The following is a 904536-nucleotide window of genomic DNA, read 5'->3' as shown; positions in this document are numbered from 1 at the left end:
CGCAGGGCGGCGCCGAAGGCGAAGCATTGTCGCCGACGCAGCCGTTCCCAACGCATGTTCCGCCGCTGACGTCGCAAACGATCTCGACCGATGATGCGCTCTCGCTCTTGCCCGGGCTGGGCCGCTCGTCTTGCGAACGGCAGTTCGCAGAGGCGCGCAACGAGGGACTGTTCACGCCGCCTTCGGTGCAGGGTACGCTGGAATTTCCATTCACCGGCGGCGGTGTGAACTGGGGCAGCGCGGCGTTCGATCCGGCTGGTCAGATCCTCTATGTCAACACCAGCCGCGCCGTGCATCTCATCAAGCTGATCCCGCGCGCTGAGGCGGCCGGATTCAATCCGCCGCCCGGACATGATTTCGGCCAGCAGCGCGGTGCGCCATTCGCGATGTCACGTGCGATGGTGACGTCGCCGCTCGGCATGCTCTGCAACAAGCCGCCATGGGGCGAGATGGTCGCGGTCGATCTGAAGGGCGGAAAAATCCTCTGGCGCTCGACGGTCGGTACCACCGAGGATCTTGCGCCATTGGGCGTGCCGCTGCCTTGGGGCGCGCCGCTCCTCAACGGGCCCGCGGTCACCGCCGGCGGTGTCGTCTTCACCGGCGCGATGGATGCTTATCTGCGTGCCTTCGATGCGCGCAGCGGCAGGGAGCTCTGGCAGGGCCGGCTGCGGGTGCCCGGCGTCGCCAATCCCATGACCTATCTCTGGAAGGGCGAGCAATATGTCGCGATCGGCGCCGGCGGCCATTCCGAAGCGGGCACCTCGATCGGCGACAGCGTCGTTGCGTTTCGCCTGGCGCGGCCCGGCGAGGCGCCATCGTTATGGTCGCGCACGATCGATCGTCCGGGCGGACGATTTGTTGCGGCATCGACGACGATCGCTCTCGCGATCATCGCGCTTGTGATCGCAGCTCTGCGCTGGCGACGCCGTCGTCGTATCACGCCCTCTTAATCGCGATGTGGATGCGATGCGAACGCTCGTTCACATCGCGCGAATTATTGTACGAAAGCGAGGCCGACGCGCCGCTCGCTGCGCCATACGGGGCGGCAATTCCGCACGAAATTGTCGCGCGCGATCGAGAGCGTGAATGATTGCGGCAGTGTGACGGGTGAATCGAGGTCGATCGCCGCGCCGCCTTCGGACATGTTTCGCACGGTGCACGCTACACCGCTGTTTTCAAAGGTGATCGTCCCACCCTTGAAAACACGGTGACGCTGCGCTGCACGTTTCTCGATCATCGGCATTAATCCATAACGACGATTGTGAAATAGTGCATAGAAATTGCGTTGATCTAAACTCAATACTGGCGCTACTTGCACAGCGCTTCAGACTTCGTTTACGACGTTGGAGCGGTGACTCACTCCGCCGACTTTCCTCACAAGCCTTTCCTTTATGGCGTTACGCGCCGATGGAGATTCCGATGAAGACCACGCTTTCGATCTTGTTCGCCGCAGCATTCTCGCTGTCATCGATGCCCGCCCACGCCGTCAAGTGGGACCTCTCGACCATGACCTGTAAGCAATTCCTCGAGAGCGGCGAGGACAACATCGCTGTCGTGCTGACCTGGATGGACGGCTGGTACAAGGGCGACGAGGACAACGCGATCATCGACACCGAAGTGTTCATCGAGAACGCCAAGAAGTTCGGTGCCTATTGCGGAAAGAATCCGACCGTCAGCGTCGTCACCGCGGCCGACGAGATCCTCGGCAAGTAGTTCTTGAAGTGTGCCGACCGTAGCGCGGATGCAATCGCGCTTCGGCGGACGCGAACGTGATGGAGAGCCGCGGCGCGCTTTTGCGCTCTCGCGGCTCTCTTCTTTTTCGGCGGATGCTCAGCCCGGCAGCATCGCGAAGGCGCTCGAAACCATCGCGACCTGCTTGTTGTCGGCGGCCGAGAGCAGCGTGACGCGACCAAAGCTCATGGTGCGCCCGAGACGCACCACGCGCGCGTCTGCGAGCACGTCCGAGGAGGAGACCGCGCGCATGAAATGCGTGGTCTGGTCGACCGTCGTCATCGGACGGTAGCCGCGATTGGCGGCGAGGTTCGCGATCACCATCGCGGTGTCGGCGAGCGCCATCAGCGCCTGGCCGCAGACCACGCCGCCGTTGCGGCACAGCCGCTCCGAGAACGGCATGCGCAGCAGCGCGCCGGGCTGCCAGTCCGGCGCGTCCGCCGGCTGGATGTGCTCGATGCGCTCGACGGCGAGGTTGAGATCCTGGACCCAGGGCGCAAAGACCTCGCCGAGGATGCGTCTCGCATCAGCGATGCCGAACCCGGCTTCTGGCTGCGTTTGCATTGCTGTCGTGTCCTCCATTGTTGCCGGATGTTTCGGCCATTCTGCGCGGATCGGCGCGGCAAAGTCACCCGGTCCAGCGCTGGCCCGTCGGCTTGAAAATGCCCGACTTCGCCCGATATGATAGCTCGCTTGGGAGCGGGTGGACGATGTTGCGTCGGTGTGTCCTCGTGTTTTCGTTGATAGCGCTTGGCCTCGTGCTGGACGGCTGCACCAGATGCGGCCCGATCTGGGACGATTGGCTGAACGCGCCGAAATCTTGCCGGTCGGACCGGCTCTAGCGCGCCATTCGGCCGCGAGCGGGCTGTTGACAGGGATGACGAGGCGCGGTTGATCCGCCCCTGATTGAATGATCGAGGAGTGAGTGATGAAGCTTTTCCGTATGGCGGCGGTGCTGCTGGCCGTGGTGGCGGGACCGGCCTACGCGCAAATGCCCAATCTCAACCTGCTGCAGGAAGGCCCGGGCAAGACCCCCGAGGAGAAGGCCGCGGATGCCGAGCGTGAAAAGGCCTACAAGGAAACGCTGAAGAAGATTCCGGACGCCAAGTCGTCCAGTGATCCCTGGGGCGGCATGCGCTCCGATCCCCCGAAGCAGCCGGCGGCGCCGAAGGCCTCGGCCGCAACCAGCGCGCCGAAGAAGAGCAAGACCGGCACCGCTGCCAACTGATCGCCCCCGTCGGAGGCCGCAATGACGCCTCCGGAACAGGACTCCTCTTCAGGCGGCCCGCTTCCTACATTGAGCCGGTCAGTATTGCGTAGAGGAGGGCCGACATGGCCGACCGGCCGCGGGATCTCGCCGAGCGGATGGCGCGCCGTCGCAAGACCGGTGGCAGGCCGGGCGCGACCACCGGCGACGGCTATCTGCGCGAGACCTTCACCCTGCCGCGCCCGGCGGCACGGGCGCGGGCGGAGGCCTTCTTCGCCCGCTACCCCAAGGCCGGCTATATGAGCGCCGTCGAGACCTGGCGCGAGCTGCCCGGCGGCGACATCGAATTCACCATGCGGCGGCTGCCCAGCGCGGATTAGGAGCGGGCCCTATTCGAGGGTTTCTGCGACGATGCGGATCCGGAACACCGGCTCCTTGGCCTCGTCGAGCAGCTCCATGTGCCATTCGGAGTCTTGCTGCAGCTTGCGGGCGATGCCGGCCGCCATATCGGCGCAGACGCTGGTCATCTCCCTCCAGGCCGAATCGCGATCGGCAAATTCCGTCGCTTGGTCCGCACAGCCGGAATAACGGCCGTTCCGGATTCGAAAGAAGTAAAGCGGCATTGGCTGGCACCGATCACGCGTGACGGCCCCGCCCCCAAGGCCATGGGCGCGCAGTGCAGTCCCAAACCATCCCCAGATCAATTCCGGGCGGCTACGGAATAGGCCCCGCATGGCATGCTGTGGGGCGAACGACTCGCGCCGCCTTGCCTGCTCAAGCGGTCTTGCGCCCGATCGCCTTCAGCTCCCGATCAATGCGCAGCTGCACCCGCCGGATCGCCAGCAGATCGATCTTGGTCTCGGTCTTGCCGGTCTTGACCTGCTCGCCGATCCGGAACTGCCACTGCCAGACCCCGGGGATTGCCGTCTTGGCGACGGTGAACTCGACGCCCCTGTGATTCATGGCCACCTCCCACGATTCACCTTCATCAGATGCCAAACATGTTGGGCGTCTTAATATTCCCGCGACAAGCGAAATCTGACGATAAGCCCCGGAGGGTTCACGGCTATCCCGAGAACGCGCGCGCTCCGCAACAAGCGAAATCGAATTCCGAAAGATACCCTGCACGAGCGCCGGTACTCCGTGGTTCTCCGACCATGAACAGAGTTCCGCGCGCGACACTGATCGACGCCAGCGCGCGGTAGCGCGCATCTATTATGCGACTCACGGCACGTGCCTTGCTTCGCCTCATGACGGCAGCAGCAAGCAAGGACATAGGCACTCATGCTCGGCATTCCCCGCCGCTACAGTCATTTCGTCTTCGGTGTCATCCAGTCCGGCCTGACCTCGCTGATCGCGGCGGGGATCGCCAGCTTTCCGGCGACAAGCGCAATGCTCTTCCTGCGGCACTGGACGCTGTCGTGGCTGGTCGCATGGGCCGCGATGCTGCCGATCGTGCTCGTGGCCGCGCCCGCGATCCGCGCCTTCTCGCTAAGGCTGACGCGGGAGGAGACCGCCCCGCGAACCGGCGGGCAGGCATGAAAAAACCCGCTTGGGGAGAGCCAAGCGGGTGAGAGGTTATTGGAGGCTGAGGTGCTGGGCTGCAACACCATAGCCCGATGACCCTAGCGGCCTCAGCTTACGGCAGCCTGACACGTCGGCAGATCGCGGTCGCTCCGGTGTTGCCCCCGCAAACAGAAAACCCCGCTCGGGGCCGAGCGGGGTCATCGACTGGGTATGGAGGCCCGGTGTTGGTCCACCGGGCGAAATGAAACTAGGGGAGTCGGCTTACAGGCGCCTGACGGAGGCAGCTAAAGCTTGCGCGGCACGAGGCCGCAGACTGGCCCCGCACAGGTCCCAATTTGGCCATCCGATCGCACAACTGGAGCCACACCCGCGGGCGAGATTCACTGCTTCGACGATGCCATGGGGGAAACGTGGCGCGCCGAGAACGGGGTGGCATCATGGATAACGTAGAGCGGTCATTTGCCGCCGCGACGGCGGCTGGCTTCGTGGTGCTGGTGATCGGCATCGCGCTATTGATGCTGCTGTAGGGCGGCGTCGGGCGCGCGGAAAGCGGGTCCGAGGCATCGGGCCCGGCACGATGGCGGCTTTCAAAAGCTGAAAACAACCCCATGCACAGTAGGGCGCTGGGCAATTTCGCTGTGCAATCAATGGCTTAATATAGGTGTTTCGATACCTTCAGTGCGGTTTCGCCGCCGCGTGCGAAGCGGTCCCCTGGCGGGCACGCGCGCGCGATCAGCCGCGCCGGGAGGGCCGGTCAGCTCCGAAGCCGGTTGCCAAACAGGGCCGGTCCAAACAGGTCCAAGCGCGGCCTAATGGACCTTGATCTCGCCCACGGGCAGGCGCAGCTCGGCGGCGCGCTCCTCGCGGTCCTTCTTGCGGAACTCGTTTTCCTTGCGCTCGAACTTCGCCATCTCCTCGAGCGCCGCCTCGAGGAAATGATTGCGCCTCGCCGCATCGTGGTGCGTGTCTTCCGCCATGACAGAGCTCCCCGTTAGAGCGGCCCCGTCCCGACAAAGCCGGTAACCGCGCAAAGGTTCGGTGCCGCAGGATTGCGGATTTATGACGGCGGCCGGCGGCTGCGTCTTTGCTGCGCGTCAGCTTCAATGGAAGAGGGGGCACGGCAAGATTGAATCTTCCGTCAGGCCCAAAGAAAGGTTGCCAGCCGGCTAACCTCGCGATGAGATCCGCTCGAATGCCCTAAAGCGCGATGAGATCAGGATGAGTGATCATCGCGCTTTGGCTTGTTGTTTGCGCATGATCTCTTCGAAAAACCGCTACGCACTTTTCCGGATCATGCTTTAGCGAGAGGCGCACATGAGCGAGCAGAAGGATGTCGAGCACAACTGCCCCGAATGCGACGGGACGGGCCGGGACAGCGGCATGAAGCCGATGCACCTTGGTGAGAAGGTCGAGTTTCGTCCCTGCACCAGATGCGGCGGATCGGGAAAAATCAAAGAGGCCGACAGCTGAGGCGGCCTCTCGCCGTCTTTGAGCCTCTCGCGCGTTAAAGCATGATCCGGAAAAGTACGAAGCGGTTTTCCGGAAAGATCATGCGTGAACAACAAGCCAATCCAAATCTCATCGCGCTTTAGTGGCAGGGCTTGCCCAGCATCTGCGCGTAGCGGCTGTGACAGCCGTCGTGCAGCTGCCACCGCTTCGTGATTTTCATGCCGACCTTCGGAGCGCCCGACGACATCGGACCGCACGATGTGTGGGCGTAAGCCGCCGCCGAGCCGGCGAACACGGCCAGCACGAGCGCGATCTTGATCATCGACTTCATGTCTCCTCCTGAAATTGTCTACGTCTCGTAGCGCTACAAATATAAGCGTTACAATTTGTAGCATTTAAATACAAGCTCCCACCGCTTGATGGCCGGCGCTTCAGCCAGAGGAGCACGGCACCTCAAAATTCAATTTCAGGAGGCTCGAAAGGCCGCGATCTGCGGTGCGCTCCTATTAGGACACCCGGCAAATCGAATTAGGACAGTGGAAGATTTCACGGGCGAAGCAAAAACGCCGCCCGCTTAAATTGAGCGCGGGCGGCGGCTTTCCAGCCCCGGGTGGGAATGAGCAATTCCCCGGTGACGGTTAGTCTGCACAACCTATGCCAAGGTTTTGTGTCATCTGACGGGACACCCGCGCCAAGCCGACAAGGCTACCGCTGAACGTTCCTGTCGCAATTTGGATGAGGACCGAAAGAGGTCTCCAACTCAGGCGGTCTTACTCCTCATTCTCTTCTTCTGGCGGCGGATTGAGTCTGTTTCCAAGGAATGTGCTCGGAAGCGGAAGCCGGAGCAGTTCCATCGAGCGTCTGCAAATCTGCTGGGTTCGCTCGATTTCTGCGGCGATTAGAGCGGTCTGAACGGCGATTCGGTGAGAATAGTCCGGCATAGCGGCGCTCCCTGGTAGCAGGCGGGAGCGCTCTCGGTCTCTCAGCCACCGACGCCTACGGGCAGAGCCGAAGCCGGTGATGCGGCCTCAACTACCACCGGCCGCATTGGTTCAAAATTGAACTTAGGACACTCGCTAGAACAAACTGGGACACCGAGGGTCAAATACGGACAGCACCCGAATTCGCGAAAGAACATATTGCGAACATAGAACAGATAGGGTACATACTTTTATCGACGACCCGCCGCCCAATCGTTTGTCCCACACGCGAATCCTCGCCATAAGGAGCACGACCCAATGTCCGCCACTGCCCTGCGTATCGTCGAAGGATCTTCCATGGACAAGAGTAAAGCCCTGGCTGCCGCGCTCTCCCAGATCGAGCGCCAGTTCGGCAAGGGATCGGTGATGAAGCTCGGCAAGAGCGACCGGTCCATGGACATCGAGGCGGTGTCCTCCGGCTCGCTCGGGCTCGATATCGCGCTCGGCATCGGCGGTCTGCCGAAGGGGCGCATCGTCGAGATATACGGGCCGGAATCCTCGGGCAAGACCACGCTGGCGCTGCACACGGTGGCGGAAGCACAGAAGAAGGGCGGCATCTGCGCCTTCATCGACGCCGAGCACGCGCTCGACCCGGTCTATGCCCGCAAGCTGGGCGTCAACATCGACGAGCTCCTGATCTCGCAGCCCGACACCGGCGAGCAGGCGCTGGAAATTTGCGACACGCTGGTGCGTTCGGGCGCGGTGGACGTGCTGGTGGTCGATTCGGTTGCGGCGCTGGTGCCGAAGGCCGAGCTCGAAGGCGAGATGGGCGATGCGCTGCCGGGCCTGCAGGCACGTCTGATGAGCCAGGCGCTGCGCAAGCTGACGGCCTCCATCAACAAGTCCAACACCATGGTGATCTTCATCAACCAGATCCGCATGAAGATCGGTGTGATGTACGGCTCGCCGGAAACCACGACCGGCGGTAACGCGCTGAAGTTCTATGCCTCCGTCCGTCTCGACATCCGTCGCATCGGCGCGATCAAGGAGCGCGACGAAGTGGTCGGCAACACCACGCGCGTGAAGGTGGTGAAGAACAAGCTGGCGCCGCCCTTCAAGCAGGTCGAGTTCGACATCATGTACGGCGAGGGCGTCTCCAAGATGGGCGAGATCCTCGACCTCGGCGTCAAGGCCGGCATCGTCGAGAAGTCGGGCGCCTGGTTCTCCTATGACAGCCAGCGTCTCGGCCAGGGCCGCGAGAACGCCAAGGCGTTTTTGAAGGGCAACCCCGACATCACCGCCAAGATCGAGACCTCGATCCGCCAGAACTCCGGCCTGATCTCCGAGCAGATTTTGGCCGGCACGCCCGAGAGCGACGCCGACGGCGAGGAGCCGGCGGAGGAGTAAGCCTTAACGCGAAGAGTTTTCGCGAGGAGCGGGCGCTGAGGACGTTGAGTTGCCGACGTCTTCAGTGCCCGTTTCGTTTTGGGCGTGACAGTGGGGTGGCACGCACCTCACCAACGAACGGCTCTGCGATGGGATCGCGAAAGCCGGTCGCTGGTTGTGCCCTCGAGGTGCTTTCGCAGCCGTAGGGTGGGCAAAGGCACGTAAGCGCCGTGCCCACCATCTTTCACCGCATGCAAAGGTGGTGGGCACGCTCCGCTTTGCCCACCCTACGAAACTGGTTGTCCCCTAAATCGGACCGTAGGGTGGGCAAAGGCGCGTAGCGCCGTGCCCACCATATTCCAACGTGCCGAAAGGTGGTGGGCACGCTTGCGCTTTGCCCACCCTACGAAACCTCCGTTGCGTCTTACTCCGCGGCTTCCGCGTAATCGCTCACCGGCGGGCACGAGCACACCAGGTTGCGATCGCCATAGACGTTGTCGACGCGACCGACCGGGCACCAGTATTTGTCAGTACGCGAGACGCCGTCGGGGAAGCAGCCCTCAGCGCGGGTGTAGGCGCGCTTCCAGTCGTCGTCCGCGATGTCGTGCACGGTGTGCGGGGCGTGGCGCAGCGGCGATGCTTCGATCTTGAAGCGGCCGGCCTCGACCTCGGCGATTTCTTTCCGGATCGCGATCATGGCGTCGCAGAAGCGATCGAGCTCCGCCTTCGATTCCGATTCGGTCGGCTCGATCATCAGCGTGCCCGGCACCGGGAAGCTCATGGTCGGGGCGTGGAAGCCGTAGTCGATCAGGCGTTTTGCGATGTCGTCGACGGTGACGCCGCTCGTCGTCTTCAGCGGACGGGGATCGACGATGCACTCATGCGCGACGCGGCCCCTCGCGTTCTTGTAGAGCACCGGGAAGTGCGGATCGAGGCGCGCTGCGATGTAGTTGGCATTGAGGATCGCGATCTCGGTGGCGCGCTTCAGGCCGTCGCCGCCCATCATCAGGATGTAGATGTAGGAGATGGTCAGGATCGAGGCCGAGCCGAACGGCGCGGCCGAGACCGGGCCGACCGGGGCATCCGCCTGCGTCGCCGGATGGCCGGGGAGGAATGGCGCCAGATGCGCCTTCACGCCGATCGGGCCCATGCCGGGGCCGCCGCCGCCATGCGGGATGCAGAAGGTCTTGTGCAGATTGAGATGGCTGACGTCGGCGCCGTAATCGCCGGGCCTGCTCAGGCCGACCTGCGCGTTGAGGTTGGCACCGTCCAGATACACCTGGCCGCCATGGCCGTGCACGATGTCGCAGATCTCGCGAATATGCTCCTCGAACACGCCATGGGTCGAGGGATAGGTGATCATGACGGCGGCGAGGTCGTTCGAATGCTTTTCCGCCTTGGCGCGGAGATCATTGACGTCGACGTCGCCGTTCTTCTCGCAGGCGACCACCACCACGTCCATGCCGACCATCGCGGCCGATGCCGGGTTGGTGCCGTGGGCGGAGGAGGGGATCAGGCAGATCTTGCGGTGGCTCTCACCGCGTGCGGCGTGATAGCCGCGGATCGCAAGCAGGCCGGCATATTCGCCCTGCGCACCGGAATTGGGCTGGAGTGAGATCGCGTCATAGCCGGTGATGTCGCACAGCCACTTCTCCAGCCGGGCGAACAGCGCATGATAGCCGGCCGCCTGCTCGCGCGGCACGAACGGGTGCAGCGAGCCGAATTCCGGCCAGGTCAGCGGCATCATCTCGGTGGTCGCGTTCAGCTTCATGGTGCAGGAGCCCAGCGGGATCATGGCGCGGTCGAGCGCGAGGTCGCGATCCGAGAGCTTGCGCATGTAGCGCAGCATCTCGGTCTCCGAGCGATGCGCGTGGAAGACGGGATGGGTGAGGAAGTCGGTCGTGCGCTTCAGCGCCTCCGGCAGCGCCTCTCGCGTGGTCGCGTCGATCTCGGCATAGGAGAGCTGGCCGCCGAAGGCACGCCACACGGCTTCCACGGTCGCAGGCGTCGTCGTCTCGTCGAGCGCGATGCGCAAATTGGTCTCGCTGACGCCGAGATTGATCTTCTCGGCCGCTGCGCGCGCGATGATCTCGGCGCGTTTGGCGCCGGCATCGACGCTGAGCGTGTCGAAGAAGCTTTCTGATTGCAGCGCAAAGCCGAGCTTGCGCAGGCCCGCCGCGAGCACGGCGGCGCGGCGATGCACGTTGCGCGCGATCTGCGTCAGCCCCTCGGGGCCGTGATAGACCGCATACATCGAGGCGATCACGGCGAGCAGCACCTGCGCGGTGCAGATGTTGGAGGTCGCCTTCTCGCGGCGGATGTGCTGCTCGCGGGTCTGCAGCGCGAGGCGATAGGCGGGAGCCCCGCGCGAATCCACCGATAGCCCGACGATGCGGCCAGGCAGCGAGCGCTTCAACGCATCGCGCACCGCCATATAGGCCGCGTGCGGTCCGCCATAGCCCATCGGAACGCCAAAACGCTGCGCCGAGCCGATCGCGATGTCGGCCCCGAGCTCGCCCGGCGAGGCGAGCAGCGTGAGTGCGAGCAGATCGGCGGCAACGATCGCGAGCGCGCCCTTGGCCTTCAGCGCCGCGATCGCGGGCCTGAGGTCGCGCACCGCGCCCGAAGTTCCAGGATATTGCAGCAGCGCGCCGAGCACGTCCGCCTTGTCGAGATCGGTGAGGGGATCGCCGACGACCAGATTCCAGCCGAGCGGCTCGGCGCGGGTGCGCATCACAGCCAGCGTCTGCGGATGTACGTCCTTGTCGACGAAGAAGGCCTTGGCCTTGACCTGCGAGTGCCGCTCGGCGAGTGCCATCGCTTCGGCCGCGGCGGTCGCCTCATCCAGCAGTGAAGCGTTGGCGACGTCGAGCCCGGTGAGGTCGCAGATCATGGTCTGGAAGTTGAGCAGCGCCTCCAGCCGGCCCTGGCTGATCTCGGGCTGATAGGGCGTGTAAGCCGTGTACCAGGCCGGATTCTCCAGGATGTTGCGCTGGATCACCGCGGGCAGGATCGTGCCGGAATAGCCTTGGCCGATCAGCGAGGTGAAGACCTGGTTCTGCCGGCCAAGCTCGGTCATGTGTGCGATCGCCTCGGTCTCGCTGAGCGGCTTGCCGAGATCGAGCGGGGCGGCCTGCCGGATCGAGGCCGGCAGCGTCTCCCCCATCAGCGCATCGATGCTTTTGGCGCTGACGGCTTCGAGCATGGCGGTGACGTCGCGTGCGGAGGGGCCGATGTGGCGGCGAACGAAGGTGGCGGTGTCGCCGTTGGATTTGCGGTGCGCGGTCATCATGGGTCCTCGCTAGGAGTTGCTGTCGTCGCCCGCGAAGGCGGGCGATCCAGTACGCCGCGGCCTCTCGGGTCTAGCCGAACCGGCTGCGTTTACTGGATGCCCCGCCTTCGCGGGGCATGACAGTGAGTGTGGGGCGGCGGCTCGGCTCATGATCTTCACGCCGTATGTGCCTTGTAGGCGGCTTCATCCATGAGGCCGCCGAGCTCGCTTTTGTCGGCAATCTTGATCTTGAAGAACCACGCCTTGCCTTGCGCGTCCGAGTTCACCAGCGCCGGCTCGGCGGCGAGGGCATCGTTGGTCTCGAGCACTTCGCCCGTAACAGGCGCATAGACGTCGGAGGCGGCTTTCACGGATTCCACGACGGCGGCGGCTTCGGCCTTCTTCAACGCGCGGCCGACCTTGGGCAATTCGACGAACACGACGTCGCCGAGCTGCTGCTGCGCATAATCGGTGATGCCGACGGTGGCGACATCGCCGTCGATGGCGAGCCATTCGTGGTCGGAAGTGTACAGCGTCGTGGTCATTGTCTTGTCCTCAGCGTTTGTAGGTGTTTTTCACGAAGGGCATGGCGGCGACGGTGAGCGGCAAACGTTGCCCGCGCACCTCGGCGAAGATTTTTGTGTCAAGCGCGCTCAGGGCCGCGGGCACATAGCCCATCGCGACCGGCGCATTCAGGCTCGGGCCGAAGCCGCCCGAGGTGACTTTTCCGATCGGCTCGCCGCCCGCGCTATCGGCAAACAGCAGCGCGCCCTCGCGCACCGGCGCGCGGCCCTCGGCGCGCAAGCCGACGCGGCGGCGGGATGCGCCGTTGTCGAAATGCGCGAGGATCTTGTCCGCGCCAGGAAAGCTGCCGGCGCGTGCGCCGCCGCTGCGACGGCTCTTCTGCACCGACCATTCCAGCGCAGCTTCGACCGGCGTCGTCGCGGTGTCGATGTCGTGGCCGTAGAGGCAGAGCCCGGCTTCGAGCCGCAGGCTGTCGCGAGCCCCCAAGCCGATCGGCATTACGTCCGGGTTTTCCAGGAGTGTTTTGGCGAGACGTTCAGCGTCGGCCGCGGGGACTGAAATCTCAAAACCGTCCTCGCCGGTGTAGCCGGAACGCGAGACGAAGCAGTCGAGCCCGGCAACCGTGTGCGGGCCGGCGTCCATGAACTTCATGGCGGGCGCCTCTGCACATAATTTCGCCAGTGCTGACTCCGCCTTCGGGCCCTGCAGCGCGATCAGCGCGCGGTCTTCAAGCGAATCGATGATGCAGTCGTCCGAGAGATGCGCGCGCAGATGCGCCTCGTCAGCGTCCTTGCAGGCGGCATTGACGACCAGGAACAGGTGGTCGCCGAAATTGGCAACCATCAGATCGTCGAGAATCCCGCCGTCTTCATTGGTGAACTGGGCGTAGCGTTGCCGGCTAGGTGCAATCGCCACGATATCCTGCGGCACCAGCCGTTCCAGCGCGCGGGCGGCATCCTCGATCTTGCCGGATTTCGGCCGGAGCGCGAGCTGGCCCATATGGGAGACGTCGAACAGGCCGGCTTGGGTGCGGGTCTGGAGGTGCTCCTTCAGCACGCCAGCGGGGTACTGCACGGGCATGTCATAGCCCGCGAACGGCACCATCTTGCCGCCGAGCGACACGTGAAGGTCGTAAAGGGGGGTACGTTTCAGGGAGTTCTTGTCGTCTGGCGCAACCATCACAGGGGTCCTCGGCGGTTCCCCGGGGACGATTCCCCGAGACAAACCAGTCGAAGCCCCATCTGTCGCTGTGCCTGAGAGTATTATCCCGTCGGCGGACGCTATCCGGGCCTTACGCCCGCCAGCGCCTCTTTCCAGATGTCGTCAAAGCCACGCGGTCCTTTTGCCTGAGAGTTTCCGGGGCGGTTGCTCCTTCGGCGCCGGCAATGAAGCCGGTCTCTCCCGACGTGGCCGTACGATATAGATGGGTACAGACCACAGGCCGGCCAAGCCTGTCAACGCAGACCTTGCGGCTTTCAACGGGATTGAGCGCCTGCGGCAACCCACTGATCTCTCTGCACAGTTTCTGGACAGCGAAGCTTGCCTTGTCTAAAAGCGCTTTGGCCCGCAGATAACAGCCCAAATCGACAGGTTTGGATGGCAAATCAGCGGGTCCAAGCACACCCGATTGGATGAACATGAGCGGCGTCAACGAGATCAGGTCGACCTTTCTGAACTTCTTTGCCGAGAACGGCCACGAGATCGTGTCGTCCTCGCCATTGGTGCCGCGCAACGATCCGACGTTGATGTTCACCAATGCCGGCATGGTGCAGTTCAAGAACGTCTTCACCGGGGTGGAGAAGCGGCCCTACCAGCGCGCCACCACGTCGCAGAAATGCGTGCGCGCCGGCGGCAAGCACAACGACCTCGACAATGTCGGCTACACCGCGCGCCATCTCACCTTCTTCGAGATGCTCGGCAACTTCTCGTTCGGCGACTATTTCAAGGAGCGCGCGATCGAGCTTGCCTGGAAGCTCATCACGAAGGACTTCGGGCTGAAGAAGGACAAGCTGCTCGTCACCGTCTACCACACCGACGACGAGGCGCACGGGCTCTGGAAGAAGATCGCCGGCTTCTCCGACGACCGCATCATCCGCATCCCGACTTCCGACAATTTCTGGGCAATGGGCGACACCGGCCCGTGCGGCCCGTGCTCGGAGATCTTCATCGATCGCGGCGACCATATCTGGGGTGGCCCTCCCGGTTCTCCTGAGGAGGACGGCGACCGCTTCCTCGAATTCTGGAATCTCGTGTTCATGCAATACGAGCAGGTGACGAAGGAGGAGCGCGTTGACCTGCCGCGTCCCTCGATCGACACCGGCATGGGCCTCGAGCGCATGGCCTGCATCATGCAGGGCGTCGACAGCGTGTTCGAGACCGATCTGTTCCGTCATCTGATCGACGCGACATCGTCGGCGCTCGGTACCGGGCCGAACGAGCAGACCGTCGCCTCGTTCCGCGTCATCGCCGACCATTTGCGCTCCTCGGCGTTCCTGGTCGCGGACGGCGTGCTGCCCTCGAACGAGGGCCGCGGCTACGTGCTGCGCCGGATCATGCGCCGCGCGATGCGCCATGCGCAGCTTCTGGGCGCCAAGGAGCCGCTGATGCATCGCCTGGTCTGGGCGCTGGTCCGCGAGATGGGCCAGGCCTATCCCGACCTGATGCGCGCGGAGAATCTGATCGAGGAAACGCTGCGTCTCGAAGAGACCCGCTTCCGCAAGACTCTTTCACGCGGCTTGGCCATCCTTGATGAGAAGAGTGCGTCCCTGAAAAAGGGCGACATGTTCGACGGCGACGTCGCCTTCACGCTGTACGACACCTACGGCTTCCCGCTGGACCTGACGCAGGATGCGCTGAAGTCGCGCGGCATCGGCGTCGACCAGGCTGCGTTCACCGACGCGATGGAGCGCCAGAAGGCCAAGGCGCGCGAGTCCTGGAAGGGCTCTGGCGAAGCGGCCTCCGAGGCGATCTGGTTCCCGCTGCGCGAGAAGCTCGGTGCGACGGAATTCCTGGGCTATGAGACAGAAAGCGCTGAAGGCGTGGTCTCCGCGCTGGTGAAGGACGGCGCGGAGGTTGCCAGCCTCAAGGTCGGCGAGACGGGTTCGATCGTGCTGAACCAGACGCCGTTCTATGCGGAGTCCGGCGGCCAGGTCGGCGACACCGGCGTTTTGACCGGTGAAGGGGGCCTCAAATTCCGCGTCACCGACACGCAGAAGAAGCTCGGCGATTTCTTCGTGCATGTCGGCACCGTCGAGAGCGGCGAAGTGAAGGTTGGCACCGCGCTGCAGCTCGAGGTCGATCACGGCAGGCGCTCCTCGATCCGCGCGCATCACTCGGCGACGCATCTCATCCACGAGGCGCTGCGCCAGGTGCTCGGCGATCACATCGCCCAGCGCGGCTCGATGGTCGCGCCGGACCGGCTGCGCTTCGACTTCGTGCATCCGAAGCCGATCACGGCGGAGGAGCTTGCCCGCGTCGAGGACATCGCCAACGACGTGGTGCTGGAGAATGACGAGGTCACCACCCGCGTCATGGGCGTGGACGAGGCCCGCGAGGCCGGCGCCCGTGCGCTGTTCGGCGAGAAATATGGCGACGAGGTCCGCGTCGTCTCGATGGGCAGGACCGCGCGCGAGCGCGGCGCCAATGCGCTCGGCTGGTCGGTCGAGCTCTGCGGCGGCACGCATGTCAAGCGCACCGGCGACATCGGCCTGATCACGCTGACCAGCGAGAGCGCGGTCGCCTCCGGCGTGCGCCGCATCGAAGCGCTGACCGGCAATTATGCGCGCAAGCACGCCAACGACACCATGGCGCTGGCCAAGACTGCGGCGAACGAGCTGCGCACGTCGCTCGACGATGTGCCGGCCCGCATCGCTGCGCTGATGGAGGAGCGCAAGAAGCTCGAGCGCGAGCTCTCCGACGCCCGCAAGAAGCTCGCGATGGGCGGCGGCGCGTCGAGCGGCGATGGCGCAGCGGCCAGCGTGCGCGAGGCCGGCGGCGTCAAGCTGATGGCGCGCGCGGTCGAAGGCATCGAGATGAAGGATCTCAAGAGCCTTGCCGACGACGGCAAGAAGCAGATCGGCTCGGGCGTCGTCGCCATCGTCGGCGTCACCGAGGACGGCAAGGCCGGTGTCGTGGTCGGCGTCACCGCCGACCTCACCGCGCGCTTCAACGCCGTGAATCTCGTCCGCGTCGCCTCCGAAGCGCTCGGCGGCAAGGGCGGCGGCGGCCGGCCCGACATGGCGCAGGCCGGCGGCCCCGACGGCGCCAAGGCGACCGAGGCGCTGGCGGCGATCGAAAAAGCGATGGCGAGCGCGTAGAGGCCGATGCGCCTCGTTCCGCGAGGAATTGGGCTTTCCGATCCCGATTTGAGGGATCGCCTCTACGAATTGCTGGAGCACGATCCGCTGGCCTATTCGGTCGGATCGCGCTTCATCCAGCTGATCATCGGCGTCATCGTGCTGAACGTCGCCGCGATGGTCCTCGCCTCGGTGCCGGAGCTGGACGCGCGGTTCGACACGCTGTTCGGCGCGATCGCCGTCTTCGCCGTCATCGTGTTCGCGCTCGAATATCTGGCGCGGCTGTGGACGGTGGCGGGGCACACCCAGCGCAACGGCTCGGCGCTGTCCGACCGGCTCTCTTATGCCTTCTCCGCGCTCGGAATCATCGACCTCATGGCATTCCTCCCCGCAGCGGTCGTGCTCGCCACCGGCCGGCACGCGACCCTGGCCGGGCTCGGCGTGCTGCCCTTCTTCAAGCTGATCCGCTATTCGCCGGCGATGCGCTCGCTGCTGGCGGCCGTGCATGCCGAGCGGCGCGCGCTGATCGGCTGCGTCGTCATCCTGTTCGGCGTGGTGCTGACCTTCGCCTCGCTGCTCTATGCCGTCGAGCGCGACGTGCAGCCCGGCAAGCTCGGCACCATTCCGGATGCGATGTGGTGGGCGATCGTGACGCTCGGCACCGTCGGCTATGGCGACGTCGTGCCGGTGACGCCGCTCGGAAAATTCATCTCGGTGTTCGCGATCATCTCGGGCTTTGCCATGATCGCGCTGCCGGTCGCGATCATCTCCTCGGCGTTCGCGGAGGAGGTGAGGCGGCGCGACTTCGTCGTGACCTGGGGCATGCTGGCGCGGGTGCCGCTATTCTCGCATCTGTCCGCCGCGGAGATCGCCGACATCATGCGCCTGTTGCGGGCGCGCACCATCGAGCAGGGCGAGGTGCTGGTGCGGCGGGGCGATGCCGCCTCGTCGATGTATTTCATCACCGCCGGCGAGGTCGAGATATCGCTGCCGAGCCAGCAGGTGCGGCTCGGCGACGGCACCTTCTTCGGCGAGATCGCGCTGCTGCACAAGACAAAACGCAGCGGCACCGTGACGGCGACGCGCAAGACCCGGCTGCTCTTGCTCGATGCCCAGGATTTTCACGCCCTGATCGCGCGCATGCCGACGCTCGCCGCCCATGTCCACGAAACCGCAAAAGCGCGGCTGGAGGAGACCGGCGATCTTGCCGCGGCAGAGCTGGCGCAGGCGGAGCGCGAGGATACCGACCGCTGAGCGGTCAGCCTTTCTTCAGGAAGATATAGTCGGCCGAATAGGGCGCGCTCCTGAAATCGCCGGTCTTGTCGCAAGAACCCTCGAGCTTGCCGCCGTGGGTGTTGATGCGCTGGACGGTGGTGACGGGCGTCAGGGTGCCGCTGCCGCGACGGGAGGCGACCTCCAGCTTCAGCCAGGGGATATCGGCAGGCGTGGTGCCCGGCGCGTTGCCGATGGCCTTGCCGACCACCGCGCTGCCGTCGGCGAGCTCCCAGCTCGGGCCGGCATAGTGGCGGCCGATGGTCTTGCCCTCGGATAGCAGCGTCGCGATCGGCTCGCGGAAGGCCCAGGCGAGCTTGCCGTCGGCGGCCGCCTTGCACTCATAGACCTGCGCGCCCTCGGCGTGGACGCTGAGCACGACGCTCTCGCCTGATACGGCGATGGCTTCGGGGAGCGCCTCTGCCGCGACAGCCGGCCCGGCCATGGCGGTGAGCAGTAGCAGGCAGGGGACGACAGACTTGATCGACATGGTCGCATCTCCGCGAAAGGTCTCTAAAAAAAGACGGGCCGCGCTTTTGGCGCGGCCCGTGATGATGTCTGACCCAGTCGGGCGAAATTGCGGATGGCAGCTTAGGCCGCCAGCGCCTTCGTCAGGTTTTCCGCGACCTTGTCGAGGAAGCCCGTGGTCGAGAGCCAGCGCTGGTCGGCGCCGACCAGCAGCGCGAGGTCCTTGGTCATGTAGCCGGCCTCGACGGTGTCGACGCAGACCTTCTCGAGGGTCGCGGCGAACTTGGCGAGCTCGGCATTGTTGTCGAGCTTGGCGCGGTGCGACAGGCCACGGGTCCAGGCGAAGATCGACGCGATCGAGTTGGTCGAGGTCTCCTTGCCCTTCTGGTGCTCGCGGTAGTGGCGGGTCACCGTGCCGTGGGCGGCTTCCGCCTCGACGGTCTTGCCGTCGGGGGTGAGCAGCACCGAGGTCATCAGGCCGAGCGAGCCGTAGCCCTGCGCCACCGTGTCGGACTGCACGTCGCCGTCATAGTTCTTACAGGCCCAGACATAACCGCCGGACCACTTCAGCGCCGAGGCCACCATGTCGTCGATCAGGCGGTGCTCGTAGGTCAGGCCCTTGGCGTCGAACTCCTTCTTGAACTCCTTGTCGAAGATCTCCTGGAAGATGTCCTTGAAGCGGCCGTCATAGACCTTGAGGATCGTGTTCTTGGTCGACAGATACACCGGGTAGCCGCGCAGCAGGCCGTAGTTGAAGGAGGCGCGGGCGAAGTCGATGATGGAATCGTCGAGATTGTACATCTCCATGGCGACGCCGGCGCCCGGAGCCTTGAACACTTCCTTCTCGATCACGGTGCCGTCCTCGCCGACGAACTTCAGCGAGAGGGTGCCCTTGCCCGGGAACTTGATGTCGGTGGCGCGGTACTGGTCGCCATAGGCGTGGCGGCCGATGATGATCGGCTTGGTCCAGCCGGGAACGAGGCGCGGCACGTTCTTGCAGATGATCGGCTCGCGGAAGATCACGCCGCCGAGGATGTTGCGGATGGTGCCGTTCGGCGACTTCCACATCTGCTTGAGGTTGAACTCCTTCACCCGGGCCTCGTCCGGCGTGATGGTGGCGCACTTGACGCCGACGCCGACCTTCTTGATCGCCTCGGCGGCGTCGATGGTGACCTGATCGTTGGTGTGGTCGCGGTATTCCATGCCCAGGTCGAAATACAGCAGCTCGACGTCAAGGTACGGGTTGATCAGCTTGTCCTTGATGTACTGCCAGATGATCCGGGTCATCTCGTCGCCATCGAGTTCGACGACGGGATTGGATACCTTGATTTTTGCCATGATCGGGGAAGCCCTCTTGGGAACGGCGCCAGAAGCGCGCCAACGTGAATATCCGCCGCCTCTTAGCACCGGACCGCGGCGGGCGAAAGCCAAGGGATTATGCACTTTTAGCTCATCCAGCTTGCCCAGATGGGGGGCGGGGAGCGGCCCTGGCGCGGGGGCGGGCCTCAGCCTTCAGAGGAGATTCAAAAGTCGATTCTAACCCCGTTATTTCCCTTGAGAATTTTGTCAGGACAGGCAAACGACAGGCTGACGGCCATGGCCGGCCCTGCGGCCGGCCTTTGAATCAATTCCTGAGAGCGCCCTGCCAAGGCCTTGAGAGACAGTGTGAAAGCGAAGCGAGATGTCGGGGACTGACAAGAGCAAGGCGGGCCTCTCCCTCGACGGTCCCATCGTCATCCTGGTCGAGCCGCAGCTCGGCGAGAACATCGGCATGTGCGCGCGCGCCATGGGCAATTTTGCGCTTGGCGCCCTGCGCATCGTCAATCCCAGGGACGGCTGGCCCAACATCGCGGCCCAGCGCGCGGCGGCCGGCGCCGACCACATTCTGGAAAAGGTCGAATTGTTCGACACGGTGGAGCAGGCGGTCGCCGACCTCGACCTCCTGTTTGCCACCACCGCGCGTCCCCACGATCAGGCCAAGCCCGTGGTCGGGCCGGAGGCCGCAGCGAGCGAAATCGCCGGTCACGTCGCGACCGGCGGCAGGTGCGGCATCCTGTTCGGCCGCGAGCGCTGGGGGCTGACCAATGAGGAGGTCGGGCTCTCCAACCGCATCATCACCTTCCCGGTCAATCCGGGCTTCGCCTCGCTCAACCTCGCCCAGGCCGTGCTGCTGGTCGGCTATGAATGGTTCAAGCGGGCGACAGCCGGCGCGCTGCCGCATGCCATGCCCGAGCGGTCCGAGCGCGCCTCGCAGCACCAGATCCAGGCCTTCTTCGAGAACCTGGTCCGCGAGCTCGACAAGGTCGAATTCCTGCGGCCGGCCGAGAAGCGCGACACCATGCTGGTGAACCTGCGCAACATCTTCACCCGCATGGACCCGACCAAGCAGGACATGCACACCCTTCATGGGGTCGTCATGGCGATCGCCGAGGGACGCAAGGGCCCGGCCAAGGGCGGCGTGCTCGACGGCGAGCAGGCGACGCGCCTGCGCGCGCTGCTCGCCGAGCATGGGCAGGCGGGCGGCGCGCCCGACAGCGGCTCGACCGTGCGCGGTCTCGCGCGCCTGCTCCGCCGCAACCCCACCGATGCCGAGCGCCTGCTCTGGCAGGCCCTGACCCGCGACCGCCGCTTCGCAGGTGGGTTCAAGCGCCAGACCCCGGTCGGCCGCCACATCCCCGACTTCGTCTCGTTCCCGCACCGGATCGCGATCGAGCTGGTCAACCCGGGCGAGGGCGAGGCCATCGCCGCCGACCGCGCGTCGCGGCGGGCATGGCTGGAGGCGCGCGACTATCGGGTGATCGACATTCGCGCGGCGGATGTGGAGCGGGATCTCGAGGCAGAGCTGGTGCGGCTGCAGGAGATGGTGGAGCAGGGCGCGTAAGGCCGGGGAGATCTCGTAGGGTGGGCAAAGCGGAGCGTGCCCACCATGTCTATCGATGACGCTGAGAGAGAAGTCGTGGGCACGGCGCTGCGCGCCTTTGCCCACCCTACGAGACCTTTACCCGCGCCCGAGCAGCACGTCGCGCTCCACCGCGATCCATGTCGTCTTCGCCACGGCCAGCAGCGTCCCGGCTTCATCATGGAGCGCGGCCTCCGCCGTGCGCTTGCGGCCGTCGCGGCCGGTTGGCCAGGCGGTGATGATGCAGGGGGCGCCGGGGCGCGGGCGGGCCTCGATCCGCGCCGACATCCGTCCGAGCAGGAGCGGCGTCTTGTCGTAGCTGCCGCTCTGCGGATTGCAATTGCTGGCAAAGCCGGTGGGACAATCGAGCGCCGACCAGACAAATTCCGGCGCGACCAGGCCGCCCTCGGCGGCGAGGTTCGGATCGGGCGTCCAGGTTGCGGCGAGAACGGCGTTCTGCGCACGACGCTTGAGCGGCCCGGTGAAGATGCGCAGGCCATCGCCCTGCGCTCGCGCGGGACCGCAGACGAAACAGTTCGGCAGCGGATGCTCGTGCGGCTCGAACAGCGCCAGCAGTTCGGCGGCGCGTGCTTCCTGCAAGCTGGCCGTCTCGAGCTGCGCGAGCTCGACGCTCGCCGCGCGCCCGGTCGCAACGACCTTGGCGCCATCGCGAAGCTCCCAAGCACCATCCTCGGCGGCGACCGCATCGAGCGGCGTGTCCAGGGGAGGCGGCGCGCGCAGCGTCACCTCGGCGCCGCCGGGAATGTGCCGGGCGAGCCGGCCGCAGACATAGCCGCCATTGCCGGAGTTCGGAGGGCCGCAGAAGCGCCTGGCGATGATGATCTCGGTCACGTCCTGCCCTCCTCTGTTGCCGTTCGCCGCGCATTCTACCTGATCTTGAGCACAATTCTTCCCTGAACCGTCCGGTTGGCCACGGCGCGCATGGCGTTGCCGGCCTCCTCCAAAGGGAGGACGCGGTCGATGTGCGGACGGATTTGTCCCTCGGCCAGCAAGTGCATCAGCGTGTCGTTCACGCGCGCGGCCTCATGGGGGAATTTCTCGGCCCAGGCGCCGGCGAAAACGCCGATGATGGAATAGTTCTTCAGCAGCGGCAGGTTCATCGGGACCTGTGGTATCACCCCGCCGGTGAAGCCGATCGGCATCAGCCGGCCGCCCCATTTCATCAGGCGGGCCATCTGCTCGAAGATTGCACCGCCGACATTGTCGAAGCCGACATCGATGCCGTCTCCTGATGTGATCGACTTGAGCCGGTCGCGCAGATCCTCGCTGCGATAGTTGATCACATCGCTGGCGCCGTAACCGCGCACCAGGGCCGCCTTGTCATCGGAGCCGACACCGGCGATGACGCGCAGCCCGAGATGGCGAGCGAGGTCGACGGCGGCAAGTCCGACCCCGCCGGCCGCGCCGGTAACGAAAACGGTTTCGCCGCGCCGTGCCTGCGCGCGCTCGACCAGCGCATAATGGGCCGTGCCGTAATTGTGCAGCACCGTCGCCGCGGTTTCGAACGCGACGCCATCGGGCAAGCGCACCGTCTTCGATTCCTTCGCTGTCATCCGTTCGGCGTAGCCGCCGGTCCAGCTACTGCACGCCACGCGATCGCCCGGTGCGAATGTCGTGACCTTGGCGCCGACTGCGACGACGACACCGGATGCCTCCGTGCCCGGCACGAACGGCGTTGGTGGCCGCATCTGGTAAAGGCCTGAGACCATCAACTGGTCCATGAAGCTGACGGAGGCGGCGTGGACGTCGATCAGGACCTCGTCGCCGGCCGGCTTCGGCTCGTCGATCTCACCGACGCGCAAATCCTGCGGGCCGGTGAAGGAGCTGCAGAGAACGGCTTTCATTGCGGTGCTCCGACAGGCCAGGATGACTGGCGATCGTCGGTCCGGCGGCGCGCGAACAGGCGCGGCACCAGCATGGGAACGCGCCGGCGATATTGCTGATAGGTCTCTCCGAACTCAGCGATCAGGTCCCGCTCCTCGAACTGCAGTGCGACCAGGATGTAGACGGTGTTGGCGATCGCGAACAGCAGATGGCCTGCGGTCATCGCGGGCGTGGCCCAGAACGCGAGCAGGAAGCCGAGCATCAGCGGATGCCGGACGATCTTGTAGAGCAGGGGCGTCTTGAAGGTTTGACCCGATATCTCGGAGCCCTTTAGTGCGGAGAAAGCCTGACGCAGGCCGAACAGATCGAAATGATCGATCATGTAGCTCGAGGCGAACACGATCAGCCAGCCGAGCCAATGCACGCCGGTCAGCAGCCAGGCTGCAACTCCGCTGGCCTGCCAGACCGGTGCCGGGATCGGGCGCCACTGCCAGAACAGCAGCAGCAGGATCAGGCTCGAGAGCAGCACATAGGTGCTGCGCTGGCAGGCCGCGGGAAGGAATTTGACCAACCATCGCTTGAAGGCCGGCCGCGCCATGACGCTGTGCTGGATCGCAAACAGGCTCATCAGCAGCAGATTGACGACGATGGCTTCGCTCAGATGGATGGGGCTGCCGACGTCGATTGGCTCGTCGATCGATTTGGGCACGACATAATTGCCGACGAAACCGGGGGCGTAGAGAAATGAAACCGTGAATATTCCATAGCTCACGATGGCGTAGAGCAGGATTGCGAGGCGTGCGAACATGGTTTTTCCTGTTGTGCCGATGGCAGCGCTGCCGCATGCAGGAGCCTGAACCACTCGCGGGCGGTCAGGCTCGATCTGTCCTGACTGCTATCGCCGGACCGTCCCCTGCGCGTCCCCCGGGGACGCCGGCCGGGGAAAGAGGTTTTCCAATGACGGCCTTCTCGCTGGGGACGTTCGGGTTCCCTGGGGTTCACGCCGATGGTCGCCCGATCAAGCTCGCCTTGCGCAAGGGGCTTGCGCTGCTGGTCTTTCTCGCCGAGGCCAAGGGCGCCGTCGCGCGCGACGTCGTGGCGACGCTGCTGTGGCCGGAGACGCCCCGTGAGACAGGCCTTGCGCGATTGCGGCGCCTGCTTCACCGCATCGAGCTCACACTTGGCCAACCGGTGTTCGAGACCGACCGCACCAGCGTGCGTTTGTCCCCAGACGTCGAGCTCGAGCTGGATTCGCAATTGTTCGAAAGCGCCTGCGACCGCGGTGACTTCGAAGAGGCGTGCCGGATTTATCGCGGCGATTTCCTCGCAGGTTTCTCTCCGGACGATTCGCCTGAATTCGACGATTGGGCGTTCTATCGCCGGGAGGCGCTGCGAGGACGGCTGGTGCATGCGCTGGAGCGCCTGGTGCAGGACAAGAATGCCGGCGGCGACCATTCTGCCGCGACGGCGTTTGCAGGACGCCTGGTCGAGCTTGATCCGCTCAGCGAAGTCTACGGTCGGCATCTGATCCGCAGCCTGCTGCTGGCCGGTGACCGCAGCGCCGCGGAACGGCATCATGCGGCGCTGATACAGCGGCTGCACGACGAACTCGGGGTCGCACCGGAAGCAGAGACCGAGGCGCTTCTCATCCCGGCTACGGCGCCGCATGCCGTTCCGACGACACGCTATGTCAAGGGCGCCGGCGTGCATCTGGCGTATCAGACCTACGGAAGCGGTCCGCTCGATATCCTGGTCATGCCCGGCTTCGTGTCGCATGTGGAGCGCGTCTGGGAGCATCCCGCGAGCCGGGCGTTTCTGGCATCATTGATGAGGCTCGGGCGGCTCATCATTCTCGATCGTCGCGGCATCGGACTGTCCGACCGGGTCGGATCGGCCCCCGGCATCGACGTCACGGCGGAGGATATCGGCACCGTGCTGCGGGCGGCGGACTCGCGTCGCGTGGTGCTGTTTGGCGCATCCGAATGCGGGCCGGCCTGCATCAAATTCGCGGTCGATGAACCGCGGCTCGTGGCCGGCCTCATCCTGTTCGGCGCGCTGGCCAAGGGCTGCTGGTCACAGGACTATCCGCACGCGCTCCGCGCCAGCCAGTATGATGCCTGGAGCAAGCACCTCATCGCGCAATGGGGCGGCCCGGTCGGAATCGAAACCTTCGCGCCGAGCCTTGCCGGCGATCCCCAGGCGCGCGCCTGGTGGGCCGGGCTGCTGCGCGCGGCCTCCAGCCCCGGCGGCATCTCGGCGGTGCTGGATGCGTTTCGCGACGCCGATGTGCGGCATCTTCTGGCGCAAATTGCCGTGCCGACATTGGTGCTGCATCGGCGGGACGACAAGGCCGTGCGGATCGCTGCCGGGCGCGATATCGCGAGCCGGATCAAGAGCGCGCAATTCGTCGAGCTCGAGGGAAGCGATCACTGGTTCTTTGCCGGCGATCAGCGGCCGGTGCTGGAGGCGATCAAGCGGTTTACGGAGGATTTGGCGAAGCGAGGCGAGGGCGCCGGTGTGAGGCGCTAGCCTGATTTATTGGCACGTTTCGTGCCTCCGAAGGCGGCAGGCGGCACAGTGCCTGGCCAGGGGACCCTGACATGAAACGCGAAGACCTCACCGAAAAGCTGCTCGACATCAAGCGCGAGAAGGGCTGGAGCTGGAAACACATCTGCGAGAAGATCGGCGGCTACTCCGAAGTTCTGATCGTTGGCGCGATCCTCGGCCAGATGAAACTGACAAAGCCGCAGGCGGCGAATGCCGGTGAGCTGTTCGGGCTGTCGAAAGCGGAAGTTGCGATGCTCAACGAGGTGCCGATGCGCGGCACCGGCACGCCGATGCCGCCGACCGATCCCTTGATCTACCGCTTCTACGAGATGGTGATGGTGAACGGCCCGGCCTGGAAGGCGCTGATCGAGGAAGAATTCGGCGACGGCATCATGTCGGCGATCGACTTCGACATGGCCATGGAGCGCGTCGCCAATCCCAAGGGCGACCGCGTCAAGATCACGATGTCAGGCAAATTCCTGCCGTACAAATATTACGGCGCCAGCGGCAACGTGCCGGAATACGGATTTAAAGAGGGCGAATAGCGAATCGCGAGTAGCGAATGGACCTTCTTCTCCATTCGCTACTCGCTACTCACCATTCGCCTACAAAATCGCGCCCGGCGCGTAGCTCGCCGCTTCAGGCTTCGCCTTCGCCAGTGCGTCGACCTGCTCGGCGAAGTGATCGACCTGCGCGCCGGCATCGCCGGAATTGGCACGGCCGTGATCGAGCACGCGCTGCAGTTCGGCTTCGCTCAGGCCAAGACGTTGGTCGGCAGCGAGACGCTGCAAGAGGTCGTTCTGCACGATCTTGCCGGTGCGCAAGTCGCGGATGGCCGCGACCGCGTGCTCCTTGATCGCTTCGTGCGCGCCTTCGCGCCCCGCGCCCTTCTTCACCGCTTCCATCATCACCGTGGTGGTCAGCAGGAAGGGCAGATAACGGTTGAGCTCGGTCGCGACGACAGCGTCGAAGATCTCCATCTGGTCGAGCACCGAGAGCAGGGTCTCGAGCAGGCCGTCCATCGCGAGGAATGCATCGGGCAGCATGACGCGGCGGACCACGGAGCAGGAGACGTCGCCCTCGTTCCACTGGTCGCCGGAAAGGCCTGCGGCCATCGCGAGATAGCCCTTCAGCACCACGTGCAGGCCGTTGATGCGCTCGCAGGAGCGGCTGTTCATCTTGTGCGGCATCGCGGAGGAGCCGACCTGGCCCTTGGCAAACCCTTCGCTGGCGAGCTCGTGGCCGGCCATCAGGCGCAGCGTCTTGGCGAAGCTGCCCGGACCGCTGGCGAGATCGACCAGCACGCTGACCGCCCGGAAGTCGAGGCTGCGCGGATAGACCTGGCCGACGGCATCAAAGCTCTTGGGCAGTCCGAGATGCTTGAGGATCTGCTGCTCGAGCGCGCGGGCCTTGCCGGCATCGCCGTTGAACAAAGTGATCTGGTCGAGACGCGTGCCGACTGCGCCCTTCAGGCCACGCGCGGGATAGGTGTTGAGCACATTGACCAGGCTCTGATGCGCCAGCAGCATCTCCTCGCCGAACATGGCGATGCGCTTGCCGAGCGTCGTGACCTGCGCGGCGACGTTGTGCGTGCGTGCCGTGAACGGCATGTCGCGAAACTGCTTTGCGTGTCTCGCAAAGCGAATGAGGGCGGCGATGCTCTTGGTCTCGATCAGCTGCAGCCCGCGATAGACCTGGAGCTGCTCGACGTTCTCGGTGAGGTCGCGGCTGGTCATGCCCTTGTGCAGGTGCTCGTGACCGGCGAGATCGCAGAACTCCTCGATGCGCGCCTTGACGTCGTGGCGGGTGATACGCTCGCGGCGCATGATGGAGGCGAGGTCGACCTGGTCCTTGACGCGCTCGTAGGCTTCGATCACGCCATCCGGCACCGGGATGCCGAGATCGCGCTGACCCTTCAGCACGGCGATCCAATAGTCGCGTTCGAGGCGAACCTTGCCTTCTCCGCTCCAGATGGCGCGCATGGCGGGCGAGGCATAGCGTTCGGCGAGGACGTTCGAGATTTGATCCTGAGGCATGCCGCTCATTTGGCACTGCCGGGGGCCGACTGCAAGTCGCGAGCCGGCCCCGGGACGCCAGCATGGCACATCCATCCACATTCCCCGCCGGACCGAGGCGACGCGGCTGTTCCGCGCCGGCCGGGGGCGGTCAGCCAAATGCGGCCCGCACCTCCTTCATCGGGGCCATTTCGCGGACATAGGTAAACGCGCCCCGATCCTTCATTTCGCGGGCGCAATTGAGGAACGCTGCCAGCGCAACGCGGGCCATGGCGCCGCCCACGCTGATGCGCTTGACGCCGGCGGCGGCAATCTGCTCGACGGTCAGCGTGGGATCGGCAAAGCCCATCACCAGGTTGAAGGGCTTTTTGACCGACGAGGCCACGGTGCGGATGGTCTCGATGTCGTGGACCCCCGGCGAATACAGCACGTCGGCACCGGCGGCCTCGAAGGCCTGTAGCCGCCGGATCGTGTCGTCGAGATCGCTGCTGCCCTTCAGCAGGTTCTCGGCGCGGGCCGTCAGCGTGAATGGGAAGGGGAGCGCGCGCGCAGCCTCGACGGCGGCCTGCACGCGTTCGACCGCGAGGTGGAAATCGTAGATCGGCTTGCGCGGATCGCCGGTAAAATCCTCGATCGAGCCGCCGACGCACCCGGCCTCCGCCGCGCGCGTGATGGCCTTTGCCGCGGTCTTCGGATCGTCGGCGCCACAGTTTTCGAGGTCGGCATTGACGGGAAGATCGGTCGCCTCGGCGATGATCCGGCAGTTTTCAAGGATGGCGTCGAGGCTGACGGTCGTGGTGCCGAGGGTATTGGCAAGGCCAAGGCTCGTCGTCGCCAGCGCCTCGAACCCCATCGACGCCAGCAGTTTTGCGGTGCCGGCATCCCAGGGGTTCGGGATGACGAAGGCGCCGGGGCGCTGATGCAATTCGCGAAATCGTGCTGCCTTGTCGGCCTGGGTGCGCATGGGGGCTCCTGTCGGTCTCGTGTCGCACAGCAGCGATAGGACGGTTTCGTCCATCAGCCAAATTTGTTATTCCTCTCGATATCATCAGCTTTTTGCATGAGGTCCGGCATGGACAGCGACGCGCTGAACACGTTCCTGGTGGTGCACCGGCGCGGCGGCATCTCGAACGCTGCAAAGGCGCTGCATCGCTCGCAGCCGGCGATCTCGCGGCGCATCGCACTTCTCGAGCAGGAGCTCGGCGTGCCGCTGTTCGAGCGGGTCGCGGGCAAGACGCGGCTCAGCGATGCCGGCCGCGTCATGGTGCCCTATGCCGAACGGGCGGTGGCAGCGGCGCAGGACGCCGAGAACGCGGTACGTGCGCTGCTGCGCGACAGTGCCGGGCCGGTGTCGCTGGCGGTGACCGGTACGCTCGCGGGCGGCAGGCTCTCCCGGGTGCTCAAGCGCTTCGTCGCCCGGCATCCGGATGTGGCGCTGACGCTGCGCACGGCGACCAGCGCCGAGGTCTCTGATCTGATCCGGCGCGGGGAGGCGACCATCGGCCTGCGCTACGACCGCGACCGCTCGGCCGATCTTGATTGCGAGTTGCTGTTTGCCGAGCCGCTGCAGGTGGTGTGCGCGCCGGATCATCCGCTGGCGGGCAAGCGGGTGGCGAAGCTCGCCGATCTCGGCGACGAGAAATGGATCGCCTTTCCGGAAGTGCCGGGCCGCCGTGAGATCACGGCCTCGCACGTCTTTGCGCTGTTCCAGAGCGCAGGGCTCGGCGAGATCGAATGGACCGCTGTCGACAGCCTCACCGCGCAGAAGCGCCTGGTCGAAGCCGGGTTCGGGATCGCGTTGCTGTCACAGAGCAACGCGGCGGAAGAATTGGGCTCGGGCGCGATCGCGACGATTCGCGTCGGCAATCTCACCGCAAGTCATGACGTCGTCGCGGTTGTCAGACGCGGCGGCTTCCTCAGTGCCGCCTCGCGGCGTCTGCTGGAGATCATCCGGCGGGAGTTTTCGAGCAAGCGCGTGGCGAGGTAGCGAAGAGAGCTGCTGTCTTCGCCACGCGTCGTTGGTCGATCTCAAGCGCGATGCGATCAGGATGAATCGTCATCGCGCTTTAGCTTGTGGTTTGCGCATGATCTCCGCGCAAACGCGTTACGCGTTTGTCGCGAGGGAAAACCGCTACGCACTTTTCCGGATCATGCTTTCGGGGGCTATGTCCCGGCTTTCACCTCGGCGGCCGCGACCGCGAGCAGCTCGCTCATCTTGGTCCGAATCGCCTGCTCGGTGACGGCCACGTTCTTGGCGGCGAAATCGCCCATGACCTTGCGCAGGACGTCGCCATCGCCGGCCTCCTCGAAATCGGCCGCGACGACCTCCTTGGCATAGGCGGTGGCGGCCTCGCCGGTGATTCCGAGCTTTTCGGCCGCCCACAGCCCGAGCAGCCGGTTGCGGCGGGCTTCCGCCTTGAATTTCTGCTCCTCGTCGAGGGCGAACTTCTTCTCAAAGCCTTCCTGGCGCTTGTTGATTTCGCTCATGCCTCTTCCAATTCCTTAGCTTTCCGGGCCCGGTCAGCCTCGTTGCGGGGGCCCATGCGCATGCCTAGATAGAGGGCAGGAATCGGCAAAACAACGAGCCGTTAAGCCGCAGGCAAGGCGGTATAAGTCAGCCTCGGACAAGCCGGATCGATTGTGCTGCGACAGCCAATCGGATAGGTTGCCTGAAGGCTTAGTTCCCGTTCTGTTTCCTCAGGTTTTCCTTGGGTTTCAGATGGGTTCCGGGCCGTTCACGGCAGCTCCGCTGTGGGTCGTAACCTGGTAACCGGAGCACACCAAATACATGGATTTCAACAAAACACGGTACATCCCCATGAGCCGTCGGCGTCGCATTTATGAAGGCAAGGCAAAGGTACTCTATGAAGGTCCCGAGCCCGGCACCCTGATCCAGCACTTCAAGGACGACGCCACCGCGTTCAATGCCAAGAAGCACCAGGTGATCGAGGGCAAGGGTGTCCTCAACAACCGGATCTCGGAGTACCTGTTTCAGCACCTCAACGACATCGGGGTGCCGACCCATTTCATCCGCCGCCTCAACATGCGCGAGCAGCTGATTCGCGAGGTCGAGATCGTGCCGCTGGAGGTGGTGGTGCGGAACGTCGCCGCCGGCTCGCTGTCGCAGCGCCTCGGCATCGAGGAGGGCACGCAGCTGCCGCGCTCGATCATCGAGTTCTATTACAAGAACGACCAGCTCAACGACCCCATGGTGTCGGAAGAGCACATCACCGCGTTCGGCTGGGCGACGCCGCAGGAGATCGACGACATCATGGCGCTCGCCATTCGCGTCAACGACTTCCTCACCGGCCTCTTCCTCGGCATCGGCATCCGCCTCGTCGACTTCAAGATGGAGTGCGGCCGGCTGTTCGAGAACGAGATGATGCGCATCATCGTCGCCGACGAGATCTCGCCGGACAGCTGCCGTCTGTGGGACATCAAGTCGAACGAGAAGCTCGACAAGGACCGTTTCCGCCGCGACCTCGGTGGCCTGCTCGAGGCCTACACGGAAGTCGCCAAGCGCCTCGGCATCCTCATGGAGAACGAGCGTCCGCAGGGCACGGGTCCCGTGCTGGTGAAGAGCTGAAGAGGATTTTGACGTGAAGGCACGTGTTACCGTTACCCTGAAGACGGGCATCCTCGACCCGCAAGGCAAGGCCATCGAAGGCGCGCTGAAGTCGCTCGGCGTCGATGGCGTCGCCAGCGTCCGCCAGGGCAAGGTGTTCGACATCGAGCTCGCCGGCGCCGACAAGGCCAAGGCGGAAGCGGTGCTGAAGGACGCCGCCGACAAGCTCTTGGCGAACACCGTGATCGAGAATTATCGGGTCGAGATCGTATAAGTCTACCGAGGAGCCTGGTCGCGATGTCGACCAGGCGGCCTCGCCTCACAGCCAGCCGACGCGGCGGAAGCGCCAGTACAGGCCGACGCAGGCGAGCGCCATTAGCCCCATGACGACAAAGTAGCTGTATTCCCACTGCAGCTCGGGGATGTATTTGAAGTTCATCCCATAGATGCCGGCGACGGCGGTCGGGACGGCAAGGATCGCGAGCCAAGAGGCGAGCCTCTTCGAGACCGCCGTCTCCTGCGCCTGGCCGACCAGGAGGCTCGCCTCGAAGGCGAAGGCCAGCACCTCGCGCATGGAATCGATGCGCTCCTGGATGTTCCTGACGTGGTCGGTAACGTCGCGGAACAGGGGCTGCATCGTCGCGCGCACCATCGACAGCTCGTCGTGCTCGAGCCGGCGGCAGACCTCCACCAGCGGTCCGATCGCGTTGCGGAGCCGTAGCAGGTCACGGCGCAGCATGTAGAGCCGCTCGATCTGCGCATTGGTGATCGCGTGGGCGAGCACGTCGTCCTCGATGCCCTCGACCTCTTCGTGGATGCTCTCCAGCACGGGCGAGTAATTATCGACGATGAAATCGAGAATGGCATAGAGGATGTAGTCCTCGCCGCGGGCGAGCGCCCGCGGGCAGCTTTCGCAGCGTTCGCGCACCGGCGTGTAGGATGTCGAGGCGCCGTGGCGCACCGAGACCAGATAGCCGTCGCCGACGAAGATGTGGGTCTCGCCGAAGGCGATGCGGCCTTCGATCAGTTGCGCGGTGCGCGCCACGATGAACAGGGCCTCGCCATATTGCTCGATCTTGGGCCGCTGATGGGCGTGGTTGGCGTCCTCGATCGCGAGCTCGTGCAGGTCGAACTGCTTCTGCACGGCGCCGAGCAGCGCCATGTCGGGCTCATGCAGGCCGATCCAGACCACGTGGCCGGGCTTGGCCCGCCAGCTCGACGCTTCGCTGATGGCGATGTTGGCAACGCGCCTTCCGTCGACATAGGCGCCGGCAGCGACGACGCCTTCGGTGGACACCGGCTCGGAGGGGAATGCGGGCCGCGACGGGACGTTCATGGCTTCAATCCCGGGCAAGATCGTCGGGCAAAGTGCCGTGGCTATGGCCTGTGTACAAGGCCGCCCGGCAAGGCTAGCACTGGTAAAATCCCCGTCAAATGGCTATGTCTCTTCGCGAATTGGCCCTTCGGCCAGCCCGATTCCCAGCACCGCCGGAACCCGAACATGAAAGCCGCCATCCTCGTCTTTCCCGGAATCAACCGCGAGCGCGACATGGCGCGCGCGCTGAGGCTGATCTCGGGCCATGAGCCGGCGATGGTCTGGCACGCCGAGACGTCGCTGCCGTCGGGCACCGACCTCGTCGTCGTGCCGGGCGGCTTTTCCTACGGCGACTATCTTCGCTGCGGGGCGATCGCGGCGCGCTCGCCGGTGATGGACGCGGTGCGCGACTATGCGGCCAAGGGCGGGCTCGTGCTCGGCGTCTGCAACGGCTTCCAGATCCTCTGCGAGTCCGGCCTGCTGCCGGGCATCCTGATGCGCAATGCGCGGCTGAAATTCATCTGCAAGGACGTGCATCTGCGCGTCGAGCGCTCCGACACGCCGTTCACGCGCGGCTACAATGCCGGTCAGGTGATCCGTGTGCCCGTCGCCCATGGCGAGGGCAATTACGCGGCGGACGAAGAGACCATCAGGCGGCTCGAAGGCGAGGGCAGGGTGCTCTATCGCTACTGCGCGGCTGACGGCAGCATCGACGACATCAGCAACATCAACGGCGCCGCGCAGTCGATCGCCGGGATCGTCAACGACAGGGGCAACGTGCTCGGCATGATGCCGCATCCGGAAAACCACGTCGAAGCCATCATGGGCTGCACCGACGGCCGCGGCCTGTTCGCCGGCCTCACCGCACATCTGGAAAAGGCCGCGTGATCTCGTTCGTGGTGAAGCGGCTGTCAGCCGCCATTGCCGTCGTTGCGTTTGCAACGGCCGCATTCGCGCAGGATTTCCCCAAGCGTCCGATCACCATGATCGTGCCGTTCGCGGCCGGCGGCACCTCGGACGTGATCGCGCGCACGGTCGCCGAGCAGATGGGCATCGCGCTCGGCCAGACCATCGTGATCGAGAACGTTGCGGGCGCCGGCGGCTCGACCGCGCTGGCTCGCGCCTCCCGCGCCGAGCCTGATGGCTACACCATCGCGATCGGCAATGCCGGCACCAATGCCGCGACCTACACGATCTATCCAAAACTGCCGTTCACGCCCGACTCCTTCGTGCCGATCGCCATGGTGGCGAAGACGTTTGGCATCATCGCGCTGCGCAAGGATTTTCCGGCGAAGAATTTGAACGAGTTCATCGCTTACGCCAAGGCCAATCCGGGCAAGATCAATCTCGGCCATGCCGGCGTCGGCTCCTCGAATTACCTGATCTGCAAGAGCTTCGTCACCGCGGCGGGAATCGACGCGACACTGGTCGGCTATCGCGGCGCCGCGCCCGCGCTCACCGATGCGGTCGGCAGCCAGATCGACGGCGTCTGCGACGCCGCGGCTTCCGTCTCGCAGTCGATCAACGAGAAGCTGGTGAAGGGGCTGGTCGTCGGCTCAACGGTGCGGCTCGCGACGCTGCCGGATCTGCCGACGTCGGCTGAAGCCGGTCTGCCTGATTTCGAAGCGCAAGGCTGGAACGGCCTGTTCGCGCCCAAGGGCACGCCGCCGGCCATCATCGCCAAGCTGAATGCTGCCGCGCGCACCGCGGTCGAGACCGAAGCGGTGAAGAAGCGGTTTGCGGACCTCTCGACGGTTGCGCCCGATCCCGATGAGCATACGCCCGAGGTCTTGCAAAAGCTCGTGACGCGCGATGTCGAGAAGTATCGCAAGATGCTGGCTGATGACGCCAAGCCGTAGGCGGCTCCCGCATAGGCGGGAGACGGCTTTACGCGGCTGAAGGAATCCGGGCGACGACCTTGATCTCGAAGTCGAACCCGGCAAGCCAATTCACGCCAACAGCTGTCCAGTTCGGATACGGGGCATCACCGATTTCCGCGCTGCGGACGGCCATCACGGTCTCGATCTGCTTTTCAGGGTCGGTGTGAAACGTGGTGACATCCACCACATCGTCCAGGGTGCATCCTGCAGCTGCGAGCACGGCGCGCAAATTGGCAAAGGCACGCCGGACCTGGTCCTCGAACACCGGCTCGGGTGAGCCGTCGTCACGACTGCCGACCTGCCCCGAAACGAAGAGCAGGTCGCCGGAGCGGATCGCTGGGGAATACCGATGCGCTTGGTAAAGCGCATGGCGGTTGGCGGGGAAGATTGCCTCGCGTTGGAGCATGTTTTGAGCCTTTCGAAAGAATAGAGGGCAGGCGGCCGAATTGCCTTGCGGTGCCGGCCGCGACATCGTTCATATACGCTTCGTATGTGAGCTTCTTTCTCACATACGCGACGTATGTCAATAGGAAAACGGAGCGAGCATGGTCGAGGGAAAGCGGGCCGCAGCCATGGCGGAAAATCGGGCCAAGCTCATCCGCGCCGCGCGCAGGGCGTTCGCCACGCAGGGTTATGCAGACGCGTCGATGGATGAGCTGACGGCCTCGGTCGGGCTGACGCGGGGCGCGCTCTATCACAATTTCGAAGACAAGAAGGGGCTGCTCTGGGCCGTGGTCGAGCAGATCGATGGCGAAATGGCGGAACGGCTGCGGGCGATCCGCGAGCAAGCGCCCACCTTGTGGCAAGGCCTGCTCGCAGAGGGCAGTGCCTATATCGAAATGGCGCTCGATCCTGAAATTCAGCGCATCATGCTTCTGGATGGGCCTGCCGTACTCGGCGATCCATCCAAGTGGCCCGGCGAGAATGCCTGCCTGGATATCACCATGCGAACGATCCGGTCACTGATCGAGGAGAAGGTGGTGAAGCCCGTGGATGTTGAAGCGGCGGGGCGATTGCTGAACGGCGCCGCGCTCAGTGCCGCTTTATGGGTCGCCGCAGCCGACGATCCGAGAACCGTGCTGAACAAGGCCGTGGACGCGTTTCGACAATTGGCGAGCGGATTGCTGCTCGATGCAGTTTGCCGCGCATGATGCCGATTCCCTCGTGAACCTCCATCGCGTTCAGGACGACTGAATCCTCGTCGCCATCAAGGCGCATGCATCGGATGTCGCGGATTTCAGCACAGGGCAGCAACTCTAAGTTGTCTCAACGCGGCGGTTGCGATATCAGGAGGCCTGCGCTGTCGTTGTGCTCGTGGATGTCACATGCCCGTCGCTTTGATCGTTCTGCTGCTCGATCTCACGCTGATCTATCACGCCTCGCGTACCGGGCGGTTGCGGCCCTGGGCTTTCATCATCCTGCTGGTGCCGATGATGGGCGCGCTCGCCTATATCGCGGTCGAGCTCATCCCGGAATGGTTTTCGAGCCCCGGCGCACGGCAGGCGCGCCAGCGCGTCGCCAACCGGCTCGATCCCGAGAAGCGTTATCGCGAGCTGTCTGACCGGCTGGCTGTCACCGATACCATCGCCAACCGTGCGGCGCTCGCGGAAGAGTGCACGAAGATCGGCCGCTATGGTGAAGCCGAGCAGCACTACGATCACATCCTGGCGCTGCCGATGGGCCACGATCCCGCCTATGCGCTCGGCAAGGCGCAGGCCGAGTTTTCAGCCAAGCGCCCGGCCGATGCGCTGGCGACGCTGGACGATCTGCAGAAGCAATGGCCTGATTTCGACTCCGCCGACGCGCATCTGCTCTATGCCCGCGCGCTTGCGGAGGTCGGCCGGCTCGACGAGGCGCTGGAGGAATATCACGCCGTCGCCGGCTATTTCCCCGGCGCCGAAGCGCGGGTGCGCTACGGCATGCTGCTGCAGATGGTCGGCCGCACCCAGGAGGCGCGCGTCGTCTTCAACGAGCTCCTGATCCAGATGCGCCGCGCGCCAAAATATCTGCGCGACGCGCAGGCCGAATGGCTGAACATCGCAGAGAAGCAGATTTCGGCTTGACGGAAGGTGCCGCGCGGAACGGCCTCACTTGCGAGCCTCATAGAAACACCAGCGATATCCAGGGCACGAAGGTGATCAGCAGCAGGCCGAGGAACAGCCAGGCGAGATAGAACCAGATCCTGCGCATGCCTGCGTCAGGCGGAACGTTGCCGATGATGCAGGCGGCGTAGTAGCAAAGGCCGAATGGCGGTGCGAACAGGCCGAGGCCCATCGCCAAAATCACCACCATGGCATAATGCACCTCGTGGATGCCGAACTGCGCAGCCACCGGAAACAGCAGCGGGCCGAACAGCACGATCGCCGGGATGCCCTCCAGCACGCTGCCGAGCACGATGAAGGCCACCACCGAGATCAGCAGGAAGCCCCAGGCGCCGCCGGGCACGCCGGCCATGCGCGCGGCCAGATCATGCGAGAAGCCGGATTGCGCCAGCGCCCAGGCCATCGCGCTCGCAGCCCCCACGATGAACAGGATCGAGCCGGACAGCGAGGCGGTCTGCACCAGCATCGGCAGCACATTCTTCCAGGTCAGGCTGCCGCGATAGACGATCAGGCCGAGCACGAGGCAATAGGCGATGCCGATGGTCGAAACTTCGGTAGCGGTCGCATAGCCCTCCACCACCGCGCTGCGGATCAGGAACGGCAAGGCCAGGGCCGGGAGCGCGGCCCACAACGTCTTTGCCACGACCGACATGGGTGCCCGCGCGACCCTGATCGCTGCATTCTCCTCCGCGCCCGCCCGATAGCGCGCGACGAAGCCGAGCACGATCGCCAGCACGATCCCCGGCAGGATGCCAGCGGTGAACAGCGCCGCGATCGACACGCCGGTGACGGAGGCGATCGCGATTAGCACGATCGACGGCGGAATGGTCTCGCTCATCGCGCCCGACGCCGCAAGCAGCGAGACCAGCTCTCCATCCTTCATGCCTCGCTTGCGCATCTCGGGAAACAGCACCGGCGCGATCGCAGCCATGTCGGCGGTCTTGGAGCCGGAGATGCCCGAGACCAGCAGCATGGCACCGAGCATCACGTAGGACAGTCCGCCGCGGACATGGCCGAGCACGGAGGCGAGGAACGCGACCATGACGCGCGCCATGCCGGTCTGCTCGACCAGCTGTCCCAGCAGCACGAACAGCGGCACCGCGAGCAGGATCAATGAGCTCATGCCCTCGTCGATCCGTCCGACGACGACCAGGAGCGGCGTCCGTGTCGTGGTCAGCAGGAAGGCGACGGTCGCAAGACAGAAGGAAAACGCGATCGGCACGCCCGCCATCACGGCGCATCCGAGCAGGCCGACGAAGAAGATCAGCAAATTCCAGTTGCCGAGTGACTTCAGCGAGGGACCTGCGAGATAGAGCACGCCGGCCATCGCCGCGAACAGGACGGCGACGCCGAGCAGGTCCTTCGCCGACCGCTTGACCAGGGTGAGGCAGATGCTGGCGAGCGCGATGATGCAGCCGGCCGGGATGGCCGCAGCGCGGACCATGCCTGACCAGCCGAGCGCCGGCGTCTCGACGAAGGCCTGGTCCTCCACATAGTCCAGCGCGGGATGCAGGATGATCGCGAGAAACAGCGCTACCCCGCCGGCCGCGAGCGTCGAGGCCCAGGCCTCGGCGCGCGGCGACAGGTACGAGGTGAAGAAGGTCAGGCGCATGTGCGCCGAGCGCTGCACCGCGATCGCGCTGCCCAGCATCGCCAGCCACAGGAACAGGATGGAGGCGAGCTCGTCCGACCAGATGATCGGCCGGTGGAAGACTCCGCGCGCGACGATGCCGGCGAACAGGATGATGACCTCGGCGACAACGGCGATCGCGGCCGGAACTTCCACCAGCCAGCGCAGCGACTGCTCCAGCCAGCGTCCGGGCAACGGCTCCGCTTTGCCGAGCCTCGCCGTTTCCTGCATGTCGATCACGGCGCTCATGCCAGTGCTCCGGCCGCGGCCTCCAGCGTCTTCCAATTGTCCTCGCCGAACTTCCCGCGCCATTCCTTGTAGAAGCCGGCCGTCGACAGCCCCTTGCGGAACGCCTCCTTGTCGGAGGCCTCGAAGGTGATGCCCTTGGCGACCAGCTGGTCCTTCAGTGTCATATTGAGCTTGGCGGTGTCGGCGCGCTGCTCCATTGCGGCCTGGTCGAATTCACGCCGGACGATCCCCTGCAACTCGTCGGGCAGCGCCTTCACCGAGCGGCGGTTGCCGAGGATGAAGAAGGGATCCCAGATGTGGTTGGTCTCGGAGATGTATTTCTGCACCTCGTAGATCTTGCCGGCCTCGATGGTAACGAGGCCGTTCTCCTGGCCGTCCACGAGATGGGTTTGAAGTGCCGTGTACAATTCGTTGAAGTTGATCGAGGTCGGGTTGGCGCCCAGCGATTTGAACAGCGAGGTGAAGATCGGCGATACCGGCACGCGGATGCGGTAGCCGGCGAGATCGGCCGGCGTCTTGATCGGCTTGGTGAACGAGGAAATCTGCCGGAACGTGTTGTCGGCGGGCTTGGCCATCACCAGCGCGCCGGTTTTCTCGATCTGGCTTGCGATCAGCTTGCCGAGGTCGCCGTCCATCGCATTCCAGACCTGACCGTAGTCCGAGAATGCGAAGCCGACATTGGCGATGCCGGCGATCGGCGCCACCGTCGACAGCACGGAGCCGGCGATGTTGAGGAAATCGACGCCGCCGCTGCGGATCTGGGTCAACAGGTCGGTGTCCGAGCCGAGCTGCGAGGCCGGAAAGAATTTGATCTCCAGCCGGCCGCCACTCGCCTCCCTGATCCGCTTTGCGGCCTGATCGAGGCGGGTGTTGATCGGCTGTGTCAGCGACTGGCCGGTGGCGAGCTTGTATTCGAACTCCGCGGCCTGCGCCGGCCTGGTGCGAATGGCGACCAGTGGAACGGCGGCAGCCGCCACCATGAAGTTGCGGCGTGAGATCCTGTGGCGCTTGCCCGACATCGTTGGTCCTCCCTGATGGTCTCGTGTGGCGCCTTTGCCGGCGCACGTGCTCGTTGCCGCGCGCAGGCCTGGCTGCGCCGGTGCCGTCAAAATCGCTTGTCTGGTGAAAGGGCTGGTCTTGCGTTCCTTCCCCCGGGGCGAGCCGGCGCTCGGCGCCGTCCTGTTTCCTCGATGGCACCCGTCTGTCGCGGATTGCCTTGAGCCAAGCCTAGATCGCTGGCCATGGGCGACAATTGAATTATATTCGCCGTCACTTTAGCTGGCCTAAAAGGTTTTCTGATGCAGATACCGTTCCGCGCCATCATCGTCTTCCACGCGGTGGCGCGCGCGGGCAGCATTTCCCGTGCGGCGGACGAATTGCGGGTGACGCCGTCGGCCGTCAGCCAGCAGATCCAGGCGCTGGAGCTGCATCTCGGCACGGCGCTGACTTCGCGCGTCGGGCGCAACATCACGCTGACCGAGGCCGGCGAGCGCTATTTCGAGATGATCAGCCGCGAGATCGAGCACGTCACCGACGTGACACGGCATGTCCGTGGCATCCGCTCCGCCACCACGCTGACGGTGCGCGCAGCGCCGAGTGTATCGAGTAAATGGCTGCTGCCGCGGCTTGCCAGCTTCGTCGACGCCAATCCGGACATCGAATTGCGACTCGACGGCACCAACGAGCCGACCGATTTTCGCAAGGAGAATGTCGACCTGGAGATCCGCCACGGCGAAGGCGGCTGGCCCGGCCTGTTCGTCGAAAGCCTCGGCAAGGAGCGCTTCTTTCCGTTGTGCGCACCCTCGTTCTTCGCGGCGGGCAGCCTCGCAGCCCGGGACCTGCTCGAGCACCGGCTGATCCATTCGGTGAAATCGCAGATGCAATGGCCCCGCTGGTTTACGGAGGCCGGCATCGAGCCTGCGGAACGCTGGAAGCGCGTGCTGTTCGACCGCAGCCACATGGCGATCGACGCCGCCGTCGACGGCCTCGGCATCGGGCTGGAAAGCGAGCTGCTGGCCTGGCGCGAATTACGCGACGGGCGGCTGGTCTGCCCCGTGAAGAATCCGCCGGAGGTCGCGCTGACCACGCAGTGGATCGTCTGCCCGCACGGTCATCTGCGCCACCGCAAGACCCGGACCTTCCTCGACTGGCTGCGCGGGGAACGCGACGCCTGGAGCGCGCAGCAGGGCACGTCGATTGTTTAGCGTGCCTACATCGTCGCCGCAGATAATCTGAATTGCCCTCGGATTCGCCGCTGCCTAACGTTTCCGTACAAGGCGAGCGCGGCCGGACGTCACGGCTGCAACAACGCCGTCACCCGAGGAAACATTTCAAGGAAATCCAGATGAATCTCCATCGCATGCTGCTGGAACGCAAGGCAGCCGGCAAGCCTGTTACCATTGGCCTGATCGGAGCCGGAAAATTCGGGCTGATGTTCCTGTCCCAGGTGCGCCAGACCGACGGCATGCATCTCGTCGGTGTCGCCGATTTGAACACTGCCCGCGCCCGCGCTCAACTCAAGCTTGGTTGCTGGCCGGAAGAGCAATACGCGGCAACCTCCATCGACGACGCGCTCAAGCACGGTGGCACCGTCGTCACCGACAACGCCGACGCGCTGATCACCCATCCGGCGATCGAGGTGATCATCGAGGCGACCGGCGATCCTGGTGCCGGCATCCGCTTCGCGATGAAGGCGATCGAGAACGGCAAGCACATCGTGATGGTCAATGTCGAGGCGGACGCGGTCGCGGGCCCCATTCTGGCGCGCAAGGCAAAGCAGGCCGGCGTCGTCTATTCACTCGCCTGGGGCGATCAGCCGGCGCTAATCGCAGATCATGTCGATTGGGCGCGCGCGGCCGGCTTCAAGGTCGTCGCGGCCGGCAAGGGCACGCGCTACCACCCGACCTATCACCAGTCGACGCCGGATACGGTCTGGGACATCCTCGACAAATACATGAAGATCAAGGATCGCAACTCGATCAACCCGAAGATGTTCAACTCCTTCGTCGACGGCACCAAGTCGGGCATCGAGATGACGGCCGTGTGTAATGCGACCGGGCTGCATGCGCAGAGCGAGGGCCTGTCGTTCCCGCCGGCGACACGGTTCGAGCACGCCGAGATCTGCAAGCCGAAAGCCGACGGCGGCATGCTGGAGAAGTCGGGCGTCACCGAGGTCACGTCCTCGGTCTATCGTGACGGCTCCGACGTGCCGCAGAGCCTCGTGATGGGGACCTATGTCGTATTCGAGACCGACAGCGCCTATTCCGAGGAATGCTTCCGCGAATACAGCATGCTGCCGGACAAGACCGGCAAATATGCCTCGCTGTACCGCCCGATCCACATGATCGGGCTGGAGCTCGGAATCTCCGTCGCCTCCGCGGCGTTGCGCAAGGAGCCGACGGGTGCGCCGATCGTATTCAATTCGGACGTCGTCGCGACCGCCAAGCGCAAGCTGAAGGCCGGCGAGATGCTCGATGGCGAGGGCGGCTTCTGCGTCTGGGGCAAGCAGACCCCTGCCGACGCTTCACTGAAGCAGGGTTACTTGCCGCTCGGCCTCGCCCACCATGTCAAGCTCAAGACCAATATCGAGCAAGGTCAGCGCCTGAAATGGGAGGACGTGGAGTACGATCCCGACAGTCTTGCCGTGCGGGTGCGCCGCGAGATGGAAGCGGCGTTCCGGCAACCGAACATGGCTGCTTGATAGGCGTATCTGACCCGAAGGAAACCGGCGGCGACCGGGACTGCGCCCATGTCATGGACAGTGGCGCGGCCTCGGCCCGCGCCATGCAGGCGGGTGAAGCCAGGCACGGCCTTTTACGCTACCGCCCCTTCAGCCGCTCCGCCGGCACCGTCATCGCGGCGACGCCGGCCATCACCAGCAATAGCCCCAGCGCCAGGTTCGACGGCACGCTCTCGCCGAGCAGCAGAACGGAAAGTCCGACGCCGATCGGGATGCGCAAATAGCCTTGCGCGTTTGTCGTCAGCGTGCCGAGCCGGCCGAGGCAGACGTAGAACAGCATCAATCCGAGCGCGCTGGAGACGAGCCCCATGACGATGGTGGCCACGATCGCGGTCGGCGTCGGATGCAGCGTCCAGGGCTGATCGATGATCACCGCGGGCGGCAACAGCACGAGACCGCCGAACAAGAGCGAGCCGGCGGCCACCACCATCGGGTCGTATTCGGACAGCCGCAGGCCGAAGATCGTGGCGCAGGCAAAGGAGATGGTAGCGAGCAGGATCGCGATCTCGGCGATGATGTCACTTCCAAAGCCGCGGAGCGCGTCGAGCCCAATGATGGCGATTGTGCCGGCGAGTCCCAAAATCGCGCCCGCGAGCTTGAGCAGCGTCGCCGGCTCGTGGCGTGTGATCAGGAAAGCGAAGATCGGCGTGGTCGAGGCCAGCACCACCGTGTTCGAGGCCGGCACATATTGCTGCGCCCAGGTGATGATCAGAAACGGGAAGGTCGAATTGATCAACTGCTGGGTCGCGAACAGCTTCCAGGCTTTTGCGTCGGTGGGAATCCTCGTGCCGCGCATCCACAGGATCGCGAACAGGAACGCGGCCGCGATCAGCGAGCGTGCCGAGATGAAGGTGATGGGCGGGATGGTGGGAAGCGCCAGCTTGGCCAGCGGATAGGTCGAGCTCCAGCAGCAGGCCAGCGCGAGCAGCAGCGCGTAGTCGCGCCAGCTGCGCGCGCCGGCGGCGGGCTTGGACGGCAATACCGAGGCCGCTGCGCGCCCCGTCGGCGATGTGCTCTGCGGCACCTTGTTCTGGCTCCCCGGCGCGACCGCGCGAGCCGAAGTCTGGGCGAGGGGGCGCCGGAAGGGAAGGCGTGAGCTATGCGTTTGGCGGAGGTGCCGACTTCCACTTCGCCCGCTTGATCGTGCCGGAGAAGGTGAACAGGAGGCGCTCGCCGCTCCGCATCTGCCCGCGCAGGAAGATCAGCGAATTGCCGGCGCGGGTGACCTCGCCGGTGCACTCGATCAGCTCGCCCTCGTGGCCCGCATCGAGGAATTCACAGCCGAAATTGACGGTCACGCCTTTGCCGTTCAGGGCGTGGCGGCCGATCGCGAACAGGCAATAGTCGGCGAAGGCCATGAAGCAGCCGCCATGGACGTTGCCGGAGCCGTTCAGGTGCTTCTTTTCGACCCGGAAGGCGCAGCGGACGCTGCCGTCCGCCTCCAGGCGGTGCCAGAAGGGGCCGACATGGGTCTCAAAGCTGTCGCGGATCCAGGTTTGCCAGCCCGCAAATTCCCCTTCCGTGGCGACATGCAGGTCGGGGCGGGGGGAAGCGGCCGTTTTGGTCAATTCGTGCAAGGAAATGGGCCTTCAATTACGGGTCTTTAGCCCTTAAATCCGATCCGATCCCGCAGTGCAATTCCTGTTCCCGCAAGGCCACCGGCCGCAAAACGTGGGACAGCGGGAAAATGCGTCATAAAGGGCTTTTCGAAGCCATCCGATGTTCCTAAGAACGGCCAAACCGCCGCCGAAAGCCCCGAATCCATGAAGAACGAACCCAAGATCACCCCTGAACTGGTTGCCGCCCACGGGCTCAAGCCCGACGAATATGAGCGCATCCTGAAGCTGATCGGGCGGGAGCCGACCTTCACCGAGCTCGGCATCTTCTCGGCGATGTGGAACGAGCACTGCTCGTACAAATCCTCGCGCATCCATCTGCGCGGCCTGCCGACCAAGGCGCCCTGGGTGATCCAGGGCCCCGGCGAGAATGCCGGCGTGATCGACATCGGCGACGGCCAGGCCGTGGTCTTCAAGATGGAGAGCCACAACCACCCGAGCTACATCGAGCCCTATCAGGGCGCGACCACCGGCGTCGGCGGCATCTTGCGCGACGTCTTCACCATGGGGGCACGCCCGATCGCCTGCCTCAATGCGCTGAGCTTCGGTGCGCCCGAGCATGCCAAGACGCGGCATCTGGTCTCCGGCGTCGTCGCCGGTGTCGGCGGCTACGGCAATTCCTTCGGCGTGCCGACGGTGGGCGGCCAGGTGCGCTTCCACACCCGCTATGACGGCAACATCCTCGTCAACGCGATGGCGGTGGGCCTCGCCGATGCCGACAAGATCTTCTATGCGGCCGCCTCCGGCGTGAACATGCCGATCGTCTATCTCGGCTCCAAAACGGGGCGCGACGGCATCCACGGCGCCTCGATGGCCTCGGCCGAGTTCGACGACAAGTCCGAGGAGAAGCGCCCGACCGTGCAGGTCGGCGATCCCTTCGCCGAGAAGCTGCTGCTCGAAGCCTGCCTCGAGATCATGGAGAAGGGCTGCGTCATCGCGATCCAGGACATGGGTGCGGCCGGCCTGACCTGCTCGGCGGTCGAGATGGGTGCCAAGGGCGACCTCGGCGTCGATCTCGATCTCGACGCGGTGCCGACCCGCGAGACCGGCATGAGCGCCTACGAGATGATGCTCTCGGAGAGCCAGGAGCGCATGCTCATGGTGCTCAAGCCCGAGAAGGAAAAGGAAGCCGAGGAGATCTTCACGAAGTGGGGGCTCGATTTTGCGATCGTCGGCTACACGACGCCGAGCAAGCGCTTCGTCGTCAAGCATGGCGGCGACGTCATGGCCGACCTTCCGATCAAGGAGCTCGGCGACGAGGCGCCGGTCTATGACCGCCCGCACATCCCGTCAGCCGCGCTGCCGATCGTGCATGCGCGCGAAGTGCCGGCGCCAATGGCCGTCGGCGCTGCCCTGGAGAAGCTGATCGGCACGCCGGATATGTGCTCTAAGCGCTGGGTCTGGGAGCAGTACGACCACGTCATCCTCGGCAACACCATGCAGCGCCCGGGCGGCGATGCCGCCGTGGTGCGCGTGCAGGACGGGCCGAAGGGGCTGGCGCTCGCCGTCGACGTCACGCCGCGCTATTGCGAGGCGGACCCGTTCGAGGGCGGCAAGCAGGCGGTGGCGGAAGCCTGGCGCAACATCACCGCGGTCGGCGGCAAGCCGCTCGCGATCACCGACAACCTCAACTTCGGCAATCCGGAGCGGCCCGAAATCATGGGCCAGTTCGTCGGCTGCCTGAAGGGCATCTCGGAAGCCTGCCGCACGCTCGACTTCCCGGTCGTCTCCGGCAACGTCTCGCTCTACAACGAGACCAATGGCCGCGCGATCCTGCCGACACCCTCGATCGGCGGCGTCGGCCTGCTCGACGACTTCACCAAGTCGGCCTCGCTCGCCTTCAAGGCCGAAGGCGAGGCGATCCTCTTGATCGGCGAAACCCACGGCTGGCTCGGCCAGTCCGTCTATCTGCGCGACATCTGCGGTCGTGAGGAAGGCGCGCCGCCGCCGGTCGATCTCGCCGCCGAGAAGCGCAATGGCGATTGCGTGCGCGGCATGATCCATGCGGGCACCGCGACCGCGGTGCACGACCTCTCCGACGGCGGTCTTCTGATCGCACTCGCCGAGATGGCGATGGCGGGCGGCATCGGCGCAAAGCTGCTGGCGGCGCCGACTTCGCTGGTCTCGCAGGCCTATTGGTTCGGTGAGGACCAGGCGCGCTATCTCGTCACCGTGCCGGAAACCGAAGCCGGCCGCGTGCTTGCCAAGATGCGCGGCTGCGAGGTGCCCTGCGTACGCATCGGCACCACCGGCGGCGACGCCATCGCGATCGCGGGCGAGGCGCCGGTTACGATCGAGGCGCTGCGGAAGTCATTCGAGCGCTGGCTGCCGGAGTATATGGGCGGCAAGGCGGCCTGATAGTCAATCCGGGGCGATGCGTAGCATCGAACTCCGGTGCGCCCTTGCGCACCTGAGAATCTCGAGATTCCGGGTCCGCGCTCTCGAGCGCCCCGGAATGACGTCGGTCACAACACGTGCGAGGCGCCTGGAATCTTCCGTAAGCCCGCCGTCAGGCCCCAGCTCAGGATCACCGTGAGCACGAAGCCGATCGCGGCCTTGACGATCGCGGGCAGCCCGTAGTCGTACAGCGCGTACTGGATCCACAGCGCGATCGGGTAGTGCACCAGGAACATGCCGTAGGCATCCGCCTGCATGCGGTCGAGCAGGGTCGGGCCCGGCGCCTTCGAATGCAGGAAGAAGGCGAGGATCGCGAGCAGGATCGAGGCCGAGAACAATACGAAGAACGTGCCGTAGAACACATGGTACCAGTGCGGCAGGTGACCGGGATTACCGAGGATCTCCCGCTTGATGTAGATCATGCACCACATCAGGCAGTAGGGGATCAGCGTAATGATCACCCATAGCCAGCGGCTCTTCGGCAGTTGCCCCTCGGCGCTCAGGATGCCGCGATCGAAATTCGCCGCGCCGACGCTGGCGCCGATGAAGAAATAGGCGAAGTAGAGCAGGATGCGGCTCGCCTGCACCGAGAACGGCCCGAACTCGAACCATTTGTTGGTACCGAAATAGACCAGCGCGGGCAGATAGACGATGACGCTCACGGCGGCGAGCATCAGCCAGAACACGGCGGGCTGCTCAAATCCGCGCAGCGAGACGCGGTTGCCGGGATCGACCAGATGCGCCGAGACCCGGTAGAGCAGGCTCGCGGTCAGGTCGAACGCCAGCAGCACCCACACGAACCAGATCGGGCCGCTCGGCCAGGGACCCACCGTGACCGTCTTCCACCAGAACGAAGCGAAGCTCAGCTCCGGATCCTGCCGCAGCGCGATCGCGTAATAGGCGAGCGGGATGACGGTGAGAGCCGCGATCACGAACGGCAGCCCGAGCCGCAGCAGGCGGTCGCGCAGGAAGACCGACGGCGCCTTGCGCGCAATGCCCGGCCAGGTGAACAGGCCGGACAGGAAGAAGAACATCGCCATGAAGAAGCTGTCGGTGGCGAGCACGACGACGTCGAAACCGATCCAGGACGCCGGATCGGTGTGACCAAAATGGGTGTAAGGAATGACGGCGTGGTGCAGCAGCACCACCAGCGTCAGGAAGGTGCGGGCGCGGTCGAGCGACAGGTTGCGCACCTTGGCCTTCGGCGCGGCATGCGCCTCTGCGCCGATCGTCGCGGAATGTGACATCGTGATCATGGCCGCCCTGCGTTCCTACCCCCCGACGACTGTGCCGCCGGGAACCCGATTCAGCAAGCGCCGTTTGTGCCGGGCCGCGGCAGTGCCAAGCCGTCAGGAACCAGTTCCGCACAGCGAAGTTAGGGTTGCCGGAAGCGTTGAGGGCCGCGAGCAAACGGCACCAGAGTTGGAGCTGCCGATGACGATCCTGAAATGGGCGCTGATCTTCTTACTTGTCTCGATCGTAGCCGGCGTGCTCGGCTTCACCGGCATCTCGGCCGCCTCCGCCGATATCGCCCGCTTCCTGTTCTATATCTTCGTCGTGATCTTCCTGGTGCTGCTGATCCTCGGGCTCACGATCTTCAGGGCGCAGCCGGGCTGACGCGACACCTGACAGGACGTGCCGGCCCTCAGGCCGGCCGTTCAATTTGGCACGAGAGGTCTGACGTAGGCGACCAGTTCCGCCAAGAACTCGTCGGGACGATCGAATGGAATGAAATGACCCCCGCCGCGCACCCGGACGAATTCCTTATGCGGAGCGATGATCTGATTGAAGAGCTGTTCGGCCGGCCCGCTCGGCGTGTTGTAGTCCGCATCGCCCTCAATGAAGACCACCGGGATCGGAAATGCGAGCCCCAGTGCGGCGACGTCGCGCTTGAACATGGGGCCTTCTCGTCCGCGCAGATATTTTGCGGAGAAGGTCATGCCTTTGCGCCAGTTGTACCAGTCGAGCAGCGAGAAATCCGGCATAAATGGGGGTGGGACGGGGCCCGCCAACTGGAAGCTCTCGATCGAGGGCAGCCCCAGTGACTTGCTCCATTTGTCTGCAACCAGTCGGTTCTGTGGCGTAATCTGAGGTCGCGCAACGATTGGCGCCAACTCCGCCAGGGCCTCGCTGTTGCTTGCGGACTGCGCCAACTCTTGCAGATGCGTGATCGCAAGTTCGAATGACTTCTCGAATGTCACCCTGCCGACCACCTGTCCCGTGCCGACATAGGCATAAAACAGATCCGGGCGCTGCTTGACGATGTGAATGCCCAGGAACGAGCCCCAGGAATGCCCGACCAGGACAATCTTGTCCTTGTGTAGATGGTTTCGCAGATACTCGACCAGCTCGATGCCGTCCTGCGTCATTCGCTCCAACGTCATGGTTGGCGCAAGCGCATCTCCAGCGGCGCCATAGGTGCGGCCGGCGCCGCGCTGGTCCCATTGGACAACGGTGAAATGCTTTTCCCAGGGGCGCCACCCCGACGAGATCGGCAAAGTGGAGCCTCCAGGCCCGCCGTGGACGAACAGGAGAACCGGGTTGTCCCGATCCTCGCCGCGGATCTGGATCCATTGCTTGATGCCGCCGATGTCGACGTATGCACCCTCCTGCACGCCGTTCGGCGAGCGGATCGCGAGAGTTTCGGCAGCAAGATGCTGACGATAGGCACGAACACCCAGCCCGGCAGCGGCCACGATAACGAGGACGCCGGCCAATCCCAGCAACGAGACCCCAATCAGTCTTGCGGCCTTGCGCGGCATCGCGTGCCTTGAGTCGACGCGGGGAGGCGATCCGTGTCGTCCCCCGGGGTCACAGCACCTATGAGCTTACCCCACTTCCTCGATCTTCACCTTGTCCGGATAGAAGGCGAGATGGCCGGAAATCTCGGTCATCGCGGGGTAGGGCGTCTCATAGGTCCAGATCGCGTTGTCCAGCGTCTCGCCGTTGGCCTTGACGCTGTAATAGCTCGCATCGCCCTTGTAGGGACAGTGCGTGACGCGGTTAGTGCGCTCCAGGAGCGCCATGTTGGCGTCCTCCCGCGGCACATATTGCACTGCCGGATATTTGGCCTCCTTCAGGGTCAGCGCCCTGCTGGTCTCGGCGATCACGATGTCGCCCGCCGTGACGCGGACGCGCCGGGGGTTTTGGGTGATGGTGATGGGGTGGTCGGGCCCTGGAAGCTTCATGATTTCACGCCTTTTCGATCAATCTGCCGCGCGCGGCACTTTGTCGTGCCTTTATCCTGATGGGATGAGGGATATAGTGCCGGAAAGCGTGACGCAGAAGCCCGTTCACGCTAAGTTTGTCCCTGCCGGCGAGGGGACCCCGGCAGCGATTCGACGGTGAGGCTTGATCCAAGCCGAGATTAAGGAGCTAGACCCGAATGCCCATGGACGCCCACGATATCGAGGCGATGATCAAGGCAGCAATCCCCGATGCCGAGGTGACCATCCGAGACCTCGCCGGCGATGGCGACCACTACGCCGCGACCGTGATCTCGGAATCTTTCCGCGGCAAGTCCCGCGTCCAGCAGCACCAGATCGTCTATCAGTCCCTGCGCGGCCAGATGGGCGGCGTGCTGCATGCGCTGGCGCTGCAGACCGGGGTGCCGGGGACTTGACCCGACTGGGCCTGATTGACGAGCACCTGATCTGACCAGCGCGACGGGGGACGACGATGGCTGCGGACAATCCGCGCGGCGCGATGTTTCGCGTCATCGTGCCGAACCAGCACAGCCGCGTCACCAATGCCGAGCTGTTCTTCGACCTCGTCTTCGTGTTTGCGATCACGCAGGTGTCGCACACGCTGCTGCACCATTTCACGCCGCTCGGCGCGGTCGAGGTCACGCTGCTGTTCCTCGCGGTGTGGTGGGTGTGGGTCTACACCGCCTGGGTCACCAACTGGCTCAATCCCGAGCTGACGCCGGTCCGCATCCTGCTCTTCCTGATGATGCTTGGCGGGCTCGTGCTGTCGACGACGATCCCGACCGCCTTCGAGGGGCGGGGCCTGTGGTTCGCGATCGCCTACGCGACCATGCAGGTCGGGCGCACCGCGTTCTGGATGTTCGCAACCCCGCGCCACCGCACTGCGGTGCGGCACAACGCGATCCGCATCCTGGTCTGGCTCTGCGGCTCCGCGGTCTTCTGGATCCTCGGTGGCCTCGCGCATGGGGAGCAGCGGCTGTGGTTCTGGATCGTGGCGCTCACGATCGAGTACGTCTCGCCGGCGGTCCGCTTCTGGGTGCCGAAGCTGGGCTTTTCGTCGGTCGAGGCCTGGGCCGTCGAGGGCGGCCACATGGCCGAACGCTGCGCCGGCTTCATCATCATCGCGCTCGGTGAAGCCATCGTCGTCAACGGCGCGACCTTTGCCGAGCTGGAGTGGACCGCGGACAATATCCTGGCCTTCGTTGCGGCGCTGGTCGGCAGCATCGCGATGTGGTGGGTCTATTTCCACAAGGGCGCCGAAGCCGGCTCAGAGCGCATCTCGAAATCTGCCGAATCCGGCCGCTTGGCGCGACTCGCCTATACCTATCTGCACATGCCGATCGTCGCCGGCATCATCCTGACCGCAGTCTCGGACGAGCTGGTGCTGAAGCATCCGACCGGCCATTCCGATCTGCGCACCATCGTGAGCACGATCGGCGGTCCCCTGCTGTTCCTGATCGGCACCATCCTGTTCAAGCACTCGATCCGCGGCTTCCTCCAGCTCTCGCACGGCATCGGCATCATCCTGCTGCTGGCGCTGTGGTGGTTCGCCGCCGACCTCTCGCCGCTCTGGCTGTCGGTCGCGACCAGCGTGATCATGATCGTGGTCGCGGTGTGGGAGTCGGTGTCGCTGGGGTCGACGGCGGAGGAGGCTGAGGAGCGTTAGAGCGCGGGCGGCCGGAGCGCACGCCTCGTCCTTCGAGACGACCGCTGCGCGGTCTCCTCAGGACGAGGCTAATCAGCATAGGTACCCGTTGAACCTGCTGCCCCGCACTCCGTCCTCATCCTGAGGAGCCCGCCGAAGGCGGGCGTCTCGAAGGATGCGCCGCAAGTGACGGCCGAAGCGTTTACTCCGCGACCTCGAGCGCGTGCACCGAGAACATCTTGGCCGCATCGGTCCAGCTCTCGCGCACGCGCCAGCCGGCGCCGTGCGCCAGCGCCGCGAAGCGCTCGATGCTGTATTTATAACTGTTCTCGGTGTGGATGCTCTCGCCCGGGCGGAAGGAGAAGCTGGTGCCGAGCAGGCGCACGGTCTGGCTCTTCTTGCTGATCAGGTGCATCTCGATGCGGTGCCGCTCGCGATTGTAGATCGCGCGGTGGGTGAAGGCGGAGAGATCGAAATTGCCGCCGAGCTCGCGGTTGATGCGCACGAGCACATTGAGGTTGAAACGCGCGGTGACACCAGCGGCGTCATTATAGGCATCGAAGAGCACGCGCTCGTCCTTCTCGAGATCGGCGCCGATGATCATCTGCGCACCCTTGCCCAGGATCTGGCGGGCACTCTTCAGGAAGGCCTGCGCCTCTTGCGGCTCGAAATTGCCGATGGTCGAGCCCGGGAAGAAGCCGACCTTGGGCATCGACGCGACAGCCTTGGGCAGTTCGAACGGCGTGGTGAAGTCGGCCGCGACGGGATAGATGCCGAGCGCTGGAAAATCCCGCTTCAAGCCGTTGGCCTGCGCCGTCAGGAAGTCGCCGGAGATGTCGACGGGGACATAGGCCGAGAACTTGCAATGGTTGAGCAGCAGGCGGACCTTCGTGGTCGCGCCGGCACCGAACTCGACCAGCGCCGCGTGCTCCGGAATGATTTTTGCGATCTCGCTGCCGCGCTCCCTCAGGATCGATAGCTCGGTGCGGGTCGGGTAATATTCCGGAAGCTTCGTGATCGCCTCGAACAGCTCCGAGCCGGTCGCGTCATAGAAATATTTCGGCGACAGCTTTTTCGGCTGCTGCGAGAGGTCCTCGATGGCCTCGCGAGCGAAAGCGGTGGTCTGTTCGTCGGGCAGATGGGCTTCAGCCAAAGCGCTGGCGTGCACATTCATGATACTCTCCTGAACGCGCTGTCCGGCGCGCATTGTCGTCGGATAAGAACTAGTCGTACTGGGCGAGCCGCAGGCCCGTGAACTGCCAGCGGTGGTGCGGATAGAAGAAGTTGCGATAGGTGATACGGCTGTGGCCCTCGGGAGTTGCAAGCGAGGAGCCGCGCAGCACCAGCTGATTGACCATGAACTTGCCGTTATATTCTCCGAGCGCGCCTTCGATGGCGCGGTAGCCGGGATAGGGCGAGTACGAAGAACGCGACCACTGCCAGACGATGCCGAAGGCGTCGTTGAGCTGGCCCGTGCGAGCCGCGACTTCCCATTCCATCTCGGTCGGCAGGTGCTTGCCGGCCCAGCGCGCGAAGGCATCGGCTTCGTAGTAGCTGATGTGGCAGACCGGCGCGTCCGGATCGACCGGCTTGAGCCCGGCGAGCGTCATCACCTGCCATCCGCCATCGACCTCGCGCCAATGGCCGGGCGCCTGCCAGTCTTCCTTGCTGGCCGCGGCAAAGCCGTCCATGAGCCACAGCGTTGCTTTCGCGTAGCCGCCGTCGCGCATGAAGGCGAGCCATTCGGCATTGGTGACGAGATTGCGGGCGATCCTGACCGGTCCGACGAGGGCCCGATGCGCCGGCTTCTCGTTGTCGAAATGAAAACTGTCGTGGACGTGGCCGACGGTGTGGATGCCTTCGTTCAGCGTCAGCCAGTCCTCGCTGCTGCCGGTCGCGGACGGGAAGCGCCAGTCCGGATCATAGGCCGGGTAGACGGGGTTCTGCGCGAAGGCGTGCAGGATGTCGGTGAACATCAATTCCTGATGCTGCTGCTCGTGGTTGAGCCCGACCTCGACCAGCGGCGCGACGGAGCGAAGCTTGTCCTCAGCGGCCTCGCGGAAGAATTTGACGACCGCCGCATCGACATAGCGGCGATAGGCGCCGACCTCGTCCGCGCTGGGACGTGTGATGTCGCCGCGATGATTACGGGCATGACGCGGGCCGGCGCTGACGTAATAGGAATTGAACAGGAAGGCGAAGTCGGGGTGGAAGGGCCGGTAGCCGGGGGCGTGCTCGCCGAGCAGAAACTGCTCCCAGAACCAGGTGGTATGAGCCCGGTGCCATTTCGCCGGGCTCGCATCCGGCATGGACTGGATCTGCTGGTCCTCAGGCGACAGCGGGGCGGCCCGGCGCTCGGTCTCGTTGCGGACGGCAAGATACGCGTCCTGGAGCCGCTGGGCGAGGTTGCCGGGGGCGGAGGACAGTGACGAAAGCGGGGCGGTGGCCGTGGCGGAGGCTGTTTTCGTCACGTTTTTCTCCAGACAGAACAAGAGAACGTTGTTGGCGTTGCCCGGTTCCAAAACCGAGGTTCGTCCTAGATGGGGCCTCCGTTACGGGATAAAAGTCCTCCCCGCCGTTAATATTAGTGTCATCAGCCTATCGGCCCGGGGCGGTCCCGGCCGGCCGTCGCCGCCATTTTACTTTGGATGCACAACGGTTTGGGCTACATATATAGGCAAGGATCGGGTTAGATCGGCTGAGCCGGCCCGAGGGAATCGTTGAGGGCTCCGCCCCAGAAGGACACGGATATGAGCATCGAGGAATTCATCGCCAACGAAGTGAAGTCGAACGACGTGGTTCTGTTCATGAAGGGCACGCCGCAATTTCCGCAGTGCGGTTTCTCCGGCCAGGTCGTCCAGATCCTCGACCACATCGGCGTCGGCTATAAGGGCCTCAACGTTCTCGAATCCGCCGAGCTGCGCAACGGCATCAAGGAATATTCGAACTGGCCGACCATCCCGCAGCTCTATGTGAAGGGCGAGTTCATCGGCGGCTGCGACATCGTCCGCGAGATGTTCCAGGCCGGCGAATTGCAGCAGCTCTTCACCGAAAAGGGCGTCGCTGTCGCGGCCTGAGGCGTGACCGCGCTGACGCGCCGGATTGGCGGCGCGGAGCTCGAGGTCATCGTTGCCGACATCACCACACTCGGCGTTGACGCCATCGTCAACGCCGCAAATTCGTCGCTCCTTGGCGGGGGCGGCGTCGATGGTGCGATCCATCGGGCGGCCGGGCCCGAGCTCGTCGCCGAATGCCGCATGCTCCACGGCTGCAAGACCGGCGATGCCAAGATCACCAAGGGCTACCGCCTCAAGGCCGCGCATGTGATCCACACCGTCGGGCCGGTCTGGAATGGCGGCACAATCGGCGAGGATGATTTGCTCGCCTCCTGCTATCGCCGTTCGATGGAGCTGTGCGGCAAGCACGAGCTGACCTCGGTGGCATTCCCCGCGATTTCGACTGGTATTTACCGCTTTCCGGCCGACCGGGCCGCGAAGATCGCGGTCCATACGACCATTGACGCCCTGCCGGCCGCGCCGCTGGTCGGCCGCGTCATATTCTGCTGTTTCTCGGAGGCGAGCGCCGCCCTCCATACGGACGTTTTGGCGCGCTACGCCAGCCCTTGTGCCTGATGGCGCGGCCGGTACACTCCGGCTGGCCATGTTCCGGGGAGGGGATATGATTTCAAAATCTGGATTGCGTGCGCTGGTTTGCAGCGCGCTGGTGTCGTTGAGTGCGACGTCGTTCGCGCGCGCCGAGGGCACTTACGAGATTCCGGCCGGCGCGCACTTCAACCAGGAGAAGCTCGGCAAGATCAGCGACTTCTTCAAGAACGAAGTTGCGACCGGCAAGATCGCCGGCGCAACCGTGCTGATCAAGCAGCACGGCAAGCCGGTCTATCACGAAGCCTTCGGCGTGCAGGATGTGGTCAGCAAAGCGCCGATCACCGACAAGACGATCTTCCGCCTGTTCTCGATGAGCAAGGCGATCACTTCGGTGGTCGCGATGAAAATGCTCGAGGACGGCAAGATCAAGCTTGACGATCCCGTCTCCAAGTACATCCCGTCCTTCGCCAATGTGAAGGTCGGCGTCGAGAAGAAGGCTGACGACGGTACCAAGTCGCTCGAGCTGGTGCCACCGAACCGCCCCATGACGGTGAAGGATCTGATGACGCATACTTCGGGCGTCACCTACGGATTCTATGGTGACAGCCTGGTCCGCAAGGCCTATCGCGATGCCAAGATCTATGACGGCGATTTCGACCTCGCCGAGTTCGCCGAGCGCATCGCCAAGCTGCCGCTGCACAATCAACCCGGCGCGCTCTGGCAATACGGCCATTCCACCGACATTCTGGCGCGCGTGATGGAAGTCGCGGCAGGCAAGCCGCTGCTCGATATCGAGCAGGAGACGCTGCTCGGTCCGCTCGGCATGGTCGATACCGGCTTTTTCGTCACCGCTCCCGAGAAGCAGAAGCTGCTGGCGCAGCCGGTGCCGAACGACAGCGATTTCCGGGTTGGCCGGATCAACGATCCGACCGTCGTCAAGAAGATCCTGTTCGCCAGCGGCGGCATGGTCACGACCATGGCCGATTATGAGCGCTTTGCGCGGATGCTGCTCAACGGCGGCAGTCTCGACGGCAAGACCATCCTCAAGCCCGAGACGTTCAAGCTGATGGTGACCGACCAGATCGGGCCGAAATCAGGCGTCGATCGCGACTATTTCTACTTCCCCGGCGATGGTTTCGGCTTCGGCCTTGGGCTCGCGGTCCGCACCGATCCCGGCAACGCAAAGCCGCCGCCGCCCGGCGATCTCGGGGAATTGAAGTGGGACGGCGCCTCCGGCTGCTATTTCGTGATCGACCCCAAGCAGGACATGTTCTTCGTCCTGCTCGAACAGACCCCCACCGAGCGCCAGCGCGTGCAGCGGACATTGAAGCAGTTGGTCTATGAAGCCATGGAGAATTGACAGGTTCGGGCGCCGCACGCTGATTGCGGCGCTCGTCCTTTTGTTGGGTGCAGTCGGTGCGCAGGCGGGCTCGGAGGGGCGCGGCGCGCACAATCTCTCGCCCGAACGTTTGGCAAAGGTCTCGGATTACATCCGGAGCGAGATCGCCGCCGGCACGTTTCCAGGCGCGATCCTGCTGCTCCAGCAGCATGGCAAGCCGGTCTATTACGAGAATTTCGGCGTCCGCGACGTTGCGACCGAGCTTTCGATGAGCGCGGACACGATCTTCCGTCTCTACTCGATGTCGAAGCCGATCACATCGGTTATGGCGATGATGCTGGTCGAGGAGGGCAAGCTCTCGCTCGATGATCCCGTCGCCAAGTACATTCCGGCCTTCGGCACGATGAAGGTCGGCGTCGAGACAAAGGCCGAGGACGGCAAGGTCTCGCTGGTGCTGGAGCCGGTGAATCGTCCGGTCACGATCAAGGATTTGATGCGCCACACCTCCGGGCTGCCTTACGGCTATGTCGGCGGCGGCATGGTGCGCGAGCTCTATGCCGAGGCCAATCTCTTCAACAGCAATCTCAGCAATGCCGAGTTCGCCGCGAAGATCGCCACGCTGCCGCTGGTCGAGCAGCCCGGCACGATGTGGGACTACGGCTATTCCACCGACGTGCTCGGCCGCGTCGTCGAGGTGGCGTCGGGGAAGACGCTGCTCCAGTTCGAGAAGGAGCGGCTGCTCGATCCGCTCGGCATGAGCGAGACCGCGTTCTTCGTCGCCGATCCCAAAAAGTTCGCGCGCATTGCCGAGCCGATGCCGGCGGATCGCAACATCAATCCGACGACGCAGGTGCGCGACATCAGGCTGCCGCTGAAATGGGAGTCGGGCGGCGGCGGCATGGTCGGCACGATCGGCGACTACGCCCGTTTCGCGCAGATGCTGCTGAACGGCGGCACGTATGACGGCCGCCGCTATCTCAAGCCAGAGACCATCGCGCTGATGGCGTCGGACCATATCGGGCCCGAGACCAGGATCGGGCACGACCGGAACTATTATCCCGGTGGGACGAGCGGCTTCGGCCTCGGCTTCGCCGTCCGTACTTCGGTGCCATCAGGCACCTCATGGCCGCTCGGCGAATATCGCTGGGACGGCGTCGGCGGCACGTTCTTCTTCATCGATCCCGAGGACGATCTGTTCGGGATCTTCATGGTGCAGACGCCGTCGCAGCGCGGCCGGATTCAGCTGGCGCTGAAGACGCTGATCTATCAGGCGATGGGGCGGTGAGCGCGAGGGTGCTGCCTTGTAGCCCCGGATAGAGCGAAGCGTAATCCGGGATTAGCGCCGACAGAAAGACTGCCCCGGATTTCGCTGCGCTCCATCCGGGCTACGGGACTCATGCACCGCGCACGATCTCGCGCACATACCCGATCGTCTCCTCGACCTGGCTCGCATTGACGTCGAGATGGGTGCAGGCGCGGATGCGGCCGTCCATCATCGCGAGCGTGACGCCGCGCTGGCGCAGCGCCGCGACCATCTTGTCGCCGGCAACGCCGGCGCCGTCCGGCCTGAAGAACACGAGATTGGTCTCGGGCTCCTGCACCTCGATGCCTGATATCTGCGACAGACCGCGGGCAAGCGCGCGCGCATTGGCGTGGTCGTCGGCGAGGCGGTCGACGTGATGGTCGAGCGCGTAGATGCAGGCGGCGGCGCAAACGCCGGCCTGCCGCATCGAGCCGCCGAGGCGCTGCTTCCACTGCCAGACCGCGTCGATGAAGGCGCGCGTGCCTGCGAGCACGCCGCCGATCGGCGCACCGAGGCCCTTGGAGAAATCGATCCAGGCCGAATCCCAGCCCGCGGTCATGTCGCGCGGGGAGATGCCGCTCGCGACGGTGGCGTTGAGGAGGCGCGCGCCGTCCATGTGGGTGACGAGGCCGTGCTGTTTCGCGATCGCGACGATCTCGTCGAGCGCGGCCTTCTTCCAGATCGTGCCGCCGCCGATATTGGCGGTCTGCTCGACGCTGACGACGGTCTGTGGCGGCTGGTAGCGTGTGCGCGGATGCAGCGCCTTGCGAAAGGTCTCCGGCGTGAACTGGCCGTCGGGCCCCTTGAGCTGCGTCACTTGAAAACCGCCGATCGCGGCATGCGCGCCGCCTTCGCGGGCGATGATGTGCGCGGTCTCATGCGCCAGAATCTCGTCGCCGGGACGGCAATGCACCAGCGTCGCGGTGACGTTGCACATTGTGCCCGAGGGCATGTAGACCGCCGCTTCCTTGCCGAGCAGATCCGCAACGCGCTCGCACAGCGCATTCACGGTCGGATCGTCGCCGACCTGCTCGTCACCGACCTCCGCCCGCGCCATCGCCTCGCGCATCGCAGCCGTCGGCTTGGTCTGCGTATCCGAGAGCAGATTGATGCGCACCGGCGGCGCCTTGGGATCGATCGGGGGAGGGGTGTAGAGCATGCGACGCCTCCTGAAGGCATAACGGCCACTGAAGTGTGGCTCTTAAGCAAAAAGGCCCCGGCGAACCGGGGCCTTTCGATATTCAGATCTTAGCGCGAATAGAATTCGACGACCAGATGCGGCTCCATCTGCACCGGGAACGGCACGTCGGAGAGGCCGGGGATGCGCACATACTTGGCGGTCATCTTGCCGTGGTCGACTTCGAGATAGTCGGGGACCTCGCGCTCGGGCAGCTGGCTGGCTTCGAGCACGTGGGTGAGCTGCTTTGAGGCTTCCTTGACCTCGATCACGTCGCCGACCTTGAGCTGGTAGCTCGAGATGTTGACCTTGCGGCCGTTCACCTTGACGTGGCCGTGGTTGATGAACTGGCGGGCAGCGAAGATCGTGGAGACGAACTTGGCGCGGTACACGACCGCGTCGAGACGACGCTCGAGGAGGCCGATCAGGTTCTCGCCGGTGTCACCCTTGAGGCGGCTCGCCTCGACATAGATGCCGTGGAACTGACGCTCGCTGATGTTGGCGTAGTAGCCCTTCAGCTTCTGCTTGGCGCGCAGCTGCACGCCGAAGTCCGAGAGCTTGCCCTTGCGGCGCTGGCCGTGCTGGCCGGGGCCGTATTCGCGGCGGTTAACGGGGCTCTTCGGGCGGCCCCAGATGTTCTGGCCCATACGGCGATCGATCTTGTACTTCGCCTCACTGCGCTTAGTCATCGCGTCCTCTTCGGTTGCATGGTTTGAGGAAACGCGCCCTCCTGTGTGACGGGATGATCCCGGCACCGACAGGTCCGATCCCCAAAGCTAGAGGGAGCCGACCACGGGTCGCGAAACGCTTCGCGGGCCGAAATCGGCCCGCGAGCAGGCGGCTTTTAGGGGAGTTCGGGGTTCGCTGTCAATTCTTTAGCCCGTCATTCCGGGGCGCTCGTAGAGCGAACTATGGTGCGCAATTGCGCACCTGGGAATCTCGAGGTTCCGGGTTCGGCTCTGCGAGCCGCCCCGGAACGACGTACCTATGTCCCGACCGCCCGGATCGGCTTTGGCCCGGCCGTCCGTAATTCGGCAGCGATTTCAGTGTTCAGGACCTGTTCCAGCCGGGTCAGGACCCGGGCGACGGGGGCCGCGTCGGTCACCCGGTGGTCCCAGCGGATCACGACATGGATGGTCTGGTCGCCCTCGACCACCCCATAGCTGACGATGAAGGGGCCGGGCGTGATCGGGTGGAGCTCGCCGCCGCCATAGGCGGCCACCGAGCTCACGGCGAAGCTGCCGAACCAGTTGCCGCGCTGCCGGCCGAAATTGAGGCCCACGGCCCAGCACAGCCGCCGCAATGGCAGCGGCAGGCGGGTGGCGCGCATGATCTTGCGGAACATCGGAACATCGTCGACCGGGGCCGTCTTGGCGCGCCGGATCTCGGCATCGACCGCCGCCAGCGTCATGGCCTCGGGAGCCGCGATCCGCTGCGGCATCACGCATTCCTCGCCGTCATCGGCCCGGGCGATCGCGACCGACGCTACGCTATGGGGGAGCTCGTAGAGCGTCGGCCAGGGCCATTTGGCGTAGACCGTGCGCAGGACCGGCTCGTCCCTGGCGACCACGGCAAAGGCTTTCACGAACATCGCGGCCCAGCCGGCGGGCGCCATCGCCCCCGCGCGGGCCTCCAGCAGCGGGCGGACATTGAGTGAACGGGAGAGCGAGACGAACGGCACGTCCATCGAGGCGTGCATGAGGTCGCAAATCAGGCGGCGGCGCAGCGAAATGGTCTTGGGCGTCCCGCGCATCGGCTCTTTCGGTTCCTGTGGATGAAAATTTGGGCAGCGAGCGGGGTCCCGCTCGCCGCCTGCTCTAGCACGAACCAACCCGCTCGGGAGCAGTCGGTTCGCCGCATCAGGGCGCCGGCGAGGCCAACGGCTTGGTCTTGTCGACGACGTAAACTCCAAGCACTTTCATGGACTTATCGCCATGAGCCTTGGCGTCGTGCACGACGCCGGCCGGGATCTGGTAGGAATCGCCGGCTTTCAGGGTCTTGTCCGGCTGACCATCGATGAGGAGGGTCAACTCGCCTTCGAGCACGTAGCCGGTCTCGATCCCCGGATGGGTATGGCGTCCGGCCGCGCCGCCCGCCGGGACTTCCGCGATCGCGGTGATGGTGTTGTAGCCGTCTGGAAATTCGACCTTCTGGAGCGGGGTGCGCTTGATGCCGGGCTGCTGGGCGAAGGCCGCAAAGGCAAGGCCTGCGAAGGACAGAGCGAGCAAAGTCTTCTTGAGCATGGTTGTTTTTCCTCCCTGGAGCCGCCGACCCTAGCAGCGCGGCAGTTCCCGGCAAGGTGGTAATCGGCTGCTCAGCGCCTGATCCCGTCGAACGCCGCCATGATGCCGCGCTGGAAGAGAGACCAGTCGAAGCCGAGCGCGATCGCGCGGTAGCCGCGGTCGATCAGCTCGTTGGCCTGGTCGGCGGTGCGGGCGACGCCGCCGATCGGCACGCCGCTTCTGAGGATGCCAGCTTCCGCGCGGGCGACCAGCTCCAGCAATTCTGGATCGTCCATCCGGCCGCGCTTGTTGATGGAGGTGGCGAGATCGCCGGGCCCGATCACGGCGACGTCGATGCCGGGCGTCGCCATGATCTCGTCGATGCGGTTGACGGCATCGACATGCTCGATGGTGACCATGCAGATCATCTCGTCGTCGGCAGAAGCCATATAATCAGGCATCGACTGGCCCCAGCGGAACGGTGCGTGGAATGGACCCCAGAGCCGATCGCCGCGCGGCGGGTAGCGTACGCTACGCACCGCCTTCTCGGCCTCGTCGCGATTGGTGATCATCGGGAAATTGATGCCGAAGGCGCCGATGTCCATCGGCGCTTTCGCAAGCCACGGCTCGTTCGCCGCAATCCGCACCAGGGGCGTGCACGGCGTGCCTGTCGTCGCCGCGATCATCGCATGCGCTTCGGTGAGGCCGATCGGGCCGTGCTCGAGATCGACGATGATCCAGTCGAGCGAGCGCGCCATGATCTGCACCATCTGCACACTGGGGATGGTCGCGATCGCGCCGAAGGCGGGACGGCCCTCGCTCCACAATTGGCGGAGGCGATTGAGCGGCTTTGCGGGGACCGGCATGGGATGACCTGCGCAGAGATGACGACGGCAAAGCCTAGCAGCGCGCCGTGTCTGCGAAAAGTCAGGCCACCGCGCGCCCGCCGAAGAACGGCGTCAAGGTTGCGGAAAGGCCATGCACGCGGTTCGAGGTGAAGATCATCTCGGCGCCGGACTGCGCGATGCCGCTGACGCTCGCGCCGAGAAGGTCGGAGACTCGGCGGGCAATGGCGGGGGCCGGGTCGATCCAGTCGACGGGCCAGGGCGCGAGCTTCTTCAGCCGGTCGAGCAACAGCGGGTAATGGGTGCATGCGAGCACGACCGTATCGGTGCGCGCGCCCGCCTCCGCGCCGACGAAGCAGGGCGCGAGCTCGGCGCGGATGGCGTCGTCACTGATCGGATGACCGCTCAGCTCGGCTTCGGCGAGCGAAGCGAGTTCGGGCGAGCCGACCAGCGTCACCTCGCAGCCTTGCGCGAAATCGCGGATCAGCGCCTTGGTGTATTCGCGCTTCACGGTGCCCTTGGTGCCGAGCACCGAGACGCGGCGGGTCTTCGACTGCGCGCAGGCCGGCTTGATCGCCGGCACGGTGCCGACGAAGGGCAGGGAATAAGCGGCGCGCAAATGCGATAGGACCAGGGTGGACGCCGTGTTGCAGGCGATGACGACGAGGTCAGGATCATGGGTGCCGATCAGCTCCCCCATCAGCGGCACGACGCGGGCGACGAGCTCGTCCTCGCTGTGGTGGCCGTAGGGGAAGAAGGCGTCGTCGGCGACGTAGACGTAATGCGCGTCCGGGCGCGCGGCCACGACCTCACGCAGCACCGTGAGCCCGCCAAGGCCGGAATCGAACACCAGGATCGTCGAGGAATTGGTCACAGCTTTACCCTAGCTCGCCATGGTTACCATTCGGTTTTTGGGGCGGTTTTGCGGCGGGCCGGCCCCGCCGGCAATTTGGAACGATTCAATTTCGCGTTTGCCGCATTGTCCCGCTATCAGGCAGCGATATTGCACTGCGGATCGGGGGCATATCCGCAAAATTCCGGGGGCTGACATGATCAGAAACACAAATGCCGGCTGGGGCAGCGTTTCCCGGTGGCTGCACTGGATCCTGGCGCTGGCCATCGTCGGCATGATCGGCTTCGGCTGGTGGATGAACCACATCCCGGCGCGGCCGGACCGCTTCTTCTATCGCTCGATCCATGCCGACATCGGCTATGTGATCCTGCTGCTCACGCTGCTGCGCCTGGTCTGGCGCGTCATCAACCCGACGCCGACACTGCCGGCCGACAGCCAGCCCTGGCAGAAGCTCGCCGCCCGCATCAGCCACGGCGCGCTCTATCTCGCCGTGATCGTCGTCATCATGCTCGGCTGGGCGCATTCCGGCGCGCACTCGCCGGACTATTCGGACTTCTTCGGCCTGTTTCACGTGCCGCAATTCACCACGCCGGATCGTACGGCGGCGAACGCCTATGAGGACCGCCACATCCTGTTTGCCTATGTGCTGCTCGCGCTGATCACGCTTCACGTGGTCGCCGCCCTCTGGCACCACTTCATCCGCCGCGACCGCGTCGTAGCGCGGATGGTGGCGGACGAGGCGAGGTAGGGCGGGCATAGTGTGTGCTCAATCCGTCATCCCTGCGCAACCGCGAAGCGGATGTCGCTGGAGGTGCGAGACGTGGGACGCAGAGCGTCCCATGGGGAGCCTCGAAGGATGAGCGGCCACCGCTGCAGCCGCGCAGAGAGAGCCGGGCCGTCGCCCTTCGAGGGCCGCTGAAGAAGCGGCCACCTCAGGGTGACGGTGATGCTATGATGTCGCGTCACGACTGATCCAACAGTCTCAGGAAGACCCCATGCTCACCGTCCATCATCTCGGCAAGTCGCAGTCCGAGCGCATCGTGTGGCTCTGCGAGGAGCTCGAACTTGCCTACGAGCTGAAGCGCTACACCCGCGATTCCGTCACCATGCTCGCGCCACCTGATTACAAGGCGCTGCACCCGATCGGAGCGGCGCCGGTCATTCATGATGGCGATCTCGTGCTCGCCGAATCCGGCGCCATCGTCGATTACATCATGGCCAAGCATGGCAACGGCCGTCTCGCGCTCCGCCCTGACGATCCCGACTTCGCGCAGTTCCTGTACTGGTTTCACTTCGCCAACGGCACGCTGCAGGCCGGCATGGGCCGGCTGATGATGCTGAACCGGCTCAAGCTTGCCGACGACAATCCGATGCTGGCCGCGACCAGGGCGCGGGTCGATCGCGCGTTCGATCTGGTCGATGCGCGCGTGCGCGATGCCGAATATCTGGCGGGCAAGGCCTTCACCGCCGCCGACATCATGATCGGCTTCTCGCTCACCACGATGCGCTACTTCCAGCCTTATGATCTCCAGCGCTGCCCGAACGTGGTCAAATATCTCGGCCGGGTCAGTGCGAGGCCGGCCTACCGGCGCGCGATGGAGAAGGGCGATCCGGGCATGGCGCTGCTCCTGAGCTGAGCGGCGGGTCAGGCGATCCTGTTGGTGGTGGTCGCCCGCGCGCTGGCCAGCTGCTTCTGCAAGCGATCGATGTTCTGCAGCAGGCGCTGGCTGGTCAGCACCAGGAAATAGTAGCCGAACTGCGGGTCCTGGAAATAGATCTCGAGCAGGCGGTCATAGGTGATCGTCAGCACCTGGCCGTCCTCGATGCATTCGATCGTTCCGGTGCGGCGGTTGTCCGGCGTGAGGAAGCCGAGCTCGCCCATCAGCGCGCCTGGCCCGATCTCGACGCTAATCTCCTTGACCAGGAACTTGCCGGTGACGGTGAGGAGCATCTCCTTGGCCGGATCGCCCAGCTTGAACAGCGTGTCGCCGCGGCGATATTTGCGCTCGGTCATGAACGGCTTCAGCCACTCGATCGACATGTCGCCTTCGGCGGCATGACGCGCTTTCTTGACCAGCTTGAGCATCTGCCGCAGGCGCAGGGCGTTGATCGGAAGCAGCAGCAGATACAGCAGGAACGTCGAGACGTTGGCGGAGAGCGCACCGAAAATGGCAAAGAACGCGCAGCCGATCATGTTGGCGACTCGCAGGGGCACCATCGTCCGCATCAAGAGGGTGGCGACGAAGAAGCCGGCGCCGACCGCGGCAAACAGATTGGCGAGCGTGATGTTGTGGACGAAGATCTCCAGCAGCCGGTTGAAGATCGCGTCGTAGGTGACGTTGTTGGGATCGAGGCCCATCTGGACCAGGATCTTCGCGATCCTGAGGTTATCCGTCGCCGCGTCGAGGATGCGGTCGAGGATCGACGAAATGTCTGCGCTGCCGGACGGCATGGTACTAACCCCGCGTAAGGCCTTCAGTCCTGGTCGGTATTCGCGACAGCTATAGCCGAAATCGAATGACGACCGCTTGAAATGAAGCCTTCGGTCGCCCTGCCGCAAGAGGCAAATTTTAGCCTGATCGGGCGTTTCGGCAATTGCCCCTTGGTTGGGCGTATTTGAAGTGCCCGTGATTCGGGAGCCGGAACGGGCGCCGGCGTGGTCGATCCTGGGCGCCTCGGCGAGGCGGGCGCGAGGCGATCTTGGCGTTACGGCTTGGCGGCGGGCTGCACGACCTGCTGCCCGACCAGGGCAAGGTGCCCCGGCAGCGCGCCGGCGCGCAGCAGCATGGCGACGCTGCTCGCTTCCTCCAGCGTGAAATTGCCGGAGATCTGGCCCGAGCCGCCGGTGATGGGCTCGCGGATCACGGGGGCGGAGATCACCTTGCCGTCGAGCACGATGGCGAAGGGCTTTCCGATGTTCTCCTCGGTGACGTGTGCGAAGCGGCGCGTGCCGCGGCCGTTGAAGCGGAACGAGGCGATCGGGTCCTTCGTGCCGCTGGCAAATCCCGGGCCGGCATAGCTGATGTCGTCGCCGTCAATCGCGCTGTCCTTGGCAACCAGATAGGGGCGCTTGTCCTTGAAACCGAGCAGGACTTCCGTGCCCGCCGGCGGCGTGCCCGATTGCGCCTGCTCTGCCGACATCGAGATGTCGACCATGCGGAAGCTGACCTTGACCTTCGTCGCGAAGATCGCGGTCACGTGCTCCGGTTCCATCATTCCCGGGATGAAGATGCGGATGCGGTCGGTCCCGTCGGGCTGGACGCTCGCGAGCGTGATGTCGGCGTCCTTGAGGCGCTGCTCGATCATGGCGACGGAATCCTCGACCAGCTCGCGCAGCCGTGCGGCGGAGGCGGCATCGGTCGGCGCGAGCCTGATCAGCCCGTCGCCGGCGTCGGTCACGGCGAGTGCATGCGACGGCAATCCTTCCGCGGCTGCGGCGAGCTTGCGCTTCAGCTCGTCGCGGCCCTTGGCATCGGCAATCTTCGCCTCGACCCCGCCATCGCGGATCGCGAGGCCGGAGAACGCGATCTTGCCCTCGCGCAGGATCTTGTAGACGTCGTCGCGCAAGTCCGTGACCACGCTCTCGCGCAGGCCGTCGGTGTCGACCTTGTAGACGATGCGCGAGCCGCCGAGCTTCTGCATCTTGTCGCCGACGAACGCGGCGATCCTGGTGCGCATCTTGTCGAACTGGCTGTCCTCGGCGAGCGCCGCGCGGGGCAGGGCGATCGCCGACGCCGTGATCATCGATGTCATGGCGAGCGCAGCGAACAGCCGGGCGATGCGGTCCCGCAGGGGCGTGGTCATGATCACCTCGAGTCTTGCGGCAGGACGCTGACAGACGAATCCAATGCTTGTTCTTGGTGCCCCGATCGGCAGCGAAGGTTCAAACGCCGTGAACCCGAGTGCTACGACCGTAGCCGCTAAGCCATGGACGAACGCCAAATCATCCATCATTCTGTCCGCGCTCGACCGGCCATCGGTCGAGGCTCCGCCTGAACCAAACGTCAAAAGACAGCGGGCGGGGACATGCATCTGAGGGAGGACGGAATTCCATGGCGGGCATCCACGCGCTCGATCGATTCATCGGCGACGACTACCCCGACTTTTTCACGGACGCAGAGGTTCGGGCTTTCGAGCAGGTCCCTTATGCCGATCGCGTCGCCGCCGCGAGCACCTATGATGCCGTCAGGCTCGGCGCGGCGCTCAATCCCGACGGTGCGGCGATCCAGTTCCTGCAAAATGCCGATCCGGCCGATACGCCGGTGGTGGTCACGTATCGCGATCTGATCGCACGCGTGACCCAGGCGGCCAACATGTTTCACGCGCTCGGCGTCGAAAAAGACGACGTCGTCAGCTTCATGCTGCCGCTGGTGCCCGATGCCTTCGTGACGCTGCTCGGTGCCGAGGCGGCCGGCATCGCCAATCCCGTCAATCCGCTGCTCGAGCCGCATCAGATCGCGGAAATCCTGGAAGCTGCGAACACCAAAGTCCTCGTGGCGCTCGGGCCGATGCCGGGCACCGACATCTGGCAGAAGGTCGAGCAGATCCGCCCGCAGCTCAAGCACCTCAAGGCGATCGTGCAGGTGTTCGGCGGCGGCGATCCCGACAAGGGCATCTTTGCGTTCAACGATCTGATCAAGCAGCAGCCCTCCGACCGGCTTGTCAGCGGGCGCAAGATTTCGGGCACCGACATCGCCGCCTATTTCCACACCGGCGGCACCACCGGCACGCCGAAGCTGGTGCGGCACACTCACGCCAACCAGGTCTATCAGGCCTGGGCGCTTAATCTTCTGCTGAAGGGGAAGCCCGGCGCCAATCTGCTGTTCGGCATGCCGCTGTTTCACGTCGGAGGATCGTTGACGCAGGTGCTGCTGATGCTGTCGAGCGGCGGCTCGCTGGTCGTGCTGTCGCCGAGCGGCTGGCGCAATCCGAATTCGGTCAAGAACATCTGGGGGCTGGTCGAGCGCTATAGGCCGGAGGCGCTGTCGAGCGTGCCGACGGTGCTCGCGGCAGCGCTCGGGGTGCCACCTGGCAATGCCGACATCTCCAGCCTGAAATATGCCGCCGGCGGCGGCTCCGCGATCCCCGTCGCGGTGGGCTCTGCGATCCAGGACAAGCTCAAGCTGCCGGTTGTCGAGGTCTACGGCATGACCGAGACCTCGAGCGTGCACACGCTCGCTTATCCGTCACGGCCGATCCGGCTCGGCTCGGTCGGCCTTCCCATGCCTTACGCGCGCGTGCGCATCGTGCAGCTGGATGCTGACGGCCACCTGATCCGCGACTGCAAGCCCGACGAGATCGGCGTCGTCATCATGGCCGGGCCCGGCGTGTTCGGCGGCTATCTCAACGACGAGCACAACAAGGGCGCCTTCGTCGACGAGGTCTGGGTCAATTCGGGCGATCTCGGGCGGCTCGATGCCGACGGCTATCTCTGGATCACCGGCCGCGCCAAGGATCTCGTGATCCGCGGCGGGCATAACATCGATCCGGCGCCGATCGAGGAGATCATGTTCCGCCATCCCGCCGTCGGCTTCGCCGCGGTGGTCGGACAGCCCGACGCCTATGCCGGCGAGCTTCCGGTGGGTTATGTGCAGCTGAAGCCGGGCGCGAGCGTCGAGCCGGGTGAGCTCGAGACTTGGGTGCGCGAGCGCACGCCTGAGCGTGCTGCCGTTCCGGTGCAGGTCATCCCGATCGATCCGATGCCGGTCACCGGCGTCGGCAAGGTGTTCAAGCCGCAGCTGCGCTGGGACGCGGCGCAACGCGTGTTCACCAAGGTGCTGACGCCGCTCACCGAGCGCGGCATCGACTGCAAGGTGAAGGTCGGCGCGCACGGCAGCCACGGCTCGATCGCGACCGTGACGCTCGCCGGGCTGCCGGCCGGCCAGCGCGAAATCGTCGCCGGCGAGGTGCACACGCTGCTCGCCCCATTCGTGATGCGGCACGAGGTGGTGCATACCTAGGTGAGGGCGCGCGCGGCGAGGCTTGCGCGCCTCGCCGCAAGCGCGCATCATCCCCAAAAAATTGGGGGGAAAACGATGCCTCAACTCTCGCGCCGCCGGCACCTTCAGCAATTGTCGGCCGTGGTCGGATCCGCCGTGCTGCCCACATGGTCGAGGCCGGCATGGGCTTCAGAGCCGGACATCCCGCCCGAGGGCATCGGCAAGGGCATCAAGCACATCTCCTACAGCGACATTGGCGGGCGGCCCGATAGCGTGCAGGTGATGTTCAACCGCCAGCACGTCTATGTCGGGCACATGTTCAGCGACGGTGTGACCATCCTGGATGCGTCCGATCCGCGTGCGCTCAAGCCGGTCAATTTCTTCACCGCCGGACAATACACCCGCACCCACCATCTCCAGGTGGCGGAAGACATGTTGCTGCTTGCGAACGGCGCCAACATCGTCGCGATGCAGTCCTATGACAACATGCGCGGCTATTTCGAGAACACGCTGGCCGACAGCATCACCAAGGCCAAGAAATTCCGCTCCGGCCTCTCGATCCACGACATCTCGAAGCCGGGCGAGATGCGCGAGATCGCGTTCCTGGAAATGCCGGGCTTCGGCATCAACCGGCTGTGGTGGCCGGGCGGCCGCTATGCCTATGTGTCGGCGCATTTCGACGGCTTCACCGACCACATCCTGTGCATCGTCGATCTCAAGACCATCACGAAGCCGGAGATCATCGCAAAATGGTGGCTGCCGGGCATGAACCGCGCGGCCGGCGAGCCGGCGACGCCGAAGGGCAAGCGCTTTGCGCTGCATCACATGATCACGGCAGGCGATCGCGGCTATGCTGCCTGGCGCGATGGCGGCTTCACCATCCATGACATCAGCGATCCCGCGGGTCCCAAATTGCTGTCGCACATCAACTGGTCGCCGCCCTTTGCCGGCGGCACGCATACGCCACTGCCGCTGCCGAAGCGTCAGCTCGCGGTCGTCGCGGACGAAGCCAATGCGGACCAGTGTGCCAAGGGCTTGTTCCACACCTTCGTGCTCGACGTGCGCGCGCCCCAAAATCCGGTGCCGATCGCGACCCTGCCGACGCCGCGCGACCGCGACTTCTGCAGCAACGGCACCTTCGGCCCGCATAATCTGCACGAGAACCGCCCGGGCTCGTTCCAGAGCGAGGAGACGATCTTCGCGACCTACAACAATGCCGGCGTCAGGGTGTTCGACATCAAGGACGCTTTCGCGCCGAAGGAGATCGCCTACTGGGTGCCGCCGACGCCGAAGAAGCTGGTCGATCCGCGCCCGAACGTCGCGCTCGCAGCCAAGACCTGTGATGCCTATGTCCGGCCCGACGGGCTGATGTTCGTCTCCGACTGGAACGCCGGCATGCACGTGCTGCAATATCAGGGATGAACACCGCACAAGGTGGGTTGGCGGCTTTTCTGCCGTGGCCAGCTCTTCCGATTGGACAACGCCTCGCCGCTACCCTCGGATCGCCGCATTGGCCCTTTCGGCTGCGCCCGTCATCGCATCCTTCGCCGATTTCTCACCGTTGACCACTTCATTGACGCCGATCATGAAGGCGTCGAGGATCGGTCTCGATTGCGGATGGAAAAGAATAGCCTTGGCACGATCGACGTCGGCATTCTGCAAGTTGGTCAGCGCGGCCTCGGCGGCTTGCGAGCCGAACGCCTTCTTGAAGCCGTCGCTCGACCATGCCGACACGCGTGTCGTCGCCAGCCCCGCTGCAGCAGTCTGCAGCGAGGTTGCCTTGCTCGTCGCCCAGATCAGGAACAGGAAAGCCGCCCGTTTGTTTCGTGATTTGGAATTGATGCAGGCCTGCCAGTGCGACATGAAGGGCACGGGTGTGCGACCAGGGACACGCGGAAAGACCGCAAACTGGGCCTGCTTCGTGACGCGACTCCTGGCTGGATTGGAGATGTCGGTCGCGAAATTGCTGCTGTCGATCGCGAGTGCAGCCCGCCCCTGCAGGAAGTCGTCCAGCACGTGGTACCATTCGTAGCTGCCGACGCCGACAGGTCCGGCCTGGCTGAGCAGCTGTCCGTACATCTCGACGGCCGCGATCGCCTCGGAGCTTGCGAAAACGGCCTTGTTGTCCTTGACCATGGCGCCGCCGTAAGAGAATACGAAGCCCATCGCCGGCGGGGAAGAATTGCCGCCGGCTTGGGCTCGCATAGCGATCCCCGACATCTCGCTGGACTTGACCGCCTTGGCAGTCACAAGCAGCTCTTCGAACGTCTGTGGAACCGGCAGATTCTTGGCTGCCAGCGCGTCCCCGTTGATGAACATGGTCATCGCTTCGGAGGTGATCGGGAAGGCGTACCGTTCGCCGTCAGACCACAGCGGGAAGGCCCGGGCCGTCTTGAGCAGGTCGTTCTCGTCGTACCATCCGAGATCGGTCAGCGATCTGTTGGAATAATAGCCGTTCAGCGGCTCGAGCCATCCTCCTGAGATGCCCTGGCCATAGGTCGTGAACATGAAGACGTCGGGCGTTGTGCTGCCGCGGGCGAGCCTGATCGGTAAGGCGCCGAGATATGTGGTTTCGAGTTGGAAATCGATGGTGACGCTGATGCCGGTGAGTCTGGTGAACTCCGGCAGCAGCGGCGTGATCGCATTCGACCAGGGATGGATCGCGCCCGCCAGGGTGATCGTCTGTCCCGCAAACTGCTTCCAATCGATGTTCGCGTTGGCGTACGTCGCAGCGCGATCCTCGGCAAAGCTCCACCGCGGCAGCGCGGCCAGGGCCGGCAAGACTGCGCCCGCGGCCCCCAGTCCCTTGACGAAGTTGCGACGGCTGGTCGGCGTTCGACCGCTCTGTGCGTACGTCATGCTCTCCTCGCGAAGGGCAATCATTCGCAACACGCGAGCTAGCCTTACCGGTGATGTTGCGGCCCTCGCGCGACGACTGATGGGCTCCCAAACCGGTGTAACCTTGGGGTCGAGAATGTCGGGTTCGCGACCCACCTAACCATGCTATTATTCTATCATGCTCTGGCGTCGACACCAGAAGACGCGCGGTCACACGGACACCGAAGACCCAAGGCCAATGTCAGTCCGTGCTCGGGTCCCGTCTTTGCGATGGCTTGCTCGTCCGCTGATCGTGGCGGTCGTGGCGCTGTTGACGCTGTTTGCCGCGACCGCGTTTCTCGGCCTGCAATATCGGCAGGAGCGGCAGGCGGCCCATGACCTGCTCGGGCATAGCCGCCAGGTGCTCGAAACGCTCGATCGGTTGCGCGCGCTCACCGCCGAGCTGGAGACCGAACGGCGCGGGTATCTAATGACCCTCGACCCCACCTACCTCAAGGCCTACGGCATCTCCGACGAAGGTGTGCGGCGCGAGGCGCAGGCGCTGCAGGTGCTGGTTGCGGACGATCCGTTGCAGAGTCTGCGCGCTCAACATCTGGCGCTGACCGTTTCGGCCAAGCTGCGCGAGATCGACGAGATGGTGAGGACCGCCGGCACGTCCGGGCAGGCGGCGCTGGCGATGATCCGCAGCATGGATGAGATCCGCTCGCAGATCGACCAGATGGTGGATCACGAGCGCTTTCGGCTCGCCGACCGGGAGACGCACGCCGAAGCATTCGAGCAGCGCTGGACCTGGCTGATCGCGGGCGCCGTCGTCCTCGTCGTCGCGCTGGCCGGAGCGGCGTTGGCGCTCGCGCGGCTCGAAGCGAAGCGGCGCAGACAGGCGACCGAGGAGAACATTCAACTCCAAAGCGATCTTGCAGCGCGGGATATCAAGATCCGACGCCTGTTCGACGCCAACATCATCGGCATCATCATCTGGGAAGTCGAAGGGCGCATTCTCGAGGCCAATGATGCATTCCTGCGCATCGTGGGATACGACCGGGATGATCTCACCTCTGGGCGCCTGCATCGGTTCGACCTCACGCCGCCGGAATGGCGCAACCGCGACGTACAAACCGTGGCGGAATTGAAGCGGGTCGGGACGGCCCACCCATTCGAGAAGGAGTATGTGCGGAAGGACGGAAGCCGTGTGCCTGTGCTGATCGGCGGGACGATGTTTGCAGAAGGCGGGGATCAAGGGGTCGGCTTTGTCCTCGATCTGACGGCTCTCAAGCGGGCGGAGGCCGAAGGCCGCGAGCACGAGCGGCGCTACCGTGAAGTCCTGATGGAGCTAGCGCACACCAGTCGCGTCACCACGATGGGGCAACTCACCGCTTCGATAGCCCATGAAGTCAACCAGCCGATTGGCGCGATCGTGGCGAACGCCGAGGCCGGGTTGAATTGGCTGCAGGCTCAACCGCCAAATCTGGAGCGGGTTCGACAGACGTTCGACCGCATCGCCGGCGACGGCATGCGCGCCGGCGACATCATCGGCCGGATCCGGGCGATGATCAGGAACGCGCCCCCGCAAAAGGAGAATATGGAGATCAACCAGGCGGTACTTGAGGTCATCGCGCTGACACGCAGCGAGGCGTTCAAGCACGAAGTCTCGGTGCGAACGCAGCTTGCCGAAGGCTTGCCGCCTATTCAGGCAGATCGGGTTCAACTTCAGCAAGTGTTGCTCAACCTGATTGTCAACGCGATCGAGGCGATGGCTGCAGTCGGCGAGGGAGGACGCGAGTTGCTGATCAGCACCGAAAGGGATGCATCGAACGGCGTTCACGTCGCGTTGCGGGATTCTGGTCCGGGACTGGATCCGAAGAATGTCGAGTCCCTGTTCGATGCCTTCTACACCACCAAGCCAACGGGCATGGGGATGGGCCTCGCCATCTGCCGCTCGATCATCGAGGCGCATGGCGGGCGGATGTGGGCCGGCGCAAACGAGCCTCGGGGCGCCATCTTTCAGTTCACCCTGCCTCTCGCGTCAGACGAAACCACATCGCGCCTGTTGGAGGCGGACGAGCCAACGGGCCTGCGCTCTGTGGCCCGCTGACGGGGGCCGCGTAACGTATTTTCTTTTGCGGTTACCCGGCCACGCTGCACGCGCCCTTTGGTGATCCGGCCCTGGTGCAACCGCAGGAGATGAGGCGGCATCAGAGCTCGGCCCGGCCGGACTGGAGAGAGCGACGCTTCGCCGCACGATCGGCAAGCCGTCCGAACACCTTGTGTGATGACTGTCACATAGGGAAGAATTGGCATTCGGCCATACTCCGAATAGTCTCATGGAATTGCATCCGGGGGGACGCAAGTGATTCCGGTTCGGCTATTTGCTTTTGTGATTTTTGCGATGAGCCTTGCCTGCGGACCGGCGCATGCCGACCGGCGGGTCGCGCTCATCATCGGCAATTCCGCCTACAAGAGCGCGCCCAAGCTCGGCAATCCCGTGAACGATGCCACGCTGGTCGGCGGCATGTTCAAGAAGGCCGGCTTCGATTCCGTCGACGTCAGGCTGGATCTCAGCGCCAGCGAGATGCGGCGCATGTTGCGCGAGTTTGCCGGCAGGACGCGCGATGCGGACATGGCGGTGATCTATTACGCCGGTCACGGCATCGAGCTCGACGGCAACAACTATCTCATTCCGATCGACGCCACGCTGGAGACCGACGGCGACGTTCTCGACGAGACCATTCCGGTCGAGCGTGCGCTGTTCGCAGTCGAGCCGGCCAAGCAGCTGCGCTTGATCATCCTGGACGCCTGCCGCGACAACCCATTCGCGAAGACGATGAAGCGCACGCTGGCTTCGCGCGCGATCGGACGCGGCCTCGCCAAGGTCGAGCCGACCAGCCCGAACACCATGATTGCCTTCGCCGCCAAGGCGGGATCGACCGCGTCGGACGGCGATGCCAGAAACAGCCCGTTCGCAGCTGCGCTGGTCGAGCACCTGCCGAAACCCGGACTCGATCTGCGCAAGGCCTTCGGCTTCGTGCGCGACGACGTGCTCAAGGCGACCAGCTACAAGCAGGAGCCCTATGTCTACGGCTCGCTCGGCGGCGACGACGTGCCCCTCGTCGTGAAACCAGCGGCAACCGGTCCACAGGCCAACCCGCAGGAGGCCATTCGCCGGGACTATGAGCTCGCGCTCCAACTTGCCACGCGCGACGGCTGGGAAGCGTTTCTGGCGGCCTACCCGGATGGGTTCTACGCCAACCTCGCCAAGGGCCAGTTGAACAAGATCGGCGCCGAAGAAACGCGCGTGACGGCGGAGCAAAAGGCCAGGGCGGCCGAGCAGGAAAAGACAAGGCTCATTGCCGAGCGCGCCCAGAAGGCGGAGCAGGAGAAGGCGGCCGCCGCGGCCAAGGCGGCCGAGGACGCCCGGATCGCGGCTGAAAGGAAGAAGGAGATCGAACAGGCGAAGGCTGAAGCGGCCGAACGTGAGCGCAAGGCGGCGGAGGCGGCGGCTGCGAAAGCGCTGGCCGAGAAGCAGGCGGCGGAGAAGGCCAGGGCCGAGCTTGCCGCAAAGCAGGCGGCCGAGAAAGCGGAGCAGGCTGCAAAGCCGGCAGCCGACCGGCAGATGCCCGAGGTCGAGCAAAAAGTCGCGGCGCTGGCGCCCGGATCGACATCGCCATTGCCCGCGGCCGACCTTGCGAAATCCGTGCAGAGCGAGTTGCGCCGTGTCGGCTGCCTCACCTCGGCTGCGGAAGGCGAGTGGACCTCGGCCGCGCAACGTTCGCTGACGCTGTTCAACAAATATGCCGGCACCCAGTTCGACGTGAAGCTTGCCAGCGTCGACGCACTCGATGCGCTGAAGGCGAAGCCGGGACGGGTCTGCCCGCTGGTGTGCAATTTCGGCTTCAAGGCCGACGGCGATCAATGCGTGAAGATCACCTGCCGCGCCGGCTATCACGTCGGTGACGACAACGAGTGCGAGAAGGCTCCCGAGAGAAAGCCCGCTGCCACGCGCGAGGATTCGCGGAGGCGTGACACCGATCGAAAACAAACGGAGGCCGCGCCATCAGCGCCGCAGGCGTCGGGGCAGGTGATCTGCAACAGCGCCGGTTGCAGGCCGATCGCCAAGGGGTGCCGGCTCGGAACAGCCAATCATCCCTCCAATCCCGCGGCTAAAATACCAGCCGAAATATGCAACTGAAGACGAAGCTTGCAGGGTGGGCAAAGGCGCAAAGCGCCGTGCCCACCTTTTCCAGTCGAGATCGTTGTGGTGGGCACGCTTCGCTTTGCCCACCCTACGAGATCGAGGCTGACGCTAACCCGCCGGCATCCGCGTCTCGACCAGGCGGGCCCAGAACGATGCGCCGTGGCCCAGAATGTTGTCGTTGAAGACATAGGCCGGGTGGTGGCACTCGTTGCCGTCGCCCATGCCGACCAGCACCATCGCGCCGGGGCGCGCTTCCAGCATGAACGAGAAGTCCTCTGCGCCCATCATGGGGACGAACCTGTCGTTGACGCGCTCGGCGCCGACGATGTCGCGGGCGACGTCGGCGGCGAGGCCGGCCTCGCGCGGATGGTTCATCGTCACCGGATACATCCGCATGTATTTCGTCTCCGCCGAGCCGCCATAGGCGCGCGCGACGCTGTCGGCGACCTCGCTGATGCGGCGCTCGACGAGATCGCGCACCTCGGGGTCGAGCGTGCGCACGGTGCCCTTCAGCTCGGCGGTCTCAGGGATGATGTTGGTCGCGGTGCCGGCATTGAACATGGTGATCGAGATCACCGCCGATTTGAGCGGATCGATGTTGCGCGCGACGATCGATTGCAGCGCGCCGACGATCTGCGCGCCGATCAGCACGCTGTCGACCGCCTTGTGCGGACCCGCACCGGCGTGGCCGCCCTTGCCGTGAACCGTGATCTGGATGTTGTCGGAGGAGGCGAGCATCGCGCCCGCCGTCGTGGCGAAATGGCCTTCGGGCAGGCCGGGCATGTTGTGCATGCCGTAGACCTCCTCGATGTTCCAGCGCGTCATCAGCCCGTCCTCGACCATGGCCTTGCCGCCGCCGCCGCCTTCCTCGGCCGGCTGGAAGATCAGAACCGCGGTGCCGTCGAAATTGCGCGTCTCGGTGAGATATTTGGCGGCGCCGAGCAGCATCGCGGTGTGGCCGTCATGGCCGCAGGCGTGCATCTTGCCGGGGACTTTCGATGCGTAAGGCACGCCCGACGTCTCCATGATCGGCAGCGCGTCCATGTCGGCGCGAAGGCCAATGGTCTTGCCGGAGGCGGATTTGCGGCCGCGGATCACGCCGACGACGCCAGTGCGGCCGACGCCCGTCACCACCTCGTCGCAGCCGAACTCGCGCAGCTTGTCCGCGACGATGCCGGCGGTGCGGTGGACTTCGTAGAGCAGCTCGGGGTTCTCGTGGAAGTCATGGCGCCAGGCGGCCATGTCGTCGGTGAGGGCGGCAACGCGGTTGACGATGGGCATGGGAGGGGTCCGTTTCTGTGGTCTTGGCGCCCGGATGAGCGAAGCGGCTTTCTACGCCCGGATTTGGCGGAGGGGGAGGGCGAAACGGATGGCGGGACGAGGTTTGCCGGGGATGCGTGGGCCGGCGGGCCGACCTGCCAGTCCCGGCCATGGCCACGGCGCCGGCAAAAATTAACTGTCAATCACGGATCATTGACTGACAGATATTGAAATCTGTCAGCGAGACGTGTATATCCGTTCTCGGACGCTCCGATTGGGCGTCCCGTGGTTATCCCGTCCCGGGGGCCCGAGGTCCAAAATACCGGATCGAGGGGCGTAATTTGGGGGTGGGGACCGCGGACGAATGGAGACTTAAGAAAATGACGACCGAAATCCTCAATTTCACTGGCACGATTGGGCATTGGCTCAATTTGCTGGTGGCGCGCCAGATCGCGGCGCAGGCTGCAAAACTGCCTCATTAAGGCGAGAGCTTTCCGAAACGACCGGCACGGGCGCTTCGGAAGCAGCCCTATCGCCGGACGAACCCTGAACGGGAACAAGGTGCTGGCATGAATGAAGCCGTTGTCTTGACGCCGGAGCGGATCCTCGAAGTCACCGAGGATGTCTTGCGGCGCTACGGACTTGCCAAGGCCACCGTGGTCGACGTTGCTCGTGCGCTCGATGTGAGCCACGGCAGCGTCTATCGCCATTTCCCGAGCAAGGCCTCGCTGCGCGAGGCCGTTGCCAAACGCTGGCTCGATCGCATCGACGCGCCGCTGCTGGCGATCGCCAGGGAGCAGGGCCCTGCGCCCGATAGGCTCGACCGCTGGCTGCGCACGCTGTTCGCCGCCAAGCGTTCGCGCGTGCTCGACGACCCCGAGATGTTCGAGACCTACCTGACGCTGGCGCGCGAGGCCTGCGCGGCCGTCAAGTGCCACAAGGACACCATGATCGACCAGATCGCGGCGATCCTGTCCGACGGCGTCAAGCGGGGCGAGTTTGCCGTGGACGACGTCAAGACGACGGCACGCGCGCTGTTCGATGCGACCTGCCGCTTCCACCATCCGGCCCATGCCGACGAGTGGAAGGACGCCGAACTGCCTGCGCGCGTCGATGCGACGCTCGCGCTGCTGCTCCGCGGGTTGAAGGCCTGCTAGATTGCGACTCCTGACTTACCCTCTTGCCTTGTGAAGAAGCGCGCTCTCCGGAATGGTGGGCGAGGCAGTCGCGTGCCTGCGCGGGTGCATCCCGCCGTTGGCCGCCGGTACGACCGGCGGGCTCTCCGGATATACATTGACCGCGATCTCGACGGCATCCTTTGATCGCTTCCGAAGGCGGTAGAATGTCAGCTCCTGCTCGAGCATGGGGCAGCGAAAGTGGACGACGGCCGTATCGGGCAGGCGGCAAAGTTCGTCGATGAGCTCGCCTACAGTGATGATCGGGGGATGGTCGATTGCCTTGTGATGAGCCTTCCGCATGGCGATTTACTCCTCCACTCCACTACTAACAGGAGCTGGATGGCCTGCGTTCCATCCCGCTCGGCAGATTCCAGATCTTCAAGCGAGCGGGGAAAGCGGCAGCCCCGCTGCTAGATTTTCGTCAGCCCGCAACTTGCCGCCAGCCGCACGAGCTGCGCATCCGTGCGCGCGCCGGTCTTGGTCTTGATCAAATAGTGATAGTTCTGGACCGTCTTCACACTGAGATTGAGATGCGCCGCGATCTGCTCGGTGGTGGCGCCGCCGGCGAATTGACGCAGGATCTCGATCTCGCGCTCCCCTAACTGATCGAGCACCGAGCCTGACGACAGGCTGTCTTCGGCGAGGATGTGCGCGATGTCGTCGCTCATGGCGCGCTCGCCGCGGGCGACGCTGCGAATTGCGGTGACGACCGCCGACGGCTCGCTGCTCTTGGTGACGAAGCCGCTCGCGCCGGCGGCAAAGGCGGCTTTGACCAGCACGGCCTCGTTATGCATGGTGAAGACGAGGATGCGCGCGCGCGGATTGCGGGCGCGGATGTTGCGGATGGCTTCGAGGCCGCTCGCGCCGGGCATCGAGATGTCGAGCACGATGACGTCGGGGTCGTGCGCCTTGAAGGCGCCGTAGGCATCTGCGGCGTTGTCGGCCTCCGCCACGACATGCAGGTCCCCCTGGCTCTCCAGCACCCGCCGGTAGCCTTGCCGCACGATCGGATGATCGTCGACCAGCAGCACGGAGATTCCTGTTGCCGCGACTTCGCTCATGCCGGCCTCATGCGGCGAGCGGGATCGTCGCGGCGACGCTGAGGCCGCCGCGCGCAGGCAGGATCGACAGCGATCCGCCGGCCGCCGTGACGCGCTCACGGATGCCGGTGAGGCCGAAGCCGGCCGACTGCGCGACGCGCTCCGCATCGCCGCCGCCATCGTCCTCGACCCGGATCAGCAGTGCGTCGTCCTCGCCGGCGCGGCGCTCGACACGCAAGGAGATCTCGCGCGCCGAGCTATGACGCAGCGCGTTGGTCAGGCATTCCTGGGCGACGCGATAGGCGGTGGTGGCGGCCGGGCCGCTGATGTCGGTGAGATCGCCTTTGACATCGAGCTGGATCGTCGGCCGCGCCGCGCTCTGCGAGCGCCAGCTGTCGACGAGATTGACGAGGCTTGCTTCCAGCCCAAGCTCCTCGGGCAGGGGATTGCGCAGCCGCTTCAAGGCATCGCGCAATGATGCCATCAGATGATGGGTGGCCTGCGAGATCATGCGCGCGTCCTGCGCGATGCTGTTGTCCTTGCTGTCCTTTGCGCTGGCCGTTTCGATGGTGTTGGCGAAGGCGAGGATCGCGGACAGGTTCTGCCCGAACTCGTCATGCAGCTCGCGGGCAAGCGCCCGGCGCTCGTCGTCGCGGATCTCGATCAGGCGCCGCGTCAGCGCCGCGCGCTGTTCGGTGGCCTCCTCCAGCCGGCCGCCGAGCTCGCCGACGGCGCTGCCGATCATCGCCAGCTCCATCGAGCGGAAGCGCGGCAGCCTGGTGCGATATTGGCCGCGTGCCATGCGCTGGAGCGCGGTGACGATTGCACGCGCCGGCGCCAGCGCATGCGCGATCGCAAGCGAGGCCAGGATCGCGATCGCCGCCGCCATCAGCAGCGCGACGTCGATCACGTTGAGGATGTACTCCCAGGCCAGCGAGATCGCCGCCGCAGCGTCGGGCGTCGCGACGACCGTGCCGGCCGACGCGGCGCGGGGGCTGACCGGCCGCACCACCTCGGCATGGCTGCCGAGGAAGGTCGGCACGATCGAGGCGAACCAGCGCGGCGGCGTCTTACCGATGCCCTGACTCTGGCCGCAGAGCGGCTTTTCGAATGCGATGGCCGGCTGGAACTCGACGCAGACGCCGGGCGAGATCAACTTCATCGTCTCCAGCGTGCGCCACTCCGGAACCGGCAGAAGCTGCTCGCGAGTTCTGCTGCTACGCAACAAGAACTCGTGCCAGTACAGTGCCTGCAGCGCCTGCGCGACCCGCTGGGCGGATGCCGCAGTCGCCCGGTCGACGCTGCGATAGGCATCGAACGTGGCCCACACGGTCGCCGCTCCCAGGCACAGCACCACGATGAGAAGCAGACGGGCGACAAGCTGAAGCACGAGGCGCATGCGATCATCCCCGACGTTTGGTAAGCTCAGCCTAACAATGCCGCCGCGCCTTGCCAATTGCAGGGTTTGGACCGGATCGTAGCTCGGGCAAATTTCCCAATCCTGATTGGGCATGGCTCTTTGGACCGGGCGCGGCGGCTTTGATCTAATCGGGATGGAATCTTTGCAGCCCGTCGTTGCGGGCGAGGAGCGGTGCAGCATGAGTTCGATGACGATTGGACCGATTGCAGGGTCTGCTGCCGACCCGTCCGAACGCAGCGCGCTGCTGTTCTGGATGATCTTCACCGGGCTTTCGGTCTTCGCGGTCGTGCTGCTGTGGCGGTTCGGCCTGATCCATCTGATGCTGACCTCGGACCGCACCTACATTTCCAGCGTCATCGCGGTGCTCTATGTCCTGACCTGCGGCCATTGCTTCCTGCGCACACGGGCGATCGCGCGGGAGGGCGCGGCGGCCCGGCGCTGCCGGGCGGCGCTCGCAGCGCCTGACGGCAGCAAGGTGCTCGATGCGCGCGCGGCGGCGCTGCCGCGCGGGCTGGTGCGCGATCACATCGAAAGCCTCGTCACAAAGGCCGCGGCACAGGACTACCGTCCGGTCGACCAGACGCTCTTGCTGCGGACGCTCGCCGACCGGCTGCGCGGCTCCAACGGGTTCGGCGCCTTCGTCTCGGACACGCTGATGAAGCTCGGCCTGCTCGGCACCATCATCGGCTTCATCATCATGCTGGCGCCGATCGCGGGATTGGATGCCGCCGACAAGGTCGCGATGCGCTCCTCCATGGGGCTGATGAGCGACGGCATGGCGGTCGCGATGTACACGACGCTTGCCGGCCTGGTCGGCTCGATCCTGGTCCGCATCCAGTACTACATGCTGGATGCCGCGACCCAGCGGGTGTTCTCGGACGCGGTTGTGCTGACCGAGACCTATGTGACGCCGGTGCTCGAGCGCCAAGGCGCCGGAATCAGAGGCGCTGGAACCTCGTCATGATGGATGACTTTGGTCTCTATCCGCGCGAGGAGCCGTTCGATCCGCTCGGCGTGATGCTGTTCAAGGCGCTCCAGGTGATCGCGTTCCTGTTCTTTCTGGCGCTGCTCGCGATCTCGCCCGATGCCAAGGACGGCAAGATCGACTCCAAGGCCGAGTTCATGATCACGCTGGACTGGCCGGACAACCACCCCGACGATCTCGACCTGTTCGTGCAGGATCCCGCCGGCAACATCGCCTGGTATCGCCACCGCGAGGCCGGCTTCCTCACGCTCGACCGCGACGACCGCGGCGGCGCCAACGACTTCATCATGGTCGCCGGCAAGAAGATCGCTTCGCCGATCCGCGAGGAGATCGTCACCGTGCGCGGCATCCTCGCCGGCGAATATACGGTGAATGTCTCGCATTTCGTCGCCACGACCGGTGAGCCTGTCACCGCTAATGTGAAGGTGCAGAAGCTCAATCCGACCGCGCAGGTGATCTTCGACAACAAGTTCACGCTCGACCACACCGGCGACGAGAAGACCGCGGTGCGGTTCCGGCTCGACTCCGAGGGCAAGGTCGTCAATGTGGACCAGCGGCCGAAATCGCTGCTGGAGACGTTCCGCAGCAGCTGGCGCAACGGCGCCGATGTCGATCCGAAGACCCGGGTGAGGGTGCGCCGTGAGTGATCTGCAGACGGTGATCCTGACGCTGTCGATCGCCTACGCCGTCATCGGGGCGCTGCTGCTGGTCGTGCTGGTCTATGCGCGGCTGCACTGGTCGTTCAAGGCGGTCGCGGTGGTCGTGACCAGCGCGTTCTATGTCGTCAGCTTCACCGAGATGCGCGGGCTGCTCGGCTGGGCCAGCACGGACCGGCTGCCCGCCACTTTCAAGCTGCTGAAGGCGCGCATTGTCGAGCCGCATTCGCTGGAAGGCGATCCCGGTTCGATCTACCTCTGGGTCGAGCAGCTCGATGAGGACAATCGCCCGAGCGGCATCCCGCGCGCCTTTCGCGTGCCCTACAATGACCGGCTCGCCGACAAGACCCACGCGGCGGAGAACGAGATCGCGGCTGGGCATCCGCAGGGCGGCCGCGCCGCCGATTTCGGCGGCGGCGATGGCAGCCTGATCGACATGGTTCGGGAATATGTGACGCCCAAGACCATCATGGAGACCAGCGGCGGCGATTCCTCGACCGGCGAGTTCAATGCCCCGCCGGCCGGCGCGCAAGGCGCCGTGTTCACCCCGATTCCGCCGCCCCGGATGCCGCCGAAAGACGAGCAATAGGTCCTTCACCATCGCGTCACGGCCGCCCTGGAAAACCGCACCCAGCTGGCGCATCCTGTTGACCTCCCTCAATTTGGCCTTATCGGCTACCAATAAGGTTTGAGGCTGGAGGGTGCGTGCTTCTCGCTGTCTTCTCGGATATCCACGGCAACAGGCAGGCGTTCGAGGCCTGCCTGAAAGCGGCCCGTGCGCGGGGCGCGGAGCGGTTCGTGCTGCTCGGCGATTTCGTCGGCTATGGCGCCGATCCGGAATGGGTCGTGGAAACCGCGATGGCGCTGGTCGCGGAGGGCGCCATCGCCGTCCGCGGCAATCATGACGAGGCCGTCAACACCAAGACCGAGACCATGAATGCCGAGGCGCAGATCGCGATCGAATGGACACGCGGCCGCCTCGACGTGGTGCAGCGGCGGTTCCTGGCCGGGCTGCCGATGGCGGTCGACGAGAAGGAGCGCCTTTACGTCCACTCGGAAGCCTCCAGCCCGCAGCGCTGGCACTATGTCCGCTCGACGGCGGATGCGGCCAAGAGCCTGATCGCGACGCCCGCCCATGTCACGTTCTGCGGCCACATCCACCGTCCGGCGCTCTATTCGATGTCGGTAACGGCGAAGATGACGAGCCTCGTGCCCAAGACCGATGTCCCCGTGCCGCTGCTGCGCGGACGGCAATGGCTCGCCGTGATCGGCTCGGTTGGCCAGCCCCGCGACGGCGATCCCTCCGCGGCCTTCGTGCTGTTCGACACGGTCTCCTGCGTGATCACCTATTGCCGCGCGCCTTACGACATCGAGGCGGCCGCGAGCCGGATCCGCGACAACGGCCTGCCGCACTGGCTGGCCGACCGGCTGTCGCAGGGGCGCTAGCGGCCGATGCCCCAACCCCTGGTCAAGTCAGGCGCCGTCATCGACGGCTACACCATCGGCGAATGCGTCCATGCCGGCGGCATGGCGACGCTGTGGACGGTCACCCATCCCGATATCGACGTGCCGCTGCTGATGAAGATCCCGCGGGTGTCGGAGGGCGAGGACCCCGCCGCGATCGTCTCCTTCGAGATGGAGATGATGATCCTGCCGCGGCTCGCGGGCCCGCACGTGCCCTCGTGCTTCGGCACCGGCGATTTCGCGCATCAGGCCTATGTCGTGATCGAGCGCATCGCCGGCACCACGCTCTACAAGCGGTTGCCCGATTTGCCGCTGCCCTACGATGAGGCGCGGCAGCTCGTCGCCAAGGTCGCGACCGCACTCGCCGACCTGCACCGGCAGAACGTGATCCATCACGACATCAAGCCGAGCAGCATCATGTTCCGCGAGAGCGGCGAGGCGGTGCTGATCGACTACGGCCTGTCGCACCATGACCATCTGCCTGACCTGTTGCAGGAGGAGTTCCGCCTGCCTTACGGCACTGCGCCCTATATGGCGCCGGAGCGGCTGTTGGGTGTGCGCGACGATCCGCGCAGTGATCTGTTCTCGCTCGGCGTGCTGCTCTATTTCTTCACCACGGGCGAGCGTCCGTTCGGCGAGGGCGAGACGCTGCGCGCGATGCGGCGCAGGCTGTGGCGCGATCCGCATCCGCCGCGGGCACTGCGCGCCGACTATCCGCCCTGGCTCCAGGAGGTGGTGCTGCGGTGTCTGGAGATCGAGCCGGTGTGGCGCTATCCGACCGCGTCCCAGCTCGCCTTCGATCTCGCTCATCCGGACCAGGTCAAGCTCACCGCGCGCTCGGAGCGGTTGAAGCGCGATCCGCTCAGCGTCGCCTGGCGGCGCCGCTTCAATCAGGGCGTGATGCGGCCGCGCGCCAAATCCGACGTCGCGGAACAGATCGCATCGAGCCCGATCCTTGCGGTCGCGCTCGATACCGTCGAAGGCGCCCCCGAGCTGAACGAGGCGCTGCGCATTACCACAGAGCGCATTCTGGCCACGTTACCTTCGGCGCGACTTGCCTGCGTCAATGTCCTCAAGCTCAACCGCATCGCCATTGACAAGACGCTGGACGAGCAGGGCTCCAACAAGCACATCGACCGCCTGGTTGCGCTCCGGCATTGGGCCACGCCGCTGAAGCTCGACGAGAGCCGACTGTCGGTTCACGTGCTGGAGGCGGTCGACCCTGCTACCGCGCTGCTGGAATTCGCCGAGGTGAATTCGGTCGACCATCTCATCATCGGGGCGCGGCAGAATTCGTTCAGGCGTACCTGGCTCGGCAGCGTCTCGGCCAAGGTGGCTGCGGAGGCGACCTGTACGGTGACCGTGGTGCGGCCGCCGCGGATGGCCGCGGCGAAACCAGAGGCCGGCGTGGTGTGGGGCTAGATCACGCCGCGTGTGCGGTGTGGGCGGCGCGCTTGCGGCGGATCGGCCACGAGAAATGCGGGCCCGGTTCGCCGTGATCTGCGCTGCCGCCAAAATACTGGATGATCTCGCGGCAGGGCTCGCAATTGAACAGGTTACGCGACGCGGACGCCTTGGTCATTTCCTTCAGGCAGTTCGGGCAGTGCGGCTTCATGGTGGCGTTCCGGAAGAGGAAGTCTCAGTGGCGGCGTTGGTCCAGATCCGGATTGTCGAGCCCGGCATCGTCATCCAGCGTGGCATCGGTGCGTTCGAGGCGGCCGAAGAAATAGTCGAGGCCCGGATGCGGGCGACGTGGGATCCGGCACCTGCGCTTCGGCTGGCGTTTCACGAGTGCGATCTGCATGGCGCTCAGCCCCGGCGACGATGAAGGTGGATGATGCGGGCGGAAGCCGCGACCTTCACCGGTCGCGTCACGTAGATGCAGCGAGCCGCAATCGCAGCATTGAACCCGAGCCACAACGCCACGCCAGTCCAAACCAGGGTCGTCGTCATGATGTGCTCCCGTCAAAAGCAGACAGAAGTCACTTGCGGTGATTTGCGCGAATCAGGGAAGTCCGGAGGAGTACGGAATTTGGTTGTAATTTGACGAATTGCGCGCTGCACTGCGGCAAGAGCCGCAACGTTTGCACTGTCGCGTCAAGCTTTTGAGTGCAGCTCAGATCGCTTCGCCGCGGGCCCCGAGCGCGGCGTTGCGGATCGCGGCGATGTTGGTCTTGTAGGTGTCCTGCGTGCCGCCCTTGAACACGGAGGTGCCGGCGACGAAGGCGTTGGCACCGGCTGCTGCCAGCGCGCCCGCAACGTCCGGGCCGACGCCGCCATCGACCTCGATGTCGATCGGACGGCCCGCCGTCATCGCGCGGATGTCGCGGATCTTGCCGATCGCGGAGGGGATGAAGGCCTGACCGCCGAAGCCGGGATTGACCGACATCACCAGCACGAGGTCGACGAGGTCGAGGACGTATTCGAGCACCCCGATCGGCGTGCCCGGATTCAGCGAGACGCCGGCCTTCTTGCCGAGCGCGCGGATCGCCTGGAGCGAACGGTGCAGATGGGGACCGGCCTCCGCATGCACGGTGATGTGGTCGCAGCCGGCCTTCGCAAAGGCCTCGAGATAGGGATCGCAGGGCGAGATCATCAGATGAGCGTCGAACACCTTCTTGGTGTGCGGGCGCATCGCCTTGATGACGTCGGGGCCGTAGGAGATGTTGGGAACGAAGTGCCCGTCCATCACGTCGAGATGGATCCAGTCGGCGCCGGCAGCGTCCACCGCGCGCACCTCTTCGCCGAGCCTGGAGAAATCCGAAGCCAGGATCGAGGGCGCGATGGCCAGGGGGCGGGGGGCGAAAGCTTGGGTCATGGCGCGGTTTCCGTGGCGGCCGTAGGAAGATCAGGCCCCGCCTAACATGGGCATCTCGGCCGGGCAATGCAGGGGAGGCGTGCTTCCTGTGGGCGGAAATTTCTGCCTCGACCGGCATGAATTGCCGGTGTTCCCGCCCCCCGCCAGGCGCGGCGAGGGCGGATTTCATTGAGCTTTTCGCGCTGGCACGACGCTTGCTGACTTCACGTCCAGAACATTGGCCGCGGCATGCCGCATCGGTTGGAGTTGTGCAATGTTGTTCGCCCTTGGTGCCGTATCGAGCGCGCTCGACGCGATCCAATCGCTGACGAACTCGAAATCGTCCTCCTCGACGCAGAAGACCGGATCTTCGCAAGGCGCAGCGACCAATCCGTTCGCAATCGACAGCGGCAACAGCACGAGCAGCGGCGCGACCTCGTCGGTCAATGCGGGCAATTGCGCGCAGATCTCGCCGGAGACGATGAGCGCGCTGATCGCGGCGCAGAGCCAGTCGTCGGACACGACCGGCAGCGCGACCAGCTCGACCTCGTCGAGCTCGACCTCCTCGACGTCGACGAGCCGGGACGCGGCGCTGAAGGACCTGTTCTCGCAGATCGATGCGGACGGCGATGGCAACATCACCCAGTCGGAATTCGAGAACGCGCTCGGAGCCGGCGGCACCAATCTGGCGCAGGCCGACGACGTCTTCTCGAAGATGGATACGAATTCCGACGGCAGCGTCAGCCTGGACGAGATGTCGAAGGCGCTCAAGAGCAGCCATCACGGCCACCATGCGCATGGGGCGAGTGGCTCAGGCGATGCCTCCGGCAGCGGCTCGGATTCCTCGTCCTCGTCGAGCGGCGGATCGACCTCGACCACGACGACCAATGCCGACGGCTCGACCACTACCACCGTCACCTATGCCGACGGCTTCAAGATGTCGACCACGGTGCCGGGCGCCTCCAGCTCGTCCAATGCGAACGGCGGCGGCAACTCGCCCTATGACTGGTTCGGACAGATGATGCAGCGCCAGGCGCAGTCGGCGGCGGGGTCCGCAGCTTCGTCAATGTCGATGAGCGTGTGAGCTTCTTACCACGTCCCGCTTGCGGGGAGAGGTCGGAATTCAAGCGGAGCTTGAATTCCGGGTGAGGGGGATTCTCCACGGGTTCAACTCTCACCTTCCTCGCGGAGAGTCCCCCTCACCCCAACCCTCTCCCCGCAAGCGGGGCGAGGGAGCGCACCGACGTCGCGGCCACGGCGGTTAGCCGAACCGATCCTTCCACGCCGGCTGCGCGCCCGGGAACGGCAGTGCGGTCGCGCTGTAGACGCCACGGGCGATCGCGCGCGCGACCACGTTGGCGGCGACCATGCCGAGCTCGGTGAGGCCGACGAGCGGCTCGACCGGCTTCTCGCAGGTCGCGGCTGCGAACAGCACGTCGCCGTCGTTCGGCGCATGCACCGGATAGATCGCGCGGGCAAAACCGGTGTGCGCGATCATGGCAAGGCGCTTGGCCTGGGGTTTGGTCAGCGTGGCGTCGGTGACGACGACCCCGATCGTGGTGTTCTCGCGCTCGGCTGCGGCGGGGCCGCCCTTGATGCGCATCCGGAGCATGTCCTCCGTGAACTTGTTTGGTAGGCCGCGTCCGCCGAACTCGCCCGTCACCTCGAACGGCGCCGCCCAGAACCATGGGCCGTCGCCGACGGTGACGCTGCCGACCGCATTGACGGCGATGATGGCCGCCACCCTGGCGCCGCTGCTCGTGACGGCGGACGCCGAGCCGAGCCCGCCCTTGAGGGTCGCCGTCGTGGCGCCAAAACCGGCGCCAACGCTGCCGAGCGCAAAATCGGATGCGGCGGCCGAAGCTGCCGCGGCGTAGCCAAGGTCGCGATAGGGCGCAAAGCGCCCCCAGGCCTTGTCGCCGCCATTGAGCAGATCGAACAGGATTGCGCCCGGCACAATCGGGATCAGCGCCTCGCGGACGCGGAAACCGCGGCCCTGCTCGGCGAGCCAGGCCTGGACGCCCCCGCCGGTCTCCAGTCCGAAGGCCGAGCCGCCCGACAGCGCGATTGCATCGACGCGCTCGACCGTGTTGGCGAGGTCGAGCAGGGCATCCTCGCGGGTGCCGGGGCCGCCGCCGCGCACGTCGATCGCCGCAACGGCCGGCTGGTCGAACACGACCGCCGTCACGCCCGAGGCGATTTTCGCATCTTCGGCATGGCCGACGCGGACGCCGGCGATGTCGGTCAGAAGGTTGTTCACGATGGCGATTCCCTCACGTTCGATTTTGCGATGCGAAGGGCGGCATTATCCGCCGGCGGACGAACCCGTCAATCGCGGTGGCGCGGCGAACGCGCGCGGCTTGACGGTGCAGCCGCGCTCGAACAATCTAGGGATGTCGCGAGATGACTGCGCCAACCGTCCATCGAATGGGAGATTGGAGATGCTGAGCTGTCTGGCCGATGCGCTCCGCTACGTCTTGCCCGCGGTCAGTTTCATCGCCCTCATCGTCGGGGGTATCGCCTACGTCACGAACCAGCCTTATCGCGACGAGATCGACCATGCTCTCAAACCCGATCTGAAAGCTCCGGAGCGAATGCTGCCGAGGGGCTACAATGCGGATCAGGTCCGGCAGGTGAAACAGCGCCTCCACGGCGAGCTCGTCGACGATCGGCGGACGCTGCTCGATGTCTATGTCAGCCCGGTCCTGTACTGGAACGACATCGTATTCGCGGTGGCGATAGCTGTGTTCTCTGCCTCGCTGTGGCTGTGGGTCCTGCTTCAGTTCGAGCCCACCGGCATTGCGCGCCTGCTCGTCATCATCTTCGCCGCCAGCAGCGTGCTTTACGGCATCGCCGATGTCACGGAGGATGTCATGCTCGCCCGGCTCTTCACGGCAAATAGGATCTCCACCGGCGAGGTGCGTATCGCGAGCGTACTGACGCAGATCAAGATGGTGAGCATCACCGCTTCAGTCGCCGGTGTGATGGTCTTCTTCGTGCTGAGCCTGTTGACGCCGCACAAGACGTTCGCGCCGGTCAACTCACCAGCGCCGTCCTGAGCATCTTGGCGAGCTCGGACTTGCGGTAGGGCTTGGCCAACAGCAGCACGCCGGAATCGAGCCGGCCGTGGTGGACGATGGCGTTCTCGGTATAGCCCGAGGTGAACAGCGTCTTCAGGTCGGGTCGCCGCCGCGCCGCCTCGTCGGCGAGCTGCCGCCCGTTCATGTTGCCGGGCATGATGACGTCGGTGAACAGCAGGTCGATGTTGTCGTCGGCGTCGATGATGGTGAGGGCTTCGGCCGCATTGCCGGCTTCGAGCGCGGTATAGCCGAGGCTCTTGATCTGGGTCACGACATACTGCCGCACCAAGGCGTCGTCCTCGACGATCAGGATCTTCTCGTCGCCGCCGGCGATGGGCACGTTCTGCAGCGCCTCGTACTCGGTCTCCTGCACGCCGCTCGATCGCGGCAGGTAGATCTTCACGCTGGTGCCGTGGCCTTCCTCGCTGTAGATCTTGATGTGGCCGCCGGACTGCTTGACGAAGCCGAACACCATGCTGAGCCCGAGGCCCGTGCCCTTGCCGACCTCCTTGGTGGTGAAGAACGGATCGAACACGCGGTCGATCAGTTCAGCCGGAATTCCGCTGCCGGTGTCGCTGACCGCGATCATCACGTAATTGCCGGCGGCGACGTCGGGATTCATGCTGGCATAGCCGTCGTCGAGGAAGACGTTGCGGGTCTCCAGCACCAGGGTGCCGCCGTCGGGCATGGCGTCGCGCGCGTTCAACGCGAGATTGAGGATCGCGGTGGAGAGCTGGCCCGGATCGACCAGCGTCGGCCAGGCATCCTCGGTCAGCTGCGGCATGATCGTGATCTGCTCGCCCAGTGTCGGATGCAGCAGCTTGGCCGCCTCGAGCGCCAGCGCGTTGACGTCGATCTCGCGCGGCTGGAGCGGCTGTTTGCGGGCGAAGGCGAGCAGATGCTTGGTCAGTTGCGCGCCGCGCTCGGCGGCATCGTCGATCAGCTTGGTGATGGCGGCAAGCTCGGGTCGGTCGGCGACGGCGTCGGCCAGGATTCCGATCGTGCCGGTGATGACCGTCAGCACGTTGTTGAAGTCGTGGGCGACGCCGCCGGTCAATTGGCCGATGGAGTCCATCTTCTGGACCTGCCTGAGCTGGGCCTCGGCGGCCTGCTTTTCGGTGAGGTCGCGGCCGATGAAGAAATGGCGTTTCACCGGCTCGGACCAGGTGCCCATCCAGTTCAGCGTCACCTCGTGGCCGTCATAGTGATAGTAGCGCGCCTCGAAGCTGCGCTTGACTGCGCCGCGCCGGGCCGCCCGCATCTCGTTCCGGGTGTTCTCGAGGTCATCGGGGTGGATGAACTCGACGGCGCTGTGCCCGACCATGTCCTCCGGGCTGAAGCCCAGGATGGCCTTCACGCTGGGGCTGACCTGGATGAAATTGCCAAAACCGTCGGTGACCAGGATGAGGTCCTGGGAGGTCTCGAAGATGCGCTGGCGCTCCTCGATCTCGCGGTTGAGCGCTGTCTCGGTCCGCTTCCGCTCGGTGATGTCGCGGGCCACCTTGGAGGCGCCGATGATCTTGCCGTCGGTCGATCGCAGCGGGACCTGGCTCAGCACCACGTCGATCGGCTGGCCGCTCTTGTGCAGCCGCACCGTCTCCTGCTGGTCGATGACCTCGCCGTTGCGCGTGCGGGCCAGGTTCTCGGCGACGTCGTCGCGCTGATCCTCCGGCATAATGATGTCGATGGGACGGCCGATCGCCTCGTTGGCGGAGTAGCCGAAGACGCGCTCGGCCGCGTTGTTCCAGGTCGTGATAGTGCCGTCGAGCGACTTGGTGATGATGGCGTCGTTGGAGGATGCGACGACGGCGGTGAACAACCGCTCGCGCTCGACATGATAATTGCGCTCCTCATCCGATTGGCGCTTCAATGCGTCGACCATGCCCGCGGTCTGCGCCTGGAGACGGACATTCTCAACCAGCAGCACGGCCAGAACGAAGGTCGCCGAGCAGAGGCCGTAGAGGCGGCCGGCGTAGAAGCCGAGATCGAAGCGGGCGACGTTGACGATCGCCGAGAGCGCGATGTCGAACAGCCAGGCGCACATGACCACCATGAGCCAGACGTCGATCACCGAATGCGGCCTGCGGAACCAGAGCGAGACGAGCGCAGCGAAGCTCAAGGACCACACGAAGGACACGACGCCGATCATGGTCGGCGTGTAGCGGCCATCGCGCAGCAGGACCGGCAACAGATCGTGCTGAGTGGTGACGATCCAGGCGAACACGCCCATCGCGGCGATGACGCCGAAGACGGAGGCGTAGATCGCTGCACTCATCGTGCCCTGGATCCTGGGGCCGCCGTCCTTTTCCTTCAGCCAGGCATAGCCCAGCACGAACAGCGGGAAGCCGCCGTGCCAGATCATGTAGAGCCAGACCGTGGTCTGGCTGCCTGCGCCGAAAAGCCCGGCCGGGGCGAACAGGCCCGGGAAGGTGAGGGCATGGACCAGCGCGGCTGCGGCGGTGAACAGGTAGCCGGTCGCGAGCCATTGCAGCGCGCGGGTCCGCAAGACCGCAAACTGCGACAGCAGCAGCACGGCCGTGACGATATCGCTGACGGCGAGGGCGGATTGGTAACTCGCCACGAAAGCCGGGACCGGCAGCAGCGGGATACCCGCGAAAGGAACAGCCAGCGCGAACAGGACCGAGGACACGCCGACGATCCACAATGCTGCGCTGCGGTCAGTCGAGGTGGCCGGCAGGGTCGAAAGGAATGTGCTTCGGTCTATCGTTGCGGGCACGTCCACCTCTCGCCGACCGGTCTTCGCCATCTTCGCCGACTTCATCCGGAGTCCCGCAGCCTTGCTCCATGGTAGCGGGTTCTGGGCTCGAATCCCGAGCCTTTGCGACCGCGACTCAACCGAAGGTTAGAGCTTACTTAATGGGGATGGGAACACGGAATGGGCAGCGGGTAAGATGCGCTTTACTGAACGGTGTCATAATGCCCCTCCGCTGCGGCGGGTTCCAGGTTTAAATCAGACGATTTCGATCTTGCTGTCGGGAGTCGGTCCCCATGCCCCGCGTTCTCATCATCGACGACCAGAAGGATGTCCGCGCGATGATCGCGATCGTGCTGCGGGTCAATCGTTTCGAGGTCGTGGAGGCGGAGAGCGGCGCTGCGGGGCTGAAAGCCTTTGCGGACGAGCCGTTCGACGCGGCGATCGTGGACATCTTCCTTGGTGACACCAGCGGCGTCGAGGTGATCGCGACCCTGCGCGAGCGTGCGCCGGGGCTCCCCGTCATCGCAGCGTCCGGGATGACGGCACTCGACTTCATGGAACAATCGTCCCACCTCGCCAACGTGGTCTGCCTGCAAAAGCCGTTTCGGCCGAACGATCTGCTGCAAGCGCTGCGGAAGGCCCAGGCCGCGGCCGGCGGCGAGCTGCCCGCGGCCGTCTGAGCTTGCCGCAAGGCCGTCTGAGCTTGCCGCAAGAAGAAACGCCCCGGGCGAGCCGGGGCGCTTTGATGATCGTGATGGCGGCCTTGAGGCCCGGCAAGCGCGCTTACGTGCCCTGGCCGCTGACCTCGGCGTAGCCGCCCTTGGCGTCCCATTTGTAGACGACATAATCGATCTGCTTGATGTCGCCCTTGGCGTCATACTCGATCGGGCCGATCACGGTGTCCCACTTGCCGGCCTTCATCGCTTCCATGACCTTCTTGGCGTCGGTGGTGCCGGCCTTCTTGGCCGCCTGCGACCAGACCTGCATCGCCGCATAGGTGTAGAGCGTGTAGCCTTCGGGATCGATGCCCTTGGCCTTGAAGGCTTCGACGATCTTCTTGGCGGTCGGCTTGTTGCGCGGGTCGGGGCCGAAGGTGAACAGCGTGCCTTCGCCGGCCGGGCCGGTGATGGAGGCGTACTCCTTGTCGGCGAGCGCGTCGCCGGCCATCAGGATCGTCTTGAGGCCCTGGTCGCGCATCTGACGCAAGATCAGGCCGCTCTCCTGATGATAGCCGCCGACATAGACGAGATCGATGTTGTCGCGCTTCAGGCGCGAGACGATCGCGTTGAAGTCCTTGTCGCCCTTGTTGTAGGACTCGTACATCTTCTCGGTGATGCCGGCCTTGTTGAGCGCCTTCTTGGTCTCGTCGGCAAGACCCTTGCCGTAGGTGGTCTTGTCGTTGAGGATGGCGATGTTCTTGCCCTTGAAATTCTTGGCGATGTACTGCGCCGCGATCAGGCCCTGCTGATCGTCGCGGCCGCAGACGCGCGCCACGTTCCAGAGCTTGCGCTCGGTGAAGGTCGGGTTGGTCGAGGCAGGGGTGATCTGGAGCACGTTGCCGTCGGCATAGGCTTCCGAGGCCGGGATCGACGACGAGGAGCAGTAATGCCCGGCGACGAACGGCATCTTGGCGCTGGCGATCTTCTCGGCGACGGAGCGCGCCTGCTTCGGATCGCAGGCGTCGTCCTCGACGTCGAGCGCGAGCTTCTTGCCGTTGACGCCGCCGGCGGCGTTGATATCGGCCACGGCCATCTCGGCGCCGTTCTTCATCTGGCGGCCGAAGGCGGACTCGCCGCCGGTCATCGGGCCTGCGACTGCGACGGTGACATCCTGCGCGAATGCCGCGCTCGACAGCGCGAGCGATGCGCCGAATGCCAGACCGATGAGCTTCAGTGATTTCATGAGATACCTCGCGGGTGGTCGCCTGTGGAAGTTGCCGGGGCATGCCCGGTCCAAACCGGCGCCATTCTTGAATGAATTCGAGGAGAAGTCACCGGCAAAATACGGGCATGTGTGGAGATATCTCGCCACATTCCGCCGCACGCGGTCGCATTCCGGACCCGTCAGCCGTGCCGGCCGCCTTCGAGGTAGGCGGCGCGGATCTCGGGGCGCTGCAACAATTCGGCGCCGCTGCCAGCCAGCGTGATCAGGCCATTGACCATGACATAGCCGCGATGGGCGAGCTTGAGCGCATGGTTGGCGTTCTGCTCGACGATCAGCACGGTCAGCCCGTCCTGCCGGTTCAGGGTGCGGATCGCATCGAAAATCTGGCGGGCGATCAGCGGCGCCAGCCCCAGCGAGGGCTCGTCGAGCAGCAGCAGGCGCGGCCGGCTCATCAAGGCGCGGCCGATCGCCAGCATCTGCTGCTCGCCGCCGGACAGGGTTCCGCCGCGCTGGGCGTAGCGTTCCTTCAGCCGCGGGAACAGCGTGAAGACGCGTTGCAGTGTCGTCTCGCGTTCGGCGTCCGTGCATCCGGTGGCGTCCGCGCCCATCTGGAGGTTCTCGGCGACGCTCATGCGCGGGAAAATGCGGCGTCCTTCCGGCGACTGTGCGATGCGCAAATGCGCGATCTCGTGGGTGGGAACGCCGGTGATGTCGCGGCCTTCGTACAGGATCTGGCCTGAGCGGGCGCGCGGCTTGCCGAAGATCGTCATCATCAGCGTCGACTTGCCGGCTCCGTTGGCGCCGATCAGCGCCACGATCTCGCCGGCATTGATCTCGACATCGACGCCCTTCAGCGCCTCGATCTTGCCGTAGGCGGCGCGCAAGGACCGGATCGCGAGCAGGGGAGTGGACGACGTCACGACCCGCTCTCCATCACCGCCGCGGCCTCGTCCTCGTCGGTGCCGAGATAGGCGGCGATCACCTTGGGATCGTCGCGGACCTCGCGGGGCGAGCCTTCGGCGATCTTGACGCCGTGATCCATCACCACGATGTGGTCGGAGATCTCCATCACCACCGACATGTCGTGCTCGATCAGCAGGATCGAGGTGCCATCGTTGCGGATCGAGAGCAGCAGCTCGCTGAGAGCGGCGCTCTCGCGCGCGTTGAGGCCGGCGGCGGGCTCGTCCAGGCACAATAGCGCGGGCTCGGTGCACATCGCGCGCGCGATCTCGAGCCGGCGCTGGTCGCCATAGGCGAGATTTCCGGCAGCGTCATCGGCGCGGTCGAGCAGGTTGACGCGCCTCAGCCAGTCGGTGGCGAGGTCGATCGCCTGCTTTTCGGCCTCCCGGTAGACCGGAGCGCCGACGAGGCCGAGCAAGGTGAAGCCGGAGGCGCGCATCAAGGCGTTGTGCTGCGCCACCATCAGGTTCTCCAGCGCGGTCATGCCGGGAAACAGGCGGATGTTCTGGAAGGTGCGGGCCACCTTGGCCTGCTTGGCGATGCGAAAATCGTTCAGCCGCTCCAGCGCGATCACCCTGCCGTCGTCATGGGTGAGACGGATGGCGCCGCCGCTCGGCTTGTAGAAGCCGGTGATGCAGTTGAACACGGTGGTCTTGCCGGCGCCGTTCGGCCCGATCAAAGCGGTGATCCTCTTGCGCTCGGCGGCGAAAGAGAGGTCCTGCACGGCGACGATGCCGCCGAAGCGCATGGTGAGCCGGTCGACACTGAGGATCTTGTCGCCGCTCATCCGTGCCCTTCCTTGACGAGGTCGGAGGAGATCGCCTGCGCCTTGGTCAGGTACACGGTCGGGGCGCGATGGCCGATCAGCCCGCGCGGCCGCCAGATCATGATCAGCACCATGGCCATGCCGAACACCAGCATGCGGTAGCCCTCGAGGCTCCGGAACAGCTCGAAGCCGCCGATCATGGCAAGCGCCGCGAGCGCAACGCCGAGCTGCGAGCCCATGCCGCCGAGCACGACGATGGCGAGCACCAGCGCCGATTCCTGGAAGGTGAAGGATTCTGGGCTGATGAAGCCCTGGCGCGTGGCAAAGAACGCGCCGGCAAAGCCGCCGAACATTGCGCCGGTCGCGAACGCCGTGAGCTTGGTGGTCGTGGTGTTGATGCCGAGCGCGCGGCAGGCGACCTCGTCCTCGCGCAATGCTTCCCAGGCCCGGCCGATCGGCAGGCGGCGCAGGCGGATCGTCACCCAGTTGGTGAGCAGGGCCAGCGCCAGGATCAGATAGAACAGGAAGACGATGCGGTGGGTCGGCGAGTACTCGATGCCGAGCTTGGCCGCCAAGCCGTCGTCGCTGTTGTCGAGCGGGATTCCGAAAAAGGAGGGACGCGGAATGCCGGAGACGCCGTTGGGGCCGCCGGTCAGCTCCTGCCAGTTGATGATGACGAGACGGATGATCTCGCCGAAGGCGAGCGTCACGATGGCGAGATAGTCGCCACGCAGCCGCAGTACGGGGAAGCCCAGCAGCACGCCCCAGAACGCGGCGAGGATGCCGGCGAGCGGCAGGCAGATCCAGAACGACCAGCCGAAATTGGTGGCGAGCAGCCCGTAGGAATAGGCGCCGACCGCATAGAAGGCGACGTAGCCGAGGTCGAGCAGGCCGGCGAGGCCGACCACGACGTTCAATCCCCAGCCCAGCATGACATAGGTGAGCACGAGGATGGCAAGGTCGAGGATGTAGCGCTGGTTATAGAAGATGACAGGCACCAGCAGCGTGAAGATCAAGAGCGCGGGCGCCAGATAGCGGCCGATGAACGACATTCCGCTCTGCACGGCTGGCGGCACCAGCTTCTCGGCGCCGGTCGGACCGATCCATTGCCGCAGCAGCTCGATCACGATCGAGCCGCCGAACACCGCGGCAACGAGGGATGCAAGCTCGCCGAAGCGTGTCCAGTAGGTGAGCTGGCCGTCGGAGCCCGCCTCGGTGCGGATGCCGACCATCAGCGAGAACAGAACCAGCGCGACCAGCGCATTGACGAAGGCTGTCTTCAGAAGGGGGAGGATGCCGGCGGAGCGACTTGCGGATGCGGTTGCTGGCGAGAGGGCTGTCACGCGCGGACCGTCAGACTTTTTCGACTTCGGGACGGCCGAGCAGGCCGGTCGGCATGAAGATCAGCACGACGATCAGGATCGAGAACGCCGCGACGTCCTTGTATCCGACCGAGAAATAGGCCGACCAGAACGTCTCGATCAGGCCGATCGCGAGGCCGCCGAGCATGGCGCCGGGCAGCGATCCGATGCCGCCGAGCACGGCTGCGGTGAACGCCTTGATGCCGGCGACGAAGCCCATGAAGAAATCGACCGTCCCGTAATAGAGCAGGTACATCAGGCCGGCGACCGCGGCGAGCGCGGCACCGATCACGAAGGTCATGGAGATGGTGCGGTCGACGTCGACGCCGAGCAGCGCCGCCATGGTCTGGTCCTGCTCGCAGGCGCGCATGTCGCGCCCGAGCCTCGTGCGCGAGACCAGCCAGGTGAAGATCGCCAGCAGCACGATGGTGGTGACGACCACCATGATCTGGATGTTGGAGAGCTGGATGACGAAGCCGTCCGCGCTCTCATGCAGGGTGTAGCCGCCGGTGATGAAGGGCGGGATCGGCTTGACGCGCGCGCCTTGCGCAACTTGCGAATAGTTGGTCAGCACGAACGACATGCCGATCGCCGACAGCATCGGGGCGAGGCGGAACGAATGCCGCAGCGGCCGGTAGGCGATGCGCTCGATGGTCCAGCCATAGAGCGCCGTGATCGCCATCGAGACCAGCAGCACCACGAGCAGGATGACCGGGATCGCGGTCAGGCCGAGCGAGACCAGAATCAGGAAGGTGATGAGGGCGATGAAGCCGCCGATCATGAAGATATCGCCATGGGCGAAATTGATCATGCCGACGATGCCGTAGACCATCGTGTAGCCGATCGCGATCAGGCCGTAGATCGAACCGAGCACGAGGCCGTTGATGAGCTGCTGGGCGAAATAATCCATGGACTGCCGTACCAACCTGAGGCGGCTCAAAGGGAGCTCTTTGAGAGAGAGTTCTTGGGCCCCGGCAGCCCTTGAGCGTTCGTCTCGTTTTCTAACAGGAGGGAACTGGCCGCCGCAACAGCCCAGGGCTCGGCATAAAGGCTTGTACAGAGGTCATTTCGGTTACGGACGTCATTTCGGCGGTTCCGCAGGTGCGAGGAACCGGGTTCCGCAGGGCAACCAAAATGCGGGCGGCCCGTTATCTCCGCTCTGACGTCCAACAAGGGAGTTTCCCCGAATGACGAAGCAGCAGAACCAGAATCCGGGCCAGCAGAGTCAGAACCCCGGCCAGCGCAACCCGCAACAGCAGCAGGGCGGCGGTCAGAAACCCGGACAGCAGCAGCAGGATCCGATGCGGCAGGGCGAGCGCCCCGGCCAGCAGAGCGGCCAGCGCGATCAGGAATAAATTTTGGGAGCCCAAGGGAGTCCACTTAGGGAGTCCAGGAGCGAAGAGCAGTAAGAGAGGTCCCGCCGAAAGGCGGGGCCTTTTTTCTTTTGGCAGGCGGTGCGCCGGGCCGGTTAAGGTAAACAAAGGGTTTAAATTGCCGCCACAGTCTGATGCGAGTTAGCTCCCGGCAGCGCCTTCCCAATGAAGGCGCGTGGCAGGCGAAGCGGGAAGCGGCATGTTCAGGAACTGGCGGATCGGCTCGGTCAACGGCGCGCTGCTGGCGGCCTATTTCATTCCGGCCTGGGCCCTCGTCGCCTTCAACATCATGCTGGCGCCGGTGCACGGCCTCTACGAGCGGCCGAGTGTCGCGGTCGCCCTGTTCCTCAGCGACCATCTCCAGATGGCGGGGATGGACACGGTGCGCGCCGCCTGGCTGCTGGCGCTCGGCCGGGCGACCGTGGTGGCGTTCTTCGCGATCTATCTCGTGCTGCTGAGCATTCCACGCACCCGCAAGAGCGGCAGCAGCGACGAGGCGCTCGGGATCGCGCTTGCGATCGGCAGCCTGATCTCGTTCGCCAGCATGGTGATGGCCTCCAAGGTCGGCGAGATGGCCGCGCTGCGGCTGCACGCCACCGAGCTCCTGCTCCTGCTCGGCGCCGCCATCGTGGTGGTGATCGAGAAGCCGGCGGAAGCGCCCAAGATGGTTCAGAAGGCCGCCGAGGCCCCCGCGCCGCTAGCTCTTGAGCAGGCCGAGCTCCTGCACAATCGCTGAGGCTTCCTTGACGGCGTGGTTCGCCGCCGGCACGCCGCAATAGATCGCCTGCTGCAACAGGATTTCCTTGATGTCGTCGGGCGCGAAGCCGCCCTCCGCGAGCGCCGCGCGCACATGCAGGCGGAATTCGTCCCATTGCCCAAGCGCGACCATGGTGCCGATCACGAGCACCCGCCGCGTCCGCTCGTCGAAATGCGGCCGCGTCCAGATCTCGCCCCAGGCATAGCGCGTGATCATGTCCTGGAAGTCGGTGTTGAACGCGTTGCGGTTGGCGATCGACTTGTCGACCCAGGCATCGCCCAGCACCTTGCGGCGCACGTTCATGCCGGCATCGCGGCGCTTCTGGTCGTCCATGGTGTTTCCTCCGGATCAGTCATTCCGGGTTCGCCTCTTCGAGGCGCCCCGGGATGACGGGGGGCAGCTAGCGCTGGGTCAAAAAGCCCACCACCGCATCGGTGAACGCGTGCGGCTGCTCGACATTGGAAATGTGCGCGGCGTCGATGATGGTCATGCTGGCGCCGGGAATGCTGGAGCGGATCAATTCGCCTGCGGAGATCGGCGTCGCCATGTCGTGGCGGCCGGCGATCACCAGTGTCGGGCTCTTGATCTTCGGCAGCAGCGCGCGCTGGTCGAGCGTCGACAGCGCCTCGCAGCAGGCCAGATATCCCTCGACAGGGGTGGCGAGCAGCATCGACTTCATCTTCGCGGTGATCTCAGGCTCGCGCTCGCGAAAATCCGCCGTGAGCCAGCCCGCGACCACGGCATCGGCGACCGCCGCGATGCCGCCCTTCTTCACGGCATCGATGCGCTCCAGCCATTTGGTCGGCTCGGCATAATAGCAGGAGGTGTTGGCGAGGATAAGCTTGCCGAAGCGCTCCGGCGCATTCGCGCCCAGCCATTGCCCGACCATGCCGCCCATCGACAGGCCGCACCAATGCACCTTCTCGATGTTGAGGTCGTCGAGGATTGCGAGCACGTCGCGGCCGAAGCGCTCCATCGTGTAGGGGCCGGGCGGAACGTTGGACTTGCCGTGGCCGCGGCGATCGTAGCGGATGACGCGGAACACCTGCGTCAGCGCCTTCATCTGCGGCTCCCACATCTGCAGCGTGCAGCCGAGCGAATTGGAGAGCATCAGGGTCGGCCCGCCGTCGCGGCCCTCGACGGAGACGTTGATCAGGCAACCGTCGGCATCGATCATGGGCATGATATGTTCCTCGTCATGCGCGGGCTTGACCCGCGCATCCATCTCGAATGCATGTTTCTCCGATGATGGATTGCCGGGTCAAGCCCGGCAATGACATCAGGAGAGATCCAACGAAGCTAGCAGCCGGTCGATCAGGGCCTGCGAGGCGCCTTGATAGGCCATCGGCTCGAACAATGCCGCAATTTTTTCCGGCGCCAGATGCGCAGTGACCTGCGAATCGGCCGACAGCACCTCGCGCAGATGCTTCTTCTCCGCAACTGCGCGCTTGCTGGCGGCCTCGATCAGATGATGTGCGTCGCTCTTGCCGATCTTGTCGGCGAGCGCGAAGGTGACGGCCTCGGCCATGATCAGTCCATGCGTCGCATCGAGATTGCTGCGCATGCGCGCGGCATCGACGTCGAGGCCTTCGGCGATGTCGACGACGGCGGCAAGCGCGCCAGAGGCGACCAGCATCAGTTGCGGCAGCGTCGGCCATTCCGCGTGCCAGGGACCGGCGCTGCGCTCATGGTCCTGCACCTGGGCTGCAAAAATCGTCGCGGCGAGTTGCGGCGCCATGGTGGCGGCGCCCAGCGCGCTTGCGGCGGCGACCGGGTTGCGCTTGTGCGGCATGGTCGAGGAGCCGCCGCGGCCTTCGCCGGCGGGCTCGAACGCTTCGCCGACATCGGTCTGCATCAGCAGCGAGACGTCGCGCGCAATCTTGCCGCAGCTGCCGGCGAGAATCGCAAAGCTGGAAGCCGCCTCGGCGATCCGGTCGCGATGGGTGTGCCAGGGCGCTTCCGGCAGCGGCAGGTTCAGCTCCTGCGCCAATCGCTCCGCAACGACGAGCCCCTTGTCGCCGAGCGCGGCGAGCGTGCCGGCGGCACCACCAAATTGCAGTGCGAGGCCCTCGCGGGCGAGCCGCCGCAGCCGGCAGCGCGCGCGGGCAACGCTTGATGCGTATTCTGCGGCCTTCAGTCCGAACGGCATCGGGAGCGCGTGTTGCAGCCAGGTCCGCGCCACCATCGCGGTGTTGCGGTGCTTGCGCGCCAGCGCGGCAAAGCCCTTGATGGCGCGGCTGAGGTCGGCATCCAGCGCGTCGATGCCGGCGCGCAAGCCGAGCATGGTCGCGGTGTCGATGACGTCCTGGCTGGTCGCGCCCCAATGGACGTAGCGGGCGGCCTCCGCATCGGCCTTGCCGACATTGGCGGTCAGCGCCTTGACCAGGGGAATCGCGAGATTGCCGGATCGTGTCGCGGCCTCGGCCAGCGCGGCCATATCGAAGGTATCAGCCTTGCACGCCGCCTCGATCGGTCTCACCGCGGATGCGGGGATCACGCCTGTCGCGGCCTCGGCGCGTGCCAGGGCTGCCTCGAAATCGAGCATGTTCTGGAGGGTCGACCGGTCGTCGCAGATCGCGCGCATGGCCGGGCTCGACAGCATCGGCGCGAGCAGGGGGGAGAGGGAGGTGCTCATATTATGCGGGACCTAACCACCATGACCCGCCTGTGCCAATCCCCAACCATCAGCGCAAGCCTTTTGCAGTTGCGAATATGCATTGCACGTGACCGGGGGACCACCCTTTCCTTTGCGGCCTCCGTGCGTTACTTGAGCAATATTATTCTGATGCAATCCAAGTCTGATATCCCGGGAGGCGCCCCATGGCCATGACGATGAACGGCGAAGTCCAGCTTGCGGCGCCGCGCGAGGCCGTCTGGGAGAAGCTCAACGATCCCGAGGTGCTCAAGGCCTGCATCCCCGGCTGCGAGGAGCTGGAGAAGACCGAGGACGGCGGCTTCCGTGCAACGGCCAAAATGAAGGTCGGGCCGGTGTCGGCGCGCTTCAAGGGCAAGGTCATGCTGAGCGATCTCGACCCGCCGAACGGCTACAAGATATCAGGTGAAGGCGAGGGCGGCGTGGCCGGATTCGCCAAGGGCGGTGCGGCGGTCAAGCTCGCGGAGAAGGACGGCGGCACGCTGCTCTCCTACGACGTCGAGGCGCAGATCGGCGGCAAGTTGGCGCAGCTCGGCCAGCGCCTGATCAACGGCACCGCCAAGAAACTGGCCGACGAGTTTTTCGCGAATTTCGCCAAGGCGGTACAGGGCTGAAACCTATCGCCTTTCGGCATGGCGGCTTGCGTCCGGGGCGATGTTGCCCCAGGGGACAATGGCCCATATGATGGGTTGGAATAATTATAAGAACGCTTCGACGGGACCCGTCGGGGTGCTGATAGAGAGTGCTTATGGCAAAAATCTCCCTCATCGTGAACGGCAATCCTGTAACGGCCAATGTCGATCCCCGCACGCTCCTGGTGCAGTTTCTGCGCGAGAATCTGCGGCTGACCGGCACCCATGTCGGCTGCGACACCTCGCAGTGCGGCGCCTGCGTCGTGCATCTCGACGGCAAGGCCGTGAAGTCCTGCACCACGCTTGCGGTGATGGCCGACGGCCATGAGGTCAAGACGATCGAGGGGCTCGCTGCCGACGGCGCGCCGCTGCATCCGATGCAGGAGGCCTTCCGCGAGCACCATGGCCTGCAGTGCGGCTTCTGCACGCCCGGCATGATCATGACCGCGATCGACATCGTCCATCGCAAGGGCCATGAGCTCGACGACCATACGATCCGGGAAGAACTAGAAGGCAATCTCTGCCGCTGCACCGGCTACCAGAACATCGTCGCCTCGATCTCCGCCGGCGCCAAGGCGATGGCGAAATCCGATCTCGCCTAACCCGCGCATCCCGCGATCAGGACATTCAGATGTACGAATTCAAATATCATCGCCCCGGGACCGTGCGGCAGGCCGCCAACCTCCTGGTGAAGAACGAGGACGCCAAGGTGATCGCCGGCGGCCATACGCTGATTCCCGTCATGAAGCAGCGTCTCGCCAGCCCCCCGCATCTGGTCGACCTCTCCCATATCGAGGGGCTCAACACGATCGAGATGAAGGGCCGGTCGCTGGTGATCGGCGCCACCGCCAAGCATGCCGAGGTCGCGACCTCCGCCATCGTCGGCGAGGCCATTCCGGCGCTGGCGGATCTCGCCGGCCAGATCGGCGATCCCGCCGTGCGCCACCGGGGCACGATCGGCGGCTCGCTCGCCAACAACGATCCGACCGCCGACTATCCCGCCGCGGTGCTCGCGCTGGGCGCGACCATCGTCACCAACAAGCGCCGCCTCAAGGCGGAAGAGTATTTCCAGGGCCTGTTCTCGACCGCGCTGGAAGCCGACGAGATCATCACCAAGGTGATGTTCCCGCTGCCGAAGAAGGCGGCCTACGTCAAATTCCGCAACCAGGCCTCGCGCTATGCGCTCGTCGGCGTGTTCGTGGCCCGGCGTCCGTCGGACGTGCGGGTCGCCGTCACCGGCGCCGGCTCCGAGGGCGTGTTCCGCGTCACCGCGTTCGAGGAAGCCCTGAAGAAGCGCTTCGCGTCGAAGGCGATCGAAGGCATCGAGGTGCCGGCGGACGGCCTCAACAGCGACATCCACGGCAGCGCCGAATATCGCGCGCATCTCATCGGAGTGCTGACGAGGCGTGCCCTCGACGCCGCCAACGCCAAGGCGTGAGTGAACCTCACGCCTCGGCCAAACTTGTCCCTGGTGGGGCGTAGCGAGACTGGCTTTTTCATGAATTCAGCGGCCAATTCTTCCGGTGCTTTGCCGGCATCGGTCGATGCGATGCTCGAACTCTTGACCTCGCGCGGCTATCTCGCCGAGCGGTCGCTGGCGACGGTGACCTACCTGTCGCTGCGCATGGGCCGGCCGCTGTTCCTCGAAGGCGAGGCCGGCGTCGGCAAGACCGAGATCGCAAAGGTGCTCTCGGCGGCGCTGGGGCGGAAGCTGATCCGTCTGCAGTGCTACGAGGGCCTCGACGTTTCCTCCGCGGTCTATGAGTGGAACAGCGCCGCGCAGATGATCGCGATCCGGATGGCGGAAGCCGCCGGCGATACCGATCGCGATCAGCTCTCGAGCGACATCTTCGCCGACCGCTACATGATCAAGCGGCCGCTGCTCCAGGCGCTGGAGCCTGATGTGGCCGGTCCGCCGGTGCTCTTGATCGACGAGCTCGACCGCGCCGACGAGGCGTTCGAGGCCTACCTGCTCGAGATCCTCAGTGACTTCCAGGTGACCATCCCCGAATTCGGCACCGTGAAGGCGCCGCATCCGCCAATCGTCATCATCACCTCCAATCGCACCCGCGAGATCCACGACGCGCTGAAGCGGCGCTGCCTCTACCACTGGGTCGATTATCCCGCCGCCGAGCGCGAGCTCGCGATCGTCAAGACGCGCGTACCCGGCATCTCGGCAAAACTCTCGCAGCAGGTCGTGCGCTTCGTGCAGGCCCTGCGCAACCAGGATTTCTACAAGTCGCCTGGTGTCGCCGAGACCATCGACTGGGCCACCGCTTTGTCGGAGCTCGATGCCCGCTCGCTGACCCCGCAAGTGGTCGGCGACACGCTGGGCGCGCTGCTCAAGTACCAGGACGACATCACACGGATGCAGGGCGATGCCTTGCAGAAGGTGCTGAAGGACGCGACGAGCGAGAATTGATCTCGCGCCATAACTGCTCCCGTCATTCCGGGGCGCGACGAAGTCGCGAGCCCGGAATCCATAACCGCGATCGGGAGTATGGATTCCGGGCTCGCGCCTAAGAAAGCGCGCCCCGGAATGACGAGGGGATGGATACGAAACCATGGCCATCAACCACCTTGCTCCGGAGCAAACCGAGCAGTTCGCCGACAACATCGTCGGCTTCGCCCGCGCGCTGCGTGCGGCCGGAATGCCGGTCGGGCCGGGCGCCGTCATCGATGCCATGAGCGCGCTGCAGGTGATCGACATCGGCAACCGGTCCGACGTCTTCACCACGCTGGAGGCGATCTTCGTCAAGCGCCACGAGCATGCGCAGATCTTCAGGCAGGCCTTCAACCTGTTCTTCCGTGCCTCCGAGGAATGGAAGCACATGCTGGATTCGGTACCGCTGCCCGAGCAGGCCAAGAAGAAGCCGCAGGCCGGCGCCCGCCGCGTGCAGGAGGCGATGTCGCAGCCGCGCATGACCGAGACGCCGCAGCACCAGGAGCAGGATTTGCGCCTGTCGGTCTCCGACAAGGAGATCCTTCAGAAGAAGGATTTTGCGCAGATGAGCGCGGCGGAGATCAGCGAGGCGCTGCGCGCGGTCGAGCGGATGCACCTGCCGCAGGCCGAGCTCCTGACGCGCCGGCACCAGCGCGATCCGCGTGGGCTGCGCCTCGACCTGCGCCGCACGCTGCGCGCGTCCTTACGCACCGGCGGCGACATCATCGACATCCATCGCCTCGGGCGGATCGAGAAGCCGGCGCCGATCGTCGCGCTGCTCGATATCTCGGGCTCGATGAGCGAGTACACTCGCCTGTTCCTGCACTTCCTCCACGCCATCACTGACGCGCGCAAGCGCGTGTCGGTGTTTCTGTTCGGCACCCGTCTCACCAATGTCACACGGGCGCTGCGCCAGCGCGATCCGGACGAGGCGCTGGCGAGCTGCTCGGCCTCGGTCGAGGACTGGGCCGGCGGCACGAGGATCTCGGCCTCGCTGCACAACTTCAACAAATTGTGGGCGCGGCGGGTGCTGAGCCAGGGCGCCATCGTGCTGCTGATCTCCGACGGGCTGGAGCGCGAGGCCGATTCCAGGCTCGCCTTCGAGATGGACCGGCTGCACCGCTCCTGCCGGCGGCTGATCTGGCTGAACCCCCTGTTGCGCTTCGGGGGCTTCGAAGCCAAGGCCCAGGGCATCAAAATGATGCTCCCGCACGTTGACGAATTCCGCCCGGTACATAATTTGAGTTCGATCCAGGAGCTGATCACCACGCTCTCCCAGCCGCTGCCGCCGCATCACCGCAGCCTGATCCGCTCCGCAGCTTGAGAGGCCACCCATGCTCGATCGCGACGAGGATATCCTGAAGGCGGCGGAGGACTGGCAGAAGGCCGGCCGTGGCGTCGCGCTGGCGACCGTGGTGGAGACCTGGGGCTCGGCCCCGCGCCCGGCGGGCTCGAGCCTCGTCATCAACGACGAGGGCACGTTCCTGGGCTCAGTCTCCGGCGGCTGCGTCGAGGGCGCCGTGGTGACCGAGGCCATGGACGTGATCGAGAGCGGCAAGCCCAAGATGCTGGAATTCGGCGTTGCCGACGAGACCGCCTGGAATGTCGGTCTGTCCTGCGGCGGCACCATCCGCGTCTTTGTCGAGAAGGTCGGCTAGCCGTGAAGCTCGCGATCCTGCACGAACTCAATGCCGAGCGCGCCGCGCGCCGGCCCGTCATTCTGGTGACGGACACAGAGAGCGGCGAGCAGCGCCTGGTGAAGGCTGCGGACTTCGCAAAAGACCCGCTGCGCGCTGAGCTGGACAAGCAGCTTCGCATGGGCAAGAGCGCCAATGTCGAGGCCGGCGGCAAGAAGCTGTTCCTGAATGTCTACGCGCCGACCGCAAAGCTCGTGATCATCGGTGCGGTCCATATCAGCCAGGCGCTGGCGCCGCTGGCGCGCTCGCTCGGTTACGACGTCACGGTCGTTGATCCCCGTACCGCCTTCGCCAGCCCCGAGCGTTTCCCGGACATTCCGCTCGTCGCCGAATGGCCGGACACGGCGCTGCCGCCGCTCAATGTCGATGCCTACACCGCCTTCGTCGCGGTGACGCACGATCCCAAGATCGACGATCCCGCGTTGCTGCACGCCTTCGAGCGCAACTGCTTCTATATCGGCGCGCTCGGCTCACGGAAGACGCACGCCAAGCGCGGCGACCGGCTGCGGGCGCAGGGCGCCAAGGACAGCGACATCGCGCGCATCCACGCGCCCATTGGTCTTGCGATCGGCGCGGTCTCGCCGTCCGAGATCGCGGTAGCGATCATGGCCGAGATCACGGCGGTGCTCCGCCTGCCACCCAAAGAAAAAGAAGAAGCGGCATGAAGTTCGGACCGGCGAGCCCCAAGGATGCGATCGGCGGGGTGACCGTCCACACCCTGCGCCAGGGACCGCTGGTGCTGAAGAAGGGCACGACGATCGGGCCTGCCGAGGTCGAGTCGCTCACGCGCGCCGGCATCAAGGACATCGTCGTGGTGCGGATGGAGGCGGGCGACGTCTCCGAGGACGTCGCGGCCGCCAGCATCGCGCTTGCGGTCGGCGGCGAGGGCATCCATGTCGAGCGCGCCTTCACCGGCCGCGCTAATCTGTTCGCCGCCCAGCCCGGCGTGCTGGTGATCGACCGCGCCGCGGTCGACCGCATCAACAATATCGACGAGGCCATCACCTTCGCGACGCTCACCGCCTACAAGCCCGTGGTCGAGGGCGAGATGGTCGGCACCGTCAAGATCATCCCGTTCGGTGTCGAGGGGACCTTGCGCGATGCCGCGGTGAAGGCGGCCGGCAAGGACGTGCTGAAGGTCGCGCCGTACGTCATCAAGCGCGTCGGCGTGGTCTCGACGCTGCTGCCGGGCCTGTCGTCGAAGGTCGTCGACAAGACCCTGCGCGTCACCGCCGAGCGCCTCGCGCCGGCCGGCGCCAGCATCATCGCCGAGCGGCGGGTCCAGCACGACGAACACGCGCTGTCGGCGGCGATCAAGGAATTGCTTGGATTAGGGGCCGAGCTCGTCATCGTGTTCGGCGCGTCCGCGATCGCCGATCGTCGCGACGTCATTCCGGCGGCCGTGACCGGCATCGGCGGCGAAATCGAGCATTTCGGCATGCCGGTCGATCCCGGCAATTTGCTGCTGATCGCGCGGGCAGGCGGCGTGCCGGTGCTGGGCGCGCCGGGCTGCGCCCGCTCGCCGGTCGAGAACGGTTTTGACTGGGTGCTGATGCGACTGCTTGCCGGCATCAAGGTGACGCGCTCCGAGCTGATGGGCATGGGCGTCGGCGGCCTCCTGATGGAGATCGTGACGCGGCCGCAGCCGCGCGCAAAGCCGGAGACCGAGGGCAACAGCCAGGTCGCGGCCATCGTGCTCGCGGCGGGCCGCTCGACCCGTATGGGCGGGCCGAACAAGCTGCTCGCCGAACTCGACGGCAAGAAGCTGGTGCGGACCGCCACCGAGCAGGCGCTGGCGTCCAAGGCATCCGAGGTGATCGTCGTCACCGGCCATCAGACCGAGCTGGTCGAGCAGGCGCTCGCGGGCCTGAAGGTGCGCTTCGTCAAGAACCCGGATTTCGCCGGCGGCATCGCAAGCTCGGTCAAGGCCGGCATCGCGGCCGTGCCCGACACCTGCGACGGCGCGATCGTCTGTCTCGGCGACATGCCGCTGATCGACGCCAGCCTGATCGACCGCCTGATCGACGGCTTTGCGCCCGACCGCGGCAACCTGATCGTCGTGCCCGTCAGCGAAGGCCGCCGCGGCAATCCCGTGCTGTGGTCGCGCCGTTTCTTCAAGGAATTGATGACGCTCGACGGCGATGTCGGCGCGCGGCATCTGATCGCCAAGCACACCGAGGCGGTCGCCGAAGTGCCTGTCGATGGCGAGAGCGCCTTCCTCGACATCGACACGCCGCAGGCCCTGGAAGCCGCACGCCGCGGATGACGCTGCCGTAGGGTGGGCAAAGCGACTTGTCCGCCATAGCTCGAGGAGCGACGGCGGAAGCGTGCCCACCGATCTTGAATGACGATGTGGATGGTGGGCACGGCGCTTCGCGCCTTTGCCTACCCTACGGCACCTCCAAAGTGGCGGATTTCAACCACTCGTTCACCAAGTGGAAACGACCGCCGCTTAGAGTCCCCTCCACCTGCCTTGGGGGGAGGGGCTTTCCATGACTTCGAATGCCGTCGCGCGCCGTTGCGCGATGTTTTTCTTTGCGCTGTCGGTGTGTGTCGCTGGGGCGCGCCACATTACGGATGCGCACGCGGCCGGCGCCATTGCGGTCGGCAAGTGTGGCGCCTATGGCCAGGCCTATGATTACGGCGCCGAGCACGAGGCGCGCGCCGCGGCGCAGAAGCAGTGCAAGGGTGAATGCACGACGGTCACGATGAAGCGCGCCTGCGCCGCGATGTCGGTCGATCTCGCCAACCCCTGCGGCGCTTATGGCTACGCCGTCAAGCCGAAGATCTCCGCCTCGCTCAATGCCGCCACGCGCGAATGCTACAAATATGGCGGCAAGGAATGCGTGATCCGCGCCTGGGCCTGCGACGCCAAGGGGTAATCCTCTCGCTGTCATTCCGGGGCGCGCGTAGCGCGAACCCGGAATCTCGTGCAACAATCTCCAGATTCCGGGTCTGCGCCTGACGGCGCATCCCGGAATGACATTTTGTGGAGACATGCATGCAATTCGACACCAAGATCGCCGTCGTGATCCGCACCGATCTTCAGGCCTGGCAGAAGCTCAACGTCGCGTCCTTTCTCACCAGCGGCATCGCCGCTGCATTTCCCGAATGCATCGGTGAGCCCTACGAGGACGCCTCTGGTACAAAATATCAGTCGCTGATCGGCCAGCCGATTCTGATCTACGCCGCCGACGGCCCCGCGCTGTCGCGGGCGCTCGACCGCGCGCTGACGCGCAACGTGAAGCCGGCGGTCTATACCGAGGATATGTTCAAGACCACGCACGATGCCGCCAATCGGGAGGCGGTGAGGGCCGTGGCGCGCACCGATCTCAACCTCGTCGGGATCGCGATGCGCGCCGAGCGCAAGGTGATCGACAAGATCGTCGATGGATTGAAGTTCCATAGCTGACGCGGTGTCCACTTAGCCTGCGCCATCACGTCCCTGTCATCATGCTGCCCGCGGCGCATAAATTTGCGCCGTTTGACTCCAATCAAGGGCACGCCGCGCGGCATCGCTAGTCTGCTCCAATCCTTGCAACGGAGCAGACCCATGCCGACCATGAAAGCCGCCATCGTCAAACAATTCGGCAAGCCGCTGGTGATCGAGGACGTGCCGGTGCCGCAGCCCGGCCCCGGCGAGGTCTTGGTCAAGGTGAAAGCGTGCGGCGTCTGCCACACCGACTTGCACGCCGCCGCCGGCGACTGGCCGGTGAAGCCGGCGCCGCCCTTCATTCCCGGCCATGAGGCCGCCGGCATCGTGGCCGCGCTCGGGCCCGGCGTGAAAAATCTCAAGGTCGGCGATGCCGTCGGCGTCGCCTGGCTGCACGATGCGTGCATGGCTTGCGAATATTGCCAGACCGGCTGGGAGACGCTGTGCGAGCACCAGCACAACACCGGCTACAGCGTGAATGGCGGCTTCGCCGAATACGTCATCGCCTCGGCCGCCTTCGCCGCCAAGCTGCCGGCGACGATCGACTTCGCCGCCATCGCGCCGATCCTCTGCGCCGGCGTCACCACCTACAAGGGACTGAAGGAGACCGACGCGCGGCCCGGCGAGTGGGTCGCGATCTCAGGCGTCGGCGGGCTTGGTCATGTCGCGGTCCAGTACGCCAAGGCGATGGGGTTCAAGATCGCCGCCATCGATATTGCCGAGGACAAGCTTGCGCTCGCACGCGAGACCGGCGCCGATCTCGCGGTCAACGCGCTTGAAGCCGATGCCGTGGACAAGGTGCTGACGGCAACCGGCGGAGGGGCCCACGGTGTGCTGGTGACCGCGGTCTCGACCGCCGCGTTCGCGCAGGCCCTGAAGATGGTGCGCCGCAAGGGCACCGTGAGCCTGGTCGGCCTGCCGCCGGGTGAATTCCCGACGCCGATCTTCGACGTCGTGCTCAAGCGCATCACCGTGCGCGGCTCCATCGTCGGCACGAGGCGCGATCTCGACGAAGCCATCGCCTTCGCCGCCGACGGCAAGGTCAAGGCCGAGGTGGCGAAGGTGCCGCTTGCGCAAATCAACGACGTTTTCGATCGGATGAAGGCCGGCAAGATCGACGGCCGCATGGTGCTGGATTTTGCTTGAAGCGTTTTCGAGCGAATTGGATACCGGTTCGCATAAAGAAAACGCGTCGAAACGGGAATCTGGCGCCTCAGCCCGGCGGCATGCCTGCGAATGTCGGCAAGTTGGGGTCGAGGCGATCCCAATCGTGGGCGCGCGCGGCGTAAGTCACGGCTTGCGGCTTGTAGCGGGCGGGCTCGTCGAGGCTGGCGGCACGGATGGTGAAGATCTCGGGCATGGCGGCGAAGGTCATATAGACCGGCAGGCCGCACTGCGGACAGAAGCCGCGCGTCTTCACATTGCCGCTGTCGCCGACCATGTCCCAGTGCTTCGCCTCGCCGGTCAGTGTGACGCCGGCGCGCGCGAAGGTCGCGTACGAGCCGTGTCCGCTGCCGCTTTCCCGCTGGCAGTCCCGGCACTGGCAGTGATTGCTGAACAGCGGCTCGCCAAGAATCGAATAGCGGATGGCGCCGCAGGCGCAGCCGCCGGTAAAGAGCTTTGTCATCGAAAAATCTCCCGCTCACTCTTCGCCGCTGATCTCATCGAGCTGTTTGACGACCTTCTTCCAGCCGCCGCTCATGACCGTGTAGGCCGACTCGTTCCTCGGCAGGACGAAGCCGGCATGAACGAGCCGGATCCGCGTGCCGGCCTCGACCGGGGTGAGGGACCAGGTCACGACGGTGTCGAGCGGCGCGCCGTAGCCGGTGTTGCGCGCATCGCCGCCCTTCCAGGCGTAGACGAGGCGCCTGAAAGCCACGACTTCGAGAACGCGGCAATGAATGACGCCGTCCCAATTGCCGCCCGGTGTGGTCTGGAACGTAAAGGCCTTGCCTTCGACCGCTTCGAAGCCGGTCGGCTGCATCAGCCAGCGCGCGATCAGCTGCGCGCTGGTCAGCACCTTCCAGACCGTCTCCGGCGCATGAGGGAGCACCTCGTCGATGACGATGTCTTTTGTCTCGGCTTGCAACGCGGCTGCACTCACGGGTCGATCTCCTTCAAGAGGTCACGCAGGTTCTGGAAGCGCTCGCGCCAGAACACGCCGTAATGGTCCATCCAGGTGACCAGCGGCGCGAGGCCTTGCGGCGCGGCGCGGTAATAGACGTTGCGGCCTTCGGCGCGCTCGGCGACGAGGCCGGCCTGTTTCAACGATTTCAGGTGCTGCGAGATCGCCCCCTGCGTGACGCCGCTGCCACGGGTCAGCTCAGCGACGCTGATCTCCTTGCTCTCGAACACACGCTCGAACACCGCGCGGCGGGTCGGATCGGCGAGGGCGCGCATCACGGTGGTGACGGGATTTGGGGCGGGCTCAATCATGCGAGTTCAATTAGCGAATGCTAATGAATTAGTCAACACTAATTCGTTGGCCGAATTGCGTTGCGTTCCTGGCTTGACTATGACTGACTAGTCAGTCATAAATTGAGGATGCCAAAGAAGTCGACCAAAGCCGCCATGTCCCCCGCAGCTCGCACCAGCGCGAACGTCCCCGCAGCTAGCGAGGAGGGACCTGCCTCGAACCGTGCCACACGCGCAGCGGAGCGGCGTGCGGCGATCGTGGAGGCCGCGATGGAGGAGTTCATCGCGCGTGGCTTCGCGGCGACGCGGCTCGACGACATCGCCAAGCGCGCCGGTGTCGCCAAGGGCACGATCTACCTGCACTTCAAGGACAAGGAATCGATGTTCGAGGAGCTGGTGCGGATCGTCATCGTGCCCGTGGTGGCGCGGTTGACGGAGTTGCCGCCGCCAGCGGGCTCGGTGCGCGATCTCGTCGAGGCCTTCGCCCGCAATTTCCTGAAGGAAGTGATCGGCACCAGGCGCGGCGATCTGGTGCGCCTGATCGTGGCGGAGGGGCCGCGCTTTCCCTCCGTCGCCGACTTCTACTACCGCGAGGTCGTCTCGCGCGGCATCGCCACGATGCGCACCCTGATCGAGCTCGGCATCGCCCGTGGCGAGATCCAGGAGAAGGACCTCGCGCGCTATCCGCAGATCCTGGTCGCGCCCGCGATGATCGCGGTGATCTGGCAGAGCCTGTTTGCGCGGCACGCGCCGCTCGATGCGCAGGACATGCTGCGCGTCCATCTCGATTTGATTTTTGGCGAACGGAGGACGACATGAGGTCGTCGCGAACCATCTCTCACCTCATCCTGAGGAGCGCGGAACGCGCGTCTCGAAGGATGAAGGCCCGGCTGTGGCTCCTCGCCCTTCGAGACGCTGCTTCGCAGCTCCTCAGGGTGAGGGATCGACAGCAGTATCTGCCGCGCTTCTGTTCGATCGCGGCCCTCGTGCTCGCAACCGGCCTCGCCGGCTGCCAGGAGAAGCGCGATCCCGGCTTCCAGGGCTGGGTCGAGGCCGACATGATCTTCGTCAGCCCGGATGAAGCGGGCCGGGTGACGAAACTGAACGTGCGCGAGGGCGACGAGGTCAAGGTCGGCGATCACCTCTATTCGGTCGACGACGACCTCCAGTTCGCCGACCTCAACCAGAACAAGGCGACGCTGGCGAACGCCCAGCAGACCTATGACCGCGCGGCCTCGCTGAGCAAGACCGGATCGGGCACGCAGGCCAATCTCGACTCCGCGGTGTCGGCCTTGCGCGTTGCCGAAGCGCGGGTGGCGACGTCGGAGACGCGGATGGCGCGGCGCAAGGGCTTTGCGCCGGTCGCCGGCACCATCCAGCAGATCTATTTCCGTGAGGGCGAGATGGTGGCGGCACAGCGGCCGGTGCTGTCGATCATGCCGCCCGGCAACATGAAGCTGCGCTTCTTCGTGCCGGAGACCGAGCTGCCGAAGCTTACGATCGGCGACACGGTGCGGATCGCCTGCGACAATTGCGCCGCCGACCTCACCGCCAAGATCTATTTCATCGCGACCTCGGCGGAGTACACCCCGCCCGTCATCTACAGCCTCGAGGAGCGCAACAAGCTGGTCTACCTGATCCAGGCGCGGCCCTCGCGCCCCGACGCCCTGCGCGTCGGCCAGCCGATCAACGTCTATCTCAACCCCAAGACGCCGGTGGCGGACAAGCGATGAATGGCCGCAACGACATCGCGATCGACGTCAAGGGCCTGACCAAATCGTTCGGCGGGCGCGAGGTCGTGCACGATCTGTCGATGCAGGTGAAGCGCGGCTCGATCTACGGCTTCCTCGGGCCGAACGGGTCGGGCAAGACCACGACCATCCGCATCCTCTGCGGCCTGTTGACGCCCGACAGCGGCGAGGGCACCTGCCTCGGCTACGACATCCTGAAGGACGCCGAGAAGATCAAGCGCCAGGTCGGCTACATGACCCAGCGCTTCAGCCTGTATCAGGACCTTTCGGTGCGCGAGAACCTCGAATTCGTCGCGCGGCTCTATGGCCTCACCGATGCGCGCGGCGCCGCGCGCGACATGATCAAGCGGCTCGGGCTCTCGGGCCGCGAGGAGCAGCTCGCAGGCGAGCTCTCTGGCGGATGGAAACAGCGGCTGGCGCTGGGCGCCTGCACGCTGCCCAATCCAAAGCTGCTGCTGCTGGACGAGCCGACCGCCGGCGTCGATCCCAAGGCGCGGCGCGATTTCTGGAACGAGATCCACGCGCTCGCGGCTGAAGGGCTGACCGTGCTGGTCTCGACCCACTACATGGATGAAGCCGAGCGCTGCCACGAGATCGCTTATATCGCCTATGGCCATTTGCTGACCCATGGCACGGTCGAGGAGGTGATCGCGGGATCCGCGCTCTCGACCTACACCGTCACGGGCGAAGACCTGAACGGCCTCACGGCCGAGCTCACCGGCAAGCCCGGGATCGACATGGTGGCCCCGTTCGGAACCTCGCTGCACGTCTCGGGGCGCGACGTTACCGCGTTAGAGGCCAGCATCGCGCCCTGGCGCGAAAAGAGCGGCCTGCACTGGCACAAATCCTCGCCCTCGCTCGAAGACGTCTTCATCGAGCTGATGAGCCGCTCCAAGGACAATTTCCAATGAGCGCTGTCGATCAAGCCACACCACGGCACGAAATCCGCGAACGCTTCGGCTTCTGGAAGCGCTCCTATGCGATGCTGATCAAGGAGTTCATTCAGCTGAGGCGCGACCGCGTCTCGTTCGCGATGATCGTGATGCTGCCGGTGATGCAGCTTCTGCTGTTCGGCTATGCCATCAACACCACGCCGCACCACCTGCCCAGTGCCGTGCTGCTTCAGGAGGATTCCGATCTTGCCCGCTCGATCCTGAAGGCGCTGGAGAACACCGCCTATTTCCGCTTCATCTACGAGGTGCACGACGTCGACGATTTCGACAATCTGCTGAAATCCGGCAAGGTGCTGTTCGGCGTCGAGATCCCGCGCGGCTTCGAGCGGGCGGTGCGGCGCGGCGACAAGCCGGCGCTGCTGGTCGCGGCCGACGCGACCGACCCGGTGGCCGCGAGCTCCGCGCTCGGCTCGCTCGGCATGGTGGTGCAGACCGCGCTCGCGCACGATCTCTATATCGGCGATCCCCCGGAGATGCCGTTCGAGATCCGGGCGCATGCCCGCTACAATCCGGCGGCGGCCTCCAGCCTCAACATCGTGCCGGGCCTGGTCGGCACCATCCTCACCATGACCATGCTGATCTTCACCGCGCTGTCGGTCACGCGCGAGGTCGAGCGCGGCACCATGGAGAGCCTGCTGTCGATGCCGATCAAGCCGGTCGAGGTGATGTTCGGCAAGATCATCCCTTACGTGCTGGTCGGCTTCGTCCAGGCTTTCCTCATCATCGGCATCGGCGTGTTCCTGTTCGGCGTGCCCGTGCTCGGCAATCTGTTTCTGCTGGCGCTGCTCTCGACACTGTTTATCACCACCAATCTCGCGATCGGCTACACCATCTCAACCGTGGTGCAGAATCAGCTTCAGGCCATGCAGATGTCGATGATGTTCTTCCTGCCGAGCATTCTGCTGTCCGGCTTCATGTTCCCGTTCGCAGGCATGCCGGCCTGGGCGCAATATCTCGGCGAAGGCCTGCCGCTGACGCATTATTTGCGCATCGTCCGCGCAATCATGCTGAAGGGCGCGACCATGCAGAATCTGCGGTTCGACGCCCTGGCGCTGGCGGCCTTGATGCTGCTTGCCATGGTCATCGCCGTGACGCGCTTCCGCCGCACGCTGGATTGAGGCAAACTGCCCCTTGAGAGTCATTCCGGGGCGAAGCGAAAGCATTGAACCCGGAATCTCGAGATTCCGGGTTCACGCTTGCGCGTGCCCCGGAATGAGTAGGGGGTGGAATGGCCAGGTTTGCGAGCAGGAAGGCGCGGCAGCATGCCGTGCTCTCGGAGGATTACGAGCGCGAGCTGACGCGGGAGGTGCTGCGCACCGAGCTGTTGCGGGTGCGGGCGCTGATCATGACCGGATGCGTCATCATCATCCTCCTCACCACGATGTATTTGATCGACCCTGCCGTCGTGAACCGGGTCTGGCGTGGTACGGGCGGGCTCGTCAAGGAATACGGCCTTCTGATCGGCTTCATCCTGCTCGAGGTGTGGATTTACGCCCAGATCAGGCGGAACCTCAGGCTCAATCGCGATCTGCCGGTGGCCCGGCGCTACATCGGTGCGCTCATCGAGACGTCGCTGCCCACGCTCATCCTCCTTCTGCAAATCCGGACCATGGGCGCGAGCCAGGCGCTCGGCTTCGCGGTGCCGCTGGTCTACTTCATCTTCGTCATCCTCTCGACCCTGCGGCTCGATTTCTGGCTGTCCACCTTCACTGGCTTTGTCGCGGCGTCGCAGCTGTTCGCCGTCGCGCTGATTTATGATCCTGACAGCGGCGTCGGCGAGCCACAGACCTATTTCCACGCGGTGCGCAGCGTCATCCTCCTGATCTGCGGCGTGCTGGCGGGAGCCGTCGGCGCGCGGTTGCGGCGGCAATTTGCCGCGAGCATCGCGGCGGCCACCGCGCGCGACCGCGTCACCAACCTGTTCGGCCAGCACGTCTCGCCGCAGGTCGTCGAACGGCTGATGGCGGAGGGCACCAGCGCCAGCGGCGATATCCGACGCGTCGCCGTGATGTTCGTCGATTTCCGCGGCTTCACCGCCGGGGCGCAGTCGCGCACGCCGCAGGAGGTGGTCGACCGGCTCGACGGCGCCTTCGCTGTGCTGGTCGACATCCTCGATCGCGAGGGCGGCATCGTGAACAAGTTTCTCGGTGACGGCTTTCTCGCCCTGTTCGGCGCGCCGCTGGAGGCCTCGGATGCCGCGCATCGCGCGGTCGCGGCCGGCCGCGAGATGCTGACCGCGATGGACCGCATCAATGCAGAGACGAGCTGGCCGCTGCGGATCGGCATCGGCATCCATTTTGGCGAGGTCGTCGCCGGCAATATCGGCTCGCCCCGGCGCAAGGAATACACTGTCATCGGCGACACCGTGAACTTCGCCTCGCGGCTGGAAGCTTTGAACAAGGAGTTCGGCTCGCAGCTGTTGATCTCCGCGTCGGTGCGCGAGGCCCTCGGCGATGACGGCAAGGATGCCGTCGCGCTCGGCGAAGTCGAGGTGCGCGGCTACGAGCGGCCGGTGCCGGTGTTTCAACTGGGATAGACTGCTCGCATTTCGTTGAATTCGCGTGATGAAATATCCCGCCTCGTTTTCCGCTCTCGCACTCAGGAAGTCGAAAGCTCTCGGCTTCCGTTTGCCATGCGGAGAAGATCCATGTCCCGATTGACCCTTGTCTCAGCCATCCTCATCGCTGCGGCCGTCTGCCAGATGCAGGCCGCTGCCGCCCGCGACGTGATCCCGCGCCACGCCCAGCCTTCGGCAACTGCGGATTGCGTGAGAGCGCCAGCGGCAGGGGCGTTTGCCTCGGCGCCTTACAAGCAGCCGCCCTGCATGCCCAAGGCAACAAACTGACGCGAGCGGCGTCGGGCCGGCAGGTCTGCCGGCCCGACATCGCTTTCCACCTTCTCCCCGTGCGCGGTATTTTCGTAGTGCTTGACTCCCATCTCATCTAGTCATCTATATGACTAGATGAATGCAGCCCCGCACGACGACCGCCTGCCGCGCTACCAGCGCCTGCGCGACGACCTCGCCGCGCGGATCAACCGCAATGAGTGGCGGCCGGGCGAGCCGATCCCGTCGGAGGCCGAGCTCGGTGCGCATTACGGCGTCGCCATCGGCACCGTGCGCAAGGCGATCGACCAGCTCGTCAGCGATGCCGTGCTGGAGCGCCAGCAGGGCCGCGGCACCTTCGTGCGCCGCGCGCGCTTCAACTCCTCGCTGTTCCGCTTCTTCCGTTTCCAGTCCGAGAGCGGCGAGCGGCGCGTGCCTAAAAGCCGCATCATCCGCCGCAAAAGCGTGCCGGCGAATTCGGCCGTCGCCTCCGCGCTGCGCATTCCCGTCGGCGAGCCCGTGATCAGCCTGTCGCGCCTGCGTCTGATCGACGACGTGCCGCTGCTCGCCGAAGAGATCTGGCTCCAGCAGTCGCGCTTCGCAAAGATCCTCGACATCGACACCGCCGAGTTCGGCGACTTGCTGTACCCGCTCTACGAGGAGCGCTGCGGCGAGGTGGTGGTCTCCGCCGAGGAAATCCTGACGGTCGAGACCGCCAATGAGATGCAGGCGCGCCTGCTCAGGCTCGAGACCGGCGCGCCGCTGATCGTGATCGAACGCCTTGCGCTCGACCTCGAGCGGCGGCCGATCGAATGGCGCCGCTCGCGTGGCCCGGCGGATCGCTTCCGCTACCACGCGGAGATCCGCTGACGCGGCCTTTCAACGACATCAAGCAACAACGAGTACAGGGGTGGAAACATGTCGAACTGGTACAGTGAAAGCTCGCCGCTGGAGCGGCGCACGTTCTGGGCAAGCTTTGTCGGCTGGGCGCTGGATGCGCTCGACGTGCAGATGTTCGGCCTCGCCATCCCCGCGCTGATCGCGGCCTTCGGCATCAGCAAGGCCGATGCCGGCCTGCTCGGTTCGATCACGCTGTTCTTCGGCGCGTTCGGCGGCTGGATCGGCGGCGCGCTCGGCGACCGCTTCGGCCGCGTCAAGGCGCTTCAGATCACGGTCGCGACCTTCGCGCTCGCGACCTTCGCCTGCGCCTTCGCGATGACCTACACCCAGCTCCTGATCCTCAAGGCGATCCAGGGCCTCGGCTTCGGCGCCGAATGGGCCTGCGGCGCGGTGCTGATGGCCGAGATCATCCGGCCCGAGCATCGCGGCAAGGCACTCGGCTCTGTGCAGAGCGCCTGGGCGGTGGGCTGGGGCGCCGCCGTGCTGCTCTCGGCGCTCGTGTTCACCTATGCGCCGGCAGACATCGCCTGGCGACTCCTGTTCGCGCTCGGGCTGTTGCCGGCGCTCCTCATCATCTTCATCCGGCGCGGCCTGAAGGAGCCACCGCGATCTGTGGCCGCCGATAAGACGCCGTTCTTCGCCACGCTCTCCGGCATCTTCCATCGCGACGTGCTGCGCTCGACGCTGATCGGCGGCCTGTTCGGCATCGGCGCCCATGGCGGGTATGCCGCGCTCACCACCTTCCTGCCGACATACTTGCGCGAGGTGCGGCACCTGTCGGTGCTGGGTTCCAGCGGCTATCTCGCCGTCATCATCGTCGCCTTCTTCTGCGGCTGCGTCGCGAGCGGCATCATCAGCGACCGCATCGGCCGCCGGGCCAATGTCGCCTTGTTCGCCAGCGCCTGCATCATCACGGTGCTGATCTACATCTTCGCGCCGCTGACCAATGGCGAGATGCTGGTGCTCGGCTTTCCGCTCGGCTTCTTCTCGGCCGGCATCCCGGCCAGCATGGCGGCGCTGTTCAGCGAGCTCTATCCCGCCGGCGTGCGCGGCACCGGCGTCGGCTTCTGCTACAATTTCGGCCGCGTCGTCTCTGCGGCATTCCCCTTCCTGGTCGGCTTCCTCAGCGATCACATCGGGCTTGGACCGGCGATCGGCATCGATGCGGCGTTTGCTTATTCGCTGGTGCTGATCGCGGTGCTGATGCTCCCCGAGACCCGCGGCAAGGTTTTTGAGCAGACCGCCGCGACGCGCGCCTGACGACAGATGGGGAGTAGCCACCATGACATTCGCCCAGCGCGGCCTCACGCGTCGCCAGTTCGGCGCGGGCCTTGCGTCGCTCGCCACGGTGGTTGCGACCACAGCCAGGAGTGAGGCGGCCTTGCCCGATATCGACACCCACGCCCATGTCTTCCACCGCGGCCTCAAGCTCGCTCCGGGCCGGCGCTATGCGCCGGACTACGACGCGCCGCTGCCGCTGTATCTGGAGCAGCTCGATCGCAACGGCATGACGAATGGCGTGCTGGTGCAGCCGAGCTTTCTCGGCACCGACAATTCCTATCTGGTCGAATGCCTGAAGCAGGCGGCTGGGCGCCTGCGCGGCATTGCCGTGGTCGATCCCACCATCACCGCGGACGAGCTGCGCGCGCTCGACCGCGCCGGCGCGGTCGGCATTCGTCTCAATCTCGTCGGCCAGCCCTTGCCTGATCTCGCCGCCCGCGAATGGACGGCGCTGCTCGCAAACGTGAAAGCCATGGGCTGGCAGGTCGAGGTCCAGCGCAATGCGTCCGATCTCGCGGTGCTCGCGCCGCAGCTGCTCGATCACGGTGTTACCGTCGTGCTCGATCACTACGCGCTGCCGGATCCGAAGCTCGGTATCGCCGATCCCGGCTTCCGGTCTGTGCTGAAACTCGGCGCGACGAAGAACGTCTGGGTCAAGATCTCCGCGCCGTATCGCAACGGCGCGATCGGCGAAGATTTTGCGAAGGCGGCCTATCCGCTGCTGCGCGACGCCTACGGCGTGGATCGCCTGTTGTGGGGCAGCGATTGGCCGCACACGCAGTTCGAGGCTTCGCAGAGCTACCAGAAGAACCGGCAATTTCTCGACACGCTGATTTCTGAAGCGAGCGAGCGGGCGCAAGTGTTGGCGTCACCACGGTCGCTCTTCCGCTTCTGACTCCCCCTTGCGCCATTGCTCCGATTGCACTCAATTTTGGGGCATGACGGACGATGTCGCCGGCCTGTAGACTGCCGCGCGATGCGGCCGGTCGTGGCCGCGACTTGCATGGGGAAGTGACGATGCAGCGCCGCTACATCACCGTCGACGTGTTCACCGACCGCGCCTTCGGCGGCAATCAGCTCGCCGTGGTGCTCGATGCCGGCGGCTTGTCGACCACGCAGATGCAGGCGATCGCGACCGAGTTCAACTATTCCGAGACGACCTTCGTACTGCCGCCGCGCGACAAGGCCAATGACGCCGAGGTTCGCATCTTCACGCCGGTGCTGGAGATCGCCTTTGCCGGCCATCCCAATGTCGGCACTGCCTTCGTGCTGGCCTCGATGGCGAAAGAGCCGAAACCGCGCCTGCTGTTCGAGGAGAAGGCTGGCCTCGTGCCGGTCGAGATCGTGCGAGAGCAGGGCCGGGTGATCAGGACCGAGCTCACCGCACCGCAGCCGTTGGTGCGGCATGTGCCGCTGTCGCCTGCTGAAGCCGCAAGCTGCATCTCGCTGAGTGCGGATGACGTCAAGACCGACAACCACGCACCACATGTCGTTACCGTCGGAAACGCGTTCGTGGTGATGGAGCTGCATTCGCGCGAGGCGCTGAAGCGGGCGCGGCCCGACGCTCTAGCCTACGGCAAGGTCTTGCCGCGCGACGGTGCCCGCTCGGTGTGGTTCTATACGCGCGACGTGCCGCCGGCGGAGGCGCCTTGCGAGCGGCAGGCGCGGATGTTCATGCGCGGCGCCAGCGGTCTCGTCGAGGACCCCGCCACCGGCAGCGCCACGGTCGCCGCCGCGGCGCTGTTTGCCGATCTCGATCCCACGCGTGACGGTGAATTGAAGCTCACCATCGGCCAGGGCTTCGACATGGGCCGGCCCAGCATCCTCCAGACGCGCGTGCGCAAGCAGGGCGGCAAGATCGTGTCCGCGCATGTCGGCGGCAGCTGCGTGCAGATGATGGAAGGGACGTTCAAGCTGGCGGGGGAGGGGTGAGCTCTTTCCGCTCGTCATTCCGGGGCAGCGCGAAGCGCTGAGCCCGGAATCCATCGGGCGGCAGAGTTGGTGGATGAATGGATTCCGGGCTCGCGCTGCGCGCGCCCCGGAATGACGGCGGAGGTGGCTACACCTGCCGCCCCGCCAGATTCTTCACCGCCACCCCATCGCGCTCCTCGATGATCTCCGCGATCATCTGGCGGTGGCAGTGGGTGTGATCGCGCTCGTAGCAGAGCAGGCACACGGGCCCCGCCTTTTTCACCAGCGCCGAGAGCTCGTCCATCGCCTCTTTGGCCTCGGGCGCCTTCAGGTGCTTCGAGAAGATCTTCTCCAGCACGTCGTATTGCCCGCTACGCGCGGCAAGCCGGCCTTCCTTCGGCGTACCGAGGGCTGCGAGATGGACATAGGCGATGCCGCGCTCGTCCAAGCCCGCGGCGAGCTGCTTCTTGGAAAAGCCCGGCCGGCGCGACGACGTCACCGCGCGCACGTCGACCACGAGCTTGACGCCGGCGTGTTCCAGCTCGTCCAGCACGGCCTTGGGCGGCGTCTGCTCATAGCCGATGGTGAAGAGCTTCTTCGCCTTTGCCATCGATCACCTCAGCTCACCCGCGCGATCAGTTCCATGGCGCCGTGCGGCGCGCGCACCTTGCCCTCGTGGATGACATAAGCGAACACGTCGCGTGGCTCCTTCTTCGGCTTGGCCTTGTCAACCTTTGGCAGGTCATCCGGTTCACTGCCGGAGGCCCAGGCCTGAAAGCGCTCGGCCCAGGCATCGAGCTGCTTCGGCGGATAGCAGGTCTTCAGCTCGTCGTTACCCTTCTGCAATCGCGCGTAAACAAAATCGCTGGCGACATCGGCGATCGCCGGATATTTGCCGTGCTCGGCGAACACCACCGGCGTCTCGAACTCGCGGATCAGCGCGATGAAATCCGGCGTGCAGAAGCTGTCGTGGCGGACCTCGACGACGTGGCGCAGCGCGCGACCGTCGAGCTTGCGCGGCAGCAGCTCCAGGAACTTGCCGAAATCGGCGCCGTCGAACTTCTTGGTCGGCGCGAACTGCCAGAGCACTGGCCCGAGCCGGTCGCCGAGCTCCAGCACACCGGAATCGTAGAACCGCTTGATGGAATCGCCGGCCTCGGCGAGCACGCGGCGATTGGTGGCGAAGCGCGGCCCCTTCACGGAGAATACGAATCCGTCAGGGACTTCGCTCGCCCATTTGCGAAAGCTCTCCGGCTTCTGCGAGCCGTAATAAGTACCGTTGATCTCGATCGAGGTCAGCTTCGAAGCGGCATAGGACAGCTCCTTCGCTTGCGTCAGCTTCTCCGGATAGAACACGCCGCGCCAGGGCTCGAAGGTCCAGCCGCCGATGCCGATGAAGATGTTGCCGGATTTTTTGGACGCGGTTTTTGCTTTGGCCACGGGAGGAATCTCGCATCGACGGGGAGGGACCTCATCCTAATCAAACCAGATGTGATTGGCCAGTTGCCGCCCCCGGTCTAAGCTTGCGAGGTGACCCGCGAAAAAGGAGAACAAGATGCGGATGCTGGTGGTGGGAGCGGCGCTCGTCATGATGACATCTGCTGCCATGATATCTTCGGCCATGGCGGATGACGATGACGCAAAGAGCGCACAGAAGCTCGCCCAGCAGGGCCGCGACGATTACTGGCATTGCCTGGCGCGGGAATATTCGCGCGACAGCAATCAGGGTCTGTCGGAACAGGATTTCGGCCGCTCGGTCGCCGGCGCCTGTCCGTCGGAACGGCAGTATTACCGGGTGGCGCTGCTTGACTATCTCACCACGCAATACCCGAACATCGATTCCGGCGCGCATCTCGCCACCGCGAACAGGGCGGTCGAGTCGGCGCAGAAGGACATCGTCACGGCCTTCGTCAAGCGCCGCGCGCCGGCGAAGTAGGCGAGTGGCGAATGGCCCATGGCGAATAGGGCAAAAAGGGCAGGCCTTCCTCATTCGCTCCGCGCCATTTGCCCGGGGCCTTCCGGTGCAGCGCGCATCCGTGGTATCACTCGCCGCATCTGGAACACGGAAGGGTTTCCATGTCGTCTGAGTCGGTGGGGGGCATTCTGGGCGCGATCGTCGCGGCGATCGTGCTTGCGGTCGCCGTGGTCCTCGGGCCGATCGGCCAGTACGGCAAGCCGCCCAAGCCGAAGGTCGAGCCTGCCCCGGCTGCGGCACCCGCAGCCCCCGCCGCGCCCGCGCCGCGTGGCCCGGTGATCAAGGAAGTCCCCAACCAATAGGGCCGAAAATCGACCCTTTCGCCCCTTGCGAAGCGGGTTTGTCGTTCCTATCTAGCTTTTAACGGCGACGTTGAGCGAAAACTCCGGCGCTGGGACGACCTTGGAATAGCTTGGGCCTGCGCCGGATGTACGCGCGGTCCGCCGTTCCGGGGTCGTTGGCATTTTAGGGCCCCTTTGGTCCATTCCCCAGAAAAAACCCCGGCTTGGCAGCGCAGGACGTGGCGGATATACGCTGCCGTCATGAATGAAGCGATCAGACCGGGCGCCGACAGCCCGCCGCAGGCCCACGAAGGCCCGGAACTGTCGGTCATCGTCCCGACCTTCAACGAGCGCGACAACGTCACGGTGCTGTACCGACGGCTGGAGGCGACCCTCGCCAACGTCGTCTGGGAGGTCGTGTTCGTCGACGACAATTCGCCCGACGGCACCTGGGACGTCGTGCGCGCGCTGGCCCAGCGCGACAGCCGCGTGCGCTGCGTCCGGCGCATCGGCCGCCGCGGCCTGTCCGGCGCCTGCATCGAGGGCATCCTGGCCTCCAGCGCGCCCTATGTGGCCGTGATCGACGCCGACCTCCAGCACGACGAGACGCAGCTGCCCAAGATGCTGCTGCTGCTCGCAAGCGAGCAGGCCGAGCTCGTCGTCGGCAGCCGCTACATCGAGGGCTACAAGAGCGAAGGTTTCAACAAGCAGCGCGCCGGCGCCAGCGCGTTGGCGACCGAGCTCGCCAGGAAGATGCTGCGGGTCGAGATCGCCGATCCCATGAGCGGCTTCTTCATGATGCGCCGCGACCGTTTCGAGCAGCTCGCGCCGAAACTGTCGGTGCACGGCTTCAAGATCCTGCTCGACGTCGTCGCGAGCGCGCATGGCGGCTTGCGCACGGTCGAGGTTCCCTACACCTTTGGCGCCCGCCAGCATGGCGAGAGCAAGCTGGACTCCATGGTCGCACTCGACTTCCTCGGCCTGCTGCTGGCCAAGCTCACCAACGACATCGTCTCGCTGCGCTTTATCCTGTTCGCGATGGTCGGCGGCATAGGCCTCGTGGTGCATCTCACCACGCTGTTCATCGCCCTTGAACTGGTCAAGGTGCCGTTTGCGGAGGCGCAGGCCGCGGGCGCCATCGTCGCCATGACCAGCAACTTCGTCCTCAACAACTTCCTCACTTATCGCGACCAGCGGCTGAAGGGCTTTGCGCTGCTGCGCGGCCTGATCGCGTTCTACATCGTGTGCAGCGTCGGGCTGCTCGCCAATGTCGGCGTCGCCTTCTCGGTCTACGACCAGGAGCCGATCTGGTGGCTGGCCGGCATGGCCGGTGCGCTGATGGGCGTGGTGTGGAATTACGCGATGTCCGGGCTGTTCGTCTGGCGCAAGAAATAGCTGAGGATGGGCGGGGCTGACGCGCGGATCGTCCGCAACACCGCGCTGGTGATCGTCGCGCTGGTGGCCTTGCGCCTCGTCGCGGCCGCGTTCACGCCGATCACCTTCGACGAAGCCTATTACTGGATGTGGTCGAAGAGCCTGGCAGGCGGCTATTACGACCACCCGCCGATGGTCGCCTTTGTCATCCGTGCCGGTACCATGATCGCCGGCGACACCGAGCTCGGCGTCCGCTTGGTGTCGATCCTGCTCGCGCTGCCGATGAGCTACGCGATCTATCGTTCCGCCGCGATCCTGTTCGGCGGGGCGCGGGTGGCGGCGACCAGCGCCATCCTGCTCAACGTGACCATGATGGCCTCCGTGGGCACGCTGATCGTGACGCCGGATGCGCCGTTGCTGGTGGCCTCCAGCTTCGTGCTGTTCTTCCTCGCAAAAGTGCTGGAGACCGGGCGCGGCGTCTGGTGGTTAGCCGTCGGCGCCGCGGTCGGCGCGGCGCTGCTGTCGAAGTACACTGCGATGTTCTTTGGTGCGGCGATCCTGATCTGGCTCGCCGCGGTGCCGAAACTGCGACGCTGGTTTCTCTCGCCCTGGCCCTATCTCGGCGGGCTCGTTGCGCTGGCGCTGTTCTCGCCGGTGATCCTGTGGAACGCCGACCATCAATGGGTCTCGTTCGCAAAGCAGCTCGGCCGCGCCAAAATCGAGGACTTCCGCCCGGTCTTCATCGCCGAGCTGATCCCGACCCAGATCGCATTCGCTACCCCGCTGGTCTTCCTCCTCGGCGCGATGGGGCTGCACGCGCTGACCTGGCACCGAGCCGGCGCGCTGGCCTCACGCGTGCTGATCGAGACGATGTTCTGGACCATCGTCGTCTATTTCGTCTGGCACTCGCTGCACGCCCGCGTCGAGGCCAACTGGTTCGCGCCGGTCTATCCGCCCTTCGTCGTCGCTGCGGCGGCCGCTGCCAATCTCGTGCCGTGGCAGCCGCGCCAGCGGCGCCTCGCCGATTTCTGCCTGCGCTGGGCCGCGCCGGTCGGCACCGTGATGTTCGCCGCGCTGATCGTGCAGGCCAACACCGGCTGGCTGTCGGGGTATCGCCGCGATGCGACCGTGCGCAGCGTCGGCGTCGGCTGGCGCGAGCTTGCGGCCGAGATCGAGGCGGTGCGCATCCGCACCGGCGCGAGCTGCGTGCTTGCGCCCGACTACGGCACGACCGGCTGGCTCGCCTTCTACCTGCCCCGCGGCACCTGCGTAGCGCAGCAGAACCAGCGCATCCGCTGGGTCAACATGCCTGAGCCGGATCCCAAATTGCTGGCGGGCAAGCTGATCTATGTCGACGAGCTGCGCGAGGGCGGCCATCCCGTCCTCGAGGACTTCTTCACGCAGGTGACGCAGGTCGCGCAGTTGCAGCGCAAGCGCGGGCCGCTCGTCGTCGAAACCTACGGCATCGATCTGCTCGAAGGCGCGAGGGGCGATGTGCTGGACCGCTCGCCGCCGCCTGAACTCGTGCCTTGAGCGGTCATGTCCGGGGTGGTGTCGATTTCTCTTCGTGCTTAAGGCTTGCTCGCGCCACGCGACGATTGGTGCACGTACTGCAGGGCGGCGACGATGAGATCGCACTCGTCATCGGTCATGTCGTTATAAACGGGTAGTGCAATCACGTTGTAGGCAGTTCGCTCCGTCACGTCCAATTTCACGTCGTTCTGAGTCTTGTAAGCCGTCATGTGGTGGCATGGCGGGCTGTAATACTTCCGGACAAAGACGTTACATTTCTCGAGCGCTGATGCCAGCGCTTCACGGTCGAGTCCAAACTGCTCGGCGTCGACAACGACCGGCAGGAATAGCCAGTTCGCCTCGACACCTGCGGGTTCTCGCCCCACCTGCAGACCGGGAATTTCGGAAAGCCCGCTGCGCATGCGCTCGACGGCCCGACGGCGCGTCGCAACGGCGAGCTCGAACGTCTTGAGCTGCTCGATGCCGATGAGGGCCGATATTTCCAGCATCTTGCCGTTCAGGCCCGGCTCACCACAATCGGAACTGTCGACTTGCCCGAAGTTGCGTATCGCTTTGACGCGGGCGAGCAATTCCGGATCGTGGCTGCAGACGCATCCGCCCTCCATCGTCGAGAAGGTCTTGGTGGCGTGGAAGCTGAACATCTGCGCGTCCGCGAAGCTCCCGACCGGCTGGCCATTAACGCGGGTACCGAACGAGGGCGCGCTATCGACGAGAAATTTGAGCCTGTGGCGCCTGGCGATGTCGGCGAGCGAGGCGTAGTCGCTGGCTACTCCGTAAGCGTCGACGGCAAGGATGGCGATGGTGCGATCCGTGATCCTGCGCTCCACGTCCTCCGGATCGAGGCGCATGGTCAGGTCGTCAAGGATATCCGCGAAGACCGGTTCGGCGCCCACCCATTCCACAGCATGAGGTGTGGCGCAGAACGTGAACGACGGCACGATCACTTCGCCAGAGGTGACTCCAGCGGCCCGTAGCATGGCCATCAACCCGATCTGGCCATTGCAGAAGACGAGGGACGGGACACCGAGATATTCGCTCAAACGTCGCTCAAATTCGACAACCCAACGGGAATTGTTCGCGACCTGGCCGGTTTCCAGTGCCGTCTCAAAGGCGGCCAGGAACTGCTCTGTTTTTGGAAAGCTTGGACGCACGATATTGAGAGGATTTTGTGCCCGCGGCATCGGAAGTTCAGGCGCCACCGCGTCAGTCCTCTCGAGTCTACGACGAATACCGATATAGTCCTGCAACTTTGGCTCCATGGTGATGTGGCATGCCCACGCCACGGGTACTCGCGACTGACATCAGCTCGCGGCAACCATGCACATCTTGAGCTGCTGCGGACTTGATGCACAAGCAGCTTGCGCGCGTCACCTGACAAACGACGTCGAATAGGGAAGCAGGTCGACTAGTGATACTCTTTCTTTCCGGACGCCGACGTGATCGGGATTCTCCGCAGCCAAAGCTGTCGCGACCAGCGCTCGGTATTTTCGCGATACCAATCGATCGTCCGGCTGAGGCCATCCTGCCAGGAGAAGCTTGGTTTCCAGCCGAGCACGCGATTGATCTTCGACCAATCACCGGTATGTCTCACGACCTGTCCGGGCCGGTCGCCGACAAATTCGATCTTGGCGGGCGAATAATTCATCTTGGATATGATGTCGTGGGCGATCTCGTTGATCGTGCGGTGTTGGCCGGTCGCGACATTGAAGACTTCGCCATGGACGAGCTCGCCGGGGGCCTGAAGGACAAGATCGATCGCGCGGCAGGTATCCTCAACGTAGACGAAATCGCGGGCGGCCACGCCACCGCCGTGAACCGTCAGCGGCTCGTCGAGCATCGCGCTGGTTATGAAGCGCGGGACGAGCTTTTCGAGATGCTGCATCGGGCCGAAATTGTTGAAAGGCCGAACGATCACGACGGGAATATTGTAGGTCGCCCAATAAGAATAGATCAGCCGGTCGGCACCGCATTTGGCGCTTGCGTAAGGGCTCATCGGATTCAGCGGATGGTTTTCATCCATCATGTCCGAAACCGCATTTCCATACACCTCGGATGTCGAGACGTGGATAAAGCGTTTGATGTTGCGCCCGAACCTGGCAACAGCATTCGCCAGCGTCTGAGTCCCCAGCACGTCAGTTTGGAAGAACTGGAGGCTATCGTGAATCGAGCGCGTGACGTGGGTCTCTGCCGCCAGATGGATCACCACGTCGGCTTCTGCCACAAGCGTGTCGACCAGTGCGGCGTTGCAAACATCGCCGTACCAGAGTGACCCGCGAGAATCGTGCAAGCGAACCATATCGTGCGGAAGATTTTCGACGGCGCCCGCATAGGTCAGCGCGTCGAGGACCACGACCCTATCGAGAGGATACTTCTCCATGAGGTAGTGAACCAGGTTTGCACCGATAAACCCTGCACCCCCGGTAACCAGAATAGTGCGCATTCGAAATCCTGTTCGCAACGCGTTGCAAGGCCATGGAGGCCCGAGTTCTAGGCTGAACTCCGCGTCGCCGAATTTCATGCGTGGCGGCCGCGTCAGTCATCTCGAGTCCACGATGTCTATTGGTTATCGATATCGTCCCTAGCTTGCGCGAAGCATGCCGCGTCGCGGGGATTTTCCGAAATCACGCACATTTGGAATGGTGCGGGTATGGCGAATCAGGATCGATTGCTGGCTAATGGATCGCATCGGCATCCGTCGCCTTAACGCCATTGTTGGAAAAACATGAAGAACTTCGTCGTTAATCTCGATCGCCAGCCGGAGAAATTCGAAAGATTCCTGAAGCGGAATGAAGGCTGCGGAATCGCCTTCGAACGTTTCCCAGCTGTTGACGGATTGAAATTGACCGATGAGGAAGTCATGGCGATGGGGATTGTCGCTCCCGGTTCGCGGTTCGCCCCGGGCGCGGTCGGCGGTACCGCCTCGATGTCGCGGATATGGAAGATGGTTGCCGAGCAGGATCAGCCGGCCCTCGTGTTTGAGGACGATTGCACGATCCGTCACGACATTCTCGCGCGCCTGAAGACGCTTCTGCCGTCGCTTGGCGACTGGGATATCCTGGTACTCGGCTGCAATATAGATTCGGTACTCGATATTGAGCTGGCGCCAGGCATGAAGTCGATGATGGTCTTTCGGCCTCAGCGCCCGGATGACGTGAGCGACGCCGCTTTCCAGCGAGCGACGTCCCAGGTTGCGGCCTTCAGGCTGAACTGCTGTTTTGGCCCGGGCGGGTACGTACTATCCCCTGCAGGAGCGCGGAGAATGTATCCGTATTGGCTCCCGATGGACAACCGGCTGGTGACCATCGAGGCGCTTGGCAACCGCGCAATGACGACGTACGGGGCCGATATGATGGGGAACAGCATCTATCGCTTCGTCAAGGCGTATACTTGTCTCGCACCGCTTGTGGTGCCCCGCAACGATAATGCGACCTCAACGACTCAAAGTCATATCCCGAGTGCGGCGCGGGTTTGGGGTTAGGATCTGGGGCCGGATGCACATCAGCTTTACGGAGGTGCGGAGCTGATGAACGCAGGTCGAGAGTCGGTCGTCATCGCCTGAGTGCGTTTTCCGCGGGTTGGACGGGCGGCTTGTCTGCCGGTTTACCCCAATATGGATTCGGCGGGGGCGGGCGAAGTTTGCGAATGAGCTTCTTCACGGTAGCAGGGCGTTGCACGAAATGAAACTCGCGATCATGCAGCCGTATTTTCTTCCCTACATCGGCTACTATCAGCTCATTGCTGCGGTCGATGTTTTTGTCGTCTACGACAACATCAAATATACCAAGAAGGGATGGATCAACCGCAACCGGATGCTGGTCAACGGAAAGGATGTCCTGTTTTCACTTTCGTTGAAGAAGGATTCCGATGCCCTGGATATTCGTCACAGGGAATTGGCGGCCGATTTCGATCGTGCAAAGCTGCTCAATCAGTGGCGGGGAGCCTATCGCACCGCGCCTTTCTTCAAGGAGACCTTTCCGCTCCTGGAAGAGATTGTCGGTTTTCAGGACCCCAATCTATTTCGCTATATCTTCAATTCGCTGCGCATGACCTGCGAGCATCTGGGCTTAAAGACCGCCCTCAAGATCTCGTCCGAGATTCCCATCGACCATTCGCTCAAGTTTCAGGACAAGGTCCTTGCATTGTGCGAAGCGATGGGGGCGCGAAAGTATATCAACGCGATTGGCGGCCTGGAGCTCTATGATCCCAACGCTTTTGGAGCCCGTGGAGTCGAATTTAGAGCTCTCCGAACAAGGCCGTTTCCCTACGAACAATTCGGCCAGGCTCAGGTGCCGTATCTTTCGATTGTCGATCTGCTGATGTTCAATTCGGTGGCCAAGCTCAGGGAAGTCATAGCCGGCAACTATGACCTGGTTGGAGGCGCTTGCTCCGAACCGCCGGATTTGCTCCCCCAGGTGTAGAAGGTCGGTTGGCTGAGCCCGTGCGTGCAGCACAGATCGGCGGTCGTCGCGCGGAGATCGCTCTCGCATGAAAGAGCCCGCCATTGGCTAAATGGCGGGAGCTGGTCCTCGCACGAAAACAGTGCGCGGCGCAGAGATCCTCGCACCGGAAACATAGGCGGATTAGCCCAAACCCGCCAAAGCTCCGAAAGAAAATCGCCGGGTCAGGCTTTTGATCGTCCAGGTTCGCAAACCAAGAAAATGCTCGAGCATAGATCCGGATACTGCTGGCCCAATTTGTAGGCGCCCTCGAGATAGGCTTCGGAAATGATGTCCGTCTGCAGCAAGCGATCCCACTGGAAGTTGGCCAGGGCCTTGAAAAACACCCCGGAGCGATGGATCACATTGAGCCCCGCCGCAACCGCATCACGCTCCAACGTATCCAACGAATAGGTGATGCGGTGCCCGTGCTCAGCTTCCGCAGGAGTAATGGCGGAGTTGTGCGAGATCAGTCCCATCTTGACCGCAATCTGTCTCGATGGGGCATGCGCATTCGGGCATGCCAAGAACAATCTCCCATTTTCTGAAAGCCACTTTTCGTTGATCAAGCGCAAGACGAGTTGGGGATCGTCAAGATGCTCGAGAACGTGGGTCATCACGATATTGTCGTATCGCCTCGGCAATTGCACGGTTTCGAATGTCGAGTTGATGAACTCGATCCTGGAGCCGAAACGGCTCTTGGCTTCCGCAATCGCGACATCCGATGCTTCGACGCAGGTTATATCCTTGAAGAAAGGCAGAAACCTCTTGGTGAATTCGCCGGTGTAGCTTCCCAGCTCGAGAAGACTTTCGCCTCTGAAGAAGGGCGCAAAGGACCGGATCATGAATGGCTGCATCACATCGAAATCGAACTGGTACGCGTATTTCTGATTGTCCACGTTACCAGTGTCGTTCAGCTCGCGATTGTAGTCTCTCATTTGCGACATAAGGGTCTCTCAAAGATTCTGCGGTTATACCAATTCGGCCAATCCAAAGCCGAATTTGCCAAACTCGTTCCCATTGTAGAGCATGTAGATTCTGTCATCGCAGGCGAAAACATGCGGATAGCATTGCATCTGCGAATCCCAGCCATCCTGCGAAAGGTCGATGCCGCCCTTCGAGTCGTCTCGCGTCCAGCTGATCAGGTCCTGCGAATAGGCGTATCCGAGACGATAGCTATTTCTGCCTTTTTCCCGGAAGCCGTGGCAGGGACGGAAGCAGAAGTACATGTGATAGACGTCATCCCGGCTGAATACCGTCGGCAAAGCCTGGCATTCATCGTCGCCGATGCAATCAGCGATGATTTGCGTGGCATTCCTTTGCCAGTTGATCGCATCCGTGGATGTGGCGCAGGCGATCTTGTAGACTCTGTCGGGTGGGTCGGTTTCGGAGAACGATTTCCATCTCGTTCCGAAAATGTACCACATGTAGTAAATGCCACCGATCGACATCACGAATGAATCGGCGATCAAAAAGGGTTCGTGCAGAGAGGCGGTCATGACCGGACCCGTTCCGTGCTTCTGAAACGTCCGTCCGCCGTCCGTGCTTACGGCAAGGCCAATCGATGAATCCGCGCTGACCGAGGCCTTTCGATTCCATCCCGTGGTGAATCCAAGAACTCTGTCGCCGTCATCAAAAACATGCATGGGGAAAATGCCATGCTCGTCGAAGGCCCCGAGCTCTCCCAGCTCTATGACCGTGTGCTCGCAGACATCGAGGATCTCGCCCATGTTCCTGGTGAAATCCACGTAGGCGACGTGGCTTAGATATTTCCCGACCTCGTCTCGTCTGCGAGTTGAGAAATAAACCCGCACACGATCCTTCAGAACCAGCGCTTGCGGCGACTGGGCAAACTCCAAACAATCGTTTGGCAGCTTATGTTCGGTGGGGTCGAAGATCTTCCCGAGCTTCCTCCACTTCATGGCTTGAACCAATCCGGGGAGTTTTGCAGGCGAGCCAAACCGATGCCTGCGCGGCCCATCTCATTTCCCTGATAGATCATGTACGTCTCGCCGTCCAAACCGAACACGTGGCCATAGTTCACCATTTCAGAATCCCAGCCCTCGGCGGAAACTTCCATTCCCGCGACCGCGTCATTTCTCTTCCAGTTCACGAGATCCTCGGAAACAGCGTAGCCAATGCGATATCCGCCTTCCCGGCCCTTGTAGTTCTGGCTTTGCCGATAGGAATAGAACATGTGAAAACGGCCGGCCCGTTCGATGACGTCGGCGCCCGCCTGGCATTCGTTTTCACCCAGCCTGTCTTCGATCAGGTCGACGCCCGCCTTTCGCCAGCTCAATCCGTCGGAGGAGGTGGCCATGCGAATTTTGTAGACCGGCTCGGGCCTGCCCGAAGTCTTCAGCCACCGCTTGCCCGCGACGTACCAGAGGTACCATTGGCCGTTGAATCTTCGAATCCGCGGGCTTCCCAGGAGAAACGGTTCATCCGGGGTGTATGAAAGGACCGGTCCTTGGCCAACCCTCTCAAAGGATTCGCCATTGTCGTTGCTGATGGCGATGCCGATCGCGGCGTTAAAGGGGACCGACTCGCATCGCGTCCACCCCGCATAATACGCACGGATCTGGTTGTCGTGCCGGATCACCGAGACCGGATTCGTTCCGAATTCGTCGAAGGTTCCGCACCCGCCGAGCCTCATCACCGGTTCGTTGCAAATCCGAACCACCCGCGTCGGCGTTCTTCGGTCCAACTCGATGAACGCAATGTAGCTCTTGTATTGGCCGAGCTCGTCCGGCGCAGGCCTCGAGCAAAAATAGACTCTGATGACATCGTCGAGAATCAGGACGCTCGGAGATTGCGCGAATTCGCGCATCCAAGGATGATCCTTGTGGTCGCGGGGGTCAAAGAGCTTTCCAAGCTTTTCCCATTGCAGCATGGTCTGATCTCAATCCTCGAGCCGTCGAAGCCGGTTCGCGCCGGTCTTCAGTCCGCCGTAGTAGTAGTCATTGAAGCCTGCAGCTTCCATCAGCTCGAATACCTTTGGCATGTTGTACTCGACCCGATGCAGTTCGAAGCTCTTGCCGTCGAAAGTCGCGAACGCCGCCCGTGGATCACCGTCGCGCGGTTGTCCGACCGATCCGGGGTTGCAATAGCTCTTGCCGCCGAAGTGATGCACACTTTGCACGTGGGTATGGCCGCTGACAAAGATGCTGCCGGACAGGCGCGCAAAATAGGCTTCGTCGGGCTCCCTTAGGTATTCATCGATCGGGTCCGACCATCCGCCATGTACGGCTTGAGCGTCCCCCACCTGCATGTGCACCCGAAACGTCCTTAGCCAGTTCAGATTCTCGGGCGTGATCACCTTCCGCTGATAGACCAGACATTCGTTGACGCTCTTGGATCGAATGCAAAAGCCCCCAAAGCCCAGGTACCAGTCATGGTTGCCAAGAAGGCTTTTGATGTCGCGCCTTTTCAGCTCGTCGCAGCATTCGTTCACCTGGGAATAGTATCCGACCACGTCGCCGACGCAGAAGATCTCGGTGACGCGCATGCGGTCGAGCTCGGCGAGAACCGCCGTCAGCGCCTCGAAATTCCCATGGATGTCAGAGATGAACGCTATTTTCATAGAAGATATGATCCTCCGTATAGCGGACGGCTCGACCGCGCCTGATGTCCGGCTGGACCGGCATCTGGTTGTCGATGGCCATGTCGACCGCCATCAGTGCTTCGTTGTATCCAAAGGCGGCGCGTATCGACGTGGACGAAGATATCCTCGGATTGATCTCGAGCAGCTTCAGGCCGTGGTTGGTCCTGCGAAATTGAAAATTGGTCGGTCCGACCGGAGAGAACGCCTGACATAGATCCCGAACCGCTTCGGAAAACTCCGCCTCGTCGACAACCTCGGCCTTTTCCGTGAACCCGTCCTTGGAGAGCTTCCGTCGAAGCGCCATGATCGCCGAATAGCGTCCACGGCCATCGCAAAACGCGGACACCGTGAATTCCTCGTCGTCGCGTCCGACGATGGGCTGGGCCATCAAGGTCGGCTTTGTCGCGGGATCGATCCCGGCAAATTGCTCCGCAGTTGCGACCACCACGATTCCCTTGGAGCCAAAACCCCGGCGAGGTTTCAGCAGAAACGGCAGGCCGCATTTCTCCTTGAGAAAATCGAAGTCCATTTCCAGATGGCTCGGGATCGCATAGGGCAGCTTCAGTTCGAGCTGGCGCTGGTAAAATGCCCATTTGTCGGAGCATCTGGAGATTAGATCGGGTGAATTCAGGACGACCCTGGTCCCGGTCGATTCAATCTCGGCCAGTCGGTCCGCCCATTTGTACATGTCTGCATCGATGCCGGGGATCGCCACGTCGACGCGATGCTTGCGCAGCAGCGCGAGAAGGCAATCGAGGTAGTCCGGCGCATCCGTCCTGGGCACCCGTTCAAAGACGTCGCAGAACCCTGATGCCACCGAGTCGGTATAGATCGAGGTGCCGATCAGCTTCATCGGGCTGTTCGATCTTTTCAGGGAGCGCAAGATTCCGTAGCCGACGATTCCCGCGGCGCCGGAAACCAATATCGTTCTCATGACGCCTGCCTTCGATGAGCCGCTTCCATCTGCATTCCCTGCGCCGTGGAGATGCGGGGAAAATAGTCGAGCAGTCGGAACAGCGTCTCGTCACAAGCAAAGCCATTGCTCGGGATGTCAGGCTTGTCTTTCAGGAAGGCGACCTTGCTTTTGCTCTCGAAAGCGGAAATGGCCGCCGCCGCAATTTGCGAGTAGGTGACATTGTCGGGGTGCACGCAAGGGTAGGTGCCTTCAATCTTCTTCGCAATGACGGCCGAGATGATTTTGGCTACGTCCTGCGCGTGAATGAAGTTCCGCAAAGGGTCAATCGAGCCAAACAGATTGATGTCTTCATGGCCCTGGGCCTTGTCCATGATGGTGTACAGGAATGGCTGATGCCTTCGAAACCCTGGTCCCACACCATAAATCTGGGACGGCTTCAGGACCGCGACCGGCAGGTGGAATTCCCGGCCGCAAAACTGCGCGACGTCTTCCGAATGCCTCTTTGAGAGTGAGTAAGCGCCGAAGAAGGGAGACGCGCTCCCGAGATCCGAAAAAATGCTGGAGATGTGCACAAGGTGCTTTGCGCCCGCCTTCGAGCTGGCATGGCAGAGCTTCATCACACCAAGCACGTTGACATCCATCGTTTGCAGGATGTCGGTCGGTTCCTTGCCGCCGAAAGCCGCGGCCAGATTCACGACGCAGTCGATTCCGTCAGGAATTTGAATGTCGCGCGAACACAAGTCCAATTCGACATCGCAGCCCTTGCGCCCAGCCGTCAACAGCTCGCACCGTTCACGAAGAAGCGGGATGAGCGTCTGAGCCAGCGAAGAGGTCCCCCCAACGAGCAGGACTCTCATGATCGCGCCGGATCGACTGGAGTGAGCTGGGCCAGCATCCCGCAGGACAGTTCCGGGTAGTCAATTCCGATCTCGCACAGGGCCTGAATGATGTTGTCCGCGAGATTCAGCGCCAGGATCTGACTGGTCGCGAGGGGTTTTAGATAGATACCTTCCAGTTTTTCGATCTTGTAACCGGCATCGCTCACCAGCTTGGTGAGTGAGCTGACCGTAAAGTAGCGCTGATGCCCGAGGAGGAGATCGTTCTCCGAGAGAGCCTCCATGTCGGGCAGCATCCCCGCCAGATGTCCCAGCCTCCGGTTCATGACCTCGGCGTTCGGGACCGCGACAAAGAGCTTACCTGTAGGTGTCAGGAACTTTCTGAAACGCTTCAAGATCACAAGGGGGTCGTCGACATGCTCGAGGATGAACCCCATGACAATGAGGTCGAATCGTTCCTTGGTATCGAACTCCTCGAAGTAGGTTTCGATGACTTCGCTTCTGTTGTCCGGAAATTTCAGCTTGAAGTTCTGGATGACGGCGGGAGAGCCTTCAAGAACGACATGGCGCGCGCATCGGTCCGAAAAAATCTCGGTGGCAAAACCATGCCCCAGTCCCAGATCCAGAACGGAGCGCGGATCCTTGACGACGTGAGCAATCCGTTTCGGATACCAGGTCAGCACAATTTCGTTGTCGAAATCGTAGATGTTCTTGCCTTGATAGGCCGCGACATGGACGTCCAGTTGATTGCTCGTGGCCAAATGACCGTCCTCTCCACCGAAGAGCAGATCGAAAGACCGGACAAGGTGCGCCGGTCGCTATTTGCTGCCATATCAGCGCCCCCTTTGATTCGCCACGCGGCGGAGCGGTGAGGCGAAAGCGGTGTCAAGCTTCGTGCAAGCTACAGGCGGGATAGTTGAATGGCGGCGAGCTTCCCGAAGAATCGGGAGGTGGGTTGCTGTCTGCTGTCCCATGATCTGGAAGGTCTCCGATGAATTATCACGACGGCACTCTCGCAAGCGCAACCCAGATCTCGGCAGAGCCGCCGTCGCTGACGCGGGATGAATATTATCAGATCTGCCTGCGGCACCTGAAGACAGGCGAGCTTGCACAGGCCGAAGCGCGTTGCCGGGAAGGGCTGGCCGCAGACGCAAATCATGCCGGCTTGCTGCATCTGATGGCCGGTGTGTCGCTGCTCAACGGCGACTACGATGCCGCGATCCAGTGGGCCGGCCGTGCTCTCACCAACGAGATGAAGGCGACCTATCTCGCAACGTTCGGGACCGCCTTGCAGGGCAAGGGGATGCAGGAGCAGGCGCTGGAGGCGTTTCAGCGCGCGGTGGAGCTCGATCCCGTCGATCCGTCAATCTGGGAGAACTATGGCCACGCCTTGAGCAGAACGGGGCACGGCAACCAGGCGAACCTTTGCTTCGTGATCGCACGGGCCTATCAAAGAATGCCGTTCCTGGCGGAATGCGATTCTGCTCCTCGCAGCGGCTGGAATGCCCTGACGGAGCAATTCAATCCTCACCTTCGCAACCTCGCGCGGTCGGATGCGGCCCGCGATCCCATCCATTGCTTCTGGTCGGACACGCTGCTGAACGACATGTCGTATCTCTCGCTTCAGTCGATGATCCGCCAGGGCCATCCGGTCAAGCTGTACACTTACGACGACGTAGCTACCATGCAGGCGCTCGTGCCGCCTGGAGTCATGGTGGCCGACGCCGAAAGCGTCGTGCCGAAGTCGACCTACCATCATGCCCTCGTTCATAGCGAGGTCCGCTACTTCAGCGACATCTTCCGCTATGCTGTCCTTCAAGAGTTCGGCGGGTGGTGGCTCGACGCGGACATCGTCCTCGTCAAGCCGTTGGATTTCGCATCGGAGCACGTGTTTTCCACGCAATGGTCGGGAGTCGAGAACGGCCATGTCTGCGTCGGCGGCGTGATGCGCGCGCCCAAGGGCTCGCTGCATATGGCCAATCTGTATGCGCTGTCGCTCCAGCGGCTTTTCAACGAGCGGCGCGTCGAATACGGCGCGGTGGGGCCGTTGCTGCTCAGCGAATATCTGCTTCTGTCAGACGACGAGAAGCTCCGGTCGTCGATCCTGCCGCCGACGGCCTTCAATGCGATCGACGACTGCGAAGTCGACTTGCTGGTCTCCGAAGGCCGGGACGGCTTCGAGATCTTGAGCGACCCCCGTGTTACGGGCGTCCATCTCTGGGGAAAAATGTGGGCCGAGCAGGGGCTGCGCCTCGATGCTGTTCCCGACCAGAGCGTGGCGGCCCATCTCAAGAGGCTCGTTCTCGAGCCGAATTAGTCGGTAGAGCTCGCGGCGCTTGGGTGCTGAGGCGCAAGGCGCAGCGGCGCTAAAGCATGATCCGGACCCGGAGGGCCGCGTTAGCGCAAAATGCGCAGCGGTTTTCCGAAAAGATCCTGCGCAAACAACAAGCTAAAGCGCGATGACGGTTCATCCTGATCTCATCGTGCTTTAATCGATCATCTCGGCCTTGGTGCTGGCCTGGTTCGGCCCGTTCCGGTCGCGCCAGAACCAGACGGTCACGACGCCGGAGCGGCCGCGCACCTGGGTGAGCAGGGGGCCCGACAGGATGCCGTCTGGAGAGCCCTGGAAGTCGGCTGCATCCAGCAGCGTGTCGGTGAGCGCGAGCCGCGCACAGTTCTGGGCGGCAACCTCCATCAGGCGGCTCGCGACGTTGACGGTGTCGCCGTTGGCCGTGATGTGCTGATGGCTTTCGCCGAGACGGGAGGCGACGATCGGGCCGTAATGCGCGCCGATCTTGAAACCAAGCTGACTGCGGATTGCGGGCGGCAACGAAGCGATCCAGCGATCGACGCTGCGATAGAGCTCGATCGAACATTTCAGCGCGCGCGCGGCGTCGTCCGGCATCGCGCGTGGCAGGCCGAACAGGATCATTGCGCCGTCGCCGAGAAAGCTGGTGATCATGCCGCCGCAATCGACCGCAGTCTTGTCGATCAACACATGAAATGCCTCGAGAACGTCCTGGAGCTCGTCCGGATCAATCCGTTCGGTCAATGTCGTGAAGCCGGAGAGATCAATGAAGACGGCGGCACCGTCCTGCCGGACGGGCTTGGACAGGAAGTCCGGATCGCGTGCCAGCCACTCCTGCAGGGCGGGGGCCTGGAATCGCGCGAGCGAGCGGCTCTTGGCGGCGAGATATTGCGTGCGGCGGCCGCCCGCCCATAGCTGCACGCCGGCAAAGACGGCAACTGGCGGCACCGCGGCCGCGAGTGTGGTTGCGGCATTCAGCCAGATGCCGTGCGTGAACGCGAACAGATTGAGCCCGGCCCAGGCGATCATCACGATCGCCGCCGCCATGATGCCGAGCGCGCTGCGCCGCCAGGCGAGCAGGCCGACCAGCAGCATCGGCAGCAGGATCGCGGTGAGCGCGTCGATGATGTGCACCTTGCGGTCGCGCACAATGCCGTCGCCGGCGACGAGATGGGTGATCGCGGTCGAGACCACCTCGACGCCAGGCATCAGGGAATCGAACGGGGTCGGATAGAAGTCGCCGCCGCCGGCGACCGCGGCGCCGATCACGACGATGCGGTTCTCGATCGCGGCGCGGTCGAGCGTGCCGTCGAAGATGCTCTGCGCGCTGACAGTGCGGATGGTGCGGCGCGGGCCGTAATAGGTGATCGGCAGCGCGAAGTCGGTGTCGGTCGGCACCGCGCGGTCACCGAGCATGAGATGATCCGGCGCGATCGTCAGCGGCTTGTCGAGCGCGCGCGTCGCCACGCGAAGCGGAAACGACAGCTCGACCTTGTCGCGCGTCCGGAACAGCATCGGCACCGAGAGCGGCGAGCCGGATTGTCCCGTCGCGACGTTGACGACGCCGACCTCGGCATGGTCGGCGAACGCCGGCAGCGGCAGCAGGAAGCGCTCGGCCTGCGGCAGAACGGCGAGCGGGCCTTCGCTGGCGGGCGCCACGGTCTCGCTGGCGGACGGGAAGATCGCGGCCGCGGCGAGCACCATGGGCCCGGTGGCGAGCGTATTCGCCAACGTGGCATCGCCGATCGCGGCGCTGCGGTCAACCAGCAGCAAATCAATCGCAACGACCTTCGGCTTGAACTGCACGATGGTGTCGACGACGCGGGCGAGATCGGCGCGCGGCAGCGGATAGCTGCCGCCGCGTTTGATCACGGTGTCGTCGATCGCGACGATGGTGACGAGATCGGGCGGATGCTGCACGCCGCGGACCTGGGTCCGCAGATCGGTCAGCGTTGCTTCGATCCGGTCGAGAAACTGCAGATGGCCGTTGGCGCGTGCGGCAAAGATGCCCGCGCCCCACAGCGCGGTGAGAACGAGTGCCATCAGGATCTGAACGCGTCGGCTACTCATGCGGTCGTTTTTGCGCTCGTTCTGCAATCTTCCAGTGTCCAAATCTCATTGGCCGGGTCCGACTGACTCGGCTTATCGTGCGAACCTTATTGTCCGAGCCTCGCCATCAGCGCGTCGACGCGCGGCTGGCCCCATGTCTTGACGGTCAGCGGACCGGTTGCCTCGACGTCGACGCCTTCGCCGGGGCCCAATACGACGCCGCGCCCGCGTGTCCTGCGGCTCACGCCGACACGGCCGCCGGCGACGAACACGGAGGTCTTGGCCTCGGCGACATCGACTACCCATTTGGTGCCGCGCACGGCGGCGATCGCCTGCGGCGTCAGAACCTTGAAGGGATTGCCGCCGGGCTTCTTGGGCACCTCGACCAGCAGCGCCTTGCTGCTCAACTCCACGGAGTCAATATGTCCGTCGCGGTTGGCGTCCTTAAGTTCAAATCTGGCGCCATTTTCCGCAACGATGGTGATGCCGTTGTCGCAGCGCCAGAGTTGCGTGCCGGCGGCCGCTGGCGATGCGGTGCAGCCCGCATTGGCGGCAGGCTGTGCAGTCGCAGATCCAATCAACAGAAACGACCACGCCAGAGCGAAAAACCCGGCGCGCGAAAACCTTCTCATGCCAGCCTCCGTTTGCGTGCGTGGCACAGTTCAAGGCGATGTTGATACGGTACCGTATCACACGCAGAGGCTGCTGAAAAGTGCCGCTCTCGCAGCTATTTTCTCGCCGCGGTATTTTCCAGTGCGGCACGATCAACTTTCAGTCAGGGCGCCGTGTTGCGTGAGCATCTGTGCGCGCTTTGTGAGGTGCGTGAGCTACCGCCGTGCTGCTGACACCGACGCCCCGGAGAGGCACAGCACGCACCAGCCTCGCGCAACGCTTCCCCGCTATCTTCCGGGCATTGAAGACCACGAAAAGGACTTGGTTGGTGCGTTTAGAGAGGCGGCCGGAACGCCTCCGCTGACCCCGCCAATCCGGCCGAGAATTATGGTTAACAGTTGCGCCTAAGTCCGTAATTCTGCGGTCTTTTTTCTCGAAATGGCACAGCGTTGGCGAGCTGCCCTACATCTGCCCGAACTTAATCCGCATTTAACTAAAAGTCGCCTTAATGACGCTCCGACCTCCTGCGAGATGCTGTTCCCGGATCGTGACCAGCGGCACTTCGAAGGGGGACTGAGTGACACCGTCCTGGACGCAAGGCGAATGAGTACGAGTATCGCTGCGCAGAGTAACGCGGCACGGAAGTCCAACAATCCTGGCAAGCATTCACATCGGAAGCCTTCCCGGAAAATGACCACCCAAAACGTGCTTGGCGCGGCTGTGATCGGCTGCGTCGTGCTTGCCGGCTGGACCGTCTACAACAACATCTTCGCCGCCAGCGTCTACCCGTCCGTCGGCAGCGCCGGTTACGACGAGCCCGTGATTAAGCGTGCGCCCAAGGTCGCGCTGCGCGAGGCGGGCGATGCCATCAAGGAAGCCTTTGCGCTGCTGCCCGACCGCTTGCAGGTCGCAGCCCCGATCTCGCGCGAGATGTTCAACGAGCGCTTCGCCGCGGCTGCCACGCAGGGCGTGGAGTCGAAGGCGGCCAGCGCCGCGCCTGCGACCAAGGTCGCCGACGCCCCGAAGCAGAGCGTGATCGCGAAGGTCGCTGAAGTGCTGAAGCCGGCGGCCCCGGCCAAGACCGCGGATGCCGCGAAGGCCAAGCGCGCACCGGATGCACAGGTGCAGCTGGCTTCGGCTGATCCGGCCGAGATCGTGCCGGCGCCCGAGGCCAAGCCGAAATCGTTCGCCGACCGCGCCAAGGCCGCGGTGATGTCGATCACCGGCCCGCGGCAGTCGATGGTGGAAAAGCTCTGGGGCAAGCGTGAGCCGTCCGGCGGGCTGCTCGCCTATGCCTCCGCCGATGCCAGCGTGACCGCGTCCATCGCGCCGAAGGACCAGAACCCGATGTTCGGCGGCGCGCCGCCCTATGAGCGCGACACCGCCGTCTACGACATCACCGCCAGGACGGTTTACCTGCCCGACGGCACCAAGCTCGAGGCGCATTCCGGCCTCGGCTCCAATCTCGACGATCCGCGCTCCTCGAAGGTCCGCATGCGCGGCGTGACGCCGCCGCACATCTACACGCTGAAGCCGCGCGAGGCGCTGTTCCACGGCGTGCCGGCGCTGCGCCTGACCCCGATCGGCGGTGAGAACGCGATCTACGGCCGCGACGGCCTGCTCGCGCACACCTTCATGCTCGGGCCGAACGGCGACTCCAACGGCTGCGTGTCGTTCAAGGACTATTACGCGTTCCTCGACGCCTACCGCAACAAGGGCATCCGCAAGCTCGCGGTGCTGGCGCGGGTCGACTAGGGACGTTTAAGCCGTCATCGTCTTGCGCAGCGCCATCTCGATGGCGATCGCCTCTTTCACCGCGGGGCGCGCCTGCATGCGCGCGAGATAGGCCGAGAGCGGCGGCCATTGCGCGATGTCGATTCCGGCAGGGCGGAGCAGCAGCAAGGCCCAGGCGAGATGCGCGTCGGCGATGGTGAAGCGGTTGCCGACGAGGAATTCGCGGTCCGCCAAATGCGCTGATGGCACCTGCAACGTCTGCACGATCCTTGCTCGCGGCTTCGCCAGCGAGCCGTCGTCCTGGTACCAGAAGGTCGGAAACAGGAACGCCTTGTGGATCTCGGCGCCGGTGAAGCTCAGCCATTCCTGGAGGCGGTAGCGGTCGGGCTCACTGGGGCGGGGTGCAAGACCCGCCTCCGGTTTCAGATCGGCAATGTATTGCAGCACCGCAGCGCTCTCGGTCAGCCGCTCGCCGTTCTCCAGCACCAGCACCGGCACCGCGGCCTTCGGCGAAATCCCGTGGAAATCGCCGTCGTCGTCGACGATCTTCTTGGTGCGGAGCTGCACCAGATGGTAGCGCGCCTCGAGGCCCGCTTCCATCAGCGCGATGCGGCTCGCAAGCGAGCAGGCCATCGGCGCGAAATAGAGTTGCAGCATCGCGTTGCTCCGTTATCTCAGCGCATCGCCGCGCGCGATGATCGCGAAGCGGTCGGATAGCTCGGCGAGCGCGACCTCATGGATGGTCCGGGCGTTGAGCGTGCCGCCGTGTCCGTCGGGCAGGTCCCGCGTGGCACAGGCGTCGGCATCGATCGTGGTGCGAAAGCCGAGGTCGAGCGCGGCACGGGCGGTGGAGGACACGCACATATGCGTCATGAAGCCGGCCAGCACGATGTTCTTCCTGTCGGTCGCGGCAAGTCGCGCCTGCAGATCGGTGCCGGCAAACGCGTTCGGCAGCTGCTTCTCGATCACCAGCTCGCCGGCACGGGGGCTCAGCTCGGCGACGATGGCGCCGCGGTCGGCGCTGCGGTCGAACAGGCTGCCCGCCTTGCCGCGATGGGCGATGTGGATGATGGCGGAGCCGGCCTCGCGTGCGCGCGCCAGCAGGGCGGCTGCGCGCGCGATCGCGGGCTTGGCGTCGGGCAAAGCGAGGGGGCCCGCGAGATATTCGTTCTGGATGTCGATCAGCACCAGTGCGGCGTCGCCAAGACGCGGCGGGTTGAGGTCGGCGCCGGCGAGCTGCAGCAGGGTCTTTGCGGTCGTCATGATCTCTGAAATCTCCGGAGCGAAATGCTGGCCGACCATAGCCCCGGGCGTGCCTGCCGATATGCAGGGATATTGCAGCGGGTGGCTGCGATATTGCAGGTGAGCGCGGCGCGATATAGCCTCAGGCCATGAACTGGGACGATCTTCGCATCATCGCCGCCGTCAGGGACGAGGGCACTTATGCCGGCGCCAGCGCGCGGCTGCGCATCGACGAGACCACGGTCGGGCGCAGGCTGTCGCGCATCGAGCGTGCACTCGGTTTGCGTCTGTTCGAAGCCGCCGACGGCGTCCGCAGGCCGACGCGCAGTTGCGAGGCGGTGCTGGCGCATGTCGAGGCGATGGCCGGACATGCCGCCGAGATCGGCCGCCTCAGCGAGAGCCTTGAAGGTCCGGTGGGACGCCTGCGCATCGCTTCGACCAACACGGTCGGCGAGGAGGTGCTGTCGCCGCGCGCGAGCGATTTCCTGCGCGCCAATCCCGGCCTGACGCTGCAATTCCTCACCTCGAGCGAGAACGTCAGGTTCTCGCGCTGGGAGGCCGATCTCGCCATCCGCCTGCGCAAGCCCGACAAGGGCGACTTCGCGATCTCGAAGCTCGGCGACATCAAGCTCTATTATTTCGAGCCTGTCACGATCGAGGGCGAGCCGATGCTGTGCGTCTATCCGGACGAACTCGGCACCATTCCCGAGATGCAATTCCTGCGCACCAGGACAGCCCGCACGCGCTGCGTCACCGACAACGTCCGCGTCATCCGCAACCTGATCCGCGCGCATCAGGCCGCCGGCGTGCTACCGGAATATGTCTGCGCGGACTTGCTTGGCGATCGCCGGCTGCGCGCCACGCTGCTGCCGAAGCGGCGCGACGTCTGGCTGCTCGTGCAAAATCATCTCAAGCGCGACGCCGCGACACGCGTCACCATCGATTGGGTGAGGGCGTGCTTCCAGGATACGTCACGCAAGTGACGTCGCGCCGCGCTGTCCGCGAAGGCGGCATCGAGGCCCTCGTCGCCAGCGGCATGGAGGTCGATGCGGCCGACCTTCTCGCCCTCCTGACCCGGCTCGTACGCCTGAAGGCGCCCGAGAGCGCATGACAAACGAGAAGGGCCGCCTACGGGCGGCCCTTCACATCTTCGTCGTCATCGCCGGCGATGAACGCGCGAGCGCGCCGCTGCGACCAAGATACCGAGCGGGGATTGCGTGCGCGCGAAGGTTGCGTAAGCTCGCAACGTCAGCAGTCTCGACCAGGAAGGGCGCATGACCACTCTCGAGCAAACCATCCGCCCCTCGGCCAAATCCGGGGAATGGAAGGCGATCGTCGTGCTGATCCTGCTGATCCCGGTGCTGTGGTCGCCGCCGTTCCTGTTTCGCTTCTTCCTCTATCAGCCGTTCAACATCCCCTCGGGCTCGATGATGCCGACACTGGTGGTCGGCGACTACGTCTTCGCCGCCAAATATGCCTATGGCTATGGCCGCTATTCCTTCCCATTTGCGCCGTCATGGATCTCAGGCCGTTTCCGCGCCGCTGATCCCGAATACGGCGATGTCGTTGTGTTCCGTGCGCCGAAGGACACTGCGGTCGACTACGTCAAGCGCGTGATCGGGCTGCCCGGCGACCGCATCCAGATGCGGGGAGGGCAGCTCTTTCTCAATGACCGTGCGGTGACGCGCGTTGCTCTGAAGGAGACTGTCGCAGGCTCCGCCTGCGGGACCGACGATGCCGCGAAAGTCAGGCGCTGGCGCGAGACACTGCCGAACGGCGCGTCCTACGCCACCTATGACTGCATCGACAACGGCTATCTCGACAACACCAACGTCTTCACGGTGCCGCCGGGCCATTTCTTCGTGCTTGGTGATAACCGCGACAACTCCACCGACAGCCGCATGGCAGCGATGGGCTTCATCCCCTTGGACAATCTCGTCGGCAAGGTGACGCGGATCTTCTGGTCGCTCGACGAAGACGGCGAGCCGCACATGGAGCGGCTCGGCAAGGTGTGGTGAGAAGGCCTCTCCACCCGTCATTCCGAGGCGCGCCCTCTTGGGCGCGAGCCCGGAATCCATAACCACAGGCGGATGGAATGGCCTACTATGTCCTCGCAAGTAAGAAGCACGGCACACTCTACATCGGCGTGACCAGCGATCTCGTGCGCCGTGTGTACGAGCATAAGACGAAGGCCGTCCCCGGCTTCACCACGAAGTACGGCGTCGATAAGCTCGTCTTGTTCGAGATCTACGACGATGCAGTTACCGCCATCGCCCGCGAGAAAGAACTCAAGAAGTGGCGTCGCGACTGGAAGACGCGCCTGATCGAGGAGCAGAACCCAAATTGGGATGATCTCTATCCCGGGATAACCAACTAGCATTCGTGGTTATGGATTCCGGGCTCGCGCCCAGGAGGGCGCGCCCCGGAATGATGTGCCCCAAAACAAAAACCCCGGCATTGCTGCCGGGGTTTCGCATTTCTCGACTTTGCTTGAGATGACCGGACCTTAGAAGTCCATGCCGCCCATGCCGCCGCCGGGGGGCATCGCCGGGCCGGCGCCGCCCTTCTTGGGCAGCTCGGCGACCATGGCTTCCGTGGTGATCAGGAGCGCGGCAACCGAGGCTGCGTTCTGGATCGCGGTACGGACCACCTTGGTCGGGTCGATGATGCCCTTCTTGACGAGGTCGGCGTATTCGCCGGTCTGGGAGTCGAAGCCGTAATTGTAGGCCTTGTTCTCCAGGATCTTGCCAACGATCACCGAGCCGTCTTCACCGGCGTTGATCGCGATCTGGCGAGCGGGTGCCGACAGCGCCTTGCGCACGATCTCGACGCCGGTCTTCTGGTCGTCGTTCTTGGTGCGCAGGCCCTTGAGCTGCTCGGAGGCACGGAGCAGGGCGACGCCGCCGCCCGGGACGATGCCTTCCTCGACCGCAGCGCGGGTCGCATGCATCGCGTCATCAACGCGATCCTTGCGCTCCTTCACCTCGACCTCGGTCGCGCCGCCGACGCGGATCACCGCGACGCCGCCCGCGAGCTTGGCGAGACGCTCCTGGAGCTTCTCGCGGTCGTAGTCCGAGGTGGTCTCCTCGATCTGCGCCTTGATCTGGGCCACGCGCGCCTCGATGTCGGCCTTCTTGCCGGCGCCGTTGACGATCGTGGTGTTCTCCTTGTCGATCATCACCTTCTTGGCGCGACCGAGCATGTTGAGCGTGACGTTCTCGAGCTTGATGCCGAGATCTTCCGAGATCGCCTGGCCGCCGGTCAGGATCGCGATGTCCTGCAGCATGGCCTTGCGACGATCGCCGAAGCCCGGAGCCTTGACGGCCGCGACCTTCAGGCCGCCACGCAGGCGGTTCACGACCAGGGTCGCGAGCGCTTCACCCTCGACGTCCTCGGCGACGATGACCAGCGGCTTGCCGGTCTGCACCACGGCCTCGAGCAGCGGCAGCAGCTCGTTCAGCGAGGAGAGCTTCTTCTCGTTGATGAGGATGTAGGCGTCGTCCATCTCAACGCGCATCTTGTCGGCGTTGGTGACGAAGTAGGGCGAGATGTAGCCGCGGTCGAACTGCATGCCCTCGACGACGTCGAGCTCGGTCTCGAGCGACTTGGCTTCCTCGACGGTGATGACACCCTCGTTGCCGACCTTCTTCATGGCGTCGGAGAGGAACTTGCCGATCTCCTGGTCGCCGTTGGCCGAGATGGTGCCGACCTGGGCGATCTCCTCGTTCGAGGTGACCTTCTTGGAGTTCTTCTGGAGGTCCGCAACGACGGCCTCGACCGCGAGGTCGATACCACGCTTGAGGTCCATCGGGTTCATGCCGGCGGCGACCGACTTGGCGCCTTCCTTCACGATCGCCTGGGCCAGCACGGTGGCGGTGGTGGTGCCGTCGCCGGCCGCGTCAGCGGACTTGGAGGCGACTTCGCGCACCATCTGGGCGCCCATGTTCTCGAACTTGTCGTCGAGCTCGATCTCCTTGGCGACGGTGACGCCGTCCTTGGTGATGCGGGGAGCGCCGAACGACTTGTCGAGCACGACGTTGCGGCCCTTCGGACCGAGCGTGACCTTCACCGCGTTGGCGAGAACGTCGACGCCGCGCAGCATCTTGTCGCGCGCTTCAACCGAGAATTTGACTTCTTTGGCTGCCATCTGGAATTTTCCTTGAGGATGTTGACTGGAGGGAGAGAGGGGCTCTTAGGCCGCCTTCTTCTTGGAAGCGGGGACGTCGAGGACGCCCATGATGTCGCTTTCCTTCATGATCAGCAGGTCTTCGCCGTCGATCTTGACTTCGGTGCCGGACCACTTGCCGAACAGCACGCGGTCGCCGACCTTCAGGTCGATCGGGATCAGCTTGCCGGCTTCGTCGCGGCCACCCGGGCCAACGGCGACGACTTCGCCCTGGGAGGGTTTTTCCTTGGCAGTGTCGGGAATGATGATGCCGCCTGCGGTCTTCTCTTCTGCGTCGATGCGCTTGACCACGACGCGGTCGTGAAGCGGACGGAATTTCATGCAGTCCTCCTAAACATTTGCACGAGTTGAGGATTTTGAGATTGTTAGCAATCGTTGCCCGCGAGTGCTAGCACGGGCGAGGCTGAAATAGGACAGGAATTTTGCGGGGGCAAGGGCTTCTAGCAGAAAAATCGGCACTCAGAAGGCCCAAGTGCCAGAATCTCTTTACCATCGTTAACGAACGCGAGGGCCTCGTGGAGGCCGTATTAGCACGGGGGCGCATCTGCTGCTAACGCTTTGAATTTCAACAGCTTGTTAAACTTTTGGGCTTGAGATGGATTGTCAGTTTGCGTCACATTTCTCTCATGTGAGCGCATCGTTTCCGGGTGGCTCCCGGGGCACCGATCAAGCCACTCCCCGAATGCGCTCCTGCAAAGGAGGTTTGGCATGGGACTGCGCGTTGGGGGCGTTTCCGAGGATTTCCGGAAACAGATGCTGGGTTACGGGCTGACGACGGCACAAATTCTCTACCGGATGCCGGATCACCCGTCGCTGCTGCAGACCTATGTCTGGCAGAACTACGACATGTTTCCGAAATTTCCGGCGCTGACCGACTTCCTGGCCTTCTGGCAGGAGAAGCTCGATGGCCCGCTGCATTCGGTCACGGTCGCCCATTCCAAGCTGATCAAGCCCGCCGAGCTGCGCGCCGTGGACGGCGTGTTCCGGCTGCATTGAGGCGAACACCGGTCGCGTAGGGTGGGCAAAGGCGCGCTCTTCGCGCGCCGTGCCCACCATCTCTCTCCGAACGCGCGCGGAACGTGGGCACGCTTCCGCCGTCGCTCTTCGAGCTATGGCGGACAAGTCGCTTTGCCCACCCTACGATATTCGCGTTGGAGCTGCGTAGGATGGGTAGAGCGAAGCGAAACCCATCGCCTTGGCAGGCCGAGAGATCATGGGTTTCGCAAGAGCTCTACCCATCCTACGGACCTTCGTTCTGTGCTAGCCTCCGCCCATAACAACAACGGGAGGCGGCCCATGGCCAAGAAATCAAGCAAGAAAGCAAAATCGCGCAGCGCTGCGCAGACCGCGATCAAGAAGCGGAGCGGCACCAAGGCCGCAGCGCGATCCACGGCGCGCAAGGCAGTGAAGGCGAAGGCCCGCACGGCGGCTCCGAAAAAGCCTGCCCGCCCCAAGCAGCGCATCGCCATCAGCCATCACCGCGAGGAGGATTTCAAAGCCGACGGCCTGCGCACCTACGCCAAATACCGTGACCTCGGCATTTCAGATGCGACCCACGGCCTCGCGCAGGCCCATGTGATCCGCCTGCAGGGTCCCTGCAATCCGGATGAGGTCTCAAAGCTGCACTTCCACGACGTCGAATTCCAGATGGTCTACGTGCTCAAGGGCTGGGTGAAGACCTACATGGACGGCCAGGGCGAGAGCCTGATGAAGGAAGGCAGCGCCTGGACCCAGCCGCCGAAGATCAAGCACATGATCCTGGATTATTCGGACGATGTGGAGCTGCTGGAGGTGATCTTGCCGGCAGAGTTCAAGACGGTGGAGCTGAAGGCGTAGGCACGCTCTCTCAGCCGTCATTCCGGGGCGCGCGCAGCGCGAGAATCCATTTCACCGCGTGTGCTGCCGCCTGATGGATTCCGGGCTCGCGACTTCGTCGCGCCCCGGAATGACAGCGCGCGATAATCCCTAAAATCCACGCGATCCGAGAAACCGGACCGTTACTAGTTGAAAGGTTCCAGCCACCTGCAGCGCTGGTGGTAACCAGTCGAGAATATTCCTCGCGTCAACTCAGGGCTGTGAACATGCAGGACATGCTTTCATGGCGACCAACACTTTTGGCCGACGCGGCGTCGTGGCGCCACCACCAAGTGGATCGTTTCAACGCGCATCGCTTCAACCCGTGGCCGCGCCGATCGCGCCTCGGCCATTGCCCAGCGAGGGGACGTTCTTTGCCGACAACAAGCTGCTGGCCGATATCCCCTTCCTCACCATTGGCCTGATCTTCGGTCTGCTGCTGATCTTCGCCCTGCAACGCAGTCTGGCCATCGACGTTGCGCGCGACGGCTCACTCGATGTCCGCTCGCTGATCGCTTACGGCGCGACCAGCTACGATCTGGTTGTCGGAAGGGGAGAGTGGTGGCGGATCGGCCTCGCGCCGCTTCTGCATGGCAGCGATTGGCACCTCATCGGCAACTGCATTGCGCTGTTCATCGTCGGCGTCAGGCTGGAGCCTCTGATCGGCCGTGGCTGGTTTGCGCTGATCTTTGTTGCCAGTGCGCTGGTCGGCGAGGCGGGGTCGCTCCTCGGCAATGCGCCCGGCCAGCCAGGCGTCGGTGCGTCCGGCGCCATTACCGGGCTCATCGCCGCGCTGTTCGTCTCGAGCTTCGATCCGGAAGCGGACGCCGATCAGACGATATCGCGACTGAAGACGTCGCTCTTCTTCGGCGTTCCTGCGCTGCTGCCGCTTGCCTTTGGCGCCTCCGGCAATGTCGACTATTTTGCCCATGCAGGTGGTGCGCTGGCCGGCGGTGTGCTGGCCATCATGCCGTGGCTTCTCTTCCGTTCCTATGACAGCCTGCCACGGAGCGCGAGCATGACGTTGCTCGCCGGATGCGTCGGATCTCTGATCTGCGCCGGCTTCGCCGCTGCCCATTATGCGTCCTACATGGCCGACGCCAGGCAGTATGTCCGGATTTCGGAATACCCCGACAAGGGTACCAAGGTGGCTGACCGGTCCTTCGATCTGGTCACGCGCTACCCGAAAGACCCGCGGGCTCATTTTTTCCGTGCGGTCTACTTCCTGGAGCAGGAGAATCTCGGTGCCGCCGAGGCGGAAGTGCGGGCCGCCATGTCGCTCGCGACCTCGGATGTGGCGGGCGGACCGGTGCGCTCCGGGGCGCAGGGCTTGATGGCGGTGTTGCTGTTGGTGCAGGGACGGACCAGCGAGGCGAAAGCCATGGCGGCCGAGCCGTGCGGGGCCAAGATGGCCGACGTGCGTCGCATCTTGCAGAAGCACAAATTGTGCGGTTGAGCGGGAGTTTGCTGTCATTCCGGGGCGCGACGAAGTCGCGAGCCCGGAATCCATCAGGCGGCAATGCGTGTCGCGAGATGGATTCCGGGCTCGCGCTATGCGCGCCCCGGAATGACGAGTGGAGAGAGCTAGCTCAGCACCCCCACCACCGCCCCCATCAGACACGTCGTCAGCGTGCCTGATACGATCGATTTCAGTCCGAGCGCATTGATCTCCTCGCGCCGCTCCGGCGCCATCACGCCCAAGCCGCCGATCATGATGCCGAGACTGGCGAAATTGGCAAAGCCGCACATCGCGTAGAGCATGATCAGGCGCGAGCGCGGATCGAGCGCATCGGCTGGCAGTTTTGACAGATCGACATAGGCGATCAGTTCGTTGAGCACGGTTTTGGTGCCCATCAGGCTGCCGGCGGTGATCGCCTGGTCCCACGGCAGCCCCATCAGCCAGCACACCGGCGCCATCACGAGGCCCAGCAGACGCTGCAGCGAGATCGCGGCGCCGCCGATATCAGGCAGCAATCCGAGCGCGGCGTTGACGAGATAGACCAGCGCCACCAGTACCAGCAGCATCGCGACGATGTTGAGCAGCAGCTCGAGGCCGGCGGTGGTGCCCTTCACGATCGCGTCCATCGTGCTGGCGACGTCCATATCAGGATCCTCCAGCGCGCCGCCGGTGCGCCTGTCACTCGTCTCCGGCACCATGATCAGGCTGACGAGGATCGCGGCGGGTGCGCCCAGCACCGAGGCGATGACGAAATGGGCGGCTGCGTCGGGGATGAGCGGCGCCAGCAGCGTCGCATAGAGCACCAGCACCGTGCCGGCGATCCCGGCCATGCCGCCGGTCATCACCAGGAACAATTCGCTGCGCGTCATCTGCTTCAGGTACGGCCGCACGAACAGCGGCGCCTCGACCATGCCGAGGAAGATGTTGGCGGCGGTCGACAGGCCTACCGCGCCGCCGACCCCTAACGTGCGCTCCAGCAGCCAGGCCATGCCGCGCACGACCGGAGGCAGCACGCGCCAATAGAACAGCAGCGTCGTCAGCGCGCTCATCACCAGCACGATCGGCAGCGCCTGGAAAGCCAGGATGAAATCGGCCCCCGGGACCTTGAGGTCGAAGGGCAGGGTGCCGCCGCCGACATAGCCGAACACGAAGGCGGAGCCGGCGCGCGAGGCCGCCGAGATCGCGCCGACCGCGTCGTTGATGGCGCCGAAGGCGTGCGCGACGACAGGCAGCTTCAACAGCACGAGCGCGGTGAAGAAGGTCACGACAAGGCTGATCGCGGCCTGCCGCAGCGAGACGGCGCGCCGATTCTCCGCCAACGCATAGGCGAGCAGCAGCAATGCGAAAATGCCGAGTGCCGATTGCAGCCGCAGCATGATGTCCCCAAACCCTCAATGATTATGGCCGCGCTTGCGTTGCAAACGCAATGCCGGAAGGACACCGGAGCCGCCCGCTGTTGACAAGCCCGTCCGCGTCAGCCACGCGGGGCATCGTCAATATCAGGCGCGGATGGTCCGGAAGGTGAGCCAAAAGGCAAGTGAAGCGCTTAGCGAAGCGCAGCCGGTGACGGCCAGTCCGCCGGTGACGGCCGGCCAGCTCCTCGCCCACCGCGCCTTCCTGTTCTTCCTGCTGTCGCGCAGCCTGTCGCGATTCTCCAGCCAGATCGCGGCGGTCGCGATCGGCTGGCAGATCTACGATCTCACCGGCTCGGCGTTCGATCTCGGCATGGTCGGCCTGGTGCAGTTCCTCCCCACAGCCCTGCTGGTGTTCGTCGCCGGCCACGCCGCCGACCGTTTCGAGCGCAAGCGCGTGGTCCAGCTCTGCCAGCTGGTGGAAGCTGCCACCGCGCTCTATCTCGCAATCATCACTTATCTCGGCGCGGTCGGCGAGGTGCAGATCTTCGTTGCGACCTTCGTGCTCGGCATCGCCGGCGCCTTCGAGAGCCCGACCACCGCGGCGCTGCTGCCGCTGATCGCGCCACAGGGCTCGCTCCAGCGTGCCACCGCCGTGTCCAGCGGCGCGGCGCAGGTCGCGACCATCACCGGTCCCGCGCTCGGCGGCTTTGCCTACGCCATCGCGCCGCATCTGGCCTATGCCGTCATGGTGCTGTTCTGGATTCTCGGGATGATCCTGACCGGCTTCATCCGGCCGCGTCCGCAGGCGATCGCCAAGGACATGGACGATGCCGACAATATCTTCGCCGGCGTCCGCTTCATCCGCAGCAATCCGGCGATCCTCGGCACCATCTCGCTCGATCTGTTCGCGGTGCTGTTCGGCGGCGTTGTCGCGCTGCTGCCGATCTATGCCCGCGACATCCTCCAGACCGGCCCAGTGGGGTTAGGGGTGCTGCGCGCCGCGCCCGCGGTCGGCGCGCTGTTGATGACGGTGGTGCTGGCGCGTCACGCCATCTCGCGGCATGTGGGCCTGCGCATGTTCCAGGCCGTGATCGTGTTCGGCCTCGCCACTATCGTGTTCGCGCTGTCGTCCTGGATGTGGCTGTCGGTGCTCTCGCTCGCCGTCTTGGGCGCGGCCGACACGATCAGCGTCGTGATCCGCTTCTCGCTGGTGCAGCTCGCCACCCCCGACGAGATGCGCGGCCGCGTCGGTGCGGTGAATTTCCTGTTCATCAACGCCTCGAACCAGCTCGGCCAGTTCGAGAGCGGCCTGACGGCGGCTCTGTTCGGCGCCATGCCCGCGGCCGTGCTGGGCGGCGTCTGCACCGTCGCGGTCGCGCTGCTGTGGATGAAGCTGTTCCCCAGCCTCCGTCAGGTGGAGAGCCTGGAGTAGGGCCACCGCTCTCTCCGCGTCATTGCGAGGAGCGAAGCGACGAAGCAATCCAGAATCCCTCCGCGGAAAGACCCTGGATTGCTTCGCTGCGCTCGCAATGACGATTGCGGAGGCGGCGCGGAGCTTTAGTCGACGTCACCCCCACAGTAAGCGCCCCTTGACGCCTACTGTGCATGGGGTTGTTTTCTCAGCTCTTACTTCAGCCCCGCCCCACGAACGGCATCTTCGTCGCCATCACAGTCATGGTCAGCACGTTGGCGTCGAGCGGCAGGCCGGCCATGTAGGCGACGGCGTCGCCGACCGCCTTCGCATCCATGCGCGGCTCGTGCTTGGTGGTGCCGTCGGGCTGCAGCACGCCGGGGCCGTTGACCATGCGGTCGGTCATCGGCGTTGCGGCATTGCCGATGTCGACCTGGCCGACCGCGATGTCATACATGCGGCCGTCGAGGTTGCTGGCCTTGGTCAGGCCGGTGATGGCGTGCTTGGTCGAGGTGTAGGCCGCCGAGAACGGCCGCGGCGCGTGCGCCGAGATCGAGCCGTTGTTGATGATGCGGCCGCCGCGCGGGTTCTGGTCCTTCATGATGCGGAAGGCGTGCTGGGTGCACAGGAACGGGCCGGTGAGGTTGGTGTTCACCACGGCCTGCCACTGCTCGAGGCTGAGGTCCTCGAAGTTGACGGCCGGCGCGCCCATGCCGGCATTGTTGAACAGCACGTCGAGGCGGCCATAGGTCGCCTTCACCTTGTCGAACAGCGCGGCAATGGAATCCGGCTTGGTCATGTCGGCGGTGACGCACAGGCTCTTGCCCGCGGGGCCGAGCTTGGCGGTCTCCTCGAGCATGTCGAGCCGACGGCCGACGAGCACCACGGTGAAGCCGGCGTTCATCAGCGCCAGCGACGCGGCGCGCCCGACGCCGGTGCCGGCGCCCGTCACCAATGCGATCTTTTTCGCTTCACTCATCGTTTCCTGCCTTTTCTCTTGCTGTCAGGTTTTGGGTTCTTTGTCGTTCTTGTAGGGCGGCCGCGGGATGTTCTGATGCGCCGCGCGCAAGGCCGCCGACCAGCGCGAGCGCAGGTCGTGGAAATAGGGCTCGCCCGCCTCGATGCGGTGGTTGAGATCGGCATCGCAGGCGTCCGAGCGCACCACCAGCACGTCGATCGGAAGTCCGACGCCGAGATTGGAGCGCATGGTGGAGTCCATCGAGATCAGGCCGGTCTTCAGCGCCTCGTAGAGCTCGACGTCGTAATGCATGGCGCGGTCGAGCACCGGCTTGCCGTATTTGTGCTCGCCGATCTGCAAGTAGGGCGTGTCGGTGGTGCACTCGATGAAATTGCCGGCGGTGTAGACCATGAACAGGCGCATCCGCGCGCCCTTGATCTGGCCGCCGAACAGGAAGGAGACGTCGAAGGACACGTCCTCGGATTTCAGCGCCGGGCCTTCGGTGGCGTGCACCGCGCGGATCGCCCGGCCGATGCGCTGGGCAGCCTGGAACATGGTCGGCGCATTCATCAGCGTCTCGACCTCGCCGGTGGTGGGGTCCTCCAGGCCTTCGGTCAGGGTGGACAGCACCGACTGGCTGATGGCGAGGTTGCCGGCGCTGGCGATCGCCATGATGCGCTCGCCGGGTTTTGAGAAGATGTGCAGCTTGCGGAAGGTCGAGACGTTGTCGAGGCCGGCATTGGTGCGGGTATCGGCGATCATCACCAGACCGTCCCGAACCAGGATTCCGCAGCAATAGGTCATTTCCAGTCCCCGAACGCGTTTGCGCGGAATTACTAGCCAATTTCGGGGAGGCATGAAACCCCCCGATTCCCGGGGGGATAGGCCGTCATTCCGGGGCGCGCGTCAGCGCGAGCCCGGAATCCATTCGTCCACTAACCTGTGCCGCCTGATGGATTCCGGGCTCGCGCTGCGCGCGCCCCGGAATGACAGCTAGCTCAATCCGCCGCATCCACCAGAAACGCCGCATCGACGGGCACGCCGAGCGCCGTGACCAGCCGGTTCGTCTCGGCGGCCATGCCGACGATGGCGAGCAGCTCGCCATATTCGGCTTCGGTCATGCCCTTGGCCCTTGCGGCGGCGGTGTGGGAATGGATGCAGTAGCTGCAGCCGAAACTCCCCGTGCGCTTCCGTGCATTCCATTGCATAACTATCGAAAACTCAGCTATTTAGCCTGAAATCCGACCAAACTTTCCCGTGCGCTCCCGTGCGCGTCCATGCAACAAATCGCGTTGTTTTTGGCATATAAGTTGGTTTACAAAGGTCATCGCTACGATCGACGCAACGACCATCGGGGGTTCGGAAATGCCTAAGATTGCAAAAGAGCTGACGGCTTTAGCCGTGTCCAAACTGAAACATCCCAAGCCGGCCAAGCCCGACGTGCCGGGCAGCGGCGGCGATTTCAACGCGTATTTCGCGGTCGGAGGAGTTGCCGGGCTCATGTTGCAGATCACTCCCAACGGTGGCCGGTCATGGGTGCTACGAACGACCATGGGTGGTAAGCGCCGCAACATGGGATTGGGGAGCTACCCAGAGGTCACTTTGGAATACGCGCGCAACGAAGCTCGCAAAGCCAAGGCATCTGTTCGCGATGGACGTGACCCCATCGTTGAGAAAAAGAAAAACAAAGCCGCTCTTATCGCCGAACAGAAACGCGAAATGACGTTTGATCAAGCGATGAAACAATGGTTGCTGAAACGACTACCAGAGTTAGGAAGTCAGAAAAACAAAGATGCATTGGAATCGATGCTCAACACATATGCGACTCCTGAACTTGGACGGCTGCTTGTCAACGATATCGCCGTGCAAGACGTTTTGCGCGTGCTGACGCCGATATGGGACACCAAAACGCGAACAGCAACGCGGCTTCGCTCCGAAATCGAAAGAGTGCTAGATTGGGCATTCGTCAACGGTCATCGATCAGGCGACAATCCCGCGCGTTGGAGAGGCAATCTTAAAGAGGTGCTGGCGAAGCCGTCCCAAATCAGCGAAGTTGAACACCATCCGGCAGTCGCCATTGATGAGGCACCACTATGGTTTGACACGCTGCGCAAACAAAACGGCGCCGCTGCAAAGGCGCTGATGTTCATCACGCTTAACGCATCCCGATCGGGCGAAGTGCGCGGAATGAAATGGTCAGAATACGACGCCAAAACGGAGATATGGACCGTTCCAGCCGATCGCATCAAAATGGAGAAAGAACACCGCATTCTGTTGAGTGAAGAAGCGATTGCGATCCTCGAAAATCAACCGCGACTGGACGGCGTCGAATACGTGTTTCCATCACCGTCGAATGGGATGCTCACCGATATGGCAGTCAGCCAATTGATGAAGCGAATGACGAAACCGGACGGCAGTCAATTTTGCGATAAACGATCAAAACAGTCCGCTGTTCCGCATGGCTTGCGATCGACTTTCCGCGATTGGGTTGGCGATCGCACCAACTATCCCCGCGAGATGGGTGAAGTGGCGCTTGCGCACAAAGTCGGCAATGAGACCGAAAGAGCCTATAGCCGTAGCGACATGCTCGAAAAGCGCCGACACATGATGCAGGATTGGGCCAACTTTCTGTACGGCAAACGCGCGCAATCCGACAACGTAATTGACATGACCACCGCAACGAAGAAACGAGTGAAGCGCTAGGGGCCCTACAAATGAGAGAAATGGATACTACCGCCTATGTGACGGTCATCGTTCTAACCATCGGCCTAATTTGGCTGGCAGTCGAAATGATCGCGCCGAATGTCAACGCGTGGATATTCAAACGGCTATTCAGTTTCCTGCTTTTGGCGGCCATCCTCGTATTGTGCGGCGTTGCGTTGGTCGCGGTCTACGGTGCTCTATCCGGTGCCCCTCCGATCATAATCGCGGCCCTCATTGTCGCATGGGCGATTACAGCAAACAGTCGATCAGCAAATTGATCAACGCGATAGTCACAGCAAACAATTTGTATTTCAGCAGCCCGCTACGTTACCAGCGTAGCGGGCATATTCTTGCCACTATAGATGCGTCTTGCGGCATGGATGCGCACGGATGCGCAGTAACAGAAGGACGCCCGATGATTTCAACCCGACTGTCCGCCGCCCTATTGCACAAGCCGATCACCCTGGCTGCATTCGCCAACAGCGAACCGCCCGGCCCGGAGCGGTTCATTACTGATCTACAGCTTGCCGCGCGCTGGCACGTCCACCCCTCCACCATTTGGCGCAATGCGAAGAAGACGCCCACGTATCCGCAGCCCGTGAAATTGTCGGCTCGTGTGACGCGGTTTCGATTGAGCGACGTTGAACGCTTCGAACGGAAGGAGTATCTCCAATCTAAAGCTGGGGAGCGGTAATGTCTAACGAGAAAGCGCACGAAACCATTCGCAGTCTGATCGAACAGGGTGGACCATTCGATGAGGAAGACCTCGCGGCTATTCGCGAAATAGAGCAGACGAGGGCGGAGATCGCCCAGACCGATCGGGAGGTTCAAAAATCACTGCATACAGCGATTGGGTTTGCGATCACGACGTGGTCGTCTTTAGAGGGAATAGTTGTCGAGATCGCTTCGGCGATTATTGACGCGGAGAGTGAAGTTGGAGGCGTGATCTTCTACAATTTTCCTTTTGCAAAGATGTTGGAGGTTATCGGCGAGATCGTCCGCGTAGATGAGCGGTTTCAAAATCTCGGCCAAGACTGGGATAAAATAAGCAGGCGGTTGTTCGCCTTGAATGATATTCGAGTTCGGCTTGCACACCACGGGCTTAGCTCAGGAAAGGATATCTTGGATTTCCCATTGGACATCACCGAGTTTAACTCAGATGACTTTTTGCCAAGTCTGGAGCCCTACAAAGCAGATTCACGGAAAAAGTGGGTAAAGAAGAAACGGATGAGCTTTTCCGAAACGGTCAGCTTCGGGGAGAGCATTGTTGACGCTGTCGAACCACTCACGGAGTTCCTGAAAAAGGTTCACGAAATCCGTATTGCACCCAAGAGGCGGCTTATCGCGCGAGTGAAAGAGCTACAACAAAAGGTGCGCGAATACGAAAGTCGCGAGACCGCGCAACCAACTGACAAGGGTGAAGACTAGTTGCGTTGATTGATGCGATGATAGATAAGGCCGGACGCGATGAACGACCGGCCTGTTTTTCACGGTGATTTCGTAGTTGTTCGGCTGCTAACGTGTTAGCTGCGAGGGTAGTCCCGGCCAAACGCAACGCTCTTAGGAAACAATTCTGCCGCTCCAACGTCATAGTGAAGGATTGGCAATGAAGCCAATCTCCCGCGCCAATGCGGAGCGTCCCTATGTGCGAAAAGTGCAAGCCCCTTGACGAGCGGATCGCTCACTACCACGACTTGAGCCAACGCGTCACCGATCCGCAAACCCTTGAAGGCATCAAGCGGCTGATCGGGGACTTGGAAGCACAAAAGAAAATCCTACACCCCGGAGAGTAGGACGGTTGGCATGGCAGAGTCATTCGGCGACGAATTAACAATCGTTGAAGTGGCTTCGGACGACCCGGAACCGAAGAAGGAATTGTGGCTGGCTCTGGCTAAGCCGGATCAAGCGTTGACCTTGGTTCTTACCGCTGTGCCGGAAGGGTGGACAGCGCAAGTGTTGCCCGCCAATTTGACGGAAAGGCAGCGACGCCTGTTTCGAGAGGTAAAACTCAAGCCCGGCGACGTCTACAAGCTTGCCGACTAGGTCGCCTCAGTTGGCGGCCTCTTTCATTTCAGATGTCGCTTTCTGGCCCGTAGCCGACCATCCCCTGGAGCACCCCGATGTCTGCTGCTAGGCGGTGCACGGACAAAGCTCCTGCAACATGCGGAGGTCAGCTTTTGAGCCGAACCGGACGTGGGGCCGCCAGATTCACAAGCGGCTAGCTGGAAGAATCGAATGGTCCATGCTGGTGCGGAAGCTAGGCCAGAGAGGCGCAACGTCGGGAATGTATAGCTTACTTTTCCTTTTCGGCACGCTTCCTCAAGTGAGGACTGTCGTGCAAGACCACGTTCAGCAGGGAATTATGGACCTCCAGTGATCCGTTGTATTTGATAAACCCAAGCTTGCGGAACTTGTTCATGAACATGCTGACGCGCGACCTTGTGGTCCCGACCATCTCCGCAAGTGTCTCTTGGCTTATCTTCGTTATGACCGGCTCGGGCTTACTCTCCTTGCCGAAGTTGGCCATCAGGAGCAGCACTCTCGCCAGACGCTTCTCACTGGAATTAAAAAGTTGGTCGACCAAGTCCTCCTCGACTCGGGCGTTCCTAGACAACAGGTGAGCCATAAACATCTCAGAGAACTTCGGCTCGTCGCGGAGCACACGCACGATGGCTGCCTTCTCGAGCCGCATGATGACGCACTCCGTCACCGTCACGACCGTCGCCACCCGCAGCGGATGCCCATTTAGGCAGCTCTCTCCGAAGAAGTCCCCATTTCCGTGGAGCGCGACGACCGCCTCCTTGCCCTGCTCGGAGACGACGCAGACCTTGACCTTGCCCTCCTGAATGTAGAAGACCGCATCACCGGGGTCTCCCTGAGAGAAGACCTTCCGATTCTTCCGATAGTTTGAAACGGTCCTCCCCGAGGCCACGGTGTGGAGGAACTCCTGGACGTCGAAGGGCTGCTTCTTCGTTACCTTGGCCACGCTTCCCGCCTTTAATTATCAACTGGCTTCATTCTAGGGCAAACCGAACATCAGGGAAACCCGGCCCGGATGTCGGTGGCAGTGTCGTGGCACGTGTCCCCGGCGGCCAAGTGAGCACTAAAGCTCAGACTTCGGCTCCAAATGTGCGCAGACTCGTTCGTTATGGAGATGCCGAACCAAGAGGCGTCCCAGTAACAGAGGAGCTGAATTATGGGTGTCATCCTTCCGTTCGTATCAGCCGGCGCGTTCGAGCCTGACGATATTGAGGCGATGTCCCTGGCTTGTGAGGAAGTCTGCCATCGTCTTCGTATCAATGGCGACGCGCGGGCTCGCGAGATCATCGCTGTGAGAGTCATCGAGCTAGCCCAGCGCGGCGAACGTCGCCCCATGGTCTTACGCGACCAGGTGCTTGCGGAAGCGAACGCGGGCCCCGGACAATAGCTGATGAGACTCGGCGTTGCCTCACTAACACCCGCTAATGATGACCTTAGGCTGTCCCCTTCTGGCCCCACCGCGACATATTGCGCTGCCGCACGAAGTCGGTCGCTATAGGGGCAAAGCAGACATTGCGGATTTATGAGACGCACCCTAGACAATCAGGACCGTCTGCTTGGCCCCTTCGACTTCGATTTGGATGCTTTCTTTGTTGCCTTTTGTGCGCGTCGCTTTCGTTGTTTGGGTACGGGCAATGGAAGCCCGGGTTGTTGGGACGCAGATGTGAATTCCAACACTTCAACTATTTTATAGTGAACTTCGCCGTTTGGCGTCGCCGGAGGCGTCACCTCCATTCGTACTCGATAGCGATCATCCCTGAACGAACCACCGCGAGTCCAAGCATCTACTCCGATCGACGTTTCGCTGATGTCGGCATAGATGTGCTTGTCCCCATACACAAATCGCCAACGCTCCGCCTTTTCGTCGAAAACGGGTGAATATACAAAGAGCGTTGCAACGATCGTCTCCGGGGGTGGCTCTTCGGGGGGGTCCTCTATGTTCTTGGGCGCGTCAGCTGCAAGGACGATATCGCGAACATCAGTTTCATCGATGCTCGAAACAAGCTTAGCATCATCACGAAATTCAAGGCGTGACGCCTCATGCATCTCAATAGGCGCAAGAGTGTCTTTAACCGCGCTTAGAACACGATGGTTTTCCGCTAGCTTCAAAACATCGGGGTGAACGTTGATCGTATTGCGCTCACCGCCAACAATTTGAATGGTAACGTGGGTTTGCCGTCCATCGGCAGGTCTTGCCGCTTCGGACGGCTTAGTCGTTTCAACTTGATTGTTCTTCTTCCATTTCAAATAGTCGAGCAACGAAGTAGTACCGGCCACGCTGCGAATTACGCCAATTACTTGAAGGATGTCCTTCGCAGTCTTGACGTAATCATCTTGCAAAAATGTCTTCGTCACCTCGATCGCGTGCTGGATAACATCGAAGTTGATATGGAAGCATTTGTGCTCGAAGTCTGAGGCGACAACCACCCGCATTCGCGACCGATCGCCGTTGAGAATTGCGTTCGATTCCCGGACAAGCCGATCGAATCCCCTCAACGCTGGGACCAGCGCCTCAACACCGATCGTATGGTCGTCCGGGTCGTCCCCGTGATAGGCAACTTGGAATGCTTGGCGAGTGCCCTTGGCACTCGCGTCCTTGGCCTCGTCCATTTCCCCGCCTCAAATCCAAAAAGGCGACTATACAACCTACCGATGCGTTGGCCAGCACCCCTTTCGTTGAACAGGCCATCCGATAAACCTGTCGCCGCGCTACTCGCAACGCCGGGACGGCGCGCGGATTGGCAGGTACGACGCAAGCGCAAGCTCGCAAGCTCTATAATTCACGGGAATTTCTGCGATCCTTGGCTGACATGGGATCAGCCGTCATCGCCGATCGAACGGCGCTGTGGAAAGTTTTCGTCTGATCCGTGCAGGACCGTGCGGGACAGTGCAGCGCACGTTTTCGCCGCCTTGCGCGCTGTGCACGAAGCACTGATGACTGTTGTCACCGTGACCTAACACCAACGGAGGCGGCATGTCAGAAAACAGGAACGCATATTTTCGAGAGTATCAAGCGCGTCGGCGCATCGAACGGCAGGCAAGCAAGAAAGTCGCCCTGGCTGCCATTGATACGATGCTGGAGCGCGCCAGCGTGGCCGGGCCGGAAGTCTTCCGGGGCGTGCTTGAAGCCGCCCACACCGCGCGCAAAGCCCTTGAGGCTGCCTGAAACGAAGAGGCCGAGCGGTGTCGCGAACCGCTCGGCCTTTAACCACTTCCGATGCCTTCCGATCAAGAAAGACTGAGCATGTCTACACCACGGCAGAACTACGATCAAGCCTTCGCGTTTATCAGCGCCTTGTGTCAAGGCGATCCCAACACAACCTTGATTGATGCACGCGCGATCCATGATCGCGACGATACCGTTGCAGCGATCCCGAGACGCGGGACGCTTCCTGACCTCTTTCCAGAGTTGTGCGCGTGGAACGATCTTGGCTACGGCATCTTCGCGAACATCTCGGAAATGGACGGTCGCGGGCGTGAGATCGCCAACGTCAAAACAATTCGTTGTCAGGCCATAGACCTAGATAATCTGAGCGCGCAACAGAATTACGAACGCGCAACGCAATTCAACCCGGCGCCCTCGTTCGCCGTCCAAACGTCGCCCGGCAAGCTGCATGTATACTGGCAAACGCATCAACACCTTGATCGCGACCGCTTCACGCTATTGCAGCGGAAATTGATCCAGTATTTCGACAGCGACAAACGCGTAACCGATCCGTCGCGCGTGCTGCGATTGCCCGGCTTCTTTCATCGCAAGGCTGAACCGCACCTAGTTACGTGTTGGGCGTTGAGCAACTATGGAAAACCGATCGACCCCGGTATTCTCGAAATCGCATTGGCAACCGTTGATGTCACGAACACAAGCGGCGACAGGCATGAGCTAGGTGAACCATCGTTGACCGCACCGGGCAGGGATTGGATCGCTTATGCACTCAGCTTGCATGATCCGAATGCAATGGATCGCGGCCAATGGATTTCGTTCATGGCCGCGATCAAACAAGCCGCTTGGAACTGGTTTGCTGATAAGAACGAATTGCGAAACGTATTCCTGAAATGGTGCGAGCGATACGATCGCAACAATCCCGCCGAAAACGTGAAACACTGGGATAGTCTCCGCCACACCCAAATAGGGTGGCCCTCAATCGAACGCCGTAACGGACATTTGCACGCTTTGCGACTGTTCGGTGAACGAAATCCAATGCCGTCGCTTCCCCATATCGGATTGCCGGTGCCAAAACTCGGGTCATTGCTAACCGCGCAAGAGCAAGCCGTATATTTCGCCGACTGCGTTCTGATCGAAAGTCGTGGCGAAATCCTCACGCCTACCGGGCGGTTCATGAACCAAACGAAATTCAACGCCAAATACAAAGGCAAGAAATTCATCATTGATGAAATTGGCAAGACCGGCAGCGATCCATGGGAAGCGGCGATCGGCTCAACCAACTCAACCATTCCAAAGGTTGATCACACGCGCTTTGTGCCGTCAAAGCCGCATGGCGCGATCATTCAGGACGGGCGCGGGCGTGACGGTTACAACACCTATAAGCCGGTCATCGTTCATGCCGTTCCCGGCGACGTTGCGCCGTGGCTCAACCACCTCGCCGCTTTGTTTCCGAATGCGAACGACCGAAAATTGTTGCTCGATTACCTCGCACACAACGTGAAATACCCCGGCTACAAAATCCCATGGGCACCGCTAATCCAATCGACGCCCGGCGCGGGTAAGAATTCGGTCAAATGGGTGATGGAATACGCGATCGGCGATCACTACACCTGTCAACCAAAAGCTGACCAATTGGCAGATAGCGGCGCAAAGTTCAACGCGTGGATGAGCGAAAAGCTTTTCATCGTCGTCGATGAGATTGATACGCGCGACAAGCGCGGCCTAACCGAAAAACTCAAGCCGATGATTACCGAAATAAAAATCGAGATTGAAGGCAAAGGCGCCAATCAAATTATAGACGACAACTTTGCGAACTGGATTTTCTTCACCAACTACAAAGAGGCCATACCGTTCACGCAGGATGAACGGCGCTACGCGCCATTCTTTTCCGCGCTCCAAAGACCGGAAGACAAGATGCTTCGTGGAATGAACGATGCATATTTCAAATGGTTTTACGGTCACTATCTATTGGGTGCTGGTAATGGATTGGCGCACGTCACCGATTGGTTGATGACGTACCCGATCGAACGCGGCGACATTCCGATGCAAGCACCGAAAACATCTAGCACAGCGGAAGCGATCTTGATCAGCGCTGATCCTTTAGAAGGGAGCGTTCGCGAAGCCTATGGAAAGATGACCTTGCAGAACAAACCGATCACCATGCAAAACGTGTGTGATGAGTTGGGCATCGCCTTCAATCCGCTGGATACCCGCACAAATCGACGCATTGGAAACGCGCTAAAAAAGATCGGATTGAAACCGGATCACACGCGAACCGGCAATGTATGGGTGCTCATGCACTAGCATCAACGCGATCGATCATCGCAAAGCCCGGTGTAACAGCCGGGCTTTTTGCTGCGCGCGTTCAGGCGTCCCTTCTATAATTTAGCGCTAGCGATCAGTAATTTTGGAATTCGTTCTTTCGGACGGGCTGATGGTTCACATGGCTCACTGATGGTTCACGCAAAACCCCTTATACTTCAGTGCCTGTGAACCATGTGAACCATGTGAACCATGTAAGGCCGCAGCACGTCCAATTTTCCCTAGCGGTACAGACCATGGGTCACCTGGGTCACGACCACCGCCCATAATTTCCATAATTATGAGATCGACAAATTAGCCGCCCGTCCGATCAGCGCGGCTGTACTCCCCTCAGCCACACGCTGAATCATTTCAATTCATTAGCGATGGTCCGCGCGACCAATCTACCAACCTAGATAGCGATGATCGTTGCGTTGATGTCGCCGTGGTCAAGCGATGATCATGCAGAAATACTTCGTGATTATTTGCGGCTTACATTTAGATCAGTATTGCGATGGTCTAGTTTGGTTTAGCTGTGAATATCGCGAGTAATTACAACACCTTAATACTTGCCAGAATACTACGAAGCATCTAGTCATTGAGCACCGCGCGACGCGCTTTGAACGTTGGACGCGAACCGGACACCCGAAAGGATTTTGAAATGGCTGCACTTCGATCTGGATCAACCGAGACCCCGCGCGGTCCCATGCTTTCGATGACGAATGCCGATACCAATCAGACACAGTTGCTGTTCATTCCCGAAGATTTGCCGCCCGGTGTCGATCAGCCCGCCGCTAGGTTGCTTGCCGCCTACACGCTGCTCAACGGCGAGGCCGCACGCGCTTCCTCCACTCTGCTGCCGGAACTCATTGGGCCGCACATGATGAAAGCCGTTCCTGGCCTGCTCGGGAGCCCATATGCGGGCTTCGTTGATGCGGTTGGCGCGGCGGCACGGGAAAATAAGAAAGTCGTTGCAGACCTTGGCGCGGTCCCGGCAAGCACAGTTGCCACAGCGGCAATTCGGCAGCGGGCCGTTCAGATGTTCGATACCGCGCCAACGATCGCTGACCAGATCAGGTTTGCATCGAATGCCACCCTTCCACAGTTGCAAGGCCTCGTCGAAGTGGACGCACTTTCGATCCTGCCCGACAACGCGCAATCGGCAATCATGGATCGTTATCTGATGCTGTCCTACGCCAGCAAATACGGGATTGCATCAAAGTATCCCGCAATCGCCAAGCCAGATAATCCGATCCCGAGCGGCATCAACAACGATGCCGTTGAAAGCGAGGCAAAAGCGATGATTGCCGCTGTCCGCGCTCTAACGAAGAAAATCGAGAACTGCTCGCAAATTGCACGCGACTGCATCGCTTATGTTTCGATCGCGTGTCAGTGCCCGGTCGGACAGGCATTCGATCTGATCACGCGGCAGGCCTAATCACCATGGCGAACGCGCGCGGCCCTGTGAAACTTCCTAGCTCGATTTGCTTACGGCCGGTCGACGCTATGGACGCCGCACAGGTCCGCGCCGCGTTGAACGCCAGCCGTTCCAATATCTGTTGGTGGCGCAAGCACGATCGCTTTCCGCAAGGCTTTCGCACCGGCAACGCTGTGATGACCCGCACCGCTGAAATTGCAGGCTGGTGCGCGTCGCGCGGAATTTCAATCGAATGGCTGTAGACCGATGACCACACCGCCCAACCTCTCCGTTATCCACGGTAAATCAACGGCCGCGAAGGACGAACGGGGCCGCTTCGTATCCGGCCCGGCCAACACCGGGAGGCCGGTTGGTGCTCGCAACAAGCAATCCGCCGAATTGATGAAGATTGTTCGCGCGATGGGCAATCGCGCCGTCGCCAATTTATCCGATGCCTTGGACGCTAAAGAGCAATGGGCAACGATCTTGGTGCTTCGTTACTGCCTTCCGAGCGCGCGAACGCAGGAAATGCACGGCGCGGACCCGGAAGATATCAAGGAAGCATTTGTCGCTGGCGACATTTCAGCGGATGAAATGAAAGCAATCGCAACCGCAATTGAGAAACTGAAATCAGTTGCGGATATCGACGACTTGCGCAACCGCCTCAGTGAACTGGAACAACTGCTCAATGCCGGTAAGTGATCGCGACCGCAACAGGCTTGCTGCACTTATTGCAATCGTGAAGCCCGCTAACTCGCTTGCTGCACGCTTCGAAACACTCACCGATGAACAACGCGACTACTACTGGTATTGGCACCAACGATACGGTGATTGGCTCAGGCGATGTTTGGTGCTCGATGACGACAACGAGCCGGACGCACGTCCTTATGCTCGCATGCTTGAACACGATACGTCACCGCGATTGCGCCGCGATATCGATGAAGCGCTATTCGGAAAGGCACCCCGGATACCGACCGCGATGAGCGACGTTGAGGCAGCACAAATCTGGTTTGGTGAGGCGCAGAAATGATTACGATTTATGTTGAACAAGCTAATTTGACTTTCGAAGTTGAGGACGGATTTATTCTCGGCATCGCGAAAGGTCGCCGTCCAACACCCGACATCGAATGCGAATTTATTGACGCGACGTTTGAGCGCCTGCACGTCACGCGCGCGCCAAAGACACTACAACTCGATTGGCTTGCGCTGACCGATTTGGCTGCATGGCTCTACCGTAAGTATCCGAGCGCGACAGAAAAGGGATACATGAACCGGTTGCTTGATCTCTTTCCCGGTTCGATGAACGTCAACGACGTGATGTGCGCATTGATGCGATGCATCAGCAATAACGAACATCTGGCATATGGCGAGGATGCGCATTTTTGCGGACGCGTTCGTCGCACGCACAAGCATGAATTTGAAGAAATCCGCGCAGCATGGCTCGCGCAGATGCGGCAATCCGGACGGCCGTCTAACAACGTCCAATAGGATAACACCCATGGCAACGAAACTCAGCGACAACGATCACCGCGAAATTGGAGCACACATTTTCGAGTACATGCAGGAATTGCTTGCACAGGACGGCGACAAAGCCATCATCATCTTGCACGCCGACCACATGCGCAGTCTCGATAGGTTCGTTATTTCCAAAATTGAATGCACCGGCAAAGGTTAGTCGCTTCTCCATTGCTGGTTCATGCACCCCGCTTGCAGGCCGGAAGTACGCTTGCAAGCGGGGTTTGTATTTCCGAGAAAAGACCACAATGACCGGACGTAACGAAGGAACGCTTGCATTCTTCAACCGCGTTCAAGAGCAATGCGCGAAAATCGCTTCGCTACCACCATCACAACACGGCACGGAAATTCTCAAAATCAGCAGAGATACCGGGCTGACACCGATAACCCTCGCACCGATCATTGAGCGCTACGCCCATCAGCGCGTTCCAGACTATCCATCGCTGGCAAAGCAATTCTGTGAACGAATGGGACGCGAAAAGGTCCGCGCCATGCTGGCAACGAACCACGGTATGCGCGATCTAAAGCACAACGTCCAAACCGCGCTTACCGACGAACGATTGAGCCTCACAGGCCCGCGCGTCGCGCTGTTTATCGAAGCGATCAAGGCGACGGCGATCGACTGACCGGCCTATGGTTTTTGGCATATAGATCGGCGGTAAAACCGACGTTTTGGATAAAACAGCTATTTTTATAGTGTTTGGGGAAGCAGTAGCTGCAGCCGTGCGCGATCGACACCGCGACATAGAGCATCTCCTTGACCTTGGGATCGAGCGCGCCCGGACCCATCACCTCCTTGATGCTCTCCCAGGTCCGCCGCAGCGTCTTCGGATCATGTGCCAGCGCGCGCCAGAAATTGTTGACGAAGTCCGACTTCCGCACCTTGCGGATATCGTCGAAAACGGCGCGCGCCTCGGTGGAGAGTTCATCGTCCGACAGCAGCTTCACGGTCGCCATGGGGGTCCTCGCGGGGTCAGGTCTGATCCCGCGAGTGTAGCACGGCTCGCACGGTCAGCCGGCATGCGCGGTCGAACGACGCAAGGCCAGCTTGCCGATGTCGACATACTGCCTCTGCTGCGCGTGAGCGTGCTGAGCTGCGACATGGAGGTCGCGCAGACGCCGCTGCAACGGCGAAGTGTCGTAGACCGCGCTGCTTCCGGCCAGCGCAAAGCAGGCATCGGCGATGCGGACGCAGGTCGTGGCGAGCCAGGTCGCGGATCGAGCCCCTTCGATGACGAGGTCTTCGTCGTTCAGCGTTCCCGACACCGCGTGACGCCAGTGGCTGGCGGCCTGGGCCTCTTGAAACGCCCGCGCGGCAGCGAGGTCAGCGGAAATCCGGCCGAGCTCGTAATGGAAGGTCTCGGACTCCCGCATCGGCACGGCCGCATACAATTGCTGCCTTCCGGTATCGGCAAGCGCGAGCAGTTCATCGACGGCGCCCTCCGCCATGCCTACCGTGACTGCGCCGTGCACCAGGGGCAGCCATTGCCGCACCGCCTGATAGAGCGGACCCGGCTGCTGCGGGCCTGCTTCGAGATCGATGAAATCCGCCTCGGGAACCAGCGTCTCCTTCAGCGTGACGTGATGGCTGGCGGTGCCCTTGAGCCCCGCCGCGTGCCAGGTGTCCTCGATCTCCCAGTCGCGCGCCGGCAGCGCCACGACGCGAACCTGCGGCTTGCCCTGCGCGCCCGGGATCGGTTTGCCATTCTCGGTGACGATGCAGAACCCGCCGATCCATTCGGCATGCGTGCAACCGCTGACAAACGGCCAGCGGCCCTTGACGCGATAGCCGCCGTCCACGCGCTCTGCCGTTCCACCGGGTTGGGACGAGCCGCAGATCGCCGTATCAGGCCCGTCCTGATAGATGCGCTTGTACAATTCCGGGCGTGACGCGGCGACGAACAGGCTGCTGGCTCCGGCGACGACCGTGATCCAGCCGATCGAGCCGTCGAGACGGGCAAGTGCCCTGATGACCTCCATTCCGGCCGGAAAATCCAGCTCCAGCCCACCATGGCTTCGCGGCACGAACATGCGAAAGATCCCGATCGCCTTCAGCCGCTCCACGATATCAGGCGAGACGCAGCGCGCGGCTTCCATCTCGGCGGCGCGAGCCTTGATCGACGGCGCCAGTTTCTGGATGCCCGCAAGCATGTCCTTGTGGGGATCGCGCAGTTGCACGGAATGTGTTTTGGTCTTTTCTTGAAGCCGCATCTGTCTCAACCTCTGTTGCGGAAACGGATCGCAACGAAGGTTGAACGGATGGCGCTACGGCGCGGTTTCAGCGCGACGGTCGTCGATTACAGCTGTAACGCTGCGCCTAGCCCTGCCGCTGGGACTGCGATTGCGACTGGCCGCCGCGGCCGGCCTGGTCGACCTTGACCGCCACCGTCAGCGTCTCCATGCCGCCGCCGTAGCGGGTGCCGCGCACGGGCGCTGCGCCGAGATAATCGAGCCCAATGGCGACGCGGACATGGGCGTCGGTGGCGCAGATGCTGTTGGCGGGATCGAAGCCGACCCAGCCGAGGTCAGGCACGTAGGCCTCCGCCCAGGCGTGGCCGGCGTCCTGGTGCACCGTGCCGTCGGCCCGGAGGAAATGGCCGGAGACGAAGCGGGCCGGCACGCCGCCGGTGCGGGCGCAGGCGATGAAGATGTGCGCATAGTCCTGGCAGACGCCGCGCTTGAGCGTGAAGGCTTCGGCCGCCGAGGTGCCGCTGTTGGTCGGGTCCTCGTCGAAGGTCATGTGGTCGCTGATCTCAGTCATCAGCGTGTGCAGGAAGCCGAGCGTGTCGTTCTCGGCCTCGCTGCGCAGCTGGCGCGCCACCGCCATCATCGCCGGATTGACGGAGGTGAGGTCGGTCGTGCGCAGGAACATGCCGGCCGGAAAACGCTCGTCGGCGCCGCGCAGCACGCCACCGGTATCGTGGGTCTCGATCAGGCCCTCGGCGGTGATCCTGATGTCGCCGACGGGGCCGCAGGACAGCACATGGATGACGTTGCCGAATGCGTCCTCATGGGGGTCGAGCTTGGTGTCGGTGGAGACGTCGATCTGCCATTCCGCCACATATTGCCCGTCATGGCTGCCGGGCGTCATGCGCAGGATCTGGATCACGCTGGTCGCTGCCGGCTCGTAGCGATAGGTCGTGGTGTGCTGGATTCGCAGGCGCATGGTGGACCGTTGTTCTGGCGTCGTCATTCCGGGGCGATGCGCCAGCATCGAACCCGGAATCTCGAGATTCCGGGTTCGGTCCTTCGGACCGCCCCGGAATGACGGCGTGTATCAGATCAAATACTGCTTCGTGATGATTTCGCCCAGCCTGGAATTATCCGCGATGAATTCCTGAATGAATTCATGCACGCCGTGCTGGAAAATGTCGTTCATGTTGCTGTGTTCCAGCCGGTTGCGGATGCCGCGGGCGTGGCGCTGGGCCGGGCCCTGGCGGCCATAGGCGACGCCGATCTGGTCGAGGTTGCGCACGAGATTGCCGTAGCAGCTGGCAAGCGAGCGCGGCAGCGTGTCGTTGAGGATGAGCAGGTCCGCGATCAGCCAGGGCTTCAGCGTCTCGCGGTAGACCCAGTGATAGGCCGTCAGCGCCGAGACCGAGCGCAGGATCGAGCTCCACTGGTAGAAGTCGAGCGGGCCCCCGACATGCTCCTCCTCGGGTAGCAGCACGTGATACTTCACGTCGAGGATGCGCGCGGTGTTGTCGGCGCGTTCCAGATGCACGCCCATCCGCGAGAACCAGTACGCGTCGTTGCGCAGCATGGTCCGGTAGGCCGAGCCGTCGAAGCGCAGCGAGGTCTCCTGCACGAAGCGCAGGAACTTTGCGAGGTCCTCGCGCGTCGAGGTGCCCTTGCTCCAGACCGCCTGCAGCTCGATCCAGGCCGAGTTGATGGTGTCCCACATCTCGCTGGTCAACGCGGTGCGCACCGAGCGCGAGTTCAGCCGCGCCGCCTCGATGCAGTTCCGGATTGAGGACGGGTTGTCCGCGGAGAACGAGAGATAGTCGACGACGTTGTGCTCGTTGGCTTCCTCATAGGTCTGGTAGAAGCTGGCGGCGACGCCGGCGGTGAGCAGCGCGGAGTCCCATTCATTGGTCTTGCCGATATAGGCGGCCGGCAGGGCTGTGACGCGCAAGGTCGCATCGATGGTGCGCGCGAGATACTCGGCCCGTTCGACGTAGCGGGCGAGCCAGTAGAGGTTTTCGGCGGTACGCGACAGCATTCTCTCTACTCGTCCAGAATCCAGGTGTCTTTGGTGCCGCCGCCCTGGCTCGAATTCACCACGAGCGAACCTTCCTTCAGCGCGACGCGCGTCAGCCCGCCCGGCACGATCGTGGTGCGCTTGCTGCCGGTGAGCACGAAGGGCCTGAGGTCGACGTGGCGCGGCGCAAGGCCACTTGCGGTGCAGGTCGGGCAGGTCGAGAGCGCCAGCGTCGGCTGGGCGATAAAGCCTTCCGGCTCGCGCTTGAGCTTTTCGCGGAACGCCTCGATCGTCGCTTTCGTCGCGGCGGGGCCGATCAGCATGCCGTAGCCGCCGGAGCCGTGCACCTCCTTGACGACGAGCTCGCCGAGATTGTCCAGCACGTAAGCCAGATCCTTCGGCTCACGGCAGCGCCAGGTCTGCACGTTCTTCAGGATCGGCTCCTCGCCGAGATAGAATTTCACGATGTCAGGCATGTAGGAGTAGATCGCCTTGTCGTCGGCGATGCCGGTGCCGACAGCGTTGGCGAGCGTGATATTGCCGGCCGCATAGGCCGACATCAGCCCGGGCACGCCGAGCACGGAGTCGGGGCGGAAGGTGAGGGGATCGAGGAAATCGTCGTCGACGCGGCGATAGATCACGTCGACCCGCTTCAGCCCTTCCGTCGTCCGCATGAACACTTCGTTGTTCTTGACGATGAGGTCGCGGCCCTCGACCAGCTCGATACCGAGCTTGTCGGCGAGGAAGGAGTGCTCGTAATAGGCGGAATTGTAGACGCCCGGCGTCAGCAGCGCGACGGTCGGCTCTCCGGAGGCGCTTTGCGGCGCGACCGAGCGCAAGGCCGCGAGCAGCTCGTCCGGATAGCGTTCGACCGGCGCCACCTTGTGGCGAGCGAACAGATCCGGAAACAGCCGCATCATGATCTCGCGGTTTTCCAGCATGTAGGACACGCCCGACGGCGTGCGCGCATTGTCCTCCAGCACGATGAAGTCCTCGGCGTCGACCCGGACGATGTCGATGCCGGCGATGTGCACGTAGACGTCGTGGGGCACCTGCTGGCCGTTCATCTCGGGGCGGAAGACCGGGTTCTGGAAGATCAGATCGTCAGGCACGACCTCCGCGCGCAGGATGTCGCGGCCGTGATAGATGTCGCGCAGGAACATGTTGAGCGCGCGCACGCGCTGCTTCAGGCCCTTCTCCAGCAGCGCCCATTCCTTGCCGGACATGATCCTGGGAATCACGTCGAAAGGGATCAGGCGCTCGGTGGACTCGGCCTCGCCATAGACCGCGAAGGTGATGCCGATGCGGCGAAACAGGAGCTCGGCTTCCTGGCGGCGATATTCGAGCGCCTCGGGCGGCGTCTCTTTGAGCCAGCGTGCCAGCTCCTGATAGGCGGGGCGAAGGTCCCCGCCGGGAATATTCATTTCGTCAAACGCGATTGCCATAGATCCCGACTTGTCTCCGCAAGGCGTTGCGCCAATGGTCAGGTCGGTGAGGTCCAGGTGCAGACCGCAACGTCCTGTGGCCATGCGGCAAGAGTGCATGACTTTCATGTGGTAGCAAGGGCCGGGCCAGCGCGATAAGCATGGTGGAGGGGCATTTGCCGGGGACGACTGGCGGCTTGCCTGAAAAAATGGCTGAGGACTGCTTATTTCGGCAGCAAAACCGCGTGACTTCAACGCGTTACCTCGGCAAAGTCGAGACGACAGGTGAGGGACTGAAGGCAATGAGCGAGATCGTCACGGCGGGCATTCTGGTCATCGGGGATGAAATCCTGTCCGGCCGGACCAAAGACAAGAATATCGGCTTCATCGCCGAATACCTGACCAATATCGGCATCGACCTGAAGGAAGTCCGGGTCGTCTCCGACGACGAGGCCGACATCATCGCCGCGTTGGATGCGCTGCGGCATCGCTACACCTATGTCTTCACCACCGGCGGCATCGGGCCGACCCATGACGACATCACCGCCGACAGCGTCGCCAAGGCCTTTGGCGTCGGCATCGACCATCACCCGGAGGTGGTCGCCCGTTTCCGCGAGCGCTGGAGCGAGCAGGATCTCAACGAGGCCCGCCTGCGCATGGCCCGCATCCCCAACGGCGCCGAGCTGATCCAGAGTGCGACCATCCTCGCGCCCGGATTCAAGATCGGCAATGTCATCGTCATGGCCGGCGTGCCCTCGATCATGCAGGCGATGATGGACATCGTCTCGCCCAAGCTGAAATCCGGCGTGCGCATGCTGTCCGAATCGGTCCGCGCCAATGCGCGGGAAGGCGACATCGGCAGCCCGCTGCGGGCGATCGCGGAGGCTCACCCGGACACCATCATCGGCAGCTATCCGTTCATGGACGAAGAGCAGAAGCCCAATACCAATCTGGTGGTACGCTCGCGCGATGCGGATAAGCTGGCGGCAGCGATGGCGGCGGTGAAGGACATGCTGGCGGGATTGAACATCACCCGCTAAAGCGCCGGGCGCGGCGCTTTAGCGTTTTATTCGAGCATGATCATGTCGGAAAACCGCTGCACACTTTTCCGGATCATGCTTTCGCGCCCGGCTTGCCGGACGTGTGACGAAGCAGGAGACGACAATGGCTGGTGAAGCACCGGAACTGAATGCGCAGGAGAAGGCCGGCAAGGCCTTCCCGGTGTCCTGGGACCAGTTCCACAGGGATTGCCGGGCGCTGACCTGGCGCCTCAACGAGGTCGGCCCGTTCCACGCGGTGATCGCGATCACCCGCGGCGGTCTGGTGCCGGCTGCGATCGTGGCCCGTGAGCTCGGCGTGCGCGTGATCGATACGGTCTGCATCGCCAGCTACGATCACAACAAGCAGGGCGAGCTTCAGGTGCTCAAGGGCATTTCCGAGGCGGCCATGAAGCTCGGCAACGGCACCGGCAAGGGGCTTTTGATCGTCGACGACCTCGTCGACACCGGCAAGACCGGCAGAATGGTGCGCGAGATGCTGCCGGATGCGCATTTCGCCACGGTCTATGCCAAGCCGATGGGACGTCCGCTGGTCGACACCTTCATCACCGAAGTGTCGCAGGACACGTGGATATTCTTCCCGTGGGACACCGCGCTGTCGTACCATCCACCGCTGCGCGACGGGGCGGCGTAGTTTTTCTTCGCCTCTCCCCGCGTGCGGGGAGAGGCCGCGCCGTAGGCGCGGGTGAGGGGGACTCTCCGCGAGTCCAGCTCTCACCGAGTTTGCGGAGGCTCCCCCTCATCCCGACCTTCTCCCCGCACGCGGGGAGAAGGAGAAGAGCCGCACCATGCCCCTGCAAAACCGCGTCACCCCCACCGGCGACATCATCGCCACCCCGCATCGCGGCATGTTCACCGGCAATCGGGGCATCATCCATGATCCCGCCACCAAGACGCTTCTGAAGAAGCGCTGGTCGACGCCAGCCTGGCTCACCTGCACCTGCGAATTCCGCGGCCGCCATCGCGAAGTGATGGCGCAGCGAAGCTGGACCGAGCTGTTCTTCCTGGACGAGGCCACCGCGCTCGCCGCCGGCCATCGCCCCTGCTTCTACTGCCGCCGCGACGATGCCAATCGATTCCGCAGCGCATGGGAGAAGGGCAATCGCGTGCACAATGTGCGCATGCACGACATCGACACGGTGTTGCACCACGAGCGGCTCGATCAGGGCAGGAAGCGGCTGCACGCGCTGCTGGTGCCGCTCGACCAGCTCCCTGACGGCGCGATGGTGCAGCAGGGCGAGGAGAGTTTTCTGGTGGTGCAGGGCAGGGCGTTGCTGTGGTCGCCGGCGGGTTATGTTGCCGATGCCCGCGAATTTGAAGGCGCGCAACTGCTGACGCCGCCTTCGACGCTGCGCGCCATGAATGCCGGCTACGAGATCACGATGCATCCTAGTGCACAGAACGCCGCGTAGCTACTTCAGCGGCCGTCCCTGTTCGTCGACCGTCGTGCGCGCGTCGCGCAGGGCCCATTCGCGGATGATCTGCCGGCAACGGGTGAGTTCGGCCTCGCTGACACTGCCGGCCGCCTTCTCGGCGCGTTCCACCATCGTCTTGCAGTTGAGCAGCACGGAGCGATCCTCCGCATGCATAGGCGAGGTGATCGCCGCAAAGACTGCGGCGACGAGCAGCGTCCGGACGTCCACCATCAGCCGAGCTTCTCGCGCGCCAGCGCGGCGCCGGCGCCAAGCGCCATCAGCTTGGCTTCGGCGATCTCGCGCCGCATCGGCGCCATGCCGCAATTGGTGGTGGCGATGATGTTGCTCTTCGGCACGAACTTCGAGACGGCGTCGATCACCTGCACGACGTCCTCGGCGGTCTCGACCGTGTCGCTGGCGACATCGATCACACCGGCCTGCACGATCTTGTTCTTGAGCAGCGCGAGCAGGTCGAGCGGCACTTTCGAATTGCGGCACTCGATCGCGACCTGCTGGATCGGACTGGCGTCGATCGCCGGAAAGATCTGCTCGTATTGCCGCCATTGGCTGCCTAACGTCTCCTTCCAGTCGGTGTTGGCCTTGATGCCGTAGCCGTAGCAGATGTGCACGGCGGTGGTGCAGGTCAGGCTCTGCGCGGCGCGCTCCAGCGCCTTGATGCCCCAGTCGTTGACCTCGTCCATGTAGACGTTGAAGGCGGGCTCGTCGAACTGCACGAGATCGACGCCGTCGGCCTGCAAGGCCTTGGCCTCCTCGTTGAGCAGCTCGGCGAAGGCGAACGCCATCTTGACGCGGTCGCCGTAATAACGGTCGGCGATCGTGTCGATGATCGTCATCGGGCCCGGCAGGGTGAATTTCAGCTTCTTCTTCGTATGCGTGCGTGCCACTTGCGCCTCAAAGGCGTGGACGCGGCCCTTGAGCCGGAGCGGGGCGACCACCTGCGGCACCATCGCCTTGTAGCGATCTTTCCGGATGCCCATCTCGACCTTGTGGGCGAAATCGATGCCCTCGATCTTCTCCAGAAAACCGTGCACGAAGTGCTGGCGGGCCTGCTCGCCCTCGGTGACGATGTCGATGCCGGCGTCCTCCTGGACCTTAAGCCAGATCAGCGTCGCGTCGCGCTTGGCGCGGAGCAACTCGTCGCCTTGGGACTTCCAGGGCGCCCAGAGCATGTTGGGCTCGGCGAGCCATTCGGGCTTCGGCAAGGAGCCGGCGATCGTGGTTGGAAACAGCATGGCGGCCCTCCCGGCAGGTTGAGTTGCGCCCCTTCCTGCCATGTCCTAACGTCGAGGTACAGAACAACGAAAGTCGCTCTCTATTCCAGCGGCGACGCCAGGGAAGGCCGAAGGGAAAGGCCCAAAGGAAAGGCCAGAGGACAGGTCATGATCGACCTCTATTATGCGCCGACGCCGAACGGCTGGAAAATCTCGATCATGCTGGAGGAACTCGGGCTTCCCTACACCGTGAAGCCGGTCAATATCCGCGCCGGCGAGCAGTTCAGCCCCGAGTTTCTGGCGATCTCCCCCAACAACCGCATTCCCGCGATCGTCGATCATGACCCGGCCGATGGCGGTGCGCCGTTCTCGGCGTTCGAGACCGGCGCAATCCTGATCTATCTGGCGGAGAAGACCGGCCGTTTCCTACCCACCGATCTGCGCGGCCGCTCCACCACCATCCAATGGGTGATGTGGCAAATGGGAGGGCTGGGGCCGATGCTCGGCCAGCACGGTCATTTCGCGCTCTATGCGGCAGAGAAAATTCCCTACGCGATCGAGCGCTACCGCGACGAGGCGGCGCGGCTCTATGGCGTGCTCGACCGGCAGCTCGGCAAGACCGGCGCCTATCTCGCCGGCGACTATTCCATCGCCGACATCGCCTGCTTTCCCTGGACCATGACCCACAAGGCGCAGGGTTTTACCCTCGACGACTATCCGAGCGTGAGGCGCTGGTACGCTGAGGTGCGCGCCCGGCCGCAGGTGCAGGCAGGGCTTGCGATTGGAAAATTCGTGAAGGAGCCGTTCGACGAGGAATCACGCAAGATCATGTTCGGGCAACGGGCTAAGGAAGTGCTGGGAAGGAAGTAGCCGTCATTCCGGGGCGCGCGAAGCGCGAGCTACGGTGCGCAATTGCGCACCTGAGAATCCATCGGGCCGCAGAACAACAGGCGAAATGGATTCCGGGCCTGCGCCTTGCGGCGCATCCCGGAATGACAGACAGACAAAGGAAACGCCATGATCGAATTCTTCTTCGACTGCTCCAGCCCCTGGACTTATCTCGCCTTCCACAACATCCAGCCGCTGGCAAAGGAGCTTGGCGCCGAGATCGTCTGGCGGCCGATCCTGGTCGGCGGCATCTTCAACACGGTCAACCCAAGCGTCTACGCGCAGCGCGAGACGCCGGTGCCGCTGAAGGCGCGCTATATGAAGAAGGACCTCTCCGACTGGGCGCGCTCGGCGGGCCTCGCCATCAAGATGCCGCCGACGGTGTTTCCGGTGAACAGCGTCAAGGCGATGCGCGGCTGCATCTGGCTCGGTAAGGAGATGGTGCCGTTCGCGACATCAGTGTTCGAGACCTATTGGGGCGGCGACAAGGACATCTCGCAGGACGCGGTGCTGGCTGAGATATGCAAGAAGGTCGGGATTGACGAGCAAAAGTTCTTCGCCGGCATTTCCGAGCAGGGCATCAAGGATCAGCTCAAGGCCAATACGGAGGAGGTCGTGGCGCGCGGCGGCTTCGGCTCGCCGACCATCTTCGTGAACAAGATCGACATGTATTTCGGCAATGATCGCCTGCCGTTGATCCGCGAGGCTCTGCTGCGCAGCAAGGCGAGCGCGGCCTGATGGTGCGCGCTGTTGTCTGCCGCGCGCTCGGCGCGCCCGAAACCTTGCGGCTGGAGGAGTTTCCGTCGCGCGTCCTGAAGCCGGGCGAGGTGCGCGTTGCGATCCGTGCCGCTGGTTTGAATTTCCCTGATGTGCTGATGGCGGCCGGCGAATACCAGCTCAAGCCCGAGCTGCCGTTCACGCCGGGCATGGAAGCCGCCGGCGACGTCACCGAGGTCGGTGCGGAGGCGAGGGGCGTTGCCGTCGGCGACAAGGTCATCGTGAAAATGCGCCACGGCGCCTTCACCGATGAGGCCGTGGTGACGCCGGCGCAGCTCACGCCGATGCCGTCGACGTTCGATTATGCGGAGGCTGCGACCTATCTTGCCGGCCACGGCACCGCCTATCACGCGCTGATCGATCGCGGCCGGGTCGAGCCGGGCGAGGTGCTGCTGGTGCATGGCGCCGGCGGCGGCGTCGGTCTTGCCGCCGTCGAGATCGGCAAGATGCTCGGCGCGACCGTGATCGCGACCGCCTCCAGCGACGAGAAGCTCGCGATCGCGAAATCGCGCGGCGCCGACCATCTCGTGCGCTACGACCGCGAGCCGTTCCGCGATGCGGTCAAGCGCATCACCGACGGCCGCGGCGCGGACGTGGTGTTCGATCCCGTCGGCGGCGAGGTCTTCGAGAACTCGATGCGCTGCATCGCCTGGGGCGCCCGGCTCCTGGTGATCGGTTTTACCGGCGGCATCGGTTCGGCCAAGACCAACCTGCTGCTGATCAAGGGCGCCAGCGTGCTAGGGGTGCGCGCCGGCGAAGCCGTGCGGAAAAACCCCGCGCTGGGCGAGGTGCGCCTGAAGGCGCTCTTGCAGTGGGCGGAGGAGGGCAAGCTCCGTCCCAACGTCTCGCACCGCCTGCCGCTGGAGGATTACGCGAAGGCGATGCGGCTGTTGATCGATCGCAAGGCGATCGGGCGTGTGGCGCTGGTGATGCAGTGACGGTGCCGTGGTGACGGTGCCGTAGGGTGGGCAAAGGCGCTCTTGCGCCGTGCCCACCATCTCTCAATGATAACGAAAGAACGTGGGCACGCTTCGCTTTGCTCACCCTACGAGAAGTCGCGAAAGCCTCACTTATACTCCCGCTCCGTCCACCACGGGAAATAGTCCGGCATATCGCTCGACACCTTGTTCTTGAACTGCGCCGGGCGCTTCTCCAGGAACGAGACCACGCCTTCCTTCACATCGTCCGAGCGGCCGCGGGTGTAGATGCCGCGGCTGTCGACCTTATGGGCCTCCATAGGATCGTCGGCGCCCATCATGCGCCACATCATCTGGCGGATCAGCGCCACCGAGACCGGGGCGGTCTTGGCGGCGAACTCCTTGGCGAGCGCGCGGGCGGTGGGCAGCAGATCATCGGGAGCTACGACCTTGCTGACGAGGCGTCCGGCGAGGGCTTCCTGCGCGGGGAAGACGCGGCCCGAATAGCACCATTCCAGCGCCTGCGAGATGCCGACGATGCGCGGCAGGAACCAGCTCGAGGCCGCCTCCGGCACGATGCCGCGCTGGGAGAACACGAAGCCGAACCGCGCGGCTTCGGATGCAATGCGGATGTCCATCGCGAGCTGCATGGTGACGCCGATGCCGACCGCAGGTCCGTTCACCGCGGCGATCACGGGCTTGAGGCATTTGAAGATGCGCAAGGTCACCTGGCCGCCGCCGTCGCGCACCTGCGGATCGCTGTAATCGACCTTGCCGTCGGCGAAACGTTTCACCGGCCCGCGCCGCGCGTCGCGATCGAACGTGTCGGCGCCTGACGACAGATCGGCGCCCGCGCAAAAGCCGCGGCCGGCGCCGGTGACGATGATGGCGCGGACATTGTCGTCCTTGTCGGCGGCGTCGAACGCGTCGATCAGCTCGGCTTGCATCTGAGCGTTGAAGGCGTTGAGCTTGTCGGGCCGGTTCAGCGTGATGGTGAGGATCTGCTCGGCGACCTCGTATTTGATCGTCTCATACGCCATGGGGGGTCCTTCCCTTGTCTCTTTGTCGTTTTCTCTAGCACGTCATTCCGGGGCGCGCGAAGCGCGAGCCCGGAATCCATCTCTCCGCGCCAGTAGCGCCCATGAATGGATTCCGGGCTTGCGCCAAGAGGGCGCAACCCGGAATGACGGTGCGTTTAATGAGCCGGCGGCTTCGGCCAGGGCCGCTGCGTTCCGCGCAGGCCCTCAAAGGCCTTGGCCATGCCGAGCACGCCGATATCGTCGAAGCGGCGTCCGACGATCTGCACGCCGATGGGAAAACCCTTGGCATCGAAGCCGCCATTGATGGAGACGGCCGGGTTCTCCGACATATTCCACGGCACGGTATAGGCGATGTGCTCGAACGGCTTCATGGGATCGTTGATCGGTGAGGCCCATTCCGCCGGAAAATTCACGTTCGGCGCGGTCGGCGAGATCACGTAGTCGAGCTCGCAGAACAGCTTTGACGCCGCAGCGCGGATCGCCATGGTCTGGTTGAAGCCACGGATGACGTCGACGCCCGACAATTTCGCGCCGGACTCGCCCCATTTGAAGATGTAGGGCAGCACTTTTGCCTGTTCGGCCGGCGTCAACTTGGCGAGGTCGTCCCACATCCGCGCGCGCCAGAAATTGTCGAGGCCGTCGAGCATCTCGCGGGTGAGGATGCCGTCGACTTCGGTGACGACGCTGCCTGCGGACTCGAATGCCTTCGCGGCCTTCACCGCGACCTCGCGCACCGGCTTCTCCAGCGCCATGCCGCATCCGGGATCGAGCATCAGGCCGATGCGCAGTTTTCGCGGCGACTTCTCCAGTCCCTTCCAGTTGAGCGGCTCGGCGGGCAGGCTCATGCCGTCGCGCCGGTCGGGCTTTGCGATCACGCTCATCATCAGCGCGCAATCATCGACCGTGCGGGTCATCGGACCGGCGACGCGGCCGACATAGGTGGGATCGATCGGCACGCGGCCAAAGCTCGGCTTCAGGCCGACGAGGCCACACCAGCCCGCGGGCAGGCGCACCGAGCCGCCGATATCTGTGCCGAGATGCAAGGGGCCGTAGCCGGCCGCCGCAGCAGAGCCCGCGCCCGCGCTGGAGCCGCCGGGATTCTTGGAGAGGTCCCAAGGATTGCGCGCGAGCGCATGGAAAGAGGAGAGCCCCGAGGACAGCATACCGTAATCGGGCATGGTGGTCTTGGCGAAGATCACCGCGCCTGCCTCGCGCAACCGCGCGGCGGGCGGGGCGTCCTTCTCGGCTGGCACAAGCTTGACGGAGGCCGCGCCCAGCGGCACCGGCACGCCCTTGGTGGCGATGTTGTCCTTCACCGTGACGGGCACGCCGTCGAGCGGGCCCGAGGGTTCGCCGCCGGTCCAGCGCGCGGTCGAGGCCTTGGCGACCTCGCGCGCGCTGTCGGGATCGAATGCATAGAGCGCCTTCAGGTGCGGCTCCCACGCAGCGACATGCGCGAGCACGTCCTCCAGCACCTCGCTCGGCGAGAATTGTTTTGCGCGATAGCCCGCGATCAGGTCGACCGCGGACAGATCGTGCAGCGAGGTGATGGCTTCGTCGACGCTCTTGTGCATTGCTAGCTCACCGGCATGCGCGTTTCGATGATCCGGGCGAACATGCTGGCGCCGATCGGCAGGATCTTGTCGTCGAGCACGAAGCCGGGATTGTGCACCGGCACCGAGCCGTCATGGCCGACCCAGAAATAGGCGCCGGGAATGGTCTGCAGCATGTCGGCGAAATCCTCGCTGCCCATCTTCGGCTGGGCGCGGGTGATCACGTTGGCCGGATCGACCACGGTGCGCGCGACCTCCTCGACCACCTTGGACTGCTCGACCTGGTTGACCAGCACGCCGAAGGTGTCGCGGATGTCGGCCTCGATCTCGCACTGATAAGCGGCCGCAACGCCGGCGCAGATCGTGCGGATGCGTTCGGCGATCAGGGCGCGGACTTCATTGGAGAAGGTCCGGATCGTGCCGCACAGATGCGCATCGCCGGGAATGACGTTGTAGGCCGAGCCGGCATGAATCTGGGTGATCGAGATGACGGCGGCCTGCAGCGGGTCGACGTTGCGGCTGACGATGGTCTGGATCGCCTGCGCCAGCGTGGTGGCGATGATCACCGCGTCCTTGGAGCGCTCGGGCATCGCGCCATGCGCGCCATAGCCGGTGATGCGGAGATCGATGAAGTCGGCGCCGGCCATCGCGGGGCCGGGCAGGATCGCGATCTCGCCATGGTTGAGGTCGGGCGCGTTGTGCAGGCCGTAGAGTTCGTCGCACGGAAACTTCTCGAACAGCCCGTCCTTGATCATCGCGCGGGCGCCGCCGAGGCCTTCCTCGGCCGGCTGGAAGATCAGATGCACGGTGCCGTCGAAATTCCGGGTCTCGGCGAGATAGCGCGCGGTGCCGAGCAGAATGGTGGTGTGGCCGTCATGGCCGCAACCGTGGAAGCGGCCAGGGATCTTCGAGCTCCATTTCAGATTGGTGTTCTCTTCCATCGGCAGCGCGTCCATGTCGGCGCGCAGGCCGATGCGCTTGCTGCCCGAACCGTTGCCCTTGATGACGCCGATCACGCCGGTGCCGCCGAGACCGCGATGCACCTCGATGCCCCAGCTCGTGAGCTTGTCGGCGACGATGCCGGACGTCCGCACTTCCTCGAAGCCGATCTCGGGATGGGCGTGGAGGTCGCGCCTGATGGCGGTGAGTTCGTCGGCGTAGCCGTCGATGCGGTCGATCGTGGGCATGGGTTCCTGTCCGGTTAGCGTGAAGGAGGATTGAAGACGGGGCCGTTCGGCTTGATGCGGATGCCCGGACGCAGGCGCGTCCAGGGCAGCGAGGCGGTATCGGCCGGCATCGCGCCGGGCGCGGCGCAGATCATCAGCTTTTCCGCGATCGGCTCGAAGTCGGCGCGGAAATGCACCGAGCTCTTGTTGACCAAAATCTTCTCCTGCGTCGGCTCGATGCCGACATAGCGGTACATCGCCTGGTCCGCGAGCTGGGCCTTGTGCGAGGAGACGACGACGCGGACGTCGCCGATGCGCAAGGCTGCGGAGGGGCCCATCTCCATCTCGCGGCCGCCATAATAGGGGCCGGGCGCGATGAAGCGGCCGTCGGAGAGCTTTTCGACGACGAACGTCTCGCGATAGGGCTCGTCGCCGGGAATGCCGGACTTGCCGCCGAGCGCCAGCGTCACAGTGGCGCCGACGCCGGCCGCATGCGCGGCCCTGGCCGATTCCGGATCGTAGATCGCCCCGGTCGCGGCGCTTGCCTTGTTGCGCACCAGCGCGCGCAGCATGCCCGTGGTGTCGGAATCGCCGCCGGCGCCGGGATTGTCCTGGGTGTCGGCGATGATGATCGGCTTGCTCGCGGTCTTCGAAAGTTCCATGGCGTGGCGCACGCCGTCGTCGGGCGACCAGATCTTGCCGTCGAAATCGTCCTCGTGGCTTTCGATCAGCTTGACGATCGTGTCCGCCGCGCGGTCGGCGTCCGCTTGCGTCCTGCCATAGGCGAACACGCTCGGGCCGCAGTCGCGGAAATCGGCGGCGGGGAAGCCCGGCGCAAAGGAAAGGGTCGGAACCGCATCGCTCTCGAGGCTAGCGAGCTTCTGGTAGATGCCCCTGGTCGGCTGGTCGTTGGTGCACTGCCAGCTGATCGGGATCAGGAACGGCAATTGCCGGAACGCCTTGGCAAAGCGCTGCTTCGTCTTCAGCAGCAGCGCGAGATGGTGCGCGGCGGCGCGGCCGGTGTCGGCCATGTCGACATGGGGATAGGTGCGGTAGGCGATCAGCGCGTCGGCATGCTCCATCATCTCGGGCGTGACGTTGGCGTGCAGGTCGAGGCTTGCGACCAGCGGAACATCCTTGCCGATGACGCGGCGCACGCGCGCCAGGATTTCACCTTCGCCGTCGTCGAGATGCTCGGTCACCATGGCGCCGTGCAGGTCCAGATAGACGGCGTCGATCGGGCCGGCGGCTTTGATGCCGTCGACCATGACCTTCACGATGCGCTCGAAGGCGTCCTTGGTAACGTGGGCGGACGGGCTCGCGCCGCAGGCGATGGTCGGAATGAGTTCCCAGCCATTGGCCTCGGTGCTGTCGGCGAAGCCGGCAAGGCCGACATTGATGCGCCGCATCACCTTCAGCACGTCGGCGCCTTCGGTCATCGCGGGCCAGCCGCCGCCATGCTGGAAGTCGGCGAACGTCGCCTTGGTCGGGGCGAAGGTGTTGGTCTCGTGCAGGAAGCCGCCGACGGCGATACGTGTCATCAATTCAGGTCCAGTCGATCAAGAAGGCGCGACGTTAGCCTTGGCCTTGAGGAGAGAGCAAGGCGGGAAGCAATCGCGCCATGCATAGGGTCAAGCTGTTTTGGGAATGCTGCTCCGCCGTCATTCCGGGGCGCGCCACTTGGCGCGAGCCCGGAATCCATCAGGCGGCAGACTCTGCCGCGCGATGGATTCCGGGCTCATCGCTTCGCGATGCCCCGGAATGACAGTGGAGAGATTACACGCTGGCCGCCACGCCCTCCGACACCGGCCGGAAGTTCGCAAAATCCCAGTTGCGGCCGGGGGCGGCGTCGAGGAGCGCCTTGGTATAAGCCTCCTTTGGATGCGTCAGCACCTCGGCGGCGGGGCCCTGTTCGACCACGCGGCCGTGCTGCATCACTACGACCTCGTCGCAGATTTGCGCGGCGACGCGCAAGTCGTGGGTGATGAACAGGATGGCGATGCCGAGCCGCTTCTGGATCTCGTCCAGCAGTTCCAGCACCTGCGCCTGCACCGAGACGTCGAGCGCGGAGACCGCTTCGTCCGCGACCAGCACGTCCGGATCAAGCGCGAGCGCGCGCGCAATGGCGATGCGCTGGCGCTGGCCGCCGGAGAACTGGTGCGGATAGCGCGACACCGCGTCGGCCGGCAGGCCGACCAGCTCGAGCAATTCGCGGGCGCGCTTCATCGCATCCGCGTGCGAGACGCCGTAATTGATCGGCCCTTCCGCGATGCTCTCGCCGACGGTGACGCGCGGGTTGAGCGAGCGGTAGGGATCCTGGAACACGATCTGGATCTTCTGCCGGTGCGGCTGGAGCAGGCGGCGCGAGATGTCCGAAATCTCGCGGCCGGCAAGTCGCACGCCGCCGGAGGTCGGATCGATCAGGCGCACGATGCAGCGCGCCACGGTCGACTTGCCCGAGCCGCTCTCGCCGACGATGCCGAGCGTGCGGCCCTTGCGCAGCGTCAGCGTCACCTTGTCGGCGGCGACGACCTCGCGGCCTTTGCCGAAGAAGGCGCGCTCCTTGTAGATCTTGCTGAGGTCGTTGGTCTCGAGCACGACGGGCTCGCGGCTCTCCTCGCGCGGCGACCGCGGCACCAGGCTCGGCACCGACGCCAGCAAATTGCGGGTGTAGTCCATCGATGGTTTGCGCAGCACGGTCTCGAGCGGGCCGGTCTCGACCAGCCGTCCCTGCCGCATCACCGCGACGCGGTCGGCGATCTCGGCGACCACGCCCATGTCATGGGTGATGAACAAGACGGCGGTGCCGTGATCGCGCTGGAGGTCGCGGATCAATGTCAGGATCTGCTTCTGCGTGGTGACGTCGAGCGCGGTGGTCGGCTCGTCCGCGATCAGCAGCTTCGGCTCCAGCACGAGGGCCATCGCGATCATGATGCGCTGGCGCTGGCCGCCGGAGAGGCGGTGCGGGTAGGAGGCGAAGATGCGCTCGACCTGGGGCAGGCGGACCTGCTCCATCATGTCGAGGATGCGCTTCTTGCGCGCCCTGGCGTCGAGATCGGTGTGGGCGCGCAGCACCTCGTCGATCTGGCGGCCGACCGGCACGACCGGATTGAGCGCGGTCATCGGCTCCTGGAAGATCATCGCCATCTGCGTCGCGCGTAGCTGGCGCAGGCGGCGGTCGGTCGCGGTGAGCAGCTCCTCGCCGACCAGCTTGATGCTGCCGGAGGTCGGCACCAGCGTGCCCTTCGGCAACAGGCCCATGGTGGTGAGCGAGGTCACCGACTTGCCCGAGCCGCTTTCGCCGACGAGGCACAGCGTCTCGCGCTCGCGCACCTGGATCGAGATGCCGTCGATGATCTTCGCGCCGCCCGGCCTCTTGCCGACGGAGACGACGAGGTTGTTGATGTCGAGGACGGTGTTGGTCACTTCAATTCTCTCCGCCGTCATTGGGCGCGCGCAGCGCGAACTACGGTGCGCAATTGCGCACCTGAGAATCCATCGGGCCGCAGTGTTGGTGGTGAAATGGATTCCGGGCTCGCGACTTCGTCGCGCCCCGGAATGACAGCGGTATTGGTTTCACTTCCCCTCCCGCTGCTTCATGCGGGGATCGAGAGCGTCGCGGGCGGCGTCGCCGATCAGGTTGATGCTGAGGATCGCGATCGAGAGCAAAAGGCCCGGCCAGAAGATCAGCGATGGCTTGATCTGGAAGTACTGGCGGCCCTCGGCCATGATGTTGCCCCAGGTCGGCGTCTCCGGCGAGATGCCGGCGCCGAGGAAGGACAGGATGGCCTCGGTCAGGATCGCGGAGGCGCAGACATAGGTGCCCTGGACGATCAGCGGTGCGATCGTGTTCGGCATCAGATGCCGCCACATGATCTTCGGCAAGGACGAGCCGACCGAGATCGCCGCCTCGACATAAGGCTCTTCGCGTGCCGACAGCACGACCGAGCGCACCAGGCGCGCCACCCGCGGAATTTCGGGGATGGTGATCGCGACCAGCACGGTCCAGATGCTGGCGCCGGACAGCGACACCACGGCGATCGCGAGCAAAATGCTCGGCATCGCCATCAGGCCGTCCATGATGCGCATCATGACGGCGTCGACCAGCTTGAAGAAGCCGGAGACGAGGCCGATCGAAAGGCCGATGGCGATCGACAGGATCGCCGAGCCGATGCCAATCAGCAGCGAGACCCGGCCGCCATAGATGACGCGCGACAACAGGTCACGGCCATAGGCGTCGGTGCCGAGCAGGTACTGCGCCGAGGACGGCTTCAGCCGCTGCGAGGGCGCAAGCTGGATCGGGTCGTGCGGCGCGATCAGCGGCGCCACGATCGAGATCAGCACGATCAGGGCGAGCAGCACCGTGGCCGCCGCGATGATCGGCGTCGAGGTGAGGAATCCGAACCGTGGCCGCAGCGGCGAGGTGATCGGAATGGAGGACCGGGGAAGGCTATCGACAGACATCGTTGTTGTTATCCTTAAGCCCTAGTACCGGATCCGGGGATCGAGCAGCGTGTAGGCGACGTCGATCAGGAGGTTGACGACGACATAGATCAGCGAGGTCAACAGGATCATCGCCTGGATCACCGGATAGTCGCGCGCCAGCACCGCATCGACGGTGAGGCGGCCGATGCCGGGGATGTTGAACACGCTCTCGGTGACGACGACGCCGGAGATCAGCAGCGCAAAGCCGGTGCCGATCACGGTGATCACGGGCACGGCGGCGTTGCGCAGCGCGTGCCGCATCATCACGGCGACCTCGTTGATGCCCTTCGCGCGTGCGGTGCGGACGTAGTCCTCACCGAGCACGTCGAGCATCGCCGCCCGCGTCATGCGCGCGATCAGCGCGATGTAGATGAAGGACAGCGCGCAGGTCGGCAGGATGATGCGCTCGAAGAACGGACCGAAGCCGTTCGAGATGCTCTTGAAGCCCTGCACCGGCACCCAGCGCAGGTCGATCGCGAAGACCTCGATCAGGATGTAGCCGACCACGAACACCGGCACCGAGAAGCCGAGCACCGACAGGCCCATCACGAAACGGTCGATCCAGGTGCCGTGCTTCCACGCCGCGATCACGCCCAGGGGCACGGCGACGATGACGGCGAGGATGATCGTCGACAGCGCGATCGAGATCGACGGCTCGACGCGCTGGCCGATCATCTTCAGGACCGGCAGGTTGGAGATCAGCGATGTGCCGAGGTCGCCGTGCAAGAGCTTGTTCACCCAGGTGATGAACTGCACGATCAGCGGCTCGTTGAGGCCGAGCGAGGCGCGGATGCGCTCCAGCCGTTCCGGCGTCGCGTTGTCACCGGCGAGAATCGCGGCGGGATCGCCGGGGGTGAGGCGGAGCAGGAGGAAGACGAACAGCGCCACGACGCCCATCACGGGCACGGCGGCGAAAATTCGGCGAACGAGATATCCCAGCAAGTTGGATCCGTCAGATTAGAGACAAATTGCGGCAGGGCCTTCGGCAGGTTGCCATCAGCCTAACATTTCAGCAATTCCCGTGCCATCCGGGCCACAGGTTTTGCAGGGCCGGTCTTCTCAGCGGTCTTCGTAGGGTGGGCAAAGCGAAGCGTGCCCACCGGACGGAAATGGTGGGCACGGCGCAAGAGCGCCTTTTCCCACCCTACGAACCAACGCATCGCCCCGGAATGACGACCCCCATCACTCCAGCGTCGCCAGCAGCCCCGCCATCAGCCGGCCGCGCTCGACCAGGCTCTCGACCTCGATATACTCCTCCAGCGTGTGGCCGTTGCCGCCACGCACGCCCAGGCCGTCGAGCGTCGGAATCCCCATCGCGCCGGTGAAGTTGCCGTCGGAACCGCCGCCGGCGCTCGCATGCGGCAGCTCGGCGCCGAGCGACTTGGCGATGCCGCGCGCCTTTTCATAGAGCGCCATGGTGCCGGCATCCGGTTCCCACACCGGACGCGTCACGCCGCGCGTGACCTTGAAGGCGACATCGTTGGTGGTGCCCGATAGCGCCAGCATCCGCTCGACGCCGCGATCGAGATCGGCCTGGCGCTTGGCCATGGAGAGCGCTTCGCCGGTCGCGGTCGTGGCAACGCAATTGACCCATTGTCCGCCATGCACGACGCCGACCGAGAAGGTGCAGTCCTCCGTCGTCATCGCGTCGATGGCGAGGATCTGCCGGGCCATCTCGCGGATCGCCGAGCGTCCTGCCGACAATGTCGCACCGGCATGGCTCGGCCGGCCCGTCGCCTCGAGATTGAATCGTGCGATTGCGTAACGTCCGGTGGTAACGCCGTTGTCGGCGCGGCCGGGCTCGGGCACCAGCACGTATTTGTTGCGCGCGGCTTCCGCCTCGATGATGTCGCGCGTCGAGGGTGTGCCGACCTCCTCGTCCGGCGTGAACAGCACGGTGATCGGAAGTGGCGTGGTGAAGGCGGCGCGCGCCAGCTGCCGGATCGCTTCAAGCGAGAGGTAGTTGCCGCCCTTCATGTCGTAGATGCCGGGGCCGTAGCACCTTTTGCCCTCGCGCCGCCATTTCAGCTTCTCGATGGTGCCGACAGGGTGGACGGTATCCATGTGGCCGGCGATCAGGATGCCCGGCTCGCCCTGCTTCGGGTGCGGGAAGCGCGCGCGGATGACGCCGCCGAAACCCTGGCGGCCGGCGATGCGTTCGATCGTCGCACCCATGATCGCCATATCCCGCGCTGCGATATCGAGCATGCGGTTCACCGCGTTCGCGTCCCAGGTCGGGCTCTCGCATTCCACCCAGGTACGCAGGCCTTCGAGCATGGCCTCGGAATCGAAGGGAAGATTGGCTGGATTCATCTCAATGTCTCTCAGGCTTCGAAAGATGGAACGTACATTGCATCGGTGCAGTGGGACGAGCGGAGAGAGTTGTAGAGCCAAACCGATCCTTGTGGAGCCCGTGCGCGCGCCGCCAGGGCTTGCAGTGAAACCGGATTGACGCGCTCAAGACTGTCTGCAAGTCTCGAAAAGATAAAGGCATTGCATGAGGTTGGTTCGCCCAAAGAACGGACCGGATGCTCAACCAATAACCTGCCTTTGAACAGTTTCACGTCAGGAGAAACTTTCCATGTTCCACTTCATGCGCCGGAGGCCTCGCGCGTTCGCCTCCAAACTTGCGCTGTCGGTCGTCGCGCTTTCGGTCGGCCTGGCGTCGCCGGTGCTTGCGGCCGACAAGACCATCACGGCCGTGATGCATTCGGACCTGCGCATCATCGATCCGATCTTCACCACGGCCTATATCACGCGCGACCATGGCTACATGGTCTACGACACGCTGGTGGCCACCGATTCGAACTTCAAGGTCCAGCCGCAGATGGCGGACTGGAAGGTCTCCGACGACAAGCTCACCTACACCTTCACCTTGCGCGACGGCCTGAAGTGGCATGACGGCGCGCCGGTGACGGCGGAAGACTGCGTCGCCTCGCTCAAGCGCTGGGCAGCCGTCGACGGCATGGGCCAGAAGCTGATGGACTTCACCGCGAGCCTCGAGGCGACCGACGTCAAGACCATCACGCTGAAGCTGAAGGAGCCCTACGGCCTCGTGCTGGACTCCATTGGAAAGCCCTCGTCGCGCGTCGCCTTCATGATGCCGAAGCGTCTTGCCGAGACGCCGCCGGACAAGCAGATCCCCGAGCAGATCGGCTCCGGCCCCTTCAAGTTCGTGCAGTCGGAATTCCAGCCGGGTGTGAAGGCGGTCTACGTCAAGAACACCGACTACGTGCCGCGCAAGGAGCCGTCGAGCTGGACCTCGGGCGGCAAGGTGGTGAAGGTCGACCGCGTTGAGTGGATCACGATGCCGGACTCGCAGACGGCCGTGAACGCGTTGCAGTCGGGCGACATCGATTTCATGGAAAATCTGCCCTACGACATGCTGCCGGTGCTGGAGGCGAACAAGGAGCTCACGATCGACGTCTCCAACAAGTTCGGATACCAGACGCTCGGGCGCATGAACTTCCTCTATCCGCCCTTCGACAACGTCAAGGTGCGCCGCGCCGCCTTCCTGGCGATGAACCAGAAGGACGTGCTCGACGCGCTGATCGGCAACGCCAAATATCAGAAGGTCTGCGGCGCGTTCTTCGTCTGCGACACGCCGCTCGCGACCGATGTCGGCGCCGAGACCCTGATCAAGGGCAACGGCATGGCGGAGGCCAAGAAGGCGCTCGCCGAATCCGGCTATGACGGCACGCCAGTTGTGGTCATGGCGCCCGGCGATGTCACCACGCTGAAGGCGCAGCCGATCGTGGCGGCCCAGCTCCTGCGCGAAGCCGGCTTCAAGGTCGACCTGCAGGCGACCGACTGGCAGACCGTTGTGAGCCGCCGCGCCAGCCAGAAGCCGCCGAAGGAGGGCGGCTGGAACATGTTCTTCACCAACTGGGTCGCGGCCGACGTCGCCAATCCGATCGCCAATCTCTCGATCGGCGGCCAGGGCAAGAAGGGCTGGTTCGGCTGGGCGGAAAACGCCAAGATCGAGCAGCTCAAGGACGCCTTCGTCCGCGCCGCCTCGCTCGACGAGCAGAAGAAGATCGCGACCGAGATCCAGAAGGAAGCCTATGACCAGGTGATCTACATTCCGCTCGGTCAATATCTTCTGCCGAGCGGCTGGCGCAAGTCGCTGACCGGCGTGCTCGATGGCCCGGCCACCCCGGTGTTCTGGAACATCGACAAGTCCGAGTGAGGCGAGGGCACGCTCCCGCACCCTTCGTACCGATCGTCACGCGGCGCCGCTGTCACCAGCGGCGCCGCTCGCCAGACGAGCTTCCAGGAGAACTTCCCAAGAGACCCACCCAAGAAAACTTGCCAGGAGAATTTCAGTGCTCCAACTCATGCGCCGGCGGCGTCGGGCGTTCGTCTCCCTACTTGCGATTTCAGTCGTGGCGCTTTCGGCACTGGCCTCGCCGGCTCTTGCCGCAGGCAAGACCATCACCGCCGTGATGCATTCGGATCTGCGCGTCCTCGATCCGATTTTCACCAGCGCCTATATCTCGCGTGATCATGGCTACATGATCTACGACACGCTGATCGCGACGGATTCGAACTTCAAGATCCAGCCGCAGATGGCGGACTGGAAGATCTCCGACGACAAGCTGACCTACACCTTCACGCTGCGCGACGGTTTGAAGTGGCACGACGGTACGCCGGTCACCGCGGAAGATTGCGTTGCCTCCCTGAAGCGCTGGGCCGTTGTCGATAGCATGGGTCAGCAGATGATGCTGTTCACCGCGAGCATCGAGGCGACCGACCCCAAGACCATCACGCTGGAGCTGAAGGAGCCGTACGCGCTCGTGCTGGAAGCGATCGGCAAGCCGTCCTCGCGGGTGGCTTTCATGATGCCGAAGCGTCTCGCCGAGACGCCGGCGGACAAGCAGATATCCGAGCAGATCGGCTCCGGCCCCTTCAAGTTCGTGCAGTCGGAATTCCAGCCCGGGGTGAAGTCGGTCTACGTCAAGAACACCGATTACGTGCCGCGCAAAGAGCCGGCGAGCTGGACCGCCGGCGGCAAGGTCGCGAAGGTCGATCGCGTCGAATGGATTACGATGCCGGACCCGCAGACCGCGCTGAACGCGCTGCAGTCGGGCGACATCGATTTCATGGAAAATCCCGCCATCGAAATGTTGCCCACCATTGAAGCCGACAAAGAGCTCAAGCTCGAGATCCTGAACAAGTTCGGCTACCAGACGGGCGCCCGGATGAACTTCCTTCATCCGCCATTCGACAACGTCAAGGTCCGCCGTGCGGCACTTATGGCGGTCAACCAGAAGGACGTGCTCGACGCGCTGATCGGCAATCCCAAGTACTACAAGGCTTGCGCCGCGGTCTTCATCTGCGACACGCCGTTCGCGACGGAGGTTGGCGGGGAGACTCTCGCCAAGGGCGGCGACATGGCTGCGGCCAAAAAGGCGCTCGCCGAGTCCGGTTACGATGGGACGCCGGTCGTGCTCATGGCGCCGGGCGACGTGCTGACACTGAAGGCCCAACCGATTGTGGTGGCCCAGCAACTGCGCGAAGCCGGCTTCAAGGTCGACTTGCAGGCCACCGATTGGCAGACGGTGGTGAGCCGGCGCGCCAGCCAGAAGCCCCCGAAAGAGGGCGGCTGGAACATGTTCATCACCAACTGGGTCAGCGCCGACGTGTCGAACCCGATCTCCAACATCGCTGTCGGCGGGCAAGGCAAGAAGGGCGGCTGGTTCGGCTGGGCGGAGGATGCCAAGGTCGAGCAACTCAAGGACGCTTTCGTTCGCGCGGCTTCGCTCGACGATCAGAAGAAGATCGCGACCGAGATCCAGAAGGAGACCTATGACCAGGTGCTCTACGTTCCGCTCGGCCAGTATCAGGCGCCGAGCGCGTGGCGGAAGTCGCTCTCCGGCGTGATCGACGGTCCGGCAACGCCGGTGTTCTGGAACATCGACAAATCCGAGTAGGACGTGGACTGATAAGGCGTAGCCATAGCCTGATCGAGGCAAGCTGAACGAAAGCGAGGTAGTTCGCTGCCAGCTTGTCGTAGCGTGTTGTCTAATTCAGTCGGCGATCATAGCCACGATCGGCATCAGCCGTTTCGCGCCAGGAAAACTGCAGAAGGCTCCACCTCGATGAGGAACTCATCCTTGGCCAGGCTTGGCACTCCAATCCAGGTTGTACACGGCGGATTATCGCCGAACGCCGCTTTGAGGGCGCCGCTAATCGCTTTGCCTTCGTGTAGATGGCTCTGCTTGATGTAGAGCCGCAACGCACCCACCTGATCGAGTTTCGCACCAACCGATGCCAGCGCAACGCTAAGATTTTCTAGGCTCTTGCTGAGTTGACGGCCGATGTCGCCAGTGCCAACGACGTTCTGGTCTGCGTCCCAAGCAACCTGGCCGGACACATATACAACGTCGCCAAACGGTGTGGGGACAGTAGCAACCTGCGCGAAACCGTAGCGTAAGCTATCGAAGATTCCGACAGGAACATGCACCGATCGGCTCATGAAGGCTCCCTTGGCCAGAGCGCCAGTCGGCGGCGCCACCACTAGGCCGTGTATCTTATGAACCCAGCGGCGTCACGTAACTGGTGACGAGGTCCGCTTTGTTCCAATAGCCACCAAGTACGTGCGGTAGCGCAGATCGAGGCAGCCAACGGTCGATATAATGCAGGAAGCTACCGATCCGCAAACGCATCGGATACAAGAAGCGACGCATCAGTTCGGGACATTGAGCCGGAAAGCATGTCATCTCCGGGAGCAAGTGCGTCTCCGAGCGCGGCTGCCCGATCGCCGATGGTCGCGCGTCAAACCAGACCCATATTTCACGCGCTCACCGATCGGCGGGAAGCAGGAAAATTGCTGCAAGAACTCCCAAGACTGCTGTTGACGCTGCGGTAGCAAAGATGCCCTCGAAGGCTTGCCCGCCACCAACTGCGGCCAGCGCAGCGATCCCAAGCGCGAAGCCACCCTGTCGCGCCACGATCGTCATGGCAGAGGCCATGCCGGAACGGTCTGGCGGGGCGAGCGCAAGCAGGGCACCCGAAAGTTGCGGGTGGGCGAGCGCCGCGCCGCTGCCGATCGCTGCCATGCCCGCGAGCATAAGGACGAGGGTCTCGGCCGTATCGGTCCGCCAGAGGGATGCAAGTAAAAGGAGATTGCCGACCGCGAGTATCGCGAGAGAATGCGCGAAGTGCCAGCGCCAACCGATGCGCATCACGAGGTGGCCGCCAATTGGCGGCACGATGAGCATCGGCGCCGTTGCAGCGAGCAGCGCGAGGCCAGTACGATTGGCGTGCCACCCGAATGCGCTCTGCATCGCTGGCGGCAGATAAACAAGGATGGCCCAGTAGCTGACGGAGACCGCAATCAGCAGCAGGCCGACACCGATCATCGCGGGTGTCCCGAACACGGCCGCGTCGAGGAGTGGCACAGCGCGCCGACGCTGTTGAAGCGCGAAGCCTGCCAACAGCAGAAGCGCTGCGCCGCCGAGGCTCGCGGCACCGATCATGTCGGCACGCAGGCGCAACGTCGCGTCAATCAGTAGCGCGAGTGCCGTCGTCAACAGGGCAACGCCGACAATATCGAGCGGGCGCTTCTCCGCGGCCTGGCTCTCGGCGACGAACCGCGGCACCGCAATGGCCAGAGCCACGCAGAACGGCACGTTGATGAAGAAGATCCAGCGCCACCCGGTCCAAGCCGTGATCACGCCACCGAGCGTCGGCCCCACGGCCATCCCAACACCGGAGACGACGCCCATCAAGGCGAACACACGCGCTCTGACGGCGGCATCCGGGAACGCGCCGGCGACGAGCGCCAAGGCGCCTGTGACGACGAACGCTGCGCCAACGCCTTGCAGACCGCGGGCGAGCCACAACGACGGACCGTCCCAGGCGAGGCCGCAGCCAAGGGAAGCGACAAGGAAGATCACATTGCCGGTCAGCAAAGCGCGGCGGCGACCGAAGCGATCGGCGATTGCCCCAGCCGCGAGCAGCATTCCCGTGAAAGCGAGCGAATACGCATCGATCACCCACGCCGTCGCGTCCATGCCGAAGCTGAGGGTACGCGCCATCGCAGGCAGCGCGACGACGACGGCGGTGACGTCGAGATTCGTGAAGAACGCACCGAGTCCGAGTGTCAGGGCAACGGAAAGATCACAAGCGCATAGGGCGGGTGCCGTCTTCACAAATCCTCTGCCGAACTGGGAAAGTGCCGCGCAGAAGCGCTGCGATGCCCGCTTGGTATCATCGGTTTGCGCTCGCGGCGTATGCGGAGTGTTCAACTCGGCATGAATCTCCTTCATAATGCCGGCATGACCGCCCAACCTCCATTCGATGCCCTGATTGCCTTCGAAGCCGTGCACCGTCTAGGCAGCGTCACCGCCGCAGCAAGCGACCTCGGCGTGACGCAGAGCGCAGTGAGCCACCGGTTGCGCCGTCTGGAAGACTTTATGGGTTTGCCGCTGCTGACGCGGACTTCGGGCGGCATGCGGCCGACGCCCGCGGGTGAAGCGCTTGCATCCGGCCTCGCGGAGCTCCTCACCGGCCTCGGAGAGCTACGCGCGCGATGCCGCGCTGCGGCCAACAATGGCCCACTGCGCGTGGGCGTCAGCGCGGCGCTAGCGGACTATTGGCTCGTCGCACGCCTGCCGATGTTCAAGGCCCCATCGACGCCGATCGAACTGATCATCGTCGACAGCACGGCGCAAGCGATCCGCCTCGATCTCGACATCACGATCCATTGGCTCCTCGAGGGCGAGGCACGCGAGACCTCGACGCAGCGCGTGTTGTTCCGCGAGCAGGTCTTCCCCGTTTGCCACGCGCGACTATTGCCGTCCGCGCCGCTCGACGACCCGATGCGCATCGCCGCGCTGCCGCTGATCCATAAGGGGGCTGGCGAAGACGCGAACGCGGGAACCGAGTGGTCCTGGTCGACGTGGTTCGCGCGACTTGGCCTCAACGCGCCGCCGCCGGTTGGACTACGTTACGCCAACATGGCGACGGCGATCGGTGCCGCACTTCAAGGCAGCGGCGTCGTGCTAACGCGCTCACTCCTCGCGCGCGACGCGCTCGTCGACGGCCGCCTTGTGCGCGTGCTGCCTGAGACCTGGGACATGCCGTCGACGAAGGTACACCTCGTGCGCTGGCCCGCGGTCTTGGCAAGTGATGCTCGGGTGAAGGCATTCGTTGCATGGCTTTTGGATGAGGCCGACGAACGCGTCCAATAGGGGCCCGCCGGAAGCGTTGCAGCGCGCTTTGGCTTGTCAGCTTCGTGTCAGCTTTTAACCCTTCCAGTTTCCAATCATTGCTATTTGTTTCTGAATTGAAATAGATGTGCGCAGCTCGCACATCACTTTCCTTCATCAGATTCCCGTGCCGATCGATTTTGCATTCCAGGCGATGGCCGAACAGTCCGATCGCGCGCCAGCGCGATGGCGCCGGCCATTCCTGCGCTGGCTCGACGCCGTCGAGGCGGGCTGGGCCGTGCCGCTTCTCATTGCGTGCTTCGTTGCGGTCTGGACGCTCTATCTTGCGATCGCCTATGCCGGCGGCGGGCTGCACCCCGATACACTCGAGGCCTGGACGCTGGGCCGGAATTTCGCGTTCGGCTATCACAAGCATCCGCCGCTGATGGGCTGGGTTGCCGCGAGCTGGACCTCGGTCTTTCCGCTGAGCGACTGGTCGCTGCAATTGATGTCGATGGCCAATGCGGGGCTCGCGCTGTTCTGCGTCGATCTGGTCGCGCGGCAGTTCGTGACCGGGCACAAGCGCATCCTGGTGCTGCTGCTGTTGATGCTGACGCCGGCCTATCAATTCCACGCACAGCGCTTCAATGCCAATTCGGTGCTGCTCGCGGTCTGGCCGCTCGCGACTTATTGCTTCCTGCGCGCGTTCGAGACGCGCACCGCGCTGTGGGCGCTTGCCGCGGGATGCACGACGGCGCTGGCGATGGTCGGCAAGTATTATTCGATCTTCCTGGTCGCGAGTTTCGCGTTTGCGGCGCTGGCTCATCCGGCGCGGCGTGCCTATTTCAGCTCGGCTTCGCCCTGGATATCGGCCGTGACCGGGCTCGCCGTGCTGTCGCCGCACATCTACTGGCTGGCGACGACGGGGGCGTCGACCTTCACCTATGCAATGGCCCACGCCAACGGCAATGCCGCAAGCTCGCTCATCGAGGTGAAGAACTTCGTGCTGGGGCTGACGGCGGCCATGGGCGTGTCCGCGGTGCTCTGGGTGTTGATCGCGGGGACGCGGCTCAAGCAGTTTCCGGCTGATTTCGCGGCCATGAGTCCGGGCCTGCGGCTTCTGTTCTATGTCGCGATCGGCACGATCGTGCTGCCGGTGCTGACGTCGGTCGCGATGGGAACGGATCTGCCCTCGCTATGGGCGCTGCAGGGCTTGTTCCTGTTCGTCGTGCTCATCGTCTGCGGCGCGCGCTATCCGATCGAGCGCTTCTACACCGTCAATGTCACGGTGATCGTCATCGGCGTTGCGCTCGCCGCCGTCCTCGTCGCAGCGCCGATCCACGCTGTCTATCGCAACAATCACGGCTACGAAGAGGGGCGGAATTTCTACGAGCAGGCGGCAAACGAGCTGACGCGGCAATGGCGGGAGCTGACCGGCGAGCCATTGAGTGCCGTGAGCGGCGACGATTCGCTGGCCTTTGCCACCGCGTTCTACAGCCCTGACCATCCCCGTTACGCGCGGCCGTTCGAGTACCAATACAAATGGGGCCTGCCGCGCAAGACGACGCTCGATCGCGGCTGGGCCGCGCTGTGTTTCCACGGCCAGGATCATTGCGGCAGGTGGATGGAATCAGTGTCCGGGCGAGCCGGGCACTTCGTCCGGCGCGAGTTCACCGTGCAGGCAACGCTGTGGGGGAGGCCCGGCGTGATGCGTGACGTCGTGGTGCTGATGGTGCCGCCGCGCGACAGCGGCGCGGCGCCCGAGAGCGCGGCCGACGAGTTCGGTGCCAGCAGGCGTCCTGCGCCTTAAGCTTTAGCAGTGGCTGTCGCGCACCTGCTCGAGGCCCTCGCTCGCGAAGGGCGGAGTGAATGCCGTTCGATCGGCATTCGGCACGGATGGCTTCGCCGCCTGCGCATCCCTGTCGGTACGGTCTTCGCGATGTTCCAGTTCCATAGAGGCAGCCTTTCGAAATTGCTGCAGTACAACATCGCCGTCGCCGGGAAGTTCCTCAACCGATGGGACGATGATGCGGCCGAAACAGCCGTCCCTTTTCCACCACCAGCACGATCGCGAGCGCGGCGAGCGTCGACAGGAAGAAGCCGATCGAGAACGGCAGCAGCGTGCCGTCAAAGCTCTGGCCGATCGCCATGCCGACCACGATGCCGATCAGCGTCGTGATCGAGCCGTAGAGCGAGGACGCAGTGCCGGCGATGTGGCCCTGCGGCTCCATCGCGAGCGCAGTGAAGTTGGCGACCATCATGCCGAACGAGAACATCATCAGCGCAGAGAGCACCATGAACAGCGAGAGCGGCAGCACGCCGAGAATTTCCGTCAGCAGCATGATGCCGGCCACCGCGGCATAGAGGCTCAGTGCGCCATGCGAGATCACGCGCATGCCGAGCCGTCCGACCAGTTGCGAATTGAGGAAGCCGGCCACCGCCGTGCCCGCCGCGATCGCGGCGAAGGCGAGCGGGAAGTAATGGCCGAGGTGATAGACGCCGGTGAACACCTGCTGGGCGCAGAACACGTAGGCGAACAGCGCGCCGATGACGCTTCCGGCGGCCGTCGCATAGCCGATGGTCTGGCGATTGGTCACGGTCTGCCGGAACGCCGAGAGCACGTCGGCCGGCGCCAGCGACCTGCGCTCCGACTCGGGGAGGGTTTCGGGCAGCCGCAGCACGCACCATGCGAGCGCGAGCAGGCCGTAGAGCATCAGCACGACGAAGATGCCGCGCCACGCCGTCACCAGCAGCACCGCCTGTCCGAACGAGGGCGCGATCACGGGCACCGCGATGAACACCATCATGGCGAGCGACATCACGCTTGCCATGCGGCGGCCGACATAGCAGTCGCGCACGATCGAGGTCGCGATCACGCGCGTTGCCGAGGTGCCGAGCCCTTGCAGCGCGCGCGCCAGCAGCAGCGTCTCGAACGAGGGCGCGGCAACCGCCAGCACGCTCGCCACCGCATAGACCGCCATGCCGCCGAGCAGCACCGGGCGGCGGCCGAAGCGATCCGACAACGGCCCCATCACGAACTGGCCCGCGCCGAAGCCGATCAGGAAGGTCGACAGCACGAGCTGGAGATGGTTGGCGACGGGTATCTGGAAGGCTGCCCCGATATTGGGCAGCGCCGGCAGCATCATGTCCATCGCAAGCGGATTCAGCGCCATGATGGACGCGATCACGATGACGAATTCGGGAAAACCCATGGGGCGGTGTCCGGAGGACACCCAATCGTCGGCATTGACGTCGGACAAGCAGCTCACCTCTGAAAATCAGGAGCTTTCTGAGCGGTTATGCTGCGTCGCACAACCCATGTTTCGGGATGGCAGGCCGGCGGAACCGCGGCGGACACGACTTGGTGAAGCGGCTCTAGGCGCGAGCTGTCTTCCGGGCCGCCTCGACCAGGCCGAGCGCCAATTGCCCCGCCGTCTCGACATAGGCGAGATCGCGGTGGATCAGCATCACCGTGGTGGCGCCATCGAGCAGGATCAGGAGCTGGCGCGCGAGCGCCGCCGCGCCGGGAACGCCATGTTGCTTCAGCTCCGCCTCCAGCCAGGCTTCGAAGCGCTTCTTGTGCGCCGCGCCGGCCTTCACGGCCGGATGGGCCGGCGTATTGGCGAGCTCGGCGATGGTGCGCAGGAAGCCGCAGCCGCGCCAGCGCGGCGTGTCGACGGAGCGTCCGAGCTTTGTGAAGAGGCCGCGGACCTTGTCGGCGACGGTGCCGTCGGTCTCGGCGAACCAGCGCTTGTAGAGCTCCAGCGTCGGCTGATCCCTGGCCGCAATGGTTGCGGCGACGAGCTCGTCCTTGCTGGTGAAGTGATAGTAGAGCGTCTTCTTGGTGACGCCGGCCTTCTCGGCGACGGCGTCCATGCTCACCGCGCGGATCCCCTCGCCATAGAACAGCCGCGTCGCCGCAGTGACGATCTGCTCACGTGTGCTGTCACCCTTCTCGGACATCGGCAATGTATACTGCCTAGTGAGTATACACGACAAGGCCGCTGTGGCTGACTTCCGGACCCTGATCGACCTGGAAGGAGCGGCCACTTGTCCGACTTGATACTCTGCGAAACGCGCGGCGCCGTCGCGCTGCTGACGTTGAACCGTCCGAGCAAGCTCAATGCGCTGAGCTACGCGCTGATCGACCGCCTGATGGCGATCCTCGACCGCATCGAGGACGATGCAAACATCCGCGCCGTCATCCTGACCGGCGCGGGCGAGCGCGCCTTCTCGGCCGGCGCGGACATTGCCGAGTTCTCGGAGAGCGTGAAGTGTGGGCCCGACGCTGCGGTGAAGGCCTTCGTGCGGCGCGGGCAGGGCATGACGGCGCGCATGGAGGCATTTCCGAAGCCGATCATCGCCGCCGTCAACGGCATCGCCTTCGGCGGCGGCTGCGAGATCACGGAAGCGGTGCATCTCGCAATCGCCAGCGAGCGGGCGAGTTTTGCCAAGCCCGAGATCGCCATCGGCATCACGCCGACCTTCGGCGGCACGCAGCGCCTGCCGCGGCTCGCAGGCCGCAAGCGCGCGCTGGAATATCTTCTGACCGGCGATGCCTTTTCACCGCAGCGAGCCCAGGAGATGGGATTGGTCAACCGCATCGTGCCGCATGAGCAGCTGCTGGACGTAGCCTTCGCGCTGGCGGACCGCATCACGCGGCACTCGCATCTCGCGGTCGCCCGCATCATCACGGCCGCGACGCGGGGTCTCAACAGCTCGATCACGGAAGGCCTCGCCATCGAGAGCGAGCAGTTCGCGCGCATGGCGGCGACGCAGGACACAAGCGAGGCGCTCGACGCCTGGCTCGCCGCCCGCGGCTCGCGCTAGAGCATGATCCGGACCCGAAGGGCCGCGTTAGCGCAAAGTGCGTAGCGGTTTTCCCTCGCGACAAACGCGGAACGCGTTTGCGCGGAGATCATGCTCGAACAGTAACCTAAAGCGCGATGGTGATTCATCTTCATGCTATCGCGCTTTAGGCGCAGTCTGGAAACCAGGGATTCACCATAACAGCGAGGACGGCCCATCGGGGAGATGAATCCGCAACGCATCCTGTCCAGTGTGGCCTGACCGGACGCCGGTCAGGCGCCGAGGGAACTCGAGCCACAGGCAGGATTGGACGTGTCTGACGTTACCGGGACAGCACGATGGGTGGGGCCGGCGGGCATGGCCGGGAAGCGCAATGTCTGGCACGACTGCCTGGTCGCGCTGGTGGCGCTGCTGGTGCTCGGCAATCTCGTCAGCGACCTCACGCTCGATGTGAATTTCGGCTGGGACGTGCGCGTCAATTGCGCGGCTGTCGATGCGCATGTCGATGGGCTCGATCCCTACTTCGTGAAAAATCTGAAGGGTACGAAATTCTCCTATCCTTATCTGCCGGTGACGCTCGACGCGTTCCGTCCGCTCTGCGCGGGAGGCTTTCTCCTCGGACATCACCGCGGCGTGTTTCTCCTGCTGGCCATGCTCTGCGGCCTGCTGCTACCGGGGCTCGGCCGCGACCGCGGCGGCTCGCGCGATATTGCGCTCAGGCTGCTCTGGGCGCTCGGCGCCTTCCTCGGCTTCGAGTGGGTCTTGGCGTCGGGCAATTTTACCATCATGAGCGGCACGCTGAGCGCGGCTGCGCTGGCACTGCTGCTGCGTTTCCCTTCGCCGGACGCGGACGATGATCGAAGCTTCGGCCTGCGCATCGTCGGCGCTGCGCTGCTCGGCCTCGTTGCCTCGTTCAAGCTGGTGTACAGCCCGGTGCTGGCCGCGCTGTATTTCCTGCCGCTGCCGCGTCGGCAGAAGATCGGCTTGATCGCAGCCGCGGCCGCAGGGCTTGGGCTGCCGGTTCTGCTCTCGATGGTCCTCTATCCCGATCTGTTTGCGAGCTGGCTGCTCGCGATCAAGGGTCAAATTCCCGACCAGCATACGGTCTATGTGATGGACACCACGCCGTCGCTGCTGCTGCTGGCGCAGGGCGCGCTGGACCAATTCGGGCTCGGCGGCAGCAAGCCGGTCGTGTTCGTGGCTTACGCGGTCGTGGCATTCGCGCTGGTGCTGGCGCCGTTTGCTCTGGTCGTGCTGCGCATGGCCGGTGGCCTCGCGCGCATTGAAGCCTCTTTCCTTGCCCGGCTCGATCGCTGGCTGATCGACCATCCGCACGAGGCCCTGCGGATCACCGTGCTGGCGATGTATGGGCTCTATCTCTGCGCGCCGCGCCTGAAGGAATATGCCTTCTTCGAGCTGGCGCTCTATGGCGCCATCCTCATCGTCGATCTTCCTGGCGCAGCCCTTGTCGCCGTGCTGACCATCGGCGTTGCCGTCCCAACACTGGTCTCGCAGTCGGGCATGCCGATCGAAGGCAGCTTCGTCCAGATCGCGGCCGCGTTGGTGTGCTTCTGGATCATGCTGCGGGCGCAGGCGGCGTCGTCAGCTGAGGTGGTGCGGGCAGCCGGGGTCGAACCGGCACAGCGCTTGCGCACCGAGGGATTTTAAGTCCCTTGCGTCTACCAATTCCGCCATGCCCGCTTGATCCAACGAGATCAAACACTTAAGTCCACCTCCGGCGGTCTGGAATCGGCGCTTGCGCAGCCGGAGGGGCGGTTCTTCCTTAAGCGAGCCGGGCGCACAAGGCAAAGCCTCAATCCGGACATCTGTTGCTGCTTTAGGCATTCTCAATCCACGGGGACTATTCATCCGGCATGGCTGCTTCGTTTTCCCACCGCCTGCGCTGCTGCGGCGCGCTTGTTGTGCTGCTCGCGGCGGGCGCCGCGCTGTCCGGCTGCGCCAGCATGAGCGAGACGGTCGCGCCGGCCTTTGCCGATCCCGGCAAGTACGAATTGTACGATTGCAAGCAGCTCGAGGCCGAGCGGAAGGGGCTCGCGGCCCGCACCGCCGATCTGCAGAGGCTGATGGACAAGGCGGAGACGGGGACCGGCGGCGCCGTGGTGTCCGAGCTCGCCTATCGCAACGACTACGTCGCAGTGCGCGGCTCGGCGCAGCTTGCCGACGACGCCTGGCGCCGCAACAGGTGCCGGGAGACGCCGCCGAATGCGCCGCCATCGCCCTCGACGCCGCAGCGGCCGGACATCAAGCCCGCGCCGAAACCCGGCAGCGCCGCTCGCTGAGCCGGCGCAATCGAGCCTGCGTCAGGGCCGCCAGCCGTAGATCCAGTCCTGCCGCGCCAGCATGCGGTCCGGGCCGAGCGCGCGGATGGCAATATCGCGCGCGAGCGCGAGCGGCCCGCCCAAATGGTAGATGCGGCCCTGCTGCCGCGCGGTCCGCTGCACCCGCTGCACGCGCGCCGCCCGCGCGCGGCCATATTGCTTCAGCACCGCCGTGATGCCGGCTGCGCTCTCGGCAGCTTCCGGACTGAGATGCTGCGCCAGCACGGCGGCATCCTCGATCGCCATGCCGGCGCCTTGGGCTGCAAACGGCAGCATCGCATGCACGGCATCGCCGAGCAGCGCGACCGGACCCTTGCTCCAGGGGCAGCCGTCGGGCACGCCGAACAGCGCCCATTTGCGCCAGCTGTCGACCGCGGCCAGCATCATCCGCGCCGCCGGCGGCCAACGCGGCGCGGCGAAGGCGTCCATCACCTCGAGGGGATCGCCGGGCGTGCTCCAGCCCGGCCTGTTCCAGGTGCCCGGCAGCACCGCGACCACGTTGATCTGGCGCCCGCCCGCGATCGGATAGGCGACAAGATGGGCATTCCGGCCCATCCAGAGCTGCACCCGGCGGGCGGTGTAGTCCTTCGGCAGCTGCGTGGCGTCCAGCGTGCCGCGCCAGGCGATCAGCCCGGAGAAGCGTGGCTGCACCTCGGGAAAAAGATGCTGGCGTACAGTCGACCAGATGCCGTCGGCGCCGATCAGCGCGCTCGCAAGATCGCTGCGGCGGATCGTGCCGCTGCGATGGACCACCGTCAGCCCCTTGGCGTGCGGCGCGACGTCCTCGAAGGTCGCACCCAATTTCAGGTCGATGTCAGGATGATCGGCAACAGCGCCCGCCAGCGCCGATTGCAGGTCGGCACGATGCACCACCCAATAGGGGGCGCCGGCGCGCGCGGACGCCGCCTCGCCGAGCGGCATGCGCAAGAGCTCGCCGCCGGCGCGCGCGCTCATGATCGAGACCGCTTCCGGCGTCACGGCGCGCAGCTTGAGGCGCTCGGTGAGGCCGAGCTCGACCAGCACGCGGCTGGCATTGGGGGAGAGTTGCAGGCCGGCGCCGACTTCCTCGAGCCGCTCGGTCTTTTCCAGCACGACGATGCGGAAGCCGCGGGCCGCGAGCGCCAGCGCGGCCGTCAGGCCACCGATACCGGCACCGGTGATGACAATCGTTCGGGAGAGCGCCACCCCTGACCGATGGGAACGGTCAGGCCACCTTGTCCTTCAAGACGCATTCCGGCGGGCGGGCTTCGCCCGCCTTCAGGTCCGCCGCGAAGCGGTACAGCGTCGAGCAGTAGGGGCAGATGATCTCGTTGTCGTTGCCGAGGTCCAGGAAGACATGCGGATGATCGAACGGCGGATTAGCGCCCACGCACATGAACTCTTGCGAGCCGATCTCGATGACGGGAACACCGGCATCGTTATGGAAGTGCGGGACGACATGGTCGGACATCGTAATTCATCCTGGAGTGGCAATGGCGGCAGACACAATCAAAAACTGACGCGGCATCTTTAAGGCGCCGCGGACCATAATGGTGGGTGCTGATGATTGCTAGTCCAGCGGAACCGAAAGGTTCGCATTGCCCCATGCTCATTTGCTCATGCAAATTCGACACAATCTTGCGGCCTGAGAGAAGCCCTTCTTTCGTCGGGGACGTTGTGTCGCAATTTTGGCATACTATGTCTGGGGCAAGCGCAAGTTGCGACGAAAGACGAACCATCAGGCGCAAGACGATTTCAAGACGATTTCAGGACCGTCCAGGCTTTCCGCATGAAGTGGCTGCGAATCACCACAGCGTTGACCGGGATCGCGGCGTGCAGCTTCATGCTCGTGCAGGTAGCGCCGCATGCCCGCGAGGCCGGCGCGATTCTCACCGCCCAGGATGATCCGGCCGCGCTCTCCGAGCTCAAGCTGGATGCGCTGCTCCGGCAGAACGACCGTCTGGTTCAGGACAATATCGAGGCCGCGCTCGCCGCAGGCGATGCCGATCTCGCCGACAGTTTCGTTGCGCTCGCGCGTGACCGCAACCTCGCGCTGCCCGATGACCTCATCAATCGCGTGAGCGATGCGGTCAAGGCCGAGAATTCCACCTCGCACTTCGCCAAACGGTTCGCAACCGGCCTCATCACCGGCAACGCCGACGATGTCGCGAGTCTGTCCGGAACCGTCGCCGGCGATCTCTTCGTGATCGGTGACATCAGGGACGTCGTGCGCGAGGGCAAGCATCTGGCGATGGGCGAGGACACCGACCGTCTGGTGCTGGGCCTTGCGACCGCGGGCCTTGCGGTCACTGCCGTGACCTATGTCTCCGTTGGCGGTGCTGCGCCGGTTCGCGCCGGGCTGACGCTGGTGAAGGATGCCCGCAAGGTCGGGCGGCTCGGCGAGGGGCTCGCTGCATGGGCCGGCCGGTCCGCCCGCGAGGTGGTCGATGCGCCGATGCTCCAGAACGCCGTCGCCAAGGGTTCGGTGTTCCGCCCCGGCGAGACCGTCAGCGCGATCAGGGCGGCGTTCCGGGCCGAGAAGGCCGGCGCGCTGGTCCGGCTCGGCAAGGATGTCACGCGCGTCGCCGAAAAGACCGGCACGCGCGGCGCCATGGATAGCTTGCGGATCGCCGAGGGTCCGAAGGATGTCGCGCGCGCGGCACGGCTTGCGGAAGCGCAGGGCGGCAAGACCCGCGCGATCATGAAGCTGCTCGGTCGCGGCGCGCTGCTGCTGATCGGCGGCGCGTTCGATCTTGCGCTCTGGCTGCTCAGTGCGGCACTGACGCTGTTCGGCCTTCTGTCCTCGATCAAGGCGACCACCGAGCGCCTGACGCAGGCGTGGTGCGATCGCAGACGGGCGCGGCGCCTCCGCCGTGCCCAGATTGCAGCCCAGGCTGCTCTTGCGAACACGGCCGTCACGGCCTGAAGCGGAACGCGCTATTCTTTGAGCATGATCTTGCCGGAAAACCGCTGCACACTTTTCCGGATCATGCTCTAAGATCACCCATTCCCCCTCAAGACTTGCGGAACTGATGATGCCGAGCTTTCATAACGGCGCCGTTGAAATTGCCTATCTCGACGAAGGCGAGGGCGATCCGATCATCCTCGTGCACGGCTTTGCCTCCAGCAAGAACGTGAACTGGGTCTATCCGACCTGGGTCTCGGAGCTGCGCAAGAACGGCCGCCGTGTGATCGCGCTCGACAATCGCGGCCATGGCGAGAGCGCAAAACTTTACGATCCCGCGCAATACTCGATCCCCACAATGGCCGGCGACGTGCTCGCGCTGATGGATCATCTCGCCATCCCGCAGGCCGACATGATGGGCTATTCGATGGGCGGACGGATGACGGCCTGGCTCGCCCTCAACGAGCCGCAGCGGCTGCGCTCGGCGATCCTCGGCGGCATCGGCATTGGCGGCCTGATCGAAGGCACCGGGCCCGGCGAGAACGTCGCCAAGGCGCTGGAGGCGCCTTCGCTCGACGACGTCAGCGATCCCGTCGGCCGCACCTTTCGTGCATTCGCAGACCAAACCCGCTCTGACCGCCGTGCGCTCGCCGCCTGCCTGCGCGGGACGCGAGATCTCATGACGAAGGGCGAAGCCGCACGCATCGACGTGCCCGTGCTGATCGCGGTCGGCTCGACCGACGACGTCGCGGGCTCGGCCAGCGCGCTCGGCGCCATCATCCCTGGTTCGGAAGTGCTCGATATTCCGGGCCGCGACCACATGCGCGCGGTCGGCGACAAGGTCTACAAGACCGGCGTGCTGGATTTCCTGTCACGCCGCGGCTGAGGTCTCGTCCCGAGCGCATGACCCGGAAATGTGCGCAACGGTTTTCCGAAAAGATCATGCCTAAACAAACAACGTAAAGCGCAATGACGATTCATCCTAGCTAAGGAGCGTACTCATAAAGGCAACGTCGGCTGCTGACGGCCAAGCGGAAAGCATCTGCTCGGGTTGAGCTTTACTGGTTTTGACCCGTTGCCGACATTAGCTGCTTCGGCGGCCGCCTTTCCGCGCAAAGAGTATCAGTAGGGGATATGCCAGCGCGAGAATGAAAATCGCGTCGAACAGGTAGACCGCTAATCCGCGCCCGAACGACGCTCCCGCCCCGAACGTAAACTCTCGCGCGTCAGAGAACAGTATCGGCAGGTTGAGAGCGGTCGAGATGAAGTTACCGACCCAGCCACCTCCGCAAGTGAAGCTTTGCTGTTCCTCGCTCAAGCTGCACCCGATGGATTTCAGTATAGGGTAAGCGACAAGCTCCAAGGGGGCTACAACGACGGCAACCCCCACGATGCATAAGCAAAACAGGCCAACACCTCTGAAAACCTTTAGGATTATCGACCGGGCCATTCAGCTCATCGATAGTCTGCAAGCAAAAGAGCGAGTTTCGCGCCTTCGGCATAGGTCAAATTGGGATCTATCCTGATGGCATAACTTCTAACTTCATCGATCACGGCGCGTACACGAGCTTCGTCGTTGCAGCCGACAGTCTCTCGAAACCTTTTCATTAGGGAGGCATTGGCTGCGACGAGCCTAACGAGCGGATCGAGTTCGGCGCTGCTACACATCGTCTCGTGAGCGACTATCGGCCCCGGGTCGTGCGAGGGCCCAGGCTTCTCGCTAACGAGCTTAAGAACTCCCCTTGGCTTTTCATCTCTCATGGAGTGGGTCTCGACTTGAGCCAGAACGCATCCCGCGTAACATTACCATAATAGCGCGCTACCTAGCGAGGTCTGCTAATGGCCCACCTGCGAACTTGCGTCGTGTTCGACGGAGGTCCGCTCATCAAGCCAGAGCGGACCAGATTTGCTCAACCTGAGTTCTTCGCAGTTTGACCTAAAACAGGCCTGATTGAATCGTCGGCATTGCGAGCCACGCTTGCACTTGGCCTCGGCCCTGCTTCCGGTCGGGCGGCTCCGCCCCGTGTCACGGATCGAGCGAAGCAAGATAGGCAACGATCGCCAGCGTGTCGTCCTGGTCGAGGTTGCTCACCACCTGCGTCATTAGCGGGCTCCACTCGCCGTTCCGCGCGCCATGCCCGAAGTCGTAGAGCTGGCGAAACATATAGCTCGGTGAGCGGCCGGCGATGCTCGGCACTGGCCCGAGCCCCTTGAGCTCCGGCCCGTGGCACGGTGCGCATACGACCGTCTTTCCCGACCCGCTTTTCACCAGTGCCTCGCCTTTCGCCAGGCTACCGACCGGCACATAGGCGGTGAAGGTCGAGCGCGGATCGCGGCTCTCGAAACGGTGCAGGTCGTCGGGAATTTCGAGAATGCGCTGCCCAAGCGGATCACGTTCACCGTCCTCCACCGCTGCCCAGAGCAACGCCGCGATGTAACTTTTCGGCGCGGTGTCGCTCTCGACCACCTTGATGCGCTTGCGCGGCTGGAGGCCAGAAAAATAGGTCGCAGCTGCTTCCACTTCGGCATCGGTGATCGGCTTGGAAAGGGCGATCATCAAGCTCGGCGGCAAACGGCCAGCGACAGCGGTGCCGCGCAGGCCGCTCTTATATTCGGCCATTTGTCGGATGATGTAGCTCTTCGGAAGACCTGCGAGGTCGGCGTTTTCCGGACCCCCAGGTCCGTCAGCGCGGTGACAAAACCCGCAGGCGAATACGTCGGGCTTGCGGCCGTTGGCTACGATGTCCGGCAGTGGCCGATGGTCGTCCGGGTGCCAGATCGGCGCGATGAATCGGTCCCGGAGCTGGCTCCAGGTATAACCGGCCGTGCTGTTCGGCACACGCACAACGTTACCGTCATCGACCGGCGGCTTGTAGTTGGGATTGTTCTCCGGATAAGCCCATCGTGGCGGTGAGTCGCCCGCCGTGGCTGTGGTGATGGGTAGCGCTACGCAAATTGCTGCCGACGCAAGGACAGCTCTAGCGATTTTCATCGCGCCCTCGAACCTATTCATGATTGAGCCCTCGTGCTTCTCCGGTGGTGTTCCGCGGCGGAACACACACTTGGCGTGAGATGACGGCGCTGCAAAAAATGCGATCAGTAGAGAACGCGATGCCCGCCGACGGCACAATTGCTGCTCATCACAATAGACGGAGACTTCGGCACATCCCGTTGAGCAGCTCCGTAGTTAGGCTACATCAATCACAGGGCGGGGCGAAAGGGGGCTTGACTGCACATGGCCCCAAGCGGCAGTTGAGGGATGTCCGCTATTCCGCCGCTGTCGGGGGTAGAGCAGACATCGAGGCGCTGATCCTCGGCAAGTGTTTATGAGTACACGCCCTAATCTCGTCGGGTCTTAGGCTCGTCGTCATCACCGAACGCGCGCGCCAGCGCCATCAGCACCACGAAGGTCGCGACCCACACCATCCGCGCACCGTAGCGGTCATGCGGGCCCGAGATCACGCCGCAGATGAAGGCGTTGCCGAGCAGCGCCAGCATCACGGTCGCAGCCAGCAGCGTCAGATCGTCGAGCCGGCGGTTTGCGAGCGCATGGGCGAGGAGTGCGACCAGCGCCAGCATCGAGACCAGCGCGACGGGGACGTGCAGCCAGTTGACATAGTCGAAATCGAGGCCCCAGTTCTGCTGGCGCGCCGCGCGCATCTGCGCGACCTGTGCCGGGATGTAGCGCTCAATGATGCCCCAGGTGTGCCCGAGCCAGACACTGGCGCCTTCGCCGGTCGCCACGTGCAGCAATTGCTGGCCCATCGCTCGGAGCGCTGCGCCGGCCTGCCAGGCCGGATAGTCTGCGAGCGAATGCACCACGATGGTGCCCATCTCGTCATTCATGCCTTCGAAGCGGCCGAGCGTGTTGAACATGCTCTTGCCCCACAGGAACTCGTCGGCAGTTGCAGGCAGCTCGTTGCGATAGGGACAAAGCTTGTAGTGCTCATGCGGGCAATGGTCGTTGAGATAATGTGCGACGATGCCGTCCTGCATCATGCGGCCGAAGGCGACGCCGTAGCCGCCGGGGGTCCAGGCCCATTTGCCCGACAGCGCGTGGTTCGCCGACACCAGCATCAAGGCGCCCACGACGATGGTCAGGCTCGCCTGCGCCAATCCGGCCAGCGGAAGTCGGCTGCCCAGCAGCGGCCGCGCCGTCCAGCCGACGACACAGAGGCCGAGCAGCACGCCGAGCGTGGCACTGTGGGTCGCGGCGGCAAAGGCGGTGAAGACGAACAGCGAGATCTTTTCGAGCAGCGATGTGCGCTCTCCGCCGACGACCAGCAGGAACAGTGACAATATCGAGAGGCCGGCAAAGATGTCGGTGAGCAGCATGCTGGCGAGCCAGGGCAGTGCGGTCGACAGGATCAGGAGCAGGCTGATCGCGACGAAGCGGAAGGTCTGCATCAGGCCGAGCACGCGCAGCGTGAGCTGAAGCAGCCACAGCGTTGCCAGCGACTGGACCGCGAGGTTGATCCAGAAGCTGAAGCTCTCGCCATAGTGCAGGTAGAGGCCGAACACGGTGGAGCGGCTCGGGACCAGATAGCCCTCGTACCAGCGCGCCAGATAGCCGCCGGTGTCCCATTGCAATAGCGGATAGCCGTTCCAGAACGCCGGCGCGATCAGCAGGAGGGGCAGGGTTGCCGCCGCCAGCCGCAGCCAAAACGAGCCCGCGGCGCGCGCGCGCAATTGATCGGTGGTGATGCTCAAGATTGCTCCGTCGTCCCCCGGGGACCATGCCCGCAATAACCGTCGAGACGGAATTCACCAATAGTTTGACGCCGCCCGGCTTGAATTTGGCCAAAGCCTGACCATTTTGAGCCCACCTTGCCGCTTGGGGGCGTCAAAAGAAACCGTTGTGTTTCAACGCGTTGGCTGCTTTCGCGGGGCAAGGCGCTGTTCACTCTCAGGCAAGCCCGTCAGGACTTTGTCGCCTAGACTGTGTTATAGAGCCAACAAAACCAGCCCATTCGAAAGAGCAGATCCCATGGCAGTGCATCAGGTCAATCCGGGAGGAAAGCTCGCATCGCTCGATCCGATCTGGGACCGGATCCGGGGCGAGGCGGAGGACATCGTCCATCGCGAGCCCGAGCTTGCGACCTTCATCTATTCGACGGTGCTGCATCACAGCCGCCTGGAAGATTCGGTGATCCATCGTCTCGCCGACCGGCTCGATCACTCCGCGCTGTCGGGCGATCTGGTGCGCCAGACCTACGACGAGGCGCTCCGCGACGATCCCGATCTCGGCAACGCGTTCCGTGCCGATCTCGTCGCCGTCTACGACCGCGATCCCGCCACTGCGCGCTTCATCGATCCCTTGCTCTACTTCAAGGGTTTTCACGCGATCCAGACCCATCGCCTCGCGCACTGGCTCTACCTGAAGGGCCGCAAGGATTTTGCGTATTATCTCCAGAGCCGCGCCTCCGCGGTGTTCCAGACCGACATCAATCCGGCCGCGCGCATCGGCCGCGGCATCTTCCTCGACCACGCCACCGGTTTTGTCTGCGGCGAGACCGCTGTGATCGAGGACGACGTCTCGATCCTGCACGGCGTCACGCTCGGTGGCACCGGCAAGGAGAACGAGGACCGTCATCCGAAAATCCGTCACGGCGTGTTGATCGGCGCCGGCGCAAAGATTCTCGGCAACATCGAGATCGGCCATTGCGCGCGCATCGCTGCCGGCTCGGTCGTGGTCAAGCCCGTGCCGCATAACGTCACGGTCGCGGGCGTGCCCGCCAAGATCGTCGGTGAGGCCGGCTGCGCCGAGCCGTCACGCACCATGGATCAGATGATCAACGCGATGGGGCTTTGAGCGCGCGAGCAAGCGCCGGATTTTCCGGCGCTTGTCGTCCCCAAATTCTTTGGCAATTCATGCTGGCGGTTCGTCGCGTCTCGTCCTAAAACCCGCCGACCAATTTCGATCGGAGACTTGCCGTGGACGTCAAAGAAGTCAGAAAGCTGGACGCGTATCTGAAGCGCGTATTCGGCAATCCCAAGATCCGCGTCGTGCCGCGGCCGAAGAAGGATGATTCCGCCGAGGTCTATATCGGCGAGGAATTCATCGGCGTGCTCTTCGTCGACGACGAGGACGACGATCGCTCGTTCCAGTTCCAGATGGCGATCCTCGAGGACGATCTCGTCGATCAGGAATAGTTTTCGACGCCGTCATTGCGAGCGAAGCGGCGTTTTCGCTGGGCTCGCAATGAAGCCGTGTGGGCTCCGCGAGGCGTCTTCTCGTGTCCCGGACGCGCTGCAACGCTCTTAGCGTTGCTGCGCAGAGCCGGGACCCAGAAGCTACACAGCGCATCTCTGCAACATGGGCCCCCGGCTCTGCAGCGCACCGTCGAAGTGACGCTGCGCTGCTTCCGGGGCACGCATCGGAGATCGGGGCGCGCTCTCTCCACAATGACGAGCATCAGCGCTACGGCTCGATAGCTCTATTTCCTCGCGAGAATGCGCAGCCGCGCCGTGGCATCGGCGGCGATGATGCCGCTCGTATCGACGAGCTCGGCGTGCACGACCATGTCGCGCTCCGTCTGTTCGACAATGCGCGCACGTGCCGTGATCGGCCCGACCGATGCGGGCTTCAGGAAGCGCGTATCGAGATTTCTTGTGACGACGGTCAGTTCGGATGAGGGCGCCGCCAGCGCGCAAATTCCGGTAGCGGAGTCCAGCATGGCCGCGAGAAATCCGCCCTGGATCGTCCCGTGCCTGTTGGTGAATGCCTGCTGAGCCCTAAAGCGGATCAGCGCACGCCCGCTCTCGTCGAAGCCAAGCCATTCGCGTCCGAGCAGCTGGGCGCCGGGTGGGAGAGGTGTTGCCGCATCGTTCATGTCGATCGCCCCATGCTGACATCATGCCACTGTTTTGCCCGACGGGTCAAGCGCGATTTCGAAAAAGACGAATTTTGAAAATGCGAAAGCCGTGACAAGACGCTTGGCTACTGTGCATGGGGTTGTTTTCGATTTTTTGTCGGGAGGCTCCGGGTGCGTCCCTGCAAGCCGATCCCGCAGCGGAGAGGGCGCTCAGCCCTTCGGCCCGCGGAGCTGCGCGGTCAGCCGGTCCATCGCCTCGGCCACGTCGCGCCATTGTGACAGCCAGCTGCGCGGGAAGCGGAAGGTGAGGTCGGCGCCGCCGACGCGGCGTTCGGAGAGGCACATGCCGGGGGTGGACGCATCGCGGGTGCAGCGCGCGGTCAGCGCCGGGCTTGCGGCAGAGTAGAGATCCTCGCTGCCGTAAGGCGTGTCAGCGCGGAACATCCGCATCGTCAGCCCGTCCTCCGGCTGGGTTGCAGCCTGGTCGAGATAGCGCGGATAGATCGTGGCGGTGCGCTGCTCGGGCGAGAGCGCATCGTGATGGGCTGCGATCGACAGGAAGATCCGGTCGATCGAGTGCACCGCCACTTCCACGGTGTCGGCTGTGACGTGCTTCGGCGCGCCGGGCGGCTCAAGTGAGGGATAGAGGAAGTCGAGATCGATGCGCTCCTGCGGCCCGGTGTGCCGCTGGATCTTCATGCGGATCGCCGCCGCCGGCAGATTGAACAGCGTGCCGCCGACGCTCACCGGCAGCTTGTCCGGCGCGTTGGCGCCGGTCACGCCCCAGGTCGGCCACAGAAGATAGGCCACCAGCGCGACCGCGCACGCCGCCGCGGCGCCGCCGAGCACGATCGGGACGACATGCGCCCGGGGGCGCGTCCGGGGGGACCTGAGGGAAGCTGCCGAAAACATCGTCATGGGTTGCGCGAGCCGGAGGTCGGCCGCTGGCCGACGAATCAGCGGCGAATATGCCACGCGGCGGCGATTTCGCGCAGCGTCCCGCACCTGCGGGGAACGGGAAGGGCCCTGCGCGGGCCGGCCGGCGGCGTTAACCTTCCCTTAAGGATAATGTAGCGCTAACCAGCACTTTTTGTCACAGGAAGGCTCCTCGCGTTGCGTAAGGGCGGACTGTTCCGATGACACCTGAAGCTCTCAATACCTTCTTCTCGATCTGCATCGGTTTCGCCCTCGCCGGCGCCCTCGTGAACGGATACCAGGCCGCCACGCAGCGGCCCGCCGGGTTCGGCCTGTTGCAGGCCGGCGTCGCGCCGACGACCTTCGCGGCCGTGCCGTTCCTGGTGTTCGCGGCGCCCTTCATCATCATGCGCAACACCTTGCGCGGCATGCGGCTGGAAAGCCGCCGCTTCGAGTTCGTGATGATGGCGACCCTCATCGCCGGCTTCTGGAGCATGATGAGCGGCACCTTCTTCCTGATGACGCTGCGCGCGGCCGGCGTGCTGGTCTGACGCCGTTCTGCAGGGCTGCGCGGCGGCCCTTTGCCTCCGCGCCGCCGTTTCGCTATGCCTGAGGTCAACGCGACAGGAGACCTCCATGGCGATCTACGAGCTCGACGGGCAGGCGCCCGATCTTCCGGCTGACGGCAATTACTTCATCGCGGAGACCGCGACCGTGATCGGCCGCGTGCGCCTGAAGCCGGGCGCCAGCGTCTGGTTCGGCGCGGTGCTGCGCGGCGACAATGAGTGGATCGAGATCGGCGAGGGCGCCAATGTGCAGGACGGCTCGACCTGCCATACCGATCTTGGTTTTCCCATGGTGATCGGCCGAAACTGCACCGTCGGCCACAACGTCATCCTGCACGGCTGCACGATCGAGGAGGGCGCGCTGATCGGCATGGGCTCGATCGTGATGAACGGTGCGAAGATCGGCCGCAACAGCATCGTCGGCGCCGGCTCGGTCATCACCGAGGGCAAGGAATTTCCGGAACGCTCGCTGATCATCGGCTCGCCGGCGCGCGTGATCCGCACGCTCGACGACGCCCAGGTCCAGAAGATGGGAAGCGCGGCCAGGTTCTACGTCGCCAACGGTCCGCGCTTCAAGAAAGGCCTGAAGCGGATCGGCTAGCTGCCTTCGGACTCGCGGGCCTCCATGGCGCTTGCGACTTTCTCGTGTCCCGCCGACCACAGCGCATGCTCGTCGCTGCCGTCTGAATAAGGATTGGCTTCAGGTGGAATGTTGTCGCGCGCGGCGCGTTCGCCTTCTGCAAAAGGATCGCGATCGGTCATCGTGAACTTTGCCTTCCCATGATTGCGAGGTCGCGGTCATCAGCTCGCGCATGAGCGCGTCTGTCTGCCCGGTTCAAGCTGGTGGGGCTACATTTGTTCCGGAACCGGTCTTTGCCGGGGCGGTTGGTCAACCAAAGGAGCATGTCCGATGGCTAGATCGCCAACCGTTTCAATGAAGAGCTTGATCGTGATCCTCAGTCTTGCGGTGATGCCCGCTGCATCGTTCGCGCAAGCAACCGGCGGCGCGGGTTCTGCCGGATCGACCGGATCAAGCGGATCGACCGGCGGTGTCGCCAATTCTCCAGCTCCGCCGCCCGGGACCAATAGTTTGGGGACGGCTCAATCATCCGGCCCGGGCTCGGGAGCCACCACCGGCACCGGCAACGGTGGGTCGACCGATGCCGCCGTGAACGCCGAGAACCGCATGCTGGACAAGAAGCTCAAGAGCATCTGCCGCGGCTGCTGATGCTCGCGCGGAAGTGAGACAGTGTGGCTGTCGGGAATGCGGAAGGGACGCTAGCTTGATCCCGCTTTGAAGCGTGGAGCGTGTCCACGCGGAGGATCAAGTGAATGTTACGCAAGATGATCATGGCGGCGCTGGCCGTCGCGGCAGTCGGGCTGTCGGCGCCGCAGGCAGCTGAGGCGAGGGGCGGTTTCGGACATGGCGGCGGCTTCCACGGCGGTGGCGGCTGGCACGGTGGCGGCGGCTGGGGCCATGGCGGCCACTGGCATGGCGGCGGCTTCTGGCCCGGCGTCGCCATCGGGGCGGGAATTGCCGGCGCCGGCCTTTACGGCGGCTACTATGGCTACGGCTACGGATCCCCCTATTACGGCGACCCCTACTATTATGGGACCGGTTACGACGACGGTGGCTATGGCGGCTGCTACGTCGTGCGCAAGCGCGTGATGACGCCCGCGGGATGGCGATACCGCCGCGTCGACGTCTGCGAATAGCCGGGTGACCGGCCGGACCCTGAAAAAACAAGGCCGTTGACGCAGTATACCGTCAACGACCTTGCCAGCCCCGGATATTGAAATCGGCTCACGCCATCCGGTGACGGTCAGCATGGCGCGGAATCATACGGGGGAATGTGATCCAGTTCACAAGTGCCGAAAATAAAGTCGCGCCGTGGTTGCTCAGCCGCGCGAGCGTTTGCGGCCGCTGGCGTGCACGCGGTACCGTGCCGGTTTCCTGCGGGTAACCGAGGGCGTCTCCGCCTCTGTCGCCCGCGCGCTGGCGAAGGATTGCCGCAAACCGTCGATCGACTCGTTGAGCGTTGCGACCTGCTCGGAGAGGCGCTTGGTGTCGGCCTGCTGCGCCGCCATCAGCCGCTTCATGGTCTGGAGCTGGTCCTGCACGACCTGGAGCTGGTCGATCGATTCCTGCTGGGTAGCCTCCAGCCCCTTGGTCTTCTCGACCAGCTGCTCGGACGCCTGGGCCGTGCGGACCTGGAGTTGCCGCGACGCCACCACCCGGTCGGTCTCGGGTGCTGCGCCGGTATAGGCGCGCCACATCGCAATCGAGGTCACGCCGACGATGAGCAGGAGGAGGGCGGCGGCGGTCAGCGCGATAGGCTGGGCGCCGAGCCGAAGGAGAGGGTTTGATGATGTGTTCTCTGCGAGATCGATCATCGCTGACAAAACCCAAATTGAAACTTGGTGAGTGGCGAAGACCGGCAACCCAAGAACGCAGAACAAGAGGCGGCCGGGGATGTCCCGAAAACGTTACGTTTCCGCAAGGAATGGGACCAAAAAGAGGCCGTGTGCCGGAAAACGTAATTATCACAAGCCCGGCGGCTTCCCGTGACCGGGATCGGTGTGCCCAAAAAATACCCGCCCACGCCGAATTCGGCATGAGCGGGTATTGAGGTACGATGAGCGATCCGGGGACGGCCCCGTGTTCATGCAACGAATCCGCTAGGGACGGGCAGCCTTCATCGAAGGCTGAATCGTCATGCGATAGGCGATGAACGCGCTGCCGTCGAAGGTCTCCACGACCTCGTCACAGGCGGGACAGCGGTACTCGCCCTTGTTGGCCGGCGGTGTCGACAGTTCCAGTCGCCGAAAGCCGGCCCCGCACGCGGAACACGTCACGTCGTTCTTTTTCATAGTAGCCCCGTAGAAATACTGGTGCGGCTTCCTATGGGGTTGGCGCGAAAACAGTGCGCTCTATGACAGAAACATAAAAGTTGATCGGGATTGCCGGTCGCCGGTTAGGGCTCATGGCTGGAACGGCGCAAACGGACCGGAATAGGTCTTCGATCGCGGCGCGGCGTAGGGCCCGAGCCGCGACGTCTGCAGTCCGAGCCGCACCAATCCTTCCGCCAGCGTCACGGCCGCTGCGACGCCGTCGATCACGGGGAGGCCGTGCGTGGCGGCGAGTTCAGCGGCGAAGTCGGCCATGCCGGCACAGCCGAGCACGATGGCCTCGGCACGATCGTCGCGGATCGCGGCGGTGATCTCCGCGGAGATTTTTCCAAGCGCATCAGTGTTGCGCTCCTCGAGTGCGAGCACCGGCACCTCGGCTGCGCGGACGCGGGCGCAGCGCTCGGCGAGGCCGTATTTCCGTAAGTTATGCTCGATCGGAACGATGGAGACACCGAGCGTCGTCACCACGGCAAAGCGCGCTGCGATCAGGCTCGCCATGTGGAAGCCGGCTTCGCCGATGCCGATCACCGGCGTCTTTGCGGCCGCACGCGCAGCGTCGATGCCGGTGTCATCGAAGCAGGCGATGATGTGCGCATCCGCACCGTCGCGGTCGGCCTCGCGGATGCAGCCGAGCATGCCGGGCACCGCAAATGCCTCGTCGTAAAAGCCTTCGATCGAGACCGGGCCCATCGACGGCTGGCGCGCATCGATCACGGTGTCGGGCAGCGCAACGCTGCGCGCCGCAGCGGCGATCTTCGCCGTCATCGACGCGGTCGTGTTGGGATTGACGATGTGCAGCCGCATCGCGATCAGACGAGCCCTTTGCCGGCGTCCGAGCCCATGGCCGCCTGCCGCTTGTTGAGCATGTGGATGGTGCCGAGCGCAAGCGCGATCACCGCGAACGACACCGCCGAGATCACGGTGCCGAGCGCGTAGATGTCGGGCTTGGTCACGGTGGTGGTGAGGCCCTGCAGATCGAGCGGCAGCGTATTCACCGGGCCGATCGCCTGGCTGGAGCGGGCGAGCTCGTCCCAGGACAGCGTGAAGCCAAACAGGCCGATGCCGATCACCGACGGCAGGATGATCGGCAGCACGACGTAGCGGAAGGTCTGCCACGGCGTCGCGCCGAGGTCGCGCGCGGCTTCCTCGAGGCGCGGGTCGAAGCGGTTGAAGATCGCGAACATGATGAGCAGGCCGAACGGCAACGTCCAGGTCAGGTGCGCGCCGAGACCCGAGGTGAGTAGGCCCATCGAGGTCTCGAAATTCTCGTTCCAATGCGCCTTGATCAGATCGTCGATGATGCGGAATTCCAGGGAGATGCCGAGCGAGGTGATGATCGAGGGCACGATGAGGCTCGCGATCGCCGAGTAGAACAGGATGCTTTGCGCCCTGAATTTCCTGCGGAACGCCATGCCGGCGGCAACCGACAGCACGACGGTGACGGCCATCACCACGAGGCCGAGCAGCAGCGAGCGGCGGAAGGCGGCGCCGAGATCGACGATGCCGGTGCCCTCGAACAGCTTTGCAAGCCAGAAGGTCGAGACGCCGTTCATCGGAAAGGTGAGGCCGCCCTGCGGCCCCTGGAACGACAGCACGTAGATCGCGATCATCGGCCCGTAGAGGAACAGCACATATGCCGCGAAGAAGATCGCGAGCACGTAGAAAGAGCGCGGGCGTCCTTCCTTCATCACAGCTCCTTCCGGATGTCGACGATGCGCGACATCATGGTGATGATCAGGAAAGTGATTGCGAGCAGGATTACGGCATTCGCCGCCGCTGCCGGGAATTGCAGCGCGTTCAGCCGCGTCTCGATGATCTTGCCGGCGGCGGCGATCTGCTGGCCGCCCATCACGCCGATGGTGATGAAGTCGCCCATCACGATGGTGATGACGAAGATCGAGCCGATCACGATGCCGGGTTTTGCAAGGGGAATGATGACATTGACCAGCGTCTGGAGGCCGGTGGCGCCGGCGTCATAGGCGGCCTCGATCAGCGACTTGTCGATGCGGATCATCGAATTGAAGATCGGCACCACCATGAAGAAGGTGAAGAGGTGGACGAGCGCGAGCACGACGGAGAATTCGGAGAACAGCAGCCATTCCACGGGGTGGTTGATCAAGCCGGTCTTGATCAGGCCGGAGTTGACGAGGCCGTTGCGGCCGAGCAGCGGGATCCAGGCGATCATGCGGATGACGTTGGAGGTCCAGAACGGGATCGTGCAGAGCAACGACAATCCCATCTGCCAGGTCTTGGACTTCACGTGGAAGGCGAGGAAGTAGGCGACCCAGAAGCCGATGAAGAGCGTGATCGCCCACACCAGGAAGCACAACTTCAGCGTCTTCAGATAGGTCTTGCCGATGGTGCAGAGATCGGGGAGCTGCGCGATGCAGCCCTCGAACGTGTCGGTGTAGCCGCGGCCCGAGAAGGCCGGGAGCAGCTGGTATTCGTTATAGTCCCAGAAGGAGACGATGACGACGAAGACGAGTGGAATGAGGAAGAAGGCAAGAAACACCAGCATCATCGGCCCGGCCTGGAGCCAGGAGATGAAGGAGGGCGACAGCCGCGTCGCTTTTGCGGCGCGCGCTGTGCCCGACCCCGGGATCAAGCCCGGGGTTGCCTGTTGCAAAACCTCTTCCGACATGTCCGTCACGCCGCGATGAACTCGTTCCACTTGCGGACCATGTAGTCGTTCTCGTCCATCACCGCGTTCCAGCACGCGACCGCGCCCATGCGATCTTCATAGGAGCCACCGTCGCGCACCGCGCCGGCCTTTTCGAGCAGAGAGCCGTCGGGCGCCTTGATGTCCTTCTCGGCCGGCTTGCCTTCCATCCAGTACGCCCACTCATACGGCTCCATGTGCGCCTTCGCGGTGGAGAGCACGGCGGAGTAGTAGCCCTGGCGGTTGAGATAGGCGCCGGCATAGCCGGACAGGAACCAGTTCACGAACTCATAGGCCCAGTCGAGCTTCGCGCCCGACACGCCCTTCGACACGCAGAAGCCCGAGGCCCAGGAGCGATAGCCTTCCTTCAGCGGCTGGAAGGTGCAGGCGATCCCCATCGAGCGCACCTTCGTCACCGCTGGCGACCACATCGACTGGATGACCGTTTCACCTGATGCCATCAGGTTGACGCTCTCGTTGAAATCTTTCCAGAAGGCGCGGAACTGGCCGGCCCTCTTCGCCTCGGTCATCACCTTCATGGTGAGATCGATCTCTTCCTTGGTCATGTTGCCCTTGTCGGCATATTTGTATTTGCCGCTGGCTTCGACGACCATCGCGGCGTCCATGATGCCGATCGAGGGAATGTTGAGGATCGAGGCCTTGCCCTTGAACTCGGGGTTGAGCAGCTCGGCCCAGGTGCTGATCGGACGCTTGATCAAATCGGGGCGGATGCCGAGGGTGTCGGCATTGTAGACGGTCGGGATCAGCGTGACGAATTCGGTCGCCGACGTCGCGAACTTCTTGGAGTCCTTGCCTTCGAGATAGAGCACCTTCCACGGCGCGGTGCCCTGGCCACCGATCTTCTTACCGCCGGGCGTCTCGCCCTTGGTGAAGACCGGCGTGATGTTGTCGAATTCCTTGATCTTCTTGGCGTCGAGGGCAAGGATGTTGCCCGACGGCACGATCTTCTTCAGCGAGAAATATTCGGTGTCCAGCACGTCGAAGGAGTTCGGCTGGGTCATCACGCGCTTGGTGACGTCGTCGGTGGTCGCGGTGATGTATTCGATCTTGATGCCGGTGTCCTTCAGGCACTGCTTGGAGATGTCGTCGCCCTCGTTCACGGCGGTGCCGAGATAGCGCAGCACCTTCGGCTCGGCCGAATGCACATAGGGAAAGCCGGTGATCGCGCCGGAGCCGGCGGCAAGGCCGGCGAGACCCGCGCTGCCCTTGAGCAGGGTGCGGCGGCTAAAACCCTTCTTGGTCGTCTCGGTCATATCAGTCACTCCTCTGTTGCGCATTCCACTGATTGATCGGCGCTATTGCAGGCGCTGCGCCTTGGCGGGATCCCAGGTGGCCAGCACGCGATCGCCCGGACGGAACGGGTGAACGTCGAAGGTGGCTTCCGGAACGTGGGAGAACAGGGCGGTGCCGTCGTCGAGCGTGAGCGAGACGGCGATGTAGGAGCCCTGGTACTCGGTCTGGGTCAGCAGCGCCGGCGCGCCGAACGCGCCGTCGGCGAACGGCACGATGCCGAGCTGATCGGCGCGCACGGCGATGAGGTTGCCGGCGTCGCTGAGGACGTTGTGGCCGCCGATGAAGCGCGCCACGAATTCGGTGCGGGGATGGTGGAAGATGTCGCGGGCCGGGCCCTGCTGCTCGATCCTGCCGTGGTTCATCACCACGATGTGGTCGGCGAGCGCCATCGCCTCCTCCTGGCCGTGGGTGACCTGGATGAAGCTGATGCCGAGCTCGCGCTGGAGGCGCCTGAGCTCGCCACGCATCTTGACCCGCAGGAACGGGTCGAGCGCTGAGAGCGGCTCGTCGAGCAGCAGGATCTGCGGCTCGGTGATCAGCGCGCGGGCGAGCGCCACGCGCTGCTGCTGGCCGCCGGAGAGCTGCGCCGGCAGCCGGCCGGCATAGGGGCTCATGGCCACGAGCTCGAGCAGCTCGCCTGCGCGCTTGTGCCGCGTCGCGCGATCGACGCCGCGCATTTTCAGGGCAAACGCCACGTTGTCGAGCACGGTCAGGTGCGGAAACAGCGCGTAGGACTGGAACATCATCGCCGTGCCGCGCTTGGCGGGCTCGAGATCAGTGACGTTCTGCGCGCCGAGAATGATGTCGCCCGCGCTGACCGCCTCATGGCCTGCGATCATGCGCAAGGTCGAGGTCTTGCCGCAGCCGGAGGGGCCGAGCAGGCAGCAATAGGTGCCGGCCGGGATCTTCAGGTTGACGTTGTCGACCGCCAGCGTCGTGTCGTAGCGCTTGGTGACGGCGACCAGTTCGAGAGCGGCGGGAGTGGCCATGGCGTGTCCAGGGGGAGGGCGATGCTTTCCGCCTCTCTCCGCAAGGTCCGTGCCAACAGGCTTCGGTCCGTCAAATCCCAGAAAGTGTGCTGCGGAGTCAGATCGTTAGATCGAATTCGGCGCATCCGGGCTGCCCGGCGCGCGCGCAGCCACCTGCACACAAAACAGGCGCAAATTGTATAAAGTTTCGCCTGTGATTGGATACAGCTCGTCGACTAACATTTGGCCCGATATTCGCCGATCGAGCCCTCAACCCCATGGCTGCCAAGACCCGCCAGAAATCCGACGCGCCAGATGCGAGCGATCGCGTCAGCCGGATCAGGGAAGGCGTGACCGCCGCGATCCTCGAGCATCGCCTGCTGCCGGGCACGAAGCTCGGCGAAGACGAGATCGGCGAGATCTACGGCGCGAGCCGCACGCTGGTGCGCACCGCGCTGCAACAGCTTGCACATGAGGGAATCGTCAACATCGAGAAGAACCGCGGCGCCTTCGTCGCGCGGCCGACGCCGGCCGATGCTCGCGAAGTGTTCGAGGCGCGCCGCCTGATCGAACCGACGATCGTCGATCATGCGATCGATGCGGCGTCACCGGTCTGGATCGATCGTCTCCAGCAACATCTCGCCGAAGAGCGCGAGGCCGAGCTGCGCGGCGATGCCCGCGCCTCCGTGCGGCTCTCCGGCGAGTTTCACCGGCTTGTTGCCGAGATGAGCGGCCACAGCATCTATCTCGGCTTCCTCAAGGAGCTGATCGCGCGCTCCTCGCTGATCATCCTGCTCTATCGCCGCCACGACACGCCGGCCTGCGGCACCGATCATCACGCCGGCATCGTCGCCGCAATCCGCAAGCGCGACCGGGAGGCCGCGCGGGCGCAGATGCTGTCGCATCTGCGAGAGATCGAGGCCGAGCTGTTCCTGAAGGATCCCGCGGCCGACGAGCTGCGGCTCGCGGACGTGCTTGGCGCCTGAGCGGGACGCGGCCGGACGTCACGCGCGACCTCTTTGATTCAATTGCGGCTGATCGCGCCGATCCCCGTCATCGCAGATAGCAGGGCTGCATCTTGCCGCCATGGTTGTACGTTGACGGAAGCTAAACGTCGGGGTCAACTGCCGACCAGACGTTGCGTGCCTGCCATCGCCCCTCGCGTAGCCCTAAGACCTCAGTGGAAGGCTGGATATGTCGGGTTTGAGGATGTCGGCCAAAGTTTTCGCGTTCGCAGCATGGCTTGTCGGCACTGCAATGGGGCTCGGCGGCCCCTCGTCAGCAGCGGCCGAGGACTCCGCGGTGCTGTTCCGCAATGTCCGGATCTTCGACGGCAAGGCCAGCGCGCTCTCGGCGCCATCCAGCGTCCTCGTCAGGAACGGTGCCATCGAGAAGATTGCGACGGGAGACGCGACGGTAGCCGCACAAATCATCGACGGAGGCGGACGCGTTCTGATGCCGGGGCTGATCGACGCGCACTGGCACGCGATGCTGGTGCGTCCGACGCCGATGGCGGCGCTCGCGGGCGACATTGGCTACAACAATCTGGTTGCCGCGAGCGAAGCGACCGCGACGCTGATGCGCGGCTTCACCACCATTCGCGACATGGGCGGGCCGACCTTCGGCCTCAAGCAGGCCATCGACGAGGACCTCGTTGCTGGCCCGCGCATCTATCCATCCGGTGCCATCATCACCATCACTGGCGGACACGGCGATTTCCGCCAGCTCTCCGACCTGCCGCGGACCATCGGCGGCATGCTCAGCCGTATGGAGCAGATCGGCGGCAGCATGGTCGCCGACAGTCCCGACGAGGTGCGCGTCCGCGCCCGCGAGCAGCTGATGCAGGGCGCCTCGCAAGTCAAGCTCACCGCCGGCGGCGGCGTCGCTTCGCCGTTCAGCCCGCTCGACGTCTCCACCTTCACCGAGCCCGAGTTGCGCGCGGCAGTCGAAGCCGCCGACAATTGGGGCACTTACGTTGCGACGCACGCCTACACGCCGGTCGCGATCCAGCGCTCGATCGCGGCCGGCGTGAGATGCATCGAGCACGGTCATCTCATGGACGAGGCGAATGCGAAACTGATCGCAGAGAAGGGCATCTGGCTCAGCACGCAGCCGTTCCTCGATCTGTCCGGTGCCGCTGCGCTCGGGCCTGCGGAGCAGGACAAGATGCGGCAAGTGGTCGCCGGCACCGATCGCGTCTACGCGCTGGCGAAGAAGTACAAGATCAAGACCGCGTTCGGCACCGACGTGCTGTTCTCGCAGGCACTGGCGGAGAAGCAGGGCTCGATGCTGGCTGCGCTGACGCGCTGGTACACGCCGGCCGAAGCACTGGCCATGGCGACCTCGGCCAATGCGGAACTGTTGAGCCTCTCGGGCCTGCGCAATCCCTATCCCGGCAAGCTCGGCGTGGTGGAGGAGGGCGCACTCGCCGATCTCCTGCTCGTCGACGGCAATCCGCTCGACAACATCGCGCTCGTCGAAGATCCCGCGAAGAGTTTTGTCGTGATCATGAAGGGCGGCAGGATCTACAAGAACAGTCTTGCACATTGACGCGTATGGCGCGTCGCGCGGCCTTGCGACATTGGAACGCTTCTAGTTGCGATCGTCAGATGCCGGCTTCTTGCGCGGCGAGGTGGATGCAATCTCCGGGATCGCAGGCGGCCTCGCAGGACTTGTCACAATTTCGGGCCGGTCATCGGATGCGTGACTTCTAAGCGTTTCCAGAACCAGGAAGAATTTCTCGGCTAGCATTGAGTCAAGCTCGCTGACGCGTTCATCTCGCTTTCGAGAGCGACGAGATTCGCTGTCAATTCGATCACTTGCCGGGCCCCGCGGCAATTTAATTCGTCGGCGTCAAGCCGATTGTGACAAGCTTTGCCTGACTTTTGCGCCTGAACGTCGTGTGGACGATCATGCGCCGCAGCGTAACGTTACTATTCCTCGCGCACCGCACCCGCTATATGCTGACGTTCTGTCATCGAACTGTCATGTCATCGTAAAATGCTAAAGTCAGACGCAACGCCGGCCCGCAAGACTCCGGGCGCGCCGGATGGGAATCCTGTCCCAAAGGACAACAAGAGAACGCAAGTCGCCGCCGGCTTCCTCAGGCAGATTGATCTGGCCGAGGCCGGCGCGGAACCAAAGACCGTCGAGGGCGCTGTGAGTGATCAGACGCCGTCGCAAGATGCGACGCCCGCGCCGGAGCCAACCCAATCGACTGTCGCCGCGCGCGTCTCGGCCGAGATCGAGCTCAAGCTTCTCGTCGATGCCGAGCGCATGGCGCATTTCAATGCCGCGCCGATCATCGCGAGCAACGCGCGCAACAAGGGGGCACGCAAGCATCTCAAATCGGTCTACTACGACACGCCCGAGCGCGCGCTTCGGAAGAGCGGCCTCAGCTTGCGCGTGCGCCAGAACGGCGCGCGCTTCGTGCAGACCGTGAAGACCGACGCCGCGGACGATCCGCTGCGCCGTGGCGAGTTGGAGGCGAGCGTTCCCTCGCTCGCGCCGGATCTCGCTCTGGCGATGCCTTTCATTCCGGAGAAGCTCCGCGAGCAGCTCGAGACGCAGCCGCTTGAACCCGTCTTCACCGCCGACATCCATCGCCACGCGCGAATGATCGACCTGCCGTCCGGCACCGTCGAGATCGCCTTCGATCAGGGCGAGCTGATTGCCGGCGAGCGGTCGCTGCCGGTGAGCGAGATCGAGCTTGAGCTGAAGAGCGGCAGCGCCAGCACGATCTACGAGATCGCGCTGCGTCTTGCCGAGCACGGCGCGGTGAAGCCGTCGATCCGCAGCAAGTCGGCGCGCGGCTTCGATCTTGCCGCCGACAAGCCGCCGGCGGCGCGCCGGCCGCGCAAGCTTCAGCTCGATCCGTCAGTCACGCTCGACGAGGCCTTCGAGACCATCCTGCGGTCCTGCTTCCACCATTTGCTGCAATCGCTGCCGGCGGCCGAGGACGGTCGCAATCCGGAAGGCGTGCATCAGCTGCGCGTCTCGCTGCGGAGGCTTCGCTCGGCGCTCGATCTGATGGCGTCGGTCGGCGCGCTCAGCAATCTCGATGCGCTGCGGGCTGAAACCAAATGGCTGGCGCAGGACCTTTCGGCTGCGCGCGACTGGGATGTGTTCCAGCTCGACACCTTGCCGACGATCGCCTCGGCCTGTCCTGCGGTCGCTGGCTTCGATACGCTCGGCCGAGCCGCGGCCAGGCGCCAGTCCGAGGCTTATCGCAAAGCGCATCGCGCGCTCGGCGATCGCCGCTGCGCGCTGTTCCTGATCGGCCTCGGCGGCTGGATCGAGACGCGCGGCTGGCGCAACGACGTCGCCGCCGAAGACCTCGGCCAGCTCGCCGAGCCGGCGGTCAATTTCGCGCAGCGCATCCTGTCGGAGCAGCACGCCAAGGTGCTCAAGCGCGGGCGCCGGTTCAAGTCGCTGTCGCCTGAGCAGGTGCACCGGGTGCGGCTCGCGGCCAAGCGGCTGCGCTATCTCAGCGAGTTCCTGCTGCCGCTGTTTGCCGATCGCAAATCCGCCAGGCGCTACTCGCGCCGGCTCGCCGGCCTGCAGGAGGAGCTCGGCGCCTTCAACGACATGGCGGTCACGGCCTCGCTGCTCGATAGGCTCGGTGGCGAGTCCTCCGACAGCGCCATCGCGGCTGCCGCGATCGCCGGCTGGCAGGCGCGCGCCTCGGTCGGCGTGCAGCCCGCCCTGCAAAGCACGTGGCGCGATTTCACCACCGCGCGCGTGCCGTGGGTGTCGCAGAACTGATCGCATCCCAAAAAAGTTGCGGCCAGCCATTGGGGGATGGCTGGCCGCGCGCGAACCGGTCTGGGACGGGGAGGGGTGGGGATGTGACCGGGTCGCGTAACTCGTTGTCTCGTTCCTAATCTCGCGCGCTGGCGGTGGAGACCGCCGGCTTGGTGTCGCCCAGCGAGACCCAGACGTTGGGATCGCTCTGCGACTGGCGCTTGACGAAGCGGTAGCCGGTCTCCGTCCAGGCCACGACGTTCTCGTTCTGATTGTCGAGAACGAACTCGCCCTTGTCGGTCTTCACCGTCAGCACCGCGTGTCCTTCGCCCTTCTTGTCGCGCACGACGGTGATGAGCAGGGCCTCGCGCGGCCATCCGGCATCCATCAGCATCTTGCGCTTCAGCAGCACGTAGTCTTCACAGTCGCCGTAGCCGTCGGTCGGCAGCGACCACTTCTCGATCACGCCCCAGTGCTCCTGGTCGGTCAAAGGCTTGACGGTCTCGTTGACCCAGCGATTGACCTTGACGAGGTCGCGCCAAGCCGTCTGCGACATCACGATGTCGCGCGGCTGCGTCGGCCCGCTCTGGCACTGCGCGGCATTGTCCGCACAGAACTCGACCCAGCCGATCGGCGCACGCGTGGTGTCGCCGAGGCTCGCGTAGAGCAGACGGCCTTCGCCGGCCTGCGCTGTCGCGCTGATCCCGAAGAGCATGGCGGCGATCGCCAAGCCTTTCCCCTGTCCCCTGAAGTCCAACATTGCGGCCCCCGTTTCTTGTTGGGACCACGTTTCGCATGGAGCTTTTGAGTTGCCGCTAAGTCGGCCAAGTCAAGTCGAGACGAATGCAAGTAAAACTGGCGGAGAATTCGATCTATACTTGAGCCAAATTCGAATAAAATTTGAGAATACTGCAATTGATTCAAATTTTAGGGATTAACGCGGAAACGCTGGCGGAACCGCCGTTTCCGCGCGCAAGCGCGCCGGCGTTAACCCGCGCTAGGCTGTCAGGCCGCATGAAAAAGGCGGCGTCCGCATCGCGGAGGCCGCCTCTTGGTCTGGAAAAACAGTGGTTTTGGTGCGGTTGCGCTTTACCGCGCGGTAACGCTCTCTTCGAGTGTCTCGGCCGGCTGCTCGTGCATGAACTCCAGCGCGAAGCCGTCTTCGAGGTTGCGGACCACGCGGCCCTGGACCCGGCCGAGGAAAACCGTCGATTTCAGCGGCGGCCGGTTCTCCGCGGCGATCGCCGCGCCGGACAGTGACAGGTCGATGATGCGGCAGGTCATCTTGGTGCCGTCCTCGAGCGTCAGCACCGCGATCGGGTTGCGCGGCACGATACGGTCGTGGCGGCGATCCTCGGGCAGATTGAGAATGTCGCGGTTGGCGAGCCAGGTCAGCTGCGCCGCGAGCTTGTCGCGCTTGCGCGGCGTCGCGCCGATCGTCATGGCAAAGCCATTGTCGATGATGCGGGTGATCTTGCCCTCGACGCGGCCGATATGGTCGAGATAGGCGACCACGCGGTCACCGACATTGCCGATGCCGGGCGCGAGCAGCGCAAGACCCCCCGGCGACATGTTGATCACCTGGCAGGGGAATTCACGGCGGTCCGGCAGCATGTAGCGACCGAGCAGGTGAACCTTCACCCGCTGAAAACGCCGACGTTCCTCGGCGGCCGGAAGAAATTTTTTGTTCGCCAACGCCATTTTCACAACCCGACCCCCCGCCTGGCGGAGTCCGGGACGACCCTAAGGTGCATAGGGTTAATGCCGCGTTAGGATTGCGCGCGGCGATGACGGACAGAAACAATGCGCTCGAAAAGCCACATCAGGGGCGGGCAGGCCAATACTGCGAGCGCGCCGAGGTCGAGCGCGACCGCGGCGGTGCCGGCCGATTTGGCGAGCCGGCCTGCAATGGCCGGCCCCAGCATCATCGCGGCATAGAAGAGCGTGTAGAACACGCCCATCCCGATCGCCCTGGTCTCGGGGGCGAGCACGCGCGCGGCCAGGCTCATGATCGGGCCGGCCGGATGGCCGCCGATCAGGCCAATCAGAACGAGGATGGTGATGACGGCGTCCGATCTCGGTAGCCAGGCCAGCAGCAGGGCCACGACGAGGCTCGCCGCGATCGCCAGTATAAAGGGTCGCTTGAAGCGATCGGCGAGATAGCCGCCGGCCGGCACCGAGATCACCGAGAGCCACATCACGACGCTGATCGCCGAGCCTGCGGCGGCGATGCTCCAGCCGCGCTCGGCGAGGAGGGACGGGCCGAACGAGAAGATCATGGCGAAGCCGACATTATAGAGGCCCCAGATCGCGCCCGCGACGATCACCGCCAGCAGCGCCAGGGGATCGAGGCGGCCCGAGCCCGCCGGGCCGGCTATTGCTGCGGGCGGCGGCTGGTAGAATGCGATCAGCACAACGCCGATCGCGGTAAGCGCGGCTGCGGCAAGGAATACGCTGCTTGCGCCATAGGCGGTGCCGAGCGCCGGCAATAGCAGCAGCGAGATCCCAACGCCGGCCGGCCAGGAATTGACGAAGATCGCCATGGCGGTCGCGATCTCCTTTCCTGCGAACCAGTCGGCGGCCATCTTGGTGAGCTGCACTGTGAGCAGCACGCCGCCGGCGCCGGAGGTAAGCCGGCCCGCCATCTGCCAGCCCCAGACATCGGTGGCCGCCATGACGAGGCTGCCCACTGTCATCAGCAGCAGCGCGGCAATCGTCGTCGGCTTGTCGCCGAGAAATCGGCCGATCGCGCCGCCCGGCAGCGCCAGGACGATACCGGGGGTGAAATAGAGTCCGATCAGGATGCCGATATCGGCGATGCCGACGCCAAAGCTCTGTTGCAGCAGCGGCGCTACCGCGGCCACGCTTTGGAATTGGAACGCGATGGTGAGGCGCACCAGGAACAGGATCGCAAGAATGCCCCAGCGATTGCGCAACGGCTCATCTCCCCATGCCCCTCAGCCGAGGGTGCGGTCGGGAGAGGCCGGAGTCAACCGGTTGGCTTCGTCGTCGCGCGCCCGTAGAGCAGGCATAGTAATGCCAGCAGCACGGCGGCCGAGAGGCCGAGCGACCAGTGAATGCCGATCGCAGCGCCGAATACGCCGACGGTGATGCCGCTGAAGGCCCGCATGCCGAGCCCAGCCATATTGTAGAGGCCGACGACGCGGCCGCGGATGTCGTGCGGCGCGTTCAGCTGCACCAGTGCCTGCGCCATGGTGTTGAACGACAATTCGAAGAAGCCGGCAAAGAACAGCAGCACGATCGCGAGCGGATAGATCCGCACCGCGGCGAAGCCGAGCAGTGCAACGCTCCAGAGCATCGCGAGCGTGATCGCCGTGCGCGGTGTGCCCTTGAGGCGTCCCCAGGATTCCAGCGCGATGCCGGCGAGCAGCGCGCCGGCGGCATCGGCGGCGAGCAGCACGCTGTAGGAGACGCCGGGATCGCTGTGGCCGAGATCGCCGGCAAAGCCCGGCATCTGCGCGTGATAGGCGTTGCCGATCATGAAGGAGGTGAGGCCGGCAAGCCATGTCATCGCCGTCAGCACCGGCTGGGTGCCGATGGCGCGGATGGTGAGCAGGATGTCGGCGAAGCCGCGCACGGCGAAGCGTCGCACCGCCACGCTGCTGTCGCGGACCGGCGCCCAGAACAGCCACAGCAGCATCGGCAGGTAGAACAGCGTGTTGAAGATGATGCCGTGCGAGGTGCCGAGCGTCAGCATGATGATTCCGCCGACGGCGGGCCCGACCAGGATGCCGAGATAGCGCGCCATCGCGTTCAGCCGTACTGCGCTCGGCAGGTCGGCGGGGCCGACGAGGTCGTAGAGCAACAGCTGGTTCGGTGTTTGCCAAAGGACTCCGGCGCAGCCGTGGATCACCAGCAGCAGCATCGCGTGCCACATCTGGATCGTGTCGGTGATGAAGAAGAAGCCCCAGCCGGCGGAGGCCGCGATGAACAGCAGCATGCCGCACTGGATGATGCGGCGCGGATCGAACCGGTCGGCGAGCCCGCCGACCGCGACCGAGAACAGCAGGAATGGCAGCCAGTGCGACAGCACCGCAAAGCCGCCCAGCGTTGGCGAGTGGAATTTCTGGAACACCACCCAATAGCTGATCACATGCTCGATATTGTCGGCCATCATCGCCAGCACGTAGGCGATGAACTGGAGCCGGTACGGCACGGACTTCATCGCCGCGAACGATCCGGACGCAGCGACGGGATTTTGGGGCAGGGGGTTCAAGCGATCACCAGGATGGGACTGCTCGGGCCTTACACGTTCGCTGGCGGCCGCTCAAGACAATTGGGTGTGTGGGACATCCACCGTCTCCAGAAACGACCTGACCACCGCCGCAAACTCATCCGGCCTGTCGTAGGGCAGCCCATGGCCCGCGTTCGCGATCACCTCATGGCGAAGGCGTGGATTGAGCTCCTGCAGCTCCCGCGCCGTCTCGACGGAGACAACGCCATTGTCTCCGATGACAAGCAGGCTCGGGGCCGCAATCGCTTTGACCAACTCGCGATAGTCCGGGTTCGGCGGCGTGAGAACCTCGAAGGCACGCGTCTCGGTCCGCAGCCGCGCGTCGATGATCAGTTCGAGCAATTCGCCCGACCGGTGCGGTTGCCGCTGCCGCGCTTCGGCCAGCACCGCATCCCTGTCCCGACCGAGCAGCCGCCGATGCTGCTCGGCAACGTCGCTTTCGTAGACTTCGCGCTGGCGCTCGGCGCTGAGGAAGGTCGGGTCGGCAAGGACGACGCCGCGAATGGCCGCGCCCATTCTGCTCGCAACGACTGCCGCCGTCATGCCGCCCATGGAATGGCCGAGCAGCACCGGTGCTTCGAGCCCGAGCATCGCGATGAGCCCAATGACATCGTCTGCGAGGTCGCGGTACAGATATCCGAGCCGAGGCGCGCTCGATGCGCCGTGGCCCCGCGCGTCCGGCATGATGAGGTCGTAGCGATCCTGGAGCGCGCGGGCCAGTAGCGTGCAGCAGGCGCGCTTCCGGTCAGTCCATGCAGCGCAATCAGGGCGGGCTTGTTGCCGCCGGTTCGCAGATAATGGATGTCGATGCCATTTGCTGCGCAGGTTCTGCTAGTCCAGCTTGTCATTCAACCGACTGTCAAAGAATCGATCCCGACATCATCTTACGCCAGCGTCTTGACATAGACTGCATAGGGCACGCCCAGAATATCCGGTGCCTCGCCGGTCTTCACAAATCCCATGCGCAGATACATCGGCAGCGCGACGGTCATGATCGGCGTCGTGTGCAGGGCGATGACCTGAGCCTGGTCGCGCTCGGCGCGGCGCAGGCACTCTTCCGTCAGTTGGCGGCCGACGCCCTTGCCGCGCGCGGCGGGATCGACCACCAGCATGCGGATGACCGGCCACGCCGGATCGAAGAACGCAGGCTTCTTCGCTTTCGGCCCGATGTAGGCGACGGCACCGACGATGCGTCCGTCATCTTCGGCGACGATGATCTCGCCGGTCTGGGCAAGCCCCGGCATCTTCGCGACATTGGCGTTAAACAGCGGCCAGTCGGAAAAGTGCGGCTCGAATTCCGCGAATGCGGCGAGCGCGACGCGCACGATCGCTTCGGCATCCGTTGCCTGATAGTCACGCAGCATCGGCGACCCCGTCGCGCAACGTCGCGCCCGCCAGCCGCCACAGGCCGGGCCGCTCCGGGAGATTGTGCGGCGTCCGGACGTTCCAGACCAATCCGATAGCTTCGAGCAATCGGATCAGCCACCAGCCCGGATCGACCTGTCCCGGCAACAGTCCCATCTTCGCCGAGCCGGGATAGGCGTGATGGTTGTTGTGCCAGTTCTCGCCCATGCTGATCAGCGCCGCGAGGCGGACATTGTAGCCCTGCGCGCCGACGCCATCGATGATCCAGACCTGCTCGCCCCTGGTGTGGGAGAAATGGCCGACCAGCCAGTGCCCGGTCACGCAGACGCTGACCCGCACGCAAATGCCGCACACCAGCCAGTCCATCCCGCCAATCGCGAAGAACAGTGCGGCCCATGGCAGTTGCTGCAACATCCAGGTGCGCTCGACGAAGGCGTAGAAGCGGTCATTGGCCAGTCGCGGCTCCAGCCTGAAGCGAGGGGGATGGCGCAACACCAGCCGGCAATGCAATTGCCACCACGCGTCGCGCCAGAAGCCGGCGCGGTGGCAGGAATAGTCGTGGCACGCCGCCTGGCGTTGCGCCCAGTCGCGGAAATCGTGCAGGCGGATCATGCCATAAGGGCCGGCCATGCCGACAAGCGTGCCGAGATAGACGAGAAGGCGTTCGAGCCAGAACGGACAGTCGAAGCTTGCATGGATCAGCTTGCGATGCATGCCGACGGAATGTCCACAGCACAGCGTGACGGCGCTGGTCGCGAGGAAGAGCACGAACGCCGACCCCGAGAAACAAACCGGTCCGAGGACGATTGCGGCGGCCGTCATGCCCGCGAGCCACAGCGACTTTGCCGGCGCCCATTGCACGTGTCCGTCCAGCGGATCGGTGTCCGGTGTGACGAAGATGCGTTCGGAGCCCGGTCGCACGTCCATGGTCTGATCCCAGCCGAAGCAGGCCGCGCTCCGGCACAAACAGCCTGCGGACACAACTGAGGCGTGTCAACGCCTATCTCGGTGGAGACCGTAGCCCGGATGGAGCGTAGCGCAATCCTGCGGAGCCGGCCCCGCATTCCGTGTTGCTCCATGCGGACTACGAGATCAATAGCTTCGCATGCCTATTTGCGGTTGCTCATGCTGTCACTATTGACACCTTGCGTTCGGCGCGCCACCTTTCTCTCCGGTAGATACGACCTGCCGCTTGCACCCTTCGGGGACGGTGAACGTATCGCACGCATCGTCTTGGCCCCTTTGTTGAACAACGGGCCAGCAACGCAAGCACTGGCTTTTCCGAATTGTTCAAGCAAAGGAGTAAGCCATGCGCGACTTCCGCGATGCCAAAGCCATGGCGCAAACGCTGCGCGCCTCTCTCGTCTCCAAAGGCCTCAAGATTTCGGTTGCCGAAAGCCTCGAACTGACTGCCGAGCTGTTCGGCTTGGCTGATTGGAACACGCTTGCTGCCGCCATTCGACGCGGATCGTCAGCGTCCGAGCCAGCGTCGGTGCAGCCGCCGCGTGCAAGCATCAAATGGCCTTCGGAATTTACGCGCGAGCTCGAGCAGACTCTGGACAGGGCTATCACTTACGCCACTGCGCGAAAGCACGAGTTCGCGACGCTGGAACACCTCCTGCTGGCGCTGCTGGACGATCCGGATGCCTCGGGGGTGATGAAGGCCAACGACGTCGATCTCGAAGCCCTGAGGCGAACCACAACCGCCTATGTCGACGACAAATTGAGCACTTGGGTGATGATCAAGGATGGGCGCGATACGACGCCGACGGTCGCATTTCGACGCGTGGTGCATCGTGCCCAGGTCCGCGGCCTGAAACGAGAAACGAGCGGATTGGATGTGCTGACCACCATGTTCGGTGAAAGTGCAAGCCCTGCGGTCTGGCTCCTGAGCGAGCAGGGCATGACCGTCGAACGTCTTGAGAGCGCGCCTCCACGCACAAATTGAGCGGAGCACGACCTGCTCGGGCGCTTTGAGGGGCGCGTTCGCGTATTTCCAAGATCGCATGGCTGTCATAGGCTGATCACAGACCCGCACCAGCAATCATAACAAGCGGGCAGCGAGGAAACCGCCATGGACCAGATCCGCGTCTGCACCCACGCAGGCCCCGGCAGCGAGCCCGTCATCAAAACAGTGCCGTGGCCGCAAGTCGGTCGCAAGGCCGCGCTGATCAAGGTCGGCGCCTGCGGCGTCTGCGGCACCGATCTGCATATCCTGAAAGGGCATTGGCCGAAGCCACTGCCCTGGCCGTTCACGCTCGGCCACGAGCTCGGCGGAATCATCGTCGAATGCGGCGACGAGTTCACCGAGGACTTCATGAGCAAGCCGCTCAAGGTCGGATCAAAGGTGATGATCCCGCCGCTGATGCCGTGCGGACGCTGCTACTACTGCATTCACTACCCGCAGACGGCCAACAAGTGCCTGACACCGGTCTATTACGGCCGCTATCTCGGCTTCGACAAGGCGCCGCACATGTGGGGCGGCTGGGCGGAGTATGTCTATGTCGATCTCGACATGCTGCCGGGCACCAAGATCTACAAGCTGCCCGACGACATGTCGCTGCGGCTCGGCGCGCTGTCCGAGCCGCTCACCTCCTGCATCCGCGCCTTCAACCGCGCGACCCGTGCCGGTGGTTTTTCCTGGGGCGACACGGTGGTGATCCAGGGCTCCGGGCCGATCGGCATTCTGGCGGTCGCGGCCGCCAGGGAGATGGGGGCAGGGCGCGTCATCTGCGTCGGTGCGCCGGAGGAGCCGCGGCTCAAGCTCGCGCGCGAGTTCGGCGCCGAGGCGACGGTGAACATCGAGGAGATCAAATTGCCCGAGGCGCGCATCGCGCGTGTGCGCGAGATTGTCGGCGGCTTCGGCGCCGATCTCGTGATGGATTGCTCGGGCCATCCGACCGCCGGCCCGGAAGGCATCGAGATGCTGCGCGACGGCGGCACCTATGTCGAGATGGGTCAGTTCACCGATGCCGGCTCGATCGATACGTCCTGGCACCGGATCTGCACCAAGGACCTCAACGTGCTGGGATCCTGGGGCTTTACCGGCAACGATCTGCCGCTCGGCGTCGACATGCTCTATCGCACGGCGGGCAAATATCCCTGGCTGAAGATGCAGACGATCTATCCATTCACGGAAGACGGCGTCGCACAGGCGGTGAGGGACGCGATGGCGATGAAGACGGTGAAGTCGACCATCGTGCCGTGGCCGGAGCTGGTGGAATAGGATCTGTAGCCCGGATCGAGCGCAGCGTATTCCGGGGCGCCGGTCCCGCATTCCGCGGAGCCTGTCATCGGGCGGTGCTTTGCGCCGACCCGTTAGCTTCATGCGAGCTACAAGTCAGAGTTTCGAATGAAGAACGAGATGACAGCCGAACCCACTCCACCCGCCAGCTCGCCCTTCCGTGCCATCCGCGCGATCGACTACACCGTCATCTTCGTGCGCGACATGGCGGCGATGCGGCGCTTCTACGAGGGTGTCCTGGCCTTGTCCCTGCTGCGCGAGCTCTCGCCGAACTGGATCGAATACGGCCTCGGCAGCAACACACTGGCTCTGGCACGATCGAGCCGGACCGCGGCCGATGCGCCGGTGCCGGCGGGGACTGCCTCGCTGCAACTGGCTTTCAAGGTGTCCGCGGCCGAGGTCGATCAATGCGCCGACGAACTCGTGCGTCAGGGCGTGGTATTGCTGTCGCCGCCGACGGATCAGTCCTTCGGACATCGCACGCTGTTCTTCCGCGATCCCGATGGTAATCTGTTGGAGGTCTATGCGGAGATCTGAGCGGAAGCGGATGCCCAGAAAGTTCCATGCAATATCCGCGACTTATCCGCGCAGCTGTGAAACTTAGGCCCAAGTTCCGGCTTTCACTTCGCGGGAGAGGTCCAGTGAAGCGAATCCTGAAACCCGTCACTTACATCCTGGCCGCCATCTACTTCCTGGTGGATGCGGTCTTCATCGCCGTGGCGAGGCCGATCGCGCGCTGGATCGGGCGTCATTTCGAATTCAGGCGGTTGCGTGAGTGGATCAGATCGTTGCCGCCTTACCCGTCGCTGGCCTTGTTTTCCGTGCCGGTGATCATCCTCGAGCCGATCAAGCCGGTGGCGGCTTACCTCGCGGCGACCGGCCAGATCGTGAGCGGTGCTGTGACGTTCATCATCGGCGAGCTGCTCAAGCTCGTGCTGGTCGAGCGTCTGTTCCATCTTACCCGTGACAAGCTGATGCGGATTCCGGCGTTCGCCTGGGCCTATGGCAAGTTCGCCGAGGTGAGGGCGTGGCTGAAAGCGACCGAAGCCTGGCGCATGGTCCGCGCCTTGAGCCGGGCGGCAAAAGACTATGTCGTGCGGGCACGGGCAAGGCTGGTCGGCAGCTTCAACAGACTGGTGACGTCCAAAGATTAGGGCGGCGACGGACGGTGCTCTCTAGGCGAGCTTGCGCGCGGCGGCGGTCGCCTTGTCGCCCGTGTTCGGCGTGCCGGTCGGCTCGATCAGCATCAGGTGAACCTCCTCGCGCGCTACCGGGCGATGCTCGACACCTTTTGGCACGACGTAGAGCTCGCCCGGCCCGAGCGTCACGGTGCGATCGCGTAATTCGATGTCCAGCTGGCCTTTCAGGACGAGAAAGAAATCGTCGGTGTCGTCGTGCTTGTGCCAGGTGAACTCGCCCTTCACCTTCACCACCATCACGTCGCAATCGTTGAAGGTCGTGACCGTGCGCGGCGACCAGAAATCCTCGAAGGTCGCGAGCTTGTCGGCAAGCGATATGCTGTCAGCCATGTTTCCCTGTTGCTCTCTCATGAGACACGATTTGAGATCGAATGGACGGTGCGGCAAGGCCGGCTATTTGACATGTCCGGTCAACATGGCTTGCGCCCAGTCCGGACGGCCGTTGGCGAGCGCCTGTGCGGAGGCGGCTTCCCAGTCGTATTCCAGCGCTAGTAGTTCGACTTGCCAGCCTCTTGTTCGCTTCGTGAGGATCGCGTAACGGGCGTGGGGCGAGCGGTGTTCCAGGTTTGCGGCAAAGGGAATGTCCGCGAACACGGGGCAACCAACACTCCCGGGATTAAGAACCAGACAGTCGCCCGGCCCTTGAACGGCCGCCTGGCGGTGGCTGTGACCGCAAAGGACCACGCGCGCCGTTGGCTCGCTCGAAAGACGCGCGGTTAGCACGTCGCAACGTGCCGGCACGAAACGGCCGTCCTCGAGTGCTTCTTCCAACAGGCAGGTCATGTCGTCGTTGGGCGTGCCGTGGCAGGCCAGGATCCCGTCATCCAGCCATATTCGGGAGGGGAGGCTGTGGAGTGCGCGACGCTGCTCCGCAGTCAATGCGTTGCGCGCAAACAGACCTGCCGGCGAGAGCTTGTTGTCTGGAAACTCCTCGATCCAGCGATCATGGTTTCCGCGCACGGTCGGCACCGATAGCGACTGGAACGCTTCGAAAGTTTCCCTTGGCCACAACGGGCTGGTGACGCAATCGCCGAGGTTGACCGTACGATCGACACCGCGCGCCTTGATGTCGGCCAGCACCGCTTCCAACGCAGCAAGATTGCCGTGGATATCGGAAATGACTGCCAATCGCATCGTCGTGCTCCCCATGCCGTGTTGCCTGAATTCAACTGCGCCAGGTCACCGGACTTATCTAGCATCGGCTGATAGGACATTCACTAATTAGCCACGGCTGATCGCGATCATCCCGGCTTTCGTGCGGTACGATTTGGGATCGAATGGCGGATGTGGCAAGGCCGGCCGCCGGCGTGTCCGCTCCAGCCCGAACGTGAGGCCGGGCGCCTGCGGCCGTCTTGCCTATGCGCGCGACACGTGAGCGGAGACGCACTGCCAACGTCCGTCCCGGAATTGCCAATCATCCGTGTACCGGCCGGCTCCTTCGCTGCCGTCAGGCTTACGATAGCTGGTGCGAGCGTGAATGATGGCGAAGTCTCCAAGAACACGGATGATCACGTCGTGCTCGCGAATGTCGCGCACCGTCGAGCCGCGGCCGATCTGCACCAGGAATGTCGACCGGTCGATCAGCGTGCCGTCCGGATTGGTGTTACGAAAGTCCGACGCGAGATTGGCGTCGAACCAGGCGACGTCGGCCTCGTCAACGGCGCGGACGTAGTTGCGATTGAGGTCGGCCAAAATGGCCTCTGCTGTCTTGTTGTCGGACATTATTTGGTCACCTGTTTTGCCTGCTCGAGTGCAAGCCAACTGTTCCAGGCCTGCTGGTCACCTCGATCGTGTCCGGAGCCTAACGCAATGCGCCGAGCCGACGGTTCGCTCTCGGCCGAACCGTGCCCACTCGCTGCCGCGCTGCTCACCGTCACGCCCACCCTCCAGCTCGCGCACGATGCGATCATCCGGCCCGACGCTGCCGAGATCGAACTCGCGCTCCGGCGTGACGAGGATCACGCGCTGGCCGGCGATCACGACCACCGTCATGTCGTTGCGCTCGCCTTCTACAGCCCAGGCGCGGATCTCGCTGGCGTAGGGCTCCCTGCGCCAGGCGTTCGGAGAGCCGGGGTCGCAGCGGACTTCGATGCCGTCCTCGGACGTGGTCAGGACCAATTTTGACCGGCTCGGCTTCCAGCGCTCGTCGAGGAGGTCGTTGACGAGCCAGAGGCAGCTGAAGCTCGCGCATTCGGCCGGGTGTTCGGCGTAGATCGCGCAGCCCTGGCCGGGCTTGCAGTGCCGGCACCAGCTTCCCGCCGGTTTAGCCAGCGCCTCGATGGCCATCACCTTGCAGCAAAGCGTGCAATCGCCGCAGGCGCGTTTGATGGAAGGCGTCACGCGGTCGTTCCCTTGGGAGCTGGTTGGCTTCAGGTTAATCGAGGTGGCCGCGAAAGTCCGCTGCAACCTTCAGGCGCGGCTCTTGTCGAAAAGCCATGCATCACAGGCATGGTGATTTCCCTGCGCTTGGCGTAAAGAGCCCTCAATCACATCGCCAGCGTGCGGCCGGGCCGATTGCCGCGCACGCCAGCTCAGGTCCGCCGGCTCACCATTCCGCGCCTGAATCAACCAAGGTTTCCTATCTCGTGTCTCTTCCGGCCCTGACCCCGCCGCTCGCCCGAGCTTTGGCCGAGCGGAACTATGATTCACTGACCCCCGTCCAGCTCGCGGTGCTCGCCCACGAAGCCACCGGCCGCGACCTTCTGGTCTCGGCCCAGACCGGCTCCGGCAAGACGGTCGCCTATGGATTGGCGATCGCCAAAAATCTCCTCGATGACGCCGAGCAGTTCGCACCCGCGGCCGCACCGCTCGCGCTGATCGTGGCGCCGACCCGTGAGCTCGCGCTTCAGGTCCAGCGCGAGCTGGCCTGGCTCTACGGTCATGCCGGCGGACGCGTCGTCTCCTGCGTCGGCGGCATGGATCCGCGGCGTGAGCAGCGCGAGCTCGCCGCCGGCGCGCACATCGTGGTCGGCACGCCCGGCCGTCTCTGCGATCATTTGCGCCGCGGCCGCCTCGACATCTCCGAACTCGCCGCGGTCGTGCTCGACGAGGCCGACGAGATGCTCAATCTCGGCTTTCGCGAGGACATGGAGTTCATCCTCGAAACCACGCCGGAGACGCGCCGGACGCTGCTGTTCTCGGCGACCTTTCCGCGCGGCATCGTTGCGCTGGCGCGGCAATATCAGCGCGACGCCTTTCGGATCGAGGTCGCCGGCGACGAAGGCGGCCACGCCGACATCGATTACCGCGCGATCCGGATCGCGCCCGGCGATGTCGAGCACGCGGTCGTCAACGTTCTGCGTTTCTTCGAGGCGCCGAGCGCGCTGGTGTTTTGCAGCACGCGCGATGCCGTGAGGCACTTGCAGGCGGCGCTGCTGGAGCGCGGCTTCGCCGTGGTCGCGCTGTCGGGCGAACTGACGCAGAACGAGCGCACGCTGGCGCTGCAGTCGCTGCGGGACGGACGCGCGCGCGTCTGCGTGGCGACCGACGTTGCCGCCCGCGGCATCGACTTGCCGAGCCTCGACCTCGTCATCCATGCCGACCTGCCCAACGACGCCGAGGTCATGCAGCATCGCTCGGGCCGCACCGGGCGCGCCGGGCGCAAGGGGACCAGCGTGCTCTTGGTGCCGCCGGCACGGCGGCGGCGCGCCGAGCTGCTGCTCAATCTCTCCGGCATCGATGCAGCCTGGGGCACCGCGCCGCAGGCGGAGGAGATCCGCAAGCTCGATCACGAGCGCATGAAGGACGTGCTGTTCACCGAGGAGACAACCGCCGACGATCTCGCGCTGGCTCAGGCGCTGCTCGCCGAGCGGTCGGCTGAGGATATCGCAGCTGCACTGGCGCGGCTCTATCGCGCGCGGCTGCCGTCGCCCGAGGACATCATCGATCCCGGCGAGCGAACAGGCCGGCCGGATCGCGGGCGCGACAGATTTGAAGGCGGCGAGGATCGCGCCAAGCCGCGATCGAAGTCCGGCAAATCGTCGTCGAAGCACGGCATGGCGGAGGCCAGCGTCTGGTTCCGTGCCGCGATCGGGCGGCGCAAGAATGCAGAGGCGCGCTGGCTGCTGCCGATGATCTGCCGCCGCGGCGGCATCGACAAGCGCGACATCGGCGCGATCAAGATCATGGACACCACCACCGAGTTCGAGATCTCCGAGCGGGTCGCGGACGCCTTCGCCGCGAAGATCAAGCGTCCGGACAAGGAGGACAGCATCCGCATCGAGCCGATGGCGGATGCGCCGGCGCGGCAGGCGCCGTCGGAGGAGCGATCACACGCGCCGCGGCGAGAGAGGGAGGACGGTGATCACCGCGAACGTCAAGGCGATCGCCCGCGCGATGCACGTGAGTTCAAGCCGCGCGGCAAAGCGCTCGGCGAGCGCGGGCCGCAATTCGACGCTGCGCCTTCGTTCGGAAAGAAAAAGAAGCACAAGAACAAGCCGGGGCACGCAGAGCCGTCAGTCACGCCGTGGCCCATGAAGGGCGCGCCGGGCAAGAAGGCGAGGAAGAAGCGCCGCGGCTGATCGGACACCGTTCGGCGTGAATGATGCCGCCGGATCGTGCCGGCGACATCATCTGAAAAGTTGGTGAGAGCTCAACGGCCGCCGCCGCCACCGCCACCACCCCCGCCGCCACCACCTCCGCCGCCGGCATCACGCAGCGAGGTGTTGTAACGCGGATCGGTCTGCCGCATGTAGATGGGGGAGATGTCGTTGGTGATGCGAACCACGCGGCGTCCGCCCTGCTGCGGCGCTTCAACGAAGCCCGTGCAGCCTTCGAAGAAGGCGGTATCGCAGCCATAAGTCCGGTACTGCGCGGCGTTGGCGCTGGTCGCGCTGAATGCGGCCGTTGCAGCGAAAGCAATCAAAGCAACTTTCGACAATGTGAGTTTCATGGACATTCTCCAGTCTCGGTTCGGCGAGACCGGAACGGTCCGCACAGCCTTTCGACGGGAGCTGATCGAAGCCGGTTCGAGCGAGGCGCTTCACGCCCGCGTGAGCCGGGCCGGAGGGGAGAGGCGTTACGTCGCAGCGAGGTCGCGCAGCATGTAGGTCGCGGCTTCGCCGTAGGATGTGAGCTTGATGCGCAATTGCTCATCTGCGGCGACGGGGTGAAAGCCGAGCCGTTCCCATAGCGGACGCGTGGCATAGACCGAGACCAGCGCGAGCGTCGTGAGGCCTGAGGCGCGTGCCAGCGCTTCGATCGTCGTGACGTAGTCGCGCGCAGCGCCGCCGCGAAAGTCGGGCAGCACGGCGACATCGTGCACGTAGAGACAGTCCGCACCGTCAGGCAATGTTTGCAGGAAGCCGTCAAGCGGCGGAATGTGGTGCTGCGTCCAGGGATGCGCGAGTCCGTAGCCGACGATCGCATCGCCGGCGATCAGCACGCGGCAGCCGTCGGGATAGAGCCGCATCTTCTCGGCGAGCACCTCGGGGCGTTCGGGCAGATCAGGATGGATGCGCGCTGCGATCGTGCTGATCGCGGGCAGATCCGATGCACGTGCGGGACGCCAATGCGGCTTGCTCATCTCGGTCCGTCGTTCCATCTCGATCATCCCAATTTATTCCTCCGCGACGATGCGCGCAGCGAAAAATATCCTTGCAGCGCTCTCAGGAATAGGTGGCGTCGCGTGGCGTCCTACTCATGCAAGCCAATTGCATGACAGGAGACATCATGACGACACCATCGATCCGCTTCGCGCTCGCGCTCGCAGCTTCGCTCGCAATCATCCCCGCGGCCTTCGCTGCGCCGCCGACCAAGACCGGCAAGACCGACAAGGGCACCGTGCTCACCGACGCCAAGGGCATGACGCTCTACACCTTCGACAAGGATATGGACGGCAAGTCGGCCTGCAATGGTCCCTGTGCGACCAACTGGCCGGTGCTGAAGGCCGAGGCCAGCGATGCTGCCGGCAACGGCTATACTATCATCACGCGCGACGACGGCTCGAAGCAGTGGGCCTACAAGGGCAAGCCGCTCTACACCTTCGCCAAGGACACAAAGCCCGGCGACGTCACCGGCGACGGCTTTCTGAACGGTGCCTGGCATCTGGCGATGCCCTGACCAATCGCGCGCTGCGTCGCTTTTTGCGAGAGCGCCGGGCCGCGTGCGGCCCGGTTATCTCGGATATTCGAGCTGCATCGCCACGAAATCGGCTGTACGCGGCCCGTAGCGCGCGTCGATGGCGCGCAACGCGTGGTCCAGCGCCTGCACCGGCGGCAATCCGGTTGCGGCCGGCGGGGTCTGCGCCGCCGGCCAGTCGGCCGCGATCCTGTCGGGCAGGATGCCGAGGCCGCTGCGGCTCGTCTGCGCCTGCTCCGCGGCGGCGAAGGTGAGGGCGCGGGAGCGATAGGTCCGCGACCACGCATCGGCGATCAACGCGAGCGACACCTCGTCGATGCCTGGTGTCAGCGCGATCCCGAGCTGCTCTCGGCGCCAGAATGCGAGCGTGTTTGCGATCGCCGTCAGCGCGAAAGGACGCGTGAACTGGAACGCGTCACTGCGGTGGCGTGCATCCCATGCCGCAAGACCGATCTCGCTGGCGACCGCTTCGGCCCTGGCGCGGCCGGCGATGGCCTCGATCAGGGTGAGCGCCATCGGCATGGATGCCGTGATGCCGGTCGTCGTCGCGACGCCGCGGTCGACCACGAGCCTGCGGTCGGCCGCATAGCGGATCGCGGAATGCTTCTTCAGATCGCCCACGGAATACCAGTGCGTCGTGGCTCGCTTGCCGTCGAGCAGCCCGGTATTGGCAACGACCATGGCGCCGACGCAGACGGCGATGACAGTTGCGCCCTTGCCGGCCTGGCTCCGGATCCACTGCAAGGCGGCCGCGTCGTCTTCCGGCGTCATTGCCGGCACGATGACATAGTCGGCGCCGTCGGGATGGGCGGCGTCGAACGCGGCGATGGTCGCGTGCGGCTGCACCTTCAGCGCGGGATAGAGGGTCACGGGACCCGGCTGCGTTGCCAGCGTCACGACGTCGGCGACATCGGCGCGCGCGAGGATGCCGTAGGGCATCAGATAATCGGTCGTCTCGCTCTTGTCGTTGATGCCGATGATGGCGATGAGGGGACGCCTTCGCTTCGGCGGTTTCAATGCGGCGAGCGTCGCCTCGGACTCCTCGCTCGATATGGCGGGTGCGGCTCCCCGTGCCGGCGCGCCGGGCAGCAGCAACAACCAGGTTCCGCCGATCGCCGCGAGCGCCGCCAGGCCTCCGAGGGCGCTCCATGCCAGAATGCGCCAGATCATGATTTCACCCGATCGCGGTTGCCTCATACGGCGCGGAAGCTATCGGCTGGCGACGGCATCGGGAATGACGCAAATCCGGCAAAAAAGGTCATGCCGCAAGCGCGATCGTTTACTTCATGACGGGAATTGCTGCGCTAATCTCAAGTTGGCGCATGCGATCGCAACAACTTCAAAGATGCAGGACGCGGTCTGCGCCGTCTTCGTCGCACGAAGTGAATAAATTCACGCGGAGAGTCTGAAAGCGAACCGAACCTGCGACTTTCGTCTGGCATAGTTGGCTTCGTAAAGGGGGGCGGGGGCGGTTATCCGCAGCAATCCACCGCATTGAAAATCGGAGTACTGGTGTCCCGGTGCGGCATGCACCGCGACCCCATCGGGGAGTCTTCAATCCATTATCTAGTTTCGCTTGAAAGGATGAAAGCCCGTGAATGATGCCAATGTGAAAGTCGAAACGAATGCCACGCCGCAAGACGTGGGGGCCAACGGAAGCGCAAAGCTCCGGTTCGACGTACCCTTCTTCAACATGCAGACGATCTTCGGCGGTCTCGCCGATCAGGGCGCCACGCGGGCCCAGGCCAACTTTGCCAAGATGAGGGCGACGTCGGAGGAGATCACCGCAGCCGTCTGCGATGCCTGTTCGACCAACGCCAAGCGAGCCTCCGACTACGGCATCAAGCTGATCGAAATTTCCCATATCAATACTAGCTCCACGCTGGATTTCATTTCCCAGCTCGTCGATGCGAGGTCGTTTGCCGATCTCGTAAACCTCTCCACGGCCCACAGCCGCAAGACCTTGGAAGCAACGTCGGCACAGAACCGCGAACTCTGGGACCTCGCCCAGAAGGTCGCGACCGAAACGGCCGAGCCGATCAAGCAGAGCTTCAACCGGGTCCTGCGTAGGGCTGCTTGAATCGAAGCGGTTGGCCGCGCGGATCGGCTGGACGAGCGTCTTCGCAAGAAGAGACGCCGTCCAGCCGATTGCGGCCCCCTCATTGCCGAGGTGATGCCAAGCTGGAGGAAATCAGGATGGGTATGGTGATGATCAAGTGCCCGGAAACGGGAGATGCCATTCCGACGGGCATCGAGATGGATCGTGAAAGGTTTCGGTGCAGTGCGGTGTTTTTTTCGCGCACCTATTGCCGGATATGCGCCGCGACGCACGAATGGTTCGCCAGAGAGGCTTGGGTCTACGAGTCGGTCTCGGCGAAGGGCGGGTCTGGGGGGAGGCAGCCAATCCGCGCCGGCGCGGCGTGAAGGACCCTTGGCGCATCCTGCAAGACGATCCGATCGATCCTGCGGCTCATCACCTTGTAGCACTCACAGGCGATGACCTCGAGCCGGCGCCTGTCGATCTCGAGCTGGCCGCGCCGGTTGGATTTGATTGCCCGTGATGTGCGCAACGCGCTCACCACATGCGTGACCGTGGTGCGCCGGACGCCGAGCAATTCCGACAGCGTCTCCTGTGTCAGGGGCAGGATGTCACCACCATCCGTCCGGTCGTGGATGTGCAGCAGCCAGCGGGCGAGGCGCGCTTCGACGGAATGCAACGCATTGCAGGCCGCGACGTGCTGGACCTGCGTCAGCATCGCCCTGGTGAGAAGCTGTACCGAACTTGCGATGGCGGGACTGCGTTCGAGCGCGACGTGAAATCGCGCGGGCGAGATCTGCAGCGCCGTCCCGGCAACGCGGACGATTGCGGTCATGGGTGATCGGGTCGGGCCGAACGCGGTCATGATCCCGATGCCGCCGTCGTTGCCGATCACGGCGGTTGCTGCCGTCTGTCCGTTCGGCAGCTCCATGATGAGGGCGATCGCGCCGCTGCAGGGAAACCAGAGATGCTCGATCTTGTCGCCTGATCGCACCAGGACCTGGTCGTGCTCGAGTGGCACTTTTCGCAAATGAGGGGCAAGCAAAGCGAAATCGGCCGGCGGTAGCGCAGCTAACAATCGATTACCAACTCTGGTCGCGTGCTCCATCACGGGAATCGTCCCTCGACGGAGGCCCGGCAGACGCATCTTCACCAACCGAGCCGCGTTGTTGCTTGCCACGGCAATGGCCAAACGCATCCTCAAAGCTAAGGTTCCCGTGATGGATTGGCAAGCTCGCGGTCGCGTCTGCGCGATCAGACTTTCCAGGATCGGCCGCGGACTGTGCGAAGCTACGCGTCAGACGCGAAGGCTGCTCCTAGCGCAGCCCCTCATACACCATCAGCCCGCGGGCGATCTGCAATTTGCGGATGGCGCGCGGCAGCAATTTCTCGGGCTGGTGCAGATAGCGCCAGGAGGTGAGGGTGAAGGGGCCGAGCGCGCCGCATTCGTCGTCGAACGGCGCGAGCACGCCGGTGACGCTCACCGGCGTGTGCGGACGGGCGTTGAACGGCAGCAGCAAGAGCTCGAGATGGGCCTTGCTGCCGTCCTCGCGCGCGGCGGTGACGCCGGCGATCGCGCCCAGCGTCTCGTCGGCGACGACGGTCGTGATCTCCTCGATCTCGCCGCGGCTGGCCTCGCCAAACAGCGCCGAAAAGCTCGCGTCCTTGAGGTCCGCTCCCGCCAGCGCGCAGACCCGCGTGCCGGCGACGCGGAAGGGGAAGCCGAGCTTGGGCTCGCAGGACAGCACGAAGATGTCGCCGAGCAGACCGCGGACGGCGGCCGGATCGATGTTGGCCCGGTCAGGGGCCCGCGCAGCGCCGCGCTTCTTGTCCCAATACGCGAAGAATGCGCGGCTCGACGGATGTTTCATGACTGAACGCTTACCCCGGGGCGCCACCTCGCGGGACAGTCCTGTCCCGCTTCAGTGCACCCGCGATCCCTTTCGTTGTTGTGCAGGAGGGGATTTGCAGCGTCCATGCCGGAGCGGCGTTTTCGCCGCTCTTCAGCCGGCCTTTGCGGCGTTAACGTTAAGTTAACTATGCACTTTGCGCCGCCTGCTCGCCTGCTATGGTGATCGCGGTCGCAAGCCTCGCCGCTTTCATCCAGGTTCTCGGCGAGGCCTGTACACAGGCGTCAAACAGTTTGGCCACGGGCCGGGGAGGGGTGGGGATACACCTTCATTCCCCCGGTATCGGAAGGTCGACACGGACAGGCAGGGCTTTCCTAGGGCCCTGCCTTTTCCTTTTGTGCACTTGCGCAAGGCCGGCAAAGGCGACTATCTCCAAGCGTAACGCTCCGATCGCGCCCGAAAGCGAAGCTGCCTTGGATTCCCCGCCAAATTCTCCGCAAGACTCTCAGCCGGCCGTACCGAACGCCGCTGGGGAAGCTTCGCGTGAGCCGATCCTGACGCTGCCGGTGGCGCTGACCGCCTATATCGTTCTGCTCGCGGTGATCCATCTGCGGGTGCTGCTGCCGCCGGAGCTTGAGAACTGGACCATCGACGTCTTCGGCTTCATCCCCAAGCGCTACGATGCCTCGCTGCTGAACCTGCAAATTCCGGGCGGCGCTGGCGCCAAGGTCTGGACCTTCGTCACCTATTCGCTGCTGCACGCCAATTTGACCCATCTCGGCTTCAACGTGCTGTGGCTGCTGCCGTTTGGCAGCGCGCTGGCGCGGCGCTTCGGCGCGGTCAGGTTCTTCGTGTTCATGGCGGTGACGGCGGCGGCCGGCGCGCTCGCCCACCTCGTCACCCATGAGCATGCGGTGGCGCCGATGATCGGCGCCTCGGCCTCGGTGTCCGGCGCGATGGCCGCCGCCATCCGCTTCGCCTTCGTCCGTGGCAGCTTCCTGTCGTTCAGCCGATCGGACGCCGATACCGCCGCGAAGGTTCCGGCGCTGCCGCTGTCGCGCGCGCTGCGCGACGGGCGGGTGCTCGGCTTCCTCGCGGTGTGGTTCGGCGTGAACATCATCTTTGGCGTCGGCGCGATCGGCGTCGATGCCGAAACCACGAGCGTCGCCTGGCAGGCGCATATCGGCGGCTTCTTCGCCGGCCTGCTCTTGTTCACGCTGTTCGATCCCGTGCCGCGCGTGCGAAGCGATGCTGCGGATGCGTCATCACAGGACGTTTCAGACCGTATTTGAAGCAGCGCTTGCGGCGCGGCCCGAATTCATCCATCATTTGCGCGAAGAATGTTCCGAAGCGACAAGCCCATAGCGGCAACGCTTCGACAAGCGCGCGAGCGTGAAACCCGCGCCAAAACTGTTAGTTGAAGACTCGCGAACAAGTCCGGACCGCGCAAAGCGGAGGGCTCCGATTCAGGGAGGCAGCAATGACGGTACGTTCCATTCTCAACACCAAGGGCCACCAGATCATGAGCGTCGAGCCCGACGCCAAGCTGTCGGCCGCGATCAAGCTGCTCGGCGAGAAGAAGATCGGCGCAGTGCTGGTGATGAACCAGAGCCGACTCGAGGGCATCCTGTCGGAACGCGACATCGTCCGCGTGCTCGGCGATCGCGGCGCCGCCGTGCTGGAGGCGCCGGTCTCGGAGGTCATGACCCGCAAGGTCGTGACCTGCAAGGAGACCGACACCGTCGCCGAGCTCATGGAGATGATGACGACAGGCAAGTTCCGCCATCTGCCCGTGATCGACAACGGCAAGGTGGTCGGCCTGATCTCGATCGGCGACATCGTCAAGCGGCGCGTCCAGGAATACGAGAACGAGCAGGAAGCCCTGCGCGACTACATCAAGACGGCCTGATCTGGACTCGAAGGACCGCGTTGGCGCAAAGCGCGTCGCGGTCTTCCGGAAAGATCATGCTCAACAACAAGATGAAGCGCGATGAGGATTTGGCCTCGTCGCGCCTTACTCGCCCGCTTTGGGTGCGTTGCCCGCGGGCGCCGGCGCCAGCACCTCGATCGCCTCCTGGATCGACTCCAGCGCGCGCTCGGTGGCGCGCGTGCCGTGCGCGATCAGATCTTCGGCGCGATGGAAGTCGAACCAGCCGAACTGACCGACCCGCGGCGTGATCAGCATGTCCGGCGGATCGCCGGCGAGGCGCGCGCGGGTGATGCGGTCCTGCATGATGTTGAAGGCGTCAACCATCACCGAGGAGATGCCCGGCCGTCCGCCGCCGCCGAAGAACTCCCGCTTCATGGTCTTCTCGGGCGAGAAGAAGCGCGGGAAGCGCCGCTTGGCGGCCGGCTCCTCGGCAACGGGCGCGATCGGCTCCGGCATCGCGCCGTGCGCATAGATCGTCGTGGAATGGGTGAAGATGTCGCTGGAAAGATTTGCAGCGATGACGACTTCGGCGCCGAGCGCGCGGGCGGCCGAGACCGGCACCGGATTGACCAGCGCGCCGTCGACCAGCCAGCGGTCGCCGATCAGCACGGGCGAGAAGATGCCGGGTAGCGCATAGGAGGCGCGCATCGCATCGACCACGCGGCCGCGCGTCAGCCAGATCTCGTGGCCGGTTCGGACCTCGGTCGCGACGGTCGCGAACTTGATCGGCAGGTCCTCGATCAGGGTCTGGCCGATCGCCTCCTCGAGCCGGGTCGCCAGCTTCTCGCCGCCGATCAGGCCGGAGCCGTTGAGGCGGATGTCGAGATAGCCGAGGATGGTGCGCACCCCTTGCAGGCTGCGCCCCCAATCTTCCAGCGTGTCGAGCTGGCCGGCCGCATAGGCACCGCCGACGACGGCGCCGATCGAGGTGCCGACCACGACATCAGGCACGATGCCGTTGGCGATAAGGGTTCTCAGGATTCCGATATGGGCAAAGCCGCGCGCCGCGCCGCCGCCGAGAGCAAGGCCGACAACTGGCCGGCGGATGCTACCGAGGCCGACCTTCTCGCCATTGGAGCCGTTCGCGCCGCGGCCCTTCAAGATCTCAAGCACCGAAACTCTCCTACCCGGGCCAGCCCCCACAACCAGAGTAGGCGCCGTATATCCGCTCCGCCAGAACGAGGGCCAAGCATGGTTTATACCGTTCGGGAAGCAGGGGGCAGGAGTGTGGCGAGGGCCGGCTGCCTTTGGTCTAATCACGCAGGCGTCAGCCCGGTTCCAAAGTCCGTATTTCCCAGGCGTTCCAAGGCTTGAATTTGCCGCGTTTTCGGTGAAAAGCAGGTGACATGACACGCGGGGGTGACGGCATCATCGGATGGCGGCGCAGCGGCAGGCTGCTGCCGGCGCTGATCCTTGCCGCGTTCGTCGTCACTTCAAGCCAAAACGCCGCGCAGGCGCAGCTTTTCTCCGATCGTCCGCCCCCGGTGCCGCCCGCGTCGGTCCCCGACCCCGGTAACGCCATCCAGCTGGCGCCGTCCGGACAGGGCGCCGGCCCCCCGAGCCTGCCGCCGACCCTGACCCAGCCGGTGACGCCCAGCATGCCACCGCCCGCGGTCGCAACCGTGCCGCCGGCCGCGCCGCTCAACGCGGCCGTGCCCGGCCAGGGCGTGCTGTCGCTGACCGCAAAATACGGCAAGGACTCGGCCGCGATCACCAGCGGCCTGGTCTGGCGGGTGTTTGCCGACCGTCCCGACGAGAACGGCACCTTCAAACTGATCAAGGAAGATCGCAACGCCACGCCTAACATCGTGCTGCCGCCCGGCAACTACGTCGTGCACGTCGCCTTCGGCCTCGTCAGCGCGGTGCGCACCGTCAGCCTGAAGGCCGAGACCGACCGCGAATCCTTCGTGCTGCCCGCCGGGGGCCTGCGCATCGAGGGCCGCGTCGGCACCAGCCGCATTCCGCAGAACCAGATCTCGTTCGCGATCTACAAGGGCAGCCAGTTCGAATCCGGCGAGCGCGCCTCGCTGGTGCCGAACGTCGCCGCCGGCGACGTCGTGCTGCTGCCGGAGGGCACCTACTACATCATCTCCAATTATGGCGACGCCAATTCGGTGGTGCGCTCGGACATCCGCGTCCAGGCCGGCAAGCTCACCGACGTCACCATCACCCACCGCGCCGCCGTCATCACGCTGAAGCTCGTCAGCGACCGGGGCGGCGAGGCGCTCGCCAACACCGCCTGGTCGGTGCTGACCCCCGGCGGCGACGTCATCAAGGAATCGATCGGCGCCTTCCCCCGCGTCGTGCTCTCCGAGGGCGAATACCGCGCCATCGCCAAGAACGAGGGCAAGGTCTACGAGCGCGGCTTCAACGTCGTGAACGGCGTCGACGGCGAAGTCGAAGTCGTGGCGCGCTGAGGCGCTTTTGCGGCGATGCCGCATGGTCCGTATGCGATCTGCCGTTGGGCTTCGGATCCGGCACAATATTTCTCACTTGGCGCATCAATGCTCTATCTCCCGTTACCTTTCTGCGCTTGTGTGCACAAGTGAGCAGAAGCAGATCGTAGCCGCTTGCTTGTGTTCGGCGCTGAATATTGCTGTCAGCGCTACCAAGCTGCGGTTCGGGGGTTAAGAAAACACCACTGCCAAAGGCTTATTCCAGACGTGTCGCGACTTCGTTACGGCCAGCGCAAGTGCCGGTGGAAGATGCGTATTTCCGATAATCAAACTTATTCTCTTTCCATCCTGCTGCGTGATATGTCGGGCATCCGTCCAATGGGGGAGGCCGGCGCAGGTTGATGAACCTGCAGGACCGGCAGGAGCAGGGGACCAAGCCCGTCGGCATGTTCGAAGTGATCCTCACCAGGCGCAAACGGTTCGGTTGGCGGTGGCAGGTGTGCGACCAGTCCGGCAAGATATTTGCCGACGGGTTCGACCGCACCCGGCCGGCCGCCAAATATCATGGTGAGCGCGCATTGTTCTTCCTGCTGTCGCAGGCTCATTTGCGCAACCGCTCCGCGGCCTCGAGCGAGGATTAGCGGCGCAGGCCGCGAACTCGATCTCAGATATCCACGACTAGCTTGCCCTTCGTCGCGTGATCCCTGATCAGTGCATAGGCCTCGTCAACGCTCTCCAGCGTGAAATGCCTGGGATCGACCAGCGGCACGAGCTTGCCGGCCTCAACCAGGCGCGTCGCCTCCGCCATGATCGCTCCGTGATGCGCGCGGCCTTCGCCTGACAGCAGCGGGAGCAACGTGAACACGCCGGAATAGGTGGCGGCGCGGAACGACAGCGGCGCCAGCGCATGCGTGCCCCAGCCGAGCGCGCTCACGACATGACCGAAACGGCGCACGGCTTCGAAGGAGGCATCGAGCACCTTGCCGCCGACAGTGTCGTAGACGATGTCGAACCCGCCGCCGCCGGTGTGCTTCGCGACGTAGACGTCGACAGCGGTGCTGCGGTCGATGAAGACCGCGCCAAAGCCTTCGATGGTGGCGCGCTGCGACGCCGAGCCCGTCGCGTACACGTCTGCTCCGAACGCACGCGCGATCTGGATCGCGACATGGCCGACACCGCCTGCGCCGCCATGGACCAACACCTTCTGGCCGGCCTTCAGCGCCGCGCGGTCGATCAGGCCTTCCCACGCCGTGATGAAGATCAGGGGCAGGGCGGCCGCTTCGCGCATGCTCAGATTGGCCGGCTTCAATGCCAGCAAGTCTGCATCGACGGCGGCGAATTCGGCCAGCGAGCCCTGCACGCCGCCGACGCCTCCGGTCATGCCATAGACTTCGTCGCCCGGCTTGAACCGCGAGACCTCGCGCCCGGTCTGTTCGACCACGCCGGCGAGATCGAGTCCGAGGATCGCCGGGACAGGATGGCGCGCATGTGCGGCTGCGCCGGAATGGATCTTGGTGTCGAGCGGATTGACCCCGCTCGCGTGCACCCGCACCAGCACCTCGCGCGAGCCGATGGCGGGCGTGGAGATCGTTGAGAGGCGTAAGGGCGCGTTGTGGGTCTCCAGCACGGCCGCGCGCATCGTCGAAGGTCTCGTCATGATCGTCTTGCTCCGTTGTCGACCTTCAATAGGCCCATGAATCTTTGCATGGAAAGCAACAAGGATGTACGATGATCGTGCGTTTTTGTATGATGGGTTCTTGGATGGACTGGAGCGATCTGCGCATCTTCCTGGCGATTGCACGTGAAGGCACGCTAGGTGCTGCCGCGCGAAAGATCGGCCAGACCCAGCCGACGATGGGCCGGCGGCTGCGCGCGCTCGAAACGGCGTTGGGGCAGGTGCTGTTTCAGCGCACCGCGGACGGTTTCGTGCTGACCGACGAAGGCACGGCCGTGCTGCGCCATGCCGAGCGGATCGAGGAAGAGGCGCTCGCGCTCGAGCGGCACGCTTCCGGCGCGGAGACGCAGCTCGACGGCATGCTGCGCCTGTCGTCGTCGGACTGGTTCGGCACGGTGATGCTGTCGCCGGTGATCGCTGCCTTTGGCAAGCGCCACCCGAAGGTGATCGTCGAGCTTCTGACCGATGCGCGTCTCTACAGCCTGCCGCGGCGCGAGGCCGATCTCGTCTTCCGCATCAAGCCGTTCAGCGAGCCCGAGGTGATCTCGCGAAAGCTGCTGCACATTCCCTACGCGCTCTACGGCAGGAAGGGCAGCAAGCCGCCGCACGCGAGCGACGGCAGTGGTGTCCGCGTCGTGACCATGAATACCGAATTCGCCGATATGCCCGATGCCGTCTGGCTGAAGCGCACACTGCCGAAGGCGGAAGTCGCCGCGCGCAGCAACAACAGGCAGGCGCAGGCCGAGCTCTGCGCCGGCGGTAGCGGGCTCGCGGTGCTGCCGCGCCCGCTCGGCGACCGCGATCGAAGGCTCGTCGCGTTCGATATCGGCGTGAGCCCGCCCGGCCGCGACACCTATGTCGGCTATCACCGCGACTTGCGGCGGCTGGCCCGCCTGCGCGCGCTGCTGGATGTGGTGATTGAGCGGCTGGCATGACGGTCCGTAGGTGGGAAAGGCGCGCACTTTGCGCGCCATGCCCACCATTTCTCAGCGATCACATCTGGCAATGGTGGGCACGCTTCGCTTTGCCCACCCTACGAGCTGTCGATCCACACTCCGTCATTGCAAGCACCGCATTTCAAACGCCCGTCATAGTCTCTAACACCCACTAACCAACACCTGACTTAAAACTGTCATAATCACTAAATCGGAACCCGCATCTGCGTCCTTTTTACACGCCATTAAGCGCCGCTGCATTGGATGCGCGGGGAATGTGCGTTGGGGACTACAATGACTGCCGCGAAGAAAGCGTCGGGGAAACCGGCCGCCGAAATGTTTGACGACATCCCGGTGCTTCAACGCAAATGGCGTGCCGCGTTGAAGCCGGGGGACCGGCTGCCGCGCTACGAGGACGTGATGCTGGGCAGCCTGGGACGGCTCGCCGACCACATTGCGCTGCTGAGGAATGACGGCGCGCTCGAGCTGTCGCGCAGCGGACGTTACGTGCAGAAATGGCTCGGCGAGGAGCGCTGGGACATCCCGGTCGCCGAACTGTCGCCCGATTGCGCCACGGCGCTGTCGGAAGCGGTGGCGAGTGCGCTCGCGAACGGCCGGCCTCACCAGGCGAGCGCGCATTGCGTGCGCGACGGCATGGTCCGGACCTACGACGTGCTCGCGCTGCCGACCGCCTCGCGCTGGGGCGCGACCCTGATCGGCGCCTATGTCAACGAACGCGGCGCGCAATACAATCTCCTCGACGCGATCTTCTCCTCGACCGACGATGCGGTGGTTTCGCTGGCGACGCTGCGCGATGCCGAAGGCAAGCCGTTCGATCTCCAGGTCGTGCACCACAACAAGAGCGCGGGCGCGCTGCTGAAGCTCGCGACCGGAAGCCTGTTGTGGCGGCGGATCGGCGAAGGCAGCACGCTGCTGGCCGCCCCCGAGATCATGGAATTCCTGCTCAAGGCCGTCTCGGGCGGCCGCGGCGAGCAGCTCGAGATCGAGAACGAGGGGCGATACCTCCGCCTCAGCGCCACCGCCTTTGCCGACGTGGTCTCGCTGACGATCTCCGACGTCACCGCCTTGAAGCGGCGCGACGCCTCGTTCCGCCTGCTGTTCGACAACAACCCGATGCCTATGTGGGTGTTCGACGCCGAGACCAAGCAGTTCCTTGGCGTCAACGACGCCGCGGTCCAGCATTACGGCTACAGCCGCGCCACCTTCCTGCGCATGAAGCTGCACGAGATCTGGCCGCAGGACGAATGGGAGAGCCATGCCGAGGCGCTCGAACGCGTCGGCGACACTTATCACTCCTCGCGCAACTGGCGACATCTGCGCGCCGACGGCAGCGAGATCGAGGTGCTTACGTTCGGCCGTCTCGTCACCTTCGACGACCGCGACGGCTATCTCGTCGCAGTGGTCGACATCACCGAGCGGCGCAAGGCCGAGGCGCGGATCGCCCACATGGCGCACCATGACGGGCTCACCGATCTGCCGAACCGCGAATATTTCCAGGAGCGCCTGAAGCAGGCGCTCGACCAGGCCGGCGGCAAGCGCGTCGGCGTGCTCTATATCGATCTCGACCTGTTCAAGAACATCAACGACTCCTTCGGCCATCCGTCGGGCGACCGCCTGCTCAAAGAGGTTGCCGAGCGGCTCACCACCGCCGTCCGCGGCGGCAATCTTGCGGCCCGGCTCGGCGGCGACGAGTTCGCGGTGATCCTGGCCGCCGACGTCTCGCCGAACGAGGCCAGCGCCTGCGCGACCTTGCTGATCGACATGCTGCGCGCACCCTATGAGATCGACGGCCAGGAGATGGTGATCGGCGCCAGCATCGGCATCGCGCTGTCGCCGGGCGACGGGACGACGTCGGAAGAATTGATGCGCAACGCCGACATGGCGCTGTACCGGGCGAAGTCCGACGGTGGCGGCGTGCACCATTTCTTCGAGCGCGAGATGGATCTCCAGGCGCAGAAGCGCCGCGACATGGAGGTCGATCTGCGCCGCGCATTCGCCAATGGCGAGTTCGAGCTGCACTACCAGCCGCTGGTGTCGATCGCTTCCGACCGCATCTCAGGCTTCGAGTCGCTGCTGCGCTGGCGTCATCCCGACAAGGGCATGATCTCGCCGGCGGAGTTCATCCCCGTTGCCGAAGACATCGGCCTCATCACCCAGCTCGGCGAGTGGGTGCTGCGCGAAGCCTGCGCCGAAGCCGTGAAATGGCCGAGCGACGTCAAGGTCGCCGTCAATCTCTCGCCGGCGCAGTTTCGCAGCCGCAATCTGGTTCAGGTCGTGATCTCGGCGCTGGCGCAGTCCGGCCTGTCACCCAAGCGGCTCGAGCTCGAGATCACCGAATCGATCTTCCTCGCTGAGACCGACGCCAATCTCGCGATCCTGCATCAGCTGCGCGAGCTCGGCGTCGGCATCTCCATGGATGATTTCGGCACCGGCTATTCCAGCCTCAGCTATCTCCGCAGCTTCCCGTTCGACAAGATCAAGATCGACCGCTCCTTCGTCAAGGATCTGGCGCAGCGGCCCGATTGTGGCGCGATCGTGCGCGCGATCTCGGGCCTTGGCCGCAGCCTCAACATCACGACGACCGCGGAAGGCGTCGAGACCGAGGATCAGCTCGACTGGCTCCGTGCGGAGGGCTGCAACGAGGTGCAGGGCTTCCTGTTCAGCGCGGCGCGGCCTGCCGCGGAGATCGCAAAGCTGCTCGCAGATTTCGGCCAGCGCGCCTCACGGGCGGCGTAGCCCCTCCGGATAGCAGTCGTAGACCAGCGCCTTGAACGCGGGCGTGATGCGGCTGCGCTCGTTCTGGGTCTGCTGCATCATGAGGTAGACCATGTCGAGCTTGGGATCGACGCCGAAATAGGTGCCGCTGCCTGAGTCCCATTTCAATTCGCCGAGCGAGCCCGGCGGCGGCGGCTTCGCATTGCCGGGATCGGTGCGCACGGCAAGGCCGTAGCCATAGCCGAAACCATCGCCCGGAAAATAGAAATAGTCGCGGCCGACGCCGGAGCCGGGCCCGACATGATCGGTCGTCATCGCCTTGAAAGCCGCAGGGCTTAAGTAACGCTTGCCCTCGAACTCGCCGCCGTTGAGCAGCATCTGCGAAAAGCGCTGATAATCGGTGATGGTCGATAGCAGCCCGCCGCCGCCGGACTGCCATTCGGGATGGTCGAGACGGTCGCGCTCGCCGGCGAGCAGGATGAAATCGTTCGGCAGTGGTCGCGCCATCCTCGCCAATTCACCTTCCGTCGCCAGCGCGAATTTGGTGCTGTTCATGCCGAGCGGATCGAGGATGCGCTGTTTCAAAAATTCGTACAGCGTCTGGCCCGAGATGATCTCGATGACGGCGCCGAGCACGTCGGTGGAATGGCCGTAGCGCCACAGCGTGCCCGGCTGGCGCGCCAGCGGCAGCCTGGCGATGCGGTCGGCGAATTCCCTGTTGTTGAATTGACCCTCGAAGATGTTGGCGGCCTTGTAGGCCTGCTCGACCCATTTGCCGCCGATATAGTCGTAGCTGATCCCGGAGGTGTGCCGCAGCAGATCCTCGATGTTGACGGGGCGGACCGGCGGCACCAGATCGAGCTTCAGCTTGCCGTCCGGCTCGGTGACCTCGATGCCCACCTTGGTGTCGGCAAAGAGGGGGACGTATTTCGAGACGGGGTCGGTGAGGGCGAGCTTGCCCTCGTCGATCAGCATCATGGCGCCGAGGCACGTGATCGGCTTGGTCATGGAGTGGATGGCGAAGATCGTGTCCGGCGTCATCGCAAGGCCGGTCCTGGTGTCGCGCACGCCGAACGTCTTGAGATACACCGGCTTGCCGTGCTGCTGCACCAGGATCACGGCGCCCGGCAGCCGGCCGCTCGTGACCTCGTTGTCGAAATACGCGGTGATGCGGTCGAGCCCCTCGGGCGAGGGAGCGGGGATGTCAGCGGCGCGGCCTCGCGCCATCGTGCCGGCCAGCAGCGCGGCCCCGACCAGAAATTCACGGCGTTTCATCCGGGCCTCCTCCCTCGCGGAAGGGATCAAAGCCGCAAGATGTCGAAGCCGTCAACAAGCCTTCGATTAAAATCGCGTCACGATTTCCGAAAGGAACGGTCGCGGGCGGTCCTCGCTCGGCCTGGTCGGCTTGCCGATATGGATGAAGCCGGCGAGCTTCTCGTCCGGCTTGAGGCCGAGTCCGTCGAGCACGTCGCGGTCGAACGAGAACCAGCCGGTCAGCCAGCAGGCGCCGTAGCCGAGCGCGGTCGCGGCCGTGACGATGTTCATGGCGCTCGCGCCCGCCGATAATTCCTGCTCGAACGCCGGCACCTTGGGATGCGGCCTTGTGAAGCTGACGATGCCGATCACCAGCGGGGCGTCCATCAGGCGATTGCGCTCGGTCTCGACGTCAGCCGCCGGCGCGCCGGGATTCTTCCGCGCAAAGACCTTGGCAATCACCTCGCCGGCGCGCTGGCGCGCGTCGCCCTCGAAGACGATGAAGCGCCAGGGCGCGAGCTTGCCATGATCAGGCACCCGCGCGCCGATGGTGAGGATCGTCTCGAGCTCGGCCGCGGAGGGACCCGGGCCGGTCATCTCGCGCGGCTTGACCGAGCGGCGGGTCTTCAGGAGTTCAATGGCATCGGGCACAGCGGGTTTCCTCATCGGCTGGTCGTCTTCGGGCGTGCAATCCCCAGATAGGGATGCACGCCCGCAACCGAAAGCGAGTTTAGATCGATTTCAGGGATCAGACGGCGCCGCGGGCCCGCCTGACATCCGGCGGGGTCGCCTCGTCGACCAGCGCGGCGATGGCCTCCTCAGTGGTCATCACCTTCTGGCCGTCGCTGCCGAGCCGGCGGACCGAAACCGAATGCGTCTCGGCCTCCTTCTTGCCGACCACGAGCAATGCCGGAATCTTGGCCAGCGAGTGCTCGCGGACCTTGTAGTTGATCTTCTCGTTGCGCAGGTCGAGCTCGACCCGCAGCCCGGCGCGCCGCGCCTGTTCCAGCACCTGCTTGGCGTATTCGTCGCCTTCCGAGGTGATGGTCGTGACCACCGCCTGCACCGGCGAGAGCCAGAGCGGGAAGTTGCCGGCAAAGTGCTCGATCAGGATGCCGATATAGCGTTCCATCGAGCCGCAGATCGCGCGGTGCACCATCACCGGCGGCTTCTTGCTGCCGTCATGGTCGATGTAGAACGCGCCGAACCGCTCCGGCAGGTTGAAGTCGACCTGCGTGGTGCCGCACTGCCAGTCGCGGCCGATGGCGTCGCGCAGCACATATTCAAACTTCGGCCCGTAGAAGGCACCTTCGCCCGGATTGATCTCGGTTTTGATGTGGTTGTTCTGCGTCTGGATTTCGCGCAGCACTGTCGCCATCACGCGCTCGGCGTGATCCCACATCGCATCGGTGCCGACGCGCTTTTCCGGCCGCGTCGACAGCTTCACCGTCAAATCGCCGGTAAAGCCGAAGTCGGCGTAAGTCGACAGGATGAGATCGTTGATCTTCAGACACTCGTCCGCAAGCTGGTCCTCGGTGCAGAAGATGTGTGCGTCGTCCTGGGTGAAGCCGCGCACGCGCATCAAGCCGTGCATGGCGCCGGACGGCTCATAGCGATGCACCACGCCGAACTCGGCGAGGCGCAGCGGCAGGTCGCGGTAGCTCTTCAGGCCGTGCTTGAAGATCTGCACGTGGCCGGGGCAGTTCATCGGCTTCAGCGCAAACCAGCGCTTGTCCTCGGCCTCGTCGCCGGCCGATTGCGCCGCGAACATGTTCTCGCGGTACCAGCCCCAATGGCCCGAGGTCTCCCACAGCACCTTGTCGAGGATCTGCGGTGCGTTGACCTCGTTGTAGTCGCCGGAGAGGCGGCGGCGCATATAGGCGATCAGCTGCTGGAAGATGGTCCAGCCCTTCGGATGCCAGAACACCACGCCCGGACCTTCCTCCTGGAAATGGAAGAGGTCGAGCTCGCGCCCGAGCTTGCGATGGTCGCGCTTCTCGGCTTCCTCGATCTGCTTGAGATAGGCGTCGAGGTCCTCCTGCTTGGCGAAGGCCGTGCCGTAGATGCGGGTCAGCATCGGATTGTTGCTGTCGCCGCGCCAATAGGCGCCGGCCACCTTCATCAGCTTGAAGGCGTTGCCGACCTTGCCGGTCGAGGTCATATGCGGGCCGCGGCACAGATCGAACCAGTCGCCCTGGTAGTAGATCTTGATCGGCTCGTTGCCGGGAATGGCGTCGACCAGTTCGACCTTGAAGGCCTCGCCCTTGTCGCGGAACACCTGCTTGGTCTTCTCGCGGTCCCAGACCTCCTTGGTGAAGGGTTTGTCGCGCGCGATGATCTCGCGCATCTTCTTCTCGATCGCGGCGAAGTCTTCCGGCGTGAACGGCTCGTTGCGGAAGAAGTCGTAATAGAAGCCGTTCTCGATCACGGGGCCGATGGTGACCTGGGTGCCGGGCCACAGCGTCTGCACGGCCTCTGCCAGCACGTGGGCGCAGTCGTGGCGGATCAATTCGAGCGCACGCGGATCGTCGCGGTTGATCAGCTCGATCTTGGCGTCGGCCTCGATGGGATCGTCGAGGTCGGCGACGACGCCGTCGAGCGCCATCGCCACCGTGCGCTTGGCCAGCGACGGCGAGATGCCCTTGGCGATCTCGAGCCCGGTGATGCTCTTGTCATATTGGCGCTGGGCGCCGTCGGGGAAGGTGAGGGTGACTTTGGCGGCGGGGGTCACGGGCTTCAGATTGGAGAGGCTGTACTGGAAGCCAGACTCGGATTTGGGCTGGTCGGACATTGCTTTTCTCCTGAGGCTCACTCCTGCGAACGAGCGCAGGTAAGCGGGAACGAGCGATATATCAGGCGATTCGGCCTGCGCAATCCGGCAATTCCAAGAAAGTGGCGCGCAAAAGCGGGGCCTTGCACCAACTATTTGGCTCAGCGCCCTTTAACTCGTCACAAGCCGCCGCTACATGCGTTTGCATGGAAAATGCCCCCGCCGCCCGGCGCTTTGCGCCGACCGCCCTGATGCTCGGCAATCTCGTCACCGGCTGCTCGGTGCTGGCGCCTGCGGGCATGCTGCCGGAATTGGCGAGCGGGCTCGACGTCACCATCCATGCGGCCGGGCTACTGATCACATTCGGCGCGATCACGCTGTGCATCGGCTCGCCGCTGACGGCGTGGCTGACCAGCCGGATCGAGCGGCGGACGCTGCTCACCACGACGCTCGCCGTGCTCGCCTTTGGCAATCTCGCCTCGGCCTTTGCGCCGGACTACACCAGCCTTCTGGTGATCCGTCTCGTCATGCTCGCGATCGGCGCGCTCTACACGCCGCAGGCAGCCGGCACCGCGGCGATGATCGTGCCGGTGAAGCGGCGTGGCAGCACCATCGCCTATATCTTTCTCGGCTGGTCGCTCGCGGCCGCCGTCGGCCTGCCGCTGATCACCTTCATCGCGAGCCGCTATGGCTGGCGTGCGGCCTATGGCGAGATCGGCGTGCTCGGCTGCGTCAGCTTCGTGCTGTTGCTGATGCGCCTGCCGGGCGGCTTGAAGGGCGTGCCCGTCGACCTGAAGACCTGGGTTGCGGTCGGCCGCAGCAAGGCGATCCTGCTTCTGCTTGCGATCACCATGCTGCAAATGTCCGGGCAGTTCGTGGTGTTCACCTTCATGGGGCCGCTGCTGAAGAAGCTGACCGGGGCAAGCCCCGATGCGATCGGCATGGTGTTCGCCGTCTATGGCGTCTGTGGTTTCCTCGGCGTCGTGATTGCAACCCGCATCGTCGATACCTGGGGACCGTTCCGAACCTCGCTGCTGTTCACCTGCCTGCTGCTTGCGGGGATAACCGGCTGGGCGCTCGGTGCGGGTAGCCTCGTGCTGATGGCGGTCGCGGTGGCGGTCTGGGGTCTCGGCTTCGCCTCGACCAATTCGATGCAGCAGGTCCGCCTGGTCGCGGCCGCGCCGCCGCTGGCATCGGCGACCGTCGCGCTCAACACCTCTGTTCTCTATATCGGCCAGGCGGTCGGCTCCGCCACCGGCGGGCTGCTGTTCGCCCGCGAGCTATTGCACACACTCGGCTTCGTCGCGGTCGGTTTCGTCGTGCTGGCGCTGATCCTGGTGGTCCTGACCCGGCCGGCGGCGGCCGCCACCGCCTGAATTCCAGCGTTTTCCTGTGCGCAAGGTGCTTGGCAAACCGCGCGCCGGAGCGCTAGAAGGCCGGTCATGGGGACCAAAGAGAGTTGACTGAGATGAGGATGATTCTGGCGGTTGCCGCGGTGCTCTATTCAGCCTCCGCGTTTGCGCAGACCGACAAGCCACCCATGGTGGGGGATAAGCCGCTGGTGCAGGTCAAGCCCAAAGGGACCAAGACGGCGGCCGCCACGGCCGCGCCGGCGCCGAAGGGCAAGCCGCAATCGGTCGCGGCGCGGCTCCAGGCCTGCCTCGACATCGACGACGGCACCAAGGACCGCCTCAACTGCTACGACGCGGTGATCCCGCCGGCGCCGAAGCCAAAGCCGGCGAAGGCCAAGGGCTACGCCGATTGCCGTTTCTTCAAGGAAGAGGACGAGCGGCTGGCCTGCTTCAACGGTTTTGCCGAGAGCATTCCGAAGCTGCCCAAGAACTAAGTCCGCAAGCTGGACGGCTAATCGCTGATGCGGCTCAAGACGGCCCTGAAGGCAACGCCCGGCACTTGCAGCGCGGTGCCTTCGAACTCCGCCGTGTTGCCGTCTTCGCGGCCGGCGAGCGTCAGGGTGATCCGGTCGATGCCGAACAGCGGCCTGAAGGCCGGGTCGTCGTTGTGGCGCTGGGTCGCGATCTTGAACCTTGATGCTGTCGCCTTCGCCCGTATAGGTGCCGATGAAGGCGAAGGCGGAATTGCCGCCGCGCATCTTGCCATCCACCACATAGACGACGCCGCAGCCGGTTCCGTGAACGGTGTGGAAGTCGACCTTGTACAATCCCTGACGCACGGCTCGTCCCCACAAGAGTCCAATCGCAGCTCGGCCGGCAAATTATGGTCGTCGCCAGCGGAAGCAATCCGGTGACCCCCGGGAATTGTCGGCCGTCAACATCACATTTTGATCAGGCTTGAGACAATTGCAGGCAGCGCAGCCAAATGCCGGCTGGCGCAATATCTCCACCTTTCTCAATTTGACGCGTTTTGTTGACGCGAACCGGTATCGACTTCGCTCGAAAACGCTGCCCTAGCGGCTCGGTGCCGGATTGGTGGAGGCCACCCGCGTGAGCGAGAGCGCCGGCGTCGCCGACATCTTCACCAGCACGTCCTTGAGCGGATCGCGCGTCCAGGCGCGCGTCACATAGTCACGATGTGTGATGCCTTCGCCGGTCTCCACGAACACCACGCTGCCGGGACGCAAGGGGCCATCCATGTCTTCGGAGACGCTGATGCCCTTCTGCCTGAGCATGCTCATCAGCTCGCGGTCGCGTCGTGCGGTGTAGTGCGTGTAGGAGCTGACGAAGAAGCCGGAGCGGTGGCTCTCGATCCATGAGGCGAACTTGTCCATTTCGCCATAGACGGCGTCGAGCAGCACGACGCCACGGACGCGGTCGCTGATGCCGCCGACCTCGAGGCTCCAGGCCGTCGGCAGGAAACCGCCGCTATAGCCGACGATCACGATCGGCATGTTGGCAAAGGCGCGCGCGCTGTTGGGATCGCCGGTGAGGCGGGCGAGGTGGTTCGCCGATTCCTCCATGAAGCGCTTAAAGCCGCCGGCCTGCCAGAACTTGCCGGCACTGGAATCGGCGGCATCGACCGCCATCTGCGGAGCAAGGAGGATCGCGTTGGCGCCGGAATCGGTGATCTGCTGCGGCACCAGCTGCCTGTTGCGCACGTCGCGCTCCAACGTTGCGCCATTTCCGTGGAAGAACACCACGATCACGCCCGGCTTGTGCACGTCGAAATGCTCGGGCACGTGCACCAGCACGCGGCTGTCGCTGTAGGTCTCGTCCTGCCAGTAGACGCGCCCCGAATAGCTGCGGTGGCCGCGGCGGTCGCCCTTGGAGATGTTGAGGAACGGCGCATCGGAGGCGGGATTGTTGCCGAAATAGGGGAACGCCGACGATTTCATGCTGACAAGCGTCGTCAGGTCGTCACGTGCGGGGCGCTTGAACGGGACCTGAGGCTCGAGCGAGGCGACCTTGTAGGGAGCTTGCTCCGGCTGTTGCTGCACCGCGCGCTTTGGCGAGAAGTCCGACATCTGCCGTTGCAGAAAACTCTCGCTCGCCGACGGGAAGCGCTCCGTGAACTGCGGGGCAGGGAAGCGATCCTCGAAGCTGTCGCCGCTCGCAACCTGCCGGTTGGAGGCCTGTGGATTGGTCTTGGCGACGACCTGATTGGCTTGGACGTTGGTTTGGACGTTGGCCTGCGAGTTCGCCGCGAGCGCTGCCGGATTGGACGCCTTGCCGCATTGAACCAGCGCGAGCGCGAGGGGCACCAAGGCTGAGACCAGACCGATCCGGAGCGCACGGCCGTGCCGACCGGAATTCGTCCGATCGGCACGCGTGTCAGCTCTCACGTTCGGAACGGCCCCGACCATCCACCCATGACCCCAAGGCACTTCAAGTCAATCGGCAAGCTTGAGACAATTGAGCCGACCGGCGTTTAGGTAACGTTAAGCGTCCGGAGAAACTTCCCCACATCCGGAACGCTCAAAAGGACCATGCAATCGTGTCCTGATTGTGGGGGAGGAAAACGGGATTTCCCGGTGTTTGGGCGGATTTATTGCCCAAGACCATGCATGAAAGGTGTTAATTTACCTATTGCGTTCGCCTCATTTAACCCTTGTTAACCCTGCTTGAATTGACTGGACCAATCTGCACGATGCCTCCGAGGAGGCGCGACGCCTGAGGTTTAAGGACCCCGATGACGGCATCAGATGCGGGTACTGCGCCTTGGACTGGCCGGCTGACCGGACGCGGGTCGGGGGTCTCCGCTCTGGTCGCAACCGCCATCGTCGTTGCCGACATGATCGGGGTCGGCGTGTTCACCAGCCTCGGCTTCCAGGTCAAGGACATCCCGTCCGGCTTCTCGATCCTGCTGCTGTGGACAGTCGGCGGCGTCGTCGCGTTGTGCGGCGTATTCTCCTACAGCGAGCTCGGGGCGATGTTTCCGCGCTCGAGCGGCGAGTACAATTTCCTCGGCCGCGCCTATCATCCCGCCTTCGGCTTTCTCGCCGGCTGGGTCTCGGCGACGGTGGGCTTTGCGGCGCCCGTCGCGCTCGCGGCGATGGCGTTCGGCGAATACGCCAAATCGGTCATCCCCGATCTGCAGCCGATCCCGCTCGCCATCGGCGTGGTGTGGCTGGTCTCGCTCGTGCAGCTGACCGGCGTCAGGCACTCCTCGACCTTCCAGCTGATCTCGACCATTTTGAAGGTCGTGCTGATCGTCGCCTTCCTCGTTGCCGGCTTCATCATCGGCGTGCCGCAGCCGATTGCCTTCACGCCGCAGCCGGGCGATCTCGTGCATATCGTCAGCGCTCCCTTCGCGATCGGGCTCGTGTTCGTGATGTACTCGTTCTCGGGCTGGAACGCCGCGACCTACATCATCGGCGAGATGAACACGCCGCAGCAGAGCCTGCCGCGCGCGCTGCTCGCGGGCACGCTGATCGTGCTGGTGCTGTATGTCGCGCTCAACGCCGTATTCCTCTACTCAACGCCCGTCAGCGCGCTCGCCGGCCAGCTCGACGTCGCCAGCGTCGCCGGCACAGCGATCTTCGGCAGCCTCGGCGGCCGCATCGTCGGTGCCATGATCTGCGTCGGCCTGATCTCCTCGATCAGCGCGATGATGTGGATCGGCCCGCGCGTGATGATGACGATGGGGGAGGACATTCCGGCGCTGCGCGTGTTCTCGAAGCGGTCGGTCAGCGGCGCGCCGGCCTATGCCATCCTGTTTCAGCTCGCGGTGGCCAACCTGCTGCTGTTCACGCGCAGCTTCGAGGCTGTCCTCGACTTCATCCAGTTCGCGCTGTTGTTCTGCTCGTTCTTCACGGTTGCCGGCGTCATCAAGCTGCGCATCACCAATCCCGAGCTGCCGCGGCCCTATCGCACCTGGGGATACCCGTTCACGCCGCTCGTTTTCCTGCTCGTGACCGCCTTCATGATGTACTACCTGTTGACCGAGCGGCCTATTCAGTCGCTCGCCGGGATGCTCGTCATGGTCTCGGGCTTGTTGATTTATGCTATTTTCCGCAGGCGGCCGGTCGCCGCTGGCACGTCACACAATCGCGAATAGACATGTTTCGACCCATGAGAGTTGCGGCCGTCGCTCTTGCCCTCCTGGCTGCGGCCATCGCGTCGGCGCGTGCGGCCGAGGTCACCTTCGACGACACCGCGCGCTTCCTTGCGGGCATGCAGCCTTCGGCGGATTCGCCGCTGGTGCCGCTCACGAGGGACCCAGGCTGGCAACGCCACGCCAAATTCTTCGACGGCGCCTTCGCCCAGCTCGAGCAGCGCCAGCTCGCGAAGATCCGGAGCTGGGCCGACGTCAATCTGACCGCGCCCAGGCCGACCATGTTCTATTTGTTCAGCGGACCTGACTTCCTCTACGCTGATGCCTTCTATTCCAAGGCCAGCACCTATGTGCTCGGCGCCCTGGAGCCGGTCGGCACCGTGCCGGATTTGACGCGGTTGCCGCGCGGTTCGGTCGGCGCCGCGCTCTACAACGTCGAGCGCTCGCTCGGCTCGATCCTGAGCTTCTCCTTCTTCATCACCAAGCAGATGAAGGTCGACCTGCACACCAACCAGGTCAGCGGCACCTTGCCGATCCTCTATGTCTTCCTCGCGCGCTCCGGCAAGACCATCCGCAACGTCGAGATGGTCGCGCTCGACAACAAGGGCGGGATGCATGTCGGCAACGACAATCCGGGACCGAGCGCGACGCGCGGCGTCCGCATCACCTTTGCAGGCCCCGATGGGGAAGCCCGCACGCTGTATTATTTCTCCGCCGATCTCTCCAACGCGAGCGCGCGCGCAGCGGGCTTCCTGAGGTTCTGCGAGACGCTCGGGCCCGGCAACAGCCTGCTCAAGAGCGCGTCGTATCTGCTGCACTCCGGCAACTTCACCGTCGCGCGCGACTGGCTGCTCGCCAACAGCGCGACCATCATCCAGGACGATTCCGGCATTCCGCTTGCGAACTACAGCGCGCGGCAGTGGCGGTTCTTCCCGTTCGGCCGCTATCTCGGACCGATCGACGAATTCCCCGGGCGCTATCAGGAGCGCTACGCCGAATTGTTCACGCGCGCCCAGCCGATCGACTTCGGCGTCGGCTATCGCTGGCGCATGAATGAATCGAATCTGCTGCTGTCGGTGAAGGTGCCGGGCAGCGAGATCGTGCCGGCCGCGGAGGCCACCTCGTCCGCCGAGCCGCCGCCGAGACCACCGCGCCCGAAGCGACCGCGTCCGCCCGAGCCGATCCCGCCGCCGCCCGGGCGCTTCTTCTGGTTCCGCTAAAGCATGATCCGGAAAAGTGCGAAGCGGTTTTCCGGAAAGATCATGCGTAAACAACAAGCTAAAGCGCGATGACGGTTCATCCAAACCTCATCGCGCTTTGGGCTGTTTGCTGAAATCAGGCGTCAGGGCGTCTGGGCCACGACGACGAGCACTTCCGCTTTCTGTCGGCCGAGGCTCCTGACCTCGTGCGGGGTCTCTCCTGAAAAATACAGGCAATCGCCCTTGCCAAGCGTCAGCTCCTCGCCGTCGAGCTTGATCGCGATCTTGCCGTTGATGACGAACAGTAGTTCCTCGCCGGCATGCGAGGCGCGCGTTGCCGCCTTGTGCGGCGGGCTCAGCAGGAACGGCTCCATCATCTTGCGGGTGCGGCCGGTCGCCAGCGGCACGACACCAAACGTGTCCTGAAACAGCGGGACGTTGCCGCCTTCGCGGCGGAACAGCGTATAGCGCGGCGCGGGCTCGGCGTTCGGATCGAAGAAGTTCGCGACATTGACCTCGAGCGCAGCGGCCATCCGCAGCAGCGCGGCGAGGGAAGGGATCTTCAGGTTGCGCTCGACCAGGGAGATGTAGCCGCGGGTGAGATCGCTCTGCTTGGCAAGCTGGTCCAGTGTCAAGCCCTTGGCAATCCGCGCCTGGCGGATATTGGCCCCGACCGCTGTCGCTTTGCTGACGTCAAGCACGCATGAATCTCCCGAACTGCTGGGGCTTCTTTTGCAACAGATGCCGCCCAACTGCCAGCCCGATGGCGCGGATCGGCCGGTCCGGCTGCCCGCAAGCGTATTCCAATAGAAAACTCTTGCGCAGAAATTTCAGGCAATGACGCGGATAATGTGAGCAGGCTTGCTGGTATATCGCAGAAATCAGCCGAAAATTAGTGCATTTCATGCCCTTTGCCGTGATCGACGGCAGTTGCCGCGTTCCGTGGCGTTGATTTCCAATAGTAAACATGATCGATTTTTACCGTCCTGGCTGCCGATGGGCTCCACGGACCGAACCAACTGCTTTTCCCAGGCGCCGGTACCTTTTGGAGAGATCGATGACCGTAGCAGACGACGTAACCCTGAACGTAGCGCCGGACGAGGCGGCGAGCTTGCGACGGATCGTGTGGTCGAGCGTGATCGGCACCGCGGTCGAATGGTACGACTTCCTCATCTACGGCACGGCGACCGCGCTGGTGTTCAACAAGGTCTTCTTCGCCGCCGGCAATCCCACGCTCGCCACCATCGCGGCCTTCGGCACCTATGCGGTCGGCTTCCTGGCGCGGCCGCTGGGTGCTGCGATCTTCGGTCATTACGGCGACAGGGTCGGCCGCAAGGCGATGCTCGCGATCACCATCATGGTGATGGGTATCGGCACCTTCCTGATCGGCCTGCTGCCGACCTACCAACAGATCGGCATCGCCGCGCCGCTGCTGCTGATCGGCCTGCGTTTTCTCCAGGGCATCGGTCTCGGCGGTGAGTGGGGCGGGGCCGTGCTGATGGTGGTCGAGAACTGTCCGACACATCGTCGCGGACTACTCGGCAGCATGGTGCAGGTCGGCAATCCCATCGGCAATCTGGCCGCGATCGGCATGTTCGCGCTGGTGGCGAGCCTGCCGGAAAGCGACTTCATGACTTACGGCTGGCGCATTCCGTTCCTGATCTCGATCCTCCTGGTCGGCGTCGGTCTCTACATCCGTCTCAACATGGAGGAGACCGCCGCCTTCCGTCAGGTCCAGGCCAAGAGGGAAGTCGCAAGCATGCCTCTAGTCGAGATCTTCAGGCATCACCGCAGGCCGTTCTTCACCGCGGTCGGTCTGAAGATCTCCGAGATCGCCTATGCCAGCATCGGCGGCGTGTTCGTGATGTCCTACGCCACGGCCAATCTGGGGCTGCCGCGCGCGGTGGTCCTGAACCGTGCGTTCGCCGCATCGCTGGTTGCGCTGTTTGCCATTCCGCTGTTCGGTTGGCTGTCGGACCTCGTCGGCCGCAAGACGATGTTCTATGCGAGTTGCGCCTTCTCGGCGCTGTTTGCCTTCCCGCTGTTCTGGTTGCTCGACACCCGCGATCCCGCCATCGTCGTCTGCACCATCGTGGTCGCGATCACGTTCGGTCAGATGGTGATGTTCGGCATCGGTGCGCCCTGGTATTCCGAGTTGTTCTCCGCGCGGCTGCGCTACAGCGGCGCATCGCTCGGCTTCCAGGTCGGTGCGGCCCTGAGCGGCGGGTTGACGCCGCTGATTGCGGCGTCTCTGATGGCCTGGAGTGGGGGCGCAACCTGGCCGGTCTCGCTCTTGCTCATTGCCTGCGCCGCCATCACCGCGACTGCAACCAGTTTCGCGCCGGAGATGGCGAACAAGGAACTGACCTGATCCCGCGGCGCGTCGCTGCCGGCGGCGCGCCATCGTTCACCCAAGGGGAATTGTCATGCTCGATACCGTCAGTGCCGGCTCGGCGCACAACGCAACGCAGCTCGGCTGGACCGGCGTGGTGCGTTTCCTTCATTTCACCCCGCGTGCGTTCCTGCCGATGCGCGCGGCGGAGCAAATCAATCTCGTCGCCGGCCGGGGCATTGAAGGCGATCGCTATATGATCGGCAACGAAGAGGGGTTTTACTCGCACAAGCCGGAGGAGGGCCGGCAGGTCACCCTGTTCGAGCTCGAAACGTTGGTCGCGCTCAAGCGCGACGCCGGCATCGAGCTCAGACCGGAGGAACACCGGCGCAACGTCACGGTCGAGGGCGTGCCGTTGAACCATCTGGTCGGCCGCCGCTTCTGGCTGGGCGAGACCTTGCTGGAGGCGACGCGGCTGTCGGTGCCGTGCCGACACATCGAGGAGATCACCGGCAAGGCGATCTTCGATCCCCTGATCAACCGCTCGGGCCTTAATTGCAAAATCCTGCAAGGCGGCCTCGTGAAGGTCGGCGACATCGTGCGGAACGCGGCATGAAGGTGCGTCCGATCACGACGGTCAAGACGGTCGTCGCCGACATCGAGGAGGCAGGCCGCGGGATCAAGCTGTTCACCCTGGTCGATCCCGATCGCTGGGAACTACCGCCGTTCAAGCCCGGCGCGCATATCGATCTGCATCTGCCGAACGGGCTCGTGCGTACCTATTCGTTGTGCAACGAGCCCGCCGACAATACGCGCTATGTCATCGCCGTGAAGCGCGAGGCGGAGGGGCGCGGCGGCTCGCGCGTGCTGCACGACGAGGTCAGGCCCGGCGACGTCATCGGCGTCTCGCTGCCGCGCGGCGGCATGACGCCCGATGCGCGCATCGCACGCTATGTGTTCGTGGCCGGCGGCATCGGCGTGACGCCGTTCCTGTCCATGGCACGGCATCTCGAGCGAACGGAGCAGGCCGGCTTCACACTGCATCTGATCGTGCGCGAGGAGGTGCCGCTGGCCGCGCATCTCGGCGCGCTGATCGAAGAGGGGCGCGTGGTCGTGCATCGAACGTCCCGGACCGGGCGTCCTGATCTCGCAGCGCTCGTAGGGGAGGGGGGATCGGACACGCTGGTCGCCTGTTGCGGCCCGGAAGGCATGACCGATGATTTCGAGCGGCAAACGGCAGCGTGGCCCGCGGCGAATGTTCATGTCGAGCGCTTCGTCGCGCCGCCACCTGTGATCGATCCGGATGCAAAGCCCTTTACGCTGTTGCTGGCGCGCTCCGGCATGGAGATCGAGGTGCGGGCCGGCCAGACCATGCTGGCCGCGTTGCAGGAAGGCGGCGTCGACGTCGCCACCTCGTGCTGCGGCGGCATCTGCGGCGCCTGCAAAGTCGGCTGGATCGAGGGCAAGCCCGTGCACCGCGACCGCATCCTGTCGCCTTACGAGCGCGAGCGCTATCTCATGGTCTGCGTCGTAGGATCGGACGCCGATCGGCTGGTGCTTGATCTCTGATCTACCAGTGCACGCTCTGGCTCGGCACGATGAAGGCCGTGGAGCTCGGCGGCGTGGCGAAGCTCGTTGCCAGGTACCAGCCGGAGCCGGCCGCGAGCACCAGCAGGGCGATGATAGCGAGCATGTCGAGGGTTCTGGGATCGTGATTATGATGATGCCCGCCGGGACCGGAACGGGGACCAGGCTTGAAGTGAAAATGAGGGCTGATTTTCCAGCGCATTGTTGTCTCCTCCCGGGGGAGCATCACAACAACGCGAGGCGAAAGTTCCGGTTCCGCTCGGGGCAGCGATGCGCAGAGCACCGCAGCAAACGCCGGCGTGATCGGGAAAATGCGCACGCTTTACTGGGCGTTGACGCCGCGCCAGCGGCCGTAGCGCCAGGGCAGATACCAGTGCGCGCCCTGCGGTGCGTTGAGCGGCACGTTGTCGATGCCTGACGTGCCGAACGGGTTGCAGCGGAGCAGGCGCGCCAGCGTCATCCAGCCGCCGGCCCAAAGCCCGAACCGCCCGATTGCTTCGTCGCCGTAGACGGAGCAGGTCGGCAGGTGCCGGCAATTGTAGCCGACCAGCGGCGAGAGCGTGTGGCGGTAGAGCCAGATCAGCGCGCGGCCGAATCTGCGTGGGAGCCGGAGTGCGCCCTCGACTGGATTGGAACAATGTTCGCAGGCTGAATGCTTCATGTGCGCTTTGCCGCGACGTTGAGCGAGGTGCTGCACGGTTCCGGTGCAGGGAACCGCAAGCTGTTGTTTGCGCGCCATATTTTACGTGCTTTTTGGGAGCAGTGCAGCAAGTACCTATGGACGATCTGTATTCCCCCGGATACCATTTTTATGACGTCCGTGTGTAGACTCATGGAACGCAAAACGGGGCTTGCCTGAATCGCTTTGGGGCTTGGGGAAGGGACCAGTTTGAAACTTCTGACGTCGCTCAATCTTCGCGGCTGGTTGCTTGTGGGAACCGCCGTCTGTGGTATCGCGCTGGCGGGGGCCATCGCGACGTTTGGATCGTCTGCCCGGGCTGGCGCTGCGCTTGAAGAGCGCAAGCTGCCGATGAAGTTCAACTGGGTCGCCTGCGAGCCCAACTGCCGTGGGTGGGTCAGCGCGGTCGGGATCATCACGTCCGATACCCCCAAGGATTTCGAGGAATTCGCGCGCGCGCGTCAGCTTGGCGGCGCCACCGTCGTGCTCGACTCCAGCGGCGGCTCCGTCAACGATGCGATCACGCTCGGCCGGCGCTTCCGCAATCTTGGCCTTCTGACCACGGTCGGGATCAGCGTTCAGAACCGCGGCGGGCAGTCGGCCCGTCCGGCGGTGGCGCCTGAAGCCTATTGCGAATCCATGTGCGTGTTCCTGCTGCTGGCCGGCAAGAAGCGCTACGTGCCCGATGCGGCCCATGTCCGGGTTCACCAGATCTGGATGGGCGACCGGGCCGACGATGCCAAGGCGGCAAGCTACAGCGCGCAGGACCTGATGATCGTGGAACGCGACATCGGCCGGCTCGCCAAATACACCTTTGACATGGGCGGTGCCGGCGATCTGTTGTCGCTCGCGCTTAGCGTGCCGCCGTGGGAAGACCTGCACGAACTCGACGCAGGCGAGCTCAAGCTCACCAATCTCGTGACGACCGATCTCGTGGCCGACGTGCTGCCGCATGTCGACGTCTCCGCGCCGGCAATGGCTGAGCTGGCGCCGAAAACGCAGGCGAGGTTCGGCGCCGAACCGGAGCAGGCGCCACAGGCCGCCAAGTCGACCAAGACGGCGGAAGCCCTGGTGCCGACCGGCAGCGTGGCCACGCCGGCTGCGGCGGTGCAGAAGTAAGCTCCTAAATCCTGGCAGATCATTCCGGGGCGCGCGCAGCGCGAACCCGGAATCTCGATCGGCAAGCTCTGGATTCCGGGTTCGTCGCTTGGCGACGCCCCGGAATGACACCGATGGAATTAACCCTGCGCCGCGGCCGGCTGCTTGGCCTTCGCCTCGATCTGGTCGATCGCATCGACCACGGCATCGAAGGTCAGCAGCGTCGAGGCATGCCGCGCCTTGTAGTCGCGGACCGGCTCGAGGAACTTGATCTCTTCCCATTTGCCTTCAGGAGGCGCGCCATTCTCCTTCAGCATCTTGCGAACGGTTTCGCGTAACGCACGGAGTTCGCTCGCGGTCGAGCCGACCACGTGACTTGCCATGATGGATGAAGAGGCTTGGCCGAGCGCGCAGGCCTTCACGTCATGGGCGAAGTCGGTGACGATGTCGCCCTCCATCTTGAGATCGACCTTCACGGTCGAGCCGCACAGCTTGGAGTGGGCGGTGGCGGTGGCATCGGCGTCGGACAACCGCCCGAGGCGCGGAATATTCCCGGCCAGCTCGATGATCCGCTTGTTATAGATGTCGTTCAGCATGTGATGGAGTCCAGCACTTACCTACCGGATCGGCCTTGGCGGCCGCCGCCCAGGGTCCTATATAGGGACGGAACTGGCGGAAAAACAGTCCAGCGGTGCGGTGGGGATGATCCAGACCTGCGCTGCCAGCGTGATGACGCAGGAGCCTTTTTCGTCAAAACTGTTCTCTTCAGGCGTCCGGCGGCTTGCCGCCCCGTCTGCCGGTGACACTCCGGCCGTTGAGGCCGTCGAACGGAGTAGACATGGACGCTACCATCAAATCCATCCGCCCCAACAAGCCCGCTGACCGGCAGCCCGAGAGCCGCCCGGCCGAGCTTGACCCTGCCGAATTCCTCGCGGTCGCCGTCCGCGCCGACCAGCCGCGCCCCGCGCGCGCCGAGGCGGAAGCAGCGGTGAAGACGCTGCTCGCCTATATCGGCGAGAACACCGAGCGCGAGGGGCTGTTGGACACGCCGCGCCGCGTGGTCGAGGCCTTCGACGAGCTCTATCAGGGCTATCACCAGTGCCCGGCCGAGGTGCTCGACCGCACCTTCGGCGAGACCGCCGGCTATGACGACTTCGTGCTGGTGCGCGACATCGAGTTCACCTCGCAGTGCGAGCATCACATGATGCCGTTCTACGGCAAGGCTCACATCGCCTACACGCCGGTGGAACGCGTGGTCGGCCTGTCGAAGCTTGCCCGCCTCACCGACATCTTCGCCCGCCGGCTCCAGACCCAGGAGCATCTGACGGCGCAGATCGCGGCGGCGATCGACGAGATCCTGAAACCCCGCGGCGTTGCAGTGCTGATCGAGGCCGAGCATACCTGCATGTCGGTGCGCGGTGTCGCCAAGCACGGCGCCTCCACCTTCACCAGCCGCTTCACCGGCATGTTCCGCGACAATCCGGCGGAGCAGGCCCGTTTCCTGTCCCTGGTGCGAGGCCTGCAGCGCTGACCTCGCGAATAACTGGCGAGGGTTGCTGTGTCCGCTCACTCCCATGAGATCGAGGAAGGCCTCGCCTTCCTCCCCAAGTTCGACGCAGCCGGCCTCGTGACGGTCGTCGCGACCGACATCGTCAGCGGCGACGTGCTCATGGTCGCGCACATGAACGATGAAGCGCTGCGCAAGACGATCGCGACGGGCGAGGCCTGGTACTTCAGCCGCTCGCGCAATGCCTTGTGGCGAAAAGGTGAGACCTCAGGTCAGACCCAACACGTCGTCGAGATGCGCACCGATTGCGATCAGGATGCGGTGTGGATCAAGGTCGAGCAGGTGGGCGCGGCTTGCCACACCGGGCGACGGTCGTGCTTCTATCGCAAGGTCGAAGGCGAGGGCGGTGGCGCCAGGCTGGTCTTCGTAGATGCTGACAGGCTGTTCGATCCAAGCGACGTCTATAAGAAGTAGCCGCCATCATTCCGGGGCGCGCACAGCGCGAGCCTGGAATCCATCGTACGGCATAACGTGCGGTGGAATGGATTCCGGGCTCATCGCTTCGCGATGCCCGGGAATGACTCGGGGGCCGACGGGCGAAGCCCAATTAACCCCGCATTAACCATACCTGTCCCACGGTGAGACGATAGGGCGCCGAATTGCCGGCGCCGCTCAACGCCGCGCGGGGCGGGCACTTCATCATGTCGCTCGACAATTCCAGTGCCACGCAGACGGTCGCTCTCGACCCGACGCGGGCGCGCGTCGCCGGTGCGATCAAGGACGTCTCCAACCGGACCGGCGTCAGCTTCCAGTACATGCTGACCACCGCCAAGATGGAGTCGGATTTCGATCCGACGGCGGGCGCCACCACATCGTCGGCGCACGGGCTCTACCAGTTCATCGACCAGACCTGGCTCGGCACCGTGAAGGAGGCGGGCGCCCAGCTCGGCTATGGCAACTACGCCAACGCCATCACCAGGACCTCGTCCGGCGGCTACACCGTCGACGATCCCTTCATGAAGCGGTCGATCATGAAGCTGCGGGACGATCCGGAAGCCGCATCCAGCATGGCGGCGGCGCTGACGCAGTCGAACAGTTTCAAGCTGACCGGTCTGCTCGGCCGCAGGCCGTCCGACAGCGAGCTCTACATGGCCCATTTCATGGGCGTCGGCGGAGCGGCAAAACTGATCGCCAATGCCGAGGACAACCCGCAGGCCGTCGGCGCGCGGCTGTTTCCCAATGCGGCCTCCGCCAACCGCTCGATCTTCTACGCCGGAGACGGCCGCGCCCGCAGCGTCTCGGAAGTCTATTCGGTGCTCGACGCGCGCTACGCCAGCGCGGCGAATTCGAAACTCACTCGCAGCGCGATGGCGATGTATGGCGACACGCCGTCGACCACGCAGGTCGCAAGCGCCAATGGCATGCAGCCGACCGCGCCCGTCATCGACAACGCCGCTTATCTCCAGACTTTTCCCGATGCACGCGGTGTCACGCCAGTGAGCACGATATCGTCGACGACGGTTGCGGATAACACGCCGGTCACCCCCGCATTCCGCTCGATCTATCAGCCAGGCGACATCACGCAGCCGGTCTCGACCACGGTGCAGAAATTGTGGGGCAACAACGCCTCGGTCGCTTCCGTGACGCCTGACGTGCGTCCGCCGCAACCGCTCGATCTCTTCAGCGATCGCAGCGGCACCTTCTCGAGCTAGTCAGCGCACCTCTACGTGCTGCGCAGCGTGCGGCCGCCGTCTTTGTTCCCTTAACAAAACGTCAATGAAACCAGCCAGTTATGGTGAACGCTTTGTTAAGCGTCGTGGTTTATTTTGTGTTGCAGGTGACGAGCCGTCACCATTTTTGTTTGTTGTGTAAGCCGGAAGCAGCATGATCGTTCGGCAGTTCATCAATTGGATCAGGACCGCGCCCGCTGGCGAGCGGGCGGAGGCGACGCGGGCGTTGGCCCGGGCCTGGCTGATCTCAGACCTTTCGACAGACGACCGCGTCGCCGCCGAAGGCGCGCTGCTGATGCAGCTCGACGATCCCTCGCCGCTGGTGCGGCAGGCGATGGCCGAGGCGTTTGCGCGCAGTCTCGATGCGCCGGCCGCGATCGTGCGGGCGCTGTCGGCAGACCAGCCGACCGTCGCGCTGCCCGTGCTCGAACATTCACCGCTGCTGATCGACGCCGATCTCGTCGACATCGTTGCCACCGGCAATGACGAGGTGCAGTGCGCGGTCGCCCGCCGCATCGCGCTGCCGGTGTCGGTCTGCGCGGCGATCGCCGAAGTCGGCTGCGCGGCGTCGGCGCTCGAACTGATCGAAAATCCCCATGCCGAGCTGGCGCCGTTCTCGTGGAATCGCATCGTCGAGCGTCACGGCCATCTCGCCGCGATCCGCGAGGCGATGCTGGTGCTGGAGGATCTGCCGGCGGCAACGCGTGCCGCGCTGGTGGCAAAGCTGTCCGAGACGCTGGCGCAATTCGTCGTCGCCCGGAACTGGCTGAGCGCCGACCGCGCCGAGCGCGTGACGATCGAGGCGCGCGACCGCTCCACCATGAACATCGCGGCGCGCTCGCGCGGCGAGGACATGCAGGGTCTGGTGCATCACCTCCGTGTCACCGGCCAGCTGACCGCCGGTCTCATTCTGCGCGCGCTGCTGTCGAGCAATCTCGATTTGTTCGACGCGGCGCTGGCCGAGCTCGCCGATCTGCCGCTGGCGCGTGTCTCCGCGCTGCTGCACGACCGCGGCGGCAACAGCCTGCATGCGCTGCTCCGCCGCGCCGGCTTGCCCGAGGCGACGTTCGCCGCGTTCCAGGTGGCGCTCGATGCCTGCCACGAGCAGGGCTTTGTCGACAGCGACGACGGTGCGGCGCGGCTGCGCCGGCGCATGGTCGAGCGCGTGCTGACCCATTGCGAGACCGACCGCGGCGCCGCCGAGCCGCTGATGGTGCTGCTCCGCCGCTTCGCGACGGAATCGGCGCGCGAGGAGGCGCGGCTGTTCTGCGACGAGATCGTCGCGGACGATGCGATCGATCCGGTGTACGATGATCTGATTGCCGCCTAGCGAGATGCCGTAGGGTGGGCAAAGGCGCAAAGCGCCGTGCCCACCACCTATCTGTACAATTCGAGCTGATTGGTGGGCACGCTTCGCTTTGCCCACCCTACGATACGGATCGTGCAGATAGAGACGAGTCTTACTCCACCGGCACGATGCTCGGCGCGAGGATTGCCTCGAGATGCTCGGGGCGGTCGCGGTTGACCTGGGCGAGATAATCGTCGGCGACCTTGCGCAGACGGCGGCTGAGCTCGGCGGAGACGCTGATCCTGTCGAGCTGGGTGTTCTCGTGCACGATGGCGAGAATCGCGTTGATGTGGTGGGTGAACAGTTCGGCCGGCACCTTTTCCAGATCGGGCGCGTGCTCGATGACGCGGCACAGGCTCTCGGCGACTCCCGCGGCCGCCGGAAATCCGAACGTCGCGGCATCGCCCTTGATGTCATGCGCGGCGCGGAACAGCTCGTCGCGCCGCTCCTTGGTGAAGCTGTCATGGCGGATGGCGACGTAGGCGGCCGACAGGCGGTTGACCTCGGTCGTCATCCAGTCCTTGAACTCGCCGGACAGACCCGCGAGCGCCTGCTCGGCGCGACCGATCGGATCGTCCATGTCCTGGTCTTCGACACGGCGCAGAACCTTGCGCAGCGGATTGGGCTGCGTGATGATTTGATGCGTGGCGAAGGCCGTGACCTCGATGTCCTTTGCGCTGTTCTTCGCCATGATGCCGGCCCCGTGTGAGACGTTGCGCTAGATGGAGGACCGGGCCTTGTCGAGCAGCGAGGGCTGCTGGAGCACCTCGTGTTTTTCGCCGACGCGGCGCTCGGGGCCCATATAGGCGGAGTTGGTGTTGCGACGCCGGTCCGGACCGAAATAGGTCTTGGTCTTGATGAAGGGCCGGGGATTGGCGACGACGTTGAGGATGCGCTGGTAGAGGCCTTTCGCCGAGATCGGCTTGGCCAGGAATTCGGTGACACCGGCATCGCGCGCGACGGTGACGCGGCGCTTCTCGGAGTGGCCGGTCAGCATGATGATCGGCGCGTAAGGATTGCCCTTGGACTCCGGCTGCCGGATCATCTGCGCGAGCTCGAGCCCGTCGAAGATCGGCATCGCCCAGTCGGTGATGACGATATCGGGCACGTAATGGCTGTACATTTCCAGCGCCGTGGCGCCGTCCTCGGCCTCGTAAACTTCGCGCGCGCCGAACGAATGCAGCAGCGTCCGCAGGATGCGGCGCATGTGCGGATTGTCGTCGCAGACGAGGAAGCGCAGTTTGTTGAAATCGATGCGGAACATGACGCCCGGGCCAAAGCGGTCAACCTTCGTTAACCATATCGCGTCGGGGGTTAATGAACGGTTGCGCTTGCATCTCGCGGCGGATCGGAAGAAGGGCTGTGTGATATCGTAATTCTGACATTTTTTATCGTAAAACAATAAAAATACTTAATCGAGCGGGAGCATCGTCCAATGAGCGTGATCGCGTTTCCCTATCCCGTGCCGGCCGAGCCGCGATTGCGGCGGATCGGACGGATCGTCGCCGTCGGCGCGCTCGTCTGCGTCGCGGGCGCGGTGATTGCGGTGCCGCTGCTCTGGTCGAGCGACGAGGTGCTTCGGCACTGGATCGCCACCCAGTCCCCGCTGGGGGCGCAGCCCTTCACCCTCAATCCCGGCACGCGCTTCGCCGGTGCGCTGATCAGCCTGATCGGCCTTGCGCCTGTTCTCTACGCCTTGTTGCAGCTCTCGATGCTGTTCTCCCGTTTCGCGCGCGGCGAGGTCTTCGTGACCGAGAACGCCTGGCGCATCCGCCGGATGGGCCTTGCGCTGATCGTGGGCGCGCTGATCTCGCCGCTGGTGCAGATGCTCACGACGGTCAATCTGACGCGGGCCAACCAGCCCGGCCAGATCGTGGTGATGTTCGGCATCGATCAGTCGCATGCGCTGTCGGTGCTGAGCGGGCTTGCGCTCATCGCCTTCGCGACCGTGATGGTGGATGCTGTTCGCTTGTGGCACGAGAACAGCGAGATCATCTGACCATGCCGATCGTCGTCAATCTCGACGTCATGCTCGCCAGGCGCAAAATCAGGTCCCGTGAGCTTGCGGCCCGCATCGAGCTCACGGAAGCGAACGTCTCCCTGCTGAAATCGGGCAAGGTGCGTGGCATCCGCTTCGATACGCTCGAGCGGATCTGCGCCGTGCTCGACTGCCAGCCCGGCGATATCCTGGAATACGTCCCTGACAATGCGGACGATGCGTTGGAGCCTCGCACGGCCGGCCGGAAATCGGCCTAGCCAACTCGTTAATCCAGACCGGAGAAGCCTGCGATGAACGGCCTTGCGCGCGTTCTTGCGAGCGCGGCTGCGCTCATGCTTGGCGGATGCGGCTCGGTGCCGCTGACGTCGATCCCGCCGCTCGCCCGCATCGATGCCAGGACGACGGATCTGTCGATGCTGCGCGTCGCCGTGCAATTGCCCGACGCGCTGCGGCCGCGTTCGGGCGGGGTCAAGCTCGACGTCGTCACCAAGCTGGCGGGGGAGGCTGAGGCCAAGACGAGCTTCGCCATGATGGAGCTGAGCGCACGCGAGCGGGGCGGCTTGCCTGCCCAGCCACAGAACTCCTCCATCTACGCCTTTCGCTTGTCGCCGGAAGATGCCGCGCGCTTCGAGGCGTTGCGCGCCTCGATGGTCGAGCAGGGGAGGAACGGTAAGCGCGGATCGATGGGACTTGGCGTCGCCGCCAAGGAATTCTGCCGCACGAATGCGGGCCCGCAGGCCTCGCTGCTGGTGACGATCTATCTGATGACATCGGAGACGAAGAGCTTCGTTCCGGTCGTCAGGGATTTTGACCTGCTGAGCGATCCCGCCATGGCGGGAGGCCTGGACGCGGTTCAGCCCTGCGGCCAGTGAGCTGGGGATCAGTAGCCGAACTGCTCGCGCAGGATGCGCTCTTCCAGGCTATGGCCGGGATCGAACAGCATGCGCATCGAGATGGACCTGTCCGAGAGCACCTCGACGCGGCGGACCCTCCGGACCTCTTCATGGTCGGCGACGGCCGCGACCGGGCGCTTGTCGTCCTCCAGCACCTCGATCACGACATAGGCGCTGTTGGGCAGCAGGGCGCCGCGCCAGCGCCGCGGCCGGAAGGCGCTGATCGGTGTCAGTGCAAGGAGCGCCGCGTTGATCGGCAGGATCGGGCCTTGCGCCGACAGATTGTAGGCAGTCGAACCTGCGGGCGTCGCGACAATGATGCCATCGGCGATCAACTCGGGCATGCGCTCGCGCTCGTCGATCAGGATGCGCAGGCGTGCGGCCTGGTAGGTCTGCCGGAACAGGTAGACCTCGTTGATGGCGTGATGCAGGTGCACGCGGTCGTTGGCGTCCGTCGCGCGCATCAGGAGCGGGTTGATCTCGGTCTCATGCGCCGCCGCGAGTCTCGCGCGCAGATCGTGCGTCGAATACTCGTTCATCAGGAAGCCGACGGTGCCGCGGTGCATGCCGTAGATCGGCTTTCCCGTGCGCATGTTCCGGTGCAGCGTCTGAAGCATCAGCCCGTCGCCGCCGAGCGCGACCACGACGTCGGCATCTTGCGGATCGCAATTGCCATAGTCCTTGGTGAGCTGGTTGAAGGCGGTCTGCGCCTCGTTACTTGGGCTCGCCACGAAGGCGATCCGGTCATATCGCATGGGCTTGGTCATGGCTTCCGGCAAGGCCGCTGGCTGGAGAAAGTTCCGCCCGGCTCGTCTATACGACCTGGGCCTGCATTGTCGAGGAGGACCGCTCGTCAAGGCAAACGGACGATTGTCCATCTCGATTTGCGGACAAACCGGCTCGATTTGAGCCCGGCCGGCTTCCTCGGGCGTTGCTGAACCGGCGGTCCCCCAAACCGTCGCATTTGCTCGCTAGCCTTCGGAGGTGCACCGGCTCTCATAGCCGGGCAGGGAGAACGCTCATGGTTACGACCTTGCGGGACCCGCGCCGCGCGATCCTGGTGCTGGCGGTGTCGATCTTCGCGGTCGCGGGCGTTGCGCGTGCGGACGATCCGCCGCAGCCGCGCGCCGAGACGGCCGCGCCAGCCGGTCAGAAGGGCGGACGCGGCAGCGGCCCGCAAAGCGCGTCACAGAATTCGTCGTCGCCTGCCGAACTGCATCGTCTCCCGCCGGACTCCACCACGCAGCAGACCCTCGATTTGCCCGGCCGCACCCTCAGCTTCGCCGCGACCGCCGGTTCGATCCGCGTGTTCGACGGCAAGGGCGAGCCGCTGGCCGACATCGCTTACACTTCCTACGAGCTCGGCGGTGCCGACCGCGCGACGCGCCCCGTGACCTTCCTGTTCAACGGTGGACCCGGCGCATCGTCGGCCTGGCTCCAGTTCGGTGCGGCCGGGCCGTGGCGGCTGCCGCTTCACGGCGAAGCTCTCTCACCGTCGGCCTCGCCGGAGGTGAAGCCGAACGCGGACACCTGGCTCGACTTCACCGATCTCGTCTTCATCGACCCCGTCAGCACCGGCTACAGCCGCTTCGTCGCCAGCGGCGAAGATGCGCGAAAATCGTTCTACTCGGTCGACGGCGACGCCAATGCGATCGCGCTGGTGATCCGCCGCTGGCTCGAGAAGCACGACCGGCTAACCTCGCCGAAATATGTCGCGGGCGAGAGCTATGGCGGCATCCGCGGGCCGAAGGTCGTGCGCCAGTTGCAGCTCCAGCATGGCGTCGGCGTCAGGGGATTGATCCTGGTGTCGCCGCTGCTCGACTTCCGCGAGTTCACCGGCACCAGCCTCCTGCAATATGTCGCGACCTTGCCGAGCTACGTGGCGGTCGCGCGCGAGGCCAAAGGACCGGTCACGCGCACCGATCTCGCCGACGTCGAGGCTTATGCGCGCGGCGAATTCCTGACCGACCTCGTCAAGGGCGAGGCGGACAGGGAGGCCGCCAACAGGCTCGCCGACAAGGTCGCCGAGCTCACCGGCATCGACCAGGCGGTCAGCCGCAGGCTCGCCGGCCGCTTCGACGTCGGCGAATTCCGCCGCGAGTTGGACCGCAAGAACGGCAAGGTGACCGGGCGCTATGACGGTTCGGTGCGCGGCCTCGATCCCTATCCGGATTCGAGCAGCTCGCGCTTCGGCGATCCCTCGGGCGACTCCCTCCAGGCGCCGCTGACGAGCGCCGCGGTCGACGTGCTCACACGCAAGCTGAACTGGCGGCCCGATGGCTCCTACGAAGTCCTGAACGGCGCCGTCGAGGGCCATTGGGACTTCGGCCGCGGCATCAACCCGCCGCAGTCGGTGTCGGAGCTGCGCCAGATCCTTGCCACCGACACGAGGCTGAACGTGCTGGTCGGACACGGCCTGTTCGATCTCGCCACGCCCTATTTCGGAACCAGGCGGGTGCTCGACCAGCTCCCGGCCTTCGCGACCCAGCGCGTCAAGTTCGTGGTCTATCCCGGCGGCCACATGTTCTATTCGCGCGACGGCTCACGGCAGGCGTTCCGCAGCGAGGTCGAGGCTCTGATCAGGGAGTAGGCCGCCGCTTGCGCGGGGGATAGCGGCGTGCGATCTCGCGTGCCACGACGTTCGCTGGCTTCACATTGGCACCCGCGATCCAGATGTCGCTCACCTTGCCGCGCTTGTCGCGGGCGCGGCGCACCAGCTCGCCGTGGCTGGAATAGCCGGCGGCCCAGGCGAGCTTGCCGGTGTCGCGCCCGGTGACCTCGATCTCGGCGGCGTCCATGAACGGGTTGTTGAATTGCGGATTGGCGATCAGCACGCGGTTGCCCGCAGGCACGAAGTCGTTCGCGCCCCAGATCGTCCACCAGCGGCCGGTCCAGTCTCGCACACGTCGGTCGGGTGCGCCGCGGCTCCTGAAGACGCGCAGGATCTGCATCGCACCGTCCATCCAGAACGGCGCCGCTCCGTCGATGGAGTTGCTGAGGATGCTGATCGACAGCTCGCAGGCAGGGATCGAGCAGGTCCGCGAGATGTAGCCCTGGAAACCGCCGCCATGGCCGAACCAGTCCCAGCCGTCGGTCTTGCCGGCGTTGACACCGAGGCCGTAATAGGCCTCGAAACTCTGCGGAACGCGCCAATGCTGTCGCGTCATCTCCCGGCGGCTGGCAACCGACAGCACGCTCTTTTTGGCATTGGGTGCGAGCTGCGCGAAGAAGCGGGCAGTGTCGGCGGCGGTGGCGACGAAACCCGCGGCCGATGCCATCGCATGCGCGGGATTGTCCCCCGGGATCACGCAGCGCTCGCCGAACGGCAGCTTCCGCGTATGGCCGCGCGCGAATGCGGCGCCCTTCGGCGGCGGCGCGTCCGGTTCGGTTTCGCGCAGGCCCGCCGGCGCAATGATCTCGCGCTTGATCCAGGTGGAGTAGGGCTCTTTCGTCACGGCTTCGATTACGAGGCCCATCAGGCCAAAGCCGTGATTGGAATATTTGAAGCGCGTGCCGGGCTCGATCGCGGTCGGCAGTTTCAATTCCGCGAGCAGCTCTTTCACGTTGAGATAGGGCCGGCTGTCGATGAACTGGCCGGAATCGGCACCATCGCGCGTCAGCCCCGCGCTGTGCGAGAGCACCTGCGCAATCGTCGTCTCGGCAATGCGCGGATTGAGGCCGCCGACATATTGGCCGACCGGATCGTCGAGCCGCAGCCTCTTCTGCTCGCGCAGCTTCATGATGCCGGCTGAGGTAAAGCTCTTCGAATGCGAGGCAATGCGGAAGCGGTGGCGCGGGGTGAGTTTTTCGCCGGTGTCAAGATTGGCAAGGCCGAACGCATGCTCGGCGACGATTTCGCCCCGATGGACGAATGCGATGATGGCGCCGGGTTGCTGGAATGTCGTCTGCTGAAATTCGATCCAGGAGCTAATGTAGTCGATCGCGGATCGCAGCCACGTGTCCATTGCGCACCAATTTGCGAGGGGAGGATTGGTACGCAAGGCTAGCCGAGAAAGCGGAACGGGCACAACCGAAAGGTTGTGCCCGTTCGCGAAGTTGCAAGATGCGATTGTCTTAGTAGACGAGCGTCGCGCCGGTCGGCTTGTCGAGCGCTGCGGCCAGCGAGCGATATTCGGAGCTGTCGGTGCCCGCGAGCGAGGCGATCTTGTTGAGGTGATATTGCGCCTGTTCGCGGTTGCCCTGCTCGAGCTGCCAGAGGCCGTAATACTGCCAGGTGCGGACGTGGTTCGGATCGTCCTTCAGCGCGATCTCGTAATAGACCTTCGACGACTGGTAATCGCCGAGCTTGCGATAGGAGTAGCCGATCAGGTTCGCAACGTCGGCGACGTCGTCGCGCTTGAGCGACTTCAGCTGGCCGATCGCGCCAGTGTAGTCGTGGTTGTCGTAGATGGCGGTATAGGCGGTGCGATAGGCCGCGAGGAATTTGGGATCGCTGACGGAGGAGCTCTTCTTCTTGCCCTTCTTGGACGAGGAGTCCGACTTCGGCGGCGAGGAGGGCTCGTCACTGCCCGCGGCATAGGCGCTGGACAGCACCGGTGCGGCCGCCAGCGTTATGGCGACTAGTCCCGGCACAAGAAGCATTGAGAGTTTGCGCATCTAAGTTCTCCCGTATGGAACGTGGCGATCCTACACGATTGCCCGAAGACCGGAACACCCATTGGGCAGAAACATTCCCGCTTCGCACGATCTATTCTCCCCAAGCCAGATGACAAACTTGTCATCGAGATGAACGGAAGCCTGCAACCGGCTTCAGACTGGGTTCAGTGCGTGGCGCCTAGCCTCCCACCTACGATCGAAGGGTCGGCGAGAGGGCGCCGCCTCAAGATCCTTCCAAGAGGAGACCACCATGCTGAAGACCATTTCCGCAGCCTTGCTCGCCGCTTCCGTCATCGCAGCCCCGGCCTTCGCGGCTGAGGCCGGCAAGACCACCACGACCGCCCCGGTGATCAAGGCGGACCAGAGCCAGACCAAGACGTCGACGACGGTCGCGAAACCGGACGCCGGCGTCAAGGCCGACAGCAAGGCCGCCGACGTCAAGGCGGATGCCAAGGCCGACACCAAGTCGAAGGCGATGAATGCCAACGCGGCCGTGACGCCCGACGAGCACAAGACCGTGCGTACCCATCGCCATCACCACAAGCACCTGTCGTCGAAGAAGTCGCTGAAGACGCAGCCGGATGTCACCAAGCCGGTGACGACCGAGAAGCGCAGCTAACGACTGATCCCGCGCGGCGGCATCCCTGGCATTGCCCTGTCGCCGCGTGCGGAATTCAGGCCCGGCCCGTTCGTCATGCCCCGCGCGGTAGCACGGGTGCTGGCCGGCGGGCCGGTGCGCCGTGCTGGCTGGATTGCGAAGCGAATTCCCTTTGCGCAACCTTGGAGCGAGAGCGTTTTCAAGCGAAGTGGACGCCGGTTCGTGTGAAGAAAACGCGTCAAGACAAGAATCTAGAGCTTCGGTTCTGATTCAATCAGAACCGAAAATGCTCTAGAACATTGTCCGAGTCTGACTGGCCGGAGAATGTAGTCCTTGGGGCGATTGACGAAACGTGCGGCGATCCTGGTGCTGCCGCTGGCGCTCGCGGCCTGTTTCGGCAGCGAGGGTGACCGTCCAACCCTGATGGGCGGGGCCCAGGCCGGAGGGCCGCAGCCGTTTCCCGACAATTTCCGCAGCGACACGCTCGCCTTGATGCGCACCTACCTCAACAATCCGGTCGGTGTGCGCGAGGCCAGCATGGCCGAGCCGGTGCAGCGTGAGGTTGGCGGTCGGCAGTTCTATATCAGCTGCTTGCATTTCACCCCGCGCGAGAGCGACGGCAGCTACAAGGCCATGCGCGAGCGCGCCGTCATCTTCGTCAACGGCCGGGCGGACCGCGTCGTCGACCGGACTACCGAGCTCTGCGCTGGCGCGGTTTACGCAGCCTTTCCGGAACTGGAAAAGATGACACGGTAGCGCAAAGCCGGCCTTCATCACCGCGTGCTAGAGCGGACGCTGCCGGAGCTGCTGGATCACATTTCGGCGAGCTTTGAACGGGGTGGTTTCGCCTTGCGACAAATGGTGACGGCGGGTCTCGCGCCGACGACAGAATCTGTCGGCGCCAGCAGATGCGACGGAACAAAATCGCGTTGTTGCCACCCCGTCACAGTCGCGAACGATCAACGTTCCGGCATCGCCGCGAAGCAACCCAATTCACGCCACGTTGTTTCCAGAGTGTCGTATGAAAGAACGGGGATGACCATGAAGACGATTTTGCTGGGCGCTGTTGCCCTGCTTGCGCTGGCCGCGCCGGCCGCAGCGGCCGACATGCAGCCGCGCACCTACACCAAGGCGCCGGCCTATACGCCGCCGCAGGTGATCTACAACTGGACCGGGTTCTACATCGGCGGCCATGTCGGCGGCGCGTTCGCCGGCGACAGCAGCTTTCAGTCCAGCGACGCCCGCTTCCTGGGCGGCGTGCAGGGCGGCTTCGACTACCAGTTCGCGCCCAACTGGGTGGTGGGTGTCGAGGCCCAGTACTCCTGGCTCCCGACCAACAACAACGGCGTGACGTTCCCGCTGGGCACGCAGGTGACGTCCAACACCGACCAGCTCGGCTCGGTGACCGGCCGCATCGGCTACACCTGGGGCCCGACGCTGCTGTACGCCAAGGGCGGTTACGCCTGGCGCAATGGCGGCCTCGGCGTCAACATCGCCGGCGTGCCGCAGGGCTTCACCGCGACCGGCAACAACAAGGACGGCTACACCGTCGGTGCCGGCCTCGAATACATGTTCGCCCCGAACTGGTCGGCCAAGGCCGAGTACCAGTACTATAATTTCGGCAGCACGACCTTCACCTCCGGCCCGGCCGACATCGTCGGGGTTCGCGGCCGGGAGGACGAGCATACCGTCAAGGTCGGTGTGAACTACCGCTTCGGCTGGGGCGGGCCGGCGGGCTCGCGCTACTGAGCCCGGCCACCGCCATCCAGGATCTGACAAAGGCCGGCCTCGCGCCGGCCTTTCGTTTGCCGGCCGCCGATGTTTGCTTTGCGTGAACCATCTGGCGCGTCATTTGCAAGCAAACATTCGGGCGCGCGCCTTCTCACGCGCGTCATGGGACTGGGGTAAAGCAAAAATAATTTTTGCCGCTTACGGAACTCGCACTCCGGGGCGCGTTATATGAGAATTACCGGGCTGGTGGGACGACGGACATGCGTATCTTTGTGTCGGCAGTAGTGCTCTCATGCTTCACCTGCCTGCCGTGCTCTGCACAGACAATCCTCAAATCGGAGCCTCTGATGCTGGCACCCTATGAGGTGGCCTTCGTCAAGGACGCGTCCTGCCCGTCGGGCAAGGTGCTGAAGGTGACGGGCGCCATCCGCGGGCTGCATCGGCGCAAGGCCTGTGTCGCCCTGGCGGGCGAGCAGGCATCCCTGGCGACCGCGACACCCTGATCTCTTCTTGAGATCCTCTGGGCTTCCGGCCGCATCCTAGGAATTCAGTTCAAGCTCCAGGCGCGAGTCCCGTTCGGCCTCAGCCTTGTTCCTGGCGGGGTCCTCGCCCTGGGCTGCCCGGCACGGCTTGATCTCATAGTCGTTGTCGAGCACCCGGCGCGGGCCGTGTCGCTCCTCGTCGGTCGTGATATCGACGACCAGGCCGCTCCGCTGTGCGATCTTCCAGACGTCGGACTCATCAGGATAGGCTTTGCTGATCTGAGCGTCGTTGCAGAACAGGGCGTAGGGCATTCTTTCCGCTCCGGGAAAGCCCGTTAACGATTGCGCTGGGGGAGGGTTCCGGCCGACCGTACGATCACGGCGCCGTGATCGGGGCGGCCAAGCCTTGAGTCGTAAACGAGTCCTGAATCCCAAAAAAAAGAATCCCTGGGACTCTCCAGCCGGAATCAGCGGATGTTTTGGTCATGACGAGCGACCTCAAAACCTGCTGCGGGCACATGCTCCTGCCGTTGACGCTGGCACTGTTTGGCGCGTGCGCAACCAATCTCTTGCTGGTTTGGTCCTGGCTGTAAGGTCCCAATCGCGGAGCCGGCCTTATTCTTCGGCCGGCGGACGGGTAGAGCCGTCGCGAATGGCGGCGCGCAATTTGGTCAGGGTTGCCGCACAGTAATCCTCACGCTCGCGCTCGAACCGCTCCTGATGTTTGCGGAAATTCGCGATCCGGACCTGCATCTCGGTGCGGAAATCGCCACTCATGCGGGGTGGCGGGACCTGCAGGGTCCGAGGTGGCTCCGGCGGAGGAGATGCGGCTTGCGGCTCGGCTTCGATCGTGACCGCCTTGATGGTCGCGTCCGGAGTCACCTCGAAAGCAGCAGTCGGGCGCTCCGGCGGATGGAATTCATCCTTCTTGCCGGTTACGGATTGGACGAAGGCCAGTGTCTGCGCGATCAGTGCGTCGCGCTCTCTGATCCACTTCATGGGCCACCCCATCCTTGCTGCGACCATTCCACCAAAGCGCGAGGGATGAATCAAGAAGGTATCCCGCAAGGGATTGCATATTTTTCCCGTGCGCCCGACAGTGCGGGAATGGATGCCGGACAAGAAAAAGAAGAGTTGGACGAAGTGGAAGGCTTGAGGCTGGTCCGCGCCTTCCTCTTGCTGCCGCCCCACAAGCGGGCGGAGGTGATCGCGTTCGTCGAGGAGCTGGTCCGTCTTCATGCCCAGGCCGGCGAAGGTGACGGCGCGCCGGCGAGGTGAGTGCTACCGCTCGCGCGGATTGACGTTCGGCACGAAGGGCGCACCGATCACCCGGACCGTCCCCGGCGCTGCCGTATCGATCGGTCCTCTGTCAGCGACCTGCCGCTCCGGCGGCGGTCCGAAGACCGGCTCCAGCAGCGCAAGCGTGCCGGCGATGAGGGCGCAACAAAGCGCCACGGTCCCCAGCAGAAGCATGTTTCGATTTTCTTCCCAGATCCGCATGGGCCGAAAACGATCGACGCGCGCAATTCGTTCCGCGGGCTGGATTGTTCGAGATGCCGACAAAATGCGCTGAAGCTTACGCCGAGCTTACGGGTGCGCAGCAGAAGGTTATTTTTCCGTATGACTACTCGGGCCATTTGGCATCAATTCTTAACGATACCGGGTTCCAATGCACGTTGCTGGGCTTACGCCTGGGCGGAACATCATTGGACGGCTGAGATGAGCTTTTTGAACAATCTGAAGATCGTGTGGAAGGTCGCGCTGATCGTGGCCGTGATGGGCTGCGCGATGGTCGCGGTCGCAGGCTTTGGCGCACGCGAACTCTCGGCGACCGTGGACGGGTTCGCCGAGCTCTCCGCCGCACAATCCTCGGCGCTCAATCTGACCCGGGCCCAGCGCCGCGCCGAGACCTACCATGCGGCGCTCTATGCGGTCTTCACCGAGGCGACCGAAGCCGGCAACGCCGCCCGCCTCAAAACCGCAAACCAGAACCGCAACGAAATCGGCCAATACCTCGATGCCGCCGTGCAAGACGACCCCGCTCGCGCCAGCCAGGTCAAGAGCATCGGCGATCAGCTCAAGGCCGCGTTCACCAGCTGCGATCCGGTGCTCCAGGCCGGCGCGCAGGCAAGCAGCATGGAGGACAATGCCAAGGCTGCCGACCGCGCGCACAAGGAGTGCGATCCGGTGCTGGACGCGGCTCTCTCGCGCATCGTCACGTTCGTGACCGAGACCGCGCAGGCGACGAGCAAGCGCAAAGAAGCCATCACCCGCGACGCCAGGTCCGCGACGTGGACCGTGATGGGTGTCAGCGCCGGCGGCCTGGTCTTCGGTATCGCGATCGCGCTGTTCATCGGCTTCAACGCGATGTCGCGGCCGATCGCCCGCCTCAAGCTCGCCATGGAAGGCCTCGCCCGCAACGATCTCAAGACCGAGGTGCCCGAGAAGGACCGCCACGACGAGATCGGCGAGATGGCCAAGACCGTCGAAGTGTTCAAGACCAACGGGCTCGAGGTCGAGCGGCTCAAGGCGGCGCAGGCCGAAGCCGAGAAGCAGGCGGCTGAGCAGCGCCGCCGCGACATGATCAACCTTGCCGATGGCTTCGAGCGGGCGGTCGGCGAGATCATCGAGACGGTCGGATCGGCGTCCACCGAGCTCGAGGCGTCGTCCTCGACGCTGGCCACCACCGCGCATCGCGCGCAGGAGCTGACCTCGGTCGTCGTCGCCGCGTCGGGCGAGGCCACCGGCAATGTGCAATCGGTTGCGACCGCGACGGAAGAGCTGTCCTCCTCGGTCAACGAGATCAGCCGCCAGGTGCAGGAATCGGCGCGGATGGCGGGCGAAGCCGTCACCCAGGCCCGCACCACGACCGAGCGCGTCAGCGAGCTGTCGGTTGCGGCCACGCGCATCGGCGACGTCGTCGAGCTGATCAACACCATTGCCGGCCAGACCAACCTCTTGGCGCTGAACGCCACGATCGAGGCGGCGCGCGCCGGCGAGGCTGGCCGCGGCTTTGCGGTCGTCGCTTCCGAGGTCAAGACGCTGGCCGAGCAGACCGCGAAGGCCACCGGCGAGATCAGCCAGCAGATTTCCAGCATCCAGACCGCGACGCAGGAATCGGTGAACGCGATCCGCGACATCTCCGCGACGATCGAGCGGCTGTCGGAAGTGTCCTCGACCATCGCAGCCGCCGTCGAGGAGCAAGGCGCCGCGACCCAGGAGATCTCCCGCAACGTCCAGCAGGCCGCCCACGGCACCCAGCAGGTCTCCTCGAACATCACCGACGTGCAGCGCGGCGCGGCCGAGACCGGCTCGGCCTCCTCGCAGGTGCTCTCGACCGCAAAGATGCTGGCGACCGACAGCAACCGCCTCAAGGACGAAGTCGGAAAATTCCTGCGCACCGTGCGCGCGGCGTAAGGGCGCGCGGCGGCACCCGTCCGCCGCGCTGACCACCTCTATCGTGCCAGCAGAAATGCAAGCGCGATGACAAACAGGACGGCCGTCATGATGACGGCCGTCACGGCGCCGGCGATAATCCTGGCGTTCTGTTTTGTGGTGCTGGGGCGCATGGCGCCGGATGCTAGCGCATGTTGAACCGAGGTCCAATCCGTGGACGGCAGCCGGCCACGACGCGATCAGGCGGCGAGCCTGCTGTGGAAGAAACGAGTGACGCGACCGATCGCGTCAAAAGTCGCCGGGTTGGTATCAGACAAATCAAAGCCGTGGGCCTTGTCAGGATAGGGCACGAATTCGGCTTCCGCGCCGACGGACCTCGCCAGCGCGATCAGCTTCTTGCCGTTTGCGATCGGTACGTTCCGGTCGGCTTCACCGTGTAGCTCGATCATCGGCGGCAAATGCCTGATCTTGCTGGCCATCGCGTCGGGCAAGCCGGCATAGAGTACGGCGAGCGCGGCAACGCGCTCGTCACGGGCAGCAGTATTGGCGGCGATGAAGCCACCGAGTGAAAAGCCCAGCAGGCCGATATGTCCGGAGCTGTCGGGGCGGCCGAGAATGGTCGTGATGGCGGCGGAGACCGTGTCCGACCAGCCGTCGAAGCGCCCCGTGTCATAGGCCTTGCGGTTCGCTTGCGTGCTCGTCTTGGGATCGAGCGCGGCCGTGTCGGTGGTGGTCATGTAGTGGAGGAGATAGGCGTCGATGCCTCCGGCCGACAGCGCATCGGCATAGCGCTCATAGGCGCGTCGTCTGAGCTCGATGCCGCGCGAGCCGTGCAGCAAGATGACCGCGGGGCGCTTTCCGGTGACCTTCGCCGCATAGCGCAAGACGGGCAGGCTCTCGTTGCCGGCCGCGACGCTGAACTGCTCGTTTGGCGCGCTACGCGCCGTGGCAGGCAACAGCAGCGCGGCGAGACTGGCCATGGCCATTCGTCGGGTGATCATCGGCAGGCTCGCTTCAAGGAGATTTCAGGCGCGGCACACCGGCTGTATAGTGGCCTTGCGACGGAAGTTTGACTCGTGCAGGTCCGATGATCCCCGAACGTCCACCCGTGCTGGCCCATGAGCGGTTCGTCGCCGACCGCGACAGTTTCGCGGGCCTCGATCTCGCCGCGCGGTTCGAGCGGATCGAGCGGACCAACCTGTGGGGCGCGGCCACGTCAGTGTCGGGCCTCGGCTCGGAGGACCGCGCCACCGCCGCGATCCGGGACGCGCTTCCGCCGTTGTTGCAACGACTCGGCGCGCGCGCGCTGCTCGATGCGCCCTGCGGCGATGCGGGCTGGATTGGCAGCATGAAGCTAAACGTGGGCTACACCGGCATCGATATCGTGCCGTCGTTGATCGCGGCCAACAGCGAGCGCGCGGCCCGTGGTGAACTTCCCGGTCGCTTCCAAGTCGCCGACATCACCCGCGATGCGGTGCCGTCTGCCGATCTGATCCTGTGCCGCGACTGCCTGGTGCATTTGAGTTTCGCCAACATCGCTCGCGCTGTCGCGAACTTCCGCGCGAGCGGCGCGCGCTTCCTGCTTCTCACGACGTTTCCCGAATGGGACGACAATAGGGATTGCGAGGACGGCGACTGGCGCGCGCTGAACATGGTGAAGGCGCCGTTCAACTGGCCCGCGCCGCGCGAGTTGATCAACGAGCGCTGCGAGGAGGGCGGAGGCGGCTGGCGCGACAAGAGCCTTGGGCTGTGGCGGCTGGAGGATGTCCGATGATCGATGCCAGATGCAGTTGCGGCGCTGTTTCACTTTCGCTTCCGGGACCGACCAAGCTGGTCGCGGCCTGTCATTGCATCGACTGCCAGCGGCGAACCGGGGCACCGTTCGGTGTCGCTGCGTTCTATCCGATCGAAGCCGTCACGATCTCCGGCGCACCGAAGGAATACGTTCGCGCCGCCGCAAGCGGGGGCGAGGTCCGCTTCTATTTTTGCTCCGATTGCGGCTCGACGGTCTGTTGGAAGGCCGACAATCTGCCGGCGATGATCGGCGTTGCCGTCGGCGCCATCGCGGACCCGGATTTTCCGGCGCCGGTCAGATCCGTGTTCGAGCAGTCGAAACATGCCTGGGTCGAGATCGCCGGCACGGGTGTCGAGCACTTCGAACAGAGCAGCGCGCGCAAGGGTTCAGGCTGAGGCCGACGTTCGCTCAGGGACGCTGCCGAACACTTCCGTTAGACGGCGCTCCTGTCGTCTGTATCGGTTCGCCGGGCGCACGGTCCAGCGGCGGGTGAGGCCGAGCGAGGCCTACCGTTCCGGGAGGCGAGTCGTTGCCGGCGGTGCGGGTATTGACGCGCTCCAACGTGACTGTCGTTGCAACCACAAGGGCGATGGCCAAGGCGACAGCGGATAGGGCCAAGGCTGTCCGATCATTCGGGTCCATCGCTAGACCTCCGCGAGACGGCTCTAGAGCCCAAGGATAACGCCGACCTGAAGATTTGGTTCTCGCTTCAGGCCAGGACGCGGTGGCGACTAAACCAATGGTGCGGCTGAGGGGATGAACTATTGGTGTTAATTAGTTGAGATTATTGTATCTTTTGCATGGCAACTCAGCCGCATGCCAATGCGGATACCAACAGATCGCGAAGGCAGGCGAAGTTTCGCTGAGGAAAACGCCGGCAACCCGCGGCCCCTGTCCACTGACGCCACCTATATGGTGATTGGTCAAATTTCCGGGGTAGCGAGATGCGAAGTTCCGGCAAACCGAAACTCAACGAGCCGTGTTACTGCGGCAACGGCAAGAAATACAAACACTGTCACTTCCTGCGAAGTCGGAGTGCTGAGGCTGATCCGCTTGGCTGGGCTGATGTCTCGCTTGCAAAGCGAACCCGGTGCGAATGATGGTGGTGTGCGGCAGAACCAACTGCTGCCGGGCTGGATCAATCCGAACGGTGTGTCTTCAGTTTGCGGCGAACATCAATACGGCGAGGGCCAGGCCGAGCAGTAGCAGGGAGATGCCTGCCGCGGCCCATTGACGAAGAATACTATCGGCTTTGTCGACCAGGTCGCCGAATCGAAAGCAGATGCGCCGTAGCGGCTCGAGCACCTTGCCCATCGCTTTCCAACCGGACGAGGCAGCCAGCGGATGCCGCCAGGGATTTAGCAGGATCGCGAGCGTCGCACCTCCCAGCACAGACAGGAGCAATTTTGCGAGCCCATCGCGACTGAACAATTTCGGCATCACATCATGTGAGATCGGCAGGTATGGTTCCCAGGGTACTAAGCCAAGCAGCAGCGAACAGGTCGCCAGGGCGAGCGCGGCTAGGTCGCGGCGTGGCAGCGCCGTCTGGATGGGCGCGATCGGTTGATCGGAAGGCGCGAGCGCAAAGGCCAGAACCAACAGGACATAGGCGGTCGTGAACATTCCACCGGCATGCAGCACCGCGGCCCACCACCACTGTCCTGTCCTCATTGCCTCCTGCAGCAGAAGCTCTTTCGCAAAGGCTGCGCCGCTGGGTTGAACGCCCATCAGCGCGAGGCCACCCACTGCGAAGGTCAGTACGCTGAGAGGTAGGACACGTGCGGCACCGCCCAGCCCGGTGATGCGGTCGTGCCCCAGCTCGGTGTAGATCGATCCGACGGCCAGGAACATCGCCGCCTTGGCAGTGGCGTGAGAGATCGTCTGCAGCAATCCCGCCGCAAGGGCCTGCCCGGTCTCGAGTTGACCCACGGCATTGACGGCGAGCGGAAACATCAAGAAGAGATACCCGATCTGAGCCAACGTCGAATATGCTACGAGCAGCTTGAGGCGCTCCTGCCGCAAGGCGACCACGCTTCCGATCACGATCGCGCCGGTCCCCAGTGCCGCCAGGAATTGCGCGGCAGCGAAGCTGGGCAAGCCGGGTATCACGTCGAACCAAAGCCGCAAAAGAATGAAAAACGATCCCTTCACGACCAAGCCGGATAAAATTGCGCTCGCCGCGGCCGGCGCGCCGGCGTGAGCGGACGGCAGCCAAAGGTGCAACGGGAAGAGCGCGGTCTTTGCGAGGAGGCCGATCGTCATCAATGCGACGGCAATGAGCACGCCCGGCTGCGCTGAGACGACACGCGACATGAGCACCATGTCGAGCGTCCCATAAAAGCCGTAGAGCAGGGCCGCGCCCAGCAGGTAGAGAACCGAGCCGAGCAACGCAAAGACAAGATAGCGTAACGCGGCCTGAAGCGTCTCCGCGCGGCCATCGAGGGAGACCAGCGGGACTGCGGCGAATGTCAGCAACTCCAGCGCGACATACAGGGTGAAGAGATCGCCGCCAACGAAGATCATGTTCAGCGCTGCCCAAACGGCAAGCAACAGGATCCAGAACGCGAAGGATGTGCGTGCGTCCGATGCTGGACGAAAGTCAGTCGTGGCAAAGACGGCGACCACGCAGATCACAATCGCGGTGGTCGCGAGCATCACCGCCGACAGTCCGTCCGCGCGCAAGGCCACTCCTAGCGGGGGCGACCATGCACCAAGTAGATAGACTATGAGGCCGCCGCCCTGCGGCACGGCCAGGAGAATGGCCCCCGCAATCGCCAACCCCAACGGTACAACCGCGAGGGCTACCTGCCGGACGTAACGGTCGCCGAGAGTGAACGCCAGCAGGATGCCAGCGACCGGTATGGCGATCGACAGGACTAGCAGGAAGCCGGACGTCGTCGTCGCCAGCGCTGAGGCAGGAGGCAACATTAGTCACCGGATGGATCTGACCGCGGGCCCGGCGGCGCGCGACTGCCGAGCGTCAAGGGGCCGCCGGTCTGGAACAATCGGAGCAGCAAGGCAATCGCCAGGGCCGTTGCGGAAAACGCCACCACGATTCCCGTGATCACCAGGGCTTGTGGGACCGGATCATTGCCAACGCCCGCCGCGGTGCCCCTTCGTCCGACGATGCCAAACAGCAGAAAGACGCCGCTGCCGACCAGATTGAATGCGATGATCTTGCGAAGCGGTCGCGGATTGGTAATCAGGCCGTAGAGCCCAAGTCCAATCGCCGCAGCTGCGAATGATCCAAACACCGTGACGCCGCTCATGGCTCGACACTCCTTTCCGGCGCGCCGGCGAGCAGGAGGGCGAGTGTCGCTGCAATCGTCAGGGTCATCGCGACCTCGATGCCAAGGATCAGAGGTTTAGCGATTGCAACCGGGTAGGCGAGGAACGCCGCTCCGAAGCAAAGTCCACCGAAGCCGACGGCCAGAAACAGGCCGGGCCCGGCCACTAGGACCAGCCGCAGCCGTGGACTGCTCACGGGTGGCGTATCCGCCAAACCAGCCATGATGACCAAGAGCCACATCGACGCGAGAACCGCGCCGCCCTGAAATGCTCCGCCGGGGTGATCGGCCCCCGTCCACAGCATGTAAATGCCGACGACAATGCCCGCGGGAGGAAGGAGGCGCGCGAGAAAGGCGAGAACGCCCTTGGGGTCAGCCTCGTGGCGCGGTCCCTGACGACCGCCCCAATTGCGGTCCGCCGCGAGCGACCACACACCGACGATGGCAAGTAGGAGCACGACCTTCTCGAGCATGGTGTCCATCCCGCGGAAGGCCATGAGCACGTTGGTGACGGGATTGGCCATTCCGGTTGCTCCCGCATTCGAGACGGCCGCCGGTGCCAACGTTGGTGGCGGATTCGGCAGGAGCAAGATTGCGAAAGCCAGCATCGCCGCCGTCGATGCAGACAATATGGCGGCGCTGAGACGCACGGTTGGGCTGCAACGTCCGGCCGTTGCCACCTCGCTACCGCGCAGTCTGGCGGCCGCCCCTAACAGCATCACGCCGCCGAGACCTCCGCCAATGGCGGCCTCCGTTAGTGCGACATCGACCGCGTCGAGACGCACCCATATCAGCGCAACCAGGAGGCCGTAGGCGACGAACCCGACGGTCGCCGAATAGGTATCGGGGACGGCGATGGTCCAGATGGCGAGGCCCAGCACCACGGCGGCGAGTGCGATCTCGAAGACTGTTGCAGTACTCATTTGGCCGCTCCGCTCTGGCGCGCCGTGCGCGCGATCAACTGGGAAACGGTGGCGCCGGCAAGCAGTGCGAACATCCAGATGCAGATCAGCTTCAACCCGTCGCGCAGGCTTCCTGCCTGTGGGAGCAAGCCAAGCACGACGAAGCCCAGGCCGAGATTGTCTGCCTTGGTCAGCGCGTGTAGGCGGGTCAGGGTGTCGGGAAAGCGAAGAAGGCCGACGGTGCCGGCGAGGAAGAAGAACGCTCCCGCCGACACGCAGGCAATCGTCACGACGTCGCGTGCGAGGTTCATCTGTCCCCCGTTGAATCAAGCCCGTCGGTTTCGAGGCGGGAAAGCCCCTTCTTGACGAACGCGATGGACGCGAAGGTGGCGAGCAACGCCAGGATCAATGCCACGTCGATGGCCGCCGGGACGCCCGTCACGGTACCGAGAAGGAGCAACACGGCAATGCCTGCGGTGCCGATCAATTGCGCCGCCATCATACGGTCCGCATCGCCCGGACCACGCAATATCGACACCAGCCCGAGTGCCAGCAGGGCCAGGATCAAGCCGACTGCGGCGGTCAGGAACTCAGTCATTGTATAGGGCTTGAACCAGCGCCAATTCCTCGGCGGCAAGATCGGTCACGACCGGCTGCCGGATGTCGAGGCAATGATAGACAATCTCTCCGTCCTCCTCGCCCGCCGGCACCGTCCCGGGCAGCAGGCTGGTGAGCGTCGTGAACACGTTCTGCCGCAGCCCGGGCGAAAGCCGACTCGGATAGGTCACAAATCCCGGGTGCAGCGGCAATCGGGGATTAAGTGCGCGCCCTGCAACGTCTGCTCCGGCGACCACCGAGTGATACAGGAAAAGAAGGATCAGGCGGGCGATGGCGCGAACCGATCGCCGCGCGCGGCTCGGCTCGAGCAGGTGCAGGCTCGTCCAAGTTGCCGCGGCAATCGCGGCCGCGGCGGCGGGAAGATCGGCAACATCGACACCGGCAAGCACCAGCCACAGGCAAAAGAACAATGCCGCTCGGTACGTCGCGACCGGCCACAATCGACCAGCGGCGGCGGCGCATGCATCTGGATCAGCCGAGGGACCTTTCATGGCCGCTTCCTGGCTCGTTTCCGACTTGCGTCAGCGTCTGCGCTGCGGCGATCAACGGCGCCGATCCGAGTGAAGCGCGAGTAGCGCGCGACGGCTCCGCCGCGCGCCATGCTCCATCTCACGCTCTCATCATGTGTTGGCAGCAGAACTGGCGATATCGGGTGAAGGCCTGATCACCTCTCAGGATATTCCCTACGAACTCACCTCGGCAAACCACGATTATATCCAGCTGCACCGAGTAGATTTACCGATTTTAACGCTGGAGCCGTTCGGCAAAATACCCAGGGCGACAGCCTTGGAACGCAAGACAGCCTTGGAACGCAAGACAGCCTTGGAACGCAAGACAGCCTTGGAACGCAAGAGGTGATGTCTATGAGCGGCAGCCGTTGCACGTTCCGATACATGGTCACGTCGACGTTCGTGGCGGCATTCTCGCTGAGCCTGGGGGCTTGCGGCAGAGAACAGGCAACGAATGACACGCCGGTTCCGCGAATCGTGCGCACGTCGACTGTGGAAAAGCGCAAGGTCACAACACCCCTGACATTTACAGGGCGGATCGAGGCCGAAGATGAAGTGAATATTGCGTTCCGGATATCCGGGCGACTGCTGAGCAACGACGCCAAGATTGGCGACAGGGTCAAAGCCGGCCAAGTGCTGGCGCGATTGGAGTCACAGAACGAACTGAATGGACTGCGTCAGGCGCAGGCATCCCTCGCTGCGGCGCAGGGACAGTTGACGCAGGCGCGCAATCACTTCGACCGTCAGGAGACGCTCTTGGCGCAGGGATGGACAACGCGCGCCAATTTCGATGCTGCCACCCAGGCCCGGCAAACCGCGCAGTCGCAGGTCGACGCGGCTGAGGCGCAACTGAGTGCCGCACATGACCTCGTCGGTTTCACCGAACTGACGGCCGATGCGCCCGGCGTGATAACCGCCACCGGCCCGGGAGCCGGCGAAGTGGTCCAGGTCGGGCAGATGATTGCGAGGATCGCGCGACAAGACGGCCGCGATGCCGTCTTCGACGTTCCCTCTCAATTGGTCAGGTCGGCTTCCTCGGATCCGGAGGTCGAAGTCAGCCTAGCCGATGATCAGACAATAAAGGCGAGGGGGCGCGTTCGCGAGGTCGCCGCGCAGGCCAGCGCCGTGACGAGGACCTTCGAGGTCAGAGTCGGTCTGACCGATCCCCCGCCGGCGATGCGGCTGGGCGCGACGGTCGTCGGACGGGTGAACACGAGCGCCGGGCCGATGATCGATATTCCTTCTTCCGCCCTGACCAGGATGAACCAGCGCCCCGCCGTGTGGGTCGTCGATCCCGCCAACAACACTGTCTCAGTTCGCAATGTGGATGTGCTACGGTTCGACGAAGCTCAAGCGGTGATCTCGCAAGGACTAGACACCGGTGAAGTCATCGTCACCGCCGGCGTCCAGGCGCTTCACCCGGGTCAGACAGTCCGCGTTCTCGGATCAGGGCTATGAGCGGAATCAATCTTTCCGATTGGGCGCTGAAACACCGCTCGCTGGTCGTCTACATGATGATCATTGCGGTCATTGCCGGCGTACTGTCCTATTTCCGCTTGGGGCGCAACGAAGATCCAGCCTTCATTATCAAGACCATGGTCGTTCAGGCCGCCTGGCCCGGCGCATCCGTTGAGGAAACGGTGAAGCAGGTGACGGAGCGCCTCGAACGTCGACTGCAGGAGACGCCGCATCTCGACTTCCTGCGAAGTTTCACGACGGCCGGCGTCTCGACCGTCTTCGTGAATCTGAAGGGCAGCGCAAACGCAAGAGAGGTTGCCGATACATGGTACCACGTGCGCAAGTCGATCGGCGACATGCGCCATACGCTGCCCGACGGCGTGATTGGACCGGGGTTCAATGACGAATTCGGCGATACGTTCGGGATCATTTACGGCTTCACCAGCGACGGCTTCAGCCAGCGTGAGTTGCGCGATCGGGTCGAGGAGATCCGCTCGAGGCTGCTTCTCGTGCCCGACGTGTCGAAGATCGAGCTGTTGGGCGAGCAGGATGAAGTGATCTTCGTCGAATTTTCTACCAAGGAGCTCGCGGCCCTCGGGGTTGATCGATCCGCCCTGATTGCAGCGCTCCAGTCGCAAAACATCGTGCGTCCGGCCGGAACGATACAGACAAGCTCGGAAACCATTTCCATTCGGGTGTCGGGAAGCTTCCAGTCGGAGCAGGACATCGCCAACATCAACTTCTCGGCCGGCGGCCGCATGTTGCGCTTGAGCGATATAGCCCGCGTACGGCGCGGTTACACCGACCCGCCCCACCCGATGTTTCGTGTCAACGGCCAGCCGGCAATAGGACTTGCAATCGCCATGCGGGATGGCGGCGACATCCTCGCGCTCGGCGCCAACCTCAGTAAGGCGATGGCCCGGATCAAGGCGGAACTTCCGATCGGAATTGAGCCCAGCTTGGTCGCGGACCAGCCCGTTGTTGTCGAGCACGCGATCCGGGAGTTCATGGTCTCGCTGATGCAGGCGATCGCCATCATCATGGTGGTGAGCTTCATCAGCCTCGGCGTACGACCAGGCCTGATCATCGCGCTTGCGATACCGTTCACGCTGGCGATCGTGTTTCCGATCATGGCGCTACTCGGCATCGACATGCAGCGCATATCGCTTGGCGCACTGATCATTGCGCTCGCGTTGCTGGTCGACGACGCGATGACCACGACCGATGCGACGCTCAGCAAATTGGCGGAGGGCGCCAGCAAGGTCGAAGCGGCAACTTTCGCATACCGGACCCATGCGATGGCGATGCTCGCGGGCACGTTGGTGACGATCGCGGGTTTTATCCCGGTGGGGTTTGCGGCGAGCTCGGCCGGCGAATACACGTTCTCGCTGTTCGCCGTGGTCACGATCGCGCTGCTGGTATCGTGGTTCGTGGCGGTCATTTTTACGCCACTGCTCGGCGCTGCGATCCTGGTCCCGCCGCGGCAACGCGACTCCGCGGATCCGGGCAGGATTTTCCGGATGTACCGGAGCTTCCTGACATTCGCCATGCGCGGGAAATGGCTGACGATCGCGATCTCGGTGGCGCTCCTAGTAGCCGCGGTCCTTGCGATGCCGTTGATCCCGCGGCAGTTCTTTCCGTCGTCGGATCGTCCGGAATTGCTGGTAGACATCAGTTTGTCGCAGAACGGGTCAATCTATGCGAGCGAGGCGGCGGCGAAGCGTCTGGATGCAGCTCTTGGGGTGGATTCCGATGTCGCAAGATGGAGCACCTATGTTGGACGCGGCGCCATCCGCTTCTACTTGCCGCTCAATGTGCAACTACCGAATGACTTCTTCACCCAGAGCGTCGTGGTCGCCAAGGACGTCGCGGCCCGCGAACGGCTGCATGCCAAGCTTGAAAAGCTCCTGGCTCAGGAATTTCCCAAAGCGATTTCGTTCGTTTCTCCGCTCGAGCTTGGACCTCCGGTTGGATGGCCAGTACAGTTCCGCGTCAGCGGGCCTGACGTAGAACGGGTACGAGAGATTGCGCTCGATGTTGGACGGATCGTTGGTTCGAGTCTGGAGACCAAGCAGGTCAATTTCGACTGGATGGAGCCCGATCGACAGGTGCGCATCCGCATCGATCAGAGTGAAGCCCGCCTTCTCGGCCTCAGCTCGCAGGCGATCGCAACCGCGTTGAACGCGGTGATGACCGGCATACCGATAACCCAGGTTCGCGACGATATCTACCTGGTCAACGTGGTCGCGCGTGCGACCGACGCGCAGAGAGTTTCGCTCGACAGCCTGCGCAATCTGCAGGTGGCCTTGCCGAGCGGGCAAACCGTTCCTCTCAGCCAGTTTGCATCCTTCGAATATGATCAAGAATTTCCACTCATCTGGAGACGCGATCGCGTTCCGACCTTGACCGTCCAGGCGGCTATCGTCGGCAACACGTTGCCGGCAAGCGTGGTCACGTCGCTGTGGCCGGCGATCGAGAGCTTCAGAAAGACGCTTCCGCCGTCGTACGACGTGGTCGTGGGTGGCACGGTGGAAGAGAGCCAGAAGTCCCAGGCATCTGTGCTGGCCGTGGTTCCGGTGATGCTGTTCGTCATGTTCACTATCCTTATGGCGCAACTCCAGAGCTTTCCGAAACTTTTCATGGTCCTCAGCGTGGCGCCGCTTGGTCTGATCGGTGTCGTTGCCGCCTTGATGCTCTCAGGAAGGCCGCTCGGCTTCGTCGCCATTCTTGGTGTGCTGGCGCTTCTCGGCATGATCAGCAAGAACGTGGTCATTCTGATTGGTCAGATTGACGCCGAACGCGCCCTAGGGAAGACGCCCTGGGAAGCCGCGGTCGACGGCAGCGGCTCCCGATTTCGCCCGATCATGTTGACCGCTGTGTCAACTGTCCTTGGAATGATCCCTATCGCACCAACAGTCTTCTGGGGGCCAATGGCCTTCGCGATCATGGGTGGCTTGCTGGTTGGCACGGTTCTTACGCTCGTCTTCCTCCCGACGCTCTATATCACCTGGTTCGGCGCCTCGGAGTCGGCCAAAGGTCCCGCGCTGCGTAAGCCGCTAATACGCGGAGGGCAAAGCTCCGAAGGGGAATCTTCGCCTACGACGATGTAGCAAGCTCAAAGCCGCTCATCCCCCTTAAAGAAAGCGGCCGCTATCGCTCAACTTGTACGGCTTTCGGCCTTCTTGGCGGCTCGACAGGGGGCGTCCGTCAAAGCCATCATCCCCCCTCTGTTTTTGTTTTCCCCGAACAGTTGTTGGTATCTCCTCGGCTTCAAAAGCGCGCATACCAACACGGATACCAACAAAACGCGCGGCAGCTCGCGGACGATAGCGAACGTCTACGAAGGGAAAATCACCTATGTTTCAGCAATTTCTGTCACTGAAACGAAGTCTGGCGAAGGCTGGGAATAGTCGAATGGTGCCGGCTGAGGGGATTGAACCCCGACCTTCGGTTTACAAAACAGGAGCTTTATAAGAATTATCGTCGATATTTCAGTTGGATAGGTCTATGAAATATTTCTAGGGTAATCAGTGGGGTAAATTGATCGGCGCGCGCCTCCGTGCGCGCTCAGTCCTTCGCGGGAGCGCGGTTGCCGCAGTCGTCGCGATTTTGTATGAGCAGGCGACGGCCGGCGTAGCACAGCGGTAGTGCAGTGGTTTTGTAAACCAAAGGTCGGGAGTTCGATCCTCTCCGCCGGCACCACTAACTGCGCTTCAGCTCCCATAATTTCTTTTTATACCGGCGTTGGCCGGGCGGGTAATATCCGATGTCGCCGGCGCGCAAGCGCATGCGCCAGATCACAATTCAAGACCTGCCACTTTTCGCGGATGAGCGATCGTTGAGCGAGGCGGTCCTTGGGCGCGGCAGCTACTCGCATTGGCGCGCAGTGGTCACCTTACTCGAAGCCCGGGGCTTCCGAAGATCGATGGACTGATGGTCGGGCGGTACGTGCCGGCCGTCAAGGCGTTCTTTGATCGGGAATATAAGGTCCACGGCAAGGGGCAGGTTTCGAAGCCACATTCGCCCTAAGTTGGGGCCGTGGAAGAAGGCAACGCAGGAATGTCGACCCGCCTTTACGTATCCGCGCAAAGCGCTAAATAGGAAAGTGATCGCAGAGGGAGAATACGTTGGCCGATTACTACCCATTGGTCAAACGCGCTATCGAGGCCTTAGACCCTAACACTCCGGGTGAGAGCCGTCGCGCGCTGTACGAACGCGCACGGAATGCTCTAATTGCACAACTCAGAAGCGTGCAGCCACCACTGTCTGAGAGCGAGAGAACACGCGAACGCCTTTCCCTGGAAGAGGCCGTCCGCAAAGTTGAGGGCGAGGCCGCGCAACGTGCAAGGGAGGCGGCTCAGCGAACAAGGCAACGGCTCGCCGCGACTGAAGCGAATAGCGAGCGACCCTCTCGAAGAAATCGCTCGATCGATGGCGGAGTTCGATCCTTATGCGACCAAGGGGAGCGCGCAAGAGCGCTCGGGCACTCCGCAGCGGCTATCATTTCCACCTATCACGGCAATCCCTGATCAGAACGAAAAGGCTATCACGTTTCGTCCATCGCGCCGTGGACCTCTGGAATTGCTGCCTGATCCTCCTCGCGACCCGCACGACCCCGAGCAATCCCAACTCTACGTGCGCATTCGTCAGCAGCTGAGCAAGCTCAAGGAGGATGTTCCCAGTCAAGAGCGCGCTCAAATAAACGACGCACTGGACCACTTTTCTTGAGCAGCCGGCCACTTGGCCGCAGGTCGAATTCAAAAAGGTCCTCTGGTTGTGCGGCAACTCACTACGGAATGTCGTGGCCCAACACGACGCCGTCAAAAGCAGCACCGAGCCGTATTACGCGAAGCTCCCCCCGTCCGTCGCTGAAGCATTGCGGCGTCCCGTCGAGGCATGGAATGTCTTTGTTCTCGGCAATCCGGATTTGGTTGAGCTGGACGCAACAAGGGTGGGACCTCAGGAGCATACTTCAGTCCTGAACAACATCGGCGCAGCCAAACCAATCGTCGAAAGCGCCGCTGTCGATCGGGGTATCACGACTGAGCAAACTGGCAAGGTTCTAAGCGCTTCCTTGCAGGCGGCGGCCGCAACAGCCGACAATATCAACGCGAAGCAAGCCCAGGACTTGGTCGCAGGAACGTCCAAAAATCTGATCGTCCAGCTTGTCCGCCGTGCTTACTTGACCTGTCAATCGCTTGCCGATGCGCGCAGCGATGAGGATCGGGCACTGGTTGCCGAGTACCAGAAGGGAGTGGCGCGCGGAGCCGGAACGGCCACGGTAGGTGGAATGATAGCTGCCACGACATATGCTGCGCCGTATGCAGCATCATTCATCGATTTCGTGGCCCACAACGCTCCCGCACTAAGAGAGTATGTAGTTGTTGCTTTCCAGAACCAGCAACTCACGCAGGTGATCGATGCTATCGAGCACATGCGGGCCACGCTGACCAACGACAAGCCATGACCGATGCATCTGAGGTGCATGGACGGGCCTCGCTTGCGCCGGCAATGGCGCCTCGCAGCGAAGGAAGGAAGCAGGCACGCGAGACGTGAACGCCCGCGCGGTTGCATCATAGCATCGATCGTTGCCTTCAGCTGCAACACGATCTGATCGTCGAGGAAAGATGGGCCAACGTCCGGGCGGAGGTGTGGGTTCAGCTTGATTTGGTCCGTGCGCAAATCTCTTTGACCTTTGTCAGCGTTCTTTCGAACTCCGATCGGAGATACTCCTCGTGCGCGAGGTCCGTTGGCTCGGTCAGAAATGCCACCTTCACAAGAAAGCGGTTCAACAGCGATGCGATCCGAAGATCATCAGAATGTTGCGAGCGCAAAGCTCTGATCTGGCGCCGCATCTCAATGAGGTCGAGGGGTTCATTGTCGGGCTTATTTGTCAAAATGAAGCTCACACCGTTGCGGCGGATAAAGGAAGCCGCCGCGCCGAGTATCTTGGCGCGACGACCTCGCCATGCCGAACCCGGACGGGGCAATGTCCGGTGCAGACAAACCTATCGGCGCCAAAAGACTTCGCAATCGAAGTCGCGAAGTAAGCTTGATGTCCGTGAAAACAGTTAATTCTGGAACCTACGGCTCAGGATTGCCGATATCGAACGCGCCTAGGTAGTAGTCCTCAGCAACGGATTGTTGCGTCGCCGGCCGCGCCATCAACGTGAACGTTGCGTCGGGGTATCGTCTCCAAACCTGAATGTCTTCGGCGGTTACGGTCAGGTACCCGAAGAAGCACTGGTAACGGCCCGGCTCTGTCGCTCTGCCGATTTTATCCCACGTGATTTTATTTACGCGCATTCCTGATCAACCCAAAAAAAACCCGCTCACCTTTCGGGAGCGGGCTCCTCCTGCCCATGCGTAACGCCTTGTCCGATAACGGGCGCTGACATGCAGCCTAGCTGAGATTGGTTTCCAACCGGTTACAAACGCGAGATGAACCGGCCAAACTGAGGCGATCTCACTGGCTCCACTCGTTGTCAGGCAGTGAGCCGGGCGGTGGCTTGAGTTCTTCGAGGCCAGCTTCGATCAGCGTTAGCTCTTCTTGGATCGCTTTGACCGCGTTTTCCGGATTGATGCCTGACACGCCTTGCAGCTGACCTAGGACGTTACGGCGATGAGCCAGCAAGTTCTTCAAGGCGCGTCGGTCGCGCACCTTCAGTTAGCCGGCGACAATAAGTTCCATAGCCTTCGACACCTTCGCTTTCCCATCAAGCCGCTTCTATTCAGGCGCTCCTCTAAGCAGGGGTGACCAGTGCGTAACCTTGCTTCAACGCCGCCTCGAAGACCTGCTTCAGGTTAGGGTTCTCTAAAACCTCATCGGCCGGGCTAAAACCAGTGATCGGTCGCCAATCGAGCCCTTTAGTCGCCTCGGGCAAATTCGAGGCGTTGAAGGCGTACGCTGTTCGGCCGGTCCTCTCACCGGATCCGCCTTGCTCAACGAATTTCTGAAGCCGGTTCATTGACCTTTTCCCCTTGGTACCTACGAGTGTATCGAAACGTAATCGGGCGTGGGGTGCAAGGTGGTCAGTGCGCTGATTGCACGGTCCATATTCCTCACATCATCCTTTGGTTGTATAGTTGATGAGTAGCAGCAATCATTCGCGATGGAACGGGGCCACGATGGAAAAAGAGACCTTGTCTGCGATCGTCACGGTTGGCCGCCAAACTTGTCTAGCCGAAGAGACAAGTTACCATTGCGCTGATTCCTTGGTCGTTGCGGCTGGCTATGACGAAATCATCGAAACTGGTTGCTGCGAAGCGTGGTAAGGTGCTCCTCGTGAGGCGTCGATCGGACGGTCTCTGGATGTTTCCGGGCGGCCGCCGTCGCCCGAACGAATCCGAAAAGGACTGCTTGCGCCGAGAAATCAAAGAGGAGCTACCAAAACTCAGGCTTGGACGCATAAGCCTCTGGAAGGAGATCACCGCGAAAAACAAGCGCTCGGGGCGGAAAATGAGCGATGCGATCTTCGTCGCCAAAAACGCCAAAGGCAAGCTGATCATCGGCGATCCGAAGGAGATCGACCGGGCTGTATGGCGGAAGCCGAGCGGCATCCGGCTGACGGCCACCTCGCGTTATATTCGCGACAAGCTGTTTCCCAAGTAGGCCGGAGGTCACGTCAGCGGAGCGATCGACCGGCATCGATCCAGAGTGAAGGTAGTGCTTTCGGGCTGCCGGTGCGTCGAACCCCGAATGCAAATGACTTGCCGCGATCTACTAGACAGTTGAGCTTGACAGCTGGCTAACCCGTTTCTCAGCATCAGCGCGATCGCCTTAGTCGTGTCAATCGTCTTTGAGCCCATTGCGCAGCTGCTGCGCCCATCTCGCCAGAGAGGCGTCCCGCTGTGATGTCCGGTCCGGTGCGTGGTTGTCGATCGCGATCAAATGAAATTGGTCTCAGAGAAACCCGCTCCTCAGGGGACACGGTCGAGAATAGGGGCTTCGATTCAGGCGTCGTCAGATTCCGTCGCCCGCCAAATGGGAGGCAAAACGGCAACGGTATCAAAGGGAGCCAGCGCAGACCCCGCCAAAAGTGAGCGGAACCGCAGAAGCGTCTAGTTTCCCAGACTAGATTCACGCTTTCGCGCCTGTAATGCCTATCTCCGCTACATCCGAATTCCCCAATTTCCCTTCCACCGCCTACCAAAAGAAGTTCCCTGCTGCGCGGACCAGACGACGACCGGCTCTTACGCGAGTTCTGTTCGTGCTACGGTTGCTAACCCCCAACCATCCTACCAGTACAAACCCGGTGGGAGTTCGGAGGAGTTCTCTAGGGAGGTAACAATGAACAGACGCAATTTTTTGGCGACAACGGCGGCTGCCGCGGCAGCTGCGACCATCAAGGCTGCTTCTGGGGCGACCGTAACGCCATTCGGCCAAACGGGTGCGCCAACCTTGCAAACCCCGCTTCCCCTGGGACCACTCCCCGGAGCCCGTTATCCGGATTCCCGTCTGGAGTCTATGAAAAAGCCCAAGGTCTCATTCGGGCCTACCGGTTTCCCGGCCTTCGCCGGCACCATGGCAGTTGAGCGTGTCGCGACCGGTTTTCGCTGGGCCGAGGGCCCCGTCTATATCCCGGCTTGGCGCTGCGTGATGTTCAGTGACATTCCCAACAACCGCATTATGCGCTTTTCGGAGGATGACGGCCACGTCAGCGTATTCCGCCAACCGTCGATGAACTCGAACGGCAACACGATCGATCGGGAAGGACGCCTTTTGACCTGCGAGCATAGCGGCCGGCGAGTCACCCGAACCGAACTCGACGGCTCCATCACGATCATCGCCGACACATACGATGGAAAAAAACTTAACTCGCCTAACGACCTGGTCGTCGCCTCTGATGGTTCGATTTGGTTCGTCGATCCTGGCTATGGCATCGGCGGCTATTATGAGGGAATCAAAGCCGAGAAGGAGCAGGCTAAGAACAATGTCTACCGCGTCGATCCGAAATCCGGTGACATCAAGGTTGTCGTCGATGACTTCGTGGAGCCTAACGGCATTACCTTCTCAGCCGACGAGAAGAAGCTCTATGTCATCGACACCGGTTTTACGGACGGGCCAGACAATCCATCTCATATCCGCGTATTCGACGTGGACATAGGCTCCGGCAAAGTTTCGAACAGCAAGGTCTTTGCGGAAATGCCCAAACCCAGCATTACCGACGGCATGCGTTGCGACCGCGACGGCCGTATCTGGTGCTCCGTGGGTTGGGGCGATCCGAACGAGGACGGCGTGCGCTGCTACGCTTCCGACGGCGACTTGCTCGGCAAGATCCACATACCAGAAACCGTCGCAAATGTTTGCTTCGGCGGTCAGCAACGAAATAGGCTTTACATCTGCGGCTCGTCCTCGCTCTACGCCGTCTATACTAGTGCGCAGGGCGCTATGAAGCCATGACGTTCCGAGGGTGATCATGCTGCGGCAGAAAAAAGAGAGGCCCGGGAAGCTATGTGCCTCCCGGACCATTTCGATCGCAGCATCATCTGCATCGGCTTGGGATATGGCGGTAGCCCGGCCAAGCGAAGTGCTAGGACAAACCGGGGCCTTGTTCGCTGCTAGCAAGGTGAGCAGTTTCACGCGCGATTCTGCCGCATATTTCGAAGAATTCCATTCGAGGCCGCTTCAGAAACAGCACCGAATGATGTGAGAGGTCGCCGAGGGAGGTTTGCTGGCAGCAAGCGGCAAATGATCCATACCGGCTTTTGCCTCTTTGAACGTTCGAGTGCTTTGACAGTTAAGCGGAACGATCGGTGTTCAGCGCCCGGACATTGCGTTGCGGGCGGATTGCTGCCCTTCTTGTACCAGCCAATCGCAAAATACGGCGGTCGGGGAGCCGTTTTCGCTCTCCACGGGCAAGTAGGCGAAGTAGCTCCTTGCTGGAAGACTGACACCGGGAAATGGCGCGATCAGGCGGCCGGCCGCGACGTCGTCGCCAATCAGGGCGGTCGGTCCCATCGCCACACCCAATCCATCGATCGCGGCCTGAATGGTCAGAAAGAAGTGATCGAATGTCAGCGTCGCCGCCGGAGTGACGCGAGGCTGTCCGGCTTGTAGCAGCCAATCATGCCAAAGCCGCGGCATCGAAGTGACGTGTAGCAAAGTGTGCCGAGCGAAATCAGAAATGTCATCCAGCGGCTGCGTCGCGGCGAGTGCAGGGCTGCAGACCGGCAAACGGCGCTCCGTAAGAAAAAGCCGGATGTAAAGCCGTAAAACGAATCCGGGCCGCCGCGAATGACCACGTCGAACGTATCGGCAAGCGCGTCGATCGGGTCGTTGGACGTGGTGAGGCGAACCTCGATGTCGGGTCGCTCGTCCCGAAAACGTCTCAACCGGGGAAGAAGCCAGCGCATGCTGAATGTGGCCAATGCGTTAACGCGCAGCACAGCGGCAGGCACTTCGCCGCGCGTGGCGCGATGGCGCTGGACAGCCGAGGCAATGCGGTCGAGCGCTGGGCCGACCTCGTCGAGCAACGCCGTGCCGGCGGGTGTGAGCGTGACTCGCCGCGTCGCTCGCCGGAACAGCTCGGGCGCTCCTAGCCGGTCCTCAAGGAGACGCACCTGCTGGCTGATTGCGCCATGCGTTACGCCCAATTCGACTGCGGCGTCCTTGAAGCTGCCAAGGCGAGCTGCCGCCTCGAAAGCGCGAACGGCGTTGAGCGGCGGCAAGGTCCTGCGCTGAACCATTGTTAGAAATCCTAACTCATACGACGATTATTACTGGTTTGCGCCAGTCCTTTCAATGGTTCATCGTATTGAAGGCGCATTGAGGAAGCCGAAATGCGTCATGATGTAGATTTTCTGAGCCGAGTCTCGCTTCGTGAAGCCGAGGAAATTGACATGAACGATGCGGCAACGGCGGCAACGAGCCACTCGCGCGAAACTGCACTAGGATTAACGGGCAAGGGGAATTTGCGAAGTCTGCTGGCCGCGTGCCTCGCCCATGCGCTCCATGACGGCTATACCGACGGTCTTTATGCCTTCATGCCAGTCTGGCAGGCGCAATTCGGCCTGTCCTATGCGGTGCTCGCCGTAGTGCGCGCACTGTATTTCGGAACAATGGGGGGCCTGCAGATCCCAGCCGACCGGGTTCTTCGCGGATTGTCGCCGCGTGCAGCGCTGAGCCTGTCTACTGTTGTTGCCACGGCGGGCTTGCTGATTATGGCGCTGCCGTTCGGCTTTTCGGGTCTTTGCGTCGGACTCGTCGTGGCCGGCATAGGTTCAAGCATCCAGGATCCACGCGGCTCGAAGCTCGTCTCCGACAGCTATGGTACGGCCTCCCGACGGCCGCTCGGGATATATAACTTTTCCGGCGATCTAGGAAAAGCCGCCTTGCCGGCGCTTGTCGCAGTCCTGTTGCCGGTCTGCGCCTGGCAATCGGTGCTGGGTTTGATGGCGGCGCTTGGGATGGTGCTGGTGGTCGCACTGGCATTGCTGACACCGGCTGCTTCTGTTCGTAGAAATGTCGTTGGAGATGCCGCGATCGGCCGCGGTCGCGGCGGCTTTCGCATACTCACGACGATCGGTGCGCTGGATACGGCGACGCGTATGGGGTATCTGCTCTTTCTGCCCTTTCTTATCCATGGACAGGGGGGCGACTTGCCGGTTGTTGGTGTCGCGCTCGCCCTGCTTTTCATCGGTGGCGCGTTCGGCAAGGCGACATGCGCCTGGCTCGGCGAGCGGTTTGGTGTCATTGGCACCGTTGTAATCACCGAGGCAGCGACCGCCTTGCTCATTGCGGCAACGCTGTTCACGACTCTGACGCCAACGCTAATCCTGCTCCCGTTGCTCGGCATCGTGTTGAATGGCACCTCTTCGGTGCTCTATGGCACTGTGCCGGAGCTTTCCGACGGCGATACCGGGCGAGCTTTCGCAGTTTTTTATACAAGCGTCATCGGCGCAGGAGGTTTCGCGCCCATCGTCTATGGCACGATTGCCGATCACAGCAGCCGAACGATTGGGCTGCTGGCCTCGTCGGCAACTGCCGCCCTGATCGTCCCACTCGTACTAGCGTTGCGACCCTATCTGCGCAGCTCCGAGAAAGCCGTTTGATGAGTTGCGGGCAGGCGACGGACGGCCGAAGTGGCCGCACCGTCCCGATTCCGGGCGGCCAAGGTCCGATCATCATCATGCCAACATGGAGGTTCGCTCAATGGAAACCGTTTCTCAAGCGCCGGTGATGCTTGTAACGGGTGGTAGCCGTGGCATCGGTGCGGCAACCGCTCGGCTTGCTGCCGCACAGGGCTACGACGTCGCGATCAGCTTCGTCTCCAACAAGGCTGCCGCCCTTGCAGTAGCGGCAGATGTGGAAGCCGCGGGGCGCCGGGCGTTGCCCATATGTGCGGATAGTGCGGATCCCGAGCAGGTGGCGCAACTCTTTGCAGCGATCGACCAAAAGTTCGGCCGAATTGATGTGTTGGTGAACAACGCGGCTGTCCTCGCGCGACAGTCGCGGCTGGAGGATCTCGGTTTCGATCGGATGCAACGGATCTTCGCCGTGAACGCGATCGGGCCCATTCTCTGCGCACAGCAAGCCGCGAAGCGGATGTCTTACCGACACAACGGGCCGGGCGGCTCGGTCATCAATCTCTCATCGGCCTCAGCTCGGCTCGGCAGTCCCGGCGAATATGTCGACTACGCCGCATCGAAGGGGGCCCTGGAAACGTTCACCATCGGTTTCGCCAAGGAGGTCGCGCGCGATGGAATCCGCGTCAACTGCATTCGCCCCGGACACATCTACACCGAAATGCATGCGAGCGGCGGAGAGCCGGGACGGGTAGATCGTGTCAAGGAGTCAATCCCGATGGGAAGAGGAGGGCGGCCTGAAGAGGTTGCGAGTGCGATCCTGTGGTTGGCCAGCACCGAAGCTTCGTTCGTTACTGGCACGTTTCTCGATGTTACTGGAGGCAAGTGACGGCTATATCTCGCGGAGGCTTTGCTCGGCGACTTCGAAATACCCATGTGAGCTCCTAGACTATAGCGATGGGCGCAGCGACACGCCCGGTAGTGGAGACCCATCGGATAAACTTTTGTGATTACCCTTCGCGGGCCGCTTGACCTCAGACTACGAGCGAGGGTGCCGAAAGGTCGTTGTAATCGATCACAATGGTAGCCTTCGCTTCCGGTTGGCAGTTCAGAAGATAGAGCCGCTGTCCCTCAACGTAGCGTCGGTTCGATGGAGCTGCAGGGTCCAGCGACCAGCCATCGCGCGAAGCGCACCGCGCAACGGATACAGCGAAGTCTGTTCGGAGGAAAATCGAAACGTCCCAGTAGGTGAGCAGTTCTGGCCGATGCAGAAAGATGCCGTCTATCAGCAAAATGGAAGACGGCAGTGCCTCCAGATCATCGGCAGGTACACTGTCATCGGTCACATGATCGAAGATCGCTCGACGATACATGCGAGAACCACCGGGGCTCAGCGGGTCCAGCAGGTATTGCTTCAATGCCGTGTAATTGTACGAATCCTCAAAAAAGCCTTCCGGTGAATGTCGCCCACGCCGATACCTGACCGTTTTTGGATTATGAAATCCGTCTACCGACGCTCGAATGACAGGCCGCCCCTTAGTCGCAACTAGGGTTCCGAGTTCATCAGCGAATGTGGTCTTTCCTGCCCCGTCGACGCCGTCGATAGCGACGCGGGCCGTTCGATCTGGCGAGGTTGCGACAAGGCGATCAGCCAAGTCGGATAGAAACTTCTTTCTATATTGCATCTGGATAGATGTACGCAGAGCGGAAGTCACCTAACCTACAATGAAGCTGCTCACTTTTGCAATTGGCCCGTGATTGACTTAGGCTCCGAAGATTGCGGCGTCTGTCGTCGTGGGGCGTGATTGGAGACGCACACCTTTCAAGCACGCGCAATTTACGAATGGCTTGGCTGAAGCGCCCGCGTGGTCAGCATCGATCTTTTCCGCACAAATCGCTTGCGGGCTAATTGACCCTTACCTAGTAGCTCCGACCGTCACCGATCATGGATTGTTGAATGACCGACGCCATTATCCGTTCTGCCACGCAAGACGATTTGCACCAGATGTTGCGACTTTACCGATACCTTCATCCGAATGAGCCCCAACTGGAGGCCGCTACGGCCGAGCGCATCTGGATGACGTTGCTCACATCCAACTTCATGACCGTGATTGTGGCGCAAGCAGCAGAACTGCTCGTATCTTCATGCACTCTCGCCATTGTGCCTAACCTATCTCGCGGCGGACGATCGTATGGAGTGATCGAAAATGTAGTCACCCATGCCGAGTACCGAAAATTAGGACTTGGCCGACGGGTTCTTGCTCACGCTATCGATATCGCGGTTCGGGCCGATTGCTACAAAGTCCATTTGGCGACAGGTTCAAAACAGGAGGCAACGCTAGGCTTCTACGAGAGGGCAGGGTTCCAGCGTGGTGCCAAAACCTACTTCGAGGTGCGCCGCCCCTAGCGTGCCATGTCGCGGAGTCTCGTTCGCCTTGCTCCCGCTCCGCTCGCCCGATAGGTTTCGCAAGGCACATTACCGCAAATAGTGTCCGTGCGCGAGTAAGACGAACAATCTGATCAAGGCTCCCGCAGTCATTCAGAGGATGACCGCAATGAAGCTCGCCACAGTTCTCGTGTCGGTGCTTTCGCTGTTGGTTCGGCAGCGCGAGCTGATCAGCCGGGTCCGGGTTGGATGCCGATGGACCAAGTTAAGGCGAAGATTATGGAATCGGGCTGCACTCAAGTTACCAAGCTCGAAGCCGACGATGGCCGATGGGAGAGAAAAGGCATCAAGAACGGCAAAAGATGGAATTCCATGCGGACCCCAAAACAGGGGTCATAGTGCAAGAGAAGTTAGACGACTAAGTCTGTGAGATGCGAGGCCATCCGGGTGCTTACCGTGCTTACCAAGGAAAAGTGACGGTCGCTGGGCCTTCTCGACAGCTCCTCCAGTAAGAGGCAGCTGATTGAGAGTCTCGAAGGTTTCCAAGGATCGGGCGGATGGTGGTCCCGAACCAACAATGATGCTAATCAAGGTGGCGAGGATACCCGCAACGGTGTCCTCCCGATCAACTAAGAAACGCCCGATCCCACGGCTTTGAGGTGTGTGGAATCGGGCGTCTTTTTTCTGCTGGGCCTATTCGCCTCGCCTCGGGAAAAAGCCTTTTCGAATAGCGGGAGGTCGGCGTGAGCTCGATGCCGCGAGCCGGCCGAGCGCAGTCTTTGCATCGCAGCGACGAGGTTCGCGCACTGCTGTGCAAGTGCGAAATGATCTCCTGTATGGCTCACACATGACTTCGGCTTCAAGTATACTCTTGGCGTTTTCGGTCGGTGTGTTAGCCTTTTTTCAAGGGAGGTTAGCGACACCTCCCTGTGACTTTGACTTGCCGCCTCTAAGTTTCCTTAGGAGGCGGGTTGTTTTCCAATTCGAACGTCGGCGACAGGCTATCGGTGAAAACACGCAGGCCAGAATGGGAGGCGACAAAGTCCGCCGCGCTTTACATGCTCAGAAATGGCCTTGCCAGTTACAAGGAAATTGCGGAGCTTTCCGGTTGTTCGAAGCAGGTGGTCAGGATTTGGGGGATCAAAGTTGATGCGCCTAAAGCCCGAAAGCGGCATCTCCAACAAGCCTGGACTCGCGCTAAACAGTCGCGCGGCTGACCGCCCATTCCCGTAGAGCATGTCCTGAAATGACCTAGGTTGGCGCGGTTTGCGACGGACCGCGTCACGGAGCTGGTGAGCCATGGGGCATGATGAATTGGTGATTATTGTTAGAGTTGCGGGTGCTCTCGCTATTGGCGCCATGATCGGGTTCGAGCGTAGCTTTCATGGACGCCCTGCGGGTTTTAGAACGCATTCCCTCGTCTGCATTGCCTCAGCCATTCTAATGATCGTCACGGTTTATCAGCACCAGTGGATGACCTTGCTTGAACACGACGCCATCCGGACTGACCCAACCCGCATGGCCCAGGGAATTATGACCGGCATCGGCTTTTTAGGCGCTGGCGTCATCTTCAAAGAGGGACTGACTGTCCGGGGACTGACAACTGCCGCGTCCATCTGGGTCACCGCAGCTATTGGTATTCTGGTTGGAATTGGATTCTGGTTTGCGGCGTTCGTTGGCGCCGTTGCGACCCTGATGGTGCTCGCGTTATTCAGAGTCATCGAGGCGCGATTGCCGAGTGAGTTCTACGCCCACCACATGCTGCGCTTCGCCCGCGACAACGTTATGGGCGAAAGTGAGATCCACAAGCTGATCGGGGCTCACGGCTTTACGATCGCCAACCTGTCATCCCGCCTCAGCGAGGGCGGGCAGCAGTTCGAATACCGGATGACCATCAAGAGCCGGGACAGGGCTAATGCGGAAAGGCTGGCCAAGCATTTGCGCAGCTTGCCCGAGGTAGTTGAGTTTCGCATTACTCCAACCGGCGATTAGGCCCCTTGAGCCCTTCCGGCACGGCCTGGGTATGTCAGCTATTGGCCCATCAGCGGAGTGACGACACCGCTCATTGAGGTGCGCTTAGCAGGGCTTAGCGGACTGGATTTGCTCGCGCTGAGTTCTTCGCATTCTGAGCCCAAGCGGACGTTCAGTTGTGCTAGGACCCACCTGTTGCTGCATCGATTGCGCCCCTGAGAGCGTGGCCTACGTCTATGATCAGACGGTTCTCGGCCTCGAATTTGTCGTGGGCCTGAGCGACGAAGGAGACCTTTGAGCAACTCACCGCCGGCAGCTAACCGTTCGGCCAAGGTGTTTCGGAACCCACTTCCCTTCCGTCGGTAGTCGTGCAACACTTCGGTTAGGGGTATGCGCTGGCCAGCACGTACTCCCGGAGGCCCGCCTCGTTTCAGGTTTCCCCCTGGAGGCGGGCTTTTCTTGTGCTCGCGCGTGCCGCGCGCGCCTTCTCCGCGCGGTTCCGTTTGGTCAGCGCGACACTACGCCTACTTCCACGAACAACCGACTTGCCTTTCGGTTAAGGCGTTCAACCACGGGAGGCCCGCGATGAAGGCAGCCGCAATCACGGTAATCGGATTCCTCACCGTCAGCTCGATGGCAAATGCCGACCAACCTGGACCTGACTGGATGCCGATTGAACAGGTGAAGGCGAAGGTCATGGAGTCCGGCTACACGGTGGTCACCCGAATTGAAGCCGACGAGGGCCGGTGGGAGGGCAAAGGCATCAAGAACGGACAGAAGATGGAATTCCATGCAGACCCCAAGACCGGGGTGATAACCCGTGAGAAGCCGGACGATTAATCTATCAAGGAATGACCTTGAGGCACGAAAGGTCGTTGTAGTCGATCACAAGCCCACTGCAATCCGTTCATGAATAGGTCGAGGCATTTCTCCCTTCGGAACGGCTTTTGCGACGTCAGGCATCGGCGGCATGCTCGGGCGACCGGACCTCAATCGGGATTTTGCGACTTTCTGCTCGAAGCGCGGCCCAGGCTGCGGTAACGTTCGCTCGCGCATAAGCGCCAATGATGCGACGAAAAGGAGGAAGCACATGGCCAGATACGATGCGGTATCACGCCGTAACTTGCTGATCGGAGCCTCTGCAGTTGGAACGATGGGCGCTCTCGGCTCGCTCAGCCCAGCATTCGCCACGGCCCCGAAGCTCGGCACCCAGGTTGCCCCGTTCTATCGCTTCAAGATCGGCGATTTTGAAGCAACGATCGTGACCGACGGGCCGCTGCCCCTCGGCGACCCCCACAAGAACTTCAATGGTCTTAGCGCTGCCGAGATGGACAAGCAGCTTACCGACAACTTCCTGCCGCTCAGCAACGCGGTGCTGCAGCAGAACGCGCTGGTGGTCAATACCGGCGACAAGCTCATCGTGTTCGATACTGGGATGGGAAGCCTGACGCTATTCGGTCCGACGACTGGCCGGCTGATGAGCAGCCTCAAGCTGGCGGGAATCGATCCGAAAGACGTCGACGCGGTGGTGATGACGCACGCGCACATCGACCATTGCGGCGGCTGCATGGCGGACGACGGATCGCGTCACTTCCCGAACGCCGAATATTTCATCACGCAGGCGGACTACGATTTCTGGACTGACGAGACCAAGGTGCCGTCCGAGTTCAAGGTCTTTCTCGATACGGCGCGCAAGAATCTGCAGCCGAACAAGGACCGGATGCATTTCATCAAGGACGGCGAGGAAATCCTGCCCGGTGTTCATGCGATCTTGGCGCCGGGCCACACGGTCGGTCACACGGTCTTCATGATCAATTCGGGCATGGACTCGCTGTGCTACATCGGCGACCTCGCTCACCACCCGGTCCTGCTTCTGGAGAAACCGCTGACCGAGTTCATGTACGATACCGACGCCAAACAGTCGGCGAAGAGCCGGGTGCGTGTGCTCAACATGCTGGCGGAGGGCAGGACGCGCCTGCTCGCCTATCATTTTGCTTGGCCGGGGATCGGCCACGTGGCGAAGCAGGGCGATGGCTTCCGCTATTATCCAGAGGAAATGACGCTGATCCCCTTGAGCCCAACCTGATCTGTCGGGATTTTGCCAGCCAGCGAGGGGTCCCGCGCAGCCGGGGCCCTGGCGTTGCAGGCAAAATGGCCGCGGTTTATCGACTGCGCTCCCTGGCTCTCCCGCAAGCCATCTACCCGCGTCTTGCTTCCCCTGAATACGTTATCCGGAACGCCACCGTCGGCTTTTGGGGCCTTGTCCGTTGGCGCATCGACATCTGTTGTTTGCTGCGGTGCATGAGTCCGGTCATTGCCCTTAGCGGTCCTCAGTCTTCGACGACGTGATGTCTGCTTTCAGAGGTCGACCAGACTCGCGCTGGAACTATGGGTACACACCCGAGGACTCAGCGAGCGACTTAAGATGGTCACGGTGGGGTTGGTCCTCTACGTTACCTACAAGCTGTCGCCTCACTGCTACCTGACCAACTTCAAGGGTCCCGTTCGCGACAGCCGAAGGTGGGAGCCCAATGCCGAGACTCGATGTCTCAACTCAATGCGCTCGGTTGGTGTTCGATGCGTCTCAATGGCGCATCCGACAAGATCATTGACCGGTTCAAACAACTATTGGTGAGGTGATACTTTGTCGCACCGCAGACGATCCAGTTCGGCCGACACATAGACACGCGTGTGGAGGCAACGTGGAGGTTATCATGCGCAGATGCCGAAATGCCATTTCGATAGTTGTTCTCTCGTTAGTCACCTGTACTCCCGCGCTTTCTTGCGGCGGCCCGTGGGACGTTGCCTGCAACGTTGGCAAAACCCTTGAGAAGGCCGGGCAGGATGTCGGTCGCGAGACAGGCCGCACCTTCAATCAGGCACGTACTGATCTTAGCAACGGCCTCGACCGCATCGATCCAAGGATTACTCAGTTCGGGCGCGACATAGACCGCATGCGACTAGAATTTCAGTCGTCCGTGTTTACAGGTCCAGCGCTGGAGCAATGGATCATCCAGTCGCGCAATGATGCAACGAATGGCGCGATGCCGATGCCACCTGAAATCAGGCAGAGTCTGCAAGGTTGGTACGATGATGGCTTGATGGTACGCATCCGGCGTAGGCCGCAGGCTGATTGGATCATTCCCGTTGCCAGCGCGTGAGCAGCTTGGGGTTTTCTTTGTAGAACCTGACGAGCTCGATCAGGTTTTCGATGCCAAAGTCGGTGAACGCCTGAACACCATCTTCGCCGACGCCATAGACCCAGATCAGGCCGTCCTCGATCTCCATTTCGATGGCAATGTCGCCCAGCCAGTCTTCGTCTTCACCGAGGTCCTTTGCGACCTGGGTGATGGTGGTGACGTGATGAACCTTGTTGACGTGCGTGGTCATGCCGCTCGAGCGGAGAACGCTGATGCCGGCGTCCAATTCCAGGGCAGAAGCTCGTCCAGCCGGTGAGCTGGGTGGGCGGCGATGCGGGCAAGGATATCCGTGAGCCAGGCCTGTGGATCGACGCCATTCATTTTGGCCGTGATGATCAAGCTATACATGGAAGCCGCGCGCCGTCCGCCGCGATCAGAGCCGCAGAACAACCAGGATTTTCGTCCAAGGGCGATGCCTCGCAAGCCTCTTTCGGCGGCATTGTTCGAGAGACAGACTCGGCCGTCCTCCAGGAACCGCGTGAAGCTCGCCCACCGCTTCAGGATGTAGTTGAACGCCTTGGCCAGGTCGTGCCCACGGGACAGCTTGGCGAGCTGCTCCCGCATATAGACCTGCAGGTCCTCGACCAGGGGCCGGCTCAGCGTCTGTCGCATCTCCAGACGCTCTTCGGGGCTCCTGCCATTGATGGAGCGCTCGATCTCGAACAGCGCATCGATCCGCCGCACGACCTCGACCGCGATGGGCGAGAGCGGGATCTCCTTCTTGCCGGTGGCCTTGCGACGCGCATTCTCTTCGATATCGGCCATGGCGAAGAATGGGCGCCGCGCATGGACCCAACACGCCGCTTCCCGGATCGGTCCAGGGTGGCGTCCCGCCAGATAGAGCTGGTTGTACCCGTCATAGGCGTCGGCCTGCAGGATGCCGGCATACCCCGCCAGATGCGCCTGGGGATGCTCGCCCCTACGGTCGCGGGAGTAGTAGAACATCGCCGCCGGCGGCCCGGCGCCGCCAAACGGCCGATCGTCCCGGAGGTAGATCCAGCACCGTGCCGTATCGGTCTTGCCCTTGGCCAGCACCGGCACCGTCGTATCATCGGCATGCAGGCGCTCGGCCGCCATGACATGGGCTTCGACCAGGCGCAGCAGGGGATCCAGCGACGCACTGACCGATCCCACGGCGTCCGCCATGGTCGACAGCGCGATCGGCACGCCTTCCAGGGCGTAGCGCTCAGCCTGGCGGTTTAAGGGCTGATGTTGGCCGAACTTCTCGAACATGATCATGGCCAACAGGCTCGGGCCGGCCCATCCCCGTGCGACGGCATGGAATGGCGCCGGGGCCTGGCTGATCTTCTCGCAGTCGCGGCAGGAGAACTTCTCCCGCACCGTCTCGATCACCTTCCACTGGCGTGGTACCACTTCCAGTGTCCTCGTCACGTCCTCGCCGAGCTTGCGCAGACGATTGCCGCCACAGCACTCGCAAGCCGTCGGCGGTTCGATCACCACTCGTTCGCGCGGTAAATGCTCAGGGAACGTCTGGCGTTCGCCGCGCTGGCGCGTAAATCCGCGCACCGTCGTCGCCTTGGCCACAGCGCGCTCCGCCGCCAGCTCGTCTTCAGTGGCGTCACTTTCCAACTCTTCGAACGTCAAGGCCAACTGCTCGATCAGGCGCGACGAACGCTCCGACCGCTGGCCGTAGATCTGATGCTTTAGCTTGGCAATTTGCAGCTTCTGCTGGGCAATCAGCGCTTCGTCCTCAGACGCTTTCGCACGGGCGACCGCAAGTTCAGCTGCGATCTCCAAACCCTTCGCGCGCTCGGCTGCCAGCGCCGCTTTCAGGGCGGCAATGTCATCCGGAACAGCGTCGCGCTCAGCATCCATGCGACATAGTGAATCACAAATTGGAAGCGTTGGGACTCCCCAAAAATGCAAAATCTGCTGGATTTTGTGCTCAACCAGCGCTTCTCGGTCGCCAGCTCAGTTGTGGATTCCGCCAGTCGATCCCTTCCAGCATATAGGCCATCTGCGCCGCTGAGATCGATACCGCGCCGTCCGACGCCGAAGGCCAGATAAACTTGCCTCGGTCCAGGCGCTTGGCATAGAGCGACATACCCAACCCATCATGCCAAAGAATCTTGACCAGATCGCCGCTGCGGCCCCGGAAGATGTAGAGATCGCCGGCATGGGGATCGCGCTTCAGGCTCTCCTGAACCGTAAGAGCCAGGCTTCGCATGCCGCGACGCATATCGGTGTGGCCGGTCGCGATCCAGACTCTGACGCCGCTCGGAATCGGAATCATCGTCGTCGCAACAGCTCAAGAACCTGCTGCAGCGCCTCAACGTCCACGTCACGGTCAACGCGAACACGACAACCGCCCCCGAGATCAATCTCGATGATTCCAGCCCTTGCACGCTGCGCAGGCGGTGAAGACGCCAGTTGTGGTGCGCCGCTCGAGATCGGAGCCGCTACAGGTGTGATCTCGACGGGAATAAGAGCAGGCGCAGCATCTCCGCCCAATCGCCCCTGGCGCGCTTGTCGACGCCAGGTGAACAGCAGGCTATGAGCCACCCCGTGCCGGCGTGCCACCCCGCAGACCGTCTCGCCGGGCTGCAAGGTCTCTTCGACAAGGCGGACCTTCTCGTCGTAACTCCATCGCCGCCGACGCTCGGCGCCCAACACATTGACCTGCATTCCCGGCGTGACCTTAAAGCTAGACTTAAGGTCAAATCCTCAGGCCGCCTCGCAAACTACACAAGGCGGCCTTCGCCGGAGAGATACGCTTGATGAGCCTAGTGCGGTTTAAGGTGAGGGACGGCGGGGAACTCAACCTCGCCAACAATTCAATGCGTTTTGGAGATGCGCTCGCAGTCACCCTGATTGACGTGATTGTATTTAGAGGTCCGAGCGAGGCCAGCAACCACGCACTTTGGGCCCATGAAATGATGCACGTGCAACAATAGCCCAATGGGGTGTGCACAGTTTCGCCGTCCAATACATGCGGAGCTGGAGCGGCGTTGAAGACCCGGCTTACGAGGTCGAGAATAGGTTTGCCGAAGCCTTGCGACAACAGAATAGTACCGCGTTTGCGGCCGGTCCAGTCCAACCGGGGACCGGTATGCAAGCGCCTGGGGCGCAGCAACCGCGAGCGAGTAACGTCTGCGTCGTCGGGCCACAGCCTCACGAGCGATGCGCGTTAGGGGCGTTCCTCCCCATCATGACGATATGCAGTTGTGGACCCATGATGGGCAGAACTTTTTGAAGCTGGCGCGTAGGAGCAAGTGGTCACTGCTCGGTCGGAATGACCAAGACCCACAGCGGACAGCCGTCCTATCCGCCTTCCGGTGGCGGGATATACTCTGGTGACATCCACTTCTACGACGCCGAGACCTGGAGCGTGGCGCGTCCCGTTCCCGAAGGCAGCTTCGATCTCGTTAACACGGCAGCCCATGAGACTCGGGCACGCACTGGGACTTGACCATAGCAACGTGTCGGAGCCCTCATGTGGGCTGCATATACCGTGCAGCGCTTTCTGCACTTTGACGATATCGCAGGGATTCGCTCACTTTATGGGACGCGCACTGTCGCCAGCGACCACTTCTACACCACTTCCACCGTCGAACGCGATAACGCAGTCAGCGAGATCGGCTATGTTAGCGAGGGCGTCGCCTGCTACGTCTACAACAACAAGCAGGCGGGAACCACAGAACTCTATCGACTGCTGAACCCCGCCAACGGCGATCACTCATACACTACGTCGGTCGCCGAAGACGACAACACATTTAACAATCTCGGACATACCAGAGAGGGCGTGGCGTGCTATGTTTACGGCACTAAGCAGGCGGCAACAACGGAGCTTTGTCGCGTGCTGAAGACCACTTGAGCGGCCCCGCAATGATCGACGTGGTTATCAGTTTTCGCATCTCAGTCTTGAGTACCACAGATGTGTTAGGTCGGAAGCGAGAGCAAAGTAATACCCCCGAATTATTCCATCTCCGAGCGCGGCGGCGTTTAGCAAATCGAAGTAGCGTCCGATGCTTTTAAGACTTTGCGGGCAAGCTGACGATGTCGGATCGTCGAGGCAAATCGGGCTTCGCAACTGATCGCGCCTAGGTCCGAAATCATCAAGTTCTTAGCTAGGCATACACCTACTATCAAAAGGAGAAGACCAAATGCCCATAGACTTCACAGTGATCCAACCGGTACGGCAACAATTTGGAGACAGGAACCGGGTGACTGCGTTCGAAACCAAAGTCGAGCTAGAGGCACCATTCGTTGGTATAGCAAAGGACTTTCCGTTCTCCTGCCCCAACGTTGATCCAAGTCAGATGGCGGTGCTTCAATTCGAGTCTCTCGGCGTTACGGCGGGCGGCCGGACGAACGATCGAGACCGGAATATTCTACAAATCAATGGTGTAAGCATTCCAGGCGGCATAACTCCTGGACCGGCAATTGCTTCTATCCAAATTGGTTCTGTCCCCGCTCCCATAACAATCCCCGCCTGGAAAAGTCATTCACTCGTCGTAGATGCCAATGTGCTGAGGGAAAACAATGTCCTGCACATTGAATCGGTCATAATCCATCTCGGCAACGAAGAGTCGCGCGACACGTTCATCATAGATAATATCGTTGTGTTCTTTAAGGCCCGCGTGAGTGGAGGCGTCGTCAGCCAACCGACTGCGACGGCGTCACGATCAACATAAGTCGTCGGAATCCATTCGCCCGCCGCGCGGCGGGCCAACGACAACGACCTTGCTCTGACGCGGCGGATCGACGAGCTGTTCGCCGCCTGGCCGGTTCCTGGGCTCGCGGCGAATGACCGCGATGCTGAATCGCAAGCGCGTGCAGCGGTTGATGCGCAAGATGGGTATCGCGGCGCTGGGACCGAAGGCGAACAGACCAAGCCAGCGTCGGGCCACAAGATCTATCTGCTGCGCAACATGACGATCGTTGTGCCGAACCAGGTGTGGGCGGCCGACATCGCCTATCTGCCCATCGGCCGCGGCTTTCTTTATCTCGTCGCCGTCAGCGACTGGGCGAGCGATGCGGTTCTGGCGTGGCGGTTGTCGAACACGCGCGGCGGGTCTGGAAGAGGCGCTGGCGAAGTACGGCACGCCGGAGGTTTTCAACACCGACCAGGGCAGCCAGTTCACCGGTGCGACCTTCACCGGCGCGTTGGCGGGCGCAGGAATTAAGATCTCCCATGGGTGGCCGCGGTCGTAGGATGGACAACGTCTTTATCGACGCGACTGTCGCGGTCGCTCAAGGATGAGGACATCTATCTTGGAAGTATGCCGACCGCTGCGAGGCCAAATCAGGAATCGCAAACTGGATCGCATGCTGCAACGGTCGTCGCCTTCATCAGGCACTCGGCTATCCGCACCGATGCCGGTCTGGCGCGAACGTAGCAGGCCGCCAAGGCTGGACACGATGGACAACGCTGACGCTCGACCACAAGCCCACAGCAACAGCAACAGACAGAGAGTCTCTGGCAGCATGATAGAAAGGGATCAAGAGCGGCCAGCTAACAAACCGATTCAAGCGGCCCCGGCTCCGCGGGTCATCTCGGTCGTCGCCGGTCGGGGGAGAGGACCGTGCCCAGCGAAAATCTATTTTGGCTGTCAATCAGGATCGCATTGGTGACTAAAATCCACTACACGGCGTGCGGACGTCTGCAACACCCGAAACCTTGGTTTCGACTCGAGTGCGCCGTCTGTGGGCGAGGGCGCCAGTCGGGCGACCAATTTGGCAAGCTCCGCAGTTGTCTTGGGCGAAGTGGGAACTCGTCTTGAGCACCATACGTGCCCACGCGCAGTAGAAGTCGAGCAAGGTTCGCGATGCCCTTCAAGTGGGAAGAGCATCCCAAAAAGTTGAGCGGCGACGAAACGATCGCGCCATTGAAAACTTGCATTCTCACCCTGGTTGTGGAATCGTTTTCGTTCTCCGCATTGACGCGAAATGTCTTTAAGGAGGAACCCCAAATGGTTGACAACGTATTTCCGCCAGCTGGACAAGGTGGTCAATCTGCAGCCTTGGGGGGCTGGTCTTGGTCGAGTGATCTCCCTGTGAGTAGTATGCGAGCGCCGCAAGGCCCTCAGGGTCAGGCCGCAGCCGGGGGCGGTTGGTGTTGGGGGTGGGATGTTGCTGTGAGTAGTATGCGAGCGCCTCAACGCCCTCAGGGTCAGGCCGCAGCCGGGGGCGGTTGGTGTTGGGGGTGGGATGTTGCTGTGAGTAGTATGCGGGCGCCTCAAGGCCCTCAGGGTCAGGCCGCAGCCGGGGGCGGTTGGTGTTGGGGGTGGGATGTTGCTGTGAGTAGTATGCGGGCGCCTCAAGGCCCTCAAGGTCAGGCCGCAGCCGGGGGCGGTTGGTGTTGGGGGTGGGATCTTGCTGTGAGTGGTATGCGAGGGCCTCAAGGAGCCGGCGGTCAGTCCTAATGGTCGAGTGGACCCTTCGCGGTCAAGAGCATGTCCGCACCAACAGCACGCGGTGACAGGGCAGCTGCCGCGGGCGGTTGATGCATGGGCGGCTAACCTGTCGGCAAGGAGTGGCGGTCCGGTTATTAGGTCTGCTCTACAAACACGTCGAGCGGCTCAGTTTGCTCGGGACGGTGTTATCTCTGAAGGCACGGTCACCGTCGAAGGCGTTTGAGCCAGCTCAGGTTGAGCCCGCTCAGGTAGGGCTAATTGTATGTCGATGAAGCAACCGTCTTGCGCAGAGGACTGTGCGTATTTGGCCGTCGCGCAGGGGCTCGATGTAGTTGTCCTTGGCGCCGATGAAGTGCTCATTCAATTTGGATCGCGCTCCAAACCTGCGGAACTACTCCGTGACGCCGGACTTACAGGTGTCCTTGGCCGCCTTCTCGACTCGATCTCCGAATCTCCTAAGACAATGGAACACTTAGGAGAATCGTTGGGTGTTCCGTTAGAAAAGGTGCGCCGGATTGTAGTGGATCTCGTAGCGAAGGGGCTGCTCACAGCCGCAACTGAATCGCCGGTGCAGCAGTACTTGAAGTACACCTACGGGGACCAATCCTCTCTTCAAAATAAGAAGGTCAGCATAGTAGGTTTAGGACCGGTAGGCATTCGCATATCCCACGGATTGGCTGAAAGTGGTGTCCCTCAGCTCAATCTATTAGATGACCGAAAGGTGGACGAAGTGTGGAGAGCTTCTCTCCCGCTTTTTGGACTAGGCCACCAAATTGTTGATGGAAAGGCTCACGATACCGCAGCTGCCCTACTCGCCGCGGCAGGTAGCGGTGGAGTTGCGGCTATCGACGCGAAATTGGATGTCGATGGGGTACAACAGGCGATCCTGGCTGCCGATCTGACGATAGTTGCATTGGAGCAGACCGACTTGCGGCTCCTACATTTGATCAATCGGGTTTGCGTCAAAAACCGTCGACCGTGGATGATGGCGATGGTGGATGGTAATATCGGGTTAGTAGGCCCCGCGTTTCTGCCCCCTTACACAGCATGTTACAACTGTCTGCGCACGCTGAGCGAGGCGCCTGTAATCAGTCAGCAAATGTCGCGTAGGTATAGGCAACACATTATCCGGCGCGGAGCTTGCTCGTACTTTCCGGGGCTACCAGCGTTTGCTGAGGTCGTCGGAGGATATGCTTCCTTTGCCGCTTTACAATTTCTTTTGCAGAACAAGTCGTTTGTACTGGGGCGAGTGCAGTCGATCTACTTTGATCGCATGTTGGTGGACGTTGAAGACGTTCTAAGATTGCCGCGGTGCCCGGTGTGTTCCCGCGACAGACCCGAGTATACGGCCGCGCTGCCTCTCGACCTTCTAGATATAGATAGTCCGGAACCGCTTGAGTTGTTTCATCAAGGAAAACATCAGGCGCAGAATGGTGTTAGAAGCAACAAATCTTAACGAGCGAATTGAACTTTTCGACTCGTTCTATGACGAGAATCGGCGCTTGCAATATGAAGTTGTGCCGCGGCTTTACAATCAATCTATTGGCCCGGTAACAGCCGTCAGCATCCACCGTCCGAAACTCCTTGACCTCTCAATGTACGGCACCTCTTGCCGCCACTCACCTGTTGGTCGCCTGCTCGGCGATCTTGTCGGCAAGAGTCCACTCTGGGATTCAGTGGCTATACCAATTGGTGGCAAGGGCCCTACAATGAAGCAGGCTTTCCTCGGAAATATGGGGGAGGCTTGTGAACGTATCTTGGCAGCCCTTCAAACTCGACTACTACGAGACCGCGCCGAGTTCGGTACATACGACGAACTAAAAGCGCGTGGGCTTCCGGCGCTTCCACCAGGAGAGCTTCCTTTATTCGCGGTGGAACAGTATGCCAAGGAAGAATTTCCGTTTGCTCCGTTTACAGAAGATACTCCGGTCGCATGGTTACAGGGCAAGCGCCTCTTTGCCGCCCAAGATGTGTATGTTCCTGCCCAGCTCGTTGCCTTTCATTGGTGCGCATTTCCTCAAGAGGCGCGCATCGGCTACGCGACGAGCGGGGGATTGGTCTTTCATACGAACTTTCGTCAAGCGGTTTTACACGGGATCTACGAGAACGTGGAAAGGGACGCGATAAATCTGTCCTGGTACTGCAAACTGCCGCCCGCAGTTGTTGACATTGATCTGGTTGAATTTTTAAAAAATAACACTGAGCAAAGCGCTCCTCGGATGATGACCCCGTATATTCAGAAGGCCCGAGTACTCCTGAACACGCTTGATATTCCCCTTCCGGTCTTCACAGTGATGACTTTTGATAAGTCGCGGGACGGAAGGGCCCTTTTAGCGGGCGGGGGCGGATGGGGAAAACCCGATCGCGCCTTGATACAGGCTGTCTTTGAGATCGGTCAGGCGCAGATTGGCTACGCGCTGACGCCGCACGCGTGGGACCACATTAGGCCCGACAGCCAACTTTCAGATCTAACAGATTTTTACTATGCATTGATATATTATGGCTTCAAGGAGAATCTGTCCTTGCTGTCATGGTATGCGGATGGTCCAGCCCGGGTGGCCTGGGATCAAGTGCCGTCGATCTCGGGCAGTGATCTGAATGGAGAGTATGACGCGGTCAGAGAATTGCTTTTGCAACGCAATATAGACCCGATCCTCTTTGACTTTAGCGATTCATGTTGGCCTGACGCGCACTTGATAAAAGTTTTCATGCCACAATTGACCCACGCGCACTTACCCTCACATGGATATTTCGGACATCCAAGATATTACGATGTCCCCATGCAATTGGGCCTAAAACACGGCAGACTAACTTACGACGAACTGAATCGACTTCCGCTTCCATTCCCTTAGGGACCTGCGAGGCGGAAAGTATAGGATCCCGGTGTTCTTTCTGCGAAGGGAAGGGCGTCCAATGCGTGAGTTGGGTGAGCGATCGAGGACCCCAAAGGATCTTTACGAAGAGCTTCTTTTATCTCCGATCGAATGGCCTTTGAAGACAACACGGATTCAGAAGCATAGCGTGTCCGATTACAGACAGCGTTCCTTGTCCCCGAATGTTTCGGTCGCGGAACTCTATCACGCAAATAGCAAGTATTTTCCGTCCATGGCAAGTGAAGTAGGTGCCGCATCAATCGATCCGGCTTCACTCCGAGCAGACTTCACGAGGCGCCGATCGGCCATCCTTCGACGATCAGAATACACGATGCTCAAGGTCGACCCGCCGTGGCAAGCACTGTTGTCGAGCCTGGCTCATCCGGCGCTACTCCAATTTTACTACACCTGCGAGGTTCGGGTGGTTGTAAATGCGACCATTGGTATCTTAGAGCCGGTTTCCGGAGTAGTTTACATAGCCAAGCAGATAGATGAAATTCACCTGGACAGTCTGAAGAGATCGACGGCGGTTTTGGGAAATACTCCTAGTGAAGACTTATCATTCCCGCTGATTGCGGTAGTCGCAAGCTTCGCCAGAAATGATCTCTTGTTTGGAGCCCGAGGGTATCGGCACGCCCTCATGGAAGCTGGCCAGCTCTGCCGCGAAATTACTAGAGCAGCAGCGGCCGGTGGGATCGACTTGGACTGCTATTTGGAGTTCATAGACGCGGATGTCGACCAGACTATGGAGTGCGACGGTTTAGAAGAGTGCGTTGTTGCGCTTCTTTGCTCTCGACGTTGAAGGGAAAAGTCGATGATAAGCTAAGTTCGTTTGGGTATATGGTGTCAGGTGAGGAAACTCCATGGCTAAAACGGCAAACAGAAACCGGATAGCTAAAACAGCAAATAAAAGCCGGATAGCTAAAACGGCAAGCAGAAAGCGGGCTTCGTCAAGACAGCAAATAATGCGGCGTTTCGCTGAGGAGTTCGGAATAAAAATAGATCAACTTTCTCAGTGGATGTCAGAAAGCCATCGCATCGATAGCGGCAAGGGGAACGCAGCTACACCTGAATACGGTATCGAGACGCCAGTTGATTCGGGTCATGTGGAGAGTTCTGTTGCTTACAAGAGCATGCGTGTTTCCGCTCAAAAAGAACTTTGTAGCCTAGTAGAGTTGCTCTCGGAGCCAGAAGCGCTACGGCTTCTGCCAACAATAAAAGACGTCGCGTCCGGGGAACGGTTTTGGGAAGAGGACGTAGGTCTATTTTACAACGAGTATGTAAAGACACGACACTTGAGCGTGGATCGCGGCCATACTGGACTTGTTAGCGCTGAGTTGGAGAATAATGGGAGTTACTACGCCCCCGTTTCGGTCCCCAACTTTGAACGCGACCCCCGATGGATACAGCTGCCGACCCCTCAGCCGATTCTGACTAGCTTGACACAATTGCTTCGTGACAGGCGTTCGCGACGAGACTATGCGGAGAGTGCCGTTCGGCTCGTGGAGCTTGCAACGTTGTTGGAGCACGCATGTGGCGTAACTGGTACGGCGCCGGCATATGGATACCAGAATTTGGCTCTTCGCACCTTTCCCTCGACTGGAGGGCTGCAGTCACCCGACGTATACCTATTCGCGCGAAGCGTTGAGCGATTGGCGATGGGACTCTACCGATATCATTCGCTGAGTCGCTCACTGGAGCTGATTGAGGGTGGTGACTATTCATCTCTATTGGCTTCGATTTTTTTTCAAAATCGAGCGGTTGATCGCGCAGCAGTCGTCATCGTACTTGTGGGTAACTACGCGCGGGTGAAATGGAAGTATGGTGCTAGATCCTATCGCTATATGTGTATGGATATTGGATTCCTCGGGCAGAATTTGCAATTGGCCGCAGAGGGATTAGGACTGGGATCATGTCCAATTGCCGCGTTCGTGGAAGACGGACTAGAGCAAGTATTGCGCATTGATGGCAAAGAGCAGTTTGCACTTCTTGGTTGCACACTTGGGCGCCCTATTGAAGCAGCCTCTTGAATGACCCGCGGGAAAAACCCTTGCTCGCCGGTTCGATCGTCGGCCAGGGTTGAGCCGGACTGCCATCGCTCCACATTTTTTCGCTCCAGCTTTGGCAAGCACACCGCTGTTTCATGCTTACCAATCTGACCGTGCCGCAAGGGCTTAATCCAGTTTGAAGTTCGCTCTGGCCCACCACGAAGACCAGAGCATGAAGTGTATTCGTTTTACGGAAGAGCAGATCATCGGGAGCTTGAAGGAGTGCGCGGCCGGGGTTTCGGTAGCCGATCTTTGCCGCAAGCACGGCGTCAGCGACGCCAGCATCCACAAATGGAAGGCTAAGTTTGGCGTGATGGACGAGGCCATCCTCTGTTGTTTCGGATTGGAAAATACTACGGTTCGTCTGATAAACCGTATCGCTGTTTCCACTCAATCATTTCATGCAAAATCGTCAAAAAGGCGAGCGCGCGGTCGCGTGGAGTAATCGTTTTGAGCCAGTCGAGAGCATCGTTTTTCTGGTTGGTGTACTCTTCGAACAATAGTGCAAGCTCACGAGCTTTGAATGCGCCGCCCGGATTGTTTTTGCGCATAGAGTGAAACGTAACGATCTTGAGCAACGTTTCAGCGTTGACCAACAGATTGTCATGCCCAAGAGCATCTTTAGCGATGCGAAATGGTTCGGCCATCCCGCTCAATATCAACGCCGTTACATGTTGAATGTTTGGTCGCCTGTTTGCTTCATGCTGACCGTGCTTGCGGTTGAATTGCTTTGCCGTTACGAAAAATCTAAACGTTGATGGTGACGACTGCCATGTATACGGATCGACTTCAGCGCCGAAAGTGTAGATGATCGGCGTAGGATGCTCTACGCGGATCATGTGCCAACCTTCGGGAAGTCTATCAACGTTGTTCATCGCAATAATCCTTGTAAATCCGCTCAGCTTCTTCCTCGGTTGCATTGGCCCAAATGAACTTGTCTAGACCATACAGAGCAATTCTCACATCGCGTCGAAGCTTTGGTTCGTAATTTTCGCGGGGTAGCGTTGGCCCATAATCTTCATCTTCAAGAGATCGGCAATAAAGACACGCATCCGGGTCATCATCTTCCGGGCATTGCGCCCTGCATCTTTCGATCCACTTCTCATAACTTGCTCGCCATTCGGCGTAACAACTGCGTTGTTCATTGGTTAACTCATCCAGTCGCGCGGCGAGACTATGAGCAGGCTTTACAATTGCAATGATCGCCGCAAGCTGTCTCTTGTCCCGCTCCGTGATCATCGCTTTGGCAACTTCTCCAAAATCTCTTTCATCATTGCGCGGTGTTCATCGAGTTCGTTGATTGCCTTGCCGTCCCTCTTGTTTGCAATCAGCGCCTTCGCTTGCTCGAATGAGATATCTCCGTCGGCCGTTGCGGTCTCGATATCTTCAATGGTGGTCCCGTGCATTTCCATCGTGAGACCGTGTGGAAGACTAAGTTTGAAATAGAGTTCGATTGCCCAACGCTCTCTCTTGTCGATCGCCCCTGCCAGGGCTTCATAAGCACGATTTGAAAGGGCTCTTACGAGTGCAGATAGATCTCGGGCATGTCGCGATTTCGCGCCACGGGGCCTTCCGATATTGCCGGAGCCGCTGGCAAACCTACCCTTGCCATCGCGGCCGTTAACATCGGTTGGCATCGGCATGACGTTGCTCATGATCCTAAACCCAAATCACCTTGATCTGCTTACGGTCGCAGAACTGTGCAACCTCCGATACAGATGTCCACCACACATTGCCGCGACGCGTCGCAACCGGGAAGTTTTCCACCACTCTCCATCGCGACAAGACCGCGCGCGACCGCACGAAGGAATTTTGAAGCGTCGCGGCGTCCATCTCCGGCGTCGCTGGCAGCACCACCCCGCGCGGAAAATCTGGACGGCGCTCGCTTCTCATTGCAAAACCTTCACGTTGATCACTGATGACGGTGCCCGGGCAATGCTTTTTGCCCGGCCATTGCGCTGTTATTTGCGATCGAGCGTTTTGTAGATATCGTGCGGTGACAAATTCGTCGCGGTCGATAGAACATCGCACACACTCGCAACAGGCATCGGCGGTTGCGCTCAATTTATCGAGTTCGCGCGTGGCGGCTTCGCGCGCGGCACGGTGGTCCGGTCCGGTTGCGAGAGGGCGTCCATAAGTGGGCGCGATCTGGTGCGCTGCGGTTGATCCAGATTTTGCGATTAGACGTTGAGCCATATAGCGTGTGGTCGCGGCATCGCGTGCACGATCGCTCACGGCCGCCAGTGCACCGGATTCGATCAATGCGGCCGTTGTCTCATACGGCGTGTTGTCGTCAATCGCGATGGCTTGCCGGCCGGTCAGCGCTGTCACATAATGCCATTGCGCGCGCCCTCAGATGGGCATTTGCGCTTGTTGCCGGATCGACGGCCATCAGCGCGGCGTGCGAAGCGGCAACGTCTTGGGCTCGTTAATGCCTCTGTTGACCTGAGTTTTGCGGTGAATATTGCGATGTACTTGCGATGGTCAAGCGGTGTTTATTGCGGTGGTGATGGTGGTGACGCGCTAGGAAAGGAGCATCGGTTCAGCAATCTGAGAGCGCGACCACGCAAAGCACTTCAGTCGCAGCGTTTGCGTGATGACGGGCTTACGCGGGTAACGAATGGGGGATGTTTATCGACGCAACCGACCGTCGCGTGATCGGACGGGCATTTGTGCTCAACACCGCCTTTGGACGGCGGTGGTATAGGTGGTGAACTGCAATGCGCTGTTTTTGCAGCCTCTCCACTACCTCCACCACCTATTAGTTAGGAGAGTAAAGAGAGCAGGAGGAATTATGTAATTCCATAATTTTACCTATAGCGCTTGGGTACTCTATAGGAACTGGTGGTGGGGTGGTGTTTGGCGGTGGGGTGGGTGGAGAAATGGAAATTATCGGCTAGCGAGCGAAGCCCCGTCCCGTCCGAACGGGGGCGTCTGTTTCACCTCCGAAAGCAGACATCGCGGTTTCGAAGCCGGAGGCCCGCCAAGGGCCAACTGCGGACGTGACTTGATCTTGCCTACAATTAACGAGCGAAGCGGAAACACCACGCCTTTTTGATGCGCAGCCCGACAAGAAGTTGCGCAGAATTTCGATCAGGCAATTTGGCTCAATTGAGCTTCTTGCGAAGTCTCTCGATGATCGCCCGCAGATCGTTCACGTAGACCTCAAGGTTCTGCCGAATCTCTTCGAGACGCGGCGGCTTGGTTTCCGTTTCTTTCTTAGGCTGGCGGGGCTCTTCGTCAATCATGGCGCAAGAAATCAACTAGCCAATCGGGGACCCTTGATTCAAATCAACGGAAATGTTGCGCCTAAAGGGTGAATTGCTCAAATCGGCGCCAAGAGCCGCCGCGCGGGAGGCGCTTGAATCGCGCGGCAGGCGAACGGTGTGGCAATGGTCCACCCAGGGCAGACGTCGCCTTACTTCATCGACAGCGGTCAAGGCTATTGCCCCAAGGGGGCAATACACCATACTAAGGTAGCGTGTCACAATCGCCGCCACCTGCGGTTCATACCGCACCAGTATGGGATTGGGGATCTTTATGTTTATAAACCTCAGTACCGACCCCAATATAAAGCCTCGACTTGTTGGCGAGCTCGGTGACCTGTCTCATGCACAAGTCAGTTCAGGCGAGTTCAAATATGGCCGGGGTACCGAGATTTTCGGAGAAGCGGAGCCTGCGGACTATATCTATCAGGTGATTGAAGGCGCGGTTCGGACCTACAAGCTGTTATCTGACGGTCGCCGCCAGATTGGGGCGTTTCACTTGCCTGGCGATATCTTCGGTCTCGACAACGGCGATTTCCATCGGTTCACAGCCGAAGCCATCGTCGACACTACAGTTCGCCTTGTTAAACGCCAAAGCCTGGAACGGGTGGCCAAGTCCGACCCTGGACTGATTCTGAGCCTCCTGACCATGACGACGGCCAATCTTCGGCACGTCGAGAATCACATACTCCTTTTGGGGTGCACCACTGCGCGAGAACGCGTGGCAGCGTTTCTTCTCGAGATGAATGGCCGCCTGACATCAGCAGGTGTCATCGCCCTTCCAATGGGCCGCCGTGACATTGCGGACTATCTTGGCCTCACCTTGGAGACGGTGTCACGTATGTTTGGCGCATTGGAGCGGAAGGGTCACCTGAAGTTCTTGGATGACTCAAGGCAACGCCAAATCGTCATTCTGAATGCCGCTGGCCTGACAGAACTAGATGCCCCGCGCAAGCACAGGCGGTTAAAACGGAAACATACCCCTTCCGTCGGCTAAGCGCTTTACCACGAACCGCGCCAATGACGCGTTGTGCTCAAGTGGCGACGTCCGTTAATGGGATGGTCCGGCCGTGCTCCGGCCCTGCCAGCACGAGAAGCTGGCAAGGGGCGCTCAAGACAAGGAGCACGCCATGTCTCAGAAACTCAACGCGGCGATCGCCGTGATCGGCATCGACATCGGCAAAAACTCGTTCCACATCGTGGGTCAGGATCACCGCGGTGCCATCGTGCTGCGGCAGAAGTGGTCGCGCGGCCAGGTGGAAACGCGGCTCGCCAACCTGCCGCCGTGCTTGATCGGTATGGAGGCCTGCGTAGGCGCCCATCATCTCAGCCGCAAACTCCAAGTACTTGGCCACGACGCCCGCCTGATGCCAGCGAAATACGTGCGCCCGTATTCGAAGGGACAGAAGAATGACTTCCGAGATGCGGAAGCCATCGCCGAGGCTGTCCAACGCCCGACCATGAAGTTCGTCGCGACCAAGACCGCCGATCAGCTCGACCTTCAGGCACTGCACCGCGTCCGCGATCGATTGGTCGGTCAGCGTACCGGCGCGATCAATCAGATCCGTGCGTTCCTGCTGGAACGGGGCATCGCCGTGCGGCAAGGCCCGCATTCCCTGCGGTTCGAGTTGCCAGGTATCTTGGCAACACGCACTGATGTGCTCTCGCCTCGCATGTTGCCCATCATCGAGGGTCTGGCGGAAGACTGGCGCCGGCTGGATGAGCGTATCGAGGGTCTATCTGGCGAGATCGAAACACTAGCCCGTCAAGATAGGGCCTGCCAGCGACTGATGACGGTGCCTGGCATTGGCCCAATCATCTCGAGCGCAATGGTGGCTGCGATCGGCACCGGAGACGTGTTCTCGAAAGGCCGCGACTTCGGCGCCTGGCTTGGACTTGTTCCGAAGCAGATATCGACCGGCGACCGCACGATCCTCGGCAGTATATCAAGGCGCGGTAATCGCTACCTGCGCGCGCTGTTCGTGCAAGCCGCGTGGGTTGTTCTGGTAAAGGTCAAGTGCTGGGAGCGCTATGGCCTCAACTCTTGGATCGAAGCCGCCAAGAAGCGATTGCACCACAACGTGCTGGCGATTGCGCTCGCCAACAAGCTCGCCCGGATCGCCTGGGCGGTCCTCAACAAGGGACGCGCCTTCGCGTGCGTCAAGATGGAGGAGACGGTGTCCCGACCTGCTTGATCCTCGCGCCGTGCGCGGGGCCGTCAAGGCGCAGCCTGGCAGCAGGAGAGCAAGACGTCAGGACAGCACGACGGCCGGCTTTGACGGCCCCTTGCGCGCGGCGCGTCTGCGCGCGCAGGCCGGGACGAAGGAACGGCCGCCAGGCACGAACGAAGGAACAGCGCGAAGTGAGGAGCTATCGATGACGTAACAACCCTTACCCGCCGAGGTCTGCGAGAGGATGAGACGACGATGGAGAATCGGTCTTCCCGGCACATGTGAACCCTGGTGACCCAAATGGCCCGGTCGAGGCCTGTCCGCTAACCAGATCACATGCGCGCTGATATCCATGATGGCCCGGAGCACTGCGCTCCAAACAGAGGCCGGATACATTGATGCAAGACCGCATCTACCGGATCGTCGAAATCTTCTTGCACCCCACGGCCGGACCATACATTAGGGTCAAAAAGCGAAGAACTCGGATTGAGCATAATAGGTCCGCTTTCGGTCACTGACCGACCATCGGCATTGGTGCAATTCGTTTCCAACATCGTTTGCGGTTGTGATCTTCCCCTCGTTTGAACTGCTTAGTCGAGCGGATGATCTTCGCGACTTCCATTTCGCTGCTCTTGGTTTGCTTATCGGTGCTGAGTTTCAGGATGTCGGAAAGAATTCTGTCAACGTAGACGATGTTCTTGAACTCAAGATGCGCGGTAACGACGTTGTGCCACGGGTGCATGTCTTCCTGACGTTGGGATGTCTCGTGCTTGGCAATTTCGTATTCTGCATCGTTAAGCCAATGCGGTTCGCCTTGTCGATATCGGCTGACCGCTTCTGCAAAGAGTTGATCGCGATCACGCCGCAAGCCGTCCAGATTGATCGTGTTGCCTACAGCGATCGGCCAAAACCGCCGTGCGCCGGTAGGGTCTTTTAGATAGGCATCCGCATTGGTCGTTGCGGCAAAGACGCTTGTCCGTGGGCTTTCGATCGTGTGCCGTCCATATGAGGGGCGAAATTTATCAATGCGTGTTGTAAGGAAGCGGTTCACATCCGCGATGTCAGAGCGTTTGACGGCAGCCATTTCGCCGATCTCGACAAGCCATAGGCCTTGCAAATGGTCGGCGGCATCTTTGTGGTGGATGTCCGGCAATCCATCGCTAAAATATTCGTCGCCAGCGAGAACGTTTAGCGCGGTCGATTTTAGTTTGCCTTGTTCGCCTTCAAAAATGACAACAGTATCGACCTTGCAACCGGGATTGCATGCGCGTGCAACCATGCTGATCAGAAATTTTGATCCGACGATGCGCGCGAATGCTTCGTTTGTCGCATTGAAGTACGTCACGAACAAATCGTTGATGCGGGAAACGCCGTCCCATTGCAGCGAGTTCAGATAATCCACCACAGGATTGAATTTGTTGCGATGGGCTGCAATGGTCGAGGCGTTGCGGACCGCTTCCGTTGTCGGTTTGAGCGCAAGATGGTGAAACCAACTCTGCAAATACGCGTCATCCACATCGCCCCAAAGCGCGGGGTATTTCTTGGTTGGTTCGTTGTCCCACGGCATCGCTTGGCGTTTGACCATGCGGTGTTTGAACGTGTCGAAAGCGATCGGAAGATGCTGCCTGATGTACGTGGCGAGCGCTGTTGAAACAGCGGACGATGCCAAGGGGCCATTATAGGACTGATCAAAGATTGAGAGTTGCGATGTTTCCGGCGTAGGTGGCGCGGTGAGCAATGGTGATGGACCGCCAAGCGTCATTCGGGCGCGCTGATCGTCAGTAAGGTTTCCGCTTTTGATTGCTTGATGTCGGAGGTAGGACCAACCAAAATTCGTTCCGTTGTCAGCGGATCGCCATTGCTTATCGTTTGCGCCCGGTTCGTTCGGTTTGGAAAAGCCTGTATTCCATACGTCCCAAACTAGACGAGCGGCCTTGTCATGAACGAGGCCGGTTACGGCGTGACGAAAAGCAAAGCTTATGTCGCGCCATTCATTGCGGTCACAATTTACATCAAGGCTGTTTAAAGCGATCGTTGCCAGTTGGAAATCCGGCGCGCGATCTGTGCCGAGCGGTTTGCGTCCGGTCGATCCGTTAGCTTTCGCTGGCGCGATCATCACGCAGTCAACCGTGTCGATATAGCGGGTTCCGTTCACGCGGAAGCATTGAATGGGCTGGCCGTTGATTAGCCGTCCGACATAGTAGGATTGGCTATCCGTAAAGCTTTCGTGGGCGAGAACACCGCTTAAAATGCCGTTGATCCGTCCAACTAAATTATGTCGATCGGATACGCCGCGCGGTTTCGATGTTGGTGCAATTACACGCCACCTAGGCTTTTCCGGTGTGTGTGACGGGCTGGTGTAGATAAACGCGATGATGTTTGCCGCAGTCAATCGGAATTGGGCCTCTTGTGGCTGCATCAATTCTGCATCGTAATCGCATTCAATTCCGTAGATCGCTTCAATGCTGGCATTGCTACGATAGTTGTTCGCGAATGTTGCAAGCTTGATTAGCGGAAGCTCGTCTTTAGTCGTTGCGGTTGGTGCGCTCTGTTCTATCCAAGCGCAAAGCGCGGGCCAGTCATTGTGATATCTCGTGCCTTGAGCATCGTTGTTACGCGCAAAGTAGGTAAAAGAGACCTGAGGTAGTGGCCCGCTGTCAAAGACACGGATCGGCGACGGGCGACGCTTGATCAATTCGGCGGGCGAGCTTATAAGCATAGTGCCTGTTCTTTCTTCAGCGGAAGTTCGGGGATTGGTCAGAAGGCTAGGCCCGCGTGGTTCGCGACACCACGCGGGCCTCTTTCGTTTTCAGGCGGCGCTGGCGCGGTCGTTGATGAATTTTTCAAGATCGGACCTACGCCAGTAGCGCCGACCGCTGATCATGACTGGGGCGGGGAAGTCCGCCAGCGGGGGGATGATCCTGTTGCGCGTGCGATGGTGTAGACCGTGCTGCCAGCAATGCAGCGTCGCGTGCGAGATGTTCCCGAGCATTGTCCTGGCTGCCTTGGAATTAACGAGAATGTCGCTGGGCGCGAAGGTCGCGTGCGTGCTCGCGTCAACGAGCAAGACCGTTGATGTCATGGCGGGTGACCTGATGATGGTGTTGAGGGGATTTGCAGCCATCCGGCCGCCGCGCGCCGCTTTCGTCCTGCGGCTAAGGCCATCCGGCCCGTACGCCTCAACGCATCCGCGTCGTGACTAATCGAAAATGATTCAATGAGTATGGTTCGTCAAGCGCGAGGTGCGAAAAATCAACAACGCGCGAAGACTGAATTACCCGTTGCGTTCCCCGTCAGTTCGCCGCCGCGCCGAACAGCAATGACTTCAACGCGGTGATTCCGAGCGCTGCCAAATTCTATAACTGATGCTCAGATAGCTCGTTAGATCTTTCGATCTAAAGCGATATTGGCCGCTGCCCGTTCCGGCCCTTGCTGCCTCTCTGGTTTTGCGCTCCCGCGTCGGCTTGGGCGCATGAACAGACATAGGAGGAATGTGGTCGCGACGCCCACATGTGACCCAACGCCGACATTTAGGGGCTGTGTTTGGGACAGGCGCTTTTTCGTTTAGGAACGAAGCAGAACGCCGTGCTTTTCAGTCCGATGCAAGATGATCCGCTTTTTCGGCGAGCTGACAAAGCCATCCGCGAGTGCCAAGTTACGCGGAAACAGGCTCGCGAAAATCTAGAGAGAGCATACAGGGCCGCCCGGCGCGTTAGGGCCACGCTGAGGGTGCTACGCGCTATGCCGGACTATCGGTTTCGCTTGGAAATGGCTGATAGGGCAGCTTCAGTTCGGGAAAGTCCAGTGGCGAATAGAATGTCAGGCTCCGGGGATGAAAGCACGTCCGAGTAGCCATGCGCCGTAGATTGTAGAGAAGTTCGGTCTGCCATCTGCTGTTTTCAGCCGCTAGCCGTCTAGCCTCCTCAATCGCTGCGGAAGCACGCGCGAACATTTCGGCATTCATTGCGTGGGCATGCCTGTTTAACCAACATAGGTTAATCTAGGTTCCACCTCCTTTACAATTTTTGGAACAGAAGTTGCTGTTACAGATTTCCCGCATCACCGGCCGGGGCTCTGACCGTAGGCGTCGGTGGCTGAGAGACGCGGCGCGCTCCCGCCTGCGTTGGGAGTGCCGAATGGGCCTCTATTTCTTCGACTTCCGCGATGGGGAAAACCTCATCCTCGATGAAGAAGGGCTGGACTTGCGCGACATGATCGCAGTGCAAAGAGAGGCGGCCCGCGCTCTGGCGGGACTTGCATGGGATAGCATGGCAAGTTTCAACAGCTCGCAAATCCATCAAATGGCAATCGCCGTCCGCGATAAAAGCGGCCCTGTGATGGAAGTCGAGTTCGCCTTTAAGATCGTCCGCAGACCGTAAGGCCGCCTCAGTCGGCGGCATCTAATGTCGCCTGTTGGCCCATCGGCGAAGTATGCGCCTCGGCGGTCGGTAGTCCGTTCGTTGACCCGGAGCGGACCAGATTTGCTCAACCTGAGTTCTTCGCAGGTTGACCCAAAGTCGACCTCCGATCCCAAGGGCTCCTTGTTTCCGACCGCAGTGGCCTAATTTGGTTTGGGGAGTGGCCTAGTCTGCTTTGTTGATGCGCTGGTCAATTTTGCTCAGACCCTGGCTTGCCACAGGTGTTAACAAAAACCATCACCGCGTGGCCCACGGCTTTTATCGGTGATGAGAACGCCATCACGCGCTCCCGCCTTCTCAGGAATGGAGCAGCGCCATGCAGCGACGCGGTCTCACACACATCGCATCCCTTGAAGAACGTCTCGCCGAAGAGGCGAAGAGCCTGCACGAACAAGCCGAAATGCTTCCGCATGGTCATCTACGCTCTGTCGTGGAAAGAGAAGCGCGGCTGGCTGAGATCGGCGCTCACCTAAGCGAATGGCTAAACTCGCCCGGGCTACAGCCCTCAGAGTGAGCAATTTTGCTCAGACCCCACGATGGGGATATGCTATTCGTGACGCACCGGGGTTTTGCAAACCCACCCGGGGCTGGAAGCCGCCGCCTGCGATACATTAAGCGGGCGGCGTTTTTTCATCTCTACTTTGGAGGTCGCCAATGCGTCGCATTTCGCTCCTGTCTATTCTTGCGGTACTCCTGGTTGGTCCGCTGATCGCGCTCAGCATCGCGCAGAACATCGGCGCTTCTGATGATGAGGAAGCCATAAAGAACCTCATGGCCGAAATGACCAATGGCTTTAACAATCACGATGCGAAGGCAGCTACTCGAATGTATGCGCCGGACGGCGATTTTGTGAGCGTCCGCGGAGAGGCGGCAAACGGCGCAACCGATGTTGAGGCCAAGCTCGCAGCTATCCTCGCAACAAGAGCCAGGAACGCTTCGCTCAAAACCCTGAAAATGAAAATACGTTTCGTCCGGCCCGACGTCGCACTTGTTCATGTTACCAACGAGCTTGGCGGCCTTGTAAATGCAAACGGGCAAACGCTGCCGGCACACCAAGAACTGAGTCTGCGAGTGCTGTCGAAGGAAAGCGACGGTGCGTGGCGACTCATAGCGTTTCAGAACACGCTGGTTGCGCCGTTTGATGGTTCCACGCCGCCAAAGTAAAGAACGGACAATCTAATGACGGGGGTCATTGGAGGCTGGCGAGATTGTTTCCCGCGAGCTGGAAGGTTCGGACGTGCAGCAAGTTCCGCAAATGGCCCTTCAACGACCTCGGGAGATGTCCGCTTTTCCGCCGCTGTTGGGGGCTGAGCGGACATCAGGCGGCCAGCCGGTTAATAAGTAGACGGCCCAGTTCATCCTTGAGACACAACAAGCCTTGGGCGTGGACGATCGATGAGGATTTCCTGCAAGCGATCTGCCCATAGGTTCAAGGCTTCGCGCTTTTCATCGGCGTATTCATAGCGATTGTAGATCGCTGCTACGCCGCTGACTTTGCCCGTTTTATGGTTCAGAATCGCTTCAGTCACTTCCTGTGTTACGCGTAGTTTTGCGAGTTCGGTTGAAACCGTCCGACGCAAATCATGGAGGTGCCAATCCGGCAATGCCGGTTTGTAGTGCTTTTCGAGGGCAATCTTTCCGTTAGAGAAGCCGCTGAATGGTGTGGTGCCGATCGTTGTGAAAACGTAATCGGACATTTTGTCGGGTGATATTGCCACTCGCGGCAGCGTCTTGATAATCGCGCTTGCCAGTTGCGGAAGCGGCACAATATGAGCGCGTCCGTTCTTAGTGCGCGATCCTTCGAACGTGATTGTATCGAACGTGTCAGACAGTTCGGACCATTTCAGGTTCGCGATTTCGTCGCGTCGCTGACCGGTCAACAAGAGCAGTTTGACCAATGCCCCGAATGGATAGTCACAGGCTGTTGCGGCGTTCCACACAGCTTTGATTTCATCGTGTGAAAGAACACGGTCGCGGCTTTGCGGTTTAGGAGGCGAGTGGGCAAGTTCGATCACGTTGCGGCCGATGATGCGAATGACGGCTTTCCAACGGAAGAATGTAGACAAGAGCGCAAACGCGTTTCGTCGCGCACCGGGATCAAGTTTGTCGATCAGCTTTTCAACGTCGCGATAGTCGAGTGCTCGAATGTCCGTGACGTGCTTCCAATGCGGCTTGATGTCCGTTTTGATGATGCGGTCATATTCGTCCGCTGTGGATGCTTTGACCGGGCGGCCTTTGAACCCGGTTGAGCGGGCGGCTTTCAAGAATTCATCAAACCAGTATTCGAGGCTAAAGCGCTCGGTTTTCGATTGGCGTGGATCATGCCCGCGTTTTGCATCAGCCTTCACGCGTTCGGCCAATGCCCGCGCTTCGGTGACGTTTAGAACTTGCTTGCTGGACGGTCGGTCGATCCGCTCTAGGCCTGAGCCTTCTTCGTCATAGCGGCCTAGGGTGACTTTGGCGGCCTTGCCGTCCAGCTTGGTCCGAACCGCCCAGGACAACGCTCCAGAGGGCTGCACAATGAGGTAGAGGCCGCTCACAGCGTCGTCAGGTAGTTCCTGACGGGCATCGGTAGCTTTCAAATTCTTGATGAATGCAGCGGCGCGCTTGTGTTGTGCGGGGAGCATCGGTTTGTCCGGGTAACCGGCCGGGTAATTCCGGCGGCCTTATAGAGGCATACCGAACCATACACGAGCCGATGCTCAACGGAACTATAAACTACTGAATCAACAGCAATTTCACCGCTAAAATCATTGCGATAAGATCGAGCCAAACAGCGCCAAATTCGCCGAATTCTAATTACAAAACCGCTGCTCTACCGCTGAGCTAAGCCGGCGACGCCGAGGAACCGGGGCGGGGCCCGGCATGGGCCGGAGCGTTCGCCCGCCCGCGCGCCGCATTACCAGACTTGCTCGGGAAGTGCCAGAACCCGCAACGCGCATCGCGGATAGGAAACAGGCGGCCTTTCGGCCGCCTGCTCTGTCGCGCGCGATTGAGACGCCTTACTGGCAGATGTGTTACTGGCAGATGTGCCGGCGGCCGTCCTCGCCCTTCACCCAGGTGCCGGGCCGGCAAACGATGCCGTTGCGGGCCGCGTAGGTATCCCAGTTGCCGTACCAGCCCATCTCGCCGCGATTGTAGTTGCCGTTATAGCCGCCGGAAGTGTCATAGGCATAGGAGTTGCCCCAGCCGCGGAACGGCGCCGTAGCTACGGCTGCAGCGGTGCCGACGGCAGCGCCCGCAACTGCGCCTGCGGTGTCGACCGGCCAGAAGCCGCTGTCGTTGCGGTTCTGCTGCCGATAGGCCGTCCTCCGATATTGCCGCTCCTGGCGACTGGTGGCATAGGGGCTGCCGGCGCCCGCATTCAGGCAATTGGCGCTGGCGAACATGGATTCGCAGGCGGCGGGATTGGTGATGGATGATTGACCCATTGCAGGGCCTGCAAGTGTGGATGCGGCTATCGCGGCCGCGCCGATCAGTTTCAGGCTCGTCATGGCATTGACTCCATGTTGGTTGCAACGGTTGCTAAGCGTGCCGGTGATGGGGTGGTTCCGCAGTTTCGTGTGGGTTGCGTCACATCGACGTGAACCCGCAGAGGATGTGCAGTTCGTGCCAGCAATCCGCATGGTCTCGGCGTTCGTCGTTGGGGCGGCCGGTGGATCGCCGTTAACGCTTCGCTAGCCCGCTTTGCAGCATTTGAGCGGCGCACAATCCTTACACATTAGGCTTACCGGAATTTGGTGAGCGGGCCTTAACCCTCTCGGTGTCACGATCGGTTAGGTTGTGTTCCGGATAACCGGGACCTCCTCATGCGCGCCATGGCGCTCGCCGCCTTTCTGATCGGACTGCCCGCGACGGCGTTGGCCGGCGGCGGCTTCGACATCGTCGTGCCCGGCCGTCCCGGCGTGCCGATCATCATCAACAATATCGACGCGTCCTACAGCGTCGTCGAAGGTGTCTGGGGCCTCGGCAAGAACGTCCAGGTGCAGCCGACCATCTATGGCGGGCGCTATATCGCCGAGCGGCAGCCCGACGACGTCGGTCATTATTATCCGACGCTGGGCCTGCGCCCGGGCTATGGCCGGCTCGAGGTCGAGCCGCCCGCGAACCGCAAATTGCCAAAACCCGCCGAGAGCTATCACCAGAGCTGGGGCGCGCAATCGGCGCCGCTGCCGGCGCAGATGGACGTGCCGGTCGATCCGCCGCCGGTGATCTACGCGCCCGAGTTCAACGGCCATCCGCGGCCTCATCGGCCGCGGCCGCGTGCAAACATTCCCGGCAGGCCGCCGGGTTAAGAAACGTCAAAATCCAAAAGACGGAATTCAACAGGAGAGAGTAATGCGTCAAATGATTTCGGGACTGGTCGCGGCGGCTGCCGTGATGTTCGTCGCGACCGCGCCTGCCGCGGCCTGCGGCTTCACCACCTGCGCGCCGGTCGCACCGGTCTATTCCGGCTGCAACACCGGCTGCGGTGGTTATGGATACGGTTATGGCGCCTTTGAGCGCCTCGCCGAGCCGACCACGCAGTACTATTACGTCAACCAGGGCCCGACCTATACCGGCCCGGGCGCCTTCGCGCCGTATCCGACCTATCGTGAGGACGCGGTCGTTGCGCCCGCCAATTACGGCTATGGCTATGGCTATCGCGCCGCCGCCTATCCCTATCACCGCCCGTACTACCGTCCGTATCGCTACGGCTACGGCCCGCGCTACGGCTACCTGCCGCGCACGCATTACGGCTATGGTCCGCGCTACGGCTACGCCCATCGCTACGCGCCGTACTACTACGGCGGCCATCGCGTGCTGCGCCGCTATTACTGATCTCTGATCGGTCGAGTTGACGAGGCGCCTGTCCGCGCGATGCGGGCAGGCGTTTTGTTTTTGCGCGTGAACCGTACAGCGTTGTGATGGCCCGCCTACGCCTGTCGGCTGCGGCGCGTCAGCCTTCGTTCACTTCGCTTTATGTTGAGCTGGGATGGCTTGCCTGGCCGAAGCTCGCGAAGCGAGCGAAGGCTGGTGGGGGAGGCAGGACTCGAACCTGCGAAGCCATGAGGCGGCTGATTTACAGTCAGCTCCCTTTGCCACTCGGGACACTCCCCCGCTCGACGGCAGCACAATCGGGCCGGACCTTGCCGGCGGACCGAAGACGGCCATGGAACGTGAAGGCCGCGACAGCCCGGATGGGGGCGCGACCGGGCGCGTTTATGGGCGAAGCGGTGGGGCAAAGTCAACCGAGGCGAACAGCTAAAATCGCCTCCATTCGCACCCAAATTGCCATATTCCGGGACCCGTGACACAAGCGAGCCCATGAAGGATCGAAAATTTGCACCGAAAGGCCCGCGTGGCGGGGCTAAGCCCTTCAACCGGCCCGGAAAATCGGCCAGCCGCCCGTCCTGGCGCGACCGCGATTCGGGACCCGACGGGCCCGTCATCCTGTACGGCTGGCACACCGTCACCATGGCGCTGGCTAATCCGGCGCGGCGGATCCGTAAGCTGACGCTGACCGAGAACGCCGCCCGGCGGCTCGCGGAAGACAACATCGAGACCCGTGTTGCGCCCGAGATCGTCCGGCCCCAGGAGATCGACCGTCTGCTGTCGCCCGATGCCGTGCATCAGGGCCTGCTCGCGGAAGCCGATCCGCTGCCTTCGCCTGATATCGAGACCCTGAAGCAGGAAGGCATGGTGCTGGTGCTCGACCAGATCACCGATCCGCACAATGTGGGCGCCATCCTGCGCTCGGCCGCGGCCTTCGCGGTCAAGGCGATCGTCACCACCGCGCGCCACAGTCCGGAGGCGACCGGCGTGCTGGCGAAAGCCGCCTCGGGCGCGCTGGAGCTGGTTCCGATGGTGACGGTGCAAAACCTCGCCCGTGCGCTGACCGCGCTGAACGAACGCGGCTTCCAGACTGTCGGCCTCGACAGCGAGGGCACCGAGAACCTTTCGGACGTCGCACTGCGCGAGCCGCTTGCGCTGGTGCTGGGCGCCGAAGGCAAGGGCCTCAGGCAATTGACCCGCGAGACCTGCAGCGTGGTGGCGCGGCTCGACATGCCCGGCGAGATCAAGAGCCTCAACGTCTCGAATGCCGCGGTGCTCTCGCTCTATGTCGGCGCGAGCCGGCTCGGGCTGATGAAGTAGCGGCTGCCTCGATCGCTACTCCATCATCTCCCGCACCATCGGCACCACCTTCCGCCCATAGAGCTCGATGCTCTTCATCAGCTTCTCGTGCGGCAATGGCCCCGCGGAATATTTCAGCTGGAAGCGCGAGATACGAAGCGCCTTGGCAGTCTTCGCGATCTTCCGCGCCACCGTCTCCGGTGAGCCGACATAGAGCGAGCCGTGCTCGGCCTCGCTGACGAACTCGTCGCGGCCCATTGGCGGCCAGCCGCGCTCCTTGCCGATGCGGTCGCGCATCGCCTTGTAGTCGGGCCACAGCTCCTCGCGCGCCTGCGCGTCGGTTTCGGCGACGTAGCCGGGCGAGTGCACCCCGATCGGCTGCGCGGGGCGGCCGAACTCCTTGAAGGCGCGGTGATAGAGATCGACGTAAGGCGCAAAGCGCGCGGGATCGCCGCCGATGATGGCGAGCATCAAGGGCAGGTCGTAATGGGCGGCGCGCACCACCGATTCCGGGCTGCCGCCGACGCCGATCCAGGTCTTGAGCCGGCCGTTCTGGACCGGCGGATAGACCAGCTGATCCTTCAGCGGCGGACGCAGCTTGCCCTGCCAGGTCACCGGCTGCTGCGGCAGCAGCGCGGCGAACAGGTCGAGCTTCTCCTCGAACAGCTCCTCGTATTTGCGTAAGTCGAAGCCGAACAGCGGGAAGGATTCGGTGAACGAGCCGCGCCCGAGGATCACCTCGGCGCGTCCGTTCGAGAGCGCATCCAGCGTCGCAAAGCGCTGGAACACGCGGATCGGATCGTCCGAGCTCAGCACCGTCACGGCCGAGCCGAGATGGATGCGCTTCGTGCGCGATGCGATCGCAGCCAGCACGGTCTCGGGCGAGGAGACCGCAAAATCTGAGCGGTGATGCTCGCCGAGCCCAATGAAATCGAGGCCGAGCTCGTCCGCCAGCACCGCTTCGTCGACGACGTTGCGGATCACCTGTGAATGCGCAAGCGTGGCGCCGGAGGCGTCCCTGGTGACGTCGCCAAAAGTATCCAGTCCGAATTCGAGCGGTGCGGTCATCGATGAGGTCTCTATGGGCGCAGCTTGCGCGTGTCACGGTGGAAGGGATTGTTTGGGGTGGAGCTAGGCCGCGGCGGCCCGTGCGACAATGTTGCCGCGAGAAACGCACCGTTTCCTCTTTGGAGCGCATTGGGCCCCGCGCGCGTGCTCAGCCGGACTCGGCGAACATCTCGACGAGGGTCTCGCGCAGCCAGCGCTGGGCCGGCACCGTGTCGTTGCGCTGGTGCCAGAACAGGCTGACGATGCGCGGCGGCGCCTTGAGCGGAAGCGGCATGGCATGCAGGAATGGCGCATGGCGGGATTGCGAGCGCAGGTCGCTCGGCAGCACGGCGATCAGGTCGGACTGGCGTACGACCTCGTAGGCGGCGCTGTAGTGATTGACGGTCGCGACCAGGTTGCGCGACAGGCCGCGCGAGGCGAGGAAGAGGTCGTAGGACGGCATGGTCTTGCCCGCGAGGCTCACGTCGACATGGCCCGCGTTCAGGAAGGTCCGCGTGCTCAGCCGTTTCTGGGCGGCGAGCGGATGACCGCGCCGCATGAAGCAGGCATACTCGACGGTCCATAGCAAGCGCGAGCGAATGGCGGCCGGTTGCTGCGCCTCGTTGACATAGACGCTGAGCACGCAATCGACCCTGTTGTCCTCGAGCTGGTCGGCGATTTCGATGACGGTATTGGGCACGGTGTGGACGCGCGACTTCGGCGCAATCTTGCCGAGATGGCCGAGCAGGTTCGGCATCACCAGCGAAGACACGTAGTCCGACATCGACAGGCTGAATTCGGTCTGCGCACGTGCGGGATCGAACACCTGCACGTCAAGCGCGCCGCGCACGCTTTCCAGCGCCTCGCCGATCGGCTCCCACAGCACCACGGCGCGCTGGGTCGGGCGGATGCCGGTGCCGGATCTCACGAACAGGGGATCGCCGAGTGCGTCCCGCAGCCGCGTCAGCGCGTTGCTCACCGCCGGCTGGGTCATTCGCAGCGCATTCGCCGCGCGCGTGACGCTGCCCTCTGTCATCAGCGCCTCGAAGACTTTCAGGAGATTGAGGTCGAGTGCGCGGAACGACACGAACATTCACCACAGTGATATATCAGATCATGATTATAAATTATGACGATAATATTGCTTTGTCTATGGTTCGCACCCGAGCGGCGCGCCGGGCCCGTGACAATCAGGGGGACTTTCATGTCGATGATATCGGCGCGCATTGAGCGCCTTCCGTTCGCACGCTTCCACACGCATCTGCTGCTGATGGGCGGGCTCGGCTACATGTTCGACGCGATGGACGCGGCGGTGCTGGCTTTCATCCTGCCGGTGCTGCGCACGGCCTGGAATCTGTCGAGCGTCCAGATCGGCGTGCTCGGCAGCAGCACCTATATCGGTTTCCTGTTCGGCGCGTTGCTGGCGGGCACGTTGGGCGACCTGATCGGCCGGCGCGCGGTGATGATGTCTGCGCTGGCGCTGTATTGCGCGGCCTCCATCGTCAGCGCGGCGGTCGACACATGGCCTTCCTTCTTCGCCGCCCGTGTCGTGGCGGGCATGGGCACCGGCGCGGAAAGCGCGATCATCGCGCCTTATCTCGCGGAATTCGTGGCGCGGCGTTACCGCGGCAGCTTCACCGGGGCTCTGGCCGGCTTCTTCTCCTTCGGCTTCGTTGCCGCGGCCTTGCTCGGCTACTTCATCGTGCCGACCTCCGACAACGGCTGGCGTATCGTGCTGGTGATCACCGCAGTCCCGGTCGTCATGCTGCTGTGGTGGCGCCGGTCGCTGCCGGAATCGCCGCGCTGGCTCGAAAGCCGGGGCAGGGGCAAGGAAGCCGAAGCCTTGCTGGACAGGATCGAGGCGGGCTTTGCGCGCGAGGGTCATGTCCTGCCGCAGCCGGTCGTCGAAGCAACAGTGCCGGCCGCCGGCGGGACGTTGCTCGCCAATTTCGCCGCGCTGCTCGCTGGCCGGCAGGCGCGCATCACCATCATGACCTGGATCATGTGGCTTGCGATCACCTTCAGCTACTATTCCTTCTTCGTCTGGATCCCCGGCCTGCTGGTCCAGAACGGCATGAGCATCACCAAGAGCTTTGCCTATTCCATCGCGATCTATTGTGCGCAGATCCCCGGCTATTTCAGCGCCGCGTATTTCAACGAGCGCATTGGCCGGCAGGCGACGATCGCGACCTACATGGTGCTGGGCGGCGTCAGTGCGCTCGGGCTCGCCTTCGCGCAGAGCGACCAGCAGATCATGGCGGCGGGAATCTTCCTGTCGCTGTTCATGAACGGTACCTATGCGGGCGTCTATGCCTACACCGCCGAGGTGTTCCCGACGCCGGTCAGGACCACGGGCGCAGGCCTTGCGTCGGCGATCGGCCGTATCGGCGCGATCGTCTCGCCGATTCTGGTTGGCTATCTCTATCCGAACTTCGGCTTTGGCGGCGTGTTCGGCGTCACCACCACCGTGCTGCTGCTCGGAGCTGTCACCGTCGTGCTGATGGGCGTGCCGACGCGCGGCCGCTCGCTGGAAGAGATCGCGGCGGGTGAGGTGGCATGACGCGGACGAGATCCAAGGCCGATCCGCTCCTCTGCGCCGTCGCGGCGGCGCAGGGCAGGGCGGACCAGCCGGATGCGCTGTTCGCGGCGCTGGACCAGGCCGTGAAGTCGGCGATCGGGCACAAGCTGTTCACGATCCTGACCTATGATGGCAACAGCGGCGAAGCGGCGCGGATCTATTCCAATCTCCCCGGACCTTACCCGACCGGCGGGCGCAAGCGCCTCGCGCCGGGGCCGTGGACCGAAGCCGTGCTCGACCGCGGCGAGGCCTATATCGGCCGCACGCGGGATGATCTGCGCAGCGTCTTCTCCGATCACGAGCTGATCGCTTCGCTCGGCTGCGAGAGTGTGCTCAACATGCCCGTGCGCTGGCGCGGGCGCACGCTCGGCTCGCTGAATCTGCTTCACGAGGCGCGCTGGTACGGCGAAGATGATGTCGCCGCGTGCCTTCCCTTTGCCCAGCTCACCTTGCCGGCGCTGCTTGCGCCGGCCGATCTCTGACAGGACTGTCGCGATGCCAAGCATCCTCTTCAAGAACGCCGCACTGCTCGATCCGCTTCAGCCGGACTTGCTGGAGGGGCACCATGTGCTGGTCGAAGACAGCCTGATCAAGGAGGTCTCGGACCGCCCGATCCAGGCCGCTGCGGATCGCACCATCGATCTGAAGGGCAAGACGCTGATGCCCGGCCTGATCGATCTTCACGTGCATGCCATCGCCGTCGAGCTCAACCTGGCGCAGCAGGTGCACATGCCCAACGTCCTGGTGACGCTGCGCTCGACCCTGCTGCTGCGCGGGATGCTGCGGCGAGGCTTCACCACCGTCCGCGATGCCGGCGGCGCCGGCCATGCGCTGAAGCAGGCGATCGACACCGGCCTGACTGATGGCCCCCGCCTGTTCGTCTCCGGCCGCGCACTCAGCCAGACCGGCGGCCACGGCGACATGCGGGCGCGCTCGGATTATCTGGCGAGCGACGCGCCGTGTCCGTGCTGCGTGCGCGTCGGCGCGCTGGCGCGCGTCGCCGACGGCGTCGACGGCGTGCGCAGGGCGGCGCGCGAAGAACTGCAGATGGGGGCCGACCAGATCAAGATCATGGCCTCCGGCGGCGTGGCGTCGCCGACCGACCCGGTGGGTGCCTTCGGCTACTCCGAGGACGAGATCCGCGCCATCGTCGAGGAAGCGCGGGGCCGGCAGACCTACGTGCTCGCGCATGCCTATACCGCTGCCGCCATCGAACGCGCGGTTCGCTGCGGCGTCCGCACCATCGAGCACGGCAATCTGGTCGATCCTCCGACCGCCCGCCTGATGGCCGAGAAGGGCGCCTATGTGGTGCCGACCCTCGTCACCTACGAGGCGCTGGCCAACGAAGGCGCCCAATACGGCCTGCCACCGGAGAGCGTGGCCAAGATCGCCGATGTTCGCGACGCCGGCCTGCGCTCGCTCGCGATCTATCGCGACGCCGGCGTGAAGATGGGGTTCGGCAGCGATCTGCTCGGACCGTCCCAGCGCCTGCAGAGCGATGAGTTTCGCATTCGTGCCGAGATCCTCGGCCCGCGCGCCGTCATTGCCAGCGCGACATTGATCGGCGCCGAGGTGCTCGGCATGGAGGGCAAGCTCGGCTGCATCGCGCCCGAAGCCATCGCGGACCTGCTGGTGGTCGACGGCAATCCGCTGCGCGATGTCGCCTGCCTGCTCGGCCAGGGCGAGCACATCCCAATGGTGATGAAGGCGGGCAAGGTCCAGTTCGACAGGCTGAACGCCTAGAGCGTTTTCAAGCGAAGTGGATACCGGTTCGCGTAAAGAAAACGCGTCAAAAAAGCGTAACTACCGCCACATCCCGCGCATCTTTGCCCCGATGTCGATCTTCGGTCCCTGCGCCGCGGTGCGCGCCGCGCCCGCGGCGGCCTTCGGCCAGGCGGTGCGCTCGAACAGATAGACCAGCTGCTCCGGGATGAAGCGGGTGCGCGAGGCGTAGACGTGGCGGTCGCCCTTGGCCTGCTGGCCGTGGGTGAAGAAGCGCTGCGGCACCACGAGATGCAAATCGTCCTTGGCGCGCGTCATCGCGACATAGAGCAGGCGGCGCTCCTCCTCGATCTCGGCGCTGGTGCCGGCGCCGAGATCGGACGGCATGCAGCCGTCGACGACGTTGAGCACGAACACCGACTTCCACTCCTGGCCCTTGGCCGAATGGATGGTGGAGAGGATCAGATAATCCTCGTCGCGGAGCGGCGGACCTGATTTGTCGCTGGTCGCATCCGGCGGATCGAGCGTCAGCTCGGTCAGGAATTTCTCGCGTGAAGCATAGCCGCTCGCGATCTGCTCGAGCTGCATCAGGTCGGCGCGGCGGGTCTCGGAATCCTCGTGGATGCGGTCGAGATGCGGCTCGTACCAGAGCCGCACGCGCTCGAGATCGGCCGGCCATTCCGAATAGCGCAGATTCTGGGTCGTGCGGACGAAGTCGGTCCAGTCCGCGCCCGTGCGCGGCGGCACCGGAAGCTGGCTGAGTGAGTGCAGCGGGTCGGTGCTCTCCGCCATCTGGTCGAGCACGCGCTGCGCGGTCGCAGGCCCGATGCCCGGCAAGAGGTGCAGGATGCGGAAACCGGCGACGCGGTCGCGCGGATTTTCGGCAAAGCGCAGCAAGGCCAGCACGTCCTTGACGTGCGCGGCGTCGAGGAATTTCAGCCCGCCGAACTTCACGAACGGGATGTTGCGGCGGGTGAGCTCGATTTCCAGAGGGCCCGAATGCGAGGAGGTCCGGAACAGCACCGCCTGGTGCTTGAGCAGCGCGCCTTGCTCGCGATTGGCCAGCACCTGTTCGACGATGTAGCGGGCCTGGTCGGCCTCGTCGTGAACCGTGACGAGCTGCGGCTTCTGCCCGGCGCTGCGGTCGGTCCAGAGATTCTTGGTGAAGCGTTCGCGCGCCAGACCAATGACGCCGTTGGCCGCCGCCAGCACGGCTTGCGTCGAGCGATAATTGCGGTCGAGCGTGATCATCTCCGCGCGGGGCGAGAAGCTCTGCGGAAACTCCAGGATGTTGCGCACGGTCGCGGCGCGGAACGAGTAGATCGACTGCGCGTCGTCGCCGACCACGGTGAGCCCGCGCCCGTCGGGCTTGAGCGCCAGGAGGATCGAGGATTGCAGGCGGTTGGTGTCCTGATATTCGTCGACCAGGACGTGATCGAAGCGGCCGCCGATCTCCTCGGCGATCAGCGCATCGCCCATCATCTGCGACCAGTAGAGCAGGAGGTCGTCGTAATCGAGCACGTGCTGGGCCTGCTTGGCCTCGACGTAAGCGGCGAACAGGCCCTTCAGCTCCGCGGCCCAGCCGGCGCACCAGGGATAATGCTGCCCCAGCACCTTCTCGATCTCCATCTCGGCATTGACGCAGCGCGAGTAGATCGACAGGCAGGTGCCCTTGGCCGGAAAACGGCTCTCGGTCTTCGACAGGCCGCGCTCGTGCCGCACCAGGTTCATCAGGTCGGCGGAATCCTCGCGGTCGTGGATGGTGAAGGCGGGATCGACGCCGATCCGCTCGGCATATTCGCGCAAGAGCCGCGCGCCGATGCCGTGAAACGTACCGGCCCAGGTCAGGGCATCGCGCATGATCGCGGCGTTGTTCTCGCCAAGCACCTTGCGCGCGATGCGCTCGACCCGGCCGGCCATCTCGGCCGCGGCGCGGCGGGAGAACGTCATCAGGAGGATGCGGCGCGGATCGGCGCCCGCGACAATCAGATGCGCGACACGATGGGCCAGCGTGTTGGTCTTGCCGGAGCCCGCGCCGGCGATGACGAGCAGGGGGGCGCCCACGGTCGCGCCGTCGGCCACGCCATGCTCGACGGCGCGGCGCTGCTCCGCATTGAGCGTGTCCAGATATGTCGCCACGAATCGCCCCGGTGAAAGGCGACAGAGTCGGCGATCCCAACGCGAATCGCAATGCGGCTGGACGGAACCGGTGTTAAGTCCTAGGGACAACGCAGCCCAAGGTTCCAGCCCCAAAAGCACGCACCGGCATGACCGAGCTCAAGCCCGACCAGTTCGAGATGCGGCGGCTGGAATCGCTCAGCAATACCATCTTCGGCGTCGCCATGACGCTGCTCGCTTATGACCTGCCCAGGGCCACGGTGTTCACCAGCGCGCCCGGCTGGAGCGATCTCGCCCAGGCCTATTCCGGCAAGCTCGCGGGCTTTGCGCTCAGCTTCATCATCGCCGGCCTGTTCTGGATCAGCCATCACCGCCGGCTGGCGCGCCAGGCGGTCGGCACCCGCGGGGCGGTGATCCTCAATCTGTTCTTCCTGCTCTCGATCGTGCTGTTGCCGGTGACCAACGGCCTCTACACCAATTACGCCATGAGCAGCGCGGTGGCGGTGCTCTACGGCCTGCATTTGACCGCGATCGCCGGCCTCAATGCCTGGCTGTGGTGGACGATCCTGGGCGGCTGGCGGCGTGAAACGATGGCCTCGCTGTTTCCGCTGCTCGTGTTCATTCCGGGCACGATCGTGGCGGCGTTCGCGCCGCACATCGCACCCTTCCTCTGGTTCATCGCTTTCGGCGGGATTTTGATCCGGCGCTTCTATGCCGCGCCGGCGGACCAGGCTTCGTAAGGCGCGCGCGGGTCACCCCGACGTCGCGCCGAACCCGTCGGCTGGGACGTAAAGCATGACCGGGCGGATTTCGTAGACCGCGGTCGGATTGACCTCACGCAGCTTCCGTGCCGCCGCGACGGCCTCGTCATCCCCGGCGCAGTTGACGAGGTGGAAGCCCAGGAGCTGCTCCTTGGTCTCGGCAAACGGACCGTCCAGCACCATGCCGGCGCCGGGGCCGCGCAAGGTGCGGGCCTTTCGGGTCTCGTCGAGGCGCGCGGCCGGACCAAGCAGTCCGCTGGCCCTCATGGGTTCCTGCACCGCGATGACCTTGGCCACGACCGCAGCGTCCTGCTCCGGCGACCAGGACAGGACCTCGTCTTCCACATGGTAGGCCAGGATGGCGTAAAGCATCGTCACCTCGTTGATTTCTACTGCGCGCGCGCCGTCCAAAGGACGTATCACCACAGCCTGCGCCGACAATGGCGCTGGGGAAAATATTGCATCGCGGGGCCGGCGACGAAACCGTCCGGAAACCCGATTGCCGCTCGGAGGTGTGAACGCCGCCCGGAACCGGCGCGACTGATGGCCACCAAGAACACTTCGGAGGCGGCCATGTCGACCATCAAGATCATCTGCGACGCGCGCCGGGCGGGGAAGGCCGAGCCGGCGGATCTGCACGACCAGAGCGGCCATCACCGCTATTACGGCAGCTCCGCCGAGAACGGCGGCGAGCGCATCGTCGAAAGCCGCCGCGGCAAGCAGCCGCGCGCCCTGAACGTCTGCGGCTTCTAAGCCCGACGCCACGACTGGCGCGCGCCAATGAACCTCTTGCAGATATCGATCGCCGCAATGCCGTTCCTGCTCTCGCTCGCGAGCCGGACCAGCAAGGCGATCGCCCCGTGCCTGCTCGCGGGCGTCTTCACCGTGCTGCTCGGCGACGAGCCGCACCGGGCGGTGATGGCCTGGTGCGTCGGCATCCTGATCGCCGCCGTGGCGGTGCGCGAGCGGCTCCGCGCCATCTGAGCCGGCCCTCCCGAGGCAAAGACTCAAAAGAAAAGGCGCGGCGGGAAAGCCCCGTCGCGCCCGATTTCTTGCTCGCTGGTCCAGGGCTGAGAGCGCCCCGATGCCAAGCCTTAGAGCTTAGCGGGCGATCCCAGCGAGGTGACAGCGCTTGAGATAAGACACTGGATCACCTCCTTTCGTTGGTTTCGGGACCCTCAATATAGGGCGAAACCGCTTTGTCGTTAAGGGGCAGGGCCAGGAGAGGGGAACATGCCCGGTCGAGAGGCGGGAAAGACCGGCCAGCGGCAGTTGAGACCGCCAACCGGCCGTGTTAGGTGATCGACCGATGCGGGTGTAGCTCAATGGTAGAGCAGCAGCCTTCCAAGCTGAATACGAGGGTTCGATTCCCTTCACCCGCTCCAGTCCTCCTTATGACGCTCCAGTCCAATTTCAATGCACGGTTGCCGCATGCATTCCGGTCATCGTGGCCGTGCGGCAACAGCCTTCGGTTCCCGAGGCGGGTATGATCCTGCCGATACTTGAACCGAGGTTGAAATGAAAAAGCTTTGCTTTGGTCTCGTTGCGGCGCTTGCGGTCGCGAGCGCTCCTGCTCTGGCCGCGGACATGGCCGCCAAGGCACCGATCTACAAGGCACCAGTGCCGGTCCCCTTTGTCTGGACGGGCTGCTATGTCGGCGGCAATGTCGGCGGCGGCTGGGCGCACACCGGCTATCGGGTCGACGACCCCACGCAAGGAGCTTTCAACGGCAGCAGCCTCGGTTCTAACAATGGCTCGGGCGTTGTGGGCGGCGGACAGGTCGGCTGCGATTACCAGACCGGAAACTGGGTGTTTGGCGCCCAGGCGATGTTCGACGCCGCCGACATCAAGGGCAGCCATCTCGACCCCATCAACGCATTCCCGCTGGTTTGGACGAGCAAGATCTCGTGGCTCGCGACGGCGACCGGCCGGGTCGGCTACACCGTCGCCCCGCAGGCTCTGCTTTATCTCAAGGGCGGTGCCGCGTGGGTGCGGACGCATGATGACCGCACCGGTCCCGCGCTCGGAATCATCCTGTCCTACACCACGCCCGATCGCAGCGACTTCGGCTGGACCGTCGGCGCCGGCTTCGAATATCTCCTCACGCGCAACTGGTCGGTGTTCGCGGAATACAATTACATCGATGTCGGTGCCCACCGCGCGAGTTACACGCGCAACACCGACGGCGCCTCGTTCTTCGTCGATGCCAGCCGCCAGGTCCATATGGCGACGGTCGGCGTGAACTTCCGGTTCGGACAGCCCTGATCGGCCGGGGCTGGCGGGCCGCATTCGCCGCGCTCGGCGCATCCCCAAGTTCTATGCGGACGATGGTCTGCCTGGTCGAACAAATGTCCCCTTCTTTCCCCGGCCGAAGCGCTTTAAGTTGCCGTGGATGGAGACATGATGGACCGCAGGAACAATTTTGATCTGTTGCGACTTTTCGCGGCCTGTCAGGTCGTATTCATGCACAGTTCGGGGCATCTGCTCCTGCCGAAAGCCGGACTGTTCGAGGTGCTGCTACAATTTCCGGGAGTTGCAGTATTCTTCGTGATCAGCGGCTTTCTGGTCTCGGATTCATATTTGCGCAGCACCAGCGTGACGTCTTTCGCCTGGAAGCGAGCCGTGCGGATTTACCCCGCGCTCATCGTGAATCTCCTCGTCCTCGAACTCGTCTTTGGTGCGACAGGCGGCATCAGCACGACCGCCTGGGCCTACGCGAAACATCTCATCGTCTACCTGCCGACCGCCTCGATTCATTTCGCCGGGACGGTGTTTCCCGACGCGATCTACGCCCAGTCGTGGCTTTTCCAGGGGTACCCGAGCGGGGTGCTCTGGACACTGACGGTGGAGCTATCGTTCTACGTAGTTCTACCATTTGTCCTCAGCCTTGCAGCGGTATCCAAGAAAGCGGGATCGCTTTTCATTGCAATCTTGATGATTGGATCGTTTTCGATCGCGCATGTGACTGACGATGCATTTTCCCAGGCGCACCCCGCGTTGAACGAACTCGTGACTCCATACTTTTGGATCTTCGGCATCGGCGTTCTCATTCGCCTGTGGTGGGAGCACATCAGCCGATGGTTTGAAGGGCGCGCTCTGTTCTGGCTGGCGGGGTATCTCTTCCTGATTGTCGTTTCCGTCGTAGCTCTCGGGGAGCCCATCAAGCTTGAATACAAAATGGAGCCGAACATCATCACCCTGGTGCGGGTCGTCGTAATGGGCGCAACTGTCATTTCTCTCGCATATACCGCGAAGAGCTGTGCCACGCTTCTTCACGGGAACGATCTGTCGTACGGCCTTTACCTGTGGCACATGCTCGGCGTATCCGTGTTCCTTGGTCTCGGCATCAAAGGACATTGGTGGCTTTACCCGGCCTGTTACGGAATCGGTCTCTCCTTTGCCGCGGCATCTTGGTTCCTGATCGAGAAGCCCGCCCTTGCTCTTAAGCAAAGCAAGATGCGTCGCTTTGCGGCGATCGTGCCAGTTCTCGATGAGGTTAAGTGACTGTTTTTGCCCTCGGAAATGCCTGTCCTCCAGGCTGGATACGAGGGCTCGAGTCCCTTCGCCCGTTCCAAATCCCCCTTTGGTCCCATACGAGTTGACGCTGACGGCCGTTCTGTCCAAGAAGGGCGTCAAATCGACGGATGCCACGTACGCGCGGACCGCCCGTGTCGGGTGGCCGCCGGGAGCTTAAGGGCCATATGACCGAGCGGATCGCTCTCATCACCGGTGTGACCGGCCAGGACGGCGCCTATCTCGCCGAATATCTGCTGTCGCTCGGCTATGTCGTGCACGGCATCAAGCGCCGCTCGTCCTCGTTCAACACCGCGCGCGTCGATCACCTCTACCAGGACCCGCATGTCGGCAATGTGCCGTTCCTGATGCACTATGGCGACATGACGGATTCGACCAATCTGATCCGCCTGATGCAGCAGATCCGCCCCACCGAGATCTACAATCTCGCTGCCCAGAGCCACGTCGCCGTCAGCTTCGAGAGCCCGGAATACACCGCCAATGCCGACGCCATCGGCGTGCTGCGCCTCCTGGAGGCCATCCGCATCCTCGGCATGGAGAAGGAGACGCGGTTCTACCAGGCCTCGACCTCCGAGCTTTACGGCCTCGTGCAGGAGATCCCGCAGAAGGAGACCACGCCGTTCTATCCGCGCTCGCCTTACGGCGTCGCCAAACTCTACGGCTACTGGATCACGGTGAACTACCGCGAAGCCTACGGCATGTTCGCGAGCAACGGCATCCTGTTCAACCATGAGAGCCCGATCCGCGGCGAGACCTTCGTCACCCGCAAGATCACCCGCGCCGTCGCCCGCATCGAAGTCGGCCTCGAGGACACGCTCTATCTCGGCAATCTCGAAGCCAAGCGCGACTGGGGCCATGCCAGGGACTACGTCGAAGGCATGCACATGATCCTCCAGGCCGACAAGCCTGATGACTTCGTGCTCGCCACCGGCGAGACGCGCTCGGTGCGCGAGATGGTCGAACTGGCCTTTGCGCAGGTCGGCCGCCGCATCGCGTGGCAAGGGCAGGGCGTCGACGAAACCGGCGTCGACGAGACGAGCGGCAAGGCCGTGGTGAGAATCGATCCCACCTATTTCCGCCCGACCGAGGTCGATCTCCTGGTCGGTGACGCCAGCAAGGCGCGCCAGGTGCTCGGCTGGAAGCCGAAGCGGACGTTTGCACAACTCGTCGAGGAGATGGTAGCGAGCGATCTGGCGGACGCGAAACGGGACGCCGGCCGTGGCAAGCACAGCGTTTGAGCTGAAAGGCAAAAGCGTCTACGTCGCCGGCCATCGCGGCATGGTCGGAGCCGCGCTGGTGCGCCGGCTCGAACGGGAGGATGCGAGGCTCGTCACGGTGGACCGCCGCGAGCTCGATCTCTGCAACCAGGCCGCCGTGTTCGACTGGTTCGCGCGCGTGCGGCCGCAGGTGATCTTCCTTGCCGCCGCCAAGGTTGGCGGCATCGTCGCCAACAACACGCTGCGCGCCGAGTTCATCTACGACAACATCGCGATCGCGGCCAACGTGATCCACGCCGCGCACCAGAACGGTGCCGAGAAGCTGATGTTTCTGGGCTCGTCCTGCATCTATCCGAAGCTGGCGCCTCAGCCGCTGCGCGAGGATTCCGTGCTGACCGGCCCGCTGGAGCCGACCAACGAGCCCTATGCGATTGCCAAGATCGCGGGCATCAAGATGGTGGAGGCCTATCGCAGCCAGTATGGCAGCGATTTCATCAGCGTGATGCCGACCAATCTCTACGGCCCCGGCGACAACTATCATCCTGAGATGAGCCACGTGGTCGCCGCCCTGATCCGCCGCTTCCACGAGGCGAAGGTGTCCGGCGCGACGAATGTCGTAGTCTGGGGCACCGGCACGCCGCGGCGCGAGTTCCTCTATGTCGACGACATGGCGGATGCCTGCGTGTACCTCATGAAGACCTATTCGAGGCCTGAGCTCATCAACATCGGCACCGGCGAGGATATCGCCATCGCCGAATTCGCGCGTGTCGTGGCCGAGATCGTCGGCTACAGCGGCGAGATCAGCTTCGACACCTCGCGTCCCGATGGCACGCCGCGCAAGCTGCTCGACGTCGGCCGCCTCAATGGGCTCGGCTGGCGCGCGACCACCTCGCTTCACGATGGCTTGAAGCGCGCCTATGCGGCCTATCTGGCCGGCCTGGCATGACTGCGCAGGTGTAGGAACCTTCGCTGCAAGCACGAGTTGGCCGGTCGGGCAGGGCGAAAGCCACATGAGGCCAACCGTGCAAGAAGCTGTGCGCGTGCGCTCCACCGCGCAAATCGCAGGCCATCCAATTCATCCAATGCTGGTGCCGATCCCGATTGCGTGCTTCATCGGCGCGCTCTTGACCGACATCGCCTATGTCGTCAGCGCCGAGATCATGTGGGCGAATTTTTCCGCCTGGCTCCTGGTCGTCGGCGTCATCTTCGGCGTGCTCGCGGCGATCGCGGGCCTGACCGATTTCCTTGGCAACCGCCTGGTGCGGGCACAGCCGCCGGCCTGGCCGCATCTGATCGGCAACGCCGTGGCACTGATCCTGGCGATTTTCAACCTGCTGATCCACACGCGCGATGCCTGGACCTCGGTGTGGCCGACCGGGCTCATCCTCTCGGCGATCACCGTGCTGATCCTGCCCGTCACTGGTTGGCTCGGCTGGGCCATGGTGTACCGCCACGGCGTAGGAGTTGCGCGATGAAATTCTCAATTGCCCACGCGCTTGTATGCTCGTCGCTGCTGTGCCTCGCGGGGTGCAATGACGGCAGCGGCGATCCCAAGGCGCAGATCGGCGCCAACCCGAAGCTGCCCGACATCCAGCAATATCTGCTGCCGCCGATGCATATCGCGCGCATCGTCGGCTGGAAGAAGGACGAGACGCCGACTGTTGCGCAGGGGCTCCAGGCCAAGGCCTTTGCTACCGGCCTGCAGCATCCGCGCTTCCTCTACGTGCTTCCGAACGGCGACGTGCTGGTGGTGGAATCCAAGGCGCCGAAATCCGCGCCGATCAAGCGGCCCAAGGAAATCGTGATGGGTTATGTCGAGTCCTGGGCGACATCGGGCGGCGATACCGGATCGAGCAATCGCATCACGCTGTTGCGCGACAGCAACGGCGACGGCGTGCCTGATGCGCAGAGCGTCTTCCTCGATCACCTCAATTCGCCCTTCGGCGTCGCGCTGGTCGGCAACGACCTCTACGTCGCCAACACCGACGCGATCGTCAGATATCCCTACACGGAAGGCGATACCAAGATCACCGCGCCGGGCACGGTGTTGACGGAGCTGCCGGGCGGTCCGATCGATCACCACTGGACCAAGAGTCTGGTCGCGAGCCCCGATGGCTCGAAGCTCTATGCCGGCGTCGGCTCCAACAGCAACATCACCGAGAACGGCATGGAAGCCGAGCACAATCGCGCCGCCATCCTCGAGGTCGACCGCGCCAGCGGGCGCTGGCGGATCTTTGCAAGCGGCCTGCGCAATCCGAACGGCCTCAGCTTCGAGCCGCAGACCGGCGTGCTCTGGACGGTGGTGAACGAGCGCGACGAACTCGGTCCCGATCTCGTGCCCGATTACATGACGTCGGTGAAGGACGGCGGTTTCTACGGCTGGCCCTACAGCTATTACGGCCAGCACGTCGATCCCCGCGTCAAGCCGGAGCGACCGGATCTCGTCGCCAAGGCGATCGTGCCTGATTACGCGCTGAGCTCGCATGTCGCGCCGCTCGGAATGGCTTTCACCACCGGCACCAGCCTGCCGAGCGCCTATCGGGGCGGTGCCTTTGTCGGCGAGCACGGCAGCTGGAACAGGCAGAATCTGAACGGCTACAAGGTCGTGTTCGTGCCGTTCGCGGACGGCAAGCCGAGCGGCCCGGCGCAGGACGTCGTGACCGGCTTCGTCGACAACGACAACCACGCGCGTGGCCGCCCGGTCGGCGTCGCCATCGACAAATCAGGTGCGCTGCTGGTCGCGGATGACAGCGGCAACACGGTGTGGCGCGTGACTGCCGCGCACCCGCAGCTCACGCAGCGATAGACACGGATTGGAAAGAGCTGGAGGAGGAGACCATGGGCCTTGCTCAATACGCGATTGTGCCGGTGCAGGACGAATGGGGCGTGCTGCACGACGGCGACGTCAAGAGCAGATATGCCACCAAGGAAGCCGCATTCGAGTCGGCGGTCGCGGCAGCGTCCCTGGCGCTGCGTGAGGGCCACGAAGTCCATGTCAGCGTGCCCGGCCGCGACGCCGGCGAGAACGCGCTGGGAATTTGAGGCGTCCGACAGCGGACCCGCAAAAAACAAGGAGCTCATGATGAGCAAGCCTCGTGAGCCGAACGGCGTCGAACCTTCACGGTCCGAAGACGACATCCAGCGTGATCAGTTGGGCCCCCGAGGTGTGCCCAACGCACCTGACCCGGCGAAGATGACGCCTCAGCGTGACAAGAAGACGCCGAAGCAGGTCGATCCCGGCCACACTGCCTGACTGCGCGTTTGCTGGTCCTGTGTGACTGGAAGCCGCGGATGGCGTGCACTGCACGACGACAGTCAACCGGCCGGTGCCGCGCCGGGGCCGCCGCGGAAATGGCGATGAATGGGTGTGCTGATAGCCGAGCTGAGTCTGATCGGCGTCTTTCGCCATACCTTCAATCAGCCTGAGTTGATCTCTCTGTAACAGCTTGTTGGGTCGGTCCGCGCCCATGCTGTGGGGGGTGAGCCTTCGCGTGCAAATAACATCATGTTAGGTTTCTCGCATAACTGGGTAATTGTGTTAGCCCAGCGATAGCCTATTGTCGCGACCAATCAGACACCTATCGGCAGTGACAAGCGCTCGCGAAGCTTTCGCAGAGCGGGCGGAGAGTGCTGCCCAATTGCTCCAAGAAGCCCGGCAGCGGGACGTCAGAAAAACCCAGTGGAGGAATTTTGAGATGACCGCGACCCGTCAGACGAGTCAGTCCAGGAAGGCTGCTGCCAGCGGCTGGATCGGTTCGGCTCTCGAATATTATGACTTCTTCATCTACGCCACCGCCGCCTCGCTGATCTTCCCGCAAATCTTCTTCCCGTCGGACAATCCCACGGTTGCCATCGTCGCATCGCTGGCGACCTATGGCGTCGGCTACGTGGCCCGGCCGATCGGCGCCTTCGTGCTCGGACATTGGGGCGACACCCATGGCCGCAAGACCGTGCTCATCGTCTGCATGTTCCTGATGGGCATCTCGACCATGGCGGTGGGGCTTCTACCGACTTATCAGCAGGTCGGCATCTTGGCGCCGATCCTGCTCGTCATCCTCCGCCTCGTGCAGGGTTTTGCCGTGGCCGGTGAAATCTCCGGCGCCAGCTCGATGATCCTGGAGCACGCACCGTTCGGACGGCGCGGCTTCTATGCGAGCTTCGCGCTCCAGGGCGTGCAGGCCGGACAGATCCTGGCGGCGGCCGTGTTCCTGCCGCTGGCGGCCTATATGCCGACCGAAGCCTTCAACAGCTGGGGCTGGCGGATCCCGTTCCTGCTCAGCTTCTTCGTCATCGTCGCCGGCTACATCATTCGCCGCGAAGTCGACGAGACCCCGGCCTTTGCCCGCGAGGGCGAGCGGGGGGAAACGCCGCGGGCGCCCATCGTCCAGGCCATCAAGCTGAGCTGGCGCGACATGCTCAGGGTGATCTGCATGGCGCTGATGAACGTCATCCCCGTCGTTGCGACCATCTTCGGTGCGGCCTACGCGGTGCAGCCCGCCTACGGCATCGGTTTCGCCAAGGACGTCTATCTCTGGATCCCGGTGCTCGGAAACATGCTGGCCGTGTTCGTCATTCCCTTCGTCGGCCATCTCTCCGACAAGGTCGGCCGCAAGCCTCCGATCATCGTGGGCGCGCTGCTCTCCGGTCTGCTCGCGTTCGGCTACCTCTATGCCATCAGCATCCGAAACGTGCCGCTCGCGATCCTGCTGTCGCTGTTGATGTGGGGCGTCGTCTACCAGGGCTACAACGCGATCTTCCCGAGCTTCTACCCGGAGCTGTTTCCGACCCGCACCCGCGTGTCGGCAATGGCGATCTCGCAGAACATCGGCACGACCATCACCGCGTTGCTCCCGGCCTTGTTCGCGACCGTGGCGCCTCCCGGCTCGGCCAACATTCCCTTGACGGTCGGGGCGATCGCTTTCGGCATCACCGTCATCGCGGCGCTGGCGGCGGTCACCGCGCGGGAAACCTACCGGATCAGCATCGACGATCTCGGCAATCCCAAGGCCGTGCCGATGCCGCGGGCCGATTATGAGCGGCAGCGCGCGGAGGCGGCGGGCGGTGCGGCCGCAATTCCGACCTGAAGAGTGTAAGGAGCCATGCCGCTGCGAGCGATGATGTTTGCAGCGGCAGGCTCGACGCATTACGTAATTGCTAATTGCCCACTCGAACCTTCTGCGCGCGAGCGCGATCATCATGAGGTCAAGGGATGAACCCCGTCGTCGTTGCTGTCGCTATCACCGGCTCCGTTCCGCGCAAGAAAGACAATCCGGCGGTGCCCATCCTGCCGTCGGAACAGATCGAATCGACGCAACAAGCCTTCGAGGCCGGCGCTACGCTGGCCCACATCCATGTTCGCAACGATGACGAGACGCCGTCCTCCGACCCCGAGCGCTTTGCCCTCGTGCAGGAGGGCATCAAAAAGCATTGCCCGGGAATGATCGTTCAGTTCTCGACCGGCGGGCGAGGCCGCGATCCCTCGGCGCGCGGATCGTCGCTCTATCTGAAGCCCGACATGGCTTCGCTGTCCACGGGCTCGGTGAACTTTCCGACGATCGTCTACGAGAACAGCGCCGCCCTGGTCGAGACCCTCGCCACCGGCATGAAGACGAATGGCATCCGGCCGGAGATCGAGATCTTCGATCTGTCGCATCTGCATGGAGCTCGCCGCCTGATCGAGGCGGGGCTGATGGAGCAGCGTCCGCATGTGCAGTTCGTCATGGGCGTCAAGAACGCCATGCCGGCTGACGAGCACGTGCTCGACATCCTTCTGGAAGAGTTGAAACGGCTGATCCCGAAGGCGACCTGGACCGCGGCCGGGATCGGGCGCCACCAGGCCGAGGTCATGGGCTGGGCGCTCGCGCGAGGCGCTGATGCGGTCCGTACCGGGCTCGAGGACAATATCAGGATCGACAAGACGCGCCTGGCCGCCAGCAACGCCGAGCTCGTGACCGTCGCCTGTGAGGCTGTCGCACGCCACGGCCGGCGCGTCGCAACCTCGGCCGAGGCGCGATCCCTGCTCGGGCTCGCGGGGTAGGGGCTACTGCCTCCTGCTGACATGCTCCCGGCTGCATTCTGCCATTCGGCGGCTGGCGTTCCCCCGCGCTGAGTCTCCGGGTAAGACGGGCGTCACAGGCGTGATCGGCGCCTGCCGGGCAGGCGACGGTTGGAATGCGGTTCTTGAAATCTGACAGCAGGCTCATCGGCGTCCTGCTGGTGCTGGCGATCACCCAACTCATTGGATGGGGGACGATCGGGCTTCCCGCCATCGTCGGGCGCGATCTTGCGGCTGACCTCGGCATGAGCCTGCCGGCGGTGTTCGGCGGCACCTCCGTTCTCTATGTCACGATGGGCCTGTGCGCGCCCTGGCTTGCCAAGGCATTCGCGCGGCATGGCGCGCGCAAGGTCATGATGGTCGGGACGGTCCTCACCGTGCCCGGATTCGTGCTGCTGTCCTTCGCGCGCGAGCCGGTGCTCTATTTCGCCGCCTGGACCATCTTCGGCGTCGCCGGCAGCGCCACGCTCTCGACCGGCGCCTATATCATGCTGAACGAGATCGCCGGGCGGCAGGCCAAGAGCGCGATCGGCGCGCTTATGCTGGTGACGGGCCTCTCGAGCAGCATCTTCTGGCCGGCCACGTCGTTCCTCAGCGGCCATCTCGGGTGGCGCGGGACCTGCCTCGTCTATGCCGCGATGCTGATCCTCGTGTCGCTGCCGCTCTATGCGTTCGCAGCACCGCGCCGGACCGTCGCGAAGGACGACGGTGCTGCGCCGGCGAAGCGCGCGGAGGCGCCGCGGATTGCGCGGAGCACGTTCGGCCTCGTCGTCTCTGCGATCACCCTCAATGCCTTCGTCAATTTCGGCCTCAGCGCCGTGTTCATCGAGCTGCTGCGGGCGGAGGGACTGGCGCCGGCGCAGGCGATCGCGTTCGGCTCCATGCTCGGCGTGATCCAGGTCAGCGCCCGCGGGCTCGACTTCCTCGGCGGCGGACGCTGGGACGGCATCACGACCGGGCTCGTCGCCGGTACGGCGCTGCCCGTCGCCATGCTGCTCCTAATGCTGAGCGAGGGGGCGACCTGGGCGGTCGCGGTCTTCATCCTGCTCTATGGCGCCGGCAGCGGCGCCATGGCGGTGGCGCGGGCGACGATCCCGCTGGTGTTCTACGACCAGGCCGAGTTCGCCAAGGCGATGTCGATGATCGCGCTGCCGCTCAATCTCGCCTCGGCGATCTCGCCGCCGCTGCTCGCCGGCCTGCTCACCGAGTTCGGCAGCCGCGGCGCGCTCGGTCTCACCTTCGTGTTCTCCTGCGCCACGGTGCTGATCCTGGTGCTGCTCGGCCGGCGAAGGCCGCAGGTGGCTGCGGCGGTCGCGACCTGAGGCTATCTTCGCGGCGCGGAAATTCGCTGCCGCCGGGGCGGGGATGGCCGTATGCCTGGAGCGCAGTGCTCGGGGAACGAAAATGGTGTATCCGCAGGGAGCGCGGCCTGGCTCGAGCCGCCGCGCCAACACCAGTTCCCGGAGGAAACTTACATGTCGGCCTTGCCGCTCTCAGGCATCAAGATCCTTGACCTCACCCGCGTGCTTGCCGGCCCCCTGTCGGCCCAGATGCTGGGCGATCTCGGCGCGGAGGTGATCAAGATCGAGCGGCCGGGCACCGGCGACGACGCGCGCGCCTTCGGCCCGCCTTACCTGACCGATCCCGAGGGCAAGGCCAACAACAACAACTCGTTCTACCTTTGCGCCAACCGCAACAAGAAATCGGTGACCGTCAACATCGCCAAGCCGGAAGGGCAGGCGATCATCCGCGAGCTTGCCAAGGACGCTGACGTCTTCATGGAGAACTACAAGGTCGGCGATCTCAAGCGCTACGGCCTCGACTATGAGACGATCAAGGCGATCAACCCAAAGATCATCTACTGCTCGGTGACCGGCTTCGGCCAGACCGGCCCTTACGCGCCGCGCGCCGGCTATGACGCGATCCTCCAGGCGATGGGCGGTCTGATGAGCGTCACCGGCCATATCGACGGCGAGCCGGGCGAGGGCCCGATGAAGGTCGGCCCCTCCATCGTCGACTACATGACCGGCATGAACACCTCGATCGGCATCCTCTCGGCGCTCTACCATCGCGACGTCAATGGCGGGCAGGGGCAGCACATCGACGTCTGCCTGTTCGACACCGTCATCGCCTCACTGTCGCACTGGCTGCAGATCTACCTCGTCAACGGCAAGATGCCGCCGCGCCGCGGCACCTGGGGCAATGGCGGCATGCCGGCCGGCGTGTTCCGCTGCACCGACGGCGAACTGATGCTGGTGGTCGGCAATGACGGCCAGTTCCAGCGCACATGCGCCGTGCTCGGCGAGCCCGGGCTCGCCACCGATCCGCGCTTCATCAAGAACAACGACCGCGTCGTGCACAGCAAGGAGATCATGGCGATCTTCGCCGGCCTGTTCCTGAAAAAGCCGGTGGCGTACTGGCTGGAGAAGCTGGAGGAGGCCGGCGTGCCGTCAGGCCCGATCAACAATTTCGAGCAGGTGTTCTCCGATCCGCACGTGCAGTCGCGCGGCATGCGCGTGAAGGTCGACCATCCCTTCGAGCCCGATCTGTCGCTGATCCGCAACGCGCTGACCCTCTCGGAGACCCCGATCGAGACCTACCGCGCCCCGCCGCTGCTCGGCGAGCACACCCAGGAAATCCTCGGTGGCAAGCTCGGCTATGATGCGGGGAAGATCGAGGAGCTGAAGAAGCAGGGGATCATCTGATTTTATGACCGGCAAAACCATCATCACCTGCGCCATCACCGGCAACCTGACAAAGCCCGAGCAGTCGCCGTACCTGCCGATCACGCCCGAGCAGATCGCGACCTCGGCGCTGGAAGCCGCCGACGCCGGCGCCGCCATCGCGCACATTCATGTGCGCGATCCCGCGACGGGGCGGCCATCGATGGAGATCGATCTCTACCGCGATGTCGTGGATCGCATCCGCGCCCGCAACAAGAGCCTCATCATCAACCTCACCACTGGTCCCGGCGGCCGTTTCGTGCCCTCGGTCGAGGATCCTCGTGTCGCCGCCCCCGGCACCACGCTGCTTCAACCTGAAAAGCGCGTCGCGCATATCGAGCTCATCAAGCCCGACATCTGCACGCTCGACCTCAACACCATGAATTCCGGCGGCGAGGTCGTGATCAACACGCCGCGCAACGTCCGGATCATGGCCGAGCGGATGAAGGCGGCGGGCGTGCTGCCGGAGATCGAGTTGTTCGATTCCGGCGACTGTCATCTGGCGCGCGACATGCTCGCTGATGGCTCGCTGAAGGGGCCGGGCCTGTTCTCGCTCGTGCTCGGTGTCAAATACGGCTTCTCCGCGACGCCGGAGACGATGTTCTACGCCCGCAGCCTGCTGCCGCCGGGCGCGATCTGGTCCGGCTTCGGTATCGGCCGCGCCGAGTTCCCGATGGTTGCGCAGGCCTATTTGCTCGGCGGCCATGTCCGCGTCGGCATGGAGGACAATCTTTATATGTCCAAGGGCGTGCTTGCGAAGACCAATGCCGAGCTGGTCGCGCACGCCGCCGGCATTCTAAAAAGCCTCGGCGCGAGCGTTGCGACCGCGCAGGACGCGCGCGCGATGCTGGGCCTAGCGTAGCACGACGCCGGCGCCGGAATGTTGAGCATGGATTGGTGACCTCAGTGTGGCGCAGACCGGGCCTTGCGTAGAGCTTGCGCGCAATCCCCAGATAAACCCGGTCCGTAGTCGCACAGGCTTCCGCTTCGCGCGCGAGTCTGATCTCCTCCCGTAAGTCGGGAGGGAAGCGCATGTCCTATACGATCGGGTTCCAGGCCAAGGACCAGAAGGCAATTCTGGCGACCGAGGCGGCCACCGCCAATCAGGCCGTCGCCATCATCGCCGCGCTGCGACAGAGCGCCGACGAGATCAAGTTCATCCGCTCGCCGCAGGAAGGCGAGATGGGCATCGAGATGCTGCTGCTGCTCGCCAAGGAAGAGGCCGAGGAGATGCCGCAGCGGGGCTGACCCGCCGCCACACTTCGATCAGAAGCGAAACATGCTGGCTGCAGAATAATGTAGTCAGGCGCTAGTATCGCTCGAACCGAAGGTGGTCCATGAAACGCGAAGCGCTCCGCGTCGAACCGATCTCGTCCTTTCTCGATCGCTGGAAGGCGCCGACCTCGCCGGTGACGCGCGCCGGCAACATGATCTTCGTCGCCGGCCTGCCGCCGTTCGATCCCGAGACCGGCGAGCTTGCGGAGATGCCGATCGAGCGGCAGAGCGAGATCATCATGGAGCAGATGAAGCTGTGCCTCGAGACGGCCGGCGCCTCGCTCGACAACGTCATGAAGTGCAACGTCTACTGCACCTCGACCAAACACTTCGCCGCGTTCAACGCGGTCTATGCCCGCTATTTCCCCAATGATCCGCCGGCGCGGATCTTCGTCTGCACGCCGGAATGGTTCGGCCCCTTCGACGTCGAGATCGACTGCATCGCGATGATGTGAGGATCAATGCGTTTTCGAGCGAAGTGGATGCCGGTTCGCGTAAAGAAAACGCGTCAAACGAGAGTTTAGCGCGCAGCGATCTTCGCCGGCGCCTTCGCCTCCGTCCGTCCCGCCGTCAGCGCCATCGTCGCGACGCTGACGACCCGCTCCACCACGTCCTCGACGTCGTCGAGATCGCATTTACCTTCCGACAGCTTCGTCAGCCGCTCGCTCTCGCGGATGGTGTGGTGCGCCATCGCGAGTGCGAAGTTCAGGCCCCAATAGATCTCGACCTCGCTGCGGTCGGGCAGGGAGCGGCGCATCGCGCCGGCGAATTTGCGCAAATGGTCGATCTCGCGGTTCTTGATGCGGCGGATCGGCGGCACGGATTCGATCGAGGCGCGGATCATGAAGCGCGCCGCGGTGGAGCGCTGGTTCTCGGGTCCGAGGCAGCCGCGCAAGGTCGGGCCGACCAGCGCATGCAGGATCACCTCGATCGGTGCGCGGCCGCCGCCTTGCTCTTCCGCCGCCTTCAGTTCGCGCAGACGCTCGCGGTTGGTCGCGATCGAGCGGGTGACGAACAGCTCCGCGATCAGCTCGTCCTTCGAGCCGAAATGATAGTTCACCGCGGCGAGGTTGACCCCGGCCTCCGCGACGATGTCGCGCAATGTGACGTCGCCAAAACCGCGGTCGGCATAAAGCCGTTCGGCGGCGGCGAGAATGGCGGACCTGGTGTGATCGCTGGCCATGGCTTGGACCTCGTCATTCCGGGGCGCGGCGCAGTCGCGAACCCGGAATCCCGCGCCGCAATCTCTGGATTCCCGGTTCGACGCTTCGCGTCGCCCCGGAATGACGTGCGAGACACGAGGCGTCGGGAGTTGCAATTCAAACAGTTGTATGAAACTATCGTTTGAAGGCCGGGAAAAGTCAATCCGCAATCGGGACTCGTTCGCAACTCGCGGGCCGGTTCCACTGAAACGCCCGCAAGTCGCGCTTGCGGGCCGTGCGCGGCGGGAGGACAGTCCGGCGCAAAACGACCAGTGAGAGAAAAACGAGGAGCGTCCCATGGATTTCGATCTGTCGCCGAAGCAGAAGGAATGGCTCGACCGCGTGCGGTCCTTCATGGCCAAGCACGTGCGTCCGGCGGTGCCGATCTATGACGAACAGGATCGCAGCGGCGAGCGCTGGAAGGTGATCCCCATCCTCGAGGACCTCAAGAAGAAGGCGAAGGCCGAAGGCCTCTGGAACATGTTCATGCCGCCGAGCGAGCATGAGGACGACGAATTCCGCGGCGCGGGATTGACCAATCTCGAATACGCGCTGCTGTCGGAAGAGATGGGCCGCATCACCTGGGCTTCCGAGGTGTTCAACTGTTCCGCGCCCGACACCGGCAACATGGAAGTGTTCATCCGCTACGCCACCAAGGAACAGAAGCGCAAATGGCTGCGCCCGCTGATGGACGGCGAGATCCGCTCGGCCTTCCTGATGACGGAACCGGCGGTCGCATCGTCGGACGCGACCAACATCGAGACCCGGATCGAAAAGGATGGCGACCACTACGTCATCAACGGCCGCAAGTGGTGGTCGTCCGGCGTCGGCGATCCCCGCTGCAAGATCGCGATCCTGATGGGCAAGACCGATCCGTCGGCCGCCAAGCACCAGCAGCAGTCGCAGATCCTGGTTCCGCTCGACACGCCCGGCATCAAGGTTGAGAAGATGCTGCCGGTGTTCGGTTTCGATGACGCGCCGCACGGCCATGCCCAGGTGCTGCTCCAGAACGTGCGGGTGCCGAAGGAGAACATCCTGCTCGGCGAAGGCCGCGGCTTCGAGATCGCGCAGGGCCGCCTCGGCCCCGGCCGCATCCATCACTGCATGCGCACCATCGGCAAGGCCGAGGAGGCGCTGGAGAAGATGGTGAAGCGGCTCGCCTCGCGCACCGCGTTCGGCAAGAGGATCATCGAGCACAGTGTGTGGGAGCAGCGCATCGGCGAGGCCCGCACCGACATCGAGATGAACCGCCTGTTGTGCCTCAAGGCCGCCGACATGATGGACAAGGTCGGCAACAAGACCGCGCAGCTCGAGATCGCCATGATCAAGGTCGCAGGTCCCAACATGGCCTTGAAGATCATCGACCAGGCGATCCAGGCCTTTGGCGGTGCCGGCGTCTCGGATGAAGCGGGCCTTGCCAAGGACTACGCCCATATCCGCACGCTCCGTCTCGCCGACGGTCCGGACGAGGTGCACAATCGCGCCATTGCCAGACTTGAACTTCGGAAGTATGCAAACTCTCCCAGTCATTAAGAGGGAGAGCCAAAGCGGCGCTCCCGACTTGAAGAAACGACAGGGCACGATCGAGGTGACCGCTTGACGCAAGTGCGTCAGCGGTTACCGATTAGGATCATGTCCCGACTGAAGAGGGAGCGTCACCGTGGCTGACGGCGTCAGGAAAGACGAAGAGTTCTCGGGCACCAAGCCGGTCGAGGAGCGGCATCGTTTCGACGAGCTGCGCCTCGAGGCGTGGATGCGCGAGAACGTCGAGGGTTTTGAAGGCCCGCTGGTCGTGCTCCAGTTCAAGGGCGGCCAGTCCAACCCGACGTATCGCCTCAACACGCCGATGCGTTCCTACGTGATGCGCAGAAAGCCGTTTGGCAAATTGCTGCCGTCGGCGCACGCGGTCGATCGCGAATATCGCGTGATCGCGGCCCTTGGAAAGCAGGGATTTCCGGTCGCACACGCCTACGCGCTGTGCCAGGACGACGGCGTGATCGGCGCTGCCTTCTACATCATGTCGATGGAGGAGGGGCGGGTGTTCTGGGATCCGACGCTGCCGAGCCAGGACGCCGATGCGCGGCGAAAGATCTTCACCAGCAAGATCGAGACGCTGGCCAAGCTGCACATGTTCGATCCCGTCGCGATCGGGCTCGGCGACTTCGGCAAGCCCGGCAATTATTTTGCGCGGCAGATCGACCGCTGGACCAAGCAGTATCGGGCGTCCGAGACGCAGCACATTCCGGAGTTCGAGAAGGTCGCCGAATGGCTGCCCAAGACCGTGCCGGAGCAGGCGCGCGTCTCGATCGTCCATGGCGACTATCGCCTCGACAACATGATTTTCCACGCGACGGAACCGCGCGTGCAGGCCGTGCTGGATTGGGAGCTGTCGACGCTGGGCGATCCCATGGCCGATTTCACCTATCTGCTCATGCAGTGGATCATGCCGGGCTTGCAGGGCGTCGACATCGAGGCGCTCAACATCCCGAGCCTGGAAGAGGCGGCGCAGATCTATTGCAACGTCACCAGGATGAGCGTGCCCGATCTCAACTGGTATTTTTCGTACAATCTCTTCCGCCTCGCAGGGATCACGCAAGGTATCGCCGGCCGCATCCGCGACGGCACCGCCGCCAACGCCAAGGCGCTCGAATCTGCCAAGCGCACCGTGCCGCTGTCGAAAGCGTCATGGGAGTACGCGCAGAAGGCGGGCGCGGTTTAGGAACGACAAAGGCGCGGCTGATGGCCGCGCCTTTTGCTTTGGTGCGCTGCTGTTTCCACAAGCTCAGTGTCATTGCCCGCGAAAGCGGGCAATCCAGTATGCCAGAGGCAGCAGTGCTTGAGCCGAAAAGCCGCGGCGTACTGGATGCCCCGCTTTCGCGGAGCATGACATCGGCTTCGTAGGGACACTCGCGAAAGAAATGCTGATCACATGATCGACCACGCGACCCTCATCACCTACATCCTCATCGTGCTCGGCTTCGTCTTCATCCCGGGCCCGGCGACGCTGCTCACCATGGCGCGGGCGGCAAGCTCGGGAACGAAGGTCGGCATCGCGACGGGGGCGGGCATTGCGGCCGGCGATCTGATCCACACCTCGATGGCGATCGTCGGGCTGTCGGCGATCATCGCGACCTCCGCGCTGCTGTTCAGCATCGTCAAATATGCCGGCGCGGCGTTCCTGGTCTATCTCGGCATTCGCGCCATGCTCGACAAGGCGCCGATCGAGCTGAACGGAGGCGCGCCGGCGATCGGCGCGGGCCGCGCCTTCCGGCAGGCCGTCCTGACCGAAGTGCTCAATCCCAAGACCGCGCTGTTCTTCCTGGCGTTCCTGCCGCAATTCGTGAAGCCGGAGCACGGCGCGACCGCGCTTCAGCTTGCCATCCTCGGCGTCGTCTTCGTGCTGCTCGGCCTGCTCAGCACCGTCGTGTTCGCCGTCGGTGCCGGCCGTCTCGGCAATCTCCTGCGCCGTCATCCCGCGGTGGTGAAATGGCAGGGCAAGGTGGTCGGCACCATCTACTGCGCCGTCGGCATCAGGCTGGCCTTGCAGGAGCGCTGAGGCGCGTCGCTCTTGTAGGGGGCAAAAGCGCGCAGCGCCGTGCCCACGGTTTCCTCGCGATGATAGTAGAGTCGTGGGCACGCTTCGCTTTGCCCACCCTACGGCAGGGTCGCTTGCGGCTACCCCTTCGCACAATGCGCGATCAATCTCTCGACGAAGCCTGCGCATTTCTCCAGCTCCGCCATCTCCACGAACTCATCCGGCGTGTGTGCCTGCGCGATCGAGCCCGGGCCGATCACCACCGACGGGATATCGGCCATGCTGGCGAACAGGCTCGCCTCGGTGCCGAAGGCGACTTTGGCGTGGTCGTTGCGCCCCGCAAGGCTCTTGGCGAGCGTGACGATGCCGGCGTCGGCGGCGGTGTCGAGCGCGGGATAGTCGAGGATCTCCTCGAAATCGATGCCGCACTCGGGATTCCTCGCCTTCATCGCCGGCTCGAGCTCGGCCTTGGCCCAGGCGACGATCGCATCCGTCACCTCGCGCGACTCGGTGATGCCGATGCCGCGGCATTCGAAATCCACCGTGCAGGTGTCGGGCACGATGTTCAGCGCGGCGCCGCCATGCACGATGCTGGTGAGCAGCGTCGAATGCGGAACGTCGTAGAGGCTGTCCGACGACCGCGCGGCCGCGAGCTTCTCTGCGCGGCGGCGGATCTCGACGATCAGCTCGGCGGCATATTCGATCGCGTTGACGCCGTCGGGCGCGATCGAGGAGTGGCGGGCGAGGCCATGGAACGTGGCGCGCACGCCGTGCTTGCCCTTGTGGCCGATGATGACCTGCATGTGGGTCGGCTCGCCGATGAAGGCACCGAGCGGCCTGACCTTCTTCTTTGCCACCTCGCGCAGCATCGGCCGCACGCCGACGCAGCCGATCTCCTCGTCATAGGAGATCGCGAGATGAATCGGCGTGTTCAGTTTGGCTTCCAGCATCTCCGGCACCATGGCAAGGCACACCGCCACAAAGCCCTTCATGTCGGTGGTGCCGCGGCCAAAGAGCTTGCCGTCGCGCTCGACCAGCTTGAACGGATCGTGGCTCCAGTCCTGGCCGATAACAGGCACGACGTCGGTATGGCCGGACAGCACGAGGCCGGGGCGATCCTCCGGCCCGATCGTGACCCACAGCGAAGCCTTCTGCCCGGTCTCGTCGACAATGCGCTCGCCCTTGACGCCGAGGAAGGCGAGATAGCTCTCGATGTGGGCGATCAAAGGCAAATTGGTGCGATCGCTGATCGTGTCGAAGTCGACGAGGTCGGCGAGGAGGTGGCGGATGCGATCGGCTCTGGAGCTCGGGAAGATCGGGTTCGGCATTGTCTTTTCTTGTCGGGGATTGGAGAGGCTGAAGTTGCTTGCATGAACCATACCAACGTGAAGGTCCAATGAGCAAATCAACACGGAGGTTCCGTAGCGCGGATGGAGCCAACGGGTCGCGCGAATGCGCGCCCGATGACAGGCTCCGCGCAATCCGGGCTACAAGGCCTCGGGCTACGAGATCTTGCGTTGCCCGTCGGGCAAAACACCCAAACCATCGGTCAACGCCGCGCGCCAAAAATATTCCACTTTACCGAAATTCGGAAATCGCGTATGTGTCGCCGCAACCCGGCCCAAGGAAGAGGGGCGTATCGCGATCGTCACGAACGTGGACCGGGCGGCGGTGGGCGTGGGCCACATCGGCGCGAAAAGCTTCGCAGGGCGGGCAACCGTGAGCGAAGACCTCGCGCCTGCGACAGATGTGGTTCACGTACGGCAAAATCGTGTGGTCCTGGCGCCCGGGGTCTGTGCGCCAAGTCTTGCGGTGATGTGGCGGCCCGACCGGGCACGCGCATCAGTCATCTGCACGGCGACGGGGGCAATAGTGCATCGCTCCCCGGGGAGCGCACGACATAAGCCGTTCCAACCACTGCGCAGGGAAGGCCGGATGTTTGGCTTCACCTGTATGCCGCTGTGCAAATTCTTTGTTGCCACCTTTCGCACAGTGGACCGTGGGTGCCCGGCCGGCACCTGGTCTTCCCTGCGCCCTCTTTCAATCGAGGGTGAGGTATCGAGGCAAAGCTCGGGCGAAATGCGCCGCGAGGATGCGAAGGTGTGTCTGCAATTGAAGATCGAAATGCTAACGTTGCGGCGAGCACCACCCCGTGACCGTCACCCTGAGGTGCCGAAGCGAAGCGGAGGCCTCGAAGGGCGACAGCCCAGCTGCACCTAGGCCGTTCATCCTTCGAGGCTCGCTACGCTCGCACCTCAGGATGCCGGAATGGATACTGCCAGTGCGGAATAATTCTGGATTGCTTCGCTGCGCTCGCAATGACGATGTTGGAACAAGGTGTGGACGAAAACTCAGGTCTCGTGCCCCGGACGCAGCGCAGCGCTTCTTCAGCGGTGCGCTGCAGAGCCGGGGCCCATGCTTGTGGCACTTTGGGTCCCGGCTCTGCGGAGCGGCACCATAGCGCGTCGAAGACGCGCGTGAACGCGCTTATGGCGCCGCACCGCGTCAGGGACACGAGACTGTCCTTGTTAAACCGGCTTACCCGTATACGGCATCGACGCCGTCAGACCGCCGTCCACCGGGAATGCCTGCCCATTCACATACGAGGCCTCGTCGCTCGCCAAGAAGAGCCCCATCGCGGCGAGCTCATGCGGTTGGCCCGGACGCTTCAGCGGATTGAGCTGGCCGATCTTGTCTTGAGTCCCCCGCTCCTTGGCGCGATCGAAGATCGGCTTGGTCATGCCGGTTTCGATCAGGCCGGGGCACACCGCGTTGATGCGCACGCCGGTGCCGGTGAGCGAATAGGCGGTGGTCTGCACCAGCGAGATCACGCCGGCCTTGCTCGCCGCATAGGGATGACCGCTGGCGCCGGCCTTGAGGCCCGCGACGGACGCCGTGAGCACGATCGCGCCGGACTGCTGCTTCACCATGTGCGGCATCGCGTACTTCACCGCGAGGAACGGCCCGATCAGGTTGATGCGCAAGATCTCCTGCCAGTGCTCGACGGTCTGCTCGGCAAGCGGAACGAGCCCGCCGGAGACTCCGGCATTGGCCCAGATCACGTCGAGCCTTCCATGCGTCTTCACGGCCTTGTCGATCACCGCGATGACGTCCTTTTCGGAGCCGGCATCCGCGACCATCGCTTCCGCGACACCGCCGGCCTTCTTCACCTCGTCGACGGTCTCCTTCACCGCCTCGGTGCGATCGACTGCGATCAGCCTTGCGCCTTCCTTGGTGAAGAGGAGTGCGGCGGCGCGGCCGATGCCGCTGCCGGCGCCGGTGATGATGACGGATTTGCCTTGCAGGCGGCCCATGCGCTTCTCCCTGGGTTCGTGCACGACGCTTGCCGCGCGACGGAATTTCAAACAGAATTTGAAACGGTAAAGTGTCTTGAGACACGTTCGCTACTGACGTACAGCGACATCACACGGGATGGAAGGGTTTCGATGATGTCCGGCTCCGGCAAGAAGGTCGTCACGACGCGGTGGTGGTGGGTTCGTCATGCGCCGGTGCGCAATGACGGCGGCAACATCTACGGGCAGAGCGATATCGCCTGCGACACCAGCGACACCTATGTGTTCAACGCTGTTGCCAAGGTGTTGCCACGTCACGCGGTCTGGTATTCGAGCAATCTGATGCGGACGCACCAGACCGCCGAAGCGATCTGGGCGGCGGGCTTCCCGAAGCCGGCGTCGATGAAGTGGGAGGCGGATCTCGCCGAGCAAAATCTCGGGAAATGGCAGGGCATGAACCGCGCCGAGTTCGTCGCCAGCCGCCCGGTCGGCACGAGCTGGTTCGCCGACATCAACGAGCCGGCACCCGGCGGCGAAAGTTTCATGGATCTCTACAACCGCACGCGCCGCACCATCGAGCGGATCAACAATGAGGCGGCTGGCCAGGATATCATCGCGGTCGCCCATGGCGGCACCATCAAGGCGGCGGTCGGCCTTGCGCTCGGCGACCTGCCGGAGCAAGGGCTCGCATTCGATATCGACAACGTCTCGGTGACGCGGCTCGATTATTTCGCCAGCCCCGAGCGCAGCGTCTGGCGCTTGCCGATGGTGAACCAGCAGCCGTGGATCGCGGACGATGCGCACGCGGCGATGCATCAGCCGGCGGGACCGGAAGTCAAGAAGCTCGCCTGAGACCGCTGTCCGCGCAAGCGGACGCGGCGTAGACTTCAGGCCAAATCAAATCGTACCTTGGGAGGAAAGCATGACCTTGTTCGACATGAAGGGGAAAGTCGCCGTCATCACGGGATCGACGCGCGGCATCGGGCTTGCGATCGCCGAGCGCATGGCCGAGCACGGCGCCAAGGTCGTGATCTCCTCGCGCAAGGCCGACGTCTGCGAGCAGGTCGCCAAAGACATCAACGACAAGTACGGCAAGGGCACCGCGGTCGCGATCGCCGCCAACATCTCATCGAAAGAGAATCTGCAAAACCTCGTCGACGAGAGCAACCGCGCCTTCGGCAAGATCGACGTGCTGGTCTGCAACGCCGCGTCGAATCCGTATTACGGTCCGCTCGCCGGCATCTCCGACGATCAGTTCAGAAAAATTCTCGACAACAACATCGTCGCCAACAACTGGCTGATCTCGATGGTGGTGCCGCAGATGATCGAGCGCAAGGACGGCTCGGTGATCATCGTCTCCTCGATCGGCGGCTTGAAAGGCTCGACCATCCTCGGCGCCTACGCGATCTCGAAAGCCGCAGACATGCAGCTCGCGCGCAACCTCGCTTGCGAATACGGCAAGCACAACATCCGCGTGAACTGCATCGCGCCCGGCCTGATCAAGACCGATTTCGCCAAGGCGCTGTGGGACAATCCGGAGAATTTGAAGGCCTCGACCTCGCGCTCGCCGCTGCTCCGCATCGGCATCCCCGACGAGATCGCGGGCGCCGCCGTGTTCCTGGGCTCAAAGGCCGGCGACTTCATGACCGGCCAGACCATGGTGATCGACGGCGGTGCGACGATCAGTTGACGCGATAGAGCGGGAAGGGCCACGCAGTTGACCCAACAACAGGTGTCATCGCCCGCGAAGGCGGGCGATCCAGTACTCCGCAGCGGAAATGGTGTGAACGAACTGCTGCCGCGGAGTACTGGATGCCCCGCCTTCGCGGGGCATGACAGTGAGGGTGGAGATGCGGCGCCCCTTCACTCCACCGCCGCGTAAACCAGATCGCGCACCAAGGTCCGCGTAAAATCACGCTGTCCCGGGCCCTGGCTCATGAACACCGCTAACAGATCCTCCTTCGGATCGATCCAGAAGAACGTGCCCGCAATGCCGCTCCAGAAATAGGTGCCGACGCTACCGGGGAAGGGCGCGATGCCGGCCTCGCGGCGGACGGCGAAGCCGAGGCCGAAGCCGTGGCCGGGCGAGAGCAGAGTGCCGTTGGTAACGACATCAGGCCCGAGATGATCTGATGCCATCAGCTCCAGCGTCTTGCGGCCGATGATCCTGTTGCCGTCGAGTGTGCCGCCATTGCGCAGCATCAGCGCGAAGCGGGCATAATCCATCGTGGTCGAGACCAGACCGCCGCCGCCGGATTCCATCACCGGCTGCTCGAGCATGTTGAACAGCGCGACCTTGTCGCCGGTCCAGGGATCGGATGCGAAAGCCTCGGCGAGCCTGTTGGCATTGGTCTCAGCGGTCGAGAAGCCGGTCTCGGTCATCTGAAGCGGCGCGAGGATGCGTTCGGCGAGGTACGCGCCGAGCGACTTGCCGCTGATGACTTCGATGATGCGGCCGAGGATGTCGGTGGAGCGGCTGTAGTTGAACTCGTCGCCGGGCTGACAGACGAGGGGGAAGCTCGCCACCAGCGCGGCGTGCTCGGCATTGGTGATCTTGCGGCTGCGGACGCGGGATTCCTGGTAGAGCTTGTGCACGGGGCCGTCGCCCTGGTGCTCGTAGGTCAGGCCCGAGGTGTGGCGAAGCAGATCCTGCACCGTCATCGGCCGCCGGGCCGGAACCAGTTCCAGCTTGCCACCGCTGACGACGGCGACCTTCTGATCGGCGAACTCCGGGATGAACTTGGCAACGGGATCGCCGAGCAGCAGATGGCCGTCCTCGACCAGCGCCATGATGCCGACCGAGACGATCGGCTTGGTCATCGAGAAGATGCGGAAGATCGAATCAAGCGCCATCGGCGCGGACCCCGCCGGACTCTGCTTGCCGAGCGCCTCGAACCAGCCTACCTGGCCGCCCCTCGCCACCAGCACAGTCACGCCGGGCACGGTTCCCTTGTCGATCTCGCGCTTGAACGCATCCGACATCGCCTGGAGACGGGGCCGCGACAGGCCCAGCGTCTCGGGCTTGGCCTCGGGCAGAGGCGGGGTTTTCGGCGCGGTCGAGGGGCGGGCGGCGGCAGTCGCGGTCATGGTCACTCCCGGGGGACATTATTATCGGGAACGGACTGTGACCCAGAAGGCGCGGCACAAACAAGCGAAGCCAGCGCGCTTCACCCTTGCAAACCAGCCGCCCCCTGTGCTTGAAAGCGCCCCTGATCCGCGTGGCGACGCGAGGGTCCGTAGGAGTGTAGCTCAATTGGTAGAGCACCGGTCTCCAAAACCGGGGGTCGCAGGTTCGAGCCCTGCCACTCCTGCCAGTCCATCCAGCCAATCAGGATAGAGGCAGGTCGGGTAACCCATTGATCCGGATCAGGTCCGCGCGCGGTTGCCGCGGGCATCCGGGCTCGGCCACACCTTGACCTTTGGCCCCATCCGCAGTATCTACCCGGCACTCGCAGCCGGCCCGTTGAGATGCGGATATCCGGCGCGGCTTTAAATCCCCGAACAATCGAGCCCGGTTTCCGGCTCATCCTTCGCGACAGAGGGCTGGGCCAACGGCGGCTGTTCGGGTCCCCGAAATTCATGCGCGTCTGGCGACGGACGTTGGACATTCAAGCGATGGCAGTCAGCCCGTTCAAGTTCTTGCAGGAAGTGCGCTCGGAGACCGCCAAGGTCACCTGGCCGACCCGTCGTGAGACCACGATCACCACCATCATGGTGTTCGTGATGGTCGCCGTGGCTTCGGTCTTCTTCTTCGCCGCCGACCAGATCATCCGCTATCTCATCACCTTCCTCTTGGGCATTCACTGATGGCAACAGCAACCGCTCAATTGACCGACAAGCGCTGGTACATCGTCCACGCCTATTCGAACTTCGAGAAGAAGGTCGCCGAATCGATCCGCGAGCAGGCCAAGCAGCGCGGGCTCGAGGAGCTGTTCGAGCTGGTGCTGGTTCCGACCGAGAAGGTCACGGAAGTGCGCCGCGGCCGCAAGATCGACGCCGAGCGCAAGTTCTTCCCGGGCTACGTGCTGGTGAAGATGAAGCTGACCGACGAGGCGTTTCATCTGATCAAGAACACCCCGAAGGTCACGGGCTTCCTCGGCGCGGAAAACAAGCCGATGCCGATCTCGGAAGCCGAGGCCATGCGCATCCTGCACCAGGTGCAGGAGGGCGTGGAACGGCCGAAGGCGTCGGTGTCGTTCGAGATCGGCGAGAACGTGCGCGTGGCCGACGGCCCGTTCGCCTCGTTCTCGGGTGTGGTCGAGGAAATCGACGAGGCGCGCTCGCGCGTGAAGGTCGCAGTGTCGATCTTCGGCCGCGCAACGCCGGTCGAACTGGAATTCGGTCAGGTCGAGAAGGTCTGATCGGGTAGCGCGCAAAGCCGTAAGGTCTTGCGCAAAGAGAGGCCGTGGGAGGGAGAGGGCGGTTGCCAGCCGCATCCGACCCAGACCACGAACCTGAAACCGCCGGCCTAGCCGGCACAACAGGAGTGATACATGGCAAAGAAAGTGACCGGATACCTGAAGCTTCAGGTCCCGGCCGGTGCGGCGAATCCTTCGCCCCCGATCGGTCCCGCGCTCGGTCAGCGCGGTCTCAACATCATGGAGTTCTGCAAGGCGTTCAACGCCCAGACCCAGAAGGAAGAGAAGAACACCCCGATCCCGGTGATCATCACCATCTATGCGGACCGTTCCTTCACCTTCGAGATGAAGACGCCGCCGATGTCCTACTTCCTCAAGCAGGCCGCCAAGATCCAGTCCGGCTCGAAGGCGCCGGGCCGTGACAAGGCCGGCAAGGTGACCAAGGCGCAGGTGCGCGAGATCGCCGAGAAGAAGATGAAGGACTTGAATTGCGACACCATCGAATCGGCCATGAAGATGGTCGAGGGCTCCGCCCGTTCGATGGGTCTGGAAGTTGCGGGGTAAGCGGTCATGGCAATCGGAAAGCGTTTGAACAAAGCCCGCGAAGGCATTGACCGCGAAAAGCTTTACCCGCTCGCGGACGCCATCAAGATGGTCAAGGAGCGCGCGAAAGCGAAGTTCGACGAGACCATCGAGGTTTCGATCAATCTCGGCGTCGATCCGCGTCACGCCGACCAGATGGTCCGCGGCGTCGTGACCCTGCCGAACGGCACCGGCCGTACGCTCCGCGTCGGCGTGTTCGCCCGCGGCGCCAAGGCCGATGAAGCCAAGGCCGCCGGTGCCGACGTCGTCGGCGCCGAGGACCTGGTCGAGAAGGTGCAGAACGGCTCGATCGATTTCGACCGCTGCATCGCCACCCCGGACATGATGCCGCTGGTCGGCCGTCTCGGTAAGGTGCTCGGCCCGCGCGGCCTGATGCCGAACCCGAAGATCGGCACCGTGACCATGGACGTCACCGGTGCGGTGAAGGGTGCCAAGGGCGGCTCGGTCGAGTTCCGTGTCGAGAAGGCCGGCATCCTGCAGGCCGGCGTCGGCAAGGCCTCGTTCTCCGAGGAGAAGCTGGTCGAGAACATCAAGGCTCTGGCCGATGCTGTCTCGAAGGCGAAGCCGGCCGGCTCCAAGGGCACCTACATCCAGCGCGTTGCGGTGTCCTCGACGATGGGCCCGGGCGTGAAGGTCGAGCCGGGCACCATTCTCGGCTGAGGTTTGGAAATTGCATGAGGCGAGGGGCGGAATTGGGCAACCGATTCCGCCCCTTTCGTTTGTCTGCGGGATTCATTGGAAACAAGAACAATGGCTGACAAGGTCCTGATCTATTCGCGCTTTCCCAAGACGATGATGGCGCGCTTCGCCGAGCAGTTCGAGCTGCTCGACACCGGTGGCAAGCCGGCGCATGAGGTGTTTCCGGCCGACGAGCTCGGCGGCATCCGTGCGATGCTGACCGCTGGCGGCTCGCCGCTTGGCGCGGAGGCGATGGACCTGTTTTCGAAGCTCGGCGCCATCGTCTGCTACGGTACCGGCTATGACGGTGTCGATCTGAAGGCGGCAGCTAGCCGCAACATCGCGGTCGGTCACAGCCCGGGCGCCAATGCCGCCTCGGTCGCCGACATCGCGATGACCCTGATGCTGGCGACGACGCGGCGGATCTTGGTGGCCGACCAATATGTCCGCAGCGGCGACTGGGCCGCGTCAAAACAGTCGCCGATGATGCGGCCGCAGGCCGGCATGCCCGGCCGCCGCATCGGCGTCTATGGCATGGGCGAGATCGGCCGCAAGATCGCCGCGCGCTGCGCCGCCTTCGAGAGCGAGGTCGGTTATTTCAGCCGCACCCAATACGATCTGCCGTATCAGTATTTCCCGTCGCTGGAGGCGCTGGCCGACTGGTGCAGCGTGCTGATGATCGCGGTCCGGGCAGGGGCCGAGACCCAGCACGTCGTCAACGCCGATATCCTGAAGCGCCTCGGCGCGGATGGCTATGTCGTCAATATTTCCCGCGGCTCTGTCATCGACGAGAAGGCCCTGGTCGCGGCGCTCACCGACAAGACCATCGCCGGCGCCGGCCTCGACGTCTTCGAGAAGGAACCGCACGCCCCCGACGCGCTGACCGCGCTGCCCAACGTCGTGTTCGCCCCGCATATCGGCGGCCATACCCTGGACTCGCACGTCGCCATGCAGAACTGCGTGCTGGCGAACCTCACCGCATTCTTCGCGGGCAAGCCGCTGCCTTACGCGGTCAAGACCTAGCTGGCGCGATCGAGGCGGAATCTCTCCTGGAGATCGCGCCTGAGCTTGTCGTCTGTCACCGCCGCGATGCGGGCCGCGGCGCGTTCGCGCAGCATCCGGGTCGTAACCGTCGCGTTCGGCTCATGCGGGCTGCGATGCCAGCCGGTCGCGATCAGGAACTGTTCGAGCATCGCATCAGGAACGCGATCGAGCTGGTCGGCGTAGAATTCGCGCTGCTCGTCATTGCCCAGAAAGTAGACGCGCTTGAACGCCAGCGCGCGGCTGCTGAATGCGTCGCTGGAATCGTCCCGGATCAAGCCAAAGCGCTGGCGCTGCTCGGCAGCATATTGATCCGATCCGAAGGCGGCCTTGGCCGCGAGCCGCAGCGCCAGCTCATATTGCCAGGTCTTCAGGTCGCGTCGTTCCTCAAAGACGAGCAGCGCCTGATCCGGGATGCCGGGGAATTTCGCGGCATCCCAGTGGAACGGCAGCTCGGCGCGATTGTAGTCGAAGCCTATGGCCGGGTCCTTCATGCGCGCCACGATCAGGTCGATGAACTGGCGCTGCCGGCCGGGATCAAGCTTGAACCAGAATTTCTGGATCGATTGATAGGCGGGGCTGTGGCTGCTCGACAGTTCGATGAAGGAGGCCATCATGCGGAGCAGCTCGTCATTGACGCCGCCCTTGGCCTGCACGGCCAGCGCGATGTCGAGGGCGGCGGTGCGGGTGGGGCCCTTGGAAATCTCGACCGCGCGGCGGATCAGCTCGGCGATGCTGACGTCGGGTGTCTTCGGCGGTGCAGCCCAGTCGATGCCGTAGGCCGCGGCCGCGAGGTCCTCGGCGGTGAAGGTGGGACCGCCGATCCAGACCATCTGCGATGGACCGCCCGCGAATCCCGACCACACCGACACGGTCGGATCGGGTGCGTTCGGCCTCCCGAATAGCGGGGCGTAGCTGCGCACGACGCGCCGGCCGGAGTGCCAGGTCGCCGCGACGCGCTCCTCGCCGTTCTGCCGGACATTGAGCGTGCCGACGGTGCAGCAACCGACCATGGGATAGTAGGGCCTGGGCTGCATCCTAACTACGAGCCCGTCGGGAATGCTGTCGATCGTCGTTGTCTTCAGGCATTCGCCGATCCGGCCGGCGCGTTGCAGCAGTTCGGACCGGCGGAGCTCCTCAGCGGTGCAATCCTTGGCCGCGGCAAGCTCGGTCATCTGGATCGGTCCGATATGGCCTTTCTCGTCGTCGGCGGCATGGACATAGCGATCGACCAGATGATCGGCCAGCAGCGAGACCTGTCCGCAGCAGCCCCGGACCCCGCGGGTGACCAGGGTGACGGTGCGGATGTCCTTCAGTTCCGCCGGTATGGTCCGGACGGCAAGGGACGGATCGGTCTCCGCCTCGGCCTTGTAGCGGTCCACGACGGAGACGCCGAACCAGGCCGCGAAGAACAGCAGCGGCGCCGCGACGAGCCCGGGATGTCTTCGGGTCGCGCCAAAAGCCATCATTCCGACGATGACGGCCAACCAGAGGACGTTGAGGCCGCCAGCGACATCCCGCACGAGGAAGAAGAAGACCAGCGCGATGATCGGCCAGCTTGCCAGCACCCAATAGGCCGCCGCGAGGATCGCCAGTCCGAGGAGCAGGGTGACGGTGTGCCGGATCATTGATCCCTGTCGATTTGCGCTTCAGAGGGAACTTGGAGGAGAAGAGGGTGCGAAGCTCAACCCATAGCTGAGAAGCCTTGCCTGATCCGTAAGGCGTGCATTCCGATGCGGCATTGTGCGAAAAGACTTCGCTAACCCTCGGCGGGACCACGCCTTTGGCGCGGGGTTCCAGTCCCACCGGCATCGGATCGGAACTGGTGCGAATTTTGCTCTTGGCAAGCCGGCAGAGAGCGGTTAAAGAACCGCTTCCGGACGTGCCGGCCTCGGCTGGCGCGTTCGTGCACGCATTCCGAAAACCCGACACGGCAGGAGCTCATTCCTTTTCAGGACGTCCGCGAGGATTTGCCCGAAAAGGAAGGAAAGACTGTCGGCCGGAAGGGATGCGGGCAGAGGTCGGGCGGTTCGCCGGCTGACCTTGTCCTGTCCAAGACTGCAGGCGCCCGCGGGGAATTTCGATTTCTCAACGGCTTAATCGCATGGCCTGCATAGACGGGTGAAGACCGGATTTCACTTCGCACTCAGCTTTAAGGGCTGGCTTTGCGAAACGGGTCTGGTTCGGACCTCGACACGCCGTGGACCTCTAAGGGGTTCCCGGAGGGCAGGCTTTGAATTGTCGTCTTGCCCGGCGCGTCCGAAGGGTTTTGGCCCGGAGGTTCAGGTTTGGGCGGGACGATGGGTGCAACCCGGCGGTCCCGCTTTTCGCGATGACCGCCAACCGGAGAGAGCTTGCTGTGGAACGAGCGGCAAAAAAGGAAGCGGTCGAACAGCTCAATGAGGTCTTCAAGACCACGAGCGTCGCGGTCGTTGCTCAATATTCCGGCCTCACCGTCGCCCAGATGCAGAAGCTGCGCCAGCAGATGAAGCAGGCGGGCGCTGCGGTGAAGGTCTCGAAGAACCGTCTCGCCAAAATTGCTCTTGAAGGCACTGACGTCGTTGCCATCGGCCCCATGCTGAAGGGGCCGACCGTGATCGCCACCTCGAACGATCCGGTAGCGGCGCCAAAGGTCGCCATTGAATTCGCCAAGGCGAACGAAAAGTTCGTCATCGTCGGCGGATCGATGGGGAAGACCGTCCTGAATGTCGACGGCGTGAAGGCACTTGCCTCGCTGCCGTCGCTTGATGAACTGCGCGGCAAGATCGTCGGCCTGCTTGTGGCCCCGGCGACCAAGCTGGCTCAGCTCGCCAACGCGCCCGCGGGCAAGCTCGCGCGCGTCATCCAGGCTCATGCCTCAAAGGGCGAAGCGGCCTGACGCCCTTCGCAAAACTCAAACCCGAACCAGACATACACGTAAGGAAACTGAACAATGGCTGACTTGCAGAAGATCGTTGACGACCTCTCGAGCCTCACCGTGCTCGAAGCCGCTGAACTGGCGAAGCTCCTCGAAGAGAAGTGGGGCGTTTCGGCTGCCGCGGCTGTCGCCGTGGCCGGCCCGGCTGGTGGTGGCGCTGCCGCCGCTCCGGCGGAAGAGAAGACCGAGTTCACGGTCGTTCTCGCCTCTGCCGGCGAGAAGAAGATCGAGGTCATCAAGGAAGTCCGCGCCATCACCGGTCTCGGCCTCAAGGAAGCAAAGGACCTCGTCGAGGGTGCTCCGAAGCCGCTGAAGGAAGGCGTGAACAAGGAAGAAGCCGAGAAGATCAAGGCCCAGATCGAGAAGGCTGGCGCCAAGGTCGAGCTCAAGTAAGCACGGCTTACTGGTACGGGATCCCGGGCGAGCATCGGCTCAGCCCGGGATCTTGGTCCACCCTCCAAGGGGGCGGGCCGGATGCAAAAGGCGTGCGACGGAACGCCCCGACGTAGGCCGAACACGAAAAAGTGTGGGGATTTGCGGGTTTAACCCTCGAATCTACACTATTGTCGCCCCATATCGGGTCGACAGCACGAAAGCGCGGTGGGCAGGGAGGCCGGATTTCCCTGTAAGCCGTTGGGAGAGCAGGCTATTTCGGGCTTTTGCAGTCCGTGAAGACGATCGTTGTGACGGGCGGGCGCGCAGCAGCGCCCCGCGCGTCGTTTTGCGTTTTGAAGGTCTGAAGAACAGATTCAGGACATTCCCGCCTGAAACTGAGTTTCCGACCCCCAAAACGGGTTCGAAAAATTCAACCCGGGAAGCGGTGGCAGCCGCGTTCCGGACGGCGCGCCCAGAGCGGGCGACGAAATGAGAGGCCACGATGGCGCAGCAGACATTCACCGGTCGCAAACGCGTTCGCAAGTTCTTCGGACACATCAAGGAAGTCGCCGAGATGCCGAACCTCATCGAGGTTCAGAAGGCGTCCTATGACCAGTTCCTGATGGTCGATGAACCCACTGGCGGCCGCCTCGACGAGGGTCTGCAGGCGGTGTTCCGCTCGGTGTTCCCGATCTCCGACTTCTCGGGCACCTCGATGCTGGAATTCGTCCGCTACGAGTTCGAGCAGCCGAAATACGACGTCGACGAGTGCCGCCAGCGCGGCATGACCTTCGCGGCTCCCCTCAAGGTGACGCTGCGCCTCATCGTGTTCGATATCGACGAGGAAACCGGTGCGAAGTCGGTCAAGGACATCAAGGAGCAGGACGTCTACATGGGCGATATCCCGCTCATGACGATGAACGGCACCTTCATCGTCAACGGCACCGAGCGCGTCATCGTCTCGCAGATGCACCGTTCGCCCGGCGTGTTCTTCGACCACGACAAGGGCAAGACCCATTCCTCGGGCAAGCTGCTGTTCGCCGCCCGCGTGATCCCGTATCGCGGCTCCTGGCTCGACATCGAGTTCGACGCCAAGGACATCGTCTATGCGCGTATCGACCGTCGCCGCAAGATTCCGGTGACGTCGCTGATGTTCGCCCTCGGCCTCGACGGCGAAGCGATCCTGTCCACGTTCTACAAGAAGATCCTCTACAAGCGGACCAAGGAAGGCTGGCGCGTTCCGTTCGACGCCAACCGTTTCCGCGGCTACTCGACCGTCAACGACCTGATCGACGCCGACACCGGCAAGGTCGTGCTCGAGGCCGGCAAGAAGCTCACCGTCCGTGCCGCCCGCCAGCTCCAGGAGAAGGGGCTAAAGGCGCTGCGCATGGCGGATGAGGAACTGGTCGGCAACTACGTCGCCGAGGACCTCGTCAACCCGAAGACGGGTGAGATCCACGCCGAAGCCGGTGAGGAAATCACCGACAAGCTGATGAAGGCGCTCAACGAGCAGGGCTACAAGGAGCTGCCGCTGCTCGACATCGACCACGTCAATGTCGGCCCCTACATCCGCAACACGCTCTCGGCCGACAAGAACATGACGCGCGAGGACGCGCTGTTCGACATCTACCGCGTGATGCGTCCGGGCGAGCCGCCGACGCTGGAATCGGCGCAGGCCATGTTCCAGTCGCTGTTCTTCGACGCCGAGCGTTACGACCTTTCCGCGGTCGGCCGCGTCAAGATGAACATGCGCCTCGACCTCGATGCGCCCGACACCCAGCGCACGCTGCGCAAGGAAGACATCCTCTCGGTCATCAAGACTCTGGTGGACCTGCGCGACGGCAAGGGCGAGATCGACGACATCGACCATCTCGGCAACCGCCGTGTGCGCTCGGTCGGCGAGCTCATGGAGAACCAATACCGCATCGGCCTCCTGCGTATGGAGCGCGCGATCAAGGAGCGCATGTCCTCGGTCGACATCGACACGGTCATGCCGCAGGACCTGATCAACGCGAAGCCCGCGGCTGCCGCCGTGCGCGAGTTCTTCGGCTCTTCGCAGCTCTCGCAGTTCATGGACCAGACCAACCCGCTCTCGGAGATCACCCACAAGCGTCGTCTCTCGGCGCTTGGACCGGGCGGTCTGACCCGCGAGCGCGCCGGCTTCGAAGTCCGCGACGTGCATCCGACCCATTACGGCCGTATCTGCCCGATCGAGACGCCGGAAGGTCCGAACATCGGCCTGATCAACTCGCTCGCGACCTTCGCGCGCGTGAACAAGTACGGCTTCGTGGAAACGCCTTACCGCAAGGTCAAGGACGGCCGCGTCACCGACGAGGTCGTGTACCTCTCGGCGATGGAAGAGGGCCGCTACACGGTCGCGCAGGCGAACGTGCCGCTCGACCCGAAGGGCCGCTTCACCGAAGACCTCGTGGTCTGCCGTCACGCCGGCGAAGTTCTGCCGGTGACGCCGGACAAGGTCGACTACATGGACGTGTCGCCGAAGCAGCTCGTCTCGGTCGCCGCGGCGCTGATCCCGTTCCTAGAGAACGACGACGCCAACCGCGCGCTGATGGGCTCGAACATGCAGCGCCAGGCGGTGCCGCTGGTTCGCGCCGAGGCGCCGTTCGTCGGCACCGGCATGGAAGGCGTCGTTGCCCGTGACTCGGGTGCCGCGATCGCGGCGCGCCGTTCCGGCGTGATCGACCAGATCGACGCGACCCGCGTCGTCATCCGCGCCACGGAAGATCTCGATCCGACCAAGTCGGGCGTCGATATCTACCGCCTGATGAAGTACCAGCGCTCCAACCAGTCGACCTGCATCAACCAGCGTCCGCTGGTGAAGGTCGGCGACATCGTCAAGAAGGGCGACATCATCGCCGACGGTCCGTCGACCGATCTCGGCGAGCTCGCGCTCGGCCGGAACGTGCTCGTCGCGTTCATGCCGTGGAACGGCTACAACTTCGAAGACTCGATCCTGCTCTCCGAGCGGATCGTGAAGGAAGACGTCTTCACCTCGATCCACATCGAGGAGTTCGAGGTGATGGCCCGCGACACCAAGCTCGGACCTGAGGAAATCACCCGCGACATTCCGAACGTCTCGGAAGAAGCGCTGAAGAACCTCGACGAAGCCGGTATCGTCTACATCGGCGCGGAAGTGCGTGCCGGCGACATCCTGGTCGGCAAGATCACGCCGAAGGGCGAAAGCCCGATGACGCCGGAAGAGAAGCTCCTGCGCGCCATCTTCGGCGAGAAGGCCTCCGACGTTCGCGACACCTCGCTGCGCGTTCCTCCGGGCGTGCAGGGCACGATCGTGGAAGTGCGCGTGTTCAACCGTCACGGCGTCGACAAGGACGAGCGTGCGCTGGCGATCGAGCGGGAAGAGATCGAGCGTCTGGCCAAGGACCGCGACGACGAGCAGGCGATCCTGGACCGCAACGTCTACAACCGTCTTGCCGAGCTCCTCGAGGGGCGGCAGGGCATTGCCGGTCCGAAGGGCTTCAAGAAGGACACCAAGATCACCCGTGCGGTGCTCGAGGAGTACCCGAAGTCGCAGTGGTGGCTGTTCGCTTCGCCGAACGACAAGCTGATGGCCGAGATCGAGGCCATGCGGAAGCAGTACGACGAGTCGAAGAAGGGGCTTGAACAGCGCTTCCTCGACAAGGTCGAGAAGCTCCAGCGCGGCGACGAATTGCCGCCCGGCGTGATGAAGATGGTCAAGGTCTTCGTCGCGGTGAAGCGCAAGATCCAGCCCGGCGACAAGATGGCCGGCCGCCACGGCAACAAGGGCGTGGTGTCGAAGATCGTGCCGATCGAGGACATGCCGTTCCTCGAAGACGGTACGCACGCCGACATCGTGCTCAACCCGCTGGGCGTGCCCTCGCGCATGAACGTCGGACAGATCCTCGAGACCCATCTCGGCTGGGCCTGCGCCGGCCTCGGCAAGCGTATCGGCCAGACGGTCGATGCCTATTTGTCGAAGCAGGACATCAAGCCGCTGAAGGAAACCTTGAAGAAGGTCTACGGCGAGGACGAGACCATCAAGACGCTCAACGACAACGAGCTGCTTGAGCTCGGCCATAACCTCAGCCGCGGCGTGCCGATCGCAACACCGGTGTTCGACGGCGCCAAGGAAGCCGACATCGAGGAGATGCTGAAGCTGGCCGGTCTGGACGCTTCGGGCCAGTCGACCGTCTATGACGGCCGCACCGGCGATGCCTTCGATCGCAAGGTGACGGTGGGCTACATCTACATGCTCAAGCTGCACCATCTGGTCGACGACAAGATCCATGCGCGTTCGATCGGTCCGTACTCGCTCGTCACCCAGCAGCCGCTGGGCGGCAAGGCGCAGTTCGGTGGCCAGCGCTTCGGCGAAATGGAGGTGTGGGCGCTCGAGGCTTACGGCGCGGCGTACACGCTCCAGGAGATGCTGACGGTGAAGTCGGACGACGTCGCCGGACGCACCAAGGTGTACGAGGCGATCGTGCGCGGCGACGACACGTTCGAGGCCGGTATTCCGGAATCGTTCAACGTGCTGGTCAAGGAAATGCGCTCGCTCGGCCTCAACGTCGACCTGCACAACTCCAAGATGGGACCGGCGCCGACGTCGGAAGCGGCCGAGTAATTCGACCTTTCATGCCCGGCCTTCGACGGCCGGGCATCGGCGCCCGGCCTGAGGCCTTGAGGGCAGGGCGCCCTGCTCGAGTGATTTTCGAATTTGCGGCCGGAGGCGACCGGCACGCGAGGAGAAGACGATGAACCAAGAAATTATGAATCTCTTCAACCCGACGACGCCGGCTCAGGTCTTCGACCAGATCCGGATCTCGATCGCGTCCCCAGAGAAGATTCTGTCCTGGTCCTACGGCGAGATCAAGAAGCCGGAGACCATCAACTACCGTACCTTCAAGCCCGAGCGCGACGGCCTGTTCTGCGCCCGCATCTTCGGGCCGATCAAGGACTACGAGTGCTTGTGCGGCAAGTACAAGCGCATGAAGTACAAGGGCATCATCTGCGAGAAGTGCTCGGTCGAGGTCACGCTGTCGCGCGTCCGGCGCGAGCGCATGGGCCATATCGAGCTCGCCGCTCCGGTCGCTCACATCTGGTTCCTGAAGTCGCTGCCCTCGCGCATCGGCCTGCTGCTGGACATGACGCTGAAGGATCTCGAGCGGATCCTCTACTTCGAATACTACGTCGTGCTCGAGCCGGGTCTCACCGCGCTCAAGGACCGTCAGCTGCTGTCGGAAGACGAGTATCTGAAGGCGCAGGACGAGTACGGCCAGGACAGCTTCACCGCCATGATCGGCGCCGAAGCGATCCGCGAGCTGCTCAAGGGCATGGACCTCGAGAAGCTCGAGGCTACGCTGCGCGTCGAGATGCAGGAGACCGACTCCGACATCAAGCACAAGAAGCTCGCCAAGCGCCTCAAGATCGTCGAAGCGTTCCGCCACTCCGGCAACAAGCCGGAATGGATGATCATGACCGTGGTTCCGGTGATCCCGCCGGACTTGCGTCCGTTGGTGCCGCTCGACGGCGGCCGCTTCGCGACCTCTGACCTCAACGACCTTTACCGCCGCGTCATCAACCGCAACAACCGCTTGAAGCGGCTGATGGAGCTGCGCGCGCCCGACATCATCATCCGCAACGAGAAGCGCATGCTTCAGGAAGCGGTCGATGCGCTGTTCGACAACGGCCGCCGCGGCCGCGTCATCACCGGCGCCAACAAGCGTCCGCTGAAGTCGCTCGCCGACATGCTCAAGGGCAAGCAGGGACGCTTCCGTCAGAACCTGCTCGGCAAGCGCGTCGACTATTCGGGCCGTTCGGTGATCGTGGTCGGTCCCGAGCTGCGCCTGCATCAGTGCGGCCTGCCGAAGAAGATGGCGCTCGAGCTGTTCAAGCCGTTCATCTATTCGCGGCTTGACGCCAAGGGCCTGTCCACCACCGTGAAGCAGGCCAAGAAGCTGGTCGAGAAGGAGCGGCCCGAGGTCTGGGACATCCTGGACGAGGTGATCCGCGAGCATCCGGTGCTGCTCAACCGCGCCCCGACGCTGCATCGTCTCGGCATCCAGGCGTTCGAGCCCGTGCTGATCGAGGGCAAGGCGATCCAGCTTCACCCGCTGGTCTGCTCGGCCTTCAACGCCGACTTCGACGGTGACCAGATGGCCGTGCACGTCCCGCTGTCGCTCGAAGCGCAGCTGGAAGCGCGCGTCCTGATGATGTCGACCAACAACATCCTGCATCCGGCGAACGGTCAGCCGATCATCGTGCCGTCGCAGGACATCGTGCTCGGTCTCTACTACGTCTCGATCATGCGCGAAGGCCTGCCCGGCGAGGGCAAGGTGTTCGGCGACATGGCCGAGCTCGAGCACGCGCTGCATGCGAAGGTCATCCACCTCCACACCAAGATCAAGTACCGGTGGGAAGGCATGGACGAGACCGGCAAGATCTCCAAGCGCTGGATCGAGACCACCGCCGGCCGCGTCATGCTCGGCAACCTGCTGCCGAAGAACCCGCGCGTCACCTACGAGATCATCAACAAGCTGATGACCAAGCGCGAGATCTCTGGCGTCATCGACCAGGTCTACCGCCACTGCGGCCAGAAGGAGACGGTGATCTTCTGCGACCGCATCATGGCGCTCGGCTTCTACAACGCGTTCAAGGCCGGCATCTCGTTCGGCAAGGACGACATGGTCGTGCCGCACGGCAAGTGGAAGATCGTCGACACCACCCGTACGCTGGCGAAGGATTTCGAGCAGCAGTACAACGACGGCCTGATCACCCACGGCGAGAAGTACAACAAGGTCGTCGACGCCTGGTCGAAGGCCACGGAAGAAATCGCCAAGGCGATGATGAAGGAGATCTCCGCCACCAAGAAGACGGCGAGCGGAGCCGATGCCGACATCAACTCGATCTACATGATGGCCCACTCCGGTGCCCGCGGTTCGCCGGCCCAGATGCGCCAGCTCGCCGGCATGCGCGGCCTGATGGCCAAGCCGTCGGGTGAGATCATCGAGACGCCGATCATCTCGAACTTCAAGGAAGGCCTCTCGGTGCTCGAGTACTTCAACTCGACCCACGGCGCCCGCAAGGGCCTCGCGGACACCGCGTTGAAGACCGCGAACTCGGGCTACCTGACCCGTCGTCTCGTCGACGTCGCGCAGGACTGCATCATCACGCAGTCCGACTGCGGCACCAAGCTCGGCATCAAGATGCGCGCCATCGTCGATGCCGGCACCGTGGTCGCTTCGCTCGGCTCGCGCATCCTCGGACGCACGGCCTGCGAGGATATCCGTGACAGCTCGGGCAAGGTGATCATCAAGCGCGACACGCTGATGGAAGAGAGCCATCTGGAAGCCATCCAGCAGGGTGGTGTGCAGGAGGTGAAGATCCGCTCGGCGCTGACCTGCGAGCTCGTCAACGGCATCTGCGGCAAGTGCTACGGCCGCGACCTCGCCCGCGGCACGCCGGTCAACCACGGTGAAGCCGTCGGCGTCATCGCGGCGCAGTCGATCGGCGAGCCGGGCACCCAGCTCACCATGCGCACGTTCCACATCGGCGGTGCGGCGCAGCTCAACGAGCAGTCCTTCGTCGAAGCCAGCTTCGACGGCAAGATCGTGATCAGGAACAAGGCCATCGCCCGCAACAGCGAAGGTCACCTGATCGCGATGGTGCGCAACATGGTGGTGGCGATCGTCGATGCCGACGGCACCGAGCGTGCGACGCACCGCGTCCAGTACGGCTCGCGCCTGCACGTCGACGAGGGCGACATGGTCAAGCGCGGCCAGCGCGTCGTCGAGTGGGATCCCTACACTCGTCCGCTCCTCACCGAAGTCGAAGGTACGATCGGCTTCGAGGACCTGGTCGAGGGGCAGTCGATCTCGGAAACGCTCGACGAGGCCACCGGCATCGCCAAGCGCGTGGTCATCGACTGGCGCTCGACCCGCGGCGGCTCGGACCTGCGTCCGGCCATCGTGGTCAAGGGCAAGGACGGCAAGGTGCTCAAGCTCGCCCGTGGCGGCGATGCCCGCTACATGCTGTCGGTCGACGCCATTCTCTCGGTCGACGTCGGAGCCAAGGTCAATCCGGGCGACATCCTCGCCCGTGTCTCGACCGAAAGCGCCAAGACGCGTGACATCACCGGCGGTCTGCCGCGGGTGGCGGAACTGTTCGAGGCACGGCGTCCGAAGGATGCGGCGATCATCGCCGAGATCGCGGGCACCATCCGGTTCGGGCGCGACTACAAGAACAAGCGTCGCATCTCGATCGAGCCGATGGACAAGACCGAGGAGCCGCGCGAGTACCTGATCCCGAAGGGCAAGCACATCCACCTTCAGGACGGCGACGTCGTCGAAAAGGGCGACTTCATCGTGGAAGGCAACCCGGCGCCGCACGACATCCTTGCGGTCAAGGGCATCGAGGAGCTCGCGGCCTATCTGGTCAACGAGATCCAGGAGGTCTACCGGCTCCAGGGCGTGCTCATCAACGACAAGCACATCGAGGTGATTGTCCGTCAGATGCTCCAGAAGGTGGAAGTCACCGACCAGGGCGATACGGACATGATCTCCGGCGAGCAGGTCGACAAGATCGAGTTCGACGCGCTGAACGAGAAGGCCAAGGAAGAGGGCAAGAAGCCCGCCACGGGTACGCCGGTTCTGCTCGGCATCACCAAGGCGAGCCTCCAGACCCGCTCCTTCTTCTCGGCGGCATCGTTCCAGGAGACCACCCGCGTCCTCACCGAAGCGGCGGTCAACGGCAAGATCGATCCGCTCGAAGGCCTCAAGGAGAACGTCATCGTCGGCCGGCTGATCCCGGCGGGCACCGGCGCCTCCATGGCCAAGATCCGCGAAGTCGCGATGAAGCGCGACAAGCTGATCCTGGATGAGCGCGAGAAGCAGGCGGCCGTCGTGTCGCCGGCGCCGGAAGCGGAGCTTCCTGCGCTGCCGCCCGCGGAATGATCGTTCATCCGTAAGAATACCGAGGACAATGAAAAGGCCGGCGCAAGCCGGCCTTTTTGCTGCTTTGTTTCCCTGTTGCGGTGCGGGATCAACCTTTGTTCATCTTTCCTTCAGGCGCAAAAGCGCTTCTGCTAGGGCAGCTTAGACCGGTGGATCCCGTGACGGGGGCAGGGCCGGAGACCACGGAACTGACATGCTTGATCTCGCAATCGTAGGCGGCGGCCCCGGCGGGCTGATGAGTGCCTGGTATCTAAAGCGTAAGCTCGGCGACCTCTGCCGCATCACCATCTTCGAGGCGTCCGATCGGCTCGGCGGCAAGATCGTCACGCGCAAATTCGATTCCGCGCCCGCGATGTACGAGGCCGGCGTTGCCGAGATCTACGACTACTCGATGACGGGCCCGGACCCGCTGCGCGAGCTGATCCAGCATTTCGGACTTCAGACCATCCCGATGGACGCCGAGCAGGTGCAGTTCGGCGGCGAGCTGCTCGACGACGTGCCCGGCATGCGCCGCAAATACGGTGCGAAGACCGCCGCTGCGATCGAGGCGTTCCGCAACCGTTGCGCCGAAATGATGTCGCCGATCGAATATTACGAGGGCGTCGGCGCGCACGACAACGAGAACCCCTGGGCCTACAAGACCGCCGAGCAGGTGCTCGACGAGGAGGTCGAGGACGAGACCGCAAAGCGCTTCTTCAAGGTGATGGCGCGCTCGGACATCGCGACCGAAAGCCACAACACCAACGGCCTCAACGCGCTCAAGAACTACCTGATGGATGTCGACGGCTATATCGGCCTCTACTCCATCCAGAACGGCAACGAGCAGCTGATCGAGTGCCTGCAGTCGGAGGTCAACGCCGACATCCAGCTCAATCACCGCGTGCTCACCGTCGGCAAGGCGCCGACCGGCCGCTATCAGCTCAAGATGATGAATGGCAAGGGTCCGGAGACGCGCGACTTCGACCTCGTGCTGGTCTGCCTGCCGCATTCCTGGCTCGCTACGATGGGGTGGGAAGGCGAGCAGCTGCGCAAGTCGATGGTCAAGCACGTCTCCTATTTCGACCGTCCCGCGCACTATCTGCGTGTCTCGATCCTGTTCGACGCCCCGTTCTGGGGCGAGAAGATTCCCGGCGCCTGGTTCATGTCGGAGGCCTTCGGCGGCTGCTGCGTCTACAACGAGGGCGCGCGCCACGACGTCGGCAAGCACGGCGTGTTGAACTGGCTCATTCCCGGCTCCGATGCGCTGGCCTTCGCCAACCTCTCGGACCAGGAGCTGATCGACGCCGCGCTGAAATCGCTGCCCGCCTCGCTCGGCGATGCCCGCGCGCATTTCCTGGAAGGCAAGATCCACCGCTGGCTGTCGTCGGTGAACGCGCTGCCGGGCGGTCTGCCGGTGCGCGACGTCATGACCAACCATCGCCCCGAGCCGAAGGAACATCCCGGCATCGTGGTGGTCGGCGACTATCTGTTCGACTCCACGCTGAACGGCCTGCTCGATTCCTCGGATGCCGCGACCGACATCATCCTGACCGAGATGATGCGCCTGCGCCGCGAGCGCGCGCAGGGCGAGGCGCAGGTCTCCGACAAGATCGATCGCGACTATTTCGAGAACTATCGCGGCCTCGGTCCCTATCACGAAGCCTGGAAGCACTTCACCGATCCCGATTACCTGTCCAAGCTGATCGGCATCGTCTGGGGCAAGGCCAAGGGCTCAAAGCTCCTGGTCGCGGGCTCGGCCAGCGGCGAGCTGGTCGGCGCGCTGCGCGAGCGCGGCATCGATGCCTGGGGCATCGAAAGCAACCGCGCCATCCATGCGAAAACGCCGAAGGCGCTGAAGAAGTACAACAAGCTCGGCTCGATCACCGACATGCCGTTCAAGGATGGCAGCTTCGACTTCGTGTTCGAGACCAGCCTCTGCCACGTGTCCCCGAAGCAGGTGGTCCGCGCGATCCGCGAGCTCAACCGCGTGGTCAAGACCGGACTCGTGTTCGGCTCGATCACCTCGGACATGGCCTCGGTGGTGATCGACCGCTACGACCTCCTGCGCGGGGTCAAGAAGCTCGGCACCTGGTGGGAATGGTCCGAGCTGTTCTTCGGCAACGGCTTCGACCTGTCGATGCACCGCAAGGACTGCACCGACGCGCTCTGGGAGGCGACGCTCGCCGCGGGCAAGGGCCCGGGCCAGTGGTACGCCGACGCCGACAGCTTGCGTTATTCGTTCTTCGACAAGGTCGAGGACGAGGACGACGACTAGCGCTCAAGGATCGGGTGAATTCGCCAATTGTTTTGCCGAATTCATTTTGATCGCATAGAATCGGTGCAATAGCGGCTCTCCGCTATTTCCTGCTTTCTCTGCGGTCATGCCGGCCGTCAGCATCGGTTGGTATCATGGCGTCCAAGCCTCTCTCGCCCGACAAACAGAAGCTCGCCGCCGAAGAGGCGACCGAGCTCGACGACAAGCTCGCCGCCGCCGCCAAGCCGGACCTCGAAGGCGACGAGGACGATGAAGACGAGGAGGATGACGAGCTGGAGCTCGATGACGACGATGAGGACGAGGACCTCGTCGTCTTTACCGCGCGCGAGGCGGCCGGCGCGCTCGCGACCATCCTGGGTTTCATCAAGCCCTTCCTCGCCAACTACAAGCGGATGCTGTCGTTCGTGGCGTTCGGCGTCGTCGTCGAGACGCTGTTCAACGTCATCATGCCGCTCAGCCTGAAATACCTGATCGACGACGCGCTCGGCGAGGAGGATTTCCAGGCGCTGTACAAGATCCTCGGCGTGCTCGCGGCCGCCGGCATCTTCACCTCTATCGTCGCGGTCTGGTACGAGCGCTGGGACGCGCGGCTGGCCGCCTGCATCATCTCCGACGTCCGCAAGCGCCTGTTCGAGCACGTCCAGGACCTGCCGGCGGCCTATTTCGGCCGCTCCAAGCGCGGCGAGATCCTGTCGCGCTTCTCGGTCGACCTCTCGGCCTTCGAAGGCTCGGTCAAGACCTTCGCCAACAGCGCGGCGCTGCCGTTTCTGGAATTGGTCGCCGGCATTGTCCTAATGGTGTTCCTGAACTGGCAGCTCGCCGTCGTCGCGCTGCTGGTGTTCCCGATCACGCTGATCGGCCCGCGCATCCTCACCCCGAAGGCGGTGCAGGCCAATTACGAGCAGAAGCTCAACGAGAGTGCGCTGCTCGGCATGGTGCAGGAGAACGTGGCGGCGCAGGCCGTGATCAAGGCGTTCAGCCTGCAGCGCAAGATGTTCGGCTTCTTCCGCTTCCGCAACGACGAGACCCGCAACAAGATCGCCTCCGCGGCGTTCCTGTCGACCATGGTGGAGCGAACGGTCACCATCTCGGTGCTGATGCTGCATCTCGTGGTGCTCGCGATCGGCGCCTATCTGGCGACCAAGGGCCAGATCACCATCGGCACCTTCGTCACCTTCGAGAGCGCGTTCTGGGAGGTCTCCTACAACATCGCCCATGTGATGCACTTCATCCCGGTGTCGATCTCCTCGGCCGCCGCGATCCGCCACATCCAGGAGCTGCTCGACGAGCCGACCCGCGGCGCCGATCGGCCGGGCGCGCCCGACCTGCCGCGCATCACCAACGACATCACCTTCGACCACGTCACCTTCCAGTACGAAGGCAGCCAGACGCCGGTGCTGGACAATCTCAGCCTCAAGCTAAACGTCGGCAAGAGCATCGCCATCGTCGGGCCCTCGGGCTCGGGCAAGAGCACGCTGCTCAATTTGATCCTGCGGCTCTACGTGCCCGATGAGGGGCGCGTCACCATCGACGGCGTCGACGTCCGCAAGGTGACGCTGGATTCGCTGCGCCGGAGCATGGCGGTCGTGTTCCAGGAGAACATGCTGTTCAACATGTCGATCCGCGAGAACATCCGGCTCGGCAAGGAGGGCGCGACCGACGAGGAGGTGGAGGAGGCGGCGAAGAAGGCCGAGATCCATCGCTACATCATGAGCCTGCCGCAGCGTTACGACACCCCGGTCGGCGAGCGCGGCGACACCTTGTCGGGCGGCCAGCGCCAACGCATCGCGATCGCGCGCGCGATCATCCGCAATCCCTCGGTGCTGCTGCTCGACGAGGCCACCTCGGCGCTGGACCAGACCACGGAAGCGGCGATCAATCGCACTCTGCTGAAGGTCGCCAAGGGCCGCACCATGATCTGGTCGACGCATCGCCTGACCTCGGTGGTCGAGATGGACGAGATCATCGTCATTTCAGGGGGCAGGGCGATCGAGCGCGGCCCGCATGCCGAGCTGCTCGCGAAGAACGGCACCTATCGCAAGCTGTGGAACGACCAGATGCACCAGCCGCACAGCGCTGCGGCTCAGGCCGATGACGACAGCGAGGATGACGACGAGGAAGACGACGACCTTGAGGATGATGAGGACGAGGACGACGAGGAGGAGTGACCGAGGAAGTTCGGCTCCAGATCGAAGGCACCTCCGAGCGGCCGCAAGAGCCCCTGAACCGACCAGGCCATGAAGCGCGCCCAGCGCTGTGCCGTCCAATAGGGGCCTGTCGCGGTCGAGACCAAGCGGAAATCGAACGCCTTCGCCGCCGACCATTCGTCGCAGGCCCGCTTGACGGGATCGGCATAGAACGCGGCGACCTTCGCCGCATCCATCCCGTCGGAGGCGAGCCACTGCGGGATGTAGACATTGCAGAGCCGCTCGACGTCCGTGAAGACCTTGTCGCAGCCGGTGCCTGCGGCGGGGCAGGAGGTCGCGAAGGCATCGCCCACCAATACGAGGCCGGGCTGGCCGCTTGCATCGTTCACATAGAGATCGACCGGGCGGATCTTGATCTCGCCGGGAATGTCGAATGGGCCGGTGATGTGTTTGAGCCGGGGTAGGGCGGCGTTCAGCGTCCCGGCTGGCCTGCGACGCAGCTCGCCGAGCCAGGGATCGTCGAAGCTGCGGTAGACGAACAGATTGGCGCGCATCCGCGGGCCGATCGGAAACAGCGTGATGTAGGGAATGCGGTCGCTCGGCCGCTCCGAGAAATAGGTCAATGCGGGGAAATCGAACGAATTCCGCCCCGCCGGCACCACGTCGAATCCGATCGAGATCGAATGGCAGGCGCTGACGACCTTCCGCGCAATGCCGAGCTGGTGGCGCAGGCCGACATTGAGGCCATTGGCGAGCACGACGAGGCGGGCCGAGATCGTCTCGTCATTGGAGAGCGAGACCCGCTGCCGCTCCGGGCTGGTCTCGACCGCAACGGCCTTGGCGCAGATGCGCTCGACGCTCGCAGGGATCTCGTCGCGGACGGCGCCAACCAGGGAATCGTAGAGGATGTTGAACTGCCGGCTCGGCGCCTTGTCGAGCAGACGGCCGAAACGCGCGATCCAGTTCTCGCCGGCAAAGGTGGCGCGGCGCAGCACCGATTCTCCGATTCCGGTCTTCAGGAATCGCTCGACCTGGACATGGCCGCTGAGTTTCTCGACGCGAAAATCCGCCGGATAGCTCTCATGCGGATCGATCAGGGCTGTCGAAATGCCGGCGCGGCCGAGCATCGCAGCGGTGGTCGAGCCGGACAAACCCCCGCCGATGATGGCAATGTCGGTGTACCGCATGGCGTAAATCTCTGCCGAAGGCGGCAGATTGCCGCATCAACAGGAAAAAAAGCCTTAGCAAGAGATATAAAAGTATATTTCGCCCGGATGTAAATGGGTCGCTGGGGTAGCGGAACAGGAAACCCATGCCCATATCCGGATGACGCGGTGAGTGCGACAAACAGCGATTTCGACAGTCGCGAGAAGCGTTTTCTGACTGTCGTTTCACCTTGACTTGAGCGATTCTCACTTATAGAAAGCGCCTCACTTAACGACAGGCGGTGAGCATCGCCAACGTCGGAACGGGCCACCCGTTGATCGCCAGGGACCATATCTCGGGGATCGATTAAGCGGGCACCAACCTCGACGAATGCCGCTCAAACGCTGTCGATCATAGCTAGGCAATGCCAGTGCGATTTTAGTTCTCTTGAGCTCGTTCTCTTGAGATCGAATTCGGATGCATGACCTCGGTGCGCAGGCCGCAGCTTTACGCTGATCGGCCTCAATATCGCGGTCCTCTGTGGCGTCGAAGCGCTTTCCGCTCGTTGATGGAGCGGTTGGCGCAATTTCGCTTTGTGCGGATTGTTCCGCAAAAGGCGGCCTCGTCGGGCAGGTGGCCCGAGAAGAATTTGCGGTTCCGGCGACGGACCGCGCCAAGACAGCGGGCCCGGAAGGGGCCGCGACAGAACAAAGGGTAAGGCCAGGATGCCGACGATCAACCAGCTGATCGCTCAACCGCGTGAAGTGCAGAAGTCGCGCAAGAAGGTGCCGGCGCTGCAGCAGTCGCCGCAGAAGCGCGGTGTTTGCACGCGCGTCTACACCACGACCCCGAAGAAGCCGAACTCGGCGCTTCGTAAGGTCGCCAAGGTGCGCCTGACCAACGGCTTCGAGGTGATCGGCTACATCCCCGGCGAGGGCCATAACCTCCAGGAGCACTCGGTGGTCATGATCCGCGGCGGCCGCGTCAAGGACTTGCCCGGCGTGCGCTACCACATCCTCCGCGGCGTTCTGGATACCCAGGGCGTCAAGAACCGTAAGCAGCGTCGTTCGAAGTACGGCGCCAAGCGTCCGAAGTAAGCGGGAACCAGCTCAATGTCTCGTCGCCACTCAGCGGAAAAGCGCGAAGTTCTCCCGGATCCGAAGTTCGGGAACATCATCGTCACGAAGTTCATGAACTCGGTGATGTACGCCGGCAAGAAGTCGGTCGCCGAAGGCATCGTCTATGGTGCGTTTGGTATCATCGAGAGCAAGACCAAGCAGAACCCGCTCGGCGTGTTCGAGCAGGCGCTCGAGAACGTCATGCCGACGATCGAGGTTCGCTCCCGCCGCGTCGGCGGCGCGACCTACCAGGTTCCGGTCGAGGTTCGCTCGACCCGCCGGCAGGCGCTTGGCATTCGCTGGCTGATCGCGGCTGCGCGCGAGCGCAACGAGAAGACGATGACCGAGCGGCTCTCGGCGGAGCTCTTGGACGCATCGAATAACCGGGGGAACGCCGTCAAGAAGCGTGAAGACGTGCACCGGATGGCGGAAGCCAACCGCGCCTTCTCGCACTATCGCTGGTAACGGCGAAACAAACGGACTCGCAAGGAACACCCCATGCCCCGCCAACATGCCATCGAGGACTACCGTAACTTCGGTATCATGGCGCATATCGACGCCGGCAAGACCACGACGACCGAGCGCATCCTCTATTACACCGGCAAGAGCCACAAGATCGGCGAAGTGCACGAAGGTGCCGCGACGATGGACTGGATGGAGCAGGAGCAGGAGCGTGGCATCACGATCACCTCGGCTGCGACCACCGCGTTCTGGGCCGGCAAGCGCCTGAACATCATCGACACGCCCGGCCACGTCGACTTCACCATCGAGGTCGAGCGTTCGCTGCGCGTGCTCGACGGCGCCGTCTGCGTGCTCGACTCCAACCAGGGCGTCGAGCCCCAGACCGAGACCGTCTGGCGCCAGGGCGACAAGTACAAGGTTCCGCGCATCGTCTTCGCCAACAAGATGGACAAGATCGGCGCCGACTTCTTCAAGTGTCTGGCCGACATCGTCGACCGTCTGGGCGCCAAGCCCGTCGCGATCCAGCTGCCGATCGGTGCCGAGAACAACTTCAAGGGTCTCGTCGACCTCGTGAAGATGAAGGGCGTCGTCTGGAACGATGAATCGCTCGGCGCGAAGTTCGACTATGTCGACATTCCGGAAGACCTCGTCGACCAGGCCAAGGAATACCGCGAGAAGATGGTGGAAGCCGCCGTCGAGCTCGACGACGACGCCATGGCCGCCTATCTCGACGGCAAGGAGCCGGACGAGGCGACCCTGAAGCGCCTGATCCGCAAGGCGGTGCTGACCGGCGCGTTCTATCCCGTGCTGTGCGGCTCGGCCTTCAAGAACAAGGGCGTGCAGCCGCTGCTCGACGCCGTCGTCGACTATCTGCCGTCGCCGCTCGACGTGCCCGCGATCAAGGGTACCGACGACAAGGGCAACGAAGTCGTGCGCAAGGCGGACGACAAGGAGCCGCTGGCGCTGCTCGCGTTCAAGATCATGGACGACCCGTTCGTCGGCACCATCACCTTCTGCCGCATCTACTCCGGTATCCTGCAGAGCGGCACCGGCGTCGTGAACTCGACCCGCGAGAAGAAGGAGCGCATCGGGCGCATGCTGCTCATGCATGCGAACAACCGCGAGGACATCAAGGAAGCCTATGCCGGCGACATCGTCGCGCTGGCCGGCCTGAAGGAAGCGCGCACCGGTGACACGCTGTGCGATCCCGACAAGCAGGTGATCCTGGAGAAGATGGAATTCCCCGAGCCGGTCATCGAGATCGCGATCGAGCCGAAGTCCAAGGCCGACCAGGAGAAGCTGGGCGTGGCACTGGCCAAGCTCGCCGCGGAGGATCCGTCCTTCCGCGTGTCGACCGACCACGAGTCCGGCCAGACCATCCTCAAGGGCATGGGCGAACTCCATCTCGACATCAAGGTCGACATCCTCAAGCGCACCTACAAGGTCGACGCCAACATCGGCGCGCCGCAGGTTGCGTTCCGTGAGCGCGTCACCAAGCGGGTCGAGCACAGCTACACCCACAAGAAGCAGACCGGCGGTACCGGCCAGTTCGCGGCCGTGTCGTTCATTGTCGAGCCGAACGAAGCCGGCAAGGGCTACGAGTTCGAGTCGAAGATCGTCGGCGGCGCGGTGCCGAAGGAATACATCCCCGGCGTCGAAAAGGGCCTGGAGAGCGTGCTCTCGTCCGGCGTGGTCGCGGGCTTCCCCGTGGTCGACGTCAAGGTGCAGCTCGTCGACGGCAAGTATCACGACGTCGACTCGTCGGCGCTCGCCTTCGAAATCGCTTCGCGCGCCTGCTTCCGCGAAGCGCTGCAGATGGGCAAGTCCGTCCTGCTCGAGCCGATCATGAAGGTCGAAGTGGTGACCCCGGAAGACTACACCGGCTCGGTCATCGGCGACCTGAATTCCCGGCGCGGTCAGATCCAGGGGCAGGACATGCGCGGCAACGCCAACGTCATCAACGCGATGGTGCCGCTCATGAACATGTTCGGTTACGTGAATAACCTACGCTCGATGAGCCAGGGTCGCGCGACCTTCACCATGCAGTTCGACCACTACGCAGAAGCGCCGGCCAACGTGTCGGCAGAAGTCCAGAAGAAGTTTGCCTGATTGTCGTCGGTCTGAAAGCTGACGATTGAACGGAGAGTCAAATGGCCAAAGCAAAGTTTGAACGTAACAAGCCGCACTGCAACATCGGCACCATCGGTCACGTCGACCATGGCAAGACGTCGCTGACCGCGGCGATCACCAAGGTTCTCGCCGAAGCCGGCGGTGCGACGTTCACCGCGTACGACCAGATCGACAAGGCGCCGGAAGAGAAGGCGCGCGGCATCACCATCTCGACCGCGCACGTCGAGTACGAGACGCCGAACCGCCACTACGCCCACGTCGACTGCCCCGGCCACGCCGACTACGTGAAGAACATGATCACCGGCGCCGCCCAGATGGACGGTGCGATCCTGGTCGTGTCGGCCGCTGACGGCCCGATGCCGCAGACCCGCGAGCACATCCTGCTCGCCCGCCAGGTCGGCGTGCCCGCGCTCGTCGTGTTCCTCAACAAGTGCGACATGGTCGACGATCCGGAGCTGCTCGAGCTCGTCGAGCTCGAAGTCCGCGAGCTGCTCTCGAAGTACGAATTCCCGGGCGACACGATCCCGATCATCAAGGGCTCGGCGCTGGCCGCTCTGGAGGACTCCAACAAGGCGCTCGGCCACGACGCCATCCTCGAGCTGATGAAGAACGTCGACTCGTACATCCCGCAGCCGGAGCGTCCGATCGACCAGCCGTTCCTGATGCCGGTTGAAGACGTGTTCTCGATCTCGGGCCGCGGCACCGTCGTGACCGGCCGTGTCGAGCGCGGCATCGTCAAGGTCGGCGAGGAAATCGAGATCGTTGGTCTCCGCGCCACCCAGAAGACCACCGTCACCGGCGTCGAAATGTTCCGCAAGCTGCTCGATCAGGGTCAGGCCGGCGACAACATCGGCGCTCTGCTCCGCGGTACCAAGCGCGAAGACGTCGAGCGCGGTCAGGTGCTGTGCAAGCCGGGTTCGGTCAAGCCGCACACCAAGTTCAAGGCTGAGGCTTACATCCTCACCAAGGAAGAGGGCGGTCGCCACACCCCGTTCTTCACCAACTACCGTCCGCAGTTCTACTTCCGCACCACCGACGTGACCGGTGTCGTGCACCTGCCGGAAGGCACCGAGATGGTGATGCCGGGCGACAACATCGCGATGGAAGTGCACCTGATCGTGCCGATCGCGATGGAAGAGAAGCTCCGTTTCGCGATCCGCGAAGGTGGCCGCACCGTCGGCGCCGGCGTCGTCGCCTCGATCATCGAGTAACCACGCGAATAGGGAATGGCGAGTGGCGAATAGTTTCTATTCGCTATTCGCTACTCGCCACTCACTAAGAAAGAATCGGCAATGAACGGCCAAAACATTCGTATCCGTCTCAAGGCGTTCGACCATCGTATCCTCGATACGTCGACCCGCGAGATCGTGAACACGGCGAAGCGCACCGGCGCGCAGGTCCGCGGACCCATTCCGCTGCCCACCCGCATCGAGAAGTTCACCGTCAACCGTTCGCCCCACGTCGACAAGAAGAGCCGCGAGCAGTTCGAGATGCGCACGCACAAGCGCCTGCTCGACATCGTCGATCCGACCCCGCAGACCGTCGATGCTTTGATGAAGCTCGACCTGGCCGCCGGTGTCGACGTCGAGATCAAGCTCTAAGATTTTGGATCCCGTTCGCGTAAGCGGACAGAAAGAACAGGAAGCAAGCCGATGCGCTCCGGAGTGATCGCACAAAAGGTCGGGATGACGCGGGTCTTCACGGAGGCCGGCGAACATATCCCCGTGACCGTGCTGAAGCTCGGCAATTGCCAGGTCGTAGGCCACCGCACCGAAGAGAAGAACGGTTACGTCGCGCTCCAGCTCGGTTCTGGTGCCCGCAAGACCGTTTACATGCCCAAGGCCGAACGCGGCCAGTTCGCGGTCGCCAAGGTCGAGCCGAAGCGCCGGGTCGAGGAATTCCGCGTCACCGCGGATGCCATGATCCCGGTCGGCGCCGAGATCCAGGCCGATCACTTCGTCGTCGGCCAGTTCGTCGACGTCACCGGCACCTCGGTCGGTAAGGGCTTTGCCGGCGGTATGAAGCGCTGGAACTTCGGCGGTCTGCGCGCCACGCACGGTGTGTCGATCTCGCACCGCTCGATCGGTTCGACCGGTGGTCGTCAGGACCCCGGCAAGACCTGGAAGAACAAGAAGATGCCCGGCCACATGGGTGTCGACCGCATCACCACGCTCAACCTCCGCGTCGTCCAGACCGATGTCGAGCGCGGCCTGATCCTCGTCGAAGGCGCCGTTCCCGGCTCCAAGGGCGGCTGGATCCGCGTGCGCGACGCCGTCAAGAAGCCGTTGCCGAAGGAAGCTCCGAAGCCCGGCAAGTTCAAGGTCGCTGGCGACGCGGAAGCCGCTCCGGCTGCGCAGGAGGCGTGAGATGGAACTGAAGGTCACCACCCTCGAAGGTAAGGAAGCCGGCTCCGTCCAGCTGTCCGACGCCATCTTCGGTCTCGAGCCGCGCGAGGACATCATCGCGCGCTGCGTGCAGTGGCAGCTCAACAAGCGCCAGGCCGGCACGCACAAGGCCAAGGGCCGCGCCGAGATCTGGCGCACCGGCAAGAAGATGTACAAGCAGAAGGGCACCGGCGGTGCTCGTCACGGCTCGGCCCGCGTGCCGCAGTTCCGCGGCGGTGGCCGTGCCTTCGGTCCGGTGGTGCGTTCGCACGCCACGGACCTGCCGAAGAAGGTCCGCGCGCTCGCGCTCAAGCATGCGCTCTCGGCCAAGGCCAAGGACGGCGATCTCGTCGTGATCGAGAAGGCCGCGCTGGAAGCCGCCAAGACCAAGGCGCTGCTCGGTCACTTCTCGGGCCTGGGGCTCACCAACGCGCTGATCATCGACGGCGCCGAGCTCAACAACGGCTTTGCCGCTGCGGCCCGCAATATCCCGAACATGGACGTGCTGCCGATCCAGGGCATCAACGTCTATGACATCCTGCGCCGTCAGAAGCTCGTTCTGACCAAGGCCGCCATCGATGCGCTGGAGGCGCGCTTCAAATGAGCAAGAACATCGAGCCTCGCCACTACGACGTGATCCTGTCGCCGGTCGTGACCGAAAAGGCCACGATCGCCTCGGAGCACAACAAGGTGCTGTTCAAGGTGGCCGCGAAGGCGACCAAGCCGCAGATCAAGGAAGCGATCGAGAAGCTGTTCGACGTCAAGGTCAAGAGCGTCAACACGCTGGTCCGCAAGGGCAAGACCAAGGTCTTCCGCGGCAATCTCGGTTCGCAGTCGAACTCCAAGCGCGCGATCGTGACCCTCGAAGAGGGCCATCGGATCGACGTGACCACCGGTCTGTAAGGTCGTACGACGATGGCACTGAAGACATTCAATCCCACGACGCCGGGCCAGCGCCAGCTGGTCATGGTCGATCGTTCGGCCCTCTACAAGGGCAAGCCGGTCAAGGCGCTCACCGAAGGCAAGCACTCCTCGGGCGGTCGCAACAACACCGGTCGCATCACCGTGCGTTTCCGCGGCGGCGGTCACAAGCAGACGCTGCGCATCGTCGACTTCAAGCGTGACAAGGTCGATGCGCCCGCGACGGTCGAGCGGCTGGAGTACGATCCCAACCGCACTGCGTTCATCGCGCTGATCAAGTATCAGGACGGCGAGCAGGCCTACATCCTGGCGCCGCAGCGCCTGGCCGTGGGCGACACCATCGTCGCCGGCAACTATGTCGACGTGAAGCCGGGCAACGTCATGCCGCTCGGCAACATGCCGGTCGGCACGATCATCCACAACATCGAGGTCAAGATCGGGAAGGGCGGCCAGCTCGCTCGTTCGGCGGGCACCTACGCCCAGCTCGTCGGCCGCGACCAGGACTACGTCATCATCCGCCTGAACTCGGGCGAGCAGCGTCTGGTGCACGGCCGTTGCCGCGGCACGATCGGCGCGGTGTCGAACCCGGATCACATGAACACCTCGATCGGCAAGGCCGGCCGCAACCGTTGGCTGGGCCGCAAGCCGCATAATCGCGGCGTTTCGATGAACCCGATCGACCATCCGCACGGCGGTGGCGAAGGTCGTACCTCGGGCGGCCGCCACCCGGTCACCCCGTGGGGCAAGCCGACCAAGGGCAAGAAGACCCGCTCCAACAAGTCGACCAACAAATTCATTCTCCTAAGCCGCCACAAGCGGAAGAAGTAAGGAACGCCGGACATGGTTCGTTCAGTCTGGAAAGGCCCGTTCGTCGAGGGTTCTCTGCTCAAGAAGGCAGATGCCGCCCGTTCGTCCGGCCGTCACGACGTCATCAAGATCTGGAGCCGTCGCTCGACGATCCTGCCGCAATTCGTCGGCCTGACCTTCGGCGTCTACAACGGTCAGAAGCACGTGCCGGTGGCCGTCAACGAGGAAATGGTCGGTCACAAGTTCGGCGAGTTCTCGCCGACCCGGACCTTCCATGGCCACTCCGGCGACAAGAAAGCCAAGAAGGCTTGAGGATTAAACGATGAGCAAACCTAAGCGCGAACGGAGCCTCGCCGACAACGAGGCCAAGGCGGTCGCCCGGATGCTGCGGGTGAGTCCGCAGAAGCTCAACCTGGTCGCCCAGCTCATTCGCGGCCGGAAGGCGGCTGCTGCGCTCGCCGACCTGCAGTTCTCGCGCAAGCGGATCGCGGTCGACGTGAAGAAGTGCCTGGAATCGGCGATCGCCAATGCCGAGAACAACCACGACCTCGACGTCGACGATCTCGTCGTGGCGCAGGCCTTCGTCGGCAACGGCCTCGTGATGAAGCGCTTCGCAGCCCGCGGCCGTGGCCGTTCGGGCCGCGTCTACAAACCATTTTCGCAGCTGACGATCATCGTTCGTCAGGTCGAAGCCGAAGCAGCGGCTTAAGGGCGCAGGAGAACACGATGGGTCAAAAGATCAATCCGATCGGTCTGCGTCTCGGCATCAACCGGACCTGGGATTCCCGCTGGTTCGCCGGCAAGCAGGAATACGGCAAGCTGCTGCACGAGGACGTCAAGATCCGCGAGATCCTGCACAAGGAGCTCAAGCAGGCGGCCGTCGCCCGCATCGTGATCGAGCGTCCGCACAAGAAGTGCCGCGTCACCATCCACTCGGCCCGTCCGGGCGTGGTGATCGGCAAGAAGGGCGCCGACATCGACAAGCTGCGCAAGAAGGTCGCGGACATCACCTCGTCCGACGTCGTCATCAACATCGTCGAGATCCGCAAGCCGGAGCTCGATGCGACGCTGGTGGCGGAATCGATCGCGCAGCAGCTGGAGCGCCGCGTGGCGTTCCGCCGCGCCATGAAGCGCGCCGTGCAGTCGGCGATGCGTCTCGGCGCGGAAGGCATCCGCATCAACTGCTCGGGTCGTCTGGGCGGTGCGGAAATCGCGCGCATGGAGTGGTACCGCGAAGGCCGCGTGCCGCTGCACACGCTGCGCGCCGACATCGACTACGGCGTTGCGACCGCGTTCACGACCTTCGGCACCTGCGGCGTCAAGGTCTGGATCTTCAAGGGCGAGATCCTCGAGCACGATCCGATGGCCCAGGACAAGAGAATGGCCGAAGGCGAGACCGGCGGCAGCAGCGATCGTGGTGGCCGTCAGCGCCGCGAAACGGCTGCAGCCTAAAGCCAGACAGGAATTTGAGGGCTTAAAGCCATGATGCAACCTAAGAAAACGAAGTTCCGGAAGGCGCATAAGGGCCGCATCCACGGCGTTGCGTCTTCGGGCGCGACGTTGGCGTTCGGCCAGTTCGGCCTGAAGGCGACCGAGCCTGAGCGCGTTACCGCGCGCCAGATCGAAGCCGCTCGCCGCGCGCTGACCCGCCACATGAAGCGCGCCGGCCGCGTCTGGATCCGCGTGTTCCCCGACGTTCCGGTGTCGAAGAAGCCGGCCGAAGTCCGCATGGGCTCCGGCAAGGGTTCGCCGGAATTGTGGGTGGCGCGCGTCAAGCCGGGCCGGGTGCTGTTCGAGATCGACGGCGTCAACACCCAGACGGCGCGTGAGGCGCTGACCCTGGCGGCCGCCAAGCTGCCGATCAAGACGCGCTTCGTCGAGCGCATTGCGGAGTAATGGCCATGGCACAGATGAAGATCGAAGACATCCGCGCGATGAGCCCCGACCAGCAGGATGACGCCATCCTGAACCTGAAGAAGGAGCGCTTCAACCTGCGCTTCCAGCGCGCCACCGGGCAGCTCGAGAACACCTCGCGCCTGCGCGAGGCCCGCCGTGACATCGCCCGGATCAAGACCGTCGCCGCGCAGACGCGCGCGAAGAAGAAGTAAGAGGCTTACGAAGATGCCGAAACGTACTTTGCAGGGCGTGGTCGTCAGCGACAAGCAGGCCAAGACCATCGTGGTGCGCGTCGATCGCCGCTTCACGCACCCGATCTACAAGAAGACGATCCGCCGTTCGAAGAACTACCACGCGCACGACGAGAGCAACGAGTTCAAGCCGGGCGACATGGTGTGGATCGAGGAATCGAAGCCGATTTCGAAGCTGAAGCGCTGGGTCGTGATCCGGGGCGAGCACAAGAAAAGCGCCTGATCTGTTGGCTTTAGCCGACTGACTTCAGGGAAATGTTGAGCGCCGGCTGGGCTGGCGCAATTAGAAAGAGGACGAGGTGCATCAATGATTCAGATGCAGACCAACCTCGACGTGGCCGACAATTCTGGCGCACGCCGTGTCATGTGTATCAAGGTGCTCGGAGGCTCCAAGCGCCGCTACGCCACGATCGGCGACATCATTGTCGTCTCGATCAAGGAAGCGATTCCGCGTGGCAAGGTGAAGAAGGGCGACGTGATGAAGGCCGTCGTGGTGCGCGTCCGCAAGGACATCCGCCGCGCCGACGGTTCGGTCATCCGCTTCGACCGCAACGCCGCCGTGCTGATCAACAACCAGTCCGAGCCGGTCGGCACCCGTATCTTCGGGCCCGTGCCGCGCGAGCTGCGCGCCAAGAACCACATGAAGATCATCTCGCTCGCGCCGGAGGTGCTGTGATGGCTGCGAAGATCCGCAAGGGCGACAAGGTCGTCGTGCTGACCGGCCGCGACAAGGGCCGCACCGGCGAAGTGTTCGAGGTTCGTCCCGACGCCGGCACCGCGCTCGTGCGCGGCGTCAACATGGTCAAGCGTCACCAGAAGCAGACGCAGGCCCAGGAGGGCGGCATCATCTCGAAAGAGGCGCCGATCCAACTGTCCAACATCGCGTATGTCGGCAAGGACGGAAAGCCGACCCGCATCGGATTCAAGATTCTGGCGGACGGCAAGAAGGTCCGCATCGCCAAGAGCTCGGGAGCTGAGATCGATGGCTGAGGCCGCTTACACCCCGCGCCTGCGCGCGGAATACGACGCGAAGATCCGCACCGCCCTGACCGAGAAGTTCGGTTATGAGAACGTGATGCAGGTTCCGCGCCTGGACAAGGTCGTGCTGAACATGGGCGTTGGCGATTCCGTCAACGACCGCAAGAAGGCCGAGACCGCCGCCGCCGAGCTGACCCAGATCGCCGGCCAGAAGGCGATCGTGACCTATTCGCGTATCGCGATCGCGACCTTCAAGCTGCGTGAGAACCAGCCGATCGGCTGCAAGGTCACGCTGCGCAAGGCCCGCATGTACGAGTTCATCGATCGCCTGGTGACGGTCGCGCTGCCGCGCGTCCGCGACTTCCGCGGCCTGAACCCGAAGAGCTTTGACGGCCGCGGCAACTACTCGCTCGGCATCAAGGAGCACATCATTTTCCCCGAGATCGACTTCGACAAGGTCACGGAAGCCCGCGGTATGGACATCACCGTCTGCACCACGGCCAAGACCGACGAAGAGGCGAGGGCCTTGTTGACCGCTTTCAATTTCCCGTTCCGGCAGTGAGACGCTGACCTAAAGCCTCTCAAACGCGGATACCCAGGAGCCAAGCATGGCAAAGAAGAGTTCAGTCGAGAAGAACAACCGGCGCAAGCGGATGGTGAAGAACGCCGCCGCCAAGCGCGAGCGGTTGAAGGCGATCATCGCCGACAAGAAGCTGCCGATGGAAGAGCGTTTCGCTGCGACGTTGAAGCTGGCGGAAATGCCGCGCAACTCGTCGGCCACCCGCATCCGCCTGCGCTGCGAGCTGTCGGGCCGCCCGCGCTCGAACTATCGCAAGAACAAGCTGTCCCGTATCGCGCTGCGCGAACTTGGCTCCAAGGGCATGGTCCCGGGCCTCGTCAAGTCGAGCTGGTAAGGAGGGTCGTTTAGATGTCTACGCACGATCCAATCAGCGATCTGATCACCCGCATCCGCAACGCGCAGATGCGCTCCAAGACCAAGGTCTCGACGCCCGGCTCGAAGATGCGCGAGAACGTGCTCGAGGTGCTCAAGTCCGAGGGCTACATCCGCGGTTACGCCACGCTCGAGCATTCCTCGGGCCGCAGCGAAATCGAGATCGAGCTGAAGTATTTCGACGGCGAGCCCGTCATCCGCGAGATCGAACGTGTCTCCAAGCCCGGGCGTCGCGTTTACGCCTCGGTGAAGAACCTGCCGCGGGTCAACAACGGGCTCGGCATTTCGGTGTTGTCGACGCCGAAGGGGATCATGGCCGACCACAGCGCGCGCGACGCGAATGTGGGCGGTGAAGTCCTCTTCACGGTGTTCTGAGAAGGATTTTTGATCCATGTCACGAGTTGGCAAAAGGCCTGTGGCGGTTCCGTCGGGTGTGACCGCGACCGTCGATGGGCAGACCGTCAAGATGAAGGGGCCGAAGGGCCAGCTTCAGTTCGTCGTCCATGACGACGTCGAGGTGAAGCTCGAGAGCGGCCAGATCAAGGTCAAGCCGCGGGCCGAGACCAACCGCGCTCGCGCGCTGTACGGTACCGCTCGCGCCCAGGTCGCGAACCTAGTCGAAGGCGTCACCAAGGGCTTCGAGAAGAAGCTCGAGATCACCGGCGTCGGCTACCGCGCCGCGATGCAGGGCAAGAACCTGCAGCTCGCGCTCGGCTACAGCCATGACGTGATCTATCCGATCCCGGAAGGGATCACGATCGCCGTGCCGAAGCCGACCGAGATCACGGTGTCGGGCAGCGACGTCCAGCGCGTCGGCCAGGTCGCCGCCGAGATCCGCAGCTATCGCCCGCCGGAGCCCTACAAGGGCAAGGGCGTGAAGTATGTTGGCGAATTCATCTTCCGCAAGGAAGGCAAGAAGAAGTAACGGAGCCGGTCATGTCCAAAGCCAAGGTTACGAATGCCCGGCGCAAGCGGAGTGTGCGGCTGAAGCTGCGCCGCTCCGGTGGCGGCCGTCCGCGTCTGTCGGTGTTCCGCTCGTCCAAGCACATCTACGCCCAGGTCATCGACGACCTGAAGGGCGAGACGCTGGCCTCTGCCTCTTCGCTCGAGAAGTCGATGCGCGACGGCGGCAAGACCGGCGCCGACATCGATGCGGCGAAGGCGGTCGGCAAGCTGCTGGCCGAGCGCGCCGCCGAGAAGGGCGTCAAGGAAGTCGTGTTCGATCGCGGCAGCTATCTCTATCACGGGCGCGTCAAGGCTCTCGCCGACGCGGCGCGTGAGAGCGGGCTGAGCTTCTAACGGAATTTGAGGATTGAGGCGTAAGCCTCTGAAGGATTGGAAAAATGGCAGAACGCGAACAACGTGGTGGACGCGATCAACGCGGCGGCGGACGTGAACGCAAGGAGCGCGAGGAGCGCGACAGCGAGTTCGTCGACAAGCTGGTCCACATCAACCGCGTGGCCAAGGTCGTCAAGGGCGGCAAGCGCTTCGGTTTCGCCGCGCTGGTCGTGATCGGCGACCAGAAGGGCCGCGCCGGCTTCGGTCACGGCAAGGCACGCGAAGTGCCCGAGGCGATCCGCAAGGCGACTGAATCCGCCAAGCGCAATCTGACCCGGGTCTCGCTGCGCGAGGGCCGCACGCTCCATCACGACATCGCCGGCCGTCATGGCGCGGGCCGTGTCTACCTGCGTGCAGCTCCGGCCGGTACCGGCATCATCGCCGGCGGCCCGATGCGCGCCGTGTTCGAGACGCTCGGCGTCCAGGACGTGGTGGCCAAGTCGATCGGCTCGTCGAACCCGTACAACATGGTTCGCGCGACCTTCGACGCGCTGAAGCATCAGGATTCGCCGCGTTCGGTCGCAGCCCGCCGCAACATCAAGGTGTCCACTCTGCAGTCCCGCCGTATCGGCGGCGATGCCGAGGCGGCTGCCGACTAACGGAAGCTTTCGGAGTAGACTCCCATGGCCAAGGACGCCGCTAAGTCCAGCAAGACGATCAAGCTCGAGCAGACCGGCAGCGCGATCCGCCGCCATCACTCGCAGCGGTCGACCCTGATCGGGCTCAAGCTCAACAAGATCGGCCGCACCAGCGAACTGCCGGATACCCCGGCCGTGCGCGGCATGATCGACAAGGTTCACCATCTCGTCCGCATCGTCGACGAGAAGTAAGCAGGGCGCATGATCCCGAAACCGGGTGCCGGTCTTCGGTGACGATCATGCGCAAGACACAAGGAGAAGGGCGATGAAGCTCAGCGATATCGCCGACAACGCCGGCTCGCGCAAGAAGCGCATGCGCGTCGGCCGCGGCATTGGTTCGGGCAAGGGCAAGCAGTCCGGCCGCGGCGGCAAGGGCCAGACCGCGCGTTCGGGCGTGCGCATCAAGGGTTTCGAAGGCGGCCAGATGCCGATGCATCGCCGTCTGCCCAAGCGCGGCTTCAACAACATCTTCCGCGTCGAGTTCGCCGAGATCAATCTCGACCGGCTCCAGGAAGCGGTCGATGCCAAGAAGATCGACGCCGGCAGCGTCGTGAACGTCGAGGCCCTGGTGAAGGGCGGCGTGCTGCGCCGCGCCAAGGGCGGCCTGCGGCTGCTCGGCCGTGGCGAACTCAAGTCCAAGCTCAACATCGAGGTGCATGGCGCCACCAAGACCGCGATCGCGGCGGTCGAGAAGGCCGGCGGCTCGGTGAAGATCCTCGCCCCTGCCAAGGAAGAAGGCGAGGCGGCGTAACAACTGCGTCATTGGCCCGCGCCTCGCGGGCCTTTACGCATGCGGGACGATGGACTTATCGAAGCCGAGCCCCAGATAATGTCCGGCGTCCGCTCTAATGTAGCCCGGCCGCGGGCATGACGGCGCAACAGGCGGCGGGAGAAAGTCCAAGATGGTCTCTGCAGCGGAACAACTGGCAGCCAATCTCAATTTCGGCGCGTTCGCCAAGGCCGACGAACTGAAGAAGCGCATCTGGTTCACCCTGGGTGCGCTGCTCGTTTATCGGCTCGGAACCTACATCCCGCTGCCGGGCATCGATCCCAACATCTGGGAGCAGGTGTTCAGGTCCCAGGCGGGCGGCATCCTCGGCATGTTCAACATGTTCGCCGGCGGCGGCATCCACCGCATGGCGATCTTCGCGCTGAACATCATGCCGTACATCTCGGCCTCGATCATCATCCAGCTCCTGACCACCGTCTCGCCGCAGCTCGAGGCGCTGAAGAAGGAGGGTGAGGCGGGGCGCAAGACGCTGAACCAGTACACCCGCTATCTGACGGTGATCCTGGCCGCGTTCCAGTCCTACGGCATCGCGGTGGGCCTCGAAGGCGCCGGCAACGTCGTCAGCGACCCCGGCATGTTCTTCCGCCTGTCGACCGCGATCACGCTGACCGGCGGCACCATGTTCCTGATGTGGCTGGGCGAGCAGATCACCTCGCGCGGCATCGGCAACGGCATCTCGCTGATCATTCTCTCCGGCATCGTCGCCGAGCTGCCCGCGGCGCTCGCCAACATGCTCGAGCTCGGCCGTCAGGGCGCGATGTCGACCGGCCTGATCCTGGTCGTTATCATCATGGCCGTCGCCGTGATCGCCTTCATCGTGTTCATGGAGCGCGCCCAGCGCCGGCTGCTGATCCAGTATCCGAAGCGCCAGGTCGGCAACAAGATGTTCGAGGGCCAGTCTTCGCATCTGCCGCTGAAGCTCAACACCTCGGGCGTGATCCCGCCGATCTTCGCGTCTTCGCTGCTGCTGCTCCCGACCACGGTCGCGAACTTCAATGCCGGCAGCGGGCCGGAATGGTTCCAGTGGATCACCACCCAGCTCGGCCACGGCCGTCCGCTGTTCCTGGTGCTCTATCTCGCGCTGATCGTGTTCTTCGCGTTCTTCTACACCGCCATCGTGTTCAACCCGACCGAGACCGCGGACAATCTGAAGAAGCACGGCGGCTTCATCCCGGGCATCCGTCCGGGCGAGCGCACCGCGGAATATATCGACTACGTGCTGTCGCGCATCACCGTGCTGGGTGCGATCTATCTCGCGATCGTCTGCTTGATCCCGGAGATCCTGATCTCCTACGCCTCGGTGCCGTTCTACTTCGGCGGCACCTCGCTGCTGATCGTCGTCAGCGTCACCATGGATACGGTGGCGCAGGTGCAGGGCTATCTGCTGGCCCATCAGTACGAAGGCCTGATCCGCAAGTCGAAGCTGCGCGGCCGCCGCCGCTGAGCGCTGTGTCCTGCGAAGGCGGCGCAACAGCGCCGCCGATTCGCCGCGCGAGCAACGCGCGGCGCTGACGGAAGTGACCAGCCGGACGTTCGGTCGCATCGACAGAGCAGCTCTCACCGCGACGCAATCACTGATTTCAAAGGCCTTCTTGGCGTCCAGGCATTCGCTCCCCTATGATATGGGTAGCGGTGCAGCGCCGATTATGGTTTGCACTGTTATCGAACTTTCAAACACGGGTGCGCGACGTATCGCTCACCAATCCGGGGGGCGTACGCCGATGAGAATTATACTTCTGGGACCGCCGGGGTCGGGCAAGGGGACCCAGGCGCAGCTCTTGGTGCAGCGCTATGGCATCGTCCAGCTCTCGACCGGCGAGATGCTGCGCGCGGCTGTGGCGGCTGGTACGCCGGTCGGGCTGAAGGCCAAGGAGATCATGGCCGGCGGCGGCCTCGTCCCCGACGACGTCGTGGTTGGAATCATCTCCGATCGCATCGACCAGCCGGATGCCAAGGGCGGCTTCATCCTCGACGGCTTCCCGCGCACCGTGCCGCAGGCCGAGGCGCTGGACGATCTCTTGAAGCACAAGCATCTCAAGCTCGACGCCGTCATCGAGCTCCGCGTCAACGAGAGCGCGCTGCTGAGCCGCGTCGAGACCCGCGTCGCCCAGATGCGGGAGCGCGGGGAGGAGGTCCGGGTCGACGACACCCCGGAGGTCCTGACCAAGCGCCTGGCCAGCTACCGCAGCCAGACCGAGCCGCTGATTCACTACTATTCCGAGCGGCGGAAGCTCTCGACCATCGACGGCATGATGGCCATCGACGAGGTCACCCGTGCCATCCACCGCCAGCTGCTGGCGCTTGGGGCGGTGGAACCCAAGACCCATGCCCGCAGCGCGGCCAAGGCGGGTCCGGCCAAGAAGGCCAAGGCAGCCAAGAAGGCGGCTAAAAAGCCGGCCAAAGCGGCTAAAAAGGCCGCCAAATCGGCCAAAACCGCCAAAAAGGCGGCCAAGAAGGCCGTGAAGGGCGCCAAGAAGACAGCCAAGAAAACGGTCAAAAAGACCACCAAAAAGGCCGTCAAAAAAGGTTCGAAGAAGGGACCAAAAAAGGTCACGAAAAAGCGAGCCAAGCGCTAGCAGCGGTTGACGAAAGCCCCTGGAATCCCCTAATAAGCCCCGCATCCAAGTCGGATAGTTTCAGACGATGCCGGGCCCCAGGAAGACCGGGGGTGGGCGTCGTGTTCGCGTTTGTGAACACCTGCCCGAGAAAGCAAGCACTTAAAGCCCGATCTCTGACGAGGGATCGGCAACAGGAGAGAAGGCCGTGGCCCGTATTGCCGGCGTGAACATTCCCACCAACAAGCGCGTGCTGATCGCGCTTCAGTACATCCATGGCATCGGCCCGAAGATCGCCGGTGACATCATCGAGAAGGTGAAGATCCCCTCGGATCGTCGCGTCAATCAGCTCAGCGACGCCGAAGTGCTCCAGATCCGCGAAGTGATCGACCGCGACTATCTCGTCGAGGGCGACCTACGTCGCGAGGTCGGCATCAACATCAAGCGTCTGATGGACCTCGGCTGCTATCGCGGCCTGCGTCATCGTCGCGGTCTGCCGGTGCGCGGTCAGCGGACCCACACCAATGCGCGTACGCGCAAGGGTCCGGCCAAGGCCATCGCCGGCAAGAAGAAGTAATTCGACGCGAATGGCGAATCGGGAGTGGCGAATGGATTTCATTCGCTACTCGCCATTCGCCACTCGCATTTTCACAGGTGTAGCCGCTGGCATTACGGCGGCGTTTGAGATCTCCAGGAAAGGTCATCAATGGGCAAGGAAGCCACCCGCGTTCGCCGTCGTGAGCGCAAGAACATCGCCTCCGGCGTTGCGCATGTGAACTCGTCGTTCAACAACACGACCATCACCATCACCGACGCACAGGGCAACACGATTGCCTGGTCCTCCGCCGGCACGATGGGCTTCAAGGGCTCGCGCAAGTCGACCCCGTACGCCGCGCAGGTGGCCGCCGAGGACGTGTCCAAGAAGGCGCAGGAGCACGGCATGCGCACGCTGGAAGTCGAAGTCGCCGGTCCCGGTTCGGGCCGCGAGTCGGCGCTCCGTGCACTGCAGGCCGCGGGCTTCACCGTCACCTCGATCCGTGACGTGACCACCATCCCGCACAACGGTTGCCGTCCCCGCAAGCGTCGGCGCGTTTGATACCAAGTTGCGGGTGCATCGGCGCCCGCAATGACTTTTGTACGAAGCCGCGGGTGCAGCCTGCGGCCTTTCTCCAACGCCAGTGTCTGCAACGGCAGTTCGACTGGCCTGTATGGGTGAAACAGTGACGATCCAGAAAAATTGGCAAGAACTGATTCGGCCGAACAAGCTCCAGGTCACGCCCGGCAGTGACCCCACGCGTTTCGCGACCATCGTCGCCGAGCCGCTCGAGCGCGGCTTCGGCCAGACCCTCGGCAACGCGCTGCGCCGCATCCTGCTCTCCTCGCTCCAGGGCGCGGCGGTGCAGTCGGTGCACATCGACGGCGTGCTGCACGAGTTCTCCTCGATCGCTGGCGTCCGTGAGGACGTCACCGACATCGTGCTCAACATCAAGGACATCTCGATCAAGATGCAGGGCGAAGGCCCCAAGCGCATGGTCGTGAAGAAGCAGGGCCCGGGCGTCGTCACCGCCGGCGACATCCAGACCGTCGGCGACGTCACCGTGCTCAACCCGGACCTCCAGATCTGCACCCTCGACGAGGGCGCCGAGATCCGCATGGAGTTCACGGTCTCGACCGGCAAGGGCTACGTGCCCGCCGAGCGCAACCGTCCCGAGGACGCGCCGATCGGCCTGATCCCGGTCGACAGCCTGTATTCGCCGGTCCGCAAGGTCTCCTACAAGGTCGAGAACACCCGCGAGGGCCAGATCCTCGACTACGACAAGCTGACCATGACGATCGAGACCAACGGCGCGATCTCGCCGGATGACTCCGTGGCTTACGCCGCGCGCATCCTGCAGGATCAGCTCAACGTGTTCGTCAACTTCGAAGAGCCGCGCAAGGAAGTCGCCCAGGAGATCATCCCGGACCTCGCCTTCAACCCGGCCTTCCTCAAGAAGGTGGACGAGCTCGAGCTGTCGGTACGTTCGGCCAACTGCCTGAAGAACGACAACATCGTCTACATCGGCGACCTCGTGCAGAAGAGCGAAGCGGAAATGCTCCGCACCCCGAACTTCGGCCGCAAGTCGCTGAACGAGATCAAGGAAGTGCTGGCCCAGATGGGTCTGCACCTCGGCATGGAAGTGCCGGGCTGGCCGCCGGAGAACATCGACGAGCTGGCCAAGCGCTTCGAGGATCATTACTGATCGAATGGGGAGTGGCGAATGGCGAATAGTAATTCTATTCGCTACTCGCCATTCGCTATTCATCACCCAGGGCGAACGCAGGCAGCCCACCTGAGCAACATGTCCGACGAACCGTCGCGGCAGTTTTAACGTAAGGACTACACACATGCGTCACGGCAAGGTTCATCGGAAGCTCAATCGTACGGCCGAGCACCGCAAGGCGATGTTCGCCAACATGGCGGCCGCGCTGATCAAGCACGAGCAGATCGTCACCACGCTGCCCAAGGCCAAGGAGCTCCGCCCGATCGTCGAGAAGCTCGTCACTCTCGGCAAGAAGGGCGGCCTGTCGCTGCGCCGCCAGGCGATCTCCGAGCTGCGCGACGTCGACATGGTCAAGAAGCTCTTCGACACGCTCGCGACCCGCTACAAGGATCGCCAGGGCGGCTACACCCGCATCATCAAGGCCGGCTTCCGCTACGGCGACAACGTCGCGATGGCCGTGATCGAGTTCGTCGATCGCGACGTCGATGCCAAGGGCCAGGATTCCGGTCCGGTGCAGGAGAAGGAAGCCGAGGCGGCGTAAGCCGACCGGTATGGAAGTTTCAGAAAGCGGCGCCCCTGGGCGCCGCTTTTTTGTATGGCGCAGCAATTTCTCATGCTGTGCACGATGATTTTGCAGAATTGATTTCGTTTGGGGGATTCCATGAGAGCTGCGGTTTCCATTGCGCTCGCGCTGCTGATGGCGCCGGCCATGGGCGAGACGCTGACCGAGCGCGGCGCCTATCTCGTTGGTAGCGTGATGGTCTGCCACAACTGCCACACGCCGCGCGGCCCGCAAGGGCTTGATCTCTCGCACGCACTCTCGGGCGGCCAGACGTTCGACGAGCCGGCCTTCAAGGTCACCGGCTCCAACATCACGCCGGACAAGGACACCGGCGTCGGAAACTGGACCGATGCCGAGCTGAAGCGGTTTCTCGTGAGCGGTATCAAGCCGAACGGAACCAAGGCCGCGCCGATCATGCCGACCGAGTTCTACACGGTGCTAACGGCCCGCGATCTCGACGCGCTCGCGGCGTACTTGCGCTCCGTGCCGCCGGTGCGCCACGAAACGCCGGCGCCGGAATACAGGATCGCCTTGAAGCCGGAAGTGCCGACCTATGCCGGCAGGCAGGCGAGCGAGGCCGAGCTCTCCGACAAGCTCGCGCGCGGCCGCTATCTCCTGACCATCGCCCATTGCCTCGAATGCCACACGCCGGAAGGCCCGTCCGCCGTGCACGATTTCACCGCGGCGAGCGGCAAGGGCGGTCGCACCTTTAGGGGTCCGTGGGGTGAATCCGTATCTCCCAACATCACCGCGGATCCCGCGACCGGTCTCGGCAACTGGAGCGACGACGAAATCAAACGTGCGATTACGCAAGGCATCGCGCGTGACGGTCGCAAGCTCAAGCCGCCGATGGCGTATGCTGCCTATGCCAGCATGACGCCACAGGATCTCGATGCCATCGTCGCGTTTGTCAGGACGCTGCCGCCGAAGAAATAGGTGCCATTGGGGGGCAAAGGCGCGCGCTCGTCGCGCGCCGTGCACACCAATCGGCGCTTGCTGTTGTGGCGATCGATCCTCACGCGTCGGTGAGAGATGATTGCATCCGTCTGTGCTGCGCACGATATCCGCACCAACCGCAATGGAGACGACGCATGAAGATCGACTTGTCCGGAAAGACCGCCCTCGTGACTGGCTCGACCGCCGGCATCGGCCACGCCATCGCCAAGGGCCTTGCTGCGTCCGGCGCCAGCGTCGTGATCAACGGCCGTGGTCAGGACAAGGTCGATGCGGCCGTGCGTAAGCTGGAAGGGACCGGCGCCAAGGTGCGCGGCATCGCCGCCGATGTCTCGACCGCTGCGGGCTGCAAGGCCCTGGTCGCGGCGCTTCCCGACGTCGACATCCTCATCAACAATGCCGGCATCTTCGAGCCGAAGGATTTCTTCGACATTCCGGATGAGGACTGGAACCGCTTCTTCGAGGTCAACGTCATGAGCGGCGTGCGGCTGTCGCGCGCCTACATGAAGGGCATGCTCAAGCGCAACTGGGGCCGCGTCGTCTTCATCTCCTCGGAATCCGGGCTCAACATTCCCGTCGAGATGATCCATTACGGCATGACCAAGACGGCCCAGCTCTCGGTCGCGCGCGGCCTTGCGCAGCTCACCCGCGGCACCGGCGTCACCGTCAATTCCGTGCTGCCCGGGCCGACCATGTCGGAAGGCGTCGAGACTTTCGTGAAGGACCTTGCCAGGCAGAACGGTCAGTCGGTGGACGAGGCCGCCGCCAACTTCGTCAAGCAGCATCGCCCGAGCTCGCTGATCCAGCGCTTTGCCAGCGTCGATGAGATCGCCAATATGGTGGTCTACGTCGCCTCGAAGGAAGCGTCCGCGACCAACGGCGCCGCGCTGCGCGCGGAAGGCGGTATCGTCAATACGATCGCCTGAGGCCGAGCATGACAGCCTACGTCATCTCTGAGGTCGAGGTGCGTGATCCCGATGGGTTCGAAGCCTATCGCTCGCTCGCCGCAAAGACGATCGCGCAGTACGGCGGACGTTATCTCGTTCGCGGCGGCAAGGCCGAGCTTGCGGAAGGCAATCTTCCGCCGAAGGCTATCGTCATCGTCGAATTCGCCTCGATGGCGAGGCTGAAGGAGTGGTACGCCTCGCCGGAATATGCCGAGGCGCTGAAGATCCGCGCCGGTGCACTGGAACGGCGGCTGCTGTTCGTCGAGGGCGTGGCGCCGTAACGGCATTCGTCATGGCCGGGCTTGTCCGGCCATCCACGTGTCGCCCAAGGCGACAACGTCCGTGGATGCCCGGGACAAGCCCGGGCATGACGGGGTATGCGGCGTCTACCACCCCTCCAGCACGATCTTGCCGCGCGACTTGCCGCTCTCGAGCAGCGCGTGCGCCCGCTTGAGGTTGGTCGCATTGATCGTGCCAAAGGTCTGGTCGAGCGTGGTGCGGAGCACGCCCTTGTCGATGAGGTCGGCGACGTCGTTCAGCAGATGATGCTGCGCGATCATGTCTGATGTCTGGAACGAGGAGCGCGTGAACATCGATTCCCAGTGCACCGAGATCGCCTTGCCCTTGAACGTGCTCATGGTGAACTCCGGCGGATCGTCGATCAGGCCGAACCGGCCCTGCGGCGCCATGAACTCGACAATGCTCTTGTAGTGCTGGTCGGTATAGGTGAGGCTCGCCACCAACGCGACCGGCGGCAGCTTAAGCTTCTCGATCTGCTCCTTCATCGGCTTGCCGTGATCGATCACCGCATGGGCGCCGAGGTCGAGGCACCATTTTTGCGACTCCGGCCGCGTCGCGGTCGAGAGCACCGTGAGGCCGGTGAGGCGGCGCGCCAGCTGGATCAGGATCGAGCCGACGCCGCCGGCGCCGCCCGTAATCAGCAGCGTGCGCGGATCGACGCTCTTGCCGGGTACCGCGCCGAGGCGGTCGAACAGCAATTCCCAGGCGGTGATGGAGGTGAGGGGAAGGGCGGCGGCCTGCGCGAACGACAGGCTCTTCGGCTTGTTGCCGACGATGCGCTCGTCGACCAGATGGAATTCGGCATTGGTGCCCTGGCGCAGGATCGAGCCGGCGTAGAACACTTCGTCACCCGGCTTGAACAGCGTGACCTCGGGCCCGACGGCATCGACTACGCCGGCCGCGTCGTAACCCAAGATCTTCGTCTCGCCCTCGGGCGGGGCGGTGCGCTTGCGCACCTTGTAATCGACCGGATTGGCCGAGATCGCCTTCACGGCGACGCGGATGTCGCGTCCCTTGGGCTCCGGCTTTGCGGTCTCGAAGTCGATCAGTGAATCCGCGTCCTCGATCGGAAGCGACTTTTTGTAGCCGACGGCCTTCATGGCTTGTCTCCATCAGTTGGCGCCCAGCCTGTGACGTGCGCCCGGCTTGCTAACTGTCCCGCTGGCCTCCATTTGGCAAGTACTGTAAATTCAGGGATATAGTCCCTGTTTGGATACTATTGGGAAAACACGCATGAAACGGCGCGATTTTGCCCGCCGGCCGGGCTGCTCGGTCGAGGCGACGCTGGACCTGATCGACGGCAAGTGGAAGGGCGTGATCCTCTATCACCTGCAAAGCGGCACCCAGCGCTTCGGCGAACTGCGCCGCCGGATGCCCGGCATCACCCAGCGCATGCTGACCAAGCAGCTTCGCGCGCTGGAGGAGGACAAGCTCGTCATCCGCAAGGTCTATGCCGAGGTGCCGCCGCGCGTGGAGTACTGCCTCTCCGAGCTAGGCGAGAGCCTTAAGCCGGTGATCGATATTTTGAAGGCGTGGGGCGAGAGCCACCAGCAGCGGCTGTCCTGCGCCCCGCCGCCGGTGGTCGTGAAGAAGCCGAAGCGGGCGGCGTGATTTTGCTGCGAAGTTGTTGCGCCACCCTCGGTGTCGTCCCCGAAGGCGGGGACCCATAACCCCAGGAAGAAGTTTTGGCGCGAGCCGGCAACTCCGAGTCCTCGCCAAACTCCAGCTTGTGGCTATGGGTCCCGGGTTCGCGCTGGTGCGCGCCCCGGGACGACAGCGAGCCTCAGAACGCAAACTGCGTGCGCAACGCGACCGCGTCGAACTTCGAGCCCGTGTCCGCCGCCGACACCGCCGAGGCCTGCTTCGACACCGTGCCGTGCAGGTAGTCGAGCATGAAGCGCACATTGCCGTTGACGTACCAGTTGAGCGCCAGCGTGTAGACGGTTTGCCGCCCGCCGGCGATGCCGGCAGCGGTCGCGAGCTGATCGTTCAGATCCACGGTCGAGTATCGACCGGCGATCTCCCAGGCACCCCAGCCGCCGCCGCTGAGCGAGAACGGATTGTTCGGCTTGACGCCGCCATAGGCCGCGTTGCCCGGATTGTACTTGCGGCTTTCACCGGTCAGGACATAGGCCGCCTGCGCGTAGCCGCCCTGGAATTTCAGGCTCGACGTACCGATGGGTGGCACGGCTGTGTTCGCATCGCGATCGATGTTGAACCAGTAGTATTCGCCCTGGACCCAGAGCGGTCCGTAGGTGGCTGCGGCTTCCACGCCATAGACCTGTGCGCCCGACACATTCGCAATCGCTCCGGTCGAGATCAGCGTCGTGGGATCGATGCGCAGCTCGGGACGATCGCTGAGCGTGAGCGTTTGCGTGTTCGCGACCAGATTGCGCGGCGGCTGGATCAGCCACTGGGCGTCGGCGCCGAGATGCACCGAGTAGTCGTTGCCGCTCACGACCTGGCCCGCAACGCGGGCGGTTGCGCCGTATTGCTCGCTGGTGCCGGGAGGTGAAACGCTCGAGGCCGAGTGAATGGCACCCGTGGTCGGACCAGTCACATAAGCGCCGGCGTAGAACACGTCGTTGTACCAGCGGGCACCGGCGGCAGAGCGGAAATCGCCGGCGGCGATATTCTGCGCGATGATGCCGACCGAGGCGCGCTCCATGAACGCGATGTCGTTGGAGCTCGTGGATTCATCCATGGTCCAGGCGATATCCATGATGCCGGCTTCGATCGCCATCTTGCCGCCGAACGGCTTCAGTCCCGTGTAGCTCACAAACGCGTTTTCGATGCCGGATGTGCCGCCGCCGGGCAGGAAGCCGACGGGGGTCGCGCCGGCGGCTCCCGTGCCGCCAAATCCGTCCGACGAGCCGCCGAAGTCGTAGATCAGCGCGAAATTCCAGTCTTCGAGGAATTTGCCGACGACACCGATGCGCGCGCGACGCACGTTTTCGCCGCTGTCGAGCTTTTGCGGCACAGTTGCCGCCGTGTTGGGGCGGAAGTCGTAGCCGCCGACGTCCCAATGCACGCGGCTCGTGATGGCGACGCAGTTCGCCCCGTCGGCGGTGCAGATGGTCGGCCGGTTGTTCGGCATCGTCACCACGACACCGGACGCAGGCGGCGGGGTCTTGAGCGGGATCGCCGCATTGGCATTGGCGACGACCGCCTTCGCCTCCGAGCGTGCCTCGGCCTTCGCTTCGGCTTTCGCCTCGGCCTTTGCTTTCGCCGTGGCCGCGGTGTTCGCCGCGGTCTGGCTCTGGAGCTTGTCGAGCTTCTGCTCCAGCATCTTCAACTGCTGCTTCAGCAGCGCGATCTCCTGTTCGCTGCTGCTGGCCGATTGGGCCTGGGCCTGCGAGGCCGCCAGCGCGCCGGCGAAACCAATCGCCGCGGCTGCAATTCTTGTCCTGCTCACGTCATCACTCCATCGGTTGACGAACTTCCCCAAGTCGCAGGCGAGAGCCTAGGAATGGTCGATGACTGCCCCGCGACGGCGCGCCTCGGTTGCGCGGGTTCCCACTGATGTAATTTCGCCGCAACCGAATCCGCCACCGGGTAGCATGCTGGATGATGCGCATCATGCCAATCCACCACCCCAGGCGGATTGTCATTTCGCACGCCGTGCTTGCAGGCCGGACACACCTGAGGAGGGCGCAATATTGCCCCGGCGCCCTTCTATTGCACGGCGAACGCGCCTATATTCCGTCGTCTTTTCCGAGAGGTAGGAATGTTTCGATCGATCCGTCCCGCAGCTATCATCACGGCGTTGTGCATAGCGTTTTCAGCCCACTTCAATCCGGCCGCCGCACAGGACCGCCGCGTTCCGTCCTCGCAGGCCGAGCTACGGCTGTCCTATGCGCCGATCGTGCAGCGGGTGCAGCCGGCGGTCGTCAACGTCTATGCCGCCAAGGTGGTGCAGAACCGCAATCCGCTGCTCGATGACCCGATCTTCCGCCGCTTCTTCGGCGTGCCGGGCCAGCAGCAGGAGCAGGTGCAGCGCTCGCTCGGCTCGGGCGTCATCGTCGATGCGGCCGGGCTGGTCGTCACCAACGTCCATGTCATCGAAGGCGCCGACCAGGTCAAGGTGTCGCTGTCGGACAAGCGCGAGTTCGAGGCCGAGATCGTGCTGAAGGATTCCCGCAGCGATCTCGCCGTGCTGCGCCTGAAGGACACCAAGGAGAAGTTTCCCGCGCTCGAACTCACCAATTCGGACGAGCTGATGGTCGGCGACGTCGTGATGGCGATCGGCAACCCCTTCGGCGTCGGCCAGACCGTGACCCACGGCATCATCTCGGCGCTGGCGCGCACGCAGGTCGGCATCACCGACTACCAGTTCTTCATCCAGACCGATGCGGCGATCAACCCCGGCAATTCCGGCGGCGCGCTGGTTGACATGAACGGCCGGCTCGCCGGCATCAACACCGCGATCTATTCGCGCTCCGGCGGCTCGCAGGGCATCGGCTTTGCGATCCCGTCAAATATGGTGCGCGTCGTCGTCGCCTCCGCAAAGAGCGGCGGCAAGGCGGTGAAGCGGCCGTGGCTGGGCGCCAAGCTGCAGGCGGTGACGCCCGAGATCGCCGAGAGCCTCGGCCTGCGCTCGCCGACCGGCGCGCTGGTCGCAAGCGTGGTCGCGAGCGGCCCGGCGGCGAAGGCCGGTCTGAAATCCTCCGACCTCATCACCGGGATTGACGGCCAGACCGTGGACGATCCCAACGCCTTCGACTACCGTTTCGCCACCCGTCCGCTCGGCGGCACCGCGCAGCTCGACGTGCAGCGCGGCGGCAAGCCGCTCAAGCTGACGGTGGCGCTGGAGACCGCGCCCGACTCCGGCCGCAACGAGCTCGTCATCACCGCGCGTTCGCCGTTCCAGGGCGCCAAGGTCTCGACTATCACCCCGGCGGTGGCCGACGAGCTGCATCTGGACGCCGACACCGAAGGCGTCGTGGTCACCGATCTCGGCGGCGACAGCGCGGCTGCGAGTGTCGGCTTCCAGAAGGGCGACATTATCCTGGCGGTCAACAACCAGAAGATCAGCAAGACCGGCGACCTCGAAAAGGCCGCGGGCGAGCGGCCGCGGATCTGGCGCATCACGGTGGTGCGCGGCGGCCAGCAGATCAACGTCACGCTGGGCGGATGAGTCCGAAGCGACCACAGGAGACGCCGACCCTCTTTGCCGCGGCGGGGCTCGACCACGAGGCGCCGCATCCGCTGCCGGACCGGCTGCGCCCGCGTGCGCTGTCGGAGGTCGTCGGCCAGGATCACATCCTCGGGCCCGACGGCGCGCTGACGCGCATGCTGGAGACGCGCACGCTGGGCTCGCTGGTGTTCTGGGGCCCGCCCGGCACCGGCAAGACCACGGTGGCGCGGCTGCTCGCGGACGCCACCGATCTGCATTTCGAGCAGATCTCCGCGGTGTTCTCCGGCGTCGCGGACCTGAAGAAGGCGTTCGACGCCGCGCGGGCCCGCCGCGAGATGGGCAAGGGCACGCTGCTGTTCGTCGACGAGGTGCACAGATTCAATCGCGCCCAGCAGGACTCGTTTCTGCCCGTGATGGAGGACGGCACGGTGGTGATGGTCGGCGCCACCACCGAGAACCCGTCCTTCGAGCTCAACGCGGCGCTGTTGTCCCGCGCGCGCGTGCTGGTGTTTCGCTCGCTCGATGCCGCCGCGATCGAGAAGCTGTTCGCGCATGCCGAGGCGGTCGAGGGCAGGAAGCTGCCGCTCGATGCCGAGGCGAGGGCGGTGCTGGTGCGCATGGCCGACGGCGACGGCCGCGCCTCGCTGACGCTTGCCGAAGAGGTCTGGCGTTCGGCGCGGGCGGACGAGATCTTCAATGCCGCGCAATTGCAGGACATCCTGCAGCGCCGCGCGCCGATCTACGACAAGTCGGCCGACGGCCATTACAACCTGATCTCGGCGCTGCATAAATCGGTGCGCGGCTCCGATCCCGACGCCGCGCTGTATTATCTCGCGCGCATGCTGGACGCCGGCGAGGACCCGCTGTTCCTGGCCCGCCGCGTGGTGCGCATGGCGGTGGAGGACATCGGCTTGGCCGACCCGCAGGCGCTGGTCATCGCCAATGCCGCCAAGGACGCTTTCGACTTCCTCGGCCATCCCGAAGGCGAGCTCGCGATCGCGCAGGCCGTCGTCTATCTCGCCACCGCGCCGAAATCGAACGCGGTCTACACCGCCTTCGGCACGGCGATGCAGGTTGCCAAACAGGCCGGCTCGCTGCTGCCGCCAAAGCACATCCTCAATTCGCCGACCAAGCTGATGAAGTCGGAAGGCTATGGCGCAGCTTACGAATACGACCACGACGCCCCCGACGCCTTCTCCGGTCAGGATTACTTCCCGGAGGCCCTCGGCCGGCAGACCTTCTACGACCCGCCCGAGCGCGGCTTCGAGCGCGAGATCAGGAAGCGACTGGATTACTGGGCCAAGCTGCGCAAGGAGCGGGGCGGCTCGCGCTAGAGGTGGCCATTTCGTCGTGACGGAAGGCCGCTTTTAGGGTACGCAGGCAAGCATGAGCCGCCGCATCAAGAGAATGAATCCAAAGCCCCGTTCGCGTGACGAGCGCGACGACTCACGTCCGCATCAGGCGCGCGGCGCGAAGAAGGCCGGGCCGCGGCCGGGCGGTAAGCCCGGCAGCAAGCCGCCGCGCTTTGCCGGAGAGCGTCCCGAGCGGCGTGGCCCCGAGCGTGCAGAGCGGCGTCCGCCAAAAGCTGCGCCGGAAAGGCCTGCGCCCGAAAAGCCCGTCGAGGCGCTGCTGCCGACCAAGGTGCAGACCGTCACCGTGACGGCTGACGAGAACAACATGCGCGTCGATCGTTTCCTCGAAGCGCGCTTTCCCGGCCTGTCGTTCTCCCACATCCAGCGCGTCGTCCGCAAAGGCGAGCTGCGCGTCGACGGCAAGCGCGTCGACAGCAAGGACCGCCTGGAGGAGGGCCAGAGCGTCCGCATTCCGCCGCTGAAGCTCGACGCGCCGAAGGTCGTCGGCGAGCTCTCCGAGGCCGCGCAGAAGACGCTCAAGGCGCTGAAGGAGATGACGATCTATGAGGACGACGACGTCCTTGTCCTGAACAAGCCCGCCGGCCTTGCCGTGCAGGGCGGCTCGGGCATGACGCGGCACATCGACCAGATGCTGGAGGTGATGCGCGATTCGAAGGGCCAGAAGCCGCGCCTCGTGCACCGCATCGACCGCGAGACGTCGGGCTGCCTCCTGATCGCCAAGACGCGCTTTGCCGCCTCGCATCTGACCGGCGCGTTTCGCTCGCGGTCGGCACGAAAGGTCTACTGGGCGCTGGTGCCGGGCCTGCCGAAGCCGAAGCAGGGCCGCATCTCGACCTTCCTCGCCAAGGAGGAGGGTGAGGACGACACCATCATGCGCATCGCCCAGCATGGCGATGAGGGCGCCAGCCACGCCGTGACGTATTACGCGGTGGTCGAGACCGCCGGCAACAAGCTGACCTGGGTGTCGCTGAAGCCGGTGACGGGACGCACCCATCAGCTGCGCGCCCATATGGAGCATATCGGCCACCCCATCGTCGGCGATCCCAAATATTTCAACATCGAGAACTGGCAGCTGCCGGGCGGCCTGCAAAACCGGCTGCATCTCTTGGCACGCCGTATCGTCATCCCGCATCCGCGCGGCGGCGTGATCGACGCCACCGCGCCGCTGCCGCCGCACATGCAGCAGTCGTGGAATCTGCTCGGGCTGGATGCGAGCCGGTTCGATCCGATCGAGAACGCGCCGGAGGAGTAGGGGCGCTCTCCGGTGTCGTCGCCCGGCTTGACCGGGCGACCCAGTATTCCAGAGACAGTCATTGTTGAATCGAGACGCCGCGGCGTACTGGATGCCCCGCCTTCGCGGGGCATGACGGCGGGGCTCAATTCCGAAACTGCTCCAGAAACATCCGCAAGCTGTCATGCGGGCTTTCGACATCCGTGATCAGCCAGCCCTCGGGACCGTTGACCAGGATGAAGTTCAGCGTCACCGGCCGGCCGCGATTGTCGAAATTCGCCGCGACATAGGTCTTGTCGTATTGCCTGCGGATGATAGCGATCGCGACCGGACCGAGCTTCCAGCTTTGGCTCTGCACCAGGAAGTCATAGGGCTCCGCCCGCGGCGCGCTCCAGGCCTTGCGCAGGGGAGGATCGAAGAACTGCCGGGCAGTGGCGGCATCGCGCGGCAGGCCTTTGGACAGCTCCGGCGCGCCCTGGCCGTAATGGGCATAGACGTTGCGGACCAGCGATTCCGGGGTGCGAAAGCCGGCCTCCGCCGCGGCCAGCCAAAGCGCGGCGAACAGGGCCACAATGCCCGCAAGTTCCCTCATGCCTGCCGCTCGCTTTATCGGCTGCAAGTACTGGCCTAAACGCTTATCTTGAAAGCCTAGCATCCAGCGACCGGGACCGAAAACTCACATGCGCGAATTGTTCGAAGAAGCAGCAAGCCAGCCTCCGCCGGATCCGCGGGACTCGGCGCGTGCCTCCGCGCGCACGCCGCTGCGCAAGCGCTTCTACAAGGAGGCCGGCGTCACCGAGGCCGAGGGCGGTTTTGCCATCACGCTCGACGGCAAGCCGATCCGCACGCCGTCCGGCCGCCAGGTGGTGATCCCCTCGCGATCGCTGGCCGATGCCGTGGCCGGCGAATGGGCGGCCCAGGGCGAGGCGATCGATCCCGTGACCATGCCGCTGACCCGGATCGCCAACAGCGTGGTCGAGGGCGTCGTCGACCGCGTCGAGCTCGTCAGCGACGACCTCGCAAAATACTTCGAGTCCGATTTGCTGTTCTATCGCGCCGGCCACCCGGAAGGGCTGGTCGCCCGCGAGGCCGCGCATTGGGATCCCGTGCTGTTCTGGGTCTCGGAAACGCTGGGCGCGCATTTCATCCTGTCCGAGGGCATCATGCATGTGAAGCAGCCGGACGAGGCGCTGAAGGCGGCCCGCGATGCGCTGCCAAGCGATCCCTGGTCGGTCGCAGCCCTCCATGTGGTGACGACCCTGACCGGCTCAGCGCTGCTGGCGCTGGCGCTGGCCCATGGCGCGCGCGATGCCGGCCAGGTCTGGGCCGCTGCCCATGTCGACGAGGACTGGAATATCGATCAGTGGGGCGTGGACGAGGAGGCGGCCGCCCGCCGCGCTACCCGCCTCAGGGATTTCGAGGCCGCCGTGGCGGTTCTGACCGCCTTGAAGCCGCCAGCGGCCACAGGTCCTTAACGAGAGGTTTACGACGGGGCCCTAGGGTGGGAAGCGCATTCCCTGGGCCGCAAAATGCCGACACCGATAAGCTCGATCGTACCGGTCAGTGCCGCCAGCCCTGTGGCTGATGCGGCGACGCCCGATCTCGTGCTTCAGGCCGGTAGCGTCGTCGACGCCAAAGTCGTCAGCGTGCTCGCCGACAATCTGGTGCGGATCGCGATCGCCAACCTTTCGATGGACGTGATGTCCGAGGTGTCGCTGACACCGGGGCAAAACCTCCAGCTCGCGGTGTCGCAGAACGACGGCACCATCCGTCTTGCCGTCATGAACGGGGCAGGCGAGGCGAGCGCCGATCAGCTCACCCTGACGCCGGCTGCGGCCTCGCTGGTGGACAGCCCGTCGCTGGCGCCGTCCACGACCGCGGCGCGCAATACGCTCACGCCGTTGGAGCAGGTCGCCGTCACCGCCGCTTCGGCCGAAGCGGTCACAAAACAGGGCAGCCAGGCGCCGCTGTTCGCCAATCTCGCCTCCGTCGTCACCGGCAGCGATCTGCCTGTCGGCCTGAAGCAGGCGGTGCTCGACGTGCTGGCGCAGCAGACGCCGCTCAACACCGCCCTCGACGGCGGCGATATCGAATCCGCGTTCCAGAAGTCCGGGCTGTTTCTCGAAGCTTCGCTCGCCGCTGGTACAACGCCGTCGTCAGGCAATGTGCCGGACCTGAAGGCCGCGCTGCTGGTGTTGCGCCAGACGCTGGCGACGCTCGAGAGCGCCGCGCCGCAGGCGCAGGGCGGAACGATCCCGACGAACGCCGCGGCGACACCGCGGGTCGCCGCAGCGCCGGCACCGGCGGCAGGCGAGACGCCGCAGGCCACATTGCTGGTGGCCGAGCCTGAGATCGCGCAGCCGCATCAGATGCCGCGCGGCGCCAGTCTTGCGGCGGCGGTCCTGACTGACATAGCCCCCGGCGCGTCGCAGGCGGCGATGCCGCGCATCATGTCGGCCGGCCTCGCCGCGAGCCTGCTGCAAGAGGCCGCGCAGAATCTGCCGCGCCTGACCGGCAATGTGCCGGGCTCGAACAAGGCCGTGCCCGACGGCCGCACCTTCGAGGCCGCGGGGCGCACGACGCCGCCGCCGTTCCGCGGTGCGCTGCCGGCAGCGCAGGCGGTCGCTTCGCCGTCGCTCGCGCCTGACACGCCGCTTTCCGCAACAGTGCATCGCCTGCTCGACGACACCGATGCCGCGATCGCGCGGCAGACATTGCTGCAGGTCGCTTCGCTTCCCGACCGCACCGATGCATCCGGCCATCGCATCGACCCGACCGTGCCGCAGTGGAATTTCGAGATCCCGTTTGCGACGCCGCAGGGCACCGCGATGGCGCAGTTCGAGATCTCGCGCGACGGCGGCAATGAGTCCGCCGATCCCGCCAACCGCGCCTGGCGCGCGCGCTTCACGCTCAACGTCGAGCCGGCCGGTCCCGTCCACGCGCTGATCACGCTGAACGGCGACAAGACCTTCGTGCGGATGTGGGCGGAGCGGCCGGCGACCGCGCAGCAGCTCCGCGCCGGCGTCAGTGAGCTCAATCAGGCCTTGATGCGGGCCGAGCTCAAGCCCGGCGACATCCTGGTCCGCGACGGCACGCCGCCGCAGCCGGCGCCGGCCCGCGCCGGCCATTTCCTGGATCGCGCCACATGAGCGATCCATCCAAGCTCGCAATCGCTCTGCATTACGAGAAGGGCTCTGGCGCGCCCGTCGTCGTCGCCAAGGGCAGGGGCACGATCGGCGAAAAGATCGTCGAGATCGCGAAAGCCAACGACATCCCGATCGAGGAGAACGAAATCCTCGCGGGCGCGCTCTCCAAGGTCGAGCTCGGCGAGGAGATCCCGCCCGACCTCTACAAGGCCGTCGCTGAAGTGCTGGTGTTCGTGCTGCGGCTGTCGGGGCGAGGGCGGTAGAAGCCACCTGTCATCGTTTCACCACGTAGCGGCGGCATGGTCGCGCCTGTCTTCATTGCTTAACGGATACCGCCCTTGCTCTCCCGCCGTTCCACCCTCGGCCTTCTTGCCGCAGCCACGATCCTGCCGCAGCGCGCGTTTGCCCATGTTGCACCACCGCGCAACGAGATCCGCGACAGCCTGGCAAAACGCTTCACCGATCTCGGCACGTCAGGCACCTTCGTCGGCTACAAGGTCGAGGACTATCTGATCGTCGCCAGCGACAAGGAACGTTCGGGCGAGGGGAAGTTGCCGGCCTCGACCTTCAAGATCCCGAACTCGCTGATCGCGCTCGAGACCGGCGTTGTCGCCGATCCCGACAAGGACGTCTTCCCGTGGGACGGCGTGAAGCGGCCGATCGAGGCCTGGAACAAGGATCACACGCTGCGCAGCGCGATCGCGGTGAGTGCGGTGCCGGTCTATCAGGAGATCGCGCGCCGCATCGGGCAGGAGCGGATGCAGAAATATGTCGACGAGTTCGACTACGGCAATCGCGACATCGGCGGTGGCATCGACCAGTTCTGGCTCACCGGCAATTTGCGCATCGATCCGATCGAGCAGATCGATTTTGTCGACCGGCTGCGCCGCCGCGCGCTGCCGATCGGCAAGCGCAGCCAGGATCTCGTCGCCGACATCCTGCCGGTGACGAAGGTCGGCGACAGCGTCATCCGCGCCAAGTCGGGCCTCCTGGGCGCCGAGCGCGGCGAGCCGTCGCTGGGCTGGATGGTCGGCTGGGCCGAAAAGGGCGAGGCGCACACGGTGTTCGCGCTCAACATCGATTGCAAGGAGCCGCGCCACATCGAGGCCCGCATGAGCCTGACGCAAGCCTGCCTTGCCGAGATCGGCGCGATCTAGCTGGCGTCCTCGAACCTGCTAGCATCATCCCGACCAAGCAAAAACAAAGGTCGGGAGGATAACAATGAACTCAACGCCACTCTGGCTGTCGTCGCTCGCGTTGGCCGCAGCGGGCGGCTGGCTCGCTGCCACGACGTTTACCGCACCCGCCACCAGCAAGGAGCCGCGCTTTCCGCAGCTCACCATGGACCAGCTCGACCCCAAGCAGAAGCCGCTCGGCGAGCAGATCATGAAGGTGTCGAGCGTCGGCATCGGTGGGCCCTACAATCCGATGATCCGCAGCCCCGTGCTCGGCCAGCGCCTGTTCGACCTGTTCTACTATCTGCGTTGGGAGACCTCGGTCCCGACCAAGCTCAACGAGTTCGCGATCCTGATCATCGGACGGCAGTGGCGCTCGCAGGTGGAATGGTTCGCGCACGCGCCGCTCGCCGCGAAGGCGGGCTTGTCGCCCGACATCATCGCGGAGTTGAAGGCCAACAAGCGGCCGTCGAAGATGGCCGAGGATGAGGCCGTGGTCTACGATTTCGTCACCGAGATCACCACGACCAAGAGGGTCACGGACGAGACCTATGCGCGCGCGAAGAAGGTCTTCAGCGATCAGCAGATCGTCGACCTCACCGCAGTATCAGGCAATTACGTGATGGTGGCGATGCTGCTGGCGATGGCGGAGGAAACGGTGCCGCCGGACAAGCAGGAGCCGTTCAGGCCGGGTGAGCCGTAAGAGGCGCGAGAACCCGCGACAAAATTGCGATGCCGTAGGGTGGGCAAAGGCGCATCGCGCCGTGCCCACCATCTCTCTATGTGCTACCGCGATTGGTGGGCACGCTTCCGCCTTCGCTCTTCGAGCTACGGCGGACAAGCCGCTTTGCCCACCTGCGGCATCGGTGCAAGCCGAGCTGCTTCCGCACCTAACCCAGCTTGAACAGCGCCTGCAAAACCGTGTTGACGCCGAGTAGGCCGCTGTCCCGGGTATGACGGCTCCAAATGTTTCAGGCCTTGTCGGTCTTCTTCGCCGTCAGCGCCTGGTCGATGGCAAAGCCGCCGATCTCGCTCATCGCCTGCGAGATCACGTCGCCGCGCCTGGCAAAGCCGCTGGAGAGATAGTCGAACTGGGTCCGCGCCAGCCGCAGCACCTCGATCGGCACCGAGACGACGGTGTCGTTGAAACTGTCGACCGAGGCGCGCAAGCTCTCCAGCTCGGCAGTGAGCTTGCGGATGTGGCTCTCCGCATCCTGCATCAGGCCGAGCAGCTTGACGCGCTCGGCATTGAAGGCGGTGCGCTCGGCGGCAGCCGCCGCGGTCACCTCGACAAGCTGCGCGCGCATCGCCTCGATCTGGCCGACCATGGAGTCGGAGGCGAGCTCGGCGGCCTCGCGCAGCTCGACATGGCGCGTGTTCTCTTCTTGCGTCTCGTGATAGAGCCGCTCGGCCGACATCGCCCGCTGCGCCAGCGACTCGATCAGCGCGGCCGCACGCAGCAGCATGGCGCCGTTCCGGCCCGACACCATGCTGGCCATGCGCCGCAGGAAATCGACGGTTTCGGACGATGAGTTCGGCGGCAGTGGGACGACCGTCGCGGACATGGGGGATGCCAGGGCGTAATGACCGCCGCCGTACCGACTGGGCTCACGCAACATTCGGCGCCTGATCGAGGACCCGAGCAAGCCTGAATCGGCCGGCCCGGTCAACCGGCGAGGCCCGCCAAATTTGGGGTCAGGCGTCCTTCTGCCGGCCGATCCGCCCTAAATGGGTGAAGCCGAACCCGGCCGAATATTTCAGGCCATAGCCGAGCGCCCGGTCGATGCCGATATGGGCGAGCCAGATCAAGGCGATGGAGAGGGTGAGGGGCGAGGCGAAGCCGAAGCCCAGCGTCATCAGCGTCACCGGCGCCATGTAGCTGTGGGCGGCGTTGTAGACCATCGCGCCGAATTTTGCGTCGGCGAGGTAGGCCAGGAAGCTCAGGTCAGGCACGAAGAACAGCACGGCAAACACGAGCCAGGAGCCGCCCCAGGCCGCGTACAGCATCACCATGCCGACGAACAGGGTCAGACCTTCTAGGCGGAGCAGGATGTTGACGCCACCTGTCGCAGCCCCGGTCTCGGCAGCTTGTTCGTCCATCGTCGCCTCCCAGGCAAAACTCTGTAATTCCTTGCGCTTTCACGCTGTGGCAGGGCAGCCCTGCGGCGCCGAAAGCCGCTTCCCGCTCCGCAAAATGCCGTGTTAGAACCCCCGGCAAGCGTGGCTTAGTTAAGAACTGGCGGGAGCAAATGAAACATATCCTGGACGCCCTTGAAGATCGTCGTGCCGGCGCAAAGCTCGGCGGCGGGGAGAAGCGCATCGAGGCGCAGCACGCCCGCGGCAAGCTGACCGCACGCGAGCGCATCGAGCTGTTGCTCGACAAGGGATCGTTCGAGGAGTTCGACATGTTCGTCGAGCACCGCTCCACAGAGTTCGGCATGGAGAAGACCAAGGTGCCGGGCGACGGCGTCGTCACCGGCTGGGGCACCGTCAACGGCCGCAAGACGTTTGTCTTCGCCAAGGACTTCACGGTGTTCGGCGGCTCGCTGTCCGAGACCCACGCACTGAAAATCACGAAGCTCCAGGACATGGCGATGAAGGCGCGTTCGCCCATCATCGGCCTCTACGACGCGGGCGGCGCCCGCATCCAGGAAGGCGTCGCCGCGCTCGCCGGCTATTCCTACGTGTTCCGCCGCAACGTGCTCGCCTCCGGCGTGATCCCGCAGATCTCCGTCATCATGGGCCCCTGCGCCGGCGGCGACGTCTATTCGCCTGCCATGACCGACTTCATCTTCATGGTGAAGAACACCAGCTACATGTTCGTCACCGGCCCCGACGTGGTGAAAACAGTGACCAACGAGGTCGTCACCGCCGAAGAGCTCGGCGGCGCCTCGGTGCACGCGACGCGCTCCTCGATCGCCGACGGTGCGTTCGAGAACGACGTCGAGACGCTCTTGCAGATGCGGCGCCTGATCGACTTCCTGCCGTCCAACAACACCGACGGCGTGCCGGAATGGCCGAGCTTCGATTCCATTGAGCGCCTCGACGATTCCCTGGACACGCTGATTCCCGACAATCCGAACAAGCCCTACGACATGAAGGAGCTGATCCTGAAGGTCGTGGACGAGGGCGACTTCTTCGAGATCGCGGATGCCTTCGCCAAGAACATCGTCACCGGCTTTGGCCGCATCGCCGGCCGTACCGTCGGCTTCGTCGCCAACCAGCCCATGGTGCTGGCCGGCGTGCTCGACAGCGATGCCTCGCGGAAAGCGGCGCGCTTCGTCCGCTTCTGCGATGCCTTCAACATCCCGATCGTCACCTTCGTCGACGTGCCGGGCTTCCTGCCGGGCACCGCGCAGGAATATGGCGGCCTGATCAAGCACGGCGCAAAGCTGCTGTTCGCCTATTCGCAGTGCACCGTGCCGCTGGTGACGATCATCACCCGCAAGGCCTATGGCGGCGCCTTCGACGTCATGGCCTCCAAGGAAATCGGCGCCGACATGAACTACGCCTGGCCGACCGCCCAGATCGCGGTGATGGGCGCCAAGGGCGCCGTCGAGATCATCTTCCGCAGCGACATCGGCGACCCCGACAAGATCGCCGCCCGCACCAAAGAATACGAAGACCGCTTCCTGTCGCCCTTCATCGCGGCCGAGCGCGGCTACATCGACGACGTCATCATGCCGCACTCGACGCGGAAACGGATCGCAAGGGCGCTGGCGATGCTGAAGGACAAGAAGGTGGAAGCGCCGGCCAAGAAGCACGACAATTTGCCATTGTGAGGTGGACGTAGCCCGGATGGAGCGTAGCGAAATCCGGGTTCTCGTTCAGCAGTTGCTGTACGCGCTTCGCTCATGCGGGCTACCAGGTTCGTTTCTGATCCGGCATCCTTGATCAAAACCCAATGACCGAAGACGATCCGACCGACGAAATCTCCGACATCGAAGACCGGATCGAGCGGCTAGCCGAGATCGCCGAGCGATGCCGGAAGTATATCCTGGCCTCCAAGATCGCCATCGGCAGCGGTGCTGCGCTGCTGCTGATCACGATCCTCGGGCTGTTCGGGACTGGCCAAACCGCCGCGCTCGGATCGATCGCGCTGGTGCTGGGCGGGATCGTGTCGCTCGGCTCGAACATCAGCACGTTGCGGCAGACGGACGAGGCGATCAGTGCTGCGGAGGCGCGGCGCGCGGCGCTGATTGGAACGATCGATCTGCGCCTGGTCGCCGATGCACCGCTGAAGCTGATGTGACGCACCGCGTCACGCTGCAGGGCGCAGCGTCAGCACCATCAATTCCGCGCGGCATTCGGCGGCGAAGGTTTGCAGCCGCTCCACGGTTTCCTGGTCGAGGATGGTCTTCGCCAGGCGTTCGGCGCGTGCAACCTGCTCTTTGAGATAGTCGATGCGGGCCATGTGTCACCTCTGGCAGGAATAATTTGAAGCAAATTGCTTCGTTCCGGCGGTGGTGGGGACATGGATAACAACGGGTTAATGGTGCGCTGAATGTCTCGCGCGCAACGCATCACCGCAGCGAGGACGTCAGCAGCCAAACGCCCGCGGCCACACATGCAATGCCAGCAGCGCGCGCGATCCATCGTCCGGCCGGCGTCAGCTTCTCCAATAGAACGAGCAGCGCCAACAGCGCGATCCAGAGCACGTTCATCACGCCGCCGATGAACAGGAGTGCCATCAAGAGCCAGCAGCAGCCGACACAATAGCTTCCGTGCCGAAGTCCCAGCAGCAGGCAGCCTCGCGGCGTGTCGCGAAAGCCGCCGTGGCGCATCAGGAACAGGAACGGCGACTGGCATTGGACGAGGCAGACGTCCTTGAATGGCGTCCATTGATAGATGCCGACCACGATCAGCACGATTGCGCCGACGAGGTTGCTGGCGAGCGTCATCCGGGAGTCGAGAAGGGCTGCGCGATCGATCACCCACTGCAGAAGGGTTGCGACAAGTGAAAAGCCGGTCCAGGCGAGGAGATAACCGGCGGCAAACCACCCGGTTGCCGCGAACGGTTTGGCCTGTGCCTTCGCCCGCCGGCCGACGCTGGCGTACATGAGGATCATGGGCGCGGCCGAGGGCGCCATCATTCCGACCATCATCACCGCCCACATCAGGAACACGTAGGCGAACTCGATCGTTCGCCACGGCTCGCTGGCGGGCAACATGATGCCGATCCCCGCCGGAATCATGCGGAAGCCGGTCATGTCCATGCCGCCCATGTCCATGTCGTTGGCGAGCCAGAGCACATAGGCCCATGCCAGCACGACGATGATCAGGATCGCGCTGCCGACGATCCAGCGGTCGTGGCGCAGCACAGTTTCGAGAGCGCTGTCGGTCATTTGTGATGCGTGTTGCCGGCCTTCCCGCAGACCGTCACATCAGGAGCGGCATCAAGCCTGGTTCGACCACTGGATCGGCGCATAGAGGCCGTTCCTGCCGGAATTGTCCCAGCGCATGCCATGATCGCTGTAGGTATTGCCGGCGGCGCCGACCGCCATCACCATCCTGTCGGGACTGACGGGGTGACCGATGTTGGCCCACATTTCGCCGCTCGGGTGCATGGTCGGCAACGGCTCGACGGACATCTGGAGAATGCCCGGGATTTCCGCGGACCGCGTCTTGCCGTCGATCCGGAATGAGATCGGGACCTTCTTCACGCCGAGGTTCTTGCTGATCAGCGGTACGAACGCGGCCATGGGACCACCGGCCGCGCCGCTGAAGATCGCAGCCAGCGCCTCGGTCTGCTGGTCGTCGGCGCTCTGATCGACATAGGTGGCCTGCGACCAGTCCCCGTCAGCCATGACTCCGGGCGCATGGAGAATGACTAGGACGTTCAGTCCGTCGAGTGCGACGTCGCCGTAACGGCCGGTCTCGATGTGGAAGATCAGCGGCACGTTGCAGAAGCCCTCGGTCGGTCGCGCGGTCAGCGGGGCAGCCGCGGACACGAGGCACGGGCACACAATGCTGCAACTGCAATTTTCGAAATAGTCACCGGAAAGCTGCCACGAGACCTGAGATGAGACCTGAGATGAGACCTGGTCCACCATCGCTTCCTCCTGCTAGGCCGAACCCGACAGATCACTTTCGAACGAGCTACCTGTGGTGGAAGGCTACGCCGCGTGCGCGGGAACCGCAAGGCGATGCGCCAATGAAGTTGGTGTGAAGCGGCGAGGCGTAGAGGTGCGCAGAGCATGATCCGGAAAAGTGCGTAGCGGTTTTCCGAAAAGATCGTGCTCAAACAATAACCTAAAGCGCGATGGTGATTCATCTTCATGCCATCGCGCTTTAGGGTGGGTTAGCGCCAGCGTAACCCACCACGTCTCCATTCGTTCGGGCAGACCCAGGTGGGTTACGGCTTCGCTTCACCCATCCTGAGAGCTACGAGCTGTTCCGTTCTATCGTCGCGCCGCATCGGCCGCGGCAAAATGCGCCAGCTGGTCGGCGTGGGCTTTGGCGAACGCCGGGCGAGCCGTGGCGCGCGCGACGTAGTCGCGGCAGGCCGGGTGCTCCGACAAGCCGCCGAACTTATCGACGACGCGCAGCACGTCCGACATCAGGATGTCGGCGACGGAAAAGGACCCCGCCAGCCATTCGCGCGTCGCAAGCACCGTCTCCATGTGCTTGAGGCGGAGTTTCAGGAAGTCGTCGACGAACTTCACGGCAGGCGAGCCATCGAAACTGCCGGTGAACTTGAACATCGTCCAGGGCAGGGCCGGCATCTCCACCGAATTAAGCGCGGCGAACACCCACTCCATCGCTTCGTTACGGCCGCGGGGATCGGTCGGCATCAGTTCGGGGTTGCGCTGACCCAGATGCAGCAGGATCGCGCCGCTCTCGAAGATCGAGAGGTCGCCGTCGGTCAGCCACGGCACCTGGCCGAACGGCTGATGCGCGAAGTGCGCGGCATCGCGCGGGTTGAACGGCACGCTCGCGACGCGGTAGGGCAGGGCTGCTTCTTCCAGCGCCCAGCGTACACGAAGGTCGCGCACGAAGCCGCGGGGCATCTCGGGAACCCAGTCGAAGGTGGTGAGGATGAGATTGGGCATGTGGGGGCTCCGTGTTGTCTGGGCATAGGACGGATGAGGAGCGGACGTTCCGACAGCGGGGACAGAAAAAAAGGCGATCTCGTAGGATGGGTAGAGCGAAGCGAAACCCATCAACGCTATTCCCGCGGGTGGAATGATGGGTTTCGCTGCGCTCTACCCATCCTACGGGCCGGTGCTCATGGCCCAAGCTTCGCCAGCTTGCCTTGCTTCGCGGCCTCCACCGCGCGTTCGGCATCCTCCGGCAGCAAAATCCGCTCCGCCACCTGCCGCGCTGCCTCGCGCTTCACCGCGGCGACATACGCGCCGTCGTCGGCATAGCGCTCCGCAATCGACAGCCTGGGATCATGCACTTCCTTCCGCGCGGCTTCCGTCGGCGCGAACGGCACCACCGCGCCTTGCAATGGATAGAGCGCTGTCGGCCCAAACCCCTGCGCGCGCGGATTCCATGCCGTGTAGGTCGCACGCGGGACGGCGAGAGCGAGCTGGCGGATGCCTGCGATGGCCATGCCGTCATCATCCGCCTTCGGCACGAACACGGGATAGCGGCTGATCTCCTTCGGCGGCAGCACGCTCTGGTCGGAGAAGGCGGCGAGCGTGTGGATGCCGGCATAGGGCAGGCCGGGGATATCGGTGGGCACGGCGCCTTGCGCCGGCACGAGCGTGCCGTGGGCGCGCATGGGGACGCGGCTTGCCGGCGGCCTGACGCCGTCGCTGATCCAGGCATTGAGGTCGGTGAGCAGCGCGCGCATCGGCATGCCCGCATGAACAGGGTTCTGCGGCAGCGACATCGCCGGCACGCCCTTCTTCATCACGTCGGCGGCTTCCGCAAAATGCGGCGTGCCCGAGATCATGTAGGCGCGGACATTGTCGGGAAGATCGAGATGGTTGCCGGCGAGATCGGTGACCAGGAGCGAAGCGTGCGAGGCCCACCATTCGTGCTCGCTGTCGGTCTGCATCACCTTCGGGCAGGTCGCCGAGAGCGAGCAGCGGCGGAGCAGGCCGTCGGTCTTGCCCGAATAGGGATCGCTGAGGCTCGCATAGGTGAACGGGAAGAGATCGGCCTGCCAGGCCGGGTCCTGGAGATGGCGCGGGTTGCGGCCGGGCTGGCCGAAGCGGACGTTGGTCGCCATCCGCCGCGTGCCCGCGACATGCGGCATCAATCCGTCGAACACGGTGCGGCCCGATAGGTCCTCGTTGAAGCCGAGATAGAGGAAGTCGCGCAGGAAGCGGCCGGATTGCGAGACGCCGAAGCCGATCGCGCGGCTCACCGATGGATGCAAACCATTGAGCAGCGGGTTGGCCTGCGTCTCGTCATGGCGGAGGAAGCTGACGACGTCGCGCACCGCGGCATAGCCCATGCCGAGCGGCACCGGATCGCGCGCGGTGTAGGTGATCTCGTAGAGCGCGCCGGCATCAAAGCCATCAGGGCGCGTGATCTCCACCGCAGTGGGATCGACGAGTTTTGCCGAAAGGCCTGATGGCGTCTGCCGCGCATCGGCCCAGGCGGCGCGCACGGTGACGTGGAGGTTGGCGGCCTCAGCCGCCGGCCAGGTCAGCGTGGCACGCGCGGGATTGGTCGTGTTGTCGAAGACGAATTCTTCGCGCGCGGGACCACTGATGTTCTTGATCACCGGTGCGGCCAGCGCCATCTGGCCGGGCTTGGAGGGAATGTCGCCCTGCCAGCCGACCCAGACCATCGTAAAACCTTGGCGATGCAGGAAGCCGATGCCGGCATCCTCGGCCTTGTCGGCATTGTTGGCGCCGGGCTGGGCGGAATCGTCGAACAGTTGGGGCGCCAGCTTGCGGCCGCGATTGGGCACCTCCAGCAGCAGCGTGCCGTTGCCATGCGTGGGATCGCTGGGCCTGAGGATCACGACGTCGGCGGTGGCCTCGACCTTGCCGTCGGCATTGCGCGGCGCGAGCGCAAGGTCGGTGATGACGGCATTGCGATCGTCGGCCGGGTTGAGCGCGAAGGTCGCGCGCGCGGTGATGCGTTCATAGGTGCCGACATTGCCAAAGCTGCGCCCGTCAAAGGCGGGCACGCGTTCCAGAACATCGAAGCGTACGATTTCGGCGACTGATACCGCCGGCCACAGGCAGGTGATCGCAACGAGACCCGAGATGATCCTGCGCATGGCCGTTCCTTCCCTTAGGTAGGCGCAGCGTAAAATCCGCCGCGCGGGCTTTTTGTTGCCGCCACTATAACCGTCTATGCTGAGGCCAAACAACAGGAGGAAACCCGATGCCCGCTGCCTACTTCGTCGTCCGCGCCATCGTCGCCGATGCCGACAAGCGCGCCGCCTTCGACCGGTGGTACGAGACCGAGCATGTGCCCGACGCGGTGAAGGCGTTCGGCGTGAGCAAAGCCTGGCGGTTCTGGAGCCTGGACGATCCCTCGCTGCACCAGGCCATGTATCAGTTCGACGACGAAGCAGCGCTCGCGGCGATGCTGAAGGGCGATGCTCTGAAGCAGCTCGTCGCCGATTTCAAGCGGGACTGGCCCGATGTGAAGCGCTCGCGCGAGACGCTGGTGCTGGCGCAGGAGTTTGTGAAGTAGGTCTGCAAATCCTGTCACGTTCGCAACGAACCTGAATGCGCGATTCAGCTCTGGTTCATGTCGTGACCGCGACACTTCCTCTGCATCACTTGCGCGAAAGACCAGAGGATATGTCATGGAGCGTCGGAACTTTTTGAAACTTGCATTGGGTGTGACGGCGGGCGCCGCTGCCTTCGCAGCGACCGCGCATGCCGCGCCATTGTCGCCGCAGCCGGTTGGCCCGGCGCGCATGCCGGAAGGCAATCCCGACGCCCATCCCGCCGTCACCACCAGCGATGAAGCCGCGCAGCTCAAGCCCGAGCAGGTTCGCTGGGGCCATGGTCACGGCCATTGGCATCACCGCCATTGGGGCTGGCGTCACCGTCACTGGGGCTGGCGTCGCCGACACTGGCGTCGTCATCATTGGTAAGCTTCGCGCAAGCCAGGCCTTGAACGGGGATCGCGGTTCGCGGTCCCCGTTTTGATTCGACGCCGTGGTGAGATGATGGGTCGAAGGGCCTTCAAAAACAAAGTGGCCGCGCAGGCTGTCCTGCGCGGCCACTTCGCAGTGCGAAAAGACGAGATCAGATCGGACGGCAGCGGCCACCCCACCAGCGGAAGCCATAGGGGCAAACGCGCGGGCGCACCACGACGACGGGTGCGGGCGCCGGCACGACGACGACCGGCCCACGTGCGGCCATCGGACGGCAGCCGCCATAGGGGCCGCGATACCAGCCGGGGCCGCAGCCGCCAGCAGCGCTGGCCGCCTCGCTGAAACCAACGACCGCGCTGGCGAGCATGACGGCGGCGAAGAGATATTTCATTTGGTCTTCCTTCTCGTCCTTGGGGCAGGGCTTTGGGGGGGCGAATCTTCAGGGCTTGGCGCTTGCGGCGCACAATGAATCAAAAGACACGATTCGACACGTTAAATCGGGGAAGCAACGTGCATCGCGATGCAAACCTGCCAATCATGACCTGAATGCGGCATGAACGTTCCCTGCATGCTGCTTGAGGCGACACTCATCTGTCGCTAAGCGCGATGAGATCTGGATGAATCGTCATCGCGCTTTAGGTTGTTGTTTACGCATGATCTTTCCGGAAAACCGCTTCGCACTTTTCCGGATCATGCTTTAGCGGCCGAGAAAGCCCAACACCAGCTCCCTGTACTTCTCGGGCGCCTCCAGGAAGACGAGGTGGCCGGTGTCCGGGATCACCTCGGCCCGCGCATTCGGCATCTTCGTGGCGAGCTGCTTGGCGAGCTCGGCGTTCTGCCCCATCTTGGCGCGCAACGCCTCGGGCGCGAGTGGCCGGCCCGGCGCGTTGTGGTCGTCGGCGCCCATGATGAACAGCGTCGGCGCGGTGATGAGCGGGATCTCGTGCGCCACCGGCTCGCGATAGATCATCTGGCCGGACGAGACGAAGGCGCGCAGCCAGCGCGGATAATCCGGGCTGCCCTTGATGTTGAAGCGGGCGTCGATGAACGGCGTGATCGCGTCCGGCGGCAGCTTGATCGCGTAGTTGGTCTGGAGCTGCTTGCGGTAGCCGTCGGCGGTGAGCTTGTCCTCGGTCTCGATGATCTTCTCGGTCGGCGTCGGCGGCACGTAGAGGCGGTAGTCCTCGAGCCCGATCGGCGCGGTCAGCACCAGATGGGCGACGCGGTCCGGATAGGCGCGGGCGATGCGCACGCCGAGCATGCCGCCGAGCGAATGGGCGACGACATCTGCCTTGTCGATCTTGAGATGATCGAGCAGCGCGATCGTGTTGCGCGCCAGATTGTCGAAATGCAGCTCGCCCGTCGGCTTGGAGGACTTGCCGAAGCCGATCTGGTCCGGCACCACGACACGATAGCCGGCCTCGCTCAACATCTTGACGACAGGCGCCCAGTAGCTCGACGGGAAATTGCGCCCGTGTAGCAGCACGACGGTGCGGCCATTTGCTTGCGCGGGTGCGACGTCCATATAGGCCATGCTGAGCTGCTCGCCGTCGTTGACGACGGGGAGCAGGTGCACGGGGTAGGGATAGGCAAAGCCTTCGAGCGCGACGCCGTAGGGTTCGCGTTGGGGCGTGTCGGCGGCTGAGGCAAAGGAGAGTGGGACGAGGAGGGCAGCGGCGAGCGCGGCCGGGAAGAGGAGGCGGGTCATTGGGGTCTCGTGTTTGACAATGTCGTTCCGGGGCGATGCGAAGCGTCGAACCCGGAACCTCGAGATTCCGGGTTCGGCTCTGATGAGCCGCCCCGGAATGACCGTGCCCATAAACGCGTGGATGGCCGGGTCAAGCCCGGCCATGATGGAAGTGAGAGTTCACACGCGAACGTGTGATTTCACGACGGTTGCGTGACTAGTCCTTCCCATTCCCGAACAGCGCCGCGAACTGCTTCTCGCCGGTGCGAGTGAAATTCACGACGCGGCTGCCGGGCGTGGGATCGCGCGCGGCCCATTTCAATTCCGCGAACCGCTGCATCATTGCCGCGCCCAGCGTGCCAGCGAGATGGTGGCGCCGCTCGCTCCAGTCGAGGCAGGCCTTGCAGACCGGACGGCGCGGATGGCTGAGCATGTCGGGCGAGATCTGCAAATTCTTGGCGAGGAAGCGCTCGCCGTCGGCCGTCAGCTCGATCTCCTGCTTCTTCTGCCTGACCAGATTTCGCTCGCGCATGGTGTCGAGCATCTGCACGCCGAGATCGCCGGCAAGGTGATCGTAGCAGATCCGCGCACGCCGCAGCGCCGGATCCTTCGGACCGGTGCGCACGCGCATATGGCCGGTGCGCGCGGCAAGGCCCGCAAGGCCCTCGAGCACGCCGGCGACGTCGTCGTCGGTGAGACGGTAGTAGCGGTGCCGGCCCTGCTTCTCCGGCTCGACGAGGCCGCCGGCCTCGAGCTTTGCCAGATGCGAGCTCGCAGTCTGCGGCGTGATGCCGGCCTCCTGCGCGAGCTCGCTTGCGGTGAGCGCGCGGCCGTTCATCAGCGCCGTGAGCATGTTGGCGCGGGCGGGATCGCCGACCAGCGAGGCGACCATGGCGATGTCGGGACCTGATTTCATGCTTCGATGGTAGCCGAAGCATTGTGGTCGGGCAAGGGCGTAGCTTCTCACTACGTCGTCATTGCGAGCGAAGCAATCCAGCGCCGTAGGGTGGGCAAAGGAGCGTAGCGACGTGCCCACCAATCGTCGTTGCGGACAAAGGACGTGGGCACGCTTCGCTTTGCCCACCCTACGAGACCAGCGCTCGCAATGACGAAGACAAATCAGGAGACCACCATGTCCGTCACCGTCTTCATCCGTTACCAGCTCGATCCGTTCAAGCGCGCGCAGTTCGAGGAATATTCAAAGCGCTGGCTCACCATCATCCCGAAATGCGGCGGCGACCTCATTGGCTATTTCATGCCGCATGAGGGCACCAACAACACCGCGTTCGCGCTGATCACCTTCGAGAGCCTTGCCGCCTACGAGGCCTATCGCGCGCGGCTGCGGCAGGATGCGGAGGGAATGGCGAACTTCCATTTCGCCGAGGAGAACAAATTCATCCTCGCGGAGGAGCGCACGTTCCTGCGCAAGGTGGTAGTGTAGGCCACCAACGCTAAGGAGACGCCCATGATCGCCGTGATTTTCGAGGTCTGGCCCAAGCCGGAACATCGCCAGGACTATTTCGATCTCGCCGCCGATCTGAAGCCGCTCCTGCAAACCATCGACGGCTTCATCTCGGTCGAGCGCTTCGAGAGCCTGACCGAGAAGGGCAAGATCCTGTCGGTCTCGTTCTGGCGGGACGAGGCCGCCGTCCAGGCCTGGCGCAACACGATGGAGCATCGCCGCACCCAGGCCAAGGGCAGGGCGCAGATCTTCGCCGACTATCACCTGCGCATCGCCAGCGTCATCCGCGACTACGGCATGAATGATCGCGAGCAGGCGCCGAAGGACAGCCGCGCGGTGCACGACGCGCACTAGCGCCGGCCGCGACGCATCCCCATGTCTGCGCGGCCAACAAGGGAGAGAAACATGCATGTGACGACCGCTGACAAGCGCGCGACGTTCAGGAAGCTGCACGAGAGCGGCTGCTTCATCCTGCCCAATCCGGTCGATGTCGGCAGCGCGAAAGCCTTGCAGCATCTCGGTTTCAAGGCGATCGCGTCATCGAGCGCGGGCTTTGCCTGGACCATCGGCAAGGCCGACAATCACGTCACCGTCGAGGACGTCTGTCAACATCTGGCAGCATTGAGCTCGGCGGTCGACATTCCCGTCAATGCGGATTTCGAGGGCGGCTTCGCCGTCGAGCCGGACAAGGTCGCCGACAACGTCGAGCGCGGTGTGCGCACCGGCGTCGCGGGCCTGTCGATCGAGGATTCCACCGGCGACAAGGACAAGCCGATCTACGAGCGCGCGCTCGCGGTCGAGCGCATCAAGGCCTCGCGCAAGGCGATCGGCGACAGCGGCACGCTGCTGGTCGGCCGCTGCGAGGCCTATTTGTGGGGCGTGACCGACCTCAAGCTCGTCATCGACCGGCTGACCGCCTATGCGGACGCCGGCGCGGATTGCCTCTACGCGCCGGGCCTGAAGACACGCGAGGACATCGCCGCGGTGGTGAAGGCTGTCGCACCGAAGCCGTTCAACCTCCTGATCGGCGGTCCCGGCCTGTCGCTCAAGGAAGCCGAAGATCTCGGCGTGCGCCGCATCAGCGTCGGCGGCTCGCTCGCCCGCGCCGCCTGGGGCGGCTTCATGCGCGCCGCAAAGGAGATGGCGGAAAAGGGGACTTTTGCAGAGCTCGGCAGCGGCTATTCCGGCGGCGAGCTCAACAAGATGTTCAGCTGAAGGCAAACGAAAGCGGCGGGATGTTGAGTCCCGCCGCTCTCTCATCCTCTCGTGTCATGCTCCGCGAAGGCGGGGCATCCAGTACGCCGAGGCTTCTCGGCTCTATCACAACCGTCTCGTAGTACTGGGTCGCCCGGTCGAGCCGGGCGACGACAGCTATCGTGTTACGTCTTACTTCGCGCCGTCAGACGGAGTCTGCGTATCCGGCGCTGGCTTTGCCGCAGGCGTATCTGCCGGCGCGGCCGGCTTGCTCGGCGCGGCGCCCGTGGTCACGCCCGGCGCGGCGTTGTTGCGCGGCGTCACGTCGCGCATGCCGGGAGGTGCAGCCGGATTGGCGGGCTGCGACTGCTGCGCAGTCTGTGTCGCCGGCGTGTTGCTCGCCTGGTTGCCCGTGGTCGTGTTGTTCAAGCCATAGAACACGGCGCCCAGCACCAGGGCGATCGCCACCGCGAACAGCGCGACCTTGCCGCTGGAGGCGGGGCCTTCGCCAAGCTCGGGATCCGCCTGAAGGTCGGCATCCCGGCGCGCCGCGCGAAGATACTCATCGTCGGCGAGGTTCGGGCGGTACGGATCGTTGGGAAAACGGTCGTCAGCCATCGATTGGTCTCCTCGGTTATGACGCCGGGACAACCCTCAGCTGCGAGATTCCGTTCCGCCTCCTTTATGCTTTCGTCGCATGTTGCCCCGGCTGCGGGAATCGGGAACCTGTTCGCCTGGGGAACCGAAAGCGTGAGTTCCACCAGTGGAGGAAGGGAACAAGATCATGTGGAGCCTGCCGCCGAGCGATAGCGTGCTGCATTTCCTGTCGCTGGTCGCGGTCGCAGCGCAAGGCATGACGGCCGCGCTCGCTGCCGGCCGCCGCAGCATGGACTGGCTGGGGGTCTGCTTCCTTGGCTGCATCACCGCGCTCGGTGGCGGCACGCTGCGCGATCTCTTCCTCGGGCATTATCCGCTGGTCTGGGTGCAGCACCCGATCTATCTCGCGCTCGCCGGCGGCGCTGCCTTCCTCACCATCCTGACCGCCCGCCTCGTGCACCGGCTCAAGGTCGCCTTCATCGTGCTCGATGCCATCGGCCTTGTCGTCTTCACCATGGCCGGTTGCGACGTCGCCTGGCAGATGGATGCCTCGCTGCCGATCGTCATTGTCTCCGGCATGGTAACGGGCTGTGCCGGCGGCATCTTGCGCGACGTGCTGTGCAACGATGTGCCGCTGCTGTTCCGCTCCGAGCTCTATGCCAGCGTCTCGGTGGTGACCGGTCTGTTCTATGCCACCGCCTTCGGCCTCAAGCTCAACGCCGAGCTCTGGACCATCCTGACCTTCGTCCTCGGCATCAGCTTCCGCCTGCTGGCGGTGCGCTACAAATGGGAGATGCCGAAATTCGTCTTCACGGAGGACGAGGGGAGGTAAGCGCTGTCGCGCGCGAATGGCGAATGGCGAATAGATCTGGCCATTCGCCACTCACTACTCCCCATTCGCCCCTCACTTCCTTGCCTTCGCGACCTGCGCCGGCGTCACCAGCGGTGCCGCGTTGCCCCAGGAATTGCGGATATGGTTGGTCACCGCCGCGATCTCTTCGTCCGACAGCTGCTTGGCATAGGCCGGCATCTCGCCGGTATTGGGCGCGCGCGGTGTCGTCACGGTATGGGCGCCGTCGAGGATGAGGCGCAAGGTCGAGGACGGGTTGACCGATTGCAGCAGCGCATTGCCCGGCAGCGGCGGATAGATCCGCGGCGCGCCGGAGCCGTCGGCTTCGTGACAGGCGATGCAGAGCTTTGCGTAGACGGCCTGGCCGGCCTTCATCTCGGCATCCTCAGGCGGCGTCACGATGGTCTCGCGCCGCGACGGCGGCAGGCTCTTCAAATAGACCGCGATCGCCGTCACGTCGGCATCGCTCATCTTCGAGGTCGAGTTGACGACCACCTCGGCCATCAGCCCATCGGCATGACTCCTGGCGTTACGTCCGCTCTGGAGATACTCGGTGATGTCCTCGACGCTCCACGATTTCAGCCCGGTGCGCGCGGCGCCGTCGAGCCGTGGCGCGTACCAGCCGCCGACCTCGTTGCCGGAGAGGACCTGAGCCTGCTTGTCCGCGCCGAAGTAATTCTTCGGCGTATGGCAGGCGCCGCAATGAGCGATCCCGGTGACGAGATAGCCGCCTCTGTTCCACGCCGCGCTTTGGCTCTGGTCCGGCTCGAACAGGCCGGGCTTGAAATAGAAGGCGTTCCAGACCCGCATCAGGCGGCGATAGCCGAACGGCCAGCGCAGCTCCGGCGGCTTGTTGCGGTTCACCACCGGTGCCAGCGTTCCGAGATAGGCACGGATCGCCAGCGTGTCGTCCTTCGTCATCTTCGTGAAGTAGGGATAGGGGAACGCCGGATAATAGTTCGAGCCGTCAGGCGCGATGCCGGTGCGGAGCGCGCGGGTGAAATCGGCATCCGCCCAGGCGCCGATCCCGGTGTCGCGGTCGGGCGTCAGGTTCGGCGCATAGACCGCGCCGAAGGGCGTGTCGATGCGCTTGCCGCCCGCAAACGGCTTCGCCGGATCGGCGGTGTGGCAGCCCCCGCAGCCGCCGGCCTCGACCAGCGCCTTGCCATAGGCGATCAGCTCCGGCGATGGATCGGCGGCGAAAGCCGCGCTCGCAACTGCACTGCACAACGCGATCACAGCCAGAATCGTCCGCATGCCCGGTCTCTCCTGCGACCAATGGCCCGCATCCCGTAGGATCGGGCATCGATTCATTTCGCGACGACGGGGGTATGGTGACACAAATTGAAAATCCCCGGTGTGCTTCCGGCCACGAAATTGCGATTTTTACCCGGCGCTCCCTTTGGTCCAGATTTGTGATGCGGAGCGTGAAATATCCGACATAGAGTGGCGAAGGTGGTCGGCGCGCCCTAGCTAAAAACAACGGGCAAGCAACGGCTTAAGCGACCTAAAGCAACAAGGGCCTGAACAGGGCGGCAAAACGAGGACAGCATGGGAATCAACCAGGGTCCGATCAGTCTTGACCAAAAATACACCCAGCAAACCGGACATGTCTTCACCACGGGCATCCAGGCCCTGGTCCGCCTTCCCATGGCCCAGATCCGGCGCGACCGCGCTAACGGCCTCAACACAGCGGGCTTCATCTCCGGCTATCGCGGCTCGCCGCTCGGCGGCTACGACCAGCAGCTCTTCGCCGCCCGCAAGCATCTCGAAGAGTACAACATCAAGTTCCAGCCTGGCGTGAACGAGGACCTGGCGGCGACTGCCGTCTGGGGCTCGCAGCAACTCAACCTCTCGCCAGGCGCCAAGTACGACGGTGTGGTCGGCATCTGGTACGGCAAGGGCCCCGGCGTGGATCGCTGCGGTGACGTGTTCCGCCACGGCAATGCCGCCGGCTCCGCCAAGAACGGCGGCGTGCTGTGCCTGGCCGGCGACGACCACGGCGCAAAGTCTTCTACCGTCCCGCATCAGTCCGACCATGCCTTCATTTCGGCGCTGATGCCGTATCTCTATCCCTCGAGCATCCACGAGATGATCGAGATGGGCCTGCTCGGCATCGCGATGTCGCGCTACTCCGGCTGCTGGGTCGGCATGAAGGTGATCACCGAGACGGTGGAGACCACCGCCGAGATCGATCTCACCGACGAGATGAAGCCCTTCATCATTCCGACCGATTTCGAGCTGCCGCCCGGCGGGCTCAATCTGCGCTGGCCCGACGACCGCTTCGAGCAGGACCGCCGCCTGCAGGACTACAAGGGCTTTGCCGCGATCGCCTTTGCGCGCGCCAACAAGGTCAACCGCATCACCATGGACTCGCCGAACGCCCGCTTCGGCATCATGGCCTCGGGCAAGAGCTACGAGGACGTCCGACAGGCACTGCGCGAGCTGGGGATCACCGAGGAGGTTGCCGCAAAAATCGGCCTTCGCCTCTACAAGATCGGCATGCCCTGGCCGCTGGAGCCGGAGGGCGTGCGCAACTTCGCCGTCGGCCTCGAAGAGATCTTCATCGTCGAGGAGCGCCGCGAGATCGTCGAGAACCAGGTCAAGCAGGAGCTGTTCAACTGGCGCGACGACGTGCGCCCGCGCATCGTCGGCAAGATGGACGAGCACGACAAGCGCTTCCTCACTTTCGCCGCCGAGCTCAGCGTCGCCTCGCTTGCGACCTCACTGACCGAACGCCTGCTTCGACTTAATCTCAACCCCGAGATCGCGGAGATGCTCCGCGCCAAGGCCGATTGGTTCAACGGCCGCCAGGCCACCCAGATGCAGGCGGTCGCGCCGGTCTCCCGCACCCCGTATTTCTGCTCCGGCTGCCCCCACAACACATCGACAAAGGTCCCCGAAGGCAGCCGCGCGCTCGCCGGTATCGGCTGCCACTTCATGGCGCTGTGGATGGACCGCTCGACCGAGACCTTCACGCATATGGGCGGCGAGGGCGTGCCGTGGGTCGGCATCGCGCCCTTCACCAACGAGAACCACATCTTCGCCAACCTCGGCGACGGCACCTATTTCCACTCCGGCATTCTCGCCATCCGCCAGGCGGTCGCCTCCAAGGCCAACATCACCTACAAGATCCTCTACAACGACGCCGTCGCCATGACCGGCGGCCAGCGTCACGACGGTGATCTATCGCCCGAGAAGATCATGGCCCAGCTCCACGCCGAGGGCATCCGCGAGATCTATCTCGTCTCGGAAAACCCCGACGCCTATCCCGCCGACACCATCGCGCCCGGCGTGAAGAAATATCACCGCGACGAGCTCCAGAACGTCATGAAGATGTGCCGCGAGTTCAAGGGCACGTCCGCGATCGTCTTCGTGCAAACCTGCGCCGCCGAGAAGCGCCGCCGCCGCAAGCGCGGCCTGATGGAGGATCCGGCGCGCCGCGTCATGATCAATCCGGCGGTCTGCGAGGGCTGCGGCGACTGCTCGGTGCAGTCGAACTGCATTTCGGTCGAGCCGCTGGAGACCGAGTTCGGCCGCAAGCGCGCCATCAACCAGTCCTCCTGCAACAAGGACTATTCCTGCCTCAAGGGTTTCTGCCCGTCCTTCGTGACCATCGATGGCGGGGCGCCGCGCCATCGCGCGCCGGCCGAGCTCGCCGATATCGGTGCGCTGCCCGAGCCGGCTTCGCGCCCGACGCTTGAAAAACCCTACAACATCGCGGTCGGCGGTGTCGGCGGCACCGGCGTGCTGACGATCGGCGCGCTGCTTGGCATGGCCGCTCATATCGAGGGCAAGGCCTCGATGATCCTCGACATGTCGGGCCTCGCGCAAAAGGGCGGGGCGGTGCTCAGCCACGTGCGTCTGTCGGACCATCCGGCCGAGGTGACCTGCTCGCGCATCGTCACCGGCACTGCCGATCTCGTGCTCGCCGCCGACGAGGTGGTCGCGGTCGCCAAGGACACGATCTCGCTGTGTGATACCAGCCGCACCCGCGGCATCATCAACAGCCACGTCATTCCCACCGCTGACTTCATCCTCAACCGCGACTTCAATTTCCAAACCCGCAAGCTGACCGGCTTGCTCGAGACGGCGCTGCATAAGGACTCGGCGTTCTTCGACTTCACCAAGCCCGCCGAGCAGCTGCTCGGCGACAGCATCGCCACCAACATGATGATGATGGGCTACGCCTATCAGAAGGGCTTGCTGCCGCTGTCGGCTGAAGCGATCGAGCAGGCGATCGAGGTCAACGGCGTCTCGATCAAGATGAACAAGGAGGCCTTCCGCCTCGGCCGCCTCGCAGTCGCCGATCCCGCGCGCCTTGCCGAGATGCTGAAGGGCACGGACGAGGTGGTCGCGCCGAAGACGCTCGATGCCATGACACTCGACGAAGTCATCGAGCATCGCGCCAAGCACCTGACCGCCTACCAGAACGGCCGCCTTGCCAAACGCTATCGCAAGCTGATCGACCAGGTTCGCGATGCCGCCAAGCAGGGCGGCTATGACGAAGCGCTGCCGCGCGCGGTTGCGGTGAACTACGCCAAGCTGCTGGCCTACAAGGACGAGTACGAAGTCGCGCGCCTGTTCACCGACGGTGCTTTCGAGCAGCAGCTGCGCGACCAGTTCGAGGGCGACTTCAAGTTCAGCTTCAACCTGGCCCCGCCGATCCTGGCATCCGGGGTCGATGCGCTCGGCCGCCCGAAAAAGCGCGCCTTCGGCCCGTGGATGCTGAAGGCCTTCCGCGTGCTGGCAAAGTTCAAATTCCTGCGCGGCACCCCGCTCGACATCTTCGGCCGCAGCGCCGACCGCAAGCTCGAGCGCGACCTGATCGCCGGCTACGAGAAGGACGTCGCCACCGTGCTCGGCCTGCTGTCGCCGGTCACGATCGATACAGCGGTTGAACTCTTGTCACTGCCCGACCGCATCCGCGGCTACGGTCCGGTGAAGGAGAAGGCGGTGGCAGACGCCAAGGCCCGCTATGCCCAGCTCGCAGCGGATCTGGCGAGCCCGCCGCCGGCACCAAGGCAGATTGCAGCCGAGTAGGGCAGTCCCGTAGGGTGGGTTAGCGTGAGCGTAACCCACCCTTCTGCATGCCTAGCGACTGAGGAGGTGGGTTACGCCTTCGGCTAGCCCACCCTACAATTTCCTCTTTGAAATCAACCACCGTTCTACTGTGCATGGGGTTGTTTTCAAAAGAAGGCCTCTTCTGATAAAAAGAAAGGCGCTTGCGCCGTCGGGCAAAACACCTTTAGGACTTTGCTGTCGCTCGTCATTGCTTCGCTGAATTCGCAATGGCGGTGCCGAGGCAAACGGGCAATGGGTCACCGTCATCCTGAGGTGCGAGCCTCTTCGGCGAGCCTCGAAGGACGACGGCCCGGCTCTCGCGGCGCGAGTGTCGATGCAGCTCGGCCGTGCATCCTTCGAGGCTCGCGGCGCGATGCTTTGCGTCGCGCCGCTCGCACCTCAGGATGACGGGGCGGGAGAGTTGCGCCAAGCCGCTGCCCTCTCGTCCGACGGAATATTTCCGCGCTTGCCAATCAGGCCGGTGCGGTTCAGAAAAAAGAGCCAAGAAGAAACGCGAGCGGAGACCTCTGTTTTGACCATCAAGGGCAAGGCCTACATTGCCGGGATCTACGAACACCCGACCCGGCATGCGCCGGACAAATCCACCGCCCAGCTCCATGCCGAGGTCGCCAAGGGCGCGATCGAGGATGCCGGGATCAGCAAGGACGATGTCGACGGCTATTTCTGCGCGGGCGACGCGCCCGGTGGCGCCTGGCCGATGGTCGATTATCTCGGCCTGAACACCAAAAAGCTCCGCCACGTTGATTCCACCGAGACCGGCGGCTGTTCCTACATCATTCATCTCGGCCACGCCGCCGAAGCCATTGCCGCCGGCAAGTGCTCGATCGCGTTGATCACGCTCGCCGGCAAGCCGCGTACCGGTGTGATGCCGCCGCGTGCGGCCGGCGCGGAGGTCGATTTCGAGTCCGCGTATGGCGCGACCACGCACAATGCCTATGGCATGTGTGCCATGCGCCACATGCACGACTATGGCACCACCAGCGAGCAGCTCGCGTGGATCAAGGTCGCGGCCTCGCATCACGCGCAATACAATCCGCATGCGATGCTCAAGGACGTCGTCACCGTCGAGGATGTGCTGAACTCGCCGATGATCTCCGATCCGCTGCATCGCATGGATTGCTGCGTCGTCTCCGACGGCGGCGGCGCGCTGATCGTGACGACGCCGGAAATCGCCAAGAGCCTGAAGAAGCCGCTGGTCCGCCTGATCGGCCATGGCGAGGCCATGAAGGGCCCGCGCGGCGGCAAGGATCTCGACCTCACATACTCCGCCGGCGTCTGGTCCGGCCCGCGCGCGTTCGAGGAAGCCGGCATTACGCCGAAGGACATCAAATACGCCTCGATCTATGACAGCTTCACCATCACCGTCTTGATGCAGCTCGAGGACCTCGGCTTCTGCAAGAAGGGCGACGGCGGCAAGTTCGTCGCCGACGGCAATCTGATCTCGGGTGTCGGCAAGCTGCCGTTCAACACCGATGGCGGCGGCCTCTGCAGCAACCATCCCGTCAACCGCGGCGGCATGACCAAGATCATCGAGGCCGTCAGGCAGCTGCGCGGCGAAGCGCATCCGAAGGTGCAGGTCAAGAATTGCGATCTCGCCATCGCCCACGGCACCGGCGGCCTTCTGGGTGTTCGCCACGCCGCCTCGACGGCCATTCTGGAGCGCGTGTGATGAGCGAAGCGAAAAAGTATCCGGCCCCGGTGACGAACCCCGAGACCGCCGCATTCTGGGATGCGGCCAAGCAGGGCAAGTTCATGATCAAGCGCTGCACCGCCTGCGGCGAAGCGCATTACTTCCCACGCTCGATCTGCCCGTTCTGCTACTCCGACAAGACGGTGTGGGAAGAGGCGTCGGGCGAGGGGACGATCTACACCTGGAGCCTGATGCGGAAGTCACCGACCGGTCCTTACGCCATCGGCTACGTCACGCTGAAGGAAGGACCGTCGGTGCAGACCAATTTCGTCGACTGCGATCTCGAGAAGCTGAGGATCGGCCAGAAGGTGAAGGTGGTGTTCAAGCCGACCGACGGCGCCCCGCTGCCGTTCTTCACGCCGGCCTGATGTGATGCAAGACGTAACCCTCTCCCCTTGCGGGAGAGGGTGGCAGCCGAAGGCTGCCGGGTGAGGGGTCTCTCTCCACACGAGAAGTGTCATTGCGGAGGCAACCCCTCACCCGAGTGAGTTTGTTGCAAGGGCGGTGCTGCCCTCTCCCGCAAGGGGAGAGGGCACATTCTCAACCGCCGTTGCTCGCTGAGAGGAATACCGGGAGGAAACCAGAAAAATGTCCGCCAGATACGAAGAACTCAAAGGCCTGAAAAACCTCGGTCAGAAATACGCCTACGGCGATCGCGAGGTCATGCTCTACGCCTACGGCATTGGCCTGGGTGCAGACCCCATGGACGAGAACGAGCTCGCCTTCGTCAACGAGGGCACGTTCACGCCGCGGCCGCTGAAGGTGGTGCCGACCTTTGCCTCCGTTGCGGCCTGGGGTTCGGGTCCCGGCGAGATGAACCTCAACCGGGTGATGGTGGTGGACGGTGAGCGCGACATCACCTTCCATCAGCCGCTGCCGGTGGCAGCCAACATCACCGCAGAATCCTCCGTGCTCGAGGTCTACGACAAGGGCAAGGATAAGGGCGTCGTCATCAGCCACCAGACCGTGCTAAAGAACGAGAAGGGCGAGAAGCTGGCAACGCTGGTTGCCTCGCGCTTCGCGCGCGGCGACGGCGGCTTCGGCGGGCCAAACCTGACCCAGCCCGATCCGCACAAGATCCCGACGCGTTCGCCCGACAAGACCATCGACATCGTCACGCGTCCGGACCAGGCGCTGGTCTATCGCCTCTGCGGCGACCGCAATCCGCTGCACTCTGATCCCGAATTCGCCAGGAAGGCCGGCTTCCCGCGCCCGATCCTGCACGGCATGTGCACCTACGGCATCACCTGCCGCGGCGTGCTCCAGACCTATGCCGACTACGACGCCAGCGCGTTCCGCCAGCACGTCGCGCGATTCTCTTCGCCCGTCTATCCCGGTGAGACCGTGACCATGGACCTCTGGAAGGACGGCAACGTGATCTCGTTCGAGGCCAAGGTGAAGTCGCGCGGCGTCACCGTGATCAAGAACGGCAAGACGGTGCTGGGTTAGGCGGGCGCCGATGTCTCGCTCCCTCGCCCCGTTCTTACGGGGAGAGGGCGGGGTGAGGGGCTCTCACCACGAACCGAGACTGTAGTGAGACCTGTACCCCTCACCCGATCGCTACGCGATCGACCTCTCCCCGCAAGCGGGGAGAGGTGAAGAAAAAAACAAACAGGGAGAAGCCACCATGGGACTACTCGACGGCAAGGTCGCGCTGATCACCGGCGCGGGAGGCGGGCTCGGTGGGGCCTACGCCAAGCTGTTCGCGAGGGAAGGGGCCTCGGTCGTCGTCAACGATCTCGGCGGCCCCCGCGACGGCTCAGGCGCCGACAAGTCGATGGCGCAGCAGGTGGTGGATGCGATCAAGGCCGAGGGCGGCAAGGCGGTCGCCAACGGTGCGGACATCTCCACCATGGAAGGCGGCCAGTCGGTGTTCGACGACGCCATCAAGCACTTTGGCCGCGCCGACATCCTCGTCAACAACGCGGGTATCCTCCGCGACCAGACCTTTCACAAGGCCAGCGAGGCCGACTGGGACAAGGTCATCAAGGTGCATCTGAAGGGCACCTTTTGTTGCACCATGCCGGTGTTTCGCTGGATGCGGGAAAACGGTGGCGGCGTCATCGTCAACACCTCCTCGACCTCGGGCCTGATCGGCAATTTCGGCCAGACCAATTACGGCGCGGCCAAGGGCGGCATCTGGGGCCTCTCCAACGTGCTGGCGATCGAGGGCCGCAAGTACAACATCCGGATCTGGACGCTCGCCCCGGGCGCGCTGACCCGCATGACCGCAGACCTGCCCCGCTATAAGGAGAACCCCGGCGCGGCGCTGGGGCCGGACGGCATCGCGCCGGCCGTGCTATACATGGTTAGCGATTTGTCGGGCGACCAGACCGGCAAGGTGCTGGGCGTGTCCGGGCCCCGCGGCGTGCGCGAAATGCGGATGATGGAGATGGAAGGCTGGAAACCGCCGCACTCGGGCTGGAACGCCCAGGACATCGTCGATCACGCCAAGGAGATCTTCTTCTCCGAGGAGCAGATCAAGATGGGCGCGCGGAGGTTTTAGCTGTTGTTGTCGTTCCGGGGCGATGCGAAGCATCGAACCCGGAACCTCGAGATTCCGGGTTCGCGCTGCGCGCGCCCCGGAATGACGGAGAAAGAGAGAGAGACTGATGAAACTCACCGCCGACGCCAAGGGCACCTTCGCAATCGCGCCGACGCCGTTCCACGACGACGGCCGGATCGACGAGCGCTCGATCGACCGCCTGACCGATTTCTACGAGGAGGTCGGCTGCGACGGCGTCACGGTGCTCGGCATCCTCGGTGAGGCTCCCAAGCTCGATGCCACTGAAGCCGAGCAGGTGGCGGTGCGCTACGTCAAGCGCGCCAAGAAGATGCAGGTGATCGTCGGCGTCTCCGCACCGGGCTTTGCCACCATGCGCTCGCTGGCGAAAGCCTCGATGGACGCCGGCGCGGCCGGCGTGATGATCGCGCCGCCGCCCTCGCTTCGCACCGACGACCAGATCGTCGGCTATTTCAAGCAGGCGGCCGAGGCGATCGGCCCCGACATTCCCTGGGTGCTCCAGGACTACCCGCTGACCCTCTCGGTCGTGTTCACTCCCGCTGTGATCCGCAAGATCGTCATGGACAATGCGAACTGCGTGATGCTCAAGCACGAGGACTGGCCGGGCCTGGAGAAGATTTCGACCCTGCGCGGCTTCCAGAAGGACGGCTCGCTGCGTCCGCTCTCGATCCTCTGCGGCAATGGCGGCACATTCCTCGATTTCGAGATGGAGCGCGGTGCCGACGGCGCCATGACCGGTTACGCGTTCCCCGAGCTGCTGATCGACGTCGTGAACCTCTCCAAGGCCGGCAAGCGCGACGCCGCGCATGACATCTTCGACGCGCATCTGCCGCTGATCCGCTATGAGCAGCAGCCCGGCGTCGGCCTCACCGTACGCAAATACGTGCTGCAGAAGCGCGGCATCATCGCCTCCAGCGCGCAGCGTAAGCCCGGCGCGACCATGACGGCGACGGCAAAGGCGGAGGTCGACTACCTCTTGTCGCGCGTCGCCCGTTTCGACAAGCGCGCCAATCTCGGCCCGCAATCCAGCGCTGCAGGTTAGTTGAATGCCCGAGACATCAGCATCACGCCCGGCCTCGACGATCCTCCTGCTGCGCGATGGCGTCAAGGAAATCGAAGTCTTCATGATGGTCCGCCATCATCAGATCGAGTTCAACTCGGGCGCGCTGGTGTTTCCGGGCGGCAGCGTCGATGCCGGCGACAACGAGATCGTCGCCCGCGCCGACCTCTATTCAGGCGGCGAGGGCTTGAGCGAAGCGGGCCGCGGTTTTCGGATCGCCGCGATCCGCGAGACCTTCGAGGAGAGCGGCATCCTGCTGGCGCGGTCGAAGGACACAGGCGCGCCAATCGATGCCAAGCGTGCTGGCGAGATCGCAGACGCGCACCGCATTGCGCTCAACGAGCACAAGATCAGCTTCCTCAGCATTCTCGCCGACAACGGCCTCCAGCTCGCGCTCGATACGCTCGTGCCCTATGCGCACTGGATCACGCCGGAGGGCATGCCGAAGCGGTTCGACACCTGGTTCTTCCTCGCAGCAGCGCCGCCCGACCAGCTCGGCGCGCATGACGGCCGTGAGTCCACCGACTCCATCTGGGTCTCGCCGCGCGAGGCGGTGGAGGGCGGCGAGAGCGGCCGTTTCAAGCTGCCGTTCCCGACCACGCGCAATCTGATCCGGCTCGCCAAGCAGCCAAACGTGAACGCTGCGATGGAGCACGCCCGCGGCATGTCCATCATCACGGTGATGCCTGTGATGACCAAGACCGAAACCGGGCGCCAGCTCCGCATCCCTCGCGAGGCAGGTTATGACGGCGAGGTGTTCGAGGTCGGCGCGGTCGGCTGATACACTTCGACACACAACGAAGTATTAGCGAGCGGGGACGCGCTAGGTTCCGTCTATTGCGAAATGGACGGGACGGACGATGGATATCAGGCAGGACACCAACATCGCCGTCGAGCTGGCGCTGCTGGTCGCGCTCGCAACGCTCTGGGGCGGCTCCTACACCTTCATCAAGCTCGGCGTCGCCACCATCCCGCCGATCACGCTGATCGCGGCGCGCACGGCGATCGCGGGGCTGCTGCTGCTCCTCGTGATGTGGGTGAGGGGCATCAGGATGCCGACGGATGCCGCGACCTGGCAGCGCTTCGCGTTCCAGGCCGTGCTCAACAGCGTCATTCCCTGGACGCTGATCGCATGGGGCGAGCGCCACGTCGATGCCGCGCTTGCCACCATCCTCAACTCGGCCGGACCGATCTTCACCTTCCTGCTCACCGCAATCGTCACCCGCCACGAGGCGACGACGCCGCGAAAGCTGTTCGGCGTGGTCGCAGGCATGGCCGGCATCCTGCTGATCGTCGGCGTCGATGCGGTTCATGACATCGGCGGCGGCATCGTTGCGGAGGCCGCGATCGTCGCCGCCACCATCTGCTATGCCTGCGCCGCGATCTTCGGCCGCAGCTTCAAGGGCCTCGATCCCATGGCGCCGGCGGCCGGCTCGCTGCTGACGGGGGCGGCGGTGCTGATCCCGGCCTCGCTGGTCGTCGAGCAGCCCTGGATGGTAACGCCCTCGCTGAGCTCGGTGCTGGCCCTGCTTGCGCTCGCCGTATTCTCGACCGCGGCGGCGTTCGCGATCTACTTCCGCCTGATCCAGACCCTGGGCTCGGTCGGAACCACCGCGCAGGCGTACTTGCGTGTTCCCATCGGGGTCGCCATCAGCGTCGCCTTCCTTGGCGAGACCCTGAGCCGGACCGCCTGGATCGGGCTCGCCTGCGTCGTCCTCGGCGTCGCCGCCATGACGATCCCGGCTGGCCGGCGGGCCAGCGCCAGGGCGTCATAAAGTCGAGACGGAGGAGGGCGGTAGGCCGGAATATTTAAGGATATTGGACGTCCCGAGGCATGTTCCCCCGGGCCTGCAATACGTCGTATATTGGGCTACCAGTAGCCCGGTCCTCAAAACACCAATGTCCGCCGAATTGACGCCGACCCCTGAGAAAAAGCGAACATTCTCGCTCTCCATCGGCCAGCTCACCTTCGGCAGCTTCCTCCTGGTGCTGGCGGTGATCCTCGTCACCTCGACCGCGAGCGTTATCGCGATCCGGCACATCGACACGACCTTCGCCGAGCTCCAGCGGCTCCAGAGCGTCGGCGACCTCGCCGAGGACATCGACCGCCGCATGAACGAGCTGCGGCTCGCCGCGCGCGACTTCGTCACTGATCCCGGCGCCGGCATCCAGTTCAAGCAGGTGGGCGAGGCGGCCTCGACCCTCAGCGACATCCTGAAGAAGACCCGCATCGAGCTCGCGCCCGAGCAGCAGGACATGATCGACGGGGTCACCGAGCGGCTGGCGACCTATCGCAGCGGCCTGGAGCGGATCTCGACCCTGATCGACCGACGCGCCCAGCTGCTCGCCGGCCTGCCGCCGCTGCGCGACCGGTTCGACGCAGCGGTCTCCGGCACCGCGGACCGCGAGCTGGCCTCCCGCCTGTCCGAGGCGCAGAGCCGGATCGCGCTCGGCCTGCTGGCGCGCAATCCCTCCGCGGCCGAGCAGGCGGCGCAGGGCATGCGGACGATGGACATCGCCGATAGCGGGTTGAAGACGGCCGTTAACGACTACGCCGAGGCCATCATCGCGGTCGCCGTCCGGGAGCGGCAGATCGCCGACATCGACCGCGAGGTGCTGGGCACCGAAGGCCGGCTGATCGGCCGCGTCACCGAGCTGCTACGCGATGTCAGCGACCGCCGCGGCCACGTGCTGTCGCGCGACTTCGCCCGCACGCTTGCGGAGGCGCGGTGGCAGAGCATCGTGCTCGGCAGCGTCGGCGTGCTGATCGGCATGGTCGCGGCCGCCTTCGTGGTACGGCGGACCGTCCGGCCGCTGGCAAAGATCGCGCGATCCATTCGCGCGCTCGCGGCCGGCGAGAAGAACACCTCGATTCCCTCGGCCGACCTCGACAACGAGATCGGCGACATCGCGCGCGCAGCCGAAGTGTTCCGCCGCGCGCTGGAGGAGGCCGACACCGCGCGCGAGGCGGCGGTGCGCGCGCTCACCGAGCAGCGCCTTGCGGAAGAGAGCTATCGGAAGCTGTTCGAGGGCTCGGTCGACGGCATCTACGTGACGACGCCGGCCGGCGACCTCCTCAACGCCAATCCGGCGCTGGCGCGGATGATGGGCTATGACAGCCCGCAGCACCTGATCGACAGCATCAACGACATTGCCCACACCATCTACGTCCTTCCCGAGGCGCGCGACGAGTATCAACGGCTGATGGCGCGCGACGGCATGGTGCGCGAGTTCGAGTACCAGGTGCGCCAGCGCAGCGGCAACATCCTGTGGCTCTCCGATAGCGCCACCGGCGTGCGGGACGAGCAGGGCAACATCGTCCGCTACGAGGGCACGCTGCGCGACATCACCGACCAGAAGCGGGCGGAAGACGCCATCGCCGAAGGCCGGCGCCTGCTCCAGCAGGTTATCGATACCGTGCCGGCGGTCATCAACGTCAAGGACCGCGACCTGCGCTACGTGCTGATGAACCGCTACATGGCCGGCATCTTCGGCATCGAGCCCGGTGACGCGCTTGGCCGCACCACCGCGGACCTGATGTCGCGCTACGGCGCGGCCAAGACCGACGAGAACGACAAGCGCGTGCTCAGGCTGCGCAAGGGGCTCGGCTTCTACGAGGAGGAGTACAAGGACGCCGCCGGCAACATGCGGCAATGGCTGGTCAACAAGCTGCCGCTGCTCGACGCCGACGGCGAGATCGAGCGGATCGTCACCGTCGCGCTCGACATCGGCGAGCGCAAGCGCGGCGAGCAGGAGATGCGCAAAGCCAAGGAATCCGCCGAGACCGCGCTGCGCAATCTGCGCGAGACCCAGGCCTCGCTGATCGAGGCGGAGAAGCTCGCGGCGCTCGGACGCCTCGTCGCCGGCGTCGCGCATGAGGTCAACAATCCCGTCGGCATCAGCCTGACGGTTGCCTCCGCGCTGGAGCGCAAGACCGCGACGTTCACCTCCGAGGTCGAGCGCGGCGAGCTTCGCCGCTCCACGCTCAACGACTTCCTCAACACCAGCCGCGATGCCTCCTCGCAGCTCGTCTCCAACCTCAACCGCGCCGCCGAGCTGATCCAGTCGTTCAAGCAGGTCGCGGCCGACCGCAACTATTCGGACCAGCGCAATTTCGATCTCGGCGACCTCACCGAGCAGGTGGTGATGAGTTTGCGGCCGGGCCTGCGCAAGCACAATCTGACGCTCAACGTCGAGTGCCAGCCGGATCTCACCATGAACAGCTATCCCGGTCCCTACGGCCAGGTGCTGACCAACCTGTTTCTCAATTCGGTGGCACACGCCTTCCCGGACGGCCGTCCCGGGACCATCGACATCCAGGTGCGCGAGTCCGGCAAGGACAATGTCGAGATCATCTTCTCGGACAATGGCTGCGGCATGTCGCTCGACGTTCGCCGCCGCGCGTTCGATCCGTTTTTCACGACCCGGCGCGACCAGGGCGGCACCGGCCTCGGCCTGCACATCGTCTACAGCATCGTCACCAATCGCCTCGGCGGGCGGCTCGATCTCGATTCCGAGCCCGGCGGCGGCACGCGTATCCAGATGATCCTGCCGCGCACCGCGCCGCTTGAGCAGGCCGCGGAATAGCTAATCGGCGTCAGCGAGCCGGTGCAGGGTGGCGCCGAAGATCTGGCTGGCCTTGCCGACGAGAGCCGTGCCGGTCATCTCCGCGCGAGTGTCTGTGAAGGTGCCGCTGACGCCGATGCCGACTGGGGCAGGGCCTCCGAACAACGGATTGTCATCGCCCCGCGGCGAGGTGTGGCGCTGCACCAGCACCTCGCCCTTGAAGGTGTTGTCCTTCACGGTGTAGCTGCCGGTGTAAAACAGGTAGGCGTCTCCGCCAAGAATCCTGCCGTCGCGAAACAGAATCACGCCGCTGCCCTTGCCGACTCGACCATCGAGCAGACTCACGTGAATCGAATAGAGGCCGTTCTTCATAACGTCCCGTAGGCCGGCCGCCATCGCCCAATGGCGCAACCGGTAAAGCTTTTATGCCAAAGCGCAATCCCGCGCGCAACGCGGCAGTTTGCCGGCCGCCAAGCTGTCCCCGCAACGCGCACCGTAATTGTCCCGACTTGTCTGTGACACCGATATGACGGTCTCATCATGAGGCGAGGCCAGTCGTTGCGAATCAAGTTGGCCCGCGAAATGCATAACCATTGTTGCACTGGCCGCGGGGTGCTGGAGCAAGACAAACGTGAGCAACTGGATCGATTCCGGCGGCGATGAGCCGCGTCTATACAGTGCGCGTCCCACGATTTGCAAAAACGAACGATGGCGGATTGGCAGCGCGGCACGCTGGCGAGGTGTGACGAAGCTGGCCTGCGCAATCGCGCTGATCGCGCTCGCTGCCCCGTTCGGGCACGCGCGCGACCGCGGCCAGTTCGTCAACACCAACGCCGATCTGAAGGCCTGGTTCGACGGCCTGCGCAGCGGCAAGGGGCCGTGTTGCTCCGATGCCGACGGCTCGGCGCTCTCGGATACCGACTGGGAGAGCAAGGACGGGCACTATCGCGTCCGCATCCCGCGTTCGGGCTCCATGCTCGATCGCCAGCAGCAGCAGGAGATGGTCTGGGTCGACGTGCCCGAGGAGGCCGTGATCTCGGAGCCGAACCGGGTGGGGCGCACCATGGTGTGGCCGATCTACGGCTACATGGGCGTGACCATCCGCTGCTTCATGCCCGGTAGCATGACGTAGCGCCACCGCACGGTGCTCGCGCGGCGGCTGATGCCTGATGCGGCTTGCGTCAGGTGTATTTCTTGTCGCGCTCGAGCAGCTCGATGGAGATGCCTTCCGGGCCGCGGATGAAGCATATGCGCACGCCGGGGCGGATCGTGGTCGGCTCGCGCGTGAAGGTGACGCCCTTGGCCTTGATCTCGGCCGCGACGGCATCGATGTCCTTCACCGTGAGGCCGAAATGGTCGAGGCCTTGATGCGGGTGCGGGGGCGGCGGGTTGACGGCGTTGTCGCCCTCAAGCGGCGCGATGAAGATTTTTGCGCCGCCGAGGTTCACGTCGATCCGCCCGGGAGCGTGCACGATCTCACCACCCAAGACGTCCCGCAGCCAGGTCGCCGTGGCCTCCGGATCGGGGCTGCGCAGATGGACGTGATCCCAGGTGACGACGAATGGCATGTCTTGTTCTCCCGACAGGGTCTTTCGATGTTGCAGTGCATGTTAGCGGCCCAGGAGGATGATCGCCACCGCCCTTGCCGACTCGGCTGAAGCGCGGGAACCTTAGTTCGTCTGCCGGATTAAGGTAAACAGCGGCCAGATCTGTCGTCCAACGGGCTGTGGTCGCTATCGGTGCAACGATGAACGCCAGGCTTGACCGTATCGGTTTGGGACGTTTCGCCGGGAGCGGCGAGCGGCTGGCGCGGAGCGTGACGATCGCGAGCGTCTCATTCGGCCGCAGTCTTTTATGGTTGCTGGCGGCCATCATCGTCGGCTGCGGTGTCTGGATGCTGCTGCCTCTTTCCAAGGGCAACAGCGCCGAGCCGGCGAAGCCTGAGCTTGCATCCGTCGAGACGACGCCTTCGGGCGATGCATCAGCAGCGGTCACGCCGGCTTCTGAAGCCCAGGCGCCGTCGGCAATGGCCGAACTCGGTCATCTCAGGATTTCATCACAGACCTGGCGCCGCGGCGGCCTCGGCTCGAAGGCACTGGTGACGTTCACGCTGCGAAACGACAACGACTATGCCGTAAAGGATATCGAGATCGTTTGCGCATTCGCACGACGCGACGGCAGCCATCTCACCGATCGCACCCGCGTGCTGGCCGAGCCCGTCAACATGAAGAGCCGCAAGACGTTTGCGCGCGTCTCCGTCGGCTTCGTCAACGTGAACGCGGATCAAGCGAAATGTTCGCTGGTCGCAGCACGGCGCACCTGAAAGACGGCGTCCTCCGGTAGCGGAAAAGTTACCGTCCGCAGCCCTCCGCACCCCTTGGCCAAAAATCTTGGCGTTGCCAATTGAACCAAAGGGCCGGGCTAGGAACCAATTAGAGTATCGCCTGTTAAGGCGGAGAGCCCACGCGGGGATGCGGGGGGCGGAGTGCGGCCAATGCCCATCTTTCGGTATTTCGTCTATGTCGGTGGAGCTTTGCTCGCACTGTTGTTCGCGGTCAGCTACCTGGTGCCGGCGGCACCCGTGGCACAGGCTGTTGCCACCGCAAGCAATGATCAACCGCTGATCCGGATCAGGTCCGATCGCCACCTGCCTGAGCGTGTCGTGCTCGACACCACCCAGCCGACGATTGCGGCGCCTGTGGTGAAAACAGCCGTGGCGGCGCCTCAGCCGCCGGACGCCGCGTCGGCAGCCGCCCTTGCGGAGATGTCGGCCAAGGCACGGGTACGCGAGACGTTCGCCCAGTTCACCCCAGGCTCAAAGGCTGATGCTACCAAGAAAGCCGACCTCAAGCCGCAGGCCCCGGTCAAGCGCAAGGTCGCCCGGGCGCATCCGGCTCCGCAGCGCGGTCAGCCTATGATGGTGATGGCGCAGCGGCCGCAGTTCGGCTTCTTCAACAGCACCTGGTAAGAACGGCTCTGACCCGGCTGGCTCGAAACGAGACCGGGAGGGCTTTTTATTGGCCAGTCTCTCTGCTAATTCGAAGCCGTCCGAACGCCGCCCGCCTTGCTGGCTCGCCAGTCGCGGTCCCCGGCGCTTCTCGGTTGCGGCCCTACGGACGGGCCAGGGCGCTCGTAGCTCAGCTGGATAGAGCATCGGATTTCGATTCCGAGGGTCGGAGGTTCGAATCCTTCCGAGCGCGCCACGCCTTTGCTTTGTCCTGCCCGCGTGCCGGGTTCCGGGTCATCGCCGCAAGGCCTGCCGGTCAGTCCGCCGAAAACCTGGTCTGCCGGCCCCGCGCCAGCGTGTCGGAGGGCGCCTCGTGGAACGTCGCGCGATAGGCCGCGGCGAACTCGCCGAGATGATGGAAACCCTGGGCGCGCGCGCATGTGGCGACGGTGGCACCGCCGCCTTTCAGGAGCCGGGCGCGGGTGGCCCATAGCCTTTTGAGACGGATGTACTGGTGCAGGCTCATGCCGCGCACTTGGCTGACCGCGCCGCCGAGCGTGCGGATCGAGACGCCGAACTCGCCGGCGAGATCGGCGGTGTAAATCGGGGCGGTCGGATAGGCTGCGACGTAGTCGTCGATCCGTTGCACCAGTTTGGCCGACCGGTCGGCCTGAACCGAGGCGCTCCGATGCGAGGGCGGCTCGATCCGGAACAAGTCATCGAGCGCGAGCAGCAGGCCCTCCTGGAGATGGGCGGCGGCCTCGGTGGTTTCGAACAGGAACGGCTGCACCGATGCGGTTCGCAGAATGTCGAGCAGCAGCTGCCGCGTGTGCAGCAGCGCGGGCCTGTTGGCGACATAGGCCCGCAGATCGTCGGCATGGTCGAACCAACCCCGGTCTTTCAGGCCGGGAGAGAAGATGATCATCGCATAATGATTGGTCTGCGGTTCGACGAAATGGCACTCTTCGTTGCCGCGGAGCGCAACGAAGAAGCGCGCGTCGAGATCCATTCCGTTGGCATTGACCTGAAGGTCGTCGGTCATGGACAGGATCACCATCCCGCCCGGCATCCGATAGGCAGCGTCGAGGATGCGCGCGAATGACTTCATCACGATGATGCGGCATGCCGGCAGCGAAACGACGGCGCGGGCTGCGGCGAAGTTCGAGACGTCGAGCGGAATGCTTCTCGCGTCCTCCATCGACTCGATCGGCCGAAACGCATCGACGTCGGCAAAGCCGATCAGTTGAAGCGCGGAGGACGGGACAAGGGCGTCGAACAACATACGTCAGGCCGGCTGCTGCAATGTGACAATGAAATGAATGTCGGCACTTTGCCATCAATGGCGAAACATCCGGCTTCAGTAAACCGGATTCCGGGCCGTAGTATTGCGGACATCATGCCAAGGGTGGTCAGGCCAATGTCACCGTCAACGTTCCCGGCTCATCGGCTGGCCGGAGGCGAGGTCGATGAAATGCAGCCGCGTGCAGGCGGGACAGGCGAAGGACGCAAAGCTGCGTCCCTCCTGTCTCTGCTGCCTTTCCAGATGCGTCTGCACATTCATGCCCGTCTGCGGGCATCGAAAAACGATCAAATCGGCCATCGTCGCAGAATGACGGCTTGGCGGATTTCCACTTTGATCTAGATCAGTTTTGTAAGCGCTCCAGGCGATCGCGCCGGTACGCATAGGCAGTTTTCGATTCCGCAAAAGCGAAGGGGCCTCGAGGGCCCCTTCGAATGTCACCAGCGGCGATAGCCGCCGTAATAACCATAGTAGCGCGGACCGTAATAGCGGGGCCCATAATACTGTGGGCCGTAATATGGCCGTGGCCCGTAATATCCATAGTAGTTCGGGCGCCACCAGCACCGTCCCCAGGCGTTGCAGACCATGCGGACCTGCTCGACGCCGGAGACCTGCGGTGCCGCAGGCGCGGGCGCAATGGGCATGGCGGACGCCGCCGGCGATGCCGCGAGAGCACCGAACAGGGACGCGGCGACGAGGCCAATCTTGAGATTCATGATGTCTTTCTCTGCTTACGCGATGCAGGATATCGAAGTTGTTCTGATCAAATTGTGGCGGAACCGAAATGTAATACTGATGAACAAATCTTCAGCCGTTCGCCCCAAGTCTGAACTTGTTTAGTCTCGCCAGACTATCCCAGGTTCGCACACATGACCAATGCTGCATCTGCCCTGCTGTTGGCCCGCAGAACATCGCGGTCATGCTTGATCTTGCGCAATTCATCTATGCGGCTTCATCCCTAGTCTTGTCGCGGTGACCAGTCTTTCGAGAAACGCGAAGGACGGGCCCGCAAGATGCTTGGAGCTGTGCAAATGGATAAAATGAGATTGGACAAGGGTAATTGGCTGGTCGTGTGCGACGGGCGCAAGGCGCTCATTCTGGAAAACCGCGGCGACGAGATGTTTCCGAACCTCCACACCAGGGAGGTGCACGAGCAGCCCAATCCGGCGACCAGCGCGCAAGGAAGCGATGCGCCGGGTCGATTGCATGGGGCGGCCGGTGGCGCTCGCAGTTCGGTCGAGCAGACCGACTGGCACGATGAGGCCGAGCGCGCCTTCCTGCGGAGCCTTGCTGGCCGGCTCGATGCCGCCGTCAGTACGGGCGAGACCTCGGCCCTGACCATGGTAGCCTCACCACGCGCGCTCGGCATGATCCGCGCCGACTATTCGGACGTCCTGCGCAAGGCGCTGCAAGGCGAGGTCGGCAAGGACCTCGTCAAGCCGCCGGTCTACGAGATCGAGAAGCAGCTGCTGCGGTCGGGCGCCGGCCGATAGCGATGCCCGCGCTGGCGCCCCTCAGAAGCAGGGGTGCCGGCGGCGGTCCTGACCGACATAGGCGGCGGCGCTGCGGTAGCAGTGGTTGGTCGACGGGCCGTCGTAAAAGGCGAAGGTGCCGGGCGTGATGCCGGGGCCGTAATTGTGCAGATAGCTGATCGGGTAGGGCAGCGGGTTGGCGTGATAGCGGTGGTACCGGTGATGTCCCCGCGCTTCTGCAAGGCCAGGGACCAGGATTGCGGCCGACAGGGCAGCAACTGCGGCTACAAGCGTCAACTTGCTCATCTCGATTCTCCGGAACCCGCGCGAATAGGTCGCTCATCTATAGCCATTTCGGGCCGCCGGGGCACCCGTCCGAAGGTCCGAAAACGAGGCCAATCCTGCAGATTCCGGGGAGGGTGTGACAGAATTGCCGGAAATGGCCTCCAGGGCTGCCCATTTTTGGCCTTTTCGGGATGCTTAACGAATTCCCCACACAAGTATGACCAAAGAGAATTCGATCAAGAATCCTGCCGCCGGCCTTATGGGGCTCCTTTGAGGCCGGTCCATTCCTGAAGGCTGTCGCCGTCACGCCGCCATGCGCATCACGCTTCTGAGCTTGCTGTTGCTCTCCGTCGCCGCCGCCACGCCGGCGCGAGCCGAGTTGCACATCACCCGTGATCACGGCGGCTATGTCGAGGAGTACAAGGTCAAGTACAAGCGCGTCCGCGACAAGGGCGAGCGCGTCATCATCGACGGCATCTGCAACTCGGCCTGCACCCTGGTGCTCGGCATCGTGCCGATGAACAAGATCTGCGTGACGCCGAAGGCGAGCCTCGGCTTCCACCAGGCCTATTACGACAAGGCCTTCACCTTCGGCATCAAGGTCACCAGCGCGGAGGGGACGTCCGACCTGATGTCCTACTACCCTGATTCAGTGAAGGACTGGATTCGCCGTAATGGCGGGCTCACGACCGATATGAAGAAGATCAAAAACGGCGTCGATCTCTGGAAGATCATCGACCCCTGTCCGGAAGAATGGTGAGCGGCTGAGCTGAGCCGCCTGCCGCAGCGCAACACCGCTCAGGTACAAATTCGCATTGCCGCATAGGCCCCCATGAGGCATGAGGGCGGCAATGAACCATAATCAAGAAGCCCTGACCGCCCGCGCCGCGCCGATCCTGTTCGTCGTGCTCTGGAGCACCGGATTCATCGGCACCAAATACGTCATCAACAACGCCGATCCCTTGACCTATCTCGCCATCCGCATGGCGATCGTGGTCGGCCTGATGGCGATCATCGCCGGCATCGCGCGGCCGAAATGGCCGGATCGTGCCGGCATTGCGCATAGCGCAGTTGCCGGGATCCTCGTTCATGGCTTCTATCTCGGCGGCACCGCGATCGCGATCGCGCATTCGATCCCGGCCGGACTCTCGGCGCTGATTCCGGGTCTGCAGCCTATCCTGACCTCGACCATCGCCAACCGCTGGCTCGGCGAGAAGGTGACGCCGGTGCAATGGGGCGGGCTCGTGCTGGGTCTCGGCGGCGTGGTGATGATCCTGCACAACCGCCCGATGACCGGCGAAGCCGGGCTCGGCTGGCTCGCCTCGGTGGTCTCTCTGATCAGCATCACGCTCGGCACGCTCTATCAGCGCCGCTACTGCAACCACATCGACTGGCGCGCGGGCAATCTCGTGCAATACGTCTCCGTCACCGTCTTCTTCGCAATTGGCGCCTTCCTGTTCGAGGACCGCGTGGTGCACTGGACGCGCGAGTTCGTGCTCGCGTTGGCCTGGCTCGCCGTCGCGCTCTCGATCGGATCGATCGGGCTGCTGTACTGGTTGATCCGCCACGCCGCGGCGACCTCGGTTGCGGGCCTGTTCTATCTTGTGCCGGCGGTGACCGCGCTGATGGCCTATCTGCTGTTCGGCGAGAAGCTCGATGCGCTGGCGATTGCCGGCATGGCGATGTGCGCAGCCGCGGTGTTCGTGGTCAACCGACGGTTCTAGGCGGATGGTGAGGTGCGGCGGAATACATCCCTGACGTGCAGGATGCGCCGTGTTAGGCTGAACCCATTTCAGCTTCCCCTTTCGCAACGGTGATTTCCATGAAGAAGGCGAGACGTGCGCTGCTCGGCCGGTCCCTGAAACCGGTCCGGATTGCCTGCATCAACTACGCGGAGGAGTCGATCAGCGGCCGCATGATGAGCCGGCTTACCGCGGCGCTGCAGAAATGCTACGACAAGCACTTCCTGCCCGTATGGGGCTATCCGGTCGATCTCTATGTCACCCGGACGCCGAAGCCGACGGATTGGCAGCTGGTCTATTTCGACGATGCCTCGCACAAGAACATGCTCGGGCGCCACGAGCTGACCCATCGCGGCCAGCCGATCTCGAAAATATTCGTCAAGGCGCTCGGCGACGAGCCGGTCAGCGTCGCTGCCTCGCACGAGCTGTTCGAGATGGTGCTCGACCCCATGGCCAATCTCTGGGCCGACAAGAATCCGAACACCCAATATGCCTATGAGGTCTGCGACGCCGTGGAGGAGGATTCCTTCCGCGTCGGCGGCTTCGAGATGTCGAACTTCGTCTACCCGTCCTGGTTCGAGCCATTCAAGCATCCCCGCGGCACCAAGTTCGACCACAAGGGTACACTGAGGGAGCCGTTCTCGATGACCGAGGGCGGCTACGTCATCAAGAAGGTCAACGGCAGGAAGGTGATCAAGGCGTTCGGCTCGCCCGAAAAGCGGCGGCGCTTCAACGCCGAGGACCGGCGCGGTCATCGCAGCGAATTCCGCGATCCGCAAGGAGAGCATCACCCGGGCCGGCGGGCGGCCAAACGGCGGGGGTAGGTATTGCTGGAGCCGTCTCCGGGCGCGCCCGCACCCGGAGACGTGCTCGACCTTGCGATCAACGCTTGGACTTCTTGGCCTTCTTTTTCTTTTTTGCGGCCTTCTTCGCGGATTTCTTCACCGCCTTCTTCGCGGTCTTCTTGGCCGCCTTCTTCGACGACTTCTTTGCGGCCTTCTTCGAAGACTTCTTCGCCTTCTTCCGCGCTACTTTCTTCGCGACCTTCTTGGCGGCTTTCCGGACCTGCTTGACGGCAGTGACTGCGGCATCCTTGGTCGTTTCCACGGCGGCGGTGATCGTCTCCATCGCCTGTTCGGTGATCGGCTTCTCTTCGTCCATATCGTCCCCCACGGTTTGTATGGAGCGATGACGATAGCGGGTTTCATAATTGTGTCAAAGCAACGCTCGACCTTTGCGGATCTTTGCGTAGGCCGCGAGTGCGCGCTCGCGTCCCCTGGTGTGATCGATGATTGCTTTCGGATAGGTCTTGCCGAGCGTGACGTCGGCGCTGGCAAGTTCGATCGGCGTTGCTTGCCAAGGCTGGTGGATCAGCTTTGCCGGTAGCTCCTTCAACTCCGGCACCCAGCGCCGGACATAGGTTCCGTCAGGGTCGAACTTCTCGCCCTGGAGTGTTGGGTTGAACACGCGGAAGTAGGGCGCAGCATCGGCGCCGCAGCCGGCGACCCATTGCCAGTTGGCGGGATTGCTGCCGGCATCCGCATCGACCAGCGTGTCCCAGAACCAGCTCTCGCCGTCGCGCCAGTCGATCAGGAGGTGCTTGACCAGGAAAGACGCGACGACCATCCGGACCCGGTTGTGCATCACGCCAGTGTGCCAGAGCTCGCGCAGGCCGGCATCGACGATCGGGTAGCCGGTAGCCCCGCGCTGCCAGGCGGCCAGCGCTTTCTTGTCGCGCTTCCAGGGGAATGCGTCGAAATTGGCTTGCAGGTTTTCGGTGGCGAGGTCGGGATGATCGTGCAGCAGGTGGCGGCAGAACTCGCGCCAGCCGAGCTCGCTCAGGAATTTTTCGATGCCGGGCCCGATCGCGGGATCCTCCGCGGCTGCAAAGCGAGCGGTGTGCCAGACCTGGCGCGGGCTGAGCTCGCCGAACCGCAAGTGCGGCGACAGGCCTGAGGTGCCCTCGCGGTCCGGACGGTCGCGATCGCCGACATAGGAGCGGGCGGTGTGCTTGAGGAAGTCGCGCAGCCGCGCGTGGGCCGCGGCCTCGCCGGGGGTCCATGTCTCGTGTAGGCCACCCGCCCAGTCCGGCTTGGCCGGCTCAAGCCGCCAGCTTTCCAATGTGTCGCCGGCGATCGTCGGTGCAGGATGTAGCTGCTTCGGTGCGGGCAGCGGCTTTGGCGGATCGCCGAGCGACAGCACGCGCCGCCAGAACGGCGTGAACACGCGCAGGCCCCGGCCTTCCTTGTTGCGGATCGCGGAGGGCGGGGCCAGCAGGTCACCGGGAAAGCATTGCGAGTCCACGCCGAGCTTTGCCAGCGCCGCTTCGAGCTCGCTCTCAACCGCCTTGTGCGGCGCCTGCTCGATCACATTCCAATAGACGGCGCGGGCGCCGCTCTCCCGAGCCAGTCCGGAGATCACTTTGGCCGCCGCTCCCCTGCGCAGGATCAGCGATCCGCCGCGCGCGATGATCTCGGCGCCGAGCGCCCGCAGCGACTGCGCCAGCCACCAGCGCGCCGCGCCGCCCGGCGCCCGTCCAGCGGTCTCGTCCAGCACATAGAGGCAGATCACCAGCGCGCCGGCCTTTACGGCGGCATGGAGGGCAGGGTGATCCGACAACCGGAGGTCTTCGCGGAACCAGACGATGATGGGCGGCGCGCTTGGCGGGGTCAGGAGGGCCTCGTTTACAATTTGGAAACCATGCCGCGGGCCGCGCTGTGAACCGTCGTTAATGGGGCCGTAAGCCAATTGCACCAATATGCAGGAATTACGGGGGTCATTCCATTCATGTCCAGCCTTTCAACGGCGAAGTTCCTGCCGCAGTTCAAGCTCGGCACCAAGGCCGTGCTGTGCGCGGTGTTGTTGATCGCCGTGAACACGGCGCTGGTGGTTGGAGCGGGCTATTGGTCGCTCACCTCCGCTTTCAATGATCGCGCGCTCCGCGACATCGAGGTCAATCTGCGCACGCTGGCGCTGGCTTTTGCCGAGACCGCTCCCGACGCCAAGATCACGGTGAGGGACGGCGCGGTGGTGCGCGCCGAGATCCCCAGGATGCCCGAATTCAGGGATCACGCCATCGTCGATCGCGCGGTGTCCTATGTCGGCGGCAATGCGACCCTGTTCGTGTTCGACGATGCGAGCGGCCAGTTCGTGCGCCGCTCGACCAATGTGAAGAAGGAGAATGGCGACCGCGCCGTCGGCACCCAGCTTGCCGCCGACCATCCGGGCCAGGCGCTGCTGCGCCGGGGCGAAGCTTATAAGGGGCCGGCCACGCTGTTCGGCAAGTCCTTCATGACCGCCTATTTCCCGGTCGTGGACGGGGCCGGCAAGGTCGCCGGCATTCTCTATGTCGGCATCCCCATGGCCCAGTTCGAGAGCATGCTGGCCCGGGCGATCGAGAGCATGGCGGCCGCCGCCGGGCTTGCCGCGCTGCTGGTGCTGGTCCTCACTCTCGTGATCGTCCGCCGCGTCACCCGGCCGCTCACCTCGGTCGCGCGCTCGCTCACGGCGCTGGCCGAAGGCCAAAGCGACGTCACGATCGAGTGCGAGGATCGCGCCGACGAGATCGGGGAGATCGCCCGCACGGTCGCGGTATTCAAAAGCAATTCACTGGAGCGGGCGCGCCTGCGCAGCGAGCAGGCGGCGGCCACGGCTGCCGCGGCCGAGCAGCGCAAGGCGGAGCTGCGCAATTTCGTCGAGCAGTTCCGCAGCAGCGTCGGCGGCATTCTCGACAAGGTGCTGACATCGTCAGGCGAGTTCGAGCGGGTGGCGCGGCAGCTCACCGACACCGCGCGCTCCACGGCAGAGCTGTCGGCGCAGTCGGCCGGGGCGTCCGAAAGCGCCTCCGATCACGTGCGTTCGGCGGCCTCTGCCTCCGACGAGCTGTCCCAGTCGATCTCCGAGATCACCCGGAGGGTGCAGGAATCGAACGAGATCTCTGCAGAAGCCGTGCGGCAGGCCGAAGCGACCGATCAGCGCATCGCGCAGCTCTCCGAGGCAGGCGCGCGGATCGGTGACGTCGTCAAGCTGATCACGTCGATCGCCGAGCAGACCAACCTGCTGGCGCTCAACGCCACCATCGAGGCCGCGCGCGCGGGCGATGCCGGCCGCGGCTTTGCGGTGGTGGCCCAGGAGGTCAAGACGCTCGCCGGTCAGACCGCGAAAGCGACCGACGAGATCTCGAACCAGATCGCCAGCATGCAGCTTGCAACCGAGGAATCGGTCGCCGCGGTCAAGGGCATCGGCCAGACCATCGAGCGCATCAGCGGCATCGCGAGCTCGATCTCGGCTGCGGTCGAGCAGCAGCGGAGCGCGACCCAGAACATCGCGGCCAGCGTGCGCGCCGCGGCTTCGGGCACCGCCGATGTTGCGGTCAATGTCCGGCACGCAGCCAAGGGCGCGAGCGAGACCGGGGAGACGTCGAGCCGGATGTTTGCATCGGCCCAGGCGCTGTCGGGCGAGAGCCTGCACCTGAAGGCCGAGGTCGACGGCTTTCTGGACCGCGTGCACGCGGCCTAGTTTTCACCCGGTCATTCCGGGGCGGTGCGAAGCACCGAACTCTGGTGCGCAATTGCGCACCAGAGAATCTCGAGATCCCGGGTCTGGTCCTTCGGACCATCCCGGGATGACTTTTTGCGGTCGCTACCCGCGACCGCCAAAAGTCATTTCGGCTGCGGCACGATGCGGATGTAGGGCTTCGGCTCTTTCCAGCCCTGCGGGTAGATCGTCTTGGCCTCATCGTTCGAGACCGAGCCCGCGATGATGACGTCCTCGCCCTGCTTCCAGTCTGCGGGGGTCGCGACGCGGTGCTTGGCGGTCATCTGGAGCGAGTCGATCACGCGCAGGATTTCCTGGAAGTTCCGGCCCGTGGTCATCGGATAGACCAGCACCAGCTTGATCTTCTTGTCCGGCCCGATGATGAAGACGTTGCGGACGGTCTGGTTGTCGGCGGGGGTGCGGGTGAGGGGATCGCCCGAGGTCGAAGCCGGCAGCATCTCATAGAGCTTCGAGACGTTGAAATCGGTGTCGCCGATCATCGGATAGTTGGGAGCCGCGCCTTGCGTCTCCTTGATGTCCTCGGACCATTTGGCGTGACGGTCGACCGGGTCGACCGAGAGGCCCATCAGCTTGACGCCGCGCTTGTCGAATTCCGGCTTCAGCTTGGCGAGCGCGCCGAGCTCGGTCGTACAAACCGGCGTGAAGTCCTTGGGGTGCGAAAACAGGAGCGCCCAGCTGCTGCCGATCCAGTCGTGGAACTTGATCTTCCCTTCGGTGGTCTCGGCTTCGAAGTCGGGTGCGGTGGCGCCGATCGGAAGTGTCATGGTTCTACCTCATCTCATTGAATTTACTTTGGAATTCGTCTCTAGCCCTGGCCGTCAGTATAGGCTGTGAGCGAGCTCAAGTGAACGGGCTCAAGTAAAATGTGAATTCCTTCTCTGAAGGGCCGATTTTCTAGCACCTTTCTGTTACAGGGGCGCCTGCGGCGAAACACCTCCACCGGAGCCACACGGTCTCGATTGCCCCGATAAAGCCTTTTATGACCCGCATCACGCTCGCCCGACGCTCTCCGGAACCGAAATGGTCCTCGTAGCGACTAATCGGCAACCATTGAGAAAAGTCGCGATCCCCCTAGTCAATCATTAACCACCCCTTTACGTCCGCATGAAAATGCTGGTCGGTCGGAAGAAATCTGGAAGTGAACTATGTCTGCCCCTGCGCCTAAGTTGCCGTCCCTCGAGCCGTCCTGCCGCGATACCTCGGCCCATGCACTGACCATCGTGCGCGACGGCGTGATCACGGGCGAAGGCCCGACCACCAAGGGCCGGGTCCATTTCTCGCGCGCGCTCGATGCCGATGACACTGCCTGGTGCGCCCGCATCCTGACTGCCGCCGCCGTCAACGACCAGCCGGTCAGCCGCGCCGAGGCCGAAGTCCTGTTCGAGATCAACGAGGCCGCAACCGAGCGCACCGATGGCGGACGCTTCGACGACCTCCTGGCCAAGGCTGTCGCCCATTACGCGGCCAGCGCCTCGGGCCTGAAAGTGCCGCCGCGCAGCGTCGCGCTCTCGGCCGAGACCGACATCGAGAGCTGGGCGCCGGCCTACGCCTCCAAGGTCAACAGCGAGATGCTGGAGTGGATCGCCGGCCAGATGCGCGGCAAGCGCCACAACAACCGTCGCCTGATGGCGATGGTGGCGACGTTCCTCGGCGCCACCGCGCTGCCTCTGGCGGGCCAGCTGCCGAACGTGTTCGACATCGGCATGTAACAACTAGACTAAGATGTCCTCGCGCCCCTTGCGGGGCGCGAGCGAAGCGGCGGGGTTATTTCCCCGCCGTTTTTTGTTTGCCGGTGTCCGGCTCGAGGCCGAGCGTGCGGCCGGGGAAGCCTGCGGCATCGAAATAACGCTGGCTGCCGACGCGCTGGACGTTCAGCACGGTCTCCAGACCGTTCTCGGACTTCTTCTTCGAGCGCTCCACGGTCTTGTAGGCCTTCGGCACGATGCCGTTCGGCAGCGCCTCCGACATCACGCGGCCGACGAGGCCGCCGTTGCCCGAACTGCGCAGCCCGAGGAGCTGCGCCGCGGTCATGCCGACGTCGGCATTGCTGACCGGGATCTCGCTGACATAGCCGGTCTTGAAGTCCGGACCGATGGCCGCCATGAAGTTCATGGTGTCGCCGCGGCTGAAGCTGCCATGCATGCCCTGGCCCTGGCGCAGCACGGTGTCGGCGACCTGCACCGAGCAGTTGGTCGGCGCCTCGCCACACTCGCTGGCATAGGAGCGGAAGTTGACGACGATCGCTGGCGTCGGCGTCGCCGACTTGCCGCGCAGGTTGATGCTCGACAGCGGCAGCGTGCCGGGGAAGCGGCCGAGGGAGTCGTCGACGAACAGGCCCGAGACGTAGTCCTGCTCGAGCAGCGCCTTGATCGTCTTCGCGGCGAGCTTCTTGTCCTTGTTGGGCAGGTAGATCAGGTCCGAGCCGCCATTGGTGGCGATGACGAGATCGGGTTTCTCCGGATTGGCTCCGAGCACGCCGTTGCCGGCCTTGGGATGCTTGTTGCCTTCGACCTTGGCGTTCTTGTCGTTGGGGTCGAACAGCGGCAGGTCGAGCGCCTTGGCGAGATCGATCGCCAAGAAGCCCATCGGCAAAAAGTCCTTCGGCGTGTCGTCATAGCTCAGCTTGGCCGAGGGGCTGGTCTTGCTCTCCTTGGAGATGGTCGAGAAGCCGTGGTCGGCCTGGATCATGATGTTGGTGTTGGCGGCGAGCCCAAGCTCGTCCAGCGCCTTGCGGATCTGGGCGAGGTTGTTGTCAACGTTCTTGATGCTGGCCATCGTGCTCGGGCCGTTGATGCCCGGCATGATCTGGTTGAGGCTGTCGCCCTGGTTATGCTGGGTGCCGTCAGGGTCGCGCGACCAGAACACCAGCACGAACGGCTTGTTGCGGGCCTTGAACATCGGCAGCACCACCTTGGTGGTGACGTCGGCGAAATAGGCCTGCTGGGCGACGTTGGCGACCGTGGTGCCCGGCGTCTTGGCATCGCCCGCCTTGCCGTTGTCGCCGCGGCTCGGGGTGGTGAGGGGGAGGCTTGCCTTGGTCAGCGCGTCCTTCATCTCGTCCGAGAGCGCCACGCCGTTCTTGCCGCCAGTGGAGTCGTCGATCACGATCGAGTGCTGGCCCGGCTTCTCCGGGTGGTCGGTGTGGTCCCACTGGTAGGTCGGGCCGACCTTGCCGATCGCCGCGGTGCTGAGGCCCTTGTCGCGGGCCATCTTCAAAACGGTTTCTTCGTTGAGATAGTCGCCCTTGAAATGCTCGTCGATGTCACCGAGCACGGCGTCGTTCTCGATGAAGGGGACGACCGTGTCGCCGGCGGGAACGGAGGTGTAGTTGGTCCAGATCGTGTTGGAGAACACGCCGGTATCGCCGAGATAATGGCCGGTCGACATCGCCGAGCCGTTGGCCATGGTGAAGGTCGGGAACAGCGAGTGCGAGTTCTTGAAGTTGACGCCCTTGTCGCGGACCTCGGCCATCGCCGGCGCCGTTTCAGGGGTGACCTTCAGCGCCCGCAGGCCGTCCGGTATGAACAGGATCAGGTTGCGGGGCGTGTTGTTCTGGGCGGAGGCAAATCCGGTGGACAGCACTGTCAGTCCGGCTGACAGCAACACCAGTGAACGGCGCATCGAAGTCTCCTAGCGGTGAGGCGGCATGGCCGCCGACCGCGGCCCCCGCCTTCGTTTAGTTTTGCTGTATGACAGTTTTGTTACAAGGGCGGACGAGCATGCAATAGGGTTGGGGGAGGGGCCTCAGCCTCACGGACAAGTCATTGCGAGCGTACTTTGTAGGATGGGTAGAGCGAAGCGAAACCCATCGACTTTCTCCTCGCTGAAACATGATGGGTTTCGCTTCGCTCTACCCATCCTACGGCCTCCCGACACACCTTCGCATCCTCGCGGCGCATTTCGCCCGAGCTTTGCCTCGATACCTCACCCTCAACTGAAAGAGGGCGCAGGGAAGACCGGGTGCCGGCCGGGCACCCACGGTCCACTGTGCGAAAGGTGGCAACAAAGAATTTGCACAGCGGCATACAGGTGAAGCCAAACATCCGGCCTTCCCTGCGCAGTGGTTGGAACGGCTTATGTCGTGCGCTCCCCGGGGAGCGATGCACTATTGCCCCCGTCGCCGTGCAGATGACTGATGCGCGTGCCCGGTCGGGCCGCCACATCACCGCAAGACTTGGCGCACAGACCCCGGGCGCCAGGACCACACGATTTTGCCGTACGTGAACCACATCTGTCGCAGGCGCGAGGTCTTCGCTCACGGTTGCCCGCCCTGCGAAGCTTTTCGCGCCGATGTGGCCCACGCCCACCGCCGCCCGGTCCACGTTCGTGACGATCGCGATACGCCCTCTTCCTCGGGCCGGAGTACGCAATATCTAACAAAAATCCGAATTCTAATAAAGAGAATTATATTGTCGCCGTGCCGTTGACCCGGATATCGGTGTTTCGTCCCGGCGCAGTGCAAGCAATTGTGGTCAGGACGGTCAATCCGGCGCGGTCGGTACCCGCGTCGCCTGCGCGACCGCCTGCGCCGGCGTCGTCGTCGTCGTTGCATAATCGCCGCCACTGACCAGATCGCGGCGCAGCGATGGCGGCGCCGTATGCAGGGCAAAAATCATTGCGACCTGGGTCCGGTTCTGGAGGCGGTATTTTCGCATGATGTTGCCGATATGCGCCCGCACAGTGTTTTCGGAGATCTTGAGCTCGTAGGCGATATTCTTGTTCTGCAGTCCCCGCGCAATCAGCATCATCAGCTCGCGTTCGCGCGGTGTCGGCGCAATCAAATCCTTCGGATCCCGGCTCATGGCTTCCTCCTCCCTTGGCCTACAAATTGATTTTGGCGCCCCAGCATCTTCTCACTCCGTCTTGAGCGCCTCGATTGGGCTGAGCTTGGATGCCTTGTGGGCGGGGTAAAAACCAAAGACGAGACCGGTGGCGATCGAGAAGACGAGGGAAAGGCCGATCGCCTGGCCGTCGATCGAGGTGATCCACCCGGCCATGCGGGCGACCGTCATCGAGAGCGTGACCCCGCCGCCGACGCCGATGGCGCCGCCGAGCAGGCAGAGGACGAGCGCCTCGCAGAGGAACTGGAGACGGATGTCCCGCATCCGTCCGCCAAGCGCGCGGCGGATGCCGATCTCCCGGGTGCGCTCGGTGACCGACACGATCATGACGTTCATGATGCTGATGCCGCCGACGAGCAGCGAGACCGAGGCGATGGCGACGAGCAGGAGCGCGACGGTGCGGATCGCTCCCTGCTGCGCTTCCATCGCGGCGGCCGGATCCTGGACCTTGAAATCGTCCTCCTGGCCGGCGGGGATGCGATGGCGCTGCCGCAGCAGGCCTTCGATCTCCGATCGCGCCCCTGCCATCTGTCCGTCAGCGGCGACCTTGGCGATGATGTAGGCCACCGAATCCCGGTTGATGTTGCTCGCGCTGCCGAGGAAGCGCAGCTTGGCCGTGGTGAGCGGCACGAAAGCGACATCGTCCTGCGCTGGTCCTTTGCGATCGAGCACGCCGATCACTTCGAGCGGAACCTTCATGATCCTGACCTGCGCGCCGATGGGATCGTCGCCCGGCGCGAACAGCTCGCGCGCGACCGTGCTGCCGAGGATCACGACCTTGCCGGCGCCGGCCTCTTCAGCGCCGGAAAAATAGCGCCCGGTCGCGAGCTGCCAGTCGCGCACTATGAAGTGGCCGGTCGTCGTGCCGTTGATCGTCGTATTCCAGTTTTTGCCCTCGTGGATCACTTGCGCGGTTCCGGCAATCGAGCCAGCCGCGGCCTGGACTTCCGGAATCTGCTCGAGGATGGCCTGCACGTCGCTCTCGGTCATGGTCAGCTTGCTGCCGTCCTTGAGGCGCACGCCGCCCTGGTAGACCGCGCCGGGGGTGATCATCAGCACGTTGGCGCCGATCGACCGGATCTGCTCCTGGAGGCGAAGCTGCGCGCCGGATCCGATCGCAAACACGGTCACGATGGAGGCGACACCGATTACGATGCCGAGCATGGTGAGGAAGCTGCGCAGCGGATTGAGGCGCAAGGCGTGAAGAGCGATCTGAAAGCCCTGAAGCATCGTCATGATACGGCGCTCCGTTTCGGCAGGACCGGAGCCAGGGTTTCATCGGCGATCACCTCGCCGTCATGCAGGCGGATCGTTCGCCGGCACTGCGTCGCGATGCCGGGATCATGCGTGATCATCACGATGGTCTGGCCCGTCCGGTTGAGCGCGGCGAACAGCGCCAGGATCTCGGCGCCGGTGCGGCTGTCGAGCGCGCCGGTCGGCTCGTCGGCGAGCACGATCAATGGAGAGGCGATCAGGGCGCGCGCGATCGCCACGCGCTGCTGCTCGCCGCCCGAGAGCTGCCGGGGGAAATGATGGGCCCGGTGCAGCATGCCGACGGCCTCCAGGCTTTGCTCGGCACGCGCCAGGCGCTCCTTCCGGCCGACGCCGCAATAGACCAGCGGCAGCGCGACATTCTCGATCGCATTGTGGCGGGCGAGGAGGTTGTAAGACTGGAACACGAAGCCGATGCTGCGGGCGCGCAGCGACGACCGGCGGTCTTCCGAGAGATCGGCGACGTTGGCGCCTTCGAGCAAGACCGCGCCTGCGCTCGGCAGATCGAGCAGCCCGATCATGTTCATCAGCGTCGACTTGCCGGAACCGGATGGTCCCATCACGGCGACGATCTCGCCTTGCTCGATGTCGAAGCTGACATTGCGTACCGCAGCCACCGCTATGCCGTCGGTGCGATAGGTTCTGGAGACCGACTGGAGGCTGATGAGGGGCGGAGAGGCGGTCATGATCCGAACCTGATGCCGAAAAATTCCATGCCTGTCGGACGGATCGCCTGGCCGACGGCAACCTGGCTGCCCTCGACCAGGTCTCCGCTCTTGAGCGCGACCTGTTCGGTGCCGGCCGCGCCGACCGTCACGGCAACGCGCTGGAGCGAGCCGCTCGCGGTACGAACCCACACCCCGCTGTTTGCGGCGTCCGGCCGGGTGCCGGAGGGCTGGAATCGCAGCGCGGCGAGCGGGACCTTCAGGACGTCGTCATGCCGCTCGATCACGATCTTCACCAGGGCGGTCATTCCGGGCAGCAGCGCGCCGTCCAGGTTGGAGGTCGCCAGGACGACGGTGTAGGTGACGACGTGCTGCTGGTTCTGCGGCGCCTTGCGCACCTGCCGCACCACCGCCTCGAAGCGGCGGTCCGGGTAGGCATCCACCGTGAAATAGGCGTGCTGTCCGGAGGCGATGCGCCCGATATCGGCTTCGTCGACCTGGGCGTGAATTTCCATGTCCTCGAGGCGGTGCGCGACCACGAAGGTGGTGCGCGATTCCAGCCCGACCGCGAGCGTCTGACCCTCGTTGACGAACCTGCCGACGACGACGCCGTCGATCGGCGAACGGATCACGGTGCGGTCGAGATCGGCCTGCGCCGCGGCGAGAACGGCTGCCTTCTCTGGCACGGCCATGCGCGCCTGCTGCAGTTCCGCCTCGATCCGGCGGACGTCGGCCTGCGCCCCATCCACCGAATAGGAGTTGAGGGACACCATCACCTCCGCCTCGCGCTCCTGCGCGAGGCGGGCGGTGAATTCAGTCTGCGCATCGTCGACCGTCGTCGTCGCCACCACGTTTTGCGACTGGAGCGCCAGCTTCCGCTGGAGTGTCTTCTGCGCGGAGCTCTTGACCGCCTGCGCGCTCTCGAGTTTGGCGGCGAGCACGTCGCGGCTGCCCTTGGCGTTCTGCAGATCGATCCTGGCGCGATCGAGCTTGGCCCGCGCGACCTCGACCAGCGAGCTGGCGACCGCCAGCGAGGCCTTGGCTTCATCCACCTTGGCCGCGAAGCTGCGTGGATCGATCAGGGCAAGCGGCTGATCCTTGATGACACTGTCGTTGAAATCGACGTAGACCCGGGCGAGCTGTCCCGACAGCTGAGATCCCACCTCGATCGTCTTGACCGGCTGCAACGCGCCGGTGACGGTGACGGTCTGCTCGATGCTGCCGCGCTGGATCGAGGCGTAGCGGAACAAAGGCGCATCCACCCCGAAGGTCGGGGCCTCGCGCCCGACGGGCACGAGCAGGCGCTTGGTTGATTCATAGGCCCGGGCGGCTTTCTCGGCGGCGCTGCCGGCTGCGCCGCTGACGGTGGCCGGCCCGGCGGCGTAGAGCGCGGCGACGCCACATGCAGTTCCGAACAAGGCAATGACTGGCACAAATCGCATATCAAAACCCGCCTCTTTGAAATGGTTGCGGGGCATCGCGAGAGATCGCGCTATGGTTGTAAATCTTCCCAAGCGATCCCGATCGTCTCGGCAGTATGTCGCTGGTCCCGGGCTGACGGTCGGGCGCGTTGCATGATCCAGAAGTAAAACCTGCGGGTGCGACGTTTCGTGATTTGCTGGGATCATATACCGGGAGTATTCGATATGACGCGCGCGGTATCGAATTCGATAAGCTGACTGCACGTCGCGTCTGGTCTGCCCAAAAGCAGCTGCCAGCCGGCGTCGACGTCGGCACATGGATGGCGACGCCATGACTCAGTTGGCGATACCGCGCACGCGGCCGGATGGCGGCATCCGCGATACATGCCCCGCCGTGATGCCTGTGGCGCGCTCGATTCCTTGCAATCAGAAAGTTCGAGATGTGAACGCCTTCACTCGTCTTGGGCGAGTATTGGCTCTAAGACGTCGAATCGGCGGATCGACGCGCCTCGCTCGATCCGCTCCAACTCATCCAAGCACCTTGTTTGCGGTCACAAAAAGAATGGATGGCTCGTTGCTTGGTCATCGGGCCCCGAGCTGGGGAGTTTGTTGTCATGAGTTCAGATCAAGCCACAGTTTATGTCGTTGACGACGAGATTCAGATTCGAACCGCGATCGGGAGTCTTTGCGAAGAGACTGGACACAAGGTGAGGTTGTTTGCATCGACAGACGAGTTCCTTGCCGAGCGCATGTCCGGGGGGCCTTCGTGCCTCGTGCTCGATGTCCGCTTCCCGGGCACCGCGCCGACCGGCCTCGAGCTTCAGCGTCGGCTCGCGGAGACGGGGGTGCCCATTCCGATCGTCTTCATCAGCGGTCATTCCGATGTCCGCGTCTCGGTCGAGGCCATGAAGCGCGGCGCGGTCGAGTTTCTGCCAAAACCCTTTCGCGAGCAGGAGATCCTCGATGCCATCCGGCACGGCATCGAGCGTGACCGCAGGCGGCTGGAGCGCGAAGACACCGTGCGTGAGGCTCGTCAGCGCCTCAAGACGCTGACGGCGAGGGAGCGCGACATCATGCTGCTGATGGCCGAAGGGCTCGTCGCCAAGCAGATCGCGGCACGGCTCGGCGTCAGCGAAGTGACGGTGAAGGTCCATCGCGCCAGGATGATGCGAAAGCTGGAGCTGCGATCGCCGATCGAAGTGGTGAGATTGATCGACAGCATCAGCCGCGAAGCGGAGGCAACGTGAGCCGTTGCAATAACCGCATATCCGAGCCTGCGCGAAACGAGATCCTGCGCAACGTCTAGTCCGTACCGACTAGCATGAACTGCAGTCTGTCGCACGGAGCACGATCAGTCCAAAGTCATCCCTGTGATGCCAACCTCCTCCAAGACGGCATCTGAACCCAGTCAGACAACTTGGCTAGAAAGGGATACTCCATGCGCAAATTGTTTTTTGCTTCCGTTGCCGTGCTCGCTCTGTCCTCCGCGGCGCAGGCTGCCAACACCGCAACTACGGTGCAAGTCGGGATCGTAAACGGCTCCAGCGTGAACCAGCAGGGCCACGTGAACGACTCCTCGACCACCACCCAGCTCGGCTTCCTGAATTCCGCGACCACCATGCAGGGCACGACCACTCCGTCGCTCAACAATGCGAGCTCGGTGACTCAGGTTGGCGTCTTTGGCAACTCGGCCACCACTGGGCAGGTTGCCACGGGCAACAACACCAGCTCGATCAGCCAGTCCACGCTCTTCGGCCTCCCGCCGAACAACGCTGCCGCCGTTGGGCAGCTCGGCCTCGGCATCAACTCCAGCACCATTACGCAGCACTAAGCCAGCCCCATGTCGGCCCCGGGCGCGTCCACCGAGCGGCGCGTCCGGGTGATACTCGACAGGCCATACTCGAAATCACCGCGATCAGGTTGCCTGAACGGGCGGCGGGTCGGCGGCTGACATTTCGCGGAGGATTATGACATGCGCAGGAAATTTTTCGTCACGACGGTCGTCATGCTGAGCGCGCTGAGTGGTGTCGATGCCCAAGCCGCCAACTCGATTAGCGTGTTGCAGTTCGGCGCGACAAATCTCTCGTCCACAGTGCAGACCGGCCCGGTGAACAACACCGCGACGACGCTGCAATTCGGCGCGACCAACACCGCATCGAGCTTGCAGTTGGGATCGCTGGCTTCGGCCAATTCGGCGACGATAGGACAGGGCGGCACGACCCCCACCGCGACCAATAACGCAGCGGTCGGTCAGGTCGGCGGCGCCAACACGAGCTTGATCGGCCAGATTGGCCTGAACAACGCTGCCGGGGTGTCCCAGCTTGGCATTCTGAACGGCTCCACGATTTTGCAGCAGGCTCCCTAACCTGAGATCGTGTTTTGGCTCGGCACAGATAGCGTGGAGGCATATGATGAATAAGCATCTTCTGGTCGTTGCGACGGCGATCCTCCTCTCCTGTTTTGCCGCGAACGGCCCTGCGCGGGCGCAAAGCGCTGACATCAAGACGATCGTCTCGGTCAACGGGCCGCCGGTCGTCTTGAACCAGAGCAGTTCGACCAACCTGGCCGGCGTGTTCATGGTCGGCGGTAACACCAGCGCGACTGTCACCCAGAACGGCTCGAATAATGCTGTCGGCATCCTGCAATTCGGTGGGGTGACGTCGGCTTCGGTCGGGCAGACCGGCATGACTAATTTCGCCTTCGTCGGCCAGACCGGTCAGTCGGCGACGAGCGTCGTGTCGCAACTCGGCAGCATGAATACGGGAGCGATCGCCCAGTTTGGCATGATCAACTCGTCGACGGTTGGTCAACACAGCCCGTAGCACACGAGCTCGCGGGCATCGACAACGAAGCGGAGAAGCGCGATGCGATGGGGCAGACCTGTCTTGAGGCACGTGTTGGCCGCGGCGACGTTGCTTGCCGTCGTCGGCACGGCGACGCAGGCGCCGGCGGGGTCCGTCCAACGCACCCTGACCAATCGGAACGTGAGCATCGAAACGATCGTGCAGTTCGGCAACGATGTTCAGCCTGTCACGATCGAGGAAAACAGCCGCATCAACATCGCGCGGGTGATCCAGATCGGCGGGACCGGCACGGTGGACGCGACGATCATCCAGAACGGGGTGCGCAACTATGCCAATGTGATCCAGGTGGGCGGAACCACCAATGCGGCGGTCGGCCAGTCCGGCCTCAGCAACACCGCCGACATCACCCAGATCGGCAATTCCACCAATGCGCTCCTGCTCCAGATCGGTGATATGAATACGGGAGCGGTGCGGCAGTTCGGGCGTTTCAACTGGCTGGCGATCTTCCAGTTTGGCCGATGAAGGAGTCTGACATGAGATTATTCCTGCTCGCATCCGGCATAGGAATCATGAGCGTGATCGCGACGGCGCCGGCCGGGGCTGCCGACGGTCACACGACGGTGGTTCAGGACGAGAACGGCACCTCCGTCATCACGCAGAGCGGCGATCCGGCGCAGGCCGAGGTGAAGATCGAGAAGGAGCCCGGGCGTACGACGGTCTACCGCCGCAGCGGCGGAAACACGGCCATCGTGACCCAAGGCACCGGAAATGGCCCCGGAAACGCGCAGGACATGCTCGACTGGCTGCGCAAGCAGCAGGGCCGCTGACGCGCGAAGGCCCACCGTCCGTGGAAGGACGATGGGCCCTGGCCGTGAGCTGAGGCTACCAGCGATAGACGCCGGTCAGCGTGCCGTTGTTATTCCCTGCCGGGCCGACATCGCCCTGCGTCGAGCTCGGCGCCGGATGGTTGCTGCCGTTGAGCGTGCCGTATGGCCCGGTGACCTCAGGATAATATGCGCGCGGCTGAACCGTCTCATAGGCGGGAGCGTCCCAGCCGGCGCGTGGTCCGTTCCAGCCATAGCCCTGCGCCGATGCGGCCGTGGTGCCCGCGACGAGCGATGCCGTGATCAGGCAGAAGAGTTTTGACTTGTTCTGCATTGAGGATGCTCCTTTTCTTGTCGGGGCCAACGACCGCGATGGGGGAGCGTTCCGGACGTATTTTGGCGGTGCCGATCAACTCCGATCAACTGGTTATGAAGGGCCGTGCGTGGAACGAAGCGCCTGAAGCGCGTAAAGAATTCCGGGCGTTCTGCCGCACCCTGTCCCGCGTTCATCCCGTGCCTTAACCAAACATTAATTATACGTTTGCGGGTGGGTGACGGCCCGGCCTAGCGTGCGGTGGGGAGCCGCTTTTCGCGAAGCCAAACGAGTTGGTGCGTATCATGATGTCCAGATCATATGGGGCGCTGTTCGCCTCGCTCAGCGCAGCCGCGCTGCTCCTTAGTCCCAGCGACAGTTTTGCACGACCCGGCGGCGCCGCGCCGCATGGCATGGTGAGCGCTGCCGCGCCGCCGGCCGCGGTGGCGCGTCCGCCGATCGCGCCGGGTGCCAGGTTCCGGGGCCGCAACACGCCCTGGGTCTATTGGCCGGGCGGCGGCGGCTTCTTCTACGACGGCGCGGGCTACAGCCAGCCGTTTGCCGATATCGGGCAGCCGGCCTCCACGGACGTGCGCTACACCTACACTTATGACGTTCCCTGGGACTGGACGCATCGCTTCCCGCCGAACGTCGTGCCGTCGGACCGGCCCTATGTGCCGAGCTGCCCGACCGAGCAGGTGACGGTGCCCGGCCGCGGCGGCGGCGAGCACACCGTCAACATCATGCGCTGCTACTGAGCAGCGCATTCGGCTTAGTTAGCCGAGTTCAAAACTCGTCACGCCGAAGACGCGGTCGATCCGCAAGCTCGGGATCGGCCCTGTGTACATCCGCGCCGTCTCGAACACTGGTTTGAGCCCGAGCTGTTCTGCGAGCGCGATCGCCTCGCGGTTGACGGCGGGGACATCGAGAAAGATATCGCCGCCGCCGACGCTTGTGACCAAGGCCTGCACGATCGCTTCCGCCGCGGCGCGATCATCGGCGACGAGCGGGCCGATCTTGCAGCCGCTCCGGCACGGCCGGATCACGCCCCATGCGGCGAGCTTGCCGTCGCGCATCAGCGCGCGGCCGATATGGCCCGATGTCCCGATCCAGGCACGCAGGAACGCGCTGCGCCGGGCCGGGAACACGGTGGCGTCGTCCGCTTCCACCAGCGCGAACGGGACCGTGTCGAGTGCGACGACATCGGCTCGTGCCGATGCAGCCGCGACGACGCCGCCATAGCGGATGTTGGCATAGGCGAGCTGGAAGCCGGACTTTTTGTAGTTGTCCTGCTGCGCGACGACGCCGTCGAGGCCGATCACGCGCGTGCCTGCATGCGCGATCGCCGCGTTCCAGATGCTGAGGCCGTGGCCTCCGCCGCGAAAATCGGCGCGCACGATGTAGAAGCCGAGAAAGGCGAAACGATCATCGTAATTGACGCAGGAGACCGTCGCGACCGGTTCGCCATCGATCTCGCCGACGAAGAAACCCTTCGCGTCGGGGATGGCGAAGCAGGCGGCGTCGGAGAGGCCCGGATTCCAGCCCTCGGCCGCGGCCCAGTCGGCGGCGAGGGAAATTTCGTCTGGGCGCAGATTGCGGATCTGCAGGTCGTTCATGACGGATGCTCTCGGCGGTGGACCTGCCGGCAGGTCCGGCAGTAGAAGGCCTCATGATAGGCCGGGCGTGCGGCTCGCCTCAACACAGGGATAATGGACATGGCAGCAGAGAAGGTCGCACTCGTCACCGCCGGCGGCAGCGGCATGGGGGCAGGGGCTGCGCGGCGCCTTGCGGCCGACGGCTTTCGCGTCGCGATCCTGTCGTCCTCCGGCAAGGGCGAGGCGCTGGCGGCCGAGCTCGGCGGGTTTGGCGTCACCGGCTCCAACAAGTCGAGCGACGATCTGAAGCGCCTCGTCGACGGCGCGCTGGCCAAGTGGGGACGCATCGACGTGCTCGTCAACAGCGCGGGCCACGGGCCGCGCGCGCCGATCACGGAGATCACCGACGAGCAATGGCATGCCGGCCTCGATACCTATCTGCTCAATGTGATCCGGCCGACGAGGCTGGTGACGCCGGTGATGCAGGCGCAGAAGAACGGCGCCATCATCAATATCTCGACCGCCTGGGCATTCGAGCCGAGCGCGATGTTTCCGACCTCCGCGGTGTTCCGTGCCGGGCTCGCCGCCTTCACCAAGATCTTCACCGACACCCATGCCGCCGACAACATCCGCATGAACAACGTGCTGCCGGGCTGGATCGACAGCCTGCCGCAGACGGATGCGCGCCGCGACAGCGTGCCGATGCGGCGCTACGGCAAGGTCGAGGAGATCGCCGCGACGGTCGCGTTCCTCGCCTCCGACGGCGCGGCCTATATCACCGGCCAGAACATCCGCGTCGACGGCGGGCTGACGCGCTCGGTCTGAGGCTGCCGATCGAATCGCATTCTTGCAGCCGTGTCGTGATGCGACGCGGCCCTGCATCGCGCGTCGCTTGCGATGGATGCTGCGTGGCCTTTGCGTCACACTCGCGATGCGTTCGCGCGTAGCGCGGCTCACACTACGTCACAGTCCCAACGAACTTCGCCGCAGCCCAAGACGATGGGCGATCCACGCCCTATGCCCAACCTGCGCTGGACGGCTTCCGCCCGCGCGCATTTCGAAGCGCGAGTTCAGTCGCGCGGGGCAAGGAGACTGGAATGAAGAAGTTTTTGCTGGCGGTCGCATCGCTTGTGCTCGGCACCGCATCCGTGCAGGCGGCCGACCTCGCGGCGCACTACACCAAGGCGCCGGTGATGGCGCCGGCCTACAACTGGACTGGTTTCTACGTCGGCGGCAATGTCGGCGGGCAGTGGGGTAGCGCCAATCCGAGCACCTCGACCGTCTACGATCCTGCCGGCTATTTCTTCACCACCAGCGTGCCCGCCGTCAATGCGGTCGGCGCCCAGCACGTCAACAGCTCCAGCGTGACCGGCGGTTTCACGGCCGGCTACAACTGGCAGGTCAACAACGCCGTGTTCGGCCTCGAGGGCGACATCAACTATTTCGGCTTCAAGGGCAGTGCCACCGGCTCGGCCCTGTATCCCTGCTGTGCACCCTTTGCCTTCACCGTCAACTCCTCGGTCTCGGCCGACTGGCTCGCCACCATTCGGGGCCGCCTCGGCTTCCTCGCCGCGCCGAGCTGGCTGATCTACGCCACCGGCGGTGCCGCGATCGCAGAGGTGAAGGGCAACTTCAATTTCACCGACACATTTGGCGCGACCGAATCCGCCGCGATCCGCGACACCCGCGTCGGTTGGACGGCTGGTGTCGGCGGTGAGTACGCGGTCGGCAATGGCTGGTCGCTCAAGGCCGAATATCTCTATGTCGATCTCGGCCGCGCCACCACGACTAGCACCAATCTGGCCAACTTCGGGCTCACCTTCCCAGGCAACGTGTACACCCACTCGGTCGATATCAAGTCGAACATCGTGCGTGTTGGCTTGAACTACAAGTTCGGCGGACCGGTCGTCGCCAGGTATTAAGATCATCCCGTTCCGTCCTGACGTGGAAAGCCCCGGCTCAGCCGGGGCTTTCTATTTTGAAGAGGCTTTCTGTTTCGAAGCTCAGCCTGTGTGTGACGCCACCAGATGCGCCAGCGCGGGCAAGATCTTGTAGCGGGCGATCTCGTGCGGATATTCGCTGCGATTGGCGAGCAGGACGATACCGATCCGCCGCGCCGGCACGAGACCGAGATAGCCGGAGGCGTTGTTGAGGCCGCCCGGCTTGTCGACGATGCTGACGCCGGGCAGGCGCACATTCTCCCAGGCCATGGCCTGTCCGAATTTCTCGTCGACGCGGAAGACCTCGTGCTGCGTCATCCGCAATGCCTCGCGCAGGTGCGGGTCGACCGATCGGCCGTCGACCGAGGCCGCGACGAATGCACCAAGGTCGCGCGCGGACGAAAACATCTGGCCGGTGCCCGGAAAATCGAAGTAGCTCTGCTGGTTGCCGGGCGGGCCGATCGCCATGCCCTGATCCGAATAGCCTTGCACGACGCGCTGTATCCAGGCCGCGTCCATGACGGCGCGGTTGTCCGGCCCGCGCTCGGGCACGGAGGTCGCGGCCATGCCGAGCGGCCTCAGGATGCGCTGTTCGAGCAGCGTCGCGATCGGGGTGCCGTAACGGCGCTCGAGCACGAGCTGAAGCAGCACGTAGCCGGCATGGCTGTAGACGCGCTGCCTGCCGGGCGCTTCGCCGGCCTGCGGCGTCCATGCGTTGAGCATGGAGATGAACTGCGCCTGGGTGAACGACTCGTTCGGCCAGGGCGGATGATCGGTCGGCAGCATCAGTCCCGATGAGTGCGCGGCGAGCTGACCGACGGTAACGCGGCGGACATAATCGCCCGTGAGCTCAGGCAGATATTTCGGCAAGGCATTGTCGAGCCGCAATTCACCGCGGAGCGTGCCGAGCGCGACCAGCGTCGCCTCGAACGGTTTGCGCAGGGAGCCGAGGTTGAACAGCGTGCCCGGCGTGACCGGCCTGCGCGTCGCGTCATCTGCAAAGCCGAACGTGAAGAACTCGACATGGCGCCCGGCATAGAGCGCGGCGGCAAGACCGCCCGGATGGTCCGGCGTCGCGGTTGGCGCGAGCTCGGCGGCGACGATGTCGCGCATCTGCGCGATCATGTCGGAATCCGCAAATGCGCGCCGCGGGCGAAGCGCGATCGCCAGCGGAACGAGCGCAGCCCGGGCGAAGCTTCGTCGGGTGATCGAGGATGATGTGACAACAGGCGGCACGCGCTCGGACGAATCATGCTTGTGCGCCCCCAAGTATCTTCTAGCGGTGAGGGTGCGAGGTCCCAATTCACGATTGCGCGTTGTGAGTTCCGTGGGGCGTGTAACCCGGATTGCGCTCGGCTCCATCCGGGCTACGGTGCCACGAGATTTTACTTAGCCAATCGGATAACAATTGTTGACGTCCGGCCGCTGCCGTGATTAGTTAGCTTCATGGCTAACCAATTATCCCATCTCGACCAGGTTTTCGCAGCCCTTGCCGATCCCACCAGGCGGGCGATCGTGATGCGACTATGCGCAGGCGAGGCGTCGGTCGGCGAGCTCGCCGATCCCTTCGACATGGCGCTGCCGAGCTTCATGAAACACATCCACGTGCTGGAAACGAGCGGGCTCGTTCAGTCCGAGAAATCCGGCCGCGTGCGCACCTGTCGTCTCAGTCCGGATGCACTTGTCGGCGCCGAGGACTGGTTCCAGCAGCAGCGCGCGATCTGGGAGGCGCGGCTCGACCGGTTCGAGGCCTATGTGATGAAGCTCAAGAAGGAGAAGGAGGCGGCCGCCGCCAAACGGCCGTCCCGAACAACCAAACGGAAAGGTACCTGACGATGACGAGTTCTGCCAATCCCGCCTTGTCGCAATGGTCGCTCGACCGCGAGATCGTGATGTCGCGCGTGATCGACGCGCCGCGCGAGCTGGTGTTCGAGGCGTGGTCCGACCCGAAACATCTGCCGCAATGGTTCGGACCGAAGGGATTCAAGGTCGAGACCTTCGAGATCGATGTCCGCGTCGGCGGCGTCTGGCGCTTCAACATGATCGGCCCCGACGGCACGGTCTATCCCAACCGCATGCGCTTCCGCCGCATCGAGCGGCCGTCGCTGATGGAGATGGACCATGGCGTCGACCAGGACGACGATCCCGGCATGTTCCGCTTCACCCTTACCTTTGCCGAGCAGAGCAACGGCAAGACGGTGCTGATGATGCGGCAACTGGCATCGAGCACCGAGCAGCGCGACGGCATGATCGGCTTCGGCGCGGTCGAATATGGCTACCAGACGCTGGACAAGCTGGCGGCATATGTGTCCGGAATGAAGCGGTAAGGCTTCGACATGGATCGGCCCCAGCGAGGGGAGGAATCTCGCTGGGGCCGCACTTGCGCGCGCCTTGAAAAGGGACCGGCTTCGATGCGCGATCCGTGATCAGCTAGCGCCGCGGCGTGACTCCGTTGGAAGGCGGGGTCGTTTCGTTGCGCATGCCGGGAGAGCTGGAGGCGCCTTGTCCGCCGCGCTCCACATGCGAGATGCCGCCACCGCCACTGCCGGCACCTCCTGCGCCTGCACCGTCTCCGCTCCCGCCCGAACCGGATCCGCCTGAACCCGCGCCCGCGCCAGCTCCGGCGCCAGCGCCGCCACCGGCTCCGCCGCCAGCGCCACCACCAGCACCGCCTCCCGCACCTTGTGCGAACGCTGCGCCGACCGAAGCGCCCGCGAGCACCGCGGCTGTAAAGATCGTCAGCACTGTCTTACGCATATTGCTGCTCCTCGAGGTTTTGACACGTGATGACCAATCGTGTGCGACGCCAACCCGTTCCTACGGGAGGCGTGGTCAGAGTCGTTGGTGCGGACACACGGCAACCTCACCGAATGATAAGCGAGGGGGGCGACCGCAGAACGCAAAAGCGGCCGCGCGACCCCATGTTGCCGAAACGGCGGTCCACGGGCGGCGTTCCTGCGAGCGCAACTGGTTTGGTGTTCGGCTATCGCAGGTTAGCGTCGGGTCCGAGGATCGGAACACCGGCCGATCAGCTGCGGCGAACCGGCACCGGTAGGAACGATCGCGGCCGTTTCGCTTTGGCGGTGATGACGCATATTATCTTCAGCGACTACCGCAATACGGCTGCCGAGGAGGCCTACGAGATCGCCTGGGACTTTCTCACGCGGGCCGGCGCCATTCGCAATGAGTTCGAAGCCTGCGTGTTCCTGGCGCAGCGCATTGCCGTGATGGTCGACCAAGGCCAAACCAACCGTATCCGCATGGCCAACCGCGCGATCTCCGAATACCAGCAGCACGCCGATGAAAGCGACGACCTCATGCGCTGCGGCGGCTGCGGCGGCGAGGGGCGTTGAGCGCCGGCCTCCGATGCGACATGCCTGGGATGCCGACGCGGCGGCGCGCTACTCACCCTTGAGCCCGGCCTCGCGGATCAGCGCGCTCCATTTCTGCGTCTCGTTGTCGATGAATTGACCGAACGCGGCGGCACTGGCTGGCCGCACCTCCAGCCCTTGGGCCGTCAGCTTGTCCTTGATCACGGGTTCGGCGAGCGCGCGCAGCACCTCGGCCTGAAGCTTGTCAACGGTTGCACGCGGCGTGGTCGCGGGCGCCATGAAGCCGTACCATCCGGCGGCGACAACGTTGGGAAAGCCCTGCTCGCGCAAGGTCGGTGCTTGTGGGTAGAGCGCGCTGCGCTCGGCCGAGGCGACGCCGAGCACCAGGAACTTGCCACTCTGGATGTAAGGCAGTGCGGTCGGCAGCGCCGTCAGCGTGGCATCGACACGGCCGGCGAGGAGCTCGGTGTAAGAGGCTGCATCGCCGCGGAAGGGGATGTTGAGGCCCTTCACACCGGCATCGCGGAACAGGAGCTCGCCGGCAAGATGCGGCTGCGAGCCGGCGCCGGGCGAGGCGAAGGTCAGCCCATCCGGCTTTGATTTGCCGTAGGCGATCAGCTCCGGCAGGGTCTTGTACGGCGCCTCCGCGCTGATGATCAGGAACAGCGGCGCGATCACCGCCATGGCGACAGGCTGAAGATCCCGGCGCTCGTAGGTCAGCTTGCCGAACAGCGCTTCGGCCGTGGCATAGGGGGCGGCGACATAGAGCAGCGTGTAGCCGTCGCCCGGCGCGTGCGCGACCGTGTCGTTGGCGATGCGCGTGCCGGCACCCGGCTTGTTCTCGACGATGAACTGCTGATGCAGGCTGCGGCCGAGCTCTTCGGCGAGCAGGCGCAGCGAGATGTCGTTCGAGCCGCCCGGCCCGTAGGGCGAGATCAGCCGCACCAGGCGCGAGGGCCAGGCGTCCTCAGCGCGTGCCGCGAATGGGACGCAGGGCAGCGCAAGCGCAGTCCCCAGCAATGTTCGGCGCGTGATGGTCATGTTGGCCTCCCGGGCGTGGAGCGCCAGTTTTGTTGTTCATCGATTGGCGCTCTTCTTGTTTGATTTTCGCATCTCGACGGCAGGCTCCGCCGCATGGACCACACCGCGGATGCTGTCGGCAAGGGCGGCGATCCGCGGGCCGATCTCGCCCTCCAGCTGACCTGGCTGGAGCCGAAACGCAGGGATGCCGCAATTGATCGAGAAGGACTGATTGAGCTCGCGCGCGTGAAACAGCGGCGCAGCGACGGCATGGATCGAGGCGATGTACTCGCCAAAACAGGTGCAGAAGCCGCGGCTGGCGCATTGGGCGAGCCCGGCGCGGTATTTGTCGCGGAAGGCCGCCCACAGCTCGGCGTCTTCGGCTGCGATCTGCCGTTCAAGCCGCTCCGCATCGGCCAGCGGCAAGGTTGCTGCCGCGGCACGGCCCATCGCGGTCATCACGACGGGAATCGGCATGCCGACGTCGGGGACGTGCGGACCGACATCGCCGGAGCGCGCAGTCTCGACGTAGATCATCGAGGTCGCATCGAGCAGGCCGATCGAGACCGTGCCGCGCACGCTCTGCGCCAGCTCCTGCATCATCGGCCGCGCCAGCTGCCGAAATTGCATGTCGGCAAGCAGCGGGTGCGCTATCCGCAGCGCACGTGCAGCGAGACGGTATTTCGTCCGCGCGGCTTCGTAGCGGAGGTATCCGAGCTCGGCCAGCGTATGCGTCAGCCGCGCCACGGTCGGCCGCGGGATGCCCGTCAGCTTCGACAGCTCCATGTTGCCGAGCAGGGTGGTGCCGGCCTTGAAGGCCTCGAGCACGACGAGACCTTTTGCCAGCGTGGTTGCGAAGGCGGCGTCATCGGTGCTCGCCGCGAGCACCGCGGCGGCGGTCGCGTGTGGAAGACGCCGTTTGGATGAGGAAGCGCGGGACATGCTCGAATATCGAACGTGGGGTGCGACTTTGTCCAATAAAATCGAAGATGGCTCCAAAACCGTCCACTATGCGGACGGCGTTTCGCCGTCTTCGGTGTCGCCCCAAGCGCGCCCGGAACGCTCAAGCGCACAAATTTTTGTCGTGATTGCGTGGCGTCTTGTGACATTATTATTACGAGGACATGTCACGTCGATTACAGCGGAGCGAATCATGTTGCAGTGGCAGGCGCGGTCAAATCCCCTCGCGTGGTGGTGGGGGTCCCTGACGCTGGTCAGTGCCGCCAACATCCTCGTCTGGTTCATGCTGTATCGCGAGTTCTATCCGACGGTCGCAGGGAGCGTCGGCGGCGGCTCTGATATCGGCCTGATGTTCCTGCTCTGCGCCGCCTATGTGTTCGGCTGCGCTTTCCGCTCGGTGCTGCCGCGCGCCGACGTGCAGCGCATCTGCCTGTTCGACACCTGGCTGTCGAGCGTCTTCGTCGGTCGCACGGTCGCGACCGTGGCCGAAGTCTGCTTCGCGGCACAATGGGCCATCATCCTGCACCAGTTTGGCACCATGACCGGCGCGGAAACCGTGGTGACCATCGCGTGGTTGATCGTGCCGGTGATCATCGTCGCGGAGTGCTTCTCCTGGTACGCGGTCGTGACCACCAACTTCCTCTACAACGCGATCGAGAACTCGCTGTGGGCGGTGACCTTCTTCCTCGCCGGCATCGCGCTGTGCCGCCTGATGCCGGAATTCCAGGGGCCGGTGCGCTGGGCGCTGATCGCCGGCATCGTCGGCATCGCCTGCTTCCTCGCCTTCCTCGTCACCGTCGACGTGCCGATGTATCTCAGCCGCTGGCGGGCAGGGCACGCCGAGGGCAACAGATTCCTTGGCTTGCTCGAAGGCCTGCATGACGTCTCGACGCGCTGGGTGGTGACCCACGACATCGCGCACTGGAAGGGCGAGCTGACCTGGATGTTCCTGTATTTCAGCGCCGCGGTGTGGTCGAGCCTCGCGCTCTGCGCGCTCTACGCCATGGAAGGCTATCTCACGCGTTATCTGGCCTGATCGATCGAGTCTCACCGAGATCGACCTCTGTCAGAAGTCCCTGACGCAACGCCAGCCGGACCAGCTCGATGTCGGAGCCGACGCCGAGCTTGTCCTTGATCAGCGAATGCAGGTTGGCGACCGTCTTTGGGCTGACATGCAGCGTCTCGGCGATCTCCTCCGTCGTGTTCTCGGCGAGCAACAGCCGCAGCACCTCGAATTCGCGCGGCGTGAGCACGTCGGCGGCCGAGCTCTCGCCGCTGATGCGGCTCAGCGCCAGCTCGTGGTCGATGTCGGGGCTGATGGCGATCTTGCCGGCCAGCACGTCCATCACCGCGCGCACCAGCGTCTCCGGCGGGCTCATCTTGGTGACGTAGCCGCGCGCGCCAGCGCGGATCGCCTGCACGGCGAAACCGGCGTTCTGGTGCATGGTGAAGACGAGGATCCGTGCGGACTTGTCCCATTGCCTGATGCGCCTGACGGCCTCGATGCCGCCGATGCCGGGCATGCTCAGATCCATGATGACGAGGTCGGGCGCCTCGGATTTGAACAGCCGGTAGGCCTCGGCGCCGTCGGACGCCTCGGCGACGACGCGCAGGCCCGGCTGCTTCTCGAGCACGGAGCGGTAGCCCTCGCGCACGACGGAATGATCGTCGACCAGCAGAATCGTCGCGGTCATGCCGCGTGCTCCAGCACCGGCCGATCGGCGGCCGCAAGCGGAATGACGACGCGCAGCGCCGAGCCGCCGTTCGGTCCCGGCTCGAAGCTCAGCCGGCCGCGCAAGGCCGCGACACGCTCGCGCATGCCGAGCAGGCCCATTCCGGATTTCCCGGCGGGATCGGCCGAGCGTCCGTCATCGTCGATCGCGAGCGCGATCTCCTCAGGGCGCATCGTCAGTTCCAGGCTGACCTTGGTGGCGCCGGCATGCTTGGCGGCGTTGGTGAGCGCCTCCTGCACGATGCGGTAGAGATTGGCGCTGATCGTGGCCGGCAGGGTCTCGAACGTGCCGTCGAAACGGATCGCAAAGCGCGTCTCGCCGCGGCTGCGTCCATTCCACCCTGCGACCAGGCCTTCGAGACTGGCGACGAGCCCGAGCTCCTCGACGTCGGGCGGGCGCAGCCGGAACAGCGCGCCGCGCAGCGTCTCCATCATGCCGGTCGCGGTCCGCGCGATGCCATCGCATTCGCCGAGCAGGGCAGGACAATCCTGCGCGGCGGTCTGGCGGGCGGAGGAGGCGAGCGCGCGGATGGCGGCCAGCGACTGGCCGAACTCGTCGTGCAGCTCGCGCGCCAGATGACGGCGCTCCTCGTCCTGGAGCGCGATCAGTTTACGCGTCAGCTCGTTGCGCTCGGCGAGCGCAGTGTCGAGGCTTTCGGCGAGATGGTTGAAGACGTCGCGGATGGCGGACAGCTCGGCGAGGTCGAACGGCGGCAGCCGCGCGGTGAGGTCGCCGGCGGCGACCCGTTCGAGGCCGGTGCGGATCATGTGGGTTGGGCGCAGCGCCCGCGCCAGCGCGGCGTAAACCAGGACGCACAATAGCGGCAGGGCGATTGCGAGCGCCAGCATCAGCCGGCCGGCCTCGTGCCAGGCTTCGGCCGTCTGCACCGTCGGATCGAGCCAGACCACGGCATCGCCGAGCTTTGCTCCGCGCACGATCACCGGCCGAGCCGCCTCGCGGCCGGGGTCGAACAGGCTGCGATAGAACGCCGTGAAGGCCTGCGGCGGCGGCGTTGCCGGAGGCACACCGCTACAGAAGCGCTGGAGCATGTCGCCGTCGGTGCCGCGGACGGCCAGACACAGGCCGGGCGTCATCACATAGGCCGCCACGGGATCGAGATTCGGAAAGTCCGCGCGCGGGGCGGCCACCCACTGGACCTTGCCCTGCTGCAGCTCCAGCGACTTCGCCACGATGGCGGCGATGCTGTCGATCCGCGCATGGGCGGCGCGGTCGGCCGTGATGAGGAAATAGGCGGAGATCGCGGCGAAGCAGGCGGCCGATATGGCGGCCACGCGCAACGTCAGTCGGACCTTGAGATCGAACCTCGGACGGTTCCACATCGGCGGGCACCTGGCGAACGGGTTTGTCGCCCGCGCATTAAACGGCAGAACGCAAGCCGCGCAAAGCGTTACGCTTTACCGCACTGCAATGTCGTGAAATTTTCCCGGCGCTGATCGGGACCGGTGCGGCTGCATGGCGCGGGGCTGCCCGCCAGATTGCGCCGCCGCTCCATCACATGAGGCCCGCATGCACCGCACCCGATTGATCCTCTCTGCGCTTTTCTTCCTCGTCCTCCCGGTGGCCACTTCGCCGGCCGGCGCCGAGGCCGCCATTGGCGTCGCCATGGACGATTTCAGCTATACCGATACGTCGGCCGAACCGGCCAACCAGACCGCCGCCCACGAGCGGCGGCTGTCGGCATTCATGGCAGCGCTCAGGCGGGACATCGGCGCGGACGGCCGTTATCGGCTGGCGCCGTCGGCCCAGGACGGCGCGGCGTTCAAGGTGATCGGCGGCATCCAGAAGACCAGCACGCTGGTGCAATGGGCCAAGGTCGCCGTGATCGACGTCGGCGCCAAAAAGCTGGTGATGGACAAGCTCTACACTTTTCGCGGCGACAATGATGAATCATGGGAGCGCGCCGAGATTTTTGTCTCGCGCGAGGTGATGGCCGCGCTCGGCACGCCCGCGCCGGTCGCGCTTGCGGTGTTCGATTTCGAGCTGGAGGACACGACCGCCGCATCAGCGGGCGCGTCAGCCGCGTCGGATGCGTCGTACCTCACCGAAGTCACGGCCGGCGTGCGCGAGGTGCTCAGTCAATCCGGCCGCTATCGCATCGTCGAGATTGGCGGCGAGGCGGCCAAGGCGCACGCCTTGCGCGATTGCAACGGTTGCGAGGCATCGATCGCGCAGAAGCTCGGCGCGGATCAGTCGCTGATCGGCGTGGTGCGGCGGGTCAGCCGCACCGAATATACCCTGGGCTTCCAGGTCCGCGATGCCAGGACCGGCGCGGTGCTGGCGCGCGGGGATAGCGGTCTGCGCATGGGCGCGGACTATTCGTGGAAACGAGGGGCCGTTCGGCTCGTGAGCGAAAGCCTGGTCGAGAGCCAGTAGCTTAGAAGGTTAGTTGCACCTTCATCGATTGCGAGCGGTCGCTGGCGAGCTCGAAGGCGACGACCGCGTTCTCGAACGGCATGGTCGCCGTGATCAGCGGCTTGACGTCGATCAGGCCGTCGCCCATCAGCCGCACTGCCAGCTCGAACTCGGGATCGAAGCGGAAGGTGCCGCGGAGCTGCAATTCCTTGGCGACGATGGTGTTGATCGGCAGCGTCATCTCGCCGCCGAGGCCGAGCTGCACCAGCGTCGCGCCGGGCCTGAGCACGTCAAGCGCGGTGCGCAGCGCGGCCTGATTGCCCGAGGCCTCGAACAGCGTGTCGAACACGCCCTTGCCGGTGCGCCAGGGATCGAGCGCGGCGGCATTGCTCGCGACGTTGATCGCGTGCGTGGCGCCGAGCTTTTTGGCGACCGCGAGCGGCGCATCGGCCACATCCGTCACCACGATCTCGGACGCGCCGCCGAAGCGTGAGACAAGAATCATCAGCGCGCCGATCGGGCCGCAGCCGGTAATCAGCACGCGCTTGCCGAGGAGAGGGCCGGCCTGCTTGCCGGCATGCAGGCACACTGCGAGCGGCTCGGCGACCGCGGCTTCCGCCAGCGAGAGCTTGTCCGCGATCGGCACGGCCTGGGTCGCGTCGACGGTGATGAACTCGCGAAAGCCGCCCTGCACATGTGGAAAGCGCATCGCGCTGCCGAGGAAGCGCATGTCGAGGCACTGGTTGCGCATGCCCTCCTGGCAATGCAGGCACGCCCCGCACGGCTTGCTCGGATTGACCGCGACGCGGGTGCCTGCCTTCACGCTGGTGACGCCGTCGCCCACCGCCGCAACCACGCCGGCGATCTCATGCCCCAGCGCCATCGGCTGCTGGATGCGCACGACGCCGAAACCGCCGTGATGGTAGTAGTGCAGATCGGAGCCGCAGATGCCGCCATTGGCGATCTTGACGCGGACCTCGCCCGGGCCGGGCTCCGCGTCGGGATAGCTGTCGATCCGGAGGTCTTTCGGGGCGTGAATGACGACGGCGCGCATGGTCTCGTTCCCTGTTGGCGATTACATCGCGGCGATCATGCCGCCATCGACATAGATGATCTGGCCGTTGACATAGGTGGATGCGTCTGAGGCGAGGAAGATCGCGGCGCCGACCAGCTCATCCGGCTTGCCCCAGCGTTTTGACGGGATGCGGCCCATCAGCCAGTTGTTGAAGTCGGCGTTGTTGACCAGCGCCTCGTTCATGTCGGTGAGCATGTAGCCGGGGCCGATCGCGTTGGCCTGGATGCCGTGCTGGGCCCATTCCACCGCCATCGAGCGGGTCAGGTTCTTGATGCCGCCCTTGGCGGCCGTGTAGGGCGCGATGGTCGGGCGCGCGAGCTCGCTGCCGAGCGAGCCGATGTTGATGATCTTGCCGTGCTTGCGCGGGATCATGCGCTTGGCCGCCTCACGGCCGATCACGAAGGCGCTGGTCAGGTTGGTCTCGATCACCTTGCGCCATTCGTCGGTGGTGAATTCCACCAGCGGCTTGCGGTGCTGGATGCCGGCATTGTTGACGACGATGTCGACGGCGAGGCCTTGTCTGTCGAAGTCGTTGAAGGCGGCGACGATGGCGGGCTCGTCGGTGACGTTGAAGGCCGCGCCTTCGGCCTGATGCCCGGCAGCGCGGAATTCGGCGACGGCCTGCTCGACGCGCTTGGCATCGACGCCGTTGACGATGATCTTCGCGCCGGCCTTGGCCATGCCCTCGGCGATGGCGCGGCCGAGCCCGCGCGAGGAGCCGGTCACGAGTGCGGTGCGGCCGGAGAGGTCGAACAGGGTGGTGCTCATCTCAAAATTCCTCAGACGTTGGAGCGGCGCACAGTGAGATCGGTGCGGTCAAAGACGGCGGGCAGGAGATCGACGCCAAGGCCGGGTCCTTCCATCGGGAAGACATAGCCGTCCTTGATGGTGGGCATGGTGGTGACGAGCTCATTGTACCAGCCCTTGTAGAAGGCGCGCACGGATTCCTGGATCAAGGTGTTGGGCTGGCTGAACGACATGTGGATGGCGGCGATGAAGCCGATCGGGCCGATGCAGTCGTGCGGCGCGAAGGGGCGGTGATAGGTCTCGGCCATGGCCGCGATCTTGCGGCCCTCGGTGAGGCCGCCGGTCCAGCACAGGTCCGCCATCACGACATGCATGGCGTCGCGGTCGAGCATGTCCTTGTAGGGGAAGCGCGAGCCGAGCGTCTCGCTGGCGCAGACCCAGACGTCGGTCGAGCGGGCATATTCGGCCAGCGCCTGCGGCGAGTTCATGCGGATCGGGTCTTCGTACCAGGTCGGCTTGTAGGGCTCGAGCGCGCGCGCGATCTGTTTGGCGGTCGGCAGATTCCACAGCGAGTGGAGCTCGACCATGATCTCCATCTTGTCGCCGACGGCCTTGCGGATCTTCTCGAACGGCTCGATCGCCTGCTTCATCTGGGCTGCGGTGATGTAGAGGCCCTTGTTCTCCTGAGCCGCCGGATCGAACGGCCAGATCTTCATCGCGGAGATGCCGCTTTCAAGCAGGCTCTCGGCGAGCGCATCGGCGTGGTTCATGAAGCCGTCGAGGTCTTCATAGGGACCCTTGGACGCCCCGAGATTCCAGTTGGCGACCGGGCTGATATTGGTGGAGCGGACATATTGGGTGCCGGCGCAGGTGTTGTAGATGCGCTGCTTGTCGCGGCAGAGGCCGCCGAGCATCTGGTGAACCGGCTGATTGCAGACCTTGCCGAACAGGTCCCACAGCGCGATGTCGATCGCTGACGCCGCACGATATTCGACGCCGGTCGAGGACTGCGCCATCGGCAGGTTCAGCATGTCGCGATGGATCGCCTCGATGTGCAGGGGATTGCGGCCGAGCAGGCGGCCCGCGAACGTGTCGTGGATCTGCGCTTCGACGGCGCCTGCGCCATAGAAGGTCTCGCCGAGACCGATCACGCCCGCATCCGTGTGGATGCGTACCCAGATGACGTTGGAGAATTCCTCGGTGCGCAGCGTCTCGATCGACGTGATCTTCACGGCCATTATCCTCCCATCGAAAGGCGCCTCGCGCCCGACTTCTCATTTTGCATTGCAACATGTTGCAGATCGCGCGGAAGTCTTACGCCTGCTTGTAATATATCACAACATGTTTTAAGGGTGCCACAAATAAGGCGCCGCCCGACAACGAGAGCGCGGACCTGACGGGAGAGGACGACATGGCACGGCGCAAGCGCGCGCTCGAGGTGGTGAGAAACGACGACGACGGCGAGGGCAAGCCCTCGCGACGCAATCGGCTCAACTTCTTCGAGCTCGCCTATCAGAAGATCGAAGAGCTCCTTGTTCATTGCGAGCTCAAGCCCGGACAATTCATGACGATGCTGGAATTGCAGCACATCACCGGCTTCGGGCGCACGCCGGTGCATCACGCCGTCAATCGTCTGTCCGCCGACACGCTCATTATCATCCGTCCGCGCCACGGCCTGCACATCGCGCCGATCGATCTTGCGCGCGAGCGGATGCTGCTGGCCTTGCGCCGCGACATGGAGCGTTTTGTCATTCGCCTCGCGGCGGATCGCGCCAGCCTTTCCCACCGCAATCAGGCGCTGCACATTGAGCGGCTGCTGCGTGAACGTCGCGCAACTTTGACCCTCGACGAGTTCAACAGCCTCGACCGCCGTATCGACGCGCTGGTGCTGGAGGCCGCCGGCGAGCCGTTCCTGGTGCACACGCTGCGGCCGCTGCACACGCTCTACCGCCGCATCGGCTACATCCACCACCGCTTCATGCCAGGGCAGGCCGATCTGTCAGGAACGATCGATCATCACCTCGGTATTCTAAACGCAGTCGCGAACCGCCGCGCCGAGGATGCCGTCAAGGCGAGCGATGCACTGATCGACTACATGGGCTCCATGTTCACGGGCATGGAGGCGGGGATCGACCCGCGCCTGCTCGATTGCAGCATCGAGCCGCTGCTCGGCACGTAAAGAGTTCAGAAGAAAGGAAGAAGAATGTCAACGATGGCCATGCCACAACCGACCGCGAGCGAAGCCGCGGTCCGCTACCTCATCACGAACTACAGTCCCAAGGGTAACAAGGTCGGCTGGCTGATGATGGCCTCGATCCTGGTCGAGGCCTGGGACCTCTATTCGATCGCCTTCGTGCTGATCTTCATCCGCGAGCAGTACAATCCCGACCCGCTGATGCTCGGTCTTGCCGCAGCGGGCACGCAGGGCGGCGCGCTGATCGGTGCGCTGCTCGGCGGCTGGCTGTCCGACAAGATCGGCCGCCGCGTCATGTTCCTGGTCACGATGGTGCTGTTCATCGTGCTGGCGCTGGCGCAGGCCTTCGTGCCGAACGTTACGTGGCTCGTCGTGATCCGCTTCCTGCTCGGCATCCCGCTCGGTTCGGACATCTCGACCGGCTACACCTACATCATGGAATCCATGGCCAAGGGTGAGCGCGAGGTCATGGGCAACCGCTGGCAGTTCATGTTTGCCGTCGGCGAGGTGCTGACCATCGGCGTCATCGTGATCTTCCTCTTGATCGACATGCAGCACGAGATGCTGTGGCGCGTGACGCTCGGCCTCGGCGCGGTGCCGGCGCTGATCATCCTGATCATGCGCCATGATGTGCCGGAGACGGCGGTCTGGCTGGTGCAGAAGGGACGCTACCGCGAGGCCAAGCAGGTCGCGCGCGAGATGTTCAACGACAATCTCGACATGCTGCCGGATCACGACGTGGAAGTGCCGAAGGTCTCGACCCGCGCCTTCCTCGCCGACCTCAAGAAGGATCCGATCCGCTGGCGCGCCACGCTGTACGGATGGATCGCCTGCTTCGCGCAAGGCAGCGAGTTCTCGACCTTCGCGTTCTATCTGCCGGTGCTGTTCGTGATGGTCGGCGTGTCGAGCGTGCTCGGCAACAACCTCGTCACGATGGCGCTGTTCTGCTTCGCCGCACTGTCCGGCTGGGTCGGCCCGCTCCTGACGCCGAAGATCGGCCATCGTGGCATCGCGATCGCCGGGTTCGGCATCGTGCTGGCCTCGCTGCTGGTGGCGGCGTTCGCGCTCTATACCGACAACAAGATGCTGCTGCCGTTCGCGGCGGCTGCCATGCTGTGGGGCCATTACTGGGACGCATCGAACTGCATGACCATCCCGACCATGGTCGCCAAGCCGAAATATCGCGGCACCGCGAGCGGCTTCGCCTACATGTTCGTGAAGCTGCCGTCGTTCCTGGCGATCTTCCTGTTCCCGTCGCTGTTCGCAGCGATCGGGCAGGCCAATGCCACGCTGTTCGTTGCGATCTTCCCGCTGATCGGATTGCTCGCCGCGATCTTCATCCTGCCGGAAGTCTACGGCTACGAGAACGACTGAGGATGCTCGTTACCCGGTCGCGGCCTCATGGCCGCGATCGGGCCTTCCTTGCTACGGGCTCAGGAAAACGGGATTGATCCCGGCGCCGTGCCCGAGCAGGCCGACCTCCTGAAGCTGGGCACTGTGCAGGTCGATCTCCACGATCGCGAACAGGGCCAGCAGCACCACCACCGAGAAGATCAGCAACGGGTGCGACGACCCGTCTTTCGCGGGAGAGCTCTGAAACAGGCGGCGCAGGGAGAAGCTCTGCGGCAATGCCTTCGATTGAATTTGCATGATCGACCTCCTTGCCGCGGCTCATGAGCTGCGCGGCAAGGTGAAGTATAGGCCGGCCGTTACAGCCCACATTGATGCGCCGCAAAGTCTCGCGCGGTTAATGGATCGCCGCCGCCAGTGCCGCGATCAGGGCCGGCGGTGTCACGAGCAGTCCCAATTTGAGGAAGGGCCAGGCGCCGACCTCGATCTTCTCGCGGCGCAGCGCCACCAGCCACAGGATGGTGGCGAGCGAACCGGTGATCGAGAAATTCGGCCCCAGGTCGACGCCGATCAGGATGGCGCTGACGACCGATGTGGGCAGATGATCGGCGGCCACGATCGACCCGGCGACAAGGCCGACGGGAAGATTGTTGGCGATGTTGTCGGCGATCGCGGTGGCGATGCCGACGCTCCAGGCGGCTTTCGGCACGGATTGGGCGACGGCCTGATGCAGCAGCGCGCTGAGCTGTCCGATCACGCCGGTCTTGATCAGCGCCTCCACCATCACGAACAGCCCGCCGACCAGCGGCAGCACGCTCCAGGACACGTGCTTCAGCACCGGCACGGGCGATTGACGGCTGAGCAGCAGGACGAGGCCGGTCGTCACGGCGCCGCAGATGAAGGTCGGCAGGCCAAGCTGCTTGTCGAGCGCGGAGGCCGTGATCAGCACGACGCCGATTGCGGCAATGCCGATCGCGGTCAGCTTGCCGCCGCGGCTGAGCACCTTGTGCGGCACGCGGCGCTCGATGCTCTCCTCCTTCAGCGCGCGATGCTGGGTGAGGCGCAGTACGATATAGGTCAGCACGATCGAGGCGAGCGAGGGCAGGGCGAATTGACGCAGCCATTCGGTCAGATGCGGCATGCGCGAGCCGAACACCACGAGATTGGCGGGGTTCGAGATCGGCAGCACGAAGCTTGCGGCGTTTGCAATGAAGGCGCAGACGAAAAGATAGGGCAGCGGCTTTGCGCCGGCCGCACGCGTTGCGGCATAGACCGCCGGCGTCAGCACGATCGCGGTCGCGTCGTTCGACAAGAGCACCGTGACCAGCGTGCCGACAAGGTAGATCAGTAAAAACAGCCGCTGCGGCGAGCCGTCTGCATACTCCACCGCGAGCGCGGCAAGGTAATCGAACAGGCCTTCGAGCCGTGCGAGCTCGGCAATCAGCATCATGCCGATCAGGAAGAGATAGACGTCGATGCCCTTTTCGATGCCGGTCAGCGCGTCCTGCCAGGGCAGGAAGCCGAGCAGCACCAGCGCCGCGGCGCCGATCACGGCCCAGATCGCCTCGGGCAGGCGGAACGGGCGGATAATGACGCACGCGGTCGCGGCGACGATGATGCTCCAGGCCCAGATGGCGTCAGACGGCACGTTCAGTCCTTGAGGTGGAATGGATTCATTTGGCAGCGATAGCGGAAGCCGGCCTTGCTGTCTTCCCCTGCGGGCGCGGACCGCCATCTGCGATTTGCCGCGTCTCGGGCAAAGCAAGGAAGCAGACCACGGCGCCGATTGCGGCGACCGCGCCGAGCGTGATGAAGGCCGCACTGTAGCCCGCGCCAACCACAACGAGGCCAGCTAGCGTCGTCGACAGAGCCGCGCCAATGCTCTGGGCGGTGATGACCGCGCCCTGCGCGACGTTGAAGCGGCCGGTGTTGCGCATGAGGTCGGCAACGATGACCGGGAAGATCGCGCCAAAGATGCCGGCGCCGACGCCGTCGAGCAGTTGGACGCCGACCAGCCAGAACGGGTTGTCCGAGAGCGTATAGAGCGCCCCCCGAATGGGGAGGATCAGAAGCGCGGCGAGGAAGAAGCGCTTGTGGCCCCAGCGGTCGGCCCGAGCGCCGACCAGCATCGCAAACGGCACCATCACGACTTGTGCGGCAACGATACAAGCCGACATCAGGCTGGTGCCGATGTTCTTATCCTGGAGCGCCAATTTCTGTCCGACCAGCGGCAGCATCGCCGCGTTGGAGAGATGGAAGAGCAGGACGCAGATCGCGAAGACGAGCAGAGGGCGACAGGTGAGCAGTACCGCGAGACCCGAAGGCTGTTCGCGCTGGGTCTCCGTGTCGGCATCGTGTAGCCCGCGGGCCAGATCATGGTCGATGGCGCCGGCGGGGATCGCGAGGATGCTGACGAGGCTCGCGATTGCCATTGCGCCGAGAAGGTAGAAGACGACCGTCGGGCCGAACCAGTAGGCGGAGAGGCCCGCCAGTCCGGCCGCGACCGCGTTGCCGGCATGGTTGAAAGTTTCATTGCGGCCAATGCGCCGGGTGAAGACGGCATGACCAAAAATGCCGAGCGAGACGGCCGCGATTGCCGGCGGAAACACCACGGCGGCGGCCTGCGCGATGCCTTGCGAGATCGCGACCGGCAGGAAGGCGGGAAACAGCGGCAGCGACAGGGACGCGAGCGTGACCATGATGGCGGCGATGACCATCACCAGCCGCTTCGCCCGCGTCGCGTCGACCAGCGCGCCGGCGGGCGTCTGCGCCACGATGCCAGCAATGGTCGCAATCGACATCACGAGGCCAATGCGCGCCTCGTCCCAGTGCTGCTCGGTGAGGAGATAGACCGCGAGATAGGGGCCGAGCCCGTCGCGGACGTCGGCAAGGAAGAAGTTCGCCGCATCCAACGCGCGGCCAGCCTGCCTTGCCTGATCGGGTTTTTCGCTCGACATCAGTCTCTCGATCGAGGCTCGGAATCGCTCCGGCAGAAACCGATCTCACGGCAGCTTTGTTCCCGGACTTAAAGCTTCACGGCCAGCAGCACTGCGCCGGCGCCGATCATGGTGATCCCGATCCAGCCCTGCGCGGTCGGCCGCTCGCCGAGAAAGGCGAACGCGAACAGGGCCACCAGGACGACGCTGAGCTTGTCGATTGGTGCGACCAGCGTCGCGGGACCGAGCTTCAGGGCCCGGAAGTAACAGAGCCACGAGGCACCGGTCGCAAGCCCCGATAGCACCAGGAACAGCCATGTCCTCGACGAAACCGCCGAGGGCATGGCGAATTGGCCGGTGAAGAACAGCAGCACCGAGAAGGCGAGCAGCACCACGACGGTGCGGATGAAGGTGGCGAGGTCCGGATTGATGTTCTCGACGCCGACCTTGGCGAAGATCGCGGTCAGCGCGGCAAAGCAGGCGGAGAGGAGCGCCCAGGTCTGCCAGGCGGAGAGGAGGGCGGGTTTCATTGGGGGTGCCGGATCAAGTTTTGCGAGGTGACGGGGTTGAGGGTGCTAGCCAAACACTCGGCTGTCGTCCCGGACAAGCGAAGCGCAGACCCGGACCCATACCGCGGAATCTTTCTTGGGGCACATACGTCGTCGTTTTTCGCCAAACACAATCCTGTGGCTATGGGTCCCGGATCGGCGCGCGCTTGAGGCGCGCTTGTCCGGGCGACAGCGTTTTGCCTGGCGTACATTCACCTTGCCACCGACAGCTTCTCGGTGATCGCCTTGCGCAGGATGCGCGAGAGCGATTCCACCGAATACGGCTTCTGGATCAGCTCGAAACCGCGATGGGCGTTCTCAGCGAGCACATTGCTGTAGCCGCTGGTGAGCACCACCAGCAGGCCCGGATAGCGCTCACGGATCACGCCGGCGAGCTCGACACCGTTCATGCCGGGCATGATGACGTCGGAGAACACGAGGTCGACGGCGAATTCGTTCTCGCCGAGGATCGACAGCGCGGCATTGGCGTTGGCGACGCGGCGGACGACATAGCCGAGGTCTTCCAAAAGCTCGGTCGAGAACTGGCCGACATCGTCATTGTCCTCGACCACGAGCACGCGGTAGCCACGCCCCGTGGTTGCGGCCTCGCTGGTCAGCGCTGCAGCTTCCTTCTCGGCGGTCGGCGACTGCGCCTGCGGCAGGTAGATGGTGAAGGTCGCGCCCTTGCCTTGCGTGCTCATCACCGCGATGTCGCCTTCCGACTGCTTGGCGAAGCCGAACGCCTGGCTGAGGCCGAGCCCGGTGCCCTTGCCGACCTCCTTGGTGGTGAAGAACGGCTCGAAGATGGCGTCGATGTTTTCGGGCGCAATGCCGCTTCCGGTGTCGGCTACCGAGATCGCGACATAGTCGCCGCTGCGCGCCGATTGCGCGCGCAGGCTCGGAATCCCGGAGACCTTGCGCACCGCGATGGTGAGACGGCCTTCGCCCTCCATGGCGTCGCGGGCGTTGATGGCGAGATTGATCAGCGCGGTCTCGAACTGCGCGATGTCGGCGACTGTGAAGCAGTCGGCATCGTCGATCTCGACGGCGATCTCGATCCGGCCGCCGACCAGCGGCCGCACCAGCTGCGCCACGCCCTCCACCTGGCTGCCGACGTTGAAGATCTGCGGCTTGAGCGGCTGCCTTCGTGCAAAGGCCAGGAGCTGTGCGGTCAGCTTGGAGGCGCGCTCGACGGTGTCGGAGATGGCATCGACGTAGCGGCGGCGGCGTTCCTCCGGCAGCTCGCGCCGGCGCAGGAAGTCGGTGGCCGAACGGATGATGGTGAGGAGGTTGTTGAAGTCGTGCGCGACGCCGCCGGTGAGCTGGCCGATCGCCTCCATCTTCTGCGACTGCCGCAGCGCTTCCTCGCCGCGGCGGCGGTCGGTGATGTCGACGGCTTCGGGCACCGCGCCGGTGATGTTGCCGTGGCGGTCGAGCACGGGACGCATGCTGAATTCGAAATCGCGATCGCCGATGGGCAGGCGCAATCGCATCTCCATCCGCACGGCTTCGCCGCGAAGCACGGTGTCGAAGGCCTCACGGACCACGGCGCTCATGCCGTGGGTCCCGGTGAACCACGGCGTTTCCCACAGCAGCTTGCCGATCACGTCCGCGGAGCCCGCCTTGATGCCGTCGAGTGCGGTGTTGTTCGCGTAGAGCAGTTCCCCCCTGAGATTGACCAGGCCCTGATACTGGTTGCTGGTCTCCAGGATCGCGCGCAGCCGCGCTTCGTTGGATTCGAGCTCGGCGGTGCGCTCGACGATGCGCTCTTCCAGCGTCTCGTTGAGCCGGCGCAGCTCGATCTCGGCCTGCTTGGCGACGGTAATGTCGTGGGCGACGCCGATGAAGCCGATATGCTTGCCGGTCGGATCCCAGCGCGGCTGCGATTCCGAACGCAGCCAGCGCCATTCGCCGCTGGCATTCTTGTAGCGCGCCTCCAGCACGAACGGCTTCAACGAGGCTTCGCCTTGCACCGATTGCTGCAGCACATGCGGCAGGTCGTCCGGATGCAGCACCTTGCGCCAGTCGAAGGCGATGGCCTGATCGTAGGGCAGGCCGACGAAGTCGACATAGGCCTGATTGGCGAAGGAGCGTGTACGGTCGAGCTTGGTGACCCAGATCGGCACCGGCGCGCTGTCGGCAATCAGCCGGAAGCGCTCCTCGCTCTCGCGCAGCGTCTCGCGCGCCAGCGCCTGGTCGGTGATGTCGATATGGGCGCCGACAAGGCGGATCGCGCGACCGTCGCGGTCGCGTTCGATCTTGGCGACGACGCGGATCCAGCGGGTCTCGCCGTCGCGGGGGCGGATGATGCGGTACTCGGCCGTGTAGTCCTCGCTGGTCCCTGCCAGCGCATCGAAGAAATGCTTGACGGTCGCATCGCGGTCGTCGGGATGGATGCGATTGACCCAATCCTCGTGCGTCTCGTCGGCGGCCTCAGGGGGCAGGCCATGGATCATCAGGTATTCGGGCGAGCGGCGGTTCCGAAAACCTTCGCGGAAGTCGACCTCGAGGCCGCCGACCTTGCCGATGCGCTGGATGCGCGCCAGCTCAGCCTCGCGCTCCTGAAGCGCACGATAGGCTTCATCGCGCTCGCGCGCGATGTCTTCGAGGTGCTGGCGCAGCCTTTCGGCAGCAAGGGTCTCGGGCGTATTGTCGTTCAAGGCGTCGGCCGTTGTGATGCAAGAGCGCGCGTGCCGGGCCGATATTCACACAGACAAAGCGTGATAGCCATTGCTCAAAGAGGAATAAGTCGGAAAGTCGTCATCAAATGGATAGCGGTGGGTATGCACCAAACGCCGGCGCTGGCAATTTGTTCCGAGGACTGGAACGATCGGCCCGCCGAGGCGTCTTTGCGGAGCGCCACAACTCTCATTCATAAAACTCCCTTTCCCAAGAGGCTAAATCTTGAAGCTCTTTGTCTGTCAGGACTGCGGCAACGTCCTCTATTTCGAGAACCGCGCCTGCGAACGCTGCGGCCATCGGGTCGCCTTTCAGCCGGAGAGGGAGACGATGTCGGCGATCGAGCCGGACGGGGACGGCTGGAAGGTACTGGCCGACAAGGGCGAAAGCCGCATGCTCTGCAGCAATGCCGACTACGACGCCTGCAACTGGCTGACGGATGCGGACGATACCACCGGCTTCTGCCGCGCCTGCCGCCACAACGGCATCGTGCCTGACCTCTCCGATCCGGCGCAGCTTGCTCGCTGGCGCGAACTGGAAATCGCAAAACACCGGCTGTTCTATTCGCTAATCCGCTGGAAGCTGCCGCTTCAGACCCGGCAGGAAAACCCCGAGCACGGGTTGATCTTCAACTTCCTCGCCGACGATCCGAACAGCGGGCAGAAGGTTATGACCGGCCACGACAATGGCCTGATCACGATCGCGCTCACCGAGGCCGATGACATCGAGCGCGAGCGGCGGCGGCTGGAGATGGGCGAGCCGTACCGCACGCTGCTCGGGCATTTCCGCCACGAGGTCGGCCATTATTTCTGGGACGTGCTGGTGCGCGACGGCGGCAAGCTCGAGGAATGCCGCGCGGTGTTCGGCGATGATTCCGCCGATTACGATGAGGCGCTGCAGCGCCATTATGCCGAAGGCGCGCCGGCGGACTGGCAGCAGAACTACGTCTCGGCCTATGCCACCACGCATCCGTGGGAAGACTTCGCGGAGACCTGGGCGCATTACCTCCATATCGTCGACACCCTGGAGATGGCCGCCGAGTTCGGCATGGAGGTGCGCCCCAAGGTCGACCGCGACGGGGAGTTGACGGCGCGCATCCGCTTCAACCCCTACGAGGTCAGGGACGTCCAGGCGCTCATCGACGCATGGCTGCCCTTCACCTTCGCCATGAACAGCGTCAATCGCGCCATGGGCCTGCGCGACCTCTATCCCTTCATCCTGTCGTCCGCCGTGGTCGCCAAACTGGGCTTCATTCAGAGCCTCGTCCGGGGCGTGGCCAAGGCCGGCAGGCCGTAGGCGGCCCCAGGGGGCGCGTCCCGACCGTTTCGGTCTTGCGCTGGTACGCCAGAGGGGCCGGATTTAGACCGTTGCCTCCGGCTCATTTTAATGTACCACGGGAGCCACACGGCCCGTTTCCATAGGCTGCAACGGCCAGGGAAGGGGTCCCGCCCAAGGTCGAGACTCAAGAAAAGCATGTTCAAACGCATTCTGATCGCCAATCGCGGCGAAATCGCCTGCCGGGTCATCAAGACCGCGCGCCGCATGGGAATTCAGACGGTCGCGGTTTATTCCGAGGCCGACCGCGATGCCCTCCATGTCGAGATGGCCGACGAGGCCGTGCTGATTGGCCCGCCCGCGGCGGCCGAGAGCTATCTGGTGATCGAGAAGATCGTCGAGGCCTGCCGCAAGACCGGCGCGGAAGCCGTGCATCCCGGCTATGGCTTCCTGTCCGAGCGCGAGGCATTTCCGCGCGCGCTGGAAGCCGCCGGCATCGTCTTCATCGGCCCGAACCCTGGCGCGATCGCCGCGATGGGCGACAAGATCGAATCCAAGAAGGCGGCCGCGAAGGCCAAGGTCTCCACCGTGCCGGGCTATCTCGGCGTCATCGAGGACGACAAGCACGCGGTGCGCATCGCCGACGAGATCGGCTATCCCGTGATGATCAAGGCCTCCGCCGGCGGCGGCGGCAAGGGCATGCGCATCGCGCATTCGAAGGCCGAGGTCTCCGAAGGATTCAACCTTGCCAAGGCCGAGGCCAAGGCTTCGTTCGGCGACGACCGCGTCTTCGTCGAAAAGTTCATCGTCGATCCCCGCCACATCGAGATCCAGGTGCTGGGCGACAAGCACGGCAACGTGATCTACCTCGGCGAGCGCGAATGCTCGATCCAGCGCCGCAACCAGAAGGTCATCGAGGAAGCGCCGTCGCCGCTGCTCGACGAGGCTACGCGCCGCAAGATGGGCGAGCAGGCGGTCGCGCTGGCGAAAGCCGTGAATTACGATTCCGCCGGCACGGTCGAGTTCGTCGCGGGGCAGGACAAGAGCTTCTACTTCCTGGAGATGAACACGCGCCTCCAGGTCGAGCATCCCGTCACCGAGCTCGTCACCGGCATCGATCTCGTCGAGCAGATGATCCGCGTGGCCGCCGGCGAGAAGCTCGCGATCACGCAGAAGGACGTCACGCTGACGGGGTGGGCCGTTGAGTCGCGGCTCTATGCGGAAGACCCGTTCCGCAACTTCCTGCCCTCGATCGGGCGCCTCGTGAAATACCGCCCCCCGGCGGAAGCCAGCCAGGACGGCATCACCATCCGCAACGACACCGGCGTGCAGGAGGGCGGCGAGATCTCGATCCACTACGATCCGATGATTGCGAAGCTCGTCACGCATGCGCCCTCGCGCGCGGCCGCGATCGAGGCGCAAGCGACAGCGCTCGACTCGTTCTATGTCGACGGCATCAGGCACAACATTCCGTTCCTGTCGGCGCTGATGCATCATCCGCGCTGGCGCGAGGGACGCCTGTCGACCGGCTTCATCGCCGAGGAATTCCCCAAGGGCTTTGCGGTGCGCGTGCCCGAAGGCGAGGTCGCCCGGCGGATCGCTGCGGTCGGCGCCGCCATTGATCACGTGCTCGGGGAGCGCAAGCGGCAGATCTCTGGCCAGATGGGCGGCCGGGTCGTGCAGCGCGAGCGCCGCCGCGCGGTCTGGCTCGATCGCCAGGAGATCCTGCTCGAGGTCGGCCGCGAGGGCGAGGCCATCGCGATCCGCTTCATCGATGCCGAGGGCAAGGCCGGCAACGTCCATCTGCTGCAATCGCCGTGGAAGCCGGGCGATCCGGTCTGGCAGGGCACCATCGACGGCCATTTCGTGGCGGTGCAGGCGCGCCCAATCCCCAACGGCATCCGCCTTGCGCATCAGGGCGTCGAGGTTCCGGTCTATGTCTGGACCGAAGCGGAAGCTGCCTCCGCCCGGCTGATGCCGGTGACGACGGCATCCGACAGCGGCAAGAAGCTGCTGTGTCCGATGCCCGGCCTCGTCGTCTCCATCGCGGTGATCGAGGGGCAGGAGGTCAAGGCCGGCGAGACGCTCGCCGTGGTCGAAGCCATGAAGATGCAGAACGTGCTGCGCGCCGAGCAGGACGGCACCGTGAAGAAGATCCACGCCAGCGCCGGCGCGACGCTCGCGGTGGACGCGCTGATTTTGGAGTTTGCGTAAGCGCTCCGGCGCACGATAGTCGACCCTCACCTTGAGGAAACGCGCTCAAGGGCGCGCTCCTCAGGATGACGATTTTGGAGTGAGGCACCCATGGCCTTTCGTTCCCGCCGCGAGAAGCTGCGCTCGATCCTCTCAGGCTCGGCCTGCGTCCATCCCGGCTCGGTCTATGACGCGATCTCGATCCGCATCGCCGAGGATCTCGGCTTTCCACTCGGCATGTTCGGCGGTTCGGTCGCCTCGCTCGCGGTGCTCGGCGACCCCGATGTCACGCTGATCACGCTCACCGAGCTCGCCGAGCAGATGCGGCGGATGTCGCGCGCCTCCGCGCTGCCGGTGCTGGTCGATGCCGATCACGGCTACGGCAATGCGCTCAATGTGCGCCGTACGGTGCAGGAACTGGAGACCGCGGGCGCCGCCGGCCTCACCATCGAGGACACGCTGCTGCCGGCCGCCTTTGGCGAGACCAAGACGCAGCTGATTTCGCTGGAGGAGGGCGTCGGCAAGATGAAGGCCGCACTGGATGGCCGCAGCGATGCCTCGCTGGTCATCATGGGGCGCACCGGAGCTGCCTCGATCACCTCGCTCGACGATGCGATCCGCCGTGCGCAGGCCTATGAGGCTGCCGGCGTCGATGCGCTGTTCTTCACCGGCATCAAGTCGCGCGCGGAGCTGGAGGCGATTACGGCTGCGACGCGCCTGCCGATCGTGCTCGGCGGCGCGCCCGAGGACTTGAACGCGACCGATTATCTCGCCGGCCAGCGCGTGCGCATCGCGCTCCAGGGGCACGCGCCGATCGCGGCGGCGACGCAGGCCGTCTACGAGACGCAGAAGGCGCTGCGCGAGGGCACGGCACCGAAGGCACTCAAGGGGTTGCCGTCAGCAGAACTGACCAATCGCGTCATGCGCGACGCCGAGGTAAAAGCGCGCAGCGCCGATCTTCTCGGACTGAAAAAATGAGCCGGGCGATCCTCCAGGTCATGATCCGCGGGCGTGTGCAGGGCGTCGGCTATCGCGCCTGGGTCGAGTACCAGGCCACCGCCAGCGGCCTCGATGGCTGGGTCCGCAACCGTCGCGACGGCAGCGTGGAAGCGCTGTTCGCCGGCACGCCGAAGCACGTCGCCGACATGGTCGCGCTGTGCCGGCATGGACCGCCGTCGGCGCGTGTGGACAGCGTGACGAGTGAGACCGCGAGTGCGGACGAGCTGAACCTGCGCGGGGCAGGGGAGAAGTTCTCGGTGTTGCCGACGGTGTAGGCGATCTCACAAGAGGTCGTCATGCCCGGGCTTGTCCCGGGGCATCCACGTTCTTCGTGCAGCGGGGCCAGGCGTGGATGGCCGGGACAAGCCCGGCCATGACGGCGTAGGTGGGAAAGTGAACAGTCACCGCGGCAGCTTCGAAATCGCCTCGCTCAGCTCGTGGATCTCGTACGGCTTGCGCAGGATCGGGAAATCGCCGCGCACGCCGGAGGCGACGTCGCTGTAGCCGGTGGCGAGCAGGACCGGCAGGCCGGGGCGGATCTGGCGCAGACGATGGGCAAGGCTGAGCCCGTCCATCTTGCCGGGCATCACGATATCAGAGAACACGAAGTCAACCCTGTTCTTCTCGATCTCGCGCAAGGCGGCTTCGGCATCGGCGACGCGCCGTACCTGGTAGCCGAGCTGCTCCAAAAGGCCGATGCTGACGAGGGCGACGTCCGGATTGTCCTCGACCAGCAACACGGTGCCGCTGCCGCGGAACGACGCACTTCCCGTGGTCTCGCGCGCTGGCGCCCCTTCCCCGCGCGGCAGGAGGATGGTGAAGGTCGTACCCTTGCCGAGTTCGCTTGCGACCTTCACCGTGCCGCCGGCCTGATGGGCAAAGCCGTGCACCTGGGACAGGCCGAGGCCGGTGCCCTTGCCGATCGGCTTGGTCGTGAAGAACGGCTCGAAAATCTTGTCGAGAACGTCCGAGGGAATGCCGAGCCCGGTGTCGGCGATGTCGATCGCGACGAATTCGCCGGCGAGGGTCGCCTCATCCAGCACGACGTTGCGCGCACGGATCGTCACCGTGCCGCCGTCGGGCATCGCGTCGCGGGCATTGATGACGAGGTTGAGCAACGCGGTCTCGAGTTCCGAGACGTCGGCCTTGATCGGCCAGACGTCGCGGCTGACTTCGAAGGCCAGGCGCACGGAGCTGCCCACGCCGGCATCGAGCACCTCGCGGATCGCCGAGATGCGGTCGGCGAAATCGATCGCCTGCGGATTGACGCTCTGCCGCCGCGCGAAGGTGAGGAGCTGGTTGGTCAGCGCCGCGCCACGCTTGGTGGCGGTCTCGATGGCCGAGATCGCGCGCTTGAGCTTGGCCTCGTCGTCGGCGCCCCGCTTCAGCACGTGGAGGCTGCCGCTGATGATCATCAGGAGGTTGTTGAAGTCGTGGGCGACCCCGCCGGTGAGCTGGCCCAGCGCATCGAACTTCTGGGACTCGGCGAGCTGCTTCTGCATCGCCTCGAGCTTGAGCTGCGTGTTGCGGCGCTCGGTGATGTCGCGCGTGATCTTGGCGAAGCCGACCAGCTCGCCATCCTCGTAGATCGGATCGATCACGACGCTGGCCCAGAAGAACGTGCCGTCCTTGCGGACGCGCCAGCCTTCTTCCTCGTAGCGGCCCTTTTCCCTGGCGATGCCGAGCGCACGGGCGGGCTTGCCGTTGGCGCGGTCGGGCTCGGTATAGAAGCGGGAAAAATGCTGGCCGAGGATCTCCCAGGGCGAATAGCCCTTGATGCGCTCGCCGCCGATATTCCAGCTGGTGATGATCCCATTGGGATCCAGCATGTACAGGGCGTAGTCCGCGACTCCTTCAACCAACAGCCGGAAACTGCGCTCGCTCTCGAACAAGTCTCTCTGCTGACTGAACTTTTCGACCATTCGGGGACCCTGCCTGAACCCGGGCAAACGTCACAGGCAGCGAATTGTTCCCGTGCCTGGGATATTTTTAGGCAAATCTCGCGGACGGTATGCAGCGATATCAGCGGCCTGACGCACTTGACAATCAATCGCGTCCATCAGATATTTCTGTTATGACAGAAATAACAGGAAAGAAGAAACTCCCTGCCGCCGTCGAGCGCTTCATCCTGCATTGGGGCGACATGGGGGACGGCTGGGGCGTCAATCGCTCGGTCAGCCAGATCCACGGGCTGCTCTATCTGGCCGAGGCGCCGATGACGGCCGAGGACATCGCCGACACGCTCGGCATGGCGCGGTCCAATGTCTCCAACTCGCTCAAGGAACTGCTCGCCTGGAACCTGATCCGGCGGGTGCCGATCCTCGGCGACCGCCGCGACCATTACGAAGCCGAGACCGACATCTGGGAGGTCGCGGCCCGCATCGCGGCGCGGCGCAAGGAGCGGGAGATCGATCCGGCCATCGTCGCGCTCAGGGCCTGCGTGTCCGATGCGACGGATGATCCGACCATCAGTCCGGTCGCGAGCAAACGGCTGAAGGAGATGCTCGCCTTCACCGAGCTCGCCGATCACTGGTTCATGCAGATGCTGAAGGTGCCGCGGCCGCGGCTGGTCGCCCTGATGCGGCTTGGCGAGAAGATCGCCAACCTGCTGCCGCTGGGCAAGGCCAAATAGTATCGAGGAGGTTGCGATGACGTCGGCGAGATTATCGGGCTCCAACGTACCAACCTCCGCTCACACCAAACTGCTCGACGACCGCCGCTTTCGCACCCTGCTGTCGGACGAGGATTGGGGCCGCCTGCCGCTCGCGACCTGGCGGCGCTTCTCCAAGCGCGTCGCTGACGGCGACAGCGTGGTCTATGTCGGTGTCGTCGACGAGGTCGCCTTCAGCGATATCGGCTGGTGGTTCGCACAGGCCGCGCGCCTGATCGGCGGGCCGCTTCCCACGGGGCGCGACACCGGCGTGCCCATGATCGTGACGGTTACCGAGGACGGCGCGACCGGCGGCCAGACCTGGACCCGCATCTGCGCGCGCAAGCGCGGCTTTCCGCAGGTGATCCATTCGGCGAAACGCTTCGCCGGCCCGACCGGGCTCGAGGAGTATGTCGGCTTCGGCGTCTCGATGGCGCTCCGTATCGCGGTCGAGGGACAGGCGCTGACGTTCCGCAGCGCTGCTTACGGGTTGCAGCTTGGGCGGCTCTGGATCCCGCTGCCACGATGGCTCACGCCGGGTGACCTGACCGTGACGCACAGCGATCTCGGCGAGGGGGCGTTCCGCTTCACCCTCGATGTCATTCATCCGCGTTATGGCGCGCTGATCCACCAGTCCGCCGTGTTCAGGGAGGCCGTGTCATGACCCCGCTCTTGTGGACGCTCATCGCCATCCAGATCGTGATGGGCGTGTTCGACACCTTCTATCACCACGAATTCACCGAGCGCCTGGCGTGGCGTCCGTCGCAGCGCTTCGAGCTGAAACTGCACGGCATCCGCAACATGCTCTATGCGCTGCTGTTCCTGCTGCTCGGCTGGCTGGAAGTCTATGGCGTACTGGCGCTGCTGATCATCGTGGTGCTGGTGGCCGAGATCGTCATCACGCTGATGGATTTCGTCGAGGAGGATCTGAGCCGGAAGCTGCCGCCGAGCGAGCGCATCAATCACACGCTGCTCGCGATCAATTACGGCGCCATCCTGGTGCTGCTGCTACCGGTGCTAATCGACTGGGCGATGCAGCCGTTTGGCGTGACGGTCGTCTATCAGGGCCTGCTCAGCATCGCCGCGACCGCCTGCGCGGTCGGCGCCTCGCTCTGCGGCGTCAGGGATTTTGCGGCGATGCGCCGGCTCGGCCGCATGCGAAGCGTTCCTGCGGAAGGCCTTGTCGAGAAGCTCCCGGGCCGCAAGACAGTGCTGATCACTGGCGCGACGGGCTTCATCGGCAGCCGCCTTGCGGCGAGCCTCAGCGGGGCAGGGCATCACGTCATCGCGCTGATCCGTAATCCCGCCAAGGCCGAGATGTTGCCGCCGCCGGTCACGCTGATCACCAGCCTCGATCAGCTTGCCGCGAACACGCCAATCGACGCCATCGTCAATCTCGCGGGAGAGCCGATCGGCAACGGTCTGTGGACCGAAGTGAAGCGCGCGAAGATCATCGGCTCCCGCGTCGACATGACCGGTGAAGTCATAAAATTGATCGCGCGGCTCGAGCGCAAGCCCGAGGTGCTCGTCAGCGGCTCCGCGATCGGCTGGTACGGCTTGTGGGCCGACCAGGTGCTGACGGAGTCGGCCAAGTCGCACGCCTGCTTCAGCCACGAGCTGTGCGCGGCCTGGGAGAAGGCGGCGCGGCCGGCGGAGGAGCTTGGCGTCCGCGTGGTGTACTTGCGCATCGGCCTCGTGCTTGGCACCGAGGGCGGCTTCATCACCCGCATGTTGACGCCATTCGAGTTCGGCCTCGGCGGCCCGCTCGGCACCGGGCGGCAGTGGATGTCCTGGATCGAGCGCGACGATCTCATTCGCCTGATCGCCTATGTGATGGCGACCCCCGATCTTGCAGGGCCCGTCAACGCCACCGCGCCGATCCCCGTCACCAACGCGAAGTTCACCGAGGAACTCGGGCGCCGGTTGCACCGGCCCGCCATATTCCGCATCCCCGGTGGCCTGTTGCGCCGGATCGGCGGCGGCTTTGCCGACGAGCTTCTGCTCGGCGGCCAGCGCGTGCTGCCGAACAAAGCGCTGAGCCGCGGCTTTGTCTTCCGGCATGAGACGCTGCGGAGTGCGTTCGAGGCGATCTTGTGAGGTGATGTTATGGCTGCACTGCATGCCCTCGTGCTCTGGACGGCTGGTTTCGTGGATGCCTGGCGGCGACCGCGACATTGGGGGCGTTGCCAGTCCTCGCCGCAATTCTATCTCTTCCAGATCGAGGCTTTCCCGAGGGCCTGGCTCCCATCGTCCCCCTGATCTTGATTGTCCTGCCAATCACATTGATTCTCACCTGCCTGCTTAGCGGGATGCCATCCGCGCTTGTGATATGGCTCGGTGAGTCACTTCGAATTCGCTCAGTGCTGTTTTACGCGGCCGCTGGCGCTGCGATCGGAGCCCTGATTGCGAACGGCATCTTCGGGACGCTCTTTGAGATGGATGGGCTGTTTGCGTTGGCTGGATGTCTGGCCGGGGTCGCTTATTGGTCCGCTGCAGGAAAGGACGCGGGCGCTAGTTAGCTCCCGCGGCGCTCCGAAACGTCGCCGCTACTGCGCGCAGCGCCGCAAGCTTCGCGGGATCGCTGACCTTCGAATGCAGCATGACCTTCGAGCTGCCGAGCTTTGGCAGCTTGTGCGCAGGGCCGATATCGACCAATCCGGGCGGCGCAATCCGCCGCGCCAGCGGTGCGATCGCAAGCCCGGCGAGCGCAGCCGCCACTACCGCTGTCACACCGCCGCCGACAAAGCGCTCGCGCCAGGCGAGGCCGGCCTTGTCGAGCGCGCGCACGGCGACGGCGCGGACGCCGCAGGGCGGGGCGAGGGTTGCGAGCGGCAGGGCTTCACCCTTCGGCAAGGTGAAGCGTCGCGACGCGAACCAGCCGAACTCGTCCTCGGTCAGCTTCTCGCCACCACGGCGGCTGCCTTCCTGGCGGACAATCACGGCGTCGAGTTCGCCAGCATCATAGGCATCCTGCATCTCGCGCGAGAAGCCGATGGTGACGGCGAGGGTGAGATTTGACGACATCGCGTGCAGGCGTTCGAGCAGCGGAACGAGCTCGGGGCCTGCGGCGTGATCGGAGATGCCGAGCGAGAGCGACTGCGCGGCCGGTGCTTCGCCCGAGAGGGCGCGGTCGTGCGCCGCGATCAGGACCCGAGCGCGATCGAGGAAGCCGGCGCCGTCGGCGGTGAGACGGACTGCACGCGGCGAGCGTTCGACGAGGCGTTTCCCCAGCAAGGTCTCCAGCCGTTGCAGCTTGAGGCTGACGGCGGCCTGGGTCGTGCCGAGTGCCTCGGCGGCACGGGTAAAGCTCTGGAGGTCGGCGACCAGCAGGAAGGCCTGGACGGTGGCGATGTCGAGTGTGGCGGTCATTTTGAATTGTTATCACTGGTATCAACAGAGATAAGATACCAAAATGACCGGAGGAGATCTAGCTTCTCATCAACGCCGCGCAACCAGCGCAGCATCTTGAGGAGAACGACAATGCCGCTGATCACCGTGTCCTACGCCACCTCCCGCCAGTCGCCCTCGCTGAAGGCCGACATCGCGAACGCTGTCTCCGAGCTCACCGCTGAGATACTGCACAAGGATCCCGCGGTCACCGCCATCATCGTGAAGGCCGTCGATGCCAGTGACTGGTTCGCCGGCGGCAAGTCGCTCGCCGAGCAGAAGCTCGCCAGCTACTGGATCGACATCCATGTCAGCGAAGGCACCAACACCAAGGACGAGAAGGCGGCCTATCTCGCCGCGATGTTCAAGCGCATGGCCGAGATTTTGGGACCGATGCATCCCGAGACCTATCTGCACGTCGACGAGGTCAAGAGCGACGCCTACGGCTTTGGCGGCCTGACCCAGGAGCGGCGCTACATCGCCGGCAAGCTCGAGGTTTCGCTGAAGGCGGCGTGACGCCGCAAGCCGCGGGTGAGCCGTCTCACCCGCGGCCTGCGTCGCTTGGAATTGTCAGCTCGCCGCGCGGAACTGAACTTCCGAATTGTTCAGAAAGCACGTCTTGTCGAACAGCTTCAGGTCCAGTGGGTTTGGCAACCTGACATCGCTGAGATCGGGGCAGGGCTTGATGGAGGAATCGTAGGACCGGTCGATCTGCGAGATGAAGACGACGATCAGCCCCTTGTCGCGCGCGAAAGATTTCAGCACGCGCACCTGAACGGTCAGGTCCGGGTTTTCCCGCCGCTGGTCGAGCAGTTGCAGATAATCGATCACCACGATTGTGCCGCGAGGGGCCGTCGCCATCTGCTTCACGACGTAATCGGCGCTGATGACGTCGGAGCAGTCGACCTCGAAGAGTTCGTCGAATTGCGCCGGCTCCACCCCGATCGCGCGCAGGCGATCCAGCACATCCTTCTCGGTATATTCGAGCGAGAAGAACGCTGCGCGATGGCCCGACTTCATCGCCTCGACGGCGAGTTCGAGGCTCATCAGCGTCTTGCCCTGGCCGGGGCGCGCGCCGACCAGCACGAGGTCGCCAGGCTGGAATTGCGGGAACAACTTGTTGGCCGGAGTCATCGCCGTCGCCTTCGCCGCGAGCATGCTCCAGGCGGAAAACCCTTCCGTCGCAGCAATGCGATCGAGCGCGGCGTGCAGCGGAATGCCTTGCTCGCGCGACAGGCGCTTGGCTCGTCGCTTGAGATGGTAGATCGGCGTAGAAAGCTTCATCGTCAAAACCTCCCATTGCGAGCAGAAAGCGCAATCCCTCCTTATGCCTGGCGCTCGAACAGTCGGTCCGATGTTGAGTCGCCCGGCATGATGTCTGCTTTCCCGGCGGAGGGGGGAGGCGTGGGCGGCGCCGGAATCGAGCATAGCCGATTCCGTGGCGTGCGGAGAACACGCGCGGTCGGGCTCGAACAGGAAAACGCTAGACGGCCGCTTCCGGCACCAACGCTTTGGTCGGCCCGAACAGCTCCTCGAACGCCTGCCGTAGCGCGATGTCGACATCGGCCATGGTCACGAGCTGGCCGAGATCAACCAGCGAGGTGACGCCATAGCGGGGATCGGCGACACCGCAAGGAACGATGCCGGCGAAATGCGACAGCTCCGGCTCGACATTGATGGCGATGCCGTGGAACGAGACCCAGCGCTTCAGCCGCACACCGATCGCCGCGATCTTGTCTTCGTGCTCAGGCCCCTTGTCGGGCCGCTTCACCCAGACGCCGACCCGGTCCTCGCGCCGCTCGCCGCGGACGTTGAAGGCGGCGAGCGTCTTCAGGATCAGCTCCTCCAGGCTCGCGACATAGGCCCGCACGTCCGGCCGGCGGCGCTTGAGGTCGAGCATGATGTAGGCAACTCGCTGGCCGGGCCCGTGATAGGTCAGCTGCCCGCCGCGCCCCGTGGCGAAGGTCGGGAATCGGGCATCAAGCAGGTCGCTTTCCTTGCCCGAGGTGCCGGAGGTGTATAGCGGGGGGTGCTCGAGCAGCCAGACCAGCTCCGGCGCCTCGCCCGCCGCGATGGCGGCGACGCGCGCTTCCATTTCGGCGACGGCGTCCGGGTAGGGCACCGGCGCATCCGAGATTCGCCATTCGACGGGCGTGCCGCCGGAGGCGGAAAACGACGTCAAATCGAGCTCTTGACGTTGGCTTTGGCGGGGGTCTTGAGGCGAATTAACCATTGGCTAACCATAACGTGGTGATGATTGCAGGCGCAAATGCCAAGTCCTTTGGCGTTGAGTCCCAGGTTGCGGCGGTCCTGACAGTGCCCACTCTCGATAAAGTCACCGTGGATCTCATGGTCGTCCTCGGGACGACCACCATGCCAATCCATCAAGTATTACGTCTTTCCCGCGGCGCCATCATCGAGCTCGATGCAACCGAGGCCGACGAGGTCAAGGTCCTCGCCAACAATCTGCCGGTGGCCTCCGGCGTCGTGCTGGTCGACCGCAACCGGATCGCGGTCGAGGTCAAGCAGATGCTGCCCCGCTCGCCCGGGACCCGGTAGGGTTCGGGCACAGGGCAGCGGCCAAGTCCTTGATAAGGCTTTGGCACCCGATAGGGCCGATCCGGGCAGGGATTAGGGATTTTTCCCGCTAAGCTGTGGAATTCGGGGCCCTTGCAGGCTTGTATCCCCCTGATGGATTTGTTAGATCGGCGGCCGCTGATCCGGCCACCCGAACGACCTCAGGCCGGCATCTCCTAGCGCTCGTGGCGGAACTGGTAGACGCGCTGCCTTGAGGTGGCAGTGGGTAACACCGTGGGGGTTCGAGTCCCTCCGAGCGCACCATAGATGCACATTTCACATTGAAATTATTAGGCTTTTTTCTGGGTCCTGCCCGGAAATGTTACGACTCCGTTCTCGCTAGGCGTTCGCGTGCCGTTCGCCCGAGGCGCTGCCAGCAAGTCTTCGAGTGACTGGCTCTGATCGAACGTGACGATCTTCTCAATCCCACTGATTCCAAGCCTCTCTCGATTGGCTTGCGCGGTGTAGTGGGCGGGCGGTCCGGCCGACCATCGCCATCATCTGGCTTTCGGTGCAGTCTGCATAGGCAGCCACTTTGGCTCTAGCCTTGCGGACGCCATGGCCGCTCTTTTTCGGTTCGTTCACGGCGGCCAGGACCGCGTATTTCTTCAGTTTGGCCGCCCATGCGAAGCACTCAGAAAGGCGTGTGAGACCGCTACGCCTGTCTTATGCGTGATGGCGCCGCGGTCATCCTGAGTTCGGGCGAGACCATTGAGTACCGCTTCATGTGCGAAGGCCTGAAGGAGGCGAAGGGCATTAGCTGGACAACCTTTTCGGAGGTGGTCGACGCCGGAGCCCGATCGCCTTGGCATCCGGGCCGCACGTTTCATCAGGTTTCAGATCGTGTCATTAGCCTTCAAGGAGGAGCATGCGCTGCCTGCTTCTTTCTCCCGTTAATCCAGACCCTTAGCGGGGGCCGGTAGCTCCCCATTGCTCCTGGGATTGTCTCTCTCAGCGGGACTTCAGAAAAATTTTGCAGACGTCGGCCCGACTCCATGAGATGCATGAGCGGGCGCAGTGCCGCGCGCGCGGGGTGGTAGTCGATAGGTTCAGGTTTCGGATCGGAGCCGCCGCGCTGCTCGTTTTTAAGAATGCGTTTGAGAAGGCTGTCACGCGCCGTTGGCGGTCCGTGAGCCGAGGGAGGGGGCTTGGGACCTCTTGCGATTGACGGTTTCGGACCTTCCGCCGGATTGTCGCGACACCGATGGTGATGACTGCAGACGATATCCTGTCGCATCCGGCGTTGGAGAGCTGCGTTCGCGGCCAGGCTCAGGCAATGCTGGCGATACAGGAGGCCAGCCCGCGAACTTCGTCGCCGTTCGCGACCCAGCAGCGCTGGCTGATGAGTCAGGCGATGCTGGCGGCTTATTTTCGCAACGAGGCACAGCAGACCGATTCCGGAATTCTGCCCGCACGACTGGTCGATCCGATCGTCGCCCACGGACTCGCAAGCCGCAACACTGCGTCAGCCTTCGTCAACGAGATGCTGAAATACGGCACCGTGCGCCATGTTGCGGGGAGCGAAGGCCGGCGCTATCGGCCGATCGAGCCGTCGCCGCTGGCGCTTGCAGTGTTGTCGCATTGGCTGGCGGCGCATCTGACGGCGCTGGACGGGCTCGATGGCGGCAACAGGTCGGCTGAACTGCGTGAGCGGCCGGCTCTGCTCGGCGCGATTCAGCCGCTGATCGCCGATGGCCTGCTGGCATCGCGCGCGGTTCGGGAGCCGAACGGAACCTTCTCGCTGTTTACCTGGATCGACGATGGCGGCGTCGTGATGGATCGCCTGATCGTCGGGTGTCAGCAGGATTCGATCGCTCTGTCACGCATTCCGACCGACGTGACGTCGGTTTCGCGGTTGGCGCAGGGCCTCAATTTGTCGCGGAGCCAGCTCGCCCGCAAATTCGTCGTCGCCGAGACGATGGGCAGTCTTGGCTGGTCGGGCGCCCGCGGCAAATCCGCGTTGTGGGTCTCGGCCGAATTCTGGCGCGAATATCACGCCGCCCAAGCGGTGAAGCTCGCCATCATCGAGTCGGCTTTCGAAGCCTGTCGCGCGTATGGCGCTGGCGATCAGGCGCGCAGCGTAGCGGCATCCCGATGATGCCGCTCATCGCGAAAGTCGCGAGGATCAGCCGTGCCAGAACCGATAGTCAAGACCGATACGAAACTGGTCGAACCGCTCGCCGCGCGACCAGCTGAAGGTCTGGGTGCTGCCCGCAAATCCGGCAGTTGATACCGAACTGGTGACGTTGCCGAGATCGACATGAAGCCATTCGGCGCGCGCAAACCAATTGCCGTCGATATTCCATTCGCCGCCGAGGCCCGCCGCCCAACCAGACCGCGTCACCGAACTGCTCGACGTTCCCGCGGTCGCTAAGGGCGACACGCCACAGCCGCCGACAAGACAGCTTTGTGTTGCCGTTGTATCAACGCGTCCCCAAGCAGCGCCGCCGGTGACGTAGATCAGGAATTTGTCCATGGCGATGGTGCCGAACCGGCCGCGCACCGTCGAGAGCCAAGCGGTCTTGCTGCTCAGCGAGTCGGTGCCGAAGCCGGTATCGCCGCAGACACCCGGCGCAATGGTCCCACGGCAGAAGCTGTATTTGGCATTGGTGAAATCACCATCGGCTTCGATGCCGACAAGCCAGCGCGGAGCGAATTGCCAATTGTAGCCTGCTTGAGCGCCACCGATAAATCCGGTCGCGTTGATCCGATTGCCGGCCGGAAATGAGAGGTTGGCGAGCGTATCCGTAAAATTCGATGTTCCCGAATTCGAATTGCTGACGCCACCAATGTTGCCGCCGATATAAAAGCCGGTCCAGCCGAGCGCCGGCGGTGCGGCGACCACGGGCGCCTTGACGGCCATGTCCGCCGCAATCGCCGGCGTCGTGACGAGAGCCGCAAGGCCAAGAATACTGAGCGCGACTTTGTTCAATGCCCCCTCCAGAAAACGCTTCGTCGGCAACGGACGAATGGTAGCAATTCGTGGTTGACCCTAGCATCCGAAAATAGCGCACACCACCACTATGTGAAAGTTAGTGGCGTTCGCGGCATGCGCATTTCAGGGAGTCGATTCAGACGATTCGGCCACGCCGCGCGGATATTGCAGGACGCCGATTATTGCGGAGCGTCATTGCGAACGTGCATTCACAAACAAGGTCCTGCATCTGCTCATTTTTGGGCTTCGGCCTGCTGAAATGTGCTTTGCCCCACGCATGACGACTGAACTGCCTTGCGCTCGAGACTGACGTAAACGATAGGTGATTCAGCCGACGGTAACCGGGAGGATGGCGGTGAAGGCGAAGGGTAAACGCACAGGCAAATCGTCGAGCGACACGACCGCCAAATTCCAGCCCCTGAGCGCGGACGACCTCAACGGCATTGTTGGTGGAAATATCACGCCGCCTCCCGGTCAATTCAATTCGATTGCGGGCTTCGATACGTCCCATCTGAATCTCGATGCGAACTCGATGCTCGCCGGCGTCTCTTCCCAGGAGATCGCGCAGGCCGTCGTCAATCACCAGACGACCGAAACTCAGGCCATGCATTTGATCGAGGCGGTGGCTGCCTACGATCAGACTCACGCCACTCAGGCGCTTGCTGACTTTGCCGGCGCGATCACGCAGACTTCGGGCCACAGCAATGATGGGTATGCGGTCGGCGCCGAGATCGGCCATCTGATCGCCGCGGGGCAGGTGAGTGCCACGCAGGCGATATCGGACATTGCGGGAGCGGTTACCGCAGGGCAGTCGACCGGCCATGTGGCGGTCACCATGCTCGCGGGTATGAGCGGACCGGTTTCCGCGAGCGTTCAGGCCGCGGCTGGAACGGAAATCGCGGCGCTGGTGACCGCGGGCAGCCTCACCGCAACACAGGCCGTAACCGACATCGTCAACGCAAATGGTGCGGCGGGTGCGCTGACCCTCGATCAAGTTATCAATGTCCTGAACGATGCAGCCGGTACGCCGGCGATGCACGCCGCGGTCGCGAGCGAGTACAATAGCCTGATGGCGAGCGGTCTGACCACGGGCAACCACATCACCGCCGATATTGGTGCCGCAGCGGCGCATTCCTATTCGGGAATCAGCCACGATTCGACCGCCGACATGAACATGATCATGGTCGCGAAAACCCTGACCATGGATGCGGTGATCGCTGGCGATTATGGCGCTCTGGCGGGTTTCCAGCCGTTGTTGGCCACGATGCAGAACGCCGTCGCCAACGGCAACGAGTCCGTTCTCGACAACGCAGTGGCCAATAGTGTGCTGTCGCTGGTGAATGCCGGCGGCCTCACGCTGACGACGGCCGTTGCGGATCTGGTGCAACAGATCAACAGCCACGCCATCAGCGGCGATCAGGGCTTTGCGCTGCTGAATTCGCTGGTGAACCTCGCGCCGAACTACTCCAATCTTGCGAACAACGTCGGTAGTCCGCTCTCGGTCGATGCCGTACTCAATCAATTGGCGCCGGCGAGCGCGCAGACGGGGAGTCTTTCCGACGTCGTCGCCGCAGTGAATTCCGGTCGGTTGGCAGTGGGGCAGGCCATCGCCGCGCTTGGCGGCCTTGCCGCCGGCTCCACGGTCGCGCAGATCACGGCAGGTGGCGACATCGCCGGATTCATCCGGTCGGGCTATATTACCACAAATGCGGCCATTGCTGACATCGTCAGCTCCAACTGGTCCACTACGGAGACGTTCAATTTCCTGCTCGGCATGGCGAGCAGCGGCAACACCGCGATCGCGGGCGCCGCGATTGCGGAAATGCCGAGCGTAAGCTCGCCGTCGCAGGCGATCGCCGCCATCAATTCCGCCATTGGCCTGACCGCGATCACGCCGACGCAGGCGCTTGGTATCCTGGTCGATCTCGCCAGTTCGACCGGTACGCAAGCGGCTGTCGCCGGTGAGATCGATTCCCTGATCTCGAACCACCAGCTGACCACGTCGCAGGTCATGACCGCCATCGGCAGCGCGGTGACCTCATCGGCCCTGACCGCGACGGAAGCCGTGACCTTGCTGGCAGACATCGCGGCGCCGGCGTCCACTGCCGTGCAGACCGCCGTCACAGCGGAAATTGCGTCTCTGGTGACCGCTGGCAATCTGACCGCCGATCAGGTGGTCACGGCGCTGGCTGGTCTTGTCGCGGGCGGCGGGGCTGCGATGCAGTCATTCGTTGCGACGGAGATCGGCGCGCTTGTCGCGGCGAACCAGATCACGACGGTGCAAGCGTTCGCCGACATCGCGGCCGCAGGTGCTTCACATGTTCTGAACCCCGGTCAGACCATTGCCCTGCTGGCGTCTTTGGCTTCCAACTCAACGCCTCTGCAATTCACCTTGGGGGCCGACATCGCCACGATGATCGGGTCGGGTGCGATCACGGCAAGTGCGGCGGTTACCGACATCGCTGGCCTCAACCTGTCGGGGTCGGAGGCATTCAATATCCTGCTCGGCCTGGCCACCAGCGGCGACACAGCGACCGCAAGGGCCGCCACCGCGGGAATGGCGAGCCTGCTGTCGCCAACGCAGTTGGTCAGCGACATCGATTCCGCTATTGCCACATTCACGATTACCGCTGCGCAGGGAGTGGGTCTGCTGATGGACCTCGCCAGCAGTGCGAGCATGACGCCGGCGGTCGCCGTCGAAATCGATTCACTGATCGCGAGTAATCAGATCACCGCCAGTGCGGCGATGAGCGCAATTGGCGCGGCGGTGACGTCGTCCGTCCTCACGGCGGCGCAAGCCGTGACTTTGCTGGCCTATGTCGCGGTCCCGGCTCCGACGGCCGTGCAAAATGCGGCCACCGCCGAAATTACGACACTGCTGACGAGCCGCGCGATCACGGCCGATCAGGTGGTCGGTGCGCTGGCCAGTGTCTTTGCTGGCGGCACCACAGCGATGCAGGCATTCGTGGTCGCGGAGATCAACGGGCTGGTTGGCGCGAACCAGATCACGGCCATTCAGGCCGTCAGCGACATTGCGGCCGCCGTGACCGCGCATGTCCTGACCGCCGACCAGGCCGTCTCCTTGCTGAACATGCTGTCCGCCACCGGATCGACCGCCATGCAGGCCGCGGCCGGCGCCGAGATCGCGGCGCTGATCGGCTCGGCCTCGATTTCCACCACCAATGCCGTCGCCGCCATCACCCACTCGACCAACACGAGCAGTGTCGCCTCGATCGAACTCGCGATCGTGCAGCTGATGAACGTCGCGGCGAGCGGCAATGCGTCGGTGCGCGCGGAGATCAACGCGGACATCGCGGCGTTGATTTCGGCGACCTTCCCGGCCGATACCGCGGTGACCTTCCTCGCTAGCCTCGCCGCGAGCAACAACGCCGCGCTCGACAATGCGGTCGCCGGCACGATTCTGTCTCTGGTCGGAGGCGGCGCGTTGTCGATCACCTCCGCGATCGCGGACGTGACGCAGGCGGTCAGCACCCAGGCCATCAGCGCCGACCAGGCCGTGGCGCTGTTCGCCTCGATGCTTGGCGCCGTCGGGAGCAACGCCATCAACCAGGCCGCGATCGTCACGGCGCTCGGTCAACTGGTCTCCGGTTCGCTCACCCTGTCGGCCGTCATGGCGGACATCGTCACGGCCGTGGGTGGTGGTCAGTTGACGGCGGCGCAGGCCATCTCGGCCTTTATCAGCCTGATTGCCGGCGGGTCCATCGGCGTCCAGGTCGCCGCCGGGACCGAGATTGCCGCGCTGATCCAGACCGGCGCGATCACCGCCAGCGCTGCGATTACGGCGATCGGTGGCCTCGCCTCGGCCGAAACCTTCAACATCCTGATCGGCATGGCGGTCAGCGGCAATGCCGCGACCACGAGTGCGGCCGTCGCGGACATCAGCACGCTGGTGTCGCCGGGGCAGGCGCGCCTCGACATCATCGCGGTGCTGAACGCGTCCGCCATCACGGCGCCGCAGGCGCTGCCCATTCTGGTAGACCTCTCCGTCATCCCGTCGTCACCCGGCGACGGGTTTTCCTGGCAAACGATGATGTCCCAGGAAATCTCGACATTGCTGAGCGCTAGCCAGGTCTCGGCGACGCAGATCACCGCTGCGGTCGACGGCGCCGTTAGGGCCTCAGCTATCACCGCAGCCGCGGCCGTGAACCTGCTGACCAATCTCGGCTCGTTGGGGTCGACGAGCACGCAGACCGCGATGTCGGCAGAGATCGTCGCGCTGGTCACCGGGGGCAAGATCACGGCCGTGCAGGCGATCGCGGGGCTGACCAGCGTCTTCACCGGGTCTGGTGGCAGCGAAGGCGGCAGCGTGGCGTCGTTCACGACGAACTTCGTGTCGCATACCATCGGCGCGCTGGTTGCGGCCGGGCAGGTCTCCAACACGGCCGCGATCAACGACATCGTTGGGCTGATCTCGTCGAGATTCACGCCGGCGACGGCGGTGGTCGTGCTGGCCGGATTTGCGTCGAACAACAGCCTGACGCTCGACAATGCGGTGGCGGCCGCCATCGTGTCCCTGCTGAACGCCCAGACATTCAGCATGACTCAGGCCGCCCGTGGCGTCTCCACCGCGGTGAGCAACGGCGCGATTACCGCCGACCAAGGCATCACCTTGCTGGCGGCGATGCTCGGCATCAGCGGCAACGTCAATCCGAATTCGCCGCTCGGCCCGACCGGAATCTATCAGGCGCTCGCGGCGCTGGTTCCCTCGCAGATCACCGCGACGGCGGCCGTGGCGGACATCGTCACGGCGGTCGGCAACGGCCAGCTGACGGCGGTGGAAGCGATCAACGCATTCGCCTATGTGGCGAGCTCCATCACCGCGCAATTCGCCGCGGGCCAGGACATCGCCGCGATGATCCAGTCCGGGGCCATCACCGCCAGCGCCGCCATTGCGCAGGTCGGCGGCCTCGCCCCGGGCACCATCAGCAGCAACGAAGCATTCTATATCCTCACCGGCATCGCGCTCAATGGCAGCAGCGCGACCGCAAGCGCCGCCGCCGTCGTCATGGCTGGCCTCGGCGTGCCCGGGCAGGCGACCCAGTACATCACCACGGCCGTCAACAGCTCGGCGATGACGGTCCCGCAGGCGGTCAGCATCCTGCTCGAGCTCGCGGCCGTCACCGGCATGCAGGCGGCTGTCGGCGCCGAACTCGGCACATTCATCTCGAACAACCAGATCACCACGGCGCTGGTGATGACCGATATCGGCAACGCGGTGGCGGCGTCGGTTCTGACGGCAACGCAAGCCGTGGACGTGCTGGCGGATCTCGCGGCGCCGGCCTCGTTGGCGGTGCAAAACGCTGCCGCAGCGGAAATTACCGCGCTGGTGAGCAGCGGCTACATTACCGGCAATCAGGCGACCACGGCGCTGATTGGTCTCCTCACCGGCGGCACGGCGGCGATGCAGGTCTTCGCGCTCTCCGCCATCAACGCGCTTATTGCCGCGAACCAGGTCGCCGCCACGCAGGTGGTGGCCGACGTCGCCGCCGCTGGCGCCGCCAATGCGCTGACCGCGGACCAGACGATCTCGTTGCTGACGTATCTGGCCGAGTCCGGGTCCGGGGCGGTGCTGGCCGCCGTCGGCGCCGATATCGCCGCGATGGTCACGGCCGGTACCGTGACCGCCAGCCAGGCGGTCGCAGACATCTTCGGCACCACCGACACCATCACCCCGACCAGCATTCTGCCGGCCATCCCGGTGATGATGTTCACCGCCGCAAGCGGCAATGCGAGCCTGCAGAGCGCCGTCATCGCACAATTGTCGTCGCTGGTTGCGCCGTTCTACAGCGCCAGCAGTCTCGATCAGTTCGTCGTCTCGTCGCTGAATGGCGCCAATGCTGTCGGCAACGTCCCGAGCATCGTGCACATGATGCGCGATTTCCCCGGAAACAACGTTTCGGCAGCCGAGGTGAATGCCGACATCGTCAACGCTGTTGCAAGCGGCGCACTGACTGTCGCCCAGGCGCTTGCCGTGCAACAGGCGCTCGCCGCCCAGCTTGGCTCCGCGTGGCCCAATACGCCGATCACCCAACCCCAGATGGCGACAGCGCTCGGAGCGCTCGCCGCGTACAACAACCCGACGGTCAATTCGCTTGTCGCCAGCACCATCTGGTCCATGGTCAGTGGCGGCCAGTTCGCGTCGTTCAATGTCGTGCTGAACCCTGCCGTCAACGGCAACGCCGCGCTCAATGTCACGCAGCAAGCGGCGCTGTTGCTGGCGCTGGCGGCCGACGTGCCCAGCGGCGCGAACAGCACCGTCTACCTCAACACCATTGGCAGCGTCTTCGCCTCTCTGACGGCCGCCCACGGGCTCCCGCTCACCCAGGTGACAGCCGATATCACTGCCGCGGTCAACGCCCATCAATTGACCGGCGGCCAAGCGGTTCAGGTGCTGGTCGGCGCCGGATCCATCAGCATCGCCGCCCAGATCGTGGTCGGCGGCCAGATCGACGCGCTGATCCAGGTCGGCAGTGTCAGTGTGTCCGATGCCGTCGCGCTCGTCGCCGCGCTCGGCGCTGCCGACGCGTCGTTCGGCGTGCTGATCGGCATGCTGGTCAGCGGCAACAGCGCAAACATCAGCACTGTTGCGCAGGAGATGCTGAGCCTTACTCAGATCCAATTCCCCGCGTCGGCCTTCAACGACATCAACACCGCGATCTACGCCGGCGCCATCACGGCGGATCAGGGCCTTGCGGTGCTGGCGGCGTTCGCCGCGGCCGGCAACGCCTCGACCCAGATTTCGGTCGGTGCGGAGATTGCTGCGCTGATCGGCAACAGCACCATCACGTTGACCGGTGCGATCACCGACATCGGCGCTGCCGTCACGTCGACGGTCCTGAGCGGCGCCCAGGCGGCCAACATCCTGCTCGGCCTCGCGAGCCAAGGGAGTGTGACGACGCAAGTCGCCGTCGGCGGCGAATTCGCCGCGCTGGTGACGGCGAACGCTCTGAGCGCCAATGCGGCGACGGCCGACATCGCGGCCGCGGTTCCATCGATCATCACGGCCAGCCAGTCCTTCAATATCCAGATCGGGATGGCGTTGAGCGGCGACCCGGCGCTGCAGACAACCCTGACGCCCGCACAGGTCATGACCAACATCAACGGCGCGCTGGGCGCGTCGTCGATCACGATCACTCAGGCGCTCGCCTTGCTGGCGCAGCTCGCGAGCGGCAGCAGCGCCATGCAGTCGGCGGTGGCCGGCGAGATCAATCTGCTGGTCGGCAACGCGACCATCACCGCGGCGACAGCGGATCAGGCGTTCGCGGTGCTGGCGCAGCTCGCACACGTCGGCAACGGCAGCATCCAGTCGGCGGTTGTCGGCGACATCAATCTGATGATCGCGGATTCGATCATCACCACGTCGCAGGCGATGACCGACATCGCCACGGCGGTGCACGGTGCGTCGCTGACTGGCGATCAGGCGGTGGCGCTGCTGGTGGGCATTGCCGCGCAAGGCACGCTCAGTGTGCAATTCGCGGCCGGCGGATCGATCGTCGGGCTGATCGCGGCCGGCCAGCTTGCGGCCACCAGTGCGGCGACCGACATCGGCAATGCGGTCACATCGTCGAGCCTCACGTCCGATCAAGCGGTCGCGATCCTGCTTGGTATGTCGGTCGGCACCAATGCGGCCGCGGCCTCGGCGGCAGCGCACGAACTGCAGATTCTCGTCACGCCCGCGCAGCTCATCGCCGACATCAACAACGCGGTGACGGCGTCCCAGCTCACCGCGACCCAGGCCTTGAGCGTGCTTGCCACGCTGGCGGCGACCGGATCGACCGCGATGCAGACCGCGGCGGTGACCGAGATCAACACCCTGATCGGCGGGCTCACCGTCACGCAGGCGATGAATGAACTGCTCGCCATCGCCGCCAACGGCCTGACCGTGCAGGGCGCGGTGGCGAGCGAAATCAACACGCTGATTTCAGGCAACCTCCTCACCGCTGCGCAGGCGGCGGCCGATATCGGCGCCGCGGTGCCGTCGGTGCTGACGGCGGACGAAGCCGTCACGCTGCTGATCAATCTTGCCACTTCGGCGCCGGCCGCCGTGCAGACCGCCGTCCGCGCGGAGATCTCCACGCTGATCACCGGCGGCCAGATCACCGCCGACCGGGCAGTCATCGACCTTGTGGGCGTTGCCGCGACGGGCTCTGCGGCATTGCAGGCGGCCGTCGTCGCCGAAATCAACACCCTGATTGCCGCCAACCAGACCACCGCAGCGCGGATCATCGCCAATCTTGGCACTGCGGTCGCCACTGGTCTGCTCGGCGTGGACGAAGTGATCACGCTGACAGCGATCCTGGTGGCCTCATCGTCGCAGGCGCAGGTGTATCAGGCCGGACTCGGCATCGCGAACTTCGTCAACTCCGGTCTGGCCACGGCCGCCCAGGCCGTCGCGGATGTGATGAGCGCGACGTCGCAGGGTGTCACACTCGATCAGGCCTACGCCCTGCTGGTCAATGCGGCGGGGGGGAATTCGGCGCTCGACGCCGCGCTGAGGACCCAGCTCTTCACCGGCACCGTGCCCGATCTCCCGTCTCTCGCAGCGCTGCTGCCGGCAGCGAATTCCGCGGTCGCTGCAGAGATCGGAAAGGCGATCCTCTGGACTGCCTATCAGACCCCTGCGACGACGCAGGCTCAAGCCAATCAGGACCCGCAAATCGCCGCCAATGCCATCGTCACGCAGCCGTGCGATCAGGCCGTGACGGCGCTGGTCGCCATGGCGGGCCTCGGCGCCCAATTCGGCGCGAACGCGGGCGACGTCGGGCGGATCTTGGGCGCCGCCGTGATCAACGGAATCGAAGCGATCATCGGCCATGGCCAGGTGACCGGCGCAAGCGCGGTCGCCGATATCGTCAACGGCCTGAATGCCGGGCTGATCTCGGCCGATCAGGCCGCCTACATGATGACGTATCTGGCGAGCTCGGGCTACGTGACGCAGGCTGCCGCCGGCGCAGGCATGGTGGCCGCGATCGCGCAATCTTCGCTCGTCTTCACCAAGTTGTACGCAGGCGACTACACGTATTTCATTCCTTCGCAGTACAACCTCGATCAGCAGGTCCAGCTGTACGCCGGCGTGATCGGTGCGCCCAGCGCCAGCCCGTCGTTGCAAGCCACGGTGGCGAGCTGGATCGCAGCCTATACGCCGCTCTCTCTCTCCGGAGGGCAGGTCGTCGGCGACATCGATGTGTTGGTCGCCAGCGGCGCACTCACGCCCGCACAGGCAGCGGTCGTATTCTATCAGCTCGGCGCCAACGTCGGCAGCGCTTATGGCGGATATACGGATTCGCTACAGACGGCCCTTCAGGGCGCGATTTCGGGGCTCGGCCCCAACGCCACCGCCGGCATCGTCGAGCTGATCAGCGATCAGATCATCACCGCGGATCATGGCGTCGCCCTGTTGCTGAGCCTCGTTGGCAACGGCACTGGCTCGAACAGCCTGGTCGCCAGCGAAATCGCGACCCTGGTGCACAACAACGCCACGACCGCCGCGCAGGTGATGACCGACATCATCACTACCGTCAGCTCCGGCGGCGCCACCGTCGACCAGGCGGTCACGCTGCTGGCGGTCCTGTCGATCCAGGGGAATGCGACGCTGCAATCCGCGGCGGATGCCGAGATTCTCTCGCTCGTCACCGGCAATCAGATCCCGGCCGCGCAGGCGATGACAGATATCGGCAACACCATCGCGGCCGGCACGCTGACCGGCGACCAGGCGATGGCGCTGCTGGCGAGCCTTGCCGGAAGCGGCAATGCGGCGGTACAGGCCGCGATCGGTAGCGAAATCGCAAGCCTCATCGGCGCCGCCAAGCTGACGGCGAGCCAGGTCAACACCGATCTCGCCACTGCGATCACCGCCAACGCGCTGACGGTCGACCAGGCGGTTGTCGTGCTCGGCAGCGAAGCCCTTGCGGGCAGCGCCGCGGTGCGCACTGCGGCCATTGGCGAGCTCTCGGCGCTGGTCAGCGGCAACCAGATCACGGCCGCCCAGGTCGGCGCTGATATCGGCAGCGCCATCGGCACCGGCTTCACGGCCGATCAGGCGGTCGCGCTGCTGGCCAGTATCGCGGCCCAGGGCAATGCGGCCCTGCAGGGCGCTGCCGCGACGGAAATTCTCGCCTTGATCGCTGACCATCAGGTCACCGCCGCGCAGGCGATGACCGATATCGGAAACGCCATCACCGCCGGAACGCTGACCGGCGACCAGGCCATCGGTGTGTTCGCCCTGCTGGCGAATTCCGGCACCGCGGCCGAACAGGCCACCATCGGGGCCGAACTGGCGACGCTGATCGCCGCGGCCACGATTACCGCCACGCAGGTCACGACCGATATCAACACGGCGATCACCTCCAGTACGTTGACCGCCGACCATGCGGTCGCCGTGCTCGCCAATCTCGCGACTGCCGGCAGCTCCACGGTGGTGGGTGCCGTCGTCACCGAAATCGCCGCGTTGGTCGGCGCGAACAGGATTTCGGCCGCCTCTGTTGCGACCGATATCGTCGGCACCATCGGTGCGTCTCTCACGATCGACCAGGCAGTCGCTCTGCTGGCCGGCGTTGGCGGCCAAAGCGGGGTGGCGCTGCAAGCCGCCGCCATCAGCAGCATTCTCACGCTGGTCCAGAACAGCCAGATCACCATTGCGCAGGCGCTCATCGACGTCGGCGGCACCGTTGCGGCCGGCACCCTCACGGGCGATCAGGCCGTCGGCGTGCTGGCGGCTCTCGCCAATGCCGGCAGCGCGGCGCAGCAGCAGGCGGTTGGTGCCGAAATCGCGGCGCTGATCGCAGCGAACCGCATCACCGCCTCGCGGGCGATGACGGATCTCGATAGCGCGGTCGCAGCGGGTGCAATCACTGCCGATCGCGGCATCACCGTGCTGGCCGGCGTCTGGCTTGCTGGCGGCACTGGTGTGCCCGCCACCGTGGTCAGCGAAATCGTCGCGCTGGTCACCGAGGCCAGGCTCAGCGCGGTTCAGGCTGCGACTGATATCGGCGGCATGGTGGGCGGCGTGCTCACCGCCAATCAGGACGTGACGCTGCTGGCGAGCCTGTGGCTGCAGGGCGGCACGACGGTCCGGGGCGCTGTCGCTCAGGAGCTGGTCACACTCATCACCAACGGCAACGTCACGGCCGGGCAGTTCGGCGCTGCGATTACTGCGGGCGCGCTGACGGCCGATCAGGTTATCGCCCTGATGGCCGTGGTCGCCAGCGACGGCACGACCCAGATTCAGACCGCCATCGGCGCCGGCATTGCGGCGCTGATCGCCGGCAACCAGATCACCGTCACGGCGGCGATCAGCGACATCAACACCGCCATCGCCAACGGCGTGCTCACGCCGGACCAGGGCGTCACGGTCCTGTCCGGCATGTCGGCGAACGGTAGCACGGCAGTGCAGACCGCGGTCGCTGACGAGATCGAGGTCCTGATGGATCCGGTCATTTCGGCCAGCCAGGCGATGGCCGACATCGCCAATGCGGTCGGCAACGGCATCACGATCGACCAGGCCGTCGCAATGCTGGCGGTGCTGTGGACCGAGAACGATGCGACGCTGCAAGGCGCCGTTGTCACCGAAATTCTCGCACTGATTTCCGGAGGCCAGATCACCGCCGCGCAGGCGATGACCGATATCGGCAACACGCTCGCTGCCGGTACGCTGACCAACACCCAGGTCACAGCGCTGTTCAGCGCGCTCTCGAGCGCCGGATCGTCGACCGTGCAGACCGCGGTGGCCATCGAGGTTGCGAACCTGCAGGGCGTCGCGGGCATCGATGCGCAGGTCACCAGTCACGGCATCACGGCCGCCGCCGCCATTCCGGCGCTTCTGAATCTGCTCGCCGGCGATCCGTCGCAGCAGTCGGCGGTCACGACCGAACTTCTCAAGCTCGCCGGAGAGACGCCCAGCGTTGTTCCGCTGATCGCGTCGGATATCGCCGCAGCCATCGGACAAAATTTCAGTGCCGATCAGGCAATCAATCTGCTCATCGTTGTCGGCGCGCAGGGCAACGCGGCGCTGCAAGCCAGCTGCGGCGCGGAGATCGCGTCGCTGATCACCAGCAACCAGGCCAGCATCGCTCAGGTGATGTCGGACATGTTGGGCGCGGTCGATTCGCAGTGGACCGCGGGTCTCGACCCCTGGGCGCGCACGGGAGCCGACATTCGGACCATATCGCCGGATCAGGCGATTGCGCTGCTGACCGCGATCTCGTCGCATTCGGGCGCCGCCGTCCAGGTCGCGGCCGGCGACACGATCTTCGTGTTCACACAGTTGAACTGGATCTCGGCTGCGCAGGCGGTCGGCGACATCACCGCCGCGGTCACGTCGGGAGCGCTTGGCGCAGGACCTGCGGTGGTCATGCTGGCCGCGGGCGCCGAATTCGCCGCCAATATCCTGCAATCGGGCTACTATACGATCTTCAGCAACGGTATCCCCGCGAACTACGTCGCGCCGACCCAGTCGGTCTTCCTCGGCGGAATCACCACGCTGATTGCCAACAATGCGTTGAGCGCTGCCGCCGCTATGGCGGATGTCGCAACCATCGCGGGCGTCCCCACCCTCGGCTTTACCGATCAGGCGACACAATACTGGATTTATCGGACGCAGTTCGGCAGCGTCACGACCACCCAATATCAAGGGCCTAGCTACATCTACACCTACAGCATCGATAGCGTCGGGGTGAACGCCACGACCGCGCCCGCTAACGCCAGCCACGTGTTGTCGCTGCTGGTCGGCCTTGCGGAAATCGGCACAACGGCGGTGCAGTCCGCGGCCGGCACCGAAATCTCCACACTGATCGGGCAAAATCAGATCACCGCGACGCAGGCGGCGACCGCCATCGGCGGCGCGATCGGCAATGGCATGACCGCCGACCAGGTGATGGCGATGCTGGCGGGCATCGCCGCCACCGGCAGTTCAACCGCGACGGCGGTGGGTAATGAAATCCTCGCGCTGGTGACCGCCGGCAAGATCACGCCCACGCAGGCGATGACCGATATCGACCACGCGGTCGCCGCGTCGGCTCTGCCGGCCGGCGCTGCACTCACGGTGCTCAATGCCGTTGCGGCCGGAGGCAATGCCAGCGAGCAGACCGCAGTGATCGGCGAGGTCGGTGCATTGCTCGTTGAAAGCAAGATCACGTTCTCGCAGGCGCTGTCGCTGTTGGCGACCGTCGCGGGCGAAGGCCCGACCGCCGTGCAGACGGCGGCCGTCAGCGAGATCGCAACGCTGATCACGGGCCATCAGCTCACGGCAACGCAGGCGCTGCCGACGCTCATCACCATTGCGGGTGACGGCAACGGTACCGTGCAGGCGGCGGTGGTCAGCGAGATCGTCACGTTGCTTACGGGCAATCAGCTCACCGTGACGCAGGTCGTCTCCGGCATCGGCAATGCTGTCGGCGCGGGCCTCAACGGCGACCAGGCGGCCAGCATGCTGGTGTTAGTCGCGGCGCAAAACACCGCGGCCCAGAGCGCCGTCACGGCCAAACTCGATGCCCTCGTCAGTGGCAACCAGATCACGCCCAGCCAGGTGACGGGCGCGCTCCTTTTTGCGTTCGCAGCCGGAACGATGTCGAACGGCCAGGTGCTGTCGATGCTGATTGGCGTGGCCGCAGGTGGCAATACCGCGCTTGCGCTCGCCGTCGGCGCCGCGATGGATCCGTGGGTTGGCGGCTCTTACAGCCCCAATTATCTCAGCATCAACGGCGTCGCCGCGGTCGTCGCGGCCGTGACCTCGCATACCTTGAGCGCCAACCAGGCCGTCGCGGTGCTCGCCAGCATGGAGATGACTGTCTTCAACTACGAGGTCCAAACGGGGCAGGGCAACTCCGCGCTCTTCGCCGCGTGGGTCACCAACAATCTCGTCGCCACAAACCTTATCACCGCCGAGCAGGCGGTTGGAGCGCTGCTGCCGCTCTGGGGGCAGAACAGTACGTTGCTGCAAGCGACCGTGGTCAAGGAACTGACCGCGCTTCTGGCCGGCAACGGGTCGGGTGCCTTGATGACGCCGGCCGCGCTGATGGCTGACATCACGACGGCCGTCACGTCGAATTCGTTGCCCAGCTCTCAGGCCGTCATCCTGCTCGGCGCTTTGCAGTCGTTGGCGCCGACGACTTCCTATCCGGCCATCCTCAACGAGATCGGCGCGCTGGCCAATCTCGTCGGTGGGGGCCAGATCATCGCGCAAATCCAGGCGACGCTTACCTCGAGCCAGGTCCAGACCATCTTCTCCGACCTCGAAGGGTCGATCTACTTTGTAAACTCCAAGGTGGCGCAATTCATGGCCCAGCTGTTGGCCGGCGTTGCCACCACCGGCGCCGCCAACACGATGCTGGCCGGCGCCGCGCTCGCCTCGATGGTCGTACAGCAGCAGCTCACGGTCTACACGTTCAACATCACGCCGCTGATTACGAGCGGCGCCCTGACCCAGGCCCAGGGCGTCAATGTGCTCGCGGCGACCATCGCCAACCTTCCGTCATCGGCCATCGAGTCCGTCGGCATCGCCGGACAGCCGGGCGTCAACGCGATCAACAACCTCGCCAACTACATCGCCGCTCTGGCAGGTGTCGCGGCGATCGGCGAGATCGACGCCTTTGTCGGTGCGTCGTCGGCGTCGATGACCGCCTGTGGCGCGCTCGCCGGGGCGTTCGCCGATCTTCTCACGCGGTTGAACAGCCAGGGTCAGCCCCTGGCCACCGTCGCGCAGATCGTGACGCAGGTGAACAACGACGTCAGCAACAACGTGCTCGGGGCCGACCGGGCGATCTGGTTGCTCTCGGGCCTCGCCGCTCACGTGACCAGTCCGCTGATCGGTGCCGAAATCGCCACGCTGGTGACCAGCGGCCGCATCACCGCCGCGCAGGCGATCAGCGATCTCGATGCCGCCGTCACGGGCAATCTGTTGTCCGCCAGCCAGGCGATCGCGGTCCTTGGTGGCATTGCGGCGAACGCGCATGGCAATGCCACGCTGCTGACCGGTGTCGCCAACGAAGTCGCAAGCCTCGAAGGCGCCGTCCTCGGCACCACGCAATTCCAGGCCGCCATCACGTACGCCGCGGGTGAGTTCGTCGCGCTCGCCAGCGGCCAGAAGACCGCCGCGCAGGTGATCACCGATCTTGAAACCTATTCGACCGCCAGCGTTCCGGCGGACGTGCTGCTGAGCGTGGCGCTGATCGAAAGCCAGGGCGCCGGCCTGACGACGGCCGCCAACGCGCTTGCGACCGAGATCTACAACCGCATCAACAACGATGCCGCGGAGAGTGGCCTCGCCCAGCTGGTCTCGCAGGGCATTCTCTCCCTGACGATGGCCCAACAGATCGTCACGCAGGCCTTGACCGCCGCGTGGTCGAACATTCCGACGCCGGTCCTCAATCTGCCAAACGTGCCGGCGACCGGACCTTATTCGGCCAGCGTCACCGGCGGCATCACCGCGCCGATGACCTTGCAGCAGGCTCTCGTTCCCGCGATCGATCTGCTGAACCAGGATGTCATCGCCTATACGGACGCCCCCGCCGTCATCGCCGGAACAATGACCGCTGCGACGGCGATCGCCAACGTCGAAGCCTACAGCGGGTCCTTCCCCTATGTGGTCGACGTGGCGCTGATGCATCTGTCGACGCTGGTGAACGCCGGCGTCGGCCCGGCGCCGAACCTGACGCTTCTGCAGCAGCTGGGCGGTTATACCCCGGCAGATCTCCAGGCCGTCCAGAACGCCTACAACGCCCTCACCGCGGCGAACGCCGCAATTCTGGTGGCGCTGGGCCATCGCCTCGGTACCGGCACCACCGAAATCGGCCTGGTGGGCGCGATCACCGGCGGATACCTGTCGTACACCCAGGCGATGGCGCTCCTGAACAGCGAATTGACGGCCGCGCTGGTGCATGCCTCGACGACCGAAAACAGCGCGCTGCACAGCGTGGCGTATGCCTGGATCGACATCGTCGCCAACAACATTGCCAACTCCGGCGCCCTCTCGATCCACAACGCCGCGCTGGCGGTGCAGAGCCAGATCGAAAGCGGCGGCCTCACGACCATCCAGTCGTTGCTGACCGGCATTGCGACCGTCAATGCCGTCGAGAGCAATGCGGCCAATTACTCCGTTGAGACCGATCTCGCTGGTCACCTCAGCCAGATGTGGATCTCCTTGATATTGCCGGCCAATGCGAGCGTTACGGACGTGGCCCAGGCCGCTCACACAGCGGCGGCCTGGTACCAGCAGGCCTGGACCACGGCGTGGACCAACTTCCCGCTGTCGCACATCATCGGCGGCGAGATCGTCGGCAATGCGACCGCCGCGCAAGGCTACATGGATCTGCTGTCAAATCTGCTGGTGAGCGGCCTGCCGATCGGGCAGGGGCCGCTGTTGAATGCTCTCGGGCTCGGCAAGAACGTCCAATCCATGCAGTCGGCGCTGATCAACCAGATCTTCGGCACCACCAGCGAGTTCGTCGATCCGGAGGACATGGCCAACGGCTTCGGCGATGTGCTCAGGGACGCCTGGGAAAAGATCAGCTTCGGCTATGGCAAGGGTCTGACCGGAAGCGGCGCCGGCGAGGCGGGCGAATTCGAGGTGGAGCTCAGTGGCGGCGGGCTTATCGAGTTCAGCCCGGCCATGACATTCACGATGGTTCAGCTGGCGTCGAACGGCATGGTCTCGTTGATGACCGCGGACGCCACGGCGAAGTACTTCGACCTCCATCCGGACGGGGTCAATATTTCGGGGCCTCTGCTGGGCGCGTTTAGGCTCATCGCCAATACTTGCAACCTCGTCACCAACCTCCTGAACACCACGGCGCTCACCTACATGGGGCAGATCTATACGATGGGTACGGACATCGTGAATATTTTCGCCGACATCGGCAACACCCAGAAGATCGCTGCAGATGGTGCGGCGCTGGGTGAGGCGTTGTTCCAATATTCGGTGGGCTTCCAGTTCCCGGCCGTGCAGAATCTCGCGCAGGATGTCGGCGCCGCGTTCCAGGATCTGTTCACCGGGCATCCGCTCAGCCTCGCCAGCGACGTGCTGTCGCTTGGTGGCGACGCGATCCGGCTGATCCTGAGCAATCCCTACCTGCAGGCTGCCGCCGCTGTGCTCAACACCTACGCCACGCAGGTGGAGGACGATCTTGGCCTGAACAGGGTTGCCAATGCGTTCGAGAGCCTGGGGGATTGGCTGGCCGAGGCCAGTGCGCTGCCTCCGAACACCACCGTGCAGCCGCTGGGCCTCAACTCGGCGACGTTCTATCAAACCCTTCAGTCGACCTTCAGCTGGCTGTGAGGCAGACGTCAGGTTTGGGATTAGGAGTTCACGTGTCCGATCAGACCGAAGTGCCGGCGTCCGGCAAGGCCGCCGATCCCGCAGACCCAAAGGCGGCAGAGGCCTTGGGCACGGCGCTGGGCCTCTCCCTCCAGCAATTGGCCGCCGCCAACGACGCGCAGCAGATTGCCATCCTGGCGATGACTGCGGTCCTGGCGCTGTCGCCGGGGACCGCGGCCATCGAGACCGACAAGCTCGGGGCCGTGCTGGCGATTTTGACCAAAGGCCAGCCCAACGGCGACGCCTACCGGGCGCGGATCGCCCAGTATGTCAGCCTGATGGTAAATATCGCCCGCAAGCTGCCTGCGGCGGTGGAGGAGGCGAAAAAAGCGGCTGCTCAGGCGCCTGCGGTCGCCGCCGAGAGCGCGCGAAAGGACAACTGACGGCGTTGGTCAGGTCAGCCGCCGCGGAATTCACCATCCGCGGCAAAAAGCTGAAGCGCCGCAAGGCCATTGGTGTAAATATGGCGGGCCACCCGATCAGGACGGGCGCGGCCAGGCGTAGCGAACGGGCATGGCGAACGAGGGCATTTTTCGCGAAGCAGCACTCGAGAGGTTGTCGGCGCCGGAGCGGCTCGACCAGGGGCTCCGCATTGTCGGACGTCCGACTTGGGTCGCGCTGCTGGCGCTGGCGGGTCTCGTGGTCGGCGGCCTGATCTGGAGCATCGTCCTGACGGTGCCCGTCACGGTGCCGGGGCAGGGGATTTTGCTATCGCCAGGCGGCCTGCTCGACGTGACCGCCGACAATCCCGGGCGTCTGTTGAGCTTCAGCGTGGCGGTCGGCGACAAGATCAAGGCCGGTACGGCGGTAGCCCGGCTCGATCAGCCGGAAATTCGCGAAGACCTGATCAACGCGGAAGCCGAATACCGCGACGCCGTCGGTGAACGCGACCAGATCGTGAAATTCCAGGAGCGCCGCGGGCCGGCACTCGCCGCCTCGATCGCGCAGCGCCGGCAGGGCTACAAGGACGATATCGCGTTTCTTGAAAAGCAACTCGGTTGGCTCGACGAGATCGCCAAGGGCGACGCCGTGCTGATGGACAAGCAGATCCTCACGCGCAAGAGCGCGCTCGAGACCCGCGTCGAGATCGGCAAGGCGGAGGCGCAGCGCGCGCAGGCCCAGGACGGCATTCGCAACCTCGATTTCGAGGCCACCAAGGCGCAGACCGACGATGAGCGCGAACGCCTCAATGTCGAACTGAAGGTCGCGGCCGCCGAGCGCAAGATCCGCACGCTGCGCGAGAAGCTCGACCGCCAGAGCGTGGTGCTGAGCCCGTACGACGGCACTGTCATCGAACTCAAGGTGAATCCGGGCGAAATCGTCGATCGCAACGCCGCGTTGTTCTCGCTGATTCCCGACAAGGTCGCCGAGGCGCTGCCGAAGGCTGACAAGGACCCGATCGGGCCGCTCTATGCGGTTGTCTATGTGCCGTCGAACGACGGCAAGAAGGTCCGCCCCGGCATGAACGTGCGCCTGTCGCCCTCGACGGTGCGGCGGGAAGAGTTCGGCTTCATCGAAGGCCGCGTCCGCACCGTGGCGGAGGTGCCGGCGACCGCGGAAGGCATGTACCGCACGCTGAAGAACCGGCAGCTGGGACAGTCGCTCGCCAAGGACGGCGCCCCTTACGAAGTCGTGGTGGACCTGTTCGCCGCCAGGGACACGCCGAGCGGCTATCGCTGGTCTTCCTCGCGCGGCCCCGATCTCAGCATCAACGCCGGCACGACGGTCGGCAGCGACATCGAGACCATGTCGTTGCCGGCCCTGAGCCTGTTGATCCCGCCGCTGCGGCAGGTTCTGGGAAGCGGTTCGTGAAGGCGTTGCTTGCGCTGAAAACCAAAATCGCCGAGGCGACGTCGCGCGCGGCGCTGCTGTTGTATTTCGCGTGGCCAACGCTGCGGGCACGCATCGGCGACGCTTCGGTGCACAGGACACCTACGATCCTTCAGTACGAGGCAGCTGAATGCGGCGTCGCGTGTCTCGCCATCCTGCTCGCTTATTTCGGCCGGTGGGTCCCGATCGAGGAGCTGCGTGAGGTCGCCGGTGTGAACCGCGACGGGACCAATGCGAAGAATCTGCTGCTCACCGCAGAGCGCTACGGACTTGAGGGCGGCGGCTATACCGTCGGTCCAGACGATCTGACCGACGACGTTCTGCCATGCATCGTATTTTGGGAATTCAATCATTTCGTCGTGGTGGAGCGCCGCACCAGCGAGAAAGTCTGGATCAACGATCCGGCGACCGGTCCCTGTGTTCTCACGACGCAGGATTTCGATCGGGCGTTCACCGGGGTGATACTCGCCCTGAAGCCGGGCCCCGATTTTGCTGCGGGAGGTGAAGCGCCTGACCTGGTGCGCAGCATCCGCCAGACCCTGCCGGGCTTCAAGGCGCCGATCCTGGCCGCCGTACTCGGCGGCTTCCTGCTGGTGGTGCCGGGCCTGATGATCCCCGGTCTGCAACGCGCGTTCGTCGACTACTACATGATTGCCGGATTGTCGCGCTGGCTGTGGTGGCTGGTCGGTGGCATCGCGGCGATCGCGCTGGCGAAGGGACTGCTGACCTTTCTGCAACAGCGCACGCTGGCGCGGTTCCAGGTCAAGCTCGGAGTCGACACCAGTGGCCGTGTGTTGTGGCACATCCTTCGCTTGCCGATGGCGTTCTTCGCCCAGCGCAACAGCGGCGAAATCACCAATCGTCTCATGGTCAGCGACCGCCTGACCGGCCTGCTTTCGGGCAGTCTCGCGGTCACGTTCATCGGCCTGCTGTCGATCGTGATCTACGCGCTCGTCATGCTGGCCTACAACGTGCCGCTGGCGTTGGTGGTGATCGCATTCGCGGCACTCAACCTCGCGCTGCTGGTCTGGTTGTCGCGCCGGCTGTCGGACGCCAACCGGCGCATGCTGCAGGACGAAGCCCGCATGCAATCCACCATGATCCACGGCTTCGCCAATCTTGATACCTACCGCGCCAGCGGCGCCGACAACCTGTTCTTCCGGCGCTGGGCCGGCGAGCACGCCAAAGTCGTCAGCGCCGAGCAGGCCATGGCGTTCTGGCAGCGGCTTCTGGCCGGCCTGCCAATCCTGCTCGGCACGATCGCCGGTGCCTGTATCGTGTTCATCGGCGGCGTCGGCGTGATGCAAGGCACCATCAGCATCGGCATGCTGGTGGCGTTCCAGGCGCTGATGGCCAATTTCAACGCGCCCGTCACCAGCGTGATGGGGCTGACCGCGCAATTGCAGCAGGCGCGGGGCCATATCGACCGGCTCGGCGATGTCGGCCGGCAGCGCGTCGATCCAATTCTCGAGGCCCCTGATGAGTCGGGCGTCATTCCGGCGCTGCATGGCGCCCTGGATATCCAGGGCCTGACCTTCGGCTACACGACGGTGACGGCGCCGTTCCTGCGCGACATTTCGCTGAAAGTGCCGGCCGGCGGTCGCGTCGCCATCACGGGCGCCACCGGCAGCGGAAAGTCCACGCTCGCCCGGCTGATGGTTGGCCTGATGACGCCGCGCGACGGCGTGATCCGGATCGATGGCATCGATCTCGCCCGGCTGTCGGCGCCGGTGTTGCGCTCGGCGGTGGCCTATGTGGACCAGACCACCACGCTGTTCGGCGGTACGGTGCGCGAAAACCTGACCATGTGGGATCTGACCATCAGCGAGGATCGCGTGGTGGCGGCGGCCCGGGACGCGATGGTGCACGAAATGATCGCGTCGCGCCCGATGGCCTACGAGACGCGCGTCGACGACAATGGCCGCAATTTCAGCGCGGGCGAACGTCAGCGCCTTGCCATCGCCCGGGCGCTTGCTGTCGATCCGGTGCTGATCGTGTTCGACGAAGCCATGAGTTCGCTGGATTCCATCGCCGAACAGGGAATCATCGACAATATCCGCCGCCGTGGCTGCACTTGCATCCTGATCTCGCACCGCATTTCGACCCTGCGCGATTGCGACGAAATCATCGTCCTGGACGAGGGGCGCATTGTCGAGCGCGGCCGCCACACCGCCCTGATGGCGGCGCATCGCCAATACCAGAAGCAGGTCGAGGCATGATGGCGCCCCGCCCACCCGTGCTGACCCTGGCGTCGAGTGACGGCATGCTGGCCGCGCCGTTCGCGGCCGCGCCCAGCATCAATCTCGAGGCCGGCGAGGCCCTGGCGCTCAGCGCAACCCGGCAAGGCCACATCATCGCCGCCGGACGGGTCGAGATCTATCTCACCGTGAAGAGCGGCGACGAGCTGTCGGGACGCATGTTCCTGTGCGAACTCGGCGGCGGCGAGTACATCGCGCCGATCGTGGTGGAGGACGATCTGCTGGTGACCGCGGTGGCGGTCGAGACCAGCGCGATCGCCGCCATCCGTACCGACACGCTGGCCATCCAGGCCAAAGGCTCCGAGCAGCAGCACAACGCGGTGGCCGCATCCATCGACGGGTGGCTTAGTCATCTGAGCGCCGCCGTGAGCCGCATGGTCGGCCCGACGCCGCTCGATATCGTCACGTTCGCGCCCGGCGAACAGGAGAAGGCCGCAGGCGAAGCCGCGCTCATGACCCGTGGCGGCGTGGTCTGGTTGACGGCGCTAGGCGCCGACCTGTCGTGCTGTGGCGGCGTGCCGGTCGCCGGCATGAATCGTCGGCAGGTGGCGGCGGTGGCCGGCGGCATCTGGATCTCGCCGGCACGGCCCTGCGAGGTTCATGCGGTCGGCACCGCCGATATCCTTCGCCTGTCGGAATGGCAGCGCCTGCTGGAGTTCACCCACGCCACCTTGTTCTCGCTGGTCCGGCGCGCACACGACACCCGCCAGGACGCGTTGCGCCAGGCGGTCCAGGGCCGGATGGCGCGCACCACCCGCACGGTTAATCGCGCCTTCACGCGATTCGACGCGGTGCTGGGCAAGGTCGCGCCGCAAGCGGCCGCCGAGCCTGTCGGCGACGAGCCGTTCGTCGCGCCGTTCGTCACCATTGCGGGCAAGCTCGGGCTCGACTTCACCAACCGGCAGCGCGAACAGCTGTCGCGGGCGCGCAATGTCGACGACGCAGCGCGCGCGGTGCGGTTGCGCAACCGGCAGGTGGTGCTGAGCGGCGACTGGCTGCAGCAGGATCTCGGTCCGCTGATCGGTTTCCTCGACGATGCGCGGCGCCCGGTGGCGCTGATCCCGACCGACGCGAAGCGCTGGGTGATGATCGAGGCGGAGCACGCCAGGCCGAAGCCGGTCGACGCCACGCTAGCGGCCCGGCTCGCGCCGCAGGCGCACATGCTCTATCCGCCATTCCCGGATGGGCCGATCGGGTTTCGGCAGTTCATCGGTTTCGGCTGGCTGCGCAACCGGTGGGATACGGCGCTTGCCGTCTCCATGGCGCTGGCCTCCGCGCTGCTCGGCCTCGCGACGCCGATGGCGATGCAACTGGCGTTCGATCGCTTCATTCCGGGCCACCAGACGCTGTCGCTGTTCACCCTCGGCATGGGCCTCGTGCTGGCCGCGTTCATCGCCGCCGGCTTTCGTTTCGTGTTCGACATCGCAAGCCTGCGGCTCGACGGGCGCGGGGCGGGCGCCTTGCAGGCCGCCTTCATGGATCGGCTTTTGCGGCTGCCTGACAGTGCGTTGCGCATGAGCCCCGGCAATATCACGAGCCGCCTCGTCGCGGCGGATCAATTGCGCCGCGGCGCCTATTCGCTGATGCTCGGCTCGATTTCGGCGCTGTTCTTTTTCGTCAGCAACATTGGCCTGATGTTCTACTACTCGCCCGCGGCGGCGGGGGCGGCGATCGGGCTGTTCGCCCTGATCGCCGCGATTGCGGCGTTCTGCGGCTATCATCAGCTCGATGCGCTGCGCCGCGGGGAGGAAATCCTCTCCGATATCTACGGCATCGTGTTCCAGCTCGTGCATGGCATCACGACTCTGCGCGCCACCGGATCCGAGCAGCGCGGCTTTGCGCGCTGGGCCATGGATTTCGCCGAGCTGCGCTCCCGCATGTACCGGGCGCGGACCTTCGGCACCCTGTTCGAAACGGCGCTGGTGGTCTTCGAGCTGCTGGCGCTGGCGCTCATCCTGTTGATCCTGTCGCAGCTGTCGCGCGACGAACTCTCGACCGGCGCGTTCGTGTCCTTCATCGCCGCCTATGGCGCCTACATGGGCGCCTCGTTTCAACTGGCACGCAGTGTCGTCGCCGCCTGGAATTCGCAACCCTCCTGGGGGCGCGTGGCGCCCCTGCTGCGCGTCGCGCCTGACGTCGCCGGATCGAAGCGCGATCCGGGCGTGCTGACCGGCAACATCGATGTCACCAACGTCTATTTCCGTTACGGCCCCGATGCGCCGTTCGCGCTCCAGGGCGTCTCGTTATCGCTGGCGCCGGGCGAGCACGTCGCGCTGGTCGGCCCGTCGGGATCCGGCAAGTCGACCCTGATGCGGCTGCTGCTCGGGTTTGAGATGCCGGCGAGCGGCACGGTGCAATACGACCGGCAGGATCTGCGCTATCTCGACATCGAAATGGTGCGGCGGCAGATCGGTGGCGTGTTGCAGAACACCGCGCTGTTTCCCGGCACGCTCTATGAAAACATCATGGGCACCCACGAGGGCACGCTCGAGCAGGCCTGGGAGGCCGCGCGGCAGGCCAATGTCGACCAGGACATCCACGCCATGCCGATGGGCATGCACACAATCGTGACCGAAGCCGCAGCGGCGTTTTCCGGCGGCCAGATCCAGCGGTTTGCGCTCGCCCGCGCCCTCGTCGGCAAGCCGCGCATTCTGCTGCTCGACGAGGCCATGAGCGCCGTCGACAATTTGACGCAAGCCCGCCTGACCGACAGCCTGCACCGGCTGGCGGTGACGCGCCTCGTCATCGCGCACCGCCTCACCACCGTGAAGAGCGCCGACCGCATCATCGTTCTCGACCGCGGCAAGGTGGTGCAAACCGGCCGTTACGACGAGCTGATGGCGGTCAAGGGCTTGTTCGCCGATCTGGTCGCGCGGCAGCTTGTTTGAAATTCAACACGGCTTTCTGCCTGCAGGATATCCGGCGGTCGCGCATGCAAATGATGTGTCGTTGGCCTCGCTGGTGTGGTGGCGATTGATTTCAATGGTGGGCCCGGCAGAACTCGAACCTGCAACCAGGCCGTTATGAGCGGTGGGGGGCCAACCTGACCTCGCATAGGGGAGGGTTCCCCTACAGCGAGTGGGCTGAAGGGCACTTTTGAGCGTGAAATGCACCAAAACTCGCCTTCCGCTACCGTAACCCGTTGAAATGATAGTAAATGAGTCCGCCGCTCCGAGCGCACCACCTCGGAACTAGCTATAGTTGTTGGTGTTTTGCGGCTTGGCTTTTCGGGCTATCTTTCGAATGCAAGTTCGCTCGTCGAATTTGAAGCTGACCGTTTCGTCGGTGGGGCAGCGAGAGAGGCCAAGGCTGAGCCAACTGCGCGGATCACTGCGGCTTGCCTGGCACACCCAGCTCTAAAGCGCGATGAGATCGGGATGAATCGTCATCGCGCTTTAGCTTGTTGTTTGTGCATGATCTTTTCGGAAAACCGCTGCACACTTTGCGCTAACGCGGCCCTCCGGGTCCGGATCATGCTCTAGCCGCTGCATTTGGGCATGAGGCTGTTCACATCCCGCACCAGGTTGGGCATCACCTCCTCAGCCGGATGTTTGCCCGTCACCAGGCTCTCCGTGTGGTTCTTGATGACCTCGATGATCTTCAGGGAATTCCCACCCGGAAATGATGCCCAGTCCGTCAGCACCGGCAGTTGCTGAATGCTGGTCATGTGATTGGGGTTCTTGGCATAGAACGAGCCGAGGAGGTCGGACGACTTCACAGCGATCTCGTTGCCGGGCATGTAACCGGTATAGTTCACCATCAGCGTCTGACCGCTCGGGCCAGTGACGAACTTCACGTACTCCCACGCAGCCTTCCGCCGCTCGGCGTCCTTGGCGAAGACCATGGCGACATTGCCGCCCGCCGGCAACTTGCCCTCCGGCGCCGATAGCGGAAATGCGACGGTCTTGAAATCGAAGCGGTTGCCGATCTGGCGGTCCGCCGCAGCGACGTAGGATGTGGAATCGACGAGGATGGCGATCCTGCCCGCGACGAACGCCTGACGCGCCTGGCTGATACCGAGATTGGGCATTCCCGACTTGCCAAAAGATTCCAGGATCTTGAGGGCCCACATGCCGGCAGCATCATCGAAGGCAACCGTGCAGCCGTCGGCTTTCAATATACGTCCGCCGCGGCTGGTGATGAGCGACTGGAGCAGCCAGTTTCCGGTCTGGTCCCATTGATAATAGAATCCGGTCAGGCCGGCTCCGGCGATCGTCTGGATTTTCTGACCGGCGGCGACAAGTTCGGGCCAGCTTCTGGGCAGGTCGGCCGGGTCGAGGCCGGCCTTCTTCACGAGGTCGGCGTTCACGTACAGCACTGGGGTCGAGACGGCGAAGGGGAGGCCATAGAGCTTTCCCTTCCAGCGGCCGAGCGTCGCAAGCGTCGGGTAGTAGCCAAGCTTGTCGAGGCCACCATCCGCCGCCACGAAAGAATCGAACGGCGCGCCGAGGCCGCGATCCACGAACAAGCCGATCTGATTGATGCCGTTGAAGGCGACATCCGGCAGGCGACCGGTGATCTGGTCGCGCAGGATCTGCTGGGCCCCTTCTTCGTATCCGGCTACTGGATTGCGAAACTTGACCTTGATGTCGGGATGGGCCTCGGTGAAGCGCTTGGCCAGTTCCTGCTGAAGAGCATTGAAGGTCCCTGGTGTGGTATAAAGGACGTCCAGCGTAATCTCCTCGGCATGGACGGGGGTGACCGCGCAAGCGGCCAGCAACGCGGCACCCACAACTCTCAACACGCGGCGCGGCAGCAGTTTGTCGATCATGACGATCTCCCTTGGGTCACTTCATGGCGGTGGTTGCCAGCCCGTCGATGAAACGGCGCTGGGCAAGAAGGAAGGCGAGCAGCAGCGGAGCGACGATGATGGTGGCGCCGGCCATCAGCGGCCCGAGGAATTGACCAGCCTCGTCATCGCGGAACAGGAGAATGCCGAGCGCCGGCGTCGAGATGTCTTCCGTCCGAACCGCGATGAGTGGCCAGAACAGGTCGTTCCAGTGGGCGACGACCGAGAAGACCCCGAAGGCGGCAAGCGCCGGCGCGCTCATGGGCATCATGATGCGCCAGATGATCTCGATCTCGCCAAGCCCATCGAGACGGGCAGCGTGGATGATCTCGCCCGGGATGGATCGGAAGAACTGGCGCAGCAGGAAGATGCCGAAGGCCGAGATGATCCACGGAAGGATGAGAGCCGCATAAGTGTCGAGCAGCCCGAAGACATGGAGCAGGACAAAATGGGGGATGGCCAGCGCCTGAGGTGGGACGAGAAGCGCGACCAGCACAGCGGAAAACAGCGTGTCGCGGCCGCGGAAGCGCATCTTGGCGAGCGCGTAGGCGCATGGCACGCAAACCATGAGCTGAAGCGCGAAGATCGTCGCGCAGACGAACACGCCATTGAGCAGGAAGCGGAGCATCGGCGCCGCGGTCAGCGCAACGCGATAATTCTCGACTCCCACGAAGGTCTTGGGCCAGAGATGGAAGTCGGGTTGAAAGATTTCGTCGGGCGGTTTCAGCGACAGGCTGATCATCCACACGAAAGGCAGCAGCGCGAAAGTCGCGGAGACGGCCAGCAAAGCATGGCGCGCGATGCGCCCCGCAAGCCGGTATCGGCGGTGTGCGCTCATGAATAGTGCACGCGGCGTTCGATGAACCGCGCCTGGGCGAGTGTGAGGGCAATCACGATCGCAAGGTAAACCACCGTGAGAGCCGCGCCGTAACCCGTGCGCAGATAGTCGAAGCTCTCGGAATAGAGCCGATTCAACAGAACCTCCGAGGCGTAGTTCGGGCCGCCCTGGGTGAGGACGCGCACACTGTCGAACACCTCGAAGGCGCGGCTTGCGGTGAGGATGACGACGAACATGGTGACCGGCCCCAGCATCGGGAGAGTTACGATGCGCAGCCGGTCAAGGACACCGTCCGCGCCGTCGACTGCGGCGGCGTCGTAGAGCTGCTGAGGGACCGCTTTCAAGCCGGAGACGAACAGCACCATGGCGAAGCCGAAACCCTGCCAAATGCCGATGAGGGCGAGGGCGAGGAGGGCGGTGTGCTCGTCCCGCAGCCAATTGACCCCGGTCACGCCGAACGCGGCGAGTGCCCGGTTGACGAGGCCGATACTGGGATGGAGCATGGTGCCCCACACCACCGCCATGGCTGACATGGTCGACATCACCGGCAGGAAGTGCACCGCGCGATAGAAGCCGCGCAGGGCAGGGCTCGCCTCGATGAGCAGAGCTGTGGCAAGGCCAAGTCCCACCGTTCCGGGCACGACGATCGCAACGTAGAGACACGTGTTGATCAGGGCCTTCCAAAATGGCGGGTCCGCCCACAACGCAGCAAAATTCTCGGTGCCGATGAAACGGAACGTCGCGGCACCCAATTGCCAGTCGGTGAACGAGAACAGGATCACCGCGGCAGCGGGGCCAAAGAGCAGGCAGATGAGCAGTATCAACGCCGGGGAGACTGCAAGCCAGCCAATAGCGGCCTCCTCAGTCCGATGCCGACGACGGACAGCCGAGCGGATGGGGGTCTGGATCGAAGCCGTCAGGCTCATGCCGCCGCCACCCGCTCGATGTTGCCGCAACGCCTGCCGGCCTCGTCGAACTGCATCAGCCGCGCGGCGTCGACCTTGAGCCCAACCTTGCAGCCGAGCGAAAAGCGCCGTTCGTCGGGCGAGGTGCGGACCACCGCGGTTTCCGAGCCGTCACGGAGAGCGACATGCACGAAGATGTCGGAACCGAGATTTTCAAGGTTCGTCACCGTGCCGTTGAGGAGCTCATCGGCCGGCGTGGTCAGGATTGCCGCTTCGGGACGAAATGCAAGGCGCCTGGTCTGGGGCGCGAGGGCTGCCAAGACACCTGATCGATTGTCCGTCCAGTGAGCGCGCGTGACGATGTTGATCTTCGGGCTGCCGATCATCTCGGCCACTCTGAGATCCTGCGGGTCGCGATAGAGCTTTTCCGGAGGGCCGACCTGAAGCAGCTCGCCGCCCATCATCACGGCGACGCGGTCCGCCATCGTCATGGCCTCTGACTGATCGTGCGTCACATAGACGAAGGTCACGCCGAGGCGGCGGTGCAGCGAGGTGATTTCCGTACGCATCTGCACACGCAGCCTGGCATCGAGATTGGATAGCGGCTCGTCCATCAGGAAGACGGTGGGGCGTCGCACCATCGCGCGCCCGAGGGCGACTCGCTGGCGCTGCCCGCCGGAAAGCTGGCCGGGCTTGCGGTGAAGCAGATGAGCCACGTCGAGCATGACGGCGGCCTGCTCCACCTCCACGCGAATGCTCCGTTCGATGCCGGCGCGACCCGGCACGAGCGGGCCGATCAGCGGCAGGCGCTGTGCGAATGAGAGCTGCCGCGTGCGCAATGGCAGAGCGATGTTGTCGAATACGGTGAGATGGGGATAGAGCGCATACGACTGGAACACCATCGCGACATCCCGGTCCTTTGGACGGGCTCCGTCCACGGGGCGGCCGCCCACGCTCACCTCACCGGCGTCTTGATCCTCGAGCCCCGCGATGATCCGGAGTAAGGTCGACTTGCCGCAGCCCGACGGTCCCACCAGGGTCAGGAATTCCCCGTCCTCGATTTTCAGGGAGACGTCCTTCAGGATCGGCGTCTCGCCATAGTGCTTTTCGATGCCGCGCAGCTCTATCTCAGCCACGGCTGCCTCGCTGGAGCGCGTTGCCGTCCGTCCCGGAGGCGGACAGACCAAGATGAGCGAGAATTGTGGGCGCGATGTCGATGACCGAGCTTGCTTCGGAGCGCACCGCTCCGGCCGAGAAGCCCGGCCCTGAGATCATGAGGAAGGGAGACTGCTCCGCTGCGCCGAGCCCGCCATGCTGACCCGCGCCGATCACGTCTTCCTTGCCTTCGGAACGCTTGGCGGCAAAGCTGGTCCCGACAGCGCCGAAGCGATTGGGAGCGTCGGTCGCACGCATGGCGACAGCGCAGGCGAGTCCGTTATCGGCGGATTGCCCAACACGGTGCAGCTCGGCCTTGGGCAGGACAGCACCGGCCCAGTCCTGGCGCGCCAGAAAGTCGGTGATTGCCGCCTCGCGGCCGGCTGCGTTGCGGTGAAGGTAGATAAGTGCCGACGTGCCGTTGGAGGCGACCACCACGTCGCCGGAATCGAGACTTTCTTTGAGGCCTGCGGCGACCAGCTCAGCCTCGATGTGGATGACGCCGCTCACCACCTGATGGCCGTGGTCGGATCCAAGCAGGAAGAGCACGTCATCGCGGTCGGGCAGGTGCGCCACCGCGTCCATGACGCGCTTCGCGTTCCGATCGGCTTCCTTCACGACGGCGAGATGTTCGGGCGAGCCCAGCGGCAGTGCGTGCTGCGAGGAGTCGGGTTCGCCCAGCCACATCAGAGCGAGGGCAGGAGGATTCCGGACCAGCACAGCCTCGGCAATGAAGCGTTCGGTCATGGCCCGATCGCCAGCCACGTCCAGGGTCACGCGAAGCTGTTCGGCTTCGGGCAACGGAATCCGGCCTCGCCCAAAGGAGCCGGCGCGATGATAGATGCGTCCGTGGCCGTCGGGATCGTGAGCATAGGCCGCTCCAGGAGACACGTTGCTGTAGATCACTGCACCGCCATGCTCACGCAGGCGCTCGGCAAGCGTCGGAACGGCAAGGCTGCATCCGGTGACACGCCTTTTGTGCTGGAGAAAATCCGGCCGACCGGCGTCGTGACGCACAAGATGGTCGTCCTCGACGAGGACCATGGTGTTGCCCTGGAGACCGTGGCGAGCCGGCAGGCAGCCGGTGGCAAGACTTGCCGAAACCACGCGCGTGCATGAAGGAAAGACCGTGCTGTAGGCCGAGAATTGCTCGGCGCGTTCAGCGAAGGCGGCCAGATGCGGTGTGGTCTCGGGGGCGACGAAGTCCCGGCGCAGGCCGTCAAGGACAACGAGGATGGCGCGGCGCATGTTTACGCTTTCACGTTGAGCGGCACGAAGGGACGCAAGCGGCAAAATTTTCGGTTTGTGTTTTGAGCAGGCCGGATCGGCGTCGGTTCACCACGCTGCATGCCGTTCCATCGTGCCTGAGAGGAGGCGGGGTCCTGCTTCGGACTCCTAACGGCGGCCGGCGACGCTTTTGTGACACCGTTGGTACATTTGTGCCGAATGCAGAATTGCGATATGGATCGAGCAACGGGGAGCCTGGACGTGCTGGACCAATCCAACAAACCGGAAAACGAGAACACCGCGGACTCTGCGCTGATGGCGCGGGTCTGCTGGCACTACTTCAAGGAGGGGCAAACCCAGGATGCGATCGCCCAACACCTCCAGCTGACCCGCAAGCGTGTGAATCGCCTCCTGGCGGAGGCGCGCGACACGGGGTTCGTGCAGATCACCATCAACAGTGGGGTGAGCGCTTTTGGAGCGCTCGAAAGCGGCCTGGTGGAGAGATTTGGTCTGCGTCGCGCGATCGTCGTGCCATCGCCAATCGACGGAGGAGACGCGCGGCCCATCATCGGCGCAGCAGCCGGCCACTATGTGTCCGAGCATTTGCCCGAGCCGGGCACCCTCGGCATCAACTGGGGCGGCACGATCAACGCGGCCGCGCAGAACCTGCAGCGGCGGTGTGGCGGCGGCAATCGCGTCGTACTCTTATGCGGCGGGCTGGCAGAGAGCACCCGCATCAACCCATACGACAATGCAGCGATGATGGCGCGGGCTCTGGATGCGGTGTGCTATTACGTGACCGCGCCGATGTTCGCCGACACGGCAGTGCTCAGGGACGCGTTCGTCGCCAGCGGGCCAGTGCAGACTGTGCTGGGGATGGTTCCTCATCTCGATATGGCGCTGCTCGCAGCCGTCGATTTGTCCGAAAGCTCGAAGGCGCTGGAGTATGGCCTCATTGATCCCAAAGTTTGGCGATCGCTTCTCGATGCGGGGGCGGTCGGCGACATTTGCGGACATTATCTCGATGCGGAGGGCGGGTTGATTGTCCATGATCTGGCAGCGCGCGTGGTCAATCCTCCGCTGAAAGAGCTTCTCAAGGTCCCCCAGATCGTGCTTGCCGCCGGCGGCCGCCAGAAGCTCGCCATCATCCGCGCCGGAATCCGTGCCAAGCTCTGTCACGTTCTGATCACTGACGAGCAAGTCGCTCGAGCGCTGCTCGAAACATAGCGCTGGTTTACAGGCCAGTTTTTCATTTTGACCACCCTCACATCTGAGCGAAGCAGCCCTCCGAGCGCACAACATTTGAAATTACTGATGTTTCCGGGTTGGCGGGGTGCGCTTTGGCGTGACTTCTCCACAGGCTATCCACAAGGATATCCCGGGTCGGTTCACAGCTTGCATTGGTCTTGGGCGTCGCCGAGGGCCTTGGTCGGCCGGCATGGAATCACAGGCGGGCGGCCAGCCGGAGGGCGGCTCTCACATCGCGATCAGGGGGCCGCAAAGTGCGGCCCCGGCGGTCTATGATCGATGTCAGGCTACCGCTTCCGGCAGCTGTGCGGCGAGGGCGGCCGCACGGGCGTCCAGCCGGGCGCGGACCAGGTCCAATTGCCGCTCGCCCCGCGATGGCGACAGCAGGCCTTTGACCTCAGTCTTGATCTGGGCCCGCAGGCCGTTGCCGACGATCGGCGCGCAGTGTTCGTCCCGCGTTTGCCCGTGCTCGCGAAGATAGCTCGACGCGTTGCTCATGGTTTCGTCGACGCGCAGCAGGGACTCGCAGGGCGCGCCTTCGGCATAGATCACATCATGGCTATCGAGCTTGATATGGAAGAATTCCAGTTCGTCATGCTCATGAGCCGGGTAGCGCGAGATCGTGGTGTCGTTGATCAGGCACTCCGCCGGGATCAACACGCCGTCGATCAGCAACGCATGCCCCCCGGTCACGAACAGGTCGGCCGAAGGGACATTTGGCGCGAGCGCGCCCCGAGCGATGCGGACGGGACGCGCATGCTGGTCCCACGGTCTGCTTGCATCGCGCCTGGTCCGCCGAAATCGCCCGATCCACTCGATCGGCCGTGCTCCGCCGAAGGCGGTCGGGACGATATCGCCCACGCTGAGGTCTTCGATCCTGCGAACGCCCGTGAGCGTCGCGATCCCAGTGCCTTTCAGGAAGCAGTTCTTGCCGTGGTAATAGGCCCGGGCGGGCCCGACCCCGCAGCCCGCAAGTGCGGCCGCCGCGGCGAAAATCATGCGACGTGTCATCGCTTTCGGTGGGGTCTTCGCTCGATCCGCCTGAGACATTCGTTCGCATCTCCAAATTCCGCTTACCGCGATCGTCCGTTCCGGATCAAACCGGAAATGATGCGTGTAGCGTTGCTACCGTCTCGTTATGTTATTTTTATGTTATACATAACGCATGTGCGAGGTAAACCCCTGTGGGGTGAGCGTCGACTGCGACATGATCTCGCTCGCGCTGGCTAGAACGGAGGGTAGTTGGGCCGCCGGAGGCTCAGCGGTACGTGGTCGGGCCGGTCTGCTTCGGTCCGATCGCATTGATCGTGCCGCGCAGCTTGGTGCGCAGCTCCTCGGCGACGAAGTGCGCGTCGGCGCCGTCGCGGATGATCTGCGGGCGGATGAAGATGATCAGCTCGGTACGCTTGACCTGCTTGTCGGTCTGCCCGAACACGACCTCGCCGAGCCCGGGAATCTGGTCCAGCCCCGGAATTCCTGAACGGGACTTGGTCTGGCTGTCGCTGATCAGGCCTGCAAGCAGCACCGTCTGGCCGCTGGCGACCGCGACGGAGCTGCGCACCTTGCGGGTCGACACCGTCGGGGTCAGCGAATTGGTCGAGGTCGAGGAGGAGCCCGACGAGGAATTGCTGACGGGATTGGAGATCTCCTGCTCGACGTCGAGCCGGACATTGCCGTTGGCATTGATTCGCGGCACGACGCGCAGGATGATGCCGGTGCTGCGATAGTCCGTCGTGTTGGCGATCGTGTTGCTGCCGGTCAGGACCGTCGCGCTGCCGGTCTGGATCGGAATCTCGTCGCCGACCTGGAGCGTCGCAATCTGATTGTCGATCACGACCACGGACGGATTCGACAGCACCTTGACGTCGGTGATGGCGTGCAGGGCATTGAGCACCGCCCTCGGCGTCTGCGCGGAGCCGACCAGGAAGTTGAAGCCGGGGATGGCGCGCTGAAGCACCACGTCGGTTGCCGCAGCGGCAACTGCGCTTGCGCCGTTGTAGCCGAACGATCCGGTGTTGGGCTTGAGACCGAGATCGCGGCTCATGATGTAGGACTGGATGCCGTATTGGAGATCGTCGGTCAGCGTCACCTCGGCGATGGTGGCGTCGATGGCCACCTGAAGCTGGGGCTGGTCGACCTCCTTGATCGTCTGTTCGATGGTGCGGTACTGTTCCTGGCTCGCATAGATCAGGAGCGTGTTGTTGACGCTGTCGGCAGTGATGCGAACGCCGTCGAGAACACCGGCTCCGCCGGGTCCTCCTCGTCCTCCGCTCTGGCTCGAGGCGGAATTGTCGAACAGGCTGCCGCCGCCTTGCGCGCTCGAGCCCGCGCCGTAGCTCGCCTGATTGCCGGACGAGGCATCTGCTGTCATTGCGCTGCCGGAGCTGCCGGAGCCGCGTCCGCTCGATCCGAACCCTCCTGACCCCGACGACTGGCCCGTAGGGGAAGCCGAGAGCCGGTTGAGCGCGGAGCCGCCGCTCGAACTTGCCGACGCGCCGGAGCCGGGTGCGACCTGTCCAGCCGGACTGTCCAGCGGCGATGACGAGGCTCCCGACGAGCTGCTGCCGCCGAAGACGTCGTTCAGCACCCGTGCAATCTGCTTGGCATCGCCGAACTTCACGCGATAAACGTGAACCGCGGATCGCCCCGTGTTGGTCGTATCGAGGCGGCGAACCCAGGTCTCGACGCGCTGGAGCAATTCCGGCTTGCGTGTCACGGCGAGCACCGCGTTCATGCGCGCGATTGACTGGAACTTGATGAGGTTCTGCGTCATCCCGCCTTCGCCGGAGTCCACGATCTTCTCGAGCTCGACGATGATGGGGCCTGGATTGCTGTTCTGCACCGGGAAGATGCCGACAGATTGTCCCTTGAGGAAATCCGCGTCGAAGCTGAGCACGAGATCGACCGCGTTGCGGCGCTCACTGCCGGTGCCCTGGATCATGATGAGGTTGCGGCTGGTATCGGCGCGGATCATGCCCTGCTTGGTGGCAAAGCTGTCGACCAGCTTGATGACCGTCTGTGCCGAGACATATTGCAGCGGCACCACGGTGATGCCGTAGCCGGGCGTCATGCGATCGGCCGCATCCGCCGTGCCGACCCCGACCGCGTCGGCCTGGGGCATCAGGCGGTAACCGGTATCGTCACGAACCAGCGCGACGCCGACGAGGCGAAGGGCGTTCTCTAGCGCGAACACGACGTCGGTTTTCGGGATCGGCCGCCCCGACGAAAGGCTGATATTGCCCTGGACGCGGGGATCGATGACGTAGCCGACACCGAGAATGTCCCCGAGCACGATCTTGGCGACGGATGCGATCGGCGAATTGTCGAAATTCAGCTCGAACTTGTCCGCACTCGTCGTTGCGGCCTGCGCCGAGGTGGCCGTCGCGGCATCTTCACCGGGGTCCGCGGCGTAGATCGCAGTCTTGGCCTTGGGACCGGTGCTGAGCTGCCGCTGCGGCAATTGTTGCGGATAACGCGGCAGCAGGTCGACCGAGCGCACCTTGTCGAAGACGTCAGGATCCCTGTTGTTGTCAGCATCGGCGATGCTGCCCACCGTGTTGCAAGATCCAAGCAGCACCGAGATCATCGCGCATTGGACAAACAAGCCGATCTGGAATGCTGTTCGGCTCACCGACTGCCTCACTCACGCGCCGCCCGTTGCCACTTCTAAGGTGGGTCGAGCCGAATGCCGTTTGCTTAACTCTCTCCTGTGACAGCCATGTGTTACAAACGTTGCGTGGTCACGCGACGATCGTAATCTGAATGTTATCGGCGTTTGAGATCCGCGGAAATCGCGCTGAAATTTCAAGGCTGTCGACTGCACCTATGTTGTGAATCGTCGGCGCTGATAATGTGGATGATCATAACGTCACATTTCCAATCGAATAAGTACGGTAAACGGCGCGCTCGCCGCTTCGAGCGGCTGTCAGAGTTTTCCGGTAGACGTTCATGGCTTCCCCGAATGCGCATGAGTTCGCAGCTCGTTTCAGCCGAACGGCCGGCCTGAAGGCGGACGCGGACAAGCTCGGCAGGCTGAACGGGTCCGGGCCTGCAGAAGGCGGCCTGCGCAAGCTGTGGGAAATGAGCGAATTGTCGGCCAGCGAGTTTGCCGACGAAGTTGCGCTCTTCTTCGAGCTTCCGCGCCTGACGCTTCAAGACATGATGGCGGCGGAGTCCAGGTCGCAGCAGTTCTCGCGCCGCTTCCTGCGGGAAATGGCCGTGTTCCCGTGCCAGCCGGCCGGCGCATCGCCGGTCCTCGTGGTGGCCGACCCGACCGACCGTGCCTCCATTCAAGCGGCCGGAATCGTGCTGGGCGCGCCGCCCACGATCAAGGTGGCCTCGTTCGAGGATATCGCCACCGTGCTCGACCAGCGCCTTGGCGAGGAGGAGAGTGCCAGCGCCGAGAGCGCCGTCAGCGCCACCGTTCAGGACGACGACATCGACAATCTGCGCGACCTGGCGAGTGGCGCCCCTGTCGTCCGGGCCGTCAACGACATGTTCGAGACTGCGGTGGAGCTGCGCGCCAGTGATATCCACATCGAGCCGGGCCGCACGTCGCTGATCGTGCGGATGCGCGTCGATGGGCTGCTGCGCAACGTGGCGACGCCCAACGGTGTTCCGCCGCAGGCGGTGATCTCCCGCATCAAGATCCTTGCCGGTCTCAACATCGCCGAGCGTCGTCTGCCGCAGGACGGTGGCGCGCGGGTCCGGGCCGCGCGCTCGGAGATCGACGTTCGCGTGGCGATCATGCCGACACAGCACGGCGAGTCCGCCGTCATCCGTCTCTTGCCGCGGGACCGGGCCCTGTTGTCGATCGACAAGCTCGGTTTTCTTGCCGGCGACCAGAGCAAATTGCGGCGCATGCTGGCGCTGCCGCACGGCATGATCATCGTCACCGGCCCGACCGGCAGCGGCAAGACGACGACGCTCGCAACGGTCCTGTCGCTGCTCAATGAGCCTACCCGCAAGATCCTGACGATCGAGGACCCCGTCGAATACGAGATTCCGGGCATCTGCCAGTCCCAGGCCAAGCCGTCGATCGGGCTGACCTTCGCCACCGCGCTGCGCTCGTTCGTGCGCCAGGACCCTGATGTGATCATGGTCGGCGAGGTCCGCGACTCCGAGACGGCCCACGTCGCCATCCACGCTGCGCTCACCGGCCATCTCGTGCTCACCACGTTGCACACGGAGACGGCGGCTGCGGCCGTCCCGCGCCTTCTCGATCTCGGTGTCGAGGCGTTCCTGCTGCGCTCGACGCTCCGCGCGGTGATCGCGCAGCGCCTGGTGCGCCAGCTCTGCGACCGTTGCAAGACCAGCCGGCCGTTGAGCCAGGCCGACGTCGAGGCGGACCCGCGTTACACCGCGGTCGGCCTTGCGGTCGGCAACACTATCTTCGAGCCCGCCGGATGCGAACGCTGCGGCGGCGTCGGTTACCGCGGCCGTATCGGTGTGTTCGAGGTGCTGGAGATGAACGAGGAAGTGCGCTCGCTGCTCGATGAGAAGTCCGACTGGGAATCCATCGACAAGGTCGCCATCCGCAACGGCATGACGACGATGATCGAGGATGGCCTTGCCAAATGCCTGTCGGGCATGACCTCGGCGGCCGAGATCCTGCGCGTGACCACCGTAAGGTGACGAGATGCCGAACTTCCGCTATCGCGCATTGACCCAGAAGGGCGAGGTCGTTTCCGGCTCGATCTCCGCGGCTGATCTCGCCGAGGTCGCGCAGCGCATCGAATATCTCGGTCTGGTCGCGATCGATGCCGGCCCTGAGGAGGAAACAAAGGGATGGTCGCTGTCGCTGGCCTCGCTGTCACTGTCGAAGCCGGGACCTGCGGACGTCACCATCTTCACCCGTGACCTCGCGTTGCTGTTGAAGGCGGGCGCGCGTCTCAACGACGCCCTCGAATTGCTCGCCAACGACATGGATGTCGGCCGGCTGCGTCCGGTCATCAATAACATCAAGAACTCCATCCTCTCCGGCGAGAGCTTTGCGGAAGCGCTCGCGCGCGAGCCGGTGCTGTTTCCGGCGATGTATGTCGCGTTGGTCAGGGTCGGCGAGATGTCCGGCGGGCTCGACCACATCCTGGAGACGCTCGGGGCCGAGCGCACGCGCGCCGAGGCCCTGCGCCGCAAGGTGACGGGAGCCTTGCAATATCCCGCGTTCGTGCTGCTCGCGGCCGGCGGCGTGCTGATCTTCTTCGTCACTTTCGTGCTACCGCAGTTCTCCGCGGTGCTGCGCGACTTCAACGCAAAGACCGATCCCGTGATCGAGGTCTTCCTTGCGCTTTCCGACATTTTGCGCGGCCATGGGTTCGAGGTTGGCGCGGTGGTCGGCATTGCCGTCATCGGCGGATGGCTGGCGTGGCGGAGGCCCGCCGTCCGTGCCCGCGTCGTGACCCAGCTGGCGCGGCTGCCGGTCATCTCGACCGTCGTGGAGTTTCATCGGGCCACGTTGTTCTCGCGCAATCTCGGCATTTTGCTCGGCAGCGGCGTGACGCTGACGGCAACGCTTCGCATCCTGGTCGACATCATGACAGCAACCGGCGACGTCCCGGCATGGGCGGCGATGGCCGACCGCGTCCGTCACGGCGGCAGGCTCGCCGATGCCCTGGCCGCCTCGGCCGTGCTGCCACCGGTCGCGGTGCGCATGCTGCGGCTTGGTGAGGAGACCGGCCAGCTGCCGACGCTGTCGGGCCGCGTCGCGGAATTCTACGAAGAGAAGCTGCAGCGGCAGCTCGATCGCGTCGTCGCCATCATCGGCCCGGCGGCGATCGTCCTGATCAGCGTCGTCGTCGGCGGATTGATCGTGTCGGTCATGACGGCGCTGCTGTCGGTCACTCAAGTTGTCGGATGAGCAGGGGAGGAGGCGCATGATCGGCTTTTCGCTGAGGGGCCTGTTCGCTTCGCCGGGGCGGCGTCGGCGCCGTCGCGGTGAGGAGGGCTTTACGCTGGTCGAGATGCTGGTCGTCATCACCATCATCGGCATGATCATGGCGCTGGTCGGCCCGCGGGTGCTCAACTATCTCAGCGAGTCACGCGTCAAGGCGGCCAAGATCCAGATCCAGAGTTTCAGCAGCGCACTCGACCTGTTCTACCTCGACGCCGGCCGCTTCCCGACCAGCTCGGAAGGGCTGGGCGCGCTCGCGCATCCGGTGAGCGGCGTGGCGTCCTGGAATGGACCTTACGTCAAGGGCGGCAGCGTTCCCAATGATCCATGGGGCAACCCTTATGTCTACAAGCAACCCGCCGAGAGGGACCCTTACGAAATTCGTTCGCTCGGCTCGGATGGCCAGGAAGGCGGGACGGGAACCGCTGGAGATATCTCCTCGGCGGCGAAGTAGCTTCGACAGCGGGGAAGCGGGGTTCACCCTGCTCGAGATGGTTTGCGTTCTCGCGATCACGGCGCTGCTCGTCGCGATCTCGCTTCCGCGAATGCCGCTGGCCACGTCGCGTCCCAAGCTGGAAGCTTACGCGATCCAGATCGCAACGTTGCTGAAGGCCGACCGCAATGCGGCGATGGGACGCCGGCTTTCGGTCCGCGCCGTGGTCGATGCGCCCGGGCGAACCGTTCGGGCCGGCTCGCGTGCGGGATTTGTCAAGGTGCCGGACGACGTCGTGTTCGATGCGCTGCTGCCGCAGCGCTGCAATGGTCGGGAGGTTGCCTCGGCCATTACGTTTCTGCCGAGCGGAATGTCTTGCGGCGGAGTCATACGGCTGACGCGGTTCGGCAGCGGGTTCGACGTGCGGGTGAACTGGTTGACGGGAGGGGTGGACATTGTCGCGCAGGATGTCGTCCAGGCGGCACAGTGAGGCCGGCTTCACGATGATCGAGGCGGTGGTTGCGCTCGCGATGCTGTCCATCGTGCTGGCGGCAATCGGCTCGCTGGTGGCCCGGAACGTACGCGGCGCGCAGCAGCTCGAGCAGCACACCGCGCTGATGCAGACGGCGCGTCTGATCGCGTCCCGTCTGCCGCAGGAGGGCCAACCGCTTCCGACTGAACTGGCGGGCCGGGAAGCCGGCTATCGCTGGCAGATGCGGATATCGCCGTTCGTGGATGCGGACACGGCGATTCCGGACTCGCCGTTTGTTCCGCAGCGAGTCGAGTTGCGCGTGCAATCGCCAACCGGGGCGATCGTCGCGCTCGAGACCGTGCGCCTGCAATATCGGGACGGGCGCCAATGAGCCCGTCGCTCGTTCGGATGTGGAGGTCGAATGCGGGCTTCACCATGTTCGAGGCTCTCGTCGCCCTGGCGCTGATGGGGCTGGTTCTCGGCGTGCTGGCAAGCGTGACAGGAGGATGGTTGCCACCCTGGAATCGTGGCCTGCTCCAGACTCAGCGCAATGAGCAGGTCACGATCGCCCTCGATCGCCTGGCCGCGGACCTGTCTGCGGCCGAGTTTGTGACGCCGAACCGGGACAGCACCGCTGCCTTGTTCCGTGGCGATGAGTCCTCGATCGTGTTCGTGCGCTCGGCGCTTGGCCCGAACAACCGTCCGGGCCTGGAGATCGTGCGCATTGCCGAGACGGCCGATCGCACCGGGCGGGCGCTGGTGCGGGCCCAAGCGCCCTTCGTCTTGCTGCCGAGCGGTGATCCTGCGGTCGATCCGATACCGTTCAGGGACCCCGTCGTGTTGCTGCGCGCGCCGCTTCGTATCACCTTCGCCTACGCCGGCCCTCGTGGTGACTGGTTCGCCAATTGGCCTGCCTGGGCAGGCCTGCCGACGACGGTGCGTTTCGACCTTCATGACGCCGAAGGAGCGATCGTGCTTTCGACCGCAACGCGCGTCCGCGCCAACACGGCGGCACCTCAGTCGGAGCCGGTCAGTGATGCTCGCCCTGGCGATAGCCAGGCGGCAAATAACAACGCCATCGGGGTCAGGTGACCATGAACCGTTCAAAGGTCGGCTTGAGGATGAGCGAGCGCGGTTTCATCGTGGTGGCGACGCTCTGGCTGCTCGCCGCCCTGGCCGGGTTGATTCTGGTGGGCTCGCTGTACATGACGCAATCGGCGATCGCGCTCAGCGCGTTCGATGCAGCCACGCAGCTGCAAATGATATCGACGGGAGGCGTCGAGCTGGCTGCGTACCAGCTCTCCGGTGTCGCGCCGGAGGCACGCCCATCTCGGGGCAGCTTCACCTTCCGGCTCGCGAACGCAAGGGTAGCGGTCGAGTACCAGTCGGAGGCGGCGCGCATCAATCTGAACATGGCGCCTCGATCCTTTATCGCGGGCCTGTTTGCAGCCCTCGGCGTCGGGTCGGACGCGGCCGGCCAGCTTGCCGATCGGGTGGCGGCGTGGCGGAATCCGCCAAGGCAAAATTTCCAGGACGAAGAGGACTCCCGCTACGCCGCTGCCGGCTTGAAGTACCGGCCGCGCCACGCAGCCTTCAGCAATATCGACGAGCTCTCGCTCGTCATGGGAATGCCTCCGGAGCTGGTGGAGCGCGCGCGGCCGTACCTGACATTGTACAGCGGCATGGCCGGCATCAACGTCCTGGAGGCCGCTCCGGAAGTCCTCGCCGCGCTTCCCGACATGACCTCCGCGAAGGCCGATGCATTCCTCAATCAGCGCGACTCCTTGTCTTCGAACGATCCGGATTTCGTCCTGGGTATTCTCGGCGGCAGGGTGGCCGGCGCCACGGTGGCGGTAGGCAATGCCTACCGCATTCGCATGCGCATCATTCTTCCCGACGGCCGGGACAGCAGGTCGGAAGGGGTCATCATGCTTCCCGATCGAGGCACGAAGAGCGCCTACCGGGTGTTCACATGGCGAGACGAGATCGACCCGTCGACAGGAGGGGCGCAGAGATGAGCGTCGTCAGTGAAATCACGGCAGCGTTGTCGTTATGGATCGACTCTGTTGCCGCTGTCGTAAGCGCGCGGCTCGTCAATGTGAAACCGGTTCGCCGGATCGAAGTCGCCGAGGACGAGTCCGGCGCCTTCTCCATGCGTCTTGCGCCGAGAACGAAGGTTGCAGACGGCGATCTCTCCCCCTGCCGCGTCGACGTCAGCGATGGCACCGTCAGCGGTCCGCTTTCGCCGCAATGGGCGGCCGCGGTGCGGGGGGGCGTGGTCGAGTTGCGGCTGCAGCCGTCCCGCTTTGTTTTCCGCCCCATCGAGCTGCCGAGCCGCGCCGCCGAGTTCCTCGACGGCATCATTCGTGCTCAGATTGATCGCATCACGCCCTGGGCCCCCAGCGAGGCGCTCTTCCACTGGACGCCCCCTCAAGGCATTGCCGGCGACCGCATCGAAACGACGGTGGTGGCCACCGGACGCGCCGCGGCCTCGTCTCTCGTGCAGGCATTCTCCGACCTGGGAGCAGCAGGCGTCGAGATCGTGACCGGGACACCCGAGCACGGCCGGATTACGGTCCTCGATCAGCGGAGCGGCAAGCAGGCGGAAAATCGCCGGGTCCGCACCGCCCTGGTCGCAGGTCTCGCAGCGACTGCTCTGCTGGCGATGCTGTCGCTCGGGTTCGGCGGTTTCGTCGCCGACTCCTACGACGCGCAGCAGCAGCGAACCCAGCAGCGGATCGCGGAACGGCGCGCGGTGATGCGCGGCAATCAGGCCGGCTCGGGCGGCAGCCCGCTCGACCTGTTGATCCGGCGCAAGCAGGGCTCGCCCTCCAGCGTGCTCGTCATCGAAGCGCTGTCGGCGCTGTTGCCTCAGGATACTTACGCGACCGAGGTCCGGATCGAGGGCGACAAACTGCAGATCGTTGGCGTCACCCGCGACGCGCCATCGCTGATTTCGATCCTGGAGCAGTCACCACACTTTTCCAGCGCGGGTTTCTTCGCGCCGACGACGCACGCCACCAACGAGTCTGGCGAGCGTTTTCACATCGAAGCCAAGCTCAAGCCTTATTTCGGGTCCGGTACATGATCAGCATGCCGCGGGTTGAATCCCTTCTCGTACGATTTCCGATCGCGGCGGCGGCCGCCTACGTCGCCCTGATCGTGATGTTCCTGTTCATCACGATCAGCACGACGCTCGACGTCCTGGAGCGACGTGGAGCGGCAGGGGCCGCCCTGGAAATCCTCGAGCGCCTGGACGCGCGCGGTCCGGGACGTGCCCCGGCGGCGCAGGCTGCCGTCAGTGTCCCGCCGGGCTCGCCATTCATCGAGGGCGGGACCGCCTCGCTTGCCGGCGCCGCGCTGCTGCAACGCCTCGTGACGGCGACGAAGCGGGTGAACGGCAACACGCTGTCGTCCCAGGTCGATGTTCAGGGCTCGAAATCCAAGGCAGGCTTCATTACGGCGACCTCGAACTTTGAGATCGATCCCGCCCAGCTCCAGCCGCTTCTGTATGATCTCGAAGCGGGAATGCCGTTTCTGTTTGTCGACGAGCTGGTCGTGCAGGCGCCGTCGGCGTCGACGCAGGGCGGCAAGCTGCGTGTGCTGCTTGGTGTGTCCGGACAGCGGCAGGGCCAGAAATGAACAATGCGGGGCTCAGCAGACGCCCGGCGCGCGCTCGTTATCTGTCGGATGTCGCATTTCGATGTCGCTTGATCGGATCGTTATGTTAGCGCTATGATGATAATGTCACAATTACGAGAGATGCAAACGTTATTGCTCGCCTCCATGTTCCCCCTGGAGAAAGGCGCGGAAATGCGCGCTCTGGCCTTGCTGATTGGTTTGGTGCTGATCGGTAACGCCGAAGCGCTGGCCACGAACGCGCCGCTGACGGTCGATGCCCAGACCATCGATCAGAGCGGCGGCGATTTGTTCGCACCGAGGCCGGTTGTGGCGGCACCCGCCAGCACTGCGCCGCCAGCGTCGCAGCCGAGTGCGATTGCTGTTACGACTGCGCCTCCGGTCGAGCACATCACGAGCGGCAATCCGCTATGGGCGATTCCTCTCGCGCGTCTGACGGCTTCGCGCGATCAGCCATTGTTTGCACCGTCGCGGCGTCCGGCGCCGCCGCTGGAGATGATCAGGCCCGTGGCGGCGCCGGTCGGTCCACCCCCCAAGCCGCCAGAACCTGAGAAGCCCGAGCTCTCCTTGCTTGGCACAGTTGCAGGGTCGCGCGAACGGATTGGCCTGTTCATCGATTCCGCAAGCAAGGAAGTTCTGCGCCTGAAGGCGGGCGAAGACCATCGGGGATGGACGCTGCGTAGTGTCCGCCCCCGTCAAGTCGAACTGGCGAAGGGGCTGGATAATGCGATCCTCGATTTGGCACCCCCCGATCTCAAGCCAGGGCCATCCGCACCAATGCTTGCCGGGACGGCCGCGCCAATGGCCGCTCCGGGAACGGCAATGACAGCGTCCGCCGCATCGTCGCCGCCAGCGGCTCTCGTCAACGCAATCAAAGCGACAGGCTCGCTTCAAACATTGACGAGCGCTGGCGTTCAACGCGCACTACAGGTGCCCCAACCACCTGGAAGTCCGGGCATACAGCAGAGGCCTCGCTAGGTGAAACTCGGGTTGACGCGCAGACCCGCGCCTTTTAGCGATGCGCACGAAACAGCTCGACGCAGGCGAATGCAGGATTGCGATGCTGGAGCCCATCGAAAGCTGCGCCGCTGGTGCGACCAACGGCCGCGTAATGCTGCCGGGACGCGAAAGCCAACTCGTCCGAGATTGTTGCGCTTGCCACGTAATGACCGCCTTTCGCCCAACATAACGGCCGCTTTCCATCTTAAATTTGAAGTCATTTTTTAATGTTGGTCACAGCAACGATAAGAAACATTCTTACAAGGATGGGAAATAGGCATCGCGTAGCGGGCAGTGGGCTGCTGCTTGTGCAGACGTTTAAAGCCGAGTCTGTGTTTGTAGTTTTTGGGGGTTGAAATGCGCGCGACAAATGCGATCGATTTGGCTTGCCTAAAGTCCGCGTGTTCAGAGTCGAACGAGAACGTATACAGCCTCGGTCTGAAGCAAGACGAAAGCAGCAGACTTCGCCGCATCGAAAACCTCAAGCTTGAGAACGCGCTACTGATGCGCATGGTCGAGGAAACCCGGATCGACATCGCGCGCCTGCGCGAGCTGCTGTCCGTGGTGTGACGGCCAAGACTTTTCTGGTCGGCTAATTCGCGCCGTCGGCCGCATGGGCGGCCGCGGCGACCGGCAGGCAAGACAGCCAAGCGGACCTGATCGGACTGGTGCTCGCCGATAGGCGGGCCCCACCGCCCGCATCCTTGCGCGCCGCGCTGGCGGCTTCCTTTGCGGCCGCTCCATGCGGGACGTCCCGCACGCACCCTCCGAACAATGTTGTGCGTCTTGTTTTCGTGGTCGCCGCGCGTGCGGCGTCTATGAAGCAGGAACCACATTCTGATCCGCGCTTCTCTGCGGAGAGCGTGCCGTCGCGCCGTGTACGCGCGGCGAACGGTACTTCGGCTGGGTACGAAACGGTCATGCGATTGAGAAACTACCTGGCGATCGCATGCTGTCTCATCTGCTCCCCTCTGCTCGGTGGCTGCGGATTCATTTCGATGTCAGGGCCGGCCAGCATCGACGTCAAGGCCGAGAATACGACCGTGCTGCCGTTCGCCGTCGTCAAGCTGACGCCCGACATCGTGCATCTGCTCGAGAAGTTCGAACCCAGCGGATTGCCTGGAGCTCTGTCCGACAGTCGTCCTCCCTCGAGCATTCGCTTCGGCATCGGCGACATCGTCAGCGTTACGATCTTCGAAGCCTCCGCCGGCGGCTTGTACGTGCCGCTCGAGGCCGGCGTGCGACCGGGCAATTTCGTGAGCCTCCCCGATCAGGCCGTCGATAACGACGGAAATATCACGGTGCCCTATGCCGGCCGGATACGCGCGGCGGGACGCACCAACGTGCAGATCCAGGATGATATCCTGGCGCAGATCAAGAAGCGTGCGATCGATCCGCAGGTCGTCGTCACATCGAGCCAGCAGCGGTCGTCGCTGGTCAGCGTGTTCGGCGAGGTCAGGACGCCGGTGCGCTTCCCCATGCCGGCGGCGGGTGCGCAGGACCGGATCACCGATGCAATCACCCGCGCCGGCGGCATCAGCGGCGCCGGCTGGGAGACCTGGGTGGTCCTGGAGCGCAACGGCAAGCGCGCCACGGTGCCATTTGGCAATCTGGTCTATTTCCCCGCGAGCAACATCTTCGTGCAGCCGGGCGATCGAATTTATCTCTATCGCGAGCCGATGAAATTCGTTGCCTTTGGCGCGACCGGCCAGCAGGGCGAGTTCAATTTCGACGCCTGGCGCATCAATCTCACCCAGGCGGTCGCGAAGGCCGGCGGGCTGCTCGACTTGCAGGCCGACCCTGCCTCGGTCTTTCTCTACCGCCGCGAGCCGCGCGACGTGGCAAAGCAGCTCGGGATCGACTGCTCGAAATACGACGGCGATACCGTCCCGGTCGTGTTCAACGTCAATTTCCAGGACCCGGCGGGGTATTTTGTCGCCACCAAGATGCAGATGCGTCCGTTTGACGTGCTCTACGCCGCCAATGCACCGGCGGCGGACATCACCAAGGTCCTGAACTTCATCAACACCGCCGTCGTGACCGCCGACGATGGAGTGACCCTCGTCAATGACATCAAGGTGGTTCGAAGCAAGCTCTGAGCGACGGCGGGTACAGATGGGAGTGCCTCGTTTCATATCGAGACAAGTCGGTTTCGACGAGTTATGATAATGTGGGATTCTCATACGGTATCGGCTGGTCGGCAATGTTGTCCCCACGCGGGGCGACGAGAGAAAAGCGCGCTGGCTATTGGAGGCTTCGCAGCATGGGCGATGCTCTATCAGGGTTCAGATTTGCGAGCGGTAGCGGGCTTGTCGCCTGTGTCGTCGCCGTCATGACGGTCTCGGCGATGGCTCAGTCGCCTGGTCCGGCTGAACGGCGTGAGAGCACGGTCATCGGCGGCCAGCCGAGCGGCTCGACGCTTCATCGCTGCGTCGATGTGCAGATCGGAGGCGACAGCGCGTTCGGCTGTCTGAACGAGAAGCTTCGGCGCGAGGTGGACAAGGTCAATCCGACGCTCAACCTGCCGCCGATCGACGCGCGCTCGTCCGACGTGCGGGTCGGCAACGCGAATGAAGCAGCCGTGCGCCAGCAATACGGCTCGAACTACGGTCGCTCCGTCATTCCCTATCGTCCGCCGCCGATTTCGAACGTGCTGCCGCATCGATGATGTCGAAGCCGTCTCCGCGCGCGACGTCGATTGGGGCCACATGCCGATTGTGGTCGTCGGCCGCGCTGTGTCTGCTCATCGCTCTGAACGGGCAGGCGAGGGCGGAAGACGACGAAAGTGGCGGCAAGCAGGAGATCAGCGAAGTCACGGCTTCCCCAACGGAGACGGACGAGAGCGTACTCGAACCCCTGGTGCTCGAGCCGTTTGCACCGCGACCGCTCACGGCCGCCGATTTTCCGCCGGCAAATCCGCTTCTCGCCGGCTCCACATACGCCAATTCCACGTATCGGACGAGCGCACTGTTCGGCCGCGACTGGCGCGCCGGGCGGGCGCAATACCGCCAGCTCATCGAGCGTGAATCGCTCGCCTTCGGCCTTCCGCCCGCCCTCGTGGATGCCGTCATGGCGGTCGAGAGCCGCTACAATACAGCCGTGGTCGGAATGGATGGCGAGGTTGGATTGATGCAGGTGATGCTGCCGACCGCGCGGATGATGGGCTTTACCGGAACGTCAGCGGAGCTTGCCACGCCCGACGTCAATGTGCATTACGGTGTCCGCTATCTCGCGGGAGCCTGGCGTCTCGCTCACGGCGATCTCTGCACCGCGACCATGAAGTATCGCGCCGGCCATGGCGAGACGCGCTTTTCGTTTCTGTCGGTCGAGTACTGCACGCGTGTCCGCGCCCATCTGACCGCCAACGGCGTTCCGGTCACCGGCTCCGTGCCGCAGCCGACATTCGGCCGATCTCCTGCGCTCGGCCGGGCTCCGGCCGGGGCAGCCACGCGCGGTCGCGTGCTGTCGGGGACAGGCGCTATCAACTTTGCCGAGCTCAATACGCGCCTGCGCAGCGCGGCCGAGCGAAAGTCGCCGTCCGATCTGCGCTGACAGGATATTTGCCGAACAGGATATTTGCTGAAGACGACCGGCGGCCTGGAAATCAGGCCTGTCGTCTCATGCGCGCTTCTTGCTTCGCGATGGACGCCGCCGCCGCACGGCGGCGGGGGCCGGGCGGCTGGTCGCCAGCGCCTGGCCGATGGCCTGCCAGCATTTCACGGCATCACGGAAGGCGTGCTCGTGGGCAGAGCTCTTGCCGCGCCAATCCATCAGTTGCTCGGCGTCCGCAATCGTGGCCTCGCCCGACTTGAGGCGCAGGATCCACGACAGTGCCTCACGGATTAAGGGATCTAAGTGATCGACCTGATGGTTTCGCTTCGTCACAATCCAGCGCTTTCCCGCCCATGCCGGTCATGAGCGGATGGCCCCGATCGACATATCTCTGTAGGTGAGACGATGCAACGCGCTGAAAACCGAATTTGCTGCGGGCGGGACGTTTGAGGCGGTCGGCGCAATGCTCGACTGCCTGCTTGAGATCGGTCTCGACGGTCCGAACCGTCACACCGAGAAGTGCGGCGATCTCCCGGTTCGGCAATCCCTCGATGCGCGACATCATCAGGACGCGGCGCCGGCGCTCTGGAAGCTCGGCAATCGCGCGCTTGAGCAGTTCGACCTCGGAGCGGTCCTCGATCACGCGAGCTGCGTCCGGCCGGTCATCGGGAATCTCGAGCAGGCTGTCGACCTCGTCCGCGGTGAGGCGGCGCTTTTCGGCGCGGCGGCGATCGGTGGCGATGTTGAGCGCGATGCGAAACAGATAGGCCTTGGGGCTGCGCACCGGTCCGATTTCCCGCATGCCGGAGAGACGGAGATAAGTCTCGTTGAGCGCCTCGGAGGCGAGGTCGGGCGAGCCGAGACGGCGCGTCAGCCGCCGATCGAAATCGACATATTCGGCGAGCAGCAAGCTGCGCAGGCTCGAGATGCTATCGTTAGTCATGTTACGCCCCACTTATTAAGCCCCGAATTTTTTTAAGCCCCGAATTTTTGCGGGACCGTAGTGAGGCCGCACAACGATAATGTGACGAGTTGTTATTGAGTATCGATCATCTCACGATAGTTGCGTTATGTTGCGAGGAATCATCACATCAAGCGAAGCGTCGTGCGATGAGCGCGAGAATCTTTTCGCGTCGACTGCGAGCGCGACGTCTATCGGGTAAGGCCCGGCCGACTGGCTGTCCCGGTTGGTTCGGGCTGTCCGAATATCTATGCGGCAGCGACGAGCTGGCCGCAATGCGAGCATGAAATCGAGGCTTAGGTGAATTCGCGTGATCTGCACGAGAGGCGCGCACGCCGCCATACGCCGCTTCGGTTGCGCGCCGCACGGAGAGGCCGGGCGGTCGTCGCATGCGTCTTGCGGCTCTCAATCTGCGGTCTGGTGATCTGCGCGACATGTGCGAGACCGGCGGCGGCGAAGCCCGAGGCCAATGCCGGGAAGCCTGCTGCAGCAAAGCCTGCGGCCGCGCCGGCAGAGACCGCGCCGGCCAAAGGTGCCGCCGATGCCGCAAAGCCGGCAGCTCCGGAAGCTCGTTTCGACATCGACGAGTTTCGCATCGAAGGAGCGGACAATCTGCCGCAGATCGAGGTCGAGGCCGCGGTCTATCCTTTTCTCGGCCCGCACAAGAGCGCGCAGGACGTCGAGAAGGCGCGCGCCGCGGTGGAGAAGGCCTATCACGATAAGGGTCTTCAGACCGTGACCGTGGCCGTCCCCCAGCAGGATGCGCAGCGCGGCTTCATCGTGCTCAAGGTCGCCGAGAACCGGGTCGGACGTTTGCGCGTGAAGGGCTCCCGCTATTTCGACCTCAAGAACATCAAGGACAACGCTCCTTCGCTGAAGGAAGGAACGTTGCCGAACTTCCAGGACGTGACCAAGGACATCGTCGCACTCAATCGCTGGTCGGACCGGCGCATCACGCCGGCGCTGCGGGCGGGTGTCGCGCCGGGAACGGTCGATGTCGATCTCAACGTCGAGGACACCTATCCGCTGCATGGCAGCATCGAGCTCAACAACAAGCAGAGCCCGAGCACCACTCCGCTGCGGGCCAGCGTCTCAATGCACTACGACAACCTTTGGCAGCTCGGCCACTCCATGACCTGGACCTACCAGGTCGCGCCGATGAATCCGAAGGACGCGATGGTCGTCTCCGGCTCGTATCTGGCGCGCACGGAGATCGATTGGCTCAGCGTTCTCGTCTATGGCCTCGTTTCCGACAGCTCGGTGGCGACGGTCGGAGGCGCAAACGTCGTTGGTCCCGGCCAGGTCGTCGGTGGTCGCGCCGTCCTGACATTGCCGTCGAGGGGCGATCTGTTCCAGACGCTGTCGCTCGGCGTCGACTACAAGGACTTCAAGCAGACGCTCCAGCTCGGCAGCGATGCCTTCAGCTCCCCCGTGACCTATGTGCCGCTCGTCGGCACTTACGGCGCGACCTGGCAGGGCGACGGGCATCTCACGCAGCTCAATGCGACGGTTACCACCGGCTTGCGCGGCATCGGCTCGAACCGCGACGAGTTCGACGCCAAGCGCTTCGACGCGACCGCGAGCTTCATCACGCTGCGTGCCGACATCTCGCACACCCAGGATTTCGCCGGCGGCTTCCAGCTCTACGCCAAGCTCCAGGGCCAGGCGGCGGATCAGCCGCTGGTATCCAGCGAGCAGTTTAGCCTCGGCGGCCAGGACACAGTGCGCGGCTATCTCGAATCCGAGGTGCTCGGCGACTATGGCGTCGCCGGAACGCTGGAGCTGCGCACGCCTAACCTCGCGCAGTACATGCAGCAGAAGTTGCCCAATCCGCTCGGCGATCCCATCAAGTACAACGCGTTCGACGATTGGCGCTTCTTTGCGTTCGTCGATGGCGGCAATGCCAGGATCCACGAGCCACTGACGGACCAGCAGTCGCATTTCGATCTGGCGAGCTATGGCGTCGGCATGCGCATGAAGACGCTTCGTTATCTCAACAGCATCGTTTTCGTCGGCGTTCCGCTGACCAGCCAGCAGGTCACCGTCGCCAATCATCCGCGGTTCAGCTTTCGGGTCTGGGGAGAATTCTAGATGTCGCTCCTTCGTTTTGGATCACGTCCCGGATTTCGCCTGAGCGCGCCGGTGATGCTCGCTCTCGTCTTCCTCGCGGCGCTGTGGCCGAGCCCGGCATCGGCGTGGTGGAACGATCAGTGGACGCTGCGCAAGAAGATCACCATCGACACCGGTCAGTCCGGTGCCGGCGTCAGCGACGCGATCGGCACGACGCCGATCCTGGTCCGGCTCCACGTCGGCAATTTCCGCTTTGGCGCGGCCAAGGAGGACGGCGGCGATCTCCGCTTCGTCGCCGGTGACGACAAGACACCGCTCAAGCACCATGTCGAGAAATACGACTCGCTGCTCGGCGAGGCACTGGTGTGGGTCAGCGTTCCCGATCTGAAGCCGGGGACCAAGAACGACATCTGGCTCTACTACGGAAACCAGAAGGCGCCGGCCGCAGTCGACGCCAAGGGGACCTACGATCCGGACACGCTGCTGGTCTATCACTTCAACGACCGCGCGACGCCGGCGCAGGACATCACGGCCTGGGCGAACTCCGCGCAGAACGCGGTGCCTGCGGCCGACGGTGCCATCATCGGGCAGGGCGCGCGCCTTGACGGTCAGACTGCGCTCACGCTTCCAGGCTCGCCGTCGCTCGTCGTCGCCGAGGGCGGCGAGCTCACCTGGTCGATCTGGGTCAAGATGACCGCGCCGCAGCCGGGCGCCGTGTTGTTCTCCCGCACCGAGGGCGCGAACGGGCTGACGGTCGGACTGGACAACGGCGTCGCGTTCGTCGAGGTCGCGAACGGCGGCAACACCCAGCGCGCCGCCGGCGGCGCCGCGATCGCGGCCGCGACCTGGCACCATGTCGCCTTCACGGCCAAGGGCGGCCAGATCACGCTCTATGTCGACGGCAATCAGACCGCAGCGCTCGCGGCTGGCTTGCCCACCATGACCGGTGGGGCGCAACTCGGTGCTGCCGCCAGCGGCGCGGGAGCGGCTCCGGCTGCGGATGCTGCGGCCAATCCGGCCGCGCCCGCAGGCGATGCTGCTCAGACGCCGGCGCCGGCTCCGGTCGGCGCGGCTGCCGGATTTGCCGGCGACATCGATGAATTCCAGATCGCGAAGATTGCGCGCCCAGCCGGCTTCATCAAGCTCGCGGCGATCGGGCAGGGGCCCGAGCAGGCCAAGCTGATCTCGTTCAGCGTCGATGAGGAAACCTCGGGCTGGTTCAGCGGCGGCTATTTCGGCGTGATCCTGCGCTCGGTGACGCTCGACGGCTGGGTCGTCATCGGCCTGCTCGCGATCATGGCGTTCATCAGCTGGTACGTCATGGTCGACCGCGTCTCGTACCTGAACAGGGTTGCGCGCGGCAACGAGATCTTTCTCAAGCACTTCCGAGAGACCTCGACCGACATCAGCGGTCTGCTTCAGCTCGACAGTCAGGAGAATGATCCGAGCTTCGGCGGCGAGCTCGGAAAGAAGCAGCGCAAATGGGTGCATGCCGCGCCGCTCTATCGCATATTCGCGGCCGGCGCGCAGGAAATTCGCAAGCGCTTTGCGGGTGGTGGCTATCGCCGGCTGTCGCCGCAGGCGATCCAATCGATCCGCGCCGTGCTCGACAGCGGCTTCGTGCGGGAGAGTCAGCGCCTCAACCGGTTGATGGTGATGCTCACCATCGCGATCTCCGGCGGCCCGTTCCTTGGCCTGCTCGGCACCGTCGTCGGCGTCATGATCACCTTCGCGGCGATCGCGGCCAGCGGCGACGTCAACGTCAACGCCATTGCGCCAGGCATCGCAGCCGCCCTGGTCGCCACCGTCGCGGGCCTCGGCGTCGCGATCCCATCGCTGTTTGCCTACAACTACCTGACGATCCGCATCAAGGACGTCTCCAGCGAGATGCAGGTCTTCGTCGACGAGTTCATCACGCGGATCGCGGAGTCCTATGAACTGCCGGACGAGCCGGTGAAGCAGGCGGCGGAGTGAAACCATGCAAGTCCAATCCGAGAGCAAGCCGTACGACGACATCAACATCACGCCGATGCTCGATCTCGCTTACGTGCTGCTGGTGATCTTCATCATCATGACCACGGCGACGGTGCAGGGCATGAAGGTGAACCTGCCGAAGGCGAGCGCAGCGCCGTCACTGGCGCAGCAGACCACCAAGGCGATCACGGTCGCCAATGACGGCAAGCTGTTCCTCGATACCATCCCCGTGACGCTGCCCGAGCTCGAGCAGCGGCTGGTGCAACAGCGCGCGCTGACGCCGGAGTTTCCGATCGTGGTGCGCGGCGATGCCCAGACCCAGTACCAGAACGTCGTCGACGTGCTCGATATGCTCGGCCGCCTGAACTTCACCCAGGTCGGCATGGCGACGAAGCCGGTGGCGCGGTGAACCTGGCTGCATGTGACGCCGATGGACCAGCGCGACAACAGCAACGAGAGCGAGGGACCGGCCTGGCGGCGCTATCTGCTGCTGGGCGGCGGCGGTCTGCTCGTCGTTGCGCTCATGGTCGGCGGCATCATGGTCGTGATGAGCGGCGACAAGAATCCGCCGCGCAAGGTGAACGAGCTTCAGGTCACGATGATCCTGCCGCCGCCGCCACCTCCACCTCCGCCGCCGCCTCCACCGGAGCAACAGCCCGAACAGAAGATGGTCGAGCAGACGCCGGTCAAGCAGGAGATGATCGAGGAGAAGCCGATCGACATCCCCAAGGAAGCACCGCCGGATGCGCCGAGCGATGCCAACGACAGTCCGCCATCGCTCGAAGCCAACACCACGGGTCCAGGGACGCTGAAGGGTGGCAAGGGCGGCCTCATCGGAGGCGGCGGCGGTGGTGGCGGCGGAAGCAGCAAATGGGGCTGGTACGCCAGCATCGTGCAGGCGCAGATCGAGGCCGCGCTGCGCGCGAACGACAAGACGCGTCACGCCGTGATGCGGGTCAGGGTCCGGCTATGGCCGGATGCGACCGGCCGGATCACCCGCGTTCAGCTGGTGTCCTCGACCGGCAACAGCGAGCTCGACGCGGTGATCCGCGATCAGGTCCTCAGCGGCATGACCTTGCGCGAGCCGCCGCCGAGGGAAATGCCGATGCCGATCGTGATGCAGGTCACGGCGCGCAGTCCGGGCTGAGAAGACCGCGGAACGGAGAGAGCCGTCCGCGCAAACGAGTTTGAGAGTGAAGAAGGGTCGACGTTATGTGGCGTGCAGAGATGACAAAGCGACAGCTCGCGGGAACCGCAGCTATCCTGCTTGCGCTTTCCGTTCCCGCGTCGGCCCAGGATGATACGCCGCCGGGCAAGCGCCCGACGGTATCGCGCAACGCGCCGCCGTCGTCGAATGCGACCGTCAACCTGATCAACCTGCTGGTAAAGCAGGGCACGCTCAGTGAGGAGCAGGCGGCAGCGCTGATCAAGCAGGCGGACGACGAGGCCTATGTCGCCCGCCAGGCCACGCGCGACGCCACGACGAAAGCCGAGGGCGCCGAGAAGGCGGCGGCGACTGCGACGGACGCGGTCTCGCCGCCCGGCACCAAACGCGTGACCTATGTCCCCGAGATCGTCAAGAAGCAGCTGCGCGACGAAATCCGCGCCGAGGTCATGGCGAAGGCGGAGAAGGAGAACTGGGCCTCGCCGGGCAAGTATCCGGAATGGGCGCAGCGGATCCGCTTCTATGGCGACGTTCGGGTGCGGTATGAGGGGGACCATTTCCCGGCCGGAAACGGGCCGCTGCAGAACTACAATGCGACCAACACGGGAAGTCCGTTCCTCGAGGACAATTTCAACGCGGTCAATCGGTACTTTCCTCCGACCTACAACACGACGCAGGATCGCAATCGCTTCCGATTTCGCGCACGGCTCGGTGCCGATGTCGATCTGTATGACGGCTTCACCGCAGGCCTGAGAATTGCGACGGGGGAGAACAGCTCGCCGGTCTCGACCAATCAGACGTTCGGCAACAATGGCGGCGATTTCTCGAAGTACGCGCTCTGGCTCGATCGCGCGTTCATCAAATATCAGCCGGTGCAGGACTTCGTTGGTTCGGTCGGCCGGTTCGACAACCCGTTCTGGTCGCCGACGGATCTGGTCTGGTACAAGGAGATCGGCTTCGACGGCTTTGCCATCCAGGCCAAGCAGGAGGTCGCTGAAGGATTTACGCCCTTCTTCGTCGGCGGCGCGTTCCCCGTCTTCAACACCGATCTGAACGCCGGGCTCAACACGGCGAACCTGAATGGACCGATCAAGACTCCGAGCCGCGACAAATGGCTATTCGGTGCGCAGGGCGGCTTCGGGGCGCGGTTCGATCCCGAAACGAGCCTGACCATGGCGGTCGCTTACTATGATTTCACGAACATGCGCGGCAAGCTTTCCTCGCCATGCCTTGTCGGCGCTGCAACCGATGTCTGCGACACGGATATCTTGCGGCCTTCATTTGCCCAGAAGGGCAACACTTACATGCAACTGCGCAACATTCCCCTGGTGCTGCCCGCGTCCTTTCCGCCAGATGGCTCTCTGAACTACCAGTACTACGGCCTGGCGAGCGACTTCCGTCCGGTTGTCGCCAGCGCTCAGCTCGACTTCGCCCAGTTCAATCCAATTCACGTCATCCTCGACGCAGAATATATCTGGAACACGGCGTTCAATCGTGGAGCGGTCTCCGCTGTTGCGGTGAACAATTTCGCGGGAACGCCTGATGGCTCGGCCGGCCCGTTCAACGGCGGCAACCAGGGCTGGCTCACGCGCCTCACCGTCGGCAATAAGGAGATCAAGCATCTCTGGGACTGGAACGCGCATGTCGGCTACAAATATCTCGAGTCCGACGCGATGGTGGATGCGTTCGTCGATTCCGACTTCGGTCTCGGCGGCACCAACCTCAAGGGCTACTTCATCGGCGGCAATGTCGGCCTCGGCGAGAACATCTGGGCTTCGGTGCGCTGGATGAGCGCTAACAATATCGCGGGCCTGCCCTATGCAGTCGATATCGTGCAGCTCGATCTCAATGCGAGGTTCTGACCATGCGGCTGTTGCGTCTCTCCTCCATTGCCGCGTTGGCGTTCATTATCCCCGCGATCGCGCACGCAGACCAGGAAGGCGATCGCCTGCGCGAGGCGCTGCGCACCGCGACTGCGCAGGCGAGGGCGGCGGAAGATCAACGCGCCGCGCTCCAGGCCAAGCTGACCTCGGCCGAGCAGGAACGTGACCGGCTGCGCAAGCAGAACGAGGCCTACCGTGCCCAGGTCAAGGAAGCGGAGCAGGCCTATCGTCAGGCCGTGAAGGACTTCAACGAGCGTCTGTCTGAACGCGACGATTCACTCGAAAAGTGGAAGGTCGCCTATGGCGAGGCGGCGGGCGTCGCGCGGGCCAAGGACGCCGAGCGGGCTAAATTCGAAGCTGAGGCCACCGCGTTCAAGGCGAGCACCAAGGCTTGCGAGGCCAAAAACGTCCAGCTCGTGAAGACGGCTAACGAGGTCGTGACCAAATACGAGGCGATGGATCCGTTCGAGAAGGTTCTCGACCACGATCCTGTATTTGGATTGAAGCGGGTCGAGCACCAGAATGCGGCCCAGGACTTCCGCGACAAGATCCTCGAACAGAAGGCCAAGCCATGACCGATCACGCATTCAAAGCCGCCATGCTTGCCGGCGCGCTCATCGCTGCCAGCTCGTCGATGGCCACGGCGCAGACCCGCAATGCACCCCAGCCGGCGCCCGCACCCGCACCGGCGCGTCCCGCGCCTGCAGCTCCCGCGCGCGCGCCGGCCGCCGAGGACGTTTCGGCGGTGAAGACCGGCGAGGTCATCGCACGGGTCGGCGGCAGCGACGTGAACGCAGACGAGGTCAAGGCGACGATCATGCTTCTGGACGCGCGCCAGCAGGCCGCGATGGCGCGTGATCCGGCCCTGCTCAGCCAGACGGTGCGGGCAATCCTCGCCAATCGCCTCGTGCTCAAGGAGGCAACCGCCAAGAAATGGGAGCAGCAGCCGGCGGTCGTCGCCCAGCTCGCGCGTGCGCGCGAAAGCCTGATCGTCGAAAGCTATCTCCAGTCCGTGACGGCGCCGCCCGACGGCTTTCCAAGCGAGGCCGAGGTCAAGAGCGTGTATGAGGCAAATGCCAGCGCGCTCCTCGTCCCGCGCCGCTTCCGCCTTGCCCAGATCGTGATCGCCGTGCCGAAGGATGCGGATAAGGCCGCTGAGGACACCGCACGCAAGAAGCTCGATGACGTCGTCAAGAAGGTCAAGCAATCGGGTGCGGATTTCGCGGCGATTGCGCGCAGCTCGTCCGAGGAATCCTCGTCGGCCGAGCGTGACGGCGAGATCGGCTGGGTGAACGAGCCCGATCTGCGGACCGAAATTCGCAGTCAGGTCACTGGACTGCAAAAATCAGGCATCACCGAAGCGATCCGGCTTGATGACGGCTGGCACATCGTGAAGCTGCTGGATACCGAGGCTGCGCATACGCGGCCGTTTGCGGAGGTGAGGGATGCCCTGGTGCAACGTATGCGGGCCGAGCGCATCGAGGCCAATCGTCGCGCCTATGTCGCGGAACTGCTCAAGCAGTCTCCCCCGGTCGTGAACGAGATCGCGCTTTCCAAGCTGCTCGAGGCGAAGCCCGACGCCGCGCCGTCGCGCTAGGCAATCGTCTGTCTCATCAGTCCCGGCCAGATTGCGGCAGCGCGGTTTGGCCGGGCTTTTTGCGCCCTGGAACTGCGTCGGCACGAGGCGGATATCGGTGAGCCGTGTTGTTGTCTGCTCCATCGGACATATCGTTAATCGTTAGTTAAATATCATATAAATGTAACAGTATATGTGATACCCGACGCGCACGTTGCGTGCTCTCAGCGGCGGCCGCGAAGCCGGCCGGTGCGGCCGGTGGGCCGCCCTAAGCAACGCCCATTCCCGCTGGAGTGTGACGCGTGACTATCGATCGGAAACCATCGGCCTTTTCGCTTCGTTGGCGCAGCATCCGGGCCGCGCTGCTGACCTCGACAGCCATTCTGCCCGGACTGATCAGCCATCAGGCCCAGGCACGCAGCCTCACCCCGGGCAATTCATCGGTAGCCCCCGCCACCGCGGCCCAGCTGGCCGCCGGACAGGCGGCGGCGCAAGCCGCTGCCGCAGGCGCGCAGGCGCAAGTCTCTCTCGCGCGCGCCGCGGCCGCACTTTCGGCGGCACGCCAGGCGCAGCAGGACGCTGCTGCGGCCGCCGCGCAAGCCGCCTCGACCGTGAATGGCGTCATCAAGAACGGCTTGATGCCACTTGGCGGCGTGAAGGACGTCACCGCACAGAGCGGATGCGGGAATTCGTGCTCGACCCTGCAACTCAACACGCCGGCCTCGTGGCAGAACGCCAGCACGACGTTCACCCAGACGGTCAAGGACGGGAAGTACTCGGTCGACATCACCCAGACGCAGCAGAAGGCGATCCTGAACTGGGAGACGTTCAACATCGGCCGCAATACGTCCGTGAAGTTCCAGCAGCAATCCGCCGACTGGACCGTGCTGAATCGCGTGACTGATCCGACCGGCTCGCCGACGCAAATTCTCGGGCAGATGAGCGCGCTCGGCGGCGTCTACGTCATCAACCGCAACGGCATCATTTTCGGCGCCGGGGCGCAGGTCAATGTTCACGCGCTGGTGGCCTCGAGCCTGGACGTTGGCGCGCTGAATTTGACGCAGAGCGCACGCGATCAGTATTTTCTGGGTACCGGCATTAATGGTGCGAACTCGTTCTCCGTTGCTACCACGTTGAAGCCGGCCGACTCGGGCTACTCAGCTGAGAACAACCACTGGGGTGACGTAACGGTCCAGGCCGGCGCATCGATCAAGACCAGTGTGGTCGATCTGGATTCGCCCGGCTTCATTTATCTGTTCGGCCGCAACGTCTCCAATGCGGGGACGCTCACGTCTCCTGCCGGCGAGGTTGCCATGGTGGCGGCCCGTACCATCGATCTTGTTTCGGGCGGGTACTGGAAGCTGCCGTCGGCGGTGCTTCCTTCCGGCGTGGCCTATCGCGGCACCGATTTTCAGATCACCCAGTTCGCCGATGACTATCTCCTGTCGGCTGATGTCCTCGGTCAGTCGCTTACGACGAAATACGCTGCAGGAACGGGCCTGATCAGCAATAGCGGTCTGATCGAAACGCCGCGCGGCATCACCCAGATGAACGGTGATCGGATCACGGTCAGCCAGACCGGCGTCATCTCGGCGGATACCGGTATCACCCGCAACAGCATGGTCCTGTTGCGGGCTGCGACCAGCGTCGACCTGCAAGGCACGATCAGCTCACTTCCCTACGACGATCCATTGACGAGCAGCCTGCCGCAAGGCGGAAGCGCGGGCGGCACGGTGCAGACCTTCGCCCCGGCCTATGTCGAACTGTCTGCCCAGAACTCGGTCACGGTGGGCTCCAGCGGCCTGATATCGGCCCCGTCGGCCACCTTGAATCTGCGCGCGATCGATCTAGGTTCGAGCAATTCCAAGAGCATCTATTCGTCAACCGCGACCGGTGTCACGACGAACTCGTTATTCGGTTATGGCACCAACGTCCTGCGGACGCTCAATTCCAGCATCACCGGCCCGCAGCAGGTCCTGCTGGAGGACGGCGCAACCGTCGACGTTGCAGGGCTGCAGAACGTCGTGCTCCCGGCCAGCTACAATTTCATTCCGTTCGTGCCGCGCGGCAATGAATTCGCCGATATGCCGCTGCAGCGCAATGGCGCCCTGTACGGCCAGACATTGTGGATCGACATCCGCGCCTCCGGGACGCGAAGCGACGGCACGACATGGGTGGGAACGCCAGTCGCCGATGCCAGCGGCACGATCAACGCTTACGGCCGCAGCATTCAGCAACTCATGACCAGCGGGGGCGCCGTCACCCTGCAAACGGACCAGACCGCGACGGACGGCGGGACCCCCAGCCGCAGCGTGATCACGCAGTCCGGTTCGGTGATCAACGTCGCGGGTGGCAACGTCACCTATCTCCCGGGCATGGTCTCGACCAGCGTGCTGCTCGGGGCTGATGGCCGCAGATACGGTATCGCGAACGCCGATCCCAACATGACCTATCTCGGGCTCGCCGGCACGTTCACGGTCAATCACTCGCGTTGGGGCGTGAAGGAGGTCTGGTCGACTGCGACGAAGGTCTATCAGCCTGGCTATACCGAGGGACACGACGCTGGCGGCATCAACGTCACCACCGTCAGTCCCCAGCTCCAGGGCCAGATGTATTTCGGGTCCGTGGCTGGCGAACGGCAAATCTCCCTCGGCCTCAAGCCATCGGCGACGAATGGCGTCACCGCCACGCAAGCCAAGGGCGACGAGCTCCCCTCGCAAGGATATCTAACTCTCAATCTCGCGAGCAGCGTCGTGATCGGCACGAGCCCGGATTCGAGGTCCGGCGGATTGGGAGTGACGAACCAGATCGGGCATATCGCGGGCGTACCCGACCCGTCGGAATTCGCGCCTGTTGTGAAGGGCGATGATTTCATCCCGACCAGCGTGTACCAGACCGTGCTGTCGGCCGCGACGTTGTCGAGCTACGGTCTCAGCCTGCTGCAGATCAACAGCAACGATCTGCTGGTCACGCACAATTCGGCGAACGACGCGGCAGGAGTGCCCGACCTCAACCTCGCGGCCGGTGGAACATTCTCCGCTAAGACCGGCAGCGCGATCAGTATCGCGGGCAATATCACGGCGGCCGGCGGCCAGATCAGCCTGGTGACCGACGGCTTTTCGGCTCGAAACAATCCCTTATTCCGCTCGGCGCAGACTGTATCCGGCAAGGCCGACATCTTTGTTAAGGGTACGCTCGACGTCAGCGGTCGCTGGGGGAACGACACCGGCCGGCGCGGGACCGATATGGGCGGCCCAGGATACATCGACGGCGGCTCGATTTCGATTGCGACGAATACGAACAGCAACGGAATTGACACCACCGGCAATATTCTGCTCGCGCAGGGATCGCTGCTGGACGCCTCGAGCGGCGGATACATTTCCTCGACTGGTGTTGCCAAGACCGTCTCGACGAGCGTCATGGCCGGGCGCGGGGGCAGCATTTCACTCCTCACTTATCAAGGTACCGCGTTTGTCGACCCAACCGACAGCGGGGGGCCGGCGAGGCCGAGCAGCGGCAACGTCGCGCAGCTCCAGCTCGACGGTACGCTACGGGCCTACGGCTTTGAGCGCAACGGCACGCTGACGCTGGGCGCGGCCAAGACGATCACGATCGACAGCACCACGCGCGCCGACGCGAACTCGGGCATCGTGACTTCGACCGGCGCGGGCTTCACGTCGGTCACGCTCGCGGCCTCCCGGCTGACGGATGGCGGATTTGGCGCCTATGTGATCGAATCGACCCCCGACGGCTGGACCGGCACGAAGGCGACAATCACCGTGGCCGCCGGGGTGAACCTGACGCTCCAGCAGCAGAACCTTTCGAGCATTGCCGACTACAGCAAGGTCGGGACCGGCAGCAAGATTGCGGACGTCGCGGCGCGGGCGCGCCTGCCGGACGATCAGCGCAAGGCGGTGGATCTCACGCTGAAATCGGACAACATCCTGCTCGACACGGGTGCCGTGATTACGACCGATCCGCAGGCCAAGGTCAGCTTTGGTGGCATCCCGCAGTACACTGTGTTGGATCCGACCCGGGAGCAGGCAGCCCAGAACGTCCTGCTGCGCGGCAGCGTGATCGATCATGGCGGCACGGTCGTGGTGAACGCGCAGAAGACCTGGCTTGGCCCCCAGGCCAAGGTCGACGTCTCCGGAACATTCGTGGCCAACTCACGTTTTGGCCAGCCGAAGGGCCAGCTTGTCAGCGGTACGGTCCTGGGCGGCGGCACCTTTACCATCGAGGCCGCCGCGCCAAACGTTCAGGTCGGCACTCTCGCAAACACCTACACGCCCGGTACTGTGCCGTCCGGCACTTATGTCGTCGCCGAGCAAGGTGCTGTGGTCGACGTGTCCGGTTACGCCACGTCGATCCAGGCCCAGGACGGCCACGGCGGCGCGGTCACGGTTCAGTCCTGGAGCGATGCCGGCACCGTCAAGGTCGATGCCGCTGCGTTCGTCTGGGGCGGCACCTTCGAGGCGAAGGGTGGACGTTCGGCCGACGGCACGCAGGTGATGTCGGCCGACGGCAAAACGCCGCTGGCCAATGGCGGGACCCTCATGCTCGGCGGCGGCGCGATGCTGCTGCAGCAGGATTCCGCCAATGTCATGGCTGCACTGGCCGGAACTCTTGCAGGCGGTCCGGCGACGCTTGCCAACCTCGCGGGCAATTCGAGTTCGCTCGTCAATCAGCTTGCGTCGGCGTCGGGTACTTCGTCTTCGATCTTCGCCGCAGTCGATCGGCTGAGCGCGTTCGAGAACGTCTTCCTCTACAGTGGGACGGCGCAAAATGGAGCCGCGCGAATCTTTACGGGTCTGTCGGGGAGCACCTACGGCATTGCCGCGCCGACGTTGAATCCATTGTCGATCTCGGGCTCTGTGACCTGGACATCCGACAACGGCCTGTCCCGGCTCTACATCGCGGCCAACACCATCAGCTCCACGCAATCCGGCAGCACGGTGACGTTGGCCGCACCCTATATGCTGCTCACCGGCGGGAGCGGTGCCAGCAGCACCGCCGGCAGCTCGCTGCATCTGGGCTTCGAACGCACCAAAGCGGGTGATCCGACCTCGGACGTCATCGTCGCCCGGACGATCGACATCGAGAATACCGCCTTTGCCGGTTTCAACGATATCCAGCTGAAAAGTTCGGGCGACATACGTCTCAGCACCCCGAAGGTTACCAACGGCGGCAGCTCGACCGATGCTGCGCGGTTCAGCGGCCGGATCGCGGCGGGCGGCGCCAACATTGTCCTCGACGCCCAGCGAATCTACCCCGTCTCGGATGTCGACTTCACCATTCAGACGACCGGCAACGTCACTTTCCAGGCTACCGCGGGCGGCCGCAGCGATAATCCGCTGTCGGCCGGCGGCTCGCTCAGCGTCTATGCCGCGACCATCGATCAGGGCGGCAATATCTTTGCCCCGCTCGGCAGGATCACGCTCGGCGATGACGGCACGGCGGCCGGCAACACGTCGAAAATACAGACCACGTTGGTGACCCTCGAGCCCGGCAGCCTGACCTCGGTCACGCTCGCCGACACCGTCGTGCCCTACGGCGAAACGATCGACGGCGTGAACTGGTACTACAACGCCAGTCTCCACCCTGTGCTGGCCGCAGCAAACGGTACCGAGCCGGTGCTGCCGTCGAAGGGGCTCGTGCTGAACGGAAAGGGCGTTGCGGTCAAGCAGGGCTCGACGATCGATACGCGCGGCGGCGGCGATCTTCAGGCCGCCGAGTGGATCCAGGGCAAGGGCGGCTCGCGCGACACCCTCGCGACGACGCCCTCGGGCCAGACCGTCTATGCGCTCGTTCCCTCGAGCAACGATCCGGTCGCAGCCTTCGACATCCATTTCACCACGGCGCGCAGCCTCGATGGCGGCCAAACCGTCAAGGCGGGCGATGCCTATCCGCTGGCGGGACAGCAAATCTATCTCGATGGCAGCAGCGGCGTTCCGGCCGGCACCTATACGCTCTACCCGGGGCACTATGCGACCCTGCCGGGCGCCTTGCGCGTGGTCGACTATGGCAGCAATCTCGGGCGCAACATCCCATCGGGCACGACGCTGCCCGATGGCACGGTGCTGGTGTCGGGCCACTACACGCAATCGGTGCGGCCTGGAACTTCATCGTCCGGCAGCGAGCTGTTCGCGGTTCAAAGCAGCAGCGTCTGGCGTCAATACAGCGAATACAGCTTCAGCACCGCCAACAGCTATTTCACCGACAAGGCGAAGCACGACGGCGTCGCGATCCCGCGGCTTCCGCTCGATGCGGGCCGCATCGCAGTGATTGCCCAGCAATCGCTCCTGCTCGCGGCATCCGAGCTGAACGCACCTGCCAATGGCGGTCGCGGCGGCGAGCTCGATATTTCGGCGAGCAAGCTGGCCGTGCTCAGCTCCAGCGTCAATCAACAGGGCTATACGGCTGCGGGCTATGTCGTCGTGGCGAGCGAGCAGCTCGCGAGCTTCGAAAGTGTCCTGATCGGCGGATTGCGCAGTGATACGTCAAAGGGCACGCTGATCACAGGGACCGCATCTGAGCTCGTGGTCGATACGCCGGATGGCCTGATCGTTCCGGAAGTCATGCTGGTCACCCAGCCGGGAGCGACTCAACAGACTGTCTCGTCGTCATTCCAGGTCAACGTCAGTGGCAATTGGGTCGACGGCACGACCCAGTTCAACGCCACTGTGCCGACGGGCACCGGCACCATCTCGATCGCCACCGGCAGCGTGATCACGACCAGCGGGACTGTTCATACCGGCGCGGGACGCAACTTCTACGTCGGCTCGAATGCGAGCGGCAGCACCACGGCACAGCAAGTGGCGGCGGCTCTCGGCGGAACGCTGGATTCCACCGGCACCGTCATCACCGGTGCCGATATCAATAAGCTCCCCGTCAGCGTTCCGGGGGCGGGCTACGCCAACGGCACCCCGTCGTCCACGGCCGTGTTGTCCAGCTATTCCAGCCAGGGTCTTGGCGCCCTGTTCGTCGCGTCTCAGGATTCGACGCTTGCTGTCGCGGGACCCTCGGGCTCGCCGCTGACCATCCAGTTCACGACGCTGGCAAGCAGCGGCCTCCCGGTGCGTAGCGCCGACGGCAGCAGCAGTCCGGCCACGATCACATTGCCGGGCGGCAATGTCGGTCGTATCGAGATCGAGGCGGGCGCGCACATCACGACCAACAACCTGTTCATGCAGGCGTCCGCGACCACCAACAACATCATTCTCAACAAGGCGGTCGCGGGCAATCCCAATCTGCCGGCGACGACCATCACCGCGAACCAGGCCAAGATCGCCGGCCGCAGCATCGGGATCGGCGCGGGCGCGAACGACAGCGTGATCTTGAGCCAGGGCAATCTGGCCCAGCTCGGCGGGGTGAAGAACCTGACGCTCGCCGCAACCGGCGGCGACATCACGTTCTACGGCACCAACCTGATCCAGACGATGATGCAGGGGCTGACGCTCGACGCGCGCGCGGTGACGGGGACCGGCGGCAACAGCAGGATCGAGGTCGGCGGCACCCTGACGCTGGTCAACACCAGCGGCGCGACCGGCACGTCGGCGCAGGCCGGCGTCGGTGGAAGTCTGAACGTCACCGCGACCAACGTCGTATTCGGCGGCGGCAGCCAGACCATCGCGGGATTCTCGCACGTGAATCTCGCTGCCAGCGACCAGGTGCTGTTCGGCAATCAAGGCACGTTGACGCTGGGCACCGGCAACGACGTGGTCGGTCTCCAGATGATCACGCCGCTGGTTGCCGTGGGCGGCAACACCTCGAAGGGCGGCGGATCGTTCGTCGTTGCTACTTCCGGCGCCGTCAACATCGGCGACGCCGTCGTCGATCCCAGCAATCCGCCCGTTCGCGCCAATCCGCCCAAGGACAGCGGCGACACCGGCGGCAGCCTGCTGATCAAGGGTGGCAGCGTCAATGTTGGCGGCTTTGCCGATGATCAGGGCAGGCAGCGTTCGGGCGCGGTCATCCAGGCGCAATCCGGCTCGATCACGCTCGAGGCCACGCAAGGAGACGTCAGGCTCGACAACAATGCCTATTTGTCGGCGCGCGGCTACGCCAAGAACCTGGTTGATACCACGACCTATTTGGCTGGCGGGAAAATCGTGCTGAAGGCCGATCTCGGCAACGTCGTCACGCGCGGCGCCAGCGGCGCGGCCAACGGCAACGACGCCAGCGTGATCGACGTGGCGCAGACCGACGGTGGCATGGGCTATGGCGGACAGGTCCAGATTTTCGCGACCGCCGGCCAAGCCACGGTGCTCGGGGATCTCCGCGGCAAGGGCGGCAACGGTCTCGGCGGCGGCTTGCTGATCGACGCCAACAGACTTCAGGTCGACGGCCAGGGCTTCACGCCAAGAGTGGCGCTCGATCCGCTGGCGGACAAGTTGCTGGCGGCCGGCTTCACCGGGGCGGTCGACATCCACACCCGGACCGGCGATCTGATCCTGTCCGAGGGCCACACGCTCAAGGCCAACTCGGTCACGCTCACGGCGGATGACAAGACCTGGAACGGCGGCGATCCGACGCAGCAGTTCGGACGCATCGTCATCGCAGGCACGATCGACGCCAGCGGTTATGCCGGCAAGACGGCCGACGGCACCGGGCAGGCCGGCGGAAAAATCAACCTTTACGCCGCCAACGAGATCGACCTCACGCCAACGGGCGTCCTCAACGCATCCACCGAGCACCGCGATGAACGCGGCGGCGACGTGACGATCGCGATCGGCTGGGGCACCAAGAGCAATGCTGGCATCGACCTGCAGCCGGGCTCGCGCATCGACGTCCATGGCGGCACCAAGGGCGGCTTGAGCGGCGGCACGGTCTTGATCCGTGCGCCCAATGACGGCGGCAACGATGTCTACATCACCGAGATCGCATCGACGATCACTGGCGCGCGCGATGTGACGATCGAGTCGTTCGTCAGCTTCAGCACCAACGGCCAGGGCGGTATCGATGCGTCCTCGCTCGGCTGGAACGGCGTGCTTGATCCCGGCGGCTCGGTGACGAAGACCAGCCTGAAGGTCAACACGGTGTATGTGCCTCCGGGCAGCGGCGGGGCGTACACTCAGGTTCCCGACGTGATCTTCTCTGCGCCAGCGACATCTGCGACCGGACTCAAGAGCATATCGATCGCCTCGACCAGCAGCTGGTATCACCTCGACCCCAATTTTGTCGGCGAGGTCGTGATCGAGGCGCCCACGGGCGGTCTCGCCGCGAGCGGCATCGTGACGACCGACGCGAACGGCGTTCCCACCTTCACCATCACCAATCCGGGCAGCGGCTTCACCGGTGCGCCTGCGACGATCCGCTTCTACAGCCAGGGTGTTCTTGTCACTACCGCGCACATGACGGGCAGCGATTTCGCCAGCGCGCAACTGACGACGGCCGGCCAGGCCCAGGGCACCGCGGTGATGGGGCTCAAGAGCATCTCGATCGCCACGACGAGCAACTGGTATCACCTCGATCCCAATTTCTCGGGCAACGTGGTGATCCAATCCGCCTCGGGCGGCGCTTCGGCGACCGGAACCGTGACGACGGACGCGAACGGCGTTCCGACCTTCACCATCACCGGCGCCGGCAGCGGCTTTACGGGCGCGCCGTCCACCATCCTGTTCTATCAGGGTGGCAAGCTCATTCTCACCGGGCACCTGAGCGCCGCCGATTTCGCCAGCACCGTGATGACGGTCGTCGGCGTCAATGTGACGAACGCCGGTGCGGGGTACACCGTCGGCAGTAGTGCCACCGTCAGCTTCTCGGGCGGCGGTGCCGGCGCGACGCAGGCGGCTTCGGTCACGGCAGACATGGATACGGCGGCGGCGACGGGCACGGGAGCCTTTGCCGCCGTGACACTGCGGCAATATGTGCAGGGCAACTGGACCTACAACACCAGCACCGAGGTCAAGCACTTCGGTTTCAGCGGTGCCATGGATCGCATCGTGAAGCCGCTCGCCAACGAGCTCGGTTCGGCGGTGCATCTGCGGCCCGGCGTCGACCTCGTCAATCCGGATCCGACCATCAACGGCGGCAACATCACCGTCGCCAGCAACTGGAATCTGGCGGCCGGCACGGTCGGGAAGTTGCAGAACAACACCGGCTCGCTAGCGGGGACCCAGTACTTCGATCCCAGCATAAGTTACGTCGATTTTGCCTACCGCTATCTGGCGAACTACGGTAGCCTGGACGCGCCGAGCTACGGGGTGGAAGCCGGCGCGCTGACGCTGCGCGCCTTCAACAACATCAACGTCAACGCCTCGATCTCCGATGGGTTCTTCCAGTTCGGGGATTATCTGAACTCGACCTACAGGACGTCTGCCGTCTCGGCCTATCTCGGTAACCCCGCTGCACGCAGAATCGACAATAATGCCAACCTGAACACCTCCAAGCCGGCACCGATCGCACCGTACAAAACGAACAGCACGACCGGCGATCCCAACGGCGTCAGCGCGAGTGCGCTTGACCTCAACGAAGCGGACCTGTTCCCGCACACGCTGAATGTCTGTGTCAGCCATTGTGGTGCCGACTCCGCATCGGATGACCTAGCCGCGATCACCAATCCCGGTTCGTGGTCCTACCGTCTGACGGCCGGCGCCGACATGGGAAGCGCCAATCCAAACGCGATGCAGTCGCTCGCAAGCGTGAACGGCCGCGGTGCCGGCGACGTCGTCGTGAGCGGGCACGCGCTGGCATCGACCATCGCGGCGAATCTCAATCTCCCGACCATGGTGCGGACCGGCACTGGCAGCATCTCGGTCGCGGCCGCGCGCGACGTCACTTTCGCCGATACGGTCGCGCCGGGCGTCATCTATGCCGCGGGCGTGAACACCGCCCGATACGCCAACCCTTACGATGCGTCTGGCAATGTGACGGATGCCAACGGCTTCCTCGAGCCGCAGCTGTTGAGCTATAGCAGCCCGACACAGAGCGGCACGAATTCGACCCTCGTGGAAGCGATCTATGGCGCGCCAACCAACGCAGCTTTCCCCACTGCTGCGGGTGACGTGTCGGTCATCGCACAGCAGGACATCAAGGGCTACAAGAACGTCACGACGACGACGAAGAACCCACTTAATGGTCAGGTCACCACAACCCTGTGGAATGCCTACTATGTGCCATGGCTCATCGCCGATGCCGGCGTGACGAGCTCGGTCGGCGCCCCAACCGTGGGTGCCGGCGTATTCGCTCCTTCCGCAAGCATTGCATCACAGACCGCCTGGTGGATCCAGTACGCCAGCTTCCGGGAGGGCATTCTCTCTGCTGGCGGCAACGTCAATGTCGTTGCAGGCCGCGATCTGGTCGACGTCTCGGTCTCACTGCCCACGACCGGGCGGGTCACCGGCGGGCTTTCCTCGGCGAGCACACCGCAAACCCAGCTCTATGGCAGCGGCAACATGACGGTGCGAGCGGGTCGCAATCTGCTGGGCGGTTCATATTACGAAGGCTCGGGGCACGCGAGCATCCAGGTCAGCGGCGTCGTGGACGCAAACGGCACGATCACGCTCAGGGACGGAACGAGCGCGCCCAATTACACCCTGCTCGCGGTGGACACCGGCCAGATCAGCATGCTCTCGGGCGGATCGATGGCGATCGGCGGCGTGGTCAACCCCGCCCAGCTGCACCTTCAGTCGGGCACGGCGGCCAATTCCGCGACCACGGCAACCACCGGGCTGCTCATGAACACCTATGGACCGGACAGTGCGGTCAACGTCGTGGCATCCACTGGAAACCTGAACATCGCGATGCCGCAGACAGGTACGATCGCCTGGATCACCGGATTGACCTATCCTGCGAGCTTCACCGCGATCGCAGCGGACGGGGACATCACCACAAAAGGGCTCGCGCCCAATTCGACGACTAATACCCTATCCGTTATGCCCGGCATCGTCTTGACGGGCTCGGAGAATGGTAGGTTTGAACTGCTTGCGCAGGGTAGCATTGACCTGACCGGCGGCTATACCAATCTGGCTACGGCCGCGCCGTCCATTTCGGCGGGGCCATCGTTGCTCGATACGGCGTTCGACCCATACCAGCCCAACAACGGCATGACGGGCGCCTCCAGTTCCGCACTGCTCGCCCACCGGAACGACCATGATACCAACCCTGCACGCATCTACGCGGTATCGGGCGACATCTCGGCGGTGGCGACCACGACAAGCCTCATACCGACTGGTTCAATCGTCTCCTCGGCCACGCCGGTTGACTATTCGAGGGTCGAACTCAACCGGCCGGCAAAAATCTATGCCGGCCGCGACATTCTCAATCTCAATCTTATCGCGCAGAACGTTGCTGCAGACGACGTCACGACCATTGAGGCGGGACGTGACATTTTGTACAACTACGGTGCGACGTTTTCCAACGTCACATCGGCTTTAAATCTCCCGGCCCCGACCGGTTTCACATTCAGGCGTGTTCTCGGTGGGCCTGGCCTGCAGATCGCCGGCTCCGGTTTCCTCGTCGTGCAGGCCGGGCGCGACCTCGGGCCGTTCCTGCCCGTCACGCGCGACAGCAGCGCCTTCACCCCGGACCAGGAGGGCATCGCCTCGGTCAGTAACGCCAGCCTGTGGCCGGTCGGCAACCGATTTGTCAGCCTGGGCTCGAGTGGCCTTTACGACATCACGCTGCTCGGTGCCGTCAACGCGATCACGAAGAAGCGCAACGAGTTGCTTCCGGGCACCGGGGCCGACATCATCACGATGTTCGGCGTCGCCAACGGCATCAACTACGAGGGCTACTCGACCGTGGACCGGGCCACCAATCAGTCCGTCTATCATCCGGGCGTGATCGGCACCTATATCGATCCCGCCAACGCCTCCCGCGTCGATCACAACTATATCGGCGAGCTGAAGGATTTCCTCGTCAGCATCGGCAGGTCGGCCAGCAGCGACGCCGACGCATGGGGCATCTTCCAGTCATTGCCGAAGGATCTTCAGCACGTCTTCGCCGACAAGGTGTTCTTCGCCGAGCTCAAGGCCGTCGGCAAGGCGCAATCGGCAACATCGGGCAACTACCAGCGCGGTTACCAGGCGATCAACACCATGTTCCCGTCGGACTTCGGGTACACGCAGAACGCGCTGGGGGGCGGCACCAACGGCGCCAACGCGCTCAAGCACACCGGCGATCTCGACCTGCTGCACGCGACGATCCAGACCAGGCTCGGCGGCGACATCTCGATCTTCGGTCCGGGCGGAACGATCCGCGTCGGCTCGCTCGCGCTCGAGCCGAACCCGCTGCTCAAGCCGAACGATCTCGGCATCCTCACGCTCGGTGTCGGCGACATCAACACGTTCACCGATGCCAGCGTGCTGGTCAATTCGAGCCGCATCATGACCCAGCAAGGCGGCGACATCCTGATGTGGAGCTCGAACGGCGACCTCGACGCCGGCCGCGGCGCCCAGACCACACTGTCCTTCCCGCCGTTGCAGGTCGTGTTCAACTCCGACGACTATCAGAGCGTCGATCTCGGCGGCCTCGTCAGCGGCGCCGGCATCGCGGCGGTCCAGAGTTCGAAGCTTGCGAAGAAGTCGAACGCCTATCTGCTCGCCCCGCGCGGTACCGTCGACGCGGGCGAAGCCGGCATCCGCGTCTCCGGCAACCTGACGCTCGCGGCGGTGAACGTGGTCAATGCCGGCAACATCCAGGTTGGCGGCACCGCGACCGGCATCCCGACCGTCACGGCTCCGAACATCGGCGCGCTCAGCGCGGCCTCGAACACCGCCGGCGCCGCGGCCAAGTCGGCCGAGCCGCCGACCGCCGGCGGCAACAACGATCGCGCCTCGGTCTTCATCGTCGAGGTGGTCGGCTATGGTGGCGGCGAGAATGGCGGTCAGGGCTCCAATCCGTCCAGCAGCGGGCAAGGGACCGAGTCCGATGACAAGGAGCGCAAGCAGCCCTGAGCGGGGCTGCGCGCAACACCACGGGCCCGGGGGACCGCGCGATGACCGACATCCACGCCATCATCCTGACGCTGGATGAGGAGAAGCACATCGCGCGCTGCATCGAGAGCATCCGCAGTCAGTGTGCGAGCATCCTCGTCGTCGATTCCGGCTCCAAGGACCGCACCAGGGAGATCGCGGCCGGCCTCGGCGCAGAGGTGATCGAAAATCCCTGGATCAACTATGCGACCCAGACCAACAAGGCGATCTCGGCCTGCGCCGGCAAGACCGGCTGGCTGATGCGCATCGATGCCGACGAATATCTCACGCCGGAATCGGCGGCCGGCCTGCACGACCTCTTGGACCGGCAGCCGCGCGACGTCGGCGGCATCGTCGTCCGCCGCCAGATCGTGTTTCTCGGCCGCCGCATCAAATGGGGCGCGATCGAGCCGAGCTGGCAGCTCAGGCTCTGGCGCGCCGGGCAGGGCTCCTGCGAGCAGCGCTGGATGGACGAGCACATCATCGTCACCGGCAGGGTGGTGCGATCGAACATCGATCTCGTCGACGAGAACCTCAACTCGCTCGACTGGTGGACCAGCAAGCACAATCGCTACGCCTCGCGCGAGGTGATCGACATCCTCGCCTCGCGCGGGCTGCTCGGCGAGAATATGGACATCCAGCGCCACAGCGCGTCCTGGCAGGCCAAGCTCAAGCGCTTCGTCAAGGAACGCGTCTACGAGAAGCTGCCCGGCGGCGTGCGGCCGCTGTTGTTCTTCCTCTACCGCTATGTCGCGCGGCTCGGCTTCCTCGACGGCAAACAGGGCTATTATTTCCACGTCCTCCAGGGCTTTTGGTACCGCACCCTGATCGATGCCAAGCTCGACGAGGTCATGGCGTTGGCGAAACGGCGGCGGATTCCGGTGAGCGAGGCGGTGCGGCTGGCGACCGGGTTTGACCCGAACGTCGCGGTACCGGCGCCGGCGCAGCCACTGCCGCGCATTGTCGCGGCAGAGGGCGAGCGTAGCCGCGAGCGGGCTGTCGCACACTAATCGCACGCAAGTTCGTCTGGAGTTTGTCGTCGCGAACCGGCGAGAGCAGATCGATCGGTTCCGATTGTGGTACGCGTAATTGTGTGGCGACGCCACGCTCGCGCGGACCAACGCGCAGCCAATCGTGTGAATCAAAAGAATGCCGCATCCGATCCCGGATGCGGCACAGTCCACATCAACCCGTTCTTTTGTTCGTTATTCTGCGGCGACGATTTCCGGCTGGCGGACCACCGGCTTCGGCGCTTCCTTGGGGCGCTGGGTCTTCTGGACCTGCTGGTCGATCCAGGCATAGGTCTTGGCGATGCCGCTTGCGAGCGGCTGCGATGGGCGCCAGGCGAGCTTCTCGAAGATCAGCTTGTTGTTCGAGTTGCGGCCACGCACGCCGAGCGGGCCGGGGATGTGGCGCGGGGTGATCGTCTTGCCGGCGATCTCGGCGGCGATCGCCGCGAGGCGGTTGATCGAGACCATTTCTTCCGAACCGATGTTCACCGGTCCCGCCCAGTCCGAGCGCATGAAGCGGATGGTGCCTTCGAGGCATTCGTCGATATAGAGGAACGAGCGGGTTTGCTCGCCGTCGCCCCAGATCTCGATCTCGCCGGGATTGCCGGCCTGCGCGACCTTGCGGCAGATCGCCGCCGGCGCCTTTTCCTTGCCGTCGTTCCAGGCGCCTTCGGGCCCGAAGATGTTGTGATAGCGCGCGACGCGGACCTCGAAACCGTGATTGCGGGCGTAGGCGGCATAGAGGCGCTCGCTGAACAGCTTTTCCCAACCGTACTCGCTATCGGGTGCTGCCGGATACGCATCGCTCTCGGCAAGGCCCGCGTTCTCGGCCTCGAGCTGCCGGTATTCCGGATAGATGCAGGCCGACGACGAGTAGAAAATGCGAAAACTGTTGCGGCGGCGGCAGGCCTCGAGGATGTTGAGGTTGATCTGCGCCGAATTGTGCATCACCGAGGCGTCGTTCTCGCCGGTGAAGATGTAGCCGGCACCGCCCATGTCGGCGGCGAGCTGATAGACCTCGTCGAAGCGCGTATCGACGGCTTCGTGGCAAACCGCGAGATCCCTGAGATCGCCGACGATGAAATCGTCGGCCTGGGTCGGGCTGAAGCGGGGATATTTCAGGTCGACGCCGCGGACCCAGAAACCTTCCGCCTTCAGGCGCTTGACCAGATGGGACCCGATGAACCCGCCTGCGCCGCAGACCAATGCCTTCTTCATACGCTGCTCCTGACCAATCGTAGTTTCTTTGTTGACGATGCGTTCTGGCTCGCACCGAAATCTTCGAGCAGCTGCGTGCATCGCTCACTGTCGCCGACATCGACATGGAAGTACGAGCTCGACTTGCGCTGGTCGCAGAGCAGGTGAACGTCGGATTCCGTGGGGCCGATGAACATCACCGGTAGATCGGAATCGACGCAGGCATAGACCTTGGACGGCAGCACGTAGCCGACGAACGCGTTCTTCAAGGTGATGAGATGCGCATCGGGCGTCCTGAGCAGCGAGGCGAGCTGATCCAGCGGCACGAGATCGGTGCGGATGTAGGGCACCTTGGCCGCGTCGAGCGCCTCGGCGACGGTCGCGGCGCCTTTCCCGATGGCGTTGAGCCAGAGCAGGACCGTTCCCGATCCCTGCCTGTAATGCTGGATATAGGCGTTGACGAATGTCGCCGTGTCGTGCGCGATGCCCCAATTTCCCGAGTACAGCAGCAGGAACTTGCCTTCGGTCTGCGCCGGGCGGGCGAGCGGCGGCGTGTCCGGACCGATCGCTATCGGGGAGGGATCGCGCTTCAGGACGATGCGCTCCTTGCTCACCCCGATCTCGCCGAGCCGCATCGCCTGGTCATGGCCGAGCACCTCGAAGGTGTCGACCCGGCGGCGCCAGAACAGGGTGAGGGTGAGGACGAGCTTCAGGAACAGGCTGGCGCTACCGCGTTCGGCGATCGCGCATTCGGGATGGAAATCCGTGATGCGATAGATCAGCCGCTTGCCCAGCAGCACGTTCAGCGGTGCGATCCAGTGCAGGAACAGCGGTGGGCTTCCGGTGAAGAGGACCGAGCCGGCCTTGCGGATGAAGGGCAGGGCGGCCCGCAGCAGCTTGGTGTTGGTCGCGACCGTCCAGCGGATGCGCGCCGACGTCTTCGCCTTGTCGTAGGCCGGGACCGGCACCTTGACGATCTCGAGCGTGCCGCGGTCGAAACGTTCGATCGAACTGGTCAGCTCGCCGGAGGTGAGGCCGACGAGCGTGACATGCAGGCCGCGGTCGCGCGCGAGCTCGCGGGCGAACAGCACGGAATATTGTCCCACCGCGCCAAAGTCGGGCGGAAGCCAATCGCAGATGTAGACGAGGCGGGAGTCGGACATGATGGCGGCGGCTGCTCAGTGATTTCGTGCGGTGAGGTGGCGGCCAATCGGCAGCCCGAAGTCATTGCCGCTCGGGGCTTGGTCCAAGCCGCGCCCGGTCAGACACCATGCGCGTCGCGTGCGCATATCGGGGCACTCGAGTGACACAACATTTGATCCGAGGGTTGATGTGGCAATTTGTGAGTGATGTTATGATGTTAACATGTCGCCTTCACGACGCGCGACGATCCGCGCCAGGGACGACTGAAAGCGCGGTGATTCCGTGAGTTCCAGCCTTACGCCTGCGATTTTTCCAGCTCGCGCCATGCCTGCGCGATTGCGTCGTTCTCGACTCTCTCGCCGAACAAGATCATCGGAACGGTGCCGAGCATGATCTTGAGGTCGAGCATGAAGGACATGTTCTTGACGTACCACACGTCGAGCGCCGCCTTGTCGGTCGGCGAGATCGCCCGTCCGCCCTTGATCTGGGCCCAGCCCGTCAGACCCGGACGGACCAGGAGGCGGGCCGAATAATCCGCCGGCTGATCGATCGGAAGCAGTGGACGTGGCCCCACGAACGACATGCGGCCCATCAGGATGCTGATCAGCTGGGGCAGCTCGTCCACCCGCGTCCGGCGCAGCGCATTGCCGATCGCGGACATGCGCTGCGACTCCAGCCTGCGGCGACCTTGCGCGTCATGCGCGGCGGCCATGGTGCGGAACTTGAAGACCTTGAACGGCTGGGCGCCGAGCCCGGGACGCTCCTGCCAGAACAGCACCGGAAATCCCACGTCCACGATCGTGACGATCGCGACGAGGCCCATCAGGGGCGCCAACATCACCAGCAGCAGCGTCGCCAGGACGATGTCGAGGAGCCGCTTGACGGTGCGATAGGGCGAACTCGCCAGGCCCTCGTTGCTTTTTGCGTTGAATGCGTAGGTCTGCGCCCGCGTCCCCGACGCATTGTCGCCGCGCGCCACTTCGGGGCTCGGACGTTCCCATGCGATTTCTGGTCGAGGAATTCCAGCGGGATCGCGTTGGAAGCTTCGAGTGCAAACAAGGCCTCCCGGGCCTGGATCGACAGCTCGCGCAGCGGAACCGCGAGCACGATCCGCGTGATGACGACGCCGTGGACTTCGAGCGTACGGACCACGTCGGCAACGTCTTCGGGGCTGCCGAGCACGCGATGCGACAGCAGCGAGAGGCCGCGGCGAGCCTGGGCATCCAGGAGGCCGACAACGCGCACGCGATCGCGCGCATAGCGGGTGATGCAGTGCAGATAGAGTTCGGCGAGCTCGTTGACACCGACGAGGAGGACGGATTCGGCAGCAGGGACGATCACGTCACGCGGCCAATCGCGCGGCGAGCGCCGCATGTGCCAGAGCCGGCTGCCGATCCGCGCCCCGATCATCAGCGTGACGGTGATCAGAACCTGCAGCAGCGGCAGGGCTCGCGAGACCCCGTCGAGCCGGTTGGCGATGAAGGTCAGTACGGCGGCACCGGCTACGATCGCGATGACCGCAGCGACGATGTCACGATAGTTCTGTGGAGAGCTGTAACGCCACACCGCCGTGGTGACGCCGGACAATGGCAGCACGATCGCGGCTGTGGAAATCGTGAGAAGTCCGTAGGGGATCAGAGCCAGAAGATGATCGCTCGAAAACTCGAGATTTTCGCGGAGCACCGACGAGGCGACCAGCGCGATCGACACCAACGCCAGATCCACCAGCAGAATGCGCAATGATCTCATGGCAATATACCGTCTAATCCCTTGTCATTTAATAGATATTCGCCGCGTCAGCAGGTGCTCCGGGCGGCTGCTTCACAGTTAACATTCGATTAACATTGGTCTGTGACATCGGGGCGACATCACAACATCAGTTAGAAAGAGGTTCACAGAACACGTGGAGTCGTCGTGGCGGTGCATGTCGCCGAAAGCCTCGGCAGGCGCAGATTTGCGCGACCGGCGATGCCGCATGCGCAGCAACGTGCGTCACGAGGTTCGATGACGCTGTGATGTGAAGGCGATGCTCTCATGTCATCGTAACATAATATGACCTGGTGTATCCCGTGCCCGCGTTGCCGGGACCGAAAGCGTGCTGGTAATTGTGAGGTGCGTGCCCGGGGCTCGCGCATAACGTTCCGCGTAACACACGCGCCGACGCACGAAGCCGTGCGGCGGGCGTCAGAGGAGACGGGTGGGCAGATGACCGCGATCCTGGGGCTGAATTTCAATCACGCCGACGCATCGGCCGCGCTGATCCTGGACGGTAAGGTCGTCGCCGCCGTCGCCGAAGAACGCTTCGCACGTCGCATCAAGCATGACCCGTCGTTCCCGGAGAACGCGATCAGGTCGGTCCTTGCGATCGGCGGCGTGAGCGCCAAGGACATCGATTTCATCGCGGTGCCTCGCGATACCCAGCAAAATCGATTGAGCAAGGCGCTGTATGTCCTGCAAAATCCCCGGCAGGGGGCGCAGGCGGTCGCTGAGCATCTGCGTCGCGCCAATGCCGAGAAGGGAACTGCCGACCGGGTTGCGGAAGCCTGTGGCGTGGCGCCTGGCTCGCTTCGGGCCAAGGTCGTCAACGTGGAGCATCATATCGCGCATATCGCGAGTTCCTATTATTGCTCGCCGTTCGAGGGCGTTACCGCCGGCTTTTCCTTCGACAGCAGCGGCGATTTCGTCAGTGCGATGGCGGCGCGGTGCGAGGGCAGTCGCATCGAGGTGCTCGATCGTGTGTCGCTGCCGAACAGCCTCGGCTTCTTTTACACCGCCTGCTGCCAGTACATCGGCTTCGACGGCTTCGGCGAGGAATACAAGGTCATGGGCCTTGCCCCGTATGGGGAGAACACCCACGCGGAGTTCATGCGCGACCTCGTCAGCTCGCCGGACGACGGCTGGTTCCGTCTTGCACCCGGATGGCTCGGGATGCATTCGGGCGGCGAGAGCGGCGGAATGGACGAGCGCAACGCGATCGTGACGGGCACGCTCTACACCGACAAATGGATCGAACGGCTCGGCCCGCCACGCAAGCGCGGCGACGAGCTGACGCAACGGGAACGCGACATTGCCCGCTCGTGCCAGGTGCGGTTCGAGGACGTCGCGATGGATTGCTTCCAGAAGCTTCACGATCGAGTTCGCAGCAACCAGATCGCCTATGCCGGCGGATGTGCGCTCAATGGCGTGGCGAACGCACGCCTGCTGCGTGATACCCCGTTCGAGAAGGTCTATCTCCAGCCGGCCGCATCCGACGACGGCCTGTGCATCGGGGCTGCCATGTGGGCCTGGCACAACGTGGCCGGCAGATCGGAGCGCTTCTACATGAAGCACGCTTATTGGGGCCCGGAATATTCGGACAGCGTCGTGCGTAAGGCCGCGGAAGCGTCCGGCTTCCCCGTTCATCAGGTCTCCCGCGCCGAGCTCCCCGAGGCGGCAGCCCGGCTGATCCGCGCGGGTCTCGTGATCGGCTGGTATCAGGGCCGGTCGGAATGGGGGCCGCGCGCCCTCGGCAACCGTTCGATCCTCGGCGATCCGACCCGCTCGGACATCAAGGATCTCATCAACGCCAAGATCAAGCGCCGCGAGCTATTCCGTCCCTTCGCGCCGACCATCGTCCGGCACGAGGTCGGGAAGTATTTCGAGCAGGACGTCTTCAGTCCGTTCATGATGCACGTCGTGAAAGTGCGTCCCGAGTGGCGCGATCAGCTCCCCGGCATCACGCATGTCGACGGCACCGGCCGTCTCCAGAGCATCGAGCGCGAGACGAACCCGCTGTACTTTGACTTGATCGAGGCGTTCGGACGGCAGTCCGGCATTCCGATCGTTCTCAACACCAGCTTCAACGAAAACGAGCCGATCGTCGACACGCCGGAGCAGGCCGTGAGCTGCTTCGTGCGAACCGGACTGGATGCGCTGTGTCTTGGGAATTACATCGTCGCAAAGCCGGAGCATGAGGCGCTCGTGCGCGACGTGTGTAGGTCGCAGGAAGCTGCGGCGACTTGATGCTCCGTCATGCGGCTCGATCTCCTTTGCGGAGGCAGGGCCGCCTGCGTCGGTACCGACGATATGTGAGCATCGCCGCGAAGCAGCGTTAGCGACAATGAGGAATGATGGAATGTCACTGGAAAAGATTCTACCGAGCCTTCGTTGTCCGGTGAATGGAGACGAACTCACGCGCCGCGGCGATCTGCTGATATCCAAATCCGGCAGGGAATATCCGATCGTTCGTGGCGTTCCCGTGCTGCTGTCTAATACCGACGACCCGACGCTGTGGGTCGTCAAGGCGTCCTACGAGGCGGCGCGCAAGCATCCCGAGGATCCATACCAGGCCGAGACCGTGGCTGTGCTGCCGCACGAGTTGCCGGCGCTGAAGGAGCGTTTGCGTCGCGCGGGCGAGGAGAAGGTCGATCCCGTCATTTCCTTCTTGATGATTGCCACGAATGGCTACTTGTACGGCGATCTCGCTGGAACTCTCCAGGAGGTGCCTATCCCGCAGATCCGCTTGCCGCAGGGTGAGGGCCTGTTGCTGGACATCGGCTGCAGCTGGGGGAGGTGGTCGATTGCGGCCGCACGGAAGGGATATTCGGTCGTCGGTATCGATCCATCGCTGGGCGGCGTCCTGGCGGCCAAACGTCTGACGCAGAAGCTGGGGCTCGACGTGACATTCGTGGTCGGCACTGCGTTGCGGCTTCCCTTCGCCCCCGGCACGTTCAACCACATCTATTCCAACAGCGTGCTGCAGCACTTCTCCTACGAGAACGCCGAGCTCGCTGTTCGCGAGGCTGCGAAGGTCTCTAAGAAGGATGCGTCTCTGCTGATGCAAATGCCGAACAAGTTCGGCATCCGTTGCCTCTATCATCAGGCGCGGCGCGGATTCAGGTCCGGCACCGGCTTCGACGTTCGGTATTATTCACCCGGATATCTCCGAAACCTGTTCGCCTCGAGCTTCGGCCCGAGTGAGCTCAGCATCGACGGCTTCTTCGGGCTTGGCGTTCAGGCATCTGATCGGAAGTTCTTGCCGCTCTCGAAGAGGTTGGTCGTCGACGCATCGGAAGCCCTGCGCGGTGTGTCCAGGGCGCTTCCCGGTCTGCTCAACGTTGCCGACAGCCTCTACGTGAATTCGCGCCGCGCGGCCTGACCGCGTGCAGGCTTCGCCGGGCCGAAGGTGGGAGCGGCGGTCAGCAATGTCGACGGCAATGACAGTTATGGCGTTGCCTTTCACAACATCGCCTTGGCCGTTTCGATTGTCCGACCGTGAGCCATCGCGATCTCGGAGAGCAGGCGGCCAAGCTGCCTGGCCGGGATGCCGATCTCGAAGCGGCGCAAGAAGCAGTCGCGGGCGGCCGCGCCCATAACAGTCCTTGCGGACTGAGGCATCGAAACGAAGCGCGCCAACATGTCGCAGACGCCGGCGGCGTCATCCGTTGCGATCAGTCCGGCGGCGTCCGACTTGACCTCGCGCCAGATATTGACCTTGTCGGTAATCAGGACCGGCTTGCCGGCCGCAAGCGTCTCCGCGACCGCAACACCGAAGTTCTCCTGATGCGACGGCAGCACGAAAGCATCGCAGGCGCGCAGGGCGCCCCATTTGACGTCGCCGAACACCGCGCCCGGCCAATGGATACGACGTTCAATGCCGGCCGCTCGTGCCTGGGCCTCGAGTTGTCCCCGCCATCCGATCTGATCCGGGCCCGCGATGACGAGATCAAGTTCGGGATGCTCGGCGGCGATCCTGGAAAACGCCGTGACCAAGAGGTCGCAACCTTTCTTGGGATGGATACGACCGAGAAACAGCAGGAACGGCCGGTCGCCAAGAGCAGGTAAGGATCCGCGGAAGGCGCTGATCTGCTGCTGGCAATCCCCCTGGATGTCCGCAGTCCCATAGCCGACGATCCGCTCGCGGACACGGTAGGGCCAGAACGTATTGCGGGCCCGTATCATTTCGTCTTCGGTGGTGAACAGCACGGCGTCTGCATTCTTCAGCAGCGGGCCCTCGGAGAAGGCCCAGAGCGCCTGCTTCATCGCATGCTTCAGGCCTCCGCGCGCCCATGGATCCAGCATGCCGTGGGCAAATACGACGTAGGGAATGCAGGATCGTGGCAGAACCTGCCGCGCTCCGAAGCTCGAATGATTCCAAAGTCCGTTGACCACCGCGATGTCGTAGTCGCCGGCATGCGCTCTGAGCCACGGCGAGAATTTGGGCGCATAGCCGTAGTGGGTCCACAGCCAGTTGAAAGGCCCGGATGGACGGCTCAGCATGCCGCTCCCAACTGCGAAGGTCGGCACCGGACATTCGCGGACCCAGGGGTCGTCCGGGCCGTCGAGGCTGACGATGTGCGTGTCCATTCCGTACGCGCGCCGGGCCTCCGCCTGGCGCAACAGGCCCTCGATCGCCCCGCCGCCGCGCGGGTCGACCGATGCTATGATCTCGAGAATGCGCAATGATGATTTCATTGAAGGCTTCACATCCGGATATGATGCATACGACATATGGATGGATAAGCGATACCAAAATGATCGCTGCCGTATCAAGGATTGCGCCGAGCGGCGCTCCCGGCACGGCCGGATTCATCAGACTGTCAATGAGGGCTGCCATCACGGTGCGCTGGCAACACTTGCGGGGCTCGCCGGGAGCATCGCGACGGACGGGCTGGGGCCGCGCAAACCGGCGGGATGGCTGGACGGTTTGCCGGCAAAAGGATGCGATGATGAGCGACGCAATGACACCCAACGCACGGGTCGGGTCGGCGCCGATACGGCAATCACTTTCCGTCAAGGAGACGGTCCTCGCGATCTGGGAGCGCACGACGGGTCCGAAGGGACAGCAGGCGAATGCCGATCTTCGCCACATAGGGATCGGCGTGAGGCGGGTGGTTCGTTTGCTGGATGAGATTGAATGGTCGCTGGGCAAGAGGATTCCGATCGGCACCGCGTTGAGACTGGGCACGCCGGAGGCCATTGCGGAGGCGATCGCGACGGATCGGTGGCCCGAGCCCTCGCCGTTGCTGCTGCTGAAGGGTGGCGACGATCGCCCGCCGCTCTATCTGATTGCCGGCGTTCGCGGGACTCTGTTTGAAGTCGTGGCGCTAGCGCGGGCGTCGTCATCATTCCCCGGCAAGATCTGGGGTTTTCAGCCGCCCGGCTTCGAGGGCGACACACCGCGCTTCGAGTCGATTGAGGCGACGGCGGCCTGGTACGTCAGGCACCTCGCCGGCGATCCCGCCGAGCCGGTCAATCTCGTTGGATACTCGATGGGCGGCGAGATCGCGATCGAGATGGCGAGGGCCCTGCGCTCGGACAATCGAAAGCTTGGATTGGTCGGCCTCATCGACACTAACGTCGTGGAACGACACTGGTCGTTGAAGACACGATTGCGATACGTGGCCCGGCGTTCGCAGTTGCGCGTGTTGGGACTATTCGAGGCGCCGTCGGAGCAGCGCTGGCAGACACTGCTCAATATCGTGCGCCCGCTGATCCGCCGCCTGATAGGCCAATTCACCTACGGTGCCGAATTCACGCGCTATTACGAATCCTCACTCGACGACAGGATCAAGGTGGTCAAGGACCTCGCGCTCGTCGCCTACGAACGCTACGTGCCGCCCGTGGTCGATTTTCCCGTCGTGCTGTTCAAGTCGTGGGAGTCGGCCAAACGGGATCTCGTCGATCCCGTCGAAACATGGCGGCCGAAGGTGCCGGAGCTCGAAGTGGTCGAAGTCGACGGGAACCACGCCAACATGATCTTCCCGCCTTTCGTTCACGGACTGGCAGCCGAGATTTCCATCCGCCTGTCGTAAGGCGCATGCCGTCTGGAATACGTCCATACGGTCCGCGGCCGGCGTCGCGCGGCCGAATGGCTGGCTTGATCCTGCGCGGCCGAACCACGCATGTGTCCGAGGAGAGCAAAAAAAATGCACCCGGCCGAAGCCGGGTGCACATGCCTCGTTTGAAGGAGGCCTTGAACGGCAGATCAGGCGCCCTGCTTGCTCGAGCAGCCCGGGTTGCTCGGATCACCGGCATTACCCATCATCGACGGGCCGCCCGTGATGAGCGGGATGATCGGGTCGCGCCAGGTGTTCGGGATCGCCGAGAAGCCCTGCGAATTGAGGATCGCAGTCGCGGCCGCGTCGTAGTAGTGGAACCCGATGTAGTTGAACAGGTTCTGGAACGTGCCAGCGCCGAGGCCACTGTCACGCGTCTGGCTGTAGCACTGGTACATGTCGAGCCAGGTGAAACCAGCGATCGGGTACGAATTCGGCGTGGCCGGGTTCGGAACCTGAGACTGCGAGCTCCAGTTCAGCGGGTTGGCGATCGCATTGGCGTCTGGCAGGATCGGGTTGACGGCAGCCATCGAGTTCTTGATGCGGGTCGGCGACGGCCACTGGAAGGCGCCCGTGTTGTTGTCCACGTCATACTGCGACTGGACGTTGGCGACCTTCATGCCGGTCGAGAGAACCGGCTGCGAGAAGTCAGTGGTGGAGTAGCCGATCGCACCGTTGTTGCTTTCGATCGCGGTCTTGACGCCGCCATTGGTGTTGCCGGCGATGAAGGTGCCGCCGCCGGGATTGTTGTTGAGAGGCTGAGCCGGCGAGCAGGTGTCATTGGTGAAGTCCGGCCAGTTGGTCAGGTTGCTCGCGCGGTAGAGAGCGTCGGGGCAGGCCGCGTTGGTGCGGTCGCTGAACCGGAACTCCCACGAGCGGGTGGACGGGGTTGCACTGAGCGCGTCGGTCGTGTTGAGCGGGCCAGTGACACCCTGGCACTGCCGATACAGGGCGTTGACGAACAGGAAGTTCGTGCCGCTGCCGTCGGAGCGGTGCACGACCTTGATCGCGCCGGTGCCGAGCTGAACGTTGTTGTTGGACTTCTTCAGCTCGGGGTCGTTCCAGGCGGTGATGTGGCCGGTGAAGATGCCGCACAGCGCCTTGCGGGTCAGGTTCAGACCGGAGTAGTTGCCCGGATAGCCGAACGTGGCCTTGTCGGCGGTAGCGCCGGCCGGAACCGAGTTCTGGATGTTGAGCGGCGTGCCGTTGCCGTCGTTGCCGTTGAACGCGATCACGACAGCGCCAGCCATGGCCGGCATCTGAATGATATTGCCGTACTTGGCCTGGTTGCCGGAGTTGACGTAGTTGGTCGCGTCGGTCGCATTCCAGACGTCGTCGCTGCCGACGAACTGCACGGACGGATAGCCGTACTTGTCGGTCCAGCCGGGAATCCAGCTCGAGACGATCGGCAGGTGAACGGCGGGCGCAGCACCGAAACCGGTCGCGTTGGAAGAGCCGTCATGAGCGATCAGCGCGCGCTTGCCACCGCCGGAGCCAACCGGAACGTAGAGGATCTGCATGAACAGGCCGCTGAAGTCGCCAGTCGCGCTCGGGCACGACGGGTGGATCGGATAGGCGGGCTCGAACGCACCACCGGGGTACGGCCAGGTCGGGCCGCCGGGGTTACCGTCGACTTGCACCGAATGGCAGTCAAAGAGATAGCGATACACCGGTGCAGGGAACGACGCACCTCCCGCGTAAACCAGCTGAGCTTGAGCCGGCGCAGCCAGGCCGCAAGTGCCGATGGCAGCCGTGGCCAGCAAATACGCTTTCCAGTTTCTCATTAGAGACTCCTGTTCAATTTCTTAACTCCCGACCTTTTCCCCCAACGGGCATCGTATCGGGCGCGGCGGACCCTAGTCAGGCTTTGTTATGTTTTAACGTTACATTTGTGAACTAGATAACATCATTTATCGATGTGCAGGACTCCTTGCGTTTTCACCGCGCTCGCGTGCGCTGTCGTGAAATTTTCGCGGTGGCGCTGAAAGCAAAACAACGTCGCATTCGCCTTGCCTTGCTGCGAATCACGTTGCGCCGGCGTTCGCAATTTCGTGCGATGCAATTGCTGCGGCTTCCGATCTCCGCATTGCGCCGGCAACGTCGATCGTGAGCGAATAACATAACGGGAGTTGATGGTCACAAATCATTCTTCTCCGCATTATATTAGCGTCAGGCTTGGATCATTACAGACGCATCCTGGTCATGCCGAGCGGGTACGACCGGCTGCAGTTGCAGCGGCATCGCGTTCTGCCGCGCAGCCCGCGATGATGCATTTCGAAATCTGATCGAGGGTATGATGGTTCTCTGTCGTGGTCGCCGCCAGCAGTCGTCTGGTGTGTATTCTCGAATGGTAGTGGGACTCGCAGTCGCGACGAGCCTTTGGGCCGCGAGCGGATCCGGCTATGCACAGTCAAGCCAGACGGTCGTCGCCAAGGTCGGCGACCTGATCATCGCGAAGGTTGACGGCGTGGTGATCGACGGCCGCGACTACGAATTGGCCCAGCAGATGTTTGCGCACGACTTGAAAGGACTGGATGAAAAGGCGCGTCGCGACTTTCTGGTGCAGTACCTCATCGACGTCGCGTTGATGTCGAAGGATGCGCAGAAGAGGGATCTGAAAGTGGATGAGGCTGCCCTGCAGCGCAATTTCAATTTCCTGCGCAAGAAGGCGCTGATGGAGAGCTGGCTGGGCACCGTCGCGCAGTCTGCCATCACGGACGATTCGGTTCGTGCGGCATACGATCAGGTGGTCAAGGACACGAGCGAGCCCCAAATCCGCATGCGGACCATGCTCTTCAAAGTCGACGCGACCAACGATGAAAAGGCTGTCAAGACCGCAGAGGACCGTGCCAATGAGGCCGCCGCCCGCGTCAAGAAGGGTGAGGAGTTCGCCAAGGTCGCCGAGGAGATGACGGGAACGTCTCTGCCGGCCACGCTCAAGGAAGTGGGCTACTTGGATCGCCAGCAGATGAAGCCGGAAATTGCGAAAGTCGCGTTCGCGACCGAGGTCGGAAGCACGACAGCTCCGATCAGGACCGAGCAGGGCTGGGAGGTTCTCAAGATCGAGGACAAGCAGGCGCGCAAGCCGCTGGAATTTAACATCGTACGGGAAAAGTTCGCCGTGGTCGTCGGGCGGAAGGCTCAACTAGCGGCGATGGAGAAGCTGCGGGCGGACGCGAAAATCGAGCGGATGGATAGCCTCGAGCAGCCGCAGGACCAGGCCGCCAAGACGCCGAGTGAAGACGCCAAGGTGAAGGCGCCGAACTAACGGCGCATCGCGCGGTCGCGCCGAACAGTGCGGGTGGGGACGATCAGACCGGAGCGTCAGCGGTTTCGGTCGATCGTCCCGGAAGGATGCGGAAACAGGAATTGCCAGTGAAGGCACGGTTGTCGGCGGCCGCCAATATCGGCCTCCTGTTCGGCGGATACGGCTTCGGACAGGGAGCCGTGTTCCTTGCCCAAACCTGGTTGATAGCCGTCGGCGAGTATCGTTTGCTCGCGTCCTTCGGGACTCATTTCCTGTTTGCCGTGCTTGGCAGCCTCGTCGTCGATGCGGGCTCGTGCACCACGCTGGCGCGCCACGCGGCGTCATCTTGCCGCGAGACCGGCGCTCAGGATCTCTCGAAAGCGTTTTGGGACACGACCGTATTTCGTTTGCTTCTTGCGCTCACTCTGGCCGTCGCGGCGAGCATCTATGCATTTGCTTTCGCGCCAGACGGATTCTCCAGCAACTATGCGCTCTCCGCGGCGCCCGGCCTGATGTTCGTCGCCTGGAATACGGCCGGATTGCTGGATGGATTCAAGTTCAGCGGTATCAGCGGAATGAGTGCGGCATTCCCTTATGCAAGTTCGGCTCTCGTCCTGGTTATCGCTGCCAGACACGCCTCGCCGGATGCCGCGGGCGCCGCTCTCGGCGCCGCTTTTTCGGCTGGATGCCTGCTGATGGTTGCGACGCAGTGGATTGCGCTCGGCAATCTCGGCTGGCGGCCGCATGCGCGGACCACGACGTTGAGCGGCCTGCGGAGGGCCGCGCGGGAAGGTGGGGCCATGCTCTGTGTCCACTTGCCGGCACAACTCTATGGCCGTGCGCAAGTGGTGTTGAGCGCGGCTTGGCTCGGTGCCGAGACGACGGCTCTCTTTCTCTACGCCAAGCAGATAATCACGGGAGCTCTTCAGGTCATCGCATTCGTGCAACGGGTCGAATTCCCGACCTTGGTTGCTTGCATGTCCGGTCATAACGAGAATCCGTTGGCGACGGTCTTCCGGGCGCAGAAATTGGTGGCCGCTACGGGACTTGCCTTCACGGCGGCGGTGTCGACGGCAGGACTGGTCGCGGCACAATTCCCGGAGAGCCGGTTCAGCGCGGTCGCACCGCTCCTGAGCGCGTTTTCACCGGCAATCCTGACTGTCACCGCGGTGATCATGATGATGCAGGGGTTGGCCGCAAGCGGGGCCTATGAGGGTCTTGCACTGGATATCGCGATCTTCCACCTCGTCGGGGTTGCGGCCAGCTACGTCCTGCTGGACAGCTTGGGCGTATACGCTTTCATCGCGGCCGACATCGTATCGACCTTGCTCGGCATCCTGCTGCTCGCGCTGCGGCTGGGGAGATCCAGGCAGCGGGTTGCGGCGATGGGGCCGCAGCCGTGATTGCGGCAGCCGATGCAAGGTTGCGCAGCCTCGCCGGCAAGCCTGCGGCGCTGCAAGGACATCGGCTCCTCGCCTCCGCGACGGTCCTGAGGCTGACCTTCTTCGTCGGGTACTACGCTTTGAACGTGCTGTTCGCGGCGGACAAATTCGTCGCAGCGCTGACGTTTCCATCGTTCTTGATCTGTTGCTACAACATCTTGCGAATACGACGATCCTGCGCGAGCGTCGAGGACATGCTTTGGCTGCTGATGTACGTGTTCTTCGTGATCGCTCCCTGCCAGACTCTCAGATTCGGGCATTTCGAGAACGAAGGACCGGTCACCGGGTTCTTTTTCACCAACGGCGAGATCGCAACGGCGTTCGTCGTCGTCTTCGTCTTCCTCCTGACCGCTACCGTAACGAGCGTCCTGGTCAGGCGGCTCGTATCGGCGTCGGAGCCCGTGCGCTATCGGTTGAAAGACAATGCGCTGCCTGTGCTGCTCGTGCTCTGCGTGCTCGGTTTTGCCATGTTCGTGGTCGCCCAAGGAGGCATGGGAAACGTCCTGGCGGATCGATATTCCAAGGAACTGTCGGACAACGGCGCCATGGGAACGGCAGGCGCCTCCGCGCTGGCATTGCAGATGGTGGCCTGCCTCTTGATCTGCGTCCACGCGAAGTTCATGCCTTACCGGCAAAATGCCGGCCCGGTGGTCGTCGCCATTTCGACCTCACTTGCGCTCGCCATGCTCTTTATTGCCCAGAATCCGTACAATACGGCGCGGTTCTATTTCCTGATGGCCTGGCTGCCGATCGTTCTGGTCTTCATCTCCGGCAGACTCGGCATCAAGACGTTCTATCTGGGCGTGCTGGTCGGCCTCGTGGTTCTCATGCCGATGCTCAATCTCACGTCGAGGTCCGGCGCCTCGCTTGCCGAGGCCGTCGAGGCCGTCGACTTCTCGAGCGTGCTCACGATCCCCGGCCTCGATGTGCTCGACATGCTCGTTTACGAAGTACGCTATCTGGAGCTGTCGGACTTTTTCTGGGGGACCAAGACGCTGGGCCTGGTGTTGTTCTTCGTGCCACGCAGTCTCTGGCCGGGGAAGGAGACCGTTCTGGCCAGCGACATGGGGCTTGTCCTGGCCGACCTCGGGACGGCCGGAACGCCGAACCTGTCGGGCTTCGTTGCGGGCGATTTCTACGCCGATCTCGGCATCGTCGGCGTTGCCATCGGAGCGTTATTTGTGTCGTTCCTGCTCACATTCTTCGGGATCAAGCGAGCGGTTCTCGTGCACGGGCTGGATCTGCGCGCGTTCGTCTTCATGGCGTCGGCGCCCATCCTGGTCCGCGGCTCGCTCGGCTCGGTGGTTGGGCTGACATTCGTCGAAATGATCATCCTGGCAGTGCTGACGCGCGTCATGTGCCGACGGTCGTAACCGACCGCCACGGCAACGCAACGATCATCTCTTGATCGTGTGGATGTACATCATCTCGCCGTTGAGGTTCGATCCACTCGCGAGAGCAAACCAGATGCGGTTGATCGCGATGCGGAGCGGAAAGAAGCGATATCCTGCCGCCTCGTCGACATTGCGCTCGGTCTCGTAGCTGTAGGTCTTGCCACCCTTGCGCCCCGCCGTCGCGCTGAACATCAATCGTCGCGCCTGCAATTCCCATGGCGTGAACGAGCGTACGCCCGCGAGTTTCAACGGTCCCAGCCGCTCCAGCATTCCGGTCAGCGTCGTGCCGGTGAAGAAGCTGACATGCTCATGCGGAATCCATTTCGGGAATTGTCCGCCGAGTACTTTGACGACATTTGAGGCGAAATTATCGGTGCCGATGATGAGCGAGCCGCCGGGCTTGAGATGCTCGCATATCCGCAAGACGAACTCGCGCGGCTCAGGGATGTGCTCGATCACTTCGAACAGGGTGATGATGTCGAAGCGGTCTTCGGCCGCGAGATCTTCGAGGCTGCGATAGGTCTTCAACCCAAGCGTCTTGGTCGAATAGTCATATTGTGCCCGCGACAATTCGACCCCGGCAATGCTCGCGCAGTCGCGCGCCTTGTCGAGCAGGAAGCCGTATCCCGAGCCGACGTCCAGCAGCGAACGGCCAGAGAGCTGCGGGCAGAACCGGCGCAGCACGTTGATGTTGATGGTCGCGTTGACCCGTTGCCCATCCATGTGGCGCTGGTCGTGATAACCGTCGATGTAGAATTGATCGATGGCCACGGCCTGCATCGTTTCGCGCGAGAACATGAAGTCGCATGCATTGCAGTGCGCAACTCTGATGCCGTCGAGCATGAGGTGATCGCCCAGATCGTTGGAATGACACAACGGGCAATCGTCCTTGGTTTGGAATCGACGAGCGGCGACATTCATGGGATCTGGCCATTCCTGGAGTCTGGTCGCGGTGTCGCACGTCGACGACATCGCTCGTGCTTTGCCCAACCAGCGGCATTCCGTGGCGCGAAGGCGACCGCGAAGCCGCCGATCTGGTCGCGCGACCAGCTTCTATCACACGCGGGATGACAATCATATAACCAGTAACATGCCATGAGATTGCGGGGATCACCTCGTAGCGGACGCGGCATGCGGTCACGGCTCGCCGCCGGCAGACCCAGATCGTTCATACGGCCAAAAAGGAGGTCAACCCACCTGCCAAGCGCCTCGAGATCGTAATAGAAAATGATCTCATGTATAACATAACTTGCGGGAGCGGATGTAAAATGGCGATCTCGTTGTTGCGATTTCGCCGCCATGTCACGGCGCTCGTCTAATGATCGTACCGATCGGCGATCGATGTCCGCCGGTCGTTCTGCATTGAAGGGCGTGGCCGCGCAACGGCTGGGAGACGTGTATGGAACAGCTCGAGTCGATCTCTGGATATACCTTTGACGATGCCGAGCTGAACGGATCGCATGACATCCTGCTGCCGTGCCTGCTTGCCGTGCTCGATGAGCGGGGCGGGAAGGGGACGCGCGTCATGGATCTCGGATGCGGCAACGGAGCGGTCACCGAGCTGCTGCATCGTCGCGGTCATTCCGTCGTCGGAGTCGATCCCTCCGAAACCGGCATCCGGTATGCGCGGCAGAAATATCCGCATCTCCAGATCGACCGCGGCTCGGCCTACGACGCAATGGAAAAATATGGCCAGTTCGACTTCGTCGTGAGCCTTGAGGTCGTCGAGCACCTTTACAACCCGCGCAAATTTGCCGCCACCGTTCATAGTCTGCTCAAGCCGGGCGGCACCGCGATCATCAGCACGCCCTATCACGGATACTGGAAAAACCTGACGATGGCGGTTACGGGCAGGCTCGACCACCATTTTACTGCCCTGTGGGACCATGGGCATATCAAGTTCTGGTCGTACAAGACCCTTCGCCAGCTTCTCGAGGAAGCGGGTCTGCACGACGTGGAATTTCATCGCGTCGGCCGCATCCCCCCGCTGGCGAAATCGATGCTCGCCGTTGCCCGTAAATAGAACGCGCCCGCGATGTTTCGATCGGTCTGCATCGCATTCGCGCTGATCGGACTGACGGTTGCGGGCGCAGCCGCGCAGCCGCACGTGTTCTGGTACAACGATCCCGTCGGTCCGGATGAGACAGTCATCGTCACCGGCTCGCGGCTGGACGCAGTCAGGGCGATCAGCATCAGCCGCGTTCCGGGCGGCGCGTCGGGGCAGGCAGCCGGACCGCGGTCCGTGGAGTTGATCCAGCAGGACGCGCAATCCGTGAAGTTTGTCGTTCCAAAGGAATTTGCTCCGGGAATCTACCGCTTCACATTGGCTTATCCGGAAGGCGAGGTTTCTCTCCGCCTCAACAGGCCGGCGGTCTATTGGGTGCAGGCGAGCCTCGGCGACACCGTGTCGTCGGGCGGAACGGTGCGCGTGTTCGGGCGCAACATCGTGCGGCAGCCGGAGCGGGCAAAGCTCGTTCTGCTCCCCGAAGGTGCGGGCCAGCCGGTCACGTTGACGGCCGCCGCAGGGAGCCTCTGGCACGGAGGTTTTCGTCTTCCGGACACGGTTGCACCGGGTGGCTATCGCTTGCGTCTCTCGAACGGCGACGGCGACGAAGATGATTTCGTCGACGCCGGACGCATTCACGTCGTTGCCGCCGCCGCGGAGAGACGGTCGATTTTCAACGTTCGCGAATATGGTGCATTCGGCGATGGCATCATAAACGCGTCGCGGGCAGTCAAAGCGGCGATCAGTGCCGCCCAACAGAGTGGCGGCGGCATCGTCTACCTTCCGCGCGGGCGGTATTTGATGACGGGGCCGCTCCTGATCCCATCCAATGTGACCCTCAGGGGCGAGCGCACGGATCTCGTCAACCTGGTCTGGCAGGACGTGGAGGATCCGCCGGAAGCGCTGATCGCCGGTACGTCGCATTTCGCCATCGAGGATCTGACGATCTACGCCTCCAGGCACGGCCACGTCGTGGTTGGTGGCTTTCTGAACGGTGTGCCGATTCCGAGCGCATCGGACATCGCCGTTCGTCGCGTGCGCATTCGCGCTTCGGCCTTTCGCGGCCACATGTCTCCGGAGCAAACCTTTCAGCGGATGCTGAAGATCGACCGGCAATACGGCCAATCGCTGGATACGATTCGTCTGACGGGCGACAAATTGACGGTGACCGATTGCGATGTCGTCGGATCGGGCCGATCGCTCTACTTGTTCAAGCCGAGCAACACCGTCATATCCGGCAATGTTTTGAACAACGGCAGGTTCGGGTGGTACTCGTTCACTGGCGCAAATCGCATCATATTCGAGAATAACACCGTCACGGCGGCCGATCTTCAGGGCACGGGAGGGTCGATCAATACGCTTTCGCCCGATGTCACCGGTTCGGAAAACGTGTTCTTCGCCAACAATGTGTTCAAGGCGTTATACGGCTGGGATCGCGAAGCGGTGTCGAGTGATGGAGGCGGCGGCTTCTATTTCGGTCCTGCCTCGAGCGTCGCGCCGGACCGGCTATCCTTGCCGGGGCCGGCGAACGAGCGCGTGATCGCAACGACCTGGGTGGGCGCCGTGGTCATGGTCGCGGATGGGCGGGGAGCCGGCCAATTCGCCCGCGTTGCGGCCTTCGATCCGGCCGGCAACGATAGGCCGATGTCGGTTGCGCTGGACCGCAAGCTCGCGGTCGAACTCGATGCGTCGTCGGTCGTCACCGTAGTCCAGATGCATCAGAACTATCTCATCGTCGACAACACATTCGAAGACGTCGGCGTTGCCGCGCAGTTCTATGGCACCGGCTTGAATCACGTGCTTGCCGGCAACGTCGCTACGAGGACCGGAGGGTTCTTCGACCGCGCCTTGATCTATCACCACTTCCAGCCAAGCTGGCAGGTGCAGATCCTCAACAATCGAATTACCGAAGGCAACGCATATCAGGCTGGGCCTGATCGCACGATTGCGTCCGGCGAAGCCTTGATCGCCGTTCAGGCGGTACGACCGCCGGGCATGTTGAAGCAACCGCCACTGGTCCGTGCCGTGATCGTGCGCGGCAACCATATGGACAACGACGCTCATATCGAGGTGACCGGCGTAACGCCGGTCTTTCCGGGCGTGCGTGACGTCGTCGTGGAGGACAACGTCATTGGATCGTCGCGCGTGGGCCTGGTCATCGACCGCGGCGTGCTGCTGGCGACCGAGCGGCGCAACACGGTCAACGTCATCGAGAGGTGACTCTCCAGCGGACCGGTCCGGTAGACGATCTCGAGACGATCACGCCGGTTCATGGTTGAGCCGTGTCGAGCTGATCGGAACGCAGTGGCGAGAGCGATCGCATGTGCCCTCGCCACTTGTGACGTGCAGATGACGCTGACGTCGTCTGTTTTATTTCGTTGAAGCGGGCGACGATACGTCTTGTGCGTAGGGACCGGACGATCGGCTTCGGCGGAGCGTTTCCGGTGGCCCAAGACGCTCGTCACGCGGCCGGAAGGTTGAGGATTTGGACGAGGGCGCGCCGTTGGCGCGGATCCTCGGCGGACAACGATGGATACCCGAACGGCAGTACCAGCCAAGCCAATCGATCAGATCGACCGCGAGAGTCTCGGCGGTACCATTTCCGTGTCCGATCTGGTCGAACAGATATGGGGCTTCATTCGCCGCCAATATCTCGTCTTTGTCATCGTCACCGCCTGTTCGATCGGTCTTGGCCTCGTCTATCTGCTGACGACGCCTGCGCGCTACACCGCGCATGCGATGATGCAGATCGACTCCAGCAAATTGCGTGTCCTGCAACCGCAGCAGGTGTCGTTCTCGGACACGCCGCTCGACACCACGCAGGTCGAAACCCAGGTCGAAGTGCTGAAATCCGAAGGACTCGGGCTGTCCGTGGTCAAGGAGATGCGGCTGACGGAGGACCCGGAGTTCGCAGGCAACGGAGCGCGGCTTTGGGGATCCGGCAATTCGGCGCAGGACGCCGAAAGCCGGCAGTCCCAGGCCCTGGATGCCTTGCTGCGTCAGCGCAGCATCAGCCGGGTCGGCCGCACTTACGTCCTCGACATTGCCTTTAGCTCGCTGCGCCCGAATCGCGCCGCTGAGATCGCCAACGGCATTGCCGAGGCCTACATCGTCGATCAGCTGGAATCGAAATACCAGGCCACGCGGCGCGCCAGCAAATGGCTCCAGGACCGGATCACCGAGCTGCGCGAGCAGGTCTCGGCCGTCGATCGCGCCGTGCTCGACTACAAGGAAAAGAACAAGATCTTCGACATCGCCGTCGCTCCTGCGGCCGGCGGCGCCAGCGCCAGCGCTCGCTCGCTCGAGGAACAGCAGCTTGCGGAGATTTCCAGCCAGCTGAGCACCGCGCGCGCCGCGAGCACCGAGGCGAAGGCGCGGCTCGATCGCATCCAGGAGGTCCTCAAGATGGAGATCCCCGATGCCTCCGTGGTGGATTCATTGCGAAGCGAGATCGTCATCCGGCTGCGCAACCAGTATCTCGATCTCGCCGCGCGCGAAGGCCTCCTCTCGCAACGCTATGGAAGCGACCATCAGGCCGCGATCAATGTGCGCGCCCAGATGGACCAGATCCGCCAGTCCATCACCGACGAGCTGCGCCGCATCGCCGAAAGCACCAAGAGCGATTATGAGATCGCGACGGCTCGGGAACAGTCGATCAAGAACAAGCTGGCGGACATGGTCTCGGATGCGCGCATCACCAACCGCGAGCGTATCGGCTTGCGCGAGCTCGAAAGCAACGCCCAGGCGATCCATACGATCTATGACAGCTTCCTCCAGCGCTATATGGAGGCGATCCAGCAGCAATCGTTCCCGATCACCGAGTCCCGCATCATCAGCGCGGCAACCGCGCCCAAGCAGAAGAGCAGCCCCCGGGCCTCCGTCGTCCTGGGCGTCGCAACGGTGCTTGGCATTGCGTTGAGTCTTGCGGTTGCCGGCCTGCGCGAGGCGCTCGATCCGGTGTTCCGGAGCAGGCGGCAAGTCCACGAAACCCTTCAGGTCAAATGCCTCGCCGTCGTGCCGCTGCTCGACGCTCCGCCGCGATCGCGCCTGCTCGCGCGATGGCGGCGAAACGCCATGCAGGATGCTGCCGTCATGCCCGCCGGCGCAGATGCGATGCTCGGCCGGGTGGTGCTCGATCCATCGTCGCTGTTTGCCGCCTCGTTGCGCTCGATCAAGGTGGCGGTCGAAGTCAGCACCGCGGGCCAGCGCAGCAGGGTCGTCGGTTTGATCTCGACGCTGCCGGACGAAGGCAAGTCGACGATCGCCAGCAATTTCGTGGAGCTGATCGCGCATGTCGGCAAGAAGGTCATTCTGGTCGACGGCGATCTCCGCAATCCGACGCTGAGCCGGGCGATGGCCCCGGATGCGGCGAGCGGCCTGCTCGAGGTTCTCGCCGGAGAGGTCGGACTGCACGATGCCGTTCGCACCGCGCGCGGGCCCGCCTTCCTGCCGACGGTCCTCGGGTCCCGTGATGCTCACGGCAGAGAGCTTCTCGGCTCGGAGGCGCTCAAGATGCTGATCGAGCAGCTGCGGGAGACATATGAGTACATTATCATCGACCTGCCGCCGCTCGGTCCTGTCGCCGAGGTGCGCGGAACGGCAGGTATGATCGATTCATATGTTCAGGTGATCGAGTGGGGCCGATCGCGCAAGAACACGGTGCGACAGCAGTTGCTCGGAGCTCCCGAGATCTACGAGCGGTTGCTCGGTGTGGTCCTCAACAAGGTCGACCTCAAGGAATTCAGCCGGCATGAGACGCTGGATGCCGTCGGCGGCCAGAACGGCTATTATTAAAAGTTGAAGCTGCGCTCAATCGCAACCTCAGATTAGGGTAACAGAAGATCATCCTCATCTTCCGGACCCACTGTGGCTCCGTGCGGGCGGGCGGGATTACCGGCCGCTGGCCGCAGCTCCGATTTTTCCTTTAAATCCGCGATCGAATTTGCGATGCAGGCTCCAGGGGTTGAAGGCGACCTGAGTCTGGAGGGGAATTTTGGCAGGACGCCGGTGTGTGCTAACAGGGCCGCGGGACCGGCCGGGGGCATCGGGCGAGCGCAAATTAACCATCGGCAATGCGATGGCCGCGCAGAAGGCTTTACTGTGGGGACAATTCGCGCCAAGCCTGTCGCTACGAAGCTACTTTTCATTAGTAAGTTGAAAAGGTTAACTAATCCCGCTTTGCTAGGGCAAAGCGGGGACATTGGCCGGAGAGGGCGAGATGGTCGGCAGGAGACATGATTCGCGGGAAATTTCGGACAAGTTGGCCCAGGCGGATCAACTCGCGGCCAGAGGCAAGACCCAGCGCGAGATATCGAAGGCGCTCGGCGTCAGCATCATGACCTATCATCGCTGGAAGAAGATGCTCAAATCTCCCGAGCCGGCGATGGATGGGACAGGCGGCGCGATCGAGATCGGCTCGAGCGTTCCGCGCGATGCCAGCTCCGAAGACACCATCAAGCGCCTCGAGGTGGAAAACGCGCAACTGCGACGTCTTGTAACTGACATGTTGCTCGAGAAGCTGAAGTACGAGGAGGAGCTGCGCGCACGCCAGGAGCCGCGGCTCCGGCGCCCCGAGAAGGGCTAGCGCGTCTGCGAGCGAAGTGAACGCCGGCTCACATCGGGAAAGTGCGTCAAAACGAGAATCCGGAAGCCCCGTTCCGATGTCCTCGAAACGGGCATGGCGCTAGGGCATGATCCGGAAAAGTGCGCAGCGGTTTTCCGAAAAGATTATGCTCAAACAATAACGTAAAGCGCGATGACGATTCATCCTCATCTCATCGCGCTTTAGGGCCTGATCCCCAAAGGGGGAGGCAAGGGGAAGGACGAGGCAAGGGACGCGGGGAGCGGCGAAGCCGACAACGCGAGCTCAACGGCCGGTTTGGCCGGCTCGGCACCGAACGATACCCAGACGTTTGGATCCGTCGCGCTCTGGCGCGATAAATAGCGATAGTTCGTCTCGTACCAGAATAGGATTTCTGGCGTCTGGTTGTCGAGGATCATTTCGCCCCGATCGGACCGGACGGTCAGGACGGCATGGCGTGTCCTGGTCTGGCCGCGCTCCTCGACGATGGTGATGAGCAGCGCGCCCTGGGGCCAGCCGGTCTTCGCGAGCAGCTTGCGCTTGAGCAGGACCATGTCCTCGCAATCGCCGCGGTCGAGCGGGTAGGCCCAGCGCTCGGTTTTTCCATAGAGCTCGGTATCGCTGGTCCAGGTCACGCGATCGTTGACGTATTTGTTGATGTCGTAGAGTTGCTGGAGCAGCTCCGGCGTGAGCGTCACGTCGCGCGCCTGATCGGCCGAAGGCTTGCATTCGTCGGCGTTTGCAGCGCAGAGCTGGAGCCAGCCATTGGGCGCCTTGGTCGCGTTGCCGATCGCGGCGAACAGCGCCGGACGGGCAAGGAAGGCGTGAGCCGGGAGCGCATCCCAGACGAACAGGGCGGCCGCGGCAGCCGCGGCGGCGGTCCACGCGCGAAGCCGTCTGGCGGTCCGCCCCTCCATGCAGAACTTCGTCATGCCCATTCCCCACCGGATTCCGGGTGGGAGGTTCGCAAAGACCGCTCGCGATCCCGCTAAGCAATTGTTTCAAATTGAATGGATCGGCGCGAAAGCTCTCGCGCCGGGGCGGCTATGGTGTGATTTCAGTTAAGATTCAACGATGGTCGCTCCGCAGCGGCTCCCAGATCTCGATATCGCGATCGCGCGTGAGCAACCCGGGAAGCGCCTCGTGCCAGGCGTCGCGATAGGATCGCTTGATCTGGACATTCAGGACCTCTTCATGGCTCTCCCAGGTCTCGTAGAGCATGAAGCGATATTCGGACGCCGGATCGCGGTGCAGGACCGCCTGGTGGAATGTCGGCTCGTTCCGCATCGCATCGAGCACCGTCCCGAGCAACCGCAGAAAATTTTCGCGCTGCTCAGGCACGACGTCGAACTTGATGGCGTAGGTAACCGGCATGGGTGAATTGCCTTGATGTTCGCCCTGGCGGGAATTGCCGCCAGTCGAGGTGAGGATGCATCACGCGACCGAGGCCGGTCGATTACCTCCCAGGTAAGAAGGACGCGGGATGTACGCGTGAATTCGGCTGCGCAGCTCAGCCCGACGCTGCATCTGCCTCGGCCTCGGACATCGACACCCGCGCCGGATGGCTGAAGATTTCGAATTCGTTCCCCCGCGCGACACCGACCAGCGTGATGCCGCTGGCCTCCGCCGTTCGCACGGCCAGTGCGGTCGGCGCCGACATGGCGACGATCACGCCGGCACCGATCGCAGCGGTCTTCTGCACCATCTCCACCGAGATGCGGCTGGTGAGAACGACGGCGCCCGCGCGCCCGGATGTCCCTTCGCGCGCGAGAGCGCCGGCGAGCTTGTCCAGCGCATTGTGGCGGCCGACATCCTCCCGCACGATCATGATCCTGCTGCCCGGCTCGAAAAATCCGGCCGCGTGAGTGGCGCGTGTCACGTGATTGAGGATTTGCGACTCGGAGAGCGCCGCGATGGCCGAACTGACCTGTTCGGACGTGAGGCCAGTCGGCCGCTCGACTGGCTGTGCGATGCGGCGGGCTTCATGCAAGCTTTCGATGCCGCACAGGCCGCAACCGGTCGGTCCGACGAGGTGCCGGCGTCGTTGCTTCAGCAGGCGCCCCGCGTTCGGCCGCAACCATAGCCGCAGCTCGATGCCGTCGGCGCTGGGCACGACCGTGAGCTCCTCGATCTCGCCGATGTCCGTGATGATCCCCTCGGTCAGGCTGAATCCCAGGGCGAGGTCGGTCAGATCGCCGGGGCTGGCCATCAGCACGGCGGCGGTCGTTCCGTCGTAGACGAGCGCCACTGGATATTCCTCGGCCATGACGCGCGCGTCATGCATGCCGCTCGACGTGAGCCGGGGCATTTTCACCGAGGCCTTGGGGGCAGAGGCACGATCGCGTGCGCTGAATTGGGAGCCGTGCATGAATGCTTGCCTTACGTCTGTTCATCGACGCGCGAGCGCGAGCAAGGTTCCGAAACGTCCAGGAACTTGCGATCGGATCTCGGGTTCTTCGCGTGCAGGGCTTGCACGATCGAAGGACATGTCATGCGGCAAAAGGCAAAGGTCGAGACCTATGATGCTCCGGCAGGTGGCTGGGGCTCGCTCAACGCCGTTGCTCACATCCTGACACAGGAAGAGGTCGCGATCCTCGGCAGCGAGATCCTGCTCAAGCAGAACAAGTCCGATGGCTACATGTGCGTGAGCTGTTCCTGGGCCAAGCCGGCGAAACCGCGTCCGTTCGAGTTCTGCGAGAATGGCGCCAAGGCAACGGCCTGGGAGATCACGCGCAAGACCGTGACGCCGGAGTTTTTTGCACAGCACAGGCTGGCCGAGCTTCAAACCTGGTCCGACCATCAACTGGAGGAGCAGGGGCGCCTGACGACGCCGATGCGGTACGATCGCGCCAGCGACAAATATCTGCCGGTCGGCTGGGACGAGGCCTTCCGCGAGATCGGCGCCGAGCTGAACCGCCTCGATCCGCGTTCCGTCATCATGTACACGTCCGGTCGTGCCTCGCTCGAAGCGAGCTACATGTACCAATTGTTCGGCCGGATGTACGGCACCAGCAATTTCCCCGATAGTTCCAACATGTGCCACGAGACCACATCGGTGGCGCTGCCGGAGGTGATCGGCGTTCCCGTCGGCACGGTGCAGCTGGAGGATTTCGAGACCACCGATTGCGTCTTCTTCTTCGGCCACAACACCACGACCAACGCGCCGCGCATGCTGCATCCGCTCCAGGAGGCGGCGCAGCGCGGTGTGCCGATCGTGACCTTCAATCCGCTTCGCGAGCGCGGCTTGGAGCGCTTTGTCAATCCGCAAAATCCGGTCCAGATGATTGCGGGCGGGACCCGGATCAGCTCGCAATATTATCAGGTGCGGGTCGGCGGCGACGCTGCGGCCATCATCGGGATCTGCAAATTGGTGATCGAGGCGGATGATCGCGCCGTAAAATCCGGCGAGCCGCGCGTGATCGATGTCGACTTCATCACGCAGCACACCTCTGGCTTTGACGAGTTCGCCGCATTCTGCCGCGCGCAGGACTGGAACGAGATCGAGCGGGCGTCCGGCCTGCCGCAGTCGGCAATGCTGGCGGCCGCGAACACCTACATGGCGGCGAACGCCGTGATCGCGAATTACGGCATGGGCGTCACCCAGCACAGGCACGGCGTTGAGACGGCGAAGATGATCGTCAACCTGCTGCTTCTGCGTGGCAATATCGGCAAGCGTGGCGCCGGGATCTCGCCGATCCGGGGCCATTCCAATGTCCAGGGCCAGCGCACGGTCGGCATCTCCGAAAAGACCAAGCTCGTGCCGCTCGACAAGCTTGCCGAGCTCTACGGCTTCGAGCCGCCCCGATGGGATGGTTTGTCGACGGTGGACGCCTGCGAGGGCATCCTGAAGGGCGAGGTTCGCGGCTTCGTCAGCCTTGGCGGCAATTTCCTGCGCGCTGTTCCCGAACGGTCCTTGATGGAGCCCGCATGGTCACACCTGCGCCTGTCGGTGCAGATCGCGACCAAGCTCAACCGTACCCATCTCGTGCCTGGAGAGATCACATACCTTCTGCCGTGCCTCGGCCGAATTGAGATCGACCAGCAGGCGAGCGGCGCGCAGGCGGTGTCGATGGAGGATTCCACCGCTTGCATCCATGGCTCGCGCGGCCAGCGCAGGCCGGTGGCCGAACATCTTCTGTCGGAGCCGGCGATCATTGCCGGTCTCGCCAAAGCGACATTGAAGCCCAATCCCGATGTCGGTTGGGACGCCTGGGTCGCCGATTATTCGAAGGTTAGGGACGCCATCGAGCGCACCTATCCCGATCAATTCAAGGACTTCAATGCGCGGATGTTCGAGCCCGGCGGCTTTGCGCGGCCGCTCGCGGCCCGCGAACGGAAGTGGAAGACCCCGAACGGCAAAGCGAACTTCACGGTTCCGAAGGCGGCCTTCGCGCCGCCGCGCGAAAGCGACGGCATCTACGAGTTGATGACGATGCGCGCGGACGGGCAGTTCAACACCACGATCTATACCGAGGACGATCGCTTTCGCGGCATCACGGGCGGTCGCTACGTCGTGTTCATGAATCCTGCCGACATGGAGGACGACGGGCTGAAGTCGGGGGATACCGTCACGCTGGTGACGGAAGCGGGCGACGGCGTCGAGCGCAGCTTGAGCGAGCTCCAGGTCGTGCCCTACGGCATCCCACGCAGGAGCGTCGCGGGCTACTATCCGGAATGCAACGTGTTGATACCGCTCTGGCACTATGCGGAGGGCAGCAAGGTCCCCGCGGCGAAATCCGTTCCGGTACGGCTGTTCAAGGACATCCCGCCCGAGATCCTCGATGACGAAGACGCTCCGATTTCGGCGACTTGAACGCGAGCTGGCGGTTGAGGACGATGAGGGACAGCACGTCGAAAGTCGCCGATATCACGAACGCCGTTCACCTCTGCATCGACATGCAGAATATTTTCGCGCCCGGCGGGCTGTGGGCGACGCCGTGGATGGAACGGGTGTTGCCGACGATTGCCGCCATCGCTTCGCGCTACCAGGCCAGGACGATCTTCACGCGCTTCATCACGCCGCAGGGTCCGGAAGATCGGCCCGGACAATGGCAGAGCTATTTTCACCGTTGGCGCGAGGCTACGCGCCGGCACCTGCCGCTATCCGCGCTCGAGCTGGTGCCGGCGCTCGGCCGGTTCGTTCCGCCGGCCGTCGTCATCGACAAGCCGGCCTATTCGGCGTTCAGCAATCCCGGTCTTGCGACCCTGTTGGTCGAAAAGCACGTCGGCGCGGTCGTCATCACCGGGGCAGAGACGGATGTCTGCGTTCTGTCGACGGTCCTTAGCGCGGTCGATCTCGGTTTCAGGGTCGTCATCGTCGAGGACGCGCTGTGCAGCTCATCCGACGTCGGACACGATGCGCTGATGACGATGTACCGCACCCGCTTTCACGGCCAGGTGGATCTCGTGACCGCCGAAGAGCTGGCGGAGTTCTGGCGCGCGTAGAATGCACGAATCGAACCAGCTCATGCGAGCGCAACGTCGGCCGGCACCGCTCTCGGTCGCGCCGGCCGCGGATCGCTCTCCCCGGATCGCATGCTCAGATAGGCCGGGTCGAAGCCGGCAAGCCGGACCAGGCCGGGCCAATCCGTGATCGTCATGGTCTTGCCTTGCCATTGCAGCAAGTTACAGCGGCGAAGCTCTTGGATGGTGCGATTGGCGTGCACCGGGGACATGCTGCAAGCGGCCGCGATGTCGGATTGGGTGAACGGCGAGGACAGCTTGAAATCCCTGGCAAGGCCGACGGTTTGCAAACGTGTGGTGATCTCGCAGAGCAGATGCGCCACGCGCGTCAACGCATCGCGGCTGCCGAGGTTGACGGTCCAGTTGCGCTGGATCGCGTGATCTGCCAGCAGCATCAGCAGCAGGGCGTGCGCCATCGCCGGCGAACGCGCCGCCAACTCGCGAAAGAAGCGATGCGGCACGAGGGCGACGATCGCGGGGCCGAGCGCAATCAGATTGCCGTCGACGCGCGGGCGATGGAGCGTGTGCAGGTTGGCGATGTCGCCGGCAACGCAAATCGATGTGATCTGCCCATCCGCGCTTTCCGGATTCTGCCAGGACAAATAGCCCTGGAGCAGCAGGCAGCATTGGGTCGTCTCGTCGCCATGGCGAAGAATGGCCTGATGCGCGCCGACATGCGCAATGCCGCTCGGCATGTTCGCGAGAAGGTCGAGATCGTCGGCGGTCAGGTCGGCAAGGCTCGCCAGACGATCGGCGAGCCTCGAGTAAGCAATCCTACTTGCATGCGATGTCCGATGGCCCGCCGCCCGCGTCGGACTTTGGCCGAGATGGACGGCGGAAAGCATTAACCTTTGATACGTTTGCGTCGACGAATGGGCCGGGAGCAGCCATGTCGCATGATCGCGTGAGGTCAGGGAACTGTGTTCGTCAATCGGCTCGCCGAACCAAGGTTCCCAGCGTTCAATTGACGTTGTCGCCGAGCATGTTGCGGAAGGCGGTGATGACGGCGGCAACGCCACTCACGCCTTGCATGAGCGCGATCTCGCCCTGCTGCTCGTGGCGAATGGCATGAGCCATGATGCGCAGGCGCAGATCACCGCGGCTGTGCCACATCTGGTCAGCCATCCTGACCGCGCCTCTGTGATGCTTGCTCATCGCTGCGACGAACAACGCGTCGAACTGGTCCGCCGGCGCGGTCTTGACCTGCCGCATCTCGTTCGGCGTCAGGAAGCCCGGCATGGCGGCACGTTCGTCCGTGCTGCAATCCGGCATGTCCGTGTCGAACCAGCTCAGCCACCAGGTCTCGAAAATCCTGTTCTCACCGGACTGGCTTGCGACCATCAGCATCGCGAGCTTGCGCAGATGCGGGTCGCGGGCGCGTTCGGCGCCGCTCTGCGCGAGCTCGATACCCTGCGTGTGATGCGTCGTCATGTGGCGGAGATAGGCCTGGTCGGCATCCTTGTCGCGGCCCATCCACGGCAACTCGTAGCCGATGCTGCCGAGCAGCGCGATCGTGCCGAGCACTGCAATCGCGGCAACCGCGCCGGTGACCCAGGCATTGGTGAAGCGCACGTCTCGTGCCGGTGCGTCGCCCGGCATCCAGCGCAGCCACGCGAACAGGGGATACATCACGGCGGATGAGCCGTGGACGAGCAGGCCGATCCAGTAGGGCTGTTGCAGAGTGAACAAGGGCTGCCAGAACGGAAACAGCGGCACCAGCACGAACCATTCCATGGCCGAGGAGAACACCGCCCAGGGCAGCGCGAGCAGCAGGATCGTCAGCGGCCGCAAATCGGCGGTCCAGCGCCCGAGCGCGCCGAAGAAGACCAGCGCCCAGGAAAAATCCGCCCATTGGTGAAAGGCGATGCCGGCGAGGATCGCGCTCCACGACGGCTCGGAGCTGATTGCCCAGTCGCGCGCCGGAATGGCCGCGACCGTCATCCAGTCGACCGCGGCATCGCGGCCGATCCGGGCGGCGAAGAGCTGGCTGATGATGGTCGAGAAGCTGCTGCTGATGAGGCCGAGCGCGGCAGCGGCGATCCAGCGTGAATGCCGCCGACGTATGGAGAGTAATGAGGTGCTCTCGCCAGTGTGTTGAAGGGAGATAGCCGGCTGCACGGCGATTCACGTGAGCTGCTTGAGCTTCTTCAGCGGATTGAGCTCGCTCGGCTGGCCCTGCTCGTCGCGGCCGCGCTCGGCTTGCGCCTTCCCGTCGTCGTGGAGATCCTGATCGCCGATGAGCTCGCCGACGGCTTGCCTGGCCCTGCCGACGATCCGCTCGCGAAGACCCTTGGTCTTGCCCATGAGCTGCCTCCGATATGGCCTGCCTCCAGGCTCACGCCGCTAGCCCCGGCGCGTGAAGGGGGGGCGAGCGCCGGGGCTGCGGTCTAGTACGCTTCCGGAAGCGGGGGGACGCCGGAAGCGTTGATGAGACTCGCTGATGCGCCGATGGTTCCTGCGGTGATTACCGGTCTCGAGCCCGATGATCACCCCTTCATTGCCCTGGAGCAGGGTGGTGGCGTCCGGCAGCGGCGCGGGCGGTCGGTCCGGATGTGTCGACATCAGCAGGCGGCCATGGCCTTGCCAGTGCCATTTGCGCGACGCGGATATCGTCACGGGGCTCAAGAACAAGATCCAGACCACGGTGGCGAACGTCACGACGAACGAGATGCTGGCCAAGCAGCATCGCAAGATGGCCGAGCCGGGCACGGCCAAGTCGTAAGGCCAGGGCGCTGCAATTTCCGCGCAGCGATGCGGCAAATTCCGCGCGGCCAAACAGATGGAGGGCGTCGATTCACATACCCTAATGCGCCGGGGCTCGTAAGCGATCAGACTGCCCTGGCTGGAAGAGGGGCTGCGATGGCAATGGATCGCGTCGAACAGGCGTTCGTGGCAACCGCCATCACGGGTTTTGTAGTGATGCTGGTGGCAATCGTTTGGATGATGGTGAGCTGAGCGGGGAGGCCTGTCTTGCGCGTCGCGCTGCCCTATGCTGCGGTTCTCCTGTGCCTGGCGGTGACCGTCTGGCTCGCTTTCGCGCATCTGTTCTGATCCCGCAAACCTCTGAACTCAGCGGTCTCGTGCGGTTCTCTGCCTGTCGCGGCGCGCCGCGTTGCGGCGCTCCTGCTCCAATTCGTCGCGCAGACGCTGCCCGCTGACCAGATGGTCGCTCCTGCGCAGCAGTGCCATGGCCTCGCGAACCAGGTCGTGCGAATGGCTCAGGAGTTTTCGGTCGAGGGGAGAGTCCGGTACATAGATCATCGACGGCTCCTTGCGCGTTGAGAAGTGCAAAGCAAGACGCCTCGTTGCGTGTCAGGCCTGCGGATCGGCGATGAGCGCGGCCAGCTTCCGCGCCATCGCCGGAAGATCGATCGGTTTTTCCAGCAGCGGCACGTCCTGGAATTCCGGACCGAGGGTGATCTTGTCGTATCCCGTGGTGAACAGGAAGGGCACGTTGCGTGCCTTCAGCTCGCGCGCGATCGGGAAGATCATCTCGCTGCGGATGTTAACGTCGAGCACGGCGGCATCCAGGACGCTGCCGTCGTGCAGGATCTTGAGCGCGTCCTCGAGGTGACCGACGGGACCGGCGATCTCCGCGCCGAGCGCGCGGAACGTATTGCTGATGTCGTCGGCGAGAAAATATTCGTCCTCGACCACGAAAATGCGCCGCCCACTCAGTTGCGCGCGTTGACGTGACGATGTCGGCGATACCGCCATGGTGCCTCCGGCATTCGCTTCGAGCCCATAGGAACATAAGACGGTGGCCCGCCTTGGTGCAAACGATGCAAACGGAGGCCGGTTCCATGCGCAACCGAGACATCATTGTCATCGGGGGCTCCGCCGGAGCCACCCAACCGTTGAAGCAAATCTTGGGTGGTCTGCCCGCGGACCTACCCGCCGCCGTCTTCGTCGTCCTGCACATTCCGGCCCAAGGTATCGGCATCCTCTCGACCGTCGCCAGCAATGCCGGCCCGCTTCCGGTCCGGCAGGCCGAGAACGGTATGAAGATCGAGCCGGGTCGGATCTATCTGGCCGCGCCCGACCATCATCTGCTGCTCGCTGAGGATCGCGTCTTCCTCGGCCGCGGCCCGCGTGAGAACATGGTTCGTCCGGCGATCGACGCCTTGTTCCGCTCCGCGGCCCTCAACCACGGGCCGCGGGTCATCGGGGTGCTCCTGAGCGGCCTTCTCTCCGATGGCGTCGCCGGCCTCAACGCCATTAAGCGCTGCGGCGGGATGACCGTGGTCCAGGATCCCGCGGACGCCATCGCCGACGAGATGCCGCGGCGCGCGATGGAGGCGACCACCATCGATCTCTGTTTTCCCGGCGCCGGTATGGGAGACGTTCTGTCCGAACTCGTTAGGGAGCAGGCCGGCGCCGCTCTGCCGATCCCGCCCGAGATCAGGCTCGAGGTCGAGATTGCCGCCGGCGAACGGATCGGCAGCGACAGCCTGATGGTGATGGCCGATCCAGTCGCGCTGACCTGCCCGGCCTGTGGCGGCGTCCTGTCCCAGGTCAAGGATGCCCGTCCGACGCGTTTCCGCTGCCAGGTCGGGCATGGCTTCACCGCCGATACGCTCGCTAAGGAGCAGGAAGGGCGGGTGGATGAAGCCTTGCGGGTCGCGCTGCGTATCATCGAGGAGCGGGCGGAACTGGTGCAGCGCATGGCGGCCGAGGGCCGGCGTGCCGGGCGGGCCGCTGTCGCGGAGATGTACGAGGTGAGGGCTGCCGAATACCGCGAATATGCCGACATGATCCGGCGCGTCGTGCTAAAATCGCTCGATCCTCCCGTTCGCAAGCGGGAGGCGTGAAGGCTTTGCCATGGCCATCTCCCCTGCCGAACGCACCGCGCAGCTCAATGCCGAGCAGAGCCTCCTGGTGAAGGCCGACCACGACATCGAGGAAGGCTGGCAGCGCATCCGCGATCAGGAAGAACGCGTGCTTGAACTCATGGCCGGCGGCCACGACACCCGTCAGGCGGAGCGGCTGGTGCAACTGCTCAAGGAGACGCTGGTCGAGTGGGAGCGTCACCGGACGCTGATCGAGGAGCGCGTGGCATATCTCCAGCGCGAGGTCGATCTGGGCAACTGAAGGCCGCTGCCCTGGCTGCGTATCCGGCGCTCCAACCTCGGCCGTTTTCGTTGCATTGCGGCTTTTGCCAAGCCGGGCACGCCCGGGCTTTCGGGCTGGAACCGACCGACCACGCCTGGTACGGGCGTGAGTAACACTTCGGGACATTTTGGCCTTTGATCTGTTGGGGTAATATCGATTTCTGCTATTTGCAGGGGCCGGTCCCTGTTGGTTCCGGTCGGTGAACGAAAGCTGCCAGAGCCATGAATGAAATCGGCGACCAGCCGGTCGAGGGAGAGCGTCAGATCAAGTCCCCGCTGATCATCGGCGTCGGTGCCTCGCCCGCCGCGCTGGACAGCATCGAACGTTTTTTCGCCAAGCTCAGCGTGGGCACGGATCAGGCCATTGTGCTGGCCCTTCAGCATCACGAGGCTTTCGACGAAGCCCGGCTGCGCCGGATCGTTCAGGACTCCAACGGCAGCAAGGTCGCCGATATCGGCGATGGCCATGCGATCGAGGGCGGCACCATCTACCTGTGCCCGCCGGCGATGATCACTACGATCCAGGGTGAGCGGTTCGCGATCCGCAAGGCCGAGCAGGCGCCCGGCGAGCGTGCCACCATCGACAGCTTCCTGGTGTCGCTGGCGGAGGAGCGCGCCGAGCAGTCCATCGGCGTCATTCTCGCCGGCACCGGCGGCGACGGCACGCTCGGCACCGCGACCCTGAAGGATCACGGCGGCCTCGCCATCGCCGAGAAAGTCGTGAGCCAGGAAGAGGCCGACCAGCTGCACGACAGCAATAGACCCGCCGCCATCGCCGATTACGTGCTGTCGCCCGAGGACATCCCGGAACATATCCAGGTCTACGCTCGACATCTGCGGCGCCTGGACGAGAAGCAGGGTTTCGACGAGGTGCTCGCCGCGGCCGCGACCTCGCTGTCGCGCATCGCGGACATCCTGCGCAACAAGACCGGGAATGATTTCCACGGCTACAAGCAGAACACCTTCCTGCGCCGCGTGCAGCGGCGCATGCAAGTGGTCCAGATCGACGAGATTTCCGCCTATGTCGATCTCCTGCGCAACGACAAGGACGAAGCCCAAAACCTCTTCAACGATCTCCTGATCGGCGTCACCGAGTTCTTCCGCGACAAGCGCGAGTTCGAGGTGCTTGAGAGCCAGATCATTCCGAGGATCTTCGAGGGCAAGGCCGCGGGCCAGCAGGTGCGCGTCTGGGTGCTCGGCTGCGCCACGGGGGAAGAGGCCTATTCGATCGGCATCCTGCTGCGTGAGCACATGGCCCGGATGGACTCCGCGCCGCAGGTGCAGATCTTCGCCACTGACATCGATGGCCGTGCGCTCGCCGCCGCGCGCGTCGGCCGCTACCGCATCAACATCGAGGCCGACATGACCGGCGAGCGCCTGGCGCGCTGGTTCGTGCGCGAGGGCGACACCTATTGCGTGGTCAAGGAGCTGCGCGAGATGTGCATCTTCTCGCAGCACAACGTCATCAAGGACGCGCCGTTCTCCAAGCTCGACATCGTCTCCTGCCGCAACCTGCTGATCTACCTCAATGCCGAATTGCAGAACCGGGTGATCCCCCTGTTCCACTTCGCACTGCTGCCGGACCGCTATCTGTTCCTCGGCAATTCCGAGAACGTGACGCGGCATCCAAAGCTGTTCGCGCCGGTCGACCGCCGTGCCCGCATCTTCAAGAAGCTCGAGACCGGAACGCGGCTGCCGCCGGAATTTCCGATCACGACCGCGGCGGGCAGGGCGCCGGTCGAAGTGCCGCCGGTGCGCTCGTTTGGGCCCGACGTCGGCCTGGAACGCCGCGCGCAGCGGATCGCGGAGCGCTATGCGCCCGCCTACGTCATCACCGACGACAATTTCCAGATCCTGCATTTCTCCGGACGGACGGGCCGTTACATCGAGCCGACGGCGGGCGCCGCCACGCTCGACCTCCTGCAACTCGTGCATCGCGATCTCAGGCTCGAGCTGCGCACCGCACTCAGCCGCGCGGCGGAGACGGGCGAGCCGGCCCATGCCGAGCAGGTGCAGCTCGGCGTCAACGGCCACCGCGTCCTGGTCGACATCACCGTCGAGCCGATCCAGGAGGGCGCAGGCAGCCAGCGCAACTTCGTCGTCCTGTTCAAGGACGGCCCGGTTCGCACGATGGAGGCGAACCAGGGCAATCCCAACGTGCTGGTGCGCACCGAGCATGTCGAGCGTCTCGAAAGCGAGCTGCGCGCGACGCGCGAGCGCCTCCAGGCGACCATCGAGGAGCTCGAAAGCACCAACGAGGAGCTCAAATCCTCCAACGAGGAATACCAGTCGCTCAATGAGGAGCTGCAATCGGCCAATGAGGAGCTCGAGACCTCGCGCGAGGAGTTGCAGTCGGTCAACGAGGAGCTGACCACCGTCAACGGCGAGCTGGCGCACCGCGTCCAGGAGCTGACGCGCGCCACCAGCGACCTCAAGAACTTCCTCGAGAGCACGCAGATCGCGACCGTGTTCCTCGACAACGATCTGCGCGTGATGAACTTCACGCCGGCGATCACGCAGGTGCTGCATCTCGTCGAGACCGACACCGGCCGCCCGATCGCCCATATCAAGGCGCGCATCCCGATCGAGGAGCTCTACGACGACGTCCGTCGCGTGCTGCGCACGCTCGCCGCCGCCGAGCGCGAGCTGAGCGCGCCCGACAGCGGCACGCGCTACATCGTGCGCATCCTGCCCTATCGCAGCATCGACAATTTCATCGCCGGCGTCGTCATCACCTTCATCGACGTCACCGCGATCACCCGCGCCGAGGAGCGGCAGCGCCTGCTGCTGGCCGAGCTTCAGCACCGCGTCCGCAACACGCTCGGCGTGGTGCGCTCGATCGCCCGCCGCTCGGCCGATTCCAGCACCACCGTCGAAGAATATGCCTCCCATCTCGACGGCAGGCTCAACGCATTCGCCCGCACCCAGGCGCTGGTGACCCGCGATCCCGAAGGCGGCGTCGACCTCGAATATCTCGTGGTAGAGGAGCTGCTCGCCTACAACGCTCGCGAAGGCGAGCAGATGCGCGTCTCCGGCCCCAAGGTGCGCTTCCAGCCCAAGGCCGCGGAGACCTTCGCGCTCGCGATCCACGAGCTCGCGACCAACGCGCTGAAATACGGCGCCTTGAGCCAGCCGGCCGGGCGCATTGAAATCAGTTGGCGCCTCGACGAGAGCACGGAGCCGGCGGAGCTCGTGTTCGAATGGCGCGAGCGCGGCGGGCCAAGGGTCACGCCGCCGCCGCGCAAGGGTTTCGGCACCGAGCTTTTGGAACGCACGCTGGCGTTCGAGTTCAAGGGGCAAACCACGATGGCATTCAATCCGGCCGGGTTGCAATGCACGATCATGATTCCCCTCAGCAAGCGCGCATTCCACACACCCGTGGTGGCTGGCTGATGACTCTGTCGACCTCCGATCGAAGCCTGGTGGAGCCGGTGGTTCGCCGGCTGAGCGCGCTGAGGCCGTTGTCGACTGAGGCCCGCGCATTGCTCGAATATGCCATGCTCGAAGGCCTGCAACGCGCCGGGGCCGGCGAGGACCTGATCTCGGAGGGCGATCCCGTCGACAGCGTCCGCATCGTGCTGTCGGGCTGGCTCTGCCGCTACAAGACACTCGAGGACGGAAGGCGCCAGATCGTCAATTTCATCTTCCCCGGCGAGAGCTGCGATGCGCACGCGTTCCTGCTGTCGGTGATGGACCATTCCATCGCGACGTTGACGCCGGCGATCTATGCCGAAATCAAGCGCGCGCGGTTCGAGAGTCTGGTGGCGGGCGATCGCTCGCTCGCGGACGCGTTCTTGTGCGAAACCCTCATCAACACTGCCATCCAGCGCGAATGGGCGATCAACCTCGGCCGTCGCATTGCGCTGGAGCGTGTGGCGCATCTGTTCTGCGAGATCTTCGAGCGGCTTCGCCCCGTCGGCATGATCGACGGCAATTCCTGCATCATGCCGATCACGCAGATGGATCTCGCCGACGCCACCGGGCTGTCGGTGGTCCATCTCAATCGCACCGTGCAGGAACTGCGCGCCTCCGGCCTGATCGTGCTGCGCGACCGCACGCTGACCATCAACGATCTCGGCGCGCTCAAGGACGCAGCGCTGTTCTCGCCGAGCTACCTGCAACTCTATCGGCGCAGTTGATCGATTTATGTTCGAAAGGCGGCGTGCCTAATCCCCAATCTTGATCCAGGTTAGGCGAACGCGAGAGTTTTGAGCCAATGACGTCGTTTGAGTAACTTACGCAAAGGCGGGATACGGCTGCTGCTCCTATGATGGGCAATGCAAAACGCACTCTTTGCCCGCGCGACCCGCGCCATCGAAGCAAGCCGCGTTCTCCGCGACCAGCACCGGCAGGTGACGGAGCAGCACGACCGGACCTTGGCTGCTGCGCGACTTGCGGTGATGGATAGCGCGATGGCGCGCTCGGAGATCAAGGCCCATCGCGACAATCGAACAGACGAACCTGATTGAGGGCCGAGACGGACAACTCGCGGAACCCGAGCAACCGTTTGGTGTGTGGGACGTTGATGGCTCGCCATGCCGATCCGGCTTTGGCAACCACCCTGTGACCGGAACGCAACGACGCGCTCTGCCTCATGGTCAGGGAGAACGCCTCATGCTGACACGGCGTCGATATAGACAAACCGACTTGCTGGAGACGCGCTTGGCTGCCGAAGCGGAGCGGCTGCGCGAGCAAGCCAAAACGCTTCCGCCCGGGGCCGCGCGCGACGAGATGTTGCGCAAGGCACGCCAGGCGGAGACGGGGTCTCAGATGAGCGAATGGCTGCGCTCGCCCGGCTTGCAGCCGCCGAACTAGACGGCGATCCGGGCGCGTGCAGACGCGCATGAAGTGCGAGCTGCACGCGCCGGGAACGGGTCAGATGTCGGCGCGTACCGATGCGCTGATGTCGTGGGCAGAAACCGGAAAAATGAGCACCACGTCCATCGTCCCCGTTGCGTCCGGTTGTCACCCGGCGGTGCCTCCGGTCAACGCCGCTTCGCCGCTTTGGTTCGCCTGTTATAGGGTGAGCGGTTGGTCGGCCTCAACGAAATCCCCTCGCGTTGCGCCTTGCTGCGAATGGCCGCGACCGGACGCTGAAGCTTGACGCTCATCGCGCCCGTCGGCGTGTTTCCCTTCGCGAGCTGCTTCAACTTGCTCACGTCCGCAGGCGTCCACGGCTGGCGCGCGCGCCGCTTGTACGCGGGATTTGCCTTGCGTGGTCCCTTGCGGCCGATCGGTGAGCCCGGCCGCTTCCATGCTGCTTTCGCCATGATGATCCTCCTTCAGGTCCTTCATGAACCAGCGAATCAGCATTTCGGTTCCGGCGTATTCGGTCTCGCAATGCACCGCCTCTCGCCGCGCATATTCACGCTGTCGACGAACCGGTGCCGCAGTGCGCACGCGCCTTGCGCAAAATCACCCAGCGTTAACTTATTGAAATGCTGGAACCCGTTGCCGGGGCGGAAGCTACTGACGCTGCCGGACTGGGCCGCCCCTGGCCGGCAGGCAACTGACAGATACTTGGGCCCCGGCGCCCGATCCCCCGCCGGGGCCTATTTCCCTCGATCCGAAATCATCCGCGAAAGCCCAAATGACCGCCAAACGCAACCGCAGGAAACAGACCCAATCGCTTCAGGAGAGGTTGACCGCATTCGCCGAAAACGCCCGCGAGCGCGCGCGCAGTCTGCCGCCCGGCAAGGAGCGCGAGATATTGCTGCGACGCGCCAAGCAGAACGAGGTGACCTCAAACCTGACAGACTGGCTCAGCGCGCCCGTCTACCCAAGACGAGGAGAATGATCATGCGGAGCATCAAGCATTATCGCGCCTTCCAGATCGATCCGGACGGGCATGTGTTCGGCTGCATCAATCTCGTCTGCGACAATGACGAGCAGGCCAAGCGCGAGGCCGCGGCGCTCGTGCTGGTCCACCGCATCGAGCTGTGGCGGCTGGACCAGCGGATTGCGCAATTCGATCTGCCGCAGGAGGCCGTTCACCAGTAGAGTGGAGCGGAACCGCGCACGGCGCCCCGGGTTGGTCGCATGAGACCGACTTCGCGAGGGAGCCAGCATGACGGAAGCCGACGTTCGCAAGGGAATGCCGCCCGTCAAGCTGTCGCGCGAGGAGTTCGAGCACCGTTACAAGAGCCAGTTCATCGATCCCGCCTTTGCGCCGCTCGGGCGCGAGCTGGATGCCATCGTCAGTGCCGCCTGGGACGCCTACAGCCATTCGCGCAAGGCACCGCTGACGCGCAAGGCCGGCCCCGGATTTGCCGATCCCGACTACGACATCGCCCTCGACTGGCTGGATGCGCGCGTCGCGCTGCTGGCGGCGCAGCGGCGGCATGACGATGCGAGCGAGACGCCGCGCATCCTGATCATCAACGGCTCGGCGCGCAGCGAGCACACCTGTCCGGGCGAGATGTCCAAGACCTGGCGCCTCGTGAAGCTGGCCGAGCCGGTCTTCGTCGAGATGGGCTTCGCCGTCGACATCCTCGATCTGTCGCGCCTTGCTTCCGAATTCGGCAAGACCATCCATCCCTGCAAGTCCTGCGTCTCGACCGCGATGCCGCTCTGCCACTGGCCGTGCAGCTGCTATCCGAACTATTCGCTGGGACAGACCAGCGACTGGATGAACGAGATCTATCCGCTCTGGGTCGCGGCGCACGGCATCCTGATCGTGACGCCCGTGAACTGGTATCACGTGCCGTCCGGGCTCAAGGCGATGATGGACCGCATGGTCTGCGCCGACGGCGGCAATCCCGATCCGACCTCGACCCACGGCAAGACGGCCAAGGAAGCCAAGGCGATCGAGCTGAAGGGCTGGCCGTATCCGCGCCATCTCGCCGGCCGTCACTTTGGCCTCGTGGTTCACGGCGATGCCGTCGGCGCCGAGGGCGTGCGCCGGGCCCTGTCCGACTGGCTCACCGACATGCACCTGATCTCCGCGGGCCGCTTCGCCGAGCTCGACGGCTATATCGGCTACATGGACCAATACGCCACCTCGCACCACGAGCTCGACGAGAACAGCGAATTTCAGCAGGAGGTCATGAATGCGGCGCGCGCGCTCGGCGACGCCGTCAAGCTGGCGCGGAGCGGGCGCCTTGAGGAGCCCGGCGCGGGTCTTCAGGATCCGAATCCCAAATGACCGGTGCACAACCGATCGATTGCCTGATCGTCGGAGGCGGCCCGGCCGGCATGATGGCCGCGATCTATCTGGCGCGCTTTCGCCGCCGCGTCTGTATCGCGGACACCGGCGCGAGCCGGGCGGCGCTGATCCCGCGCAGTCATAACGTGCCGGGCTTCGTGCACGGCCTGTCCGGCGCCGAGCTGATCGCGCGCATGTCGGCGCAGCTGGACGAGCTCGCCGTCACGCGCGTCGAGGCCGAGGTCACCGCATTGCAGCGGCTCGCGCACGGCTTTCAGGCGAGCTGGCGCGGCGGCGCGCATGAGGCCGCTACGGTCGTCCTCGCCAGCGGCATCGTCGACACCCATCCGCCGTTCGACGAATGGCGCGTGGCCGTCGCGGACGGGCTGTTGCGCTATTGTCCGGTCTGCGACGCCTTCGAGGCGATCGGCCGCCGCGTCGGTGTCGGCCCGCTCGGGCGTGCCGCCGGCAAGGCGCTGTTCCTGCGCGGCTACTCGCCCGATGTGACGCTGCTCGCAACCGGGCAGGGTGACGACGAGGCCGCGATGTCGCGGCTGGCCGAGGCCGGTGTCGAGGTGGTGTTCGCGCCCGACCTGCGCTTGAGACGCGCGGCGGACAGGATCGAAGCCGTGTTTGCGGACGAAAGCACGGCGCAATTCGACATGGTCTATCCCGTCATGGGCGCAGAGGTGCGCTCAAAGCTCGCGGTGTCGCTCGGCGCAGAGCATACCGCCGACGGTTACCTGAAAGTCGATGACCATCAACGCACGTCGGCCGGAGGTCTCTACGGCATCGGCGACGTCGTCACCGACCTGCACCAGATCTCGGTCGCGTTCGGCCACGCCGCAATCGCCGCCTGCACCATCCACAGCAGTCTGCCGCGGCGGCTGGCATGAGAAGCGGGGCCCCGACATCGGCGAACATGACGGCAGGATCATCCACCAAGACCTCGGTCTACGCGGCGTTGTTCGGCAACATCCTCGTCGCGATCACCAAGATCGGCGCGGCGGCTTGGACAGGAAGCTCGGCGATGACAAGCGAAGCCGTGCATTCGATCGTCGACACCACCAACGAGATCCTGCTGCTCTATGGCTACCGTCGCGCGAGCCGGCCGCCCGACGAAGCCCATCCGCTCGGCTATGGGCGCGAGCTGTATTTCTGGAGCTTCATCGTTGCGCTGCTGATCTTCGCGCTCGGGGCCGGCGTCTCGCTGTATCAGGGCATCATGCATGTCGCCGCGCCCGAGCCGATCGAGGATCCCACCGTCAGCTTCGTGGTGCTCGGACTGTCGTTCTTGTTCGAAGGCGGCTCCTGGCTGGTCGCGGTGCGGCGCTTCAGCGCCGATGCCCGGCGGTTCGGATATTATCAGGCCTTCGTCCGCAGCAAGGATCCTCCGGCCTTCATGGTGCTGCTCGAGGACAGCGCGGCGCTGGTCGGCATCGTCATTGCCGCCGCAGCGACTGCGGCCGCAGTGTGGCTGGCGCAGCCGGTCTGGGACGGCGTCGGCTCCATCCTGATCGGGCTGTTGCTGACGATCGCCTCGATCGGCCTTGCCCGTGAGAGCAAGAGCCTCCTGATCGGCGAGCCCGCCGATCCCGAGCTTGCGCGCGCCATCCTCGACATCGCAAGCCACTCGCCCGGCGTGCTGCGGGCCAACGGCCTGTTGACGGTGCAGCTGTCGCCGGCCGAGGTGGTGGCGGCCCTGAGCGTCGAGTTTGCCGACGACAAGCGCGCCGACGACATCGAGCAATGCGTAGTCTCGATCGAGACCGAGATCCGCAAGCGCCATCCGAGCGTGGCGGCGCTGTTCATCAAGCCGCAGACCAATGCCCGCTTCCACGCGGTGCGCGCGCGGCGCTTCGGCTAGCGCCGTCCGCGCGGTTCCCCCGGATCTCACAATCGGCCAGCCGGCAGGAACGATCGAAGCCTCGCCTTGGTTGAGCGTGAGCGGGCAGGGCCGCATCGAAGGCGCAATTGGAGAGACCGGATGGCTCAATCCGAAGACATGAACCGCTGCATCGCGCTCTGCATGAGCTGCTACCAGACCTGCCTCGGCACGGCGATGAACCACTGCCTCGAGACCGGCGGCAAGCACGTCGAGCCAAAACACTTCCGCCTGATGATGGCCTGCGCCGAAATGTGCCGGACGGCCGCGCATTTCGTGCTGATCAACACGCCGCATCACCGGCACACCTGCGGCGAATGCGCGGAAATCTGCGACGAATGCGCCGCCGATTGCGAGCGGATCGGCGGCATGGACGAGTGCGTCGCGATGTGCCGCTCCTGCGCTCAATCCTGCCGCGCCATGGCGGCCTGAGGGACAAGCCCATGCTGGAAGAGAAGCTCAAGGAAGCCATCATCGGCGAGTTGGAACGGCAGGCGGCCAACCGGCCGCAGGCGCTGAAGGTCGAGGGTGGGGACGACGCGAAAGGCTCGGAGGAGCTGATCGTCAACGGCCGGATCGATCTTGCCGCGCTTGCCATGGTGATCGCGGGATCGGTTGCCGGCGGGCCGTAAGGCTCCATCCTTAACCGCTTGAAATCGCAGCCGATGCGTCCGCGCCGCCGCGTGCGGGCCTCAGCCATATTCCTCGCCGATGCCGTATTCCCGGTAGATCTCCAGCGGATCGAGGTCGGGAAACAGGCGGCATTTGGCCTGCGCGAGGTGCAGGCTCACCGCCGCCGGCTCTTTGCCGTTCGCCAGCATCTTGCGAAGATCGTCCATATGCGCGTTCGGCTGGTGCTTAGGTTCGAGCTGCTCCAGCGCAACCAGCGCGGTCGCGAGCGCCTCGGTCAGAACCCATTCGTCGTGGCCCGTGATTCCCTTCTTCGGCATCGGCAGACCCCACATGTGGCGCTGCCAGTCTATCGCGACTTCGGCCAAATCTCCATTGCCGGCGGCCGGGCGCCAGCTTGCATTATGGCCGAGCGTGGCTAAAAGGCGGCGAGTTGCGGGCGCGGCGGTATCTTTCTTGAAACGAAGTTGGCGTAGAGGGACCTGCACGGCGTCCAGGCCGGCTGTTCCGCTCTGGGTTTCCCTGATCCCGTACCCGCAACCCGATCCGGTTGCGCACCCCTCAAGGCTCAAGCCAGCATGGTCTTCCTCAGCTTCGTCTACCGCTTCGTCACGAACTTCGCGTTCCTGGCGGTGGTCTATTTCAGCCTGAACTTCATGGAGAAGTATCCGAACCGGGCGATCCTGGCGATCCTGGTGCTGGTCTATTCCGCCATGCGCGCGGCCTCGACGCTGCGCGCGTTCTACTTCTTCCAGAAGATTGAGAAGCTGGAGGCCGAGACGCGCCGCCTCCAGGCGCCGATCAACGACGGCTCGGGTGGAACCAACGCGCGCAAGCAGGTCGTCGCCGACGTCGCGCGGCTGCGGCGCGACGGCGAGCTCAAGTCCTATATGGACCTGTTCTTCCTGGCGCTGATCGTGCTGCTCTGCGTCGCCGCCATCATGCGGCAATGACAACTCAAGCGCGCTTCTTCACGCCGGTCGCAATGCGGGTCGGGCGGGGCGTGGTGCCCTTTGCCTGCGCTGCATGCTTCAGCGTGCCATGCGCGGCGTGCGCGGTTCGAGGCGCGCGTGACTTTGCGGCCTTGCCCTTGGCCGCCTGCGGCGTCTCGGCCGCCATCGCCAGCCGCGTCGCGGCGCGCCGCGACAAGGTCGTCGACAGCAGCACCTCGACCGAGCCCTCGGGGATCGCGAACAGATCGCGGCCCGGCGCGGCGAGGGTGGATGCGACATCCATCTGGGCCCTGGTCCGGCGCGGCAGCAGCGGCTGATGCGCGGCTTCCGCGTTCAGATCGGCGAGCGAGGGCGCCGGCAGCGACTTGGTCTCCGTGAACACGAAGGTCGGAACGGCCGGCCAGCGCGCGATCGGCGTCGTCTCGGTCGGCGGATGCAGCAGCCATTCCACTGCCGTCGTCGGCGTCGCCGGCTGGTCAGCAGTCGCCGGCACCACGTGCACGATGCGATAGCCCTTCGCCTTGAGGTCGCGGATGATCTTCGGCAGGGCCGCCACCGTGCGCGGCTGGATGTCGTGCAGCAGCAAAATGCCCTTGCCCTTGGCCTCCAGCCGCTGGATCGCGAGCTGGTAGACGCGATCGGACGACACATGGCGCCAGTCGTCGGCCGGGAAGTCGGCGCTCCAGACCTGGATGCCGCGCGAGATCAGATAGTTCTCGACGCCCTCGGCGCGCATCAGGCCGGGAATGCGGAAGAACGGCGCGAGCTTTGTCGGATCGGTCATCGCCGCCGAGGTCCACTGGATACCGCCGTTGATCTCGGGCTCGAATTTCTCGGCCGGCATCCGGTCGAAGGTCAGCGGATGGTCCATGCTGTGCGTGGCGACGGTATGGCCCGCCGCCACCAGCTTGCGCACGCCTTCGGGGTTCGCCTTGGCCTGCTGGCCGATGATGAAGAAGGTCGCCTTGATGCACTCGTCGGCGAGGATCTGGAGCACCTGGTTGGAATATTTCGGCAGCGGACCGTCGTCGAAGGTTAGCACGACCTCGTGGTCCTTCAGCGGCAGCGTCTCGCGGTACTGCATCGTGCCGATGCGCGGATGCTCGCGCGGATCGACCACGAGGGTGCGTGAGGTCCCGAGCGCGCCCGGATGCCCAGGGCATTCGGCCGCCAGCGCCGCCTGCGAGGCGGTGCCCAGCAATCCCAACACTACGCCAAGGACGGCCCACGATCGCGTCCGGAAAACAACGCTACGTCCGATCATGAAACTCGGTCTGCCCTCATAAGATTGCCGTCTTAGTAGGTCGGAGACGCCCCGAAACGGTTCAGGCGCAAGTCCCCAGCCATCTTTGCATGGCGTAGCATGAACAGAGTGTTAATAGGGCTCAAATCACCCCTTTTTGCGCCGACGTGACATTCCGGCATCAACGCGCGTCGGCGTTCTTCTGTGATGTCCCCGCCGGGACCACGTGAACCACGCGATAGCCGTTCTCCCTCAGATACCGCAGGAAGGCCGGCATGATCGCGGCCGTGCGCGCCTTGGGATCGTGGAAAAGGATGATGCCCTTGCCGGCAGCGGCGAGGCGCTCGGTGATGAGCTTCAATTCCTGCTCCGGCGTCATCTCGTTCCAGTCGCTGGCCCAGAGGTCGGCGCCGAACACGACGATGCCACGCGACTGGAGCAGGTCGAGCTCGGCTTGCGTCGCTTCGAAATAGGGAAAGCGGAAGAACGGCGTCGAGGGCGTCGTGGTCGAGACCCCGTGCAGCGCCATCTCGCCGGCCGCAATCCCGCGGTCGATCTCGCTCTTCGCCTTCTCGAACGGGATCCGCGCCATGAACGGATGCGACCATGTGTGGTGGCCGATGGTGTGGCCCTCGCGCGCGATGCGCTTGACCATCTCAGGATGCTCGGCTGCGTGCAGGCCGATCAGGAAGAAGGTCGCGCGCACGCATTCCTGCGCCAGCGCTGCCAGCACCTTCGACGTCGTCGGCGGATGCGGGCCGTCGTCGAAGGTCAGCACGACCTCGTGATCGGCAAGCGGCAACGTCTGCGGAAAGCTCTTCACGCCGACGCGCGGCGTGGTCTTGGCGTCGACGCTGAGGACACGCGAAGTGCCGAGCGCATCCTTGCGCGGGCAGTCGGCGGCCTCCGCAGAGGCGATGCCGCCGAGGGCCGCGAGGACCACGCCCAGCGACATCGAGGTCCACCGCAGTCGAAGCATCTTTGTCATTGCGCTCGGAGTTGCCTTGTGGGTATTGCCTGAACCATCAGCTCAGATCACACGTTCCAACCTGTCAAACGGCGAGGCGCACCATGGATGAACATATGGACGGTGCTCCATCCGCCGAGGCCTCGGTACTCGACCACGTGCCGATGCGCAATGAAGACGGCGAAATCCGGCACGAATTCGTCGAGGAAATCGCCCATGCGATCGAGGCCGGCGACAGCGCCGCGCTGCGCGCCTGCGTCGCCGAGCTGCACGAGGCCGATCTCGGCGACCTGATCGGCGCGCTCGAGCCCGACGACCGCGTCCGCCTGGTCGAGCTCACGGGCCGCGATTTCGACTTCTCCGCGCTGAACGAGGTCGACGAGGCCGTGCGCGAGGAGATTCTCGAGGAGCTGCCGCCGGAAACAGTCGCCGAAGGCGTCCGCGAGCTCGAATCCGACGATGCGGTCGAGCTGCTGGAGACCCTCGACGAGGCCGATCAGGAGGAGATCCTCGAAAAGCTGCCGTTGCAGGAGCGCGTCGCGCTCGAGCGCAGCCTGCTTTATCCGGAAAATTCCGCCGGCCGCCGCATGCAGACCGAGTTCATCGCGGTGCCCCATGATTTCACCGTGGGGCAGGCGATCGACTACATGCGCGAGACGCCGGATCTGCCCGATCGCTTCTACGAGATCTACGTCGTCGACAAGGATCAGCACTGGCAGGGCGCAGTCCCGCTCGACGTGCTCTTGCGCGCGCGCCGCCCGGTGCCGCTCACCGAATTGACCGATGAGGACCGCCGCCGCGTCTCCGTCCTGGAGGACCAGGAGGAGGTGGCGCGCATGTTCGGCAAGTACAATCTTGTCGCAGCCCCCGTGCTCGACACCCAGGACCGCCTCGTCGGCGTCATTACGGTGGACGACGTCGTCGACGTCATCGAGGAAGAGGCCGACGAGGACCTCAAGGCGCTCGGCGGCGTCACCAGCGACGAAGAGCTGTCGGACACGTTCCTGACCATCGCGCGCGGCCGCTTCAACTGGCTGCTGGTCAACCTCGCCACCGCGTTCCTGGCGTCCTCGGTGCTTGGCCTGTTCGAGGGCCAGCTGGAGAAGATGGTCGCGCTCGCCGTGCTGGCGCCGATCGTGGCGAGCCAGGGCGGCAATGCCGCGACCCAGACCATGACGGTCGCGGTGCGGGCGCTGGCGACGCGCGAGCTCGGCTCCTCCAATGCCTGGCGCGTGATCATGCGTGAGACCCTGGTCGGCCTCGTCAACGGCCTCGCCTTTGCCGTGATCACGGGCATCGCCGCGGTGGCTTGGTTCAAGATCCCGGGCCTTGGCATCGTCATCGGGCTCGCCATCATCTGCAACCTCGTTGCCGGCGCGCTCGGCGGCATCCTGATCCCGATGGCGCTCGAACGTGTCCGGGCCGATCCGGCGGTGGCGTCGGGCACGTTCGTCACCACGGTGACCGACGTGGTCGGGTTCTTCTCCTTCCTCGGTATCGCGACGTTGTGGTTCGGGTTGAAGTAGGGCCGCCTTTCTCTCCTCGTCATTGCGAGCGAAGCGAGGCAATCCAGAATCCCACCGCGGCGGCAGCCTGGATTGCTTTGTCGCAAGGGCTCCTCGCAATGACGGGGAGAGAGCTGCGCAGAACCGGGACCCCTGACTTCCCGGGCCAGAGGCGGTTATCTTTAATCCGAACTTAAGCGACCTGCCGCATCATCATGCCCGCTTGAGGGAATGGACATGCGGTTGCGGCTGAAGGCGGACGGACGGATCGTCGAATTGCGGGATGGGCAGGAATATCCGGTCCAGCCGAGCGCCAATGCCGGACCTGGCGACGCCGGCTCGCTCGCGGTGCGCGACCTGCGCCGCCGCGCCTGTCTCACCCAGATGGAGTTCGCCGCAAAGCTCGGCGTTCCCGTCGAGACCATCCGCAATTGGGAGCAGGGCAAGCGCGCCCCGCGGGGACCCGCCCGCGCTCTGCTCGCCGTGATCGCACACGCGCCGGAGACGGTGTTCCAGGCGCTCGCCAAAGCCTGATCGCCAAGGCCTGATCGCCAAGGCCTGACGCGAACCTCCCGTTAGCATTGCCCTGAATATCCGGCCCGAGCGCCGCGGCATTCGTTGGCAGTGTCACCGACCGGGTCCATAATGATATCAGGGGCTGCCGCAACAGAGAGGATTCCTCATGCTGTTCGTCGAGGCCAGTGGCGCAAAAATCCCGGCGATCGGGCTCGGGACCTGGGAGCTGGAAGGGCGCACCTGTGCCCGCGTGGTCGAGCAGGCGCTGCGGCTCGGCTACCGCCACATCGACACCGCGCAGGTCTACGACAATGAGCGCGAGGTCGGCGACGGCTTGCGCGCCTCCGGCGTGCGCCGCGATGATATCTTCCTCACCACAAAGGTCTGGACCAATCACTTCGCGCCCCACGATCTCGAGCGCTCGGTCAAGGAGAGCCTGGCGCGCCTGCGGCTTCCTTCCGTCGATCTGTTGCTGCTGCACTGGCCCAATTCGCATGTGCCGCTGGCGGAGACGCTGGGCGCGCTGTCGCATGCCAAGCGCATGGGCCTGACCCGTCACATCGGCGTCTCCAACTTCACCGTGGCGCTGATGGAGCAGGCGGTGGCGTTGTCATCAGAGCCGTTGGTCTGCAACCAGGTCGAATATCACCCCTATCTGGATCAGGCGAAGGTGAGGGCGGCCTGCGACCAGCATGGCCTTGCGCTGGTCGCCTACAGCCCGGTCGCCAAGGGCCGTATCAAGTCCGACCAGAGGCTCGCCGCCATCGGCCGCGCGCATCGCAAGACGCCGGCCCAGGCCTGCCTGCGCTGGCTGGCGCAGCAGAATGTTGCGGCGATCCCGCGCACCTCGCGCGTCGAACGCCTGTCGGAAAACATCGATATCTTCGATTTCGAGCTCTCGGGCGAGGAGATGGCGGAGATCGCCGCGCTGGCGAGCCCCAAGGGCCGCCTGACCGATTTCGGCTTCGCGCCGAAATGGGATTGAGGGGGGACTGGGGTATGCCAGGCATGATCCGGAAAAGTGCGAAGCGGTTTTCCGATAAGATCATGCCCGACCAGAAGCCTAAAGCGCAATGACGGTTGATCCCAGCCTCACCGCGTTTTAGGACCGCGACGGCAACCCAAGATCGGTCGATGGAACTGCGGAAGATCATACGGACGGACATTGCGGCGTCGGCGATCGCGCATCTGACGCTGGTGGCGCTGATCATCGTGATCAGCGAAGTCCATCCGTTTCACGCGGCCGCGCCCGAGACCGTTTCGGTCGACATTGTCACGCCCGAGCAGGTGAAGCAGGAGGAGGCCAAGGCCGAGGAGAAGGCTCAGGAGGAGGCAAAGGAAAAGCCGCAAGAGCCGCTTCCCGACCTGAAGCTGCCGAAGCTGGATTTCACCGACAAGGACAAGGCGGAGGCGGCGCCGAAGCCTGCGGCCAAGGAGAAGGCCGCCGCGGCATCGCCGAAGCAGCAGGCATCGCCCGAACCGCAGCAGAAGCAGCCGCAACCCTCGCAGGCGGCGAAGCAGCGCGAGGCCAACGTGCAGCCTCAGCAGTCGCAGCCTCAGCAGCCGCAATCTTCGCAGCCCCAGCCGCAGCCGTCGCAATTGCCGCCGCAGCAGCCGCTGCCGCAAATGCAGCCTCAAGCGGCGCAGCCGCCGCCACAAGCGCAGCCGGAGGCCGCGCCGCCGCCGGCCTATCAGGCGCCGGAGCCCGACGTCACCGTCAAATACGGCGTCATGCTGGGCTTGCCGCCTGAATTGCCGGCCGAGCCGAAGAACGCCCCTAAGGACGATGGCGGCGACGCCAAGGATTCGATTGCGGCCAAGCTGCCGCCCGAGGTCGTCGCCGAGCTGCGCCGTCACTTGCGAAGCTGCGCAAAGCTGCCGGCCGGGCTCACGCCCACCGACAATGTCCACATCAAGCTGCGCACGGTGTTCGCCACCGACGGCACGCTGGCACGCGAGCCGATCCTGATCGAGGCCCCGCCGTCGGCGAAGGGCGTGGCGCTGGTGAAGTCCGCGATGGCCGCGCTCCAGGCCTGCCAGCCCTACAAGATGCTGCCGGCCAATTTGTACGGGGAATGGAAGGTGATGGACCTGCCGTTCTCGCCGCGGGATCTCGGGTCTTAGCTCACCCTGGGGACTACGGGTCCCGGATTGCCCAACGGGCAAAACACCCGCGCGGCTGTCAATCGAACCCTTGAGAATATTCCGCTTTACCGAAATTCGGATTTGTCGTATATATCGTCCATCCCGGCTCATCCTTGAGGGGCGATCATGTGGTCGCATGGTCGCGAGCCGGGCTTGCGGTGGACGCGGCAGCGTCGGGCGCGAAAGTGCGGGCAGGGCGGATTGCTCTCCGTGAGCCCAGAGCTTCGCGCGGACAGACGGCGCTGTCAGGGGGCGCTGGATGACTTCTGCCGCCCGATTGATGCGGCGCGCACACCTGATGGCGTCTCGCCGAAGCGTCGGCGGAACGAGCGATCGAAATGAGAAAGGTCACCAAAGCCGACTGCAAACGCGATATCAATGATGGCCAAATGCAGATGGTGCGGGTCATCCAACATCGCGAAGGCACGCTCAAGCCGACACCCTGCAAGGTGCTCGGTGAACGACTTTCCGGTCCCTTCGAGCAATTTTTGCACGTATCGCCGCGACATACCGAGCGTTCCAGCAACATTGTCCAGATCGAAATTGGGATCGCCGAAGCGTTGCGCGACCTCCGCCAGGATCGCCTGAAGCTTGGCCGCCTTCACACCACGCTCCGTAACCATGTCTGCAGCTTCGGCGGTCGGCCCGAGCGTCGCGGCCACGAGATCGAGGAGATGTACGCCGACGGTGGACGCCAGTTTTGATGACGGAGGTTGTTTGAAGGATGCGAGCGACCGCAGGTAGCGACCGAGCAATCTAAGCGCCGGTCCGCGATGCACCGGCCGACCTGAAAGATCTTCCGGCTGCGCAACCAGAGACCTAAGGGCAGCAGCCTGCACGGTCACGAATTTGACGCTGCCGCCACGCGGCCCAAACACGCGCAGAGGCCTTCCCCGGTCAATCAAACAAGCGGAGCCAGCGTCATAGACATTTTCCTGGCCAGCATTTGCAAATTGGACCGGTCCAGCCTCGACGATGTTCAGTCCGAATTGGTCACGGCTATCCTTGAGGTGGTGCTTGCAACGGATGAACTCCACCGGCGTGGTGACAATGCTACAAACGCCAACCGCGCCGAGCGACAAGTAGGTGACGTCGATACGTGGGCGGCCGCCGTTGTGATCTATCACGTCCAAGGCAAGGTTCAGCCGCGCAAACTCCTCTCGGAACGTGGAGAACCGAGCGCGCTCTGGCAGCATCTCGGTCGACCATCGCAAAAGCGCAGATGAGTTTGACATGCCGGTCTCCCGTTTCGGCGCCCAACCCCGCAAGAGCGACTGGACTATATCGGACTGCGCTTCGGTGCAGGTGTGAGGTGGATTACAAGGGAGGACTTCAAGAAAATGACGAGGAATTTCCCGTCAGACTTTCGATGCTGACACGGTTCGCATCGAGGTTGCGATGATGCGCGAAATTCCGTAACGGCCCGAGAAGATTTCCGCGTAGCCGCTACGAGAAGACTGCAGATCATTCGGTAGATGATGGAGGCCTCACTGCGGCCAATCCTTGCAGAGAGTGATGCCGATCATGATCAGCGAGCCGATTGCGACCGCCACCGGGCAGATAAAGGGCAACTCTTCCAGCACGCTGATAAAGACTGCCCGCAAGCGAAGAGTTCTCTTCATATGCGCGAAGCGCAAACCTGCCGCACCCATCGGACATCTCCGTTTAGCCCCCAGCAGCAGCGGTCTGATATTCCGCGCCAAATGGGGCCGAGCTATTACCAGTTCGGGTGTTCCTTAAAGCAAGGTGAAGGAACCCTTTAGCTCGTAAGGACGCGCGTTACCGGCAGAATGATCCGCAGCGATTGCCGTCGTGATAGGCCACGCGGCTTTGATTGGACACTAGGCACACCGGGGTCGTTCATGCGATCCGAGGCTTTGCTTGGCTAGGAATATCGCCGCATGTGGAACTGGATGATGCTCGGGCTGGAAAGCAACCGCGTGATCGGCCTGCGGATGGCGAAGCTGATGCGCGGCGGCAAAGCCGCTCAACGTGAAGCCCAACTCATGGTGAGTGAGAAATTCTTTGCGGCGGCGAAGGCCGGTAAAAGCCTGATGGCCGGGGCATCCGGAGACAAGATTGTCGCGCAGTATCGAAGGAAGGTTGCGGCCAACGCCAAACGGCTCAGCCGCAAACAAACACACAAGCGAAAATCGCGCTGATCCTTCGACGGCGGGGCTTACTTGCTCTGCTGCTTGACCGCCCACAGCCGGTAGGCTTCGTCCTTGTAGGGATCATCTTCGGTTGGCGGCGGGATCAGCTTCGACTAGCAGCAATCGTTGGTCGGCATGTTAGCTTGGAGGCGATTACTCCGGATGAGCCGGGCCGGGCGGTCGTACGCAAGTGGGTTCTCTTGTGGCGACGTTTCGACTAGCCTCGCTAATTCGGCCAGCAGCCGCTGACCACGCTGCACCATGTCAGACCTGCGGTGCACACTTCAGGCAGACGCTCAAAGGGACAGAAACGCTATTGCCGCGAGCACCGTGTTGAGGGCACCGATCGCAATGATGGCGGCCGTTACGATCCGGTCATGCCTCATCTTACTTCCCCAGCGCTAGAGAGCGGTATTTCAGCACAGTACCTGAGCGGGAAAAAGGGCCAATGCCTGACCTTTAGCGAGAGTGCTGCAAATCAGAACTGATCCTGCACGCGCCGATATGCCGGATGCTTCGCGTTCTTCACCCACTCAAAGACTACCAGGGCGAACGGCTCAGGCTGAACGGCGGGATTTTCCATGCGGATGGTGCTTGAAGAAGAGATCAAGCTTCACAGGTTCGCCGGTATCTCGCCAGAACAATCTTTTGCCCATGCTGCCCGCCACCGCCAGGCGATGGTGGCCCCCGAGCAGAATATGATCATCCGTTGCTATGGCGATGACCTCGCCGGTTTCATCAACGATGACTTTCATGCAGCGCCTCCAATGCAGCGCGCGTCCGTCAGCGCAGCGCGATAATACGCAAAAAGTAAACCTTGTGTCGGTCTCCGCGTTCCAACCGTGAAGATCACGGCTTGCGTAAGCCACTCCGCGCACCCCATTTCTGTGCGAATTGGTACAAAACGAAAGCGCGAAATCAAAAACTGCAAATATCCTCACACAGCGCGGTCGCGCGTACCCCCGGTGACTGCGGGCCCCAAAATAACTTGAGGCTTGAAAGGGGCGGTCCCCTCAAGGGCGCGCTCGCGTCATCGCGCGTTTGGTCTTATGATCTAGGGGCGGAGGCGAGGTCGTCGACGAAACTCGGTGCGGGCACGTAAGCGCCTCCGGATGCCTCGGATTTCGCTTTGTTCCGCTGGAGCTGCGAGCGTCTGTGCGTCGCCCGTCGGGCAAAACACCCGCGAGGCTGTCAAGAGGGCTGTCTAACGTAGCGAGATCGCGATCGGCACTTCATCGGGACCCGAATGGTTGAACGAACTTAAGGTTCGCATCACAAGGGAGGGATCGACGAAGATCGGCAAGCATACCACGATCTGTGCCGGGATCGAGACCGGCAAACGGAAGCTTGATGTGGCGATCGAGGGCTACGAGAGCGGAAACCTGAGAGCCCGCCTTTGAGATCAATGACCGCGCTTCTGAACGTCCCCACCATCCGCAACCACCTCCGGCGCCATCGCAGCCCAGGCGTTGGACGCGAATTGCCGTCGCCAGGTCACGACCACCACCGCCGCGGTGCTGACGAACAGCACCCAGGGGCTGACGAACCAGCCGAGATAGCCGAGCGCGAAGAAGAAGGCGCGCTGGCCGCGGTTGAAATGGCGGCCGGCGGATTCGAACACGCGCGTGGTGCGGATGACATGGGCTTCGGCTTCCGGCGTGCCGCGCTGCGAGGCCGGCGGCATCCCGCCGAACAGGATCGCGACATAGTTGAACAGGCGATAGGCCCAGGCGAACTTGAAGAAGGCGTAGACGCAGATCAGCACGAGGCCGACGCATTTCAATTCCCACATGGCGGGGGAGGTGCTGAGATCGATCGGCAGCTTGCCCAAAATGGTGATGGCGTCGTTGGTGGCATGCAGCAGCGCCAGTGCACCGCCGAGCGCGAACAGGCTGGTGGAGGCGAAGAAGGCGGTGCCGTTCTGGAGCGAGGCCATGATCTGCATGTCGACCATCCGTGCCTCGCGATCGAGCAGGCGGCGCACCCAGACCTCGCGATAGCGGTTCATGCGCGCCGACAGGCTGTCGCGGCCATAGGCCGAATGCTCCAGCGTCAGTGCATAGACCAGCCATTCGATGATGAAGAAGCCGACGGCGGTGATGTCGACCCAGTGCCTGCTCATGTCTCTCTCCTCGCGGAGCGGCAACGATTGCCATGCATGGCGGGACGCAGCAACGATTGATTGGCGGCAGGCGATGGCGCTAAAAGCGGCTGCATCCAGAAGACTCGGGAAGGACCAGTGACATGGCAGCGCTGAAACTCGCGATCGGCAACAAGAACTACTCGTCATGGTCGATGCGGCCCTGGCTCGCGCTCCGCGCCAACGACATTCCGTTCGTGGAGACCGTGATTCCGCTCTACACCGACAATCCCGCGGACAAGGAGCAGATCCTCTCCTTCAGCCGCGCCGGCAAGGTGCCGGTGCTGGTCGACGGCGACATCACCGTGTGGGATTCGCTCGCCATCATCGAATACATCGCCGAGCGCTATCCGGAGAAGAAGCTGTGGCCCGACGACGTCGCGGCCCGCGCTCATGCCCGTTCGGTGTGCGCCGAGATGCACTCCGGCTTCATGGCCTTGCGCAACGAATGCGGCATGAACCTGCACCGCCCCGTGCGCCCCGTGACGCTGTCGGCGGACGCCAAGGCCAACATCGCGCGGGTGCAGGAGATCTGGCGCGAGTGCCGGACCCGCTATGGTGCCAACGGACCGTATCTGTTCGGCCGCTTCGGCGCGGCGGATGCGATGTATGCCCCGGTCGTGCACCGTTTCCGCACCTACGCCATCGAGGTCACACCGGAGACCAAGGCCTACATGGACACGATGATCGCGATGCCGGCGTTTCAGGAATGGACCCGCGACGGCATCGCCGAAACGCTTGTCATCGAAAAGTTCGAGACTGCTTAACTCATGAATGTGATTGCGCGCCGCTTGACGCCCTGTGCGAGGGCGGCGCCCAATCGCCAGGGAATGCAAGGAGAGGGCATCGTTATGGGAATCCTGGACTCGCTGGAAAACAACCCCGCCTTGCGCAGCGCGCTGGGCCAGCTCGGCGCCGCCGTGCTCCCGGCCGTGCTGAACGAGGTGCTCGGCAGCAACAATCAGGGCGGGCTCAGCGCGATCGTCGCAAAGCTCCAGCAGTCCGGCTTCGGCGAGCAGGTCAAATCCTGGCTCGGCAATGGCCAGAACCTGCCGATCTCGGCCGACCAGCTCCGGGCCGTCCTTGGCAACGACACCGTCCGCCAGCTGGCCGCGCGTTACAACATTCCGGTCGATCAGCTGGGCGAGATCCTCGCCCAGGAACTGCCCAAGGCGGTGGATCATGCAAGCCCCGACGGCCATTTGCCCCATACCGCCTGAAGCGGGCCGTTCCGGCGTTACCAGCGGCCGCCCGGTTCCCTGGCCATCATCCTGAAAACACTGACAGATCGGGGTGTTTGCCATGCCTGTATACTGCTGGCCAAAGCGGCCGGCCGCGTGCTATACAGCGGCCCGGGTTTAGCCGGTCCGTCGCAGTGGGACCCTGGGCACGGCCGGCGCTGTTTGAGTGATGGAGATGGGCGTTGAAGCATAAATTCCCCGTGGGAGCGCGCGTACTTTTCACGGCCAGCAACGTCGCGCGCCCTGCTGCGAGCGGCTCGTACGAGATCATCCGCCTGCTGCCGACGGAAGGCGACGACTGCCAGTACCGCATCAAGAGCTCGACCGAAGCCTTCGAACGCGTCGCCAAGGAAAGCCAGCTCGCGCTGTCCTAAGGGCTACCTGCGCCTTGTCGCGCCTCAAGGAATTTGTATCCTGCCGCCGTCAAAAGGCCGCTTCACCTTCGCAAGGTGAGCCGGGGCCAGTTGCCGACTCGCGGTGCTCGCTTGACCATTCGCTCTCAGCTCGCGTGAGGGGACGTCGCGCATGGACTGGGCTTGGGCCACTTCGCTCGACCAAACCTGGCGCTCGTCGGCTTTCCCGATGTGGATGACGCTGGCCGCTGCCGGCTTCTTCGGATTGATTCTGCTGATCACGCTGCTGCGCGCCGAGAGAACGGTCGCCAACGGCGCGCTGGCAGTGATCGCGCTGCTCGCCATCGTTATCGCCGTCGCCGCCACCATGCGCCTCTATGGGTCGCTCGGGCACGAGACGCCGGTTGCTGAAGGCCGCGCGCAGGCCACGGTCGTCGCGGGCCCGCCGGCGCTGTCCTGCCTCGACGAGCTCGCCGGCGATACCGTGGCCGCCGGCTGCGAGAGGGCGCTGTTCGGCGCGCCCGACGCGGCCGCCGCCGCCGTCGTCTATACGGCAAGCCGGATCGACCGGCTGACCGCGCTCGGCGATGCCGCAACCGCCGAGAAGAGCCTGACACAAGACATGAAGTTGCTGCGCAAGACGCTGGAGCACGATCGCTACGGCCTCGTCGCCCAGGTGCTGGTCGCGCGCGACGGCTGCACGCAGTTCGATTGCCCCGCGTTCCGCTCGCTGACCGATCAGCAGCAGGTCGCCGCCAACATGGATTCCCATCTCTACGATCAGCTGGTCGCGCGCTACGCGCCGACCTGGGGCGCGCCCACGACGCCGGGGGCGCTGCCGGCCAATGCTGCGCTCGCCGGGCTGCCGCCATCGATGCCGACGGGCAAGCCGACCAATGCGGAGTTCCCGAGCGCCTCATCGACGCCGCCGGTCAGCATCATGACTCCCGAGCCGGCGCCACGCCAGGCCGCGCCTGCCGCAAACGCCGCGCCAGCCCCGCGCGCACCGGCGGCGGCCTCGGCGCAAGCCGCTGCGCCTGCGGCACCGGCGGCCGCCGCCAAGAAGCAGCCTGCCGCGAAGCGCGCGCCCGCCGCTGCTCCGGTTCCGCTTGCGCCGCCGGCCTCGACACCGGCTCCGCCGGCTGCGGATAACGAATAGATCGGCATTCCCAATGCGTGGCCGCCCGGCTAATGCTGGGGCATGCCACTCCATCTGATCAAGCTCGCCGTCGGCTGCGACTCCGTCAAGGAATTGAAGGAGTGGGTGGCCGAACGGATGCAGACCGCCAAGAAGAAGGGTCTGCCGCAACGTCACATCCACATCACGCGCATGGTCCCCAAGCGCGACGCCGAGATCCTGGCGGGCGGATCGCTCTACTGGGTGATCAAGGGCGAGATCGCCGCGCGCGAAAAGATCATCGGCATCGAGCCGTTCCGCGACAAGGACGGCATCGGCCGCTGCCGGATCGTGATGCAGCCGAAGGTGATCTCGGTGTCGCCGCGGCCGATGCGCCCGTTCCAGGGCTGGCGCTATCTCACCGACGATTCCGTGCCGCCCGATCTCGGCAAATCCGCCGCCGGCTCGATCGCGGCCATGCCGGAGCCGATGCGGCGCGAGCTGCGCGATCTCGGGCTGCTCTGACGAGCCCGCTTAGGGCGATGTGACGATGTGGAGCCGCGCCAGGTCGGCCGGCGCCATCACCATCGGGCGTCCGCCTTCGCCGATGCCGTCGACGATGTCGACCAGTGCGGGCTCGACGCCCATCTCGAGCAGGTATTTGCGGTACTGCTCGCCAAAGATCACGGTCAGGCTCTCGCGCTGCTCGGGGGCGACATTGGGGGCGCGGCGGTTGCGGATCGAGCGGCCCGTCAGCACCACCTTGGCGCCATCAGGGAGACTGCGATGCACGCCGCCCGCGAGCATGAGGACGCAGGCGAGATCGCAGGCCGGATCCGGCATCGACACCTTGGCGTCGAGCGGGCCGCCCGGACGCTTCAGCGCAAAACACTCCGTCTCGGATTTGCCGGCACAGGCTTCGACCTCGGTCGCGCCTGCGGTGGCATCGAGGCCGTGGTCGCGCAGGATGCGGCCCATGCTGACCGCAACATTGAGGTTGGACCCGCCCCAGCTATGGATGACGAGCGGCAGCTTGTGTCCCGCCTGGCGATCGAGGATCGCGATCAACCGCTTGTAGCTGTCCCATTGCACCGTTCCCTCGGCAGCGATCCAGTCGGAACAGCCTAATCCGCAGGCGCCAGCGGGGCCGTGGGCGACGTAGAAGATCATCGCGTCCGGCGGTGAGCCGTACGGGCCGATCGGCGGCCGTTGCTGCGCCGGCGCAGCGGTCGCTGCGACGAGCGCCAATAGGCCGCTCAAGGTCATCGTGCGGATGGATGACATGCCTTGCCGCTCGGCTCGTTCCCTCGCGCCGATCATCCATCCGGGCGAGGGCGCGTGCAAGTCGATCCCGCCGGTTACACCGCGATATTGTCGATCAGCCGCGTCGTGCCGAGCTTGGCCGCCACCAGGATCCGCAAGGGGCCGTCCTTGCGCGAGGTGACCGGCGCCAGCGTCTCGGCGTGGCGGGCTTCGAAATAGTCGAGCGCGAAACCGGCCGCCTTGATCGTCTCGGCGCCGCGCGCCATCGCGCTTCCGAGGGCTTCGCCCGCCTTGATCCGTCCGGCGCTGTCCTTCATGGCACGGTAGAGCGTGGTCGCGGTCTGCCGCTCCTCCGCCGAGAGGTAGACGTTGCGCGAGGACATCGCGAGCCCGTCGCGCTCGCGCACCGTGCGGGAGCCGATCACCCTGACGCCGAGGTCGAGATCCCGCGCCATCTGCGTCACCACCCGCAGCTGCTGAAAGTCCTTTTCGCCGAAGATCGCAACATCCGGCCGGCACTGCGTGAACAGCTTGCCGACGACGGTGGCGACACCTCCGAAGAAGTGCGGCCGGAAGCGGTCCTCAAGGCCGGCGAGCGCTGGTCCCTCCGGCACGATGCGGGTGGCAAAGCCGTCCGGGTACATGGCCTCGACGCCGGGATGCCAGACGATGTCGACGTCCTCGGCCGCGAGCTTGGCGATGTCGGCCTTCCAGGTGCGCGGATAGGCACCGAAATCCTCGGTCGGTGCGAACTGGGTCGGGTTGACGAAGATCGACACCACGACGCGGGTGGCGCGCCGCTTGGCGAGGCGCACCAGCGACACATGCCCGTCATGGAGTGCCCCCATGGTCGGGACCAGCGCGATCGTGGCCTTTCGCTTGAGTAGATTGTCGACGGCGCGTCGCAGGGTGGGGACCGTGCGGGCGATCAAGGGGCTTCGTGACATCGGGACTCGAAGGGGTTGGGAATCGGTGCGGGGCGCGGCCCGACGGCCGGCCGGCTAACCTTAACAAGCGGCGGTCGTGGACGCCATGCATCCGGATGCGGCACAGCAATTCGCATCGAGCCGCGCGCGATGTCGCGCGTGTGTGGGCTGGATCACAGACGCGCAGCGGCACTGCTACTCATGATGAAGAACGGCGCGTTGCGATTTGCATTACCTGTCACGCATTTCACTTGACCGCAGACGCGGTCAACTCGAAGATATTCGTTAGGGGTGTTGAGGATCGCAATGCTTGTGCAAGCTAGCCAAGGCCAGTCCGGCTCGGCGCATGTGGTCGTGCTCGGCAATGAAAAGGGCGGCTCCGGCAAGTCGACCACCGCCTTGCACATCGCCGTTGCGCTTCTGAAGGCCGGCCAGCGCGTCGCCACCATCGACCTCGATTGCCGCCAGCAAAGCTTTACCCGCTACATCAGCAACCGCTCCGCCTGGGCCCGCCGCACCGGGCTCGGCCTCGAGCTGCCGGTGCATCGCTGCATCAAGCTCGGCGAGACCATGCAGATCGCCGACAACGAGAACTCCGAGTTCCAGCAGTTCATGGAGGCGGTCTCGGCGGTCGAGCGCAGCTTCGACTTCATCGTCATCGATACGCCCGGCACCGACAGCTATCTGATGCGGCTTGCGCACTCGATGGCCGACACCCTGGTGACGCCGATCAACGACAGCTTCCTCGACTTCGACGTGCTCGGCACCGTCGACCCCGCCAACTACGCGGTGACGGGCGAGAGCCATTACGCCGAGATGGTGCGCGATGTCAGGCGCAAGCGCCGCCAGCTCGACGGCGCGACCACCGACTGGATCGTCGTCCGCAACCGTCTGTCGATGCTCGGCTCCCGCAACAAGCAACTCGTTGCCGACGGCTTGAAGGATCTGTCGCTGCGGCTCGGCTTCCGCTACGTCGACGGCTTCGCCGAACGTGTCGTCTATCGCGAGTTCTTCCCGCGCGGCCTAACCGCGCTGGACGAGATCGACGAGGCCACGCTCGGCATGCGGCCCAATCTCGGCCATCTCACCGCGCGGGAGGAGGTGACCAGCCTGCTCCGCCAGCTCAAGCTGCCGCTCGACGAGCGCGGCCGCCGCCGCGCCGCCAACCGGGCCGAGTGGTTCAGTCAGGTCGACAAGCCGCTCGAGGTCCACGACATCCTCGGCGCCTGACGAGGGGCGGTATAGGACTACTTCCGCATCGATCCGCTTGGTCAGTTCCCAACGGAACCGGGCCCGCATTCGCCCGTTTTCACCTACGTTCGCTGCGAAATTGAACCCGATCGAGACGGGTTGCGTCCGATAGGGACCTGCACGCTGACGTAGCCGTAGAAGTACGGGTTGCCCAAGAATCGTGTGCGGCGCACAATGAAAGGGCTGTCAGCTCACAATATTTACGCTTCCTGTCACGTGGCTGTGACATATATTAGGGAATAGGCGACAAGGGGCCAAAGAGCCCCGGAAGAACACGATTTTCAACAGGGATTCAGGCCGCAAGAGCCTGAGGCTGAGGACGAAAATGAAGCGTGGAATTGCCGTTCTGGTTTCGGTCAGTGCCCTCTGCGGCATCGCTTATTTCACGGCGAGCAAGTGGGCGATCAAACACGAGACCATCACTTTCTACGACGCTTCGCGCGACAACCGTCCTGTGCCCGTCGACATCGCGGTGCGCCGTGACAAGGAAATGCAGGCCACTGCCGGCATGATCACGCTGCCGGTCGCGGTGATCAATCACGGCAACACCGTCAAGAACACCGAGTACGGCTTCCTCGCCAACATCTTCGCGGCGCGCGGCTATCTCGTCGTCAGCCCGCAGCATGATCTGCCGACTGATCCTCCGATGGTGACCAAGCCCGGCGAGCTCTATGTCGGCCGGCTGCCGCAGATCCTGCGCGGCGTCGCCAACATTCATCTCGCCATGCAGGAGATGAAGAAGGTTCAGCCCAACGCCGATTACGACAAGGTGACGATGGTCGGCCACTCCATGGGCGGCGACATCACGATGTACTTCGCCAAGCAGTATCCGGACGAGGTCAAGAAGGTCGTCACGCTCGACAATCTCCGTGTGCCCTTCGTCACCGCTGGCAAGTTCAAGATCCTGTCGTTCCGCTCCAAGGATCCCCAATTCAAGACCGATCCGGGCGTGATCCCCACGGACGAGGAGTGCGAGAAGGCCGGCATCCAGGTCGTGAAGACCGATTTCCAGCATAACGACATGCGCGACACCGGTCCGGACGACGCCAAGAACTCGATCCAGGGCATGCTCGACAAGTTCCTGAGCTCGACTGACAGCGAGGTGGCGCCGGTCGACACGCAATCGTCCCCGCCCAAGATTCTCGAGCCCGGTCCGGTCGCTCTGATGGCGCCTGCCAAGAGCTGACCTCTCGCTCCGGCCGATCCGATCTTTGAAGCCCCCGTCGGCGCCCGCCCGCGGGGGCTTTGCACATTGACCGGGCCGTCGTTGCTGACCACATTAGCTGCTCACGCAAGGCGAAGAGCAGAGATGTCGGGCGAACCGATCAAACCGCATGGTGGCGAGGCCGTCTCGGCGCGAGCGGACGGTGGGCTGCCGAAGGCGAGGACATCGACCTCGGAGGACATCGCCGCCTTCGTCGCCAGGGCACGTTCCCTGTCGCCGCATGCGCCCGGCGCGAAGGGGCGGCTGATCTTCGCGCTGGATGCGACGATGAGCCGGCAGCCGACCTGGGACATGGCCTGCGCGCTCCAGGCCGACATGTTCCGCGAAGCCGCGGCTCTCGGCAGTCTCGACATCCGGCTGGTCTATTATCGCGGTTTCAACGAGTGCCGCGCCACGGGGTGGATCTCCGACAGCAGCAAGCTTGCGACACTGATGAGCAAGATCGATTGCCGCGGCGGCGACACCCAGATCGGAAAGGTACTGAGCGAGGCGCGGCGCGAGGCCGTCGTCTCCGGCGTGCGCGCCGTCGTCTTCGTCGGCGACGCCATGGAGGAGAAGGTCGACGACCTCTGCGCCAAGGCCGGCGAGCTCGGCATGCTCAAGGTGCCGGTGTTCCTGTTTCAGGAAGGCGATGACACCGTGGCCGAGCGGACGTTTCGCGAGATCGCGCGACTGACCGGCGGCGCCTGGTGCCGGTTCGATCCCGGCGCGGCGGCGCAACTGCGCGAGCTGCTGCGCGCTGCCGCGGCCTACGCTGTCGGCGGCCGCGAGGCGCTGTTGAAACTGGCGAAGGGTGAGAGCGGCGCGGCCAGGCTGATCGGTCAGATGAAGTAGGCTAAAGCGTGATCCGGAAAAGTGCGCAGCGGTTTTCCGAAAAGGTCATGCGCAAACAACAAGCTAAAGCGCGATGACGATTCATCCTGATCTCATCGCGCTTTAAGCCGGCGCGGCCTGCGCCGGAGATGGCGCCGCGACCGGCGGCGGCAACAGCCGTCCCTGCAGGATCAGGCGCAGCGTGCCGAGGGCGGTCAGTCCGACCACGATGTTCGCGGCGCCAAACAGCCATGGCGCAAGCTGTGCGGTCGCGCCGGTATCGCCATGTCCGACCATCCGGACCGGTGCGATCGCAAGCGCGGTCGCGCCGAACGTAAAGCTCCAATAGGACACCGAGAACGGCTGCTCCATGATCCAGGGCAGCAGGCGGAGCAGCAAAAGCGCCATCATCAGCCCATAGCCGACCAGGACATGCGCGACCATGTCGGGCACGCCGCCATTCATCGCGAGATAGGCGACCGCGCCGACCGAGGGGGGCGCGAGCTGGATGCCAAGCGTCGGCCGCAACGCGACGGGAAGCGTCGCGGCGGTGTAGAGCCGGTGCAGCAGCACGGATTCGATCGCTAGCCAGGAAAAGAAGGCGACGCCGAAAGCCAGTTGTCCCCAATCGGGGTAGCCGAGCGCCGAGGCAACGCCAGCGGTGACGAAGCCGCCGGCAACGGTGGGCAGATAAAGGACCGGTGTCGTTGCGGTGTGATCGCGGTTACCGCGCCACAACAGCCCCGTCCGCCACAGCGCGAAACCGAGTGTGAACGCGGCGCCAGAGCCGAACAGCATGAGGGCGGCAAGATGCGAATAGGGCTCGGCTGCGATTGCGATCAGCATGGTCGAGACACCGGCAAGACCGATGAAGCAGCACTGCACGGGGTGATGGGCTTCGCTGAGCGACTCGGCACGCGCAAAAATCCAGCGCAGGGCGAACAGGACGATCAGCAGCGCCCAGACGATGGACGCAAGGCCGAGCAGGATTTCGCCGACGATCGCCGGCAGTTGCCAGACTTGGTGCGCCGCGCGCCAGGCATTGCCGAGGCCCGCAAGCCCAAGCACGATGCCGAAGAAGGCGGCTGGCACGATCGGCGGCTTGAATCCGTTGCTCATGGTCTCCCCCAACAGCTCGCTCATACCTCTACGGTGCTGATGCGGTCCTAGTTACCGCTGGGCGTGCCGGAATGATCGGACAGGGCGCTTATCGGCAAACGAACGTCTCGTGTCATCAGCCGATCGTGGACGTGAGCGAAGGACGCCATGCTTTTTGACAACAGGGCGACTATATTCCGGCCATGACCCTGATCGCCGGCGCTGTCGCCGTTATCACGCTCTATCTGCTGCTCCAGATGTTCCGCTCCGCCAATCCGGCGGTGCTGGCGCGCACCATCAAGTTTGGCGGCGGCGTCGTCGCGCTGGCCGTCGCGGCCTTCACGGGTCTGCGGGGTGAGTTGGCGGTGGCGATCCCGCTCGGAATCATGGGAGCTGGGCTGCTCGGCTGGACGCCGCTGGCCAACGCGGGCTTCGGCAATGTCGGCGGGCTGTTCGGCGGCGGCGGGACGCGTCCGACCGGCCAGGCCTCGCGCGTGCGCTCGCAGTTCCTGGACATGCGGCTCGACCACGATTCCGGCCAGCTCGCGGGCCAGATCGTCGCCGGGCCCAATGCCGGGCGCGACCTCGACGAGTTCGATCTCGCTGGTCTGTTGGCGATGGTCCCGGCGTTCGACGCCGAGAGCGTGGCCTTACTTGAAAGCTATCTGGACCGCCGGTTTCCCGCTTGGCGTCAGAACGCGCAAAGCGATGCGGCAGGGCGGCAGCGCGGCGCGGCGCCGGGCGGCAAAATGACGGCGGAGGAAGCCTATCAGATCCTTGGCTTGCAGCCGGGCGCGGGGCGCGACGACATCAGCCGGGCTCACAAGTCCCTGATGAAGAAACTCCATCCCGACCAGGGGGGCTCGACGTATCTCGCTGCCCGTGTAAACGAGGCCAAGGATACTCTGCTTCGTACGCATAACGGCTAACTCCGGCAACACGCCACAAACGCCCGTACCGCGTCAGCTCCGCTTCTCCGTTTACCGTCGCCCTGATGCCCGCCATTATCGGCGTGGTCGATCCCTTGCGTAAAGTTTTAACCGTAAAATCTTGACGAGAGGTTGTCGTGGAACAGCCTTTGGCGTCACCGCATCGCAAACGAAAAATGCCCGCGCAAGGCGCGGGCATTTGCTCTGGGAAAGGTCCGGCAGGTCAGTTGCGGACCGTGATGCAGGAGATTTCGGCGCGCTTGAGGGCGCGGCAGACGGCCTCGGCCTGGTCGCGCTCGAGCCCGGCGAAGCGGGCGCGGTAGAGCTTGCGATTGTCCTTGGCGACCACAGGCTCGGTGAACGGATCGGCCTTGCTGAGCAGGCCGCGGGCCGAGTTGCGCGCCGCGTCGATGCGATGCTGGGCTTCGGTCTCGCTCTCGAGCGCGCCAACCTGGACGATCCAGCCGCTATGGGTGACGACCGGCTTGGTGGTGGCGCTCATCTGGATCGGCTGCGGCGCCGGATCGGCGGACGCGAGCTTCGCAGCCGCCGGGGCAGGAGCGGCGGCGGTTCCGGCCGGCAGCACGCCGAGGATGCCGTTGCCGGTGCCAAAGCCCGCCGGCTGACGCGGCAGCTCGGCGCGGGCGACCTCAGCCTTCGGCGCTTCCGGCTGGTTCTGGGGCTCGGGCTTATTGATCAAATCGGCCCGGGCGACGACGGCACCGGAGGTTTCCGCAACGTCGGAGCGAGCCGCAATCGTACTGGTAACCTGCGGAGCGACCGGAGCCGGGGCGGCGGAGGCGACCTTCACGGCGCCGGCCTTGACCTGGACGGTCTTGACCCGGACCGGTTTCATCGGCTCGGACGAGCCGGGAATGATCGAGAGCGGCTGGCTCGAGATCACGCCATTGGTGAGCGGCGCGGGCTCGATCTTGGATTCGGTCGGCCGGACTTCAGGCTTGGGCTGAGCCGGCGGCATCGCCGCGGTCGCAGCGGCGAGCGTCGACAGGCGCGAGGCGAGACGCTGTTGGGCAGTCTCGGGAGCCGGGGCGGCCGCGGCCTGAACCTGCGGCGCGGGACGGGCCGGGGTGTCCGAGGCATCGGCAACGTCGCTGCTCGCGTCTGCGCCGTTGCGTTCGGCGACCGCGGCGACGGTGTGGGTGGTTGCGCCCTTCTCGAGATTCTCGGCGAGCAGGTTGCGCATGATCGCGTCGCGCGAGCCGCCGCTGCGGCCGCCGAGCACCACGCCGATCAGGTGGCGGTTGCCGCGGCGCATCGAGCTCACGAGATTGAAGCCGGAGGCGCGGGTGTAGCCTGTCTTGATGCCGTCGACGCCCTCGACGCTGCCGAGCAGGTGATTGTGGTTGCGGATCGACTGGCCGCGCCAGTTGAACGTCGAGGTCGCGAAATAGCGATAGTAGCGCGGGAAGCGCTCCTGGATGGCGCGGCCGAGGGTGGCCTGGTCGCGTGCGGTCGTGACCTGCTCGTCGTTGGGAAGGCCGTTGGCGTTGCGGTAGACTGTCCTGGACATGCCGAGCGAGCGCGCCTTGCGCGTCATCATCGCGGCGAAATCGTCCTCGTCGCCGGCGATCGCTTCGGCGATAACCACGGCGGCGTCATTGGCGGAGCGGGTGACGAGACCCTTGATCGCGTCCTCGACGCGAATGGTCTGGCCGGCGCGCAGGTTCAGCTTGGTCGGATCCTGATCGGCGGCGTGCTGCGACACCGGCATCTCGGTGTCGAGCTTCATCTTGCCGGACTCCAGGCGCTCGAACAGCAGGTAGAGCGTCATGATCTTGGTCAGCGAGGCGGGGTGGCGGATCCCGTCGGGGCTGGTCGCCTGGAGCACGGAGCCGGAATTGCCATCGACGATGATAGACGCGAATTTGGGGCTGGAGCTCTCGGAGACATCGCGCTGCACCCGATGGCTCACGTGCTGGCGGCGATGGCGCCGCGCCTCGGCCGCGTCGGTGGTGAAGATGACTGCAGTGGTGACTGTAAGAAGCCCGAAAACGCCGACCCGCGCCAAGCGCGAGGAAGACAAGCTTTTACGAAGCATGGAACCCCGTCCCCGTTTCTCACTTGATCACCGGCTCGTGAGGCGAAATTGTGCCCACTGGACCCGGGATCATTACCTGCTCAAGCTGTCCCTCCGCTGGCGTTCGCCACGGGAGACGTTCGGCCTGAGCCGCTGTTCTGGCTAAGGTGATGTTCTCAAACGGCTTTTGACCGCCTGCGGAAGCTGAACACGTCCAGGGAATCAGGGTAGGGGGCCGCGGTTTCCAAAAGCTTAAGGAACCATTGCGAGAAAGCCCGGGAATTTCCGCGACTTGCATCTATGCGTGCATCTGTTTTTGTGCGTCGCACAAGATTCTTGACATTTTTGTGCGTTGCACTAATTGTGGGCAGAGTCAGGGAGCCGGGGCTTCCCGACAAGAGCCAGGGAAAAGGATTGCGAAATGTTCAAGGTTGAAGACTTCCAGAACTACGGGAAAGAGCAGTTCGAGCAGTGCGTCGCCTCCGCGACCTCGGTGCAGCACGGCCTCCAGGCGATCGCGAGCGCCTATGGCGACTACACCAAGAAGTCGTTCGAAGACACCAAGTCCTTCGTCGAGAAGCTTTCCGGCGTGAAGTCGCTGGACAAGGCCATGGAAGCCCAGACCGATTTCGCCCGTTCCGCCTACGAGACCTTCGTGGCGGAATCGCAGAAGATCGCCGGCCTCTACAGCGACCTCGCCAAGCAGGCGTTCAAGCCGGTCGAGACCATCGTCTCGAAGTTCACCCCGGCCGCCAACTAAGCCTTCCCGGTCATCCTGGAATCAAAAAGCCCGGCTGATCCAGCCGGGCTTTTTTTGTTGTTGTGGCGGGTGGCCTCAGCGCGCCACGCGCAGCTTGGACAGCGAGGTGCCGATGTCCTTGAACACCGAGACGGTCTGGTCCGCCGACGTCACCAGATAGAACTTGTCGGAGCTGCTGGCGCAATATTGCAGCACGCTCGAGGTCGCATCGTGGCCGGTGTTGACCTGCACCGTGTAGATCGTGATGTTCGCGGCCTTGGCGTTGTCGCACAGCTTCTTCTGCCGCGCGTCGATCTGCGAGGCATTGTTGTACCAGCGGTTCTGCGTGTTCAGACCGTCCGAGAGCAGCACGATCGCGTCCTTGTAGGTGTAGTTGGTGTCCTTGGCCGGCGCGTTCATGGGATCGCCGGTCGACAGCGTCATCCAGCCCCAGGCGAGCCCGATGCCCTGGTTGGTGTTGCCGGTCGGCTTCATGTTGTCGATCACGGTCTTGAGCGAGGACCAGTCGTAGCTCAGCGGCACGATCGGCTGCAAATAGGCCGAGCTTCCGGATCGGCAATACGAATATTGGTCGGCCGGGAACAGCGTCCCCGCATTGCCGCTGGTCGGCGTGGTGTTCTTGGTGTCGTAGTCCTGGTCGCGGTCGACCACGCAACCGGTCCAGGTGCTGTGATCGGCCGGCGTCCACTTCCAATTGTTGCAATTATTGTTGCTGCCCGATGTGCAACTCCAGCTGCCGTTGGCGGCGTCCCAGTCGCTGAAGTCGATCCAGTACTTGTTGTAATTGCTGGCGCCGACATTGACGTCCTTGGCGAACGGCACGATCGAGATGTAGACGTCGCCATTGGTCTTGGCGAGGGCGCTGAGCTGATCGACGAGGTTCTTGGCGGCGGTCTGCATCGCCGGCATCTTGCCGTCGTCGGCCATCGATCCGGTGTTGTCGAGCACCATGGCGACGCGCATGCGCACCAGGCCCCAGGCGCTGGTGGATGTGGTGCCGATGTCGAGCGTCGGGAAGCCGGCGATCTTCATGAAACTGGTCGTGTAGGTGCCGCTTCCGGTGACCTGGATCGTCGAGCCCATGCTGGTGCTCGCGGTGTAGGTGGCCGCGACGCTGACGGTCGGGATCGCGTTGGTGCCGGTGAACAGCGCGTTGAAATACTGCTGCGCCTTGGTGCTCAGCTGCGACGTGGTGATGGCGCCGGTCGACAGGTCCTTGGAGAGCATCAGCGCGGTGGAGTCGAGGGCGGCCTGCATCGAGGTGCGGGCCTGGACTGCACGGCTGTAGTCGACCGCGGCGCCGATGAATGTCAGCACCGGGACCAGCGCGATGGCGAAGATCACGGCGATATTGCCTTGCTCGGCCGCTGCAAAGCGGGCGAGCTGTCGACCAAGACGGCGGATAACGGGCAGGCGAAACATGACGATCCCCGAAATCTGTAAATTTTGCCCGATTTCGCGCCAAGCCCTTGAACGGCAGGTAAACGGGGCCGTAGAAAACCGGAGATACCCCGCGAGAAACCGTCGCGGCCGCGTTGCAGCCGGGTTCCTGGTCAACAGGTTCTAAACGGGTGGGCGGAAATTTTTGTCAAATCGATCCGGATTGATTAACCTTGGCCAGGATCGCCCGGACCGGAGTCGGGACCGCCGCGGCCGCATCGGCCAGACCTTTGCACGCTTGCGGCGAGCCGGGGGCAGGCCCATATTGCTAGCGAACGATCCGGCTGGACCGGATCCGTCGGGAGCGGCGATCCAACAAGGCGGCGCGCCAGTGCGAAGCTCCGGAGGGCGGGGTTGCGCGGCGAGCCGTTATCCGCTTCCGTTGGGAATTTGAACACCTGAGCCATGCCGCACCTGTCTTCCAGACTCGACCTGTCCGCGCCAGCCGCTGCCCACGCTCCGCGTATGAGCAATGACGACAACCGCTCGGGCGGCCCGACTGCGCCGAGCACGTCGGTCATCACCAAGGTCAAGCCCAAGACCAAGCGGCCGAACCTGTATCGCGTGCTGATCCTGAACGACGACTACACGCCGATGGAATTTGTCGTCCACGTGCTCGAGAAGTTCTTCCAGAAGGATGTCGAGGCTGCGACCAAGATCATGCTGCACGTCCATCACCACGGCATCGGCGAGTGCGGGGTGTTCACCTACGAGATTGCCGAGACCAAGGTGACGCAGGTGATGGATTTCGCCCGCAAGCACCAGCATCCGCTGCAATGCGTGATGGAAAAGAAGTAATCGCGCGTCGCGTTCCTTAGAGTGGTTCTGTTTGTGTGGTGTGTGACGGCAGCAGATCCCGCTGCATGATCCGGCGAACATCGGCGCGCGCGTCAATCCTGCCCAAATGGGTAGTCCTGCCCAAATCGGAACGGGTTTTGCATTGAAAATACCGCAGGCGTGTCGCTGCCGAGTCGCGGAACCGGTCTTTCGCCGCGATCTTGTATAACTATATGTGACAAAGGTTGTTGTTGCCTGACCGGGCGATGGCGATCATGATGGTGGGGGCCATAGAGGACGCGAATGCCGACTTTTTCCCAAAGCCTTGAACAATCCCTGCATCGTGCACTGGCGATCGCAAACGAGCGTCATCACCAATACGCGACGCTCGAGCATCTTCTGCTCTCTTTGATCGACGATTCCGATGCAGCTGCGGTCATGCGCGCCTGTAGCGTCGATCTCGACAAGCTCCGCACGAGCCTCGTCAACTATCTTGAGACCGAATTCGAGAATCTGGTGACGGATGGCGCCGACGATGCCAAGCCGACGGCCGGTTTCCAGCGCGTGATCCAGCGCGCGGTGATCCACGTGCAGTCGTCCGGTCGCGAAGAGGTGACCGGCGCCAACGTGCTGATCGCGATCTTCGCCGAACGTGAAAGTCATGCAGCGTATTTCCTGCAAGAGCAGGACATGACGCGCTATGACGCCGTCAACTACATCAGCCACGGCATCGCAAAGCGGCCTGGTGTGTCCGAGGCGCGCCCGGTTCGCGGCGTCGACGAGGAGACCGAGGCCAAGGGCAACGAGGACGCCAAGAAGAAGGGCGAGGCGCTCGAGACCTATTGCGTCAACCTCAACAAGAAGGCGCGCGACGGCAAGATCGATCCGGTGATCGGACGCAATTCCGAGATCAACCGTGCGATCCAGGTGCTGTGCCGCCGGCAGAAGAACAACCCGCTGTTCGTCGGCGAAGCCGGCGTCGGCAAGACCGCGATCGCGGAAGGTCTCGCCAAGCGCATCGTCGACAGCGAGGTGCCGGAGGTTCTGGCGGCTGCGACCGTGTTCTCGCTCGACATGGGCACGCTGCTCGCCGGCACGCGCTATCGCGGCGACTTCGAGGAACGCCTGAAGCAGGTGCTGAAGGAGCTCGAGGCTCATCCCAACGCCATCCTGTTCATCGACGAGATCCACACCGTGATCGGTGCGGGTGCGACCTCGGGCGGGGCGATGGACGCCTCGAACCTGCTCAAGCCGGCGCTCGCCTCGGGTACCATCCGCTGCATGGGCTCGACGACCTATAAGGAATACCGGCAGCACTTCGAGAAGGACCGCGCGCTGGTGCGGCGCTTCCAGAAGATCGACATCAACGAGCCGACGGTCGAGGATGCGATCGCGATCCTCAAGGGCCTCAAGCCTTATTTCGAGGACTACCACCGGCTGAAATACACCAACGAGGCGATCGAGGCTGCGGTGCAGCTGTCCTCGCGCTACATCCACGACCGCAAGCTGCCCGACAAGGCGATCGACGTGATCGACGAGTCCGGTGCGGCGCAGATGCTGGTGGCCGAGAACAAGCGCAAGAAGACCATCGGCATCAAGGAGATCGAGACCACGATCGCCTCGATGGCGCGGATCCCGCCGAAGAGCGTGTCGAAGGACGATGCCGAGGTGCTCAAGCATCTCGAGCAGACCCTGAAGCGCACCGTGTTCGGTCAGGACAGGGCGATCGAGTCCCTTGCCGCTTCGATCAAGCTGGCGCGTGCCGGCCTGCGCGAGCCGGAGAAGCCGATCGGCTGCTACCTGTTCTCGGGTCCGACCGGCGTCGGCAAGACCGAGGTCGCCAAGCAGCTCGCGGCGACGCTCGGCGTCGAGCTGCTGCGCTTCGACATGTCCGAATACATGGAGCGGCACACCGTGTCGCGCCTGATCGGCGCGCCTCCCGGCTATGTCGGCTTCGACCAGGGCGGCCTGCTCACCGACGGCGTCGACCAGCATCCGCATTGCGTCGTGCTGCTCGACGAGATCGAGAAGGCGCATCCCGACCTCTACAACGTGCTGCTCCAGATCATGGACCACGGCCGGCTCACCGACCACAACGGCAAGCAGGTCAACTTCCGCAACGTGATCCTGATCATGACCACGAATGCGGGCGCGGCGGATCTCGCCAAGCAGGCGTTCGGCTTCACGCGCTCGAAGCGGGAAGGCGACGACCACGAGGCGATCAACCGGCAGTTCGCGCCGGAATTCCGCAACCGTCTCGATGCCATCGTCTCGTTCGGCCATCTCAGCGTCGAGGTGATCGGCACCGTGGTCGAGAAGTTCGTGCTTCAGCTCGAGGCGCAGCTCGGCGATCGCGACGTCACCATCGAGCTGTCCGAACCCGCCAAGGCCTGGCTGGTCCAGCACGGTTACGACGAGCAGATGGGTGCGCGTCCCATGGCACGCGTGATCCAGGAGCACATCAAGAAGCCGCTGGCCGACGAGGTGCTGTTCGGCAAGCTCAAGGGCGGCGGCCATGTCCGCGTCGTTCTCGTCAAGGACGAGGCCGACGAGACCAAGGACAAGATCGGCTTCGAGTTCGTCGAAGGGCCGGTCACGCCGAAGCAGGAAAAGCTGCCCGGCACCCGCAAGCGCCCGCCGGGCAAGTCCAAGCCGGGCGGCGGCCCCGGCGGCTCGAAGGGGCCGACCTCGAAGGGCCCGCTGGTCAAGGCTTGATCGCGAGCGACATGAATCGAAAAGGCCGGCTGAAAAGCCGGCCTTTTGTTTTGGCGAAGCCGGCAGCGCCTCGCTTGAAACCAGGTGTCGTGCGCTCAATCCCCCTTCATCCGCTGCCCGTCCTGCACCCGCACATGCTCGGCGCCGCGCGCGCCGGTGGGCGACAGGCGCAACATGCTGAGCAGCGCGCCGCATAGCGCAAAGCCGACGCCGGCCAGCAGCGCGATCCTGGTTCCTTCCTGCGGATAGCGGCCGAGGAACAGCGCGACCAGCGCGGCCCCGGTGGTCTGGCCGAGCAGCCGGGCGGTGCCGAGCATGCCGCTGGCGCCGCCGGTGCGCTCGCGCGGGGCGGCCGCGATCATGGTGCGGTTGTTCGGCGTCTGGAACAGGCCGAAACCGAAGCCGGCGAGGGCCATGCGCCAGGCGATGTCGAAGGCGCCGGGCTCGGCCGGCAGCATGGCGAGGGAGGCGAGCCCGCCCGCGAACAGCAAAAGGCCGATGCCGCCGAGCAGGCCGGCCGGGTAGTGCTCGACCAGCCGCCCGGCGAGCGGGGCGGCGAACGCGACCGTGATCGGCCAGGGCGTGATCAATAGCCCCATATGCACGGCCGAATAGCCGAAGCGGCTTTGCAAGTAGAACGGTATCGCAACGAAGGCGAGCATCTGGGCGCAGAAGGAGGCGATCGAGGTCGCGATCGACAGCGCGAAGATCGGGATGCGCAGCAGATCAACCGGCAGCAGCGGCGCGGCCATATGCGTCTCGCGCCAGATCAGGGCGGCGCCTGCGACCGCAGCGACGGCGAATTCGATCAGGCAGGTGAGAAGGGGCTCGCCATGGCCGACGCTGTCGACCGCGAAAATGCCGACGCCGAAGGTGACGGCGCTCAGCCCCGCGCTCTGCCAGTCGAACGAATGCGCCGCCAGACGCGTGTGCGGCAGGCACCGCGCGCCGAGGACGACCGCGACCGCACCGATCGGCACGTTGATCGCGAACAGCCAGGGCCAGCTGCCGACGGCCAGGATGGCCGATGCCAGCGTCGGCCCGACCGCCGCCGATACCGCCACGACGAGCGCGTTGCGCGCGATGCCGCGCCCGAGCAGCGCATGCGGATAGGTGAAGCGGACCAGCGCGGTGTTGACGCTCATGATGCCGGCCGCGCCAAAACCCTGGATGATGCGCGCGATCGTCAGCATCGGCAGCGATTGCGCGACGGCGCAGAGGGCGGAGGCGATGGTGAACAGTGCAAGTCCGGCCAGGTAGACGCGCCGGTAGCCCACGATCTCGCCGAGCGAGGCGAGCGGCAGCAGCGAGATGGTGATGGCGAGCTGGTAGCCGTTGACGATCCAGATCGAGAAGGCCGGGCTCGCCTTGAGGTCGGCCGCGATGGTCGGCAGCGCCACATTGGCGATGGCGCCGTCAATCACGGACATCGTGATGCCGAGCGCGATGGTGAGGATGGCCCATCGGCGCTGCGGCAGCGGCAGGCCGTCGGCCTGCTCGATCGTGACTGTCGACATTGTGAGCGGCGTCTGGTTTGGCGAATCAAACGTGCCAGCTGGCGGAGTATTGCGCCAACCGGACAGGACCGCGATAGTTCCGCAACCGGTCTCCACGACCGGCGCGGTCATCTTGCGCCAGATGTAGAGCTCAATAAGCCCGCGCCGAGGCAGATCGACCGGCGGCTAGACCGCCGGTGGATTACGGTCCGTGAAGGTCACGCGCTGGTGCCAATAGGGATAGGGTAGCGTCACCTTGCTCGCCTCATCGAGCTTGGTGATCTGGTCCTTGGTCAGCGACCAGCCGACCGCGCCGAGATTCTCGCGCAGCTGCGCTTCGTTGCGCGCGCCGATGATCAGTGTCGACACCGTCGGACGCTGGAGCAGCCAGTTCAGCGCGATCTGCGACACGCTCTTGCCGGTTTCCTTCGCGACCTCGTCGATCGCATCGACCACGCGATAGACGTGCTCGTCCGGCACGGGCGGACCGAACTCGGCCGTCTTGGGCAGGCGGCTCACCTCGGGCTTCGGCTGGCCGCGGCGGATTTTTCCGGTGAGGCGTCCCCAGCCGAGCGGCGACCAGACAACGGCGCCGAGCCCCTGGTCGAGACCAAGCGGCATCAGCTCCCATTCATAGTCGCGTCCGATCAGCGAATAGTAGGTCTGATTGGCGATGTAGCGCGGGAAGCCGTGCTTGTCGGCGACGGAGAGGGACTTCATCAGGTGCCAGCCCGAAAAATTCGAGACGCCGACATAGCGAATCTTGCCGGCGCGCACGAGCACATCGAGGGTGCTGAGCACCTCCTCGGGCGGCGTGAAGGCGTCGAAGCCGTGGAGCTGGAACAGGTCGATGTAATCGGTGCCGAGCCGGCTCAGCGAGGCGTCGATGGCGGTGAGCAGATGCTGCCGCGACGAGCCGATGTCGTTGGGGCCATCGCCGAAGCGGAACGTCGCCTTGGTCGAGACCAGCACCTTGTCGCGGCGGCCCTTGATGGCTTCGCCGAGAACGCGCTCGGATTCGCCGAGCGAATAGACGTTCGCGGTGTCGAACATCGACACGCCAGCCTCGAGGCAGATATCGAGAAGGCGCCGCGCTTCGGTTGCGTCCGTCGTGCCCCAGGCGGCAAGGCGGCCGACGCCGCCGAACGTGCCGGTCCCAAGACTCAAAGCGGGCACCATGAGGCCTGACCGGCCCAAGCGTCGGTATTCCATTGATCTGCTCCTCGGCCGGCCGCTGATTGATCAGTGCGGCCTTGGGGTGCAATGGTAATGCAAGTACGCGCGCTGTCCTACGCCACGCTCACATACCGGCCTTGCTTGGAAACGGCCTAGTCGTGCAGACGCATGTCATCGAGTGCGGCATCGGCAACGCGTGGACCGGGCGTCTTCGCCGAAGACTGCGCCTCGATCCGTATCGGCGGCGAGGGGAAACAGGCAACTTCGGTGTCACGCGCCTGCCGCGGCAGGAGCGTCAGGCTCCAGCCCACCAGGACGAGGACTGCGAGCCGGATCGCGATCACACCCAGCAGCAGCTCAGATCCGCTTATCGTGCCGTGAGTCCTCATGTGAGCCAGCCTGATCCAGGCTGCGAGGCAAGACAATCTGGAATTGGCGAGCATTGCCTTCGCTTACGGCGAAGGCTCGTGGTGATGGCTGACCGTCAGTGCCGTAACTGGCTCTGCCGGAAGTCGCGCGGCGACATCCCAAAATGCTCACGGAAGACGCGGCCGAAATGCGAGAGGTCGTTAAAGCCCCAGGCAAACGCGATCTCGCTGATGTGGCGGTGCGCAAGCACGGGCGAAGCGAGGTCGCGCCTGCATTGGGCGAGACGCTCGGCAAGCACATAGCGCTGGAACGACATGTCCTCGTCGGCGAGCAGATCGTTGACGTAGCGCGGCGAGATGCCGAGTGCGGCGGCGGTTTCCGCCGGCGAGAGGTCGGGATCGGAGAGGCGCGCGCGGATGTGCGCCTTCAGCCGGTAGAGCAGGGCGGAACGGTGAGTCGAGGACGGCAGGGATGCCTTGCCAAGCCGTTCGCTCAGTGCCATCGCCAACAGATCGACGGCCTGCTCCGACAAGGCCGCGGCATGATCCGGCGCAAGCTGGTCCGCGCTCTGGCAAAGCCGCAAGATGAAATCGTACGCCAGCCGCTCCAGCGGTGCGTCAGCCCCGAACGACATCGCAGTGAGCGTCTCGGTGGCGCCGAGCCGGCGCTGCAGCATTTCCCGTGGCACCTTGAAGATGGTCTGCGTGAAGGCGTCGTTGAACTTCAGCTCATAGGGCCGCGTGGTGTCGTAGAGCGCGAATTCGCCGGGATGGATCACGGTCTCGCGGCCGTCCTGCACCACGCCGCCGTGACCGCGGTTGCCGAGCGCGATGAGAACGAAATCCTGATCCGAACGCGCGATGCGCGAGGGCGTGCGGAACACGTGCTGGCGGTCGGAGCAGACCTCCGAGCACACCGCCTTGCCGAGCGGGGCCTGCGTGACCGAGCCGCGAAAGGCGCTGCCGAGATCGGACTTGCAGTCGAGCCCGACGAAGACGTCGCAGACGATGTCCTGCCACAGCGCCAGCCGCCGGTAGCCGGGGCTGCCGTCTGTCGTGAACTGGATTGGCATCGGCAAGCCTCCCTTTCACATCCTGCAAAACTGCATGCTGGCGCGGATCGAGCCTTGGCGGAGGCAAATTCCGTACCGGGTCGGCGCTTCCGTCCAGTCGAGTTTTTGTTCCGCCGCGGTCGAGCGCGCGGCCGCCCGGCTTGGCCAAATAGACTGCATCGGACGTGGCTTCCGATCAACCGGCAATGGAGGCGGGAATGGGCATCGAACATCCGAAATACAAGGTGGCGGTGGTGCAGGCGGCGCCGGTCTGGCTCGATCTCGACGGCTCGATCGACAAGTCGGTCGCGCTGATCAGGGAGGCCGCCGAGAAGGGCGCCAAGCTGATCGCCTTTCCCGAGGCCTTCATACCCGGCTATCCCTGGCACATCTGGATGGACTCGCCGGCCTGGGCGATCGGCCGCGGCTTCGTGCAGCGCTATTTCGACAATTCGCTGGCCTATGACAGTCCGCAGGCCGAGCGGCTGCGCGAGGCCGTGCGGAAAGCGCGGCTCACCGCTGTGATCGGCCTGTCCGAGCGCGACGGCGGCAGCCTCTATCTCGCGCAATGGCTGATCGGGCCCGACGGCGAGACCATCGCAAAGCGCCGCAAGCTGCGGCCGACCCATGCCGAGCGCACGGTCTATGGCGAGGGGGACGGCAGCGATCTTGCTGTCCACGCGCGGCCCGACATCGGGCGCCTGGGGGCGCTGTGCTGCTGGGAGCATCTCCAGCCGCTGTCGAAATACGCGATGTATGCCCAGAACGAGCAGGTGCATGTCGCGGCCTGGCCGAGCTTCTCGCTCTACGATCCGTTCGCGCCAGCGCTCGGGGCGGAGGTCAACAACGCGGCCTCGCGCGTCTATGCGGTCGAAGGCTCCTGCTTCGTGCTCGCGCCTTGCGCGACCGTCTCGCAGGCGATGATCGACGAGCTCTGCGACCGGCCCGACAAGCACGCGCTGCTGCATGCCGGCGGCGGCTTTGCCGCGATCTACGGCCCTGACGGCAGCCAGATCGGTGACAAGCTGGCGCCGGACCAGGAGGGCCTCTTGATCGCCGAGATCGATCTCGGAGCCATCGGTGTCGCCAAGAATGCGGCTGATCCCGCCGGGCACTATTCGCGGCCGGACGTGACGCGGCTCCTGCTCAACAGCAAGCCCTACAAGCGCGTCGAGCAGTTTGCACTGCCGGTCGATACCGTCGAGCCCACGGACATCGGCGCGGCGGCGAGCTGATCGCCGAGAGCAAGGGGAGAGCACGATCATGGAATCCGCAATTCCTCTGCATCTCGAAACGGCGCGTACGCGCCACAAGCGCGTGCCCGATGATTACCAGCCGCCATATCCGTCCTTCGTGGCGCGCTACAAGCCGGCCGTGAGCCGCGTCGTGATGGCTTATTTCGGTATCCAATATCGGGGCGCGGCGCCGGCGGCCGCAACAGCGGCGCTGGAAGACATCGCCGGGCTCTTCGTGGAGAACGGCCCATCGCATTGGGACCGCGCGCATTATGTCGACCAGGCCGGCTACGAGACCATCGTCTCGGTGGCCTATTGGGACGACGTCGCGCGCTTCGACGCCTGGTTTGCGCCGGCGCGCCTGGACTGGAAAGCCGCGCGAAGGCATCGGCACCTTCATCGAGGTGCTGCGTCCTGCCGTCGCGCGGCACGAGACGCTGTTCTCCTCGCCCGACCGGCCCGAAGGCGTCGCCGTCATCGCAGGCGGCATGAGCGGCGAGATACAGGAGCACGCTTATTGGGGCGGCATGCGCGATCGCATTCCGCTGTCGCAGACCGATCCGATGTCGCCGGGCGGCACTCCCGAGCTGATCCGTGATGGCGCGCGGCTCCGCGTGAAACCGCATGACAATCTCTGCCTGATCCGTTCCGGCCAGGACTGGAGCGATACCGAGGCGTCCGAGCGGAAGCTCTATCTCGACGACGTCGAGCCGGTGCTGCGTGAGGGCATGGATTTTCTGCGCGACGACGGCCTTGGCATCGGCTGCTACGCCAACCGCTACATGCGTGTGCTCGCGGATGACGGCAGCGCGAGCGAAAAGTCCTACGGCCAGAGCTGGTGGAAGAGCCTCGCTGCGCTCGAGCGCTGGGCGGAGTCGCATCCGACCCACGTCAGGATCTTCGGCGCGGCGATGAAGTACCTCTCGACGCTCGGGCCGTCAGCCAAGCTGCGGCTTTATCACGAGGTCACGGTGGCTGCCGCGGACGAGCAGTTCTTCGAGTATCGGAACTGCCACGCGAGGACCGGCATGCTTGCGGCGGTGGAAACCGTCAGCGCCTAGGCCACGCAGTGGCCGAGCAGCTCGGGATGCGCGGCGCAGATGTGATGCGCGCCGGCATCCCGCAGCTCGGCCTCGCTGCCATAGCCGTAGAGCACACCGATCGCGGTCATGCCGTTGGTGCGCGCGCCGACCACGTCATGGCTGCGGTCGCCGATCATGATCGCGTCGGCGGGATCGACCCTAGCTTCATCGAGCGCGTAGCGCAGCAGGTCGCGCTTGTCGACGCGCGTGCCGTCGAGCTCGGAGCCGAACACGCGCTCGAAATAGGGCCGCAGGCCGAAATGATCGATGATGCGGGTGGCATAGACTGCCGGCTTGCTGGTCGCCACGAATATGCGCTGATGCGTCGCGGCAATCGAGGACAATGTGTCCTTGATCCCGCCATAGGCCTCGTTCTCGAACAGGCCGACATCGCTGAAGCGCTCGCGATAAAGCAGGAGCGCGCGGTCGGCGAGTTCCGAGCTGCCGGTGAGCTTCTCCAAGCTGGCATGCAGGGGCGGGCCGATGCACCAGACTAGCTCGTCCTCGCTCGGCACCGCGACGTTCAGCCGCTCCAGGGCGTACTGGATCGAGCGGGTGATCCCGGGTTTCGGGTTGGTCAGCGTGCCGTCAAGATCAAAATAGATTGTTTGCATCCGGGCCCGTCCCCTTGGGGTAAGACGGGTCCGTTGCTAGTCGGATCAGGCGTCAAGTCAAGGCCCGTCGCGTCATTGCTGCCGGGCCCATGCGACGATCGCTGCGGCGTCTGGACCGGCCTGGGCTTCCCAGGTGGCGATCGTGCCGGTCGCGGCGTTGCGGAGCGCTCCGATGAGAGATTGCGGCGCGGGCTCGGCGATGGTGACGCCGTTGTCGCGCATGCGCGCGTAATTCTCGGCGGTGCGATGGGCGAGCAGCGCGAACTGGCTCTGCTCGGTCTCGGCCGCGGCCGCCATCACCTCGCGCTGCATCGGCTCGGACAGCTCCGCGAACGCTTCGCTGCGGACGAAGGCGATCGAGATCGGCATCGCATAATTGATGGCCGTGAAATGCGGCAGGAAGTCCCAGAGCTTGCGTCCCGCACCGCCATCGCCGGAGGTGAGGAAGGCGTTCAGCTGGTGTTCCTTCAGTCCGGCGAGCGCCTTGTCCATCGGTAGGAACTGCGCATTGGCGCCGGCGGTGCGCATCACCGCGCTGGAATTGGCGTCGTAGGCGCGCAAATTCAGCTTCGGCAAATCGTCGGCGCCGCCGAGCGCATGATCGGACCAGAGGCCCGTCGCCGGCCAGATCGTCACATAGAGCAGCTTCAGCCCGCGAGCGGCGAACGCCTTCTCGTAGAGCGTGCGGGCCCGCGCATTGGTGGCGCGCGCGACGTCGACCGATTGCACCAGGAAGGGCAGGGTGGAGAGGCCGAGCACCGGGTCGAGGCCGGACAGCGCGCCCGCAAAGGCATCGCCACCGGCGATGCGGCCATCCAGCGCCGCTCGCGGCATCTCGCCTGAATTGATCCTGAGCTCGTTGTCGAACGCGCTCGTCACGGTCACGAAACCGTTTGTGCGCACTGCGACGCGATCGGCGAAAGTGGTGAGGCCAATGCCGGAAATGTTGTTTTGCGGGTATTCGGTGGTCATCCGCCAGCTGACTTGCGCCAGTGCCGGCGCGGCGGACAGGACGAGGGCGGCTAGGGCCAGGATCGCGCGGATCCGTTTGGCGGGGTAGTGCATTGGGAGAAACAGGTCAGGCAGCATATATTGGCAACTCGTCGAACCATGGCACGATGCCACAACATGGCGGATCATCTTGTCGCATGTGGCGCCGGTAGGCGCCACAGCGTTGCTTGGGCAGAGTTGGCGCGAATTGCGTCAATCCTCGTTGTCGCGCTGCTCGTCCCGACGTCGCCGGCGGCGGCGTGGGACAGCTCGCCGGCAAAGACCAATGTTGCTGTTCCCAGCGTCGAGGAGCTTGCGATGCCGCCGCCAAAGCCGGCGGATGCGCGCGAGAGTGACACGCGGGAATCGATCTGCCTGATCGTCGAAGCTGCGGCCCGCGATGCCAACCTGCCGCTGGAGTTCTTCGCCCGCGTTATTTGGCAGGAGAGCCGCTTCCAGGCCGATGCGGTGGGACCGATGACGCGCAGCGGCGAGCACGCACAGGGGATCGCGCAGTTCATGCCGGGCACCGCGAGCGAGCGCGGGCTGCTCAATCCCTTCAATCCGGTGCAGGCACTGCCGAAGTCGGCCGAATTCCTGAACGAGCTGCGGAACCAGTTCGGCAATCTCGGACTCGCGGCCGCCGCCTACAATGCGGGACCGCGCCGGGTGCAGGAATGGCTCGCCGGCACCGGCGGCATGCCGGAGCAGACTCGCAACTATGTCTATGCCATCACCGGCGCGAGCGTCGATGCATGGGCCAAGGCCGGCAGCACCGGCAAGGCGCCGCCGAGTTCGCCGCCGACCAGCTGCCGCGATCTGATGGCGCTGCTCAAGCGCGCGCCAAATCCCTTCGTCGCCGAGCTCGAGCAGCATGTGGAGCTCGCCGCCGCAAAGATCTGGGGCGTGCAGCTCGCGGCCGGCTTCGACCGCAACAAGGCGCTGGCGATGTATTCCCGGGCCGTCACGAAGCTGAGCGCCGTGATCGGCGAGCGTGATCCGAGCCTGCTGAGCTCGGTGATGCGCAGCCGCGGCACGCGCGCGTTCTACCAGGTGCGCATCGGCGCGGACACCCGCAACGAGGCGGATGATCTGTGCAATAAGATCCGCAAGGCCGGTGGCGCCTGCTTCGTGCTGAAGAACAGGGGCGTGAGCGGGTAGCTCCGCTCGTCATTCCGGGGCGCGCCCTCTGGGCGCGAGCCCGGAATCCATCGCTCGGCAGTATCTGCGGCCCAATGGATTCCGGGTTCGCGCTTCGCGCGCCCCGGAATGACAGCGGTGATGCTGCGCCGGCGCCACCCGCGCATGCCAGCCCCGCCGCGCGCTTCCTTGACGCGGGCCGCCGCATTGCCCGTTATGCAGGCACGATTCCGCAACCTCGGCCGGCCGTCCCTTGGCGCTTCCTCCACTCGATTCCCCTCAATGGCAAAGTCCCTGGCGCGCCTTCGGCTGGGGGCTGCGCTCGATCACGCAGACGATCCTCACGCTCGTCCTGTTCGCGACCTATCTGGGCATCGGCGCGCTCGCCCATGACAGCCATTTCAGCCTGCTGTGGGCGCTCTGCTCGACGCTGTTCGTCTGGGCAGGTCCGGCGCAGATCATCCTGATCACCACGCTCGGGTCGGGTGCGACCATCATCCAGTCGGCGATCGCGGTGACCGTCAGCGCCATCCGCCTGTTTCCCATGGTGGTCTCGGTGCTGCCGCTGATGCGCACGCCGACGACCAAGCGGCGCGAGCTGTTCTTCGCGGCGCATCTCACCGCCGTGACGCTATGGGTCGAGTGCCATCGCTTCCTGCCGCAGGTGCCGCGCGAGCGGCGGATCGCCTTCGTCAATGGACTGGGCTTCGGTCTGGTCTCGGTGTGCCTCACCGCCAACACGGTCGGCTATTTCCTCGCCGCCAACCTGACGCAGACGCTGGGTGCCGCGATCCTGATGCTGACGCCGCTGTCGTTCCTGTTCTCGACCGCGCGCAACAGCCGTGAGGTCGCCGACGTCGTCGCGCTGGCGCTCGGGGTTCTGCTCTATCCGTTGGCGGCGAAGATGAACTCCGGGCTCGACATCCTCGTCAGCGGCCTCGTCGCCGGCACCATCGCCTATGGCGTGCACTGGTGGCGCGAGGTGCGCGCATGAGCTACGCGCAGCTGATCGGCGACTGGCACGCGCTCGTCGTGCTGTTCGTCGCCGGCGTCGTTCCCAACCAGATTTGGCGCATGCTGGGCCTGTGGTTCGGCGGCGGCATCGACGAGGGCTCCGAGCTGCTGGTCTGGGTGAGGGCGGTCGCGACCGCGATCCTGGCCGGCGTCATCGCCCAGATCGTGGTCCAGCCGCCGGGCGCGCTGGCCAGCGTGCCGGATGCCTTGCGCTACGGTGCGGTCGGCGCCGGCCTCGTCGTCTTCCTGCTGACCCGCCGCTCGATTTTCGCGGGCGTGGTGACGGGCGAACTCTTCATGCTGGCCGGCACATGGTGGTTGGGCTAAAACCGCCGGCGAACAGCCAAGGAACTGGAAATATGGTTCGCGAAAACGAGCTCCGCGAGGGCGAGGTCGCCATCGAGCTGCCGCCTGTGGAGGATGCCGGCCTCGTCTTCATCGGCCGCATCCGTACGCCCTGGACCTCGCGGCTGGAGACGCCGCGACAGGGGCGTCACGACGGCCCGATCTGCCGCCTCGAGATTTTTGAGCCGTTCGTGCCCGCGATCAAGGGCGTCGATTTCTACAGCAATCTCGAAGTGCTGTACTGGCTCGACAAGTCGCGCCGCGACATCGTTCTGCAAAGCCCGAAGAACAACGAGAAGACCCGCGGCACCTTCTCGCTGCGCTCGCCGGTGCGGCCCAATCCGATCGGCACCTCGATCGTGAAGCTGGTCGGCATCGAGGGAAATACGATTCTGGTGCGCGGCCTCGACTGCATCGACAACACGCCGCTGATCGACATCAAGCCCGATCGCTGCGAATTCACCCCGCTGGCCGCGCCGCAGCCGGGGGACTTTCAGACGGAATGAGGCTCAGCCCTTCAGCGCCGCAATCAGCTTCGCCGCATGCTCCTCGAGCACCTTGACGTCTTCCTTGCGGCTCGCCGGCGGCAGCATCGCGACGCCGTCATGGCGTGGCATCACGTGCATGTGGAGATGAAACACCACCTGTCCGCCGGCAGGCTCGTTGAACTGCTGCACGGTGATGCCGTCGGCGTCGAACGCCTTCATCGCGGCCGCTGCGATCTTGTGCGCGGCGCGCGCGACATGGGCATAGTCGTCCGGCTTGATGTCGAGGATGTTGCGGGCGGGGGCCTTGGGGATCACCAGGGTGTGGCCGGGCACGCGCGGCATGATGTCGAGGAAGGCGAAGACGTACTCGTCCTCGTACACCTTGTTGCAGGGCAGCTCGCCGCGCAGGATCTTTGCGAAGATGTTGTTGGTGTCGTAGGCGGTCATGGCGGCTCCCAGGAATTCTGAGCTTGGAATTTTGCGCTTACTGTCACCAGCGACGGCAAACCGTCAAGGCGCCTCGCCGATGCCTTTGCGGAACGGGCCGAGCTCGGCGAGCTCTCGTCCGGCTTCCGCGACATAGGCGCGCTCGCGCTTGAGGTAATCGCCGATGGCGCGGCGCAGGCCGGGATCGGCAATGAAATGGGCGGAATGGGTCGTGCGCGGCAGGTAGCCGCGCGCGATCTTGTGCTCTCCTTGAGCGCCCGCCTCGACATGGGTGAGGCCGCGTTTGATCGCGAAATCGATCGCCTGATAGTAGCAGACCTCGAAATGCAGGAAGGGATGATGCTCGACCGCACCCCAGTTGCGGCCGAACAGCGTGTCCGAGCCGATGAAGTTGATCGCGCCCGCGATCCAGCGGTCGTTGCGGCGGGCCATCACCAGCAGCACGTCCTCTGCCATGGTCTCGCCGACCAGCGAGAAGAATTCGCGCGTGAGATACGGCCGGCCCCATTTGCGCGAGCCGGTCTCCATGTAGAATTCGAAGAACGCGTCCCAGGCGTCTTCGGTGATGTCCTTGCCGGTGAGCCAGTGGATGCTGATGCCGGCCGCCAGCGCATCGCGCCGCTCGCGCTTGATCGATTTGCGGTGGCGCGAGTTCAGCGTCGCCAGAAAATCGTCAAAACTCGCAAAGCCCTCGTTGCGCCAATGGAACTGCTGGTCGGTGCGCTGGAGGAAGCCGTGCTGGGCCAGCAGCTTCCACTCCGTCTCGCGGGCGAAGGTGACATGCACCGAGGAAGCCTTGCTGACACCGCACAGCGCGACCAGCCCGCTCGCCAGCGCCTCGGTGATATGCTCATGGTCGACGCCGTCGCGCACCAGCAGCCGTGGGCCCGTGGCCGGCGTGAAGGGAACCGAGACCTGAAGCTTTGGATAGTACCGTCCGCCGGCGCGCTCATAGGCATCAGCCCAGCCGCGGTCGAAGACGTATTCGCCCTGGCTGTGTGATTTGAGATAGCAGGGCACAACTCCGGCAACGCGGCCGTCGAGCTTGGCCACGAGATGCCGCGGTCCCCAGCCGGTGCGGATCGTTGCCGAACCCGATTTCTCGACGGCAGATAAAAATGCGTGTGAGACGAACGGGTTATAGGCCGGTTTTGAGAGGCCGAGGGAGCCGCCTGGACGAGCGGATGAGGTTCCCGCGCCAAGCCCATTGCACTTGCCGCCGGGATTGGCGCAGGCGTCCCAATCCTCGGCAGACACCTCGCCAATGGAAGGGACCGCCTCGAGCGTGATTTCAGATGATGCCATCGATCCCAAGATCGTGCATTGCAGCAGCGACTTCAAGAGGCGGGGGAACACAGCTCTCGTGCCCCGGCTCTGCGCAGCAACGCTGGCGCGTTGCAGCGCCTCCGGGACACGAAAGCGCCGTTGGCAAGCCTACGGCACGAATCCCTCAAAGATCATCTGATCGGCATACTGCCCGACCCGCGTCCGCTGCTCGGGTGTGCGAACGGTCCAGCCCAGCAGGGCGCAGCCGAACACGTTGCGGGCGATCCAGGGGGCGGGGGCCGGGAGGTGGTCGACCTTGAAGGCGACGAAATGCGGCTGGGTCTGAAAACCGTGGCGCAGGTACAGCATGCTGTCGCGCTGCTCTTGCGTCAGGTAGGCCCAGTACTCGTCCTCATAGGTCCGCTGCGCGACGATGCCGCGCGAGCGGCTCGGTAATAGCTCGCGCAGCGCCAGCACCTGGTCGGGATCGAAGGACATCCCGACGGCGGGGCCGTCATAGGACGCCAGCACCTCGGCCATCCGCTTCACCAGCTTGCGGTCGCCGCCAAAATGGCTCTTCACCTCGATCACCAGCGGCACGCGGCCGGCGACCATGGCGCAGAGATCGCTGAGCGACATCATCCGCTCGTCGGTGTCCTTGAACTTGATCGCCCTCAGCTCCGCCGCGGTCTTCGAGACCACCTCGCCGGTCGCCTCGGTGAGACGGCCGAGCGCGTGGTCGTGGTGGATCATCGCCTCGCCGTCGGCGGAGAGCTGGATGTCGACCTCGATCGCGAAATTTCCGGCGATCGCAGCCTGCACCGCGCCCGGCATGTTCTCGACGATGCCGCGGGAGATGTCGTGCAGGCCGCGATGGGCGACCGGCCGGGCTGTCAGCCAATCCGGAGCGCGCATGCGCGTCAGGCGACCTCGAACACGCCTTCGACCTCGACCGCCGCATCCGCGGGCAGCGAGGCGACTCCGACGGTGGTGCGGGCGTGGCGACCCTTGTCACCGAAGGCGGCGACCATCAGGTCGGAGGCGCCGTTCAGCACCTTCGGCCCGTCCAGAAAGTCCGGCGCCGAGTTGATGAAGCCGCCGAGGCGTACCACGCGCACGACCTTGTCGAGGTCGCCGAGGGCAGCCTTGACCTGGGCCAGCAGGTTGACCGCGCAGCCGCGCGCCGCCGCAGCGCCGTCCTCGATCGAGACGCCGGCGCCGAGCTTGCCCTTGGCGATCAGCTTGCCGGCAGGGTCGAAGCAGACCTGGCCGGAGACGAACAGCAGATTGCCGGTGCGCACGAACGGCACGTAGTTGGCGACGGGGGTGGGGGCCTCGTGCAGCTTGATGCCCTGTTCCGCCAGTTTCTGCTCGACCGTGCCCGCCATGTTCGACCTCGTTGTCCAAAAATTCGTCCAGGATTCGTCAGCCGGGGCGCTATCTGTTGGCCCGGCACGTCCTGTTTCGCCCATCGTACCGCCACATGCAAGCAACCGGAGGCGACGCATTTTGTTGAGGCAGGGCAGGCGGTTCAACGCAAAGGCCGCAACTTTACGTGAAACGGCCTCAGTTGCGACGCAATGGAACAGTCATTAAAATGTCGAATCTGCGCTTTCGCCAAGGACGCGTCTCCAAGGAACAGACATGGTGCACCTTTTCCGGACTTCGCTCGGTGTGATGGCGCTCGCGGCGGCCAGTTTCGGCCCCGGCTGCGGGGCGCAGGCCGCCAACGGTCCGTTCCTCGCGCACCAGGCGCTGTATGATTTGAGCTTGGTGAAATCGCGCTCCAATTCGGTCAACAGCGCGCGCGGCCGCATTCTCTACAACTTCACCGGGAGCTCCTGCGAGGGCTACACCTCCGAATTCCGCCAGGTCTCCGAGCTCGACAGCGGCGAGGGCAAGGTCACGCTCAGCGACCTCCGCTCCAATTCCTGGGAAGACGCCGCGGGAAAAAGCTACCGCTTCAAGATCGAGACGCGGATGAACGAGGCCGATGCCGGCCGGGTCGACGGCTCGGCGGAGCGCGACGGCGACCACATCAATGTCAAGCTAAAGTTGCCGGCGCCCAAGACCTTCACCCTCGACGGCAAGATCGTGTTCCCGACCGAGCAGATCCAGCGCATCATCGCTGCTGCCAAGGACGGCAAGTCGCTGCTCGAGCTCTCCGTCTATGACGGCTCGGACGACGGCCAAAAGGTCTACAACACGCTGACCGTGATCGGCCAGCCGATCCCTGCCGACCGCGCCGCCACCTCATCCGATCCGTCGACCTCCGACGAGCACATGAAGTCGCTCAGGCGCTGGCCCGTCACCGTCAGCTATTTCGACCGCGAGTCCCAGCAGAAGGAAGGCGAGCAGACGCCGGTCTATGCGATGGCGTTCGAGCTCTACGAGAACGGCGTCTCCCGCCAGCTCGTGCTCGACTACAACGATTTCGTCATTTCCGGCGCCATGGGCAAATTCGACGTCAAGGACAGCAAGCCCTGTAATTAGGCACCAAGTCCCGGCGAGCATTTGCGCGCCAACAGCTTGAAGAAAAAGGGCGCAGCCTCGGAAAGGCTGCGCCCTCGATGTTTCAGGGCATGCGGAGCCGAGGCTCCGCCGCCGTTCGCGATCAAGCCGCCAGCGCGTTGGGCGCGAGGTTCGCCTGCTGCACGGCGATGTGCTCGGTGATCATGGTGCCGCCATGTCCATCCGAAGCCAGCGCGAAGTTCGCGGCCGAGTACTGGCCGAGCAGGGCCAGCGAGGCTGAATTGACGCCGTCGCTGATTGTCAGCGTGCCGCCGCCGTTGCCGGGATCGGCTGCGTAGCCCAGCGTCGTCCCCGCGCCGAAGGCGATGTCGCGGAGATCGATGATATCGGTGTCGCCGAAGCCGGAGATCTGACCCGAAAACAGGTCGGAGCTGTCGAGCTGAAGCGTGCCGCCTTCGCCCTCGAACGTGACGTCGACCGCAGCCCCGCCTACGGCAACATGCGCGAGACCACCGGAGATGATCGTGCCGTTGGCGACGCCGCTGTTCACGAGCTCGACGCCGCCGCTGTGGACGATCGTTCCGTTGGTGATGCCGCCGGACACGGTCTGGAGGCCGCCGCTGTTCACCACCGTGTCGTTGGCGATGCCCATGACGTTCTCCTTGCCGTGATTTCCGATCACGGTGTCGTCGACGACGCCATAGACGTACTCGATGCCACCCAGATTGGTGGTGTTGTCGGCAGTGCCGTAGACGAACTGGTATCCGGCGCTGATGACCATGTTCATCGCAAGGCCGCCGACCTGGATCATGGCGTAGCCGCCGGCCAGCACCGTGGCATTCTTCGAGACGCCGCCGGTGTCGACGACCTCGTAGCCGCCGGAATTCACGGTCGTGTTCGTCGAGGTGGCACCGGCGCTGACGATCTCGTAGCCGCCACGATTGACCGTGGTCGCGAACGAGCTTCCGCCTGCGCTAACGAACTCGTAGCCGCCGCTGTTGACGATCGTGCCGCTGGTGACGCCGCCCGAAGTGACGACTTCGTAGCCGCCGCGGTTGACCACCGTACCGACCGCGAAGCCGTAGATCTGCACCTGCTGCGTTGCGCTGGTCAGGGTCGTGCCGCTCACCACGCCGCCGCCGAGCACGGTCTGCGTGCCGCCGGTCATCACCGTGTTGTTGGCGACGCCGTCCCAGACGATCTGGGCGCCACCGCTCATATGCGTGCCGTTGGCCGTGCCGCCGGCCAGCACATATTCGAAGCCGCCGCTCATGGCGGTGTTGTTCGCGACACCGCCGTTTCCGATGAACTGCCACCCGCTGGTCATCGTCGTGTTGATCGCAAGGCCGACGACGTCCTGCTGGCCGCCGGCAATGGTGGTGCCGCTCACGGTCGCGCCGCCATAGACGGCCTGGTAGATGGCGTTGCCGAGCGTCGTGCCGCTGGCCACGCCGCCGGAATAGACCCATTGCGCGCCGGCGCTCAGGTTGGTTCCGGTCGCGATGCCGCCGTCATAGATGGCCTGAACGCCGCCGCCGGTCGTGCCGCTCGCCGTGCCGCCGGAGTAGACGTTCTGCGTGGCGCCGTCCAAGGTGGTGTCGATCGCCTTGCCGCCGTTGAAGATGTTCATGACGGCGCCGCCGGCGATCGTCGCGTTGATGTCGGTGCCGAACACGTTCTCGACGGCAAGGCCGCCGAGGAAAGAGTCGACAGCCGTCCCGCCGGCGTCCACCACCAGCACGCCGCCGCCGTTGACCACCGTCCCGTTGGCGGTGCCGCCGGCGTGGATCTCGAGCGTACCGCTCCACAGGACCAAGGTCCCGTCGACGGTCGCCCCGGAGCCGACCGCCAGAGTGTCGCCCGGCTGTACTACGTCAGTCATCGCATTTCTCCTGGTAAAATTCACTGTGTCCTATGTCCGTTTCGCGTCCCGAAGCCCGGGATGGTCTCGATCGTGCGTCTCACTTGGTCGAAGGTGATCAACCGCGTGCACTCGAATTGTCGCGGCGTATCCTTGTGGCGTGGACACCACAGGAAGTCTTTGTGGTCGAACCTGTGAACAGGATCGTTCCAGCAGGAATTGCAGGCGTGATAGTTGACGACGCGGTAGGGCGTCGTGAACTCGTTGGTCGGATGCGTGAAGCCGCTGATGAGCACGACCGGCGTTCCGCTCGCCCAGGCAAGCCATGACAGCCCGCTCGACAGGCCGATGAAGAAGTCCGCGTGCTTGAGCCAGCGCGCACGCTCCTGGAGCGGGCGATCTCCGGTCTCGTCCTCGGCGCCGTGCGGAATCTGCGTCCACACCACGCCGGAGCCGTGAACCGGTTTCTGGTCGATGCAGATCACGCGATAGCCCGCTTGCTTCAGGAAGCGGACGGTCTCGCGCCAGCCGTGTGGATTATTCCAGTATTTGCACTGGGTCGTGCTCTGCACGGCGATGCAGACATAGGGCCCGGCGATGGGTGGCGTGTCATCCGCCACCGCAATCCGCGGCGGCTGCTCGGCGGGATCCACGCCGAGGATGTAGCCTGCGGTGCGATGCAGGCCGACATGGCGGAAGTCGCTGGGCTGATACACATGGTCCTGATCGTCGAAGAACAGCCCGATGTTGTACGTCGCGTAGTAGCGGCGGGGATCGACCTCGCCGTGACCGAGCAGCGTGATGTCCGGATAGGCCTTGCGAAACAGTGGGATGACCTTTTCGGACATCGTGCAGGTCAGGCGGCAGCCGTGGCGCTCGCGAAATCGGTCCGCGTAGGGAAACCACCCGATCGTATCGCCGAGCGTCATCTCGGGAAGCTGGATCAGGACGTCGCGATCTGTGGCCGAATAGTCGTGCTGGAGGACAACCTCGTTTTTGACCCGGATCTCGAGACGGATGCGCACGAAGTAGCGCTTGGTCGAATTGATGCGGCCCGACTTGATCTCGGTTTCGAACAGGACATTGCCGCTGTCGATATCGCTCAGCCTGGCTTGGTAGGGGCCGTTGCCGTCGGGGAGCAACACCCGGCAGCCGTCGTTGAAGTCGAAGCGGATGCCGAGCGGGCCGGACTGGGTCGGGATGTCGGCCGGCGGACGGAATGGCGGCTTGTCCGGCCCCGCCGACGGTGACCGCGCGCTCTGCGGCAACGGCGCGGCATCGCCCTGCGCGGGTGCCGGAGGCCGGGACGAGCCGTTCGTACCGGGAGCAGCTGTTGGGATGTGCGCAATATTCATAGGTGAGTGGTCGGCAAAATGGACGTCATCTGACGGTTTTGGCGCGGAATGGCTTGCGGTCGCTATCGCAACGACCGGGCCGTCGCTGTCGCGGCGACGGGTAGGCAATTACGACATGCGCATCAATTTTGTTATCATAACACAGTGAGTGATGGTTTATTCCCGTCCAATGTTATGTGATGTTGCGTCGCGTTGACGCGTCGGGCCGCGCCGAACGACGCCGCAAGGGTGTCGCGCCGATCATGAGAATCTGATCGGTGCATTTTCGATCATGAGGCCAAATAGGGCCTATTTTGTTGATGCGGAGAGCGATGCAGGCCTGAGGATAAGGTTCACCCAAATGTCGTCGGTGTTGAGTAAGATCCCCCTGATCGCGGGCGTCGGGATCGCCGTTCAATTGAATTTACGTTCGTATGTGAGTCGTGCTTGTTGCATATAACATATATCGCAAGAATATCATATGAATTTCTACGCGGCCGCTCGCCTCATGCCCGACGAGGGATGTTGGGAGCAGCCGCGCGGCCGTCGAGGTGTCCGCGGGTGACTGAGTTGAGACATGACGGGGCGGCACATGGCTGAAGACGCGGCACGCGAGTCGTCCGGCGATCCGGGCCTTCACGCGATCGTCGCCTTGCTGCGTCTGAACGGCGTGGGGGCGAGCCCGGACCAGGTCCGGCATCAATTCGGCAACAATATCGGCGTCACCGAGATCCTGCGTTGCGCAAAGGGCTTCAGCCTGAAGGCGAAAACGGTCTCCACGAGGTGGGAGCGGTTCACCGGGATAGCGATGCCATGCATCGCGGTCTTGCGCGACGGCGGCTTTCTGCTGCTCGGCAAGGCCGGGGAGGACAAGATCATCGTGCAGGTGCCGGATGCCGCGAAGCCGGACCTCATGACCCGGGCCGAGTTCGAAGCCGTATGGGACGGCCGGGTGATCCTGGTCGCCAAGCGCTCGCTGTTGACCGACCTTTCCCGGCGTTTCGACATCACCTGGTTTCTGGGAGCGATCCACAAATACCGGCGGCTGCTCGGTGAGGTACTGGTCGGCTCGCTCTTCCTCCAGCTGTTCGCGCTGGTCTCCCCGTTGCTGTTCCAGATCGTGATCGACAAGGTGCTGGTCCATCGCAGCATGACCACCCTTGACGTCGTCGTGACCGGGCTGGTCGCGATCGCGATCTTCGAGACGATCCTCGGCGCGCTCCGGACCTACCTGTTTTCGCACACGACCAATCGAATCGACGTCGAGCTGGGCGCGCGGCTGTTTCGGCATCTCTTGGCGCTGCCGATCGGATATTTTCGGGCGCGCCGGGTCGGCGATTCCGTGGCGCGGGTGCGCGAGCTGGAGAACATCCGCAATTTTCTCACCAGCTCCGCGCTGACGATCGCGATCGATCTTTTCTTCACCATCGTCTTCATCGCGGTGATGTGGGTCTATTCGCCGCTGCTCACGCTGGTCACGCTGGCCTCGTTTCCATTCTATATCGCCATCTCGGCCGGCGTCAGTCCGGCGTTCCGCTGGCGGCTCGACGAAAAATTCCAGCGTGGCGCGGAGAACCAGGCATTCCTGGTGGAATGCGTCACGGGCGTCGAGACCCTCAAGGCGATGGCGCTGGAGCCGCAGATGCAGCGGCGCTGGGAGGAGCAGCTCGCAAGCTACGTCGCGGCGAGCTTTCGCGTCATCAGCCTCGGCAATACCGCGAGCCAGGCGATCCAGTTCGTCAGCAAGGTGGCGACGGCCGCGATCCTGTATTTCGGTGCAAGGCTCGTCATCGGCGGCGATCTGACCGTAGGCGAGCTTGTTGCGTTCAATCTCCTGGCCGGCCGCGTCAGCACGCCGGTGCTTCGTCTGGCCCAGATCTGGCAGGATTTCCACCAGGCGCGATTGTCGGTGCAGCGGCTGGGCGACATCCTGAACACGCCGGCAGAGCCCGTCTACACGCCGGGGCGCGCGGCGCTGCCGGCGATCCGCGGCGACATCAAGTTCGAGCACGTCACCTTTCGTTACCGGATCGACGGTCCCGAGATTCTCAGCGATGTGAGCCTGAGCGTGCCGGCGGGGCAGTTCGTCGGGGTGGTCGGCACGTCGGGATCGGGCAAGAGCACGCTCGCCAAGCTGATCCAGAGGCTGTACGTGCCCGAGAGCGGGCGCGTGCTAGTGGACGGCACTGATCTCGCCATGGTCGATCCGACCTGGCTGCGCCGGCAGATCGGCATCGTGCTCCAGGAGAACATCCTGTTCAATCGCACGGTCCGCAACAACATCGCGCTCGCCGATCCCACGATGCCGATCGAGCGCGTGATCGAAGCCGCGAGGCTCGCCGGCGCGCACGATTTCATCCTCGAGCTTCCGGAAGGCTATGACACCATCGTCGGCGAGCAGGGGAGCACGCTGTCCGGCGGCCAGCGGCAGCGGATCGCCATCGCGCGGGCGCTGATGACCAATCCGCGCATCCTGATCCTCGACGAGGCGACGAGCGCGCTCGACTACGAGAGCGAGCGGATCGTCCAGCAGAACATGGCGCAGATCGCCAAGGGGCGCACGGTCTTCGTGATCGCGCATCGGCTGTCGACCCTGCGCATGGCCCACCGCATCATCACGATGGATCGCGGCCGCCTGATCGAGGACGGCACCCATGACGAGTTGATCAAGACAGGGGGCCGCTACGCCACGCTGTTCCGGCTTCAGGCGGGCTTGCATGAAATCAGCTAGCAAGGTCGTGCCGTTTCCGGCCAGCAGAGCTCCGGTGCGCAGCAAGGACGAGATAGCCTTCCTGCCGGCCGCGCTCGAGATCGTCGAGGCGCCGCCCAATCCGGTCGGCCGCGCCGTCGGCGCCGTGATCGTCGCCGCCTTCGCGGTGGCGACCGCCTGGGCCTGCCTCGGCACCGTCGATATCGTCGCGGTGGCGCCGGGCAAGGTGATCCCGAGCGGCCGGACCAAGGTGATCCAACCGTTCGAGACCAGCGTCGTGCGCGCGATCCAGGTCGCCGATGGCCAGACGGTGCGGGCAGGGGATGTGCTGGTCGATCTCGACTCCACGATGAACGAGGCCGAGCTCGGACACCTCAAGAGCGATCTCGTTGGTGCGCAGCTCGAGGCGGCGCGGCTGCGCGCGGCGCTTGCCGGCGGCGGCGATCCGGTCGCCAGCTTCCATCCGCCGGAAGGCGCTCCCGCCGAACTCGTGAAGGTCCAGCGCCGATTTCTGGCGAGCCAGGCCGCCGAGCAGGCCGCCAAGCTGGCCTCGATCGAGCACCAGGTCGCGCAGAAGGAGGCCGAGCGGACCACGATCACGGCGACGATCGGCAAGCTCGAGGCGACGATCCCGCTGCTCCAGCAACGCGTCGACATGCGCAAGCAGCTGTTCGACAAGGAACTGGGATCGAAGATCTTTTATCTCCAGGAGCTCCAGGATCTGGTGGGCCAGCAGCAGGAGCTCGTGGTTCAAAGGAGCCGGTCCAAGGAGGCCGACGCGGCCCTCGCTGCACTGGTCGAAACCGGGACGAAGACGACGGCCGAATATCAGCGCTCGCTGTCGGACGACCTCGCCAAGGCCGAGCAGAAGGCCGCGGGCCTGATGCAGGACGTCGTCAAGGCCGAGCAGAGGAGGAGTTTTCAGCGCCTGACCGCACCGGTCGACGGCGTCATCCAGCAGCTTGCCATCCACACCGTTGGCGGTGTCGTCACGCCCGCGCAGTCGCTGATGGTGATCGTACCGCTGGAGAGCCGGCTGGAGATCGAGGCGATCGTGTCGAACCGCGACATCGGCTTCATCGAGGTCGGCCAGGACGTCGCGATCAAGATCGATACCTTCAATTTCACCAGATATGGCCTGGTGGACGGCAAGGTCACGAGCGTGTCACACGATGCCATCACCCGCGACAAGCCTGCCGACAAGAATGGCGACAAATCCCTGGGCACCGAACAGAACAGCAGCGAGCCCAAGGGGCAGGAGCTGGTGTATTCGGCCCGGATCGCTCCCGCGAAGGACCGGATGCTGATCGACGACAAATCCGTCAATCTCTCACCCGGCATGGCCGTGACGGTCGAGATCAAGACCGGGACGCGCTCGATCATCAGCTATCTGTTGTCGCCGCTTGCGCGCTATCGGCACGAGAGCATGCGGGAGAGATAGCGGAGCATCGTGCGCCGCATCTTCCCGCTGGCTCCGATCTCACGATCCGGATAGGCTGCCCGACGAACAAAACGCCAGGGAGCCCCCATGCCCAAGCTCGATCATCTCCGCCCCAGCGGCCTTCATCACAATCCAGCCTATTCCCACGTCGTCACCGCCTCCGGCGCGCGCACCATCTACATCTCCGGGCAGGTGTCGGTGGATGAGGAGGGCCGCATCGTCGGCGAGGGCGATCTCGCCGCGCAGACCACGCAGGTGATGCAGAATCTCGGCCACGCGCTGAAGGCGGCCGGCGCGAGCTATGCCAACATCGTGAAGATCACGACCTTCGTGGTCGGCTACAAGCCGGAGCTGCGTCCGATCATCGGCAAGGCCCGCTCGGCTTTTTTTGAAGGCATGGAGCCGCCGGCCTCGACCCTCGTCGGCGTCTCCGCGCTCGCCGCGCCGGAATGGCTGATCGAGATCGAAGCGATCGCGGTTGCGGATTGAGGTGTGGACGGAATGACGTCGCAAAGTGCCATTCGGATAGCTGCTGCATTGATGAGCAGGAGCGATGGACGCGTCCTGCTTGTCAGGAAGAAGGCGACCGAGAGTTTCATGCAACCTGGCGGAAAGATCGAGGCCGGCGAGCATCCGCAAGTCGCGCTCAGGCGGGAATTGTCCGAGGAGCTCGGGATCGATATCGATCCGAACGAGATGACCTATCTCGGGCGATACACCGCGCCAGCGGCGAATGAGCCGGGCCGGCTGGTCGATGCGGAGGTTTTCCGCATCGTCATCGCGCATTCCGTCAGTCCCGGTGCGGAGATCGAGGAGATCCTGTGGCTCGATCCGTCCTCGCCGGGAGCAGTCAAACTCGCGCCTCTGACACGCGACCAACTGCTTCCGCTGTGTCCGTGAGTCCGTAGCCCGGATTGCGCTTCGCTCCATCCGGGCTACGCGTGCCTCCCGCCAGACATCTCCTGGAGAACAGCCATCGCTTCATCGGCCTGCTCGACAGGTACAAAGAGATGGTCGTGATAAAACGCCGACACGGCGTTCACGCTGATGCCGGATTCGGCCAGACGCGCCGTGATTGCCGCGAGAAAGCCCACCGCATCGAGCGCGGAGTGAACTGTCAGGGTGATCAAGCGCGAGAGAAATTCGTGGCGTAGTCCGGCACGTTCAGCGTCCTCGTGCAGTATCACCAGCGTCGTTCCTTCGCGTTCGCGGAACGTCAGCATCGGGCTGATGGTGGCCGGAATGCTCGCGCTTGGCGCAAGCGTGCAGAACACGAAGATTCCGTCCATGATCTCCGGCTTCATGTTGCTCAGCAGCGCGTCGAGATCGCGTTCGCCTGTCACGGTGCCAGCCTCCGAACCGGTAGGATCGTTTGAACCCCTGCGAAGCTGTTGGCGCCAGCGGCCGCTGAAGCTAGACGCAACATACCTTTGTATATCCCCTCTAATCCTTCTCATACCCTGATCTTACGCTGGTACAATTGAGCGACGGCGGGAGATTCTTACAATTTGAGTCCACTCGGGTCACTGCGAGAAAGGCTCAAATGAACGTCGTCATTCGGAAGCTCAACGGCCTGTGGCACCTCATCGTCGGGTCTTGCCAGATCCGAACGCCGTTCCTGGAAACTCAGGATCGGCAGTTGGTCGTTCGCTATGCCAGGCGCGCCTATCCGGGTGCACGGATCTTCGAATGCGACTGAGTTGAGCAGGGCACGATCACTCCTGCGCCTTCTCCGGCCCGTCATAGGCGATGCCCCGGATCACTGCGGCGCTGCCGAACTTCTTGCGCAGACTGTCGACGGCGCGCTCGGCATGGGCGGCGCGGCGGTCGAGCATGTCGGTGTCGTCGGCGGGGGAGCCGTCGCGCAGCGCGCTGACGCCGGCGCCCATCAGGCGGAAGGCGGTGCCGTCGATCTCTTTGGCCAGCATCTCGCGGCAGATCGAGAAGATCTTTGCGGCGAGCTGGGTCGGGGCTGCGATCGACTGCGAGCGGGTGCGCTGGCGGAAATCGGCGGTCTTCAGTTTCAGGGTCACCGTCGAGCCGGCGAGCTCGCTGCTCTTGAGGCGCGACGATGTCTTCTCGCACAGCCGCCACAGGATCTTCTCAAGGCTCGCGAAATCGCGGATGTCGGTCTCGAAGGTGGTCTCGCTGGAGATCGTCTTGGCGCCGCGATCAGGCTCGACGCGGCGGTCGTCGATGCCGCGCGCGAGCCGCCACAGCCTGCGGCCGTCGCTCGGAAATTGCCGCATCATCTCGATCTCGTCGGCCTTCTGCAAGTCGGCGATGATGCGGAAGCCGCGCTGCACGAGGCGCTCCTGCGTCGCAGGTCCAACGCCGAAGATGAAGCCGACCGGCTTCTCCGCCAGCATCGTGCGGGCTTCCTCCTGGTCGAGCGCGGCAAAGCCGCGCGGCTTGTCGAGGTCGGAGGCGATCTTGGCAAGGAACTTGTTGCAGGACAGCCCGACGGAGACAGTGATGCCGACGTCGCGCTCGACGTTGCGGGCAAAGCGCGCCAGCACCTTGGCCGGGATCATGCCGTGGACCCGCTCGGTACCGGAGAGGTCGAGGAAGGCTTCGTCGATCGAGAGCGGCTCCACCAGCGGCGTCAGCGCCTGCATCGCCTGCCGCACCTCGCGCCCGACGCGGACGTACTTGGCCATGTCGGGCGGGATCACGGTCGCATGCGGGCACGCCTCCAGCGCCTTGAACATCGGCATCGCCGAGCGCACCCCATAGGTGCGCGCGATGTAGCAGGCGGCCGACACGACGCCGCGCTTTCCCCCGCCGATGATGACGGGCTTGTCGGCGATGTCAGGATTGTCGCGCTTCTCGACCGTCGCATAGAAGGCGTCGCAGTCGATATGGGCGATGGTCAAGCCCGACAGTGCGCGGTGGCGGACGAGGCGGGGGGAACCGCAGGCGGAACAGCGCCGCACGCCCATATCCAGATCGGCCAGACAATCCCGGCAGAAGCAGCGGGGCCCGGCCGTATCAGGAGCAGTCACGGCACGTCGCGCTCCCAATTGGGGTCGCCGAGCGCCTCGCCAAGGACCTGCCGTGCCGCGGCGACGTTGGTCGGGTGCAGTTCCGAGGCCTTGGCGAAGGCCTTCACGGTGTCGTCATCGCGCAGCACGAAATCGAGCACGCTGAGGAGGAAATTGGGGTCCGAGGCGGCATTGCGCAGGGTCTCCGGACCGACCCCTGTCTCGGCCAGGAACAGGCCCAGCCGCTCGGGCTCGCTGGCGACGAAGGATAGCGCCTGAATCGCAACGATTTCAGCAACTTCGCGGGGGTTGTGAACAGGCTTTTTCAATGGCGCAATTTGCCTTTCCGTTAACTTTCGGTGTCTACTTTGGATCATGCCCGAGTCTCAGCCTTGAGTCTTGCGGCCCGGGACAAGCAACTGGAAACCACATCGCAGAAAGTGGGCCCTCGGGTTTAACGAAACTAGAGCGAATCTGAGGCTAGTTTGAATCCAGTTTTCGAAGCGCCGGGAAGAGGCGCCTGAGGCGTCACATGTATCGGTCTCTCGGACCAAACAGGAGGGCGGGATGGCTAAGACCGTCCTGATCGTGGAAGACAACGAGCTCAACATGAAGCTCTTCCGCGACCTGTTGGAGGCGCACGGCTACCAGACCTCCGGCACCAGCAACGGCTACGAGGCGCTCGACCTCGTGCGCAAGATCCGGCCCGACCTCGTGCTGATGGATATCCAACTGCCGCAGGTCTCCGGCCTCGAGGTGACGCGCTGGATCAAGGACGATCCGGAGCTGCGTGCCATTCCCGTCGTCGCGGTCACGGCGTTCGCGATGAAGGGCGACGAAGAGCGCATCCGCGAGGGCGGCTGCGAAGCCTATTTGTCCAAGCCGATCTCGGTCGGCAAATTCATTGAGACGGTCCGGCGTTTTATCGGATAGGAAGTGAGTTCACAGTGTCCGCGCGTATCCTGGTTGTCGATGACGTTCCCGCCAACGTCAAACTCCTCGAAGCCCGCCTGTCCGCCGAATATTTCGACGTGATGACCGCTTCGAACGGTACCGAGGCGCTGGCGATGGCCCGGCGCGCCGAATGCGACATCATCCTGCTCGACGTCATGATGCCTGATATGGACGGCTTTGAAGTCTGCCGCCGGCTCAAGACCGACCCGGCGACGCACCACATTCCCGTCGTGATGGTCACCGCGCTCGACAGCCCGGCCGACCGCAACCGCGGCCTGGAAGCTGGCGCCGACGATTTCCTCACAAAGCCCGTCTCCGACGTCGTGCTGATCGCGCGCGTGCGCTCGCTGACGCGGCTGAAGATGATGACCGATGAGCTGCGCATGCGCGCCATCACCTCGCTCGAGATCGGCATGCAGGCGCCCGAGCGCAGCGCCGTGGCCGACACGGGGAAGGGCGGCCGCATTCTCCTCGTCGACGACCGCCAGTCCTCCTATGAGCGGCTGGCGACGACGCTCGCCGCCGAGCACACCATCGACGTCGAGCCCAATCCGACGGAGGCGCTGTTCCACGCCGCCGAAGGCAATTACGACCTCCTGATCGTCTCGCTCGACCTCAACAATTTCGATGGCCTCAGGCTCTGCAGCCAGGCGCGCTCGCTGGAGCGCACGCGCCACGTGCCGATCCTCGCCATCGCCGACCCCGAGAACTCGACGCGGCTGCTCCGCGGCCTCGAGATCGGCGTCAACGATTATCTGCTGCGCCCGATCGACAAGACCGAGCTTCTGGCGCGCGTGCGCACCCAGATCCGCCGCCGCCGCTACACCGATCATTTGCGCGACAACGTGCAGAACTCGATCGAGATGGCGATCACCGACGCGCTCACCGGCCTGCACAATCGCCGCTACATGGAGAGTCACCTGGCGACCCTCGCCGAGCAGGCCTCGATCCGCGGCAAGCCGCTCGCGCTGATGATTTTGGACATCGACTACTTCAAGTCGATCAACGACAATTACGGCCACGACGCCGGCGACGACGTGCTGCGTGAGTTTGCCGTGCGCGTCCGCAAATCGATCCGCGGCATCGACCTTGCCTGCCGCTATGGCGGCGAGGAGTTCGTCATCGTGATGCCGGAGACCGATCTGCACGTCGCCGGCATGGTCGCCGAGCGACTGCGCCGCTCGATTGCGGGCGAGCCCTTTGCAGTCCACAAGGGAACCAAGCGCATCGAGGTCACGATCTCGATCGGCCTCACCACGCTGGAACAGAAGGGCGAGGCGGTCGCCGACGTCCTCAAGCGCGCCGACACCGCGCTCTATCGCGCCAAGCACGACGGCCGCAATCGCGTGGTGTCGCAGGCGGCGTGAGGCCGGCTGCGCATAAAAACGCGAAAACAACCCCATGCACAGTAGCCGGAGCTGGTCGGATCGAGGGGGTGCCGGTCACGAAGAGCGGCATTCGGATTTTTGGAATTTTGCTTGACTCGTCGGGCAAAACAGGGGCATGTTGGCATCATCGCGAAGTGGCGCTGACGTGCAGTCAGGTGTCGTCGCCACATCCTCAGCTGTCGTCCCCGCGAACGCGGGGACCCATAACCCCAGGGAGGGGTTATAGCGCGAGCTGGTAACTCCAAGTCTTCGTCAAATTGCGCCCTGTGGGTATGGGTCCCGGATCGGCGCTTCGCTTGTCCGGGACGACAGCTGTTATTGTGGCGCGGGCTTGCCTCGCTTCACCGCCTTCGCATCCCCACCGACATCCACCCCCGCGTTCCGCAACAACACCTTCGCCGCCTCCTTCGCGGCGCGGGCCATCGCGGGATCGTCGCGGACGAGGTCCTGCGCGATGGAGCCGTCGACGAGCAGCACGAGCTGTGTCGCCAGCGCCTCTGCGTCGGCAACACCAAGCTCGGTCAAGCGATCACGAAACCACACGCGGCGGCTTTCCTTGAAGGCGATCGCGATCTTCTTCACCGCGCGATCCGCGGGCCCAAGCTCGGCCACGGCATTCACGAACGGGCAGCCGCGAAAATCCTTGGCCGCAAACCGCCGCTCCAGCGAATCGAAGGTGGCGAGGATCTGCTCGGCGGGCGGCTTGTCGGAGGGGCGCTGAGCTACAAAGCGGCGCTCGAGATAGGCCGCGATCAGCGCGTCCTTGGATGGGAAATGGTTGTAGAGCGTGCGCTTGGAGATGCCGACCTCGGCCGCGATGGTGTCGACGCCGATGGCGCGAATGCCTTGCAGATAGAACAGCTTGTCGGCGGTCTGAAGGATCCGCTCTTTCATCGTCTGTGGAGGGGGCAGGGGAGCCATGCGGTAGCGCGCATCCTGTTCGCTTGACAGCAACAGCCTTCTATAGCCTAAGTACACAGGTCTGTGTAACCAAAATGATCGCGAATTGCAGACGCCGGCGCGTGCGCCGCGCCGACGAGGGAGAAAGATATGCCCCTATTGCAGGTCCTGCGTCCGACATTGCCCATCCTGATCGGCGCCTCGATCATGCTGACGCTGAGCATGGGGCTGCGGCAGAGCCTGGGCATCTTCATGCAGCCGTTGACGCATGACATCCACATCTCGATCTCGGATTTCACGCTGGCGCTGGCCGTGCAGAACCTCGCCTGGGGCTTCCTCCAGCCGCTCGCCGGCGCGATGACGGTGCGCTACGGCTTCCGGCCCATCATGATCGTTGGCGCGCTGATGTATATCGTCGGCCTCGCGCTGATGGCCATCGCGAACGGGCTCGTCAGCATCATGATCGGCGCCGGTGTGCTGATCGGCACCTCGCTCGCCTGCACCGCCGCGGCGATCGCGATGTCGGTGGCGGCGCGCGCGGTGCCCGAAACGGTGCGCTCCACCGTGCTCGGCATCGTCTCCGGCGCGGGCTCGCTCGGCGCCTTGCTGTCGGCGCCGATCGGCCAGATGCTGAACGAGGGCTTTGGCTGGCGCATCGGGCTTGCCGGCTTCGTCATCATGTCGGTGCTGATGATCCCCGCGGCATGGTATGCCGGCCGCATCGACGCCATCCCGCTGCCGAAGCCGGCCGCCGACGACATCGGCGATGCCACGGCCGCGTCGGTGACAAAGGCGGCGTTCGGAAATGCTCCCTTCGTGGTGATGACCTGCGCCTATCTCGTCTGCGGCATGCAGCTCGTCTTCCTTACCACGCATCTGCCGTCCTATCTCGCCATCTGCGGCCTCGATCCGATGCTCAGCGCGCAGACGCTCGGCATGATCGGCGGCTTTAATGTGCTGGGCTCGCTGTTCTTCGGCTGGGCCGGCCAGCGCTGGAACAAGCTGGCGCTGCTGGGCGGCATCTACATCCTGCGCTCGCTCGCGCTCGCCTGGTACTTCATGCTGCCGGCGACGTCGTTCTCGACGCTGCTGTTCGGCGCGATCATGGGCTTCCTCTGGATGGGCGTTGGCCCGCTGGTCGCGGGCGCGGTCGCCGAGATGTTCGGCCTGCGCTGGCAGGCGATGATCCAGGGCCTCGCCTTCATGAGCCACCAGATCGGCAGCTTCCTCGGCGCTTACGGAGGAGGGGTCCTCTACGACGCGCTCGGCTCCTATACCATGGCCTGGCGCATCGGCGTGGCGCTCGGCCTTGCCGGCGGCATCATCCAGGTCGCCTTCGCGCTGATCCGGCCGTCGCAGCCGCCGGCGCCGGTGTTGAAGGCGGCGTAGGTGAACGGTGTGGTCACTCTCGTCAACTTGGATGGCGGACGTCACGCTGCTTGGACGTGATGGCCGCTTGTGACCCATTGCGGACTTAGCCATTTTCCTAGTTTTTGACCTTGCTGTTCACGAATGAAATCAATTGCCTGATAGTCGCCTCGCCGCACTCGAAGAAGCATCGCTCGACCGTAGCTGCAAAACGCATTTGCACGTCGTGGGTCAGCTGTATCTTGACGTGAGTCATCGGGGGCTGGCGGTAGAAGGTTATCTGCTCGCCCCAATAGTCTTTCAGATCGGTGGCATCGAATTGATATAGATCCAGCCGCGGCCGCCCGGATGGCGGCATAAGTCGCGAGATATCCCGAAATTCAGTTTCTGAACGCGTGTAGTTGACGAAGAGCCGCTGACGCACGATCGGCTCGGATTGCACCCGGTTCAAAGGCAATTGTGGTCTCTCCAAATCGGAGCTCCAACAACTCCGATTTTCTCTCTAGCGCTACAGGCAACTCGGTCGATGCTGCAAGCAGCGGAGTACTCGACGCTGCTCCGCAACAGACGGCGAAGAGAAACGAGATCAGCAGCGAATGCGATCGTGGGGTGACCATAGTGGCTAACCGGAGGGTTGCGCCTCCACTCTTAATGGTTCGGTTAGAAAGTGATACTCGCTTTGGCGAGATGCGAGAAGACCGCTTGTGGCCCTAAGGTGAAGATCGCGGTCGCGCTCGGTATTCAGCAGTGGAAGCCAGACCCGACGTGCCGAGAACGCCGCCAGATCGACGCGAATGACCCAACTCGGACATCGGAGCCAATGGCTTGGACCGGATTTTTTTGGCGTCTCTTCGCCGATAAGAGGGACTTTTGGGCCGGCGCGGGATGCTGTAGTCTTCTTTAGAGCTGCTTTTCGAGATGGGGCGTGCCGACGTCTCCGTTCGAGGTGAATGCAGCAAGGAATGCCTTCGGCGGGCATCGCACTTCCTTAAACCGACAATTCTTTTGCGCCGGTCTACTTGTGGGCAATCCGCAATGCGCGCGGGCGCGGGATAGCGCTCGATTGTGCAGGCAACGCCCTCGGTTCGCTGAGGCTCCTTTGGAAAAGACGAGGAGGAGTATCATGACGCTTGCAAGCAAGATTGGTTTGAGCATCGCCGCGCTCGGCGCGGTCGGTGTCCTTAATGCCGTCGAAATGGCAAAGGCCGACGACGTGCCTGATGCGCTATCCGTCGAGTGGCAAGGCAAGAAACCTTGCGAGAAGCTTTTTGACGACGCAAATGTCAGCGTGGTCCGGTGCACGTTCCAACCGGGGGCTGTGCACGTCTGCCACTCACACCCGGGTTACCTAAGCTATGTGGTGAGCGGAGGCCAAGGACAGATCCGGGACGAGAAAGGAATGCGTAAGATCAATGTAACTTCCGGCGCATTGTTAGATGTACCTCCGACCCCATGGCACGAGTTTGCAAACGTAGGAGACACCACGATTCAATTCGTTGTCATCGAGAAAAAATACCAGCCTGTAACCCCAGTGAGTCAAACCGCATGCCCGAAGGAAACAGTGGGTCGCACGCAATAACGGATGGTAGGGACCAGCCGCCAGGCTCGCTTTCTGGGTTCGCGGGTAAGAAGTGCACATAGGTAGGAGGGCCTGATGAAGACTGCCTTTCTTTCAACCCTGATCCTTGCACTTTCGACAAGCGCCGGCTTCGCACAACAGCCCGCGCAGTGCCGAAACTTCGAGGCTACAATTGCGCTTCAGATGACCAAGGAAGGTTGCTTAAGCCAGATCGACCTTTGCACTGTCGGAACAGTCATGAGCAACGAGCCCGCTCTAAACGGCGCAACGTGGCTTTTCACGGCGCACGGGATGGCCGAAACCGCTGGACTGCCTTCGTTGCCCAAAACACTGCAATCTTACGCGGGAACGGTGCTAGTCACGGCAAAAGGGGGAACATTCACGACCAGCACTGTTGGCGTGTACGAAACCGAGCCGCCGGCGTTCAGCCAATTGGATAAGATCGTCAAGGGAACCGATCGATTCAGCAACTCCACCGGTCGGCTCATTTTTCTCACCGGCATCGGTCGGCAGGCTGGCGGATTTGATTCGCACGCTCGCGGCGAGTTGTGCGTGAACGAATAACGAGGCCGTTCCGATAAGCCGAGGTGGAGGCTCGAGACGCGGGAACAACCGCGAGGCGTTGAGAGGGAGGTTCTGTTGGTCCGAGCCAAGCCTTCAATGTCGCCTGTTGGCCCGTGGCTGACTTCCCCTCTTGGCCTCGCATAGTCCGCTTCCGAGGGCTGAGCAGAAAGCTATCGTGGAGACGCCGAGGGCAGCCTTTGACCCTGAGCCGACGTCGACCAGCCGTCAGCTGCGCAATCGCTCGCGAGGCGATCCTGGGGAACGGTGTGACGTTTTGTGCACCCCCTGCGTGTGTTTGAACTGGTAGTATTGGTAGCGGTGGGCTCACCTCATTGCCCCTTGCCGATCCGGCGCCCTGCCCACCAGACCCGCCTGATCGGCCACTCTGGCCGCGTCGCGCGTATAGGCCACGGGGACTCGAACCCCGAGCCACCGGATTCATAGGGCGTAATCCGACTCCTAGAGTCCCACCTTACCGCCGAGAATCGCGGATTAGACCACAGCTTACTAAGCGAAACCGAAGCAGAAAGGTCTCACAACACCAGGAGAGTCATATGCAACCGAGAACGCTCCTCTTGAAACACATCGTCCTCATATCGGTAGCAGCCATGTTCTTCGTCGCGAGTCCGTCGTTCGCGCAGCAGAAAGGTGCGTCTTCTTCGGAGATGAAAACAAAAGAGGTGGGAGTTGATGGCCTCACACTCCATTACATTGAGCTCGGGCAAGGAACTCCAGTGGTGTTGGTGCACGGCACACTGGAGGATTACCGCACGTGGGATGGACAGCTCGAGGCGTTCTCGAAGGGATATCGACTGATCTCGTACAGTCGTCGGTACCACTATCCAAATGAATGGCCCAAAGCTGCAACGGATTTTTCCGTCACGCTACATGCAAAAGACCTGGCTGCATTCATCAAGGCACTTAATCTACCCCCGGTTCATCTCGTTGGTCATTCGTATGGGGCGTTCATTGCGTTCCTGGTCGCACGAGATCACCCGGAGGTCATTCGCAGTCTGACGCTGGGCGAACCGCCCGTATGGCCGTTACTGAAAACGACTCCTGAAGGAGATGCTCTTCTTAGCGCCATTATCACGAGGTCAATCGCTACGAGCGAAGCATTCAAGCAGGGGAATGACGAAGAAGGAGTGCGTCGATTTGTGAACGGCGTACTGGGCGATGGTTCGTACGAGAAAATCCCACCTCCCGTTCTGAAGCGCGTCATGGACAATGTTCAAGAACTGAAAGGCGAAGCCTCATCGCGAGACCTCTTCCCGCCCACCACATGCGAGGACGTGCAGAAGGTGAAGGCGCCAACATTGCTCGTCGACGGGGAGCTCAGCCCTAAGGTGTTCCGTCTCGTCGACGACATGCTGGAGCACTGCCTGCCGAGCGTCGAACGTGCAACGATTCCGGCGGCATCTCATCAGATGGAGGTTGAGAACCCCCAAGCCTTCAATGATACGGTGCTTGCATTCATTGCAAAGCACTGAACTGTTGCATCTCGTTCAATATCGTTGATGCCGTTTTCCGGGAGCTCGGCCGGACGATCGAGCGCTTCCGGGCGGCCGCGCTCCGGCGCGCCGCCTCGCACTGATAGTGCTGCAGGTTGGGCCCTTGCCGGGCTCGATTGGGTCACGATGCATCCAATGTCGCCTTTTGGCCCTTAGCTGCCTTTCCTCTTAAGCGCCTGAACGTCGGCTTTCCAGCCGCGAGCGGACTACAGGTGGACGGTGCCAGGAAGCCCGCTTGCGACCCCAGGCCGACCTCGATCAAGTGGGAAATGACGACTTCGCTCACAACGGCGGCGTGGCGGCTCAAAATTCGGCTGAACGCTTCGGCCGCCTTGTGCGACCAATCCTCGCGGAGAACAATCGCTGGCGGCTTGAGCAACGAGCCGGATTGCGCCCGCCTCAACCAACGGAAACACGCGAATGTCGCTGCCAAGTTGTGCCCTGCCGGCGCAAGCCTATAACCTCGAGCTCCTGCACGAGGAGGGGCGCCCTGGCCCGGAGAGCCATGGCTGGTGCTTCGGGCTGCCGCCTGGCATCTCGGCCGAGCAATGGCCGCTCGATCCGCTCACCGGCTATCCGCTTGTCCACGGTCTTACGCTGCGCTTGCCGCCGGACTATCGCTGCCACGGTCCGGATGTCACGGGCCTGAGTTTTTTCGGCTGTTGCAACGAGCACAGCGAGGGCGGCACGAGCCCGGACGAGACCATTCACGCCACCATGACCGGGGCCGCTGCGCCCGCGGACCCGCGCTATCTCCCGTTTTGGACCGCTGTCCAAAACAGCCATCCGCGGCTGCACCGCATGATCGACATCCTTGATGACAACTATGCCGTCATTCTCTTGACGGAGTCAGAGCTCAATGGTCCGCTGTGCCGGCCGCCGGACACGGCGGCCGCGCGCGCCCTGAGCTGCCACGCGGCGCCAAAGTGGCTCGAGATTGGGGGCGCTCGCGCCTTCTTCGATGAGCTGATCGGCTCAACGGATCCGCGAAAGCACTACTTGCCAAAGGTTCTGGGCGGCGCGCCCGACTCGAAGCTCGCCTGGAGCCGCGGCTTGCGCTGGCGGCCGCGTGCGGTCGATCCAAACGCCGGCAAGGCGCCGCAAGATCCGTTCACCGGCGACAAGGCCGCAGGCTATCAGCAGCCTTATTATTACGAAGGCGAGAACTATCTCGACCAGGCCTGGACCAAAGACCATGCGCCCAATCATATCGGCGGCACGATGCGCCCGACCCAGGCGACGCCGCGCTTCAGCCCGTTCTATCTCGAATTCGCGGAATATCTCGGTGGCTACAATTTCGGCACCGGAAATTGCCAGCTCGACTTCTTGAACATGAAGCTTGACTGGGCCTGCGGCTAATCGCTCGAACGCCTCCTGCGCGCTCGCTGCATAGTGGCCGCTTTGCGCCAATACCGGCCGCCCCTCGCAACTCAGCTTCTGGCCCGAAGCTGCCTTTCCTCTTAAGCGCCTGAACGTCGGCTTTCCGGCCGCGAGCGGACTACAGGTGGACGGTGCCAGGAAGCCCGCTTGTGACCCGAATGTATGGTCCGGCCGTGGGGTGCAAGAAGATTTCGACGATCCGGTAGATGCGGTCTTGCATCAATGTATCCGGCCTCTGTTTGGAGCGCAGTGCTCCGGGCCATCATGGATATCAGCGCGCATGTGATCTGGTTAGCGGACAGGCCTCGACCGGGCCATTTGGGTCACCAGGGTTCACATGTGCCGGGAAGACCGATTCTCCATCGTCGTCTCATCCTCTCGCAGACCTCGGCGGGTAAGGGTTGTTACGTCATCGATAGCTCCTCACTTCGCGCTGTTCCTTCGTTCGTGCCTGGCGGCCGTTCCTTCGTCCCGGCCTGCGCGCGCAGACGCGCCGCGCGCAAGGGGCCGTCAAAGCCGGCCGTCGTGCTGTCCTGACGTCTTGCTCTCCTGCTGCCAGGCTGCGCCTTGACGGCCCCGCGCACGGCGCGAGGATCAAGCAGGTCGGGACACCGTCTCCTCCATCTTGACGCACGCGAAGGCGCGTCCCTTGTTGAGGACCGCCCAGGCGATCCGGGCGAGCTTGTTGGCGAGCGCAATCGCCAGCACGTTGTGGTGCAATCGCTTCTTGGCGGCTTCGATCCAAGAGTTGAGGCCATAGCGCTCCCAGCACTTGACCTTTACCAGAACAACCCACGCGGCTTGCACGAACAGCGCGCGCAGGTAGCGATTACCGCGCCTTGATATACTGCCGAGGATCGTGCGGTCGCCGGTCGATATCTGCTTCGGAACAAGTCCAAGCCAGGCGCCGAAGTCGCGGCCTTTCGAGAACACGTCTCCGGTGCCGATCGCAGCCACCATTGCGCTCGAGATGATTGGGCCAATGCCAGGCACCGTCATCAGTCGCTGGCAGGCCCTATCTTGACGGGCTAGTGTTTCGATCTCGCCAGATAGACCCTCGATACGCTCATCCAGCCGGCGCCAGTCTTCCGCCAGACCCTCGATGATGGGCAACATGCGAGGCGAGAGCACATCAGTGCGTGTTGCCAAGATACCTGGCAACTCGAACCGCAGGGAATGCGGGCCTTGCCGCACGGCGATGCCCCGTTCCAGCAGGAACGCACGGATCTGATTGATCGCGCCGGTACGCTGACCGACCAATCGATCGCGGACGCGGTGCAGTGCCTGAAGGTCGAGCTGATCGGCGGTCTTGGTCGCGACGAACTTCATGGTCGGGCGTTGGACAGCCTCGGCGATGGCTTCCGCATCTCGGAAGTCATTCTTCTGTCCCTTCGAATACGGGCGCACGTATTTCGCTGGCATCAGGCGGGCGTCGTGGCCAAGTACTTGGAGTTTGCGGCTGAGATGATGGGCGCCTACGCAGGCCTCCATACCGATCAAGCACGGCGGCAGGTTGGCGAGCCGCGTTTCCACCTGGCCGCGCGACCACTTCTGCCGCAGCACGATGGCACCGCGGTGATCCTGACCCACGATGTGGAACGAGTTTTTGCCGATGTCGATGCCGATCACGGCGATCGCCGCGTTGAGTTTCTGAGACATGGCGTGCTCCTTGTCTTGAGCGCCCCTTGCCAGCTTCTCGTGCTGGCAGGGCCGGAGCACGGCCGGACCATCCCATTAGCGGACGAACCCGTTTATAGAAAATTGAGCATCTGCGGCACGATCGATTGACGCGCCCGCACACACAACCAAAAGCTGATTTGCCGGTATATGTGTTGGAAGTAGCGACGGAGGACGGCAAATTGGGTTTGGCACTTCTAACCCTAGCGGTCGGGATCATAGTTATCTTCACGGCATTGGCGTTCTTACTGTTGCGAACACCGATACCCACTGACAGCCTAACCGGCGAACAAGCATTGGCTCCGGTCGAAGCAAACCCCGCCACCCACAAAGCTTGTGGCGCGGGCACGACCTTGATCGCTGCTGCTGGGATCGGGATACTTTGGTTCTTTATTTGGAAGTTGATAGCGATTGCGCTGCAATACCTGTTTGTGAGCGGAACTTCGTCGCGTGCATTTCCGGTAGTGCCACTGTCCTTTGCCATTTCGATTGCGACGATGTGCGTGGTGGTTCTGCTTGTACGTCGCGCTAGCAGATGGTAGGCGTGCCCCCTGTAGCGCCGTCCGCTTGTGTGGCCCTTAGCCGAGCAAGGTTGGGGCCGTTTCCGGCACCCCCGCCAGCCGCATTCCCTCAACGAGGCGTTCGTGGACAGCAAGAAAAATCGGATTGTCGCTCGGTACGTGAGCGCGAAACCGACAGATGGTGAAGCTTGGATCAAGCGCAAGTCCCGCTCGTACCGTGGCGCGCGCCTGGTCTAGTTCGCCAAGCCACGCAAGCACTGCTCCGAGAGGGAAGTGGGCGAACGAATGGTTGCGGTTTGCATCGAGGCCCCGACGCATCCAGATGACCGCCTCGTCATCGACACCGAGCTGCGCCTTGGCAAGGCCAACATATCCCATCCAACGAGCGGCATAGGTGTCGCGAGGAGAAAGGCGGAACGCCTCGTTTATGTGAGCTTCGGTTTCTGCGCCTCGACCAAGGAAGAACTTGGCCAAGCCGATGAGAGCATGAGCGCGGGCTAAATTGCGATCCAGCGCCAATGCCTGCTGGCACTCCGCGATGCCTTGGACTGCGCGTTTCGTAAATATTTGCGAGTTGCCCAAGGTCAAGTGAGCCAAAGCGTGGTTTGGCGCGAGGGATAGTACCCTCATTATGGTTGTCTCCGCCGCAGCAAGCCGCGCTGAATGGTCATCGGCTATAAAGGAAGCCCCTATTGAGGTGTCGACCCGCGCCAAGCCGACCATGGCCTCAATGTTTTCGGAATCGAGCGCAAGGGCCCTCTCGAAAAAACTGCGCGCTCGTGTCAGGCAATTGGGGGTCTGCCCCTTGTTGAACCAGCTGCTGCCTTGGAACACCAAGTCCATCGCGTCTGGGTGCAGTGAACACTCGGCCCGCCGCGCCTCCGCGGCAACAAGTTCGGCATCAAGCTCGTTAGCGAGTCTCGATACGATTTCATCCTGCATGTCAAGGAGGTCGGCAACAGGCTTGTCAAAGCGTTCGGCCCAGAGGTGATTGCCTGTATTGGCGTCGACCAACTGCACGTTCACACGGAGGCGGTTGCCGCTTCGCTGCAAAGAACCTTCGAGCACATAACGGACGCTAAGCTCACGTCCCAGCTTCCTTACGTCCAGGGCTTTGCCCTTAAACGTGAAGGCGGTGTTGCGCGCAATCACAAACGCGCCACCGATGCGCGATAAGTCTGTAGTGAGGGCCTCGGTCACCCCATCCACGAAGTACTCTTGTTCCGGATCACCGCTGAGGTTCGTAAAAGGAAGCACTACTATGGAAAGGTGAGGCGCTGAAGCCGTGTCCCACTTTGCGCGCATACCGTGGGTCGCGGGGCTTTGCTCTTCCCAGACGATAGAGAAGGCCCGGACCGGGCGAGCAATGTTTTTAAGGCTCTGCTCACCCATGTCGGCGAACTCGACGCCAACTTTGCCTCGGACGTGATCATACGCAGACAACGAGATGCAGATGCCGCCGGGCTCTGCGATCGTCTCAAGCCGCGCCGCGATGTTTACGCCATCGCCGAATATGTCATTGGGCTCGATGATTACGTCTCCAATGTTGACTCCCACCCGGAAGGCTATGCGACTGTCTTCCGCGTCTCCTATTGTAAGTTCTCCAACTCGGATTTGGAATCGTACAGCAGCTCGGACTGCTTCAACCGCACTCGGAAATTCTGCCAAGAACCCATCGCCAGTGTTCTTCACGATGCGGCCACGATGCTCCGCAATCGCGGGGCCGACAGCTTCCGTCAGGAGCGTCGTAAGTTTGGTATGAGTAATTTCTTCGTTGTCGTGCATTAGCCGCGAATAACCAACCACATCGGCGGCCAATATTGCCGACAGTCTGCGCTCGATCCGGACTGGCCGCTCTTGCACCATGGCTCGCAAACCTAATCCACGGCACACCGTATAACGGATAACAGAGCGCAACTAAACCGGCTGTGACGGGCGACCGCCTAACCTGAGTGTTCGTTGCTTATCGATAGAAAGGGCAGGCGCGCTGACCGATGCTACGGCTTGCCGAACCACTAAAATGGGCGCTCGGCTGAAGCGCTCACTGCCTCGCTTGCACCAGCGCAGTGCCTGTGTGGTTCCGAGCACGAAGCGGTTGTAGCATGTGGTGTACGGACCAAACATCTCGGGCAGATCACGCCAAGGTGCTCCGGAGCGGGACCCAGAAGATGCCATTGAGGACACGACGGTCGTTAACCCGAGGAACGCCACGCGGCTTGTTCGGCAGCATGGGCTTGATGGCAATCCATTCATAATCGGCCAGTTCGTAGCGCATGATTCGTGCCCCCAGTTTGGAAGCTTGAATCACAGGGGTCTGGCCAGACGCAACGCTTCCGGGCAGGCCCCGGTTGGACGCTTGGGGGTAGAAGCGGATATCAGCCAGCCGACTATCTCCGCTGAAACCGTCGAAATGACCCGATGCCGTCATCGTGTCGCTCGCGCCGCGTCAGCTTTTGACCCAAATGTATGGTCCGGCCGTGGGGTGCAAGAAGATTTCGACGATCCGGTAGATGCGGTCTTGCATCAATGTATCCGGCCTCTGTTTGGAGCGCAGTGCTCCGGGCCATCATGGATATCAGCGCGCATGTGATCTGGTTAGCGGACAGGCCTCGACCGGGCCATTTGGGTCACCAGGGTTCACATGTGCCGGGAAGACCGATTCTCCATCGTCGTCTCATCCTCTCGCAGACCTCGGCGGGTAAGGGTTGTTACGTCATCGATAGCTCCTCACTTCGCGCTGTTCCTTCGTTCGTGCCTGGCGGCCGTTCCTTCGTCCCGGCCTGCGCGCGCAGACGCGCCGCGCGCAAGGGGCCGTCAAAGCCGGCCGTCGTGCTGTCCTGACGTCTTGCTCTCCTGCTGCCAGGCTGCGCCTTGACGGCCCCGCGCACGGCGCGAGGATCAAGCAGGTCGGGACACCGTCTCCTCCATCTTGACGCACGCGAAGGCGCGTCCCTTGTTGAGGACCGCCCAGGCGATCCGGGCGAGCTTGTTGGCGAGCGCAATCGCCAGCACGTTGTGGTGCAATCGCTTCTTGGCGGCTTCGATCCAAGAGTTGAGGCCATAGCGCTCCCAGCACTTGACCTTTACCAGAACAACCCACGCGGCTTGCACGAACAGCGCGCGCAGGTAGCGATTACCGCGCCTTGATATACTGCCGAGGATCGTGCGGTCGCCGGTCGATATCTGCTTCGGAACAAGTCCAAGCCAGGCGCCGAAGTCGCGGCCTTTCGAGAACACGTCTCCGGTGCCGATCGCAGCCACCATTGCGCTCGAGATGATTGGGCCAATGCCAGGCACCGTCATCAGTCGCTGGCAGGCCCTATCTTGACGGGCTAGTGTTTCGATCTCGCCAGATAGACCCTCGATACGCTCATCCAGCCGGCGCCAGTCTTCCGCCAGACCCTCGATGATGGGCAACATGCGAGGCGAGAGCACATCAGTGCGTGTTGCCAAGATACCTGGCAACTCGAACCGCAGGGAATGCGGGCCTTGCCGCACGGCGATGCCCCGTTCCAGCAGGAACGCACGGATCTGATTGATCGCGCCGGTACGCTGACCGACCAATCGATCGCGGACGCGGTGCAGTGCCTGAAGGTCGAGCTGATCGGCGGTCTTGGTCGCGACGAACTTCATGGTCGGGCGTTGGACAGCCTCGGCGATGGCTTCCGCATCTCGGAAGTCATTCTTCTGTCCCTTCGAATACGGGCGCACGTATTTCGCTGGCATCAGGCGGGCGTCGTGGCCAAGTACTTGGAGTTTGCGGCTGAGATGATGGGCGCCTACGCAGGCCTCCATACCGATCAAGCACGGCGGCAGGTTGGCGAGCCGCGTTTCCACCTGGCCGCGCGACCACTTCTGCCGCAGCACGATGGCACCGCGGTGATCCTGACCCACGATGTGGAACGAGTTTTTGCCGATGTCGATGCCGATCACGGCGATCGCCGCGTTGAGTTTCTGAGACATGGCGTGCTCCTTGTCTTGAGCGCCCCTTGCCAGCTTCTCGTGCTGGCAGGGCCGGAGCACGGCCGGACCATCCCATTAACGGAAGTCGGCTGACCAGGTTTTCTCAAGCGCGCGCGCGCCACAGCGTAACTGCAAGCAGGATATAGGCAGCACAAGTCCACAGCGACTGCCAATTATCCGGCCCTTCGCTAAGCGCTGCATAGATGGCCGCCACCAAGAATATGCCGGCAAATATCGCTTCCGCCATGGGGCGGATTCCTTTCTTGGGGCGATTGAGCTGAGTCATAGCCGCGAAAGGGACCGCCGCCATCGTGAGGGCCGCAAAAGGAAAATCCTTCTCGCGCGGGTCAAATATGAAGCCCAGCGCGGTCTGCGTGCCGATCAGGATGGTGACGATCAAGATCAATCCGTGCATGATCGCCAGCCCCGATGGGGTCCGGAAGTCCTCCGGACCCAGCAATTCCAGAAATGTGGGCGGTGCGCGCCCGGAGATCAGGGCATTAGCGCCAAATAGCGGCGAGGCAGTTGCCGCCACCAGAAGTGCGCCCCACAGAAGCCAGCTGCCCGCGTCGTAGCTTTCATAGAACATCTTTTGAGCGGCCACCCCAAACAGGGCTCCGGCGGTGGTCGCCGATATTCCGACCGCAAACCATGAGGCGAGCCGAGGCTGCGAGGGCGTCCGGCGCGAGGTCAGCCACGCAGTCCCGAACACCAGGATCGCCAGCGCCATTCCGCTGCTCATTTGCAGTTTCCAGAGCGGATAATTGCTGACGGGGATGCCGGGCGGATATTTCAGCGTGCGCTGCGCGGAATCGAATAAGCCCCACGATCCGCCGACGGTGCCCTCGAACTCATGCTTCCACAATTCATCATACGCCTCGAACAGGTTGACGCGGAAATTCTCGCGCCGGGCAAGATCGAGGATCTCCGAGATCACTCGCGCCTGATTGGTGCGCGACGGTAGCGCCGAGCCGCGCATCCGCCCTTCGCTTGGCCAACCTGTTTCTCCGATCAGGATTTCCTTGCCCGGAAACGCCAACGCCATCTGCTTTCGGATGGCGTCGACGTGAGCAGCGGCAGATTTCGCCGGGACCGGGACATTTTCCCAATATGGCAGGATATGAACGGTGACGAAATCGACGGCGTCATCGAGTTCCCGATAGCGCAGCCAGTACTCCCAGACGTCGGAATAGGTGACGGGGACCGGCACCTGTGCCTTGACCGAGCGGATCAAGGCAGCAAGGTCGGAAGGCGTCATCTTCCGATGCAACAGAACCTCGTTGCCAACCACGAGTGCGGTGATGGTTTCCGGATATTGCTGGGCGAGGCGTATGCCCGTGGATATCTGCGTCGCGTTCTTCTGTCGGTCCCTATCGAGCCAAATTCCCTGAATGACTTTCAGCCCTACCTTGGACGCGAGTTCGGGGATCTGATCGAGACCAAGATCAGTCGCATAGGTACGGATACAGTCGGTTATTTTGACAAGCTGCGCGAGATCTTCCGCGATCTGGTCTCGCGGCACTGGTGTCGGCGACTCTGACGTTTGGTTGTTGCGGAAGGGCGCGTAGGATATGCATTGCAGTTTGGCATTCGGATCGATCGGTGCGCGCGCCAAGTCAATCGGTATGGCCAGCCACCACCACACCGCGGCGATCGCACCCAGGGATATGATGAGAAGCGCCACAGGCGTGCGAAGCGAGATAGATCGACCCTCCAACGTAGAGATCGTCGGTCAACCGGCATGCTGTTGTGACCCGACAACAACAGAAATCATCGTCCGCCGGTATCTACTTGATCTGTGAAATCTGCCGCCAGATCGTCCGTGCCGCAAGAGGCGAGTCAATATCGAACGATGGCCACGAGATTTTCTCACTCTGAGTTCTTCGCATTATGACCCAAAAAAGACATCGGAGTACTGGACGGCAGATCTCAACGAAGCCAGACCATCATTCCCGCGTGGCATCGCGAGCTGCGCTCAGCGCGCTAGCCGCGTTTCAAGCGCGCCACCGTTGTCGGCTCATGGCCCTTAGCGGACCAATCGCGACATCGTGCGCCACGGCAGCTTTTGACCCATCTGCGACATCAGCGCGCATATTGCTGTGATGCACGATACCGGCGGGATTTGAAGTACATGTTAGGCTGTCGTTCGGCCTTGAGGGCGACGTAATGCGACGGCGCGATTTCATGACGCTTGTCGGCGGCGCGATGGTGGCGTTGCCGCTCGCAGCGCTGGCCCAGAAAGCGGGGCGGATCTATCGCCTGGGTTGCTTGTTTCCGCATCCTCGCGACATCTCTTTTAACGTGCGTTTTTTCGTGGGCTGGAAGATCGGGCCGTCGAGCTGGTGCCGATACCCCCGGTGAACAGTGTGGATGTGCTCTTCGCAGCCAATCGGGATCGGCTCGCCACAGAAGCACTTCGACCACCCGCCGCAGATAGAGGCGACGTGATTTGCTGGCGGCGAGTATTACACCTCGTGACGCCCTGGGCCGACCATCGATCTATCGCGCCTAGTGGGCGATCTCGGAGGCGAGCCACTTCCCGACATCAGTAGTCACGTCGCAACATAGTAACAAAATCTGGCGCTTACCTGGTCCGAGCCTTCTTTGCCTTTTGAGTTTCCTCGTTTGCATGCTGGAGCATCGCCTTGAGTTCTTCCTCGAGCGATCGCGGCGAAATTCCGACTAGCCCAAATCCCGGCCGGCTGCCGGAGGCCGTCGTGTCGATCTGCATAAGCTCAACCTGATTGCGCGTGAGCGGCGGGTGCGGCAGGATCTCAGCGAGGCCCGCGGCTGCACTCCAGAAAGCGAAGGGTATTCGCACCAGCATTGGCCGCAATCCAGCGGTGCGCGCAATGGTCCGCAACAGCTCCTCGTATGAGTAAATACGCGGGCCGGCCAGTTCGTAGATTGGGTACGGTCTTTGCGCTTGCCGCAGGACTTGTGCGATCGCCTCGGCGACGTCGTCCACGTATACCGGCTGAAGCCTCATCCTGCCGTCGCCGAACAGCGGATAAGCCGGCAGGATCCGAAGCAGCGAAAGAATTGTCGTGAGAAAGGCGTCGTCCTGTGCGAACATTACCGCCGGGCGGATAACGACTGCGCCAGGGAATGCGGCTTGCACGGCCGCCTCGCCTTCACCGCGGTTGCGAATATAGGGCGAAGGCGATGCGGGGTCAGCGCCTATTCCTGATAGGTGCACAAACCGTTTGATCCCGGCCCGCCGCGCCACTCTAGCGATCCTGGCGGCCGCTTCGACGTGCACCGAATGAAATGTGTCGCCTCCATGCTCGGCGTAAAGGCTGATGGCGTTGACGACGCCGTCGGCACCCATAACGGCGGCCTCTACAGAGCGCTCGTCATGTGCATCGGCTGTGATCTTTTCTACGTTGTCTCCCTCGACCCGCACAGGATGCCGCGAGGCTATGCGGACCGTAACGGTTGAGACGCTCAAATGGTGCACAACGCGACGACCAACAAAGCCCGTTCCCCCAAACACGGTCACGCGGTTCATTCCCCGGTCCATCCCACGATCCTGTGCGACGTTCTCTATTGACCCGCCGAGCGCAGCGCGCACTGCCTCAGCCGCCTCCGCCGGCGAACTGCCTTTGTTGAGATGATGTGAAATCACATCAATCAGAATTTGCGCTGCGGGGCCGACCGTTTGCAACTCTATCCTGGCTTGATCGATCAGCGGCTGCGCTTCAATGTAGAGCGCATGTGCCTGTTCGATGATCGGATGTGCCTTATTGAGAAGATCGATCAGCGCCTTGGTCGCTGGCAATGACCGCTCAATTTGTTCAAGCTGCGCGTCGCTGAGACCGGAAACGTGACCAATGACTTCAATGAGCAAGTGTTTCAGCATAGCGCAACCCTGCTGGTAGCGACGCTAGCTCAAGGCAACCAAGCGTCGGCGCGGGCTCGGGGGGCGTCAGTTGTTGTCTGAGCCGACAGGGCCCGGCCGCCAAGCCATCTGAGCCCGGAACAATCGCCCGCAATGGTGGCTGATATTTGATACCATATCAATCGTGTCCAGCATCCGGATGCCATGGGCAAAGGTTTATCTGGACCGGGCCGACTTGGCGCCGGCCGTTAGAAGTCGGCTCAAAAGTAGCTCTCCAACGCGCCGCGCCGCCGGACATCGAGCGTGGCGCAATGGAAGGCGCCACCAAATGCCGCATAGTGTAAGAACTCGCAGGGAATCGGCTCGAATCCCCAATTCTCCAACGCACGCATCGTTGCGGTATGATGTGGATCTACGATGACGCGCTTCTCGTCCACCATCAGTACGTTCATGTTGAGCCATTTACCGCATAGCGAAGTGATCCTGAGCATAGGATCGGTTATCGGGTCGGGCTCGGGGGCCACGAGGATGTCCCATCTTTTCAAGATGGCTGGAAGACGGTCGACGTCTATGTATTCGGGATTGATCAGAATCTTGCCGGGCCCAAGCGGCAATATGGTGGTGTCGATGTGCATCGGATTGGGGCAGCGGCTCTCGATCTCATGGATGCGATAACCGTCGCCAAGGTGGCGCCGCAGCCATTCAATACCAGACGCGTTCGTGACGTTGCTGCGAGTCACGAACAGGTCGCGCCCGCAGCGAAAGAAGTCGGCGGCGTCAAAGACCGGTTCGAATTCGGTGAGGATGTATGAGATCGGCTCGCCTCTTTTGGGGACGCGAAATTCAGGGACGAACAGTTCGTCCGTCAGTTGCGGTCTGGGCGCGCCCGTCCACCGCGCGCCACGTTGAAAATAATCCTTCAGAATCGGACGAAAGGAGTGCGTCTCGAAGTAGCGACAGGGCCAAACCATTGGGGTTTCAATGATCTCGTCGCCGATCACGAGCATGCTGTCACGCGGGCAGGAATTGCAGAAGCCGCGCGAGGACCATTCCGGCGTGCTGAAGCGCTTTCTGTGGTCGACGGCGTCCGGCCGCCTCACGACGATGTCCAGCGACCGTAGCAGCGCAACAAAGCCATCAAGCTCACGCTGCGCCGGTTCGATCATGATCTTTGGGTAACGGAAGCCTGCGAACAGCGACTGGGCACGCGCTGCCATTCCCGGGACGTTGCAGGTGACAACCGAATGATCGGACGGGATAACCGCACCCTCGAGCCTTCCGACTATCACTTCCTCCAGCGTGTCCCACTCGTTGTGTGAGTTCACCGGAGAAACTCGGTCCGATGGGACGGCATCCGAAGCGGGAGCGCGCGTGATCATGTCCATGCATGCGGCCCTCTGTGTGCTACAACAGCCGCAGGTCCTGGAAGTTCCAGAGGTCCGACCGCCGGTTGCCGGGTCGATCGCAAATTCTTGATGTCGCCTGTTGGCCCTTAGCGGACCAATCGCGGCATGGTGCGCCACGGCAGCTTTTGACCCAATGTATGGTCCGGCCGTGGGGTGCAAGAAGATTTCGACGATCCGGTAGATGCGGTCTTGCATCAATGTATCCGGCCTCTGTTTGGAGCGCAGTGCTCCGGGCCATCATGGATATCAGCGCGCATGTGATCTGGTTAGCGGACAGGCCTCGACCGGGCCATTTGGGTCACCAGGGTTCACATGTGCCGGGAAGACCGATTCTCCATCGTCGTCTCATCCTCTCGCAGACCTCGGCGGGTAAGGGTTGTTACGTCATCGATAGCTCCTCACTTCGCGCTGTTCCTTCGTTCGTGCCTGGCGGCCGTTCCTTCGTCCCGGCCTGCGCGCGCAGACGCGCCGCGCGCAAGGGGCCGTCAAAGCCGGCCGTCGTGCTGTCCTGACGTCTTGCTCTCCTGCTGCCAGGCTGCGCCTTGACGGCCCCGCGCACGGCGCGAGGATCAAGCAGGTCGGGACACCGTCTCCTCCATCTTGACGCACGCGAAGGCGCGTCCCTTGTTGAGGACCGCCCAGGCGATCCGGGCGAGCTTGTTGGCGAGCGCAATCGCCAGCACGTTGTGGTGCAATCGCTTCTTGGCGGCTTCGATCCAAGAGTTGAGGCCATAGCGCTCCCAGCACTTGACCTTTACCAGAACAACCCACGCGGCTTGCACGAACAGCGCGCGCAGGTAGCGATTACCGCGCCTTGATATACTGCCGAGGATCGTGCGGTCGCCGGTCGATATCTGCTTCGGAACAAGTCCAAGCCAGGCGCCGAAGTCGCGGCCTTTCGAGAACACGTCTCCGGTGCCGATCGCAGCCACCATTGCGCTCGAGATGATTGGGCCAATGCCAGGCACCGTCATCAGTCGCTGGCAGGCCCTATCTTGACGGGCTAGTGTTTCGATCTCGCCAGATAGACCCTCGATACGCTCATCCAGCCGGCGCCAGTCTTCCGCCAGACCCTCGATGATGGGCAACATGCGAGGCGAGAGCACATCAGTGCGTGTTGCCAAGATACCTGGCAACTCGAACCGCAGGGAATGCGGGCCTTGCCGCACGGCGATGCCCCGTTCCAGCAGGAACGCACGGATCTGATTGATCGCGCCGGTACGCTGACCGACCAATCGATCGCGGACGCGGTGCAGTGCCTGAAGGTCGAGCTGATCGGCGGTCTTGGTCGCGACGAACTTCATGGTCGGGCGTTGGACAGCCTCGGCGATGGCTTCCGCATCTCGGAAGTCATTCTTCTGTCCCTTCGAATACGGGCGCACGTATTTCGCTGGCATCAGGCGGGCGTCGTGGCCAAGTACTTGGAGTTTGCGGCTGAGATGATGGGCGCCTACGCAGGCCTCCATACCGATCAAGCACGGCGGCAGGTTGGCGAGCCGCGTTTCCACCTGGCCGCGCGACCACTTCTGCCGCAGCACGATGGCACCGCGGTGATCCTGACCCACGATGTGGAACGAGTTTTTGCCGATGTCGATGCCGATCACGGCGATCGCCGCGTTGAGTTTCTGAGACATGGCGTGCTCCTTGTCTTGAGCGCCCCTTGCCAGCTTCTCGTGCTGGCAGGGCCGGAGCACGGCCGGACCATCCCATTAGCGGACCATTCTTCCGAAACTCTATTGCGTTCCATGTTACGATTTGGCCCCATAGTTTTGGCAACTGGCCAAGCGCAAAGCCGACGCTGCGACCCCTGTGCAGCCGGTGGCAGAGATGGAGAGCAAGGAACAGGGAGCGTGATCGATGTCGATGATTTTTGACGAAGCAGCGAAGGTGAAGGGTTTCGCGCAGGGCTCAACCCTTCGTACGTGCTGGGTGGCCTTGTTTGTCCTTCTCTGCTTAACCGCGCCGTCTGAAAGGGTCTATGCGATGAACGATGCTCTGGATTCCCTTCACCCAAAAACCGGGCAAACGGCTTACACTCACTGGTGGTCGCCGACCGCCCCAGACGGCGAAGAGTTTGAATTGCCTTCGGGCACAAAGACCTGCTCGCGGCTCGAAGTGCGGTTTGTTGGGGAAATTTCCTGGGTGGCTGCGCGTGTCGGTCCCGGCTGGCCGTCTGAGGTGAGCTTCCTTGTCGAAGATAATATTGGCGATCAGCAATATGGCCCCGGCAAAATCATAAAGGCCTCCTTTTACGTTCGGTACAACGACGTACATTTTGGCCAATCAGAAATAAACCGAAAGCTGGGCGCGAGCGACTTTTGGTTTCGGGATCGCAACGACGCAAATCATGTTCTTCTGCTGCGTCTGGGGGAAGACAAGCCAAAGACTCCCACCTCGTATGTCTGTGTCTTTAAAGAAGGTGAACGGGTTCTATTATCGTATTTTTTGAAAAGGTTGCCACCGCATCCGTGGTCCTCACCACAAAAGTGATTGGATGACTTCCGCTTGTGGCCCTGAGCCGAACCAGGTTCAGCCCATTATGGTGTCGGCTACCGTCGATATAGCGGACACCGGTCGCGCTGGCTTTGATGGGCGCTTGTGACGCATAGGAGGCAAACCGGCCAGAAGCGTATAAGCTTCTGAAGAGACATGTTTCTCCCTATGATTGCATTTGCGAGGCCACAATGTCTTTTCAAAAGGTCGTCGGCTCCGTCCTCTTTGCAGTTGCTGCGATAGCCAGCAGTTTGGCCATGGCTGACGACGTAAAGCGAATCTCCGCCAACGGATACGAAATCGCCTACGTTGAAGCGGGCCAAGGCGATCCCGTCATATTCGTCCACGGTGGTCTGCAGGACTACCGGATGTGGAGCGAGCAGCTTCCGAAATTCGCAGCCCGATATCGCGCGATCGCGTACAGTCGTCGAAACAACTATCCCAATCAGACAAGTCCGGACGGTACACCCGATGCTGCAGCCGATGTGCATGGTGAGGACCTTGCAGGTCTCGTGCGCGCTCTGGGGTATTCCAAAGCCAGGGTCGTGGCGCATTCATCCGGAGCCCACGCGGCGCTTTTCTTCGCCGCAACGCATCCCGACATGGTCGTCAGTCTCGCCGTGAATGAACCGCCTGCGCTTGGCATCCTGAACGGTCTGCCCGACGGCAGTGACATGTTGAAAGAGCTGGGTGCAACGCTCGCCCCCGCCAGAGAAGCCCTGAAAATCGGCGATGTGCAACGCGGCATTCCCCTGTTCGTCAATGGCGTTGGCGGGCCGGGCGCATATGAACGTCGCTCCGAAGCCCATCAAAAGATGAACTTGGACAACGTTGCATCATATCAGGCGGATGCGACGACCAAGCGGCCAAGGCCGGTCTTTACCTGCGACATGGCCAAGGCCATTGCGGCTCCGACGCTCCTATCCGCGACCGAACGAAGCCCGCGATTTTTTCATCGAATCGTCGACCAATTGGAGCGTTGCTTGCCGAACAACGAAAGAATCGAGATCGCTGCGAGCTCGCACACCGCGCCATGGGAGAATCCGGGCGCTTACGATCAAGCCGTCCTGGCCTTCATGGCGAAGCATTAGCCAGCAAGTCGGCTTCTGGTTCCGAAGCCGACACCGAGTGCAGCCGCATCGACGGCCAAGCGCGCGATGAAGAATTCAGCCCTGCGGGCGCAGAGCCGCTTCGGCGCGCTGCATCATCCGCCGCCATCGCTCGCTTGTCGGCCCGCCCATGAGCAGGAAATAGCGGACGATCGCGATCGGCAGCCAGGTCTCCATCGCTTGCCTCAGCGCCGCTACCGGCTTGCCGGACAGCCGCGCGTATTCGGATTGCGCGGCCGCATTGACCGCAAGCGGCCGCTGAGGATTGTCGGCGACGTCGAGGGCAAACTCGGTCAGGCTGATGTGAGTGAGCCCGTGGTCGAGGGCCGCGGGCGCGCGGATCGAAAAGGTCCAGTCGATCAGCCGCGGACCGTCCGCCGTCATGATCACGTTGCCAGGATGGATGTCGCCATGGCACAGCCCGTCCCCCGGCTGCTGCAGGCGGTCGATCAGCGCGAGGATGCCTGAGGCGATGTGCCTGGGCACGATGTCGCCCGAGAGCCTGAAGGCGTTGTCCATCCAGCTGCGCAGATGGAAGGCCTCCAGCGGCGGCGACATTCTGTGAACGGACAGGCCGAGGGATGCAAGGATCGCACCCGCTTGGGCGAACGTCACGGCGCCACTGCGCGTGACCTGCAGCAGTGTCGGTCCGTCGAGGCGGCCGAGCACGATGCCGAAGCGTCCGTCGAGCGTCACATCGCCCAACACCTCCGGCGCCGGCACGCCGGCGACGAAGACTGCCTGGATCATCCGCGCCTCTTGCTGGCCGACCCGCGGCGGGAAACCTCTCCTGAACAGTTTTACGACCTGACCTGGCGCCCAGGCGTGGATGTCCGCCGTGCCGCCCTGGTTGATCTTCTCCCCGAGGGATCCCCGCATCGCACGTACTCCTACCGGTCGCAACCAAATGCCGCGGGCGGGCAAGAGAGAACGCTCCCGTCATCTTGGCTGCCAGCCATGGTCGTGCCTTGTCCGCCGGAGAGGGCGCCGCGCGCATCGCAACCTCGATGCGAGGCGAGGTAGGCGATTTCGCTGCGCGCAATACCGATATCCATCAGCTCCCTGTCACTCAGGGCGCACAACTTGGCCAGTAGAGTCTGGCGTTTGCGCCACTCCTGAAACGCATCCCAATATGGTTCGAGAGGACTGTAGACCTGCCGCCTTGCGGTTAACGGTCCCAGCTCAGTGGTCCCGCGGATCGTGCTCATCAGGGCGTGTCCTGTCTGGACTGTTAGGTTATTGTTTGAGCATGATCTTTTCGGAAAACCGCTGCGCACTTTGCGCTAACGCGGCCGTTCGGGTCCGGACCATGCTCTAGGCAGAAGTTGCCGCAAGATGAGCGGGCGCGCTTAACTGGCGGGTTACATTTCTCTTACCGGCAGCATATTCTTGATGCGCTGGTACAGAGGCGACCCCGAGAAGGAACGGCAGCTTGCGCTATCTTTTCGAGGAATATGCATTCGATACCGACCGGCGCGAGCTGCATCGGGGGACTGAAGCGGTGTCGATCGCACCGCAGGTTTTTGACCTGCTCGATTACCTGATCCGCAACAGGGAGCGGGTTGTCAGCAAGGACGAGCTCATCAAAGCCATTTGGAATGGGCGCAGCGTATCTGACGCGGCGCTGACAACCCGCCTGAATGCCGCCCGGGGTGCAATCGGCGATTCCGGCGAGGAACAGCGCTTCATCAAGACACTGCCGCGCAAGGGCTTCCGCTTCGTCGGACAGGTGCGGGAGGCGCGAGACGTTGCGGGCCCAGACCCGGGCGATGCGCCCGAGAGCGCTCCTGCAGTGCCCGACAAGCCCTCCATCGCCGTGCTGCCGTTCGCGAACATGTCTGGCGATCCCGAGCAGGAATACTTCGCGGACGGGATGGTTGAGGAGATCACGACCGCGCTGTCGCGGTTCAGATGGTTGTTCGTGATCGCTCGCAATTCGAGTTTCACCTTCAAGGACAAAGCCGTCGATATCAAGGAGGTCGGACGCAGGCTTGGAGTCCGCTATGTGCTTGAGGGAGCCGTGCGCAAGGCTTCGGGGAAGGTTCGCATCACGTGCCAGTTGATTGAAGCGGCCACGGGCGCGCACATTTGGGCGGATAGGTTCGAGCGTGACATGACAGATATTTTCGCGTTGCAGGACGAGGTCACGCTCGCCGTTGTCTCAGCTATTCAGCCGAAGTTGTTTCAAGCAGAAATTGCACTGGCGACGCGGCGGCGACCGGAAGACCTCACCGCATATAATCTTTATCTCCAGGCTGTACAGCAAGCCGACCGATCGTCCCGCGAAAGCTTGGTCGAGGCACTTCGACTGGTCCAGCGTGCCCTGGAGCTTGACCCAGGGTTTGCGGCTGCTGCCGCTTTGGCAGGTGCCTGTCATATGGAAAACGTTCTTAGGAGCTACGCGACTGACCCACAATTCGAACGCAAGGAAGCCGTTCGGCTCATGCGCCTAGCACTGAGCCTCGACGATCATGACCCAAACACGTTAGCAACTGCTGCATTGATCACCGCTTTGTTGGTCGGCGATTTTGAAACTGAAATTGAGCTGGCCGATCGAGCGGTCGCGCTCAACTCAAATTCATCTCACACATGGAACTGCAGAAGCTGGGTCTACAAGATTGCGGGGCAGCCGGAGGAAGCGATCCGGAGCTTTGAACGCGCCATGCGAATGAGCCCGGTGGACCCGCAACAATTCACAGCGTTAACCGGGATGGGGTATGCCTTTATTGAGCTTCGTCGCTTTGACGAGGCCATCGTTGCAGGAAAGAAAGCCCTGCGTCAGAATCCGTCCTATCCAGGACCATATCGCTGTCTCGCCTCCGCTTTCGCCCATCTCGGGCGTGACGCTGAGGCCCGTGAGGCGGCGGCCGGTATGCTTGAGGTCGACCCCGCTTTTACAATATCGGCGTGGATCGCTCGGAGCCGGCTACCAATAAATGCGAAGCTGATGATTGAGGGTTTTCGCAAAGCGGGGTTGCCCGAGTAGCCTCACATGTCGACGAGGTGATCGAATAGCAGCACTCTTCTGCGGCGCATCAGTCCGGAGTTGGCCCTTGATTGTCTTTCGTCTCAAGCGCCTGAACGTCGGTTTTCCGGCCGCGAGCGGACTAGCTATAACCCCAGCGCGACCTCGGCCCATTTCAACATGCGCTCGCTGTTGAGGAACGCCAGCACCGCCGGCTCCAGTGACGCGGGCGCGCCCGGTCCAACCACAGCCGTCGCGGCCACCATGTCGCAGCGCTGATTGAAGGCGAGTGAGAGCGCGGTGTTAGGATTTCCCTCGATGCGATAGGCCCTGCTGCGGCCGCGCATCGGGCCGACGATGATCTCTCGACCGGCACCGGTCGGCGTTGCCTTGCCGATCAACACCAGGTCGCCCATCTGCTCGAGGTCGCCATCGTCGGCGACGCCGGTGGCGCAGTTGCAAAACCCGAGCTTGGCGCGAACGTAGAGCAGGACCTCGCCGCCGCAATCGGCGGCCTTGCAGCGGAACGCCTTGCCTTTCCCCCACGGATCTGCGGCGAAAGGCCAGTCGGTTTCCGTCCACACCGGGCGGATCCCGTCCGACGCTGCCGTTGCGCGCGCCGGATCGCCGGATCGCGATATCCAAACCGCCGCGGCTGCGCAGAGCAGGAGGGTGGCTGCGCTGATCGCGACGAATTTGCTTGTCAGGCGCATGGAAGCCGCCGCGGCACTTTTGCTAATTGCGAGCCATGAATTGCTAATTCTGAGCCATGAACTTTCGTGCGGCCGCGAGGTCCTCCCGCGAGGAGTCGCCATTTCGTGCCATGTCGACGACCTTTGCGTAGTACTGGCGTGCCTTGGCGGCATCACCCGCTTTCTCGGCGGCGTGAGCGGCGCCAATCGTCGCGCCAAAGCGGTTCGGCTCCTTGCGCATGGTGCTTTCGAACGCGGCCAATGCCTCCGTCGCCATGCCGCGTTCGAGCAACATGGTTCCGTAAAGCTCGCGTGCCGGGGCGAGCGGTCCCGGCGTCACGATGGATTTTTCGGTCTTGTCCTCGGCATCAGCGGCAAGGCGCATCGCCTCCAGCGCGTCCGCCTGTTTTCCCTGGGCGTTGAGCTGCCAGGCCGTGGCGACCTGCCGCTGGATGTCGACGATCTCGGCCCAATAGGCGTCCTTGTCCTGCTGCAGCTTGTCCCGCAGCTCCGCCAGCTTGGCGATGTCCGGCGTCGCTGCGTCGGCATTGCCGGATCGCGCGGCGCCGAGGGCGCGGGCGAAATAGGTGATCGCATCGACATAGGCAAACCGGCTCGGCTCGACCTTCAGCGCGGCAGCGCCCTGCCAATCGCCGCGTTCGACCATATAGCGCGCCTGGCTCGCCGCTATCGCGTAGGGACCGGCACGGACGGCCGGCGCATAGCCAGTGGTCGCAACCATGTCCGCGATGACGTCGCGGGCTCGGCTGTCCTGCGCAAGCTGGAGCAGGGCGTAGACCATATAGTCGTCGGCATGCAGCTGCTCGCTGGGGTCCTTGCCCTCCTTGGCGGCCTTGGCTGAACGGCTATTGGCGTCGATGGATTCGTTCCAGTAGCCGACGCGCGTGAAGATGTGCGAGGGCATATGCAGAGCGTGCGGCGCTGCCGGCGCGATCTCGGAATAGCGCTTGGCGGCGTCGAGACCCTGCGCTGCGATCGCCGGATAGTCGTAGAGGTGGATCAGGTAATGCGCGACGCCGGGGTGCCGCGGCTGCCGCTTGAAGATCGGCTCCAGGATGGCCGCGCCCTTGAGCTGGTTGGCATAGGTCTTGTCGTTTGGTGAGGCCGTGACATTCAGCGTGATCGCGTAGGCGATCTGCGCCTCGTCATCATCGGGATAGCGCGCGGCGACGGCTTCGGTTGCCTTGAGATAGGCCTGCGCGCGTTGGCCAAACGTCGTCTTGTCGTCGCCAGAATAGAAGGCCAGCAGCGCGTCGATATAGTCGCGTTCGCGTTCGCTCTTGGCGCCGAGTGCCTTGGCCTTCTGCAGCGCGGCGAGGCCTTCGGCGAGGTTTTCCTTCGGCGCGGGGAAATGCGGATTGTACAGCAGGCTGAGGGCAATGCCCCAATAGGCGATCGCGCATTCCGGATCGGCCTGCAACGTCTCCTCGAAGATCTCTTTCGCGGGCCGGTACCAGAACGAGTGCTGATAGCGCATCCCGCGGTCAAAGCGCCGCTGCGCCACCTCGTTGCAGGTGGTCTGGAAATGAACCTTGCCAAACTGCTCGTCGGTCCCGTCCTCCGCGCGTGCGGCAGGCGAGGCGGAGATCGAGCCGAGGGTAGCGAGGGCGAGAAGAGAGACTGTTCTCAAGGCGAGCGCACGCATCGGCCCCTCCGCTTCTGTTTCGAAAAAATTTGGTCAGATGGCGCCGATAAAAGCCGGGCGCCGAATTTCGTAACTCTGAGATCGACAATGGCAAATTGCGTTGCTGGAAGGATTTGCCCATTCGCGATGCGAGTCAATAGCACGCGGGCGGATTTGCGTTAGGGAAGCACGCCTGTCTGGCTCTCAGCGCGCGCGATCGCAGCCGAAGCGGACTTGGATCACGCCACAGGGCCAATGTGAGGGATTGCAGCTCAGTTCCTTGATCCGTCCGGCGGCGTCAAAGGCAAAAAGCGCGCTCATGACACCGGCATTGGTGAGGTAGGAGATAATGGTCCCGTCGTTGTGCGAGGGATTGAGATCGTCCAACTTGCCTGCCGGATGCTCTCGGAGGCGATCGATCCAATAGGCACGAAGCGCCTCACGGCTCGTAATGGTTCTGACGGCGCAGCCACAGCCGCAATGAACCACGGCATCTTCGGCATGCATGTCCAGGATCGCCTCGATATCGCCGGCACGGTAGGCATCGAGCCAGTCAATCGCAGCCGCCATCGGGTCAAATGACATATTTTCTCGCCCAAATGCCCTCAAAGCTCGCGGTTCCAATGTAACGTTAACCCGCTAAGCCTCTTTCTTCGTTCGATTAATTGTATTTTAATATCTCGCCCGGTCTCGGCCATATGCCGAAGTACATAGATGGCCGGGCCGAGGCAGTGTCCATGTTAGACGTGTCTGCGAACCAAGGCATATTTCAGCGCAACCGTATTGTGATCGTCGATCGACAGCCGATCGTTCTACAGGGGCTGAAATCGATACTCGGAGCACAGCAGGACTTCGACGTTGTCGCATCATGCCGCGATGCGACGAGCGGCCTCGAAGCCATCAGGAAATTGACACCCGACGTCGCGCTGATTGCCGACACCCTGCCAGACCTGACGGTCACCGAGATCCTGTCGATTACGAAGGCCGAGACTGTTCCAACGCGCCTGGTGTTCTTTACCGAGGGCGAAGCCAACCACGAACTAGCCGCCGCGATTGCTGCCGGCGCCTGCAGCGCAATTTCGAAATACGTCTCGCCCGACGCCATGCTGCGACTGCTGCGGCTGTTGACGAAGCATGGTGTGTCGCCCGAGCATTTCGATCTCTCGCCAACCGGCAAGCATGCCGTCGGCGCCGGCAAAATCGAAACGAAGCTGGAGCTATTGACGCACCGCGAACGTCAAATCGTTCGACTGGTGTCGGAGGGAATGTCGAACAAGGAGATCGCGCGCGCGCTAAAGGTTTCACCAGGGACCGTCAAAGTACACCTGTACAATATTTTTCAGAAGCTCGAGGTCACCAATAGGACTGTGCTCGCGGCCCTCGCGTTGTTGAAGCATCCTTCCGGCTTCGGCACGCTCGCGCTGGCCTTTCTGGCTATCGCCATTGCGGACGAACTCAAGGCGTCGGAAGCGAACGATACGCTTCCGGATGACGACAGCATCGGCCACGCGGGAGAGCACGCCGGGCACGAGCAATATGAGCCTTGGAAATATGAGCCCTGGAAAAAAGCCATTCTCCGGCACCTCATCGTCTGGGAAGCCGGTGAGACGCACCTGCTCAGCCAGAGAGACTTTTTGGCCAAGCTGAGCCAGGTCGCGAACGCGCCGGCGGCAATGGAAGCGCTGCGCGCAGCCGAGCAATCTGCGGACTCGAAGCCGTCGAAAATCGACGGTCCTGTTGGATCGGGCGCGCCGCATCTTCCTGCGCCTCTGCAGCGAGCAACCAGCGACACGCAGATGGCCGGTGATCTGACCGCGGATCATCATTTCCCCCGGCTTGCTTCCAATCCGATGTCGATTCCGGGAGGGTATGGCACCTTCGCCACTCTCGCCGGTGCGTTGATCTACGCACTGCACGATCCCCATCACGCCGTGCAGGCGCATGAGCTGGGTCAGGCGTCGATCGAGAGCTTCGTGACCGTCGCCGGAGAGAATGCGACCACAAAACTGGCCGCGATCCCTCATGTCGACGCCAATCATGTCGACAACTCGGCCCCGGGCCTGCCTTCGCACGATGCCCGCCTGTCTTCCGCGCATGTGACCACTGGAAACGAAAGCGTCGCTGCAGAAGACGCTCGGATCCAAGTGAGTCCTGGCGTGAGTCACGGTGCCGAGGGTGATTCACTCCAGAAACCTGTTGGCCTGGTCGACGCCGGTCACGATGCCAGTGTTGACGGACAAAGCCGCGGTCAATTAATGGGCGGCGGCAGCGTTGATGGAAACGTTGTTCATCGCTCCTCGACCGATTCCAATTCTACCTCGTCTCAATCCGCCTTCGATTTCGCTTCCGGGTCGGGCAGGATCAATCTTGCGGCTTTCGGAGCGCTTGCGTGCCTGCATATGACCGCAGCGAGCAAGTCCATACCGCCACATACCCTCGCCTGGATCTACGACGCCGCAAGCAATGAAACGATCGTCTACGTGAATCCGACCGATCATGTCCTTGATATCGGGGATCGCAGCCTGCTGGAAATCCATCTGCAGGGGATTGTGTCCGTCGCGGAATCGGATGTCGTCGACCAGCGAGACGGCGCACCTGTCGCCATCACCTTGGAGAAGCTCGAAGAAGCGCTGACATCGGCAAGCGCCATCGATGAGGCTGTTCTGAGCAAGGACAGTGCCGAGGCCCGCATCGAGGCGAGCGAGAGCACGCTCGGGACGGCTGGAGTTTGGGCCATGCTGGCCGACCGCGGCTCGATGTTCCAGTTCGCGCACACTCGGATCGGCCCAGAGGGAACGGCAAGGTTCAGAACCTCCACGGGCGAGTCGGCGGAAGCAACGGCAGAAAGCAATGGTGCATCTGCCGAACCGGTTCGCGTATCATCGATCGTGCATGCTCATAGCGCGGCGGCTCCGGCGGTTGGAAACGTCACATCGAACAGTGGTCCGATCAATGCGGACACCGGCGTTTCGTCGCCGGGGTTGAACGTGACCGTCCAACCGGGCGTCGCAGTAGCCGACAGCGCGGACCGCGGTAACTCGCAGCACACTTCGGAGCCAGCACCTGCACAGGCGGCGGCCCCGGAAGCGACTGAAGCTGACTCCAAATCGGGCAATGACGTCGACAATGGCGCCGAGGATGACGCTGCGGCTTCGGACGTTCCGCCAGGGTTAGCGAAGAAGGCAGAATCAAGCGGAGCTGAACACGGCAACTCGCGGCACTCAAAATCGACGGATGCGCCTGACGCATCCGAGAACGTTCCGGACGTCGCAAAGACCGACAGCGCGGAACACGGCAACTCGCAGCACGCTTCGGAGAAGGGGTCTGCAAAGGCGGCAGCCACGGAATCGACTGAGGCTGGCGTCAAGCCGGGCAAAGGGGTCGGCCATAGCGCCGAGCATCACGCTGCGGCTTCGGACGTTCCGCGCGGGTTAGCGAAGAAGGCAGACTCAAGCGGTGTCGAACACGGCAACTCGGGGCACTCTGCAAAGGCGCCGGACGTAGCCGAGAACGATCCGGGCGTTGCTAAGACCGCCAGCGCGGGCCATGGTAACTCGCAGCACGCTTCGGAGAAGGGATCTGCAAAGGCGGCAGCCACGGAATCGACTGAGGCTGGCGTCAAGCCGGGCAATGGGGGCGGCCATAGCGCCGAGCATCACGCTGCGGCTTCGGACGTTCCGCGAGGGTTAGCGAAGAAGGCAGACTCAAGCGGCGTCGAACATGGCAACTCGGGGCACTCAAACTCTGCAACGGCGTCGGACGCAGCCGAGATCGATCCGGCCGTCGCAATTGCCGCCACTGCGGGCCATGGCCACTCGCAGCACACTTCGGAGAAGGGGGCGGCAAAGGCAGCAGCCACGGAATCGACTGAGGCTGGCGTCAAGTCGGACAAGGGTGCCGAGCATCACGCTGCGGCTTCGGACGTTCCGCGAGGGTTAGCGAAGAAGGCAGACTCAAGCGGCGTCGAACATGACAACTCGGGGCACTCAAACTCTGCAAACGCGCCTGACGCAGGCGAAATCGATCCGACCGTCGTGACGGCCGCCGGCGCGGGCCATGGCAACTCGCAGCACGATTCGGAGAAGGGCTCTGCAAAGGCGGCAGCGACGGAATCGACTGAAGCTGACTCCAAGCCGGGCAATGGGGCCGAGCATCACACTGCGGCTTCGGACGCTGCGCGAGGGGCAGCGAAGAAGGCCGAAACAAGCGGTGTCGAACACGGCAACTCGGGGCACTCAAGCTCCACAAACGCGCCTGACGCAAGCGAGATCGATCCGACCGTCGTGACGGCCGCCGGCGCGGGCCACGGCAACTCGCAGCACACGTCGGAGCCAGGGTCTGCAAAGGCGGCAGCCACGGAGTCGACTGAAGCTGACTCCAAGCCGGGCAACGGCGTCAGCAATGGCGCGGAGCATCACGATCCGGCCTCGGACGTTGCGGGGGCGGCAGGAGCAGTGAAGACGGCAGAACCGGTCGCCGTGGAACACGGCAACGCGGAGCACGATCTGCATGCAACCTCTGCAAACGCACCGCAAGCAGCCGAGATCGTCGATCCGAGCGTCGCAACCGGCGGCAACGCCGGACGCGGTAACTCGCAGCACGCTTCGGAGCCTGGGCCTGCAAAGGCGGTAGCAACGGAGCCGAGCCAATCCGACTCCAAGCCGGGCAGCGGCGTCGGCAATGGGGCCGAGCAACATGCTCCGGCTTCCGACCCTGCGAGCGCGGCGGCGGCAGTGAAGACGGCAGAAACGGCCGCCGTGGACCACGGCAATTCGGGGCACTCAACCGCCGCGAACACACTGGAAGCAGCCGAAGTCGCCGATCCGAGCGTTGCATCCGGCGGTAAAGCCGAACGCGGCAACTCGCAAAACCCTGCGCAATCTGCTGCAATCGCATCTGACGACGCGCAGCCGGCCAAAGCCGCAGCCGTGACAGGCGGTGCAGATCAAGAACAGGTGTTCCGCTTCGATAGCGAGGCAGCTCCATCCACTCTCGTTGCGATCGTCGCGCCTAAGAAATTTGATGACCCGTTCCATCAACACGTTCCGCCCGGTCAGCAAGCGGACCTCGAGGCGATTGCCAAAATGGTCGCGATTGCACCGGACGAACACGCGAACAACCACGGCAATGGTGGTCCGCATCACGCCATTGTACCTGCGCATCATGACCTTCTGGTTTAAATCTGGAAGATGTCTTTGAATCAGGATCCAGTACTTCAGCGCAGATCGGTCGATGGGATGTGAAGGGGCGGATTACATTACGAGCCTTTGTCAATCTTCACCCAGAGTGCACTCCCCAGCTTCGATGAATTCCTGGCGGCGTACGCCCATGCCGGTCAGCGTGTTGGTGACAGCGCAAGTGCAACCAAAGCCTGCGTAATCCGCTGCGCTTTGGCAACGATCAGCAAGAGCTTCGCGATCGGGCAGGCAGGAACGAGGACTGCTCCTTGCTCGAGCGGCAGACGCCTATCGCGGCCACGACGCCACGACGTTCGCCTTCACGGAGACGGGCAGGGGAAGGCGCAGCCCGCGCGCCAACGCCGGGCGTCTGAATGCGGGCTGCCTTTGGGGCAGCCTGCCAAAATGCGAGAGCGTTTGCACCAGCGCGGATCTGACGGCCGGCTCGACCTTCGCGCAAATGAACCAGCAGACCAGGACCAGCATGCTCAGCGCGATCCATAAGGCCGCGGTGGCATCCAGGCCGGCCTCGACCAGCGTACGAATGATCGCCGAGCCAATGACGTTGTGGGTGAGATAGAGCGGATAGGTGATCAGTCCGAGCGTTCTCAAGTAAGCCGGTGTTTCAGGGGAAGTGGTGCCCGCAGAGCGCCTGCTCCGGTTCGCGGCACGGGCAATCAGGAGCACCGCAGCCGCCCAGACCATGATCGGCACAAGGGCTGATTGATCCGCGATGGCGGGTATGGACGTCAGGAAGAACGAGGCGAAGGAGTAGATCTCTGCGGCGCCTGAAAGACAGGCGACGGCAATGGCGGCCAGCTCGAGCGCCGTCAATTGCCTGTTCGCGGAAATGAATAGCCAGATCCCCAGCGCAAAGAAGCAGCCGTGGGTCAACAGGAATGCCGCGCACGGCACCCGAAACATCAGAATGATCAGATAGGGCAGGTCGGACGGTGTCATGCTCGACAGCACGAGCAGCGCGACGGCGTTGAACACTGCACTGTAGATGGTGAGACCGAAGGCGAGGTGCCGCAGGGTGATCCTCTTCGTGAGCATCGCGCAAAACACGAGGCCATAAAACGCCGTCTCGGCGGCTAGCGTCCAGTAGACCTCGTCGAGCCATTGACCTGTGACGCCCTTCGGCACCATCAGCATGGCATGGACGTAAGGCAGGATGAATTCGGATGCCGGTCCACTCCCGAACAGAAGCAGCACGAGGAAGGTCGCGGTGGCGCATATCCAGACCGCGGGATAGAGCCTGAGTGCGCGGCCAAGCAGAAACGCGCCCGGCGAAGACTGGCTCGCCGAGTTCGCGATGACGAAACCGGAGATGACGAAGAAGATCTCGACGCCGACCCAGCCGAACCATGTGAAGGGCGCGGCGGTCGGGTACAGCACGTCGGCGGCGACGGTGCGCTCGAAGCCTGGGACGCCGATCGAAGCCCAGGCCCAGGACCAGAACATCTGGTGAAAAATGGCAACTCCGAGCGCGGCTGCGAAGCGCAGCGGATCCAGCAACGGCAAATGGCTTTTCACGGGAATGGACCAGGTTCATGCAACAATCCCGCTGGAGATATTGAATCCCTTCATGACGTTCTTTGAGGTGGGTCACACTTGGTCGGCCGGCGCTGCTGTTGCTGAACCGGCCGCCGCAGCCACTCGCTCCAGTGTCGGAGCCGGCGCGGGGCGCGCGGTCGCAAGCGTCCGCTGAGGATGTTCTGCGGACGCCGTGCTGCCTTGTGATCAAGTCTGAGAGAGGCGTGGACTAGCGACGTCCCGGCCGCTTGAGCTCTGCGACCTTGAACCTGTTGCCGGCCTGCAGGCTGCTGCAAAACCAGTGGGCTCTGTTGCGAAACTCGCCCAGGAACACCTTCGTCTCGACGCAATTCTCGTAGGATGTATGGGTGATGGTGTCTCGGCACGTCGGCGAGAAAGGTCCATAGTTCAGGCCGCCGCCCGACTCGCTGCATCCAACCCAGGGCTCTTTGCCGTGTGGGAAGCTTGATGCACAGCCACCGTTGCAACTGCTGGCGCGTGCCTCGAGGCTGGCAATCCTCCCCATCACAGAACCCGGCGCATACGAAGGCGTCCGTGCGACTGAAGACGTTCTTTGGGCGGTTGACGCAGTCCGGCGCGATGACTGCCCCGTGGATGCCGTTGGCTCCTGCCTATGCGGCCTTGCCGCCTGCTTCGGCGCGTCGACCGTAACAGGAGGAAGCGTGGCGCCGGAGCCTGTTGGAATTTGTGACGCTGCCGGAGCGCATAGCAGGATCGTAGACAAGGCAGCGACGGTTGAAGGCACGACAAGGCTTGATGACAATCTCATGACCATGTCCTTCCCGAACCCGGGCCGGAAATGCCGCCCGGTAAGTGCACGCTAACATACATTTGGGATTGCGCAATCGAGGGTTGCGAGGATGTCCGCTCAATAATTCACCATCGAATTTGTCGCTCAAAAAGCCGGCGCGATGCCTGCCGGTGAAATGCCGGGCGGCTCGCCAGGCTTCGGCGTACCGCTCGATCAGGCGACATCGCTGAGGCGACGGGACAGAAATAAAGCGGGCCCATCGGGCCCGCAAAAGTTCTTCAGCGCCCTGCGACCTGCCTGATCCCGGATACGCAGAATTCGACGCGTGTGCAGCTAGCTTGCCGGAGCTACGGACTAGCGACGTCCCGGACGCTTGAGATCGGCGACCTTAAACCTGTTGCCGGCCTGCAGGCTGCTGCAAATCCAGTGGGCCTTGTTTCGATGCTCACCCAGGAACACCTTCGTCTCGACGCAATTCTCGTAGGATGCATGGGTGATGGTGTCTCGGCACGTTGGCGAGAAAGGTCCATAGTCGATGTTGCCGCCCGACTCGCTACATCCAATCCAGGGCTCCTTGCCGCTTGGGAAGCTTGATGCACAGCCACCGTTGCAACTGCTGGCGCGTGCCTCGAGGCTGGCAATCCTCCCCATCACAGAACCCGGCGCATACGAAGGCGTGCGTGTGCCTGACGTTGACCTTTGAGCAGTTGACGCAGTGCGACGTGATGACGCCCCGGCGCTTGCCGTTGGCTCCTGTCGATGCGGCCTTGCCGCCTGCTTCGGCGCGTCGACCGTAACAGGAGGAAGAGTGGCGCCGGAGCCTGTTGGAATTTGTGACGCTGCCGGAGCGCACAGCAAGACAGTTGACAAGGCAGCGATGGTTGAAGGCACGACAAGGCTTAATGATGATCTCATGACCATGTCCTTCCCGAACCCGGGCCGGAAATGCCGCCCGGTGAGTGCACGCTAGCATACGTTCGGGATTGCGCAATCAAGGGTTGCGAAGATGTCTAATCCACCATCGAACTGTTCGCTCAAAAAGCCAGCGCGACGCCCGGCAAAGCGGGTGATCACCTGCGTCAATCCGAACAGCTCAAAATGGCTGATCAGGAAGGTGCTGTAGAGCACGATAAGCCAGCCTAAAGAGCCGCCCGTCATCGCGGTCGCAGCAAAAAGAGGAGATCCGATGTTCCAGACGACCGCAGGCATCGGCTGCCACTGCAGCAAAATCAGGCTCGGGGATCATCCCGCGCCTGCCGGGCGGCTAAAGCGGCCTGACGAGCGATTGCCGCCGCAGCACCTGCATTGAACAATCGCCTGAGCCGCGCGGCCAGCCACAGTATCTTCTTCCTCATGGTCGGCGTCGTCGCCGGCGGGAGGGATGCGAGTGCCCGCAATGAGCCGCGATGGGTCACAACGGCAAACCATCTGGCGGACTGTCGGTAGAGATGAAAATCAGGTGCCCGGATCATGTGGCATCTCCGGTTGAACGATGATTGACCGGTCTCTAAACTCGACTGATCCCTCACGCTTGGCGGAGTTCTTCGGGAGTCGTTTGTTTTTCCTGAATTGCAGACTCGACCACGACGCGAAACGGGAGGCGAGCCTCGGTAGGGAAGCGGGTGATGGTAACAAAATACCGATTTTCGGGTTTTGAGGTCGACCTGAGCCAGCAAGAGCTTCGACGTGAAGGTGCGCCCGTCCACATTGAGCCTCAAGTCTTCGATCTCATCGTTCATTTGGTGCGCAACCATGATCGGGTTGTGAGCAAGGATGAGTTGATCGACATCGTCTGGAATGGCCGGATCATCTCCGAGGCCGCGTTCTCCAGTCGCATCAATGGCGCCCGGCGCGTGCTCGGCGACAACGGAACAGAGCAGCTTTTCATCAGGACGCTGCATCGGCGTGGCTTCCGGTTTGTCGCTCAGGTCCAGGCGATCGAGGGGGCTGATGCCGACGCAATCCGACTCGCTCCGCACCACGGCGCGGCCACCGACGTTCGCCGACAAGCGTCGATTTCCACCGACGTGTCGCATCTCGACGACGTCGTCTCGGAAGCGGTGAAGGCAGAAGCCAATTCACGGTCGTTCATCGCGGTGCTTCCGTTCGCGAACATGTCGAGTGACCCCGAGAACGACTATTTCAGCTACGGATTGACGGAAGACATCATCCGGCTTCTTGCCCGAAACCGCTGGCTTTCCGTGATCTCGCGCCACTCGACGATCGGATTCCAGGGACGGATCGTTGACGCACGCGATGTCGGCGCGCAGCTGGGCGTCAGCTATGTGATGTCCGGCAGCGTTCGCAAGAGCCGCGATAAGGTGAGGATCACGGCGGAGCTAACCCGGGCCGCGGACGGGATGCAGCTTTGGTCCGACAAATACGAACTTCAACTCGAGAATATCTTCGATATCCAGGAGGAGATGGCAAAGCAGATCGCGGCCACCATCGAACCTGAATTGTCGAAAGTGGAGCAGCAACTCGCCGCGCGCAAGGCGCCGGAAAGCCTCGACGCGTGGGATTGCTACCAGCGCGGCCTGTGGAATCTTTGGCGATTTACCACACCCGGATTCGATTCAGCCGAGGACTATTTCCAGCGCGCGATCGCAGCAGATCCCAAGTTCGCACGTGGGCATGGCGCGCTCAGCTACGTCAATATTCAGCGCTCGCTTTATGATGATCCCAGGGATCGGCCAGCGCGACTGGAAACGGCGTTGCGCCAGGCACGTCTCGCCGTGACGCTCGACGAGCTCGATTGCTTTTGCCATTGCGCCCTCGGAAGAGCACTGTGTTTGACCCGCCAGAACGACGAAGCGCTCGCTGCCATCGACACGTCTTTGGAGCTCAACCCAAGTTTCGCGCAAGGATATTTTGCACAAGGCTTCAATCTGCTGTGGTGCGGGCGGGAGCTCGAAGCAGAAGCGCTGCTCGATCGGGCGACAATGCTCAGTCCGCGCGACAGCCATCTGTGGAGCTTTCACCACGTACGTTCGTGGACGCATTTTTCCCTTGGTGAGTACGATATTGCCGTGGAATTTGCTCGAAGGGCGACGAGGCAACCCAATGCCACGTATCGGGCTTTCGCGACGCTGGCTGCGTCCCTTGGCCGTCTCGACGAAAAGGCCCAGGCCAACGCCGCAGCTGCCGAGCTTCTGCAACGCAAGACGGGTTACACAACGCAGACAGCGCGGCAGGAGCTGTTCTTTTGCAACGACCAAGGCTTCATCGATCGTTTCGCCGAAGGACTGGCTGTCGCCGGCATCGCGGGCAGTTGAGGGAAGCAACGCGCGTGGCAAAATAAAACGGGGCCCGAAAGGGCCCCGCAAAAGTCTTCAGCGTCCGCGATCTTACTTGATCTTGGCTTCGCGGAATTCGACGTGCTTGCGCGCGACCGGGTCATACTTCTTCTTGACCAGCTTGTCGGTCATGGTGCGCGAATTCTTCTTGGCGACGTAGTAGAAGCCGGTGTCAGCCGAGGACACGAGCTTGACCTTGATGGTGACCGCTTTGGCCATGTTCTGAACCTCAGAAAATTGGGGAATCTGGAGCCGGCCAAACGGCCCGCGTTGGCCGGCAACCTAGCCAGAAACCGGGGGAAGTCAAGGTTTCGGAGCGTTTTCGAGCGAAGCGGGCACCGGTTCGCGTCAAGAAAACGCGTCAAAAACAAAGAGCTAGAGCCCGGAACGGGGCTCTAGGGCCAAAAACCACTCAAATCGGGCCCATCAGGCCTCAAAGAAGCGGTTTTTCGGCCGCGGAAGGCCGAGATTCTCTCTCAAAGTGGGCCCTTCATACTCTTTCCGGAAAATCCCGCGGCGCTGGAGCTCCGGGACCACCTTGTCGACGAAATCGTCCAGGCCCGCGGGCAGGAACGGGAACATGATGTTGAAGCCGTCGGAGCCGCGCCCGACCAGCCATTCCTCCATCTGATCGGCGATGGTTTTCGCCGTGCCGACGAACGACAGCCCGCCATAGCCGCCGACGCGCTGGGCGAGCTGGCGCACGGTGAGCTTTTCGCGGGTGGCGAGATCGACCATGCGCTGACGGCCGCTCTTGCTGGCGTTGGTCTCGGGGATCTCGGGCAGGGGCCCATCGGGATCGAAACCTGACGCATCGGTGCCGAGGATAACCGAGAGCGAAGCGATGGCGCTGTCGTAATGCACGCGGCCGTCGAGCAGGGCGCGCTTCTCCTTGGCTTCATCGACGCTGTCGCCGACCACGACGAAGGCGCCGGGCAGGATCTTGAGGTGCTCGGGGTCGCGCCCGACCTTCTCCATGCGGCCCTTGATGTCCGCATAGAGCTTCTGTCCGTCGGCGAGGCTGCCGCCGCCGGTGAACACGGCTTCCGCGGTTTCGGCCGCGAGCTGCCTGCCGTCTTCCGACGCGCCGGCCTGCACGATCACCGGCCAGCCCTGCACCGGGCGGGCGATGTTGAGGGGACCGCGCACCTTCAGATATTTGCCGTTGTGGTCGAGCGTGTGCATCTTGGCGGGATCGAAGAACAGGCCGGATTCCACATCGCGTACGAATGCGTCGTCGGCGAAGGAATCCCACAGGCCCGTGACGACGTCGTAGAACTCGCGGGCGCGCTTGTAGCGCTCGGCATGCTCCATGTGGTCGTCGAGGCCGAAATTCAGCGCCGCGTCCGGGTTCGAGGTGGTGACGATGTTCCAGCCCGCGCGGCCGCCGCTGAGATGGTCGAGCGAGGCGAAACGGCGGGCGACGTGATAGGGCTCGTCAAACGTGGTCGAGCCTGTCGCGATCAGGCCGATCCGTTCGGTGACGGCGGAGAGCGCCGACAGCAGCGTGAACGGCTCGAACGAGGTCACGGTGTGGCTGCGCTTGAGCGCATTGATCGGCATGTTCAAGACGGCCAAGTGATCGGCCATGAAGAAGGCGTCGAATTTGCCGGCCTCGAGCTTTTGGATCAGCTGCTTGATGTGACCGAAGTTGAAATTGGCGTCGGGCCAGGCCCCGGGATAGCGCCAGGCGCCGGTGTGGATGCTGATCGGGCGCATGAACGCGCCAAGCTTGAGTTGCCGTTGTGCCATCGCCCCGTATCCGTTCTGGGTGTCGTCCGCAAAGACATAGGGACGCGGAGGAACTCCGCCATTGGGAGGGCCGGGAAGAATTTTTCGTTTTTCGATCAACTCTCAGCACGTTCGCGTCATTCCGAAGCCCGGCGAAGCGGCGCGCCCGGAATCCATCAAACCGCAGACACTGACGGCGAGGGGGGACTACTGCCCCCGCGCCCTTTGATCGAAGGCGCTGAGCACGGCGAGCGTCATCGCGGTGACGCCGGTCTGGATGGTCGGTTTCGGCACCGGGGCGAATTGCGGCGAGTGGTTGCCGGGAAGCGGCGGGCCGCTGCCGTTACGCGCGGCCGCGACGCGGTCGGGCTCATAGACGCCGATGTTGAAGAACATCGAAGGCACGCCGGCATTGACATATTCCGAATAGTCTTCGCTGGTCGTGTTCGCAGGGGTGACGTTGAACTTGTCGCCGAAGGCCGCTTTCAGCACCCGCTCGGCCTGGCCGACGACGGCGGCATCGTTCACCACCGCCTTGGTCCCCTCGTCGAGACGGATTTCGGGCGCGGGCGCATCCGCCATCGCCGCCACTGCCTTCGCCGTGCGCTCGATCCCGGCCAGCATCCTGGCGCGCACCTGCGGCTTGAAGCTGCGGATCGTGCCGATCACCCTGGCCTCGTCGGGAATGATGTTGCCGGCGGTGCCGGCGTGGATCGCGCCGATGGTGACAAGGCCGAATTCGGTCGGGTCCTTCTCACGGCTGATCACGCTCTGCACGTCGATGACGAAGCGGGATGCCATCATCACGGGATCGATGGTCGCCTGCGGTATCGCACCGTGGCCGCCGCGGCCGATAAATCTGATGAAGAGACCGTCGACATTCGACGATCCGACCCCGACCCTGTAGGTCACGGAGCCGTAGGCTCCATTGCCGTCGTGCAGGGCAAATCCCACGTCGGGCTTCGGAAAGCGGGTGAACAGGCCATCATCGATCATGGCCCTTGCGCCTGCGACCTCTTCCTCCGCGGGCTGCGCGATGAACATCAGCGTACCGTGCCACTGGTCCTTGATGCCGACCAGGGTCTTCGCCGTGCCGACCCAGCTCGCCATGTGGATGTCATGGCCGCAGCTATGGGCGACGAAGGTCTCGCGGCCCTGCCAGACCTGCTTGTCGCGGCTGGCATAGGGCAGGCCGGTCTTCTCTTCCATCGGCAGCGCATCGAGCTCGGTGCGAACCATGATGGTAGGACCGTCGCCGTTCCTGTAGATGGCAACAAGACCGGTCTTGCCGACGCGCTCGGTGACCTCGAAACCGATCGCGCGCATCTCGGCGGCGAGTTTCGCCGCGGTCTTCTCTTCCTGGAAGGCGATCTCGGGATGGGCGTGGATGTCCTTGTAGAGCGCATCGAGCTTCGGATAGTCGCTCTCGAAGGAGGTCTCGATCGTCTGCTTCAATCTGGCGACGTCGAGCTCTGCATGGGCAGGCAACGAGAGCAGGCTGCACAACGCGACGGAAGCGAGCAGAGGCCTTGCGAACCGCGTCATCCGACCCTCCCAGTCGTTTAAGCGCCCTTTCCTTCACCTAGCACATCTCGTTGCATCTTGCCGCCATAGAAATGGAAGAACGGCACCGGCGCATCGTGCCGGAGCGGGCCGGTGGCAAGGCGGGTATCGAGCTCGTTGAGCACATTGCGCGTCATCGGATGCAGTTCGGCGAGCGGCTTCGAGCCGAGCTCGACCCAGACCAGCTCGACCAGCTCCGCATCGGCGTGGATGACGCCCTCGACGCGGTGGGTGATCGCGGAGGCATCGGCGGTGAAGAAGCGCGTATCGAAGCGCTTGACGCGGCCGGGCGGGGTGATCGCGCGCGCGATCAAGAACAGGCTGGAGGGATCGGGCAGCAGGCCTGCATCCGCGAACGGCTTCCACGGACCTTCGAGCCTGGCCTTGCCCTCGACCTTGCGCCCGAGGCAGAGGCCGGTCTCCTCACAGGCTTCGCGGATCGCGGCGATCGCCAGCGACTTTGCGCGCGAGGCCGGCGTCTTCGGGCTGCCCTTGGCGAGATTGGCTTCCAGCTCCGCGGTGATCGGCGCAGCACACGGCACGCGGTGATCGTCCTTGTCGACGCGGCCGCCGGGGAACACGAATTTTCCGGGCATGAACACCACCTTGTCGTGGCGCTTGCCGACCAGCACTTTTGGAATGGCGCCGCTGCGATCGACCAGGATCAGCGTCGCGGCGTCCTTTGGGCGGAAATAAGGATGATGGTCAGCTTCCTTGCCCTCGTGGATCTTGGCCTTGTCTTCGGCCTGCGAAATATCCGTCATGTCCTCACCCAGAGCGTTTTTTGCTTATTGCTTACACCGGCGGAATACCATCCGGCGGGTTCTCGTCAAACCCGTGCATGCGCAGAGCCCATTGCAAGCCGACCACAGCTCCCTTGACCGGCTGGAGCAGCCCGAGCGAAGCAAAGAATGTGAAGGGCAGATAGGCCACGAAGGTCAGCCAGACCGGCGTCGTGTAATTGGTCTCGATCCAGAGAATCGCCGGCACCGTGACGTGGCCGACGATGACGATGACGAGATAGGCGGGCAGGTCGTCGGCGCGGTGCGGCGTGAAGTCGAGGCCGCAGGCGCTGCAATTGTCCGCGGTCTTCAGGAAGGCGCGGAACAGCTTGCCCTGGCCGCAGCGCGGGCAGCGGCTGCGAAAGCCGCGCTTCATCGCGGTCCAGACGTCGCGCTTCTCGACGAGACCAGTCTCGCGCGTCCAGATTTTTGGGGCCGTGCTCATTGTCACCACGCGCTGCCCTTCTTGCTCTTACCCTTGTTCTTTCTCTGCTTCTTGCCCTTGCCGGACTTTTGCTTCTCCGGCTTGCGTTTTCTCTCCGGGCTGCGTCCCGGATGCGCCTTGGCGGATTTGCGCTGGGCGCGGAACGGCCGGCGCTCGCGTGGGCTGCTCTCGCTGTCCGAGGACAGCAGCTCGAACCGCAGCGCGCCTGCGATGGGGGCCGCTTCGATCAGGCGGACATCGACGACGTCACCGAGCTGGTACATGGTGCCGCTGCGCGTGCCGACCAGCGCGTGACGGCCCTCGTCATAGTTGAAATATTCCGTGCCGAGGGATCGGATCGGGATCAGGCCATCGGCGCCGGTCTCGGAGAGCTTCACGAACAGGCCGGCGCGGGTGACGCCGGAGACTCGGCCCTGGAAGCTGGCGCCGATGCGGTCGGCGAGGTGATGCGCGATCAGGCGATCCACGGTCTCGCGCTCCGCCTTCATCGCGCGGCGCTCGGTCAGCGAAATATGCGCGGCGACCTCGCCGAGGCTCTCCGGCGTCTCGCTGTCGGGCAGGGCGCCTTCGCCAAGGCCGAGCGCGCGGACCAGGGCGCGGTGCACGACGAGGTCGGCGTAGCGGCGGATCGGCGAGGTGAAATGCGCGTAGCGGCGCAAATTCAGGCCGAAATGACCGTAATTCTCCGAGGAATATTCCGCCTGCGCCTGGGCGCGCAGCACCACCTCGCTCACCAGCGGGTAATAGTCGTGGCCTTCGAGCTGGGCCAGCACGCGGTTGAACAGGGTGGGGCGCAACGCGCCTGATTTGGTGAAGGGGACGTCGAGTGTCTCCAGGAACTCCGCGAGCGCGTGCACCTTCTCCAGCGTCGGCTCGTCATGGACGCGGTAGATCAGCGGGAGCGATTTCTTCTCCAGCATCTCGGCCGCTGCGACGTTGGCGAGGATCATGAACTCCTCGATCAGCTTGTGCGCATCGAGACGCTCGGGCACGACGACGCGGTCGACCGTGCCGTCGCTCTTGAGCAGGATCTTGCGCTCGGGCAGATCGAGATTGAGCGGATCGCGCTCGTCGCGCGCGCGCTTGGCACAGGCGTAAGCGGCGTAGAGCGGCCTCAGGATCGGATCGAGCAGAGGGCCGGTGGTGTCATCGGTGCGGCCGTCGATCGCGGCCTGCGCCTGTGCATAGTTCAGCTTCGCCGCCGAGCGCATCAGGATGCGATGAAAACTGTGCGAGCGCTTGCGGCCATCGGGGCCGATCACCATCCGCACCGCGAGCGCGCCGCGCGGCTCGCCCGGCACCAACGAGCAGAGATTGTTGGAGATGCGCTCGGGCAGCATCGGCACGACGCGATCGGGGAAATAGACCGAGTTGCCGCGGTCGAGCGCGTCGCGGTCGAGCGCGGTGCCCGGCTGGACGTAGAAGCTGACATCGGCAATCGCGACGTTGACGATGAAGCCGCCCTTGTTGTTGGGATCCTCGTCGGCTTGCGCATGCACCGCGTCGTCGTGATCCTTGGCGTCGGGCGGATCGATGGTGACGAGCGGGACGTCGCGCCAGTCCTCGCGTCCCCTAAGGTTGGCGGGCTCGGCGGCTTCCGCCTCGCGCTCGGCGGCGGAGGAGAATTGCAGCGGGATCTCGTGGGCGTAGATCGCGATCAGGCTGATCGCCTTCTCCGACTTGACCGAGCCGAGCTTCTCCTTGACCCGGCCGGAGGCGAGGCCAAAGCCGCGGGTGCGGACGATATCGACGCTGACGAGATCGCCGTCCTGCGCGCCTGATGTATCTGTCCTGGCGATATTCAGCTCGCGGTCGGCGAACTTCTTGTCGACGGGGACGAGCCGTCCGCCGCCTTCGGGAAGGCTGCGGAACACGCCGAGGATGCGGCTCTTGGCCTTGTCGATGACCTTGATGATGCGGCCGCGATAGGCCGGGCCTTCGTCCTCGTCGTTGCGTTCGACGCGCAGCAGCGCGCGGTCGCCGACACCGGCGGCGGTGCCGGGCTTGGCCCGGCGCGGCATCTCGATGATGATTTTGGGCGGCTCGCCGCTCTCGACCTCGTCCCATTCGGCGGGGGAGGCGATCAATTCGCCGTCGGAGTCGCGCCCCGTGATGTCGGCGAGCAGCGTCGGCGGCAGCGCGTCCGGCTCGGACACCTTGTGGCGTTTTTTCTTGATGATCCCGTCGTCGGCGAGCTCGCGCAGCATGCGCTTGAGCTCGACGCGATCGGCGTTCTTCAGGCCGAACTCGCGCGCAATTTCGCGGGTTCCGACCTTTCCGTGATTTGCCTTGATGAAGGCGACGATGGCTTGCCTGTCGGGAAAGCCATGGTCATGCTTGCGTTTCACTTAACCTCTAATTCTTGATCTAAGTCTTGCCGGCACTCTTCTTGGCCGGAGCCTTGGCGGCGGCGGTCTTGGTCGGCGACGTTTTGGCGGTCGACGACACGGCAGCGCGCGCCTTGCTGGTGGATTCGGTTTTGGATTTGGCCGCGGCTTTCTTCGCGGCCGGCTTCTTCTTCGGCGCGGCGTCCTCGCCGTCCGTGGCCTTCTCTGTGGTCTTCTTGGCCTTAGCCGGCTTGGCCGCCTTCTTGGCTTTCGCCTTGCCGCCGCCCTTGGCGGCGCGCTCGTCGATCAGAGCGATTGCCTGCGGCAGCGTGATCGCGTCCTTCTCGATCTCGGCCGGGATCGTCGCGTTGATGCCGCCTGCGGTGACATAGGCACCGTAACGGCCGCTCTTCACGGTGATCGTGCCGAGCGTCGGGTGATCGCCGATCGCCTTGCCGGGATCGGCGCCGAAGCGCCGGCTCGGGCCCTTGGCGACCTTCTCGGCAATCAGCGTGACCGCCCGGTTGAGGCCGATGTCGAAGACCTCGTCGCCGCCCTCGAGGCTGGCATAGGTCTTCTCGTGCTTCACGAACGGCCCGAAGCGGCCGAGGCCGGCCGTGATCGGCTGGCCGGTCTCCGGATGCTTGCCGATCTCGCGCGGCAGCGACAACAGCTTCAGCGCAAGCTCGAGGTCGACATCGCCGGGCGAGGTGCCCTTCGGGATGCCGGCGCGCTTCGGCTTCTCGCCTTCCTCATAATCCTTCTGCTCGCCGAGCTGGATATAGGGGCCGAAGCGGCCAGCCTTGACCCAGACATCGCGGCCCGTATCGGGATCCTGGCCGAGCGAACGGTCGGCGGTGGTCTCGCTGTCGGCGGCGAGCTGACGGGTGTAGCGGCATTCCGGATAGTTCGAGCAGCCGACAAAGGCGCCGAACTTGCCAGCCTTCAGGTTCAGCCGGCCGCTGCCGCAGCTCGGGCACTGCCTGATATCGCCACCGTCCGCGCGAGGCGGATAGATGTGCTGGCCCAGCATGTCGTCGAGCACGTCGAGTACCTGCGCGACGCGCAGATCCTTGATATCGTCGACGGCGCCGATGAAGCCGGTCCAGAAATCCTTCAGCACCTGCTGCCAGGAGATCTCGTTGTTGGAGATGCGGTCGAGCTGCTCTTCGAGGCTGGCCGTGAAGTCGTATTCGACGTAGCGCGCGAAGAAGCTTTCGAGGAACGCGACCACGACGCGGCCCTTGTCCTCGCCGTGCAGGCGCTTCTTCTCCAGCTTGACGTAGCCGCGGTCTTTGAGGACCTGGAGGATCGAGGCGTAGGTCGAGGGCCGGCCGATGCCTAACTCTTCCATGCGTTTGACGAGGGATGCTTCCGAGAAGCGCGGCGGCGGCTCGGTGAAGTGCTGGGTGACGGCGAGCGACTGCCGCTTCAGGGCGTCGTTCGGGCTCATGGCCGGCAGGCGGCGGGAGTCTTCGTCCTCCTCGTCGTCGCGGCCTTCCTGGTACAGTGCGAGGAAGCCGTCGAACTTGACGACCTGGCCGGTGGCGCGCAGCTCCAGCGTGCGGCCGCCAGCCTTCGCCGTGATGTCGACCGTGGTGCGCTCCAGCTCGGCCGATTCCATCTGGCTGGCAATGGTGCGCTTCCAGATCAGCTCATAGAGCCTGGCCTGGTCGGCATCGAGCTTGCGGCTCATGCTGTCGGGGCGGCGGGAGAGGTCGGTCGGGCGGATCGCTTCGTGCGCTTCCTGGGCGTTCTTGGCCTTGGCCTGGTACTGGCGCGGGGCATCCGGCACGTAGGCGTTGCCGTAATCCTCGCCGATCACCTTGCGCGCCTGGGTGATCGCCTCCGGGGCGATCTGCACGCCGTCGGTACGCATATAAGTAATGAGTCCGGTGGTCTCGCCGCCGATGTCGATGCCTTCATAGAGGCGCTGGGCGATGCGCATGGTGTGCGCCGGCGCAAAGCCGTATTTGCGGCTGGCTTCCTGCTGCAGCGTCGAGGTAGTGAAGGGCGCCTGCGGATTGCGCCGGGCCGGCTTGGCATCGACCGCGGTGACGGCGTAGCTCGCCAGTTCCAGCGCCTTCTTGAAGTCCTCGGCTTCCGCGCCGGTGCCGATGTCGAGACGCTGGATCTTCTTGCCGTCGGCGCCGACGAGGCGCGCCTCGAAGGCGTCGCCGCGCGGGGTGAGCAGGGTCGCGATCAGCGACCAGTACTCGCGCGGCACGAATTTCTCGATCTCGAGCTCGCGGTCGCAGACGAGGCGCAGCGCCACCGACTGCACGCGGCCGGCCGAGCGGGCGCCCGGCAGCTTGCGCCACAGCACGGGGGAGAGGGTGAAGCCGACGAGATAGTCCAGCGCGCGGCGCGCCATATAGGCATCGACCAGCGCGCCGTCGATCTCGCGCGGGTTCTTCATCGCCTCCGAGACCGCCTGCTTGGTGATGGCGTTGAACACCACGCGCTCGATCTTCTGATCCTTCAGCGCGCGCTTCTCCTTCATCACCTCCAGCACGTGCCAGGAGATGGCCTCGCCCTCGCGATCAGGGTCGGTGGCGAGAATCAGGCGGTCGGCGCCCTTCAGGGATTTGGCGATATCGTTGAGCCGGCCGGCCGCCTTGGGGTCGACCTCCCAGATCATCTTGAAATTGGCGTCGGGATCGACGGAGCCGTTCTTCGCGGGCAGGTCGCGGACATGGCCGAACGAGGCCAGAACCTCGTAGGACGAGCCCAGATACTTGTTGATCGTCTTGGCTTTCGCCGGCGACTCCACAATGACGATATTCATGTAGTTCCAGTAACTTACGGGAAAATCTTAGGCCGAAAACGAAAGGACTCGGGTCGGCCGTTTCGATCCGAACATGGGTGGTGAGGCCCTCGCTGTCAAATCGAGGGGTGTTGAGAGGGTTCCAAATGGGAAAAGTTTCATATCGAGAAAGTTGCAAAATACCACCTTGGAGTTGCGCGGGATCGGCGTAAAGTTCCTCCGGGGCATGGATTCGGGGTGGGGTCGGGTGACGAAGCCGGGACGGAAACGGGCGCGCGCCGCATCGCGCGCGCCGACACGCACGCGCAACGAGGAGCCGGGGGAAGGTGGGGCCGATGAGGCGGTCGCCTTCATCTCCGAGCAGGCCGGCGCTTTGCGCAAGCTCGCCGAGCGCCACAAGCTCGACGTGCTGCATTATCTCCTGGGGATGACCAAGCTGGAGGCCGACGAGCATTTGCGCCTGCGGAGCAAGCGCAAGCTGTCGTGAGGGTGGGCTCACTTGCCGCCCCGTCATCCTGAGGTGCGAGCGGCACGATGCGGAGCATCGCGCCGGGAGCCTCGAAGGATGAGCGGCCCCGCCGCTGCAGCAGGGCCGTCGCTCTTCGAGGCTCGCCGAAGAGGCGAGCACCTCAGGGTGACGGTGAGAGATACGGGGCGCTGCTCTAACCCCGTCATTGCGAGCGCAGGGAAGCAATCCAGAAGTCTTTCCGCGGCCGGCAGTCTGGATTGCTTCGTCGCAAGGGCTCCTCGCAATGACGGTGCGGCTAGCAGTTGCGGCTTGCCATTTTGGCCAGTCTTCGGCCGAGATATTCGGCCGTGCTGAGGTCGCTCGGCGGCAAGTCGTCGTCGATGAGGTGTGTCGCCAGGCCGAGTTGGCTGCCCAAACGATTACGGCCGCCAGGATCCTCTCCGCCCGGAATATCCAGTCCGCACCAGAGCATGCCGTGCTGCGCAGCCAGAATGGAAAAGTAGGTCAGCGTGTGCAGTTGATCGCCGCTCGCGCAGGCACCCGTCGTGAAGCCGCCTGCGATCTTGTTGGTCCAACGCTGCTGGCTCCAGCGGTCACTTGAAGCGTCTGCGAAGGCTTTGAATTGAGCCGCGGCTCCGCCCATGTAGGTCGGGCTACCAAATGCAACTGCGCTGGCGTGGTCGATCGTTTCAAATAGGCTTTCATTCTGGAAGCGGCCTGACACGATGTCGTCGCCCGTGATGCGACAAAGCGCGACGTCCGCTATGCCATCCGCTCCACGCGCCACCGCATGCGCGAGCTTCTCGGTGGTGCCGGTGATGGAGAAATAGACGATGGCGAGCAGAGGCATGGCGGTGCCGCGTTGCGGTATCTAGCTATCTTCGGCGCTGACTGTATTTTGTACAAGTCCCTCCGCGTCGTCATTGCGAGCGCAGCGAAGCAATCCAGAGTCTTTCCGCGGTGGCAGTCTGGATTGCTTCGCTGCGCTCGCAATGACGGTGTGGTGGCAGTTGAGCGCAATCAGGCTGACCGCCTTCGCGGCGCCGGCCGCGGCTTCAGCCTAGTGTCCGCGGGGCTGAGCAGGCGGCCGTCCTCGGCGCGCATTTCGAGTTTCTTCACCGGGCGGCCTTTCTCGCGGTCGACCAGGATGGTTGCGATCTCTTCGGGATGGTCGTCGAACTCCTCGCTCCATTGGCGCAGCGCGACGAGGACCGGGAAGACGCCGCGGCCCTTCGGCGTCAGCACATACTCTTGATAGGCGCTGCCGTCGGAGGCGGGGGCGGTGGCGAGAATGCCGTGGTCGACCAGCGACTGTAGCCGCACCGACAAGATGTTCTTGGCCATGCCGAGCTTGCGCTGAAATTCGCCGAAGCGGCGCAGGCCGAACAGCGCCTCGCGGATGATCAGCAGCGACCACCAGTCGCCGATCGCCTCCAGCGACCGTGCGATCGGGCAGGCATCCCCCGCAAAGCTGGTTCGTTTGACCATGGTCTGTCGTCCTGTCGCGTTCGCACGATTTCGGCGCTGATCACGTGCTTGTGTGGTTGCATCATAAAACCATATGCCCTAGATGGCAACTTAGTTTCATTATGCAACCACTGGAGGCGAGCGTGAGACTGAAGAACAAGACGGCACTCATTACTGGCGGCAATAGCGGCATCGGACTTGCGACGGCAAAGCTGTTCGTGGCCGAGGGTGCGAAAGTGGTCATCACCGGGCGCAACAAGGAGACGTTGGAGGCTGCGGCGAAGGAACTCGGCCCGAACGCGCTTGCGCTCGTCGCCGATGCCACCGACGTCGCCGCGACGGAAGCCGCGATCAAGAAGGGCGCCGACAAGTTCGGCAAGTTCGACATTGTGTTCGCCAATGCCGGCATTCCCGGCGGCACGCCGCTGGGTTCGGCGACGCTCGAGGTGTTCGAGAAGGTCATCAGCACGAACCTCACCGGCGTGTTCTTCACCGTGCAGTCGGCGCTGCCTTATCTCAACGACAACGCCTCGATCATCCTCAACGGCTCGGTGATCTCCGTGCTGGGCATTCCCGGCTACTCCGCCTACGGCGCCGCCAAGGCCGGCGTGCGCGCGATGGCGCGCATCATGGCGTCGGAACTGTCGCCGCGCGGCATCCGCGTCAACGTCGTCGCGCCCGGCGCGATCCGCACGCCGATCTGGGGCGCGGCGATCGCAACGCCTGAAGCGGAAAAAGCATTCGAGAAGCGCATTGCGCTGTCGACGCCGCTGGGGCGCATTGGTGAACCAGATCACATTTCGAAGACGGTGCTGTTCCTCGCCTCCGATGATGCCGCGCACATCCAGGGCCAGGAGATCTTCGTCGACGGCGGCGCAGTGGCCTCGCCGAGCGGCGCGCCGATCTATCGTGGTTGATCAATCTCGATGAAAATTGAATCGGTCGGCGCTCGTCGCAGGCGGTTGCGCCGGCCGGTTCCTACATCAGGAGGAATGTATTTGTTGAACCTTATGTGAGGCGTTGAACCTTGGCGCACGCTGCCAAGACCTTTCTACGGGCGGGGGTCATAAGACTCATTTCAAAGGAGCCCGTGATGCCAAAGGCAGCTCGCATTTTTTCGTCGATTTCAGCACCGCGTATTTACACCGAACGTTCCAGCATCTCCACCAAGCGCTCCGACACGTCCGAATTCATCGGGGTGGCTCTGTTCTCGGGCATCGGGCTGTTCATCTCGCTTGTCGCCGTCATCCTGGGAATCCAGGGCGCCTGGTTTTAGGTCCATTCGATCTGTCAGCCGCCGCCGAAAGGCCGGCAGCGGCTGTTGTCGGCGTGAGCCTTACGCCGCGCGCAGGCTGGTGGCCGCCGCAAGCGCGCCGGCGAGCGCCTTCTCGCGATGCTCGGGGCCAACCTGGATGCCATCGGCAACGATGAATTCGGGGCTCGTGATGCCCATGAAGGCGAACACACCGCGCAAATAGGTTTCGAGATGCTCCAGCGAGGCGGCCGGGGTGCCCGGACCGTAATAGCCGCCGCGAGAGATCGCCACGATCACGCGCTTGCTGCCGGCAAGGCCCTGCGGGCCGTTGGCGTCATATTTGAAGGTCTTCCCAGCAACGAGGACGCGGTCGATCCAGGCCTTGAGCTGGCTCGGAATGGTGAAATTGTACATGGGCGCGCCGATCACGACGATGTCGGCGTCGAGGAACTCGTTCAGCACCGCCGCGCTCGCGGCAAGGTCGGGTCCGAGTTCCGCCGGCGCTGGCGCGCCTTGCGCGGCCGCGAGGTGCGAGCCGGAGAGGTGGGCGAGCGGGGTCTGAGTCAGGTCGCGATAGGCGATGTCGAGCGAAGGCGTCGCCTGCCGGAGCCGGTCGACGATGGCGGCGGAAACCTGCCTGGAGACGGAGTGGGGGCCGAGGACACTGGAGTCGATATGGAGGAGTTTCATTGGGGTCACCCATGGTATAGATTTGTAACCCGGACTACATGAGTGACTGTCGAAATCCCCGCAAGAACGCACTTTTTTGAGCCATGGGCACATCATTGAAACCTGCACACACCGATTTGCCTGCGCCGCCGCGGCCGCATCCCGACCATGCCGACTGCCGTGGCGTGGCGTCGGTCCTCTCGCGGGTCGGCGACAAATGGAGCGTGTTCGTCATCATGAACCTGAGCGACGGGCCAAAGCGCTTCAATGAACTGAAGCGCATGATCAGCAGCATCTCGCAGCGGATGCTGACATTAACCTTGCGTGGCCTCGAGCGCGACGGCCTCGTCACGCGCACGATCTTTCCGACCATTCCGCCGCGCGTCGATTACGAGCTGACCGATCTCGGCCGAGGGCTGCAGCAGCCGGTGAAGGCGCTCGGACAGTGGGCCATGGACCATCTGATGCAGATCGAGGCTGCGCGTAGGCAGTTCGATCGGCGCAACGACGGCGACTAAAGAAGCGAAACGAGACCACCCCCATGGCGCTCGAGCCGCCCCGCGAGCTCGAGCTCCAGCAGTACGGTGCGCACGATTGCAGGCGAGGCGCCGGACATCCGCACGAGATCGTCGATCGAGATCGGCGCCGGGCCGAGCAGGCCGGTGATCTGGTCGCGGTCATGGCCTTGTGGATCGCTCTCGAACGGCTCGCTGTCCGGCTCGCTCGCAGGACTCATCAGCGGCCGCTCCATGATCGGCTGAACCGCGTTGATGATGTCGGCAGCCTCGGTGACGAGGGTTGCGCCCTGCTTGATCAAATCGTTGGTGCCGGCGGCACGCGGATCGAGCGGCGAGCCGGGGACGGCGAACACCTCGCGGCCCTGTTCGGCCGCCATGCGCGCGGTGATCAGCGAGCCCGAGCGGTGCGCCGCCTCCACCACGATCACGCCGAGCGCGGCGCCCGAGATCAGCCGGTTGCGGCGGGGAAAGTCGCGGGCGCGCGGCTCGTGACCGAGTGGCATCTCCGAGATCGCTGCGCCGCTCTGGTCGAGGATCGCCGTGAGTAGGTCGCCATGCTCGGGCGGATAGATGCGGTCATGGCCGCCGGCGAGCACGGCGATCGTGCCGCTCTCGACGCTCGCGCGGTGCGCGGCCTGGTCGACGCCGCGCGCGAGCCCCGAGATGATGATGAAGCCGGCTTCGCCGAGCTCGCGCGCAAGCTGGCCGGCGAATTTCAGACCTGCACCGGACGAGTTGCGCGAGCCGACGATGGCTATCATCGGGCGCATCAAGCTTGCGTCATCGCCGCGCACGGCGAGCAGAGGCGGTGCATCGTCGATCATCGCCAGCCGCGCCGGATAGCCGTCCTCGCCGGGCGCGAGCCAGGCAATGCCGAATTTGCGGCTCGCGGCGAGCTCGGCCTTTGCCTCATCCGCGCTGCAGATGCGTCCCGACCGCTGCGCCCCGCCGCGGCGCGCCAGATCAGGCAGCCGCTCCAGCGCGGCGCGCGCACTGCCGAAATGATCGAGCAGCGAACGGAAGGTGCGCGGCCCGACATTGTCGGAGCGGATCAGCCGCAGGCGGTCAGTCCGCTCGGCTTCAGTCAGCTCCACGCTGGGATTGATGGCGTCCACGCCGGTCTCCTTGTGGGAGCAGCATGGAACAACCTGAGGGCGTTGCGCAACAGCGACGTGCGCTTGCGCGACCTTGCCCCGATGCTAAAAGCGATCCCAATAAGAAGGATTTTGCCATGATCTCACTCGCCGACCTCCAGCGCCGCATCGAAGCGGGGGAACTTTCGCCCGACGCCGCCATCGCCCAGTCGCTCGCGGCGATCGAGAGCAAGGAGAAGGACGTCCGCGCCTTCGTCCGCTACGACAAGGCCGCGAAGGCGCAAGCCGCCGGCCCGCTGCGCGGGATTGCGGTCGGGATCAAGGACATCATCGACACCGCGAATTTCCCGACCGAGATGGGCTCGGAGATCTATCGCGGCTGGCAGCCGCGCTCGGACGCGCCTGTCGTGATGATGCTGAAGCGGGCAGGCGCCACCATCATCGGCAAGACCACGACGACCGCGTTTGCCTCGCGCGATCCGACGCCGACGCTCAATCCGCACAATCTCGGCCATTCGCCGGGCGGCTCGTCCTCCGGCTCGGCGGCAGCCGTCGGCGCCGGCATGATCCCGCTGGCGCTGGGCACCCAGACCGGCGGCTCGGTGATCCGGCCCGCGGCCTATTGCGGCACGGCCGCGATCAAGCCGTCGTTCCGGATGCTGCCGACGGTCGGCGTGAAGTGCTATTCGTGGGCGCTGGACACGGTCGGCCTGTTCGGTGCGCGCGCGGAGGACCTTGCGCGCGGACTGCTCGCCATCACGGGCCGCAGCGAGTTCTCCGGCATTGTGCCGGCGAAGTCGCCGCGTATCGGCGTGGTCAGGCAGGAGTTCGCGGGCGCGGTCGAGCCGGCCGCCGAAGAGGGGCTGCAAGCCGCGATCAAGGCGGCCGAGAAGGCCGGCGCCAGCGTGCAGAACATCGACCTACCTGAAGCGGTGCAGGAGGCCTGGCGCATCCATCCGGTGATCCAGGAGTTCGAGGCGCATCGCGCGCTCGCCTGGGAATTTACCGAGCGCCACGACGAGATCGCGCCGATGCTGCGCGCCAGCCTCGATGCGTCGGTCGGGCTGACGCCAAAGGACTATGACGAGGCCAGGCGGATCAGCCGCCGCGGCCGCCGCGAGCTCGGCGAATTGTTCGAGGACGTCGATGTGCTGCTGACCTATTCGGCGCCGGGCACGCCGCCGGCCAAGGAGCTCGCGACCACGGGCGATCCCCGTTACAACCGGCTCTGGACGCTGATGGGCAATCCTTGCGTCAACGTGCCGGTGCTGAAGGCGGGTGGCCTGCCGATCGGCGTGCAGGTGATCGCGCGTTTCGGCAACGACCCGGGCGCGCTGGCCGCGGCGTGGTTCCTGGAGAACGCGCTGGTGAAATCAGGCTAGCGCAGGTTCTGCGACGGAAATGGTGCGTTGGGCTTCGGCGCCTGTCGCGTCCTGTCCGAGCCAGCGCTCGGCGGCCTCACGGCCGCTCCGGTGCAGCGTGCGGATGAAGCCGCGGCCGAGATCGGTCGATGAGCGCTGTGCGAGGCCGTCAACGGAGTCTTCGGCCGCGATCCGGGAGAGCCGCAGCGCAGGTGCGATGTGCGGCTGCGCCCATGCGATCGCGGCGATCTCGGCATTGAGCGCGGCGTTGGCGGCGATCTGGTCGAGCCGGCGGTCGATCGCGGCGAGCGTGATCGGTACGTAGCTGTCGCGGGCCGGCGTGACCTGGACCAGCAGGAGGTCTGCGGTTGCAGATTCCTGCACCAGCCGCACCAGCGGCGGGTTGCCGCCAAAACCGCCGTCCCAATAGGCCTCGCCGTCGATCTCGACGGCGCAATGAACCAGGGGCGGACAGGTCGAGGCCAGCGCGACGTCGGCCGTGATTGCCTCGTTGCGGAAGACCTGCTGCTGGCCGTCGCGGATTCGCGTCGCCGCGATCAGCAGCTTTGGGCAGGCCGCATCGCGCAAGATGGCGAAATTTATGTCGCGCGACAGCGCCTGCCGCAGCGGATCAAGGTCGAACGGGTCGAACTGGCCCGAGCGCAGCGTCGGGCCGAACGCGACCGAGCTTCCCGCCGGCGAGAAGCCACCGACCAGCATCAGCGAGCGGAACGAGGCCTCGTGCATCAGGCGGACCCAGAACCGGTTCAGCCGTGAACGGGCGCCTTCGCGTCCGCCTTCGGCAAGGCCAGTGGCGAGCAGGAGCGCATTGATGGCGCCGGCGCTGGCGCCGCTGACGGTGTCGAATGCGATGGACGGCTCCTCCAGGAGCCGCTCCAGCACGCCCCAGGTGAACGCCGCGAAGGTGCCGCCGCCTTGAAGCGCCAGCGACAGTTTTCGGGGCGGCCATTGTTCGGAGCGGACCTGATCGCGCACGACGGGTGCGGCCGCGGTCGTGACCTCGACTGCAGCGACGGCTTTCGCGACGGGAGCAGGCGGCGGTGGTGGAGGGACAGGTGCCGGCTCGGGCTCAGGGGGCGGCAAGGGCGCATCGGACCAGATATTGGTCATCGAGAGCAGCCGGCTTGCCGCGGTGCTGGAAGCACCTCGCAAACCGACCCCGTCATGCGTGCCGTCAATCTTCTCGCTCATTCTGAGCAACCGCGTAACGCCATCTTCTCTGTCAGCATGACAGGCCTGGAGCTCGTTCGCCACTCCGGCCGCGAGCAGCTTCGGAGTTGCGAACAGAATTTGGCATATAATGCGGAGGTGGTGCGGCGGTATCCGTACTTTTTCCGGATGTTGATTATAGTGTGAGCATGATCTCTACGGAAAACCGCTGCACACTTTGCGCTCACGCGGCCCTTCGGGTCCGGATCATGCTCTAGGCCTTTTCTCCGATCCGGCTTTCCTTGCCCGCTTGCAACCGCTTGATGTTCTCGCGGTGGGCGTAGAACAAGAGCAGCGTCAGCACCGCGAACAGCGAGGCGAGCGCGAGGTGGCCGAACCACCACAGGAATATCGGCGTGATGAAGGACGCCACCAGGGCCGAGAGCGAAGAATAGCGGGTGGTGAAGGCGGTCGCGAGCCAAAGCAGGCAGAACACCAGTGCGGCCGGCCAGAACAGGCCGAGCAGGATGCCGATATAGACGGCGACACCCTTGCCGCCCTTGAACTTCAGCCAGACCGGGAAGAGATGGCCGAGGAAGGCGCCGAGCCCGGCCACCATCGCGGCATTGGGCCCTGCGATGTAGCCGGCGATCACGACCGCCACGGTGCCCTTGAGCGCATCGAACAGCAAGGTGCCGGCGGCAAGGCTCTTACGTCCGGTGCGCAGCACGTTGGTGGCGCCGATACTGCCGGAGCCGATCGAGCGGATATCCTGCGTGCCGGCGAGCCTCGTCAGGATCAGCCCGAACGGAATCGAACCGAGGAGGTAGCCGATGACGAAGGCCACCGGCAGAAATGCTTCAAGCCCCATGGTTGCAAAGTTCCTGGCCGCAGCTGCGCACGTCAGACATGCTCGTACACCGTCCGTCCGCCGACAATGGTGCGCACCACGCGGCCTGTAAAGCGGGCCTCGTCGAACGGGGTGTTCTTGCAGGGCGATTTGAGATCGCCGGGATCGACGATCCAGGGCGTATCCGGATCGATCACGATGAGGTCGGCCGGGGCGCCCGTGCGCAGGGTTCCGCCTGGGAGGCCAAGCAGCTCGGCGGGCCGGGTCGACATCGCCCGGATCAGCGTCGCCAGTTCCATCTCGCCATTGTGCACGAGCCGAAGACCTGCGGGCAGCATGGTCTCCAGGCCGACGGCGCCGGGTGCGGCTTCCGCGAACGGCAGGCGCTTGACCTCGACGTCCTGCGGATTGTGGTCGGACATGATGACGTCGACGAGGCCTGAGGCCATCGCCTCCACCAGCGCGCGGCGGTCGTCCTCGGTGCGCAGCGGCGGTGACAGCTTCAGGAAGGAGCGGTAGGGGCCGATGTCGTTCTCGTTCAGCGCAAGGTGGTTGATCGACACCGAGGCGCTGACGGCGAGGCCGGCGTCGCGGGCGCGCTTCAGGATCTCGAGCGAGTCGATGCAGGTCAGCGATGCCGCGTGGTAGCGGCCGCCGGTGAGCGCGACGAGGCGCATGTCGCGCTCCAGCATCACCGCTTCGGCTGCCTTTGGGATGCCCATCAGGCCGAGCCGCGAGGCGAACTCGCCTTCGTTCATGACCCCTTCGCCCACGAGGTTGGGGTCCTCGGTGTGGTGCACGATCAGCGCGTCGAAGTCGCGGGCGTAGGTCAGCGCGCGGCGCATCACCTGCGAATTGGTCACGCTCCTGTCGCCGTCGCTGAAGGCGACCGCGCCGGCAGCCTTGAGCAGGCCGAACTCGGTCATCTCCTCGCCGCGCATGCCCTTGGTCAGCGCCGCCATCGGCTGGATGTTGACGATCGCGGTGTCGCGGGCGCGGCGCATCACGAAGTCGACGGTCGCCGAATTGTCGATCACCGGAGAGGTGTCGGGCTGGCAGATGATGGTGGTGATGCCGCCGGTCGCGGCCGCCTGGCTGGCGGAGGCAAAGGTCTCGCGGTGGCTGAAGCCGGGCTCGCCGACAAAGGCGCGCATGTCGATCAGGCCGGGCGCAACGATCTTGCCGGAGCAGTTGACGATGTCGGTACCCTCGGGGACGCCGGCCGCGCCAATGCCGCGGCGGGTCTCGCGGATGATGCCGTCGGCGATGAGGACGTCGCCGACGCCGTCGAAGTCGCGGCTGGGGTCGACGACGCGGGCGTTGGCGAGCAGGACGGGGCGGCGGTCGGTCAGCATCGGCATCACGCGTTCGGCAAGTTGCGGGCGAGCGCTTCCAGCACCGCCATGCGCACGGCGACGCCCATCTCGACCTGTTCGCGGATCAGGGACTGCGCGCCATCGGCAACCGCAGTGTCGATCTCGACGCCGCGGTTCATGGGACCTGGATGCATCACGAGCGCGTCCGGTTTGGCGTAGGCGAGCTTCTTCTGGTCGAGCCCGAAGTAATGGAAATATTCGGAGGACGACGGCACGAAGGAGCCGTTCATGCGCTCGCGCTGGAGCCGCAGCATCATCACGATGTCGGCGCCGTTGAGGCCCTCGCGCATGTCGCGCGCGACCTCGACGCCCATCCGCTCGATGCCGGGCGGCAAGAGCGTTGAGGGGCCGACGACGCGGACGCGGGCGCCCATGGCGTTGAGCAGGATGATGTTGGAGCGGGCGACGCGCGAATGCAGCACGTCGCCGCAGATGGCGATCACGAGCCCCTCGATCCGGCCCTTGTTGCGGCGGATGGTGAGCGCGTCGAGCAGCGCCTGGGTCGGATGCTCATGCGCGCCGTCGCCGGCATTGATCACGGAACCGTCGACCTTGCGCGCCAGCAGTTCCACCGCGCCAGAGGCGTGATGGCGCACCACCAGGATATCAGGGTGCATGGCGTTCAGCGTCATCGCGGTGTCGACCAGCGTCTCGCCCTTCTTGATGGACGAGGAGGACACCGACATGTTCATGACGTCCGCGCCGAGCCGCTTGCCCGCGAGCTCGAACGAGGACTGGGTCCGGGTGGAGGCCTCGAAGAAGAGGTTTACTTGCGTCCGTCCACGCAGGACGGTGCGCTTCTTGTCAACCTGGCGGTTGAGCTCGACATATTCTTCGGACAGGTCGAGCAGGCCGGTGATGTCGGCCGCGGAAAGGCCCTCGATGCCCAGCAAATGCCGGTGGCCGAGGACGAAGGTCGATTTCGATGTCATTAAAAGCAGAGCTATAGGCGGGGATGGCGGGGTGGGCAAGGGCCAATCGGCGGGACGGGAGTTATCCCCTGATCTGTCGGTCGCGAAGTCATTCCAGGATGGCGCGCAAGCGCCAGACCCGGAATCTCGAGATTCCGGGTTCGGCTCGTCGAGCCGCCCCGGAATGACAGGGGAGAGCGAATGCGCTTGATCAGAACGTCTTTGATTTCATTTGTCGCGATCGCCTCAATCTCACCCACCCACGCCCAATCGCTCCCCGGCGGCTTCGTCTATCTCCGCGACGTCGATCCCCGCATCATCCAGGATATCCGCTACGCCACCGCCAATAATTTCGTCGGCCGTCCGCTCGCCGGCTACGGCGCCGGCGAATGCGTGGTGAAGCGCGAGGTCGGGCTGCGGCTGAAGGCGGTTCAAGCGGAGCTGGCGGCGCAAAACCTGTCGCTGAAGATGTTCGACTGCTACCGGCCGGCGCGGGCCTCGCTCGACATGGTGAAGTGGTCGCAGAACGGCAACGAGACCGCCGCCGAGCGGCGCTACAATCCGAAGATCCCGAAGACCGAGCTGTTCCGGCTCGGCTACATCGCGAGCCGCTCGCAGCATTCCACCGGTGCGGCGCTCGACCTCACCTTGGTCGATCTCAAGGCCGACAATTCCGCAAGAATCGATCCGTCCAAGACCTATGCGGATTGCACGGCGCCGGTCGCGGCGCGGCTGCCGGAAGGCAGCGTCGACATGGGCACCGGCTATGACTGCACCGACGCGAAAGGCCATACCGCGGCACCGTCGATCACGGCCGAGCAGCGCGCCTGGCGCAAGCGGCTGGTGGCTGCGATGGCGAGGCAAGGCTTTGTGAACTATTCGAAGGAGTGGTGGCATTTTTCCCTGCCGGGGGCGGGCGGGGCGGCCTATGATTTCCCGATCCAGCCGCGGCGGAACTGATTCCGCGCCGAGGACGCAAGATGACCCAGCCCAGCTTTGCGACCCACGAGGTCTTCAACCAGTCGCCGCCGTTCGAGGACGTCGATCTGTTCGCCGTCGACCGGCCGCTGGTGGAAGCCGTGAAGGCCAATGGCGGCGCTGTGGCGGAGCGGGAGCTGTCCGAGTTCGGCAAGCATTGGGGCTCGGCGGCGATGGCCGATCGCGGGCGCGCGGCGAACGAGAACACGCCGAAGCTGCGGACCTTCGACGCCAAAGGCAACAGGCGCGACCAGGTCGAGTTTCATCCTGTTTATCACGAGCTGATGGCGCACAGTGCGCACGCCGGCGTGCACAATTCGACGTGGACGGCCGACGGCAAGCCGGCGGGCGATGCTGCCGAGGTCATCCGTGCGGCAAAATTCTATATGGCCGCGCAGGTCGAGACCGGCCATCTCTGCCCGATCACGATGACGCGCGCCTCGGTCGGCGCGCTGGCGATGCAGCCCGATCTGCTCGCGCGTGTGATGCCGGTGCTGTCGACCAAGAGCTACGATCCGCGCTTCGTGCCGTGGTCGGAGAAGCGCGGCATGACCCTCGGCATGGGTATGACCGAGAAGCAGGGCGGCACCGACGTGCGCGCCAACATGACGCGCGCGGAGCGCGACGGAGACGCCTATCGCATCACCGGCCACAAATGGTTCATGTCGGCGCCGATGTGCGATGCGTTCCTGGTGCTGGCGCAGGCAGATGCCGGGCTCACCTGTTTCTTCATGCCGCGCTTTGCGCCGGATGGATCAGTCAACGCGATCCAGTTCCAGCGGCTGAAGGACAAGCTCGGCAACCGCTCCAATGCGTCTTCCGAGGTCGAGTTCGTCGGCGCTTATGCGGAACGGGTCGGCGAGGAGGGCAAGGGCATTCGCACCATCATCCAGATGGTGCAGCTGACGCGGCAGGATTGCGCGATTGCCTCGGTCGGCCTGATGCGCTCGGGGCTCGCACATGCGCTGCATCACGCCCGTCACCGCAGCGTGTTCCAGAAGCATCTGGCCGACCAGCCGCTGATGCAGGCCGTGCTCTCGGACATGGCGCTGCATGTCGAGGCGAGCACGGCGCTGGTGATGCGGCTCTGCCGCGCTTTCGACCGCACGCCGCACGATGCGGCGGAGGCGGCTTACATGCGGCTGCTGACGCCCGCGATCAAATATTGGACGTGCAAGAGCGCGCCAAGCTTCCTCTATGAAGCCATGGAGTGCCTCGGCGGCAACGGCTATGTCGAGGACGGCATTTTGGCGCGGCATTACCGGGAGTCGCCGGTCAACGCGATCTGGGAAGGTTCCGGCAACGTGATGTGCCTCGACGTGCTCCGCGCGCTCTCGCGCGAGCCGGAGGCGGCAATGGCGGTGATGCAATCGCTCGCGGCCGAGACGAAGGGGCTGCCCGGGGCAGGCGAGGCGGCCACCTTCGTCGGCAAGACGTTCCTCCGCGCCGATGGCGAACGCGTAGCGCGGCTGGCGGTCGAGAAGCTCGCGCTGCTTGCGGCTGCGGCCGCGCTTAACGGCGTCTCGTCGCGCCACGCCGAACTCTTCGCCGCCACGCGTCTCGCGGCCAATCACGCCAGCATGTACGGCGCGGTCGAGTTGGACAGCGGCGACATCCGCGCGCTGCTCGCGAGGGCGCTGCCGTGAGTGGGCGCGGTCTCTCCACAACGTCATGGCTGGGCCTGACCCGGGCATGACGATCTCTTGATAGTTTGCGTTACCCAACGAAAGCCCTCTGATGGACTCCCTCAATCCCGACCATCCGCCGCTGATCGAGACGCCCGCGCCGCCGCGCGTCTGGAAGTTCTGGGGCACGGCGCTGTGGGGCCTGCTCATCTTCGTCGCGATGTTCGTCGGGCAGATCGGCGCTATCGTTTTGCTGGTGGTGCTGCGTGGCCTGCCGATGGACCTCGCCTCGCTCCAGTCGATCGGTCACGAGCCCCAGGCGCTGGCGCTCTCGGTGATCATGGGGCTGCCGGCGACGCTGGCGGCGGTGTGGCTTGCCATCCGCATCAAGAAGGCGTCGTTCACCGACTACCTCGCGCTCTATTGGCCGTCCTGGAGGCAGTTGCTGTTCGGCGCGGTCGGTCTCGTCCTGATCGTGCTGGCCTGGGAGGTCGTGTCGCGATCGCTCGGCCGCGAGGCGACGCCGGGCTTCATGACCGATCTGTTGAAATCGGGCCGCGACAAGGGCGCGGCACTCATGCTGCTGATCGCCTTCAGCGTGGCGGCGCCGATGTCGGAGGAAGTGCTGGCGCGCGGCTTTCTGTTCCGCGGCTGGTCGGCGAGCTTCCTGCGCGTACCAGGCGCGATCGTCCTGTCGTCGCTGGTGTGGACGATCGTCCATCTGCAATACGACATGTACTTCCTCGCCGAGGTCTTCAGCATCGGCCTGTGGTTCGGCTACATGCGCTATCGCGCGAACTCGCTCTGGCTCACGATCATCCTGCATGCGCTGAACAATCTGACCGCGGTGGTGCTGACGATGTGGCTGGGGAGCTAGGCAACCAGCGCGATCGTGACCGGCATCGTGATTGCGGCCAGGATCGTCTGTAGTGTGATGATCTGCGCCAGCAGCGGCGCATCGCCGCCCATCTGGCGGGCCAACACATAGGCGCTGGGCGATGTCGGCACCGCCGCGCAGATCGCGACGATCGCAAGGCTGTTGCCTGTCAACCCGAACCAGGCGGCGAGCACCAGCGCGAGCACGGGCATCAGCACCAGCTTGAACGCCACGCCGATACTCGCGCCCATGCTCGGGCGGAGCAGGCCGCTGAGCTGCAATCCCGCGCCGGTCACAAGCAGGCCGATGGCGAGCGAGGAGCGGCCGAGCGCATCGGCCACCTCGTGCCAGATTTTCGGCAGCGGCAAATGGATGACGTTGATGACGAGGCCGATGACGCAGGCCCAGATCAGGGGATTGCGGATCACCGTCATGACGATCGCACGCGCGGACTGCTTTTCCGGCGCGGCATAATGCGCGAGCACGGCGACGCTGAAGACGTTGACCAGGGGGATGATCGCGACCATCGCCACGGAAGCCAGCGCCAGCCCGACATCGCCGAACATATTGGCGGAGACGGACAGCGCGACATAGGTCTGCCAGCGCGTTGCGCCCTGGAAGATCGAGGTGAAGGCCGGGCCGTCGATGTCGAGCCGCGACAGGGCCGGGCGGAGCGCCAGGCACAGCAGCGACATCGCGAGCGCCGACAGCAAGAGCGCGCCGCCGACGCCGGCGACCGGCACTTTCGACAGGTCCGCCTTCACCAGCGTCTGGATCAGCAGCATCGGAAACAGCACGAAATAGGTCAGCCGCTCCAGCCCGTGCCATTGCGTGTCGAGCCGCATCAGCGTGCGTTTCAGCACGACGCCCAACACGATGAGGATGAAGACCGGCAGCAGCGCCGCGATCACGACGGCCATGGGGTCAGCCGGCTCCGTTGCGCAAGTTCGCGAGGCGGTCGAGCGCGCCTTGCAGGATGAAGATCGCGGCGTGCTCGTCGATCACCTCGGCGCGCTTGGCGCGGCTGACATCCATGCCGATCAACTCGCGCTCGACCGCGGCGGTCGACAGCCGCTCGTCCCAGAGGCCGATGGGAAGGGCGGTCAGGCCGGCGAGGTTGCGGGCGAAGGCGCGGGTCGATTGCGCGCGCGGACCCTCGCTGCCGTCCATGTTGATGGGCAGGCCGAGCACGAAGCCGGCCGCCTTGCGCTCGGCGGCGATCGCGAGCAGCCGGGCGGCGTCCTGCTTGAACTGCTTGCGCTGGATGGTCTCGACGCCGGTGGCGAGCCGCTGGTCCGGGTCGGACACGGCCACGCCGATGGTTTTGGTGCCCAGATCAAGTCCGACCAGCGCGCCGCGTTCGGGCCAGTGGGTTGCAGCATCGACGAGAGGCAGGATAAGAGCCGGCATGGATTTAGCGCATATCACGCGCAACGCTTCCGAGTGAACCCTCGACGATGGACGCACTGACACTATTCGGCCTGTTTGCCGTGACGGCGATGCTGGTCTGCTATGCCCTGGAGGACCGCAGCCACTGGTACGTGCTGCTGTTCGCCGGCTCCTGCGCGCTCGGCTCGGCCTACGGCTTTCTCCAGGGCGCCTGGCCGTTCGGCCTGGTCGAGGCGATCTGGGCCGTCGTCGCGCTGCGTCGATGGCATCTGAGGCCGCGCTGACGGAGGGATCGGGCGAGGAGCCTGCCTGATGGCAGGCGGATTCCTCGCCCGGGTCTTGGATCAGCGGATCGCGATCGAGATCAGCGGATCGCGATCGGGTTGATCATCGCCTGCACGCCGCCGGTCCAGCGCGGCTGGCCCAGCACGAACAGGAACTCATAGCCCTTGTCCCGCGCAAGCGCCGCGGTGTCCATGTTCTCGAGGATGTAGGTCCCGTTCATCGCGAGCAGGATCTGGTGCACCTCGAACACGTTCTTGGACTCGAACGGCAGCACCTCGAGCGCCCAGGTGTCGGCGCCGATGGCGACGACGCCCTTGCCGGTGAGATACTTCGCGCCTTCGACGCCGAGGCCGGGCTCGCCCGCCGAGTAGCGCTTGTCGTCCTTGCCGATCAGGCTGAGCCAGCCGGTGTGGAAGATGACGACGTCGCCCTGGCGGATCTCGACGTTCTGCTGCTTGGCAGCTTCCTCGATCTCCTTGACGTTGAAGGCGGTACCTTCCTTCACCACGTCGGTCTTGAAGTAGGCGGCCATGTCGAGCAGCACGCCGCGGGTGACCATCGGCGGCACCTTCTCGATGCCGAGCTTCTTCAGCCCGTTCGGGTCGGCGAAATCGGCGAGCTTGTTGCCGTTGTAATAGACGTGCTCGACGCCGAGATGGCCGAGACCGTCGAGCTGGCTGCCGATGCCGACCCACGTGTCGAGGATGTCGTCATTGTAGGTGGCCTTGTTGGGACCGAGACCCGGGCTGCCGGCCTGTCCCGGCTGCACGATGGTGAGCTTGAAGGTGCGCGGCGGATAGGCCGGCGTCTGCGGCGTGACGGGGATGCCGAGGGCGTAGGTCTTGCCGGTCTTCACCAGCGAGGCTGCCTTTACCACCAGGTCGGGCGTCATGTAGTTGGCGGCGCCGATCTCGTCGTTGGGCCCCCATTTCGATTTGGTCCAGTCCTGAGCGCTTGCAGTCCCTGATATCGCCGACAACGCGGCGACGCAGCACAACACGAGCGTATTGCGCATCGATAGTCCTCCCAGTGTTTCTTGCCGATGTTTTGGCTTCGATTATGGTTTCGCGCTGGCCAGTCGCTCATCCTAACGTAGAATGATCGCGGGCTTCAAAGCTTTTCGATGTGCTGCGATGCGGCGGCTGAACGCAGCGCGGATTGATTCAAGCGCGATGGATTTGTGACGAATTTCGTCGCGTGGAACGTTCGCGCCGCGTCAGGCCGCGATGACGTCGTCGTCCTTCTTCAGGCAGGCGATGAAGCCTTGGAGCGCGCTGTATTGATGCCCAGCGCGGCGCTGGACGAAGAGCGTCTCGACCCGCGCATGCGCGGCGCTGAGCGCGTGGATCGACACGCTGCCGTTCATCGCGCTGCGTTCGACGACCGCCCGCGGCAACAGCGTCACGCCCATGTCGGCGGCGACACAGCCGATCATTCCGTCGAGCGTGCCGAGTTCGAAGCGTGCGGCCGACGGCCAGCCGAACTCGACGAACACCTGCTCTAGCCGCTGACGATAGGTGCAGCCGGTGCGGAACACCAGCGCGGTGGGACCCGACTCCGGCGTGCCGGCGCGCAGCTCGGCAAGCGAGGCCCAGCGCCGCGCGCTGACCAGCACCAGCTCTTCGCGGAACGCGCTGGTCGTCGTGAGGTCGGCATGCGCGATGGGACCTGCGACGAAGGCGCCGTCGAGCGCGCCTTCGAGCACGCCGGCGACGAGGTCGGCCGTGGTCGCGGTGCGCAAGGAGAGCCGCACGGCTGGAAAGCGGCGGTGGAAATCAGCCAGCAGCGGCGGCAAGCGCACCGCTGCCGTCGTCTCCATCGAGCCGATCGCCAGCGGCCCTTTCGGCTCGCCGTCGTCGCGGGCGGCGAGCAGCGCTTCGCGCGACAGCGCCGCCATCCGTTGTGCATAGGGCAGGAGGCGCTTGCCGGCGCCGGTCAGCGTCATGCCGCGGCTGTGGCGCTCGAACAGCGCCGTGCCGATCTCCGCCTCCAGGGCCTTCACGCGCTGGGTGACGTTGGACTGCACGGTGTTCAGCTCTTCCGCGGCGCGGGTGATGCCTCCGGCGCGAGCGACCGCGGCGAAGGTCTGGATGTCGCTGAGTTCCATGGCGTCGTTTCGCTTTCGAGATGGCTACGTTCGCAACAATTCATTTTTCGAGAATGCTAGTCGGCCCTAGTCTTGCTGTCCAGATCGGAGGAAGCGCCGTGCCAATGACGACCTCGCTGACCACGCTGCTGGAGATCAGGCATCCCATCCTGCTGGCGCCGATGGACATCGTCGCCGGCAGCCGTCTGGTGACGGCCGTGAGCCGCGCCGGCGGCTTCGGCATTCTCGGCGGCGGCTATGGCGAGCGGGCGTGGCTGGAGCAGGAGACGGCGAAGCTCGCGCGACTGTCGGCACCGTTCGGCATCGGCTTCATCACCTGGAGCCTCGCGAAACGGCCGGAGCTTCTCGATGTCGCGCTTGCCGCAAAGCCATCCGCGATCATGTTATCGTTTGGCGATCCCGCGCCGTTCGCGCGCAGGATCAAGTCATCAGGCGCGCGTCTGATCTGCCAGGTGCAGGACGAAGCGATGGCGCGGCAGGCGCTCGATGCCGGCGCCGACATCGTGATCGCGCAGGGGACGGAGGCGGGCGGTCATGGTGCCTCCCGCACCACCGTCGATCTCGTGCCCGCAATCGTCGATCTCGCCGCGGGCCGCGTGCCCGTGGTGGCGGCCGGCGGCATCGCCGATGGACGCGGGCTCGCTGCGATGATGATGCTGGGCGCGAGCGGCGTGCTGCTCGGTACGCGGTTCTATGCGAGCCAGGAGGCCGATGGTGCCGAGGAAGCCAAGCGGCGCATCTGCGCGGCGAACAGCGGCTCGACCGTACGCGGCATCATCTTCGATCTCTCCCGCAACAATGTCTGGCCGGCGCCGTTCACGGGACGGTGTCTGGTCAACGATCACGCCAGGCGCTGGATCGGTCGCGAGGTCGAGCTGATGCAGAATGTCGCCGTAGTCGCGGCGGAGTATGCCGCGGCGAAAGCCTCCGGGAATTTTGATGTCGCCGCCGTCATCGCGGGCGAAGCGGTCGGACTGATCCATGATATTTCACCGGCGGCCGAGATCGTCGAGCGGATTGCGGTGGAGGCGGAGCAGCTGCTCGCTGGGCGGCGCAATTCGATAGTCGCGGCACAGAATTCTTCCCCCTCCCGGGGAGGGTAAGGACCAACGAGAGAGAACAACCATGTGGCCTGACCGTCGACTGATCGACCTCTTCAAGACCGAATTCCCGATCGTGCTGGCGCCGATGGCCGGCGTGATGGATGCGGAGCTGGTGATCGCCGTGGCACAAGGCGGCGGGCTGGGGTCGCTGCCGAGTGCGCTGCTGTCGCCGGAAAAGGCGCGCGAGCAGGTCCACATCATCCGCCAGCGGGTGAAGGCGCCGCTGAACATGAACTTCTTCTGCCACACGCCGGTCGATCTCACGCCCGAGGCCGAAGCGCGCTGGAAGCAGCGGCTCATGGCTTATTACACCGAGCACGGGCTCGATCCGGCGGCGCCGGTCGCCGCTGCGAACCGCGCGCCGTTCGACGCCGCCTTCTGCGAGGTCGTCGAGGAGCTGAAGCCGGAGGTCGTCAGCTTCCATTTCGGCCTGCCGGAGTCCGCGCTGCTCAAGCGCGTCAAGGCGGCTGGTTGCCTCATCATCTCCTCCGCGACGACGGTGAAGGAAGCGGTCTGGCTGGAACAGCGCGGCGTCGATGCCGTGATCGCGCAAGGCGCCGAGGCGGGCGGCCATCGCGGCATGTTCCTGACCGACAAGATCGCCGAGCAGCCCGGCACATTTGCGCTGGTGCCGCAGGTCGCCGATGCCGTGAAGGTGCCTGTCATCGCGGCCGGCGGCATCGCCGACGGGCGCGGCATTGCCGCAGCCTTCGCACTCGGGGCATCCGGCGTGCAGATCGGCAGCGCCTATCTGCGCTGTCCGGAATCCAAGGTCAGCGCAGGCGGGCGCAAGGCGCTCGCTGAAGCGCGGGACGATTCCACCGTCATCACCAATGTCATGACCGGGCGCCCGGCGCGCGGTGTGCAGAACCGCCTGATGCGCGAAGCCGGTCCGATCTCGCCGGATGCGCCGCCGTTCCCCCATGCCGCGACGGCGCTCGGGCCGCTCAAGACGGCTGCCGAAAAGCAGGGCAGGGTGGATTTCACCAATCTCTGGGCCGGCCAGGCCGTCGCCCTCGGCCGCGAGGTCCCTGCGGCCGAATTGACCCGGGATCTCGCCAAATCGGCCTTGGCCCGCCTAAAAGCGGTGGCTGGATAGGGCGCCAGGGCCGGTTGCGGCGCAAAAGCGGCCTCTGCTATACGGCACATAGGTTTTGCCTTGAGAGGCCTTATATAATGTCCGTCGACGCCGCTACCGTCCGCCGCATCGCGCATCTGGCGCGCATTGCGGTTTCCGAGGGCGAGGTTCCGCATCTTCAGGGCGAGCTCAATGCCATGCTCGCCTTTGTCGAGCAGCTCTCGGAGGTCAATGTCGAGGGCGTGGAGCCGATGACCTCGGTCACCCCGATGCAGATGAAGAAGCGGCAGGACGTGGTCAATGACGGCGAGATCGCCGACGATATCGTTGCCAACGCGCCCGCGACCGAGGGGCATTTCTTCCTGGTGCCGAAGGTCGTCGAGTAGCATAGCGTTTTCGAGCGAAGTGGAGCCCGGTTCGCGTGAAGAAAACGCGTCAAATAAAGAGTCTCAGGACGTGGTCCGATGTGCCTGCTTTGCGACGATGAGAAGGCCTATCAGGCCTACATGAACTACCTCGACAAGATGGAGCGGCAGGGCAAGGCTGCCGATCTCAATGTCGCCGTCAATGCCGTGCTCGATGAGCTCGAGGCCGCCGCCAATGCGGCCACCAAAAAAGACGACCCGGCCAACGACAAGACCCTGTCCCCGTTCTTCTGCAGCCCGATCAATAAATGACCGATTTGACATCGCTGACGCTCGCCGAGGCCCGCAAGGGTCTCGCCGACAAGACTTTCACGTCGCTCGAACTGACCGACGCGCATCTGAACGCGATCGAAGCCGCGCGCGTGCTCAACGCCTTCGTGATGGAGACGCCGGACCAGGCGCGCAGCATGGCGCGCGAGGCGGACGCAAAGCTCGCCAACGGTGATGCGGGCCCACTCGCGGGCATCCCGCTCGGCATCAAGGACCTGTTCGCGACCAAGGGCGTGCGCACCACGGCTTGCTCAAAAATCCTCGGCAATTTCGTGCCGACCTATGAGTCCACCGTGACCTCGCAGCTCTGGCGCGACGGCGCGGTGATGCTCGGCAAGCTCAACAATGACGAGTTCGCCATGGGCTCGGCGAACGAGACCTCGTGCTTCGGTCCCGTCGGCAATCCCTGGCGGCGCGAGGGAAGCAACACGACGCTGGTGCCGGGCGGCTCGTCCGGCGGCTCGGCCTCGGCCGTGGCGGCGCTGCTCTGCATGGGCGCGACCGCGACCGACACCGGCGGCTCGATCCGCCAGCCGGCGGCGTTCACCGCGACCGTCGGCATCAAGCCGACCTATGGCCGCTGCTCGCGCTGGGGCATCGTCGCCTTTGCCTCCTCGCTCGACCAGGCAGGTCCGATCGCGCGCACAACGCGCGATGCCGCGATGCTGCTGCGCTCGATGGCCGGCCACGATCCGAAGGACACGACCTCGGTCGACATCCCGGTGCCGGACTACGAGGCCGCGATCGGCAAGTCCGTGAAGGGCATGAAGATCGGCATCCCCAGGGAGTATCGTCTCGACGGCATGCCGGCCGAAATCGAGAAACTTTGGGAAGCGGGCGCGGCCTGGCTGAAAGCCGCGGGCGCAGAGCTCGTCGAGATATCGCTGCCGCACACCAAATACGCGCTGCCGGCCTATTACATCGTGGCCCCCGCGGAAGCCTCCTCCAACCTCGCGCGCTATGACGGCGTTCGCTACGGCCTGCGCGAGCAAGCTAAGAACATCACAGAGCTCTACGAGAACACCCGCGCCGGAGGTTTTGGCGCGGAGGTGCGCCGCCGCGTCATGATCGGCACCTATGTGCTGTCGGCCGGCTATTACGACGCCTATTATTTGCGCGCCCAGAAAGTGCGCACGCTGATCAAGAAGGATTTTGAGGATAGCTTCGCCAAGGGCGTCGACGCGATCCTGACGCCGGCGACGCCGTCAGCTGCCTTCGGCATCGGCGAGAAGGGCGGCGCCGACCCCGTCGAGATGTATCTCAACGACATCTTCACGGTGACCGTGAACATGGCGGGCCTGCCGGGCATCGCCGTGCCCGCCGGCAAGGACTCGCAGGGTCTGCCGCTCGGGCTGCAGCTGATCGGCCGTCCATTCGATGAGGAGACGCTGTTCTCGCTCGGTGAGGTGATCGAGCAGGCCGCCGGCCGCTTCACGCCCGCGAGGTGGTGGTGAATGTCGCTGATTTCATCGCGAGCCTCGACGGCGCGGCGCCCGCGCCGGAGCTGAGCGCGCCGCTCACGGGTCTCTGGTGGGCGGCAAAGGGCGACTGGGACCAGGCGCACAAGATCGTTCAGGACGAGAGCAGCCGCGAGGCGGCCTGGGTGCACGCGTACTTGCACCGCGTCGAAGGCGATCTCGGCAATGCCGGCTATTGGTACCGCCAGGCCGGGCAGCCCGCAGCAAAGGATTCGCTGCAGGCGGAATGGGAGCGGATCGTCACCGCGCTGGAGGGGAGTGCGCGCACATGAGCGAGCCAGGTTTCAAGGGGGCCAAGGCGAAGCCGGAGGACCTGTTCGGCCGCTTTCGCGAGATCGTTTCCGATCCGCTCAACCTCCTGATCGAGCGCGTCCCGATGGCCGGTCTCATCGATGGCGACCAGGTCTATCTACATAACGGCCTGAAGGTCCCGGGCATCGGGCCGGGGGCGTATTACGGCCCCTTCAGCAGTGTGCTCATCATCAATCGCGGCGTCCATGAGCCGCTGGAGGAATACGTCTTCCAGGAGTTGCTGAAGCGGCTCGGCGAGGCGCCGGCGATGATCGAGCTTGGCGCCTATTGGAGCCATTATTCCATGTGGCTGAAGAGGACGCGGCCCAAGGCAGAGGTCATCCTGGTCGAGCCCGACCCCGCTTGCCTCAAGACCGGTCAGGACAATTTCGCGCGCAACGGACTGAAGGGCGAGTTCATCAAGGCCTTCGTCGGCACCGGCAAGTTCGAGGTCGACGCCTTTTTCCGGGACCGGAAGATCAAGCGCCTCGACATCCTGCATGCCGATATCCAGGCTTTCGAGGTCGAGATGTTGCAGGGCGCGGAGAGCGTGCTGAGCAAGCGCCGCGTCGATTATCTCTTCGTTGCAACTCATTCGCAGGCCCTCCACTACGACGTCGTCGATCGCCTCAAGGCGCACGGCTACCGTGTCGAGATCTCCAGCGATTTCGAAGAGCAGAGCACCTCGTTCGACGGCTTCGTGTTTGCGTCTTCGCCGGAGGTCGACGCGCTGTTCGGAGAGATCGAGGTGATGGGCCGCGGCGAGATCGCGCAACGCCGGCCGGCCGACGTGTTTCAGTCGCTGAACGGGCTTCTCGAAGCAAGCGACCGGCGCGCAGCCAACAAACGAGTTATGCCATGAACGCACCTGCCACTTCCCACAAGCTCCTCAAAGGCTCAACCGGCGATTGGGAGATGGTCATCGGCATGGAGATCCATGCCCAGGTGACCTCGAACGCGAAACTGTTCTCGGGCGCGTCCACTGCCTTCGGCGGTGAACCGAACAGCCACGTGTCGCTCGTGGACGTCGCGATGCCGGGGATGCTGCCCGTGATCAACGAGGAATGCGTCAGGCAGGCTGTCCGGACCGGGCTCGGTCTCAACGCAAAGATCAATCTGCGTTCGGTGTTCGACCGGAAAAACTATTTCTATCCGGACCTGCCGCAGGGCTACCAGATCAGCCAGTACAAGTCGCCGATCGTCGGCGAGGGCGAGGTGATCGTCGAGCTCGAGGGCGGCAGGACCGCTACCGTTGGCATCGAGCGGCTGCATCTGGAGCAGGACCCCGGCAAGATGCTGCACGACCAGTCGCCGTCGCTGTCCTTCATCGATTTCAACCGCTGCGGCGTGGCGCTGATGGAGATTGTCTCAAAGCCGGACATCCGCGACGCCGAGCAGGCCAAGGCCTATGTGGCCAAGCTGCGCTCGATCATGCGCTATCTCGGCACCTGCGACGGTGACATGGAGAAGGGAAACCTGCGCGCCGACGTCAACGTCTCCGTGCGCAAGCCCGGCGGGCCGCTCGGCACGCGCTGCGAGATCAAGAACATGAACTCGATCAATTTCATTGGCCAGGCGATCGAGTACGAGGCGCGGCGCCAGATCGAGATCATCGAGGATGGCGGCGTGATCGCGCAGGAGACGCGTCGGTTCGACCCCAACAAGGGCGAAACGCAGTCGTTGCGGTCCAAGGAAGAGGCGCACGACTACCGCTACTTCCCCGATCCCGACCTGCTGCCGCTTGAGTTCGGCCAGGAGTTCGTCGACGAGCTGAAGGCGAAGCTGCCGGAGCTGCCGGACCAGAAGAAGGCGCGCTTTGTCGCAGACTTTGGCCTGTCGGCCTATGACGCGAGCGTGCTGGTCGCCGAGCGTGAGAGCGCGGTGTTCTACGAGACGGTGCTCGACAAGCTCGCCAACCGCGCGCGCGACGGCAAGATGGCGGCGAATTGGGTGATTAATGAGCTGTTCGGCCGCCTCAACAAGGAGGGGCGGGATATTGCGGGCTCTCCGGTTGGCGCCGAGCAGCTCTCTGGGATCATCGACCTGATCGGCGAGGGCACGATCTCCGGCAAGATCGCCAAGGATCTGTTCGAGATTGTCTGGCAGGAGGGCGGCGATCCCCGTGCGCTGGTGGAAAGCCGCGGCATGAAGCAGGTGACGGATCTTTCGGCGATCGAAAAGGTTGTCGACGACATCATCGCGGCCAATCCCGACAAGGCCGCGCAGGTCAAGGACAAGCCGCAGTCGCTCGGCTGGTTCGTCGGCCAGGTGATGAAGGCGTCCGGCGGCAAAGCCAACCCGCAGAGCGTCAACGACCTGCTCAAGTCCAAGCTCGGCGTCTAGCCTCACGCGTTCGAACGAGGTGACGACATGCTTCGTCACCTCGCTTCACCTTGCGATGCGACGCCCGCGCGCGTCATCGACGGCGATCATCATCCGCTCAAGGGCGCGCAGTGCCACCGAATCGCGGCCCGCGCGATTCGCGCGAAACGGCGACTTGCAGACGATCTGACGAGCGCTTCCGCCGTTAAGCATGAAAATAATTTCGTTGCCAAAATTCACGACTCAGAGTCCGCGACTCTGCCCCGCGACGCGATCGCGCGCGTTGCAGCGCGCGTCATCGCACTGACCACGCATGATGCGCGTGCGCAGAATATTACTTGCTGCATAGGGTTTTCTTGCAATCGCTGCGCTCGCCGACGTCGATGCTGCGCGAAGCATTTGCGATTGCGGACACGTGTCTCTGCGCGCCGGCAAATCAGGCGGGGCTGGCGCACGCGCACTGCGCCGTCAACACTTCCTTAAGTCAGAAGATGTTTTTTTCGTCGTGTTGGTGTATTCGGGGTGAGTGCATTCGATCCCCGAATGCGCGCAGCGATTAAAGCCATCTCACACATCGGAGGGCAACATGGCCAAGAAAGCGAAGAAGGCGAAGAAGGCGAAGAGCGCAGTGAAGAAGACTGCGAAGAAGACCCGCAAGGTCGCGAAGAAGAAGAAGTAACTTCGCTTCTGAAGTTGCCGGCTCTTAAAGCGGCCGGCACGTCATCAGCGCCTCCCAGAGGTTCTGGTCGACGATAGAGGGTGTCGGCGAGACATCAGGTCAACGGTCGGATCGTTCTCCTTGACGATCCGGCAGAAGAAACAAGTTTTCTTCGTTCGGTGCGGTTCTCCGTAAGGGGCTCCGCAATTTCACAAGCGCCCTTCGGGCCAACGTGAAATCTGATCCTGACGTGTTCGCCGACGCCCTCGTTCTGTTGAGGCCGGGGTATTGCCGGCATTCCCTTTCCCTCACATTGCTGATCTGACCGCGACGTCGTCGCGCTGCCTCGGCCGCACTGCATGGCCGCACTGCCTTTGGGGCGGGTGAGGGCTGCGGCGAGCTGTCGCTGCGACGGCCTTCGCGCGGGCTCGGTGCAAAGCCACTGCGATCGATTCTCGCGCCTCGATCTGCGCCGGTCGGGATGACGGGCGCCGGTGCCGCCGCACGCGGCGGTGACCCGCGCCTTTCCAGCGATCCGCTCCCACAAATTGTAACCGCAGCACGCGCGCCACTGCGCGCGATGGTTATCGATGTCCCAAAATCCCAAGGTAAACCGAATCTGACGAATCGCAGAAGTGCCTGCAAAACGGGGACTTCTTGAATTCAGCGCGCGGATGGCGCGCTCGCGTTTACGTCTGCTTCATCGCGATACTTAAACTGCCATTCAAATTTGCCCGCCATCATCGCCTTCAACAAGCCGGCAAACGGCATTGGGGATGAGTTGAACAGTGCACGATCCCGGGAAGGGTCATGCACATCAGAGTTGGACGGGAGCCGCGCTCGGGGGAACGAGGCGGCATAACAAAAAGGGGATGCGTTATGTTTCAGGGTACTTTCGATATCGAGACCGCGACGCCGATCGATGCGAGCGCGCTGTCGGACGTGCTGTTCGAGCGCGGGATCTATTGGGCGAGCGGCCGCTCCGGCCTCGTCGATCTCGTCGCCGCGCACAAATGGTTCAATCTCGCCGCGCTGAAGGGCCGCAAGGACGCCGTGGCGCTGCGCCAGGAAGTCGCGGGCCAGATGTCGGATGCCGAGATCGCGGCCGCCCAGCGCGATGCGAGGGCGTGGGTTTCGGCTCACTGAGCCGGGCATCGCATCCGGCCCGTGTTCTCACGGGCGATTTGGTTGCGCTGAATCAAGCCCAGCATCGTGCCGCCGCTTCAGAACTCGTACGGCATGAACAACCCCGACAAGAATGACTCGGTCACGGGTCACAGGCTGCCGATTCAGATCGCGCCCGACGATTGCGATCTGGAACTCGGACGGCCGCACAAGACCGGCATTTTGCCGCTCACCTTTCCCTGCCGGCGCAGAGCCGGCGTCTGGTTCAATGTCTGGGCCGGCGAGGCGGTGCTGATCGCGCCCTCGCATTGGCGGATCTGGCGATCCGGCACCTAGGTGTGGGCACACATATATAAGAGAACGCGAATCGGCTGAGCTCAGCCGCGCGCGTCCTTGCGCCAAGCTTTCTGCGCCGGCGCCACGAGCTCTTCAGGTGAAAGAACCGAGCCGGGCTAGATTCCGCTGGTGGATGGCGGAGAGGGAGGGATTCGAACCCTCGATACAGCTTGAGACCGTATGACGCTTTAGCAAAGCGTTGCCTTCAGCCACTCGGCCACCTCTCCGGTGCGAGCCTTATGTATCGATTTTGTAGGCACGGTCAATTTGGAAGGGCGTGTTTGCGCTCGATTATTCCCAGCGATGTCGTAGCGGTCGGGATGAGCCATCAGAATGGCTGCCCACGGGCTGAGGATGGACGTTCAAAAGAACGGATGCTGAACAGAGCGTTTGGCGCCTGGCGCAGGGCGATTTCTCACCTTCAATCGTCTTTGATAGAGGCAAGGATTTGATTTTATTCGCAAAATTTCATTGGGGTGCCTAGTCGGCCATGGGCATTGCCCCGCTTCACTCTTTCGCCTTCGAGGCCCGAGCTGCTGACCCGAAGGACTGTTGTGCATCAGGGCAGGCCCGCGCAGAGCAAGGGACCGGGAAAGCTCCACCTCTGACAAGTGCAACGGTGCTCGGGAGCGTGTACAGGCAGCTTCTTAGTCAGGTTCCGGTTGCGCGGCGCAAGCTGTTGGCTGAGAGGTCGACGACGCGAGGACGACGCGCCTTGCCAATTGGACTGGACGAGCGCCGGCCCGGCCGGTTGCTATGCCTTCACCGGAGCGGTTGTTATGATTGAGCGGATGATCCGAGGGAGGAATGGGCTTAGCGAATGACCGCCGGCATTTTCGAGAGCCACGACACCCATCGCTTCGAGACCTACGCCTTTTCGATTGGCCCGGGAGATGACAGCGATCTGCGCAAGCGGCTGGAAGGCTCCTTCCACCGCTTCATCGATTGTCAGCACAAGACCGACAGTGACATCCTGCAGGCGATCAACGATGCGCAGATCGACATCCTCGTCGATCTCGCCGGGCATACGCAGAATGCCAGGCTGTCCCTGTTTGCCTCCGGCCCGGCGCCGATCGTCGTCAATTACCTCGGATTCGCGGGAACGTTGGGGAGCAAGGATCTCTCGCATTACATCATCGCTGATCGCGTCGTGGTGCCGGCATCGAACGACCGGTTCTTCGAAGAGAAAGTCGTGCGCTGCCCGGCAGTTTCATGCCGCGCGATGTCAGGGGGCAGGCCGTCGACCAGATCACCTGCGACAGGGCCGATCACGGTTTGCGGCTGGAATGGACGGTGTTTTGTGGTTTCAATAATGCCTACAAAATCAATCCATCCGTCTTCGGCAGCTGGATGAATATCCTCAAGCGTGTGGACCAGTCGGTGTTGTGGTTGTCCGACATGGCGGAAAACGCAAAATCCAACCTGAGAAAGGAAGCGGGACGCCGCGGTATCGATCCAGATCGCCTGGTGTTCGCTAGGCGTCTTCCATCGTCATCGGAGCATCTAGCGCGCCATCGCCTTGCCGACCTGTTCCTGGATACGCTGCCATACAACGCGCATACGACGGCCAGCGATGCGTTGTGGGCCGGTCCGCCGGTCCTGACGCAAATCGGAAATGGTTTCGCAGGCCGCGTCGCCGCGAGCTTGCTTGACGCCGCGGGCCTACCTGAACTGATCACGCGGACACGCGAGGACTATGAGGCGCTCGCGATCGAGCTGGCGCTCGACAAGCAACGGCTTCAGCTCATTCGCGACCGGCTGCGAGAAAACCGCGCGAAAACATCGCTGTTCGACGCGGCGCTCTATACCAAGCATTTAGAGGCGTCCTACGAGGCGATGTATCAAAGACACCAGGCCGGATTGCCGCCGGAGCCTATCGAAATTCAGGCGCTTGGATGAGCAAGCCGGCATAATACGCCGGCCATTGCTCACGCGAATGCGCCGCCCAGACCCGGGTTCCCCACTGCCGGGGCGGGCTTCGAGGACGCTGACGGTAAGGAGAGGGCGTTGCCTGGATGCCGGCCGTTTCGGCGGGCCGCCTGTTAGCCCAGCATCGCCTCGAGCCACTTATATGAATGTCCATCTGCTGGTGACTGGCGCCCTTTGGGCGGCTGCTGTCTCGGCCGTGCCATGCCCAGTTCGCGGCCGACCGTGTCCCGTCTTGAGTCTCCTGCCGATTCCACGATTCGACGGTGTCGTAACCGCGAAGTCGCGTTGTTCCGCGCGCGTCGCCTCAGGTGAGGAATTTCGAGGGCAAACGGAACCGGTTAAAAAACGTCAACAAAAACAATATCTTACAGAGCCGTCGCGATCACATCTGCGTGTTATTTGTGCAACACTCTCCGGGAAACGCGCTGCATATGCCCGTTTCGGTGCGTTCTCTTGTTGTGTGTGCAAGGTCGTTCGGTAATTGTGACCGAGCGACGGAGGGGGGCATCCCGAGGTCGTCCCGTTTAGGTCATTCGCTTAAGTCCCTCGCGTTCATGCGGGTGTGTCCGAAGGCGCGAAGGAGCCGAAAGCGGTGATTTAGAGGGGGTTGGGGCATTGGCCGTCCGGTCAGTGACCTTCCCTGAAGAGCAACTTGGAGGTTTAACATGAAGTTGGTTAAGAGCCTTTTGCTCGGCTCAGCGGCGGGTCTGATCGCCGTGGGCGGAGCGCAGGCGGCTGATCTGCCCGTGAAGGCCAAGGCGGTCGAATACGTGAAGATCTGCTCCCTGTACGGTGCCGGATTCTACTACATCCCGGGCACTGACACCTGCATCAAGCTGGGTGGTTACCTGCGCGCCGAAGTCGCGCTGGGCACCAACTCGGACTTCACCCTGAACCAGAACGTCTCGACCCAGGGCGCCAACGGTGCACGCAACCGTCTGACGAACTACTACACGATGCGCGCTCGTGAAGATCTCAACATCGACACGCGCACCGCGACCGAGTACGGCGTTGTCCGTACCTTCTTCGACGGCGTGTTCTCCTGGACCACCGGCAACTACGTCGGCACCGGCAGCGCGACCGGTGGCACCCAGTACAGCGGCACGCTAGGCATTAATACCCCGGTCGGTGCAGCTGCTCCGGCTCTGTTCGGCTCGGGCGGTGGCGCGGTCAACCAGACCGACGGCAACACCTCGGGCGGTTCGCTCGGCGTGTACTATGCCTTCATCCAGTTCGCCGGCTTCACCATGGGTAAGGCGGTGTCGCAGTTCGACGCGCCCTGGACCAACTATCCCGGCAACAACTTCGACGGTCTCGTCGGTGGCTCGGGCACGGTCACCGGTGTCAACCAGTTCACCTACACCGCTGACTTCGGTCAGGGCGTGACGGCAGCCTTCTCGGCTGAAGACGCCACCCAGTACTATCAGGCTGGTAACATCAACCTGACTGGCGCAACTGCGGCTGGCATTTTCGGCGGTGCTGTCGGCAGCAATGCCATCGGCGGCAGCAGGTCGCCGAACCTCGTCGGTATGGTTCGTGTCGACCAGGCTTGGGGCATGTTCCAGGCGTCGGTCGCTGCGCATGACAACCACGTCGGTTACTACGGCACGTCCGAAGTCACTGGTCACCCCGACGACAAGTGGGGCTGGGCGGTTCAGCTCGCTCTGTCGATCAAGAACATCCCGACCGGTGCGGGTGACGTGATCAACGTGTCGGCCGTCTACACCGACGGTGCGACCCGCTACAACTTCCAGAACCTCGCGGGCAGCACGTATGTGATGTACGGCAGCTCGGGCCTCGCCGGCGCTTACGGCAGCCTCGCGGCTGTCACCGCTCCGGACACCGTGTACGTCACGGGTGGCCAGCAGGAGACGATCAAGACCTGGGGCTTCCGCGGTGCTTACACGCACAACTGGGATCCCTACTGGAACACCGCGATCTACGGTGCCTACGCTCAGGCGCAGTTCGGCTCGGGGGCCAAGACCTTCCTCTGCGGCGCTGGTGGCCTGCTCACCGTCGGGCAACCTGGTCTTACGGGTTGTAACCCCGACTTCAACGTCGGGCAGGTGGGTATCATCACCCGCTGGACCCCGGTCAAGAACCTGACGTTCTCGGCCGACTTGGCCTGGACCAACATCGACCAGAAGTACACAGGTACAATTGCGGCGGGGCTGGCCGCTGTTCCCGCCAAGCCGGCTGCGACCTACGAGGTCAAGGACCAGAACTCGCTCGTTCTGCTCCTCCGCGCTCAGCGCAACTGGTAAGTTCGGTCTAACGACCTGACAGAGAGCCCCGGCGGGAAACCGCCGGGGCTTTTCTTTTGGCGAACGGGCCCGGCAATGTCAGCCGCGCCAGCGCCCCGCTTCTGTGACCGGTCGCTCGCTACGGCTCAGGTCGCGGCATCTCCGCGCTGTCTGCTTGACCCGAACCGGACCTTTGATCTGGATCAACCCGGGGGGAGTGCCGCTTCGTTTCTGTACGCCTCACCATCAGTCAACGATCCCACTATCGAAAAGCCCATATCAAGCGAAGCAACTCTTCGCATCGGTGTGAAGCAACGCAGGCCGCTGATGCACGCGCCCGGGGGGCGTCATGAATCTGGCTGATACGAAGTCGTTGTCTGGCCCCGGACAATCGTCTGAGAATCCAGTCATCCCGAAAAATCCTCGCGGTGGGCCCGAGGGCGCGAGCTACGATTCTTGTCGGCCGACCCTCAAGCTTCCGCGCAAGGTGCTTAAAGGCGGCTCGCATCTTTGCGCTCCCAACTACTGCCGCCGTTATCGTCCGGCCGCGCGTCATGCCGAGCCGATCGACACCTCAGCAAGCCATCTCGGCTTCAGGTGCATCACCAGGAAGAGGATCACATCATGAGTACAGATAGGATTCTGGAAAAGCCTGAGATGAGCACGGGATCGGTCCGCGGAGGATTGAAACGCCGCGATCTCTTGTTGAGTGGTAGTTCTCTCGTCGCTGCTTCGGCGCTCTCGGCCGTCGGATTGACGAGCCCGGCGCAGGCGCAGCAACCGGCACCAGCGCCCGCAGCGGCCGGCCAGCGGCCAAACATCGTCTTCATCATGGGTGACGACATCGGCTGGTTCAATATCGGTGCCTACCACCAGGGCATCATGGCAAGCCGGACACCGAACCTCGACAAGCTCGCCGCGGAAGGCATGCGCTTCACCGACTACTATGCCGAGGCCAGCTGCACGGCGGGCCGCGCCAACTTCATCACTGGAGAGCTGCCGATCCGTACCGGGCTTACCACGGTCGGCCAGGCAGGCTCCCCGATCGGCATGCCGGCGCAAGCGCCGACCATTGCGACCGCGCTGAAATCCATGGGGTACGCCACAGGGCAGTTCGGCAAGAACCACCTCGGCGACCTCAACGAATTCCTGCCGACCATGCACGGCTTCGACGAGTTCTTCGGCTATCTGTACCACCTCGACGCCATGGAAGACCCGGCCCACCGCAACTATCCGCAAGCGCTATTGGCCACCGTCGGTCCGCGCAACATGGTTCATTCCTGGGCGACCAACGTCGACGATCCGACGGTGCAGACGCGCTGGGGCAAGATCGGTAAGCAAAGGATCGAGGACTCCGGACCGCTTTATCCAAAGCGGATGGAGACGGTGGATGACGAAATCCTGAAGATCACGTTCGACTTCATCGACAAGGCCAAGCGGGACAACAAGCCGTTCTTCGTCTGGCTCAACCCGACGCGCATGCACGTCGTCACCCACCTGTCTGAAAAATACGAGAACATGCGCAACTCGGAAAACGGCTGGTCGGTTTCCGAGGGTGGGTTCGCCCAGCTCGACGACATCGTCGGCGCCGTCATGAAGAAGCTCAAGGACGAGGGCTTCGACGACAACACGATCGTCGCGTTTACAACGGACAACGGCGCGGAGAACTTCACCTGGCCTGATGGCGGACAGACGCCATTTGCAGGCGGCAAGGGAACGGCCATGGAAGGTGGATTTCGCGTGCCCTGCATGATCCGCTGGCCGGGCAAGGTGCCAGCGGGAAAGGTTGAGAACGGCATCATGTCCGGACTCGACTGGTTCCCGACCTTCCTCGCCGCCGCTGGCAATCCGAATATCGCCGACGAGTTGAGGAAGGGAAAGCAGTTCGGCGACAAGACCTACAAGGTCTACCTCGATGGGTACAATCAGATGGACCTGATTACCGGAAAAGGCCCGTCTGCCCGCCACTCGATCTTCTATTTCACGGAGGGCACACTGAGCGCTGTGCGCATCGACGACTTCAAATATCGCTTCACCGATCAGCCGAGCGGCTGGTTAGGCGGCACGGTCAAGGTTGATTGGCCGATCCTCACCAATATCCGCCTTGATCCCTTCGAACGGACGAACTTGCCCAACGGCGCGCAGGGGTCGTTGGCATTCTATAACTGGTTTGCTTACGAGTTCTGGCGGTTCCAGTTCGTGCAGCAGGAGGTCGGCAAGCTCGCCCAGACGGCGATCGAGTTCCCACCGATGCAGAAGGGTGCGAGCTTCAACCTGGAAGCCGTCAAGGAGCAGATCGAGAAGGCGATGCAGTCGCACGCTGGCAAGTAGGCCAAGCGGCGACGGGTGCCCCAAGCCCGGGAATGGCGCGAGCTGCCGGTCTGACCCGCGGCATCGGCAGCCCTCGGCGTACGCCGGGATTGGGAGGGCTCGCCTGAGGGGTGGGCCAGACCTTGAGAATAGTCCTTGAAGGCTCAGGCCGGACGACGGCGCATGTCCGCCGTTCGCCACCGATGCTCCCGGCAGCGAATCGAGAGTAGGGCCGTCTCTATTCGACGCTGCCGGTGCCGCGGCGCAGATCGGCCTCGATCTGCAACCGCGTGCCGCCGCCGAAGCGGGCGCGGTAGACCTGAAGGTTCTCCATGATCCGCTGCACGTAGTTGCGCGTCTCGGAGAACGGAATCAGCTCGACCCAGTCGACCGCGTCCACCTTGGGGTCGCGCGGATCGCCGTAACGGTCGATCCACTTCTTCACGCTGCCGCGGCCGGCATTGTAGGCGGCAAAGGTCATGATGTAGGAGCCGCGATAATCCTCGAGCAGGCCGCCGAGCTCGGCCGAGCCGAGCGTGGCGTTGTAGACCGAATCGTTCTTCAGCCGCGCCAGATCGTAGGTCGCCCCGTGCCGCTTGCAGACATAGCGCGCGGCGTCCGGCGTCACCTGCATCAGCCCATAGGCCTGCGCCGGCGAGACCACCGACGGGTTGAACGCGCTCTCCTGCCGCGCGATCGCGTAGACGATGCTGCGCTCGACCTCGGGGCCGATCGGCGTGAAGTGCGGAATGCCGTTGACGGGATAAGCGTAGAAATCGAACGGCAGGCCGCGGTTGAGCGCGGCCTTGCCGAGCAGCAGCATGCCGCGTGCGTCGCTGTAGCGCTGGGTGAGCTCGCCCAGGCCCGCGAGCGCTTCGGGATCGCCGTTCTCGCCCATGTCGGCGAGCAGAGGCACGGCGAGCTCGCGCTCGTCGAGTTCGTAGAGCAGCTGCGCGGCGCGCACGATCTCCAGCCGCTCGGCGCCGCGGCCGCGCGGCTGGCTGTTGAGCTCGATCTGGGGCAGGCCGAGCTTGGCGCGTGCGAGCTGGCCGTAATAGCTGGTCGATTGCTCGGCCGCGCGGGCATAGGCGTTGCGCGCCTCTTGTTGACGGCCCGCGGCCTCCGCGGCGCGGCCCTGCCAATAGCCGGCGCGCGCCAGCGTGGTCGGATTGGCGCTGCCGACGCCGATGCGGGCGAAATGCTGGGCGGCGGTCGCGGGGTCGTTGAGGAAGCGCAGCGCGATCCAGCCGGCGGTGAATTCCTGCTCGGTCTTGTAGATGTCGCGCGAGGGCAGGGCCGCATCGCGCGCAATCAGATAGGCGCTGCGGAATTCCTCGGTGTCGATCATCTTGCGTGACAGGAGGCGCCGCTCGATCCACCATTCGTCGAGATTGTAGAGCCGGCCCGGGTCCTTCGGTGCCGACAGCATCAGCTGGGCGGCTTCCGCAAACTTCTCCTCGCGGCGCAACAGCTGGATCTTGCTGAAGATGAAGCCGGGATCGTTGTGCAGCTCGCGCGGCACGGCGTCGAGCAGCGCGCGTGCGTTCGGTGCTTTCTTGACGGCGGCGATGCGGGCCTTGGCCAGCGCGACATAACCGGCGCCTAGGCGCTTGGCCGCGCGCATCGCGGCCTCGTTCTCGCTGCCGTAGAGCAGCGTATCCATCCGTGCCTTCTGATCGCCCGGCGTCACCAGCGCGCCGAACTGGTCGAGCGCGTTGTTCTCGGTCTCTTCCGACATCGGATCGCTGCGCCAGGCCTCGCGCACCAGCCGCTCGGCATTGGCCCGGTCGCCGCGCGCCAGCATCGCCTTGGCGAGCGTGAAGCGGCCCTTGGCGGAGATCGGCGACTCGTTCTCGAACCAGGACCAGGCAACGGAATCGTCGCGCCTGTCGTCCCACATCGCGGCCTCGAGGCGGCGGCGCAGGAAAGTCTGCGACGGCCAGCTCGGATTGGCGGAGAGGAAGGCGCGGTAGCGCTCGACGCTCGCGCCATTGTCCTCGCTGCGCAGGATGATCCATTCCGCGAGTTTTCGCGCGACGGGATCTGAGATCGAGGCGGCGTAATTGCTGGCATCGCCGGCCTTACGCTTGCGCACGAGCTCGATGACGGTCTCCAGCGTGTCCTTGTCTGCCTGCGACGTCGAGGAGGTCGCAGCGACCGCGGCCGGCGTCACCGGCTTGCGCGGCGCAGCATGCTGGCGCGTCGCAGGAGCAAGCACGGGCGCAGCGATCGGTTTGACGGGCGCGGGGGCAGTCGGCCTGATCGTGGCTGTCGCGGCCGGCGCAGGTGCGGCTTTGGGCGACGAGGTGCCGGCACTCGGCGTTGATTTCGGTGCGGACGCCGCTGCAGCGGCAGGCTTGGGCTTGTCCTTGGGCTTGTCCTTCGCGGGTTCCCTGCCGGCGCTCTTGCCTGCATCCTTGGTCGGCTTCTTCGCGGCATCCTTGGCCGGGGCGGTCGCCGCACCCTTGCTCGCGCCCTTGGCTGTGTCCTTCGAACTGTTCTTGCCGGTTCCCTTGTCTGGTCCTTTGGCAGGTGCCTTCGGACTGTCCTTGGCGACGGGCTTAGCAGTGTCCTTGGCGGTGTCCTTGGTTCCGTCCGCGGTCGTCTCGTTGGACTTGGCGAGAGCGGCGCAGCCGACCGACAGCCCTGCCGTCAGGCACAGAACCAGACCAATGGATCGCCACATGGCACACGGAAGGGAGATCACGGCGTTTCGTCGCCCCCGAATCAGTCAGTTGGCTCAAGATCTAGCTGTATTTGATTGAATATGCGGACAAAATACCAACAGCCGCTTACCTCCGCCCGATTTGCACCAGCACCGCGGCAAAATCGCGGCCTAAACGGTGCGTCCCGCGGAAGCAGGTCTTTTACCGGCGGGATAGACCCGATATGTATGGGCTTGCTCTCAAGAGATCGCCGCGTACGGAGGAAGTCCATGGCAGCCAAGACGAAATTCCGGGGGTCGTTCACCGCCTTGGTCACGCCGTTCAAGAACGGCTCGCTGGATGAGGCGGCGTTCCGCTCGCTGGTCAACTGGCAGATCTCCGAGGGCACCAACGGCCTCGTCCCGGTCGGCACCACCGGCGAGAGCCCGACGCTGAACCATGACGAGCACAAGAAGGTGGTCGAATGGTGCATCGCTGAAGCCAAGGGCCGCGTGCCCGTCGTTGCGGGCGCCGGCTCCAACTCGACCAAAGAGGCGATCGAGCTCTCCCAGCACGCCGAGAAGGCGGGCGCGGACGCCGTGCTGGTCGTCACGCCCTACTACAACAAGCCGACCCAGGAAGGCCTCTACCAGCACTTTAAGGCGATCAACGACGCGATCGGGATTCCGATCATCATCTACAACATTCCGCCGCGCTCGGTGATCGACATGTCGGTCGACACCATGAAGCGGCTGTGGGAGCTGAAGAACATTGCAGGCGTCAAGGACGCAACCGCCAGCATGGTGCGCGTGTCGCAGCAGCGCGCGGCGATGGGAGAGGATTTCAACCAGCTCTCGGGCGAGGATGCCACCATCCTCGGCTACATGGCCCATGGCGGCCACGGCTGCATCTCGGTGACCTCGAACGTCGCGCCGCGCCTGTGCGCGGAGTTCCACGCCGCCTGGCAGAAGGGCGACACCAAGGCAGCGCTCGCGATCCACGACAAGCTGATGCCGCTGCACAACAACCTGTTCATCGAGAGCAATCCGGCGCCGATCAAGTACGCGATGTCGCTGCTCGGCAAGTTCGACGAGACGCTGCGGCTGCCGATGGTTCCGGTCTCCGAACCGACCCGCGCCGCGGTGCGCAGCGCCATGGTGCATGCCGGCCTGATCAATTGACGCGGTGACAATTCGGGGGAGCCGTCCATGAGCGCCGACGAAAAGGGCAGGCAGATGCTCAAGGAGTTCCGCGAATTCGCCATGAAGGGCAACGTCGTCGACCTCGCGGTCGGCGTCATCATCGGTGCGGCCTTCGGCGCCATCGTCACGTCGCTGGTCGGCGACATCATCATGCCAATCATTGGTGCGGCGACCGGCGGCCTCGACTTCTCGAACTACTTCGTCCCCTTGTCGAAGACCGTGACCGCCACCAACTTAGCGGATGCGAAAAAGCAAGGCGCGGTCCTTGCTTACGGTAGCTTCCTGACGCTGACGATCAACTTCATCATCATCGCCTTCGTGCTGTTCCTGGTGATCCGCGCCATGAACACGTTAAAGCGCAAGGAAGAGACCAAGCCCGCGGAGCCGCCGAAGCCGGCGGAAGAGGTCGTGCTGCTGACCGAGATCCGCGATCTCCTCAAGAAGTGACGCACGCACTTCACCCAAACTGTTAGCTTTGCTGCCCATCTCGATCAGGTTTGACTCCAGGTTTCACTCGCATGGCCGATAAGAACGAACGTCCGATCAAGGTCATGGCGGAAAATCGCAAGGCCCGCTTCAACTATGCGATCGAGGACACGATCGAAGCGGGCATTGCGCTGACCGGCACCGAGGTGAAGTCGATCCGCAACGGCAAGAGCACGATCGCCGAGTCCTACGCGGACTCGAAGAACGGCGAGATCTGGCTGATCAACGCCACCATTCCCGAATATCTCCAGGGCAACCGCTTCAACCACGAGCCGAAGCGGCCGCGAAAGCTGCTGCTGCATCGCAGGCAGATCAACAAGCTGATGGGCGCGGTCGATCGCGAGGGCATGACGCTGATCCCGCTCAAGCTTTACTTCAACGAGCGCGGACGGGCCAAGCTGCAGCTTGCGGTTGCAAAGGGCAAGAAGCTGCACGACAAGCGCGAGAGCGAGAAGAAGCGCGACTGGAGCCGCGAAAAGGGCCGCTTGATGCGGGCGAGGGGATAGCGTCTAGAGGATAGCGGCAAGAGGACGGGATGTCTCAGAAGAACCTGCTCGAGGTCGATTGGAGCCAAATTCCCGCGCCGGCCGACGACGGCGGCGCTGCGCACCTCAAGGGCATGACGCTGCCGGCGATCACCCTGCTCGCGACCGACGATACGTCAGTCACGCTGTCGGCGCTGTCAGGCCGAACCGTGGTGTTCGCCTATCCGCGCACCGGCGAGCCCGGCAAGATCGCGCTGGTCGACGATTGGGACATGATCCCGGGCGCACGCGGCTGCACGCCGCAGACCTGCGCTTTCCGCGATCTGTTCGCCGAGCTGAAGGCGGCCGGCGCCTCGCAAGTGTTCGGCCTCTCGACCCAGAGCAACGAATACCAGACCGAGATGGCCTCGCGGCTGCATCTGCCGTTCCCCGTGCTCTCGGACGAGAAACTGGCGCTCACGCGCGCCCTGAAGCTGCCGACCATGGAGGTCGCAGGGCTGACGCTGATCAAGCGCCTCGCGCTGATCATCGACGATGCCCGCATCACGCACGTGTTCTATCCGGTGTTCCCGCCCGACCGGAACGCCGGCGATGTGCTGGACTGGCTGAAGGCGCATCCCGCCAAGGGATAGTGGTTAGTCGAGATCCGCCTTCACCTTCGCGAACACGGACCGGAACATGTCAGGCGTCAGCACGCCGGTGTTCGTGTTGTAGCGCGAGCAGTGATAGCTGTCGTAGAGCCTGAGCGCGCCGGCCTGATGCACGGCGCCGTGGCCGAACGGGGCCTGCGAGCCTTTCAGACTCAGCGGCTTGAGCACGGTGTCGTGCGCAATCCGTCCGAGCGCGACGATCGCGCGCAGGTTCGGCATGGTCGCGAGGTTGGCGGCGAGAAACTGGCGGCAGGTGTTGATCTCAACCGGCAGCGGCTTGTTCTGCGGCGGAACGCAATGCACGGCATTGGCGATCCGGCAGTCGATCAGCTTGAGACCGTCATCGGGACGGGCCTGATAGCTGCCCTTGGCAAAGCCGTATTCGAGCAGCGTGGCGTAGAGCAGGTCGCCGGCATAGTCGCCGGTGAAGGGGCGGCCGGTGCGGTTGGCGCCCTGCATTCCCGGGGCGAGGCCGACGATCAGCAGGCGCGCCTTGATGTCGCCGAAGGGCGGGACCGGCGCGTTGTGCCATAACGGCTCGCGCGCCCGATTCGCCTCGCGAAAGGCGACCAAGCGCGGACAGAGCGAACAATCACGGTTGGGGACGACGGTGAGAGGCTGGCGGCTCGACCGGGCCGCCTCACTCCTCGAAGTCGTCATCGCCCCTCGGCGCCATCGTGGTTGCGCGCTGGAGGAATTGCGGGGCGTGGTGGCGTCCCTCGCCACGCTCGCCGCGGTCACGCGGGGCGGGGCGTTCGGACGGGTCGCGGCCGAGCTTGGACTGGAGCTCGACGAGGTCGGTGAAGACGTCGGCCTGGCGGCGCAGCTCGTCGGCGATCATCGGCGGCTGGCTGGCGATGGTGGAGACCACGGTGACCCGCACGCCGCGGCGCTGGACGGCCTCGACCAGGGAGCGGAAGTCGCCGTCACCAGAGAACAGCACCATCTGGTCGATGTGCTCGGCGAGCTCCATGGCATCCACCGCGAGCTCGATGTCCATGTTGCCCTTGACCTTGCGGCGGCCGGAGGCGTCGATGAATTCCTTGGTCGCCTTGGTGACGACGGTGTAGCCGTTGTAATCCAGCCAGTCGATCAGCGGGCGGATCGAGGAGTATTCCTGATCCTCGATGATGGCGGTGTAGTAGAACGCCCGCAGCAGCGTCCCGCGGCTCTGAAACTCCTTCAGCAGGCGCTTGTAATCGATGTCGAAGCCCAGGGTTTTCGCGGTGGCGTAGAGATTGGCCCCATCGATGAAGAGCGCGATCTTGTTGGTAGGGGAAGGTGACATTCAGTTGCTCGCGTAGTGTTCGTGATTGATCGTTTATTGTTGGCGCGGCGGCAGCACGCCGCGCACTTCTAAAGTGCTGCCGAAGCCCGTCGAAACCGCAAATCCGGAGAAGTCGGGGCAATCAAGGTATAGTTATGGCGATCGTGCATACACCCGGCGCTGCCCCGTCCGACAGCCCGGAAAATCACTCGACCCAGCCCCAATGTGGGGGTAGCAGAGCCGTTTGGCGAGGCCAAATCACAATTTGGCCTTGCGAAACCGCCCCGGCCCCTATAACTAGCCCCGATCATCCACATATTTCGTCCCACCCACAACGGAGCGACAGTCCATGGCTCGCGTCACCGTAGAAGATTGTATCGACAAGGTCGACAACCGGTTTGACCTGGTCCTGCTGGCGGCCCACCGTGCCCGCATGATTTCGTCCGGTTCACAACTAACGGTTGACCGCGATAACGACAAGAACCCTGTTGTGTCTTTGCGCGAAATTGCCGACACGACCATCTCGCCGGAGGACCTCCGCGAGGAGCTGGTGCACTCGCTCCAGAAGTTCGTCGAGGTCGACGAGCCCGAGCCGGACACCGTGCCGCTGATCGGTTCCGCCGGCGCCAGCGTCGATGCGGACGATACCGAAGTTGCCGTCGAACGCATGACCGAAGAGGAGCTCCTGAAGGGTCTCGAAGGCCTCGCGCCGCCTGAGGAGCAGCCCGAGGAAGACGAGTAGATCGTCCCATCGCAGTCATCGACTTCTTGTGATCTTATCAAAGGCCCGAACCGTTGTTCGGGCCTTTGCTTTTGTTGGCGTTTTCGTGGTTACCATAGCGTTGCCGGTTCGCGCCGCGGCCTGTCCTCGAATTGATCGGGACGCGCGCGGGATCGGAGCTAAGATGTATACAACGGGCTCTCTCGTGGTCCGTTCGAAGGCAGGATGGCATGGTGTATCGGCGCCGCAGACCAACGCAGATGCTGGCCGCAACCGAATCGGTTGCCGTGGCCCCGACTGCGCCGGTGGCCCGTCCAGCCAAGCCCCGCGCGCGCATGATGCGTCAATATGACCTCGTCGAGCGCGTCAGGTCCTACAATCCCAACACCAACGAAGACCTGCTGAACCGCGCCTATGTCTACGCCATGAAGGCGCATGGCTCGCAGACCCGCGCCTCGGGCGATCCCTACTTCTCGCACCCGCTCGAAGTGGCGGCGATCCTCACCGACCTCAAGCTCGACGACGCCACCATCGTCGCCGCGCTGCTGCACGACACGATCGAGGACACCGAGGCGACGCGGGCCGAGATCGACCAGATCTTCGGCCCGGAGATCGGCGCGCTGGTCGAGGGCCTGACCAAGCTGAAGCGGCTGGAGCTGGTGTCGCGCGAGGCCAAGCAGGCCGAGAACCTGCGCAAATTGTTGCTCGCGATCGCCGACGATGTCCGCGTGCTGCTGGTGAAGCTCGCTGACCGCCTGCACAACATGCGCACGCTCGATTTCGTGCCGACCGAATCGCGCCGCCGCATCGCCGAGGAGACGCTCGACATCTATGCGCCGCTCGCCGGGCGCATGGGCATGCAGGAGATGCGCGAGGAGCTGGAGGACTTGTCGTTCCGCACCCTCGATCCCGAAGCCTATTCGGTCGTGATGCAGCGGCTGGACGCGCTGGCCGAGCGCAACCGCAATCTGATCGGCGAGATCGAGGACCAGCTCTCCAACAATCTGCGCCATCGCGGCTTGGGGGCGCGGGTCTATGGCCGGCGCAAGAAGCCATTCTCGATCTGGACCAAGATGGAGCGCAAGTCGGTCGGCTTCGAGCAATTGTCCGACATCTTCGGCTTTCGCCTCGTCGTCAACGACATCGAGTCCTGCTATCGCGCGCTCGGCATCGTACACACCACCTGGCCGGTCGTGCCGGGACGCTTCAAGGACTACATCTCGACGCCGAAGCAGAACGACTACCGCTCGATCCACACCACCGTGATCGGGCCCGGCAACCAGCGCGTCGAGCTCCAGATCCGCACCGAAGCGATGGACCAGATCGCCGAGCGCGGCATCGCCGCGCACGTGTTCTACAAGGAGGGCGTCGGTTCGCCGACCGAGTTCCTCAAGCGCGAGTCCAACGCGTTCGCCTGGCTGCGCCACACCATCGGCATCCTCTCGGAGAGTGCCAATCCGGAAGAATTCCTTGAGCACACCAAGCTCGAGCTGTTCCACGACCAGGTGTTCTGCTTCACCCCCAAGGGCAAGCTGATCGCGCTGCCGCGCCATGCCAACGTGATCGACTTCGCCTATGCGGTGCACACCGACGTCGGCAACAGCGCTGTGGGGTGCAAGATCAACGGCAAGTTCGCGCCGCTGTCCTCGGAGCTCCAGAACGGCGACGAGGTCGAGGTGCTGACCTCGGAAGCGCAATCGGCGCCGCCATCGGCCTGGGAGACGCTCGCGGTCACCGGCAAGGCGCGCGCCGCGATCCGCCGCGCCACGCGCACCGCCGTGCGCGATCAATATGCCGGTCTCGGCCGCCGCATCGTCGAGCGCCTGTTTGAGCGCGCCAAGATCGAATATGCCGACGACAAGCTCAAGGGCGCGCTGCCGCGGCTGGCGCGCACCTCGATCGAAGACGTCATGGCAGCGGTGGGGCGCGGCGAGATCAAGGCCTCCAACGTCGCACGCGCGATGTACCCCGACTACAAGGAGGAGCGCGTCGCACGCTATGGCGTCAAGAAGGGCCTTGCCGCCAAGCTCAAGGACAAATCGTCCGAGCCGCCGCGCAGCCCGGTCGCGATCCCGATCCGCGGCATCAATTCCGACCTGCCGGTGAAGTTCGCGCCGAACGGCGGCGCCGTGCCGGGCGACCGCATCGTCGGCATCGTCACGCCGGGCGAGGGCATCACGATCTATCCGATCCAGGCGCCCGCGCTGAAGGATTTCGAGGAGGAGCCGGAGCGCTGGCTGGACGTCCGCTGGGACATCGAGGACACCGCGCCGCAGCGCTTCCCGGCCCGCATCAAGGTCGAGAACGTCAACGAGCCCGGCGCGCTGGCGCAGATCGCGACCGTGATCGCCGAGCACGACGGCAACATCGACAATATCAGCATGCAGCGCCGCTCGCCCGATTTCACGGAAACGACGATCGATCTCGAAGTCTACGACCTCAAGCATCTGAGCGCAATTCTGGCCCAGCTCCGTGCCAAGGCGGTCGTTGCCAAAGTCGAACGTGTTAATGGATGACTCGTCGTCGCCGGGCTTGACCCGGCAACCCATCTCTTCAAAGAAGATGGATGCGCGGGTCGAGCCCGCGCATGACGGGTTGAGAAATGTCACTTCGTGAGTCCTGAAATGCCCGCATCTCCGCTCCGCCTCGGCGTCAATATCGACCATGTCGCGACCGTCCGTAATGCGCGCGGCGGCCGCCATCCCGATCCGGTGCGCGCCGCGCTGCTGGCGATCGAGGCCGGCGCCGACGGCATCACCGCGCATTTGCGCGAAGATCGCCGGCACATCCGTGACGAGGACATGGCGCGGCTGAAGGCCGGGATCTCCAAGCCGCTGAATTTCGAGATGGCGGCGACCGACGACATGATGCGCATCTCGCTCGCCACCAAGCCGCACGCGGTGTGCCTGGTGCCCGAGCGCCGCCAGGAGGTGACGACCGAAGGCGGGCTTGATGTGGTCGGCCAGCACAATGCGCTCGCGCCCTATATCGCGCGGCTGAACGATACCGGCATCCGCGTCTCGCTGTTCATCGCCGCCGATCCTGCCCAGATCGAGATGGCGGCGCGGCTGCGTGCGCCCGTGATCGAGATCCACACCGGCGCCTGGTGCGACGCCGTCGTCGACGGCCACACCGACAAGGCGGAAGCCGAATGGCAGCGGATCGTGGCGGGGGCGAAGCTCGCAAAACAAGCCGGGCTCGAGGTTCACGCCGGCCACGGTCTCGACTATGCGACGGCGGAGAAGATCGCTGCCTTGCCGGAGATCATGGAGCTCAATATCGGCTACTACATGATCGGCGAGGCGCTGTTCGTCGGCCTCGCCGAGACGGTGCGCAGCATGCGCGCGGCGATGGATCGCGGCCGGAGCCGGGCATGATCATCGGCATCGGCTCCGACCTGATCGACATCACCCGCGTGGCCAAGGTGATCGAGCGCCACGGCGAGCGCTTCCTCGACCGCATCTTTACCGCGGCCGAGCGGGCCAAGGCGGAGCGGCGCGCCAAGAGCGAGAGGATGGTGGTGGCGACCTACGCCAAGCGCTTCGCGGCCAAGGAGGCCTGCTCGAAGGCGCTCGGCACCGGTATCAGGCGCGGCGTGTGGTGGCGCGACATGGGGGTGGTCAACCTGCCGGGCGGGCGGCCGACCATGCAGCTGACCGGCGGCGCGCTGGCCCGGCTCGAGGCCCTGACGCCGGAGGGATTCGAGGCAAGAATCGACCTGTCGATCACCGACGACTGGCCGCTCGCCCAGGCCTTCGTCGTCATTTCGGCTGTCCCGCTGGCCAAGCCCTGACCGTTCCGCGCCCATTTTATAATTCATATTAAAAATCAATATCTTATGCGATTTTGATGCGATCCTTGATTGCGTGGCCTCCGACAACCGTCTAAAAGTTCGCGGACGCAAATCAGGCTGGGCGAATTCGGCTTTACGCCGGAATTGGCCCTCATTATCAGAATCAGGACAATCTCCTTGGGCTGCGAGCGATGGGCTGTTCGCGGGAGGAGGGCGCTCTGTGATCGCCGGCCGGAATTGAGAGAGCAATGAGCGTGACTTCGGGAACGAAAACTGAGAGCGGCGTCGGCGAAACGATCCGGGTCGTGATCCATGCTCTCCTGATCGCGCTGGTGATCCGCACCTTCCTGTTCCAGCCCTTCAACATCCCGTCCGGCTCGATGAAGGCGACGCTGCTGGTCGGCGATTACCTGTTCGTCTCGAAATATTCCTACGGCTATAGCCACTACTCGATCCCGTTCTCGCCGCCGCTGTTCTCGGGACGAATCTGGGGCGCGGACCCGAACCGCGGCGACGTCGTCGTGTTTCGCCTGCCGAGGGAAGACTCCACCGACTACATCAAGCGCGTGATCGGCCTTCCCGGCGACCGCATCCAGATGAAAGACGGGCTGCTCTACATCAACGACGTCCCGGTGCAGCGCGAACGGCTGAGCGACTTCGTCGGCGAAGATCCTTGCAGCTCGTCCGACACGGAGCGGGTCACGACGGCACGGGTGAAGCGCTGGAAGGAAGTGCTGCCGAACGGCGTCTCCTACGAGACCCTCGATTGCGTCGACAACGGCTTCTACGACAGCACCAGTGTCTACACCGTGCCGCCCGGCCATTTCTTCATGATGGGCGATAATCGCGACAACTCGACCGACAGCCGCGTGCAGTCGGCGGTGGGTTACGTGCCGCAGGAGAACCTGATCGGCCGCGCCCAGATGATCTTCTTCTCGATCGGCCAAGGCGAGCATGCCTGGATGTTCTGGCGCTGGCCGTGGTCGGTGCGCTGGAATCGCTTCTTCAAAATCGTCCGATGAAAGACGAAGCCAAGGACATCGCGACCCAATCGATCGAGGCGCAAGCCGCTCCCGAGGGCGAAGCTGCGACGAAGACGCCTGCCAAGAAGAAGCGGGCGCGGAGCAGCAAGAAGGACAAGGCCAAGGCGGATGCCAACGCGGCGCTCGAGGCGCGCATCGGCCACGGCTTCACTGACCCGAACCTGTTGATGCAGGCGATCACGCATGTCTCGGCGCTCAAGTCGGGACGCAAGCGCGGCGACAGCTATCAGCGGCTGGAATTCCTCGGCGACCACGTGCTCGGCCTCGTCGTCTCCGACATGCTCTATCACGCCTTCCCGAACGCCGATGAAGGCGAGCTGTCCAAGCGGCTCGCCGAGCTCGTGCGCAAGGAGAGCTGCGCCGATGTCGCAAAATCGCTCGGCCTGCTCGACGACATCAAGCTGGGGTCAGTCGGATCCAGCGCCGATGCGCGGCTGCGCAAATCCATCTTGGGTGACATCTGCGAAGCCGTGATCGGCGCCATCTTCCTCGACGGTGGTCATGCGGCGGCGGCCGAGTTCGTCAAGCGCAACTGGACCGAGCGCATGCACAAGCCGCGGCGGCCCTTGCGCGATCCCAAGACCGTGCTGCAGGAATGGGCGCAGGGCAAGGGACTGCCGACGCCGGTTTATCGCGAGGTCGAGCGCACCGGCCCGCATCACGATCCGCAATTCCGCGTCGCCGTCGACCTGCCTGGACTGGCGTCGGCCGAAGGCGTCGGCGGCAGCAAGCGTGCGGCAGAGAAGGTGGCGGCCTCGGTCATGATCGAACGCGAAGGCGTTGGCGGCGGCAATGACGGCTGAAGCAAGCGGCGAGGCGCCGACCGCGACGCGCTGCGGCTTCGTCGCGCTGATCGGCGCGCCCAATGTCGGCAAGTCCACGCTGGTCAATGCGCTGGTCGGCGCCAAGGTGACGATCGTCTCGCGCAAGGTGCAGACCACGCGCGCGCTGATCCGCGGCATTGTCATCGAGAACAACGCGCAGATCATCCTGGTCGACACGCCCGGTATCTTCTCGCCCAAGCGCCGGCTCGATCGCGCCATGGTCTCGACGGCCTGGAGCGGGGCGCATGATGCCGATCTCGTCTGCGTGCTGCTCGATGCCAAGATCGGCATCGACGAGGAGGCCGAGGCGATCCTCGCCAAGGCGGCCAGCGTCAACCACGACAAGATCCTCGTGATCAACAAGGTCGACCTGGTCCAGCGCGAGAAGCTTTTGGCGCTGGCGCAGGCCGCCAACGAGCGGATGAAGTTCGCCAAGACCTTCATGATCGCGGCGATCTCGGGCGACGGCGTCGACGACATCCGCACGACGCTCGCCGAGATGGTGCCTCCGGGTCCGTTCCTCTACCCCGAGGACCAGATGTCGGACGCGCCGATGCGGCAGCTGGCGGCCGAGATCACGCGCGAAAAGATCTATCAGAAGCTGCACCAGGAATTGCCCTACCAGTCCACGGTCGAGACCGACAAGTGGGAGGAGCGCAAGGACCATTCGGTGCGCATCGAACAGACGATCTTCGTCGAGCGCGAGAGCCAGCGCAAGATCGTGCTCGGCAAGGGCGGCGCCACCATCAAGTCGATCGGCGCGGACTCGCGCAAAGAGCTGATGCAGATCCTGGACGTGCCGGTGCATCTGTTCCTGTTCGTCAAGGTGCGCGAGAACTGGGGCGACGATCCCGATCGCTACCGCGAGATGGGCCTGGACTTTCCCAAAGAATAACCAAGAAAAGATCGGTATCTGATGAGCGTGCCCAGCAATGTCCGGCGCTTCGAAGCGCTGCTCTATGCGTCACTGATGCTGGATGCCTTGTCGGTCGCGGTGCAGGACCGCACGCCCAATGCCGAGATGACCGAGCAGATGATCATGACGGCGACCCTGCTCGCCGGCGTGATGATCTTGCTGCTGGTCTATTTCGTCTGGCTGGCGGCGCGTTGGCGCAAGAACTGGCCGCGCTGGGTGCTGGCGGCAGCACTCGTTCTCTCGGTGATCTCGCTCGGCCAGATCATCGGCGAGAAGGGCATGGAGCTCGACAGCGCCATCGAGATCGTCTCCTGCGCGCTGACGGCGATCGGACTGTATTTCTCCTTCACCGGCGACGCGCAGGGCTGGTTCAACGCGTGACTCTCGCGCAGTGCCGTAGGGTGGGCAAAGGCGCGCTCTTGCGCGCCGTGCCCACCATCATCGCGCCGTGGATCAAAATGGTGGGCACGCTTCGCTTTGCCCACCCTACGGCCTCCCGAAATGCGCTAGACTTCCTCCATGGAATGGACCGACGAAGGCATCGTGCTGGGCGTGCGGCGGCATGGCGAGTCCAGCGCCATTGTCGAGCTCTTGACCCGCGCGCACGGCCGGCATCTCGGGCTCGTGCGCGGCGGGGCCAGCTCGCGGCTGCGGCCGCTCTTGCAGCCCGGCAACAGCGTCAGCGCGGTGTGGCGGGCGCGGCTCGACGAGCATCTCGGGACCTATGCGATCGAGGGTCTGAAGCTGCGCGCGGCGACGCTGCTCGGATCCTCCCACGGGGTCTACGGCGTCACCCATCTCGCCTCGATCGCGCGGCTGCTGCCAGAGCGCGACCCGCACGAGGATATCTTTGCGCTGCTCGAGCATTCGCTCGACGATTTCGACGACATCGGCAGCGCCGCCGTGCATCTCATTCATTTCGAGCTGGCGATGCTCGCCGAGCTGGGCTTCGGGCTGGCGCTGGAGAATTGCGCGGTGACGGGGGAGACCACGGACCTGATCTACGTCTCGCCCAAATCCGGCGGCGCAGTATCGCGCGGCGCGGGCGAGCCGTGGCGCGACCGGCTGCTGCGGCTGCCGCCGTTCCTGCGCCACGGCGAAGCCGCGAGCGAGCTCACCGAGCAGGACCTTCAGGACGGCTTCCGCCTCACCGGCCTGTTCCTGCTGCGCCATGTGCTGGAGCCGCGCGGGCAGGGCCATTCCGACGCGCGCGCGGGCTTCATCAACGCCCTGATGCGGCAGCAGGCGAGGGCGGCAATTCCGGCGCCATGAGCGAAGCGGGAGGCAGGCTTACCCTTCGACACGGGTTCTCACGGAACCAAATCGCCCCGATCGAGTTCCGTCTCGCAGGGTTCCACAACGGGGACAGCCTAAATGTTGATCAGGGGATTTGCCTTGTCTGCGGCGCTGGTCGCGCTCGCGCCTGAAGCAACGGCCGGCGAACCGCAGCCGGGCGTGTTTCGGCGCGCCTCCTGCACCGTCGTCCGGTACTATGTGGCCAAATATTCTGCTGCAGCCGCAGAGACATGGGCGCGATCCCATGGTGCCACGGAAGCCGAGATCGAGGCCGCCCGCCGCTGCCTGACCAACGTGCCGGCGCCGGCTAAGACCACGACCCCGCCCGTGACCGCCGGCTGGGCTGGGCAATAGGCTGCCCACAAGGAACCATTCGATCCTTGCCCGATTCGCTTCCACGGTTTAACCGGGCGGCATGGGAAAGCGAATCGTTCCGCCGGAAGAACCGGCCGAAATTCACGAGGTGCCGCTGCGTGAGGCGCTCGAAGAGCGCTATCTCGCTTATGCGCTCTCCACCATCATGCATCGCGCGCTGCCGGACGCGCGCGACGGCCTGAAGCCGGTGCACCGGCGCATCCTCTACGGCATGCGCCTGCTCCGCCTCGACCCCGGCACGGCCTTCAAGAAGTCCGCCAAAATCGTCGGCGACGTGATGGGCTCGTTCCATCCGCATGGCGACCAGGCCATTTACGATGCCATGGTGCGTCTCGCGCAGGATTTCTCCTCGCGCTACCCGCTGGTCGACGGCCAGGGCAATTTCGGCAATATCGACGGCGATAACCCCGCCGCCTACCGCTACACCGAAGCGCGCATGACCGACGTCGCGCGGCTTCTGCTCGAGGGCATCGACGAGGACGGCGTCGAATTCCGCGCCAACTACGACGGCCAGTCGAAAGAGCCGGTCGTGCTGCCCGGCGGCTTCCCGAACCTGCTCGCCAACGGCGCGCAAGGCATCGCGGTCGGCATGGCGACCTCGATCCCGCCGCACAACGCCGCCGAGCTGTGCGACGCCGCGCTGCATCTGATCGAGAAGCCTGACGCGAAGTCCAAGGCGCTCTTGAAATGGGTCAAGGGCCCGGATTTCCCGACTGGCGGCATCTGCGTCGATTCCAAGCAGGCGATCGCTGAAGCCTACACGACCGGCCGCGGCTCGTTCCGCGTCCGCGCCAGGTGGTCGCACGAAGAGGGCGCGCGCGGCACCTGGGTCGTCGTCGTCACCGAGATTCCGTTCCTGGTGCAGAAGTCGCGCCTGATCGAGAAGGTCGCCGAGCTGCTGGACCAGAAGAAGCTGCCGTTGGTCGGCGACATCAGGGACGAGTCGGCCGAAGACGTCCGCATCGTGATCGAGCCGAAGTCGAAGAACGTCGATCCCGCGTTGATGATGGAATCGCTGTTCCGGCTCACCGAGCTCGAAAACAAGATTCCGCTGAACCTGAACGTCCTGATCAAGGGCAAAATCCCGAAGGTGGTGGGACTCGCCGAGTGCTTGCGCGAATGGCTCGACCATTTGCGCGACGTGCTGATCCGCCGCAGCAACTACCGCAAGGCGCAGATCGAGCACCGCTTGGAGGTCCTCGGCGGCTTCCTGATCGCCTATCTGAACATCGACAAGGTGATCAAGATCATCCGCACCGAGGATGAACCGAAGCCGGCGTTGATCAAGGCGTTCAAGCTCACCGAGGTGCAGGCTGAAGCCATCCTCAACATGCGCCTGCGCTCCTTGCGCAAGCTCGAGGAGATGGAGATCCGCACTGAGGACAAGAACCTCCGCGCCGAGCTCAAGGGCATCAACGCGGTGCTCGCCTCGGAAGCCGAGCAATGGAAGAAGGTCGGCGAGCAAGTCGGCAAGGTCCGCGACATGTTCGGGCCGAAGACGTCGCTCGGCAAGCGCCGCACCACCTTTGCCGATGCGCCCGAGCACGATCTCGCTGCGATGGAGGAAGCCCTCGTCGAACGCGAACCGGTGACGGTCGTCGTCTCCGACAAGGGCTGGATCCGCACCATGAAGGGCCATGTCGAGGATCTCTCAGGGCTCGCCTTCAAGCAGGACGACAAGCTCGGCTTCGCCTTCTTCGCCGAGACGACCTCGAAGCTGCTGTTGTTTGCCACCAACGGCAAATTCTATTCGCTCGATGTCGCGAAACTGCCCGGCGGCCGCGGTCACGGCGAGCCGATCCGCCTGTTCATCGATCTCGAGCAGGAGGCCGCGCCCGTCGCGCTGTTCGTCAACAAGGGCGGACGCAAATTCCTGGTCGCCAGCCACGAGGGCCAGGGCTTCGTCGTCAACGAGGACGACTGCGTCGGCACGACGAAGAAGGGCAAGCAGGTCCTCAACGTCGACATGCCGAACGAGGCGCGCGCGATCACCGAAGTGCTCGGCGACACCGTCGCGGTCATCGGCGACAACCGCAAGATGCTCGTGTTCCCGCTCGAGCAGGTGCCGGAGATGGCCCGCGGCCGCGGCGTGCGCCTGCAGAAGTACAAGGATGGCGGTCTCTCGGATATTGCCGTGTTCGACGCCAAGGCGGGCTTGACCTGGAAGGACTCCGCAGGGCGCGAGTTCAGCGCGAGCATGAAAGAGCTCGCCGAATGGCAGGGCACCCGCGCCGATGCCGGCCGCCTGCCGCCGAAGGGCTTCCCGAAGTCGAACAAGTTCGGCAGGGGGATCGGGTAGGGCAGGACGTCGCCACACCACTGGTGTCATGCCCCGCGACGGCGGGGCATCCGGTACGCCGCAGCTTCTCGGTTCGATCACGCCGGTCTCGGAATACTGGGTCGCCTGGTCAAGCCGGGCGACGACAGTGAGCATTTAGCCCGCAAACGCGTGGCAGATAGTCGTGAGCGCATACGTGCTTCCGCCGTATGGGCACGAACATTGCTTTTTGCTGGCGACTGCAAACGTTTCAGTCAAAAGGCAAGAAACCACCAATGTTCAAACTGAAGGCCTTTATTCCGGCGCTGCTCGGACTTGCGCTGGTGGCGCCGGCGCATGCGGCGGGCAATCTCGTCGCTGTGCTCGAAGCGGAGATCGTCACGCTCGATCCGCATTTCTCCACGGCCTATATTTCGCGCACGTTCGGCTACATGGTGTTCGACACGCTGTTCGCGAAGGACTCCAAGGGCGAGATCAAGCCGCAGATGGTGCAGGACTGGAAGGTCTCGTCCGATGGCCTGACCTATACGTTCACGCTGCGCGATGGCCTGAAATGGCATGACGGCCAGCCGGTGACGGCGGCCGACTGCGTGGCCTCGCTACGCCGCTGGGGCACGCGCAGCGCGCTCGGCCGCCGCATCCTTGCGATCACGGCCTCGCTCGAGCCGACGGACGCGAAAAGCTTCGTGCTGACGCTGAAGGAGCCGTCCGGCCTCGTCATTGACGCGCTCGGCAATCCCGTCAGCCCGGTCGCCTTCATGATGCCCGAGCGCATTGCGAAAACGCCCGGCGACCAGCGCATCGCCGAGATCATCGGCTCCGGCCCGTTCGTCTACAGCAAGGCCGATCACCGCACCGGTGACCGCATGATGCTGAAGAAGTTTGCCGACTATGTGCCGCGCTCCGAGCCCGCCGACTTCCTCGCCGGCGGCAAGCGCGTCAACATCGATACGCTCGAGATCCGCGTCATTCCCGATGGTGCGACCGCCGCCTCGGCGCTGCAGGCCGGCGAGGTCGACTTCATGCAATACGCGCCGTTCGATCTGCTGCCGCAGCTCGAGAAGAGCTCTCGCGTCAAGCTCGTCAATTTCACCGGCGGCAACATGTTCGCGGGCGCCTATCGCCTCAACGCCGCCTCCAAGCCATTCGACGATCCCGCGATCCGGCGCGTGCTGTGGAAGCTGGTCGATCAGCGCGAAGTGCTGGATGCGCTCGGGCTCGACGCCAAATATGCCACGCCTTGCGCGACCTACTTCACCTGCGGCACCACCTACGAGAGCAAGGCCGGCATTGAAGCCGCCGCCAAGCCGTCGATCGAAGCGGCGAAGGCTGCGCTGAAAGCAACCAAATATGCCGGCGAGCCCGTCGTCGTCATGGAAGCCAACGATCTCGAAGCCCCGCGCGTCTCGGCGCAGGTCCTGGCCGAGCGGCTCAAGCAGGCAGGGTTCAATGTCGACCTGCAGGTGATGGACTGGGCCAGCGTGCTGGCGCGCCGCGCCAAGAAGGAGGGCTGGAGCGTCTACGGCGTCCACGCCGGCGGCTACGACCTGGGCTCGCCGCTCACCAACGTCATGGTCGCTTTCAATTGCGCCGACTTCACCGGCTGGCAATGCGATGCGCGCATCACCCCTCTGATGGAAGCCTTCGCCAAGGCGCCGGCCGAGGAGGATCGCAAGAAGATCGCTTCCGAGATCCAGGCCGTCATGTACGATCAGGCGCCGGCGATTCCGTGGGGCCAGTTCGCCCAGCCGGCGGCCTATCGTGCCGAGTGGCGCAACCTGATCCCGTCCGCCATCCCCGTGTTCTGGAACGTTGAGAAGTAACGCGATGTACGATGTCATTGTCGTCGGCGGCGGCTCCGCCGGCGCCGCCGTGGCGGCCAGGCTCTCCGAGGATCCGGCGCGGCACGTCCTGCTGTTGGAGGCGGGCCTCGACTGGCGCGCCGACGAGGCGCCCTGGGAGGTGAGGACGCCGAATCCCATCCCGATCATCCACAAGCGCGAGTTTCAGGAGAAATGGCAATGGCCTGATCTCCTGACGCGCCGCGTGGCGGGGCAGGAGCCGCGTTTCTACTGGCGCGGCAAGGGGCTCGGTGGTTCATCGATGATGAACGGCCAGATCGCCATCCGCGGGGTTGCCGACGCGTTCGACGAATGGGCGGCCAATGGCTGCACAGGCTGGTCGGCGAAAGAGGTGATGCCGCTGTTCTCCGTGATCGAGGACGATCTTGAGTTCGGCGACACCGCAGGCCACGGACGCGGTGGGCCGCTGCCGGTCTATCGTGCGCCGCCCGAGAAGTGGGGCCCGATCGACCGGGCCTTGCGCGACGCTGCGCTGGCGAGCGGCTATCCCTGGTGCGCCGACCTCAACGGTCCTGACGGCGAGGGCGTCGCCTGCTATCCCATCAACAGCCGCAACTTGCGCCGCATCACCACCAACGAGGGGTATCTAGAGCCCGCACGCGGCCGCGCCAATCTGGAGATCCGCGGGCACGCGCTTGTCGATCGCGTTCTGATCAGCGACGGAAGGGCAACCGGCCTCCGTGTCCATTTCGAAGGGCAGGGCACCCAGGAGATCAGCGCGCGCCAGATCGTGCTGTGCGCCGGCGCCATCCACAGCCCGGCGATCCTGCTGCGCTCGGGCATCGGGCCGGCCGAGGAGCTGAAGGCGATGGGGATCGCGGTCGAGCGTGACCTGCCGGTCGGCCGCCACTTCTTCGACCACCCGCTGTTTCGCGCCACGATCCAGCTCCACGAAAACCTGCGGCCCACCGACCCGGACACCCGCCACACCAATTGCTGCGTGACCTATTCCTCCGGCCTTGCCAATGGCGGCAAGCGCGACATGATCCTGATCGCGTTCAACCATCGCGGCATCGGCGTGCCCGGCGCGATCGGCACCGGGCTGTTCAACGCCTATTCGCGCGGCACGCTCAAGCTGGCCTCGACCGACCCATCCATCGATCCCATCGTCGAGGAGAACATGCTGGCCGATCCGCGCGACATGCTGCGGATGATGGACGCGGTGAGGCGTCTTGCCGTGATCACCTCGCAGCCGGCGCTATCAGGCATCGCCGACTGGATCAGGCTGACCGACACCGACCTGACGCTGCCGCAGGCAGCCAGCCTGCCCGATCACGAGCTCGATGCGCTGCTGCGACGAGAGACCGGCGACATCCAGCACGCCGCCGGCACTTGCCGCATGAGCGGCGCTGGCGACGGCGATGGCGTGGTCAATCCCGATGGCACGGTGAAAGGAATCAGCGGCCTGCGCGTCGCCGACGCTTCGATCATGCCGTCCGACTGCCGCGCCAATACCCACTTCACGACGGTGGTGATCGGCGAGGCGATCGCGCGAATGATGATGCGGTAGGATTAACTCCGCTACACGTTTTAAACAGCGGGCGAACGTTCGCCTTCTCGCGGCGCGTTTTCGCCCGAGGTCTGCTCCGTCGCAACGCCCTCGTAGCGACAAGGGCGCAGGGAAGGCCGGGCGCCGGCTGGCACCCGCAGATCCGTGCGCTACGAAAAATGCACACGGGGTGGACCACAGGTTCGCCGGATCGCCCGGCCTTCCCTGCGCGAATGGTTTTAACGGTGTCCTTCGTGCTCTCCTCGGGGAGCGATGCACTATTGCCCCCGTCGCCTTGCGGATGGCTGATGCGCGTGTCCGGTCGGATCGCCGCATCACCGCAAGACTTGACGCACAGACCCCAGGCGTCAGGACCACACGACTTCTCCGTCCGCGCACGTCTTCGCTGGGACCTTCGAGGGCTGGCGCGTGCTCACACCCGAAGCCATACGAAGACGCTGTCGGCGTCGTGTCGTACGCGCGAAGCGATTGCTCACAGCGAAGCCGCCCTGCAATGCCGATCGCGCCCGACGCCGTCGCGTCCATCGCTGCCCAGCCCGCGGTTCGTGACGATCGCGATCCGCCCCTTGTCTCGGGCCAGGGTGTTTCGCTTGTACGATAAATCCGAAATTCGGTAAAGTGGAATATTTGTGAGGGGTGGGCTTGACGGGCCATGAGCCGGGCCCGTTGCGACTGTTTTGCCCGACGGATGGGGAGCCGTGTGGGGGCCGAGGCCCCGGGGCTTATCTACCTTTCGACGGCCAGGCCGAACAGCGGCCGGAGCTGTTCCCGGGATAGTGACGGAGGTGATGTCCGCGAAGATGCTTTGATGCAGCAAAGCGGCGCGGGCGCTCGCCAAGGCAGCTCATGAAGGCAGAGCGGAAGCTGCCCCCTTTGGTCATCTGCGAGGGCTCTGACCCAGATGTATGGTCCGGCCGTGGGGTGCAAGAAGATTTCGACGATCCGGTAGATGCGGTCTTGCATCAATGTATCCGGCCTCTGTTTGGAGCGCAGTGCTCCGGGCCATCATGGATATCAGCGCGCATGTGATCTGGTTAGCGGACAGGCCTCGACCGGGCCATTTGGGTCACCAGGGTTCACATGTGCCGGGAAGACCGATTCTCCATCGTCGTCTCATCCTCTCGCAGACCTCGGCGGGTAAGGGTTGTTACGTCATCGATAGCTCCTCACTTCGCGCTGTTCCTTCGTTCGTGCCTGGCGGCCGTTCCTTCGTCCCGGCCTGCGCGCGCAGACGCGCCGCGCGCAAGGGGCCGTCAAAGCCGGCCGTCGTGCTGTCCTGACGTCTTGCTCTCCTGCTGCCAGGCTGCGCCTTGACGGCCCCGCGCACGGCGCGAGGATCAAGCAGGTCGGGACACCGTCTCCTCCATCTTGACGCACGCGAAGGCGCGTCCCTTGTTGAGGACCGCCCAGGCGATCCGGGCGAGCTTGTTGGCGAGCGCAATCGCCAGCACGTTGTGGTGCAATCGCTTCTTGGCGGCTTCGATCCAAGAGTTGAGGCCATAGCGCTCCCAGCACTTGACCTTTACCAGAACAACCCACGCGGCTTGCACGAACAGCGCGCGCAGGTAGCGATTACCGCGCCTTGATATACTGCCGAGGATCGTGCGGTCGCCGGTCGATATCTGCTTCGGAACAAGTCCAAGCCAGGCGCCGAAGTCGCGGCCTTTCGAGAACACGTCTCCGGTGCCGATCGCAGCCACCATTGCGCTCGAGATGATTGGGCCAATGCCAGGCACCGTCATCAGTCGCTGGCAGGCCCTATCTTGACGGGCTAGTGTTTCGATCTCGCCAGATAGACCCTCGATACGCTCATCCAGCCGGCGCCAGTCTTCCGCCAGACCCTCGATGATGGGCAACATGCGAGGCGAGAGCACATCAGTGCGTGTTGCCAAGATACCTGGCAACTCGAACCGCAGGGAATGCGGGCCTTGCCGCACGGCGATGCCCCGTTCCAGCAGGAACGCACGGATCTGATTGATCGCGCCGGTACGCTGACCGACCAATCGATCGCGGACGCGGTGCAGTGCCTGAAGGTCGAGCTGATCGGCGGTCTTGGTCGCGACGAACTTCATGGTCGGGCGTTGGACAGCCTCGGCGATGGCTTCCGCATCTCGGAAGTCATTCTTCTGTCCCTTCGAATACGGGCGCACGTATTTCGCTGGCATCAGGCGGGCGTCGTGGCCAAGTACTTGGAGTTTGCGGCTGAGATGATGGGCGCCTACGCAGGCCTCCATACCGATCAAGCACGGCGGCAGGTTGGCGAGCCGCGTTTCCACCTGGCCGCGCGACCACTTCTGCCGCAGCACGATGGCACCGCGGTGATCCTGACCCACGATGTGGAACGAGTTTTTGCCGATGTCGATGCCGATCACGGCGATCGCCGCGTTGAGTTTCTGAGACATGGCGTGCTCCTTGTCTTGAGCGCCCCTTGCCAGCTTCTCGTGCTGGCAGGGCCGGAGCACGGCCGGACCATCCCATTAGCGGAAGAGAAGCTCGCACCACTTGTACCGCTCCAACGCATCGAATCCGCAAGTTAGGTCAAGGCTGCTGAATGACCATCGATCGCGTAATGCACGCAAGGATACTGATCTAGATCAAGCCGAAGCGTCCAGCCTGGAGTGAAGAATTAAAAAGGGCAGAGCTATTGCAGAGGAGGATCAGATGATTTCTCGGCGAAATGCTCTTTCTTCTCTCGGATGGGCGACAGCGTTTGGGCTGATCGCGCTTCCTTCGACATTGACGCCGACGGACGCAGAAGCCCAGACGGCCGGCATGGAACGGCGTCAGGATCGGCGTGAAGGGCGACGCGATCGCCGGGAAGACCGACGCGATGCCCGGCAGGATCGCCGTGAAGATCGGCGCGACGCACGCGAGGATCGCCGTGAGAACCGTCTCGGCGGCACCACGACGGGAAGCGCCGGTAGCACAACCGGCACGGTTGGAGCCGCCCCGAAGTAACTTGCCGGGCAGAGCAGACATCATTCTCATAAGGGAAACGATGGATGTGTTGAAGCGTGTGCTGATTGCCGTTTCGACTTTCGTGTGCGCCGGCCTGACGTCTGCCAGTGAGTCCATGCGGAGAAAATGACATGACAAGAAATGCCAAGCTACTTGGTCTGATCGTGACCACCGCACTCTTCGCGGCAGCTCCGTTGTCGCTCCGTTACTCGGTGGCGGAAGGGCCGTCCGTTGCCGTTGACGAAGCGCAAGCGCGAGTCGGAAGGCCTCTAACACCGATGAGCGTAGCTGGGGTCAACCGCAGAGTGCACCGCCGCGCCTATTATGGTGCGGCAGCGGCGGGGGCTGCGGCTTATGGCGCGTATAACTATCGCCGGGCATGCGGATACGCGCCGTATCCGCCCTGCTATTAGCGGGCTCTCGCGAGGCTCGTCGCGTCTCGCGTGACGACGAGCCTCGGTGGGCGGATGCTGCCGGACTCTCGCGCTGCGTGCCAGCAAAATGTTCTCTTAGCGGTCCCCGGGATTTGGCGCTGCGAGCGCGATCCGGCGATCATGTATCAGATTTTCGAGACGATGGGCCGCTACATTCAGCGTGGCTGTATCGAGGCCGGCCTCATCTTCGCTGACCTGGGTGCGCTGGGCAGATAGTACCTTGTCGATCTCGTTCTCGATCTCCAACAGTTCCGTTTCGTTTCCGGCGAGTCTTATTCGTCGCGCCAGTGCATAGAGCGAATCCAGCGCCGGTTCTTTCGGCTTGAGGTCGCCAGATCGCAAAAAGTGCCAGGCCGCCGTGAGCACGGTGGCAAGCGCCCCGAGCCCCATTGGCGCGAGGAAGATGGCGTTGCTCCATTTGTCCAGGAAGGTTTGCTGGTTCCCGTTGTAGAACTCAGCGGCGCCAGGATGAACAGGAAGATAGGCGCCTGTCTCGATATCCGGCGCCTTGAACTGCGCGAGGATCGGCATTTCGGGCAAGACATCTCTGCGAGCGGTCGTCAGCGCCTGAGTGAAGTTGGCAATCAAATCGTTCCCAAGGCTCTTCCTGCCGATCAAATAGAAGGAAACCTGCAACGTGGTGACGTCGTCTTCGGGAACGGGAGGCGATCCACGCAAAGTACCCTTCGGGATGTCGAAGCTTTCGTAAGCGCGCTCTTTCTCAGCAATCGCCCCCGCGTTTTCGATCGGGATCAGGACCGGAGCGGTCTTCGCACTTTGTGGGAATAGCCCACGCACCAGAGACAGGTACTTGTCGCTAAGCGGTATCACGAACAGTGCGGCACGTATCTCTTTGGTTTCAAAGGCTCGACGGACCTGATCGAGTGCGACAGTCTTGAATACAACATTGGAGCGATCGAGGTCATATGCCTTTCTCAGCACGCTGACGATCTTCTGATTGGTGTCGCCCGCGACGACCCCCACTGTCATGCGCTTGAGGCCGGCCATGTCCGTGAGTGGAGAGCCCGGCGGTGCGACAAGCATCGCCACGGCCTGCGCCAGCACGACGATCGCCTGTGCCTGGGAAAGGTCGCCGACATCTCCTCGGACGACTGCAAGGTCTGTCTTTCCAGACGAAAACGCATCCGCAGACTCGATTGGGCCGGTGGTCTCAACCACCTTCAGCCGCACCGGCGCGTTGTTGACGGCGAGCCTGCTCGCGAGCGCCGATACGATTTTGGTGGCATCGCCGTCGAACGAGCCGACTGCGATCGAAAGTGTCACGGGCCGGACGTACCAGCGGTAAGCATACAGGCTCGTACCCCCGACCAGCAACGCCAGCATCAGTAGGATGAGGAGCCGAAGCCATCTCGGCAGATTGGCGCCGGCTAAGCGGATTCGCGACGAATGATCCATGGTGCCTGCGGCCTTTTGCGCTCGACGCAAGACCTTGTTGCCTGAGACGCGCCCAATTGTCGGGCGCGTCCCCCGGCCGCGAACAAAGGCGCGCGAGAGCCGTATCGATTGCGCCCGCTCCAAGTAAATCTTGTCCCGGCTCGCTTGATGCTTTTGATCTAGATCAAAAGTCAAGCCGCGGGCGCGAAGGGCGGACAGAACAGCCAATAGTCCCTGTGCGGCCGGCGCCCTTCGGCAGCAATCGGATGCGAAGAACCCGATGATTATCCGACTAGATCACCCCGGCCAGCCGCAGCGCCACGCCTACGGCGCAACTGCCCGCCAGCACCGTGAGCATTCCCAGCTTGAAGCGGAAGATCGCGGTCGCAGCTGCGATCGACAGCACGAGTGCGGGAATGTCGACGCTCTTCAGCACCGGCATGTCGAAATCCAGTGGGAAGGCGTGCACCGGCACGGTCTCGCTGAACAGCGTGTGCAGCGCGAACCAGATCGAGAGGTTGAGGATGACGCCGACGACGGCGGCGGTGATCGCACCGAGTGCGCCGGCGAGCCCCGTGTTGCCGCGCAGGCGCTCGATATAGGGGGCGCCGACGAAGATCCAGAGGAAGCAGGGCGTGAAAGTGACCCAGGTCGCGAGCAATCCGCCGAGGGTCGCAGCTAACATCGGCGACAGCCCGCTCGGATCGCGATAGGCAGCCATGAAGCCGACGAACTGGAGCACCATGATCAGCGGGCCCGGCGTTGTCTCGGCCATGCCGAGACCGTCGAGCATCTCGTGCGGCTTCAGCCAGTGATAGTGCTCGACCGCCTGCTGGGCGACGTAAGCCAGCACCGCATAGGCGCCGCCGAAAGTCACCAGCGCCATTTTGGAGAAGAACAGCGCGATCTGGCTGAACACGTTGGCCTCGCCAAGGATCAGAAGCAGCGCGATCACCGGCACCAGCCAGAGCGCCAGCCACACCGCGCCGGTCCGGATTGCGCGTCCGGTGTCGGGCCGCACATGCTCGGGTACGGCCTCGCCGAGCATGCTGTCGATCGCGGCGGTGCTGCCACCATGGCCGTGCGCGGCGGGAGCGAATTCGGGTCGGCCGGCTCGTGCACCGATATAGCCGATCAGGCCCGCGGCAATGATGATGATCGGGAAGGGGACCGCGAAGAAGAAGATCGCGATGAAGGCCGCGGCCGCGAGCGCGATCATGATGCGGTTCTTCAGCGCGCGCCTGCCGACGCGCACCACGGCCTCGACGACGATGGCGAGGACGGCGGCTTTCAGGCCGAAGAACAGCGCCTCGACGAAGCTGACATTGCCGAAGGCAGCATAGATGTAGCTGAGGCCCATGATGGCGATGATGCCGGGCAGGATGAACAGTCCGCCCGCCATCAGCCCGCCGGCGGTGCGATGCAAGAGCCAGCCGACATAGGTCGCGAGCTGCTGGGCCTCCGGTCCCGGCAGCAGCATGCAGTAGTTCAGCGCATGCAGGAAACGTCCCTCGGAGATCCAGTTCTTCTCCTCGACCAAGATGCGGTGCATCACCGCGATCTGGCCCGCGGGGCCGCCAAAACTCAAGGACGCGACGCGCAGCCAGACGCGGAAGGCCTCGTTGAAGCTGATGCCGTGACCGGCATCAGCTCCCGTCTGCTTGGCGCGGGTGTCCATTACGCCTTCACCTTGTTGGTCGGCCAATTGTGGGTCTCGGCCGTGGCGTCGCGGCACCAGCGGTAGAAGGCGTCGTAGAGCAGCATGCCGGCCTTGAGCTGTTCGAGGTCGTCGTCATACATCCGCGACAGCCCGAGCGAGGCGGCGAGCAGGCCCGGGGCCTCCGGCGCCAGATCCGGCCGCGCGGTGTCAGCGCCGCGCACCATGGTTGCGAGCCGGAGCAGCGGCGGCGTGGCGATGCCGAACTCCTCGATCATCACATCGAAGGTGCAGAGCTCGCCGCGGTGGCTCCAGAACACGTTCTCGATGTCGAACGGGGCGGCATTGAAGCGCTCGCCGACGGCGACCACCTCGGACGGCGCCACATAGAGGAACACCGCATTGGGATCGACGAAGCGACGGATCAGCCAGGGGCAGGCGATGCGGTCGATCTTCGGCCGTGCCCGCGTCACCCAGACGGTGCGTCCTTTGGCGTCGCGCGGCGGCAGTTTCCGCGTGTCGAGCAGTGGCAGCTTGGCCGCTTTCCAGCCTTCGAAGCCGTCTTCCAGGGTTTCGGCGTCAGCGCCGAGCTGCCTCAGCCAGGCCGCCGTGCCCTGTGCGAGCTTGGCGCCGCGCAGGCAGGAGACGATGGCGGAGCGGCCGGCAAATTCGCCGCCCCATTCCGCAACAGTCTCGTGGCTGAGCTTGATCGAGCCTGGGATCAGCCGCCGGTCGGCGGCGAAATCCTCCTCGGTGCGGACATCGATCAGGACAGGAGCATTGGCCGTGCCAATCAGGCGCGCCAATTTGTCGGACGATATGGTCGTGAAAGTAGACATGTTGATGCGTCCTCGTAGGAACCGAACGGGACGCGATACTTGGGCATGTCGCCTCGTGGGGAGATCGCTCAATCCCCATAGGCTGATTACAGCTAAACTAAACGGAACTGTCAATGCGCGAGGCGATTGGGCCTTAGAAAATTGCTGTCTGCCGGTCTATATTGCTGACTGACTGAGCTGAATTGTCTGGAGAATTCGATGCATTCCCACTCCATTGAACAGTGGACCCACGACCACGCCTTCCTCGGAGAAAAACACGACGAGAACGAGCGGCGCACCTGGTTCGTGGTCGTCCTGACGCTGGTCATGATGGTCGGCGAGATCGTCGCCGGCTCGCTGTTCGGCTCGATGGCGCTGCTCGCCGACGGCTGGCACATGGGCACGCATGCGGCCGCGCTCGGCATTGCGGCCTTCGCCTACCGTTTCGCGCGCCGGCACCTCGGCAATGCGCATTTCACCTTCGGCACCGGCAAGTTCGGCGATCTCGCCGCCTTCGCCAGCGCGATCATCCTTGGCTTGATCGCGGTCGAGATCGCCTATGAGAGCGTGCTGCGGCTGATCACGCCGGTGCCGATCGTCTACGGCGAAGCGATTGCGGTCGCCGCGCTCGGCCTTTGCGTCAACCTCGCCAGCGCGTGGCTGCTGCGCGACAGCCATGATCACCATCATCACGGCCATGATCATGGCCACAGCCATGCGCATCATGACCACGACGATCATGATCATCATCACCACCCTCATCACGACAACAACCTCCGCGCTGCCTATGTCCACGTCATGGCGGATGCCGCAACCTCCGTGCTGGCCATCGGCGCGCTGGTGGTCGCGATGTATTCAGGATGGGTCTGGGCCGATCCGGCCGTCGGCCTGATCGGCAGCGTCGTGATCGCGAGCTGGGCCTTCGGTCTGATCAAGTCGTCAGGGGCGGTGCTGCTCGACGTGCGCGCCGATGAGAAGCTGGAGCGGGTGATCCGCGCGCGCATGGAGGTCGGCGAGGACCGCGTCACCGACCTGCATCTCTGGCAGGTCGGCCCCGGCCATTGCGCCGTGCTGGTCTCGCTGGTGTCGGACAAGCCGAAGCAGCCGGCCGTCTACAAGAAGCGGCTCGCCGGGTTGAAGCGGCTCAGCCACATCACGGTCGAGGTCGAGACCTGCCCACATTGACGTGATCCGCGCGAGCGGAATTCAGCGGTGCGGCCGGGGTTGATCCTCGGTCGCAGCCCCTGCAGGGCGCTTGCCAAGGAGGGACCAAGGATGATGCCCAGACTCAAGCTCGCTCTCGTCGTTGCCACGCTCGCCTTGTCAAGCCAGGCAGCTGTCGCGCAGACCGGCGTCGAAAAGCTCTACGTCCTCAATTGCGGCGAGGGGACAGCCGGCGACATCTCGCGCTGGACGCCCGGCCTCAACGAAGGCAAGTCGATGGACTTCGTCGACAGCTGCTATCTGATCAAGCACGCCAAGGGCTGGTTCCTGTGGGACACCGGCATCGCAGACTCCGTTGCGGCCATGCCGAACGGCCTTGCGCCTGCCGATCCCAAGGCCGTGACCTGGCGTCGGCCGAAGACGCTTGCTGCGCAGCTCGAACAGCTCGGCCTCAAGCCTGACGACATCAAGGCGATGGCGGTCTCGCACACGCATCCCGACCATATCGGCAATGTCGAGCTGTTCCCGCAGGCGACGCTCTACGTCCAGAAGGCTGAATATGACTGGCCCGGCGCCAACAACGAGCCGCGGTTCAAGCCGTCGCATCCCGTCGAGGTGCTGACGGGCGACAAGGATGTGTTCGGCGACGGCAGCGTGACCATTCTGTCGACACCCGGTCATACGCCGGGACATCAGTCGCTGCTGGTGAGGCTGCCGAAGACCGGCGCGGTGGTGCTCTCCGGCGACGCCGTCCATTTCAAAGACAATTGGGACAACCGCCGCGTCCCCAGCATGAACGCCAACAAGGAGATGAGCGCGGCCTCGATGCAGAAGATCGCCGACACGCTCGACAAGGAGAAGGCGCAGCTCTGGATCAACCACGACAAGGTCCAGCGCGACGGTCAGAAGATGGCGCCGGAGTTTTACGACTGACGTGCGCCACGCTCCTGCTGCCATGACGTTGGCAGCAGGAATGTGCTAGCCGCCTCCGCGAAGCTCCGAAACAGGAGACGAAGCGTGGGCGAGTGGTTTGGGGTTGCGATCGCGCTTGTCTCGAGCAGCATCGGCGGCACCGCCGCGGCGATCACACGCTATCTGGTCGGCGGGGCCGATCCCATCCTGCTTGCGATCCTGCGCTGGGGCATCGGCTTTCTCTGCCTCCTGCCGTGTGCGCTTGTGCTCCGTGTGCGCTGGCCGCCGCGCGCCGATTGGCCTTCCGTGGCGCTGCTCGGCATCTGCTTCTTCGGCCTGTTCTTCATCCTCTACAACATCGCGGTGTCCTATACGACCGCCGCCCGCGCCAGCCTGGCGCTGGCGACGCTGCCGCTCCACACCATGGTGGTCGGTGCGATCCTGGGCGTGGAGCGGCTGACGGTGCGCAAGATCACGGGCGTTGCCATCGCCGTGCTCGGCGTGACAGCGGCCTTGGCCGCGGGCCTCGCGCAGAGCCCGCCGGGGGCCTGGCGCGGCGAGTTGATCATGACCGGGGCGGTGTTCTGCATGGCATTCTACAACGTGCTGTCACGGCCGCTGATGCAACGCTCCAGCGCGCTCGGCTTTCTCACGGTCGGCATGGGCGCGGGCGCCCTCGTGCTGGTGCTGGCAGGCCTTGTGAAGGGCAGTTTTGCAGCACTCGATCACTTCACGACGGGACAGTGGATCGCCGGCATCTATCTGGGGATCGGCGGCGGCGCGCTCGCCTTCATCCTCTGGGTCATGGCGCTGGCGCGGGCGACGCCGACCCGGGTCGCCAATACCATGACAGTCAATCCGATCGCCGCTGCATTGCTGGCGGCGCTGCTGATCGGCGAGCCGATCACGCCCAATCTTCTGGTCGGGCTGATCGCCGTGTTCGCCGGCATCTGGATCGCGACCAGCGAGGCGAAGAAAGCCTAGCTCCGGGGCGCGGCGCGGATCAGGAACAACGCCGCCAGTGCCGACAGGCTGAGCGCGGAGGAAACGATCAGCACCTTGGCGCCCATGACGTCGATCAAGAGGCCAAAGGCCAGCGGCGCCACCGCCTGCGCCATCCGCGCCGGAGCCCCGATGATGCCGAGGCGGTAGCCGAAGTCCTTGGGGCCGAAGATCGACAGCGGCAGCGTGCCGCGGGCAATCGTCAGGATGCCGTTGCCCGAGCCGTGGAGCAGCGCAAAGGCGCTTGCGGCGGCGCCTCCGAAGATGGCCACCACGGCCGCTCCGATCGGATGGGTGAGGCAGGCAAGCCGCGTCGACCACAGCGGATGGAAACGGCTGAGGAAGCCGGCTTCGAGGACGCGCGCGGCCACCTGGGCCGGACCGATCAGCGCACCGGCCGCGATCGCCTCGACATGCGTCGCGCCGGTTGCTTCCACGATGCGCGGGAAATGCACGGCCATCGCACCGGTGACGGTCCAGGCCGCGGCGAAGACGAAGGCGAGCAGGATCATGGTGCGGTCGAGCGGCACATGCGGCTTTTCCGCAGTCGCGGCCGCCTGCCTCGCGCCCTTGATCGACGGCAGCATGAAGAAGTTGAGGGGAAGGCCGATCAGGATGTTGGCGGCGGCCCAGGCAAAACAGGTCTCGCGCCAGCCGATATGGGCGAGGCCCCAGGCGGTGAGGGGCCAGCCGACGGTGGAGGCGAAGCCCGCCATCAGCGTGATGCCGGTGATCGAGCCGCGGGCTTCCGTGCCGTAGATGCGGCCGAGCGCGGCGAAGGCTGCGTCGTAAAGTCCCATCGCCATGCCGATGCCGAGCACGAGCCAGGCGAACGCCATCACCGCGACCGATTGCGAGAGGCCGAGCAGGACGAGGCCGGCGGCGATGGTCAGGTTGGAGGCCGACAGCACCTGCCGTCCGCCGACCAGATCGATCTGCCGCCCGATGCGCGGGCCGAGCATGGCTGAGATCACCAGCGAGGCAGAGAAAGCGCCGAAGACCCAGTTGGAGGAGACGCCGAGGTCGCGCGCCATGGGATCGGCGAGCAGCGCCGGCAGATAATAGCTAGAGGCCCAGGCCAGGGTCTGCGTGGTGCCGAGCGCCAGGATGATCGGAAGCTGGCGCTGGCTCATCCTCGCGCACTTCCGATTCTGGCCGACGAAATCATCATGTGAGGCATTTGCCGCCCGCCTCGCGCGCGCGTCAACCACGGCAGCGGCATGTTCGACCTGCAAGGGACGGGAGCCTTGCGCACGGACTGCGCGTGGTTTCCGCCTTTCGCTCGTCACGAATGCACGCCATAATGGCGTATGCAACTCACCTCCCGCCTTGCGCTGATGAACTGGCTGACCGGCCAGGGGCTCACCGGCCTGCCCGAAATCGACCTGCTCCGCGGCTTCTGCGAGCGCTGTCGCGCGGAAGGCCTGGAACTGTCGCGCGGGATGGTCGTCATCGACACGCTGCATCCGATCTACGAGGGCCGCGGCTTTCGCTGGAGCGACCGCCCCAGCAACGAGAGCGACGCCTTCGAATACGGCTCGACCGCCGAGGGCGACGCGGCCAGGAGCTGGCGCCGCTCGGTGTTCTTCCACATGCTCGAGCAGGGCCACGACGAGATGGTGATCGATCTCGCCGATGCCCCCTCGATGGATTTCTCGCAGATCGGCGAGCTCGCCGAGAAGGGCCACAAGCACTATCTCGCCTTCGTGCATCGCTTCGGCGAGAACGGCGCGCTCGGCCTGATGGACTGCCTTTATTCTTGCTGGACCACGCGCCGCGCGGAAGGCTTTGGCGAACAGGGGTTGGAGGCCCTGCGCGATCTCGTGCCGGTGCTGGGGCTCGCGATCAAGTCGGCGCAGCAGGTCGACATCGCACGCACGCTCGGGCGGGTCTATCTCGGCCGCGATGCCTCCGAACAGGTCTTGCGCGGACGCATCTCGCGCGGCGTCACCGAGCGCATCAACGCCGTGCTGTGGTATTCGGATTTGCGCGGCTCGACCGGGATCAGCGAGAGCATTGGTCCGGATGAGATCATCCCGTTCCTCAACGACTACGCCCAGGCCGTGATCGACGCGATCCATGACGCCGGCGGCGACGTCCTGAAGCTGATCGGCGACGGCGTGCTCGCGATGTTCACCGGCGAGGACATGGCGGATGCCCGCCGCGCGGCGCTCCGGGCCGAGCACCTCTTTCGCAAGAATGTCGCGGCGCTGAACGTGCGTCGCACTGCCGACGGCCGTCCCACCACGTCGGCCTATATCGGCCTGCATGTCGGCGAGGTCTTCTACGGCAATATCGGCAGCGAGGACCGGCTCGACTTCACCGTGGTCGGCCCCACCGTGAACGAGGTCAGCCGCATCGCCTCGATGAGCCGCTCGGTCGACCGCGAGCTGCTGGCTTCAGCGGAATTCTACAAGGGCCTCGACGCCGCGGGCCGGCGCTACCTCGTCTCCACCGGCCGATACGCCCTGCGCGGCATCGGCCGCGCGCAGGATCTCTACACGCTCGATCCGGAAGTCGATGCGAGCGAGCCGGTGGCTGGGAGTTACGAGCGGTACCTGGCGAATTAGCTCTCTGTCGTCCCTGCGAAAGCAGGGACCCATACCGCGTGACCTATCAAATGCGTACGGTGCTAGTTCCAACAAATTGCTTTGTAACTGTGAGCCTCCGTCAAACTTCTTCCTGTGATTATGGGTCCCCGCGTTCGCGGGGACGACGATCGAGATTGTTGCATCGGCGACGTCCTAGCACCTCGCCACAGCCTCATCCCCCACCATGCTCGGCTGCCGATCCAGCGCCACCGCGGGCGAGAGCCAAATGATCAGCGCCTGCACGCCGAACACGGCCGCCGCGAGATACAGGCACGCTTCCGCACTCCAGAGACCGCCGACGATCGCGCCCAGTGCCGAGCCCAGCGGGCGGGCGCCGTAGCTCATGATGTTGATGGCGGAGACGCGCCCCAAAAGGCGTGGCGGCGTCACCGACTGGCGCAGCGTCGTGGTCGAGATCACCCACAGGATCGGCCCGACCCCGAGCAGGAAGAAGCTGAGACCTGCGAGCCAGGGCGAGGGGACCAGCACCGTCAGCGCCATCACGACGGCGGCGACGAAGCCGGTGACCGGGCCGAGGCCGACCACGGTACCGAACGCGATGCGCTGCATCACGCGCGTGGCAAACAGCGCGCCGATCACCATGCCGACGCCGTACATGGTCAGCACGGTGCCGACGCCGGCGGCGGTCAGGCCGAGATGGCGCACGGCGTAAGGAACGAACACGGCGATTTGCAGGAACCAGCCGGTGTTGAAGATGAACTGGGTGATGAACACCGGCCGCAGCAGCGGATGGTGAAACACGAAGGCTGCGCCTTCGCGGATGTCCTGGAACGGATGCCGCCGGGGGGCGGGCGTACGCGCGGGCTCGTAGATGCCGGAGAGCAGCACGACCGCGATCGCCGAGAGCGCCGCGGCAAAGGCGAAGGCCGGGCTCGCGCCCCACCATCCCACCAGCGCGCCGCCGAGCGCAGGTCCGCTGGCGAAGGCAATGGTGCGCGCAAGCTCGATCCGGGCATTGGCTGCCGGCAAGAGGTCCGCGCTCACCAGCGAGGGCACTAACGCCGGCGCAGCCACGCTGTAGACGACGGTGCCGCACACCGCGGCAAAGCCGAGCAGCGCCAGCAGCGGCAGATTGAGCGCGCCGAGCGCGAGCAGCAGCACGATCGCTGCGAGCGCGGCGGCCCGCAGCGCCTCGGCGCCCGCCATCAGCGAGCGGCGGGAGATGCGGTCGGCGAGCAGGCCGGCGGGAATGGCGAACAGGACGAAGGGCAGGGTGAGGGCGGTCTGGAGGAGGCCGGTCTGGCCCTCAGCCACGCCCAACGTCAGCACCGCGACGATGGGGGCCGCGGCCAGCGCGATCTGCTCGGCCGACTGAGCCGCGAGATTGGACCAGGCGAGGCGGTTGAAGGTGTCGGGGAGGCGGGGCGGATTTGACATGGCGCATTTCCTGCAAAGTCGGATTGGCGCCAGTATCGGCCTCGACGGCCGGCCAAACCCACCCGCTTCCCGACAAGTCCGGGGCAGCAAGGAGGCTCTGCGGGAACCGATCCGGCTAGATGCAGTTGCAAATGAGTTGCAATAAGCCTCGACTTCGGTATTCTGGCTTCATGGATGCCCGATCGCCTGACCTGAGCTCCGACGCCGCCGGCTGGCGCGCCGATGCGCCCACCACCAAGAGCCTCGCCGAAGTGAATGGCACGGTCGCCATCCCGGCGGCGGCGGCGTGGTGGCGGCGGCTGCTCGCCTTCGTCGGTCCGGGTTATCTGGTCTCGGTCGGCTATATGGACCCCGGCAATTGGGCGACCGACCTCGCCGGTGGTTCCAAGTTCGGCTACACGCTGCTCTCGGTCATTCTGCTCTCGAACCTGATGGCGATCCTGCTGCAGTCGCTGGCGGCGCGGCTCGGCATCGTCACCGACCGCGACCTCGCGCAGGCCTGCCGTGCGACCTATTCGCCGGCCGTGAACTTCCTGCTCTGGCTCGCCTGCGAAGCCGCGATCATCGCCTGCGATCTCGCCGAGGTCATCGGCACCGCGATCGCGCTGAAACTGCTGTTCGGCATTCCCCTGATCGGCGGTGCGCTGCTCGCCGCGCTCGATGCCTTCCTGCTGCTGCTCCTGATGAACCGCGGCTTCCGTTTCCTCGAAGCTTTCGTCATGGCGCTGCTCGCGGTGATCGCGGTCTGCTTCGCGGTCCAGATCGTCGCCGCTGCCCCGCCGGTCGCGGACGTGCTGCACGGCTTCGTGCCAAAGACCGAGATCTTCACCAATTCGGAGATGCTCTACATCGCGATCGGCATCATCGGCGCTACCGTGATGCCGCATAATCTCTATCTGCACTCCTCGATCGTGCAGACGCGCGCCTACGAGCGCAACGACACCGGCCGCCGCGAAGCGATCAAATGGGCGACGACGGACTCGACCATCGCCCTGATGCTGGCGCTGTTCATCAACGCCGCGATCCTCGTCGTCGCAGCTGCGACCTTCCACAAGAGCGGCCATTCCGACGTCGCCGAGATCGGCCAGGCCTTCGAGCTGCTCTCGCCCTTGCTCGGCCTCGGCATCGCCTCGACGCTGTTTGCGGTGGCGCTGCTCGCCTCCGGCCTCAACTCGACGGTGACCGCGACGCTCGCCGGCCAGATCGTGATGGAAGGCTTTCTCGACCTGCGCCTGCCGAGCTGGGCGCGCCGCCTGCTCACACGCGGCATCGCCATCATTCCGGTGATCATCGTCACCGCGATCTATGGCGAGCGCGGCACGGCCGATCTGCTGGTCTTCAGCCAGGTCGTGCTGTCGATGCAGCTGCCCTTCGCCGTCATCCCGCTGGTCCGCTTCGTCTCCGACCGCCGCAAGATGGGCAAGTTCGCGATACCGATGTCAGTTGCCGCCGTCGCATGGATCGTCGCGGGCGTGATCGTGGTTTTGAATGTGAAGCTGCTGGTGGATACGTTGTTTGGGTGAGAAGCGCGAATGGCGAGTGGCGAATGCAGTTCTAATCGCTATTCGCCACTCATCATTCGCCGCTCAATCCTGCGGCTCGGACGCCATATCGCCCTGTGCGTCGATGCGCAGCCAGCCTGACGGCGCGAGGCGCTGCTGCGGCAGGAAGCGGGCCTTGTAGTCCATCTTCTTGGAGCCCTCGATCCAATAGCCGAGATAGACGTAGGGCAAGCCTTGCCGGCGGGCGCGGGCGATGTGGTCGAGGATCATGAAGGTGCCCATCGAGCGACTGACCTGGCTCGGGTCGAAGAACGAATAGACCATCGACAGGCCGTCGCTGAGCACATCGGTGAGCGCGACCGCGATCAGCTCCTCGCCGCGGCCGGTGATGCCACTGTCGGGGCCGCGCTTGCGGTATTCGATGATACGGGTCTCGACATGGCTGTCCTCGACCATCATGGCGTAGTCGAGCACGGTCATGTCGGCCATGCCGCCATGGCGGTGGCGGGCATCGAGATAGGCGCGGAACACCGAATATTGCTCGGAGGTCGGCACCGCGCTGCGCTGCTCGCCGACGATGTCGGCGTTGCGCGCGAGCACCTTGCGGAAGTTGCGGGACGGACGGAACTCGTTGGCAACGACCCGGACCGAGACGCAGGCGCGGCACTGGTCGCAGGCCGGGCGGTAGGCGATCGACTGGCTGCGGCGGAACCCGCCATGGGTCAGAAGGTCGTTGAGGTCGCCGGCGCGGTCACCCACGAGGTGCGTGAACACCTTGCGCTCATGCCGGCCCGGCAGATAGGGGCAGGGCGACGGCGCCGTGAGGTAGAATTGCGGGGTATCGCGCGAGTGCTGGGTCAAGGGACGTCGTGGGCCTCCGAACTGAACATAAGCATCGCGCTACGGAAGTCCCTGGTCAATTGGCCTGCTCGGCAGATCAGATCAGGCAGCTTAGTGGATCCGGGTTGATAGGTCGTTGATCACCGGGCTCTCAGTAGGTCCTGGCTGCCTGCGGCAGAGGGGCGCGCACGGAATTGTTGATGACGACCGTTCCCAGCACGAAATCGTGCAGGAGGCGACGGCGGCCGTTGAACAGGCCGACCAGCACCACGAAGGGCGTCAGGAACGAGACCGTCACCCAGAACAGCACGGCATGGGTGGCGCCGAGCACGAAATAGCCGGGCGCCCCGTACCAGGTGCGCAGCTCCAGATCCATCAGGCGCATGCCGATCGTTGCGGACGAGGGACCGCCGATGCAGGCGCCATAATAGACGATGGCCCAGACCACGGAGGCCGGCCAGGCGATCCCGAACAGCAGGAAGCCGACGCCGAGCGTGACCACGCCGAACACGAAAATGAAGATGTAGCCGAGGATCACCGGCACCGAGATGATGACGAGGTCGATCAGGAAGGCGAACGCCCGCCGCGTCGCAACGCCGCGGAATAGTTCCGGATGCAGGTCAGGGTCATAGGCATGCGGCTGCATCGCGCCGTCATTGCGCCAGGCGCCTGAACTACCCGAGTCATACGACATGATCCGTCCTCCGGAGGAAAACCCTCGGGGCAGGACATGGGAACAGGCCATCCCCGTGCCAAGGGCGCGAGGGTGTCAACAAGCCGAAATATTCCGGCGATTCGGGGGCGGTGCGGTTACCGTTGTCATTCGGGGGCAGTCCGCAGGACCGAACCCGGAATCTCGAGATTCTCAGGTGCGCAATTGCGCACCATAGTTCGATGCTGACGCATCGCCCCGGAATGACGGCGTCGCTCTTACGCCTGCGCCCGCAGCTTCTCCGCCACCTTCGGCGCAAAATAGCTGAGCACGCCGTCGGCGCCGGCACGCTTGAACGCCAAGAGGCTCTCCATCATCGCGCGCTCGCCGTCGAGCCAGCCGTTGCCGCTTGCTGCCGCGATCATCGCGTATTCGCCGGAGACCTGGTAGGCGAAGGTCGGCATCGCAAACGTGTCCTTCACGCGGCGGACCACGTCGAGATAGGGCATGCCGGGCTTCACCATCACCATGTCGGCACCCTCGGCGATGTCGAGCTCGACCTCGCGCAGCGCCTCGTCGGTGTTGGCGCTGTCCATCTGATAGGTGCGCTTGTCGCCGGTGAGTGTCTTGGCCGAGCCGATGGCGTCGCGGAACGGGCCGTAGAAGGCGGACGCGTATTTTGCGGCATAGGCCATGATCTGCACGTCGAGCAGCCCGGCGCGATCGAGCCCCTCGCGGATCGCCGCGACACGGCCGTCCATCATGTCGGACGGCGCGATGATGTCGCAGCCGGCCTCGGCCTGCACCAGCGCCTGGCGCACCAGCACGGCGACCGTCTCGTCGTTCAGGATCTTGCCGTCGGAGATCAGGCCGTCATGGCCGTGGCTGGTGAAGGGATCGAGTGCGACATCGCAAAGGATGCCGATCTCAGGAAACTCCTTCTTGATGGCGCGCACCGCCTGGCAGACCAGATTGTCCGGATTGGTCGCTTCCGAACCTTCCTCGTCGCGCAAGGACGGGTCGGTGTAGGGAAACAGTGCGAGGCAGGGGATGGTGAGCTTCATCGCCCGCTCGGCCTCGCGCACGGCCTGGTCGACGCTGAGGCGGTCGACGCCCGGCATCGAGGCGATCTGCTCGCGCTTGTTGTTGCCGTCGATCAGGAACAGCGGCCAGATCAGATCGTCCGTGGTGAGCACGTTCTCGCGCACCATCCGCCGGGCCCATTCGGCCTTGCGGTTGCGGCGCGGGCGGACCGTCAGATCGAGGGCATGGGGCACCGCGGTACCGGTCCCGCGCGACACCTCGCGCAATTCGATCGGACGTCCGTATTTGATCGCCATCACTCTTCCTCCGGCTGGAATTATTCTTATACCAGCTCGCATGGTTCCCGCCACCGCGGCTTGACCTGCCGCAAGAGATGGCGGCCGATTGATTTTGCGGGGCAAAGCAGCCAGAAAGGGGCATGTCCGAGATATCCACCCGCGATGCGGCCCGCGACAGCGCCCTTGCAAGGGACGCTGCGCGCGACCATGCGATATCGGTCGCGGCGATCTCCTCCGAGCGGGCTCAGTCCGACGACAATGTCTGGACGCGCCGGCTCGTGCTGTTCCTGCGGGTGATGGCACTGCTCTCGATCCTGAAAGGCCTCTATCATTGGGCCCAGGTGACCGGCTTCGTCGGCGGCGAGGATGAGGCGTTCGAGAACCAGCCGATGGCCTGGCAGGCCGCAACCGTCTACTTCGCGGTGATCGAGCTCGTCGCCGCGGTCGGCCTCTGGCTGGCAACGCCGTGGGGCGCGGTGGTGTGGCTCACCACCGTGGTGTCGATGGCGGTGATCGAGTTGATGTTCCCCGGTATCTACGGCGGCAGCCTGATCGTGGTCGGGGTCGAGGCCTTCATGCTCGCCGCCTATCTCGCGCTCGCCTGGATGGCCGCGCGCGAACGGCCGCCGTAGCGATCGCGTGCGCAGGCTTCGTGTAGGATGGGTAGAGCGAAGCGAAACCCATCGATGCTGTCTCACGACGAGGATGGGTTTCGCTTCGCTCTACCCATCCTACGATCTGTTCAACTCCGGGACACGAGAGCGAAGCTCGCGAAGTCGTGCGCGTTGGTTGACCGCTGGTTGCCTAAAATTCGCGGTAAGTTTTCATTGACCAGTCTGTTCCGCCACAGCTGTTACGCGGCCGTTTCGAAACGGGGCGGGGCTGTTCTGGAATGCGACAGATGTGGCGGACGGAGGGTGAACAAGACCTTGCGAGGGTCAACAGAGGGTTGCGAAAAGTCCTTCTGGCACAGGCTTAATCCGCAATTCACTGTCTTAAATTCATGATCTCTTTATTCTCTTATTTAAGCCGATCTTCAAACGCCCCCCTTAAGTTGCACCTATCAGGCGGGACACAAGTTTCGTCGAATAAGTGTCGATAAAAACGACAACAGGGGAAGTGTCATGATGAAAGCCGTCGCAACTGCGGCAGATACGGCAGAGCGCGTCTCCGGCCAGCAAGGTTCGGTGCAGTCGCTCTATCTGGAAGCTTTGACTCTGGTGGAGCGGCTGCATCGCCGTCTCCTCGACGTCATCAAGGACGAGTTCGATCGCCGCGGCCGCGCGGACATCAATTCGGTGCAGGCGCTCTTGCTCTACAACATCGGCGACAAGGAGCTGACCGCGGGCGAGTTGCGCACGCGCGGCTACTATCTCGGCTCCAACGTCTCCTACAATCTGAAGAAGCTCGTCGAGCTCGGCTTCCTCGATCATCAGCGCTCGCGCGTTGATCGCCGCTCGGTGCGCATCCGCCTGACCCCGCAGGGCCAGGAAGTCCGCCGCATCGTCGACGCGCTCTATCAGAAGCACGTCAAGACGGTCGAGCAGGTCGGTGGCATCTCGGGCGAGGAGTTCTCCACGCTCAACAAGTCGCTGCACCGTCTCGAGCGGTTCTGGACCGACCAGATCCTGTACCGGCTCTGAGTTTTTCCGAGGGATCAAGGCCAAGCCGGCCCCACAACAAGACCGGCAAGCCTCCCGAACGTGCCTAACTTCCCCAAGCGCGCCGGCCCGGCTTTGCCCGGACCGGTGCGTTTTGCTTTTTGCGACTGCGAAAAAAATCGACGGCACTGCGGAACCAGCGTCCGGCTCGCCGCTTATCTCCTTCGGATCGGAGAAATGTCGATGTTGGTCGAGCGCGGGCTTCAGGCGATGAACGTGGAACTCGTGAGCGAGGCCTACGCCATCGCTGCGAACTACCTCCGCCGTTCTGGCGCGATTCCCGACTCCCTCGTCACCGACGAGCGCCTGCTCGGAATCATCATCAAGCTGCTCCAGCACGGCGAATTCAACAAGATCAGGCTCGCCAACAAGGCGATCGTCCGGTTCGAGGCTGAGGCCGAGGCCCGCGCGGTTGCCTGATCAAGACTCCCCGAAATTGGAAGAACCAGAGGGTGCCATGGAAGCTGCCATCGATCGCATCATGCAGACCTATGACCTGCTCGCCAACCGCACCGCTGCGGCCAGCGAGGAGGCGCGCATGAAGGTGACGAACTACCTCAATATTCTGGTGGAAGCCGGCGAGAAGGACACCCACAGGTTGACCGTCTGCGGCCTGACCTATCTGCGCCAGCTCGACGGCAGCGTGGACCCGGTGAAGGCGGGGTACACGGGGCTGTAGTGGCGATCTGGCCCTCATCGGGCTTGGGCCGGTATGGGGGAATTTAAGGTCCAAAACGGCCTCTTCGGAGAGATCGGCAAGGGAGCGAATTCATAGAACCCGCCTTGGGGCGGAAAACCTTCAATCCCCACCATATCTTGCATAAATATCAGGCCCGACCCGCAAATGCTTGGCCGGGGGCGGGCGATGTGGTAGATCGCGCGTGCTTCCGATCGCCACACCAGACCCGCCCGTAGCCTGCCAAAAGGCTGCGGCGGTGGAGATATTCGCAAGATGACCCTCGCCAAAACCGCCTCTGCGCCCGATTCGTTTTTCACCGCCTCGCTCGAGCAGGCCGACCCGGAAATCGCCGCCGCCATCAAGGGCGAGCTCGGCCGGCAGCGCCACGAGGTCGAGCTGATCGCCTCCGAGAACATCGTCAGCCGGGCCGTGCTGGAAGCGCAGGGTTCGGTGATGACCAACAAGTACGCAGAGGGTTATCCGGGCGCGCGCTACTATGGCGGTTGTGAGTGGGTCGACGTCGCCGAGAACCTCGCGATCGATCGCGCCAAGAAGCTGTTCGGCGCCAACTTCGCCAACGTGCAGCCGAACTCCGGCAGCCAGATGAACCAGGCGGTGTTCCTGGCGCTGCTGCAGCCCGGCGACACCTTCATGGGTCTCGATCTTGCGGCCGGCGGCCATCTCACCCACGGCTCGCCCGTCAACATGAGCGGCAAGTGGTTCAAGGCCGCGCACTACACCGTGCGCCGCGAGGACCAGATCATCGACATGGACGCGGTCCAGAAGCAGGCTGAAGAGGTCAAGCCGAAGCTGATCGTCGCCGGCGGCTCGGCCTATTCGCGGGCCTGGGACTTCAAGCGCTTCCGCGAGATCGCGGACAGCGTCGGCGCGTATCTGCTGGTCGACATGGCCCACTTCGCCGGCCTCGTCGCCGGCGGCGTGCATGCTTCGCCCGTGCCCTATGCCCATGTCACCACCACGACCACGCACAAGTCGCTGCGCGGTCCGCGCGGCGGTCTGATCCTCAGTAACGACGAGGTGCTCGCCAAGAAGCTCAATTCGGCGATCTTCCCGGGCCTCCAGGGCGGTCCGCTGATGCATGTGATCGCGGCGAAGGCCGTCGCCTTCGGCGAGGCGCTGCGGCCGGACTTCAAGGTCTATGCCAAGAACGTCGTCGAGAACGCCAAGGCGCTGGCCGAAGCGATGAAGAGCCATGGCTTCGACATTGTCTCGGGCGGCACCGATAACCATCTGATGCTGGTTGACCTCCGGCCGAAGGGCCTGAAAGGCAATGTCTCGGAGAAGGCGCTGGTTCGCGCTGCCATCACCTGCAACAAGAACGGCATTCCGTTCGACCCCGAAAAGCCGTTCGTCACCTCGGGCCTGCGTCTCGGCACGCCTGCGGCGACGACCCGCGGCTTCGGCGTCGCTGAATTCCAGCAGGTCGGCGGCATGATCGCCGAGGTCCTCAACGCGATCGCGCAGTCCGACGACGGCAAGGCGCCGCTGGTCGAGGCCGCGATCAAGGAACGGGTCAAGGCGCTCACCGACCGGTTCCCGATCTATCAGTAAGGTCAAGGCAAACGGATGCGCTGCCCGAACTGCAACAGTCTCGATACGCAGGTAAAGGACTCGCGTCCGACCGAGGATTCTTCCGTCATCCGCAGGCGGCGCGTGTGCGTCGCCTGCGAATTCCGTTTCACCACCTTCGAGCGCGTGCAGCTGCGCGAGCTCACGGTGATCAAGCGCAACGGCCGCCGCGTGCCGTTCGACCGCGACAAGCTGATGCGCTCGGTGCAGATTTCCTTGCGCAAGCGGCAGGTCGAGCCGGAGCGGGTGGAGAAGATGGTCTCCACCATCGTGCGCGAGCTCGAGACCGGCGGTGAGGCCGAGATCTCCTCCGAGGTGATCGGCGAGACCGTGATGGAGCATCTGCGCACGCTCGACGACGTCGCCTATGTGCGCTTCGCCTCCGTCTACCGCAATTTCCGCGAGGCCAAGGATTTCGCCGACGTGCTCGGCGAGCTCTCCGGTGAGGAGGAAGCGCGGCTCGCCGCGATCCGCAAATGATCTTCCGCATCCTGGAAGATCAGTTCGCGCAGAAGGCCCGCGAGGCCAAAGACGCCGATCGACGCTTCATGGAGCTGGCACTCTCGCTCGGCCGGCGCGGGCAGGGGCGCACCTGGCCAAACCCGGCCGTGGGCGCCGTCATCGTGAAAGACGGCGTGATCGTCGGCCGCGGCTGGACCCAGCCGGGTGGACGGCCGCATGGCGAGCCTGAAGCACTGCGGCGCGCGGGCGAGGCGGCGCGCGGCGCCACGCTCTACGTCACGCTGGAGCCGTGCTCGCATTTCGGCAAGTCGCCGCCGTGTGCGGATGCGGTGATTGCCGCCGGCATCAAGCGGGTGGTAGCGGCGATCGAGGACCCCAATCCGGAGGTCGCAGGGCAGGGCCATGCGCGGCTGCGTGCAGCCGGTATCACGGTGGAGGTGGGCCTGTGCGCGGCGGAGGCCGCCTTCGACCACGCCGGGCATTTCCGCCGTATCCGGGACAAACGTCCGCATGTGATCCTGAAGCTCGCGGTCTCGCCCGACGGCAAGATCGGCGCGGCCGGTGGCAAGCCGGTCGCGATCACGGGCGATGCCGCGCGCGATCGCGTGCATCTCTTGCGCGCCCAGAGCGATGCCATCCTGGTCGGTATCGGCACGGTGCTGGCGGACGATCCGCAGCTCAACTGCCGCCTGCCGGGCATGGCGGCGCGCTCGCCGGTGCGCGTGGTGCTGGACCAGAGCCTGCGGATTCCCGCATCGAGCCAGCTCGTGCGCTCAGCGCGCGAGACGCCGCTCTGGGTGGTGGGCTCGGAGCTCGCCGAGGCGGCGGCCGCGACACGGCTTGGCGCAGCCGGCGCGCAGATCATTCGCGTAGCCCCGGGCAGCGCGACCGGGCTCGATCTTCCGGCCGTGCTGCATGGGCTGGCCGGGAGGGGCATCTCGCGGCTGATGGTCGAGGGCGGCAGCCGCGTCGCTGCGGCCTTTGTGGCGGCCGACCTCGTCGACGAGATCTGGCTGTTCCGCGGGGCGGAAGCGGTCGGCGAAGGCGGCGTCGATGCGCTCGATGCAATGCCCCTGTCGAAAATCACGCAGTCGCAGGCCTACAAGGTTCATGCTAGCGAAACGTTCGGCAAGGATACTCTCACCATCTACGAGCGCGCCTAACATGTTCACCGGCATTGTCACCGACATCGGCGAGATCGTCAGCTTCACGCCTGTGGCGCAGGGCCAGCTGCACCGCCTGCGCATCGCCTGCAGCTACGATCAGACCACCATCGCCGACGGCGCCTCGATCTCCAGCAACGGCGTGTGCCTGACCGTGGTTGCTTCCGGCGTCGCAGGCGGCAGGACTTGGTACGACGTCGATGCGGCGGCGGAGACGCTGGCGCTGACGACGGCAAAGCACTGGAAGGTGGGCACGAAGCTCAATCTCGAGCGCGCGCTGAAGATCGGCGACGAGCTCGGCGGCCATATCGTCGCGGGCCACGCCGACGGCATTGCAACCCTCGTCAGCCGCGAGGACTTGCCCGATATGGCACGGTTCGAGCTCTCGACCGCACGGGAGCTCGCGCGCTTCATCGCCACCAAGGGCTCGATCACGCTCGACGGCGTCTCGCTGACGGTCAATACGGTGAAGGACGTGACCTTTTCGGTGCTGATCATCCCGCACACGCTTGATGTCACGACGATCGGCGGCTGGAAGGCGGGCGACGAGGTCAATATCGAGGTCGACCTGATGGCCCGCTACGCGGCGCGGCTGACGGAAATGAAGTGACCGGCGAAGCCGGTCATTCCGGGGCGATGCGAAGCATCGAACCCGGAATCTCGAGATTCCGGGTCTGGCGCTCGCGCGCCATCCCGGAATGACAATCTCTTTGAACTTGGCTTAGTCTGTGGCGGCGACTACATAGCGCGCCAACCCCTTTCGAAACGGATTGAACGATGGCAGACGCGCGGCGCGCACCCCTGAAGGACCAGACCGACATTTCCGGCGCGCGGGCGCTGATTGTCGAGGCGCGGTTCTATGACGATCTCCAGGACGCGCTGCTGGACGGCGCGGTCGCCGAGCTGAAGGCGGCCGGCCTGACCCATGACGTCATCACGGTTCCCGGCGCACTGGAGATACCGGCGGCGGTGGCCATCGCGGTCGATGCGGCGGCGGCGAACGGCAAGCCCTACGATGCGGTGATTGCGCTCGGCTGCGTGATCCGCGGCGACACCATCCATTTCGAGATCGTCTCGCAGGAATCCTCGCGCGCGCTGATGGACCTCGCCGTGGCGCACAAGCTGCCGCTCGGCAACGGCATCCTCACCGTCAACAATGAGGACCAGGCCTGGGCGCGGGCGCGCGCCAGCGAACTGAACAAGGGCGGCGATGCCGCGCGCGCCGCGCTCGCGATGCTGCGCATCAAACGCCGCTTGGCGCGGGCCTGAACAATGGCTGACAACACCAAAAAACCGGCTTCTGCCACCGAGAAGAAAGCAAACCGGCGCGGTGCCGCGCGGCTCGCCGCCGTGCAGGCGCTGTACCAGATGGACATCGCCGGCGCCGGCATCAACGACATCTTCGCCGAGTTCGAGAGCCACTGGCTCGGCAACGAGGTCGAGGGCGACACTTACCTGCCGGCGGAAGCCGCTTTCTTCCGCGACGTCGTCTCCGGCGTCGTGCGCGACCAGAAGAGGCTCGATCCCCTGATCGACGAGGCGCTGTCGAAGGGCTGGCCGCTGAAGCGGATCGAGGCGATCCTGCGCGCGGTGCTGCGGGCAGGGGCGTATGAGTTGGAGCACCGCAAGGACGTGCCGGGCCGCGTCGTCGTGTCAGAATATGTCGACGTCGCGAACGCCTTCGTCGACCGCGAGGAGACCGGGATGGTCAACGCCGTGCTCGACCAGATCGGCCGCCAGTTTCGCGGTGACGAGTTCGGGCGGGGGTAGGACGGGACGATGACTTTGGCAGTAGCCGTCATCCTGAGGTGCCGTAGCGAAGCGGAGGCCTCGAAGGACGACGGCGTGCCACTGAAGGTGCACCTCGGCCGTGCATCCTTCGAGGCTCGCAAGGGTTCGCACCTCCGGCGAAAATGGCTTCGCAATTTCGCAGGGATGACGGGTTTACTGTCGTGACACAGGACAGAACACAGCCCTCCGCCGAAGACTCTCTCATCGCGCGCTATTTCAAGCCGCTGGCGACCGATCCCGGCGCGTTCGGACTGGTCGATGATGCCGCGGTCCTGTCCTCGTCCGGTGACGACATCGTCGTCACCACCGACGCCGTGGTCGAAGGCGTGCATTATCTTGCCACCGATCCCCCCGATACGATTGCGCGCAAGGCGCTGCGGGTGAACCTGTCGGACCTCGCCGCCAAGGGGGCCGTGCCTGCCGGCTTCGTGCTGACGCTGGCGCTGCGCAGCCAGGAGGATGCATGGCTCCGGCCGTTCGCGGATGCGCTCGGCGCGGACGCAAGAACCTTCGCGTGCCCGCTGCTTGGCGGCGACACGGTGTCGACGCCGGGGCCGCAGATGATCTCGATCACGGCGTTCGGGCGCGTGCCGAAGGGCCGGATGGTCGGCCGCATCGGCGCAAAGCCGGGCGATCGCATCCTGGTGACGGGGACAATCGGAGACGCTGCGCTCGGCCTCGACGTGCTCACGGGTGGGGCGGTCGCGGCTGTGCTGAAGGACCAAACCGCGCAGGACTACCTGATCGAGCGCTATCGCGTTCCGCGGCCGCGCAATGCGTTGGCGGGAGCGGTCCTCACCCACGCGAATGCATCGATGGATGTGTCCGATGGCCTGGCAGGTGATCTCGCCAAGCTCTGCGCCGCTTCCGGCGTCAGCGCCTTGATCGAGGCTGACCGCATTCCGAAATCACCTGCCGCCTCTCTCGCCATCTCCGCCGTCGGCCTTGAGAAGCTGGTGTCGGGCGGCGACGATTACGAAGTCCTGTGCGCGGTTCCGGACGCGCGCTGCGCTGATTTCATGCGCGAGGCCGAACAGGCGGGAGTTCCCGTCTCGGCGATCGGCACCGTCGTCGTCGGCCGCGCCGCGCCGCGCTGGACGGACGCGCACGGCAACGAGATCGCGCTGCAACGGCTCTCGTACAGCCATTTCTAGATTCGGGTGCGACCTTGCGTCCGCAGCGAACGCAGTCCCTCTGCTTTTCCGCGATAACCGGCTAACATCGGCAATCGCAACTGACGGACTTGATTCGGATGACGGCGGTTTCAGCCGCGGGCACGCTGCAGCCTGTGCCCGGCAGAGAATGCGTAAGCTGCACGCTGTGCTGCAAGGTCTACAACGTTCCCGAGATCTAGAAAGCCGCTGGCAAATGGTGCGGGCAATGCAAGCCCGGGCGCGGCTGCAAGATTCACGACAACCTGCCGAGCCAGTGCGCGGAATTCAATTGCCTTTGGCGGACGGACGCGGCGATGCCGGCGGAATGGAAGCCGGATCAGGCGAAGATGGTGGTCACCATCCATCCACTCACCCGGAACACCCAGATCCAGGTGGATCCAGGCCTGCCTTCGGCATGGAGCCGTCAGCCCTATCACGACCACTTGCGGCAATGGGCGACCAAGAACATGCCGAAAGGCATGTACGTCGTCGTTTTCGTCAATGACCAGGCGACGCTCGTATTGCCTGACCAGGATGTGGCGCTCGGTCCTCTGACACCCCAGCAAACGATCGCGGTTCGGTTGGAGCCCGGTCCGAACGGTGGCGTCTACGAGATCAAGGTCTCGACAACCCGAAAGACGGATGATGGTCAGACCTTCGAGATCGCGTCCTCTTCCCGTCACCCCGTGAGGTCGGCGGCCTGAACATGGCCGCGGTCGAGCTGAGCCCGGTTCAGCGGTCTTTCGCATGCACTGGGCAAGTCAGCGGCCAAATGCTGCTCAGGATTTGGTCTAAATACTTGCCGAGATCGGCTTTTTCGGCCTCATCCGGCGTTGCACCCTCAATTTGATTTTGGCAAGCTCGCAACCGACTAAAGCCGCCTGGGGGCGGCTTTGTTCAAAATCAAGGCGCCATACCGCACGACGGACAACAAAAGGCGCCGGGGGTACATCAAGGATCTGAGGCAAAAATCACATGACAGCATTATGGTTGATAGTGCTCTGCGGAGTGCTTTCCGTCGTCTACGCGATTTGGGCGACGTCTTCGGTGTTGAGTGCGGATGCGGGGTCACCGCGCATGCAGGAGATCGCGGGAGCGGTGCGTGAAGGCGCACAGGCGTATCTCCGGCGCCAGTACACCACGATCGGTATCGTCGGCATCGTCATCTTCGTGCTGCTTGCCTATTTCCTTGGGCTTTATGTCGCGATCGGTTTTGCCATCGGCGCCATCCTGTCGGGGGCGGCCGGCTTCATCGGCATGAACGTCTCGGTCCGCGCCAACGTGCGTACCGCCCAGGCGGCGACCACGTCGCTGGCCGGCGGCCTCGAGCTCGCCTTCAAGGCCGGCGCGATCACCGGCCTCTTGGTGGCGGGTCTCGCGCTGCTCGGCGTCACCCTCTATTTCGGCTTCCTGGTCCACTCGCTGAAGCTCGCGCCGGATAGCCGTACCGTGGTCGACGCCATGGTGGCGCTCGGCTTCGGCGCCTCGCTGATCTCGATCTTCGCCCGTCTCGGCGGCGGCATCTTCACCAAGGGTGCGGACGTCGGCGGCGACCTCGTCGGCAAGGTCGAAGCCGGCATTCCCGAGGACGATCCGCGCAATCCCGCGACCATCGCGGATAACGTCGGCGACAATGTCGGCGACTGCGCCGGCATGGCCGCCGACCTGTTCGAGACCTATGCGGTGACTGCGGTCGCCACCATGGTGCTCGCGGCGATCTTCTTCGCCAAGACGCCGATCCTCGCCAACATGATGACGCTGCCGCTCGCCATCGGCGGCATCTGCATCATCACCTCGATCATCGGCACCTTCTTCGTCAAGCTCGGGCCGAGCCAGTCGATCATGGGTGCGCTCTACAAGGGCCTGATCGCAACCGGCATCCTGTCGTTGATCGGCATTGCCGTAGTGATCTACTCCCTGATCGGCTTCGGCAAGCTCGATGGCGTCGACTACACCGGCATGGCGCTGTTCGAGTGCGGCGTGGTTGGCCTCGTCGTTACCGCGCTGATCATCTGGATCACCGAATACTACACCGGCACCGACTATCGTCCGGTGAAGTCGATCGCCCAGGCCTCGGTGACCGGTCACGGCACCAACGTGATCCAGGGCCTTGCCGTCTCGATGGAGGCGACTGCGCTGCCCGCGATCGTGATCATCGCCGGCATCCTCGTCACCTACAGCCTCGCCGGCCTGTTCGGCATCGCGATCGCGACCGCCACCATGCTGGCGCTTGCCGGCATGGTCGTCGCGCTCGACGCCTTCGGCCCGGTGACGGACAACGCCGGCGGCATCGCCGAGATGGCGGGCCTGCCGAAGGAGGTGCGCAAGTCGACCGACGCACTCGACGCGGTCGGCAACACCACCAAGGCGGTGACCAAAGGCTACGCGATCGGCTCCGCCGGTCTCGGCGCCCTGGTGCTGTTTGCGGCCTACAACCAGGACCTCAAGTTCTTCGTCGCGGACTCCGCGCAGCATCCTTACTTCGCCGGCGTCAATCCGGACTTCTCGCTCAACAACCCCTACGTGGTCGTCGGCCTGCTGTTCGGTGGCCTGTTGCCGTATCTGTTCGGCGCGATGGGCATGACGGCGGTCGGCCGTGCGGCCGGCGCGATCGTGGAGGAGGTGCGGCGTCAGTTCCGCGAGAAGCCGGGCATCATGCAGGGCACCGACAAGCCTGATTACGGCAAGGCGGTCGACCTGCTCACCCGCGCGGCGATCAAGGAGATGATCATCCCCTCGCTGCTTCCGGTGCTCTCCCCGATCGTCGTCTATTTCGTGATCTACGCGATCGCGGGCGGCGGCGTTGCCGGCAAGTCGGCGGCGTTCTCGGCGGTGGGCGCGATGCTGCTCGGCGTGATCGTGACGGGCCTGTTCGTCGCGATCTCCATGACCTCGGGCGGCGGCGCCTGGGACAACGCCAAGAAGTACATCGAGGACGGTCATTTCGGCGGCAAGGGTTCTGATGCCCACAAGTCCGCGGTGACCGGCGACACCGTCGGCGATCCCTACAAGGACACGGCCGGCCCCGCCGTGAACCCGATGATCAAGATCACCAACATCGTGGCCTTGCTGCTGCTGGCGATTCTGGCGCACTGAGCGGCGCAGACGTGAAAGACAAAACCCCGCGGCGCGAGCCGCGGGGTTTTTGTTTGGGGAGGCCGATACCTGTCATCCCGTCATTGCGCAGCCTCAACCTCGCCGTCATCGCCCGCGCAGGCGGGCGATCCAGTATTCCAGAGGCCATAATGGCATACGGATAGGGCGCGGCGTACTGGATTCCCCGCCTTCGCGGGGAATGACAGCGGTGTGTTGGGCGCTATCCTTGTGCCGACCTCTCTTGAGCGGGCGTCACTGCACGTCCATCTGCAGCCCTTCCTTCTGGATGATGCCGGCGAACTTCTTCGTCTCGGCGTCCACGAAGTCGGCGAACTGCTGCGGTGTGCCGTAATCGGCGCGGGCGCCCATGGCGGCGATTTGCTTCTTGATGTCGTCGCGCTCCAGCATCGCCTTGACCTGGAGATTGAGCGCGTCGAGCACGGGGGCGGGGACGCCCTTCGGCAGGAACACCGAGAACCAGGACGACACGTCGAAATTGGCGAGCTCCGGCGTGCTCTCGCGCATGGTCGGCAGGTCCTTCGCGAGGTCGCTGCGCTCTGGCGTCGTCACGCAGAGACCGGTGAGGGTGCCGTTCTGCACTTGCGGCAGGCTCGGATAGAGATTGTCGAACAGGATCTGGATGTCGCCGGCGAGCGCGGCCTGGAGCGCGGGACCGGCACCGCGGAACGGGATGTGCGTCATCTTCAGGCCGGTGAGCTGGAGGAACCAGGCGCCGGTGAGATGCGGGCTCTGGCCGACGCCGGAGGAGGCGTAGCTGAGCTTGTCCGGATTGGCCTTCAGATATGCGATCAGCTCGGCGACCGACTTGATGCCGGTCTTCGGATGCGCCGAGACGATGTTCGGGATCCGGATCATGTTGGAGACCGGCTGGAGCTGGTCCGGCTTGTAGGTGAGGTTCTTGAAGATGCTGTAGGCAATGGCGTTCGGACCGGGATTGCCGATCAGGATGGTGTGTCCATCAGGCTTGGCGCGGACCACTTCGGCCGTGCCGATCGTGCCGCCGCCGCCGGAGCGGTTTTCGACGACGGCCGACTGGCCCCAGGCGGTTTGCAGATGCGCGGCCAAGAGCCGGCCCATGACGTCGGTCGAGCCGCCGGCCGCGGCCGGCACGACGACGCGGACGTTCTCGGTGGGCTTCCAGTCCGCCAGGCTCGAGCGCGGCAGGATCGCCGCGGCCGAGAGGCCGGCAGCAGCGGTCAGCACGCGACGGCGGGACAACAAACGATTGGGCACGAATCCACTCCCTGCTTCTTGTTTTGCAGGGAGCGTAGGGAAGGCCGCGCGCAACGGCAAGTCGCGCGCGGCGGCAAGCGCCGTGCGGACAGCGGCAGGACGCCGCAGGCTGAAAGATCAGTTAAAGCTCAGCAGCTTGAACAGCGGCGCGAGGTAGCTCATCTCCTGGCCCGACGTCGCCGTGGTGCGGCTGATGAAGTCGAAGATCTTGCCGTCCTGCAGGCCGTAATTTGCAAGGCGACGTACGCGCCGGTTCTTGTCGAAATAGATCGCGATCACGCGCTGATCGACCACCTTCTGGTTCATGAAGGCGACCATGCGCTCCGAGCGCTGCGAGATGTAGTAGAACACTTCGCCGTCGAGGGTTGCGACCGTGGAGGGCGTGCCCATCACGATCAGCACCTGGTCCTGGCTCGCGCCGATCGGAATCTGCTCCAGCGCGCCGGGAGGAAGGATGTAGCCCTTCTGGAATTGTTCGCCGGTGCAGCCCGCGAGTGCCGCGCCGACCAGGGCCACGGCGGCGGCCATGCGCAAGCCGCGCCAGCGTGCAAAAAGGCCGCGCGGCTGGCTTGCGCGCAGGCTGGTCTGGTTCGTTATCGTCATAGTGGAACTGATTCCGTCCCCTTGCGTCGCGCGAGGCGCTGAAGTACCGGGCGGAGGCTCTGAATGCAACACGCGCTCGCCCGCTTGCGGAAACCACAATGCTTTGGCCGTTCAATCACTTCAGGAAACCCCGGCTAGCCCCGGCCGGCACCATTGAAGCCATCTATGGCATGATCGTGACGCAGGCGCGAGAACCCATATTTTACCGCGACTTGGGCGTGTCCGATACGGTTAACGGGCGTTTCGACCTGTTGCTGCTGCATCTCTGGCTGGTGCTGCGCCGCCTGCGCACAGTCCAGGGCGCCACCGAGCTGTCGCAGGCGCTGTTCGACCGCTTCTGCGAGGACATGGACGACAATCTGCGCGAGATGGGGGTCGGCGACCAGACCGTGCCGAAGCGGATGCGGGCCTTCGGCGAGGCGTTTTACGGCCGGGTGCAGGCCTACGACCAGGCGATCGAAGTCGGCGGTGAGGCGCTGGCGGCGGCGATCTGCAAGAATATCTTGAATGGGTCCGGTCTGGACCAGGCACGGCGGCTCGCGGCTTACGCCCGGGCTACGGAGGCCGATCTTGCTCGGACCAGCGAGGCCGCGCTGCTGCGCGCGTCCTTCAAGTTTCCCCCGGCGCTTTCCGAGGATCTTTCGCCATGAGCCGACCGCACACCGGAACCGAGCCCGATCCCTGGCGGGCCCCTGTCATCGTTGCGCAGATTCCAGACACCGGCCTCTATCGCGAGCTCGAGGCGTCGGCCGCTGAGCGGCAGGCCATGGCAGAGCTCGCCGGCCTTCGCGAGATCCTGTCCGCCAAGGCCAGCTTCGACGTCGTGCCGAAAAGCGGCGGCCGCTACCAGGTCACGGGCCACGTCCGCGCCAGAATCGGCCAGACCTGCGTGGTGACGCTCGATCCGATCGAGAACGAGATCGAGGAGGAGGTGGACCTGATGTTCGCCCCCGAAGCCGAGGCGCGGCGCCTCGCCGACCTGATCGAGGAGGGCCAGGACGACGAGGAGCCTCCGGAGGTCGCCGATCCGCCGGAGGCCATCGTCGGCGGCATCATCGATCTCGGCCGGCTCGCCACCGACGCGCTGTTCCTGGCGATCGACCCCTATCCCCGCAAGCCGGGGGCCGTGTTCGAGGCGGAGGTCACCGCTCCCGATCCGGAGGATCATCCGTTCGCGGCGCTGAAGGCGCTTCAGGACGAGAAGAAAGGCCGATAGCCCGGCATTTCCAAGTGAGCGCCTTGCGAGGGAGCGCGAGGCGTTTGCCGGGATGGTTTGAAGAGCAGTTTCATCCATTTGATTTTATTGTGCTTTATCTCGAATTTGACCACCCGCCAGCCGATCGTCCTGAATGCAAAAGGCTGGGGGCAAGAGGTTGTTTCGGGATAACAAAACGCTATTGTCGCGCCGCGGTCCGGGTGCGGCGGGGCGCTTGGCCGGTCGCCAAATCAACGGCGAACCCATTTCGCGGCCCCGCTCGTTCAAGACCGCACCAGACCAGGTTTCCAGGACTTTCATGCTAAGTAAGGTTCGCATCGCGCTGGACGCCATGGGGGGCGACGCCGGCGCCGCCGTGGTCATTCCAGGCGCTGCCATCTCGCTTGGCAGGCATCGCAACACCGAATTCCTGCTGGTCGGGGACCGCGCCAGGATCGAGCCAGAACTCGAGAAACATCCCGCCCTCAAGACCACTTCGAAGATCATCCACACCGACGTTGCCGTCAGCGGCTCCGACAAGCCGAGCCAGGCACTGCGGCGCGGCCGCAAGACCTCCTCGATGTGGCTTGCCATCGACGCGGTGAAGAAGGGCGAGGCGGATGTCGCGGTTTCCGCCGGCAATACCGGCGCGCTGATGGCGATGTCGCGCTTCCACCTGCGCACGCTGCCGGGCATCGACCGCCCGGCCATCAGCGCGATATGGCCGACCAGGCGCGGCGAATCCGTCGTGCTCGACCTGGGCGCCACCATCGGTGGCGACGCGCGGCATCTGGTGGCGCTCGCGGTGATGGGCGCGGCCATGGCGAGCGTGCAGTTCAACAAGCCGCGCCCGACGGTCGGCCTGCTCAACATCGGGACCGAGGAAATCAAGGGACACGAGGAGATCCGCGAGGCCGGTGAAATCCTGCGTGCGCGGAACCTGCCGGAACTCGACTATATCGGCTTCATCGAGGGCGACGGCATCGGCAAGGGGCTGGCCGACGTCATCGTGACCGAAGGCTATAGCGGCAATATCGCGCTCAAGGCCGCCGAGGGAACCGCACGGCAGATGGCGGAATTACTCCGCAACGAGATGCAACGGAGCTGGCTGTCCAAGCTCGGCTATCTCTTTGCCCGCAGCGCCTTCCAGGCCCTGCGCAACAAGATGGACCCCAACAAGTCCAACGGCGGGGTGTTGCTGGGGCTCAACGGACTGGTGGTCAAAAGCCATGGCGGAATCAACGCCGAAGGCTTTGCCTATGCGATCGATGTTGGCTATGAGATGGCTCACTACGATCTCCTGAACAAGATCAATCAGATGCTCAACCGCGAGGGTGGTGCACTCAATTCCGTGCAGTCCGCGCAGGAGGCTGTTTCGTGACTCAAATTCGTTCGGTCGTGCTCGGCTGCGGCTCCTACCTGCCGGAGCAGGTGGTGACCAACGCCCAATTGGCGGCGCGTATCGACACGTCCGACGAGTGGATCGTGCAGCGCACCGGCATTCGCGAGCGGCACATCGCGGCCGAGGGCGAGTTCACCTCGCATTTGGCGATCAAGGCGGCGCAGGCCGCGCTCACCGATGCCGGCATCGACGCGCAATCGATCGAGCTGATCGTGCTGGCGACCTCGACGCCCGACAATACATTCCCGGCAACCGCTGTCGCTGTGCAGCACGGGCTCGGCATCAACCATGGCGCCGCGTTCGATCTCCAAGCGGTGTGCTCGGGCTTCGTGTTCGCACTCGCCACCGCCGACAATTTCCTGCGCACCGGCGCCTTCAAGCGTGCGCTGGTGATCGGTGCGGAGACCTTCTCACGCATCCTCGACTGGAACGACCGCGGCACCTGCGTGCTGTTCGGCGACGGCGCAGGCGCGGTGGTGCTGGAAGCGCAGGAGCAGCCGGGCAAGGCCGCGACCGACCGCGGCGTTGTGACCACGCATCTGCGCTCCGATGGCCGCCACAAGGCAAAACTGTTCGTCGACGGCGGACCGTCCTCGACCCAGACCGTCGGCCATCTGCGCATGGAGGGCCGCGAGGTCTTCAAGCATGCGGTCGGCATGATCACCGACGTGATCGTCGATGCCTTCGAGGCGACCGGGCTCAATGCCGACAGCATCGACTGGTTCGTGCCGCACCAGGCCAACAAGCGAATCATCGATGCCTCCGCGCACAAACTTCATATCGCACCGCAGAAGGTGGTGCTGACGGTGGACCGTCACGGCAACACCTCGGCGGCCTCGATCCCGCTGGCGCTGTCGGTGGCGCGCAAGGACGGCCGCATCAAGCGCGGCGACCTGGTGCTGCTGGAAGCGATGGGCGGCGGCTTCACCTGGGGCTCCGCGCTGGTGCGCTGGTAGCGACAGTCGATAAAATTTTGCCGGAATCAGCGCCGATTATCGATGCGTCTGCATTGATGAGCCCTGTTGACCGCCGTGCCGTAACCTCATAATTTCAGACAACAATTGTTCGCCGTGATGTGGGGCAGGGCGATGACCGATCAAAGTAAAACCGTAACGCGTGTCGATCTCTGCGAAGCCGTCTACCAGAAGGTGGGCCTGTCGCGTACGGAATCGTCCGCCTTCGTGGAACTCGTGCTGAAGGAGATCACCGACTGCCTGGAAAAGGGCGAGACGGTGAAGCTGTCCTCGTTCGGTTCCTTCATGGTGCGCAAGAAAGGTCAGCGCATCGGCCGTAACCCGAAGACCGGCACCGAAGTGCCGATCTCGCCGCGCCGGGTGATGGTGTTCAAGCCGTCGGCGATCTTGAAGCAACGGATCAACGCCCAGCACCGTACCAACGGCGATGGCAGCAAGGTTCAACCCGAGGCGTAACCGCCCTCCGGATAAGGATTTGGCATTTGGACAAGGCGCCGGATGCGTTCCGAACCATCAGCGAAGTAGCGCAGGAACTCGACATTCCGCAGCACGTGCTGCGGTTCTGGGAGACCCGATTCTCCCAGATCAAGCCGATGAAGCGCAGCGGCGGCCGCCGCTACTACCGCCCCGACGACGTCGATCTGCTCAAGGGCATCCGCCGTCTGCTCTACGGCGAGGGTTACACCATCCGCGGCGTGCAGCGGATCCTGAAGGAGCATGGCGTCAAGTCGGTGCAGGGCCTCGCAGACGGTGCGGCTGCGGTCTCGTTCGGGGCCATCGAGGACGCCATCGGCCAGAGCCTGATGGAGCCGGACGACGAGGCTCCCATCACGGGCATCACTGACGCTGACGATGACGATTACCAGGGGGATGAGGAGGAGGGCATCGACTTCCGCTTCACGGAGGTCGATGACGAGGAAATCCTCACCACCTTCCGCAAGGGCGGCGCTGCCGCGCCGGCGGGCCCCAGCGCCGTCGACCGGGAGCGACTCGGGCGTGCGCTCGCTGACCTCGTCGCCTGCCGGGAGATGCTGGATCAGGCGCTGAAGGACGGCTGAGGCGCTTTTCGCCGGCTTTGCGGGCAGTTCCGGGAAGCTGGGCTCGGGGCCTGTCAGATCGCGACACCAAAATGGTGTGACCTCGCCTTGCGCAACGCGGCGATCCTAGCTAATGGAACGGCATTCGGAGCGTGGCGCAGCCCGGTTAGCGCACTAGTCTGGGAGACTAGGGGTCGGAGGTTCAAATCCTCTCGCTCCGACCATTTTCTTCTCAAATGGACCAAAGCTTTGCGCGATCGCGGCGCTATGCTGGCACTGCTGCTCGGGCAGTGGCTTGCCGTGAGCCCAGGTCCGGACGGCGAAGGCGAGCTGGCGCGGTCCCACCGCGTCCACGATGGACGCCTGCGCGCTTTCGAGGCGCTTGGCGAACCCGCTGGCGCTCAGGTCGAGCGTTGCGTCGGCGGCCAGCAGGGTCACCGACAGGAGCGCAATCGTTCCGGCGACGCTCATTGCCTTCCATTCTGGTGACTGCATTAGCTGACTTTCTCAGGTATTTTGTCGCTCGCCGGATAAGTGGGGCTTTTTCGCCAAGTTCAAGACCTCGACGAGGCTCGCGCACGCTTTCTTGAAGTGCGACAGATCTGTAACAGGGCGGCGCGTGCTAAGCGGATGGACGCAAGTAGCCCGCCACCATCCTTGTCGTCTCGTCGACCAGCACCTTCACCGTCTTATCGGACAGCATGTCGGCCTGGTGCAGCACCGTGTTGTGCGCCACCGCCTCGATCGCGCTGACGCAGATGAAGGTCGCCATATCGAGGTCGATCTTGCGCATCTCCTTGCGACGGCTTTCGAAATAGGCGCGCACGAGGGCGTGGACCTCGTGATTGAAGGCCTCGACTTCGGCCAGCCGCCCCGAGCGCGGGATCTGCTCGGCGAGGACGCGATGCAGGTTCGGATCGATGTGATGGGCCTCGATCGCGACCGTGACGAGCCGGCGCACCGCCTTCTCGACCGGCATCTCCGCGACCTCGACGAAGGCGGCGCGGACGATTTGCATGATCTCGTCGTTGTGACGGTCGATCACGGCGGCGACCAGCGCCTCCTTGCTCGGAAAATACTGGTAGAGCGAGCCGACGCTGACGCCAGCGATTTCGGCGATGCGGTTGGTGCTGGTCTTCTCGAAACCTTCGCGGACCAGAATGCGAGCGGTTGCCTCGATCAGCGCGTCGACGGTGGCGCGCGAGCGCGCTTGCGAGGCATTTTTCCGGGGTTTTGTCGGCGGCCTGCGCGCCATGGCGTCGAATCCAAATGCGAGCAGGAAAAACGAGCGATCACTCGCATTATAACGGCGAAGTGCGGCCTTCCGGCAAGCTGCTTTGTCGCCATATGGATGCTGAGCCAAGGCGGAGAACGGACCATGAGCGTTGCAAGACTTGTGTCGGCTTTGCAGTTTTGCCCCGGCGGTTGCATGTTCGGTGCGCAGGCGCCGCGCGATCCGGCGCCGAGTCTGCAAAGCCGCGCCTTCAACCTGCTGCTGCGGCAGCTTCCGTATAAGGAGCAGCTCGCGTCAGCCGAGGCGGTGCAGGCCCATGTGCAGAAGCTCGCGTTGCAGCCGGCCTCGTTCGAGCCGACGGGACTTGGCCGCGGCGTCGAGGCGACGCTGACCAAGATGGGCGGCTGGCCGGTCTATTACACAGCGCCGTCGTCGGGTCATGAGGGCTGCAACTTCGTCATGTTCCTGCATGGCGGCGGCTACATCAACGAGATCGTGCCGGCGCATTGGCGCTTCATCGGCCAGATGACGCGCAAGGCGCGCGTCGTGTGCGTCGTGCCGATCTATCCGCTGGCTCCGCGCGCCACGGCGAAGGACGTCGTGCCGGCGACGGCCGAGCTGCTGCGGATGCTGCTGGAGGATGCCGGGCCGGCAAAGGTCACGGTGGTCGGCAATTCGGCCGGCGCGAGCCTCGCGCTCGCCGCATGCCAATGGCTGCGCGATCGCGGCCATCGGCAGCCGAACCGGCTGATGCTGATCTCGCCTGCGGCCGAGGCCTCGGTCAGCCGCCCGGAGCAGACGGCGATCGCGGCGCGCGATCCGATCCAGGACATCCCGGGGATCGTCGAGGCCGCGCGCCTTTATGCCGGCGAGCTCGATGTCGGCCATCCCTTCGTCAGCCCGCTCAATGGCGCCTTCCGCGCGCTTGCGCCGATGACGATCTTTTCCGGCACGCGCGATCTGCTCTATCCCGACAGCGTCGATCTTGCGGAGCGGGCGAGGGCGGTGGGCGTGCCGGTCGAGCTGCATCTGCTCCGTGACCAGCCGCACAATTATGCGCTGATGCCGACGCCGGAAGGGCGGCAAGCGCGCGGGATCATTTTGCGAGCGGTGGCTTGAGGGAAAGGCGTGACCATTGTCACGCAAGGCGCCGTCTCGATGAGTCTGGCGCTGTTAGTATCCGCATAGAGGGACAATGCAGCCCCCGGGCGTTTCCTCGGATGGACGTCGTTTTGCGGGCCCTTAGGCGTGGCCCTTGATCTCGTAATGGCCCGGCACGCATTTGTAGCGCTCGAGGCGCCAATTGGCGTGATAGATCGGATGCTCGCCCATCCATTTCGCCAAGGGGGCCTGTGCGCCGACCGCACACTGCATCATCGACATCTCGGGCGTCATGTTGCTGTCGGTCACGATTTCTTCGACGCAGCCGCCTGTGGCGGATGCACCAAGCCGGCAGAGCACGGCTACGACGGTCACGAACATTCCAGTCACCTCATCGGTAGTTTCTGACCACGAAGAGGATGCAAGCGGAGTGCCAGAGCCTGTGACGCAAACAACACGCTGACCTGGCCGACTCGACCCAGCGTCCGGTTCCAGTGGGCGATTCGGATTGTAAAAAAATTGCCCTTAAACCGAAGCCGGACAAATACGGGGAACCGGCGGGATCAATCGCCTGTGGCGGCCGCGCCACAGCGGCGGCCAGTGCCTCGATACGCTGTGCATCGCGTGGTCAGCCGGCAGCTGCGGGTCGTGCCGAGCTCGTCACGTCTCGGATTCGCGCGGAATAGTCCGCGCGTCGAAATAAGGCGCAATGTTTGATCGGCGCGCCGTGTCGATCCGCTTTTGCGCGCAGAAGCGGTGCTGCTACATTTTGCGCGCGCCGCTATCGGTGGCGCGGCCACAAAGAAACAGACCGACAAGGGGAGGGACCGACGTCCCATGAAGGATTTTGCAGGAAAGATCGCCGTCATCACCGGCGGCGGCACGGGCATGGGACGCGAGCTCGCCCGGCAGCTCGTTGCCGAGGGCTGCAATGTCGCGATGTGCGACGTCTCGGAAGCGGCGATGGCCGAGACCAGGCGGCTCTGCGAGGTCGAGAAGCTGCCGCAGGGACTGCGCATCACGACGCATGTCGCCGACGTCGCGATCGAGGATCACCTCAAGCGTTTTCGCGACGAGCTCGCCGAGCAGCAGAAGACCGACAAGATCCATCTGTTGTTCAACAATGCCGGCATCGGTGGCGGCGGCAGTCTGTTCACCAACACGCGCGAGCAGTGGGAGCGTACCTTCAACATCTGCTGGGGCGGGGTCTATCTCGGCGTGCGCACTTTCCTGCCGATGCTGGTCGCCGCGGATGAGGCCCACATCGTCAACACCGCGAGCGTCAACGGTTTCTGGGCCTCGATCGGCATGAACCAGGCGCACACCGCCTACAGCTCGGCCAAGTTCGCGGTGAAGGGATTTACCGAGGCGCTGATCAACGACCTGCGCTTGCATGCACCGCACGTCAAATGCTCGGTGGTGATGCCCGGCCACATCGGCACCTCGATCGTTTCCAATTCGCGCAAGGTGCAGAGCAGTGACGGCTCCGACCGCCTCAACGCCGACGAGGTCGCGCTGACCCGCAAGCGGATGGTTGTGGCCGGCGTGCCGGATGCCGACAGGATGTCGGACGAGGATATCCAGGCGGTGTTCGCCGAGCGCGCCCGCAGCTTCCTCGAGGATGCGCCGACGACCGCCGCGCAGGCCGCCAAGATCATTCTCGACGGGGTCAGGGCGGAGCAATGGCGGATTCTTGTGGGCGACGATGCAAAGCGTCTTGACGAGCGCGTGCGAGCCACGCCGGAGCAAGCCTATGACCGCGCCTTCTACGAAAGTTTCACGCAGGAGGTCGGCTGGCGTCTCGGCTGAACCTGCCCGCTGACACCGTCAACGATGGCGCGCGGACCTATGTATGATGCGCGTCATGGCAAGAGGTGCGCCGGTGATTTTACGTGCCACCTCCTGCCAATGTCCGGCGCCTTATGACGAATTGGAATGTCACGCATGCGACACCGCTGCCTATCAAGCATCGTTCAAGCGATGGTGATGTTAAACGGGTCTCATTCGGCGCACGGCGTCTTGGTCAGGGAACCAAAATAGTTTAGTGAATCAGGGGTAACGCGATGATAGAGCGTAGCTCCCGATGATACCCGCATGCCTCTCCGACGACTGGACCCTCTGCCCGGAGAGAGAGGACATCTCCGCTGAATTCACGCGGCTCCTCACCGCGGCCCAGGAGGGCGGCGCCACGATCGCAGAATGTCTGATGATCGCGCGCCAGCTCAAGCGGGGCGACGAGCAATCCTGGCATCGCGAGTGGAAGAAGCTCGCGCAAGTGAACCGTCAGCGTGCCGAAGCCGCGTTCGCCGAAGGCCACATGGCGACGGCGCAGCGCAATTGGCTGCGTGCGCTGAACTACTATGGCGCAGCGGCGATGCCGCTGGACCAGGCCGACGAGCGTCGCTGGGTTGCAGTGCTCGCGATGCAGGAATGCGCTCGCCGCTATCTCACGGCGCGCAGCCCGTCCGGCGAGGTCGTGACGATACCCTGGATCGAGGATCATGCCTTGCAGGGCTACTTCCTGCCCGCGACGGCGGCAGGCGGGCGGGCTCCGACCGTGATCTGCATCGGCGAGCCCGGCCACCGCAAGGAGGAGTTCCTGTTCAAGCTGGCGCCGCATGCGCGCGAGCGCGGCTTCTCGATGCTGGCGCTGGATCTGTTCGGCGAGCAGCGCGACGATTATCTCGACGTGCTGTTGCGGCGGCGGGATCTCGAGAGCGCGATTCCGGGCGTCATGGACTATCTGGAGACCCGCCGCGACGTCGATTTCGACCGCGTCGCGATCGTCGCCGATGGCTGGGGCTCTTCCTTCGTGGCGCGCGCCGTGTTGCAGGAGCCGCGGCTTGCCGCTGCCGTCTGCGATGGCGGACTGTGGGACCTGCACGAGCGCGCCTTTTTCGCCAGCCGGTTTGCCATGAGCGACGTCAGCATCGTCCCGGTGCCGCACGCGCCGCTGATGGCGTCCAGCGCCGATTGTCCGGTGCTGATCACGCTGGGCGAGGACGGTTGGCTCAAGGCCGATCGGGCCCGTCAGATCGTTCAGACCTCCCGGCTCGGCAGCTCGGATGTCATGCTCAAGGTGTTCACCGCGGCGGAGACCGGCGCAGCGCAAGCGCATGCGGATAATCCGAGTCTTGCCAACGAATACATCTTCGACTGGCTCGAATCGCGGCTCGGTGCCGCGCGCATCTAAAGCGCGATGAGATCAGGACGAATCGTCATCGCGCTTTAGGCAATTGTTTGAGCGTGATCTTTTCGGAAAACCGCTGCGCACTTTTCCGGATCATGCTCTAGCGGCGGCGTCGCGCGTCAGAAGTCGAGGCTGAGACGGACGCAGGCCTTCTCCAAGCGGGTCTTCAGCGTCGCTAGCTTGGCGGTAAACTCGGTGAGCTCGTTCTCGTCGAACTCCTGGAAGACGAATTCCTTGATGGTCTTGTACTGCTCGTTGAGGCTCGCCAGGTGCTTCTGCGTCTTCTCGGTCAGGGAGAGGCGGACCACCCTGGCGTCGGTCGGGGAGGGGCGACGGCGCAACAGGCCCTTCTTCTCGAGCAGCTTGGACTGGGTCGTGACGAAGGACGGATCGACGTGGAGCAGCTTGGAGACCACGTTGACCGGGATGCCGTCGTCCTTGTCGAGGTCGGAGATCGCCATCAGTATCAGCCATTGCGGGCCGCTGATGCCGAGCGTTCTGGCCCAGAACTGACGCAGTTCTTCCAGATACATGTTGATCGACGATATCTCCCAGGTGAAACGCCGGATGATATCGAGATTTCCGATGGAGCGCAGGCGCGCTCCTTCCTTCCTCGTTGCGGACACAGCGTCACTCCCGTGATCTGATTCTTCTGGGCTGGTGTCGTGGAAGGCCATAGTCCACGCAAGCCTGCTCTGACGCAAGTGCAGAGCAGGGTAATTTTGTCACTAAAATTACAAAGATGACCGACTCAGCAGATCGGTCGACCCTGGTGTTGCCCGCGGGGCACAGGTTTAATGAAACAACAAAGCTGAGCAGATAAACTATTTTGATTAGCGGAACGGCGCAGGCATATTGCTCCGTGACGGTGGGGGGTACTCGATCGTCCCGTTGCAGGTGGTTCGCTCACGTCCCTCGCGTCGAATGCGGGTGTGTCCGAAAGCGCGAAGCGGCCGAGCGGATTTGAAGAGATGGGGATCTGGGGGGCCTCACGGTCCGGTCTCCGTAAAATGAGAACTTGGAGGTTTTAAATGAAAGTGGTGAAGAGCCTTTTGCTCGGCACTGCGGCGGGTCTGATCGCCGTCGGTGGAGCTCAGGCGGCTGATCTTCCGGTCAAGGCCAAGGCGGTCGAGTACGTGAAGGTCTGCTCGCTCTACGGCGCGGGTTTCTACTACATCCCGGGCAGCGACACCTGCATCAAGCTGGGCGGCTATCTGCGTGCCGAAGTCGCGCTGAATTCCGGCGGCAACTACAGCGCTTCCTACAACAACGTCTTCGCGGCCAACAACCGCCTGACGAACTACTACTCGATGCGCGCTCGTGAAGATCTCAACATCGACACGCGCACCGCGACCGAATACGGCGTGGTCCGCACCTATTTCGACGCGGTCTTCACCTGGACGACCGGCAACTATGTCGGCACCGGCTCGGGCACTGGCGGGACCCAGTACAGCGGCACGCTCGGCCTCAACGCGGCCGGCACCGGCCTCGTCGGTTCGACCGGCGGCGCCGTCAACGGCACCGACGGTGCGATCTCGGGCGGCGCGCTCGGCGTCTACTACGCCTTCATCCAGTTCGCCGGCTTCACTCTCGGTAAGGCCGTGTCGCAGTTCGACGCGCCCTGGATCAACTATCCCGGCAACAACTTCGACCAGCTGGTCGGCGGCAGCGGCACCACCAACGGCGTCGCCCAGATCACCTACACCGCTGATTTCGGTCAGGGCGTGACGGCTGCGTTCTCGGCGCAGGACCAGACGCAGGTCTTCCAGACCGCGATCTGGAACACCGCGGGCATGTCCACCACCGGCGTTCTCGGCGGTGCCTACGGCTCGAACACGCTCGGCGGCACCCGGTCTCCGGACCTCGTCGGCATGGTCCGCGTCGATCAGGCTTGGGGTCTGTTCCAGGCGTCGGTCGCCGCGCACGACAACCACGCCGCCTACTACGGTGCGAGCGAAATCACCGGTCACCCCGAAGACAAGTGGGGCTGGGCCGTTCAGCTCGCCTTGCAGATCAAGAACATCCCGACCGGCGCTGGCGACGTGATCAACATCTCGGGCGTCTACACCGACGGTGCGAGCCGCTACAACTTCCAGGAGCTGGCCGCGACCAGCTACTCGATGTTCGGCAGCTCGAACGCCGCCTATCAGAGCATCGGCTTTGCCGGCGTGTCTGACGCTGTGTTCGCTCCCGGCGGTGGCATGGAGCTGACCAAGACCTACGGCTTCCGTGGTGCCTACACCCACAACTGGAGCCCGTACTGGAACACGGCGCTGTACGGCGCGTGGGCTGCGGTCAACTACAGCGGCACGGCCAAGGGCCTGATCTGCGGCAGCGCCGCGTTCGCCACCCTGACCGGCACCTGCAACCCGGACTTCAACATCGGCCAGGTGGGTGTCATCACCCGCTGGACGCCGGTGAAGAACCTGACCTTCTCGGCCGACTTCACCTACAGCCATCTCGACCAGAAGTACTCGGGCACGATCACGACCGGTGCTCTGACGAGCGTCGCCAAGCCGGCGGCCACCTACGAGCTGAAGGACCAGGACACCTACAGCCTGCTGTTGCGCGCCCAGCGCAACTGGTAAGCTCAAGGTCTGTCTGATCTGACCTTAGCCCCGGCGGGACACCGCCGGGGCTTTTTTGCGAGAGGGGCCTTCTGGCAGGGACGGATTTCGGAAAATCCGGCAGCCTCTGCAGGCCACGAAGACGAGCCATGCGATTCGATCGTCTTCAAACTTATTTACTTACCTGAGTTGATCAGCTATATTCTCTTCAGCCGATTACGAAAGTCACGGCTCTTAGCTTCACGCTAAGCCTCCAGAGACCTCCGGTGATGCCCCGCCGGAGGTTTTTCGTTTTTGGGGGGAAAGCGTTTTCGAGCGAAGTCGATACCGGTTCGCGTCAGGAAAACGCGCCAACCAACAAGCTAGCCGCGCATCACGCGGGCACGCGAATTCGGCCGGTAGGCGAGGCGGCTGTGGCCGGCGCAATAGGGCTGGCCGTCGGGCGCGGCGTTGCCGCAGAAGCAGAAATCTTCTTCGCCCGGCGACGAGATCGGCCAGCGGCAGCGATTCTCGGACAGCTCGAGCAGTGAGCAGCGATTGGTGTCATCGATCGGCCCGGCCATCACGGGCGCGCCGGTCTCGCCGTAGATCGTGGCAAGCATCTCGTATTGCAGCCGCGGTACGGCGCGGGTCGCGCGGGCCGGCGGCGCAAGGCTTCGCTCGAGCCTGCGGTCTTCGACCGCGCGGCTGCGCGTCAGATTGAGCCGGGACAGCTTGCCGATCACGGCATTGCGGCTGACGCCGATATCGGCCGCGATCTCGCGACAGGAGAGGCCGGCTTCGAAATGCTGCTTCAGAAGTTCAATTCGCTCGTCAGTCCAGGTAGGTGAGAGAACAGGCATTGTAACGGTCCCAGGTTGCAGATGTTGGCCATCCGCATCGCAAGATCCGTCCGCCTCGCGTCCGCTGCGCGCTCACGTCCTGCCATTGTCGCGAATCGACAAAAGCCCGTCCTTGATGGCGAGACGGATGCCTTCCTCGATCAATGTCCGCGCGACGCCGGGAACGCTGGTGCCATGGGTGCCCTGTCTCACCAGTTTCTCCAGGTAGGTGATGGTCGAGAGCGCCAAGGTTACGGGAATGCGGTCAGTCTCGGCTTTTTCGGTGGCCATGGCCGAACGCTAGCCTCTTACTCGGGTACATAAAAGTAACGATTAAGACTCTATTTAGGTTCAGGGGTGGAAGTCAAATGCAGGTTGAGTTCGTGGCTCAGCCCGTTGGAATCACACGTGAAATTTGGCGCGGCTCAGCGCGCCGCCCGGAAGGCAGGGCGGCGGCGTGGCGTCAGCAGGTCAGGGAAGGCGGTTTGGCTCAGCCGTGCGCGATCGCCTTTTCGATCATGCAATGGATGCCCTTGGCGCCATTGACGGTCTGGGTCACCCTGAGATCGGCCGCCAGGCTGCACAGCGTGTAGGCATCCTCGCGTGACAGGTTTCGCACCTCGCCGAGCAGCACGATCATGTCGCGTAGCGCGCGCACCGCGCACTGGTCGAGGTCGGGGTCCATCGCCATGGTGATGTAGTGCGTCGCCGTCTCGGCGCGGGGATAGTCGAACTTGAGATCCTTGCGCAGGGTCAGCCGAAAGCGGCCCCGGAGCCCGGTCTCGATCGCGGTGACGCAGACCTCGCCATCGCCCTGCACACCATGACCGTCGCCGCAGGAGAACAGCGCGCCCGGCACGAACACCGGCAGGTACAGTGTCGCCCCCGCACCAAGCTCCTTGTTGTCGAGATTGCCGCCCATCGCGCGCGGGACCAGCGAGGAGATGCGGCCCCAAGCCGGCGGCGGCGACACGCCCATCACGCCGAAGAACGGTTTGAGGGGCAGGTCGAGGCCCCACGGCATGCGGCCAACCATCCGCGTCTGGTCCAGCGGGATGTTGAGAACACGCGTCGCGTGGAAATCATCGGGCAGGGTGCCCGACAGCGGCTTGATCATGTTCCAGCCCCAGTCCTGCCGGAGTTGGACGTCGAGGATCTCGACCGCGAGCACGTCGCCGGGTTCGGCGCCCTCGACCGCGACCGGGCCGGTGAGGATGTGGCCGGGCAGCATGCGCTCGTTCTTGGCATGAACCTCGTGCATCTCCGGCGGAATGTGAAACTTGTTGCGGTCGGGCAGCACGTCCGGGCCGCCGCTGATGGTGTCGGCCGTCACCTCGTCGCCGCTCGCGATGGTGAGGACGGGCTTGAGGGCGGCTTCGAAGAAGCCCCAATGGCAGGTCTCGGGGCTTGAATGCAGGTGATGATGGGTCATTTGTCGCGTCCGTCCGGTTTCATCAGAGCTCGTCATGAGAACCTGATAAGCCCGGGCTTGACCCGGCGATCGATCCTCTTTCAAGAAGATTTTCTGAAGAAGGATGGGCCGGTCAAGTCCGGCATGATCATTCCAGCGAGGCTCCCCTGTATTTCGTCCTTTCCAAGACGCTCGGCACCGCGCTGCTGCCGATCAATCTGCTGATCGAGCTCGGAATCCTGTCGCTGCTGCTGATGGTGACGCGCTTTGCATCGCTCGGCCGCAAGCTGGCCGTGACCACGCTGGTCCTGCTGGCGTTGGTTGCATTTTCGCCACTCGGCAATCTCCTGATGTACCCGCTGGAATCGCGGTTTCCGGCGTGGGACTCCTCGCGCGGCGCGCCCGACGGCATCATCGTGCTCGGCGGCTCCGTCGATTCCGACTTGTCGGCGGCGCACCGCACGCCGGTGGTCTCGCACGCCGCCGATCGCTTCTTTGCGCCGGCCGAGCTCGCGCGCCGTTATCCGAATGCGCGCGTCGTCTTCACCGGAGGCTCGGCGAACCTGATCTCGACCGAGGCCAAGGAAGCCGACTATTCCGCGCCGATCCTGGAAAGCCTGGGCATCGCGAAGGAGCGGCTGATCCTCGAGCGCGAGTCCCGCAACACCTGGGAGAACGCGATCTTCACGAAGCAGCTGGTGATGCCGAAGCCGGGCGAACGGTGGCTCCTGGTCACCTCGGCCTTCCACATGCCGCGCGCGATGGGGACCTTCCGCAAGGCCGGATTTGACGTCGAGGCCTATCCCGTCGACTGGCGGATGGGCGGGCGCGACGCGCTTTTCGCCTTCACCCGCAACGGCGCGGAGGGCCTCAGCAAGACCGACGTCGCCATGCGCGAATGGATCGGCCTTGTGGCGTACCGCATCACGGGACGGACCGGCGAGTTGCTTCCGGGACCGGGCAAGGACTAGAACGGGGGCTGCAAAACAAGAACACAGCACCGGCGCGCGATCGCCGGCCCCGGAGGATGCCATGCAGCAGCAGAGCGCAGACAGGATCGATCTTGCCGGCCTCGTCGCCGATCTCAATAGCCTGTTGCGACTGAAGACGACGGTGATCGGCATGAAGCTGTTCGCGCAAGCCGCGGAGATGGAGGCGATCCCGAAAATCCGGCGGCCGAACGCGATCCATACCACCGACCAGATCGTTAGCATGGCCGCGCGTCTGGGCTGGACCGTCGGCATCACCGGCGACGATCTGGTCGGCGCACAGTGCCGTGCGGTGATCGGCCTCGCGCCACAGGACGAAAAATGGCTCGCCGGCGAAAACTATGTCGGCGTATGGCACGGCACGGCCGAAGATGCGCGCAAGCGCCAGGAGGCGCTGGACGTCGTGCCGTTCGGGCACTACCAGGCGCTCGCGGTCAGTCCGCTCCAGAGCGGCCGGCTCGATCCGCCCGACATCTGCCTCGTCTACGCGACACCCGGGCAGATGATCATCCTGATCAACGGCCTGCAGTATACCGGCTACAAGAAGTTCGAATGGGGCGTGGTCGGCGAGACCGCTTGCGCGGATTCCTGGGGCAGGGCGCTCAAGACCGGCGAGCCCAGCCTGTCCTTGCCATGCTATGCCGAACGGCGCTATGGCGGCGTGCCGGACGAGGAGATGCTGATGGCCTTGAAGCCCTCCCATCTCGCCAAGGCGATCGAGGGGATGAAGGCGCTGGCGAAGAACGGCCTGCGCTATCCGATCCCGCCCTATGGTATTCAAAGCGACGTCCGTGCCGGCATGGGCGTGAGTTACGCGAAAAAGTAAGGGACGACCATGAGCTCTCAGGAATTCGACATCGTCGTCTACGGTGCGACCGGTTTCACCGGCCAGCTCGTCGCCGAATACTTGGCGGCACATTACAAGGACGACAAGGCGCTCAAATGGGCGATGGCAGGCCGTAGCCTCGACAAGCTGAAAACGGTGCGCGATGCGATAGGCGCGCCCGCGGATACGCCGCTGATCGTCGCCGATGCGTCGGATGCCGCCTCGCTGAAGGCGATGGTGGCGCAGACGAGGTCGGTCGTCACGACGGTCGGTCCGTATCAATTCTATGGCGAGGACCTGCTCGCGGCCTGCGTTGCTGGCGGCACGGATTATTTCGATCTGTGCGGCGAGCCGGTCTGGATGCGGCAGATGATCGACAAGTACGAGGCGGCGGCGAAGCAGAGCGGCGCACGCATCGTGTTCTCGTGCGGCTTCGATTCCGTGCCGTTCGAGCTCGGCGCGTTCTTCGTGCAGGACGAGGCCAAACGCGCGTTCGGCGCTCCCGCCGCGCGCGTGAAGGGGCGCGTGCGCGACATGCGCGGTACGCTCTCGGGCGGAACGGCGGCGAGCGCGAAGGCGACCTTCGATGCGGTCGCAAAGGATATCAGCCTCGTTGCGATCCTGAACGATCCGTTCGCGCTGACGCCGGGCTTCACCGGTCCGAAACAGCCGAAGGGCAACAGGGCGCTGCTCGAGGAGGATCTGCAATCCTGGGCCGCGCCGTTCATGATGGCGCTGATCAACACGCGCAACGTCCATCGCTCCAACATGCTGATGGGCTTCCCCTACGGCCAGGACTTCGTCTACGACGAGATGGTCCTGACCGGTCCCGGCGAAAAAGGCGAGGCCAACGCGAAACGTGTGATGGCGGCCAACGCCGAGAAGACCGGCCCGAACGCGCCCAAGCCGGGCGAGGGGCCGTCGAAGGAAGAGCGGGAGAACGGTCTGTTCAACCTGCTCTATGTCGCGATCGCGCCGGACGGTCGCATGGTGCGTGCCGGCGTCACCGGCGACCGCGATCCCGGCTACGGCTCGACCTCGAAGATGATCTCCGAATGCGCGATCTGCATGCTGCGTGATGCGACTGATGTCGCCGCCGGCTTCTGGACGCCGGGCGCAGCGATGCAGCACAAGCTGATCAAGCGGCTGCAGGACCACGCGGGGCTGACGTTCAGGGTGGAAGCGTAGAGCCCACGGTCCTGCAGAAGGCGTGATCTGTGTCAGCGAAGTTCGACATCGTCGTCTACGGTGCAACCGGTTACACCGGCCAGCTCGTCGCCGAGTATCTCGCCGCGCACTATGTCGGTGAAGGCTCGCCGAGCTGGGCGCTCGCCGGGCGCAGCAGGGACAAGCTCGCCTCCGTTCTCGATGCGATCGGAGCCCCCGCGGACACGCCCCTCATCGTTGCCGATGCCGCTGATCCCGCGTCGCTGCGGGCGATGGTCGATCAAGCGAGGCTGGTCGTCACCACGGTCGGCCCGTACCAGCTTTACGGATCCGATCTGCTTGCGGCCTGTGTCGCTGATGGCACCGACTACATGGATCTCTGCGGCGAGCCGATCTGGCTGAAGCAGATGATCGACAGGCATGAGGCGGCCGCCAAGGCGAGCGGTGCGCGCATCATCTTCTCCTGCGGCTTCGATTCCGTGCCGTTCGAGCTCGGGGCGTTCTTCGTGCAGGAGGAAGCCAGGCGCGTGTTCGGAGCGCCAGTGCCGCGCGTCAAGGGGCGCGTCCGCGACCTCAGCTGGAAGTTCTCAGGCGGCACCTCGGCGAGCGCGAGGGTGACCTTCGAAGCAGTCGCGCAGGATCTCAGCCTGGTGTCGATCCTCAAGGACCCCTTCGCATTCACGCCTGGCTTCGAGGGGCCGAAACAGCCGCGCGGCAACAGGCCTGTTTTCGAGGAGGACCTGCAATCGTGGTCCGCCCCGTTCGCGATGGCGACGCTGAATACGCGCAACGTCCACCGCTCCAACATGCTGATGGGATTCCCGTATGGCAGGGATTTCGTCTACGACGAGATGGTGCTGACGGGAGCGGGGGAAGAAGGGCAGGCCAACGCCAAGCGCGTCATGGCCGCCAACAGCGAAAAGACAGGTCCTGAAGCGCTCAAGCCCGGCGAGGGCCCCACGAAGGAAGAGCGCGACAACGGTCACTACGACCTGCTTTATGTCGCGATTGCGCCCGACGGCCGTCAGGTTCGCGCGGCGGTGAAGGGCGATCTCGATCCCGGCTATGCGTCAACGGCGAAGATCGTCTCCGAATGCGCGATCTGCCTGTTGCGCGACACGCCTGACGTGCCGGCTGGTCTCTGGACGCCGGGCGCAGCGATGCAGCACAAGCTGATCAGGCGGCTGGTCGAGAACGCTGGGCTGAGGTTTGAGGTGGAGAGCTAGCTTGGCATCGTAGCTCTCGTAGGGTGAGCAAAGGCGCAACGCGCCGTGCCCACCTTCTCTCAGTGGTGGGCACGCTGCGCTTTGCCCACCCTACGGCAGGGTGTCGCTACTACGGTAGTGCGCCGCTACGCCGCCCGCGCGTCATACGCGTACATGAAGTCCATGCTCTTGGCGCCCAGCGGCAGCAGCCACTTCATCATCTGATTGCGCATCCACGCGCCGGTCGCGCTGAACTCGCGCTTGCTGTTGCCGTTGCGGCGGGCCATGGCGACGATCTTCTCCGCGCGGGGGCGGCGCTCGGCCTCGAAGGCCTGGAAGGTGGCGCCGAGCTCCTGGCCGTCCTGCATCAGGCGTGCGAGCCTCATCGCATCCTCGAGCGCGAGCGAGGCGCCCTGGCCGGCATGCGGGCTGGTCGCATGCGCGGCATCGCCGATCAACAGCGAGCGCTTGCGCGACCAGGTCGGCAGGGTCGCGACGTCCAGCGTATCGGTGACCACGATATTCTCCGCGGCTTCGATGATGTCGGGGATCGGATTGTGCCAGCCGCGGTGGAAGCCGCGCAGATGCTGCTTCAGCGTCGCCTGGTCGAGCGCGCGGAACATCGCGGCATCCATGCCGTGGGCGGGCTGCGTGCTCCACCACATCACGCCGTCGGTCGGATCCGGGCTGCAATAGCCGTAGCCGAAGAACCCGCTCTGGCCGAACGTCGTCTCGACGTGCCGGCCGATCGGCCGGCCGTCGAGCACGGCGTGCGGCACGAAGCCGCCAAAGCCGATCAGGCCGGTGTTGAACGGCTGCGGTCCGTCCGGCACCACCTGGCGCCGGGTGATGGAATGCACGCCGTCGGCGCCGATCAGGAAGTCGCCTTCGGCTGTGGTGCCGTCAGCGAAATAGGCAATGATCGGCTGGTCGCCGCGATCCTCGATCTTGATCAGACGCTTTTCGAAATAGAGCGAGACGCAAGCGCACCAGGCCTTGTCGATCAATATCTCGTTCAGCGTAGCGCGGCAGACATTGACCGCCGGCTGGCCGAAGCGCCGTTCCATGTCGCGATTGATCGAGCCGAGCCGCTCGCCGCCTTGCGAGTAGAAGTCGAAGGACTCCGCGACCGAGCCGCGGCCGATCAGCTCGCCCGCAAGGCCGATCTCGTCCATGACTTGCATGCCGTTCGGCGCGATCTGAAGCCCGCCGCCGATGCCTTTCGAATAGGGCCATGCCTCGTAGATCGCGGATTCGATGCCGGCGCGGCGAAGCAGGATCGCCGCGACTGGCCCGGCGATGCCGGCGCCGATGATCAGGGCCTTGCGTGGAGGGCTGGACATGGCTTGCTCCCGACGTTTCCGTGGTGCTAGGAGGAATTAAAGTTGCTAAATCTCTTAGTGACTAAGATATATATCGACTAAGATACGAGGCCAGCCTTGTCAAGGACGAAAGCGCGCGTGGCATTGTTGCAGGAGCTCGAGGAGGCAATGCGCAGGTCGTCCGCGCAGGGCGTGCTCTATGGCCAGACCGTTGCGAACGTTGCCGGAATTGCCAATTCCGACCTCGAATGCATGGACATCCTGTATCTGGAGGGCCGCGTCACCGCAGGCCGGCTCGCCGAGGTCACCGGCCTGACCACGGGCGCGATCACCGGTGTGGTCGACCGACTCGAGAAGGCCGGCCTGGTGCGCCGCGAGCGCGACGAGAAAGATCGGCGCAAGGTCTTCATTTCGGTCGTGCCGGAGAAGGCGATGAAAATCGGCCAGCTCTACGTGCCGATGCAGCAGGCGATGGAAAAGGTATTTGGCGCCTATTCCGATGAGGAACTGCGGCTGCTGCTGCGCTTCGCGACCGAGGGTTACAAGGGCGTGCTGGCGGCGACCGAGGCGCTGAAGGGCCTGCTCGACACGCCGCCGGAGAAGCGTCCTGATCTCAAGCTGAAGAAGCTTCGTCCGAAACCTTGATCTTGTAGGCCTGCGCAGCGGCGATCATGCCCCACATCGCGCCCAGCATCATCCAGAAGTGCCGCCAGTGGTCGGTGTCGATCACGAAGCTCTCGCCGACGGTGCCGACGAAGGCAGAGAAGATCGCAAGATAAGCGCGCTGCCAGGGCACGCGGACGAAGACGTTTCGGAAGCCCATGATCACGGTGGTGAAGACCAGCGCGGGATAGCACACGCCGGAGAGCCAGCCGCCCGACATGAAGGCGTTGAGATAGGAGTTGTGGGTGTCCTCGGGAAAGAAGCGGTGGAATTGCAGCGGGCCGATGCCGAGCGGCAGGTCGAGTGCCATCTCCGCGCCGAGGATGTGCCTGCCGAACCGGCCGAAGCGGCCTTCGTCATAGCTCTGGTCGAAGCTGGCGCGCTGCTTGAACATCTCGGCGGTGGAATCGAATGACAGCAGGACCGCGATCAGCGCGAGGCTCAGCACGGCGGCGACGATCGCCATGACGACGATGCGCGAGCGCTGCGCATTGGTGCGGCTGGTCAGGACCATCAGCGCCAGCATGAAGGCGGAGGTCAGCACCAACCCGCCCCAAGCGGCGCGGGAGAAGGCGAGCAGGATCGCCAGCGACATGATGCCGAAGGCGATGACGTTCCGGAGCGCTTTGGCCAGCTTGTCGGAGACCACGCTCTGGAGCGCGAACAGCGCCGGCAGGATCAGGAAGGCGCCGAGCACGTTCGGGTCCTTGAACGTGCCGCGCGCGCGTCCGTAGAGGGTGAGGAGATCGTCGCCGCCCGGAACCAGGTGGAAATAGCCGGCGATCGCCGCGAGCGAGGCAACCATCGCGCCGACCACGAGGCCGCGCAGCAGCATGTCGAGCCGGGCGGCGGTGTCCTCTGAGGTGATCATCGCAAAGAACACCACGGTGACTGCCATGTACCAGGAGGTCGCGATCCAGCTCACCACCTCGCTCTGCTCGAACAGCGGGATCGCGCTGATGGTGTAGCCGACATTGAGCAGGACCAGCATCAGCACCAGCGGTATCAGCACGAGCTTCAGCCGCAAACCGGTGGCGAAGAAGGCGACGGTGGCAAGCAGCGTCGCGATTTCGTAGGGGCTCGGTTCGATGAAGACGATCGCGCCGGAGGCGCCGACCAGCCACACCAGCGCACGCTGGAGCGCCAGCACGCCAGGCGCAGCCGGCCCGGCTACGTTCACTCCACCGGCTGTCGCCGCATACGCCATCACACGCTCATACGCTTACGCAACTGGTACGCCACAAACACCGCTGTCATCGCCCGGCTCGACCGGGCGATCCAGTATTCCGCGGCAGCGAGGTTCAGCCCCGGCGTCTCGGCGTACTGGATGCCCCGCCTTCGCGGGGCATGACAGAGCAACTCAACTCAATACGCGTTCTCGTTCTTGGTCAGCAGCGAGATCGGCGTCTTCAGCAGAATGTAGAGGTCGAACAGCACCGACCAGTTCTCGATGTAATAGAGGTCGAACTCGACGCGCTTCTGGATCTTCTCTTCGTTGTCGATCTCGCCGCGCCAGCCGTTGATCTGGGCCCAGCCGGTGATGCCAGGCTTGACGCGGTGACGGGCGAAATAGCCGTCGACGGCTTCGTCGAACAGGCGGCTCTGGAGCTTGCCCTGCACCGCATGGGGGCGCGGGCCGACCAGGGAGAGATTGCCGGAGAACACCACGTTGAAGAGCTGCGGCAGCTCGTCGAGGCTGGTCTTGCGGATGAAGCGGCCGACGCGGGTGACGCGCGGGTCGTTCTTGGTGACGACCTTCGAGGCGGTTGGGTCGGCCTGATGATGGTACATCGAGCGGAACTTGTAGACGTCGATGCGTTCGTTGTTGAAGCCGAAGCGCTTCTGGCGGAACAGCACCGGGCCGGGGCTGTCGAGCTTCACCGCCAGCGCCACCAGTCCCATCACCGGCAGCGCCGCGAGCAGCGCAAGGCCGCCGACAACGCGGTCGAACAGCCACTTCATCACCAAATCCCAGTCGGTGATCGGCGCCTCGAACACGTCCAGCGTCGGCACCTCGCCGAGATAGGAATAGGAGCGGGGCCGGAAACGCAGCTTGTTGGTGTGCGCGGAGAGGCGGATGTCGACCGGCAGAACCCAGAGCTTCTTCAGCATCTCCAGGATGCGGGTCTCGGCCGAGATCGGCAGCGCGAACAGCACGAGATCGACGCGGGTGCGACGCGCGAACTCGACGATGTCGTCGACCTTGCCGAGCTTGCGGGCGCCGGCGCAGGTGTCGAGCGCGCGGCTGTCGTTGCGGTCGTCGAACACGCCGAGCACGTGGATGTCCGAGTCTTCCTGCGCGTTCAGCGCCTCGACCAGCTCCTCGCCGTTGCGGTCGGAGCCGACGATGATGGTGCGGCGGTCGAGGCGACCCTGACGGGCCCAGTTGCGCACCAGCGAGCGCAGCACGAGGCGTTCGCCGATCAGCACGCCAAGTCCGAGAAAGAAGAAGGCGGCGAGCCAGAGCCGCGACGTGTCGCTGCCGAATTTGGCGAAGAAGGAGACGCCGATGAACAGCAGGAAGACGAACGACCAGGACGAGATCATCCGCGTCATCTGCCGCAGATGGCCGCGGAACAGCTGCACCTGGTACATGTCGGCAGCCTGGAAGCAGACCACGGCGGCCACCGCGACGGCAACGATCTGCGCAGGATAGACCCAGCTGAAGCCGGACAGCGGCATGACATAGCCGACATAGAGTGCGGCGCCGACGAGGCTCAGCAGCGTGAAGTCGGCCGCGCGCACGAAGCCTGTGATCACGATCGGCGAATAGGCGCGAGCGACCTTCTGGTTGACGACATCGAGCGCGGCCGGCGAAAGCCGGCGGCGTCGTTCGACGAAGGGTTTATCAACCGGGACGGCCGCGGCGCTGGTCGCGGCATCGAGCATCGAGCGTGCGTTGAGCGGTTCCACGGGCGTCCACGTCCATTCCAAAGACCCGCGGGCAGCGACTTTGCGCCCCGGGTGAGCATCCCTGGCACGTCGATTATCGAACAAATCGGAAGATTTTCTAAAGCGACCCGAACAATGTTAATGATTGGCAAATGCGTCGCGATAGCCCGCGAGCACGCCATCGACCATCGCCTGCTGCGAGAAATGCGCGGAGATGCGCTCGCGCAGAGAGGATGCACGCTGTGCGGTTCCTTGTGGATCGTCCAGCGCGGCTGCAATTGCTTCCGCCATCGCTTCGGCATTGCTCGGCGCGAACAGCGCCGGACTGTCGGCACCAAAGATCTCGGGGATGCCGCCGACCCGGGCGGCGATCATGGGAATGCCGGCCGCTCCCGCTTCGATCACGACATAAGGCATGGAATCGCCGCGCGAAGGCACCACCAGCAGCCGGCCCTTGGAGAAGCCGTAGCGCGCTTTGACGTGGCCGATGAAGCGAATGGCACCGGCGAGGCCGAGCTTCTCGACCTGCGCTTTCAAGGTCGCCGTTTCCTCGCCATCGCCACCGAGCGTCAGCGTCACCTTCCTGCCGCCTGCATGCAGGCGCGCCACCGCATCGACCAGCAGATCTGCGCCCTTGATGTGCCTGAACTCGCCGACATAGGCGAGATCGGTGGCATCCTCCGCGGTGATAACAGGCTCGAACTCCTCCGACGTCACGCCGTTGAAGACGCAGTGCACCACGCCCTTGGGCGTGCCGACGATGCGCTGATAGGTGTTGCGGGCAAAGGCGCTCTCGAACAGGAACAGGTCCGTCGCATCCATCAGCGTGCGTTCCAGGCGTGCGTAGAATTCGCCCTTGAACGTGTGGAGAGGGTAATGCAGCGAGCCGCCATGCGGGGTGTAGATGCGAATGGTGTCGTCGGAGCGCCGCCGCATCCGGACGAAGGCGCCGGCCTTGGCGCCGTGACCGTGCATGACGTCGGGCTTGAGGCCGGCGATCAGGCGGCGCATCCGCAGCCACACCAGGAAATCATCCGGAGAAGGTTCGCGGCGGATTGCGAGCCGATGCACGCCGAGCTTGAGCCGCGGCGCGAGCTCGACAAGTGCCTTCTCGGCGCGCTCGCCGCCGGTGAGACTGTCGGCGAGAATGCCGACATGATGGCCGCGGTCAACCTGCCCGTTGGCGAGGTCGAGGATGTGGCGGAAGATGCCGCCGACGGGCGCGCGTACGGCGTGGAGGATGCGGAGCGGCCGGTCGGAAGAGGGGGGCATGATCAGAACCAGCGCTCGAAGGCGATGCTCGAACAATTCTCGAAATATCGAGATGGATTAAGAGCCCTCGTGGTTAACAAACGGTGTCGGGTGCAAGTCCGCCGGTCGCTGTGCGGCGCGATTAACCCAGCGGCAACCTTAATGGAGTGTAATCGCCGTGGTTGAGGTAGAGTCGCAGCATTGCCCTGCGGGAGTGTTCGATGCGTTTAGCGTTCTGGCGTGCCGGCAAGGACAAGGCTGTGATCGAGCGGGCTGTTTCGAAGCCCAAGACCGAACCTAAGGCTGGACCCAAGGAAGCCGAAGCCGCATCCGAGGTTGAAGCCACCCGGGTCGAAGCAAAGCCTGCGCCTGTTGCCCCGAAGCAGGCGCCTGTCGAATCCGGTGACATCGACCTGCACGCGCTTGGCGCGGCGCTGGCGCGCAAGCGCGGCTGGATCATCGTGCCGACGGTGCTCGCGCTCGTCGCCTCCATCGCCGCCGTCAATCTCGTCACGCCGCGCTACAAATCCGAGGCGCGCATCCTGATCGACGGCCGCGAGAACGTGTTCCTGCGGCCGAACAGCGACCGCACCGAGGAGCGGCAGGCGCTCGACGCCGAAGCCGTCACCAGCCAGGTGCAGCTCGTGCTGTCGCGCGAACTCGCGCGCGAGATCATCAAGAAGAACAAGCTTGCGGAGCGGCCCGAATTCGATCCGGTGCTGCAAGGCGTTTCGCCGCTGAAGTCACTGGCCGCGCTGGTCGGCATCGGCCGCGATCCGTTCTCGATGACGCCGGAAGAGCGCGTCCTCGACGCCTATTACGAGCGCCTGCAAGCCTATGCCGTCGACAAGTCGCGCGTCATCGTGGTCGAATTCCAGTCCGCCGATCCCGACCTTGCCGCGCGCGTCGCCAACTCGATCGCCGACGGCTATCTGGTGCTGCAGCAGGATGCGCGCCAGGATCAAGCCAAGAACGCGAGCCAGTGGTACGCCAGCAGGATCGACGAGCTGCGGCGGAACGTCGCCGAGGCCGAAGCCAAGGCCGAGGATTTCCGCTCCAAGTCGAGCCTGTTCGTCGGCACCAACAACACCACGCTGTCGAACCAGCAGATGGGCGAGGTCAACACCCAGCTCAACAATGCGCGCGCATTGAAGGCCGATGCCGAGGCCAAGGCGCGGCTGATCCGCGAGATGCTCCAGAGCGGCAAGCCGATCGAGGCCTCCGAGGTGCTGAACTCGGAATCGATTCGTGGGCCATCCCAGCAGCGCGTAGCCCTGCGGGCGCAATTGGCGGAGCAATCCTCGACGCTGCTCGGCAATCATCCGCGCATCAAGGAGCTGAAGGCGCAGCTTGCCGATCTCGACAACCAGATCCGCGACGAGGCCGCCAAGATCGCCCGCTCGCTGGAAAACGACGCGCGCTTCGCCAGCGGTCGGGTGCAGGAATTGTCGGCGAGCCTGGAGCAGCTCAAGAAGCAGGCGACCTCGACCAACGGTCAGGACGTACAGCTGCGTGCGCTCGAGCGCGAAGCCAAGGCGCAGCGCGACCTGCTCGAGACCTATCTCGCCAAATACCGCGAGGCCAACACCCGCGAGACCATCGACACCGCGCCGACCGACGGACGCATCATCTCGCGTGCCATCGTCTCGAACACGCCGGCCTATCCGAAGAAGCTGCCGATCGTGCTGATCGCGACGATCGCGACCTTGCTGCTGTCGTCCGGCGTCGTCGTCACCGGCGAGCTGCTGCGCCAGACCGCGCCGCGCGCAGTGGCGGCGGTCGTCCCGGCACCGACGCCGGTGCGCCAGGAGCGGGTGGTCGAGCCGGTCGTCGAACCGCTCGTCGATCCGGTCATGGCGGAGCCCGCGCCGCTCCAGCCGGAGATCACGGCCGATGCCGATGTCAGCGAGTTCGCCGAGATCGAGCATCTGGCGGAGCGCCTGCGCGCGGCTGGTGCTGCGGCCAAGAAAGTCACGGTGCTCGGCACCGCCTCGGGCGAAGCCATCACGCTGTCGACGTTGACGCTCGCCCGGCATCTGGCGCGCGACGCGCGGGTCGTCGTGGTCGATCTCGCCGGGGCGTCGCTGACCATCGCCGCCGTGTCCGTCGATACCACGGCACCTGGCCTTGCCGAGCTGATGCAGGGTGAAGCCTCGTTCGCGCAGGTCATCACCCGCGACAAGCTCTCGCGGCTGCACCTGGTCATGGCCGGCCGTCCCGGCTTCGACCGCAGCCTGCTGCAATCGCCGCGGGTGACGCTCGCGGTCGACGCGCTACTCCGTGCCTATGACCACGTGCTGCTCGACGCCGGTAGCGCTTCGGACCTGCCTGCGGAGCTGCTGACGGCGCATGCCCGCGCCGTCGTGGTGCCCGATGCGTCGATGGCGCAGGATGCGCGCACGCTGATGTGCGAGCAACTGAGGGGCGTCGGCTTCAGCGAGGTGACGATGCTGACTAGGCCGGTGCAGCCGTCAAACGCACCGGAAGCCCCGCGCGTCGTGGCGGCGTGACGTTCTTACCCTCTCCCCTTGTGGGAGAGGGTGGCTTCGCGAAAGCGAAGCCGGGTGAGGGGTTTCTCTCCTCACGAACAGTCTAGCGAGCGGAGAGATACCCCTCATCCGGCGCTTCGCGCCACCTTCTCCCCCAAGGGGAGAAGGGAAGAGAACTACCCGAACGCCTGCCGCAGCCGCCGGGCCAAATCAAACAGCATCTGGTTCTGCTTCACCAGCCGCTTGCCGCGGCTCAGCGAGGACATCGCCATCGCCGCGAGTTTGCCGCGCGAGGTCAGGGGAACGAAGCTGTCGAAGATGTCCTCATCGTCCTTGCAGAACATGCGCTTGTAGTCGTCCGAGCCGATGCCGAGATCGAGCGAACGGTAGCCGCGCTCGCCGTAGCGGTCGATGATGTAGCGCATCAGGATCAGCCCGGGGCTGTAGCGGGCGTGCTCGGACATCGTGTAGGTGTTGAACATCATCGAGAAGCGCTGGCCGTCGGCGACGCCGGCGAAGATCGCGATCACCTCGTCGTCGCATTCGATCGCGTGGATGTCGATGACACGGCCGTCGCCGCGCGGGGCGAGGCACGCGCTGCGGATGAATGCTTCGACGCCGGGCTCGGCGAAGACGTTGGGCAGCTTCTGCTCCGCCATCCGTGCCGGCTTGACGCGGAAGAACCAGTCGAGCAGGCGGGTGACGTCCGCGTCCGTGGTGGCAAGGTGATAGCGATAGCCCGCGAGCGCCTGGAGCTTCTTCTCCTTGCTCTTGAGACGGCGGCGGAAGGAGTTGCTGATCCGCGAGGTGGGCGGACCGCCGGGCTCCATCACCAGCAGCGGGCAGCCGTTGATTGCGCTCTGCCGCGGCAGAGCCGCAAACGGGTTCTGCTGGTCGTTCCAGCGCAGCGGCTGCTGCGTCAGCGAGAGCACATCGACATGCTCGCGCAGCGGCGCAAGCAGCGCGTCGAGGTCGGCGACGGTGGCCTGCACGGCAAATTCGGCGTTCCACAGGCCCATGTTGAACGTCGTATGCTTGCCGCCCATGAAGCAGGCCGTGCGCAGGCCGTGCCCCTGACGCAGCGAGAGCGGCAGCAGCAGCAGCGGCTGGCGATCGGCGTCGCGGGCAATGACGATGAAGGGGCGCGAGTCCTCGCAGCCGGCCAGGCGCTGCCACGGGCCCAGCAGGTCGAAGCGCTGATAGGGCGTGAAGAGGTGGTCGCTCTCCTCGAACGCGCGCCAGGCTATCTCGGCCTCGGCGAGATCGGTGATGATTTCGACATGCGCGATACGGCTCGCTTTCGACCGCGCTGGCGCTTCTGCCGTCCGGCTTTGCATCGCCGCAGCCATGGTCATTCGCGAAACCTGTCGAGAAACGAAAAATGCGTAATTCGGCCTGTGGCCGACCTTTGCAAAGAAATGTCAACAAAGGGTAATGACAATAGCTGCGGGAACGGGCCGCCGGCGAACGCGAAGGTGGGATATTGGCATCAGACGACAGATGGCTGGAGCGGCTGCGCCTCGAGCTGGCCTGGTTCACCGGCCAGGCTGCGCTGGGCAGCCGCGGCGCCGGCGCCATCCTGCGGTTTTCGCGCGTGCGGCCGCGGCGGCGCGGCGGATTCCAGCCGCTGCGAGAGGACGAGATCACGCCGCAATTCCTCGACCGCGCCATTCGCGCGCTGAAGCGGTGGCGCTATGACTTCCTCGGCATGGATGAGGTTTGCCGCCGTGCGGTGACGCTGCGGGAGAAGCGCCGCTTCGTGGCGCTCACCTTCGACGGCGCGCCCAAGGACCTCATCAGCTTCGCCTATCCGGTGCTGGCGCGCCACGCCGTTCCGTTCACCATCTATGTTCCGACCGCCTTTCCCGACGGTGTCGGAGAAGCCTGGTGGCTCGGCCTCGAGCAGGTGATCGCGCGCGAGAGCCGCATCAGCCTCATGATGGGCGAGAAGGAGCAGCGTTTCACCGTCACGGGCAATGCCGAGAAGCGGGCACTGTTTTCGTATCTTGAAGGCTGGCTGCGCTCGCTTTCGCCGGCGGAGCTGTCGGCGGCGATGGCCGATCTCTGCACGCGCTACCGGATCGATCTTGCCGCGCTCTCGCGCGAAGCGTCGATGGACTGGGAGGATCTGGCGAAGCTGGCTGCCGACCCGCTGGTGACGATCGGCAGCGCGACCGTGAACTATCCCGTTCTTGCCAACATGAAGGATGCAGCCGCGCTGCGCGAGATGACGATGGGCAAGGCCGTCGCGGAAGCTGCCTTTCGCAGCGACGTCAGGCATCTCGCCTTTCCGTTCGGCGACCGCTCGTCGTTCCGGCGCAGCCATGTCGTGATGGCGGAGGAGGCCGGTTTTGCCAGCGCTGTGTCGACGATCCCAGGCATCGTCGATGCGGAGGGCCGCACCAATCTGCGCGCGCTGCCGCGGATTTCCTGGGACGGGCGCGTGCGCTCACTGCGCATGTTGCGCGTGCTGATGTCGGGTGTCGCCTTTGCGCCGGTGAAACCGACGGGCAGCGTCACGAGCTCGACTTGACGCGATCGGGCCGCTGCATCCAGCTCACGATCGGCATCGCCGGCAGCACCCAGCCCATGCCGACCACCACGTAATAGATCGCCTGCCGCCAGCCGGACTCGGCGATCCATGGCATCTGCGCGGCCGCCATGCCGAGCAGGGCCCAGACGGTGGCGAGCACCAGGAGCAGGATGGCGCCGAAGAACTTGCGGGTGCGGATCGTCATGGCGGATGACTGCGGCTTTCGCGTAACTTGCACTGCGGAAGCGGGGGACTATAAGGGGCACGCAGTCCGGTTCAAGTCTCTTAGCTATAGACCTGGTTTAGCCCTTGAAATGACGCCGATTTCCGCCCCGTCCGAGCCGCATCGCGCCGTGCGCTGGTGGCTGATCTCCGTGGCCGCGCTGATCGCGCTGATGGTGCTGGTCGGCGGCGCGACGCGGCTGACGGAGTCCGGCCTGTCGATCGTCGAATGGAAACCGGTTACGGGCAGCATCCCGCCGCTCTCGGAGGCGCAGTGGACCGAGGCCTTCGAGGCCTACAAGAAGATCCCGCAATATCGCGAGCTCAACGCCGGCATGAGCCTGTCCGAGTTCAAGGAGATTTTCTGGTGGGAATGGAGCCACCGGTTGCTCGGTCGCTTCATCGGCATCGCCTATCTCCTGCCGTTCCTGTTCTTCCTGTGGCGGGGGGGCCTCTCCGGTGAGCTGAAGCGGAGGCTGTGGCTGCTGTTCGCGCTCGGCGGACTGCAGGGCGCGGTCGGCTGGTGGATGGTGGCCTCGGGCCTCACCGAACGCGTCGAGGTTTCGCAATATCGGCTGGCGACGCATCTGATGCTGGCGCTCTTGATCTTCGCCGGCATCGTCTGGACGGTGCGCCGGCTCAAAGAGCGCCCGCAGATCGCAGCGCCCACGCGGCTGCGTTTCACGAGCGCGCTGCTCCTCGTCGTGACTTTTGTGCAGATCTATTTCGGCGCGCTGGTTGCGGGCCTGCGCGCGGGCCGTGCCTACAACACTTGGCCGCAGATTGACGGTGCTTTCATCCCGTCTGCAGACCGGCTGTGGTTCGAGACGCCGTGGTGGCGCAACATGTTCGACAACGTGCTCACCGTGCAGTTCGAGCACCGCATGACGGCTTACGCGCTGTTCGTGCTGGCGGCGCTGCATGCGATCGACGCGGCGCGCTCGCGCGCAGGTGCAGCGGCGAGTGGCGCGCTGTTGCTTCTCGCGGCGGTGGGCCTGCAGGCGGTGCTCGGCATTCTCACGCTGCTTAATCAGGTGCCGATTGATCTCGCGCTTTCGCATCAGGCTGTTGCGATCGTGGTGCTCACACTCGCGGTGATACAGGTGGAGCGGCTCGCTTCGCGGCAGTCGACTGCGACGCAGCCGAGTGCGGTTCCGGTTAGCCAGGCAGGTTGATCAGCAATAGCCGTAGATGCCGCACGCATAGGGCAGCCGCCAGAAATAGCCGACCTGCGGTCCGCCGTAGTATGGGCCCTGATAATCGTAGCTCCAGGGGCGGCCGTAATAGCCCGGCAACGTGTTGGAGCCGGGCAGGAGCGGCGTGCCCGGCAGGTTGCGGATATAGCTGCCGATGCCGTACGCCGGCGAGATCAGCGCATCCGGATCGGTCTCGACATAGACCGTCGGCGGTTCCGGCGGCGGAGCGACGGCGCGCCGCTTCGGCGTGGCCGGCAAATCGGCGGCGACAGCGGCTGAAACCGTCAGCATCGCCGCGAGGGCAGGCAGCGTCCAGCGCAACATCGTCGGCTCCGAATCAAGGGGGGCGATCCTCGAACGATGTATGGGGCAGATATGGTTAATGACTGTTAACGGGGGCGATCGCCAAACAGCGCGGCCGTCATTCCGGGGCGGTGCGAAGCACCGAACCCGGAATCTCGAGATTCCGGGTCTGGTCCTTCGGACCATCCCGGTCGGAATGACAGCGGAAAACTAGGCCCCCAGCGCCTGCTCCAGGTCCGCGATCAGATCTTCCTTGTCCTCGATGCCGATCGAGAGCCGCACCACGTCGGGACCGGCGCCGGACTTGACCTTGGCGGCGTCGTCGAGCTGGCTGTGCGTGGTCGAGGCCGGGTGGATGACGAGCGAGCGGGTGTCGCCGACATTGGCGAGGTGCGAGAACAGCTGCAGTTTCGACACCAGGCTGACGCCGGCGTCATAGCCGCCCTTGAGGCTGAAGGTGAACACCGCGCCCGCGCCCCGCGGCGCGTATTTGCGCGCGAGCTGGTTGTACTTGTCGCTCGGCAGGCCCGCATAGCTCACCGAGGCCACCGCCGGATGGCCGGCGAGGAATTCGGCGACCGCCTTGGCGTTGTCGCAGTGCTTCTGCATGCGCAGCGGCAGCGTCTCGATGCCGGTGAGGATCATGAAGGCATTGAAGGGCGAGAGCGCCGGCCCGAGATCGCGCAGACCCAGCACGCGGCAGGCGATCGCGAAGGCGAAATTGCCAAAGGTCTCCTGAAGGCGGATGCCGTGATATTCCGGCCGCGGTTCCGACAGCATCGGATATTTGCCGCCGGTCGACCAGTCGAACGTGCCGGCATCGACGATGATGCCGCCGAGCGAGTTGCCGTGGCCGCCCAGAAACTTCGTCAGCGAGTGCACGACGATGTCGGCGCCGTGGTCGATCGGGCGGATCAGATAGGGTGAGGCCAGCGTGTTGTCGACGATCAACGGAACGCCCGCCTTGCGGGCGACCGTCGAGATCGCCTCGATGTCGGTGATGCTGCCGGCGGGATTGGCGATGGACTCGATGAAGATCGCCTTGGTGCGCGGCGTCACCGCGCGCTCGAAGCTTGCGATGTCATCGGGATCGGCCCACACCACGTTCCAGCCAAAGCTCTTGAACGCATGCGTGAACTGGTTGATCGAGCCACCATAGAGTTTTCGCGCAGCGATGAATTCGTCGCCGGGCTGGAGCAGCTGCTGCAGCACCACGACCTGCGCGGCATGGCCCGAGGCGACCGCGAGCGCGGCGGTGCCGCCTTCGAGCGCGGCGACGCGCTCTTCCAGCACCGCGTTGGTGGGGTTGCCGATGCGGGTGTAGATATTGCCGAATGCCTGCAGGCCGAACAGCGAGGCGGCATGGTCGGCGTCATTGAAGACGAAAGACGTGGTTTGATAAATCGGAGTCGCGCGCGCACCGGTGGTCGGATCGGGCTGTGCACCGGCATGCACGGCGAGGGTTGAAAATCCCGGAAGGCGATCGCTCATTGAGGGCGTCCTGTTCTTGTGGTCTGAAATCGCGCGGCATGCTGATGGCCGCCGTGGCTGCCGTCAAGCTGCCGCTTCACATCAGAATGATTTGGGCATGATCTTGCTACGCATTGTCGCGTTCGCGAAAGGAATCCTTCGCGATTGTCTCAGCTTTGCTCGGTCTTGTTTTTGGCCGCGCGATCGGAGGCCGCGGTGTCGCCGCCGCCGACACTCATCCGATTGAGGGAGAGCCGCATGCCTTGCGTCGGCGCCGGCGGACGCTTGGAGCTGAGCGTGCGCGAATTCACGCCCATCCAGGAAATCTCCGATGACAAACGGCCATATTCGATCTTGGGGCAGCGATTCATCACGACCTTGATCCCGGCCGCTTCCGCCTTTTCTGCGGCGGCGTCATCGCGTGCGCCAAGCTGCATCCAGATCACCTTCGGCAGCGGATCGAGCGTCAGCGCCTCGTCGACGACAGGCATGATGTGGCTGGAATTGCGGAAGATGTCGATCATGTCGACGGGGCGTCCGATGTCGGAGAGCGAGGCAACGAAGGGTTTTCCGAGCAGCTCCTTGCCGACATGGCCCGGATTGATCGGGATCATGTCGTAGCCGCGTTGGGCCAGATATTTGAACGCGAAATAGCTCGGCCGCACATTGACCGGCGAGGCGCCGACCATCGCGATCGACTTCACGCTGTTGAGGATGCTGCGGATGTAATTGTCGGGATAGGCGTCGTGGTTCATGTGATCCTTCATTCGTCATTCCGGGGCGGTGCGCAGCATCGAACTATGGTGCGCAATGGCGCACCTGAGAATCTCGAGATTCCGGGTCGGCTCTTCGAGCCGCCGGAATGACTGCGCAACAAATCACTCATCCCGCCATATCGGCTCGCGTTTCTCGATGAACGCGCCGATGCCTTCCTCGGCATCACGCGCCATCATGTTCTCGGTCATCACCTCTGCGGCATAGCGATAGGCGTCCGCAAGGCTCATCTCGGCCTGGCGGTAGAATGCTTCCTTGCCGAGCTTGACGGTGTAGGCGGACTTCAACGCGACCTGCTGCGCAAGCTCGATCGCGGCGCCGAGCTCGGTGCCGGCGGGCACCACGCGGTTGACGAGGCCGATTTCGCGGGCACGGTCGGCGGTAACAGGCTCACCCGTGAGCAGCATCTCCATCGCCTGCTTGCGCGGGACGTTGCGCGACAGCGCCACCATCGGCGTCGAGCAGAACAGGCCGATGTCGACGCCGGGCGTTGCGAACTTCGCATCCTCCGAGGCGATCGCGAGGTCGCAGCTTGCCACAAGCTGGCAGCCAGCCGCGGTCGCGATGCCCTGGACGGACGCGATCACGGGCTTGGGCAGATGCACGACCGCCTGCATCATCGCGCTGCAGGCGTTCATCATCTCGGCGAAGAAGGCGCGGCCGCGATCCGGGTCGGTGCGGCGCGCGGTCAGCTCCTTCATGTCGTGGCCGGCGGAGAAGGCGGGGCCATTGGCGGCGATGACCACGCCGCGGATGGCCTTGTCGTCGCGGATCTCGTTGAGCTCGGCGTGCAGGGTGGCGATCATCGCCGCGGACAGGCTGTTGCGGGCGGCCGGACGGTTCAGCGTCAGGACCGCGATGGGGCCGACGGTCTCGCGCAGCAGGATCGGCGGGTGCGGGGAGGGCGTGCGGGCGGCCTGAACGGACATTGACGCGGTTTCCGTTGGATGATTGCAATGGGATGACGCAGATAACTTAATGTAACAGGGCAAGTGAAGCGAGGGTGTGGAACAGCATGGCGGCAGCGAAAATGACCGTGGCGGAGGTCGAGCAGTTTCTCCGCGACGAGTTTCCCCAGGCCTTCAGCGGCGACGACATCACGATCGAGAGCGCGGATGGCCAGACCTGCCTGTTACGCCAGCGTTTCAGCGAAAGGATGCTGCGGCCGGGCGGAACCGTGTCCGGCCCGACGCTGATGGCGCTGGCCGATTTCGCCATGTACGTGGTGCTCCTGTCCGCGATCGGACCGATCGGGCTCGCCGTGACCACCAATCTCAACATCAACTTCCTGCGCAAAGGCCAGCCCGGGCAGGACGTGCTGGCGGAAGCCCGGCTGCTCAAGCTCGGCAAGCGCCTGGCCGTCGGGGAGGTGAACCTGTTGTCCGGGACCTCAGCCGACCCGATTGCCCATGTCACCTCGACCTATTCCATTCCAAATGTTTGACCTTTTCGCAGGTAATATAGCACCATATTTTTAAGATATTGATTTTACATAGGTAATTTACGACTTCGGGCGTTGACCGTTGCGCCGCTCTTCTCTAGAAACGCGCGCAGTCCGGTGCGGTGTTCGCGCCGATGCTCCCCGTCCACGGAAACTCTGACATGAAAACCTTTTCGGCAAAGCCGGCTGAGGTGACGAAGAAGTGGGTGCTGATCGACGCCAAGGGTCTGGTCGTCGGCCGCCTCGCCACCATCGTTGCCATGCGCCTGCGCGGCAAGCACCTCCCGACCTACACCCCGCACGTTGATTGCGGCGACAACGTCATCATCATCAACGCGCAGCATGCGGTCCTCACCGGTCGCAAGCGCGAGCAGAAGACCTACTACAAGCACACCGGCTATGTCGGCCACGTCAAGGAGCGCACCGCGCGCCAGATCCTCGAGGGCAAGCATCCCGAGCGCGTGCTCGAGAAGGCCGTCGAGCGCATGATCCCGCGTGGTCCGCTCGGCCGCGTGCAGATGGGCAACCTCCGTGTCTACGGCGGCGCCGATCATCCGCACGAGGCGCAGCAGCCCGAGAAGATCGACATCGCCAAGTTGAACCGCAAGAACACGAGGGCCGCATAACATGGCCGAATCCATCCAGTCGCTCGACCAGCTCTCGCAGCTCAAGACGGCGGCCGCGCCCGAGGCGCCCAAGCACGAGAAGAAGGTCGACAAGTTCAACCGCGCCTACGCCACCGGCAAGCGCAAGGACGCGGTCGCCCGCGTCTGGATCAAGCCGGGCGCCGGCAAGGTCACCGTCAACGCGCGTGAGGTCGAGGTCTATTTCGCCCGTCCCGTGCTGCGCATGATGATCGAGCAGCCGTTCTCGGTGGCCCAGCGTTCCGGCCAGTACGACGTGATCTGCACCGTCGCCGGCGGCGGTCTGTCCGGCCAAGCCGGTGCCGTCCGTCACGGCATCTCCAAGGCGCTCACCTATTTCGAGCCGGAGCTGCGCTCCGTGCTCAAGAAGGGCGGCTTCCTCACCCGCGACTCGCGCGTGGTCGAGCGTAAGAAGTACGGCAAGGCCAAGGCCCGCCGGTCCTTCCAGTTCTCGAAGCGTTAATCGCTTCGGTCACATTCGCCGCGAAAGCGGCTTCAATGAGATGCAAAAGGGCGCTGATTTCAGCGCCCTTTTTGTTGTTCGTTTGTACGCAAATTGATGGCGTGTTTCCCGAAAACTTGGGCTCGCGCGAAAACCTGAATGGAACTCGCGGGACATAGCGTCGCATTCGGAAGGGCGCGCAAATCGGATGTGCCGATCGCGTAACTGCTATGTTTTCAAGGGGGCCGACATGATGTCGCTCGATAGCATCACGCTCTATTTGGTTGCCACCATGGTTGCCGCACTGCTCGGCGCCATGATGGTATTCTTTGGCAGGCAGGAGAACAGTCCTGCGCTGAAATGGTGGGGCACCGCCTATCTGCTCGGTGCCGCCTCCGTCGCGCTATGGACCGCGGCCGGCGACAAGCTCGGGCCGCATCTCTATCTGGCGTTAAATGCGGTCGGCTTTGTCGCCTGCGGCATGGTGTGGAATGCCGCGCGCGTCTTCCACGGCCGCAAGCCGAATTGGCCGGGCCTCCTCATCGGCGCGCTCGCCTGGGTCGCTGCCGTCTCGCTGCTCGATCCCGCAGCGTCCATGCTGCGCATGATTGTCGGCGCCGCCATCGTCTCGGTCTATGCGGCGCTGACCGCGAGCGAGCTCTGGGTCGAGCGGCGCAAGAGCCTGCAACGGCGCTGGCCGGCCTTCGTGGTGCCGGTGATGCACGGCTGCGTCTTGATGCTGCCGATCCTGCTCGGCAGCTTCCTGCGCCCGCACGATGCCGGCTTCTCCAGTAGCATCTGGGTCACCGTGTTCGCAGTCGAGCTGATCCTCTATGCCGTCGGCACCGTGTTCGTGATCTTCATGCTGGTGTCCGAGCGCACGGTGACGGCGCACCGCACTGCCGCCTCCACTGATCCCTTGACCGGCATGCTCAACCGCCGCGGCTTCTCGGAAGCCTGCGGACGCGTGATCGAGCGCGAGGCCAAGGCCGGCCGTCCCGTGACCGTGATGATCTTCGACATCGACCATTTCAAGTCGATCAACGACCGCTTCGGCCATCCCGCCGGCGACGAGATGCTGAAACTGTTCTCAACCGTGGTCATCAGCAACTTGCGCATCTCCGACCTGTCGGGCCGCATCGGCGGCGAGGAGTTCGCCGCACTGCTGCCGTGCTCGCTCGAGGAGGGCGTGCTGGTCGCCGAGCGCGTGCGCGAAGCGTTCGAGACCTCCGGCGTCGTCGTCGATGAAGGCCCGGTCGACACCACTGTCAGCATCGGCGTTGCGGGCGGCCCGGCCGGCACCGAACTCGAGGTGCTGCTGGCCTCGGCCGACACTGCGCTCTACCAGGCCAAGCGCGGCGGCCGTAACCGCGTCGAGGCGGCGGAGGAGCTGCCGCTGTCGCTGGAGAACTGGCGCCGCCAGAGTGCTGCGCGGACCGGCGCGCAGCAAGCGCGTCCGGCCACCGCCTGAAGCGCGGGAGGGGCTGCGGTAAGCCTCTGTTTACCATTCGATCCCTACCATCGCGGTCATGGAATCGATCCCCCGACAGAACCCGCAGGCTGCCCTGATGTCGCTCGAAGCCGCCGCAAGCTCGGCGCGCGGCGGCTTCGCCTGCCTGTTCTCCACGGCGGATGAATACGAGAGCGCGCTGATCAACGAGCGGCGCGCGCAGGGGCGCTACACGCAAGGGCGCAGCTACTGGCCGGTCGCGCTGTTTATCGGCTGCACGCTCATCGTGGCAGGCACCGCGCTGCTGTTCGCCTGAGAGCGACGCATTTTTGGCCGGGCAGGGCGCCGTTTCGGCGCCTTTTTCTTTGCCTCGGTCTGCGGTAGACACGCCCATCAAACAAAGAAGGGTGGAAACCGATGGTCACCGAGATCGCGCAAATCGACGTCAAGCCGGGCAGCGAGAAGGACTTTGAGGCCGCCGTCGCCAAGGCCAAGGCCGCCTTCGGCCGCTCCAATGGCTTTTGCGGTTTCGAGCTGCACAAGTCGATCGAGAAGCCGCAGCGCTACCGGTTGATGGTGAAGTGGGCGACGCTGGAGAATCACACCGTCGATTTCCGCGGCTCGGAGAATTTCACCGAGTGGCGCGGCCTCGTCGGCCAGTATTTTGCCGCGCCCCCGGAAGTCGAGCACACCGAGACCGTGCTGACGACCTGAGCGACTTCAAGACGCCTTACGCCGCCTCGGCCAGGGGCGGCGTCTCATACGTCTTGAAATGGTCGATCATGACCTTGGCGATGGCGACGAGGGGCAGCGCCAGCGCAAGGCCCCAGATGCCGAACACAACGCCGAGCAGGATCTGGAACGCGAACAGCGTCGCCGGCGGGATGTCCAGCGCCTGCCGCTGCAGGATCGGCGTCAGCACATAGCTCTCCATGGCGTGCACGCCCATGAAGAGCAGAAAGGCGGACAGCGCCGGGATCCAGCCCGAGGCGAGGCTCGCCAGCACCACGACGACGCCGGCGATGATGGCGCCAACTGTCGGGATGAAGGCAAGCAGGCCGGCCTGGATTCCCAGAATGAACGAGCCGGGGATGCCGATGATGGCAAGCCCGATCCAGGTCACAGCGCCGACTGCGATCATCACCACGATCTGTGCGATCAGCCACCGTTCCAGCGTTTCGCTGATGTGGTCGATGATGAGGGCGGCGCGGCTGCGATGCTTCGCCGGTGCCAGGAACAGCAGGCCATCGTGATAGACGCCCGGCTGGGCGGCGAAGGCGAGGCCCAGAAACAGCACGATGAAGATGTTGCCGACGGCGCTGATAGCGCCGAACAGCAGCTTGAAAGTCTGGCTGACGATTGCCCCGCCGCTCGAGGCAAGCGCGCCTGCGCCCGGCAATCCGCCGTGCGAGGCGGGGTTCGGGGCGGGCGTCGGCGTTGCATCGCCGGTGGCGGCGGGCGCGGCATTGCCGAGATCGAACACGCTGGTGTCGATGCCGTGGTTCTCGAGGAAAGAGCGGACGTTTCCGATCTGCGACTTGATGGTCTTGCTCAGCACCGAGGCCTGCTCGGCGATGGTGGCGCCGCCGAGATAGGCGACGCCGGCGAGCATCAAGGCCAGCACGATGCAGACGATCGCGAGCCGGACCGGATGGGGCAGCGGGACGCGGCGGCCGAGCGCACCCGTCAGCGCGTTGAGGCCGACGCCGAGTAGCATGCCGGTGAAGATCAGGAGCAGCGTAGCGGCAAAATACCAGGTGAAGACCAGGAGAGCCGTGAACAGCACGACGCCAATGCCGCCGACCGAGATCGCCCAGGCAAGGTCGGCGCGCGTCCGGGGGCGTTGGTCTGCTGGAATGGTCACATCATGTCCTTTTCGGCGGCTCCGGGTGGCGCACTCTTTCGACAAACGCGCGTCCGATCAAGACCGCGTCAACGCGCTGGTTTGACGCTGCCGCGCGAACGGTGCAGAGCGATGAGGAAGAACAGGTGGGGGGCGCTTGAGTTTCATCAGCAAGTGGGCCGGTCTGCTCGGGCTTCTGGCCGTGCTCGTGATCGGCGACCAGATCCGGATCAACCGGCCCGGCCACAAATATCGCCTCACGGTCGAGGTGACGACGCCCGACGGGATCAGGACCGGGTCCGGCATTCTGGCCGTCGTGCCGGATCGCAACTACAATCGCGGCGGCCGCACCACGATGCGTGGGGAGGCGGTGTTCGTCGATCTCGGCCAAGACCTCCGCCAGGGCAAGAATCTGGTGGCATTGCTGGCGCATCGGCAGGGCGGCAAGCTCGATCTCGACGACATCAACTATGTGGCGCTCCGCGCCTACGGCGCCGCGCGGGGCAACCGCGTCTCGTTCAACGACATCAGCCGGCAGACAGGCATCGTCCCGGTGCAGGGGGAGCTCATTCCCGTGCTGGTGAGCTTCGCCGATCCCAGGGACCCTGCGAGCGCGCGCCTTGTCGCCGCCGACCACGCGGAGGCGGTTCTGGGCGACGGCTATGCCATCCACAGTCTCACCGCCGAGGTGGTGCCCAACGGGTTCTGGCCGATCGATTTCGGCGGCGTGCTCGGGGAGCCCGTGACGCGCGGAATCGATGCGAAACTGCCCTGGCTGGCTGCGCCGGGCGATCCCGCCGCAACCGCTCTGAAGGCTGCCGGCCTGCCCGACCTGGGGGCAGCCGAGGCCCGGGCGGCATTTGCGCGAAAATAGCATTGCCGTCCCGCGATCCCCTCTGTTGAATTTGTTCCATCCCAAGGGCATGTTTGAGGAATCTTTTCTCGGCGGGAGGTCGGAACGGGAGATGAGAAAGCCGGTCGTCGGCGTGATCGGGAATGCCCATCGCGTCGAAAATCGATTTCAGGTCCAGATGGTCGGCGAGCGGAATTTGCGCGCCGTGGCCGAGGTCTCCGGCGGTCTGCCGGTGATGTTCGCGGGAGCGCCCGATATCACGGACATCGCTGCGCTGCTCGACACCGTCGACGGCATCGTCCTCACCGGTGCCCGCGCCAACGTCCACCCGACCCGCTTCAATGTCGATCCTTGCGAGAAGCACGAGCCCTACGACATCCACCGCGACGAGGTCGCGCTGGCACTCTCGGTCGCCTGCGTGTCCCGCGGCATTCCGCTGTTCGGCATCTGCCGCGGCCTCCAGGAGATGAACGTCGCCTTCGGCGGCTCCTTGCATCCGGAGATCCGCGAGATTCCGGGCCGCATGAACCACCGCATGCCCAGGCTCGAGAACGGCGAGATTCATCCCGATCCGACCGTGGTGTTCGCCGATCGCCACGACGTCGACCTCACACCGGGCGGGGCGTTCGCAAAACTGCTCGGCTGCGAGAGGATCAGGGTCAATTCGCTGCACGGGCAGGGCATCCTCGACCCCGGCAAGCGCGTGCTGATCGAGGGCGTCGCCGAGGACGGCACCATCGAGGCGATCCGCATCGCGGAAGCCCCGACCTTCGCGCTCGGCGTGCAATGGCACGCCGAGTACGATCCGCAGCGCAATCCGATCAACCGGAAACTGTTCGAGGCTTTCGGTGAAGCGATGGTGGCGAAGCAGAAGGCAGCGGCGTAGACGCTGGCTGCCCTCGCGATGACGCGGAGTTGTGTCGAGCTGATCTCGCGCGCTACGTTGCTGACCGGATTTTTAAGTCTGAAATTGCACCCCGATGATGCGCCACACGGCCGCCGCCTTTGTCCTGCTCGCGTCCCCTGCATTCGCCCAAACCACGCCGCCGCGGGAAGGCCCGATCACCTGCGCTTCGCCCGTTGCGCCCGACGATACCGAGCGAACCCTGAAGCAGCGCTTTGGCAAGGAAGCCGTGGTGCAGGACCTGCCGGGCGCCGAGGGCGAGAAGTACAAAGGCCTCGTGCTGTTTCCGAAGGCGAGGGACCGCCGCATCGAAATCGCCTTCACCGACGACAAGGCCATGCGCGCCTCCGGCCTGACATTGCGCGACGCAGGCAAGACCAGCCTCTGGAGCGTCAATGGCGTCACGATCGGATCGAGCCTTGCCGACGTGCAGAAGGCCAACGGTAAGCCGTTCCTCGTCAGTGGTTTCGAATGGGACTATGGCGGCTTCGTCACCGACTGGAAGGGCGGGGCGCTCGGCCGCCCGCTGCAAGGCGGCTGCACCGTCACGATCCGCTTCGACAAGAAATCCGCCGCGCCCAAGTCGTTGCTGGGTGATGGCGTGAAGGCGCCCTCCGACAACGCGACTCTGGTGAAATGGGCGCCTGTGGTGACGGAGATTGGCGTGAATTTTCCGGACAGATAGCAAAATCCGGGATAAGGTAGCGCCTATTCTTAGCTGCAACTGCCGCGATAGTGTGGCAAGTGCGCAGTGCCAACTATATGGTGTGACTATTTTTTGCGTCTTGGGCGTGGGGGCCGGCGCATGAGTGTTCGTATTTTTGCAGCGTGCCTTGCCGCAGCTCTGTTGCAGGGCTGCTCGATCCATCCGGCGCCGGAGGATGTCACCGGCGTGAACACCTATCACATCGTGAGGCAGATCCGCTGCGAGGCGCGCGAGGCGATCAAGTCGGTCGTTCTCGAACGGCTCGATGCCCTGGCGAGGCACGACGACAAGATCGCCCAGGACGTCTTGCAGCGATATCAGGACGATCCGGAATCCATCGCCGATTTCACGCCCGCGGTGTTTCGGGGGCCCCAATATGAGGCGGTGCGGCACGCGTTCAACGTGATTTATTCGGCTGCGATCGCCTACAATTTCGATCTCACGATGACCGAGGACAACAACCTCGGCACGACCATCAACACGATCGGACCGTGGACACAGAGATTCAATCTCGGCCTCGGCGGCAACGCAAACCGCCAGCGCAGCAACGAGCGGACCTTCACCATTAGCGACACCTTCGATTTCCTGATGAGGACTCTGAACAGGCCGGGGCAGGTACGGAAACAGCGCTATTGCGAGGGTTTCATCGTCACCCAGGCAAACTACGTCTATCCCATCGCCGGCCGCATCGGCGTGGACAAGTCCGTGCGGACTTTTCTCGAACTGACTTATTTTGGCAATCTGGCGGGAGACAAGGACAATCCGGGCGGCAGCAATGCTCCCAACATGGCCGACAAGTTGACGTTCACAACGACGCTCGACGCTACGGCGACGCCGATGGTGACGTTCACGCCGGTCAGCGCCGGATTCCAGGTGGCCGACGCTTCGATCACTGGGACCGCGCGGCGTTCGGATGTTCACCAGGTCACGATTGGGCTGGCGATCCTGCCGAGTTCGGTCACGGAAGTCGCTGCAATTCGATCCTACGTCTTCTCGCGGGAGGTGGGTGTCCCGGCAGTTGCGTCGCGGAATGCCACGACAGGCGCGCCCATCACCGTCGGCAATCGCGTCACCGCGGTGACCACGACGCTGGCTGAGAAGTACGCCGTCTGGGCGATTGACCAGCTCAAGAGTCGCGAACTTCAACTCATACCGGCTCGCTGATCAAGGAGGCTGTCCATGGCAAGATCAACGTCGAGATCGAAGAAGGGCGCTGTCAAGAGCAAGGCGTCGAAGAAAGCTTCGAAGAAGAAGGCGTCGAAAAAGAAAGCGTCAAAGAGGAAAGCGTCAAAGAGGAAAGCGTTGAAGAGGAAGGCGTCAAAGAAGAAGTCCTCGAAGGCCCCGAAGAAGGCTAGGAGGAGCGGCCGTGGTGGAAAGAAGAAGGTCCCGCAGGTCCCGCCGTTTCCTGATGACGATTTCGAGTTGGGTCGGCCCGCTCCGAGAGCACCGGTCGCCAGACGTGCGAGGAAGGTCCCCCAGGTCCCGCCATTTCCCGATGATGATCACGAATTGTAGGAGGCGGCGGCGACCCGCCGATCCTGCGACAGGTCCGCTCGCTCCATCCGCCGTGCCCGATAGGCCTGCGGCGACATCAGGGTCAGCTTGCGGAAGGCCTTGCGAAAACTGCTCTCGTCCTCATAGCCGGCCGCACGCGCGATAGTCTTGACCGGCTGCATCGTCGTCTCCAGCAGCGTGCGCGCGTGCTCGACGCGGCGGCGCGTGATGAAGGCCTGCGGCGGCTCGCGCGTGAGCGCCTGGAACTTCCGGTTCAGCGTGCGTTCGCTGAGGCCGAGCGCCTCGGCGAGGCGCCTGACCGTCATCGGGCTCTTGCCGCTGCGGCGAACCAGCAGGTCCGCCTTGGTCAGCAGCGGGTCCTGCGACAGCAGGTAGCCGACGGGCATGAAGATCGATTGGGTGCGCTGCGCGGTGTCGATGACGACGTAGTCCGCGCATAATTTGGCGATCTCCTTGCCCTCGACCATCTCGATCAGCCTTAGCAGGAGATCGACCCAGGACATCGGTCCGGCCGCACAGACGATGCGGTCGGCAACGGTGATGACGGCGTCGGGTGCGAGGTCGATCGCGGGATGGCGCTGCCGTAGCTCGCTTTGCAGCCACCAGGTGATGGTGGCGCGACGATTGTCGAGCAGGCCGGATCCGGCCAGGACGAACACGCCGCTGCAAAAGGCGCCGATCAGCCGGCCGCTTGCATGCTGCTGCCGCAGCCAGGCTCCTGCACGGGCATATTGTGGCTGGAGCCGCTCGGCCGTGACGTGATCGACGAGGTTGCCGGGGACGAGGATCGCATCGAAGCGGCCGCGTTTGCCGACCGCGCCATCGACCGCGACCATCTGTCCGCCGCCGGCGCGCACCGGTTTGCCGTCGAGCGAGAGCGTCTGAAGGGCGAAGCGCGATCTTGCGCCGCTCTGCTGCATCACGTGATTGGCGAGCGCGAGGATGTCGGCGATGCCGGCAATCGCCGAATGCATGCAGCCGTCCAGTGCGAGAACCGCGAGCTTCATGACGTCTCCAGGCAAGTGCGCCCACCTTATCCGACCGGAACGGCGGCCAGCTGGCGGAAATTGCCCGATCTCTGGCTTGTCCGCCACTGCCGTGTTGGCGGGGGCAGGTCCAATCTCGCGCCGTCGTCACACCACATGATTGGAGAGAGACATGCCATATATCACGATTTCCACCGTCCGCGGCATCCTGGACGCCGCGCAGAAGAAGGCGCTGCTCGAGCGCATCACCGACCTGATGGTCGAGGTCGAAGGGCAGGGCAGTCCGGACTTCCGCCGCAACGTCTGGGTCAGGATCGAGGAGCAGGAGCCCGCGCACTGGTCGCTCGGCGGCACGCCGCTGACGAGCGAGATCATCGCCGGCACGTTCGGTGCGATCGGGGCGGACGGGGTGCGGGTCCGGCGGCCGTAGCGGTGCAGAATGCAGGGGCGGATCAGCCAAAGGCATGGTCCGCCACTGCCTTGTGTGCAGGGCTATTCCATTGCATCGCACAATCACGACGATGGTCTGCACGCGGCCACATTGAGGTTCGCAAGACGCGCACCATATGCTCTGCAAGGGAGCACTGCCGTGCAGACCATGAAGGCGGCCCTCGTTGCGGCGATTGGCGTCGTGGCTTTGATCTGCGGCCTCCGTCCCAGCCCAGCGGAGGAGAACAGCCGCCTTGCATTGATAGTTTCGATCGACGGGGCCATTGGCCCTGCGTCGGCCAGCTACGTGAAGGAGGCTTTGGCCAAGGCAAGCGAACGTCGCGCCGAGGTCGTGCTTCTGAGAATGAATACTCCCGGCGGTCTCAATTCCAGCATGCGCGAGATCATCGCCGATGTGCTGGCCTCGCCGATTCCTGTCGTCGGTTACGTTGCTCCCTCTGGCGCCCACGCGGCGAGCGCGGGGACCTATATCCTTTATGCGACCCACATTGCGGCGATGGCGCCAGGCACCAACATTGGTGCCGCGACGCCGGTGCAGATTGGCGGGCCGCTGGGCGGTGCGCCGGACAAGGGTGGCAAGGACAAGAAGGACGGTGACCAGCAGAGCGAGCCCAAGGATCAAAGCAAGGATCAGCTCAAGGATCCAATGACGGCAAAGGCGACCAATGATGCGGTTGCCTTCATCCGCAGCCTTGCGGAGCTGCGTGGCCGCAATGCGGAGTGGGCGGAGAAGGCGGTCCGTGAGGCTGCCACACTTTCCGCCAACGGCGCGCTGGCGGCTCATGCCATCGATCTCGTCGCGCGCGATCAGGCTGAATTGCTGAGACAGCTCGATGGCCGTGAGGTGGAGGTTGCAGGCGGCAAGACGCAGCGCCTCGTGACCAAGGATGCTGTCGTTGAAGCCATCGACCCCGGACGGATATCCCGCTTCCTGGCGGTCATCACCGATCCGAACGTGGCGTTCATTCTCCTGATGGTCGGCATCTACGGCGTGATCTTCGAGTTCATATCTCCCGGTGCAGTCGCCCCGGGAGTCGTCGGCGCGATCTGCCTGCTGATCGGCCTCTATGCGCTCAATCTGCTGCCGGTCAATTACGCCGGACTCGCCCTGATGTTGGTGGGACTCGTGCTTCTCACCGTCGAAGCCTTCAACCCGACCGTGGTGATCGGTTTGGGAGGGATCGTCGCTTTCGTGCTGGGAGCCCTGATGCTCTTCAGGGGCGAGGCGCCTGGCTACCAGCTGTCGTGGTGGGTGATCGGCACCACCGCGGCTGTGTTCGTAGGTTTTGTGCTCGTCGTGCTTGGTTCGCTTCGGCGCGCCGCCAAAGCTCCCGAACGGGTCGGTGCGCAGGCCATGCGAGGCTTACCCGCCGAAGTTCTCGATTGGAGCGGGAGCGAGGGTCATGTCTTCGCCCACGGTGAGCGTTGGCAGGCGCGCGGCGCCGAAACCTTCAAGCCCGGAGAGAGGGTCGAGGTCGCCAACGTCATCGATTTGACGCTGCTGATACGGCGCGCATCAGCCCGAACCGGCGAGGGAGGTCCATCATGATGCTGGAATATCTGACCTATGCGGTGCTCGCGCTGCTGGTCATCATGTTTCTATCCCAAGCCATTCGAATCCTGCGCGAATACGAGCGTGGCGTCATCTTTACGCTCGGGCGCTTTACCGGCGTGAAGGGCCCGGGCCTCATCCTCCTCGTTCCGATCGTGCAGCAACTCGTCAAGGTCGATCTAAGGGTGATGGTGCAGGTCGTGCCGCCGCAGGACGTGATTTCGCGGGACAACGTCTCCGTCAAGGTCAACGCCGTTCTTTACTTCCGCATCGTCGACCCCGAGCGCGCTATCATCAAGGTCGGCGATTACATGGCAGCCACCAGCCAGCTCGCCCAGACCACGTTGCGCTCGGTGCTCGGCAAGCACGAGCTCGACGAGATGCTTGCCGAGCGCGACAGGTTGAACGCCGACATCCAGGAGATTCTCGACAAGCAGACTGACGTCTGGGGCATCAAGGTCACCGGCATAGAGATCAAGGACGTCGATATCAACGAAACCATGGTGCGCGCGATTGCCAAACAGGCCGAAGCGGAGCGCTTGCGGCGGGCCAAGGTGATCAATGCAATGGGTGAGCAGCAGGCGGCCGAAAAGCTGGTCGAGGCCGGCCGGATTCTCGCGCAGGAGCCTCAGGCGATGCAGCTGCGTTACTTCGCGGCTCTGCACGACATCGCGGGCGAACGGTCGTCGACCGTCGTTTTTCCGCTGCCGACGGGCTTGCTCGACCATTTCTTGCCGCGGCGCGACAACCCGTAGCCAAAAGCGCGACGTGGCGATGACGACAATGCCAAACGAAAAGGCGCTCCTCTCGGAGCGCCTTTTGCTTGTCGTGTAGAGTTCGAGCCGCTTAGCCCGAATAGTACATGTCGAACTCGACCGGGTGCGGGGTCATTTCGAAGCGCTCGACTTCGGTCATCTTCAGCTCGATATAGGCGTCGATGAAGTCGTCGTCGAACACGCCGCCGTTCTTGAGGAAGCCGCGGTCCTTGTCGAGGTTTTCCAGCGCCTCGCGGAGCGAGCCGCACACCGTCGGGATCTGCTTCAGCTCTTCCTTCGGCAGGTCGTAGAGGTCCTTGTCCATCGCCGGACCCGGATCGATCTTGTTCTTGATGCCGTCGAGGCCGGCCATCAGCATCGCGGCGAAGCCGAGATAGGGATTGGCAAGCGGATCGGGGAAGCGCACCTCGACACGCTTGGCCTTCGGTGAAGCGGTGTAGGGGATGCGGCAGGAGGCCGAGCGGTTGCGTGCGGAATAGGCCAGCAGCACCGGGGCCTCATAGCCCGGGACCAGACGCTTGTAGGAGTTGGTCGACGGGTTGGTGAAGGCGTTGATCGCCTTGGCGTGCTTGATGATGCCGCCGATGTAGTGGAGGCAGGTCTCCGACAGGTCGGCGTACTTGTTGCCGGCGAACACCGGCTTGCCGTCCTTCCAGATCGACTGGTGCACGTGCATGCCCGAGCCGTTGTCGCCATAGACCGGCTTCGGCATGAAGGTGGCCGTCTTGCCGTAGATATGCGCGACCTGGTGGATGCAGTACTTGTAGATCTGCAGGTGGTCGGCCATCAGCGTCAGCGTGTCGAACTTCATGCCCAACTCGTGCTGGGCGGAAGCGACCTCGTGGTGATGCTTCTCGACCTTGACGCCCATCTTGGCCATGGCACCGAGCATCTCGGAGCGCATGTCCTGCACGGAGTCCTGCGGCGGGACGGGGAAGTAGCCCGCCTTGGTGCGGATGCGGTGGCCGAGATTGCCGCCCTCATATTCCGTGTCGGTGTTGGTCGGCAGCTCCGAGGAGTCGAGGCGGAAACCGGTGTTGTAGGGGGAGGAGGAGAAGCGCACGTCGTCGAACACGAAGAACTCGGCCTCGGGGCCGACGAACACGCTGTCGCCCACGCCCATCGACTTCACCATGGCTTCCGCCTTCTTGGCGATGCCGCGGGGGTCGCGGTTGTAGGGCTCGCCGGTGGTCGGCTCGAGCACGTCGCAGGTGATAACCATCGTGGTTTCGGCGAAGAACGGATCGATCGTCGCGGTGACCGGATCGGGCATCAGGCACATGTCGGATTCATTGATCGCCTTCCAGCCGGCGATCGAGGAGCCGTCGAACATCGTCCCTTCGGCGAAAATGTCCTCATCGATCATGCTGACGTCGAACGTCACATGCTGCCATTTGCCGCGCGGATCGGTGAAGCGCAGGTCGACGTATTTGACGTCGTTGTCCTTGATCGATTTCAGGACGTCTTTGGCGGTCTTCATGCATACCCCTTTTGGCTCTGCGGGTCGGTTTCCAGGTGAGCAGATTTGTTCTCGCTTTCGGCGAGTTCGAGCAACCGCACAAACGAAATCAGGCCGCCGAAGCAGCCTTTTTTCTTTCAGAGTGTCGCAAAATTCGGGATAGCACCCGGCTCAGATAGCGTCCAGCCCGGATTCGCCGGTCCGGATGCGGATCGCCTCTTCGATGTTGGAGACGAAGATTTTTCCGTCGCCGATGCGGCCGGTCTGCGCGGCGCGGCGGATCGCGTCGATCGCGCGCTCGACCAGATCGTCGCCGATCACGATCTCGATCTTCACTTTGGGCAGGAAGTCGACGATGTATTCTGCGCCGCGGTAAAGCTCGGCATGACCCTTCTGCCGGCCGAAGCCCTTGGCCTCGGTGACGGTGATGCCTTGAAGGCCGACTTCCTGAAGCGCTTCCTTCACCTCGTCGAGCTTGAATGGCTTGATGATGGCTTCGATTTTCTTCACTGCGCGCCTCCCGGCCTTTCGATCAAATAGCAACGTCTTCGTCAGGATGCGCTTTTCTCACGCACGATCGTGTCTTCGCTATGCCGGGATCCCTGACCAGTCCGGCAACAACGGCCGGCCACACCCTGATAAATGCCAGTGAGCACGACAAACCGAAGCGGCTTCCTCGAAAGCAGGGTCTATGCCAAGTTGCAAATGCCCTGATTATTGGAGCGTTATCAGCCTTTTAACGAGCATCTCTGATAGGTGGCGCCGACCGACCCAAAATACCGAAGACTATGAAATAGGCAAACGGTTCAATATGTGTGCAGACAGGTGTTCCCGGCGTCCGATCGGCACGAAAGATGCCTGTTGAAGAGGCGTTTGTACCAGGGAAGTGGCATGGAAGTACTGACCAACGCCGAAATGCAGCGCGCTGACCAGCTCAGCATCGCCGCGGGCACGCCCGGCTTCAAGCTGATGCTCAGCGCGGGGCAGGCGGTCGCCGAGGCCGCCAATGCGCTGGTGGAGGAGGGGCCGATCCTGATCGTGGCCGGCCCCGGCAACAATGGCGGTGACGGGTTTGTCGCAGCCGCCGAGCTCGCCGCGCAGGGGCGAGAGGTCTCGGTGATCCTGATGTGCGAGCGCGACCAGCTCCAGGGCGATGCCGCCTCTGCCGCGCGCGGCTGGAAGCATCCGGTGCTGCCGTTCAATCCGCAGGCGATCGGAAGACCCGCGCTGATCATCGACGCGCTGTTCGGCGCCGGCCTCAGCCGGCCCGTCGAGGGCGAGGCGCGCGAGATGATCGAGGCGATCAACGCCAACGGCGCCCCGGTGCTCGCCGTCGATCTGCCGAGCGGCATCAACGGCACCAGCGCCGCCGTGCTGGGCGTGGCGGTCAACGCCACCGAGACCGTCACCTTCTTCCGCAAGAAGCCTGCACATCTGTTGCTCCCGGGCCGGATGCATTGCGGCCGCGTGCGCCTCGCCGACATCGGCATCGAGGCGCCGGTGCTGGACGAGATCAGGCCGCAAGTCTTCGAGAACGATCCCGACTTCTGGGGCGCAGCCTTTCCGGTGCCGCGCATCGACGGCCACAAATATGCACGCGGCCATGTGCTGGCGGTCTCGGGCGATGCGGCCGCGACCGGCGCCGCACGGCTCGCCGCGCGCGGGGCGCTGCGCGCCGGTGCAGGCCTCGTCACGCTGGCAACGCCGCGCGACGCACTCGCGATCAACGCGAGCGCGCTGACCGCGGTGATGGTCCGCCCCGTCGACACCGCGATCGAGTTCGGCGAGCTGCTCGGCGACCAGCGCTACAACACCTGCATGATCGGTCCCGGCGCTGGAATCGGCGATCGCACCTGCGATCTCGTCCACACCGCGCTGAGCGCGCAGCGGCATCTGGTGCTGGACGCCGATGCGCTGACCAGCTTTGCGGCGAATCCCGAGCGGCTGTTCGAATCGATCAAAACCTCGCAGGACAATGCGGTGGTGCTGACGCCGCACGAGGGCGAATTCCCGCGCCTGTTCTCCGATCTCAGCAACAAGCATCCGGGCCGCTCCAAGCTCGAACGCGTGCGCGCCGCCGCCGAACGCTCCGGCGCAGTCGTGCTCCTCAAGGGCCCGGACACCACGATCGCCGCGCCCGACGGCCGCGCCACGATCGCTGCCAACGCGCCACCCTGGCTCGCCACCGCCGGCGCCGGCGACGTGCTCGCCGGCATCATCGCCGGGCTCTTAGCGCAGGGTGTGCCGGCCTTCGAAGCCGCCAGCATCGGCGTCTGGATGCATGGCGAGGCGGCCAGCGAGGCGGGGCCCGGCCTGATCGCGGAGGATCTGACCGAGACGCTGCCGGCCGTGCACCGGCGGATCTATAATGCGCTGGGGGTGGAGTACTGAGCTGCCGGGTAGGATGGGTAGAGCGAAGCGAAACCCATCATCTGAAATCTCGCCGCGAAGGCGAGGGGTTTCGCTGCGCTCTACCCATCCTACGAAGGGCTCATTCCACCCCGTACCACCGCACCAGCCGCGGCGCGGCCCAGTCGGTCGCGACGGATTCGAGCAGCCATCGTCCGGGCGAGGTCGCGGCGAAGGCGATGCGCTGGGTCTGGCCGGGCTCGATGGCGAGCGTGTCGAGCCAGTAAGGCTTCCAGCCGTCGTCGAGCTTGTCGAGCAGGCGGAAGGGATGGCCGTGCAGGTGGAAGACGGTCGTGATGGGGGCGGGGTTCTTCAGGGCCAGCACGACGGTGCGGCCGGTCTTGGCGCGGAAGGCGGGTGCCGAGGCGGTCGAGAAGTTTGCAGGCTTGATCCAGCCGGCCTCGGCCGCTCCGAGCGCGACATCGAACCGCAGGGCGCCCTTCAGATCGAGCTTCTCGGGGAGATCGTTTGGCGGCAGGGGCTGTGGCGATGACAGCGGCGCTCGCCGGTCCAGTTGGCCTGATATCTTGAGGCTGCCCACTTGGCGTGCCTCTTTGCCATCATGCAGCAGGAACGCGGCCGATGCGGCCGTATCCACAAACGCGTCGGCGCGTCCGCCGGGGGCCAGCACGAGGGCGCCGTTGCGCGCCGGGAACGGCTCGGCCGGCTGCCCGTCCAGGGCCATGACCCGGACCTCATGGCTTTCCAATTTGATCGCCAGAACAGAACGTTGGGAGCCGTTGATAAAGCGCAGCCGTAGCCGCTCGCCGGCCGCAGCTGAGAGTTCGAATGAAGCCATTCCATTCATCGTATAGAGAGGCGTCGTGCCGTCCGCCTCTCGGCCCGGCGGAAGCGCAGTCCCGTCCGGCCGCAGGCGCCATTCCTCGATCAGGAGGACCACGTCACGATCGACGGCGACCCGGCTCGACTCGGTGGCGATGATCGGAAGCGGGCGTGCGGGCTGCTTCTGGACATCCTCGAAGAGCCGGAAGTCGGCCAGCAGGGTTCCCGCATTAGGTATTGGAATAACTGATGTTTCTGTCGTGTCCGGTGCCGCCGGCGCGCGGCCCCGGAGCGGATCGGCCCCGGTCGGGGCATTGAGGCCGTACCAGACTGGCGCAAGCGGCACAGGCAGGTCGTTCCGGAACACCACCTGGCAGCCGTCGAAACGCTTGAGACGGACGTCGCCAAGGTGGCTTACGGCGGCAAGCTCCCAGATTGGTGTAGGCGGCTGTCCCGGCCTGAGAGCCAGCGTTGCCGCCCTGGCCTGAAGGGCGAGCTGGGCGGTCATGAGCGGGCCCGCGCCGCCGGCGATCAACCCGGCCGCCGAGGCGCCGAGGGAGACGCCAATTGAGGCGCCAAGCCCGGCCAAAACGTCGCGCCGATCGGGGGCAGATATCCGCGTTTTCATGCGCGATCCGGACCATGCCGCGCTGGATAAGTCCAGCCATCGTGCCTACGTAAAGCTTGCCTCCATCGGGCCATTTTTTTGCTGCGAACAGTCAGGCACATGTTATAAGCCCGGCCGCCCGCGGCATCGCGGCCGGTCTTGATGCAAATTCACGCGGGCGTGGCGGAACTGGTAGACGCGCTGGATTTAGGTTCCAGTGACGAAAGTTGTGGGGGTTCGAGTCCCTCCGCCCGCACCAAGCGCTTCTCGCGTTTGCACGGATTACGAGGACCTGCTTCTCGTGGACGTTTTGTCCGCCGGAGGCCGGTTCGATGAACCACCGGCGTTGAGGCATTCGCCTCGCGCCGGATCGATTAATGACAGCGTCCCGACGCGCAATGTGCCGGGACCGAGCGAAAAGAAGATTGGACGCCATGCAGGTCACAGAAACCCTCTCGGAAGGTTTGAAGCACGAGTTCAAGATCAGCGTTCCCGCGTCTGATCTCGACGCCAAGGCCGGCGCCAAGCTCGTCGACCTCAAGGACAAGGTCCGCATCAACGGCTTCCGTCCCGGCAAGGTGCCGGTCACGCACCTCAAGAAGGTCTATGGCCGTTCGGTGATGGCCGAGACCATCGACCAGACCATCCGCGACACCAACACGCAGCTGTTCTCCGAGCGCGGCTTCCGCCTTGCGACCGAGCCGAAGATCACCATGCCGACCGAGCAGGCCGAGGTCGAGGAGCTGCTGAACGGCAAGACCGATCTGACCTACACGGTCGCGATCGAGGTTGTGCCGTCGATCGCGCTCGCCGACTTCAAGAGCTTCCAGGTCGAGAAGCCCGTCGCCGAGGTCTCCGATGCCGACGTCGACGAGGCGATCAAGCGCATCGCCGATTCCAACCGCACCTATGCAGCGAAGGGCGAGGGCGCCAAGGCCGCCTCAGGCGACCGCGTTACGATCAACTTCAAGGGCACCATCAGCGGCGAAGCGTTCGAGGGCGGCACCGGCGAGGGCATCCAGGTGCTGATCGGATCCAACACCTTCATCCCCGGCTTCGAGGAGCAGCTCATCGGCATCGGTGCCAATGAGACCCGCACGCTGAAGGTGTCGTTCCCGAAGAACTACATGAACGACAAGCTCGCTGGACAGCCGGCCGAGTTCGAGACCACCGCGACCCTGATCGAGTCGCCGCAGGATCTCGCGGTCGACGACGAGTTCGCCAAGACGCTCGGCCTTGAATCGCTCGACAAGCTGAAGGAAGCCGCGCGCGAGCGTCTGGCTGCCGAGTTCGCGACCGCGACGCGCCAGCGCGTCAAGCGCGCGCTGCTCGACCGGCTCGACGAGGCGCATCGCTTCGAGGCTCCCCCGTCGCTCGTCGAGGAGGAGTTCAATCTGATGTGGAACTCGGTCAAGGCCGAGATGGACTCCGCCGGCAAGACCTTTGCCGACGAGGACACCACTGAGGAGAAGGCGAAGGAAGAGTACCACAAGATCGCCGACCGCCGCGTTCGGCTGGGCCTCGTGCTCTCCGAGATCGGCGAGAAGAACAAGATCACCGTGACCGACGACGAGGTCGGCCGCGCCGTGATCGAGCGTGCCCGCCAGATGCCGGGCCGCGAAAAGGAAGTCTGGGATTTTTACCGCAACAACGCCCAGGCGTTGGCCCAGCTTCGTGCACCGATCTATGAGGACAAGGTCGTCGACTTCATCCTCGAGCTCGCCAACGTGACCGAGAAGAAGGTCTCGCGCGAGGACCTCTACAAGGACGACGAGGCGGAAAAGACCGCCGCCTGAAAGCTTTGAAACAGCCTTCTATTAAGGATGATCAGCGAAGGAGCCCAGCTAGCCAGATGGCCGGCTGGGCCTCTTTATGCGAATCAGCTTCAACGGCCTGATCGATTAAGCCTTAATTCGTTCAGGACTTGTCTGGCACGAATTGGGCTATATCTGTCGCTAGCTCTTCTACGAAAGTTCCTGCATCACGGGACGTCCATCTGCCTTCCGGCACATCCAGCCAAAACTGGCGGCCAAGACTGGCGATGTCCGCCTCTCAAAAACCCTAGGTGACTCATGCGCGATCCGGTTGAAACCTACATGAACCTCGTGCCCATGGTGGTCGAGCAGACCAACCGTGGCGAGCGCGCCTACGACATTTTCTCGCGCCTTCTGAAGGAGCGCATCATCTTCGTGACTGGTCCGGTCGAGGACGGCATGTCGACGCTGATCGTCGCGCAGCTGTTGTTCCTCGAGGCAGAAAATCCGAAGAAGGAAATCTCGATGTACATCAACTCGCCGGGCGGCGTGGTGACGTCGGGCCTTGCGATCTACGACACCATGCAGTTCATCCGTCCGCCGGTCTCCACGCTCTGCACCGGCCAGGCGGCCTCGATGGGCTCGCTTCTGCTCGCCGCCGGCGAGAAGGACATGCGCTTCTCGCTGCCGAACGCGCGCATCATGGTGCATCAGCCCTCCGGCGGCTTCCAGGGTCAGGCCACCGACATCATGCTGCACGCCCAGGAGATCCTGAACCTGAAGAAGCGGCTCAACGAGATCTACGTGAAGCACACCGGCCAGACCTACAAGTCGATCGAGGACGCGCTGGAGCGCGACAAGTTCCTGACCGCGAACGACGCCAAGGAGTTCGGCCTGGTCGACAAGGTCATCGACAAGCGCGCCGAAGAGCCGGCGCCGGCGAAGGCCCCGTAACACTACTGGGCTGCAGTGGCGATCCCTGGGTGAATACCCCGGGGATCGCGGGACACCGTCAAGGCGGTGTTGACGTTACGGACGTCTGTGCGCGTCGCAAAAAACGCCGTTTGCGCGCTGCGATGGGCACAAAGTTCCGCTTTCGTGCTTGTTTTTCGTGGCAATCCAGCAACGCCGGGGTGATTTCCATCACTTCGCTCGTGCCAAGACCGGAAATCACGGTATTGTCACGGGTAGCCGGCGGCCCCCGATTAGCGAATTCTTGATAGTCGGGTGACAGCATGGTTGGCTACGCATGATCGGCTATGATCGCGGGAGAATCGAGTGACCGTGATTCGCACGGGATGTAACGCGTAGGGTCTTTTTTGGTACGGAATTTGCTCTATTTGAACTTCATACCGGCCATTCGTGCCGGGATGGAGCGATCGAGCGAGACGATCGAACCGCGGACGGAGACATGAATGAGTAAGGTTGGCACGAGCGACTCCAAGAACACGCTATATTGCTCGTTCTGCGGCAAGAGCCAGCACGAAGTCCGCAAACTGATCGCGGGTCCCACGGTCTTCATCTGCGACGAGTGCGTCGAGCTCTGCATGGACATCATCCGCGAGGAGAACAAGTCCTCGCTCGTGAAGTCGCGTGACGGCATTCCGACGCCGAAGGAAATCTGCAAGGTGCTGGACGACTACGTGATCGGCCAGAGCCATGCGAAGAAGGTCCTGTCGGTCGCGGTGCACAACCACTACAAGCGCCTCAACCACCAGACCAAGCACAACGACGTCGAGCTCGCGAAGTCGAACATCCTGCTGATCGGTCCGACCGGCTCGGGCAAGACGCTGCTCGCGCAGACGCTCGCCCGGATCCTGGACGTGCCGTTCACGATGGCGGATGCGACCACGCTGACCGAAGCCGGCTATGTCGGTGAGGACGTCGAGAACATCATCCTGAAGCTGCTCCAGGCCGCCGACTACAATGTCGAGCGCGCCCAGCGCGGCATCGTCTACATCGACGAAATCGACAAGATCAGCCGCAAGTCCGACAACCCCTCGATCACGCGTGATGTGTCGGGTGAGGGCGTGCAGCAGGCGCTGCTCAAGATCATGGAAGGCACGGTGGCTTCGGTCCCGCCGCAGGGCGGCCGTAAGCATCCGCAGCAGGAATTCCTGCAGGTGGATACCACCAACATCCTGTTCATCTGCGGCGGCGCGTTCGCCGGCCTCGAGAAGATCATCTCGGCGCGCGGTCGGTCGACCTCGATCGGCTTCGGTGCCCAGGTGCTCGCGCCGGAGGACCGCCGGACCGGCGAGATCTTCCGTCACGTCGAGCCTGAGGACCTCCTCAAGTACGGCCTCATCCCCGAATTCGTCGGCCGTCTGCCCGTCGTGGCGACGCTCGAGGACCTCGACGAGACCTCGCTGAAGAAGATCCTGACCGAGCCGAAGAACGCGCTGGTGAAACAGTACCAGCGGCTGTTCGAGATGGAGAACATCGAGCTCACCTTCGCCGATGAGGCGCTCGGCGCGGTTGCCCGCAAGGCCATCGAGCGCAAGACCGGCGCGCGCGGCCTGCGCTCGATCCTCGAGGCGATCCTGCTCGAGACCATGTTCGACCTGCCGGGCCTGGAAGGTGTGGAAGAAGTCGTGATTTCGCGCGAAGTCGTGGAAGGCACGGCCCGTCCGCTCTACATCTACGCCGATCGCTCCGATCGCGCGGTCGAGAACGCCAGCGCCTAAATTGCGGCGCTGGAACGCTCCGAACGTCTTATCAGTTGAGGGCTGCGGAATGCTTCTCCGCAGCCCGTGTTGCGTCGCTTACCGGTGTGCGTAAGCGCCTGATGGCGCGCGTATTTCAATGACTTGACACCCCCCGGGTCGATAGCCACCTAATGTCGGCGGCGAGCGAGAATTCCGTTCAAGATTCGCCGCTGTTCCGATCCGGCAAGCCTGGTCCAACCTGCGAATGGTAGACCGGCTCTGTCGATCACCTCGGCACCTTGTGGCGGTTGCGCATGAGACAGCGGGCTGCGTGCAAGGGGGCAAAGCAAAAGGAAAAGGCCATGACTAATCCAAAACCCCGGCCAACCATCGTCCATGGCGAGGCGCACGCTTATCCCGTGCTGCCGCTGCGCGATATCGTCGTCTTCCCGCACATGATCGTGCCGCTCTTCGTCGGTCGCGAGAAGTCGATCCGCGCGCTCGAAGAGGTGATGAAGAACGATGCGCTGATCATGCTCGCGACGCAGAAGAACGCGTCCGACGATGATCCGGCGCCCGATGCCATTTACGAGACCGGTACGCTTGCCAGCGTGCTCCAGCTCTTGAAGCTTCCCGACGGCACCGTGAAGGTGCTGGTCGAAGGGCTCGAGCGTGCGCGCGTGCAGAAATACACCGATCGCGCCGACTACTATGAAGCCACCGCCGTCGCGCTCGCCGATACCGATGCGAAGTCGGTCGAGGCCGAGGCGCTGGCGCGCTCGGTCGTGTCCGACTTCGAGAGCTATGTGAAGCTCAACAAGAAGATCTCGGCCGAGGTCGTCGGTGTCGTGCAGGCGATCACCGATTTCGCCAAGCTCGCCGACACCGTTGCCTCGCATCTCGCCGTCAAGATCGCGGACCGCCAGGGCATCCTGGAGACGCTGTCGGTCACCACGCGCCTCGAGAAGGTGCTGGGCCTGATGGAGAGCGAGATCTCGGTGCTGCAGGTCGAGAAGCGCATCCGCTCGCGCGTCAAGCGCCAGATGGAGAAGACCCAGCGCGAGTATTATCTCAACGAGCAGATGAAGGCGATCCAGAAGGAACTTGGCGACGACGATGGTCGCGACGAGCTCGCCGATCTCGAAGAGAAGATCTCCAAGACCAAGCTCTCCAAGGAAGCGCGCGAGAAGGCGCAGCATGAATTGAAGAAGCTGCGCCAGATGTCGCCGATGTCCGCGGAAGCGACCGTCGTGCGCAACTATCTGGACTGGCTGCTGTCGATCCCGTGGAACAAGAAGTCCAAGGTGAAGAAGGATCTGGAGGCGGCGCAAGCCATCCTGGATTCAGATCACTACGGTCTGGAGAAGGTCAAGGAACGCATCGTCGAGTATCTCGCCGTGCAATCCCGCGCCAACAAGCTGACCGGTCCGATCCTGTGCCTCGTCGGTCCTCCCGGCGTCGGCAAGACCTCGCTCGGCAAGTCCATCGCGAAGGCGACGGGGCGCGAATTCGTGCGCGTCTCGCTCGGCGGCGTGCGCGACGAGGCCGAGATCCGCGGTCACCGCCGCACCTATATCGGCTCGATGCCCGGCAAGATCATCCAGTCGATGCGCAAGGCCAAGTCGTCCAATCCGCTGTTCCTGCTGGACGAGATCGACAAGATGGGCGCCGATTTCCGCGGCGATCCGTCCTCGGCTTTGCTTGAGGTTCTCGACCCCGAGCAGAACGGAACGTTCAACGACCACTATCTCGAGGTCGACTACGATCTCTCCAACGTGATGTTCATCACGACCGCGAATACGCTCAATATTCCCGGCCCGCTGATGGACCGCATGGAGATCATCCGGATCGCGGGCTACACCGAGAACGAGAAGGTCGAGATCGCGCGCAAGCATCTGATCCCGAACGCGGTGTCCAAGCACGGCCTGGACTCCAAGGAGTTCTCGATCGACGACGACGCGCTGCTGCTGCTGATCCGCCGCTACACCCGTGAAGCGGGCGTGCGTAACCTGGAGCGTGAGCTCTCCACACTCGCCCGCAAGGCGGTGAAGGAGCTGATGATCTCCAAGAAGAAGTCGGTCAAGGTCACCGAGAAGACTCTGGAAGAGCTGCTCGGCGTGCCGAAGTACCGCTTCGGCGAGATCGAGAGCGAGCCGCAGGTCGGCATCGTTACTGGCCTTGCCTGGACCGATGTCGGCGGCGAGCTGCTGACCATCGAAGGCGTCATGATGCCCGGCAAGGGCAAGATGACGGTCACGGGCAACCTGCGCGACGTCATGAAGGAATCGATCTCGGCGGCGGCGTCCTACGTCCGCTCCCGCGCGATCAACTATGGCGTCGAGCCGCCGCTGTTCGACCGGCGCGACATCCACGTGCACGTGCCGGAGGGCGCGACGCCGAAGGACGGTCCGTCGGCGGGCGTGGCGATGGCCACCGCGATCATCTCGGTCATGACCGGCATACCGGTCCGCCACGATGTCGCGATGACCGGCGAGATCACGCTGCGCGGCCGCGTGCTGCCGATCGGCGGCCTCAAGGAGAAGCTGCTGGCCGCTGCCCGCGGCGGCATCAAGACGGTGTTGATCCCCGAGGACAACGCCAAGGATCTCACGGAGATTTCCGATGCGATCAAGGGCGGCATGGAGATCATCCCGGTCTCCCGTCTCGACGACGTCGTCGCCAAGGCGCTGGTGAAGAAGCCGGTGCCGATCGTCTGGGAAGAGGACACCAAGGTGACGGTGAAGCCGGACGGCGATGAGGCCGCCGGCGGCCTGACCGCTCACTGAGAACGCAGTTCAAAAAGATGATAAAACGGCGCCTTCGGGCGCCGTTTTTGTTTTGAGGGAAGGGGACGCGGGCGATGCAGGTCGACGGACAATGCCATTGCGGGCAGATCACCTTTGAGGCCGAAGTCGACCCTGAGGCGGTCTCGGTGTGTCACTGCACCGACTGCCAGACGCTGACCGGCTCGCCGTTCCGGGTCACCGCGATCTGCACCAAGGCTGACGTCAAGCTCACCGCCGGCACGCCCAAAATCTATGGCAAGCGCGGCGACAACGGCCGGATGCGCTTCCAGCACTTCTGCGCCGGGTGCGGTTCGCCCTTGTTCACCAGCGGCGAGGGCGACCAGGCCGACGATTGGGGCATCCGCTGGGGCAGCATCCGCCAGCGCGACCAATTGCGGCCCGTCAGGCAGATCTGGTGCCAGTCGGCTGCAGTCTGGATCGACGCGGTGCCGCTGCTGCCGGGACGGCCGAGGGATTGAGGTCGGGCTTGCCTAGCCATAGCTCGCTGCGAAAAGCCGGCCTTCGCTCTTTGGGCTCCGGCGTGGCATCCTACGTCGCTGCGCGAGCGCAGGCTGGTGGGCGGTCACGGATTCGAACCGCGGACCCTCTCGGTGTAAACGAGATGCTCTAACCAGCTGAGCTAACCGCCCAAGTGCGCCTCTTTAGCGCCCCGGTGGGTGCCGAAGCAAGAGCCGAGCGCGTCGCGAACTGACTCCAATTTGCGGCCTTGTCGGGGGTTTCATGCTCGATACGGGCAGGCCTGCAGCGGGCCCGCTGCAGGGCAACCCTCTTTCGTAGCGCGGATCGTCGTCCGGCGAGGAGGCGATCGTGCTCACGGCCGCC

General features: G+C 63.9%; 879 protein-coding genes, 11 tRNA genes, 9 pseudogenes and 1 riboswitch (1 of these 900 running past the window's edge). Of the genes and pseudogenes, 527 read left to right on the top strand and 372 right to left on the bottom strand.

All coding sequences use genetic code 11. The features are described 5' to 3' along the window. Positions 1 to 950: the 3' portion of a pyrroloquinoline quinone-dependent dehydrogenase gene (locus tag WN72_RS31525; protein WP_092213442.1), read on the top strand. Its footprint begins 1090 nt before the window's first position; the window shows 950 of its 2040 coding nt (coding positions 1091-2040); its start codon lies off the left edge, out of view; the stop codon is at positions 948 to 950. Between the two features lie 44 nt (positions 951 to 994). Here WN72_RS31525 and WN72_RS31520 read toward each other — a convergent pair whose 3' ends face one another. Continuing rightward, entirely contained in the window at positions 995 to 1237 is a 243-nt protein-coding gene (locus tag WN72_RS31520) for a PilZ domain-containing protein (RefSeq protein ID WP_027560281.1), read from the bottom strand. A 182-nt stretch (positions 1238 to 1419) separates the two neighbouring features. On the opposite strand from WN72_RS31520, the gene WN72_RS31515 reads away from it, so the two are divergent. Continuing rightward, positions 1420 to 1713, top strand: coding sequence for an HdeA family protein (locus tag WN72_RS31515; protein ID WP_167380655.1), 294 nt, complete (start codon positions 1420 to 1422; stop codon positions 1711 to 1713). A 117-nt stretch (positions 1714 to 1830) separates the two neighbouring features. On the opposite strand, the gene WN72_RS31510 is transcribed toward WN72_RS31515, so the two are convergent. Continuing rightward, entirely contained in the window at positions 1831 to 2295 is a 465-nt protein-coding gene (locus WN72_RS31510; RefSeq protein ID WP_027560279.1) for a PaaI family thioesterase, read from the bottom strand. 364 nt (positions 2296 to 2659) lie between these two features. Between WN72_RS31510 and WN72_RS31505 the strand changes: the two genes are divergently transcribed. Together WN72_RS31505 and WN72_RS31500 are read left to right on the top strand one after the other, a co-directional pair. Beyond that, positions 2660 to 2959, top strand: coding sequence for a hypothetical protein (locus WN72_RS31505; protein ID WP_027560277.1), 300 nt, complete (start codon positions 2660 to 2662; stop codon positions 2957 to 2959). Between the two features lie 104 nt (positions 2960 to 3063). Next, positions 3064 to 3318, top strand: coding sequence for a hypothetical protein (locus WN72_RS31500; protein WP_027560276.1), 255 nt, complete (start codon positions 3064 to 3066; stop codon positions 3316 to 3318). A 9-nt stretch (positions 3319 to 3327) separates the two neighbouring features. Here WN72_RS31500 and WN72_RS31495 read toward each other — a convergent pair whose 3' ends face one another. Next, entirely contained in the window at positions 3328 to 3561 is a 234-nt protein-coding gene (locus tag WN72_RS31495) for a DUF6894 family protein (RefSeq protein WP_027560275.1), read from the bottom strand. Between the two features lie 151 nt (positions 3562 to 3712). After that, a complete protein-coding gene (locus tag WN72_RS31490; protein WP_027560274.1) occupies positions 3713 to 3901 on the bottom strand; it encodes a hypothetical protein in 189 nt (62 codons plus the stop codon). A gap of 321 nt (positions 3902 to 4222) precedes the next feature. On the opposite strand from WN72_RS31490, the gene WN72_RS31485 reads away from it, so the two are divergent. Next, entirely contained in the window at positions 4223 to 4480 is a 258-nt protein-coding gene (locus WN72_RS31485) for a DUF2798 domain-containing protein (RefSeq protein WP_027560273.1), read from the top strand. 794 nt (positions 4481 to 5274) lie between these two features. Here the strand turns inward: WN72_RS31485 and WN72_RS31480 are convergent. After that, positions 5275 to 5442: a hypothetical protein gene (locus tag WN72_RS31480; RefSeq protein WP_035729454.1), complete on the bottom strand. Its 168-nt coding sequence runs from the start codon at positions 5440 to 5442 to the stop codon at positions 5275 to 5277. A 337-nt stretch (positions 5443 to 5779) separates the two neighbouring features. Here WN72_RS31480 and WN72_RS31475 point away from each other — a divergent pair, with 337 nt between their 5' ends. Then, positions 5780 to 5935: a hypothetical protein gene (locus WN72_RS31475; protein ID WP_167380656.1), complete on the top strand. Its 156-nt coding sequence runs from the start codon at positions 5780 to 5782 to the stop codon at positions 5933 to 5935. A 118-nt stretch (positions 5936 to 6053) separates the two neighbouring features. Here the strand turns inward: WN72_RS31475 and WN72_RS31470 are convergent, their stop codons facing one another. Further along, positions 6054 to 6245 (bottom strand): hypothetical protein, encoded by a 192-nt coding sequence (locus WN72_RS31470; RefSeq protein ID WP_092213448.1) that lies wholly within the window; start codon positions 6243 to 6245, stop codon positions 6054 to 6056. A gap of 907 nt (positions 6246 to 7152) precedes the next feature. Between WN72_RS31470 and recA the strand changes: the two genes are divergently transcribed. Further along, positions 7153 to 8241 carry a recombinase RecA gene (gene recA, locus WN72_RS31465; RefSeq protein WP_027560271.1) on the top strand — a complete coding sequence of 363 codons (1089 nt, stop codon included), beginning with the start codon at positions 7153 to 7155 and terminating at the stop codon, positions 8239 to 8241. A 403-nt stretch (positions 8242 to 8644) separates the two neighbouring features. Here recA and gcvP read toward each other — a convergent pair whose 3' ends face one another. The 3 genes from gcvP to gcvT form a co-directional block, all read right to left on the bottom strand. Further along, the gene (gene gcvP / locus WN72_RS31460; protein ID WP_167380680.1) at positions 8645 to 11509 is read right to left on the bottom strand and encodes an aminomethyl-transferring glycine dehydrogenase; all 2865 of its coding nucleotides are present in this window, start codon (positions 11507 to 11509) and stop codon (positions 8645 to 8647) included. Between the two features lie 158 nt (positions 11510 to 11667). After that, entirely contained in the window at positions 11668 to 12036 is a 369-nt protein-coding gene (gcvH, locus tag WN72_RS31455; protein ID WP_027560269.1) for a glycine cleavage system protein GcvH, read from the bottom strand. A 10-nt stretch (positions 12037 to 12046) separates the two neighbouring features. Beyond that, a complete protein-coding gene (gene gcvT, locus WN72_RS31450) occupies positions 12047 to 13195 on the bottom strand; it encodes a glycine cleavage system aminomethyltransferase GcvT (RefSeq protein WP_092213452.1) in 1149 nt (382 codons plus the stop codon). A gap of 146 nt (positions 13196 to 13341) precedes the next feature. Continuing rightward, a riboswitch (glycine riboswitch) is annotated at positions 13342 to 13430 on the bottom strand. A gap of 223 nt (positions 13431 to 13653) precedes the next feature. On the opposite strand from gcvT, the gene alaS reads away from it, so the two are divergent. Continuing rightward, complete coding sequence (alaS, locus tag WN72_RS31445) at positions 13654 to 16332, top strand: alanine--tRNA ligase (protein WP_167380657.1); 2679 nt, start codon at positions 13654 to 13656, stop codon at positions 16330 to 16332. 6 nt (positions 16333 to 16338) lie between these two features. Continuing rightward, positions 16339 to 17565 (top strand): cyclic nucleotide-gated ion channel, encoded by a 1227-nt coding sequence (locus WN72_RS31440; RefSeq protein WP_092213456.1) that lies wholly within the window; start codon positions 16339 to 16341, stop codon positions 17563 to 17565. Positions 17566 to 17569: 4 nt separating this feature from the next. Here the strand turns inward: WN72_RS31440 and WN72_RS31435 are convergent, their stop codons facing one another. Then, positions 17570 to 18073 (bottom strand): DUF3455 domain-containing protein, encoded by a 504-nt coding sequence (locus WN72_RS31435; protein ID WP_092213458.1) that lies wholly within the window; start codon positions 18071 to 18073, stop codon positions 17570 to 17572. Between the two features lie 101 nt (positions 18074 to 18174). Continuing rightward, positions 18175 to 19389 (bottom strand): NADP-dependent isocitrate dehydrogenase, encoded by a 1215-nt coding sequence (locus WN72_RS31430; RefSeq protein WP_092213460.1) that lies wholly within the window; start codon positions 19387 to 19389, stop codon positions 18175 to 18177. A gap of 343 nt (positions 19390 to 19732) precedes the next feature. Between WN72_RS31430 and WN72_RS31425 the strand changes: the two genes are divergently transcribed. Beyond that, positions 19733 to 20932: a TrmJ/YjtD family RNA methyltransferase gene (locus WN72_RS31425; protein ID WP_092213462.1), complete on the top strand. Its 1200-nt coding sequence runs from the start codon at positions 19733 to 19735 to the stop codon at positions 20930 to 20932. Between the two features lie 117 nt (positions 20933 to 21049). Here WN72_RS31425 and WN72_RS31420 read toward each other — a convergent pair whose 3' ends face one another. Genes WN72_RS31420 through mddA form a run of 3 tightly spaced genes read right to left on the bottom strand, consistent with a single transcriptional unit; the run spans position 21050 to position 23603 of the window. After that, complete coding sequence (locus WN72_RS31420; RefSeq protein WP_027560262.1) at positions 21050 to 21802, bottom strand: hotdog family protein; 753 nt, start codon at positions 21800 to 21802, stop codon at positions 21050 to 21052. Positions 21803 to 21837: 35 nt separating this feature from the next. Then, positions 21838 to 22815: an NADPH:quinone oxidoreductase family protein gene (locus tag WN72_RS31415; protein ID WP_092213464.1), complete on the bottom strand. Its 978-nt coding sequence runs from the start codon at positions 22813 to 22815 to the stop codon at positions 21838 to 21840. Beyond that, positions 22812 to 23603, bottom strand: a complete 792-nt coding sequence (mddA, locus tag WN72_RS31410) for a methanethiol S-methyltransferase (RefSeq protein ID WP_092213466.1) — start codon at positions 23601 to 23603, stop codon at positions 22812 to 22814. The genes WN72_RS31415 and mddA overlap by 4 nt, the downstream gene beginning before the upstream one ends. Before the next feature lie 149 nt (positions 23604 to 23752). Here mddA and WN72_RS31405 point away from each other — a divergent pair, with 149 nt between their 5' ends. Both WN72_RS31405 and cynS read left to right on the top strand, forming a co-directional pair. After that, complete coding sequence (locus WN72_RS31405; protein ID WP_092213469.1) at positions 23753 to 25324, top strand: bifunctional AfsR/SARP family transcriptional regulator/alpha/beta hydrolase; 1572 nt, start codon at positions 23753 to 23755, stop codon at positions 25322 to 25324. A 71-nt stretch (positions 25325 to 25395) separates the two neighbouring features. Continuing rightward, positions 25396 to 25887, top strand: coding sequence for a cyanase (cynS, locus tag WN72_RS31400; protein WP_051377715.1), 492 nt, complete (start codon positions 25396 to 25398; stop codon positions 25885 to 25887). 60 nt (positions 25888 to 25947) lie between these two features. Here cynS and purB read toward each other — a convergent pair whose 3' ends face one another. Together purB and WN72_RS31390 are read right to left on the bottom strand one after the other, a co-directional pair. Further along, complete coding sequence (gene purB / locus WN72_RS31395; RefSeq protein ID WP_092213471.1) at positions 25948 to 27387, bottom strand: adenylosuccinate lyase; 1440 nt, start codon at positions 27385 to 27387, stop codon at positions 25948 to 25950. Positions 27388 to 27508: 121 nt separating this feature from the next. Further along, positions 27509 to 28321 (bottom strand): isocitrate lyase/PEP mutase family protein, encoded by an 813-nt coding sequence (locus WN72_RS31390; RefSeq protein ID WP_092213473.1) that lies wholly within the window; start codon positions 28319 to 28321, stop codon positions 27509 to 27511. A 108-nt stretch (positions 28322 to 28429) separates the two neighbouring features. Here WN72_RS31390 and WN72_RS31385 point away from each other — a divergent pair, with 108 nt between their 5' ends. Continuing rightward, entirely contained in the window at positions 28430 to 29344 is a 915-nt protein-coding gene (locus WN72_RS31385; protein WP_092213475.1) for a LysR family transcriptional regulator, read from the top strand. A 176-nt stretch (positions 29345 to 29520) separates the two neighbouring features. Here WN72_RS31385 and WN72_RS31380 read toward each other — a convergent pair whose 3' ends face one another. Next, entirely contained in the window at positions 29521 to 29844 is a 324-nt protein-coding gene (locus WN72_RS31380; RefSeq protein ID WP_027560255.1) for a DUF1476 domain-containing protein, read from the bottom strand. 331 nt (positions 29845 to 30175) lie between these two features. Here WN72_RS31380 and purC point away from each other — a divergent pair, with 331 nt between their 5' ends. Both purC and purS read left to right on the top strand, forming a co-directional pair. Then, positions 30176 to 30943 carry a phosphoribosylaminoimidazolesuccinocarboxamide synthase gene (purC, locus tag WN72_RS31375; protein ID WP_172782948.1) on the top strand — a complete coding sequence of 256 codons (768 nt, stop codon included), beginning with the start codon at positions 30176 to 30178 and terminating at the stop codon, positions 30941 to 30943. Between the two features lie 13 nt (positions 30944 to 30956). Beyond that, positions 30957 to 31196 (top strand): phosphoribosylformylglycinamidine synthase subunit PurS, encoded by a 240-nt coding sequence (gene purS, locus WN72_RS31370; protein WP_027560254.1) that lies wholly within the window; start codon positions 30957 to 30959, stop codon positions 31194 to 31196. A gap of 45 nt (positions 31197 to 31241) precedes the next feature. Here the strand turns inward: purS and WN72_RS31365 are convergent, their stop codons facing one another. Continuing rightward, the gene (locus WN72_RS31365; protein WP_092213477.1) at positions 31242 to 32258 is read right to left on the bottom strand and encodes a magnesium and cobalt transport protein CorA; all 1017 of its coding nucleotides are present in this window, start codon (positions 32256 to 32258) and stop codon (positions 31242 to 31244) included. A 165-nt stretch (positions 32259 to 32423) separates the two neighbouring features. On the opposite strand from WN72_RS31365, the gene purQ reads away from it, so the two are divergent. Further along, positions 32424 to 33125 (top strand): phosphoribosylformylglycinamidine synthase subunit PurQ, encoded by a 702-nt coding sequence (gene purQ / locus WN72_RS31360; protein WP_092213479.1) that lies wholly within the window; start codon positions 32424 to 32426, stop codon positions 33123 to 33125. After that, positions 33122 to 34096 (top strand): tripartite tricarboxylate transporter substrate binding protein BugD, encoded by a 975-nt coding sequence (locus WN72_RS31355; protein WP_092213481.1) that lies wholly within the window; start codon positions 33122 to 33124, stop codon positions 34094 to 34096. The genes purQ and WN72_RS31355 overlap by 4 nt, the downstream gene beginning before the upstream one ends. Before the next feature lie 28 nt (positions 34097 to 34124). Here WN72_RS31355 and WN72_RS31350 read toward each other — a convergent pair whose 3' ends face one another. Continuing rightward, positions 34125 to 34523, bottom strand: coding sequence for a RidA family protein (locus WN72_RS31350; protein WP_027560250.1), 399 nt, complete (start codon positions 34521 to 34523; stop codon positions 34125 to 34127). A gap of 139 nt (positions 34524 to 34662) precedes the next feature. On the opposite strand from WN72_RS31350, the gene WN72_RS31345 reads away from it, so the two are divergent. Together WN72_RS31345 and WN72_RS31340 are read left to right on the top strand one after the other, a co-directional pair. Continuing rightward, positions 34663 to 35268 (top strand): TetR/AcrR family transcriptional regulator, encoded by a 606-nt coding sequence (locus tag WN72_RS31345; RefSeq protein WP_027560249.1) that lies wholly within the window; start codon positions 34663 to 34665, stop codon positions 35266 to 35268. Between the two features lie 174 nt (positions 35269 to 35442). Beyond that, positions 35443 to 36180, top strand: coding sequence for a tetratricopeptide repeat protein (locus WN72_RS31340; protein WP_027560248.1), 738 nt, complete (start codon positions 35443 to 35445; stop codon positions 36178 to 36180). Between the two features lie 37 nt (positions 36181 to 36217). Here WN72_RS31340 and WN72_RS31335 read toward each other — a convergent pair whose 3' ends face one another. Together WN72_RS31335 and WN72_RS31330 are read right to left on the bottom strand one after the other, a co-directional pair. Continuing rightward, positions 36218 to 38080 (bottom strand): TRAP transporter large permease, encoded by a 1863-nt coding sequence (locus tag WN72_RS31335; protein WP_167380681.1) that lies wholly within the window; start codon positions 38078 to 38080, stop codon positions 36218 to 36220. Between the two features lie 14 nt (positions 38081 to 38094). Continuing rightward, the gene (locus tag WN72_RS31330) at positions 38095 to 39117 is read right to left on the bottom strand and encodes a TRAP transporter substrate-binding protein (protein WP_027560246.1); all 1023 of its coding nucleotides are present in this window, start codon (positions 39115 to 39117) and stop codon (positions 38095 to 38097) included. 279 nt (positions 39118 to 39396) lie between these two features. On the opposite strand from WN72_RS31330, the gene WN72_RS31325 reads away from it, so the two are divergent. Both WN72_RS31325 and WN72_RS31320 read left to right on the top strand, forming a co-directional pair. Further along, positions 39397 to 40302 carry a LysR substrate-binding domain-containing protein gene (locus WN72_RS31325; RefSeq protein ID WP_027560245.1) on the top strand — a complete coding sequence of 302 codons (906 nt, stop codon included), beginning with the start codon at positions 39397 to 39399 and terminating at the stop codon, positions 40300 to 40302. 140 nt (positions 40303 to 40442) lie between these two features. Beyond that, the gene (locus tag WN72_RS31320) at positions 40443 to 41798 is read left to right on the top strand and encodes an NAD(P)H-dependent oxidoreductase (RefSeq protein WP_092213485.1); all 1356 of its coding nucleotides are present in this window, start codon (positions 40443 to 40445) and stop codon (positions 41796 to 41798) included. Between the two features lie 118 nt (positions 41799 to 41916). On the opposite strand, the gene WN72_RS31315 is transcribed toward WN72_RS31320, so the two are convergent. Together WN72_RS31315 and WN72_RS31310 are read right to left on the bottom strand one after the other, a co-directional pair. Beyond that, on the bottom strand, positions 41917 to 42861 hold the full coding sequence (locus WN72_RS31315; RefSeq protein ID WP_092213487.1) for a DMT family transporter: 945 nt from the start codon (positions 42859 to 42861) through the stop codon (positions 41917 to 41919). A gap of 73 nt (positions 42862 to 42934) precedes the next feature. Beyond that, positions 42935 to 43414: a PaaI family thioesterase gene (locus WN72_RS31310; protein WP_167380658.1), complete on the bottom strand. Its 480-nt coding sequence runs from the start codon at positions 43412 to 43414 to the stop codon at positions 42935 to 42937. A 186-nt stretch (positions 43415 to 43600) separates the two neighbouring features. On the opposite strand from WN72_RS31310, the gene purL reads away from it, so the two are divergent. Then, complete coding sequence (gene purL / locus WN72_RS31305) at positions 43601 to 45811, top strand: phosphoribosylformylglycinamidine synthase subunit PurL (protein WP_092213489.1); 2211 nt, start codon at positions 43601 to 43603, stop codon at positions 45809 to 45811. A 107-nt stretch (positions 45812 to 45918) separates the two neighbouring features. Here purL and WN72_RS31300 read toward each other — a convergent pair whose 3' ends face one another. Next, the gene (locus WN72_RS31300; RefSeq protein ID WP_027560240.1) at positions 45919 to 47106 is read right to left on the bottom strand and encodes an acyltransferase family protein; all 1188 of its coding nucleotides are present in this window, start codon (positions 47104 to 47106) and stop codon (positions 45919 to 45921) included. Positions 47107 to 47284: 178 nt separating this feature from the next. On the opposite strand from WN72_RS31300, the gene WN72_RS31295 reads away from it, so the two are divergent. Then, on the top strand, positions 47285 to 47467 hold the full coding sequence (locus tag WN72_RS31295; RefSeq protein WP_092213807.1) for a DUF1328 domain-containing protein: 183 nt from the start codon (positions 47285 to 47287) through the stop codon (positions 47465 to 47467). Positions 47468 to 47508: 41 nt separating this feature from the next. On the opposite strand, the gene WN72_RS31290 is transcribed toward WN72_RS31295, so the two are convergent. Both WN72_RS31290 and WN72_RS31285 read right to left on the bottom strand, forming a co-directional pair. After that, positions 47509 to 48612 (bottom strand): alpha/beta fold hydrolase, encoded by a 1104-nt coding sequence (locus WN72_RS31290; protein WP_092213491.1) that lies wholly within the window; start codon positions 48610 to 48612, stop codon positions 47509 to 47511. Between the two features lie 66 nt (positions 48613 to 48678). After that, on the bottom strand, positions 48679 to 49038 hold the full coding sequence (locus WN72_RS31285) for a DUF427 domain-containing protein (RefSeq protein WP_027560237.1): 360 nt from the start codon (positions 49036 to 49038) through the stop codon (positions 48679 to 48681). A gap of 197 nt (positions 49039 to 49235) precedes the next feature. Here WN72_RS31285 and WN72_RS31280 point away from each other — a divergent pair, with 197 nt between their 5' ends. Both WN72_RS31280 and WN72_RS31275 read left to right on the top strand, forming a co-directional pair. Continuing rightward, the gene (locus WN72_RS31280; protein WP_011088461.1) at positions 49236 to 49472 is read left to right on the top strand and encodes a BolA family protein; all 237 of its coding nucleotides are present in this window, start codon (positions 49236 to 49238) and stop codon (positions 49470 to 49472) included. Positions 49473 to 49528: 56 nt separating this feature from the next. Continuing rightward, the gene (locus WN72_RS31275) at positions 49529 to 50722 is read left to right on the top strand and encodes a low temperature requirement protein A (protein WP_092213493.1); all 1194 of its coding nucleotides are present in this window, start codon (positions 49529 to 49531) and stop codon (positions 50720 to 50722) included. A 181-nt stretch (positions 50723 to 50903) separates the two neighbouring features. On the opposite strand, the gene egtD is transcribed toward WN72_RS31275, so the two are convergent. Further along, on the bottom strand, positions 50904 to 51875 hold the full coding sequence (egtD, locus tag WN72_RS31270; protein WP_027560235.1) for an L-histidine N(alpha)-methyltransferase: 972 nt from the start codon (positions 51873 to 51875) through the stop codon (positions 50904 to 50906). 49 nt (positions 51876 to 51924) lie between these two features. Next, positions 51925 to 53223, bottom strand: a complete 1299-nt coding sequence (gene egtB / locus WN72_RS31265) for an ergothioneine biosynthesis protein EgtB (protein ID WP_167380659.1) — start codon at positions 53221 to 53223, stop codon at positions 51925 to 51927. 228 nt (positions 53224 to 53451) lie between these two features. On the opposite strand from egtB, the gene grxD reads away from it, so the two are divergent. The 4 genes from grxD to WN72_RS31245 are packed head-to-tail and all read left to right on the top strand — an operon-like array spanning position 53452 to position 56930. Then, complete coding sequence (gene grxD / locus WN72_RS31260) at positions 53452 to 53778, top strand: Grx4 family monothiol glutaredoxin (RefSeq protein WP_027560233.1); 327 nt, start codon at positions 53452 to 53454, stop codon at positions 53776 to 53778. Between the two features lie 3 nt (positions 53779 to 53781). Further along, positions 53782 to 54333 (top strand): O-acetyl-ADP-ribose deacetylase, encoded by a 552-nt coding sequence (locus tag WN72_RS31255; RefSeq protein ID WP_027560232.1) that lies wholly within the window; start codon positions 53782 to 53784, stop codon positions 54331 to 54333. 46 nt (positions 54334 to 54379) lie between these two features. Next, positions 54380 to 55666 carry a serine hydrolase domain-containing protein gene (locus tag WN72_RS31250; protein ID WP_167380660.1) on the top strand — a complete coding sequence of 429 codons (1287 nt, stop codon included), beginning with the start codon at positions 54380 to 54382 and terminating at the stop codon, positions 55664 to 55666. Continuing rightward, positions 55647 to 56930: a serine hydrolase domain-containing protein gene (locus tag WN72_RS31245; protein ID WP_092213499.1), complete on the top strand. Its 1284-nt coding sequence runs from the start codon at positions 55647 to 55649 to the stop codon at positions 56928 to 56930. The genes WN72_RS31250 and WN72_RS31245 overlap by 20 nt, the downstream gene beginning before the upstream one ends. A 109-nt stretch (positions 56931 to 57039) precedes the next feature. Here WN72_RS31245 and WN72_RS31240 read toward each other — a convergent pair whose 3' ends face one another. From WN72_RS31240 to murI, 6 genes are all read right to left on the bottom strand, one after another. Beyond that, complete coding sequence (locus tag WN72_RS31240) at positions 57040 to 58107, bottom strand: threonine aldolase family protein (protein ID WP_092213501.1); 1068 nt, start codon at positions 58105 to 58107, stop codon at positions 57040 to 57042. Between the two features lie 89 nt (positions 58108 to 58196). Continuing rightward, on the bottom strand, positions 58197 to 58814 hold the full coding sequence (gene rpsD / locus WN72_RS31235) for a 30S ribosomal protein S4 (RefSeq protein ID WP_027560228.1): 618 nt from the start codon (positions 58812 to 58814) through the stop codon (positions 58197 to 58199). 296 nt (positions 58815 to 59110) lie between these two features. Beyond that, entirely contained in the window at positions 59111 to 59878 is a 768-nt protein-coding gene (locus WN72_RS31230) for an acyltransferase (RefSeq protein ID WP_092213503.1), read from the bottom strand. Positions 59879 to 59984: 106 nt separating this feature from the next. Beyond that, complete coding sequence (locus WN72_RS31225; RefSeq protein ID WP_027560226.1) at positions 59985 to 60368, bottom strand: cupin domain-containing protein; 384 nt, start codon at positions 60366 to 60368, stop codon at positions 59985 to 59987. Positions 60369 to 60439: 71 nt separating this feature from the next. Further along, positions 60440 to 61213 carry an HpcH/HpaI aldolase family protein gene (locus tag WN72_RS31220; protein ID WP_092213505.1) on the bottom strand — a complete coding sequence of 258 codons (774 nt, stop codon included), beginning with the start codon at positions 61211 to 61213 and terminating at the stop codon, positions 60440 to 60442. 61 nt (positions 61214 to 61274) lie between these two features. Beyond that, positions 61275 to 62066 (bottom strand): glutamate racemase, encoded by a 792-nt coding sequence (gene murI, locus WN72_RS31215; RefSeq protein ID WP_092213507.1) that lies wholly within the window; start codon positions 62064 to 62066, stop codon positions 61275 to 61277. A gap of 175 nt (positions 62067 to 62241) precedes the next feature. On the opposite strand from murI, the gene WN72_RS31210 reads away from it, so the two are divergent. Both WN72_RS31210 and WN72_RS31205 read left to right on the top strand, forming a co-directional pair. Beyond that, a complete protein-coding gene (locus tag WN72_RS31210; RefSeq protein WP_027560223.1) occupies positions 62242 to 62793 on the top strand; it encodes a cytochrome b in 552 nt (183 codons plus the stop codon). A 247-nt stretch (positions 62794 to 63040) separates the two neighbouring features. Further along, positions 63041 to 63682: a glutathione S-transferase family protein gene (locus WN72_RS31205; RefSeq protein ID WP_092213509.1), complete on the top strand. Its 642-nt coding sequence runs from the start codon at positions 63041 to 63043 to the stop codon at positions 63680 to 63682. 8 nt (positions 63683 to 63690) lie between these two features. Here the strand turns inward: WN72_RS31205 and WN72_RS31200 are convergent, their stop codons facing one another. Together WN72_RS31200 and WN72_RS31195 are read right to left on the bottom strand one after the other, a co-directional pair. Next, entirely contained in the window at positions 63691 to 64497 is an 807-nt protein-coding gene (locus WN72_RS31200) for a Crp/Fnr family transcriptional regulator (RefSeq protein ID WP_092213511.1), read from the bottom strand. 254 nt (positions 64498 to 64751) lie between these two features. Continuing rightward, positions 64752 to 65849: a SecDF P1 head subdomain-containing protein gene (locus tag WN72_RS31195; RefSeq protein WP_092213811.1), complete on the bottom strand. Its 1098-nt coding sequence runs from the start codon at positions 65847 to 65849 to the stop codon at positions 64752 to 64754. A gap of 248 nt (positions 65850 to 66097) precedes the next feature. Here WN72_RS31195 and WN72_RS31190 point away from each other — a divergent pair, with 248 nt between their 5' ends. Together WN72_RS31190 and WN72_RS31185 are read left to right on the top strand one after the other, a co-directional pair. Next, on the top strand, positions 66098 to 68005 hold the full coding sequence (locus tag WN72_RS31190; protein WP_027560219.1) for an acyl-CoA synthetase: 1908 nt from the start codon (positions 66098 to 66100) through the stop codon (positions 68003 to 68005). Positions 68006 to 68080: 75 nt separating this feature from the next. After that, positions 68081 to 69406 carry an LVIVD repeat-containing protein gene (locus WN72_RS31185; RefSeq protein ID WP_027560218.1) on the top strand — a complete coding sequence of 442 codons (1326 nt, stop codon included), beginning with the start codon at positions 68081 to 68083 and terminating at the stop codon, positions 69404 to 69406. Between the two features lie 69 nt (positions 69407 to 69475). Here WN72_RS31185 and WN72_RS31180 read toward each other — a convergent pair whose 3' ends face one another. Next, positions 69476 to 70843 carry an ABC transporter substrate-binding protein gene (locus WN72_RS31180; RefSeq protein ID WP_027560217.1) on the bottom strand — a complete coding sequence of 456 codons (1368 nt, stop codon included), beginning with the start codon at positions 70841 to 70843 and terminating at the stop codon, positions 69476 to 69478. A gap of 217 nt (positions 70844 to 71060) precedes the next feature. Here WN72_RS31180 and WN72_RS31175 point away from each other — a divergent pair, with 217 nt between their 5' ends. Both WN72_RS31175 and WN72_RS31170 read left to right on the top strand, forming a co-directional pair. After that, positions 71061 to 72914, top strand: coding sequence for an ATP-binding protein (locus tag WN72_RS31175; protein ID WP_027560216.1), 1854 nt, complete (start codon positions 71061 to 71063; stop codon positions 72912 to 72914). A gap of 294 nt (positions 72915 to 73208) precedes the next feature. After that, a complete protein-coding gene (locus WN72_RS31170; protein WP_092213513.1) occupies positions 73209 to 75008 on the top strand; it encodes a caspase family protein in 1800 nt (599 codons plus the stop codon). A gap of 114 nt (positions 75009 to 75122) precedes the next feature. Here WN72_RS31170 and WN72_RS31165 read toward each other — a convergent pair whose 3' ends face one another. After that, positions 75123 to 76295, bottom strand: coding sequence for a M20 aminoacylase family protein (locus WN72_RS31165; RefSeq protein ID WP_092213515.1), 1173 nt, complete (start codon positions 76293 to 76295; stop codon positions 75123 to 75125). A 548-nt stretch (positions 76296 to 76843) separates the two neighbouring features. On the opposite strand from WN72_RS31165, the gene WN72_RS31160 reads away from it, so the two are divergent. Continuing rightward, a complete protein-coding gene (locus WN72_RS31160; protein ID WP_092213517.1) occupies positions 76844 to 77431 on the top strand; it encodes a TetR/AcrR family transcriptional regulator in 588 nt (195 codons plus the stop codon). Between the two features lie 15 nt (positions 77432 to 77446). Here the strand turns inward: WN72_RS31160 and WN72_RS31155 are convergent, their stop codons facing one another. From WN72_RS31155 to WN72_RS31145, 3 genes are all read right to left on the bottom strand, one after another. Beyond that, positions 77447 to 77752 carry a hypothetical protein gene (locus tag WN72_RS31155; protein WP_027560212.1) on the bottom strand — a complete coding sequence of 102 codons (306 nt, stop codon included), beginning with the start codon at positions 77750 to 77752 and terminating at the stop codon, positions 77447 to 77449. A 110-nt stretch (positions 77753 to 77862) separates the two neighbouring features. Beyond that, positions 77863 to 78513, bottom strand: coding sequence for a response regulator (locus WN72_RS31150; protein WP_092213519.1), 651 nt, complete (start codon positions 78511 to 78513; stop codon positions 77863 to 77865). A 7-nt stretch (positions 78514 to 78520) separates the two neighbouring features. Further along, positions 78521 to 79891, bottom strand: coding sequence for a sensor histidine kinase (locus WN72_RS31145; RefSeq protein ID WP_092213521.1), 1371 nt, complete (start codon positions 79889 to 79891; stop codon positions 78521 to 78523). Between the two features lie 199 nt (positions 79892 to 80090). Here WN72_RS31145 and WN72_RS31140 point away from each other — a divergent pair, with 199 nt between their 5' ends. The 5 genes from WN72_RS31140 to WN72_RS31120 all read left to right on the top strand — a co-directional run bounded on the left by WN72_RS31140 (position 80091) and on the right by WN72_RS31120 (position 84439). Continuing rightward, the gene (locus tag WN72_RS31140) at positions 80091 to 80876 is read left to right on the top strand and encodes a MotA/TolQ/ExbB proton channel family protein (RefSeq protein WP_027560209.1); all 786 of its coding nucleotides are present in this window, start codon (positions 80091 to 80093) and stop codon (positions 80874 to 80876) included. Further along, on the top strand, positions 80873 to 81544 hold the full coding sequence (locus WN72_RS31135) for a DUF2135 domain-containing protein (protein WP_027560208.1): 672 nt from the start codon (positions 80873 to 80875) through the stop codon (positions 81542 to 81544). The genes WN72_RS31140 and WN72_RS31135 overlap by 4 nt, the downstream gene beginning before the upstream one ends. Continuing rightward, positions 81537 to 82142, top strand: a complete 606-nt coding sequence (locus WN72_RS31130) for a hypothetical protein (RefSeq protein WP_027560207.1) — start codon at positions 81537 to 81539, stop codon at positions 82140 to 82142. Before WN72_RS31135 ends, WN72_RS31130 begins: the two co-directional genes overlap by 8 nt. Before the next feature lie 116 nt (positions 82143 to 82258). Beyond that, positions 82259 to 82999, top strand: coding sequence for a metallophosphoesterase family protein (locus tag WN72_RS31125; protein WP_027560206.1), 741 nt, complete (start codon positions 82259 to 82261; stop codon positions 82997 to 82999). A 6-nt stretch (positions 83000 to 83005) separates the two neighbouring features. Then, positions 83006 to 84439, top strand: coding sequence for a serine/threonine protein kinase (locus WN72_RS31120; protein ID WP_027560205.1), 1434 nt, complete (start codon positions 83006 to 83008; stop codon positions 84437 to 84439). 1 nt (position 84440) lies between these two features. Here the strand turns inward: WN72_RS31120 and WN72_RS31115 are convergent, their stop codons facing one another. From WN72_RS31115 to rpe, 4 genes are all read right to left on the bottom strand, one after another. Further along, entirely contained in the window at positions 84441 to 84632 is a 192-nt protein-coding gene (locus WN72_RS31115) for a hypothetical protein (RefSeq protein WP_027560204.1), read from the bottom strand. Positions 84633 to 84656: 24 nt separating this feature from the next. Beyond that, the gene (locus WN72_RS31110) at positions 84657 to 84821 is read right to left on the bottom strand and encodes a hypothetical protein (RefSeq protein WP_167336487.1); all 165 of its coding nucleotides are present in this window, start codon (positions 84819 to 84821) and stop codon (positions 84657 to 84659) included. Positions 84822 to 84826: 5 nt separating this feature from the next. After that, a complete protein-coding gene (locus WN72_RS31105) occupies positions 84827 to 84970 on the bottom strand; it encodes a hypothetical protein (protein ID WP_167336488.1) in 144 nt (47 codons plus the stop codon). A 163-nt stretch (positions 84971 to 85133) separates the two neighbouring features. Beyond that, positions 85134 to 85835 carry a ribulose-phosphate 3-epimerase gene (gene rpe / locus WN72_RS31100; RefSeq protein WP_092213523.1) on the bottom strand — a complete coding sequence of 234 codons (702 nt, stop codon included), beginning with the start codon at positions 85833 to 85835 and terminating at the stop codon, positions 85134 to 85136. 253 nt (positions 85836 to 86088) lie between these two features. On the opposite strand from rpe, the gene WN72_RS31095 reads away from it, so the two are divergent. Then, positions 86089 to 86898 (top strand): EF-hand domain-containing protein, encoded by an 810-nt coding sequence (locus WN72_RS31095; RefSeq protein ID WP_027560202.1) that lies wholly within the window; start codon positions 86089 to 86091, stop codon positions 86896 to 86898. A 177-nt stretch (positions 86899 to 87075) separates the two neighbouring features. On the opposite strand, the gene WN72_RS31090 is transcribed toward WN72_RS31095, so the two are convergent. Beyond that, positions 87076 to 88074 (bottom strand): P1 family peptidase, encoded by a 999-nt coding sequence (locus tag WN72_RS31090; protein ID WP_027560201.1) that lies wholly within the window; start codon positions 88072 to 88074, stop codon positions 87076 to 87078. Between the two features lie 175 nt (positions 88075 to 88249). Between WN72_RS31090 and WN72_RS31085 the strand changes: the two genes are divergently transcribed. Beyond that, positions 88250 to 88873: a hypothetical protein gene (locus tag WN72_RS31085; protein WP_141263075.1), complete on the top strand. Its 624-nt coding sequence runs from the start codon at positions 88250 to 88252 to the stop codon at positions 88871 to 88873. Here the strand turns inward: WN72_RS31085 and WN72_RS31080 are convergent. Further along, complete coding sequence (locus WN72_RS31080) at positions 88851 to 91676, bottom strand: PAS domain S-box protein (protein ID WP_092213525.1); 2826 nt, start codon at positions 91674 to 91676, stop codon at positions 88851 to 88853. The two genes, WN72_RS31085 and WN72_RS31080, sit on opposite strands and share 23 nt — an antisense overlap. A 227-nt stretch (positions 91677 to 91903) precedes the next feature. Here WN72_RS31080 and WN72_RS31075 point away from each other — a divergent pair, with 227 nt between their 5' ends. Continuing rightward, the gene (locus WN72_RS31075; RefSeq protein ID WP_092213527.1) at positions 91904 to 92290 is read left to right on the top strand and encodes a response regulator; all 387 of its coding nucleotides are present in this window, start codon (positions 91904 to 91906) and stop codon (positions 92288 to 92290) included. A gap of 103 nt (positions 92291 to 92393) precedes the next feature. Here WN72_RS31075 and WN72_RS31070 read toward each other — a convergent pair whose 3' ends face one another. From WN72_RS31070 to WN72_RS31050, 5 genes are all read right to left on the bottom strand, one after another. Continuing rightward, positions 92394 to 93512 (bottom strand): branched-chain amino acid ABC transporter substrate-binding protein, encoded by a 1119-nt coding sequence (locus tag WN72_RS31070; RefSeq protein WP_027560197.1) that lies wholly within the window; start codon positions 93510 to 93512, stop codon positions 92394 to 92396. Positions 93513 to 93673: 161 nt separating this feature from the next. Further along, positions 93674 to 94414 carry an ABC transporter ATP-binding protein gene (locus WN72_RS31065; RefSeq protein WP_027560196.1) on the bottom strand — a complete coding sequence of 247 codons (741 nt, stop codon included), beginning with the start codon at positions 94412 to 94414 and terminating at the stop codon, positions 93674 to 93676. After that, positions 94411 to 95241 carry an ABC transporter ATP-binding protein gene (locus tag WN72_RS31060; RefSeq protein ID WP_027560195.1) on the bottom strand — a complete coding sequence of 277 codons (831 nt, stop codon included), beginning with the start codon at positions 95239 to 95241 and terminating at the stop codon, positions 94411 to 94413. The genes WN72_RS31065 and WN72_RS31060 overlap by 4 nt, the downstream gene beginning before the upstream one ends. Continuing rightward, complete coding sequence (gene livM / locus WN72_RS31055; protein ID WP_027560194.1) at positions 95238 to 96563, bottom strand: high-affinity branched-chain amino acid ABC transporter permease LivM; 1326 nt, start codon at positions 96561 to 96563, stop codon at positions 95238 to 95240. Before livM ends, WN72_RS31060 begins: the two co-directional genes overlap by 4 nt. A gap of 10 nt (positions 96564 to 96573) precedes the next feature. Continuing rightward, positions 96574 to 97491 (bottom strand): ABC transporter permease subunit, encoded by a 918-nt coding sequence (locus tag WN72_RS31050; protein WP_027560193.1) that lies wholly within the window; start codon positions 97489 to 97491, stop codon positions 96574 to 96576. Positions 97492 to 97768: 277 nt separating this feature from the next. Between WN72_RS31050 and WN72_RS31045 the strand changes: the two genes are divergently transcribed. Continuing rightward, positions 97769 to 97936 carry a hypothetical protein gene (locus tag WN72_RS31045; RefSeq protein WP_167380661.1) on the top strand — a complete coding sequence of 56 codons (168 nt, stop codon included), beginning with the start codon at positions 97769 to 97771 and terminating at the stop codon, positions 97934 to 97936. 217 nt (positions 97937 to 98153) lie between these two features. Then, positions 98154 to 98690: a hypothetical protein gene (locus WN72_RS31040; protein ID WP_092213529.1), complete on the top strand. Its 537-nt coding sequence runs from the start codon at positions 98154 to 98156 to the stop codon at positions 98688 to 98690. Here the strand turns inward: WN72_RS31040 and WN72_RS31035 are convergent. The 3 genes from WN72_RS31035 to WN72_RS31025 all read right to left on the bottom strand — a co-directional run bounded on the left by WN72_RS31035 (position 98652) and on the right by WN72_RS31025 (position 101346). After that, positions 98652 to 99044 (bottom strand): carboxymuconolactone decarboxylase family protein, encoded by a 393-nt coding sequence (locus tag WN72_RS31035; protein ID WP_092213531.1) that lies wholly within the window; start codon positions 99042 to 99044, stop codon positions 98652 to 98654. The two genes, WN72_RS31040 and WN72_RS31035, sit on opposite strands and share 39 nt — an antisense overlap. Positions 99045 to 99111: 67 nt before the next feature. After that, positions 99112 to 99894 carry a 3-oxoadipate enol-lactonase gene (gene pcaD, locus WN72_RS31030; RefSeq protein WP_092213815.1) on the bottom strand — a complete coding sequence of 261 codons (783 nt, stop codon included), beginning with the start codon at positions 99892 to 99894 and terminating at the stop codon, positions 99112 to 99114. A gap of 96 nt (positions 99895 to 99990) precedes the next feature. After that, positions 99991 to 101346 (bottom strand): 3-carboxy-cis,cis-muconate cycloisomerase, encoded by a 1356-nt coding sequence (locus WN72_RS31025; RefSeq protein ID WP_092213533.1) that lies wholly within the window; start codon positions 101344 to 101346, stop codon positions 99991 to 99993. 185 nt (positions 101347 to 101531) lie between these two features. Here WN72_RS31025 and WN72_RS31020 point away from each other — a divergent pair, with 185 nt between their 5' ends. From WN72_RS31020 to adhP, 11 genes are all read left to right on the top strand, one after another. Further along, complete coding sequence (locus WN72_RS31020; protein WP_027560188.1) at positions 101532 to 101978, top strand: SRPBCC family protein; 447 nt, start codon at positions 101532 to 101534, stop codon at positions 101976 to 101978. A 134-nt stretch (positions 101979 to 102112) separates the two neighbouring features. Further along, positions 102113 to 102598 carry a (2Fe-2S)-binding protein gene (locus WN72_RS31015; protein WP_014494194.1) on the top strand — a complete coding sequence of 162 codons (486 nt, stop codon included), beginning with the start codon at positions 102113 to 102115 and terminating at the stop codon, positions 102596 to 102598. 29 nt (positions 102599 to 102627) lie between these two features. Further along, positions 102628 to 103434, top strand: coding sequence for an FAD binding domain-containing protein (locus WN72_RS31010; RefSeq protein ID WP_027560186.1), 807 nt, complete (start codon positions 102628 to 102630; stop codon positions 103432 to 103434). Between the two features lie 60 nt (positions 103435 to 103494). Next, a complete protein-coding gene (locus WN72_RS31005) occupies positions 103495 to 104418 on the top strand; it encodes an AAA family ATPase (protein WP_027560185.1) in 924 nt (307 codons plus the stop codon). Positions 104419 to 104560: 142 nt separating this feature from the next. Then, positions 104561 to 105763, top strand: a complete 1203-nt coding sequence (locus tag WN72_RS31000; protein ID WP_092213535.1) for a vWA domain-containing protein — start codon at positions 104561 to 104563, stop codon at positions 105761 to 105763. 10 nt (positions 105764 to 105773) lie between these two features. Next, a complete protein-coding gene (locus WN72_RS30995; protein WP_008564652.1) occupies positions 105774 to 106097 on the top strand; it encodes an XdhC family protein in 324 nt (107 codons plus the stop codon). A 2-nt stretch (positions 106098 to 106099) separates the two neighbouring features. Beyond that, complete coding sequence (locus tag WN72_RS30990; protein WP_027560183.1) at positions 106100 to 106801, top strand: XdhC family protein; 702 nt, start codon at positions 106100 to 106102, stop codon at positions 106799 to 106801. Then, on the top strand, positions 106798 to 108402 hold the full coding sequence (locus tag WN72_RS30985; RefSeq protein WP_092213537.1) for an NTP transferase domain-containing protein: 1605 nt from the start codon (positions 106798 to 106800) through the stop codon (positions 108400 to 108402). The genes WN72_RS30990 and WN72_RS30985 overlap by 4 nt, the downstream gene beginning before the upstream one ends. A gap of 226 nt (positions 108403 to 108628) precedes the next feature. Beyond that, a complete protein-coding gene (locus WN72_RS30980) occupies positions 108629 to 109018 on the top strand; it encodes a DUF4189 domain-containing protein (protein ID WP_027560181.1) in 390 nt (129 codons plus the stop codon). Positions 109019 to 109137: 119 nt separating this feature from the next. Next, the gene (locus WN72_RS30975; protein ID WP_167380662.1) at positions 109138 to 109548 is read left to right on the top strand and encodes a DUF2000 family protein; all 411 of its coding nucleotides are present in this window, start codon (positions 109138 to 109140) and stop codon (positions 109546 to 109548) included. Between the two features lie 141 nt (positions 109549 to 109689). After that, the gene (adhP, locus tag WN72_RS30970; protein WP_027560179.1) at positions 109690 to 110715 is read left to right on the top strand and encodes an alcohol dehydrogenase AdhP; all 1026 of its coding nucleotides are present in this window, start codon (positions 109690 to 109692) and stop codon (positions 110713 to 110715) included. A 67-nt stretch (positions 110716 to 110782) separates the two neighbouring features. Here the strand turns inward: adhP and WN72_RS30965 are convergent, their stop codons facing one another. Genes WN72_RS30965 through WN72_RS30955 form a run of 3 tightly spaced genes read right to left on the bottom strand, consistent with a single transcriptional unit; the run spans position 110783 to position 112005 of the window. Continuing rightward, positions 110783 to 111196 carry a GFA family protein gene (locus tag WN72_RS30965; RefSeq protein WP_092213542.1) on the bottom strand — a complete coding sequence of 138 codons (414 nt, stop codon included), beginning with the start codon at positions 111194 to 111196 and terminating at the stop codon, positions 110783 to 110785. 15 nt (positions 111197 to 111211) lie between these two features. After that, positions 111212 to 111673: an SRPBCC family protein gene (locus WN72_RS30960; protein WP_092213543.1), complete on the bottom strand. Its 462-nt coding sequence runs from the start codon at positions 111671 to 111673 to the stop codon at positions 111212 to 111214. After that, positions 111670 to 112005, bottom strand: coding sequence for an ArsR/SmtB family transcription factor (locus WN72_RS30955; RefSeq protein ID WP_027560176.1), 336 nt, complete (start codon positions 112003 to 112005; stop codon positions 111670 to 111672). The genes WN72_RS30960 and WN72_RS30955 overlap by 4 nt, the downstream gene beginning before the upstream one ends. A 108-nt stretch (positions 112006 to 112113) precedes the next feature. On the opposite strand from WN72_RS30955, the gene WN72_RS30950 reads away from it, so the two are divergent. The 9 genes from WN72_RS30950 to WN72_RS30910 all read left to right on the top strand — a co-directional run bounded on the left by WN72_RS30950 (position 112114) and on the right by WN72_RS30910 (position 121625). Beyond that, positions 112114 to 112803, top strand: coding sequence for a TetR/AcrR family transcriptional regulator (locus tag WN72_RS30950; protein ID WP_092213545.1), 690 nt, complete (start codon positions 112114 to 112116; stop codon positions 112801 to 112803). Next, positions 112800 to 113717, top strand: coding sequence for an HlyD family secretion protein (locus tag WN72_RS30945; RefSeq protein WP_244553677.1), 918 nt, complete (start codon positions 112800 to 112802; stop codon positions 113715 to 113717). The genes WN72_RS30950 and WN72_RS30945 overlap by 4 nt, the downstream gene beginning before the upstream one ends. Continuing rightward, a complete protein-coding gene (locus tag WN72_RS30940) occupies positions 113714 to 114646 on the top strand; it encodes an ABC transporter ATP-binding protein (protein WP_027560173.1) in 933 nt (310 codons plus the stop codon). The genes WN72_RS30945 and WN72_RS30940 overlap by 4 nt, the downstream gene beginning before the upstream one ends. Further along, positions 114643 to 115806 (top strand): ABC transporter permease, encoded by a 1164-nt coding sequence (locus WN72_RS30935; RefSeq protein ID WP_092213547.1) that lies wholly within the window; start codon positions 114643 to 114645, stop codon positions 115804 to 115806. Before WN72_RS30940 ends, WN72_RS30935 begins: the two co-directional genes overlap by 4 nt. 110 nt (positions 115807 to 115916) lie before the next feature. Beyond that, positions 115917 to 117224 carry an adenylate/guanylate cyclase domain-containing protein gene (locus WN72_RS30930; protein ID WP_092213549.1) on the top strand — a complete coding sequence of 436 codons (1308 nt, stop codon included), beginning with the start codon at positions 115917 to 115919 and terminating at the stop codon, positions 117222 to 117224. A 426-nt stretch (positions 117225 to 117650) separates the two neighbouring features. Beyond that, positions 117651 to 118382, top strand: coding sequence for a GntR family transcriptional regulator (locus WN72_RS30925; RefSeq protein ID WP_027560170.1), 732 nt, complete (start codon positions 117651 to 117653; stop codon positions 118380 to 118382). Positions 118383 to 118430: 48 nt separating this feature from the next. Beyond that, a complete protein-coding gene (locus tag WN72_RS30920; RefSeq protein WP_092213551.1) occupies positions 118431 to 119672 on the top strand; it encodes an MFS transporter in 1242 nt (413 codons plus the stop codon). A gap of 22 nt (positions 119673 to 119694) precedes the next feature. Beyond that, entirely contained in the window at positions 119695 to 120588 is an 894-nt protein-coding gene (locus WN72_RS30915) for an amidohydrolase family protein (protein ID WP_092213553.1), read from the top strand. A gap of 122 nt (positions 120589 to 120710) precedes the next feature. Next, positions 120711 to 121625 carry a PhzF family phenazine biosynthesis protein gene (locus WN72_RS30910; RefSeq protein ID WP_092213819.1) on the top strand — a complete coding sequence of 305 codons (915 nt, stop codon included), beginning with the start codon at positions 120711 to 120713 and terminating at the stop codon, positions 121623 to 121625. Positions 121626 to 121752: 127 nt separating this feature from the next. Here WN72_RS30910 and WN72_RS30905 read toward each other — a convergent pair whose 3' ends face one another. Further along, the gene (locus WN72_RS30905; protein ID WP_092213555.1) at positions 121753 to 122214 is read right to left on the bottom strand and encodes a DUF488 domain-containing protein; all 462 of its coding nucleotides are present in this window, start codon (positions 122212 to 122214) and stop codon (positions 121753 to 121755) included. Between the two features lie 8 nt (positions 122215 to 122222). Then, on the bottom strand, positions 122223 to 123044 hold the full coding sequence (locus tag WN72_RS30900; protein WP_092213557.1) for a DUF72 domain-containing protein: 822 nt from the start codon (positions 123042 to 123044) through the stop codon (positions 122223 to 122225). Positions 123045 to 123159: 115 nt separating this feature from the next. Between WN72_RS30900 and WN72_RS30895 the strand changes: the two genes are divergently transcribed. From WN72_RS30895 to WN72_RS30880, 4 genes are all read left to right on the top strand, one after another. Next, positions 123160 to 123540 carry a hypothetical protein gene (locus WN72_RS30895; RefSeq protein ID WP_092213559.1) on the top strand — a complete coding sequence of 127 codons (381 nt, stop codon included), beginning with the start codon at positions 123160 to 123162 and terminating at the stop codon, positions 123538 to 123540. Positions 123541 to 123680: 140 nt separating this feature from the next. Beyond that, the gene (locus WN72_RS30890) at positions 123681 to 123881 is read left to right on the top strand and encodes a hypothetical protein (RefSeq protein ID WP_027560163.1); all 201 of its coding nucleotides are present in this window, start codon (positions 123681 to 123683) and stop codon (positions 123879 to 123881) included. 240 nt (positions 123882 to 124121) lie between these two features. Then, positions 124122 to 125255: a glycosyltransferase family 2 protein gene (locus WN72_RS30885; RefSeq protein WP_092213561.1), complete on the top strand. Its 1134-nt coding sequence runs from the start codon at positions 124122 to 124124 to the stop codon at positions 125253 to 125255. Positions 125256 to 125261: 6 nt separating this feature from the next. Then, positions 125262 to 126767, top strand: coding sequence for a glycosyltransferase family 39 protein (locus tag WN72_RS30880; protein WP_092213563.1), 1506 nt, complete (start codon positions 125262 to 125264; stop codon positions 126765 to 126767). Positions 126768 to 126805: 38 nt separating this feature from the next. Here the strand turns inward: WN72_RS30880 and WN72_RS30875 are convergent, their stop codons facing one another. Both WN72_RS30875 and WN72_RS30870 read right to left on the bottom strand, forming a co-directional pair. Continuing rightward, positions 126806 to 128014 carry a DegT/DnrJ/EryC1/StrS family aminotransferase gene (locus WN72_RS30875; protein WP_159073933.1) on the bottom strand — a complete coding sequence of 403 codons (1209 nt, stop codon included), beginning with the start codon at positions 128012 to 128014 and terminating at the stop codon, positions 126806 to 126808. A gap of 158 nt (positions 128015 to 128172) precedes the next feature. Beyond that, positions 128173 to 129207 (bottom strand): dTDP-glucose 4,6-dehydratase, encoded by a 1035-nt coding sequence (locus tag WN72_RS30870; RefSeq protein WP_027560159.1) that lies wholly within the window; start codon positions 129205 to 129207, stop codon positions 128173 to 128175. 282 nt (positions 129208 to 129489) lie between these two features. On the opposite strand from WN72_RS30870, the gene WN72_RS30865 reads away from it, so the two are divergent. Together WN72_RS30865 and WN72_RS30860 are read left to right on the top strand one after the other, a co-directional pair. Continuing rightward, the gene (locus WN72_RS30865; protein ID WP_027560158.1) at positions 129490 to 130245 is read left to right on the top strand and encodes a glycosyltransferase family 25 protein; all 756 of its coding nucleotides are present in this window, start codon (positions 129490 to 129492) and stop codon (positions 130243 to 130245) included. Positions 130246 to 130444: 199 nt separating this feature from the next. Further along, a complete protein-coding gene (locus WN72_RS30860) occupies positions 130445 to 131185 on the top strand; it encodes a WbqC family protein (protein ID WP_092213565.1) in 741 nt (246 codons plus the stop codon). Between the two features lie 203 nt (positions 131186 to 131388). Here WN72_RS30860 and WN72_RS30855 read toward each other — a convergent pair whose 3' ends face one another. From WN72_RS30855 to WN72_RS30825, 7 genes are all read right to left on the bottom strand, one after another. Continuing rightward, positions 131389 to 132150, bottom strand: a complete 762-nt coding sequence (locus WN72_RS30855; RefSeq protein WP_027560156.1) for a class I SAM-dependent methyltransferase — start codon at positions 132148 to 132150, stop codon at positions 131389 to 131391. Positions 132151 to 132174: 24 nt separating this feature from the next. Beyond that, positions 132175 to 133125 carry a glycoside hydrolase family protein gene (locus tag WN72_RS30850; protein WP_092213567.1) on the bottom strand — a complete coding sequence of 317 codons (951 nt, stop codon included), beginning with the start codon at positions 133123 to 133125 and terminating at the stop codon, positions 132175 to 132177. Beyond that, complete coding sequence (locus tag WN72_RS30845; protein WP_092213569.1) at positions 133122 to 134096, bottom strand: glycoside hydrolase family protein; 975 nt, start codon at positions 134094 to 134096, stop codon at positions 133122 to 133124. The genes WN72_RS30850 and WN72_RS30845 overlap by 4 nt, the downstream gene beginning before the upstream one ends. A 9-nt stretch (positions 134097 to 134105) precedes the next feature. After that, complete coding sequence (locus WN72_RS30840; RefSeq protein WP_027560153.1) at positions 134106 to 134786, bottom strand: metallophosphoesterase family protein; 681 nt, start codon at positions 134784 to 134786, stop codon at positions 134106 to 134108. After that, a complete protein-coding gene (locus WN72_RS30835) occupies positions 134764 to 135660 on the bottom strand; it encodes an ATP-grasp domain-containing protein (protein ID WP_199820239.1) in 897 nt (298 codons plus the stop codon). Before WN72_RS30835 ends, WN72_RS30840 begins: the two co-directional genes overlap by 23 nt. A 77-nt stretch (positions 135661 to 135737) precedes the next feature. After that, positions 135738 to 136580, bottom strand: a complete 843-nt coding sequence (locus WN72_RS30830; RefSeq protein WP_027560151.1) for an NAD-dependent epimerase/dehydratase family protein — start codon at positions 136578 to 136580, stop codon at positions 135738 to 135740. Then, positions 136577 to 137320: a class I SAM-dependent methyltransferase gene (locus WN72_RS30825; protein WP_051377719.1), complete on the bottom strand. Its 744-nt coding sequence runs from the start codon at positions 137318 to 137320 to the stop codon at positions 136577 to 136579. Before WN72_RS30825 ends, WN72_RS30830 begins: the two co-directional genes overlap by 4 nt. A gap of 230 nt (positions 137321 to 137550) precedes the next feature. On the opposite strand from WN72_RS30825, the gene WN72_RS30820 reads away from it, so the two are divergent. Beyond that, positions 137551 to 138876 (top strand): glycosyltransferase, encoded by a 1326-nt coding sequence (locus WN72_RS30820; protein ID WP_027560149.1) that lies wholly within the window; start codon positions 137551 to 137553, stop codon positions 138874 to 138876. Between the two features lie 171 nt (positions 138877 to 139047). Here WN72_RS30820 and WN72_RS30815 read toward each other — a convergent pair whose 3' ends face one another. Together WN72_RS30815 and WN72_RS30810 are read right to left on the bottom strand one after the other, a co-directional pair. Beyond that, entirely contained in the window at positions 139048 to 140937 is a 1890-nt protein-coding gene (locus WN72_RS30815; protein WP_027560148.1) for a CHASE2 domain-containing protein, read from the bottom strand. Between the two features lie 86 nt (positions 140938 to 141023). Further along, complete coding sequence (locus WN72_RS30810) at positions 141024 to 141548, bottom strand: FecR domain-containing protein (protein WP_167380663.1); 525 nt, start codon at positions 141546 to 141548, stop codon at positions 141024 to 141026. 670 nt (positions 141549 to 142218) lie between these two features. Here WN72_RS30810 and WN72_RS30805 point away from each other — a divergent pair. Then, a complete protein-coding gene (locus WN72_RS30805) occupies positions 142219 to 143283 on the top strand; it encodes a DUF2778 domain-containing protein (protein WP_167380664.1) in 1065 nt (354 codons plus the stop codon). 6 nt (positions 143284 to 143289) lie between these two features. On the opposite strand, the gene WN72_RS30800 is transcribed toward WN72_RS30805, so the two are convergent. Both WN72_RS30800 and WN72_RS30795 read right to left on the bottom strand, forming a co-directional pair. Then, on the bottom strand, positions 143290 to 143919 hold the full coding sequence (locus WN72_RS30800; protein WP_092213575.1) for a glutathione binding-like protein: 630 nt from the start codon (positions 143917 to 143919) through the stop codon (positions 143290 to 143292). A 12-nt stretch (positions 143920 to 143931) separates the two neighbouring features. After that, on the bottom strand, positions 143932 to 144525 hold the full coding sequence (locus WN72_RS30795; RefSeq protein ID WP_167380665.1) for a cysteine hydrolase family protein: 594 nt from the start codon (positions 144523 to 144525) through the stop codon (positions 143932 to 143934). Positions 144526 to 144653: 128 nt separating this feature from the next. On the opposite strand from WN72_RS30795, the gene WN72_RS30790 reads away from it, so the two are divergent. From WN72_RS30790 to WN72_RS30780, 4 genes are all read left to right on the top strand, one after another. Then, positions 144654 to 145487 (top strand): LysR family transcriptional regulator, encoded by an 834-nt coding sequence (locus WN72_RS30790; protein ID WP_092213579.1) that lies wholly within the window; start codon positions 144654 to 144656, stop codon positions 145485 to 145487. Beyond that, positions 145484 to 145615, top strand: coding sequence for a hypothetical protein (locus WN72_RS47540; protein ID WP_283807124.1), 132 nt, complete (start codon positions 145484 to 145486; stop codon positions 145613 to 145615). Before WN72_RS30790 ends, WN72_RS47540 begins: the two co-directional genes overlap by 4 nt. A gap of 163 nt (positions 145616 to 145778) precedes the next feature. Beyond that, a complete protein-coding gene (gene lepB, locus WN72_RS30785) occupies positions 145779 to 146522 on the top strand; it encodes a signal peptidase I (RefSeq protein ID WP_027560142.1) in 744 nt (247 codons plus the stop codon). 77 nt (positions 146523 to 146599) lie between these two features. Then, complete coding sequence (locus WN72_RS30780) at positions 146600 to 146881, top strand: GIY-YIG nuclease family protein (RefSeq protein WP_027560141.1); 282 nt, start codon at positions 146600 to 146602, stop codon at positions 146879 to 146881. A gap of 129 nt (positions 146882 to 147010) precedes the next feature. Here the strand turns inward: WN72_RS30780 and groL are convergent, their stop codons facing one another. After that, positions 147011 to 148651 (bottom strand): chaperonin GroEL, encoded by a 1641-nt coding sequence (groL, locus tag WN72_RS30775; protein WP_027560140.1) that lies wholly within the window; start codon positions 148649 to 148651, stop codon positions 147011 to 147013. A gap of 45 nt (positions 148652 to 148696) precedes the next feature. Continuing rightward, positions 148697 to 149011 carry a co-chaperone GroES gene (gene groES / locus WN72_RS30770; protein WP_027560139.1) on the bottom strand — a complete coding sequence of 105 codons (315 nt, stop codon included), beginning with the start codon at positions 149009 to 149011 and terminating at the stop codon, positions 148697 to 148699. Positions 149012 to 149398: 387 nt separating this feature from the next. On the opposite strand from groES, the gene WN72_RS30765 reads away from it, so the two are divergent. From WN72_RS30765 to WN72_RS30755, 3 genes are all read left to right on the top strand, one after another. Then, positions 149399 to 149686, top strand: a complete 288-nt coding sequence (locus WN72_RS30765; protein WP_027560138.1) for an usg protein — start codon at positions 149399 to 149401, stop codon at positions 149684 to 149686. Between the two features lie 300 nt (positions 149687 to 149986). After that, complete coding sequence (locus tag WN72_RS30760; RefSeq protein ID WP_027560137.1) at positions 149987 to 150526, top strand: cupin domain-containing protein; 540 nt, start codon at positions 149987 to 149989, stop codon at positions 150524 to 150526. A 343-nt stretch (positions 150527 to 150869) separates the two neighbouring features. Further along, complete coding sequence (locus WN72_RS30755) at positions 150870 to 152000, top strand: rhomboid family protein (RefSeq protein ID WP_244553679.1); 1131 nt, start codon at positions 150870 to 150872, stop codon at positions 151998 to 152000. A gap of 128 nt (positions 152001 to 152128) precedes the next feature. Here the strand turns inward: WN72_RS30755 and WN72_RS30750 are convergent, their stop codons facing one another. Next, positions 152129 to 153379, bottom strand: a complete 1251-nt coding sequence (locus WN72_RS30750) for a NupC/NupG family nucleoside CNT transporter (protein ID WP_027560135.1) — start codon at positions 153377 to 153379, stop codon at positions 152129 to 152131. A gap of 187 nt (positions 153380 to 153566) precedes the next feature. Between WN72_RS30750 and WN72_RS30745 the strand changes: the two genes are divergently transcribed. Further along, complete coding sequence (locus WN72_RS30745) at positions 153567 to 154790, top strand: MFS transporter (protein WP_027560134.1); 1224 nt, start codon at positions 153567 to 153569, stop codon at positions 154788 to 154790. 199 nt (positions 154791 to 154989) lie between these two features. On the opposite strand, the gene WN72_RS30740 is transcribed toward WN72_RS30745, so the two are convergent. The 3 genes and pseudogenes from WN72_RS30740 to WN72_RS30730 all read right to left on the bottom strand — a co-directional run. Next, positions 154990 to 155748: an SDR family oxidoreductase gene (locus WN72_RS30740; protein WP_027560133.1), complete on the bottom strand. Its 759-nt coding sequence runs from the start codon at positions 155746 to 155748 to the stop codon at positions 154990 to 154992. A gap of 24 nt (positions 155749 to 155772) precedes the next feature. Beyond that, entirely contained in the window at positions 155773 to 156531 is a 759-nt protein-coding gene (locus tag WN72_RS30735) for a proteasome-type protease (RefSeq protein ID WP_027560132.1), read from the bottom strand. A gap of 194 nt (positions 156532 to 156725) precedes the next feature. After that, positions 156726 to 156899, bottom strand: a pseudogene (locus WN72_RS30730) (carboxymuconolactone decarboxylase family protein); the annotation flags it as partial. A gap of 193 nt (positions 156900 to 157092) precedes the next feature. Here WN72_RS30730 and WN72_RS30725 point away from each other — a divergent pair. From WN72_RS30725 to WN72_RS30705, 5 genes are all read left to right on the top strand, one after another. Next, a complete protein-coding gene (locus tag WN72_RS30725; protein WP_092213583.1) occupies positions 157093 to 158430 on the top strand; it encodes a tyrosine-type recombinase/integrase in 1338 nt (445 codons plus the stop codon). A 20-nt stretch (positions 158431 to 158450) separates the two neighbouring features. Beyond that, positions 158451 to 158708 (top strand): hypothetical protein, encoded by a 258-nt coding sequence (locus WN72_RS30720; RefSeq protein WP_167380666.1) that lies wholly within the window; start codon positions 158451 to 158453, stop codon positions 158706 to 158708. Then, positions 158672 to 159124, top strand: coding sequence for a helix-turn-helix transcriptional regulator (locus tag WN72_RS30715; RefSeq protein ID WP_143130548.1), 453 nt, complete (start codon positions 158672 to 158674; stop codon positions 159122 to 159124). The genes WN72_RS30720 and WN72_RS30715 overlap by 37 nt, the downstream gene beginning before the upstream one ends. After that, positions 159124 to 159858 carry a hypothetical protein gene (locus WN72_RS30710; protein ID WP_092213589.1) on the top strand — a complete coding sequence of 245 codons (735 nt, stop codon included), beginning with the start codon at positions 159124 to 159126 and terminating at the stop codon, positions 159856 to 159858. The genes WN72_RS30715 and WN72_RS30710 overlap by 1 nt, the downstream gene beginning before the upstream one ends. Before the next feature lie 375 nt (positions 159859 to 160233). After that, complete coding sequence (locus WN72_RS30705; RefSeq protein WP_092213591.1) at positions 160234 to 160473, top strand: hypothetical protein; 240 nt, start codon at positions 160234 to 160236, stop codon at positions 160471 to 160473. 250 nt (positions 160474 to 160723) lie between these two features. On the opposite strand, the gene WN72_RS30700 is transcribed toward WN72_RS30705, so the two are convergent. After that, a complete protein-coding gene (locus tag WN72_RS30700) occupies positions 160724 to 161416 on the bottom strand; it encodes a Crp/Fnr family transcriptional regulator (protein WP_092213593.1) in 693 nt (230 codons plus the stop codon). Positions 161417 to 161626: 210 nt separating this feature from the next. Here WN72_RS30700 and WN72_RS30695 point away from each other — a divergent pair, with 210 nt between their 5' ends. Next, positions 161627 to 161857 (top strand): hypothetical protein, encoded by a 231-nt coding sequence (locus WN72_RS30695; RefSeq protein ID WP_038956363.1) that lies wholly within the window; start codon positions 161627 to 161629, stop codon positions 161855 to 161857. Between the two features lie 155 nt (positions 161858 to 162012). On the opposite strand, the gene WN72_RS30690 is transcribed toward WN72_RS30695, so the two are convergent. Further along, positions 162013 to 163080, bottom strand: a complete 1068-nt coding sequence (locus tag WN72_RS30690; protein ID WP_092213594.1) for an LAPAL motif-containing putative phage structural protein — start codon at positions 163078 to 163080, stop codon at positions 162013 to 162015. A gap of 364 nt (positions 163081 to 163444) precedes the next feature. On the opposite strand from WN72_RS30690, the gene WN72_RS30685 reads away from it, so the two are divergent. The 9 genes from WN72_RS30685 (at position 163445) to WN72_RS30645 (ending at position 169492) form a co-directional block, all read left to right on the top strand. Next, the gene (locus tag WN72_RS30685; protein ID WP_143130549.1) at positions 163445 to 163636 is read left to right on the top strand and encodes a hypothetical protein; all 192 of its coding nucleotides are present in this window, start codon (positions 163445 to 163447) and stop codon (positions 163634 to 163636) included. Positions 163637 to 163714: 78 nt separating this feature from the next. Further along, entirely contained in the window at positions 163715 to 165937 is a 2223-nt protein-coding gene (locus WN72_RS30680; protein ID WP_167380667.1) for a DUF5906 domain-containing protein, read from the top strand. A gap of 658 nt (positions 165938 to 166595) precedes the next feature. Continuing rightward, positions 166596 to 167372 (top strand): hypothetical protein, encoded by a 777-nt coding sequence (locus WN72_RS30675; protein WP_143130550.1) that lies wholly within the window; start codon positions 166596 to 166598, stop codon positions 167370 to 167372. 68 nt (positions 167373 to 167440) lie between these two features. Further along, positions 167441 to 167614: a hypothetical protein gene (locus tag WN72_RS30670; protein ID WP_167380668.1), complete on the top strand. Its 174-nt coding sequence runs from the start codon at positions 167441 to 167443 to the stop codon at positions 167612 to 167614. A gap of 4 nt (positions 167615 to 167618) precedes the next feature. Further along, entirely contained in the window at positions 167619 to 168053 is a 435-nt protein-coding gene (locus WN72_RS30665) for a hypothetical protein (protein WP_092213600.1), read from the top strand. Continuing rightward, the gene (locus tag WN72_RS30660) at positions 168040 to 168381 is read left to right on the top strand and encodes a hypothetical protein (protein WP_143130551.1); all 342 of its coding nucleotides are present in this window, start codon (positions 168040 to 168042) and stop codon (positions 168379 to 168381) included. Before WN72_RS30665 ends, WN72_RS30660 begins: the two co-directional genes overlap by 14 nt. Further along, positions 168378 to 168839 (top strand): hypothetical protein, encoded by a 462-nt coding sequence (locus WN72_RS30655; RefSeq protein WP_143130552.1) that lies wholly within the window; start codon positions 168378 to 168380, stop codon positions 168837 to 168839. Before WN72_RS30660 ends, WN72_RS30655 begins: the two co-directional genes overlap by 4 nt. 10 nt (positions 168840 to 168849) lie before the next feature. Beyond that, positions 168850 to 169026 (top strand): hypothetical protein, encoded by a 177-nt coding sequence (locus WN72_RS30650; RefSeq protein WP_167380669.1) that lies wholly within the window; start codon positions 168850 to 168852, stop codon positions 169024 to 169026. Positions 169027 to 169114: 88 nt separating this feature from the next. Continuing rightward, positions 169115 to 169492, top strand: a complete 378-nt coding sequence (locus WN72_RS30645) for a hypothetical protein (protein WP_143130553.1) — start codon at positions 169115 to 169117, stop codon at positions 169490 to 169492. Here WN72_RS30645 and WN72_RS30640 read toward each other — a convergent pair. The 5 genes from WN72_RS30640 to WN72_RS30620 form a co-directional block, all read right to left on the bottom strand. Next, positions 169470 to 169823 (bottom strand): carboxymuconolactone decarboxylase family protein, encoded by a 354-nt coding sequence (locus tag WN72_RS30640; RefSeq protein WP_244553680.1) that lies wholly within the window; start codon positions 169821 to 169823, stop codon positions 169470 to 169472. The two genes, WN72_RS30645 and WN72_RS30640, sit on opposite strands and share 23 nt — an antisense overlap. A 54-nt stretch (positions 169824 to 169877) precedes the next feature. Next, positions 169878 to 171077 (bottom strand): acyl-CoA dehydrogenase family protein, encoded by a 1200-nt coding sequence (locus WN72_RS30635; protein WP_092213604.1) that lies wholly within the window; start codon positions 171075 to 171077, stop codon positions 169878 to 169880. A gap of 106 nt (positions 171078 to 171183) precedes the next feature. Then, positions 171184 to 172032 carry a transglutaminase family protein gene (locus tag WN72_RS30630; RefSeq protein ID WP_092213606.1) on the bottom strand — a complete coding sequence of 283 codons (849 nt, stop codon included), beginning with the start codon at positions 172030 to 172032 and terminating at the stop codon, positions 171184 to 171186. A 111-nt stretch (positions 172033 to 172143) separates the two neighbouring features. Then, complete coding sequence (locus WN72_RS30625) at positions 172144 to 173088, bottom strand: alpha-E domain-containing protein (protein WP_027560128.1); 945 nt, start codon at positions 173086 to 173088, stop codon at positions 172144 to 172146. A 5-nt stretch (positions 173089 to 173093) separates the two neighbouring features. Next, entirely contained in the window at positions 173094 to 174512 is a 1419-nt protein-coding gene (locus tag WN72_RS30620) for a circularly permuted type 2 ATP-grasp protein (RefSeq protein ID WP_027560127.1), read from the bottom strand. A 281-nt stretch (positions 174513 to 174793) separates the two neighbouring features. Between WN72_RS30620 and WN72_RS30615 the strand changes: the two genes are divergently transcribed. The 3 genes from WN72_RS30615 (at position 174794) to WN72_RS30605 (ending at position 176961) form a co-directional block, all read left to right on the top strand. Further along, complete coding sequence (locus tag WN72_RS30615; RefSeq protein WP_092213608.1) at positions 174794 to 175531, top strand: competence/damage-inducible protein A; 738 nt, start codon at positions 174794 to 174796, stop codon at positions 175529 to 175531. Between the two features lie 124 nt (positions 175532 to 175655). Continuing rightward, complete coding sequence (gpt, locus tag WN72_RS30610; protein ID WP_027560125.1) at positions 175656 to 176183, top strand: xanthine phosphoribosyltransferase; 528 nt, start codon at positions 175656 to 175658, stop codon at positions 176181 to 176183. Positions 176184 to 176337: 154 nt separating this feature from the next. After that, on the top strand, positions 176338 to 176961 hold the full coding sequence (locus WN72_RS30605; protein ID WP_027560124.1) for a hypothetical protein: 624 nt from the start codon (positions 176338 to 176340) through the stop codon (positions 176959 to 176961). Here the strand turns inward: WN72_RS30605 and WN72_RS30600 are convergent, their stop codons facing one another. Both WN72_RS30600 and WN72_RS30595 read right to left on the bottom strand, forming a co-directional pair. Next, positions 176962 to 177195 (bottom strand): hypothetical protein, encoded by a 234-nt coding sequence (locus WN72_RS30600; protein WP_035729475.1) that lies wholly within the window; start codon positions 177193 to 177195, stop codon positions 176962 to 176964. It abuts the gene before it with no gap. Then, complete coding sequence (locus tag WN72_RS30595) at positions 177195 to 178217, bottom strand: methionine synthase (RefSeq protein ID WP_027560122.1); 1023 nt, start codon at positions 178215 to 178217, stop codon at positions 177195 to 177197. The genes WN72_RS30600 and WN72_RS30595 overlap by 1 nt, the downstream gene beginning before the upstream one ends. A gap of 147 nt (positions 178218 to 178364) precedes the next feature. Here WN72_RS30595 and WN72_RS30590 point away from each other — a divergent pair, with 147 nt between their 5' ends. From WN72_RS30590 to WN72_RS30580, 3 genes are all read left to right on the top strand, one after another. Next, on the top strand, positions 178365 to 179066 hold the full coding sequence (locus tag WN72_RS30590; RefSeq protein WP_092213610.1) for a glutathione S-transferase N-terminal domain-containing protein: 702 nt from the start codon (positions 178365 to 178367) through the stop codon (positions 179064 to 179066). Positions 179067 to 179213: 147 nt separating this feature from the next. Next, positions 179214 to 179822 (top strand): 2-hydroxychromene-2-carboxylate isomerase, encoded by a 609-nt coding sequence (locus WN72_RS30585; RefSeq protein ID WP_092213612.1) that lies wholly within the window; start codon positions 179214 to 179216, stop codon positions 179820 to 179822. Then, positions 179822 to 180799, top strand: coding sequence for an NADPH:quinone oxidoreductase family protein (locus tag WN72_RS30580; protein ID WP_092213614.1), 978 nt, complete (start codon positions 179822 to 179824; stop codon positions 180797 to 180799). Before WN72_RS30585 ends, WN72_RS30580 begins: the two co-directional genes overlap by 1 nt. A 128-nt stretch (positions 180800 to 180927) precedes the next feature. On the opposite strand, the gene WN72_RS30575 is transcribed toward WN72_RS30580, so the two are convergent. The 8 genes from WN72_RS30575 to WN72_RS30540 all read right to left on the bottom strand — a co-directional run bounded on the left by WN72_RS30575 (position 180928) and on the right by WN72_RS30540 (position 191335). Further along, the gene (locus WN72_RS30575) at positions 180928 to 181818 is read right to left on the bottom strand and encodes a crotonase/enoyl-CoA hydratase family protein (protein ID WP_092213616.1); all 891 of its coding nucleotides are present in this window, start codon (positions 181816 to 181818) and stop codon (positions 180928 to 180930) included. A 155-nt stretch (positions 181819 to 181973) separates the two neighbouring features. Continuing rightward, positions 181974 to 183392, bottom strand: coding sequence for an amidase (locus WN72_RS30570; RefSeq protein WP_092213618.1), 1419 nt, complete (start codon positions 183390 to 183392; stop codon positions 181974 to 181976). Between the two features lie 2 nt (positions 183393 to 183394). Next, positions 183395 to 184558 (bottom strand): M20 aminoacylase family protein, encoded by a 1164-nt coding sequence (locus tag WN72_RS30565; protein WP_092213620.1) that lies wholly within the window; start codon positions 184556 to 184558, stop codon positions 183395 to 183397. A 14-nt stretch (positions 184559 to 184572) separates the two neighbouring features. Beyond that, positions 184573 to 186078 carry a M81 family metallopeptidase gene (locus tag WN72_RS30560; RefSeq protein ID WP_092213622.1) on the bottom strand — a complete coding sequence of 502 codons (1506 nt, stop codon included), beginning with the start codon at positions 186076 to 186078 and terminating at the stop codon, positions 184573 to 184575. A gap of 235 nt (positions 186079 to 186313) precedes the next feature. After that, positions 186314 to 187963 (bottom strand): ABC transporter ATP-binding protein, encoded by a 1650-nt coding sequence (locus WN72_RS30555; RefSeq protein WP_027560114.1) that lies wholly within the window; start codon positions 187961 to 187963, stop codon positions 186314 to 186316. A gap of 150 nt (positions 187964 to 188113) precedes the next feature. Then, positions 188114 to 189001, bottom strand: a complete 888-nt coding sequence (locus WN72_RS30550) for an ABC transporter permease (RefSeq protein WP_092213624.1) — start codon at positions 188999 to 189001, stop codon at positions 188114 to 188116. Between the two features lie 21 nt (positions 189002 to 189022). Further along, on the bottom strand, positions 189023 to 189964 hold the full coding sequence (locus tag WN72_RS30545; protein ID WP_027560112.1) for an ABC transporter permease: 942 nt from the start codon (positions 189962 to 189964) through the stop codon (positions 189023 to 189025). Between the two features lie 240 nt (positions 189965 to 190204). Then, a complete protein-coding gene (locus WN72_RS30540; RefSeq protein ID WP_092213626.1) occupies positions 190205 to 191335 on the bottom strand; it encodes a M20/M25/M40 family metallo-hydrolase in 1131 nt (376 codons plus the stop codon). Positions 191336 to 191603: 268 nt separating this feature from the next. On the opposite strand from WN72_RS30540, the gene WN72_RS30535 reads away from it, so the two are divergent. Further along, positions 191604 to 193211, top strand: coding sequence for an ABC transporter substrate-binding protein (locus WN72_RS30535; RefSeq protein ID WP_092213628.1), 1608 nt, complete (start codon positions 191604 to 191606; stop codon positions 193209 to 193211). A gap of 136 nt (positions 193212 to 193347) precedes the next feature. Then, entirely contained in the window at positions 193348 to 194955 is a 1608-nt protein-coding gene (locus tag WN72_RS30530) for an ABC transporter substrate-binding protein (protein ID WP_092213630.1), read from the top strand. Between the two features lie 125 nt (positions 194956 to 195080). Here the strand turns inward: WN72_RS30530 and WN72_RS30525 are convergent, their stop codons facing one another. Beyond that, positions 195081 to 195500 carry a RidA family protein gene (locus tag WN72_RS30525; protein ID WP_167380670.1) on the bottom strand — a complete coding sequence of 140 codons (420 nt, stop codon included), beginning with the start codon at positions 195498 to 195500 and terminating at the stop codon, positions 195081 to 195083. A gap of 325 nt (positions 195501 to 195825) precedes the next feature. Continuing rightward, the gene (locus WN72_RS30520; protein WP_092213634.1) at positions 195826 to 197295 is read right to left on the bottom strand and encodes an MFS transporter; all 1470 of its coding nucleotides are present in this window, start codon (positions 197293 to 197295) and stop codon (positions 195826 to 195828) included. A 9-nt stretch (positions 197296 to 197304) separates the two neighbouring features. Between WN72_RS30520 and WN72_RS30515 the strand changes: the two genes are divergently transcribed. Then, a complete protein-coding gene (locus tag WN72_RS30515) occupies positions 197305 to 198219 on the top strand; it encodes a LysR family transcriptional regulator (protein ID WP_092213636.1) in 915 nt (304 codons plus the stop codon). A 172-nt stretch (positions 198220 to 198391) separates the two neighbouring features. Then, on the top strand, positions 198392 to 199987 hold the full coding sequence (locus tag WN72_RS30510; protein ID WP_092213822.1) for a glycosyltransferase family 39 protein: 1596 nt from the start codon (positions 198392 to 198394) through the stop codon (positions 199985 to 199987). Between the two features lie 3 nt (positions 199988 to 199990). Here WN72_RS30510 and WN72_RS30505 read toward each other — a convergent pair whose 3' ends face one another. The 3 genes from WN72_RS30505 to WN72_RS30495 form a co-directional block, all read right to left on the bottom strand. Beyond that, positions 199991 to 200131, bottom strand: a complete 141-nt coding sequence (locus tag WN72_RS30505; RefSeq protein ID WP_167336490.1) for a hypothetical protein — start codon at positions 200129 to 200131, stop codon at positions 199991 to 199993. 55 nt (positions 200132 to 200186) lie between these two features. Continuing rightward, the gene (locus WN72_RS30500; RefSeq protein ID WP_092213638.1) at positions 200187 to 201437 is read right to left on the bottom strand and encodes a multidrug effflux MFS transporter; all 1251 of its coding nucleotides are present in this window, start codon (positions 201435 to 201437) and stop codon (positions 200187 to 200189) included. Positions 201438 to 201552: 115 nt separating this feature from the next. Next, on the bottom strand, positions 201553 to 202140 hold the full coding sequence (locus tag WN72_RS30495) for a TetR/AcrR family transcriptional regulator (RefSeq protein ID WP_027560104.1): 588 nt from the start codon (positions 202138 to 202140) through the stop codon (positions 201553 to 201555). A gap of 87 nt (positions 202141 to 202227) precedes the next feature. Between WN72_RS30495 and WN72_RS30490 the strand changes: the two genes are divergently transcribed. Further along, positions 202228 to 203007, top strand: coding sequence for a crotonase/enoyl-CoA hydratase family protein (locus tag WN72_RS30490; RefSeq protein WP_092213640.1), 780 nt, complete (start codon positions 202228 to 202230; stop codon positions 203005 to 203007). Between the two features lie 171 nt (positions 203008 to 203178). Here the strand turns inward: WN72_RS30490 and WN72_RS30485 are convergent, their stop codons facing one another. The 3 genes from WN72_RS30485 to WN72_RS30475 all read right to left on the bottom strand — a co-directional run bounded on the left by WN72_RS30485 (position 203179) and on the right by WN72_RS30475 (position 204687). Beyond that, positions 203179 to 203610, bottom strand: a complete 432-nt coding sequence (locus WN72_RS30485) for a hypothetical protein (RefSeq protein WP_027560102.1) — start codon at positions 203608 to 203610, stop codon at positions 203179 to 203181. 45 nt (positions 203611 to 203655) lie between these two features. Beyond that, positions 203656 to 204321, bottom strand: a complete 666-nt coding sequence (locus WN72_RS30480; RefSeq protein WP_167336491.1) for a hypothetical protein — start codon at positions 204319 to 204321, stop codon at positions 203656 to 203658. 277 nt (positions 204322 to 204598) lie between these two features. Continuing rightward, positions 204599 to 204687, bottom strand: a tRNA-Leu gene (locus WN72_RS30475). 173 nt (positions 204688 to 204860) lie between these two features. Here WN72_RS30475 and WN72_RS30470 point away from each other — a divergent pair. Further along, positions 204861 to 205286 (top strand): hypothetical protein, encoded by a 426-nt coding sequence (locus WN72_RS30470; RefSeq protein WP_027560100.1) that lies wholly within the window; start codon positions 204861 to 204863, stop codon positions 205284 to 205286. Between the two features lie 21 nt (positions 205287 to 205307). Here WN72_RS30470 and WN72_RS30465 read toward each other — a convergent pair whose 3' ends face one another. Both WN72_RS30465 and WN72_RS30460 read right to left on the bottom strand, forming a co-directional pair. After that, positions 205308 to 206510 carry an FAD-dependent monooxygenase gene (locus WN72_RS30465; protein ID WP_027560099.1) on the bottom strand — a complete coding sequence of 401 codons (1203 nt, stop codon included), beginning with the start codon at positions 206508 to 206510 and terminating at the stop codon, positions 205308 to 205310. Between the two features lie 19 nt (positions 206511 to 206529). Next, positions 206530 to 206775, bottom strand: coding sequence for a zinc-finger domain-containing protein (locus WN72_RS30460; protein ID WP_007602543.1), 246 nt, complete (start codon positions 206773 to 206775; stop codon positions 206530 to 206532). Positions 206776 to 207093: 318 nt separating this feature from the next. On the opposite strand from WN72_RS30460, the gene WN72_RS30455 reads away from it, so the two are divergent. Both WN72_RS30455 and WN72_RS30450 read left to right on the top strand, forming a co-directional pair. Next, entirely contained in the window at positions 207094 to 208230 is a 1137-nt protein-coding gene (locus WN72_RS30455; protein ID WP_027560098.1) for a hypothetical protein, read from the top strand. Between the two features lie 109 nt (positions 208231 to 208339). Then, positions 208340 to 209095 carry an alpha/beta fold hydrolase gene (locus WN72_RS30450; protein ID WP_027560097.1) on the top strand — a complete coding sequence of 252 codons (756 nt, stop codon included), beginning with the start codon at positions 208340 to 208342 and terminating at the stop codon, positions 209093 to 209095. Positions 209096 to 209664: 569 nt separating this feature from the next. Here WN72_RS30450 and WN72_RS30445 read toward each other — a convergent pair. The 3 genes from WN72_RS30445 to WN72_RS30435 all read right to left on the bottom strand — a co-directional run bounded on the left by WN72_RS30445 (position 209665) and on the right by WN72_RS30435 (position 212919). After that, positions 209665 to 209970 carry a hypothetical protein gene (locus WN72_RS30445; RefSeq protein WP_141263069.1) on the bottom strand — a complete coding sequence of 102 codons (306 nt, stop codon included), beginning with the start codon at positions 209968 to 209970 and terminating at the stop codon, positions 209665 to 209667. A 265-nt stretch (positions 209971 to 210235) separates the two neighbouring features. Next, on the bottom strand, positions 210236 to 211222 hold the full coding sequence (locus WN72_RS30440) for a c-type cytochrome (RefSeq protein ID WP_231164079.1): 987 nt from the start codon (positions 211220 to 211222) through the stop codon (positions 210236 to 210238). A 326-nt stretch (positions 211223 to 211548) separates the two neighbouring features. Beyond that, on the bottom strand, positions 211549 to 212919 hold the full coding sequence (locus tag WN72_RS30435) for a hypothetical protein (RefSeq protein WP_167380671.1): 1371 nt from the start codon (positions 212917 to 212919) through the stop codon (positions 211549 to 211551). A gap of 277 nt (positions 212920 to 213196) precedes the next feature. Here WN72_RS30435 and cysE point away from each other — a divergent pair, with 277 nt between their 5' ends. Beyond that, on the top strand, positions 213197 to 214021 hold the full coding sequence (cysE, locus tag WN72_RS30430) for a serine O-acetyltransferase (RefSeq protein ID WP_027560093.1): 825 nt from the start codon (positions 213197 to 213199) through the stop codon (positions 214019 to 214021). A 122-nt stretch (positions 214022 to 214143) separates the two neighbouring features. Beyond that, positions 214144 to 214362 carry a DUF3126 family protein gene (locus WN72_RS30425; protein ID WP_007602550.1) on the top strand — a complete coding sequence of 73 codons (219 nt, stop codon included), beginning with the start codon at positions 214144 to 214146 and terminating at the stop codon, positions 214360 to 214362. A gap of 284 nt (positions 214363 to 214646) precedes the next feature. Here the strand turns inward: WN72_RS30425 and WN72_RS30420 are convergent, their stop codons facing one another. Further along, entirely contained in the window at positions 214647 to 215042 is a 396-nt protein-coding gene (locus WN72_RS30420; RefSeq protein ID WP_035729480.1) for a PaaI family thioesterase, read from the bottom strand. A gap of 192 nt (positions 215043 to 215234) precedes the next feature. Further along, complete coding sequence (locus tag WN72_RS30415; protein ID WP_027560091.1) at positions 215235 to 215942, bottom strand: hypothetical protein; 708 nt, start codon at positions 215940 to 215942, stop codon at positions 215235 to 215237. Positions 215943 to 216160: 218 nt separating this feature from the next. Between WN72_RS30415 and WN72_RS30410 the strand changes: the two genes are divergently transcribed. Together WN72_RS30410 and WN72_RS30405 are read left to right on the top strand one after the other, a co-directional pair. After that, positions 216161 to 216490, top strand: a complete 330-nt coding sequence (locus WN72_RS30410) for a DUF6949 family protein (protein WP_027560090.1) — start codon at positions 216161 to 216163, stop codon at positions 216488 to 216490. An 85-nt stretch (positions 216491 to 216575) separates the two neighbouring features. Beyond that, positions 216576 to 217106 (top strand): gamma carbonic anhydrase family protein, encoded by a 531-nt coding sequence (locus WN72_RS30405; RefSeq protein ID WP_027560089.1) that lies wholly within the window; start codon positions 216576 to 216578, stop codon positions 217104 to 217106. Here WN72_RS30405 and WN72_RS30400 read toward each other — a convergent pair. Beyond that, positions 217103 to 217267 (bottom strand): hypothetical protein, encoded by a 165-nt coding sequence (locus tag WN72_RS30400; protein WP_167336492.1) that lies wholly within the window; start codon positions 217265 to 217267, stop codon positions 217103 to 217105. The genes WN72_RS30405 and WN72_RS30400 overlap by 4 nt on opposite strands. Before the next feature lie 148 nt (positions 217268 to 217415). Here WN72_RS30400 and WN72_RS30395 point away from each other — a divergent pair, with 148 nt between their 5' ends. After that, entirely contained in the window at positions 217416 to 217733 is a 318-nt protein-coding gene (locus tag WN72_RS30395) for a hypothetical protein (RefSeq protein ID WP_027560088.1), read from the top strand. Between the two features lie 104 nt (positions 217734 to 217837). Beyond that, complete coding sequence (locus WN72_RS30390; protein WP_027560087.1) at positions 217838 to 218221, top strand: hypothetical protein; 384 nt, start codon at positions 217838 to 217840, stop codon at positions 218219 to 218221. 183 nt (positions 218222 to 218404) lie between these two features. On the opposite strand, the gene WN72_RS30385 is transcribed toward WN72_RS30390, so the two are convergent. The 7 genes from WN72_RS30385 to WN72_RS30355 all read right to left on the bottom strand — a co-directional run bounded on the left by WN72_RS30385 (position 218405) and on the right by WN72_RS30355 (position 224377). Beyond that, positions 218405 to 218899, bottom strand: coding sequence for a hypothetical protein (locus tag WN72_RS30385; RefSeq protein ID WP_027560086.1), 495 nt, complete (start codon positions 218897 to 218899; stop codon positions 218405 to 218407). Between the two features lie 285 nt (positions 218900 to 219184). Beyond that, the gene (locus tag WN72_RS30380) at positions 219185 to 219376 is read right to left on the bottom strand and encodes a hypothetical protein (RefSeq protein WP_027560085.1); all 192 of its coding nucleotides are present in this window, start codon (positions 219374 to 219376) and stop codon (positions 219185 to 219187) included. A gap of 111 nt (positions 219377 to 219487) precedes the next feature. Further along, positions 219488 to 220219: an aspartate/glutamate racemase family protein gene (locus tag WN72_RS30375; protein WP_027560084.1), complete on the bottom strand. Its 732-nt coding sequence runs from the start codon at positions 220217 to 220219 to the stop codon at positions 219488 to 219490. Between the two features lie 5 nt (positions 220220 to 220224). After that, entirely contained in the window at positions 220225 to 221103 is an 879-nt protein-coding gene (locus WN72_RS30370) for an ABC transporter permease (protein ID WP_092213644.1), read from the bottom strand. Further along, positions 221103 to 222056 (bottom strand): ABC transporter permease, encoded by a 954-nt coding sequence (locus WN72_RS30365; protein WP_092213646.1) that lies wholly within the window; start codon positions 222054 to 222056, stop codon positions 221103 to 221105. Before WN72_RS30365 ends, WN72_RS30370 begins: the two co-directional genes overlap by 1 nt. A gap of 5 nt (positions 222057 to 222061) precedes the next feature. Beyond that, positions 222062 to 223348 (bottom strand): ABC transporter substrate-binding protein, encoded by a 1287-nt coding sequence (locus WN72_RS30360; RefSeq protein WP_167380672.1) that lies wholly within the window; start codon positions 223346 to 223348, stop codon positions 222062 to 222064. 42 nt (positions 223349 to 223390) lie between these two features. Beyond that, on the bottom strand, positions 223391 to 224377 hold the full coding sequence (locus WN72_RS30355; RefSeq protein ID WP_027560080.1) for an ABC transporter ATP-binding protein: 987 nt from the start codon (positions 224375 to 224377) through the stop codon (positions 223391 to 223393). 257 nt (positions 224378 to 224634) lie between these two features. On the opposite strand from WN72_RS30355, the gene WN72_RS30350 reads away from it, so the two are divergent. The 3 genes from WN72_RS30350 (at position 224635) to WN72_RS30340 (ending at position 229120) form a co-directional block, all read left to right on the top strand. Beyond that, complete coding sequence (locus WN72_RS30350; RefSeq protein ID WP_092213650.1) at positions 224635 to 225342, top strand: GntR family transcriptional regulator; 708 nt, start codon at positions 224635 to 224637, stop codon at positions 225340 to 225342. A 271-nt stretch (positions 225343 to 225613) separates the two neighbouring features. Continuing rightward, the gene (locus WN72_RS30345; RefSeq protein WP_244553694.1) at positions 225614 to 226906 is read left to right on the top strand and encodes a metal-dependent hydrolase family protein; all 1293 of its coding nucleotides are present in this window, start codon (positions 225614 to 225616) and stop codon (positions 226904 to 226906) included. Between the two features lie 450 nt (positions 226907 to 227356). Then, positions 227357 to 229120: a CYTH and CHAD domain-containing protein gene (locus tag WN72_RS30340; RefSeq protein WP_092213654.1), complete on the top strand. Its 1764-nt coding sequence runs from the start codon at positions 227357 to 227359 to the stop codon at positions 229118 to 229120. A 115-nt stretch (positions 229121 to 229235) separates the two neighbouring features. Here WN72_RS30340 and WN72_RS30335 read toward each other — a convergent pair whose 3' ends face one another. The 7 genes from WN72_RS30335 to WN72_RS30305 all read right to left on the bottom strand — a co-directional run bounded on the left by WN72_RS30335 (position 229236) and on the right by WN72_RS30305 (position 235646). Next, positions 229236 to 229859, bottom strand: a complete 624-nt coding sequence (locus WN72_RS30335; protein ID WP_027560076.1) for a transglutaminase-like cysteine peptidase — start codon at positions 229857 to 229859, stop codon at positions 229236 to 229238. A gap of 329 nt (positions 229860 to 230188) precedes the next feature. Then, positions 230189 to 230800 (bottom strand): PilZ domain-containing protein, encoded by a 612-nt coding sequence (locus tag WN72_RS30330; RefSeq protein ID WP_027560075.1) that lies wholly within the window; start codon positions 230798 to 230800, stop codon positions 230189 to 230191. Positions 230801 to 230868: 68 nt separating this feature from the next. Next, on the bottom strand, positions 230869 to 232035 hold the full coding sequence (locus WN72_RS30325) for an MFS transporter (protein WP_092213656.1): 1167 nt from the start codon (positions 232033 to 232035) through the stop codon (positions 230869 to 230871). 53 nt (positions 232036 to 232088) lie between these two features. Next, the gene (locus WN72_RS30320; protein WP_092213658.1) at positions 232089 to 233285 is read right to left on the bottom strand and encodes an MFS transporter; all 1197 of its coding nucleotides are present in this window, start codon (positions 233283 to 233285) and stop codon (positions 232089 to 232091) included. Positions 233286 to 233387: 102 nt separating this feature from the next. Beyond that, positions 233388 to 234038, bottom strand: a complete 651-nt coding sequence (locus WN72_RS30315; RefSeq protein WP_208617479.1) for an alpha/beta fold hydrolase — start codon at positions 234036 to 234038, stop codon at positions 233388 to 233390. Between the two features lie 200 nt (positions 234039 to 234238). Next, complete coding sequence (locus WN72_RS30310; protein WP_027560072.1) at positions 234239 to 234718, bottom strand: GNAT family N-acetyltransferase; 480 nt, start codon at positions 234716 to 234718, stop codon at positions 234239 to 234241. Further along, positions 234708 to 235646, bottom strand: coding sequence for an acyl-CoA desaturase (locus tag WN72_RS30305; protein ID WP_092213660.1), 939 nt, complete (start codon positions 235644 to 235646; stop codon positions 234708 to 234710). The genes WN72_RS30310 and WN72_RS30305 overlap by 11 nt, the downstream gene beginning before the upstream one ends. A gap of 382 nt (positions 235647 to 236028) precedes the next feature. On the opposite strand from WN72_RS30305, the gene WN72_RS30300 reads away from it, so the two are divergent. From WN72_RS30300 to WN72_RS30285, 4 genes are all read left to right on the top strand, one after another. After that, positions 236029 to 236667 carry a Clp protease N-terminal domain-containing protein gene (locus WN72_RS30300; RefSeq protein WP_092213662.1) on the top strand — a complete coding sequence of 213 codons (639 nt, stop codon included), beginning with the start codon at positions 236029 to 236031 and terminating at the stop codon, positions 236665 to 236667. Between the two features lie 126 nt (positions 236668 to 236793). After that, positions 236794 to 237945, top strand: coding sequence for a zinc-binding dehydrogenase (locus WN72_RS30295; protein ID WP_092213664.1), 1152 nt, complete (start codon positions 236794 to 236796; stop codon positions 237943 to 237945). A 138-nt stretch (positions 237946 to 238083) separates the two neighbouring features. Beyond that, the gene (locus tag WN72_RS30290) at positions 238084 to 238500 is read left to right on the top strand and encodes a VOC family protein (protein WP_244553682.1); all 417 of its coding nucleotides are present in this window, start codon (positions 238084 to 238086) and stop codon (positions 238498 to 238500) included. 104 nt (positions 238501 to 238604) lie between these two features. Continuing rightward, a complete protein-coding gene (locus WN72_RS30285; protein WP_027560068.1) occupies positions 238605 to 239117 on the top strand; it encodes a hypothetical protein in 513 nt (170 codons plus the stop codon). Positions 239118 to 239138: 21 nt separating this feature from the next. On the opposite strand, the gene WN72_RS30280 is transcribed toward WN72_RS30285, so the two are convergent. The 4 genes from WN72_RS30280 to WN72_RS30265 form a co-directional block, all read right to left on the bottom strand. After that, positions 239139 to 239492, bottom strand: a complete 354-nt coding sequence (locus WN72_RS30280; RefSeq protein WP_027560067.1) for a cupin domain-containing protein — start codon at positions 239490 to 239492, stop codon at positions 239139 to 239141. A gap of 63 nt (positions 239493 to 239555) precedes the next feature. Beyond that, a complete protein-coding gene (locus WN72_RS30275) occupies positions 239556 to 240296 on the bottom strand; it encodes a metallophosphoesterase family protein (protein ID WP_092213826.1) in 741 nt (246 codons plus the stop codon). Positions 240297 to 240518: 222 nt separating this feature from the next. Continuing rightward, positions 240519 to 240884, bottom strand: a complete 366-nt coding sequence (locus tag WN72_RS30270; protein ID WP_027560065.1) for a nuclear transport factor 2 family protein — start codon at positions 240882 to 240884, stop codon at positions 240519 to 240521. A gap of 57 nt (positions 240885 to 240941) precedes the next feature. Next, positions 240942 to 241502, bottom strand: coding sequence for a hypothetical protein (locus WN72_RS30265; protein WP_244553683.1), 561 nt, complete (start codon positions 241500 to 241502; stop codon positions 240942 to 240944). A 245-nt stretch (positions 241503 to 241747) separates the two neighbouring features. Here WN72_RS30265 and WN72_RS30260 point away from each other — a divergent pair, with 245 nt between their 5' ends. Next, on the top strand, positions 241748 to 243682 hold the full coding sequence (locus WN72_RS30260; RefSeq protein WP_092213668.1) for a DEAD/DEAH box helicase: 1935 nt from the start codon (positions 241748 to 241750) through the stop codon (positions 243680 to 243682). Between the two features lie 71 nt (positions 243683 to 243753). On the opposite strand, the gene WN72_RS30255 is transcribed toward WN72_RS30260, so the two are convergent. After that, positions 243754 to 244053, bottom strand: a complete 300-nt coding sequence (locus tag WN72_RS30255; protein ID WP_027560063.1) for a hypothetical protein — start codon at positions 244051 to 244053, stop codon at positions 243754 to 243756. 126 nt (positions 244054 to 244179) lie between these two features. Beyond that, positions 244180 to 244686, bottom strand: a complete 507-nt coding sequence (locus tag WN72_RS30250) for a GNAT family N-acetyltransferase (RefSeq protein WP_092213828.1) — start codon at positions 244684 to 244686, stop codon at positions 244180 to 244182. A 146-nt stretch (positions 244687 to 244832) separates the two neighbouring features. On the opposite strand from WN72_RS30250, the gene WN72_RS30245 reads away from it, so the two are divergent. After that, a complete protein-coding gene (locus WN72_RS30245) occupies positions 244833 to 245222 on the top strand; it encodes a COG4315 family predicted lipoprotein (protein WP_092213670.1) in 390 nt (129 codons plus the stop codon). A 54-nt stretch (positions 245223 to 245276) separates the two neighbouring features. On the opposite strand, the gene WN72_RS30240 is transcribed toward WN72_RS30245, so the two are convergent. Further along, positions 245277 to 246410, bottom strand: a complete 1134-nt coding sequence (locus tag WN72_RS30240) for a DJ-1/PfpI family protein (protein WP_027560060.1) — start codon at positions 246408 to 246410, stop codon at positions 245277 to 245279. 424 nt (positions 246411 to 246834) lie between these two features. On the opposite strand from WN72_RS30240, the gene WN72_RS30235 reads away from it, so the two are divergent. Then, positions 246835 to 247320, top strand: a complete 486-nt coding sequence (locus tag WN72_RS30235) for a phasin (RefSeq protein WP_092213674.1) — start codon at positions 246835 to 246837, stop codon at positions 247318 to 247320. Positions 247321 to 247597: 277 nt separating this feature from the next. Here WN72_RS30235 and WN72_RS30230 read toward each other — a convergent pair whose 3' ends face one another. Both WN72_RS30230 and WN72_RS30225 read right to left on the bottom strand, forming a co-directional pair. After that, positions 247598 to 248425, bottom strand: coding sequence for a Crp/Fnr family transcriptional regulator (locus WN72_RS30230; protein WP_027560058.1), 828 nt, complete (start codon positions 248423 to 248425; stop codon positions 247598 to 247600). 169 nt (positions 248426 to 248594) lie between these two features. Further along, positions 248595 to 249149 carry a PAS domain-containing protein gene (locus tag WN72_RS30225; protein ID WP_092213676.1) on the bottom strand — a complete coding sequence of 185 codons (555 nt, stop codon included), beginning with the start codon at positions 249147 to 249149 and terminating at the stop codon, positions 248595 to 248597. A 452-nt stretch (positions 249150 to 249601) separates the two neighbouring features. Here WN72_RS30225 and WN72_RS30220 point away from each other — a divergent pair, with 452 nt between their 5' ends. After that, a complete protein-coding gene (locus WN72_RS30220) occupies positions 249602 to 250420 on the top strand; it encodes a rhomboid family intramembrane serine protease (RefSeq protein WP_027560056.1) in 819 nt (272 codons plus the stop codon). Positions 250421 to 250608: 188 nt separating this feature from the next. Further along, positions 250609 to 251037 (top strand): CBS domain-containing protein, encoded by a 429-nt coding sequence (locus tag WN72_RS30215; protein ID WP_027560055.1) that lies wholly within the window; start codon positions 250609 to 250611, stop codon positions 251035 to 251037. A 105-nt stretch (positions 251038 to 251142) separates the two neighbouring features. Here the strand turns inward: WN72_RS30215 and WN72_RS30210 are convergent, their stop codons facing one another. After that, positions 251143 to 252171: a patatin-like phospholipase family protein gene (locus WN72_RS30210; RefSeq protein WP_167380673.1), complete on the bottom strand. Its 1029-nt coding sequence runs from the start codon at positions 252169 to 252171 to the stop codon at positions 251143 to 251145. A gap of 233 nt (positions 252172 to 252404) precedes the next feature. On the opposite strand from WN72_RS30210, the gene WN72_RS30205 reads away from it, so the two are divergent. Both WN72_RS30205 and WN72_RS30200 read left to right on the top strand, forming a co-directional pair. After that, on the top strand, positions 252405 to 253475 hold the full coding sequence (locus WN72_RS30205) for a hypothetical protein (protein WP_092213680.1): 1071 nt from the start codon (positions 252405 to 252407) through the stop codon (positions 253473 to 253475). A 380-nt stretch (positions 253476 to 253855) separates the two neighbouring features. Continuing rightward, a complete protein-coding gene (locus WN72_RS30200; RefSeq protein WP_231164077.1) occupies positions 253856 to 254095 on the top strand; it encodes a hypothetical protein in 240 nt (79 codons plus the stop codon). 23 nt (positions 254096 to 254118) lie between these two features. Here WN72_RS30200 and WN72_RS30195 read toward each other — a convergent pair whose 3' ends face one another. Beyond that, positions 254119 to 255111: a zinc-dependent alcohol dehydrogenase family protein gene (locus WN72_RS30195; RefSeq protein WP_244553684.1), complete on the bottom strand. Its 993-nt coding sequence runs from the start codon at positions 255109 to 255111 to the stop codon at positions 254119 to 254121. Between the two features lie 104 nt (positions 255112 to 255215). On the opposite strand from WN72_RS30195, the gene WN72_RS30190 reads away from it, so the two are divergent. Beyond that, positions 255216 to 256064 carry a LysR family transcriptional regulator gene (locus WN72_RS30190; protein ID WP_092213684.1) on the top strand — a complete coding sequence of 283 codons (849 nt, stop codon included), beginning with the start codon at positions 255216 to 255218 and terminating at the stop codon, positions 256062 to 256064. A gap of 294 nt (positions 256065 to 256358) precedes the next feature. Further along, positions 256359 to 258821: a putative bifunctional diguanylate cyclase/phosphodiesterase gene (locus WN72_RS30185; protein ID WP_092213686.1), complete on the top strand. Its 2463-nt coding sequence runs from the start codon at positions 256359 to 256361 to the stop codon at positions 258819 to 258821. Here the strand turns inward: WN72_RS30185 and WN72_RS30180 are convergent. The 3 genes from WN72_RS30180 to thrS all read right to left on the bottom strand — a co-directional run bounded on the left by WN72_RS30180 (position 258807) and on the right by thrS (position 262845). Further along, entirely contained in the window at positions 258807 to 260075 is a 1269-nt protein-coding gene (locus WN72_RS30180; protein ID WP_092213688.1) for a serine hydrolase domain-containing protein, read from the bottom strand. The genes WN72_RS30185 and WN72_RS30180 overlap by 15 nt on opposite strands. A 66-nt stretch (positions 260076 to 260141) precedes the next feature. Then, positions 260142 to 260705, bottom strand: a complete 564-nt coding sequence (locus tag WN72_RS30175) for a nitroreductase family protein (protein WP_027560048.1) — start codon at positions 260703 to 260705, stop codon at positions 260142 to 260144. 97 nt (positions 260706 to 260802) lie between these two features. Beyond that, on the bottom strand, positions 260803 to 262845 hold the full coding sequence (gene thrS / locus WN72_RS30170) for a threonine--tRNA ligase (RefSeq protein WP_167380674.1): 2043 nt from the start codon (positions 262843 to 262845) through the stop codon (positions 260803 to 260805). A gap of 185 nt (positions 262846 to 263030) precedes the next feature. On the opposite strand from thrS, the gene WN72_RS30165 reads away from it, so the two are divergent. Both WN72_RS30165 and WN72_RS30160 read left to right on the top strand, forming a co-directional pair. Further along, on the top strand, positions 263031 to 264200 hold the full coding sequence (locus WN72_RS30165; RefSeq protein ID WP_027560046.1) for an MFS transporter: 1170 nt from the start codon (positions 263031 to 263033) through the stop codon (positions 264198 to 264200). A gap of 92 nt (positions 264201 to 264292) precedes the next feature. After that, entirely contained in the window at positions 264293 to 264670 is a 378-nt protein-coding gene (locus WN72_RS30160; protein WP_027560045.1) for a hypothetical protein, read from the top strand. A gap of 17 nt (positions 264671 to 264687) precedes the next feature. Here WN72_RS30160 and WN72_RS30155 read toward each other — a convergent pair whose 3' ends face one another. Continuing rightward, a complete protein-coding gene (locus WN72_RS30155; protein ID WP_244553685.1) occupies positions 264688 to 264951 on the bottom strand; it encodes a hypothetical protein in 264 nt (87 codons plus the stop codon). Between the two features lie 298 nt (positions 264952 to 265249). Beyond that, the gene (locus WN72_RS30150; protein ID WP_092213694.1) at positions 265250 to 266602 is read right to left on the bottom strand and encodes an alpha/beta hydrolase; all 1353 of its coding nucleotides are present in this window, start codon (positions 266600 to 266602) and stop codon (positions 265250 to 265252) included. Between the two features lie 326 nt (positions 266603 to 266928). On the opposite strand from WN72_RS30150, the gene WN72_RS30145 reads away from it, so the two are divergent. Continuing rightward, entirely contained in the window at positions 266929 to 268296 is a 1368-nt protein-coding gene (locus tag WN72_RS30145) for an APC family permease (RefSeq protein ID WP_092213696.1), read from the top strand. Positions 268297 to 268298: 2 nt separating this feature from the next. Next, positions 268299 to 269513 carry a hypothetical protein gene (locus tag WN72_RS30140; RefSeq protein ID WP_092213698.1) on the top strand — a complete coding sequence of 405 codons (1215 nt, stop codon included), beginning with the start codon at positions 268299 to 268301 and terminating at the stop codon, positions 269511 to 269513. Positions 269514 to 269635: 122 nt separating this feature from the next. On the opposite strand, the gene WN72_RS30135 is transcribed toward WN72_RS30140, so the two are convergent. Then, positions 269636 to 270193 carry a helix-turn-helix domain-containing protein gene (locus WN72_RS30135; protein WP_027560040.1) on the bottom strand — a complete coding sequence of 186 codons (558 nt, stop codon included), beginning with the start codon at positions 270191 to 270193 and terminating at the stop codon, positions 269636 to 269638. After that, on the bottom strand, positions 270186 to 270461 hold the full coding sequence (locus tag WN72_RS30130) for a hypothetical protein (protein WP_143130554.1): 276 nt from the start codon (positions 270459 to 270461) through the stop codon (positions 270186 to 270188). The genes WN72_RS30135 and WN72_RS30130 overlap by 8 nt, the downstream gene beginning before the upstream one ends. An 88-nt stretch (positions 270462 to 270549) precedes the next feature. On the opposite strand from WN72_RS30130, the gene WN72_RS30125 reads away from it, so the two are divergent. From WN72_RS30125 to WN72_RS30115, 3 genes are read left to right on the top strand one after another with little or no spacing between them, the layout of a single operon-like run. After that, positions 270550 to 271863, top strand: coding sequence for an MFS transporter (locus WN72_RS30125; RefSeq protein WP_092213700.1), 1314 nt, complete (start codon positions 270550 to 270552; stop codon positions 271861 to 271863). Positions 271864 to 271918: 55 nt separating this feature from the next. Further along, on the top strand, positions 271919 to 272440 hold the full coding sequence (locus tag WN72_RS30120) for an MOSC domain-containing protein (RefSeq protein WP_092213702.1): 522 nt from the start codon (positions 271919 to 271921) through the stop codon (positions 272438 to 272440). After that, entirely contained in the window at positions 272437 to 273393 is a 957-nt protein-coding gene (locus WN72_RS30115) for a PDR/VanB family oxidoreductase (RefSeq protein ID WP_092213704.1), read from the top strand. The genes WN72_RS30120 and WN72_RS30115 overlap by 4 nt, the downstream gene beginning before the upstream one ends. A 1-nt stretch (position 273394) precedes the next feature. On the opposite strand, the gene WN72_RS30110 is transcribed toward WN72_RS30115, so the two are convergent. Together WN72_RS30110 and yidD are read right to left on the bottom strand one after the other, a co-directional pair. Then, the gene (locus WN72_RS30110) at positions 273395 to 273613 is read right to left on the bottom strand and encodes a hypothetical protein (protein ID WP_027560036.1); all 219 of its coding nucleotides are present in this window, start codon (positions 273611 to 273613) and stop codon (positions 273395 to 273397) included. 120 nt (positions 273614 to 273733) lie between these two features. Then, positions 273734 to 274072 (bottom strand): membrane protein insertion efficiency factor YidD, encoded by a 339-nt coding sequence (gene yidD, locus WN72_RS30105; protein ID WP_092213830.1) that lies wholly within the window; start codon positions 274070 to 274072, stop codon positions 273734 to 273736. A gap of 228 nt (positions 274073 to 274300) precedes the next feature. Here yidD and WN72_RS30100 point away from each other — a divergent pair, with 228 nt between their 5' ends. Continuing rightward, the gene (locus WN72_RS30100; protein WP_092213706.1) at positions 274301 to 275209 is read left to right on the top strand and encodes a COG3904 family protein; all 909 of its coding nucleotides are present in this window, start codon (positions 274301 to 274303) and stop codon (positions 275207 to 275209) included. Between the two features lie 119 nt (positions 275210 to 275328). Here the strand turns inward: WN72_RS30100 and WN72_RS30095 are convergent, their stop codons facing one another. Then, a complete protein-coding gene (locus tag WN72_RS30095) occupies positions 275329 to 275784 on the bottom strand; it encodes an iron-sulfur cluster assembly scaffold protein (RefSeq protein WP_092213708.1) in 456 nt (151 codons plus the stop codon). A 242-nt stretch (positions 275785 to 276026) separates the two neighbouring features. Between WN72_RS30095 and folE the strand changes: the two genes are divergently transcribed. From folE to WN72_RS30075, 4 genes are all read left to right on the top strand, one after another. Next, entirely contained in the window at positions 276027 to 276719 is a 693-nt protein-coding gene (gene folE / locus WN72_RS30090) for a GTP cyclohydrolase I FolE (protein WP_027560031.1), read from the top strand. Positions 276720 to 276746: 27 nt separating this feature from the next. After that, on the top strand, positions 276747 to 277169 hold the full coding sequence (hisI, locus tag WN72_RS30085) for a phosphoribosyl-AMP cyclohydrolase (RefSeq protein ID WP_092213710.1): 423 nt from the start codon (positions 276747 to 276749) through the stop codon (positions 277167 to 277169). Between the two features lie 185 nt (positions 277170 to 277354). Further along, the gene (locus WN72_RS30080; RefSeq protein WP_027560029.1) at positions 277355 to 278407 is read left to right on the top strand and encodes a transglycosylase; all 1053 of its coding nucleotides are present in this window, start codon (positions 277355 to 277357) and stop codon (positions 278405 to 278407) included. A 172-nt stretch (positions 278408 to 278579) separates the two neighbouring features. Then, entirely contained in the window at positions 278580 to 279755 is a 1176-nt protein-coding gene (locus WN72_RS30075) for a DUF2336 domain-containing protein (protein WP_027560028.1), read from the top strand. A gap of 130 nt (positions 279756 to 279885) precedes the next feature. Here WN72_RS30075 and WN72_RS30070 read toward each other — a convergent pair whose 3' ends face one another. Both WN72_RS30070 and WN72_RS30065 read right to left on the bottom strand, forming a co-directional pair. Beyond that, entirely contained in the window at positions 279886 to 280464 is a 579-nt protein-coding gene (locus WN72_RS30070; protein WP_092213712.1) for an Hpt domain-containing protein, read from the bottom strand. A 27-nt stretch (positions 280465 to 280491) separates the two neighbouring features. Beyond that, a complete protein-coding gene (locus tag WN72_RS30065; protein ID WP_008549760.1) occupies positions 280492 to 281037 on the bottom strand; it encodes a response regulator in 546 nt (181 codons plus the stop codon). A 171-nt stretch (positions 281038 to 281208) separates the two neighbouring features. On the opposite strand from WN72_RS30065, the gene WN72_RS30060 reads away from it, so the two are divergent. From WN72_RS30060 to WN72_RS30050, 3 genes are read left to right on the top strand one after another with little or no spacing between them, the layout of a single operon-like run. Continuing rightward, positions 281209 to 281772: a DUF2975 domain-containing protein gene (locus WN72_RS30060; RefSeq protein WP_092213714.1), complete on the top strand. Its 564-nt coding sequence runs from the start codon at positions 281209 to 281211 to the stop codon at positions 281770 to 281772. 2 nt (positions 281773 to 281774) lie between these two features. Next, positions 281775 to 282029: a helix-turn-helix domain-containing protein gene (locus WN72_RS30055; protein ID WP_051377734.1), complete on the top strand. Its 255-nt coding sequence runs from the start codon at positions 281775 to 281777 to the stop codon at positions 282027 to 282029. A 33-nt stretch (positions 282030 to 282062) separates the two neighbouring features. Continuing rightward, the gene (locus tag WN72_RS30050; protein ID WP_027560025.1) at positions 282063 to 282644 is read left to right on the top strand and encodes a hypothetical protein; all 582 of its coding nucleotides are present in this window, start codon (positions 282063 to 282065) and stop codon (positions 282642 to 282644) included. A gap of 8 nt (positions 282645 to 282652) precedes the next feature. On the opposite strand, the gene WN72_RS30045 is transcribed toward WN72_RS30050, so the two are convergent. Beyond that, positions 282653 to 283432, bottom strand: coding sequence for an NAD kinase (locus WN72_RS30045; protein ID WP_027560024.1), 780 nt, complete (start codon positions 283430 to 283432; stop codon positions 282653 to 282655). A 254-nt stretch (positions 283433 to 283686) separates the two neighbouring features. Here WN72_RS30045 and WN72_RS30040 point away from each other — a divergent pair, with 254 nt between their 5' ends. After that, positions 283687 to 285255 carry a S10 family peptidase gene (locus WN72_RS30040; RefSeq protein ID WP_092213716.1) on the top strand — a complete coding sequence of 523 codons (1569 nt, stop codon included), beginning with the start codon at positions 283687 to 283689 and terminating at the stop codon, positions 285253 to 285255. Here the strand turns inward: WN72_RS30040 and WN72_RS30035 are convergent. Together WN72_RS30035 and WN72_RS30030 are read right to left on the bottom strand one after the other, a co-directional pair. Continuing rightward, positions 285245 to 286630, bottom strand: a complete 1386-nt coding sequence (locus WN72_RS30035) for a serine hydrolase domain-containing protein (protein WP_167380675.1) — start codon at positions 286628 to 286630, stop codon at positions 285245 to 285247. The genes WN72_RS30040 and WN72_RS30035 overlap by 11 nt on opposite strands. A gap of 109 nt (positions 286631 to 286739) precedes the next feature. Beyond that, positions 286740 to 287282, bottom strand: a complete 543-nt coding sequence (locus WN72_RS30030) for a tetratricopeptide repeat protein (RefSeq protein WP_092213719.1) — start codon at positions 287280 to 287282, stop codon at positions 286740 to 286742. A gap of 250 nt (positions 287283 to 287532) precedes the next feature. Here WN72_RS30030 and WN72_RS30025 point away from each other — a divergent pair, with 250 nt between their 5' ends. The 4 genes from WN72_RS30025 to WN72_RS47655 all read left to right on the top strand — a co-directional run bounded on the left by WN72_RS30025 (position 287533) and on the right by WN72_RS47655 (position 290114). After that, positions 287533 to 287901 (top strand): His-rich protein BRANT, encoded by a 369-nt coding sequence (locus WN72_RS30025; RefSeq protein WP_092213721.1) that lies wholly within the window; start codon positions 287533 to 287535, stop codon positions 287899 to 287901. 312 nt (positions 287902 to 288213) lie between these two features. After that, positions 288214 to 288636 (top strand): hypothetical protein, encoded by a 423-nt coding sequence (locus tag WN72_RS30020; protein ID WP_027560019.1) that lies wholly within the window; start codon positions 288214 to 288216, stop codon positions 288634 to 288636. A gap of 285 nt (positions 288637 to 288921) precedes the next feature. Continuing rightward, complete coding sequence (locus WN72_RS30015) at positions 288922 to 289629, top strand: outer membrane protein (protein WP_027560018.1); 708 nt, start codon at positions 288922 to 288924, stop codon at positions 289627 to 289629. A gap of 242 nt (positions 289630 to 289871) precedes the next feature. Beyond that, positions 289872 to 290114, top strand: coding sequence for a DUF6719 family protein (locus WN72_RS47655; protein WP_027560017.1), 243 nt, complete (start codon positions 289872 to 289874; stop codon positions 290112 to 290114). Positions 290115 to 290150: 36 nt separating this feature from the next. Here the strand turns inward: WN72_RS47655 and WN72_RS30005 are convergent, their stop codons facing one another. After that, the gene (locus WN72_RS30005; protein ID WP_027560016.1) at positions 290151 to 290405 is read right to left on the bottom strand and encodes a hypothetical protein; all 255 of its coding nucleotides are present in this window, start codon (positions 290403 to 290405) and stop codon (positions 290151 to 290153) included. 303 nt (positions 290406 to 290708) lie between these two features. Next, on the bottom strand, positions 290709 to 291092 hold the full coding sequence (locus WN72_RS30000; RefSeq protein WP_092213724.1) for a hypothetical protein: 384 nt from the start codon (positions 291090 to 291092) through the stop codon (positions 290709 to 290711). 45 nt (positions 291093 to 291137) lie between these two features. On the opposite strand from WN72_RS30000, the gene WN72_RS29995 reads away from it, so the two are divergent. Continuing rightward, positions 291138 to 291371 (top strand): vWA domain-containing protein, encoded by a 234-nt coding sequence (locus tag WN72_RS29995; protein ID WP_143130555.1) that lies wholly within the window; start codon positions 291138 to 291140, stop codon positions 291369 to 291371. Between the two features lie 3 nt (positions 291372 to 291374). On the opposite strand, the gene WN72_RS29990 is transcribed toward WN72_RS29995, so the two are convergent. Continuing rightward, entirely contained in the window at positions 291375 to 291566 is a 192-nt protein-coding gene (locus WN72_RS29990) for a hypothetical protein (RefSeq protein WP_092213832.1), read from the bottom strand. Positions 291567 to 291812: 246 nt separating this feature from the next. On the opposite strand from WN72_RS29990, the gene WN72_RS29985 reads away from it, so the two are divergent. Continuing rightward, positions 291813 to 293510 (top strand): methyl-accepting chemotaxis protein, encoded by a 1698-nt coding sequence (locus WN72_RS29985; protein WP_092213726.1) that lies wholly within the window; start codon positions 291813 to 291815, stop codon positions 293508 to 293510. A 218-nt stretch (positions 293511 to 293728) separates the two neighbouring features. On the opposite strand, the gene WN72_RS29980 is transcribed toward WN72_RS29985, so the two are convergent. After that, positions 293729 to 294490: a dienelactone hydrolase family protein gene (locus tag WN72_RS29980; RefSeq protein ID WP_244553686.1), complete on the bottom strand. Its 762-nt coding sequence runs from the start codon at positions 294488 to 294490 to the stop codon at positions 293729 to 293731. An 86-nt stretch (positions 294491 to 294576) separates the two neighbouring features. Between WN72_RS29980 and WN72_RS29975 the strand changes: the two genes are divergently transcribed. The 3 genes from WN72_RS29975 (at position 294577) to WN72_RS47905 (ending at position 296384) form a co-directional block, all read left to right on the top strand. Then, complete coding sequence (locus WN72_RS29975) at positions 294577 to 295263, top strand: class I SAM-dependent methyltransferase (protein WP_092213728.1); 687 nt, start codon at positions 294577 to 294579, stop codon at positions 295261 to 295263. Continuing rightward, entirely contained in the window at positions 295260 to 295679 is a 420-nt protein-coding gene (locus WN72_RS29970; RefSeq protein WP_092213730.1) for a GFA family protein, read from the top strand. Before WN72_RS29975 ends, WN72_RS29970 begins: the two co-directional genes overlap by 4 nt. A 549-nt stretch (positions 295680 to 296228) precedes the next feature. Next, positions 296229 to 296384, top strand: a complete 156-nt coding sequence (locus WN72_RS47905) for an SEC-C metal-binding domain-containing protein (protein ID WP_092213732.1) — start codon at positions 296229 to 296231, stop codon at positions 296382 to 296384. A gap of 58 nt (positions 296385 to 296442) precedes the next feature. Here the strand turns inward: WN72_RS47905 and WN72_RS29960 are convergent, their stop codons facing one another. Genes WN72_RS29960 through WN72_RS29935 form a run of 6 tightly spaced genes read right to left on the bottom strand, consistent with a single transcriptional unit; the run spans position 296443 to position 300582 of the window. Next, positions 296443 to 298212 carry a complex I subunit 5 family protein gene (locus WN72_RS29960; protein WP_092213734.1) on the bottom strand — a complete coding sequence of 590 codons (1770 nt, stop codon included), beginning with the start codon at positions 298210 to 298212 and terminating at the stop codon, positions 296443 to 296445. Next, positions 298212 to 298553, bottom strand: a complete 342-nt coding sequence (locus tag WN72_RS29955; protein ID WP_027560008.1) for an NADH-quinone oxidoreductase subunit K — start codon at positions 298551 to 298553, stop codon at positions 298212 to 298214. Before WN72_RS29955 ends, WN72_RS29960 begins: the two co-directional genes overlap by 1 nt. Beyond that, positions 298550 to 299494 carry a hydrogen gas-evolving membrane-bound hydrogenase subunit E gene (gene mbhE / locus WN72_RS29950; RefSeq protein WP_092213736.1) on the bottom strand — a complete coding sequence of 315 codons (945 nt, stop codon included), beginning with the start codon at positions 299492 to 299494 and terminating at the stop codon, positions 298550 to 298552. Before mbhE ends, WN72_RS29955 begins: the two co-directional genes overlap by 4 nt. Beyond that, positions 299491 to 299784 (bottom strand): cation:proton antiporter, encoded by a 294-nt coding sequence (locus WN72_RS29945; protein ID WP_027560006.1) that lies wholly within the window; start codon positions 299782 to 299784, stop codon positions 299491 to 299493. Before WN72_RS29945 ends, mbhE begins: the two co-directional genes overlap by 4 nt. After that, positions 299781 to 300071, bottom strand: a complete 291-nt coding sequence (locus WN72_RS29940; protein ID WP_027560005.1) for an MrpF/PhaF family protein — start codon at positions 300069 to 300071, stop codon at positions 299781 to 299783. Before WN72_RS29940 ends, WN72_RS29945 begins: the two co-directional genes overlap by 4 nt. Further along, positions 300064 to 300582: a Na+/H+ antiporter subunit E gene (locus WN72_RS29935; protein WP_092213738.1), complete on the bottom strand. Its 519-nt coding sequence runs from the start codon at positions 300580 to 300582 to the stop codon at positions 300064 to 300066. Before WN72_RS29935 ends, WN72_RS29940 begins: the two co-directional genes overlap by 8 nt. 136 nt (positions 300583 to 300718) lie before the next feature. Between WN72_RS29935 and WN72_RS29930 the strand changes: the two genes are divergently transcribed. The 8 genes and pseudogenes from WN72_RS29930 (at position 300719) to WN72_RS29900 (ending at position 308108) form a co-directional block, all read left to right on the top strand. Beyond that, positions 300719 to 300949 carry a hypothetical protein gene (locus WN72_RS29930; RefSeq protein ID WP_143130556.1) on the top strand — a complete coding sequence of 77 codons (231 nt, stop codon included), beginning with the start codon at positions 300719 to 300721 and terminating at the stop codon, positions 300947 to 300949. A gap of 5 nt (positions 300950 to 300954) precedes the next feature. After that, positions 300955 to 302058 (top strand): efflux RND transporter periplasmic adaptor subunit, encoded by a 1104-nt coding sequence (locus tag WN72_RS29925; RefSeq protein ID WP_092213836.1) that lies wholly within the window; start codon positions 300955 to 300957, stop codon positions 302056 to 302058. Next, positions 302055 to 305168: an efflux RND transporter permease subunit gene (locus tag WN72_RS29920; RefSeq protein WP_092213742.1), complete on the top strand. Its 3114-nt coding sequence runs from the start codon at positions 302055 to 302057 to the stop codon at positions 305166 to 305168. Before WN72_RS29925 ends, WN72_RS29920 begins: the two co-directional genes overlap by 4 nt. A 517-nt stretch (positions 305169 to 305685) precedes the next feature. After that, positions 305686 to 305760, top strand: a tRNA-Thr gene (locus WN72_RS29915). Between the two features lie 425 nt (positions 305761 to 306185). Next, a pseudogene (locus tag WN72_RS47070) lies at positions 306186 to 306419 on the top strand (hypothetical protein); the annotation flags it as partial. Between the two features lie 70 nt (positions 306420 to 306489). Further along, complete coding sequence (locus WN72_RS29910) at positions 306490 to 306786, top strand: hypothetical protein (RefSeq protein ID WP_167380635.1); 297 nt, start codon at positions 306490 to 306492, stop codon at positions 306784 to 306786. Positions 306787 to 306859: 73 nt separating this feature from the next. Next, positions 306860 to 307525 (top strand): hypothetical protein, encoded by a 666-nt coding sequence (locus WN72_RS29905; protein WP_092213744.1) that lies wholly within the window; start codon positions 306860 to 306862, stop codon positions 307523 to 307525. Between the two features lie 268 nt (positions 307526 to 307793). Continuing rightward, a complete protein-coding gene (locus WN72_RS29900; RefSeq protein ID WP_167380676.1) occupies positions 307794 to 308108 on the top strand; it encodes a hypothetical protein in 315 nt (104 codons plus the stop codon). 34 nt (positions 308109 to 308142) lie between these two features. On the opposite strand, the gene WN72_RS47065 is transcribed toward WN72_RS29900, so the two are convergent. The 3 genes from WN72_RS47065 to WN72_RS29890 form a co-directional block, all read right to left on the bottom strand. Then, positions 308143 to 308364 carry a hypothetical protein gene (locus WN72_RS47065; RefSeq protein WP_092213746.1) on the bottom strand — a complete coding sequence of 74 codons (222 nt, stop codon included), beginning with the start codon at positions 308362 to 308364 and terminating at the stop codon, positions 308143 to 308145. 160 nt (positions 308365 to 308524) lie between these two features. Continuing rightward, a complete protein-coding gene (locus WN72_RS29895) occupies positions 308525 to 308701 on the bottom strand; it encodes a hypothetical protein (RefSeq protein ID WP_244553687.1) in 177 nt (58 codons plus the stop codon). A 100-nt stretch (positions 308702 to 308801) separates the two neighbouring features. Continuing rightward, positions 308802 to 309026 carry a hypothetical protein gene (locus WN72_RS29890; protein WP_092213748.1) on the bottom strand — a complete coding sequence of 75 codons (225 nt, stop codon included), beginning with the start codon at positions 309024 to 309026 and terminating at the stop codon, positions 308802 to 308804. A 266-nt stretch (positions 309027 to 309292) separates the two neighbouring features. Here WN72_RS29890 and WN72_RS29885 point away from each other — a divergent pair, with 266 nt between their 5' ends. Continuing rightward, complete coding sequence (locus WN72_RS29885) at positions 309293 to 309670, top strand: NUDIX hydrolase (protein WP_092213750.1); 378 nt, start codon at positions 309293 to 309295, stop codon at positions 309668 to 309670. 855 nt (positions 309671 to 310525) lie between these two features. Further along, on the top strand, positions 310526 to 311461 hold the full coding sequence (locus WN72_RS29880) for an SMP-30/gluconolactonase/LRE family protein (protein WP_092213752.1): 936 nt from the start codon (positions 310526 to 310528) through the stop codon (positions 311459 to 311461). Positions 311462 to 311543: 82 nt separating this feature from the next. Here WN72_RS29880 and WN72_RS47650 read toward each other — a convergent pair. Beyond that, positions 311544 to 311723: pseudogene (locus WN72_RS47650) on the bottom strand (MBL fold metallo-hydrolase); the annotation flags it as partial. A 95-nt stretch (positions 311724 to 311818) separates the two neighbouring features. Next, positions 311819 to 312747: pseudogene (gene gcvA, locus WN72_RS29875) on the bottom strand (transcriptional regulator GcvA). Between the two features lie 93 nt (positions 312748 to 312840). Here gcvA and WN72_RS29870 point away from each other — a divergent pair. Together WN72_RS29870 and WN72_RS29865 are read left to right on the top strand one after the other, a co-directional pair. Continuing rightward, a complete protein-coding gene (locus tag WN72_RS29870) occupies positions 312841 to 314112 on the top strand; it encodes an MFS transporter (RefSeq protein ID WP_244553689.1) in 1272 nt (423 codons plus the stop codon). A gap of 100 nt (positions 314113 to 314212) precedes the next feature. Continuing rightward, entirely contained in the window at positions 314213 to 314974 is a 762-nt protein-coding gene (locus tag WN72_RS29865) for an SDR family oxidoreductase (RefSeq protein WP_092213843.1), read from the top strand. Between the two features lie 145 nt (positions 314975 to 315119). Here the strand turns inward: WN72_RS29865 and WN72_RS29860 are convergent, their stop codons facing one another. Further along, a complete protein-coding gene (locus WN72_RS29860; RefSeq protein WP_231164028.1) occupies positions 315120 to 315740 on the bottom strand; it encodes a nucleoside/nucleotide kinase family protein in 621 nt (206 codons plus the stop codon). A 302-nt stretch (positions 315741 to 316042) separates the two neighbouring features. Between WN72_RS29860 and WN72_RS29855 the strand changes: the two genes are divergently transcribed. The 7 genes from WN72_RS29855 to WN72_RS29825 all read left to right on the top strand — a co-directional run bounded on the left by WN72_RS29855 (position 316043) and on the right by WN72_RS29825 (position 321603). After that, positions 316043 to 316492, top strand: a complete 450-nt coding sequence (locus WN72_RS29855; RefSeq protein ID WP_092213754.1) for a GNAT family N-acetyltransferase — start codon at positions 316043 to 316045, stop codon at positions 316490 to 316492. 228 nt (positions 316493 to 316720) lie between these two features. Beyond that, on the top strand, positions 316721 to 316870 hold the full coding sequence (locus WN72_RS29850) for a PepSY domain-containing protein (RefSeq protein WP_347341956.1): 150 nt from the start codon (positions 316721 to 316723) through the stop codon (positions 316868 to 316870). Between the two features lie 572 nt (positions 316871 to 317442). Beyond that, positions 317443 to 317688, top strand: coding sequence for a hypothetical protein (locus WN72_RS29845; protein ID WP_143130557.1), 246 nt, complete (start codon positions 317443 to 317445; stop codon positions 317686 to 317688). 82 nt (positions 317689 to 317770) lie between these two features. Beyond that, on the top strand, positions 317771 to 318463 hold the full coding sequence (locus WN72_RS29840) for an MgtC/SapB family protein (protein WP_092213756.1): 693 nt from the start codon (positions 317771 to 317773) through the stop codon (positions 318461 to 318463). A gap of 564 nt (positions 318464 to 319027) precedes the next feature. After that, positions 319028 to 319282, top strand: a complete 255-nt coding sequence (locus tag WN72_RS29835) for a PepSY domain-containing protein (protein ID WP_092213758.1) — start codon at positions 319028 to 319030, stop codon at positions 319280 to 319282. Between the two features lie 250 nt (positions 319283 to 319532). Continuing rightward, the gene (locus WN72_RS29830; protein ID WP_194483052.1) at positions 319533 to 320528 is read left to right on the top strand and encodes an MBL fold metallo-hydrolase; all 996 of its coding nucleotides are present in this window, start codon (positions 319533 to 319535) and stop codon (positions 320526 to 320528) included. A gap of 616 nt (positions 320529 to 321144) precedes the next feature. After that, positions 321145 to 321603, top strand: a complete 459-nt coding sequence (locus tag WN72_RS29825) for a hypothetical protein (protein WP_092221164.1) — start codon at positions 321145 to 321147, stop codon at positions 321601 to 321603. Here the strand turns inward: WN72_RS29825 and WN72_RS29820 are convergent. The 4 genes from WN72_RS29820 to tnpA all read right to left on the bottom strand — a co-directional run bounded on the left by WN72_RS29820 (position 321581) and on the right by tnpA (position 324288). Then, on the bottom strand, positions 321581 to 321832 hold the full coding sequence (locus tag WN72_RS29820) for a hypothetical protein (RefSeq protein ID WP_092220559.1): 252 nt from the start codon (positions 321830 to 321832) through the stop codon (positions 321581 to 321583). The two genes, WN72_RS29825 and WN72_RS29820, sit on opposite strands and share 23 nt — an antisense overlap. After that, entirely contained in the window at positions 321829 to 323478 is a 1650-nt protein-coding gene (gene tnpC / locus WN72_RS29815) for an IS66 family transposase (protein WP_194482929.1), read from the bottom strand. Before tnpC ends, WN72_RS29820 begins: the two co-directional genes overlap by 4 nt. A 70-nt stretch (positions 323479 to 323548) precedes the next feature. Beyond that, complete coding sequence (gene tnpB, locus WN72_RS29810; protein WP_018272609.1) at positions 323549 to 323896, bottom strand: IS66 family insertion sequence element accessory protein TnpB; 348 nt, start codon at positions 323894 to 323896, stop codon at positions 323549 to 323551. Beyond that, complete coding sequence (gene tnpA, locus WN72_RS29805; RefSeq protein ID WP_092218171.1) at positions 323893 to 324288, bottom strand: IS66-like element accessory protein TnpA; 396 nt, start codon at positions 324286 to 324288, stop codon at positions 323893 to 323895. The genes tnpB and tnpA overlap by 4 nt, the downstream gene beginning before the upstream one ends. Positions 324289 to 324380: 92 nt before the next feature. Here tnpA and WN72_RS47900 point away from each other — a divergent pair, with 92 nt between their 5' ends. The 3 genes from WN72_RS47900 to WN72_RS29790 all read left to right on the top strand — a co-directional run bounded on the left by WN72_RS47900 (position 324381) and on the right by WN72_RS29790 (position 326297). Next, entirely contained in the window at positions 324381 to 324557 is a 177-nt protein-coding gene (locus WN72_RS47900) for an eCIS core domain-containing protein (protein ID WP_430640415.1), read from the top strand. Between the two features lie 539 nt (positions 324558 to 325096). Further along, positions 325097 to 325477: a hypothetical protein gene (locus WN72_RS29795; protein ID WP_092220839.1), complete on the top strand. Its 381-nt coding sequence runs from the start codon at positions 325097 to 325099 to the stop codon at positions 325475 to 325477. Between the two features lie 289 nt (positions 325478 to 325766). Next, positions 325767 to 326297 carry a hypothetical protein gene (locus WN72_RS29790; protein WP_167381201.1) on the top strand — a complete coding sequence of 177 codons (531 nt, stop codon included), beginning with the start codon at positions 325767 to 325769 and terminating at the stop codon, positions 326295 to 326297. Here WN72_RS29790 and WN72_RS47895 read toward each other — a convergent pair. Beyond that, on the bottom strand, positions 326289 to 326747 hold the full coding sequence (locus tag WN72_RS47895) for a hypothetical protein (protein ID WP_430640414.1): 459 nt from the start codon (positions 326745 to 326747) through the stop codon (positions 326289 to 326291). The two genes, WN72_RS29790 and WN72_RS47895, sit on opposite strands and share 9 nt — an antisense overlap. 1576 nt (positions 326748 to 328323) lie before the next feature. Here WN72_RS47895 and WN72_RS29780 point away from each other — a divergent pair. From WN72_RS29780 to WN72_RS29760, 5 genes and pseudogenes are all read left to right on the top strand, one after another. Beyond that, entirely contained in the window at positions 328324 to 329475 is a 1152-nt protein-coding gene (locus tag WN72_RS29780) for a ThiF family adenylyltransferase (protein ID WP_167381203.1), read from the top strand. After that, complete coding sequence (locus tag WN72_RS29775) at positions 329450 to 330871, top strand: YcaO-like family protein (protein ID WP_092220832.1); 1422 nt, start codon at positions 329450 to 329452, stop codon at positions 330869 to 330871. The genes WN72_RS29780 and WN72_RS29775 overlap by 26 nt, the downstream gene beginning before the upstream one ends. Positions 330872 to 331223: 352 nt before the next feature. Then, on the top strand, positions 331224 to 331694 hold the full coding sequence (locus WN72_RS29770; protein ID WP_092220830.1) for a nitroreductase family protein: 471 nt from the start codon (positions 331224 to 331226) through the stop codon (positions 331692 to 331694). Between the two features lie 61 nt (positions 331695 to 331755). Beyond that, complete coding sequence (locus WN72_RS29765; protein ID WP_092220827.1) at positions 331756 to 332922, top strand: SagB/ThcOx family dehydrogenase; 1167 nt, start codon at positions 331756 to 331758, stop codon at positions 332920 to 332922. A 190-nt stretch (positions 332923 to 333112) separates the two neighbouring features. After that, positions 333113 to 333259: pseudogene (locus tag WN72_RS29760) on the top strand (transposase); the annotation flags it as partial. Positions 333260 to 333293: 34 nt separating this feature from the next. Here the strand turns inward: WN72_RS29760 and WN72_RS29755 are convergent. From WN72_RS29755 to WN72_RS29735, 5 genes are all read right to left on the bottom strand, one after another. Then, the gene (locus WN72_RS29755) at positions 333294 to 333815 is read right to left on the bottom strand and encodes a hypothetical protein (protein WP_143130873.1); all 522 of its coding nucleotides are present in this window, start codon (positions 333813 to 333815) and stop codon (positions 333294 to 333296) included. After that, positions 333802 to 334179, bottom strand: a complete 378-nt coding sequence (locus WN72_RS29750; RefSeq protein WP_143130872.1) for a hypothetical protein — start codon at positions 334177 to 334179, stop codon at positions 333802 to 333804. The genes WN72_RS29755 and WN72_RS29750 overlap by 14 nt, the downstream gene beginning before the upstream one ends. Then, positions 334176 to 334595, bottom strand: a complete 420-nt coding sequence (locus WN72_RS29745) for a hypothetical protein (protein ID WP_143130871.1) — start codon at positions 334593 to 334595, stop codon at positions 334176 to 334178. Before WN72_RS29745 ends, WN72_RS29750 begins: the two co-directional genes overlap by 4 nt. A gap of 4 nt (positions 334596 to 334599) precedes the next feature. Beyond that, positions 334600 to 335271: a hypothetical protein gene (locus WN72_RS29740; RefSeq protein WP_143130870.1), complete on the bottom strand. Its 672-nt coding sequence runs from the start codon at positions 335269 to 335271 to the stop codon at positions 334600 to 334602. A 776-nt stretch (positions 335272 to 336047) separates the two neighbouring features. Next, entirely contained in the window at positions 336048 to 336188 is a 141-nt protein-coding gene (locus tag WN72_RS29735; RefSeq protein ID WP_167381202.1) for a hypothetical protein, read from the bottom strand. A gap of 292 nt (positions 336189 to 336480) precedes the next feature. On the opposite strand from WN72_RS29735, the gene WN72_RS29730 reads away from it, so the two are divergent. Together WN72_RS29730 and WN72_RS29725 are read left to right on the top strand one after the other, a co-directional pair. Next, positions 336481 to 337203, top strand: a complete 723-nt coding sequence (locus WN72_RS29730; RefSeq protein ID WP_092220841.1) for a helix-turn-helix domain-containing protein — start codon at positions 336481 to 336483, stop codon at positions 337201 to 337203. A 133-nt stretch (positions 337204 to 337336) separates the two neighbouring features. Beyond that, a complete protein-coding gene (locus WN72_RS29725) occupies positions 337337 to 338401 on the top strand; it encodes an IS110 family RNA-guided transposase (RefSeq protein WP_194482925.1) in 1065 nt (354 codons plus the stop codon). Between the two features lie 487 nt (positions 338402 to 338888). Here the strand turns inward: WN72_RS29725 and WN72_RS29720 are convergent, their stop codons facing one another. Continuing rightward, a complete protein-coding gene (locus WN72_RS29720; RefSeq protein ID WP_092220751.1) occupies positions 338889 to 341096 on the bottom strand; it encodes a VapE domain-containing protein in 2208 nt (735 codons plus the stop codon). A gap of 90 nt (positions 341097 to 341186) precedes the next feature. After that, the gene (locus WN72_RS29715) at positions 341187 to 341459 is read right to left on the bottom strand and encodes a helix-turn-helix transcriptional regulator (RefSeq protein ID WP_092220749.1); all 273 of its coding nucleotides are present in this window, start codon (positions 341457 to 341459) and stop codon (positions 341187 to 341189) included. Between the two features lie 1054 nt (positions 341460 to 342513). Here WN72_RS29715 and WN72_RS29710 point away from each other — a divergent pair. Next, positions 342514 to 342756 carry a DUF6894 family protein gene (locus WN72_RS29710; protein WP_092220759.1) on the top strand — a complete coding sequence of 81 codons (243 nt, stop codon included), beginning with the start codon at positions 342514 to 342516 and terminating at the stop codon, positions 342754 to 342756. A 229-nt stretch (positions 342757 to 342985) separates the two neighbouring features. Here the strand turns inward: WN72_RS29710 and WN72_RS47645 are convergent, their stop codons facing one another. After that, complete coding sequence (locus tag WN72_RS47645) at positions 342986 to 343213, bottom strand: hypothetical protein (RefSeq protein ID WP_167381195.1); 228 nt, start codon at positions 343211 to 343213, stop codon at positions 342986 to 342988. Positions 343214 to 343449: 236 nt separating this feature from the next. On the opposite strand from WN72_RS47645, the gene WN72_RS29700 reads away from it, so the two are divergent. Further along, positions 343450 to 343959 (top strand): SgcJ/EcaC family oxidoreductase, encoded by a 510-nt coding sequence (locus WN72_RS29700; protein ID WP_092220747.1) that lies wholly within the window; start codon positions 343450 to 343452, stop codon positions 343957 to 343959. A 191-nt stretch (positions 343960 to 344150) separates the two neighbouring features. On the opposite strand, the gene WN72_RS29695 is transcribed toward WN72_RS29700, so the two are convergent. Then, complete coding sequence (locus tag WN72_RS29695) at positions 344151 to 345422, bottom strand: tyrosine-type recombinase/integrase (protein ID WP_092220745.1); 1272 nt, start codon at positions 345420 to 345422, stop codon at positions 344151 to 344153. A gap of 390 nt (positions 345423 to 345812) precedes the next feature. Further along, positions 345813 to 346289 (bottom strand): hypothetical protein, encoded by a 477-nt coding sequence (locus WN72_RS29690; protein WP_092220743.1) that lies wholly within the window; start codon positions 346287 to 346289, stop codon positions 345813 to 345815. A gap of 315 nt (positions 346290 to 346604) precedes the next feature. Here WN72_RS29690 and WN72_RS29685 point away from each other — a divergent pair, with 315 nt between their 5' ends. Together WN72_RS29685 and WN72_RS29680 are read left to right on the top strand one after the other, a co-directional pair. After that, positions 346605 to 347090 carry a hypothetical protein gene (locus WN72_RS29685; protein WP_092220741.1) on the top strand — a complete coding sequence of 162 codons (486 nt, stop codon included), beginning with the start codon at positions 346605 to 346607 and terminating at the stop codon, positions 347088 to 347090. 43 nt (positions 347091 to 347133) lie between these two features. Next, positions 347134 to 347616 carry a hypothetical protein gene (locus WN72_RS29680; protein WP_092220739.1) on the top strand — a complete coding sequence of 161 codons (483 nt, stop codon included), beginning with the start codon at positions 347134 to 347136 and terminating at the stop codon, positions 347614 to 347616. Between the two features lie 193 nt (positions 347617 to 347809). On the opposite strand, the gene WN72_RS29675 is transcribed toward WN72_RS29680, so the two are convergent. Next, positions 347810 to 347895: transfer RNA gene (locus tag WN72_RS29675), tRNA-Tyr, on the bottom strand. A gap of 207 nt (positions 347896 to 348102) precedes the next feature. Here WN72_RS29675 and rlmB point away from each other — a divergent pair. Further along, a complete protein-coding gene (gene rlmB, locus WN72_RS29670; RefSeq protein ID WP_027559998.1) occupies positions 348103 to 348930 on the top strand; it encodes a 23S rRNA (guanosine(2251)-2'-O)-methyltransferase RlmB in 828 nt (275 codons plus the stop codon). A 15-nt stretch (positions 348931 to 348945) separates the two neighbouring features. On the opposite strand, the gene WN72_RS29665 is transcribed toward rlmB, so the two are convergent. Continuing rightward, positions 348946 to 349977, bottom strand: coding sequence for an LLM class flavin-dependent oxidoreductase (locus WN72_RS29665; protein WP_092220733.1), 1032 nt, complete (start codon positions 349975 to 349977; stop codon positions 348946 to 348948). A 148-nt stretch (positions 349978 to 350125) separates the two neighbouring features. Next, positions 350126 to 351049, bottom strand: a complete 924-nt coding sequence (locus WN72_RS29660; protein WP_092220731.1) for a LysR family transcriptional regulator — start codon at positions 351047 to 351049, stop codon at positions 350126 to 350128. A 111-nt stretch (positions 351050 to 351160) separates the two neighbouring features. On the opposite strand from WN72_RS29660, the gene WN72_RS29655 reads away from it, so the two are divergent. Genes WN72_RS29655 through WN72_RS29645 form a run of 3 tightly spaced genes read left to right on the top strand, consistent with a single transcriptional unit; the run spans position 351161 to position 354277 of the window. Next, complete coding sequence (locus tag WN72_RS29655) at positions 351161 to 352516, top strand: MFS transporter (RefSeq protein ID WP_092220729.1); 1356 nt, start codon at positions 351161 to 351163, stop codon at positions 352514 to 352516. Beyond that, positions 352513 to 353016, top strand: a complete 504-nt coding sequence (locus WN72_RS29650) for a GAF domain-containing protein (protein WP_092220727.1) — start codon at positions 352513 to 352515, stop codon at positions 353014 to 353016. The genes WN72_RS29655 and WN72_RS29650 overlap by 4 nt, the downstream gene beginning before the upstream one ends. Before the next feature lie 13 nt (positions 353017 to 353029). Further along, entirely contained in the window at positions 353030 to 354277 is a 1248-nt protein-coding gene (locus tag WN72_RS29645; RefSeq protein WP_092220725.1) for a metal-dependent hydrolase family protein, read from the top strand. A 60-nt stretch (positions 354278 to 354337) separates the two neighbouring features. Here WN72_RS29645 and WN72_RS29640 read toward each other — a convergent pair whose 3' ends face one another. Then, positions 354338 to 356395, bottom strand: a complete 2058-nt coding sequence (locus tag WN72_RS29640; protein ID WP_092220723.1) for an ATP-dependent helicase — start codon at positions 356393 to 356395, stop codon at positions 354338 to 354340. A gap of 128 nt (positions 356396 to 356523) precedes the next feature. Here WN72_RS29640 and WN72_RS29635 point away from each other — a divergent pair, with 128 nt between their 5' ends. Then, positions 356524 to 357114: a TMEM175 family protein gene (locus WN72_RS29635; RefSeq protein ID WP_092220721.1), complete on the top strand. Its 591-nt coding sequence runs from the start codon at positions 356524 to 356526 to the stop codon at positions 357112 to 357114. A gap of 12 nt (positions 357115 to 357126) precedes the next feature. On the opposite strand, the gene WN72_RS29630 is transcribed toward WN72_RS29635, so the two are convergent. Continuing rightward, positions 357127 to 357507 carry a YciI family protein gene (locus tag WN72_RS29630; protein ID WP_167381194.1) on the bottom strand — a complete coding sequence of 127 codons (381 nt, stop codon included), beginning with the start codon at positions 357505 to 357507 and terminating at the stop codon, positions 357127 to 357129. A 201-nt stretch (positions 357508 to 357708) separates the two neighbouring features. Here WN72_RS29630 and WN72_RS29625 point away from each other — a divergent pair, with 201 nt between their 5' ends. From WN72_RS29625 to WN72_RS29540, 18 genes are all read left to right on the top strand, one after another. Beyond that, complete coding sequence (locus WN72_RS29625) at positions 357709 to 357888, top strand: hypothetical protein (protein ID WP_092220754.1); 180 nt, start codon at positions 357709 to 357711, stop codon at positions 357886 to 357888. Positions 357889 to 357915: 27 nt separating this feature from the next. Next, on the top strand, positions 357916 to 358119 hold the full coding sequence (locus tag WN72_RS29620; RefSeq protein ID WP_092220719.1) for a hypothetical protein: 204 nt from the start codon (positions 357916 to 357918) through the stop codon (positions 358117 to 358119). Between the two features lie 327 nt (positions 358120 to 358446). Further along, a tRNA-Gly gene (locus WN72_RS29615) sits at positions 358447 to 358520 on the top strand. A gap of 133 nt (positions 358521 to 358653) precedes the next feature. Beyond that, positions 358654 to 359400, top strand: a complete 747-nt coding sequence (locus WN72_RS29610) for an outer membrane protein (protein WP_035729578.1) — start codon at positions 358654 to 358656, stop codon at positions 359398 to 359400. Positions 359401 to 359535: 135 nt separating this feature from the next. Then, entirely contained in the window at positions 359536 to 360639 is a 1104-nt protein-coding gene (locus WN72_RS29605) for an acyltransferase family protein (RefSeq protein WP_035729581.1), read from the top strand. Positions 360640 to 360836: 197 nt separating this feature from the next. Further along, positions 360837 to 361907 (top strand): GDP-mannose 4,6-dehydratase, encoded by a 1071-nt coding sequence (gene gmd, locus WN72_RS29600; protein WP_028146247.1) that lies wholly within the window; start codon positions 360837 to 360839, stop codon positions 361905 to 361907. Next, complete coding sequence (fcl, locus tag WN72_RS29595) at positions 361888 to 362832, top strand: GDP-L-fucose synthase (RefSeq protein ID WP_092220803.1); 945 nt, start codon at positions 361888 to 361890, stop codon at positions 362830 to 362832. Before gmd ends, fcl begins: the two co-directional genes overlap by 20 nt. A 76-nt stretch (positions 362833 to 362908) precedes the next feature. After that, positions 362909 to 363361 (top strand): DUF2231 domain-containing protein, encoded by a 453-nt coding sequence (locus tag WN72_RS29590; protein WP_092220805.1) that lies wholly within the window; start codon positions 362909 to 362911, stop codon positions 363359 to 363361. After that, positions 363358 to 364692 carry a PQQ-dependent sugar dehydrogenase gene (locus tag WN72_RS29585; protein ID WP_092220801.1) on the top strand — a complete coding sequence of 445 codons (1335 nt, stop codon included), beginning with the start codon at positions 363358 to 363360 and terminating at the stop codon, positions 364690 to 364692. The genes WN72_RS29590 and WN72_RS29585 overlap by 4 nt, the downstream gene beginning before the upstream one ends. A gap of 32 nt (positions 364693 to 364724) precedes the next feature. After that, positions 364725 to 364928 carry a hypothetical protein gene (locus WN72_RS29580; protein ID WP_092220800.1) on the top strand — a complete coding sequence of 68 codons (204 nt, stop codon included), beginning with the start codon at positions 364725 to 364727 and terminating at the stop codon, positions 364926 to 364928. A gap of 40 nt (positions 364929 to 364968) precedes the next feature. Then, positions 364969 to 365139: a hypothetical protein gene (locus WN72_RS29575; RefSeq protein WP_167336494.1), complete on the top strand. Its 171-nt coding sequence runs from the start codon at positions 364969 to 364971 to the stop codon at positions 365137 to 365139. Positions 365140 to 365581: 442 nt separating this feature from the next. Further along, positions 365582 to 366970, top strand: a complete 1389-nt coding sequence (locus tag WN72_RS29570) for an MFS transporter (RefSeq protein WP_027564436.1) — start codon at positions 365582 to 365584, stop codon at positions 366968 to 366970. A 125-nt stretch (positions 366971 to 367095) separates the two neighbouring features. Beyond that, on the top strand, positions 367096 to 367923 hold the full coding sequence (locus tag WN72_RS29565; RefSeq protein ID WP_092220798.1) for a 3-oxoadipate:acetyl-CoA acetyltransferase: 828 nt from the start codon (positions 367096 to 367098) through the stop codon (positions 367921 to 367923). Between the two features lie 134 nt (positions 367924 to 368057). Beyond that, complete coding sequence (locus tag WN72_RS29560; RefSeq protein WP_092220797.1) at positions 368058 to 369263, top strand: MFS transporter; 1206 nt, start codon at positions 368058 to 368060, stop codon at positions 369261 to 369263. 153 nt (positions 369264 to 369416) lie between these two features. Further along, the gene (locus WN72_RS29555) at positions 369417 to 370646 is read left to right on the top strand and encodes a CaiB/BaiF CoA transferase family protein (RefSeq protein ID WP_092220795.1); all 1230 of its coding nucleotides are present in this window, start codon (positions 369417 to 369419) and stop codon (positions 370644 to 370646) included. A 4-nt stretch (positions 370647 to 370650) separates the two neighbouring features. Further along, on the top strand, positions 370651 to 371526 hold the full coding sequence (locus tag WN72_RS29550) for a beta-keto acid cleavage family enzyme (RefSeq protein ID WP_027564432.1): 876 nt from the start codon (positions 370651 to 370653) through the stop codon (positions 371524 to 371526). Positions 371527 to 371696: 170 nt separating this feature from the next. Further along, the gene (locus WN72_RS29545) at positions 371697 to 371912 is read left to right on the top strand and encodes a hypothetical protein (protein WP_027564431.1); all 216 of its coding nucleotides are present in this window, start codon (positions 371697 to 371699) and stop codon (positions 371910 to 371912) included. An 89-nt stretch (positions 371913 to 372001) separates the two neighbouring features. Beyond that, complete coding sequence (locus tag WN72_RS29540) at positions 372002 to 372394, top strand: RidA family protein (RefSeq protein ID WP_027564430.1); 393 nt, start codon at positions 372002 to 372004, stop codon at positions 372392 to 372394. A 65-nt stretch (positions 372395 to 372459) separates the two neighbouring features. Here the strand turns inward: WN72_RS29540 and WN72_RS29535 are convergent, their stop codons facing one another. Beyond that, a complete protein-coding gene (locus WN72_RS29535; RefSeq protein WP_027564429.1) occupies positions 372460 to 373122 on the bottom strand; it encodes a TetR/AcrR family transcriptional regulator in 663 nt (220 codons plus the stop codon). 316 nt (positions 373123 to 373438) lie between these two features. Here WN72_RS29535 and WN72_RS29530 point away from each other — a divergent pair, with 316 nt between their 5' ends. The 3 genes from WN72_RS29530 to WN72_RS29520 all read left to right on the top strand — a co-directional run bounded on the left by WN72_RS29530 (position 373439) and on the right by WN72_RS29520 (position 376697). Continuing rightward, positions 373439 to 374674 (top strand): acyl-CoA dehydrogenase family protein, encoded by a 1236-nt coding sequence (locus WN72_RS29530; protein ID WP_027564428.1) that lies wholly within the window; start codon positions 373439 to 373441, stop codon positions 374672 to 374674. A gap of 127 nt (positions 374675 to 374801) precedes the next feature. After that, a complete protein-coding gene (locus WN72_RS29525) occupies positions 374802 to 375860 on the top strand; it encodes a phosphotransferase family protein (protein WP_092220792.1) in 1059 nt (352 codons plus the stop codon). A 210-nt stretch (positions 375861 to 376070) separates the two neighbouring features. Then, the gene (locus WN72_RS29520) at positions 376071 to 376697 is read left to right on the top strand and encodes a LysE family translocator (RefSeq protein WP_027564426.1); all 627 of its coding nucleotides are present in this window, start codon (positions 376071 to 376073) and stop codon (positions 376695 to 376697) included. Between the two features lie 119 nt (positions 376698 to 376816). Here WN72_RS29520 and argE read toward each other — a convergent pair whose 3' ends face one another. Further along, entirely contained in the window at positions 376817 to 378004 is a 1188-nt protein-coding gene (argE, locus tag WN72_RS29515) for an acetylornithine deacetylase (protein WP_027564425.1), read from the bottom strand. A gap of 1200 nt (positions 378005 to 379204) precedes the next feature. Further along, positions 379205 to 379990, bottom strand: coding sequence for an SDR family NAD(P)-dependent oxidoreductase (locus tag WN72_RS29510; protein ID WP_027564424.1), 786 nt, complete (start codon positions 379988 to 379990; stop codon positions 379205 to 379207). A gap of 135 nt (positions 379991 to 380125) precedes the next feature. Between WN72_RS29510 and WN72_RS29505 the strand changes: the two genes are divergently transcribed. Both WN72_RS29505 and WN72_RS29500 read left to right on the top strand, forming a co-directional pair. After that, positions 380126 to 380821, top strand: a complete 696-nt coding sequence (locus WN72_RS29505) for a histidine phosphatase family protein (RefSeq protein ID WP_027564423.1) — start codon at positions 380126 to 380128, stop codon at positions 380819 to 380821. 70 nt (positions 380822 to 380891) lie between these two features. After that, complete coding sequence (locus tag WN72_RS29500; protein ID WP_027564422.1) at positions 380892 to 381659, top strand: SDR family NAD(P)-dependent oxidoreductase; 768 nt, start codon at positions 380892 to 380894, stop codon at positions 381657 to 381659. Positions 381660 to 381832: 173 nt separating this feature from the next. Here WN72_RS29500 and WN72_RS29495 read toward each other — a convergent pair whose 3' ends face one another. Beyond that, positions 381833 to 383056, bottom strand: a complete 1224-nt coding sequence (locus WN72_RS29495) for a serine hydrolase domain-containing protein (RefSeq protein WP_027564421.1) — start codon at positions 383054 to 383056, stop codon at positions 381833 to 381835. A 151-nt stretch (positions 383057 to 383207) separates the two neighbouring features. Here WN72_RS29495 and WN72_RS29490 point away from each other — a divergent pair. The 6 genes from WN72_RS29490 to WN72_RS29465 all read left to right on the top strand — a co-directional run bounded on the left by WN72_RS29490 (position 383208) and on the right by WN72_RS29465 (position 386631). After that, positions 383208 to 383283 (top strand) — tRNA-Trp (locus tag WN72_RS29490). A 301-nt stretch (positions 383284 to 383584) separates the two neighbouring features. Then, positions 383585 to 383776: a preprotein translocase subunit SecE gene (secE, locus tag WN72_RS29485; protein ID WP_027564420.1), complete on the top strand. Its 192-nt coding sequence runs from the start codon at positions 383585 to 383587 to the stop codon at positions 383774 to 383776. Further along, the gene (nusG, locus tag WN72_RS29480; RefSeq protein ID WP_027564419.1) at positions 383776 to 384330 is read left to right on the top strand and encodes a transcription termination/antitermination protein NusG; all 555 of its coding nucleotides are present in this window, start codon (positions 383776 to 383778) and stop codon (positions 384328 to 384330) included. The genes secE and nusG overlap by 1 nt, the downstream gene beginning before the upstream one ends. Before the next feature lie 132 nt (positions 384331 to 384462). Then, entirely contained in the window at positions 384463 to 384891 is a 429-nt protein-coding gene (rplK, locus tag WN72_RS29475; protein ID WP_011088164.1) for a 50S ribosomal protein L11, read from the top strand. A gap of 6 nt (positions 384892 to 384897) precedes the next feature. Further along, entirely contained in the window at positions 384898 to 385590 is a 693-nt protein-coding gene (gene rplA, locus WN72_RS29470) for a 50S ribosomal protein L1 (RefSeq protein WP_035729586.1), read from the top strand. A gap of 90 nt (positions 385591 to 385680) precedes the next feature. Then, the gene (locus WN72_RS29465) at positions 385681 to 386631 is read left to right on the top strand and encodes a 2-hydroxyacid dehydrogenase (protein ID WP_092219076.1); all 951 of its coding nucleotides are present in this window, start codon (positions 385681 to 385683) and stop codon (positions 386629 to 386631) included. Here the strand turns inward: WN72_RS29465 and WN72_RS29460 are convergent. After that, positions 386628 to 388277, bottom strand: coding sequence for a hypothetical protein (locus WN72_RS29460; RefSeq protein WP_092219078.1), 1650 nt, complete (start codon positions 388275 to 388277; stop codon positions 386628 to 386630). The two genes, WN72_RS29465 and WN72_RS29460, sit on opposite strands and share 4 nt — an antisense overlap. Positions 388278 to 389008: 731 nt before the next feature. Between WN72_RS29460 and rplJ the strand changes: the two genes are divergently transcribed. From rplJ to WN72_RS29430, 6 genes are all read left to right on the top strand, one after another. Beyond that, positions 389009 to 389527 carry a 50S ribosomal protein L10 gene (rplJ, locus tag WN72_RS29455; protein ID WP_018322254.1) on the top strand — a complete coding sequence of 173 codons (519 nt, stop codon included), beginning with the start codon at positions 389009 to 389011 and terminating at the stop codon, positions 389525 to 389527. Positions 389528 to 389581: 54 nt separating this feature from the next. Further along, complete coding sequence (rplL, locus tag WN72_RS29450) at positions 389582 to 389959, top strand: 50S ribosomal protein L7/L12 (RefSeq protein WP_018647233.1); 378 nt, start codon at positions 389582 to 389584, stop codon at positions 389957 to 389959. Positions 389960 to 390443: 484 nt separating this feature from the next. Then, positions 390444 to 394562, top strand: a complete 4119-nt coding sequence (gene rpoB, locus WN72_RS29445; protein WP_027564414.1) for a DNA-directed RNA polymerase subunit beta — start codon at positions 390444 to 390446, stop codon at positions 394560 to 394562. Between the two features lie 130 nt (positions 394563 to 394692). Then, positions 394693 to 398889 (top strand): DNA-directed RNA polymerase subunit beta', encoded by a 4197-nt coding sequence (gene rpoC, locus WN72_RS29440; protein WP_028146248.1) that lies wholly within the window; start codon positions 394693 to 394695, stop codon positions 398887 to 398889. 193 nt (positions 398890 to 399082) lie between these two features. Next, complete coding sequence (locus WN72_RS29435; protein WP_027564412.1) at positions 399083 to 401143, top strand: FAD-dependent oxidoreductase; 2061 nt, start codon at positions 399083 to 399085, stop codon at positions 401141 to 401143. A 134-nt stretch (positions 401144 to 401277) separates the two neighbouring features. Beyond that, positions 401278 to 403311 (top strand): ABC transporter ATP-binding protein, encoded by a 2034-nt coding sequence (locus tag WN72_RS29430; protein WP_092219080.1) that lies wholly within the window; start codon positions 401278 to 401280, stop codon positions 403309 to 403311. Here WN72_RS29430 and WN72_RS29425 read toward each other — a convergent pair. Further along, a complete protein-coding gene (locus WN72_RS29425) occupies positions 403227 to 404477 on the bottom strand; it encodes an FAD-dependent oxidoreductase (protein ID WP_092219082.1) in 1251 nt (416 codons plus the stop codon). The two genes, WN72_RS29430 and WN72_RS29425, sit on opposite strands and share 85 nt — an antisense overlap. A 684-nt stretch (positions 404478 to 405161) precedes the next feature. On the opposite strand from WN72_RS29425, the gene rpsL reads away from it, so the two are divergent. The 34 genes from rpsL (at position 405162) to WN72_RS29255 (ending at position 426661) form a co-directional block, all read left to right on the top strand. Then, the gene (gene rpsL, locus WN72_RS29420; protein WP_007603006.1) at positions 405162 to 405533 is read left to right on the top strand and encodes a 30S ribosomal protein S12; all 372 of its coding nucleotides are present in this window, start codon (positions 405162 to 405164) and stop codon (positions 405531 to 405533) included. Positions 405534 to 405548: 15 nt separating this feature from the next. Next, positions 405549 to 406019: a 30S ribosomal protein S7 gene (gene rpsG / locus WN72_RS29415; protein WP_018647239.1), complete on the top strand. Its 471-nt coding sequence runs from the start codon at positions 405549 to 405551 to the stop codon at positions 406017 to 406019. A gap of 33 nt (positions 406020 to 406052) precedes the next feature. Further along, a complete protein-coding gene (fusA, locus tag WN72_RS29410) occupies positions 406053 to 408125 on the top strand; it encodes an elongation factor G (RefSeq protein WP_027564409.1) in 2073 nt (690 codons plus the stop codon). Between the two features lie 41 nt (positions 408126 to 408166). Beyond that, entirely contained in the window at positions 408167 to 409357 is a 1191-nt protein-coding gene (gene tuf, locus WN72_RS29405) for an elongation factor Tu (protein ID WP_027564408.1), read from the top strand. 81 nt (positions 409358 to 409438) lie between these two features. After that, positions 409439 to 409747 (top strand): 30S ribosomal protein S10, encoded by a 309-nt coding sequence (gene rpsJ, locus WN72_RS29400; RefSeq protein ID WP_002712302.1) that lies wholly within the window; start codon positions 409439 to 409441, stop codon positions 409745 to 409747. A 51-nt stretch (positions 409748 to 409798) separates the two neighbouring features. Next, a complete protein-coding gene (gene rplC / locus WN72_RS29395) occupies positions 409799 to 410512 on the top strand; it encodes a 50S ribosomal protein L3 (RefSeq protein ID WP_027564407.1) in 714 nt (237 codons plus the stop codon). A 1-nt stretch (position 410513) separates the two neighbouring features. Continuing rightward, positions 410514 to 411134: a 50S ribosomal protein L4 gene (gene rplD, locus WN72_RS29390; RefSeq protein WP_018647243.1), complete on the top strand. Its 621-nt coding sequence runs from the start codon at positions 410514 to 410516 to the stop codon at positions 411132 to 411134. Beyond that, positions 411131 to 411433, top strand: coding sequence for a 50S ribosomal protein L23 (locus WN72_RS29385; RefSeq protein WP_027564406.1), 303 nt, complete (start codon positions 411131 to 411133; stop codon positions 411431 to 411433). Before rplD ends, WN72_RS29385 begins: the two co-directional genes overlap by 4 nt. A 12-nt stretch (positions 411434 to 411445) precedes the next feature. Beyond that, positions 411446 to 412279 carry a 50S ribosomal protein L2 gene (gene rplB / locus WN72_RS29380; protein WP_027564405.1) on the top strand — a complete coding sequence of 278 codons (834 nt, stop codon included), beginning with the start codon at positions 411446 to 411448 and terminating at the stop codon, positions 412277 to 412279. Between the two features lie 12 nt (positions 412280 to 412291). Further along, positions 412292 to 412570, top strand: coding sequence for a 30S ribosomal protein S19 (gene rpsS / locus WN72_RS29375; RefSeq protein ID WP_007603021.1), 279 nt, complete (start codon positions 412292 to 412294; stop codon positions 412568 to 412570). 10 nt (positions 412571 to 412580) lie between these two features. Beyond that, positions 412581 to 412967: a 50S ribosomal protein L22 gene (rplV, locus tag WN72_RS29370; RefSeq protein WP_028137020.1), complete on the top strand. Its 387-nt coding sequence runs from the start codon at positions 412581 to 412583 to the stop codon at positions 412965 to 412967. A 17-nt stretch (positions 412968 to 412984) separates the two neighbouring features. Beyond that, entirely contained in the window at positions 412985 to 413710 is a 726-nt protein-coding gene (gene rpsC, locus WN72_RS29365) for a 30S ribosomal protein S3 (protein WP_027564403.1), read from the top strand. Between the two features lie 30 nt (positions 413711 to 413740). Then, positions 413741 to 414154, top strand: a complete 414-nt coding sequence (gene rplP / locus WN72_RS29360) for a 50S ribosomal protein L16 (RefSeq protein ID WP_008136349.1) — start codon at positions 413741 to 413743, stop codon at positions 414152 to 414154. A 5-nt stretch (positions 414155 to 414159) separates the two neighbouring features. Beyond that, the gene (gene rpmC / locus WN72_RS29355) at positions 414160 to 414366 is read left to right on the top strand and encodes a 50S ribosomal protein L29 (protein ID WP_011088144.1); all 207 of its coding nucleotides are present in this window, start codon (positions 414160 to 414162) and stop codon (positions 414364 to 414366) included. Between the two features lie 13 nt (positions 414367 to 414379). Beyond that, complete coding sequence (gene rpsQ, locus WN72_RS29350) at positions 414380 to 414628, top strand: 30S ribosomal protein S17 (protein ID WP_007603028.1); 249 nt, start codon at positions 414380 to 414382, stop codon at positions 414626 to 414628. Between the two features lie 84 nt (positions 414629 to 414712). Beyond that, entirely contained in the window at positions 414713 to 415081 is a 369-nt protein-coding gene (gene rplN, locus WN72_RS29345) for a 50S ribosomal protein L14 (RefSeq protein ID WP_007603030.1), read from the top strand. Further along, entirely contained in the window at positions 415081 to 415395 is a 315-nt protein-coding gene (rplX, locus tag WN72_RS29340; RefSeq protein WP_027564400.1) for a 50S ribosomal protein L24, read from the top strand. The genes rplN and rplX overlap by 1 nt, the downstream gene beginning before the upstream one ends. Further along, positions 415388 to 415945 (top strand): 50S ribosomal protein L5, encoded by a 558-nt coding sequence (gene rplE, locus WN72_RS29335; RefSeq protein ID WP_018647250.1) that lies wholly within the window; start codon positions 415388 to 415390, stop codon positions 415943 to 415945. The genes rplX and rplE overlap by 8 nt, the downstream gene beginning before the upstream one ends. A 46-nt stretch (positions 415946 to 415991) precedes the next feature. Next, positions 415992 to 416297, top strand: a complete 306-nt coding sequence (rpsN, locus tag WN72_RS29330) for a 30S ribosomal protein S14 (RefSeq protein ID WP_018322268.1) — start codon at positions 415992 to 415994, stop codon at positions 416295 to 416297. A 14-nt stretch (positions 416298 to 416311) separates the two neighbouring features. Beyond that, positions 416312 to 416710 (top strand): 30S ribosomal protein S8, encoded by a 399-nt coding sequence (gene rpsH, locus WN72_RS29325; protein ID WP_018322269.1) that lies wholly within the window; start codon positions 416312 to 416314, stop codon positions 416708 to 416710. A 16-nt stretch (positions 416711 to 416726) separates the two neighbouring features. Further along, positions 416727 to 417260, top strand: a complete 534-nt coding sequence (rplF, locus tag WN72_RS29320; protein ID WP_027564399.1) for a 50S ribosomal protein L6 — start codon at positions 416727 to 416729, stop codon at positions 417258 to 417260. Between the two features lie 11 nt (positions 417261 to 417271). Further along, positions 417272 to 417634 (top strand): 50S ribosomal protein L18, encoded by a 363-nt coding sequence (gene rplR, locus WN72_RS29315; RefSeq protein ID WP_007603036.1) that lies wholly within the window; start codon positions 417272 to 417274, stop codon positions 417632 to 417634. Between the two features lie 44 nt (positions 417635 to 417678). Then, the gene (rpsE, locus tag WN72_RS29310; RefSeq protein WP_008136332.1) at positions 417679 to 418272 is read left to right on the top strand and encodes a 30S ribosomal protein S5; all 594 of its coding nucleotides are present in this window, start codon (positions 417679 to 417681) and stop codon (positions 418270 to 418272) included. Positions 418273 to 418296: 24 nt separating this feature from the next. Then, positions 418297 to 418503 carry a 50S ribosomal protein L30 gene (gene rpmD / locus WN72_RS29305; RefSeq protein ID WP_027564398.1) on the top strand — a complete coding sequence of 69 codons (207 nt, stop codon included), beginning with the start codon at positions 418297 to 418299 and terminating at the stop codon, positions 418501 to 418503. Between the two features lie 73 nt (positions 418504 to 418576). Continuing rightward, complete coding sequence (rplO, locus tag WN72_RS29300; RefSeq protein ID WP_011088136.1) at positions 418577 to 419062, top strand: 50S ribosomal protein L15; 486 nt, start codon at positions 418577 to 418579, stop codon at positions 419060 to 419062. A 151-nt stretch (positions 419063 to 419213) separates the two neighbouring features. Next, complete coding sequence (gene secY / locus WN72_RS29295) at positions 419214 to 420545, top strand: preprotein translocase subunit SecY (RefSeq protein ID WP_027564397.1); 1332 nt, start codon at positions 419214 to 419216, stop codon at positions 420543 to 420545. A gap of 277 nt (positions 420546 to 420822) precedes the next feature. Continuing rightward, on the top strand, positions 420823 to 421677 hold the full coding sequence (locus tag WN72_RS29290) for an adenylate kinase (RefSeq protein ID WP_027564396.1): 855 nt from the start codon (positions 420823 to 420825) through the stop codon (positions 421675 to 421677). A gap of 187 nt (positions 421678 to 421864) precedes the next feature. Continuing rightward, a complete protein-coding gene (gene rpsM / locus WN72_RS29285; RefSeq protein ID WP_027564395.1) occupies positions 421865 to 422233 on the top strand; it encodes a 30S ribosomal protein S13 in 369 nt (122 codons plus the stop codon). 129 nt (positions 422234 to 422362) lie between these two features. Beyond that, a complete protein-coding gene (gene rpsK, locus WN72_RS29280; protein ID WP_007603045.1) occupies positions 422363 to 422752 on the top strand; it encodes a 30S ribosomal protein S11 in 390 nt (129 codons plus the stop codon). A gap of 112 nt (positions 422753 to 422864) precedes the next feature. Continuing rightward, positions 422865 to 423896: a DNA-directed RNA polymerase subunit alpha gene (locus WN72_RS29275; protein ID WP_035729592.1), complete on the top strand. Its 1032-nt coding sequence runs from the start codon at positions 422865 to 422867 to the stop codon at positions 423894 to 423896. Between the two features lie 145 nt (positions 423897 to 424041). Then, positions 424042 to 424458, top strand: coding sequence for a 50S ribosomal protein L17 (gene rplQ, locus WN72_RS29270; protein WP_092219084.1), 417 nt, complete (start codon positions 424042 to 424044; stop codon positions 424456 to 424458). Positions 424459 to 424578: 120 nt separating this feature from the next. Further along, positions 424579 to 425415 carry a c-type cytochrome gene (locus WN72_RS29265; RefSeq protein WP_092219086.1) on the top strand — a complete coding sequence of 279 codons (837 nt, stop codon included), beginning with the start codon at positions 424579 to 424581 and terminating at the stop codon, positions 425413 to 425415. A gap of 155 nt (positions 425416 to 425570) precedes the next feature. Beyond that, entirely contained in the window at positions 425571 to 426359 is a 789-nt protein-coding gene (locus WN72_RS29260) for an SDR family NAD(P)-dependent oxidoreductase (protein ID WP_092219088.1), read from the top strand. Positions 426360 to 426367: 8 nt separating this feature from the next. Next, on the top strand, positions 426368 to 426661 hold the full coding sequence (locus WN72_RS29255) for a DUF1330 domain-containing protein (RefSeq protein WP_092219090.1): 294 nt from the start codon (positions 426368 to 426370) through the stop codon (positions 426659 to 426661). 105 nt (positions 426662 to 426766) lie between these two features. Here the strand turns inward: WN72_RS29255 and WN72_RS29250 are convergent, their stop codons facing one another. After that, a complete protein-coding gene (locus WN72_RS29250) occupies positions 426767 to 427780 on the bottom strand; it encodes a zinc-binding alcohol dehydrogenase family protein (protein ID WP_092219092.1) in 1014 nt (337 codons plus the stop codon). 133 nt (positions 427781 to 427913) lie between these two features. On the opposite strand from WN72_RS29250, the gene WN72_RS29245 reads away from it, so the two are divergent. Then, a complete protein-coding gene (locus WN72_RS29245; RefSeq protein ID WP_027564389.1) occupies positions 427914 to 428291 on the top strand; it encodes a winged helix-turn-helix transcriptional regulator in 378 nt (125 codons plus the stop codon). Between the two features lie 172 nt (positions 428292 to 428463). On the opposite strand, the gene WN72_RS29240 is transcribed toward WN72_RS29245, so the two are convergent. Beyond that, a complete protein-coding gene (locus WN72_RS29240; protein ID WP_027564388.1) occupies positions 428464 to 430095 on the bottom strand; it encodes an OprO/OprP family phosphate-selective porin in 1632 nt (543 codons plus the stop codon). Between the two features lie 312 nt (positions 430096 to 430407). Here WN72_RS29240 and WN72_RS29235 point away from each other — a divergent pair, with 312 nt between their 5' ends. Genes WN72_RS29235 through WN72_RS29225 form a run of 3 tightly spaced genes read left to right on the top strand, consistent with a single transcriptional unit; the run spans position 430408 to position 434442 of the window. Then, complete coding sequence (locus WN72_RS29235) at positions 430408 to 431817, top strand: DegQ family serine endoprotease (protein ID WP_167381089.1); 1410 nt, start codon at positions 430408 to 430410, stop codon at positions 431815 to 431817. Beyond that, positions 431814 to 433151 carry a replication-associated recombination protein A gene (locus WN72_RS29230; protein WP_027564386.1) on the top strand — a complete coding sequence of 446 codons (1338 nt, stop codon included), beginning with the start codon at positions 431814 to 431816 and terminating at the stop codon, positions 433149 to 433151. Before WN72_RS29235 ends, WN72_RS29230 begins: the two co-directional genes overlap by 4 nt. A gap of 52 nt (positions 433152 to 433203) precedes the next feature. After that, a complete protein-coding gene (locus WN72_RS29225) occupies positions 433204 to 434442 on the top strand; it encodes an RluA family pseudouridine synthase (protein WP_092219094.1) in 1239 nt (412 codons plus the stop codon). 124 nt (positions 434443 to 434566) lie between these two features. On the opposite strand, the gene WN72_RS29220 is transcribed toward WN72_RS29225, so the two are convergent. Further along, entirely contained in the window at positions 434567 to 435013 is a 447-nt protein-coding gene (locus tag WN72_RS29220; protein WP_027564384.1) for a hypothetical protein, read from the bottom strand. A gap of 88 nt (positions 435014 to 435101) precedes the next feature. Between WN72_RS29220 and WN72_RS29215 the strand changes: the two genes are divergently transcribed. The 5 genes from WN72_RS29215 to WN72_RS29195 all read left to right on the top strand — a co-directional run bounded on the left by WN72_RS29215 (position 435102) and on the right by WN72_RS29195 (position 439445). Then, positions 435102 to 435896, top strand: coding sequence for an ATP12 family chaperone protein (locus WN72_RS29215; RefSeq protein ID WP_092219096.1), 795 nt, complete (start codon positions 435102 to 435104; stop codon positions 435894 to 435896). 54 nt (positions 435897 to 435950) lie between these two features. Further along, complete coding sequence (gene fliK, locus WN72_RS29210; protein WP_167381090.1) at positions 435951 to 437570, top strand: flagellar hook-length control protein FliK; 1620 nt, start codon at positions 435951 to 435953, stop codon at positions 437568 to 437570. Then, positions 437567 to 437830, top strand: coding sequence for an EscU/YscU/HrcU family type III secretion system export apparatus switch protein (locus WN72_RS29205; RefSeq protein ID WP_092219098.1), 264 nt, complete (start codon positions 437567 to 437569; stop codon positions 437828 to 437830). The genes fliK and WN72_RS29205 overlap by 4 nt, the downstream gene beginning before the upstream one ends. 75 nt (positions 437831 to 437905) lie before the next feature. Beyond that, a complete protein-coding gene (gene blaOXA, locus WN72_RS29200) occupies positions 437906 to 438724 on the top strand; it encodes a class D beta-lactamase (protein WP_092219100.1) in 819 nt (272 codons plus the stop codon). A gap of 64 nt (positions 438725 to 438788) precedes the next feature. Continuing rightward, positions 438789 to 439445, top strand: a complete 657-nt coding sequence (locus tag WN72_RS29195; RefSeq protein WP_092219101.1) for a carboxymuconolactone decarboxylase family protein — start codon at positions 438789 to 438791, stop codon at positions 439443 to 439445. A 268-nt stretch (positions 439446 to 439713) separates the two neighbouring features. On the opposite strand, the gene WN72_RS29190 is transcribed toward WN72_RS29195, so the two are convergent. Continuing rightward, positions 439714 to 440307 carry a hypothetical protein gene (locus tag WN72_RS29190; protein WP_027564379.1) on the bottom strand — a complete coding sequence of 198 codons (594 nt, stop codon included), beginning with the start codon at positions 440305 to 440307 and terminating at the stop codon, positions 439714 to 439716. Positions 440308 to 440437: 130 nt separating this feature from the next. Beyond that, entirely contained in the window at positions 440438 to 440842 is a 405-nt protein-coding gene (locus tag WN72_RS29185; protein ID WP_092219102.1) for a DUF4260 domain-containing protein, read from the bottom strand. A 149-nt stretch (positions 440843 to 440991) separates the two neighbouring features. Between WN72_RS29185 and WN72_RS29180 the strand changes: the two genes are divergently transcribed. Together WN72_RS29180 and WN72_RS29175 are read left to right on the top strand one after the other, a co-directional pair. Further along, a complete protein-coding gene (locus WN72_RS29180) occupies positions 440992 to 442524 on the top strand; it encodes an acyl-CoA carboxylase subunit beta (RefSeq protein WP_027564377.1) in 1533 nt (510 codons plus the stop codon). 122 nt (positions 442525 to 442646) lie between these two features. Further along, positions 442647 to 442994, top strand: a complete 348-nt coding sequence (locus WN72_RS29175; protein ID WP_027564376.1) for a hypothetical protein — start codon at positions 442647 to 442649, stop codon at positions 442992 to 442994. 9 nt (positions 442995 to 443003) lie between these two features. Here the strand turns inward: WN72_RS29175 and WN72_RS29170 are convergent, their stop codons facing one another. From WN72_RS29170 to WN72_RS29150, 5 genes are all read right to left on the bottom strand, one after another. After that, positions 443004 to 443156 (bottom strand): hypothetical protein, encoded by a 153-nt coding sequence (locus tag WN72_RS29170; protein ID WP_167336495.1) that lies wholly within the window; start codon positions 443154 to 443156, stop codon positions 443004 to 443006. A 109-nt stretch (positions 443157 to 443265) separates the two neighbouring features. Next, positions 443266 to 444087, bottom strand: coding sequence for a DUF2182 domain-containing protein (locus tag WN72_RS29165; RefSeq protein ID WP_092219104.1), 822 nt, complete (start codon positions 444085 to 444087; stop codon positions 443266 to 443268). A gap of 51 nt (positions 444088 to 444138) precedes the next feature. Further along, positions 444139 to 444795, bottom strand: coding sequence for a DUF1326 domain-containing protein (locus WN72_RS29160; protein ID WP_092219106.1), 657 nt, complete (start codon positions 444793 to 444795; stop codon positions 444139 to 444141). Between the two features lie 348 nt (positions 444796 to 445143). Then, positions 445144 to 445794, bottom strand: a complete 651-nt coding sequence (locus WN72_RS29155; RefSeq protein WP_027564373.1) for a glutathione S-transferase family protein — start codon at positions 445792 to 445794, stop codon at positions 445144 to 445146. A gap of 176 nt (positions 445795 to 445970) precedes the next feature. Further along, positions 445971 to 447929, bottom strand: coding sequence for an alpha/beta hydrolase domain-containing protein (locus WN72_RS29150; protein WP_092219108.1), 1959 nt, complete (start codon positions 447927 to 447929; stop codon positions 445971 to 445973). A gap of 107 nt (positions 447930 to 448036) precedes the next feature. Here WN72_RS29150 and WN72_RS29145 point away from each other — a divergent pair, with 107 nt between their 5' ends. Further along, a complete protein-coding gene (locus tag WN72_RS29145; protein WP_027564371.1) occupies positions 448037 to 448351 on the top strand; it encodes a hypothetical protein in 315 nt (104 codons plus the stop codon). 115 nt (positions 448352 to 448466) lie between these two features. Continuing rightward, a complete protein-coding gene (locus tag WN72_RS29140; protein ID WP_092219122.1) occupies positions 448467 to 448760 on the top strand; it encodes a twin-arginine translocation signal domain-containing protein in 294 nt (97 codons plus the stop codon). A gap of 154 nt (positions 448761 to 448914) precedes the next feature. On the opposite strand, the gene WN72_RS29135 is transcribed toward WN72_RS29140, so the two are convergent. From WN72_RS29135 to WN72_RS29125, 3 genes are all read right to left on the bottom strand, one after another. Continuing rightward, entirely contained in the window at positions 448915 to 449154 is a 240-nt protein-coding gene (locus tag WN72_RS29135) for a GCG_CRPN prefix-to-repeats domain-containing protein (RefSeq protein ID WP_027564369.1), read from the bottom strand. Between the two features lie 306 nt (positions 449155 to 449460). Beyond that, a complete protein-coding gene (locus tag WN72_RS29130; protein ID WP_167381091.1) occupies positions 449461 to 450471 on the bottom strand; it encodes an alpha/beta fold hydrolase in 1011 nt (336 codons plus the stop codon). A 196-nt stretch (positions 450472 to 450667) separates the two neighbouring features. Further along, the gene (locus tag WN72_RS29125; protein ID WP_167381092.1) at positions 450668 to 451366 is read right to left on the bottom strand and encodes an ArsR family transcriptional regulator; all 699 of its coding nucleotides are present in this window, start codon (positions 451364 to 451366) and stop codon (positions 450668 to 450670) included. Positions 451367 to 451582: 216 nt separating this feature from the next. Here WN72_RS29125 and WN72_RS29120 point away from each other — a divergent pair, with 216 nt between their 5' ends. The 3 genes from WN72_RS29120 to WN72_RS29110 are packed head-to-tail and all read left to right on the top strand — an operon-like array spanning position 451583 to position 453127. Continuing rightward, complete coding sequence (locus tag WN72_RS29120) at positions 451583 to 451891, top strand: NIPSNAP family protein (RefSeq protein ID WP_092219126.1); 309 nt, start codon at positions 451583 to 451585, stop codon at positions 451889 to 451891. A gap of 24 nt (positions 451892 to 451915) precedes the next feature. After that, positions 451916 to 452266 carry an antibiotic biosynthesis monooxygenase family protein gene (locus WN72_RS29115; RefSeq protein WP_092219111.1) on the top strand — a complete coding sequence of 117 codons (351 nt, stop codon included), beginning with the start codon at positions 451916 to 451918 and terminating at the stop codon, positions 452264 to 452266. A gap of 51 nt (positions 452267 to 452317) precedes the next feature. Further along, a complete protein-coding gene (locus WN72_RS29110) occupies positions 452318 to 453127 on the top strand; it encodes an isocitrate lyase/PEP mutase family protein (RefSeq protein WP_027564364.1) in 810 nt (269 codons plus the stop codon). 171 nt (positions 453128 to 453298) lie between these two features. Here WN72_RS29110 and WN72_RS29105 read toward each other — a convergent pair whose 3' ends face one another. After that, positions 453299 to 453724: a hypothetical protein gene (locus tag WN72_RS29105; protein WP_027564363.1), complete on the bottom strand. Its 426-nt coding sequence runs from the start codon at positions 453722 to 453724 to the stop codon at positions 453299 to 453301. A 166-nt stretch (positions 453725 to 453890) separates the two neighbouring features. Between WN72_RS29105 and WN72_RS29100 the strand changes: the two genes are divergently transcribed. Beyond that, entirely contained in the window at positions 453891 to 454535 is a 645-nt protein-coding gene (locus tag WN72_RS29100; RefSeq protein ID WP_027564362.1) for a trimeric intracellular cation channel family protein, read from the top strand. Positions 454536 to 454607: 72 nt separating this feature from the next. On the opposite strand, the gene WN72_RS29095 is transcribed toward WN72_RS29100, so the two are convergent. Beyond that, a complete protein-coding gene (locus WN72_RS29095) occupies positions 454608 to 455810 on the bottom strand; it encodes a c-type cytochrome (RefSeq protein WP_092219112.1) in 1203 nt (400 codons plus the stop codon). Between the two features lie 294 nt (positions 455811 to 456104). On the opposite strand from WN72_RS29095, the gene WN72_RS29090 reads away from it, so the two are divergent. From WN72_RS29090 to WN72_RS29050, 9 genes are all read left to right on the top strand, one after another. Then, positions 456105 to 459596, top strand: coding sequence for an indolepyruvate ferredoxin oxidoreductase family protein (locus WN72_RS29090; RefSeq protein ID WP_092219115.1), 3492 nt, complete (start codon positions 456105 to 456107; stop codon positions 459594 to 459596). Between the two features lie 553 nt (positions 459597 to 460149). Continuing rightward, on the top strand, positions 460150 to 461307 hold the full coding sequence (locus tag WN72_RS29085) for a thiolase domain-containing protein (protein ID WP_028146251.1): 1158 nt from the start codon (positions 460150 to 460152) through the stop codon (positions 461305 to 461307). Then, positions 461307 to 461696 (top strand): Zn-ribbon domain-containing OB-fold protein, encoded by a 390-nt coding sequence (locus WN72_RS29080; RefSeq protein ID WP_027559852.1) that lies wholly within the window; start codon positions 461307 to 461309, stop codon positions 461694 to 461696. Before WN72_RS29085 ends, WN72_RS29080 begins: the two co-directional genes overlap by 1 nt. A 220-nt stretch (positions 461697 to 461916) precedes the next feature. Then, positions 461917 to 462777, top strand: coding sequence for a MaoC family dehydratase (locus WN72_RS29075; RefSeq protein ID WP_092220647.1), 861 nt, complete (start codon positions 461917 to 461919; stop codon positions 462775 to 462777). Positions 462778 to 462955: 178 nt separating this feature from the next. After that, complete coding sequence (locus WN72_RS29070; protein ID WP_092220649.1) at positions 462956 to 463834, top strand: SDR family oxidoreductase; 879 nt, start codon at positions 462956 to 462958, stop codon at positions 463832 to 463834. Positions 463835 to 463940: 106 nt separating this feature from the next. After that, positions 463941 to 464894 (top strand): dihydrodipicolinate synthase family protein, encoded by a 954-nt coding sequence (locus tag WN72_RS29065; RefSeq protein ID WP_092220652.1) that lies wholly within the window; start codon positions 463941 to 463943, stop codon positions 464892 to 464894. Between the two features lie 4 nt (positions 464895 to 464898). Further along, positions 464899 to 465693, top strand: a complete 795-nt coding sequence (locus WN72_RS29060) for an NUDIX hydrolase (RefSeq protein ID WP_092220654.1) — start codon at positions 464899 to 464901, stop codon at positions 465691 to 465693. Between the two features lie 79 nt (positions 465694 to 465772). Beyond that, a complete protein-coding gene (locus WN72_RS29055) occupies positions 465773 to 466687 on the top strand; it encodes a DMT family transporter (protein WP_092220657.1) in 915 nt (304 codons plus the stop codon). 124 nt (positions 466688 to 466811) lie between these two features. Then, positions 466812 to 469499: a PAS domain S-box protein gene (locus WN72_RS29050; protein WP_027559846.1), complete on the top strand. Its 2688-nt coding sequence runs from the start codon at positions 466812 to 466814 to the stop codon at positions 469497 to 469499. Here the strand turns inward: WN72_RS29050 and WN72_RS29045 are convergent, their stop codons facing one another. After that, positions 469500 to 469850 carry a GrlR family regulatory protein gene (locus WN72_RS29045; RefSeq protein ID WP_027559845.1) on the bottom strand — a complete coding sequence of 117 codons (351 nt, stop codon included), beginning with the start codon at positions 469848 to 469850 and terminating at the stop codon, positions 469500 to 469502. It abuts the gene before it with no gap. 259 nt (positions 469851 to 470109) lie between these two features. Here WN72_RS29045 and WN72_RS29040 point away from each other — a divergent pair, with 259 nt between their 5' ends. Continuing rightward, positions 470110 to 470610 (top strand): hypothetical protein, encoded by a 501-nt coding sequence (locus WN72_RS29040; protein ID WP_027559844.1) that lies wholly within the window; start codon positions 470110 to 470112, stop codon positions 470608 to 470610. Positions 470611 to 470659: 49 nt separating this feature from the next. On the opposite strand, the gene WN72_RS29035 is transcribed toward WN72_RS29040, so the two are convergent. Then, positions 470660 to 471046 (bottom strand): VOC family protein, encoded by a 387-nt coding sequence (locus WN72_RS29035; protein WP_027559843.1) that lies wholly within the window; start codon positions 471044 to 471046, stop codon positions 470660 to 470662. A gap of 179 nt (positions 471047 to 471225) precedes the next feature. Between WN72_RS29035 and WN72_RS29030 the strand changes: the two genes are divergently transcribed. The 3 genes from WN72_RS29030 (at position 471226) to WN72_RS29020 (ending at position 472681) form a co-directional block, all read left to right on the top strand. Next, positions 471226 to 471801 carry a hypothetical protein gene (locus WN72_RS29030; protein ID WP_027559842.1) on the top strand — a complete coding sequence of 192 codons (576 nt, stop codon included), beginning with the start codon at positions 471226 to 471228 and terminating at the stop codon, positions 471799 to 471801. A gap of 171 nt (positions 471802 to 471972) precedes the next feature. Then, entirely contained in the window at positions 471973 to 472446 is a 474-nt protein-coding gene (locus tag WN72_RS29025; RefSeq protein WP_027559841.1) for a hypothetical protein, read from the top strand. A 158-nt stretch (positions 472447 to 472604) separates the two neighbouring features. Next, positions 472605 to 472681 (top strand) — tRNA-Arg (locus WN72_RS29020). Positions 472682 to 472741: 60 nt separating this feature from the next. On the opposite strand, the gene WN72_RS29015 is transcribed toward WN72_RS29020, so the two are convergent. The 3 genes from WN72_RS29015 to WN72_RS29005 form a co-directional block, all read right to left on the bottom strand. Further along, positions 472742 to 473707 carry an AraC family transcriptional regulator gene (locus WN72_RS29015; RefSeq protein WP_167381189.1) on the bottom strand — a complete coding sequence of 322 codons (966 nt, stop codon included), beginning with the start codon at positions 473705 to 473707 and terminating at the stop codon, positions 472742 to 472744. A 144-nt stretch (positions 473708 to 473851) separates the two neighbouring features. Further along, positions 473852 to 474109 (bottom strand): hypothetical protein, encoded by a 258-nt coding sequence (locus tag WN72_RS29010; RefSeq protein ID WP_167336464.1) that lies wholly within the window; start codon positions 474107 to 474109, stop codon positions 473852 to 473854. A gap of 53 nt (positions 474110 to 474162) precedes the next feature. Then, positions 474163 to 474441, bottom strand: coding sequence for a hypothetical protein (locus tag WN72_RS29005; RefSeq protein WP_027559839.1), 279 nt, complete (start codon positions 474439 to 474441; stop codon positions 474163 to 474165). 315 nt (positions 474442 to 474756) lie between these two features. Between WN72_RS29005 and WN72_RS29000 the strand changes: the two genes are divergently transcribed. Continuing rightward, entirely contained in the window at positions 474757 to 475218 is a 462-nt protein-coding gene (locus WN72_RS29000; RefSeq protein WP_092220661.1) for a host attachment protein, read from the top strand. A 21-nt stretch (positions 475219 to 475239) separates the two neighbouring features. Here the strand turns inward: WN72_RS29000 and WN72_RS28995 are convergent, their stop codons facing one another. Then, positions 475240 to 475503: a hypothetical protein gene (locus tag WN72_RS28995; protein WP_027559837.1), complete on the bottom strand. Its 264-nt coding sequence runs from the start codon at positions 475501 to 475503 to the stop codon at positions 475240 to 475242. 292 nt (positions 475504 to 475795) lie between these two features. On the opposite strand from WN72_RS28995, the gene WN72_RS28990 reads away from it, so the two are divergent. From WN72_RS28990 to WN72_RS28980, 3 genes are all read left to right on the top strand, one after another. Then, the gene (locus tag WN72_RS28990; RefSeq protein ID WP_092220663.1) at positions 475796 to 476242 is read left to right on the top strand and encodes a hypothetical protein; all 447 of its coding nucleotides are present in this window, start codon (positions 475796 to 475798) and stop codon (positions 476240 to 476242) included. 91 nt (positions 476243 to 476333) lie between these two features. Continuing rightward, positions 476334 to 477206: a DMT family transporter gene (locus tag WN72_RS28985; protein WP_092220665.1), complete on the top strand. Its 873-nt coding sequence runs from the start codon at positions 476334 to 476336 to the stop codon at positions 477204 to 477206. Between the two features lie 98 nt (positions 477207 to 477304). Further along, positions 477305 to 478048, top strand: coding sequence for a hypothetical protein (locus WN72_RS28980; protein ID WP_167381190.1), 744 nt, complete (start codon positions 477305 to 477307; stop codon positions 478046 to 478048). Positions 478049 to 478106: 58 nt separating this feature from the next. Here the strand turns inward: WN72_RS28980 and WN72_RS28975 are convergent, their stop codons facing one another. Both WN72_RS28975 and WN72_RS28970 read right to left on the bottom strand, forming a co-directional pair. Next, on the bottom strand, positions 478107 to 478385 hold the full coding sequence (locus WN72_RS28975; RefSeq protein WP_027559833.1) for a hypothetical protein: 279 nt from the start codon (positions 478383 to 478385) through the stop codon (positions 478107 to 478109). A gap of 54 nt (positions 478386 to 478439) precedes the next feature. Next, complete coding sequence (locus WN72_RS28970) at positions 478440 to 479843, bottom strand: cryptochrome/photolyase family protein (protein WP_244554013.1); 1404 nt, start codon at positions 479841 to 479843, stop codon at positions 478440 to 478442. Positions 479844 to 480011: 168 nt separating this feature from the next. Here WN72_RS28970 and WN72_RS28965 point away from each other — a divergent pair, with 168 nt between their 5' ends. Further along, complete coding sequence (locus WN72_RS28965; protein WP_092220671.1) at positions 480012 to 481742, top strand: methyl-accepting chemotaxis protein; 1731 nt, start codon at positions 480012 to 480014, stop codon at positions 481740 to 481742. Between the two features lie 143 nt (positions 481743 to 481885). On the opposite strand, the gene WN72_RS28960 is transcribed toward WN72_RS28965, so the two are convergent. Continuing rightward, complete coding sequence (locus WN72_RS28960) at positions 481886 to 482545, bottom strand: peroxiredoxin (RefSeq protein ID WP_027559830.1); 660 nt, start codon at positions 482543 to 482545, stop codon at positions 481886 to 481888. A 381-nt stretch (positions 482546 to 482926) separates the two neighbouring features. Here WN72_RS28960 and WN72_RS28955 point away from each other — a divergent pair, with 381 nt between their 5' ends. Beyond that, complete coding sequence (locus WN72_RS28955) at positions 482927 to 483490, top strand: hypothetical protein (RefSeq protein WP_167381191.1); 564 nt, start codon at positions 482927 to 482929, stop codon at positions 483488 to 483490. Between the two features lie 55 nt (positions 483491 to 483545). Here the strand turns inward: WN72_RS28955 and WN72_RS28950 are convergent, their stop codons facing one another. The 5 genes from WN72_RS28950 to WN72_RS28930 form a co-directional block, all read right to left on the bottom strand. Continuing rightward, entirely contained in the window at positions 483546 to 485402 is a 1857-nt protein-coding gene (locus tag WN72_RS28950; protein ID WP_027559828.1) for an alkaline phosphatase family protein, read from the bottom strand. A gap of 860 nt (positions 485403 to 486262) precedes the next feature. After that, positions 486263 to 486583, bottom strand: coding sequence for a response regulator transcription factor (locus WN72_RS28945; RefSeq protein WP_092217399.1), 321 nt, complete (start codon positions 486581 to 486583; stop codon positions 486263 to 486265). A 51-nt stretch (positions 486584 to 486634) separates the two neighbouring features. Beyond that, a complete protein-coding gene (locus tag WN72_RS28940) occupies positions 486635 to 487858 on the bottom strand; it encodes an ABC transporter permease (RefSeq protein WP_092217398.1) in 1224 nt (407 codons plus the stop codon). Next, positions 487855 to 488580, bottom strand: a complete 726-nt coding sequence (locus WN72_RS28935) for an ABC transporter ATP-binding protein (protein WP_027559825.1) — start codon at positions 488578 to 488580, stop codon at positions 487855 to 487857. The genes WN72_RS28940 and WN72_RS28935 overlap by 4 nt, the downstream gene beginning before the upstream one ends. Continuing rightward, positions 488577 to 490001 carry an efflux RND transporter periplasmic adaptor subunit gene (locus WN72_RS28930; protein ID WP_027559824.1) on the bottom strand — a complete coding sequence of 475 codons (1425 nt, stop codon included), beginning with the start codon at positions 489999 to 490001 and terminating at the stop codon, positions 488577 to 488579. Before WN72_RS28930 ends, WN72_RS28935 begins: the two co-directional genes overlap by 4 nt. Positions 490002 to 490594: 593 nt before the next feature. Between WN72_RS28930 and WN72_RS28925 the strand changes: the two genes are divergently transcribed. The 6 genes from WN72_RS28925 to WN72_RS28900 all read left to right on the top strand — a co-directional run bounded on the left by WN72_RS28925 (position 490595) and on the right by WN72_RS28900 (position 493611). Further along, positions 490595 to 491227, top strand: coding sequence for a response regulator transcription factor (locus WN72_RS28925; protein WP_027559823.1), 633 nt, complete (start codon positions 490595 to 490597; stop codon positions 491225 to 491227). A 191-nt stretch (positions 491228 to 491418) separates the two neighbouring features. Continuing rightward, a complete protein-coding gene (locus tag WN72_RS28920) occupies positions 491419 to 491811 on the top strand; it encodes a hypothetical protein (RefSeq protein ID WP_027559822.1) in 393 nt (130 codons plus the stop codon). A 141-nt stretch (positions 491812 to 491952) separates the two neighbouring features. Next, complete coding sequence (locus WN72_RS28915; protein ID WP_027559821.1) at positions 491953 to 492345, top strand: curlin; 393 nt, start codon at positions 491953 to 491955, stop codon at positions 492343 to 492345. 46 nt (positions 492346 to 492391) lie between these two features. Further along, on the top strand, positions 492392 to 492802 hold the full coding sequence (locus WN72_RS28910; RefSeq protein WP_028146253.1) for a curlin: 411 nt from the start codon (positions 492392 to 492394) through the stop codon (positions 492800 to 492802). A gap of 72 nt (positions 492803 to 492874) precedes the next feature. Continuing rightward, a complete protein-coding gene (locus tag WN72_RS28905; protein ID WP_283807152.1) occupies positions 492875 to 493306 on the top strand; it encodes a curlin in 432 nt (143 codons plus the stop codon). An 11-nt stretch (positions 493307 to 493317) separates the two neighbouring features. Continuing rightward, entirely contained in the window at positions 493318 to 493611 is a 294-nt protein-coding gene (locus WN72_RS28900) for a hypothetical protein (protein WP_027559818.1), read from the top strand. Positions 493612 to 493666: 55 nt separating this feature from the next. Here WN72_RS28900 and WN72_RS28895 read toward each other — a convergent pair whose 3' ends face one another. Then, positions 493667 to 493942 (bottom strand): hypothetical protein, encoded by a 276-nt coding sequence (locus tag WN72_RS28895; protein ID WP_027559817.1) that lies wholly within the window; start codon positions 493940 to 493942, stop codon positions 493667 to 493669. Between the two features lie 284 nt (positions 493943 to 494226). Between WN72_RS28895 and WN72_RS28890 the strand changes: the two genes are divergently transcribed. Further along, positions 494227 to 494679: a hypothetical protein gene (locus WN72_RS28890; protein ID WP_167380949.1), complete on the top strand. Its 453-nt coding sequence runs from the start codon at positions 494227 to 494229 to the stop codon at positions 494677 to 494679. 18 nt (positions 494680 to 494697) lie between these two features. Here the strand turns inward: WN72_RS28890 and WN72_RS28885 are convergent, their stop codons facing one another. After that, on the bottom strand, positions 494698 to 495537 hold the full coding sequence (locus WN72_RS28885) for a GNAT family N-acetyltransferase (RefSeq protein WP_092217394.1): 840 nt from the start codon (positions 495535 to 495537) through the stop codon (positions 494698 to 494700). A 99-nt stretch (positions 495538 to 495636) separates the two neighbouring features. On the opposite strand from WN72_RS28885, the gene WN72_RS28880 reads away from it, so the two are divergent. After that, positions 495637 to 496341 (top strand): SDR family oxidoreductase, encoded by a 705-nt coding sequence (locus WN72_RS28880; RefSeq protein WP_092217408.1) that lies wholly within the window; start codon positions 495637 to 495639, stop codon positions 496339 to 496341. Between the two features lie 272 nt (positions 496342 to 496613). Beyond that, positions 496614 to 497438 (top strand): outer membrane protein, encoded by an 825-nt coding sequence (locus WN72_RS28875; RefSeq protein ID WP_092217393.1) that lies wholly within the window; start codon positions 496614 to 496616, stop codon positions 497436 to 497438. Between the two features lie 81 nt (positions 497439 to 497519). Here WN72_RS28875 and WN72_RS28870 read toward each other — a convergent pair whose 3' ends face one another. Beyond that, positions 497520 to 498581, bottom strand: coding sequence for a serine hydrolase (locus tag WN72_RS28870; RefSeq protein WP_167380948.1), 1062 nt, complete (start codon positions 498579 to 498581; stop codon positions 497520 to 497522). A gap of 321 nt (positions 498582 to 498902) precedes the next feature. Between WN72_RS28870 and WN72_RS28865 the strand changes: the two genes are divergently transcribed. The 3 genes from WN72_RS28865 (at position 498903) to WN72_RS28855 (ending at position 500809) form a co-directional block, all read left to right on the top strand. Continuing rightward, entirely contained in the window at positions 498903 to 499289 is a 387-nt protein-coding gene (locus WN72_RS28865) for an ArsR/SmtB family transcription factor (protein WP_092217392.1), read from the top strand. Positions 499290 to 499291: 2 nt separating this feature from the next. Beyond that, complete coding sequence (locus WN72_RS28860; protein ID WP_027559810.1) at positions 499292 to 499783, top strand: SRPBCC family protein; 492 nt, start codon at positions 499292 to 499294, stop codon at positions 499781 to 499783. Between the two features lie 759 nt (positions 499784 to 500542). Then, on the top strand, positions 500543 to 500809 hold the full coding sequence (locus WN72_RS28855) for a hypothetical protein (protein ID WP_092217406.1): 267 nt from the start codon (positions 500543 to 500545) through the stop codon (positions 500807 to 500809). 48 nt (positions 500810 to 500857) lie between these two features. Here the strand turns inward: WN72_RS28855 and WN72_RS28850 are convergent, their stop codons facing one another. Together WN72_RS28850 and WN72_RS28845 are read right to left on the bottom strand one after the other, a co-directional pair. Then, positions 500858 to 501829 (bottom strand): Bug family tripartite tricarboxylate transporter substrate binding protein, encoded by a 972-nt coding sequence (locus WN72_RS28850; RefSeq protein WP_027559808.1) that lies wholly within the window; start codon positions 501827 to 501829, stop codon positions 500858 to 500860. Between the two features lie 36 nt (positions 501830 to 501865). Further along, complete coding sequence (locus WN72_RS28845; RefSeq protein WP_092217391.1) at positions 501866 to 502750, bottom strand: IclR family transcriptional regulator; 885 nt, start codon at positions 502748 to 502750, stop codon at positions 501866 to 501868. 211 nt (positions 502751 to 502961) lie between these two features. Between WN72_RS28845 and WN72_RS28840 the strand changes: the two genes are divergently transcribed. Continuing rightward, positions 502962 to 503804: a hypothetical protein gene (locus WN72_RS28840; protein ID WP_027559806.1), complete on the top strand. Its 843-nt coding sequence runs from the start codon at positions 502962 to 502964 to the stop codon at positions 503802 to 503804. Here the strand turns inward: WN72_RS28840 and WN72_RS28835 are convergent. Together WN72_RS28835 and WN72_RS28830 are read right to left on the bottom strand one after the other, a co-directional pair. After that, positions 503785 to 504462, bottom strand: coding sequence for a response regulator (locus WN72_RS28835; protein WP_027559805.1), 678 nt, complete (start codon positions 504460 to 504462; stop codon positions 503785 to 503787). The genes WN72_RS28840 and WN72_RS28835 overlap by 20 nt on opposite strands. Then, complete coding sequence (locus WN72_RS28830) at positions 504459 to 505841, bottom strand: sensor histidine kinase (protein WP_092217390.1); 1383 nt, start codon at positions 505839 to 505841, stop codon at positions 504459 to 504461. The genes WN72_RS28835 and WN72_RS28830 overlap by 4 nt, the downstream gene beginning before the upstream one ends. Positions 505842 to 506028: 187 nt before the next feature. On the opposite strand from WN72_RS28830, the gene WN72_RS28825 reads away from it, so the two are divergent. Then, on the top strand, positions 506029 to 506895 hold the full coding sequence (locus tag WN72_RS28825) for a DUF3280 domain-containing protein (RefSeq protein WP_092217389.1): 867 nt from the start codon (positions 506029 to 506031) through the stop codon (positions 506893 to 506895). A gap of 1 nt (position 506896) precedes the next feature. Here WN72_RS28825 and WN72_RS28820 read toward each other — a convergent pair whose 3' ends face one another. From WN72_RS28820 to WN72_RS47050, 4 genes are read right to left on the bottom strand one after another with little or no spacing between them, the layout of a single operon-like run. Then, a complete protein-coding gene (locus WN72_RS28820) occupies positions 506897 to 507928 on the bottom strand; it encodes an L-idonate 5-dehydrogenase (RefSeq protein WP_092217388.1) in 1032 nt (343 codons plus the stop codon). A gap of 21 nt (positions 507929 to 507949) precedes the next feature. Then, positions 507950 to 508717, bottom strand: coding sequence for a glucose 1-dehydrogenase (locus tag WN72_RS28815; RefSeq protein WP_092217387.1), 768 nt, complete (start codon positions 508715 to 508717; stop codon positions 507950 to 507952). 11 nt (positions 508718 to 508728) lie between these two features. Further along, positions 508729 to 509928: a mandelate racemase/muconate lactonizing enzyme family protein gene (locus tag WN72_RS28810; RefSeq protein ID WP_167380947.1), complete on the bottom strand. Its 1200-nt coding sequence runs from the start codon at positions 509926 to 509928 to the stop codon at positions 508729 to 508731. A gap of 5 nt (positions 509929 to 509933) precedes the next feature. After that, a complete protein-coding gene (locus tag WN72_RS47050; protein ID WP_244553813.1) occupies positions 509934 to 510236 on the bottom strand; it encodes a hypothetical protein in 303 nt (100 codons plus the stop codon). A gap of 24 nt (positions 510237 to 510260) precedes the next feature. On the opposite strand from WN72_RS47050, the gene WN72_RS28805 reads away from it, so the two are divergent. Together WN72_RS28805 and WN72_RS28800 are read left to right on the top strand one after the other, a co-directional pair. Then, positions 510261 to 510875, top strand: a complete 615-nt coding sequence (locus tag WN72_RS28805; RefSeq protein ID WP_244553812.1) for a GntR family transcriptional regulator — start codon at positions 510261 to 510263, stop codon at positions 510873 to 510875. Between the two features lie 24 nt (positions 510876 to 510899). Continuing rightward, a complete protein-coding gene (locus WN72_RS28800) occupies positions 510900 to 512264 on the top strand; it encodes an MFS transporter (RefSeq protein ID WP_027559798.1) in 1365 nt (454 codons plus the stop codon). A 51-nt stretch (positions 512265 to 512315) separates the two neighbouring features. On the opposite strand, the gene WN72_RS28795 is transcribed toward WN72_RS28800, so the two are convergent. The 5 genes from WN72_RS28795 to WN72_RS28775 form a co-directional block, all read right to left on the bottom strand. Further along, positions 512316 to 512540, bottom strand: a complete 225-nt coding sequence (locus WN72_RS28795; RefSeq protein ID WP_092217384.1) for a hypothetical protein — start codon at positions 512538 to 512540, stop codon at positions 512316 to 512318. Between the two features lie 97 nt (positions 512541 to 512637). Next, complete coding sequence (locus WN72_RS28790) at positions 512638 to 513888, bottom strand: arsenic transporter (protein ID WP_167380946.1); 1251 nt, start codon at positions 513886 to 513888, stop codon at positions 512638 to 512640. Positions 513889 to 513913: 25 nt separating this feature from the next. Continuing rightward, positions 513914 to 515197, bottom strand: coding sequence for an MFS transporter (locus WN72_RS28785; protein WP_092217382.1), 1284 nt, complete (start codon positions 515195 to 515197; stop codon positions 513914 to 513916). Positions 515198 to 515265: 68 nt separating this feature from the next. Beyond that, complete coding sequence (locus WN72_RS28780) at positions 515266 to 515706, bottom strand: EamA family transporter (RefSeq protein WP_092217381.1); 441 nt, start codon at positions 515704 to 515706, stop codon at positions 515266 to 515268. 230 nt (positions 515707 to 515936) lie between these two features. Next, complete coding sequence (locus WN72_RS28775) at positions 515937 to 518402, bottom strand: PAS domain-containing hybrid sensor histidine kinase/response regulator (protein ID WP_167380950.1); 2466 nt, start codon at positions 518400 to 518402, stop codon at positions 515937 to 515939. 226 nt (positions 518403 to 518628) lie between these two features. On the opposite strand from WN72_RS28775, the gene WN72_RS28770 reads away from it, so the two are divergent. From WN72_RS28770 to WN72_RS28755, 4 genes are all read left to right on the top strand, one after another. Further along, a complete protein-coding gene (locus WN72_RS28770; RefSeq protein WP_092217379.1) occupies positions 518629 to 519699 on the top strand; it encodes a zinc-binding metallopeptidase family protein in 1071 nt (356 codons plus the stop codon). 177 nt (positions 519700 to 519876) lie between these two features. Then, positions 519877 to 521892 (top strand): acetyl-CoA carboxylase biotin carboxylase subunit, encoded by a 2016-nt coding sequence (locus WN72_RS28765; RefSeq protein WP_092217378.1) that lies wholly within the window; start codon positions 519877 to 519879, stop codon positions 521890 to 521892. A gap of 90 nt (positions 521893 to 521982) precedes the next feature. Then, a complete protein-coding gene (locus tag WN72_RS28760; protein ID WP_027559790.1) occupies positions 521983 to 522849 on the top strand; it encodes an isocitrate lyase/PEP mutase family protein in 867 nt (288 codons plus the stop codon). Further along, on the top strand, positions 522846 to 523145 hold the full coding sequence (locus tag WN72_RS28755; RefSeq protein ID WP_027559789.1) for an acylphosphatase: 300 nt from the start codon (positions 522846 to 522848) through the stop codon (positions 523143 to 523145). Before WN72_RS28760 ends, WN72_RS28755 begins: the two co-directional genes overlap by 4 nt. 126 nt (positions 523146 to 523271) lie before the next feature. Here WN72_RS28755 and WN72_RS28750 read toward each other — a convergent pair whose 3' ends face one another. Next, positions 523272 to 524792, bottom strand: a complete 1521-nt coding sequence (locus tag WN72_RS28750; protein ID WP_027559788.1) for a PAS domain-containing sensor histidine kinase — start codon at positions 524790 to 524792, stop codon at positions 523272 to 523274. Positions 524793 to 524944: 152 nt separating this feature from the next. Between WN72_RS28750 and WN72_RS28745 the strand changes: the two genes are divergently transcribed. Genes WN72_RS28745 through WN72_RS28735 form a run of 3 tightly spaced genes read left to right on the top strand, consistent with a single transcriptional unit; the run spans position 524945 to position 527617 of the window. Next, positions 524945 to 525502: a GbsR/MarR family transcriptional regulator gene (locus WN72_RS28745; protein ID WP_027559787.1), complete on the top strand. Its 558-nt coding sequence runs from the start codon at positions 524945 to 524947 to the stop codon at positions 525500 to 525502. Positions 525503 to 525518: 16 nt separating this feature from the next. Further along, on the top strand, positions 525519 to 526184 hold the full coding sequence (locus WN72_RS28740) for a DUF4166 domain-containing protein (RefSeq protein ID WP_092217377.1): 666 nt from the start codon (positions 525519 to 525521) through the stop codon (positions 526182 to 526184). Then, positions 526181 to 527617 carry a TIGR01777 family oxidoreductase gene (locus WN72_RS28735; RefSeq protein ID WP_092217376.1) on the top strand — a complete coding sequence of 479 codons (1437 nt, stop codon included), beginning with the start codon at positions 526181 to 526183 and terminating at the stop codon, positions 527615 to 527617. The genes WN72_RS28740 and WN72_RS28735 overlap by 4 nt, the downstream gene beginning before the upstream one ends. A gap of 414 nt (positions 527618 to 528031) precedes the next feature. Here WN72_RS28735 and WN72_RS28730 read toward each other — a convergent pair whose 3' ends face one another. Further along, on the bottom strand, positions 528032 to 528889 hold the full coding sequence (locus WN72_RS28730) for a LysR family transcriptional regulator (protein WP_027559784.1): 858 nt from the start codon (positions 528887 to 528889) through the stop codon (positions 528032 to 528034). A 111-nt stretch (positions 528890 to 529000) separates the two neighbouring features. Between WN72_RS28730 and WN72_RS28725 the strand changes: the two genes are divergently transcribed. Next, on the top strand, positions 529001 to 529423 hold the full coding sequence (locus WN72_RS28725; RefSeq protein ID WP_027559783.1) for a tautomerase family protein: 423 nt from the start codon (positions 529001 to 529003) through the stop codon (positions 529421 to 529423). A gap of 54 nt (positions 529424 to 529477) precedes the next feature. On the opposite strand, the gene WN72_RS28720 is transcribed toward WN72_RS28725, so the two are convergent. Further along, positions 529478 to 530191 (bottom strand): DNA helicase, encoded by a 714-nt coding sequence (locus WN72_RS28720; RefSeq protein WP_143130661.1) that lies wholly within the window; start codon positions 530189 to 530191, stop codon positions 529478 to 529480. Positions 530192 to 530390: 199 nt separating this feature from the next. Then, positions 530391 to 531140 carry a lipoyl(octanoyl) transferase LipB gene (lipB, locus tag WN72_RS28715; protein WP_027559781.1) on the bottom strand — a complete coding sequence of 250 codons (750 nt, stop codon included), beginning with the start codon at positions 531138 to 531140 and terminating at the stop codon, positions 530391 to 530393. Between the two features lie 83 nt (positions 531141 to 531223). Between lipB and WN72_RS28710 the strand changes: the two genes are divergently transcribed. The 3 genes from WN72_RS28710 to WN72_RS28700 all read left to right on the top strand — a co-directional run bounded on the left by WN72_RS28710 (position 531224) and on the right by WN72_RS28700 (position 533582). Continuing rightward, entirely contained in the window at positions 531224 to 531466 is a 243-nt protein-coding gene (locus WN72_RS28710; RefSeq protein WP_018647371.1) for a FliM/FliN family flagellar motor switch protein, read from the top strand. Positions 531467 to 531663: 197 nt separating this feature from the next. Next, positions 531664 to 531748 (top strand) — tRNA-Leu (locus WN72_RS28705). A gap of 946 nt (positions 531749 to 532694) precedes the next feature. Further along, positions 532695 to 533582, top strand: coding sequence for a hypothetical protein (locus tag WN72_RS28700; protein WP_244553810.1), 888 nt, complete (start codon positions 532695 to 532697; stop codon positions 533580 to 533582). Positions 533583 to 533609: 27 nt separating this feature from the next. Here the strand turns inward: WN72_RS28700 and WN72_RS28695 are convergent, their stop codons facing one another. Beyond that, positions 533610 to 534416: an outer membrane protein gene (locus WN72_RS28695; protein WP_092217373.1), complete on the bottom strand. Its 807-nt coding sequence runs from the start codon at positions 534414 to 534416 to the stop codon at positions 533610 to 533612. Positions 534417 to 534774: 358 nt separating this feature from the next. On the opposite strand from WN72_RS28695, the gene WN72_RS28690 reads away from it, so the two are divergent. The 5 genes from WN72_RS28690 (at position 534775) to WN72_RS28670 (ending at position 558724) form a co-directional block, all read left to right on the top strand. Further along, complete coding sequence (locus WN72_RS28690; RefSeq protein WP_143130660.1) at positions 534775 to 551709, top strand: hypothetical protein; 16935 nt, start codon at positions 534775 to 534777, stop codon at positions 551707 to 551709. A 32-nt stretch (positions 551710 to 551741) separates the two neighbouring features. Beyond that, the gene (locus WN72_RS28685) at positions 551742 to 552131 is read left to right on the top strand and encodes a hypothetical protein (RefSeq protein WP_027559778.1); all 390 of its coding nucleotides are present in this window, start codon (positions 551742 to 551744) and stop codon (positions 552129 to 552131) included. Positions 552132 to 552261: 130 nt separating this feature from the next. Beyond that, positions 552262 to 553560: an NHLP bacteriocin system secretion protein gene (locus tag WN72_RS28680; RefSeq protein WP_092217371.1), complete on the top strand. Its 1299-nt coding sequence runs from the start codon at positions 552262 to 552264 to the stop codon at positions 553558 to 553560. Further along, positions 553557 to 555797 (top strand): cysteine peptidase family C39 domain-containing protein, encoded by a 2241-nt coding sequence (locus WN72_RS28675; protein WP_051377825.1) that lies wholly within the window; start codon positions 553557 to 553559, stop codon positions 555795 to 555797. Before WN72_RS28680 ends, WN72_RS28675 begins: the two co-directional genes overlap by 4 nt. After that, the gene (locus WN72_RS28670; RefSeq protein WP_092217370.1) at positions 555794 to 558724 is read left to right on the top strand and encodes an NHLP bacteriocin export ABC transporter permease/ATPase subunit; all 2931 of its coding nucleotides are present in this window, start codon (positions 555794 to 555796) and stop codon (positions 558722 to 558724) included. The genes WN72_RS28675 and WN72_RS28670 overlap by 4 nt, the downstream gene beginning before the upstream one ends. Before the next feature lie 590 nt (positions 558725 to 559314). On the opposite strand, the gene WN72_RS28665 is transcribed toward WN72_RS28670, so the two are convergent. The 5 genes from WN72_RS28665 to WN72_RS28645 are packed head-to-tail and all read right to left on the bottom strand — an operon-like array spanning position 559315 to position 564771. Next, complete coding sequence (locus WN72_RS28665) at positions 559315 to 560607, bottom strand: ABC transporter substrate-binding protein (RefSeq protein ID WP_092217369.1); 1293 nt, start codon at positions 560605 to 560607, stop codon at positions 559315 to 559317. 16 nt (positions 560608 to 560623) lie between these two features. Then, the gene (locus WN72_RS28660; protein ID WP_092217368.1) at positions 560624 to 561463 is read right to left on the bottom strand and encodes a carbohydrate ABC transporter permease; all 840 of its coding nucleotides are present in this window, start codon (positions 561461 to 561463) and stop codon (positions 560624 to 560626) included. Then, positions 561460 to 562389, bottom strand: a complete 930-nt coding sequence (locus WN72_RS28655) for a carbohydrate ABC transporter permease (RefSeq protein ID WP_092217367.1) — start codon at positions 562387 to 562389, stop codon at positions 561460 to 561462. Before WN72_RS28655 ends, WN72_RS28660 begins: the two co-directional genes overlap by 4 nt. Continuing rightward, complete coding sequence (locus WN72_RS28650; RefSeq protein ID WP_092217366.1) at positions 562386 to 563504, bottom strand: ABC transporter ATP-binding protein; 1119 nt, start codon at positions 563502 to 563504, stop codon at positions 562386 to 562388. Before WN72_RS28650 ends, WN72_RS28655 begins: the two co-directional genes overlap by 4 nt. Then, positions 563497 to 564771 (bottom strand): alkaline phosphatase family protein, encoded by a 1275-nt coding sequence (locus WN72_RS28645; protein WP_092217365.1) that lies wholly within the window; start codon positions 564769 to 564771, stop codon positions 563497 to 563499. The genes WN72_RS28650 and WN72_RS28645 overlap by 8 nt, the downstream gene beginning before the upstream one ends. Positions 564772 to 565011: 240 nt before the next feature. On the opposite strand from WN72_RS28645, the gene WN72_RS28640 reads away from it, so the two are divergent. Then, positions 565012 to 565977, top strand: coding sequence for a sugar-binding transcriptional regulator (locus WN72_RS28640; protein ID WP_244553809.1), 966 nt, complete (start codon positions 565012 to 565014; stop codon positions 565975 to 565977). Positions 565978 to 566280: 303 nt separating this feature from the next. On the opposite strand, the gene WN72_RS28635 is transcribed toward WN72_RS28640, so the two are convergent. Further along, complete coding sequence (locus tag WN72_RS28635; protein ID WP_167380945.1) at positions 566281 to 566997, bottom strand: Hint domain-containing protein; 717 nt, start codon at positions 566995 to 566997, stop codon at positions 566281 to 566283. A gap of 259 nt (positions 566998 to 567256) precedes the next feature. Further along, entirely contained in the window at positions 567257 to 569629 is a 2373-nt protein-coding gene (gspD, locus tag WN72_RS28630; protein WP_028146257.1) for a type II secretion system secretin GspD, read from the bottom strand. A gap of 317 nt (positions 569630 to 569946) precedes the next feature. Here gspD and WN72_RS28625 point away from each other — a divergent pair, with 317 nt between their 5' ends. The 14 genes from WN72_RS28625 to WN72_RS28560 all read left to right on the top strand — a co-directional run bounded on the left by WN72_RS28625 (position 569947) and on the right by WN72_RS28560 (position 581982). Continuing rightward, on the top strand, positions 569947 to 571632 hold the full coding sequence (locus WN72_RS28625) for a GspE/PulE family protein (RefSeq protein WP_092217362.1): 1686 nt from the start codon (positions 569947 to 569949) through the stop codon (positions 571630 to 571632). Positions 571633 to 571636: 4 nt separating this feature from the next. Then, the gene (locus tag WN72_RS28620) at positions 571637 to 572854 is read left to right on the top strand and encodes a type II secretion system F family protein (protein ID WP_092217361.1); all 1218 of its coding nucleotides are present in this window, start codon (positions 571637 to 571639) and stop codon (positions 572852 to 572854) included. Between the two features lie 16 nt (positions 572855 to 572870). Further along, positions 572871 to 573341, top strand: a complete 471-nt coding sequence (gspG, locus tag WN72_RS28615) for a type II secretion system major pseudopilin GspG (protein ID WP_092217360.1) — start codon at positions 572871 to 572873, stop codon at positions 573339 to 573341. Further along, a complete protein-coding gene (locus WN72_RS28610; protein ID WP_092217359.1) occupies positions 573286 to 573810 on the top strand; it encodes a prepilin-type N-terminal cleavage/methylation domain-containing protein in 525 nt (174 codons plus the stop codon). Before gspG ends, WN72_RS28610 begins: the two co-directional genes overlap by 56 nt. 13 nt (positions 573811 to 573823) lie before the next feature. Beyond that, positions 573824 to 574183 carry a general secretion pathway protein GspI gene (locus WN72_RS28605; RefSeq protein WP_231164052.1) on the top strand — a complete coding sequence of 120 codons (360 nt, stop codon included), beginning with the start codon at positions 573824 to 573826 and terminating at the stop codon, positions 574181 to 574183. Then, a complete protein-coding gene (locus WN72_RS28600; RefSeq protein ID WP_092217358.1) occupies positions 574180 to 574884 on the top strand; it encodes a PulJ/GspJ family protein in 705 nt (234 codons plus the stop codon). Before WN72_RS28605 ends, WN72_RS28600 begins: the two co-directional genes overlap by 4 nt. 2 nt (positions 574885 to 574886) lie before the next feature. After that, the gene (locus WN72_RS28595; RefSeq protein WP_092217357.1) at positions 574887 to 575810 is read left to right on the top strand and encodes a type II secretion system minor pseudopilin; all 924 of its coding nucleotides are present in this window, start codon (positions 574887 to 574889) and stop codon (positions 575808 to 575810) included. Next, positions 575807 to 576880: a PilN domain-containing protein gene (locus tag WN72_RS28590; protein ID WP_027559763.1), complete on the top strand. Its 1074-nt coding sequence runs from the start codon at positions 575807 to 575809 to the stop codon at positions 576878 to 576880. Before WN72_RS28595 ends, WN72_RS28590 begins: the two co-directional genes overlap by 4 nt. Beyond that, complete coding sequence (gene gspM, locus WN72_RS28585) at positions 576877 to 577434, top strand: type II secretion system protein GspM (protein ID WP_244553808.1); 558 nt, start codon at positions 576877 to 576879, stop codon at positions 577432 to 577434. Before WN72_RS28590 ends, gspM begins: the two co-directional genes overlap by 4 nt. Positions 577435 to 577554: 120 nt before the next feature. Continuing rightward, the gene (locus tag WN72_RS28580; protein WP_143130659.1) at positions 577555 to 578409 is read left to right on the top strand and encodes a hypothetical protein; all 855 of its coding nucleotides are present in this window, start codon (positions 577555 to 577557) and stop codon (positions 578407 to 578409) included. Positions 578410 to 578787: 378 nt separating this feature from the next. Beyond that, positions 578788 to 579000, top strand: coding sequence for a hypothetical protein (locus WN72_RS28575; RefSeq protein WP_092217354.1), 213 nt, complete (start codon positions 578788 to 578790; stop codon positions 578998 to 579000). 428 nt (positions 579001 to 579428) lie between these two features. Beyond that, positions 579429 to 580529, top strand: coding sequence for a polysaccharide biosynthesis/export family protein (locus tag WN72_RS28570; protein WP_092217353.1), 1101 nt, complete (start codon positions 579429 to 579431; stop codon positions 580527 to 580529). Positions 580530 to 580693: 164 nt separating this feature from the next. Then, the gene (locus tag WN72_RS47045; protein ID WP_244553807.1) at positions 580694 to 581098 is read left to right on the top strand and encodes a hypothetical protein; all 405 of its coding nucleotides are present in this window, start codon (positions 580694 to 580696) and stop codon (positions 581096 to 581098) included. 47 nt (positions 581099 to 581145) lie between these two features. Continuing rightward, positions 581146 to 581982 (top strand): lytic transglycosylase domain-containing protein, encoded by an 837-nt coding sequence (locus tag WN72_RS28560; protein WP_244553806.1) that lies wholly within the window; start codon positions 581146 to 581148, stop codon positions 581980 to 581982. Positions 581983 to 582048: 66 nt separating this feature from the next. Here WN72_RS28560 and WN72_RS28555 read toward each other — a convergent pair whose 3' ends face one another. Both WN72_RS28555 and WN72_RS28550 read right to left on the bottom strand, forming a co-directional pair. Beyond that, positions 582049 to 582315 carry a FecR/PupR family sigma factor regulator gene (locus WN72_RS28555; RefSeq protein ID WP_159073930.1) on the bottom strand — a complete coding sequence of 89 codons (267 nt, stop codon included), beginning with the start codon at positions 582313 to 582315 and terminating at the stop codon, positions 582049 to 582051. Then, a complete protein-coding gene (locus tag WN72_RS28550) occupies positions 582266 to 582925 on the bottom strand; it encodes an RNA polymerase sigma factor (protein ID WP_092217352.1) in 660 nt (219 codons plus the stop codon). Before WN72_RS28550 ends, WN72_RS28555 begins: the two co-directional genes overlap by 50 nt. A gap of 414 nt (positions 582926 to 583339) precedes the next feature. Between WN72_RS28550 and WN72_RS28545 the strand changes: the two genes are divergently transcribed. The 9 genes from WN72_RS28545 to WN72_RS28505 all read left to right on the top strand — a co-directional run bounded on the left by WN72_RS28545 (position 583340) and on the right by WN72_RS28505 (position 606537). Then, positions 583340 to 585034 (top strand): ShlB/FhaC/HecB family hemolysin secretion/activation protein, encoded by a 1695-nt coding sequence (locus tag WN72_RS28545; protein ID WP_244553805.1) that lies wholly within the window; start codon positions 583340 to 583342, stop codon positions 585032 to 585034. Next, positions 585035 to 586987 (top strand): DUF2341 domain-containing protein, encoded by a 1953-nt coding sequence (locus WN72_RS28540; RefSeq protein WP_092217351.1) that lies wholly within the window; start codon positions 585035 to 585037, stop codon positions 586985 to 586987. Between the two features lie 4 nt (positions 586988 to 586991). Continuing rightward, positions 586992 to 587396, top strand: a complete 405-nt coding sequence (locus WN72_RS28535) for an ExbD/TolR family protein (RefSeq protein ID WP_027559757.1) — start codon at positions 586992 to 586994, stop codon at positions 587394 to 587396. Between the two features lie 21 nt (positions 587397 to 587417). Continuing rightward, positions 587418 to 588134 carry an energy transducer TonB family protein gene (locus WN72_RS28530; RefSeq protein WP_092217350.1) on the top strand — a complete coding sequence of 239 codons (717 nt, stop codon included), beginning with the start codon at positions 587418 to 587420 and terminating at the stop codon, positions 588132 to 588134. Positions 588135 to 588214: 80 nt separating this feature from the next. Beyond that, on the top strand, positions 588215 to 590014 hold the full coding sequence (locus WN72_RS28525) for a putative porin (RefSeq protein WP_231164050.1): 1800 nt from the start codon (positions 588215 to 588217) through the stop codon (positions 590012 to 590014). 2 nt (positions 590015 to 590016) lie between these two features. Continuing rightward, complete coding sequence (locus tag WN72_RS28520; RefSeq protein WP_035729624.1) at positions 590017 to 590610, top strand: hypothetical protein; 594 nt, start codon at positions 590017 to 590019, stop codon at positions 590608 to 590610. After that, the gene (locus tag WN72_RS28515) at positions 590607 to 591632 is read left to right on the top strand and encodes a peptidylprolyl isomerase (protein WP_092217349.1); all 1026 of its coding nucleotides are present in this window, start codon (positions 590607 to 590609) and stop codon (positions 591630 to 591632) included. The genes WN72_RS28520 and WN72_RS28515 overlap by 4 nt, the downstream gene beginning before the upstream one ends. A 281-nt stretch (positions 591633 to 591913) precedes the next feature. Continuing rightward, positions 591914 to 605509 carry a filamentous hemagglutinin family protein gene (locus tag WN72_RS28510; RefSeq protein ID WP_092217348.1) on the top strand — a complete coding sequence of 4532 codons (13596 nt, stop codon included), beginning with the start codon at positions 591914 to 591916 and terminating at the stop codon, positions 605507 to 605509. 41 nt (positions 605510 to 605550) lie between these two features. Continuing rightward, positions 605551 to 606537, top strand: a complete 987-nt coding sequence (locus WN72_RS28505) for a glycosyltransferase family 2 protein (RefSeq protein WP_092217347.1) — start codon at positions 605551 to 605553, stop codon at positions 606535 to 606537. Between the two features lie 195 nt (positions 606538 to 606732). Here the strand turns inward: WN72_RS28505 and WN72_RS28500 are convergent, their stop codons facing one another. The 4 genes from WN72_RS28500 to WN72_RS28485 all read right to left on the bottom strand — a co-directional run bounded on the left by WN72_RS28500 (position 606733) and on the right by WN72_RS28485 (position 610626). Continuing rightward, complete coding sequence (locus tag WN72_RS28500; protein ID WP_092217346.1) at positions 606733 to 607755, bottom strand: NAD-dependent epimerase/dehydratase family protein; 1023 nt, start codon at positions 607753 to 607755, stop codon at positions 606733 to 606735. Beyond that, on the bottom strand, positions 607752 to 608897 hold the full coding sequence (locus WN72_RS28495) for a glycosyltransferase family protein (RefSeq protein ID WP_092217345.1): 1146 nt from the start codon (positions 608895 to 608897) through the stop codon (positions 607752 to 607754). Before WN72_RS28495 ends, WN72_RS28500 begins: the two co-directional genes overlap by 4 nt. A 275-nt stretch (positions 608898 to 609172) precedes the next feature. Continuing rightward, positions 609173 to 609715: a sugar transferase gene (locus WN72_RS28490; protein ID WP_092217344.1), complete on the bottom strand. Its 543-nt coding sequence runs from the start codon at positions 609713 to 609715 to the stop codon at positions 609173 to 609175. Next, entirely contained in the window at positions 609715 to 610626 is a 912-nt protein-coding gene (locus WN72_RS28485) for a nucleoside-diphosphate sugar epimerase/dehydratase (protein WP_143130658.1), read from the bottom strand. Before WN72_RS28485 ends, WN72_RS28490 begins: the two co-directional genes overlap by 1 nt. A gap of 456 nt (positions 610627 to 611082) precedes the next feature. On the opposite strand from WN72_RS28485, the gene WN72_RS28480 reads away from it, so the two are divergent. Continuing rightward, entirely contained in the window at positions 611083 to 612879 is a 1797-nt protein-coding gene (locus WN72_RS28480; RefSeq protein WP_092217342.1) for a carbamoyltransferase family protein, read from the top strand. Between the two features lie 112 nt (positions 612880 to 612991). Continuing rightward, positions 612992 to 614014: a methyltransferase domain-containing protein gene (locus WN72_RS28475; RefSeq protein ID WP_167380943.1), complete on the top strand. Its 1023-nt coding sequence runs from the start codon at positions 612992 to 612994 to the stop codon at positions 614012 to 614014. Positions 614015 to 614094: 80 nt separating this feature from the next. Here WN72_RS28475 and WN72_RS28470 read toward each other — a convergent pair whose 3' ends face one another. Then, the gene (locus WN72_RS28470; protein WP_244553804.1) at positions 614095 to 615330 is read right to left on the bottom strand and encodes a glycosyltransferase; all 1236 of its coding nucleotides are present in this window, start codon (positions 615328 to 615330) and stop codon (positions 614095 to 614097) included. Between WN72_RS28470 and WN72_RS28465 the strand changes: the two genes are divergently transcribed. Beyond that, positions 615318 to 616670 (top strand): thioesterase domain-containing protein, encoded by a 1353-nt coding sequence (locus WN72_RS28465; RefSeq protein WP_092217339.1) that lies wholly within the window; start codon positions 615318 to 615320, stop codon positions 616668 to 616670. The two genes, WN72_RS28470 and WN72_RS28465, sit on opposite strands and share 13 nt — an antisense overlap. A gap of 173 nt (positions 616671 to 616843) precedes the next feature. Here WN72_RS28465 and WN72_RS28460 read toward each other — a convergent pair whose 3' ends face one another. Together WN72_RS28460 and WN72_RS28455 are read right to left on the bottom strand one after the other, a co-directional pair. After that, on the bottom strand, positions 616844 to 618478 hold the full coding sequence (locus WN72_RS28460; protein ID WP_084334361.1) for a substrate-binding domain-containing protein: 1635 nt from the start codon (positions 618476 to 618478) through the stop codon (positions 616844 to 616846). Between the two features lie 122 nt (positions 618479 to 618600). Then, the gene (locus WN72_RS28455) at positions 618601 to 618834 is read right to left on the bottom strand and encodes a hypothetical protein (protein WP_143130657.1); all 234 of its coding nucleotides are present in this window, start codon (positions 618832 to 618834) and stop codon (positions 618601 to 618603) included. A 213-nt stretch (positions 618835 to 619047) separates the two neighbouring features. Here WN72_RS28455 and WN72_RS28450 point away from each other — a divergent pair, with 213 nt between their 5' ends. The 3 genes from WN72_RS28450 to WN72_RS28440 all read left to right on the top strand — a co-directional run bounded on the left by WN72_RS28450 (position 619048) and on the right by WN72_RS28440 (position 622756). Then, positions 619048 to 619962 (top strand): peptidylprolyl isomerase, encoded by a 915-nt coding sequence (locus tag WN72_RS28450; RefSeq protein ID WP_167380941.1) that lies wholly within the window; start codon positions 619048 to 619050, stop codon positions 619960 to 619962. A 107-nt stretch (positions 619963 to 620069) separates the two neighbouring features. Next, positions 620070 to 621344, top strand: a complete 1275-nt coding sequence (locus WN72_RS28445) for a hypothetical protein (RefSeq protein ID WP_143130656.1) — start codon at positions 620070 to 620072, stop codon at positions 621342 to 621344. Then, positions 621341 to 622756, top strand: coding sequence for a hypothetical protein (locus tag WN72_RS28440; RefSeq protein WP_143130655.1), 1416 nt, complete (start codon positions 621341 to 621343; stop codon positions 622754 to 622756). Before WN72_RS28445 ends, WN72_RS28440 begins: the two co-directional genes overlap by 4 nt. 24 nt (positions 622757 to 622780) lie before the next feature. On the opposite strand, the gene WN72_RS28435 is transcribed toward WN72_RS28440, so the two are convergent. Beyond that, positions 622781 to 623548, bottom strand: a complete 768-nt coding sequence (locus WN72_RS28435) for a class I SAM-dependent methyltransferase (RefSeq protein WP_167380940.1) — start codon at positions 623546 to 623548, stop codon at positions 622781 to 622783. On the opposite strand from WN72_RS28435, the gene WN72_RS28430 reads away from it, so the two are divergent. The 5 genes from WN72_RS28430 to WN72_RS28410 all read left to right on the top strand — a co-directional run bounded on the left by WN72_RS28430 (position 623534) and on the right by WN72_RS28410 (position 630366). Beyond that, a complete protein-coding gene (locus WN72_RS28430; protein WP_167380939.1) occupies positions 623534 to 623848 on the top strand; it encodes a hypothetical protein in 315 nt (104 codons plus the stop codon). The genes WN72_RS28435 and WN72_RS28430 overlap by 15 nt on opposite strands. Before the next feature lie 328 nt (positions 623849 to 624176). After that, positions 624177 to 624800 (top strand): class I SAM-dependent methyltransferase, encoded by a 624-nt coding sequence (locus WN72_RS28425; protein WP_027559742.1) that lies wholly within the window; start codon positions 624177 to 624179, stop codon positions 624798 to 624800. An 84-nt stretch (positions 624801 to 624884) separates the two neighbouring features. Beyond that, positions 624885 to 627002, top strand: coding sequence for a glycosyl hydrolase family 28-related protein (locus tag WN72_RS28420; protein WP_167380938.1), 2118 nt, complete (start codon positions 624885 to 624887; stop codon positions 627000 to 627002). A gap of 309 nt (positions 627003 to 627311) precedes the next feature. After that, positions 627312 to 629576 (top strand): Wzz/FepE/Etk N-terminal domain-containing protein, encoded by a 2265-nt coding sequence (locus WN72_RS28415; RefSeq protein ID WP_092217333.1) that lies wholly within the window; start codon positions 627312 to 627314, stop codon positions 629574 to 629576. Positions 629577 to 630042: 466 nt separating this feature from the next. Beyond that, positions 630043 to 630366, top strand: a complete 324-nt coding sequence (locus WN72_RS28410) for a helix-turn-helix domain-containing protein (protein WP_244553803.1) — start codon at positions 630043 to 630045, stop codon at positions 630364 to 630366. Positions 630367 to 630566: 200 nt separating this feature from the next. On the opposite strand, the gene WN72_RS28405 is transcribed toward WN72_RS28410, so the two are convergent. The 3 genes from WN72_RS28405 to fdhD all read right to left on the bottom strand — a co-directional run bounded on the left by WN72_RS28405 (position 630567) and on the right by fdhD (position 632629). Next, the gene (locus tag WN72_RS28405) at positions 630567 to 631295 is read right to left on the bottom strand and encodes a transglutaminase-like cysteine peptidase (protein ID WP_167380937.1); all 729 of its coding nucleotides are present in this window, start codon (positions 631293 to 631295) and stop codon (positions 630567 to 630569) included. A 136-nt stretch (positions 631296 to 631431) separates the two neighbouring features. Continuing rightward, positions 631432 to 631737: a putative quinol monooxygenase gene (locus WN72_RS28400; protein WP_092217331.1), complete on the bottom strand. Its 306-nt coding sequence runs from the start codon at positions 631735 to 631737 to the stop codon at positions 631432 to 631434. A 136-nt stretch (positions 631738 to 631873) separates the two neighbouring features. Next, positions 631874 to 632629 (bottom strand): formate dehydrogenase accessory sulfurtransferase FdhD, encoded by a 756-nt coding sequence (fdhD, locus tag WN72_RS28395; protein ID WP_244553802.1) that lies wholly within the window; start codon positions 632627 to 632629, stop codon positions 631874 to 631876. 225 nt (positions 632630 to 632854) lie between these two features. Here fdhD and WN72_RS28390 point away from each other — a divergent pair, with 225 nt between their 5' ends. Next, positions 632855 to 635176 (top strand): FdhF/YdeP family oxidoreductase, encoded by a 2322-nt coding sequence (locus tag WN72_RS28390; protein WP_092217330.1) that lies wholly within the window; start codon positions 632855 to 632857, stop codon positions 635174 to 635176. Between the two features lie 23 nt (positions 635177 to 635199). Next, positions 635200 to 635808, top strand: a complete 609-nt coding sequence (locus tag WN72_RS28385) for a cysteine hydrolase family protein (RefSeq protein WP_092217329.1) — start codon at positions 635200 to 635202, stop codon at positions 635806 to 635808. Positions 635809 to 635828: 20 nt separating this feature from the next. On the opposite strand, the gene WN72_RS28380 is transcribed toward WN72_RS28385, so the two are convergent. The 3 genes from WN72_RS28380 to WN72_RS28370 all read right to left on the bottom strand — a co-directional run bounded on the left by WN72_RS28380 (position 635829) and on the right by WN72_RS28370 (position 638130). Then, entirely contained in the window at positions 635829 to 636671 is an 843-nt protein-coding gene (locus tag WN72_RS28380; protein WP_092217328.1) for a Crp/Fnr family transcriptional regulator, read from the bottom strand. 115 nt (positions 636672 to 636786) lie between these two features. Further along, positions 636787 to 637944: a DUF305 domain-containing protein gene (locus WN72_RS28375; RefSeq protein WP_084334353.1), complete on the bottom strand. Its 1158-nt coding sequence runs from the start codon at positions 637942 to 637944 to the stop codon at positions 636787 to 636789. A 6-nt stretch (positions 637945 to 637950) separates the two neighbouring features. After that, positions 637951 to 638130, bottom strand: coding sequence for a hypothetical protein (locus WN72_RS28370; protein ID WP_027559732.1), 180 nt, complete (start codon positions 638128 to 638130; stop codon positions 637951 to 637953). A gap of 295 nt (positions 638131 to 638425) precedes the next feature. Here WN72_RS28370 and WN72_RS28365 point away from each other — a divergent pair. Beyond that, positions 638426 to 638548 (top strand): annotated as a pseudogene (locus WN72_RS28365) (SDR family NAD(P)-dependent oxidoreductase); the annotation flags it as partial. Positions 638549 to 638895: 347 nt separating this feature from the next. Here WN72_RS28365 and WN72_RS28360 read toward each other — a convergent pair. Continuing rightward, positions 638896 to 639087, bottom strand: a complete 192-nt coding sequence (locus WN72_RS28360) for a hypothetical protein (protein WP_027559731.1) — start codon at positions 639085 to 639087, stop codon at positions 638896 to 638898. 51 nt (positions 639088 to 639138) lie between these two features. After that, positions 639139 to 639543: a response regulator gene (locus WN72_RS28355; protein ID WP_092217326.1), complete on the bottom strand. Its 405-nt coding sequence runs from the start codon at positions 639541 to 639543 to the stop codon at positions 639139 to 639141. Positions 639544 to 639629: 86 nt separating this feature from the next. On the opposite strand from WN72_RS28355, the gene WN72_RS28350 reads away from it, so the two are divergent. The 6 genes from WN72_RS28350 to WN72_RS28325 all read left to right on the top strand — a co-directional run bounded on the left by WN72_RS28350 (position 639630) and on the right by WN72_RS28325 (position 645752). Further along, entirely contained in the window at positions 639630 to 640637 is a 1008-nt protein-coding gene (locus WN72_RS28350) for a chemotaxis protein CheB (protein ID WP_027559729.1), read from the top strand. Between the two features lie 10 nt (positions 640638 to 640647). After that, entirely contained in the window at positions 640648 to 640917 is a 270-nt protein-coding gene (locus tag WN72_RS28345; RefSeq protein WP_027559728.1) for a hypothetical protein, read from the top strand. 242 nt (positions 640918 to 641159) lie between these two features. Next, positions 641160 to 644330 (top strand): CheR family methyltransferase, encoded by a 3171-nt coding sequence (locus WN72_RS28340; RefSeq protein WP_092217325.1) that lies wholly within the window; start codon positions 641160 to 641162, stop codon positions 644328 to 644330. Continuing rightward, positions 644330 to 645076 (top strand): Crp/Fnr family transcriptional regulator, encoded by a 747-nt coding sequence (locus WN72_RS28335; protein ID WP_027559726.1) that lies wholly within the window; start codon positions 644330 to 644332, stop codon positions 645074 to 645076. Before WN72_RS28340 ends, WN72_RS28335 begins: the two co-directional genes overlap by 1 nt. Before the next feature lie 138 nt (positions 645077 to 645214). Further along, on the top strand, positions 645215 to 645406 hold the full coding sequence (locus WN72_RS28330; RefSeq protein ID WP_027559725.1) for a hypothetical protein: 192 nt from the start codon (positions 645215 to 645217) through the stop codon (positions 645404 to 645406). Positions 645407 to 645551: 145 nt separating this feature from the next. Beyond that, a complete protein-coding gene (locus tag WN72_RS28325; protein ID WP_092217324.1) occupies positions 645552 to 645752 on the top strand; it encodes a hypothetical protein in 201 nt (66 codons plus the stop codon). A 201-nt stretch (positions 645753 to 645953) separates the two neighbouring features. Here the strand turns inward: WN72_RS28325 and WN72_RS28320 are convergent, their stop codons facing one another. Then, a complete protein-coding gene (locus tag WN72_RS28320; protein WP_167380935.1) occupies positions 645954 to 646250 on the bottom strand; it encodes a hypothetical protein in 297 nt (98 codons plus the stop codon). 277 nt (positions 646251 to 646527) lie between these two features. Between WN72_RS28320 and WN72_RS28315 the strand changes: the two genes are divergently transcribed. From WN72_RS28315 to WN72_RS28285, 7 genes are all read left to right on the top strand, one after another. Then, positions 646528 to 646734, top strand: a complete 207-nt coding sequence (locus WN72_RS28315; protein WP_092217322.1) for a hypothetical protein — start codon at positions 646528 to 646530, stop codon at positions 646732 to 646734. 2 nt (positions 646735 to 646736) lie between these two features. After that, positions 646737 to 646937 (top strand): hypothetical protein, encoded by a 201-nt coding sequence (locus tag WN72_RS28310; protein WP_027559721.1) that lies wholly within the window; start codon positions 646737 to 646739, stop codon positions 646935 to 646937. 67 nt (positions 646938 to 647004) lie between these two features. Beyond that, a complete protein-coding gene (locus WN72_RS28305; RefSeq protein WP_092217321.1) occupies positions 647005 to 648081 on the top strand; it encodes a flavodoxin family protein in 1077 nt (358 codons plus the stop codon). Beyond that, on the top strand, positions 648078 to 648977 hold the full coding sequence (locus WN72_RS28300) for an NAD(P)/FAD-dependent oxidoreductase (RefSeq protein ID WP_092217320.1): 900 nt from the start codon (positions 648078 to 648080) through the stop codon (positions 648975 to 648977). The genes WN72_RS28305 and WN72_RS28300 overlap by 4 nt, the downstream gene beginning before the upstream one ends. A 26-nt stretch (positions 648978 to 649003) precedes the next feature. Beyond that, positions 649004 to 649948, top strand: a complete 945-nt coding sequence (locus WN72_RS28295; protein WP_092217319.1) for a cation diffusion facilitator family transporter — start codon at positions 649004 to 649006, stop codon at positions 649946 to 649948. A 120-nt stretch (positions 649949 to 650068) separates the two neighbouring features. After that, positions 650069 to 650398 (top strand): four-helix bundle copper-binding protein, encoded by a 330-nt coding sequence (locus WN72_RS28290; protein WP_092217318.1) that lies wholly within the window; start codon positions 650069 to 650071, stop codon positions 650396 to 650398. An 11-nt stretch (positions 650399 to 650409) separates the two neighbouring features. Then, entirely contained in the window at positions 650410 to 650598 is a 189-nt protein-coding gene (locus WN72_RS28285; RefSeq protein WP_092217400.1) for a hypothetical protein, read from the top strand. A gap of 60 nt (positions 650599 to 650658) precedes the next feature. Here the strand turns inward: WN72_RS28285 and WN72_RS28280 are convergent, their stop codons facing one another. Continuing rightward, complete coding sequence (locus tag WN72_RS28280) at positions 650659 to 650916, bottom strand: hypothetical protein (RefSeq protein ID WP_181411698.1); 258 nt, start codon at positions 650914 to 650916, stop codon at positions 650659 to 650661. A 258-nt stretch (positions 650917 to 651174) separates the two neighbouring features. Between WN72_RS28280 and WN72_RS28275 the strand changes: the two genes are divergently transcribed. After that, positions 651175 to 651549, top strand: a complete 375-nt coding sequence (locus WN72_RS28275) for a hypothetical protein (protein WP_027559714.1) — start codon at positions 651175 to 651177, stop codon at positions 651547 to 651549. 4 nt (positions 651550 to 651553) lie between these two features. Here WN72_RS28275 and WN72_RS28270 read toward each other — a convergent pair whose 3' ends face one another. Beyond that, complete coding sequence (locus tag WN72_RS28270) at positions 651554 to 652813, bottom strand: polysaccharide deacetylase family protein (RefSeq protein ID WP_092217317.1); 1260 nt, start codon at positions 652811 to 652813, stop codon at positions 651554 to 651556. A 160-nt stretch (positions 652814 to 652973) separates the two neighbouring features. After that, a complete protein-coding gene (locus WN72_RS28265) occupies positions 652974 to 653747 on the bottom strand; it encodes a polysaccharide deacetylase family protein (protein ID WP_027559712.1) in 774 nt (257 codons plus the stop codon). Positions 653748 to 653863: 116 nt separating this feature from the next. Between WN72_RS28265 and mgtE the strand changes: the two genes are divergently transcribed. From mgtE to WN72_RS28245, 4 genes are all read left to right on the top strand, one after another. Further along, a complete protein-coding gene (gene mgtE, locus WN72_RS28260; protein WP_027559711.1) occupies positions 653864 to 655285 on the top strand; it encodes a magnesium transporter in 1422 nt (473 codons plus the stop codon). Between the two features lie 210 nt (positions 655286 to 655495). Next, the gene (locus WN72_RS28255; protein WP_027559710.1) at positions 655496 to 655798 is read left to right on the top strand and encodes a helix-turn-helix domain-containing protein; all 303 of its coding nucleotides are present in this window, start codon (positions 655496 to 655498) and stop codon (positions 655796 to 655798) included. Positions 655799 to 655946: 148 nt separating this feature from the next. Further along, positions 655947 to 656765 (top strand): aldo/keto reductase, encoded by an 819-nt coding sequence (locus WN72_RS28250; protein ID WP_092217315.1) that lies wholly within the window; start codon positions 655947 to 655949, stop codon positions 656763 to 656765. Between the two features lie 149 nt (positions 656766 to 656914). Beyond that, positions 656915 to 657904 carry a hypothetical protein gene (locus WN72_RS28245; RefSeq protein ID WP_092217314.1) on the top strand — a complete coding sequence of 330 codons (990 nt, stop codon included), beginning with the start codon at positions 656915 to 656917 and terminating at the stop codon, positions 657902 to 657904. A gap of 266 nt (positions 657905 to 658170) precedes the next feature. On the opposite strand, the gene WN72_RS28240 is transcribed toward WN72_RS28245, so the two are convergent. Both WN72_RS28240 and WN72_RS28235 read right to left on the bottom strand, forming a co-directional pair. Beyond that, positions 658171 to 659160, bottom strand: a complete 990-nt coding sequence (locus WN72_RS28240) for a helix-turn-helix transcriptional regulator (protein ID WP_194482927.1) — start codon at positions 659158 to 659160, stop codon at positions 658171 to 658173. Positions 659161 to 659412: 252 nt separating this feature from the next. After that, on the bottom strand, positions 659413 to 659577 hold the full coding sequence (locus WN72_RS28235; RefSeq protein WP_167381162.1) for a hypothetical protein: 165 nt from the start codon (positions 659575 to 659577) through the stop codon (positions 659413 to 659415). A gap of 249 nt (positions 659578 to 659826) precedes the next feature. Between WN72_RS28235 and WN72_RS28230 the strand changes: the two genes are divergently transcribed. Continuing rightward, a complete protein-coding gene (locus tag WN72_RS28230) occupies positions 659827 to 660087 on the top strand; it encodes a hypothetical protein (RefSeq protein WP_027559707.1) in 261 nt (86 codons plus the stop codon). Between the two features lie 548 nt (positions 660088 to 660635). Here the strand turns inward: WN72_RS28230 and WN72_RS28225 are convergent. Both WN72_RS28225 and WN72_RS28220 read right to left on the bottom strand, forming a co-directional pair. Beyond that, positions 660636 to 660833, bottom strand: a complete 198-nt coding sequence (locus WN72_RS28225; protein ID WP_084334349.1) for a hypothetical protein — start codon at positions 660831 to 660833, stop codon at positions 660636 to 660638. A 647-nt stretch (positions 660834 to 661480) separates the two neighbouring features. Continuing rightward, entirely contained in the window at positions 661481 to 662200 is a 720-nt protein-coding gene (locus WN72_RS28220) for a DUF599 domain-containing protein (RefSeq protein ID WP_027559705.1), read from the bottom strand. A 122-nt stretch (positions 662201 to 662322) separates the two neighbouring features. On the opposite strand from WN72_RS28220, the gene WN72_RS28215 reads away from it, so the two are divergent. The 5 genes from WN72_RS28215 to WN72_RS28195 all read left to right on the top strand — a co-directional run bounded on the left by WN72_RS28215 (position 662323) and on the right by WN72_RS28195 (position 665454). Next, positions 662323 to 662985, top strand: coding sequence for a glutathione S-transferase family protein (locus tag WN72_RS28215; protein WP_027559704.1), 663 nt, complete (start codon positions 662323 to 662325; stop codon positions 662983 to 662985). A gap of 84 nt (positions 662986 to 663069) precedes the next feature. Beyond that, entirely contained in the window at positions 663070 to 663438 is a 369-nt protein-coding gene (locus WN72_RS28210) for a YidB family protein (protein WP_167381161.1), read from the top strand. Positions 663439 to 663641: 203 nt separating this feature from the next. Beyond that, complete coding sequence (locus tag WN72_RS28205) at positions 663642 to 663833, top strand: hypothetical protein (RefSeq protein ID WP_027559703.1); 192 nt, start codon at positions 663642 to 663644, stop codon at positions 663831 to 663833. A gap of 151 nt (positions 663834 to 663984) precedes the next feature. Then, complete coding sequence (locus tag WN72_RS28200; RefSeq protein ID WP_092220162.1) at positions 663985 to 664971, top strand: hypothetical protein; 987 nt, start codon at positions 663985 to 663987, stop codon at positions 664969 to 664971. 42 nt (positions 664972 to 665013) lie between these two features. Further along, positions 665014 to 665454 carry a DUF1489 family protein gene (locus WN72_RS28195; RefSeq protein ID WP_027559701.1) on the top strand — a complete coding sequence of 147 codons (441 nt, stop codon included), beginning with the start codon at positions 665014 to 665016 and terminating at the stop codon, positions 665452 to 665454. A gap of 9 nt (positions 665455 to 665463) precedes the next feature. Here WN72_RS28195 and WN72_RS28190 read toward each other — a convergent pair whose 3' ends face one another. After that, on the bottom strand, positions 665464 to 666213 hold the full coding sequence (locus WN72_RS28190) for a COG3904 family protein (protein WP_027559700.1): 750 nt from the start codon (positions 666211 to 666213) through the stop codon (positions 665464 to 665466). Positions 666214 to 666287: 74 nt separating this feature from the next. Then, positions 666288 to 667139: a pantoate--beta-alanine ligase gene (panC, locus tag WN72_RS28185; RefSeq protein WP_092220160.1), complete on the bottom strand. Its 852-nt coding sequence runs from the start codon at positions 667137 to 667139 to the stop codon at positions 666288 to 666290. A gap of 285 nt (positions 667140 to 667424) precedes the next feature. On the opposite strand from panC, the gene WN72_RS28180 reads away from it, so the two are divergent. The 3 genes from WN72_RS28180 (at position 667425) to WN72_RS28170 (ending at position 670428) form a co-directional block, all read left to right on the top strand. After that, positions 667425 to 668348 carry a division plane positioning ATPase MipZ gene (locus tag WN72_RS28180; RefSeq protein ID WP_027559698.1) on the top strand — a complete coding sequence of 308 codons (924 nt, stop codon included), beginning with the start codon at positions 667425 to 667427 and terminating at the stop codon, positions 668346 to 668348. 346 nt (positions 668349 to 668694) lie between these two features. After that, positions 668695 to 669555 (top strand): alpha/beta fold hydrolase, encoded by an 861-nt coding sequence (locus WN72_RS28175; RefSeq protein ID WP_027559697.1) that lies wholly within the window; start codon positions 668695 to 668697, stop codon positions 669553 to 669555. A 123-nt stretch (positions 669556 to 669678) separates the two neighbouring features. Further along, complete coding sequence (locus tag WN72_RS28170) at positions 669679 to 670428, top strand: vWA domain-containing protein (protein ID WP_027559696.1); 750 nt, start codon at positions 669679 to 669681, stop codon at positions 670426 to 670428. Between the two features lie 102 nt (positions 670429 to 670530). Here the strand turns inward: WN72_RS28170 and tehA are convergent, their stop codons facing one another. Then, positions 670531 to 671526, bottom strand: a complete 996-nt coding sequence (gene tehA, locus WN72_RS28165; protein ID WP_167336497.1) for a dicarboxylate transporter/tellurite-resistance protein TehA — start codon at positions 671524 to 671526, stop codon at positions 670531 to 670533. Between the two features lie 182 nt (positions 671527 to 671708). On the opposite strand from tehA, the gene WN72_RS28160 reads away from it, so the two are divergent. After that, on the top strand, positions 671709 to 672434 hold the full coding sequence (locus tag WN72_RS28160; RefSeq protein WP_027559694.1) for a DnaJ domain-containing protein: 726 nt from the start codon (positions 671709 to 671711) through the stop codon (positions 672432 to 672434). A 223-nt stretch (positions 672435 to 672657) separates the two neighbouring features. On the opposite strand, the gene WN72_RS28155 is transcribed toward WN72_RS28160, so the two are convergent. After that, positions 672658 to 674493 (bottom strand): D-alanyl-D-alanine carboxypeptidase, encoded by a 1836-nt coding sequence (locus WN72_RS28155; protein WP_092220158.1) that lies wholly within the window; start codon positions 674491 to 674493, stop codon positions 672658 to 672660. Between the two features lie 400 nt (positions 674494 to 674893). Here WN72_RS28155 and WN72_RS28150 point away from each other — a divergent pair, with 400 nt between their 5' ends. Beyond that, positions 674894 to 675232, top strand: a complete 339-nt coding sequence (locus WN72_RS28150) for a phasin family protein (protein ID WP_024341049.1) — start codon at positions 674894 to 674896, stop codon at positions 675230 to 675232. 75 nt (positions 675233 to 675307) lie between these two features. Here the strand turns inward: WN72_RS28150 and WN72_RS28145 are convergent, their stop codons facing one another. Beyond that, positions 675308 to 676654 (bottom strand): vWA domain-containing protein, encoded by a 1347-nt coding sequence (locus WN72_RS28145; protein ID WP_027559692.1) that lies wholly within the window; start codon positions 676652 to 676654, stop codon positions 675308 to 675310. Between the two features lie 483 nt (positions 676655 to 677137). Here WN72_RS28145 and clpS point away from each other — a divergent pair, with 483 nt between their 5' ends. Both clpS and clpA read left to right on the top strand, forming a co-directional pair. Continuing rightward, complete coding sequence (gene clpS / locus WN72_RS28140) at positions 677138 to 677470, top strand: ATP-dependent Clp protease adapter ClpS (protein ID WP_027559691.1); 333 nt, start codon at positions 677138 to 677140, stop codon at positions 677468 to 677470. 282 nt (positions 677471 to 677752) lie between these two features. Then, complete coding sequence (gene clpA, locus WN72_RS28135; RefSeq protein WP_027559690.1) at positions 677753 to 680164, top strand: ATP-dependent Clp protease ATP-binding subunit ClpA; 2412 nt, start codon at positions 677753 to 677755, stop codon at positions 680162 to 680164. A 95-nt stretch (positions 680165 to 680259) separates the two neighbouring features. On the opposite strand, the gene WN72_RS28130 is transcribed toward clpA, so the two are convergent. The 4 genes from WN72_RS28130 to WN72_RS28115 all read right to left on the bottom strand — a co-directional run bounded on the left by WN72_RS28130 (position 680260) and on the right by WN72_RS28115 (position 684277). Continuing rightward, the gene (locus WN72_RS28130) at positions 680260 to 681681 is read right to left on the bottom strand and encodes an MFS transporter (RefSeq protein ID WP_092220154.1); all 1422 of its coding nucleotides are present in this window, start codon (positions 681679 to 681681) and stop codon (positions 680260 to 680262) included. Between the two features lie 165 nt (positions 681682 to 681846). Then, positions 681847 to 682872: an aldo/keto reductase gene (locus WN72_RS28125; protein ID WP_092220152.1), complete on the bottom strand. Its 1026-nt coding sequence runs from the start codon at positions 682870 to 682872 to the stop codon at positions 681847 to 681849. 116 nt (positions 682873 to 682988) lie between these two features. Next, positions 682989 to 683225 (bottom strand): hypothetical protein, encoded by a 237-nt coding sequence (locus WN72_RS28120; protein ID WP_092220150.1) that lies wholly within the window; start codon positions 683223 to 683225, stop codon positions 682989 to 682991. Between the two features lie 95 nt (positions 683226 to 683320). Further along, positions 683321 to 684277: an AraC-like ligand-binding domain-containing protein gene (locus WN72_RS28115; RefSeq protein ID WP_092220148.1), complete on the bottom strand. Its 957-nt coding sequence runs from the start codon at positions 684275 to 684277 to the stop codon at positions 683321 to 683323. A 197-nt stretch (positions 684278 to 684474) separates the two neighbouring features. On the opposite strand from WN72_RS28115, the gene WN72_RS28110 reads away from it, so the two are divergent. Together WN72_RS28110 and WN72_RS28105 are read left to right on the top strand one after the other, a co-directional pair. After that, a complete protein-coding gene (locus WN72_RS28110) occupies positions 684475 to 685491 on the top strand; it encodes a carbon-nitrogen hydrolase family protein (RefSeq protein WP_027559686.1) in 1017 nt (338 codons plus the stop codon). Between the two features lie 28 nt (positions 685492 to 685519). Further along, positions 685520 to 686552 (top strand): annotated as a pseudogene (locus WN72_RS28105) (phenylacetaldoxime dehydratase family protein). Here the strand turns inward: WN72_RS28105 and WN72_RS28100 are convergent. Both WN72_RS28100 and WN72_RS28095 read right to left on the bottom strand, forming a co-directional pair. Then, a complete protein-coding gene (locus WN72_RS28100; RefSeq protein WP_092220146.1) occupies positions 686549 to 687187 on the bottom strand; it encodes an HAD family hydrolase in 639 nt (212 codons plus the stop codon). The pseudogene WN72_RS28105 and the gene WN72_RS28100 overlap by 4 nt on opposite strands. 72 nt (positions 687188 to 687259) lie before the next feature. Beyond that, positions 687260 to 688276, bottom strand: coding sequence for a TRAP transporter substrate-binding protein (locus tag WN72_RS28095; protein ID WP_167381160.1), 1017 nt, complete (start codon positions 688274 to 688276; stop codon positions 687260 to 687262). A gap of 219 nt (positions 688277 to 688495) precedes the next feature. Here WN72_RS28095 and WN72_RS28090 point away from each other — a divergent pair, with 219 nt between their 5' ends. The 4 genes from WN72_RS28090 (at position 688496) to tsaA (ending at position 691182) form a co-directional block, all read left to right on the top strand. After that, on the top strand, positions 688496 to 689338 hold the full coding sequence (locus WN72_RS28090) for a lytic transglycosylase domain-containing protein (protein WP_244553994.1): 843 nt from the start codon (positions 688496 to 688498) through the stop codon (positions 689336 to 689338). Positions 689339 to 689570: 232 nt separating this feature from the next. Beyond that, positions 689571 to 690311, top strand: coding sequence for an AzlC family ABC transporter permease (locus WN72_RS28085; RefSeq protein ID WP_092220142.1), 741 nt, complete (start codon positions 689571 to 689573; stop codon positions 690309 to 690311). Next, positions 690308 to 690658: an AzlD domain-containing protein gene (locus WN72_RS28080; protein ID WP_092220140.1), complete on the top strand. Its 351-nt coding sequence runs from the start codon at positions 690308 to 690310 to the stop codon at positions 690656 to 690658. The genes WN72_RS28085 and WN72_RS28080 overlap by 4 nt, the downstream gene beginning before the upstream one ends. A gap of 32 nt (positions 690659 to 690690) precedes the next feature. Further along, positions 690691 to 691182, top strand: a complete 492-nt coding sequence (gene tsaA / locus WN72_RS28075) for a tRNA (N6-threonylcarbamoyladenosine(37)-N6)-methyltransferase TrmO (RefSeq protein ID WP_027559679.1) — start codon at positions 690691 to 690693, stop codon at positions 691180 to 691182. 3 nt (positions 691183 to 691185) lie between these two features. Here tsaA and WN72_RS28070 read toward each other — a convergent pair whose 3' ends face one another. From WN72_RS28070 to WN72_RS28055, 4 genes are all read right to left on the bottom strand, one after another. Then, a complete protein-coding gene (locus WN72_RS28070) occupies positions 691186 to 691611 on the bottom strand; it encodes an HIT domain-containing protein (RefSeq protein ID WP_092220138.1) in 426 nt (141 codons plus the stop codon). A 63-nt stretch (positions 691612 to 691674) separates the two neighbouring features. After that, the gene (locus WN72_RS28065) at positions 691675 to 692916 is read right to left on the bottom strand and encodes a GNAT family N-acetyltransferase (RefSeq protein ID WP_092220165.1); all 1242 of its coding nucleotides are present in this window, start codon (positions 692914 to 692916) and stop codon (positions 691675 to 691677) included. 129 nt (positions 692917 to 693045) lie between these two features. Beyond that, a complete protein-coding gene (locus tag WN72_RS28060; RefSeq protein WP_092220136.1) occupies positions 693046 to 693792 on the bottom strand; it encodes a glycerophosphodiester phosphodiesterase in 747 nt (248 codons plus the stop codon). A 5-nt stretch (positions 693793 to 693797) separates the two neighbouring features. Beyond that, positions 693798 to 694265 (bottom strand): RidA family protein, encoded by a 468-nt coding sequence (locus tag WN72_RS28055; RefSeq protein ID WP_014494672.1) that lies wholly within the window; start codon positions 694263 to 694265, stop codon positions 693798 to 693800. Positions 694266 to 694521: 256 nt separating this feature from the next. Between WN72_RS28055 and WN72_RS28050 the strand changes: the two genes are divergently transcribed. Further along, positions 694522 to 695370: a cell envelope integrity EipB family protein gene (locus WN72_RS28050; protein ID WP_027559675.1), complete on the top strand. Its 849-nt coding sequence runs from the start codon at positions 694522 to 694524 to the stop codon at positions 695368 to 695370. Between the two features lie 121 nt (positions 695371 to 695491). On the opposite strand, the gene WN72_RS28045 is transcribed toward WN72_RS28050, so the two are convergent. Both WN72_RS28045 and WN72_RS28040 read right to left on the bottom strand, forming a co-directional pair. After that, on the bottom strand, positions 695492 to 697231 hold the full coding sequence (locus WN72_RS28045; RefSeq protein ID WP_092220134.1) for a hypothetical protein: 1740 nt from the start codon (positions 697229 to 697231) through the stop codon (positions 695492 to 695494). Positions 697232 to 697251: 20 nt separating this feature from the next. Continuing rightward, on the bottom strand, positions 697252 to 698565 hold the full coding sequence (locus WN72_RS28040; RefSeq protein ID WP_092220132.1) for an autotransporter strand-loop-strand O-heptosyltransferase: 1314 nt from the start codon (positions 698563 to 698565) through the stop codon (positions 697252 to 697254). A 571-nt stretch (positions 698566 to 699136) separates the two neighbouring features. Here WN72_RS28040 and WN72_RS28035 point away from each other — a divergent pair. From WN72_RS28035 to WN72_RS28020, 4 genes are all read left to right on the top strand, one after another. Continuing rightward, positions 699137 to 701275, top strand: coding sequence for a type I secretion system permease/ATPase (locus WN72_RS28035; protein WP_092220130.1), 2139 nt, complete (start codon positions 699137 to 699139; stop codon positions 701273 to 701275). After that, a complete protein-coding gene (locus WN72_RS28030; protein ID WP_092220128.1) occupies positions 701262 to 702695 on the top strand; it encodes an HlyD family type I secretion periplasmic adaptor subunit in 1434 nt (477 codons plus the stop codon). The genes WN72_RS28035 and WN72_RS28030 overlap by 14 nt, the downstream gene beginning before the upstream one ends. A gap of 87 nt (positions 702696 to 702782) precedes the next feature. Next, a complete protein-coding gene (locus tag WN72_RS28025) occupies positions 702783 to 703184 on the top strand; it encodes a RidA family protein (protein ID WP_027559671.1) in 402 nt (133 codons plus the stop codon). Between the two features lie 51 nt (positions 703185 to 703235). Beyond that, the gene (locus WN72_RS28020) at positions 703236 to 703595 is read left to right on the top strand and encodes an NUDIX hydrolase (RefSeq protein WP_416207744.1); all 360 of its coding nucleotides are present in this window, start codon (positions 703236 to 703238) and stop codon (positions 703593 to 703595) included. A gap of 35 nt (positions 703596 to 703630) precedes the next feature. Here WN72_RS28020 and WN72_RS28015 read toward each other — a convergent pair whose 3' ends face one another. After that, positions 703631 to 704038 (bottom strand): ACT domain-containing protein, encoded by a 408-nt coding sequence (locus WN72_RS28015; protein WP_027559669.1) that lies wholly within the window; start codon positions 704036 to 704038, stop codon positions 703631 to 703633. Between the two features lie 200 nt (positions 704039 to 704238). Here WN72_RS28015 and WN72_RS28010 point away from each other — a divergent pair, with 200 nt between their 5' ends. Further along, positions 704239 to 704394, top strand: coding sequence for a hypothetical protein (locus tag WN72_RS28010; RefSeq protein ID WP_167336498.1), 156 nt, complete (start codon positions 704239 to 704241; stop codon positions 704392 to 704394). A gap of 16 nt (positions 704395 to 704410) precedes the next feature. On the opposite strand, the gene WN72_RS28005 is transcribed toward WN72_RS28010, so the two are convergent. Then, a complete protein-coding gene (locus tag WN72_RS28005) occupies positions 704411 to 705700 on the bottom strand; it encodes a DNA polymerase IV (RefSeq protein ID WP_092220127.1) in 1290 nt (429 codons plus the stop codon). After that, entirely contained in the window at positions 705697 to 706008 is a 312-nt protein-coding gene (locus WN72_RS28000) for a DUF3572 domain-containing protein (protein WP_092220125.1), read from the bottom strand. The genes WN72_RS28005 and WN72_RS28000 overlap by 4 nt, the downstream gene beginning before the upstream one ends. A gap of 238 nt (positions 706009 to 706246) precedes the next feature. Between WN72_RS28000 and WN72_RS27995 the strand changes: the two genes are divergently transcribed. Together WN72_RS27995 and WN72_RS27990 are read left to right on the top strand one after the other, a co-directional pair. Continuing rightward, a complete protein-coding gene (locus WN72_RS27995) occupies positions 706247 to 706612 on the top strand; it encodes a response regulator (protein ID WP_092220123.1) in 366 nt (121 codons plus the stop codon). Between the two features lie 14 nt (positions 706613 to 706626). After that, on the top strand, positions 706627 to 708000 hold the full coding sequence (locus tag WN72_RS27990; RefSeq protein WP_027559666.1) for a PleD family two-component system response regulator: 1374 nt from the start codon (positions 706627 to 706629) through the stop codon (positions 707998 to 708000). A gap of 336 nt (positions 708001 to 708336) precedes the next feature. Here WN72_RS27990 and WN72_RS27985 read toward each other — a convergent pair whose 3' ends face one another. Continuing rightward, the gene (locus WN72_RS27985; protein WP_027559665.1) at positions 708337 to 708942 is read right to left on the bottom strand and encodes a TetR/AcrR family transcriptional regulator; all 606 of its coding nucleotides are present in this window, start codon (positions 708940 to 708942) and stop codon (positions 708337 to 708339) included. Between the two features lie 129 nt (positions 708943 to 709071). On the opposite strand from WN72_RS27985, the gene WN72_RS27980 reads away from it, so the two are divergent. Further along, positions 709072 to 710310 carry an MFS transporter gene (locus WN72_RS27980; protein ID WP_027559664.1) on the top strand — a complete coding sequence of 413 codons (1239 nt, stop codon included), beginning with the start codon at positions 709072 to 709074 and terminating at the stop codon, positions 710308 to 710310. A gap of 97 nt (positions 710311 to 710407) precedes the next feature. Here the strand turns inward: WN72_RS27980 and WN72_RS27975 are convergent, their stop codons facing one another. Then, on the bottom strand, positions 710408 to 710761 hold the full coding sequence (locus tag WN72_RS27975; protein ID WP_143130831.1) for a hypothetical protein: 354 nt from the start codon (positions 710759 to 710761) through the stop codon (positions 710408 to 710410). Between the two features lie 651 nt (positions 710762 to 711412). On the opposite strand from WN72_RS27975, the gene WN72_RS27970 reads away from it, so the two are divergent. From WN72_RS27970 to WN72_RS27955, 4 genes are all read left to right on the top strand, one after another. After that, entirely contained in the window at positions 711413 to 711868 is a 456-nt protein-coding gene (locus tag WN72_RS27970) for a cupin domain-containing protein (protein WP_028146267.1), read from the top strand. A 75-nt stretch (positions 711869 to 711943) separates the two neighbouring features. After that, positions 711944 to 712432, top strand: a complete 489-nt coding sequence (locus WN72_RS27965) for a hypothetical protein (RefSeq protein WP_027559661.1) — start codon at positions 711944 to 711946, stop codon at positions 712430 to 712432. 575 nt (positions 712433 to 713007) lie between these two features. Continuing rightward, a complete protein-coding gene (locus WN72_RS27960) occupies positions 713008 to 713922 on the top strand; it encodes an alpha/beta fold hydrolase (RefSeq protein WP_167381158.1) in 915 nt (304 codons plus the stop codon). A 441-nt stretch (positions 713923 to 714363) separates the two neighbouring features. Further along, positions 714364 to 715302 (top strand): hypothetical protein, encoded by a 939-nt coding sequence (locus WN72_RS27955; protein WP_027559660.1) that lies wholly within the window; start codon positions 714364 to 714366, stop codon positions 715300 to 715302. Positions 715303 to 715917: 615 nt separating this feature from the next. Here the strand turns inward: WN72_RS27955 and WN72_RS27950 are convergent. Beyond that, complete coding sequence (locus WN72_RS27950; protein WP_194482925.1) at positions 715918 to 716982, bottom strand: IS110 family RNA-guided transposase; 1065 nt, start codon at positions 716980 to 716982, stop codon at positions 715918 to 715920. A 125-nt stretch (positions 716983 to 717107) separates the two neighbouring features. On the opposite strand from WN72_RS27950, the gene WN72_RS27945 reads away from it, so the two are divergent. After that, positions 717108 to 717542: a hypothetical protein gene (locus WN72_RS27945; protein WP_143130893.1), complete on the top strand. Its 435-nt coding sequence runs from the start codon at positions 717108 to 717110 to the stop codon at positions 717540 to 717542. 36 nt (positions 717543 to 717578) lie between these two features. Here the strand turns inward: WN72_RS27945 and WN72_RS27940 are convergent, their stop codons facing one another. The 4 genes and pseudogenes from WN72_RS27940 to WN72_RS27925 form a co-directional block, all read right to left on the bottom strand. Further along, a complete protein-coding gene (locus WN72_RS27940; protein ID WP_027559658.1) occupies positions 717579 to 719387 on the bottom strand; it encodes an adenylate/guanylate cyclase domain-containing protein in 1809 nt (602 codons plus the stop codon). A gap of 180 nt (positions 719388 to 719567) precedes the next feature. Then, positions 719568 to 719796, bottom strand: a pseudogene (locus WN72_RS27935) (transposase); the annotation flags it as partial. 623 nt (positions 719797 to 720419) lie between these two features. Next, a complete protein-coding gene (locus tag WN72_RS27930; protein WP_194482925.1) occupies positions 720420 to 721484 on the bottom strand; it encodes an IS110 family RNA-guided transposase in 1065 nt (354 codons plus the stop codon). Between the two features lie 103 nt (positions 721485 to 721587). Beyond that, on the bottom strand, positions 721588 to 723168 hold the full coding sequence (locus WN72_RS27925; protein ID WP_244554040.1) for a glycoside hydrolase family 17 protein: 1581 nt from the start codon (positions 723166 to 723168) through the stop codon (positions 721588 to 721590). Positions 723169 to 723668: 500 nt separating this feature from the next. On the opposite strand from WN72_RS27925, the gene WN72_RS27920 reads away from it, so the two are divergent. Next, a complete protein-coding gene (locus tag WN72_RS27920; RefSeq protein ID WP_156950851.1) occupies positions 723669 to 723845 on the top strand; it encodes a hypothetical protein in 177 nt (58 codons plus the stop codon). A gap of 223 nt (positions 723846 to 724068) precedes the next feature. On the opposite strand, the gene WN72_RS27915 is transcribed toward WN72_RS27920, so the two are convergent. The 3 genes from WN72_RS27915 to WN72_RS27905 form a co-directional block, all read right to left on the bottom strand. Beyond that, positions 724069 to 725346: a complex I NDUFA9 subunit family protein gene (locus WN72_RS27915; protein WP_244554041.1), complete on the bottom strand. Its 1278-nt coding sequence runs from the start codon at positions 725344 to 725346 to the stop codon at positions 724069 to 724071. 239 nt (positions 725347 to 725585) lie between these two features. Next, positions 725586 to 726710, bottom strand: a complete 1125-nt coding sequence (locus WN72_RS27910) for an amidinotransferase (protein ID WP_244554042.1) — start codon at positions 726708 to 726710, stop codon at positions 725586 to 725588. A 590-nt stretch (positions 726711 to 727300) separates the two neighbouring features. Further along, complete coding sequence (locus tag WN72_RS27905; protein ID WP_194482925.1) at positions 727301 to 728365, bottom strand: IS110 family RNA-guided transposase; 1065 nt, start codon at positions 728363 to 728365, stop codon at positions 727301 to 727303. A gap of 223 nt (positions 728366 to 728588) precedes the next feature. Here WN72_RS27905 and WN72_RS27900 point away from each other — a divergent pair, with 223 nt between their 5' ends. After that, entirely contained in the window at positions 728589 to 729221 is a 633-nt protein-coding gene (locus tag WN72_RS27900) for a hypothetical protein (protein ID WP_143130787.1), read from the top strand. 194 nt (positions 729222 to 729415) lie between these two features. Next, positions 729416 to 730315 carry an alpha/beta fold hydrolase gene (locus WN72_RS27895; protein WP_092218881.1) on the top strand — a complete coding sequence of 300 codons (900 nt, stop codon included), beginning with the start codon at positions 729416 to 729418 and terminating at the stop codon, positions 730313 to 730315. Between the two features lie 75 nt (positions 730316 to 730390). On the opposite strand, the gene WN72_RS27890 is transcribed toward WN72_RS27895, so the two are convergent. Next, complete coding sequence (locus WN72_RS27890; RefSeq protein ID WP_092218879.1) at positions 730391 to 731212, bottom strand: phosphotransferase; 822 nt, start codon at positions 731210 to 731212, stop codon at positions 730391 to 730393. Positions 731213 to 731223: 11 nt separating this feature from the next. Beyond that, positions 731224 to 731541, bottom strand: a complete 318-nt coding sequence (locus WN72_RS27885; protein WP_092218877.1) for a DUF1127 domain-containing protein — start codon at positions 731539 to 731541, stop codon at positions 731224 to 731226. A 224-nt stretch (positions 731542 to 731765) separates the two neighbouring features. On the opposite strand from WN72_RS27885, the gene WN72_RS27880 reads away from it, so the two are divergent. Beyond that, complete coding sequence (locus WN72_RS27880) at positions 731766 to 733319, top strand: winged helix-turn-helix domain-containing tetratricopeptide repeat protein (protein WP_027559652.1); 1554 nt, start codon at positions 731766 to 731768, stop codon at positions 733317 to 733319. Between the two features lie 125 nt (positions 733320 to 733444). Here the strand turns inward: WN72_RS27880 and WN72_RS27875 are convergent, their stop codons facing one another. From WN72_RS27875 to WN72_RS27865, 3 genes are all read right to left on the bottom strand, one after another. After that, positions 733445 to 734011, bottom strand: coding sequence for a hypothetical protein (locus tag WN72_RS27875; RefSeq protein ID WP_092218875.1), 567 nt, complete (start codon positions 734009 to 734011; stop codon positions 733445 to 733447). A gap of 43 nt (positions 734012 to 734054) precedes the next feature. Then, on the bottom strand, positions 734055 to 735656 hold the full coding sequence (locus tag WN72_RS27870) for a tetratricopeptide repeat protein (protein WP_092218873.1): 1602 nt from the start codon (positions 735654 to 735656) through the stop codon (positions 734055 to 734057). A 183-nt stretch (positions 735657 to 735839) separates the two neighbouring features. After that, positions 735840 to 736220 (bottom strand): nuclear transport factor 2 family protein, encoded by a 381-nt coding sequence (locus tag WN72_RS27865; protein ID WP_092218871.1) that lies wholly within the window; start codon positions 736218 to 736220, stop codon positions 735840 to 735842. A gap of 152 nt (positions 736221 to 736372) precedes the next feature. Between WN72_RS27865 and WN72_RS27860 the strand changes: the two genes are divergently transcribed. Further along, positions 736373 to 740815, top strand: a complete 4443-nt coding sequence (locus WN72_RS27860) for a LuxR C-terminal-related transcriptional regulator (RefSeq protein WP_092218893.1) — start codon at positions 736373 to 736375, stop codon at positions 740813 to 740815. A 285-nt stretch (positions 740816 to 741100) separates the two neighbouring features. Here the strand turns inward: WN72_RS27860 and WN72_RS27855 are convergent, their stop codons facing one another. Together WN72_RS27855 and WN72_RS27850 are read right to left on the bottom strand one after the other, a co-directional pair. Continuing rightward, entirely contained in the window at positions 741101 to 742348 is a 1248-nt protein-coding gene (locus tag WN72_RS27855) for an acyltransferase family protein (protein WP_092218869.1), read from the bottom strand. A gap of 1738 nt (positions 742349 to 744086) precedes the next feature. Continuing rightward, positions 744087 to 744329: a hypothetical protein gene (locus WN72_RS27850; RefSeq protein WP_167381084.1), complete on the bottom strand. Its 243-nt coding sequence runs from the start codon at positions 744327 to 744329 to the stop codon at positions 744087 to 744089. Positions 744330 to 744745: 416 nt separating this feature from the next. Here WN72_RS27850 and WN72_RS27845 point away from each other — a divergent pair, with 416 nt between their 5' ends. Beyond that, positions 744746 to 746395, top strand: a complete 1650-nt coding sequence (locus WN72_RS27845; protein ID WP_092218867.1) for a winged helix-turn-helix domain-containing tetratricopeptide repeat protein — start codon at positions 744746 to 744748, stop codon at positions 746393 to 746395. Positions 746396 to 746467: 72 nt separating this feature from the next. On the opposite strand, the gene rpmG is transcribed toward WN72_RS27845, so the two are convergent. The 7 genes from rpmG to topA all read right to left on the bottom strand — a co-directional run bounded on the left by rpmG (position 746468) and on the right by topA (position 756052). Beyond that, positions 746468 to 746635: a 50S ribosomal protein L33 gene (gene rpmG, locus WN72_RS27840; protein ID WP_007603295.1), complete on the bottom strand. Its 168-nt coding sequence runs from the start codon at positions 746633 to 746635 to the stop codon at positions 746468 to 746470. A gap of 207 nt (positions 746636 to 746842) precedes the next feature. Further along, a complete protein-coding gene (locus WN72_RS27835) occupies positions 746843 to 748168 on the bottom strand; it encodes an LLM class flavin-dependent oxidoreductase (protein WP_092218865.1) in 1326 nt (441 codons plus the stop codon). A 186-nt stretch (positions 748169 to 748354) separates the two neighbouring features. Next, complete coding sequence (locus WN72_RS27830; protein WP_092218863.1) at positions 748355 to 749692, bottom strand: amidohydrolase; 1338 nt, start codon at positions 749690 to 749692, stop codon at positions 748355 to 748357. 17 nt (positions 749693 to 749709) lie between these two features. Then, positions 749710 to 750474: an NUDIX hydrolase gene (locus WN72_RS27825; protein WP_027559645.1), complete on the bottom strand. Its 765-nt coding sequence runs from the start codon at positions 750472 to 750474 to the stop codon at positions 749710 to 749712. A 31-nt stretch (positions 750475 to 750505) separates the two neighbouring features. After that, positions 750506 to 750946, bottom strand: coding sequence for a DUF983 domain-containing protein (locus WN72_RS27820; protein ID WP_027559644.1), 441 nt, complete (start codon positions 750944 to 750946; stop codon positions 750506 to 750508). Continuing rightward, on the bottom strand, positions 750940 to 753285 hold the full coding sequence (rnr, locus tag WN72_RS27815) for a ribonuclease R (protein ID WP_092218861.1): 2346 nt from the start codon (positions 753283 to 753285) through the stop codon (positions 750940 to 750942). The genes WN72_RS27820 and rnr overlap by 7 nt, the downstream gene beginning before the upstream one ends. A gap of 19 nt (positions 753286 to 753304) precedes the next feature. After that, entirely contained in the window at positions 753305 to 756052 is a 2748-nt protein-coding gene (gene topA / locus WN72_RS27810) for a type I DNA topoisomerase (RefSeq protein ID WP_092218860.1), read from the bottom strand. Positions 756053 to 756278: 226 nt separating this feature from the next. Between topA and WN72_RS27805 the strand changes: the two genes are divergently transcribed. Continuing rightward, a complete protein-coding gene (locus WN72_RS27805; protein ID WP_027559641.1) occupies positions 756279 to 756518 on the top strand; it encodes a hypothetical protein in 240 nt (79 codons plus the stop codon). A 277-nt stretch (positions 756519 to 756795) separates the two neighbouring features. Here WN72_RS27805 and WN72_RS27800 read toward each other — a convergent pair whose 3' ends face one another. Both WN72_RS27800 and WN72_RS27795 read right to left on the bottom strand, forming a co-directional pair. After that, on the bottom strand, positions 756796 to 757350 hold the full coding sequence (locus WN72_RS27800) for a flavodoxin family protein (protein WP_092218857.1): 555 nt from the start codon (positions 757348 to 757350) through the stop codon (positions 756796 to 756798). 170 nt (positions 757351 to 757520) lie between these two features. Beyond that, on the bottom strand, positions 757521 to 757988 hold the full coding sequence (locus tag WN72_RS27795; protein ID WP_092218855.1) for a winged helix-turn-helix transcriptional regulator: 468 nt from the start codon (positions 757986 to 757988) through the stop codon (positions 757521 to 757523). A gap of 122 nt (positions 757989 to 758110) precedes the next feature. On the opposite strand from WN72_RS27795, the gene WN72_RS27790 reads away from it, so the two are divergent. Both WN72_RS27790 and WN72_RS27785 read left to right on the top strand, forming a co-directional pair. Further along, positions 758111 to 758884, top strand: coding sequence for a glucose 1-dehydrogenase (locus tag WN72_RS27790; RefSeq protein ID WP_027559638.1), 774 nt, complete (start codon positions 758111 to 758113; stop codon positions 758882 to 758884). Positions 758885 to 759060: 176 nt separating this feature from the next. Further along, positions 759061 to 759243: a hypothetical protein gene (locus WN72_RS27785; RefSeq protein WP_027559637.1), complete on the top strand. Its 183-nt coding sequence runs from the start codon at positions 759061 to 759063 to the stop codon at positions 759241 to 759243. Positions 759244 to 759303: 60 nt separating this feature from the next. Here the strand turns inward: WN72_RS27785 and WN72_RS27780 are convergent, their stop codons facing one another. Next, positions 759304 to 759912 (bottom strand): FMN-dependent NADH-azoreductase, encoded by a 609-nt coding sequence (locus WN72_RS27780; RefSeq protein WP_027559636.1) that lies wholly within the window; start codon positions 759910 to 759912, stop codon positions 759304 to 759306. 83 nt (positions 759913 to 759995) lie between these two features. On the opposite strand from WN72_RS27780, the gene WN72_RS27775 reads away from it, so the two are divergent. Further along, entirely contained in the window at positions 759996 to 760409 is a 414-nt protein-coding gene (locus WN72_RS27775) for a winged helix-turn-helix transcriptional regulator (RefSeq protein ID WP_092218851.1), read from the top strand. Here the strand turns inward: WN72_RS27775 and dprA are convergent. Then, positions 760406 to 761524 carry a DNA-processing protein DprA gene (gene dprA, locus WN72_RS27770; protein WP_092218848.1) on the bottom strand — a complete coding sequence of 373 codons (1119 nt, stop codon included), beginning with the start codon at positions 761522 to 761524 and terminating at the stop codon, positions 760406 to 760408. The genes WN72_RS27775 and dprA overlap by 4 nt on opposite strands. A gap of 116 nt (positions 761525 to 761640) precedes the next feature. Here dprA and WN72_RS27765 point away from each other — a divergent pair, with 116 nt between their 5' ends. Further along, the gene (locus WN72_RS27765; protein WP_092218846.1) at positions 761641 to 762885 is read left to right on the top strand and encodes an amidase; all 1245 of its coding nucleotides are present in this window, start codon (positions 761641 to 761643) and stop codon (positions 762883 to 762885) included. On the opposite strand, the gene WN72_RS27760 is transcribed toward WN72_RS27765, so the two are convergent. The 4 genes from WN72_RS27760 to WN72_RS27745 form a co-directional block, all read right to left on the bottom strand. Further along, positions 762877 to 764076: a patatin-like phospholipase family protein gene (locus WN72_RS27760; protein ID WP_167381083.1), complete on the bottom strand. Its 1200-nt coding sequence runs from the start codon at positions 764074 to 764076 to the stop codon at positions 762877 to 762879. The genes WN72_RS27765 and WN72_RS27760 overlap by 9 nt on opposite strands. Before the next feature lie 232 nt (positions 764077 to 764308). After that, the gene (gene plsY / locus WN72_RS27755) at positions 764309 to 764905 is read right to left on the bottom strand and encodes a glycerol-3-phosphate 1-O-acyltransferase PlsY (RefSeq protein ID WP_027559631.1); all 597 of its coding nucleotides are present in this window, start codon (positions 764903 to 764905) and stop codon (positions 764309 to 764311) included. 32 nt (positions 764906 to 764937) lie between these two features. Then, complete coding sequence (locus tag WN72_RS27750) at positions 764938 to 766239, bottom strand: dihydroorotase (RefSeq protein ID WP_092218889.1); 1302 nt, start codon at positions 766237 to 766239, stop codon at positions 764938 to 764940. Positions 766240 to 766244: 5 nt separating this feature from the next. Next, entirely contained in the window at positions 766245 to 767192 is a 948-nt protein-coding gene (locus WN72_RS27745) for an aspartate carbamoyltransferase catalytic subunit (protein ID WP_027559629.1), read from the bottom strand. Positions 767193 to 767372: 180 nt separating this feature from the next. Between WN72_RS27745 and WN72_RS27740 the strand changes: the two genes are divergently transcribed. The 3 genes from WN72_RS27740 to WN72_RS27730 all read left to right on the top strand — a co-directional run bounded on the left by WN72_RS27740 (position 767373) and on the right by WN72_RS27730 (position 770651). Continuing rightward, positions 767373 to 768131 carry a M15 family metallopeptidase gene (locus WN72_RS27740; protein WP_092218842.1) on the top strand — a complete coding sequence of 253 codons (759 nt, stop codon included), beginning with the start codon at positions 767373 to 767375 and terminating at the stop codon, positions 768129 to 768131. A gap of 20 nt (positions 768132 to 768151) precedes the next feature. Continuing rightward, complete coding sequence (locus WN72_RS27735) at positions 768152 to 769795, top strand: acyl-CoA dehydrogenase family protein (protein ID WP_092218839.1); 1644 nt, start codon at positions 768152 to 768154, stop codon at positions 769793 to 769795. 91 nt (positions 769796 to 769886) lie between these two features. Continuing rightward, positions 769887 to 770651, top strand: coding sequence for a CPBP family intramembrane glutamic endopeptidase (locus tag WN72_RS27730; protein WP_092218836.1), 765 nt, complete (start codon positions 769887 to 769889; stop codon positions 770649 to 770651). On the opposite strand, the gene WN72_RS27725 is transcribed toward WN72_RS27730, so the two are convergent. After that, entirely contained in the window at positions 770648 to 771571 is a 924-nt protein-coding gene (locus tag WN72_RS27725; protein WP_027559625.1) for an AEC family transporter, read from the bottom strand. The two genes, WN72_RS27730 and WN72_RS27725, sit on opposite strands and share 4 nt — an antisense overlap. A gap of 4 nt (positions 771572 to 771575) precedes the next feature. Next, a complete protein-coding gene (gene ruvX, locus WN72_RS27720; RefSeq protein ID WP_167381082.1) occupies positions 771576 to 772061 on the bottom strand; it encodes a Holliday junction resolvase RuvX in 486 nt (161 codons plus the stop codon). A gap of 47 nt (positions 772062 to 772108) precedes the next feature. Here ruvX and WN72_RS27715 point away from each other — a divergent pair, with 47 nt between their 5' ends. Then, a complete protein-coding gene (locus WN72_RS27715) occupies positions 772109 to 772324 on the top strand; it encodes a hypothetical protein (RefSeq protein ID WP_092218835.1) in 216 nt (71 codons plus the stop codon). A gap of 80 nt (positions 772325 to 772404) precedes the next feature. Here WN72_RS27715 and WN72_RS27710 read toward each other — a convergent pair whose 3' ends face one another. Together WN72_RS27710 and WN72_RS27705 are read right to left on the bottom strand one after the other, a co-directional pair. Beyond that, positions 772405 to 773340 (bottom strand): cyclase family protein, encoded by a 936-nt coding sequence (locus tag WN72_RS27710; protein ID WP_027559622.1) that lies wholly within the window; start codon positions 773338 to 773340, stop codon positions 772405 to 772407. Positions 773341 to 773541: 201 nt separating this feature from the next. Next, positions 773542 to 774432: a LysR family transcriptional regulator gene (locus tag WN72_RS27705; protein WP_027559621.1), complete on the bottom strand. Its 891-nt coding sequence runs from the start codon at positions 774430 to 774432 to the stop codon at positions 773542 to 773544. Positions 774433 to 774530: 98 nt separating this feature from the next. Here WN72_RS27705 and WN72_RS27700 point away from each other — a divergent pair, with 98 nt between their 5' ends. From WN72_RS27700 to gatB, 8 genes are all read left to right on the top strand, one after another. Beyond that, entirely contained in the window at positions 774531 to 775535 is a 1005-nt protein-coding gene (locus WN72_RS27700; RefSeq protein WP_244553932.1) for an NAD(P)H-dependent flavin oxidoreductase, read from the top strand. A gap of 22 nt (positions 775536 to 775557) precedes the next feature. Further along, positions 775558 to 776634: an NAD(P)H-dependent flavin oxidoreductase gene (locus WN72_RS27695; RefSeq protein ID WP_092218831.1), complete on the top strand. Its 1077-nt coding sequence runs from the start codon at positions 775558 to 775560 to the stop codon at positions 776632 to 776634. A gap of 77 nt (positions 776635 to 776711) precedes the next feature. Continuing rightward, on the top strand, positions 776712 to 776999 hold the full coding sequence (gatC, locus tag WN72_RS27690; RefSeq protein ID WP_007611211.1) for an Asp-tRNA(Asn)/Glu-tRNA(Gln) amidotransferase subunit GatC: 288 nt from the start codon (positions 776712 to 776714) through the stop codon (positions 776997 to 776999). 78 nt (positions 777000 to 777077) lie between these two features. Next, positions 777078 to 777290 (top strand): hypothetical protein, encoded by a 213-nt coding sequence (locus tag WN72_RS27685; RefSeq protein ID WP_092218829.1) that lies wholly within the window; start codon positions 777078 to 777080, stop codon positions 777288 to 777290. After that, positions 777287 to 778762, top strand: coding sequence for an Asp-tRNA(Asn)/Glu-tRNA(Gln) amidotransferase subunit GatA (gene gatA, locus WN72_RS27680; protein ID WP_092218827.1), 1476 nt, complete (start codon positions 777287 to 777289; stop codon positions 778760 to 778762). The genes WN72_RS27685 and gatA overlap by 4 nt, the downstream gene beginning before the upstream one ends. Next, positions 778753 to 779058 (top strand): hypothetical protein, encoded by a 306-nt coding sequence (locus tag WN72_RS27675; protein ID WP_092218825.1) that lies wholly within the window; start codon positions 778753 to 778755, stop codon positions 779056 to 779058. The genes gatA and WN72_RS27675 overlap by 10 nt, the downstream gene beginning before the upstream one ends. Beyond that, positions 779055 to 779939 (top strand): FkbM family methyltransferase, encoded by an 885-nt coding sequence (locus WN72_RS27670; RefSeq protein WP_092218823.1) that lies wholly within the window; start codon positions 779055 to 779057, stop codon positions 779937 to 779939. Before WN72_RS27675 ends, WN72_RS27670 begins: the two co-directional genes overlap by 4 nt. Next, the gene (gatB, locus tag WN72_RS27665) at positions 779936 to 781420 is read left to right on the top strand and encodes an Asp-tRNA(Asn)/Glu-tRNA(Gln) amidotransferase subunit GatB (protein ID WP_027559614.1); all 1485 of its coding nucleotides are present in this window, start codon (positions 779936 to 779938) and stop codon (positions 781418 to 781420) included. Before WN72_RS27670 ends, gatB begins: the two co-directional genes overlap by 4 nt. A 45-nt stretch (positions 781421 to 781465) precedes the next feature. On the opposite strand, the gene WN72_RS27660 is transcribed toward gatB, so the two are convergent. Further along, positions 781466 to 781639 (bottom strand): hypothetical protein, encoded by a 174-nt coding sequence (locus WN72_RS27660; protein WP_167381080.1) that lies wholly within the window; start codon positions 781637 to 781639, stop codon positions 781466 to 781468. A gap of 1297 nt (positions 781640 to 782936) precedes the next feature. On the opposite strand from WN72_RS27660, the gene WN72_RS27655 reads away from it, so the two are divergent. Beyond that, complete coding sequence (locus WN72_RS27655; RefSeq protein ID WP_027559612.1) at positions 782937 to 783203, top strand: hypothetical protein; 267 nt, start codon at positions 782937 to 782939, stop codon at positions 783201 to 783203. A gap of 93 nt (positions 783204 to 783296) precedes the next feature. Beyond that, positions 783297 to 783518 (top strand): hypothetical protein, encoded by a 222-nt coding sequence (locus tag WN72_RS27650; RefSeq protein ID WP_092218883.1) that lies wholly within the window; start codon positions 783297 to 783299, stop codon positions 783516 to 783518. A 134-nt stretch (positions 783519 to 783652) separates the two neighbouring features. Here the strand turns inward: WN72_RS27650 and WN72_RS27645 are convergent. Further along, positions 783653 to 783745, bottom strand: a tRNA-Ser gene (locus tag WN72_RS27645). A gap of 593 nt (positions 783746 to 784338) precedes the next feature. Between WN72_RS27645 and WN72_RS27640 the strand changes: the two genes are divergently transcribed. The 5 genes and pseudogenes from WN72_RS27640 (at position 784339) to WN72_RS27620 (ending at position 790021) form a co-directional block, all read left to right on the top strand. Next, on the top strand, positions 784339 to 784872 hold the full coding sequence (locus WN72_RS27640) for an O-linked N-acetylglucosamine transferase family protein (protein ID WP_092218821.1): 534 nt from the start codon (positions 784339 to 784341) through the stop codon (positions 784870 to 784872). After that, on the top strand, positions 784812 to 785417 hold the full coding sequence (locus tag WN72_RS27635) for an O-linked N-acetylglucosamine transferase family protein (RefSeq protein ID WP_244553931.1): 606 nt from the start codon (positions 784812 to 784814) through the stop codon (positions 785415 to 785417). Before WN72_RS27640 ends, WN72_RS27635 begins: the two co-directional genes overlap by 61 nt. A gap of 695 nt (positions 785418 to 786112) precedes the next feature. After that, complete coding sequence (locus WN72_RS27630) at positions 786113 to 787711, top strand: porin (protein ID WP_027559609.1); 1599 nt, start codon at positions 786113 to 786115, stop codon at positions 787709 to 787711. Positions 787712 to 788099: 388 nt separating this feature from the next. After that, positions 788100 to 788318, top strand: a pseudogene (locus tag WN72_RS27625) (SUMF1/EgtB/PvdO family nonheme iron enzyme); the annotation flags it as partial. Positions 788319 to 788347: 29 nt separating this feature from the next. Continuing rightward, complete coding sequence (locus WN72_RS27620) at positions 788348 to 790021, top strand: arylsulfatase (RefSeq protein WP_167381085.1); 1674 nt, start codon at positions 788348 to 788350, stop codon at positions 790019 to 790021. A gap of 217 nt (positions 790022 to 790238) precedes the next feature. Here WN72_RS27620 and WN72_RS27615 read toward each other — a convergent pair whose 3' ends face one another. Beyond that, a complete protein-coding gene (locus tag WN72_RS27615) occupies positions 790239 to 792686 on the bottom strand; it encodes a lytic transglycosylase domain-containing protein (protein WP_167381078.1) in 2448 nt (815 codons plus the stop codon). A 249-nt stretch (positions 792687 to 792935) separates the two neighbouring features. Between WN72_RS27615 and dapA the strand changes: the two genes are divergently transcribed. The 4 genes from dapA to WN72_RS27595 all read left to right on the top strand — a co-directional run bounded on the left by dapA (position 792936) and on the right by WN72_RS27595 (position 795450). Continuing rightward, a complete protein-coding gene (gene dapA, locus WN72_RS27610; protein WP_027559607.1) occupies positions 792936 to 793826 on the top strand; it encodes a 4-hydroxy-tetrahydrodipicolinate synthase in 891 nt (296 codons plus the stop codon). A 54-nt stretch (positions 793827 to 793880) separates the two neighbouring features. Next, on the top strand, positions 793881 to 794294 hold the full coding sequence (mscL, locus tag WN72_RS27605; RefSeq protein ID WP_027559606.1) for a large conductance mechanosensitive channel protein MscL: 414 nt from the start codon (positions 793881 to 793883) through the stop codon (positions 794292 to 794294). Between the two features lie 71 nt (positions 794295 to 794365). Further along, the gene (gene smpB / locus WN72_RS27600; RefSeq protein WP_024341117.1) at positions 794366 to 794839 is read left to right on the top strand and encodes an SsrA-binding protein SmpB; all 474 of its coding nucleotides are present in this window, start codon (positions 794366 to 794368) and stop codon (positions 794837 to 794839) included. A gap of 29 nt (positions 794840 to 794868) precedes the next feature. After that, complete coding sequence (locus WN72_RS27595; RefSeq protein WP_092218812.1) at positions 794869 to 795450, top strand: peroxiredoxin; 582 nt, start codon at positions 794869 to 794871, stop codon at positions 795448 to 795450. A gap of 3 nt (positions 795451 to 795453) precedes the next feature. On the opposite strand, the gene WN72_RS27590 is transcribed toward WN72_RS27595, so the two are convergent. Then, positions 795454 to 796128, bottom strand: coding sequence for a uracil-DNA glycosylase (locus tag WN72_RS27590; RefSeq protein ID WP_092218811.1), 675 nt, complete (start codon positions 796126 to 796128; stop codon positions 795454 to 795456). Further along, the gene (locus WN72_RS27585) at positions 796109 to 796756 is read right to left on the bottom strand and encodes a LabA-like NYN domain-containing protein (RefSeq protein WP_018644573.1); all 648 of its coding nucleotides are present in this window, start codon (positions 796754 to 796756) and stop codon (positions 796109 to 796111) included. Before WN72_RS27585 ends, WN72_RS27590 begins: the two co-directional genes overlap by 20 nt. 328 nt (positions 796757 to 797084) lie before the next feature. Between WN72_RS27585 and rpoZ the strand changes: the two genes are divergently transcribed. From rpoZ to WN72_RS27520, 13 genes are all read left to right on the top strand, one after another. After that, entirely contained in the window at positions 797085 to 797477 is a 393-nt protein-coding gene (gene rpoZ / locus WN72_RS27580; RefSeq protein ID WP_008133017.1) for a DNA-directed RNA polymerase subunit omega, read from the top strand. A 209-nt stretch (positions 797478 to 797686) separates the two neighbouring features. Further along, complete coding sequence (locus WN72_RS27575) at positions 797687 to 799972, top strand: RelA/SpoT family protein (protein ID WP_027559603.1); 2286 nt, start codon at positions 797687 to 797689, stop codon at positions 799970 to 799972. A gap of 108 nt (positions 799973 to 800080) precedes the next feature. Further along, positions 800081 to 800833: a pyridoxine 5'-phosphate synthase gene (locus tag WN72_RS27570; RefSeq protein ID WP_027559602.1), complete on the top strand. Its 753-nt coding sequence runs from the start codon at positions 800081 to 800083 to the stop codon at positions 800831 to 800833. After that, positions 800830 to 801249, top strand: a complete 420-nt coding sequence (acpS, locus tag WN72_RS27565) for a holo-ACP synthase (protein ID WP_092218809.1) — start codon at positions 800830 to 800832, stop codon at positions 801247 to 801249. The genes WN72_RS27570 and acpS overlap by 4 nt, the downstream gene beginning before the upstream one ends. A gap of 248 nt (positions 801250 to 801497) precedes the next feature. After that, positions 801498 to 802271, top strand: a complete 774-nt coding sequence (gene lepB / locus WN72_RS27560) for a signal peptidase I (RefSeq protein ID WP_027559600.1) — start codon at positions 801498 to 801500, stop codon at positions 802269 to 802271. Continuing rightward, positions 802268 to 803095, top strand: a complete 828-nt coding sequence (rnc, locus tag WN72_RS27555) for a ribonuclease III (protein ID WP_027559599.1) — start codon at positions 802268 to 802270, stop codon at positions 803093 to 803095. Before lepB (WN72_RS27560) ends, rnc begins: the two co-directional genes overlap by 4 nt. Next, a complete protein-coding gene (gene era, locus WN72_RS27550) occupies positions 803085 to 804011 on the top strand; it encodes a GTPase Era (RefSeq protein ID WP_092218805.1) in 927 nt (308 codons plus the stop codon). The genes rnc and era overlap by 11 nt, the downstream gene beginning before the upstream one ends. 21 nt (positions 804012 to 804032) lie before the next feature. After that, the gene (locus tag WN72_RS27545) at positions 804033 to 804413 is read left to right on the top strand and encodes a hypothetical protein (RefSeq protein ID WP_027559597.1); all 381 of its coding nucleotides are present in this window, start codon (positions 804033 to 804035) and stop codon (positions 804411 to 804413) included. A gap of 138 nt (positions 804414 to 804551) precedes the next feature. Continuing rightward, positions 804552 to 805304: a DNA repair protein RecO gene (recO, locus tag WN72_RS27540; protein WP_092218803.1), complete on the top strand. Its 753-nt coding sequence runs from the start codon at positions 804552 to 804554 to the stop codon at positions 805302 to 805304. Between the two features lie 102 nt (positions 805305 to 805406). Next, positions 805407 to 805682, top strand: coding sequence for a hypothetical protein (locus tag WN72_RS27535; protein ID WP_027559595.1), 276 nt, complete (start codon positions 805407 to 805409; stop codon positions 805680 to 805682). Positions 805683 to 805743: 61 nt separating this feature from the next. Beyond that, entirely contained in the window at positions 805744 to 808002 is a 2259-nt protein-coding gene (parC, locus tag WN72_RS27530) for a DNA topoisomerase IV subunit A (protein WP_092218801.1), read from the top strand. Positions 808003 to 808256: 254 nt separating this feature from the next. Next, positions 808257 to 809804, top strand: coding sequence for an ABC transporter substrate-binding protein (locus tag WN72_RS27525; RefSeq protein WP_092218799.1), 1548 nt, complete (start codon positions 808257 to 808259; stop codon positions 809802 to 809804). Positions 809805 to 809808: 4 nt separating this feature from the next. Further along, positions 809809 to 811353 (top strand): GMC family oxidoreductase, encoded by a 1545-nt coding sequence (locus WN72_RS27520; protein ID WP_092218797.1) that lies wholly within the window; start codon positions 809809 to 809811, stop codon positions 811351 to 811353. Positions 811354 to 812690: 1337 nt separating this feature from the next. Here the strand turns inward: WN72_RS27520 and WN72_RS27515 are convergent. From WN72_RS27515 to WN72_RS27495, 5 genes are all read right to left on the bottom strand, one after another. After that, positions 812691 to 813755 carry an IS110 family RNA-guided transposase gene (locus WN72_RS27515; RefSeq protein WP_194482925.1) on the bottom strand — a complete coding sequence of 355 codons (1065 nt, stop codon included), beginning with the start codon at positions 813753 to 813755 and terminating at the stop codon, positions 812691 to 812693. Between the two features lie 187 nt (positions 813756 to 813942). Further along, positions 813943 to 814428 carry a hypothetical protein gene (locus WN72_RS27510; protein ID WP_167380685.1) on the bottom strand — a complete coding sequence of 162 codons (486 nt, stop codon included), beginning with the start codon at positions 814426 to 814428 and terminating at the stop codon, positions 813943 to 813945. 392 nt (positions 814429 to 814820) lie between these two features. Beyond that, a complete protein-coding gene (locus WN72_RS27505) occupies positions 814821 to 816161 on the bottom strand; it encodes a TAXI family TRAP transporter solute-binding subunit (protein ID WP_092214328.1) in 1341 nt (446 codons plus the stop codon). 271 nt (positions 816162 to 816432) lie between these two features. Then, the gene (gene chrA, locus WN72_RS27500; protein WP_092213852.1) at positions 816433 to 817818 is read right to left on the bottom strand and encodes a chromate efflux transporter; all 1386 of its coding nucleotides are present in this window, start codon (positions 817816 to 817818) and stop codon (positions 816433 to 816435) included. After that, on the bottom strand, positions 817818 to 818636 hold the full coding sequence (locus WN72_RS27495; protein ID WP_092213855.1) for a chromate resistance protein ChrB domain-containing protein: 819 nt from the start codon (positions 818634 to 818636) through the stop codon (positions 817818 to 817820). Before WN72_RS27495 ends, chrA begins: the two co-directional genes overlap by 1 nt. A 198-nt stretch (positions 818637 to 818834) precedes the next feature. Between WN72_RS27495 and dmeF the strand changes: the two genes are divergently transcribed. The 3 genes from dmeF to WN72_RS27480 all read left to right on the top strand — a co-directional run bounded on the left by dmeF (position 818835) and on the right by WN72_RS27480 (position 821675). Beyond that, the gene (dmeF, locus tag WN72_RS27490) at positions 818835 to 819800 is read left to right on the top strand and encodes a CDF family Co(II)/Ni(II) efflux transporter DmeF (protein WP_027559588.1); all 966 of its coding nucleotides are present in this window, start codon (positions 818835 to 818837) and stop codon (positions 819798 to 819800) included. 90 nt (positions 819801 to 819890) lie between these two features. Beyond that, the gene (locus tag WN72_RS27485; RefSeq protein WP_027559587.1) at positions 819891 to 820712 is read left to right on the top strand and encodes an N-acyl homoserine lactonase family protein; all 822 of its coding nucleotides are present in this window, start codon (positions 819891 to 819893) and stop codon (positions 820710 to 820712) included. 84 nt (positions 820713 to 820796) lie between these two features. Next, positions 820797 to 821675, top strand: a complete 879-nt coding sequence (locus tag WN72_RS27480; RefSeq protein WP_092213857.1) for a DMT family transporter — start codon at positions 820797 to 820799, stop codon at positions 821673 to 821675. On the opposite strand, the gene WN72_RS27475 is transcribed toward WN72_RS27480, so the two are convergent. Further along, positions 821672 to 822826 (bottom strand): MFS transporter, encoded by a 1155-nt coding sequence (locus WN72_RS27475; RefSeq protein ID WP_027559585.1) that lies wholly within the window; start codon positions 822824 to 822826, stop codon positions 821672 to 821674. The two genes, WN72_RS27480 and WN72_RS27475, sit on opposite strands and share 4 nt — an antisense overlap. Positions 822827 to 823003: 177 nt before the next feature. Between WN72_RS27475 and WN72_RS27470 the strand changes: the two genes are divergently transcribed. Further along, positions 823004 to 824263: an adenylate/guanylate cyclase domain-containing protein gene (locus tag WN72_RS27470; protein WP_027559584.1), complete on the top strand. Its 1260-nt coding sequence runs from the start codon at positions 823004 to 823006 to the stop codon at positions 824261 to 824263. 174 nt (positions 824264 to 824437) lie between these two features. Here WN72_RS27470 and WN72_RS27465 read toward each other — a convergent pair whose 3' ends face one another. Further along, positions 824438 to 825682 carry an MFS transporter gene (locus tag WN72_RS27465; protein WP_092213859.1) on the bottom strand — a complete coding sequence of 415 codons (1245 nt, stop codon included), beginning with the start codon at positions 825680 to 825682 and terminating at the stop codon, positions 824438 to 824440. 170 nt (positions 825683 to 825852) lie between these two features. Here WN72_RS27465 and WN72_RS27460 point away from each other — a divergent pair, with 170 nt between their 5' ends. Then, entirely contained in the window at positions 825853 to 827205 is a 1353-nt protein-coding gene (locus WN72_RS27460; RefSeq protein WP_092213861.1) for an Nramp family divalent metal transporter, read from the top strand. Between the two features lie 63 nt (positions 827206 to 827268). Here WN72_RS27460 and WN72_RS27455 read toward each other — a convergent pair whose 3' ends face one another. The 3 genes from WN72_RS27455 to hemB all read right to left on the bottom strand — a co-directional run bounded on the left by WN72_RS27455 (position 827269) and on the right by hemB (position 830016). Next, positions 827269 to 828045, bottom strand: coding sequence for an arginyltransferase (locus tag WN72_RS27455; RefSeq protein ID WP_027559581.1), 777 nt, complete (start codon positions 828043 to 828045; stop codon positions 827269 to 827271). Between the two features lie 130 nt (positions 828046 to 828175). Then, positions 828176 to 828718, bottom strand: coding sequence for an RDD family protein (locus WN72_RS27450; protein WP_027559580.1), 543 nt, complete (start codon positions 828716 to 828718; stop codon positions 828176 to 828178). A gap of 236 nt (positions 828719 to 828954) precedes the next feature. Next, a complete protein-coding gene (hemB, locus tag WN72_RS27445) occupies positions 828955 to 830016 on the bottom strand; it encodes a porphobilinogen synthase (protein ID WP_027559579.1) in 1062 nt (353 codons plus the stop codon). A 122-nt stretch (positions 830017 to 830138) separates the two neighbouring features. Here hemB and WN72_RS27440 point away from each other — a divergent pair, with 122 nt between their 5' ends. The 13 genes from WN72_RS27440 to WN72_RS27380 all read left to right on the top strand — a co-directional run bounded on the left by WN72_RS27440 (position 830139) and on the right by WN72_RS27380 (position 841594). Beyond that, positions 830139 to 830630, top strand: coding sequence for a DUF6163 family protein (locus tag WN72_RS27440; RefSeq protein WP_027559578.1), 492 nt, complete (start codon positions 830139 to 830141; stop codon positions 830628 to 830630). A gap of 492 nt (positions 830631 to 831122) precedes the next feature. Continuing rightward, complete coding sequence (gene ldtR, locus WN72_RS27435; protein WP_018320040.1) at positions 831123 to 831641, top strand: transcriptional regulator LdtR; 519 nt, start codon at positions 831123 to 831125, stop codon at positions 831639 to 831641. 201 nt (positions 831642 to 831842) lie between these two features. Continuing rightward, complete coding sequence (locus WN72_RS27430) at positions 831843 to 832079, top strand: hypothetical protein (RefSeq protein ID WP_027559577.1); 237 nt, start codon at positions 831843 to 831845, stop codon at positions 832077 to 832079. Positions 832080 to 832116: 37 nt separating this feature from the next. Next, positions 832117 to 832338 (top strand): hypothetical protein, encoded by a 222-nt coding sequence (locus WN72_RS27425; RefSeq protein ID WP_027559576.1) that lies wholly within the window; start codon positions 832117 to 832119, stop codon positions 832336 to 832338. 273 nt (positions 832339 to 832611) lie between these two features. Further along, positions 832612 to 833910: a serine hydroxymethyltransferase gene (gene glyA / locus WN72_RS27420; protein ID WP_092213863.1), complete on the top strand. Its 1299-nt coding sequence runs from the start codon at positions 832612 to 832614 to the stop codon at positions 833908 to 833910. 15 nt (positions 833911 to 833925) lie between these two features. Then, the gene (gene nrdR, locus WN72_RS27415; protein WP_027559574.1) at positions 833926 to 834408 is read left to right on the top strand and encodes a transcriptional regulator NrdR; all 483 of its coding nucleotides are present in this window, start codon (positions 833926 to 833928) and stop codon (positions 834406 to 834408) included. Next, positions 834405 to 835553 carry a bifunctional diaminohydroxyphosphoribosylaminopyrimidine deaminase/5-amino-6-(5-phosphoribosylamino)uracil reductase RibD gene (gene ribD / locus WN72_RS27410; protein ID WP_092213865.1) on the top strand — a complete coding sequence of 383 codons (1149 nt, stop codon included), beginning with the start codon at positions 834405 to 834407 and terminating at the stop codon, positions 835551 to 835553. Before nrdR ends, ribD begins: the two co-directional genes overlap by 4 nt. Position 835554: 1 nt before the next feature. Further along, positions 835555 to 836163 (top strand): riboflavin synthase, encoded by a 609-nt coding sequence (locus WN72_RS27405; protein ID WP_092213867.1) that lies wholly within the window; start codon positions 835555 to 835557, stop codon positions 836161 to 836163. Positions 836164 to 836330: 167 nt separating this feature from the next. Next, a complete protein-coding gene (gene ribH, locus WN72_RS27400) occupies positions 836331 to 836822 on the top strand; it encodes a 6,7-dimethyl-8-ribityllumazine synthase (protein WP_092213869.1) in 492 nt (163 codons plus the stop codon). A gap of 3 nt (positions 836823 to 836825) precedes the next feature. Then, positions 836826 to 837323: a transcription antitermination factor NusB gene (gene nusB, locus WN72_RS27395; protein ID WP_027559570.1), complete on the top strand. Its 498-nt coding sequence runs from the start codon at positions 836826 to 836828 to the stop codon at positions 837321 to 837323. 182 nt (positions 837324 to 837505) lie between these two features. Continuing rightward, complete coding sequence (gene thiL / locus WN72_RS27390) at positions 837506 to 838498, top strand: thiamine-phosphate kinase (protein ID WP_245003219.1); 993 nt, start codon at positions 837506 to 837508, stop codon at positions 838496 to 838498. A 314-nt stretch (positions 838499 to 838812) separates the two neighbouring features. Beyond that, positions 838813 to 839202: a hypothetical protein gene (locus WN72_RS27385; RefSeq protein WP_092213873.1), complete on the top strand. Its 390-nt coding sequence runs from the start codon at positions 838813 to 838815 to the stop codon at positions 839200 to 839202. Between the two features lie 271 nt (positions 839203 to 839473). Continuing rightward, positions 839474 to 841594: a sodium-translocating pyrophosphatase gene (locus tag WN72_RS27380; protein ID WP_092213875.1), complete on the top strand. Its 2121-nt coding sequence runs from the start codon at positions 839474 to 839476 to the stop codon at positions 841592 to 841594. A gap of 252 nt (positions 841595 to 841846) precedes the next feature. Here the strand turns inward: WN72_RS27380 and WN72_RS27375 are convergent, their stop codons facing one another. After that, entirely contained in the window at positions 841847 to 842848 is a 1002-nt protein-coding gene (locus WN72_RS27375; RefSeq protein ID WP_092213877.1) for a Bug family tripartite tricarboxylate transporter substrate binding protein, read from the bottom strand. Positions 842849 to 842965: 117 nt separating this feature from the next. Beyond that, the gene (locus tag WN72_RS27370; protein ID WP_027559565.1) at positions 842966 to 843451 is read right to left on the bottom strand and encodes an outer membrane protein assembly factor BamE; all 486 of its coding nucleotides are present in this window, start codon (positions 843449 to 843451) and stop codon (positions 842966 to 842968) included. 98 nt (positions 843452 to 843549) lie between these two features. Here WN72_RS27370 and WN72_RS27365 point away from each other — a divergent pair, with 98 nt between their 5' ends. The 7 genes from WN72_RS27365 to WN72_RS27335 all read left to right on the top strand — a co-directional run bounded on the left by WN72_RS27365 (position 843550) and on the right by WN72_RS27335 (position 848283). Beyond that, the gene (locus tag WN72_RS27365; protein WP_092213879.1) at positions 843550 to 844101 is read left to right on the top strand and encodes a ubiquinol-cytochrome C chaperone family protein; all 552 of its coding nucleotides are present in this window, start codon (positions 843550 to 843552) and stop codon (positions 844099 to 844101) included. Further along, complete coding sequence (locus tag WN72_RS27360; RefSeq protein WP_027559563.1) at positions 844098 to 844667, top strand: YceD family protein; 570 nt, start codon at positions 844098 to 844100, stop codon at positions 844665 to 844667. The genes WN72_RS27365 and WN72_RS27360 overlap by 4 nt, the downstream gene beginning before the upstream one ends. Before the next feature lie 298 nt (positions 844668 to 844965). Continuing rightward, on the top strand, positions 844966 to 846027 hold the full coding sequence (gene plsX / locus WN72_RS27355) for a phosphate acyltransferase PlsX (protein ID WP_092213881.1): 1062 nt from the start codon (positions 844966 to 844968) through the stop codon (positions 846025 to 846027). Continuing rightward, entirely contained in the window at positions 846024 to 847004 is a 981-nt protein-coding gene (locus WN72_RS27350; protein WP_027559561.1) for a beta-ketoacyl-ACP synthase III, read from the top strand. Before plsX ends, WN72_RS27350 begins: the two co-directional genes overlap by 4 nt. Before the next feature lie 132 nt (positions 847005 to 847136). Next, on the top strand, positions 847137 to 847478 hold the full coding sequence (locus WN72_RS27345; protein ID WP_026311906.1) for an integration host factor subunit alpha: 342 nt from the start codon (positions 847137 to 847139) through the stop codon (positions 847476 to 847478). Positions 847479 to 847504: 26 nt separating this feature from the next. Beyond that, the gene (locus WN72_RS27340; RefSeq protein WP_027559560.1) at positions 847505 to 848080 is read left to right on the top strand and encodes a MerR family transcriptional regulator; all 576 of its coding nucleotides are present in this window, start codon (positions 847505 to 847507) and stop codon (positions 848078 to 848080) included. 125 nt (positions 848081 to 848205) lie between these two features. Then, a tRNA-Pro gene (locus WN72_RS27335) sits at positions 848206 to 848283 on the top strand. A gap of 398 nt (positions 848284 to 848681) precedes the next feature. On the opposite strand, the gene WN72_RS27330 is transcribed toward WN72_RS27335, so the two are convergent. Then, positions 848682 to 849314 (bottom strand): TetR/AcrR family transcriptional regulator, encoded by a 633-nt coding sequence (locus WN72_RS27330; protein ID WP_027559558.1) that lies wholly within the window; start codon positions 849312 to 849314, stop codon positions 848682 to 848684. 123 nt (positions 849315 to 849437) lie between these two features. Between WN72_RS27330 and WN72_RS27325 the strand changes: the two genes are divergently transcribed. Continuing rightward, a complete protein-coding gene (locus WN72_RS27325) occupies positions 849438 to 850412 on the top strand; it encodes an alpha/beta fold hydrolase (protein ID WP_167380686.1) in 975 nt (324 codons plus the stop codon). 123 nt (positions 850413 to 850535) lie between these two features. Here WN72_RS27325 and WN72_RS27320 read toward each other — a convergent pair whose 3' ends face one another. Then, a complete protein-coding gene (locus WN72_RS27320) occupies positions 850536 to 850775 on the bottom strand; it encodes a hypothetical protein (protein ID WP_027559556.1) in 240 nt (79 codons plus the stop codon). Between the two features lie 456 nt (positions 850776 to 851231). Here WN72_RS27320 and WN72_RS27315 point away from each other — a divergent pair, with 456 nt between their 5' ends. Together WN72_RS27315 and WN72_RS27310 are read left to right on the top strand one after the other, a co-directional pair. Then, positions 851232 to 852203 (top strand): SDR family NAD(P)-dependent oxidoreductase, encoded by a 972-nt coding sequence (locus WN72_RS27315; RefSeq protein ID WP_092214332.1) that lies wholly within the window; start codon positions 851232 to 851234, stop codon positions 852201 to 852203. Positions 852204 to 852477: 274 nt separating this feature from the next. Further along, a complete protein-coding gene (locus WN72_RS27310) occupies positions 852478 to 853587 on the top strand; it encodes an alpha/beta hydrolase family protein (protein WP_092213889.1) in 1110 nt (369 codons plus the stop codon). Between the two features lie 116 nt (positions 853588 to 853703). Here the strand turns inward: WN72_RS27310 and WN72_RS27305 are convergent, their stop codons facing one another. Then, positions 853704 to 854210 (bottom strand): MarR family winged helix-turn-helix transcriptional regulator, encoded by a 507-nt coding sequence (locus tag WN72_RS27305; RefSeq protein WP_167380687.1) that lies wholly within the window; start codon positions 854208 to 854210, stop codon positions 853704 to 853706. 405 nt (positions 854211 to 854615) lie between these two features. Between WN72_RS27305 and WN72_RS27300 the strand changes: the two genes are divergently transcribed. Next, positions 854616 to 856172, top strand: a complete 1557-nt coding sequence (locus WN72_RS27300; protein WP_027559552.1) for a porin — start codon at positions 854616 to 854618, stop codon at positions 856170 to 856172. Between the two features lie 341 nt (positions 856173 to 856513). On the opposite strand, the gene WN72_RS27295 is transcribed toward WN72_RS27300, so the two are convergent. The 3 genes from WN72_RS27295 to WN72_RS27285 all read right to left on the bottom strand — a co-directional run bounded on the left by WN72_RS27295 (position 856514) and on the right by WN72_RS27285 (position 858404). After that, complete coding sequence (locus WN72_RS27295; protein WP_027559551.1) at positions 856514 to 856993, bottom strand: GcrA family cell cycle regulator; 480 nt, start codon at positions 856991 to 856993, stop codon at positions 856514 to 856516. A gap of 72 nt (positions 856994 to 857065) precedes the next feature. Further along, positions 857066 to 857263: a hypothetical protein gene (locus tag WN72_RS27290; RefSeq protein WP_007603456.1), complete on the bottom strand. Its 198-nt coding sequence runs from the start codon at positions 857261 to 857263 to the stop codon at positions 857066 to 857068. Positions 857264 to 857462: 199 nt separating this feature from the next. Next, positions 857463 to 858404 carry an acetamidase/formamidase family protein gene (locus tag WN72_RS27285; RefSeq protein ID WP_027559550.1) on the bottom strand — a complete coding sequence of 314 codons (942 nt, stop codon included), beginning with the start codon at positions 858402 to 858404 and terminating at the stop codon, positions 857463 to 857465. Positions 858405 to 858637: 233 nt separating this feature from the next. Between WN72_RS27285 and WN72_RS27280 the strand changes: the two genes are divergently transcribed. The 4 genes from WN72_RS27280 to WN72_RS27265 all read left to right on the top strand — a co-directional run bounded on the left by WN72_RS27280 (position 858638) and on the right by WN72_RS27265 (position 862591). Further along, positions 858638 to 859354 carry a YdcF family protein gene (locus tag WN72_RS27280; RefSeq protein ID WP_231164040.1) on the top strand — a complete coding sequence of 239 codons (717 nt, stop codon included), beginning with the start codon at positions 858638 to 858640 and terminating at the stop codon, positions 859352 to 859354. A gap of 61 nt (positions 859355 to 859415) precedes the next feature. After that, positions 859416 to 860198, top strand: coding sequence for a DUF169 domain-containing protein (locus WN72_RS27275; RefSeq protein WP_027559548.1), 783 nt, complete (start codon positions 859416 to 859418; stop codon positions 860196 to 860198). Positions 860199 to 860207: 9 nt separating this feature from the next. Then, on the top strand, positions 860208 to 861386 hold the full coding sequence (locus tag WN72_RS27270; RefSeq protein ID WP_027559547.1) for a saccharopine dehydrogenase family protein: 1179 nt from the start codon (positions 860208 to 860210) through the stop codon (positions 861384 to 861386). Positions 861387 to 861415: 29 nt separating this feature from the next. Next, a complete protein-coding gene (locus WN72_RS27265) occupies positions 861416 to 862591 on the top strand; it encodes a saccharopine dehydrogenase family protein (RefSeq protein ID WP_092213895.1) in 1176 nt (391 codons plus the stop codon). A 125-nt stretch (positions 862592 to 862716) separates the two neighbouring features. Here WN72_RS27265 and WN72_RS27260 read toward each other — a convergent pair whose 3' ends face one another. After that, the gene (locus WN72_RS27260; protein WP_092213897.1) at positions 862717 to 863913 is read right to left on the bottom strand and encodes an FAD-dependent monooxygenase; all 1197 of its coding nucleotides are present in this window, start codon (positions 863911 to 863913) and stop codon (positions 862717 to 862719) included. A 147-nt stretch (positions 863914 to 864060) separates the two neighbouring features. Here WN72_RS27260 and WN72_RS27255 point away from each other — a divergent pair, with 147 nt between their 5' ends. Further along, positions 864061 to 864537: a MarR family transcriptional regulator gene (locus WN72_RS27255; RefSeq protein ID WP_051378454.1), complete on the top strand. Its 477-nt coding sequence runs from the start codon at positions 864061 to 864063 to the stop codon at positions 864535 to 864537. Here WN72_RS27255 and WN72_RS27250 read toward each other — a convergent pair. From WN72_RS27250 to WN72_RS27240, 3 genes are all read right to left on the bottom strand, one after another. Further along, entirely contained in the window at positions 864506 to 865762 is a 1257-nt protein-coding gene (locus tag WN72_RS27250; RefSeq protein ID WP_027559543.1) for an O-antigen ligase family protein, read from the bottom strand. The genes WN72_RS27255 and WN72_RS27250 overlap by 32 nt on opposite strands. A 158-nt stretch (positions 865763 to 865920) precedes the next feature. After that, positions 865921 to 867468 (bottom strand): undecaprenyl-phosphate glucose phosphotransferase, encoded by a 1548-nt coding sequence (locus WN72_RS27245; protein ID WP_092213901.1) that lies wholly within the window; start codon positions 867466 to 867468, stop codon positions 865921 to 865923. A gap of 117 nt (positions 867469 to 867585) precedes the next feature. Next, positions 867586 to 868719, bottom strand: a complete 1134-nt coding sequence (locus tag WN72_RS27240) for a glycosyltransferase family 4 protein (RefSeq protein WP_027559541.1) — start codon at positions 868717 to 868719, stop codon at positions 867586 to 867588. Positions 868720 to 868919: 200 nt separating this feature from the next. Here WN72_RS27240 and WN72_RS27235 point away from each other — a divergent pair, with 200 nt between their 5' ends. Next, complete coding sequence (locus WN72_RS27235; protein WP_092213903.1) at positions 868920 to 871208, top strand: GumC family protein; 2289 nt, start codon at positions 868920 to 868922, stop codon at positions 871206 to 871208. Between the two features lie 155 nt (positions 871209 to 871363). Here WN72_RS27235 and WN72_RS27230 read toward each other — a convergent pair whose 3' ends face one another. Next, positions 871364 to 872542: a GNAT family N-acetyltransferase gene (locus WN72_RS27230; protein ID WP_092213905.1), complete on the bottom strand. Its 1179-nt coding sequence runs from the start codon at positions 872540 to 872542 to the stop codon at positions 871364 to 871366. Between the two features lie 128 nt (positions 872543 to 872670). Here WN72_RS27230 and WN72_RS27225 point away from each other — a divergent pair, with 128 nt between their 5' ends. Then, positions 872671 to 873720, top strand: coding sequence for a polysaccharide deacetylase family protein (locus WN72_RS27225; RefSeq protein ID WP_092213907.1), 1050 nt, complete (start codon positions 872671 to 872673; stop codon positions 873718 to 873720). Here the strand turns inward: WN72_RS27225 and WN72_RS27220 are convergent. Beyond that, positions 873704 to 873925, bottom strand: coding sequence for a DUF2842 domain-containing protein (locus tag WN72_RS27220; protein ID WP_092213909.1), 222 nt, complete (start codon positions 873923 to 873925; stop codon positions 873704 to 873706). The two genes, WN72_RS27225 and WN72_RS27220, sit on opposite strands and share 17 nt — an antisense overlap. A 109-nt stretch (positions 873926 to 874034) precedes the next feature. Here WN72_RS27220 and WN72_RS27215 point away from each other — a divergent pair, with 109 nt between their 5' ends. Next, complete coding sequence (locus WN72_RS27215; protein ID WP_092213912.1) at positions 874035 to 875117, top strand: COX15/CtaA family protein; 1083 nt, start codon at positions 874035 to 874037, stop codon at positions 875115 to 875117. On the opposite strand, the gene WN72_RS27210 is transcribed toward WN72_RS27215, so the two are convergent. The 4 genes from WN72_RS27210 to WN72_RS27195 all read right to left on the bottom strand — a co-directional run bounded on the left by WN72_RS27210 (position 875118) and on the right by WN72_RS27195 (position 878614). Then, a complete protein-coding gene (locus tag WN72_RS27210) occupies positions 875118 to 875462 on the bottom strand; it encodes a hypothetical protein (protein WP_027559535.1) in 345 nt (114 codons plus the stop codon). It abuts the gene before it with no gap. A gap of 189 nt (positions 875463 to 875651) precedes the next feature. After that, entirely contained in the window at positions 875652 to 876932 is a 1281-nt protein-coding gene (locus WN72_RS27205) for an O-acetylhomoserine aminocarboxypropyltransferase (protein ID WP_027559534.1), read from the bottom strand. A 149-nt stretch (positions 876933 to 877081) separates the two neighbouring features. Beyond that, a complete protein-coding gene (locus WN72_RS27200; RefSeq protein ID WP_027559533.1) occupies positions 877082 to 877666 on the bottom strand; it encodes a CoA-binding protein in 585 nt (194 codons plus the stop codon). Positions 877667 to 877789: 123 nt separating this feature from the next. Next, entirely contained in the window at positions 877790 to 878614 is an 825-nt protein-coding gene (locus tag WN72_RS27195; protein ID WP_167380688.1) for an enoyl-CoA hydratase, read from the bottom strand. Positions 878615 to 878700: 86 nt separating this feature from the next. On the opposite strand from WN72_RS27195, the gene WN72_RS27190 reads away from it, so the two are divergent. The 6 genes from WN72_RS27190 to WN72_RS27165 all read left to right on the top strand — a co-directional run bounded on the left by WN72_RS27190 (position 878701) and on the right by WN72_RS27165 (position 882376). After that, the gene (locus WN72_RS27190) at positions 878701 to 879129 is read left to right on the top strand and encodes a PaaI family thioesterase (RefSeq protein ID WP_027559531.1); all 429 of its coding nucleotides are present in this window, start codon (positions 878701 to 878703) and stop codon (positions 879127 to 879129) included. A 158-nt stretch (positions 879130 to 879287) separates the two neighbouring features. Beyond that, positions 879288 to 879752, top strand: a complete 465-nt coding sequence (gene rplM, locus WN72_RS27185; RefSeq protein WP_011087726.1) for a 50S ribosomal protein L13 — start codon at positions 879288 to 879290, stop codon at positions 879750 to 879752. Position 879753: 1 nt separating this feature from the next. Beyond that, complete coding sequence (gene rpsI, locus WN72_RS27180) at positions 879754 to 880233, top strand: 30S ribosomal protein S9 (RefSeq protein ID WP_027559530.1); 480 nt, start codon at positions 879754 to 879756, stop codon at positions 880231 to 880233. A gap of 229 nt (positions 880234 to 880462) precedes the next feature. Beyond that, a complete protein-coding gene (locus WN72_RS27175) occupies positions 880463 to 881683 on the top strand; it encodes a GGDEF domain-containing protein (RefSeq protein ID WP_027559529.1) in 1221 nt (406 codons plus the stop codon). A 58-nt stretch (positions 881684 to 881741) separates the two neighbouring features. Then, the gene (locus WN72_RS27170) at positions 881742 to 881978 is read left to right on the top strand and encodes a hypothetical protein (RefSeq protein ID WP_027559528.1); all 237 of its coding nucleotides are present in this window, start codon (positions 881742 to 881744) and stop codon (positions 881976 to 881978) included. A gap of 101 nt (positions 881979 to 882079) precedes the next feature. Beyond that, positions 882080 to 882376, top strand: coding sequence for an antibiotic biosynthesis monooxygenase family protein (locus WN72_RS27165; protein ID WP_027559527.1), 297 nt, complete (start codon positions 882080 to 882082; stop codon positions 882374 to 882376). 16 nt (positions 882377 to 882392) lie between these two features. Here WN72_RS27165 and WN72_RS27160 read toward each other — a convergent pair whose 3' ends face one another. Continuing rightward, complete coding sequence (locus WN72_RS27160; protein ID WP_027559526.1) at positions 882393 to 883526, bottom strand: AI-2E family transporter; 1134 nt, start codon at positions 883524 to 883526, stop codon at positions 882393 to 882395. A 136-nt stretch (positions 883527 to 883662) separates the two neighbouring features. Between WN72_RS27160 and WN72_RS27155 the strand changes: the two genes are divergently transcribed. The 5 genes from WN72_RS27155 to WN72_RS27135 all read left to right on the top strand — a co-directional run bounded on the left by WN72_RS27155 (position 883663) and on the right by WN72_RS27135 (position 887483). Then, positions 883663 to 884379 (top strand): hypothetical protein, encoded by a 717-nt coding sequence (locus WN72_RS27155; RefSeq protein WP_092213916.1) that lies wholly within the window; start codon positions 883663 to 883665, stop codon positions 884377 to 884379. Positions 884380 to 884470: 91 nt separating this feature from the next. Continuing rightward, entirely contained in the window at positions 884471 to 885244 is a 774-nt protein-coding gene (locus WN72_RS27150; RefSeq protein ID WP_027559525.1) for a gamma-glutamyl-gamma-aminobutyrate hydrolase family protein, read from the top strand. Between the two features lie 97 nt (positions 885245 to 885341). Then, positions 885342 to 885947, top strand: coding sequence for a hypothetical protein (locus tag WN72_RS27145; protein ID WP_167380717.1), 606 nt, complete (start codon positions 885342 to 885344; stop codon positions 885945 to 885947). Between the two features lie 120 nt (positions 885948 to 886067). Next, complete coding sequence (locus WN72_RS27140) at positions 886068 to 887132, top strand: hypothetical protein (RefSeq protein ID WP_143130559.1); 1065 nt, start codon at positions 886068 to 886070, stop codon at positions 887130 to 887132. Between the two features lie 15 nt (positions 887133 to 887147). Then, complete coding sequence (locus WN72_RS27135) at positions 887148 to 887483, top strand: hypothetical protein (protein WP_167380689.1); 336 nt, start codon at positions 887148 to 887150, stop codon at positions 887481 to 887483. Here the strand turns inward: WN72_RS27135 and WN72_RS27130 are convergent. Further along, positions 887471 to 888490 carry a GlxA family transcriptional regulator gene (locus WN72_RS27130; protein WP_092213922.1) on the bottom strand — a complete coding sequence of 340 codons (1020 nt, stop codon included), beginning with the start codon at positions 888488 to 888490 and terminating at the stop codon, positions 887471 to 887473. The two genes, WN72_RS27135 and WN72_RS27130, sit on opposite strands and share 13 nt — an antisense overlap. 151 nt (positions 888491 to 888641) lie before the next feature. Here WN72_RS27130 and WN72_RS27125 point away from each other — a divergent pair, with 151 nt between their 5' ends. The 3 genes from WN72_RS27125 to WN72_RS27115 all read left to right on the top strand — a co-directional run bounded on the left by WN72_RS27125 (position 888642) and on the right by WN72_RS27115 (position 891226). Then, positions 888642 to 888899, top strand: coding sequence for a tautomerase family protein (locus WN72_RS27125; protein WP_092213924.1), 258 nt, complete (start codon positions 888642 to 888644; stop codon positions 888897 to 888899). 159 nt (positions 888900 to 889058) lie between these two features. Next, complete coding sequence (locus tag WN72_RS27120; protein ID WP_092213926.1) at positions 889059 to 890468, top strand: NfeD family protein; 1410 nt, start codon at positions 889059 to 889061, stop codon at positions 890466 to 890468. Further along, complete coding sequence (locus tag WN72_RS27115; protein ID WP_027559519.1) at positions 890465 to 891226, top strand: slipin family protein; 762 nt, start codon at positions 890465 to 890467, stop codon at positions 891224 to 891226. The genes WN72_RS27120 and WN72_RS27115 overlap by 4 nt, the downstream gene beginning before the upstream one ends. 91 nt (positions 891227 to 891317) lie before the next feature. Here the strand turns inward: WN72_RS27115 and glnA are convergent, their stop codons facing one another. After that, positions 891318 to 892727, bottom strand: coding sequence for a type I glutamate--ammonia ligase (gene glnA, locus WN72_RS27110; protein WP_014494828.1), 1410 nt, complete (start codon positions 892725 to 892727; stop codon positions 891318 to 891320). Positions 892728 to 892877: 150 nt separating this feature from the next. Beyond that, on the bottom strand, positions 892878 to 893216 hold the full coding sequence (locus tag WN72_RS27105) for a P-II family nitrogen regulator (RefSeq protein WP_007603495.1): 339 nt from the start codon (positions 893214 to 893216) through the stop codon (positions 892878 to 892880). 381 nt (positions 893217 to 893597) lie between these two features. Here WN72_RS27105 and WN72_RS27100 point away from each other — a divergent pair, with 381 nt between their 5' ends. Then, a complete protein-coding gene (locus WN72_RS27100; RefSeq protein ID WP_027559518.1) occupies positions 893598 to 895097 on the top strand; it encodes a bifunctional ADP-dependent NAD(P)H-hydrate dehydratase/NAD(P)H-hydrate epimerase in 1500 nt (499 codons plus the stop codon). A gap of 100 nt (positions 895098 to 895197) precedes the next feature. On the opposite strand, the gene WN72_RS27095 is transcribed toward WN72_RS27100, so the two are convergent. After that, positions 895198 to 896526 (bottom strand): multicopper oxidase family protein, encoded by a 1329-nt coding sequence (locus WN72_RS27095; RefSeq protein ID WP_092213928.1) that lies wholly within the window; start codon positions 896524 to 896526, stop codon positions 895198 to 895200. A gap of 153 nt (positions 896527 to 896679) precedes the next feature. On the opposite strand from WN72_RS27095, the gene WN72_RS27090 reads away from it, so the two are divergent. The 6 genes from WN72_RS27090 (at position 896680) to WN72_RS27065 (ending at position 904172) form a co-directional block, all read left to right on the top strand. Continuing rightward, positions 896680 to 896764: transfer RNA gene (locus tag WN72_RS27090), tRNA-Leu, on the top strand. A 175-nt stretch (positions 896765 to 896939) separates the two neighbouring features. Then, positions 896940 to 898301, top strand: coding sequence for a trigger factor (gene tig, locus WN72_RS27085; RefSeq protein ID WP_027559515.1), 1362 nt, complete (start codon positions 896940 to 896942; stop codon positions 898299 to 898301). A 276-nt stretch (positions 898302 to 898577) separates the two neighbouring features. Next, entirely contained in the window at positions 898578 to 899213 is a 636-nt protein-coding gene (locus WN72_RS27080) for an ATP-dependent Clp protease proteolytic subunit (protein ID WP_027559514.1), read from the top strand. Positions 899214 to 899674: 461 nt separating this feature from the next. Then, entirely contained in the window at positions 899675 to 900946 is a 1272-nt protein-coding gene (gene clpX, locus WN72_RS27075; protein ID WP_008547851.1) for an ATP-dependent Clp protease ATP-binding subunit ClpX, read from the top strand. A gap of 323 nt (positions 900947 to 901269) precedes the next feature. After that, positions 901270 to 903693: an endopeptidase La gene (gene lon / locus WN72_RS27070; protein ID WP_027559513.1), complete on the top strand. Its 2424-nt coding sequence runs from the start codon at positions 901270 to 901272 to the stop codon at positions 903691 to 903693. 74 nt (positions 903694 to 903767) lie between these two features. Next, the gene (locus tag WN72_RS27065) at positions 903768 to 904172 is read left to right on the top strand and encodes a GFA family protein (RefSeq protein ID WP_092213930.1); all 405 of its coding nucleotides are present in this window, start codon (positions 903768 to 903770) and stop codon (positions 904170 to 904172) included. Positions 904173 to 904266: 94 nt separating this feature from the next. Here WN72_RS27065 and WN72_RS27060 read toward each other — a convergent pair. Continuing rightward, positions 904267 to 904343: transfer RNA gene (locus WN72_RS27060), tRNA-Val, on the bottom strand. Positions 904344 to 904536 lie beyond the last annotated feature (193 nt).

It is taken from the genome of Bradyrhizobium arachidis, from assembly GCF_015291705.1.
GTDB lineage: Bacteria > Pseudomonadota > Alphaproteobacteria > Rhizobiales > Xanthobacteraceae > Bradyrhizobium > Bradyrhizobium arachidis.
The sequence above is the reverse complement of the archived record's forward strand: the minus strand, read 5'-3'. Positions and strand labels throughout refer to the sequence as shown.

Coding starts and splice junctions, on each gene's coding strand:
- WN72_RS31520 (WP_027560281.1), bottom strand. CDS start 1,237: ATGATCGAGAAACGTGCAGCGCAGCGTCACCGTGTTTTCAAGGGTGGG.
- WN72_RS31515 (WP_167380655.1), top strand. CDS start 1,420: ATGAAGACCACGCTTTCGATCTTGTTCGCCGCAGCATTCTCGCTGTCA.
- WN72_RS31510 (WP_027560279.1), bottom strand. CDS start 2,295: ATGCAAACGCAGCCAGAAGCCGGGTTCGGCATCGCTGATGCGAGACGC.
- WN72_RS31505 (WP_027560277.1), top strand. CDS start 2,660: ATGAAGCTTTTCCGTATGGCGGCGGTGCTGCTGGCCGTGGTGGCGGGA.
- WN72_RS31500 (WP_027560276.1), top strand. CDS start 3,064: ATGGCCGACCGGCCGCGGGATCTCGCCGAGCGGATGGCGCGCCGTCGC.
- WN72_RS31495 (WP_027560275.1), bottom strand. CDS start 3,561: ATGCCGCTTTACTTCTTTCGAATCCGGAACGGCCGTTATTCCGGCTGT.
- WN72_RS31490 (WP_027560274.1), bottom strand. CDS start 3,901: ATGAATCACAGGGGCGTCGAGTTCACCGTCGCCAAGACGGCAATCCCC.
- WN72_RS31485 (WP_027560273.1), top strand. CDS start 4,223: ATGCTCGGCATTCCCCGCCGCTACAGTCATTTCGTCTTCGGTGTCATC.
- WN72_RS31480 (WP_035729454.1), bottom strand. CDS start 5,442: ATGGCGGAAGACACGCACCACGATGCGGCGAGGCGCAATCATTTCCTC.
- WN72_RS31475 (WP_167380656.1), top strand. CDS start 5,780: ATGAGCGAGCAGAAGGATGTCGAGCACAACTGCCCCGAATGCGACGGG.
- WN72_RS31470 (WP_092213448.1), bottom strand. CDS start 6,245: ATGAAGTCGATGATCAAGATCGCGCTCGTGCTGGCCGTGTTCGCCGGC.
- recA (WP_027560271.1), top strand. CDS start 7,153: ATGTCCGCCACTGCCCTGCGTATCGTCGAAGGATCTTCCATGGACAAG.
- gcvP (WP_167380680.1), bottom strand. CDS start 11,509: ATGACCGCGCACCGCAAATCCAACGGCGACACCGCCACCTTCGTTCGC.
- gcvH (WP_027560269.1), bottom strand. CDS start 12,036: ATGACCACGACGCTGTACACTTCCGACCACGAATGGCTCGCCATCGAC.
- gcvT (WP_092213452.1), bottom strand. CDS start 13,195: ATGGTTGCGCCAGACGACAAGAACTCCCTGAAACGTACCCCCCTTTAC.
- alaS (WP_167380657.1), top strand. CDS start 13,654: ATGAGCGGCGTCAACGAGATCAGGTCGACCTTTCTGAACTTCTTTGCC.
- WN72_RS31440 (WP_092213456.1), top strand. CDS start 16,339: ATGCGCCTCGTTCCGCGAGGAATTGGGCTTTCCGATCCCGATTTGAGG.
- WN72_RS31435 (WP_092213458.1), bottom strand. CDS start 18,073: ATGTCGATCAAGTCTGTCGTCCCCTGCCTGCTACTGCTCACCGCCATG.
- WN72_RS31430 (WP_092213460.1), bottom strand. CDS start 19,389: ATGGCAAAAATCAAGGTATCCAATCCCGTCGTCGAACTCGATGGCGAC.
- WN72_RS31425 (WP_092213462.1), top strand. CDS start 19,733: ATGTCGGGGACTGACAAGAGCAAGGCGGGCCTCTCCCTCGACGGTCCC.
- WN72_RS31415 (WP_092213464.1), bottom strand. CDS start 22,815: ATGAAAGCCGTTCTCTGCAGCTCCTTCACCGGCCCGCAGGATTTGCGC.
- mddA (WP_092213466.1), bottom strand. CDS start 23,603: ATGTTCGCACGCCTCGCAATCCTGCTCTACGCCATCGTGAGCTATGGA.
- WN72_RS31405 (WP_092213469.1), top strand. CDS start 23,753: ATGACGGCCTTCTCGCTGGGGACGTTCGGGTTCCCTGGGGTTCACGCC.
- cynS (WP_051377715.1), top strand. CDS start 25,396: ATGAAACGCGAAGACCTCACCGAAAAGCTGCTCGACATCAAGCGCGAG.
- purB (WP_092213471.1), bottom strand. CDS start 27,387: ATGAGCGGCATGCCTCAGGATCAAATCTCGAACGTCCTCGCCGAACGC.
- WN72_RS31390 (WP_092213473.1), bottom strand. CDS start 28,321: ATGCGCACCCAGGCCGACAAGGCAGCACGATTTCGCGAATTGCATCAG.
- WN72_RS31385 (WP_092213475.1), top strand. CDS start 28,430: ATGGACAGCGACGCGCTGAACACGTTCCTGGTGGTGCACCGGCGCGGC.
- WN72_RS31380 (WP_027560255.1), bottom strand. CDS start 29,844: ATGAGCGAAATCAACAAGCGCCAGGAAGGCTTTGAGAAGAAGTTCGCC.
- purC (WP_172782948.1), top strand. CDS start 30,176: ATGAGCCGTCGGCGTCGCATTTATGAAGGCAAGGCAAAGGTACTCTAT.
- WN72_RS31365 (WP_092213477.1), bottom strand. CDS start 32,258: ATGAACGTCCCGTCGCGGCCCGCATTCCCCTCCGAGCCGGTGTCCACC.
- purQ (WP_092213479.1), top strand. CDS start 32,424: ATGAAAGCCGCCATCCTCGTCTTTCCCGGAATCAACCGCGAGCGCGAC.
- WN72_RS31350 (WP_027560250.1), bottom strand. CDS start 34,523: ATGCTCCAACGCGAGGCAATCTTCCCCGCCAACCGCCATGCGCTTTAC.
- WN72_RS31345 (WP_027560249.1), top strand. CDS start 34,663: ATGGTCGAGGGAAAGCGGGCCGCAGCCATGGCGGAAAATCGGGCCAAG.
- WN72_RS31340 (WP_027560248.1), top strand. CDS start 35,443: ATGCCCGTCGCTTTGATCGTTCTGCTGCTCGATCTCACGCTGATCTAT.
- WN72_RS31335 (WP_167380681.1), bottom strand. CDS start 38,080: ATGCAGGAAACGGCGAGGCTCGGCAAAGCGGAGCCGTTGCCCGGACGC.
- WN72_RS31330 (WP_027560246.1), bottom strand. CDS start 39,117: ATGTCGGGCAAGCGCCACAGGATCTCACGCCGCAACTTCATGGTGGCG.
- WN72_RS31325 (WP_027560245.1), top strand. CDS start 39,397: ATGCAGATACCGTTCCGCGCCATCATCGTCTTCCACGCGGTGGCGCGC.
- WN72_RS31320 (WP_092213485.1), top strand. CDS start 40,443: ATGAATCTCCATCGCATGCTGCTGGAACGCAAGGCAGCCGGCAAGCCT.
- purL (WP_092213489.1), top strand. CDS start 43,601: ATGAAGAACGAACCCAAGATCACCCCTGAACTGGTTGCCGCCCACGGG.
- WN72_RS31300 (WP_027560240.1), bottom strand. CDS start 47,106: ATGATCACGATGTCACATTCCGCGACGATCGGCGCAGAGGCGCATGCC.
- WN72_RS31295 (WP_092213807.1), top strand. CDS start 47,285: ATGACGATCCTGAAATGGGCGCTGATCTTCTTACTTGTCTCGATCGTA.
- WN72_RS31290 (WP_092213491.1), bottom strand. CDS start 48,612: ATGCCGCGCAAGGCCGCAAGACTGATTGGGGTCTCGTTGCTGGGATTG.
- WN72_RS31285 (WP_027560237.1), bottom strand. CDS start 49,038: ATGAAGCTTCCAGGGCCCGACCACCCCATCACCATCACCCAAAACCCC.
- WN72_RS31280 (WP_011088461.1), top strand. CDS start 49,236: ATGCCCATGGACGCCCACGATATCGAGGCGATGATCAAGGCAGCAATC.
- WN72_RS31275 (WP_092213493.1), top strand. CDS start 49,529: ATGGCTGCGGACAATCCGCGCGGCGCGATGTTTCGCGTCATCGTGCCG.
- egtD (WP_027560235.1), bottom strand. CDS start 51,875: ATGAATGTGCACGCCAGCGCTTTGGCTGAAGCCCATCTGCCCGACGAA.
- grxD (WP_027560233.1), top strand. CDS start 53,452: ATGAGCATCGAGGAATTCATCGCCAACGAAGTGAAGTCGAACGACGTG.
- WN72_RS31250 (WP_167380660.1), top strand. CDS start 54,380: ATGATTTCAAAATCTGGATTGCGTGCGCTGGTTTGCAGCGCGCTGGTG.
- WN72_RS31245 (WP_092213499.1), top strand. CDS start 55,647: ATGAAGCCATGGAGAATTGACAGGTTCGGGCGCCGCACGCTGATTGCG.
- WN72_RS31240 (WP_092213501.1), bottom strand. CDS start 58,107: ATGCTCTACACCCCTCCCCCGATCGATCCCAAGGCGCCGCCGGTGCGC.
- rpsD (WP_027560228.1), bottom strand. CDS start 58,814: ATGACTAAGCGCAGTGAGGCGAAGTACAAGATCGATCGCCGTATGGGC.
- WN72_RS31230 (WP_092213503.1), bottom strand. CDS start 59,878: ATGCGCGGGACGCCCAAGACCATTTCGCTGCGCCGCCGCCTGATTTGC.
- WN72_RS31225 (WP_027560226.1), bottom strand. CDS start 60,368: ATGCTCAAGAAGACTTTGCTCGCTCTGTCCTTCGCAGGCCTTGCCTTT.
- WN72_RS31220 (WP_092213505.1), bottom strand. CDS start 61,213: ATGCCGGTCCCCGCAAAGCCGCTCAATCGCCTCCGCCAATTGTGGAGC.
- WN72_RS31210 (WP_027560223.1), top strand. CDS start 62,242: ATGATCAGAAACACAAATGCCGGCTGGGGCAGCGTTTCCCGGTGGCTG.
- WN72_RS31205 (WP_092213509.1), top strand. CDS start 63,041: ATGCTCACCGTCCATCATCTCGGCAAGTCGCAGTCCGAGCGCATCGTG.
- WN72_RS31200 (WP_092213511.1), bottom strand. CDS start 64,497: ATGCCGTCCGGCAGCGCAGACATTTCGTCGATCCTCGACCGCATCCTC.
- WN72_RS31195 (WP_092213811.1), bottom strand. CDS start 65,849: ATGACCACGCCCCTGCGGGACCGCATCGCCCGGCTGTTCGCTGCGCTC.
- WN72_RS31190 (WP_027560219.1), top strand. CDS start 66,098: ATGGCGGGCATCCACGCGCTCGATCGATTCATCGGCGACGACTACCCC.
- WN72_RS31185 (WP_027560218.1), top strand. CDS start 68,081: ATGCCTCAACTCTCGCGCCGCCGGCACCTTCAGCAATTGTCGGCCGTG.
- WN72_RS31180 (WP_027560217.1), bottom strand. CDS start 70,843: ATGACGTACGCACAGAGCGGTCGAACGCCGACCAGCCGTCGCAACTTC.
- WN72_RS31175 (WP_027560216.1), top strand. CDS start 71,061: ATGTCAGTCCGTGCTCGGGTCCCGTCTTTGCGATGGCTTGCTCGTCCG.
- WN72_RS31170 (WP_092213513.1), top strand. CDS start 73,209: ATGAGCCTTGCCTGCGGACCGGCGCATGCCGACCGGCGGGTCGCGCTC.
- WN72_RS31165 (WP_092213515.1), bottom strand. CDS start 76,295: ATGCCCATCGTCAACCGCGTTGCCGCCCTCACCGACGACATGGCCGCC.
- WN72_RS31160 (WP_092213517.1), top strand. CDS start 76,844: ATGAATGAAGCCGTTGTCTTGACGCCGGAGCGGATCCTCGAAGTCACC.
- WN72_RS31155 (WP_027560212.1), bottom strand. CDS start 77,752: ATGCGGAAGGCTCATCACAAGGCAATCGACCATCCCCCGATCATCACT.
- WN72_RS31150 (WP_092213519.1), bottom strand. CDS start 78,513: ATGAGCGAAGTCGCGGCAACAGGAATCTCCGTGCTGCTGGTCGACGAT.
- WN72_RS31145 (WP_092213521.1), bottom strand. CDS start 79,891: ATGCGCCTCGTGCTTCAGCTTGTCGCCCGTCTGCTTCTCATCGTGGTG.
- WN72_RS31140 (WP_027560209.1), top strand. CDS start 80,091: ATGAGTTCGATGACGATTGGACCGATTGCAGGGTCTGCTGCCGACCCG.
- WN72_RS31135 (WP_027560208.1), top strand. CDS start 80,873: ATGATGGATGACTTTGGTCTCTATCCGCGCGAGGAGCCGTTCGATCCG.
- WN72_RS31120 (WP_027560205.1), top strand. CDS start 83,006: ATGCCCCAACCCCTGGTCAAGTCAGGCGCCGTCATCGACGGCTACACC.
- WN72_RS31115 (WP_027560204.1), bottom strand. CDS start 84,632: ATGAAGCCGCACTGCCCGAACTGCCTGAAGGAAATGACCAAGGCGTCC.
- WN72_RS31110 (WP_167336487.1), bottom strand. CDS start 84,821: ATGCAGATCGCACTCGTGAAACGCCAGCCGAAGCGCAGGTGCCGGATC.
- WN72_RS31105 (WP_167336488.1), bottom strand. CDS start 84,970: ATGACGACGACCCTGGTTTGGACTGGCGTGGCGTTGTGGCTCGGGTTC.
- rpe (WP_092213523.1), bottom strand. CDS start 85,835: ATGACCCAAGCTTTCGCCCCCCGCCCCCTGGCCATCGCGCCCTCGATC.
- WN72_RS31095 (WP_027560202.1), top strand. CDS start 86,089: ATGTTGTTCGCCCTTGGTGCCGTATCGAGCGCGCTCGACGCGATCCAA.
- WN72_RS31080 (WP_092213525.1), bottom strand. CDS start 91,676: ATGAAGTCGGCGAAGATGGCGAAGACCGGTCGGCGAGAGGTGGACGTG.
- WN72_RS31075 (WP_092213527.1), top strand. CDS start 91,904: ATGCCCCGCGTTCTCATCATCGACGACCAGAAGGATGTCCGCGCGATG.
- WN72_RS31070 (WP_027560197.1), bottom strand. CDS start 93,512: ATGAAATCACTGAAGCTCATCGGTCTGGCATTCGGCGCATCGCTCGCG.
- WN72_RS31060 (WP_027560195.1), bottom strand. CDS start 95,241: ATGAGCGGCGACAAGATCCTCAGTGTCGACCGGCTCACCATGCGCTTC.
- WN72_RS31050 (WP_027560193.1), bottom strand. CDS start 97,491: ATGGATTATTTCGCCCAGCAGCTCATCAACGGCCTCGTGCTCGGTTCG.
- WN72_RS31045 (WP_167380661.1), top strand. CDS start 97,769: ATGACGAAGCAGCAGAACCAGAATCCGGGCCAGCAGAGTCAGAACCCC.
- WN72_RS31040 (WP_092213529.1), top strand. CDS start 98,154: ATGTTCAGGAACTGGCGGATCGGCTCGGTCAACGGCGCGCTGCTGGCG.
- WN72_RS31035 (WP_092213531.1), bottom strand. CDS start 99,044: ATGGACGACCAGAAGCGCCGCGATGCCGGCATGAACGTGCGCCGCAAG.
- pcaD (WP_092213815.1), bottom strand. CDS start 99,894: ATGCCCATGATCGATGCCGACGGTTGCCTGATCAACGTCTCCGTCGAG.
- WN72_RS31025 (WP_092213533.1), bottom strand. CDS start 101,346: ATGAGCACCTCCCTCTCCCCCCTGCTCGCGCCGATGCTGTCGAGCCCG.
- WN72_RS31020 (WP_027560188.1), top strand. CDS start 101,532: ATGGCCATGACGATGAACGGCGAAGTCCAGCTTGCGGCGCCGCGCGAG.
- WN72_RS31015 (WP_014494194.1), top strand. CDS start 102,113: ATGGCAAAAATCTCCCTCATCGTGAACGGCAATCCTGTAACGGCCAAT.
- WN72_RS31010 (WP_027560186.1), top strand. CDS start 102,628: ATGTACGAATTCAAATATCATCGCCCCGGGACCGTGCGGCAGGCCGCC.
- WN72_RS31005 (WP_027560185.1), top strand. CDS start 103,495: ATGAATTCAGCGGCCAATTCTTCCGGTGCTTTGCCGGCATCGGTCGAT.
- WN72_RS31000 (WP_092213535.1), top strand. CDS start 104,561: ATGGCCATCAACCACCTTGCTCCGGAGCAAACCGAGCAGTTCGCCGAC.
- WN72_RS30995 (WP_008564652.1), top strand. CDS start 105,774: ATGCTCGATCGCGACGAGGATATCCTGAAGGCGGCGGAGGACTGGCAG.
- WN72_RS30985 (WP_092213537.1), top strand. CDS start 106,798: ATGAAGTTCGGACCGGCGAGCCCCAAGGATGCGATCGGCGGGGTGACC.
- WN72_RS30980 (WP_027560181.1), top strand. CDS start 108,629: ATGACTTCGAATGCCGTCGCGCGCCGTTGCGCGATGTTTTTCTTTGCG.
- WN72_RS30975 (WP_167380662.1), top strand. CDS start 109,138: ATGCAATTCGACACCAAGATCGCCGTCGTGATCCGCACCGATCTTCAG.
- adhP (WP_027560179.1), top strand. CDS start 109,690: ATGCCGACCATGAAAGCCGCCATCGTCAAACAATTCGGCAAGCCGCTG.
- WN72_RS30965 (WP_092213542.1), bottom strand. CDS start 111,196: ATGACAAAGCTCTTTACCGGCGGCTGCGCCTGCGGCGCCATCCGCTAT.
- WN72_RS30955 (WP_027560176.1), bottom strand. CDS start 112,005: ATGATTGAGCCCGCCCCAAATCCCGTCACCACCGTGATGCGCGCCCTC.
- WN72_RS30950 (WP_092213545.1), top strand. CDS start 112,114: ATGCCAAAGAAGTCGACCAAAGCCGCCATGTCCCCCGCAGCTCGCACC.
- WN72_RS30945 (WP_244553677.1), top strand. CDS start 112,800: ATGAGGTCGTCGCGAACCATCTCTCACCTCATCCTGAGGAGCGCGGAA.
- WN72_RS30940 (WP_027560173.1), top strand. CDS start 113,714: ATGAATGGCCGCAACGACATCGCGATCGACGTCAAGGGCCTGACCAAA.
- WN72_RS30935 (WP_092213547.1), top strand. CDS start 114,643: ATGAGCGCTGTCGATCAAGCCACACCACGGCACGAAATCCGCGAACGC.
- WN72_RS30930 (WP_092213549.1), top strand. CDS start 115,917: ATGGCCAGGTTTGCGAGCAGGAAGGCGCGGCAGCATGCCGTGCTCTCG.
- WN72_RS30925 (WP_027560170.1), top strand. CDS start 117,651: ATGAATGCAGCCCCGCACGACGACCGCCTGCCGCGCTACCAGCGCCTG.
- WN72_RS30920 (WP_092213551.1), top strand. CDS start 118,431: ATGTCGAACTGGTACAGTGAAAGCTCGCCGCTGGAGCGGCGCACGTTC.
- WN72_RS30915 (WP_092213553.1), top strand. CDS start 119,695: ATGACATTCGCCCAGCGCGGCCTCACGCGTCGCCAGTTCGGCGCGGGC.
- WN72_RS30910 (WP_092213819.1), top strand. CDS start 120,711: ATGCAGCGCCGCTACATCACCGTCGACGTGTTCACCGACCGCGCCTTC.
- WN72_RS30905 (WP_092213555.1), bottom strand. CDS start 122,214: ATGGCAAAGGCGAAGAAGCTCTTCACCATCGGCTATGAGCAGACGCCG.
- WN72_RS30895 (WP_092213559.1), top strand. CDS start 123,160: ATGCGGATGCTGGTGGTGGGAGCGGCGCTCGTCATGATGACATCTGCT.
- WN72_RS30890 (WP_027560163.1), top strand. CDS start 123,681: ATGTCGTCTGAGTCGGTGGGGGGCATTCTGGGCGCGATCGTCGCGGCG.
- WN72_RS30885 (WP_092213561.1), top strand. CDS start 124,122: ATGAATGAAGCGATCAGACCGGGCGCCGACAGCCCGCCGCAGGCCCAC.
- WN72_RS30880 (WP_092213563.1), top strand. CDS start 125,262: ATGGGCGGGGCTGACGCGCGGATCGTCCGCAACACCGCGCTGGTGATC.
- WN72_RS30870 (WP_027560159.1), bottom strand. CDS start 129,207: ATGCGCACTATTCTGGTTACCGGGGGTGCAGGGTTTATCGGTGCAAAC.
- WN72_RS30865 (WP_027560158.1), top strand. CDS start 129,490: ATGAAGAACTTCGTCGTTAATCTCGATCGCCAGCCGGAGAAATTCGAA.
- WN72_RS30860 (WP_092213565.1), top strand. CDS start 130,445: ATGAAACTCGCGATCATGCAGCCGTATTTTCTTCCCTACATCGGCTAC.
- WN72_RS30855 (WP_027560156.1), bottom strand. CDS start 132,150: ATGTCGCAAATGAGAGACTACAATCGCGAGCTGAACGACACTGGTAAC.
- WN72_RS30850 (WP_092213567.1), bottom strand. CDS start 133,125: ATGAAGTGGAGGAAGCTCGGGAAGATCTTCGACCCCACCGAACATAAG.
- WN72_RS30845 (WP_092213569.1), bottom strand. CDS start 134,096: ATGCTGCAATGGGAAAAGCTTGGAAAGCTCTTTGACCCCCGCGACCAC.
- WN72_RS30840 (WP_027560153.1), bottom strand. CDS start 134,786: ATGAAAATAGCGTTCATCTCTGACATCCATGGGAATTTCGAGGCGCTG.
- WN72_RS30835 (WP_199820239.1), bottom strand. CDS start 135,660: ATGAAGCTGATCGGCACCTCGATCTATACCGACTCGGTGGCATCAGGG.
- WN72_RS30830 (WP_027560151.1), bottom strand. CDS start 136,580: ATGAGAGTCCTGCTCGTTGGGGGGACCTCTTCGCTGGCTCAGACGCTC.
- WN72_RS30820 (WP_027560149.1), top strand. CDS start 137,551: ATGAATTATCACGACGGCACTCTCGCAAGCGCAACCCAGATCTCGGCA.
- WN72_RS30815 (WP_027560148.1), bottom strand. CDS start 140,937: ATGAGTAGCCGACGCGTTCAGATCCTGATGGCACTCGTTCTCACCGCG.
- WN72_RS30810 (WP_167380663.1), bottom strand. CDS start 141,548: ATGAGAAGGTTTTCGCGCGCCGGGTTTTTCGCTCTGGCGTGGTCGTTT.
- WN72_RS30805 (WP_167380664.1), top strand. CDS start 142,219: ATGACCACCCAAAACGTGCTTGGCGCGGCTGTGATCGGCTGCGTCGTG.
- WN72_RS30800 (WP_092213575.1), bottom strand. CDS start 143,919: ATGCTGCAACTCTATTTCGCGCCGATGGCCTGCTCGCTTGCGAGCCGC.
- WN72_RS30795 (WP_167380665.1), bottom strand. CDS start 144,525: ATGACGACCGCAAAGACCCTGCTGCAGCTCGCCGGCGCCGACCTCAAC.
- WN72_RS30790 (WP_092213579.1), top strand. CDS start 144,654: ATGAACTGGGACGATCTTCGCATCATCGCCGCCGTCAGGGACGAGGGC.
- lepB (WP_027560142.1), top strand. CDS start 145,779: ATGACCACTCTCGAGCAAACCATCCGCCCCTCGGCCAAATCCGGGGAA.
- WN72_RS30780 (WP_027560141.1), top strand. CDS start 146,600: ATGGCCTACTATGTCCTCGCAAGTAAGAAGCACGGCACACTCTACATC.
- groL (WP_027560140.1), bottom strand. CDS start 148,651: ATGGCAGCCAAAGAAGTCAAATTCTCGGTTGAAGCGCGCGACAAGATG.
- groES (WP_027560139.1), bottom strand. CDS start 149,011: ATGAAATTCCGTCCGCTTCACGACCGCGTCGTGGTCAAGCGCATCGAC.
- WN72_RS30765 (WP_027560138.1), top strand. CDS start 149,399: ATGGGACTGCGCGTTGGGGGCGTTTCCGAGGATTTCCGGAAACAGATG.
- WN72_RS30760 (WP_027560137.1), top strand. CDS start 149,987: ATGGCCAAGAAATCAAGCAAGAAAGCAAAATCGCGCAGCGCTGCGCAG.
- WN72_RS30750 (WP_027560135.1), bottom strand. CDS start 153,379: ATGCTGCGGCTGCAATCGGCACTCGGCATTTTCGCATTGCTGCTGCTC.
- WN72_RS30740 (WP_027560133.1), bottom strand. CDS start 155,748: ATGAGTGAAGCGAAAAAGATCGCATTGGTGACGGGCGCCGGCACCGGC.
- WN72_RS30735 (WP_027560132.1), bottom strand. CDS start 156,531: ATGACCTATTGCTGCGGAATCCTGGTTCGGGACGGTCTGGTGATGATC.
- WN72_RS30725 (WP_092213583.1), top strand. CDS start 157,093: ATGCCTAAGATTGCAAAAGAGCTGACGGCTTTAGCCGTGTCCAAACTG.
- WN72_RS30720 (WP_167380666.1), top strand. CDS start 158,451: ATGGATACTACCGCCTATGTGACGGTCATCGTTCTAACCATCGGCCTA.
- WN72_RS30715 (WP_143130548.1), top strand. CDS start 158,672: ATGGGCGATTACAGCAAACAGTCGATCAGCAAATTGATCAACGCGATA.
- WN72_RS30710 (WP_092213589.1), top strand. CDS start 159,124: ATGTCTAACGAGAAAGCGCACGAAACCATTCGCAGTCTGATCGAACAG.
- WN72_RS30705 (WP_092213591.1), top strand. CDS start 160,234: ATGGCAGAGTCATTCGGCGACGAATTAACAATCGTTGAAGTGGCTTCG.
- WN72_RS30695 (WP_038956363.1), top strand. CDS start 161,627: ATGGGTGTCATCCTTCCGTTCGTATCAGCCGGCGCGTTCGAGCCTGAC.
- WN72_RS30690 (WP_092213594.1), bottom strand. CDS start 163,080: ATGGACGAGGCCAAGGACGCGAGTGCCAAGGGCACTCGCCAAGCATTC.
- WN72_RS30685 (WP_143130549.1), top strand. CDS start 163,445: ATGTCAGAAAACAGGAACGCATATTTTCGAGAGTATCAAGCGCGTCGG.
- WN72_RS30680 (WP_167380667.1), top strand. CDS start 163,715: ATGTCTACACCACGGCAGAACTACGATCAAGCCTTCGCGTTTATCAGC.
- WN72_RS30675 (WP_143130550.1), top strand. CDS start 166,596: ATGGCTGCACTTCGATCTGGATCAACCGAGACCCCGCGCGGTCCCATG.
- WN72_RS30670 (WP_167380668.1), top strand. CDS start 167,441: ATGGACGCCGCACAGGTCCGCGCCGCGTTGAACGCCAGCCGTTCCAAT.
- WN72_RS30665 (WP_092213600.1), top strand. CDS start 167,619: ATGACCACACCGCCCAACCTCTCCGTTATCCACGGTAAATCAACGGCC.
- WN72_RS30660 (WP_143130551.1), top strand. CDS start 168,040: ATGCCGGTAAGTGATCGCGACCGCAACAGGCTTGCTGCACTTATTGCA.
- WN72_RS30655 (WP_143130552.1), top strand. CDS start 168,378: ATGATTACGATTTATGTTGAACAAGCTAATTTGACTTTCGAAGTTGAG.
- WN72_RS30650 (WP_167380669.1), top strand. CDS start 168,850: ATGGCAACGAAACTCAGCGACAACGATCACCGCGAAATTGGAGCACAC.
- WN72_RS30645 (WP_143130553.1), top strand. CDS start 169,115: ATGACCGGACGTAACGAAGGAACGCTTGCATTCTTCAACCGCGTTCAA.
- WN72_RS30640 (WP_244553680.1), bottom strand. CDS start 169,823: ATGGCGACCGTGAAGCTGCTGTCGGACGATGAACTCTCCACCGAGGCG.
- WN72_RS30635 (WP_092213604.1), bottom strand. CDS start 171,077: ATGCGGCTTCAAGAAAAGACCAAAACACATTCCGTGCAACTGCGCGAT.
- WN72_RS30630 (WP_092213606.1), bottom strand. CDS start 172,032: ATGCGCCTGCGAATCCAGCACACCACGACCTATCGCTACGAGCCGGCA.
- WN72_RS30625 (WP_027560128.1), bottom strand. CDS start 173,088: ATGCTGTCGCGTACCGCCGAAAACCTCTACTGGCTCGCCCGCTACGTC.
- WN72_RS30620 (WP_027560127.1), bottom strand. CDS start 174,512: ATGGCAATCGCGTTTGACGAAATGAATATTCCCGGCGGGGACCTTCGC.
- WN72_RS30615 (WP_092213608.1), top strand. CDS start 174,794: ATGAGCGAGATCGTCACGGCGGGCATTCTGGTCATCGGGGATGAAATC.
- gpt (WP_027560125.1), top strand. CDS start 175,656: ATGGCTGGTGAAGCACCGGAACTGAATGCGCAGGAGAAGGCCGGCAAG.
- WN72_RS30605 (WP_027560124.1), top strand. CDS start 176,338: ATGCCCCTGCAAAACCGCGTCACCCCCACCGGCGACATCATCGCCACC.
- WN72_RS30600 (WP_035729475.1), bottom strand. CDS start 177,195: ATGGTGGACGTCCGGACGCTGCTCGTCGCCGCAGTCTTTGCGGCGATC.
- WN72_RS30595 (WP_027560122.1), bottom strand. CDS start 178,217: ATGCTGTTTCCAACCACGATCGCCGGCTCCTTGCCGAAGCCCGAATGG.
- WN72_RS30590 (WP_092213610.1), top strand. CDS start 178,365: ATGATCGACCTCTATTATGCGCCGACGCCGAACGGCTGGAAAATCTCG.
- WN72_RS30585 (WP_092213612.1), top strand. CDS start 179,214: ATGATCGAATTCTTCTTCGACTGCTCCAGCCCCTGGACTTATCTCGCC.
- WN72_RS30580 (WP_092213614.1), top strand. CDS start 179,822: ATGGTGCGCGCTGTTGTCTGCCGCGCGCTCGGCGCGCCCGAAACCTTG.
- WN72_RS30575 (WP_092213616.1), bottom strand. CDS start 181,818: ATGGCGTATGAGACGATCAAATACGAGGTCGCCGAGCAGATCCTCACC.
- WN72_RS30570 (WP_092213618.1), bottom strand. CDS start 183,392: ATGCACAAGAGCGTCGACGAAGCCATCACCTCGCTGCACGATCTGTCC.
- WN72_RS30565 (WP_092213620.1), bottom strand. CDS start 184,558: ATGCCCACGATCGACCGCATCGACGGCTACGCCGACGAACTCACCGCC.
- WN72_RS30560 (WP_092213622.1), bottom strand. CDS start 186,078: ATGACACGTATCGCCGTCGGCGGCTTCCTGCACGAGACCAACACCTTC.
- WN72_RS30550 (WP_092213624.1), bottom strand. CDS start 189,001: ATGTCTGTCGATAGCCTTCCCCGGTCCTCCATTCCGATCACCTCGCCG.
- WN72_RS30540 (WP_092213626.1), bottom strand. CDS start 191,335: ATGAATCCAGCCAATCTTCCCTTCGATTCCGAGGCCATGCTCGAAGGC.
- WN72_RS30535 (WP_092213628.1), top strand. CDS start 191,604: ATGTTCCACTTCATGCGCCGGAGGCCTCGCGCGTTCGCCTCCAAACTT.
- WN72_RS30525 (WP_167380670.1), bottom strand. CDS start 195,500: ATGAGCCGATCGGTGCATGTTCCTGTCGGAATCTTCGATAGCTTACGC.
- WN72_RS30520 (WP_092213634.1), bottom strand. CDS start 197,295: ATGAAGGAGATTCATGCCGAGTTGAACACTCCGCATACGCCGCGAGCG.
- WN72_RS30515 (WP_092213636.1), top strand. CDS start 197,305: ATGACCGCCCAACCTCCATTCGATGCCCTGATTGCCTTCGAAGCCGTG.
- WN72_RS30510 (WP_092213822.1), top strand. CDS start 198,392: ATGGCCGAACAGTCCGATCGCGCGCCAGCGCGATGGCGCCGGCCATTC.
- WN72_RS30505 (WP_167336490.1), bottom strand. CDS start 200,131: ATGGAACTGGAACATCGCGAAGACCGTACCGACAGGGATGCGCAGGCG.
- WN72_RS30495 (WP_027560104.1), bottom strand. CDS start 202,140: ATGTCCGAGAAGGGTGACAGCACACGTGAGCAGATCGTCACTGCGGCG.
- WN72_RS30485 (WP_027560102.1), bottom strand. CDS start 203,610: ATGTCCGAGGAGAAAGCCTCCCGCGCAGAGCGGACGGAACGCGTCGAG.
- WN72_RS30470 (WP_027560100.1), top strand. CDS start 204,861: ATGGCTGCTTCGTTTTCCCACCGCCTGCGCTGCTGCGGCGCGCTTGTT.
- WN72_RS30460 (WP_007602543.1), bottom strand. CDS start 206,775: ATGTCCGACCATGTCGTCCCGCACTTCCATAACGATGCCGGTGTTCCC.
- WN72_RS30455 (WP_027560098.1), top strand. CDS start 207,094: ATGAAGTGGCTGCGAATCACCACAGCGTTGACCGGGATCGCGGCGTGC.
- WN72_RS30450 (WP_027560097.1), top strand. CDS start 208,340: ATGCCGAGCTTTCATAACGGCGCCGTTGAAATTGCCTATCTCGACGAA.
- WN72_RS30445 (WP_141263069.1), bottom strand. CDS start 209,970: ATGAGAGATGAAAAGCCAAGGGGAGTTCTTAAGCTCGTTAGCGAGAAG.
- WN72_RS30440 (WP_231164079.1), bottom strand. CDS start 211,222: ATGAATAGGTTCGAGGGCGCGATGAAAATCGCTAGAGCTGTCCTTGCG.
- cysE (WP_027560093.1), top strand. CDS start 213,197: ATGGCAGTGCATCAGGTCAATCCGGGAGGAAAGCTCGCATCGCTCGAT.
- WN72_RS30420 (WP_035729480.1), bottom strand. CDS start 215,042: ATGAACGATGCGGCAACACCTCTCCCACCCGGCGCCCAGCTGCTCGGA.
- WN72_RS30415 (WP_027560091.1), bottom strand. CDS start 215,942: ATGACGATGTTTTCGGCAGCTTCCCTCAGGTCCCCCCGGACGCGCCCC.
- WN72_RS30410 (WP_027560090.1), top strand. CDS start 216,161: ATGACACCTGAAGCTCTCAATACCTTCTTCTCGATCTGCATCGGTTTC.
- WN72_RS30405 (WP_027560089.1), top strand. CDS start 216,576: ATGGCGATCTACGAGCTCGACGGGCAGGCGCCCGATCTTCCGGCTGAC.
- WN72_RS30400 (WP_167336492.1), bottom strand. CDS start 217,267: ATGACCGATCGCGATCCTTTTGCAGAAGGCGAACGCGCCGCGCGCGAC.
- WN72_RS30395 (WP_027560088.1), top strand. CDS start 217,416: ATGGCTAGATCGCCAACCGTTTCAATGAAGAGCTTGATCGTGATCCTC.
- WN72_RS30390 (WP_027560087.1), top strand. CDS start 217,838: ATGTTACGCAAGATGATCATGGCGGCGCTGGCCGTCGCGGCAGTCGGG.
- WN72_RS30385 (WP_027560086.1), bottom strand. CDS start 218,899: ATGATCGATCTCGCAGAGAACACATCATCAAACCCTCTCCTTCGGCTC.
- WN72_RS30380 (WP_027560085.1), bottom strand. CDS start 219,376: ATGAAAAAGAACGACGTGACGTGTTCCGCGTGCGGGGCCGGCTTTCGG.
- WN72_RS30375 (WP_027560084.1), bottom strand. CDS start 220,219: ATGCGGCTGCACATCGTCAATCCCAACACGACCGCGTCGATGACGGCG.
- WN72_RS30370 (WP_092213644.1), bottom strand. CDS start 221,103: ATGAAGGAAGGACGCCCGCGCTCTTTCTACGTGCTCGCGATCTTCTTC.
- WN72_RS30365 (WP_092213646.1), bottom strand. CDS start 222,056: ATGTCGGAAGAGGTTTTGCAACAGGCAACCCCGGGCTTGATCCCGGGG.
- WN72_RS30360 (WP_167380672.1), bottom strand. CDS start 223,348: ATGACCGAGACGACCAAGAAGGGTTTTAGCCGCCGCACCCTGCTCAAG.
- WN72_RS30355 (WP_027560080.1), bottom strand. CDS start 224,377: ATGGCCACTCCCGCCGCTCTCGAACTGGTCGCCGTCACCAAGCGCTAC.
- WN72_RS30350 (WP_092213650.1), top strand. CDS start 224,635: ATGGCTGCCAAGACCCGCCAGAAATCCGACGCGCCAGATGCGAGCGAT.
- WN72_RS30345 (WP_244553694.1), top strand. CDS start 225,614: ATGGGGCTCGGCGGCCCCTCGTCAGCAGCGGCCGAGGACTCCGCGGTG.
- WN72_RS30340 (WP_092213654.1), top strand. CDS start 227,357: ATGCTAAAGTCAGACGCAACGCCGGCCCGCAAGACTCCGGGCGCGCCG.
- WN72_RS30335 (WP_027560076.1), bottom strand. CDS start 229,859: ATGTTGGACTTCAGGGGACAGGGGAAAGGCTTGGCGATCGCCGCCATG.
- WN72_RS30330 (WP_027560075.1), bottom strand. CDS start 230,800: ATGGCGTTGGCGAACAAAAAATTTCTTCCGGCCGCCGAGGAACGTCGG.
- WN72_RS30320 (WP_092213658.1), bottom strand. CDS start 233,285: ATGAAGTCCGTGCCGTACCGGCTCCAGTTCATCGCCTACGTGCTGGCG.
- WN72_RS30315 (WP_208617479.1), bottom strand. CDS start 234,038: ATGCCGGACGCGCGGGGCCACGGCGCATCGAGCGCGCCTCGGCTCGGA.
- WN72_RS30310 (WP_027560072.1), bottom strand. CDS start 234,718: ATGCTGCGTGACTATCAGGCAACGGATGCCGAAGCGATCGTGCGCGTC.
- WN72_RS30305 (WP_092213660.1), bottom strand. CDS start 235,646: ATGGACGTGCGACCGGGCTCCGAACGCATCTTCGTCACACCGGACACC.
- WN72_RS30300 (WP_092213662.1), top strand. CDS start 236,029: ATGCGCGACTTCCGCGATGCCAAAGCCATGGCGCAAACGCTGCGCGCC.
- WN72_RS30295 (WP_092213664.1), top strand. CDS start 236,794: ATGGACCAGATCCGCGTCTGCACCCACGCAGGCCCCGGCAGCGAGCCC.
- WN72_RS30290 (WP_244553682.1), top strand. CDS start 238,084: ATGACAGCCGAACCCACTCCACCCGCCAGCTCGCCCTTCCGTGCCATC.
- WN72_RS30280 (WP_027560067.1), bottom strand. CDS start 239,492: ATGGCTGACAGCATATCGCTTGCCGACAAGCTCGCGACCTTCGAGGAT.
- WN72_RS30275 (WP_092213826.1), bottom strand. CDS start 240,296: ATGCGATTGGCAGTCATTTCCGATATCCACGGCAATCTTGCTGCGTTG.
- WN72_RS30270 (WP_027560065.1), bottom strand. CDS start 240,884: ATGTCCGACAACAAGACAGCAGAGGCCATTTTGGCCGACCTCAATCGC.
- WN72_RS30255 (WP_027560063.1), bottom strand. CDS start 244,053: ATGAAACTCACATTGTCGAAAGTTGCTTTGATTGCTTTCGCTGCAACG.
- WN72_RS30250 (WP_092213828.1), bottom strand. CDS start 244,686: ATGAGCAAGCCGCATTGGCGTCCCGCACGTGCATCGGATCTGCCCGCG.
- WN72_RS30245 (WP_092213670.1), top strand. CDS start 244,833: ATGACGACACCATCGATCCGCTTCGCGCTCGCGCTCGCAGCTTCGCTC.
- WN72_RS30240 (WP_027560060.1), bottom strand. CDS start 246,410: ATGATCTGGCGCATTCTGGCATGGAGCGCCCTCGGAGGCCTGGCGGCG.
- WN72_RS30230 (WP_027560058.1), bottom strand. CDS start 248,425: ATGCGTCTGCCGGGCCTCCGTCGAGGGACGATTCCCGTGATGGAGCAC.
- WN72_RS30225 (WP_092213676.1), bottom strand. CDS start 249,149: ATGAAACATCCGTCGAGCCGCGCATTCTTCGCGTATTGGGACAAGAAG.
- WN72_RS30215 (WP_027560055.1), top strand. CDS start 250,609: ATGACGGTACGTTCCATTCTCAACACCAAGGGCCACCAGATCATGAGC.
- WN72_RS30205 (WP_092213680.1), top strand. CDS start 252,405: ATGACACGCGGGGGTGACGGCATCATCGGATGGCGGCGCAGCGGCAGG.
- WN72_RS30200 (WP_231164077.1), top strand. CDS start 253,856: ATGAACCTGCAGGACCGGCAGGAGCAGGGGACCAAGCCCGTCGGCATG.
- WN72_RS30195 (WP_244553684.1), bottom strand. CDS start 255,111: ATGACGAGACCTTCGACGATGCGCGCGGCCGTGCTGGAGACCCACAAC.
- WN72_RS30190 (WP_092213684.1), top strand. CDS start 255,216: ATGGACTGGAGCGATCTGCGCATCTTCCTGGCGATTGCACGTGAAGGC.
- WN72_RS30185 (WP_092213686.1), top strand. CDS start 256,359: ATGACTGCCGCGAAGAAAGCGTCGGGGAAACCGGCCGCCGAAATGTTT.
- WN72_RS30180 (WP_092213688.1), bottom strand. CDS start 260,075: ATGAAACGCCGTGAATTTCTGGTCGGGGCCGCGCTGCTGGCCGGCACG.
- thrS (WP_167380674.1), bottom strand. CDS start 262,845: ATGTCCGACCAGCCCAAATCCGAGTCTGGCTTCCAGTACAGCCTCTCC.
- WN72_RS30165 (WP_027560046.1), top strand. CDS start 263,031: ATGGAAAATGCCCCCGCCGCCCGGCGCTTTGCGCCGACCGCCCTGATG.
- WN72_RS30160 (WP_027560045.1), top strand. CDS start 264,293: ATGAGGATGATTCTGGCGGTTGCCGCGGTGCTCTATTCAGCCTCCGCG.
- WN72_RS30155 (WP_244553685.1), bottom strand. CDS start 264,951: ATGTGGTGGATGGCAAGATGCGCGGCGGCAATTCCGCCTTCGCCTTCA.
- WN72_RS30150 (WP_092213694.1), bottom strand. CDS start 266,602: ATGGTCGGGGCCGTTCCGAACGTGAGAGCTGACACGCGTGCCGATCGG.
- WN72_RS30145 (WP_092213696.1), top strand. CDS start 266,929: ATGACGGCATCAGATGCGGGTACTGCGCCTTGGACTGGCCGGCTGACC.
- WN72_RS30140 (WP_092213698.1), top strand. CDS start 268,299: ATGTTTCGACCCATGAGAGTTGCGGCCGTCGCTCTTGCCCTCCTGGCT.
- WN72_RS30130 (WP_143130554.1), bottom strand. CDS start 270,461: ATGTTTACTATTGGAAATCAACGCCACGGAACGCGGCAACTGCCGTCG.
- WN72_RS30125 (WP_092213700.1), top strand. CDS start 270,550: ATGACCGTAGCAGACGACGTAACCCTGAACGTAGCGCCGGACGAGGCG.
- WN72_RS30120 (WP_092213702.1), top strand. CDS start 271,919: ATGCTCGATACCGTCAGTGCCGGCTCGGCGCACAACGCAACGCAGCTC.
- WN72_RS30115 (WP_092213704.1), top strand. CDS start 272,437: ATGAAGGTGCGTCCGATCACGACGGTCAAGACGGTCGTCGCCGACATC.
- WN72_RS30110 (WP_027560036.1), bottom strand. CDS start 273,613: ATGCGCTGGAAAATCAGCCCTCATTTTCACTTCAAGCCTGGTCCCCGT.
- yidD (WP_092213830.1), bottom strand. CDS start 274,072: ATGAAGCATTCAGCCTGCGAACATTGTTCCAATCCAGTCGAGGGCGCA.
- WN72_RS30095 (WP_092213708.1), bottom strand. CDS start 275,784: ATGCTGAACGACATCTATAACAAGCGGATCATCGAGCTGGCCGGGAAT.
- folE (WP_027560031.1), top strand. CDS start 276,027: ATGGACGCTACCATCAAATCCATCCGCCCCAACAAGCCCGCTGACCGG.
- WN72_RS30075 (WP_027560028.1), top strand. CDS start 278,580: ATGATCGTTCGGCAGTTCATCAATTGGATCAGGACCGCGCCCGCTGGC.
- WN72_RS30070 (WP_092213712.1), bottom strand. CDS start 280,464: ATGGCGAAGAACAGCGCAAAGGACATCGAGGTCACGGCCTTCGCCACG.
- WN72_RS30065 (WP_008549760.1), bottom strand. CDS start 281,037: ATGTTCCGCATCGATTTCAACAAACTGCGCTTCCTCGTCTGCGACGAC.
- WN72_RS30060 (WP_092213714.1), top strand. CDS start 281,209: ATGAGCGTGATCGCGTTTCCCTATCCCGTGCCGGCCGAGCCGCGATTG.
- WN72_RS30055 (WP_051377734.1), top strand. CDS start 281,775: ATGCCGATCGTCGTCAATCTCGACGTCATGCTCGCCAGGCGCAAAATC.
- WN72_RS30050 (WP_027560025.1), top strand. CDS start 282,063: ATGAACGGCCTTGCGCGCGTTCTTGCGAGCGCGGCTGCGCTCATGCTT.
- WN72_RS30045 (WP_027560024.1), bottom strand. CDS start 283,432: ATGACCAAGCCCATGCGATATGACCGGATCGCCTTCGTGGCGAGCCCA.
- WN72_RS30040 (WP_092213716.1), top strand. CDS start 283,687: ATGGTTACGACCTTGCGGGACCCGCGCCGCGCGATCCTGGTGCTGGCG.
- WN72_RS30035 (WP_167380675.1), bottom strand. CDS start 286,630: ATGGACACGTGGCTGCGATCCGCGATCGACTACATTAGCTCCTGGATC.
- WN72_RS30030 (WP_092213719.1), bottom strand. CDS start 287,282: ATGCGCAAACTCTCAATGCTTCTTGTGCCGGGACTAGTCGCCATAACG.
- WN72_RS30025 (WP_092213721.1), top strand. CDS start 287,533: ATGCTGAAGACCATTTCCGCAGCCTTGCTCGCCGCTTCCGTCATCGCA.
- WN72_RS30015 (WP_027560018.1), top strand. CDS start 288,922: ATGAAGACGATTTTGCTGGGCGCTGTTGCCCTGCTTGCGCTGGCCGCG.
- WN72_RS47655 (WP_027560017.1), top strand. CDS start 289,872: ATGCGTATCTTTGTGTCGGCAGTAGTGCTCTCATGCTTCACCTGCCTG.
- WN72_RS30005 (WP_027560016.1), bottom strand. CDS start 290,405: ATGCCCTACGCCCTGTTCTGCAACGACGCTCAGATCAGCAAAGCCTAT.
- WN72_RS30000 (WP_092213724.1), bottom strand. CDS start 291,092: ATGAAGTGGATCAGAGAGCGCGACGCACTGATCGCGCAGACACTGGCC.
- WN72_RS29995 (WP_143130555.1), top strand. CDS start 291,138: ATGAATCAAGAAGGTATCCCGCAAGGGATTGCATATTTTTCCCGTGCG.
- WN72_RS29990 (WP_092213832.1), bottom strand. CDS start 291,566: ATGCTTCTGCTGGGGACCGTGGCGCTTTGTTGCGCCCTCATCGCCGGC.
- WN72_RS29985 (WP_092213726.1), top strand. CDS start 291,813: ATGAGCTTTTTGAACAATCTGAAGATCGTGTGGAAGGTCGCGCTGATC.
- WN72_RS29980 (WP_244553686.1), bottom strand. CDS start 294,490: ATGATCACCCGACGAATGGCCATGGCCAGTCTCGCCGCGCTGCTGTTG.
- WN72_RS29975 (WP_092213728.1), top strand. CDS start 294,577: ATGATCCCCGAACGTCCACCCGTGCTGGCCCATGAGCGGTTCGTCGCC.
- WN72_RS29970 (WP_092213730.1), top strand. CDS start 295,260: ATGATCGATGCCAGATGCAGTTGCGGCGCTGTTTCACTTTCGCTTCCG.
- WN72_RS47905 (WP_092213732.1), top strand. CDS start 296,229: ATGCGAAGTTCCGGCAAACCGAAACTCAACGAGCCGTGTTACTGCGGC.
- WN72_RS29960 (WP_092213734.1), bottom strand. CDS start 298,212: ATGTTGCCTCCTGCCTCAGCGCTGGCGACGACGACGTCCGGCTTCCTG.
- WN72_RS29955 (WP_027560008.1), bottom strand. CDS start 298,553: ATGAGCGGCGTCACGGTGTTTGGATCATTCGCAGCTGCGGCGATTGGA.
- mbhE (WP_092213736.1), bottom strand. CDS start 299,494: ATGAGTACTGCAACAGTCTTCGAGATCGCACTCGCCGCCGTGGTGCTG.
- WN72_RS29945 (WP_027560006.1), bottom strand. CDS start 299,784: ATGAACCTCGCACGCGACGTCGTGACGATTGCCTGCGTGTCGGCGGGA.
- WN72_RS29940 (WP_027560005.1), bottom strand. CDS start 300,071: ATGACTGAGTTCCTGACCGCCGCAGTCGGCTTGATCCTGGCCCTGCTG.
- WN72_RS29935 (WP_092213738.1), bottom strand. CDS start 300,582: ATGAAAGGTCCCTCGGCTGATCCAGATGCATGCGCCGCCGCCGCTGGT.
- WN72_RS29925 (WP_092213836.1), top strand. CDS start 300,955: ATGAGCGGCAGCCGTTGCACGTTCCGATACATGGTCACGTCGACGTTC.
- WN72_RS29920 (WP_092213742.1), top strand. CDS start 302,055: ATGAGCGGAATCAATCTTTCCGATTGGGCGCTGAAACACCGCTCGCTG.
- WN72_RS29910 (WP_167380635.1), top strand. CDS start 306,490: ATGGCGGAGTTCGATCCTTATGCGACCAAGGGGAGCGCGCAAGAGCGC.
- WN72_RS47065 (WP_092213746.1), bottom strand. CDS start 308,364: ATGCGCGTAAATAAAATCACGTGGGATAAAATCGGCAGAGCGACAGAG.
- WN72_RS29890 (WP_092213748.1), bottom strand. CDS start 309,026: ATGAACCGGCTTCAGAAATTCGTTGAGCAAGGCGGATCCGGTGAGAGG.
- WN72_RS29885 (WP_092213750.1), top strand. CDS start 309,293: ATGACGAAATCATCGAAACTGGTTGCTGCGAAGCGTGGTAAGGTGCTC.
- WN72_RS29880 (WP_092213752.1), top strand. CDS start 310,526: ATGAAAAAGCCCAAGGTCTCATTCGGGCCTACCGGTTTCCCGGCCTTC.
- WN72_RS29870 (WP_244553689.1), top strand. CDS start 312,841: ATGCGTCATGATGTAGATTTTCTGAGCCGAGTCTCGCTTCGTGAAGCC.
- WN72_RS29865 (WP_092213843.1), top strand. CDS start 314,213: ATGGAAACCGTTTCTCAAGCGCCGGTGATGCTTGTAACGGGTGGTAGC.
- WN72_RS29855 (WP_092213754.1), top strand. CDS start 316,043: ATGACCGACGCCATTATCCGTTCTGCCACGCAAGACGATTTGCACCAG.
- WN72_RS29850 (WP_347341956.1), top strand. CDS start 316,721: ATGCCGATGGACCAAGTTAAGGCGAAGATTATGGAATCGGGCTGCACT.
- WN72_RS29840 (WP_092213756.1), top strand. CDS start 317,771: ATGGGGCATGATGAATTGGTGATTATTGTTAGAGTTGCGGGTGCTCTC.
- WN72_RS29835 (WP_092213758.1), top strand. CDS start 319,028: ATGAAGGCAGCCGCAATCACGGTAATCGGATTCCTCACCGTCAGCTCG.
- WN72_RS29830 (WP_194483052.1), top strand. CDS start 319,533: ATGGCCAGATACGATGCGGTATCACGCCGTAACTTGCTGATCGGAGCC.
- WN72_RS29820 (WP_092220559.1), bottom strand. CDS start 321,832: ATGACCACGCACGTCAACAAGGTTCATCACGTCACCACCATCACCCAG.
- tnpC (WP_194482929.1), bottom strand. CDS start 323,478: ATGGATGCTGAGCGCGACGCTGTTCCGGATGACATTGCCGCCCTGAAA.
- tnpB (WP_018272609.1), bottom strand. CDS start 323,896: ATGATTCCGATTCCGAGCGGCGTCAGAGTCTGGATCGCGACCGGCCAC.
- tnpA (WP_092218171.1), bottom strand. CDS start 324,288: ATGCAGGTCAATGTGTTGGGCGCCGAGCGTCGGCGGCGATGGAGTTAC.
- WN72_RS47900 (WP_430640415.1), top strand. CDS start 324,381: ATGAGCCTAGTGCGGTTTAAGGTGAGGGACGGCGGGGAACTCAACCTC.
- WN72_RS29795 (WP_092220839.1), top strand. CDS start 325,097: ATGTGGGCTGCATATACCGTGCAGCGCTTTCTGCACTTTGACGATATC.
- WN72_RS29790 (WP_167381201.1), top strand. CDS start 325,767: ATGCCCATAGACTTCACAGTGATCCAACCGGTACGGCAACAATTTGGA.
- WN72_RS29775 (WP_092220832.1), top strand. CDS start 329,450: ATGGTGTTAGAAGCAACAAATCTTAACGAGCGAATTGAACTTTTCGAC.
- WN72_RS29770 (WP_092220830.1), top strand. CDS start 331,224: ATGCTCAAGGTCGACCCGCCGTGGCAAGCACTGTTGTCGAGCCTGGCT.
- WN72_RS29765 (WP_092220827.1), top strand. CDS start 331,756: ATGGCTAAAACGGCAAACAGAAACCGGATAGCTAAAACAGCAAATAAA.
- WN72_RS29755 (WP_143130873.1), bottom strand. CDS start 333,815: ATGAACAACGTTGATAGACTTCCCGAAGGTTGGCACATGATCCGCGTA.
- WN72_RS29750 (WP_143130872.1), bottom strand. CDS start 334,179: ATGATCACGGAGCGGGACAAGAGACAGCTTGCGGCGATCATTGCAATT.
- WN72_RS29745 (WP_143130871.1), bottom strand. CDS start 334,595: ATGAGCAACGTCATGCCGATGCCAACCGATGTTAACGGCCGCGATGGC.
- WN72_RS29735 (WP_167381202.1), bottom strand. CDS start 336,188: ATGATTGACGAAGAGCCCCGCCAGCCTAAGAAAGAAACGGAAACCAAG.
- WN72_RS29730 (WP_092220841.1), top strand. CDS start 336,481: ATGTTTATAAACCTCAGTACCGACCCCAATATAAAGCCTCGACTTGTT.
- WN72_RS29725 (WP_194482925.1), top strand. CDS start 337,337: ATGTCTCAGAAACTCAACGCGGCGATCGCCGTGATCGGCATCGACATC.
- WN72_RS29720 (WP_092220751.1), bottom strand. CDS start 341,096: ATGCTTATAAGCTCGCCCGCCGAATTGATCAAGCGTCGCCCGTCGCCG.
- WN72_RS29715 (WP_092220749.1), bottom strand. CDS start 341,459: ATGACATCAACGGTCTTGCTCGTTGACGCGAGCACGCACGCGACCTTC.
- WN72_RS29710 (WP_092220759.1), top strand. CDS start 342,514: ATGGGCCTCTATTTCTTCGACTTCCGCGATGGGGAAAACCTCATCCTC.
- WN72_RS47645 (WP_167381195.1), bottom strand. CDS start 343,213: ATGACCATGCGGAAGCATTTCGGCTTGTTCGTGCAGGCTCTTCGCCTC.
- WN72_RS29700 (WP_092220747.1), top strand. CDS start 343,450: ATGCGTCGCATTTCGCTCCTGTCTATTCTTGCGGTACTCCTGGTTGGT.
- WN72_RS29695 (WP_092220745.1), bottom strand. CDS start 345,422: ATGCTCCCCGCACAACACAAGCGCGCCGCTGCATTCATCAAGAATTTG.
- WN72_RS29690 (WP_092220743.1), bottom strand. CDS start 346,289: ATGACGAGCCTGAAACTGATCGGCGCGGCCGCGATAGCCGCATCCACA.
- WN72_RS29685 (WP_092220741.1), top strand. CDS start 346,605: ATGCGCGCCATGGCGCTCGCCGCCTTTCTGATCGGACTGCCCGCGACG.
- WN72_RS29680 (WP_092220739.1), top strand. CDS start 347,134: ATGCGTCAAATGATTTCGGGACTGGTCGCGGCGGCTGCCGTGATGTTC.
- rlmB (WP_027559998.1), top strand. CDS start 348,103: ATGAAGGATCGAAAATTTGCACCGAAAGGCCCGCGTGGCGGGGCTAAG.
- WN72_RS29665 (WP_092220733.1), bottom strand. CDS start 349,977: ATGACCGCACCGCTCGAATTCGGACTGGATACTTTTGGCGACGTCACC.
- WN72_RS29660 (WP_092220731.1), bottom strand. CDS start 351,049: ATGTTCGTGTCGTTCCGCGCACTCGACCTCAATCTCCTGAAAGTCTTC.
- WN72_RS29655 (WP_092220729.1), top strand. CDS start 351,161: ATGTCGATGATATCGGCGCGCATTGAGCGCCTTCCGTTCGCACGCTTC.
- WN72_RS29650 (WP_092220727.1), top strand. CDS start 352,513: ATGACGCGGACGAGATCCAAGGCCGATCCGCTCCTCTGCGCCGTCGCG.
- WN72_RS29645 (WP_092220725.1), top strand. CDS start 353,030: ATGCCAAGCATCCTCTTCAAGAACGCCGCACTGCTCGATCCGCTTCAG.
- WN72_RS29635 (WP_092220721.1), top strand. CDS start 356,524: ATGACCGAGCTCAAGCCCGACCAGTTCGAGATGCGGCGGCTGGAATCG.
- WN72_RS29630 (WP_167381194.1), bottom strand. CDS start 357,507: ATGCTTTACGCCATCCTGGCCTACCATGTGGAAGACGAGGTCCTGTCC.
- WN72_RS29625 (WP_092220754.1), top strand. CDS start 357,709: ATGTCGACCATCAAGATCATCTGCGACGCGCGCCGGGCGGGGAAGGCC.
- WN72_RS29620 (WP_092220719.1), top strand. CDS start 357,916: ATGAACCTCTTGCAGATATCGATCGCCGCAATGCCGTTCCTGCTCTCG.
- WN72_RS29610 (WP_035729578.1), top strand. CDS start 358,654: ATGAAAAAGCTTTGCTTTGGTCTCGTTGCGGCGCTTGCGGTCGCGAGC.
- WN72_RS29605 (WP_035729581.1), top strand. CDS start 359,536: ATGATGGACCGCAGGAACAATTTTGATCTGTTGCGACTTTTCGCGGCC.
- gmd (WP_028146247.1), top strand. CDS start 360,837: ATGACCGAGCGGATCGCTCTCATCACCGGTGTGACCGGCCAGGACGGC.
- WN72_RS29585 (WP_092220801.1), top strand. CDS start 363,358: ATGAAATTCTCAATTGCCCACGCGCTTGTATGCTCGTCGCTGCTGTGC.
- WN72_RS29580 (WP_092220800.1), top strand. CDS start 364,725: ATGGGCCTTGCTCAATACGCGATTGTGCCGGTGCAGGACGAATGGGGC.
- WN72_RS29575 (WP_167336494.1), top strand. CDS start 364,969: ATGAGCAAGCCTCGTGAGCCGAACGGCGTCGAACCTTCACGGTCCGAA.
- WN72_RS29570 (WP_027564436.1), top strand. CDS start 365,582: ATGACCGCGACCCGTCAGACGAGTCAGTCCAGGAAGGCTGCTGCCAGC.
- WN72_RS29565 (WP_092220798.1), top strand. CDS start 367,096: ATGAACCCCGTCGTCGTTGCTGTCGCTATCACCGGCTCCGTTCCGCGC.
- WN72_RS29560 (WP_092220797.1), top strand. CDS start 368,058: ATGCGGTTCTTGAAATCTGACAGCAGGCTCATCGGCGTCCTGCTGGTG.
- WN72_RS29555 (WP_092220795.1), top strand. CDS start 369,417: ATGTCGGCCTTGCCGCTCTCAGGCATCAAGATCCTTGACCTCACCCGC.
- WN72_RS29550 (WP_027564432.1), top strand. CDS start 370,651: ATGACCGGCAAAACCATCATCACCTGCGCCATCACCGGCAACCTGACA.
- WN72_RS29545 (WP_027564431.1), top strand. CDS start 371,697: ATGTCCTATACGATCGGGTTCCAGGCCAAGGACCAGAAGGCAATTCTG.
- WN72_RS29540 (WP_027564430.1), top strand. CDS start 372,002: ATGAAACGCGAAGCGCTCCGCGTCGAACCGATCTCGTCCTTTCTCGAT.
- WN72_RS29535 (WP_027564429.1), bottom strand. CDS start 373,122: ATGGCCAGCGATCACACCAGGTCCGCCATTCTCGCCGCCGCCGAACGG.
- WN72_RS29530 (WP_027564428.1), top strand. CDS start 373,439: ATGGATTTCGATCTGTCGCCGAAGCAGAAGGAATGGCTCGACCGCGTG.
- WN72_RS29520 (WP_027564426.1), top strand. CDS start 376,071: ATGATCGACCACGCGACCCTCATCACCTACATCCTCATCGTGCTCGGC.
- argE (WP_027564425.1), bottom strand. CDS start 378,004: ATGCCGAACCCGATCTTCCCGAGCTCCAGAGCCGATCGCATCCGCCAC.
- WN72_RS29510 (WP_027564424.1), bottom strand. CDS start 379,990: ATGGGCCGCCTGCAAGGCAAATCCGTCATCATCACCGGCGCCGGCAGC.
- WN72_RS29505 (WP_027564423.1), top strand. CDS start 380,126: ATGTCCGGCTCCGGCAAGAAGGTCGTCACGACGCGGTGGTGGTGGGTT.
- WN72_RS29500 (WP_027564422.1), top strand. CDS start 380,892: ATGACCTTGTTCGACATGAAGGGGAAAGTCGCCGTCATCACGGGATCG.
- WN72_RS29495 (WP_027564421.1), bottom strand. CDS start 383,056: ATGACCGCGACTGCCGCCGCCCGCCCCTCGACCGCGCCGAAAACCCCG.
- secE (WP_027564420.1), top strand. CDS start 383,585: ATGGCAGTCAGCCCGTTCAAGTTCTTGCAGGAAGTGCGCTCGGAGACC.
- nusG (WP_027564419.1), top strand. CDS start 383,776: ATGGCAACAGCAACCGCTCAATTGACCGACAAGCGCTGGTACATCGTC.
- rplK (WP_011088164.1), top strand. CDS start 384,463: ATGGCAAAGAAAGTGACCGGATACCTGAAGCTTCAGGTCCCGGCCGGT.
- rplA (WP_035729586.1), top strand. CDS start 384,898: ATGGCAATCGGAAAGCGTTTGAACAAAGCCCGCGAAGGCATTGACCGC.
- WN72_RS29465 (WP_092219076.1), top strand. CDS start 385,681: ATGGCTGACAAGGTCCTGATCTATTCGCGCTTTCCCAAGACGATGATG.
- WN72_RS29460 (WP_092219078.1), bottom strand. CDS start 388,277: ATGATCCGGCACACCGTCACCCTGCTCCTCGGACTGGCGATCCTCGCG.
- rplL (WP_018647233.1), top strand. CDS start 389,582: ATGGCTGACTTGCAGAAGATCGTTGACGACCTCTCGAGCCTCACCGTG.
- rpoB (WP_027564414.1), top strand. CDS start 390,444: ATGGCGCAGCAGACATTCACCGGTCGCAAACGCGTTCGCAAGTTCTTC.
- rpoC (WP_028146248.1), top strand. CDS start 394,693: ATGAACCAAGAAATTATGAATCTCTTCAACCCGACGACGCCGGCTCAG.
- WN72_RS29435 (WP_027564412.1), top strand. CDS start 399,083: ATGCTTGATCTCGCAATCGTAGGCGGCGGCCCCGGCGGGCTGATGAGT.
- WN72_RS29430 (WP_092219080.1), top strand. CDS start 401,278: ATGGCGTCCAAGCCTCTCTCGCCCGACAAACAGAAGCTCGCCGCCGAA.
- WN72_RS29425 (WP_092219082.1), bottom strand. CDS start 404,477: ATGCGGTACACCGACATTGCCATCATCGGCGGGGGTTTGTCCGGCTCG.
- rpsL (WP_007603006.1), top strand. CDS start 405,162: ATGCCGACGATCAACCAGCTGATCGCTCAACCGCGTGAAGTGCAGAAG.
- rpsG (WP_018647239.1), top strand. CDS start 405,549: ATGTCTCGTCGCCACTCAGCGGAAAAGCGCGAAGTTCTCCCGGATCCG.
- fusA (WP_027564409.1), top strand. CDS start 406,053: ATGCCCCGCCAACATGCCATCGAGGACTACCGTAACTTCGGTATCATG.
- tuf (WP_027564408.1), top strand. CDS start 408,167: ATGGCCAAAGCAAAGTTTGAACGTAACAAGCCGCACTGCAACATCGGC.
- rpsJ (WP_002712302.1), top strand. CDS start 409,439: ATGAACGGCCAAAACATTCGTATCCGTCTCAAGGCGTTCGACCATCGT.
- rplC (WP_027564407.1), top strand. CDS start 409,799: ATGCGCTCCGGAGTGATCGCACAAAAGGTCGGGATGACGCGGGTCTTC.
- rplD (WP_018647243.1), top strand. CDS start 410,514: ATGGAACTGAAGGTCACCACCCTCGAAGGTAAGGAAGCCGGCTCCGTC.
- WN72_RS29385 (WP_027564406.1), top strand. CDS start 411,131: ATGAGCAAGAACATCGAGCCTCGCCACTACGACGTGATCCTGTCGCCG.
- rplB (WP_027564405.1), top strand. CDS start 411,446: ATGGCACTGAAGACATTCAATCCCACGACGCCGGGCCAGCGCCAGCTG.
- rpsS (WP_007603021.1), top strand. CDS start 412,292: ATGGTTCGTTCAGTCTGGAAAGGCCCGTTCGTCGAGGGTTCTCTGCTC.
- rplV (WP_028137020.1), top strand. CDS start 412,581: ATGAGCAAACCTAAGCGCGAACGGAGCCTCGCCGACAACGAGGCCAAG.
- rpsC (WP_027564403.1), top strand. CDS start 412,985: ATGGGTCAAAAGATCAATCCGATCGGTCTGCGTCTCGGCATCAACCGG.
- rplP (WP_008136349.1), top strand. CDS start 413,741: ATGATGCAACCTAAGAAAACGAAGTTCCGGAAGGCGCATAAGGGCCGC.
- rpmC (WP_011088144.1), top strand. CDS start 414,160: ATGGCACAGATGAAGATCGAAGACATCCGCGCGATGAGCCCCGACCAG.
- rpsQ (WP_007603028.1), top strand. CDS start 414,380: ATGCCGAAACGTACTTTGCAGGGCGTGGTCGTCAGCGACAAGCAGGCC.
- rplN (WP_007603030.1), top strand. CDS start 414,713: ATGATTCAGATGCAGACCAACCTCGACGTGGCCGACAATTCTGGCGCA.
- rplX (WP_027564400.1), top strand. CDS start 415,081: ATGGCTGCGAAGATCCGCAAGGGCGACAAGGTCGTCGTGCTGACCGGC.
- rplE (WP_018647250.1), top strand. CDS start 415,388: ATGGCTGAGGCCGCTTACACCCCGCGCCTGCGCGCGGAATACGACGCG.
- rpsN (WP_018322268.1), top strand. CDS start 415,992: ATGGCAAAGAAGAGTTCAGTCGAGAAGAACAACCGGCGCAAGCGGATG.
- rpsH (WP_018322269.1), top strand. CDS start 416,312: ATGTCTACGCACGATCCAATCAGCGATCTGATCACCCGCATCCGCAAC.
- rplF (WP_027564399.1), top strand. CDS start 416,727: ATGTCACGAGTTGGCAAAAGGCCTGTGGCGGTTCCGTCGGGTGTGACC.
- rplR (WP_007603036.1), top strand. CDS start 417,272: ATGTCCAAAGCCAAGGTTACGAATGCCCGGCGCAAGCGGAGTGTGCGG.
- rpsE (WP_008136332.1), top strand. CDS start 417,679: ATGGCAGAACGCGAACAACGTGGTGGACGCGATCAACGCGGCGGCGGA.
- rpmD (WP_027564398.1), top strand. CDS start 418,297: ATGGCCAAGGACGCCGCTAAGTCCAGCAAGACGATCAAGCTCGAGCAG.
- rplO (WP_011088136.1), top strand. CDS start 418,577: ATGAAGCTCAGCGATATCGCCGACAACGCCGGCTCGCGCAAGAAGCGC.
- secY (WP_027564397.1), top strand. CDS start 419,214: ATGGTCTCTGCAGCGGAACAACTGGCAGCCAATCTCAATTTCGGCGCG.
- WN72_RS29290 (WP_027564396.1), top strand. CDS start 420,823: ATGAGAATTATACTTCTGGGACCGCCGGGGTCGGGCAAGGGGACCCAG.
- rpsK (WP_007603045.1), top strand. CDS start 422,363: ATGGGCAAGGAAGCCACCCGCGTTCGCCGTCGTGAGCGCAAGAACATC.
- WN72_RS29275 (WP_035729592.1), top strand. CDS start 422,865: ATGGGTGAAACAGTGACGATCCAGAAAAATTGGCAAGAACTGATTCGG.
- rplQ (WP_092219084.1), top strand. CDS start 424,042: ATGCGTCACGGCAAGGTTCATCGGAAGCTCAATCGTACGGCCGAGCAC.
- WN72_RS29265 (WP_092219086.1), top strand. CDS start 424,579: ATGAGAGCTGCGGTTTCCATTGCGCTCGCGCTGCTGATGGCGCCGGCC.
- WN72_RS29260 (WP_092219088.1), top strand. CDS start 425,571: ATGAAGATCGACTTGTCCGGAAAGACCGCCCTCGTGACTGGCTCGACC.
- WN72_RS29255 (WP_092219090.1), top strand. CDS start 426,368: ATGACAGCCTACGTCATCTCTGAGGTCGAGGTGCGTGATCCCGATGGG.
- WN72_RS29250 (WP_092219092.1), bottom strand. CDS start 427,780: ATGAAGGCCGTCGGCTACAAAAAGTCGCTTCCGATCGAGGACGCGGAT.
- WN72_RS29245 (WP_027564389.1), top strand. CDS start 427,914: ATGAAACGGCGCGATTTTGCCCGCCGGCCGGGCTGCTCGGTCGAGGCG.
- WN72_RS29235 (WP_167381089.1), top strand. CDS start 430,408: ATGTTTCGATCGATCCGTCCCGCAGCTATCATCACGGCGTTGTGCATA.
- WN72_RS29230 (WP_027564386.1), top strand. CDS start 431,814: ATGAGTCCGAAGCGACCACAGGAGACGCCGACCCTCTTTGCCGCGGCG.
- WN72_RS29225 (WP_092219094.1), top strand. CDS start 433,204: ATGAGCCGCCGCATCAAGAGAATGAATCCAAAGCCCCGTTCGCGTGAC.
- WN72_RS29220 (WP_027564384.1), bottom strand. CDS start 435,013: ATGAGGGAACTTGCGGGCATTGTGGCCCTGTTCGCCGCGCTTTGGCTG.
- WN72_RS29215 (WP_092219096.1), top strand. CDS start 435,102: ATGCGCGAATTGTTCGAAGAAGCAGCAAGCCAGCCTCCGCCGGATCCG.
- fliK (WP_167381090.1), top strand. CDS start 435,951: ATGCCGACACCGATAAGCTCGATCGTACCGGTCAGTGCCGCCAGCCCT.
- WN72_RS29205 (WP_092219098.1), top strand. CDS start 437,567: ATGAGCGATCCATCCAAGCTCGCAATCGCTCTGCATTACGAGAAGGGC.
- WN72_RS29195 (WP_092219101.1), top strand. CDS start 438,789: ATGAACTCAACGCCACTCTGGCTGTCGTCGCTCGCGTTGGCCGCAGCG.
- WN72_RS29190 (WP_027564379.1), bottom strand. CDS start 440,307: ATGTCCGCGACGGTCGTCCCACTGCCGCCGAACTCATCGTCCGAAACC.
- WN72_RS29185 (WP_092219102.1), bottom strand. CDS start 440,842: ATGGACGAACAAGCTGCCGAGACCGGGGCTGCGACAGGTGGCGTCAAC.
- WN72_RS29180 (WP_027564377.1), top strand. CDS start 440,992: ATGAAACATATCCTGGACGCCCTTGAAGATCGTCGTGCCGGCGCAAAG.
- WN72_RS29175 (WP_027564376.1), top strand. CDS start 442,647: ATGACCGAAGACGATCCGACCGACGAAATCTCCGACATCGAAGACCGG.
- WN72_RS29170 (WP_167336495.1), bottom strand. CDS start 443,156: ATGGCCCGCATCGACTATCTCAAAGAGCAGGTTGCACGCGCCGAACGC.
- WN72_RS29165 (WP_092219104.1), bottom strand. CDS start 444,087: ATGACCGACAGCGCTCTCGAAACTGTGCTGCGCCACGACCGCTGGATC.
- WN72_RS29160 (WP_092219106.1), bottom strand. CDS start 444,795: ATGGTGGACCAGGTCTCATCTCAGGTCTCATCTCAGGTCTCGTGGCAG.
- WN72_RS29155 (WP_027564373.1), bottom strand. CDS start 445,794: ATGCCCAATCTCATCCTCACCACCTTCGACTGGGTTCCCGAGATGCCC.
- WN72_RS29150 (WP_092219108.1), bottom strand. CDS start 447,929: ATGCGCAGGATCATCTCGGGTCTCGTTGCGATCACCTGCCTGTGGCCG.
- WN72_RS29145 (WP_027564371.1), top strand. CDS start 448,037: ATGCCCGCTGCCTACTTCGTCGTCCGCGCCATCGTCGCCGATGCCGAC.
- WN72_RS29140 (WP_092219122.1), top strand. CDS start 448,467: ATGGAGCGTCGGAACTTTTTGAAACTTGCATTGGGTGTGACGGCGGGC.
- WN72_RS29135 (WP_027564369.1), bottom strand. CDS start 449,154: ATGAAATATCTCTTCGCCGCCGTCATGCTCGCCAGCGCGGTCGTTGGT.
- WN72_RS29130 (WP_167381091.1), bottom strand. CDS start 450,471: ATGACCCGCCTCCTCTTCCCGGCCGCGCTCGCCGCTGCCCTCCTCGTC.
- WN72_RS29125 (WP_167381092.1), bottom strand. CDS start 451,366: ATGAAATCAGGTCCCGACATCGCCATGGTCGCCTCGCTGGTCGGCGAT.
- WN72_RS29120 (WP_092219126.1), top strand. CDS start 451,583: ATGTCCGTCACCGTCTTCATCCGTTACCAGCTCGATCCGTTCAAGCGC.
- WN72_RS29115 (WP_092219111.1), top strand. CDS start 451,916: ATGATCGCCGTGATTTTCGAGGTCTGGCCCAAGCCGGAACATCGCCAG.
- WN72_RS29110 (WP_027564364.1), top strand. CDS start 452,318: ATGCATGTGACGACCGCTGACAAGCGCGCGACGTTCAGGAAGCTGCAC.
- WN72_RS29105 (WP_027564363.1), bottom strand. CDS start 453,724: ATGGCTGACGACCGTTTTCCCAACGATCCGTACCGCCCGAACCTCGCC.
- WN72_RS29100 (WP_027564362.1), top strand. CDS start 453,891: ATGTGGAGCCTGCCGCCGAGCGATAGCGTGCTGCATTTCCTGTCGCTG.
- WN72_RS29095 (WP_092219112.1), bottom strand. CDS start 455,810: ATGCGGACGATTCTGGCTGTGATCGCGTTGTGCAGTGCAGTTGCGAGC.
- WN72_RS29090 (WP_092219115.1), top strand. CDS start 456,105: ATGGGAATCAACCAGGGTCCGATCAGTCTTGACCAAAAATACACCCAG.
- WN72_RS29080 (WP_027559852.1), top strand. CDS start 461,307: ATGAGCGAAGCGAAAAAGTATCCGGCCCCGGTGACGAACCCCGAGACC.
- WN72_RS29075 (WP_092220647.1), top strand. CDS start 461,917: ATGTCCGCCAGATACGAAGAACTCAAAGGCCTGAAAAACCTCGGTCAG.
- WN72_RS29070 (WP_092220649.1), top strand. CDS start 462,956: ATGGGACTACTCGACGGCAAGGTCGCGCTGATCACCGGCGCGGGAGGC.
- WN72_RS29065 (WP_092220652.1), top strand. CDS start 463,941: ATGAAACTCACCGCCGACGCCAAGGGCACCTTCGCAATCGCGCCGACG.
- WN72_RS29060 (WP_092220654.1), top strand. CDS start 464,899: ATGCCCGAGACATCAGCATCACGCCCGGCCTCGACGATCCTCCTGCTG.
- WN72_RS29055 (WP_092220657.1), top strand. CDS start 465,773: ATGGATATCAGGCAGGACACCAACATCGCCGTCGAGCTGGCGCTGCTG.
- WN72_RS29050 (WP_027559846.1), top strand. CDS start 466,812: ATGTCCGCCGAATTGACGCCGACCCCTGAGAAAAAGCGAACATTCTCG.
- WN72_RS29045 (WP_027559845.1), bottom strand. CDS start 469,850: ATGAAGAACGGCCTCTATTCGATTCACGTGAGTCTGCTCGATGGTCGA.
- WN72_RS29035 (WP_027559843.1), bottom strand. CDS start 471,046: ATGCCATTCGTCGTCACCTGGGATCACGTCCATCTGCGCAGCCCCGAT.
- WN72_RS29030 (WP_027559842.1), top strand. CDS start 471,226: ATGAACGCCAGGCTTGACCGTATCGGTTTGGGACGTTTCGCCGGGAGC.
- WN72_RS29025 (WP_027559841.1), top strand. CDS start 471,973: ATGCCCATCTTTCGGTATTTCGTCTATGTCGGTGGAGCTTTGCTCGCA.
- WN72_RS29015 (WP_167381189.1), bottom strand. CDS start 473,707: ATGTTGTTCGACGCCCTTGTCCCGTCCTCCGCGCTTCAACTGATCGGC.
- WN72_RS29010 (WP_167336464.1), bottom strand. CDS start 474,109: ATGCGTACCGGCGCGATCGCCTGGAGCGCTTACAAAACTGATCTAGAT.
- WN72_RS29005 (WP_027559839.1), bottom strand. CDS start 474,441: ATGAATCTCAAGATTGGCCTCGTCGCCGCGTCCCTGTTCGGTGCTCTC.
- WN72_RS29000 (WP_092220661.1), top strand. CDS start 474,757: ATGGATAAAATGAGATTGGACAAGGGTAATTGGCTGGTCGTGTGCGAC.
- WN72_RS28995 (WP_027559837.1), bottom strand. CDS start 475,503: ATGAGCAAGTTGACGCTTGTAGCCGCAGTTGCTGCCCTGTCGGCCGCA.
- WN72_RS28990 (WP_092220663.1), top strand. CDS start 475,796: ATGCGCATCACGCTTCTGAGCTTGCTGTTGCTCTCCGTCGCCGCCGCC.
- WN72_RS28985 (WP_092220665.1), top strand. CDS start 476,334: ATGAACCATAATCAAGAAGCCCTGACCGCCCGCGCCGCGCCGATCCTG.
- WN72_RS28980 (WP_167381190.1), top strand. CDS start 477,305: ATGAAGAAGGCGAGACGTGCGCTGCTCGGCCGGTCCCTGAAACCGGTC.
- WN72_RS28975 (WP_027559833.1), bottom strand. CDS start 478,385: ATGGACGAAGAGAAGCCGATCACCGAACAGGCGATGGAGACGATCACC.
- WN72_RS28965 (WP_092220671.1), top strand. CDS start 480,012: ATGTCCAGCCTTTCAACGGCGAAGTTCCTGCCGCAGTTCAAGCTCGGC.
- WN72_RS28960 (WP_027559830.1), bottom strand. CDS start 482,545: ATGACACTTCCGATCGGCGCCACCGCACCCGACTTCGAAGCCGAGACC.
- WN72_RS28955 (WP_167381191.1), top strand. CDS start 482,927: ATGTCTGCCCCTGCGCCTAAGTTGCCGTCCCTCGAGCCGTCCTGCCGC.
- WN72_RS28950 (WP_027559828.1), bottom strand. CDS start 485,402: ATGCGCCGTTCACTGGTGTTGCTGTCAGCCGGACTGACAGTGCTGTCC.
- WN72_RS28945 (WP_092217399.1), bottom strand. CDS start 486,583: ATGAGCCGGGATCCGAAGGATTTGATTGCGCCGACACCGCGCGAACGC.
- WN72_RS28940 (WP_092217398.1), bottom strand. CDS start 487,858: ATGACGATGCTTCAGGGCTTTCAGATCGCTCTTCACGCCTTGCGCCTC.
- WN72_RS28935 (WP_027559825.1), bottom strand. CDS start 488,580: ATGACCGCCTCTCCGCCCCTCATCAGCCTCCAGTCGGTCTCCAGAACC.
- WN72_RS28930 (WP_027559824.1), bottom strand. CDS start 490,001: ATGCGATTTGTGCCAGTCATTGCCTTGTTCGGAACTGCATGTGGCGTC.
- WN72_RS28925 (WP_027559823.1), top strand. CDS start 490,595: ATGAGTTCAGATCAAGCCACAGTTTATGTCGTTGACGACGAGATTCAG.
- WN72_RS28920 (WP_027559822.1), top strand. CDS start 491,419: ATGCGCAAATTGTTTTTTGCTTCCGTTGCCGTGCTCGCTCTGTCCTCC.
- WN72_RS28915 (WP_027559821.1), top strand. CDS start 491,953: ATGCGCAGGAAATTTTTCGTCACGACGGTCGTCATGCTGAGCGCGCTG.
- WN72_RS28910 (WP_028146253.1), top strand. CDS start 492,392: ATGAATAAGCATCTTCTGGTCGTTGCGACGGCGATCCTCCTCTCCTGT.
- WN72_RS28900 (WP_027559818.1), top strand. CDS start 493,318: ATGAGATTATTCCTGCTCGCATCCGGCATAGGAATCATGAGCGTGATC.
- WN72_RS28895 (WP_027559817.1), bottom strand. CDS start 493,942: ATGCAGAACAAGTCAAAACTCTTCTGCCTGATCACGGCATCGCTCGTC.
- WN72_RS28890 (WP_167380949.1), top strand. CDS start 494,227: ATGATGTCCAGATCATATGGGGCGCTGTTCGCCTCGCTCAGCGCAGCC.
- WN72_RS28885 (WP_092217394.1), bottom strand. CDS start 495,537: ATGAACGACCTGCAGATCCGCAATCTGCGCCCAGACGAAATTTCCCTC.
- WN72_RS28880 (WP_092217408.1), top strand. CDS start 495,637: ATGGCAGCAGAGAAGGTCGCACTCGTCACCGCCGGCGGCAGCGGCATG.
- WN72_RS28875 (WP_092217393.1), top strand. CDS start 496,614: ATGAAGAAGTTTTTGCTGGCGGTCGCATCGCTTGTGCTCGGCACCGCA.
- WN72_RS28870 (WP_167380948.1), bottom strand. CDS start 498,581: ATGATCGCGCAGATGCGCGACATCGTCGCCGCCGAGCTCGCGCCAACC.
- WN72_RS28865 (WP_092217392.1), top strand. CDS start 498,903: ATGGCTAACCAATTATCCCATCTCGACCAGGTTTTCGCAGCCCTTGCC.
- WN72_RS28860 (WP_027559810.1), top strand. CDS start 499,292: ATGACGAGTTCTGCCAATCCCGCCTTGTCGCAATGGTCGCTCGACCGC.
- WN72_RS28855 (WP_092217406.1), top strand. CDS start 500,543: ATGACGCATATTATCTTCAGCGACTACCGCAATACGGCTGCCGAGGAG.
- WN72_RS28850 (WP_027559808.1), bottom strand. CDS start 501,829: ATGACCATCACGCGCCGAACATTGCTGGGGACTGCGCTTGCGCTGCCC.
- WN72_RS28845 (WP_092217391.1), bottom strand. CDS start 502,750: ATGTCCCGCGCTTCCTCATCCAAACGGCGTCTTCCACACGCGACCGCC.
- WN72_RS28840 (WP_027559806.1), top strand. CDS start 502,962: ATGTTGCAGTGGCAGGCGCGGTCAAATCCCCTCGCGTGGTGGTGGGGG.
- WN72_RS28835 (WP_027559805.1), bottom strand. CDS start 504,462: ATGACCGCGACGATTCTGCTGGTCGACGATCATTCCGTCGTGCGCGAG.
- WN72_RS28830 (WP_092217390.1), bottom strand. CDS start 505,841: ATGTGGAACCGTCCGAGGTTCGATCTCAAGGTCCGACTGACGTTGCGC.
- WN72_RS28825 (WP_092217389.1), top strand. CDS start 506,029: ATGCACCGCACCCGATTGATCCTCTCTGCGCTTTTCTTCCTCGTCCTC.
- WN72_RS28820 (WP_092217388.1), bottom strand. CDS start 507,928: ATGCGCGCCGTCGTCATTCACGCCCCGAAAGACCTCCGGATCGACAGC.
- WN72_RS28815 (WP_092217387.1), bottom strand. CDS start 508,717: ATGAGCACCACCCTGTTCGACCTCTCCGGCCGCACCGCACTCGTGACC.
- WN72_RS47050 (WP_244553813.1), bottom strand. CDS start 510,236: ATGAACAAGGAGCTCTTCGATCTTCTGATAGGCGAGCTCGAAGAAGTT.
- WN72_RS28805 (WP_244553812.1), top strand. CDS start 510,261: ATGACGATGCTGGAATTGCAGCACATCACCGGCTTCGGGCGCACGCCG.
- WN72_RS28800 (WP_027559798.1), top strand. CDS start 510,900: ATGTCAACGATGGCCATGCCACAACCGACCGCGAGCGAAGCCGCGGTC.
- WN72_RS28795 (WP_092217384.1), bottom strand. CDS start 512,540: ATGCAAATTCAATCGAAGGCATTGCCGCAGAGCTTCTCCCTGCGCCGC.
- WN72_RS28785 (WP_092217382.1), bottom strand. CDS start 515,197: ATGTCGAGCGAAAAACCCGATCAGGCAAGGCAGGCTGGCCGCGCGTTG.
- WN72_RS28780 (WP_092217381.1), bottom strand. CDS start 515,706: ATGAAACCCGCCCTCCTCTCCGCCTGGCAGACCTGGGCGCTCCTCTCC.
- WN72_RS28765 (WP_092217378.1), top strand. CDS start 519,877: ATGTTCAAACGCATTCTGATCGCCAATCGCGGCGAAATCGCCTGCCGG.
- WN72_RS28760 (WP_027559790.1), top strand. CDS start 521,983: ATGGCCTTTCGTTCCCGCCGCGAGAAGCTGCGCTCGATCCTCTCAGGC.
- WN72_RS28755 (WP_027559789.1), top strand. CDS start 522,846: ATGAGCCGGGCGATCCTCCAGGTCATGATCCGCGGGCGTGTGCAGGGC.
- WN72_RS28750 (WP_027559788.1), bottom strand. CDS start 524,792: ATGGTCGAAAAGTTCAGTCAGCAGAGAGACTTGTTCGAGAGCGAGCGC.
- WN72_RS28745 (WP_027559787.1), top strand. CDS start 524,945: ATGACAGAAATAACAGGAAAGAAGAAACTCCCTGCCGCCGTCGAGCGC.
- WN72_RS28740 (WP_092217377.1), top strand. CDS start 525,519: ATGACGTCGGCGAGATTATCGGGCTCCAACGTACCAACCTCCGCTCAC.
- WN72_RS28735 (WP_092217376.1), top strand. CDS start 526,181: ATGACCCCGCTCTTGTGGACGCTCATCGCCATCCAGATCGTGATGGGC.
- WN72_RS28730 (WP_027559784.1), bottom strand. CDS start 528,889: ATGACCGCCACACTCGACATCGCCACCGTCCAGGCCTTCCTGCTGGTC.
- WN72_RS28725 (WP_027559783.1), top strand. CDS start 529,001: ATGCCGCTGATCACCGTGTCCTACGCCACCTCCCGCCAGTCGCCCTCG.
- WN72_RS28720 (WP_143130661.1), bottom strand. CDS start 530,191: ATGAAGCTTTCTACGCCGATCTACCATCTCAAGCGACGAGCCAAGCGC.
- lipB (WP_027559781.1), bottom strand. CDS start 531,140: ATGGTTAATTCGCCTCAAGACCCCCGCCAAAGCCAACGTCAAGAGCTC.
- WN72_RS28700 (WP_244553810.1), top strand. CDS start 532,695: ATGACTGCAGACGATATCCTGTCGCATCCGGCGTTGGAGAGCTGCGTT.
- WN72_RS28680 (WP_092217371.1), top strand. CDS start 552,262: ATGGCGAACGAGGGCATTTTTCGCGAAGCAGCACTCGAGAGGTTGTCG.
- WN72_RS28670 (WP_092217370.1), top strand. CDS start 555,794: ATGATGGCGCCCCGCCCACCCGTGCTGACCCTGGCGTCGAGTGACGGC.
- WN72_RS28665 (WP_092217369.1), bottom strand. CDS start 560,607: ATGATCGACAAACTGCTGCCGCGCCGCGTGTTGAGAGTTGTGGGTGCC.
- WN72_RS28660 (WP_092217368.1), bottom strand. CDS start 561,463: ATGAGCGCACACCGCCGATACCGGCTTGCGGGGCGCATCGCGCGCCAT.
- WN72_RS28655 (WP_092217367.1), bottom strand. CDS start 562,389: ATGAGCCTGACGGCTTCGATCCAGACCCCCATCCGCTCGGCTGTCCGT.
- WN72_RS28645 (WP_092217365.1), bottom strand. CDS start 564,771: ATGCGCCGCGCCATCCTCGTTGTCCTTGACGGCCTGCGCCGGGACTTC.
- WN72_RS28635 (WP_167380945.1), bottom strand. CDS start 566,997: ATGATTTTCGCCGCGGCGGCCGCACTTGCGGGCTGCGGGGTCGGGCCC.
- WN72_RS28625 (WP_092217362.1), top strand. CDS start 569,947: ATGGCTTCCCCGAATGCGCATGAGTTCGCAGCTCGTTTCAGCCGAACG.
- WN72_RS28620 (WP_092217361.1), top strand. CDS start 571,637: ATGCCGAACTTCCGCTATCGCGCATTGACCCAGAAGGGCGAGGTCGTT.
- gspG (WP_092217360.1), top strand. CDS start 572,871: ATGATCGGCTTTTCGCTGAGGGGCCTGTTCGCTTCGCCGGGGCGGCGT.
- WN72_RS28610 (WP_092217359.1), top strand. CDS start 573,286: ATGGCCAGGAAGGCGGGACGGGAACCGCTGGAGATATCTCCTCGGCGG.
- WN72_RS28605 (WP_231164052.1), top strand. CDS start 573,824: ATGATCGAGGCGGTGGTTGCGCTCGCGATGCTGTCCATCGTGCTGGCG.
- WN72_RS28600 (WP_092217358.1), top strand. CDS start 574,180: ATGAGCCCGTCGCTCGTTCGGATGTGGAGGTCGAATGCGGGCTTCACC.
- WN72_RS28595 (WP_092217357.1), top strand. CDS start 574,887: ATGAACCGTTCAAAGGTCGGCTTGAGGATGAGCGAGCGCGGTTTCATC.
- WN72_RS28590 (WP_027559763.1), top strand. CDS start 575,807: ATGAGCGTCGTCAGTGAAATCACGGCAGCGTTGTCGTTATGGATCGAC.
- gspM (WP_244553808.1), top strand. CDS start 576,877: ATGATCAGCATGCCGCGGGTTGAATCCCTTCTCGTACGATTTCCGATC.
- WN72_RS28580 (WP_143130659.1), top strand. CDS start 577,555: ATGCAAACGTTATTGCTCGCCTCCATGTTCCCCCTGGAGAAAGGCGCG.
- WN72_RS28575 (WP_092217354.1), top strand. CDS start 578,788: ATGCGCGCGACAAATGCGATCGATTTGGCTTGCCTAAAGTCCGCGTGT.
- WN72_RS28570 (WP_092217353.1), top strand. CDS start 579,429: ATGTCAGGGCCGGCCAGCATCGACGTCAAGGCCGAGAATACGACCGTG.
- WN72_RS47045 (WP_244553807.1), top strand. CDS start 580,694: ATGGGCGATGCTCTATCAGGGTTCAGATTTGCGAGCGGTAGCGGGCTT.
- WN72_RS28550 (WP_092217352.1), bottom strand. CDS start 582,925: ATGACTAACGATAGCATCTCGAGCCTGCGCAGCTTGCTGCTCGCCGAA.
- WN72_RS28540 (WP_092217351.1), top strand. CDS start 585,035: ATGTCGCTCCTTCGTTTTGGATCACGTCCCGGATTTCGCCTGAGCGCG.
- WN72_RS28535 (WP_027559757.1), top strand. CDS start 586,992: ATGCAAGTCCAATCCGAGAGCAAGCCGTACGACGACATCAACATCACG.
- WN72_RS28530 (WP_092217350.1), top strand. CDS start 587,418: ATGGACCAGCGCGACAACAGCAACGAGAGCGAGGGACCGGCCTGGCGG.
- WN72_RS28525 (WP_231164050.1), top strand. CDS start 588,215: ATGACAAAGCGACAGCTCGCGGGAACCGCAGCTATCCTGCTTGCGCTT.
- WN72_RS28520 (WP_035729624.1), top strand. CDS start 590,017: ATGCGGCTGTTGCGTCTCTCCTCCATTGCCGCGTTGGCGTTCATTATC.
- WN72_RS28515 (WP_092217349.1), top strand. CDS start 590,607: ATGACCGATCACGCATTCAAAGCCGCCATGCTTGCCGGCGCGCTCATC.
- WN72_RS28505 (WP_092217347.1), top strand. CDS start 605,551: ATGACCGACATCCACGCCATCATCCTGACGCTGGATGAGGAGAAGCAC.
- WN72_RS28500 (WP_092217346.1), bottom strand. CDS start 607,755: ATGAAGAAGGCATTGGTCTGCGGCGCAGGCGGGTTCATCGGGTCCCAT.
- WN72_RS28495 (WP_092217345.1), bottom strand. CDS start 608,897: ATGTCCGACTCCCGCCTCGTCTACATCTGCGATTGGCTTCCGCCCGAC.
- WN72_RS28490 (WP_092217344.1), bottom strand. CDS start 609,715: ATGTTGGCGCCCCTGATGGGCCTCGTCGCGATCGTCACGATCGTGGAC.
- WN72_RS28485 (WP_143130658.1), bottom strand. CDS start 610,626: ATGAGATCATTGCGCATTCTGCTGGTGGATCTGGCGTTGGTGTCGATC.
- WN72_RS28480 (WP_092217342.1), top strand. CDS start 611,083: ATGACCGCGATCCTGGGGCTGAATTTCAATCACGCCGACGCATCGGCC.
- WN72_RS28475 (WP_167380943.1), top strand. CDS start 612,992: ATGTCACTGGAAAAGATTCTACCGAGCCTTCGTTGTCCGGTGAATGGA.
- WN72_RS28465 (WP_092217339.1), top strand. CDS start 615,318: ATGATGATTTCATTGAAGGCTTCACATCCGGATATGATGCATACGACA.
- WN72_RS28470 (WP_244553804.1), bottom strand. CDS start 615,330: ATGAAATCATCATTGCGCATTCTCGAGATCATAGCATCGGTCGACCCG.
- WN72_RS28460 (WP_084334361.1), bottom strand. CDS start 618,478: ATGAGAAACTGGAAAGCGTATTTGCTGGCCACGGCTGCCATCGGCACT.
- WN72_RS28425 (WP_027559742.1), top strand. CDS start 624,177: ATGGAACAGCTCGAGTCGATCTCTGGATATACCTTTGACGATGCCGAG.
- WN72_RS28415 (WP_092217333.1), top strand. CDS start 627,312: ATGGATACCCGAACGGCAGTACCAGCCAAGCCAATCGATCAGATCGAC.
- WN72_RS28405 (WP_167380937.1), bottom strand. CDS start 631,295: ATGACGAAGTTCTGCATGGAGGGGCGGACCGCCAGACGGCTTCGCGCG.
- WN72_RS28400 (WP_092217331.1), bottom strand. CDS start 631,737: ATGCCGGTTACCTACGCCATCAAGTTCGACGTCGTGCCTGAGCAGCGC.
- fdhD (WP_244553802.1), bottom strand. CDS start 632,629: ATGGCCGAGGAATATCCAGTGGCGCTCGTCTACGACGGAACGACCGCC.
- WN72_RS28390 (WP_092217330.1), top strand. CDS start 632,855: ATGCGGCAAAAGGCAAAGGTCGAGACCTATGATGCTCCGGCAGGTGGC.
- WN72_RS28385 (WP_092217329.1), top strand. CDS start 635,200: ATGAGGGACAGCACGTCGAAAGTCGCCGATATCACGAACGCCGTTCAC.
- WN72_RS28380 (WP_092217328.1), bottom strand. CDS start 636,671: ATGCTTTCCGCCGTCCATCTCGGCCAAAGTCCGACGCGGGCGGCGGGC.
- WN72_RS28370 (WP_027559732.1), bottom strand. CDS start 638,130: ATGGGCAAGACCAAGGGTCTTCGCGAGCGGATCGTCGGCAGGGCCAGG.
- WN72_RS28360 (WP_027559731.1), bottom strand. CDS start 639,087: ATGATCTATGTACCGGACTCTCCCCTCGACCGAAAACTCCTGAGCCAT.
- WN72_RS28355 (WP_092217326.1), bottom strand. CDS start 639,543: ATGGCGGTATCGCCGACATCGTCACGTCAACGCGCGCAACTGAGTGGG.
- WN72_RS28350 (WP_027559729.1), top strand. CDS start 639,630: ATGCGCAACCGAGACATCATTGTCATCGGGGGCTCCGCCGGAGCCACC.
- WN72_RS28345 (WP_027559728.1), top strand. CDS start 640,648: ATGGCCATCTCCCCTGCCGAACGCACCGCGCAGCTCAATGCCGAGCAG.
- WN72_RS28340 (WP_092217325.1), top strand. CDS start 641,160: ATGAATGAAATCGGCGACCAGCCGGTCGAGGGAGAGCGTCAGATCAAG.
- WN72_RS28335 (WP_027559726.1), top strand. CDS start 644,330: ATGACTCTGTCGACCTCCGATCGAAGCCTGGTGGAGCCGGTGGTTCGC.
- WN72_RS28330 (WP_027559725.1), top strand. CDS start 645,215: ATGCAAAACGCACTCTTTGCCCGCGCGACCCGCGCCATCGAAGCAAGC.
- WN72_RS28325 (WP_092217324.1), top strand. CDS start 645,552: ATGCTGACACGGCGTCGATATAGACAAACCGACTTGCTGGAGACGCGC.
- WN72_RS28320 (WP_167380935.1), bottom strand. CDS start 646,250: ATGCTGATTCGCTGGTTCATGAAGGACCTGAAGGAGGATCATCATGGC.
- WN72_RS28315 (WP_092217322.1), top strand. CDS start 646,528: ATGACCGCCAAACGCAACCGCAGGAAACAGACCCAATCGCTTCAGGAG.
- WN72_RS28310 (WP_027559721.1), top strand. CDS start 646,737: ATGCGGAGCATCAAGCATTATCGCGCCTTCCAGATCGATCCGGACGGG.
- WN72_RS28305 (WP_092217321.1), top strand. CDS start 647,005: ATGACGGAAGCCGACGTTCGCAAGGGAATGCCGCCCGTCAAGCTGTCG.
- WN72_RS28300 (WP_092217320.1), top strand. CDS start 648,078: ATGACCGGTGCACAACCGATCGATTGCCTGATCGTCGGAGGCGGCCCG.
- WN72_RS28295 (WP_092217319.1), top strand. CDS start 649,004: ATGACGGCAGGATCATCCACCAAGACCTCGGTCTACGCGGCGTTGTTC.
- WN72_RS28290 (WP_092217318.1), top strand. CDS start 650,069: ATGGCTCAATCCGAAGACATGAACCGCTGCATCGCGCTCTGCATGAGC.
- WN72_RS28285 (WP_092217400.1), top strand. CDS start 650,410: ATGCTGGAAGAGAAGCTCAAGGAAGCCATCATCGGCGAGTTGGAACGG.
- WN72_RS28280 (WP_181411698.1), bottom strand. CDS start 650,916: ATGCCGAAGAAGGGAATCACGGGCCACGACGAATGGGTTCTGACCGAG.
- WN72_RS28275 (WP_027559714.1), top strand. CDS start 651,175: ATGGTCTTCCTCAGCTTCGTCTACCGCTTCGTCACGAACTTCGCGTTC.
- WN72_RS28270 (WP_092217317.1), bottom strand. CDS start 652,813: ATGATCGGACGTAGCGTTGTTTTCCGGACGCGATCGTGGGCCGTCCTT.
- WN72_RS28265 (WP_027559712.1), bottom strand. CDS start 653,747: ATGTCGCTGGGCGTGGTCCTCGCGGCCCTCGGCGGCATCGCCTCTGCG.
- mgtE (WP_027559711.1), top strand. CDS start 653,864: ATGGATGAACATATGGACGGTGCTCCATCCGCCGAGGCCTCGGTACTC.
- WN72_RS28255 (WP_027559710.1), top strand. CDS start 655,496: ATGGACATGCGGTTGCGGCTGAAGGCGGACGGACGGATCGTCGAATTG.
- WN72_RS28250 (WP_092217315.1), top strand. CDS start 655,947: ATGCTGTTCGTCGAGGCCAGTGGCGCAAAAATCCCGGCGATCGGGCTC.
- WN72_RS28245 (WP_092217314.1), top strand. CDS start 656,915: ATGGAACTGCGGAAGATCATACGGACGGACATTGCGGCGTCGGCGATC.
- WN72_RS28240 (WP_194482927.1), bottom strand. CDS start 659,160: ATGTCAAACTCATCTGCGCTTTTGCGATGGTCGACCGAGATGCTGCCA.
- WN72_RS28235 (WP_167381162.1), bottom strand. CDS start 659,577: ATGGGTGCGGCAGGTTTGCGCTTCGCGCATATGAAGAGAACTCTTCGC.
- WN72_RS28230 (WP_027559707.1), top strand. CDS start 659,827: ATGTGGAACTGGATGATGCTCGGGCTGGAAAGCAACCGCGTGATCGGC.
- WN72_RS28225 (WP_084334349.1), bottom strand. CDS start 660,833: ATGAAAGTCATCGTTGATGAAACCGGCGAGGTCATCGCCATAGCAACG.
- WN72_RS28220 (WP_027559705.1), bottom strand. CDS start 662,200: ATGAGCAGGCACTGGGTCGACATCACCGCCGTCGGCTTCTTCATCATC.
- WN72_RS28215 (WP_027559704.1), top strand. CDS start 662,323: ATGGCAGCGCTGAAACTCGCGATCGGCAACAAGAACTACTCGTCATGG.
- WN72_RS28210 (WP_167381161.1), top strand. CDS start 663,070: ATGGGAATCCTGGACTCGCTGGAAAACAACCCCGCCTTGCGCAGCGCG.
- WN72_RS28200 (WP_092220162.1), top strand. CDS start 663,985: ATGGACTGGGCTTGGGCCACTTCGCTCGACCAAACCTGGCGCTCGTCG.
- WN72_RS28195 (WP_027559701.1), top strand. CDS start 665,014: ATGCCACTCCATCTGATCAAGCTCGCCGTCGGCTGCGACTCCGTCAAG.
- WN72_RS28190 (WP_027559700.1), bottom strand. CDS start 666,213: ATGTCATCCATCCGCACGATGACCTTGAGCGGCCTATTGGCGCTCGTC.
- panC (WP_092220160.1), bottom strand. CDS start 667,139: ATGTCACGAAGCCCCTTGATCGCCCGCACGGTCCCCACCCTGCGACGC.
- WN72_RS28180 (WP_027559698.1), top strand. CDS start 667,425: ATGCTTGTGCAAGCTAGCCAAGGCCAGTCCGGCTCGGCGCATGTGGTC.
- WN72_RS28175 (WP_027559697.1), top strand. CDS start 668,695: ATGAAGCGTGGAATTGCCGTTCTGGTTTCGGTCAGTGCCCTCTGCGGC.
- WN72_RS28170 (WP_027559696.1), top strand. CDS start 669,679: ATGTCGGGCGAACCGATCAAACCGCATGGTGGCGAGGCCGTCTCGGCG.
- tehA (WP_167336497.1), bottom strand. CDS start 671,526: ATGAGCAACGGATTCAAGCCGCCGATCGTGCCAGCCGCCTTCTTCGGC.
- WN72_RS28160 (WP_027559694.1), top strand. CDS start 671,709: ATGACCCTGATCGCCGGCGCTGTCGCCGTTATCACGCTCTATCTGCTG.
- WN72_RS28155 (WP_092220158.1), bottom strand. CDS start 674,493: ATGCTTCGTAAAAGCTTGTCTTCCTCGCGCTTGGCGCGGGTCGGCGTT.
- WN72_RS28150 (WP_024341049.1), top strand. CDS start 674,894: ATGTTCAAGGTTGAAGACTTCCAGAACTACGGGAAAGAGCAGTTCGAG.
- WN72_RS28145 (WP_027559692.1), bottom strand. CDS start 676,654: ATGTTTCGCCTGCCCGTTATCCGCCGTCTTGGTCGACAGCTCGCCCGC.
- clpS (WP_027559691.1), top strand. CDS start 677,138: ATGAGCAATGACGACAACCGCTCGGGCGGCCCGACTGCGCCGAGCACG.
- clpA (WP_027559690.1), top strand. CDS start 677,753: ATGCCGACTTTTTCCCAAAGCCTTGAACAATCCCTGCATCGTGCACTG.
- WN72_RS28130 (WP_092220154.1), bottom strand. CDS start 681,681: ATGTCGACAGTCACGATCGAGCAGGCCGACGGCCTGCCGCTGCCGCAG.
- WN72_RS28125 (WP_092220152.1), bottom strand. CDS start 682,872: ATGGAATACCGACGCTTGGGCCGGTCAGGCCTCATGGTGCCCGCTTTG.
- WN72_RS28120 (WP_092220150.1), bottom strand. CDS start 683,225: ATGAGGACTCACGGCACGATAAGCGGATCTGAGCTGCTGCTGGGTGTG.
- WN72_RS28115 (WP_092220148.1), bottom strand. CDS start 684,277: ATGCCAATCCAGTTCACGACAGACGGCAGCCCCGGCTACCGGCGGCTG.
- WN72_RS28110 (WP_027559686.1), top strand. CDS start 684,475: ATGGGCATCGAACATCCGAAATACAAGGTGGCGGTGGTGCAGGCGGCG.
- WN72_RS28100 (WP_092220146.1), bottom strand. CDS start 687,187: ATGCAAACAATCTATTTTGATCTTGACGGCACGCTGACCAACCCGAAA.
- WN72_RS28095 (WP_167381160.1), bottom strand. CDS start 688,276: ATGCTGCCTGACCTGTTTCTCCCAATGCACTACCCCGCCAAACGGATC.
- WN72_RS28090 (WP_244553994.1), top strand. CDS start 688,496: ATGCCGCCGCCAAAGCCGGCGGATGCGCGCGAGAGTGACACGCGGGAA.
- WN72_RS28080 (WP_092220140.1), top strand. CDS start 690,308: ATGAGCTACGCGCAGCTGATCGGCGACTGGCACGCGCTCGTCGTGCTG.
- tsaA (WP_027559679.1), top strand. CDS start 690,691: ATGGTTCGCGAAAACGAGCTCCGCGAGGGCGAGGTCGCCATCGAGCTG.
- WN72_RS28070 (WP_092220138.1), bottom strand. CDS start 691,611: ATGACCGCCTACGACACCAACAACATCTTCGCAAAGATCCTGCGCGGC.
- WN72_RS28065 (WP_092220165.1), bottom strand. CDS start 692,916: ATGGCATCATCTGAAATCACGCTCGAGGCGGTCCCTTCCATTGGCGAG.
- WN72_RS28060 (WP_092220136.1), bottom strand. CDS start 693,792: ATGCGCGCTCCGGATTGGCTGACAGCCCGGCCGGTCGCCCATCGCGGC.
- WN72_RS28055 (WP_014494672.1), bottom strand. CDS start 694,265: ATGGCGGGCACGGTCGAGCAGAAACTGGCGGAACAGGGCATCAAGCTG.
- WN72_RS28050 (WP_027559675.1), top strand. CDS start 694,522: ATGGTGCACCTTTTCCGGACTTCGCTCGGTGTGATGGCGCTCGCGGCG.
- WN72_RS28045 (WP_092220134.1), bottom strand. CDS start 697,231: ATGACTGACGTAGTACAGCCGGGCGACACTCTGGCGGTCGGCTCCGGG.
- WN72_RS28040 (WP_092220132.1), bottom strand. CDS start 698,565: ATGAATATTGCGCACATCCCAACAGCTGCTCCCGGTACGAACGGCTCG.
- WN72_RS28035 (WP_092220130.1), top strand. CDS start 699,137: ATGGCTGAAGACGCGGCACGCGAGTCGTCCGGCGATCCGGGCCTTCAC.
- WN72_RS28030 (WP_092220128.1), top strand. CDS start 701,262: ATGAAATCAGCTAGCAAGGTCGTGCCGTTTCCGGCCAGCAGAGCTCCG.
- WN72_RS28025 (WP_027559671.1), top strand. CDS start 702,783: ATGCCCAAGCTCGATCATCTCCGCCCCAGCGGCCTTCATCACAATCCA.
- WN72_RS28020 (WP_416207744.1), top strand. CDS start 703,236: ATGAGCAGGAGCGATGGACGCGTCCTGCTTGTCAGGAAGAAGGCGACC.
- WN72_RS28010 (WP_167336498.1), top strand. CDS start 704,239: ATGAACGTCGTCATTCGGAAGCTCAACGGCCTGTGGCACCTCATCGTC.
- WN72_RS27995 (WP_092220123.1), top strand. CDS start 706,247: ATGGCTAAGACCGTCCTGATCGTGGAAGACAACGAGCTCAACATGAAG.
- WN72_RS27985 (WP_027559665.1), bottom strand. CDS start 708,942: ATGGCTCCCCTGCCCCCTCCACAGACGATGAAAGAGCGGATCCTTCAG.
- WN72_RS27980 (WP_027559664.1), top strand. CDS start 709,072: ATGCCCCTATTGCAGGTCCTGCGTCCGACATTGCCCATCCTGATCGGC.
- WN72_RS27970 (WP_028146267.1), top strand. CDS start 711,413: ATGACGCTTGCAAGCAAGATTGGTTTGAGCATCGCCGCGCTCGGCGCG.
- WN72_RS27965 (WP_027559661.1), top strand. CDS start 711,944: ATGAAGACTGCCTTTCTTTCAACCCTGATCCTTGCACTTTCGACAAGC.
- WN72_RS27955 (WP_027559660.1), top strand. CDS start 714,364: ATGTCGCTGCCAAGTTGTGCCCTGCCGGCGCAAGCCTATAACCTCGAG.
- WN72_RS27950 (WP_194482925.1), bottom strand. CDS start 716,982: ATGTCTCAGAAACTCAACGCGGCGATCGCCGTGATCGGCATCGACATC.
- WN72_RS27940 (WP_027559658.1), bottom strand. CDS start 719,387: ATGGTGCAAGAGCGGCCAGTCCGGATCGAGCGCAGACTGTCGGCAATA.
- WN72_RS27930 (WP_194482925.1), bottom strand. CDS start 721,484: ATGTCTCAGAAACTCAACGCGGCGATCGCCGTGATCGGCATCGACATC.
- WN72_RS27920 (WP_156950851.1), top strand. CDS start 723,669: ATGACGCTTGTCGGCGGCGCGATGGTGGCGTTGCCGCTCGCAGCGCTG.
- WN72_RS27915 (WP_244554041.1), bottom strand. CDS start 725,346: ATGCTGAAACACTTGCTCATTGAAGTCATTGGTCACGTTTCCGGTCTC.
- WN72_RS27910 (WP_244554042.1), bottom strand. CDS start 726,710: ATGGACATGATCACGCGCGCTCCCGCTTCGGATGCCGTCCCATCGGAC.
- WN72_RS27905 (WP_194482925.1), bottom strand. CDS start 728,365: ATGTCTCAGAAACTCAACGCGGCGATCGCCGTGATCGGCATCGACATC.
- WN72_RS27900 (WP_143130787.1), top strand. CDS start 728,589: ATGTCGATGATTTTTGACGAAGCAGCGAAGGTGAAGGGTTTCGCGCAG.
- WN72_RS27895 (WP_092218881.1), top strand. CDS start 729,416: ATGTCTTTTCAAAAGGTCGTCGGCTCCGTCCTCTTTGCAGTTGCTGCG.
- WN72_RS27890 (WP_092218879.1), bottom strand. CDS start 731,212: ATGCGGGGATCCCTCGGGGAGAAGATCAACCAGGGCGGCACGGCGGAC.
- WN72_RS27885 (WP_092218877.1), bottom strand. CDS start 731,541: ATGAGCACGATCCGCGGGACCACTGAGCTGGGACCGTTAACCGCAAGG.
- WN72_RS27875 (WP_092218875.1), bottom strand. CDS start 734,011: ATGCGCCTGACAAGCAAATTCGTCGCGATCAGCGCAGCCACCCTCCTG.
- WN72_RS27870 (WP_092218873.1), bottom strand. CDS start 735,656: ATGCGTGCGCTCGCCTTGAGAACAGTCTCTCTTCTCGCCCTCGCTACC.
- WN72_RS27865 (WP_092218871.1), bottom strand. CDS start 736,220: ATGTCATTTGACCCGATGGCGGCTGCGATTGACTGGCTCGATGCCTAC.
- WN72_RS27860 (WP_092218893.1), top strand. CDS start 736,373: ATGTTAGACGTGTCTGCGAACCAAGGCATATTTCAGCGCAACCGTATT.
- WN72_RS27850 (WP_167381084.1), bottom strand. CDS start 744,329: ATGCCTGCGGTCGTCTGGAACATCGGATCTCCTCTTTTTGCTGCGACC.
- WN72_RS27845 (WP_092218867.1), top strand. CDS start 744,746: ATGGTAACAAAATACCGATTTTCGGGTTTTGAGGTCGACCTGAGCCAG.
- rpmG (WP_007603295.1), bottom strand. CDS start 746,635: ATGGCCAAAGCGGTCACCATCAAGGTCAAGCTCGTGTCCTCGGCTGAC.
- WN72_RS27835 (WP_092218865.1), bottom strand. CDS start 748,168: ATGGCACAACGGCAACTCAAGCTTGGCGCGTTCATGCGCCCGATCAGC.
- WN72_RS27830 (WP_092218863.1), bottom strand. CDS start 749,692: ATGACGCGGTTCGCAAGGCCTCTGCTCGCTTCCGTCGCGTTGTGCAGC.
- WN72_RS27825 (WP_027559645.1), bottom strand. CDS start 750,474: ATGACGGATATTTCGCAGGCCGAAGACAAGGCCAAGATCCACGAGGGC.
- topA (WP_092218860.1), bottom strand. CDS start 756,052: ATGAATATCGTCATTGTGGAGTCGCCGGCGAAAGCCAAGACGATCAAC.
- WN72_RS27800 (WP_092218857.1), bottom strand. CDS start 757,350: ATGCCTCTGCTCGCCATCGTCTATTTCTCCATCACCGGCACCACCGAG.
- WN72_RS27795 (WP_092218855.1), bottom strand. CDS start 757,988: ATGGTCAAACGAACCAGCTTTGCGGGGGATGCCTGCCCGATCGCACGG.
- WN72_RS27785 (WP_027559637.1), top strand. CDS start 759,061: ATGCCAAAGGCAGCTCGCATTTTTTCGTCGATTTCAGCACCGCGTATT.
- WN72_RS27780 (WP_027559636.1), bottom strand. CDS start 759,912: ATGAAACTCCTCCATATCGACTCCAGTGTCCTCGGCCCCCACTCCGTC.
- WN72_RS27775 (WP_092218851.1), top strand. CDS start 759,996: ATGGGCACATCATTGAAACCTGCACACACCGATTTGCCTGCGCCGCCG.
- WN72_RS27765 (WP_092218846.1), top strand. CDS start 761,641: ATGATCTCACTCGCCGACCTCCAGCGCCGCATCGAAGCGGGGGAACTT.
- WN72_RS27760 (WP_167381083.1), bottom strand. CDS start 764,076: ATGAGCGAGAAGATTGACGGCACGCATGACGGGGTCGGTTTGCGAGGT.
- plsY (WP_027559631.1), bottom strand. CDS start 764,905: ATGGGGCTTGAAGCATTTCTGCCGGTGGCCTTCGTCATCGGCTACCTC.
- WN72_RS27750 (WP_092218889.1), bottom strand. CDS start 766,239: ATGCTGACCGACCGCCGCCCCGTCCTGCTCGCCAACGCCCGCGTCGTC.
- WN72_RS27745 (WP_027559629.1), bottom strand. CDS start 767,192: ATGACATCGAAATCGACCTTCGTCCTCGGCCACCGGCATTTGCTGGGC.
- WN72_RS27740 (WP_092218842.1), top strand. CDS start 767,373: ATGCGCTTGATCAGAACGTCTTTGATTTCATTTGTCGCGATCGCCTCA.
- WN72_RS27735 (WP_092218839.1), top strand. CDS start 768,152: ATGACCCAGCCCAGCTTTGCGACCCACGAGGTCTTCAACCAGTCGCCG.
- WN72_RS27730 (WP_092218836.1), top strand. CDS start 769,887: ATGGACTCCCTCAATCCCGACCATCCGCCGCTGATCGAGACGCCCGCG.
- WN72_RS27725 (WP_027559625.1), bottom strand. CDS start 771,571: ATGGCCGTCGTGATCGCGGCGCTGCTGCCGGTCTTCATCCTCATCGTG.
- ruvX (WP_167381082.1), bottom strand. CDS start 772,061: ATGCCGGCTCTTATCCTGCCTCTCGTCGATGCTGCAACCCACTGGCCC.
- WN72_RS27715 (WP_092218835.1), top strand. CDS start 772,109: ATGGACGCACTGACACTATTCGGCCTGTTTGCCGTGACGGCGATGCTG.
- WN72_RS27710 (WP_027559622.1), bottom strand. CDS start 773,340: ATGCGCAATACGCTCGTGTTGTGCTGCGTCGCCGCGTTGTCGGCGATA.
- WN72_RS27705 (WP_027559621.1), bottom strand. CDS start 774,432: ATGGAACTCAGCGACATCCAGACCTTCGCCGCGGTCGCTCGCGCCGGA.
- WN72_RS27695 (WP_092218831.1), top strand. CDS start 775,558: ATGTGGCCTGACCGTCGACTGATCGACCTCTTCAAGACCGAATTCCCG.
- gatC (WP_007611211.1), top strand. CDS start 776,712: ATGTCCGTCGACGCCGCTACCGTCCGCCGCATCGCGCATCTGGCGCGC.
- WN72_RS27685 (WP_092218829.1), top strand. CDS start 777,078: ATGTGCCTGCTTTGCGACGATGAGAAGGCCTATCAGGCCTACATGAAC.
- gatA (WP_092218827.1), top strand. CDS start 777,287: ATGACCGATTTGACATCGCTGACGCTCGCCGAGGCCCGCAAGGGTCTC.
- WN72_RS27670 (WP_092218823.1), top strand. CDS start 779,055: ATGAGCGAGCCAGGTTTCAAGGGGGCCAAGGCGAAGCCGGAGGACCTG.
- gatB (WP_027559614.1), top strand. CDS start 779,936: ATGAACGCACCTGCCACTTCCCACAAGCTCCTCAAAGGCTCAACCGGC.
- WN72_RS27655 (WP_027559612.1), top strand. CDS start 782,937: ATGTTTCAGGGTACTTTCGATATCGAGACCGCGACGCCGATCGATGCG.
- WN72_RS27650 (WP_092218883.1), top strand. CDS start 783,297: ATGAACAACCCCGACAAGAATGACTCGGTCACGGGTCACAGGCTGCCG.
- WN72_RS27640 (WP_092218821.1), top strand. CDS start 784,339: ATGACCGCCGGCATTTTCGAGAGCCACGACACCCATCGCTTCGAGACC.
- WN72_RS27630 (WP_027559609.1), top strand. CDS start 786,113: ATGAAGTTGGTTAAGAGCCTTTTGCTCGGCTCAGCGGCGGGTCTGATC.
- WN72_RS27620 (WP_167381085.1), top strand. CDS start 788,348: ATGAGCACGGGATCGGTCCGCGGAGGATTGAAACGCCGCGATCTCTTG.
- WN72_RS27615 (WP_167381078.1), bottom strand. CDS start 792,686: ATGTGGCGATCCATTGGTCTGGTTCTGTGCCTGACGGCAGGGCTGTCG.
- dapA (WP_027559607.1), top strand. CDS start 792,936: ATGGCAGCCAAGACGAAATTCCGGGGGTCGTTCACCGCCTTGGTCACG.
- mscL (WP_027559606.1), top strand. CDS start 793,881: ATGCTCAAGGAGTTCCGCGAATTCGCCATGAAGGGCAACGTCGTCGAC.
- smpB (WP_024341117.1), top strand. CDS start 794,366: ATGGCCGATAAGAACGAACGTCCGATCAAGGTCATGGCGGAAAATCGC.
- WN72_RS27595 (WP_092218812.1), top strand. CDS start 794,869: ATGTCTCAGAAGAACCTGCTCGAGGTCGATTGGAGCCAAATTCCCGCG.
- WN72_RS27590 (WP_092218811.1), bottom strand. CDS start 796,128: ATGACGACTTCGAGGAGTGAGGCGGCCCGGTCGAGCCGCCAGCCTCTC.
- WN72_RS27585 (WP_018644573.1), bottom strand. CDS start 796,756: ATGTCACCTTCCCCTACCAACAAGATCGCGCTCTTCATCGATGGGGCC.
- rpoZ (WP_008133017.1), top strand. CDS start 797,085: ATGGCTCGCGTCACCGTAGAAGATTGTATCGACAAGGTCGACAACCGG.
- WN72_RS27575 (WP_027559603.1), top strand. CDS start 797,687: ATGGTGTATCGGCGCCGCAGACCAACGCAGATGCTGGCCGCAACCGAA.
- WN72_RS27570 (WP_027559602.1), top strand. CDS start 800,081: ATGCCCGCATCTCCGCTCCGCCTCGGCGTCAATATCGACCATGTCGCG.
- acpS (WP_092218809.1), top strand. CDS start 800,830: ATGATCATCGGCATCGGCTCCGACCTGATCGACATCACCCGCGTGGCC.
- lepB (WP_027559600.1), top strand. CDS start 801,498: ATGAGCGTGACTTCGGGAACGAAAACTGAGAGCGGCGTCGGCGAAACG.
- rnc (WP_027559599.1), top strand. CDS start 802,268: ATGAAAGACGAAGCCAAGGACATCGCGACCCAATCGATCGAGGCGCAA.
- era (WP_092218805.1), top strand. CDS start 803,085: ATGACGGCTGAAGCAAGCGGCGAGGCGCCGACCGCGACGCGCTGCGGC.
- WN72_RS27545 (WP_027559597.1), top strand. CDS start 804,033: ATGAGCGTGCCCAGCAATGTCCGGCGCTTCGAAGCGCTGCTCTATGCG.
- recO (WP_092218803.1), top strand. CDS start 804,552: ATGGAATGGACCGACGAAGGCATCGTGCTGGGCGTGCGGCGGCATGGC.
- WN72_RS27535 (WP_027559595.1), top strand. CDS start 805,407: ATGTTGATCAGGGGATTTGCCTTGTCTGCGGCGCTGGTCGCGCTCGCG.
- parC (WP_092218801.1), top strand. CDS start 805,744: ATGGGAAAGCGAATCGTTCCGCCGGAAGAACCGGCCGAAATTCACGAG.
- WN72_RS27525 (WP_092218799.1), top strand. CDS start 808,257: ATGTTCAAACTGAAGGCCTTTATTCCGGCGCTGCTCGGACTTGCGCTG.
- WN72_RS27520 (WP_092218797.1), top strand. CDS start 809,809: ATGTACGATGTCATTGTCGTCGGCGGCGGCTCCGCCGGCGCCGCCGTG.
- WN72_RS27515 (WP_194482925.1), bottom strand. CDS start 813,755: ATGTCTCAGAAACTCAACGCGGCGATCGCCGTGATCGGCATCGACATC.
- WN72_RS27510 (WP_167380685.1), bottom strand. CDS start 814,428: ATGGACTCACTGGCAGACGTCAGGCCGGCGCACACGAAAGTCGAAACG.
- WN72_RS27505 (WP_092214328.1), bottom strand. CDS start 816,161: ATGGATCATTCGTCGCGAATCCGCTTAGCCGGCGCCAATCTGCCGAGA.
- chrA (WP_092213852.1), bottom strand. CDS start 817,818: ATGGACACCCGCGCCAAGCAGACGGGAGCTGATGCCGGTCACGGCATC.
- WN72_RS27495 (WP_092213855.1), bottom strand. CDS start 818,636: ATGTCTACTTTCACGACCATATCGTCCGACAAATTGGCGCGCCTGATT.
- dmeF (WP_027559588.1), top strand. CDS start 818,835: ATGCATTCCCACTCCATTGAACAGTGGACCCACGACCACGCCTTCCTC.
- WN72_RS27485 (WP_027559587.1), top strand. CDS start 819,891: ATGATGCCCAGACTCAAGCTCGCTCTCGTCGTTGCCACGCTCGCCTTG.
- WN72_RS27475 (WP_027559585.1), bottom strand. CDS start 822,826: ATGAGCCAGCGCCAGCTTCCGATCATCCTGGCGCTCGGCACCACGCAG.
- WN72_RS27470 (WP_027559584.1), top strand. CDS start 823,004: ATGCAACTCACCTCCCGCCTTGCGCTGATGAACTGGCTGACCGGCCAG.
- WN72_RS27465 (WP_092213859.1), bottom strand. CDS start 825,682: ATGTCAAATCCGCCCCGCCTCCCCGACACCTTCAACCGCCTCGCCTGG.
- WN72_RS27460 (WP_092213861.1), top strand. CDS start 825,853: ATGGATGCCCGATCGCCTGACCTGAGCTCCGACGCCGCCGGCTGGCGC.
- WN72_RS27450 (WP_027559580.1), bottom strand. CDS start 828,718: ATGTCGTATGACTCGGGTAGTTCAGGCGCCTGGCGCAATGACGGCGCG.
- hemB (WP_027559579.1), bottom strand. CDS start 830,016: ATGGCGATCAAATACGGACGTCCGATCGAATTGCGCGAGGTGTCGCGC.
- WN72_RS27440 (WP_027559578.1), top strand. CDS start 830,139: ATGTCCGAGATATCCACCCGCGATGCGGCCCGCGACAGCGCCCTTGCA.
- ldtR (WP_018320040.1), top strand. CDS start 831,123: ATGATGAAAGCCGTCGCAACTGCGGCAGATACGGCAGAGCGCGTCTCC.
- WN72_RS27430 (WP_027559577.1), top strand. CDS start 831,843: ATGTTGGTCGAGCGCGGGCTTCAGGCGATGAACGTGGAACTCGTGAGC.
- WN72_RS27425 (WP_027559576.1), top strand. CDS start 832,117: ATGGAAGCTGCCATCGATCGCATCATGCAGACCTATGACCTGCTCGCC.
- glyA (WP_092213863.1), top strand. CDS start 832,612: ATGACCCTCGCCAAAACCGCCTCTGCGCCCGATTCGTTTTTCACCGCC.
- nrdR (WP_027559574.1), top strand. CDS start 833,926: ATGCGCTGCCCGAACTGCAACAGTCTCGATACGCAGGTAAAGGACTCG.
- ribD (WP_092213865.1), top strand. CDS start 834,405: ATGATCTTCCGCATCCTGGAAGATCAGTTCGCGCAGAAGGCCCGCGAG.
- WN72_RS27405 (WP_092213867.1), top strand. CDS start 835,555: ATGTTCACCGGCATTGTCACCGACATCGGCGAGATCGTCAGCTTCACG.
- ribH (WP_092213869.1), top strand. CDS start 836,331: ATGGCAGACGCGCGGCGCGCACCCCTGAAGGACCAGACCGACATTTCC.
- nusB (WP_027559570.1), top strand. CDS start 836,826: ATGGCTGACAACACCAAAAAACCGGCTTCTGCCACCGAGAAGAAAGCA.
- WN72_RS27385 (WP_092213873.1), top strand. CDS start 838,813: ATGCCGGCGGAATGGAAGCCGGATCAGGCGAAGATGGTGGTCACCATC.
- WN72_RS27380 (WP_092213875.1), top strand. CDS start 839,474: ATGACAGCATTATGGTTGATAGTGCTCTGCGGAGTGCTTTCCGTCGTC.
- WN72_RS27370 (WP_027559565.1), bottom strand. CDS start 843,451: ATGACGATAACGAACCAGACCAGCCTGCGCGCAAGCCAGCCGCGCGGC.
- WN72_RS27365 (WP_092213879.1), top strand. CDS start 843,550: ATGCTTTGGCCGTTCAATCACTTCAGGAAACCCCGGCTAGCCCCGGCC.
- WN72_RS27360 (WP_027559563.1), top strand. CDS start 844,098: ATGAGCCGACCGCACACCGGAACCGAGCCCGATCCCTGGCGGGCCCCT.
- plsX (WP_092213881.1), top strand. CDS start 844,966: ATGCTAAGTAAGGTTCGCATCGCGCTGGACGCCATGGGGGGCGACGCC.
- WN72_RS27345 (WP_026311906.1), top strand. CDS start 847,137: ATGACCGATCAAAGTAAAACCGTAACGCGTGTCGATCTCTGCGAAGCC.
- WN72_RS27330 (WP_027559558.1), bottom strand. CDS start 849,314: ATGGCGCGCAGGCCGCCGACAAAACCCCGGAAAAATGCCTCGCAAGCG.
- WN72_RS27325 (WP_167380686.1), top strand. CDS start 849,438: ATGAGCGTTGCAAGACTTGTGTCGGCTTTGCAGTTTTGCCCCGGCGGT.
- WN72_RS27320 (WP_027559556.1), bottom strand. CDS start 850,775: ATGTTCGTGACCGTCGTAGCCGTGCTCTGCCGGCTTGGTGCATCCGCC.
- WN72_RS27315 (WP_092214332.1), top strand. CDS start 851,232: ATGAAGGATTTTGCAGGAAAGATCGCCGTCATCACCGGCGGCGGCACG.
- WN72_RS27310 (WP_092213889.1), top strand. CDS start 852,478: ATGATACCCGCATGCCTCTCCGACGACTGGACCCTCTGCCCGGAGAGA.
- WN72_RS27300 (WP_027559552.1), top strand. CDS start 854,616: ATGAAAGTGGTGAAGAGCCTTTTGCTCGGCACTGCGGCGGGTCTGATC.
- WN72_RS27295 (WP_027559551.1), bottom strand. CDS start 856,993: ATGCCTGTTCTCTCACCTACCTGGACTGACGAGCGAATTGAACTTCTG.
- WN72_RS27290 (WP_007603456.1), bottom strand. CDS start 857,263: ATGGCCACCGAAAAAGCCGAGACTGACCGCATTCCCGTAACCTTGGCG.
- WN72_RS27285 (WP_027559550.1), bottom strand. CDS start 858,404: ATGACCCATCATCACCTGCATTCAAGCCCCGAGACCTGCCATTGGGGC.
- WN72_RS27280 (WP_231164040.1), top strand. CDS start 858,638: ATGGTGACGCGCTTTGCATCGCTCGGCCGCAAGCTGGCCGTGACCACG.
- WN72_RS27275 (WP_027559548.1), top strand. CDS start 859,416: ATGCAGCAGCAGAGCGCAGACAGGATCGATCTTGCCGGCCTCGTCGCC.
- WN72_RS27270 (WP_027559547.1), top strand. CDS start 860,208: ATGAGCTCTCAGGAATTCGACATCGTCGTCTACGGTGCGACCGGTTTC.
- WN72_RS27260 (WP_092213897.1), bottom strand. CDS start 863,913: ATGTCCAGCCCTCCACGCAAGGCCCTGATCATCGGCGCCGGCATCGCC.
- WN72_RS27255 (WP_051378454.1), top strand. CDS start 864,061: ATGCGCAGGTCGTCCGCGCAGGGCGTGCTCTATGGCCAGACCGTTGCG.
- WN72_RS27250 (WP_027559543.1), bottom strand. CDS start 865,762: ATGGCGTATGCGGCGACAGCCGGTGGAGTGAACGTAGCCGGGCCGGCT.
- WN72_RS27240 (WP_027559541.1), bottom strand. CDS start 868,719: ATGCCCCCCTCTTCCGACCGGCCGCTCCGCATCCTCCACGCCGTACGC.
- WN72_RS27235 (WP_092213903.1), top strand. CDS start 868,920: ATGCGTTTAGCGTTCTGGCGTGCCGGCAAGGACAAGGCTGTGATCGAG.
- WN72_RS27230 (WP_092213905.1), bottom strand. CDS start 872,542: ATGACCATGGCTGCGGCGATGCAAAGCCGGACGGCAGAAGCGCCAGCG.
- WN72_RS27220 (WP_092213909.1), bottom strand. CDS start 873,925: ATGACGATCCGCACCCGCAAGTTCTTCGGCGCCATCCTGCTCCTGGTG.
- WN72_RS27215 (WP_092213912.1), top strand. CDS start 874,035: ATGACGCCGATTTCCGCCCCGTCCGAGCCGCATCGCGCCGTGCGCTGG.
- WN72_RS27210 (WP_027559535.1), bottom strand. CDS start 875,462: ATGTTGCGCTGGACGCTGCCTGCCCTCGCGGCGATGCTGACGGTTTCA.
- WN72_RS27205 (WP_027559534.1), bottom strand. CDS start 876,932: ATGAGCGATCGCCTTCCGGGATTTTCAACCCTCGCCGTGCATGCCGGT.
- WN72_RS27200 (WP_027559533.1), bottom strand. CDS start 877,666: ATGAACCACGACGCCTATCCCGACAATTACATCCGCAGCATCCTCAAC.
- WN72_RS27195 (WP_167380688.1), bottom strand. CDS start 878,614: ATGTCCGTTCAGGCCGCCCGCACGCCCTCCCCGCACCCGCCGATCCTG.
- WN72_RS27190 (WP_027559531.1), top strand. CDS start 878,701: ATGGCGGCAGCGAAAATGACCGTGGCGGAGGTCGAGCAGTTTCTCCGC.
- rplM (WP_011087726.1), top strand. CDS start 879,288: ATGAAAACCTTTTCGGCAAAGCCGGCTGAGGTGACGAAGAAGTGGGTG.
- rpsI (WP_027559530.1), top strand. CDS start 879,754: ATGGCCGAATCCATCCAGTCGCTCGACCAGCTCTCGCAGCTCAAGACG.
- WN72_RS27175 (WP_027559529.1), top strand. CDS start 880,463: ATGATGTCGCTCGATAGCATCACGCTCTATTTGGTTGCCACCATGGTT.
- WN72_RS27170 (WP_027559528.1), top strand. CDS start 881,742: ATGGAATCGATCCCCCGACAGAACCCGCAGGCTGCCCTGATGTCGCTC.
- WN72_RS27165 (WP_027559527.1), top strand. CDS start 882,080: ATGGTCACCGAGATCGCGCAAATCGACGTCAAGCCGGGCAGCGAGAAG.
- WN72_RS27150 (WP_027559525.1), top strand. CDS start 884,471: ATGAGAAAGCCGGTCGTCGGCGTGATCGGGAATGCCCATCGCGTCGAA.
- WN72_RS27145 (WP_167380717.1), top strand. CDS start 885,342: ATGCGCCACACGGCCGCCGCCTTTGTCCTGCTCGCGTCCCCTGCATTC.
- WN72_RS27140 (WP_143130559.1), top strand. CDS start 886,068: ATGAGTGTTCGTATTTTTGCAGCGTGCCTTGCCGCAGCTCTGTTGCAG.
- WN72_RS27135 (WP_167380689.1), top strand. CDS start 887,148: ATGGCAAGATCAACGTCGAGATCGAAGAAGGGCGCTGTCAAGAGCAAG.
- WN72_RS27130 (WP_092213922.1), bottom strand. CDS start 888,490: ATGAAGCTCGCGGTTCTCGCACTGGACGGCTGCATGCATTCGGCGATT.
- WN72_RS27125 (WP_092213924.1), top strand. CDS start 888,642: ATGCCATATATCACGATTTCCACCGTCCGCGGCATCCTGGACGCCGCG.
- WN72_RS27115 (WP_027559519.1), top strand. CDS start 890,465: ATGATGCTGGAATATCTGACCTATGCGGTGCTCGCGCTGCTGGTCATC.
- glnA (WP_014494828.1), bottom strand. CDS start 892,727: ATGAAGACCGCCAAAGACGTCCTGAAATCGATCAAGGACAACGACGTC.
- WN72_RS27100 (WP_027559518.1), top strand. CDS start 893,598: ATGGAAGTACTGACCAACGCCGAAATGCAGCGCGCTGACCAGCTCAGC.
- WN72_RS27095 (WP_092213928.1), bottom strand. CDS start 896,526: ATGAAAACGCGGATATCTGCCCCCGATCGGCGCGACGTTTTGGCCGGG.
- tig (WP_027559515.1), top strand. CDS start 896,940: ATGCAGGTCACAGAAACCCTCTCGGAAGGTTTGAAGCACGAGTTCAAG.
- WN72_RS27080 (WP_027559514.1), top strand. CDS start 898,578: ATGCGCGATCCGGTTGAAACCTACATGAACCTCGTGCCCATGGTGGTC.
- clpX (WP_008547851.1), top strand. CDS start 899,675: ATGAGTAAGGTTGGCACGAGCGACTCCAAGAACACGCTATATTGCTCG.
- lon (WP_027559513.1), top strand. CDS start 901,270: ATGACTAATCCAAAACCCCGGCCAACCATCGTCCATGGCGAGGCGCAC.
- WN72_RS27065 (WP_092213930.1), top strand. CDS start 903,768: ATGCAGGTCGACGGACAATGCCATTGCGGGCAGATCACCTTTGAGGCC.